The 894,883-nt window shown below is 63.0% G+C and carries 763 protein-coding genes, 7 tRNA genes, 6 rRNA genes and 38 pseudogenes (1 of these 814 running past the window's edge); 325 read left to right on the top strand and 489 right to left on the bottom strand.

What is annotated here, in order from left to right; all coding sequences use genetic code 11:
* Window positions 1-204 precede the first annotated feature (204 nt).
* The 3 genes and pseudogenes from OKW29_RS21520 to OKW29_RS21510 all read left to right on the top strand — a co-directional run bounded on the left by OKW29_RS21520 (window position 205) and on the right by OKW29_RS21510 (window position 2,345).
* Complete coding sequence (locus OKW29_RS21520; protein ID WP_429292462.1) at window positions 205-606, top strand: helix-turn-helix domain-containing protein; 402 nt, start codon at window positions 205-207, stop codon at window positions 604-606.
* Window positions 607-697: 91 nt separating this feature from the next.
* Window positions 698-1,021 (top strand): annotated as a pseudogene (locus OKW29_RS21515) (hypothetical protein); the annotation flags it as partial.
* Between the two features lie 172 nt (window positions 1,022-1,193).
* Window positions 1,194-2,345 carry an IS110 family transposase gene (locus OKW29_RS21510; protein ID WP_429292461.1) on the top strand — a complete coding sequence of 384 codons (1,152 nt, stop codon included), beginning with the start codon at window positions 1,194-1,196 and terminating at the stop codon, window positions 2,343-2,345.
* A gap of 510 nt (window positions 2,346-2,855) precedes the next feature.
* Here OKW29_RS21510 and OKW29_RS21505 read toward each other — a convergent pair.
* The 4 genes from OKW29_RS21505 to OKW29_RS21490 form a co-directional block, all read right to left on the bottom strand.
* The gene (locus OKW29_RS21505; RefSeq protein ID WP_429292460.1) at window positions 2,856-4,172 is read right to left on the bottom strand and encodes an IS701 family transposase; all 1,317 of its coding nucleotides are present in this window, start codon (window positions 4,170-4,172) and stop codon (window positions 2,856-2,858) included.
* A 97-nt stretch (window positions 4,173-4,269) separates the two neighbouring features.
* The gene (locus OKW29_RS21500) at window positions 4,270-4,518 is read right to left on the bottom strand and encodes a hypothetical protein (RefSeq protein WP_429292459.1); all 249 of its coding nucleotides are present in this window, start codon (window positions 4,516-4,518) and stop codon (window positions 4,270-4,272) included.
* A gap of 292 nt (window positions 4,519-4,810) precedes the next feature.
* Window positions 4,811-4,963, bottom strand: a complete 153-nt coding sequence (locus OKW29_RS21495; protein WP_429292458.1) for a hypothetical protein — start codon at window positions 4,961-4,963, stop codon at window positions 4,811-4,813.
* Window positions 4,964-5,013: 50 nt separating this feature from the next.
* Entirely contained in the window at window positions 5,014-5,520 is a 507-nt protein-coding gene (locus OKW29_RS21490) for a hypothetical protein (protein ID WP_429292457.1), read from the bottom strand.
* Between the two features lie 511 nt (window positions 5,521-6,031).
* Here OKW29_RS21490 and OKW29_RS21485 point away from each other — a divergent pair.
* The 3 genes and pseudogenes from OKW29_RS21485 to OKW29_RS21475 all read left to right on the top strand — a co-directional run.
* Window positions 6,032-7,008: pseudogene (locus OKW29_RS21485) on the top strand (IS110 family transposase); the annotation flags it as partial.
* Window positions 6,984-7,496, top strand: a complete 513-nt coding sequence (locus OKW29_RS21480; protein ID WP_429292554.1) for a hypothetical protein — start codon at window positions 6,984-6,986, stop codon at window positions 7,494-7,496. The pseudogene OKW29_RS21485 and the gene OKW29_RS21480, both read left to right, overlap by 25 nt.
* An 11-nt stretch (window positions 7,497-7,507) precedes the next feature.
* Window positions 7,508-7,774, top strand: coding sequence for a hypothetical protein (locus OKW29_RS21475; RefSeq protein ID WP_429292456.1), 267 nt, complete (start codon window positions 7,508-7,510; stop codon window positions 7,772-7,774).
* Window positions 7,775-7,835: 61 nt separating this feature from the next.
* On the opposite strand, the gene OKW29_RS21470 is transcribed toward OKW29_RS21475, so the two are convergent.
* Window positions 7,836-8,528, bottom strand: coding sequence for a GntR family transcriptional regulator (locus tag OKW29_RS21470; protein WP_429292455.1), 693 nt, complete (start codon window positions 8,526-8,528; stop codon window positions 7,836-7,838).
* A gap of 286 nt (window positions 8,529-8,814) precedes the next feature.
* Window positions 8,815-9,873: a porin gene (locus tag OKW29_RS21465; RefSeq protein ID WP_429292454.1), complete on the bottom strand. Its 1,059-nt coding sequence runs from the start codon at window positions 9,871-9,873 to the stop codon at window positions 8,815-8,817.
* 392 nt (window positions 9,874-10,265) lie between these two features.
* Here OKW29_RS21465 and OKW29_RS21460 point away from each other — a divergent pair.
* A pseudogene (locus OKW29_RS21460) lies at window positions 10,266-10,781 on the top strand (ISNCY family transposase); the annotation flags it as partial.
* 58 nt (window positions 10,782-10,839) lie between these two features.
* Here OKW29_RS21460 and OKW29_RS21455 read toward each other — a convergent pair.
* Window positions 10,840-11,007 carry a hypothetical protein gene (locus OKW29_RS21455; protein ID WP_429292553.1) on the bottom strand — a complete coding sequence of 56 codons (168 nt, stop codon included), beginning with the start codon at window positions 11,005-11,007 and terminating at the stop codon, window positions 10,840-10,842.
* Here OKW29_RS21455 and OKW29_RS21450 point away from each other — a divergent pair.
* The 3 pseudogenes from OKW29_RS21450 to OKW29_RS21440 form a co-directional block, all read left to right on the top strand.
* Window positions 10,976-12,068 (top strand): annotated as a pseudogene (locus tag OKW29_RS21450) (tyrosine-type recombinase/integrase); the annotation flags it as partial. The gene OKW29_RS21455 and the pseudogene OKW29_RS21450 overlap by 32 nt on opposite strands.
* Window positions 12,065-12,791 (top strand): annotated as a pseudogene (locus tag OKW29_RS21445) (DUF4158 domain-containing protein); the annotation flags it as partial. The pseudogenes OKW29_RS21450 and OKW29_RS21445, both read left to right, overlap by 4 nt.
* Before the next feature lie 7 nt (window positions 12,792-12,798).
* Window positions 12,799-13,362, top strand: a pseudogene (locus tag OKW29_RS21440) (transposase); the annotation flags it as partial.
* A gap of 86 nt (window positions 13,363-13,448) precedes the next feature.
* On the opposite strand, the gene OKW29_RS21435 reads toward OKW29_RS21440, so the two are convergent.
* The 6 genes from OKW29_RS21435 to OKW29_RS21410 all read right to left on the bottom strand — a co-directional run bounded on the left by OKW29_RS21435 (window position 13,449) and on the right by OKW29_RS21410 (window position 17,779).
* The gene (locus OKW29_RS21435; RefSeq protein ID WP_429292453.1) at window positions 13,449-14,885 is read right to left on the bottom strand and encodes an MFS transporter; all 1,437 of its coding nucleotides are present in this window, start codon (window positions 14,883-14,885) and stop codon (window positions 13,449-13,451) included.
* Window positions 14,886-14,893: 8 nt separating this feature from the next.
* Window positions 14,894-15,874, bottom strand: a complete 981-nt coding sequence (locus OKW29_RS21430) for a DctP family TRAP transporter solute-binding subunit (protein WP_429292452.1) — start codon at window positions 15,872-15,874, stop codon at window positions 14,894-14,896.
* 150 nt (window positions 15,875-16,024) lie between these two features.
* The gene (locus OKW29_RS21425) at window positions 16,025-16,201 is read right to left on the bottom strand and encodes a hypothetical protein (protein ID WP_429292451.1); all 177 of its coding nucleotides are present in this window, start codon (window positions 16,199-16,201) and stop codon (window positions 16,025-16,027) included.
* A complete protein-coding gene (locus tag OKW29_RS21420) occupies window positions 16,198-16,668 on the bottom strand; it encodes a hypothetical protein (RefSeq protein WP_429292450.1) in 471 nt (156 codons plus the stop codon). The genes OKW29_RS21425 and OKW29_RS21420 overlap by 4 nt, the downstream gene beginning before the upstream one ends.
* A gap of 103 nt (window positions 16,669-16,771) precedes the next feature.
* A complete protein-coding gene (locus tag OKW29_RS21415) occupies window positions 16,772-17,260 on the bottom strand; it encodes a DoxX family membrane protein (RefSeq protein WP_429292449.1) in 489 nt (162 codons plus the stop codon).
* Window positions 17,261-17,302: 42 nt separating this feature from the next.
* A complete protein-coding gene (locus tag OKW29_RS21410; protein WP_429292448.1) occupies window positions 17,303-17,779 on the bottom strand; it encodes a hypothetical protein in 477 nt (158 codons plus the stop codon).
* A 475-nt stretch (window positions 17,780-18,254) separates the two neighbouring features.
* On the opposite strand from OKW29_RS21410, the gene OKW29_RS21405 reads away from it, so the two are divergent.
* A complete protein-coding gene (locus OKW29_RS21405; RefSeq protein ID WP_429292447.1) occupies window positions 18,255-19,436 on the top strand; it encodes a porin in 1,182 nt (393 codons plus the stop codon).
* A 76-nt stretch (window positions 19,437-19,512) separates the two neighbouring features.
* Window positions 19,513-19,856 (top strand): annotated as a pseudogene (locus tag OKW29_RS21400) (glutathione S-transferase family protein); the annotation flags it as partial.
* A 181-nt stretch (window positions 19,857-20,037) separates the two neighbouring features.
* On the opposite strand, the pseudogene OKW29_RS21395 reads toward OKW29_RS21400, so the two are convergent.
* From OKW29_RS21395 to OKW29_RS21320, 16 genes and pseudogenes are all read right to left on the bottom strand, one after another.
* Window positions 20,038-21,341, bottom strand: a pseudogene (locus OKW29_RS21395) (IS5 family transposase); the annotation flags it as partial.
* 177 nt (window positions 21,342-21,518) lie between these two features.
* On the bottom strand, window positions 21,519-21,707 hold the full coding sequence (locus OKW29_RS21390) for a hypothetical protein (RefSeq protein WP_429292446.1): 189 nt from the start codon (window positions 21,705-21,707) through the stop codon (window positions 21,519-21,521).
* Window positions 21,708-21,718: 11 nt separating this feature from the next.
* Window positions 21,719-22,237, bottom strand: coding sequence for a hypothetical protein (locus OKW29_RS21385; protein ID WP_429292445.1), 519 nt, complete (start codon window positions 22,235-22,237; stop codon window positions 21,719-21,721).
* A 98-nt stretch (window positions 22,238-22,335) separates the two neighbouring features.
* Window positions 22,336-22,530: a hypothetical protein gene (locus OKW29_RS21380; protein WP_184008160.1), complete on the bottom strand. Its 195-nt coding sequence runs from the start codon at window positions 22,528-22,530 to the stop codon at window positions 22,336-22,338.
* An 11-nt stretch (window positions 22,531-22,541) separates the two neighbouring features.
* Entirely contained in the window at window positions 22,542-23,054 is a 513-nt protein-coding gene (locus tag OKW29_RS21375; RefSeq protein WP_429292444.1) for a hypothetical protein, read from the bottom strand.
* Between the two features lie 71 nt (window positions 23,055-23,125).
* On the bottom strand, window positions 23,126-24,298 hold the full coding sequence (locus OKW29_RS21370) for a mandelate racemase/muconate lactonizing enzyme family protein (RefSeq protein ID WP_429292443.1): 1,173 nt from the start codon (window positions 24,296-24,298) through the stop codon (window positions 23,126-23,128).
* Between the two features lie 69 nt (window positions 24,299-24,367).
* Window positions 24,368-25,705 carry an MFS transporter gene (locus tag OKW29_RS21365; RefSeq protein ID WP_429292442.1) on the bottom strand — a complete coding sequence of 446 codons (1,338 nt, stop codon included), beginning with the start codon at window positions 25,703-25,705 and terminating at the stop codon, window positions 24,368-24,370.
* Between the two features lie 34 nt (window positions 25,706-25,739).
* Entirely contained in the window at window positions 25,740-27,302 is a 1,563-nt protein-coding gene (locus tag OKW29_RS21360; RefSeq protein WP_429292441.1) for an FAD-dependent oxidoreductase, read from the bottom strand.
* A 50-nt stretch (window positions 27,303-27,352) separates the two neighbouring features.
* Complete coding sequence (locus tag OKW29_RS21355) at window positions 27,353-28,390, bottom strand: Rieske 2Fe-2S domain-containing protein (RefSeq protein WP_429292440.1); 1,038 nt, start codon at window positions 28,388-28,390, stop codon at window positions 27,353-27,355.
* Window positions 28,391-28,655: 265 nt separating this feature from the next.
* The gene (locus tag OKW29_RS21350) at window positions 28,656-29,501 is read right to left on the bottom strand and encodes an amidohydrolase family protein (RefSeq protein WP_429292439.1); all 846 of its coding nucleotides are present in this window, start codon (window positions 29,499-29,501) and stop codon (window positions 28,656-28,658) included.
* A 44-nt stretch (window positions 29,502-29,545) separates the two neighbouring features.
* Window positions 29,546-30,649: a zinc-dependent alcohol dehydrogenase gene (locus OKW29_RS21345; protein ID WP_429292438.1), complete on the bottom strand. Its 1,104-nt coding sequence runs from the start codon at window positions 30,647-30,649 to the stop codon at window positions 29,546-29,548.
* 27 nt (window positions 30,650-30,676) lie between these two features.
* Entirely contained in the window at window positions 30,677-31,471 is a 795-nt protein-coding gene (locus OKW29_RS21340) for an amidohydrolase family protein (protein WP_429292437.1), read from the bottom strand.
* A 7-nt stretch (window positions 31,472-31,478) separates the two neighbouring features.
* Window positions 31,479-32,732, bottom strand: coding sequence for a Rieske 2Fe-2S domain-containing protein (locus OKW29_RS21335; RefSeq protein ID WP_429292436.1), 1,254 nt, complete (start codon window positions 32,730-32,732; stop codon window positions 31,479-31,481).
* Window positions 32,733-32,796: 64 nt separating this feature from the next.
* Window positions 32,797-33,102 carry a hypothetical protein gene (locus tag OKW29_RS21330; protein WP_429292435.1) on the bottom strand — a complete coding sequence of 102 codons (306 nt, stop codon included), beginning with the start codon at window positions 33,100-33,102 and terminating at the stop codon, window positions 32,797-32,799.
* Window positions 33,103-33,111: 9 nt separating this feature from the next.
* Window positions 33,112-34,296: an acyl-CoA dehydrogenase family protein gene (locus tag OKW29_RS21325; RefSeq protein WP_429292434.1), complete on the bottom strand. Its 1,185-nt coding sequence runs from the start codon at window positions 34,294-34,296 to the stop codon at window positions 33,112-33,114.
* A gap of 72 nt (window positions 34,297-34,368) precedes the next feature.
* Entirely contained in the window at window positions 34,369-35,511 is a 1,143-nt protein-coding gene (locus OKW29_RS21320) for a glycosyl hydrolase (protein WP_429292433.1), read from the bottom strand.
* A gap of 237 nt (window positions 35,512-35,748) precedes the next feature.
* Between OKW29_RS21320 and OKW29_RS21315 the strand changes: the two genes are divergently transcribed.
* The 9 genes from OKW29_RS21315 to OKW29_RS21275 all read left to right on the top strand — a co-directional run bounded on the left by OKW29_RS21315 (window position 35,749) and on the right by OKW29_RS21275 (window position 43,270).
* A complete protein-coding gene (locus OKW29_RS21315; RefSeq protein ID WP_429292432.1) occupies window positions 35,749-36,705 on the top strand; it encodes a PDR/VanB family oxidoreductase in 957 nt (318 codons plus the stop codon).
* 59 nt (window positions 36,706-36,764) lie between these two features.
* Entirely contained in the window at window positions 36,765-37,778 is a 1,014-nt protein-coding gene (locus OKW29_RS21310) for an amidohydrolase family protein (protein WP_429292431.1), read from the top strand.
* Between the two features lie 26 nt (window positions 37,779-37,804).
* Window positions 37,805-38,797 carry a protocatechuate 3,4-dioxygenase gene (locus OKW29_RS21305; protein WP_429292430.1) on the top strand — a complete coding sequence of 331 codons (993 nt, stop codon included), beginning with the start codon at window positions 37,805-37,807 and terminating at the stop codon, window positions 38,795-38,797.
* 23 nt (window positions 38,798-38,820) lie between these two features.
* The gene (locus OKW29_RS21300) at window positions 38,821-39,483 is read left to right on the top strand and encodes an RraA family protein (protein ID WP_429292429.1); all 663 of its coding nucleotides are present in this window, start codon (window positions 38,821-38,823) and stop codon (window positions 39,481-39,483) included.
* A gap of 2 nt (window positions 39,484-39,485) precedes the next feature.
* Window positions 39,486-40,163, top strand: coding sequence for an RraA family protein (locus OKW29_RS21295; RefSeq protein ID WP_429292428.1), 678 nt, complete (start codon window positions 39,486-39,488; stop codon window positions 40,161-40,163).
* Window positions 40,160-40,831 (top strand): 4-carboxy-4-hydroxy-2-oxoadipate aldolase/oxaloacetate decarboxylase, encoded by a 672-nt coding sequence (locus tag OKW29_RS21290; protein ID WP_429292427.1) that lies wholly within the window; start codon window positions 40,160-40,162, stop codon window positions 40,829-40,831. Before OKW29_RS21295 ends, OKW29_RS21290 begins: the two co-directional genes overlap by 4 nt.
* Before the next feature lie 94 nt (window positions 40,832-40,925).
* Entirely contained in the window at window positions 40,926-41,471 is a 546-nt protein-coding gene (locus OKW29_RS21285) for a flavin reductase family protein (RefSeq protein WP_429292426.1), read from the top strand.
* A gap of 131 nt (window positions 41,472-41,602) precedes the next feature.
* Window positions 41,603-42,136, top strand: a complete 534-nt coding sequence (locus tag OKW29_RS21280; protein WP_429292425.1) for a tripartite tricarboxylate transporter substrate-binding protein — start codon at window positions 41,603-41,605, stop codon at window positions 42,134-42,136.
* Window positions 42,137-42,247: 111 nt separating this feature from the next.
* Window positions 42,248-43,270 (top strand): IS30 family transposase, encoded by a 1,023-nt coding sequence (locus tag OKW29_RS21275; RefSeq protein ID WP_429292424.1) that lies wholly within the window; start codon window positions 42,248-42,250, stop codon window positions 43,268-43,270.
* Here OKW29_RS21275 and OKW29_RS21270 read toward each other — a convergent pair.
* A pseudogene (locus OKW29_RS21270) lies at window positions 43,267-44,010 on the bottom strand (IS6 family transposase). The gene OKW29_RS21275 and the pseudogene OKW29_RS21270 overlap by 4 nt on opposite strands.
* Before the next feature lie 213 nt (window positions 44,011-44,223).
* On the opposite strand from OKW29_RS21270, the gene OKW29_RS21265 reads away from it, so the two are divergent.
* The 4 genes from OKW29_RS21265 to OKW29_RS21250 all read left to right on the top strand — a co-directional run bounded on the left by OKW29_RS21265 (window position 44,224) and on the right by OKW29_RS21250 (window position 50,212).
* Window positions 44,224-44,922 (top strand): GntR family transcriptional regulator, encoded by a 699-nt coding sequence (locus OKW29_RS21265; protein ID WP_429292423.1) that lies wholly within the window; start codon window positions 44,224-44,226, stop codon window positions 44,920-44,922.
* A 1,321-nt stretch (window positions 44,923-46,243) separates the two neighbouring features.
* Window positions 46,244-47,209 (top strand): DNA-binding protein, encoded by a 966-nt coding sequence (locus OKW29_RS21260; protein WP_429292422.1) that lies wholly within the window; start codon window positions 46,244-46,246, stop codon window positions 47,207-47,209.
* Window positions 47,206-48,690, top strand: a complete 1,485-nt coding sequence (locus OKW29_RS21255; RefSeq protein WP_429292421.1) for a tyrosine-type recombinase/integrase — start codon at window positions 47,206-47,208, stop codon at window positions 48,688-48,690. The genes OKW29_RS21260 and OKW29_RS21255 overlap by 4 nt, the downstream gene beginning before the upstream one ends.
* Window positions 48,691-49,081: 391 nt before the next feature.
* Complete coding sequence (locus OKW29_RS21250) at window positions 49,082-50,212, top strand: IS110 family transposase (protein ID WP_429289466.1); 1,131 nt, start codon at window positions 49,082-49,084, stop codon at window positions 50,210-50,212.
* Window positions 50,213-50,846: 634 nt separating this feature from the next.
* On the opposite strand, the gene OKW29_RS21245 is transcribed toward OKW29_RS21250, so the two are convergent.
* Both OKW29_RS21245 and OKW29_RS21240 read right to left on the bottom strand, forming a co-directional pair.
* A complete protein-coding gene (locus OKW29_RS21245) occupies window positions 50,847-52,043 on the bottom strand; it encodes an IS91 family transposase (RefSeq protein ID WP_429292545.1) in 1,197 nt (398 codons plus the stop codon).
* A gap of 2 nt (window positions 52,044-52,045) precedes the next feature.
* Window positions 52,046-52,921, bottom strand: a complete 876-nt coding sequence (locus OKW29_RS21240) for a tyrosine-type recombinase/integrase (protein ID WP_429292420.1) — start codon at window positions 52,919-52,921, stop codon at window positions 52,046-52,048.
* Between the two features lie 328 nt (window positions 52,922-53,249).
* Here OKW29_RS21240 and OKW29_RS21235 point away from each other — a divergent pair, with 328 nt between their 5' ends.
* From OKW29_RS21235 to OKW29_RS21220, 4 genes are all read left to right on the top strand, one after another.
* Window positions 53,250-54,218: a hypothetical protein gene (locus OKW29_RS21235; RefSeq protein ID WP_429292419.1), complete on the top strand. Its 969-nt coding sequence runs from the start codon at window positions 53,250-53,252 to the stop codon at window positions 54,216-54,218.
* Window positions 54,219-55,012: 794 nt separating this feature from the next.
* Entirely contained in the window at window positions 55,013-55,996 is a 984-nt protein-coding gene (locus tag OKW29_RS21230; protein ID WP_429292418.1) for a radical SAM/SPASM domain-containing protein, read from the top strand.
* Between the two features lie 115 nt (window positions 55,997-56,111).
* The gene (locus OKW29_RS21225) at window positions 56,112-59,009 is read left to right on the top strand and encodes a hypothetical protein (protein ID WP_429292417.1); all 2,898 of its coding nucleotides are present in this window, start codon (window positions 56,112-56,114) and stop codon (window positions 59,007-59,009) included.
* 564 nt (window positions 59,010-59,573) lie between these two features.
* On the top strand, window positions 59,574-59,963 hold the full coding sequence (locus OKW29_RS21220; protein WP_429292416.1) for a DUF6232 family protein: 390 nt from the start codon (window positions 59,574-59,576) through the stop codon (window positions 59,961-59,963).
* Between the two features lie 113 nt (window positions 59,964-60,076).
* Here OKW29_RS21220 and OKW29_RS21215 read toward each other — a convergent pair whose 3' ends face one another.
* On the bottom strand, window positions 60,077-62,530 hold the full coding sequence (locus OKW29_RS21215; RefSeq protein WP_187628453.1) for a glycogen/starch/alpha-glucan phosphorylase: 2,454 nt from the start codon (window positions 62,528-62,530) through the stop codon (window positions 60,077-60,079).
* A 777-nt stretch (window positions 62,531-63,307) separates the two neighbouring features.
* Between OKW29_RS21215 and OKW29_RS21210 the strand changes: the two genes are divergently transcribed.
* Window positions 63,308-64,678: an MFS transporter gene (locus OKW29_RS21210; RefSeq protein ID WP_184037324.1), complete on the top strand. Its 1,371-nt coding sequence runs from the start codon at window positions 63,308-63,310 to the stop codon at window positions 64,676-64,678.
* A gap of 141 nt (window positions 64,679-64,819) precedes the next feature.
* On the opposite strand, the gene ltaE is transcribed toward OKW29_RS21210, so the two are convergent.
* The 3 genes from ltaE to OKW29_RS21195 form a co-directional block, all read right to left on the bottom strand.
* A complete protein-coding gene (ltaE, locus tag OKW29_RS21205) occupies window positions 64,820-65,827 on the bottom strand; it encodes a low-specificity L-threonine aldolase (protein ID WP_429292415.1) in 1,008 nt (335 codons plus the stop codon).
* A 185-nt stretch (window positions 65,828-66,012) separates the two neighbouring features.
* Window positions 66,013-66,816, bottom strand: coding sequence for a peptidoglycan DD-metalloendopeptidase family protein (locus OKW29_RS21200; protein WP_184037114.1), 804 nt, complete (start codon window positions 66,814-66,816; stop codon window positions 66,013-66,015).
* 149 nt (window positions 66,817-66,965) lie between these two features.
* Entirely contained in the window at window positions 66,966-67,277 is a 312-nt protein-coding gene (locus tag OKW29_RS21195; protein ID WP_429292414.1) for a cupin domain-containing protein, read from the bottom strand.
* Window positions 67,278-67,507: 230 nt separating this feature from the next.
* Between OKW29_RS21195 and OKW29_RS21190 the strand changes: the two genes are divergently transcribed.
* The gene (locus OKW29_RS21190) at window positions 67,508-67,828 is read left to right on the top strand and encodes a hypothetical protein (protein ID WP_184037119.1); all 321 of its coding nucleotides are present in this window, start codon (window positions 67,508-67,510) and stop codon (window positions 67,826-67,828) included.
* 153 nt (window positions 67,829-67,981) lie between these two features.
* On the opposite strand, the gene OKW29_RS21185 is transcribed toward OKW29_RS21190, so the two are convergent.
* The 6 genes from OKW29_RS21185 to OKW29_RS21160 form a co-directional block, all read right to left on the bottom strand.
* On the bottom strand, window positions 67,982-68,317 hold the full coding sequence (locus OKW29_RS21185) for a DUF4148 domain-containing protein (RefSeq protein ID WP_090809377.1): 336 nt from the start codon (window positions 68,315-68,317) through the stop codon (window positions 67,982-67,984).
* 275 nt (window positions 68,318-68,592) lie between these two features.
* On the bottom strand, window positions 68,593-70,002 hold the full coding sequence (gndA, locus tag OKW29_RS21180; RefSeq protein WP_184037125.1) for an NADP-dependent phosphogluconate dehydrogenase: 1,410 nt from the start codon (window positions 70,000-70,002) through the stop codon (window positions 68,593-68,595).
* 267 nt (window positions 70,003-70,269) lie between these two features.
* Entirely contained in the window at window positions 70,270-70,878 is a 609-nt protein-coding gene (locus OKW29_RS21175) for a DUF938 domain-containing protein (protein WP_184037128.1), read from the bottom strand.
* A 56-nt stretch (window positions 70,879-70,934) separates the two neighbouring features.
* On the bottom strand, window positions 70,935-71,804 hold the full coding sequence (locus tag OKW29_RS21170) for an NAD-dependent protein deacetylase (protein ID WP_429292413.1): 870 nt from the start codon (window positions 71,802-71,804) through the stop codon (window positions 70,935-70,937).
* Between the two features lie 29 nt (window positions 71,805-71,833).
* Complete coding sequence (locus OKW29_RS21165) at window positions 71,834-72,109, bottom strand: oxidoreductase-like domain-containing protein (protein WP_090809369.1); 276 nt, start codon at window positions 72,107-72,109, stop codon at window positions 71,834-71,836.
* Window positions 72,110-72,211: 102 nt separating this feature from the next.
* Window positions 72,212-72,976 (bottom strand): SDR family oxidoreductase, encoded by a 765-nt coding sequence (locus tag OKW29_RS21160; RefSeq protein ID WP_429292412.1) that lies wholly within the window; start codon window positions 72,974-72,976, stop codon window positions 72,212-72,214.
* 272 nt (window positions 72,977-73,248) lie between these two features.
* Between OKW29_RS21160 and OKW29_RS21155 the strand changes: the two genes are divergently transcribed.
* Window positions 73,249-74,082 carry a polysaccharide deacetylase family protein gene (locus tag OKW29_RS21155; protein WP_429292411.1) on the top strand — a complete coding sequence of 278 codons (834 nt, stop codon included), beginning with the start codon at window positions 73,249-73,251 and terminating at the stop codon, window positions 74,080-74,082.
* 35 nt (window positions 74,083-74,117) lie between these two features.
* On the opposite strand, the gene OKW29_RS21150 is transcribed toward OKW29_RS21155, so the two are convergent.
* The gene (locus OKW29_RS21150) at window positions 74,118-75,530 is read right to left on the bottom strand and encodes a DUF2252 domain-containing protein (RefSeq protein WP_429292410.1); all 1,413 of its coding nucleotides are present in this window, start codon (window positions 75,528-75,530) and stop codon (window positions 74,118-74,120) included.
* Between the two features lie 283 nt (window positions 75,531-75,813).
* On the opposite strand from OKW29_RS21150, the gene OKW29_RS21145 reads away from it, so the two are divergent.
* Together OKW29_RS21145 and OKW29_RS21140 are read left to right on the top strand one after the other, a co-directional pair.
* Window positions 75,814-76,497: a Pr6Pr family membrane protein gene (locus tag OKW29_RS21145; RefSeq protein ID WP_429292409.1), complete on the top strand. Its 684-nt coding sequence runs from the start codon at window positions 75,814-75,816 to the stop codon at window positions 76,495-76,497.
* A gap of 181 nt (window positions 76,498-76,678) precedes the next feature.
* Entirely contained in the window at window positions 76,679-76,945 is a 267-nt protein-coding gene (locus OKW29_RS21140; RefSeq protein WP_013091250.1) for a CsbD family protein, read from the top strand.
* Between the two features lie 96 nt (window positions 76,946-77,041).
* Here the strand turns inward: OKW29_RS21140 and xth are convergent, their stop codons facing one another.
* Complete coding sequence (xth, locus tag OKW29_RS21135) at window positions 77,042-77,851, bottom strand: exodeoxyribonuclease III (protein WP_429292408.1); 810 nt, start codon at window positions 77,849-77,851, stop codon at window positions 77,042-77,044.
* Window positions 77,852-78,051: 200 nt separating this feature from the next.
* Here xth and OKW29_RS21130 point away from each other — a divergent pair.
* From OKW29_RS21130 to OKW29_RS21090, 9 genes and pseudogenes are all read left to right on the top strand, one after another.
* Window positions 78,052-78,138 (top strand): annotated as a pseudogene (locus tag OKW29_RS21130) (formate hydrogenlyase); the annotation flags it as partial.
* 269 nt (window positions 78,139-78,407) lie between these two features.
* The gene (locus OKW29_RS21125; protein ID WP_429292407.1) at window positions 78,408-79,130 is read left to right on the top strand and encodes a (2Fe-2S)-binding protein; all 723 of its coding nucleotides are present in this window, start codon (window positions 78,408-78,410) and stop codon (window positions 79,128-79,130) included.
* An 11-nt stretch (window positions 79,131-79,141) separates the two neighbouring features.
* Window positions 79,142-80,143 (top strand): FAD binding domain-containing protein, encoded by a 1,002-nt coding sequence (locus OKW29_RS21120; protein WP_429292406.1) that lies wholly within the window; start codon window positions 79,142-79,144, stop codon window positions 80,141-80,143.
* Window positions 80,140-82,353 (top strand): xanthine dehydrogenase family protein molybdopterin-binding subunit, encoded by a 2,214-nt coding sequence (locus tag OKW29_RS21115; RefSeq protein WP_429292405.1) that lies wholly within the window; start codon window positions 80,140-80,142, stop codon window positions 82,351-82,353. Before OKW29_RS21120 ends, OKW29_RS21115 begins: the two co-directional genes overlap by 4 nt.
* A 131-nt stretch (window positions 82,354-82,484) precedes the next feature.
* A complete protein-coding gene (locus tag OKW29_RS21110) occupies window positions 82,485-83,072 on the top strand; it encodes a nucleotidyltransferase family protein (RefSeq protein ID WP_184037185.1) in 588 nt (195 codons plus the stop codon).
* Between the two features lie 89 nt (window positions 83,073-83,161).
* Window positions 83,162-84,085, top strand: coding sequence for a LysR family transcriptional regulator (locus OKW29_RS21105; protein ID WP_429292404.1), 924 nt, complete (start codon window positions 83,162-83,164; stop codon window positions 84,083-84,085).
* Between the two features lie 143 nt (window positions 84,086-84,228).
* Window positions 84,229-84,954 (top strand): alpha/beta fold hydrolase, encoded by a 726-nt coding sequence (locus OKW29_RS21100; protein WP_429292403.1) that lies wholly within the window; start codon window positions 84,229-84,231, stop codon window positions 84,952-84,954.
* Window positions 84,955-85,242: 288 nt separating this feature from the next.
* Complete coding sequence (locus OKW29_RS21095) at window positions 85,243-85,950, top strand: PIG-L deacetylase family protein (RefSeq protein WP_184072531.1); 708 nt, start codon at window positions 85,243-85,245, stop codon at window positions 85,948-85,950.
* Between the two features lie 129 nt (window positions 85,951-86,079).
* Complete coding sequence (locus tag OKW29_RS21090) at window positions 86,080-86,232, top strand: hypothetical protein (RefSeq protein ID WP_184072533.1); 153 nt, start codon at window positions 86,080-86,082, stop codon at window positions 86,230-86,232.
* Window positions 86,233-86,277: 45 nt separating this feature from the next.
* Here OKW29_RS21090 and OKW29_RS21085 read toward each other — a convergent pair whose 3' ends face one another.
* Genes OKW29_RS21085 through aepX form a run of 3 tightly spaced genes read right to left on the bottom strand, consistent with a single transcriptional unit; the run spans window position 86,278 to window position 90,259 of the window.
* A complete protein-coding gene (locus OKW29_RS21085) occupies window positions 86,278-87,345 on the bottom strand; it encodes a 2-aminoethylphosphonate aminotransferase (RefSeq protein ID WP_429292402.1) in 1,068 nt (355 codons plus the stop codon).
* A 23-nt stretch (window positions 87,346-87,368) separates the two neighbouring features.
* Window positions 87,369-88,532 carry a phosphonopyruvate decarboxylase gene (gene aepY / locus OKW29_RS21080; protein WP_429292401.1) on the bottom strand — a complete coding sequence of 388 codons (1,164 nt, stop codon included), beginning with the start codon at window positions 88,530-88,532 and terminating at the stop codon, window positions 87,369-87,371.
* Window positions 88,529-90,259: a phosphoenolpyruvate mutase gene (gene aepX / locus OKW29_RS21075; RefSeq protein ID WP_429292400.1), complete on the bottom strand. Its 1,731-nt coding sequence runs from the start codon at window positions 90,257-90,259 to the stop codon at window positions 88,529-88,531. Before aepX ends, aepY begins: the two co-directional genes overlap by 4 nt.
* Before the next feature lie 133 nt (window positions 90,260-90,392).
* On the opposite strand from aepX, the gene OKW29_RS21070 reads away from it, so the two are divergent.
* The 3 genes from OKW29_RS21070 to OKW29_RS21060 all read left to right on the top strand — a co-directional run bounded on the left by OKW29_RS21070 (window position 90,393) and on the right by OKW29_RS21060 (window position 94,411).
* Window positions 90,393-90,605 carry a hypothetical protein gene (locus OKW29_RS21070; protein WP_429292399.1) on the top strand — a complete coding sequence of 71 codons (213 nt, stop codon included), beginning with the start codon at window positions 90,393-90,395 and terminating at the stop codon, window positions 90,603-90,605.
* Between the two features lie 203 nt (window positions 90,606-90,808).
* Window positions 90,809-92,350, top strand: coding sequence for a methyl-accepting chemotaxis protein (locus tag OKW29_RS21065; RefSeq protein ID WP_429292398.1), 1,542 nt, complete (start codon window positions 90,809-90,811; stop codon window positions 92,348-92,350).
* Window positions 92,351-92,671: 321 nt separating this feature from the next.
* Window positions 92,672-94,411, top strand: a complete 1,740-nt coding sequence (locus tag OKW29_RS21060; RefSeq protein WP_429292397.1) for a peptidoglycan D,D-transpeptidase FtsI family protein — start codon at window positions 92,672-92,674, stop codon at window positions 94,409-94,411.
* A gap of 27 nt (window positions 94,412-94,438) precedes the next feature.
* On the opposite strand, the gene OKW29_RS21055 is transcribed toward OKW29_RS21060, so the two are convergent.
* Window positions 94,439-95,554: a diguanylate cyclase gene (locus OKW29_RS21055; protein ID WP_429292396.1), complete on the bottom strand. Its 1,116-nt coding sequence runs from the start codon at window positions 95,552-95,554 to the stop codon at window positions 94,439-94,441.
* Window positions 95,555-95,896: 342 nt separating this feature from the next.
* Here OKW29_RS21055 and OKW29_RS21050 point away from each other — a divergent pair, with 342 nt between their 5' ends.
* Complete coding sequence (locus OKW29_RS21050) at window positions 95,897-96,151, top strand: DUF2866 domain-containing protein (protein WP_090809319.1); 255 nt, start codon at window positions 95,897-95,899, stop codon at window positions 96,149-96,151.
* Between the two features lie 16 nt (window positions 96,152-96,167).
* On the opposite strand, the gene OKW29_RS21045 is transcribed toward OKW29_RS21050, so the two are convergent.
* Together OKW29_RS21045 and OKW29_RS21040 are read right to left on the bottom strand one after the other, a co-directional pair.
* The gene (locus OKW29_RS21045; RefSeq protein WP_429292395.1) at window positions 96,168-96,797 is read right to left on the bottom strand and encodes a 2-hydroxychromene-2-carboxylate isomerase; all 630 of its coding nucleotides are present in this window, start codon (window positions 96,795-96,797) and stop codon (window positions 96,168-96,170) included.
* A gap of 111 nt (window positions 96,798-96,908) precedes the next feature.
* Window positions 96,909-97,535 (bottom strand): LysE family translocator, encoded by a 627-nt coding sequence (locus OKW29_RS21040; RefSeq protein ID WP_429292394.1) that lies wholly within the window; start codon window positions 97,533-97,535, stop codon window positions 96,909-96,911.
* Window positions 97,536-97,745: 210 nt separating this feature from the next.
* Here OKW29_RS21040 and OKW29_RS21035 point away from each other — a divergent pair, with 210 nt between their 5' ends.
* Both OKW29_RS21035 and OKW29_RS21030 read left to right on the top strand, forming a co-directional pair.
* The gene (locus OKW29_RS21035) at window positions 97,746-98,108 is read left to right on the top strand and encodes a GtrA family protein (RefSeq protein WP_429292393.1); all 363 of its coding nucleotides are present in this window, start codon (window positions 97,746-97,748) and stop codon (window positions 98,106-98,108) included.
* Between the two features lie 57 nt (window positions 98,109-98,165).
* A pseudogene (locus OKW29_RS21030) lies at window positions 98,166-99,119 on the top strand (glycosyltransferase family 87 protein); the annotation flags it as partial.
* Window positions 99,120-99,273: 154 nt separating this feature from the next.
* On the opposite strand, the gene OKW29_RS21025 reads toward OKW29_RS21030, so the two are convergent.
* The 15 genes from OKW29_RS21025 to OKW29_RS20955 all read right to left on the bottom strand — a co-directional run bounded on the left by OKW29_RS21025 (window position 99,274) and on the right by OKW29_RS20955 (window position 114,006).
* Window positions 99,274-100,461 carry a glycosyltransferase gene (locus OKW29_RS21025; protein WP_429292544.1) on the bottom strand — a complete coding sequence of 396 codons (1,188 nt, stop codon included), beginning with the start codon at window positions 100,459-100,461 and terminating at the stop codon, window positions 99,274-99,276.
* 8 nt (window positions 100,462-100,469) lie between these two features.
* Window positions 100,470-101,750, bottom strand: coding sequence for a glycosyltransferase family 87 protein (locus tag OKW29_RS21020; RefSeq protein WP_429292392.1), 1,281 nt, complete (start codon window positions 101,748-101,750; stop codon window positions 100,470-100,472).
* Window positions 101,747-103,594 (bottom strand): hypothetical protein, encoded by a 1,848-nt coding sequence (locus OKW29_RS21015; protein ID WP_429292391.1) that lies wholly within the window; start codon window positions 103,592-103,594, stop codon window positions 101,747-101,749. The genes OKW29_RS21020 and OKW29_RS21015 overlap by 4 nt, the downstream gene beginning before the upstream one ends.
* Before the next feature lie 52 nt (window positions 103,595-103,646).
* A complete protein-coding gene (locus OKW29_RS21010; protein WP_429292390.1) occupies window positions 103,647-104,375 on the bottom strand; it encodes a TadE/TadG family type IV pilus assembly protein in 729 nt (242 codons plus the stop codon).
* Window positions 104,363-104,884 carry a TadE/TadG family type IV pilus assembly protein gene (locus OKW29_RS21005; protein ID WP_429292389.1) on the bottom strand — a complete coding sequence of 174 codons (522 nt, stop codon included), beginning with the start codon at window positions 104,882-104,884 and terminating at the stop codon, window positions 104,363-104,365. Before OKW29_RS21005 ends, OKW29_RS21010 begins: the two co-directional genes overlap by 13 nt.
* Window positions 104,881-105,759, bottom strand: coding sequence for a tetratricopeptide repeat protein (locus tag OKW29_RS21000; protein ID WP_429292388.1), 879 nt, complete (start codon window positions 105,757-105,759; stop codon window positions 104,881-104,883). Before OKW29_RS21000 ends, OKW29_RS21005 begins: the two co-directional genes overlap by 4 nt.
* Entirely contained in the window at window positions 105,756-106,727 is a 972-nt protein-coding gene (locus OKW29_RS20995; RefSeq protein ID WP_429292387.1) for a type II secretion system F family protein, read from the bottom strand. Before OKW29_RS20995 ends, OKW29_RS21000 begins: the two co-directional genes overlap by 4 nt.
* A complete protein-coding gene (locus OKW29_RS20990; RefSeq protein ID WP_429292386.1) occupies window positions 106,724-107,710 on the bottom strand; it encodes a type II secretion system F family protein in 987 nt (328 codons plus the stop codon). The genes OKW29_RS20995 and OKW29_RS20990 overlap by 4 nt, the downstream gene beginning before the upstream one ends.
* Complete coding sequence (locus OKW29_RS20985; protein WP_429292385.1) at window positions 107,707-109,122, bottom strand: CpaF family protein; 1,416 nt, start codon at window positions 109,120-109,122, stop codon at window positions 107,707-107,709. The genes OKW29_RS20990 and OKW29_RS20985 overlap by 4 nt, the downstream gene beginning before the upstream one ends.
* Complete coding sequence (locus OKW29_RS20980; RefSeq protein ID WP_429292384.1) at window positions 109,122-110,348, bottom strand: AAA family ATPase; 1,227 nt, start codon at window positions 110,346-110,348, stop codon at window positions 109,122-109,124. The genes OKW29_RS20985 and OKW29_RS20980 overlap by 1 nt, the downstream gene beginning before the upstream one ends.
* 36 nt (window positions 110,349-110,384) lie before the next feature.
* Entirely contained in the window at window positions 110,385-110,759 is a 375-nt protein-coding gene (locus OKW29_RS20975; protein ID WP_429292383.1) for a CpaD family pilus assembly lipoprotein, read from the bottom strand.
* Between the two features lie 11 nt (window positions 110,760-110,770).
* On the bottom strand, window positions 110,771-112,132 hold the full coding sequence (locus OKW29_RS20970; protein ID WP_429292382.1) for a type II and III secretion system protein family protein: 1,362 nt from the start codon (window positions 112,130-112,132) through the stop codon (window positions 110,771-110,773).
* Between the two features lie 136 nt (window positions 112,133-112,268).
* Window positions 112,269-113,213: a Flp pilus assembly protein CpaB gene (gene cpaB / locus OKW29_RS20965; protein WP_429292381.1), complete on the bottom strand. Its 945-nt coding sequence runs from the start codon at window positions 113,211-113,213 to the stop codon at window positions 112,269-112,271.
* 24 nt (window positions 113,214-113,237) lie between these two features.
* Window positions 113,238-113,765, bottom strand: coding sequence for an A24 family peptidase (locus tag OKW29_RS20960; protein WP_429292380.1), 528 nt, complete (start codon window positions 113,763-113,765; stop codon window positions 113,238-113,240).
* A gap of 58 nt (window positions 113,766-113,823) precedes the next feature.
* Window positions 113,824-114,006, bottom strand: a complete 183-nt coding sequence (locus OKW29_RS20955) for a Flp family type IVb pilin (RefSeq protein ID WP_425199393.1) — start codon at window positions 114,004-114,006, stop codon at window positions 113,824-113,826.
* 842 nt (window positions 114,007-114,848) lie between these two features.
* Between OKW29_RS20955 and OKW29_RS20950 the strand changes: the two genes are divergently transcribed.
* The 4 genes from OKW29_RS20950 (at window position 114,849) to OKW29_RS20935 (ending at window position 118,131) form a co-directional block, all read left to right on the top strand.
* Window positions 114,849-115,430 carry an IMPACT family protein gene (locus OKW29_RS20950; protein ID WP_429292379.1) on the top strand — a complete coding sequence of 194 codons (582 nt, stop codon included), beginning with the start codon at window positions 114,849-114,851 and terminating at the stop codon, window positions 115,428-115,430.
* A gap of 219 nt (window positions 115,431-115,649) precedes the next feature.
* On the top strand, window positions 115,650-116,231 hold the full coding sequence (locus tag OKW29_RS20945) for a hypothetical protein (RefSeq protein ID WP_429292378.1): 582 nt from the start codon (window positions 115,650-115,652) through the stop codon (window positions 116,229-116,231).
* 108 nt (window positions 116,232-116,339) lie between these two features.
* Window positions 116,340-116,960 carry a LysE family translocator gene (locus tag OKW29_RS20940; RefSeq protein ID WP_429292377.1) on the top strand — a complete coding sequence of 207 codons (621 nt, stop codon included), beginning with the start codon at window positions 116,340-116,342 and terminating at the stop codon, window positions 116,958-116,960.
* A 193-nt stretch (window positions 116,961-117,153) separates the two neighbouring features.
* Entirely contained in the window at window positions 117,154-118,131 is a 978-nt protein-coding gene (locus OKW29_RS20935) for a 2-dehydropantoate 2-reductase (RefSeq protein ID WP_429292376.1), read from the top strand.
* A gap of 97 nt (window positions 118,132-118,228) precedes the next feature.
* On the opposite strand, the gene OKW29_RS20930 is transcribed toward OKW29_RS20935, so the two are convergent.
* From OKW29_RS20930 to oxlT, 3 genes are all read right to left on the bottom strand, one after another.
* A complete protein-coding gene (locus OKW29_RS20930) occupies window positions 118,229-119,680 on the bottom strand; it encodes an aldehyde dehydrogenase family protein (protein ID WP_429292543.1) in 1,452 nt (483 codons plus the stop codon).
* 92 nt (window positions 119,681-119,772) lie between these two features.
* Window positions 119,773-120,756 (bottom strand): LysR family transcriptional regulator, encoded by a 984-nt coding sequence (locus OKW29_RS20925; RefSeq protein WP_187613600.1) that lies wholly within the window; start codon window positions 120,754-120,756, stop codon window positions 119,773-119,775.
* Between the two features lie 30 nt (window positions 120,757-120,786).
* Window positions 120,787-122,139 carry an oxalate/formate MFS antiporter gene (gene oxlT / locus OKW29_RS20920; RefSeq protein ID WP_429292375.1) on the bottom strand — a complete coding sequence of 451 codons (1,353 nt, stop codon included), beginning with the start codon at window positions 122,137-122,139 and terminating at the stop codon, window positions 120,787-120,789.
* 369 nt (window positions 122,140-122,508) lie between these two features.
* Here oxlT and OKW29_RS20915 point away from each other — a divergent pair, with 369 nt between their 5' ends.
* Together OKW29_RS20915 and OKW29_RS20910 are read left to right on the top strand one after the other, a co-directional pair.
* Window positions 122,509-123,456 carry a LysR family transcriptional regulator gene (locus OKW29_RS20915; RefSeq protein ID WP_018424728.1) on the top strand — a complete coding sequence of 316 codons (948 nt, stop codon included), beginning with the start codon at window positions 122,509-122,511 and terminating at the stop codon, window positions 123,454-123,456.
* A 96-nt stretch (window positions 123,457-123,552) separates the two neighbouring features.
* Window positions 123,553-123,873 carry a hypothetical protein gene (locus OKW29_RS20910; protein ID WP_429292374.1) on the top strand — a complete coding sequence of 107 codons (321 nt, stop codon included), beginning with the start codon at window positions 123,553-123,555 and terminating at the stop codon, window positions 123,871-123,873.
* Window positions 123,874-123,963: 90 nt separating this feature from the next.
* Here the strand turns inward: OKW29_RS20910 and OKW29_RS20905 are convergent, their stop codons facing one another.
* The 6 genes and pseudogenes from OKW29_RS20905 to OKW29_RS20880 all read right to left on the bottom strand — a co-directional run bounded on the left by OKW29_RS20905 (window position 123,964) and on the right by OKW29_RS20880 (window position 130,097).
* On the bottom strand, window positions 123,964-124,809 hold the full coding sequence (locus tag OKW29_RS20905; RefSeq protein WP_429292373.1) for an NAD(P)(+) transhydrogenase (Re/Si-specific) subunit beta: 846 nt from the start codon (window positions 124,807-124,809) through the stop codon (window positions 123,964-123,966).
* Between the two features lie 54 nt (window positions 124,810-124,863).
* Window positions 124,864-125,680, bottom strand: a pseudogene (locus tag OKW29_RS20900) (fumarylacetoacetate hydrolase family protein).
* Window positions 125,681-125,689: 9 nt separating this feature from the next.
* Window positions 125,690-126,937, bottom strand: coding sequence for a formyl-CoA transferase (gene frc, locus OKW29_RS20895; protein WP_429292372.1), 1,248 nt, complete (start codon window positions 126,935-126,937; stop codon window positions 125,690-125,692).
* A gap of 24 nt (window positions 126,938-126,961) precedes the next feature.
* Window positions 126,962-128,725 (bottom strand): thiamine pyrophosphate-binding protein, encoded by a 1,764-nt coding sequence (locus OKW29_RS20890; RefSeq protein WP_429292371.1) that lies wholly within the window; start codon window positions 128,723-128,725, stop codon window positions 126,962-126,964.
* Window positions 128,726-129,181: 456 nt separating this feature from the next.
* The gene (locus OKW29_RS20885; RefSeq protein ID WP_013091210.1) at window positions 129,182-129,901 is read right to left on the bottom strand and encodes a GntR family transcriptional regulator; all 720 of its coding nucleotides are present in this window, start codon (window positions 129,899-129,901) and stop codon (window positions 129,182-129,184) included.
* Window positions 129,879-130,097: a hypothetical protein gene (locus OKW29_RS20880; protein WP_184010619.1), complete on the bottom strand. Its 219-nt coding sequence runs from the start codon at window positions 130,095-130,097 to the stop codon at window positions 129,879-129,881. The genes OKW29_RS20885 and OKW29_RS20880 overlap by 23 nt, the downstream gene beginning before the upstream one ends.
* 374 nt (window positions 130,098-130,471) lie before the next feature.
* Here OKW29_RS20880 and shiA point away from each other — a divergent pair, with 374 nt between their 5' ends.
* The 3 genes from shiA (at window position 130,472) to OKW29_RS20865 (ending at window position 133,748) form a co-directional block, all read left to right on the top strand.
* Window positions 130,472-131,791, top strand: coding sequence for a shikimate transporter (shiA, locus tag OKW29_RS20875; protein WP_429292370.1), 1,320 nt, complete (start codon window positions 130,472-130,474; stop codon window positions 131,789-131,791).
* Window positions 131,792-132,205: 414 nt separating this feature from the next.
* Window positions 132,206-133,609 carry an L-lactate MFS transporter gene (locus OKW29_RS20870; protein WP_429292369.1) on the top strand — a complete coding sequence of 468 codons (1,404 nt, stop codon included), beginning with the start codon at window positions 132,206-132,208 and terminating at the stop codon, window positions 133,607-133,609.
* Between the two features lie 10 nt (window positions 133,610-133,619).
* On the top strand, window positions 133,620-133,748 hold the full coding sequence (locus OKW29_RS20865) for an MFS transporter small subunit (protein WP_090809263.1): 129 nt from the start codon (window positions 133,620-133,622) through the stop codon (window positions 133,746-133,748).
* Between the two features lie 75 nt (window positions 133,749-133,823).
* On the opposite strand, the gene OKW29_RS20860 is transcribed toward OKW29_RS20865, so the two are convergent.
* From OKW29_RS20860 to OKW29_RS20850, 3 genes are all read right to left on the bottom strand, one after another.
* Window positions 133,824-134,858, bottom strand: coding sequence for an SGNH/GDSL hydrolase family protein (locus tag OKW29_RS20860; protein WP_429292368.1), 1,035 nt, complete (start codon window positions 134,856-134,858; stop codon window positions 133,824-133,826).
* A 131-nt stretch (window positions 134,859-134,989) separates the two neighbouring features.
* Window positions 134,990-135,415 carry a DUF3830 family protein gene (locus OKW29_RS20855; RefSeq protein WP_429292367.1) on the bottom strand — a complete coding sequence of 142 codons (426 nt, stop codon included), beginning with the start codon at window positions 135,413-135,415 and terminating at the stop codon, window positions 134,990-134,992.
* Window positions 135,416-135,715: 300 nt separating this feature from the next.
* Window positions 135,716-136,627 carry an AraC family transcriptional regulator gene (locus OKW29_RS20850; protein ID WP_184060483.1) on the bottom strand — a complete coding sequence of 304 codons (912 nt, stop codon included), beginning with the start codon at window positions 136,625-136,627 and terminating at the stop codon, window positions 135,716-135,718.
* A 182-nt stretch (window positions 136,628-136,809) separates the two neighbouring features.
* Between OKW29_RS20850 and OKW29_RS20845 the strand changes: the two genes are divergently transcribed.
* Complete coding sequence (locus OKW29_RS20845) at window positions 136,810-137,811, top strand: helix-turn-helix transcriptional regulator (protein WP_184037295.1); 1,002 nt, start codon at window positions 136,810-136,812, stop codon at window positions 137,809-137,811.
* Between the two features lie 82 nt (window positions 137,812-137,893).
* Here the strand turns inward: OKW29_RS20845 and OKW29_RS20840 are convergent, their stop codons facing one another.
* The 4 genes from OKW29_RS20840 to OKW29_RS20825 form a co-directional block, all read right to left on the bottom strand.
* The gene (locus OKW29_RS20840) at window positions 137,894-138,655 is read right to left on the bottom strand and encodes an ABC transporter permease (RefSeq protein ID WP_184072573.1); all 762 of its coding nucleotides are present in this window, start codon (window positions 138,653-138,655) and stop codon (window positions 137,894-137,896) included.
* Window positions 138,652-139,578, bottom strand: coding sequence for an ABC transporter ATP-binding protein (locus OKW29_RS20835; protein ID WP_184037299.1), 927 nt, complete (start codon window positions 139,576-139,578; stop codon window positions 138,652-138,654). The genes OKW29_RS20840 and OKW29_RS20835 overlap by 4 nt, the downstream gene beginning before the upstream one ends.
* A 256-nt stretch (window positions 139,579-139,834) precedes the next feature.
* The gene (locus tag OKW29_RS20830) at window positions 139,835-141,529 is read right to left on the bottom strand and encodes a tannase/feruloyl esterase family alpha/beta hydrolase (RefSeq protein ID WP_429292366.1); all 1,695 of its coding nucleotides are present in this window, start codon (window positions 141,527-141,529) and stop codon (window positions 139,835-139,837) included.
* Entirely contained in the window at window positions 141,526-142,641 is a 1,116-nt protein-coding gene (locus OKW29_RS20825; RefSeq protein WP_429292365.1) for an OpgC domain-containing protein, read from the bottom strand. Before OKW29_RS20825 ends, OKW29_RS20830 begins: the two co-directional genes overlap by 4 nt.
* Window positions 142,642-143,025: 384 nt before the next feature.
* Here OKW29_RS20825 and OKW29_RS20820 point away from each other — a divergent pair, with 384 nt between their 5' ends.
* Window positions 143,026-144,150, top strand: a complete 1,125-nt coding sequence (locus tag OKW29_RS20820) for an acyltransferase family protein (RefSeq protein WP_429292364.1) — start codon at window positions 143,026-143,028, stop codon at window positions 144,148-144,150.
* A 91-nt stretch (window positions 144,151-144,241) separates the two neighbouring features.
* Here OKW29_RS20820 and OKW29_RS20815 read toward each other — a convergent pair whose 3' ends face one another.
* Together OKW29_RS20815 and OKW29_RS20810 are read right to left on the bottom strand one after the other, a co-directional pair.
* Window positions 144,242-146,140 carry an ATP-dependent metallopeptidase FtsH/Yme1/Tma family protein gene (locus OKW29_RS20815; RefSeq protein WP_429292363.1) on the bottom strand — a complete coding sequence of 633 codons (1,899 nt, stop codon included), beginning with the start codon at window positions 146,138-146,140 and terminating at the stop codon, window positions 144,242-144,244.
* A gap of 611 nt (window positions 146,141-146,751) precedes the next feature.
* Window positions 146,752-147,069, bottom strand: a complete 318-nt coding sequence (locus OKW29_RS20810; protein WP_429292362.1) for a hypothetical protein — start codon at window positions 147,067-147,069, stop codon at window positions 146,752-146,754.
* Between the two features lie 423 nt (window positions 147,070-147,492).
* Between OKW29_RS20810 and OKW29_RS20805 the strand changes: the two genes are divergently transcribed.
* Window positions 147,493-148,341, top strand: a complete 849-nt coding sequence (locus tag OKW29_RS20805; RefSeq protein WP_429292361.1) for a shikimate dehydrogenase family protein — start codon at window positions 147,493-147,495, stop codon at window positions 148,339-148,341.
* 128 nt (window positions 148,342-148,469) lie between these two features.
* Entirely contained in the window at window positions 148,470-149,093 is a 624-nt protein-coding gene (locus OKW29_RS20800) for an ABC transporter ATP-binding protein (RefSeq protein ID WP_429292360.1), read from the top strand.
* Window positions 149,094-149,428: 335 nt separating this feature from the next.
* Here OKW29_RS20800 and OKW29_RS20795 read toward each other — a convergent pair whose 3' ends face one another.
* Together OKW29_RS20795 and OKW29_RS20790 are read right to left on the bottom strand one after the other, a co-directional pair.
* Window positions 149,429-150,436, bottom strand: a complete 1,008-nt coding sequence (locus OKW29_RS20795) for a zinc-dependent alcohol dehydrogenase family protein (RefSeq protein WP_429292359.1) — start codon at window positions 150,434-150,436, stop codon at window positions 149,429-149,431.
* A 129-nt stretch (window positions 150,437-150,565) separates the two neighbouring features.
* Window positions 150,566-150,880, bottom strand: a complete 315-nt coding sequence (locus tag OKW29_RS20790; RefSeq protein WP_184040496.1) for an antibiotic biosynthesis monooxygenase family protein — start codon at window positions 150,878-150,880, stop codon at window positions 150,566-150,568.
* Between the two features lie 190 nt (window positions 150,881-151,070).
* Here OKW29_RS20790 and copM point away from each other — a divergent pair, with 190 nt between their 5' ends.
* The gene (gene copM, locus OKW29_RS20785; protein ID WP_429292358.1) at window positions 151,071-151,466 is read left to right on the top strand and encodes a CopM family metallochaperone; all 396 of its coding nucleotides are present in this window, start codon (window positions 151,071-151,073) and stop codon (window positions 151,464-151,466) included.
* Window positions 151,467-151,479: 13 nt separating this feature from the next.
* Here copM and OKW29_RS20780 read toward each other — a convergent pair whose 3' ends face one another.
* From OKW29_RS20780 to prpC (OKW29_RS20760), 5 genes are all read right to left on the bottom strand, one after another.
* The gene (locus tag OKW29_RS20780; RefSeq protein WP_429292357.1) at window positions 151,480-152,721 is read right to left on the bottom strand and encodes an MFS transporter; all 1,242 of its coding nucleotides are present in this window, start codon (window positions 152,719-152,721) and stop codon (window positions 151,480-151,482) included.
* A 134-nt stretch (window positions 152,722-152,855) separates the two neighbouring features.
* Window positions 152,856-153,470, bottom strand: a complete 615-nt coding sequence (locus OKW29_RS20775; RefSeq protein ID WP_429292356.1) for a class I SAM-dependent methyltransferase — start codon at window positions 153,468-153,470, stop codon at window positions 152,856-152,858.
* A 10-nt stretch (window positions 153,471-153,480) separates the two neighbouring features.
* The gene (prpF, locus tag OKW29_RS20770; RefSeq protein ID WP_429292355.1) at window positions 153,481-154,668 is read right to left on the bottom strand and encodes a 2-methylaconitate cis-trans isomerase PrpF; all 1,188 of its coding nucleotides are present in this window, start codon (window positions 154,666-154,668) and stop codon (window positions 153,481-153,483) included.
* Between the two features lie 106 nt (window positions 154,669-154,774).
* The gene (acnD, locus tag OKW29_RS20765) at window positions 154,775-157,372 is read right to left on the bottom strand and encodes a Fe/S-dependent 2-methylisocitrate dehydratase AcnD (protein WP_429292354.1); all 2,598 of its coding nucleotides are present in this window, start codon (window positions 157,370-157,372) and stop codon (window positions 154,775-154,777) included.
* A gap of 112 nt (window positions 157,373-157,484) precedes the next feature.
* The gene (gene prpC, locus OKW29_RS20760) at window positions 157,485-158,654 is read right to left on the bottom strand and encodes a bifunctional 2-methylcitrate synthase/citrate synthase (protein ID WP_429292353.1); all 1,170 of its coding nucleotides are present in this window, start codon (window positions 158,652-158,654) and stop codon (window positions 157,485-157,487) included.
* A gap of 237 nt (window positions 158,655-158,891) precedes the next feature.
* On the opposite strand from prpC (OKW29_RS20760), the gene prpR reads away from it, so the two are divergent.
* Window positions 158,892-160,850, top strand: a complete 1,959-nt coding sequence (gene prpR / locus OKW29_RS20755; RefSeq protein WP_429292352.1) for a propionate catabolism operon regulatory protein PrpR — start codon at window positions 158,892-158,894, stop codon at window positions 160,848-160,850.
* Window positions 160,851-160,949: 99 nt separating this feature from the next.
* Here the strand turns inward: prpR and OKW29_RS20750 are convergent, their stop codons facing one another.
* Window positions 160,950-161,378 (bottom strand): hypothetical protein, encoded by a 429-nt coding sequence (locus tag OKW29_RS20750; RefSeq protein WP_429292351.1) that lies wholly within the window; start codon window positions 161,376-161,378, stop codon window positions 160,950-160,952.
* Window positions 161,375-161,692, bottom strand: a complete 318-nt coding sequence (locus OKW29_RS20745; protein WP_429292542.1) for a glycoside hydrolase family protein — start codon at window positions 161,690-161,692, stop codon at window positions 161,375-161,377. Before OKW29_RS20745 ends, OKW29_RS20750 begins: the two co-directional genes overlap by 4 nt.
* Window positions 161,693-162,213: 521 nt before the next feature.
* On the opposite strand from OKW29_RS20745, the pseudogene OKW29_RS20740 reads away from it, so the two are divergent.
* Window positions 162,214-163,297: pseudogene (locus OKW29_RS20740) on the top strand (tartrate dehydrogenase).
* A gap of 96 nt (window positions 163,298-163,393) precedes the next feature.
* On the opposite strand, the gene OKW29_RS20735 reads toward OKW29_RS20740, so the two are convergent.
* Both OKW29_RS20735 and OKW29_RS20730 read right to left on the bottom strand, forming a co-directional pair.
* Window positions 163,394-164,860, bottom strand: a complete 1,467-nt coding sequence (locus tag OKW29_RS20735) for a glycosyltransferase family 2 protein (RefSeq protein WP_429292350.1) — start codon at window positions 164,858-164,860, stop codon at window positions 163,394-163,396.
* A 73-nt stretch (window positions 164,861-164,933) separates the two neighbouring features.
* Window positions 164,934-165,747 (bottom strand): annotated as a pseudogene (locus tag OKW29_RS20730) (IS5 family transposase).
* 134 nt (window positions 165,748-165,881) lie between these two features.
* Between OKW29_RS20730 and OKW29_RS20725 the strand changes: the two are divergent.
* The 8 genes and pseudogenes from OKW29_RS20725 to OKW29_RS20690 all read left to right on the top strand — a co-directional run bounded on the left by OKW29_RS20725 (window position 165,882) and on the right by OKW29_RS20690 (window position 174,663).
* Entirely contained in the window at window positions 165,882-166,859 is a 978-nt protein-coding gene (locus tag OKW29_RS20725) for an IS5 family transposase (protein WP_429292349.1), read from the top strand.
* 221 nt (window positions 166,860-167,080) lie between these two features.
* On the top strand, window positions 167,081-168,073 hold the full coding sequence (locus tag OKW29_RS20720) for an IS5 family transposase (RefSeq protein WP_429292348.1): 993 nt from the start codon (window positions 167,081-167,083) through the stop codon (window positions 168,071-168,073).
* Window positions 168,048-168,587, top strand: a complete 540-nt coding sequence (locus OKW29_RS20715; protein ID WP_429292347.1) for a lipopolysaccharide biosynthesis protein — start codon at window positions 168,048-168,050, stop codon at window positions 168,585-168,587. Before OKW29_RS20720 ends, OKW29_RS20715 begins: the two co-directional genes overlap by 26 nt.
* Window positions 168,588-168,800: 213 nt before the next feature.
* A pseudogene (locus tag OKW29_RS20710) lies at window positions 168,801-168,965 on the top strand (IS630 family transposase); the annotation flags it as partial.
* 710 nt (window positions 168,966-169,675) lie between these two features.
* A complete protein-coding gene (locus tag OKW29_RS20705; RefSeq protein ID WP_429292346.1) occupies window positions 169,676-171,931 on the top strand; it encodes a GMC oxidoreductase in 2,256 nt (751 codons plus the stop codon).
* On the top strand, window positions 171,924-172,457 hold the full coding sequence (locus OKW29_RS20700; RefSeq protein ID WP_429292345.1) for a hypothetical protein: 534 nt from the start codon (window positions 171,924-171,926) through the stop codon (window positions 172,455-172,457). The genes OKW29_RS20705 and OKW29_RS20700 overlap by 8 nt, the downstream gene beginning before the upstream one ends.
* Before the next feature lie 103 nt (window positions 172,458-172,560).
* Window positions 172,561-173,607 carry a glycosyltransferase family 2 protein gene (locus OKW29_RS20695; protein ID WP_429292344.1) on the top strand — a complete coding sequence of 349 codons (1,047 nt, stop codon included), beginning with the start codon at window positions 172,561-172,563 and terminating at the stop codon, window positions 173,605-173,607.
* Window positions 173,608-173,658: 51 nt separating this feature from the next.
* Window positions 173,659-174,663 (top strand): glycosyltransferase family 2 protein, encoded by a 1,005-nt coding sequence (locus OKW29_RS20690; RefSeq protein ID WP_429292343.1) that lies wholly within the window; start codon window positions 173,659-173,661, stop codon window positions 174,661-174,663.
* Between the two features lie 398 nt (window positions 174,664-175,061).
* Here OKW29_RS20690 and OKW29_RS20685 read toward each other — a convergent pair.
* The 3 genes and pseudogenes from OKW29_RS20685 to OKW29_RS20675 form a co-directional block, all read right to left on the bottom strand.
* A pseudogene (locus OKW29_RS20685) lies at window positions 175,062-176,343 on the bottom strand (hypothetical protein).
* 425 nt (window positions 176,344-176,768) lie between these two features.
* Window positions 176,769-177,722, bottom strand: a complete 954-nt coding sequence (locus tag OKW29_RS20680; protein WP_429292342.1) for a glycosyltransferase family 2 protein — start codon at window positions 177,720-177,722, stop codon at window positions 176,769-176,771.
* Between the two features lie 714 nt (window positions 177,723-178,436).
* Window positions 178,437-179,264, bottom strand: coding sequence for an FkbM family methyltransferase (locus tag OKW29_RS20675; RefSeq protein WP_429292341.1), 828 nt, complete (start codon window positions 179,262-179,264; stop codon window positions 178,437-178,439).
* A 1,147-nt stretch (window positions 179,265-180,411) separates the two neighbouring features.
* On the opposite strand from OKW29_RS20675, the gene OKW29_RS20670 reads away from it, so the two are divergent.
* From OKW29_RS20670 to OKW29_RS20640, 7 genes are all read left to right on the top strand, one after another.
* Window positions 180,412-181,563 carry an IS110 family transposase gene (locus OKW29_RS20670; protein WP_429292340.1) on the top strand — a complete coding sequence of 384 codons (1,152 nt, stop codon included), beginning with the start codon at window positions 180,412-180,414 and terminating at the stop codon, window positions 181,561-181,563.
* A gap of 766 nt (window positions 181,564-182,329) precedes the next feature.
* Entirely contained in the window at window positions 182,330-182,611 is a 282-nt protein-coding gene (locus OKW29_RS20665) for a hypothetical protein (RefSeq protein WP_429292339.1), read from the top strand.
* Window positions 182,526-183,023 (top strand): class I SAM-dependent methyltransferase, encoded by a 498-nt coding sequence (locus OKW29_RS20660; RefSeq protein ID WP_429292338.1) that lies wholly within the window; start codon window positions 182,526-182,528, stop codon window positions 183,021-183,023. Before OKW29_RS20665 ends, OKW29_RS20660 begins: the two co-directional genes overlap by 86 nt.
* 13 nt (window positions 183,024-183,036) lie before the next feature.
* The gene (locus tag OKW29_RS20655) at window positions 183,037-183,444 is read left to right on the top strand and encodes a GtrA family protein (RefSeq protein WP_429292337.1); all 408 of its coding nucleotides are present in this window, start codon (window positions 183,037-183,039) and stop codon (window positions 183,442-183,444) included.
* A 168-nt stretch (window positions 183,445-183,612) separates the two neighbouring features.
* Window positions 183,613-184,599, top strand: coding sequence for a M14 family metallopeptidase (locus OKW29_RS20650; protein WP_429292336.1), 987 nt, complete (start codon window positions 183,613-183,615; stop codon window positions 184,597-184,599).
* A gap of 383 nt (window positions 184,600-184,982) precedes the next feature.
* Window positions 184,983-186,341: an MFS transporter gene (locus OKW29_RS20645; RefSeq protein WP_429292335.1), complete on the top strand. Its 1,359-nt coding sequence runs from the start codon at window positions 184,983-184,985 to the stop codon at window positions 186,339-186,341.
* 385 nt (window positions 186,342-186,726) lie between these two features.
* The gene (locus OKW29_RS20640) at window positions 186,727-187,059 is read left to right on the top strand and encodes a hypothetical protein (protein ID WP_184039654.1); all 333 of its coding nucleotides are present in this window, start codon (window positions 186,727-186,729) and stop codon (window positions 187,057-187,059) included.
* A 24-nt stretch (window positions 187,060-187,083) separates the two neighbouring features.
* Here OKW29_RS20640 and OKW29_RS20635 read toward each other — a convergent pair.
* The 6 genes and pseudogenes from OKW29_RS20635 to OKW29_RS20610 form a co-directional block, all read right to left on the bottom strand.
* A pseudogene (locus OKW29_RS20635) lies at window positions 187,084-187,568 on the bottom strand (glycosyl hydrolase 53 family protein); the annotation flags it as partial.
* On the bottom strand, window positions 187,561-189,525 hold the full coding sequence (locus tag OKW29_RS20630) for a beta-galactosidase (RefSeq protein WP_429292334.1): 1,965 nt from the start codon (window positions 189,523-189,525) through the stop codon (window positions 187,561-187,563). The gene OKW29_RS20630 and the pseudogene OKW29_RS20635, both read right to left, overlap by 8 nt.
* Before the next feature lie 60 nt (window positions 189,526-189,585).
* On the bottom strand, window positions 189,586-190,437 hold the full coding sequence (locus OKW29_RS20625; RefSeq protein ID WP_429292333.1) for a carbohydrate ABC transporter permease: 852 nt from the start codon (window positions 190,435-190,437) through the stop codon (window positions 189,586-189,588).
* A gap of 27 nt (window positions 190,438-190,464) precedes the next feature.
* Window positions 190,465-191,370: a carbohydrate ABC transporter permease gene (locus OKW29_RS20620; protein WP_184039648.1), complete on the bottom strand. Its 906-nt coding sequence runs from the start codon at window positions 191,368-191,370 to the stop codon at window positions 190,465-190,467.
* A 78-nt stretch (window positions 191,371-191,448) separates the two neighbouring features.
* Complete coding sequence (locus OKW29_RS20615; protein ID WP_429292541.1) at window positions 191,449-192,648, bottom strand: ABC transporter substrate-binding protein; 1,200 nt, start codon at window positions 192,646-192,648, stop codon at window positions 191,449-191,451.
* 171 nt (window positions 192,649-192,819) lie between these two features.
* A complete protein-coding gene (locus OKW29_RS20610; RefSeq protein ID WP_429292332.1) occupies window positions 192,820-193,959 on the bottom strand; it encodes an ABC transporter ATP-binding protein in 1,140 nt (379 codons plus the stop codon).
* Between the two features lie 204 nt (window positions 193,960-194,163).
* On the opposite strand from OKW29_RS20610, the gene OKW29_RS20605 reads away from it, so the two are divergent.
* On the top strand, window positions 194,164-195,180 hold the full coding sequence (locus OKW29_RS20605; RefSeq protein ID WP_090809209.1) for a LacI family DNA-binding transcriptional regulator: 1,017 nt from the start codon (window positions 194,164-194,166) through the stop codon (window positions 195,178-195,180).
* A gap of 4 nt (window positions 195,181-195,184) precedes the next feature.
* Here OKW29_RS20605 and OKW29_RS20600 read toward each other — a convergent pair whose 3' ends face one another.
* The 3 genes from OKW29_RS20600 to OKW29_RS20590 are packed head-to-tail and all read right to left on the bottom strand — an operon-like array spanning window position 195,185 to window position 198,757.
* Window positions 195,185-196,186: a 4-hydroxythreonine-4-phosphate dehydrogenase PdxA gene (locus OKW29_RS20600; protein WP_187614187.1), complete on the bottom strand. Its 1,002-nt coding sequence runs from the start codon at window positions 196,184-196,186 to the stop codon at window positions 195,185-195,187.
* 23 nt (window positions 196,187-196,209) lie between these two features.
* Window positions 196,210-197,385, bottom strand: coding sequence for an L-rhamnonate dehydratase (locus OKW29_RS20595; protein ID WP_429292331.1), 1,176 nt, complete (start codon window positions 197,383-197,385; stop codon window positions 196,210-196,212).
* 31 nt (window positions 197,386-197,416) lie between these two features.
* Complete coding sequence (locus OKW29_RS20590; protein WP_429292330.1) at window positions 197,417-198,757, bottom strand: MFS transporter; 1,341 nt, start codon at window positions 198,755-198,757, stop codon at window positions 197,417-197,419.
* Between the two features lie 136 nt (window positions 198,758-198,893).
* On the opposite strand from OKW29_RS20590, the gene OKW29_RS20585 reads away from it, so the two are divergent.
* Window positions 198,894-199,829 carry a LysR family transcriptional regulator gene (locus OKW29_RS20585; RefSeq protein WP_429292329.1) on the top strand — a complete coding sequence of 312 codons (936 nt, stop codon included), beginning with the start codon at window positions 198,894-198,896 and terminating at the stop codon, window positions 199,827-199,829.
* Here the strand turns inward: OKW29_RS20585 and OKW29_RS20580 are convergent.
* Window positions 199,804-201,141: an MFS transporter gene (locus tag OKW29_RS20580; RefSeq protein ID WP_429292328.1), complete on the bottom strand. Its 1,338-nt coding sequence runs from the start codon at window positions 201,139-201,141 to the stop codon at window positions 199,804-199,806. The genes OKW29_RS20585 and OKW29_RS20580 overlap by 26 nt on opposite strands.
* Window positions 201,142-201,395: 254 nt before the next feature.
* On the opposite strand from OKW29_RS20580, the gene OKW29_RS20575 reads away from it, so the two are divergent.
* Together OKW29_RS20575 and OKW29_RS20570 are read left to right on the top strand one after the other, a co-directional pair.
* Window positions 201,396-201,776: a hypothetical protein gene (locus OKW29_RS20575; protein ID WP_429292327.1), complete on the top strand. Its 381-nt coding sequence runs from the start codon at window positions 201,396-201,398 to the stop codon at window positions 201,774-201,776.
* An 80-nt stretch (window positions 201,777-201,856) separates the two neighbouring features.
* A pseudogene (locus tag OKW29_RS20570) lies at window positions 201,857-202,036 on the top strand (LysR family transcriptional regulator); the annotation flags it as partial.
* A gap of 20 nt (window positions 202,037-202,056) precedes the next feature.
* Here the strand turns inward: OKW29_RS20570 and OKW29_RS20565 are convergent.
* Both OKW29_RS20565 and OKW29_RS20560 read right to left on the bottom strand, forming a co-directional pair.
* Complete coding sequence (locus tag OKW29_RS20565; RefSeq protein WP_429292326.1) at window positions 202,057-202,467, bottom strand: hypothetical protein; 411 nt, start codon at window positions 202,465-202,467, stop codon at window positions 202,057-202,059.
* Window positions 202,460-202,864: a M35 family metallo-endopeptidase gene (locus tag OKW29_RS20560; RefSeq protein ID WP_429292325.1), complete on the bottom strand. Its 405-nt coding sequence runs from the start codon at window positions 202,862-202,864 to the stop codon at window positions 202,460-202,462. The genes OKW29_RS20565 and OKW29_RS20560 overlap by 8 nt, the downstream gene beginning before the upstream one ends.
* Between OKW29_RS20560 and OKW29_RS20555 the strand changes: the two genes are divergently transcribed.
* Both OKW29_RS20555 and OKW29_RS20550 read left to right on the top strand, forming a co-directional pair.
* Window positions 202,865-203,104, top strand: coding sequence for a hypothetical protein (locus OKW29_RS20555; protein WP_429292324.1), 240 nt, complete (start codon window positions 202,865-202,867; stop codon window positions 203,102-203,104).
* Entirely contained in the window at window positions 203,089-203,529 is a 441-nt protein-coding gene (locus OKW29_RS20550) for a hypothetical protein (RefSeq protein WP_429292323.1), read from the top strand. Before OKW29_RS20555 ends, OKW29_RS20550 begins: the two co-directional genes overlap by 16 nt.
* Before the next feature lie 7 nt (window positions 203,530-203,536).
* On the opposite strand, the gene OKW29_RS20545 is transcribed toward OKW29_RS20550, so the two are convergent.
* The 4 genes from OKW29_RS20545 to OKW29_RS20530 are packed head-to-tail and all read right to left on the bottom strand — an operon-like array spanning window position 203,537 to window position 207,941.
* Window positions 203,537-203,872: a hypothetical protein gene (locus OKW29_RS20545; RefSeq protein WP_429292322.1), complete on the bottom strand. Its 336-nt coding sequence runs from the start codon at window positions 203,870-203,872 to the stop codon at window positions 203,537-203,539.
* 36 nt (window positions 203,873-203,908) lie between these two features.
* Window positions 203,909-204,994 (bottom strand): sugar-transfer associated ATP-grasp domain-containing protein, encoded by a 1,086-nt coding sequence (locus tag OKW29_RS20540; RefSeq protein WP_429292321.1) that lies wholly within the window; start codon window positions 204,992-204,994, stop codon window positions 203,909-203,911.
* Between the two features lie 2 nt (window positions 204,995-204,996).
* The gene (locus OKW29_RS20535) at window positions 204,997-206,379 is read right to left on the bottom strand and encodes an undecaprenyl-phosphate glucose phosphotransferase (RefSeq protein WP_090809184.1); all 1,383 of its coding nucleotides are present in this window, start codon (window positions 206,377-206,379) and stop codon (window positions 204,997-204,999) included.
* 41 nt (window positions 206,380-206,420) lie between these two features.
* Window positions 206,421-207,941, bottom strand: coding sequence for a mannose-1-phosphate guanylyltransferase/mannose-6-phosphate isomerase (locus OKW29_RS20530; protein ID WP_429292320.1), 1,521 nt, complete (start codon window positions 207,939-207,941; stop codon window positions 206,421-206,423).
* A gap of 635 nt (window positions 207,942-208,576) precedes the next feature.
* Between OKW29_RS20530 and OKW29_RS20525 the strand changes: the two genes are divergently transcribed.
* Window positions 208,577-209,884 (top strand): O-antigen ligase family protein, encoded by a 1,308-nt coding sequence (locus OKW29_RS20525; RefSeq protein WP_429292319.1) that lies wholly within the window; start codon window positions 208,577-208,579, stop codon window positions 209,882-209,884.
* Here OKW29_RS20525 and OKW29_RS20520 read toward each other — a convergent pair.
* The 6 genes and pseudogenes from OKW29_RS20520 to OKW29_RS20495 all read right to left on the bottom strand — a co-directional run bounded on the left by OKW29_RS20520 (window position 209,860) and on the right by OKW29_RS20495 (window position 218,500).
* Window positions 209,860-211,050, bottom strand: a complete 1,191-nt coding sequence (locus tag OKW29_RS20520; protein ID WP_429292318.1) for a glycosyltransferase family 4 protein — start codon at window positions 211,048-211,050, stop codon at window positions 209,860-209,862. The genes OKW29_RS20525 and OKW29_RS20520 overlap by 25 nt on opposite strands.
* A gap of 51 nt (window positions 211,051-211,101) precedes the next feature.
* Complete coding sequence (locus OKW29_RS20515; RefSeq protein ID WP_429292317.1) at window positions 211,102-212,418, bottom strand: lipopolysaccharide biosynthesis protein; 1,317 nt, start codon at window positions 212,416-212,418, stop codon at window positions 211,102-211,104.
* Window positions 212,419-212,434: 16 nt separating this feature from the next.
* Window positions 212,435-213,445, bottom strand: coding sequence for a glycosyltransferase family 2 protein (locus OKW29_RS20510; protein ID WP_429292316.1), 1,011 nt, complete (start codon window positions 213,443-213,445; stop codon window positions 212,435-212,437).
* Between the two features lie 69 nt (window positions 213,446-213,514).
* Window positions 213,515-214,985 (bottom strand): annotated as a pseudogene (locus OKW29_RS20505) (hypothetical protein).
* 18 nt (window positions 214,986-215,003) lie between these two features.
* Window positions 215,004-216,119, bottom strand: a complete 1,116-nt coding sequence (locus OKW29_RS20500) for a glycosyltransferase family 4 protein (protein WP_429292315.1) — start codon at window positions 216,117-216,119, stop codon at window positions 215,004-215,006.
* 59 nt (window positions 216,120-216,178) lie between these two features.
* Window positions 216,179-218,500 (bottom strand): polysaccharide biosynthesis tyrosine autokinase, encoded by a 2,322-nt coding sequence (locus tag OKW29_RS20495; RefSeq protein WP_429292314.1) that lies wholly within the window; start codon window positions 218,498-218,500, stop codon window positions 216,179-216,181.
* 808 nt (window positions 218,501-219,308) lie between these two features.
* Here OKW29_RS20495 and OKW29_RS20490 point away from each other — a divergent pair.
* Both OKW29_RS20490 and OKW29_RS20485 read left to right on the top strand, forming a co-directional pair.
* Entirely contained in the window at window positions 219,309-220,241 is a 933-nt protein-coding gene (locus OKW29_RS20490; protein WP_184064849.1) for a GlxA family transcriptional regulator, read from the top strand.
* A gap of 58 nt (window positions 220,242-220,299) precedes the next feature.
* A complete protein-coding gene (locus OKW29_RS20485) occupies window positions 220,300-221,316 on the top strand; it encodes an ATP-grasp fold amidoligase family protein (RefSeq protein WP_429292313.1) in 1,017 nt (338 codons plus the stop codon).
* Window positions 221,317-221,468: 152 nt separating this feature from the next.
* Here the strand turns inward: OKW29_RS20485 and OKW29_RS20480 are convergent, their stop codons facing one another.
* The 5 genes from OKW29_RS20480 to OKW29_RS20460 all read right to left on the bottom strand — a co-directional run bounded on the left by OKW29_RS20480 (window position 221,469) and on the right by OKW29_RS20460 (window position 225,999).
* Window positions 221,469-222,176, bottom strand: coding sequence for a substrate-binding domain-containing protein (locus OKW29_RS20480; protein WP_429292312.1), 708 nt, complete (start codon window positions 222,174-222,176; stop codon window positions 221,469-221,471).
* 14 nt (window positions 222,177-222,190) lie between these two features.
* Window positions 222,191-222,874 carry a 4-carboxy-4-hydroxy-2-oxoadipate aldolase/oxaloacetate decarboxylase gene (ligK, locus tag OKW29_RS20475; protein WP_184067453.1) on the bottom strand — a complete coding sequence of 228 codons (684 nt, stop codon included), beginning with the start codon at window positions 222,872-222,874 and terminating at the stop codon, window positions 222,191-222,193.
* A gap of 2 nt (window positions 222,875-222,876) precedes the next feature.
* The gene (locus OKW29_RS20470) at window positions 222,877-223,902 is read right to left on the bottom strand and encodes an amidohydrolase family protein (RefSeq protein WP_429292311.1); all 1,026 of its coding nucleotides are present in this window, start codon (window positions 223,900-223,902) and stop codon (window positions 222,877-222,879) included.
* A 71-nt stretch (window positions 223,903-223,973) separates the two neighbouring features.
* Window positions 223,974-225,332, bottom strand: a complete 1,359-nt coding sequence (locus tag OKW29_RS20465; protein ID WP_429292310.1) for an MFS transporter — start codon at window positions 225,330-225,332, stop codon at window positions 223,974-223,976.
* Between the two features lie 517 nt (window positions 225,333-225,849).
* Window positions 225,850-225,999, bottom strand: coding sequence for a hypothetical protein (locus OKW29_RS20460; protein ID WP_429292309.1), 150 nt, complete (start codon window positions 225,997-225,999; stop codon window positions 225,850-225,852).
* 219 nt (window positions 226,000-226,218) lie between these two features.
* On the opposite strand from OKW29_RS20460, the gene OKW29_RS20455 reads away from it, so the two are divergent.
* The 4 genes from OKW29_RS20455 to OKW29_RS20440 all read left to right on the top strand — a co-directional run bounded on the left by OKW29_RS20455 (window position 226,219) and on the right by OKW29_RS20440 (window position 228,881).
* Complete coding sequence (locus OKW29_RS20455; protein ID WP_429292308.1) at window positions 226,219-226,800, top strand: cytochrome b/b6 domain-containing protein; 582 nt, start codon at window positions 226,219-226,221, stop codon at window positions 226,798-226,800.
* 3 nt (window positions 226,801-226,803) lie between these two features.
* A complete protein-coding gene (locus tag OKW29_RS20450) occupies window positions 226,804-227,598 on the top strand; it encodes a molybdopterin-dependent oxidoreductase (RefSeq protein WP_429292307.1) in 795 nt (264 codons plus the stop codon).
* A gap of 48 nt (window positions 227,599-227,646) precedes the next feature.
* Entirely contained in the window at window positions 227,647-228,261 is a 615-nt protein-coding gene (locus OKW29_RS20445; protein ID WP_429292306.1) for a hypothetical protein, read from the top strand.
* A gap of 218 nt (window positions 228,262-228,479) precedes the next feature.
* Window positions 228,480-228,881: a DUF3597 domain-containing protein gene (locus tag OKW29_RS20440; protein WP_090809158.1), complete on the top strand. Its 402-nt coding sequence runs from the start codon at window positions 228,480-228,482 to the stop codon at window positions 228,879-228,881.
* Between the two features lie 250 nt (window positions 228,882-229,131).
* Here the strand turns inward: OKW29_RS20440 and OKW29_RS20435 are convergent, their stop codons facing one another.
* Window positions 229,132-229,320 (bottom strand): hypothetical protein, encoded by a 189-nt coding sequence (locus tag OKW29_RS20435; RefSeq protein ID WP_429292305.1) that lies wholly within the window; start codon window positions 229,318-229,320, stop codon window positions 229,132-229,134.
* 413 nt (window positions 229,321-229,733) lie between these two features.
* Window positions 229,734-231,434, bottom strand: coding sequence for a Na/Pi cotransporter family protein (locus tag OKW29_RS20430; protein ID WP_429292304.1), 1,701 nt, complete (start codon window positions 231,432-231,434; stop codon window positions 229,734-229,736).
* 377 nt (window positions 231,435-231,811) lie between these two features.
* Between OKW29_RS20430 and OKW29_RS20425 the strand changes: the two genes are divergently transcribed.
* Complete coding sequence (locus tag OKW29_RS20425) at window positions 231,812-232,552, top strand: 3-ketoacyl-ACP reductase (protein WP_429292303.1); 741 nt, start codon at window positions 231,812-231,814, stop codon at window positions 232,550-232,552.
* Between the two features lie 173 nt (window positions 232,553-232,725).
* Window positions 232,726-233,130, top strand: a complete 405-nt coding sequence (locus OKW29_RS20420) for a Fis family transcriptional regulator (protein WP_429292302.1) — start codon at window positions 232,726-232,728, stop codon at window positions 233,128-233,130.
* Window positions 233,131-233,146: 16 nt separating this feature from the next.
* Here OKW29_RS20420 and OKW29_RS20415 read toward each other — a convergent pair whose 3' ends face one another.
* From OKW29_RS20415 to coxB, 5 genes are read right to left on the bottom strand one after another with little or no spacing between them, the layout of a single operon-like run.
* Complete coding sequence (locus tag OKW29_RS20415) at window positions 233,147-234,475, bottom strand: c-type cytochrome (RefSeq protein WP_429292301.1); 1,329 nt, start codon at window positions 234,473-234,475, stop codon at window positions 233,147-233,149.
* Complete coding sequence (locus OKW29_RS20410; RefSeq protein ID WP_429292300.1) at window positions 234,475-234,891, bottom strand: hypothetical protein; 417 nt, start codon at window positions 234,889-234,891, stop codon at window positions 234,475-234,477. The genes OKW29_RS20415 and OKW29_RS20410 overlap by 1 nt, the downstream gene beginning before the upstream one ends.
* Complete coding sequence (locus OKW29_RS20405) at window positions 234,888-235,529, bottom strand: cytochrome c oxidase subunit 3 (protein ID WP_090810416.1); 642 nt, start codon at window positions 235,527-235,529, stop codon at window positions 234,888-234,890. The genes OKW29_RS20410 and OKW29_RS20405 overlap by 4 nt, the downstream gene beginning before the upstream one ends.
* Window position 235,530: 1 nt before the next feature.
* A complete protein-coding gene (gene ctaD, locus OKW29_RS20400; RefSeq protein WP_429292299.1) occupies window positions 235,531-237,528 on the bottom strand; it encodes a cytochrome c oxidase subunit I in 1,998 nt (665 codons plus the stop codon).
* Window positions 237,529-237,556: 28 nt separating this feature from the next.
* Window positions 237,557-238,618, bottom strand: a complete 1,062-nt coding sequence (gene coxB, locus OKW29_RS20395; protein ID WP_429292298.1) for a cytochrome c oxidase subunit II — start codon at window positions 238,616-238,618, stop codon at window positions 237,557-237,559.
* Window positions 238,619-238,936: 318 nt separating this feature from the next.
* Here coxB and OKW29_RS20390 point away from each other — a divergent pair, with 318 nt between their 5' ends.
* Both OKW29_RS20390 and OKW29_RS20385 read left to right on the top strand, forming a co-directional pair.
* On the top strand, window positions 238,937-239,410 hold the full coding sequence (locus OKW29_RS20390) for a DUF2778 domain-containing protein (RefSeq protein ID WP_429292297.1): 474 nt from the start codon (window positions 238,937-238,939) through the stop codon (window positions 239,408-239,410).
* A gap of 1,091 nt (window positions 239,411-240,501) precedes the next feature.
* Window positions 240,502-242,958, top strand: a complete 2,457-nt coding sequence (locus OKW29_RS20385; protein ID WP_429292296.1) for a penicillin acylase family protein — start codon at window positions 240,502-240,504, stop codon at window positions 242,956-242,958.
* Between the two features lie 43 nt (window positions 242,959-243,001).
* On the opposite strand, the gene OKW29_RS20380 is transcribed toward OKW29_RS20385, so the two are convergent.
* Together OKW29_RS20380 and OKW29_RS20375 are read right to left on the bottom strand one after the other, a co-directional pair.
* Window positions 243,002-243,967, bottom strand: coding sequence for a PDR/VanB family oxidoreductase (locus OKW29_RS20380; protein ID WP_429292295.1), 966 nt, complete (start codon window positions 243,965-243,967; stop codon window positions 243,002-243,004).
* On the bottom strand, window positions 243,964-245,049 hold the full coding sequence (locus tag OKW29_RS20375; RefSeq protein ID WP_429292294.1) for a Rieske 2Fe-2S domain-containing protein: 1,086 nt from the start codon (window positions 245,047-245,049) through the stop codon (window positions 243,964-243,966). The genes OKW29_RS20380 and OKW29_RS20375 overlap by 4 nt, the downstream gene beginning before the upstream one ends.
* A 185-nt stretch (window positions 245,050-245,234) precedes the next feature.
* Here OKW29_RS20375 and OKW29_RS20370 point away from each other — a divergent pair, with 185 nt between their 5' ends.
* On the top strand, window positions 245,235-245,735 hold the full coding sequence (locus tag OKW29_RS20370) for a MarR family winged helix-turn-helix transcriptional regulator (protein ID WP_090809135.1): 501 nt from the start codon (window positions 245,235-245,237) through the stop codon (window positions 245,733-245,735).
* Window positions 245,736-245,757: 22 nt separating this feature from the next.
* Here OKW29_RS20370 and OKW29_RS20365 read toward each other — a convergent pair whose 3' ends face one another.
* The gene (locus OKW29_RS20365; protein WP_429292293.1) at window positions 245,758-246,696 is read right to left on the bottom strand and encodes an NADP-dependent oxidoreductase; all 939 of its coding nucleotides are present in this window, start codon (window positions 246,694-246,696) and stop codon (window positions 245,758-245,760) included.
* 204 nt (window positions 246,697-246,900) lie between these two features.
* Between OKW29_RS20365 and OKW29_RS20360 the strand changes: the two genes are divergently transcribed.
* Together OKW29_RS20360 and OKW29_RS20355 are read left to right on the top strand one after the other, a co-directional pair.
* Window positions 246,901-247,134: a DUF2795 domain-containing protein gene (locus OKW29_RS20360; protein WP_187629707.1), complete on the top strand. Its 234-nt coding sequence runs from the start codon at window positions 246,901-246,903 to the stop codon at window positions 247,132-247,134.
* Between the two features lie 62 nt (window positions 247,135-247,196).
* Window positions 247,197-248,108, top strand: coding sequence for a DUF72 domain-containing protein (locus OKW29_RS20355; protein ID WP_429292292.1), 912 nt, complete (start codon window positions 247,197-247,199; stop codon window positions 248,106-248,108).
* Here the strand turns inward: OKW29_RS20355 and OKW29_RS20350 are convergent.
* From OKW29_RS20350 to OKW29_RS20325, 6 genes are all read right to left on the bottom strand, one after another.
* Window positions 248,100-248,762 (bottom strand): UdgX family uracil-DNA binding protein, encoded by a 663-nt coding sequence (locus OKW29_RS20350; protein WP_429292291.1) that lies wholly within the window; start codon window positions 248,760-248,762, stop codon window positions 248,100-248,102. The two genes, OKW29_RS20355 and OKW29_RS20350, sit on opposite strands and share 9 nt — an antisense overlap.
* Before the next feature lie 27 nt (window positions 248,763-248,789).
* Window positions 248,790-248,942, bottom strand: coding sequence for a DUF6496 domain-containing protein (locus OKW29_RS20345; protein WP_018437257.1), 153 nt, complete (start codon window positions 248,940-248,942; stop codon window positions 248,790-248,792).
* Window positions 248,943-249,067: 125 nt separating this feature from the next.
* The gene (locus OKW29_RS20340; protein WP_187618270.1) at window positions 249,068-249,751 is read right to left on the bottom strand and encodes a hypothetical protein; all 684 of its coding nucleotides are present in this window, start codon (window positions 249,749-249,751) and stop codon (window positions 249,068-249,070) included.
* Window positions 249,748-251,154 carry a selenium-binding protein SBP56-related protein gene (locus OKW29_RS20335; protein ID WP_429292290.1) on the bottom strand — a complete coding sequence of 469 codons (1,407 nt, stop codon included), beginning with the start codon at window positions 251,152-251,154 and terminating at the stop codon, window positions 249,748-249,750. The genes OKW29_RS20340 and OKW29_RS20335 overlap by 4 nt, the downstream gene beginning before the upstream one ends.
* Window positions 251,155-251,416: 262 nt before the next feature.
* Window positions 251,417-251,857, bottom strand: coding sequence for a zinc-finger-containing protein (locus tag OKW29_RS20330; RefSeq protein ID WP_090809124.1), 441 nt, complete (start codon window positions 251,855-251,857; stop codon window positions 251,417-251,419).
* Window positions 251,858-251,964: 107 nt separating this feature from the next.
* Window positions 251,965-252,642 (bottom strand): DJ-1/PfpI family protein, encoded by a 678-nt coding sequence (locus OKW29_RS20325; protein ID WP_187629703.1) that lies wholly within the window; start codon window positions 252,640-252,642, stop codon window positions 251,965-251,967.
* A 156-nt stretch (window positions 252,643-252,798) separates the two neighbouring features.
* Here OKW29_RS20325 and OKW29_RS20320 point away from each other — a divergent pair, with 156 nt between their 5' ends.
* Window positions 252,799-253,773, top strand: a complete 975-nt coding sequence (locus OKW29_RS20320; RefSeq protein WP_429292289.1) for a GlxA family transcriptional regulator — start codon at window positions 252,799-252,801, stop codon at window positions 253,771-253,773.
* A gap of 36 nt (window positions 253,774-253,809) precedes the next feature.
* Here OKW29_RS20320 and OKW29_RS20315 read toward each other — a convergent pair whose 3' ends face one another.
* From OKW29_RS20315 to OKW29_RS20260, 12 genes are all read right to left on the bottom strand, one after another.
* Window positions 253,810-254,382, bottom strand: coding sequence for a hypothetical protein (locus OKW29_RS20315; RefSeq protein ID WP_429292288.1), 573 nt, complete (start codon window positions 254,380-254,382; stop codon window positions 253,810-253,812).
* Between the two features lie 378 nt (window positions 254,383-254,760).
* Entirely contained in the window at window positions 254,761-255,756 is a 996-nt protein-coding gene (locus OKW29_RS20310) for an MxaL protein (protein WP_429292287.1), read from the bottom strand.
* Window positions 255,753-256,298 carry a tetratricopeptide repeat protein gene (locus tag OKW29_RS20305; protein WP_429292286.1) on the bottom strand — a complete coding sequence of 182 codons (546 nt, stop codon included), beginning with the start codon at window positions 256,296-256,298 and terminating at the stop codon, window positions 255,753-255,755. The genes OKW29_RS20310 and OKW29_RS20305 overlap by 4 nt, the downstream gene beginning before the upstream one ends.
* The gene (locus tag OKW29_RS20300) at window positions 256,295-257,281 is read right to left on the bottom strand and encodes a vWA domain-containing protein (protein ID WP_429292285.1); all 987 of its coding nucleotides are present in this window, start codon (window positions 257,279-257,281) and stop codon (window positions 256,295-256,297) included. The genes OKW29_RS20305 and OKW29_RS20300 overlap by 4 nt, the downstream gene beginning before the upstream one ends.
* The gene (locus OKW29_RS20295; protein ID WP_429292284.1) at window positions 257,278-258,201 is read right to left on the bottom strand and encodes a calcium incorporation protein MxaA; all 924 of its coding nucleotides are present in this window, start codon (window positions 258,199-258,201) and stop codon (window positions 257,278-257,280) included. Before OKW29_RS20295 ends, OKW29_RS20300 begins: the two co-directional genes overlap by 4 nt.
* The gene (locus OKW29_RS20290; RefSeq protein ID WP_429292283.1) at window positions 258,198-259,109 is read right to left on the bottom strand and encodes a DUF58 domain-containing protein; all 912 of its coding nucleotides are present in this window, start codon (window positions 259,107-259,109) and stop codon (window positions 258,198-258,200) included. The genes OKW29_RS20295 and OKW29_RS20290 overlap by 4 nt, the downstream gene beginning before the upstream one ends.
* A 20-nt stretch (window positions 259,110-259,129) precedes the next feature.
* On the bottom strand, window positions 259,130-260,152 hold the full coding sequence (locus OKW29_RS20285; protein ID WP_429292282.1) for an AAA family ATPase: 1,023 nt from the start codon (window positions 260,150-260,152) through the stop codon (window positions 259,130-259,132).
* A gap of 237 nt (window positions 260,153-260,389) precedes the next feature.
* Window positions 260,390-261,394 (bottom strand): LysR family transcriptional regulator, encoded by a 1,005-nt coding sequence (locus OKW29_RS20280; RefSeq protein ID WP_429292281.1) that lies wholly within the window; start codon window positions 261,392-261,394, stop codon window positions 260,390-260,392.
* Window positions 261,395-261,399: 5 nt separating this feature from the next.
* Window positions 261,400-262,170 carry a hypothetical protein gene (locus OKW29_RS20275; RefSeq protein WP_429292280.1) on the bottom strand — a complete coding sequence of 257 codons (771 nt, stop codon included), beginning with the start codon at window positions 262,168-262,170 and terminating at the stop codon, window positions 261,400-261,402.
* On the bottom strand, window positions 262,167-263,078 hold the full coding sequence (locus OKW29_RS20270; RefSeq protein WP_184039159.1) for a substrate-binding domain-containing protein: 912 nt from the start codon (window positions 263,076-263,078) through the stop codon (window positions 262,167-262,169). Before OKW29_RS20270 ends, OKW29_RS20275 begins: the two co-directional genes overlap by 4 nt.
* 31 nt (window positions 263,079-263,109) lie before the next feature.
* The gene (locus OKW29_RS20265; RefSeq protein WP_429292279.1) at window positions 263,110-263,529 is read right to left on the bottom strand and encodes a c-type cytochrome; all 420 of its coding nucleotides are present in this window, start codon (window positions 263,527-263,529) and stop codon (window positions 263,110-263,112) included.
* A 164-nt stretch (window positions 263,530-263,693) separates the two neighbouring features.
* On the bottom strand, window positions 263,694-265,511 hold the full coding sequence (locus OKW29_RS20260; protein ID WP_429292278.1) for a methanol/ethanol family PQQ-dependent dehydrogenase: 1,818 nt from the start codon (window positions 265,509-265,511) through the stop codon (window positions 263,694-263,696).
* A gap of 418 nt (window positions 265,512-265,929) precedes the next feature.
* On the opposite strand from OKW29_RS20260, the gene OKW29_RS20255 reads away from it, so the two are divergent.
* The 9 genes from OKW29_RS20255 to OKW29_RS20215 all read left to right on the top strand — a co-directional run bounded on the left by OKW29_RS20255 (window position 265,930) and on the right by OKW29_RS20215 (window position 274,000).
* Window positions 265,930-266,328 carry a 4a-hydroxytetrahydrobiopterin dehydratase gene (locus OKW29_RS20255; protein ID WP_090809095.1) on the top strand — a complete coding sequence of 133 codons (399 nt, stop codon included), beginning with the start codon at window positions 265,930-265,932 and terminating at the stop codon, window positions 266,326-266,328.
* Window positions 266,329-266,603: 275 nt separating this feature from the next.
* Window positions 266,604-267,629, top strand: a complete 1,026-nt coding sequence (locus tag OKW29_RS20250; RefSeq protein WP_090810411.1) for a beta-ribofuranosylaminobenzene 5'-phosphate synthase family protein — start codon at window positions 266,604-266,606, stop codon at window positions 267,627-267,629.
* Between the two features lie 122 nt (window positions 267,630-267,751).
* Entirely contained in the window at window positions 267,752-268,678 is a 927-nt protein-coding gene (locus OKW29_RS20245; RefSeq protein WP_429292277.1) for an NAD(P)-dependent methylenetetrahydromethanopterin dehydrogenase, read from the top strand.
* An 11-nt stretch (window positions 268,679-268,689) separates the two neighbouring features.
* Window positions 268,690-269,913 carry an ATP-grasp domain-containing protein gene (locus OKW29_RS20240; RefSeq protein WP_429292276.1) on the top strand — a complete coding sequence of 408 codons (1,224 nt, stop codon included), beginning with the start codon at window positions 268,690-268,692 and terminating at the stop codon, window positions 269,911-269,913.
* A complete protein-coding gene (gene mch, locus OKW29_RS20235; protein WP_429292275.1) occupies window positions 269,876-270,916 on the top strand; it encodes a methenyltetrahydromethanopterin cyclohydrolase in 1,041 nt (346 codons plus the stop codon). Before OKW29_RS20240 ends, mch begins: the two co-directional genes overlap by 38 nt.
* On the top strand, window positions 270,913-271,884 hold the full coding sequence (locus tag OKW29_RS20230) for an ATP-grasp domain-containing protein (RefSeq protein WP_429292274.1): 972 nt from the start codon (window positions 270,913-270,915) through the stop codon (window positions 271,882-271,884). Before mch ends, OKW29_RS20230 begins: the two co-directional genes overlap by 4 nt.
* A 5-nt stretch (window positions 271,885-271,889) precedes the next feature.
* Window positions 271,890-272,792, top strand: a complete 903-nt coding sequence (locus OKW29_RS20225; RefSeq protein WP_429292273.1) for a triphosphoribosyl-dephospho-CoA synthase — start codon at window positions 271,890-271,892, stop codon at window positions 272,790-272,792.
* A 183-nt stretch (window positions 272,793-272,975) separates the two neighbouring features.
* Complete coding sequence (gene fae / locus OKW29_RS20220) at window positions 272,976-273,485, top strand: formaldehyde-activating enzyme (RefSeq protein WP_090809086.1); 510 nt, start codon at window positions 272,976-272,978, stop codon at window positions 273,483-273,485.
* Window positions 273,486-273,622: 137 nt separating this feature from the next.
* Window positions 273,623-274,000, top strand: a complete 378-nt coding sequence (locus OKW29_RS20215) for a hypothetical protein (RefSeq protein WP_184064719.1) — start codon at window positions 273,623-273,625, stop codon at window positions 273,998-274,000.
* Window positions 274,001-274,122: 122 nt separating this feature from the next.
* Here OKW29_RS20215 and OKW29_RS20210 read toward each other — a convergent pair whose 3' ends face one another.
* A complete protein-coding gene (locus OKW29_RS20210; RefSeq protein ID WP_184064716.1) occupies window positions 274,123-274,629 on the bottom strand; it encodes a dihydroneopterin aldolase in 507 nt (168 codons plus the stop codon).
* A gap of 388 nt (window positions 274,630-275,017) precedes the next feature.
* Between OKW29_RS20210 and OKW29_RS20205 the strand changes: the two genes are divergently transcribed.
* The 3 genes from OKW29_RS20205 to OKW29_RS20195 are packed head-to-tail and all read left to right on the top strand — an operon-like array spanning window position 275,018 to window position 279,059.
* Window positions 275,018-277,072 carry a sigma-54-dependent Fis family transcriptional regulator gene (locus OKW29_RS20205; protein ID WP_429292272.1) on the top strand — a complete coding sequence of 685 codons (2,055 nt, stop codon included), beginning with the start codon at window positions 275,018-275,020 and terminating at the stop codon, window positions 277,070-277,072.
* A complete protein-coding gene (locus OKW29_RS20200) occupies window positions 277,069-277,698 on the top strand; it encodes a flavoprotein (RefSeq protein ID WP_429292271.1) in 630 nt (209 codons plus the stop codon). The genes OKW29_RS20205 and OKW29_RS20200 overlap by 4 nt, the downstream gene beginning before the upstream one ends.
* A complete protein-coding gene (locus tag OKW29_RS20195) occupies window positions 277,677-279,059 on the top strand; it encodes a DUF6513 domain-containing protein (RefSeq protein ID WP_184064707.1) in 1,383 nt (460 codons plus the stop codon). The genes OKW29_RS20200 and OKW29_RS20195 overlap by 22 nt, the downstream gene beginning before the upstream one ends.
* A 13-nt stretch (window positions 279,060-279,072) precedes the next feature.
* On the opposite strand, the gene rpe is transcribed toward OKW29_RS20195, so the two are convergent.
* From rpe to OKW29_RS20160, 7 genes are all read right to left on the bottom strand, one after another.
* Complete coding sequence (gene rpe / locus OKW29_RS20190) at window positions 279,073-279,780, bottom strand: ribulose-phosphate 3-epimerase (RefSeq protein ID WP_429292270.1); 708 nt, start codon at window positions 279,778-279,780, stop codon at window positions 279,073-279,075.
* Window positions 279,781-279,802: 22 nt separating this feature from the next.
* On the bottom strand, window positions 279,803-280,840 hold the full coding sequence (gene fba / locus OKW29_RS20185) for a class II fructose-bisphosphate aldolase (protein ID WP_429292540.1): 1,038 nt from the start codon (window positions 280,838-280,840) through the stop codon (window positions 279,803-279,805).
* Window positions 280,841-280,991: 151 nt separating this feature from the next.
* A complete protein-coding gene (locus OKW29_RS20180; protein WP_184039110.1) occupies window positions 280,992-281,864 on the bottom strand; it encodes a phosphoribulokinase in 873 nt (290 codons plus the stop codon).
* Window positions 281,865-281,919: 55 nt separating this feature from the next.
* Complete coding sequence (locus OKW29_RS20175) at window positions 281,920-283,023, bottom strand: class 1 fructose-bisphosphatase (protein ID WP_187629683.1); 1,104 nt, start codon at window positions 283,021-283,023, stop codon at window positions 281,920-281,922.
* 27 nt (window positions 283,024-283,050) lie between these two features.
* Entirely contained in the window at window positions 283,051-284,043 is a 993-nt protein-coding gene (gene cbbX, locus OKW29_RS20170) for a CbbX protein (protein WP_429292269.1), read from the bottom strand.
* 51 nt (window positions 284,044-284,094) lie between these two features.
* Window positions 284,095-284,523 (bottom strand): ribulose bisphosphate carboxylase small subunit, encoded by a 429-nt coding sequence (locus OKW29_RS20165; RefSeq protein WP_429292268.1) that lies wholly within the window; start codon window positions 284,521-284,523, stop codon window positions 284,095-284,097.
* 117 nt (window positions 284,524-284,640) lie between these two features.
* Window positions 284,641-286,140, bottom strand: coding sequence for a form I ribulose bisphosphate carboxylase large subunit (locus OKW29_RS20160; RefSeq protein ID WP_184039098.1), 1,500 nt, complete (start codon window positions 286,138-286,140; stop codon window positions 284,641-284,643).
* A 484-nt stretch (window positions 286,141-286,624) separates the two neighbouring features.
* On the opposite strand from OKW29_RS20160, the gene pqqA reads away from it, so the two are divergent.
* From pqqA to OKW29_RS20145, 3 genes are all read left to right on the top strand, one after another.
* Window positions 286,625-286,699, top strand: a complete 75-nt coding sequence (gene pqqA, locus OKW29_RS20155) for a pyrroloquinoline quinone precursor peptide PqqA (protein WP_113062024.1) — start codon at window positions 286,625-286,627, stop codon at window positions 286,697-286,699.
* A 105-nt stretch (window positions 286,700-286,804) separates the two neighbouring features.
* Window positions 286,805-287,404 carry a DUF447 domain-containing protein gene (locus tag OKW29_RS20150; protein WP_429292267.1) on the top strand — a complete coding sequence of 200 codons (600 nt, stop codon included), beginning with the start codon at window positions 286,805-286,807 and terminating at the stop codon, window positions 287,402-287,404.
* Between the two features lie 27 nt (window positions 287,405-287,431).
* Window positions 287,432-288,175 carry a (5-formylfuran-3-yl)methyl phosphate synthase gene (locus OKW29_RS20145; RefSeq protein ID WP_429292266.1) on the top strand — a complete coding sequence of 248 codons (744 nt, stop codon included), beginning with the start codon at window positions 287,432-287,434 and terminating at the stop codon, window positions 288,173-288,175.
* Between the two features lie 7 nt (window positions 288,176-288,182).
* Here OKW29_RS20145 and OKW29_RS20140 read toward each other — a convergent pair whose 3' ends face one another.
* From OKW29_RS20140 to OKW29_RS20130, 3 genes are all read right to left on the bottom strand, one after another.
* Window positions 288,183-288,773: an aspartate kinase gene (locus OKW29_RS20140; RefSeq protein ID WP_184064681.1), complete on the bottom strand. Its 591-nt coding sequence runs from the start codon at window positions 288,771-288,773 to the stop codon at window positions 288,183-288,185.
* 166 nt (window positions 288,774-288,939) lie between these two features.
* Window positions 288,940-290,049 carry a hydantoinase/oxoprolinase family protein gene (locus OKW29_RS20135; protein WP_429292265.1) on the bottom strand — a complete coding sequence of 370 codons (1,110 nt, stop codon included), beginning with the start codon at window positions 290,047-290,049 and terminating at the stop codon, window positions 288,940-288,942.
* Window positions 290,046-291,089: an ATP-grasp domain-containing protein gene (locus OKW29_RS20130; RefSeq protein WP_429292264.1), complete on the bottom strand. Its 1,044-nt coding sequence runs from the start codon at window positions 291,087-291,089 to the stop codon at window positions 290,046-290,048. The genes OKW29_RS20135 and OKW29_RS20130 overlap by 4 nt, the downstream gene beginning before the upstream one ends.
* Before the next feature lie 14 nt (window positions 291,090-291,103).
* On the opposite strand from OKW29_RS20130, the gene OKW29_RS20125 reads away from it, so the two are divergent.
* The 12 genes from OKW29_RS20125 to OKW29_RS20070 all read left to right on the top strand — a co-directional run bounded on the left by OKW29_RS20125 (window position 291,104) and on the right by OKW29_RS20070 (window position 302,685).
* Window positions 291,104-291,853, top strand: coding sequence for a HisA/HisF-related TIM barrel protein (locus OKW29_RS20125; RefSeq protein ID WP_429292263.1), 750 nt, complete (start codon window positions 291,104-291,106; stop codon window positions 291,851-291,853).
* Between the two features lie 306 nt (window positions 291,854-292,159).
* The gene (locus OKW29_RS20120) at window positions 292,160-293,551 is read left to right on the top strand and encodes a formylmethanofuran dehydrogenase (RefSeq protein WP_429292262.1); all 1,392 of its coding nucleotides are present in this window, start codon (window positions 292,160-292,162) and stop codon (window positions 293,549-293,551) included.
* On the top strand, window positions 293,548-295,242 hold the full coding sequence (locus tag OKW29_RS20115; RefSeq protein ID WP_429292261.1) for a formylmethanofuran dehydrogenase subunit A: 1,695 nt from the start codon (window positions 293,548-293,550) through the stop codon (window positions 295,240-295,242). Before OKW29_RS20120 ends, OKW29_RS20115 begins: the two co-directional genes overlap by 4 nt.
* A gap of 10 nt (window positions 295,243-295,252) precedes the next feature.
* Window positions 295,253-296,224 carry a formylmethanofuran--tetrahydromethanopterin N-formyltransferase gene (fhcD, locus tag OKW29_RS20110; protein WP_429292260.1) on the top strand — a complete coding sequence of 324 codons (972 nt, stop codon included), beginning with the start codon at window positions 295,253-295,255 and terminating at the stop codon, window positions 296,222-296,224.
* Window positions 296,221-297,057 carry a formylmethanofuran dehydrogenase subunit C gene (locus tag OKW29_RS20105; RefSeq protein WP_429292259.1) on the top strand — a complete coding sequence of 279 codons (837 nt, stop codon included), beginning with the start codon at window positions 296,221-296,223 and terminating at the stop codon, window positions 297,055-297,057. Before fhcD ends, OKW29_RS20105 begins: the two co-directional genes overlap by 4 nt.
* Window positions 297,058-297,138: 81 nt before the next feature.
* On the top strand, window positions 297,139-297,723 hold the full coding sequence (locus tag OKW29_RS20100) for a cytochrome b (RefSeq protein ID WP_429292258.1): 585 nt from the start codon (window positions 297,139-297,141) through the stop codon (window positions 297,721-297,723).
* On the top strand, window positions 297,720-298,754 hold the full coding sequence (locus tag OKW29_RS20095; protein WP_429292257.1) for an alpha/beta fold hydrolase: 1,035 nt from the start codon (window positions 297,720-297,722) through the stop codon (window positions 298,752-298,754). The genes OKW29_RS20100 and OKW29_RS20095 overlap by 4 nt, the downstream gene beginning before the upstream one ends.
* Window positions 298,751-299,665, top strand: a complete 915-nt coding sequence (pqqB, locus tag OKW29_RS20090; RefSeq protein WP_184039055.1) for a pyrroloquinoline quinone biosynthesis protein PqqB — start codon at window positions 298,751-298,753, stop codon at window positions 299,663-299,665. Before OKW29_RS20095 ends, pqqB begins: the two co-directional genes overlap by 4 nt.
* Before the next feature lie 72 nt (window positions 299,666-299,737).
* Complete coding sequence (gene pqqC / locus OKW29_RS20085) at window positions 299,738-300,496, top strand: pyrroloquinoline-quinone synthase PqqC (protein WP_429292256.1); 759 nt, start codon at window positions 299,738-299,740, stop codon at window positions 300,494-300,496.
* Window positions 300,493-300,771 carry a pyrroloquinoline quinone biosynthesis peptide chaperone PqqD gene (gene pqqD / locus OKW29_RS20080; RefSeq protein ID WP_429292255.1) on the top strand — a complete coding sequence of 93 codons (279 nt, stop codon included), beginning with the start codon at window positions 300,493-300,495 and terminating at the stop codon, window positions 300,769-300,771. Before pqqC ends, pqqD begins: the two co-directional genes overlap by 4 nt.
* A gap of 4 nt (window positions 300,772-300,775) precedes the next feature.
* A complete protein-coding gene (pqqE, locus tag OKW29_RS20075; RefSeq protein ID WP_429292254.1) occupies window positions 300,776-302,026 on the top strand; it encodes a pyrroloquinoline quinone biosynthesis protein PqqE in 1,251 nt (416 codons plus the stop codon).
* Window positions 302,023-302,685, top strand: coding sequence for a response regulator (locus OKW29_RS20070; protein ID WP_184064647.1), 663 nt, complete (start codon window positions 302,023-302,025; stop codon window positions 302,683-302,685). Before pqqE ends, OKW29_RS20070 begins: the two co-directional genes overlap by 4 nt.
* Here the strand turns inward: OKW29_RS20070 and OKW29_RS20065 are convergent.
* Entirely contained in the window at window positions 302,655-303,653 is a 999-nt protein-coding gene (locus OKW29_RS20065; RefSeq protein ID WP_429292253.1) for a histidine kinase, read from the bottom strand. The genes OKW29_RS20070 and OKW29_RS20065 overlap by 31 nt on opposite strands.
* Before the next feature lie 179 nt (window positions 303,654-303,832).
* Between OKW29_RS20065 and OKW29_RS20060 the strand changes: the two genes are divergently transcribed.
* A complete protein-coding gene (locus tag OKW29_RS20060; RefSeq protein WP_429292252.1) occupies window positions 303,833-306,220 on the top strand; it encodes a TonB-dependent receptor in 2,388 nt (795 codons plus the stop codon).
* Window positions 306,221-306,416: 196 nt separating this feature from the next.
* On the opposite strand, the gene OKW29_RS20055 is transcribed toward OKW29_RS20060, so the two are convergent.
* The 4 genes from OKW29_RS20055 to OKW29_RS20040 all read right to left on the bottom strand — a co-directional run bounded on the left by OKW29_RS20055 (window position 306,417) and on the right by OKW29_RS20040 (window position 308,257).
* Complete coding sequence (locus tag OKW29_RS20055; protein ID WP_429292251.1) at window positions 306,417-306,878, bottom strand: hypothetical protein; 462 nt, start codon at window positions 306,876-306,878, stop codon at window positions 306,417-306,419.
* Complete coding sequence (locus tag OKW29_RS20050; protein ID WP_429292250.1) at window positions 306,841-307,428, bottom strand: lysozyme; 588 nt, start codon at window positions 307,426-307,428, stop codon at window positions 306,841-306,843. Before OKW29_RS20050 ends, OKW29_RS20055 begins: the two co-directional genes overlap by 38 nt.
* A complete protein-coding gene (locus OKW29_RS20045) occupies window positions 307,428-307,844 on the bottom strand; it encodes a hypothetical protein (protein ID WP_429292249.1) in 417 nt (138 codons plus the stop codon). Before OKW29_RS20045 ends, OKW29_RS20050 begins: the two co-directional genes overlap by 1 nt.
* Window positions 307,845-308,047: 203 nt before the next feature.
* Window positions 308,048-308,257, bottom strand: coding sequence for a hypothetical protein (locus tag OKW29_RS20040; protein ID WP_429292248.1), 210 nt, complete (start codon window positions 308,255-308,257; stop codon window positions 308,048-308,050).
* A gap of 50 nt (window positions 308,258-308,307) precedes the next feature.
* On the opposite strand from OKW29_RS20040, the gene OKW29_RS20035 reads away from it, so the two are divergent.
* Window positions 308,308-308,493, top strand: a complete 186-nt coding sequence (locus OKW29_RS20035) for a hypothetical protein (protein WP_429292247.1) — start codon at window positions 308,308-308,310, stop codon at window positions 308,491-308,493.
* Between the two features lie 153 nt (window positions 308,494-308,646).
* Here the strand turns inward: OKW29_RS20035 and OKW29_RS20030 are convergent, their stop codons facing one another.
* The 10 genes and pseudogenes from OKW29_RS20030 to OKW29_RS19985 all read right to left on the bottom strand — a co-directional run bounded on the left by OKW29_RS20030 (window position 308,647) and on the right by OKW29_RS19985 (window position 321,266).
* The gene (locus OKW29_RS20030; RefSeq protein ID WP_429292246.1) at window positions 308,647-310,008 is read right to left on the bottom strand and encodes a sigma-54-dependent transcriptional regulator; all 1,362 of its coding nucleotides are present in this window, start codon (window positions 310,006-310,008) and stop codon (window positions 308,647-308,649) included.
* Window positions 309,998-311,863 carry a sensor histidine kinase gene (locus OKW29_RS20025; RefSeq protein ID WP_429292245.1) on the bottom strand — a complete coding sequence of 622 codons (1,866 nt, stop codon included), beginning with the start codon at window positions 311,861-311,863 and terminating at the stop codon, window positions 309,998-310,000. Before OKW29_RS20025 ends, OKW29_RS20030 begins: the two co-directional genes overlap by 11 nt.
* 90 nt (window positions 311,864-311,953) lie before the next feature.
* Entirely contained in the window at window positions 311,954-313,279 is a 1,326-nt protein-coding gene (locus OKW29_RS20020; RefSeq protein ID WP_429292539.1) for a 2-hydroxycarboxylate transporter family protein, read from the bottom strand.
* Between the two features lie 142 nt (window positions 313,280-313,421).
* On the bottom strand, window positions 313,422-316,127 hold the full coding sequence (locus tag OKW29_RS20015) for a CoA-binding protein (RefSeq protein WP_429292244.1): 2,706 nt from the start codon (window positions 316,125-316,127) through the stop codon (window positions 313,422-313,424).
* A gap of 40 nt (window positions 316,128-316,167) precedes the next feature.
* The gene (locus tag OKW29_RS20010; RefSeq protein WP_187631586.1) at window positions 316,168-317,460 is read right to left on the bottom strand and encodes an ATP citrate lyase citrate-binding domain-containing protein; all 1,293 of its coding nucleotides are present in this window, start codon (window positions 317,458-317,460) and stop codon (window positions 316,168-316,170) included.
* 1,025 nt (window positions 317,461-318,485) lie between these two features.
* Window positions 318,486-319,109, bottom strand: a pseudogene (locus tag OKW29_RS20005) (HoxN/HupN/NixA family nickel/cobalt transporter); the annotation flags it as partial.
* Window positions 319,110-319,121: 12 nt separating this feature from the next.
* On the bottom strand, window positions 319,122-319,886 hold the full coding sequence (locus OKW29_RS20000; RefSeq protein ID WP_429292243.1) for an aquaporin: 765 nt from the start codon (window positions 319,884-319,886) through the stop codon (window positions 319,122-319,124).
* Window positions 319,883-320,242: an SH3-like domain-containing protein gene (locus tag OKW29_RS19995; RefSeq protein ID WP_184062677.1), complete on the bottom strand. Its 360-nt coding sequence runs from the start codon at window positions 320,240-320,242 to the stop codon at window positions 319,883-319,885. The genes OKW29_RS20000 and OKW29_RS19995 overlap by 4 nt, the downstream gene beginning before the upstream one ends.
* Entirely contained in the window at window positions 320,239-320,916 is a 678-nt protein-coding gene (locus OKW29_RS19990; RefSeq protein WP_429292242.1) for a nitrile hydratase subunit alpha, read from the bottom strand. The genes OKW29_RS19995 and OKW29_RS19990 overlap by 4 nt, the downstream gene beginning before the upstream one ends.
* Window positions 320,913-321,266 (bottom strand): SH3-like domain-containing protein, encoded by a 354-nt coding sequence (locus OKW29_RS19985; protein WP_429292241.1) that lies wholly within the window; start codon window positions 321,264-321,266, stop codon window positions 320,913-320,915. Before OKW29_RS19985 ends, OKW29_RS19990 begins: the two co-directional genes overlap by 4 nt.
* Window positions 321,267-321,827: 561 nt before the next feature.
* Between OKW29_RS19985 and OKW29_RS19980 the strand changes: the two genes are divergently transcribed.
* On the top strand, window positions 321,828-322,049 hold the full coding sequence (locus OKW29_RS19980; protein WP_429292240.1) for a hypothetical protein: 222 nt from the start codon (window positions 321,828-321,830) through the stop codon (window positions 322,047-322,049).
* 222 nt (window positions 322,050-322,271) lie between these two features.
* Here OKW29_RS19980 and OKW29_RS19975 read toward each other — a convergent pair whose 3' ends face one another.
* Window positions 322,272-322,418: a hypothetical protein gene (locus tag OKW29_RS19975; RefSeq protein ID WP_429292239.1), complete on the bottom strand. Its 147-nt coding sequence runs from the start codon at window positions 322,416-322,418 to the stop codon at window positions 322,272-322,274.
* Between the two features lie 1,084 nt (window positions 322,419-323,502).
* On the opposite strand from OKW29_RS19975, the gene OKW29_RS19970 reads away from it, so the two are divergent.
* Complete coding sequence (locus tag OKW29_RS19970; RefSeq protein ID WP_429292238.1) at window positions 323,503-323,862, top strand: hypothetical protein; 360 nt, start codon at window positions 323,503-323,505, stop codon at window positions 323,860-323,862.
* Here OKW29_RS19970 and OKW29_RS19965 read toward each other — a convergent pair.
* Window positions 323,822-324,937, bottom strand: coding sequence for a beta-propeller fold lactonase family protein (locus tag OKW29_RS19965; RefSeq protein ID WP_429292237.1), 1,116 nt, complete (start codon window positions 324,935-324,937; stop codon window positions 323,822-323,824). The genes OKW29_RS19970 and OKW29_RS19965 overlap by 41 nt on opposite strands.
* Before the next feature lie 179 nt (window positions 324,938-325,116).
* Here OKW29_RS19965 and OKW29_RS19960 point away from each other — a divergent pair, with 179 nt between their 5' ends.
* The 5 genes from OKW29_RS19960 to gph all read left to right on the top strand — a co-directional run bounded on the left by OKW29_RS19960 (window position 325,117) and on the right by gph (window position 328,762).
* Window positions 325,117-325,872 carry a TonB family protein gene (locus tag OKW29_RS19960; RefSeq protein WP_429292236.1) on the top strand — a complete coding sequence of 252 codons (756 nt, stop codon included), beginning with the start codon at window positions 325,117-325,119 and terminating at the stop codon, window positions 325,870-325,872.
* Window positions 325,873-325,930: 58 nt separating this feature from the next.
* Window positions 325,931-326,698, top strand: a complete 768-nt coding sequence (locus tag OKW29_RS19955) for a MotA/TolQ/ExbB proton channel family protein (protein ID WP_429292235.1) — start codon at window positions 325,931-325,933, stop codon at window positions 326,696-326,698.
* Window positions 326,689-327,111, top strand: coding sequence for an ExbD/TolR family protein (locus OKW29_RS19950; RefSeq protein ID WP_018424565.1), 423 nt, complete (start codon window positions 326,689-326,691; stop codon window positions 327,109-327,111). The genes OKW29_RS19955 and OKW29_RS19950 overlap by 10 nt, the downstream gene beginning before the upstream one ends.
* A 146-nt stretch (window positions 327,112-327,257) precedes the next feature.
* Window positions 327,258-328,079 (top strand): HAD family hydrolase, encoded by an 822-nt coding sequence (locus OKW29_RS19945; protein WP_429292234.1) that lies wholly within the window; start codon window positions 327,258-327,260, stop codon window positions 328,077-328,079.
* On the top strand, window positions 328,070-328,762 hold the full coding sequence (gene gph, locus OKW29_RS19940) for a phosphoglycolate phosphatase (protein ID WP_429292233.1): 693 nt from the start codon (window positions 328,070-328,072) through the stop codon (window positions 328,760-328,762). The genes OKW29_RS19945 and gph overlap by 10 nt, the downstream gene beginning before the upstream one ends.
* Before the next feature lie 9 nt (window positions 328,763-328,771).
* On the opposite strand, the gene OKW29_RS19935 is transcribed toward gph, so the two are convergent.
* The 11 genes from OKW29_RS19935 to OKW29_RS19885 all read right to left on the bottom strand — a co-directional run bounded on the left by OKW29_RS19935 (window position 328,772) and on the right by OKW29_RS19885 (window position 342,863).
* A complete protein-coding gene (locus OKW29_RS19935) occupies window positions 328,772-329,434 on the bottom strand; it encodes an ankyrin repeat domain-containing protein (protein WP_429292232.1) in 663 nt (220 codons plus the stop codon).
* Window positions 329,435-329,449: 15 nt separating this feature from the next.
* Window positions 329,450-330,070, bottom strand: a complete 621-nt coding sequence (locus OKW29_RS19930; RefSeq protein WP_429292231.1) for a c-type cytochrome — start codon at window positions 330,068-330,070, stop codon at window positions 329,450-329,452.
* Window positions 330,067-331,800, bottom strand: a complete 1,734-nt coding sequence (locus OKW29_RS19925; RefSeq protein WP_429292230.1) for a pyrroloquinoline quinone-dependent dehydrogenase — start codon at window positions 331,798-331,800, stop codon at window positions 330,067-330,069. Before OKW29_RS19925 ends, OKW29_RS19930 begins: the two co-directional genes overlap by 4 nt.
* 311 nt (window positions 331,801-332,111) lie before the next feature.
* Window positions 332,112-332,984 carry a VOC family protein gene (locus tag OKW29_RS19920; RefSeq protein WP_429292229.1) on the bottom strand — a complete coding sequence of 291 codons (873 nt, stop codon included), beginning with the start codon at window positions 332,982-332,984 and terminating at the stop codon, window positions 332,112-332,114.
* Between the two features lie 122 nt (window positions 332,985-333,106).
* Window positions 333,107-334,486, bottom strand: a complete 1,380-nt coding sequence (locus OKW29_RS19915; protein WP_429292228.1) for a glutamate decarboxylase — start codon at window positions 334,484-334,486, stop codon at window positions 333,107-333,109.
* A gap of 82 nt (window positions 334,487-334,568) precedes the next feature.
* A complete protein-coding gene (locus tag OKW29_RS19910) occupies window positions 334,569-336,221 on the bottom strand; it encodes a bifunctional aspartate transaminase/aspartate 4-decarboxylase (protein ID WP_429292227.1) in 1,653 nt (550 codons plus the stop codon).
* An 81-nt stretch (window positions 336,222-336,302) separates the two neighbouring features.
* Window positions 336,303-338,048, bottom strand: a complete 1,746-nt coding sequence (gene aspT / locus OKW29_RS19905) for an aspartate-alanine antiporter (protein WP_429292226.1) — start codon at window positions 338,046-338,048, stop codon at window positions 336,303-336,305.
* A 202-nt stretch (window positions 338,049-338,250) separates the two neighbouring features.
* Window positions 338,251-338,646: an RT0821/Lpp0805 family surface protein gene (locus tag OKW29_RS19900; protein ID WP_429292225.1), complete on the bottom strand. Its 396-nt coding sequence runs from the start codon at window positions 338,644-338,646 to the stop codon at window positions 338,251-338,253.
* A gap of 16 nt (window positions 338,647-338,662) precedes the next feature.
* The gene (locus OKW29_RS19895; RefSeq protein WP_429292224.1) at window positions 338,663-340,414 is read right to left on the bottom strand and encodes a SulP family inorganic anion transporter; all 1,752 of its coding nucleotides are present in this window, start codon (window positions 340,412-340,414) and stop codon (window positions 338,663-338,665) included.
* An 82-nt stretch (window positions 340,415-340,496) separates the two neighbouring features.
* Window positions 340,497-341,456, bottom strand: a complete 960-nt coding sequence (locus OKW29_RS19890) for a DUF2950 domain-containing protein (RefSeq protein WP_429292223.1) — start codon at window positions 341,454-341,456, stop codon at window positions 340,497-340,499.
* A gap of 9 nt (window positions 341,457-341,465) precedes the next feature.
* Window positions 341,466-342,863, bottom strand: a complete 1,398-nt coding sequence (locus OKW29_RS19885) for a DUF3300 domain-containing protein (RefSeq protein WP_429292222.1) — start codon at window positions 342,861-342,863, stop codon at window positions 341,466-341,468.
* Between the two features lie 399 nt (window positions 342,864-343,262).
* Here OKW29_RS19885 and OKW29_RS19880 point away from each other — a divergent pair, with 399 nt between their 5' ends.
* Both OKW29_RS19880 and OKW29_RS19875 read left to right on the top strand, forming a co-directional pair.
* Window positions 343,263-343,736 (top strand): glycine zipper family protein, encoded by a 474-nt coding sequence (locus OKW29_RS19880; protein WP_018424548.1) that lies wholly within the window; start codon window positions 343,263-343,265, stop codon window positions 343,734-343,736.
* 18 nt (window positions 343,737-343,754) lie between these two features.
* The gene (locus OKW29_RS19875) at window positions 343,755-344,342 is read left to right on the top strand and encodes a hypothetical protein (protein WP_187617280.1); all 588 of its coding nucleotides are present in this window, start codon (window positions 343,755-343,757) and stop codon (window positions 344,340-344,342) included.
* A gap of 15 nt (window positions 344,343-344,357) precedes the next feature.
* Here the strand turns inward: OKW29_RS19875 and OKW29_RS19870 are convergent, their stop codons facing one another.
* From OKW29_RS19870 to OKW29_RS19785, 18 genes are all read right to left on the bottom strand, one after another.
* Window positions 344,358-345,377, bottom strand: coding sequence for a hypothetical protein (locus OKW29_RS19870; RefSeq protein ID WP_429292221.1), 1,020 nt, complete (start codon window positions 345,375-345,377; stop codon window positions 344,358-344,360).
* Window positions 345,378-345,396: 19 nt separating this feature from the next.
* The gene (locus OKW29_RS19865) at window positions 345,397-345,654 is read right to left on the bottom strand and encodes an RNA-binding protein (protein WP_187630498.1); all 258 of its coding nucleotides are present in this window, start codon (window positions 345,652-345,654) and stop codon (window positions 345,397-345,399) included.
* A gap of 65 nt (window positions 345,655-345,719) precedes the next feature.
* Window positions 345,720-346,502: an enoyl-ACP reductase FabI gene (fabI, locus tag OKW29_RS19860; protein ID WP_429292220.1), complete on the bottom strand. Its 783-nt coding sequence runs from the start codon at window positions 346,500-346,502 to the stop codon at window positions 345,720-345,722.
* Window positions 346,503-346,514: 12 nt separating this feature from the next.
* The gene (locus OKW29_RS19855; RefSeq protein ID WP_429292219.1) at window positions 346,515-347,690 is read right to left on the bottom strand and encodes an acetate/propionate family kinase; all 1,176 of its coding nucleotides are present in this window, start codon (window positions 347,688-347,690) and stop codon (window positions 346,515-346,517) included.
* Between the two features lie 4 nt (window positions 347,691-347,694).
* Window positions 347,695-348,684 (bottom strand): phosphate acetyltransferase, encoded by a 990-nt coding sequence (locus OKW29_RS19850; protein ID WP_184064541.1) that lies wholly within the window; start codon window positions 348,682-348,684, stop codon window positions 347,695-347,697.
* Window positions 348,685-348,778: 94 nt separating this feature from the next.
* A complete protein-coding gene (locus OKW29_RS19845) occupies window positions 348,779-351,115 on the bottom strand; it encodes a DUF3141 domain-containing protein (RefSeq protein WP_429292218.1) in 2,337 nt (778 codons plus the stop codon).
* A gap of 178 nt (window positions 351,116-351,293) precedes the next feature.
* On the bottom strand, window positions 351,294-351,905 hold the full coding sequence (locus tag OKW29_RS19840; RefSeq protein ID WP_429292217.1) for a PqiC family protein: 612 nt from the start codon (window positions 351,903-351,905) through the stop codon (window positions 351,294-351,296).
* Window positions 351,902-353,515, bottom strand: a complete 1,614-nt coding sequence (locus OKW29_RS19835; RefSeq protein ID WP_429292216.1) for an intermembrane transport protein PqiB — start codon at window positions 353,513-353,515, stop codon at window positions 351,902-351,904. The genes OKW29_RS19840 and OKW29_RS19835 overlap by 4 nt, the downstream gene beginning before the upstream one ends.
* Window positions 353,499-354,779, bottom strand: coding sequence for a paraquat-inducible protein A (locus OKW29_RS19830; RefSeq protein WP_429292215.1), 1,281 nt, complete (start codon window positions 354,777-354,779; stop codon window positions 353,499-353,501). The genes OKW29_RS19835 and OKW29_RS19830 overlap by 17 nt, the downstream gene beginning before the upstream one ends.
* Entirely contained in the window at window positions 354,776-356,290 is a 1,515-nt protein-coding gene (locus tag OKW29_RS19825) for an efflux transporter outer membrane subunit (RefSeq protein WP_429292214.1), read from the bottom strand. Before OKW29_RS19825 ends, OKW29_RS19830 begins: the two co-directional genes overlap by 4 nt.
* A 1-nt stretch (window position 356,291) precedes the next feature.
* Window positions 356,292-359,525, bottom strand: a complete 3,234-nt coding sequence (locus OKW29_RS19820) for an efflux RND transporter permease subunit (RefSeq protein ID WP_429292213.1) — start codon at window positions 359,523-359,525, stop codon at window positions 356,292-356,294.
* Between the two features lie 13 nt (window positions 359,526-359,538).
* Window positions 359,539-360,786, bottom strand: a complete 1,248-nt coding sequence (locus OKW29_RS19815; RefSeq protein ID WP_429292212.1) for an efflux RND transporter periplasmic adaptor subunit — start codon at window positions 360,784-360,786, stop codon at window positions 359,539-359,541.
* A gap of 16 nt (window positions 360,787-360,802) precedes the next feature.
* Window positions 360,803-361,195, bottom strand: a complete 393-nt coding sequence (locus OKW29_RS19810; RefSeq protein WP_090808966.1) for a hypothetical protein — start codon at window positions 361,193-361,195, stop codon at window positions 360,803-360,805.
* A gap of 216 nt (window positions 361,196-361,411) precedes the next feature.
* Window positions 361,412-361,798, bottom strand: a complete 387-nt coding sequence (locus tag OKW29_RS19805) for a response regulator transcription factor (protein WP_187617270.1) — start codon at window positions 361,796-361,798, stop codon at window positions 361,412-361,414.
* A 162-nt stretch (window positions 361,799-361,960) separates the two neighbouring features.
* Entirely contained in the window at window positions 361,961-362,584 is a 624-nt protein-coding gene (locus OKW29_RS19800) for a response regulator transcription factor (RefSeq protein ID WP_018424532.1), read from the bottom strand.
* Complete coding sequence (locus tag OKW29_RS19795) at window positions 362,581-364,041, bottom strand: sensor histidine kinase (RefSeq protein WP_429292211.1); 1,461 nt, start codon at window positions 364,039-364,041, stop codon at window positions 362,581-362,583. Before OKW29_RS19795 ends, OKW29_RS19800 begins: the two co-directional genes overlap by 4 nt.
* Before the next feature lie 935 nt (window positions 364,042-364,976).
* A complete protein-coding gene (locus OKW29_RS19790; RefSeq protein WP_429292210.1) occupies window positions 364,977-365,564 on the bottom strand; it encodes a BPSL1445 family SYLF domain-containing lipoprotein in 588 nt (195 codons plus the stop codon).
* A gap of 283 nt (window positions 365,565-365,847) precedes the next feature.
* Window positions 365,848-366,528: a hypothetical protein gene (locus OKW29_RS19785; RefSeq protein WP_429292209.1), complete on the bottom strand. Its 681-nt coding sequence runs from the start codon at window positions 366,526-366,528 to the stop codon at window positions 365,848-365,850.
* Between the two features lie 203 nt (window positions 366,529-366,731).
* Between OKW29_RS19785 and ppk2 the strand changes: the two genes are divergently transcribed.
* Window positions 366,732-367,547, top strand: coding sequence for a polyphosphate kinase 2 (gene ppk2, locus OKW29_RS19780; protein WP_429292208.1), 816 nt, complete (start codon window positions 366,732-366,734; stop codon window positions 367,545-367,547).
* 27 nt (window positions 367,548-367,574) lie between these two features.
* Here the strand turns inward: ppk2 and OKW29_RS19775 are convergent, their stop codons facing one another.
* From OKW29_RS19775 to OKW29_RS19760, 4 genes are all read right to left on the bottom strand, one after another.
* On the bottom strand, window positions 367,575-369,359 hold the full coding sequence (locus OKW29_RS19775; RefSeq protein WP_429292207.1) for an acyl-CoA dehydrogenase family protein: 1,785 nt from the start codon (window positions 369,357-369,359) through the stop codon (window positions 367,575-367,577).
* Window positions 369,360-369,376: 17 nt separating this feature from the next.
* Window positions 369,377-371,257: a feruloyl-CoA synthase gene (locus OKW29_RS19770; RefSeq protein WP_429292206.1), complete on the bottom strand. Its 1,881-nt coding sequence runs from the start codon at window positions 371,255-371,257 to the stop codon at window positions 369,377-369,379.
* A gap of 72 nt (window positions 371,258-371,329) precedes the next feature.
* Window positions 371,330-372,781, bottom strand: a complete 1,452-nt coding sequence (locus OKW29_RS19765) for an aldehyde dehydrogenase (RefSeq protein ID WP_187617263.1) — start codon at window positions 372,779-372,781, stop codon at window positions 371,330-371,332.
* Window positions 372,782-372,819: 38 nt separating this feature from the next.
* A complete protein-coding gene (locus OKW29_RS19760; RefSeq protein ID WP_429292205.1) occupies window positions 372,820-373,647 on the bottom strand; it encodes a p-hydroxycinnamoyl CoA hydratase/lyase in 828 nt (275 codons plus the stop codon).
* Window positions 373,648-373,861: 214 nt separating this feature from the next.
* Between OKW29_RS19760 and OKW29_RS19755 the strand changes: the two genes are divergently transcribed.
* Together OKW29_RS19755 and OKW29_RS19750 are read left to right on the top strand one after the other, a co-directional pair.
* Window positions 373,862-374,275, top strand: coding sequence for a MarR family winged helix-turn-helix transcriptional regulator (locus OKW29_RS19755; protein WP_429292204.1), 414 nt, complete (start codon window positions 373,862-373,864; stop codon window positions 374,273-374,275).
* A gap of 32 nt (window positions 374,276-374,307) precedes the next feature.
* Window positions 374,308-375,207: an amidohydrolase family protein gene (locus tag OKW29_RS19750; RefSeq protein ID WP_429292203.1), complete on the top strand. Its 900-nt coding sequence runs from the start codon at window positions 374,308-374,310 to the stop codon at window positions 375,205-375,207.
* A gap of 58 nt (window positions 375,208-375,265) precedes the next feature.
* Here OKW29_RS19750 and mhpT read toward each other — a convergent pair whose 3' ends face one another.
* The gene (mhpT, locus tag OKW29_RS19745) at window positions 375,266-376,495 is read right to left on the bottom strand and encodes a 3-(3-hydroxy-phenyl)propionate transporter MhpT (RefSeq protein ID WP_429292202.1); all 1,230 of its coding nucleotides are present in this window, start codon (window positions 376,493-376,495) and stop codon (window positions 375,266-375,268) included.
* 222 nt (window positions 376,496-376,717) lie between these two features.
* On the opposite strand from mhpT, the gene OKW29_RS19740 reads away from it, so the two are divergent.
* From OKW29_RS19740 to OKW29_RS19725, 4 genes are all read left to right on the top strand, one after another.
* The gene (locus OKW29_RS19740; RefSeq protein ID WP_090808939.1) at window positions 376,718-377,203 is read left to right on the top strand and encodes a MarR family winged helix-turn-helix transcriptional regulator; all 486 of its coding nucleotides are present in this window, start codon (window positions 376,718-376,720) and stop codon (window positions 377,201-377,203) included.
* Window positions 377,204-377,216: 13 nt separating this feature from the next.
* On the top strand, window positions 377,217-377,465 hold the full coding sequence (locus OKW29_RS19735; protein WP_429292201.1) for a hypothetical protein: 249 nt from the start codon (window positions 377,217-377,219) through the stop codon (window positions 377,463-377,465).
* Window positions 377,466-377,623: 158 nt separating this feature from the next.
* Complete coding sequence (locus OKW29_RS19730; protein WP_429292200.1) at window positions 377,624-378,202, top strand: DJ-1/PfpI family protein; 579 nt, start codon at window positions 377,624-377,626, stop codon at window positions 378,200-378,202.
* A gap of 131 nt (window positions 378,203-378,333) precedes the next feature.
* Window positions 378,334-378,672 carry a ribbon-helix-helix domain-containing protein gene (locus OKW29_RS19725; protein WP_429292199.1) on the top strand — a complete coding sequence of 113 codons (339 nt, stop codon included), beginning with the start codon at window positions 378,334-378,336 and terminating at the stop codon, window positions 378,670-378,672.
* Window positions 378,673-378,738: 66 nt separating this feature from the next.
* Here OKW29_RS19725 and OKW29_RS19720 read toward each other — a convergent pair whose 3' ends face one another.
* Complete coding sequence (locus tag OKW29_RS19720; protein WP_184032360.1) at window positions 378,739-379,977, bottom strand: MFS transporter; 1,239 nt, start codon at window positions 379,975-379,977, stop codon at window positions 378,739-378,741.
* 463 nt (window positions 379,978-380,440) lie between these two features.
* Here OKW29_RS19720 and OKW29_RS19715 point away from each other — a divergent pair, with 463 nt between their 5' ends.
* From OKW29_RS19715 to OKW29_RS19685, 7 genes are all read left to right on the top strand, one after another.
* Window positions 380,441-380,809: a hypothetical protein gene (locus OKW29_RS19715; protein WP_184064479.1), complete on the top strand. Its 369-nt coding sequence runs from the start codon at window positions 380,441-380,443 to the stop codon at window positions 380,807-380,809.
* A 526-nt stretch (window positions 380,810-381,335) separates the two neighbouring features.
* Window positions 381,336-383,882 (top strand): phosphoenolpyruvate--protein phosphotransferase, encoded by a 2,547-nt coding sequence (gene ptsP / locus OKW29_RS19710; RefSeq protein WP_429292198.1) that lies wholly within the window; start codon window positions 381,336-381,338, stop codon window positions 383,880-383,882.
* 22 nt (window positions 383,883-383,904) lie between these two features.
* Window positions 383,905-385,686 (top strand): PTS glucose transporter subunit IIBC, encoded by a 1,782-nt coding sequence (ptsG, locus tag OKW29_RS19705; protein ID WP_429292197.1) that lies wholly within the window; start codon window positions 383,905-383,907, stop codon window positions 385,684-385,686.
* 98 nt (window positions 385,687-385,784) lie between these two features.
* Window positions 385,785-387,374, top strand: coding sequence for an aspartate:alanine exchanger family transporter (locus OKW29_RS19700; RefSeq protein ID WP_429292196.1), 1,590 nt, complete (start codon window positions 385,785-385,787; stop codon window positions 387,372-387,374).
* Window positions 387,375-387,559: 185 nt separating this feature from the next.
* Entirely contained in the window at window positions 387,560-388,867 is a 1,308-nt protein-coding gene (locus OKW29_RS19695) for a c-type cytochrome (protein ID WP_429292195.1), read from the top strand.
* Window positions 388,864-389,346, top strand: a complete 483-nt coding sequence (locus tag OKW29_RS19690; protein WP_429292194.1) for a (2Fe-2S)-binding protein — start codon at window positions 388,864-388,866, stop codon at window positions 389,344-389,346. Before OKW29_RS19695 ends, OKW29_RS19690 begins: the two co-directional genes overlap by 4 nt.
* Window positions 389,343-391,643 (top strand): molybdopterin cofactor-binding domain-containing protein, encoded by a 2,301-nt coding sequence (locus OKW29_RS19685; RefSeq protein ID WP_429292193.1) that lies wholly within the window; start codon window positions 389,343-389,345, stop codon window positions 391,641-391,643. The genes OKW29_RS19690 and OKW29_RS19685 overlap by 4 nt, the downstream gene beginning before the upstream one ends.
* Before the next feature lie 124 nt (window positions 391,644-391,767).
* Here OKW29_RS19685 and OKW29_RS19680 read toward each other — a convergent pair whose 3' ends face one another.
* The 5 genes and pseudogenes from OKW29_RS19680 to OKW29_RS19660 all read right to left on the bottom strand — a co-directional run bounded on the left by OKW29_RS19680 (window position 391,768) and on the right by OKW29_RS19660 (window position 394,752).
* Complete coding sequence (locus tag OKW29_RS19680) at window positions 391,768-392,241, bottom strand: carboxypeptidase regulatory-like domain-containing protein (protein WP_429292192.1); 474 nt, start codon at window positions 392,239-392,241, stop codon at window positions 391,768-391,770.
* A 130-nt stretch (window positions 392,242-392,371) separates the two neighbouring features.
* On the bottom strand, window positions 392,372-393,874 hold the full coding sequence (locus OKW29_RS19675; RefSeq protein ID WP_429292191.1) for a Na+/H+ antiporter NhaC family protein: 1,503 nt from the start codon (window positions 393,872-393,874) through the stop codon (window positions 392,372-392,374).
* 174 nt (window positions 393,875-394,048) lie between these two features.
* Entirely contained in the window at window positions 394,049-394,474 is a 426-nt protein-coding gene (locus OKW29_RS19670; RefSeq protein WP_429292552.1) for a hypothetical protein, read from the bottom strand.
* A gap of 24 nt (window positions 394,475-394,498) precedes the next feature.
* Window positions 394,499-394,621: pseudogene (locus OKW29_RS19665) on the bottom strand (hypothetical protein); the annotation flags it as partial.
* Window positions 394,622-394,623: 2 nt separating this feature from the next.
* Window positions 394,624-394,752 (bottom strand): hypothetical protein, encoded by a 129-nt coding sequence (locus OKW29_RS19660; RefSeq protein ID WP_429292538.1) that lies wholly within the window; start codon window positions 394,750-394,752, stop codon window positions 394,624-394,626.
* A 728-nt stretch (window positions 394,753-395,480) separates the two neighbouring features.
* Here OKW29_RS19660 and OKW29_RS19655 point away from each other — a divergent pair.
* Together OKW29_RS19655 and OKW29_RS19650 are read left to right on the top strand one after the other, a co-directional pair.
* Entirely contained in the window at window positions 395,481-395,918 is a 438-nt protein-coding gene (locus OKW29_RS19655) for a response regulator (protein WP_184064449.1), read from the top strand.
* Complete coding sequence (locus OKW29_RS19650) at window positions 395,906-396,562, top strand: hypothetical protein (RefSeq protein ID WP_429292190.1); 657 nt, start codon at window positions 395,906-395,908, stop codon at window positions 396,560-396,562. Before OKW29_RS19655 ends, OKW29_RS19650 begins: the two co-directional genes overlap by 13 nt.
* Window positions 396,563-396,844: 282 nt before the next feature.
* Here OKW29_RS19650 and OKW29_RS19645 read toward each other — a convergent pair whose 3' ends face one another.
* From OKW29_RS19645 to OKW29_RS19630, 4 genes are all read right to left on the bottom strand, one after another.
* Window positions 396,845-397,966, bottom strand: coding sequence for a sensor histidine kinase (locus OKW29_RS19645; RefSeq protein WP_429292189.1), 1,122 nt, complete (start codon window positions 397,964-397,966; stop codon window positions 396,845-396,847).
* 636 nt (window positions 397,967-398,602) lie between these two features.
* Window positions 398,603-398,818, bottom strand: coding sequence for a hypothetical protein (locus OKW29_RS19640; protein ID WP_018424494.1), 216 nt, complete (start codon window positions 398,816-398,818; stop codon window positions 398,603-398,605).
* 62 nt (window positions 398,819-398,880) lie between these two features.
* On the bottom strand, window positions 398,881-399,300 hold the full coding sequence (locus OKW29_RS19635) for a hypothetical protein (RefSeq protein ID WP_429292188.1): 420 nt from the start codon (window positions 399,298-399,300) through the stop codon (window positions 398,881-398,883).
* A gap of 955 nt (window positions 399,301-400,255) precedes the next feature.
* Window positions 400,256-400,543: a hypothetical protein gene (locus OKW29_RS19630; RefSeq protein WP_090810393.1), complete on the bottom strand. Its 288-nt coding sequence runs from the start codon at window positions 400,541-400,543 to the stop codon at window positions 400,256-400,258.
* A 536-nt stretch (window positions 400,544-401,079) separates the two neighbouring features.
* Here OKW29_RS19630 and OKW29_RS19625 point away from each other — a divergent pair.
* Window positions 401,080-401,364 carry a hypothetical protein gene (locus tag OKW29_RS19625; RefSeq protein ID WP_429292187.1) on the top strand — a complete coding sequence of 95 codons (285 nt, stop codon included), beginning with the start codon at window positions 401,080-401,082 and terminating at the stop codon, window positions 401,362-401,364.
* A 445-nt stretch (window positions 401,365-401,809) separates the two neighbouring features.
* Here the strand turns inward: OKW29_RS19625 and OKW29_RS19620 are convergent, their stop codons facing one another.
* From OKW29_RS19620 to OKW29_RS19595, 6 genes are all read right to left on the bottom strand, one after another.
* Window positions 401,810-402,034 (bottom strand): hypothetical protein, encoded by a 225-nt coding sequence (locus tag OKW29_RS19620; RefSeq protein WP_429292186.1) that lies wholly within the window; start codon window positions 402,032-402,034, stop codon window positions 401,810-401,812.
* Between the two features lie 276 nt (window positions 402,035-402,310).
* Window positions 402,311-402,514: a cold-shock protein gene (locus tag OKW29_RS19615; RefSeq protein WP_012428559.1), complete on the bottom strand. Its 204-nt coding sequence runs from the start codon at window positions 402,512-402,514 to the stop codon at window positions 402,311-402,313.
* 512 nt (window positions 402,515-403,026) lie between these two features.
* Window positions 403,027-404,142, bottom strand: a complete 1,116-nt coding sequence (locus OKW29_RS19610) for a dihydrolipoamide acetyltransferase family protein (RefSeq protein ID WP_429292185.1) — start codon at window positions 404,140-404,142, stop codon at window positions 403,027-403,029.
* Between the two features lie 7 nt (window positions 404,143-404,149).
* Window positions 404,150-405,127 carry an alpha-ketoacid dehydrogenase subunit beta gene (locus OKW29_RS19605; RefSeq protein ID WP_187630139.1) on the bottom strand — a complete coding sequence of 326 codons (978 nt, stop codon included), beginning with the start codon at window positions 405,125-405,127 and terminating at the stop codon, window positions 404,150-404,152.
* A complete protein-coding gene (gene pdhA, locus OKW29_RS19600) occupies window positions 405,120-406,208 on the bottom strand; it encodes a pyruvate dehydrogenase (acetyl-transferring) E1 component subunit alpha (protein WP_429292184.1) in 1,089 nt (362 codons plus the stop codon). Before pdhA ends, OKW29_RS19605 begins: the two co-directional genes overlap by 8 nt.
* A gap of 324 nt (window positions 406,209-406,532) precedes the next feature.
* Window positions 406,533-407,192, bottom strand: coding sequence for a TetR/AcrR family transcriptional regulator (locus tag OKW29_RS19595; RefSeq protein WP_429292183.1), 660 nt, complete (start codon window positions 407,190-407,192; stop codon window positions 406,533-406,535).
* Window positions 407,193-407,210: 18 nt separating this feature from the next.
* Between OKW29_RS19595 and OKW29_RS19590 the strand changes: the two genes are divergently transcribed.
* From OKW29_RS19590 to OKW29_RS19575, 4 genes are all read left to right on the top strand, one after another.
* Window positions 407,211-410,429 carry an efflux RND transporter permease subunit gene (locus OKW29_RS19590; RefSeq protein WP_429292182.1) on the top strand — a complete coding sequence of 1,073 codons (3,219 nt, stop codon included), beginning with the start codon at window positions 407,211-407,213 and terminating at the stop codon, window positions 410,427-410,429.
* A gap of 18 nt (window positions 410,430-410,447) precedes the next feature.
* On the top strand, window positions 410,448-411,587 hold the full coding sequence (locus OKW29_RS19585) for an efflux RND transporter periplasmic adaptor subunit (protein ID WP_429292181.1): 1,140 nt from the start codon (window positions 410,448-410,450) through the stop codon (window positions 411,585-411,587).
* Between the two features lie 29 nt (window positions 411,588-411,616).
* Window positions 411,617-413,125, top strand: a complete 1,509-nt coding sequence (locus OKW29_RS19580) for an efflux transporter outer membrane subunit (protein ID WP_429292180.1) — start codon at window positions 411,617-411,619, stop codon at window positions 413,123-413,125.
* Window positions 413,126-413,993: 868 nt separating this feature from the next.
* Window positions 413,994-414,338: a BON domain-containing protein gene (locus tag OKW29_RS19575; protein ID WP_429292179.1), complete on the top strand. Its 345-nt coding sequence runs from the start codon at window positions 413,994-413,996 to the stop codon at window positions 414,336-414,338.
* Between the two features lie 270 nt (window positions 414,339-414,608).
* On the opposite strand, the gene OKW29_RS19570 is transcribed toward OKW29_RS19575, so the two are convergent.
* Both OKW29_RS19570 and OKW29_RS19565 read right to left on the bottom strand, forming a co-directional pair.
* The gene (locus tag OKW29_RS19570) at window positions 414,609-415,562 is read right to left on the bottom strand and encodes an SDR family NAD(P)-dependent oxidoreductase (RefSeq protein ID WP_429292178.1); all 954 of its coding nucleotides are present in this window, start codon (window positions 415,560-415,562) and stop codon (window positions 414,609-414,611) included.
* 22 nt (window positions 415,563-415,584) lie between these two features.
* Complete coding sequence (locus OKW29_RS19565) at window positions 415,585-416,724, bottom strand: phosphotransferase (RefSeq protein WP_429292177.1); 1,140 nt, start codon at window positions 416,722-416,724, stop codon at window positions 415,585-415,587.
* Between the two features lie 112 nt (window positions 416,725-416,836).
* Between OKW29_RS19565 and OKW29_RS19560 the strand changes: the two genes are divergently transcribed.
* The 7 genes from OKW29_RS19560 to OKW29_RS19530 all read left to right on the top strand — a co-directional run bounded on the left by OKW29_RS19560 (window position 416,837) and on the right by OKW29_RS19530 (window position 424,878).
* Window positions 416,837-417,334: a MarR family winged helix-turn-helix transcriptional regulator gene (locus tag OKW29_RS19560; RefSeq protein ID WP_429292176.1), complete on the top strand. Its 498-nt coding sequence runs from the start codon at window positions 416,837-416,839 to the stop codon at window positions 417,332-417,334.
* 293 nt (window positions 417,335-417,627) lie between these two features.
* The gene (locus tag OKW29_RS19555) at window positions 417,628-418,872 is read left to right on the top strand and encodes an acyl-CoA reductase (protein WP_429292175.1); all 1,245 of its coding nucleotides are present in this window, start codon (window positions 417,628-417,630) and stop codon (window positions 418,870-418,872) included.
* Window positions 418,872-420,257, top strand: coding sequence for a hypothetical protein (locus OKW29_RS19550; protein ID WP_429292174.1), 1,386 nt, complete (start codon window positions 418,872-418,874; stop codon window positions 420,255-420,257). The genes OKW29_RS19555 and OKW29_RS19550 overlap by 1 nt, the downstream gene beginning before the upstream one ends.
* Before the next feature lie 36 nt (window positions 420,258-420,293).
* Window positions 420,294-421,145: an oxidoreductase gene (locus OKW29_RS19545; protein WP_429292173.1), complete on the top strand. Its 852-nt coding sequence runs from the start codon at window positions 420,294-420,296 to the stop codon at window positions 421,143-421,145.
* 30 nt (window positions 421,146-421,175) lie between these two features.
* Complete coding sequence (locus OKW29_RS19540) at window positions 421,176-422,540, top strand: hypothetical protein (protein WP_429292172.1); 1,365 nt, start codon at window positions 421,176-421,178, stop codon at window positions 422,538-422,540.
* A 206-nt stretch (window positions 422,541-422,746) separates the two neighbouring features.
* Entirely contained in the window at window positions 422,747-423,352 is a 606-nt protein-coding gene (locus OKW29_RS19535; RefSeq protein ID WP_429292171.1) for a TetR/AcrR family transcriptional regulator, read from the top strand.
* A gap of 374 nt (window positions 423,353-423,726) precedes the next feature.
* Entirely contained in the window at window positions 423,727-424,878 is a 1,152-nt protein-coding gene (locus OKW29_RS19530; RefSeq protein WP_429292170.1) for an NADH:flavin oxidoreductase, read from the top strand.
* 61 nt (window positions 424,879-424,939) lie between these two features.
* Here the strand turns inward: OKW29_RS19530 and OKW29_RS19525 are convergent, their stop codons facing one another.
* The 3 genes from OKW29_RS19525 to OKW29_RS19515 all read right to left on the bottom strand — a co-directional run bounded on the left by OKW29_RS19525 (window position 424,940) and on the right by OKW29_RS19515 (window position 427,765).
* The gene (locus OKW29_RS19525; RefSeq protein WP_429292169.1) at window positions 424,940-425,635 is read right to left on the bottom strand and encodes an SDR family NAD(P)-dependent oxidoreductase; all 696 of its coding nucleotides are present in this window, start codon (window positions 425,633-425,635) and stop codon (window positions 424,940-424,942) included.
* Between the two features lie 63 nt (window positions 425,636-425,698).
* Window positions 425,699-426,493 (bottom strand): enoyl-CoA hydratase/isomerase family protein, encoded by a 795-nt coding sequence (locus OKW29_RS19520; protein WP_429292168.1) that lies wholly within the window; start codon window positions 426,491-426,493, stop codon window positions 425,699-425,701.
* Between the two features lie 75 nt (window positions 426,494-426,568).
* Window positions 426,569-427,765, bottom strand: coding sequence for an amidohydrolase family protein (locus tag OKW29_RS19515; RefSeq protein ID WP_429292167.1), 1,197 nt, complete (start codon window positions 427,763-427,765; stop codon window positions 426,569-426,571).
* Between the two features lie 236 nt (window positions 427,766-428,001).
* Here OKW29_RS19515 and OKW29_RS19510 point away from each other — a divergent pair, with 236 nt between their 5' ends.
* Window positions 428,002-429,423 (top strand): MFS transporter, encoded by a 1,422-nt coding sequence (locus OKW29_RS19510; protein ID WP_262421578.1) that lies wholly within the window; start codon window positions 428,002-428,004, stop codon window positions 429,421-429,423.
* A gap of 109 nt (window positions 429,424-429,532) precedes the next feature.
* Here OKW29_RS19510 and OKW29_RS19505 read toward each other — a convergent pair whose 3' ends face one another.
* Complete coding sequence (locus tag OKW29_RS19505) at window positions 429,533-430,327, bottom strand: IclR family transcriptional regulator (RefSeq protein WP_429292166.1); 795 nt, start codon at window positions 430,325-430,327, stop codon at window positions 429,533-429,535.
* Window positions 430,328-430,575: 248 nt separating this feature from the next.
* Between OKW29_RS19505 and OKW29_RS19500 the strand changes: the two genes are divergently transcribed.
* Entirely contained in the window at window positions 430,576-431,340 is a 765-nt protein-coding gene (locus OKW29_RS19500) for an SDR family NAD(P)-dependent oxidoreductase (protein ID WP_018425469.1), read from the top strand.
* A 463-nt stretch (window positions 431,341-431,803) separates the two neighbouring features.
* Here OKW29_RS19500 and OKW29_RS19495 read toward each other — a convergent pair whose 3' ends face one another.
* Both OKW29_RS19495 and OKW29_RS19490 read right to left on the bottom strand, forming a co-directional pair.
* Entirely contained in the window at window positions 431,804-433,045 is a 1,242-nt protein-coding gene (locus OKW29_RS19495; protein WP_429292165.1) for a CaiB/BaiF CoA transferase family protein, read from the bottom strand.
* Between the two features lie 48 nt (window positions 433,046-433,093).
* Window positions 433,094-433,888 carry a crotonase/enoyl-CoA hydratase family protein gene (locus OKW29_RS19490; protein ID WP_429292537.1) on the bottom strand — a complete coding sequence of 265 codons (795 nt, stop codon included), beginning with the start codon at window positions 433,886-433,888 and terminating at the stop codon, window positions 433,094-433,096.
* 218 nt (window positions 433,889-434,106) lie between these two features.
* Here OKW29_RS19490 and OKW29_RS19485 point away from each other — a divergent pair, with 218 nt between their 5' ends.
* The 5 genes from OKW29_RS19485 (at window position 434,107) to OKW29_RS19465 (ending at window position 439,714) form a co-directional block, all read left to right on the top strand.
* Window positions 434,107-434,883 (top strand): enoyl-CoA hydratase, encoded by a 777-nt coding sequence (locus OKW29_RS19485; RefSeq protein WP_429292164.1) that lies wholly within the window; start codon window positions 434,107-434,109, stop codon window positions 434,881-434,883.
* A 107-nt stretch (window positions 434,884-434,990) separates the two neighbouring features.
* The gene (locus OKW29_RS19480) at window positions 434,991-435,977 is read left to right on the top strand and encodes an NAD(P)H-dependent flavin oxidoreductase (protein ID WP_187630157.1); all 987 of its coding nucleotides are present in this window, start codon (window positions 434,991-434,993) and stop codon (window positions 435,975-435,977) included.
* The gene (locus tag OKW29_RS19475) at window positions 435,974-437,161 is read left to right on the top strand and encodes a CaiB/BaiF CoA transferase family protein (RefSeq protein WP_429292163.1); all 1,188 of its coding nucleotides are present in this window, start codon (window positions 435,974-435,976) and stop codon (window positions 437,159-437,161) included. The genes OKW29_RS19480 and OKW29_RS19475 overlap by 4 nt, the downstream gene beginning before the upstream one ends.
* Window positions 437,162-437,174: 13 nt before the next feature.
* Window positions 437,175-438,467: an acetyl-CoA hydrolase/transferase family protein gene (locus OKW29_RS19470; protein ID WP_429292536.1), complete on the top strand. Its 1,293-nt coding sequence runs from the start codon at window positions 437,175-437,177 to the stop codon at window positions 438,465-438,467.
* A 50-nt stretch (window positions 438,468-438,517) separates the two neighbouring features.
* The gene (locus tag OKW29_RS19465; protein ID WP_429292162.1) at window positions 438,518-439,714 is read left to right on the top strand and encodes an acetyl-CoA C-acetyltransferase; all 1,197 of its coding nucleotides are present in this window, start codon (window positions 438,518-438,520) and stop codon (window positions 439,712-439,714) included.
* 52 nt (window positions 439,715-439,766) lie between these two features.
* On the opposite strand, the gene OKW29_RS19460 is transcribed toward OKW29_RS19465, so the two are convergent.
* Both OKW29_RS19460 and OKW29_RS19455 read right to left on the bottom strand, forming a co-directional pair.
* Entirely contained in the window at window positions 439,767-439,937 is a 171-nt protein-coding gene (locus tag OKW29_RS19460; protein ID WP_090808851.1) for a rubredoxin, read from the bottom strand.
* A 33-nt stretch (window positions 439,938-439,970) separates the two neighbouring features.
* Window positions 439,971-441,173, bottom strand: a complete 1,203-nt coding sequence (locus OKW29_RS19455; RefSeq protein WP_429292161.1) for a cytochrome P450 — start codon at window positions 441,171-441,173, stop codon at window positions 439,971-439,973.
* Window positions 441,174-441,325: 152 nt separating this feature from the next.
* Between OKW29_RS19455 and OKW29_RS19450 the strand changes: the two genes are divergently transcribed.
* Window positions 441,326-442,231, top strand: a complete 906-nt coding sequence (locus OKW29_RS19450) for an SDR family NAD(P)-dependent oxidoreductase (RefSeq protein ID WP_429292160.1) — start codon at window positions 441,326-441,328, stop codon at window positions 442,229-442,231.
* A 74-nt stretch (window positions 442,232-442,305) separates the two neighbouring features.
* On the opposite strand, the gene OKW29_RS19445 is transcribed toward OKW29_RS19450, so the two are convergent.
* From OKW29_RS19445 to OKW29_RS19420, 6 genes are all read right to left on the bottom strand, one after another.
* Window positions 442,306-443,127: an HpcH/HpaI aldolase/citrate lyase family protein gene (locus tag OKW29_RS19445; RefSeq protein ID WP_429292159.1), complete on the bottom strand. Its 822-nt coding sequence runs from the start codon at window positions 443,125-443,127 to the stop codon at window positions 442,306-442,308.
* 67 nt (window positions 443,128-443,194) lie between these two features.
* Window positions 443,195-444,052: an FAS1-like dehydratase domain-containing protein gene (locus OKW29_RS19440; protein ID WP_429292535.1), complete on the bottom strand. Its 858-nt coding sequence runs from the start codon at window positions 444,050-444,052 to the stop codon at window positions 443,195-443,197.
* Between the two features lie 8 nt (window positions 444,053-444,060).
* Complete coding sequence (locus OKW29_RS19435; protein WP_429292158.1) at window positions 444,061-445,227, bottom strand: serine hydrolase domain-containing protein; 1,167 nt, start codon at window positions 445,225-445,227, stop codon at window positions 444,061-444,063.
* A 37-nt stretch (window positions 445,228-445,264) separates the two neighbouring features.
* Entirely contained in the window at window positions 445,265-446,035 is a 771-nt protein-coding gene (locus OKW29_RS19430; protein WP_429292157.1) for an enoyl-CoA hydratase/isomerase family protein, read from the bottom strand.
* Window positions 446,032-447,633, bottom strand: coding sequence for a GMC family oxidoreductase (locus OKW29_RS19425; RefSeq protein WP_429292156.1), 1,602 nt, complete (start codon window positions 447,631-447,633; stop codon window positions 446,032-446,034). Before OKW29_RS19425 ends, OKW29_RS19430 begins: the two co-directional genes overlap by 4 nt.
* Before the next feature lie 72 nt (window positions 447,634-447,705).
* Window positions 447,706-448,950: a cytochrome P450 gene (locus OKW29_RS19420; protein WP_429292534.1), complete on the bottom strand. Its 1,245-nt coding sequence runs from the start codon at window positions 448,948-448,950 to the stop codon at window positions 447,706-447,708.
* Window positions 448,951-449,020: 70 nt separating this feature from the next.
* Between OKW29_RS19420 and OKW29_RS19415 the strand changes: the two genes are divergently transcribed.
* The 3 genes from OKW29_RS19415 to OKW29_RS19405 all read left to right on the top strand — a co-directional run bounded on the left by OKW29_RS19415 (window position 449,021) and on the right by OKW29_RS19405 (window position 451,550).
* Window positions 449,021-449,845, top strand: a complete 825-nt coding sequence (locus OKW29_RS19415; protein WP_429292155.1) for a TetR/AcrR family transcriptional regulator — start codon at window positions 449,021-449,023, stop codon at window positions 449,843-449,845.
* 100 nt (window positions 449,846-449,945) lie between these two features.
* Window positions 449,946-451,199 (top strand): NAD(P)/FAD-dependent oxidoreductase, encoded by a 1,254-nt coding sequence (locus OKW29_RS19410; protein ID WP_429292154.1) that lies wholly within the window; start codon window positions 449,946-449,948, stop codon window positions 451,197-451,199.
* 30 nt (window positions 451,200-451,229) lie between these two features.
* A complete protein-coding gene (locus OKW29_RS19405) occupies window positions 451,230-451,550 on the top strand; it encodes a 2Fe-2S iron-sulfur cluster-binding protein (protein WP_429292153.1) in 321 nt (106 codons plus the stop codon).
* Window positions 451,551-451,772: 222 nt separating this feature from the next.
* On the opposite strand, the gene OKW29_RS19400 is transcribed toward OKW29_RS19405, so the two are convergent.
* From OKW29_RS19400 to OKW29_RS19330, 15 genes are all read right to left on the bottom strand, one after another.
* Window positions 451,773-452,351, bottom strand: coding sequence for a nuclear transport factor 2 family protein (locus OKW29_RS19400; protein WP_187630165.1), 579 nt, complete (start codon window positions 452,349-452,351; stop codon window positions 451,773-451,775).
* The gene (locus OKW29_RS19395; protein ID WP_429292152.1) at window positions 452,348-453,181 is read right to left on the bottom strand and encodes an SDR family oxidoreductase; all 834 of its coding nucleotides are present in this window, start codon (window positions 453,179-453,181) and stop codon (window positions 452,348-452,350) included. Before OKW29_RS19395 ends, OKW29_RS19400 begins: the two co-directional genes overlap by 4 nt.
* Window positions 453,182-453,196: 15 nt before the next feature.
* Window positions 453,197-454,339, bottom strand: coding sequence for an acyl-CoA dehydrogenase family protein (locus OKW29_RS19390; protein WP_429292151.1), 1,143 nt, complete (start codon window positions 454,337-454,339; stop codon window positions 453,197-453,199).
* A gap of 2 nt (window positions 454,340-454,341) precedes the next feature.
* Window positions 454,342-455,544, bottom strand: coding sequence for an acyl-CoA dehydrogenase family protein (locus OKW29_RS19385; protein WP_429292150.1), 1,203 nt, complete (start codon window positions 455,542-455,544; stop codon window positions 454,342-454,344).
* A gap of 77 nt (window positions 455,545-455,621) precedes the next feature.
* Window positions 455,622-456,401, bottom strand: coding sequence for an enoyl-CoA hydratase/isomerase family protein (locus tag OKW29_RS19380; protein ID WP_429292149.1), 780 nt, complete (start codon window positions 456,399-456,401; stop codon window positions 455,622-455,624).
* A 48-nt stretch (window positions 456,402-456,449) separates the two neighbouring features.
* Window positions 456,450-457,343: a crotonase/enoyl-CoA hydratase family protein gene (locus tag OKW29_RS19375; RefSeq protein ID WP_429292148.1), complete on the bottom strand. Its 894-nt coding sequence runs from the start codon at window positions 457,341-457,343 to the stop codon at window positions 456,450-456,452.
* 32 nt (window positions 457,344-457,375) lie between these two features.
* Window positions 457,376-458,908 (bottom strand): class I adenylate-forming enzyme family protein, encoded by a 1,533-nt coding sequence (locus tag OKW29_RS19370; protein WP_429292147.1) that lies wholly within the window; start codon window positions 458,906-458,908, stop codon window positions 457,376-457,378.
* Between the two features lie 33 nt (window positions 458,909-458,941).
* Entirely contained in the window at window positions 458,942-459,757 is an 816-nt protein-coding gene (locus OKW29_RS19365) for a 2-oxo acid dehydrogenase subunit E2 (protein WP_187617213.1), read from the bottom strand.
* A 51-nt stretch (window positions 459,758-459,808) separates the two neighbouring features.
* Window positions 459,809-460,039, bottom strand: a complete 231-nt coding sequence (locus tag OKW29_RS19360; protein ID WP_018425497.1) for a biotin/lipoyl-containing protein — start codon at window positions 460,037-460,039, stop codon at window positions 459,809-459,811.
* A gap of 43 nt (window positions 460,040-460,082) precedes the next feature.
* A complete protein-coding gene (locus OKW29_RS19355; RefSeq protein WP_429292146.1) occupies window positions 460,083-461,075 on the bottom strand; it encodes an alpha-ketoacid dehydrogenase subunit beta in 993 nt (330 codons plus the stop codon).
* A complete protein-coding gene (locus OKW29_RS19350; protein WP_429292145.1) occupies window positions 461,072-462,058 on the bottom strand; it encodes a thiamine pyrophosphate-dependent dehydrogenase E1 component subunit alpha in 987 nt (328 codons plus the stop codon). The genes OKW29_RS19355 and OKW29_RS19350 overlap by 4 nt, the downstream gene beginning before the upstream one ends.
* Window positions 462,059-462,074: 16 nt before the next feature.
* The gene (locus tag OKW29_RS19345) at window positions 462,075-463,784 is read right to left on the bottom strand and encodes an FAD-binding protein (RefSeq protein WP_429292144.1); all 1,710 of its coding nucleotides are present in this window, start codon (window positions 463,782-463,784) and stop codon (window positions 462,075-462,077) included.
* On the bottom strand, window positions 463,784-465,142 hold the full coding sequence (locus OKW29_RS19340; protein ID WP_429292143.1) for an aromatic ring-hydroxylating oxygenase subunit alpha: 1,359 nt from the start codon (window positions 465,140-465,142) through the stop codon (window positions 463,784-463,786). Before OKW29_RS19340 ends, OKW29_RS19345 begins: the two co-directional genes overlap by 1 nt.
* A 140-nt stretch (window positions 465,143-465,282) precedes the next feature.
* Window positions 465,283-466,215, bottom strand: coding sequence for an electron transfer flavoprotein subunit alpha/FixB family protein (locus OKW29_RS19335; RefSeq protein ID WP_429292142.1), 933 nt, complete (start codon window positions 466,213-466,215; stop codon window positions 465,283-465,285).
* A 2-nt stretch (window positions 466,216-466,217) separates the two neighbouring features.
* Window positions 466,218-466,967: an electron transfer flavoprotein subunit beta/FixA family protein gene (locus tag OKW29_RS19330; RefSeq protein WP_429292141.1), complete on the bottom strand. Its 750-nt coding sequence runs from the start codon at window positions 466,965-466,967 to the stop codon at window positions 466,218-466,220.
* Window positions 466,968-467,104: 137 nt separating this feature from the next.
* Between OKW29_RS19330 and OKW29_RS19325 the strand changes: the two genes are divergently transcribed.
* Window positions 467,105-468,115 (top strand): zinc-dependent alcohol dehydrogenase family protein, encoded by a 1,011-nt coding sequence (locus tag OKW29_RS19325; RefSeq protein ID WP_429292140.1) that lies wholly within the window; start codon window positions 467,105-467,107, stop codon window positions 468,113-468,115.
* 31 nt (window positions 468,116-468,146) lie between these two features.
* The gene (locus tag OKW29_RS19320) at window positions 468,147-468,929 is read left to right on the top strand and encodes an SDR family oxidoreductase (RefSeq protein ID WP_184064318.1); all 783 of its coding nucleotides are present in this window, start codon (window positions 468,147-468,149) and stop codon (window positions 468,927-468,929) included.
* Window positions 468,930-469,057: 128 nt separating this feature from the next.
* Here the strand turns inward: OKW29_RS19320 and OKW29_RS19315 are convergent, their stop codons facing one another.
* From OKW29_RS19315 to OKW29_RS19295, 5 genes are read right to left on the bottom strand one after another with little or no spacing between them, the layout of a single operon-like run.
* A complete protein-coding gene (locus OKW29_RS19315; RefSeq protein WP_429292139.1) occupies window positions 469,058-471,541 on the bottom strand; it encodes an efflux RND transporter permease subunit in 2,484 nt (827 codons plus the stop codon).
* Window positions 471,542-471,553: 12 nt separating this feature from the next.
* Entirely contained in the window at window positions 471,554-472,618 is a 1,065-nt protein-coding gene (locus OKW29_RS19310) for a WD40/YVTN/BNR-like repeat-containing protein (RefSeq protein ID WP_429292138.1), read from the bottom strand.
* A gap of 53 nt (window positions 472,619-472,671) precedes the next feature.
* Window positions 472,672-472,890 (bottom strand): DUF1329 domain-containing protein, encoded by a 219-nt coding sequence (locus OKW29_RS19305; protein WP_429292137.1) that lies wholly within the window; start codon window positions 472,888-472,890, stop codon window positions 472,672-472,674.
* 26 nt (window positions 472,891-472,916) lie between these two features.
* Window positions 472,917-474,266, bottom strand: coding sequence for a DUF1329 domain-containing protein (locus OKW29_RS19300; protein ID WP_429292136.1), 1,350 nt, complete (start codon window positions 474,264-474,266; stop codon window positions 472,917-472,919).
* A 14-nt stretch (window positions 474,267-474,280) separates the two neighbouring features.
* The gene (locus OKW29_RS19295; RefSeq protein ID WP_429292135.1) at window positions 474,281-475,978 is read right to left on the bottom strand and encodes a DUF1302 domain-containing protein; all 1,698 of its coding nucleotides are present in this window, start codon (window positions 475,976-475,978) and stop codon (window positions 474,281-474,283) included.
* A gap of 1,361 nt (window positions 475,979-477,339) precedes the next feature.
* Between OKW29_RS19295 and OKW29_RS19290 the strand changes: the two genes are divergently transcribed.
* Window positions 477,340-477,999, top strand: coding sequence for a TetR/AcrR family transcriptional regulator (locus OKW29_RS19290; RefSeq protein WP_184064309.1), 660 nt, complete (start codon window positions 477,340-477,342; stop codon window positions 477,997-477,999).
* 146 nt (window positions 478,000-478,145) lie between these two features.
* On the opposite strand, the gene OKW29_RS19285 is transcribed toward OKW29_RS19290, so the two are convergent.
* The 15 genes from OKW29_RS19285 to OKW29_RS19215 form a co-directional block, all read right to left on the bottom strand.
* Entirely contained in the window at window positions 478,146-479,375 is a 1,230-nt protein-coding gene (locus OKW29_RS19285; RefSeq protein WP_429292533.1) for a cytochrome P450, read from the bottom strand.
* Between the two features lie 71 nt (window positions 479,376-479,446).
* Window positions 479,447-480,580 (bottom strand): acyl-CoA dehydrogenase family protein, encoded by a 1,134-nt coding sequence (locus OKW29_RS19280; protein ID WP_429292134.1) that lies wholly within the window; start codon window positions 480,578-480,580, stop codon window positions 479,447-479,449.
* A gap of 9 nt (window positions 480,581-480,589) precedes the next feature.
* Window positions 480,590-481,798: an acyl-CoA dehydrogenase family protein gene (locus OKW29_RS19275; protein WP_429292133.1), complete on the bottom strand. Its 1,209-nt coding sequence runs from the start codon at window positions 481,796-481,798 to the stop codon at window positions 480,590-480,592.
* A gap of 139 nt (window positions 481,799-481,937) precedes the next feature.
* Window positions 481,938-482,807 (bottom strand): MaoC/PaaZ C-terminal domain-containing protein, encoded by an 870-nt coding sequence (locus tag OKW29_RS19270; protein WP_429292132.1) that lies wholly within the window; start codon window positions 482,805-482,807, stop codon window positions 481,938-481,940.
* Window positions 482,808-482,829: 22 nt separating this feature from the next.
* The gene (locus tag OKW29_RS19265; protein WP_429292131.1) at window positions 482,830-483,636 is read right to left on the bottom strand and encodes an enoyl-CoA hydratase; all 807 of its coding nucleotides are present in this window, start codon (window positions 483,634-483,636) and stop codon (window positions 482,830-482,832) included.
* A 16-nt stretch (window positions 483,637-483,652) separates the two neighbouring features.
* Window positions 483,653-484,819 (bottom strand): acyl-CoA dehydrogenase family protein, encoded by a 1,167-nt coding sequence (locus OKW29_RS19260; protein ID WP_429292130.1) that lies wholly within the window; start codon window positions 484,817-484,819, stop codon window positions 483,653-483,655.
* A gap of 34 nt (window positions 484,820-484,853) precedes the next feature.
* Window positions 484,854-486,008 carry an acyl-CoA dehydrogenase family protein gene (locus OKW29_RS19255; RefSeq protein ID WP_429292129.1) on the bottom strand — a complete coding sequence of 385 codons (1,155 nt, stop codon included), beginning with the start codon at window positions 486,006-486,008 and terminating at the stop codon, window positions 484,854-484,856.
* A 31-nt stretch (window positions 486,009-486,039) separates the two neighbouring features.
* Window positions 486,040-487,239 (bottom strand): acyl-CoA dehydrogenase family protein, encoded by a 1,200-nt coding sequence (locus OKW29_RS19250; RefSeq protein WP_429292128.1) that lies wholly within the window; start codon window positions 487,237-487,239, stop codon window positions 486,040-486,042.
* A gap of 43 nt (window positions 487,240-487,282) precedes the next feature.
* A complete protein-coding gene (locus OKW29_RS19245) occupies window positions 487,283-488,425 on the bottom strand; it encodes a CaiB/BaiF CoA transferase family protein (RefSeq protein ID WP_429292127.1) in 1,143 nt (380 codons plus the stop codon).
* A 3-nt stretch (window positions 488,426-488,428) separates the two neighbouring features.
* The gene (locus tag OKW29_RS19240) at window positions 488,429-489,283 is read right to left on the bottom strand and encodes an SDR family oxidoreductase (RefSeq protein ID WP_429292126.1); all 855 of its coding nucleotides are present in this window, start codon (window positions 489,281-489,283) and stop codon (window positions 488,429-488,431) included.
* A gap of 44 nt (window positions 489,284-489,327) precedes the next feature.
* Window positions 489,328-490,143: an enoyl-CoA hydratase/isomerase family protein gene (locus OKW29_RS19235; protein ID WP_429292125.1), complete on the bottom strand. Its 816-nt coding sequence runs from the start codon at window positions 490,141-490,143 to the stop codon at window positions 489,328-489,330.
* Window positions 490,144-490,160: 17 nt separating this feature from the next.
* Window positions 490,161-490,967: an enoyl-CoA hydratase/isomerase family protein gene (locus OKW29_RS19230; RefSeq protein WP_184061963.1), complete on the bottom strand. Its 807-nt coding sequence runs from the start codon at window positions 490,965-490,967 to the stop codon at window positions 490,161-490,163.
* An 11-nt stretch (window positions 490,968-490,978) separates the two neighbouring features.
* The gene (locus tag OKW29_RS19225) at window positions 490,979-491,779 is read right to left on the bottom strand and encodes an enoyl-CoA hydratase/isomerase family protein (RefSeq protein WP_429292124.1); all 801 of its coding nucleotides are present in this window, start codon (window positions 491,777-491,779) and stop codon (window positions 490,979-490,981) included.
* Between the two features lie 105 nt (window positions 491,780-491,884).
* Window positions 491,885-493,036 carry a thiolase gene (locus OKW29_RS19220; protein WP_429292123.1) on the bottom strand — a complete coding sequence of 384 codons (1,152 nt, stop codon included), beginning with the start codon at window positions 493,034-493,036 and terminating at the stop codon, window positions 491,885-491,887.
* A gap of 59 nt (window positions 493,037-493,095) precedes the next feature.
* Window positions 493,096-493,461 carry a Zn-ribbon domain-containing OB-fold protein gene (locus OKW29_RS19215; RefSeq protein WP_018425526.1) on the bottom strand — a complete coding sequence of 122 codons (366 nt, stop codon included), beginning with the start codon at window positions 493,459-493,461 and terminating at the stop codon, window positions 493,096-493,098.
* Between the two features lie 388 nt (window positions 493,462-493,849).
* Between OKW29_RS19215 and OKW29_RS19210 the strand changes: the two genes are divergently transcribed.
* From OKW29_RS19210 to OKW29_RS19190, 5 genes are read left to right on the top strand one after another with little or no spacing between them, the layout of a single operon-like run.
* On the top strand, window positions 493,850-495,013 hold the full coding sequence (locus OKW29_RS19210; protein ID WP_429292122.1) for an acyl-CoA dehydrogenase family protein: 1,164 nt from the start codon (window positions 493,850-493,852) through the stop codon (window positions 495,011-495,013).
* 49 nt (window positions 495,014-495,062) lie between these two features.
* The gene (locus tag OKW29_RS19205; RefSeq protein ID WP_090870024.1) at window positions 495,063-495,539 is read left to right on the top strand and encodes a MaoC family dehydratase; all 477 of its coding nucleotides are present in this window, start codon (window positions 495,063-495,065) and stop codon (window positions 495,537-495,539) included.
* A 2-nt stretch (window positions 495,540-495,541) separates the two neighbouring features.
* Complete coding sequence (locus OKW29_RS19200) at window positions 495,542-496,795, top strand: CaiB/BaiF CoA transferase family protein (protein ID WP_429292121.1); 1,254 nt, start codon at window positions 495,542-495,544, stop codon at window positions 496,793-496,795.
* Window positions 496,796-496,833: 38 nt separating this feature from the next.
* Window positions 496,834-497,598, top strand: a complete 765-nt coding sequence (locus OKW29_RS19195) for a glucose 1-dehydrogenase (RefSeq protein ID WP_429292120.1) — start codon at window positions 496,834-496,836, stop codon at window positions 497,596-497,598.
* A 43-nt stretch (window positions 497,599-497,641) separates the two neighbouring features.
* Window positions 497,642-498,418: an enoyl-CoA hydratase-related protein gene (locus OKW29_RS19190; RefSeq protein WP_184032198.1), complete on the top strand. Its 777-nt coding sequence runs from the start codon at window positions 497,642-497,644 to the stop codon at window positions 498,416-498,418.
* A gap of 68 nt (window positions 498,419-498,486) precedes the next feature.
* Here OKW29_RS19190 and OKW29_RS19185 read toward each other — a convergent pair whose 3' ends face one another.
* Window positions 498,487-499,551, bottom strand: a complete 1,065-nt coding sequence (locus OKW29_RS19185) for a hypothetical protein (RefSeq protein WP_429292119.1) — start codon at window positions 499,549-499,551, stop codon at window positions 498,487-498,489.
* A 269-nt stretch (window positions 499,552-499,820) separates the two neighbouring features.
* Here OKW29_RS19185 and OKW29_RS19180 point away from each other — a divergent pair, with 269 nt between their 5' ends.
* Entirely contained in the window at window positions 499,821-500,756 is a 936-nt protein-coding gene (locus OKW29_RS19180; protein WP_429292118.1) for a FadR/GntR family transcriptional regulator, read from the top strand.
* A gap of 149 nt (window positions 500,757-500,905) precedes the next feature.
* Here OKW29_RS19180 and OKW29_RS19175 read toward each other — a convergent pair whose 3' ends face one another.
* From OKW29_RS19175 to OKW29_RS19155, 5 genes are all read right to left on the bottom strand, one after another.
* Complete coding sequence (locus OKW29_RS19175) at window positions 500,906-501,685, bottom strand: SDR family NAD(P)-dependent oxidoreductase (RefSeq protein ID WP_429292117.1); 780 nt, start codon at window positions 501,683-501,685, stop codon at window positions 500,906-500,908.
* Window positions 501,686-501,754: 69 nt separating this feature from the next.
* On the bottom strand, window positions 501,755-502,492 hold the full coding sequence (locus OKW29_RS19170) for an enoyl-CoA hydratase (RefSeq protein ID WP_429292116.1): 738 nt from the start codon (window positions 502,490-502,492) through the stop codon (window positions 501,755-501,757).
* A gap of 19 nt (window positions 502,493-502,511) precedes the next feature.
* A complete protein-coding gene (locus OKW29_RS19165) occupies window positions 502,512-503,672 on the bottom strand; it encodes an acyl-CoA dehydrogenase family protein (RefSeq protein WP_429292115.1) in 1,161 nt (386 codons plus the stop codon).
* Window positions 503,673-503,750: 78 nt separating this feature from the next.
* Window positions 503,751-504,962, bottom strand: a complete 1,212-nt coding sequence (locus OKW29_RS19160; protein ID WP_429292114.1) for an acyl-CoA dehydrogenase family protein — start codon at window positions 504,960-504,962, stop codon at window positions 503,751-503,753.
* Between the two features lie 19 nt (window positions 504,963-504,981).
* Window positions 504,982-506,901 carry an AMP-binding protein gene (locus OKW29_RS19155; RefSeq protein WP_429292113.1) on the bottom strand — a complete coding sequence of 640 codons (1,920 nt, stop codon included), beginning with the start codon at window positions 506,899-506,901 and terminating at the stop codon, window positions 504,982-504,984.
* A 366-nt stretch (window positions 506,902-507,267) separates the two neighbouring features.
* Between OKW29_RS19155 and bktB the strand changes: the two genes are divergently transcribed.
* Both bktB and OKW29_RS19145 read left to right on the top strand, forming a co-directional pair.
* On the top strand, window positions 507,268-508,449 hold the full coding sequence (gene bktB, locus OKW29_RS19150) for a beta-ketothiolase BktB (RefSeq protein WP_429292112.1): 1,182 nt from the start codon (window positions 507,268-507,270) through the stop codon (window positions 508,447-508,449).
* Between the two features lie 40 nt (window positions 508,450-508,489).
* On the top strand, window positions 508,490-510,145 hold the full coding sequence (locus OKW29_RS19145; RefSeq protein ID WP_429292111.1) for an MBL fold metallo-hydrolase: 1,656 nt from the start codon (window positions 508,490-508,492) through the stop codon (window positions 510,143-510,145).
* Between the two features lie 87 nt (window positions 510,146-510,232).
* On the opposite strand, the gene OKW29_RS19140 is transcribed toward OKW29_RS19145, so the two are convergent.
* Window positions 510,233-511,210 (bottom strand): NAD(P)H-dependent flavin oxidoreductase, encoded by a 978-nt coding sequence (locus OKW29_RS19140; RefSeq protein ID WP_184050184.1) that lies wholly within the window; start codon window positions 511,208-511,210, stop codon window positions 510,233-510,235.
* A 193-nt stretch (window positions 511,211-511,403) separates the two neighbouring features.
* Between OKW29_RS19140 and folE the strand changes: the two genes are divergently transcribed.
* The gene (gene folE, locus OKW29_RS19135) at window positions 511,404-512,039 is read left to right on the top strand and encodes a GTP cyclohydrolase I FolE (RefSeq protein WP_429292110.1); all 636 of its coding nucleotides are present in this window, start codon (window positions 511,404-511,406) and stop codon (window positions 512,037-512,039) included.
* A 91-nt stretch (window positions 512,040-512,130) separates the two neighbouring features.
* Here folE and OKW29_RS19130 read toward each other — a convergent pair whose 3' ends face one another.
* From OKW29_RS19130 to OKW29_RS19115, 4 genes are all read right to left on the bottom strand, one after another.
* Window positions 512,131-512,673, bottom strand: a complete 543-nt coding sequence (locus tag OKW29_RS19130; RefSeq protein WP_184032187.1) for a nuclear transport factor 2 family protein — start codon at window positions 512,671-512,673, stop codon at window positions 512,131-512,133.
* 11 nt (window positions 512,674-512,684) lie between these two features.
* Entirely contained in the window at window positions 512,685-512,999 is a 315-nt protein-coding gene (locus OKW29_RS19125; RefSeq protein WP_187630651.1) for a hypothetical protein, read from the bottom strand.
* 476 nt (window positions 513,000-513,475) lie between these two features.
* Window positions 513,476-514,261, bottom strand: a complete 786-nt coding sequence (locus OKW29_RS19120) for an SDR family NAD(P)-dependent oxidoreductase (RefSeq protein WP_184032185.1) — start codon at window positions 514,259-514,261, stop codon at window positions 513,476-513,478.
* A gap of 142 nt (window positions 514,262-514,403) precedes the next feature.
* Window positions 514,404-515,303, bottom strand: coding sequence for a LysR family transcriptional regulator (locus OKW29_RS19115; protein ID WP_090808726.1), 900 nt, complete (start codon window positions 515,301-515,303; stop codon window positions 514,404-514,406).
* Between the two features lie 229 nt (window positions 515,304-515,532).
* Here OKW29_RS19115 and OKW29_RS19110 point away from each other — a divergent pair, with 229 nt between their 5' ends.
* From OKW29_RS19110 to OKW29_RS19090, 5 genes are all read left to right on the top strand, one after another.
* Window positions 515,533-515,961, top strand: coding sequence for a carboxymuconolactone decarboxylase family protein (locus OKW29_RS19110; protein WP_008917662.1), 429 nt, complete (start codon window positions 515,533-515,535; stop codon window positions 515,959-515,961).
* Window positions 515,962-516,016: 55 nt separating this feature from the next.
* Window positions 516,017-516,985 (top strand): phytanoyl-CoA dioxygenase family protein, encoded by a 969-nt coding sequence (locus tag OKW29_RS19105; RefSeq protein ID WP_429292109.1) that lies wholly within the window; start codon window positions 516,017-516,019, stop codon window positions 516,983-516,985.
* Window positions 516,986-517,249: 264 nt separating this feature from the next.
* Window positions 517,250-518,167, top strand: a complete 918-nt coding sequence (locus tag OKW29_RS19100; protein WP_429292108.1) for an NmrA family NAD(P)-binding protein — start codon at window positions 517,250-517,252, stop codon at window positions 518,165-518,167.
* An 18-nt stretch (window positions 518,168-518,185) separates the two neighbouring features.
* Window positions 518,186-519,064: an alpha/beta fold hydrolase gene (locus OKW29_RS19095; RefSeq protein ID WP_429292107.1), complete on the top strand. Its 879-nt coding sequence runs from the start codon at window positions 518,186-518,188 to the stop codon at window positions 519,062-519,064.
* Window positions 519,061-520,641 carry an AMP-binding protein gene (locus OKW29_RS19090; RefSeq protein WP_429292106.1) on the top strand — a complete coding sequence of 527 codons (1,581 nt, stop codon included), beginning with the start codon at window positions 519,061-519,063 and terminating at the stop codon, window positions 520,639-520,641. Before OKW29_RS19095 ends, OKW29_RS19090 begins: the two co-directional genes overlap by 4 nt.
* Window positions 520,642-520,659: 18 nt before the next feature.
* Here the strand turns inward: OKW29_RS19090 and OKW29_RS19085 are convergent, their stop codons facing one another.
* The 3 genes from OKW29_RS19085 to OKW29_RS19075 form a co-directional block, all read right to left on the bottom strand.
* On the bottom strand, window positions 520,660-521,535 hold the full coding sequence (locus OKW29_RS19085; RefSeq protein ID WP_429292105.1) for an enoyl-CoA hydratase-related protein: 876 nt from the start codon (window positions 521,533-521,535) through the stop codon (window positions 520,660-520,662).
* A 43-nt stretch (window positions 521,536-521,578) separates the two neighbouring features.
* Window positions 521,579-521,812 (bottom strand): hypothetical protein, encoded by a 234-nt coding sequence (locus OKW29_RS19080; protein ID WP_429292104.1) that lies wholly within the window; start codon window positions 521,810-521,812, stop codon window positions 521,579-521,581.
* 228 nt (window positions 521,813-522,040) lie between these two features.
* On the bottom strand, window positions 522,041-523,288 hold the full coding sequence (locus OKW29_RS19075; RefSeq protein ID WP_429292103.1) for a phosphotransferase: 1,248 nt from the start codon (window positions 523,286-523,288) through the stop codon (window positions 522,041-522,043).
* Between the two features lie 211 nt (window positions 523,289-523,499).
* On the opposite strand from OKW29_RS19075, the gene OKW29_RS19070 reads away from it, so the two are divergent.
* The 4 genes and pseudogenes from OKW29_RS19070 to OKW29_RS19055 form a co-directional block, all read left to right on the top strand.
* Window positions 523,500-524,722, top strand: a protein-coding gene (locus tag OKW29_RS19070; RefSeq protein ID WP_429292102.1) for an IS3 family transposase whose coding sequence is annotated in 2 segments (ribosomal slippage) — window positions 523,500-523,833 and window positions 523,833-524,722 — 1,224 coding nt in all. Because the reading frame shifts where the segments join, the coding sequence is not laid out codon by codon here.
* A gap of 144 nt (window positions 524,723-524,866) precedes the next feature.
* A complete protein-coding gene (locus OKW29_RS19065; protein ID WP_429292101.1) occupies window positions 524,867-525,670 on the top strand; it encodes an SDR family NAD(P)-dependent oxidoreductase in 804 nt (267 codons plus the stop codon).
* 129 nt (window positions 525,671-525,799) lie between these two features.
* Entirely contained in the window at window positions 525,800-526,603 is an 804-nt protein-coding gene (locus OKW29_RS19060) for an SDR family NAD(P)-dependent oxidoreductase (RefSeq protein WP_429292100.1), read from the top strand.
* A 208-nt stretch (window positions 526,604-526,811) separates the two neighbouring features.
* Window positions 526,812-527,988: pseudogene (locus tag OKW29_RS19055) on the top strand (MFS transporter); the annotation flags it as partial.
* A gap of 490 nt (window positions 527,989-528,478) precedes the next feature.
* Here OKW29_RS19055 and OKW29_RS19050 read toward each other — a convergent pair.
* On the bottom strand, window positions 528,479-529,477 hold the full coding sequence (locus OKW29_RS19050; protein WP_429292099.1) for a methyltransferase: 999 nt from the start codon (window positions 529,475-529,477) through the stop codon (window positions 528,479-528,481).
* Between the two features lie 511 nt (window positions 529,478-529,988).
* On the opposite strand from OKW29_RS19050, the gene OKW29_RS19045 reads away from it, so the two are divergent.
* The gene (locus OKW29_RS19045) at window positions 529,989-530,177 is read left to right on the top strand and encodes a hypothetical protein (protein WP_429292098.1); all 189 of its coding nucleotides are present in this window, start codon (window positions 529,989-529,991) and stop codon (window positions 530,175-530,177) included.
* A 7-nt stretch (window positions 530,178-530,184) separates the two neighbouring features.
* Here OKW29_RS19045 and OKW29_RS19040 read toward each other — a convergent pair whose 3' ends face one another.
* Window positions 530,185-530,493, bottom strand: a complete 309-nt coding sequence (locus OKW29_RS19040) for a DUF4148 domain-containing protein (protein WP_429292097.1) — start codon at window positions 530,491-530,493, stop codon at window positions 530,185-530,187.
* Window positions 530,494-530,857: 364 nt separating this feature from the next.
* On the opposite strand from OKW29_RS19040, the gene OKW29_RS19035 reads away from it, so the two are divergent.
* From OKW29_RS19035 to OKW29_RS19025, 3 genes are all read left to right on the top strand, one after another.
* Complete coding sequence (locus OKW29_RS19035; RefSeq protein WP_429292096.1) at window positions 530,858-532,585, top strand: methyl-accepting chemotaxis protein; 1,728 nt, start codon at window positions 530,858-530,860, stop codon at window positions 532,583-532,585.
* A gap of 13 nt (window positions 532,586-532,598) precedes the next feature.
* Window positions 532,599-532,895 (top strand): hypothetical protein, encoded by a 297-nt coding sequence (locus tag OKW29_RS19030; protein ID WP_184064207.1) that lies wholly within the window; start codon window positions 532,599-532,601, stop codon window positions 532,893-532,895.
* A 254-nt stretch (window positions 532,896-533,149) separates the two neighbouring features.
* Window positions 533,150-534,217 (top strand): diguanylate cyclase domain-containing protein, encoded by a 1,068-nt coding sequence (locus OKW29_RS19025; protein ID WP_429292095.1) that lies wholly within the window; start codon window positions 533,150-533,152, stop codon window positions 534,215-534,217.
* Window positions 534,218-534,518: 301 nt separating this feature from the next.
* Here OKW29_RS19025 and OKW29_RS19020 read toward each other — a convergent pair whose 3' ends face one another.
* The 4 genes from OKW29_RS19020 to OKW29_RS19005 all read right to left on the bottom strand — a co-directional run bounded on the left by OKW29_RS19020 (window position 534,519) and on the right by OKW29_RS19005 (window position 537,946).
* Window positions 534,519-534,923 (bottom strand): DUF3331 domain-containing protein, encoded by a 405-nt coding sequence (locus OKW29_RS19020; protein ID WP_429292094.1) that lies wholly within the window; start codon window positions 534,921-534,923, stop codon window positions 534,519-534,521.
* Window positions 534,924-534,954: 31 nt separating this feature from the next.
* Window positions 534,955-536,253 carry an NAD(P)/FAD-dependent oxidoreductase gene (locus OKW29_RS19015; RefSeq protein WP_429292093.1) on the bottom strand — a complete coding sequence of 433 codons (1,299 nt, stop codon included), beginning with the start codon at window positions 536,251-536,253 and terminating at the stop codon, window positions 534,955-534,957.
* A gap of 373 nt (window positions 536,254-536,626) precedes the next feature.
* A complete protein-coding gene (locus OKW29_RS19010; RefSeq protein ID WP_429292092.1) occupies window positions 536,627-536,890 on the bottom strand; it encodes a hypothetical protein in 264 nt (87 codons plus the stop codon).
* A 78-nt stretch (window positions 536,891-536,968) separates the two neighbouring features.
* Complete coding sequence (locus OKW29_RS19005) at window positions 536,969-537,946, bottom strand: LysR family transcriptional regulator (RefSeq protein ID WP_429292091.1); 978 nt, start codon at window positions 537,944-537,946, stop codon at window positions 536,969-536,971.
* Window positions 537,947-538,612: 666 nt separating this feature from the next.
* Between OKW29_RS19005 and OKW29_RS19000 the strand changes: the two genes are divergently transcribed.
* The gene (locus OKW29_RS19000) at window positions 538,613-538,777 is read left to right on the top strand and encodes a hypothetical protein (RefSeq protein ID WP_429292090.1); all 165 of its coding nucleotides are present in this window, start codon (window positions 538,613-538,615) and stop codon (window positions 538,775-538,777) included.
* 831 nt (window positions 538,778-539,608) lie between these two features.
* Here the strand turns inward: OKW29_RS19000 and OKW29_RS18995 are convergent.
* Window positions 539,609-540,754 (bottom strand): glycosyltransferase family 9 protein, encoded by a 1,146-nt coding sequence (locus OKW29_RS18995; protein ID WP_429292532.1) that lies wholly within the window; start codon window positions 540,752-540,754, stop codon window positions 539,609-539,611.
* A 255-nt stretch (window positions 540,755-541,009) separates the two neighbouring features.
* Window positions 541,010-541,810 (bottom strand): annotated as a pseudogene (locus tag OKW29_RS18990) (O-antigen ligase family protein); the annotation flags it as partial.
* Window positions 541,811-542,369: 559 nt separating this feature from the next.
* Here OKW29_RS18990 and OKW29_RS18985 point away from each other — a divergent pair.
* Together OKW29_RS18985 and OKW29_RS18980 are read left to right on the top strand one after the other, a co-directional pair.
* Window positions 542,370-542,543: pseudogene (locus OKW29_RS18985) on the top strand (IS5/IS1182 family transposase); the annotation flags it as partial.
* A gap of 553 nt (window positions 542,544-543,096) precedes the next feature.
* Window positions 543,097-544,641 (top strand): phospholipase C, encoded by a 1,545-nt coding sequence (locus tag OKW29_RS18980; RefSeq protein ID WP_429292089.1) that lies wholly within the window; start codon window positions 543,097-543,099, stop codon window positions 544,639-544,641.
* 421 nt (window positions 544,642-545,062) lie between these two features.
* On the opposite strand, the pseudogene OKW29_RS18975 reads toward OKW29_RS18980, so the two are convergent.
* Window positions 545,063-545,876: pseudogene (locus OKW29_RS18975) on the bottom strand (IS5 family transposase).
* A 109-nt stretch (window positions 545,877-545,985) separates the two neighbouring features.
* Between OKW29_RS18975 and OKW29_RS18970 the strand changes: the two are divergent.
* Window positions 545,986-546,360 carry a BON domain-containing protein gene (locus tag OKW29_RS18970; protein WP_429292088.1) on the top strand — a complete coding sequence of 125 codons (375 nt, stop codon included), beginning with the start codon at window positions 545,986-545,988 and terminating at the stop codon, window positions 546,358-546,360.
* Window positions 546,361-546,670: 310 nt separating this feature from the next.
* On the opposite strand, the gene OKW29_RS18965 is transcribed toward OKW29_RS18970, so the two are convergent.
* Window positions 546,671-548,500, bottom strand: a complete 1,830-nt coding sequence (locus tag OKW29_RS18965; protein WP_429292087.1) for an ABC transporter transmembrane domain-containing protein — start codon at window positions 548,498-548,500, stop codon at window positions 546,671-546,673.
* Window positions 548,501-548,634: 134 nt separating this feature from the next.
* Here OKW29_RS18965 and OKW29_RS18960 point away from each other — a divergent pair, with 134 nt between their 5' ends.
* Complete coding sequence (locus tag OKW29_RS18960; RefSeq protein WP_429292086.1) at window positions 548,635-548,826, top strand: hypothetical protein; 192 nt, start codon at window positions 548,635-548,637, stop codon at window positions 548,824-548,826.
* A gap of 262 nt (window positions 548,827-549,088) precedes the next feature.
* Complete coding sequence (locus OKW29_RS18955; protein WP_429289915.1) at window positions 549,089-550,240, top strand: IS110 family transposase; 1,152 nt, start codon at window positions 549,089-549,091, stop codon at window positions 550,238-550,240.
* A gap of 530 nt (window positions 550,241-550,770) precedes the next feature.
* Here OKW29_RS18955 and OKW29_RS18950 read toward each other — a convergent pair.
* Window positions 550,771-551,910 (bottom strand): annotated as a pseudogene (locus OKW29_RS18950) (IS3 family transposase); the annotation flags it as partial.
* 353 nt (window positions 551,911-552,263) lie between these two features.
* Between OKW29_RS18950 and OKW29_RS18945 the strand changes: the two are divergent.
* The 3 genes and pseudogenes from OKW29_RS18945 to tnpA all read left to right on the top strand — a co-directional run bounded on the left by OKW29_RS18945 (window position 552,264) and on the right by tnpA (window position 554,936).
* Window positions 552,264-552,686, top strand: coding sequence for a DUF4148 domain-containing protein (locus OKW29_RS18945; protein ID WP_429292085.1), 423 nt, complete (start codon window positions 552,264-552,266; stop codon window positions 552,684-552,686).
* A 347-nt stretch (window positions 552,687-553,033) separates the two neighbouring features.
* Window positions 553,034-554,281, top strand: a complete 1,248-nt coding sequence (locus OKW29_RS18940) for a GNAT family N-acetyltransferase (RefSeq protein WP_429292084.1) — start codon at window positions 553,034-553,036, stop codon at window positions 554,279-554,281.
* A gap of 190 nt (window positions 554,282-554,471) precedes the next feature.
* Window positions 554,472-554,936 (top strand): annotated as a pseudogene (gene tnpA, locus OKW29_RS18935) (IS66-like element accessory protein TnpA).
* Window positions 554,937-555,069: 133 nt separating this feature from the next.
* Here the strand turns inward: tnpA and OKW29_RS18930 are convergent.
* The 8 genes from OKW29_RS18930 to fdnG all read right to left on the bottom strand — a co-directional run bounded on the left by OKW29_RS18930 (window position 555,070) and on the right by fdnG (window position 565,264).
* Entirely contained in the window at window positions 555,070-555,804 is a 735-nt protein-coding gene (locus OKW29_RS18930; protein WP_429292083.1) for an IS6 family transposase, read from the bottom strand.
* Window positions 555,805-555,919: 115 nt separating this feature from the next.
* Window positions 555,920-556,012 (bottom strand) — tRNA-Sec (locus tag OKW29_RS18925).
* Window positions 556,013-556,061: 49 nt separating this feature from the next.
* A complete protein-coding gene (gene selB / locus OKW29_RS18920; protein WP_429292082.1) occupies window positions 556,062-557,975 on the bottom strand; it encodes a selenocysteine-specific translation elongation factor in 1,914 nt (637 codons plus the stop codon).
* Between the two features lie 13 nt (window positions 557,976-557,988).
* The gene (gene selA / locus OKW29_RS18915) at window positions 557,989-559,437 is read right to left on the bottom strand and encodes an L-seryl-tRNA(Sec) selenium transferase (protein ID WP_429292081.1); all 1,449 of its coding nucleotides are present in this window, start codon (window positions 559,435-559,437) and stop codon (window positions 557,989-557,991) included.
* Between the two features lie 46 nt (window positions 559,438-559,483).
* A complete protein-coding gene (fdhE, locus tag OKW29_RS18910) occupies window positions 559,484-560,485 on the bottom strand; it encodes a formate dehydrogenase accessory protein FdhE (RefSeq protein WP_429292080.1) in 1,002 nt (333 codons plus the stop codon).
* A gap of 124 nt (window positions 560,486-560,609) precedes the next feature.
* Entirely contained in the window at window positions 560,610-561,266 is a 657-nt protein-coding gene (locus tag OKW29_RS18905) for a formate dehydrogenase subunit gamma (protein WP_184038987.1), read from the bottom strand.
* Complete coding sequence (gene fdxH, locus OKW29_RS18900) at window positions 561,263-562,186, bottom strand: formate dehydrogenase subunit beta (protein WP_429292079.1); 924 nt, start codon at window positions 562,184-562,186, stop codon at window positions 561,263-561,265. The genes OKW29_RS18905 and fdxH overlap by 4 nt, the downstream gene beginning before the upstream one ends.
* A 9-nt stretch (window positions 562,187-562,195) precedes the next feature.
* Window positions 562,196-565,264, bottom strand: a complete 3,069-nt coding sequence (gene fdnG / locus OKW29_RS18895; RefSeq protein WP_429292078.1) for a formate dehydrogenase-N subunit alpha — start codon at window positions 565,262-565,264, stop codon at window positions 562,196-562,198.
* A 454-nt stretch (window positions 565,265-565,718) separates the two neighbouring features.
* Here fdnG and selD point away from each other — a divergent pair, with 454 nt between their 5' ends.
* The 4 genes from selD (at window position 565,719) to OKW29_RS18875 (ending at window position 569,214) form a co-directional block, all read left to right on the top strand.
* Window positions 565,719-566,777, top strand: coding sequence for a selenide, water dikinase SelD (gene selD / locus OKW29_RS18890; RefSeq protein ID WP_429292077.1), 1,059 nt, complete (start codon window positions 565,719-565,721; stop codon window positions 566,775-566,777).
* Between the two features lie 117 nt (window positions 566,778-566,894).
* The gene (gene mnmH, locus OKW29_RS18885; RefSeq protein WP_429292076.1) at window positions 566,895-567,962 is read left to right on the top strand and encodes a tRNA 2-selenouridine(34) synthase MnmH; all 1,068 of its coding nucleotides are present in this window, start codon (window positions 566,895-566,897) and stop codon (window positions 567,960-567,962) included.
* A 25-nt stretch (window positions 567,963-567,987) separates the two neighbouring features.
* Window positions 567,988-569,043 (top strand): permease, encoded by a 1,056-nt coding sequence (locus tag OKW29_RS18880; RefSeq protein WP_429292075.1) that lies wholly within the window; start codon window positions 567,988-567,990, stop codon window positions 569,041-569,043.
* A gap of 36 nt (window positions 569,044-569,079) precedes the next feature.
* Window positions 569,080-569,214, top strand: a complete 135-nt coding sequence (locus OKW29_RS18875) for a hypothetical protein (protein ID WP_143037237.1) — start codon at window positions 569,080-569,082, stop codon at window positions 569,212-569,214.
* Between the two features lie 76 nt (window positions 569,215-569,290).
* On the opposite strand, the gene dhaK is transcribed toward OKW29_RS18875, so the two are convergent.
* The 4 genes from dhaK to OKW29_RS18855 all read right to left on the bottom strand — a co-directional run bounded on the left by dhaK (window position 569,291) and on the right by OKW29_RS18855 (window position 574,249).
* A complete protein-coding gene (gene dhaK / locus OKW29_RS18870) occupies window positions 569,291-570,994 on the bottom strand; it encodes a dihydroxyacetone kinase subunit DhaK (protein WP_429292074.1) in 1,704 nt (567 codons plus the stop codon).
* A gap of 284 nt (window positions 570,995-571,278) precedes the next feature.
* Window positions 571,279-571,355 (bottom strand) — tRNA-Val (locus OKW29_RS18865).
* A gap of 78 nt (window positions 571,356-571,433) precedes the next feature.
* The gene (locus OKW29_RS18860) at window positions 571,434-572,924 is read right to left on the bottom strand and encodes a M81 family metallopeptidase (RefSeq protein ID WP_429292073.1); all 1,491 of its coding nucleotides are present in this window, start codon (window positions 572,922-572,924) and stop codon (window positions 571,434-571,436) included.
* Complete coding sequence (locus OKW29_RS18855; protein ID WP_429292072.1) at window positions 572,921-574,249, bottom strand: Zn-dependent hydrolase; 1,329 nt, start codon at window positions 574,247-574,249, stop codon at window positions 572,921-572,923. The genes OKW29_RS18860 and OKW29_RS18855 overlap by 4 nt, the downstream gene beginning before the upstream one ends.
* Window positions 574,250-574,644: 395 nt before the next feature.
* Here OKW29_RS18855 and OKW29_RS18850 point away from each other — a divergent pair, with 395 nt between their 5' ends.
* Window positions 574,645-575,106 (top strand): hypothetical protein, encoded by a 462-nt coding sequence (locus OKW29_RS18850; RefSeq protein WP_184039035.1) that lies wholly within the window; start codon window positions 574,645-574,647, stop codon window positions 575,104-575,106.
* 334 nt (window positions 575,107-575,440) lie between these two features.
* On the opposite strand, the gene rrf (OKW29_RS18845) is transcribed toward OKW29_RS18850, so the two are convergent.
* The 5 genes from rrf (OKW29_RS18845) to OKW29_RS18825 form a co-directional block, all read right to left on the bottom strand.
* A 5S ribosomal RNA gene (gene rrf / locus OKW29_RS18845) occupies window positions 575,441-575,554 on the bottom strand.
* 226 nt (window positions 575,555-575,780) lie between these two features.
* Window positions 575,781-578,766: ribosomal RNA gene (locus OKW29_RS18840) — 23S ribosomal RNA — on the bottom strand.
* A 344-nt stretch (window positions 578,767-579,110) separates the two neighbouring features.
* Window positions 579,111-579,186 (bottom strand) — tRNA-Ala (locus OKW29_RS18835).
* 53 nt (window positions 579,187-579,239) lie between these two features.
* Window positions 579,240-579,316 (bottom strand) — tRNA-Ile (locus OKW29_RS18830).
* A 76-nt stretch (window positions 579,317-579,392) separates the two neighbouring features.
* A 16S ribosomal RNA gene (locus OKW29_RS18825) occupies window positions 579,393-580,925 on the bottom strand.
* The 16S, 23S and 5S rRNA genes sit together here with 2 tRNA genes alongside, the layout of an rRNA operon.
* Window positions 580,926-581,655: 730 nt before the next feature.
* On the opposite strand from OKW29_RS18825, the gene rpoD (OKW29_RS18820) reads away from it, so the two are divergent.
* Window positions 581,656-583,650, top strand: coding sequence for an RNA polymerase sigma factor RpoD (gene rpoD / locus OKW29_RS18820; protein ID WP_429292071.1), 1,995 nt, complete (start codon window positions 581,656-581,658; stop codon window positions 583,648-583,650).
* Window positions 583,651-583,981: 331 nt separating this feature from the next.
* On the opposite strand, the gene OKW29_RS18815 is transcribed toward rpoD (OKW29_RS18820), so the two are convergent.
* The 15 genes and pseudogenes from OKW29_RS18815 to norR form a co-directional block, all read right to left on the bottom strand.
* Entirely contained in the window at window positions 583,982-585,085 is a 1,104-nt protein-coding gene (locus OKW29_RS18815) for a YjgN family protein (RefSeq protein WP_429292070.1), read from the bottom strand.
* 634 nt (window positions 585,086-585,719) lie between these two features.
* Window positions 585,720-586,928: a PLP-dependent aminotransferase family protein gene (locus OKW29_RS18810; protein WP_429292069.1), complete on the bottom strand. Its 1,209-nt coding sequence runs from the start codon at window positions 586,926-586,928 to the stop codon at window positions 585,720-585,722.
* Window positions 586,929-587,080: 152 nt separating this feature from the next.
* Entirely contained in the window at window positions 587,081-588,253 is a 1,173-nt protein-coding gene (locus OKW29_RS18805) for an NAD(P)/FAD-dependent oxidoreductase (RefSeq protein ID WP_429292068.1), read from the bottom strand.
* A 156-nt stretch (window positions 588,254-588,409) separates the two neighbouring features.
* Window positions 588,410-589,909 carry an L-piperidine-6-carboxylate dehydrogenase gene (gene amaB, locus OKW29_RS18800; protein ID WP_429292067.1) on the bottom strand — a complete coding sequence of 500 codons (1,500 nt, stop codon included), beginning with the start codon at window positions 589,907-589,909 and terminating at the stop codon, window positions 588,410-588,412.
* Window positions 589,910-590,081: 172 nt separating this feature from the next.
* Window positions 590,082-590,993 (bottom strand): LysR family transcriptional regulator, encoded by a 912-nt coding sequence (locus OKW29_RS18795; RefSeq protein WP_429292066.1) that lies wholly within the window; start codon window positions 590,991-590,993, stop codon window positions 590,082-590,084.
* Between the two features lie 114 nt (window positions 590,994-591,107).
* On the bottom strand, window positions 591,108-592,490 hold the full coding sequence (locus tag OKW29_RS18790; protein ID WP_429292065.1) for an MFS transporter: 1,383 nt from the start codon (window positions 592,488-592,490) through the stop codon (window positions 591,108-591,110).
* A gap of 298 nt (window positions 592,491-592,788) precedes the next feature.
* Window positions 592,789-593,219 (bottom strand): annotated as a pseudogene (locus tag OKW29_RS18785) (substrate binding domain-containing protein); the annotation flags it as partial.
* A gap of 43 nt (window positions 593,220-593,262) precedes the next feature.
* A complete protein-coding gene (locus OKW29_RS18780) occupies window positions 593,263-594,597 on the bottom strand; it encodes an MFS transporter (RefSeq protein WP_429292064.1) in 1,335 nt (444 codons plus the stop codon).
* Window positions 594,598-594,609: 12 nt separating this feature from the next.
* On the bottom strand, window positions 594,610-596,229 hold the full coding sequence (locus tag OKW29_RS18775) for a glycoside hydrolase family 43 protein (RefSeq protein ID WP_429292063.1): 1,620 nt from the start codon (window positions 596,227-596,229) through the stop codon (window positions 594,610-594,612).
* A 179-nt stretch (window positions 596,230-596,408) separates the two neighbouring features.
* A complete protein-coding gene (locus tag OKW29_RS18770; protein WP_429292062.1) occupies window positions 596,409-597,227 on the bottom strand; it encodes an HpcH/HpaI aldolase/citrate lyase family protein in 819 nt (272 codons plus the stop codon).
* Window positions 597,224-598,612 carry an MmgE/PrpD family protein gene (locus OKW29_RS18765; RefSeq protein ID WP_429292061.1) on the bottom strand — a complete coding sequence of 463 codons (1,389 nt, stop codon included), beginning with the start codon at window positions 598,610-598,612 and terminating at the stop codon, window positions 597,224-597,226. Before OKW29_RS18765 ends, OKW29_RS18770 begins: the two co-directional genes overlap by 4 nt.
* 15 nt (window positions 598,613-598,627) lie before the next feature.
* Entirely contained in the window at window positions 598,628-599,806 is a 1,179-nt protein-coding gene (locus tag OKW29_RS18760) for a CaiB/BaiF CoA transferase family protein (protein ID WP_429292060.1), read from the bottom strand.
* 16 nt (window positions 599,807-599,822) lie between these two features.
* Entirely contained in the window at window positions 599,823-600,986 is a 1,164-nt protein-coding gene (locus OKW29_RS18755; RefSeq protein WP_429292059.1) for an acyl-CoA dehydrogenase family protein, read from the bottom strand.
* An 18-nt stretch (window positions 600,987-601,004) separates the two neighbouring features.
* Window positions 601,005-601,847, bottom strand: a complete 843-nt coding sequence (locus tag OKW29_RS18750) for an FAS1-like dehydratase domain-containing protein (protein WP_429292058.1) — start codon at window positions 601,845-601,847, stop codon at window positions 601,005-601,007.
* A 218-nt stretch (window positions 601,848-602,065) separates the two neighbouring features.
* The gene (gene norR, locus OKW29_RS18745; RefSeq protein ID WP_429292057.1) at window positions 602,066-603,661 is read right to left on the bottom strand and encodes a nitric oxide reductase transcriptional regulator NorR; all 1,596 of its coding nucleotides are present in this window, start codon (window positions 603,659-603,661) and stop codon (window positions 602,066-602,068) included.
* A gap of 138 nt (window positions 603,662-603,799) precedes the next feature.
* On the opposite strand from norR, the gene hmpA reads away from it, so the two are divergent.
* Window positions 603,800-604,981 (top strand): NO-inducible flavohemoprotein, encoded by a 1,182-nt coding sequence (gene hmpA, locus OKW29_RS18740; RefSeq protein ID WP_429292056.1) that lies wholly within the window; start codon window positions 603,800-603,802, stop codon window positions 604,979-604,981.
* Window positions 604,982-605,113: 132 nt separating this feature from the next.
* On the opposite strand, the gene OKW29_RS18735 is transcribed toward hmpA, so the two are convergent.
* The 8 genes from OKW29_RS18735 to OKW29_RS18700 all read right to left on the bottom strand — a co-directional run bounded on the left by OKW29_RS18735 (window position 605,114) and on the right by OKW29_RS18700 (window position 613,429).
* Window positions 605,114-606,157: a transporter gene (locus OKW29_RS18735; protein ID WP_429292055.1), complete on the bottom strand. Its 1,044-nt coding sequence runs from the start codon at window positions 606,155-606,157 to the stop codon at window positions 605,114-605,116.
* A gap of 201 nt (window positions 606,158-606,358) precedes the next feature.
* Window positions 606,359-606,472 (bottom strand): 5S ribosomal RNA (gene rrf / locus OKW29_RS18730).
* Between the two features lie 228 nt (window positions 606,473-606,700).
* Window positions 606,701-609,686, bottom strand: a 23S ribosomal RNA gene (locus tag OKW29_RS18725).
* Window positions 609,687-610,030: 344 nt separating this feature from the next.
* A tRNA-Ala gene (locus OKW29_RS18720) sits at window positions 610,031-610,106 on the bottom strand.
* Window positions 610,107-610,159: 53 nt separating this feature from the next.
* Window positions 610,160-610,236, bottom strand: a tRNA-Ile gene (locus tag OKW29_RS18715).
* A gap of 76 nt (window positions 610,237-610,312) precedes the next feature.
* Window positions 610,313-611,845, bottom strand: a 16S ribosomal RNA gene (locus OKW29_RS18710).
* Window positions 611,846-612,455: 610 nt separating this feature from the next.
* Window positions 612,456-613,196 carry a CbtA family protein gene (locus OKW29_RS18705; RefSeq protein ID WP_184072143.1) on the bottom strand — a complete coding sequence of 247 codons (741 nt, stop codon included), beginning with the start codon at window positions 613,194-613,196 and terminating at the stop codon, window positions 612,456-612,458.
* An 11-nt stretch (window positions 613,197-613,207) separates the two neighbouring features.
* Complete coding sequence (locus OKW29_RS18700) at window positions 613,208-613,429, bottom strand: CbtB domain-containing protein (protein WP_184011521.1); 222 nt, start codon at window positions 613,427-613,429, stop codon at window positions 613,208-613,210.
* A 266-nt stretch (window positions 613,430-613,695) separates the two neighbouring features.
* Between OKW29_RS18700 and OKW29_RS18695 the strand changes: the two genes are divergently transcribed.
* Window positions 613,696-614,316, top strand: a complete 621-nt coding sequence (locus OKW29_RS18695; protein WP_429292054.1) for a histidine phosphatase family protein — start codon at window positions 613,696-613,698, stop codon at window positions 614,314-614,316.
* 13 nt (window positions 614,317-614,329) lie between these two features.
* On the opposite strand, the gene OKW29_RS18690 is transcribed toward OKW29_RS18695, so the two are convergent.
* Window positions 614,330-614,770 (bottom strand): hypothetical protein, encoded by a 441-nt coding sequence (locus OKW29_RS18690; protein ID WP_429292053.1) that lies wholly within the window; start codon window positions 614,768-614,770, stop codon window positions 614,330-614,332.
* Between the two features lie 197 nt (window positions 614,771-614,967).
* On the opposite strand from OKW29_RS18690, the gene OKW29_RS18685 reads away from it, so the two are divergent.
* The 7 genes from OKW29_RS18685 (at window position 614,968) to OKW29_RS18655 (ending at window position 624,024) form a co-directional block, all read left to right on the top strand.
* Complete coding sequence (locus OKW29_RS18685) at window positions 614,968-616,485, top strand: ATPase domain-containing protein (protein ID WP_187631758.1); 1,518 nt, start codon at window positions 614,968-614,970, stop codon at window positions 616,483-616,485.
* Window positions 616,486-616,488: 3 nt separating this feature from the next.
* The gene (locus tag OKW29_RS18680; RefSeq protein WP_429292052.1) at window positions 616,489-618,147 is read left to right on the top strand and encodes an ATP-binding protein; all 1,659 of its coding nucleotides are present in this window, start codon (window positions 616,489-616,491) and stop codon (window positions 618,145-618,147) included.
* 206 nt (window positions 618,148-618,353) lie between these two features.
* Window positions 618,354-619,058 (top strand): MarR family transcriptional regulator, encoded by a 705-nt coding sequence (locus tag OKW29_RS18675; RefSeq protein WP_429292051.1) that lies wholly within the window; start codon window positions 618,354-618,356, stop codon window positions 619,056-619,058.
* Between the two features lie 6 nt (window positions 619,059-619,064).
* Window positions 619,065-621,167 (top strand): FUSC family protein, encoded by a 2,103-nt coding sequence (locus tag OKW29_RS18670; RefSeq protein WP_429292050.1) that lies wholly within the window; start codon window positions 619,065-619,067, stop codon window positions 621,165-621,167.
* Window positions 621,168-621,236: 69 nt separating this feature from the next.
* A complete protein-coding gene (locus OKW29_RS18665) occupies window positions 621,237-621,446 on the top strand; it encodes a DUF1656 domain-containing protein (RefSeq protein ID WP_090808477.1) in 210 nt (69 codons plus the stop codon).
* Window positions 621,443-622,450, top strand: a complete 1,008-nt coding sequence (locus tag OKW29_RS18660) for an efflux RND transporter periplasmic adaptor subunit (RefSeq protein ID WP_184036329.1) — start codon at window positions 621,443-621,445, stop codon at window positions 622,448-622,450. The genes OKW29_RS18665 and OKW29_RS18660 overlap by 4 nt, the downstream gene beginning before the upstream one ends.
* Complete coding sequence (locus OKW29_RS18655; protein ID WP_429292049.1) at window positions 622,447-624,024, top strand: efflux transporter outer membrane subunit; 1,578 nt, start codon at window positions 622,447-622,449, stop codon at window positions 624,022-624,024. The genes OKW29_RS18660 and OKW29_RS18655 overlap by 4 nt, the downstream gene beginning before the upstream one ends.
* Before the next feature lie 214 nt (window positions 624,025-624,238).
* Here the strand turns inward: OKW29_RS18655 and OKW29_RS18650 are convergent, their stop codons facing one another.
* From OKW29_RS18650 to xylA, 6 genes are all read right to left on the bottom strand, one after another.
* On the bottom strand, window positions 624,239-624,700 hold the full coding sequence (locus OKW29_RS18650) for a (2Fe-2S)-binding protein (RefSeq protein WP_429292048.1): 462 nt from the start codon (window positions 624,698-624,700) through the stop codon (window positions 624,239-624,241).
* Window positions 624,701-624,755: 55 nt separating this feature from the next.
* The gene (locus OKW29_RS18645) at window positions 624,756-627,026 is read right to left on the bottom strand and encodes a molybdopterin cofactor-binding domain-containing protein (RefSeq protein ID WP_429292047.1); all 2,271 of its coding nucleotides are present in this window, start codon (window positions 627,024-627,026) and stop codon (window positions 624,756-624,758) included.
* A gap of 290 nt (window positions 627,027-627,316) precedes the next feature.
* Entirely contained in the window at window positions 627,317-628,516 is a 1,200-nt protein-coding gene (locus OKW29_RS18640; protein ID WP_184072154.1) for a sugar ABC transporter permease, read from the bottom strand.
* Window positions 628,513-630,072 (bottom strand): D-xylose ABC transporter ATP-binding protein, encoded by a 1,560-nt coding sequence (xylG, locus tag OKW29_RS18635; RefSeq protein WP_184057424.1) that lies wholly within the window; start codon window positions 630,070-630,072, stop codon window positions 628,513-628,515. Before xylG ends, OKW29_RS18640 begins: the two co-directional genes overlap by 4 nt.
* 94 nt (window positions 630,073-630,166) lie before the next feature.
* Window positions 630,167-631,195: a D-xylose ABC transporter substrate-binding protein gene (gene xylF / locus OKW29_RS18630; protein WP_184072156.1), complete on the bottom strand. Its 1,029-nt coding sequence runs from the start codon at window positions 631,193-631,195 to the stop codon at window positions 630,167-630,169.
* 130 nt (window positions 631,196-631,325) lie between these two features.
* On the bottom strand, window positions 631,326-632,648 hold the full coding sequence (gene xylA / locus OKW29_RS18625) for a xylose isomerase (RefSeq protein ID WP_429292046.1): 1,323 nt from the start codon (window positions 632,646-632,648) through the stop codon (window positions 631,326-631,328).
* Between the two features lie 270 nt (window positions 632,649-632,918).
* On the opposite strand from xylA, the gene OKW29_RS18620 reads away from it, so the two are divergent.
* The 3 genes from OKW29_RS18620 (at window position 632,919) to OKW29_RS18610 (ending at window position 635,768) form a co-directional block, all read left to right on the top strand.
* Window positions 632,919-634,139 carry a XylR family transcriptional regulator gene (locus OKW29_RS18620; protein ID WP_429292045.1) on the top strand — a complete coding sequence of 407 codons (1,221 nt, stop codon included), beginning with the start codon at window positions 632,919-632,921 and terminating at the stop codon, window positions 634,137-634,139.
* Between the two features lie 33 nt (window positions 634,140-634,172).
* Window positions 634,173-635,267, top strand: a complete 1,095-nt coding sequence (locus OKW29_RS18615; RefSeq protein ID WP_429292044.1) for an aldose epimerase family protein — start codon at window positions 634,173-634,175, stop codon at window positions 635,265-635,267.
* A gap of 192 nt (window positions 635,268-635,459) precedes the next feature.
* A complete protein-coding gene (locus tag OKW29_RS18610; RefSeq protein WP_429292043.1) occupies window positions 635,460-635,768 on the top strand; it encodes a DUF4148 domain-containing protein in 309 nt (102 codons plus the stop codon).
* 188 nt (window positions 635,769-635,956) lie between these two features.
* On the opposite strand, the gene OKW29_RS18605 is transcribed toward OKW29_RS18610, so the two are convergent.
* Window positions 635,957-636,268, bottom strand: coding sequence for a hypothetical protein (locus OKW29_RS18605; RefSeq protein ID WP_429292042.1), 312 nt, complete (start codon window positions 636,266-636,268; stop codon window positions 635,957-635,959).
* A 261-nt stretch (window positions 636,269-636,529) separates the two neighbouring features.
* Here OKW29_RS18605 and OKW29_RS18600 point away from each other — a divergent pair, with 261 nt between their 5' ends.
* The gene (locus OKW29_RS18600) at window positions 636,530-637,351 is read left to right on the top strand and encodes an isocitrate lyase/PEP mutase family protein (RefSeq protein WP_429292041.1); all 822 of its coding nucleotides are present in this window, start codon (window positions 636,530-636,532) and stop codon (window positions 637,349-637,351) included.
* Between the two features lie 197 nt (window positions 637,352-637,548).
* The gene (locus OKW29_RS18595; protein WP_090808454.1) at window positions 637,549-638,184 is read left to right on the top strand and encodes a helix-turn-helix domain-containing protein; all 636 of its coding nucleotides are present in this window, start codon (window positions 637,549-637,551) and stop codon (window positions 638,182-638,184) included.
* Window positions 638,185-638,212: 28 nt separating this feature from the next.
* Here the strand turns inward: OKW29_RS18595 and OKW29_RS18590 are convergent, their stop codons facing one another.
* A complete protein-coding gene (locus OKW29_RS18590) occupies window positions 638,213-641,185 on the bottom strand; it encodes an FAD-binding and (Fe-S)-binding domain-containing protein (protein ID WP_429292531.1) in 2,973 nt (990 codons plus the stop codon).
* 63 nt (window positions 641,186-641,248) lie between these two features.
* Window positions 641,249-642,286, bottom strand: coding sequence for a DUF1338 domain-containing protein (locus OKW29_RS18585; RefSeq protein WP_429292040.1), 1,038 nt, complete (start codon window positions 642,284-642,286; stop codon window positions 641,249-641,251).
* A 124-nt stretch (window positions 642,287-642,410) separates the two neighbouring features.
* Between OKW29_RS18585 and OKW29_RS18580 the strand changes: the two genes are divergently transcribed.
* Window positions 642,411-643,343, top strand: coding sequence for a LysR substrate-binding domain-containing protein (locus OKW29_RS18580; RefSeq protein WP_429292039.1), 933 nt, complete (start codon window positions 642,411-642,413; stop codon window positions 643,341-643,343).
* A 57-nt stretch (window positions 643,344-643,400) separates the two neighbouring features.
* On the opposite strand, the gene OKW29_RS18575 is transcribed toward OKW29_RS18580, so the two are convergent.
* The gene (locus tag OKW29_RS18575) at window positions 643,401-644,528 is read right to left on the bottom strand and encodes a 4-hydroxyphenylpyruvate dioxygenase family protein (RefSeq protein WP_429292038.1); all 1,128 of its coding nucleotides are present in this window, start codon (window positions 644,526-644,528) and stop codon (window positions 643,401-643,403) included.
* Between the two features lie 270 nt (window positions 644,529-644,798).
* The gene (gene pcaQ / locus OKW29_RS18570) at window positions 644,799-645,821 is read right to left on the bottom strand and encodes a pca operon transcription factor PcaQ (RefSeq protein ID WP_187628841.1); all 1,023 of its coding nucleotides are present in this window, start codon (window positions 645,819-645,821) and stop codon (window positions 644,799-644,801) included.
* A gap of 111 nt (window positions 645,822-645,932) precedes the next feature.
* Here pcaQ and pcaH point away from each other — a divergent pair, with 111 nt between their 5' ends.
* Entirely contained in the window at window positions 645,933-646,637 is a 705-nt protein-coding gene (gene pcaH / locus OKW29_RS18565) for a protocatechuate 3,4-dioxygenase subunit beta (RefSeq protein ID WP_429292037.1), read from the top strand.
* A gap of 3 nt (window positions 646,638-646,640) precedes the next feature.
* Window positions 646,641-647,228, top strand: coding sequence for a protocatechuate 3,4-dioxygenase subunit alpha (pcaG, locus tag OKW29_RS18560; protein ID WP_429292036.1), 588 nt, complete (start codon window positions 646,641-646,643; stop codon window positions 647,226-647,228).
* 96 nt (window positions 647,229-647,324) lie between these two features.
* Here pcaG and OKW29_RS18555 read toward each other — a convergent pair whose 3' ends face one another.
* On the bottom strand, window positions 647,325-647,591 hold the full coding sequence (locus OKW29_RS18555; RefSeq protein ID WP_187628844.1) for an H-NS histone family protein: 267 nt from the start codon (window positions 647,589-647,591) through the stop codon (window positions 647,325-647,327).
* Window positions 647,592-648,080: 489 nt separating this feature from the next.
* Here OKW29_RS18555 and OKW29_RS18550 point away from each other — a divergent pair.
* Window positions 648,081-648,717 (top strand): annotated as a pseudogene (locus OKW29_RS18550) (LysE family translocator).
* Window positions 648,718-648,798: 81 nt separating this feature from the next.
* Here the strand turns inward: OKW29_RS18550 and OKW29_RS18545 are convergent.
* Window positions 648,799-650,433 carry an acyl-CoA synthetase gene (locus OKW29_RS18545; RefSeq protein ID WP_429292035.1) on the bottom strand — a complete coding sequence of 545 codons (1,635 nt, stop codon included), beginning with the start codon at window positions 650,431-650,433 and terminating at the stop codon, window positions 648,799-648,801.
* A gap of 183 nt (window positions 650,434-650,616) precedes the next feature.
* Here OKW29_RS18545 and OKW29_RS18540 point away from each other — a divergent pair, with 183 nt between their 5' ends.
* Complete coding sequence (locus tag OKW29_RS18540) at window positions 650,617-651,357, top strand: Crp/Fnr family transcriptional regulator (protein ID WP_429292034.1); 741 nt, start codon at window positions 650,617-650,619, stop codon at window positions 651,355-651,357.
* Between the two features lie 18 nt (window positions 651,358-651,375).
* On the opposite strand, the gene OKW29_RS18535 is transcribed toward OKW29_RS18540, so the two are convergent.
* Window positions 651,376-651,732, bottom strand: coding sequence for a transposase (locus OKW29_RS18535; protein WP_429292033.1), 357 nt, complete (start codon window positions 651,730-651,732; stop codon window positions 651,376-651,378).
* A 257-nt stretch (window positions 651,733-651,989) separates the two neighbouring features.
* Between OKW29_RS18535 and OKW29_RS18530 the strand changes: the two are divergent.
* Window positions 651,990-652,624 (top strand): annotated as a pseudogene (locus OKW29_RS18530) (porin); the annotation flags it as partial.
* Window positions 652,625-652,777: 153 nt separating this feature from the next.
* On the opposite strand, the gene OKW29_RS18525 reads toward OKW29_RS18530, so the two are convergent.
* The 7 genes from OKW29_RS18525 to OKW29_RS18495 form a co-directional block, all read right to left on the bottom strand.
* Complete coding sequence (locus tag OKW29_RS18525; RefSeq protein ID WP_090808426.1) at window positions 652,778-653,920, bottom strand: porin; 1,143 nt, start codon at window positions 653,918-653,920, stop codon at window positions 652,778-652,780.
* A gap of 1,101 nt (window positions 653,921-655,021) precedes the next feature.
* Window positions 655,022-655,109 (bottom strand) — tRNA-Ile (locus tag OKW29_RS18520).
* A gap of 153 nt (window positions 655,110-655,262) precedes the next feature.
* The gene (gene rpoD, locus OKW29_RS18515; protein WP_429292032.1) at window positions 655,263-657,653 is read right to left on the bottom strand and encodes an RNA polymerase sigma factor RpoD; all 2,391 of its coding nucleotides are present in this window, start codon (window positions 657,651-657,653) and stop codon (window positions 655,263-655,265) included.
* Between the two features lie 90 nt (window positions 657,654-657,743).
* The gene (dnaG, locus tag OKW29_RS18510; protein WP_184072171.1) at window positions 657,744-659,624 is read right to left on the bottom strand and encodes a DNA primase; all 1,881 of its coding nucleotides are present in this window, start codon (window positions 659,622-659,624) and stop codon (window positions 657,744-657,746) included.
* Window positions 659,625-659,741: 117 nt separating this feature from the next.
* Window positions 659,742-660,188, bottom strand: coding sequence for a GatB/YqeY domain-containing protein (locus tag OKW29_RS18505; protein ID WP_090808418.1), 447 nt, complete (start codon window positions 660,186-660,188; stop codon window positions 659,742-659,744).
* A 234-nt stretch (window positions 660,189-660,422) separates the two neighbouring features.
* Window positions 660,423-660,635, bottom strand: a complete 213-nt coding sequence (gene rpsU, locus OKW29_RS18500) for a 30S ribosomal protein S21 (RefSeq protein WP_018424196.1) — start codon at window positions 660,633-660,635, stop codon at window positions 660,423-660,425.
* A 49-nt stretch (window positions 660,636-660,684) separates the two neighbouring features.
* Window positions 660,685-661,920, bottom strand: a complete 1,236-nt coding sequence (locus tag OKW29_RS18495) for an NAD(P)/FAD-dependent oxidoreductase (protein WP_429292031.1) — start codon at window positions 661,918-661,920, stop codon at window positions 660,685-660,687.
* A 145-nt stretch (window positions 661,921-662,065) separates the two neighbouring features.
* Between OKW29_RS18495 and tsaD the strand changes: the two genes are divergently transcribed.
* A complete protein-coding gene (tsaD, locus tag OKW29_RS18490) occupies window positions 662,066-663,094 on the top strand; it encodes a tRNA (adenosine(37)-N6)-threonylcarbamoyltransferase complex transferase subunit TsaD (protein ID WP_184054832.1) in 1,029 nt (342 codons plus the stop codon).
* Window positions 663,095-663,188: 94 nt separating this feature from the next.
* Here tsaD and folE2 read toward each other — a convergent pair whose 3' ends face one another.
* From folE2 to OKW29_RS18470, 4 genes are all read right to left on the bottom strand, one after another.
* A complete protein-coding gene (folE2, locus tag OKW29_RS18485) occupies window positions 663,189-663,995 on the bottom strand; it encodes a GTP cyclohydrolase FolE2 (RefSeq protein ID WP_184072174.1) in 807 nt (268 codons plus the stop codon).
* Window positions 663,996-664,247: 252 nt separating this feature from the next.
* Window positions 664,248-666,155 (bottom strand): 1-deoxy-D-xylulose-5-phosphate synthase, encoded by a 1,908-nt coding sequence (gene dxs, locus OKW29_RS18480; RefSeq protein WP_429292030.1) that lies wholly within the window; start codon window positions 666,153-666,155, stop codon window positions 664,248-664,250.
* Window positions 666,156-666,242: 87 nt separating this feature from the next.
* Window positions 666,243-667,124, bottom strand: coding sequence for a polyprenyl synthetase family protein (locus OKW29_RS18475; RefSeq protein ID WP_429292029.1), 882 nt, complete (start codon window positions 667,122-667,124; stop codon window positions 666,243-666,245).
* A complete protein-coding gene (locus tag OKW29_RS18470) occupies window positions 667,121-667,429 on the bottom strand; it encodes an exodeoxyribonuclease VII small subunit (protein ID WP_187628852.1) in 309 nt (102 codons plus the stop codon). Before OKW29_RS18470 ends, OKW29_RS18475 begins: the two co-directional genes overlap by 4 nt.
* 320 nt (window positions 667,430-667,749) lie before the next feature.
* On the opposite strand from OKW29_RS18470, the gene OKW29_RS18465 reads away from it, so the two are divergent.
* Together OKW29_RS18465 and OKW29_RS18460 are read left to right on the top strand one after the other, a co-directional pair.
* Window positions 667,750-668,856 (top strand): aromatic ring-hydroxylating oxygenase subunit alpha, encoded by a 1,107-nt coding sequence (locus OKW29_RS18465; RefSeq protein ID WP_429292028.1) that lies wholly within the window; start codon window positions 667,750-667,752, stop codon window positions 668,854-668,856.
* A gap of 149 nt (window positions 668,857-669,005) precedes the next feature.
* Complete coding sequence (locus tag OKW29_RS18460) at window positions 669,006-669,875, top strand: sulfurtransferase (RefSeq protein WP_429292027.1); 870 nt, start codon at window positions 669,006-669,008, stop codon at window positions 669,873-669,875.
* 50 nt (window positions 669,876-669,925) lie between these two features.
* Here OKW29_RS18460 and OKW29_RS18455 read toward each other — a convergent pair whose 3' ends face one another.
* The 3 genes from OKW29_RS18455 to polA all read right to left on the bottom strand — a co-directional run bounded on the left by OKW29_RS18455 (window position 669,926) and on the right by polA (window position 675,143).
* A complete protein-coding gene (locus OKW29_RS18455; RefSeq protein WP_429292026.1) occupies window positions 669,926-670,798 on the bottom strand; it encodes a dienelactone hydrolase family protein in 873 nt (290 codons plus the stop codon).
* 90 nt (window positions 670,799-670,888) lie between these two features.
* Window positions 670,889-672,244, bottom strand: a complete 1,356-nt coding sequence (locus OKW29_RS18450) for an NAD(P)/FAD-dependent oxidoreductase (RefSeq protein WP_429292025.1) — start codon at window positions 672,242-672,244, stop codon at window positions 670,889-670,891.
* Window positions 672,245-672,401: 157 nt separating this feature from the next.
* Window positions 672,402-675,143, bottom strand: a complete 2,742-nt coding sequence (gene polA, locus OKW29_RS18445) for a DNA polymerase I (protein WP_429292024.1) — start codon at window positions 675,141-675,143, stop codon at window positions 672,402-672,404.
* A gap of 1 nt (window position 675,144) precedes the next feature.
* Here polA and OKW29_RS18440 point away from each other — a divergent pair, with 1 nt between their 5' ends.
* The 3 genes and pseudogenes from OKW29_RS18440 to OKW29_RS18430 all read left to right on the top strand — a co-directional run.
* Complete coding sequence (locus tag OKW29_RS18440; RefSeq protein WP_035471771.1) at window positions 675,145-675,888, top strand: TIGR00730 family Rossman fold protein; 744 nt, start codon at window positions 675,145-675,147, stop codon at window positions 675,886-675,888.
* A gap of 199 nt (window positions 675,889-676,087) precedes the next feature.
* Window positions 676,088-676,249, top strand: a pseudogene (locus tag OKW29_RS18435) (chromate transporter); the annotation flags it as partial.
* Between the two features lie 48 nt (window positions 676,250-676,297).
* A pseudogene (locus tag OKW29_RS18430) lies at window positions 676,298-676,810 on the top strand (chromate transporter); the annotation flags it as partial.
* Window positions 676,811-676,947: 137 nt separating this feature from the next.
* Here OKW29_RS18430 and OKW29_RS18425 read toward each other — a convergent pair.
* Window positions 676,948-678,474 (bottom strand): AMP nucleosidase, encoded by a 1,527-nt coding sequence (locus OKW29_RS18425; RefSeq protein ID WP_409259241.1) that lies wholly within the window; start codon window positions 678,472-678,474, stop codon window positions 676,948-676,950.
* Between the two features lie 191 nt (window positions 678,475-678,665).
* Between OKW29_RS18425 and OKW29_RS18420 the strand changes: the two genes are divergently transcribed.
* The 7 genes from OKW29_RS18420 (at window position 678,666) to OKW29_RS18390 (ending at window position 684,058) form a co-directional block, all read left to right on the top strand.
* Entirely contained in the window at window positions 678,666-679,061 is a 396-nt protein-coding gene (locus OKW29_RS18420; protein WP_184036200.1) for a hypothetical protein, read from the top strand.
* A gap of 214 nt (window positions 679,062-679,275) precedes the next feature.
* A complete protein-coding gene (locus OKW29_RS18415; protein WP_429292023.1) occupies window positions 679,276-680,271 on the top strand; it encodes a homoserine kinase in 996 nt (331 codons plus the stop codon).
* Window positions 680,262-681,068 (top strand): BPSS1780 family membrane protein, encoded by an 807-nt coding sequence (locus OKW29_RS18410; protein ID WP_429292022.1) that lies wholly within the window; start codon window positions 680,262-680,264, stop codon window positions 681,066-681,068. The genes OKW29_RS18415 and OKW29_RS18410 overlap by 10 nt, the downstream gene beginning before the upstream one ends.
* 175 nt (window positions 681,069-681,243) lie before the next feature.
* Window positions 681,244-681,696: a MarR family winged helix-turn-helix transcriptional regulator gene (locus tag OKW29_RS18405; RefSeq protein ID WP_429292021.1), complete on the top strand. Its 453-nt coding sequence runs from the start codon at window positions 681,244-681,246 to the stop codon at window positions 681,694-681,696.
* Window positions 681,697-681,865: 169 nt separating this feature from the next.
* Entirely contained in the window at window positions 681,866-682,285 is a 420-nt protein-coding gene (locus OKW29_RS18400) for an organic hydroperoxide resistance protein (protein ID WP_429292020.1), read from the top strand.
* Between the two features lie 186 nt (window positions 682,286-682,471).
* Window positions 682,472-683,542, top strand: a complete 1,071-nt coding sequence (locus tag OKW29_RS18395; protein WP_429292019.1) for an FAD-binding domain-containing protein — start codon at window positions 682,472-682,474, stop codon at window positions 683,540-683,542.
* A 57-nt stretch (window positions 683,543-683,599) separates the two neighbouring features.
* On the top strand, window positions 683,600-684,058 hold the full coding sequence (locus OKW29_RS18390) for a TspO/MBR family protein (protein ID WP_429292018.1): 459 nt from the start codon (window positions 683,600-683,602) through the stop codon (window positions 684,056-684,058).
* A 156-nt stretch (window positions 684,059-684,214) separates the two neighbouring features.
* Here the strand turns inward: OKW29_RS18390 and OKW29_RS18385 are convergent, their stop codons facing one another.
* Together OKW29_RS18385 and OKW29_RS18380 are read right to left on the bottom strand one after the other, a co-directional pair.
* A complete protein-coding gene (locus OKW29_RS18385; protein ID WP_090808381.1) occupies window positions 684,215-684,394 on the bottom strand; it encodes a DUF3563 family protein in 180 nt (59 codons plus the stop codon).
* Between the two features lie 110 nt (window positions 684,395-684,504).
* Window positions 684,505-685,683, bottom strand: a complete 1,179-nt coding sequence (locus tag OKW29_RS18380) for an extracellular catalytic domain type 1 short-chain-length polyhydroxyalkanoate depolymerase (protein WP_429292017.1) — start codon at window positions 685,681-685,683, stop codon at window positions 684,505-684,507.
* Between the two features lie 358 nt (window positions 685,684-686,041).
* Here OKW29_RS18380 and OKW29_RS18375 point away from each other — a divergent pair, with 358 nt between their 5' ends.
* From OKW29_RS18375 to OKW29_RS18360, 4 genes are all read left to right on the top strand, one after another.
* Complete coding sequence (locus OKW29_RS18375; protein ID WP_429292016.1) at window positions 686,042-686,743, top strand: phosphatase PAP2 family protein; 702 nt, start codon at window positions 686,042-686,044, stop codon at window positions 686,741-686,743.
* Between the two features lie 190 nt (window positions 686,744-686,933).
* On the top strand, window positions 686,934-687,707 hold the full coding sequence (modA, locus tag OKW29_RS18370; RefSeq protein ID WP_429292015.1) for a molybdate ABC transporter substrate-binding protein: 774 nt from the start codon (window positions 686,934-686,936) through the stop codon (window positions 687,705-687,707).
* Between the two features lie 22 nt (window positions 687,708-687,729).
* Window positions 687,730-688,404 carry a molybdate ABC transporter permease subunit gene (gene modB, locus OKW29_RS18365; protein WP_090808372.1) on the top strand — a complete coding sequence of 225 codons (675 nt, stop codon included), beginning with the start codon at window positions 687,730-687,732 and terminating at the stop codon, window positions 688,402-688,404.
* A gap of 1 nt (window position 688,405) precedes the next feature.
* Window positions 688,406-689,116, top strand: coding sequence for a sulfate/molybdate ABC transporter ATP-binding protein (locus OKW29_RS18360; RefSeq protein WP_429292014.1), 711 nt, complete (start codon window positions 688,406-688,408; stop codon window positions 689,114-689,116).
* A 37-nt stretch (window positions 689,117-689,153) separates the two neighbouring features.
* On the opposite strand, the gene OKW29_RS18355 is transcribed toward OKW29_RS18360, so the two are convergent.
* Entirely contained in the window at window positions 689,154-689,999 is an 846-nt protein-coding gene (locus OKW29_RS18355) for a TOBE domain-containing protein (protein ID WP_429292013.1), read from the bottom strand.
* Window positions 690,000-690,084: 85 nt separating this feature from the next.
* Window positions 690,085-690,789: an SDR family NAD(P)-dependent oxidoreductase gene (locus tag OKW29_RS18350; protein WP_429292012.1), complete on the bottom strand. Its 705-nt coding sequence runs from the start codon at window positions 690,787-690,789 to the stop codon at window positions 690,085-690,087.
* A 144-nt stretch (window positions 690,790-690,933) separates the two neighbouring features.
* Here OKW29_RS18350 and OKW29_RS18345 point away from each other — a divergent pair, with 144 nt between their 5' ends.
* Window positions 690,934-691,182: a hypothetical protein gene (locus tag OKW29_RS18345; protein WP_429292011.1), complete on the top strand. Its 249-nt coding sequence runs from the start codon at window positions 690,934-690,936 to the stop codon at window positions 691,180-691,182.
* Between the two features lie 59 nt (window positions 691,183-691,241).
* Here OKW29_RS18345 and arsH read toward each other — a convergent pair whose 3' ends face one another.
* From arsH to OKW29_RS18315, 6 genes are all read right to left on the bottom strand, one after another.
* A complete protein-coding gene (gene arsH / locus OKW29_RS18340; RefSeq protein WP_429292010.1) occupies window positions 691,242-692,003 on the bottom strand; it encodes an arsenical resistance protein ArsH in 762 nt (253 codons plus the stop codon).
* Complete coding sequence (gene arsB, locus OKW29_RS18335) at window positions 692,000-693,097, bottom strand: ACR3 family arsenite efflux transporter (RefSeq protein ID WP_429292009.1); 1,098 nt, start codon at window positions 693,095-693,097, stop codon at window positions 692,000-692,002. The genes arsH and arsB overlap by 4 nt, the downstream gene beginning before the upstream one ends.
* The gene (locus OKW29_RS18330; RefSeq protein WP_429292008.1) at window positions 693,084-693,605 is read right to left on the bottom strand and encodes an arsenate reductase ArsC; all 522 of its coding nucleotides are present in this window, start codon (window positions 693,603-693,605) and stop codon (window positions 693,084-693,086) included. The genes arsB and OKW29_RS18330 overlap by 14 nt, the downstream gene beginning before the upstream one ends.
* Entirely contained in the window at window positions 693,602-694,072 is a 471-nt protein-coding gene (locus OKW29_RS18325) for an ArsI/CadI family heavy metal resistance metalloenzyme (protein ID WP_429292007.1), read from the bottom strand. The genes OKW29_RS18330 and OKW29_RS18325 overlap by 4 nt, the downstream gene beginning before the upstream one ends.
* Window positions 694,069-694,401 (bottom strand): ArsR/SmtB family transcription factor, encoded by a 333-nt coding sequence (locus OKW29_RS18320; protein ID WP_429292006.1) that lies wholly within the window; start codon window positions 694,399-694,401, stop codon window positions 694,069-694,071. Before OKW29_RS18320 ends, OKW29_RS18325 begins: the two co-directional genes overlap by 4 nt.
* A gap of 91 nt (window positions 694,402-694,492) precedes the next feature.
* On the bottom strand, window positions 694,493-694,885 hold the full coding sequence (locus tag OKW29_RS18315; RefSeq protein ID WP_429292005.1) for a tautomerase family protein: 393 nt from the start codon (window positions 694,883-694,885) through the stop codon (window positions 694,493-694,495).
* A 99-nt stretch (window positions 694,886-694,984) separates the two neighbouring features.
* Between OKW29_RS18315 and OKW29_RS18310 the strand changes: the two genes are divergently transcribed.
* The gene (locus OKW29_RS18310; protein ID WP_429292004.1) at window positions 694,985-695,836 is read left to right on the top strand and encodes a LysR family transcriptional regulator; all 852 of its coding nucleotides are present in this window, start codon (window positions 694,985-694,987) and stop codon (window positions 695,834-695,836) included.
* A gap of 44 nt (window positions 695,837-695,880) precedes the next feature.
* On the opposite strand, the gene OKW29_RS18305 is transcribed toward OKW29_RS18310, so the two are convergent.
* Window positions 695,881-696,555, bottom strand: coding sequence for a hypothetical protein (locus OKW29_RS18305; protein ID WP_429292003.1), 675 nt, complete (start codon window positions 696,553-696,555; stop codon window positions 695,881-695,883).
* A 187-nt stretch (window positions 696,556-696,742) separates the two neighbouring features.
* Between OKW29_RS18305 and OKW29_RS18300 the strand changes: the two genes are divergently transcribed.
* Window positions 696,743-697,105, top strand: a complete 363-nt coding sequence (locus tag OKW29_RS18300) for an MbcA/ParS/Xre antitoxin family protein (protein WP_018424156.1) — start codon at window positions 696,743-696,745, stop codon at window positions 697,103-697,105.
* Window positions 697,102-697,803 carry an RES family NAD+ phosphorylase gene (locus tag OKW29_RS18295; protein WP_184036080.1) on the top strand — a complete coding sequence of 234 codons (702 nt, stop codon included), beginning with the start codon at window positions 697,102-697,104 and terminating at the stop codon, window positions 697,801-697,803. Before OKW29_RS18300 ends, OKW29_RS18295 begins: the two co-directional genes overlap by 4 nt.
* Window positions 697,804-697,840: 37 nt before the next feature.
* On the opposite strand, the gene OKW29_RS18290 is transcribed toward OKW29_RS18295, so the two are convergent.
* The 4 genes from OKW29_RS18290 to OKW29_RS18275 form a co-directional block, all read right to left on the bottom strand.
* Window positions 697,841-698,578: a metallophosphoesterase gene (locus OKW29_RS18290; RefSeq protein WP_260336613.1), complete on the bottom strand. Its 738-nt coding sequence runs from the start codon at window positions 698,576-698,578 to the stop codon at window positions 697,841-697,843.
* Between the two features lie 188 nt (window positions 698,579-698,766).
* Window positions 698,767-700,197, bottom strand: a complete 1,431-nt coding sequence (locus OKW29_RS18285) for a cytochrome c (protein ID WP_429292002.1) — start codon at window positions 700,195-700,197, stop codon at window positions 698,767-698,769.
* A 20-nt stretch (window positions 700,198-700,217) separates the two neighbouring features.
* Window positions 700,218-701,819, bottom strand: a complete 1,602-nt coding sequence (locus OKW29_RS18280; RefSeq protein WP_429292001.1) for a GMC family oxidoreductase — start codon at window positions 701,817-701,819, stop codon at window positions 700,218-700,220.
* Window positions 701,820-701,928: 109 nt separating this feature from the next.
* A complete protein-coding gene (locus tag OKW29_RS18275) occupies window positions 701,929-702,555 on the bottom strand; it encodes a sugar dehydrogenase complex small subunit (protein ID WP_187612186.1) in 627 nt (208 codons plus the stop codon).
* A gap of 336 nt (window positions 702,556-702,891) precedes the next feature.
* On the opposite strand from OKW29_RS18275, the gene OKW29_RS18270 reads away from it, so the two are divergent.
* The 8 genes from OKW29_RS18270 to treY all read left to right on the top strand — a co-directional run bounded on the left by OKW29_RS18270 (window position 702,892) and on the right by treY (window position 722,642).
* Entirely contained in the window at window positions 702,892-703,554 is a 663-nt protein-coding gene (locus OKW29_RS18270) for a DUF1345 domain-containing protein (protein ID WP_187617543.1), read from the top strand.
* 530 nt (window positions 703,555-704,084) lie between these two features.
* Complete coding sequence (locus tag OKW29_RS18265) at window positions 704,085-707,537, top strand: maltotransferase domain-containing protein (RefSeq protein ID WP_429292000.1); 3,453 nt, start codon at window positions 704,085-704,087, stop codon at window positions 707,535-707,537.
* Window positions 707,534-711,001 carry a maltose alpha-D-glucosyltransferase gene (gene treS / locus OKW29_RS18260; RefSeq protein WP_184072208.1) on the top strand — a complete coding sequence of 1,156 codons (3,468 nt, stop codon included), beginning with the start codon at window positions 707,534-707,536 and terminating at the stop codon, window positions 710,999-711,001. The genes OKW29_RS18265 and treS overlap by 4 nt, the downstream gene beginning before the upstream one ends.
* Window positions 710,994-713,204 (top strand): 1,4-alpha-glucan branching protein GlgB, encoded by a 2,211-nt coding sequence (glgB, locus tag OKW29_RS18255; RefSeq protein WP_429291999.1) that lies wholly within the window; start codon window positions 710,994-710,996, stop codon window positions 713,202-713,204. Before treS ends, glgB begins: the two co-directional genes overlap by 8 nt.
* A 115-nt stretch (window positions 713,205-713,319) precedes the next feature.
* Window positions 713,320-715,533 carry a glycogen debranching protein GlgX gene (glgX, locus tag OKW29_RS18250; protein ID WP_429291998.1) on the top strand — a complete coding sequence of 738 codons (2,214 nt, stop codon included), beginning with the start codon at window positions 713,320-713,322 and terminating at the stop codon, window positions 715,531-715,533.
* Between the two features lie 139 nt (window positions 715,534-715,672).
* Window positions 715,673-717,577 carry a malto-oligosyltrehalose trehalohydrolase gene (gene treZ, locus OKW29_RS18245; protein ID WP_429291997.1) on the top strand — a complete coding sequence of 635 codons (1,905 nt, stop codon included), beginning with the start codon at window positions 715,673-715,675 and terminating at the stop codon, window positions 717,575-717,577.
* Window positions 717,574-719,778, top strand: a complete 2,205-nt coding sequence (malQ, locus tag OKW29_RS18240) for a 4-alpha-glucanotransferase (RefSeq protein ID WP_429291996.1) — start codon at window positions 717,574-717,576, stop codon at window positions 719,776-719,778. The genes treZ and malQ overlap by 4 nt, the downstream gene beginning before the upstream one ends.
* A complete protein-coding gene (gene treY, locus OKW29_RS18235) occupies window positions 719,775-722,642 on the top strand; it encodes a malto-oligosyltrehalose synthase (RefSeq protein WP_429291995.1) in 2,868 nt (955 codons plus the stop codon). Before malQ ends, treY begins: the two co-directional genes overlap by 4 nt.
* Window positions 722,643-722,682: 40 nt before the next feature.
* Here treY and OKW29_RS18230 read toward each other — a convergent pair whose 3' ends face one another.
* Together OKW29_RS18230 and OKW29_RS18225 are read right to left on the bottom strand one after the other, a co-directional pair.
* On the bottom strand, window positions 722,683-724,026 hold the full coding sequence (locus OKW29_RS18230; RefSeq protein ID WP_184036049.1) for a hemolysin family protein: 1,344 nt from the start codon (window positions 724,024-724,026) through the stop codon (window positions 722,683-722,685).
* 27 nt (window positions 724,027-724,053) lie between these two features.
* Window positions 724,054-724,941 (bottom strand): sensor histidine kinase, encoded by an 888-nt coding sequence (locus tag OKW29_RS18225; protein WP_429291994.1) that lies wholly within the window; start codon window positions 724,939-724,941, stop codon window positions 724,054-724,056.
* A 195-nt stretch (window positions 724,942-725,136) separates the two neighbouring features.
* On the opposite strand from OKW29_RS18225, the gene OKW29_RS18220 reads away from it, so the two are divergent.
* Both OKW29_RS18220 and OKW29_RS18215 read left to right on the top strand, forming a co-directional pair.
* Entirely contained in the window at window positions 725,137-725,478 is a 342-nt protein-coding gene (locus OKW29_RS18220; protein ID WP_090808322.1) for an FKBP-type peptidyl-prolyl cis-trans isomerase, read from the top strand.
* Window positions 725,479-725,497: 19 nt separating this feature from the next.
* A complete protein-coding gene (locus OKW29_RS18215) occupies window positions 725,498-726,286 on the top strand; it encodes an AraC family transcriptional regulator (protein WP_090808320.1) in 789 nt (262 codons plus the stop codon).
* Between the two features lie 84 nt (window positions 726,287-726,370).
* On the opposite strand, the pseudogene OKW29_RS18210 reads toward OKW29_RS18215, so the two are convergent.
* From OKW29_RS18210 to OKW29_RS18090, 25 genes and pseudogenes are all read right to left on the bottom strand, one after another.
* Window positions 726,371-726,897 (bottom strand): annotated as a pseudogene (locus OKW29_RS18210) (PLP-dependent transferase).
* A 289-nt stretch (window positions 726,898-727,186) separates the two neighbouring features.
* The gene (gene purF, locus OKW29_RS18205; protein WP_090810350.1) at window positions 727,187-728,737 is read right to left on the bottom strand and encodes an amidophosphoribosyltransferase; all 1,551 of its coding nucleotides are present in this window, start codon (window positions 728,735-728,737) and stop codon (window positions 727,187-727,189) included.
* Between the two features lie 89 nt (window positions 728,738-728,826).
* Complete coding sequence (locus OKW29_RS18200) at window positions 728,827-729,378, bottom strand: CvpA family protein (RefSeq protein ID WP_090808318.1); 552 nt, start codon at window positions 729,376-729,378, stop codon at window positions 728,827-728,829.
* Window positions 729,379-729,385: 7 nt separating this feature from the next.
* Window positions 729,386-730,330, bottom strand: coding sequence for an SPOR domain-containing protein (locus tag OKW29_RS18195; protein WP_429291993.1), 945 nt, complete (start codon window positions 730,328-730,330; stop codon window positions 729,386-729,388).
* A gap of 29 nt (window positions 730,331-730,359) precedes the next feature.
* Window positions 730,360-731,670 carry a bifunctional tetrahydrofolate synthase/dihydrofolate synthase gene (gene folC / locus OKW29_RS18190; RefSeq protein ID WP_429291992.1) on the bottom strand — a complete coding sequence of 437 codons (1,311 nt, stop codon included), beginning with the start codon at window positions 731,668-731,670 and terminating at the stop codon, window positions 730,360-730,362.
* Between the two features lie 320 nt (window positions 731,671-731,990).
* Entirely contained in the window at window positions 731,991-732,863 is an 873-nt protein-coding gene (gene accD / locus OKW29_RS18185; protein ID WP_090808311.1) for an acetyl-CoA carboxylase, carboxyltransferase subunit beta, read from the bottom strand.
* Window positions 732,864-732,942: 79 nt separating this feature from the next.
* Window positions 732,943-733,755 (bottom strand): tryptophan synthase subunit alpha, encoded by an 813-nt coding sequence (trpA, locus tag OKW29_RS18180; RefSeq protein WP_429291991.1) that lies wholly within the window; start codon window positions 733,753-733,755, stop codon window positions 732,943-732,945.
* An 80-nt stretch (window positions 733,756-733,835) separates the two neighbouring features.
* Window positions 733,836-734,750: a DNA-methyltransferase gene (locus tag OKW29_RS18175; protein ID WP_429291990.1), complete on the bottom strand. Its 915-nt coding sequence runs from the start codon at window positions 734,748-734,750 to the stop codon at window positions 733,836-733,838.
* 9 nt (window positions 734,751-734,759) lie between these two features.
* Complete coding sequence (gene trpB / locus OKW29_RS18170) at window positions 734,760-735,953, bottom strand: tryptophan synthase subunit beta (RefSeq protein ID WP_184036034.1); 1,194 nt, start codon at window positions 735,951-735,953, stop codon at window positions 734,760-734,762.
* A 60-nt stretch (window positions 735,954-736,013) separates the two neighbouring features.
* Window positions 736,014-736,724 carry a phosphoribosylanthranilate isomerase gene (locus OKW29_RS18165; RefSeq protein ID WP_429291989.1) on the bottom strand — a complete coding sequence of 237 codons (711 nt, stop codon included), beginning with the start codon at window positions 736,722-736,724 and terminating at the stop codon, window positions 736,014-736,016.
* A complete protein-coding gene (gene truA / locus OKW29_RS18160; protein WP_429291988.1) occupies window positions 736,721-737,533 on the bottom strand; it encodes a tRNA pseudouridine(38-40) synthase TruA in 813 nt (270 codons plus the stop codon). Before truA ends, OKW29_RS18165 begins: the two co-directional genes overlap by 4 nt.
* Window positions 737,530-740,211 (bottom strand): FimV/HubP family polar landmark protein, encoded by a 2,682-nt coding sequence (locus tag OKW29_RS18155; protein WP_429291987.1) that lies wholly within the window; start codon window positions 740,209-740,211, stop codon window positions 737,530-737,532. Before OKW29_RS18155 ends, truA begins: the two co-directional genes overlap by 4 nt.
* Before the next feature lie 139 nt (window positions 740,212-740,350).
* Window positions 740,351-741,472, bottom strand: coding sequence for an aspartate-semialdehyde dehydrogenase (gene asd, locus OKW29_RS18150; RefSeq protein ID WP_184036025.1), 1,122 nt, complete (start codon window positions 741,470-741,472; stop codon window positions 740,351-740,353).
* Window positions 741,473-741,556: 84 nt separating this feature from the next.
* Window positions 741,557-741,817, bottom strand: coding sequence for a hypothetical protein (locus OKW29_RS18145; protein ID WP_429291986.1), 261 nt, complete (start codon window positions 741,815-741,817; stop codon window positions 741,557-741,559).
* Window positions 741,818-741,831: 14 nt separating this feature from the next.
* Window positions 741,832-742,899: a 3-isopropylmalate dehydrogenase gene (leuB, locus tag OKW29_RS18140; protein ID WP_184036022.1), complete on the bottom strand. Its 1,068-nt coding sequence runs from the start codon at window positions 742,897-742,899 to the stop codon at window positions 741,832-741,834.
* Between the two features lie 90 nt (window positions 742,900-742,989).
* On the bottom strand, window positions 742,990-743,643 hold the full coding sequence (gene leuD / locus OKW29_RS18135; RefSeq protein ID WP_018424120.1) for a 3-isopropylmalate dehydratase small subunit: 654 nt from the start codon (window positions 743,641-743,643) through the stop codon (window positions 742,990-742,992).
* Window positions 743,644-743,727: 84 nt separating this feature from the next.
* Entirely contained in the window at window positions 743,728-743,886 is a 159-nt protein-coding gene (locus OKW29_RS18130) for an entericidin A/B family lipoprotein (RefSeq protein WP_018424119.1), read from the bottom strand.
* A 5-nt stretch (window positions 743,887-743,891) separates the two neighbouring features.
* Window positions 743,892-745,301: a 3-isopropylmalate dehydratase large subunit gene (gene leuC, locus OKW29_RS18125; RefSeq protein ID WP_429291985.1), complete on the bottom strand. Its 1,410-nt coding sequence runs from the start codon at window positions 745,299-745,301 to the stop codon at window positions 743,892-743,894.
* Between the two features lie 321 nt (window positions 745,302-745,622).
* Window positions 745,623-746,924, bottom strand: a complete 1,302-nt coding sequence (gltA, locus tag OKW29_RS18120) for a citrate synthase (protein WP_184057557.1) — start codon at window positions 746,922-746,924, stop codon at window positions 745,623-745,625.
* A gap of 72 nt (window positions 746,925-746,996) precedes the next feature.
* Window positions 746,997-747,269: a succinate dehydrogenase assembly factor 2 gene (locus OKW29_RS18115; RefSeq protein WP_018424116.1), complete on the bottom strand. Its 273-nt coding sequence runs from the start codon at window positions 747,267-747,269 to the stop codon at window positions 746,997-746,999.
* A gap of 84 nt (window positions 747,270-747,353) precedes the next feature.
* Entirely contained in the window at window positions 747,354-748,058 is a 705-nt protein-coding gene (locus tag OKW29_RS18110) for a succinate dehydrogenase iron-sulfur subunit (protein WP_090808286.1), read from the bottom strand.
* A gap of 26 nt (window positions 748,059-748,084) precedes the next feature.
* The gene (gene sdhA / locus OKW29_RS18105; RefSeq protein WP_184073129.1) at window positions 748,085-749,860 is read right to left on the bottom strand and encodes a succinate dehydrogenase flavoprotein subunit; all 1,776 of its coding nucleotides are present in this window, start codon (window positions 749,858-749,860) and stop codon (window positions 748,085-748,087) included.
* Between the two features lie 4 nt (window positions 749,861-749,864).
* A complete protein-coding gene (sdhD, locus tag OKW29_RS18100; RefSeq protein WP_184038008.1) occupies window positions 749,865-750,233 on the bottom strand; it encodes a succinate dehydrogenase, hydrophobic membrane anchor protein in 369 nt (122 codons plus the stop codon).
* A 3-nt stretch (window positions 750,234-750,236) separates the two neighbouring features.
* Complete coding sequence (gene sdhC / locus OKW29_RS18095; RefSeq protein ID WP_090808277.1) at window positions 750,237-750,653, bottom strand: succinate dehydrogenase, cytochrome b556 subunit; 417 nt, start codon at window positions 750,651-750,653, stop codon at window positions 750,237-750,239.
* Between the two features lie 157 nt (window positions 750,654-750,810).
* Window positions 750,811-751,611 (bottom strand): GntR family transcriptional regulator, encoded by an 801-nt coding sequence (locus OKW29_RS18090; protein ID WP_184038002.1) that lies wholly within the window; start codon window positions 751,609-751,611, stop codon window positions 750,811-750,813.
* 539 nt (window positions 751,612-752,150) lie between these two features.
* On the opposite strand from OKW29_RS18090, the gene OKW29_RS18085 reads away from it, so the two are divergent.
* From OKW29_RS18085 to acnA, 6 genes are all read left to right on the top strand, one after another.
* Window positions 752,151-753,134 carry a malate dehydrogenase gene (locus OKW29_RS18085; RefSeq protein WP_090808272.1) on the top strand — a complete coding sequence of 328 codons (984 nt, stop codon included), beginning with the start codon at window positions 752,151-752,153 and terminating at the stop codon, window positions 753,132-753,134.
* Window positions 753,135-753,325: 191 nt separating this feature from the next.
* Window positions 753,326-754,342 (top strand): HpcH/HpaI aldolase/citrate lyase family protein, encoded by a 1,017-nt coding sequence (locus OKW29_RS18080; RefSeq protein ID WP_429291984.1) that lies wholly within the window; start codon window positions 753,326-753,328, stop codon window positions 754,340-754,342.
* Between the two features lie 54 nt (window positions 754,343-754,396).
* Window positions 754,397-755,584 carry a bifunctional 2-methylcitrate synthase/citrate synthase gene (gene prpC, locus OKW29_RS18075; protein ID WP_429291983.1) on the top strand — a complete coding sequence of 396 codons (1,188 nt, stop codon included), beginning with the start codon at window positions 754,397-754,399 and terminating at the stop codon, window positions 755,582-755,584.
* Between the two features lie 101 nt (window positions 755,585-755,685).
* Entirely contained in the window at window positions 755,686-756,198 is a 513-nt protein-coding gene (locus tag OKW29_RS18070) for a hypothetical protein (protein WP_429291982.1), read from the top strand.
* Between the two features lie 24 nt (window positions 756,199-756,222).
* Window positions 756,223-757,674 carry a bifunctional 2-methylcitrate dehydratase/aconitate hydratase gene (locus OKW29_RS18065; protein ID WP_429291981.1) on the top strand — a complete coding sequence of 484 codons (1,452 nt, stop codon included), beginning with the start codon at window positions 756,223-756,225 and terminating at the stop codon, window positions 757,672-757,674.
* 42 nt (window positions 757,675-757,716) lie between these two features.
* Entirely contained in the window at window positions 757,717-760,431 is a 2,715-nt protein-coding gene (acnA, locus tag OKW29_RS18060) for an aconitate hydratase AcnA (RefSeq protein WP_429291980.1), read from the top strand.
* 144 nt (window positions 760,432-760,575) lie between these two features.
* On the opposite strand, the gene OKW29_RS18055 is transcribed toward acnA, so the two are convergent.
* Window positions 760,576-764,346, bottom strand: a complete 3,771-nt coding sequence (locus OKW29_RS18055; protein ID WP_429291979.1) for a DUF748 domain-containing protein — start codon at window positions 764,344-764,346, stop codon at window positions 760,576-760,578.
* Between the two features lie 213 nt (window positions 764,347-764,559).
* Window positions 764,560-765,978 (bottom strand): DUF1254 domain-containing protein, encoded by a 1,419-nt coding sequence (locus tag OKW29_RS18050; RefSeq protein WP_184050576.1) that lies wholly within the window; start codon window positions 765,976-765,978, stop codon window positions 764,560-764,562.
* Window positions 765,979-766,323: 345 nt separating this feature from the next.
* Between OKW29_RS18050 and OKW29_RS18045 the strand changes: the two genes are divergently transcribed.
* The 3 genes from OKW29_RS18045 to OKW29_RS18035 all read left to right on the top strand — a co-directional run bounded on the left by OKW29_RS18045 (window position 766,324) and on the right by OKW29_RS18035 (window position 771,871).
* Complete coding sequence (locus tag OKW29_RS18045; protein ID WP_429291978.1) at window positions 766,324-766,971, top strand: FMN-binding negative transcriptional regulator; 648 nt, start codon at window positions 766,324-766,326, stop codon at window positions 766,969-766,971.
* 95 nt (window positions 766,972-767,066) lie between these two features.
* Window positions 767,067-769,703 carry a heavy metal translocating P-type ATPase gene (locus tag OKW29_RS18040; RefSeq protein ID WP_429291977.1) on the top strand — a complete coding sequence of 879 codons (2,637 nt, stop codon included), beginning with the start codon at window positions 767,067-767,069 and terminating at the stop codon, window positions 769,701-769,703.
* 194 nt (window positions 769,704-769,897) lie between these two features.
* A complete protein-coding gene (locus OKW29_RS18035; protein WP_429291976.1) occupies window positions 769,898-771,871 on the top strand; it encodes a methyl-accepting chemotaxis protein in 1,974 nt (657 codons plus the stop codon).
* A 44-nt stretch (window positions 771,872-771,915) separates the two neighbouring features.
* Here OKW29_RS18035 and OKW29_RS18030 read toward each other — a convergent pair whose 3' ends face one another.
* Window positions 771,916-772,569 carry a glutathione S-transferase family protein gene (locus OKW29_RS18030; protein WP_090810346.1) on the bottom strand — a complete coding sequence of 218 codons (654 nt, stop codon included), beginning with the start codon at window positions 772,567-772,569 and terminating at the stop codon, window positions 771,916-771,918.
* Between the two features lie 228 nt (window positions 772,570-772,797).
* On the opposite strand from OKW29_RS18030, the gene OKW29_RS18025 reads away from it, so the two are divergent.
* Window positions 772,798-774,237: a polyhydroxyalkanoate depolymerase gene (locus tag OKW29_RS18025; RefSeq protein ID WP_429291975.1), complete on the top strand. Its 1,440-nt coding sequence runs from the start codon at window positions 772,798-772,800 to the stop codon at window positions 774,235-774,237.
* A gap of 37 nt (window positions 774,238-774,274) precedes the next feature.
* Here OKW29_RS18025 and OKW29_RS18020 read toward each other — a convergent pair whose 3' ends face one another.
* The 5 genes and pseudogenes from OKW29_RS18020 to OKW29_RS18000 all read right to left on the bottom strand — a co-directional run bounded on the left by OKW29_RS18020 (window position 774,275) and on the right by OKW29_RS18000 (window position 778,581).
* The gene (locus OKW29_RS18020) at window positions 774,275-774,886 is read right to left on the bottom strand and encodes a flavin reductase family protein (RefSeq protein ID WP_090808250.1); all 612 of its coding nucleotides are present in this window, start codon (window positions 774,884-774,886) and stop codon (window positions 774,275-774,277) included.
* 110 nt (window positions 774,887-774,996) lie between these two features.
* Window positions 774,997-775,872 (bottom strand): 3-hydroxyacyl-CoA dehydrogenase family protein, encoded by an 876-nt coding sequence (locus OKW29_RS18015; RefSeq protein ID WP_429292530.1) that lies wholly within the window; start codon window positions 775,870-775,872, stop codon window positions 774,997-774,999.
* Window positions 775,873-776,085: 213 nt separating this feature from the next.
* Window positions 776,086-776,391, bottom strand: coding sequence for a hypothetical protein (locus tag OKW29_RS18010; RefSeq protein ID WP_184037958.1), 306 nt, complete (start codon window positions 776,389-776,391; stop codon window positions 776,086-776,088).
* Between the two features lie 497 nt (window positions 776,392-776,888).
* Window positions 776,889-777,047, bottom strand: coding sequence for a hypothetical protein (locus tag OKW29_RS18005; protein ID WP_429291974.1), 159 nt, complete (start codon window positions 777,045-777,047; stop codon window positions 776,889-776,891).
* A 162-nt stretch (window positions 777,048-777,209) separates the two neighbouring features.
* Window positions 777,210-778,581: pseudogene (locus OKW29_RS18000) on the bottom strand (hypothetical protein).
* A 374-nt stretch (window positions 778,582-778,955) separates the two neighbouring features.
* Between OKW29_RS18000 and OKW29_RS17995 the strand changes: the two are divergent.
* Complete coding sequence (locus tag OKW29_RS17995) at window positions 778,956-780,089, top strand: AGE family epimerase/isomerase (protein WP_429291973.1); 1,134 nt, start codon at window positions 778,956-778,958, stop codon at window positions 780,087-780,089.
* A 302-nt stretch (window positions 780,090-780,391) separates the two neighbouring features.
* Window positions 780,392-780,595, top strand: a complete 204-nt coding sequence (locus OKW29_RS17990) for a cold-shock protein (protein WP_018424088.1) — start codon at window positions 780,392-780,394, stop codon at window positions 780,593-780,595.
* A 133-nt stretch (window positions 780,596-780,728) separates the two neighbouring features.
* Here OKW29_RS17990 and OKW29_RS17985 read toward each other — a convergent pair whose 3' ends face one another.
* Complete coding sequence (locus OKW29_RS17985; RefSeq protein WP_429291972.1) at window positions 780,729-782,351, bottom strand: methyl-accepting chemotaxis protein; 1,623 nt, start codon at window positions 782,349-782,351, stop codon at window positions 780,729-780,731.
* A 282-nt stretch (window positions 782,352-782,633) separates the two neighbouring features.
* Here OKW29_RS17985 and OKW29_RS17980 point away from each other — a divergent pair, with 282 nt between their 5' ends.
* Complete coding sequence (locus OKW29_RS17980) at window positions 782,634-783,068, top strand: PaaI family thioesterase (RefSeq protein WP_184037950.1); 435 nt, start codon at window positions 782,634-782,636, stop codon at window positions 783,066-783,068.
* An 86-nt stretch (window positions 783,069-783,154) separates the two neighbouring features.
* Here OKW29_RS17980 and OKW29_RS17975 read toward each other — a convergent pair whose 3' ends face one another.
* Genes OKW29_RS17975 through OKW29_RS17960 form a run of 4 tightly spaced genes read right to left on the bottom strand, consistent with a single transcriptional unit; the run spans window position 783,155 to window position 786,711 of the window.
* Window positions 783,155-784,003 (bottom strand): ureidoglycolate lyase, encoded by an 849-nt coding sequence (locus tag OKW29_RS17975; protein WP_184073097.1) that lies wholly within the window; start codon window positions 784,001-784,003, stop codon window positions 783,155-783,157.
* 52 nt (window positions 784,004-784,055) lie between these two features.
* Entirely contained in the window at window positions 784,056-784,799 is a 744-nt protein-coding gene (locus tag OKW29_RS17970) for an SDR family oxidoreductase (protein ID WP_429291971.1), read from the bottom strand.
* 33 nt (window positions 784,800-784,832) lie between these two features.
* A complete protein-coding gene (locus tag OKW29_RS17965; protein ID WP_429291970.1) occupies window positions 784,833-785,663 on the bottom strand; it encodes an amidohydrolase family protein in 831 nt (276 codons plus the stop codon).
* Window positions 785,664-785,670: 7 nt separating this feature from the next.
* A complete protein-coding gene (locus tag OKW29_RS17960) occupies window positions 785,671-786,711 on the bottom strand; it encodes an aldo/keto reductase (RefSeq protein WP_429291969.1) in 1,041 nt (346 codons plus the stop codon).
* 260 nt (window positions 786,712-786,971) lie between these two features.
* Between OKW29_RS17960 and OKW29_RS17955 the strand changes: the two genes are divergently transcribed.
* Window positions 786,972-787,757 carry an IclR family transcriptional regulator gene (locus OKW29_RS17955; RefSeq protein WP_429291968.1) on the top strand — a complete coding sequence of 262 codons (786 nt, stop codon included), beginning with the start codon at window positions 786,972-786,974 and terminating at the stop codon, window positions 787,755-787,757.
* A 100-nt stretch (window positions 787,758-787,857) separates the two neighbouring features.
* Window positions 787,858-788,403 carry a hypothetical protein gene (locus OKW29_RS17950; protein WP_184004394.1) on the top strand — a complete coding sequence of 182 codons (546 nt, stop codon included), beginning with the start codon at window positions 787,858-787,860 and terminating at the stop codon, window positions 788,401-788,403.
* Between the two features lie 42 nt (window positions 788,404-788,445).
* Here OKW29_RS17950 and OKW29_RS17945 read toward each other — a convergent pair whose 3' ends face one another.
* The 7 genes from OKW29_RS17945 to OKW29_RS17915 all read right to left on the bottom strand — a co-directional run bounded on the left by OKW29_RS17945 (window position 788,446) and on the right by OKW29_RS17915 (window position 797,746).
* Window positions 788,446-790,881 (bottom strand): GNAT family N-acetyltransferase, encoded by a 2,436-nt coding sequence (locus OKW29_RS17945; protein WP_429291967.1) that lies wholly within the window; start codon window positions 790,879-790,881, stop codon window positions 788,446-788,448.
* Window positions 790,882-791,052: 171 nt separating this feature from the next.
* The gene (locus tag OKW29_RS17940; RefSeq protein WP_429291966.1) at window positions 791,053-792,654 is read right to left on the bottom strand and encodes a peptide chain release factor 3; all 1,602 of its coding nucleotides are present in this window, start codon (window positions 792,652-792,654) and stop codon (window positions 791,053-791,055) included.
* 752 nt (window positions 792,655-793,406) lie between these two features.
* A complete protein-coding gene (locus tag OKW29_RS17935; protein WP_018424077.1) occupies window positions 793,407-793,706 on the bottom strand; it encodes an H-NS family nucleoid-associated regulatory protein in 300 nt (99 codons plus the stop codon).
* A 124-nt stretch (window positions 793,707-793,830) separates the two neighbouring features.
* Complete coding sequence (locus OKW29_RS17930) at window positions 793,831-795,030, bottom strand: serine hydrolase domain-containing protein (RefSeq protein ID WP_429292529.1); 1,200 nt, start codon at window positions 795,028-795,030, stop codon at window positions 793,831-793,833.
* Window positions 795,031-795,174: 144 nt separating this feature from the next.
* Window positions 795,175-795,378: a hypothetical protein gene (locus tag OKW29_RS17925; RefSeq protein WP_090808221.1), complete on the bottom strand. Its 204-nt coding sequence runs from the start codon at window positions 795,376-795,378 to the stop codon at window positions 795,175-795,177.
* A gap of 538 nt (window positions 795,379-795,916) precedes the next feature.
* Entirely contained in the window at window positions 795,917-796,180 is a 264-nt protein-coding gene (locus tag OKW29_RS17920) for a hypothetical protein (protein ID WP_184037925.1), read from the bottom strand.
* A 99-nt stretch (window positions 796,181-796,279) separates the two neighbouring features.
* Window positions 796,280-797,746, bottom strand: a complete 1,467-nt coding sequence (locus OKW29_RS17915) for a sigma-54 interaction domain-containing protein (RefSeq protein ID WP_429291965.1) — start codon at window positions 797,744-797,746, stop codon at window positions 796,280-796,282.
* Between the two features lie 327 nt (window positions 797,747-798,073).
* On the opposite strand from OKW29_RS17915, the gene OKW29_RS17910 reads away from it, so the two are divergent.
* The 4 genes from OKW29_RS17910 (at window position 798,074) to OKW29_RS17895 (ending at window position 803,428) form a co-directional block, all read left to right on the top strand.
* The gene (locus tag OKW29_RS17910; RefSeq protein WP_184073081.1) at window positions 798,074-799,474 is read left to right on the top strand and encodes a GntP family permease; all 1,401 of its coding nucleotides are present in this window, start codon (window positions 798,074-798,076) and stop codon (window positions 799,472-799,474) included.
* 454 nt (window positions 799,475-799,928) lie between these two features.
* Window positions 799,929-800,180, top strand: coding sequence for a hypothetical protein (locus OKW29_RS17905; RefSeq protein ID WP_429291964.1), 252 nt, complete (start codon window positions 799,929-799,931; stop codon window positions 800,178-800,180).
* A 406-nt stretch (window positions 800,181-800,586) separates the two neighbouring features.
* Window positions 800,587-801,579, top strand: coding sequence for a DedA family protein/thiosulfate sulfurtransferase GlpE (locus OKW29_RS17900; protein ID WP_184073079.1), 993 nt, complete (start codon window positions 800,587-800,589; stop codon window positions 801,577-801,579).
* A gap of 118 nt (window positions 801,580-801,697) precedes the next feature.
* Window positions 801,698-803,428 carry an FAD-dependent oxidoreductase gene (locus OKW29_RS17895; protein WP_429291963.1) on the top strand — a complete coding sequence of 577 codons (1,731 nt, stop codon included), beginning with the start codon at window positions 801,698-801,700 and terminating at the stop codon, window positions 803,426-803,428.
* Window positions 803,429-803,535: 107 nt separating this feature from the next.
* On the opposite strand, the gene OKW29_RS17890 is transcribed toward OKW29_RS17895, so the two are convergent.
* The 3 genes from OKW29_RS17890 to OKW29_RS17880 all read right to left on the bottom strand — a co-directional run bounded on the left by OKW29_RS17890 (window position 803,536) and on the right by OKW29_RS17880 (window position 807,236).
* Window positions 803,536-803,793 carry a hypothetical protein gene (locus tag OKW29_RS17890; RefSeq protein WP_184073075.1) on the bottom strand — a complete coding sequence of 86 codons (258 nt, stop codon included), beginning with the start codon at window positions 803,791-803,793 and terminating at the stop codon, window positions 803,536-803,538.
* A gap of 94 nt (window positions 803,794-803,887) precedes the next feature.
* The gene (locus OKW29_RS17885) at window positions 803,888-806,107 is read right to left on the bottom strand and encodes a hypothetical protein (RefSeq protein WP_429291962.1); all 2,220 of its coding nucleotides are present in this window, start codon (window positions 806,105-806,107) and stop codon (window positions 803,888-803,890) included.
* Between the two features lie 226 nt (window positions 806,108-806,333).
* The gene (locus OKW29_RS17880) at window positions 806,334-807,236 is read right to left on the bottom strand and encodes a DMT family transporter (protein ID WP_184037909.1); all 903 of its coding nucleotides are present in this window, start codon (window positions 807,234-807,236) and stop codon (window positions 806,334-806,336) included.
* 235 nt (window positions 807,237-807,471) lie between these two features.
* Here OKW29_RS17880 and OKW29_RS17875 point away from each other — a divergent pair, with 235 nt between their 5' ends.
* Complete coding sequence (locus OKW29_RS17875) at window positions 807,472-808,347, top strand: helix-turn-helix domain-containing protein (RefSeq protein WP_429291961.1); 876 nt, start codon at window positions 807,472-807,474, stop codon at window positions 808,345-808,347.
* 38 nt (window positions 808,348-808,385) lie between these two features.
* Here OKW29_RS17875 and OKW29_RS17870 read toward each other — a convergent pair whose 3' ends face one another.
* From OKW29_RS17870 to OKW29_RS17855, 4 genes are all read right to left on the bottom strand, one after another.
* On the bottom strand, window positions 808,386-811,418 hold the full coding sequence (locus OKW29_RS17870; protein ID WP_429291960.1) for an FAD-binding and (Fe-S)-binding domain-containing protein: 3,033 nt from the start codon (window positions 811,416-811,418) through the stop codon (window positions 808,386-808,388).
* Window positions 811,419-811,465: 47 nt separating this feature from the next.
* Window positions 811,466-812,215, bottom strand: coding sequence for a 2-keto-4-pentenoate hydratase (locus OKW29_RS17865; protein ID WP_429291959.1), 750 nt, complete (start codon window positions 812,213-812,215; stop codon window positions 811,466-811,468).
* Window positions 812,216-812,218: 3 nt separating this feature from the next.
* Window positions 812,219-813,505 carry an MFS transporter gene (locus OKW29_RS17860; RefSeq protein WP_429291958.1) on the bottom strand — a complete coding sequence of 429 codons (1,287 nt, stop codon included), beginning with the start codon at window positions 813,503-813,505 and terminating at the stop codon, window positions 812,219-812,221.
* 154 nt (window positions 813,506-813,659) lie between these two features.
* Complete coding sequence (locus tag OKW29_RS17855; RefSeq protein WP_429291957.1) at window positions 813,660-814,880, bottom strand: pyridoxal-phosphate-dependent aminotransferase family protein; 1,221 nt, start codon at window positions 814,878-814,880, stop codon at window positions 813,660-813,662.
* Between the two features lie 170 nt (window positions 814,881-815,050).
* Between OKW29_RS17855 and OKW29_RS17850 the strand changes: the two genes are divergently transcribed.
* Complete coding sequence (locus tag OKW29_RS17850) at window positions 815,051-815,782, top strand: GntR family transcriptional regulator (RefSeq protein ID WP_184037898.1); 732 nt, start codon at window positions 815,051-815,053, stop codon at window positions 815,780-815,782.
* A gap of 393 nt (window positions 815,783-816,175) precedes the next feature.
* Here OKW29_RS17850 and OKW29_RS17845 read toward each other — a convergent pair.
* Window positions 816,176-816,487 (bottom strand): annotated as a pseudogene (locus OKW29_RS17845) (MFS transporter); the annotation flags it as partial.
* On the opposite strand from OKW29_RS17845, the pseudogene OKW29_RS17840 reads away from it, so the two are divergent.
* Together OKW29_RS17840 and OKW29_RS17835 are read left to right on the top strand one after the other, a co-directional pair.
* A pseudogene (locus OKW29_RS17840) lies at window positions 816,462-816,590 on the top strand (AraC family transcriptional regulator); the annotation flags it as partial. The pseudogenes OKW29_RS17845 and OKW29_RS17840 sit on opposite strands and share 26 nt — an antisense overlap.
* Window positions 816,591-816,643: 53 nt before the next feature.
* On the top strand, window positions 816,644-817,402 hold the full coding sequence (locus OKW29_RS17835; RefSeq protein WP_429291956.1) for an SDR family oxidoreductase: 759 nt from the start codon (window positions 816,644-816,646) through the stop codon (window positions 817,400-817,402).
* 544 nt (window positions 817,403-817,946) lie between these two features.
* Here OKW29_RS17835 and OKW29_RS17830 read toward each other — a convergent pair.
* On the bottom strand, window positions 817,947-818,222 hold the full coding sequence (locus OKW29_RS17830; RefSeq protein ID WP_429291955.1) for a hypothetical protein: 276 nt from the start codon (window positions 818,220-818,222) through the stop codon (window positions 817,947-817,949).
* A 352-nt stretch (window positions 818,223-818,574) separates the two neighbouring features.
* Between OKW29_RS17830 and OKW29_RS17825 the strand changes: the two genes are divergently transcribed.
* The 3 genes from OKW29_RS17825 (at window position 818,575) to OKW29_RS17815 (ending at window position 821,499) form a co-directional block, all read left to right on the top strand.
* Window positions 818,575-818,955: a BON domain-containing protein gene (locus tag OKW29_RS17825; protein WP_090808180.1), complete on the top strand. Its 381-nt coding sequence runs from the start codon at window positions 818,575-818,577 to the stop codon at window positions 818,953-818,955.
* 720 nt (window positions 818,956-819,675) lie between these two features.
* Window positions 819,676-819,810: a hypothetical protein gene (locus OKW29_RS17820; protein ID WP_018424053.1), complete on the top strand. Its 135-nt coding sequence runs from the start codon at window positions 819,676-819,678 to the stop codon at window positions 819,808-819,810.
* Window positions 819,811-819,852: 42 nt separating this feature from the next.
* Entirely contained in the window at window positions 819,853-821,499 is a 1,647-nt protein-coding gene (locus OKW29_RS17815) for an NRAMP family divalent metal transporter (RefSeq protein WP_429291954.1), read from the top strand.
* Window positions 821,500-821,635: 136 nt separating this feature from the next.
* On the opposite strand, the pseudogene OKW29_RS17810 reads toward OKW29_RS17815, so the two are convergent.
* The 9 genes and pseudogenes from OKW29_RS17810 to OKW29_RS17770 form a co-directional block, all read right to left on the bottom strand.
* Window positions 821,636-821,776: pseudogene (locus tag OKW29_RS17810) on the bottom strand (4-hydroxyphenylacetate 3-monooxygenase reductase subunit); the annotation flags it as partial.
* 80 nt (window positions 821,777-821,856) lie between these two features.
* Window positions 821,857-822,600 (bottom strand): SDR family NAD(P)-dependent oxidoreductase, encoded by a 744-nt coding sequence (locus tag OKW29_RS17805; protein ID WP_429291953.1) that lies wholly within the window; start codon window positions 822,598-822,600, stop codon window positions 821,857-821,859.
* Window positions 822,601-822,622: 22 nt separating this feature from the next.
* Window positions 822,623-823,765, bottom strand: coding sequence for an amidase (locus OKW29_RS17800; RefSeq protein ID WP_429291952.1), 1,143 nt, complete (start codon window positions 823,763-823,765; stop codon window positions 822,623-822,625).
* Window positions 823,762-824,292, bottom strand: coding sequence for a nuclear transport factor 2 family protein (locus OKW29_RS17795; RefSeq protein ID WP_429291951.1), 531 nt, complete (start codon window positions 824,290-824,292; stop codon window positions 823,762-823,764). The genes OKW29_RS17800 and OKW29_RS17795 overlap by 4 nt, the downstream gene beginning before the upstream one ends.
* Window positions 824,285-824,662 carry a hypothetical protein gene (locus OKW29_RS17790; RefSeq protein WP_184073051.1) on the bottom strand — a complete coding sequence of 126 codons (378 nt, stop codon included), beginning with the start codon at window positions 824,660-824,662 and terminating at the stop codon, window positions 824,285-824,287. Before OKW29_RS17790 ends, OKW29_RS17795 begins: the two co-directional genes overlap by 8 nt.
* Before the next feature lie 35 nt (window positions 824,663-824,697).
* Window positions 824,698-824,925, bottom strand: a pseudogene (locus OKW29_RS17785) (flavin-dependent monooxygenase); the annotation flags it as partial.
* 55 nt (window positions 824,926-824,980) lie between these two features.
* Entirely contained in the window at window positions 824,981-825,355 is a 375-nt protein-coding gene (locus tag OKW29_RS17780) for a tautomerase family protein (RefSeq protein ID WP_429291950.1), read from the bottom strand.
* Between the two features lie 9 nt (window positions 825,356-825,364).
* Complete coding sequence (locus OKW29_RS17775; protein WP_429291949.1) at window positions 825,365-825,865, bottom strand: aromatic-ring-hydroxylating dioxygenase subunit beta; 501 nt, start codon at window positions 825,863-825,865, stop codon at window positions 825,365-825,367.
* A complete protein-coding gene (locus tag OKW29_RS17770) occupies window positions 825,862-827,145 on the bottom strand; it encodes an aromatic ring-hydroxylating oxygenase subunit alpha (protein ID WP_429291948.1) in 1,284 nt (427 codons plus the stop codon). Before OKW29_RS17770 ends, OKW29_RS17775 begins: the two co-directional genes overlap by 4 nt.
* 175 nt (window positions 827,146-827,320) lie before the next feature.
* Here OKW29_RS17770 and OKW29_RS17765 point away from each other — a divergent pair, with 175 nt between their 5' ends.
* Window positions 827,321-828,241 carry a LysR family transcriptional regulator gene (locus OKW29_RS17765; protein WP_429291947.1) on the top strand — a complete coding sequence of 307 codons (921 nt, stop codon included), beginning with the start codon at window positions 827,321-827,323 and terminating at the stop codon, window positions 828,239-828,241.
* Window positions 828,242-828,256: 15 nt separating this feature from the next.
* Here the strand turns inward: OKW29_RS17765 and OKW29_RS17760 are convergent, their stop codons facing one another.
* The 10 genes from OKW29_RS17760 to OKW29_RS17715 all read right to left on the bottom strand — a co-directional run bounded on the left by OKW29_RS17760 (window position 828,257) and on the right by OKW29_RS17715 (window position 839,077).
* The gene (locus OKW29_RS17760; RefSeq protein ID WP_429291946.1) at window positions 828,257-829,225 is read right to left on the bottom strand and encodes a PDR/VanB family oxidoreductase; all 969 of its coding nucleotides are present in this window, start codon (window positions 829,223-829,225) and stop codon (window positions 828,257-828,259) included.
* A 346-nt stretch (window positions 829,226-829,571) separates the two neighbouring features.
* Window positions 829,572-830,348: an enoyl-CoA hydratase gene (locus tag OKW29_RS17755; protein ID WP_429291945.1), complete on the bottom strand. Its 777-nt coding sequence runs from the start codon at window positions 830,346-830,348 to the stop codon at window positions 829,572-829,574.
* The gene (locus OKW29_RS17750) at window positions 830,345-831,553 is read right to left on the bottom strand and encodes a CaiB/BaiF CoA transferase family protein (RefSeq protein ID WP_429291944.1); all 1,209 of its coding nucleotides are present in this window, start codon (window positions 831,551-831,553) and stop codon (window positions 830,345-830,347) included. The genes OKW29_RS17755 and OKW29_RS17750 overlap by 4 nt, the downstream gene beginning before the upstream one ends.
* A gap of 192 nt (window positions 831,554-831,745) precedes the next feature.
* On the bottom strand, window positions 831,746-832,648 hold the full coding sequence (locus OKW29_RS17745) for a LysR family transcriptional regulator (protein ID WP_429291943.1): 903 nt from the start codon (window positions 832,646-832,648) through the stop codon (window positions 831,746-831,748).
* A 137-nt stretch (window positions 832,649-832,785) separates the two neighbouring features.
* The gene (locus tag OKW29_RS17740) at window positions 832,786-834,093 is read right to left on the bottom strand and encodes an MFS transporter (RefSeq protein ID WP_429291942.1); all 1,308 of its coding nucleotides are present in this window, start codon (window positions 834,091-834,093) and stop codon (window positions 832,786-832,788) included.
* A gap of 171 nt (window positions 834,094-834,264) precedes the next feature.
* Entirely contained in the window at window positions 834,265-835,185 is a 921-nt protein-coding gene (locus tag OKW29_RS17735; RefSeq protein WP_184037845.1) for a LysR family transcriptional regulator, read from the bottom strand.
* A 49-nt stretch (window positions 835,186-835,234) separates the two neighbouring features.
* Window positions 835,235-835,939 carry an EthD family reductase gene (locus OKW29_RS17730; RefSeq protein ID WP_429292528.1) on the bottom strand — a complete coding sequence of 235 codons (705 nt, stop codon included), beginning with the start codon at window positions 835,937-835,939 and terminating at the stop codon, window positions 835,235-835,237.
* Between the two features lie 2 nt (window positions 835,940-835,941).
* Window positions 835,942-836,463, bottom strand: coding sequence for a 4-hydroxyphenylacetate 3-monooxygenase, reductase component (gene hpaC / locus OKW29_RS17725; RefSeq protein ID WP_184073031.1), 522 nt, complete (start codon window positions 836,461-836,463; stop codon window positions 835,942-835,944).
* Between the two features lie 20 nt (window positions 836,464-836,483).
* Window positions 836,484-837,701 (bottom strand): acyl-CoA dehydrogenase family protein, encoded by a 1,218-nt coding sequence (locus OKW29_RS17720; RefSeq protein WP_429291941.1) that lies wholly within the window; start codon window positions 837,699-837,701, stop codon window positions 836,484-836,486.
* Window positions 837,702-837,736: 35 nt separating this feature from the next.
* Window positions 837,737-839,077, bottom strand: a complete 1,341-nt coding sequence (locus tag OKW29_RS17715; protein ID WP_429291940.1) for an MFS transporter — start codon at window positions 839,075-839,077, stop codon at window positions 837,737-837,739.
* Between the two features lie 876 nt (window positions 839,078-839,953).
* On the opposite strand from OKW29_RS17715, the gene OKW29_RS17710 reads away from it, so the two are divergent.
* Both OKW29_RS17710 and OKW29_RS17705 read left to right on the top strand, forming a co-directional pair.
* On the top strand, window positions 839,954-841,267 hold the full coding sequence (locus OKW29_RS17710) for an NAD(P)/FAD-dependent oxidoreductase (RefSeq protein WP_429292527.1): 1,314 nt from the start codon (window positions 839,954-839,956) through the stop codon (window positions 841,265-841,267).
* Between the two features lie 31 nt (window positions 841,268-841,298).
* The gene (locus OKW29_RS17705; protein ID WP_429291939.1) at window positions 841,299-841,703 is read left to right on the top strand and encodes a DUF3331 domain-containing protein; all 405 of its coding nucleotides are present in this window, start codon (window positions 841,299-841,301) and stop codon (window positions 841,701-841,703) included.
* A 561-nt stretch (window positions 841,704-842,264) separates the two neighbouring features.
* Here OKW29_RS17705 and OKW29_RS17700 read toward each other — a convergent pair.
* Window positions 842,265-842,609: a hypothetical protein gene (locus tag OKW29_RS17700; protein ID WP_429291938.1), complete on the bottom strand. Its 345-nt coding sequence runs from the start codon at window positions 842,607-842,609 to the stop codon at window positions 842,265-842,267.
* 236 nt (window positions 842,610-842,845) lie between these two features.
* Here OKW29_RS17700 and OKW29_RS17695 point away from each other — a divergent pair, with 236 nt between their 5' ends.
* Entirely contained in the window at window positions 842,846-843,202 is a 357-nt protein-coding gene (locus OKW29_RS17695) for a hypothetical protein (protein ID WP_184023464.1), read from the top strand.
* Between the two features lie 752 nt (window positions 843,203-843,954).
* On the opposite strand, the gene OKW29_RS17690 is transcribed toward OKW29_RS17695, so the two are convergent.
* A complete protein-coding gene (locus tag OKW29_RS17690) occupies window positions 843,955-844,575 on the bottom strand; it encodes a TetR/AcrR family transcriptional regulator (RefSeq protein ID WP_184074528.1) in 621 nt (206 codons plus the stop codon).
* A 188-nt stretch (window positions 844,576-844,763) separates the two neighbouring features.
* Here OKW29_RS17690 and OKW29_RS17685 point away from each other — a divergent pair, with 188 nt between their 5' ends.
* From OKW29_RS17685 to OKW29_RS17670, 4 genes are all read left to right on the top strand, one after another.
* Window positions 844,764-846,272: an efflux transporter outer membrane subunit gene (locus OKW29_RS17685; RefSeq protein WP_429291937.1), complete on the top strand. Its 1,509-nt coding sequence runs from the start codon at window positions 844,764-844,766 to the stop codon at window positions 846,270-846,272.
* Window positions 846,273-846,289: 17 nt separating this feature from the next.
* A complete protein-coding gene (locus OKW29_RS17680; protein ID WP_429291936.1) occupies window positions 846,290-847,522 on the top strand; it encodes an HlyD family efflux transporter periplasmic adaptor subunit in 1,233 nt (410 codons plus the stop codon).
* 12 nt (window positions 847,523-847,534) lie between these two features.
* Window positions 847,535-849,076, top strand: a complete 1,542-nt coding sequence (locus tag OKW29_RS17675; protein ID WP_429291935.1) for a DHA2 family efflux MFS transporter permease subunit — start codon at window positions 847,535-847,537, stop codon at window positions 849,074-849,076.
* A gap of 125 nt (window positions 849,077-849,201) precedes the next feature.
* Window positions 849,202-850,263: an AI-2E family transporter gene (locus OKW29_RS17670; protein WP_429291934.1), complete on the top strand. Its 1,062-nt coding sequence runs from the start codon at window positions 849,202-849,204 to the stop codon at window positions 850,261-850,263.
* Window positions 850,264-850,327: 64 nt separating this feature from the next.
* On the opposite strand, the gene OKW29_RS17665 is transcribed toward OKW29_RS17670, so the two are convergent.
* Window positions 850,328-850,951 (bottom strand): TetR/AcrR family transcriptional regulator, encoded by a 624-nt coding sequence (locus OKW29_RS17665; RefSeq protein WP_429291933.1) that lies wholly within the window; start codon window positions 850,949-850,951, stop codon window positions 850,328-850,330.
* A 201-nt stretch (window positions 850,952-851,152) separates the two neighbouring features.
* Here OKW29_RS17665 and OKW29_RS17660 point away from each other — a divergent pair, with 201 nt between their 5' ends.
* Window positions 851,153-852,112: a LysR family transcriptional regulator gene (locus OKW29_RS17660; protein ID WP_184074536.1), complete on the top strand. Its 960-nt coding sequence runs from the start codon at window positions 851,153-851,155 to the stop codon at window positions 852,110-852,112.
* 776 nt (window positions 852,113-852,888) lie between these two features.
* On the opposite strand, the gene OKW29_RS17655 is transcribed toward OKW29_RS17660, so the two are convergent.
* From OKW29_RS17655 to OKW29_RS17645, 3 genes are all read right to left on the bottom strand, one after another.
* Window positions 852,889-853,407, bottom strand: a complete 519-nt coding sequence (locus tag OKW29_RS17655; RefSeq protein WP_429291932.1) for a hypothetical protein — start codon at window positions 853,405-853,407, stop codon at window positions 852,889-852,891.
* A gap of 249 nt (window positions 853,408-853,656) precedes the next feature.
* On the bottom strand, window positions 853,657-854,136 hold the full coding sequence (locus tag OKW29_RS17650; RefSeq protein ID WP_187612478.1) for a DUF1348 family protein: 480 nt from the start codon (window positions 854,134-854,136) through the stop codon (window positions 853,657-853,659).
* Window positions 854,137-854,149: 13 nt separating this feature from the next.
* Complete coding sequence (locus OKW29_RS17645) at window positions 854,150-854,815, bottom strand: TetR/AcrR family transcriptional regulator (RefSeq protein WP_429291931.1); 666 nt, start codon at window positions 854,813-854,815, stop codon at window positions 854,150-854,152.
* Window positions 854,816-854,937: 122 nt separating this feature from the next.
* Between OKW29_RS17645 and OKW29_RS17640 the strand changes: the two genes are divergently transcribed.
* Entirely contained in the window at window positions 854,938-855,588 is a 651-nt protein-coding gene (locus OKW29_RS17640) for a YceI family protein (RefSeq protein ID WP_018424028.1), read from the top strand.
* A 41-nt stretch (window positions 855,589-855,629) separates the two neighbouring features.
* On the opposite strand, the gene tdh is transcribed toward OKW29_RS17640, so the two are convergent.
* Together tdh and OKW29_RS17630 are read right to left on the bottom strand one after the other, a co-directional pair.
* Window positions 855,630-856,661 (bottom strand): L-threonine 3-dehydrogenase, encoded by a 1,032-nt coding sequence (tdh, locus tag OKW29_RS17635; protein WP_187630195.1) that lies wholly within the window; start codon window positions 856,659-856,661, stop codon window positions 855,630-855,632.
* A gap of 28 nt (window positions 856,662-856,689) precedes the next feature.
* On the bottom strand, window positions 856,690-857,895 hold the full coding sequence (locus OKW29_RS17630; protein WP_184031083.1) for a glycine C-acetyltransferase: 1,206 nt from the start codon (window positions 857,893-857,895) through the stop codon (window positions 856,690-856,692).
* Between the two features lie 137 nt (window positions 857,896-858,032).
* Here OKW29_RS17630 and OKW29_RS17625 point away from each other — a divergent pair, with 137 nt between their 5' ends.
* The 3 genes from OKW29_RS17625 (at window position 858,033) to OKW29_RS17615 (ending at window position 860,356) form a co-directional block, all read left to right on the top strand.
* Window positions 858,033-858,680, top strand: a complete 648-nt coding sequence (locus tag OKW29_RS17625) for a helix-turn-helix domain-containing protein (RefSeq protein ID WP_429291930.1) — start codon at window positions 858,033-858,035, stop codon at window positions 858,678-858,680.
* Window positions 858,681-858,747: 67 nt separating this feature from the next.
* Window positions 858,748-859,158, top strand: a complete 411-nt coding sequence (locus tag OKW29_RS17620; protein WP_429291929.1) for a DUF2471 family protein — start codon at window positions 858,748-858,750, stop codon at window positions 859,156-859,158.
* A gap of 115 nt (window positions 859,159-859,273) precedes the next feature.
* Window positions 859,274-860,356 (top strand): tyrosine-type recombinase/integrase, encoded by a 1,083-nt coding sequence (locus OKW29_RS17615; RefSeq protein WP_429291928.1) that lies wholly within the window; start codon window positions 859,274-859,276, stop codon window positions 860,354-860,356.
* 69 nt (window positions 860,357-860,425) lie between these two features.
* On the opposite strand, the gene OKW29_RS17610 is transcribed toward OKW29_RS17615, so the two are convergent.
* On the bottom strand, window positions 860,426-861,655 hold the full coding sequence (locus tag OKW29_RS17610) for a DNA-binding protein (protein ID WP_429291927.1): 1,230 nt from the start codon (window positions 861,653-861,655) through the stop codon (window positions 860,426-860,428).
* Window positions 861,656-863,690: 2,035 nt separating this feature from the next.
* On the opposite strand from OKW29_RS17610, the gene OKW29_RS17605 reads away from it, so the two are divergent.
* Window positions 863,691-865,040: a replication initiation protein gene (locus tag OKW29_RS17605; RefSeq protein WP_184057688.1), complete on the top strand. Its 1,350-nt coding sequence runs from the start codon at window positions 863,691-863,693 to the stop codon at window positions 865,038-865,040.
* Window positions 865,041-865,098: 58 nt separating this feature from the next.
* Here the strand turns inward: OKW29_RS17605 and OKW29_RS17600 are convergent, their stop codons facing one another.
* Window positions 865,099-866,154, bottom strand: coding sequence for a ParB/RepB/Spo0J family partition protein (locus OKW29_RS17600; RefSeq protein ID WP_429291926.1), 1,056 nt, complete (start codon window positions 866,152-866,154; stop codon window positions 865,099-865,101).
* A 24-nt stretch (window positions 866,155-866,178) separates the two neighbouring features.
* A complete protein-coding gene (gene parA / locus OKW29_RS17595; protein WP_013092840.1) occupies window positions 866,179-866,841 on the bottom strand; it encodes a ParA family partition ATPase in 663 nt (220 codons plus the stop codon).
* Between the two features lie 724 nt (window positions 866,842-867,565).
* Between parA and arsC the strand changes: the two genes are divergently transcribed.
* Window positions 867,566-867,925, top strand: coding sequence for an arsenate reductase (glutaredoxin) (gene arsC, locus OKW29_RS17590; RefSeq protein ID WP_429291925.1), 360 nt, complete (start codon window positions 867,566-867,568; stop codon window positions 867,923-867,925).
* Window positions 867,926-867,979: 54 nt separating this feature from the next.
* Here arsC and OKW29_RS17585 read toward each other — a convergent pair whose 3' ends face one another.
* Window positions 867,980-868,963: a sulfonate ABC transporter substrate-binding protein gene (locus tag OKW29_RS17585; protein WP_429291924.1), complete on the bottom strand. Its 984-nt coding sequence runs from the start codon at window positions 868,961-868,963 to the stop codon at window positions 867,980-867,982.
* Window positions 868,964-869,210: 247 nt separating this feature from the next.
* Here OKW29_RS17585 and OKW29_RS17580 point away from each other — a divergent pair, with 247 nt between their 5' ends.
* The gene (locus tag OKW29_RS17580; RefSeq protein ID WP_429291923.1) at window positions 869,211-870,587 is read left to right on the top strand and encodes a gluconate:H+ symporter; all 1,377 of its coding nucleotides are present in this window, start codon (window positions 869,211-869,213) and stop codon (window positions 870,585-870,587) included.
* A 133-nt stretch (window positions 870,588-870,720) separates the two neighbouring features.
* Window positions 870,721-871,011, top strand: a complete 291-nt coding sequence (locus OKW29_RS17575) for a DUF1272 domain-containing protein (RefSeq protein WP_429291922.1) — start codon at window positions 870,721-870,723, stop codon at window positions 871,009-871,011.
* A 24-nt stretch (window positions 871,012-871,035) separates the two neighbouring features.
* On the opposite strand, the gene OKW29_RS17570 is transcribed toward OKW29_RS17575, so the two are convergent.
* Together OKW29_RS17570 and OKW29_RS17565 are read right to left on the bottom strand one after the other, a co-directional pair.
* On the bottom strand, window positions 871,036-871,248 hold the full coding sequence (locus OKW29_RS17570) for a zf-HC2 domain-containing protein (protein WP_187617628.1): 213 nt from the start codon (window positions 871,246-871,248) through the stop codon (window positions 871,036-871,038).
* Entirely contained in the window at window positions 871,229-871,837 is a 609-nt protein-coding gene (locus OKW29_RS17565) for an RNA polymerase factor sigma-70 (RefSeq protein ID WP_184073430.1), read from the bottom strand. Before OKW29_RS17565 ends, OKW29_RS17570 begins: the two co-directional genes overlap by 20 nt.
* Before the next feature lie 465 nt (window positions 871,838-872,302).
* Between OKW29_RS17565 and OKW29_RS17560 the strand changes: the two genes are divergently transcribed.
* Window positions 872,303-872,437 (top strand): hypothetical protein, encoded by a 135-nt coding sequence (locus OKW29_RS17560; RefSeq protein WP_018424013.1) that lies wholly within the window; start codon window positions 872,303-872,305, stop codon window positions 872,435-872,437.
* 153 nt (window positions 872,438-872,590) lie between these two features.
* Here the strand turns inward: OKW29_RS17560 and OKW29_RS17555 are convergent, their stop codons facing one another.
* Complete coding sequence (locus OKW29_RS17555; protein WP_026226445.1) at window positions 872,591-872,806, bottom strand: hypothetical protein; 216 nt, start codon at window positions 872,804-872,806, stop codon at window positions 872,591-872,593.
* Between the two features lie 290 nt (window positions 872,807-873,096).
* Here OKW29_RS17555 and OKW29_RS17550 point away from each other — a divergent pair, with 290 nt between their 5' ends.
* Window positions 873,097-873,651, top strand: a complete 555-nt coding sequence (locus tag OKW29_RS17550; protein ID WP_184031046.1) for an NADPH-dependent FMN reductase — start codon at window positions 873,097-873,099, stop codon at window positions 873,649-873,651.
* A gap of 104 nt (window positions 873,652-873,755) precedes the next feature.
* On the opposite strand, the gene OKW29_RS17545 is transcribed toward OKW29_RS17550, so the two are convergent.
* The gene (locus OKW29_RS17545; RefSeq protein ID WP_429291921.1) at window positions 873,756-874,925 is read right to left on the bottom strand and encodes a hypothetical protein; all 1,170 of its coding nucleotides are present in this window, start codon (window positions 874,923-874,925) and stop codon (window positions 873,756-873,758) included.
* 235 nt (window positions 874,926-875,160) lie between these two features.
* On the bottom strand, window positions 875,161-877,455 hold the full coding sequence (locus OKW29_RS17540; protein ID WP_429291920.1) for a response regulator: 2,295 nt from the start codon (window positions 877,453-877,455) through the stop codon (window positions 875,161-875,163).
* Window positions 877,456-878,060: 605 nt separating this feature from the next.
* Between OKW29_RS17540 and OKW29_RS17535 the strand changes: the two genes are divergently transcribed.
* From OKW29_RS17535 to OKW29_RS17505, 7 genes are all read left to right on the top strand, one after another.
* Window positions 878,061-878,426 (top strand): response regulator, encoded by a 366-nt coding sequence (locus OKW29_RS17535; RefSeq protein ID WP_090808122.1) that lies wholly within the window; start codon window positions 878,061-878,063, stop codon window positions 878,424-878,426.
* Window positions 878,419-879,042: a chemotaxis protein CheC gene (locus OKW29_RS17530; protein WP_184031036.1), complete on the top strand. Its 624-nt coding sequence runs from the start codon at window positions 878,419-878,421 to the stop codon at window positions 879,040-879,042. Before OKW29_RS17535 ends, OKW29_RS17530 begins: the two co-directional genes overlap by 8 nt.
* The gene (locus OKW29_RS17525; protein ID WP_184057708.1) at window positions 879,039-879,989 is read left to right on the top strand and encodes a sensor domain-containing diguanylate cyclase; all 951 of its coding nucleotides are present in this window, start codon (window positions 879,039-879,041) and stop codon (window positions 879,987-879,989) included. Before OKW29_RS17530 ends, OKW29_RS17525 begins: the two co-directional genes overlap by 4 nt.
* 238 nt (window positions 879,990-880,227) lie before the next feature.
* On the top strand, window positions 880,228-881,076 hold the full coding sequence (hpnD, locus tag OKW29_RS17520) for a presqualene diphosphate synthase HpnD (protein ID WP_429291919.1): 849 nt from the start codon (window positions 880,228-880,230) through the stop codon (window positions 881,074-881,076).
* 4 nt (window positions 881,077-881,080) lie between these two features.
* Window positions 881,081-882,349: a hydroxysqualene dehydroxylase HpnE gene (gene hpnE, locus OKW29_RS17515; protein WP_429291918.1), complete on the top strand. Its 1,269-nt coding sequence runs from the start codon at window positions 881,081-881,083 to the stop codon at window positions 882,347-882,349.
* On the top strand, window positions 882,346-884,424 hold the full coding sequence (gene shc, locus OKW29_RS17510) for a squalene--hopene cyclase (RefSeq protein WP_429291917.1): 2,079 nt from the start codon (window positions 882,346-882,348) through the stop codon (window positions 884,422-884,424). Before hpnE ends, shc begins: the two co-directional genes overlap by 4 nt.
* 3 nt (window positions 884,425-884,427) lie before the next feature.
* A complete protein-coding gene (locus OKW29_RS17505) occupies window positions 884,428-885,186 on the top strand; it encodes a phosphorylase (RefSeq protein ID WP_184030923.1) in 759 nt (252 codons plus the stop codon).
* A 55-nt stretch (window positions 885,187-885,241) separates the two neighbouring features.
* Here OKW29_RS17505 and OKW29_RS17500 read toward each other — a convergent pair whose 3' ends face one another.
* Window positions 885,242-885,463 (bottom strand): hypothetical protein, encoded by a 222-nt coding sequence (locus OKW29_RS17500; protein WP_429291916.1) that lies wholly within the window; start codon window positions 885,461-885,463, stop codon window positions 885,242-885,244.
* Window positions 885,460-885,918, bottom strand: a complete 459-nt coding sequence (locus OKW29_RS17495; protein ID WP_429291915.1) for a hypothetical protein — start codon at window positions 885,916-885,918, stop codon at window positions 885,460-885,462. The genes OKW29_RS17500 and OKW29_RS17495 overlap by 4 nt, the downstream gene beginning before the upstream one ends.
* A gap of 296 nt (window positions 885,919-886,214) precedes the next feature.
* Here OKW29_RS17495 and OKW29_RS17490 point away from each other — a divergent pair, with 296 nt between their 5' ends.
* Window positions 886,215-886,700, top strand: coding sequence for an acyl-CoA thioesterase (locus OKW29_RS17490; RefSeq protein WP_090808106.1), 486 nt, complete (start codon window positions 886,215-886,217; stop codon window positions 886,698-886,700).
* 126 nt (window positions 886,701-886,826) lie between these two features.
* Here the strand turns inward: OKW29_RS17490 and OKW29_RS17485 are convergent, their stop codons facing one another.
* Window positions 886,827-887,846, bottom strand: coding sequence for an MlaA family lipoprotein (locus OKW29_RS17485; protein WP_429291914.1), 1,020 nt, complete (start codon window positions 887,844-887,846; stop codon window positions 886,827-886,829).
* Window positions 887,847-887,848: 2 nt separating this feature from the next.
* Window positions 887,849-890,464, bottom strand: a complete 2,616-nt coding sequence (locus OKW29_RS17480; protein ID WP_429291913.1) for an MMPL family transporter — start codon at window positions 890,462-890,464, stop codon at window positions 887,849-887,851.
* Window positions 890,465-890,675: 211 nt separating this feature from the next.
* Here OKW29_RS17480 and OKW29_RS17475 point away from each other — a divergent pair, with 211 nt between their 5' ends.
* On the top strand, window positions 890,676-891,278 hold the full coding sequence (locus tag OKW29_RS17475; protein ID WP_184073454.1) for an MlaC/ttg2D family ABC transporter substrate-binding protein: 603 nt from the start codon (window positions 890,676-890,678) through the stop codon (window positions 891,276-891,278).
* 142 nt (window positions 891,279-891,420) lie between these two features.
* On the opposite strand, the gene hpnH is transcribed toward OKW29_RS17475, so the two are convergent.
* Window positions 891,421-892,575: an adenosyl-hopene transferase HpnH gene (hpnH, locus tag OKW29_RS17470; RefSeq protein ID WP_018423996.1), complete on the bottom strand. Its 1,155-nt coding sequence runs from the start codon at window positions 892,573-892,575 to the stop codon at window positions 891,421-891,423.
* A gap of 10 nt (window positions 892,576-892,585) precedes the next feature.
* Window positions 892,586-893,530, bottom strand: a complete 945-nt coding sequence (gene ispH / locus OKW29_RS17465) for a 4-hydroxy-3-methylbut-2-enyl diphosphate reductase (protein WP_090808097.1) — start codon at window positions 893,528-893,530, stop codon at window positions 892,586-892,588.
* 376 nt (window positions 893,531-893,906) lie between these two features.
* On the opposite strand from ispH, the gene hpnC reads away from it, so the two are divergent.
* Complete coding sequence (hpnC, locus tag OKW29_RS17460) at window positions 893,907-894,773, top strand: squalene synthase HpnC (RefSeq protein WP_429291912.1); 867 nt, start codon at window positions 893,907-893,909, stop codon at window positions 894,771-894,773.
* Window positions 894,773-894,883: the beginning of a glycosyltransferase gene (locus OKW29_RS17455; RefSeq protein ID WP_429291911.1), read on the top strand. 1,062 nt of this gene lie beyond the right edge of the window; 111 of the gene's 1,173 nt are visible here — the first part of the coding sequence; its start codon is at window positions 894,773-894,775; its stop codon lies beyond the right edge, outside the window. The genes hpnC and OKW29_RS17455 overlap by 1 nt, the downstream gene beginning before the upstream one ends.

Genomic DNA, 894,883 nt, shown 5'->3' with positions numbered 1-894,883 from the left:
TCGCGATAAATCAACCACCTGATGCCGACGTGCGCTTTCTTCGGGAGCACCATCGCTTCGCGCACGTCCGCCGACATCAAAAAAATCACACATCCTTACTGGATAAGGACTTCGCCCACATACCAACCATCTAATTCCCAGTGTACTGGGAAGACAAATTATAGCGCCGATTGGACAGTGCTCCCATTTCACTGGGAGAGAAATTTGGAGTTGGCCGAAGTCTTTGGCGCCCTTCTGCGCGAGCGCCGTATTCACGCCGAGCTAACGCAGGAACAGCTCGCCTTCGAGGCCAATATACGTCGCAACTACGTCAGCATGCTGGAACTCGGCCAGCACCAGCCAACGCTAACGATGCTGTTCGCACTGGCAACCGCTTTGAAATGCTCGCCCGCCGAGCTACTCGCCGAGGTAGAACGGAAGCTGAAAAAAGCTCGTCGGTCCAAGAAAAAAACACCGACTGCTATCAAGACGCGCGTGAACGTTTCCGCCGCCCAGAAGAACGCACCAAAGGTCGCCAGGAAGCCGACAAAAGCTTCCAGCAAACAGGTGCCTACCGGTTCAAAAACAGTCAGATCAAATCGGCGTGCGCGAGGAGAAATGACCTGAGCTGCTGATGAAATCACGGACGCGTGATGCCATCATTGCCTCGCCTATAATCCGGAAGTCAAACATCAACGACCGCGCGGAGCCCCACTTTATGAGTCAAACCCGCGGACGATATGCGGGAGTTCGGGACAGAGCGCAACGTCAGCCCCGTCACGTGAAAAAATCTCCAGCCAACCGGCAGGGGCAACCGTACGCGAAAGCGCCGCCTCGATACTCCGCACAAACCGCTTCGATTTTCAAAACACGTTCCTTCCAGCTCCTCGTCGATGCTGTGGGTGCTGAGAACATCGCGTTAGGACTTCAATCCAGCATGACGCGAGCGGCTGAGCTGACAAAAGGTGAACGGTTCACGCCCGAGACCGCATTTCACATGGAAACCACGCTTGGGCTACCGCACGGCTTCTTTGACCAGCCTATCCGTCGTTGATGCACTCAGGTGCATTACGACGGATGCTGAGTTCGCACTTCTGAAACGCGGAACACGTTTCCGGGCGTTCGAGGCTGCTAGATACTATGCGGACAGCACGAGTGAAGCCTCAGGTGTAAAACGGGAGCCACAAACCCTGTTTTCCAAGAGGAGTACGCAAATGAATGCGCCTCGCACGGCCCTTCACGGGCAGGATACAACCATCACCGGATCCCTGTATGTCGCCTTCGAACTGGGTGACAGGAGCTGGAAGCTCTCGCTGGGCGATGGGGTGCGCGCGCCGAGCCGCTGCACGGTGGCCGCCGGCGATACGGCCGCAGTTTTCACGGCGATTGCAAAGGCCAAAGCGCGCTGTCATCTGGCGGCCGATGCTCCGGTGCGGAGCTGTTACGAAGCCGGGCGTGACGGCTTCTGGCTGCACCGCTGTCTGGACGAACATCAGATCACAAACCTGGTGGTGGATTCGGCCAGTATTGAAGTGAACCGGCGCAGACGTCGCACCAAGACCGATCGTCTCGACAGCGACAAGCTGCTGTCGATGCTGATGCGTTACTACGCTGGTGAACGCCGGGTGTGGGCGGTCGCGCGCATCCCGACTCCCGAACAGGAAGATGAGCGGCGGGTACACCGTGAACTCGATCGCCTGCGCCAGGAGCGCACTGCCCATAGCAACCGCATCCGCTCGCTGCTGGTACTCCACAACCTGCGGCCCGAGCGAATCGGTGGCCGCGCGTGGGCGCACTGGTGGGCCGAGCACACCACGCAGCTGTTGCCAGCCCTGCGCGCCGAGATCGAGCGCGAGTTCGAGCGGCTGTCGCTCGCTGCCAGGCAGATCAGGACGCTCGAGGTACAGCAGCAGCGCGACGTGCGCAGCGGTGCGCAACCCGCGATTGCGCGGCTCGCGCACCTCGCGGGTATCGGAACGGGCAGTGCCTGGGTCCTGGTCAGGGAACTGTTCGGCTGGCGACAGTTTCACAACCGCCGCGAAGTGGCCGGCTGCCTGGGCCTGGCCCCGACGCCCTATGCCAGCGGTACCAGTGAAGTTGAGCAGGGCATCAGCAAGATCGGCAACAGGCGAGCCCGATGGCTGATGGTGGAACTGGCGTGGAGCTGGCTGCGCTTCCAGCCCACCAGCCAGCTAAGCCACTGGTTCAACGAGCGCTTTGGACCGACCGGCAAGCGCGTGCGACGCATCGGCATTGTGGCACTTGCCAGACGTCTGTCAGTCGCGCTATGGCGCTATCTGGAATTCGGCAAGATTCCCCTCGGGGCAACCCTCAAGGCGCCTGCGAAGAAGGTGACGGCGACCTGAACAGCCAACGTCGAGCGGCAACAGTGTTTGAAGGTTTGGCGCGCCCGGACAGTAAGAGGGTTACCTTGGGAGGTAACCGTAGTTCTAGATGGGGCGCGTCCGTAATGGGGTGGTTCCTGCGCCTTGCGCATGCGGTATGTGGTGACCGGTCTGGTGGCCGGCACGGATAGAAGTTGGTCCGGTCAACTGTCCGGACTTCAGGCACCCCGACCTCACTGCTGTTCTCGCTTGATATGGAGGATTGCAAAACATCTCAGCGGACAGGTTATCCACCGCCGGCCAGCGTCGTGGTCATAACAGGCGACCCGCCGGCCGGCCGTGGATAACCTGTCACGCTCTCGAACGGGAGATAACTGACGGAAAGATGGATCGTGAAAGGGCTTGACTTCCAATGCCCCATAGAAATCTTACTGTGTCACATAATTAGTTGCACAGTCTATTGCCGTACAGGAAGAGTGCCATCGTTGCATGAGCCTTAGTCCAAGCAGGATACGCAAGGTGGTAATGGAATCAGGAACGTGGCGTTGCGCGCGCTGGACTGCCCCGGGGGATGTAATCCGGGGGAAGGGCAGGCAGCGCGCGTTCAACGAAGTTTTTTTTATCGCGTCCATCTGATTGCATTCTGAGTCGCTGAGCCATCAGAAACCCATACGCAGCGATACTCAGTGTGGCGTGGTGGTGAAAGCCGCGCCAGCCTCGCCCTTCATAATGACCGAGCCCGAACTCCTGTTTCAGGTCCTGATAGTCGCGCTCGATACGCCAGCGCATCTTGGTCACGAACACAAGCTGTTCAAGTGTCGCCTCTTGCGGAGCGGTAGAGAGAAAGTATTTGAGCGGCTCCGTATCGCCCTCAGGCCATTCAATGAGCAGCCACTCTTCGTCGCGCACAGTACTTCGCTCATCGTCGCGATGTGCGGGACGAACCCGTACGGCGGCAAAGCGCGAGGACAGTGCTGCGTTGCTACCTTCCCGCCAGGTTACGGCTTGCCTGGCGTTCACGGGTAATTGCATGGCCAGTTCCTTCACCGCGATCGGCTCTTGGCCGGGCGCACGGCGCAACAATGTCGGCGGCTTGCCGCGCCCGCTCCAGGGCCTGGGCGGAAGTGGCGCCGTACCGGGTGCCCACACCGAGGTGCCAGGCCGGATCCCAACCGCGTACAGCAAACCCAGTTCAGTGACGCTTTCCCGGAAAGCGGTTTCGTCGCCATACCCGGCATCGGCCAGCACGATGCCCGGTGCAATGCCGGATGCTATAGCCTCGCGAAGTTGGGCCAGCGCAATCCGGGGTTTGGTCTCGAACGCCAGTTCGTCGGGAATGCCCGCGCGACGGGCACGTTCGCGGTCGTCAATCCATTCCTTGGGGACATACAGCTGATAAGCGATCGGCAGGCTGCCGCGTTGCGTCGCGATCGACAGGCTCACGGCGCCCTGGCAGTTGTCCTGTTTGCCGAGCTGGCCGCAATACTGACGTGCCACCCCGACCGAATGACGCCCCTTCTTTGGAAAACCGGTGTCGTCAATAATCCAGTAGTAGCCGCTTTCTTCAGCAGCGTGCGCGCCTAACGCGGGCATCACCCATTCGCGTACCCGCTGCAGGAGCGCACGATCAGACCATTCTGCCTTGGCCACAAAGTGGTGGAGTGACTGGTGCTTCGCACTCGCGTGAAGTGGGTCAATATGCGCGGCCATCGGCTCGACGCTCTTGCGTGACAGCGGCAATACCAGGCCCGAACAGTAGCCCTTGAGGCCCGCATGGCGATCGGCGTGCCCTAACGCTTGCGCCAGATGATTCAGATACGCGTCAAATTCGTCGACATCTTCTTTCATCGCGATCGCCTGGAGTCTGTATTATTCAATAGTACCAGGTATCGCCTTGCTGTGAGTATTTTATGACACAGTACGATTAGGCATCGCCGGATTTAGGCTACGCAAACAGACGCTCCAAAGCCATCTCTGGCAACGCCGGAGCAGGAGGAAAGACCTTCCAGCATCCGTCGTCGTGCCGAAAGAAGAACAGCGCGAGTCTTTCGCTGCCGTGTACGGTCTCGACGCACACGAAACGCCCTTTGCCCGAGCGCGGACGGCCCAGTGCCGTCACCCTTGCGCTCTCTGAAAGTTGCAACCCGAGCCACTTTTCAACTACGAAACGTAAAGACTGCTCTCCGGTCTTCATCACTTTATCCTCTCTGTCCTGCGAAAAGGCGCCTGTCGATGCACTGTGCCGATGTTGGGTGCCCGTGCGATGCGTATGCCAGTGCTCCAGCGCAAACCATCGACAAGCGTGCTATTTCCACATTCTGTGAACCGCAAGAATTGACGGACGGAAAGGCGGATGATCACCCGTCGAGGTGATCGTGTCGAGCGACCAACCAAAAGACCCGGATCCACGTCGTCGGCAAACCGTATCGTGTCGGTGCCGCATCACCTTGAGCCGCCTGCTCCTGCATCAGCCCCGGGTCATACCTCTATGCGCTTACCGATCGCTGGTCACGGATGAGGTTTGCAACAAAGACCAGCCAAGCCACACCCAACCCGAAGTAGTCGAAATTGCGCAGCGGACGGTAATCGGCATACCCCAAACCCGTCGAGCCAATACACGCCGCCACGGTGATCAACAAACAGATTCCTACTGTTATTCAGGTATCCTTCTTCATATCAGCCTCCAGGGTTATGCGTTGCCTTGATGTGGGGATGACAGCGCATGTTTCGCTGTTGAACTGTTGGTTTCGTTCTGGAAACACCTTTTCCAGCCGTCCCAAAGCCACATCGGTTCGAGTTTGAGTCGAAACACCGCCGCCATGTATCCGCTGTAGGCCAGCAGGAGCACGCCGTTCATAAACAATTCCTGCGGCCCGGTAAAGCGCTGGCGCGGCGTGGCGACAATGAACGTGTTGAGCCAGAAGATCGTTGCGGTGATTGGCATCTCGAGGATTAGCGCGAGCAGTACGCCCCGGTTCGTCAAGAGCATCAGCCCGTAAAAGAACTCCATATACTTGACCGCTGGATACATATGAATCGTTGTGGCCGCCGCAACGTAAGCTCCGCCGATACCGGGGATTTCCGGCACGTAACCGCTCAGGATGTATCGAATCCCCGAGTAGAAAAGATGAGCTCCGAAGTAGAGCCGCAACCACATGACGACGTACTTCCAGGGTGATGCGTTGGCGCAATTCATTCAAGTTTCCTAATCTAAATGCTCGTGATCGATTTGCACGACCATCCAGCCACAGCATTTGCATTTACCTTGACACCCAGCGCTACTCCAGCGCGCGGTGTGACGCAAACTGCGCCATCGGCTGACTGTAAAAACTGCTACATATTATTTAATCCAGTATTCACAATATTATGCGCCATCGCCACGAGACACAAGGGTTGCGATTGGCGGGTATACCCGAGATGGTTCGAGAACGTGCTTCAACTCATACGGCGTCTGAACGACCGGGGGCCGGATGTTCAACGTCACGCTTTGGGTGAGGGTTTCCCGCCCCGCTTTTCACGTCCGAGCGCGCTTAGAGACCGCGCTTCGAGGGAAGCAATCAGATTTGCTTTTCCCGCCACCAGCCGCAGTCATGATCCGGGAGTGTTGTCACCGGGTCTGGTGGGTGGCTGGTGATCGCTAATAGGGGCTCGGTCAGGATATCTTGAGGCCGTCCGTAACGTGGATGCCGAGACCTGCAAAGCCTTCGATGCAAGAAAACCAACAACATGACTCAGTCGACGTATTCATCGGCGTCGATGTCGGCAAAGGCCGCCATCACGCCGTCGCTCTCGATCGGACCGGAAAACACCTGTACAACAAAGCGCTGCCCAACGATGAGGCCAAACTGCGTGCTCTGATCACCGAGTTCATGACGCACGGCCAACTTCTGTTCGTCGTCGACCAGCCCGCCACGATTGGCGCGTTGCCCGTGGCAGTCGCCCGTGATGAAGGCGTCCTGGTCGCCTATCTGCCGGGTCTGGTCATGCGCCGCATCGCCGATCTGCATGCAGGCGAAGCCAAGACCGACGCCCGCGATGCCGCCATCATTGCAGAAGCCGCGCGCTCGATGCCGCATACGCTGCGCTCGCTTCGAGTGGCTGATGAGCAACTTGCCGAACTCACCATGCTATGCGGCGTCGATGACGATCTCGCCGCGCAGATCACACAGACCAGCAACCGCATTCGCGGCCTGCTTACCCAGATCCATCCCGCATTGGAACGGGTTCTGGGCCGCGCCTCGACCATTTGGCCGTGCTCGATCTGCTTGAGCGGTACCCGTCGCCCGCCGAGCTTGCCGCGACCAGCGAGAAAACACTCGCCAACCGCCTCACCAAACTTGCTCCTCGCATGGGCAAAAGCCTTGCTGCCGAAATCGTTCAGGCGCTCAGCGAACAGGCTGTGGTCGTACCTGGTACGCAGGCAGCAACCACCGTCATGCCGCGTCTGGCCCAGCAGCTCGCGTCTTTGCGCAAACAACGCGACGAGGTTGCCAGCGAAGTTGAACGCCTGGTGCACGCACACCCTTTTTGGCCGGTCCTGACCAGCATGCCGGGAGTGGGCGTCAGGACCGCCGCCAGACTCCTCACGGAAGTCGCCCACAAAGCCTTCGCTTCAGCTGCGCATCTCGCCGCCTACGCCGGCCTCGCCCCGGTCACCCGATGCTCAGGCTCGTCTACCATCGGCGGATTCCTGGACGAGAGCATCGCGGGTTATCGGGATGCGAATGGCTCTCGCCTGATCCAGATGCAGGACTCTGCGATCTTTCCGACGAAGTTCTTCTTTCGCGGCACGACGACCTCGACGGTGGGCTCAGCGCCAATTTCAGCCTGGACTCCCTGTTCAGCCTGAGCACCGGCAACCTTGACCCGCAGTCGCGCGGGGCGCTGTTCGAGAACTCCGCTTCGCTCGGGATGCGCCAGACAGGGCTGGGCTTTTTCCGGTTGGGGCGACAGAATGATTTTGCCTTCGACTACTTTCTGATCGGCGGCATTGATCCCGCAATGGGAGCAGCAGGAGGCATGCTGAACTTTCGCACCGGAAGCTTCGGCGCCGACCTGCTCGGTGTCGCGGGTCCCGCGCAGATTGGCGCGGCGGCCGCAGTCGGCCCGTACCCGCCCATCATCAACAACGGCGTGCCCCCGGGCCTGGGGCGATCAACTGGGACCGTGTGAGCGGCAAGCGTATGTCCAATGCGGTCAAGCTGACTTCGCCCCCGCATGGAATCTTGGTGCAGCCCACACCGATTCGGAACGACAATGCCTTTTTGAAGAATGTCGCAATCAACCAAGCGGCGGTCCAGCTCACCCACGCGCTATTCAAAACCACCGCGGTCTACCTGGCCGGTGTGTTTCAGCGTACGAACGGCGCTTACCCTGCCGAAATTGGCACCGCGGCGGCGGCGGGCAAGATCCAGTCGGTCGCCGCTGCCGGGATGCAGTTGAGGTTCTAGAAGCAGCGAAACGGGCGCGCCGCGGACCAGCCTGACCCCGGCGGCCCCTTAATGAACATTCCTAAACGCCGCGCGCAGCCAAAACCGCCATCAAGCCTTCGAGCACGATGGCGCGGCCCTTGTCGTAGGTGCCCAGGAGCAGTTTGCGATCTTTCGCCGACAATGCCTTGAGAAGCTGTTCCTCGATTCGCGCGTCGAGGTGCGTACCTTGGCGCGTGATGTCGGCCGCCAACGAGCGATACCGATCGGTCAGGCGCATCAGCCGCAACGCTTCACGCTTTAGGATCTTGTTTTCTGACAGGTCGAAGATCGCGTCGTGAAACGCCCGGTGGCGCTCAATCCAGGCGTCGCGCGAGCCGCTTGCCAGTAACTGGTTGAGCTCGGCCACCATCGCCTTGAGGCTCTTCAACTGGGGCGGGGTGGGCCAGACAATGGTGGCGAGCAACTCAGATTCAAGCAGATGGCGCATCCGATAGAGTTGACGTGCCTCGTCACTGGACAAGGGCGCCACGAAAAACCCACGATTCGGGTCGTGTTCGATGATGCCCTCAGCTGCCAGAAGCTTGAGCGCTTCGCGCACTGGCACGCGACTGATGCCAAAACGCTCGGCCAGATCGGACTGGCGAAGTTGCAAGCCCGGCGCGAGTGTTCCGCGATTGATCAGTTTGCGCATCTCCGACGCGATCTGGGACGGGAAGTCGACCCCATCAAGTTCTGTAAGTGTCACGATGACCGCCCCAAAAGTTGTATTCAATACGAAATTATATCCTGATTGTCGACGGCGCAAGGCGTCCGAGCCCTTCCTGATTGGGCCGCCCGGGGGCGCTACATTTATTTATTACCGGCCGAGGACCGTGGTGCCACGAGGCGAGGGTACATCAAGCCTCGCTCGTCAACGGAGCTTGATCGCCCACTGCGCATGACCGCAAACGATGCACCAATGGAGTTGCGCATCGCATTGATGTCGAGGTCGCCCGGGCTCTCGAGGGCACGGCTACAGCCGAATGCCCGATGACGATTTCCGCATTTCCCAACAGGGTTCAGAACCGCATCTGCATGCCGATGCCGATAGCGGACACATGTTCATCGTACGTGGCGGGCGCGGGCAAGCCGCCGGGTGGGAAGATGGTCTGCTTCGCGACTCCGCGATTCCAGAGCTTCTTATAGAAGCCATAGAGCGAAGTGGTCTTCGAAAGATAATAGGTATAGCTGACTGCGAATGAGCGCACGCTCCAGTTTTGCGAGCGGACCTGGTTCTCGTCGCTCAGCCCGCCGTACGCAAAGCCGAACATACCCACGGCCCCTGTCGGCACCGTGAAGCCCGCTTGCCATGCCTTGTCGGTAAATCCAGGATTGTTTCGCCGCAACTGATACGTGCCGTAGAGGGAAAGCCAGTCGAACCGGTATTTGACGCCAAACGCATGTTCCAGGGTATTGGCGTCGCCACCGGGCGCCACGGTGAGACTGCGGCCCAGTCCGTAGCTGGCGACCAGGCCGCCATTCGTATACCACAGCGTGCCGATCTGATACTTCGTATTCGTGGCGGCGCCCTGGTTTGAGCCAAACGAGTAGCCCAAGGTCGCGCTGAGGCCATGCCAGGTGGGCGAGCTGTATTGCAGCGCATTGTCCTGGCGGGCGGGATCCTGCAGCGGGTTGAAGATCCACGGTCGCGGTTCCTCGCCGGTCATCGACCCCAGGACCGATCCTGCAGACATCAAGATCGGGTCGAACGTCGTGCCCCATACGTAGCCTGCCGTCTGCAAGCGCCCCCCCACGAGCGTTCCCCACTGGCTGTCGATGCCGACATACGCCTGGCGGCCAAACTCCCGACCGCCCTGCCCGAGCGTTCCATTGTTAATGTTGAAGCCGCTTTCAAGAACTGCAATTGCAGTCACGCCGCCGCCAAGATCCTCCTTGGCGCGAATGCCCCATCGTGATCCGCCCAGTCCGCCCGAATTGAGGCTGCTCACGCTTGTGGCGGAGTTCTTGAAGTAACCGTAAAACACGTCAGCAACGCCGTAAAGCGTGACGCTCGACTGAGCGTGCGCTACGCACGGCAGCAAGACACCCAGCATGCATCCAGCGATTCTCTTGTGCACTACCGTCTCCTGTCTTTTGATCTCTGGGTTGCAGGTGCCTTTCATTCCTTGCGAAATCGTGCAGCCTGCGCCCTTCTGGTGTCATCAAAATTAAATTTTATTTTGAATGTTTAACAGTAGGCATTTCTGGTATCGACGTCAACGCGGGCATTCGCGTCTTGTCGAGAATGGATGCTCGAAATACAAGGCCGGTGGCCGATGTGCAGCATGTCAACCTTTTCCTGCGGCTGGCGACGGCAGCGTCTGGTCAAACCGTAGAATTTGGCTTTGGACTCTTGAGCCCCGGTATTACATTGCGGCTTGACGACTCGTCGCTGGCTGCCTAACCAACCGGAACAGCGACCAGCCAAGACCTCAAAAGTGCGTCACGCCCTCGCCGGGCGTGGCCGTGTGGCCCCGCGATGTACGAACTGAACGTCGACACCTGGTGCGCCAACAGCAGCTCGGCCAAGGGGCGCGTCGAGCGCGCGCATTTGACGCTGCAAGATCGCTTGGTCAAAGAGCTGCAGCTGCGCGGCATCGCCACGGTCGCGGATGCCAATGCGTACGCCCCCTCTTTCATCGCCGCATACAACACGCGTTTTGCCAAGGCGCCCAAGAGCGCGTTCGATGCGCATCGGCCGCTGCGCGCCGACGAGGACCTGGACTTGCTGCTCACCTGGCGTGAGTCGCGCAAGGTGACCAAGGCGCTCACGGTCCAATACGACCGCGTGATTGATCTGCTCGAGGACATAGTGGAGAACCGAAAGCTCGTGCACCGCTACATCGAGGTCTGGGAGTATCTGGACGGGCGCATCGAGCTGCGCGCCGACGGCGTGGCCCTGCCCTATGTGCCCTATGACCGGCTCTGGGAGATCGACCAGCGCCTGGGTGGTTTGCAGCAGGTCTTCGAGGGAACTCATGTCCAAATCGTCGCCCAGTTCGACGCCGAGAACCGCCTCCAGAATGGATTTTAGACCGTCGACTTCAGCAGCGGTTTCGCTGTCGTAGTCGGTCGGGCTGTATTTGTTGTAGATGGCTTTTCAAGCCCTCGTCTTCGTCGATCAGATCGCCCGCCAGATCGACGATCACGGCGGCCATCTTGCGACGTTCTGCCTTGCTCTCGCGCGGCGCCTTCCGCGCGCCCAAGCCCATGTGCGCGCTCGAGGCCGATAATGACTATCAGGCGATCAGCGCCTGGCTCGACCGGCACGAAGCCGCCGAAACGCAGCGCGCCTATCGCCGGGAAGCGGAGCGACTGCTGCTGTGGGCGATTGTTGAGCGCGGCAAGTCGCTGTCTTCGCTCACGAGCGAGGATGCGACCGCTTATCGCGCCTTCCTGCGCCATCCCACACCCCGCGCCCGGTGGGTCGCGCCGGCGCGCCCGCGATCGTCGTCCGAGTGGCGGCCATTCACGGGTGCGCTGTCGCCAGATTCCATCGCCTGTGCGCTGTCGGTTCTGAGCGCAATGTTTCGCTGGCTGATCGAACAGCGCTACGTGCTCGCGAATCCGTTCGCCGGCCTCAGGGTGCGCGGCGCGCAGCGCAATGGCGAACTGGACATCTCGCGCGCCTTTACGGCAGGCGAATGGGAGCTGGCCCGGACGATTGCCGATGGCCTCGAATGGTCGCATGGGTGGACCGTGCCCGCCGCGCAGCGCCTGCGTTTTCCTGCTCGACTTCGGTTACGCGACTGGTCTGCGCGCGGGCGAACTGGTCGGCGTCACGCTCGGCGGTATCGAAACCGGTGCGCGCGGCGAGCGGTGGCTTCACCTTACCGGGAAGGGCGCGAAGGCTGGCAAGGTGGTGCTGCCGCCGCTCGCGCGCTTTGCACTGGACCAGTATCTGGTTCAGCGCGGTCTGTCCGTGAGCCCCGCACGCTGGGCACCGGATACGCCGCTGCTTGGCCATCTCGACGAACCCGGCGGCATTACCACGCCGCGCCTGAGGAAAGTGCTGCGCCGGTTCTTCCGGACCGCCGCCGGCGCCATTCAGGCCGACCACCCGGCACTCGCCGACAAGCTGCAGCGCGCGACGCCACACTGGCTGCGCCATACGCATGCAACACACGCGCTAGCCAACGGTGCGACGCTGACAACCGTGCGCGACAACCTGCGTCACGCGTCGATCACGACCACCTCGGTCTACCTGGACGACGACGAAGTCCAGCGTACCCGGCAGTTCGAGCGGATTTTTACGCGACGGCCGCCGGTATGAGCACCGTCCACGAGACCATCTATCCGGTGCTGCCTGCTGAGCCGGGCGCGCTCGGAGCTGAAAGCCGCATTCACTCCGAGCGCCGCGGAAATCCGCTTCGAACGCCGACAATCCCGGCAGGAAGCCTCCGCCGTACTGATCATGGTGCAGTTGAAGCTGCTGCAGCGTCTCGGTTACTTCCCGATGCTCGTAGATGTGCCGCCCGCCATCATCGATCACATCCGGACGTTGATGCGGGCCCGCACCTTGTCCCGGGCGGCGATCGCGCGGTACGACGTGTCGGGCACCCGCATCCGTCACCAGAAGCTGCTGCGCGGCTGGCTTGACGTCCGGGCTTTCGATGCGAGTGAGGCGGCGTCGCTTGCTGAACTCGCGTCGACGGAAGCCCGGACGAAGATCGAACTGCCCGACATCATCAACGTGCTGATCGAAGAACTGGTCCGGCGCCGGTACGAGTTGCCGCCGCTGGCGACGCTGCAGCACATCGCCACGCAGGCGCGCAACGATCTCAACGAGGTGATCTCTGGGGCCATCACTGGCGCACTCGACGCAGCACTCATCGAACGGATCGACGCGCTTCTCGTCGTCAAGGCCGGCAGGTCTGGTTGGGACGATCTGAAACAGGAGCCGAATCGACCCGCCGCGCGGGCGATCGCCTGCTTTCTGAAGCATATCAACGGGATCAGAGTCCTGCTGCGCGGTTACTATCCTGGCCCCGGCGCGCCTGGCGGCCGGCTGTTTCGAGTGCATGGTGAGTGATCTTCGTTCGATCATCCGTGTCGCGCAGGGGCGGCAGGGGCAGCCCAGCGCGGTGATCCTTGATGGCCGTACGATGCAATCGACATGTGCGAGCGGTCCACGCGCAGGATATGACGGCTACAAGCGCAAGGGTGGCCGCAAGGTGCATATGGCGGTCGACACGCTGGGTCAGTTGCTCGCCGTACACGTGACACCGGCCAACGAGCAGGAGCGGGCACAGGTGGCAGAGCTGGCACGCCAGGTGCAGCAGGCAACGGGAGAAACCGTGAAAGTGGCCTTCGCCGATCAGGGTTACACGGGCGAAGCTCCTGCGCAGGCCGCGCGCGCTCAGGGAATTGATCTCCAGGTGGTCGAGCTCGATGAAGCGAAAAAGGGTTTCGTGCTGTTGCCACGTCGATGGGTAGTCGAGCGCAGCTTCGGACGGCTCAACCGCTTTCGACGCCTCGCACGTGACTACGAACGCTTGCCCGAAACACTCGCAGGTCTGTCAGATGCGGCGGAGTATGAAGCAAGGGAAGCGACTGTAGCGTCGTAGCCACAAAAATGCTCGCCTAAATCCCGTCCGTAATCGCTGCCCACTGACGATGCATTTCCCTTATTCATCGTCTTGTCCCCGATTACTTATCGCAGCTCGGCACCTTCATCAGCAGGGAGACTGATGAACGCAGCCACTGACAGACAACTCAAGGCCCCTACGATAAAGAACGTCATCGGAAAATCGCTCATCGTCAAATGCTCCGCACTATGCCCGTGAGTCTGTGCAGTGATCGTCAAGCAGAAAGCACATAGAGCGACACCAAAACTCATCGACGTCTGCTGCATCATAGTCGAAAGTGCTGTTGCCTTGCTCATAATAGCCTTCGGAACGCCAGAAAATCCGACCGTATTCATCGTGATCATTCCAAGCGAGTTGACGATGCCCGCCATGAAAAGCACAGCAGACATGAAATAAATTGATGTTCCCGGCGAAAACAAACCATAGGCTGCAAATGCAGCAGCCGACAATACGGTCGCTGTAATCATAAGAGGCTTAAACCCGAATTTATTAATAGCCCGTTGCAGGATCGGCCGAATTCCAAAGGCACCAACCGAAAGCCAGGCACTCGTCAATCCGGACTGAATAGGCGTGAATCCCACGCCCACTTGCAAAAGCAGCGGAACGAAAATAGGCGCCGAACCAACCGCTATTCGTAACGGCATACCACCAATATTTGTGATACTGAATGCCTTATATCCGAAAATGCTAAGCGGAATTATCACGTCAGTACGATCTCGGCTATAGGTCCAATAGGCGATCGACGCCACGATACCGATGCTCGTGACGAAAATTGTAGCGCTCAGCGGAACAAAATTGCGCCCGATAGTTTCCACGCCGCAGACCACTCCAGAAAGTCCGATCGCCATCAGAACGAACCCTGTTAGGTCGAATCGCTCCGTTCTTTCGGATCGCGAATCCGGCACGAACTTTAGTGACAACAAGATTCCCAGGACACCGAAAGGGATGTTGAGCAGGAATATCCACCGCCATGACGCCAGCGTGACGATGAAGCCTCCGAGAAGAGGTCCCAGGACACGACCGATGGTCCCCGGCACGGTAAACCACACCATCGCCATTACCAACTGCGCAGGCGGGATGCTGCGCAAGAGGATCAACCGTCCGACCGGCACCATCATCGCGCCGCCGAGGCCTTGCAATATCCGGAACAGAACGATTTGAGTGATAGAGGTTGCGGCTCCGCACAGTGCCGACGCCACAGAGAATATCGCGACTGCCGAACAGAAAACACGGCGGGTACCGAAGCGATCCGTGAGCCAGCCGCTCGCGGGCAGAAACAGCGCCAAACTCAAGAGATACGCGCTGATAGCGAAATTGAGGTAAAGTATCTCAACGTTCAACGACGCAGCAATGGACTGAAGTGCCGTACCCAGTATCGATGTATCGACTGCCTGTAAAAACATCGGCACAGCGACGATCATAGGAATCAGTCGCGTGTGCCGAGAGAAAGACGCCAATTTGGCGTCCTGTTTTGCCCCGACGGTTATATTTTCGTCAATCACCGAATTACCTAGTGCTTTGCTATCTGACGCCGGTAGATATCGAGAATCTCGGGGTCGTAGTTGCGGAAGAATTGCTGCCGGACGGGCTCTGTCATCGCTTCCATCTTTGCAATCTCTCTTGGCGAGAGGCTATAAACAATCATCCCGTGACGTGCAATTGTGGCCCTGTCCGTACTCGCCTGTTCTCGAATCAGACCGCGTTCATAGCGCCCTGCTTCTACCGCCGCGTGTTGTAAAACATTTCGGTCCTGAACCGACAACCTCCCCCATACTGCGGAGTTGGCAACGACGGCAATCGCGCTGTAGGAATGATTCGTGACCGTCACGGCCGATTGAACCTCATACAGGTGGCCGACCAAGATTTGGGAGTAAAAGTTGTCTTGAGCCGCCACTCGCCCTGACTTGAGAGCCTTATATAGCTCGTGATACGGAAGACCGACGACCTTGGCACCCAAGGCCTTAAACGTCTCGACGAATGCCGGTTCCGGAATCACACGAACCGGACGGTCCGTCAGATCATTGGCGTGTTCGAACGACCGCCCCGACGTCGTGATCTGCCGGAATCCATTCTCCCACCATGCGAGACCCATCAGTCCATGGCCCTGGAGACCTGACATCAATTTCTGCCCAAAGGGACCGTCGAGCAATTCATGCGCTTGGCGATCGCTGTGGACCACGAACGGAAGGTCCATGATCTCGAATTCGGGTTCGACATGACGCAGTGCCGGCGTAACCAGCAGCATCATATCGGGGGCACCAGGACCGCCCTCTTGCAACGTCTTGATCTGATCTTCGGGCGATCCCAGAACTGTCGTCCCACTCACTGTCACTGCCAGGCGTCCGTTGGATTCTTCGTTCACGAGTTCCGCGAACTTGATCATGCCGCGCACTGTCGGTTGGTTCGAGTTCAAGTGCGTCCGATATTCCATGATCGTGAGCGTTTGGACCGGTTGAGCATGTACCCATATCGGCTGCGCAAACAAAAGCATTGCGAACAGCGCTCCGGTAACGTCATGGCAACTTTGGTTTGGGGACCATCCCGACTTGAAACGTGCAAATCGCTTTATCATATTTCAAGCATCCTTCAAGACGGTGAAGTGAGGGTGTAGACGGGGCTGTGGACGGCGCATCTATCCGTTTTATCGTTTTGACAACGCGGCCCGGATCATCATTGCCAAAGTAATGATCCCGGCGCCCAAGGGCGGACCATAGTCATAAAGTCGCAGATGACGCGAAAAGAAAATCGTCGAAGTGGAAATTACTATCAGCGTGACCGCTACTACAACCGCAAAAACCACAATGAAATCCTTCTTCATGACTCACTCCTCGACTCAAGGCCTTGGCGTTTCATCCCATCCCAAAACCAAAAAGGCTTCGCTTTGACACGGAAAAAGTTTGCGTAGTATCCGCCGTATGCCAGCAAGAGTGCGCCGTTCAAGAGCAACTCTTGAAGACCGGTGAACAATTCACGCGGATCAGGCGAAACGAAAAGATTCAGAAAGACGATCGTTACACTGATACCGGCCATGACGATCAGCGCCAGCGGCACCGCGATATCGAGTAGCAGCAATGTACCGAGTATGGTCTCAAGATACTTGACCATTTGATAGAAGCCGACATCTGCCATCGCACCGATATATGTACCCACCTTGCCCGCGTGGCTGAAATCCGGCACGTATCGAAAAATTACGTAGTAAAGCCCTGACTCAAGATAGTGGAATGCGAAAAACAACCTGGCCCACATGACCAGGTACTTCCACGGTGATTCATGTGCCATCTTCATGGCGCTTTCCTTTGATGCAGAAAAAAAAGCTACGTCACTTATGCAACGTAGCAACCCTCACTCGCGCACATCAATTGCGCACTCGTATATTCGATTTCCGGACTTACGCGACGTCCTGCTTGAAGATGTTCGGCAACTTCCTCCAGTCGGCGATGCGGCCAAGAGTCGGTTTGAACGTCATCATCGGAAAGTAGTACTTGATGTACCACACCATCAAGATAAGATTTATGTACAGACAGCCGACGCCCATGTAAGGCGTGAACATCTTGTCGAAGCGATGGTTCAACACGATCGCGTTGTACCAGACCACGAATGACACGGGCAGCAGCATCAGCAGGCCCACGGGCACAAAGCAGCCGGTAATCAGGCATACCCCGCCCACAATTTCGCAAATCTTCACAATATGGAAGAAGTGCGTGTGAACCATCGTGACCAGCAGTTCGTTCGATGCGTGCAACGTGCCGAACGGTTGCGGGAAGATCGGTGCGTGGCCCGTGGCCACGAGCCAATAGCTTGTGCCGCTGACGCACATCCAGCCACCGAGATACAGGCGGCAGAACAGGAGAATGACTTTGCCAACGAGTTGCAGCATCGTTTTCTGATCGTTATACATAATCTAATCACTCTTTATTGGTTAGCCCGGAGCCTTGACCGTTGCTTCCGCCGTCGGGGGGGCAGCGACGCTCATCTGTGCAACGCGATCGTGGCGAATGATCCAACCGGACCCGCTGATTTCGTAGACATCGACGACGTCTTGCGCAGGTTGACCGCGCGCGGCTTCGATCTTGTGGAAGACCGCGACGTCGTTACCTTCGACGATCAGTTTCTTCACCGTATGCGGGATCGGTTCGCCGTCTTGGTGATCGATCGTGTTCGGCGCGTTATCCACGGCCTTCTCTGCAAAGTACGTCTTGTATGCATCGACGCCCTTACCCTTTGTGTAAGCCTCGTCCATGAACTCCGTAACGATTTCATGCGGGAGCTTACCGGTGCCGGCGTGCCAGTGCCAACGCGGGTCCGAGTGGAGTTGGTGAGCGATCTGGAGGATGAACAAGACGCCAAGAAGCGCGGTGACCATCCGCCCCTGCAAACTGTCGAGCCACGTGTTCATATACGTGGCAGTGCTATTCGAGGAGAGATCCTCTTGGTTAACCAACATCCTGCCTCCTTCGGAGTATTTATAAAAACGGGAACCGGTAGTGCGCGTTTTGCATTCAATTTAGCCTATTGAATGGTATAGCGTGCAAACGGATCATGTAAACGCCGGGAAAACCCCCACTCGAATTCATGCCGGCTCATCTTATGCGACCGGGGTTCCCCCTCTGGCTCTCGATGCCGAATTCCCCCGAATTTGACGTGAGCCTGAAGCCGACGTTTGGGGGGCGGCGGGGCTGGCCAACTCTGTGGTGGTACTGGCAGTGAACGCGGGTTGCGTTCGCTCCCCACCTTTCTTGCAATTACTTACTTCGTTTTCCTACATGCACTAGATGTAAAAAGCGTCCTGATAGAACATCTAGGGAATACCCTTGAGCACAACGAATTTGAAATTCCTTTGATTTGGTAGGCATAAACGAATATTATTGTGAATGCATAACGTCGTGCGCGGACTGCTCCGCCGTTGCAGCGGAGGCCGCACTTTACAAATCAAATTACAATACGTAGGAGACATTGAATTGCGTAAACTGCTTATCAGCTGCGCTGTTGCCGCAGCTTTCGCGCCTGCGGCTCACGCGCAGAACAGCGTGACCATGTATGGCGTTGCCGACGTGTTTGTCGGCTACTTCGGTAACTCGACCGGCCAACACGCCATCAGCCTGAACAGCGGCGGTGCCGGTGGTTCGCGCTGGGGCTTGCATGGCAATGAAGACCTAGGCGGCGGTCTGTCCGCAATCTTCACCCTCGAAAGCGGCTTCAACATCAACAACGGCACGTCCGGCCAGAGCGGCCGACTATTCGGTCGCCGCGCCTATGTCGGCCTCGACAGCAAGCAATACGGTCAGCTGATCGCTGGCCGCTTGCAAACGATGGGTTACGACTGGGGCGGCACGTTCGATCCGATGCTGCTCGCACCGGGATCGCCGCTGGGGTCGGTCGGCGGTGAAAACCCCCGCCCGTGGCTGTACAACATGCTGCAAGACCCGGCACGCTCTGACAACACGATTCAGTACTCGTCGCCCGCATTCCACGGACTGAGCGGCAGCGCCACCTACTCGTGGGGCGACAACCAAGGCCTGCAAACTGCGCAGCATTTCCAGTTGGTCACCGTCCGTTATCAGAACGGCCCGCTGCTGACGGAATACGGTTTCGGCCACAGCCTGCAACCATCTGCTGCCGTTGCTCGCAACACGTACGAAAACGTGCTCGGCATCCGCTATAACCTGAACTTTATGGAACTGTACGCTACGGGTCAGATCCGTACGAACGATCCGGGCCGGGTGGACAAGGGTTGGCAATTCGGTTTCACGGTGCCGACCGGCCCCGCTGGCACGATCCGCGTCTCGTATGGTGGCCTGAGCGACCAGAATATCGGTCCTGACGGCAAGCAGTTAATCACGAACAACTACTACGGTAACTGGATCATCCGCTCGGCGGCTATCGGCTACACGTATTCGCTCTCGAAATCGACAATGCTCTACGGCTTCTTCAAGAAACTGTGGAACCGCGGCATCGCCAACCAAGCAATCTATCCCCCCGGTGGCCTCGGTGCGCCGGCTGGCCTGAACACCAACGTGACGGCAATCGGCTTGGGCTTGGCGACGCATTTTTAATGGCGTAACTGTCTGAAGTCTCAAAAAACCAATCACGATAGGTGCTTTTTCTTTCTACAATTAAACCGACTAGATCATGTCAAACGCACCTATTCTTGTCTATTCTTCCGCTCTTTCTGGCCACGGTCACCGGGTGCGCCTGTTTTTGTCTGAATTTACGTTATGAAGCTATTAACGTCAACTTACACGCAGGAGAACAACGTACGCCGGAATTCCTGACTCTCAACCCATTTTGGTCAAATTCCTGCCATTGTAGATAACGACGTCGTTCTCGCTGATTCGAACGCGATTCTCGTCTATTTGGCAAAACGGTATGGTGATGCTACGTGGCTACCCGAAGATCCGATCGGGGCGGCCACTGTACAACGTTGGCTTTCCTTGGCTGCCGGGCCTATCGCCAGTGGCCCCGCGCTCGCCCGGCGACACCCTTCTATCCACGGTCGACGATGGCGACTTCCGGCGTGGCGTCGCACAGGATTGCTGCTTGTTCCAGCGCTTCAGCCAGCGTATGACCGCGTCGTACGCCCCCCGCGTCACAATGGTTGTCGCCTGGATAAAATTGGAATCTGGGGGCGATAAAGAGAGAGCAAGTTGGCGCGTTCCTGAGGATCATCCGCAGGTTGTGACCTGCGCCGCACAGCACCGCGTGGATCGCATCGCCCAGCGCGCCTTGGAGCCAGTTCCGATCCAGTCTTCCGTCTGTCTTCATGTGGCCAACGGCTGGTTCGATCGCGCTGCGTCGTCTCGGGTCGATGGTTTTACCTGTATCTGATCCTGGACCTGTACAGCCGCAAGATTGTCGGCTGGGAGGTGCACGACAGCGACGCTGCCGAACACGCAGCGTATCTGGTACGCCGCACGGCACTCGCTGAGGGCATTGCCGCCCTTGAGGCCAAACCGGTGCTGTACGGCGATAACGGTGCGCCAGCCTCTCGCTGCATGAGTGAGGCGACAACTTGCTTGACGCGCGCCGCGGATTGCCCGGCATCGAGCGCATACCAACCACGAGCCCTTCCTTGTGTGTCGTTGTCATCGACACTTTCACGCCGAACTCGTAAGGAATGCGTGCCTTTCCCTCGGCCAGACACTAGACTTCCGGTGCGTGCAACGCATAGAGCTTTTTTTGTCTTTCGGCTTTTGCGACAGGATGCGCTTCGCGCGAGCAACCAACTCCAGCAGCGCCGCATGACCGCTTTCGCCCACCTGGCCGGCCCTTCGTTGCACGTCACGCATGACGCGACCAACCCGGGAGCGCAGCGTGCGCAGGCTTTTCTCATTCGTTTGGACTGCGTTGCGTGGGCGTAGCGGTCAAACTGCAATGCAAGCCGTGGTGCTTCCCGGTTGTAGTTCTGCCGCAGCTTCAGTCCGTGCCGTACTGCGGCCTTCACCAGATGTTCGCGACACCGCTCAAGCAACCGTGAATCGGTTGGATGGGCAATCGCTTTCTCCATGACTGTGGGTGTCGACGATCACGCGCTTCACGCTCGGCGCCTTGATCACGCCGGCACGCTTTGCCGCTTCGATCGTCTCAGCCAGCAACTCTTCAACGCCGACTTCGCTCAGGCGCTTCCTCCAGCGCGTCGGGCTCGACGGGTCGATCGGCGGTTCGGTTTGCAAATGAGTTTCGCCCCGTGAACACCTGCCAATACGGGTTCTCCACCCATTGCCACACCACCTCTTCGTCGGACAGGTCGAACGCGTGCTGCAGATACAGCAGCCCGGCAATCAGGCGCGGCGACGTTGCCGGTCGCCCCTTGTGCGAGACGAAGCTCTCGCTCATCGATGCGTCCAGCCGCTCCCAGTTGATCAGATCAGTCAGGCGCACCAGTGGATGCTTCAGGTTGATCTGTTCTCGCAGCGTTTGCCGGAAGAATCTTGTTCCGTCACAGGCGTCTTCAAACCCATCTGCACCTCGTCATGTTTTGCAGGATTCACGCATCAATATGCCAGGCCTCTGCAATTCCAACAACACCATTTCGGTCCCAGAGTCACGTCATATAAGGCGCACAGTATTGTTCAGGCTCGACGAAATAAAAAAGCCCGGAGAGTTTGTCCCCGGGCTTTTTTTAGTCAGATAGTGGCTTAGGCTTCCCCTCTGATCTTGTCGCGGATGAGCACGAAGATGAAAAGCAGCCAAGAAATGCCGAGACCGAAGTAGTCGAAGTTGCGCAGCGGACGGTAGTCCGCCCAACGCCAACCCGTCGAGCCGTCGATGGCCAGCAGCGTCAGAGCGATACAGATGACAATTGCGATCCAGGTATTCTTTTTCATGCGAATGCTCCTTAAGCTGATTCTTTTTCTTCGACGGACACGCCGACCAGGCTCGGGTTGGTGTTCATCAGACCACCTCTACCCTTCAGGCTGAAACCCTTCCAACCCTCCCACAGCCACATCGGATTCAGGCTCGGACGGAAGCATGCCGCCATGTAGCCGCTATACGCGAGCAGCAGCAAACCGTTCATCAGTAGTTCTTGCGGGCCTGAAAACAATTGACGCGGCGTTGCCGAAATGAACGTGTTCAGCCAAAAAATCGTGACGGTGGTCGGCATCTCAAGAATCAGCGTCAGCAAGACAAAACGGTTCGTCAGAAGCAGGAAACCATAAATCGCTTCCATATATTTGACCCAATGATACATACCGATTGCGTCGGCACCCGCCAGATATTCACCAGCGAGACCCGGAACCATCGGTACATAACCGTCGATCACGAATCGAATGCCGGAGAAGAAAAGGTGTGCGCCAAAATAAAGGCGAAGCCACGTAATGACGTACTTCCAGGGGGAAGAGTTAGCGCTTTGCATAGGGATATTTCCGAGAATTTAATCCGACACTACGACAAAATATGCCTGAGGCAGGCATATCACAAAGGCGGTGGTCTGGACCACCACCTGAGAGCCCGTTAGATGATGCCTTTGCGACGATCGCGAATCAGAACAATAATGACGCAGATCCATGGAATGGCCAAGCCGAACATATCGCGTGCACGCAATGCCCGATATTCGGTATAGCCCAGTCCTGTGGAACCGAAAAATACCCAGCACGTCATGATCACGCAGCAGGCAAGGCCGATATAAAGATTCCGATTGCTTTTCATGTACGCTCTTCTTATGCGACGTCGCCCGATACTTCAACTGTCGACGCCGATTTGGCACCTTTACTCAACCTCAGGTGCTCTTTCCAGACATCGACCTTGAAGCCTTCCCATAGCGCGAGGGGCTTGTTGGGCTTAAACACACTCGCCATGTATCCGCCATACGCCAGCAGAATGAGGCCATTCATCAACAGCTGATTTGGGCCAGAGAACAATTGACGCGGAGTTCCCACGATGAAAGTATTGATCCAGAAGATCGAAATCGATGTCGGGAACTCGAGAATCGCACCGAGCAACACGTATCGGTTCGTCAGCAGCAGGATACCAGCCAGCATTTCCATTGCCTTCACGGCATAGAACATGTGAATGGCATCGAGTGCCTGCACGTATTGACCTGCGAGACCGGGAATAAACGGAACCCAGCCTGTGCAGATATAGCGAAAACCAGACCACAAAAGATCGGCACCGAAATAGACCCGGAGCCAGAGTACCGCGTATTTCCACGGTGGCGAATTAAGCCCCTGCATCGAGTATCTCCTCTATCATTTTATGGTTATGCAACGCGGCGAAATCGAGTCCGCCGCCTTTTGCCCAGCAATTACGCCTCGACAACCCGATGCTGTTGTCCCGGCGTATGAATCCTGGCCAGTAACTCTCGATTCAATACGAATCCGAATCCGGCGCCTTCACTCGGATAGGCAAAGCCGCCACTAAAGCGCTGGCCACCGATCGCCAAGTCTTGATCGACCGGGATATCGTCACTGTTCCATGCCGCGTGAATCGCGAGCGGACCCATACTTTCGCTCATGAACTGGCATGCCCAGTCGTTTGCGACCATGAGATGCGTGCTCGGCCCGGATTCGACGCCCGATCCGATCAGAGTGCTGCAAAACACGGGAATGTCGTACATGCGACATGCGGCCAGGAATCGCTGTGCCTTGACCAGCCCGCCTACCTTCTGAATCTTGAGAACGACACCATCGGCCGAACGACGCTCTGCGATTTCACGCAGATCGCCCAACTCTTGCGCCCCCTCGTCTGCGTATATCGGCGTGTTAATACGCTCACGCAGTTTGGCAAGGCTGTCGCGGTATTGATGCGCCAGTGGCTGTTCCATGAACGAGAGGTTGTATTGATCGAGGCGTTTCATCGTCGTCAACGCCTGCTCGTAGTTCCATGAGCCATTTGCGTCCAAGGTGATCTTGGCATCCGGCCCGAGCGCCGCTCGCACCTCGCGGACCGTAGCCACGTCGTTGTCGAACGTATGACGGCCGACTTTGAGCTTGAACGCCGAGAAGCCCCTATCGCGAACTTGAATTGCCAGCTCTGCGACCTTTTCGGGCTCACCCGCCGACAAGACCCAACCGAGCGGAATCTTCTCGCGAGTGCGGCCACCCAACAGGCTGTAGACTGGCACGTCCAAGGATTTGCCCTTCAGCTCATGCAGCGCACAGTCGACCAACGCCTTCGCCTGATTGTTGTCGCGGGCGAGTTGATCCATCATGCCGACGATCTTCTCGATATTGCTCGGATCTTCGCCAAGCAGGATTCGCGGCGCGAAAACATCGGAAATCATTGCCGTCAGGGATGCCTGACTTTCACCGCGATACCACGATGATGTATCGCCCGATTCCGCATAGCCGACGAGACCGTTGTCAGCTGCAATAGCCAGGAGAAGCGTATTCAGGCAAGTGATTGTGACATTGGGAAGCTTAATCGGCTTCTTCAGCGGCATCGAAATCGGAATACACTCAACGCGGGTAATCTTCACTTGATTTGAGCCTCTTAAGAATTCATGGAAAGGCACGTCAAAAAAATGACGCGCCGCGACAACTACCAGTTATCGCACAACCGGTCGACGCAATGCACTGCAGACGCGGATCAGCAGAATCACTGCCAATGCGACGGAGACCACGTAGCAGATGACGAACGAGGCGCCAAGTGCATTCGGACCGTCGAAGAATTTAGCGACGAGCGCCACTACGGTAGGGCCGAGTGCCAAACCGACGAGATTCGTGATCAAGTAATAGAGGGCGGTGATCTTGCCCATCATGTTACCCGGCGTGAAGTTGGCATTCGTTGCACCGCCTGCCACCGCGAACATCGCAAACATGAACATTTGGATGAAGTAAAGGATCATGCCCGCGCGCATCGTATGGACAAGCGGGAAGCATGCCGTAGCGACTGCCGCGATTGTCGTTGTGACCGCCGCCACCCGAACAGGCGCATCGACCATACCGCGCTTGCGCAGCCAGTCTGCGATACTGCCGCAGATCAACAGACCGAGTGGGGAAGCGAGCAGTGCAACGCCGCCGATCGCCTTACCGATTTCCGGACGCGCAACATGTAGCGTGCGAGCGATGATTTCCGGAAGCCATGCCATCTGCGAACCAATGGCAATACCGTATAGACAAATCGCAGTCCAGAGTTGAAGGTACACGCCACGATTCTTCCATACGAAGCACATGGTCTGCTTGTACGTCACCTCGGAAGTATCGGTCTGGAAGCGACGGACCGGCTCACGCAGCAGCCATAGCAGTATCGCGAACGGAATCCCAATGATGCCCGGAACCAGCAGCACAAAGTGCCACGGCTTCATGCCACCGACGAAGGGCAGGTTATCGAATGCGCCTGCCGATGCTGCCTTCAACAGGACGGCACCGAGAGCCAAGGACAAACCCGTACCCAACATCGGGCCGATATTGTAGATACCGAAAGCAATACTGCGACGATGCGGCGGAAATGCGTCACGAATCATCGACTGCGATCCGGGAGCCAACGCCGATTCACCGACACCTAGACCAACACGCGTCGAGAACAACTGGAGATAGGTCGTGCTCAGACCACACAACATCTGAACGACCGACCATGCCATGATCGCGGCGCCGAGAAGCGTCTTACGCTGGTACTTGTCGACCAGTATGCCCATCGGAATACTGAGCACGCTATACAGCAGCATGAAAGAAAGGCCAAGCAACAAACTGACCTGAAGATCCGAAATTCCGAGGTCTTTTTTAATCGGCCCGACGACGAGAGCCAGCGCGCCGCGATCGATAAACGAGATGACGTACGTGGCCGTCAAAACGAGAAGCATCCACCATGCACCTTTGGACGTTTTTATACTTTCCACGTTGTCGACGGGTGCCGACTTCACCTGCAATTCTGCGGTCTCGCTCACGACGGTGTCTCCTTGAAATTATCCGTATAACTGTTTAGCGACTTTCCCGCACCTCACTGTCGGCGAGCGCGGTCTTTGCCGCAGTCACGCCGGATATAATGAATTCGGCGATGTCACCCATCGAGTTGTAATACGGACCCCATAGCGACCCGCACTCCCCGATTGCATAAAGACCGTCAATCGGCTTGTCCTGGTGATCGAGAACACGCTGACCTGCGTCGTGCTTCGGACCTCCATGCGTGTTCAAATAGGTCGGCAGCATCGGCCCGATCGCGTAGTACGGGCCTTCATCGTTGAGCGGCACGAGGAACGTTTCGCGACCGCAATCTTGATCGAAGTTGTTGCGGCACTGATCGTTGTAACGCTCGACCGTCTCGCGAAGTGCGGACGGATCGAGGTGGCCGGCCTTGCACACGCCCTGGATTTCCGGCCACTGGCACTTCAACGCCAGTTCTTCGAGCGTATCGGCCTTGACGATCAGGCCTTCTTCGAGTTCCTTGAGGTTGTCTTGCGACCACGGCGGCACACGCGAATTCAGCGTCGTCATTGCCGCACCACCGGCACGCACCTTCTCATCGAAGATGTGGAATGCCGGCACGTTCGTGAATTCCGGGGTGCCCGGCGTCGTTGCCAACCATGTATCGCGGTTTGCCAATCCGTGTTGAACAACCGACGTATCCACCGTTTCATTATGGAAGCGCTTCGCCTGTCGGTTCACCCACAACAGACTGCCGCCGTCCTTGAAGGCACCGCTTTTGTAGCCGAAGCCCGCGATCTTGTTCAGATCGTACGTCACGTAGACGTAGCCTTCCTTCGTCTTGATGCCCATGTTTAGCGGGCCCGCTACGGCGTTCATGTGCCAGAGTTGCGCACCAACTTCCTGCGCCATGCCAATGCCGTCGCCGGTCAGATTCGGGCTACCAAGGAAGTAGATCGGGCAAGCAGTCAGGAACTGTTTGCACATGGCATCGTTGGCCTCGAAGCCGCCGCTGGCCAACACTACTGCCTTGCGAGCGCGAACCGCAATCGTCTTGCCATCATGTTCGGCTTCAACACCGAGAATCCGTTTCGTCACCGGCTGCTGAACCAACCTGGTGACGCGTGTATTGCACTGGACGCGCGCACCCGCCTTCTCCGCTTGTGCGGAGATCGCATTCCAGAGGCCCGCACCGCCCGGTGCGGCCACGACGCTCATACCCTTGATGCTTTCCCCGCCCGGAGCGCCCGGGAATTCGGGAAAAAATCCGGGTGCCGAGAACGGCTGCGGGTTGTCCTTGAGCGGCAATTCGAGTTTGTGCTGCCACGCCGGTATGTTCTTGAGACTCGAAACGAAATGGCGAAGAATGCTTTCATCTGTTTGGCCTCCGCACAGCCAATTCAGATATTTGAACGACTCTTGTTCATCCACAGAGGTCATGATCAGACCACCCGCGACACAGACCGAGTTGCCGCCGCCCTGCACACCCTTTTCGAGAATGAGCACGTCGGCGCCTTGTTCAGCGGCTTCGAATGCAAACACCGCGCCTGCGCCGCCGTAGCCGACAACAACCATATCGGCTTGCCCATCCCATTGGGGCTCGGTCCAGTTCAATTCCATTTTCGTCATTCCGTGTGTCTGAGAAAACATACCAGCGCCGTGCGATGTACCTAGGCTGCGGACGCAGCAGCGGCTCGTTCGGCCGCCTCCGCCGAGCGAAGACCGTTGTAGATTTCGTTGTAACGCAGCACCGGCTGATCCATCACCAACATGATCATCCTGCGATCCGGCACTTTCGAGATCGTTGCCTGCTGCGTCTCGATGATTGCCTTGTCTTCAGCAAATGCTGCTTCGGCGATCGCGAAAGCGTGATCCGCCAAATCGGCATGGTCGTGATCCGGACCGAAGTTGTAGAAGAACATCGATTCCGTGTCGTTGATCGGCGTGATCATCTGGCACGTGCAACGGCGGAAGATCGGCTCTTCCGCGGGCTCGCCATCGACGAGACGATCTTGAACGCCCGGTGCGTAGGAATGGATCTTGAGGATGAAGACCCCCGGTACCAGGAACGTGCTGACCACGTTGTCGTCGGAGGGAACATCACCGAAGTAAGGATTCGATTGGCGGCCCAAGTGCCAGCGGTCAGCAACGACGCCACGCTCGATCGTATCGATACCGCGTTTCGCTTCGCCATCCTTCTGAATCTTGAGCGACACCTTGTTGTTGGCGCCGAACGTCGCTTCGTGAACATAAGGTGCGTGCGAAAGGTCGAGCAAGTTATCAGCGACAATTTCCGCATTGCCCTTCCATACCTTCTTCGAGCATTTCATCGCGAAGGTAGCGCTGTCCGGACCTTCGATCGGTGGAATCAGTGCGGGATCGGCCTTTGCAGCGTCACCCATCCACACCCATGCGGCACCATGCTTTTCTTCGATCGGGTAGCTACGAACGCAGACCTTCGACGAGATGCGATCGGTGCCCGGGATTTCCGTGCAGCGTCCATCCGCGGCGAATTTCAGGCCGTGGTACATGCAGCGCAGTTCGTCACCTTCCTTACGGCCGACCGACAGCGGAACCAGGCGGTGCGGGCACAGATCTTCGAGTGCTACCAGCGTGCCATCTTCCTTGCGATAGAGCGCCAGTGCCTCGTTCATCACCGTGAACGGGACAATATCAGTAGCCGAGAACTCGCTCGACCATCCAACCATATACCAGCAATTCCGGAGGAATTTCATTTTCAGTCTCCTGAGAAAGGAATTGAGAACGGATAAATCGAGAACAAGGTGCGGCACAATCGACCACCAGTTTGCGCATCTGACCTACTAGACTTAACCGGATCAGCATCCTTTATAGTATTCAATTGAGTATTCTTTGCATCATATCCCGTTGCTCCCGCGACATGAACCGGGATAACCCTGAAATGCAAAAAAACGGCGTTTAAATGCTAGAACGCCGTGTATGCTTACAACTTCATTAGCTAAAGTAGATGCGTTCAGCCGTCGTATGCAGGACCTTCTGCTGATCTTCAGCCGACAGCGTGGCCACTGAGTCCGTGGCCATCTGAATCATGTCCTTGTACTCGCCCTTCGACTGAGCGATGTCTGAGCCCCACATCACACGATCGGCACCGAACGAACGCACCACCCGCTCAACAACCGGCGCGGACGGCAGGTCGAGCGCCTTCAACTTGCCGAGGTTGATCATGGAGTACAGCAGGAAGACGTTCGGGCTGTCCACGAACTTGAGCAGTGCTTCGTCCACACCGTAGTCGGGCTCCGGCCCTTCGACGACGATATTCGAGAAGTGATCGAGAATGACCGGCGTATTCGGGAACTCCTTCACGACGTCCTGGAGTGCTTCGAGTGCAACCAGACGATTCCAGCGATAAAAGTGCAGGCGCACCGAGCCGCCGAGATCCGTCACTGCAGTCCAGGCACGACGCGCTTCCGTTGACGCGAACCAGCTGCTGTCTGCACCTTTCTTCGGCTCCGTCAGACGAATGCCGACCGACCCGCGCTCGCCGACCCAGTATTTCACCGTTTCCTCGACGTTCGGCGCCAGTGCGTCGAGCATGCACAGCGAACGCAGACGATTCGGGTATTTCTGTGCCGAATCTACGACGTAGTCGTTATGGAAACCGTACAGATGCGCACGTTGCACCGCAAGCGCCTTATCGATACCCAATGCGTCGAGCAGGTCGATCAAGCGCTCGGCGGTCACGGGGTTGTCGAACGCGTTTTCCTCGAGAACACCGCTCAGCGGCGACGGCGGATACTTCTCGCGGTCGGTCGAAATCAGGTGTGCGTGGCTGTCGATCATGAGGTTACCTTTATAAAATTCAGTTTAGCCAGCGATATGCGGCGTTATTTCCAAGGGTCCACGCACACGTGGATCGCACCTTGAATCCCCCGGCCTGCGGTAGCCAAAATCGCGTCGTGGACCTGCGACAGGCCGAATGTGTGCGAGCACACTTCGTCGATCGGATAGCGACCCGAGCCTACATAGCGCAGTGCCAGTTCGACAGCTGCGTAGCTACGGCCCCGCGGTGCACGAACCGTCAGATAGCGCTTCTTGATCTCGCCGATGGGTACGTGCTGCTCCAAGCCGTTCAGGCTCAAATAGGCGCCCTTTGCCGCCAGTGCGATCGACTGCTTGACGATCTCGCCCTTGGGGTCGCCGGTCGTATCAACCACGACGTCCACGCCCCGACCCTTGGTGATACGCATCACTTCGGCTTCGAGGTCTTGCGTTTCGACGTTGATTGCGTAGTCGGCGCCCAGGCGCAGCGACAGATCGAGACGCCTTTGATCCCGTGTCATGCCCGCCGAAATCACCGTATATGAGCCTGCCGCCTTTGCCGCCAGTACGCAGCCCAAGCCCTGCTGGCCCGGTCCCCACACGAGTACGACCTTACCGGGACCTGCGCCGCCGTCGAGACATGCCCACTGCACGCCGTTACCGAACGGCACCGCCAGCGTTGCGTGCGTGGCCGGCATGTCTTGCGGAATCTTGTGCATCACCGTGTTAAGCGGCAGATGCATATACTGCGCGTAGCCACCCCATAGGTGCGGTGCCTTGTTGGCGGTGGACATACCAAAACGATCGGTATTCAGTCGGTCTTTAACGTTGAAGAAATCGACTTCCATACATAGACGGAAATCGCCCTTCATGCACCATTCGCAGTTCCAGCACGGAAGATATTCGTGAAGAGCAACCCGGTCGCCGGACTTGACGCCCCAACGCTTCGCCGCGACCTCACCGACTTCTTCGATGGTTCCGACGTTTTCGTGGCCCATGATGACCGGAACGTGACCAGCCTTACGGTACAACTCGGGATCGCTGCCGCCGACGCCGCTGGCTTCGATGCGCAGAATTCCGGTTTCAGGCTTAACAGTCGGATATTCAAACTCACGGATTTCCGTGGTTTCGACATCCGTCTTGACTGCGGCCAGTACCTTTTTCGTCATGTGTTTGTCTCCTGCTCGTTTTCGATCTCAACGTTTCGAAAATATGCGACGTGCGTTAGCGCCAAAGATTGCGTTGAGATCCTCATCAGGTAATCCGTTGAGTGCAATACGGGTGAGTTTCAATGCATTGCCGTAACCTTCGCGAGAACTCACGACGGGGAAATCGGAACCCCACATCAGGCGATTCGTGCCGAATGCAGTTACCGCCTCGTGGACCAGCGGTGACGTCGCGTCCCCGAAGGGACGGCCCAAATGGCATGTTTTCGGGTCGCGAGGCATCAATTCACCGAGCCCCGGGACCTTCAACATGACATTCGGGTAGGCCGCGAGTTTGAACACCTGGCGACGAATAGCGAACTGCTCATCCGTCGTGACAGGCGTGCTGGTGCCGCCCAAGTGTTCTAGGACGACAGTCGTCCCTGCCAACTTCGCGACCAGCTCGATAAATGCCGGCGCGTTGAATGCTTCCGCTGATCCCACACAACTGACGGGCAGTCCAGTTGCCTGAACTGCACGCCACGCTTCCGGAAGACGACCGCCCGGAAGGCACGATGACGGGCGAAGCCGAATACCGGACACGCCTTCGCGCGCCAGGTTTTCGATTGTCATTGCAACGTCCGGGGCGTCGACATCAACCCAAGCCACGCTCGACAGACGGCCCGGATATCGCTTGACGCAGTCCTGCTGGTATCGGTTATCCGTCTGTCCGATCATCTGAGTGAGAATGGCCATATCAACGCCATACTCAGTCATTTGGTCGATCAACGTCTCGACAGGCTCATACCAATGAGGCGAAACGTGCGCGTGACTATCAACGATCATGTCAACCTCAGGCCTTCAGAGCGACGTCCGGATTGAGGGGCACTTCGTCCTTCCACGTACGGTCGTTCGGGAAGATCACCGTCGAAGCGTGAATCTGATTCCACGGAATTGTGTTTCTCAGCACGCTCGGCAGTTCGCCGCTTTCTGCGTAAGTACGAGCCGAACGGATCATCTGACGGCGCCATGCAACGACCGCGACGTCCGACGTGCCAAGATGTTCCTTCGTGCGATCGAGGATGCGCCCCTGCGTTTCGCTGACTGCATGGTCCTGCGTCAGGATGCCCTTGATGCCCGACATCGACGACGTCTTCATCGCTTCACGGTCCTGCTTGTACCAGTTGTCGATGTTCAGTTCCTTGCGGAAGTTTTCATCGAGCCAGTGACCACCTTCCTGAATACGATATTCGATATCGACCGGTTGCGTTTCGTCGAAGAACCACTGAATGTGCCACGTCGATTGGTCGTCACGCGGAACGAATGCATTCGCCATGCGACGGTTTTTGCGGACGCCGAAGCCATCGGGCGGGATCAGGGTGAAGAACGGCAGGATCACTTCCGTGACACGGGCGTGCAACTTCCCTTCCTCACGGAAGTTGCGGACGCCGGCGTAGCGCAGGCCGTACAGGGTGTATTCGACTTCGATCTTCGGACGCAGATCGCGTTCATGTTCGTACTTGGCCGGTGCTGCCCACGGTTGCTCGCGGTGCAGGACGCCCGCGTGCGCGGAGTCGATGGTGCCTTCGACGGCTTGAGCATAGTTGCAGTCTTCGAGAACCTTGAAGGCGGCAACTTTCTCCGCTGGGTACGACAGAAAGTCGAAGTCCGGGAATTGCGGGACTTTCGCCGGGTCGCCCATGTACGTCCAGATCACGCCAGCGACTTCACGAATCGGATACGCCACTGCCTTGATACGCGAGCACAGCTTCGACTCTTCGGGTTCGGTCGGCGTGTCCATGCACTGGCCATCGACGTCGAACTTCCAGCCGTGGTAGAGGCAACGCAGACCGCCTTCCGAGTTGTCGCCCAGCGCGAGCGACGCACGACGGTGCGGGCACTGTTCTTCGAGCAGGCCGACGTTTCCGTCGCTGTCGCGGAATGCCACGAGGTCTTCGCCCAGCAGACGCAAACGCACGGGCTTACCGCCCGGCTCGCTGATTTCCGACGCCAGCATCGCCGGAATCCAGAATTGACGGATCATGTCGCCGTTCGGCGTGCCTTTACCAACCTGGGTCAGTACGTCGTTATCTTCGCGGGAAAGCATGGGGTTTGCTCCTAAATTTCTTTATCTGTGAATATGCGTGGGATGCCTGCTCTCCCCACTAGCCTTAAACGAGTTCGACGGCCTTCAGCAGTCGATCACGCGCGTCTACGGTGTTGCTGTCGTTGCCAATGAAATCGTGCGCTTCGACAATCAGTTTGCGCAGAGCAACAAGGTTCGCCAGTTCCGGCGCATTCGAGCCCTTCCGTTCAGCGGCCAGGATATCGCTATCGAGCAATCGCCAGACTTCATCGAGTTCGGATTCGCGGTAAATCATGTGTTCGAACGTACTAGACTTCTCCACGCGCCCGATCAGTTCGCGCAGCGTTTGCGGCGAGTAATCTTCGATCGAATGAATGTCATTCACGTTCATAGCTAATCCTTATTTCTTGGTACCAAAACCGAACGGCGAAGGCGGGAGGCCGAGCGCCTGGCGACCAAAGGCAGTCAGCGCCGAATCCCACGTGAAAGCGAAATGCTGCGCTGCCGAATTGACGTCGCGCCAAATACGTTGGAGTTCCGAAGCGTTGTAAATGCTGGTGCCGCCAGCCGCTTCGAACACGCTGTTGGCCGCGCGACGCGCGGTTTGAGCCGAATACGCCCAATTGCGCGGAATACGCGACCATTCGAGTGCCGTCAGCGATTGCGCGCTTTCTGCCGTATCGATGCGGCGCGTGTCTTCGAGAATCAATGCATAGGCCGCGTCGAGGTCCGCCGTCGCATGTGCCAGGCGCTCGATCGTCGCCGACTGTTCTGCCATCTGTTCGGCCGGCATTGCCTGGAGACGCGGCGCCAAACCTTCGCCGAACGACCGGAGTGCTGCGCGCGCGATGCCCAGCGGTGCACCGATGAGCGAGAACGGCGTTACGTTCTGGAACGGCATCCGGTAGATGGGGGCACGCATTGCGTCAGCGCCTTCGACGTTGCCCGTCATCATGTCTTTGACCGACACCGAACGATGCTTCGGAATGAACGCTTCCGCGACCTTGATCGTGCGGCTACCGGTGCCACGCAAACCAGCCGTGTGCCAATCATCGACAATTTCGATATCCGAACGCGGAATCACGAAGAAGCGCGGTTCAGGCGGCCCGTCCGGACGCTGCACGGCGTTTCCGATGATGACCCATTGCACGTGGTCGATACCCGAACAGAAGCGACCGTCGCCGTTCACGAGTTTGTAGCCGCCTTCGACTTCGGTAATCGTGCCGCCCAAGCGGAACACGGTCGCCGTCAGTGCGTGGCCTTCGCCAAGCACGTCTTGCTGTGCTTGCAACGGAAACAGATTCAACATCCAGCTATGACCGGCCAAAACGCCGAACACCCAACCCGTCGAGCCACAGGCCGATGCGATTTCTGCCGTAACTTCGACCAGCGTCGTAAAGCCCAATTCGGAACCGCCAAACGATTTCGGCGTAATGATGTTGAAGAGACCCGAATTGCGGAGTGCATCGATCGTTTCTTTGGGCACTACGCGATCGCTTTCGGTCTGTTTGACGCGCGAACGAATCGCATCATGCAAACCACGGGCGATATCAAGGGCTTCCTCGCGGATGTTAATACGGCTCAAGACATTCTCCTGGTAGGACTTGCTGCCGCGGAACAGAGCCCGGCGCGCAGAATAGTTCTGTTTACAAATCGGTCAGTGTTCGTTGCGACCGTAACGACCTTCGACGTTCATACGCTCCTTGGCGTCGAGGAACCAGCGATAGTGACCGCCCTTCGAGATCGGCGGGACATCGTCGGAAACGAGGTACCAGCTTTCGCCATCGTTTTCCGTCGCATAGATTTCGCCCGTTGCGGTACCGGCGATGAGCATGATCTTGTCATCCCAATGGTGCAGACCCATGCCCTCGATGTTGCCGATCACTTCCTCGGGCAAACCATTGCGCATATGTCCCCATGTAACGCCACCATCGGTGCTCTTGAGAACAGTTGCGTTCGCCGACTTACGGACGCCCCAATCACGCGGTGCGTTGCCCGGCCCACCGAGATACAGAACGTTCTCGTTGCGTGGGTCGATGAACATGGCGTCGGGATAACCGATAAGGTCTTGACGCGTCATCAGATGAACCCAGGTCTCGCCAGCGTCTGCGCTGTAGTGCAGGCCTTCGCCGCCGCACATGAACATCTGCTTCGGATTCGACGGGCGAATTAGCACGCGGTGGTTGTCGTGGTAAAACTTGTCGTTTTCCGACTCGTACGAACGCGGTTCGGTCCACGTATTGCCGTCGTCGGTGGTCTTGAGAAGTGCGCCCTGTTCGATACAGACATAGAGCGTTTCCGGTTCGGCCGGGTGAAACGAAATGTTCTTGACGTGTGCAATATGCGGGGGCGGCGGAAACGTCCACTTGTCCTGGTCCGGCACCGTCATCATTTCGGAGATTTCGACCCACGAAGCACCCAGATCGTCGCTGCGATAGAGCGCCGACGGCTCGGTGCCCAGGAACAGGACGGTCTTCCCGTCGCGCTCCTGCTGCGCCATCGTATAGATATGCGTGCTACGCAGGCCATTGCTGGCCGCTTCCCACGTCACGCCCAGATCCTTCGAGACCACGAGACTGCCTTTGCCGTGTGCGCCCGCGAACAGCAGGCCGGCATTCGGAACATAGAGCAATGCGCTCACGTGGCGATCTTCCAGCGTCTTGCGCGTTAGTTTCCACGGGGCACTCGTGTCTGCACGCTCGAACACGACCATGCCGCGAATCGTAGCAACCAGCAGCGTCGTTGCCGCGCCGTCACCGTGCGTAACGGTCCCACCGTTGGTGGTTAGAACTGCGATCATTTCTCCTCCGTAAGGGAATACCCTGTGTGATGTCGCCTGTTTTGCTCTGAAGAGCCTTTGACTTTTTTCTGTCTAGCCCAAATAATATGCAAAAAAGAATTACACGTCAAACGGGTTGAAAGAAACTTTCGATGATTGGTGATTGCGATGCAACAAGCCGGTACCTGAGGAAGCGTGATGTGTAATTCCTGCGCACCATTTACGGGGTTCCGTGCGTTCTACGATTTTGGAGGTGACATGACTGAAGTTAATGATGTGATGACTCTGCGCCTAACAGCGAGTCAATATTTGGCACGCAACACGCTGGCTCTGACATTTGCAGACCCCGAAGGCGAGCGTCTGCCCGCCGCCGACGCGGGTTCGCACGTCGCACTGATCCTGCCGAACGGATTGACGCGTCAGTACTCCCTCCTTGAGTCCAGCAATAGCCTGACGCAGCGTTCGTACGTCATTGGCGTCAAACTCGACCCGCAGTCGCGTGGTGGCTCCCGCTACATCCACGAAACGATGCGTGTCGGCGACCTCGTGCAGGTCGAAACCCCGCGCAACAACTTCCCCCTCGACGAAGACGCTGAGCACACGGTTCTGGTTGCCGGTGGTATCGGGATCACGCCTATTCTGTGTATGGCGCGTCGCCTGAAGGAAATCGGAAAGTCGCCGCGTATCTATTATTCGTGCCGAGACCGGGTTGACGTCGCCTACGCCGAAGAATTAAAGACGTTCGAAGGTTCGGTCGTTCACGTCGATGCCGAAGTCGGCGCATTCCTCAATATCGCGGACGTCGTGAAGCAGGAGCCGGCGTCGGCCCACTTCTACTGCTGCGGCCCCGGCCCGATGCTGGAAGCATTCGAAAAGGCCTGCAACACGTTGCCCCCGGAACAAGTCCATGTCGAGTACTTCAGTGCCAAACACGAAGCGGCACTCGACGGCAACTTCGTCGTTGAGCTGTGTAAGAGCGGCAAGACGCTGACAGTCCCACAAGGTAAGACGATTCTCAGCGTTGTGCGCGAAGCCGGTGTGCCGATTTCATATTCGTGCGAAGAAGGCGTATGCGGTGCATGCGAAGTCCGCGTGCTGGAAGGACAGCCGGACCACCGCGACGCCATTCTGTCAGAGCCCGAAAAGGCTTCGAACAAGACGATGATTATCTGCTGTTCTGGCTGCAAAGGCGATCGTCTCGTCCTCGATCTATAAGAAACACCTCTGCGCCTATAGCGCGTACCCCATCTCACGTTAATCCAGGAGACATGTAAGTGATTATTGATTGCCACGGCCACGTAAGCGCACCCGCAGAATTGTGGGTCTACAAGGCACACATTCTGTCGCATCGGGGCGAACACGGTCGCAAGATGCCGGAGGTGACCGACGAGGAAATCCTGCACTACGCCAACAAGAAGGAAATGGCGCCGGTTGGCCACCTCGACATGCTCGACCGCGTCGGCACGAACGTCCAGCTGATGTCGCCGCGTCCGTTTCAGATGATGCACAACCAGAAGCCGGGCAAACTCGTGCACTGGTTCACGGAGGAAACGAATAACATCATCTCGCGCACGGTCAAGTTGCTGCCGAAGCGTTTCATTGGCATCGGTGGCCTGCCGCAAGTGTCGGGCGACCCGATCGAAGTCGTCCTGCCAGAACTCGAACGCTGCATCAAGGAACTCGGCTTTAAGGGCGTCCTGCTGAATCCGGACCCGTTCGAAAACAGCGGTACTGAAGCACCGGGCCTGGGTGACCGTTACTGGTACCCGCTGTACGAAAAGCTGTGCGAACTCGAGGTACCGGCGCACATCCACGCTACTGGCTCGCATTCCGCACGTACACCGTACACCGTTCACTTCATTAACGAAGAAACGATCGCGGTGTTTAACCTCGTCAATTCGAACGTCTTCAAGGACTTTCCGAATCTGAAGATCATGGTGTCGCACGGCGGCGGTTCGATCCCCTACCAGATCGGTCGCTTCCAGTCGGGCGCTTCGCGTGCCGGCCGCGATTTCCTCGACGGCATGCGCAACCTGTATTACGACACTGTGCTCTACTCGGAAGAATCGCTACGTCTGCTGATCAAGACGGTTGGCGCTGACCGCTGCATGTTCGGTGCGGAATGCCCGGGCGTGGGTTCTGCCAACAATCCGGACACCGGCCGCACGTTCGACGACATCAAGCCCTACATCGAAGGCTTCGACTGGCTGTCGCAGGCAGAGAAGGACGCGATCTTCTTCGGCAACGCTCGCGACTTCTTCAAGCTCAACCTCGCCGATTACGAATGATCCCGGCGCCCACAGGACCCTAAATCATGGCAAAAATCGTATTGGGAATGGGAACGTCGCATGGCCCCATGCTCATCACGCCACCTGAGACCTGGGGCGCTCGCGTCCCCGATGATCGACTGAGCAAACATGACTTCGAAGGCCGAGAATGGGCCTTCGACGAGCTCGTCGAATATCGGCGTAGCGAAAACCTCGCGGAACAGATCACGCCCAAGAAGTGGAAGGAACGGCATGCTCAGTGCCGATCGGCGATCGAGGAAATGGCGCGGGTGCTGGCAGAAGCGAAGCCTGACTTCGTTGTGATCGTCGGTAACGATCAGATGGAAATCTTCACGACGGATTGCATCCCCGCGTTTGGCGTCATGCACGGCCCGACGATCGTGAACAACATGATCAGCCACGATAAATTGATGCAGATGCCTCCGGGCGTGCGTCATTCGATGCCGGGTTACAAGCCAGAAACTGCCACGCATGAAGGCGTTCCCGAACTCGCAAAGCACATCATCAAGAGCGCGATTGCCGACAACTTTGATGTGGCCGCGCTCAGCCGTCTGTCGGAAACGGAAACGCCGCATGCATACGGTTTCGTCTTTCGCCAATTGATGAAAGATCAGGTCGTTCCGACCGTGCCGGTGTTCGTCAACACGTTCTATCCGCCGAATCAGCCGACCGTGGCACGCTGCCACGCATTCGGTGCTTCGATCGCTCGCGCAATCGAATCGTGGGATTCGGACGCGCGCGTGGCTGTCATCGCTTCCGGGGGGCTGACGCACTTTGTCATCGACGAGCGCGTTGACAATCTGGTACTCGACGCGATGAAGAAGCACGATCTAACCCCGGTATTCGCGTTGGGCGAGGAAATCTTCCAGGCGGGCACCTCGGAAATCAAGAACTGGATTCCCGTCGCCGGCATGATGGATGAACTTGGCTTCGACATGACGATGGTCGATTACGTGCCCTGCTATCGCAGCGAAGCCGGTACTGGCAACGCGATGGGCTTTGTGTACTGGAAGCCCTAGGCCGAATAAGGAAATATCAATATATGGCAACCAAAGACGAATATGTCCACCGCCTTCGTCGGTTGGACTGCTGCGCTGTCTCGGACGCACTCGACAAACTCGGGTTGTCCGGCGTCGTGAGCGGCGTCGCCCAAGCCTCAGGCACAAAGCGCATCGCCGGTCGCGTTATCACGATGAAACTCGGTGTTGGCGATCCGCCTCCGGGCCCACCGCGTCATCTGGGCACCACCGCGATCGAACTCGGCGGCTCCGACGATGTGATCGTTGTCGAGCAACGTACCGGTATTGAAGCCGGTTCGTGGGGCGGCATCCTGTCGTTGGGCGCCAAGGTTCGCGGTATCGCTGGCGTGATCGCCGATGGTCCGGTTCGCGACATCGATGAATCCCGCGAGATGGGACTGCCGGTGTTCACGAATAAGTTCACCGCCCTCACCGCTCGTGGTCGTATCGTCGAAAAAGGTGTGAACGTCCCGGTTGAAGTGTTCGGGGCCGTAGTAGAAGCCGGCGACTATGTGATCGCCGATAGCGGCGCCGTGATCTTCATCAGCCAGGCAAACATCGCCAAGGTGGTCGAGACTGCCGAATCGATCGTGGCACGCGAAGCCTTGATGGCGAAGGCCGTATTGGCGGGCACGCCGATCCATGAAGTCATGGGCGGAAACTACGAACTTATGCTTAAGGATTAATCATGTCGGAAATCGAACAAGACAAGAACGTTGCGCGCGCAGCGAAACTCGAAACGGCCACCCTGAGCGACGCACTGGACCGCCTGGGCCTGAACGGTCAGTGCTACAAGATCAAGCCGCGTGATTCGTCGTTCCGTATGGCCGGTCGGGCATTCACGATTCTCTACGGCCCGGCCGCATTGCCCGCAGGCACCGTGGGTGACTTCATCGACGACGTTTCGCCCGGCTCGGTCATCGTCCTCGACAATGGTGGTCGCGAAGACGCAACAGTTTGGGGCGACATCCTCACGGAAATCGCCCATCGTCGTGGTATCGCCGGTACCGTGATCGACGGCGTCAACCGCGACGTACACCTCTGCCTGTCGCTCGGCTACCCGGTGTTCTCCAAGGACAACTGGATGCGAACGGGCAAGGACCGCGTTCAGGTCGAAGCCACCAACGTTCCGGTGAATATCGGTAACGTGCGTGTTGCTCCGGGCGATCTGCTGCGCGGTGACGCTGACGGCGTGATCTCGATTCCGAAGGAACACGAAGAGCGCGTGCTTGCTGCTGCTGAAGAAATCGATGCCGCCGAGAAGGCAATCCGTGAGGCTGTTGCAACAGGTATGCGCCTGGACGAGGCTCGCAAGCAATTCCAGTACCACCAACTACAAACGCGCCGGATCGGAGAAGAAGCATGACGGGACCGGTTTTCAATCGTCACGAGACCACGCGTCTCGACATCCGGCGACCGGACATCACTCTGCTTAACGCCGCCGCAAAACTGCCGGCAGCAACGCTTCACGAGGCAGCCGGAAAGATCGGAGTCCTGCCTTATGAAATCAAGCCTGTCGCGCCCGGATTCAAGATTTGTGGCCCCGCTGTGACCGTTCATTCGCCCGGTGGCGACAACCTTTGGCTGCACCGTGCGATTTACTCAGCACAAGCAGGTGATGTCCTGGTCGTCTCCGTGAGCGAAGCCTATGAACACGGGTATTGGGGCGAAATCATGTCGACGGCCGCAAAAGTTCGCGGGCTTGCCGGTCTCGTAATTAACGGCTGTGTTCGCGATCAGCGGCTGTTGTCCGAGATCGGGTTTCCTGTTTTCGCTCGTGGACTTTGCATCCGCGGCACAGGAAAAGATTTCGGTGCCAGAGGTTGGATCAACGCCCCAATTCGATTCGATGACGTCACGATAAATGCAGGTGACCTGATCGTTGGTGACGAAGACGGTGTCGTGTGCATCCCGCGCGAGCGAACCGCAGAGGTGATCACTGCATCCGAAGCACGCGAAGCAGCAGAAGCACAGCAGATGAAGCGACTGGAGGCGGGCGAGAGCACGCTCAGTATCTTCGGTTGGGATCAGTAAACCGGCTGAGACTCGCGACTATAGCATGGGGTGGTGTCACAAAAATCGCCACCGCTCGATTTTCTCCGACTGGTTTTATGATTAGGAGGGTGAAGTGAGCATAGAAGAATCTGAATTCAAACGCGCCATGCGCTGCTTGACCGGGCATGTGTGTTTGATCACTACTGGTTCTGATACGGACGGCCCGCTTGCCGGCATGACCGCAACCGCTGTGACGTCTGTTAGTGCGGCGCCCCCTATTCTGCTGGTCTGTATCAATCGTGCGAACTCGTCTCTGGCGCACGTTCAGGCTACTGGCAACTTCGTCGTCAACGTTCTGGCGCGCAGTGAGCAGGAATTGGCGCAGCGTTTCTCACGACCAATTTCGCCGCAAGAAAAGTTTCAGGCAGGAACGTGGAATCGTATTAAGACGGGTGCCCCGGCTTCGGCCAGTGCCATAGTCAATTTCGATTGTAGCGTCGAACGCATCATCGAGATTAGTACGCACGCTGTGATTTTTGGGCATGTCGAAGGCACTGCCTTCAATGGCTACGCCACGACGCCGCTGCTGTATTTCCAAGGCTCCTACGGCGAATTTCAGACGAATAAAGTTGCGGATTTCCACGATTTACTGTGGATCTCCAATTGGGGGTCGGACTAATCTAACAACCTCAGATGGAGGTACAGCCCGTTATACCGCAAGCATTCCGTAACACAGTTTTGCTAATCACAAAATGCGTTATCGTTAGCCGCCTTTCAGGCGTCCTTTAGAATATATGGAGACAATTCATCGTGAAACTGAACCGGAAACTCTTCCTCCCTGCAGTCCTCTCAGCAGGCGCACTGATCTCGGAGGTCGCCCTCGCGGGTTCACTTGCCAAACAGGCACCTGCTCCTGCGGTTAAACCGGCAGCGGTAGCCCCGGTTGCTGCGCCCACGGGCGTAGTCTTGGTCGCAGAAATCGGTAAAGGCGTGTCCGGAACCGACATCAAGGACTACGCGGATCTGATTAGTCGCCTGAAAGACAATCCGGATTGCTACACCTTCGGTACGACGTCTGACGGTGCGCGCGATTTGACCGCAATGACCACATTGCAAAAGCGTAACGGCGTTCGCATGGTTAAGCTAACCTATAAGGATACCGCGGCGGAGATCGAAGGTTTGATGAAAGCGAAGGTACAAGTGATCCCCGTTCCGTACGATATCGCAGCCCCGTACATCAGGAACGGTCAGATGCGTCCCCTGGTGGTCTTCGGTTCGACGCGTATCCCTGACATCAAGGACGTCCCCACCACGAGCGAAGTGATGCCCGGCTTCGTGTACTGATCTGGATCCAAGTAGCAAAAAAGAAAAGCCCCATCGTTGAACTGAACCCAGAGAGTTGGACGGCGGCCTCAATTGTGAAGTGCAACACCTTGGACCTGCTAAGGTGCGCACATGAATTCGCGAAAATATCAGCAGTTGCAGCCTGAAGAACGTTTCACTATTGCCAGCATGAAACAGCAGGGGTTGAGCGTTCGGGCCATGGCCCGAACGCTCCGCCGCTCGGCTTCGAGCGTAAGCCGCGAGCTGGCACGCAATACCTGTGCTGCGCGTGGCTACGCTTCGGTTCACGCGCAGGCCATCAGTTCGAGCCGTCGGGCGGCGGCTCGCCCGTCGCACAAACTGGACCCGCAAGGCGCGCTGTGGCGCATTGTGCTCAGCCTGCTGGACTGGAAGTGGTCGCCACAGCAGATCGCCGGTACCCTGAAACGCATGTGGCCTGATGACCCGAGCATGCATGTCTCGCACGAGACGATCTACAACGCGATCTACGCGCGGCCGCGCGGCGAGCTGCGTCGCCAGCTCATCGCGTGTCTGCGCCAGACCCACAATACGCGTATGCCGCGCAGTCGCGGCAACGACAGGCGCGGCCAGCTGGCCGGCATGCTGAGCATCCATGTGCGTCCTCCTGAAGTCGACGATCGCGTCATGCCCGGACATTGGGAGGGCGACTTCATCAAGGGCGCGGGCAACCGCTCCGCCGTGGGCGTGCTGGTCGAGCGTTCCAGCCGGCTTGTGCTGCTGGCGAAGATGAACGACTCCACTGCCGCCTCCGCGCTGGCTGGCTTCAGCGCCAAACTGAACTCCATCGCCGCTCCGATGCGCCAGAGCCTGACCTACGATCAGGGCAAGGAAATGGCGCGACATACCGAACTCACTGCCGCCACCGGCGTGCGCGTGTACTTCTGCGACCCGCACAGTCCGTGGCAACGCGGCACCTGCGAGAACACCAACGGGTTGCTGCGTCAGTACCTGCCCAAAGGTACGGATCTGTCCGTGTGCAGCCAGGATGAACTTGACGCCATCGCTGACAGCATGAATAGCAGGCCACGTGCTACGCACGCATTTCACTCGCCTCTGGAGGTCTTCGCACGCATGCTCGAAGCCGCTTCACTGCCTCCGCCTGCGTTTCATTAACCCCGTTGCGCTTCACCCTTGAAACCGCCATTCAAAATGACGGCATTCCAGACGGAGGAGGCAGTGATGTTCTCAAGCGCAAGAGCGGACAGGTCGAACTACCGCTTGCGAATGCGATGCATCAACTCGGTGCCTGAAATTGTGGGCTGGGCACTTCTGAACCTCTTGAACCCGAGCATCACATTCGTTCTGGACTTGATGTGGCGATGGTCCGGTTCGATCAGGTTGTTGAGGTACTCGAGGAGCGCACCTTGGAGTCCTTGGGAAGCAGCCCATCAGTCTTCATCTCACGCACGGCCCGGTGCGACGCGGCATACCCATCAAGCGCGACCGTCTCCGGTGGTCTGCCCTGACGCTTGATTGCCTTGCTGAAAAAGGCCTTCGCCGCTGCCACATCGCGCTTTGCCCTGAGCATGAAATCTACCGTCTGGCCGCTCCGGTCCACCGCCCGATACAGATAAACCCATTTGCTCCGGATCTTGAGATACGTCTCGTCAACCCGCCAGGACCGTCCCGCACGCGTGGCGAAGTGGTTCCAGCGCTTGACGAACTCGGGCATATAGCGCTGCACCCAGCGCAGGATCGTCGTGCGGGCGAGCGACAACCCTCGCTCAGCCATCTTCTCGACGAGACCGCGCATGCCGAGTTTGTAGCGCAGATACCAGCGCACACAAAGAACCGATCACGTCGCGGTCAAAGTGACGGCCCGCAAACAGCCTGTCCATCTTCAGTTTGCTCATCGCGGGCCTTAAAATCGGTCAGCCCGCCACTCTAACCGATTCGTTGATCGCTGTTTGCACCACAGCCCGGTGAAGCACCACCCCTCATCCGATACATCCGTTGGGTAGGCTCCGCGTTTTCCGGGGTCGAGAGTTCATAAGACGTTCTAACGGTCGATCACCGAATGCCCCTGACAACGTTGTCGGCCGAAGATTCTCAGATATAATACTAAAATGAATTCGATCCATACACGAAGCCCAACGCCTGCCGCTACCCTTCCGGAAGTGGATGGGATTGACTTTCCAGCTCAGGTTGCGTCTGAGACGCGAAAACTGATCAATAGGGGAACGCTCGCGCCTGGCTTTCAACTACGACAGTCGGACCTCGCGGAACGTTTCGGCATCAGTCGTGTGCCGGTGCGCGAGGCATTGAAACTACTGGCGGCGGAAGGCATCATCGAACACGATCCGAATCGTGGATTTTTTGTCGCTCAGTTGTCGAGCGATGAGGCCCGACAGTTGTATCGGACACGCCAAATCCTCGAAGCAGAGTTGCTCATGACGGTCGAATGGCCCACATCCGCGCAGATTAGGAAATTCAAGGGCTTACTCTCCCGGCTTGAAGAATTGATTCAAGCCGGAAATCGCGAGGGGTGGATTGAATTACACCGCGAACTTCTCGATAATATTTTCAACCTCTCGCCTAATAAAGTATTTAAACGGGAAGTCCTACGATTGATGCGACTCACCGATCGTTATCGGGCGCTGGCTGCTGATATTTCAGCGCATCCGCAAAATCGTAACGCTAATATCGAAGCAGAACTCGTGAAGGCTTTAGAAAGCAAAGACCGGGAATTGCTGCTCGCAACTTATGAGAAAGGGCGAGCGGTGGTTCTTGACGGGTTGATGATAGTGCTTGCGACCCGGGAGTAAACGAAAAAAAGACACCTTGCTGCCGACTCCGAGTCAATGAAATAGACGACTCTCGCTTGCTCGAGATGATCGATGTATCGTACTTTTACAACAGTGACTAGACGAATGTCGACTCCAGCTGAGTTGCTCGTCCCGACGGATGGTCTGAATAGCTCGGCGAAGCGCTTGTTACTGTTATGCCCGCTGAACGTCGCCAGTACGCCCGTGGGTTCCCGCGAAGTCACCTGGACGAAATAGTACCCATTGAGCGGAACATAGACGAACAGCGGCCTGCCGTCCTCTTCAAGCCTGACGCGAACAAATGTGGCCACATTGAACTGAGTGTTGTGCACAGCGCCACCGGAGTTAGCAATCTGCAGCACCTCGTCGTTATAGGTATGCTCTGACGGGTCTAGCTCAAGCCGCGACTTCACGTAGATGTTCGGGGTTAGCGCTGCCTCGGCGACAGTCAGTTGTGCTTCGCTGGTACGCCAAGAGAAAAACGACACGCATAAAGATGCAGGACCGATGCAGACGGCTGATCCGATCTCCAAAAAAGATCTTGTTGTTCTGCAACCAGTCCTTGAGTTTCTCAGTTCCGGTTCGGCTTCCCACGATTTATTCACCCCTTTTCACTTTGCACGTAACACCCGCTCGCGTGACCGCTGCTCGCCCAACCTAGTTGCACCAGTCTTGGCGGCGACGGCGTGACCAGTTCCTGCTTGTTCATTGTTGCAGTGTTGGTGAAGATGTCGCCACGCTACCCGATCCGCATGCGTCCGCGCAATGGGTGCATCAGGACGAAGGCGACATGATTTTCTTCCGCCCGGGCGTGACTGGCGTCTGGACGTAGACCAAGGCTTCCGTAGTCCGGCGCCTTGAACACGTCGATGGTTTGGAGAATTGATCGATCAGTCGACCTCGATCCCGCGAACTGGCTCAAGAGCCGGCGAACCGGCGAAAATGCTCCGCGCGCCGCGCGGGTGCGAGTTCGTGAAGTCCGCACGGGCAGGCTGCCGCTCCTGAAGGTCCGTACGAAGTAGCTTACTCACTAATAAAGTGCCCGGAAGTGGGTCCGATCCCGCAGTGTCTAACCCTGCGCCGATGCCTGTTCCACGCGCCACGGTGACCAATTGCCGGCTGCGGCTTCGGGCGTCGGATGAGGTCACGCGCTGGCCGCGATAAGGGCGTTATCGCGGCAGCGACATTTTTAACCGCGCCAAATCGGGTTGTCTTGCGTTAGACGTGTGCGTAATCCACACTGGAAATCCCGCCCTGCGCCCCGTGCACCGGGTTTTACCGATGCCCCGGCGCGCTGCTGTGCTGCCTGCCGGAGTCCGCCATGGCCCGCCCCGCCGCAGTGACCCCCGATGCGATCCGCACCACTGTCCTCGCGATGCTCGCCGAGGCCGGCGAGACCGCCCCCGCGTCCGACGCCCGCTTCCGCAGGATCGTGTCGGTGCGCAAGCTGCGCGCACGGCTCGGCGCCGGCGACCCCGCCACGCTGTCACGGCATCTCAATGCGATCGAGGCGGAGGTCGTGCAGGCGGGCCTGACCGGTTTCACGGTCCCCGACGTGCCGCCGGCGATCGCCGCGCAGATGCGCGCGTTATGGGAAGCGGCCGTCGCCACCCAGCTCGCCGACGTCGTGCGCCTGCGCCAGGAGGCGACACGCAGTCAGGACGCGGCCGATACCGCACGCCACGAAGCGGAACTGCGCACGGACATGCTCCGCACCGAACTCACCGATCTTCGCACCCAGCTCGCCGCGCGCGACGCGGAGCTGCTGGAACGCCGACTGGAGAGCCGCGCCCTGGAGGAGCGAACGCGCCTGCTGGAATCCGCCAGCACGGCGCTGCAGTCGCAGCTGGCCGCCACCGACGAGACGGCGGCACAGGCGGCGAAAACGCACGCGGGCGAACTGGCCACCGAACGCGCCCGTTATGACGGCCTGTCGAAACAGCTGCTGCGGGAAACCGCGCACCAGCGAGAGACGTTTGTCGTCGAACGGCAGCGTCTGGAGGGCGAGATCGCCCGGGCGGCCGAGCGCCTCGGTGCGCTGGAGGCGCTGCGCGAGCGGCTGCTGACGGAACTGGGCGAACAGCGCCTGGCGCACCAGCAGGCGGCGGCCGACGCAGCGGCCCTCACGAAGGTGATCGAGCAGCAGCGCCAGATGCTCGCGCTGCTGGGCAGATCGGCCACAAAAGGAGCCACCACGGTCGGCCGCCGCCCGGCGCGGCCTCCCGCCAAAGCGGCCCACGCCGCCCAGTCCCGACCCAGGCCTGCCTCGGCGAGAAAAGCGCGATGAACCCGTCCGACTGGCTCGACACCGGCTGCCAGCCCCCGCAGCGTCTGCCTGGCGCCGTCGACGCCGCGCTCGCGTATCTGGGCCACGCGCTCGGGCACCTGCTCTATATCCGCTGGACGCTCACGACGCTCAAGCGCGGCTGCCCGTCTCTCTCTGACGCGAAGCGCGAACACCCCGCAGTGTTCGCGCTGCTGCTCGAGCACGACGCCGCGATCGAGTACTGGGAGCGCGGACGGCTGCGGGTCGTGCCGGAAGCCGCGGCTCCCTCGGCCGCCACCGTGCTCGGGCGCACGCTGCGGCAGCACCGCCGGCGCTTCCGTCCGGCAGTACCGGACGAACCGCCGGAAGGCGGCTGCACTACCCCCGCGGTGCCTCACAGTCGTGACCTCGCGCCGCTGCCCACCGGGGTCGAGCCGGCCTGGCTCGCGCGCGCCGGCCGCTTCGCGAACCCGCTGCCGCTCACCAACACGCTCGGGGTCGCCGATGACGCGCAGGCGGCCAGACTCTTTCTGCGGGAGCGCGCCTCGCACTCCCCACACACCCTGCGCGCGTACCTGTCGGAACTGCGGCGCCTCGTCGCGTGGTGCCGGCGCGAGGGACTCGGTCCCTTCTCGGATCTGACGCGGCAGGACCTGATCGCGTACCGCGACACGCTGCAGGCGCCCCGGCAGGACGCGGCCGGCCACGTCACGCGTCCGGCACCGGCGAGCGTGTCCCGCGCGCTTGCCGCAGTCTCGAGCCTCTTTGCGTGGTGGCACCGCATGGGGTATCTGACGGTCAACCCGGCCGAGGGCCTCGCTGCCGGACGTCGCGCCGGCACGACCTGGACCCCGGTGCGGTTCCTGTCCGCCGCCGCGCTCACCCACTGCGATGCGGTCGCCGCCGGTGAGCCGCTACCCGAGGTACCGGGTGTTCTGTGGATGCGGCGCCGCGCGATCTGGGCACTCTACCGCTACGGCGGCGTGCGGCTCGCGGAACTGGTCTGGAACGAGGAACGGGCGCTGCCGCACGTGGACGTCGACGCGGCCCGGCAGTGGACGCTGCACGTGCTCGGCAAGGGCCAGCGGCTGCGCGCGATCCCGCTGCCGGCTGTCTGCCTGCCGGCGCTGCGTGAATACCGGTGCGCTATGGGACTGCGGGCCGATCCGCCCGCGGAGGAACGCCTGCCGCTGATCCACAGTGAGCGCGGCCGCGCGCTGGGCTCGAGCGGACTCTACGACGAGGTCCGCGCGTTATTTGGGCTGGCCGCGACCCGCGTGCCGGCGGAGGACCGTGCGATGCGCGCGGCCCTGGAGCGGGCCTCCACGCACTGGCTGCGGCATGGCTATGCGCGCACGCTCGTGGTCGACCATGGCGTGCCGTTACCGGTCGCCCAGGTGCTGCTGGGCCACGCCTCGGTGCAGACCACGGCGGCCTATGCGCGCACCGGACAAGCCGAGGCGCGCGCGTTTGTCGAGGGGAGTTTTCCGAACACAGCTTAACCCGTCGCTGAAACGACAGGGCAACGTCTGTCTTGCCACTTGGATGGACGCCCCTCGCTGGGTGGCCGCCCTACTTCCGCCTCCGTCCGTTCCTCGGCCAATGCCGACATTGGGGCGGTCCGGGTTGTGCGTCAGCAATATTGCGGATTCCTGACGGTGGCGGCATCGAGCAACCCGACGGCAGCTTTCAATATCGGCGAACTCACACTATCGACCCGAAGCGGCCCTTCGGGCTCGCAGCATCTCAACGACCGCTCCTGTTTAGACACTATGACTTTCCGTGAGGTAGAGGCTGGCCCGCCGTGAGGAATCAAACGCGGGTTAGCATCGCTGCCAGAGCCGCACGGTGTGGACGGTGCCACACCCGGCGATTTCCCGCACGGAGGCCAGCATGGAACACGATAGCACGCTGTACGTAGGACTCGACGTTCACAAGGATTCGATCACTGTCGCCTATGCGTTCGGCACGGGCGAGGTCGAACTGCTCGGCAAGACCGGTACGACGAAGACGGATATCGATCGCCTGTGCAAGCGTCTTCAATCGAAAGCGCGACACGTACGCGTTGTTTACGAGGCAGGACCATGTGGCTACGGCCTTTACCGGAAACTGGTCCAGAAAGGATTCGACTGCATGGTGTGCGCGCCGTCATTGATTCCCAGAAAGCCCGGCGAGCGCGTCAAGACGGATCGGCGCGATGCGGTCAAGCTTGTGCGGTCCTTACGGGCCGGTGACCTGTCAGCTGTGTACGTGCCGACCGTCGAGGACGAGGCATTTCGCGACCTCGCCCGCGCATGGATGACGGCCAAAGACGATTTGAGGCAGGCGCGGCAGCGGCTCAAGTCGTTCCTGCTCGCGCACGATGTACGCTATGCCGGTCATGCCGACTGGGGACCAGCTCACCGACGCTGGGTGAGCCAGTATGCGTTCGGTAGCGAATGGCAACAGTTCGCGTTCGAGGAACTTCGGCGTACGATCGAAGATCGGCTCGCGCAATGCCAGCGTGTTGAAGCCGCCTTGCGTGAGGCAGTGACAAACTGGCGGTTCTATCCGGCCGTCCTGGGTCTGCAGGCCATGCGCGGTGTGCAGTTCACCACGGCCGTTGGAATGCTTGCCGAACTCGGCGATCTGTCACGCTTTGAGCATCCGCGTCAATTGATGGCATGGCTCGGCGTCGTCCCGTCAGAACACTCATCGGGTGACAAGCGACGGCAGGGAAGCATCACCAAGACCGGCAATAGCTACGCCAGAAAGTTGCTCGTGGAGGCGGCCTGGAGCTATCGGCATCCGGCACGTGTAAGCGCCGACATTCAGTGTCGGCATGAAGGCATTCCCAAGGCCATCATCGATCGCGCCTGGGACGCGCAGGTTCGACTATGTCGCCGATACCGGAGGCTGGCCGCGCGTGGCAAGAATGCCAATACGACGGTCGTGGCCGTCGCCCGTGAACTGTCAGGTTTCATCTGGGACATCGGGCGCCTGGCGATGTCGCTCGCATTACCTTATCGCAGAGAGGCAACCTGATTACGAAGCACCACGTCGCTCACCCCATAGATCCACGAGTTTCCTGAAGGCGGCGTAGCCCGGCTACTCGAGTAACCCGCGGCACAACCCCGCAACGGATATCACCCGACTTGCGGCTTAAGAATGCGGCAGGCTCATGAGACGGTCCATGTAATGCGGTAACCAACCCGCGGATATCAGGATGATCCACCGTCGAGATTTACTGCTACGCCGCCCTCAGGGAATTCATTTGCGCATGAGAAGACTGCAAACCACACAATCCGATTGACACGGAAAGTCATATCAGGTTGTAGGATGCCTGCCCTTGACCGTGCACATGGGCGCGCGCCACAGGAGCATGCGGGCAGGCGTCGTACAAACCCCGATGGAGGAAACCGCGGAGTGTCCCGGTGCGGCCGGAACCTGTATCGCTATGGGGATTGGAGCGGTCGCACGTGACGTCGGAATGACGGTGAGGTCAGGTGAACCGGGTTGATGTCGAGAGGATGCACGTTGGCGAAGGGGGCCGGCTGGTGTTTCTGGCGGTGCGCGGAGCGCGAAACCGCGCGATCCGGGCGAGGGGCGCAACCGTCCGCTATCGGGTCCCGTTGCCGGAGAGCCGACGGTCGGTCTGGACGTCTCGAAACACTCACACTCATGCTGCGGCTCGCTGTGCGGGTGGTGCGCGGATCGGTGCGCTGCGCTGCAGGATGTCGATGATGACCATCGGCGCGCCGCAGTGCCGGCAGATGAAGCGCGGCGGGAGATTGCCAGGTGGTGCATTGGCAGCGGCGGCCTGCGCGCCGGTGGCCGTGGCATGCAGCAGGCCGCGTATCTTCGCGAGATTGTGCCGCCGCACGGGATTGGCGAGCAGGCCATAGTGGCGGATGCGGTGGAAGCCGCTGGGCAGCACATGTAGCAGGAAGCGACGCATGAACTCATCCGCGCCCAGGGTCATGGTCTTGTAGCGGGTGCGCCCCTTCGCGCGATAGTCCTTCCAGCGGAAGGTGACCCCGCGTTCATCGAGCGCAACCAGCCGCTGGTTGGAGATGGCCACGCGATGCGTGTAGCGTGACAGGTAGGCGAGCACCGCCTCGGGTCCCGCGAACGGGCGCTTCGCATAGACCACCCACTCGCACACGCGTAGCGGCGCCAGCCACCGGGCGAAGACCGCGGGATCGGCGAGCGCGGCGTACTCGCCGAAGAAGCGCAACTGGCCGCGGCGATGCAGCGCCGCGAGTTCTTCCAGGAAGCGGCGCCGGAACGGCCGCGAGAGCACACGCACCGGCAGGAAGAAGCCGGGCCGGCAGGCGACCCACCGCTCGCCATCGGATGTCAGGCCGCCGCCGGAAACGATGCCATGTACATGCGGATGATGCGTGAGCGCCGAGCCCCAGGTGTGCAGCACCAGGGTTGCGCCGATCTGGGCGCCGAGATGTCGGGGATCGGCGGCAATGGTGCGCAGCGTGTCGGCGGCGATATCGAACAGCAGCCCGTAGAGCACCGCCTTGTTGTACCAGGCGATCGCACTGATCACGGCGGGCAGCGTGAAGACGACGTGGTAATACTCCCCGGGCAGCAGGTCGGCCTGACGTGCCTCGAGCCACCGGTGTGCGGCGCTCGCCTGGCACTTCGGGCAATGGCGATTCCGGCAGGAGTTATAGGCGATCTCGGTTCGTGAGCAGCCTGAACAGCGCAACACATGTCCACCCAGCGCCGCGCTGCGGCACTGTTCGATGGCCGACATGACCTTCAGCTGTCCCAGGCTTAGCTGTACAGTCTGTCGCCACGCTGGCCCGTGGACGCGGAAGATGTCCGCGACCTCCAGCACGGGGCGCTCCGCGCGGTGCAGGTCTAGTCGGAAGGCAGGCGGTCCAGCGGGCTGATGACCTGGCGTAGCAGGTCGGTGGCCACCTGGGCATAGAGTGCGGTGGTCTCGAGCTGCCGGTGCCCGAGCAGGACCTGGATCAGGCGGATATCGACCTTCTGTTCGAGCAGGTGAGTCGCAAAGCTGTGACGCAGCGTGTGCATGGACACGCGCTTGTCGATGTTCGCGGCCTCGGCGGCGGCATGGATGGCGCGGTTCAGTTGCCTCGGGGTCAGCGGGTCGACGGGATCCATCCCCGGGAACAGCCATCCGCCCTTGAGCATGCGACCCTGCGCGTGGGCCACGCGCCACCAGACACGCAGGCGTTCGAGCAGGACCGGCGAGAGCATCGCGTAGCGGTCGCGGCGGCCCTTGCCCTGCTCGATGCGCAGCGTCATGCGCTGGCTGTCAACGTCGCCGACCTTCAGCGCCACCACTTCACTGGCGCGCAGGCCGGTGCCGTAGGCGACCGACAGCGCGGTCTGGTGCTTCAGGTTGCCGCCGGCGGCGATCAGGCGGCCCACTTCGTCGGGGCTGAGCACGACCGGTAGCGTGCGGGGCACGCGCACCGGCTGCATCCTCGCCATCAGCTCGGGCTGGTGGAGCGTGATCTCGAAGAAGAACTTCAGTCCGGTGATGGCGGCATTCAGCGACACGGGCGAGATGCCGTGGTCGACCAGATGCAGCTGGTAGCGCCGCAGGTCCTCGACGGTGGCGGTGCCGGGCGGGCGCCCGAGGAACGCGGCGAACTGAAGGACCACGCGGACATAACCGGCTTGCGTCTTCGGTGCGAGCTTGCGCATGCGCATGTCGTCGATCATGCGCTGGCGCAGCGGACTGATATCCTGGCTGGTGTGAGTCATGGCTCTGCTCCCGTTGAACGACGAGGCGGATTGCCTCGCCCTTCAACATGAAAACAGAGTCGGTTTCCTCTCCGGGACCACTAACGTTGGCCGGAGCCCCTTACCGCGCGAGCGGTTTCGTCCTCCGAGTTCCAACGGTCATTTGCAAATTCGCAACTGCAACTCAGTTGGGTGTGTGCTTGCTGCGGCAAGCAGGTGAACAATTCAGCTAAAAAATGTCGGGCGGTCGAGACGTAGCTAGTAATGCCGCCCTGTGCAGCCAACGTTACCGATGCGTTTTCACTCTCATTTTTGGTATCGTTCGAGCACGATGATGCGGAGAATTTAAATGACCTATCGCTGGATACCCCTCTTTGGTCCCATAAGTGAAACAAGTCCGACAAGCCTTTCGTTCAACGGAGAGACTGTCCCGTATAAGGATCCCGTGACAGGCGAACAACTAGGCGACGGCGGTGTCGCAGCGCAAGCACTTTGCGACGCCGCGTTCAACGGCGGGAAAATTCGGGGCGTTGTTCGTTTCGCCACGCTGCACCCCAAGATGGGTGCCGGATTCACACTGGCGGCGAACCCTGCCACAGGTGCGCACCTCACGGTCATGTTGGGCATGGGTACATTCTGCTCCGTGCGTGCATGGACCCCCGGTGATCGGCAAAACGTGCAGGGTAGCCAAATTCCTAAATGGGTCGACTATCAATTGGTCGGTACTCAATCCAGCCTTCAGGCCAGACGTGATTACGAACTCGAAGTTAGAATGCGCGGTTCAAAAATTGAAGCCCAAGTTGACGGTGTTTCTTTGATAACTGCCGATATTAGGGAAACACTCACTAAACTCAGACCAGGAGTTTGGTTTCTCGGGCAAGGCGATATAACGATCAGCAATTTCGACGTTGCATCGGAGGTAAGGAGCGCGTTCGTCGTCATGGAGTTTAGCGAGACTTTCAATGACCTCTATACGCATGTGATCAAGCCGATCTGTGAGAACGCAGAGGTGGCGACGGTGCGTGCCGACGAACGGCATGGTCCCGGACAAATTCTGTCGGACATTGAGCAGCAGATCGCTGAATCAAGCATTGTCATCGCTGACGTTACGCCGGTAAATGCGAACGTCTTCTATGAAGTTGGCTATGCGCATGCGCTAAGGAAGCCGACAATCCTGCTAGCGCAGAAGGGCACGCGATTGCCTTTTGATATTTCGGGTTTCAGAACAATCTTTTACGACAACACGATTGAGGGGAAATCTCAAGTGGAAGACAGGTTGAAAAAGCATCTAGCTGAAATACTTGCCCGAACGGCATGAGCTTATCGAGGTGGTGGTAAAGTTTAGTCAAATGCTCGGCAAGTGAGATCGAGTAATAAGCGAGCATATGGCGGTCAACGTACGAACGTAGACATTTTGCCAATCGTGCAACAAAAAAAATCATGGGGCGAGTGTCCCCCAACTGAGCGAAGCGGACCTTCCAACGTTCGCAAAATTTTCGGGCCGAACGGCAGAGACTGGCCGGGCGCCGTCCGATGCGAATCGCATATTCGCGCTTTGCTCATCGAAGGTGATGGTCGGCAGCACGCGACCCGTAGCGGTCTTCAGAGTCCGCGCGGACTACATGGCCGCTAAGAAGGGGTAAGCGGACCTTCAAACAACCTGCCACACGCGTCCTTGAGTGCCAGGAGTGGCCGCACCGACACGTTCGCGCTGTCGCGACGCTACTGAAGGCCGCTCGAAAACGCTTTCACCGGTGTCGCTTTCATTTCGCGTCCAGCCTCACCGGCGGGGCTGACCGGAGCAGCGGATGTGGCTGGTTCAAACGGAGACACTGATTTCGTAACGGAGGCAATCTTATCGCGGACTACGGTTCGTGAAATAACCTGCCAGCCCCGGATCGAAGCGAACCGCCAAAACAGGATCCATTGCGCCCCGGAATCTTTCATTATGGTAATGGAAGATCACATTTTTAAGGACTCGGTAGCGCAGTGCCCACAAACGCCGTGACTCGCACATTGTCTTAGGCATGCAATAAAAACATAGTTTGTCTGTTTAGTCACATTCCGCCAGAGTTGCCGTGCTGGAATTTCGTTGAGTTTGTTACTAAGCTAATGAAGTCGGCAATTTGTACGCATAGGGAGTATTCAATGAACGCAAGGGTCCCCGATCTCCATTCCGATAATAAAAATATGCTATGGCTCGAAATAACTAATTTTTGCAATTTGCATTGCAGCCATTGCTATAACTCGTCTGGATCATCCGAACCCCTAAGTCCGGATGTTAGCGTTCGCCGGTATCATGAAATATTGGATGAAGCGAAAGCTATCGGATTCACGCGGGTTCAGTTCATTGGGGGCGAGCCGCTCTTCTACCCGCATCTCAAAGAGCTTCTGGACCATGCGCTGCATAGCGGCTTCGAGTTTATTGAGATTTTCTCAAATCTCACGACTGTGCCTTTGTGGTTTCTGGAGCCGAGGTATAGGGCCGTACGCGTTGCGACCTCGGTTTACAGTGACGATTCGGACGTTCACGACGTCATTACAGAGTCGAAACATAGTTTTAATAGGACGATCAGATCTATAAAGCACCTAATTTCACTCGGGACGATCCTGCGGGCTGGTTTTATTGAAATGAAACCTAATCGAGGGCATTTTGACCGGACGCGCGACTACCTGAAAAGCCTAGGCGTTTACGACATAGGTCTGGACGGAGTACGGGGGTTCGGTCGCGCTGATCATCAAGGTGAAAGGAACATAGCCGAACTCTGCGGCCAATGCTCGCGAGGCAATCTAAGCGTTGATGCTAAGGGCAATGTTTCAGCATGCATCATGTCGAAGCAGTGGATCTTTGGGAACATCGCCGAGACAGGCTTGCAGGAGCTGTTTTCCTCCCCAACCAGAGAGCAGTTCACCCGAGATTTAGAAGCGGAAATCGAGCGCCGCAAAGCTACTGCGCGAGTTCTCTGCAATCCATATGATCAGGGACAGTGCGCGCCACAGTGTGCTCCCGCTTGCTATCCCAGTCAGAATTGCAATCCCTGTTCTCCGTTGGCGTCTAACCCCTGCAATCCCAACGGACGCTGCGGCCCGTACTAATTCGCACGAGTTTCACCTTTTGTTGTTCACCACCGGCCGGCTCGCTGGTTGACGACGAAGGCGCTTGGCAGGAGAGGGATTTCGCGTTTCTATATGAGCCGTTAGCGAGCAAGCGATGTCGACCTTCGAACTGAGCTCGGACGAGGCGAACTTCTGTCGATCGATTGAAGACGCTGATGTCTTTACTATTGTAGTCGAGTGCGACGGGACCCCGAACAAGATCATTCGTGCAGAGGCTATTAGGCGTATCTTTTTCGGCATTCCGGTATGTTTCCCTGGCAAAGCAACTCCTCGTGTTGTAAAGCTACGAGCTCAGGGCATCCATCTCGCCAGAGCCCGTATAGAGGGAACGTTGTTTTTGGATGATATGGCAGGCCAGAATGGCATCCCGTCTCCCCCATTAGTGCTGCGGGGATGCGTCATTTCGATGCCAATTTATCTACGTCGTGCGCAACTCCAACACCTGTCGTTGTCAGACTGCAAGATTAAACAACTTGTCGCCGATGGCGCTCACATCTATGGGTCAGTGGTCTTGACGGGCCTCGGCTCAGTTGAAACTGCGGGCGAGTATTCTGGGGCGAATGACGAGGGGTGTTGCTGGGTTCTACTGCGCGGCACAACCATTGACGGGAGTGTGGCGGCGGGAGAGGCGCGACTCGTCGCCCCGCGCGCGAGGCGAGATTATCGTCGAGAGATTCAACCTGCTAACTACGCGATTGATTTATCCGAATCCAACATTTCGGGAGCGTTGCTCTTAACGCCTAATTTCACCGGGATTGGGGGCGTGTGTATTTCACGGGCGCGCATCGGTCAGAACTGTGTAGGGCAGGGTTCTGTGATCGCAGTAGAAGAGTCTGCATTCAATGCCCGTCGTGCAATGATTGGCGGAGAGGTAATACTCCGACCCGTAGATACCGTAGAGGGCTTTGTCATTCCCTTTAAGTCGGATGGCGACGTCGATTTTTCTGGCGCTAAGATTGACGGCAGTGTAGCGATGATGGGTGCCGAACTGACGGGTGCCTTCTCCGCGCGGGATTCAAAAATCGGGGCGAACGTCTACCTTTCCGTCTGGCAGGGAAGAAGTTCAACGCAGTCATTTAGCGCTAAGGGCGGTGTTTGGCTTGATAGAGTCGACATAGCCGGCAACCTCGAGTTGTATGGGGCCTCTGTGCATGAGATCGCGGCAACTGATGCTGATATAGGCGGCAGCGCTTCTCTCTGCGACTGGTTTGGCCGCGATGGCCCCCGCCGCTTCAACGCATCTGGTGCGGTCGGACTCTGGGGGGCCAAGATTGCGGGGAACCTCAATATGCATGGCGCATCCGTGAGGGCGTTAGCTGCGACCAATATCGAGGTGCGCGGCAGTGCATTTTTATGCGGATGGTCGTCTGGCAAGGACTCACTTTTCGCGTTCTCCGCGAGAAACGGGGTTGGACTTTGGAATGCAAAAATCGGCATTGATCTTGACATGCGAGGTGCTCTGGTCGACGAGACTACAGAGGCGACGGACCCGCGAGATTTGAGGGATCCCGCGATAGGTGGAATAGTTGCGGCGACGGGCGCCGAAGTCGGCGGTAACGTATTCTTCAGTGTTTTATGGGGCGGCGGGGCCGCGATCCTGTCGAGCGTCGCGGTAAAGAAAGTCTGGCTCGACGGAGCGAAAATCAGAGGCGACTTGGATATGCGCGGTGCAAATGTAGGAGGCGTCGCTGCGGAAAATGCCGAAATCGGTGGCGAAGCATTTTTTGGCGTTTGGCTTAACGAAAGCAGTCCATCTGTACAGTCCGTCGTCAAAGGACGCCTCTCGCTGCGTGGCGCTAGGATTACAAACTCACTTCACGTGTTCGACACACTCTTTGAATCTGAAAGCAAGCAGGCACGTGCAGAGGTCGACTTAAGAAATTTACATACAACGATCCTCGACGACGGGGATGGAATGGCCTGGGAGCAACGAGGAAGACGCCCTGTTTTGCGACTGGAGGGATTTGAATATAGCCGGCTTCAGCATAACCGCGAGGCGGAACCCGTCGAACAGTACGGCTGGCGGCGACACGTTCCGGATTCCTTTCGGATATTTGCTGCCAAGTGGCAACAAACCCTCCGTCGGGTCCCCGTAACCATTTGGGTAAGTATCTTCTATGCCGCTTCACTTCTCGCGATCCTGTCAGCACTCGGATATATACAGCGAATTCAGTCATCTTGGCTTTGCTTGGTGGCATTCCTCAGTCTTGTAGTCTGTCGTTTTGCAGAGGCAGATTTTCTAGGCCAATCTGCTTGGCAACGACGATTGGAGTGGCTTTCGCTTCAATACACTGACCCATCGATATGCCCAGCTTCCGCTGAATACACTCCGGATCCGTACGAAAGATTAACGGCAGTATTCCGTGCCGAAGGTTCTTTTGAAGACGCGCGACGGATAACTCAAAAACGGCTCGCGATCGAGCGTCACCTGAGAGTCTTTGTTCTGTTTCGCTGGATCGGGTGGCTTTATGAGGCTTGCTTTAATTCGGGCCTAGCGCCGGGACGGGCGTTGGCTACATTCACGGGCTGCATTATTTTTGGAACACTTGCCGTTAGCGTGGCTGACCATGGAGTCAACTCTTCCATGGTGCATCGCGTATCTCCAATGGTTGGGCGCTTCGTTGATACTTTATCGATTCCGATACCGTCTATCCGTCCAGTTCTTGTCGTGGAAACTACCACTGTTACGCCATACGCGTTGGTTTCAAATACTGCCGCTGCTAGCAAGCCGGCTTTCGGGCTTGGAACGCCGGAGAATGCATTATCTTCGGATCTACCGTGCGGCGATCAAATCGAACCCAGCCTATACGCCCTGGATATATTCGTGCCGGCTCTTGAAGTCCATCAAGAGAGCAAGTGCGGTATAAGCACCGAACCGGCAGCGATCTGGTGGAGAATTGGGAAGGCTGCCTATGCTGTGCTCGGGTGGATTGTCACGTCACTTACGGTACTTACAGTGTCAGGAGTATTGAGGCGACACCTAGAGGCGTGATTCCTTGCAGAAACCGCCTCTTCTGATGGCGTCGATTTTCGAGTGGGAGCTGCTAGCGGTGCAGCCGACGATCAAATGTCGGTGCGCTGGCGCGAGTGAAAGGCCGTTCGTGGCCGACAGTACGCGTTCACCCACCTCGCCGGAATGCTGCCTTTGAAGACTCCAACTTCAGCTTCGTGGAACGTCCACGGAACTGGTGCTCTCGGGGCAAAGCGGCCGGCTGAATGTCTGCCGGCACACGTTGACGAATGGCGGCAATGGCCGAGGACCCGCCTGATGCTAACGTAGACGTCACACCGACGGGATTGACGGCCATACAATGCAAACCAGCTGCAAACAACGACCTGCTCAGTTGCTTAACGGGTATGCTAGGCAGGCTACCGCAACATGTCTTTGAAGCGCTCCACCATAAATTAGTCAGAAAATCCCGCAACTGATTTTTTTAGTCATCGATGTCGTGCTTCCTTGCTGCACGCGCCCGAGAGAGGATGTAAAAGTCCGTAACTTTAGGAATTTGAAGGAAGTCTGCTACGCTGCGCGCTTCACCACCCTCGCATTGAAACGATGGAAAGCCCTTTCAACGATCGCGGCGTGTCGGTCACGCGCAACGCCCTCTCATCCGCAGGTCAGGTCTTCCCGCTGCGCGATATCGTCGACGTGCAGGTCGTGACCGTGCAGAAGAACAAGGTCGTGCCGCTCGTGATCTCGGTGGCCGGGCTGATCGGCGCAATCGTCGGGTGCGTGCTGCACTCGGCGTCGGGACTCGTATGCGGGGTGATGCTGATCGTGGTCGGTTGGCTTACCTGGGTGACCCAGGACATCACGCATCGGCTGATGGTCAAGACGGCCGACGGCGAGCGCGAAGCGCTGATGAGTACGGATCGCGAGTTCGTCGAACGCGTCGGCGAGGCAGTGCATCGGGCGAAGGCCGCGGCTGCCGCGCCGAAGGCTTGACGCGGGGCGACGATCGAACATGACGAAGCCGTGCGCGACAGATCAGCACCAGCCTCGCACGGCTTTCGATCTGCTTGCCCGCAAGCAACGACTACGTTGCCGTCATCTCGCGCTCAGTCGAGACTGAGCGGACTCACGCGCCAGATATTGCGCGCATACTCGCCGATCGTTCGATCCGACGAGAACTGCCCCATCCCCGCGACGTTCTCGATCGCGCTTTCGGCCCACGCGTGCTTGTCGACGAAACGCGCATCCACTTCGTTCTGCGCCTTCGCGAACGCGTCGAAATCGGCGAGCACCATATAGTGATCGCCCCAGTCGACCAGGGTGTGAAAGATATCCGAGAAGCGCAGCGGGTCGTCCGGCGAAAAGAAGCCCGTGCGAATCTGATCGAGCGCGGTGCGCAGCGCTTCGTTTTCCTCGTAAATCTGCCGCGGCCGATAGCCGCTTGCGCGCAGGTCGTCCACCTCGTCGGCGGAGTGACCGAAGATGAAGATGTTCTCGCGCCCCACCGCGTCGCAGATCTCGATGTTCGCGCCGTCCATCGTGCCGATCGTCAATGCGCCATTGAGCGCGAGCTTCATGTTGCCGGTGCCCGACGCCTCGGTGCCGGCCATCGAGATCTGCTCCGACAGATCGGCCGCCGGAATGATCAGCTCGGCCACGCTGACGCCGTAGTTCGGCACGAACACGACCTTCAGCCTGTCGCCGATCAGCGGATCATGATTGACCTTCTCGCTGACGTCGCCGATCAGCTTGATGATCGTCTTGGCCATCCGGTACGCGGACGCGGCTTTGCCCGCGAACAGCACGACGCGCGGCACCCAGTCGCGCTCCGGATTCGCGCGAATCTCGTTGTAGCGTACGATCACGTGCAGCAAGTTCAGCAACTGGCGCTTATATTCGTGAATGCGCTTGACCTGCAGATCGAACAGCGCGTCCGGATCGAAGTGCAGCTTCGTGTGATGTGCGAGCCGGTGCACGAGCCGCAGCTTGCTCTGTCGTTTGGCCTCGCGGAACGCTTCGACGAACTCGTCGTCCTTGCGCAGATTACGCAGCTGCTCGAGCTCGAACAGATTGCTGCGCCAGTGTGTGCCGATGCGCGCGTCGATCAGCGACGACAGCGACGGACTCGCCTGCGCGAGCCAGCGGCGCGGCGTGATGCCGTTGGTCACGTTGGTGAAGCGGTCCGGATAGATGCGCGCGAAGTCGGCGAAGATGTCGCGCGTCATCAGCTGCGAATGCAGCTTCGACACGCCGTTCACCTTGTGACTCGCGACGATCGCCAGATACGCCATGCGCACGCGCCGCTGCCCATATTCATCGACGAGCGAAATGCGGCGGATCATCTCGGCGTCGTGGCCCGAGTGCTCGCTGACGTGCTTTAGAAACTGCGCGTTGATTTCGAAGATGATCTCGAGATGCCGCGGCAGCAGGCGTGACAACATTTCGACATCCCATGTTTCGAGCGCCTCGGGCATCAGCGTGTGATTCGTGTACGAGAAGATCTGCGTCAAGTGTTTCCACGCCTTGTCCCACGGCACATGATGCTCGTCGACGAGCAGGCGCATCAGCTCGGGAATCGCGAGCACCGGGTGCGTGTCGTTCAGATGCACCGCGACCTTCTCCGAGAAGCGTCCGAACGTGCTGTGCGTGCGCTGATAGCGGCGGATCAGATCCTGCATCGTCGCCGACACGAAGAAGTACTCCTGGCGCAGCCGCAATTCGCGGCCGGCCGGCGTCGAATCGTCCGGATAGAGCAGCCGCGACACGTTCTCCGACATGTTCTTGGTGTCGACCGCGTTGCGGTAGTCGCCGCGGTTGAACGCGCCGAGGTCGAGTTCCTCGGTCGCGCGCGCGGACCATAGGCGCAGCGTGTTGGTCGCGTCGGTCGCGTAGCCGGGGATCACGGTGTCGTACGCGGTCGCGTTCACATGCTCGGTGTCGATCCATTCGGTCTTGTCGCCGCGCTGCACGGTGCGGCCACCGAAGTGCACCATGTACTTGATTTCGGGTCGCGGAAATTCCCATGGGTTGCCGGCGCGCAGCCAATAGTCGGGCGCCTCGACCTGCTCGCCGTTGACGATTTCCTGACGGAACATGCCGTACTGGTAACGGATGCCGTAGCCGAAGCCCGGAATGCCGAGCGTCGCCATCGAGTCGAGAAAGCACGCCGCGAGCCGGCCGAGACCGCCGTTGCCGAGCGCTGCGTCGGGTTCGAGATCGATCAGCGCGTCCATGTCGACGCCGAGGCTCGCGAGCGCCTCCTTCATCTGATCGTGAATGCCGAGCGCGAGTAGCGCGTTGGTAAAGGTCCTGCCGATCAGAAACTCCATCGACAGGTAGTAGACCCGCTTCACGTCCTGCTCGTATTGCAGGCGGGTAGTCTTCATCCAGCGTGCGACAAGCCGGTCGCGCACGGCCAGCGCGGCCGCGTGCAGCCAGTCGTGCGGGTGAGCGGTGACAGCGTCCTTGCCGACGCCGTACATCATGCGATTCGAAATTGAGCGCCGTAGCGCGTCGACGGTACTGTTGAGCTGGTCGAATTCCAGATCGACGGCTGTCATCGAAGCCTCCGGGAAGTTCGACATGGCAGACGCGAACCGCACGGGAGACGGACGGGAGGCGCGTGCCTGTCGGAGCGGTTTAAAAAAACAGAGTAGGACATTTTAGGGATCGCGCATACTGGCGCGCGAGCGGACGGTGGCGCATACGGCGTGCCCGGCGAACTCGCCCGCTGCCACGCGACCGAGCCGCGGCGGGCGCCCCGACGCGGTGCAAACCGCGTGGCAGCGGCACTCGGGGTGGGCGTCGGCGCGCGTGAGTCGGGTCACGAAAGCGGGTTGGGGAAGGCAAACGCCCGAAGCATCTGCGAGCCGCACATCGATTATTTTTCCGATGCGTGACGAGCGGATGAAGCCCCGAATAGCCTGATTTTGTGATCGAATCGGGCGGCCCGTTCTGCCGGGCGGTTCTGTCGTATTCGTGTTGGATTTGACACGGGGCGTGTACCGATTCGGAGATGGTGGGCCGGATTGGCGGTTAGTTGCGTTTCATTGAGATCATAGCGCCTCATCTTCTAGCCGCCTCCCGGTCCCTGCCCGCCTCCCTGCACGATCGTGCCGTCTCTGCAACAATCGCGACGTTGCGCCGCACAAGCCGCCACGCCGATCCCCCGTGGACCGACAGCGCGCGCCTCACCCACGACGAAACCGCCGCCCGAGCGCGTCGCCTCTCCGGAAGCGACCGACACCGGCATGCCCAACCCCGCGAGCCACGCCTTGTCCGATAAGCTCAGCCCCGCCGTCGGCGTCCCCACGCCGACTCTCCCCGCCGACGGCCCGATGTCGGCCGCCAACCGCCGCGCGATGGCCGCGATCATGCTCGCCGTCGCGCTCGCCACGCTCGATACCGCGATCGCCAACACCGCACTGCCCGCGATCGCCGGCGATCTGCACGCGGCGCCGGCCGCCTCGGTCTGGATCATCAACGCATATCAGCTCGCGATGGTCGCGACGCTGCTGCCGCTCGCCGCGCTCGGCGATATCGTCGGGCATCGGCGCATCTATATCGGCGGCATCGCGCTGTTCACGCTGAGCTCGCTCGGCTGCGCGATGGCGCCGACGCTGCCGCTGCTCGCCGCCGCGCGCATCGTGCAGGGCTTGGGCGCCAGCGCGATCATGAGCGTCAACACCGCGCTGATCCGCTATCTGTATCCGCCGCATCGGCTCGGTCGCGGGCTTGGCACCAATGCGCTGATCGTCGGCGTGTCGTTCGCGGTCGGGCCGACGGTGGCGTCGTTGATTCTGTCGGTCGCGACCTGGCCGTGGCTGTTCGCGGTCAACGTGCCGCTCGGTGTACTCGCGCTGAGCTTCGCGATGCCGGCGCTGCCGCATACCGCGCAGAGCCGGCACCCGCTCGATCCGGTGGCGGCGCTGCTCAACGTGGTCACGTTCGCCGCGCTGATCTTCGCACTCGGCGAGGCGGCGCAACGCGCGTCGCTGCAGATCGTGCTCAGCGCCGCGGCGCTCGCCGGCGTGTTCGGGCTGCTGCTGATCCGCCGCGAGGCGGGCCACCCCGCGCCGATGCTGCCTGTCGATCTGTTCAAGCGGCCGGTGTTCGCGCTGTCGGCGGTGACGGCCGTGTGCTCGTTCGCCGCGCAGGGCCTCGCGTTCGTGTCGCTGCCGTTCTATTTCGAGGACGTGCTGCTGCGCAGCCAGGTCGAAACCGGCTTCCTGATGACGCCGTGGCCCGTCGTGGTCGCGCTCGCCGCGCCGCTCGCGGGCGGCCTGTCGGACCGCTACCCGCCGGGGCTGCTCGGCGCGATCGGGCTCGCGGTGCTGTCGGCGGGGATGGCCTCGCTGGCGATGCTGCCCGCCCATCCGCACGTGCTCGACATCGGCATCCGTATGGCGATCTGCGGCGCGGGTTTCGGCTTTTTCCAGTCGCCGAACCTGAAGGCGCTGATGGCGAGCGCGCCGCCGGAGCGCAGCGGCGGCGCGAGCGGCATCGTGGCGACCGCGCGGCTGCTCGGACAGGCGACCGGCGCGGCGCTGGTCGCGCTGTGCTTCGGCATTGCCGGCCGCCAGCATGGGCCGACGCTCGCGCTCGGCCTCGGCGCGTTCTTCGCCGCCGCGGCGAGCCTGGCGAGCGGCTTGCGGCTGCTCGCGCCGTCGCATCGCGCGGGCGTGCAGGCGAAGGCGGCGGTCAAGTGAGATATGCGCCGGACGGCGCGTGAGGCGGGGATGAAGCCTGAATGAAGCGCGCCTCGAACGAGCGCGCACGAGTTGGAGCCAGTGCGGGAAGACGAGGCGGCAACCACGCGAGCCGCCTCGCTTCCGACCCATGCGGCGCGATCAACGTGCCGCGAAATACCCCTTCACCGCGGCAATGAACGTGTCGATATCGTCGCGCGACACGTCCATGTGCGTGACGAAGCGCGACGCATACAGCATCTGCGTGAGGATGCCGCGCTCCTTGAGCCACGCCTCGAGCGGCGCGCAATGCTGCTGCGGAAACTGCGCGAACACCATGTTCGTCGCGACCGACTGCACCTTCACCTGCTCGATCGTCTCCAGCCCCGCCGCCAGATGCGCGGCATTTGCGTGGTCGTCGGCGAGCCGCTCGACGTTGTGATCGAGCGCGTACAGGCACGCCGCCGCGAGCACGCCAGCCTGGCGCATGCCGCCGCCGAGCACCTTGCGCCAGCGATGCGCGACGTCGATCAGCGCGCGGCCGCCGACCAGCACCGAGCCGACCGGCGCGCCCAGTCCCTTCGAAAAACAGATCGACACCGAATCGAACGGCTCGGCCAGCGCCGCGACCGGCTTGCCCGACGCGACCGCGGCGTTGAACACGCGCGCGCCGTCGAGGTGGGTCGCGAGGCCGCGCTCGCGCGCGAGCTGCGTCGCATCGGCGACGTACTGCGCCGGCAGCACCTTGCCGCCGATCGTGTTTTCCAGCGCGAGCAGCCGTGTGCGCGCGAAGTGATCGTCGATCGGCTTGATTGCGGCGGCGATTTTGTCGAGTGGGATCGAGCCGTCGGCGGCGTTTTCGAGCGGTTGGGGCTGGATGCTGCCGAGCACGGCCGCGCCGCCGCCCTCGTATTTGTAGGTGTGCGCGAGCTGGCCGACGATGTATTCGTCGCCGCGCGCGCAGTGCGCCATCAACGCGGCGAGGTTGCTTTGCGTGCCGCTCGGGAAGAACAGCCCCGCTTCCTTGCCGGTGCGCTCGGCCAGCGTTGCCTGCAGACGCAGGACGGTGGGGTCGTCGCCCCAGACGTCGTCGCCGACTTCGGCCGCCGACATCGCCGCGAGCATCGGCGGAGTCGGACGGGTAACGGTATCGCTGCGCAAATCGATCATTGTGTGTCCCTGTGCGTCCATGAATGACAGCCTACGGCAACCGGCCGCCCGTGCATTCCGGAAGGAACGCGCGCGCCGGCAAACGAGCCATACAGTGTATTCAATTCAGACGACGCTGAAAATCGGCGCATCCCCGAGAAGCGCGCCGATCCGGCTGCGATGCGCCAACAGTCGCGACGGGAAGCTCAGCCGCCAGGCTTCGGCAACCACTGGAGCGGATCGACCGGCTGGCCGTTCTCGCGCACTTCGAACTGGATCGACGCGACGCCGCGGCTATCGACACCGACCTCGCCGATCGTCTGCCCTTGCGCCACCGCATCGCCTTCCTTGACGAGTAGCTGGCTGTTCTGGCCGTACGCGGTGATCAGCGAATCGTTGTGCTTGATGATGATGAGCGGGCCGTAGGCTTCGATGCCGGTGCCCGCGTAAACCACGCGGCCGGTCGCCGCGGCCTTGACCGGATCACCGGGTTGGCCGCCGATCACGATGCCGTTGGATTTGCCCGGCGCGAACGCGCGCAGGATCGGTCCGCGCAATGGCCATTGCAGCACGCCCTGCTGTGGCACGGCGGCAGGGGCCGGCGCACCGGGTACGGCGCCCGGCGGCACGTTCGCCGTTGCGCCCGGCGCGGCTGGCGCACCCGGCGCCACCGCGACCGGCGGCGTGACCACGCTGCCCGAGGCCATTGGCGGTGAAACGCGCAGCACCTGGCCGGGCGCGACCGCCGCGTTGACCGGCAAGCCGTTCCAGGCCGCGATTTCCTGCGGCCTTCGTCCATAGGCCGAAGCGATGCCGGACAGCGTATCGCCCGGATTGACGCGATAGTAGCCGGCGGGCACCGGGACGGTCGCGAGGCTGGTCGTGCTCGACGGCGCGTTGCTGTAGAACGGCGTGCTTTCCCACGGCATCGTCGTGCAGCCGGCGATCGCCACGCCGAGCGCCGCCGCCATCAGCAGGCGGATCGCCGTCGGTTGCCATTGTTGTGTCATCTGATTTTCCTCGACGTGTGTCTCAATCCAATTCAATCGACGCCGTAGCAATTGCCGTGCCGTCACGCTTGCACACGGTCGCGGCTGTCCGCTGGCGCCTGGATATCGTGCGCGACCGCCACACGCGCGCCGTCAAACTGCCGTGTTCTTCAGACGCTGCCCTGCTTTTCGACGACGAGCACGCGTGCCGCGCCGAGCGGATGCGCGACATGCTCGATGCCGACCGACGCATGGAACACGTCGCCGGTTTCGAGCACTGTCGTGCGTTCGACGCCGTCTTCGCGATAGCGCATTTCGACGCGGCCGTCGAGCACGGCGAATACCTCCTCGCCGTCGTTCACGTGCCACTTGTACGGCTGGTCGGTCCAATGCAGACGCGTGGTGACGCCGTTCATGTTCGCGATGTCGAGCGCGCCCCAGGCACGCGACGCGGTGAAGCTTCTGCTGCGGATGATCTTCATGGTCGATGAGCAATTGGCAAGCGCGCAAGCCCGGCGGACGGCGCCGTGCGCCTACGGCGTCGGCGCTCGCGCGGCTGGCCCTATTATAGGTCGCGTGGCCCGCGCGTCTGGGCGAGCAAGCCGCCACGGTCGTTCCGTCCGATCATTGCAGGCGATCGACCATCGCCTATACTCAGTCAAGCCGCGCGGAGCAGCTCACGACAATGTTGGGATTCTGGGAGGAATCGAGGATGAACAAAGCCACCTTTCTGGCCGTGCAACTCAACGTCGACGATGTGGCGGCGTCTGCCGGCCTCGTCGAACTGCTGAACACGCATCTGATCTTCGCCGCCGACGTCGCCGAGGCCGCCGATGCACTCGTGCAACTGGCGAGCATCGCGGGACTGTCGAGCGGGGTCGAGGCGAGCGTCGAGCTGCCTGCGGTGGCGCTCGAACGGCTGCGCGAGGCGCTCGACAACCTGAGCGACTACGACGAATCGTGGCTGCTCGCGCTGGAGCCGAGCCGCGCGCTGTTCGATGACATCGGCCGGCGGCAGCGAACGCTGCATTGACGGGAACGTCGCAGCACGGCGCCGTAAACGACAAAACGCCATCCGATCGAACTGGATGGCGTTTTTTCTTGCCCGCCGCGTTCGCGCTATTCCACGAAGCGGCGTCTACAGTGCACTACAACTACCCACTACATCTGCGGACTGCTACTGCGATCAGTTGCCGAAGTACACCGAGTCACGGTTGGCCTTCGCCGGAATGACAGCATGGCCAGCTTGCGACGTGCCGGCGGCCGGAGCGCCGTAGCCGCTGGTGTCTGCGGGGTTGGCCGCGATGGCCGTGCCGCGTTGCGCATCGACGCGTGCTTGCGCTGCCTGGATGTCGGCCGGGTAGTTCACGTCGCTGGCGCTCGGGTTGTAGCCGGCCTTTTCGAGTTGAATCAGTTCAGCGCGAACCTGAGCACGGGTCACCGGCTGACTCGCTTGAGCGAACGACGCGACCGGAACAACGAGGGCGGCGGCGATGGCAACTGCGGAAATCAGGGTCTTCATGATTAACCTCCAAAGGACTTGTTGTGTGGTGCGCCTCGGGTTTCTGCTTATCCCTCAGCGATTGAAAACAAGTTTAGAGGTGTCTCGATCTAGGGCAAACCCTTAAATCACTGAAACTCTATTGCTGCCGTCGCAATAATCATTTGGCATTCTTTAAGTCCGCGTTTAACCCGCGAGACATTTGGTAATAATGCGGCGTTTCCTTGCTGATCCAAACGGAGCAACGGCCCGGCGCGCCCTGTCACCATGGCGCGCCGGGCCGTTTTTTCAACCGCTCAGCTCCACTGCGCGTGGAAGCTGCCCGGCTTGTCGATGCGTTCGAACGTATGCGCGCCGAAGAAGTCGCGCTGCGCTTGCACGAGGTTCGCGGGCAGACGCTCCGAGCGGTAGGCGTCGAAATACGCGATTGCCGACGCGAATGCCGGCACCGGCACACCCGCGTTGACCGCGGCCACCACGACTTCGCGCAGCGCCGCCTGGTAGTTCTTCGCGATGTCGCGGAAGTACGGGTCGAGCAGCAGGTTCGCGAGCGCCTTGTCCTTCGAATAGGCGTCGGTGATCTTCTGCAGGAAGCGCGCGCGGATGATGCAGCCCGCGCGGAAAATCTTCGCGATCGTCCCGTAGTCGAGATCCCAGTTGTACTCTTCCGACGCGGCGCGCAACTGCGCGAAGCCCTGCGCGTACGAGATCACCTTGCTGAAGTACAACGCGCGGCGCACCGATTCGATGAACGCGTCCTTCGCGCCTTCGAGCGGCCTCGCCTGCGGACCTTCCAGCACCTTGCTCGCGGCCACGCGCTGCGTCTTCAGCGACGACAGCACGCGCGCGAACACCGCCTCGGTGATCAGCGGCAACGGCGCGCCGAGGTCGAGCGCGTTCTGGCTGGTCCACTTGCCGGTGCCCTTCTGCGCGGCACGGTCGAGAATCACGTCGACGAGGTCCTTGCCGGTTTCGTCGTCCTTCTTGCCGAAGATCTTCGACGTGATTTCGATCAGATAGCTGTCGAGCTCGCCCTGGTTCCACTCGGTGTAGACCTTGCCGAGTTCCTCGTTCGACAATCCGACGACCTGCTTCAACACCGCGTAGCTTTCGGCGATCAGTTGCATGTCGCCGTACTCGATGCCGTTGTGCACCATCTTCACGAAGTGGCCCGCGCCGTCCGGTCCCATGTACGCGACGCAGGGCTCGCCGTCCGGCGCCTTCGCGGCGATCTCGGTGAGGATCGGCGCGACGAGGTCGTACGCGTCGCGCGGGCCGCCCGGCATGATCGACGGGCCTTTCAGCGCGCCTTCCTCGCCGCCCGAGACGCCGGTGCCGATGAAATGCAGACCGGCCTTCGCGAGTTCCTGGTTGCGGCGGATCGTGTCGGTGAAAGGCGTGTTGCCGCCGTCGATCAGGATGTCGCCTTTTTCGAGCAGCGGCTTGAGCGAGGCAATGGTCGCGTCGGTCGGCTCGCCGGCCTTGACCATCATCAGAATGCGGCGCGGCTTTTCGAGCGAGTCGACGAACTCTTCCAGCGTGAAAGCCGGCACCAGTTTGCGGTCCGGAAATTCGGCGATGAGTTCGTCGGTTTTCGCGCGGCTACGGTTGTAGACCGACACCGCGTGGCCGCGGCTCTCGATGTTGAGCGCCAGATTGCGGCCCATGACCGCCAGCCCCACCACGCCGATTGCCTGTTTGCCCATTTGAATTCTCCAGAGTCCAAAAAAATGTCGTGGCGCCGCGCCATGAGAACGGCGGCGCGGCGTCGAGGGTGAAAGGATAAAAGAAATGCGCGCTTGCCGCTTGGGAGGGGGCAAGCACGCCAGTTGCTCGTGCTCCTGTCGTGCTCATGTTTTCGCGTGACGACAGGTATTGTGCGCGCGTCGGCGTTTGCGCGGCGGGTTCGGTTTGGTATCGGACCGAGGTTTGGCGCAAGGCGTGGACGAATGCGCGGCCCGTCGGTGCACCCGCTACCCTGCTCGTTTCGTGAACACCAGGCTGAAGTTGTTCGCGGGCATCGCGACCACCCGTTCGCAGGTGAGCCCCGCCGTGTCGCCGAGCGCGACGACCGCTTCCATATCGCGCACGCCCCATTCGGGATCGCGGCTCTTCAACCATTGATCGAACGCTGCGTTGCTCGGCGCCGTGTGCGCGCCGCCGCGCCGGTAAGGACCGTATAGATAGAGCACGCCGCCGTCGACGAGGCGCCGCCCCGCGCCGTCGAAAAGTGCCTGCGCCGCGCTCCACGGCGAGATGTGGATCATGTTGATGCAGACGACGGCGTCGAGCGCATCGACGCCCCAGTCCGGCTGATGCACGTCGAGCGCGAGCGGCGCGCGCACGTTCGCGAGCCCCGCGTGCGCGGTCCACGCCGCAATCGACTCGCGCGCCTCCTCATCGGCATCGCTCGGCTGCCAGTCGAGACCGGGCAGCGCGCCGGCGAAGCAGATCGCGTGCTCACCGGTGCCGCTCGCGATTTCGAGCACGCGGCCGCTCGCCGGCAGCGCCTCGCGCAGCACGGCGAGGATCGGTTCGCGATTGCGTTCGGCGGATGGCGAATGTTGCCGGGAGTCGGTCATGGTCGGCTCTGGGTGTTCCTCAGGTTTTGACGGTGATCCACGGGATCTACTCATTCTCAATCGCCAGCCAGCAGACCGGCGAGCGCGCTCAAGGTATCGCCGCACGGCGCGGCCACCTTCAGCAACAGCAGCGGATCGGCGCGCGTGCGGCCGAGGTTGATCGCCGCGATCGGCTTGCCCTGGCGCTGCGCCCACACGCAGAAGCGGTAGCCGGAATACACCATCAGCGACGAGCCGGCCACGAGCACGGCGTCGGCCGCATCGAGCGCATGCGACGCCGCTTCGACGCGCGCCTTCGGCACGTTCTCGCCGAAGAACACCACCGACGGCTTCAGCAACCCGCCGCAGTTCGCGCATGCCGGTACGCGAAAACCGCCGAGATCGTGCCACTCGAGATGCGCGTCGCCATCGGCGGCGGCTTCGGCCGTGACGTCGAGCAGAGCGGGGTTGTCGGCTTCGAGCGTCTGCTGGATCGCCGCGCGCGAGTGCTGCATGCCGCAGTCGAGACAACTGACGCCGTCGATGCCGCCATGCAGTTCGATCACGTCGCGGCTGCCCGCGCGCTGATGCAAGCCGTCGACGTTCTGCGTGACCAGCGTCGGCACGTGACCGGCCGCTTCGAGCCGCGCGAGCGCGACATGCGCGGCATTCGGCTGCGCGCGCGCGACGAGCGGCCAGCCGACCATGCTGCGCGCCCAGTAGCGCTGACGCATCGCCGGCGTGCCAAGGAACTCCTGCAGCGTGATCGGCGGCGAGCGCTTCCATGCGCCGTTGTCGTCCCGGTAGCCGGGGATGCCGGAGTCAGTGCTGATGCCCGCGCCGGTCAGCACGAACAGGCGCGGATGACGCCGCACGAAGCGATGCAGATCGTCGAGCGTGTGCGGATCGGTGAGAGATTCGGTCGGCGTGAGCTGAAGGTCGGTCATAACGGAGACGGTGGACGATCGCGCGCGAATCAGCGGCGAGGGCTCGGTTTGCCGCGCGTGGGTGTCGAGCGACGCGCGTCGGCTTGCGGTTTCGACTTCGCGCCCTGCGTGTCCGGTCGCCGCGCTGGCCGCGCCTTCTGCGCCTGCCGCTTGTGCCACGCAGCCAGCGCGAGCTCGTAGCGCTCCAGCGCTTCATCGTAGAGATCGAACACACACTGCGTGCAACCGCTATGACAGCAGTCGTCGAGATCGGGCCGCACGGGCGGCTGCGGCGGCGGGTCGTCGCTGGGTGTGGCGCGGGGCACGGCGGCTTGCTTTGCGTGGAAAAATGGCGGAGCGCCCAGTATAAGTTGAACGCGCGCGCCCCGCTCCCCGCCCCGGCGTTGTGAGCCGGTGCTGCGCGCCGCTCAGCCGCGCCCGACGAATGGCATCTTGCTCGCCATGATCGTCATGAACTGCACGTTCGCCGACAGCGGCAGGCTCGCCATATGCAGCACCGCGTCGGCGACGTGCTGCACGTCCATCAGCGGCTCGACCGCGATCTCGCCGTTCGCTTGCGGCACGCCGCGCGCCATTCGCGCGGCCATCTCGGTCCCTGCGTTGCCGATGTCGATCTGACCGCACACGATGTCGTATTTGCGGCCGTCGAGCGACACCGCCTTCGTGAGTCCGGTAATCGCGTGCTTGGTCGCCGTGTACGCGGCGCTGTTCGGACGCGGCGCATGCGCGGAGATCGAGCCGTTGTTGATGATGCGGCCACCGCGCGGATTCTGCGTCTTCATCAGGCCGAACGCCGCGCGCGTGCACAGGAACACGCCGTTCAGATTGGTATCGACGATGGAACGCCATTCGTCGATGCTCACTTCGTCGAGATCGACGGGCGAGCCGTTGCGTCCCGCGTTGTTGAACAGCAGGTCGAGCCGGCCGAAGCGCGCGCGGATCGTGTCGAAAAGCGCGGCGACGCTGTCGGCGTCGGTTACGTCGCACGATACCGCGAGCGCGTCGCCGCGCAGCGCCCGCGCTTCCTGCGCGACCGCATCGAGCGCGGCCTGGCGGCGGCCGGCGAGCACCACGCTATAGCCGTGCTGCGCGAGCGTCAGTGCGCACGCGCGGCCGATGCCGCTGCCCGCGCCCGTCACCAGCGCCACTTTTCCGTTTCCTGTTTCCGACATCACGCATCTCCTGTTGGATTGGGTAGCGACGCGAGCTTGTTGCGGCGATCGGTCCGATCGCCATCGACACGCGCGTCTTTTCGCCCCGCACCATACAACAGCGAATCGGCGATCGCAAACCGCGCGACGTCTTTCACGGCGCTTTCACCGGGGTACGTGGGCGCCGAACGCGGCTCGTGGACGAGCGCAACAGTGGTATCGTTCGCGGTTGCGCATCGCGCAAGATTCACGGCCTTCCCGGGACGGAGGAAGGCGTACTGGAAGCACGTTCGATGAATGAATGCCCGAACCCGCCGCGCCGCTGGCCGCGTAGCCGCAACTCCGCACTGCTGAACGGCACGATCGGCTGGCACGTGATCGTGCTGATCGGCGTGGCTGTCGCACCGGCCGCGTGGCCATGGTGGCTCGCCGCGATCGTCGCGAATCACGCGCTGTTCACGATCGCCGGACTATTGCCGCGCACCACCCTGCTCGGGCCCAACTGGACCCGCCTGCCCGCGAACCCGCGCAACGCGGATGCAATCGCGCTGACCATCGACGACGGTCCCGATCCCGTCGTCACGCCGCAAGTGCTCGATCTGCTCGACGCGTTCGACGTGCGCGCGACGTTCTTCTGCATCGGCGCGAAGGTGGAGCGTTATCCGCAACTCGCGCGCGAGATCGTCGCGCGTGGGCATGGGCTCGAAAATCACTCGCAGGTGCACGTGCATACGTTTTCGGTCACGTTTCCGCGCGCGTTGACGCGCGAGATCGCCGCCGCGCAACGCACGCTCGAAACCGTCAGCGGCGCGCGGCCGATGTTTTTCCGCGCGCCCGCCGGCCTGCGCAACCTCTTCCTGGAGCCGGTGCTGCGCAAGCTCGACCTGCGTCTCGCGGCCTGGACACGGCGCGGCTACGATACGCGCGAGCGTGACCCTCACGTGGTTGCGCGGCGGCTGCTCGATGGTCTCGCCGCGCGCGACATCCTGTTGCTGCACGATGGCAACGCCGCGCTGACGATCGAAGGCCAGCCGCTGATTCTCGCGGTGCTGCCGAGCGTGATCGAGGCGGCACGCCAGCGCCATCTGCGTTTCGTCACGCTGCGCGAAGCGCGCGCCGATGCGTGACGGTGCGCGTGAAGTGACACCACGTGCACGCAGCGCTACACACGGAAATCCGCCGCCATGTCCTCGTCGGTGCGCGCTTCGAGCTTGCCGTCGCGGCACGCTTTGATGAACACGTCGTAGTCGCGCTCGACCTGATCCGCGTAGGCGCTCGCGTAGCCGCTCAGCGCTTCGCCGAACTGATCGCCGCGGCCGATGTACGCGCTGATCTCGATCGCCTGGCCGCTCGCCTTCGCATGCGCGCGCGCCATGATCCAGCCGCATAGCCGCGCATAGCCGTCGAGCAGATCGCTGTCGAACAGCTCGATATTCGCGGACAGCTTCATGTCGCGCAGCTGGCGGAAATAGAAATGCCGCCCGAGCGGCCCGGTCCCCCAGCCGAGGAAGACGTCGCTCGCGGCCTGCAGCAGCCGCTGTCCTTGCACGACGCGCTCGCCCTGATGCTTGGCCGCCGGCGACTTGTAGAACTGCGCGATGACCGACGGCCGCGCCTGCTTCAATTGCAGGAACAACGGCTTGCCCATGTGATCGACGAGCAGCACGACCAGACAACGCGTGCCGACGCTGCCGACGCCGACCGCCTTGAATACGACGTCGTGCCTCGTGAACTGATCCAGCAGTTCGCGCCGATCGCGCGACATCGTCTTGCGGTACTCGTCCCACACTTGCTCGACCATCTTGTCGACGTTGCCGGTCCGGTAGGTTTCGGTTTCCTCGGCCGTCAACAACGTGTTCGCACCGTGCACGTGAAACAGCGCGGGCGGCGCATCGTGGATGGTCCAACGATTGCCGTCGAACGAGGCCATTTTTTCGAGCAGGCTCTCATGCGTGCGGCTCGCGGCCTTCTCCATGCCGCGCCGCACCGCGCGCCGGCGCTCGGGCGTCAGTGCGATCTCGGCCATGCGGTCGAACGTGATGCGGTCGTACCACAGGTCGAGCGCGCCGAACTGCGCGTATTGCGCGACACGATCGCGATACGAGCCGACCGCCGTCATCACTAGACTCTCGGCGGTGCCGCGGCTCAGGCGCATCTGGCGCGCGGCCACGACGAGGCTCGCGCACAGGCGTTTCAGGTCCCATTCGAACGGGCCGATCGAGACTTCATCGAAGTCGCTCAGGTCGAAGACCAGTTGCCGCTCGGGCGTTGCGAAGCCGCCGAAATTCATTAGATGGCCGTCGCCGCAGATCGGCATGGTGAGGCCGGTGTCGTGCACCTTGCTCAGATCGTGCGCCTGCAGAATCGCGCTGCCTCGAAAAAACGAGAACGGCGAGGCAGCCATGCGCCCATAGCGCAGCGGCACCAGATTCTCGACGCGCTCCGCGCTGCTCTGTTTCAGCAGCTCGATCGGATCGCGGTGCAACTCGCCGACCGCCCGGTGACTCGAGCGTTTCGAATGCTCGCGCGCGGCGCGGCCGCGCGCTTCCCGTTCGGCAATGGTGCTGGCTTTCATGCTTTCTCTCCGTTTTGCGAGTCTTGAGCCGGCGCTGACAGAGACTGCTTGCCGCGCACGGCGTCCTTAACATCGAGGGCTGCAGCCGCGATCATAACGGGTCGAAACACACGATGAATCGCCGCCAGTGAGCGCGGCGCTTGCAGCCGTGGCGGCGAGCTTGCAACCGGCTTTACAGCCAGCCAGTAGCTCGCGTAGTACGCCGTAGTATTTTTCCAACGCCGGCTCGCGTGGGCGCGAAAGCCCATGCAGCCGCGCGCGCACCGCGCGTAGAATCGAGCGCATGCGCCCTACCCTCGCTCCGCAGCGCGAGCCCGAGCTGCCGCTGCATACGCCCAGTGTGTCGTCGCTGACGTTGGCGGCGGTCATTGCGCTGATCGCGTGGATGGCGATCCTCGCGCAAGCCGACCTCACGATCGATCGCTCGCTCGCGCGCGGGCTCACCGTGTTCGACGCGCTCGCGCGCATGAGCAGCTACCTGACCAATCTGACGGTGCTCGCCAGTGCGCTCTGCTTCACCTGCATCCTGCTGTGGAAGCATCGCTCGCCGCTCGTGCGCTTTTTCCGGCAGCCCACGGTCGTGACCGCGGTGGTCGCGTACATCGTGTTCGTCGGCATGGCGTACAACCTGCTGTTGCGCGGACTGTGGCCGCTGTCGCCGTACCGGCGCCTGCTCAACGAGTCGCTGCACAGCGTGCTGCCGATGCTCGCCGCGCTCTACTGGGTGCTGTTCGTGCCGCGTTTTCATCTGCGGTTGCGCCACGCTCCGCTGTGGCTCGTCTATCCGCTCGCCTATCTCGGCATCACGTTCTGGCGCGGCAGCCTGTCGGATTTTTATCCGTATCCGTTCATCGACGTCGAAACGCTCGGGCTGCGCCAGGTGCTCGTCAATGCCGCGCTGCTGTTCGGCGGTTTTCTGATGCTGCTGGCCGTGTTCGTCGGCATCAATTTCGGGCGTCGACGATGATGTTCGAGCACGTCCCGTTTGGCCGGATGCATGGCGTCCCGTCGCCGGGCGCACTTCTTGCGCGCCTTTCGTCACTGACGCAGGCTCACGCCGCACTGGCACGGCTTGCGCGGCGCCCTTGTGCGAGCGCGTTGCAATTGCAGCGGGCCCGCACGTAAATATGACAACAGGAGCGATGCATATGGATACGAATTCAGCGGCAGGCGCGGTAAAGGAAGTCGCGGGCAAGGTGCAAAGCGCGGTCGGCGATGCCGTCGGCGACACCAGCGCGCAGGTGGCGGGCAAGGCGCGCGAATTGAGCGGCAAGGCGCAGCAGTTATGCGCGAATACGACGAGCCTCGTGCGCGATACGACGGCCGAAAACCCGTTCACGACGCTGGCCGTGGTTGCTCTCGCCGGGTTCGTGATGGGCGCGCTGTGGTCGCGCGGCGGTCGCGACTACGACTGAAGCAGGCACGGCGCCGGATCATAGGCGCCGATCAACAGGGCGCAGCAGTCGCGCCAAAGCGGGCGATCCGCCGCAAGCGGATCGCCCGCCGCTTCACTAGCCGCTCTTCTTCTTGCGGCCGGCGCCCATTTCCAGTTCGATCCACGTCGGCGCGTGGTCGCTGGCATGCGGTTCGCCGCGCACCCAACGGTCGACGCCCGCATCGCGCAGGCGCGGCGCGAGGTCGGCGCTCAGCAGCAGATGATCGATGCGCAGCCCCGAATTCGTATCCCAATGACGGCGGAAATAATCCCAGAACGTGTACACGCGTTCGTCGCCGAAATGCGTGCGCAGCGCATCGGTCCAGCCTTGCGCGAGCAGCCTGCGATAACGCTCGCGGCTCTCCGGCTGCAGCAGCGCGTCCTTTAGCCACGAGCGCGGGTTGTAGATGTCTTCGTCGGTCGGCACGACGTTGAAGTCCCCAGCAATCACGACCGGGTGGCCGCTCTGGTAGAGCTGCGCCGCATGCGCGATCAGATGATCGAACCACGCGAGCTTGTAGTCGAACTTGGGGCCGGGCTGCGGATTGCCGTTCGGCAGGTACAAACACACGATCAGCACGCCGCCGACCGCGGCCTCGATGTAACGGCTATGCGTGTCGTCTTCGAAACCGGGCAGACCGCGCCGACGTTCGAGCGGTGCGTCACCTTTGGCCAGAATCGCCACACCGTTCCATGCGCTCTGGCCTTGCCACACGGCGCCATAACCGGCGTCGCGCAATCCGTCGACTGGAAATGCGCTATCCACCGCCTTCAGTTCCTGCAGGCAGACGACGTCCGGCGCCTCGCGTTCGAGCCATTGCAATAGCGCGGCCTGCCGCGAGCGGATACCGTTGATGTTGAACGTCGCAATGCGCAGCTTCGCCATGATCATCCCTCCCTCGCCTATTGCTCCGCGACGTCGCGATACTCGGTCGCCCTCGAACGCGCGCGGCAATCAGGGTGTTATCCCCGATCGGTTTTGCTCATAGCACCGACTCCATTTTGGCCCGGTTGGCCAGTTCCAAATTTATCACCCGCAAAGCGGACATTCCGTCCAGTTCAAACCTGTCGACATCTGCGGTGAAGCTACCCGTAAGTCTGACGATCCCCGGATGTCCGCCGCCGCCGATCGATTTGCTGCGAGGCATGCTCGCAGCCTGCCGGGCGCGTTGAGCCCGGAGGTCGATTTCGCATTTTCCCCGTTGCAACGTGCAACTTTTGCCCGTGTTTGCGCGGCTCCAGCCGGGCTCCATCGCGGTCATTGCGCATATTGGCCTGCCTTTATTGCGCAGATCGGCTTTGCGCTTGCAGCGAGTTTTTAATACCGTGTTAGCTGCAACGGCATTCAAATTGCTCCGCAATAGTTTTGTTTCAACGCGATGCGTTGGACATCGACGCGTCGTCGGCCTGCATTGACCTTTCAGTGGAGTCAACAGATCGTCATGACCATGCCTACAGAATGTCAGCATTGCGGGGACGCCCCCGCATCAGAGTCCACCGCCGAGCCCACCACCACGCCTTCCCAACCGTCACGACGTCGCTTCCTGCAATCGGCGGCGGCCGCCGCGACGATCGGTGCGGCGCCGCATCTGCGCGCGCAAACGCAAGCGCCGGCGCCCGCCTCACCCGCGCCGCGAAGCAACCCCGTGGTGCCGCCGCGCCCCGTCACGTTGACCGTCAACGGCCGCGCGTACACGCTGCAGCTCGAATCGCGCGTGACGCTGCTCGACGCGTTGCGCGAATACGCGGGTCTGATGGGCACGAAGAAAGGCTGCGACCGCGGTCAATGCGGCGCCTGCACGGTGCTCGTCGACGGCCGCCGCATCAACTCGTGTCTGACGCTCGCGGTCATGCACGAAGGCGAGAACATCACGACCGTCGAAGGACTCGCGAGCAACGGCGCGTTGAGTCCGGTGCAGGCCGCGTTCATCGAACACGATGCGTTCCAGTGCGGCTACTGTACGCCCGGGCAGTTGTGCTCGGCGACCGCCCTGCTCGGCGAATTCCGCAACGGCACAGCGAGCACCGTGACCGCCGACGTGCGCGCGCGTCCCGCCGCGCTCACCGACGACGAAATCCGCGAACGCATGAGCGGCAACATCTGCCGCTGCGGGGCGTACGTGAACATTGTCGCCGCGGTCCGCGCCGCGCACGACAACGCCTGACGGAGACCGACATGGATGCGATCTCCTACGAACGCGCCGGCGACGTCGCCAGCGCGGTGCGCGCCGCGCAACAGCCGGGCGCGGTATTCATCGGCGGCGGCACGAATCTGCTCGATTTGATGAAGGGCGGCGTCGCGCGGCCGGTGCGGCTCATCGATATCACGCACATCGGCGGCCTCGACTCGGTGACGACGCTGGCCGGCGGCGGCATCCGCATCGGCGCGCTGGTGCGCAACAGCGAGGCGGCCAATCACGCGCTGGTGCGCGAGCAGTACCCGCTGCTGTCGCAAGCGCTGCTCGCAGGCGCGTCGGCGCAGTTGCGCAACATGGCGACCGTCGGCGGCAATCTGCTGCAACGCACCCGCTGCGGCTACTTCTACGACACCGCGTTCACGCAGTGCAACAAGCGCCTACCCGGCAGCGGCTGCGCGGCGCTCGACGGCCATAACCGCGCGCATGCGATCCTCGGCGCGAGCCCGCAATGCATTGCGGTCAACCCGTCGGATATGAGCGTCGCGCTGGCCGCGCTCGATGCGCTGGTGCGCGTGAGCGGCCCCAGCGGCGAGCGCACGATCGCGTTCGCCGATTTCCATCGGCTGCCGGGCGACCGGCCCGATGTCGATACCACCTTGCAGCCCGGTGAGCTGATCACCGCGGTCGATCTGCCGCCGCCGCTCTTCAGCGCGCATTCGCACTATCTGAAGGTGCGTGACCGCGCGAGCTACGCGTTCGCGCTCGTATCGGTCGCGGCCGCGTTGCAGATGGACGGCGAGCGTGTTCAGAGCGCGCGCATCGCGCTCGGCGGCGTCGCGCACAAACCATGGCGCGCGAACGTGGCCGAGCAGATGCTGAGCGGCCAGCCGCTCAGCCAGGCCACGCTGAAGAACGCCGCCGCGGCCGCGTTGAGCGGCGCGCAGCCGCGCCACGACAACGCCTTCAAGGTGCAGCTCGCGCAGCGCGCGATCGTGCGTGCGGTCAATCAGGCAGCCGGCAACGCGGGAGGTATCGCATGAATCTGATCGGACAACCGCTCGATCGCGTCGACGGACTGCTGAAGGTGACCGGCGACGCGCGTTATGCAGCCGAATTCCCCGGGGCGCGCCTCGCGCATGCGGTGCTCGTGACGAGCACGATCGCGGGCGGCACGATCGCGTCGATCGATGCGAGCCGCGCCGAGGCCGTGCCCGGCGTGCTGCTCGTGATGACCTACCAGAACGCGCCGCGCCTGCCGAATGGCGGCCGGCCCGCGCTCGCGCCGCCGGCCGGCCGGCATCTGTCGCTTCTGCAGGATAACGAAGTGCACTACAGCAACGAGCCGGTCGCGGTGGTCGTCGCCGATACGCTCGAACATGCGGCCGATGCCGCTCGCCAACTCCGCATCGCCTATCAGCCGGGCGCCGCGGCGCTCGACTTCGAGCAGGCGAAGGCGCACGCGCATGCGCCGGACAAGCCGCAGGGCCGCCAGACCGACACGCAGCGCGGCAGCTTCGAGGACGGCATGCAAAGCGGCGACGTGCATATCGAAGCGACCTATACGACGCCGATCGAGCACCACAACCCGATGGAGCCCCACGCGACGATGGCGCAGTGGGACGGCCCGCAGTTGACGGTCTACGACTCGACGCAGGGCGTGAGCGGCGCTGCGCAGGTGCTCGCGAAGACGTTCGCCATCCCTGTGTCCGACGTGCGCGTGATCTCGCCGCTGATCGGCGGCGGCTTCGGCTGCAAGGGCTCGTCGTGGTCGCACGTGTCGCTGTGCGTGATGGCCGCGCGGCAAACCGGGCGGCCCGTGCGGCTCGCGCTCGAACGCCCGCAGATGTTCGGCCCGGTCGGCGCGCGGCCGCGCACCGAGCAGCACTTCGTGATCGCCGCGCGGCATGACGGCACGCTGAGCGCGATGCGTCACGACAGCATCTCGAACACGTCGATGATCGAAGACTGGACCGAGACCTGCTGCATGGTCACGCGCATGCTGTACGCGGTGCCCAACCAGATAACGACGCACCGGCTCGTGCAACTCAATGTCGGCACGCCGACCTTCATGCGCGCACCCGGAGAAACCACCGGCTCGTTCGCGCTCGAATCGGCGATGGACGAACTCGCCGTCGCGCTGAAGATGGACCCGCTCGCGCTGCGCCTGAAGAACTACGCTGACAGCGATCCGCAGGAGCACAAGCCGTGGTCGGGCAAGTCGCTGCGCGAGTGCTATCAGATCGGCGCCGAGAAGTTCGGCTGGTCGCGCCGCCCGCACGCGCCACGTTCGAGACGCGACGGCAACACGCTGATCGGCATGGGCATGGCGACCGCAACCTATCCGGCCAACCGCAGCGAGGCGTCGGCGCTTGCGCAGATTCTGCCGGACGGCACCGCGGTGGTCGCATCGGGCACGCAGGACATCGGCACCGGCACCTACACGGTGATGACCCAGGTCGCCGCCGATGCGCTCGGCTTCGCGCCCGAGCAGATCCGCTTCGCGCTCGGCGATTCGTCGCTGCCGCGCGCGCCGGGCTCGGGCGGTTCGCAGTCGGCGGCGAGCGTATCGCCTGCGGTGCGCGACGCGGCGAGCCAGGCGCGCAGCCAGCTGATCGCGCTGGCGCTTGCCGATGCGGCGTCGCCCGTGCATGGCCTGCCGCTCGATGACGTCACCGTCGCAAGCGGCTGGGTCGTGAGCCGCTCGCAACCGGGCAAGCGCGATCCGGCCGCGGCGATCATCGCGCGCGCGGGCGGCAAGCCGATCGAGGCGAGCGCGACCGTGAAGCCCGGCGACGAGAAGCAGAAGTACTCGTTCCACTCGTTCGGCGCGGTGTTCGTCGAGGTCCACGTCGATGCCGAGCTCGGCACGATCCGCGTGCCGCGCGTGGTCGCGGTGTACGACGTCGGCCGCGTGCTGAACCAGAAGACCGCGCGCAGCCAGATGATGGGCGGCATCGTATGGGGCATCGGCGCGGCGCTGCAGGAGGAAAGCACGCTCGATGCGCGCTTCGGACGCTTCACGAACGCGAACCTCGCCGAGTATCACGTGCCGGTGAATGCCGATATCGGCACGCTCGACATCACCTTCATCGACCGGCCCGATCCATATATCAACTCGCTCGGCGTGCGCGGTATCGGCGAGATCGGCATCACGGCCGTGGTGGCCGCGATCGCGAACGCGGTGTACAACGCGACCGGCGTGCGGGTGCGCGATCTGCCGATCACGCTGGACAAGGTGGTGCGGACCTGAACCGGCGGCAGTGCCGGAATTGGAGTGAAAGCGAAAGCGGCGGCCGGCTTGCATCGGGCGTGCCTTGTCGCTTGCTTCGCGCCCCGTTGCATCGCACAATCGGGGGCATTCCTGTCTACCGGTATCCGCCGATGGCCTACGCCTCGCTCGCCACTGGTGTGTTGCTCGCCGCCGGTCTCGGCTCGCGCTTCGATCCGCACGGGCTGCACAACAAACTGCTCGCACGTATGCCCGACGGCAAGCCGGTTGCGCATGAAGCCGCGCATCGGCTGCTGCGGGTCGTGACGCGGGTGCTCGCTGTCGTGCGGCCGGGCTCCGACGCGCTCGCCCGCGCGCTGAACGATGCCGGCTGTGATGTCGTGTTTGCGGCGAGCGCCGAGCGCGGCATGGGCGCGAGCCTCGCCGCCGGTATCGAAGCGAGCGACGACGCCGAGGGCTGGATCGTCGCGCTCGCCGATATGCCGCGCATTGCGGTTCCGACGATCGAAGCGGTAGCCCGCGCGCTCGACAACGGCGCGCCGCTCGTCGCGCCGTTCTACGACGGCCAGCGCGGCCATCCGGTCGGCTTCGGCAGCGAGCATCGCGACGCGCTACTCGCGCTGGACGGCGACACCGGCGCGAAAGCACTGCTCAGGTCACACGCGCTGACGCGCATCGACGTCGACGATCCCGGCATTCTGCGCGACGTCGACACGCCGGACGATTTGCGCACGCTCTAGCCGCCAACATCAGCCTCGCCGAGACTGGCTGCCCGCAGCCGGTCGACATCGAGAATCTTGCCGGACAAGGAAAGGAACACTGATACGGCATGAAGCCCCTGGATTTGACGCGTTTCGATCTCAACCTGCTAGTTGTACTTGAGGCACTTTGGACCGAAAGGCACGTCGGCCGCGCCGCCGAACGACTGCATTTGTCCCAGTCCGCCACCAGCCACGCCTTATCGAGGCTGCGTACTGCCTTTGCTGATCAGCTGTTCATTCGTCACCCCCGCGGGATCGAGCCGACGCCGCTGGCCATCGAATTAATGCCGCGAGTGGCGGCGGTGCTCGAGTCGGTCAGGCTCGTCGCCAGTCCACGTGGCCCGTTCGATCCAGCTCGCGTGCAAGCGATGCTCTCGGTGGCGGCCACTGATCACGCCATATTGACCGTCATCGCCCCGGTTCTGGCCAGGGTCCAGGCCGCTGCGCCGGGTGTCGTGCTGAGGCTCAGGCCGGCCGATAGCGAATCCGCGCTGCGCATGTTGGACGCCGGCGATCTCGACATCGTGCTCGGGTCCGGCTCCTTTGCCCAGATCCCGCAGCGTTTCGATTGCCAGCTTGTCCACAAGGAGCGTTTCGTCGGCATTGCGCGCAAGGGGCACCCGGCTCTGGTCAAGCGAGGCAAGAAGCTGCACATGGAACTGGATGACTTCGCTCGGCTGCCGCACATTCTGGTCTCGCCGCGCGGCGATACGCGAGGCGCTGTCGACGATGCGCTGGAGGCCGTCGGTCGTACCCGCAAGGTGAGCGCGACCTGCCCAAGCTTTCTGGCTGCTCCTTTCATGGTCGGCGCTTCGCAATCGATTGCGGTTATCGCCGAGCGGGTCGCACTCCGGATGCAGGATCCCGCGCAACTGAGTCTTTTCGAGCTCCCCCTGGCGTTACCGAGCTGGGAGGTGCTTGTGATTCGAGCCCGAGGGCGCGCCAACGAACCCGCCGTTCAGTGGATTACCAACATGATGATCGCCCACTGAACATCGGCAGGGGCTTGCCGCGGTTGCAGCGACATGGAGGCCATGAATCTCGTGCATCGACATGCTGTGTAAATGCCATTGGATCGAATACCTCGGGCCACATAGAGTTCGGTTGTCGATTATTCAACCGCTCGGAGTACCCCATGAGAACAGACCCCACCCTGGTCATGATCCCTTGCTTCGCAGGAGCTCCGTGGCAGCTCAACCAGTTGACCTGCTTGCAGGGTCGCCCGATGCGTACACTTCGTTTGCCGGACGACGTGTGCGAGCTGGAAACGTTGGCTGACTTCATCGCTGACCAGGTGAAGGACCTCGATAGCTATGTGTTGGTTGGCGATTCGTATGGCGCGGTCTGCTCGATCGCGGTTGCGACGCGGCAGCCGAAGGGCCTGAAAGGCCTCGTGCTCTCTGGTGGTTTTGCCAGGAGCCCGATCGCTTCGCCCTTGCTCAAGACGCTGGCGGCGCTTGCACCGTTCTTCCCCGGGCCCTTTTATCGACAGCTAACTCTTTCATTCCACGCAGCGCAGTTGGCTTCGTCGTTTGACGCGGAGGGAGAGATACCCTGGTCAACCAGAAAGAGCCGCGACTTCTTCATCAGGGAGACGTCGCATAAGGCCTACGTCAATCGCATCCGCTCGATCGAGAAGACGGACTATACGGCCTTGCTGAAGAGGATCGACGTCCCCACGCTGATCCTGACTCCCGAGGAAGACAAGCTGATCGGCAAAGAAGCCGCGGGGGTCCTGCTGAACGGCATCAAGGGTTCGCAGGAAGTCGTCATGCCGCGCACCGGTCACATGTTCAGGTTTTCGCACCCAGGCGCCTACTCTCTCGAGATCAGAAAGTTTCTGGAGCGAGCGTCGCTATAAGGACTCGTGTTCGGAGAATTCGCGAAGTACACAAAAAACGTGCGCTTCAAGGGCCCCTGCCGGCGGCGCGCGACGAGCCGGAAAGCCACGACCGTCACTGGATGGACGGATCGAAAGTTCGATCCGCGGTCTTTCAGGCACGCGCTTTGCGCCCCGCAAGTTTCGCGCGCAAGCCGCGCCGATTGCGCCTAAGCTGAGGTGACGTCACGTTTTTTGCGCACGCGGCGCCTTGACGACCGGCAGCCTCGATGCCTCATCCGTCACGCCTCGAATCCCACACGCAAGCCCATGAGCGAAACCACTCCACGCCTTTTCATCGTCTCGCCCCATTTCGACGACGCCGTCTTCAGTTGCGGCGCCTTGCTCGCCGCCCATCCCGATGCCGCTGTCTGCACCGTGTTCGCCGCGCCGCCCGAACACGACATGCACACGGAGTGGGACGAAAAAGCGGGCTTCGCGAACGCCCATGAAGCGGTCCGCGAACGCACGATCGAAGACAACCGCGCGCTCGAAGTGCTCGACGCGATCCCGCTGCGCATGCCGTTTCGCGACAGCCAGTACGCCGACTCGCCGTCGATCAGCCAGATGGCCGCGGCTTTGGAGGAAACGATTTACCGCACGACCGTGAACACGCTGCTGATGCCGCTTGGCCTGCATCACGACGATCACGCGCGGGTATTCGAAGCGTGCTGCGAGATCCTGCCGCGGCTCACGCATCTGGACTGGTTCGGTTACGAAGAAGCGATTCACCGGCTCACGCCGGGCGCGGTGCAGGCGCGGCTCGCCGATCTCGCGCAGCGCGGCATCGTCGCGACGCCGGCAACGCCGAGCGCGGGCCACACGATCGACGTGCAGCGCCGCGCGCATCTGAAACGCGAAGCGGTCAACGCGTACGCGAGCCAGTTGCGGGCGTTCGGCGCCGGCAACTACGACGACGTGTTCGCGACCGAGCGCTACTGGCAGCTCAGCGTCGGCCGCAAACGCGCGAAGAAATAGCAAAAAGGAGCGAGCAGGAAGCGCGGCGAGCGCCTACGCTTGAAGACAGATAGCCGACGCGGCGGCACACATCGGCGGTATCAAGCCGCTTGCGCCGGACCCGCGCATTTCAACCGCAAGGGTGACGCAATGAGCGACGACATGCACACCAGCCCGATTCCCGACCCGAACGCCGATCCGAACCGCGACCCGGAAGCCGACCCGCTCGTGCCGCCGTCGCCGGGGCATCATGTCGAGGAGCCGCAGCGGCCTGACGGGCCGCCGGACAAGGATCCGGTGTAAGGGAGCCGCGAGCGGCGCGGTCGCGGCGCCCCGCTCGGCGCAGCGTCAGCGCATCAAGTCGCTGAAGCCCTGCAGCAGGCGGTCGATATCGGCCGCGTGAATGTTGCCCATCGTCGAGATGCGGAACAGCTCCGCCGACAGCCCGCCCTGCCCTGCATAGATCACGAAGCCGCGCGCCTTCAGCGCGTCGTGCAGTTGCGGATACGCGATACCGTTGGGCAAGCGGTACGCGCGCAACACCACCGACGACTGCCCGGCCGGCAACACACAGTCGATGCCGCGCGCCGCCAGCCCAGCGCGCACCTGCTCGGCAAGCGCCGCATAGCGCGCGTGACGCGCGCGCCAGCCGCCTTCGTCGGCGAGCTCACGCAGCGCCTCGACCAGCGCGTAATACGCGTGCACCGACGGCGTAAACGGCGTGTTGCGCTGATCCTGCAAACGCGCGAGCCGCGCGAGATCGAGGTAGTACGTGCGGCTCGCCGCGCGCGCGAGCGCCGCGCGCCGCACCAGCACGAACGACGCGCCCGGCACGCCATGCAGGCACTTGTTGGCGGTAGCGGCGAGCGCGTCGAGGCTCGCGTCCGCGAAATAGATCGTTTCGGCGCCGAAGCTGCTGACACCGTCCACCAGCAGACGCAAGCCGCGCGCGCGACACACGGCGCCGAGCGCCGCGATGTCGTTCAGACGGCCGGTGGTCGTTTCATGATGAATCACCGCGACGTGCGTGAACGACTTGTCGGCGTCGAGCCGTTCGGCGATCTTCGCCAGATCGGGCGCGTCCATCCAGTCGTGCTTCAGCGCTTCGTGCGCGATGCCGTATTGCGCGGCGATCTGCGCGATACGCTCGCCGTACACACCGTTTTCGACGACCAGCAGTTTGCCGTTGTGCGGCACCAGCGCGGCCGTCATGCTTTCGACCGCGGCCGTGCCGGAGCCGGTCATCAGTACTGCCTGCCATTCGTTCGGGTCGAGCCCGTACAGGTCGACGAGACGCGTGCGCGCCTCTTCCTGGAGATCGAAAAACTCGCTCTCGCGATGGCACAGATCCGTCTGCAACAGGCTGTTGCGGACACGTTCGGTGAGCGTCACCGGGCCGGGGTTGAGCAGCAGCATGGGCGCTCCTGTTGGCGTTGGGTTCAGATCGCGCCGATGTGGCGCATCAGGCGCGTCTTCACATCGGGCGGCGTAATGGTCGGGCGCGGCAGGCCGTCGGGCGTGCCGCGGCGGATCGTCAGGCGCGCGAAGCGCGGCCCGTCGAGCGGCGGCGCCGCGAACAGCTCCTCGATGATCGCAGGATCGTCGCTCTCGAGCGCCGACGCGTAACCGCACGCGGCCGCCACGCCCGCGAACGACACCTGCGACGATACCGTCGCCTGACCGCCGGTCGAGTCGTGCGCGCCGTTATCGAGCAGCACGTGCGTGAGGTTCGACGGGCCGTACGCGCCGAGCGTCGCGAACACGCCCATGCGCATCAGTGCGGCGCCGTCGCCGTCGAGCGCGACCACGCGCAGATCGGGGCGCGCGAGCGCGAGGCCGAGCGCGAACGGCGTCACGCAGCCCATCGAGCCGACCATGTATAGCTGGTTCGCGCGATCGTCGATCGCATAGAGTTCGCGGCCGCAAAAGCCGGTCGACGCGAGCACCACCGTGGAGTCGAGCGGCGTGTGCGCGATCACCTTTTGCAGCGCGTCGTGGCGCGTCGCGAGTTCGTTCGCGGCGCTGTCGCGGAACCGCGCGCGAGGCTCGACCGGCGTGCGCCGCCTGGGCGCGCCGCCGTCCCTCAGTTCATACGGCGCAACGCTGCCCTTCTGCATCACGAGCGCGTACGGACGGCCGGTTGCGTCCATGTGCGCGATCGCGCGATCGAGCGCCGGACCGATCGCGTCGGCCTCGGTCGGGAACGTCTCCCACGGAATTTCCATCGTGTCGAGCATCGCCGGCGTGATCGGGCCCATCAGCGCGTGCTGCGGCTCGTCGGCGACGCCGGGCTGGCTGCGCCACGTGACGATCAGCAGTTGCGGCAGGCGGAAGGTCCACGTCAGCGACGTCAGCGGACTTACCGCGTTGCCGAGCCCGGAGTTCTGCATCATCGTGATGCCCCGCCGGCCGTTTTTCGCGCCGAGCGTAACGCCGGCGATCAGCGCGACCGCGTCGCCCTCGTTGGCCGCCGACACGTAGTGCAGCGATTCGTCCTGCAGCACGTAGTTGATGAACGGCGTCAGATACGAGCACGGCACGCCCGCGTACCAGTCGAAACCGCGCTCGCGCGCCGCCTCGACGAACTGTGCTGCTTCGATCATTGCGCGCCTCCGTGTGCATCGTTCGTCGTCGCCCCGCCGCCGACGGCCGTCGCGAACGGCGCCTGCGCGTGCGCGAAGTCGCCCGCGAGGCGGAAATCGTCGAGATCGTTGACGCCGCGCCAGTGGCCGTGCACGTATTGCACCTCGATCGACTCGCCCGCTTCGATCAACGCGTTCAGCAGCGCGGGCATGTCGAGCGACGCGAAATCGTCGCGCGTGCGCAACTCGCGCATGACCGCCCGCAGGCGCTCGCGACCCGCGCCGCGCACGTTCAGCAGACCCACCCAGCGGCCATGCGGCACTGGGGCGACGCCCGCCGTCGACGACTGCTCCCGCCCGCTCGCGACATGCCGCAGCACGATCTTGTTGCCGAACAGACCGCGGTCGTCGGCGGCCGAGCACCACGCGAAATCGCGCACGCTCGCGTTCTCCGCATCGGTCAGCGACGAATCGACGACCACGCTGAACGCGGCCTCGCTTTCCACCAGATCGCGCAGGATGTAGCTGCGAAACAGCAGGTCGCCGTACGAAATGACCGTGTCACCGGTCAGGTGGTCGAGTGCGCACGCGAGCGAGGCAAGCTCGCCGGTCTGCGCGTGCTGCTCGTTGACCACGAGGCGGATGCCCGCGGTATCGATCGCGTCGGCGCGATAGCCGCCGACCACGGTGATGTCGTTGACGCCCTGCTTCTTGAACGCGTCGACGAGCCAGCGCAGCAGCGGTTTGCCGGCGATCGGCAGCATCACCTTCGGACGGTCCCCGGTCACCGCTTCAAGGCCTTTGCCGCGGCTCGCGGCGAGCACGACGGCCGAGCCGGCCGCGCGGCCGCTCGACAGATAGCGGTCTTCGGCTTCCGAATATTCGTCGGCGTTCTGCAAACGGAAGATTTCGTTGACGGCCGCGATGCTGTCCTCGACGTTGACGAGCGTCTCGCTCGAATGGATTTCCTTCGCGACGGCCTGCATCGCCGAGGTCGCCGCGCGGATCAGATGGTTCGCCCAGATCACGGTGCTGATGCCCGCTTCGCGGAACACCTCGGTCGGCGTGCTGTAGTACTTGGTCGGCACGATCACGAGCGGCGCACGCCCGGCCCATTCGCGCGCGAATTCGAGAATCTCGTCGGGGCGCGACAGCTTGCTGTGAATCAGGATCGCATCGGCACCAGCTTGGGCGTACGCTTGCGCGCGGCGCAGCGCTTCGTCCATGCCCCAGCCCGCGATCAGCGCCTCGACGCGTGCGACGATCGAGAAATGCTCGTCGTTCTGCGAGTCCTTGCCCGCCTTGATCTTGCCGCAGAATTCGTCGATATCGGCAAGCGGCTGCGCCTCGCCGTTGATGAAGCTGTTGGTCTTCGGAAACTGCTTGTCCTCGATGCACACGCCGGCGATGCCGCGCTGTTCGAGCTTGCGCACGAGGCGGCGCACGTTGTTGAAGTTGCCGTAGCCGGTGTCGCCGTCGAGCAGGATCGGCAGATCGCTCGCGTCGGCCATGAATTCGAGCGTATCGACCACCTGCGTCCAGCTCGCCTCGTTGTTGTCGCGCACGCCGAACTGCGCGGAGATCGCGAGGCCCGAGCCCCAGATCGCCTTGAACCCAGCTTCGCGAACGATGCGCGCGGACAGGCCGTTATGCGCCTCCATCATGAATTCGAGTTCGCTGCTGACGAGCATCTGGCGCAGGCGCGCGCTGCGGGACTGGGAAACGAAAGCGGGATCGCGTGCATTCACTCTTCGGGACTCCTGGTGGCGGGCTTATTGGCGTTCTTCGATGCCAGGCTGGCAATCGGAAAAGGGCGACTATAGCGGAATTTTTTATGACGAGTCTTTGAAGGTCTCAGCCGTCTTTCGTGGTTGCGCTTAAGTGGAAAAATGTGTTGTTTTTTGCATGTGTGATCATTTAACGGGATTTTTGGATTTGATTGGCGTTTTGTGGGATGTTGATGCGAGCCTTCCTGGATTGGGCTCAGCAGGTTTTACGCAGACCAGCGCCGGCATTTTTCATGTCGATTTTCTCGCGCATTTTTCAATCGCTGCGATTTACGATAATCGTCGGTTAATTCAGATTCGCGAATGATGCACAAAAGTCTTTTTCGAATTGCGCGTATGAACGCCGCTTAAAACGATCAATAAATTCGCCTATTAATCGGACGAATAGCGATGTCGAACAGCGGGTTTTCCCTGCCTCCGATCAATGCCATTTCGCGCCGTAAACACAGCGAGCGGCATCCGACCGCAATTCAATGGACCTTACTGGCCAAAACGCCTATTCCCATCGCTATGACTCTGAACCGAAAACTGGCGTCCATGATCGCCGTTCTGTGGGTCGGCCTGATCCTGATCGGCGCGTTCGGCGCGTGGCAGAACCGCGCATCGATGATCTCGGACCGACGCGAGCAATTGCGCTCGTTGATCGAAGAGGCAAACCACGTCGTCGGCCACTACTACTCGCTCTCCCAGCAGCATGCGCTGTCCGAGGACGACGCGAAAAAGCAGGCGCTCGCGACGCTCGGCGCGATGCGCTACGGCAAGGACGGCTATTTGTCGATCAACGACTCGCAGCCGGTCATGCTGATGCATCCGATCAAGCCCGAACTGATCGGCAAGAACCTCGCGCAGTTCACCGATCCGGCCGGCAATCATCTGTTCGTCGATATCGTCAACTCGGGCAATCACGACGGCGGCGGCTTCGTCGATTATTTGTGGGCCAAGCCCGGCAGCGAGCAGCCCGTCGCGAAGACCAGCTACTCGATGCACTTCGCGCCGTGGGACTGGTACCTCGTGACCGGCATGTACATGGACGACGTGCAAAGCGCGTTCTACCGCAGCCTGCTGCGCTGGCTCGCGATCACCGTCACGCTCGGTGCGCTCTCAACGGCCGTGATGCTGGTCGTGCTGCGCAGCATCCGCCGCTCGCTCGGCGGCGAACTCGAAGTGGCCGTCGAGCACGCACGGTTGATGGCGCAAGGCAACCTCGCGACGCCGGTGCCGATCGAGCCGCACGACAGCGGCAGCCTGCTGCATGCGCTGCGCACGATGCAGGCGGGACTTGTCGACACGGTCTCGCGCGTGCGCCAGGGCACCGAGAACATCAACGTCGGCGCGAACGAAATCGCAGCGGGCAACACCGACCTGTCGCAGCGCACCGAGGAGCAGGCGGCGGCGCTCGTGCAAACCGCGTCGAGCATGGATCAGATGACGGTGAACGTGAAGCAGAACGCGGACAGCGCGACCCAGGCCGCGCAACTCGCGAGCGACGCAGCGAACGTCGCGACGCGCGGCAGCCGCGTGGTCGACGACGTGGTGCGCACGATGGGCGAGATCACCGCGAGCTCGCGGCAGATCGGCGACATCATCGGCGTGATCGACGGCATCGCGTTCCAAACCAATATCCTCGCGCTGAATGCCGCCGTCGAGGCGGCTCGCGCCGGCGAACAGGGCCGTGGCTTCGCGGTGGTCGCGGCCGAAGTGCGCAGCCTCGCGCAGCGCTCGGCGACGGCCGCCAAGGAGATCAAGGCGCTGATCGAAACCTCGACCGATACCGTCGAGACCGGCTCGTCACTGGTCGCCAACGCGGGCGCGACGATGGGCGAGATCGTGCAGTCGGTGCGGCGGGTCAACGAGATCCTCGAAGAAATCAGCCACGCGTCGCGCGAGCAGAGCGCGGGCATCGAACAGGTCAATCGCGCGGTCGGCGAGATGGATCAGGTCACGCAGCAGAATGCGGCACTGGTCGAACAGGCCGCGGCCGCCGCGCATTCGCTGAAGGACCAGGTCGGCGTGTTGCGCGACGCGATTGCGAGTTTCGCGTTGCCGGCTTGAGCTTGCCCCGCCGCGCCCGCAACGGGCGCGAAAAAAGAAGGCGCCCCACAGGCAGGGAGCGCCTATTCAACACGCCGCGTCGGAGTCGACGCATCAATCGAACGAATCAGCCGCGCGGATTTTGCAAGTCCGCGCGGCTTTTCGTTATCAAGCTTCGGCTCGGCTCGCCTTTGCTCCAGCTCGAACGCGCCTCCTTTCACATTCCTCGCATTTAAATTACGTTTTATTTACAATCGGCCCGGCGACAGTCCTTGCCGCCAGGCCTCGTGGCTTTGGCGGCCTCGTTCAATCGAAAGTACGTGAGGTCCGCTGCCCGCCGCCATGATCCGCCAGAAAAAACCACCGTCGCCCGATCCCTATGCCTTAGCCGCGAAGAACCCGCTGCTCGATGCGCGACTACCCGCGTGGCGCTCGAAGTTCGTCGTGCTGCTCGTGTCCGGCGCGTTCGCGACGCTCGCGCTCCGCGCGTTCTGGGTGCAGGTCGTGAATCAGGACTTCTACGTCGACCAAGGGCAGAAGCGCTATCAGCGCCTGCTCGAACTCGACGCGACGCGCGGCCGGATCGTCGATCGCAATGGTTCGATGCTCGCGGTCAGTCTCGCGACCTACGAAATCTGGGCCACGCCGAAGCTCGTCGACGAAAGCGCGTTCGCGCCGCTGGCAAAGCTGCTCGATCTGCCGCTCGCGGAACTGCGTCGGCGTCTGAACGGCGAGCGCAGCTTCGTGCTGCTCAAGCGCCAGGTCGATGCCGACACTGCCGGGCATCTGTCGCGCCTCGGGCTCGCCGGGATCACGCAGATCGCCGACACCAAACGCTTTTATCCCGAGGGCGACTCGGCCGCGCACGTGGTCGGCTTCACCGACATCGAGGACAACGGCCAGGAAGGCGTCGAACTCGCCGCCAATGCGCAGTTGCAAGGCGTGCCCGGCCACCGCGAGGTGATCCGCGACCGGCTCGGCCGCGTGATCTCGGAGACGCGGCCGCTCGTGCCCGCGCGCAACGGCGCCACGATCCAGTTGACGATCGACCGGCGCATCCAGCAACTCGCGTACACACAGCTCAAAGCCGCGATCGCGCAGCACCGCGCCGAAGCGGGCAGCGTGGTGGTGCTCGATGCGCGCAACGGCGAGATCCTCGCGCTCGCCAATTACCCGAGCTTCGATCCGAACGACCGCACGCACCTGTCCGGCCGGCAGCTGCGCAACCGCGCGGTGATCGACACGTTCGAACCGGGTTCGACGATCAAGCCGCTGGTCGTCGCACTGTCGATCGACGAAGGCAAGGTGCGGCCGCAGAGCATCATCGATACCGCGCCCGGCTGGTATCGGATCGGCCCGGCCGTGATTCACGACACGTCGAATCATGGCGCGATGACGGTCGCCGAGGCGGTGCAGAAGTCGAGCAATATCGCGCTGGCAAAGCTCGCGCTGAATCTGCCGGCCGAGACGATCTGGACCAAGTATCGGCAATACGGGCTCGGTCTGAAGCCCGAGCTGCCCTTCCCTGGCGTGGCCGCCGGCAAGCTGCGGCCATATAAACGCTGGCGCCCGATCGAACAGGCCACGATGGCGTATGGCTACGGGCTGTCGGTATCGCTGCTGCAAATCGCGCAGGTCTACACCGCCTATGCCGGCGACGGCGCGCTGAGGCGCGTGAGCCTGCTGCGCGAGCCGCTCGACGCGGACGGCCCCGCGTCGTTCGCCGACCGCGGCGAATCGGTCACGACGCCCGGCACCGCGCGCGCGATCCGCAACATGCTCGAAATGGCCACGGGCGACGGCGGCACCGGACGCGCCGCGACCGTGGCGGGTTATCGCATCGGCGGCAAGACCGGCACCGCGCGCAAGCAGATCGGCGCGGGCTACGCGAAGAACCGCTACCGCGCGCTGTTCGTCGGCATGGCGCCGATGAGCGATCCGCGCCTGATCGTCGCCGTGATGATCGACGATCCGGCTGGCAAGGCGTTCTATGGCGGCACGGTCGCTGGACCGGTGTTCAGCGGCGTGATGGGCGGCGCGTTGCAGCTGCTCGGGGTGCCGCCGGATGCGGCAGGAGTGTGACGCGTAGTTAGTGTTAGTTGCGCTCGATCAGCCCTGCTCATCGAGCGCATCGACCTGCGCCTCGATACGATTGCGGCCGTTGCGCTTGGCCTGATACATCGCGCGATCGGCCTCGTCCATCATCGCCTGACCGAGCGACATCGCCTCGGCCGGGCTGCCGGCGACCACGCGCCCGGCCACGCCGATCGACACGGTCAATGCAATGAGCTCGCCGTGCTCGTCGCGCACGTCGAGATTCTCGACCGCACGCCGCACGCGTTCCGCGACGGTCAACGCGTCGCTGCGATCGCCTTGCAGCAGCGCGGCGAACTCCTCGCCGCCATAGCGCGCGACGGTGTCGCCAAGCCGCACCTGCTGTCGCACGCAGGCGGCCACCGCCGCGAGCGCGCGGTCGCCGGTCTGATGGCCGTGGCTATCGTTGATGCGCTTGAAACGGTCGATATCGATGAAAAGACACGCGACCGGCACGCGATAACGGGCCGCGCGCATCAACTCCTCGCGCAGCCGTTCGTCGAAATAGCGGCGATTCGCGAGGCCGGTCAGCGAGTCGGTCATGCCGAGCTGCTTGAGCCGCTCGCGATGCGCGACGTTGTCGAGACTCGCGGTGACGATGCTCGCGAAGCGCTCGAGAATGTCGGTGGCCATGCCCGCGCCGAAGCGCGCGGGGTCGTCGCTGCCGAGGCATAGATAGCCGCTGACGCTCGTGCCCGCGGCGAGCGGCAGCAGGATCGCGCTGGCCGGCACGTGAGCTGGCGCGGCACCGAAGAACGCGCGGCGCGTGTCGTCGTCGAGTTCGCCAGGGCGGCCGAGCCACGGCCGATCGCCTTCGCACAAGGATTGCGCGACGAGACCGCCCTCGCGCGACGTCTTCAGCTGCGCATGATCGAGCGCGCGCAGGTTGCCCGGCTCGAGCAGTTCGAGCAGCATTGGCGCGCGCTCGTCGAGCCACAGCACCACGCTCGCGAGCGAGAACTCCCGCGGCAGATGGCTGAACAACGTATCGAGAAACGATCCGAAATCCTGCGCGCCGATCAACCGCAACTCGACGTTCTGGAAGCGGCGCAACGTGCGCTCGTTGTGCTGCACGGTGTCGACGAGCGAGCGAAGGCGCTCGGCAAGCGGCGTTTGGGCGAGATTCGTCACGGTATCAGTAGGGCGGCCCTGAAGGCGAAGCGGGGTCGACGCCCCAACTCTACTGATAACGGCCGATCCGCCGGCGTCTTGAGGGCAGGCTCGCGACGTGTCGGCCGGCCTGCGGGCGTTCGTGCCCACTGTTGTCAGCTCCCGCTTGCATTCACTTGCACTCGCTTACACGCAGTGAGATCCGTTTGCGTAATGATTGCGGTTCTTAAGTTTCGCTTAATTGTTCCCTGCAAGTATGTGGCACATCCCCTGTTGAGCCGCCAGAACATCGGCGGCGCTTTTTCTTGAGGGGTGCCAGAAGCGCGACCGAAAACGGTTACGCGCACAAGAAGGAGGTAAATCATGGTTGAAGAGATGGTAGTCGAACACCTGCGTGCGATGCCCGGCCATGAATGGACTCGCCAGATTCACTCCTGCAAGGTCTCCGATCCGCTGCAACCGCCCTGGGGCCGTTCATACCGGCTCGTCGAATGGACGATGAAGCACGCGCCCGAACCGAGCCGTCGCGTCGTTCCCGCCGAAAGTACTCCGCTCGAAATCGCCCAGGCCGTGGTCTCTCACGTGCCGGGTCGGCGCTTCTGCCAGCAGGCTGATTAAGCGCTCCCGCTGACGTTCAATGACGCGCCGCGATCGCGTCGCAGTGGTCCAACGCGTCCTCCAGCCTGTCATTGCCCCAGAACATCTCCCCGCCGACAAAAAACGTCGGCGCACCGAAAATCCCCTTGTCGATGGCCCGTTCGGTCTGCTCGCGCAAGCGGAGCTTGTTCGCGTCGCTTTGCGCGGCGTCGATCACGCTCTGCGCCGGTAAGCCAAGCGAGTCGAGCGCGTGACTGACGACATCGATTGAACCGATGTCGCGGTCGTCGACGAAATTCAACTGCATGATCTTGCGGCACCAGGCACCGATCCACGGCTCGTTCGCACCCAGCAGCGCGACACGCATCGCGAGAAGCGCCGCGCGCGGAAAACTGCTGGGGCGCGTGAGCGCAATGCCGTATTTGCGGCATTGACGCTCCATGTCTTTCCACACGTACGCGCCTTTTTCTTTCTGCAATACGAAAGGCGAGTTGTCGAAACCGAGCTGGCGAAATACCGGACCGAGCAGAAACGGCCGCCAGACGATCGTCACGTTGCGCGCGGCCGCCAACGCTTCGATCCGCATCATGCTCAGATAGCTGTAGTTGCTGCCGAAGTCGAACCAGAACTCGATTGCGCGCGCCGTCGAAGTTGCGTCTTCATTCATCGCTGTCTCCTGAATCGCGCGTGCCATGGCATCGTCGCCTTGCAATGCTTAACAGTCGCGTCGTTGGGTCGCTGATCCTGCTGGCGCCGTCCTGAACTCGCGCTTCCGGACTCAGCGTGTTTGCACTGCCACGCGCAGGCCGAGCGAAATGAACAGCACACCGATGAGCTTGTTCTGCCAGCGCGTCAACCACGTCAAACGCTTCACGAGTTTGCCCAGCGGCCGCATCGTCAGGACGATCAGCGTCGTGTAAAGCGCGCTCATGGCAACGAAAATCAGCCCGAGTGTCGCGAACTGCAGAAACGTCGAGCCATGTTCGGGGCGCACGAATTGCGGCAGAAACGCAAGGAAAAACAGCGCGGTCTTCGGGTTCAGCACTTCGGCGGGAATCGCCTGCAAGAACGCCTTCGAACCGGACACCGGCGCGACGACCGGCAGGTGCGCACTCGCCTGCTTTTCGCGCAACGCGCGAATGCCCAGATAGACGAGATACGCGGCACCGACGAATTTCACCGCATTGAAGGCCAGCGCGGACGTCATCAGCAGCGCGGAGAGGCCAACCGCGGCGCCCAGCGTATGCACGAGATCGCCAGCTGCGATACCGAGACCGGTCAGAATGCCGGCTTTAGGTCCGCCGTGCATGGTGCGCGTCAAAACTAGCAGCACGGCCGGGCCTGGAATCAGAAAGAGCCCGAGCACGACGGCAACGAAAGTCCCCAACGTGGATAGGTCAAGCATGTCGTCTCCTTGCGACGCGCGGGATCGAAACAATGGGTGCGTTCAGCGGACCATTGTAGGCGAATGCACGAAGCCTCCCTGCGCACGCCCCGCGCACGGACGCTCCATTACAATGACCGGCACCGCGCCGCGAACCACCACCATGACGCACCGCCTGGGTTCCGCTCTACCTGCGATAATGACGAAACCAAACATTAGCGCGTTCCCCAAATGCCCAGGATCATCCGCTTCGCCATAGCCGGCGTTGTCGCCACCTGCACGCATCTGTGCGTCGCCTGGCTGGTTTTCAATCGGCTCATTGCAGATTCAGCAATTGCCAATCTCGCCGGATTTGTCCTTGCCAATGTCGTCTCGTTCCTGCTACAAACACTCTGGAGTTTTTCGAGCAGGCCAACGTTCTCGAATTTTTCCCGCTTCTGCGTCGTCTCCTCCGCAGGCTTCGGTGTTTCAGCACTCGTGCCGCTGCTAGTAGGTCGACAGCATCTCTGGGCGCCCACGCTGATCGTCGCGTGCTGCATTCCAGTATGCTCATATATTGCCCACGCGCGGTGGACCTATCGGATGGAAGGCTGACGCGGAAGTCATTGCCGGACCGACCTGCGCACAGCACCCGAACGTTGCACAACAACCATGACTACACAAGAGACTCGCAGGAAGATAACCTCCATTTCCCGGTTCCTGCTGGTTTTCGTGCCGAGCTTCGTGCTCATCGTACAATTCATCCCCCTCGCCCTCGGCCTCGCCGCACGCTACGTAATCGGTATCGGCAATGCGCCCGCCATCGGGTACGACTTCGGAATTTTCTGGGCCGCAGCCCGTGTCGAGCTGGCGCACGGCGCGGCAGCGGTATATTCGCCTCGTTGGATGCAACCGCTGGAAGCCGTCGTGCGCTCCTCGTCGCAGTATTATCCGTGCCCTTATCCGCCGACTTTCTTGCTCGCCATTCGGCCACTGGGCTATTTGAGTTACCCGTGCGCCCTCTTCCTGTTCCTGGCACTCGGCACGGGCATTTATTGCACTATCGCATTACGCATCGGCCGCCGCCTGGAACAAACACAGCGCCAGTCAATCTTGATCGCCGCGCTTGCCGGGATGCCGTTGGCAATCTATGCGGGACAGAATACCCTCTTCACCGCCGCCGCCGCTGCCGCGGCGCTTGTGCTGATGGAGCCGGCGCCGATTTACGCGGGTGCTTGCCTCGCCGTGCTCCTGGTCAAGCCGCAACTGGGTGTGCTCTTCCCGATCGCCCTCGTTTGCGGACGCCGCTGGAAGATGTTGCTCGCCACTATTGTCTTTTGCTCGGCATTTATGCTGTCGAGTATCGCGATACTAGGGATTGAGGCATGGTCTTCGTTTTTCTCGTACCTTCCCGTATTCAGACAAGCCGCCCTGCTGGATGGCCGGGATCATTGGTTCGGGATGCCAACATTATTCGCCACCGCCAGACTCGCCGGTGCGCCCGTGGCAGTGGCTTACGCCGTTCAGGCGTTAGCCGCCATTCCCGCCGGGCTTACCGTTGCCTATCTTTGGCTCGCGAACGCACGGTGCGAATTGAGGGCCGCGGCCTTGCTCGTCGCCAGCCTGCTCGTACAACCCTATTTGATGACCTACGATCTCGCCTGGCTCGGCTTTCCGGCGGCGCTTCTAATACGCGACGCGGTAGCGGGCGAGCTAACGCGCTTAGACCGGCTCGCGCTTGCCGCGGTATGGTCAATGCCGGTATATGAACTGATTGGCGCTACATTTCATTTGCCATTTCATCTGGCACCCTTCGCAATGATTCTGATGCTGACGGCGATCGTGCGACGGCATCGGGCCTCGCATCGCCCCAAGCAACGTCTTTCCGGGCTCGCGGATGAGCGCTCCGACCGTCTCGTCGAAACGTGCGGCTGATGCGCTTTTTCCGTTGGAATCCGTGTACGCCCTCGGCGAGGCGCGCATCATGCCCCGTATCGGCAGCGCAATAACGTTGGCGAACGAGGTAAATCGGCCGTTGTTTCGACTCGTCGTAAATCCGGCCGATGTATTCACCAATCACGCCGATACCGACGAGTTGGATGCCACCTATGAAGAGCACTGCCGAAAACAGCGATGCATAACCAGGTACGGGATTGCCGAACAGCAACGTGCGCACGACCATGAACCCGCCGTATAAAAACGCGAGCATGGCAATCAACGCCCCCACGTAAGTCCAGCCACGTAGCGGAATCGTACTGAACCCGGTAATGCCTTCGATCGCGTAGTTCCACAGGCGCCAACCCGAAAAGCTCGAATGGCCCGCACTACGCTGTGCTCTCTCGTAGTGGAGCGTTACGGCGGGAAAGCCTACCCACGCGAAGAGCCCTTTCATAAATCGACGCCGCTCCGGCAGCCGGCTCAGCGCTTCGACTACCTGTCGGTCCATCAACCTGAAGTCGCCGACATTGGGCGGGATCTTCACGCTCGACAGGGCGTTGTGAACGCGATAGAAGAGAGTGGCCGTCAGGCGTTTCGCAAGCGAATCGGTACTGCGGTTGGCGCGGTGCGCCAGTACGACCGGCGCGCCATCCTGCCAGCATTGAATCATCTCGGGAATCAGTTCCGGCGGGTCCTGCAGATCTGCATCGATGACGACAACGGCATCGCCTCGCGCCTCGTCGAGACCGGCAGTGAGTGCAGCTTCCTTGCCGAAATTACGCGTCAGGTCGAGCACGCGGATGCGCGCATCCTGGGCAGCTGCGGCGAGCAACTGGTCGAGCGTGCCGTCCTGGCTGCCGTCGTTGATGCAAACGATCTCGAAACGAAACGCATGAAGAGGGGCGATGACGGTTCGTATTTCCGTGAAGAACAGATTGACCGCATCGCGCTCGTTATGAAACGGCGCGATGATCGAAATCAGCGGGACCGGCGGTCGCTTCGACAGATCTCGGATGTTGATGGGGGACATCATGTTCATCAGGAGATCTCCTTGACGAACGCGACCCTGATGCCTCCTTTCACGCCGCGCCTCTCCCTGCCTACGCGCGTGACGAGCACTGCGAGGGTTACCAGCGTAAGGATGGGCAGGAACTGGAAATGAACGCGGGGTACGACCAGTAGCCCCATTAACGGAGCGAATCCGAGCAGTATCAGTCCCTCCCGCTCGTAACGCCGGAAACCGTGAGCCAACCCGAACCGGCCATACCAGGCAATGACGAGGCCATACCAGGTCAGGTCGTAATCGTAGAGATATGGAGTGAAGGCCAGCGTCGCGCAGACGAGCGTCGCCGCGCGCAATTCGTGGGCGGCCGGCCGGGACCAAACATAGACAACCGAAGCGACGGCCAAGCACGCTGAAGCTGCCTGCAAGGCATAGGCGGCGGCTGCGGGCATGGACAACTGCCTTGCCAGCGCAAAAAACGTGGGAATGCGAGGCAGCAGCTTGCTGTCGGAAATGACGATGCCCTGGATTTCCCCCATGCTGTGCACGAAAGCGGCGAGTGTTTCCACACCGAACAAGCCGACCGATATCGCGCCCAGCACGACCGCGATCGATCCGGTTACCACCAGAGTTCTCCACGAGCGCGAACAGATCAGCGCAAGCGGAATCAGTACGGCGAGATGCGGCTTGATGCACAGCAGTCCTAGCGACACGCCTGCCCAAACCGGACGCCGCGGCAATAGTGCGAGCCCGGATCCCATGAGTGAGGCGGTCAGTAGGCCGTTCTGTCCCGACAGTGCCGAAATGATCACTCCTGGGAAAGCCAGTGCGAGCAGGGTCGAAATCTTGCCCGGCACGATCGAGTTGATGGCTACGACGAACGCTATGAGCGTCAGTCCAAAAAAGAGCCAGGCCGAAGGCTCGTAAGGAAGCAGCGCTGCAGGGTAGAGCAACAACAGGAATGTCGGCGGATACAACCAGGGCAAGGTTCCTTTGAGATCAGGCAGCACAGTTTTTTCCAGCGCACCCATCACCTTCGTGCTGTACGCATGGGCGGCGTGTCCATCCAGTGCCAGATGTGAAGCACTCCAGAAAGCGATGTAGTCTCGTGCATTGTTGCCGAAAGAAAACGGGTGCCCCCAACTGTCGCGAAGTATTTTCACTCCCGGCATAAGGATGTACACGAGCAGCAATGCGCCTGAGTAGAGGTACAGACGTTGCCGTGTCATCCAATGCGGCCGCTGGCTCGCGCCATCACTTGCACTTCCTTTCGGGACTGCAAGATCTTCGATCGATGCATTGTCCGATATCGTCATTGCGTGAGCCTCAGCACGGCGATCTGCGATGCGATCTGCTGGAAGACCGTATTCAGCGACGAGTTGTTGGATGCGACGTAGTAATCGCCTGGCGACGCACACGACTGCAAGCTCGTACCGGCGGCGCCCGCTCCGAAAGCGATCGTATAGATCGTGATGCCCGCGTTCTTGATCGCGGTGCAGACCGCTGCCTGATAGGAGTTGATGTCGTTCAGGTTGATCGAGCCGTTCGCCAGCGTGCCGCCGGGGTCAGTCGCGCTTGTCACGGTTGGCGCATGCAGATTGTTCGTGCCGACGCCGGACAGGCCATTGAAATACGTGACCTCCTGGCCCGGAATACTGCTCGAACTGACATCGTTCTGCCCGTCCGTCATTAGAATCAACACGCGCTGCAGCCCCATCGAGCTCTCCGCTAACGGCAGAGGGGTGGTGATGATCGAACGCTGATTCCATGTGCCGGCCCAGCTCGAAGACAGCATGCGCCATCCCCACAATAAGCCGACCGGAATGATCGTATTGCCCGCTGGCTGCATCGCGCCGATTGCATGGCCCAATTGCGTCTGGTCGTTGGTCAGGAACGTCACTGGCGTACCAATGCACAGATTGTTCTGGTTCAATGTATAGGTGGCGGTCGACGGCTGGTCCAGGTCCCATTGACTGATCGGCAGTGTCGAACTGGTCGTGGTGCACGTGCCATTTTTCCCGGATCCGATGGTCGTGGGAAACTGCGACACCGTGGAAGTCGTGCAGGTCGTCGTTTTCTTTGACGTCGTTTGCGTATAGAGCGTGAGCCCCGCGGGCGGCACGTTGTAGTAGTAAGGCGTGAACTGCAAATAGGGGGAAGTCGATGTTTCCTTCGCCGAGGACGGCGAATAGGCCAGCGCGGCCAGATTACCGCTGCTATCGTGCGGCTCCACCACGCACCCGCCCCACCCGCTGCCAGTCCACGCCCATGACGTACCTGACAGGCTAACCTTCGGCGTGCCGCTCATCGACACGCCGCTCGAGTTGTAGCTGAAGGACTGCTTGAGCCACGTCCCCGTCCCCGCACTCAGCGATGCGGAAACTGTCGCGTTGTTCCCATCCAGCCATGACGGTGTCATGCCGACGTTAACGGTGCTGGCAAAAGGCACGATTCCAATGTAGTACTGCGCCGATCCCGACTGGGCGAACAACTGCGCCAACAGATTATTGGCCGCGTTCTTCAGTCCAACGATCTTGCTCGCGCTACTGCCGCTCAGCGTCTGGGCCATGGATCCCGTGTTGTCCAGCACCAGCGCCAGTTCCAGTTGGGTTTGCGGATTACGCGCCACCTGGTTCGAAGCGGCGACCTGCATGTCGTTGCCACCGGTCGACCCGGTGCTGGTGCTGCTGCCCTTCGATCCGAGGAACGCCGGCATCATCAACGGCAATTCGCCCGTCGCGGAAAGCTGCACGTATTGGCCACCGCCATTCGAGGCGGGGTTATTCGTGCAGGTCGCATTGAAATTGTTGCTCGACAGCAGGATGTCGAGATAGCCGTTCGGCATGTTGGTGTTGTAATACGCGAGCGCATCTTTCTGCCACGCGGTGAGGCTCGTGGGACACGTCGTGCTCGCATAATGGCCCATGTCCATCGATGCCGTAAGATTCGCCACGTCGAGTGCGGACTGCATGCGAGCCTGCGAAATCGCATATCGTCCCAGGTCGATCGTCATCGACAACGCACCGAGCATCACGCTCGCGCTGACGGCGAATATCAGCGAGACCGCTCCGCGATCTCCGCCGGCAAGGTATTCGCGGCATCGCGTGAGCAAGGCGGCATCGCGCAGGCGAGCGGTACGAACAGCGGTAGCTAGATTCATGATTGTCCCCAGTACATCACGCGAGCGCTGCCTTTATAGACCGTGGCACCTGTCAGGAGCCCACGATGATCGTCGAGCCCGGACAGCCTGCCGACAAACCGCTTCCCGCTGCGAGACCCGCGCCGGTCGTGTTGAGCAACGGCATCGAGGTCCAGTTCAGCACGCGCTGCCGCGCATAGATCCGCCGATAGAGCACGGTCGAACCCGGAGCGCCGGGCCAGAACGAGGAGAGCAGAGGAAACGGGGTGTAGCGGTAGAACACCTCGATGACGAGCGCAGCGTCACCTTGATAGAACGGCCAGGTGGACGGCAGAACATTGCTGGTCGTGATCTGGGTCTTCATGCCCGTGGTCGAGTTGGCCGCGGCCTGCCAGCAGATGGTCGCCTTACCGTTGCTCAGCGACGGCGTGCCGACCACGTTCAAGCCGCAATTATTTTCCGAGGACGACTTGTCACAAATGGAAGTGACGATGACATTGCCATTCGCCGTCAGTGAATTGGGACTGGCGAGCAGGTTCGCGTCCGCCCACAACGAGCCGAGGCTGTTCGCACTGGCCGTGCCGGATTGATCTATCACGTTCTGCATCTGCCCGAGCGAATTCGCCAGCGCGAAAGCCGCATGCTCCACCATGCTCACCGCGCGCAGGTACAGATACACCTCGGTGAAACCAAATAGCATGAAGATCATCACCGGCACGATGATGACCACTTCAAGCGCCGCCACCCCGCGTGAGCGGCGCCGTGCCAGCCCGGCTTTCCGGGCACTCGTCAACTTGCGCATTCTTCGTTCTGGACAATGTAGTTGCGCTGGTAATTCAGCGTGGGCCTGCCGAACCACTTGGACAGCCCCGTAAAGGACGGCATGGTGAGCTGAATCGTGTACATCTCCACGTCGCCGCAGTTGCCCGGCCCGCTGCCCGCGTTATAGCCGGACAAGCCGAAGTTGCTGAAGGCCACATAGTCGAGTTGTGTGACCGTCAAGGTTCCGCCAGCATTCACCCAGTTCCCCAGGTACTGCTTCGCGATCTTCTCCGCCTGCGCCGCGCGCGAGCTGCCGTCGGCGGGTGCGGACATCGTCAATCCGGCCCGCGAAGCCGCTTGGGCCGCGATCTGCACGGTCACGTCGACGGTCATATCGAGCGCGAACTCGATCGTAGCGATGAACAGAAAAAATATGGGCAGCGAGGCGAGCGCGAATTCGATCGCGCTTGCACCGCGCTCGTCCCGCGGCAAAGTCCGCAGACGCCGCCAGGCAGAGAGGCAGGGCCAGGAGCGGACAGATCGCTTCATTGCGCCTTTTTCTCCGTCGCGAGGGAGGTTCTGCCCGGGCCCGCCGGATTGCCTTGCACTTCGGCCAGACGCATGCGCTGCATCGCGTAATAGCGGAGATTGTCCTGTGTTGATTTTTTCGGCAGATCGGCGTCCAGAATTTTCTCGGCAGCTTCGTTGTTGCCGAGCATGCCGTAGGCCATCGCGAGATTCTGGCGCGCCTCGGCCGGAGCGGCGGGAAAACGTGTGACGTCGAGCAGCACGTTCGCACCCTCGCGCGGCTTGCCCGCCACCACCAGAGAGAGCCCCAGATCGGTCTCCAGTCGCGGGTCACCTGGATTGTCGAGCAGTGCGTTGCGCAAGACCGCCTGGGCTTCGTCGTGGTGTCCCTGCATGTCGAGCGCGGTTCCGAGCCCCGCTGCCGCCATCGGATCATTCGGCGACTGCGCGAGCACGCGCCGGTAATCTGCGACGGCATCGCCCAGCCGTCGTTGCCGGATGGCCACGCGAGCATTGCCCGTCATGGCCGGCAGCGCGTTCGGATCGAGCGACAACGCCTTGTTGTAGTAGACATTCGCTCGCGTATAGTCGCCCTGCGCATACAGCGTATCGCCCAGGCCCGTCAGGCCCGGCACAGAATCCGGATTGGACTGGACGATCTGCATGTAAATGGTGGTGGCGAGATCGACATTGCCCGACTCCAGCGCGGCCTCTGCCACATGCAGTTCCCCTTTGAGGCTCAGCGTAGCCGGGCTGGAAACGGGCGCAACCGGCCCGAAACTTTGCTTGACCGTGGTCGTGCAGGCCGCCATTGCCAGCAGCGACACGGCGGCACCAAGCCTGCACGCCGCGGCGCCGGAAATCGAAGCGGCTCGAAGTGAGCGAGTGAGTTTCATGTCAGGTGCTTGAGTGAAGTGGCGAGTTGCATGATGGCCGGCCCGGCGGAAATCGCGACGACGGCCGGCAGGATGAACAGCATCATCGGCACGACCATCTTCGGCGCGAGCTTGGCTGCGGTTTCCTCGATACGCACGATATGGGCGGTACGCTCGATTCGCGAGAGCGTGCGCAGTGCCTGCGAAATGGGCGTGCCATAGCGCATCGATTGGGTCAGCGTCGAGATCAGCGCGCGTACCGGCGGCACGTCGACACGGTCGGCCATGGCTTGAAGCGCGCGCGCGCCGTCGCCGGAAAGATGCAGTTCGTCGGCGGTCAGCGCGAGCTCCGATGCCAGCGCCGGGCAGATCAGCGCCATCTCCTGGGCGACGCGACGCAGCGCTACACCGAGGCTATTGCCCGCATTGGTGCAAATGACGAACAGATCGAGCGCGTCAGGAAAATACGCGAGGATCTGCTTTCGCCGCCGGCGCGCGTACATGTCCAGCGCGTATTCCGGCACGATCATCCCGAACACGAATGCGGCCAACATCATCAGCACGCGGATCGCCACGACATGGCCGAGCGCGAACAGATCGGCTACCCACAGCACGACCAACGCGGCCCACAGCACGCCGGAGACGAATTTCAGTGCGATCAGGGTCGGCACGGCACTGGGACCGCGAAAACCCGCCTTGACCAGATCCCGTGCCAGCTTCAGCCGCTGATCGGACGTGAAGAGCGGCATGCGTTCACCGAACCGGATCAATGACGCCATGACACGGCGGACGAACACGAAGCCATTTTTCGACGGGTCGTTGCTCGAGGAAACGGCTCCCGTAGCAGCGCCCACACTCACCTCGCGTACCCGTTCCGCAATCCGGCCTCGATACCCGCCCCGGTTAAACGCCCACCACAGGACGAGCGCACCCAGCAGCAGCAGCAGCATCAACAGATTGGCCAGCAGATCAATACGCATCGTGCTCATCGCGAGGTATCCAGGTTGGCGATCTTGTTGATGACTGCAACGCCCGCGACGATCGCCGTCACGGCGAAGGTCAGAATGGAATGGCCGGTCGGCGTAGTGAACAGCAGCATGATGTAGGCGCGATTCAACATGTACAGCGACACCACGATGAGAACGGGAATGGCTGCGAGGATCTTGACCGTGATCCGCGTCTCCGCCGTCAACGCTTTGGTCTTCTGACGAATTTCGCGGCGGGCACGCACTATCCCAGCCAGGTTCTCGAGCGTTTCGCCCAGTTGTCCGCCCGTTTCGCGCTGCAGCAGCAAGCACACGCAAAAAAAGGAAAAATCGGCCACGTGAACTCGTCGTACCGCCGCGCTCAGCACTTCCCCCAGATCCATCCCGAGCTGGAGCGAATCGCCAATGCGCTTGAACTCGCCGGCCAGTGGCTGTGTGGACTCCTGAGCCACCATGGGCAATACCTTGACCACGGGAATCCCGGCGCGCACCGCACGCACGATCATGTCGATCGCATCCGGCAACGCTGCCAGAAAGCCCTGACGGAAACGGTCGACGAACATCTGGTAGATGCGCTGCGCGGCGAACACAGGCAACGCGAGCGCAAGCAGGATCTGGACAATGGCTGGTGTCGACGTGAACCGCGGGATCGCCAGTGCCACACCCAATGCGACGATGCTGCCGGCTATCACGACTGGCAGCCCGCGCGGTGCGACCGTGCGCAAGCGGTCGCGCCGCGCACGAAGCCACGCGATCACGATATGTGTCTCTTCAGCGTGGCCTAACGCATGCCCTTTGATAATCGCTTGTACGTCGCTCGAAGCCGTCGCGCCAAACGCTGTTTCCGCAGGCATCGCCGCGATGCGTGCGCGGATCAACGCATCGGGGCGCTGATTGCGCAGGTCCTGCCAGACCATATGCATGATGCCGACAATCACCGCACAGAGGAAAGCGGCGATCGTGGCGAGGTTGACGATCGCGCTCACGCAACGGCCTCCAGCAAGGCTTCCTCGAGGCCGTAGTAAGAGGCCCGCTCGGTGAATGCCGGCCGCAGGTGTCCGTTTTCGAAGCCGCCTTTCACCTCTGCTTCGTAGGCCGTGACGTCGTAACGGAAGGCGAACAGATCCTGAGTGATGATCACGTCGCCCTCCATACCCGCCACCTCAGTCACGCGTGTCAGTCGGCGTATACCGTCGCGCATCCGCTCGACCTGAACGATCAGGTGCAGCGCGCTGGCGATCTGCCGCCGGATCGACATCAACGGGAGATTGCCATTGGCCATCGTCACCATGCTTTCGAGCCGGGTCAGGCTATCGCGCGGCGTATTGGCGTGGATCGTGGTCATCGAACCATCGTGGCCCGTGTTCATGGCCTGCAGCACATCGAAAGCTTCCTCGCCGCGCGTTTCGCCGAGGATAATGCGGTCGGGGCGCATCCGCAGCGCGTTCTTCACCAGATCGCGCTGATCGACGCCACCCATCCCCTCGGTGTTTTCGGGGCGCGTCTCGAGGCTGACCACGTGAGGCTGCTGCAATTGAAGTTCCGCCGCGTCCTCGATCGTTACGATGCGCTCGCCGTGATTGATGAAATGCGAGAGCGCATTGAGCAACGTGGTCTTGCCGGAACCCGTGCCGCCCGAGACCAGCACGTTCAGGCGGCAGGTCACCGCGATCTTCAGCACGTGCGCCATGGCGAGGGACATGTTGCCCTGATTGACCATGTGCTGGAGGGTGAGCTTGCGCTTGGAAAATTTACGAATGGAGATCGCGGGCCCGCGCAACGCGAGCGGCGGCAGTACCACGTTGACCCGGCTGCCGTCCGGCAGCCGGGCATCCACCATCGGGCTGCTCTCGTCGACGCGTCGGCCAATCCCCGCCGCGATGCGCTGCGCCACGGTGGTCACGTGCGCATTGTCGCGGAACCTGTACGGTGTGATTTCCAGCTTACCGCGCCGTTCGATGTAGACCTGATCGGGGCCGTTGACGAGGATATCGGTCACCGTCTCATCGGCGAACAGCGGCTCGATTGGCCCTAGCCCGAACATGTCGTTGAGCAGTTCCTCGACGATCTGCCCTTGTTCGGAGAGCGGAATGTTCAGGCGCTCGCGGTCGATGATCGCGGCAACCAACGGCTCGAGTTCGGGCTTGAGTTGCTCGCGGCTGTAGGTGAGCACCAACGAGGCGTTCATGGTCGACAGCACGGCATTGCGCACCGTCCTGTACGTGTCCGAGCGCACGAGCGACGTGTCGGAAGCTGCATTCGTGTCGTTCTGAACCAATGTGGCGAGAGACCGCCGCAACGCGTTCTCGTCGATCTGCGCCTTGGGTTCGAGCGTTTCGGTATCGCCCTCGGTGGGCGCGGGGGCCGGTTCAGCGACGCGTTTTTGACCGAATTGCATCACTTCCTCGACTTGAGTCGTTGCCACAGGCCCGATTGCACAACCGTGTTCTGGTTGTTGCCGGTCAGATCGCCGGACAGGTGCATGATGATCTGCTCGAACGCGTCGGTCCTGCCGGCGGCTACCGGCGCGCCGACATTCTCGGCAATCGCGAGTGCGCGGCGTTCGAACGGCACCTCGGCCAGCACGGGCCGGCCAATGGACGCCTCGAAGTCGCCCGGCTCGACCTTGCCCGCTGTCGCCATGTTCGGATTGTTTAGCAGAACAGACGTAACGGGACTGTCGCTACCGCAGGTTTCGATATACCGGATCAGCCGGCTGGTCTCATGGACTGCATGGACCGACCGGTCCGCCACCACGTAGCTTCGCCCGGCGCGGCGGAACGCCTCGTGGGCCAGCGGATCGGCTCGCTCGCCGATATCAAGGAATACGTAGTGGAAACTCGACACCAATATATCCAGCACTTTCTCTAGCGCGCCCTCCCCGAACGGGCGCTCGTCGTCCCATCCCATTTGCGCGGACAACATCAGTAGCCGCGAACTGTCCACGGACTGCATCGCGCGCTCGAGATAGGCGGGGTCGAGCCGATTGACGTTCTGCAGCACATCGAGCAGACCGTTATTGCTCCTCAAGCCAACCATGCTTGGAGCAGCCCCACCGTGCAGGTTCAGGTCCAGATACACCACGCGACGTCGCGAGCGGGCCAGGTTGCGAGCGAGGTTGACCGCGATCGTGGTCGTGCCTACCCCACCGCGCGCGCCAACGAACGCGAGCACCTTGCCAGCCCGTGCTTGCGACACCGGCATCGCGCGGCCATCGCGCAGGTTCAGCGTGCGCTTGAGCAGTCCGACCGTCAGCGGCTTGACCAGATATTCGCCCACGCCGATGCCGAGCAGGCTACGGTACAGGCCGACATCGTTGCGCTCGCCAAGCGCGATCACCTGCACCGACGGCTCGCAGACGCTGGCAAGCCGAGCCAGATCCGAAAGCGGCATTTCGGAGCTTTGCAGATCGACGAGCAGCAGTTTCGGCGAGTGCTCCATGCCGGACAGGCGAGCGATGGCTTCCTCGATGCCGCCCTCCGCGATGAAGGTATGCGGCAGGGCCTCGTCCAGAACGAAGCTTTTCAGTACCTGCTCGGACTCGCGGTCGGCGACGAAGGCGACGAAGTCGGCGGCAACCCCGTCGGACCTGGCGGGCTTGATGAGGGATCCAATCATGCTCATGTGAAATCCGGGGGCGAAGTGGGTTGGGTCCTGTCGTTACTTCGCGTTGCGCGAAGATTGCTTGTCGAGCGGCGTGACCTTGTCCTGCTCGTAGCGGCGCATCGCATCGGCTGCCACGGCCGCATCGGCCGGCCCCATGGGTCCAGGCTGCTCCAGATCGCGTGGATGCGCGATTTGCGCGGCCAGGTTGGTGTAGGTCGCGCACCCCCATGCCACCGAGGGCTGCCGCAGGCCGCCGTCGGTCAGCCCGGATGGCACGGCAAGCTGCCTGCAATCCGGCGGCACGACCTGGCCATCGTCGTGGCGGATGACCGAGGCATCGGGCATATCGAACGGCGGCTGGAAACACCCGCCAAGCAGCGTGACGAGCAAACCGAGCGGAGCAAACAGCATCCTGAATCGCATTGTCATGGTCGCTCCGATCAATAGATGTATCCGGCCCGGCCCACCAGACGCGGCTGGGTGTCGGCGTCCGCGACGGGCGCCTTGGCGCCCGCCGAACCATAGGTGTGCTGGAAGCTGTACTCGAGGTCACCCACTGGCTGCATAACCGAATCCAGCGGGGTACGCAGTTTGTCCGGACTGACCGGATCGACCAGATACGGCGTCACGATGATGACCAGTTCGGACTTGTTGTTCTGGTAGTTGCTCGACGAAAACAGCTTGCCGAGTACCGGGATCGAGCCGAGGCCGGGGATCTGCGAAATGGTGTTGCTCGTATTGTTCTGCAACAAACCCGCGATGGCGAAGCTCTGACCGCTGCCTAGCTCGACCGTGGTATTCGCGCTGCGCACGCTCAGGCCCGGAATCGTGATGCCGCCAGTGGTAACGCTGACCGACGGGTCGATCTGGCTCACTTCAGGCCGGACCTTGAGGCTGATCCGATTGTCGTTGAGCACGGTCGGCGTGAAGTCCAGCTTCACACCGAACTGCTTGAACTCGACATCGATCGCGCCGTTGGTCTGCGAAACCGGAATCGGAAACTCCCCGCCCGCGAGAAAACTGGCGGTCTGGCCAGACAACGCCACGAGATTCGGCTCGGCCAGCATCGTCAGCAATCCTTCCTGATGGAGCGCGTCCAGCAGCATCTGGATGTTCCAGTGGCTCGTCGCGAAACCGGTCAGCAGCGAAAACGCACCGTTCGCCGCCAGATTGACCGGCGAACCGCCGTTGCTACTCGAGCCAGTCGTATTGAGAATGCCGCGACCGTTAAACAGTCCCGTCTGCCAATTGCCAGGGACGCCGAGCGATTGCCAGTTCACGCCTAGTTGCTGGGTGACGGTACGGTCGACTTCGGAAATGCGCACGCGTAGTTGCACCTGCAACGGATGCGCGATCGTCATGCGATTCACGAGCACCTGCTTTTCCGCCAGGTACGGCGTAATCATCTGCACCACGGCATCCGCGACATCTGATCCCGACACTTCGCCCGAGACCTGCAGCGATCCGGGCCCGGCGTTGAGCCGCAGATTAGCGTCCGGGTAGCGCGCCGCCATCATGCGGCGCAGCGTGTCCAGATCGGCGCCGACCACAACGCTGCGCTTGAGCAACTGCACGCCGTTCGCCGTCAGCGCGAACAGCGTTGTCGTGCCGGCCTTCTTGCCGAGTAGCACCAGTACGCGCGGAGTCGGCATGTGCACGTCGGCCACCTCCGGATCGGCCACGAATACCGAACTGGCATCCTGATTGAGACGCACGAGCACCTCCTGGCCAGCTGTCACGCTGACGCTGCCGCCGGCGTCGGCATGCTCACTCGCGCGGATCGGTACGGGTTTCTGTGCCATATATGTCGGTGGAAGCTTTCTCACCTGCGCTTGCGCTCCTACAGCCATTCCCAGCCCGACGGCGAACAACACCGCGCGTGCGACCATCGGCCATTTCCCTGGCGCTACCCCGGTCAGATAAATTGGTTTCATATTCTTATTGCGGCATGGGCTGGGTCGGAAGCGGAGGTACATGACCACCGCCCGGTAACGGCACGCTCGAATCCTCGGCCAGATTTTTTTGCGAACCGCGATAAACCATCACGCTATGGCCTGGGACGGCACTCTGCGGCTTATTGCTCGCCGGTCGTGGCAGCTCGCGCACAGCACGCGAAATATCGCCGGCCCAGACTGGTCCAGGCGGTGCGGAAGCCGCGTCGGCGGAATCGGCGCCAGGATCGCGGCTAGCCACGGCAAAGCTGCGCAGGGCAAGCGACAAGCTACCGAGCCGCGCCGCCACGGACACCACCTCTGCCCTCTCCGGTGAGACTTCCAGCGTGACGGTGCGCGCCCGGTTACCCGAATCGGACGGATTGCCGTCTGCCTTCGGACGCTGAATGACCGAGCCGACGGCCAGCACCCGCACGTGCTGAACGATGGTTTCGCTCGCCACCGCTAGCACCGGCTCGTCGGTACGGTTGCTCATCTGTTGGGTCAGCAACAGGTCCACGTAGTCGCCCGGCTCAATCAGACCGGCATTGCCCGAGACATCGTCGATCGCAACCGACACCGCCCGCATGCCCGGTTTCAGCGTAGCGGCCAGAAAACCCGGCGCGCCCGGCAGGATGACCTCATCGGACAGGACCGCCTGGCCAGTCGACACGGCTTGACGTAACAGCGCGCCTTTCAGTTCGACTGTATTCGCCGTATCGCCGTCGATCACCGCGCCGGCCGGCACGCTCGCCGCCGGCGTGTCCTTCCAGGCGAGATCGGCCTCTCGCAGCAGCAGGCCGGCGGGAAGATCGGCGGCCGCCACGCGGACCCGTTTCATGGCAGGAGGCTGAACGTGCTGCGCCGTCGCGGTTTGGACAACGAAACGCACGATAAACGCCACAAGCAGTGCGCCCAGCAGAAGAGCTGCCAGCTTTATGATCTTGGACATATAGGCAGAGGCCGAAGTCGTTTTCTAGTGCTTCACAAAGTGCGTTATCGCCCAAGGCAACCAGAGCGGTAACAGAATTGCCGCGCTGCCACCCGCAGCAAGCGCGACCCCGTACGGCACCCCGCGCCGACAGGAAAAGAATGCAAGACCGCGCATTGGTCCGAAGCACGCAGCGGGATCGAGCCGACGTGTCGCGAGGCCAAGCAGTGCAACGAGCAATCCGGTCAAAGCAACCAGCATCAGCGCCGACGTCGCGACCAGCAGGTTGCTACCCACCCATAGGCCGATGGCTGCAACCAGCTTGACGTCTCCGCCGCCCAGCATGTTCATCAGGTAGAGTCCAACGCACAGCACACCTACTACAGCCGCAACCAGCACATGCTCCCCGGTCGCAGACAACGACATTTGCGCGAGCACCGCATCGGCAAAGAACAGAATGGCGACCGCCAGTACGCCCTTGTTGGGCAAACGGCGGTCGCGTACATCCATCACTGCAAGCCACCCCAGCGTTCCCACCGCCGCCAGCCGGACCACGAGTGAAAGCACGGACATCGCCACCTCTCATTGAACTCGCGAAACGCGGGTGAATTCGGGGGGAACCTTAATTTAATTAGGTGGTTGCGCTAACAATCGTGCTGCTCAGATTCTGGAAGCCCGACTGAAGCCCGCTCGAAAGAAAAGCGACGCCGGCGACGACTGCCGCCACGATGATCCCTGCCAGAATTGCGTACTCCAGCGCGGTCACGCCGCGCTCGTCACGCGCGAATTTTTTGACGAATTGACGAATTTTCATATAGCCCCCTCAAAAACACAGTTGGTCGATAGCCAAGATTTTCCGGTCGTTGCGGATCCGACCTGCACTTATCGTAGCCGCGCGAACTGGATACCCCCGGGCGGAAAAGACGGGAAAAACCCACTCAATTCGGCTCATGCGTGCAGCCAGGATTGATAAGAGCCTAACCGTCTCATCTTTTAACGGCAGGCATTTGGGAAACTTTACTGAATAAATGATTAGTGCATTCCCGGATTGCAAGAAGACGGGTAATTGACGCAATTATTACCGATTTTTCCGCAACGATTTCCGGCCAAACGTTTGCGCTAGCCCGCCGCAGAAAAACTGGTAGAAACACGGACATAAGATGAGCAGTCGTGCATTAGCGAATGCCCGAATTGTATGAAGTTATATCTACTCTCGTGAAGCGCGTTTTATCGCCCGATGATCAGCGATCAAACGTTTGCGTCGAAACGTTACCGGATTGATGGGCAGAAAACTGGATAGAAGCGGATTATCAGTGCATCTCTCAATTATGAAGTTAAACTCGATTTCACGAACCGCGTTTTTTTGCGCAATGTTCAGCGATCAAACGTTTGCGCCAACGTGTCATCAGAATAATCGGCGGAAAATTTGATAGAAACAGATCAATGATGCATCAGCGAATTCGCAGGACGGCCACACCCGATTTCGTGAAATGCAGCCCTTGTTTCGTACAATGGTCACCAGCTTGATGTGCACGCATAATTGCCCCATCTGAGCCTGCGGTCCATATCGCACCCGATCCATCCGGGTCCACCCAAGCGGGACGAAGCCACCCCATCAACCGATTGATTTTATTGACATAACGGATCTCGACCAACGTGAGTCACACCGTCTCATCCACAGCGTCTGCAGAACTCGAGATTCGCAAGAGTCGCTTCATCGCGTATGCGATCCCGGTCGCCGATCGCGATGCCGCGATGGCCGAATTGCAGTGTCTGCGCGAACAGCATCCGGCCGCGACGCATGTGTGCTGGGCGCTGCTCGCGGGCGGCCAATCCGGCATGTCCGACGACGGCGAGCCGTCCGGTACCGCGGGCCGGCCGATTCTCGAAGTGCTGCGGCATCACGATCTGGATGGCGTGCTCGCGGCCGTCGTGCGCTATTACGGCGGGGTGAAACTCGGCGCGGGCGGTCTGGTGCGCGCGTACACCGATGCGATCGCATCCGCGCTGCTCGACGCACCGCGCGTCGAGAGGATTGCTCAGGCTTCGCTGGGCGTCGAAGTAAGTTATGCCGACGAAGCCAAAATTCGCCGATGGATGGACGCCGAAGGCTATACGCTCGTGGACAGCGCCTACGGCATGCTGGTGAAGATGACGATGCGCGTGCCCGTCAATGCGCTCGAGGACGCCAAGCGAGCGCTGATCGATATCACGCAGGGAAAGGCAGGCTTTTTCTAACCGCCTCAGGTCCTGGCCTTGCGCGGCGGAATCCCGACAACAGTGCCGACAACAGTGCGAACGCGCGGTGCGCGCAAGCCATTTCACATTGTTCTCATCTACTTCCCGGCCCCGGTCCGAAGGTCGACGGTCCGGTTCGCTGCTACCATGCTGTTCTCCACCGGGATGACTCCACTTAAAAGGGCAATTCCTCTGACTTCGACCGCCGCTTTCTCCCGCATGGCTGCCGCGCGTTCGCCGTTGAGATCCGTCGTGCTCAAAGGCTGCGGCGCGGTACTGCTGCCCATGCTGCTGTCCGCGTGCTCGTGGTCTTGGTTCGGCCTCAACAGCAGCGCCAGCATGACGCACTCGAAAGCCCACGGCACCGGGTCGCTCAGCGTCGCGCCTGCGCGCGACTTCGCGTATCTGCCCGCGCGCGACGGTCATATTTCGCCGAACCGCATCGAAAATACCGCGATGACCGGGCTCGTGCTGAAAGACGATATCAGCCTCGTCGTGCGCGATGACGTCGCGAAAAGCCTGCGAGTGGCCGGTTTCCGAATCGACGACAACAAGCGCGTGCTCAGCGGCCGCATCGAAACATTCACGGTGGACGACACGCGCTCGCCGGCGCTGTGGACGCTGAAGATGCACTACGTGGTCATCGATGCGGCGACCCAGAAAGTGATGTTCACGACCACACGCACCGTGAAGCAAAAGTCGCCGAAATTCACCAGCAATACGATCGCGATCGAAGACACGGTCAAGCTCAGCGTCGATGCATTGATCGACGATCCTGGCTTCATCAAGGCCGTGAACTGAATGCGCGGCCAGCCGGCGCGCGGCGCGGTTTCGCTACAATCCGGGTAACGCGTCGCGCGCAATCCCCGCGCGATGCGTCCTGATCTCCCGTTCGGAATGCGAGCCGTCATGTCCCTTACCGCCTGGCTATTCTTTTTGCCCGCCTGCTTTGCCATCAATCTCGCACCTGGGCCCAATAATCTGCTTTCGATCAACGTGGCCGCGCGCCATGGCTTCATGAAGGCTTTCGTCGGCGGCACCGGCCGGCTGCTCGCCTTCGCGATGATGCTCGCGCTCGCCGCGACCGGTCTCGCCGTCGTGCTGCACGCGTCGGAATGGATCTTTCTCGCGATCAAACTCGCGGGCGCCGCATATCTGATCTGGCTCGCCATCCAGTTGTGGCGCAGCGATGCCCCCGCCATCGATACGTCGCAACCGCAGGACGCGGCACTCACGCGAATTGCACGGCAAGAGTTCTTCGTGGCCGCGGGCAATCCGAAGGCGATTCTGGTTTTCACCGCGTTTCTACCGCAATTCGTCGACGTCGCGCAGCCGATACTGCCGCAATTCGCCGCGCTCGGCGCGAGCTTTCTGGTACTCGAATGGGTGGCGATTGCATTGTATTCGTGGGCCGGCATGTATCTCGGCAAATGGCTGATGCGCGCGCAGATCCGCCGCTGGTTCGATCGCTGCTGCGGCGGATTTCTCGCGGCAATCGGCGTGAGTTTTCTGCTGGTTCGGCGCGGCTGAGGTATCGAGGCTCTCCGACAGTCGAAGCAGCATTCACATCGCGGTCTTTTCATAACGAATAACTAATACATCGACGGAGAAACTTTAACTATCAGCATTCGTCGCGCCACCTTATGCTCGAAACGTGACCGGCCGCGAATGACTGCAATGCGGCATTGGGCGAACGGCTTTTTCATCGTCACGGAGCGACATCATGAAGATCTGCATCTTCGGAGCGGGAGCGATTGGCGGTTTAATGGGCGTGCAATTGGCACGCGCCGGCGCGGACGTCAGCTTCATTGCGCGCGGCCCGCATCTGGCCGCGATGCGTGAACACGGCGCGCGCCTCATCATGGATGGCGAAACGTTCAGCGCGCCGGTGCGCTGCACGTCCGATCCACGCGAACTCGGCGTCCAGGACTTCGTCATCGTGACGCTGAAGGCGCATTCGCTGCCTGGCGTGGTCGATTCCATGCAACCGCTTCTCGGCAAGCACACGGCGATCGTCACCGGCGTCAACGGCATTCCATATTGGTACTTCTATCAGCACGGCGGGCGCTTTGCCGGCACTCGGCTGGCGAGCGTCGACCCCGACGGTTCGCAATGGACCAGGCTCGGACCCGAGCGCGCGATTGGCTGCGTACTCTATCCGGCGGCGGAGATCGTCGAACCGGGGGTGATCAAACACGTGTACGGCAAGAAGTTTCCCATCGGCGAACCCAGTGGCGAGCGCACCCCGCGCATTCAGCAATTGCACGAGATCATGCAGGCGGCCGGATTCGAAGCGCCGATTCGCGACAACATCCGCGACGAAATCTGGCTCAAGCTATGGGGTAATCTGTGCTTCAACCCGATTAGCGCATTGACGCATGCAACGCTCGACGTACTCACGAGCGACCCGGGCACGCGCGCCGTTTCACGCACGATGATGCTCGAAGCGAAGCAAATCGCGGAGAAACTCGGCGTGCACTTTCGTGTCGATGTGGAAAGGCGTATTGATGGCGCGGGTGCGGTCGGTGCGCACAAGACATCGACGCTCGTCGATCTCGAGAACCGTCGGCCGATGGAGATCGATCCTCTGTTGACCGTCGTGCAGGAAATGGGGCGCCTCGTTGCTGAACCGACACCCACCATCGACGTCGTGCTCGCACTGATCAAATTGCGGGAGAAAATGGCTTTGCAGGGCAATTGACCGGGTACTCGCTAACGACTCGCAAGCTCCTGTTTCGTCATGCAACGTCAAAAAAAGGATCGGACGCCATGCATCCGATCCTTTTTCGTATTGGACGTTATTGATCGATCGCCACCCACACCGCTTTCGGTTCCGTGAAGTTCTCGATCGCGACATCGCCATGCTCGCGACCGAAGCCCGAATCGCCAGCACCGCCCCACGGCAAACGCACGTCCGTATAACCGTAGGTGTTGATCCACACCGTGCCCGCCTTCAGGTCGCGCGCCACGCGATGCACGCGGCTCAAGTCAGTGCTCCACACGCCAGCCGCGAGACTGTACGACGTGCCATTGGCGATTCGGATCGCGTCCGCTTCGTCGTTGAAACGGATCACGCTCGCCACGGGCCCGAAGATTTCTTCCTGCGAAATGCGCATTTCGTGCTCGACATTCGCGAACACGGTTGGCTCGACGAAAAAGCCGCGATTGCCGACGCGCGCGCCACCCGTCACGAGCGATGCGCCTTCCGAGCGTCCCGTGTCGACATAGCTCAATACGGTCTTCATCTGCGCGGCCGAAATCAGCGGTCCCATCGACGTTTCGCGCAGCGACGGGTCGCCGACCTTGATCGACTTCGCGCGCGTGGCCAGACGCTCGACTACTTCGTCATACACGTCGCGATGCGCGAGTATCCGCGACCCGGCGGAGCACACTTGCCCCGTATTGAAGAACACGCCCGACGCCGCGGCTCGCACCGCATTGTCGAGATTCGCGTCGGCAAAAATCACGTTGGCCGACTTGCCGCCGAGTTCCAGCGTCACGCGTTTGAAGTTGCCCGCCGCGCCCTGCAGGATGCCTCGTCCGACCGAAGGCGAACCGGTGAACGTGACCTTGTCGATACCGGGATGCGAGACCATCGCGTCGCCCACCACACTGCCTTTGCCGGTGACGATGTTGAGCACACCCGGCGGCACGCCCGCTTCGAGCGCCAGCTCGCCGATGCGCAACGCGGTGAGCGGCGTGATCTCGGCAGGCTTGACGATCAGCGTGCAACCGCATGCAAGCGCGGGCGCGATCTTCCACATGCCGATCATCAGCGGAAAATTCCACGGCACGATTGCGGCGACCACGCCGACAGGTTCGCGCAACGTATAGGTCAATGCATCGGGACGCGTCGGCACCACCTGGCCGTTGATCTTGTCGCACCAGCCTGCGTAGTATTCGACGGTATCGATCGCGGCGGGCACGTCCTGACGCATCACCGCGGCAATCGGCTTGCCGCCGTCGAGGCTTTCGAGCGCGGCGAGTTCTTCCATGTTCTCGCGCATCAGGCCCGCGAGACGTTGCAGGATGCGCCCGCGTTCGGCGGCCCGAATCGAATTCCATACTTTCAATGCGCCGCGCGCGGCGCGCACCGCGGCATCGACGTCGGCGGCGCTGCCTTGCGCCACCCGTGCGATCGGCTCTTCGGTCGCGGGGTTGATGTCGACGGAATATTCCCCGGTGCCTGGCGGCATGCGCTTGCCGTCGATCAGCAGATCATGGTGCCTGAGATCGGTCTGGATTTCCATCATGAAGCTCCTTGAGTAGGACGTTATGTGGTTGACTGACGGCGCATCGATCGAATGCCGCGCGTCGCGCAAGCTTTTTGGTCGGCCCCTGTCTAAGGTTCCGGCAACAGGCTTTGCCGCACGGACCGCCAGTTGAAGCTTTGCGTCGCGGCTGCGGCAGGCGCTTCGTTCGCGATCGGCGAATGATCAGTCGTCGACGCAACGAACTGCGCCCATGCAGCAGCCGCATTGGGACGAAGCGAGCGATTTCTGCGGTGCACGAGTACCGTCGTCAATGCCGTTTCGGGGACCAGCGGACGACTCACCAACGAAGCGCCCGGCGAAGGCCAATGCGCATCGACAGGCAATACGCCGACACCCAGTCCCAATTCGACCATGCGCGCTACTGTCGCAACGTGTCCGAGTTCCTGCAACGGCCGCCGCTTCGATCCGTTCGCGGCGAGTACCGGTGCGAGCGCGGCGCGCACGCCAGTATCGGCATTCAGCGTTATCAGCGGACATTCGCGCAACGCGTGCCATCCGATGCTGTCTTGCCGCGCTAGCGGATGCGCGGATGGAAGCACCGCATGCAGTGGCGTAGTGAAAAGTACCTGCGCGTGCAGTAGAGGACTATCGACAGGTACAGTCACACAGACCGCGCCGAAATCCACCTCGCCCTGCTCGACACTGGCCAGTACGCTGCTTTGAGGCTGATCCTTGACCGATACGACCAGCTCGGGAAAAACCGACGCGCACTGCGCCAAAGCCTGCGGCACCCAGCCCGATGACAACACCGGATTACTCGCGAATAAGACGACGCCCGTGTGTCCGTCATAAGCAGCGCGCTCTTCGAGCAGCGTCAACTCGATTTCGTCGAGCAGACGGCCAATTCTTCTCTCGAGACTCGCACCCGCATTCGTCAGTTCGACCTGGCGTGTCGTGCGATCGAACAGCTTCAATTCGACCGCGTCTTCCAGTTCACGCACGCAACGGCTCACGGCCGACTGCGTCAGATCGAACTCGCGCGCCGCGCGCGTGAAACTGCGCTCGCGCGCGACCGCGACGAATACCTTGAGCTGCTGCAGCGAAACATTCATGGCATCGGTTCCGGGCGCGCGACGCTCACGTTATTCGCCAGACTGTTCGGGCCAGTGACTCATTCGCGACGCATTGCCATTGCCATGACCCGCGACGGCCAGCGCGCCCTGAGGTGGTTCGTTGTGCGATTCGATCCAACGCGCGCGCATCGGCTTGAGGATGAACTTCGCGGAAATGCCGGCTGCGATCGTGATGACGGCGGCAAAGACGAAGACAAGGCTCCAGCCGCCCGTCGCCGCGAGTACGGACGCGATCGGCACCAGCAACGAGGCCGTGCCCTTCGCGGTGTACAACGTGCCGGCATTGGCGGCCGCGTACTTGCTGCCGAACGTATCGGCGCAAGTCGCCGGGAAGATCGAGAAGATCTCGCCCCAGAACAGGAAGATCAGCGCGGCAAAGACCATGAACGCATACGGATTGCTGCCGAACTGCATCATGCCGAGCAACGCGAGCCCCTCGCCGATGAAGATCACGAACATCGTGTTTTCACGGCCGATCTTGTCGGAGATGAAGCCGGACAGCGGACGCGTCAAGCCGTTGAAGATATTGTCGATCGACAGCGTGAGGGTCAGCAGCGGCAACGTCGCGCCGAAGACCGTCATCGGAATGCGCGCTATGCCCCAGTCTTTCGCGATCGGGCCGATCTGCGCGGTCGCCATCAAGCCGCCCGCCGCGACCGCGACGAACGACGCGTAGATCACCCAGAACACTGGCGTTCTGATCATCTGGCGCGAGGTGAAATCGACCTTCGACACCGCGAAGCGGCTCTTGCGTACCCCTGGTTGACGCAAGATCGGCCGCGTCAGGAGCATCGCGAGCAGCAGAATGCTGACGCCTTGCACGATGCCGAAGAACAGGAACGTCTCTTCATAGCCGCGGCGCGTAATCATGTTCGCAATCGGAATCACCGTCAGCGCCGCGCCTGCGCCAAAGCCCGCTGCCGTCAAACCCGCGGCGAGACCGCGCCGGTCGGGAAACCATTTGAGCGCATTGCCGACGCATGTTCCATACACACTGCCCGCGCCTATCCCGCCAATCACCGCCGCGAAATACAACATGCCGAGCGTGGTCGCATGCGAATTGAGAATCCACGACAAACCCGCGCATACCGCGCCGGCTGCCACCACCGGGCGCGGCCCGAATCGATCGACGAGCCAGCCCTCGAACGGCACGAGCCACGTCTCGGTCAGAATGAAGATAGAGAACGCGAGCTGGATCGACGCCTCGCTCCAGTGATGCCGCGCATGCATAGGAGCCACGAATAACGTCCACGCATATTGCAGATTCGCCACCAGCGCCATGCATACCATGCCGATGACGAGTTGCCACCATCGGTTACGCCAGGACATACGGGTCGTCGATTGCTGGGTGATATCGTTCATGAGCCTTGTCTCCACTATTTATTTAGTGCAGCCGGCTTACGCGCCGCGCTGGATGCGTCCCGCCTTATCGTTATGGCCCGAGAACTTCGCTATTCGGGAAAAATCTCAATTGACGCTTCTGTGTTTCCGCAGATCCCCCGAACTGGTCTTCTATAATTCTTGCTTTATTCCGACCAGAACCACGCTTCACCCGGTAAGCATTACAGCTTATTCCCAGCTATTGAGTCCGCCACACCACATATCTATGCGTTAACCCGCGTATTACAGCGGCTATTCGGCTTGTTATAGGTTTCATGCTAGGGTCATTGCTGAATTACTCATAATTAAAGTTTGTTATTATGTTGATTCACGTTTCCTTATACATCGACCATGACGATGCGCAATGCAACTCTGCGGCAACTGAAGGTCTTTGAAACGGTAGCGCGCCACCTGAGTTTTTCCCGCGCCGCGGAGGAATTGCATCTGACTCAGCCGGCCGTTTCCACCCAGGTCCGGCAACTCGAGGAACATGCGGGGCTGCCCCTGTTCGAGCAACTCGGCAAGAAGATCTATCTGACGCCGGCAGGCACGGAAATGCTCCACTACAGCCGCGCGATCATGCAGCAGTTCCATGAAGTCGACGAAGCGATGAGCCAGTTGAAGGGTGTCTCCGGCGGCAAACTGAATGTTGCGGTGATTAGCGCGGGCGACTATTTCTTTCCGCGCCTTCTCGCTGAATTCACGCGTCGCTATTCGGGTGTGGATCTCAATCTCGCGGTACACAACCGCGAAGAACTGCTTCATCAACTGGCGACCAATCAGACCGACCTCGCGGTCATGGTGCGTCCGCCGCACGAAACCGACGCGACCAATGAACCGTTCGCGCCGCACCCGTACGTGATCGTCGCGGCGCCCACTCATCCGCTTGCGCACAAGCGCAATATCCGCTTCAGTCAACTCGCGAACGAAGCGTTCATCGTGCGCGAACGCGGCTCGGACACGTGGAATTCGATGGAAGAAGGTTTTGCCGGCCGGCTGTCCAATCTGAAGATTGCGATGGAGATCAAGAGCACCGAGACGATCAAGCAGGCGGTCATCGCCGGCATGGGCATCGCGTTTCTGTCCGCCCATACGATCAGCCTCGAATTGCAACTGGGTCATCTGGTCGTGCTCGACGTCGAAACCTTTCCGGTCATGCTCAATTGGTATGTCGTGCATCGGAAGAACAAGCGTCTGCCACCGGTTGCCGTCGCCTTCAAACGCTTCCTGATGGAGGAAGGCGCCAATCTGATCGAAAAGATCACCCGCGTGAAGGAACTGAGCGTGCATAAGCCGTAGGCTATGGAAAGCCAATAAAACTTTAACTATTGCAAATCGATCGCGACTTCTATGCTGCAAGCGAGTTCTTTCACTTGCGAGCCGAGGAGGCCGATCATGAACCACGCTCCGGTTGAATCCCGTATCAGTACACGCAACGCTCGCACAGCAGCGGCGGATCACGAAGACCAACCCGACGATGCGCATCTGAGCGCCTACAATGCCGCGTTCAGCGATCTTGGGCTGCGGTTTCGCTGGGACCGTGCGACGCTCGACATGCTGAAAGAGTTCAATGGCGAGTTGGCGCGAATCACCGCTTATATCGAGCGCTATCACAGCCACCTGCATCGGGCGTACGATGCCGACTTTCTCGCGCAACTGATTCTGCATAGGAAGACGCAGTACTACAGCGAATTCGCCGCGGCCGTGGGCGAATAGAAGCATCGAAAAAGACTCGGGCGGCAGGATCATCGTCCCGCCGTCTTCGCTATTGGCAATCAGGTCTTCTGGCGGCGCATGCATCATTGATCACCGACGGGTAGTGAAATGAACCGGCCGCTCGTGCGCGCATTGGCGTGCATAGTCGCGCTGGCGGCCGTTGCCGCGTCTACCATCACGCCCGTCCCGACCATCTGCAGAGGCGCTCACGCGCATCATCGCCGGCGTGACATCGCGAAGCGCCCACGTCAGCTCTTCCCCGCCATGCCACTCGATGTTCGCGAGCAGGCCCGGCTTGCCGATCGCCAGGCCATCGCTACGCGCGGCGAAGGCATACATGCGCGCTGCGCAACTGACGCGATTCGCCGCGTGAGCGGGATCGGCCGAGTACTCGCGGCTCAGCATCAGATGCACGCCCATTGCCAACGCCAGCGCGCCCGTCGCGAGCAATGCCGCGAGTCCGAATGGCTGTGCCTGTTCAGTGACGAAGCCGTAACCGAGCCATCCGCATAAAAACAGCGCAAACAGATTGACGACGTGATGTCCCGGCCGCGCGACCGCCTCGAGTTGCAATGCGCCGCGCAGCTTGCAGAACGCAATCGCCGAGATCGCAAAGAGCAGCGCGCCGATCAACACGGCTGCAAACAGTTCGATGCGTTCGCTGTTCTCGCGCGCCGCTGCCAACAGGTAGCGCGTAAAGCCTGTCGACGCGACCGCCAAACCGATCCCGCTGCCAAGCAATGCAAGCATCCGGGGCCTGCGTGTCAGATCGCGTTCGCGCACGCATGAATGCCGCTGCGCCGAACGTCGGCCGAACGGTCGTCGCGAGAGCGCGGCCAACGCCACCATCAGCACCGCAACCAACGCAGCGATGACAGTCACGGCGAGCAGCAACAACAGGTCCATCCACACGGCACTTCCACAGGCTTGCGGCATGCGTGATCCTCCGTGATGCGATGAAAAGGCAAGAGCCGCGAGGTCCGGCCCTCGTCAACCGACGTTCGCGGTATCGCCCGATCGCCGTGGCTCGTCGCGCTGCGCCGCGCTCAAGGTATTGGTCAGCGTGCCTATCCCATCGATCGTGATCGAGACCGTTGCGCCGTCCTTGATCGACCCCACGCCCACCGAGGTGCCGCACGCAATCACGTCGCCGGGTTCGAGCGTCAGATCCTGCGATATCAGACTCACCTGCTCGGCCGGCGAAAAGACCATATCGGCGAGCGGATAGTTCTGACGCTCGGCGCCGTCGAGCGTGGTCAGGAGGCGCGCCGCCCGCCAGTCGAAACCGGAGACGATGGCCGGACCCAGGCAACAGAAGGTATCGAAGCTCTTCGCGCGACACCACTGCGGAAAATGCGGATTCTCGTTGAGCAGATCGGCGGCGGTGACGTCGTTGACGAGCGTGTAGCCGAAGATCGCCGCCTCCGCCTGCTGCGCATCCACGTCGCGGCAACGCTGGCCGATCACGATGCCGAGTTCGCCTTCGTAGACGATCTTGCCCGCGTAGTGACGCGGCCGGCGGATCGGCTCGCCCGCGCCGATCACCGACGCCGCCGGCTTCAGCAGAAACAGCGGATGCGTGGGCACGGGTTTGTCGAGCTTCGCCGCGAGCGCGTGATAGTTATTCCACAGCGCGACGATCTTGCCGGGCGAGCACGGCGCCAACGGCGTCAATGCGCGCAGCGACAGTACTGCGCCGGTCGGCACCGGCTGCGCGAGACTTTCGTACTCGTGCAGATAGGCGCCTTCGACACGGCCCGAACACGATGCCGCCGTCGCCCGACATGAACCGCATCCACGTCTGCATGCCTCGCTCCTAGATTGCGCCCGCCGTGCGCAGCGCCGTGATCTGCCCGGCCGAATAACCGAGCTCGGCCATCACTTCATCGGTATGTTCGCCAAGCAGCGGCGAGCGTTCGACGTCGGTCGGGCTGTCGGACAGCTTGATGGGATTGCCCACTGTCAGATACTTGCCGCGCTTCGGATGATCGACTTCGACGATCGTGCCGGTTTTGCGCAGCGACGGCTCCTCGGCAATTTCCTTCATCGACAGGATCGGGCCGCACGGAATGTCGTATTCGTTCAGGATCTGCATCGCCTCGAACTTGGTCTTCGTCATCGTCCAGCGTTCGATTTCGGCGAAGATCTCCTTCAAGCGCGGCAGGCGCGCGGGCGCCGTCGCGTAGTCGGGGTCCGTGGCCCACTCCTCCTTGCCGATCACGTTGCAGATCTTCGCCCACACGGGCGCCTGCGTGATGAAGTAGATATAGGCGTTGGGGTCGGTCTCCCACCCTTTGCATTTCAGAATCCAGCCCGGCTGGCCGCCGCCCGACGCATTGCCCGCGCGCGGCACCGCTTCGCCGAACGTGCCGTTCGGATATTGCGGATACTCCTTCATCACGCCGGTACGGTCGAGCCGCTGCTGGTCTCGCAGTTTGACGCGGCACAGATTGAGCACGCCGTCCTGCATGGCCGCGAGCACGCGCTGGCCGCGTCCGGTATGCGTGCGTTGGTAGAGCGCAGTGACGATGCCGAGCGCGAGATGCAGCCCCGTGCCGCTGTCGCCGATCTGCGCGCCGGTCACGACCGGCGGGCCGTCGTCGAAGCCGGTGGTCGACGCCGCGCCGCCCGCGCATTGCGCGACGTTTTCATAGACTTTGCAGTCCTCGTAAGGACCGGGACCGAAGCCCTTCACCGAGGCGACGATCATGCGCGGATTCAATTCCTGAATCCGCTCCCACGTAAAGCCCATCCGGTCGAGCGCGCCCGGTGCGAAGTTTTCGACCAGTACGTCGCATTTCTGGATCAGCGCTTCGAGCACCTGCTTGCCTTCCGGATGCTTGGTGTCGATCGTGACCGAGCGCTTGTTGTGATTGAGCATCGTGAAGTACAGGCTATCCACGTCGGGAATATCGCGCAGCTGCTCGCGCGTGATGTCGCCCGCGCCTGCCCGTTCCACCTTGATCACGTCCGCGCCGAACCATGCGAGCAATTGCGTGCAGGTCGGCCCCGATTGCACATGCGTGAAATCGAGGATGCGCACACCGTCGAGTGCCTTGGCCATGTCGTATCTCCTGAACGATGAGGGTTATTTGTACATGGTCTGGTTCTTCGTGCCCGGTGCGTACTCGCGCGGGTCGACCCAGATGTTGACCACCGCCGAGCGGCCGGTGCGATGAATCGCTTCGCGCGCACGCTGTAGCGCGCTCGCGATCTGCGCGGGATCGCGCACTTCCTCACCATAGCCGCCGAGCATTTCGGCGAATTTGCTGAACGGCACGTCGCCGAGCAGATTGCCGACGTTGCCGCGTTCTTCGCCGTATTTGGCAAGCTGGCCGTAGCGGATCTGGTTCATCGCCGAGTTGTTGCCGATCACCGCGAGATACGGTGCGCCGAAGCGGTTCGCGGTTTCCATGTCGAACGCGGTCATGCCGAACGAGCCGTCGCCGTAATAGCAGAGCACTTCCTTGTGCGGGTGCGCGAGCTTCGCCGCGAGCGCGAAGCCGGTGCCGACGCCGAGCGAGCCGAGCGCGCCGGGGTCCATCCACTGGCCGGGGCGGCGCGGGCGCACCGCTTGCGCGGAGATCGTCACGACGTCGCCGCCGTCGCCGATATAGACGGTGTCGTCGGACAGGAATTCGTTGAGTTCGTACGCGACGCGATACGGATGAATCGGCGTGCTGTTCGAGCGGAACAGCGGCATCAGTTTTTCGGTTGCGCTCGCTTCGGCGTCGCGCAACTGCGCCATCCATTTGCGGCGCGCCTGACGCTTGTCGTCCTTGATACGACCGCTCGCGGCCTGCAGCACCGCGGCGAGGATCGCGCCCGGATCGCCGACCAGGCCCAGATCGATATCGCGATTCTTGCCGACGGTTCGATAGTCCATATCGATCTGCACCAGCGTCAATTCCTTGCTGATGCGTCGGCCGTAACCCATGCGGAAATCGAATGGCGTGCCGACCACGATCAGCACGTCGGCATTCGCAAACGCCTGCGAACGCGTGCGATCGAAATGATGCGGATCGCCCGGCGGCAGCAGCCCTCGGCTCGCGCCATTGAAATAGCCGGGAATCTCGATGCCGCGCAGCAGCGCGATCGCTTCCTCGTGACCGCGCGCGGTCCACACCTGCTGGCCGTACAGGATCGCGGGGCGTTCCGCATCGACGAGAATGTCCGCCAGTTTCTCGATGTCGCGCGGGTCACCGATCGATTTCGTCGACGCGCGATAGCGGCCCGGCCGCGGCACGATCGCGCGCGACACGTCGACTTCGCGGTCGAGCACGTCGCGTGGAATTTCCAGGTAGGCGGGACCGGGCGCGCCGTTGAAGCATTCGCGCGCGGCCATCGAGATCATGTCCGCGACGCGCTCGGTGCTCGACACGCTCGCGGCGAACTTCGTGATCGGCGCCATGATGTCGACGTGCGGCAGGTCCTGCAGCGAGCCCATCTTGTGCTGCGTCAGCGCGCCCTGCCCGCCGATGTGCAGGATCGGGCTTTCCGAGCGGAACGCGGTCGCGATGCCGGTCACCGCGTTCGTGCAGCCGGGGCCGGCGGTCGTCACCACGCAGCCGAGCTTGCCGGTCTGGCGCGCGTAGCCGTCGGCCGCGTGTGCGGCGACCTGCTCGTGGCGCACGTCGATGATGCGGATGCCTTCGTCGACGCAGCCGTCGTAGATATCGATGATGTGGCCGCCGCACAGCGTGAAGATCGTGTCGACCCCCTCGTTTTTCAGCGCCTTTGCGACCAGATGGCCGCCCGACACGACGCCCGCGTCGCGGGTCTTCTGCTTGAGCGTGTCGTCGGCGGTCGTGGTGGCCGTGGCCGGACTCAGGGATGAAACAACTGCAGACATGGTCATCTCCTCATCAATCGGATGTGCAACGGTTATCGACGGACGCGTCCGCTTCGATATACGTCAGGTTGCACCGACGTCTCACGGCTTCGAAGATACCGTATGTGATATATCACATTCCTTCAAGGCCAATTTCGAGACATAGACGGCGCGAAGTTTGTGCTGCTCGAGCTTGCCAGCCACAGCTTTGCGCCGAATCTACAAGGCTCTGCGGCAGTCATTTCAAGGGAAAACACCAGGCCGTGCGTCACACCGGTCATTGTTGATATATCACATACCATATTTTTAAGACCGTCAAGCAAGGTTATCCCGCAGCGCGGCGGCGACCTCGTTTTGTTTGCCGTTCGCCGCCGTGCGACCTGCGCATCGCTCGAAGTGCGCGCACGCAAAAAAGCCCGCGGTGCTTGCACACGCGGGCTTTTCGCAATCAGCAGCCAGGCAGCGTCTAGGCCGCCATCAATCGAGGAAATCGCAATTGGCTTCGACGAACGCCGCGAGATCGAGCGAATGCTGGCGCGTGAGCCGCTCGGCGAGTTCGGTATCGCGCTTTTCGAGCGCCTCGATGATGCGCAGATGATCGACGATGGAGCGCGCGGCCCGGTCGCTCTGCGAGATGGTCATGCGCCGGATCGCGCGCACGTGGATGAAGATGTTCTTGATCGTGTCGAGAATGATCTGCGACTTCGACAGCTCGACGATCGCCTGATGAAACGCGATGTTCGCGTCCGAATACTCGGCGATATGCTCGGCCGGCGTCGTGTCGCGGAAATTGTCGAACATATGGCGCAAGCGGCCGATTTCCTCGTCGGTCGCATGCAGCGTGGCGAGCCGCGCGGCCATGCTTTCGAGCGCGGCCCACATCTGGATCATCTCGACGATTTCGCGTTTGCTCTTGCGCACGATGTAGATGCCACGCCGCGGCACCATGCGCAGGAAGCCTTCCTGCTCGAGCAGCGTCATCGCTTCGCGCACCGGCGTGCGGCTCACGCCGAGCGATTCGCTGAGCACGCGCTCGTCGAGACGGATTTCTTCGCGATTCTGGTAGATATCCGCGTCGGCGATTGCCTGACGCAGCATCGCATAGGCCTGATCGCGCAAGCTCGCACTCGCGCCGATTGGCTGCAACGACAGGGTCAACGGGGTGGCCACTGTTTCAGTTGGAAGTTCTGACGACATTCATCGCCTCTGCTTGAACACGCGCGCGATTCGGCGCCGCCGTTTTGCCGCGCTGCTCGCCCAGACCCACGAAGCGGCCATGTTGCGATGCAGGTGCAGCGACCGATTCGGGAATCCAGTCGGTCAGCAGAACGGTGGCGGCACAGCCCAACCCAACGACGGCCATGGCGAACAGCGCAAGAGGCACGAATTCCACGTGTAACTCCGGATGATTGAGAAGATTGATCCCTCAATCATATGCTGCAACGCCGCATTTTTCAATATTCGGTATGTAGTATATCAATGACTGTTGTTTTTAAGATTACTTTCACGTTAGCACGCCGCGCGCTGCGTGGGTTCGCCCACATCGTTCCCCGCGACGGTTCTCCGTGGCGCTTGGTGTAAACACGCAAAACGCGCGCTATTCGCGCAGCCGCGAGCGATGATCGCGCATTTTCTCCCTCACGCGGATTGTGAATTCCGGGTCGCGTCATTAACCTTCCGGACATTCCCTGCGCGGATCGATCGCGTCGAAAGCCTTGCCCGGGCGGCGCGATCGATTAAAGCACATATCACATTGAAGGAGACTCGATGAGCACCGCCCACCCGCAGGCCACAGTGGCCACTCACCGCAATGCGCGCAGTCAGGCTCGCAAGGCCGCGCTCGGCAGCTTTATCGGCGCCGTGGTCGACTGGTACGACTTCCTGTTGTACGGCATCGTCGCCGCGCTCGTGTTCAACGCTGAGTTCTTCCCGAACGTCGCCCCGGCGATGGGCACGCTTGCCGCGTTCGCGACCTTCGGCGTCGGCTTTCTGTTCCGGCCGCTCGGCGGCTTCGTGTTCGGCCATTACGGCGACCGGCTCGGACGCAAGCGCATGCTCGTGCTCACCGTGATGATGATGGGTCTGTCGACGGCCGCGATCGGTCTGCTGCCGGCGTTCTCGACGATCGGCTGGTTGGCGCCGGTGCTGCTCGTCACGCTGCGCGCAATCCAGGGCTTTGCGGTCGGCGGCGAATGGGGCGGCGCGGCGTTGATGGCCGTCGAAAGCGCGCCCGAGAAAAAGAAGGCCTTCTACAGTAGCGGCGTGCAGGTCGGCTACGGCGTCGGGCTCGTGCTGTCGACGGGACTCGTCGCGCTGATCAGCCGCTCGATGGACAACGCCGCGTTCCTCGGCTGGGGCTGGCGTCTGCCGTTTCTGTTCAGCGTCGTACTGGTGCTGATCGCGCTGTGGATCCGCTCGAGCATGGAGGAATCTCAGGAGTTCGTCGAGAAAGTCGGCCAGCATGGCGAGCGCCGTGTGCGCCTGCCGATCGTCGAAGCGCTGCTGCGCCATCCGAAAGCCTTCCTGCTGATCATCGCGCTGCGGCTCGCCGAGCTGTTCACGATGTACATCGTGACCGCGTTCGCACTGAGCTACTCGACCACGAATCTGCACATGCCGCGCGAGTTTTTCCTGACGATCGGCTTCGTCGTCGGCGCGCTCAGTTGCGTGACGATTCCGTGCTTCGCCTGGCTCGCGGATCGCTTCGGCCGCCGTCGCATCTATATGATCGGCGCGCTGGTCGGCGTGTTCAGCGCGGTGCCGTTCTTCCTCGCGCTCGAAGCGCGTTCGACAGTATGGATCGTCGTGTTCGCGGTGATGCTTGCCAACATCGCGCACGACATGGTCGTCAGCGTCCAGCAGCCGATGTTCACCGAGCTGTTCGGCACCGAGTACCGCTATAGCGGCGCGGGTGTCGGCTATCAGGTGGCGAGCGTGGTCGGCGGCGGATTCACGCCGTTCATCGCGGTCGCGCTGGTCAGCTTCGCGGGCGGCTCGTGGCATCCGGTGGCCGCGTATCTGGCGATCGGCTGTCTGATTTCGGTACTCGTTGCAGCACGCATGAAGACCGGGCGCAAGATCGATTGACACCGGCGGAACTCGCCGTCGATACACGACGGGCCGGCGCGGCGAAGAAGCCGCGCCGGCCCGTTTCTTTTTGTGCCGCGCGTCGTGCGCGGCTCGTTTATTGCTGACTTTGCATAGTGGCTCTAGTCGAAAGTACGGAGCAACCCGCTCGGAGCGTCCCACGATTTGCACGATCGCGTGAAGAATACCCGCGTTTCACCAGGTTCACACCTTATGTCCGCGCGCTTCATATTGCGAAGCCATCGACCACGTCCTATTGTCGAGCCAGGCACGATTTTGGGTACGTGGATCCAGGTCATATGAAATAAAAGTACATATAGCGATGACGCGACGGCGTGCGCAAGTTACACTCCGCCGCCTCAAGGTATATGCACGAAGCGCCGATAAACAGAACAACTGTAAGGAGACCCACTTATGAGTAGCATCAGCGAGCCGGGCGGCCAACGAGGCTCAGCCCCATTTTTTTCCAAACAGGCCACGGTCGCACAGCCCGGCTTTTCGCGCTGGATGGTGCCCCCCGCGGCGCTCGCCGTGCATCTGTGCATCGGTCAGGCCTATGCGTTCTCGGTATTCAACGGACCGCTGACCAAAGTGATCGGCATCATGCAGTCCGCGCCCGATGACTGGTCGCTGACCGCGCTCGGCTGGATCTTTTCGCTCGCGATCGTGTTCCTCGGTTTGTCGGCCGCATTCGCGGGCAAATGGCTCGAACACGTCGGTCCGCGCCGCACCATGTTCACGGCAGCATGCTGTTTCGGCGGCGGGTTCCTGGTGTCCGCGCTCGGCGTCTATCTGCATCAGATCGTGCTGCTATATCTCGGTTACGGCGTGATCGGCGGGATCGGGCTGGGGCTCGGTTATGTGTCGCCGGTGTCGACGCTGATCCGCTGGTTCCCGGACCGCCGCGGCATGGCGACCGGCATGGCGATCATGGGCTTCGGTGGCGGCGCGATGATCGCGGCGCCGTTGTCGGTCGCGCTGATGAACCACTTTCATAGCGCAACGAGCGTGGGCGTCGCGGAGACCTTCGTCGTGCTCGGCATCGTCTACTTCATCTCGATGACGATCGGCGCCCTCGCGATCCGCGTGCCGCCCGCCGACTGGAAGCCGGCCGGCTGGACGCCGTCCGAAGTCACGCAGCACCGGCTGATCTCGCGCAACCACGTGCATATCGATCAGGCGTTGAAAACACCGCAGTTCTATCTGATCTGGTTCGTGCTGTTCCTGAACGTGACGGCCGGGATCGGCGTTCTCGGCCAGGCCTCGGTGATGATCCAGGAGAGCTTCAAGAACACCGTGACGGCGTCCGCTGCGGCCGGCTTCGTCGGATTGCTGTCGCTGTTCAACATGGGTGGACGTTTCGTGTGGTCGTCGGCATCGGACTGGATCGGTCGCAAGAACACCTACGCCATCTTCTTCGTGCTCGGCGCGGTGCTCTACTACTTCGTGCCCAGCTTTGCCGCGAACGGACAGATCGCGCTGTTCGTGCTGACGTACTGCATCATCCTGTCCATGTACGGCGGCGGCTTCGCGACGGTGCCGGCCTATCTCGCCGACATGTTCGGTACGGCATTCGTCGGCGGTATTCATGGACGGCTCCTGACCGCGTGGGCGGCGGCGGGTGTAGCGGGTCCGGTGCTCGTCAATTACATCCGCGCATATGAAGTCGCGAACGGTGTCGCCAAGGCGGACGCGTACACGATGACCGTGCACATCATGGCCGTGCTGCTCGTGATCGGCTTTATCTGCAACCTGCTGGTCAAGCGTGTGGATGAGAAGCACCACATGACCGATGCACAAGTCGCCAAGGGCGCGTGAGGAGATCCGTATGTCGACCGTTCAAACCGTACATCCGACCAACAAGGTGATGCTCGCGGTGTTCTGGGTGTATGTGATGATTCCGCTTGCCTGGGGGGTGATCAATACGCTGACGCAGGCGATGAAGTTGTTCAAGTGATGACCTGATGGGGTGCGCACCCCGGCCTGGTTGAGGGGCGGGGTGCCGATAGCGCGCCCCGCCGCAGTATCCCCCTCACCGCCCCAACCCACTATGCGCGATCTGCTGCTCGACGAACTGCGCAAACAACGCATGCATATGCGTCGTCGGATGCAAATCATCGGCGAACATGTAAGTCTGATCCGCATTGGCGCTCACATAGGTCGCCGGCGAACATAGCAGCGCGGTGTCATCGGGCGTTTTCTTCGGATCGCAGGCCTGCCCCGTATTCGACACGGTAAAACCGTTCGCCTGAAAGCTTCCGATGAGCTGATTCGTCCACGTGTACGAATCGACCTCGATCACCTTCGACTGCAGCCCATCGGTTTGCAACGCGGCGTTCAACGTAGCGTTGAAAAGCTGCGACAACTGCGTGAGGTTCGCGCCACCATCGGCCGAAGCGAGCCCCTTCGGCGACAGCCCGATGTTCGGCAGATTGATCACCACCACATGCGCGCCGCCGTTCTGCACGATCTGCCCGACGAGCTGGGCGAGCGTCGTGGCCGCCGCCTGCACGATCGGCGCCGCGGCGGGCAGGTTGCCGGCGCGGAGCACATCGTTCGCGCCCACCCACACGAGCACGAGCTGATTGGCGTTGAAGCTGCCGTGAGCGCTCAGATAGCTCGACAGTTGCTGATTGACAGGCATTTCGATGTTGCCGATGACGTCGCTCAGATAGTCGTATTGGTTCGCCGGCGTCGCCACCGTCGAGCCGCCTTCCGCATAACCGAGGCCGCTCTGCGCACTCAGCTTATGCGTGAAATCGATCGTGAACGCGGCGCTGAGCGTATCGCCGTAGTATTGCGCGACGTCCTGGGCCCACACCTGGCCGGGATTGGTCGTGAAACGCCCGCCTCCCACCGCGCTCGCGAGCGGCGCATAAGTCCCGACGTCCGACAGGCTGTCGCCGAACGACACGACCTGCAGCTTGACACCACCAGCCGGCTCGGCCGCCGTGCTGCCGCCGCTACTCGACCCACCGCTGCCGTCACCGCCCCCGCCGCAAGCCGAAAGCACCACGATCGACATGGCAAAAACTACAGCGCGGATCTTGTCATTTATGCCTCGCATTTGCTCCTCCTCGCCGGGCGGGCCAGCGGTGTCGAGTGCCTCACGTGCGTGGTCGGTGCCGGATCGGTACCTGACCGCACGCGGCTCTTCAAACAAGCATCGCGTATGCCCAGCGAGGAAATGCGGCCCGCTCAAAGCCTCTCGAACACCACCTCGTGCGCGCCTTCCCACAGCACCTTCGTGCCGAGCTCGCGCAGTTTTTCCTTGCCTTCGACGATCGTCAGAAAATGATTGCCCGCGAGTTGCCCCATCTTGCTCGCGAAGCAGCATGAGCCATATGCGAGGATGATCTCGGTCTCGCTATAGCCGCCCGGATAGAACAGGATGTCGCCGACCGATGGATGGCTCGTGTGATTCTCGAATCCGACCGCGACGCCGTCGTTCTCGAGCTTGAATTCGCCGAGTGGCACCCAGCAGCCCTCACCGCTCCAGCGCACATGGATCAGCTTCTGCCGGTACGGCAGCAGCTTCAGGAACGCGGCCACGGTCTGCGGCGCATCGGGATGGGTTTCGGCGATGAAGGCGTGGCCGCAGGCGGTCATCTTGAGTCGGGTCATGGCACGTTATCCGGTATGTGGGGTTCAAAAGCGGTTCGATTCTGTCGTCCGATGCAAGGTTTCGACAGATACAGTTGTCGGCGCCGCGGTCAGTCCAGTTAGACCACGTCCGATCGCGGGCGGCCGGCCGAACCGCGAAGCCTTGCGCCACGTGCCATGCCAGTTTGCACCGCGCGCCGCCACGAAAGTTCGTAGTTTGCAAGCCGCGCAATGCAAAGCACACTGCGCAAGTGCGTGATTCCTACTGTAGAAAGGCGAGCCGTTACGGCGTGCGCAGGCAAGCATCGGCCGGCGTGCATCTCAAGCGCGCAGCCGGTAGGCGAGCGGCGTCGCACCATAGCCACGCTTGAACTGCACGGAGAAATGACCGGCATTCTCGAAGCCAACTTCGAGCGCGATTTGCAGCACGGTTCGATCCGTGGCGCGCAGCAGCCTCGCCGCTTCCTCGAGCCGCAAGCGCGTCACGAACTGATGCGGCGTCTCCCCGGTCTCGCGGCGAAACACCCGAGCAAAATGAAAACTGCTTAGGCCGGCCTGCTCGGCCAGTTCAGCGATCGCCAGATCTTCGGCGAGATTGGTGCGGATGTACTCGGTCACTCGGCGAATCCGGCGCGGCACCAGCCGTTCGGGCCGCGTCGCGCCGCCGCGTCGCGCGTCGTTGCCGCTCGAATAGTGCTGCAGCAGGTGCGCGGCGAGCGCGTGAGCCAGCGTATCGACATACAGACGCGAATCGGCCGGATCGCGGGCGGCGCGATGCAGCGCGGCAAGCATCGCGGCGATCAGCGGATCGTTGAAGCGCATCGCGTCGCCGAGCGACAGTTCACGCGACGCGTCGAGCCCCATCTGTTGCGCGACGCTGTCGATCAAATCGCGCTCGATGTGCACGTGCAACGTAGACAACGGCTCGTCGCTGATCGAATGCCAGCGCCACGAGATCGGCGTGGGCGGCACGAACCACAGGTCGTTCACGCGCATATCGGCGCTTTCCCAAGCTCCGCCGAGGTTGCGTTCGAGATGCTCGGCGCCGCTCGCGAGCGTCATCAGCGTGAAGTCGCGCAAACCGGGCGCTTCGAGCAGGTCTTGCCGCACCGGCTCGAGATACGAGCGCAGCACCAGATGCCGCCACTCGCGATCCACGCTCGACACGAGTCGCTGGCCGGCCATGTAGCGGTCGTAGGCGAGCGTCGTCGTGAGCTTGGGAATTCGTGCCATCACATCCCCTCGAAGGAGGTGCCGTATGGAAGGAGAAACGCCGCCGTACCCGTATTGCCGGTCCACTGTCAGCGCAAGATCACGAAAATGATAGCAAGGAACCGGCTACCGACATTTCACGAAATCGCTAATCATTGAGGTTGTCGTCTTTCACGCGTTTAGAACGCCGGAGCTACCGTTTCATGGAACATGAATGCGATACGCTGCCGCAATGGCTGACCGGCTCGCCGCAAGGCGAAGCCGGGCACGCGTCGGCAGCACACCCGAGAGCGGCATCCGCCCAACCGGCTTACCCGGCCGGCGCGCGGCACGCCGCGCAATCAGCCCACGCGGCTGAAGCAGTGAAGATGTCTCCCCGCGCCGCGAATGGTGCGGGTCGCAGTGGCTTTCTGACTCTGTTCACCGAGGAAGAAATCGGCACGCCGTCGCCCGCGGCGCGGCGGGCCGCGCCGCTGATCGGTCCGCTTGGACGGTTCGGCAGCGCGCAGGACCGCATGGAGTTCGTGCGTCAGCGCATCAGGCAATTGGGCTTCGACTCGTTCAGCTATACCGCCACGCGCACGTCTTCGCATCACAAGACGATGTTCGTGTTGACGAGCTACGAGTCGCAGGCATGGCTCACGCGCTATTTCCGCGAGCGCTATTTCGAGCTCGATCCGCGCGTCGCGCTCGCGTCGCCGACCGGCATGCCGTTTCTGTGGAATACCGCCGACCTGCGCGCCGATCTGCCGCGCGCGCAGCTGCGCAGCGAGCGGCTCGGCGCGCTGATCGACATGCTGGAGGCGACCGGCCGCAAGAGCGGCATTCTCACGCAGATGCCGCTGCCGGAGCCGGAGCTGAGCGCGAGCCTGTGCTTCAATTCGGAGATCGGCAACCCGCGCTGGATGACCGAATCGATCGTCGCGGAAACGCTGATGTTCGCGCACTCGATTCATGAGTTCATCTGGATGCACGCGAAAAGCGTGATCGGCATCGCGCCCGCGCAGCAGCAGCGCGTCGCGCTCAGCAAGCTGCAGCACGCGGTGCTGAAGGCGGTCGTGCAGGGGCAGCGCGACAAGGAAATCGCGTATTTCCTCGGGCTGTCGCCGCATAACGTCGACTATCATCTGCGGCGCTTGCGACAGCTGTTCAACGTGCGCAACCGCGTACAGTTGATCAATGTCGCGCAGGCGTATCTGTTGTAGTTGTAGTCGGCGTCTGCGCGTATCGATGAAGAGGGCGCGACGGCTTTTCGCTGTCGCGCCCTCTGCTAATCGCGCGGTCTTATCAGCTTTTCAAGCGATAGCCGGTCCTGAAGATCCAGCCGACGATCACGAGGAACACCGCGAGGAACAGCAGTGTCATGCCGAGACTCAGGCCGACGCCGACGTCGCCCAACTCGTAGAAGCTCCAGCGAAATCCGCTGACCAGATAAACGATCGGATTGAACAGCGTGACGGCGCGCCAGAACGGCGGCAGCATGTCCACCGAATAGAAGGCGCCGCCGAGAAACGTGAGCGGCGTGACGATCAGGAGCGGCACCAGTTGCAGCTTCTCGAAGTTGTCCGCCCAGATGCCGATGATGAAGCCGAGCAGACTGAACGTGACGGCCGTCAGCACGAGAAACAGCACCATCCAGAATGGATGCATGATCTGCAACGGCACGAACAGCGCGGCGGTCGCGAGAATGATGAGCCCGAGCAGGATCGACTTGGTGGCCGCCGCGCCCACATAGCTGACGACGATCTCCAGATACGATACGGGCGCCGACAGCAGCTCGTAGATCGTGCCCGTGAAACGCGGGAAGTAAATCCCGAACGACGCGTTCGCGATGCTTTGCGACAGCAGCGACAACATGATCAGACCCGGCACGATGAACGCGCCGTAGCTGATGCCCTCCACTTCCTTGATACGCGAGCCGATCGCCGAGCCGAACACGACGAAGTACAGCGACGTGGAAATCACCGGCGCGATGATACTTTGCATCAGCGTGCGCCACGTGCGCGCCATTTCGAACTTGTAGATCGCGCGCATTGCGTAGATGTTCATGGGTTCCCCCGCAGCAGACTGACGAAAATGTCTTCGAGCGAACTCTGCGTGGTGTGCAGGTCCTTGAAGCGGATACCGGCGTCGTCGAGCGATTTCAGCAGCGCGATGATGTCGGTGCGCCCGCCCTCGCCTTCATAGGTGTAGGTCAGTTCGTTGCCGCCGTTCGCGACCGCGAGCCCGTAGCCGGCGAGCGAAGCCGGCACCGTGTCGAGGGGGCTCTCCAGTTGCAGCGTCAACTGCTTCGTGCCGAGCTTGCGCATCAGCTCGGTCTTCTCTTCGACCAGCATGATTTCGCCCGCGTTGATAACGCCGATGCGGTCGGCCATCTCCTCGGCTTCGTCGATGTAATGCGTGGTCAGGATGATCGTCACGCCGCTCGCCGCGAGCGAGCGCACGAGCTTCCACATGTCGCGCCGCAGCTCGACGTCGACGCCGGCGGTCGGCTCGTCGAGAAACAGCACGCGCGGCTCGTGCGACAGCGCCTTCGCGATCAACACGCGCCGCTTCATGCCACCCGACAGCGTGATGATCTTGTTGTCGCGCTTCTCCCAGAGCGACAGGTCGCGCAGCACTTTCTCGATGTAAGCGGGGTTCTTCGGCTTGCCGAACAGGCCGCGGCTGAACGACACGGTGGCCCAGACGGTTTCGAACGCGTCCGTGGTCAACTCCTGCGGCACGAGGCCGATCAGCGAGCGAGCCGCGCGATAGTTGGAGCCGATGTCGTGGCCGTCCACCGTCACGCCGCCTTCGCTCGCGTTGACGATGCCGCAGACGATGCTGATCAGCGTGGTCTTGCCCGCGCCATTCGGCCCGAGCAGCGCGAAGATTTCTCCACGGTGGATCGCCAGATTGATGTTCTTCAGTGCCTGAAAACCGCTGGCATAGGTTTTCGACAGATTCTTGACCGAAACGATTGGCTGCATGGACTCGATGATGGCCGACACCGCTGTTGAATGACAGGAAACGGCGCGAAGGAACGCGCCGCATCCGCAATGTAATGGAAAGTGCGAAAGCGTGCAGCGCACGCGAGCGGACGAACAGATCGTGCGGTTGCGGCGCTACGTGCGCGAAAAGGCGGTGGCGCTCGGGCTGTCGGCTCGTCGGGCGTGGGCCCCGGGTCGGTCCGCACGCTTTGTTGCGCGGCTCGCCGGTCAAACAGGTGCTGCGACGACTCAGACCTCAGGGCTGCGCACAGACAAAACTACTCGCCAGATTTACATTGCCTCGGCCGAGATAGCGCGGAAACCCGGGATAGCGGCACAGCGGCCGCGAGCGTCCATTCGTCGCCGCGGCGAGATCTGTGGCCATCAGCGTTTCGGGCGCGACGCCGCGCGTGACCCACGCGTCGAGCGCGCCGAGCAGATCGACCGATGGAATGAACACGCCGTTGCCATGCTGAAACCCCGGCACCATGTACAGCCGCATGAAGCGATCGACCTCGTCCTTGCCGAAACGCGCGACTAGCGCGTCGTGATATGCGATCGTCTGGTTCGGGCTGATCACTTCGTCGGCGAGACCCTGCAGCGTGATCAGCTTGCCGCCATGCGCGATGTAACGCGACAGGTCGGGGTTCATCGCGCCGATCGTGGCCGACAGCGCGATCAGTTGCGCGCGATATTTGCCGGGGCGTTGCGGATCGAACGTCAACGAATCGAAGTCCGCATCGCGCGCGACGAAGTAGCGCAGATAGCCGTCGCCTTGCGCGAACAGATAACCGTTCGCATAGAACGTCGGCACCGGTTGACGCCGCGGCTGATGCGCGAGCCCGAGCGCGCCGGTCAGTTGCGTGCCTTGGAACACGTTGTAGCCGCGATAGCCGCTCACGTCCCACGCGAGCCGAAACGGTAGCGACAGCCCGTCGCGCATCGCCAGCAAGGTGGCCAGTTGTGCGTCGGTCAGACACGCATCGTCAGATGAAAGGCGCAGCGCGCAACGCAGCGAATCGACAATTTGCGCTTCGTGCGCGCGACATGCTTCGACGTCGCTGACGATGCCGTCCGCCATGCCGTCGAGCCGGTCGCATACCTCGAGCGTGCGTTGATAGACGCGTTCGAGCAGCGCCGGCGGCACGAAGCCGCCCGGCGTACCGTACTCGGCCTGGCCGAGCTTCACGCCGATCAGCCGCACGCCGGAAAAATTCAGCGCGGGCGCATTGGCGATCACGCCGTCGTAGTCGTCGGGGAAGCGCTGCATCACCGTGTAGCCTTCGCGGCCCCCCGTCGAGCCGCCGGCAAAATACATGCGCTGCGGCGGCCTGCCGTACGCGTGCGCGATCAACGCGAGCGCGACGTCATGGGTTTTCTTCAGATGCGCGTAGCCGAAGTTCGTCACCGCTTCATCGACGAGACCAAACTCCGCGAGCGACGAATCGCCGACATGCCCCGAGTCGTCACCGAACGTCGCGTAACCTTGCGCGAGCGGCGCGCGATCCGGCCAGAACGGCATCACGCCGGTGCCGCTGACAACCACGCCGTTGTACCCGCCGCCGCCGATCTGCAACGCACGGCCATTCCAGCGACTCGGCAGATTCAGATCGAAGCGGATGTCGGGCGTTGTCCGATTCAGCGCCTCGATGCGGCCCGTGATGCGGCAATACTCGCCGCCTTGCTGATTGCCCGGCGCGGTCGCACCGATCATCGCCGCGCTTTCGATCAGCGCGCCGGCCGTCGGCATCTCGATCAATTCGGGCGACAGCACCGCGCCCGCGAACTCCGCGCAGTGCATCGCGAACGGTGTCTCTTTGGCCTGCGCGGCCGTGCGATGCATCGCGAGCCACGCGAGCACGACGACGCTCATCACGGTTGCGAGTCCAACGAGCTTGCGCGTCGTGCGCATCGTGGTCGTGATGCGCCCGCGGCGCTCGCGTCGTGTCATCCGCAACCCGCGCCATTCGCCTGTGCGCCCGACTGCTGCCTTTTCCAGCCGCTCCAGCCGCGCGCGATCATCAGCAGCGCGCCGATCGCCGCGAAGTCGCCGCCGAGCCCGACCAGCACCGCGCGAAAGCCGTGAAACGTGTGCGGTGTCGCCGTGTCGATGATCAACGACACCAGCGTGCCGGTGACGAAGCACACGAGTCCGGTGCGCCCCACCGTCACGACGGCGGGCAGCCGCCTCGCTAGCCACGCGATACTGCCCATCCGCACGAACTGGGCGGCGAGCCACGCGATGACGATGAAATTGATCACACGTTCCACTGAAAGATTCTGCTTGTGCGTGCCGGACAAAGGCTGCGTCAGCACGAAAAGTTTGACCATCGCGAAGCCAAGCACCGCGACCACCGCGACGCGCGTGAGCCACTGCCCGGCATAGCTCGCATGAAAACGTTCGCTGATCGGCTGCATGCGGCACAGCATACCGAGCACGAACATCAGTTGCCACGCAAACGGATTAAAAGCCCAGTCGGCGACAGCGTCAATGCTGAATAACGCGGCGAGAGGCCGCGCGACGGCCCACACCGCGACGCTCACCGCGAGCGCGAGCGATGCAGAGCGGCGCGCGAGCGGCACCATCACGGGCACGCATAGCGCGAACAGCACGTACATCGGCAGCACGCTGGACAGATACGGTTGCCGGCGCAACAGCGCGATATCGAATGCCTGACGCCATGGCTGCAACGCGAACGGCGGCCAGCCGGTCATTTCTACCATCGGCCGATTCAGATCGAGCAGCGCGAGAATCGCGCCGGACACGAGCGTCAGCATCGCCGTCAACAGATACGCGCGATAGATCTCCCCGCAGCGTTTGAGGAAGCGCAGCTGCGCCGCGTGTTCGCCGCGATGCGCAAGCACCGCCGTATACGCCGCCGCCGATGCATAGCCGCCGAGAAACACGAACACCTCGGCCGAATCGCACAACGCGTACGCGTGCAGCATCAGATGCGATAGCGTGCTGCCGGGAATGTGATCGAGCACGATGACGATCAGCACGATACCGCGAAAAAAATCGACTTCGACCGATCGTCCACGGCCACGGCCTGGGGTTTCCATTCGTCTTCTCGAAGAATGCGCGCTGGCGGCACGCAAGAACGTCAATGGCCACGCATCAGCGTGCCAACCTGTGCGAACGACAAAAGACCCGATCGTTCAATGCATCACCTATGACGCAGGCGAAGGCGCTGACGATCCGCCTCTAATGTTCGCTTTCACAACGGCTTTCTGAAATGGAGTCGTTGGCGACTGGTAATACTCGGCGCGTCTTTAGCGAACACGCGGAAAGTTTTGCGGCTTTTCATGCACGAAACAGGGACACCCGTCTTCATGGATGGACGCGAGCCTCGAAAATAAATCATCGAACGCGCGCTGCGATTTTTTTCGCATTTTTTCCCCGTACGATGTTTTCGTGCTTTTCCGCCGCTTTGCGAATAGAGGTTTATGAAAAACAGAATTGCCGGATTCGATGGATTGCGCGCGATCGCTGTGCTGATGGTGTTTCTGCAGCATCGACTCTTCGGCGACATCGGCGAAATCGGGCATCTCGGCGTGTGGATTTTCTTTGCGCTGAGTGGCTTTCTGATCATCGGCATCCTGTCGTCGCGGCGCGCGCGCATCGAAGAGGGCGACAGCTGTTTCCGCACCGAACTCGGGCGCTTTCTGTTTCGTCGCACGGTGCGCATCTTTCCGATCTATTACCTGATGCTCGTCGTGATGTGCGTGCTGATGGCATTCGGCCTCGCGAATCCGGAACTGGCGAGCGGCATGCCGTTTCACTTCGCGTATCTGTCCAACTTCTGGATCGGCTCGGTGCTGCATTACTGGCCGGGCCGCTATTCGCACTTGTGGAGCCTCGCGATCGAGGAGCAGTTCTATCTCGTCGTTGCGCCGTTTTTGCTGCTGCTCGCGACGCGGCGACATCGAGCGGCATGTTGGGGTATCGTGGCGCTCGGCCTTGCCGCACTGTTCGCGATGCGCGCCGCGCATTGGGATGAGATCACGATCTATACGCACCCGTTGAGCAATGTCTGGTTGCTCGCGTTGGGCGGCATCGGTGGTCTGGTGATCGAGGACGATCGCGGCCGCGTGCGTGCCTGGCTCGGTCATGGCCTGACGCTGTTCGCGCTGAGTCTGGTCGTGATCGGCTTATGCGCGGCCGAGCCGAGGTGGAACATGCTCGACGATCCCTTGCTGTTTACCGCGATCAGCGCAACGTACGGGATCGGCATCGCGGCGCTGGTGGCTTCGCTCGCGTGTTGCCGCAATGCTGCCGTGATGGGTCTGCTACAGACGCGTTGGCTCGCCGGTCTTGGGCGTATCAGTTACGGCTTCTATCTGTATCACAACCTGATCCCCGATCTGACGCGTAACCGTCACGCCGAGGCGTTGTTTGGCGGCACCGTGCCGGTGTGGGCACATATGCTTGGCATCCTCGCGTCGTTTGCGATTTCGCTCGGCATTGCGGTGCTGTCGTGGCGGTTGATCGAGGCGCCGATTTTGCGAGTGAAGACGCGCGGCGAATCGGTATTGAAAGCGGCGGAGAACGTCGCTTCCGACGTAGCCTGACAGATCGAACCAGGTCGATGCGCGCGGCGCTTTCCCGCGATGCCGACCGACCCGGGATCGTCGGACTTCGCGTAGCGCATCATCAGGCCCGTCAAGCCGCCGCAGGCTCGTGCACGATCTTCAGCGTGCTCTTGTGCTCGGCGATGAACCGATACACGGTGTCCCCGGGTACGGTCTCGTGCTCGAGCAACTGGTCCGAAATGTCGCGCAGTACCGGCTCGTACGCGTGCAGTAGCCCGTAGCAAAGTTCGTTGAGCTCCTTGAGCAGCACGTTCGCATGCTCGATTGCGCTCTTCATTTGCAGGCCCGCATACTGCGACGGCAGCGCCGCGAGACTGAACAGATCGCCGTCGCTGTTGAAGCCGAACTTCGACACCATGTCGAGGCTGATACGCGAGGCCTCCTGCAAGTCCGACGCGGCGCCGCTCGATGCTTCGGAGAACATCAGAATCTCCGCGTTGCGTCCGCCGAGCAGCACCTGGATCTCGTTGCGGATTTCCGTTTCGCGGTACAGGTGCTTGTCCTGCGCCTTCGTGATCAGCGCGACGCCAAGCGCGCCGCCACGCGGCAGAATCGTCACTTCCTCGAGCACGCCGGTGCCAAGCAGCGCCGCGACCAGACCATGACCCGCCTCATGCACCGCGATGCGCCTGCGCTCGTCCTCGGTGAGCGCGCGCTCGGCGCCGCTCACGTCGCCGATGCGCGCGATCTTGATCGCTTCCATGAAGTGCTTCGCGGCGATTTCGTTATCGCCCGCCTTGCGCGCGATCAGCCCCGCCTGATTCACGACCATCGCGACGGTGGCCGGCGACAGTCCGGTCGTCAAACGCGCGAGCTGGTCGTAGTCGATATCCGCCGCTTTCGACTTCAGCCGCTGCGCGTAGAAACGGAAAATCTTGGCGCGGTCTTCGCGATCCGGCAGACGCACCTGCACCGTGCGATCGAAACGGCCGGGACGGCGCAATGCTTCGTCGAGATTGTCGGGATGGTTGGTCGCGGCCACGACGATCACGCCCTCGTTCGACTCGAAGCCGTCCATCTCCGCGAGCAGCTGGTTGATGATCCGGTTGCTTTCGGCTTCGACCGGACCACCGCCGGTGTCGGTTCGTTTCGCGAGACCGTCCGCTTCGTCGATGAAGATGACCGTCGGCGCGTTCTTGCGCGCGAGTTCGAACAGGTGCCGCACCTTCTGGATACCGACACCGTAGTACTTCGCGCTGAAATAGCTGCCCGTGATCGAAATGAAGTTCGCGCCGCATTCGCCGGCCAGCGCCTGAGCGAGCCGCGTCTTGCCGACGCCAGGCGCGCCGACCATCAGGATGCCGCACGGCGCGCGCACGCCCAGCGACGAGAACTGCTTCGGATCGGACAGGTAACCGCGAATGTCGGCGAGCGCGGCCTTCGCTTCGTTCGCGCCGATCACGTCGTCGAAACGCAGCGTCGGTGTTTCGCTGAGCAGCTTCGCGCCGCCCTTCATCTCGCGTCGCATGAACCACGCCATGCCGCCGATCAGCACGAGCGGCAGCAGCACGCTCAGCGCGTCGCGGAACTGGTCGAACAGTTGGGTCCAGCGTGCGCCGTCGCTGTGGATGTCGACGTCGGGCAGCCACACGAGCTGATACGCGGCGGCGTCGGAGCGCTCGCCCAGCAGCAGCGCGTGCGAGAAGGTTGCGTTGTGATCGGTGACGAAGTACTTCGAGCCGTCACGCAGCGACACCAGAATCGCGTTGGGACTCACGCCGATCGCCGCGACGTTGGTGTCGTGAATGTCGCGTAGCATCGTCGACGCATCCTTCTCCGCATGCGTCCACGCGGATGCATCGTGACGCATCTGGCTCGCGATGCCGCTCAGCGCCGGCGCCTGCGGCTCGGCGCGATGCTGGATATACCAGACGCCCCAACCGACCAACACCGCGATCAGCACCGCCATAGCCGCCACCGCAATTTTGCGTGCGCGCTTTTTCCCAAGCGAATTATTTCCCGGCTTCATGAGTCATTTCCAAAATGCGGACTTGAACAAGCCCTTACTTAACTTGAACAAGCCCTTACTTAATCAAGCTGTCTGTCAAACTTACCTGTCGAAATCGGAAGACGGAGTCTGCGGAAAATCGGCTGGGGCGAAGCGCCACACGGCGAGGCTCAAAGGACAATTCAGAAGGACGACGATCTGTGCGTCCCGGTGAGCCGCGTTAGCCGAAGGCAGTATGCCGGCGGTACGCGTCTGTCAAAGCCGCGGAAAAGGCCTATTTGTACCGTATATCCGGCCATCGACCCGCCGGAATGGGACGCGGCAAGTGCGCGCAGGGCGTCGCCGCCTTGGCTCCGGCGCCCAGTTTATCAGCGTAAAAAGCGGCGCGTGTTTTTAAATGTCTATATCTAACCGCACCCCAATTAAAATCAGTCAGAATTACTGACAAAGGCGCAATTTAGACAGCCCTAAATTATCTGAAAAATAGGCCACGATTAAGTCAGATTTTGGAATCGGCTGGCAATACCGGCGGATGAGCGACGGGTCTCTGTGGACCCGTTCGCGTCATCGCCACTTTTCTCTCAGGTTCTGCTTTTTGGGTGCCGGCGCCGAGCGGCATCGACGGTTCTTTCCTACGCTGCACTTCTTTCGGTCTTCGCGGACGACCCCGACATCTCAGGCCGCCGTGCGCCGCTGGCGCGAGCCTGCAAGCGCAACATGTCGCGCAGCTTCGCGATGCGCGTGCGCTGATTCTGGATCAGATGATGCGTGTCCTCGAGCGCGCGAATACGCCGCTCCCAATAGACGTGGTCGAGTTCACCGGATTGCGCGGCGCCCTTGCGCGTCACGAAGCCAAGCACACTCTCGAGATGCTGCAAGTGGCCATCCGCGAATCTGGCCGGAAGCCGCCCGCCGCGTTGCGCGGCTGCTTGCCCGTTGGTGAGGCTCATCTTCGCTCCCCCGTGTCCTGCCTGTTTGCCTGATGACTTCGCCGCATCGATCGCTAAAGTCGAAAGCGATCTGCAATCTGACCGTTTGACCATAGCGCAGTTTTTGGAGGCGGCTTGACCGTGCGTCTCAAAATAGGGCGCGGGCGTGAGAAATGCCGACTGGTATGGCCCGTCTTTGCGTGCTGAAACGGCTCGTCGCGCGGGATTGCCGCACTCGCATCGCGGCGACCAGGCGTGATGCCGGGCCCAAGGTAGACACCACCCATCACCGATTTTTCGTTCTGCTGCCCGTTCTGACTCAGCGTGATGCCGTCGATCGCGCCGCTTGCATTCGTGCGCAACGCTTCGAGCCGACAACAGGCAACACATGGCGCCCGCCATCGGGCACGATGTATAGGGGCACCCATTTCAGGAGATTCGACCATGCAGCGGGCTGAAACCCCTTCGTTCGCGGCGTCGCTCGACGCGGGTCTGAGCGGCGCGACGCGCGTGTATTTCATCGTCGGCGATCCGATTGCGCAGGTGCGCTCGCCGTCCGGCGTGACCGCCGCGTTGCGTTCGGCCGGCCGCGATGCGCTGGTGGTGCCCGCGCACGTCGCGCCAGCCGATCTGCCGGCTTTTTTCGCGGGCATCGCGCCGATGCGCAAGGTCGACGGCGTGATCATCACGGTGCCGCACAAATTCACCGCGGCGAGCTATTGCGTAACGCTCGCCGAACAAGCCGCGTTCCTTGGCGCGGTCAACACGCTGCGCCGCAACGCCGATGGCGGCTGGCATGGCGGCATGTTCGACGGCACCGGCTTCGTTGCGGCGCTCGTCGCGGCGGGCTGCGAACTACAGGGCAAGCGCGCGCTGCTGGTCGGCGCGGGCGGCGCGGGCTCGGCGATCGGCCATGCGCTGATTCAGCGCGGCGTCGGCTCGCTCGACGTGCGCGACAACGACGTCGAACGCACCGGCTCGCTGACCGCACGGCTCAATGCGCTCGGCCGAGGCAAGGCGCGCGGTGCGGCGGCCGACCTCGACCCGAGTCCGTATGACGTGCTCGTCAACGCGTCGCCGCTCGGCATGCGCGCGGGCGATTCCTTGCCGATCGACGTCGCGCGCTTGCCGGCCACGACTTTTGTCGGCGATGTCGTAACGAAACCGCCACTTACGCCGCTGATCGAAGCGGCACGCGCGCGCGGTTGCCCGACCGTGACGGGCCCGCAGATGTTCGAACGCGTGTGTGATCGGATGGTGGAGTTCTTGCTGGAGACGCCGACGTCTGCGTAATGGCGCGAAGGAACCAGGCGCGCGCTGCTACACTGGCGCGAAATTGCCGTGCCGAAGATCCCGCACGGCATGCACGAGGTGTGGCGCAATCCTGCGCCGCGTTCACATCGCCCTCTGCGCGCCGACCCATGCTTCGATTCGACAACCTCAGCAAGCGCTATAGCGACCGCGTCCTGTTCGAAGGACTGCACTTCGACGCGACGTCCGGCTGCGTCGCGTTGAACGATGAATCCGGCAGCGGCAAATCGACGTTGCTCGCCATCCTCGCCGGCGCGCTCGAACCCGACACCGGCGACGTATGGCTCGGCGGTCATTCGCTGCGCGCCGCGCCGCATGCCGCGCAAGCGCTGCTCACGTATGTGCCGGAAGACAGCATGAGCTGGCCCGATCAGACCGGCCGCGATTATCTGCGGGAGGTTGCGGCGGCGCGGCACACCGCGCTGACCGACGACGTGCTCGCGCTCGCCGAACGCTTCGGCCTCGCGCCGCATCTGGACAAACGTTTCGAGCAGATGTCGTATGGCAGCCGCAAAAAGGTGTTTCTGACGGCGGCCGCGCTCGGCGAAACCCGCGTGCTGATCGCCGACGAACCGGCCGGCGGACTCGACGCGTCAGCGCGCGCGGTGCTCGCCGAGCTGTTCAGAACGCTCGGCACGACGCGCACGGTGTTTTTCACGAGTTACGACGAAGGGTTCACGCAGGCCTGTGAGGCGTCGAGTGTCTGTTTCGCGGACCTCGCGAGGGGCATCTGAGCTAGGGCCTGTTCACGCTAATAACGGGCTTGCGCTGGCCGCCAGAAGGGCCGAGCGCAAGGATTGCGACGCAACGAATACTCGACGTATTCGCAAGGAGCATGACGCGGCGATCGGCCCTTCTGGCGGCCAGCCCCTTGAAGGTTTTTTTAAAACAGGGGAACGCGCCTTTGCGCCCGTATTGCGGCGTCGGTCGTCGCTTGTTTGGCTCGGCCAAACGGCGCTCCTCTCTCCTTGCACTACGCGCGCAAAGGCACGTTCGCAAGCCCGTTATTAGCGTGAACAGGCCCTAGCGATCCCGCGGGTCATGCGGGCCGGGCGCGAGCGTTGAATCCTCAGATCGCCACACAAATCTTGCCGAAGTGCGCACCCGATGCCTCGTGCCGGAACGCGTCGGCGAGCTTGTCCAGCGCGAACGTGCTGTCGATCACCGGCTTGATGCCCGTGGTCTCGAGCGCGCGCACCATGTCGATCTGATCCTGCCGGCTGCCGACGATCAGCCCTTGCAGACGCTGTTGCCGCGCCATCAGATGCGCGGTCGGCACCTGACCCGCGCGGCCGGTCAGCACGCCGATCAGCGCGATGTGCCCGCCGATGCGGCATGCGGTGATCGACTGCGGCAGCGTGCCGGGACCACCCACCTCGATCACGTGATCGACGCCGCGCCCGTTGGTGATGTGACGCACTTCTTTGCCCCACTCGGGATTGTCGCGATAGTTGATCGTATGGTCGGCACCCAGTTCACGCAGCTTCGCGAGCTTCGCATTCGACGACGACGTCGCGATCACCGACGCCCCCATCGCCCTCGCCATCTGCAAGCCGAAGATCGACACGCCGCCGGTGCCGAGCACGAGCACGCTGCTGCCTGCCTTCAACTGACCATCGACGACCAGCGCGCGCCACGCGGTCAGCCCCGCCGTGGTCAGCGTCGCCGCTTCGGCGTGGCTGTAGCCGGCCGGCGCGTGCGTGAAGTAGTGGCTCGGCAGCACGACGACTTCGCGCGCGTAGCCGTCGACGCCGTCGCCGGGGGTGGTCGAAAAATCGCCGATCGCGGGCGAACCGTTTTCCCAGTGTGGGAAGAAGCAGGACACGACGTGATCGCCGGCCTTGAATTCGCGCACGCCTGCGCCGACCGCTTCGACGACGCCCGCGCCATCGGCCATCGGGATGCGGCCCGCTTCGGCTGGCAGATTGCCGCAGACGACGCCGTAGTCGTGGTAGTTCAACGAACTAGCGCGAATGCGCACGCGAATCTGCCCGGCCTCGGGCTGACCGGGATCGGCGAGATCGACGACCTGCAGGCTATCGACTGTGGCGGGCGAACCGATTCTGACTGCTTTCATGTTTTCGATCCTTGGTGAGTGGTGCGCTGCCGTGAGCAGCTCGATGTCCACGCGCGATGCGCGTCGGATGTGCATGCGCCATGCCCGCGCGAATGCGAACCGGCATGCAGGCGCCGCGCGAGCACCGCGCTATTTGACGGTCTGGATGACTTCGAAGCCTTCGAATTCCGGGTGGCCGAGATACAGCACGCGGTTTTCGTTACCGGCACTGCGATGCGCGGCACGAAACGCGTCGGACTTCGTCCATGTCTCGAACGATGCATGGTCGCGCCAGATCGTATGGCTCGAATAGAGGACGTGATCGTCCTTGCGCGGTCCCTTCAGCAAATGAAATTCGACGAAGCCCGGCACCTCTTTCAGATGGGTGTCGCGCGTGGTCCACAGATGTTCGAAGGCGTCCTCGGAGCCGGGCGCCACCTTGAAGCGGTTCATCGCGATGTACATGCTGTCAGCCTCGTTGAGTGAGTGATGCTGCCAATGATGCTGGCTTGGTCATCCAGTCGCGTTTCATTATAGGCGTGCGTTGCTTTGCCTCCGCTTGACCTTACCACGGCAGGAAGCTCCACGATGTCCGACGTGACCGTTAGAATCGCGCGGATCACGTCGCCACTCTCTTCAACAACGGAAAACCAATATGAAAAACCTTCGCGCGTTGCGCGCTCTCTGTGTGTTCGGCGGTTTGGCATTCGCGGCGGCGGCTCTGCCCGCTCACGCGCAACATCAGGGCATGCCCGGCATGGACATGCCGGATTCGGCGCATACCGACGCAGGCGCATCGACGCAAGCCTTCAAGGCCGCCGACGAGCGCATGATGCATGAGATGAGCGCCCCCGAATACACCGGCGACGCCGACCGGGATTTCGTCGCGCACATGATCCCGCATCACCAAGGCGCGATCGAGATGGCGCAGGCGGAGTTGAAATACGGCAAGGATCCGGAGATCAAGCGGCTCGCGCGCAACATCATCAAGGCGCAGCATGACGAGATCGCGTTCATGCAGCGCTGGCAGGAAAAGCACGGCGGCAAGTAACGCAGCGCGAGCATCACCAGCGTGGCTGCTTGCGCAACAGCGGCGACATCGCGATCAGACCGATGATCGGCCCAGGCAGCAGCAGCCATGCGACGCGCACGTCGAGCGCGTGAAAAACGCTGGTCGACCACAGGATCGAGCATGCGGACAGGAAAAAGCCGAAGCTGTTCTGCAGCGTCAGCGCGCCGCCGATCTTGTCGGCGGGACAGGCCTTCACGGACAGCGCCGAAAACTGCGGCGAATCGGCGATCACGCTGATGCCCCACACGAGTAGTAACCCGAGCTGCGCGGCGGTGCCGAGCCCCGTGGTCAGCGGATAAATCGCGCACAGCGTGCCCGATATCGTCAGCGCGAGAGCGGCGGTGCGCGCGCTGCCGACCACCTGGCTGAGTCCGCCGCCGAACAGGCAGCCGAGCGCACCGATCGCGATGATCAGGAACGACCACAACGCGACGGTGCCCGGCGTCGCCGGCGCGCCGCTCGCGAACGCGCGCTGCACGAGCAGCGGCGTCAGCGTCCAGAACGCGTACAACTCCCACATGTGACCGAAATAGCCGAGCGCGGCCGAACGAAACTCGCTGATGCGCACGACCTGCCCGACGCCCGCCGACAAACCGAAGCGTCGGCTGCCCGAGCGCCGCGCGTGCGGCCCTTCGCCGAGCACGAACACCAGCAGCGCGCCGATCACCGCGAGTCCCGACGAAGTGAGCACCACGGTTTGCCACGGCACGCTCGACAGCAACGCACGAATCGCATGCACCGACGCCGTGCCGAGCGTCAGCATCGCAACGAGCAACGCGAGCGTCTGCGCGGCGCGGCGCGGGTCCCACGTAACGAGCAGCTTCATGCCGAGCGGATAGATGCCGGCAAGCGCGACGCCCACGCCGAAGCGAAACACGAGCGCCGACGCGAGCCCGCTGCTGCACAGCGCGAACAGCGCATTCAAGGTCGCGCCGAGCACGCCGCAGACGGCGAACACCTTGCTCGCCGACACGCGATCCGCGAGTCCGGTGGTCGCCGACAGCAAGGTCCCGACGATAAAGCCAGCCTGCACCGCATTCGTCAGCCAGCCGATGCCAGACGCGCTCAGATGCCAGGCGATCTGCAGATCGCGCATCGCGCCGTTCGCGCTGAACCACAACGACGTACCGAGCAATTGCGCAATCGCGATCACGAGCACCGCGCGTCTCGCGCGCGCGATGTCGTGCGCCGCGTCGCCGGACTTCGTTGCGTCGGCGTCCAGCCTGTTCTGCATCGTGGCTCCTCTGCGTCGGAACTGAGTCGGCCGCTGGGGAGTGGTTATGGGAGCGCGGCCGGAGCGGCCATTGTAGACGACGCGAAGGTTTGCATCGGCGAAGGCGGCGGTTGCGGCGCGCCTGGATCGGGGAGTCAACGGAACACGAGTCGCGTCCACGTCACGCCGCTATCGCGGTTGGCCTTCTGAACCGATGGCGTGCGTAACTCGCGCACGAGTCGCAGGCCTTGCTCGCTCGCCAGCCGGATCGTCTCATCGGGGGTAACGTCGAACATGCGGCGGCCGGCGGGAACCGGTCCGTGCCGCAGCGACATGATCAACACGCCGCCGTCGCGCAGCAACGACGCAACGCGCGGCATCGCGCGTTCGCGCTGCCGCGCATCGAGATGCATCCAGACCGCGGTGAGCATGACTACGTCGAAAGTGATGCGCTTGGACTTCGCTAGCACGACAGCGAGATCAGGCAGGCTATCGTCGAGCCACTCGATGCGCGTCGACGCATGCAGCTCGCGCGCCGCGTTGCGCAATGCGTCGACCGGTTCGACCGCGAGCACCGTATGCCCCATCGCCGCGAGCGCGGCCGCATCCGTGCCGACGCCCGCGCCGATATCGACGATGCGCGACGGCGCCTGCGGTATCCAGTCGAGAATCGGCCGATGCCGATCGCCGAACGACAGCGTGCGCCATCGTTCGATCAGCGCGGCGGCCTGCTCTACGTAGCCTTCCGTGCCGCTGACGTTGGCCGACATCGACGCCGCCTCAGCCCTGCTGCGGCACCCTGACCCACCCCTCCATCAACACGCGCGCGCTGCGGCTCATGATCGCCTTCGTGACGACCCACTCGCCGTCCTTCCGACTCGCCTGCGCGCCGACGCGCAACGTGCCCGACGGATGCCCGAAGCGCACCGACTCACGCTCGCCGCCGCCCGCCGCCTGATTGACGAGCGTGCCCGCGATCGCCGCCGCGGTGCCGATCGCGACCGCCGCCGTGCCCATCATCGCGTGATGCAGCTTGCCCATTGACATCGCGCGCACCAACAGGTCGACGTCGCCCGCGCGCACCGGCTTGCCGCTCGACGCCACGTAATCGACCGGCTTCGCGACGAATGCGACCTTCGGCGTGTGCTGCCGCGTCGCGATCTCGTCGAGATGCTTGATCAGCCCCATGCGCAGCGCGCCATGCGCGCGAATCGTCTCGAACATCGCGAGCGCCTTCGCGTCGCTGTTGATCGCGTCCTGCAACTCGGTGCCCTTGTAGCCGATCGCCTCGGCGTCGACGAAGATCGTCGGGATGCCCGCGTTGATCATCGTCGCCTTCAACGTGCCGACGCCCGGCACTTCCAGGTCGTCGACGAGGTTGCCGGTCGGGAACATCGCGCCGCCCGCGCCTTCTTCGTCGGCGGCCGGGTCCATGAATTCGAGCGGCACTTCGGCGGCCGGAAAGGTCACGCCGTCGAGTTCGAAGTCGCCGGTTTCCTGCACCGCGCCATCGCTCATCGGCACGTGCGCGATGATCGTCTTGCCGATATTGGCCTGCCAGATGCGCACGATCGCGACGCCGTCACGCGGCACGCGGCCCGCATCGACGAGGCCCGCGCTGATCGCGAACGGTCCCACCGCGGCCGACAGGTTGCCGCAATTGCCGCTCCAGTCGACGAACGCCTTGTCGATCGACACCTGCCCGAACAGATAGTCGACGTCGTGATCGGGCCGGCTGCTGCGCGAAATGATCACAGTCTTGCTGGTGCTCGACGTCGCGCCGCCCATGCCGTCGATCTGCTTGCTGTACGGATCGGGACTGCCGATCACGCGCATCAGCAGCGCGTCGCGCGCGGCGCCCGGTCGCTGCGCGGCCTCGGGCAGATCCTGCAGACGGAAAAACACGCCCTTGCTGGTGCCGCCGCGCATATAGGTGGCCGGAATCTTGATCTGGGGAAGGTGGGCCATGAAGGTGTCCTGAGGTGACATGTTCTTTGATGAAGGGCGATGCGGCTCGTCAAGCCGCATCGCCCTCGTCTGTTGCGACGTTCACTGCAAAACGCGCATCTACCCGTCAAGCCGCTGCTCTGGTCGACTCGAGAAAGTCCTGCGCGAAACGCTGCAGCACGCCACCGGCTTCGTAGATCGACAGCTCTTCGGCCGTATCGAGCCGGCACGTCACCAGCACTTCGACGCGCTCGCCGTTGCGGCGATGAATCACCAGCGTCAGATCGGCGCGCGGCTTGCGCTCGCCGATCACATCGAACGTCTCCGTGCCGTCGATGCCGAGCGTCAGGCGATTCACGCCGGGCTTGAATTCGAGCGGGAGCACGCCCATGCCGACGAGGTTCGTGCGGTGAATCCGCTCGAAGCCTTCCGCGACGATCGCTTCGGTGCCGGCCAGCCGCACGCCCTTCGCGGCCCAGTCGCGCGACGAACCCTGGCCATAGTCGGCGCCCGCGATCACGATCAGCGGCTGCTTGCGCTCCATATACGTTTCGATCGCTTCCCACATGCGCGTGACCTTGCCCTCGGGCTCGATACGCGCGAGCGAACCGGCCTTCACCTGGCCATTCTCCAGCACCATCTCGTTCTTCAGCGTCGGGTTCGCGAAGGTCGCGCGCTGCGCGGTCAAGTGATCGCCGCGGTGCGTCGCGTACGAATTGAAGTCCTCTTCGGGCAGGCCCATTTTCGTCAGGTATTCGCCGGCCGCGCTGTCCGGCAGAATCGCGTTCGACGGCGACAGGTGGTCCGTCGTGATGTTGTCGCCGAGCACGGCCAACGCGCGCATGCCCTTCAGCGTGCGCTCGCCGGCGAGCGCGCCTTCCCAGTACGGCGGACGGCGAATATAGGTGCTTTCTTCGCGCCAGTCGTACAGCGGGTCGGCCTTCGCGCCGGTGTCGGGGGAAACCGTGAACATCGGTTCATACACTTTGCGGAATTGCTCGGGTTTCACGCTCGCGGCGACGATCGCATCGATCTCCGCATCCGACGGCCACAGATCTTTCAGCGTGACCGCATGACCGTGCGCATCGACGCCGAGCACGTCCTTCTCGATGTCGAAGCGGATCGTGCCCGCGATCGCATAGGCGACGACCAGCGGCGGCGACGCGAGAAAAGCCTGCTTCGCATACGGATGGATGCGGCCGTCGAAGTTGCGGTTGCCCGACAGCACGGCGGTCGCATACAGATCGCGCTCGATCACTTCCTTCTGGATCACCGGGTCCAACGCGCCGGACATGCCGTTGCACGACGTGCACGCATACGCGACCACGCCGAAGCCGAGCTGTTCGAGTTCAGGCAAGAGCCCTGCCTCTTCCAGATACAGCGTGACCGCCTTCGAGCCCGGCGCGAGCGAGCTCTTGACCCACGGCTTGCGCACGAGTCCACGCCGGTTCGCGTTGCGTGCGACCAGGCCCGCCGCGATCATGTTGCGCGGATTGTTCGTGTTGGTGCAGCTCGTGATCGCGGCGATGATCACCGCGCCGTCCGGCATCAGACCGGGCTCGTTCTCGACCTTGCCGCTGACGCCGCGCGCGGCCAGCTCCGACACCGGCAAGCGGCGATGCGGATTCGACGGCCCCGCGAGCGTGCGCACCACGCTCGACAGATCGAACTCGAGCACGCGCTCGTAGTCGGCGTGCTTCAGCGTATCGGCCCACAAGCCGGTTTGCTTCGCATAGGTTTCCACGAGTTCGACGAGTTCGTCGTCGCGGCCCGTCAGCTTCAGATAGCGGATCGTCTGCTCGTCGATGTAGAACATCGCGGCGGTCGCGCCGAACTCGGGCGCCATGTTCGCGATCGTCGCGCGATCACCCAACGTCAAATTCGCCGCGCCCTCGCCGTAAAACTCGAGGTACGCGCCGACCACCTTCTCTTTGCGCAAGAACTCGGTCAACGACAAAACCACGTCGGTCGCGGTAATGCCCTCGCCCGGTTTGCCGCTCAGCTCCACGCCGACGATATCGGGCAGCCGCATGTACGACGCGCGGCCGAGCATCACGCTCTCCGCTTCGAGGCCGCCGACGCCGATCGCGATCACGCCGAGCGCATCGACCATCGGCGTATGCGAGTCGGTGCCGACCAGCGTGTCGGGAAACGCGACACCGTCCTTCACCTGCACGACCGGGCTCATGCGTTCGAGGTTGATCTGATGCAGGATGCCGTTGCCCGGCGGAATCACGTCGACGTTGCGGAACGCGCGCTTGGTCCAGTTGATGAAATCGAAGCGGTCTTCGTTGCGGCGATCTTCGATCGCGCGATTCTTCGCGAACGCATCCGGATCGAAACCGCCGCACTCAACGGCCAGCGAGTGATCGACGACCAGTTGCGTCGGCACCACCGGATTCACGAGCGCCGGATCGCCGCCTTGCGCGGCGATCGCATCGCGCAGACCCGCCAGATCGACGAGCGCGGTCTGGCCGAGAATGTCGTGGCACACGACGCGCGCCGGGAACCACGGAAAATCGAGCTCGCGCTTGCGTTCGATGAGCTGTTTCAGCGAAGCGGTCAGCGTCACCGGGTCGCAGCGGCGCACCAGGTTTTCGGCGAGCACGCGTGACGTGTACGGCAGCTTGTCGTAGGCGCCGGGCTCGATCTTGTCGACCGCGGCACGCGTATCGAAGAAGTCGAGCTCGGTGCCCGGAAGGCGTTTGCGGTTGGCAGTATTCATGACGTAGGGACAGGACGGTTATCGGCCGCCGGACGGTATGCCGGCGGCGTCGGGCGGCGCTTCGCTCGCGCGCCGGCCGGACAGTGCGGGTAGTTTAGCTCGCGGCCTCAGCTCAAACGCGCTTCGCCAGCGGCACGAACGGCAGATCGTCCGGACCGGTGTAATTCGCGCTCGGGCGGATGATCTTGTTGTCGACGCGCTGCTCGATGATGTGCGCGCTCCATCCTGCCGTACGCGAGATCACGAACAGCGGCGTGAACATCGCGGTCGGCACGCCCATCATGTGATACGACACCGCGCTGAACCAGTCGAGGTTCGGGAACATCTTCTTCGCGTCCCACATCGCCGATTCGAGCCGCTCGGCGATCGAGAACAGCTTCGTGTTGCCCGCTTCCTTCGACAGCTTCTTCGCGACTTCCTTGATCACGTTGTTGCGCGGGTCCGAGATCGTGTACACCGGATGACCAAAGCCGATCACGACTTCCTTGTTCTCGACGCGGCGGCGGATGTCGGCTTCGGCTTCGTCGGGCGTCTGGTAGCGCGACTGGATTTCGAACGCGGCTTCATTGGCGCCGCCGTGCTTCGGGCCGCGCAGCGCGCCGATCGCGCCGGTGATCGCCGAGTAGATGTCCGAACCCGTGCCCGCGATCACGCGGCCCGTGAACGTCGACGCGTTGAACTCGTGCTCCGCGTACAGGTTCAGCGACACGTGCATCGCATCGATCCACGCCTTCGACGGCTCGACACCATGCAGCAGATGCAGGAAATGACCGCCGATCGAATCGTCGTCGGTTTCGACCTCGATGCGCTTGCCGTTGTGCGAGTAGTGATACCAGTACAGCAGCATCGAGCCGAGCGAGGCCATCAGTTTGTCGGCGATATCGCGCGCGCCGGGCAGGTTGTGATCGTCTTTCTCGGGCAGCACGGTGCCGAGCACCGACACGCCGGTGCGCATCACGTCCATCGGATGCGCGGCGGCCGGAATCCATTCGAGCGCGGCCTTCACGTTGGCGGGCAGGCCGCGCATCGACTTCAGCTTCGTCTTGTACGCGGTCAGTTCGGCCTGGGTCGGCAGCTTGCCGTGGACCAGCAGATAAGCGATCTCCTCGAATTCGCACGCCTCGGCGATGTCGAGAATGTCATAGCCGCGATAGTGCAAATCGTTGCCGGTCTTGCCGACCGTGCACAGCGCTGTGTTGCCCGCGGTGACGCCCGACAGCGCGACGGATTTTTTCGGTTTGAAAGCGCCTGCGTTCGGCGTGCTGTTGTCTGCTTCGCTCATCGATTGTCTCCAGAAAGGGGTGGAATTTGGCCATTGCTTCGACTGGGCTGCCTTGTACGCAAGGAACGGGCCAGCCCGCTCACCGCCAGCTAAGTGCCTGATTTAGCGGGAGTCCGGCGAAGCAATGACGCGACCCCGTCCGACGCTCGATTTCATTAATGAAACTCCGGATTTCAAATCGGCAATGAATGCTCGCATAATGGAGGTCACGAACCATCCTGTTGCGAGCCGTCCGCCTTGAGCACGCCTCTTTATGAACCGCCGCAGCGTCCGCGCGTCTGGGCGCTCAGCATTAGCCGCCTGCGCGATCTGTTCTTCGACATCGCCGGCGAATACGTGGAACGCGCGGATGTTCGCATCGTGTCGCACGCCTTCGAAGACGCGGTGCGCGAAATCGAGGCCGCGGGCGCCGCGCGGCCCGACGTCGTGCTCGCGGGCGGCTCGAACGGCGCGTATCTGAAGACGCGCGTGTCGGTGCCGGTCGTGCGGATCAGTCCGACCGGCTACGACGTCATGCATGCGCTCGCCCGCGCGCGTCGGGAAGGCGCGCGCGTCGCGCTCGTCACGCACGGCGACACCCCCGACGAAGTGCGGCGGTTCGCCGCCGCGTACGCGCTCGATGTCACGTTCGCGTCGTACCAGTCGGCGCAGGACGCGGAGAGCGTCGTGCTCGATCTCAGCGATCGCGGCATCGACGTCGTGGTCGGCCCAGGCATGGTCACCGACCTCGCCGCGAATGCCGGCATGGGCGCGGTGTTTCTGTACTCGCGCGCGTCGGTGCGGGCCGGTTTCGACACCGCGCTCGAAGTCGCGCAGGCGACGCGCCGCGAAACCGTGCGACGTCAGCGGCTCGACACGCTGCTGCAGCACCTGCGCGACGGCGTGGTCGCGCTCGATGCGCAAGGCCGCGTCGAACTGATGAACCAGCGGCTCGCGGGCGTGCTCGGTATCGATGCGGCAAAGGCCGTCGGCCGCGCGCTGCTCGAACTCGCGCCCGACCTCGCGGGCAGTCTGCCGGACGCGGAGGGCGACAGCTTCTGCACGGTGCGCGGCGCCAGCTATGTCGTGCATCGCGGGCCGCTCGCAAGCAGCGGCGCGGCGCCGGGCACCGTGCTGACGTTTCAGGAATCGCGTGCGGTCGAGCGGCTCGATCGGACGCTGCGCGCGCGTCAACGCGTGCAGCAGTTCACCGCGCGCTACCGGCTCAACGATATCGTCGGCGCGTCGGAATCGATCGAACGGGTGCGCGCGCTCGTCGTGCGTTATGCGAGGTCGGACGCGACCGTGCTGATTCTCGGCGAAAGCGGCACCGGCAAGGAAATGGTCGCGCAGAGCATGCATCAACTGAGCGCGCGACGCGACTTCGCGTTCGTCGCGATCAATTGCGGCGCGTTTCCGGAGGCGCTGCTCGAAAGCGAACTGTTCGGCTACGAGGAAGGCGCGTTCACCGGCGCGCGCAAGGGCGGCAAGGCGGGGCTGATCGAGGTCGCGCATCGCGGCACGCTGTTTCTCGACGAGATCGGCGAGATGCCGTTGCCGTTGCAGAGCCGCCTGTTGCGCGTGTTGCAGGAGCGCGAGGTGGTGCGGCTCGGGTCGACGGAGCCGATGCGCGTCGATATCCGCATCGTCGCGGCGACGCATCGCGCGCTGACCGACGCCGTCGCAGAGGGCAGTTTCCGTGCCGATCTGTACTACCGGCTCAACATCCTCAGCATCGCGCTACCGCCGCTGCGCGAGCGGCCGAACGACCTGCTGCCGCTCGCCGCCGAACTGTTGCGCCAGGCGGCCGCGCGCGAGCCGAGGCTGGCGGCGCGCGTGCCCGACGCGCAGACCGCCGCTCGCATGCTGGAGGGTTTGGGCGCGGCGTTGCGGCGCTATGCGTGGCCGGGCAATGTGCGCGAGTTGCAGAACGTGATCGAGCGGATCGTGGTTGAACTCGCCGATGGCGATGCGGACACGGATGCGAGTGCGGCGCTCGTCACGCGCGACATGCTGCGCGCGATCGCGCCGGAAGTCGTCGAGCCCATCGCGCGCGCGAAGCCGGCGGCGCTGACGCTGCGCGAGCGCAGCCGTCATGTCGAGGCCGATGAAATCCGCGCGGTGCTCGCGGTTCACGACGGTGATCGCGATGCGGCTTGCGCCGCGTTGGGCATCAGCAAGACGACGCTTTGGCGCAAGTTGAATGCGGGGCGGTAGGTGTGGGGCGTGGTTAGGAGCGCTGTGCTGGAATGCTGCGTCGGGAGGCTTCCCGATAGACGATCGAAAGCTTTGCTGGCCCTTTCGTCCGGCAGATGATTACGGTCTCACTGCTCGCACGATCACGCCGTCCCAGCCAAATACGACGCGATGCGCATCCATGCGGAATATGGCCGCGCAATTGTCGCTGTCCAGCAGTAGGGTCTTCGCGGGCAAGCCGGTATCTTGGAGGTTGATGCCGTAATAGTCTTTGAGCTTCGGCGCGGTATCAACGGTGTGAACGCTGAAACCGTCGTGCGGACGACAGCGCTCGCCCGCAAATTCAATCTGACTGGTCGATATGCTCAAGACCTCGCCAAGCAGCTTTTTTGCCTCCGGTATGCCTCCGGAAACATCGCTGTATCCAACCACATCGGTAACGGTCCATTTTCCGTTGAATGATGAGGGGGTGGCCGTCGGCTCGGCTGCGAAGCAGGTGGTCGCAGTCAAGCAGATGATCAGCGCTAGATATATTGGTTTGAGCGTCACGGCCGCTGCATCCTGAAAGGCGCCGATTCACGCACTCGCCGATTCGCGAGTCCCCGGCTCCTGCGCGGCGGCCCAATCGGGCGCCCTCGCCGATCGCGTGGGGTCACCATCACATTGAGTGACATATGCTGCGCGACGCCCTCCATATCGCCCCGATTTGCAGGGTCCAACGTCTCTCGCGTATTCCGATTCGTCGAGTTATATGCAAAAGAGACCGCCGCGTCGAACTGCGCCTGTGTCAGTGGGTGCTCGGTGACCGTTGCCCTAACGAGCCGCTCGGCGTCGTGAACGCGGGCCGTTAAGATAGCGTTCACCTGTTCGGGCAAGACCGCGCGCTGCAACTCCCCCAGGCGTGCAGGGCCCGAGGTGCGCCAGCGTTCCTACGCCCCATGTGCAGTTTCCGTTGACGGGCGCGTCGTTGTAGTAGTGCATGACCACGCCCTCGTTGACCCTCAGTGCGGCGTAACCTCCTGCGCTCATCTTCATTACGTCGTTTGCGCGCGGGGTATCTGCTGCCATCTTATCTCCTCGAAAATAAATGCCCCGGTGAGAGCTATGGACAACTTGCTCGCCGCCCGAAAGGCACGCAAATTTACCACTGCTTGCCTTACTTGAAGCGCGATGCACTTCATTTTGGGCCGTCGCCCATCGTGGCTTCATCGCGCGCCACAACCATTGCGCATGCATCATCCGAGAACGCTCATACCTTTGCCCCAGTGCGACCTTGCCGCGCCGAGTCGAAAGTGCATCGCATCGACCAACCGCACGAACCAATACACCACGAAAAAATAGCCACCACCGCATCCCCAACCCATTCCCCAAGGAGAAGCCCAGCATGTCGAACAAATACCGGATTGCCGTCATCCCCGGCGACGGCATCGGCGTCGAGGTAATGCCCGAAGCGCTGCGCGTACTCGAAGTCGCGACGCAACGCTTCGGCATCGACCTCGAATATCGGCACATCGAATGGGCGAGCTGTGACTACTACGCGAAGCACGGCAAGATGATGCCGGACGACTGGAAAGCGCAACTGCAATCGGCCGATGCGATCCTGTTCGGCGCGGTCGGCTGGCCCGACACCGTGCCCGATCACATCTCGCTGTGGGGGTCGCTGCTGAAGTTTCGCCGCGAGTTCGACCAGTATGTGAATCTGCGGCCCGCACGGCTCTTTGCGGGTGTTCCCTCGCCGCTCGCGGGACGCAAGGCCGGCGACATCGACTTCTGGATCGTGCGCGAGAACACCGAGGGCGAGTATTCGTCGGTGGGCGGCGTGATGTTCGAAGGCACCGAACGCGAGTTCGTGCTGCAGGAGTCGGTGTTTACGCGGCATGGCAGCGAGCGCGTGCTGAAGTTCGCGTTCGATCTCGCGCAGCGCCGCGCGCGCAAGAAAAATCACCGTCGCAACGAAGCGCAATGGCATCGCGATCAGCATGCCGTGGTGGGACAAATGCGCGGCCGGCATCGCCGCGCAGTATCCGGACGTGACGTGGGACAAGCAGCACATCGACATCCTGTGCGCGCGTTTCGTGCTGAACCCGGACAGTTTCGACGTGGTCGTCGCGACCAATCTGTTCGGCGACATCCTGTCCGATCTCGGCCCCGCGTGCACGGGCACGATCGGCCTCGCGCCGTCGGGCAACCTGAATCCGGACTGCAAGTTTCCGTCGCTGTTCGAGCCCGTGCACGGCTCGGCACCCGATATCGCCGGCAAGCACATAGCGAATCCGATCGCGATGACCTGGTCGGCCGCGATGATGCTCGACTTCCTCGGTCATTCGAGCGGCAAGGAGCGCGAAGCGCACGACGCGATCCTGAAGGCGATCGAGGCGACGCTGATCGAAGGTCCGCATACCGGCGACCTCGGTGGTCAAGCGAGCACGAGCGAAGTCGGCAAGGCCGTCGCGGCGAAACTCGCGTGACATGAACGACGCGCCGGGCACATCAACGCGCCCGGCGAATGCCGGGCAGCGATCGTTTCAGCATGAAGTGATGACGGCGTAACGCCGGATGCGCCGTTATCGACAGTTGCACCGCTCGTAGAGCGACCATTCACCCTCGTGCGTCACCAGCGTGACATCGCATTCGTTATTGGCGAAGAAATTATTCGGCAATGGCCCTTCCTTGCGAACGAAGAAATAGCGGTACTGACGGCCATTGTCCTTCGTCCATTCGAAACCTCCCGGATCGTGTTCGAGCGTCAGGGGGGCGATAGGCATCATGCCCGGCCTGAAGCGCGCGATCTGCGGCACGTAAGTCGCGAAGTTCGGATCGACGAAGCCGTGCTTCTCCGTCTGATACCACAGCGACTGGTGCTCGTACGCGGCCGGGCTCCTGTACGCGGGACTCGCGCGATCGAATATCAGACTTAGCGCGCGTTGATCCGGTTCGGTCCGCGACAGCAGCTCGTCCAGCGGCGCATTCTCGACGGCGAAACGATGCAAACGAATCGTCTGGTCGGCGAAAAAGATCCAGCATCCGGCGATGATCAACGCTTGCACGCCGACGCCACGCAGCGCGCCCCCGGCCGAACCGGACGACGCACGGCGAGCGCCGCTCCGCTCAATGATGAAACGAGGACGCTGCTTGGTTTCGGCGTACGTCTTCGAGATGTAGCCGCCGATCACGCCGAGGAAGAGCAACTGGATACCGCCGAGAAAGTACATCGGAATCACCGTCGAAGCCCAGCCGGGCACGGTGAGGTTGGTGAAGATGCGCACATACGCGGCCCGTGCGCCGAAGCCCAGCGAACCGATCGCCAGCAACGCGCCGATGCGCGTACTCCATTGCAGGGGGACGGCGGAGAACGACGTGATGCCGTCGAACGCGAGAACGAGCATTTTGCTGAGCGGGTATTTGCTCTCACCTGCAAAGCGCGGAGCGCGCTCGTATTCGACGATCGCCGTCTTGAACCCAAGCAGCGGAATGATGCCGCGCAGGAAACGATTGACCTCCTGAAACTGCCGCAACGCTTCCACGGTCTTGCGGCTCATCAGCCGAAAATCCGCGTGGCCCGGCAGGTTATCGACGCCGAATGTCCTGAGCAGCTTGTAGTAGTTGCGCGCGGTGACGCGCTTGAAGAATGTGTCCGTCGTCCGCTTGTGACGCACCCCAAAAACAATTTCCGCACCCGATTGATATTCCGCCAGCATGCGCGGAATGGCTTCGATATCGTCCTGAAGATCGGCGTCGAGGCTGACGAGCACATCGCCCTGAGCCGTCATCAGGCCGGCCAGCAGCGCATTCTGATGGCCGCGATTGCGCGAGAGTTTGATGCCGCCGCAGCGGGCATTCTGTGCGTGCAGCGCTTCAATGATTGACCAGGAGTGGTCGCGGGAACCGTCGTCGATGAAAGTGATGCGGCTTTCCTTACTGACGTCGCCGGCTTCGATCAATCGCTCCAGAAGTGCGAGAAGCCGCTTACTGGTCTCGGAAAGTACCTCTTCTTCGTTGTAGCACGGTACGACGAGATTCATCGTCGTCATAGGCAAATCCCCATTCTGTAGCTGGCTCGACCCAGAGTCAGGCGCAGAGTCCGGCGTTTAACCTGTTTCGACATTAGAGGGTGTTAGGAACTTGAATAGTCGGTGCGACATGTACAAGCATGAGCATTGCGAAGACAACGAAGTGCAGGCCTGCCAATGTTTCGGGCAGGCGCTCGTAATCTCGCGCCAGTCGCCGAAATCGGTTGAGCCAACCGAAACTACGCTCGACGACCCATCGTCGCGGCAACAGCACGAAGCCCTTCTTTGCCGCTGGCAGCTTGATGATCTGCAGTTCGATGGCTTCGTCATGCGCAGCCTGTCGAGCCGTGTCACCGGTATAGCCCTGGCAGCGAATGCAAGCTATACCGTCTGGCCGGTTGCTTGCTGAACCTGACGCGCAAGCTCGGCTACCTGTGCGCGCTCCTGCTCGTTGGCCGGCGTGATGTGCACCGCCAGTAGCCGACCAAACGTGCCGACAGCCATATGAACTTTGCTGCCCCGTTTGCGCTTATGACCGTCGTAACCGGCGCGCGGTCCGCTTTCGCAGGTGGACTGCAGCGTGCGCCCATCCAGAATCCCCGCACTGGGCTGGCCTTGATGCTGCTGCGCGACCCGGATTACGGATCGCAGATCGCTGACCATTGCCTCGAAGCAGCCCGCGTTCAACCAGCGTTGCGTTTGCTGGTAGACCATCTCCACGGCGGGAAATTGGTCGGCAACATACGCCACGACGCACCCGCCCGCGCCATCCGGCGCAGCGCGTTGAACATCTCGCGCAGTTCATACCGCCGCTATGGCGCATCTTCATTCATCAACGTCAGATAGGGAACCGCAAAGCTCCACTCTTCATCCGAGACATCTGTCGGGTATGGCTTGCGTTCTGTCATTCCGCCAGGGCACCAGGTCTGGCGAAAAGTTCCTAACACCATCTAGAGAAGTGTTAGGGCAATGCTGATCAAGTTCACCGAGTTGGTACTTCACGCGTTATAGAGATCGTGTTTAAAGAGGCAGGCAGAACAGGATGAAGCAGCAGACGCTGGCGATGGCAGCCGATCAAGGCGCGGGTTTTGAGACCGACCGCAAACGCACGCGGCGCGACGAGTTTCTCGATACGATGAATGCGATCGTGCCATGGGCGCAGTTGTGTGCGGTGATCGAGCCGCATTATCCGAAGCGCGGCAATGGCCGCCCGCCAATTGGTCTGGAGCGCATGCTTCGGATCCACTTCGTGCAACACTGGTTCAATCTGGCCGACTTCGCTTGCGAAGAAGCGCTCTACGACAGTGCCGGCCTGCGTCGCTTTGTGGGCATTGATCTGGGCTGCGAAGCCGTGCCTGAAGCGACGACGCTGCTCAAATTCCGGCGCCGGCTGGAGACGCACAAACTGGGTGAGCAGTTGTTCGCCGAAGTCGGTTGGGTGCTGCAGGCCAGCGGCATGAAGCTCAAGAGCGGCACCATTGTGGACGCCACGATCATCGGCGCGCCGAGCTCGACGAAGAATGAGCAGAAAGCGCGCGACCCCGAGATGCATCAGACCCGCAAAGGCAAGCAATGGTACTTCGGCATGAAGTTGCACATCGGAGTAGATAGCCAAAGCGGCCTGGTCCACAGCGCGGTGCTCACGCCGGCCAACGTGCATGACAAGCACCCGTTGCCGCAACTGTTGCACGGGCGGGAGCGGCGCGTCTACGGCGACAGCGCCTATGCGAGCCAGAAAGCGCTGATCCATAGCAAGGCGCTCAGGGCGCGTGACTTCACCAATCAGCGCACACGCCGTCCGGGCGGCGAAGTCGACGAGGTGCAGCGCGGCAAGAACCGTAAGAAGTCGAAGATTCGCGCCCGGCTGGAACATGTCTTCGCCGTCGTGAAGCGATTGTGGGGATTTAGCAAGGTGCGCTATCGCGGGCTGGCAAAGAACGCCAACCGGGCGTTCGTCGCGCTCGCACTGGCGAGCGTCTACCTGTCGCGCAAGAAACTGATGGCACCGGTACGCCCATAGTGGGCGAAAGGCGGGCAAAGTGCCCGCCCAACAAGCCCGCGAGGGCCGAAAAGCAACGGCTTAAGCCCGGTCTCATGACCTGGCGAAGTTCAAATCGCTGACGCGTCGCCGATTTCGCGGCTTGTTCAGCTTAGGGAAACACTGATTAATGCGGCTTGGCTGTCATCGTTGACGTGGCCGAGGACGTTATAGAAGGCAACTCACGGAACGGACCCCCGACGATGAAGAGGCAGATCGGCTTCGCGGAAGCGGAAATTGCAGGCAAGAAGCGCGTGACGAGGCGCCAACGCTTCCTGGCGGAGATGGAGAAGATTGTGCCTTGGCAGCGCTTGCTGGCGGCAATTGAGCCGCATTACCCGAAGGGCGCGCGAGGCCGTCCGCCGATTGGCCTGGAGCGGATGTTGCGGATCTACTTCCTGCAACAGTGGTACGGGCTGTCGGACGAAGGACTGGAAGACGCACTGTATGACAGCGTCGCACTGCGTGCTTTCGCCGGCATTGATCTGGCAGTCGAGAACGTGCCGGATGCGACCACGCTGTTGAAATTCCGGCGTCTGCTGACCGAGCACGAACTGACACGGAAGCTGTTCGACGAGATTGGTATCTCGCTGTGTGAGCGTGGACTGCTGATGAAGGAAGGCACGCTGGTGGATGCGACGATCATCGAAGCGCCACCGTCGACCAAAAACACTGAGAAGAGCCGTGACCCGGAGATGCATCAAACGAAGAAGGGCAACGAATGGCACTTCGGGATGAAAGCCCACGTTGGCGTGGACGCCGAGTCGGGCCTGATCCACAGTGTGGTCGGCACGGCGGCTAACGTGTCGGATGTGTCGCAAGCCCATCTGCTGCTGCACGGCCATGAGGAGGAAGCGTTCGCCGACGCGGGCTACATTGGCGTAGACAAGCGCGACGAAATGCAGGGCAAGGCAGTGAAGTGGCACGTCGCGGTCAAGCGCGGAAAGATCAAGGCGATGTCGGAAGGCCCGCTGAAGGACCTGGTGATCGCGGTTGAACGAACCAAGGCGCAGATCCGGGCGCGGGTCGAGCATCCGTTCCATATCGTCAAGAACCTGTTTCACCATCACAAGACCCGATACAAGGGCCTGGCGAAGAACACCGCGCAACTGTTCAGCCTGTTCGCTCTGGCGAATCTGGTGATTGCGCGAAATCTGTTGCGATCGGTTCATGGGAGCAATCCGTCTTGCGTGTGAAAAAGGCGAGCAGAGAAGCTCGTTTACGAGCCAGATTCATCGAAATGAGCGCCGATTCGATTCGTTATCCGTAAAATTCGACGCCGCTTCATCTGCAAGCCGCGCGGGCGGCACATTAATCAGCATTTCCCTAGCCTTAATCCTCGGCGCAGCGTTTGCGCACAGCGCTCATATACTTCAAATCTTTGCATGGATGTTTCCGTTCACTGCCTTCAACGAGTTCATCGCTGGTTACGTGCTTTTCCCGCGCAGAAAGGATCGGATGCTTGCTACCGTGGGCATTGGATCGGCGCTCTTGAATATCATCGTCGCCCTTGTTCTAGCTCCCGGCTGCGGCGCCGTCGGACTCGCTCTCGCCCGGGTGATCAGCGAGACGACGCTCTCGGCCATGTCGATGGCAATCGTGATTAGACTTCGATTGATCCGTCTGATTCCCGGTTGTGAACGAGCGGTCAGAACTGTTTGGACCGTGTGCGGTATCCGCGATCCGGCGCCCCTCACCAAGGATGAGTAATTAGTCGCGTCGGCTGACAATCGGCTGTTCCGTGCGGAGCGCTAGCGATCGACGGCGAATGGGTACTGCGTGCGCCGGTCGCCGAAGCGGCGATACACCGGCTGGGAGGCGATCGGCACATTCGCGAATGGCGCCGAGCTAGTGTTCCGTTCCGTTGTTAACTGGACAATGTTCACGTAGCATGCTGATATCAACGGAACGGGAGATGTCAGCATGCCGATGGGACGACCGAGGGCGGAACTGGTGTTGAGCGAAGACGAGCATTCGCAACTGACCTCGATAGCGCGGTCGCGCTCGATTTCGGCGGCGCCGGTGACGCGTGCTCGCATGGTGCTGGCAGCGGCTGCCGGAGAACCCAACAGCGCAATCGCCCAGCGTCCGGCCGGTGGGCAATTGGCGGCAACGTGATCCCGAATGGAGTGCTCGACAAGCGCATCAGAGGCCGTGTGACAACCAGTCTCGCCGGGCGAGGCGATTCAGGCATGCATCGGTGAACACGATGGTCTGCGCACGCGGGTTCGCGGAACACCATCAGAGCACGAATTATTATGCGGAGTTACAGCGCATCCGGCGCCTCTCCTACAAACGTTGGGAGCTCGGAAAAATTCCTAGGATGGCCCACAGATTCTGACGTATAACTAGGATTGTGCATCGCCGCATGATTTGCGGCCATCGACACTTGCGGTGGGTCGAATCACCCGCAGGGAAGAGAACGGAGCCTGAACCCGAATTGCAGGCGTTGCTCACATCGAAGCCATGATAAGTCCGGTCGAAGCACTGAATTCTCCTGATTTTTCCAGACATGGCTGTTTCGTTACTCGCCGGGACAGTGGAACTCCTTGCACGTTTTTCCATGCATTTCCGACAAGCCACTCTGCGCCTTCCGAAGTTCTGACGATGGCTATTTTCGGAGAGAGAGACGTGAGTTTTTATCGTCAAAAGTTGCGACACTTCCCGCTCCGGCTTCTTATTATGGTTTCCAGCGGGCGCGTCTGCCCGCGCAGACAGTCATAGTCATTACGGACATGTGGCGTCCGGCCGCTTGGCCGGCGCCTAGGATCCCGTCAAAAACTGCACAAGGATAGACCATGACTCGTTACATCGATTTTGAGGAGTACAGCGATGCAAAAATAGATGGGACGGCGTTTGATCTATTAATCGTCGGGTCGGGCGTCGCCGGACGGACTATAGATCGCGAATTGTCGGGCCAAGACCTGCGTTTGCTGATCGTCGAAAGCGGCGGTTTGGAAGAAACACCCGGTCATGAAGCACTCAATGCGGTAGCGGTTCAAGATAACATCGGCCGAGAGGAGCTTGACTACAGACCGGATGGGTCGCGCTCTGAACAGATGAACTTTCGCTCGCCTAATAATCATAGGTATGACGTCCGGTGCCATGTCTTTGGCGGCTTCGCAATGGCGCGCGCAGCAGAGATGGCGCAATTCGACGCTGTCGACTTGTCCCACCGCGAATGGGTGCCCCATTCAGGAGGGCCGTTGGGTTGGGACGCCCTGACACATTACACCGCACGTGCAGGGAGGCGCCTTGACGTGGGCCCGCTGCTGACGGATCATCGCTTTTGGATGACCCTCAGGCCGAGGGTGCCGGCGGAGATAGAGGCGTTGCACTCCTTTTCTTCCTGTTTCTGGCAAATAGTGCCATCGACAGATGATATGACGGATGCCCTGCGACTCGACGACGAATCCCGAAGAGAAAGCCACCAGGATGTGACCGTTTTTTTTAATGCAACAACGAGTGCGATAAGACGTGAAGATGGCAACGTCACAGGCGTTGAAGTTGTTTCTTCGTTATCGGGCAAAAAGCATTGCTTCGTCAGTGCCGAATTTGTCGTGCTCGCCGCTGGCACGGTGGAGAACGCACGCTTACTTCTTCTCTCTAAAGATGGCACCGGTGCGGCAGTAGGCAACAAACACGATGTAGTGGGTCGGTACCTGATGGGTCAGCCAAGCATGTCGTTGGGAAGTTTCTCGAGGCCGTCGCAGAGTCGAGCGGCATCGACGTTTGGCTCTTTTCCCCTGTTTGCTCAACATCGTGCCTTCATGTATTCGCACGGGTTGTCAATAAACCCATGCGTCCAGGAGCAGCAACGTCTGACCAATATGGCCGTCTATGCAACCGTGCACCTCTCCCCAGATGATCCAATCCAGGCGCTAAAAAGGCTAGAAAAATGGCAAGGTGAACAACATGCAGCTGACTTGTTAACGGTAAGCACAAGTCTTTTGCTTACGGTAAGTCACATTGGCCGGATGTTGTTGGAGCGTAAGAAGGTGCCAGTGCGACTCCGTCGCTGCCTCATAGACCTGGCAGCGTTGCTAAATGAGAGTTCTGTGGCCCGCGCCTATATCGCCAAGGGGTCCGCGAGAAAGATTGAACAGGTTACCTTAGACATTGTCTGCGAACAGCCGCCACTGCCGCAAAATCGTGTCACCCTTTCCGAGCATTGCGACCGCCTCGGGTTGCCAATAGCAAGAGTTACCTGGGATGCAGGTGAGCAACTGCGGCACGGCATATTGACGCTAGGATCGTTGTTGGCAAGGGAGCTCGACGTCGCCGGAATAGACGGTTTCCAATTGTCGCCGACGGTCGTTGCGGGCAACCCTGCCAAAATCGCCCTCCCCAATGTGGGGCACTCGTCGGGCACCACGCGGATGGGGCTAGATGTTGCATCAAGCGTCGTGGACCCGACTTGCCAGGTTCATGGAGTAAACGGGCTTTGCGTAGCCGGAACCTCCGTTTTCTCAACCAGTGGCCACACCAATCCGACGTTGATGACCATGGCGCTGTCTATACGGCTCACAGATCAACTGCGAGAACGCTTGGCATCGCGCCGGCTTGCGGAACTGAAGAGCGCATTCTGCGCAAGTGACAACGGTCCCCTCGTGCTTGTCACGGGTGCAACTGGCGATCTCGGAACTGCGATCGTTGAACAGCTGCTTGCAAAAGGCTATCGCGTGCGGGACCAGTTCCATCGGAAGCTACCGAACGAGGCCCGCGTCGAGTGGCTACGCGCAGATTTTTCCAAAGCCGATCTAGTTGATGCCCATCTGGACAGCCTGCTCACTGGAGTCAGCGCCGTGATTCACCTGGCGGCAAGTGGTCCAGGCACACCGGCCATGCATGTGACCAACGAAGTCAATCTGGAACGGTTCGTGCAAGCTTGCGTGCGACATGGTATTAAATATTTCGGTCACGCGAGTTCAATGTCGGTCTACGGGTCTCCAACGAAACGGCTAGTGACGGAAAGCGACCCATTGATAAATCTGGATTTGCCGCTCGAAAAGCAATATCTCAAAGCAATATCTCGAAGGCCGCACCATGCGTGAATATGCGCGGAGCAAGCGAAAGGGGGAAAACGTACTCTCAAAGTACGCTCAGCATATGCATGTCGACGTTTACAGGATTGCCCTGGCACAACGCTCGGGCTATCTCGAGCAATCCCTCGCATGGGGGCGCGCCAAACGAATTGTGAGGATGTATCGGAATTGCCATTACATCTCGACACGTAACGTTGCCAGGGCCGTCGGTCATTTATTGCAAATTTCACTAAACGGCGGCACAACGACCGGGATTGATGCGTTCAATATTGCGGACACAGCTTCACCCACATACAAGGAGTTCTATCATCGGGCTGGTCATCGGACGCTGTTTTATGTGCCGCTCGCTTTCGATCTTCTGAAAGGACTCGCAATGGGTAAGTGCATCTCTCGACGTTTCCCAATGGGCTTTTGTCGCCTCGACAACAGCAAGCTCCGCTCGACTGGATTCGGGTTCGAGAGTGATTTGGACAGTTTCCTCAGCGTCACGTCGCCGCCCGACCGCAATGAGGACGCGTCTGGTTGCATGAGGTGAGTGAACATAGCGTTTTGGCCGGTGGCTTATTGTCAGGGCCGAAGGCGTACCATTATTGTTTCGCTGAAAGGTGCGTCAGCACGAACCGGACTAGAGGTGCTCGATGGAAGTTCGAAACAGCGAATGTCTCACAAACCGCGCTGAACTATTTTTCTCAGTCGTCGTTGCCAACTACAATTACGGGCGTTTTGTTCGGCAAGCCATTGAAAGCGCCTTGGCACAGGATTGGCCCAACCGGGAAGTCATCGTCGTCGATGACGGCTCGACCGACAACTCCGCGGAGGTCATTCGTTCGTTTGGCGAACAGATAACGGCCATCTTTCAAGAAAATGGTGGCCAGCGGGAAGCCAACAACGTGGGCTTCGATAGGAGTGCGGGCGACGTCGTCATCTTCCTCGATGCGGACGACGTTCTGGTGCCCGGCGCGTTGCGCTCGATTGCTTCGGTCTGGCGCACCGGCCTCAGCAAGGTGCAGGTGTTGATGGAGCGGGTCGACGCGGAGGGACGCCCCATACGAAACGCGATTCCCAAGATTCGAAACGTAATTCCGAAGGTCCCGCCGGGAGTGTCGTCGGAGGCGATTCGTCACTGGGCGTATGAGACCTCAGAATATCCCACTCCGCCGGGCTCGGGAAACGCTTGGGCACGCAGCTTTCTGGAGAGAATCTTTCCATTGGATGCGAGTTGCGATTCATTCACGGACTCGACGTGCATCGCCATGGCCCCCTACATGGGCGACGTCGAGACAATTGCTGCGCCACTAGTGCTCTACCGTATGCATGGCGAGAACGACAGCGCTATGAGTGCGAACACAGGTAACTTCGGGCGCGAGATCTCACGTGCACTGAAACGTCACAATGCCGCCTGTAAAGCCTGCAGAATGACCGGCCTGCCGCCGCCGCCGCTTAGCACCCTGTTTTCAGCACCTCATTTGCTTCAATTGCGAGTTGCATCGTTGCGACTCACACCGGAGCAGCATCCGCTACCTGGAGACAGCCGAGTCCGCGCCCTGCGCGATGCATTATCCATCCCCTTTCGTGCAAGTTTCGAGCGTCTTGGCTTTCGCTTTCTGATTGCGGGTTGGAGCATCGCCACCTTGCTCGCACCCAAGAACGTTGCGAGTACGCTTATCCGGCGCCGTTTCATTTGAACGGAATCTCCAATCCATTGGATCGCACTCTGGTCTTCCGTGTGAGTCGTCATGAAAGAAATGACCGTGGTGATCTGCAACTACAACTACGAGCAGTTTCTGGGCGAGGCGATCGATTCGGCGCTCTCGCAGGACTACGTGCACACTCGTGTCATGGTCATCGACGACGGATCGACAGATCGGTCTCGCGCAATTATGGAACGCTACGGATCGCGCATCACATCCATTTTCAAGGACAACGGCGGCCAGGTATCCGCCTACAACCTGGGACTTCATCTCGTCGAGACGGACCACGTGCTGTTTCTGGACGCCGACGACGTGCTATATCCTGATGCCGTGACCGAAGTGATGCAGCGCTTCAACAGGGAGAATCTTGCAAAGGTACAGTTCCGCCTAGACATCATTGACCAGACGAGCAGATGTACGGGCGGTTATGTACCTCATTCTGGAATCGACGGTGACTGTCGAAAGCCTTTGCTGGACGGATGGCTCTATCCGTCCCCCCCGGCGTCTGGGAACGCGTATAGCGTCACTGCGCTAAGGAAGATCTTCCCCGTCCCGGAAACGGCCAACAGCCGGTATGGTGCGGATTTTTACGCAATCTATGGGGCGGCTCTCGTCGGGCCAGTCTCGAGCATCCCGATGTCGCTCGGCGGATACCGGGTATCTCATAGCAGAGGGCGAGGCGTGTCATTTGCCAACTCCGATTCGATCACCAAGGCTCCGAGAGCGCTCGCGTCGCGGTGGGCAACCCTGCGGGAAATGGCATCCCGCCGCTTGGGAATGCAATTGCCATCCGACTTTTACGATTTCGCGCATGAAAGGGCCATTTTCTGCTCGTGTGTCTATCAGGCGCCGTTGACGACCAGATGGCGCTGGATGTTCAGCGATTCGCATGCTTATTTTCATACGATCTTGGCAAATCCATTCTGGAGCCTAAAGAAAAAGGTGGGAACGTTGATGCTGTCCAGTCTCTGTCTGGTTCCATACTCGCCTATCGCTGACTACGCGGTCCGTTACCTCTGTAATCCGTTGGCTCGCCGTAACGCCCGTTAGTTGTAGCGTCTGAATTATTAACGCGAAGCAGCCTCCGCGCTACACTACCGTACTGAGAATCGTCCCCAACCAGGTGACCTGGCATACGTCACGTGTGCAGGCCAGATGACCTGCAAGCGACAGGCGGATGATCGGTTGTAGTTCGATCTGGAAGTCGGGGAAGCAGATTCCAGCGGTTGTGGGACGGCATGCGGCAAACTGTCCGATCTCGGTACAGTCAGGATACAGACGGCGCTCAGAAAATCCGCTGGGCGGAGCATCGTGTCCACTTGAAAAAATTAACTGCCTCCAAAAAGTTGAACTTTTTTTGAGAAACAGTGGATGCAAACTAAAAAACCTGGCTCCCCCGCATAAGCAGCGGGTAGCCAGGTCTTTGGCAAACGGGGGAGTCGATTCGATCAGTTGTCCGGGTTACTCGACGTAAAGCTCTGGAATGCGCTGTACGGCGGGTTCAACTGTGCACCGTTAAGCATGATGCCGTACGTGTTGTTGCCGCTATCGAGCACGTAGTACATAACGGTCTGGATGTTGTGGGTCTTTCGTGCCTGATAGAAGCCCCGCAACTGCGACGAAATGTAATTGGCCCGATAAGCCCCGGTCTGTTCCGGACCCGTGTTCCACTCGCTGACGAAGAACGGCACACCGTAACGCGCCTTGCAGTATGTCGGCAGATCGAAGCCGGGACCTGAACCGTCCGTTCCGATGGAGAAGAGGTTCCCGTACACTTCGTAGTTGTGCCACGTCGTGATATCCCAGCGGACCTTCGGATAGCCGCTGCTGCGGTCAGGTTGCGTACCTTCCCACAACGAGTCGGCCGCGGCGATGTCGGTCACGCAGAAGTTAATACCGCACTTCGCCGAAGGCTGAACCGACTTCACGCCGTCGATCATGCCGCGCATCGCGCCGCGCATGACAGGCCAGTTTGCATTGTTGAAATCGCTCACCTTCGTACCTGCGTAGGTGTAATCGATGATGATGGCAGGGTCGCGGGTCAACTCATTGCCGCATTCGTACAGAGTGACGCCATACGGCTTTAGCGCACTGGCTACTGCAGCGGCGGTCGAATAGGCGGCATTGTACGCGGCCGATTCGCCTGCGAAGAGATTGCCGTTGCTGTCGTGCAGACCCTCGTTGATCAATACGAGCAGCGTCATCCCGGCCGATTGAAACGCCTGCGCCAGCTTGACCACGGCATTCAGCTGGCTGGAATCCGCCGTGCAGGCGACGCGATAGCTCGTGCAGCCCAAACCCTTCAGCGTCGAGACGATCTGCGCGGGCGTGTAGGTGTAGTCGTAATGCCCGTTCACACCATAGAAGCTACCTGCGGCAGCTGCGACAGGAGTACGGGGATCGGAACATGGGAGCCATTGAGCGGAACAGTCCGTGTTCACGTACCAATTACCGCTCGTATTGCAGCAATAGATCTTGCCACCGTACCAGAGCACGAGCGTCACGTTGTAGTTGATGCCCACGACAGCGCCGTTCCTGGAGATGACACCATTGGTCACCGTCCAGACCGCGCCCGTCCAGTCAATGATGCTCGATGCCGACGGCATCGTGGTGCCGTCCGGGGACGTCGTGACCACGCGCGGATCCGGGCAAGGCCATCCATGCCGTGCCGGTCCATTGGAACCACTGCGCGCTCGTGTTCTCAACGTAGATGTTGCCGTTGTAGCACATCGCGACTGTGACGTTGTAGTTGTTCCCTGCTATCGCTCCGTTTTTATAAACGGAGCCGCCCGTCATGGTCCAGGTGTTGCCCGAGCCGTCGATCAGAGAACTTGCCGGAGGCATTGCCGTGCCGTTACCAGAAGCGGCCTTTGCCGTCGCGGTTGCATTCCGGGCTGTGGCGCCAGCCGCATTGTCGCTAGTGTCCGACCCGCCACCGCCGCATGCGCTCAAAAGAGCGCTTCCACCCAGTGCCGAGAGGGCACCAATAAATTGACGTATTGAGTTCGACAAACGTGATTCATTTCGTTGACGTCAGGAAACTACCGACGATTATCGAATGATTAATGAGTTCGTGGCGAGTCCCCCTCGCGACGCAAGCGATATCAAGGCCGTCGATAAATTCGGCGGGAATACAATGAGCCACGTCACTCGGATCAAAGCCCTAATGTCTTGGAGCGGCGTTTGTTTCCGAGTACCAGAAGGTAAAGGCGTTTCTTGAGGAATTGCACGGCGCATCTCAGGACCCTGGGATGATTTATTGTGTGATAAACGGCTGCCGCGAAGCGCCTTTCACGAACCGCCTCGGTGACATCGACCCAGCGAAGCGAGGTTTGGAGTGATCGATGCCGATGCGCACACGCGTCGGCTAATCTTCGGGACAGAGCATACGATGCACGGAAACGGGCATTCGCTTCGAGCATGCCTCGAAGCGCCGGTCGATCCGCCGACTTGTCGGTGGAGAGCGAATCACCACGTCGCCGATAGTGATAACCCATGCCCGGATAAACGACCATTCGTGCATCGTGCTTCACCAACACGCGCAACAAGAGATCGAAGTCTTCGCCAGAGCGAAGCCGCTGGTCATACCGAAGCTCGGTTAAAAGCTCAGTCCTGGTCATAGGCTTGAGATAGGCGAGACGCGGCGCCTTGACAAGCGCAACTGCATCGAAGGTCCTGGAGGCCCGCAGTCCAAGCAGCGAGTGCCCCGTGAGCAAGCCGCTCTGGTTCATGATGAGTAAGTCATCAGCTACGATCCCGGCGCCGTCCGACTCCGCCTTTGCAAGCAATGACTCAAGGCGTCGGTCCGCGAACAGGTCATCACTGTCGAGGATTGTGACCCAGCGTCCTCGCGCGCACGCCAGCGCACGATTACGTGCGACCGACGGCCCTGCATTGCACGACGAGGTGAGGAGAACGATACGTTGGTCATTATCGGCAGCGGCGCAGACAATGTCTACGCTCGCGTCGGTTGACGCATCGTCCACAACGATGAGTTCCCAGTCTGCCAGACTCTGTCTCTGGAGTGACTCGATCGCTTGTCCGATCCAGTTCGCTCCATTGAAGTTGGCCATTATGACAGTGACAGAGGGCGCCGACGCAGGATTCACGATGCGGTTCGTTGCGCATTCTTCGCTACGGTCGAACCCACCAGGAGGCCCCCCGGAGGCTTGATTTTCGCCCTTAGAGCTCATGGTCTTTTGGATTGCAAAAATATGACGCGTTGTGCAAAAAGCGCTGCAATTGGTAATGCACAACAGCGCTGCCGACGGGTCTCGCTCCGTTTGTCAAGCCGTGATCCGCGCGGTCGCAATATGGCACTTTCTGGCGATCGTGCCACTGTAATGGCTAGCGAGTGCGGCGATAAAGTGCAACAAAGGGTCAAGATAAGGAACCACAGGGCCAGAAACTACGCGTCGATAGGCATTCCGTCACAGAGCCTTGAAGCCGTCGTGGCGCAACCAGTCGACAGCACGATCCACCCACGCAGGTCGCGGTCCACCAGCCGCATCGACTGGGTTGCAATATAGTCTCTATCGCGAAGCCATTTAACGCGCTGACCGAGATTGTTGAAGATCTGTCACCTTTGTGCGACATGATTCGTCACCTCTTTCCCATGGTAGTGGGGACAGGACAGGCTCTTCTGCTCGTTCGACCCTATTGAAATCGTTTCTTAGAGAAAAGATGCCTCAGATCGGTGCCGACACAATTGCAGCGAAAAGTCGGCTGTGCTCTATCGCTTACATCCGTTCAACAAGCGTGTCAGGGTTCGTCAAACCGCAGTTGCGGTATCGTTGTTGCACTCATCAAACGCACGCCCAGCACTATGGCATTTCGCTTTCTTCGATACGGTCTGTGCCTACAGGATCAGCGACGCCGTTATGGTTACGAATTCCAATTATGTCGAGGTATTGGGACGGATCGTTTTTCCATTCTTCTATTGTGCCGGCAAGCTGTCCTGTGATCTCCTTGATCGATCCGCGTCTTCCAGGCTGGCCTGCCTTCGCATCCGTGTGCTCAATTTCGCCATATTGGAAATGCGTCTCGAGGAAATCCAAGACAACGGTCGGGTCAGCGCCAAGCCGCGCCATATTGTAGGGGTGCCATTCCAGAAGAATTGCATCGGCTTGAGCAAGCGTGTGCCGGCCGCCAGCGACCACAAAAGGTTCTGCGCCCTCTGTGTCGATCTTCACGAAGACGGGATGACGCAATTCGATCGGCAGATCATCCAGTCTCTCGCACGCCACTTCTGTGACTCGCCTGCTGTCCTCAGCCAATTTGGGCGCAAGACCGGTTTCGACGTGAAGGCGGTGCGCGCCCAGATTTGTGTCGGAAATCTCAAAGGGAAGCATGCCTTTCCGTTCATGCAACGCCAATTGGAAAGGCCGAATGTGCGATGAAGGGCAGTTCACCGAGATGTTAAGCAAGAGATTCTGATAGTTGACCGGCTCAGGTTCAAACGCATAGCACTGCACCGCAGGATTTTGCTGGAGGATCGGTATTGACGTCATGCCTATGTTGGCACCTATGTCGAGGTAGGTCCCCCCCGTCTCTGAGAAAAACGCAACCAACCTTTCTGACAGATGAAATGCCCAGCGACCGCTTTCGGCATATGCTCTCAGTATCCAGACGTCCTTAGAACTGCTGGACATCGTCCCGTATTCTCCGGATGCGGAGAGCCGTACGACGTTTAGTTTCCCTGCCAGTCCCGAGAGGTAGCGGTATCCGTATTGCCTTACAAGCGACGGGTCGTTCAGGAGTGACGTAGCCAGAACATGCCTAAGCCTCACAGGAAGCACGGAAGTTGCGAGACTCGCCGCTGAGAAGAGAAGTTTCTTCGGGTCAAAGACTGCGGTGTTTGTAACGCTCACTTTCTTCACAGTAGGCCTCACCGGTCGTATGCAATCGACTAACGGACGGGTATGCTCGCCCGCACTTGATGCGATCCTGATGCGTTGACGCCATGGTCATCGAAACACTGCACCGTATCTGGAGCCGTCAAAAGCTCGCTAAGCTGGTATAGGATACATCGAACGCATCAACAAGTCGCTGTTAAGCAATACGTGGATCCTCGCCGGCCGGCGTATTCGTCCTTTTCGTGCAAAATCTGGCGGTTTCTAACAGAACCCTTATCAGTAGGAGTGTCATCGGCTTTGATACGTCAGGGCGATAACATGCCTGCCCGCGATGGCGGATCGGGGGAGTTTGTCGGAGGCTGGAGATGCGATACGTGGAAGTTCGCAATGTGGGGCGGTATCGCCTGTTCGCCCCGACGAACGCCTTCTCGATGCGTTCCTTCAGCGCGAAAAGACACTGGACGGGCACCGGGTCCGAACCTGCGAATATTTCGGCATGACGTCAATCGGACCAAGACAATGGGCGTAACCTGAAACCGCGGATGCGACGGAATGCCCCGGCCCACTCGCGCTCGAGAAGCTGCTCGGGCACGCGCATTGCTGTCTGCATAAGAGTTGCACTCTAATATCCGCGGAGTGAAAACTGCGGGTCCACGACGCTCACCGAAGTCGTTGAGAACGTTCGATTCCTCAAAGAACTCGGCGCGCATCCGTAGAAATTCGACTCTGCGCCACTCGAACAGCAGCGTGCATACGGGCAGCGCATTCAGGCTCGCTGTCATGGCCATGGCCGCCAGTAGCCGTAGTATGGGTATGGATAACGGCGACCTACCTCCGCCGTTTTAATGTCTGAACCTAGATGCTATGTGGGAGGGCGGCGACAGTAAGCCCGACTGGAGTAAAACGGGATTTGCACACTCGTTTTCTCCGAAGGAGCACGCAAATGGATGCGCCTGACACAGCCCTCCGTGGGCAGAATACGACGGCAGGTGGCCGCCTGTACATGGCTTTTGAACTGGGCGAGAAGAACTGGAAGCTCTCACTGGGTGATGGCCAGCGCGCGCCCAGCCGCTATACGGTCGCCGCCGGTGATACCACGGCGGTTCTCACCGCCATCGCCAACGCCAGGGCGCGTTGCCATCTCGGCGCCGACGCACCCGTCTACAGCTGTTATGAAGCAGGCCGCGACGGCTTCTGGCTGCACCGCTGGCTGACTGAACAGGGCATCGTCAATCTCGTGGTCGATTCGGCCAGCATCGAGGTGAACCGCCGTGCGCGTCGCGCCAGGACAGACCGGCTTGACAGCGACAAGCTGCTGTCGATGCTCATGCGCTATTACGCGGGCGAGCGGCGCGTGTGGGCGGTGGCACGCATTCCCACACCCGAGCAGGAGGACGACCGCCGCCTGCACCGCGAACTCGAACGCCTGCGGAAAGAGCGTACAGCGCACACCAACCGGATCCGTTCCCTGCTGGTTCTGCACAACCTTCGGGTCAGGTCTGTCGGCGGTCGCATCTGGACCCACTCGTGGACCCGTCAGCGCGAGCTGCTGCCGCCCGGTCTGCGCGACGAGATTGAGCGCGAATGTGAGCGGCTCGCGCTGGTGCGCCAGCAAATCCGTCTGCTCGAAGTGCAGCAGGACCGGCAGGTGCGCAGCGGCGCACATCCCGCCATGGCGCTGCTCGCACAGCTTGCTGGCATCGGTTCAGGCAGCGCGTGGACCCTGGTCAGGGAACTGTTCGGCTGGCGGCAGTTTCGCAACCGTCGCGAACTGGCCGGCTGTCTGGGCCTGACGCCCACGCCGTATGCCAGCGGCACCAGCGAGGTTGAACTCGGTATCAGCAAGGCGGGCAACCGGCGATGTCGCTGGCTGATGGTGGAGCTCGCCTGGAGCTGGCTGCGCCTGCAGCCCGGCAGCCAGCTCAGCCACTGGTTCAACGAGCGCTTTGCCGGTACCGGCAAGCGGATGCGGCGCATCGGTATCGTCGCGCTCGCATGCCGTCTGGCGATCGCCCTGTGGCGTTATCTCGAGTACGGCGAGATCCCCGTTGGCGCGATACTCAAGCCGCGCGACGTCAACACTGTGAGGGCCTGAACGATTGAATGACGTCGGATGCAGCAACAGCATGTAAAGGTCAACGCGCCCGAAACACGCTCGGGCTACCCACTGCGGGTGGCCGTTTCCCTAGATGGGGCGCGTCGGTAACAGGGTAGCTCCAGCGCTTCGCGCATGCGGCATAAGGTGACCGGCCTGTCAGATCGGCACGGATAGAAGGTCGACCCGGCACTGACCGGTCAACAGATACCCTGACCTGAATGACATTGACATGCCAGGCTGCGACAAGGCTTACGCGATGAGCGTCGGTACCGTCCTTCACGCATCGGTCTCTACCGCCAGCCTGCGTCTGGTCATGGTAAGTGACCGCGCAGGCGGGCGGTAGAGACCGAACAAGGAGGCTCACTTCGCATAACAGAATGTTTATCGTGAACCGGGCTTAACTTTCAGTTCCCCATAGAAGGGTGTTAGGCACTTTTTGTCGGACCTGGTATCCTGGCAGGATGAAAAAACGCAGGCCATACCCAACGGATGTGTCGGACGAAGAATGGTACTTCGCCGCCCTCTAAGCCATCGGGATAAATGTCGAATTAGAGCCGCAACGGAATTACCAGATCGGAATACGAACAACCACCTTTTACTGATATACCGTCAACATGAGGACGGTCGATATGCAAGGGAATGCGATTGTTCGCGCGGCCCCGTATGATTGGGTCGTGGCGACAATAGACAATAGATGAACCGTCACGTTCGATCGTTTTCCAATGGCCTTTGGAACCGATGTTTTACGGTGAGGATGAATAGCATGGACAAAGCCGAGTTCGACAGCTTTGCTGACGAGTATCTTTCACTGCACGCCCGTAACATTGCGGCGTCCGGAGAAGGGCCGGAGTTTTTCGCCGAGTACAAGATTCGCGACATCGCCGAGGAGATGACGCGACGCGATGCGCTGCCCGCGCATGCCCGATCTCGGATCGGGCATAGGCACGTCGATTCCCTGGGTGAAGCGCTATTTGCCAAACGCACAGCTCACCTGCGCGGATGTATCGGAGCGTTCACTGGAAGTCGCGCAAAGCCGCTTTCCTAATTCTTCGCGGTTTGTACACTTCGACGGCCACACGCTGCCTTTCGAGCAGGGCGAATTCAATCTCGCCTATGCGATGTGCGTGTTCCATCATATCGATCACGCCGAGCATGTTCATTTGCTGGGCGAACTGAAACGCGTCGTGGGTCCGCGGGGCACGGTCGTGATCTTCGAGCACAATCCGCTGAACCCGCTGACCGTCAAGGCAGTCAACACCTGCGAGTTCGACGTGGACGCCAAACTGATCACCGCACGTAAAATGAAGCAGGCGTGCCTCGATGCTGGCATTTCCGATGTAGTCGTACGCTTCCGGATTTTCTTTCCTCACATGCTGGCCAAACTTCGTCCGCTCGAAAAATATCTGACCCACGTTCCGCTCGGCGCGCAATACGCCGTCTACGCGAGTGCCGCATGAAGGCGGTCTTTCAATGAACGATCTGCGCACGGCAGTACCGCGTACCGAACCTCTTCGCCAGTTCATCAAGTATCTGCTGGTCGGCGGCCTCAATACGGCGATCTCGGCCGTTATCATCTTCATCGTGCAAGCGGCGGCCGCCATTCCCGTGGTCGCCAACATAGTCGGCTACGCAATAGGCGTGACATTGAGCTTCGCGCTCAACAGCAAGTACACGTTCAAGACGGCGGCAACGCGGCATACCGCCATCCGCTTTCTGATCGTCGTGCTGATCTCGTATCTGGCCAACCTCGCGACGATGGTTTCGGTGTTGCATCTCACGCACGCGCCCTATCTCGCGCAACTGTGCGGCATTCCCGTCTACGTGATCGTGGGCTTTCTCGGCAACCGGTATTGGGCGATGCGCGGGCGCGCACGCTGAAGATGCGCCTCGTATCCGCACGTCATTGATATCCGTTCACGATTTTGTCGACGTGGCGGGATACGGTAAGCACATATCGGAAGAACATTTACTATCTTTTGCGGAAGGCGCCAGGAATAACAACGTCTTACGAAAAGATTATCAATGCCATTCACCGAGGACGCCGCCATGAGCCGAGAAGCCTATCCGATCGAAGTCGCATTCCCCGATATCGCGCCGCACGAGCAATCGTCGTCGGGCGTTGCATACGTCCATACGTTCGATTCCGGCGTGCCGGGTCCGCACGTGATGATCAACGCGCTCACCCACGGCAACGAAGTGTGCGGCGCGATCGTCGTCGATGAACTGCTGCGCCGCGCGCTGCGGCCGCGGCGCGGGCAGCTCACACTGTCGTTCGCGAACGTCGCCGCGTACCGGCGCTTCGATCCGGCGAATCCGGACGCCGCGCGCTTCGTCGATCAGGACTTCAACCGCGTGTGGACGGCGGCGGTGCTCGACGACACGTCGCGCAGGTCGAGCGAACTGCAGCGCGCGCGTGCGATGCGCCCGGTGATCGATACGGTCGACGCGCTGCTCGACCTGCATTCGATGCACGAGCGGTGCAAGCCGCTGATCGTCGCGGGACCGCTGCAAAAAGGCATCGACCTCGCGGTGCGGCTCGGTACGCCCGCCACGGTGATCTGCGACGAAGGGCATCCCGAAGGCCGCCGCATGCGCGACTACGAAGGGTTCGGCGATGCCGCGAGCCCGAAGAACGCGCTGCTGATCGAATGCGGCCAGCATTGGGAGCGCCGTGCGGTGGCGGTCGCGCGCGATACAACCGCGCGCTTCCTGCTGCTGGCCGGCGTGATCGACGAAGCGGATCTGCCGCCTGGATGGCTCGCGCCATTGCCGCCCGAGCAGAACATCGTGCGCGTGACACAGCCGGTCGTCGCGACCAGCATGGACTTCAGCTTCGCCGCGGCGTACACCGGCCTCGAAGTTTTCGCCGAGGCGGGCGCCGTGATCGGCTGGTCGAACGGCGAAGAGGTGCGCACCCCCTACGACAACTGCATGCTCGTGATGCCGTCGCTGCGGCAGTTACGCCCCGGTGTGACGGTGGTCCGGCTGGGGCGAATCGAGCGGACGGTGGCCAATCCCGGGGTGACGGCCTGACGGGCAGATGTCTCGGCGCCGTTCGCCGGTTGCTTTGGCGCGTTGAGCTTGGCCCGCCTCGTCCTTTCTGCGGCCTATTGCAGCTCGCCGCCTCCCACGCATCGGCGGGCACGTCCGCCACTGTGAAGCTCGGGTATTCCCCCGTTGACCGCATCGATTCCATTCCTTACAGTGGCGCGCGTTCGCATAGAGAATCACAGTTCTATATTCGAACAAATTCCCTCGCCCGGCGCGATTCCGTCAAACCGATCCGTCCGGGATGATTCATTGCCGATGAACGGCCAGTTGGCCCGCCGCAGGCATCGTACGCCGTTGCCAGACGGCGTACAGTCTTAGAGAAGAATAGCTCGTCGTGTCGGGCCTTTCGCTGCCAGGAGACCATCATGAACCGCAGCCCCGCTGTGAACGTTCAAACCTTCATCAACGAGCATCCGTTTTCGCCGTTCCAGTGGCTGATCTTTTTCATGTGCTTCATCATCGTCCTGCTGGACGGTTTTGACACTGCTGCGATCGGCTTCATCGCGCCTTCACTGATCACCGAATGGGGTATCGACAAGCCCGCGCTCGCGCCGGTGCTGAGCGCCGCGCTGTTCGGCCTCGCGTGCGGCGCGCTCGGCTCGGGTCCGTTGTCCGACCGCCTCGGGCGTCGCTCGATGCTGGTCGGCTCGGTGCTGCTGTTCGGCGTCGCCTGCCTCGCGTCGGCGTTTTCGACCGGCATCGACCAACTGACCGTGCTGCGCTTCGTCACCGGCGTCGGCCTCGGCGCCGCGATGCCAAACGCGGTCACGATGATGGGCGAGTACTGCCCGGACAACCGCCGCGCCACCGTGATCAACCTGATGTTCTGTGGCTTCCCGCTCGGCGCCGCGTTCGGCGGTTTCCTCGCCGCGTGGATGATTCCGCATCTGGGCTGGCGCAGCGTGCTGATCCTCGGCGGCGTCACGCCGCTGCTGCTGTTGCTGCTGTTGCTCGCGAAGATGCCGGAGTCGGTCCGCTACATGGTCGCGAATAACAAGCCGGCCGAGCGGATTCGCGCCGCTCTCGCGCGCATTTCCGGCGATGCGGTGCAGGCCGCCGGTTTCACGATGACCGAAACCGCGCCGCAAACCGGCGGCAAGGGTCTCGGCCTCGTGCTGTCACGCTCGTACATCGTCGGTTCGGTGATGCTGTGGGTCGCGTACTTCATGGGCCTCGTGATCTTCTACGCATCGATCAACTGGATGCCGATCCTGCTGAAGGACGCCGGCCTCACGCCGCAACGCGCGACGCTGATCTCCGCGCTGTTCCCGCTCGGCGGCGTCGGCGCGGTACTGGCCGGCGTGCTGATGGACCGCTTCAACGCGAACCGCGTCATTGCGGTGTGCTATGCACTGACCGCCGTCAGCGTGTACTTCATCGGTCAGGCGGCCGGCAACGTCGGCGCGCTCGTGCTGATCGTGTTCATCGCCGGCGTGCTGATGAACACCGCGCAATCGTCGATGCCGGCGCTCGCCGCCGCGTTCTACCCGACCGTGGGCCGCGGCACGGGCGTCGCGTGGATGCTTGGCGTCGGCCGCTTCGGCGGCATTGCGGGATCGTTCCTCGTAGCCGAGTTGGCGCGCCGCCACTTCTCGTTCGGCGGCATCTTCGCGACGATCGCGGTGGCGGGTCTGCTGTCGTGCGTCGCGCTGCTGATCAAGCAGGCGGCACGGCCGCAGGCGGCGGAAGCGGGTGCGTCGAAGACGGAGTCGTTCGGCCATTGAGCCTGCAATGAAATGTGCGCGCCAGCGGACCGGTGACGGTTCGATCGAGTGGTGACCCAGAAGCCGCCCTGCGAATCGCAGGGCGGCTTTTTATTTCGCTGAACGCCTGGAATCTCTCGCTTACCTGAACGCGAGCAGTTGCTCGACACACAGCAGCACGGCAATCAGAACCATCGCCGCGCCTGAAACCTGGCTAAAGGATCGGCCGCTGCCGCTGTGACGCATCGACGTCACGCCCGTTCGCCTGCGGCATTGTGATCCACGGCGGCGAAAAGCGCCCCGGCCTACTTCCCGATACACTACGCAACAATTTTTCCGCGCGCGGCCCGGCGCGGCGATCACCGCCGCTGCCGCGCCGCCGCCGTCTCATGTCAGGACTCCGGTAATGAAACGCGTAGTCGTATCCGCGCTCGTCGCGCTGTGCATCGCGCAGCCGGCCGCTCAGGCCGTCGCGCAGACCGTCAGCGATCAATGTTTCGCGCTCGGCGATATCGCCGGCCAGGTCGCGTCGTGGCGCGCACACAAAAAGACCAAAGCTCAGGCGCTCGAGCAGGCCGCCCACTACTACAAAGACCCGTCCGACCGCGCGGCCGTCGACGCGATCATCGAAAAGATCTACAGCCCCGACGCGCCACACATGACGCCCGATCAGGCGAGCATGGCGATCACGTCGGAGTGCGTGAACCAGCACAAGGGGCAGGCATCGCCGGCACAGTGATGCCGGCGCGTCACCCGCGATGCGCTAGCGCCGCCGGAACGCATCCAGCGACGACAGTGCGTTGCCGTGGAAATCGAACAGCGTGTTGTTGTCCCACTGGTCGCCGGCGCCGACTTTCCACCCGGATACGCGGTCTCGACGACGATCACGTCCTTGTCGTAGCGCGTCGCAAGATCGTTCACATTGCCCTGCAGGTCGCTGAACGAGCCCTGCCATTGCGGGTAATACGACAGGCCGATCACGCCGAACGTGACGCCACGCTGCGTCATGTTGTCGAACCACCAGCGGCTCGTCGCGTTGTTGCCGCCGCTGTCGATATGCAGCATCACCTTGATGCGCCCGTCGACGGATTTGACCGCGTCGTGCCCGGCCTTCAGCAGCGCCGCGAGGTTATCGAGCTGATCGTACTTGCCGAGCGGCCACAGCATGCCACCGGTAATCTCATTGCCGATCTGCACCCACTCGGTTGACTTCCTGCCGTGACGTGACAACCACACCACGTCACGCGTCTTTCCACGCGCAGACGTCGCCGGTATTCAGGCGCGGCTCGCCGAGCACGAACGTCGCATTGCGCGGTGCTGGCGCCTGCACCGGTTGCGCGCCGAAATTGAATGCGAAGGTCAAGCCACCGCGGCGGCGCAGCCTCAGTCCATCGGCGAGTACCTGCGTATCGAGGCCCGCATCGCGCGCCGCCTGCCGCAACAGCGTGCGATGCAGTTCATGCGACAGCCAGCCGGCCACATAGCGCACGTTGCCGTGCGTCAGCAGCGCGGGCCAGGCATCGTCGAAGCGCGCGGCAATGCGTGTCTCGCCATTGGCGCGCACATGCTCGCGCCAGTGCAGCGCGTAACCCTCGGTGCCGTCGATCGACAGCGCGGGCGCGAGCGTCGAGCGCAGCGTTTCGACTTCGAGCACCTGGATCGGCAGCGCGCGCTGCAACGCGCCGGGCGGCAGATTGCCGGGAATCGCGAACGCGTCGGTTTTCGAGCCGCTGCGTGGGCCGAACACCCATTGCGCGTTCGAACGCGCGATCTGCTCGACGAGCGCGGCGTCGATCACCGCGAGACTCGGCACCACGACTAGCTGGTAGCGCGAAAGATCTGCCCGGCTCGACACAATATCGACATCGAGCCCGAGTTCGCGCAGCGACTCGTAGTAGTCGAACGCGAGCGTCTGGTAGTCGAAGCCCTTGCCGTGACGCTGGATTTCGAACATCCACTGCGTCTCGTAGTCGAATACCAGCGCGGTGGCCGCGCGCGCGGGCGCGGCGAGCGTCGACAGCACCGTACTGCCCGCGATCTCACGCGCGGCCCGTTGCACCTCGAGACCGCCCGGCGACAGTTCGTCGTTCGGCAGATTGAGCCCGGAATGCATCTGCTCCTGCGCATACGGGCACTGACGCCAACGGAAATACGACACCAGCTCCGCGCCATGCGCGAACGCCTCGTACGCCCATAGCCGCACCATGCCCGGCGCCGGAATCGGATTGCACGACGCCCAGTTCACCGGACCGGCCTGCTGCTCCATCACCCAGAAGCGCCCGCCGCCAATGCCCCGGTAGCGGTCGTGATCGAACGCGGACACGTCGGGATGTCCGGTACGCGCGAAGCGCGCCTTCTGCTCCTCCGGCAACGCGATCGACTCAGTGCGAGCAATCGGATAGCTGTCCCATGCGGCGACGTCGATCGCGTTGTCGGCGGCGAAGCGATAGTGATCGAAGGTCGTGAAAAAGCCCATGAAGTTGTGCAGCAGATCCGCGTTCGGCGCATGTTCGCGCAACACCTCGATCTGCTCGCGATGGAAGCTCGCCACCTCGTCGGACATGAAGCGGCGGAAGTCGAGCAGATGGATCGGATTGGCGTCGGTGGGTGTCAGCGTCGGCAGCCCGATCGCGTCGAACGACGGGTACTCCATGCTCCAGAACACATTGCCCCACGCGTCGTTCAACGCGCCGATCGTTGCGTAGCGCCGCTGCAGCCACGCGTGAAAGCGCTGCAACGCCGCAGCCGAATAGCTCGGCACCGTGTCGTGGCAGCCGAGTTCGTTATCGGTCTGCCATGCGACGATCGACAGATGCCGGCCATAGCGCTTCGCCATCGCGGTGACGATGCGCACGCATTCGCGCCGGTACGTGTCGCTCGAAATATCGTAGTGACGCCGCGAGCCGAAATTCCAGCGCGTGCCGTCCGCGCGCACCGGCAACACGTCCGGATGCGCGTCGACGAGCCACTTCGGCGGCGACGCGCTCGGCGTGCCGAGCACGAGTTTCAGGCCCGCTTTCGTGAGCGTTTCGACCGCTTCGTCGAGCCATTGCCAGTCGAATTCGCCGGCGCGCGGCTCCATACGGCTCCACGCGAATTCAGCGATCCGCACATGCGTGATGCCGAGTTCGACCATACGTTGCGCGTCGTCGGTCCACATCGCGCGCGGCCATTGTTCCGGGTAGTAGCAGACACCAAGTTGCATGTGAAAGTCTCGTGGTGAGTTGACGTCGAGCCGTCGTTTCAATCGTGTTTCAGGCGCCGTTTATCCCTTGCTCGCCCCGAAGGTCAGTCCGGCGACGAAGTGCCTTTGCATGCCGAAGAACATCAGCACCGAAGGCAACGCGGCCAGCACCGAGCCCGCCGCGACGAGGTTCCACGCGGTCGTCCACTGCCCTTTCAGCGCGGCGACGCCCACCGTGATCGGCGCGGCGTCGTCGCCTTGCGTCAGGCACAGCGCCCAGAAGTAGTCGTTCCACACGAACGTGAACACGAGGATCGCGAGCGCGGCGAGCGCGGGGCGGATCAGCGGCAGCACGATGCGCCGATAGATCGTCCACTCGCCCGCGCCTTCGACGCGCGCGGCCTCGATCATCTCGAACGGCAGTTGCTTGATGAAGTTGCGCAGAAACAAGGTGCAGAAGCCGGTCTGAAACGACACATGAAAGATCACCAGCGCCCACACGGTGTTGAACAGGCCGACCTTCAGCGCCATGTCGCGCACTGGAATCATCAGGATCTGGATCGGCACGAAATTGCCGGCGACGAATGCGAACAGCACGGCCGTGTTGCCCGGAAAGCGATACGTCGCCAACGCGAAGCCCGCCATCGACGCGAGCACGATCGCGCCGATCACCGACGGCACCGTGATCAGCACGCTATTGGCGAAGTAATGCAGCATCGGCGTTTGCGTGAGCGCGGTGCCATAGTTCTCCAGCAACGCGAAGTGTTTCGGCCACGTCCAGTAGTCGCCTTGCGACAACTCATCCGTCGAGCGGATCGAGGTCAGCAGCACGGCGAGCATCGGCAGCAGCCAGATAAACAGCGCCAGCGGCAGCGAGGCCTTGTAAAGCGTGCGATTCAGCGGTTTCCAGCGTTCGACGGGAAGCGGATACATGACCGGGTACTCCTGACGTTCAGAGAATCAGCGTTCCTCGCGCAACATGCGGCGCAGATGGAACACGATATAGACGAGCATGATCGCGAACAGCACGACCGCAATCGCGGCGGAATAGCCTTCGCGGTAGTACTTGATCGCCTGGTCGTACATGAAATAGGCGAGCACGGTGGAACTGTCGAACGGACCGCCGCCACTCATCACCGCGATCAGATCGAAGCTGCGCAGTGCGCCGATCACGGTCAGCACCACCGCCATGAAGGTGGCGGGCCGCAATTGCGGCAGGATCACGTGCCACAGCAGTCGCAGCCCTTGCGCGCCTTCCATGCGCGCGGCCTCGACCACCTCGGGATTGATGCCGGTGAGCCCGGTCAGATACAGGATCATGCAGAACGGCGCCTGCGGCCACAGCGCGGCGAAGATGATGCCGAACGTGACCGTATGCGGATCGCCGAGCACCGGGATGCCACGGCCGACGATCAGCCGCAACAGCCCGAACGTCGGATCGTAGAACCAGCTGAATACGAGGCCGACCACGACGCCCGACAGCACGAACGGCGCGAAAAACAGCGACTTCACGACGCGCATGCCGCGCACCTGCTGGTTCAGATACAGCGCGAACAGCAGACCGAGAGGCGGCGCGAGCAGAAACAGCGCGAGCCAGATCAGGTTGTTCTTCAGCGCCGTATAGAACGTATCGGACTGAAACAGCTCGACGTAATTGGCGAGACCGGCGAAGGTCTTCGGCGTCATGCCGTCCCAGTTGTAGAAGCTCAGCGAAATGCTGCTGATGATCGGATAGATCACGCACAGCGCGAACAACGCGCAGCCCGGCAGCAGAAAGAAAAACGCGGCGCGATGCTGATGACGGCGCGTCGTCGAGACGCGACGGTGCCGCGCCGCGGGCAGGCGGCGCGCTGCGGTATGAGACATGGAACGGCCTCGTCGGAAATCGAAGGCGGAATTGGGACCCGCAAGCCGGCCGCGCTCAGGCGGCCGGCGCGGCGGGACTTACTTCTGGTAGATGCGCTTGCGCGTCGCTTCGAGATGAGCGAGCACGCTGTCGAGTTGCGACGGATCGCTGTAGAACTGCTGCATGGCCTTCATGCCTTCGTCGGCCATTTCCTTCTGCATATCGCGATCGTAGAACTGCGCGATGCCGCCCTTCGTGTTCGCGAGCGTCTGGAAGCCGACCTTCGAGATCGCGTCCTCAGGCGGCGCCGCCTGGCTGTTCGACGGCAACTGTCCCCAGCCCTTCGCGAGTTCGGCGTTGATCTTCGGCGTCTCCATGAACGCGAGCAGCTTGCGCGCGTCGGCCTTGTTCTTCGCCTTCGCCGGAATCAGCAGCACGTTGACGGGGCCGTCCTCGGCCATCGGCACGTTCGCGTCGAGCACCGGAAAGCGGAAGAAGCCGATCTGGTCCCTGATCAACGGCGGGAAGCTCGCCGAGAAGAACGTGCCCATCAGCATCATCGCGGCTTTGCCGTTGTTGAGGATCGGGCCGATCGAATCGACGTCGTACGACAGCGCATTGTCGATAAAGTCGTGATTGTCGAGCAGCGTCTTCCACGTTGTGTAGACCTTCTTCACGCGCGGATCGGTGTACGGAATTTCGCCGGCCATCAGCTTCTGATGGAACTCGTTGCCGTTGATGCGCAGATCGAGATAGTCGAACCAGGCGGCCAGCGTCCAGCTGTCGCGTGCGGCCACCGCGATCGGCGCGACGCCGATCGCCTTCAGCTTCCTGTTGGCTTCGAGCAGTTCGTCCCACGTTTTCGGCTCGCTCCTGATGCCGGCCTTCTCGAACAGATCCTTGCGATAGAAGAAGCCGTACGCGTCATAGCCGAGCGGTGCCGCATACTGCTTGCCCTTGTACGTCGACGCGTCCTTGACCGACGCATACTGCTGCGACCAGCCGTTCTTCGCCCAGTCCGAGCTCAGATCTTCGAGCAGACCACGTTGCGCGTAATAGGCCATCCGCTCGCCGTCGTGCCACGAGACGACGTCGGGTGGATCGGTGGCGAGCCAGCCGCCCATCTGCACCTTGTAGGCTTCCTCGGTCACGTAGGTGATTTTCAGGTCGATGTCGGGATTGGCTTTCTTGAACTGGTCGAACGCATCCTGCCAGGTCGAGCGCTGATTACCGCGCGCCGATACGTTGACGTTCAGCGTGGCCGCGTCGACCGCGGCGCTGCCGAGCGCGCCGGCCATCACGGCGGCGGCGATCGACACCTGTGCGAAACGGCGAAGGCGAAGAGCAATCATCTATGTCTCCTTGTCTACCTTGTTGACCGGCTACGCAGCGTGGCCGGCGATGTAACCCGCTCTATGGCGGAATTCAGTCTGACGAACCGTTGAAGCAGGTCCGCCGTCGACGATCGTTCAGGCGGCCGCGCGTTCCGGCTCGAACGTGCTACGCCGCAGGGCGAGTCCCTGTTCGTCGAACAGATGACAGGCAGCGGGCGGAACATGAACGCGGATGCGCTCGCCCGCGCCGAGCGGCGTATCGCCGGGCGCCTTCGCGATCAGCGTGCCTCCCGCGTGGTCCGCGTGGATATAGCTGTGCTCGCCGAGAAGTTCCGATAGCACGGTCGCGCACTGAATGAACTGTTCGTCGCCATCGAGCCGCAGATGCTCGGGGCGCACGCCGAGCGTGACGCGCTGGCCGCGTTGCAGCCGTTTACCGTCGACGTGCGCGACCAGCTTTTCCGCGCCGGCCACGAGCGCCACTGTCACACGCCCCGGTTCGATCGACTCGACGGTCGCATCGACGAAGTTCCTACGCGGCGAGCCGATAAAGCCCGCGACGAAGCGCGACTTCGGGTGGTGATACAGCTCGAGTGGCGCACCGCTCTGCGCGATGCTGCCGAAGCGCTCGGCATCCGCGCCCGCATGCAGCAGCACGATGCGATCGGCAAGCGTCATCGCTTCGACCTGATCGTGCGTGACGTACACGACGCTCGCATTCGCGAAGCGCTGATGCAGACGCGCGATCTCGACGCGCGTCTGGCCGCGCAGCGCGGCATCGAGATTCGATAGCGGCTCGTCGAACAGAAACACGCCCGGCTCGCGCACGATCGCGCGGCCGATCGCGACGCGCTGCCGCTGGCCGCCCGACAGCGCTTTCGGATGTCGTTCGAGCAAGCTTTCCAGTTGCAGAATCCGCGCGGCTTCGCGCACCTTGCGCTCGATCACGTCCTTCGGCTGCTTCGCGAGCTTCAATCCGAACGCCATGTTGTCGAACACGGTCATGTGCGGAAATAGCGCGTAGCTTTGGAACACCATCGCGACGCCGCGCTCGGCGGCCGGCACGTCGTTGACGAGGCGGCCGCCGATATGCAACTCGCCTTCGCTGAGGTCTTCGAGACCGGCGATCATCCGTAGTAAGGTCGACTTGCCGCAGCCCGAGGGGCCGAGAAACACGCAGAATTCATGCTGCGCGATCTCGAGATTCACGCGCCGGATCACCGGCGGATGGTCGCCGTAGGCCTTTTGCACATCGCTCAAACGAATCGTCGCCATGCTGTCTCCGGCTTGATTTAACCGCTTAAATTTTGGCCGAAATAAAACGCCCTAGCCTTGTGCCGGCGGCATTTAATCGCTTAAATTCGAGTTCGACGGATAAAGTCATGGTGGGTGTCTCCGTTACGTTTTTGAGAAAGTTAGCAATGTCGCAGGCCGTTTGCAACATTTGAATTGACCTCCCTAAATATGGGATAACCCGACATGGTCACGTTGTCCGAAGTCGCGAAACGCGCGCAGGTTACCGCCGCCACGGTCTCCAACGTGCTGCGCAATCGCGAGAAAGTCCGCCCTGAAACGGCTGAGCGCGTGCTGCAGGCGATCGCCGAACTCGGCTACCGGCCGAACCTGAATGCGCGCGCGCTCGCCGAAGGCCGTTCGTCGACGCTCGCGCTCATGCTGTCGAACATCTCGAACCCGTTTTACCCGGAGTTCGTGCTCGCCGCCGAGCGCGCGGCGCGCAAGACCGGCCACTTCCTGATGGTCTGCAATACCGACGACGATGCCGAAATCGGCCGCGCATATCTGAACCAGATCGCCGGCACGCTCGCCGACGGCGTGCTCGTGATGAACACGGACATCACGATCAACGACCTGTGCGCGTCTGCGACGCATAGTGCGCCGATTCTGCTCGCCATGTGGGAGCACCCCGAGTCGCCGCCCGAGCTACCGTGCATCGCAGTCGACTTCGCGCGTGCCGGCGAGCTGGCCGCGGGGCATCTGCTAGGACTCGGCCATCGCGAGATCGGCTTGCTGATCGGCGACGGCTGCGGTGGTTTGCAGGACGCGCGCTCGAACGGCTTTCGCGCCGCGATGCGCATGGCCGGCATCGAAGCCGATGCGGCCGCCGTGCTGCAGATTCGCGACTCGATCGACGCCGGCTTCGCCGCCTGCATGGAACTGATGGCGAACCGCCCGCAACTGAGCGCGATCTTCGCGACCAACGACCTGCTCGCGATCGGCGCGATCCAGGCGTTGATCACGCTCGGCCGCTCGGTGCCCGACGACGTGTCGGTGATCGGCATCACCGACATTCAGCTCGCGCATCAGGTGCATCCCGCGCTGACCACGGTCGCGATTCAAACCGCGGCCGTCGCGGAGCTTTCCATCAAGAGCCTGATCCGTTTGATCCAGACGCCGGAGCGGCAGCCGTCGATGGTGCTCGGGCCACCGCCCGAGCTCGTGGTGCGCGCCTCGACCGGGCCGCGCAGGAAACGCTGACGCGTTAGTTCACGCGCTCGGTCGCCATCCGCGTGACGATGTCGAACGCCTTCTGCGTCGCGCCGACGTCGGCCTTGCCCTGGCCGTGGATGTCGAACGCGGTGCCGTGCGCGGGCGTCGCGATCGGAATCGGCAAGCCGCCGTGCACGGTCACGCCGCGCCAGAAACCCATCAGCTTCATCGCGATCTGGCCTTGATCGTGGTACATCGTGACGACGCCGTCGAAGGCCTTCTGGTCGCGCGCGCGCACGAAGATCGTGTCGGCGGGAAACGGTCCTTGCGCGTCGTAGCCGAGCTTGCGCGCGGCCTCGACGGCCGGCGCGATCACGTCGATCTCCTCGCGGCCGAACGCGCCGTTGTCGCCGTTGTGCGGATTGAAACCGCATACCGCGATACGCGGCTGCGGATGGCCGGCTCGCTTCAGGCCTTCGTGAATCAGCCGCACCGCGCCGACGATGCGCTCCTCCGACAACTTCGCGCTGACGTCCTTCAACGCCATATGCGAGGTCACGCGCGAAGTCCATAGCTCGTCGAGCACGTTGAACTCGCAGAAGCTGCCCGTGTAGCCGAGCTGCTTCGCGAACCACTCCATCTCGTCGCCGGTTTCCATGCCGGCCAGATGCAGCGAGGTCTTGTTGACCGGCGCGAACAGCATGCCTTGGGTGACGTTGCTTTGCGTCAGCGCGAGCGCGTGCCTGAACGCAGCGAGACTATAGCGGCCGCCGTGTTCGGTCGCCACCGCACGCTCGAAAGCTTGATCGCCGGGCAGACGGAAATCGATCAGCGACGGCACGCCCTCGCGTTGAAACGCGGCATGCGCATCTTCGACCACGTCGTAATCGAAGCGCTGCTGCGCGATCTTCATGCCGGTTTCGAGCTCGCGCCGGTCGCCGATGATCAGCAGCTCCGCGCGCGCGCGGTTCGCCCGCTGCGCGAACAGACGCGCGATCAGCTCGGGACCGATACCGGCGGGGTCGCCAAGAAGGACTGCGATGCGTGGCTTCATGTGCTTTCCTCGGATCGGTCCACTCATTCGACGATGTTGAAGTCGGCAAGATACTTGTCGCTCAACTTGATGCCAAGACCCGGCACGTCGTCCGACAGTTGCAGATAGCCATTTTCCGGCTGCGGCTCACCTTCGAAGATGTAGTAGAACAATTCGTTGCCAACTTCGACATCGAACACCGGGAAGAACTCCGACATCGGGCTCGCGGTGCTCGACATCGTCAGATGATAGTTGTGCATCTGTCCCGCATGCGGAATCACCGGCACCGACCACGCTTCGGCCATCGCGTTGATCTTGCGCGCCGCCGTGATCCCGCCCACGCGATTCGTGTCGTACTGGATCACGTCGATCGCGCGGCGTTCGAGCAGATCCTTGAAGCCATAGCTCGTGAACTCATGCTCGCCACCCGACACCGGCATCAGGTTCATCTTCTTCAACTCCTGATAGCCTTCGACGTCGTCGCCGATCACCGGCTCCTCGATCCAGCGTGGATTGAATTCGGCGAGTCGCGGCAGCATTCTGCGCGCGTATTCGAGCGTCCAGCCCATATAGCATTCGAGCATGATGTCGACTTCGTCGCCGACCAGTTCACGCAACAGACGCACCTGTTCGATGTTCTTCGCCATGCCTTTCGGGCCGTCTTTCGGACCGTAGCCGAAGCGCATCTTCATCGCGGTGAAGCCGCTGTCCAGATAGCTTTCCGCTTCGCCGAGGAAAGCGTCGCGATCATCGTTGTTGTAAAGCTTCGATGCATAGCACCAGATCTTTTCTTTCGTGCGTCCGCCGAGCAGCTTGAACACCGGCTTTTTCACGGCCTTGCCCATGATGTCCCACAGCGCGATATCGATCGCGGAGATCGCCGCCATGCCGATGCCTTTGCGGCCCCACGCGAGCGTGCGGCGATACATCTTCTGCCAGATGTATTCGTTGTCGAACGGGTCTTCGCCGATCGCGATCGGCGCGAGGTATTCGTCGATGATCTGCTTCGCGATGCGCGGCGCGAGCGCGCAATTGCCGATGCCCACGGTGCCGTCGTCGCATTCGACTTCGACGACGAGCCAGCCGTGAAAGCGGAACGACCCCATCGCATCGCCACGCTCGTACAGAATATCTACCGCGTTCGTGCAGAAATGCGCTTGCGGCGGCACGACTTTGCCGTTCCACTCGAAAACACGCGTTCGGATATGCTTGATTTTCATGTTCGACGATTTCCTTCAGAGAATCAGAGAGTCAGTGGCCCGGGCGTTCGCCGAGCGGGCCGCTGCGATGAGAGACGGAATGGGAGGCGGCAGGGGCGAAGCGGAACGTCAGCAGCAGCAATGCGCCAATCAGTCCGACCACCGCGAGCGAGAACATACCCGCCTGCGAAGAGCCGATCGCGCGCTCGGCCAGCCCCTTCAGATTCGGCGCGACGAAGCCGCCCAGATTGCCTATCGAATTGATCAACGCGATGCCGCCCGCGGCCGCGGCGCCGCCCAGGTAACCGGTGGGCAGCGTCCAGAACAATGGCTGCACGCAGACAAAACCGATGGCGGCGAAACAGAAGGCGGCAATCGCAAGCGTGACCGACGACGTCATCGCCGACGCGGCAATGCCGACCGCCGCGAGCGCGAGCATCGCCGCGGCCCAGGTACGGTGATGACCGTGGCGGTCGGCGTAGCGCGTCACCCAGAACGTGCCGATGATCGCGGCGATCCACGGAATCGCTGTCAGCATTCCGACCTCGACGCCGACATGGCCGCCGCTCGCGAGCCCGGCGATGCGGGTTGGCAGATAGAACACGACGCCATACACGCTCATCTGCACCGCGAAGTAGATCAGGCCGCAGAACAGTACGCGCGAATCGCGCAGCGCCGCGAGCACCGAAGCCGGACCATGCGCGAGCTTCTGGCGGTCTTCCTGGCGCAACGCGTGATCGAGCGCGTCACGCTCTTCGGCATCGAGCCAGTGCGCCTGCACGGGCCGGTCGGTCAGATAGAAGTAAGCGACGACACCCACCACCGACGCCGCCAGCCCCTCGACGACGAACAGCCATTGCCACGGATGCATGCCGAACGGATTGCCCGCATCGAGCAGCAGACCCGAGATCGGGCTGCCGAGCAGGAGCGCGAGCGGGAAGCCGAAATAGAACATGCCCATCGTCTGCGAGCGCGTCTTCGCGGGAAACCAGTTCGACAGGAACAGGATGATGCCGGGAAAGAAACCGGCTTCGGCGATGCCGAGCAGCGTGCGCAGCACATAGAAGCTCGTGGCGCTGTCGACGAAGGCGGTGCACGCGGACACGATGCCCCACGTGACCATGATGCGGCTCATCCAGATGCGCGCGCCGAAGCGGTACATCAGCAGGTTGCTCGGTACTTCGAACACCGCATAGCCGACGAAGAAAATGCCGGCGCCGAACGCGAACGCCGCGTCGCTCAAGCCCGTGTCTGCCTGCAGCACGTTCTTCGCGAAGCCGACGTTCGCGCGGTCGATGAACGCCAGTACGTACATCAGGATCAGAAAAGGCAGCAGCCTCGTGCGCGCTTTGGTAATCGCGCTGTCGAGCGCGGGGCTCGCGGTCATCGTCATGCGTCGTCTCCGGTTTTGTCTTGTCAACGCGAACGGCGTTGCGATTGCCGTCCTGCGATAACCGCCAGTGTGCGAAACTATCCGATAACTGACCACTGAATAATTCGAATCGGCCGATTCGCTAAAGTTATCGCTCATGATCCCGCCCGCCTCCACCATTCGCAAACGCTTGCGCCTGCGTCATCTGCAACTGATGGTCGCGCTGTCGGAAACGGAATCGCTGCGGCGTGCCGCCGACGATCTCGCGATGACCCAGCCCGCCGCGACCAAGGCCTTGCAGGAACTCGAAGACACGCTCGGCGTATCGCTGTTCGTACGCCATGCGCGCGGCATGGAGCCGACGATCTTCGGCGAGGCCGTGATGCGCTATGCGCGCGTCGTGTTCCAGGATCTCGACGAGCTGCGCGAGGAGTTGGCCGGCATCGAGGCCGGCGACATCGGCAAGGTGCGCATCGGCGCGGTGATGGCGCCGTCGCCCGAATTGCTGACGCACACGATCGTCAAGCTCAAGGAAGCGCACCCGCGCCTGCAGATGGCGGTCACGATCGACACCAGCGACGTGCTCGTGCAGTCGCTGCAACAGGATCAGCTCGATATCGTGATTGGCCGGATTCCCGATGGTTTTCCGGCGCTCGATCTGAGCTTCGAGACGTTGGCGGAAGAGGCGCTGTCGATCGTCGTGCGGCCCGATCATCCGGCCGTGAAAACAGGCAAACAAACGGGCGCGCGGCCGAAGCTCACGGACCTCGCGCGCTATCCGTGGATCATCCAGCCGCATCCGAGCCCGATGCGCCAGGTCATCGATCAAACGTTTCGCGAGTCGCGCGTCGCGCCGCCGGTCAGCACGGTCGAGACGTCGTCGATTCTGACCACGCTGTCGTTGCTGCGCGACTCGGACATGCTCGCCGTGCTGCCGAGTTCGGTCGCGCAGTACTACGTCGCGCTCGATGCGATCGCCGCGATCGCGACGCCGCTACGCGGCCGGCTCGCACCGTATGGGCTGATTCTGCGCAGAAACCGGCGCATCACGCCGGCGATGCAACTGGTCATCGATTCGATTCGCGCGGCGTGAGGTTTTCTGCGAAGCGCAATTCGCCGCCCGCATTGATGTCCGCGAGATCCGGGTGAGCGCGAGCCGCGTCGAGCGGAATATCCGGCCGCATGAAGAAGGTCGCGACGATGCCGAGCGCGAGCAGTCCGAGCGAGCCCGCGAACGGCAGCGTCCAGCTACCCGTGCGGTCCACGATCAGGCCGAACACGATCGGCGTGAAAATCCCCGCAACCGCCGAGCCCGCATTCACGAGCCCGCTCGCGACACCGACGTGCCGCGGGCTGATGTCCATCGGCACGGCCCAGATCGGCCCGATCGTCATTTCGAGGAAGAAGAACGACAGGCTCATGCACGCTGCCATGACCGGCAGCGACTTCACGACCATCACCGGCGCGAGGAACACCAAAGCGCCGAGAAACGCGCAGATGATCACGTTGCGGCGCGCCGCGACGACGTTGCGCGTACGCTTCAACACGCGGTCGCTGAGCACGCCGCCCGCGGTATTGCCGACCACGCCGGACAGAAACACGCCCGCGGAGAACATCGCCGAGCTTTTCAGATCGAGGCCGCGACCGTGCATGAAGAACGTGGGCAGCCAGGTGAAGAACAGCCAGCCAGTCCAGCCGTAGCAGAAGTAGACGAGCATCGTTGGTGCGATGCGTTTGAGCAGACGCCGCCACGGCGTGGGCTCGCGCGTCGCTTCGATCGCGGATTGACGGACCGGTGGCAATTGCGTTTCCTGCTCCGCGGTCATATGGCGATGCTTGCGCGGATCGTCCGTGAAATACCATGCGTAGACCACGACCCACACGAACGTCAGCGCGGCGACCGCGAGAAACGACACCCGCCACGACGAATACCCGACCAGCAGCGCGATCAGCGGCGGCGTAATCGCATTGCCGAGCCGCGAGAACGAATGCGTGAGGCCTTGCACGAAGCCACGCCGGTTCGACGGGAACCAGTTGGTCAGCGCCCGCGCCTGCGCGGGCAGCGCCGCGCCTTCGCCGATGCCGAGCAGCAACCGCGCGCCGAACAGCGACGCGAGCCCGCCCGCGAGACCGGTCGCGACCGTCGCGACGATCCAGATGCTTGCGCAGGTCACGAGCGTGAGCTTCGCGCCGAAGCGGTCGCTGACCCAGCCGCCGATCACCTGGCACAGCGCGTACGTGTACGCGAACGCGGCGAACACGAGGCCGACGTTGGTATTGCTCAGATGCAGATCGTCGCGGATCAGCCCGGCCGCCGCCGACAGGTTGACGCGATCGAGATACAAGATGAACGACATCGCGCACATGAGTGCGAGAACCGCCCGGCTGACCTTGGGTCGCAGCATCGTCTCCTCCGGATTGTCGCGTGAGCCCGCGCCGATGCTCCGACGTTGGCGTCCGCTATGGCTTGTTTTGTGCGCACATTATCAGAAGCCGGGTGATAGTTGACCAATGAATTGTTTGGATACAGCGATCACTGGGGGTTATCGCTTTCATCCTTCGCCCATAGCCGAGCGTTGACTGTCAGGTATAGATTTGGGGCTCCATGCGACCGACCCGCAGTACGGCGCAAAACTGATCAGCATCATTCGCTCACGCCATGTCGATCAATATGACGTCCGGTAGAACAGACAAAACCTTGAAAACACGATTCGTGACCTTCGCTCTGCTTCTCGCCAGCGTGCACGCAATGGCATCGGGGCAGACGACCGCCACAGCGGATCAGGCAGCGGAACGGGCAGCGAAAGTTACCCAGAGCCACCATCTATCCTCTAACCCCACCCAATGCCTGATGTTCGACGTATCCGATGAGAAGCGCTATTTCATCGTCGGGGTTCATGAGAAACACACCCCCGAATGCGGTGGCGATCCGGCTACCGCACCGGTACTGTTCTTCCTGAAGATACGCAAGCGAGATGGCTACGTCGTCACCAATCATCGTGACGGGGATCATTTCGCGCCGCTCCCGCCGAAACAATGATCCCGGACCCGCCACCACCACGGCGGATCCCCCCTCTGTTGCCTCGCACCCCGCACTGGTTGCGCTCGCTCTTACCCGGCATGAACCTCGGGGCTCTTCAGTGCTTCGTCATTCTCGCGGAGGTACTCAACTACAGCCGCGCCGCGAAGCGGCTGCATACCGCGCAGCCCGCGCTGAGCCAGCAGATCCGCTCGCTCGACGAACTGCTCGGCACGCGGCGGCGTCGACCGCACGCGGCGGATCGACTCAACCACAACTTAACGCACATTGGATGTAAGCGCTATTGACCCGTACAACACTTGTTAGGACAATCGGGCTCAAACGATATTTCAACACGCCGGCCGTTTTCGACATCGTTCTTCGAATAGACGCGCGAACTGGTCTTTACCGTTCCACGCAAGAAGCCAAATTGATCCAGCACCGCTTTACCCGCTATCAGGCGAGCTTGGGCCAATTGGGTTGCGTTCTGCTCGCGTTCCTCAGCATGCCCACTTACTAGCGTTGTTTCCTCGGTTTTGTGATTCGCATATGTAATATTTTGATCGACTACCCAGTTAGCAAGCCTCAAAACCTCATCAGCGGGGATAACGGCAATATTTGGTGGAAAGTAGATATCGAAATTCTCGCCAGGCATACATGCAAAAACATGTCCCGATATCAAAGCCGAAATGATGACGTAAAGTTTACGCATTGTAGATAACGTATCCGGCGATGCTGTCAGCGTTATCGATTGCCTGTTCGGGATTCGTTCCTCCCCACGAAAGGCACTCGTTCATGAAGTACTTCCAATCTTTGGTTCCCATAGTGTCTTGAAAGTGACTCGCCTCATGAATGAGCGTAGAAACAATTGAATCCTTGTCCCAAGAGAAGTCACGCATTGAACAAAAATCCAAGTGTATAGCGATCGTGTGTGTTTTGGTGTCTGGCGCGCATACTTCAGCGCTATCCAACGGAAACCATTCGCCGGTTTCGACGTTCAGAGCCATTGCGGACGGCATTGGCGGGAAGTTTGAATATATTGAATATGTCACGCGGCAAAGCTGGCATTCTTCCTTGCCCCCGGCGTATTCCTGTTTCTGTTGCTCCATTTGACCTCTGCTGGTTTTCCAGAACACAGCCGACGAATTAACCATCCAAAACGAATCACAGTCAATGACTTTATCGACGCGGTCATCGAAGGCGCGCGGCGTCAGCGGGTCAAGAAAGCGGCGGTGCTCGCGTCGATTGCCAGTAGCACGTTCGAGCGCGGCTGGGTCAACGTGCAGCGCGACCCGGACGATGAACAGCTTATGAGCGCCTTGCCACCAGCCACATGGCGCACTACCTGAACGCTGCAAGCCTTCCCGATCTCGCGCGCGCGGCAGCGCGCGCGGCGCAGCGGCGCCCGGTGCAACAACGCGCCGCCGCGCCTTGCGAATGCACGGGCACTCCCCTCGACGGCTGGCAATCGCAACCGCTGTCGCTCGACGAAACGCTGTTCGAGAAGACCGGCACACTGGTGCCGGAGGATGATCCCGAGCCGACCTTCAGCGAATATCTGCCAGATAAGACGAGCTACTGGTCGGCCGATGCGCCGGTCGCGCCGCGCTATTTCCCGTACAACCGCTGCGGCGTATGGCAGTGCTCGACCTGCGGGCGACTGTACATGCGCTATGTCGAAGGCGGCGGTTATTTTGTCGATCGCAGGATTCGCGCGGTAAATGCTGATCTGATCGAGGACGTGCCACTGCCCGCATCACGCGGTTTGCCATAGCCGCGCTTCACGCATCGTCCTTCCCCGTGCGCGCGACGCTCAGCAGTTCTCTAACGCGTCGCGCGAGATTCGACAACGCGCCGCCGGACCGCGCGACGGCCTGCTGTCTGTGTGGCATACGTTGCAGATCGTGCCAGTCGTCATCGAGCGCTCTTGCGTGAGCGTCCGCGCCATACGGCCATTCGACGACCACCGCGCGCAAGCGGGCAGCGCGCGAGCTTCTGTCGGCGCGATCGATATACGCATTGATCTGCGACGCCTCGTACCGCGCCGATTCCTCCGAATCCATGGCAATGAAGTCGTTCAGTCCTTCGATATGGACGCACCATAACTGTTCGCTCACGTCGCGTCTCCTACTACGTTTTTTTGGCCTGCCCGATCAGCCCAGTGACAGCCGTGCAAACTCAGGTTCGGCCCTCAGCCGTTCCCAGTTCAGATCCGCGAAGCACGGGCCTTGCGTCGCCTCGCTGAATTTGACGTCGTTGTGCTTGCCGTTCCACTCCATCACCTTGACCTGGCCGTTCGCGTCGACCGTGAGATCCCAGCCGATGCAGCGCGCAAACGGAATCTTCCTGTGCAGGCGTAGCACGGTGGCCATGCATTTCTCGAAACATGGAATCTTCACACCCGCAAAGCGCGCGCCCGAGTCTGGATGCGCGTCCACCGCGGCCCAGTCGCTCATATACCCCTCGTCACACAGTTCGCCCGTTTCGAGTTCGACCGGCACGCATATCTCGCGATCGCTCAGCACATGCGTATCGTCCGCTCTGCCGAGTCGCAAGTAGCAGGCCCGAATGGAAATGCGACCGGCCTCGTCCACCACGGTCGTGAAGCGCAATGTCGCCACCGGCTTCGCAGCAAACGTAGTGAACAGACTGTGCTGCTTGATGAACGTCTGGATCACGCCATTGCCGAGCGACCTGATGACCGCGGGGTCGAAGTTGGCACGGTCGAAGAAGTAGACACCGTTGCCCTGTCCGGAACCGTCGAGCTTGAATACGACGCGTTCGGTGTGCTCGAACACGACGTCTGTCAGATCGCGCTCGGGCACCACGACGCATTTGTGGGTAAAGAACAGCCCATTGGCAAAGTACGCGACGTCCGGCAATTCGTCGCCGTCGCAGATCAGCCGTGAAATCGGCTTGAGGCTCGAAATCTTGCCGTACCAGCCTTGCATATGCGGCACGACGACGATGCCGTAGTAGTTGTCCGGAATCCAGCCTTCCTTGAAGGTGCCGCAAAACGCGGTATAAACGCGCAGCCAGGGTGCGTAGACCGGATCGCCGAACACGTCTCGCGCATAGGTGTCCGCGAGGCGCAGTTTGTTCGGATCGGTCTTGCCATACCTGCTTTCGAGTCGCTCCAATATTTTTCTCGCCTGCAATTCGTGATCGTGGTGAAAGCGGTAAAGCGAGACCCGCTTCGCAGATCGTCTCACTATGTTTTCAACTCCGGATAGCATCATGCTCAGTACGCGTTTGGATGATGAAGCCCCTTGAAAATCGTGGCCAGAATGATCTTCATGTCGAGCCAGAACGACCAGTTGCGCAGGTAGTACAGATCGTGTGCGACGCGGCCCTCCATCTTTTCCAGGCGATCGGTTTCGCCACGATAGCCGTTGATCTGCGCCCAGCCGGTAATGCCGGGTTTGATCCGATAACGGTGGATATAGCCCGATACGATGTTCTGATAGAGATCGTCGTGTTCGAGCGCATGCGGGCGCGGCCCCACCACCGACATATCGCCGCGCAGCACGTTGAAGAACTGCGGTAGTTCGTCGAGACTCGTGCGGCGCAGGAACGCGCCGACGGTCGTGATGCGTGGATCGTCGCGCGTGGCCTGTTCGAGAATGCCCGGCTTCTGCTCGTGCAGGCGCATCGTGCGGAACTTGTAGATCGTAAATACGCGGCCGTCGGCGCCTTTGCGACGCTGCGTGAAGAACACCGGCCCGCGCGAACTCAGTTTGACGGCGATCGCGCAGCCCAGCAGTATCGGCGAGATCGCGATCAACGCGACGAGCGCGAACAGACGATCGAACAGGTCTTTTTGCACCAAGGCCTTCGGCGGCAGCGGCGACGCGGCAAGATTGATCGTCGGCAAGCCGAGCAACTCGGTCATGCTGCCTTCGAACAGCGCAAGCGAGCGCACGTCGGGCATGAAGCGCACATTGATCAGGTCGTTGCGAAACTCCGCCACCAGCTTGAGAATCGCGCGCTCCTCTGTGAGCGGCAACGCCAGCCACACTTCGCCGATCTGCTGTTCGCGCACGTAGCGAGCGAACGCACCCTGTTCTTCGAAGACCTGCACCGACGAGCGCGGCGGAATGCAGCAGCCGGGGTGCAGGTTATACAGCGCATTCGCGCGAAAGCCGGCCGCGGGCGACGTCTCGATCTTATGGATGATCTCGTCGCAATGTTCGCCGCACGCCGCCACCGCGACCTGCTGCAAGTTCATCCCCGCATGACGCATGCGCCCAAGCAACGCATGCGTGACCAGCCGGCCGGCCATCATTGCCGCGCCCGAAATGCCGGTCCAGTACACGAACCAGAGTCGCGACACGAAATCGATCCGGTGCAGCGAGAACATCAGCACCATCGCGCAGGCCTGCACGACGAGCCAGCCGAGCGCCACCTGGCTCGCCAGCACTCTCTTCGAGCGGCCACGCCAGGATTGGTAGACGCCGAGCGCCGGAAAGACCGCCAGAGCGAACGCCGCGGCAAAAGCGACGAAGGCGAAATAAAAGCTCCGTTGCGAGCCGCCGTCGAAGCGGATCTGGGAGGCCGCAAATGCCCCAGCCACGATCATCGCGACGTCGAACGCTCTCGCCAGCAGACCAGTCAGCAATCGCATCACAGCCCCCTCATAGGACGTAGCAGGTCGACTCCGTCGCATCAGCCACAACGCCCGTACTTGTCGTCGAAACGAACGATGTCGTCTTCGCCGAGATAAGTACCCGACTGCACCTCGATGATCTGCAGCGGCACGCGGCCCGGATTTTCGAGCCGATGGCGAACACCCAACGGGATATAGGTCGATTCGTTTTCGCCAAGAAGAAACTGCTCTTCCCCACGCGTGACGTGTGCGGTTCCACACACCACGATCCAATGCTCGGCGCGATGATGATGCATTTGCAACGACAGACGGCCGCCGGGCATCACGACGATGCGCTTCACCTGAAAGCGCTCGCCATGATCGATCGAGTCGTAAAAGCCCCACGGGCGACGCACTTTTCTGTGCGCATCGGCCTCCGGCGACTTCTCGGCCCTGATCCGCGACACGAGTCCCTTGATGTCCTGCACATGCGAGCGATCCGCGACGAGCACGGCGTCGTCGGTTTCGATCACGATCATGTTGTTGGTGCCGACGCAGGCGAGAAGCCTGCCTCCTTGCGAGCGTGCGTAGGTCGCGGTGGCCCCTTCGAACACCACGCGGCCGCTGGCCGCGTTACCGCAGTCGTCCTTCTCCATCGCTTGCCATACGGCATCCCACGAGCCGAGATCGGACCAGCCTGCTTCGAGCGGCACCACCACGCCGGAAAACGCCGACTCCGGTTTGCCAAGCTGTTCCATCACCGCATAGTCGATCGAGTCGGACGGCGAACCCAGGAACCCCTCGGCGTCTGGCATGATGCATTCTTCAGTCTTCTTCGCGTCGCGGTATGCCTGAACGCAGGCCGCGTGCATGGCCGGCTGAAACTGCTCGATGATGGAGAGCCAAACCGACGCTCGCACGACGAAGATGCCGCTATTCCACCAGTAATTGCCCGACGCGACGTACTGGGCCGCGAGTTCCGTCGCGGGCTTCTCGACGAAGCGCTCGATGCGGCGCGCGCCGTCTGGCAACGCGTCGCCGAGCCGGATATAACCGAAGCCCGTGTCGGGCCGTTCGGGCGGTACGCCTAGCGTGACGATCGCGCCGTCGCGCGCATGCCTCGCGGCGATGTCCAGCGCGTGGTGAAGCGCTTCGAGATTCGCGATCGCATGGTCGGCGGGCATGGCGACCAGAATGGCGTCTGCGTCTTCCGCGCATGCCGTCAACGCGGCAAGCGTCAATGCCGGCGCCGTATCGCGACGCGCGGGTTCGACCACGATCCGCGCGTTCACGCCGATCTCGCGCGCCTGTTCGTAAGTGGCGAAATAATGCTCGGTTCCGCAGACGATCACGGGATCGGCCGCGATGTTCCATGCGCCATCAAAACCCGCCATGCGCCCCATGGTTGCTTGCAGCAAAGTCTGATTGCCGATCACGTCGATCAGTTGTTTTGGAAACTGTTCGCGCGACACCGGCCACAACCGGGTGCCGGAACCACCGGCGAGAATCACCTGCACCAGCGTCGGAAACTCCGCCTCGGCAGAATCCTGTCGTATCGTTTCGACATCCGCTGCGGCTGCTGCCGCGGTAACCTTGCCCATCGCTCACTCCTTCGCATTGAAACCGGCTCGGGAACGCGTTTCCCTCGAGGACACCGCATAACGCGGTGTGCCGCGATCCACGCAAATACCGTCTGATGTGATTCATGACAGGGCGTGCGCGTCAAACGGACCAGACCAGTAGTTCAGTTCGCAGTGAAAGATGCATGCGCCTACAGCGAATCCGGCTCGATCGGGAAGTACGGAAACTGACTGGCCGAATCGCAATGGTCTGCTCGACAACGACGAACGGAAAACGATTGAAACGAAAGATCGAATGCGGCAAACGACCTGCATCGGATCTAGTCGACATCGTGCCCCGATGAATTCATCATAGTGAGAGCGCATTGCGACGCAGCCCATCTGGCGCGAAGCGCGGAAGTTTTGGCGGTGCTCGCGGACTTAATTTAACAAGCTTGCGAACGAGCTTGCACTTCTATTGCAGGGCGCGCGATTGGAAATAAGCAGCGACACGTGCTACCGTTTAATGAACGTCCCGTGGCATTCATGTCAAAGATAAACAGCGGTGTGATCCCCGCGCGGGCCACACTGTGAGTTTTCCGCTGTTCCAATCTCGCCATCATCCAGCGCATGGACACAACCCCAACCGGCGCGCCATTCGTTTTTCTGGAGTTGCAATGGCCTATATTTCGCTAGTCGCACTTTTCCTGACGGTCACGAATTTCGTGCCCATCAGTGCGATCGGCTTTGTCCCGTTGCTATTGCTGGCATGGCGCTTTTACGGCCGCAGTTATCCCGCGTTCATCGCGCCGCTTACCGCTTTCACGGTGCTCGCGACCGTCTCGACGCTGCTCTATGATCCGCAGTCGTTCCTCGACTTCGACTTTTATCGGCGCGATGGCAATTTTTTCGTTTCCTATGCGCCCATTTTTGCCGGTTTCGTGTATGCGCACCGCTGGGATCTGCACAAGGTACTGCGTGCGCTGTTCATTTTCGCGGTCATCGTCAATCTGCCGATGTACGTCTACTACATCGCCACGAACGGGCTGTTCAGCATCTTCGTTAATCCGGCCGACAGTTTCGGCAGCTACTTCATTGCGCGCAACGCAGCCGGCGGCTTCCTGGCAATGCTGTTCTGTCTCGGCGTAGCGTGCTACCTGCAAAAACGCAGCAAGCTGCTGATCGCGCTGCTCGCCTGCAATGTGCTGATGCTGTTTTCGACCTACAGCCGTGGCTCGCTGCTTGGCGCGGCGGCCGTTCTGCCCTATCTGTACTTTGGCCGCAAGCGCTGGATTCTCGGCACGCTGATAGCCGTGCTGCTGCTCGCCTCGGTCGCCATCGCGATCTACCATACCCAGCCGCACGTCGACTACATGGGCTATACGTTCGCGATTCACGCCAATGACGCCAAGGTCAATAACCTCAACATTCGCTACGAGTGGTTGTGGCCGCGAGCGCTCGCGTATTTCGTGCAAAGCCCGCTCGTCGGTCTCGGCTTCGGCTCCTTCGACGACCACATCGGCAGCCTCGCCTCGTACTTCCATCTGTTCGCGGTGCCGTCCGACGTGGTGATCGAGCACAGCGACTCGCACGCTCACAACTCGTATCTGAATATCCTCGCCGAGCTCGGCGTAGTGGGCTTGACGCTGATCCTCGCGTTCTTCTGGAGACTGATCGAGTGGAGCAGGCAGGGGGCGGCGTATGCCGCGTTGGCCGAGGGCGGCCGCCAGTTCGCGGCGTTCCGCTTCGTCGAGATTTCGTCGGTTTGCCTGCTGGTGATGTCGGCAACCGAGCATCGGCTGGTCACGCCGTCGAATGTATTGATTCTTTCTCTGGTGATCTCGCTGCTGCTAGCCGCGCGTCCGCTGGCGGCCACCGCATTCAGGCCCGGCCCGCGCGGAGCGCGCAAGGCGGGCAACGTGGGCACGCGAGCTGCACAGCCCGTGCCCCAGCGCCCGACTCAGGGCGTAACGTCGGCAAGATGACGTTCTTCGGCCGGCAGCGACTGACTCGGCGCATAGGGAAGAAACTGTTCGACGCACGCATACGGGAGCCGCGCGTCGACGAAGCCCATCAGGGCCTTCTTGAAGTTCTCCGACGAAAACCGCTCGGCATTCTTGCGGCACACGCGTGCGTCGAATAGGGCTGCGTTGCTCTCGAACCGGGTAACGGCTTCGAGCAACGACGCGGTGCTTTGCTCACCGAAGAAAACCCCGGTGGGTCGCTCGAGCGGCAATCCCACTACCGATTCAAGCGCGCCACCGCGGCCGAAGGCGATCACCGGCGTGCCGCATGCCTGCGCTTCGACCACCGAAATGCCGAAGTCTTCTTCCGCCGCGAACACGAACGCGCGCGCGCGCCGCAAATGATCGACCAGCACATCGGACGGCTGATGCCCGAGAATCTGGACGTTGTCGCCGGCCACCGCTTTGATCTTCTTCATCTCGGGACCGTCGCCGATCACGACCAGCTTGCGTTCAGGCGTTTGCGAAAAGGCCTGAACGATCAGATCGATACGCTTATAAGGCACCATCCGCGACGCCGTCACGTAGAAATCCTCTTTCTCCGTACCAATAGGCATGTTCACCAGATCGACCGGCGGATAGATCACGGTCGCGTCGCGCTGATAGGCCTTTCTGATACGCCGCGCAATGAACTGAGAATTCGCGACGAGATGATCGACGCCGTTCGCGGAGCGCGAATCCCAGCCTCGAATGTAATGAAGCAGCACGCGCGCCAACGCGGAGCGCAGCCCTGTGTCGAGATGGGATTCACGCAGGTACTGATGTTGCAGATCCCACGCATAGCGGATCGGCGAATGAATGTAGCTGATATGCATCTGGTTCGGCCCGGTCAACACGCCTTTCGCGACCGCGTGCGAGCTCGAAATGACGAGATCGTAGCCTGACAGATCCACCTGCTCGATCGCAATCGGCATCAACGGTAGATAGGCGCGGTATCGTCTTCGCGCAAACGGCATCTTCTGGATGAATGACGTGTTGACGGACTTCCCCTTCACGCAATCGCGGTCTTCGAGAAAATCGACAATCGAAAAGACATCCGCGTCCGGGAAGCACTCGATGATGTTCTTCAATACTTTCTCGGCGCCGCCGGACACTACGAGCCAATCGTGAACAATAGCGACTTTCACTTCGACCTCCTGTGACAATGCACCCAAACTCCCACACACCCACGCGCCACTTCAATCGTCCTTTGCGCCGCCCGCCTGCGTACTAAGCCCGCACACCACCCGCACCCGCTCGAGCGCCCGCTCGGCGCCGGGCAACAGCCCGACCAGCTCGAGGCGAATCAATACGCTGAGCAGCGTCACCGACAGCGCCGCTTCGCCGATCACCCGAGCAGAGGCCATGCCAATCGCGCCGAAACGCGGCGCGAGAACGAGCGCCGCTGCCAGATTCACCAGCGCCGAGGCGACGCCGGCCATCGCGAGCACCCGGTCTCTCCTGCGCGGCACGAATACATAGAGCGCGACGAACTCGTTGAAAGCTGCGAACGGGAACATCCATGCAAACACCTGCAACACGTGCACGCTCGGCTCGAACGCGGCGCCGAGAATCAGCGGCAACACGAAAGGCGACAGCGTCAACGCGCCGCACAGCACGAGCACGCCATAGCCGAGCAGCAAGATGGCGCCGCGCCGCGTCGTGACATGCGCGCCCGCCTTGTCGCCCTGCGCGAGTTGCCGGGTTATCGTCGGAATAAAGACTTGCGCCGCGGGGGCCATCAGGCTGAGTCCGATCGTCGCGAAACGCTCGGCCGCGCCGAAATAGCCGACCTCCGCGGGCGTCGAGAACAAGGTCAGCAAATACGTCGACGATGCCGTCAGCACGACGGAGCCGGACGAATAGCAGAACAGCATCGTCGACCTGCGCACGAGCGGCAGGACGCCGGCAAACGCCAGACGCGGCCAGCCGAGTTGCCACGTCGTCAAACCGTAGGCAATGATCGAGGACGCGATACCCGCAATCAGCAGACTCGCCAACACCCATACGGCATCGTTCGGTCCTTTGACGAGAGTCAGCACCAGCACGAGACTCAGCGCGAAGCCGAACACTTCGATCATGATCGGCGTTCGAATGTGTTGCCGCCCCTGAAACAGCCAGCCGAGATTGCATGCCGACACGATACCTAGCAAGGTCGCGAGCAGGCCGATCAGCGGCCGCTCCGACAGTAACGGTGAACAGAACGTCGCAATGATGCCGATGCCCGCGCCGATTACGGCGAGTGTCAGCCGCGCGCTGACATGCAGCGAATAGATCGCATTGCATTCCTGGGTCGACTGCGCTTTCGCCACCTCGCGCATGCCGACGAAGGTAAAGCCGAAGCCGACGAGCATCCATATCACGTTCATCAGCGACATCGACGCGAGTACCCGGCCGTATTCGGCCACGCCGAGCACTCGGCCATAGAACGGCACGACAATCAGGAGGTACACGTACCTCATGAAATAGCCGGCGTAAACAAATACGATCAGGTTGGCGCTCGTTCGTCTATCCATGCCGTCCTCCTTCGCCTCAGCGTCCTGCGACGCGACGGCGCGCGAGCGGGTTCGCGATATAACGCACCGCGAAATCCGACAGCGGCGAGTAAGGCACGAGACACAGGCTCGACAGTACGAGCGTGCCGAGCTTCTTCTTCAGGCTCCAGAACGGATTTGCAATGATCGTGTACAGATAGTTGCGCGAATCGCGGATTATCCAATGCCAACGCCTGAGCAGGGTCGCGCGATAAACGGAAGAGCAGAATGTCGCTTTCTCGTGTGAGAAGTCGAGAAATGCTGCCGGTAGTTCTATGTCGAGCCGATCTTTTGCAATATTGCCCAGAATGGCCCAGCGCATGTTGAACGCGCGCGGCGCTTTCGTCAGTTGTTCCGAGTTCGCGAACGACACCGTTTCACTGCCCACGTTATGCACCCGGTAGCCGCCCAGCGACTTCGACACGGTCGCGATCGGTCCAGCCAGCGCGACGCCATAGATCGCATAAAAGTCCGCGCCATAGCGATTCACGCCCTCTTCGGGAACCGGGAAGATCTGCTTGAGCGCGCTCACCCGGTAAGCATTGCCAGACGCGGGCGGGGACGGATAGAGCCACCCGCCGCGCAGCAGCCTGCCGCAGTCGTGTGGCGGCTCGCTATTCGGCACGTAGGCGCCCGTCAATGCGCCTTCGTTGTCCATCACGTCGAGCCGGAATTGCACCTTGGCCCACTCGCCGCCCTCGAAAAAGCGCATGACTTCGGTAACCGCGGATGGATACAGCACGTCATCGGAATCGAGAAGGATTACATACTCGGTGGTGAGCGACGCGATTGCATAGTTGTAGGCGGATACTTGTCCGCCGTTTTTCTTGCACAACGTCAGTACGCGATCGCCATAGCTTTCGATGATCGCGCGCGAACCGTCGGTCGAGGCATCGTCGACGACCATGACGGTAGTCGCCGGATAATCCTGCGCGAGCGCCGAGTCGATCGCCGCGGCCAGATAGTGCTCGTAGTTGTAATTGCAAATCGCAATGGTGACCTGCTTCATGATGTGTCAACGCTATCCGTCAGGTTCGATCCGCCGGCTCCCGGCGGTCGTCATGCTCGCGAAATATCGCTATGCCACTGCCTGCGTCACACGACGTACCACGAGATAAGCCAGATGTTTGGGCGGATTATTACCAGCGCCGTTCACCTGGTCGGGTACCTTGAATCGCACGTTCATCAAATCGTTGTCCCAACTCGATGCAACCTTGTCCGGTGCGCTCGCCTCGCCGCTCAGCGCATCGATGAAATCGACCTGCACCGCGTGCGAGCGCAGCGGCTGCAGCCCGCCGATGGAAATGTTCTGCCAGCCCGCGCTGCTGCTCACCTGCATCACGAGGTCGTTGCCGGAAAGCAAGGCATTTGCAGCAACACCCGGACCGCATTGCAGCGGCTTCGAAAAACTCGCCAGATGCCCACCCGCTGTTTGATGCAACACGATGATGCAACACGACCAAGCTTCGACCGGAAACGTTGTAGGTTCGTTCAGGCGGACCGGGATGCGTGAGACGAAAAGGTTCATAGCCGTCCCAGTGATAGATCATCGACAGATACTTGTTCGGGTCGTCCCAATTCCTGCCGAGCGCCCACACCGCGAAGTCGAAGAAATAACGCGGCAAATAGTGCGGGTCTTTCATGTACTCGTTGCCGATCTCCGTTTGCCAGATGCCGCGCGCGGGACCGTTCTGCACATATCGCTGGTACAGCGATTCCATATCGGCAACCGGCAAGTAGTGCGTGTCGATGTAGTCGACCCAATCGAGCATGCGCTCTTTCAAGACCGGACTGCGATATTCGAGCCAGCGGTGGAAGTTATCGAGGCCGCCTTGGTCCGGCCAGCCGCCATACACCACATATGCGCGATAACTGCGAATGATGCGGGCCGCCGGAATATGAATCCGCTCCACGTAATCCTGCATCGCGCGCTCATACGGTTTCGAGCGTTTTTCGTCCTTGCTGAACTCCGGGCCGTGCCAGAACACGGACTTAGGCAAGCCGCCGGACAACTTGCCGGCCGCCTCGTTCCAGACCTGGAAATAGCGCAGGTTATAAGGCGGCGCCGAATACTTGCGCACCACGGCGTCGACATACTGCTTCCACGCGTCCACGTCGACGGGTGCCGAATTGCTGTCGCCGGGCACAGTCGCATTCCATCTCGGCGTATAGCCGAGCATCAACAGCGAACCGATTCCATTGCGTTCGTTTCGCAACAGTGCCGGCGGCAGATCGATATCGAACGCCGAGCTCGTTTTGTCGATGCGCATCGCCTCGCCGGGCCGATCAGGTTGACCAGGGCCGACCGTGTCACGGCCCCAGCTAATGCCCATCGCTCGCCACATCTCGATGTCGGCGGCCGATCCGGCCCAGCCGTTCGTGCCGATCAGATCGGTCATCATGCGGGCGCGCGCGTTCGCGGGCGCTGGGTCCGGTACCAATGCGAGAGCGGGCCGGAGAGTCGACAACGGCGCGGCCGCACCCGCCGCCAACGCGGCGAGTGTGCGCAATGCACATCTTCTGCCAGCACGGGTCTTCATGCGATCCATGTTCGTGCCCACCCATCGCTAGCTCGCGGACGCGCGCGGCGTCAGTTCGGGCAGCCGCTCGCCAGTCTTGACATCGAGGATTTCGAGCACCGTTTGCGCCGCGCGCTCCCAGCGAAACTCGCGCGCATGCAGCAGCCCCGCGCTGCGATAACGTTGGCGAAGATCGGCGTCGCTCATCATCTGCGCGATCTTGGCGGCGATGTCGTCCGCGGAGGTCGCGTCGCAGTACATTGCGGCATCGCCGCATGCTTCCGGTATCGACGTGCGCGCCGACGCGATCACCGGACAGCCGCAATACATCGCTTCCAGAGGCGGCAGGCCGAAACCTTCGTACAGCGACGGAAACACGAGGCAGCCAGCGCTCTCGTACAGTGCCTTCAGCTCCGCGTCCGACACGAAACCTGCCCACACGACCTGCCGCGAATGCACAGGATGCTCGACGCCTGCACCGCTGAAGATGCGCGGATACTGTTTTCCCACGATGACGAATTTGACGTCGCGCAGATGCCCGAGCCGCACGATCGCATCGAGCACGCCGCGCAGATTCTTGCGCGGATCGAGACTGCCGACGATCACGCAATAGGTGTCCTTGTTCAATTCGAGCCGTCGCAGCACCGATGGGTCGGCAACGATCCGGTCGAAATGATCCGCGCCGGGCGGCACTACTTTCACACGCGATTCGTCGATTTTCAGGTGATGGCAGATACGCATTTTCGAAAACGTCGAGACCGTCAGAACGATCGGATGGGTGCGCGGCAAGAGCGCGAAACAGATGCGATACCAGAGCCGGAATTTCCTCGAAAAGCCCTGCGGCACGTCAAAGACGGCCATGTCGTGAACCATCACGACCTGACTGTGCTTGAACAGCGGGTTCGTATTGCACAGACTCAGCAGCGTGATGCCGCGTGCGGCGATTGGCAGCGTGATCTGCTCCCACAGCGTGCCGCGCAGCCACGGAAAGCGCCGTTGCGGTTTGAGCAGCGCCCCCGGCTCGACCGCGTTTTGCGGCACGAACACTTCCGGTTCGTCACCGGGCGCGGCGCGCATCTGCATGGCCCGCGTCAGCTCATACGCAACGCGTTGAACCCCCGTGATGGACTGAGAAGTAAACTTTCCGTTGATTGCAAAGGCCATCTGGTTCTCCGTTTTACGCCATCGCGAACGCGCTTTACCGCGTTGGGGTCTCCACACGCTCAGGCGCCTCGCGGCGCTTGCTGTCCAACGTCGTTTTCGCCGAAATCGCTGGCATAGTTCGTTTCGTAGCCATAGTTCTTCGTGCTTCGACGCAGCGGAATGCCGTTGAACACCGCGCCCGCGATGCGCCCTTCCGCGCGTTCCACCTTTCTGATCGTGTCGGCGATCTCCTCCTCGCTTTGCATGCCCGAGCGCAGCACGAGCAGAGATGCGCCCGCCTCGTTCGCGACGATCGAGGCGTCGGTGACCGCGAGGAAAGGCGGCGTATCGATGATCACCAGATCGAACTGGCTCGACAGCCGCTCGAGTACATCCTTCAGGCGCGGCCTCATCAGCAGCGCGGCGGGGTTCTCCGGGCGCACGCCGCATGACAGGAACGCCAATCCGTCGATGCGGGTCGAGCGCAGCGCATTGCGGAGCGGCAGGCGTTCGGACAGTACTTCCGAAAGACCTCCACGATTGCTCTCGTTGAATAGCGAGGCGAGATGACCGCGTCGCATGTCGGCATCGATCAGCACCACCCGTGAGCCGATTTCAGCGTGCAGGATCGCCAGATTCGCGGCGACGAAGCTCTTGCCGGCCGACGGCGTGGGCCCGATGATCATCACGATGTTGTTGCGTGCATGCGCGAGATCGCGCGTGACAGCGGTCCGTACGCTGCGCAGCGCTTCGACCGACGTGTCGTGCGGAAAGCGCGCGGCGAGAATCCTGTTCTGGACGCCGGAATCGAACTGAATCTCGTGCCGACTCTTCTGCATCGGCGGATGGGCGCGCCAGGCCGTTGCCGGCAGCGATTTGCGCCCCGCGGTCGCATCGCGGTCGAGCAGCAGTTGCTGATGGCTGAACAGAATCTCGCCAAACACCGGCACGCTCATCTGGCGCTCGACGTAGCGCGGGTCGGTCACGCCGATCATCACGTGGCGGCGCATGAAGACCAACACGACGCCGGACACGATACCGAGCACCAATCCGCCGCCGAGCACGAGAATCGGCTGTGGCATGACCGGCATATGCGGTCTGATCGCGCGATCGAGAATATGCGCGCCGCCCGTCGTGCTGGCGCGGCGCACCTGCAATTGCTCGGCCTTCTGCACCATGCCGAGATACACCGTTTCCGCGACCTTCTGCGCGCGGATCAGATCGACGCTCGCGCGTTCCGACGCGGGCATGCCGTTGAAATGGTCGGAGAATTTCGCTTTCGCATCTTTCAATTGCGCCAGTTGCTCGTCGACGTTCTGCACCCAGCGGCTCTGTTCCGTATAGCGCTCGAGCATTTGCGTGCGCTGCAATTGCAGCGCCGCGATCTGCTTGTCGAGATCGAGGCCGCCCTGCAAATAGGCTTGCGCCTCGTTGGTCGGCTGCATCGATCGCGAGCTCGAGCGGAAGTTCTTCAGCGCTTCCTCGGCTTTTCGCAGATCGCCGAGTAGACGAGGGAGTTCGCCGTTAATAAACGCGAGCGTCTGCGTGTCGTTCGCTTGCCGGCTCGCCACCGCGGATGCGAGGTATTGCTCTCCCAATGCATTGGCGACGGCCGCGGCTTTGTCCGGACTCTTGTCGCGGTACTGGATTTGCATCAGCCCGGAGTCTTTCACCTTGTCGCCAATCTTGACGAGACTGGTGAAGCGCTTGATGGCATCGAGCTCATTCCAGCGGATCACCTCGAACTTCGTACCCGGCCGCGCAGCGAGTTCCTTCACGAGCATCGACACGCCGTTCTGCTTGAGCGGTATGCCGACCGTGCCTCTCGCCAGCAACTCGCCGGACGGGCCGTGCAATTCGAACGCTCCATTGTCGAGCGCGGTCAAGGTCAGCTTCTCTTCCTCGAGTTCGCGCGGCACGTCGAGCTCGGCGATCTGCACACGCTCGCCGCCCCATGCAAACGATTTCAGCCCGAGCCACGGCGCCGCGGGCTGTCCCGGTGTAGCGAATTTTTCGGCGATGTCGCCGAGAACCGGAAGCTTGTGCGGCTTCACCGAAATGTCGAAACGGAACTGGTCCATCACCGGCTGCAAAACTGCACGGCTTTCCATGACCGCCATTTCGGTTACCGACGACGGCGTCGGCGGCGGCAACAGTTCCTGGTTCTGCAACGCGAGTCCGAGGGCATTTGGCTCGGGTGGGTCCACACGAATGATTACGTCAGCGGAATAGATAGGCGTGGCAATCAGAAGATACGCGACCGCGAGCGTGAGGACGACGACGGTCGTCACCACGATCTCCCAGATGTGGTCGCGCATTAGCGTGAGCATCGCGCGGGCACTGAGTTGTCTACGCTCGGTATCAACAGCGGGATAGAGCGAGTTTTGCGGATAGTAATCCACCGGTCTGATCCTTGCAGGTTGATGAAACAAAACGATCGGCGATCGCTTTGCGTCGCCACGTCGTTATTTATGCCGCCGGCCGGATAGACCCTCGATTGGCTGGCAGCACGGCGAAGCGACGTGCTGTGTCGGGTTAGGTCGGGGAGCCGTGGTCGGGACCTCTCGAACCACGGAAGGCTACACACCTATTGCTTATCCACCGCGGCATTGCCGATTGTTCTTCTCACGAATCAGCGAATGCGAAGCCCGCCATTCACGTAATCCGCGATTGACAATTTCTCTCTCGATGTTGCGCTGAAGCATAGTCCGCAAAGGATCGACGCATTCGCCGGCGGCCCAAAGTAGGGTGCTATTGGCCGATAATGCGGAGCCTTTTACAAATGAAACAGAAGCCGGAAAGGCTTGTTGCGATCTGCAATTGCTGTAACAGAGTAATACGACAGGCATCGTACATCGCGACAGAACGCCAATTGCACGGCTCAAGTGCCAGGAATGCCCTTGTTATCCCGCAAATCGCGCCGAATCCAAGCCACTCGGCGCATTCCGCCGATACCCAGCATTTCCCTTGCAAGAATCGCGCTAATTGATCGGGAAAAAAATTCCGTGCAACGTTAATTAGTAGCACGCATTTCTGCGAATAGCGAGGTAAGAATTTCTTGCATCCTGACGATTACGCCAAAACACCCACGTATGCCGGCCAAGCTCGTCTCGCCCAAATCGATGCGCTAATCTCAATGCGTAGATTTTCCTGACTGGAGAAGCTCGCGTGATGAAGCACATTGGTCTATTCGTCTTTCAGGATTGTTCGATGGCAAGTACCGGCGCGATCGGCGACGCGTTCCGGCTTGCCAATGAGTTCAAGAGAACGGCTGGCGAAGAGGCGCCATACCGGTTTACCGTGGTATCCGACGGCGGCGGTCTGGTGACCAGTTCGTCCGGCATATCGATCTGGACGCAAGGCCTCGAACGCTACTGCCTCGCTGATTTCCACGCGCTCTTCGTGGCCTGCCGCGACGTCACCGAAGTCGCGGAATCCAACGACCGCTTTCTGTCGTGGATCTCGCTGCAAGGATCGATTGCATCTTTCGGCATGCAACAGGGTGCGAATCTCGCGGTCGTCTGCAACGATCCGCTGCAATCGATCGTGCCGATTTTTCTGTTCGACGACAGCGGTGACGCCGCGCGCACGCAAAGCAATGTGACGCCGACCGATCTCGCGCTCGCGCAGATCGAACGCGACATCAATACCGACACTGCCCGCAAGATAGGCCGCATCCTGCAAACCGGCTACGCCGAGAAAAGCCGCTCCGAGTTCGACGACGTCAACATCACGACGACGACGGAGAAGATTCGCGAATCGGCGCGCTGGATCAAGGAAAACTACAGCAAGGCTATTTCGGTTGCGCAGGCGGCCGAATCGGTGGCGATGAGCAAGCGCAATTTCCAGCGCCGCTTCAAATGCGAGTTCGGCATGACGCCGCTCGAATATCTGCTGCGCACACGCTTCGAGATCGTTCGCTCGATGCTGAAGAACACCGATCTGCCGGTCGACAAGATTGCGCGCCGCTGCGGAATGGGCGACGGTAATCGGCTGGGGCGGCTATTCAAGGAGCGCTATGGTATGTCGCCGACGCAATTCCGCGCGCAACAGCATGTGGATGCGGAGGAACGCTGGCTGACGCCGGAGGAAAGCTGGAGTGCCGCGACCGAGATGTTGCGGCAAGCGCCGCTGACACTTTGATTTCAATTCCCGTTACTCCGAGGACGACTCGTCGACTCGACCGCAAAGGGATTAGAACATGACGATCATAAAATCCGCCGAACTGGGCGCGCAGGATGCGGCCGTCGCGCCGAAAAACATGGCCTCCCTACACTCCGGTGACAGTGCTCTGGCCGCGCCCTGCCGGCAGCCGGGCTTGCACACCGGTGCGCATGCGGCGCACGGGCAATCGCCATCTACCGCGAGAAAAATCAAGGAAGCGGCGAAAACGCTATTGCCGGACGCCCTTTTCTTAAGCCTGTTACATCACAAATGCATTGGCCGCTATCCGAACCTGATTCGTCCGGTGACGTTCAATGAGAAGATCCTGCAGCGCAATCTTCATCCTGATCCGCGCTATATCGACCTGACCGACAAGCTTCTGGTGCGGGAATATATTGCCCGGAAAATCGGCGACAAGCATTTGATACCGTTGATCGCAGTGCCCGATGCATTCACGCCCGAAGTGTTCGACGCACTGCCGGATGCTTTCGTAATGAAAGCCAATCACGGCAGCAGCTATGTCGAAGTGGTGAGAAACAAATCAGAGACCTCGTTCGAGAAGCTGAAGAAGCTCGCCGACCAATGGTTGCGCGCGGAATTCTATTACGTTGGGCGCGAGCGGCACTATCGGACGATCGAGCCGCGCGTTTTCTTCGAGCAGTTGCTGCTCGATCGGCGCGGCCAGATTCCGGCGGATTTCAAAATGCACTGCTTTGGCGGCCGTCCTGGCGGGCCGATCATCTATATCCTCGTGATCTCGGATCGATTCGGCGACGCGACGCACGGCGACGTGTACGACGCCGACTGGAATCACCTCGATATCGCAATCGGCGACTACAAGCGCAGCGCGTTGCCCGCTCCGCGCCCGCCGCATCTACAGGCCGTGCTCGATGTCGCGGCCCGTCTGTGCGAGGACTTCGACTATGTGCGCGTCGACCTGTATGCGCCGGACGACCTCGTTTATTTCGGCGAACTTACATTTACGCCCGGCGCGGGCGTGCTGCCCTTCACGCCGGACAGTATCGATTACGAGTGGGGCAAGCTGCTGGCTTGAATCCGCTTTCATTCGTAGCGTTTTGCCTCCTCCATCCGATCGGGCGTGCCGGTCAGCGCTTTCAGCGTTTCGACGCCGAGCATGCGCTCGCGCAAAGAGATGGAGGCGGAAAAGGCAAGGACACAAGCCTGGGCGGCGAGCGCCTCCCGCCATCAAGCCGGCGACATGCCGTTTTGCAGCTTTGCGCCGTCGGCCTCGCGCGAGGCCAGAAACGCCAGCAACGCCTGGGCTGCTTCACGCTGGCGCGCCACCGTGCAGATCGCGGCGGTGAAAGTCGTGGTGGACTGGGTGGCGACCGGAAGCTCGCCGAGCACGTCGATGCCCGCCACGTGAATCAATTCGCTCATCTGCTGAAAGCCGAGCGCGACTTCTCCGCGCGCGACGAGCGTCCCGACCGGCACACCCGGCGGCGCCTTCACGATACGCGAAGCGATCTGCCCGGCAATGCCCCAGCGTTCGAACAGCTTCAGTAGATGCCTGCCGCTCGGCCCCGTCGAGTAACCGATACTGCGCGCACCGAGAATCGCGTCGCGCAGCGCTGCTTCGGACGCGATGTCCGGGTGCGTTTCTCCGGCCGCGACCGCGACCGCGATGCCCGAGCGCGCGAGCCCGACGCGGCTCGCCGCCTCGACACAACCCGTCACCACGAGCCGCTCGATCGCGTCGGCGGCAAGCACGACGATGTCGAAGACTTCGCCATCCTCGACCCGGCGCGCCGCATCGACGCCGCCGACCGATTCGATGGCGACGCCCTGCCCCGTGCGCCGCTCGAAGAACGGGGCGAGTCCGGCCAGCACCTGGCGCGTGGCCATCGACGAAATGCCCGTGATCGGCGCGCGCGTGGCTTGATCGTTGATCATTGCGACCACGCCTGTCAGTCCTTGTAACGGAGTCCGGCCTGCTCGAGCGGCCCGCGCATGTTGTACATGTCGAGACCGAGCACCCCAGAGGCGAGTTTCGCGCGCTTCCCGGCTTCATTGGCCTCGCGCGCCGCAGCCTTGTCGAGCACGGCTTGCGCGGCGGCCGCCGGCACCACGACCACGCCGTCCTCATCGGCAACGACGACGTCGCCCGGTGTGACCAACGCACCCGCGCACACGACCGGAATGTTCACCGAGCCGAGCGTCGCCTTGACCGTGCCTTTCGCGGAGATCGCCTTGCTCCAGACCGGGAAGTTCATTTCGCTCAGCACGCTGACGTCGCGCACGCCGGCGTCGATGATCAATGCATGAGCGCCGCGCGCCTTGAAGCTCGTGGCCAGCAGATCGCCGAAGTAACCGTCGGTGCTCTGTGCGGTGACGCCGGCGACGACGACGTCGCCCGGCCGGATCTGTTCGGCCGCGACGTGCAGCATCCAGTTATCGCCCGGTTGCAGCAGCACCGTGACGGCCGTGCCGCTCGCGCGCGCGCCGGTATAGATCGGGCGCATATACGGTTGGAGCAGGCCCGTGCGGCCCATCGCTTCATGCACGGTGGCCGAACCGAGCGCGCCGAGTTTCGCTGCCACCTCCGCATCCGCGCGCTGGATGTTGCGATAGACGACTCCGATTTCATACATGATCACAGTCCCTTCGTTTTCAGCAAGGCGTCGAGACGCGGATAGACGCGCCGCGCGTTACCTTCGTAGATCTTGTAGCGCTGCTCCGGATTCATATCCGCGGCTTCAACGTAGCGCTTCGTGTCGTCGAAATAGTGACCGGTTTCCGGATCGACGCCGCGCACCGCGCCGATCATTTCGCTCGCGAACAGGATGTTGTCCACGGGAATCACGCGCGTGAGCAGGTCGATACCCGGCTGATGATAGACACAGGTGTCGAAGAACACGTTGTTCAGCAGATGGTCTTTCAGCAAGGGCTTTTTCAGTTCCTGCGCGAGGCCGCGGAAACGACCCCAGTGATACGGCACCGCACCGCCGCCGTGCGGAATCACGAAACGCAGCGTCGGGAAATCGCGAAACAGGTCCGAGGTCAGGCATTGCATGAACGCGGTGGTATCCGCATTCAGGTAGTGCGACCCGGTGGTGTGGAAGCACGCGTTGCAGCTCGTGCTCACGTGAATCATCGCGGGAATGTCGTACTCGACCATCTTCTCGTAGATCGGATACCAGGAACGGTCCGACAACGGCGGGCTGGTCCAGTGGCCGCCCGACGGATCGGGATTCAGGTTGATCGCGACATTGCCGTACTGCTCGACGCATTTGACGAGCTCAGGAATACAGGTGGCCGGATCGACACCCGGACTTTGCGGCAGCATCGCGGCCGGCACGAAGTTCTCGGCAAACAGCCGGCTCACGCGATAGCACAGTTCGTTGCAGATCGCGGCCCACGTGCTCGAGATTTCGAAGTCGCCGATGTGGTGCGCCATGAAGCTCGCGCGCGGACTGAAGATCGTCAGATCGAGGCCGCGCTCGCGCATCAGTTTCAACTGGTTGTTTTCGATTGACTCGCGCAGCTCGTCGTCGCTGATCTGCAATTCCGACCCCTTCGGCATCCCGGAAGGACTGTTGATGCCTGCGATCTGGCGGTTACGCCACGTCTCCAACGCTCTCGGCGCGGTGGTGTAGTGTCCGTGAATGTCGATGATCACCGTGATTCCTCAGTAGATGAATTTGTCCAGCAGCGCCCGCGAAACGCACGCGCGCCGCGTTGCCTCACGCCTCAATGCGCGATATTCGGCTGCGCCACCGTTTCGGCGCCGCCCACACGCTGGCTCACCAGGATGGCGATAGCGGCGAGTGCGGCGGGGATCGCGAGCATCGCCAGGATCGCGCCGAACTGCCAGCCGAAGCCGAGCAGCGCGCCGCCGATCGCCGAGCCGAAGATACTGCCGAAGCGGCCCATGCCGAGCATCCAGCTCACACCAGTCGCACGCGCAACGGTCGGGTAGCGGCCGGGTGCAAATGCGTTCAGACCGGTTTGCGCGCCGCTCATGCAGAAGCCCGCGGCAAACACCAGCAATGCAAGCGACGAAGACAGCGCGCCGATGTAGCCGAGCCCGAGCACGCACAGTGCGCCGCCGATATAGGCGGCGCTGATGACCGGCGCCGGACGCGCCTTGTCCATGAGCCAGCCGACGAGGATCGCGCCGATCGTGCCGCCGATCTGGAACATCGCCGTGACGTTGGCCGCGGTCGTGACCGACAGACCCGCATCCTTCATCAGCGTCGGCAGCCAGCCGGTCAGCAGATAGATGACGAGCAGGCCCATGAAATACGTGACCCACAGCGCGATCGTCATCGAGCCATAGCCTTGCGAGAACAGCACGCCGATCGGCTTGCGCGTGGGCAGCGGCGGTTCGTTCGACACGAACACTTCATTGCCCGCGAAGTGCACGCCGCACACACGACCAAGCACCTTGCCGATACGCTGCGCGGGCGCGCCGCGTACCGCGAGCAGACGGGCCGACTCAGGCAGCAGCCAGATCTGGAACGGGATCAGCACGAGCGGCAGTGCGCCGCCGAAAATCAGCACCGCGCGCCAGCCGTGAACCGGAATCAGCCAGCCGGCCGCGAAGCCGATCAATGCCGAGCCGAGATTGAAGCCCGTGAACATCACGGTGATCAGCAGCGCGCGCTTGCGTTGCGGTGCGTACTCGGACAGCAGCGTCGTCGAGTTCGGCATCGCGGCGCCGAGACCGACACCGCTGAGCAGACGCAATGCTGCCATCGAAAACGGCGATTGCGTGAACGCAGTCGCGATCGTGAACACGCCGAACAGAAACACCGACGTAATCAGCACCCACTTGCGGCCGATGCGGTCCGATGCCGGACCCGCGAACAATGCGCAAATCACGAGACCGAGCGGTGCCGCGCTCATCACGAGTCCGAATTCGGGGCGCGAAATCGCCCAGTCATGAATGATGGAAGGCGCGACGAAACCCATGATCGCGACGTCCATGCCGTCGGCGGTCACGATCAGAAAACACAGCACGACCAATAACCACTGGTAGGGCGAAATCGACCGTTCGTCGATGAACTTCTTGATATCAATCCTGTTACCGCTGGTAGTACTCGTCATCAAAACTCTCCTGTCTCCTTCATTGGTCTCATCGCGCGCTCGAAGCGGGTAGCTTCGCAAAGTACGTCGACTCCGTAACCATCGTGGCGATGGGCTCCTACACGGCTTACTCAAATAACTGGCGTGAAGGTACGTTTCGTCCTTCGCGGGCCAAAGCGCGGGTTAACCATCGGGTCGATGCGAGTATCCGCATTCTCAGCGTTCCGCATAGCATCGGCGAAGCCCGTCCGATTCGCGCAAAACCCCGCTGGACAAGCGTTCAAACCAGAGTCACGGCCCTTCGAAGCGGGCTTTTCGAACGCCTGCCGGTGCACACCCTGATAAACAGAACAGATGAAGCGGGAATGAACTCGCATAGAACGGCAGTGAGACGCCCCGCTTTTCCGATCAACATGGATGCGCCGCGCTGGTAGCGGATTTGCCCCGCGCAAAAAGGGCACAAAAAGAAAAAAGCGGCATGACCGTGCTATGGCCATTCCGCTTCGGGCTGAGCCGGCCTCGCGAGACCGGCTGGTACTCAATTACCGTTGTGCGCTACCCGGCTCAGGGGCTGCGACACCCCTTCCGCGCTGCAACCTTCGAGCCAGCGTCCGTCCGTAGTCAGGAATGTCGTATGCTGCGTTTCCCATGCGGCGGGACGGCCTTCCTGCGCGATGTGCATCGTCATTGAAAGTCGATAGCAAGAACGAAAAGATTTCAGACACGACGGAATAACCGTCGATCGATCGCGTTACCGCTTCGGGCGCAATGCCAGTCTGACGCTCGCAGCGTAACTCGTCGCCCGATCCTGCTTGCGCCCCCATACCGGCGCCGACGGCATCCCGTTGACGGCTCCCGCGGCACCGGAATGATTGTCAACGAGCATGGAGTGGTCTTGAGGCACAACATGGTTCAACCCGGTTGGGTGCGCATTACGCACTGGATCAATGCTGTCGCGGTCGTGCTGATGGTAATGAGCGGCTGGCAGATCTACGACGCGTCGCCGATCTTTCCCGCAATTGAGTTTCCACCTTCGATCACGCTTGGCGGCTGGCTCGCCGGAGCGCTGCAATGGCATTTCGCAGTGATGTGGCTGCTGGTCGCCAATTTCATCGTCTATCTGGCGCTGAGTCTGGCGACCGGACGCTTTCGACGCAAGCTGCTGCCTGTCCGGCCGAAACAGTTGGTCGCCGATCTGCTCGCTGCGCTGAGCGGGCGCCTGAAACACGACGACCTCGCGCACTACAACTCGGTGCAAAAGCTCGCCTATCTCGTCGTGATCGCCGACATCCTGCTGATCGTGTTGTCCGGGCTCGCCATTTGGAAGTCGGTGCAGTTCCCGCTGCTGCGCACGCTGATGGGCGGATATGACAATGCGCGCGTGGTGCACTTCATGTGTATGAGCGTCCTGGTGGCGTTTTTCGTCATTCACGTCGCGATGGTTGCGCTCGTGCCCCGCTCGCTGCTGTTGATGCTACGCGGACGGTAAATCATGACGATCCGAAAACGAACCGCGCAACAAGGCACCTTCCTCGCGACGCATGGCGAATCGATCATTCGCGATGCTCAGCGCGAACTCAAATCGCCTGCGCGCCGGCTGTTCGGCCGGCGGCTGCTGACGTTAGGCGGCATCGCGCTGCTGTCCGGTTGCGATCTGACCGACGACAAGGCGGTGAATACCGCGCTGCGCCGCATCTCGTTCTTCAACGACGACGTGCAGGCACTGCTGTTCGATCCGAACAAGCTGGCGCCCACGTATCCGGCATCGATGATCACACGGCCGTTTCCGTTCAATGCGTTCTATGGCGTCGACGAGGTGCCCGAGATCGATGCCGCGACCTACCGTCTGCAGGTCAGCGGCCTCGCGCACGGCAAGCGTACGTGGGCGCTCGACGAACTGCGCGCGCTGCCGCAGGAAAGCCAGACCACGCGTCTTATCTGTGTCGAAGGATGGAGCGCGATCGGTCGCTGGGGCGGCGTGCGCTTTTCCGAATTCCTGCGCCGCGCGGGCGCGGACACGCGTGCAAAGTACGTGTCGCTTCATTGCGCGGACTACAACTACTGGACGAGCATCGACATGCCGACGGCGCTCCACCCGCAGACGCTGCTCACGCTGACTTACAACGGTGACGTGCTGCCGCCGAAGTATGGTTTCCCGATGAGGCTGCGTGTGCCGACCAAGCTCGGCTTCAAGAATCCCAAGCATGTCGTCGCTATCGAAATCACGAACCAGTATCCGGGCGGCTATTGGGAGAACCAGGGCTACAACTGGTTCAGCGGCTCGTGACGCAATGATGTTTTTCTCCTTCCATCAACCATCCAGTTGGGAGTTCCTATGTCATTCCTCATCAAATCGGGCGCAGCCTTGATGACCGCAGCGCTCGTGAGCGCTGCTTTCGCGCAGGCGCCGGCCACGAACCCCGCGCGTATCCGGGGCGAAATCGTGTCGCACCACGGTGACACGCTCAAGGTCCATCGACGCAGCGGCGATACCGTGTCGATCGATGTGAAGCCGGCAGCGAGCGTTTCGGCTGTCAAGACGATGCAGCTATCAGATATCAAGCCGGGTACATTTATCGGCACGGCTGCAACCACGGGCGCCGACGGCAAGCTGACAGCAACGGAAGTGGTCGTGTTCCCCGAGTCCGCGCGCGGCACGGGTGAAGGACATTACGCGTGGGACCTGGGCCCGAAAAGCTCGATGACGAACGCGAACGTCGACACCGTCGTGCAGAGCACGAGCGGCCGAGATCTGAAGCTGTCGTACAAGGGCGGCAGCAATGTGGTGACGGTGCCGCCCAACGTGCCCATCGTCACGTTCACGCCCGCGGAGCGCAGCGACCTTACGCCGGGCAAGAAGGTGTTCATTGTCGCTACGCCCGCATCGCAGGGGACTTATGTTGCGCAACGCGTCGTGGTCGAAAAGGACGGCGTGGTGCCGCCGATGTGAAGGCTGACCTGGGCCTCGGATAGCGCCACGCACGGCGTCATGTGTTGACGTGACGCGGGCTAAGTCGTGTCAGGATCATTGCGCGCGGAACAATACGAGCAGTCGATGGGTTGACAAAATATTACGTTTTTCACCGTGGTAGATCGCGTAGCATAGTGGGGGTATGTCCTGCGAGCGCCCCCACTCGCATTCGTCATTCAACCGCGGAGATTTCGGAAATGAGTATTTTTGGTGACATCGTGCACAAGCTGTTCGGCAAAGCGAAGCCGGACCAACCTCCCCCCGCGACGGAACCCACCCCCGACCCGGCCGCCGCGCAAGCCGCGACGCCCAGCGCTCCCGCCGCGCCCGCGCCGCTGACCGACGTCGACGTGGCCGCCGTGATGGATCAACTCGTCAGCGAAAGCGGACAGACGTTGAACTGGCGTACGTCGATTGTCGACACGATGAAGGCACTCGGCGTCGACAGCAGTCTCGAACACCGCAAGCAACTTGCCCAGGAATTGAAGTACAGCGGGGACATGAACGACTCCGCGAGCATGAACATCTGGCTGCACAAGCAGGTGATGCAAGCGCTCGCGGCAAACGGCGGCAAGCTGCCGCCCGATCTGGCAAGTTAAGCAGGACGAAGCAGGCGTTTCGCAGTAAGCGAAGCGCAGTGGAAGTCGCGCAGTAAAAATCAAACACTCAGTCCAGGTTGCCCGGTCGAAGCACGAAACCGGGCAACCGGAAACTGCTCCGCTCGGCAATCAATGCTCGCACAATCGACTATCGAGAGCGCGCACTGCACGCGCCCGCGACAGCACGATTGCCATCAGCCCACGTATCGAAACGCAGGTGACGAAACACATTGCGATGGAATAGACGCGGCTATTGCGCCGCGGTGAGCTTGAGTCCCGGCCGCAACGGCTGGGGAGACTCCAGAGGAGCCTTGCGTTCGTCCGATACCTGTTCGATTCCCTTTCTCGTGACTTCTTCGAGGAAGGTCAGGCGAGCCCGATAGTAGTCGGCACGCAGCTGTGCGTCGAGCACGAGCTGTTCGGCCTGAAACAGTTCCATGCGCAAGTTGCTCAGCGCGCGTTCGGCCTGTTTCTCGGGAGTAGGAGCATGTTGTGAAGCCCAGTTAGCAAGCCACCTTATCATGGTGAAGCCCTCCTTGAGTTCAATGCTCTGCTGCGTCAAAGGCTATCAAAATATGGATGCGGCGTGTGTTAAATCGCTTCAGGCGTTGCTTATTGTGCGAGCTACCGTGGGTCGTCGCACGATCGACTTCACCGCCGCGCCTTGACTACTGATACCACAACACGCGCGAGGCGAAAAAAGCCCGCACAGCAAAGGCGGGCAATCCCACTCTCTTTGAAAGCGTGTCACGAGGATGACACGCCACAAGTTTAGAGCTCGTGCAACCCCAACGTCCGTGTGCTGGCGATCACTTTGCGCGAATATATCGATCTCCAATCATGCGTCGCGCGTTATTGCAGCTCTTGAAGCGCTGCCACATTTTTCGCAATGGCCCGCGCGAACTGCGCGATCTGCCGGCCCTGTTCGATCAGATCCATGGCGATCCGGAACGTGACCACGTCCGCCTTGTCCGCCAGCTGAAGCTTCGCGAGCACGACCTGACGCGCGGTCGCGGCGAGCTTGTCGATGCCGGCCTTCGCGTCGACGACCTTCGCGACCTCTTCCGGATCACGCGTCTCGATCGTGCGGATCGCCTGCTCGAGATTGCGGATCACCGCCTCGGAAAACTGCGTGGTCGCCGCATCGCGCAGACGCAGCAGATCGATCTGCTGCGTCATTCGTTGTTGTCCGACCGTCATCAGCGTCATGCCGACAATGCCGCTGATGCTCTCCAGATGACTCGTGACCTGCGTGTAGCCGACCACCTGCTGACCTTCTTCCTCCGAGTGCTGCCGCTGCGACAGGCGGCCGATATATTGAAGAATTTCGAAGGCCAGCCGGTCGCTTTCCTTGTCCTGATCGAGCATCTGACTGATCTCTTCCATCGTGCCGGTCGACACCATTTGCGAGCCGCGTTGCACAACGTCGAGCACCTGCGCGCCGAGCCGGGTCAGCTCGATACGCACGCGTTGCAGTGCAAGCGCCGGCACCGCCAGCGACGTCTCGTCGAGATACTGCGGATCACCCGCGGGTTTGGCGGCCTTCGCGCGCTTCGGCACGACCAGTTGCGCGAGCCGCGCGATCGGACCGGCAAACCAGATCAGCAGCAGCGTGTTCGCCACGCTGAACAGCGTATGCACATTGGCTACCTGACGCGGCGCCTCGGCCGCGAGGCGTGCAAGCCCTTGCAGTTCCGGATGCGACGGAGATATCCAGCGCACGACCTCCGCCATCTGCGGAATCAGGAAGAGCGCAATCACGACGCCGAGCACATTGAAGATCAGATGCACGACGCCGACCTGCAACGCTTCCGGTGGCTTGCCGATCGAGGCGAGCAGTGCCGTGCCGCAGGTGCCGACATTCGCGCCGAGAATCAGCGTGATGGCGGCTTCGAGCGGCATCAAGCCCTGCCCGCTCAACGCAATCACGACCGCGAGCGTCGCCGCCGAGCTTTGCACAACCGCGGTGAAGACCGCCCCCACGATGACGCCGACGAGCGGATTGCGCATGTCCTGCATCGCGTCGATGAACGGCTGATAGGTGCGCAGCGGATGCGTGGACTCGCCCATCAGCTGGATGCCCATGAACAGCAGTCCTAGCCCCATTACGACGCGTCCGATCTGCCGCAGCAGCTCGCGCGGGGCAAACGCGTGCAGCACGAAGCCAATCGACAGCATGTACGGCGTCAGACGCGAAACGTCGAAGGCGATGATCTGCGCGGTGACGGTCGAGCCGATGTTCGCGCCCATGATCATCGGCACCGCCTGGGTCAACGTCATCAGGCCGGCGGACACGAAACCGACCAGCAGCACCGTCGTGATGGTCGACGAATTCAGCAGCGCGGTCACGACGGCGCCCGCCACCACGCCGCGAAACCGGCTTGCGGTCAGCACGCCGATCAGCGACTGCAGTTTCGATCCCGCGATCGCCTTCAGGCCGCCGGTCAAGAACTCCAGACCGAGAAGAAACAGCGCGAGGCCGCCAATCAACAGCCCGAAGATCCCAAGGAAGTTCAACCTGTCGGGATCGATGTCAGCAAGATAATCAGTCATCCTGATGTGCCTCTGATGATCACACGAATAGACGCGGGAGCGAGGGACGGCTTCGCGCCCCGCATCGACGACCGTGCAGGCAGTCTGCCGCACGGTGTCCGGGGCAGGTACTTAAGGCTAACGCTAAGGGTAAGAGGAAGACGGCGCGCAGGCAAGGACGGGAGGGCGGCCGGCGGTCTCGAGCGACCCCGGAGTTCGCAAAGCATGCAACCCGCAATCGACGTAATTCATTGCCCCGTCAAGCAACGATTCCACCCCTGATTTGGCAGTTAACCCGTAGGTGAAAATGCCCATCGTCCCGGGCATTGGCCGCTGCCAATAATAGGTCCATCCTCCAATCAAACTTGCTCAACTCACCCAAACAAGAAGGAGGACTTATGGCAAACCGTGTTGCATACGTAACCGGCGGCATGGGCGGTATCGGAACCGCCATTTGCCAGCGCTTGCACAAAGAGAACTACACCGTCGTCGCGGGCTGCGGCCCGAACTCGGCGCGCAAAGCCCGATGGCTGGAAGATCAGAAAGCGCTCGGCTATAACTTCGTCGCATCGGAAGGCAACGTCGCGGATTGGGAGTCCACCGCGAAAGCGTTCGAGAAGGTCAGGAAAGAAGTTGGTGAAGTCGACGTGCTCGTCAACAACGCGGGCATCACGCGCGACGGCATGTTCCGCAAGATGACGTTCGAAGACTGGGAAGCGGTGATCGACACCAATCTCACGAGCCTGTTCAACGTGACCAAACAGGTCATCGAGGGCATGGTCGGCCGAGGCTTTGGGCGCATCATCAACATCTCGTCGGTCAACGGCCAGAAAGGCCAGTTCGGGCAAACCAACTACTCCACGGCCAAGGCCGGCATTCATGGCTTTACGATGTCACTCGCGCAGGAAGTGGCGACCAAGGGCGTGACGGTCAACACCGTGTCGCCGGGCTACATCGGCACCGACATGGTCAAGGCCATCCGTCCGGAAGTACTGGAAAAAATCGTCGCGACAATTCCGGTACGGCGTCTCGGCACGCCGGAAGAGATTGCGTCGATCGTCGCGTGGATCGCGTCGGATCAAGCGGGCTTTGCGACCGGGGCGGATTTCTCGCTGAACGGCGGTCTGCATATGGGCTAACGGGAACGGCGCCGCGTTGCGCGCGGCGCAGCCGTTTTCCGTTATGGACGTTGTCAGGTTCCGTGATGGTGTAGCGGCCGGCGCGAGCCGGCCGCCTCAGTGAGCTTATGACCAGAAAAGTGAGCCCTACTCGCGCTGCACCCGCGAAGTCGCCGCGCACGCACCCGAAGGCTATGCTGCGCCCGATCGGACCTGCCAAAGCAGGCGAAATTTCGCTCGACTATCACATGACGCTCGAGGCATTACGCAGCGGCGTCGCCAATCAATATCACGTCGGCAGCATGGCGCAGGCCATTTACATGGCGATGCTGCTGAATCAGCGCGGCTATGGTTCGGCCGTACCCGAGCTGTTTCGCGACGCGGAGGGCGCGATTCTGCGCTGCCGGCAGGCGGGACTCGAAACGGGCCTCTGCGTGGTCGATCACGACGCCTACGCGCTACTCGGTCAGGTTCTCACGCTCTTCGATCAGCAACTCGCGGCGGCGCCAGTACGGGAGTTGATCGCGGTCAATGCGAAGCTGAAGACGCTGTTCAGCGCCGCCAATGGCCACTGCGACGGCAACGAGAACACCGCATGACGAGGCGCGTTGGCATTTACTTGCGCAATGCGCCGCGCACGCTCGACACATCGTTTCGCGTGACCGGTCCGGCCGCATTTCCCCATGTGGTCCGAACAAACGTGAGCACGCGCGCCATTTCGGTGTCCGTCAGCTTGCCGGCGAAAGACGGCATCTTGCGCGGTTCCGGTCCCGACTCGGTATGCGGACTGCCCCCGCCTTCGACCAGCAAGCGCACCAATGACGCGCTCGACGCCGACAACACCGCGGGGTTGCCCGCGAGGCGCGGATACTTGTTCGGCACCCCCGCCCCATCCATCTGATGACAGCGCGCGCAATACGATGCGTAAATGCCCGCGCCGGGTCTTTCCACATCCCCGGTTTTCAGCGCCCGTACGGTTTGCTGCGCGGCGGCGGAGCGGGCGTTGAAATAGCCGCTTGGCGCGCGCGGCGGCAGGCTCTTCAAATACGCGGCGATCGCCGCGAGATCGTCGTCGTTCAGGTACTGCGTGCTGTCTTCGACGACCTGAACCATGCTGCCGAACGGGATGAGTCCGCCGCCGTGGCCGTTTCGAAGGAACTCGACGATGTCGGTCGCGGAACTGCGGCCGAGCCCCGAGCCCGGGTCGGCGCTCAGGTTCGGCGCGAACCAGTGATCGTTGGTGCCTCCCGTCAGATAGGTCGATGCCGACTCGTCATAGCCGCGCTCTTCGTACGCCGGTCCGCGCGGCGTGTGGCAGGCGCCGCAATGGCCGAGCGATTGCACCAGATACGCGCCGCGATTCCATTGCGCATCGCGTTTCGCATCGGCTTTGAACTGGCCTTTCGGCGCGAATGCCCAGTCCCAGAACATCAATACCCAGCGCTGATTGAATGGAAACGGCAAGCGCGTTTGCGGGGCAGGCGCCGCGACCGGTTGCACGCCGTGCATGAAGTATGCGTAGAGAGCATGCATGTCGTCATCGGTGATCTTCGCGAACGACGGGTACGGCATCGCCGGATAAAGCCGCTTGCCCCCGGGCGCGATGCCCTCGCGCAACGCGCGTGCGAAGTCGTCATAGCTATAGCGGCCGATGCCGTATTGCGGGTCCGGCGTGATGTTCGACGTATAGATCGTGCCGAACGGCGAACCCATGCCGAGGGCGCCGGCAAACGGCGGCGTTGCTTCAGGCGCCGCCCCCGGATGCGGCACGCGCGGCGCGGCGGTGTGGCAACCGGCGCAATCGGCGGCTTTGGCGAGATATGCGCCGCGCGCGACCTGCGCGGCGTCGGTGGAGGCGCTGGCGGCGTTTGCGGTCGCTGCTATCGTCAGCGGGCATGCGGCCGCGATGGCGAACCTGACCGCGTTGAGAACGTCGCGCTTCATCACCACCACCTGCACGGCGATACGATCGCCACCGCGGCATCCGTTGCGATCAATGCGAACAGAAACAGCGTGCTGCACATCACCGCGACGTGCGTCAGAAACCAGTCGAGTTCGGCACGCGTGCGGCGCTCGCCGTTCAGCGCACCGAACTTCAGTGGCGCGACGCGGCGCACATTGCGCCACGCGACCCACGTGCCGAACGCGCCCGCGATCAGACACACGGTGCCGAGCGCGACGAGCGCCGGACGCATCCACGACACGAGCGGCGCGCCGAGCGGATGGTTGTACGGATAGCAGGCCTGCGCCGCGAGCGCTTCCGCGAGCATCATCTGCAACAGCCACGCGAACGGCGCCGCGAGCAGACCGATCAGCACGTAGGGCATCGAGATGTGCGAGTCTCTGGGCGCTGTCGTCATGACCACTCCCGGAACAGATACGGCGTCAGATACAGCGTGCTGAAAATGAACAGCCAGACGACATCGACGAAGTGCCAATACAGCCCACCGACCGACAGCGCCGCGCAGCGTTTGTCGTCGAAATAGCCGAGCGCGGTCCAGATCGCCAGCAGCGTCAGCACGACGATCCCGACCAGTACGTGCGCCATGTGAAAGCCGGTAATCGTGAAGTACAGCGAACCATAGAGATGCGAGGTCAGCCCATAGGGGTGGTTGTGCCATTCGCGCAACTGAATGCCCAAGAAGATGCAGCCCAGCACGATGCCCACCGCCATCGACGCGACACCGAGCCGCAATCGCCGCCGACGCACGCAGCGCTCGCAGAACCAGACGAACACGCTGCTCGATAGCAGAATGACCGTATTCGCGCTGCCGAGCCCGAGCTTCGGCAATCCTTCCGGCGGCCAATGCTGCTGGCTTTGCGAGGCCAGATACAGATACGAGAAGATCAGATAGCCGAACAGCGCGCCTTCGGTCGTGATCAGCGTGAAGCAGCCCCACCAGCCGCTCGATCGCTCGCCCGCGCTGCCAACCGGCAACGCACGCGCGGTCTCGTCCGGTTCGCTCGACGAGCGATTGAGATCCAGTGCATCGCTCATGTCAGCCTCCCGCATCCTCGAGCGCGACCGGCTCGCGCTGGATCAGCGCGCGCTCGGGCCACAGCCACGTGATGATCGAGACCGCGCAGCCGGCCAGCATCGCCCCCACGAACACCCAGGCGGTCAACGCGAGCCCCGCGAACAATAGCGCGGCAAAGACCGCGAGCCAGAACGGCGCGTACGAATCTTCGGGCATCTTCAGGATCACGTCGGGACTCGCCTCGAGCGCGGTCGTGCCCAACGCTTCGCGACCTTGCGCGAGCAGATAGCCTTCGTCGAGTTGCGAGCGTGTTTGAACCGCGTCGCCCGGCTCTTCGATCCGGCCTTCCCACAACGGATGCCGGCTCGCGAGCGTCGGCACCACCGCGAAGTTGTACGGCGGCGGCGGCGAGCTGATCGACCATTCGAGCGTCGGCGCGTCCCACGGATTGTTGCCGGCGACCTTTCCGCGCCTCAGGCTCACCGCGATATCGATCAGAAACAGCAGCACGCCGGCCGCAATCAGGAACGAACCGAGCGACGTGACGAGATTCACCGTGTTCCAGCCCATGTCGGCGGGATACGTGTACATGCGGCGCGGCATACCGAGCAGTCCCGCGATATGCATCGGAAAGAACGCGACGTTGAAGCCGATGAAGAGCACCCAGAACGCGAGCTTGCCGAGACGCTCGTTCGTCATCCTGCCGGTGAATTTTGGAAACCAGAAGTAGATGCCGCCGATCACCGGAAATACGTTGATGCCAAGCAGCACGTAGTGCAGATGCGCGACGACGAAGTACGTGTCGGTGAGTTGCCAGTCGAACGGCACCGCGGCCGTCATCACGCCGGAGACGCCGCCGATCACGAACAGCAGCACGAAGCCCGCGAAAAACAGGAACGGCACGCGATACACGGGGCGACCGGTCCAGATCGTCGCGACCCAGGCGAACGTCGCGACCGCGCTCGGCACCGCGATGACCATGCTGGCGGAGCCGAAGAACGACAGCGCGAGCGCGGGAATACCGGTCGCGAACATATGGTGAATCCACACGGCAAAGCCGACCACCATCGTCGCGACCGTCGCCAACGCGACCGGCCCATAACCGACCAGCGGCCGGCGGCAAAAGACCGGCAACGCATCCGACACGATGCCCATGGCCGGCAACACGACCACGTAGACCCACGGGTGCGCGAAAATCCAGAACAGGTGCTGCCAGAGCAGCGGCCGCCCGCTATTGAGCACGTCGAAGAAATGCGTGCCGATGCGGCGGTCCATCCACAGCATCAGAAACGCGAGGCTCACCGACGGCACCGCCAACAGATTGCCGGCCGACGCGGTCAGCGTGCCCCACACGAGCACCGGCACGCGATCGAGCGACATGCCCGGCGCGCGCATCCTCAGCAGCGTGACGACGAAGTTCATCGCGCCGACCGTCGTCGAAATGCCGAGCAGCACCATGCCCAGCGCGTACACGTCGATATTCGGGCCGTTGCTGTACTCGAGGCCGGACAGCGGCACGTAGTTGAACCAGCCGGCGTCGGGGGCCTGTCCCGTCGGAAAACTCGCGTACAGGAAGATGCCGGCGAACAGGAACACCCAATACGACAGCGCGTTCAGGCGCGGAAAGGCCATGTCGCGCGCGCCGAGCACGAGCGGCCATAGATAGTTCGAGAAGCCGGACAGAACGGGCAGCGCGTACAGAAAGATCATCGTCAGTCCGTGCATCGTGAACAGCTGGTTGTACTGTTCGGGCGTCAGCACCGTTGCGTTGGGGCGCGCCAGTTGAACGCGCATGATCAGCGCTTCGACGCCGCCCATCAGCAGAAAGATGAACGCGGTCACCAGGTAGCGCAAGCCGATGGTCTTGTGATCGACCGTCGAGAACCAGCCGCGCCAGCCGGGCCGCGACTCCCAGATTTCGCGCAGCCGCTTTTCCTGCTCGCTGCCGGGCTCGACACGGCCGCGCCGCGGCGTGCGGGTCAGCGCGGGTAGCGAAGCGGAAGCGGGATGATCGGACATTGAACGGGCTCCTCGAGTGCGATGCGCTTCAATGCAGCGTCGCGAGATACGCCGACAACGCGGCGGCCTCGCTGGTGGTCAGCGCGATACTGGGCATCAATGCATCGGGTTTGATCCGCTGGGCGTGCTCGATCCAGTCGAGCAGATGGTCGGGCGTGTTGCTGAGCGCGCCTGCCGCGATCGTGCGACGCGAACCGAGATGGGTCAGATCGGGCGCCTGCACGCCAGTCGCCTTGGTGCCGCGAATCGTGTGGCAACCCGCGCAGCGCTCCTCGAACAGATGCTGGCCGGCCGCGACGGCCGCGTCGCCCGTGGGCACGGTGGCCGCGCGTCCCTGCGCGTCGCGCCACGCGTTGAACGCCGCGGCGTCCTGCGCGATCACTTCGAACGCCATATGCGCGTGCTGCGCGCCGCAGAACTGCGAGCACTGCCCACGATAAATACCGGGACGGTCCGCCTGCAGCCACTGCTCGTTGGTTTGGCCTGGAATCGTCTGCGTCTTGCCTGCGAGTTGCGGTACCCAGAAAGCGTGCACGACGTCCGCGCTTTTGAGCTGAATCTTCACCGGCTCACCGACCGGAATATGAATCTCGTTCGCCGTGCTGAAGTTGCGGGCGGGGTTCGGATCGTCGCGGTAATCGGCTTTCCACCACCAGTCGTAAGCGGTCACGGTGATCGTCAATTGCGGATACGACGCGGGCGACGCCACCGATTCGAGCGTGATCAATGCATAGACCAGCATCGCCAACAGCACGACCGACGACACCGCGGTGCCGATGAACACCCAGCGCATGCCGCCGGGCTCGGCGCTCAGCGCATCCGGTTGCGCCGCGGGACGCTTGCGGACCATCGCGCCGATCAACAGGCCAGCGACGATCAGCGTGACCAGCGTCACGATCGCGGTGAAAACCCAGCCGAGGTACAGCGTCGGCCGAGCCGCCGGGCCAGCCGCGTGCAGGAAGTAGTTCAGCGGCGCCACCGTGTTCGCGTGTGCGGAGTTGGCGAAACCGATAGCCAGCGCCGGTAACAACGTGACGCTGCCGCGCCTGACGCGCCGGCCTGACGTTCTGGATGCTTCCGCTGCTGCCACTGAGAACCCCGCTGACAGTGATGACCTTTCGACACGCGCCGTCCCCTGCGAACGAGGCGACGTCCGAGCCCATCAGCAAAAATCAGGCCGCGTCTGCCGAGGGTGCGGGCGTGAGGTTCGCGCTGACTTGAACAGGTCAGCAGAAGGTTGCATTCGCTCGGTTATGCGAACGCGTAGACGAGTTGCTGCGCAGGCAGGAATTGTCGGTGCGGAAATTTTTTAATATTGGCTTTCTCAATATAAATCGCCTTTAAAATGGCCGTTCGGCATAACTGAGCTATTTCCTATTTCACACTTGTCAGCCGATATGGAGGACTGATGCTTCAATGCTCACTCAAACTGAATAATAAACCGATGAGTGAATTTCGAATTGGCGCGCTAGCGTTTCCCGCATACTCTGGGCAGGAAGGTTATATCAATAGGGCGGCTGGAATGTGCACGCCGAAGTATGGCGCCATTCCCGTCGGCAGGTATTATATTTTTGACCGAAGGTCCGGAGGCATTCTTGGGCCATGGAAAGATCAGCTTAACCTGAATGGCAATAACAAGAGCGAATGGTTCGCGCTCCACGCTATCGACGGCGATATTGATGACGACAAACTCTTATGCGACGGAATCATTCGCGGCCGATTCCGATTGCATCCAAAGGGAAGATTGGGGAAAAGCGAGGGCTGCATAACTATCGATCAACTCGCGGACTGGCGTCATATCCGTTCAATACTAACCGATACGCCGAAAGTTTCAGTTCCCGGTTCGGAACTTAAAGCGTACGGTGAAGTGATGGTGAGATGAGAAAGCTCCTAATCTGCCTTGCGGTCGGTTTCGGCTTACTGCTCGCAATCTTTGCCAATGCGCTGTGGTGGATGATGAATCCCGAAGCGCCCTTGAACTTTTCGAACCCGATATGGAAATTGGCGGTTCGTATGTATGGGGTCAAGACGGCATATCAAGAATCCGACTTGGCCTTCCTCATGTCGTCGGCCGCAATCGTGCTAGGGTTCGCCGCAGCTGTGCTGGTTTTCCGGCGGAGCAGGAAGCGTGGTCAGCGAAAGCTTGACGACTAGCCATCTCACGGTGGAAATAATCGCTGTCTCAGCACCAAAAGTTGCGCCTGAAGCGCGCCGCCCAGCGGGTTTCGCGCGGCTAGCTCCGCTCGCACGTCCGGTCACCCAGCCTTGAAAACCGTGTCATGCCGTTGACGGCGCCCAGCGCTTTCGCTTTCGGCAACGCTTCTTGCACTCGTGGACCGAGAACATTCTTCAAGGCAGTTTTGCCTTGGCACGGTCCCATCATGACGGCGGTAGCTCGATTTCTCCGTCGTCGCCTTCCGCCGATGTGTCGTATATCAGAGAGTCCACTGTCCAGAAAAGCCGGATTCGCCCGGGATATCGATATACTCGCTCGGCGAGCAATTCTGTTGTAGTAGCGCGGTAGAGCCTCAAGGCGATCCGGTCGCGAGGCAGATATGCATACCGGGCGATGTATTTCCCGTCATCTGATTTCTGATCGTGAAATGACGCTCCTGTCATTTGCCTGACCGCGGAACGATAGTGGACCGCTCCGAGCGCGATAATTACACTCGTCGTTACGATGAACACCCTGGCGGGAACCGATCGCAAGGCCTTGCTCCTGAAGACATTCATTGATCAAAAATGCACGACGATCGACGACACGCGGTATAGCTTTTCGCTCCAGATTCAACGTTCGTAAACTACTGATGACCGGAATGCGGGAGCACTGCTTTCTAGCCACATGACATTAATAGCTAGCTGACAGTTCGAAAGAAATCAGAGCACGCCTAAACGGGGCGTCCAGTCACAATCTTTCTTGACGCCGAGCGACACGCCCGTCACCGCTCAACGTTCGCCCAACCACAAAAGGCCATGCGTTCGAACGTCTCTCTGCTCCGCCGCCTCGCCGCCCTGCTGATCGCCCTGCCCGTCGCCGCCGCTCTGCCAAGCTGCGCGAGCCCCGATGCGGACAACGTCGCGCACACCGGCCCGTATCGCGCCGACATCCGCCGCACCGCGCTCGGCATTCCGCACATCAACGCAGACAACTGGGGCAGCCTCGGCTACGGATACGGCTACGCGCAGGCGCAAGACAATCTGTGCACGATGGCCGAAAGCTTCGTCACCTATCGCGGCGAACGCTCGCGCTTCTTCGGCGGCGACGCGCGGCCCACGCTCGGCGCGACGTTCGGCCAGCCCAACAATCTCAATTCGGATTTCTTCTTCCGTTTCATCGTCGACGATGCGACCGTCGCGCGTTACCGCAAAAGCCAGACCGACGACATGCGCGCGTTGATCGACGGCTTCGTCGCCGGCTATAACCGCTACCTCGCCGATCTCGCGCACGGGGATTTCCCGGGCGCGCATGCGGCCTGCCGCGCGGCACCGTGGCTCGGCAAGATCAGCAACGCGGACTTGTACCGGCGTCAGATCGCGGCGAATCTGGCCGGCGGCGAGGCGCGCTTCATCAACGCGATCGCGACCGCGCAACCGCCCCAGCCGATGCCGGTGCCGCCGCAAAGCGCGTTGCACGACGACGCCCCCGTCGACCCACCGCTCGCGGAATTCGGCGGCCATGCGGGCATCGGCAGCAACGCTCTCGCGTTCGGCGCGGACGCGACGCACACCGGCAGCGCGCTGCTGCTCGGCAATCCGCACTGGTTCTGGACCGGCCCCGATCGCTTCTACCAGGCTCAACTCACTATTGCTGGCAAGCTGAACGTCAGCGGCGTGTCGTTTCTCGGCGTACCGCTGATCATGATCGGCTTCAACGACAACGTCGCCTGGACCCATACCGTCTCCACCGCGAAGCGCTTCGGCCTCTTCAAGCTGACGCTCGAACCTGGCGCGCCAACCCGGTATCAGGTCGACGGCAACAGCGAAGCGATGACGCCGACGCGCGTGAACGTCGAGGTACGCGCCGCCGACGGTTCGCTGCATACCGTGTCGCGCACGCTGTATCGTTCGCGCTTCGGAGCGCTGGTCAATCTCGGCACGATGTCGCCCGCGCTCGCGTGGAATGCGCAGCAGGCGTTCGCGCTGCGCGATATCAATACCGACAACTTCCGCGTGTTCGAAAACTTCCGCGCATGGAATCAGGCGGCCTCGCTCGACGATTTCATCGCCATCCAGAAGAAGAACGCGGCGGTGCCATGGGTCAACACGCTTGCGATCGGCCGTGACGATCCGCGCGTCTGGTACGCCGATATCGGCGCGACCCCGGACGTGCCCGACGAACTCGCGCAGCGTTGCACGCCGCCGGTCGGCCGGGCACTGGCGCGGATCATGCCCGGCGTGCCGGTCCTCGACGGTTCGCGCAGCGACTGCGACTGGCGCGACGAGGCCGGCGCGGTGCAGCATCATGCGTTGCCGGTCGCGCAGATGCCGTCGCTGCTTCGGCGCGACTATGTCGGCAATTTCAACGACAGTTACTGGCTCAGCAACCCGGCCGAACCGATGACCGGCTATGCGAAGATCATCGGTGCGACCGCGACGCCGCAGACGCTGCGCACGCGACTGGGCCATACGATCGCGGCGCAATTGCAGAGCGATCCGCATGGCGTTTCCGCCGATGCGCTCGGCCACGCTGCGCTCGACAGCCGCTCGATGTCGGCGTTGCTGTTCAAGTCACCCGTGCTCGACCGTCTGTGCGGCGGCGACGCGCTCGCGGCCCTGCCGGCCGGCCCGAACGCCGACCCGCAGCGCGCGGCGTGCAAGGTACTCGCCGCATGGGACGATACGGCCGCGGCCGACGCAGTGGGGGCAACCTTGTGGGACGAACTGTGGCGACGTCTGCTGACGATACCGCCCGCGCAGCTATACGCGGTACCGTTCGATCCCGCGAAGCCGTTGACCACACCCGCGGGCATCGCCGCCGATCCGGCGCAGCTCGCCGCCGCGCTGCATGACGCGCTCGCGGCACTGCAACGCGCCGGCATCGCGATCGATGCACCGCGCAGCGCGGCGCTCTACGTGCAACGCAACGACGAGCGCATTGCGCTATTCGGGGGTTGCGACGCGGGCGGCTATTTCACCTCGGCGTGTGCCGCGCATCCCTTCGATGCGAGCGGCTATTCGATGAACGTCAAGCCAATGGGCGACACCTATCTGCAGATAGTGTCGTTCGCCGGCGCTCAGGTGATCGCGCGCACGCTGCTCGCACCGTCAGAATCGGATGACCCGGCGTCGCCGCACTATGCCGACGGGACGCGCGATTACGCGGCCCAACGCTGGACGATTATTCCGTTCTCCGAAGAAGCGATTGCGCACGATCCGGCGTTGAGTGTGCGCACGGTAAGTTCGTCGGATTCTGAGGGAAAAGCGCAATAAATAAGCGGTACGACGGGCAACAGGCCCGTCGTACCGCAGAAAATCACAGATCGAGCACCAGCAGCGGCGATTTCGCGCGCGAGCAGCACGGCAGGAACTGATCGTTTGCCGCGCGTTCCTCGTCGGTCAGATACGAATCCAGATGATCCGGCTCGCCGGACAGCACCCGCGTCAAACAGGTACCGCACACGCCCTGCTCGCACGACGTGATCACTTCGAAGCCATGCGCGACCAGCGCCTGCACGACCGTGCATTCGGGCGGCACGTCGATCGTCGCGCCGCTGCTCGCGATGCGCACCTGGAAGCTGCCGCCCGTCGCCGCCTGATTCGCGGCCGCGCCGAAGAACTCGTAGTGCAGCCTGTTTTCCGGCCAGCCCTTCGCACGCGCGGTCTCGAGCACGAAGTCCATGAAGCCGCGCGGACCGCAGACATACAGGTGGGTGCCGGCCGGCGCATCGCTGAGCGTCTGCTCGATATCGAACGTCGAGCCGCCCGGATGGTCATCGTGATGAAGCTGGACCGACTTCGCGAAGCCAGCTTGTGCAAGACGCTCGACGAACGCCGTGCGTTCCTTCGAGCGCGTGCAGTAGTGCATGTCGAACGAAGCGCCCGTGGCGGCAAGCCGCTCGGCCATGCAAAGAATCGGCGTGACGCCGATCCCGCCCGCGAGCAGCAGATGATGAGCCGCATCGTCAGCGAGTGCGAAATGATTGCGCGGCGCGCTGATCCGCAGGCGATCGCCTTCGCGGACCAGATCGTGCACCGCTTTCGATCCGCCGCGTCCCCCTTCGTCGCGCAGCACCGCGATCAGATAGCGATGCGTTTCGCGCGGATCGTTGCACAACGAGTACTGACGCACGAGCCCGTTCGGCAAATGCACATCGACGTGCGAGCCGGCGTCGAAGGCCGGCAACGCCTGAGCGTTTTCGCTCGCGAGTTCGAAGCTCGCGATACCGAGCGCTTCGTCGCGCCGGCACGCGACCACCACATTCAGCACGGGATGATTCATGTCGCCGTCCGCACGGGAATGACGCGCGTCACTTCAGCCTGCGGCGCGCCCGTCTCCGCGCGTTCCTGCGCGACGAGCCGATCGATCACGCGGCGGGACATCACGCCGCCCGCATCGATATTGAGCTTCAGCAGATTGCGCTCGGGCCAGCGCAACAGGTTCTGCTGCTGACGTTCGAGCATCTGCAGATCTTCACTGAAGATCTTGCCCTGCCCTTCGCGGATGCTCGCGGTCAGCGCCGCATCGTTGGGACGGAAATTGCGCGCCATGCCCCAGAAATACCAGATCGACGTTTCCGTTTCCGGCGTGATGAAATCCACCACGATCGACGACGCTTTCTGGTCGGCCGGCGCGTGATAGCCGCCATGCCCGGCATGCGCGACGCCCACCTCGATCAGCACGTGACTCGGCGGCGTGAAGTGGCAGATCTGCCAACGGTCGACGGGCACGTCGTCGGCGAGACCATTGCCGCGCAACGCCATCTTCCAGAACGACGGCGCCGCGACGTTTTCCATGAAACGGCTCGTGCGCACGGTATCGCCTTCGGCCACGGTTTTGGGCGCGGCTTCGTCGATTTCCTTTTGCCCGATGCTGTTGGCGTGCACATAGGTCTCGTGCGTCAGATCCATCAGGTTGTCGATCATCAGCCGGTAATCGCAGCGGATGTGATAAAGACCGCCGCCGTACGCCCATTCGGCACTCTCGGCCCATTCCAGATGATGCAGCCTGGCGGCATCGGCCTGCGCCGCATCGCCGGGCCACACCCAGACGAAGCCATAGCGCTCGATCACTGGATAGCTGCGAATCGATGGAAAGCCGTTGACGCGTTGCCCCGGCATGCCGGTCGCCTTGCCCTGACAGCCCATTTCGAGGCCGTGATAGCCGCACACGAGCGTGCCATCGCGCACGAAACCGAGCGACAGCGGCGCGCCGCGATGCGGACAGAAGTCTTCGAGCGCCACCACGGCGCCTTCCGCGTTGCGATAGAAAACCATCGGCTCGCCGCAGATCTGCCGGCCGAGCGGCTTATCCGCGACTTCATCGGGCATACATGCGACGTACCACGCATTCTTGGGAAACATGTCAGTCTCACTCCCTAGATTATTCATGGATTGCATTCAGCCTACTCATTGAGATTCAGTGTACTCAATGCGTCTTTAATGATTAAATGAAGGTTTTCCCCTAGACGAACTTTCAATCAGGTAACACGAACGCCGGTTCGCCATTTCCATTCGCAACGAAAAGGCGCGAGGTCTTCAGAACTAATATGGTCACTTCAACCGATACCAGCACTTCCGCGATCAGCATCGATCTGTACGACCAGCCCGGCCATTTGATCCGACGCGCGCATCAGATTTCGGTGTCCATGTTTCATGATCTGATCGGACGCGAGGTGACGCCCGTTCAGTATGCGGTGCTCAGAATGCTGCAGGAATTGCCCGGACTCGATCAGGTCACGCTCGCGCAGCGAGTCGGCCTCGACACGTCGACCACCGCCGATATCGCGGTACGGCTCGAAGCGAAAGGCTGGATCGTGCGCGAAGTTCTGCCGCGCCGCCAGCGTCGTCTATTGCTGACGCCGGCTGGAGAGCAGTTGCTCGATGAATTGATCCCCGGCGTCAACGCGCTCAATCACGGCCTGCTCGACGGGATGGGAGACGAGGATGCGCGAGAGCTATTGAGACTGTTGAGAAAGTTCGTGCATCTGAATAACGATCAGAGCCGCGCGCCGCTGCGCAGCGCGAGCGACGACGCGAATCCGAACTAGCAGACAGCGCGCTCTCTCCGTACTACGACGCCACCTCCACCACGATCTTGCCGCGCACGTGGCCTTTCGCGAGCCGTTCCAGCGCCTTGGCCGTCGCATCGAACGCAAACCGTTCGGCGACCACGACACGCACGCTGCCCTTGTCGAGCAACGACGCGATCTCCGTCAATTGCCGGCCGTCGGGTCGCGCGGTATAACGCGTGGCCCGTACGCCATGGCTCGACGCCTCGGCCTGCGACGGCTCGTTGAGCGTCGAGATCAGCGCGCCACCGGTCGCGACGACCGACCACGAGCGGCGCTGCGTATCGCCGCCGATCAGATCGAACACGAGGTCGATGTCGCGCGCGACGTCTTCGAAGCGCTGCGCGTGATAGTCGATCACGCGATCCGCACCGAGCGAGCGCACGAACTCGATGCCGTCGCCGGACGCCGTAGCGTACACTTGCGCGCCCTTCTGCCTGGCGAACTGCACGGCGAAATGTCCAACGCCGCCCGCGCCCGCATGAATCAGCACGCGGCCGCCGGCTTCGAGGCAGCCGTGATCGAACAGGCCCTGCCATGCGGTCAACGCGGCGAGCGGCACGGCGCCCGCGGACCCCACATCCAGTTTTTCCGGCGCATGCGCTAGCGCGCTCGCGGGCACGACGACGTATTCCGCGTACGCACCCTGTCCCTGGCCAACGAAGCCATACACCTGCTCGCCCGCGCGCCATTGCCCGACGCCCTCGCCGACCCGTTCGACCACTCCGGAAAAATCGCGCCCCAGCGTATAGGGCAGCTTCTCTTCACGAATCAACGGGTACTGGCCCGAGCGCGTCTTCAGGTCCACCGGATTGGCGCTGGCCGCGCGCACGCGCACCAGCACCTGGCCGGCGCCAGGCTCGGGGATCTCGATCTTCTCGGCCTTGAACACCTCGGGACCGCCGAAGCGGTGAATGCGATATGCGAGCATCGTGCTCATGATGGCCTTCTCCTTGAAAGGTCCTGTGTCAGCGGCGCTATTTTGCCGGCTGCACGCAAGCCGCGTTCCTCATCGCGGGGTTCTTTTTCATTCGCACGACGTGCGCCGCTGGAAAACGCAACCCGAGCCCGCGCGCCGAGGCACGACATATGCGACAGGTACCGGTAGGCGCGCAGTCGTGATGTACTCATTCAAGGAGGAACCATGTCACAGCACCCCGCCCATTCCCAGGATCACCGCCACCCCGGTCAGCCGAATCCCGCTGACGTCGAAAAAGCACTCAGTGGTGTGAATTACCCGACCACACGCGAAAAGCTGGTCGCGCAGGCGCGCAAAAATCACGCGAATACCGACATCGTCGATCTGGTCGACCGTCTGCCCGATCACAATTTCGACAGCCCGGCCGCGGTGGCGAAGCAAATCGCGCGTATTCAATGACGCTGCGATCCGTCGAGTCGGAGCCGGACTCCGAACCCCATTCCGCCGGACCCGCCGCGCGAATGAAGAAGACCGGCGATGTGCGTATCGGCATTTCCGGCTGGCGCTACCAAGGTTGGCGCGGCAGCTTTTACCCAGAGGATCTCAAACATGCAGCGGAATTACAGTACGCGTCGGCGCTGTTCGGCACGATCGAAATCAACGGCACGCATTACAGCCTTCAATCGCTCGGTAGCTGGCAGCGTTGGTACGCGCAAACGCCTGACGGCTTCGTGTTTGGCATCAAAGGCGCGCGCTATCTGACTCATATGCTGCGGTTTCGCGATGCGAGCGCACATGTCGGCATCGCGAACTTCTTCGCGCAGGGGCTACTCGCGTTGAACGAAAAGCTTGGTCCGATCCTATGGCAATTTCCGCCGTCGTTCCGATTTGAGCCCGAGGCAATGGAGCGCTTTCTGAGCGTGTTGCCGTTCGAGATCGCGAGCGCATCGGCGCTGGCGAAGCACCATGATGCGCGTGTCAAGACGCCTTATGTCGAGATCGATCGCAAGCGGAAGTTGCGTCACGCGGTCGAAGTGCGCCACGCGAGCTTTGTCGATCCGGCGTTCGTGACCTTGCTTCGGCAATACGGCGTCGCGCTCGTCGTTTCAGATTCCACCGAACCGTGGCCCGTCGCCGAAGATCTGACGGCGGACTTCGTCTATCTTCGCCTGCACGGCAGCGAAGCCAAATACTCGGGTTCGTATGGGGACGACGCTCTGCAACGATGGGCCGAGCGAATCGATGCATGGCGCGGCGGCTCCCAGCCTGCCGACGCGCGATTGATCGCGCCGCAACTCCGGCCGCCTCGCCGAGCCGCGCGAGACGTCTACTGCTACTTCGACAACGATGTAAAAGCTCGGGCGCCGTTCGACGCACAACGATTGATGAAAGGCCTCGGATTACGAGCGACGCACGCGCCGGCGTCATCCTGAGCGCTTGCCGCCGTGGGCCAGCTTCTGTGCGGTGCGCAATGCCGCGACGATTCGCTCGTACACCTCGCGACGCGTTTCAGGGTCCGGCGCGCGCAGCGCAAACGACGGATGGTACGTCGCGACCACGCGTTGCTCGCCGCGCTCGAGCGTTTTGTCGAACGCGTCCTGCAAGCGCGCGTGCGAGTCGTGAACAACCGCTTTCAACGCGGTCGCGCCCAATGCCACGACCACGCGCACATGCGGCATGTCGAGTTCCTGCTCCAGCCAGTAGCCGCAAGCATCCACTTCACGCTGGGCGGGCGTTTTGTGCAAGCGACGCTTGCCGCGCGCGATCCACTTGAAATGCTTGACGGCGTTCGTCACGTAGACCTCGTTACGCTTGACGCCCGCTTCTTCGAGCGCGCTGTCGAGCAACGCGCCGGCCGGCCCGACGAAGGGCTTGCCCTGCAGATCTTCCATGTCGCCGGGTTGCTCGCCGACCAGCACGATCGACGCATGCCGCTGCCCTTCGCCGGGCACGGCCTGAGTCGCATTGCGCCAGAGCGCGCAACGGCGGCAATCGTCGAGCTTCGCCGGATGCTGATGGGGTTCGACATCCGCTGGCTCCGATTGCGGGTCGCCATGCGCGCGCCTTTTCCGCGGCATGTCGGTCATGGGTACGACCGCGCGTGCTGAAGCAGCTTATTTCTCACTCTTCTTCGGAATCTTCGCGCCCGACTTGCGCGCCTGATTCAACGCGATCGCGACAGCCTGCTTGTGCGGCTTGCCATGCTTCGACTCGGTCTTGATGTTGTGCGACACCGTCTCTTTCGATGTACCTTTCTTCAGCGGCATGATCTTCTCCGGGTGTAGATGACGAGAGGAAAAATCAGGACCCGCACGGAATGGCGTCCCTGCCCGAAACTACGCAGCATATGCTGTGCCCGGGAGCCTCATAGGCCGGATCGGCCGCGTCGAAATCAACCGGAAACGCCCGCTGCCACCGCATTCAACGCCAGCGACACGCCCCCCACCAGAATCAGACTCGACGCCCACACCGCATCGAGATTGAACCAGCTGCGCGACACGAACCTGAGCCCGAGGTAGCGATAAACGAGCCATGCGAGCACGCCGCCGGCCATCGTCATCGCGGCCGCATGCACCGCGGAGACCGACAGCGCCATGCGCAGACTCGTTTCGATCAGCGTTTGGGCGGCTTGGTGCGCGCTGTCCATTGCGTCTGCGCGGCACAGACCGAGGTAGATCGGAACCAGCATCAACCCGGCGCCGTGCGCGATCGCCACTGCGAACGACCAGAGCGCGAGCCGCGACGGCGGAATTCTCGCCAGTACGCGCGGATGGCGCCGGCGCATCAGCAACACCAGACCGAAGCCGATCACCAGCACGCTCGCGCCGATCTGCATCTGACGCTGCCACGCGAGCACGCTGGCCAGCATCGCGAACGGCAGCATCATCAGCAATATGGCGAGCGCGTGCCCCGCCGCGAGATAAAGAAGCGCTACGACCAGCGCTTGCGAGCGCCGCTGCATCAACGCGTTCGACACCGCGAGCGGCCACCCCATCGCCGGATTGAGTCCGTGATACACACCGCTCGCGAGGACGGCCAGCCACAGTGCCGCTTGCGGCGACACCGCGCCGCTCAAACGCCCACCGAGGGATAGCAGAACGAATCGGTCGAGCAGTCGCCGCCTTCGAGGCGAATCTGGTGCGCGCGATAGCCGGCGGGAAACTCGACGAAGTAATCTTCGGCGAGCTCGAGACCGCCCTTGGGCTCGGCATGCGCCATCACCTGCACGCCGGGCACACCATCCGGGTAGAACTGGTCGTCCCACGTCGAATAGAGCGAGTTGGTCCAGTAGATGCGCTTGCCGTCGCGACTGATCTCGACCATCTGCGGACCGCCGGCGAAAGCCTTGCCGTTCGGATGCGGCGCGCAATGTTCGATTCCACCGATGCGCACCGAGCCCGTCAATTTCGGCTTGCGCGGTTCGCTCACGTCGTACTGGCGCATCTCGCCGGTGCCCCAGCAGGAGACGTAGAGGAATTTATCGTCGATCGAAAGATCGATGTCGGTGACGAGCGGCGGCACCGCGCCGAAACCTTGCAGCAGCGGCGGCAATTCGTCGGCATGCGCGGGCTCCGGTGGAATGGTCGCGGTCTTTTCGATGTGGAAGTGGCCGCCTTCGCGCCACCAGGTCCAGATCGACCCTTCCAGATTCGTCGTATCGACCACGACGCCGATAAAGCCGTACTCGCGGCTCGGGTCGTGCGCGGGCCGCACTTCGAGCGCCATCTGATGATTCGCGCCGAGATCGAGCGTCTGCACGTTGCGCCTCGCGCGCAGATCCCAGCAGTGCACGCGGTGGCCGTATTTGTTCGCGAACAGGTCTTCGGGCACGATGCCGTTTTCGAATTGCGGCGGCAGCGCCCATTCGGTCGACACCATGTAATCGCGCGGCAGATTCCACCAGAAGTCGTAATGCTTTTCCTGCGCGCCGCGCTCGATTTCCCAGCGGCCCAGCACCTCGAATGTTTGGCAGTCCATGATGAAGATTCCGGGCGGCCCGTCGGTGCCGTCTTTGCCACCACCGCCGAGCGTGCTCACGTAGATCCCCTCCGGTCCGCAATGCACGGTGTGCGGACGCGAATAGCCGGTCTTGCGGAAAATTTCCTCCGGCTCGATGATCTTGTGAATCTTCGCCTGGGTCGGATGCGGCTTCGTATCGACGATATAGATGCGCGACGAGCGCATGCCCGGAATGACCAGATAGCGACGTTCCAGAAACGCGTGGCCTGTCAACGGCGACAACGCGGACGAACACGCGTTCCAGCCGAAGTGATGGAATTCGTCGCCCTTGTTCGGCACCGGCACCGTGTGGACCACCTGGCTATAAGTCGACGAACCGGGCTTCACGTCGATCACGGCGAGCGCGTCGGGCTGCGAGGAGTCCGGACTTAGCAGCACCGTGTACGCGTATTCTTCCGCCGGCGCATCCATCGCGAGCTTCGGCGATGCATGAAAGGTAGGATCGGGGCGCATTCCCATGACGGCACTCTCCCTGTCGTTCGAACGGTTCTGAACGGAAGCCCGGCCCGCCAAAAATCGAGCCAGCGTAACTTTAGATTTGTAGTTCACGATAGCGGCGGACGCAACCGGAAATATGCACCCGAACGCAGGTGCGATCCGACTGCCGGGCCGCATCGCACGACAACTGCCAATTTGGTGGGGGTGAAGAGGCGCGGGGAAGGCGGTATGGCGGGGTGGTATTGGAGGAATGAAAGGATGCTAGTCGCTTGGGGATATCACGCTATCTCGCACGCCGAGCTTCGATAAAAGCTTCGACATAACGCAGCGCCTGTTCGCACTGCTCGGGCGTGAACGCGTGAATGCTCGCCGGAACCGGATCGAAGCCAAGCTCGGTCGCGACCCACCGGATCGCTTTCGCGCGGGCTTCGAACGCGTTGACACCATCGCGGCGCACCTTCCCGGCAACGAGCGGTTCGAGCGCATCGTGCAGCTTGCTCTTCGACTCGCGCAACGTTGCGTCGGCGAGGCGGCCGAGCGGCAGGTTGTGTTTGCTGCGCGAATAAACGCCGATCCACGCCTGACATGCGGTGCAGATCCACAGCGGCCCTTGATCGCTGCGATAGGGGTAGGACTCGTCGCCGTAACGCGCGAGCAACGCACGGTTGCCGCAGTAGTCGCATGACGGCTGCGGCAGTGCCTTGACGGGCTTGCCTACGCGCATGGGGAGTGCCCCCGGGATAATTCGCCGTACTTCATCGCATCAATCCGACTGGCGGAAACGGGTAGAGCCACACAGTTTAATGGAATGCCCGTACCCGCATGCAAGACTTAGCTTCTCTGCGCGATCTCCATCACCACCCGGCGCCGCGCGGCCAGGCCTTCCGCCGACCGTCGCCGGACCAGCTCCACCACCGCTTGCGGCGCCAACGCCGGATCGCCCGCGTCGAACGGCGGGGCTGGCGCGTATTCGAGTTCGAGCTGGATCGCCTGCGCCTCTTCTACGCCCGCCAGTTCGGCCGCGACGGTCAACCCGAAATCGATGCCCGCCGTCACGCCGCCGCCGGTAATCAGATTGCCATCGCGGACCACACGCGCATGTGTCGGTATCGCGCCGAGCGGTTCAAGCAGCGAGTGAAACGCCCAGTGAGTCGTCGCGCGCCGCCCGCGCAGCAAGCCGGCCGCGCCAAGCAGCAACGCGCCGGTGCAGACCGACGTCACGTAGCGCGCGCTCGCGGCCTGTCGGCAAACGAAGTCGATCGTTTGCTCGTCTTGCAACAGGTCGGTCACGCCGCTTCCGCCTGGCACACAGATCACGTCGAGCGGCGGGCAGCTTTCGTAGGTCGTGCCCGGCGTCAGCACGAGCCCGTTACTCGACACCACGGGCTCCCGTGTCTTCCAGATCAGATGCATCGTGGCGCCCGGCAACGATGCAAGTACGTCGTGTGGGCCAGTCAGATCGAGTTGCTGTACTTTCGGAAATACCAGAAAACCGATTTGCAGGTTCATACGGATACCTTATTCAGGGAGAAATCGAAACGCGTGATCCGCCGCGTCTTCCAGGTGGACGGACTGATTCTATGCGCGTAGGATTTGGCAAGACTGCCATTAACCCCAGTTTTTCTGCCACGCGCGCGCTCTCTTACAGCCCCTGTTACACACGATATGTCCAGCGCTCCCCCCTCCATCGTGCTGCTCGCCTTCCCCAACATGCAACTGCTCGACGTCAGCGGTCCGCTGCAGGTATTTGCGTCCGCCAATGAACTCGTCGCGCAGCGTGGGCTCGACGAACTCTACTCACCCCGCGTCGTGGCAGCCGAAGCCGGGCCCGTCACGTCGTCGTCGGGACTTGCGGTACTCGCCGGTTCGCTGCGCTCGGTGAAAGCGCCGGTCGATACGCTGATCGTTCCGGGCGGCTGGGGGATTCGTCAGGCATCGGCCGATCAGCGTCTGATTCGCTGGACGCAGCGCCATGCGCCGCATTGCAGACGCGTTGCCTCGGTCTGCTCGGGCGCTTTCCTGCTCGCCGAGGCGGGACTGCTCGACGGCCGCCGCGTCGCCACACATTGGGGGCGTTGCGACGAGCTCGCGCAGGCGTATCCGCACCTGCGCGTCGAAGCCGATCCAATCTTTATTCGCGACGGGGCTATCTGGACATCGGCGGGCGTCACCGCCGGCATCGACCTCGCGCTGGCCATGCTCGAAGAAGATCACGGGCGCGCGTTGGCGCTCGATGTCGCGCGCGAGCTCGTCGTGTTTCTGAAGCGGCCGGGGGGTCAGTCGCAGTTCAGCGCGACGCTGTCGCTGCAACATGCCGACGACCGTTTCGGCGAATTGCATACATGGATGACGTCGCATCTCGCATCCGACCTGTCGGTCCCCGCGCTCGCGCGAAGGCTTCATATGAGCGAGCGCAGCTTCATGCGCCACTACAAGGCGCAAACGGGCCGCACGCCGGCCCGCGCGGTCGAGCAGTTGCGCATCGAAGCGGCACAGCGCTTGCTAAGCGAGACATCCTGGTCGATCAAACGAATCGCGGCGCGGTGTGGATTCGGCAGCGAGGAAACGATGCGATGCAGCTTCGTGCGTCAGCTGCGCGTGGCGCCGCAGGTGTATCGCGAGCGCTTTTCGTCGACGTGACTCGTCGACGTGACATGCGCGGCCGTCCGACATCACTCAGTAGCGACGTTTGACGATCAGCGTCGCGCCCGTATCGTGAGAATGCAGAATCGCGACGCGCGCGGTGCCGGAGAACACCCAGTCGTCGATCGTCAAGGACAAGCGTCGCTGCGGTGACGCGCCTATCGACAACACTGAACTGTTCATCTGAACGATGGACAATTGCGGCGCGGTAGATGGACCCAGATGCAGAGGATTCGAAGCATTTTGCGCGGCAGGTTTTGCGCCCGGTTCGGACACCGGTTCGGACACCGGCGCGAACTCCGGTCCGGACGACACCAATGCCTTCGCAGTGCCGGGCTGGACATCGCGCGTCACGTCCACACTATAGTAATTCTCCATTTGCGCGAAGAACGGCTTGCCCTGATCCCCGTGATACTCCATCGCATAGCGCTGCTGCTCGAAGTAGTGCCGAGGCTCGGGAATCGGCGGCACGACTTCGACGGGCGACGCGACGATGTTGGCGACCATCATCGCTTGCGGCACATCGCCGAAGGGGCCGCCCGCAAACGCGTAGCCGCTCACCAAGACGAGTACCGCTCCGACAATCCTCTCGTTTTGGCACGTCATCGCATGCCTCCAGTGAAGGAATTGAAATGTCACATGACACGGCGCTCCCGTCGAACCGAGCGCCTTGCAGCGTCGCTTGCACTCAGACATTGTAGTCAGTCATTGGCGTACTGGTAGGTCAAAGTGTGAGGTACGTCGCGTGTGTGGCGAGCGCATGCGCCTTCGCGACTCAGCGCTGGAGTCGACGTCGAAGTGGACCGATTGAGAATGATTCCTGGCAACGCTCTCCGACCTCGAAGACCGGCAAGACCTTCTGGCGCAAGCCTCGTGAGTCGGTCGAACCCGGCAACTCTTGCGAGGTTTCGCAAGCAACTACGCTGCTCGATTGGATACCTGCACCTTCAACCGTTGCAGCGTCAACGTTCGCGCCTGCGTGAGTCAGTCGACTCGTGTCGGCCGGCCATTGAATGCCGGCGCGATCTGCAAAACGCTCGTTCGAATGCGCTTTCGCCAGGCGCGCGGCCATGCGAGAACGGCATCCGGCATGAAGCGCGCGACGAGCAGCAGCAACGCGAGCAGCGCTGGACACCAGCGCAGATCGGTCGGCACCGGTTCGCGGCGAGCGAAGCGCGCATCGAGCAGCGCATCGCCAAACGACGTCACGTTCAGCAGGCGCCGGTAGTCGAGGCCAGTCTGCCCCGCCACCGACGCAAGGTACTCGCCGCGCAATTCGGACAACTCCTCGTGCGTTTGCGCCTCGACACCGGAGCCTGGCGTCGGCGGCGCCTGGATCACGTCGTCGGCCTGCCAGTAGCCGATCCGGTTACCGTCGGCGTCGGTCTTCGGAATGGCCGCGGGCTGGTCGCCGCCGACGCCGATCAGCCAGCCCCTGATTCGCGCGGCATTGATGCCCTCCATCTGCGGGCGCGCCGCCGATACCGGCGGCGCCTCCTGACCATCGGTGACGAACGCGATGGCCGCGCCGCCGCCGACCTCCTGCGCGACCCGCACGGCCGAATACACACCGCCCTCGGCAATGCGGCTCCAGTTGGTCCAGCGCATGCGCCCGTCGATGCCGTCGAGCGACACCAGCAGCGCGTCGTAGTTGCCACAGACTTCGACCGGCGCCATCAGCAGCAACACCCGTTGCCCCGTGAACACGCTCCAGCCGACCTTCGAGCCGCACGGCAAGCGCCCGAGCGCGTCGCGCATGGCGGCCTGCGCGAATTTGAGCCGGCTGACCGGAGCGCCGTCGAGCACCACGTCCTCGACGTCCATGCTTTGCGTGATATCGAACGTCACGATGTAGTTAAACGTGTTGCGCGGCAAAGTGACGTCCGGCATCGCAACCGCCGCGATCAATGCGACGAGCGCGAGCGGCGTCAATGCGTGACGCCATCTGGCGAAGCCGCGCTCGCGCGAGACGCCGCTCATGGCAAGTCCTGGCTCTGCGGGTCACGCAGCTTGACGTTGTGCTGCTCTTTCACATCGGGCCCGGCGAGCGCGGACGGCGTTTCCGGCGCAAGCCACAGCGCGCGCTCGAGGTTGTAGCGCACGTCCCAATCGTCGGGCGCCGCGCGCAGCGCGAGACGGTAGCGCGCCTTGGCCTCACCGATCATCGCGAGAGACCTGACCGTCTGCGCCGTGTCGCCGCTGCCTTCGCGCAGGTACAGGTTGCCGAGATCGAACAGCGCCACGCGGCCGACATCGTCAGGCGGGCTGCCCTCGGGGATCAGACCGTTATAGAGCCGCGCTGCCGCGTCATACGCGCCCGCTTTCGACAGCGCTATCGCGCGGGCCAGTTGGACCTCGCGCGCGTCGTCGCCGGCGGGCTGGTCGCGCGAAGCGGCGTTCGTCGCGAGAATGGCCTGATCGACGCGCTCCGCGTGCTGCAGACGAACGAAGCCATACGCGGCCCACGCGGCGCAACAGATCGCCACGGTGCCGAACAGCGTATGGATCAGCGTGCGCTTCATGCCCAGCTCCTGACCTGCAACTGGTGCAGCAGCACCAGCATCGCCGAACAGAACAGCGCGAGCGCGAAACAGTACAGACTCAGGTCCTGGCGAGGCAGATGCTCGACGAACGTCGTCGTCGCGTTCTGCTGCCGGTTGATCTCCGCGATCGCCGCCATCATCGCCTTCGGGTCTTCGGCCTGAAACAGCCTATACGGTGTCCTGAGCGTCAGAAAGAAGCGATGTAGCTGCGCTTCGGCCGAGGTTCCGCTGACGGGCTGCGTCGCGTTCAGATCGGGACTGAAGACGCTGCTACGCAAGTAGATGAAGTACAGGGCGATCTGGTTGCGTCGCAGTCCCGCCTCGATGCGCCGTTGCATCGTTTCGTCGAGCAACGCGCCGCCATCGGAGACGAGCACGATCGCGCGGCGGCCCGACGACAGGCGCCCGTCGAACTGCGCGATCGCCGCGAGCATGCCGCGATCGAGCTCGGTGTCCGGCATGCCACGGCCAATCGCCGTCGCCGCGACAGCGGCCTCGATCACGCGATGGTTGTACGTGAACGGCATCGCCAGCACGGGGTTGGTGCCGAACATCATGAACGCGAGCCGGTCGTTGGGCCGCTGCTCGACGAAGCGCGTCAACGCGGCGCGCGCCACGTGGTTCTTGGAGTCGCCGCGCGGCGCCTCGACGCCCTTGCTGCCCATCGGCTCGTCCATGCTCGCGCTGCGGTCCATCAGGATCAGGATCTGCGCGCCGCTGCCGGTGCGCAGCACCTGCAACTGCGAGCGCCCCGGCCCCGCCAGCCCGACGACGATCGCGGCGATCGCCAGTGCCGCGCCGCCGCGTACGAGCCAGCCGGCCGCGCGCCCGAGATCGTCGGCGGGCAGCCACGCGACGCTCGAAAACACCAGCGTGTCGCTGCGTCGCCGCAGCAGCGGCAGCGCGGCGAGCGGCAGCAGCACCAGCATCCACGGCAGGGCGAAATCGAGGCTCATGGTCATCGCTGATGGCGCCTCTCCGCCCGATACAACGCACGGCACAGCGCGTGCAACGAAAGCTCGCCGGGATTCCCGACGGCCTTCGGCGCCGGTGTGAAAAAGCGCTCGGACGACGCCAGATAGAAACGTTCGAGCTGCGCGCGTAGCGGTTGCAGATAGGGCGCGCGCGCAAGCAACGCGGATAGCGAAGTCGCATGCACGACCTGGCCGGCGGTTTCGTTCAGTGCGCGATGCAGGCAGACCCACGCATCGTTCGATGAAGCAGCGGGCGCCTCCGGCAGCCGTTGCATCTGCCGCCATGCACGCGCGAACGGCAGCCGTGCCGCCTCGCGTCGGTTGCGCGCCCACCACCAGCTCGCCCACGCGAGCAGGGTCACGAGCAGCAAGCCGAGCGCCCACGCGATCTGCCGACGCCAGCCGGCTGTGCCCAGCATGGGTGCCTGACGATCGGGCCGCAGCGGCTGCAAATCCCCTGCGGCGAACGCGGTTTGCGGCGTCAACGGTCCGATGCTCGCCGGCCATTCGGCGACCTGCAATTGCGTGCCCGCCGCCGACGTCAACGTCAACGCGGGCAACGTGATCTGCGTGAGCGTCTGCGGCGCGTTGACGACCTGATACGCGATCACCATCCACTTGCGGCCGTTGGCATCGGTTTCGAGCGTCACGGGCCGGCGTTCGAGCCACACGCCCGTGCGTCCGACCGAAGGCGGCGTGACCGCGCCGATGTCCCGATCGTTGGCCTCCAGCAGCACGCGTTGCGTCAGCACATCGCCGAGCACATAGCCGAACGCGCGCGGCTCCTGAACGAGTGCGGTCACCACGGCGGCGCTGGCCGTCGCGCTCGCGGCGCCGCAAAGCGACGCGATCAGCATATGCAGCGCCGCCCGACGAGCGACGCCACCGCGCACACCGCGCGCGCTCATACCGTCATCTCCAGAAAGTAGCGCGACATCGCTTCCGGATCGAACGCGCCTTCGACATAGAACGGCCGGATGCCGCGCGCGCCGAACCCCGCGGCGAGTTCGTCGCGACGGCGCGCGACGCCTTCGCGCCAGCGCTCGCGCACATCGCGCGAAAGCCACACGCGACGCTCCTCGCCGGACTCCGCATCGTTGACGGCCAGCAGCGACGCGTGGTGCGGCGGCGTGATCTCGGCCGCGTCCCACACGACCATCGGCACCACACACGCATGCACCAGCATGTCGAGTACCGTCGACAGTCGCGCGAGCGGCCAGTGGAAATCGGACACGACGAACACGAGCGCCTGGCGTCCAGCGATACGGATCGCGCAACGCCGCAATCCTTCGACGGCCGCGCGTCCGGCCTGACGTTCTGCCTGACGTTCTGCCTGACCATTCGCCTGACGATCAGCCGTTTCACCGGCGCGTTCGCGCAGCATGCTCGCGAGCAGCGAGCCGGTGCCCCGCCCCGTGCGCGCCGGCATGAACAGATCGTCGCGTTCGCCACCATCGAAGGCCAGCATGCCGAGCCGGTCGCCGACCCGGAACGCGCTATGGCCGAGCGCTTCGACGAAATCGGCGGCGACCTCCAGCTTCGTTTTACGGCTGCCGAACCGCATCGACGCCGATACGTCGACGATCACGAACACCGGCACCGCGACGCGCTGCAAATGCACGCGCACGAGCCACTCGTCGCGCGCCGCGCGCAAGCTCGCGCGCAGATCGAGCCGGCGCGGGTCCGGGTAGTCGAACAACCGGCCGTGCATCGCGAACTGCTGACCCGAGCCGAAGCTCGAGCCCGGATGCGAGCCGGGCCGCGCGCCGGCCGCGCGCATCGGCAGACGGTAGTGGAATTCCGCGGTGTCGTTCATCGTGGTGCGCGCGCCGCCGGTCAGCGAGGCACGGCGACGTTCGCGACGATCCGCGCGATCAGCGCCTCGGCCAGCTCCTGGCGGCGTAGCTCATAGATCGGTGTGAAGAACACCCGATGCCCCAGCGCCGGCAGCAGCACTTCGTGAATGTCCTCCGGAAGCAGATGCGTGCGTCCCGCGAGCCACGCGACCACGCGCGCGGCCCGCAGCAGCGCGCTCATGCCGCGCGGACTTGCGCCCGCGAGAATCAGCTGCTCCATGTCGACGCCGTCGAGCGCGATGCCGAAGCGCGCCGGCGTTTCCGTCGCCTGCCAGATGTCGTGCACGTAGCGCTCGATCGTCTCGCTCGCCTGCACGCCCTGCTGGATCGCCGCGCCGATCCGGTTCAACTGTTCCCACGCCACGATCGACGGAGTCAGCTGCGCGAGCAGGCCGTCGACGTCGTGGAACCGCGTGTCGAAGACGAGGCTGCGCCGCGCGTCCTCGTCGGTCGGCGTCGGCATGTTCAGCTCGAACAGGAAGCGGTCGCGCGCCGCCGACGCGAGCTCGAAGGTCTCTTCCTTCTCGACCTTGTTGCGGTCGGCGTATACGGTCATGTGCGGAAAGCGGTGCTCGCGGTCGAACGCCCACACGGAACGTTCGGCCATCGCGCGCAACAGCAGCGATTGCACCTGCGGACGCGCGCGATTGATCTCGTTGAAGAAGAAGGTGGTCAGCTGCTCGCCGTGGCGCAGCAGTGGGCCCGGTTCGATGCGCGGCTTGCCGTCGGCATCGACATAGGTGTGATAGACGAGGTCGCCCGGCATCAGATCGATCGTGCCTTCGACGCGCTCGAAATCGCCGCCGACCACGCGCGCGAACGCCCGCAACACGGTCGTCTTGCCGACCCCGACGCCGCCCTCGAGCAGGACGTGGCCGCGTGCGAACAACGCGACGTTGATAAGCCTCAGCGTTTGCTGCTGACCGACGACGACTCTCGCGACTTCGTTTTCGATCCGCTGGGCGTGGGAACGCCAATCCTGGAGCTGCTCGCCGGAAACCATCGCTGCGATCCCCTTCCCTGGTGGCTGGCGTTTATTTGCACGACGCTCGAACGTCGACGCGCTTCAAGGCTCGCCAGCCTTCCGTTCAAGCATGGTTTATGCCGATCGTGAGCACGGGAGCCAAGAGTTAAATCGAATGCGAAAAGTTGGCAGCCTGTCACGACAGCCGGGTACAGACTGTGCCATCGACGCCGCCTGGGACGCGTCGTTCACCAGCAAGCCGACGCGCGCATGACGCTACCGCTTCGCGCCGACCGGCGGTTTCGCAAACACCCCGGCAAACTGCGCATATTCCTGCTCCAGATGCACCGCCGCATGCTCGAGCAGAAACTGCCGGAACATCATGCTGGTCGGCGAAAGCTGCTTCGTGCGCAGATGCACGACCTGCCACGCGCGTTCGATCGGCGTGCCGTTCACGTCGAGCAGCGCGATCTCGCCGGTGCGCAACTCCAACTGCAACGTATGCAGCGAGATCAGACTCACGCCCATGCCCGCCATCACCGCCTGCTTGATCGTTTCGTTGCTGCCGAGCGTGATGGTTTTCGCGGGTGTGAACAGTTGCTGCCGGAACATCGCCTCGGCGGCCATGCGCGTACCCGAGCCCGGCTCGCGCAGCAGGAAGGTGTCGCGGCGCAACTCCTGCAGATCGAAGCGGCGCGCGCCGCACAGCGGATGATCGAGCGGCGCGATCACCACCTGAGGATGACTCGCGAGCGGCTCGGCCGTCGTATCGAGTTCGGGCGGCGGGCGGCCCATGATCGCGAGATCGATCGCGTTGTCCTGCAACAGACGCAGCAACGCGTCGCGATTGCCGACCGAGAAGTGCACGTCGACCTTCGGGTATAGATGCGAGTACATCGCCAGCAGTTTCGGCGCGAAGTAGGTCGCCGAACTGACGATGCCCACGTTGATCGAGCCGCTGTCGGCCTGCTTCAGCGACATCATCGCGTCTTCGGTGTCCTTGATTTCGCCGAGAATGCGGCTCGCGTGATGGGTCAGCACCTCGCCCGCTTCGGTCAGCGTGAGCTTGCGCGCGATGCGCTCGAACAGCCGCAGGCCGACCGCCTCTTCGAGCTGATGAATCTGCATCGACACCGCCGGCTGCGTCAGATGCAGCTCCTCGGCCGCGCGCGCGAAACTCGTATAGCGGCTCGCGACGACGAAAATCTGCAACTGCCGCAGGGTCAGCGTGCGAACGAAATTCAGCTTGACCCGGTTCGTCGCGAAACTCGCGTTCTGCATTTGATTCAGCGACTCGCTCGCGGCGCATTCGATGACGGTTTCGCCGGCGCCTTGCCCGAAGGCAACTTGTTCAGTGCCGATTGAAAGCTCAACGATTCCGTATGCGCCGGATGCGCAAAGTCGTTGTTGGGACCCGGCACGTCGGTGCGGATCTGCACGACCTGGCCCGGCACGCCGTCTGCGAGCAGGAACGTGTAGCGCTTGCCCGTGTATTGTGCGAAGCGCTCCGCGTTCGGATCGTTCAGATAAGGCCGCACGACGATGCGCCGCGCGCTGATCGGCTTGCCGCCGACCTCACTCGGCACGCTCTCGATCTGCGGCCCCGCGGCGAGCGCGAGACGCAGACGCTGCTGGAAATAGCGGCGCTGCCCGCCGGTGAGACCCTGCATCTCCGCGATGTCGTGTTCGAGAAAATAAATGATTGCCGGATTGCACTGCAGGCCGCCGATCGGCAGGTTCACGCTGCCGCTACGGTCGGACACCTGTGCGTCGCCTTTCGCGTTGTTCTCGCTCAGCACCAGCACCTTGACGACATCGGCGCTGCGAGACGGCTGCCCGGAATCGATCAGCGCGTAGTCGAGTTCGGTCTGCGCGGCGACGCCGTGCAGATGATCGGTCAGAAAAATCAGCCGCTCGGCCGGCGTGATCTCGTCGCCGCCCGGCGCTGACGCCGGACTCGCCGCACGCGCGGCGGCTGGCGCGAGGCACAGCACACACAGCGTCCCCATCAGCGCGGCGCGTGCCGCGCGCAGCCAGGCGCCGCCCGCGCGCGTCATGGCGACGCGTCGCCAGGCTTGCCCGCCGGCGCGTCGACCGGTTTGAGCATCGGCACCTGGTAGGTCGCGAGGATGCTGTCGATCTTGTCGTGATTCGCGCCGATCCATTGATCCACCTTGTCCTTCCAGTCCTTCTCGCCGTAGCGCACGCCCATCGAAATTGTGTAGTCGAAGCGGATGCCCGGCCCCGGCGGGAACGGCACGAGTCTGACCGAATCACCGGCGCGCTTTGCGAAGTAGCCGGCAATCGGCCCCCATAGGAACACCACGTCGACCTTGCCCGCGCGCAGGTCGTGTTCGATCATCTGGCCCGGGTACACGGCCGGATCGCCGCTTTGCACCTGGTACGACACCGCCTGGTCGATCAGGTTGTGGCCGAGCAGCCAGTCCACCGCGGGGGTTTGCGAAAAGATGCCGAAGCGCAGCTTGTGCAGTTGATCGGGCGGCAGCTTCAGCAGGTCGTCGGGCGTCTTGATGCTCGCGAACTCGGGGCGGTTCGGCAGCACCATTGCGTAGGTCGAGCGCAGATACGGCTGCGTCGTCGACGTCATGTCATAGCCCTTCGGCACGCCGATGATGAGGTCGCACCGATAGCGCTCGCTGCCGTCCTCCTTCTCGCGCAGCGTGTGGCGCACGAAGCCCATGCGCTGCGGAAAGTACGTGTATTCGAGCTTGTAGCCGAAGTCGCTCGCCATCTGGGCCGCGATGCGGTTCTCGTAGCCCTCGCCCTTGTCGTTGGACAACGGCATGTTGTTCGGGTCCGCGCACACCCTGAGCACGCCGTCCGCGCCGTCGTTGTTCGGCAGCGCGGGGCCGTCCGCCCGGACCGCGGCGCTCGCGAGCGCCGCGCCACACAACGCGGCCGCGATCACGCTGACATGCACGGACATGCTTCTCTTATCACGCATCGTGAGCCTCCGGAAGAATGACGGCACGGCGTTATTTGGCGTCGATGGCCTTCAGATCGCCCGGCTTGATCTGTCCATCGGAGCGCCCTTTCAGGTACGCGTAGAGGTTTTCCCAGTTCTTCTGCATCATCTGGCTCGTGCTGAAATCGGGCATGCCCTTGTCCACCCGGCCGCCGAACACCGTGCGATGAAACTCGGTCTTGTCCAGCGTCTTGAACGCGTCGATCAGCGACGGCCCGACCATGCCCTGCTGCTGCGCGCCGTGGCAGCGTTCGCAAGCGAGCGCGCGCCACGTCTTCCAGCCCTGCAGCGTATTACTGTCCACCTTGGTGCCGTCGACCACCTTGTACGCGACCTGCGCAATCGAAGGATTGTTCTGCGCGTATCCGACGGGCAGCACGACGAGCGCCGCGGGCAACACCGCGAGCAACAGGATAGATCGGCCTTTCATGCACATGTCTCCATCTGGGAATAAGCCGCGCCCCGATGCGTTTCATCGACGCATCCACCAACGGGCGCGATCTGGGGGTGATTCAATGCTTGCGCGAGGCTGACGGGGCGGCCGTGCCTGTTCAAGCCGCCCCGCTGATTCAGCCTTTCATTTCAGCCGTTCGTTCAGCTCTTTTCGCCAGGAATCGCGAACACGAACAGCGTGCCGCCGAGCGCGGTGTACTTCGCGAGATCTTTGTAGCCGCCGACCGCACCCAGACCTTCGGTCGGCTTCTCCAGACCTGCCGCCATGCCGATGCCGGCCCAGCCGCCGATGCCCGAATACACGCCGACGTACTGCTTGCCCTGATACTCATACGTGAAGACGTTGCCGATGATTCCCGACGGCGTCTTGAAGCGCCACAGTTCCTTGCCGTCCTTGATGCGCACCGCCTTCAGGTAGCCTTCCAGCGTGCCGTAGAACGCGATGCCGCCCGCGGTCGCCAGCACACCCGACCACACCGAGAACCTCTCCGGCTTCGAGTAGACGATCTTGCCCTTGCTCGCATCCCACGCGATGAAGTTGCCCATCGCGTTGCCCTCGTTCGGGCCCGGATACATCGACAGCGTGGCGCCGACATACGGCTGTCCCGACACGTAGTCGACATCGAACGGCTCGTAGTCCATACAGACGTGGTTGGTCGGCACGAGGAACAGGTGCGAGTTCGGATCGTATGCCGCCGGTTGCTGGTCCTTCGAACCGAGTGCCGCCGGGCAGATGCCCTTCACGTTGTGATCGGAGCCGGCCGCCTGCGTCGAGTACGCCGCGTTGCGGATCGGCAGGCCGCTTTGCAGGTCGACACGGTCGGCCCAGTTCACCGCCGGGTCGTACTTCTGCGCGACCAGCAGCTGTCCGGTTACGCGATTGAGCGTATAGCCGAAGCCGTTCCGGTCGAAGTGCACGATCGCGGGCACCTGCTTGCCGTTGATCGTCAGATCGGACAGGATCATTTCGTTGACGCCGTCATAGTCCCATTCGTCGTGCGGCGTCATCTGGTAGACCCATTTGGCCATGCCGGTATTCAGGTCGCGCGCGAAGATCGACATCGACCATTTGTTGTCGCCCGGACGTTGCGTCGGGTTCCATGTGCCCGGATTGCCGGTACCGTAGTACACAAGGTTGAGTTTCGGATCCCACGCATACCAGCCCCACGTGGTGCCGCCGCCGAGCTTCCACTGATCGCCCTTCCATGACTTGATCGACGAATCCGCGCCCACCGGCACCATCTGGCCGTTGGAGTATGTCATCGTCTTTTGCGGGTCGAGCAGCATATCGTTGTCGGGGCCCGTGCTGTACGCGGTCCAGGCCGGTTTGCCGGTCTTGATGTCGTACGCGATCAGACGCCCGCGCACGCCGAACTCGCCGCCCGAGATCCCGGTCAGCACCTTGTCGCCGAATACGTGCGGCGCGTTGGTGTTGGTTTCGCCGGCTTTCGGATTGCCGTTCTGCGCGGTCCACACCACGTCGCCCGTCTTCGCGTTCAGCGCGACGAGCTTGGTGTCGGCCTGCTGCAGGAAGATCTTGCCGTCGCCGTACGCGAGACCGCGATTGACGGTGTCGCAGCACATCACGGAGACGACCTGCTCGTCCTGTTTCGGCTGATACTGCCAGAGGAACGTCTGATCCTTCAGGTTGACCGCAATGACCTTGTTCGGAAACGGGGAGTGGACATACATCGTGTCGCCGATCACGAGCGGCGCGCCTTCATGGCCGCGTAGCACCCCGGTCGACATGGTCCATGCAACCTGCAGCTTGCCGACGTTGTTCTCGTTGATCTGCTTGAGCGGGCTGTAGCGGTGATTCGCATAATCGCCCGCCTGGGCCGCCCAGTTGGCTGGATTTTTCATCAGCCCGTCGAGCTGCGAATCGGCCTGCGCAGCCAGAGAGCCAAAGGCTGCGGATGCGAGGATCGCGAGCCCAAGAACTACAGTGCGTAAGTTCATGTCTCCTCCAGAATTGTCCTGCTGTTCAACTCACGAATGACCCACGCTACCTCATCGCATCGTGCGCGCCTTCTCGAGTGCGGGTAACGATTAACGCGCTATCCCGATTCGATGTCGGGCTTCGCGACGCATGAACGGCCGACGCATATTCCATGCCGGAATAGCGGCAACGTGTGCTGCTATTGGCTGCGCTGGCCCGGCGAATCGGCACGCGCGAGGTGTCGCGGCACTCGGGCGTTGCACGCCGATGCTTGCATGGCGGTAAGCTGAAGGGCCTGCGTCACGCGATGCGGCACATACTGTGTCACTTGCGTGATACGAATCGTGTCCTTTGCGAATCACACGCCGCGGCACGGGCCTGTCACTTGCAACGATGCTTCGTTCGGCGATCGATTCGCGCATTCGAGGAGCAACAGCCATGGCAAACACCGAGCACGTCTATACCGACGAAGAGATCCAGCAGCGCCTCGTCGGTCCGCTGCAGCACTGGTATCTGGAAGATGGCTGGCTGCGGCGCAAATACCGCACCGAGGGCTGGAAGGGAACGCTGATGGTGGTCAACACTGTGGGCCACCTCGCGGAAGCCGCCTGGCACCACCCCGATCTGACGGTCTCGTACGCCTTCGTGACCGTGAAGCTGAAGACGCACAGCGCCAAGGGCATCACCGACAAGGACTTCGCGCTCGCGACGAAGATCGAATCGGTGGTCCACTGGCAGCCCGGCCTCGAGGACGGCCCGCTCGAAGGCACGCCCGCCGACGATCAGCGCTTCCGCTATATCAAGTACGACGCGCCCAAACCCGCGCAAGGCAGTTGACACGCGTTCCTGTCGCCGGATGAAACAGCGCGTGACACAGTGCGCCTTCGGCGTCACACAGCGTCCATGCGGCGGCGAACCGCGTGGGGCGCGCGGCGTGCCCGTTTAGAGGTTCCAGTGGGCCGAACCCGCGGCGGCGGCCGTTGCGCGTGCCTGGTACGGCTTTCGCTTGACGTCGCCGGGTGCACTTATCGCTGGAACCCGCGACGCGTTGCGGACGCCCCGCGGCCGAACCCGGTCTTGCGCACCCGCAAGGACACCTGAGGACACTCGAGATGCCGCTTCAGCTCCGCCGCCTGCCGCCACGCGCCCCCATCACGATCGATGCGCCCGCGCGGCTGCATCTGGGCTTTCTCGATCCGAACGCATCGCTCGGGCGTGCGTTCGGCAGCCTGGGGCTCGTCATCGATACGCACGGCACGCGGATCGAAGCGCGGCTCGCCGAACGCGAGCAGATCGGCGGGGTGGTCAGCGAGGCCGAGCGCGAGCGCATCGCGCTGAGTCTCGCGCGGCTGCAGGCCGCCTATGGACCGGCGACACTCGCGATCGACGTGCTGGAGGCGCCACGCGCACACACCGGCCTCGGCTCCGGCACGCAGCTGGCGCTGGCGGTCGGCACCGCGTTCGCGCGCCTCGTCGGCCAGCCGGCGCGGAGCGCCGAGCTCGCGAGTCTGCTCGGGCGCGGCGCCCGCTCCGGCATCGGCATACTCGGCTTCGAGTGCGGCGGCCTGCTGCTCGATGGCGGCCCGCCCGGCGATCTGCGCCAGAGCATGCCGCCGCTGCTGTCGCGCCAGCCGTTTCCGCAGCCGTGGCGCGTGCTGCTCGTCAGCGACAACAGCCGCGAGGGCTTGCACGGTACCGAGGAACGCAGCGCGCTCGCATCGCTCGCGCCGTTTCCGCAGCGGCTCGCCGCGCATCTGTGCCATCTGGTGCTGATGCAGATCCTGCCCGGCGCCGCCGAACATAACTTCGCGCCGTTCGCGCACGGCCTCACCGAGCTGCAGCAGACCATCGGCGAATATTTCGCGAGCGCACAAGGCGGCGTGTTCGCGAGTCCCGACGTCGAGCACGTACTGCGCGCGGTCGCCGCCGAACGCACCGCCGGCATCGGCCAGACCTCGTGGGGCCCGACTGGCTTCGCGGTGCTCGCGAGCGCGCGCGAGGCCGACCGCGCGCTCGCGACCGCGCGCGCCGTCGCGAGCGCGCTGCCGCATATCGAATGCAGCGTCGTCGCGGGCCGCAACAGCGGCGCGGCGATCAGCGGCGCCGAGGCGCGCGCGCCGCACATCGACGCCGCATGATGCGCTGCACCGCTCAGGCCGCCGCTTACCGCCGCTTACATAAGGCGCTGCCACGCGCGGCGCGGCCTTGCCTTGCCTTGCCTTGCGCCGTCCCCGAGATTGCCACTAAAACGAGCCCCGCCATGTCAGAAACCCTTGAAAGGCCCTACATCCTGCACATGTTCACGGCCACGCCACAGATGAGTCCGTTCGACGTCAACATGGCCGCCGACGCCGGCTATCAGGTCATCGTGCCGTATTGCAACGTCGAAGCGGGCATGGTCGCGAATCTGACGCAGGACGCGATCTTCTCGCGCGGCCCGAAAGGGGTGTCGCGCACCGGCATCTTCATCGGCGGACGGGACGTGATGCAGGCCGCCGACATGCTCGACACCGCGCACCGCGCGATGGTCCCGCCGTTCGAGGTCTCGGTGTTCGCCGATCCGAGCGGTTCGTACACGACCGCGGCCGCGCTCGTCGCGCTGGTCGAGCGGCATCTGGGCAAACAGCACGGCGTGGAGCTGGGCGGCAAGCGCGTGCTGATTCTCGGCGGAACGGGCGCGGTCGGGCGCATCGCGGCGGCGATCGCCGCGTCGCGCGGCGCCGACGTGACGATCGCGAGCCACCACGACCGCAATCGCGCGCTCGGGGCCTCGGCCGAAGTCAACCAGCGCTTCGGCATCTTCACGAACGGCATCAGCGCCACGACGCCCGACGAACTGCGCGGCGCGCTCGCCGACGCGGAAATCGTGCTCGCCACCGCCGTCGCGGGCGCGCAGGTGGTCGGCAGGGACGACCTCGTGCATGCGAAGCGCCTGCTCGTCGCCGCCGACGTCAACGCGGTGCCGCCCGAAGGCATCGCCGGCGTGAATGTGATGAACGACGGCAAGCCGATCGACGGCGTGCCGAACGCGGGCGCGGTCGGCATCGGCGCGCTGGCGATCGGCAACGTCAAATATCAGGTCGAGCATCGCCTCTTCATGCGCATGCGCACGGGTGGTAAGCCGGTCTACCTGGGCTTCCCGGAAGCCTACGACGAGGCCCGCGCGGTCGCGGCCGGTCTCGGCTGAGCGCGATCGTCATGAAGTCGCACCGCCCGCTCATGCATGCGCCGTTGGTCGCGGTCGTCGGGCAGTCCGCGCGCCTGCTCGCGCAGTCCGCGGCGCGCGCCGGCCTGCATGTCGCCGCGCTCGATATCTTCGGCGACCGCGACATGCGCGAGGCCGCCGAGCTATGGTTCGACATCGGCGGTGGTGATGGCGCGCTCGGGATCGACCGGGCGCGGCTCGTCGATGCGCTTGCGCGTGTCGCGCGCTTGCCCGGTTTGCTTGGCTGGATCGGCGGCAGCGGGCTCGAACCTTTGATGCCTCAGTTGTGCCGCGAATCCGGCTTGCCGCGCTTTCTCGGCAACGCTGCCGAGGCGATCGCGGCCGTGCGCGAGCCGCGGCGTTTTTTCGCGCTGCTCGACGCGTTGCGGATTGCGCATCCGGCTGTGTCGTTCGAGCGGCCCGCGACGGCCGAGGGCTGGCTGTTCAAGCAGGCGGATGGTTGTGGCGGTACGCATATCGAGGCGGCCGACTCGTTCAATTTGACGACCGACTCCGCGCACGGCTACTTCCAGCGCATTGGCCAAGGCCGCTCGCTGTCGGCGCTTTTCATCGGCGCGCACGGCAGCGCGCATCTGATCGGTTTCGCCGAGCAATTCACCTGCGCGATCGGCGATCTGCGCTTCGTGCATGCGGGCTCGATCGGGCCGATCGACTTGCCGCCAGCGTTCATCGCGCACGTCCAGCAAGCGCTCGACGCGCTGTGTGCAAACACCGGCCTCGTCGGCATCAACAGCTGCGACTTCCTGTCGGACGGCACCTCGTTCGACGTGCTCGAAATCAACCCGCGCCCTTCGTCGACGATGGCGCTCTACGAAACCGCGTCGCCCGATGCATGGCCGGCCGGCCTGCTCGCCTGCCACCTCGACGCGTGCCGCCACGGCCGCGCGCCGTCGGCCGCGAGCCTCGCGCTCGCCCGCGCGCCGCGCTGGCGTGCCGGCCAGCGCGTGCTGTACGCGCAGCGGCCGTTCAGCGTCTCGGCCGCGTTCTCGGACGCCTGCCTGCGCGATCCGCAATGCCGCGACGTACCGATGCCGGGCACCCACATCGACGCAGGGCAGCCGGTCTGCACGCTGCACGCGCGAGCGGCATCGGTGGACGCGGTGCTCACCGCGCTCGACGCGCAGCACGAACGCGTCGTCCAACGAATCGAAACCTGCGATGAACCCGACCATGCCTGCCTCCACGCCAACAGCTGAGACTTCCGCGCCCGCCGCGTTGCCGAGCGTGAACGCGCTTTCAGAGCGCCTCGTAGCACGGCTCGTCGATCAAGCGGCACAGCTCGGTGTCGCACTGACGCGCACGCGCGATGGCACCGTGATCGCGGACGCCGGCGTCGACGCGCGCGGCAGCCTCGACGCCGGCGTGCTGATCGCGCGCATCTGCATGGGCGGTCTCGGCCGCGTCGCGGTACGCGCGAACTTCGACGCCGCGCCGCTGTGGCCGACGATGCTCGAGGTCAGCACATCGTCGCCGGTGCTCGCCTGTCTGGGCAGCCAGTACGCGGGCTGGAGCCTGTCGGCGACCAGCGAGCAGACCGGCGGCAAGAAATTCTTTTCGCTCGGCTCGGGGCCCGCGCGTGCGCTCGCGGTCAAGGAGCCGCTATTCGACGAACTCGGCTATCGCGACCGCCACGAGCGCGGCGCGCTGGTGCTCGAAGTGGACCGCCTGCCGCCGCAGGTCGTGATCGACAAGGTGCTGCACGATTGCGGCCTCGCGCCCGAACACCTGACGCTGATCGTCACGCCGACACACTCTGTCGCGGGAACGGTGCAGGTCGTCGCCCGCGTCGTCGAAGTTGCGCTGCACAAGGTGCACGTGCTCGGCGTGCCGCTCGATGAGATCGTCGCGGGGACGGGCTCGGCGCCGCTGCCGCCGCCCGCGCCCGACGGCATTCAGGCGATGGGCCGCACCAACGACGCGATCCTGTACGGCGGCCGCGTGCACCTGAGCGTCCAGCACGACGAGATCGCGCAACGTCTCGCCGACACCCTCCCCTCCGCCAATTCGCGCGACTACGGCCGGCCGTTCGCGGACGTCTTCACGGCCGTCAACTTCGACTTCTATCAGATCGATCCTGCGCTGTTCGCGCCCGCCGAGGTGTGGGTCAGCAGCCTCGAAAGCGGCGCGACCTATCATGGCGGCCGGCTCGACGGCGGCCTGCTGCGCAGACAGTGGGGCGGCGAGTCCGTCGCGCGATGATGATCACATCAGGCGTGCGCATCGCGATCATGACCGACGAAACCGGCTGGCACACCGGCCGGCTGAAAAAGGCGTTCCGCGCGCGCGGCGCCGAGGCGCGTTGCGTCGATCTCGCGGATTGCCGCATCGACACCACGTGGCTGCCGCACGGCCTCGCGATCCCGGGCTTCGGCCGCACGCTGCCGGACGCGGTGTTCGTACGAGGCATCGCCGGCGGCAGCTTCGAGCAGGTGACGCTGCGGCTCGGCATCCTGCACGCGCTGCGTGAATCGGGCGTGCCGGTGTACAACGACGCGCGCGCGATCGAGCGCAGCGTCGACAAGTCGATGACGAGCTTCCTGCTGCATCGCGCGGGCGTGCCGACACCGGCCACCTGGGCCGGCGAATCCGCCGCGTTCGCGCAACGCGTACTGATGCGCGAAGCGGCCGCCGGCCGTCAGGTCGTGCTCAAGCCGCTGTTCGGCTCGCAAGGCCACGGGCTCAAACGGCTCGGCGCGCGCGGCGGGCTGCTCGCGCCGTTGCCGTCGCTCGCGCGTTATCGGCAGGTCGCTTATCTGCAGCGCTTCGTCGCAAGCGACCGGCCGGGTTTCGACTGGCGCGTGCTCGTGATTGGCGGCAAGGCGGTTGCGGCGATGCGGCGCAGCGGCGGCAAGGGCTGGATTCACAACGTCGCGCAAGGCGCGCGCTGCGAGCCCGCCGAGCTCACGGTCCCGCTCGCACAGACGGCAGTGCGCGCAACCGCCGCGCTCGGGCTCGACTACGCGGGCGTGGACCTGATCCCGAATGCCGACGACGCCGCGCTGCCCCTCGTGCTCGAAGTCAACGGCGTGGCCGCGTGGCGCGGTTTGCAGTCGGTCGTGCCGCTCGATGTCGCGGCGGCGCTCGTCGACGATCTGCTCGATCGCAGGCTGGCCGGGCAAGCCGCTAGCGCCGGGTTGCCCGAGCAGTCTCCGCAGCGCCGGGCTTGAGCGCGATGCCCGACACTCATGCGATTCCCGTCGAGCACGCGCGCGCGGCCTTCCTCGAAGCCTGCACGCTCGACGTCACCACGCCGAAACCCGGCAACGTCAGCACCCAAAGCCCCGGCCACGGCATGCGCGCGGCCCAGTTCCTCGCCAGCGCGGACGCGTCGCTCGACGCGCTATTCGCGCGCGGCGAGCGCGTCGGACAGCGCATTCTCGACGCGGTCACGCGCACGCGCGCGGCCGTCGGCTGCAATACGAATCTCGGCATCGTGCTGCTGGTCGCGCCGCTCGCCGCGGCCCTCGACGAAACCGGCGAACCGCCGGTGTCGGCGCAAGCGTGGCGCGCGGCCGTCGGCGACGTGCTGAGCCGGCTCGACGTCGAAGACGCTCGACTTGCTTACCGCGCGATCGCGCTCGCCAATCCCGGCGGCCTCGGCGACGCGCCCGAGCAATCGGTCCACGCACCGCCAACGATCGGCCTGCGCGACGCGATGCGGCTTGCCAGCGAGCGCGACAGCATCGCGCGGCAGTACGCGAACGGTTTCGCCGACCTGTTCGACACCGGCCTCGCCGCCTACTTCGAAGCCTCGAGACCACCGCCCGAACCCGCGCCCGCCGATCCAGGCGAAATCGCGATGCTCAACGTGTTTCTCACGTTCCTCGGCGGCTGGCCCGACTCTCACATTGTGCGCAAGCACGGCCGCGCGCTGGCGCAGAGTGTCACGCTCGTGGCACGCGAACAGCACGCGCGCTGGCGCCAGGCGCGACCCGCCGCGCGCCGCCCGGCGGGCGATCCGCAACTCGGTGCCTGGGACGCCGAATTGAAGGCCCGCACGATCAATCCCGGCACCAGCGCTGACCTCGCGGTGGCCACGCTGTTTCTTGCGCGCTGTGTCGAAGGGCGCGGTTAACCCTGAATCGTCTGGACTGAACGCGACCCGGACAGGCGCGTCAGCAGGCCCTTTGCCACAACTGGCACGGAACCTGTTAGTTAGTACCGCCGTGCATTCCCGCACCGCTCTCGCGATGCTGATCTGGACGATCGCGGGCGGCGCCTCGTCGGCAGGTCCATACCTACTCATTGGAGGAACAGAATGGCCAAGATCAACCGCGTCATGATCGGTGAATCGCTCGTCGGCGACGGCAACGAGGTCGCGCACATCGACTTGCTGATCGGACCGCGAGGTTCGGCTGCGGAAACCGCGTTCTGCAACGCGCTCACCAACAACAAGGACGGCTTCACGTCGCTGCTCGCCGTCGTCGCGCCCAATCTCATCACTAAGCCCAATACGATCCTGTTCAACAAGGTGACGATCAAAGGCGCCAAGCAGGCCGTGCAGATGTTCGGCCCGGCGCAGCACGCGGTCGCGCTCGCGGTGGCCGACAGTGTCGAGGACGGCACGATCCCGCAGGAAGAAGCCGACGATCTGTTCCTCTGCGTCGGCGTGTTCATTCACTGGCAGGCCGAGGACGACAAGAAGATCCAGCAGTTCAACTATCAGGCGACGCGCGAGGCCATCAAGCGCGCGGTCAGCGGCGACCCGAGCGCGGCTGAAGTGCTGGCGAAGAAGGGCAGCGTCGCGCATCCGTTCGCGCCGAACTGACGGCGCACGCAAGCGCAGGAGACGCGGCGCCGTTGCCGGCCCCGCCTCCTCGCGCATCCCGTCGCCTCGCGGCCGCAAGGCACGCATCTCGCGCAGCGGTTCGCGAAGCAGGCTCAATGCTCTCGCAGAGGCATTCAATGACCAACAGATGTCGCGCGCTTCTCGCCTTTACCTCGCTCCTGCTCGCCGCGCCGCTCGCGTGGGCGGGCGGCTACAACTATCCGACCGAGGGTCGCGTCGAATACGTGCTCAGCTGCATGGACGATAACGGCCACGATTTCGCGAACGTCTACAAGTGCTCGTGCGTGATCGACAAGATGGCCGCGTCGTTGCCGTACGACGAATTCGTCGACCAGTCGACCTTCTCGAAGTACGCGACGCTTGGCGGCGAAGGCGGCGCGGAATTCCGCGTCGATCATGCGAAGGCGCAAACCAGGCGCTTCCGCGCGCTGCAAACCAGCGCATATCAGGCGTGCGGACTCGGTCCGCAGAAGACGTCGACCGTGGCGAAATGACCACGGCCTGAAACGCGCCGGGCGTTTGGCGCGTTCCGCTCGGCGCGCCCCCGCTCGGCGCGCCCGGCTCGGCGCCCCCGCCTCGGCGCCCCCGGCTAGGCGCCCCCCGCTCGGCGCGCCCCTCAATTCGGCACCAGCCCCTCGCCCAGCGACGCGTACCGCGCGAGACCCACGGCCGCCGCCGAGCCATCGCCGCGACGCCGCTCGATCTGCACGCCGACAGCCGCGAGGTCGGCGAACTTGGCCGGCTTCGCGAGCGACACGCGCACCCAGTGCGCGCCGAAGTCGGCGATCAGCCGTTGCGCGATCGTCTCGGCAAGCGCCTCCAGCAGCCGCACGCGATGCGACGCGAACAGCTCGAGCAGCGCCCCGCGCACGGCCGCGTAGTTGACCGTATCTTCGATCCGGTCCGTCGCGCAGGCGCGGATCGCTGGCACGCCGATAGCCAGGTTCACACGCACCGGTTGCGCAACATGCAACTCGCTGCTATCGATACCGATGACCGTCTGGCCGATGAAATTCTCGATGAATACGATGTCGAGGCGCTCGGGCAACGCGCCGACTTGCGGGCCGGGATTGGCGCCGAGGCTGGAAAATGCGGCAAGGCGAACAGTATCGAAACGATCCATGATTTGATCTCCGCCGCGGCGCGGCCCAGGATTGAACAGCCTGTAATGACGAGCGAAACGATGCAACAGTAGAACAGTAGAACTGAACGACGCGCGGCACACTCTGTGCCGAAGCTGCGACAGGCATGCAACCTGCAGCCCGTTTAACGCGTCGCGCATCGAGAAAAGCAAAATCCGGGCACAGTGAGGTAAACCCAGTGTGACTTTCTGTTGAACCAAGCCTGCATCGGGCGTACAGTTTTAAACACCCGCCTCGTAGTAGGGCCGGTCGCGAGGGCGCAGGCGAACCGAGATTGCGCCGCACCAGGGGCAGGCAGGCTTGATAAAGCGGCATTCGCGGCGTGCGAAGCAGTCACGCTTGCGAAATGACGCAACGGAGACAAATCCCATGTCGTTGCTCGCTGACAGCAGTACGCACGTCCGGGAAGTTCTGAACGTGGTCAACCATCAGTTGACCACGCGCGCGACAAGCGAACCCGTAGCTCAGTCGTGGACGCGCTGCATCAACGAATTCCAGCTGGACCCCGCGCGTTTCGTGCCGCCGCCGGTGCTCACCGAGTACGAACTCAGCGCGCGCCGTGAGGCGCTCGGCGATCTGATCGCGTGTTCGAAGCTCGAGATGACGACGCTCTACCAGCAACTGGCCGATCCCGAGCTCGCGGTCGTGCTCGTCGATTCTGGCGGCGTGATCGTGCATCAGGTGTCGTCCGTGCCGTTCGCCGAGGCGGTCGCCGCCGACGGCTTTCGTGTCGGCGCGCTGTGGAGCGAACGCGAAGCCGGCACCAACGGCATGGGCACCTGCCTCGCGGAGCGCGACTGCATCGCCGTCTGTCAGCACGAGCATTTCTATCCGCGCTATACGTCGCTGACGTGCTCGGCCGCGCCGATCTTCGACGACGGCGGCGAAATCGCCGGCGTGCTCGACGTCACGAGCCGCTCGAAGCTGCTGCAGCAGCACTCGCTGGTGCTGGTCGGCATGTCGCGTCAGATGATCGAAAACCGTCTGCTCGATGCGCGCTACCGGCACGCCAACATGATCCATTTCCACAGCCGCCCGGAATTCGTCGGCACGCTGCACGGCGGCAAGCTCGCGGTCGGCGACGACAGCACCGTGCTCGCCGCGAATCGCAGCGCGCTGTTCCAGCTGGGCTTCCGCTCGCTGAGCGAGCTGCGCGGCCGGCGCATCGAGGAAGCATTCAACGCGTCGCTCGAAGACATGATCGCGCGCAGCATTCGCGGCTCGTTCCATCCGGTCACCGTCTACAGCGCAAACGCGACGAACCGCTTTTTCCTCGTCGCGCAGACGCCGCAAAACGCCACGGGGCGCGTGACGCGCGTGCTCGTCCCCGACTCCGCCATGCGCGCCAACGCCGCCGAAAAACACGAGAAACATCCGCCGGTGCCGAAGCTCGACGAGATCGCGCACCTCGAATTCGGCGACCCGCGCATGGCCTCGCAGATCCAGTTGGCCGCGCGCGTGATCCAGCGCAAGATTCCGATCGTGCTGCGCGGCCAGACCGGCACCGGCAAGGAAGTCTTCGCGCAGGCGTTGCATAGCATCAGCCCGCACGCCGACGGTCTGTTCGTGCCGGTCAACTGCGCGTCGCTGCCGGAGAACCTGATCGAGAGCGAGCTGTTCGGCTACCGCGCGGGCGCGTTTACCGGCGCGCAGCGCGAAGGACGGCGCGGCAAGATCGTGCAGGCCAACGGCGGCACGCTGTTTCTCGACGAGATCGGCGACATGCCGCTCGTGTTGCAGGCTCGCCTGCTGCGCGTGATCGAGGAACACGAGGTCACGCCGCTCGGCGCCGAGACCACCGTCAAGGTCAATTTCCAGCTGATCAGCGCGAGCCACCGCAATCTGCTCGAACTCGTGCAAAGCGGGCAATTCCGCGAGGATCTGTACTACCGGCTCAAGGGCGTCGAGCTGAATCTGCCGGCGCTGCGCGAGCGCGTCGACAAGCTGCCGCTGATCCATCATCTGCTCGCGAACGAAACCGACGATCCGCCCGATCTGACGCCAGAAGCCGAACACGCGCTGCTCACCTACGCGTGGCCCGGCAACATCCGTCAGCTGCGTCACGTGTTGCAGATGGCCATCGCGCTGTCCGACGGCGAGCCGATCCGCTGCGAGCATCTGCCGCCCGAGGTCACGCAACGCACGTCGGCGGTCGACCTGCCAATCGCGCTGCGCCTCGCGAACGCGGACATGGACGGGCATCTCGCCGACGAAGCGGACATTTCTTCGCTGAACGCGATCCAGCTGAACGAGCGCGAAACGGTGCTGTCGCTGCTCGACGAGCACCGCTGGAACGTCAGCAACGTCGCGAAGGCGCTCGGCATCAGCCGCAATACGCTGTATCGCAAGATGCGCCGGCTGCACATCCGGCTGTCGCATGAAGGCTCGCCGGCCGACGGCATGCCGTTCGATCTCGACGCATGACCGGGTCGTCCCTCAGGTCCCCCAGCGAGTCTGCCCGCAAGGGCGCCCGCGATCTCGCCGACTTCAAGCCGGATGCGCACTTCGCGTGGTGCGTGACCGGCTCCGGTCATATGCTGGAAGAATCGATCGCGCTCGCGCGGCGCTTGCCGCGCGTCGATCTGTTTCTGTCCGCGGCGGCCGAGGAAGTGCTGCCGCTCTATGGCTGGTCGCTCGACAAGCTGCGCGAACACTTTCGCGTACTGCGCGACAACAGCGCGAGCGGCGTGCCGGTCGGCATGCTGTATCACGGCGTGTATCACACGGTCGTGATCGCACCCGCCACCAGCAACACGGTCGCCAAATGTGCTTACGGCATCTCGGATACGCTGCCGACCAATATGTACGCGCAGGCCGGCAAGCAATGCATCCCCGGCATCGTCTTTGCGTGCGACACCGAACCGAGCGTGATCACGCATAGCCCGGACGAATGGGTCGAACTGCGGCCACGGGCGATCGAACTCGACAACGTCGAGCGTCTGGCGCGCTTCGAATACACGACGCTCGCGCGCTCGCTCGACGAACTCGAAGCGGCGCTCACCCAACGCCTCGCGACCCTCGACCTCGCATGGACCACCTCCTCTTCCTGACCGGCCGGCTTGCCGAACCGAGCCTGCGGCGCGTGCTCGACGGCATGGCGCCGACGCCGTTCAGTTGGGAGGTGCGCGAAATCGGCCTGCAAGTGGCCGCATTGATGACCGCCGACCTGATCCAGCGCCGCGTGAGCGCGCCGCTCGCCGCGCAGCGCGTGATCGTGCCGGGCCGCTGCCGTGGCGATCTCGACGCGCTGGGCGCGCACTACGGCGTGCCGTTCGAACGCGGTCCCGAGGAGGTCAAGGACTTGCCGCAATTTTTCGGCCGCAAGGCGAAGCCGTTCGATCTGAGCCGCTACGACACGGAGATTTTCGCGGAGATCGTCGATGCGCCGCGCCTCGACCTCGACGGCATCGCGGCAAGGGCGCGCGAGTATGCGGCCCAAGGCGCGGACGTGATCGACATCGGCTGCCTGCCGGACACGGCGTTTGCGCATCTCGAAGATGCGGTGCGGCGGCTGAAGGCCGAAGGCTATCGCGTCAGCGTCGATTCGATGCGCAACGACGAGCTGCTGCGCGGCGGCCGCGCGGGCGCCGACTATCTGATGAGCCTGAACCTCGACACGCTATGGATCGCCGACGAAGTGCCGTCGACGCCGATCCTCGTCGCGCGCGAACCGGCCGACCCCGCTTCGCTCGACGCCGCGATCGACGCGCTGTCCGCGCGCGGCCGCGCGTTTCTCGCCGATCCGATTCTCGATCCGATTCCGTTCGGGCTGGCCGCGTCGATTGCGCGCTATGTGCGTTTGCGCGAGCGCTATCCCGACATCGCGATCATGATGGGCATCGGCAACGTGACCGAACTGACCGAGGCCGACACGAGCGGCATCAACGCGGTGCTGCTCGGCATGGCGGCTGAATTGCGCGTTGGCGCGGTGCTGGCGACGTCGGTGAGCCAGCATGCGCGGCGCGCGTTGCGCGAAGCCGATGTCGCGCGCCGCGTGATGCATGCCGCGCGCGATGCGCAGGTGCTGCCGAAGGGCATCAGCACCGAACTCGCGACGGTCCACGCGAAACGGCCGTTTCCGTACAGCGCCGAAGAAATCGACGAATTCGCGCGCGGCGTGCGTGACCCGAATTTCCGCGTGCAGATCAGCGCCGACGGCATTCACGTGTACAACCGCGACGGCCATCGTCGCGGCGACGATCCGTTCGCGCTGTACCCGCAGTTGAACCTCGAAACAGACGGCGGCCACGCGTTCTATATGGGCGTGCAGCTTGCGCGCGCCGAGATTGCATGGCGGCTCGGCAAGCGCTTCGATCAGGACCAGCCGCTCGACTGGGGCTGCGCGGTCGACCGGCCTGAAGAAGATCTCAGCGCATGGTGCGCGCCGGGCGAGACGATGAAAAAGCGCTGAAACAGCAGCGCCATCACTGCATGGCGGCCACCCCCGCGTGTTCGTCGACAGTAGCCAGTTCGCCGCGCATGCCGCGGATCGCCTGCGCGCGATCGCCCGCACCGAACACGGCCGACCCGGCAACAAACACGTCCGCGCCCGCCGTGGCGACACGCGCGATGTTCGACGCCTTCACGCCGCCGTCCACTTCGATCAGCAAGGGCCGCCCGGTGCGCTGCATCGTCGTGTCGACGCGCTCGCGCAGCAGCCGCAGCTTGTCGAGCGTTTCGGCGATGAATGCCTGGCCGCCGAAGCCCGGATTCACCGACATCACCAGCACGACGTCGAGCATCTCCAGCACGTGATCGAGCGCCGCGAGCGGCGTCGCCGGATTCAGCGCCAGCCCCGCGCGCGCACCGTGCGAGCGGATCAGTTCGATGGTCCGATGCACGTGCAGCGTCGCCTCCGGATGAAAACTGATCAGGTTCGCGCCGGCCTCGGCAAACGTCGACACCAGCGGATCGACGGGCGTGGTCATCAGATGCACGTCGAACGGCAGCGTCGTGTACGGCCGGATCGCCGAGCACACGAGTGGGCCGACCGTCAGGTTCGGCACGTAGTGGTTGTCCATCACGTCCAGATGAATCCAGTCCGCGCCGGCCGCCGTCACGTCGCGAATCTCGTCGGCGAGCCGGGCAAAATCCGCCGACAGCAGCGACGGCGCAATCAGGAATTCGCGCATTGCGTTCTCCGTGGCAGTGGCGTTAGTGGTAGCGGCTCGCCATCGTATCGAGCGGCAGCGGCTTGATGCGCGCCGCCTGCCCCGCGCAACCGAACGCCTCGAATCGCTCGACGCAGATCGCGCTCGCCGCGGCGGTGGCGGCCTTCAATGCCGCGCGCGGATCGAACTCCGCGCGCGCATTGGCGAGCGACCTGCGCATCGCGCCGCTCATCGCGAGACGGATGTCGGTGTCGATGTTGACCTTGCGTACGCCGTTCGCGATACCTCGGCGGATTTCGTCGACGGGCACGCCGTAGGTGGTCGGCATCTCGCCGCCATATTCGCGGATCACCGCGAGCCATTCCTGCGGCACCGACGACGAACCGTGCATCACCAGATGCGTGTTCGGAATGCGCGCATGGATATTGCCGATCCGGTCGATCGCGAGGATGTCGCCGGTCGGCTCGCGGCTGAACTTGTACGCGCCGTGCGACGTGCCGATCGCGATCGCGAGCGCATCGACGCCGGTCGCGTCGACGAAGCGCCGCGCTTCGTCCGGATCGGTCAGCAGGTGCTCGCGTGTGAGCTTGCCTTGTGCGCCGACGCCGTCCTCTTCGCCTGCCGTGCCGGTTTCGAGCGAACCGAGACAGCCGAGTTCGCCTTCCACCGACACGCCGACCGCATGCGCGGCGTCCGCCACGCGCCGGCTCACCTCGACGTTGTAGCCGTACGCGGCGGGGGTTTTCTGATCGGGCAGCAGCGAGCCGTCCATCATCACCGACGTGAAGCCCGAGCGGATCGCCTGCTGACACACCGCGGGGCTCGCGCCGTGATCCTGATGCAGCACGAGCGGAATGTCCGGGTGCGCTTCGAGCGCGGCGAGCACCAGATGGCGCAGATACGGCTCGCCGGCGTACTTACGCGCGCCGGCCGACGCCTGCAGGATCACCGGGCTAGCGGTGGCCTCGGCCGCGCGCATGATCGCGTGAATCTGCTCCATGTTGTTGACGTTGAACGCGGGCACGCCGTAGTCGTGTTCGGCCGCGTGATCCAGCAGTTGCCGCAGGGTGATGAAGGCCATTGCGTGCTCCTCGACATGAAATGAAATCTTGGCGAACGGCGGGCTCAACGCGCGCGGTCCGCGACGCGTGGCGGGTGCGTCAAGCGGTTGCGCGACTGCACTCATCGGATCTCTCCTTGCGAAATGAACCTCGGTATCCGTCTGGTACAGCTCAGGCGCGCGAGCGTCGGTCGATCAGTTGCAGGATCATCGGCGTGAAGATCAGCTGCATCGCAAGTCCCATCTTGCCGCCCGGCACGACGATCACGTTCGGGCGCGACATGAACGAGTCGTGCAGCATTGTCAGCAGATACTGGAAGTCGATACCCTTCGGCCGCGCGAAGCGGATCACGACGAAGCTCTCGTCCGGTTGCGGAATCTCGCGGGCGGTAAACGGATTCGACGTATCCACGGTCGGCACGCGCTGGAAGTTCACATGCGTGCGCGAGAACTGCGGGCAGATGTAGTTCACGTAGTCGGGCATGCGCCGCAGGATCGTGTCGACCACCGCTTCGTGCGTGTAGCCGCGCATCGTCTGATCGCGGTGCAGCTTCTGGATCCATTCGAGGTTGATGATCGGCACGACGCCGATCAGCAGATCCGCATGCCGCGCGATATCGACCCTGTCGGTCACCGCCGCGCCATGCAGCCCTTCGTAGAACATCAGGTCGGTATTGGGCGCGACCCCCTCCCACGGCGTGAAGGTGCCGCCGTCCTGCTTGTACAGTTGCGCTTCGCCCGCGTCGTGCACGTAGTGGCGAAACTGCCCGCTGCCGTTTTCGCCGTAGCGCGTGAACAGCGTTTCGAGTTCTTCGAGCAGATTCGCTTCCGGCCCGAAGTGGCTGAAATTCGGCACACCGTCGCGTTCGCGCTCCTGCATCGCCGCGCGCATGCCGTTGCGGTCGTAGCGATGGAACGCGTCGCCTTCGACGATCTGCGCATTGATGTGCTCGCGTCTGAAGATATGCGTGAAACTCTTCATGACGGTGGTGGTGCCGGCGCCGCTCGAGCCGGTCACCGCGATGATCGGATGTTTGACTGACATGCGTTTGTCTCCGGATGACTGTGTTCTGTGCGCTGAGCGCGCCGTCAGTCGCTGATCACGCCGTGAAATCCGGCAGGAACAACGAGCGCGTGCCGAACAGCGGCGACGTGAACGGCTTGTCCTCGCCGCGGTCGTATTCGCCGTGATAGCGCGCAATGCGCTCGACCTCGTTCTTCGAGCCGAGAATCACCGGCACGCGGCCATGCAGCGCGCGCGGCGCGACGTCGAGAATGCGTTCCCGGCCGGTGATCGCGAGGCCGCCCGCCTGCTCGACCAGGAAGCTCATCGGGTTCGCTTCGTAGAGCAGGCGCAGGCGTCCTTCCATCGCCGGCGTTTTCGAGTCGCGCGGATACATGAACACGCCGCCGCGCATCAGGATGCGATGCACTTCCGCGACCATCGACGCGATCCAGCGCATGTTGAAATCGCGCGCGCGGCAACCGCTGCGGCCGTCCTTGCACTCCTGCACGTAGCGGCGCACGGGCGGCTCCCAGAAGCGCTCGTTCGATGCGTTGATCGCGAACTCGCCGGTTTCCTCCGGAATCCGGATGTTCGAATGCGTGAGCACAAAGTTGCCGATGTCGCGCTCCAGTGTGAAGCCATGTGTGCCATTGCCGACCGACAGCACCAGCATCGTCGACGGTCCATACACGGCATAGCCGGCCGCGACCTGTTCGCAGCCCGGCCGCAGGAACGCGGCTTCGCTGGTTGCATCCTCTGCCGGGTCGCGCGTGCGCAGCACCGAGAAGATCGAGCCGACCACGCCGTTGATGTCGATATTCGACGAGCCGTCGAGTGGATCGAACGCGAGCAGATACTCGCCGCGCGGATAGTCCGGCGGAATCGCGTAGACGTGCTCCATTTCCTCGGACACCATCGCGGCCAGCAAGCCGTCCCACTCGCATTGCTGCACGAAGATCTCGTTGGTCGAGACGTCGAGCTTCTTCTGTTGCTCGCCGTGCGTGTTGAGCGTTTGCGCGGAACCGTAGTTGCCGCCTAGCGCGCCCTTGGTCAGCATCGCCGAGATCGACTTGATGGCCGCCGCTACGTCGATCAGCAGCGCGGAGAGTCCTGCAGTGTCGCGCGTGTCGTCCGTACACGGCGGGCGATCGAGCGTGTCGATCAGGAACTTCGAAAGTGTCGTGCGTCCGTCCTGCATGGCGTTCTCCGTCGAGGGTGTCGTGATTCAGCCCGGCGGCGCCGTGACGGCGCGCGCGGTGGAAGGCGAATGCGAGGACTGCGGCGGCGCGTCGAACACGCGGCTCGCGCGCACGTCGGCGGCATCGATCAGCGTCAGCGTGGCGGCGTCGACCGGCTCGCCGCCGTGCAAGGCGCTCGCGAACAGGCGGTTCGCCTGGCGCAGCCGTGCGCGGTCGAGCGCGTTGCGCACCGAGCGCGCGTTGGCGAAATTCGGCTGGCGGATGCGGCGCGCCAGATAGTCGGCGAACGCGCGGCACGACGCGGCATCGAAGCGGTAATGCATGGCGCGGAGCATCCGCTCGGCGATTTCGAGCAACTCCGTTTCCTCGTAATCGGGAAACGTAATGTGATGCGCGATGCGCGAGCGGAAACCCGGATTGCTCTCGAAGAACACTTCCATTCGCGACGCGTAGCCGGCCAGAATCACGACCAGGTCGCTACGCTGGTTCTCCATCGTCTGCAACAGGATTTCGATCGCTTCCTGCCCGTAGTCGCGCTCGTTCTCCGGGCGATACAGGTAATACGCTTCGTCGATGAACAGCACGCCGCCCATCGCGCGCTTGAGCACATCGCGCGTTTTCGGCGCGGTGTGGCCGATGTACTGGCCGACCAGATCGTCGCGTGTGACCGACACCAGATGATTGCGGCGAATGTAGCCGAGCCGGTGCAACACTTCCGCCATGCGCAGCGCAACCGTCGTCTTGCCGGTGCCGGGATTGCCGGAGAAGCACATATGCAAGGTCGGCGCGCCGCCCGCGAGACCCAGCGAAGCCCGCGCGCGCTCGACCAGCAGATGCGCGGCGACCTCGCGAATGCGCGTTTTCACGGGCGCGAGCCCGACCAGATCGCGATCGAGTTCGCCGAGCACGTCGCCGATGCCGGAGTCGCGGTACAGCGCCGCGAGGTCGATGTGGGGCGCGGCGGCGTCGCTGTGCACGGTGGACGCGGGCAGTGCGTCCACGGTGGCGGCGTCTGTCATGGTTCCTCCTCGCTGCGGGTCGTCGTGTGCGTTGTTGCGCGATCAGCGGCGTCAGCCCGCCGCGCCGTAACGCTCGCCCGCTGGCCGGTCGCCCGCATAGCCCGTCATGCTGTAGCGCTGCGTGCGTCCCTGCACGTCCTGCCGCAACAGCCGGAAGCCCGGCTCCACGTCCGGCCGGTTGACGATGAACGACAGGCGCATCGTCTCGAAGGTGCGCACCGAATCGAACGCGTTGACCTTGATGTAGTGCTGCGGCCGCGCCTCGCGGCAAGCCCTGACCTCCTGCAACACGCCGGCCGCGTCGTGCAGGTCGAACATCGGCAGACCCCACATTTCCCAGTAGGTGTTGCGCGGATGCGGGTCGTCGGTGAATTCGACCGAACAGGCCCAGCCCTGGCGCAGCGCGTAGTCGATCTGCAGGCCGATTTCCTCGTCGGTCAGCTCGGGCAGAAAAGAAAACGTTCCTTGAGTAATACGCATGACGAACCTCGTGGATGGATGCCGCGTTCGGAACGGCGTCAACGGTGCCCCGCGCGGTGCCGTTGCACCGCGTTGCGGATGCGCTCGTGAGGCGCTCGCGGGAAAAGCTCGGCGTTGCTAGGCCGCCGTCGGCGTGGCGGCGAAATCGGGCGTATCGGTCGATGCGTAGTTGAAGCTCACGTCGCGCCACGTATCGAGCGCCTGCTTGAGCGGCGTGCACCAGCGCGCGGCGGCTTCGAGCACGTCGGGCCCTTCGCGCAGAATGTCGCGGCCCTCGTTGCGCGCCTTCACCATCGCTTCGAGTGCGACGCGGTTCGCGGTCGCGCCGGCCTGGATGCCGGCCGGATGGCCGATCGTGCCACCGCCGAACTGCAGGATCGCGTCGTCGCCGAACAGGTCGAGCAGCTGATGCATCTGCCCCGCGTGAATCCCGCCCGAGGCGACCGGCATCACCTTGCGCAAGCCGGCCCACGGCTGGTCGAAGAAAATGCCGCGCGACAGATCGACCGCGTTGTGCGCGTCGCGGCACACGTTGTAGTAGCCCTGCACCGACAGCGGATCGCCTTCGAGCTTGCCGACCGCGGTGCCCGCATGCGCGTGATCGACGCCCGCCATGCGCAGCCATTTGGCGATCACGCGAAACGAGATGCCGTGGTTGCGTTGCCGCGTGTAGGTGCCATGCCCCGCGCGATGCAGATGCAGGATCATGTCGTGCCTGCGGGCCCAGCGCGACATCGACTGGATCGCGGTCCAGCCGATCACGAGGTCGATCATCACGATGCACGAGCCGAGCTCCTTCGCGAATTCGGCGCGCTCGTACATGTCCTCCATCGTGCCGGCCGTCACGTTCAGATAGTGCCCTTTGAGCTCGCCGGTCTCCGCCTGGGCGCGGTTCACCGCCTCCATCGCGAACAGGAAGCGGTCGCGCCAGTGCATGAACGCCTGCGAGTTGATGTTCTCGTCGTCCTTCAGGAAATCGAGGCCGCCGCGCAGGCCTTCGTAGACCACCCGTCCATAGTTCTTGCCCGACAGACCGAGCTTCGGCTTGACCGTGGCGCCGAGCAGCGGCCGACCATACTTGTCGAGCCGTTCGCGCTCGACGACGATACCGGTCGGCGGCCCCTGAAACGTCTTCAGATACGCGACGGGAATGCGCATGTCTTCGAGCCGCAAGGCCTTCAGCGGCTTGAAGCCGAACACGTTGCCGATGATCGACGCGGTCAGGTTCGCGACCGAGCCCTCTTCGAACAGATCGAGTTCGTAAGCGATGTACGCGAAGTACTGCGGCTCGTCGGCGCGAGACACCGGCACCGGCTCGACGCGATACGCCTTCGCGCGATACATGTCGCAGGCGGTGAGCCGGTCGGTCCACACCACCGTCCACGTCGCGGTCGACGATTCGCCGGCCACCGCGGCCGCCGCTTCCTCGGGTTCGACACCGGGTTGCGGCGTGATGCGAAACAGCGCGATCACGTCGGTGTCTTTCGGTTCGTAGTCCGGTTGCCAGTACCCCATCTCGCGGTATTTCATCACGCCCGCCGCGTACCGTTCGCGCGGATTGTGCGGATCGCGCGCTTGAGGTTCGGGCTGGATCGGCGGTTGACTGAAATCGTTCATGACGTGTCCTCGAAGGTGGCAGGCGCACTGCCGGAAGAACGAAGCGCTTGAGTTGCACTGTAGGCACGGACACGCCCAAGGAGAATTCACGATTTTATTTGGCAGACTTAACGGATCGGTTATCGCTATCACATCGTGAGGTTCTTTTTCGAGCCGTGCGACGCGAATGGGAGCAGAATGTGTTGGTGAGCGAGGCGGGCGCAGCGTGACAGCGCAATCGAATTAGCGAATCGCGATGGCACACTTTGCTTCGTTTTCGCCACACCGCGCGGCTCTTTGCGTCAGGCAACCCGCGCGAGCGCCACGGCATGGCGCAATTCGCCGGGTGCTGTATTGGCCGTCGAACGCCCGCCCGCCTGACCGGCCGGTACCCGAACAGGCATAAAGCTTGCGTGATGCCGGCTGCCGTCGACACCGGGCATTACACGGGGCCGGCGGCGCAACGCTGTTCCACCAGCTGTTTCAACCGAAGGAGAAAGCACGTATGCAATGGACGACTCCGAGCTACACCGACGTACGCCTCGGTTTTGAAATCGTGATGTATGTCGCTACGCGTTAAGCCCGCAACCGGGCCGCACGCCGCGGCCCCTTTGCGGTTTCCGTTTGTGTTTGACCTCTGCTGACGGCCGGCCTTCCGGCGCTGTCGGGACACGCGTTCCCAGCCATGATCCACGAAACGATCGTCACCACGGCAGCGTGCGATGGCCGTCCACACATCGCGCCGATGGGTGCGCGCTACGAGGGTGAGCGCATCATCCTCGCGCCTTTCCGCCCGTCGGTCACGCTCGACAACGTGATCGCGACGCGCGCGGCGGTGCTGAATTTCTCCACCGACGTGCGTATCTTCGCGGGCTGCGTCACGCACTGCGCGACCGATTGGCCGACCGTGGCCGCGAGCCGCGTGCCGAGCGTACGTCTGGCCGAGTCGCTGGCCCACGCCGAGCTCGAACTCGACGAGCTGCGCGACGACGCCGAGCGCCCGGTGCTGGTGATGAAATGCGTGCACCGCGAAAACCACGCGCCGTTCGCGGGCTTCAATCGCGCGCAGTCGGCGGTCGTGGAAGGCGCGATTCTGGTGAGCCGGCTCTTCATGCTGCCGGCCGACAAGGTCGATCGAGAAATGGCGTATCTGCAGATCGCGATCGACAAAACCGCCGGCGACAACGAGCGCACCGCATGGAGCTGGCTCGTCGCCGCGATCGCGCGATATCGCGCGAGCCTCGCAGACGCGGCGCATCCGGCCGCCACTTCGGCCCATCACTGAAAACCCTTTCCTCCGCGGAGAACCCCGATGACCGCATTGCTCGCGAGCGTCCGCTCGGCTGACGAAGCATTCGACGCCGCCCGCGCCGGCGCCGAGCTGATCGACCTGAAAGAGCCGGACGACGGCGCGCTCGGCGGCCTGTCGATCGGCGCCATCACGAACATCGCGCAACAACTTCGCGCGCGCTACCCGGTCAAGCCGATCAGCGCGGCGATCGGCGACGTGCCGGCCGATGCGTTCGACGAGATCGCCGCGCGCGTGATCGACGTCAGCGATGCCGGCGTCGACTATGTGAAGGTCGGCGTCGCGCGCGGACCAGCCGCGCGCCGCTGCATCGAGCAGCTCGCGAATCTGCCGGCTAGCGTCGTGCCGGTGCTGCTATGCGACGGCGGCATGGACGACGAACTGGTCAGCCACACCGCGGCGCTCGGCTTCGCCGGCCTGATGTTCGATACCGCGAGCAAGGACGGCGGCACGCTGTTCGATCGCGTCGATGTCGACTCGCTCGCGCGCTGGTTGCGGCTCGCGCGTCAGCGCGGCGCGATGGCGGGCATCGCCGGTGCGCTCGGCTGGGCGCAACTGCCGCAGATCCGCGCGCTGGCGCCCGACGTGGCCGGTTTTCGCACCGCGCTGTGCGCCGACGGGCGCCGCTCGCGGCTCGACCCCGAGCGCGTTGCGCAATGGGCGAGCGCGTTGCATCGGCCGGCTGGAGAGATTCGCGTCGATGGCGGCGCGCCGTTGCCGGGCTCGACGAACGCGACGCGGCTGTAGCAGCCGATCACATCACCGGAATATTCAGCAAACGGTCGCGCATCAGCGCGACGTTGCTCTTGTCGAGCAATTCGACCACATAGTTCGCATCGTTCACGTAGTCGACGAACCTGCGGTCGACCACCCCCGCCGCGGCCAGCGTTTCGAGCGGATCGTCGACGGCGATCGGACAGGATTTGACGACGACCAACCGCTCCGCGTTGAGCATCGTCGATAGCCAGGCGGCGAGGCTGTCCGAGGTCGTGTCCCAGTTGCTCATCGCGTCGGGCGTGTCGCGCATCAGCGCGGTCGGCGCCCACACGGCGACATGACCGTCACGCAGGGTGCGGCGAATCTTCGCCTCGCTCGACGCGATCACCAGTTCGGGCGAAACGCCCTGCATCAGCAGCGCATATTGCGTCATCGCGAGCAGACACATGTTGTGCGCGGCCAGATCGTCGAAGTTCCACTCGCCCTGGTACTGGCGGACCTTGTCCGCGAAATCGCCGCCGCCGGGCACGATCACGACCCGTCCGCCGCCGACTTCGCATAGCTCACTGAGCCAGTGGCGCAGTGCCGGGTCGTGACTCAGGCTGCCTCCGATCTTGACCACCCACATGACTGTTGCCCTCGTGTCCAGTTGAGTGCCCGGCCGGGTCGCGTCGTGTCGCAACCTCGTTCATCACCGAACTTGTCCCGCTCGCCATATCGTGTCCCCTGCCCCTCTTTGCGCTACTCGTGCGCCCGCGCGCCGCGTCCCCGGATTGCGCGCCGCGCCTCTCAACTCATGCCGCGCGCGCCGCGATACCACGCGCGCCGCGCCGTTGCGCGCCCGGCTCGCGCGCCGCGAGCAGCGCGACCGCCACGCTCGGCGCGCAGGTCGCCGCCCATGCCGCGCAAGCATCGGGCACGCCCGCCAGCGCGCCGAAATCGATATAGCCGCGCGCCTCGTCGCGCGCCAATGCGGCGACGAGGAAGCGGCCGCAGCCGGCGCCCACCAGCGGCGCGGCCGCGAGCGCCGGCTGCGCGGCGACCACCCGCATCAGGTTCGCGCCGATTTCGCGCACCTGCAGCGCGCGCCAGCGCCGCGCAAAGTGCAGCCATTCGACGTCCGACGCGTCGTGCGCGTCGTGCCCGACCATGCGCGCGAGCCGCGCGCGGCTCGCCGCCTGCGTCTTCGGCCCCTGGTCGGCGCTCGGCTGCACGTCGTGCAGCGGGTCCAGTTCGCCGGTCAGCCGGTAGACGTCGGCGGTCGTCGCAAACCATTCGTTCATCACGTTCAGCATGGCGCCGCCGAATTCGATCCGCTGCGCGACGCCGCACAACGGCGTGCGCACGACGCCGTGATACACGAGTTCGCCGGTCGCGAGCCGGCCCGCATCGGTCGCGGCACGCGCGACGACGCGGCCGTCGACGATCGGAATGATGTCGGTGGTGGTGCTGCCGATGTCGATCAGCAGCGCGTTCGCCATGCAGGTAGCGACCCAGCTCGCGGTCGCGAGCCAGTTCGCCGACGCGACGTGACGCCAGCCGGCCGCGCAGTCGGCGGCGGCGAGCCAGCCGGCGGCGCCGGCGTAGAAACGCAGTGATGGACCGAGCCGCTGCGCGAGCGCGGCCACGATCGCGCGCACGCCTTCGGCGCGATCCGCGAACAGGTCGACCATCTCGCCGGTCATCGTCACCGCATGCTGCGCGGCGTCCGTGCGGGCCTGCGGCCAGCGCTCGAAGACGAGGTCGATCGTGCGGTGCAGATGGTCGAGCCCCTGCCAAAGCGGACACGGCCATTGCACGACGTCCAGCACGGCGTCGCTGCCGTCGACGAGCGACACCTTCACGTGCGCGCCGCCGACGTCCCAGCCGAACCGCGCCGCCGGGTTCGAACGGACGGGGCTCAAGGGCGCACCTCGTACGTCGGCGAATTGGCGCGCGCCGCGCCGCAGCGCTCGATGCGCACGCCATGCGCGGCCAGCAGCGCGCGCGTCAGGCCGCTGCCGCGCGCCGCCGACAGCCCCGCATAAGCGACCGTCAAACGCGGATTCACTTCGATCACGACCGGCCCGAGTTGCGGATGCCACACGACATCGATGCCGACGAAGCCGCGCAAACCCGGGATGGCCCGCGCGACGCGATGCGCGAGCGTGTCGAGCGCGCGGCCCATGTCGCTGTGCTGGTCGATCTGATCGACCAGCACGCCGTCGAACTCGACGATCCGCGCAACATCACCCGACGCGTCGCCGCCGCTCAGCCCGATCTGCTGACGGTTGATGCTGAGGAGCTTGGTAGCGTCGCCGCGGCAGATCAGCGACAGGCTCAACGGCTCGCCATCGACCCACGCCTGCAGCACCGGATTGCGCGCCGCCGCCGCGCGCGCCTCGTACTCGGCGCAGGCATCGGCGAAGCGCTCGTACACGATCGTGTCGAGGCCGCCCGCGCCGTCGTCCGGTTTGACCACCCAGCGGCCGTCGTGCTGCGCGGCTGAGTCGCCGGGTTCTACCGCCGGCGTCGTCGCAATGCCGTGCGCGGCAAGACACGCCGCCGTCGCGCTCTTGCTCGACGCGACGCGGATCGCTTCCTTCGCGCAGCCGAGCCAGCGCGCAGTGCCGACTGCATCGTGAAAGCGCAGCAGCAGCCCGTCGCATTCCGGCGCGACGACCCACGCGTAATCGTGCTCACGCGCCGCGCGCGCGACGAACGCCGTCATCGATTCGCCGGGCGCGGCCATACAATGGGCCTCGCCCGCCCCTGGCGTTTCGAAGCGCGAGGTCGCGAACGTGACCTGCACGCCGTCGAGTTCACGCAGAGCGGCGACCAGCGCGTCGCGCATCACGCGTCCTTCGACGATCAGCGCGCTCAAATCGGCGAGACTGCCCGCGCCGGCGAGCTGGGGGTCGATGCCGCCGCCGGTGAGATACTCGTAGACAAAGATTCTGGTCAAAGGAAAGCGCCCCTATGCAGGTGATACCTGTTCTCGATCTGCTCGACGGCCAGGTCGTACGCGCGGTGCGCGGCGAGCGGAGCGCCTATCGGCCCATCCAGTCCCGCCTCGTCGCGACGAGCGACCCACTTGCCACCGCCCGCGCGCTGCTCGAAGCCAGCGGCGCGCGCACGCTCTATATCGCCGATCTCGGCGCCATCCTGCAGCGCGGCGCGCATGCTTCGACGCTCGCCGCATTGCGGGCCGCGCTGCCCGGCATCGAACTGTGGCTCGACGCGGGTTTCGCGGACTACGCGTCGATGCGCGCGCTGTTCGAGCGCATCGACGACGCCATCGATCAACACGACAGCCGTGCTGCCGGTTCCCACCTCGCGACTCTCGTGCCTGTGTTCGGCTCGGAGACGCTGCGCGATATCCACGCACTGCACGCGGCTCAGGGCGCCGGCCTTGCGCCGATCCTGTCGCTCGATCAGCGGGCGGGCGAACTGCTCGCCGCGGCCGCGCTCGACCGCTCGTCGGCGTGGTGGCCGCCGCGCGTGATCGCGATGACGCTCGACCAGGTCGGCAGCTACGCCGGCCCCGATCTCGCGACGTTCGAGCGCGTGCGCGCGCAGGCCGCCGCGCACACCACGCTGATCGGCGCGGGCGGCATCCGCAATCGCGACGATCTGGCTGCCGCGGCCGGCACCGGCGCAAGCGCCTGGCTGGTGGCCTCCGCGCTGCACGATCGACAGATCGACTGCGCGCATTCCGATTCCGCGTAGGCCTTCCATACAATTTCCATGCCACGCGTTCTGACAGCGCTGTCGGTAAACGCAACACAAGCCGGACTGTTCGCGTGTGACACTCTGCTTGACACTCTGCTCCAGAACGGCACACATTTTGTATGGCGCAGCGGGCGTTTGACGCGCGCGCCGACGCAGGATCAGGCACGCTTACCGCAAGGACCCCGCGTTTGTTCATCCGCTGAATGCAAAGCAGTACGACCGTAGGCGCGGCCCCGCTTCAACGCGGCGCTCGCCCGCCGATGCGTGTCGAAAGATCGGCATGGAGCTTGCTAAACCTGCCCCATGCATAGCCCCTCCATCGATCCATCGACCCCCAGCCCGAGCGCAACGCGCGCCGCGGCGCTCACACGCGACTGGATCTGTCCGTTCTGCCCTTTGCTGTGCGACGACCTGGCCGCCGCTGCTCACGACGACGGCACGCTCGATGTGCCGGACACCGAATGTTCGCGGCTCGCTCACGCGCTCGCGCAGTACGGCGCGACGGACGCGCAATGCGCTTGCACCGTCGATGGCGACGAGGTGGACAAGGATGCCGCGCTGGCGAGCGCCGCGCAGTTGCTCGCGAACGCGCGCCGCCCGCTATTCGGCGGCCTCGCCACCGACGTCGCCGGCATCCGCGCGCTGTATCCGCTTGCCGCCGCCTGCGGCGCGATCCTCGATCATCTGCACGGCGATGCGCTGACGCCCGCGACGCTCGCTTTGCAAGACCGTGGCTCGTTCTTTACGACGCTCTCCGAAGTGCGCGCGCGCGCCGACCTGCTGGTGTTCTTCGGCTGTCAGCCGTCGCGGCGCTATCCGCGCTTTTTCACGCGCGCGCTGGCGGGCACCGAACTCGCGCGCGAGCTGGTCTTCGTCGGCTGCGAAGCGGACCCGGCCGCGGCCGGCTTCGCGCAAACGCGCATCGACACGCTGCTGCCGGACACCGATCCGTACGACACGCTCGCGCTGTGGTCAGCGCTCGCGGAAGGACGCGACGCCGCGGTGCTGAGCCACGGCGATGGCAGCGCAGCCAACGTGGCAACCGCGCTCGCCTCGTTGCACGCACGCATCGCCGGCGCGCGCTATACGGTGGTCGTCTACGAACCGGCCGCACTGCCCGCGCCGCACGCGGCGCTGCTGATCGAAGCGCTGAACCGGATCGTGAAGGCCGTGAATCGCACGACGCGCTCGGCATGTCTCGCGCTCGGCGGCGACGACGGCGCGTTGACGGTCAATCAGACCATCACGTGGCTGTCCGGCTTGCCGCTGCGCACGCGCGTGTCGATGCCGGCGCACGCCGCGGGCATCGCGCCGCTCGATCACGATCCGTACCGCTATCGGACGGCTCGGCTGCTGGCCGACCGCGAAGTCGATGCGCTGCTGTGGATCGCGGGCTTCGCGCCGCACGCGTGGCCGGCGTCGCTCGATCCCGCGCTTGCCCTGATCGTGCTCGGTCATCCGGCGCTCGCCGATGCCGCCAGGGCACGCGGCGCGAACACCGTGTTCGTGCCGGTCGCGACACCGGGCGTCGATAGCGGCGGGCATCTGTTTCGCATCGACGGCACGGTCGTGATGCCGCTCACCGCCGCGCGTGGTGCCGCGCTGGAGTCGGTGGCGTCGATTGCCGCGAAGTTGAGCGGGCGATTGGGCGGGCAACTGAGCGAACGCTCGAGTACGCGCGAGGATCAGCCATGACTCTCGTCCGGCTCAAGGGCGGCACGTTGTTCGACCCGCTCCACAACGTCAACGGCGAGCGCCGCGACCTGACGTTCCGCGACGGCCGCATCGTCGACGTGCCCGCCACCACGCCCGTCGATCGTGAATACGACGCGACCGGCATGATCGTGATGGCGGGCGGCATCGACCTGCATTCGCATATCGGCGGCGGCAAGACCAATCTGTCGCGCCTGCTGCTGCCCGAGGACCATCGCGCCGATGCTCCGCGCGAGGCCGCCTACGAAGCCGCGCGCGACGACAACGGCCGCTACCTGCGCCTGCCGTCGTGCGGCGTCTGCACGCCGGGCACGCTCGCGACCGGCTACCGCTACGCCGAAATGGGCTACACGGCCGCGTTCGAGCCGGCGATGATGCCGTCCAACGCGCGCCACACGCACCTCGAAATGGGCGACACGCCGATCATCGATCACGGCGCGTACGTGATGCTCGGCAACGACGAGCTGTTCCTGCGGATGCTCGCCGCACGCGACGACTTCGAACGTCTGCGCGATTACGTCGGCTGGACGATCGCCGCGAGCAAGGCGCTCGGCGTCAAGGTGGTCAACCCCGGCGGCATCTCGGCGTTCAAGTTCAACCAGCGCTCGCTAGACGTCGACGAGCCGCACGCGCACTACGGCATCACGCCGCGCGACGTGCTGCGCACGCTGACGCGCGCGCTGACCGAGCTGCGCGTGCCGCATCCGCTGCACGTGCACACGAGCAACCTCGGCGTGCCCGGCAACCTCGCCTCGACCATCGCGACGATGGACGCCGCCGACGGCCTGCCGATCCATCTGACGCATATCCAGTTTCACAGCTACGGCACCGAGGGTTCGCGCAAGTTTTCGTCGGGCGCGCGGCAGATTGCCGGGGCCGTGAACGCGCGGCCGAACGTGTCGATCGACGTCGGCCAGATCATCTTCGGACAGACCGTCACGGCCTCCGGTGACACGATGATGCAGTTCCGCAACGCGCCGCTCGCGCGGCCGCACAAGTGGGTGGTGGGCGATATCGAGTGCGACGCGGGTTGCGGCGTGCTGCCGTTCCGTTATCGCGAACAGAGCTACGTGAACGCGCTGCAATGGATCATCGGCCTCGAAATCTTCCTGCTCGTCGACGACCCGTGGCGTGTCGCGATGACCACCGATCATCCGAACGGCGGACCGTTCACGAGTTATCCGCATCTGATCCGCCTGCTGATGGACAAGCCGTTTCGCGATGAGCAACTGGCGAAGCTGCATCCCGAGGCGCAGGTCGCCAGTGCGCTGCCGGAGCTCAAGCGCGAATTCTCGCTGTACGAGATCGCGATCATCACGCGCGCCGGTCCCGCGCGGCTGCTCGGTCTGCGCGATCGCGGCCATCTCGGCGCGGGCGCGGCGGCGGACATCGCCGTCTATCGCGACGAGCCGGACCGCGAGCGCATGTTCACGTCACCGGCCTATGTGTTCAAGGACGGCGAACTGGTTGCGCGCGACGGCACGCTGGTCGCGACGCCGACGGGCGGTATCCATTTCGTCGCGCCGGAATTCGATCGCGGCATCGAGACAACGCTGCGCGCGTATAGCGACGCGAACCTCGCGAGCAACTTCGCGCACGCCGCGATCAGCGACGACGAAGCCTGCCGCTGCTGCCGCGGCGGACGGCTATTGCCCGTCGAATGTCTAACCTGACGCGTCCACGATGAACACTTCCGCCCCGCTCGACATCAACGGCACCGCGATCGACGCGACCTTCGCCGAAGCCTTTCCGATGAAGGCGACCCGGCTCGTGATCACCGCGCACACGCCGACGTGGGCGATGCACGCGGCGGACTCGCTGGCGGGCTTCGCGACCTCGGTGATCGGTTGCGGCTGCGAGGCGGGCATCGAGCGTGCGCTCGCGCCCGCTGCCACGCCCGACGGCCGGCCCGGCGTCGCGGTGCTGTTGTTCGCGGTGTCGTCGAAGGAGCTCGCGAAGCAGATCGGCCGGCGCGTCGGCCAGTGCGTGCTCACCTGCCCGAGCACGGCCGTCTACGGCGGCATCGATCCGGCCACGAGCCGCGCGCCGCTGTCGGACCCGGCGCCGCTCGGCAGCGGGCTGCGCTTTTTCGGCGACGGCTGGCAGATCGCGAAGATGATCGACGCGGGGAACGGACCCACGCGTTACTGGCGCGTGCCGGTGATGGATGGCGAGTTCGTCTGCGAAGACATGGCGGCGACGGTCAAGGCCGTCGGCGGCGGCAACCTGCTGCTGCTCGCGCGCGACCTCGGCGCCGCGCTCGCGGCGGCCGAAGCCGCGGTCGCCGCGATGCGCCGGCTGCCGAACGTGATCATGCCGTTTCCCGGCGGCATCGTGCGCTCGGGCTCGAAGATCGGCTCGAAGTACGCGGGCGCGACCGCGTCGACCAACGACGCGTTCTGCCCGAGCCTGATCGGCCTTGCGCGGCGCAGCGAGTTGAGCGCGGACGTTGGCTGCGTGCTGGAGATCGTCATCGACGGTCTGACCGACGCCGACGTCGGCGCGGCGATGACGGCCGGGATCGGCGCGGCCGCCGGACTCGGCCGCGCGGCCGGCATGCTGCGCATTTCGGCGGGCAACTACGGCGGCAAGCTCGGGCCGTACCACTTTCATCTGCACGAACTGGCGGCGGGGCTCAACGGGAGTCACGCATGAGCACGACCACGTTGCGCGTGAAAACACCACCCGGCTTTCGCGTCGATGCCGCAGCGCTGTCACCCTCGGCGCTGGCCAGCATGAGCGTGGCCGAGATCGAGCGCATCGTGCTGCCGGCCGGCAACGAGCGCTGCGTGGTCGGCGACGTCTTCGAGGTTTCGCGCGACGACGCGCCTGCGTCCGGCGACGACATGGCCACGCTGCTGATCGACGGCGCCGCGCGGTGGCTCGACCGGCTCGGCGCGCAGATGGACGGCGGACGGCTCGTCGCGCGCGGCTCGGTCGGCGACTACAGCGGCTTCAGAATGAGCGGCGGCTTGCTTGAAATCGACGGCGACGCGGGGCACTTCACCGGCTGCGAAATGCGCGGCGGACGCGTGACGGTGCGCGGCGACAGCGGCGACTTCGTCGCCGGCGCACTGACGGGCGATATGGAAGGCATGAGCGGCGGCACGCTGACGATCCACGGCAACGCGGGCGCGCGGCTCGCCGACCGGATGCGCCGCGGCCTCGTGCTGGTCGGCGGCAACGCGGGCGACTTCGCGGCGTCGCGGCTGGTGGCGGGGACCGTCGGCGTGGCGGGGCAACTGGGCGCGCATTATGCCTATGCAATGAGGCGTGGCACGCTGCTGCTCGCGCAACGGCCAGAGCCACTGCCGCCCCCTACTTTCACCGGCGGCGGACACGGTTTCGACGTATTCTGGTCATTGCTCATACGCAGTCTCGCGGCCGAAATCGCGCCGTTTTCGCAGTGGCGCGCGGACCGTCTGCCGGTCCGCTTCACGGGCGACCTCGCGGTCGACGGCCGCGGTGAAATACTGATCGTCGGCTGACGCGGCGCTATGTCAGCCAGGACTGAAACGGTGTTCGGCAAAAAAGAAACGTCCCGCAACGATGTTGCATGGAGACAGGGCATGACGACAGCGGATTCTGCAAACGCGAAGCCTGATATCGACGTCAACGCAAATGCCAGCGCCGGCGGCCCGCGCTATGCCGGGCTGCTGATCGCGCTGCACTGGCTGATCGCGCTCGGCATCGTCGGGCTGCTCGCACTCGGGCTTTATATGGTCGGCTTGCCGAAGGGCTTGCCTGTCAAGGCGACGCTGATCAATCTGCACAAGTCGCTCGGACTGACGGTTTTCCTGCTGGTGCTTTTGCGCATCGTCGCGCGGCTGGTCCTTCACCGGCCTCCGCTGCCGCCGATGCCACCGTGGCAACGCGCCGCCGCGCGCACTACGCAGGGTCTTTTATATGTCGGCATGGTGGCGATGCCGCTTGCCGGGTATCTCGGCTCGTCGTTCAACACCTACGGCACGCGCTTCTGGGGCATCCTGCTGCCGAAGTGGGGCTGGGACGACGCGCATCTGCGCGCACTGTTCTTCGGCCTTCACCACACCATCGGCTTCGCGCTGATCGTGCTGATCGTGCTGCACGTGGCGGGCGCGTTCAAGCATCAGTGGATCGATCGCGACAACCTGCTCGCGAGGATGCTGCCATGACGATGCGAAGCTTATCGCGCCACACGCAGGCAGCCGCCGCGCTCGAAGTCCATACGCTGCGCACGCGCGACGGCCACCGCGTGTGGTACGCGCTCGCCGGCGCGCGCGACGGCGTGCCGGTCGCAGTGCTGCACGGCGGCCCGGGCAGCGGCAGTCAGCCCGGCGTGCTGCGGCTGTTCGATCTGCAGCGGTTTCGCGTCGTGCTGATCGACCAGCGCGGCACCGGTGCGTCGACGCCGCACGGCAGCGTGCGCCACAACCGCACCGACTATCTGATCGCCGATCTCGAAGCGATTCGCGCGCGGCTCGGCTTCGCGCGCTGGGGCGTGCTCGGCGGATCGTGGGGCGCGGCGCTCGCGCTCGCGTATGCGGGGCGGTGTCCGGGATCGGTGACGGGCGTCGTGCTGCGCGGCCTGTTCCTGACGTCCGCGCGCGAAGTGCGCGGTTTGTTCATCGCGTCACGCAAGCGTGCGCCGCGTGCGTGGTCGAGACTGCGTGCCGCTGCTCGCTGCGAGCACCCCGCGACACTGGCCGCGCGTTGCGGCGACACCTTGCAATACGGCGCGAATGAAGCGCGGCAACGCGCGCTCGCGCTGGCCTGGCGCGGCTATGAAAACGCGGTGCTCGCGAGCGCATCGCCGCGAGGCGCCGCACAACGACGTGCGAACCTGCGAAACCCACGCGACCCCCAACGCCACGCGCGCAAGCTGATCGGCAAATACCGGATTCAGGCGCACTACCTCGCGCATCGCTGCTGGCTCGGCGAGACGCGTTTGCTGTCGCTCGCGCGCCGCGCGGCGGCGGCCGGGGTATCGATTGCGGCCGTGCATGGTGCGCGCGATCCGGTGTGTCCGCGCGGCAATCTGCGACGTCTGTCGCGCGCGGTTCCGTCGGCGCGCGTCGAGTCTGTCAGCGCGGCGGGTCATCTGGCGAGCGACCCCGCGCTGCATGCATGCGTCGCGCAGGCGCTCACCGCGATGTTCACTCCCACCGTCGAAGAGGGGCGCAGCAGCATGCGTCGCGCGGCATGAAGATCAAGGTACTCGGCTCGTCGGCGGGCGGCGGCTTTCCGCAGTGGAACTGCAATTGCCGCAATTGCGACGGAGTGCGTCGCGGCACGGTGAAGGCGACGCGCCGCACGCAGTCGTCGATCGCGGTCAGCGCGAACGGCGAGGACTGGCTGCTCGTCAATGCATCGCCCGATCTGCTCGCGCAGATCGCCGCGCATCCCGAACTTCAACCAGCGCGGCGCGCGCGCGACAGCGGCATCGCCGCGGTGCTCGTGATCGACGCGCAGATCGACCACGTGACCGGCCTCTTGATGCTGCGCGAACGCGACACCCCGCTGCCGCTATACGCAACCGATGCGGTCTGGCAAGACCTCCGCTCCGGCTTTCCGGTCGCGCCGATCCTGTCGCACTACTGCGGAGTCGAGCACCGCCGTATCGCGCTCGACGGCGCGCCGCTCGCCGTCGACGCGCTGCCCGGCATCCGCATCGACGCGCTGCCGCTGTCGAGCAAGGCGCCGCCGTACTCGCCGCATCGCGATGCGCCGGAGCGCGGCGACAACATCGGACTCGTGCTGACGAACCTGCAATCGGGCCGGCGCGTGTTCTACGCGCCGGGGCTCGGCGCGATCGAGCCGCACGTGCTGGCGGCGATGCGCGAGGCCGATCTGCTACTCGTCGACGGCACGCTGTGGACCGGCGACGAAATGATCCGCCTCGGCCTGTCGAAGAAGACCTCGGCGGATATGGGCCATCTGCCGCAGAGCGGCGCGGGCGGCATGATCGAAACGCTCGATTCGCTCGGCGCGAAACGCAAAGTGCTGATCCATATCAACAACACGAATCCGATCCTGATCGAAGACGGCCCCGAGCGGCGCATGCTAGGCGAGCATGGCATCGAGGTCGCATACGACGGAATGAGCTTCGAGCTTTGAGGCGCGCAGTGAAGAGTACGGAGCGATGCAGTAACGAGGCGCGGCTGTGAACGACGATAAAACGGAGACGGCATGAACGCGAAAGACATTCAGGACACGACACCAACACGCGAGGTGAGTACAACGGGAACTCAAGGCATCGACCGACCCGCCTGGAGCCGTGAAGAATTCGAGGCGCAGTTGCGCGCGAAGGGCGCCGCCTATCACATCCACCATCCGTTCAACGTGAAGATGAATAGCGGCGGCTGCTCGCGCGAGCAGATTCGCGGCTGGGTCGCGAACCGCTTCTACTATCAGATCAACATTCCGCTGAAGGATGCGGCCGTGCTGTCGAACTGTCCCGACCGCGAGACGCGCCGCCGCTGGGTGCTGCGCATTCTCGATCACGACGGCTACGATGGCGCGGAAGGCGGCATCGAAACCTGGGCGCGTCTCGCGGATGCGGTCGGCCTCACACGCGACGAACTGTGGTCGCTCGAACACGTGACGCCGGGCGTGCGCTTCGCCGTCGACGCGTATGTGAATTTCGCGCGCCGCGCGCCGTGGCAGGAAGCGGTGTGCTCGTCGCTGACCGAGATGTTCGCGCCGCAGGTGCATCGCGACCGGCTCGCGAGCTGGCCCGAGCACTATCCGTGGATCGAACCCGAGGGCCTCGCGTACTTCCGCTCACGCATTTCGCTCGCGCAGCGCGATGTGCAGCACGGACTCGAGGTCACGCTTGCCCATTTCACGCGACGCGATCAGCAGGAACGGGCGCTCGACATCCTGCAGTTCAAGCTCGACATTCTGTGGACCATGCTCGACGCGATCGAGAAGGCGTTTGCGCAATGAACGACTCGACACGCGCCGCCCCCGCCACGCCGCTCGCGATCGCGAAGCCATTTCGCCTGCAATGGGAGCCCGCGCAGAACGCGCACGTGCTGCTGTACCCCGAGGGCATGGTGAAGCTCAATCAAAGCGCGGGAGAAATCCTCAAGCGCTGCGACGGCACACGCGACATCGATACGCTGATCGCCGACCTCGAACAGGCGTTCAACACGACCGGCATCGGCAGCGAGGTGCGGGCCTTCATCGCCGACGCGCATAGGCGCGGCTGGCTGGAGTAGCGCGATGACCGATCTTTCTCAACCTGGCTCTCAACCCGGCGCGCAAGTGCAAAGCGACGCGGCCGCCGTCGTGCCGCCGCCGCTGTGGCTGCTCGCGGAGCTGACCTATCGCTGTCCGCTGCATTGCGCGTTCTGCTACAACCCGCTCGACTACACCGATCACAACCGCGAACTGACCACCGGGCAATGGCTCGACGTGCTGCGCGAGGCGCGCGCGCTCGGCGCGGTGCAGCTCGGCTTTTCGGGCGGCGAGCCGCTGGTGCGCGACGACGTCGAAGTACTCGTCGAAGAAGCGCATAGGCTCGGCTTCTACACGAACTTGATCACGTCGGGCGTCGGTCTCACCGATCAGCGCCTCGGCGATCTGAAGGCCGCCGGGCTCGATCACATCCAGTTGTCCTTCCAGGATTCGACGCAGCAGTTGAACGACTTCCTGAGCAGCACGCGCACCTTCGAGCTGAAGCAGCGCGTCGCCGCCGCGCTCAAACGGCACGGCTTTCCGATGGTGATGAACTGCGTGCTGCATCGCTACAACCTGCCGCATGTCGACAAGATCATCGAGATGGCATTGGCTCTCGGCGCCGAATATCTGGAGCTGGCGAACACGCAGTTCTACGGCTGGGCGCGCGAGAACCAGGCGCAACTGATGCCGACGCAACAGCAGCTCGAAGAAGCCGAAGCGGTGGTCGCGCGCTATCGCCGCACGCATGGCGAGCGCTGCAAGATCTTCTTCGTCGTGCCCGACTACTTCGAGCGGCGTCCGAAGCGCTGCATGAACGGCTGGGGCGCGGTGTTCCTCGGCGTCGCGCCCGACGGCGCCGCGCTGCCGTGTCACGCGGCGCGCGGCCTGCCCGGCCTGACGCTGCCGAACGTGAAGGAGATGCCGTTGCGCGAGATCTGGTACGACAGCGACGCGTTCAACCGCTTTCGGGGTTTGCAATGGATGAAGGAGCCGTGCCGCAGCTGCGATGAAAAGGACCGCGACCTCGGCGGCTGCCGCTGCCAGGCCTACCTGCTGACCGGCGACGCGGCCAACGCCGACCCGGTATGCGACAAGTCGCCGTTTCACGACACCGTGGTCAAGATCGTGCGGCGTGCAGCATCGGGATCTGCATCCGAAACCGGGGCGACAGCAGCGGCCCGCGAACAGCCGATCCTGTTCCGCAACGACGCCAACTCACGCAAGTTCGCGGCCGCTGCCCGCGAGCCCGACGCCGGCGGCGATAACCGGGCGTCACCCGGAGTCCAATCATGAGTGCCGACACCATCTCCGTTCTGCTCGTCGACGACCATGCGGTCGTGCGCGAAGGCTACCGGCGTCTGCTCGAACTGAATGCCGACGTCGAGGTGTGCGGCGAAGCGGGCGACGCCGCGCAGGCCTACCAGCGTTTTTGCGCGCTGCGGCCCGACGTGGTCGTGATGGATGTGGCGCTGCCGGGCGCAAGCGGCATCGAAGCGATGCGGCGCATGCTCGCGCGCGAACCGGACGCGCGCGTGCTGATCTTTAGCGTGCACGAGGAATCGATCTTCGTGCGGCGCGCGCTCGACGCGGGCGCGCTCGGCTACGTGACCAAGGCGAGCGCGCCCGACGTGCTGGTCGAAGCGGTGCGCTCGATTGCGCGGCGTGCCCGCTACCTGAGCCCGGACATCTCGCAGGCGCTCGCGCTGCGCACCGCGTTCAACGAAGGGCCGCCGGGGCGTCAGTTGTCGGCGCGCGAGTTCGAGGTGCTGCGGCTGCTCGTGCAGGGCTATACGCTGCCGAGCATCGCCGAAAAACTGGGCTTGAGTCAGAAAACGGTGGCCAACCACCAATCGGTAATCCGGCAGAAGTTCGGCGCCGACAACGGCGTACAGCTTGCGCAGATGGCAAGCCGCCTCGGGCTTCAGTTCACGGGCTCGGCCAGCCCCGCCTGAGCGGGCACGCGCGCGCAGAACAGAAAACCGCGCTGCGGCTCGCTCGCGATGTGAAATTCGCCGCCGAGCGCCTCGACGCGTTCGCGCATGCCGATCAGCCCGAGCCCGCTGCGCGGCCTGGACAGATCGGTGCCGGGGCCGTCGTCGGCCATCGTGACGACGATCTCGTCGATCTGCGTGCCGTTGTGTTCGCGCGGCGCGCGCACCATGAACAGTTCGACGCGCGAGCGGCGGGCGAACTTCGACACGTTCGTCAGTCCTTCCTGCACGAGCCGGTACAGCGTGATCGTCAACGCGTCGCTGAGGCCACTGAAATCCCCTTCGATCGTCATCGAGAACGACGCCTCGGGCAAGCGCTCGCGCCAGCCGTCGACGCAATGTTCGAGCGCGGTCGGCAAGCCGAATTCGTCGAGACCGATCGGCCGCAGGCGGCGGATCATGCCGCCGATCTCGCGGTACACATGCGTCGCGCTCTGCATCAGCCCAAGCGCGATGCGATGAATTTCCGGCTCGCGCTCGCCCGATAGATCGCGGATGCGCGCCGCGTCGAGCGAGATCGCGTTCAGGTATTGACCCAGCTCGTCGTGCAGCTCGCGCGCCAGATGGCGGCGCTCCAGTTCCTGCGCCTGCAGCGCCTGACTGGCAAGGCACCGGTTGTCGGCGAGCAGCCGTTCGGCCTGTTCCTCGAGCATGCGGCGATGGCGCAGTTCGCGGCGCGCATCGCGATAGCGGCGCCACGCGAACCACGCGAGCGCGATCGACAGCACGAACAGCGCGCCCGGCAACTCGTCGAGCTGGAAGCGCTCCATGCCACGCGTGAACCGGTAGACCTTCTCGCTGAGATCGAAGGTGGCGCCGAGCACCGCCGCGAGCACGGTCACGGCGACGACCCAGCCGAGGTCGCGCCATATCGGCGACGATGGCGGCGCTCGGTCAGCGGAAGAGGAATGGATCGGTTCGCTTGACATGACGCTTGCATTCTACTCAGCGCCGGCACACGCAGCGGGTTTTGCACGAGTTTGGGAACGCTTCCCCGGCAGATCGGGAAAAGCTCCCGCGCGGCTTACAGACGCGTATGCGAAGCTTTACACCAACGTCAAGCAACGCGCGACACGCGTACCAATCAAGCCGGCAGGAGACAATAACGATGAGCATGCGATCACAAGCACGCCGCAAACGCCGGCTTCAGCGGCGTGCCGGCATCACCCTCTGCGTCGGCGGCGCGCTCGCCGGTCTGTCCACGAGCGTATGGGCGCAGGCGGAGCCGCTGGTCGCGGCGTCGGCGCCGGCCGCGGCGTCTTCCGCTGCGTCTTCCGCTGCCTCGTCCGGCACAGCCGACGGCAACGCCAACAGCAACACCACACCCACCACGACCCTCGCGCCGATCGTCGTCGTAGGCACCACGCCGCTGCTCGGCATCGGCACACCGCTCACGCTGGTGCCGGCCAACGTGCAGACGGTCCACGCGGCCGATATCCAACGGCAGGGCCGCCAGACACTCAGCGACTATCTCGCGGCGAATCTGCCTAGCGTCACGATCTCCGACGCGCAGGGCAACCCGTATCAGATGAACCTGTTCTATCGCGGCTTCACCGCGTCGCCGCTTCTGGGCACGCCGCAAGGTTTGTCGGTATTCGTCGACGGCGTGCGCGTGAACGAACCGTTCGGCGACGTCGTGAACTGGGACCTGCTGCCGCAACAGGCGATCGACACCATGCAGCTGATCCCCGGCTCCAATCCGACTTTCGGCTTCAATACGCTCGGCGGCGCGCTGTCGATCACGACGAAAAACGGTAAGGACAACCCGGTCGGCGAGGCCGAAATTCAGGGCGGCTCGTGGGGACGCAAGGCCGCGCAGATCGAACAGGGCGGCACGATCGGCCAGAACCTCGACTACTACTTCACCGCCAACGCCGCGAACGACAACGGCTGGGCCGAGCAGAACGAGAGCCGCATCCGCCAGGCGTTCGGCAAGCTGCGCTATACCGACGCCGACACGACGCTGTCGTTATCGGCCGGCGGCGCGGACAACGATCTGCACGGCGCGCAAACCATTCCGCGCTCGTTCCTCGGTAACCCCAGGCAACCGTACACGTATCCCGATCAGAATCAGAACAGCGCCGGCTACCTGACGCTGTCGGGCGATCATTACTTCAACGACACCGTCGAGCTGAGCGGCAACGCGTACTACCGGCACTTTCGCAATGCCAACACCAGCAGCAACGTCAACAACGACTACGGCACGATCAATCCGGACGGCACTGTCGACACATTGCAGGCGACCAACGTACAGTCCACCGTGACGACCGACAGCTACGGCGCGAGCCTGCAACTGACGCTGCTCGGCAAGCTCGGCGGCATGCAGAACCAGTTCATCGCGGGTATGGCCGTCGATGCCGCCGACTCGCGCTTCACGCAGTCGTCGCAGGACGCGACGTTTACCGATTCGCGCGCGACGGTCGGCATCGGGAATTTCGCTCAGCAGACCAACGCGAACACGCACAACACGAACTACGGCATCTACCTGACGGACACGCTTTCGCTGACGCCGCAGTGGTCGCTGACGCTGTCGGGCCGCTACAACTGGGCCGATGCGACGATCGGCGACGAATCCGGCACGCAGCCGCAGCTCGACGGCCACCATACGTTCTCGCGCTTCAATCCGGCGGTCGGCATCAACTGGAATCCGACGCCGGCGCTCACCGCCTACGCGACCTACAACGAGGGCATGCGCTCGCCGACCGCGATCGAGCTGGCCTGCGCAGATCCGAACGCGCCGTGTTCGCTGCCGAACGACTTCATCTCCGATCCGTCGTTGCAGCCGGTCATTTCGAAGACCTATGAAGTCGGCGCGCGCGGCAGGATCGGCGGCAACACGACATGGAGCGCGGCTGCCTACAGCACGACGCTCGACAACGACATCGAGTTCATCAGCAGCAACGGCGCGGGCAGTTCGCAGGGGTTTTTCCAGAACGTCGGGCGCACGCGCCGGCAAGGTGTCGAACTGGCTGGGCAGACGAAGTACGGTCCGTTCACGGTGACCGGCAGCTATAGCTACGTCAATGCGACCTACCAGTCGACATGGGTCGAAAGCAGCCCCAGTAACTCGAGCGCCGACGCGAACGGCAACATCACCGTGCATCCCGGCGACCACATCCCGAGCATTCCGGCGACGACCGTCAAGCTGCGGCTCGATTACGCGGCCACCGCGAAATGGCGAATCGGCACGAATCTGACGTGGCGCGGCAGCATCTACGCGCAGGGCGACGAGAACAACCAGGACGTGAACGGCAAGATCTCCGGCTATCAGTTGATCGATATGGACACCAGCTACCAGGTGACGAAACAGTTGCAGGTGTTCGCGTCGGTGTCGAACCTGCTCGACAAGCGCTATGCGAGCTTCGGCGCGCTCGGGGAGAACTTCTTTACCGGACCGGGCAATACGTTCAACGGCACGGCGCCGGTCAACGAGCAGTTCGTCGGGCCCGGTGCGCCGAGGGGGTTCTGGGTGGGGATGAGGTATGCGTGGAAGTAGCGACGCGTCGCGTGGAGGATCGCGTGGCTTCGCTCCTTCCGACCATGCTCCACTTCGGCGGGGCACCGCAAAGCCGGGTCACGAAGCGACCCGCACCACCACGACTGCGCATAGGCCATGTCGCCCATGAACTCGATCCCGCGAGCACGAAGCCATTAGGCATCAAACGCGGTTGGTGTGTGCATAGCTATGACCTTCAACCCGTTTTGATCGAATAGAGGTCGAGCAGGAATTCGTTTTGCTGCTTGCGAATTGAATAATGGCAACGAGCCCCCATGACATCGTACATATCCACATGTGTTTTTGGCGGCTCTTCAATATTCCAATCATAAGCCAGTTTAGGGGCTAGATCGCAAGCCTTTGCCGATTCATCTTGTGCGCGCATGTACCGGTCGAGCTCAGCCTTGCTCGCGCCTTTGATGCCACGTGCGGACTTAATTGAATTTGCCAGTTTCCTGTTGTCGACTTCAAGGGATTTTGCATGATGCTCATAGCAATCAAGATCTCCAAATCCGCCACCGCCCAGGTACTGCATGCAATTTGAATCGTTGATCACCTCATCGGCAAATATCGACCGAAAGTTACAAAGCGCCATGACTAGCACGAAGCACTTCAAAAATTTATTCAATGTCGATACCGCTGCCATGTCGAGCATCATAATTTCCTGTTCCAAAAAGTCGTGCTTCAAGGGCGCGCCGCCACTCAATCCCTCGGGCGCGATACACTCGAATATAGGCAGGCAATGCGGCATAATTCCCGGTGTTAACCTTATCGACCAATTGCGCAATACCCGTTCCCGGGCCCGCGTTGTAAGCCATGCTTACTAGAGCATCATATTCGTATTGGTGTAATGGAACACACACACGGCGATTAATCGCAGACTCGCATTCGGCAAAATTTTTTCTTGTAAGCTCTCGCGCACGCTCTACGGAAATCGTATCACCTACGTGCAAGTGATCCGAAGATATAACTTTATGACCGAACGCAACTGTCGGATACCCCTTGCTATCGACGTAAACCTTTAGAATCATTCCATCGACAACGGGCATACCTCTATAGTTGCCATTCAAAACACCGCTTTCACATACCGCCATAAAGCCAATTCCGTCATTGGAAATCTTCCACGACTTGCCAAGCCTATCCGACTGAAGAATTACAAGTGAATTCGGGTTGGTGTCTGTTAGTGCTGCTCCCAGTGCATCCGACATCACGCCTCCCTGTGACCAATAAAAAGGCGAATGGATCGCGCGCCCTCTGTCTGATAGCGCTTGGTGCGTCCCTGCAAATCGGTAATGCCGTGAACAAGTGCGCCCGATGGAAGTCGGGCGGTGTAATACGTATCAGGGAGTACCTTACCTCCTGTATCCGTTAGCGTGAACCGCTGATCGAAGCGATTCCGTGAGCGTCCGCGACAGTCGCACGCCCATGCGTAACCCAGGGCTTCGGCCATTTCGTAACCGTTTGAATACGACTTCAGCCTATCGAACGGAAACCATTCGCCGGTTTCGACGTTCAGCGCCATTGCGGATGGCATTGGCGGAAAGTTTGAGTAGACTGAATAAGTGATACGGCAAAGCAGGCATTCTTCCTCGCCTCCGGTTTCATCCTGTTTCTGTTGTTCCATTTGACCTCTTCTGATTTTCCAGAAAACACCCGACGAATTAACCATCCGAAGGAGTCACGGTCAACAGTTTTAATTTAAGATAGAGCCGTTTTGACAAGGATTGACGATTGCATCCAGACGTTATCGCTGAACGCATCCAGCCGCATGTATTGATACATCAGTTGCGCCTGCCCCTTGCCTCACGACAACGACCAGGGATCAACCTAGCCACCCTCGATCACGAAATGTTTCGCGTCGGGATTCGAGGGGAATAGGCGCCAGTCCTCATCATCAGGTATCGCATCCGCAAGAATGACTAGTCGCATATCTCTCGCCAGCAAAATGACGGTATCACCGTTCTCGCCCGCCTCGATATCCAAAACGGCCGTTGGGCCATGTGTTACAAGGAGATCGCGGATTCGTTGCGTTTTCACTCTCGACTCGCTTCCGATGCCGCGAAGTCTGAGTAAGACGCAACAATCGCGTGTCCCTGCTCGATGCGCCGACGGAACAAACCGTCACTGTCGGACAGGTCGCGTCGCGTTACGACGAGGTGCCTGGCAGTGTGCCGAAATATCGTTATATCGAATCGTGCGACCGGCTGTGCCGGTTTGTCCATTCGGCTGCGACATCGCCGTTGCCGGGTAGTCAGTTGCTGCGTGGAAAGTAGGACTTGGTCAGACAGACGATCTCAGATCGTCGGTCTCAGTGCGGCCATCAACCGTCATTCGTTCGCGTCGTTACTCGGACATTCACACGTCCGTTCCACCCAGGAAGCAGCCACGATTCGCGAGATTGAGCGCTGCATGATCGGGGCGCTCCCTCAAGCGTCGAGTCCTTCGCTTTGCTCGTCTGCGCCCGGAAACTTCAGTTGACGCACCTTGTGATAGAGCGTCTTTTTCGGCATTCCCAGTTCAGCGCTGGCCTCGGCGATATTCCCGTTGTGCCGCCGCAGCATATCCGCGATCAGCATGTGTTCGAAATGGGCAAGTTGCTCCGCAAGCGTTCCGGTTTTAATCCGCTGCCCGCCGGCCGGCAGCAGGCGGTCGCCATCGAGCCCAAGGACAAAGCGATCCGCGACGTTCTGTAATTCCCGCACATTGCCCGGCCACTGATGCGTCATTAGCTCCGAGACCTGGGATGCAGACACAATCGGAGCCGACAGCCCAAAACGAAGTGCGGCAGCGAGTACGAAATGCTCGAATAGCAGCGGTATGTCTTCTCGACGTTCGCGCAGAGGGGGTAAATCGATCAACGCGACGTTCAACCGATACAGCAGGTCAGCGCGGAAACGTCCGTCTGTCGCAAGTTCGACGAGATCTGCCTTCGATGCCGCCACGATCCGGCAATCGACAGCTATCGCCTCGTTCGAGCCCAGTCGCTCAATCTGGCGTTCCTGCAATACCCGCAGCATCTTGATCTGCAATGCGATCGGCATGGTTTCGATCTCGTCCAGAAAGAGCGTGCCGCCGGTGGCCCATTCGATCTTGCCGATGCGGTTCTTGATTGCACCCGTGAACGCACCGGCCTCATGACCGAATAGCTCACTCTCGAATAGCTGCTCCGGTAAGCCGCCACAGTTGAGCGCAACGAAATGATGATCGCGGCGCCCACTGAAATCGTGCAGTCCACGGGCGATCAGTTCCTTGCCCGTGCCCGTCTCGCCGGTAATCAGCACCGACACTGAGGTATCCGCCAGCCGCAGGATTTTCCGTCGAACCTCGACGATCGCGGGCGACTTGCCGAGCACAAGCGCCTCTATTCCCCGCCAGTTGTGCAGCGCCGCGCGCAAACCCTGCACTTCGAGCGTCAAACGGCGCTTCTCGACAGCGCGTGTTACACGACTCGCGATGTGGTCCGACGAAAAAGGCTTCTCGATGAAATCATAGGCGCCCGTTCGCATCGCCCCCACCGCTGTCGCGATGTCCGCGTGCCCGCTGATCAGTACAACAGGGATCTGTGGATCGATCGCAAGGACACGTTCGAGCAATTTCAGACCGTCGATGCCCGGCATCCGTACATCGGACACGATCACCACCGGTGCACCCGGTGCGACCTCCGCCAGCGCCGCGGCCGCCGACTCATACGCCCGCACTGGAAAGCCAGCCAAAGCAACCGCCTGCTCGACGCCGAGACGCACGTTCTCATCGTCTTCGACCACAACAACGCTAATCTCATCGCCCATTGGCTGCCTCCTGCTCCGTCGCCACGGAGAATTCAATAGTGAATTGTGCGCCGCCGTTGGGTCGGTTTGCGGCGGAGATTCGCGCCCCAAAGCCGTCCACAAGACGCGAGGTAATCGCGAGCCCGAGACCCAGGCCGCGGCCTCGCGGCTTCGTCGTCACGAATGGTTCGAATAGATGCGCCAGAACCTCCGGCGCGATGCCCGCGCCACTGTCGCTGACGGTGAACCGCACACGGCTCGGCCGTTCGGTTCTGGAAGCTTCGATCGCGATCACGCGCTTATCCTGATCCGCGACGGCATCCAGCGCATTGCCGAGCAGGTTGACGATCACCTGCTGCAGCTGGCTCGGCTCTGCGCATATCGTCGTGCCGGCCGGGATCAGGACATCGAGTTGCACCTGCTCATCGCGAATCCGTGCTTCGTAGATCAGCACCGCATGCGCGACCGCTTCATTCAGTGACACCGCGACACGTTCGAATTCAGGCTTGCGGGCGAAGGTCTTGAGTTCGCTTGTGAGTATCGCCATGCTGTCGACGAGCCGCGAAATTCTTTCGAGGTTTCCGATGGCAGGCGCAGGCTGATTGCGTTCGAAAAACGTCCGTGCATTGTCGCAGAGCGTTTTGATGGCAACGAGCGGCTGGTTCAGTTCATGCGTCAGACCGGCCGCCATTTGTCCGAGCACCGCGAGCTTGCCCGCATGCACGACCTCTTGCTGGGAATCCCGCAGTAGCTGCTCGGTGCGTGTGCGCTCGACAATCTCCTCCCGCATCCTTTCATTGGCCTGCGTCAGTGCCGCCGTGCGCTCGCGAACCGTGATCTCCAGCCGATCATTGGCGCGGCGCAGCGCGTCCTGTGCCCTGAGTTTTTCCGCTATGGCGCGGCGGCGCTGGATCGCATAGAGGCAATACAGTCCGATGATGAGGAAGCCCCCCGTGACGAACGCAAGCGCGATTTGTTGCTGGCGCCGCGCGCTGGACACGTCGAGCAGAATCATGATCGAATCGCCGGCCTGGGGCGCGGTTCGCGACATTGCCAGATATCGCCGCTCGTGGCCTGGGCGACCCCAGTCGGGAAAGCGTGCAAACCACGCCGAAGTGTCCCAGTCACCGAGACGCCGGTACGGCAGCGCTTCTACGCTACGGCCGGCATATTGCCGCGATGCCTGGATCTGGCGTTGCTGCTGTGCCGTTATCGGTCTAAGCGACGTGAACTTCCACGCCGGAACCGTGGAAATGACAATCACGCCGTTACTATCGATCACCATCGCCGCGACGCCCGGCACTCTCCACGCGGATTCAAGCGCGTCTACGCTGACCTTGACGGCCGTGGCCCCGATCGGCCCGCCATCCTCTCGCACCGCGCTCGCGAAATAGAGGCCAGGCATGCCGGTGTTCGTGCCGATACCGAAGAACCGGCCCGATCCATGTGCGAGCGCGTCCTGGAAATACGGTCGATAAGACACGTTGGTGCCGACGAAACTTTCTGGCCGATTCCAGTTGCTCGCGGCGATGACCAGGCCGTGCTGGTCGATCACGTCTACGGCAACGCTGCCGGCCTCGCGATTCACGGCGTCAAGATAGGTATTGACCGTCTGTAGAAGTCCGGCCGGTGGGTGGGGCATCGCACTCAACAACGCGCGCACGCTTTCCTGCTTCGCGACGATCGAAGGCATCATCTCGTAGCGTCCGAGCTCGCTCCCGAGGCTGGCAGCATACAGGTCGAGCCGGTGTGCGCCGATCTCCACGAGCGCATCGATCGAACGGTCCCACGCAAACTCGACCGCGGCGGCAGCCACACCGACGTAAAGCGCGGCGGCGGCCATCCATCCCCACAACGGAATACCGCTTATTTTCATGCCCAAGGTCGCCCCGCGGCGCTCGATTGCAGAATGACTGCCGATCCCGACGTGGGGAACGGCGTCCCGACGCTTGCCAATAGCAACTCATCATCCCATGCGCGCTAGAACGACCAACGTGACCGTGACGACAATCGCCCCGCCAATGCGGGTGGCAATCTGCGCAAACGGCATCAGTTGCATGCGGTTGGCCGCCGTGAGGATGGCGACGTCGCCGGTCCCGCCCTGCCCACTGTGACAGGCGTTCACGATAGCTGTGTCGATAGGGTACATCTTCAACATGCGCCCGACCAGGAAGCCGGTCCCCATCAGTGTGGCCACCGTCGCGACGATCGTGACGATGTTCGCCGGCGTGAACGCAGCCATCAGTTTGTCCCACGGCGTCATCGCCACGCCGATCGCGAACAGCAGCGGATAGGTCACGGCCGTCGAGAAAAACTTATATACGACGAACGCGCCTTCCTGCAATGGCGGCGATACCGCCCGGGCGAGCTTGACCAGCACCGCGAGAAACAGCATGGCCACCGGCGCGGGCAGCCCGAACATGTTGCGACACATCAGCCCGAGCAGGTACAGCGTGATGGCAGTGATTCCAGCCGCCGCGATGTGGGAGACGTCGACGTGCCCGCGAATTTCTTCCTCCACCGGGTTCATCTGGTCCACCTCGCCGGCTTGCAAACGCCCCTGCCCCGTGAGATGCGGAAAGCGTTTGCCGACCATATCGAGCGCGCCCGCGAAGATGATCGCGGTGAGACTGCCAAGCATCACGGGCGGCAGCACCAGGGCGAACAATTCGCCCTGCGGCAGATGAAGGATTTCGGAATAGCCGATCGACAAAGGTATCGCGCCTTCGCCGATGCCGCCCGCCATGATGGGTACCACGACATAGAAAAACGTATGGCGCGCGCCGAGCCCGAGTGCCGTGCCGACCAGCGTCCCGACGATGCCCGCCGCGACCGAGCCGAGCCCGAGCGGAATGAAGATTTTGATGAAGCCTTGAATCAGCACACGCCGGTCCATGCTCAGAATGCTGCCTACGATGATCGACGCAATAAACAGGTACAGGAAGTTGGTCGATTTCGTGAAATCCGTGGTAAGCGTGAGGATTGGCTTGGGCAATAGGTGGTAGTAGGTCAGCGCGGAAGGTATAAAGGTCGCAAAGATCGCGGCCGCGCCGATATTGCGCACGATCGGCAGGCGCTTGCCGATCTCCGCGCAGGTGAAACCGAAGAAGGCCAATACGGCGATCGCCATTGATATCTCGCCGGGCAGCTTTCCGGTGATCGCGAAACCCGCGATCAGCGCGAGCAGGATGACGTAGACCGGCAGCGGAATAATGCCGATCCGGTATTCCATCAGTTTCCACCAGCCCTCAGGCCAGAATCGGGGCTTGATTTCGGGTTGCGGCGCCGGCACCGGTACCGGCTGTGATGTGTGTGGAGTGACTGGCACGACGTGTCTCCTCGGCGTTTGAAGCCCGGTGCTGCATTCCGATAAATCAGTCGAATGCGGCCCGGTCTTCGGACTGATCAGTCGATCGTAATACAGCTTTTGGCTCTCACGCGACGAATCGCACGTTTGCCTGAGGTGTGCGAGTGTCCAGGTTGCGACCGCGATTCAAGTGGTCGTCAACCTCCGCGGCGCAGCCGATCATCCGGCCATACAGGAACACGGTAAAGGCCGCGGTCTCCAGCGCCTGACTGGAGAACTCGCCAGCCCGATGGCGCGCCCACAGCATCTTCAGCAACACCGAGGCAATCAATGCATCCACGTTGACCGCGAACACGTTGCGCGTGACGTTTTCGTCGTACAACGCCTGCACCAGCGCACGGTAGTAGTCGTGAAAGACGTTGTACTCGCCCCGAGCCTCGAAGCGTTGACGCACGAACGCCTCACGGGGATCGACGTTGATGGGCTTGCCCTTGAACACCGGATGGTTGATGCAGGGCAGTGCCGTGGCTTGCTGTGCGCCGACCTCCTTGCGTTGTGTCCGCTCCTCGCCATATGCACGTGCGAATCCGGCAGCCATCGCTTTCAGGTCGAGACCGTGCGCCGGATCACCGGGATCGGTCATCGCGACCTCCTTGAAACGCTCAAGCAGGAACGCCACTCCCTCGAAGCCATTGCCGCCATGCGCGTAGCCCGCGTGGGTGAGAAAGCCGACCATCGCTTTGTTGAGTTGGACTCGTTCCGGCGTTTCGGGACCGTCCGCCGATACCGCGCCCTTCGCGCCCTGCGCGGAGATCGCGCCCGGTCCGTTCGTGAGCAGCAGGCCCACGAGTGTCTGAAATCCAAACAGCTCAGCTTCATCCGGCTTACCCCCAATCAACGCGGCGCACGCAACATCGGTCAGCGAGCGCTGTCCTAGCACCTCGTCCATCGCGATACCGCAGAAGCGTCCCGCTTCATGTTGTCCAGCGTCGACCGACGCGCCGATCAGCGTTCCGAACAGGCGCATCCACCATGGCAGGTTTTCGACGGTCATCCGCGATACGCGTTTGCGCATCAACGGCCCCCACGCGAGCGTCGTGGTGATTGCAGCCAGCACGGCATCGGCGTTCGGGTGTCCGTCGAGGCCCTGTAAATAGCGGATGAACACGGACTTCGCTTCTCTATCCGTCAGGCCAGCGAGCATCGCCTGGGCCTTTTCGTCGGGCGCCTCACACGTGAGCAACGCGCGCGTCTCGGCATCGGACTGCAGCAACGACAACTCGAAGTCTTCGTCGAGCGCATCACGCAGGCCGGCCACGGTGCCGAGGTCGACGAACGCTTGCGCAGCCCGTCGCGCGCGGTCCGCGCGACGAGGCCCGACAATGCTCGCCGCCGCCGCGAGGACGCTATTCGGCGCGTTGCCCGCGTCGCGCGCGGCTTGCGCCGCCGCAAGCGTCGCGTCGCCATGCAGGTTGAGTTCGGCGCCGACCGCAACACTGACGAGTTTCGCGTCGTTTGCGCCCCCCGGTTCGTGCAACAGCGCAAGGCAAAGGTTGCCCTCGAGCGAATACTGCGCGGCCTGTAGCACCGGCACGCCGTGCAGACTTGTCACCTGCGTGTCCGGGTCCATCTGCGATGCGCCCGAAGCGTCCTTCATATTCTGGCGGGGCAACACGATGCCGACCTGCTGGTTTAGCGCGGCGATCTGTGCGTCATACGGCGGCAACGCTGTGACAACCGGCAGGTCGAGCTCGGGCGGCAATGCAATTCCTATTGACGAGCGAAACCATGGCTTGAGCGCGAGACTGCCTTCTGGCGCGAAGTCGGGCCGCGCGCCGTTTTCATGCATCACCGCCGTCAGGGCCGCCGGAATGTGGGCGATATTGGTTACGAGCGCGCCTTTTGCGCTGCACACCGGATCGTCCGGTGTGAACGGTCGATCGACGCCAAACTTCTCCATGAACCAGCGCTCTTTTGATGCAGCGTCGTCGTTGCCGCCGGCCAATGCTCCCGCATGGCCGACCGCGCGCGTCAGTTTCTGCTTCCAGCGGCCGACCACGCAGGCGACCACCGGCTTGCTGAAATTCGCTTCGAGTTCGTAGTACCCGCCCGGCTCCGAGTACAGCACGGCCGCCTTGCTGCGCGCGTCGTTGGCGAGCGCGAACGCGAACTCCGGCGCCGCGAAATGGATATAAACGTCCTTACCACTCGACATCAGCGTAGTCGTTCCCCAGCCGGCCATTCGCAGGTACGTCGCGATCGTTGTCGTGAAATTTCCCGAGTTCGAGAAGATCGCGATCGAGCCTTTCCTGAGTGCCTCGTCGGGGCTATCGCCGCCGAGTGCGCCGCCGATGCGCACGCGGTTCCACGCATCGGCAATGCCGAGGCTATTGCCGCCGAAGATGTCAATGCCGTTTTGCTGTCCCATCGCACGTATTTCGCGCGAATCGTGCACGGACAATTTCTCCGTGACGATGAAGATCTTCTTCAGTTCTGGATTAACGCGAATCAGTTCGGCCACACCGTCGCGCGCGGCGGATGGCGGCAAATAGATCACGCCGCAATTGAAACGATGGCCGTCCTGCAGCCCTTCCAGCACGCTGTTGTACACGGGGATATTGCCAAGCGAAGTCTCCAGCACCTGTCCGCGGCGTCCGGGCGACGTGCCGAAAACCACGTTACCTCCCGAATACGCGTGGCCCACCGGCGTGACTTGCCGCGACTCGCCCCCGAGTATGTTCAGCACGCACACGCGGTCCTCGCGGCAGGCAGCCTGCGCGAGCGAACTGATGCCGACGTAGTATTTGAAATCTCCTGCACCTTGCCTGTACATGGTCTTCCTCCAGATTGATTAATGCTCGAGTCATGACGGCTCAGGCCTGGGCGGGCGCGCCTTGCGCACTGCTGAGCGTCGCGGAGACCAGCTCGCGGCCGCCTGCTTTCATCCACGCGTCCGCCGCCTTCGCGTACTGGATGACTTCGCTGATATCCGAATCGAACCCGAAAATGCTGTAGGGCAGGCCGAGCGCATCGCAGGTGTCACGCATTGCACCCATGCCGCGTACAAGATTAGGGCCGCCGCGCCCGATCACCACGTAAAGCGGCGTCGGTCCGTTCTTGCTGAAATGCTCGCGCAACGCATCGGCCATTGCGCGCAGCGTCTCGAAGATATCGGTGTTGTTCGACTTCCCGCCGATGATGAACAGCACGTTGGTCTGTTTCAGCCAGTGCTTGAAACAGATGCGAGCCACTTCCTTCATCTTTTCGTAGGGAGGATTCCCACCGAAGTCCGAGGAAATGATCGCGTCGTCGCCCAGGATCTCCGACACCAGCGAGTTGGCCCCGCCGCCAAAAGTCGGCGCGAGGATCGTGCCGCCTTCGTTGATCACGTAGACGTCGCTTTGACCCTGGTAGGTCCGCAACTGGTTGATCTCTGATTCGAAATCGGAATAGTCGACCGAGAACACGTGCGCGGGTATGTCGAGCCGCTGCCAGCGAACGTCGTCGCGATCAAAGCCGCATTTGAAATCGCACGCGACTGGCGTCAGCCGGCCATCGCGACCGGCCTGCATGCGGATCGGGTTTAGCTCTAGCGTCGTCATACCGAAGTTGTGATAGAGCTCCCACAGTTTCGGCAGGTGTTGCACCAGCGGCGAGATGATTTCCTTAGGCGCGTTCAGGCGCGACAGCGCGTTCGCGACGACGAACGCCTTCAGTCCGGTGAGCGGATCGAACGGCACGTGCACGATCATGCTCGGATCAAGTTCTTCGATGTCGACGCCGCCGTGATGCGTGAGTGTCATCGTGGGCGCCCTGAAGCGCGTCGAATCAGTGATCGAGAAATACACTTCGTGCTGCGCCGGCACGGCGCCTTCGAAGGTCACGCCATTAGCCTTGGCGGTCTGATTTCCATGCCGATGTTCGGTGAAATACAGGCGCTCCTTCTCCTTCAGTGCGGTTTTCAGGTCGCTTGCTCGCCCGATGAGTCCCGCCTTGCCCTTTTTGCCTATCCCACCCTTGAACATCGGCTTCACGAATACCGAGCCATGACGATCGATCAGGGCTTTGATCTGCTCTTCGCTTGCGTCAGGGCCGAGAACTTCGGCAGTGGGAAAACCACCGAATTTCAACAGTCTTGAGCCGTACAACATACCAGTGACTTGCATATCGTCTCCTTGTGGGTTGCTTTCTGAATGGACTGCGGGGTGGCATCGTCGGGCGTGCCGGATACAGTGACGAACAATCGACGGACGCATCTGTCCCGCCGTCCGCGGGAGGCAGTTGGTGACCAGGGCAGAGTGGGAAAAGTCGAGTTGCGGCTTAGTAGCGCCGCGCGCGTGAGCGCGGGGGGATAAATCGAATCATGGATGTCGTCTCCGCAGGTGAGTCCTATGTGGACTGCTTTAATGGCGTTGAATGCTCTATGCGTTAAACAACGCAAGGCCCGTGCCATCGATCGCCTGACGTGGAGGTCGCGTATCTTATTGATTTATATGGATTTCATTGACCTGAAAATGACTGGCAGACGAACCGATTCTCGAAAGTCAGAATCCGCCGGCCGTGCAGGCTGAGACTTCAGCCGCCGTAGAAAGCCGAGCGTGGAAAAATTGACGTCGCATTCGGGCATCGGGGACGCGGTCGCCAGCGCGCATTTCCCAGCTGTCCGCGGTGACCAGTGCTTCTTGCCGAAGATACCGTCAGGCCATTCCCAAATTCAGCAAATAAATCGACTGCGCGACTGACCAGGATGCGAGCGGACTCCAATGCCCGCGAAGGCCGGTTTATTGCCGTCCGATGCGGCAGGACAAGTGGCCGTTGTCGAACTTGAAAGCTGCCGCCGAGTCCCGCCGGTGTTCAGCGGCGGCAGTGGGTCGATCTGGTGCGTTCGCCGTTGGCCGCGTTCGGCCACAAGCGGGCGGTCGACTGCAGTGTCGGTCGGACATTCACGCGTCGGCTCCGCCCCAGTTACCGGCCATTCGACTCTCATGAGCCAAGGCTGCTTCATCGGGCCAGTCTGACGTTCGTGTGCTGGCGCTGATATGCTCATTCATTGCTGGGAGCCGGCCACATGAAGACGCTTAAGCCACAGAGTTGAAGGGCGGCGTTCGCGTGAATAGGCGCCGGAAGTCGTGAGCGCGCATAGCAAGCAGTTCGCAGCGCGGAGATGGACAGCTCCGCTGCGGCGCGACACCTAGCGCCCACCCGTATTCACTTCCAGATCATCGTAACCCTTCATTCGGTAGATGAAGAATGATGCCAGCCACGCAACGATGAATACGCCGATGATGATAAAGCCCAGATTGTTGAAGTTGTCGTTCAGTGCGCCAATCACATCCCAGAAGCCCCCCTTAAAGCTAAGCTGGTCGGCCAGAAGCCCGAGGGCTTCAATACCGCCGATCAAGACGGCCACGACCACGGACACAAGCGTAATCGTAAGGTTGTAGTAGAGCTTGCGAATCGGACGCACGAACGCCCAATCGTAGGCACCGAGCATCAGCAGGCCATCGGTGGTGTCGACGAGGGACATCCCCGCCGCGAACAGCACCGGGAACACCAGTACGACCCAGATCGACACACCTTGCGCCGCCTGGCTCGCCGAGATGCCAAGCAGGCTAATTTCGGTTGTCGTGTCGAAACCGAGGCCGAACAGGAAGCCCAGTGGGAGCATCCATATCGGGTTCGACACGAGGCGGAACATCGGACGGAACAGGCGCGCGAGCAGTCCGCGATTGTTCAGCTGCAGGTCCGGATCTTCATTTTCATATGGCTCGCCGCGACGCACCTTGTTGAAGGTCCGCCACACGCCACACAAGATGCGGCATAACGCTTATGGTTGGAGCGCGCCTCTATCAACTTGCTGATCCACCGCATCAGGCAGGTCCTTGCGCGGATAGCCGATCGCGACAATGAGCAGCGCGAGCAACGCGCCGAACAATTCTGCAGGCGTATAGAGCCAAACCGTCTGAACGCTCAGGTGGATGGGGCCATGGGCAATTAAAGAGGCCACGGTGATCGCGGGGTTTGCGTAAGAACCGGACGGCGTAGCGATGATCGCGGCGAACAGCCACGCGCCGACGGCAATTGGCCCGGTAACGGCCAGCCCGCTTCGCATGCAACCAAAGACGATCGTCATCAACCCTGCGGACGCGATGAATTCACTTGCAACAAGAGCCACTGTTGGCGTAGTTATCGCCTGTCCCATAGACGGCGTTGGAAACAGCGTGTTCGCGATACCTGCGCCTAATGCGGCTCCAATCAACTGGCCCGTCACGTAGGCAGCCGCGCACTTGCCAGTGCGCTCCCGGGTTAACCACTGCAGCAGCGTGATGAGGGGATTGAAATGACCGCCAGAGACCTTCCCAAACGCAAAGATCAGGCCGACCAGTGCGCCGCTCGTTGCTAACGCGCCCAGCAGCAAAGCAAACCCGTGATTACCCGGCTCTGCCTGCGTTACCGCCAGGCCGGCGCCTGCAGCCACTGTGGTTAGAAGCAATGTGCCGATACACTCAACCGTTGCTCGCCGTGCCAGTTGCAGCTGCGAGTCGGCCTCGACAAAGCAGGTCGGCACTGCATTCGCAGGTGTCGAGTTCATGAATCGCGCGGCGCCACTGCGCTGGGATCAGAGTCGTGAAAGCGAGACTCCACCTCATCCATCTTGTCCGCCAGCTCACCAGGCACCAGAATGCCCTTCTGGAAGAGTATGTTGGCGAAAGCCACAATCCAGCGCTGGTAGTAGCTCAGGCTGTTCACCATTTCGGCACCCAGCGCCTCTACACCACGACGCTTCTCTTCCGTATTGATGATCTTGTGATAATCAAGCACATCAGCGAGTGCATGGCACCGCTTCTCCCAAGGTTCAAGCGGGTGCTCTACCTGCTGGATAGGCGCGGCGGGGAGGCCGCCGATGTCGTTGGGAAGGCGTTTTACCTGCTGCTCTGTGGTAGTCATGACGCTTCCTTCTCATTGGGGCCTTTCACCATAACGACACCGATCATGGCATCTCGGGTGACCAACGCAGCGAGCTCCTCCTCTGTCAGCGCTTCCGTGCCCGACGGGCGACGTGGCAAGACGAGGTATCGGACCATGGCCGTTGAGTCGCTCACGCGCACTTCGACGTCCTCTGGTATCACCGTGCCGAACTCGGCAAGCACCGCTCTTGGCTCCAATACGGTGCGGGCGCGATAGGGCTTAAGCTTGTACCAGTCCGGGGGTAGGCCCAGTAACGCACGCGGATAGCATGAGCAGAGTGTGCACACGATTACGTTATGTATTTTCTCGGTGTTCTCCAGCACGATAAGCTGAGTGTCGTCGTAGAAACTGATCCCGAACTCCTCGCAGGATTTGCGGCCACTCTCGAGAAGGCGTGCCTTGAAGGCAGGATCAACCCAGGCTCTCGCGACTACCTTGGCGCCAAGGGCCGGCGTGCGTGAATCGAGCACTTCGATCTGCCGTCTGATCTCACCGGGGCCAAGCAATTTCTTCTCGATCAGCAACTCACGTACTGCGATTTCCATGATTTCGTAGTACGACGGATGCCCTTCTTGCTGGACGGGAGCGTGAGAGTGCGAGTGATCGTCGCCGTGAGGGTGATCATCGCCGTGCGCAGGAGCCTCTGTGTTCATGGTTTCTCCTTCTGGAGCCACGTCTCGAATACTTCGATGTGCAGTGCATCGCTCGGTGAATCTTTGTAGTTATCCCAAATAGAGGTCATCGGAAACGAAACCCGGTAGTAGTGCAGCTTTATTCCGGCGTTCCGGCCAAAGCTTTCGTCTTCGTTATCGATACCAGGCGGCTCGATGACCGCTTCTACGACACCGGTCTTGCCCCGCAGATACGTAGGCACGCGGTAATGTCCAACCGGGCTTCGTTCAGCGACCCGGACGACGTCGCCGGCGCGGAAGATGGGTATCTCTCGTTCTGCGAACACGACGTTCGCACTGCTCGCTGGGTTTTCCGTTGATTCGGGCCTCATTGCACTACTCCCGTCTTTGGAAGACGCAATAATTGGCGGCGCTATCTATCGCCCTGGTGCGGCTGTGAGCGTCGGTGATGAAGCGGGATGCGCACTGCCGGTATTGTCAATTCGTGATTCACAGCACTAACTGCAATCATCTGGTGTGCCGGCAGCGGCCAAGGACCTGCCCCTTAAAACGGGGTCTGCCTTTACACAGGCTAGCAAGCACCCTGGCTCGCGTCAATCTGGTTTTCGCCTCATACCGGAAGCAAATTATTTGTCCGGTTCTGTAACGGCCGCCCGATGCTCGTGGTCGATCTATTGCGCCATGCTTCGCACCTTACGTACTGCTTTCAACAGGATGGGACGCCTTCTCTTGAGGTGCGCATCTTTTGGCAGGAGTATGGGATTGCATTGCATCTGCCAGGCAATCTGTGATGGCCTTGACACCAGCACGGAGGTCGTAAGCGGGGTCGGTGCGGCCCGCTAGATGATTTTCAATCGATCAGCGTGAACACGGACGTCGCTACCGGTCTTGTAAGAATCCCGGACCGCCTTTCCCACACGTCCAGCTTATTCATGGAGATGAAGAATGGTCGAGCGGGAATCGACGGCACCATAGGCGATCTTGGTCTCGTCGGCGTGAACATGTCCCGAGTTCTTGCCGTGCGACGCTTTGACGAAGAGAGGTGTCAGGCCAAGGTCGCGAATAATCCTTTTGACATGAGAGGGCGAATAACTGAAGCCAAACTCGCGCTCGATCAGGATACGAACCTACTCACGGGTCCAGATATCGACTGAGAAACCGGTCGAGCGGTTGCTTGTTTCTACCGCGCTTGGGCGACAACGTCTTGCCTACGATCGTGCGAATCCGCCGAACGGAAGCGACTCCGATAGTCAGCCGGATTGATTTGCAGTCGCCTTTGGAAGGTGCGGCGCAGACCATCCGTACCATCGAATCCGCACCACCGGGCAATATCGCGCAGCGGAAGATCGGTGCTCTCCAGCTAGCGCCTCGCGGCATCAATACGTGCGTTGTTCAGGAACAATGTCGGTCTTATGCCGCATTCCTTCGAGAACAGGCGGGTCATGTTGCGCGCGCTCAGCCAGCGACGCAAGCGTATGCTCGACGGCAAGATTGTCGAGCATGTATTGCTGGATCGCGATCATCTGCGAATCAGGCGCGGTCTGCGATTCGAGCAGTGGACTGAACTGCGATTGTCCACCTGCTCTTCGCAGATAGACGACCTGATACTTAGCGCCTCGATCATCACCAGTGAAAGATCGATCCCTGCCGTTACGCCCGCCGTAGTGTAGACGTCTTTCGCGTAGATCTGATCCGGCTCGATCCGTGCGCGCGGAAACGTCGCGGCCAAACGCGGCACATCCATCCAGTGAGTGGTCACCACGCGGTCGTTGAGCAGTCCCGCAGACCCAAGCGCAAACAGGCCGTTGCAGATGATCGAACGCGCTCAGCGCGGCGGTCCTGACCTAGCCTGCGGGTCAACTCTGAGGCATATAGCGAAACGAGCCATGGCATCCCCGCTAGTCACCACGCTATGACCAGCGAGTTCAAGATCTAAGCGCAGGGTATCGAAATCATGAGAGGCCCTGCCGGACGATCGGTCGACCACTCGCAACCCACGGGGGCATGCCCAGTTGTCGCTAGTTACCATTTGTCGGTTCATTTGTATTGGTCGGAGCGCCACTGATTACAAGTCTTGGGTTGCGTGAACGCTGAACGCGTCGTTTGGCCGTATCCGCAAGCGCCGTCAGAAACCAGTCGACCGTTCTACACTCGGAAGCTGCCACCGAGTCAATGTTGCGTCGTGGTCCGCTCAGGGTCGGCTGCCGCCCCTTGCCTCGAACATGGCCGCTGGCGGCCGGATCGGACTGTGGCTGTCAGGTCGCGTCTGGACTTATACATATAACGCCCATTCCATCCACGTTCCGCCCGAGCACGCCAGTATTGCTCCTGATATGCAAGCTGGGCCGCTCGGATGATCGCGGTCGTTTTCGTGACATCGGCGATGCCACGCAGAGTTGTACGTAGTGGTGCCATATGCATACCCTCAAGCGGGAGGGAGGCAGTATGGTATCGCGAGTGTCGGTTTGTTCGGTCGCGTCCGAGGTAAGGAGAACGTGATGCAATCAGCCATCGACGCCATGCTCAGCGCATGCGGCGGCGGCGCGCTGGGCATCATTCCCGAGGTCATCGACGCCTGGAGGCATCGAAGCGATCGGGCCAACACGCTTGAACCTGGCGAAACCCCTTGCGAACATCGGTCCACCTGGTATCGCGCCGCTCGATGGCGTGAACCTTATGGTGCCCGTGGTGACGCTCTGGTTACTCGCGCTATATTCGCTCGACAAGGCGCTCACGGTCTATATCGCATTCTCGCAGCACGCATCGCTTGCGGATGCGACGAATCTCATCTGGACGTCAAGTGACATGGAAATTTTTAGCGGGACGGTGACCTTCTGGTTCATCGACCGGGCACTCGCGGCGGCGGAGCCGCGCGCGAACGTACTGGTATGGCAGAACCCGATAACAGCTCATTCGCCCGCCTCGCTCAATGCGATTCGATCGAGCCGTCGCTATGCGGATACGTGACGATGCCCCACGCGAGCGGCAGCTCACCGATCTGCTTGAGCGGCTGATAGCTTTTCGCGTCGAGCACATAGACCGCGTCCGAGCGACCACAAGCGACCATCAGCTTCGAGCCGTCCGGCGTGAAGCTGAAATGCCAGCAGCGCTGGCCGACCGGCACATCGGCGACATGTTCGAAGGTGTGACCGTCGAACACCTGCACCACCCTGTCGCGCGCGGCGGCCACGAAGAGCCGCTGACCGTTGGGACCGAACGCGACGCCATAGGGCCCGAGTTTGGTGTCGACGGTCTTGACTACCTCGAACGTGTGCGCGTCGATCACGACGAACTTGCTGAGCGACTCGAGCGTGACAACATAATGCTTGCCGTCAGGCGACAGCCGGATGCCGCGCGGCCGGCCGCCCGCCGCGAGTTTCACGGTTCGGATCGGCGCGCCGGTTCGTGCGTGATAGATCGACACCGTATCGTCGCCTTCGTTGGTGACCAGCATCATCTGGCCGTCGCGCGAGAATTCGATGCCTTCGGTTTCGTGGCCGCTCGTGACCGAACGGATCACGTGCCAGTTTTTCATATCGATGATCGCGATTTCGGCGGGCGGCTTGTTCGCGTCGTCGTCGTCCGCGGCGGGCTTGTTGCCCGCGTTCGCTTCGGGCTGATTGTCCCCCTTCGCGTCGGGTTTGGCTCCCGGCGGCCCGCCGTCCTCGCCGGGCTCGTAGGTCACGTACGCGTAGCCGTTGCGCACCCGCACATATTCAGGGTTTTTGCCGATCTTCACGCGCTGGACGACCTTGCCCGTGGCGGTGTCGATCACCGCGAGATCGTTCGTGTTCTTGTTGGCGACCAGCAGACGCGTGCCGTCGGCGTTCAGGCTCAGACCGCGCGGGCCACCGGCGCCGACCGGAAAGGTCTGCGTGAGCGTCATCTGGTCGAGATCTATCACGCCGACGCCGGCCTTCTCGCTCGTCACGTAGGCGAGCGGCGCGGCCGCGGCATGCGCGGCGCTCGCGGCCAGCACGAGCGCGCAGGCCAGCGCGAGGGAATGGCGTGGTGGTCGGGGGAAAATCCGTGTCTCCAGCATCGTTGTACTCCGGGTTGATATGGCGGCGCCGCGATGGTTCGCGTCATCGTTTCAAGGTAGCCCACCGGGCGATTGTTTGACAACGCGGATCGGCGGGAGATTTTCCCGAATTGCTTCGCGCCGGCCGTCGCGGGTTTGAAAAGCAGGGTCGGCGGGGGACAATGAGCGCGGAGGTGGCGATGATGCTGCAAGTTGCCATGGTGAACCCAGCAAGTCCTACGAATGCCGCGGCCGGTTACCGTCGCGCGGCCATCGTGCTGGGCGCCGTGATCGTCGCGCATCTGGTGCTGCTCGCCATCGCGTTGAGCGCGCGTAACCGGATCGTCGAACGTCCGGTCGAGCCCCGCACGATCACCGCGTCGCTGCTGAGCCCCGAGCCTCCCGCTCCGGTTGTTTCACCTCCCGCGCCGCCCCCACCCGCCGCTGTCGTTCCGACGGCGCCAACGCCGCCGGTCACGCACCCCGCCGTGCGCGTCAAACCGGCGCCGCAGTCTCGCGCGCAGGTGCCGCGCAGTGTGGAAAAGCCTGTGCCGACACCGTCTCCGACACGCGAAAGCACCGCGCAGCCCGTCACGCAAGCCGCCGTGCCAACAGCCGCCGCGCCGTCGGCGGCATCGGCTTCCGCCGTCCGTCCGGCGGTGCCCGCGTCGACCGAGCCGCGCAACGTGTCGCACGTCGACTGCTCGATTCCGAAGCCCGACTATCCCGACATCGCGAAGCGGCGCGGCGAGCATGGCACGGCGATCGTGCGTTTCGTCGTCGGGCTGAGCGGGCATATCGAAACGGCGCAGCTGCAAACCAGCAGCGGCTCCGCGCGGCTCGACGACGCGGCGCTCGCCGCCGTCCATGCGGGCGCGTGCCAGCCGTACACCGAAAACGGCACGCCGGTGCGCGCCGCGTACTCGCAGTCGTTCGTGTTCGGACTGACCGAGTGACGCGACAGGTTGAGCGCCCCGCCAATCAGACCAGGGACACCAAACGAAGGAACTCGCCATGCAACACTACGGACTCGCAAACGTCTGGGATTCAGGTGATATCGTCACGCGCGGCATTCTGAGCGTGCTCGTGATCATGTCGGTGCTGTCGTGGACGGTGATCATCGTGAAGCTGTGGCAACTGATCCGCCTCAGGCGCGCAACCCGGAGCGACGCGCGCTTCTGGAGCGCGGACCGCTTCGACGACGGGCTGCGCAGCCTCGGCCATCCGGAATCGGGCGCGCACGACAACCCGCTGCTCGCGCTCGCGCTGGCGGGCCACGAAGCCGCGACGCACCATCGGCAGACGCAGCAGCATCTGCACGACCGCATCGACGTGTCCGACTGGATCACCCGGCGTCTGCAGGACACGATGGACGAGACGATCGCGCGCCTGCAAAGCGGCCTCGCGATTCTCGCGTCGATCGGCAGCACCGCGCCTTTCGTCGGGCTGTTCGGCACCGTGTGGGGCATCTACCATGCGCTGATCGTGATCGGCGAGACCGGTCAGACCTCGATCGACCATGTCGCCGGCCCGGTCGGCGAGTCGCTGATCATGACGGCGTTCGGGCTCTTCGTCGCGATTCCCGCCGTGCTCGGCTACAACGGTCTGACGCGCGCGAACCGCTCGATCGTCGCGCGCCTGAAGCGCTTCGCGCACGGCTTGCACGCGTACTTCGTGACCGGCTCGCAGTTGCCGTCGAGCGCCGGGCCGCAGATGCGCGTGGTGCCGCGCGGCACCAACGCGACGAACGCAACCCGCGACGGAGACCTCGAATGGCAATGAGCCCTTTCTCCGACGACGACGATCAAGGTTTGATGAACGAGATCAACATGACGCCGCTCGTCGACGTGATGCTGGTGCTGCTGATCATTTTTCTCGTCACCATTCCGGCGCTGCAACACGCGGTCAGGATCGATCTGCCGCACGCGAGCAGTCAGCCGGAAGCGCTCAAGCCCGCGCACGTGGACGTCGCGGTGCAGGCGGACGGTACGGTGCTGTGGGACGGTCAGCCCGTGACCGACGACGCCTTGCGCGCGCGCATCGCGCAAGCCGCCCTCGCGACGCCGCAGCCGGAGCTGCATTTGCGCGCCGATCGCAAGGTGCCGTACGAGCGTGTCGCAATCGTGATGTCGGCGGCGCAGCGCGGCGGGCTGACGAAGCTGGGCTTCGTGACCGATCCGCAGTTGGGCAAATGACGCGGCGCGGCGTGCGTGTTCGGTGCGTGCCGGCACACAAAGTCCCGCTTATCGGCGGCGAAAGAATCTCTGAATTTGAATCGGCGGACGGCTCGGCTATCGTGGTGCGTGTCTGAACGGCACCCCACCCTTGCGAGGACCGCACGATGCAAGCCCTCATCTTCGACGTCGACGGCACGCTCGCCGACACCGAGACTGCTCATCTGCACGCATTCAACGCCGCGTTCGCGGAAGCGGGCCTCGACTGGTTCTGGGACGAAGCGCTCTATTCCAGCTTGCTGAAAGTGGCGGGCGGCAAGGAGCGTCTGCTGCATTACTGGCGCACGCTCGAGTGCGAGGAAGCCGGGGGCCCGCGAGCGCGAGAGGCCGTCGACGCGCTGCACGCGCTGAAGACGCGCCACTACACCGAGCGCATGCGCGAGCGCGGCGTGCCGCTACGACCCGGCATCGCGCGTCTGATCGACGAGGCGAACGAGGCCGGTCTACGCGTGGCGATCGCGACGACCACGACTCCCGCCAACCTTGACGCGCTGCTGCAAGCGCATTTCGGCGCCAGTTGGCGCCATCGCTTCGCGGCAATCGGCGACGCCGGCACCACGCCGGCGAAAAAGCCCGCCCCCGACGTCTATCGCCACGTGCTCGAACAGCTCGGCTTGCAGCCCGCGGCCTGTCTCGCCTTCGAGGACTCGCGCAACGGCATGCTGGCAGCGCGCGCCGCGTGCGTGCCCGTCGTCGTCACGCCGAGCGCTTTTACCGCGCACGAGGACTTCGATGGCGCGCTGGCCGTGCTGCCTCATCTCGGCGATCCGCACGCGCCGATCGTTCCGATGGTGCGCGGCGAATGGCATCGCCGGGTGGATCTGGCGACACTGCGCCGCTGGCATCAAGACGCCACGCGTGGTCCCGATTCGGCCGCGCACGGCGCACTGAACGCGGACCAGGCGAACGCGAGCGCGTCATGGCAATGAACCGCGACTACCACGCTGTCCTGATCGATCTCGACGGTACGATGGTCGATACCGCGCCGGACATCGTCGCGGCCGCCGGCCTGATGCTGACGGATTTCGGCGCCCCGCCGCTGCCTTACGACAGGGTGGCCGGCTTCATCGGCAACGGCCTGCGCAAGCTCGTGCAACGCTCGCTGGATGCGGCGGGCCTCGGCAAGCGCGTCGAACTGGACCACGCGCAGGCCGTGTTCGAGCGGCACTACGCGGTGACCAACGCGGCGCTGGGTCGGATTTTTCCTGGCGTGATGGCCGGGCTGCGCGCGTTGCAGCAGCACGGGTACCGCTGCGCGTGCGTGACCAACAAGCCGCAGGCGCTGGCGGCGGCGCTGCTCGACAAAACGGGGCTTGCCGCTTTTCTGGACGTGCTCGTCGCGGGCGACACCGTGGCGAGCATGAAGCCGTCGCCCGAGCCGCTTCGGCACGCGTGCCGGCTGCTCGACGTCGAGCCCGAACGTTGCGTGCTGGTCGGCGATTCATCGGTCGATGTCGCGGCGGCGCGCGCGGCCGGTCTGCCGGTCTTCATCGTCAGCTACGGCTATGGCAGCGCGAGCGGCGCCGACCTGCCGCGCTGCGACGCGCTGATCGATTCGTTCGAGGCATTGCCGGCGATTCTGGCGCAAGCGCGGCCGGCATTGCGGGCGTGATTCGAGCCGCTAACCCGCCGACAACAACCCCGCGACGCGCTCCGACTTCGTCTGCACCGCGATATCTTTCGCCGTCATCCCGCGATTGTCCTTCAACGACCGGTTCGCGCCGCGCGCGAGCAACAGCTGGGCGGTCTCCGCGCGATCGTATCCCGCCGCCCACATCAGCGCGGTCAGATCGTTCTTGTAGGTCCGGTTCACGTCGACGCCCGCATCGAGCAACTGAGCGACGACCTTCGTTTGCCCCTGGCCCGCTGCGTATTCCATCGCGGTCTTGCCGACGCGATCGGTCGCGAGCGGATCGGCGCCATGCGCGAGCAGCAGCGCGACGATCTCGTCGAAGCCGCCGTAGGCGGCGGCCATCAGCGGTGTATCGCCCGGCGCGTTCGCGTGCTGCACGTTCGCGCCGCGCTCGATCAGCGTGCGCGCCATCGCCGTATCGCCCTTCTTGCACGCGGTGACGAGCGCGGTGTCGCCGATCCGGTTCATCGCATCGACCGACGCGCCGCGCTGCAGCGCAGCGACGACCGACTGCCGATCGTCGTCCTTCGCGGCTACCAGCAATTGGCGGTTGATTTCCCCCTGGTCCTGCGCGAACACCGGCACGCAGGCACCGAATGCGGCAGCGAACAGAACAGCGCTCGCAAGCGGCCGAATGAACATACCTGTCATGGTGTCTTCCCCGTGCTACTGCAGATTGTTGATATAAGCGGCCAGATGATGGATGTCCTCGTCGGTCAGATTGCGCGTCACGCTGGCCATGTTGCCCGCATCGTTGGTGCGCGTGTGCGAGCGAAAGTCCTGCAACTGCTTGACGATGTACTGATACTGCTGACCGGCGACGCGCGGAATCTCGTTCTGCCCGGAGAAGCCGCCCTGATGGCACATCGTGCACAGCACCTCGGCGGCCTTCCTGCTGCCCGCTTCGATGCTCGCGCCATCGGCGTTGAACCGCACTGGCACGAGCTTCTGCGCTGCGAAGTAGTCGGCGATGTCCTGCATGTCCTCGCTCGATAAATCCGACGCCATCGGCGACATGGGCGGATGGCTGCGCCGTCCCTGCTTGAAGTCCTTCAGTTCCAGATACAGATAGCGCGCATTTTGCCCGGCCAGAATCGGAATGTCCGGATTGGTCGAATTGCCCATCGGCCCATGACAGGCCGCGCACACCTGCGCTTTCGCCTTGCCCGCCTCGGCATCGGCGCGCGCGCCCGTCGGCAGCCGTGCGGCCATCAACCCGCCGCACAACAGCGCCACCCATGCAGCGCGCGCCACCGCCGCCGCTCCCCGCAGCGCCGGCCGCCTCATGGCACCGCGAACACGACAACGCTATTGCCGCGCTTGAAGTCGATCTGCGTATTGCCGCCCGCCGCGACCGCGATGTACTGCTTGCCGTTGACCGTGTACGACACGGCCGGCGCGTTGACGCCCGCGCCGCACTGGAACTCCCACAGCTTCTTGCCGCTGGCGGCATCGAACGCGCGGAACAGGCCGTTGCCCTCGCCGTTGAACACGAGACCGCCCGCCGTTGCAAGTACGCCGCCGATCAGCGGCTGGTCGGTCTTGTAGTCCCACGCGATCTTGCCGGTGTCGACGTTGACGGCCGACAGCTTGCCCCATTGCGCCTCGGACGGAATCAGCTTGAAGGCGCCGCCGAGCCACAGCTTGCTGCCGCCCGGATAGGCGGCGTCCTCGACCTGGTACGTCATCGGCTGATTCAGGTTGGCCGCGTAGACGAGGCGCGTTTGCGGATCGAACGCGATCGGCGACCACTCGACGCCGCCGTTCGCGCCCGGCAGCATGCGCGCGCCGGCTGCAGTCGGCAGGGTCCACATGTTTTCCTGCGGAATCATCGCCTGCGAGAAGCGGATCAGACGGCCGGTCGCACGATCATGCACGTACACGTGACCGGTCTTGCCCGCATGCACGATGCCGGGGATCATCTTGCCGTCGTTGTCGCGCACGTCGATCAGGATCGGCGGGCTCACTGCGTCGAGGTCCCAGACGTCGTGCGGCACGTACTGGTAGTGCCATTTGTACTTGCCGGTGTCGAGATCGATCGCGACGAGCGAATCCGTATAGAGGTTGTCTCCCGGCCGGATCGCGCCATACAGGTCCGGCGACGGGTTGCCGACTACGAAATAGACCGTGTGCGTTTTCCGGTCGACCGCCGGCGTCATCCACACACCGCCGCCGAGCGTCTTGTAGAAGTCGCCGCCCTTGTCGGCCAACTGCTTCTTCTCCGCGTCGATGTCGCGCTTCTCGTCGCGGCCGGTCGCGTCTTTGGTAGCCCACACGCCTTCCTGGCCGGTTTCCGGAATCGTGTAGAAGGTCCACAGCAACTGGCCGGAATTCGCGTCGTACGCCTTCACGAAGCCGCGAATGCCGTACTCGCCGCCGTTCGTGCCGATCAGCACCTTGCCGTCGACGACCGTCGGCGCCATCGTTTCCGAGTAGCCCTCGTCGGGATTGGCGATCTGGCTTTGCCACAGCACATTGCCGGTTTTGGCGTCGAGCGCGACGAGCTTGGAGTCGAGCGTGCCCATATAGAGCCGGTCACCCGAAATCGCGACGCCACGATTGTTCGGCCCGCAACAGAACGTCGTGACCGGACCCATCTTGTGCTTGTAATGCCAGAACTCTTTGCCCGTCGTCGCGTCGATCGCGTATACGTGATTGAACGACGTGGTCAGGAACATCACGCCGTCCTGCACGATCGGCGCCGTTTCCATCGACTCGTTGACGGCCGTCTGGAAGATGAACGCCGGCCTGAGCTTCGCGACGTTCGTCCGGTTGATCTGCGAGCCGGGGTAATAGCGCGTCTGCGCGTACGAGCCGTTCGGATGGAGCCAGACCGACGTCATGCTGCCGGCGCGATCGAGCTGATCCTGGGTCACGGGCTGAAGCCTCGATGGCACCGGCGCGGCGGTGGTGGTCGAGCTGTTCTGTACTTCGTCGGCGGCATGAGCCGCGGGCAAGCCGAAGGCAATGGCGAGCAGTGGCAGGCCGACAATTCCCTGAATACGGTTGAATGGCATGAGCGTCTCCTAGCTTTTTATTGTTCCTATGAATTGCAGCGCAGGAGTGCGACATGGATCCACGCGGACGACAGCGTGAAAGAGCACGATGGCGCAACCCTCGCAGACAACAGAAGCGTACGACTTCGAATCGTTGTTAGCTTTGTCAGGATGGGTCGGCTTCGCAGAGAGGGGAGAAGTGATGCACGGGTCCGCGGCAAACCGGCTCGATTAAGGGTAGGCGATGTGTTGTGGATTTTCTAGATTAAATCGATAAGGAGTGGAACGCCCGTAGGCTGGCGCTGCACTCCCCCGGTCGCGCATTTCTCCAATCAGAACCGGCCGCCGCGCGAATCGGCACCCTTCAGATAGCTCCTGTCGGTCTGTTCCGGGTTCCGGTTCACCAGCGCTCGCGCGTACAGCGGATGATGCAGGCTCCGCACTTCGTGCTCGAGCCTGAAGCAACGCGCGCCCGACGACTGATCGACGAAGTCGGCAAACCGGTATTGATGCGGCTCTTCTCCATAGACAAGCCCTTTTTCAGCGAGCCGCCTGAACGGCGCCGAGAAAGCAGCGGTGTAAATCGCAATGTGGTGTCCGTCGTATTCAGGAATGGGCTCGGGTGTTTCCGCGTACAGCAGTTGCTGATGCGTGCCGACGTCGATCACCGCGCGATGCAATCCATGCTGCTCTTCGATGTCGACCGGCGCATCGAAAATATCGCGGTAAAAGCGCGCGATAGGCAACGCGCTGCCGAGCGGCACATCCATCTTCACGAACGCAATGCCCAGATCGATTTCCGACCAGGGGTCCGAAGTGGATCGACCGGTGGGATCGAGACACTCGTAGCGGTTGCCCCATGGACAGGTCACTTCGACACTGCCTGCGCGCTCCGACCAGCCGAACGCGGTGCCGGCGAGCAGCGGCTCGACCGAGCGCAAACGCCTCACGAGCGCTTCACGCTCGCCTACCACGAGACCGACACTGCCCCGCAGTCGCTGTGCTGCTCCGTGCGGCAAGTGAATCTGCGATCGGCCGATGTTGATCCACATGTTCTCGACACCGGTCATCATGAACGGATCGCGTGTGAGCCCGAGTCCCGTGACGTAGAAGGCGGTGGCGAGAATCTGGTTGGGGATTTTCAGGTTGACGTGTTCGAGCAGGACCAGGTTGCCGGTATCTTCGCTAGCGTAAGAGTGTTCCATGTATTTGCCTTGTGCATGAGCCGCGAAACGCTGGGCCAATTATGCATCAACAAGGCAGGCATTCCGCGGACGGAACGCCGCATGAGCCTTCGCAATAGCCCCGCACGTTCCGTCTGTCACGCTCAGCACTTGCTCGGCGTCTCCTGCCCCGCCGCGTGCCTGTGCAACTCGGGCGGCTTCGCGTTGCCGCCATGTTGTTCGAGGTATTTGCACGCGCTGACGATGTCGTTGGCAAGCAGTTCCGCCACGGTCCGGTTGACGTGCGGCCTCACCACGACCCGCAGGCTGTTGACCGATTCCGCGTCGGGCGGCATCGAATAGGCCGAGAGCACCCAGCCTTTTTCGCGCACCTTGTTCGAAACGTCGAACTCGTTGAAATTTTTGATCTTGCTGTCGAGCGTCACGGCCACGACCGGAATCCGCTGCGTTTCGTTCATCATCGTGAAGTATCCGCTTTCGACGAGAACGGCCCGCAACGCGATCGCGTTATCGAGCGTGTGCTGCATGATCCTTCGATAGCCTTCGAAACCGTGCCTGAGGAACATGTAGTACTGCACGGCGACCTGAAACGCGTTACGGCTGAAGTTCAACGTCGCGGTCGGCATTTCGCCGCCCAGATAGTTCACGTAGAAAACCAGCTCTTCATTGAACACTTTGCGTTCGCGAAACACGACCCAGCCGAGGCCTGGCGGCACGAGCCCGTATTTGTGCCCCGATGCGTTGATGGACTGCACGCGCGGCAGCCGGAAATCCCATTTGTAGTCGGGATAAAGGAACGGATTGACGAATCCTCCCGATGCGCCGTCGATATGCATCGGAATCGAAATGCCGGTGCGCTTCTCGTAATCGTCGAGCCAGTCGTGAATGCCCTGGATATCGTCGTCCTCGCCGGTGAAGGTTTGCCCCGCGATTGCCACGACGGCAATCGTGTTTTCATCCACGTACTTGTCGAGATGTTCGGCAGTTAGCCTGTAGTTGCCCGGCGTCAACGGCACGATGCGCGGCTCGACATCGAAATAGCGAAGGAATTTCTTCCATACGATCTGCACGTTGCCGCCTGTCACCATGTTCGGTTTGCTGCCGTCCTTGCCTTGCGCTTCGCGGTTCTTGCGCCAGTTCCATTTGTGCGCGAGACCGGCCAGCATGCAGGCCTCCGAGGAACCCACCGTCGCGGTGCCATACGGCTCGACGCCTTGCGGTCCGTTCCATAGCTGATGCAGCCATTTGACCATGCGCGCTTCCATCGCGAACACCTGCGGGTACATGTCATGGTCGATATAGTTCTTGAAGATGTTGCGCTTCGCGGTCTCCGCCGCTTCGGGTTCGGCCCACGTCGTGACGAACGACGACATGTTCAGCATCGGATTGGCGTCGGTCCATTCCGAGCTGATCGCGATGGCGGCCGCCGCGCGCGCGGACATTCCGTCCTTGGGGAATTCGTTTTCTGCAATTGCGTAGTTGAACTCGTCATACGGCGTAATCTTTTCGATTGACGTGGTCATCTTCTGCTCCTCAGTTCGCAGGCGTTTCATGCGAACGCCGGAGTGGCTCGCGTGGAACGCCCGGCTGGCTCCGGTTCGAGATCTACAGGACCTTGTTCTTGTCGAGGGTGCTGCCGGTCGCCGCGTTGTAGCGTTCGACGTAATCGCCGAGCAGTGCGCGGATCGCCTTGCCGATCGCGCGGTAGTCCGACTCGTTCAGATTCGCGAGCGATACGCGGCCGGACGGATGCTGCGTGCCGAATCCGCGTCCCGGCAGCAAGACCACGCGCGCCTCCCGCGCGAGTCTGAACAGCAGCTCGGACGGCTCCGTATTCTTCAGCAGCCACTCGACGAAATCGCGTCCGTACGCGCGCTCGCCAAGATATTCCATGTCCAGAATCGTGTAGTAGTCGACCTGGTTGATGTCGATGTCGTCGAACGTAACGCCCATCCCGTCGTACAGAGCGCGCTTACGGCTGCGAATCAGACGCTTCAGCGCATTCTTGTACGCGTCCGGCGTATCCATCAGCGAGAACAGCGAGAACAGCACCATCTGCACCTGCTGCGGCGTCGAGAGCCCCGCGGTGTGATTGAGCGCCACGGTGCGGCTATCGGCCACGAGCCGATCGATGAACTTGAGCTTGTCGGGCTCCGTCGTGATCGACTCGTAACGGTGATGCAGTTCCTTCTTCACGTCCTTCGGCAACTCGGCGATCAGCCGATCGAAGATATTGTCGCGGTGCGTGGCGATCGTGCCGAGACGCCAGCCGGTCGCGCCGAAGTACTTCGAATACGAATACACGAGAATCGTGTTCTTCGGCGCCAGCGCGAATAGCGACACGAAACCGTCGGCGAACGTGCCATACACGTCGTCGGTGAGCAGGATCAGATCGGGCCGTTCCTTCACGATTTCGGCGACATACTCAAGGCTCTCGTCGCTGATCCGCACCGAAGGCGGATTGCTCGGATTGACGAGGAAGAACGCCTTCACGGCGGGGTCGCGCAGCTTGTCGAGTTCCTTTTTCGAGTACTGCCAGTTGTTTTCGACATCGGCATTCACGTCGACGACTTTGAGCTGGTAGTCGTTCAGCGCCGGGATCTCGATGTAGGGGGTGAAGATCGGCATGCCGAGCGCGATCGTATCGCCCGCCTTGATCAGGTGGTTCTGGCGCATCGTGTTGAAGATGTAGGTCATCGCGGCGGTGCCGCCTTCGACCGCGAAAATATCGAACTCGCCGATGAACGGATGCTTGCCGACCATCTCCCGGCGCAAATACTGCCCGACGATGATTTCCGACAGCTTCAGCATCCGGTCGGGCACCGGATAGTTCGATGCGAGAATGCCTTCGCACATCTCGTACAGAAAGTCGCTGGCCGACAGCCCGAGCTGATCGCGCACGTACGAGACGGCGCTCGCTAGAAAGGCGATGCCCGGCACGCCCTTGTTCTCGCGCAGGAACAGGTCGAGCCGCTCGACGAGCCCGTCACGCTTCGGAAAGCCACCGACGCCTTCGGGCATATAGGCAAACGAGCGCTCGGATTCACGCATCGCAAAGAGGCCCAGTTGCCAGAACCCGTGGCGTGGGATCGTCGCGACGAAGTTGGGATTGCCGCGTCCGGCGTTGAGCATCGCAAGGTTCGCGGGCCGCTCGACCGCACCGCCGCCCGCCGCCTTGATCAACTCGTCTTTCAGTTCGAACGGACTGAGTGCCGCCAGCTTCGCCTTGTCGGCGTCCTGCTTGTCCCGCTTGCTCATGTCTCCTCCTGAACCATGTCTTGCGCATCGTGTTCCGCGCGCAGTGCGACGATACGGCATCGCCGGCAGCGATGCCCCTGGTCAAGCCAGCATCATTACGACGACCATGCCCCAGATCGTCAGCAGCGTATTGCCCACCGCATAGGTCACGGTGTAGCCGAGCCCCGGGATCTGGCTTTGCGCGGCATCGCAGATCATGCCGAGCGCCGCGGTCGTCGTTCTCGAGCCCGCGCATACGCCGAGCAGGATGGCCGGATGAAAGTGAAAGATGAAGCGTGCGATAAACATGCCGAGTATCAGCGGCAGCGTGGTGGCGAAGATGCCCCACAGAAACAGGCCGACGCCGAGGTTCTGCAAGCCGGAGACGAATCCGGGTCCCGCCGTCAGCCCGATCACGGCAATGAACACGTTCAGGCCCACTGAGTTCATGAACCACACGGTCGGCTCGGGAATCCGGCCGAAAGTCGGATGAATGGCGCGCAGCCAGCCGAACACGAGACCGGCGATCAGTACGCCGCCGGCCGTCGACAGCGTGATCGGAATGCCCGCCGCCTTGATCACGATCGCGCCCACCAGCGCGCCAACGGTAATCGCGAGCGTCACGAACGCGACGTCCGTCACGTTGGTCGCGCGGTCGATCACGCCGAGCACTTTGGCGGCGGCGCTCGTGTCTTGCGTGCGTCCGACGATCGTGATGGTGTCGCCACGATGCAGCTTCGTGCTCGGCAGAATCGGAATCGGCGTTTCGGTGGGCCCGCGCTTGATCCTGCGCAGAAACACGCCGCGCGCGAGCGGCATGCCCGCGAGTTCCTGCAAAGTCTTGCCGTCGACCACCTTGCTCGTCACGTAGACGTCCACGCCTTCGGCGGGTACGGCGAGCAGTTCGGGATCGTCCACTTCGAGCGCGCGCGCGCGGCGCACCGCGACCGTGTGATCGCCGCCGTCAACGCCGGTCCCATTGCCGGCTCCGAGCACCGAGACGAGTTGGTCACGCGGGCCGGCTATCGCAACGACATCGTCGGACTGCAGCACCATGTCGAGCGTCGCGTCTTCGACCTTGCCGCCGCGTCTGATGCGCTCGATAAAGAGGCGCGTGTTTTGCGGTTGCAACGCTTCGACCTGACTCACCGTCTGGCCACAAGCCGGGCTGTCCGCGAGGACCCGATAGGCGCGCAACTCGTAACGGTGCCACGCCTGACCCTCGCCGCCCAATTCCTTCGTTCCGCCCATCGTCGCCTCGTATTCCTTGCAGGCGGCGACGAGGTCGATGCGCAGCAGCCTCGGTCCGAGGGTCGCGAGGATCACCGCGGAGCCGACCGTGCCGAATATGTAGGTGACCGCGTACGCGGTCGGCATCGCATTCAGTAGCGTTTTAGTCTCGTCTGGTGGTAGCGACAGCCGGTTGATCGCGTCCGACGCGAGCCCCATCGATGCCGAGATCGTCTGTGAACCGGCAAAGAGCCCAGCCGCGGAACCGAGGTCGTAGCCCGCAATCTTCGCCGCGATGATCGCCGCGCCCAGGGACAACACGGCCTGCACGACGGCGAACAGCGCCTGCGGCAAGCCGTCTTTCGCGAGGCCGCGCACGAACTGTGGTCCGACGCCATAACCGACCGCGAACAGGAAGATCAGAAAGAACACCGATTTGACGTTCGGCGACACCGTGATGCGCAGCTGTCCGATTGCGATGGCCACTAGCAGCGTCGCCGTGACTGCACCGAGACTGAAACCCTTGTAGCTTTTTCCGCCGATCCAATAACCGATGCCGAGAGACAGGAATATCGCGATCTCGGGATACTGTCGTAACGTAGTAACGAGCCATTCCATCGTCGTCCTCGTCTGCGGTTCGCCCGTTGACACCGACGTGAAAGCGGGTGTGTGGTAAATGGATAGCGGCCGCCCGGTTTTCTCCAGAGGTCAGCCCACCTCCGGAATCGGTCTCTTCCCGTGAATACAATGGTTCTTCCGGCGAGGCAAAACAATACGACCTTGGTCTCACGAAATTTACGCACTGATTACGCGCGAGTCCTTATTTCTTGAGAACTTTCCACACCCCATTGCCGGTTTTGCAGGCGACCGGCGTCCAGCTCTGGGTCTGCCCTTTCGCGACCGCGACGAGCGTCGCGGTCCGGCAGGTTCGATCGCCTTCCTTCGTCGTATCCCGCGGCGTCACCGTGCCCGTGATCGAAACGGGATTGCCGGTCCCCGCATTGCTCCACTCGAGCGATTCGCCATCCTTTTTTGTGTCGAGTGCCTTTTGCGCCGCATTGTTGAGCGCTTTACGGTCAGCGTCGCGCATGTACGTAACGGGCGTGTCCTTCAGAAAGTTCAGGTTCGATGCATGACACAAAACGGGGGCGGCCAGCAGCGCCGCCGCGAGCCACCGCGTGAGCGCGCGCGCGCCAGGACGAAATTGACGTGACATGGGTTTCTCCTCGAGTTCATCCGCGATTCGCGTCGTCCGCGAAATCGCCGTTTTGCTGGAATGCGTCGACGACGTCGGCCACCGAGCCGCGTCGGCCGATGTGGCCGACACGAACTTCGAGCCCCTCGGCGCGCAGCATGTCGCGCACGTCCGCGTGCGCGCCGACGACCTTCATCGCGGCGCCCGCGGCCTCCAGCGCGCCGTGCATCGCTTCGAGCATGCGCGCGCCCGCCAGATCGACGACCGCCGATGCGGACAGATCGCAAATCACGAGCCGGACCGGTTCGGGTGCGGTGTGGATCATGCGCCAGATCGTCTCGCGCACGTGCTCGACGTTGAAGTACAGCAACGACGCCTCGACACGCACCGCCAGCACATGCGCAATCGTCTCGTTCTCGGCATGACGTTCGAGATCCGAGAAATAGCGCGTGCCGGGAATACGCCCGAGCATCGCGACATGCGGATGAGCGGCGCGGTGGATGATCAGCAGCATCGACACGAGCACCGCGACGATGACGCCCTTCAGGATGCCCAACAACAGCACCGCCGCGAACGCCACCATCGAAATCGCGAATTCGAAGCGGCTCACGCGCCACACATGACGCAGTTCGCCGACGTCGACGAGGCCCTTCACGGCCACGAGCACGATCGCCGCCAGCACGACGTTGGGCAGATTCGCGAGCAGTCCGGTGAGGAACATCAGACAGAAGCCGATCGCGAGCGACGCGAATACCAGCGCAAGCGCGCTTTTCGCGCCGGCCTTGTCGTTCACCGACGATTGCGAAAGCCCTCCCGCAACCGGGAAGGCCTGGAACAATCCCGCGGCCAGATTGGCTGCGCCAAGACCCAGCAATTCCTGGCGGGCGTCGATCTCGTAACCATGTGCCTGCGCGAGCGCGCGCGCGGCCGAAACGCTCTCGACGTATGCCAGCAACAGGCACGCGAACGCCAGCGGAACGATGCCGTCGACATCGCGCAGCCGCAGCCCGGGCAGACGGAATTCAGGCAAGCCTTGAGGCAGCGCGCCCACGAGCGTGAAGCCGCGACTGGCCAGCGGCGTGACGGACAACACGACGATCGAGGCAGCGACGACGGCGAGCGCCACCGGACGCCCCGGCAAAAGCTTTTCGCCGAGCAGCAGCAACGCGGTGCAAACGAGGCCGAAACCGAGCACGCCGAGGTTGGTCAGCGGAAGCTGCCCCCACAGCACGGCGATCCGTTCGAAGAAGAATTCGCCGCCGCCTTTCACCCCGAACAGCTTCGGCAGCTGTGTCATCGCGATCGTCAGCGCGGCGCCCGCCTTGAAGCCGAGCAGGATCGTCTCGCTGATGAAGCTGACGAGCGAACTCAGGCGCAGCAGCCAGCCGATCACGCACATGCACGCGATCAGCACGGACGTGAGCGCCGCGATCGAAGCCCAGCGCGACGGGTCGCCCCCGGCCATCGGCACGAGCGTCACGCCGACGAGCATCGAGATCGCCGAGGTCGGGCCGATCGCGAGCTGGCGCGACGAGCCGAACAGCGCATAGCAGAGGCCGCCGACCAGATAGCCGTAGATGCCGTATTGCGGCGGCAAGCCGGCGAGCGACGCATAGGCGAGCGATACCGGAATGCCATAAGCCGCGAGCGTCACGCCGGCGACCGCGTCCTTCGCGAGCCATCGAGCCTGATAGCTTCGCAGCCACTGCGCGGGAGGAAACGCGGAGCGCCACCCGCGCGCGGGTGGCGTGGAAGTCGCGCGGCCGGTGACGCTGGGTGGATGGTTCAACGTAGCGCCTCGAGTACGGAAGCGGACCTGACGGAAGCTCGGGCGCGCTGTACGGCCATCGCCTCAGCCAACCCGGAGCGGCTCAGAGCGAATCCTTGACGCGCTGCCACGTGTGGTCCGGATTGAACTCGGTCACAGGCGGCGCGTGCGCGCCACGGTCCTTCTGGTAGATGACGCCGTTGTTGCTGACCACGAAGGTCATCACGCCGCTCGTGCCGTACTGCGCCGGATAAGCGACCATCGCGAAACCCGCGATCATGTGGCCGTTGATCACGTAGCTGAACGCGCCGCCCGGCGCGTTCTTGCCCTGCCGCGTCAGGATGTGGAAATGGTAGCCCCGGTAAGGATCGCCCGCCGCGTGACCTTTCAGATATTCGGAACTCGCGGCGACGAGCGGGCCGAACGGACTCTCTTCTTCGTCGCTGTTTTCGTCGGAGTGCCAGTAGAGACCGTCCTGCTTGCCGGGTGTGCTGGCCAGCTTCTGCGCGTATTCGAGCAGGCCGTCGTGGTTGCGGTCGCGCGACGCGTATTGACGCTGCGCGTCGAGATAAGCGTGCAGCACCTTGATCGCTTCGAGTTCGTTGGCGCCGATCCGTCGATTGATCAGTTCTTCTTCGCCCTGCTCGGTGGCGAAGCGCCAGGTGCCGTCCTCTTTGACGATCGGTATCGGCATCGGCCACGCCTCGTCGCCGACCAGCAGAATCCGCCGGTTCGGTCCCCTGTCGTCGAGCACGTGATAGGTCTCGAGCTCCTTGCTCGCCTTGGCCCAGTTCGCCTCGTTCTCCGCCTGATCCGGCGATACCACGAGGCTCTTGTGCGCTTCGCCGAAGATCGCGACGAGCGACGCTTCGTCGTCGGTCTTCAGTGCGCTGGACAGCGCGGCGACCGCCTCTTCCGGGGTGGCGAAAGTGCGCTGCCCCGCGGCGAGCGCGGCCAACGGAATCGACAGCGCGAGCACCATCGCGCACAGCCGACGCGATGTGGCCACACGTCGCCGCGAATCGGCGCGTGGGCGCTTTCCGGTGATGCTTTGTCCGCTCATGGCTGCTCCTTATCGCCGTCCGCCGCCGCGGCCACCACCGCCACCGCCACGGCCGCCACCGCCGGAAAATCCGCCACCACCGGAGTATCCGCCGCCACGCGTCGATTGACGGCTCGCCGCGCCGCGCGCGCTGTTGGCTTGCGCGGTGCGCGCCGAGCCGTAGCCGCTGAACGCATCGCCGCCGCCCCCAGGCGACGCGCGCTGACTCACCTCGCGTGTGCCCGCCGACGCCGTCGGACGCTGGGACGGCTGCGGCCGCCCTTGCGCGCCAGCACCGCCGCCCGCGAAGTTTGCGCCGGCGCCGCCACCCGCGCCGCCACCTGCATAGTTTGCGCCGCCGCCCGCGCCGCCCCGGTTGCCGCCCGCCAACCCACCGCCCGCGCCCGCGCCTGCACCCGCGCCGCCGCCGCGCGACGGCGGATCGCCGACCCGTTGCGTGCGCGCCGAGCGATCCGAGATACCGCTGACCTGGCCCGGCTTCTTGTCCGAGGTCCACGCGGAGGTGCCCCCTCCCTGCCCGCGACCACCGCCGCGGTTGATGTCGCCCGTGTTGATATTGCCGCGCTCGACGTTCCTATCGCCGCGCTCGACGTTCCTATCGCCGCGCTCGACGTTTCTTTCGCGGTTGATGTTGATGTTGTTGTTGCCGCCGCCTCCGTAATGCGTTTCATAGTGCCCGCCGTTCCAGGCGGCGGTAATCGCCGCGCCCCAGATCAGCCCCGTCGCGAGCGCGGCGCCGGGCGCGTACGGATAGTAGTAGGCCGGATAGGGCGTGGGCGCGTAGGCGTAGGTCACGGGCGCGCTGGCCACCACGATGGTCTGCGGGTTGTACTGCGGCACGTAAATCACCTGCGGATCGGCCGGCTGGATCTTGATCACTTCCTTCTCGACGACCACGACCTGCTTGTCGTCGGATTTCAGATGCCCCGCCGACTGCGTTTGCCGCCGGAAGCGCTGAATCGCTTCGAGCACCGAGCCCTGATCGGCAACGACGGCCTCGCCGAGATCGATCGTCCAGTCGAGATCGGTGCTCATGTTCTTGACGATGTCGGGGTAATTCAGCAGCGCCTTCACCGGATCGTGCCACGCGTCGTTGAGCTTCAGCGACTTGTTGTTTTTGTACTGGTCGAGAAAGCGATCGGCCTGCACGATTTCGACGGGATAGGTGGAGGCAGGAAGAATGATCGCGATCAGATCGTCCGGATATAGCGCGATCGGTCCGACGAGCTTGTCGAGCGTCGCCGCGGAAACGGGTGCGTTCGGGGCCGCGTTCGCCGGGGCGTTCGCGGCCGGCGCCTGCGCCAGCGACACCGCAGTGGAGAACGCGCCGCAGCACGCCAGAAGCGCGGCGCCCAGTACATGGCTGATGCGTCGCGCGCGCTTCGCCTCGTCGTCGAGTGCCGGCATGCGCCTGCGCCTGTCGAGCGCCGTTGCAAACGGGATGATGCGTGTACGAGCACGCGAATCGCGGTCCATCGATGCTTCCCCTTGCGCTTCGTCAGCGGCCCCGGGCTGCATGGCCATGATCTTTGACAGACAGTTGTCCGAAGCAATGAAAAAGACCTGCACCTGTTGCATGAATACAGTTTGGAAACCATGGACGAAATTGCAAATACGACCTTGGTCCGATTGCGCGCGACAGGCCCGCGACACCATGATGAAAGCGAACCTGCCATTGCTGCGCATCCACCGCGCGGCAACCGGTCCCACCGGAATTCCCATTCACGGGTGCCGGTGGCGCCCTCACGCCTGAGCAAACAGGCAGCCGGCGACTCGCACCCGCGTGTACCCACGCAAGGAGCTGTCGTGAACAAGTCTACGAAATATGCCGTGATCGCCGCGTTGAGCGCGTCGCTATCGCTGGAAGGCCTGGCGCAATCGAGGCCGATTGCCTATCCGGCCAGAGGGCAAAGCCCGCAGCAACAGCAGCAGGACGAAGGCGCCTGCTATTCGTGGGCGAAGAGCAATACCGGCATCGACCCGACCATGGTCGCCAATGCCCCGCCCCCGCCTTCCGGCCCCGCGGTGGGAGGCGGCGAGCGCGTGCAGGGCGCCGCGCGCGGCGCGGCCGGCGGCGCGATCATCGGCGCGATTGCGGGCGACGCCGGCAAGGGCGCGGCGATCGGCGCGGCGACCGGCACGATGGTCGGCGGGTCGCGCGCGCGGCAGAACCGGCGCGCGGCCGCGGCACAATCGCAGTCGCAAACGCAGGGCTCGATGGACACGTTCAATCGCGCTTTCGCCGCCTGCATGTCAGGGCGGGGTTACACGGTCAATTGATCGCGCAAGGAGAGCAGCATGATTAACCGCAAACTGATCATCGCGGCGGCGCTCGTGTGTCTCGCGAATACGGGGTTCGCTCAGACGGAGGCACCCGTCACGGTCAAGAGCGAGCCCGGCAAAGTCACCGTGTCGGGCACGGTCAAAACGACCGCGACGGTCGTCGGCATCGAGCCGGCAACGCGCACCGTCTTGCTCAAGGACCCGAAGGGCAAGGTCGTGCAGGTCGTGGTCGGCGAGGAAGCGCGCAACTTCGATCAGATCAAGGTCGGCGACGTGGTCAAGGCCGAGTATTCGCAGGCTCTGACCATCATGCTGAAAAAAGGCAACGCCCCGCTGACCGCCAACGAAACCCAGACGCTCGCTCGCACACCGGCGGGCGCGAAACCCGGCGGCTCGGCCTCGCGCGAAGTCACGATCATGGCTAACGTCATCGCGGTCAATCACCAGAGCGGCGTGGTCACGCTGAAAGGCCCGCAAGGCAATACGGTGGATCTGGTCGTGCAGGATCCCGAACAGCTCAAGCGGATCAAAAAAGGCGACCAGATGCAAGCGGTCTATACCGAGGCCGTGGCCATCTCCGTGGAGCCAGTCGCCGGCAAATAGCGAGCATGGCTCGCGTCAGATCAGGCGGTGCGCTTGCGCGAGGCCGCTGAGCGGAGGCGTAAAGTCCGCGCGTCGAAAACGCACCGTCGAGAAAACCCGTATCGCATTGGGACTCGCCGGCAGACGCGCAAGGCGAAACTCGATTTCGTGCGCGGGCCGCGTATCTCCCTCTTCCAGGACGACGTTCATCCGGTCGAGCCGGTACATGCTTTTGCGCACGTAGAAATGCGCATCCGGCGCCCCCAGTACACCGCACATCACGTCGAGATGCCGCTCCAGCGCCTCTGTCTTCAGGCCCAACTGCGCCAGAGCCTGATCGTTCTCTTCGATCTGCGCCTGCAGCTTCGCCACTTCCGCGTAATTCGACGTCGCGTCGCTACCAAGCAGCGAGCGCACGCCCGCCCCTTGCCGTTCGAGAATCGTCAGGCGCGTTTTCAGCAGCGCCCTTTCGCGTTGCAATTCGTCCTGCCGCGAGGTGTCGGCCTCGATCTTGCCGAGGGCTTCGAGCACGAGCTGATCGACGATCCGCAACACGATTTGGCGCCGCAACGCGGCTTCGGATTCTTCGCACACGCGCACCTGGTGATCGCTGAAGTTGATGGTCGTCTGCGCGCGATCGGTTTGCGTCGTCTCGCCGTGTTGCCCGACGCCGAAAATACGCCGCTCGTCCATGGCCATGCCGAGCACCGCGAATACCTGATCGGCAGCGGGATGGTCGCTGAAGAACGTGTTCAGCTCGTGTGAGCGGTTGAAGACCGGGCAGACGTCGTCGGGTGTGGCGAAAAAGGCGTGGATATACGGGTCCGTCGCCCACGCCGCCGCGTTCGCTTCGCGCGTCGGCGGCACTTCATCGGCGAGCCGGAGCAGATAGGCGGTCGTGTGTTGCACGGCGGGCCGCAGGCGCGACGCATAATTGCGCGCGAGCCGCAACGACGGACAGAGCCCGACGATCCGCTCGACGATTTCCTTCGTCTGCTGATCGTCGCTCTCTTCGGAAGCGTTGCGCCTGGTCAGCCACCGCGACAGCAGACCCATGCCCGGCTCCCGTCGCCCGTCACGATTCGTCGCGCTCCGGCAGCAGCTGCGCGACGATCGTGTGGTTCTTCCAGAACAGGTTATGGACGCGGTTTTGCAGTATGCGCAGCCCGTCCGTGGGCACGTCGTCGAAGACGACCACCGCGCCTGGCCGCGAGCCCGTGCCGTGCACCCGCTGGATCGAGCTGAAGCGCGGGAACCCGTAGCGAATCAGGAACTCGCCGATCTCTTCGTCGGAGACGCTTTCCTCGACGTTTCCAAGAAACATTTCAGCCATGATGCCTACTCCTCCAGTGTCTGTTTACATATGGAATACACGTGCGTTCCATATGTAAACAGACCCTATGCGACGATGTTCAATCCGCCGTCGATATACAAGGTAGAACCGGACACCCGCCGGGCATACGGCGTGGCCAGAAACGCACAGGTATAGCCGACATCCATGATGTCGACGAGTTCGCCGAGCGGCGCGCGCTGCACCGCTTCGTTGAGCAGCAGCTCGAAATCCTTCAGGCCCGAAGCGGCGCGGGTCTGCAGCGGCCCTGGAGAAATCGCGTGCACGCGGATGCCCCTCGGTCCCAGCTCGAACGCCAGATAGCGCGCGCAGGCTTCGAGCGCCGCCTTGACGGGGCCCATCAGGTTGTAGTTCGGCACGACCTTGTTCGCGCCGTAGTAGCTCATCGTCAGCATGGTGCCGCCGTCTTTCATTAGCGGCGCGGCGAGGCGCGCCATCCGCACGAACGAATGGCAGGAGATGTCCATCGCGCTCAGGAAGCCCTCGCGCGACGATTGCAGCAAGCCGCCCTGCAGATCCGCTTTCGGCGCCCATGCAACGGCGTGAACGAGAATATCGAGGCTTCCCCATGTCTTCTCGATCCGCTCGAACACGGCCTCCATTTCGTCCTCGCCCGTTACGTCGAGCGGCATGAAGATCTCGGCATCGAGTGCTTTGGCGATCGGTTCCACATAAGGAGCCGCCTTGGCGTTCGCATAGGTGAGCGCAACGCTCGCGCCGAGGTCGTGAAACGCCTTCGCGCATCCGTACGCAATCGAATGCTCGTTGGCGACGCCGGTCACGAGGGCCTTCGCTCCTCGCAGAATCAAATTCGGTTGCTCGACAGACATGGTGAAACTCCTCTATGGGGCGACAGCGCGCGTATGGCGGGCGATCATCAGTTCCTCGTTAGTGGGCACGACCCAGACCGGCAGCCTGCTCGAGGCGCGGGTGATCAGCGGGGCGCCCGCCCGATTGGCCGCTTCGTCGAGTTCGGCGCCGAGCCACGCGGCATCGCGCACGATGCGCTCGCGGATCGCGACGGCGTGCTCGCCGATGCCGGCCGTCAGCACCAGTGCGTCGAGACCTTGCATCGCCGCGGCGAGACTGCCGAGTTCGCGCCCGATGCGGTAGGTGTAGACGTCGATCGCAAAGCGGGCACGCGGGTCGTTGCTGTCGAGCAGCACGCGCATGTCGCCCGAGATGCCCGACATGCCGAGCAGCCCCGAGCCCTTGTAAATGAGGTCCGCGATCGACTGCGTATCCATCTTCAGCTCGTCGAGCAGATAGAGCATCACGCCGGGGTCGAGGCTGCCGCAACGCGTGCCCATCGGCAGGCCTTCCACCGCCGTGAAGCCCATCGTGCTCGCCACGCTCTTGCCTGCGACCATCGCGCACATGCTCGCGCCGTTGCCCAGATGCGCGACGACGGTGCGCCCCGCCGCCGCGGCCGGTGCGATCTCCGGCAGCACGCTCGCGATGTATTCGTACGAGAGCCCGTGAAAACCGTAGCGCCGCACGCCGTGGTCGGTAATCGACGGGGGCAGCGCATAGGCCTGCGCGGTCTCGGTCTGCGTGCGATGAAACGTGGTGTCGAAGCACGCGACCTGTGGAAGGTCGGGACGCAGCTGCGCGAGGATGCGGATCGGGGTCAGGTTATGCGGCTGATGCAGCGGCGCGAGCGGGCTCAGGCTGTCCAGCTGGTCGATCACCTCGGAGGTCGCGAGGACGGGGCCGGCAAAGCGCTGCCCGCCGTGCACGACGCGATGCCCGACCGCCTTCAGTTGATTGCCGCCGCCGTGGTCGTGCAAAAAACCGCCCAGATATTCGATCGCGCCCTGATGGCCGAGCCGGTGGCCATCGCCCCATTCGTGCGAGCTGGCATTACCGTCGCGGTCCGTCACGCGAAAACGCGGGCTCGTGTAGAGCGCTTCGATCTGACCGCGCAAAATGAGCTCGAGTTGCGCTTGTTGCGCGTCGAAGGCGCTGAACTTGAGGCTCGACGAACCTGCGTTCAATACGAGGATCACATCCGCCATGACGTCACCCGACCACCTTGGCGGCCTCGCGCCGTGCCTTGGCCACCAACGCGGCGACCGCGCACGACGCGAGACGCGTCGACAGAGAATCCGCGCGGCTCGTCAGAATGATCGGCACGCGCGCGCCGAGCACGATGCCCGCCGCGTCCGCGCCGGCGAGAAACGACAGGCTTTTCGCGAGCATGTTGCCCGCCTCGAGGTCCGGCACCATCAATACATTAGCGCGACCGGCCACCCGCGACTCGATCTGCTTGATGCGCATGGCTTCAATGCTGATCGCGTTGTCGAGTGCGAGCGGACCGTCGACGAGCCCGCCGGTGATCTGCCCGCGGTCCACCATCTTGCACAGCGCCGCCGCTTCCACCGTCGATGGAATTTTCGGATTGACGCTCTCGGTCGCGGACAGGATCGCCACGCGGACTTCGTCAAATTTCAGCGCGTGCCCGAGATCGATCGCGTTCTGCAGGATGTCGACCTTCTCTTCGAGCGTCGGCAAGATGTTGATCGCGGCGTCGGTGATGATCAGCGCGTTCTCGTACCCGGGCACGTCCATCACGAAGCAATGGCTGATGCGCCGCTCGGTGCGCAGGCCGGTGTCACGGCGAATCACCTCGGCCATCAGCTCGTCCGTATGCAGGCTGCCTTTCATCAGGGCCTCCGCCTTGCCTTCGCGCACCAGTTGCACGGCTGCCGCCGCGGCGGCATGGCTATGCGGCGCATCGACGATCGTGAAGTTCGAAATGTCGATGCCGTGTTCGGCGGAAATCGCTTCGATGCGCGCGCGCGGCCCGACCAGCAGCGGCGCGATCAGTCCCATCCCGGCTGCTTCGACCGCGCCATTGAGCGAACTCTGGTCGCACGGATGCGCGACCGCTGTCGGCATCGCCGGCAGCGTCCGGCAGAAATCGATTAGACGCTGATACTTCGCGTGCTTTTCCATCTGCGTATTCCTCGTGTGTACGGTGCGTTGGATTCGTGACGCGTGGCACGCCATGCTGACGGAAGCCGTGCACACGGGCGCCGTGCATACGGGCGCCGTGCACACGGTTCCGTCACGCTTGCGTCCTGCCGCGCATCGCGCCAGTTGCTCACGTGCGAGTAGAGTCAGGCAAACGTGCGTTGCGCTTGCGGCTCACGCCCGAACCCAGCACCGCGCGGATGCGTTCGAACGCCTCCTTTTGCGCGGCGTCGGGCGCGGTGTTCAACACGCGCTCGTCGCTCGCCAGCTTGTCGAGCAGTTGTAGAAAGCGCTCGCGGTCCTCGCTGTGGGAAAGCAGCTTCGGCAGCGTGGCTATCGCCTCGTCCGCTTCGAAGCTGACGATGATTTCCTGCTCGCCCCGGATGCGCCGCCAGTGATCGGGGCTGATGTCGGGCAGGTACTCCGCGTAACTTTCGGCGATCTCCTTGCGCATCTCCAGGCGCGCGAGCGGCAACGACCCGCCCTTGCGCGACAACAGAAAGGCCGCGCGCGCGAGCGCCTCCGTGTAGCCGCCGTCGCCGATCGCCTGCAACGCCGTGCGCACGAACGGCAGCTCGCGCGGATCGATCGCGCCGGCTTGCGCGGCCACGCCATCGGCGGCCGGCTTGCTCAGATACGTCGCATACAGATTCGCGTACACGCTGAAGAAGCTGGCCTCGGTCCCCGCGTCGCGCATCGCGCGGTAATAGTCCAGCGACGCGCTGATCATTTGCGAGCCGTTGTGTTCGAGCTTGCTCCACGGGTTATCGGCGGCGGCCCGCTGGCGATTCTCACGAACCGACTGCGCGGCCGCCGGCAGCCAGCCAAGCCACGGGTTCATCGCGGACACGGCCCAGCGCTGCCAGCGCAGCGGATGAAACTGGCGCAGCAGGCGGGCGCTCGTTTCGTTCGACATCGCCTGCACGAACGGCTGCGCGAGCAGTTCATACATGCGCTGATTCAGATTGGACACCGCGGCGACCGCTTCGAACGGCTTTTCGTCGATGCGGCCGAAGCGGTTGTAACGCGCGGAAATCTCCTCGAGCCGCCGCTCATGAAATTCGACCTCGTATTCGATCTCCCCGGCCGCGTTCCTGGCCTCGTTGATGGTCATGCCGTAGAGTCCCGGCGGAAAGGTTTCGATGGTCTCGAGCACGGACATGATCTGCTTGTGCTCCTTCTTCGCAACTTTCCCGGACACGAAAATGCCCAGATGCCCGATGTTCTGGTGCGTCAGACCGACGATCACCTGGCCGCGCGACTTGATCTCCTCGGTGCTGCCGTACAGGTCCGCCACCCAGTTGAACGCCTGTTGAGGCGGCGTGATGTTGTCGCCCATCGACGCGAACAGGATGATCGGCGAGCGGATTTCACGCAGATCGAAAGCCTGGCCGCTGCTGTTCGTCACTCCGCCCGACCACAGCTTGTTGCCGACGAACAGGTTGCGCGTGATCCATTCGATCTCCTCGCGATTCATCAGGTAGTAGCTGCCCCACCAGCGCTCGAATTCCAGAAAGCGTGGCGGCTCGGTATCGACGTTCGAGAACAGGTGGTAGTACTTGTCCCAGAACGTGTTGGCGGGATTCAGGTTCTCGAAGTTCTCCACCAGATACGCGCCGTCGAACTTGCCGTTGCCGAGATCCGCCGCGTACGACGCGAGCCACGCGCCGCCCAGCATGCCGCCCGCGTAACGCATCGGGTTGTCGCCCTCGCCTTCGCTCCAGGCCGCGCTCCAGTACGACATCGGCGCACCGTTGATGACGATCGGGCCGGTCTCCTCGGGGTCGGAGCTGGCGAGCATCATCGCCGCCCAGCCGCCCTGGCAATTGCCGATGATCGCGGGCTTCGGACTGTCGGGATGCAGCGCGCGCACCTTGCGCACGAATAGCTGCTCGGCGTTGCACACGTCGAGCAGGGTCTGACCGGGCTCGGGGTCGCGAAAGAACACCACGAAGTAGACGGGATAGCCCGCGCGCAGCGCGATGCCCGCCTGCGAATCGTCCTTGAAGCCGCCAATGCCGGGGCCGTGCCCCGCGCGCGGGTCGATGATCAGATACGGGCGTTTGCGCACGTCCACGCCCACGCCTTCGAGCGGACGAAGTTGCAGCAGCGCATAGTTGACCGGCCGCTCGAACGTGCGGCCGTCCAGCACCATGTCGTACTCGAAATGCAGCACCGGCGTGGGACCGCTGACGCTGCGTTCGACGAACTCGTTGCCGCGCCGGTACAGCGTGTCCCAGAACAGCAGCGAGCGCTGCGCGGCATCTACCGTGTATTGCCACGCACTGAGCGGATCGAATGGCGCGGGCATCGCGCTTACGGTCGGGGCGCCATCGTGATCGAGCCCCAGCGTTTCGGTGACCCGTTCACTCAGATGCCGCTGGGCGATTTGCGTGCGCTTCTGCAGCACGTGGGTGATTTTTGAGGCAATGTCCTGGCTTTGTGACAACAGCGTTTCAGCGTCCATCGGAAGACTCCTGAAAGGTGCGCGTCACGATCGGTGCCGAGGCACGCGCCGTGCATCGATTGAATCGTGGAGTTGACCCAGAGCTCTAGCAATCGGACCAAGGTCTTATTATGCGCGCGACCCGGTGCAGCGCACGGGTTCGGGCGCGGCGCGTGTCGACGTGACGCAGCGCGACGTCTCATTGAACGGGGTTCGCCTGCACCGCTGCGGCGATATCGCGGCTCACCGAGGCGAGCGCGCGATCGTAGGCGGCGATGATCGGCTCGAATCCGGGACCGGATACGTTCTCGCGCGCAACCGAGCGGCCAGTGACGGCGCGGACCTTGCCGGGCGGCCGCACGGTCCACAGCACGTCGACGGTGACGTCGCGCCCCGGCACGGACTCGAAGCGCATCACGTCGATCCGCACGCGCCAGACGACGGACGGATCGCGTACTGCATCGAATACCGAAATCTGCTGCGAGTTCAGCAGCGCGCCGAGATCGGCCGCGATCACGCGGCCGATGTCGCCACCGAGCGGCTGCGCCCAGCGGTCGAATTCGTTGACCGCGACCTCGTTGTTAGCGATCCGCGTGACGATCTGCGGCCGGTCTACGATCCCGGGTATCGTGACCGGACCGATCACCGCCACGATCGGCCGGCTCGCGCCGGTGCTGTTCAACGAATCGTCCGGGCTCAGCGTGTAGAAGTTCGTCGCCGGCGACTTGCAGGCGCCGAGCAGAGCGCCGGCGAGCGCGAGCATCAGGCCGGCCGCGAAGCGGCTTATAAAGCGGCCCATCGCATCTGTCATGGCTTCTTGTCCTCGGACTTGCCGCGCACGAGCGATTCCGGATGCTGCGCCAGATAGTCGGCCAGCGTGCGCAACGAGGCAGCGGTGCGAGTCAATTCACGCATTGCGTCCTCCGTCGATTGCTGCAGCGACGAGTCGGGCTGCAGCGCGGCATTCGCGGAATCGAGCGTCGATTGCGCGGACAGCAGCGTGTCGCGCGCTTTCGGCACGACCTGCGTGTTGAGCTGCCCGAGCATCGCGTTGGTGGTGCGCAGCGTCGAGCGCGCGTCTTTGCCGATATCCTCGAACGGTACGTTGTTGATCTTGGCGAGCAGTCGCGTGACCGATTCCTGCAGCGATTGCAGCGTGCGCGGAATCGCGGGCATTTCGGGCGGCGTCTTGCTCCAGTCGATCGACGCCTTCGGCGCGTCGGGGAAATAGTCGAGTGCGAGATACTGCTGGCCGGTCAGCAGATTGCCGGTTCTCAACTGGAAGCGGAAGCCGTGCTCGACCAGATAGTTCGCGAGACCGCGCGGGTCGTTGGTGAGGTGTCCGCCGGCGCCGTCGTTCTGATAGCGTGACGTGAACCGCTCCGGATAGATATTGATCTCGACCGGACTGCTGAAGCGGCGGGTGTCCGGATCGAAGCGCGTGTAGAGCGCCGTCACTTCGCCGATTTCGACGCCGCGGAAATCGACCGGCGCGCCAACCGTCAGACCGCGCACCGAATCCGTAAAGTTCACCACGTATTTGACGACGATGCGATCGTGCATCTTCATCGCGTCGGCGCGCGTGGTGTACAGCTCGAACCGGGTGCTGGTATCGGCGCTCGTCTCTACCTGTGAATCGGGCGGCGATTCGAACGCGATCCCGCCGATGATGATCGACACGATCGACTGCGTTTCGACGCGCAAGCCGCTGCTGTCGAACGCCATATCGACACCGCTGGCGTGCCAGAAGCGCGTGTCGGTTCTGACGAAGCGGTCGTAGGGCGCATTGACGAACACCTTCACCGTGACGCCGCGGCCGTCCGGGTCCAACTGGTATGACGCGACCTGGCCCACCTGAATTCTGCGGAAAAACACGGGCGTACCCACGTCGAGCGAGCCGAGTCCCGTGCCGTGCAACGTGTACTCGTGCCCCGGCACGTCGCTGGCGATCACGGGGGGCTCCTCGAGGCCGACGAAACTGCGGCGCGCTTTTGGCGAATTGCCGACGTCGACGTCGATATACGAGCCCGACAGCAGCGTGCCGAGCCCCGACACCGTACCGCCCGAAATGCGCGGACGCACGACCCAGAAGCGCGTGTTGTCGACGAGCAGGTCCGACACGTCGCGCGTCACCTCGGCCTTGGCCACCACGCGCTTGTGGTCCGGCGTCAGCGAGACCGCTTCGACCACACCGATATCGACGTCCTTGAACTTGAGCTTGGTCTTGCCTGCTTCGAGACCGTCGCCGGTCTTGAAGCTGATGCTGATCTGCTCGCCGCGCTCCAGCACCGCCTTCACCGCCAGCCAACCGCCGATCAGGATCGCCACGATCGGCACGAGCCAGACCAGTTGCATCCGCCAGCGCGAGCGCGGCACCGGCTCCGCGGCGGGCAGCTCGGGCTCTTCAGTCGGAGTGGACACGTTCGGTCTCCAAAGCGTCCCACATCAGGCGTGGATCGAACGCCATCGAGGCGAGCAAGGTCAGCACGACGACCGCGCCGAACGCGATCGCCGCCGGCCCCGCCTTGATCGTCGCCAGCGCCTGGAACTGCACCAGCGCGACCAGCATCGTGATCACGTAGATGTCGAGCATCGACCAGCGACCGATCAGCTCGATCAGGCGATAGATCCGCGTGCGCTGCCCGGGCAGCCATTGCCAACGAAGCTGCGTCGATAACGCGAGATACCCGATGCCGAGAATCTTCAGCATCGGCACGACGATGCTCGCGATGAACACGAGCAGCGCAAGCGGCCAGGAGCCCGATACCCACAGATAGACCACGCCGCTCATGATCGTGTCCTTCTGCGTGCCGAACAGCGAACTCGTGTCCATCACGGGCAGCACGTTGGCCGGAATGTAGAGCACCATCGCGGCCACCAGATACGCCCACGTTCGCGACAGGCTCGCGGGCTTGCGCTGGTGCAACGGCGCCTTGCAGCGCGGACAGACGTGCTTGACCGCGCCGCTGGGCTGCTTGAGCAGCAGCCCGCATTCTTCGCACAGCACGAGCCCGTAGGCAGACGCCGTGATGGCGTTGCGGCGCACGCGGATCGGCGGCAACTGCCACGCCTGCGCGCCACGCGCTGCCGTGATGCGCGCCCACACCTCATGCGGATCGAAGGTCGCCGCCGCGGCCGCGAGCAGCAGCATCAGCGCGATGAACGACCACAGCGCGGTGCCCGGCACCACCTTGGCGATGTGCGCGAGCTTGACCAGCGCGACCAGCAAGCCGAGGATCAGCACCTCGGTCATGCCCCACGGCCGCGCGAGCTGAAACAGACGAAAGCACTCGGCCGGCCGCCACGGCACGCGCCCGAAGCGCAGCGGCAGCAGCAGCCACAGCATCGCCGCGGTTTGCAGCACCGGCGTGACGATCGTCGTAAGGCCGACCAGCAAGGCGAGCGGCCACGAGCCGTGGCTGTACAGCATGCGCACCGAACCCGCGAGCGTCGTCTGCACGACATGGCCGTTCAGCGACAGACCGACGATCGGAAACACGTTCGAGATCACGAGCAGCACCGCGGACGCGCACGAGAATGCGAGCGCATACTCCGGCCCGTTCGAGCGTCCGCGCCTGAGCTCCGCGCGGCAACGCCGGCAGCGCAACGCATTGCCGGCGGCGGGCGGCGCGCCGAGCTGAAGCAGGTCGCACTCTTCGCACGCAATCAGCTCGTTGCCCGTCATCTCGCCTCCACTGCACCCGACGTTCCAGCCGACGCGGGCGCGTTCTGCGAGACCGGCGCCATCGCCGGCGAGTTTTGCGGCGCGGGCGGCGGCGCCGTCAGTTTTTCCGCCTCGGCCACCCAGCCACCGCCCGTCGCCTTGTAGAGCGTGACGTACGAGGCCAGCACCGCGCCTTGAGTTTGCGCATAGTTCAGTTGCGCGTTGAACAGGCTGCGCTCCGCATCGAGCACTTCGATGTAGCTCGTATAGCCGCCTTCGTAGCGCTGCCGCGCGAGGTGCGCATAGGTGTGCAGCGCCTCGACCTGGAGGTTTTGCGCATCGAGTGCCTGATGCGTCTTCTGCACGGAGATGAGCGCGTCCTCGACCTCCTGGAACGCTACCTGGATCGCCTTTTCGTACGAGTACAGCGATTCCTGCTGGCGCGCTTCGGCCTGGTGCACCTGGCCGGTGATGTTGCCCGCCGTGAAGATCGGCTGCGTGACGCTGCCGGCAAACGACCACACGCGCGCCGGGCCGGTGAACAGATTCGAAAACTGCGCGCTGACCGAACCGAACAGCCCGGTCAGCGAAATCGACGGGAAGTACAGCGCGCGCGCCGCCCCGATCAGCGCGTTTTGCGCGACCAGCGTCTGCTCGGCCTCCAGCAGGTCGGGACGGCGTTCGAGCAGATCGGACGGCAGCCCCTCGGGAATCGGCGGCGTGCCCATCTGCGACAGCTCGCGGCCGCGCAGTATCGCGCCGGGATTCCTGCCGATCAACACCGACAACGCGTCTTCCTGCTGGGCGATCTGCGCTTCGAGCTGCGGAATCGTGACTTGCGCGGCTTGATACTCCGACTGGCTTTGCGCGAGTTCCATCTGCGAGACCTCGCCGTAGCGGAAGCGCGCCTCGAACACGCGCACCGATTCCGCGCGGCTTTGCACGGTCTCCTTCGCGATCACTAGCTGCCGGTCCAGACTGCGCAGATTGATGTAGGCCGACGCGACCGAGCTCACCAGCGTCAGAATCGTGGCGCGGCGGCCCTCTTCGCTTGCGAGCAGATTCGCGCGTGCCGCCTCGGTTTCCCGGCGCACCTTGCCGAACAGATCGACTTCCCAGGACACCGCCAGCGTCGCGTCGAACTGGTTGTAGACGGGGCTCACGCCCTTCGGCACCGGCACGCCTTCGTCCTGCGAGACCCGTTGACGCGACGCGTCGGCGCCTGCCGAAAGCTGCGGGAACAGCCCGGAGCGCGTGGTCACGAACTGCCCGCGAAACTCGTCGACGCGCGCGGCCGCGACCTTCACGTCGCGATTGTCCTGCAGCGCGGCGGCGATCAGCTGATCGAGCACCGGGTCCTGAAACTGCTCCCACCACACGGGGTTGGCGATGCCCGCGGCCTCGCCCTGGGCGAAACGATAAGTGGCCGGCACGTCGACCGCCGGGCGCTGGTAGTTGGGGCCTAGCAGGCATCCGCTCAGCGCGAGCAGCATGACGGATGCGAGCAGACGCGCCGGTGCCGTGCCGTGCATGTCATTCACCTGCCTGCGGCGCGGACGGCGCCTCGCTCGACGCACCGGGCCCCGGCACCGCCGAGGGTTCGCGTCCTGCGCCGCCGCTGGGCTCCACGCCCGGCGTCGGCTTTTTGCCTCCCTTCGAGCGCGACGACATGGTTTCGAGCAGGTAATAGAACATCGGGATGAAGAATACGGCGATCGCCGTCGCGCCCAACATGCCGCCGATCACACCGGTGCCGATCGAATGACGGCTGTTGGCCGACGCGCCCGTCGCGATTGCGAGCGGCACGCAGCCGAGAATGAACGCGAGCGAGGTCATCACGATCGGGCGCAGCCGTTCTTCCGCCGCGGTCATCGTCGCGTCGAACACCGAGGCGCCGCTCTCGCGATTGAGCACCGCGAATTCGAAGATCAGGATCGCGTTCTTCGCGGCGAGCGCGACCAGCATCGTCAGCCCGATCTGGAAGTAGACGTCATTGGACAGGCCGCGCAGCATGATCGCGAGCAGCGCGCCGAACAGCGCGAACGGCACCGCCATCAGCACGCCAACCGGCAGCGACCACTTCTCGTACTGCGCGGCGAGGATCAGGAACACCATCACGAGACCGAACACGAACACCAGCCCGGAGGTGCCGCCCGACTGCCGTTCTTCGAATGCCTCGCCGCTCCATGCCACGTCGTAGCCTTCCGGCATCTGCGCGGCGATCTGTTCCAGCGTCGAGATCACCTGTCCGGAGCTGTAGCCCGGCGCGGCATTCGCCGTGACCTTGATGGCCGGGAAATTATTGAATCGCGTGACGAGGTCCGGGCCCGTCGTAAAGCGGTAGCTTGCCACCGACTTGATCGGCACCATCGTGCCGTTCGTGCTGCGCACGAAGATCTGATCGAGATCAGTAGGCTTCAGGCGATACCGCGGGTCCGCCTGCAGGATCACCTGCCACAGCCGGCTCGAGCGGTTGAACTGCGATACGTACAGCGAGCCGAACATCGTCTGCATCGAGCTATAGACGTCTTCGATCGGCACGCCGAGCGTCTCCGACTTGTCGCGATCCACGTCGACCAGCAGTTGCCGCGACGCCGCATTGAAGGTCATCGTGACGCCGGTCAGCTCCTTGCGCGCCCGCGCTTTCTGCACGAACTGGTCGGCCACGCCCGCGAGCTGTGCGATGGAAGCATCCCCCTTGCTCTGAATCCACACCTCTGTGCCGCCTGTCGTGCCGAGCCCCGGAATCGACGGCGGGTTGACCGGCAGAATAATGCCCTCCTGGACGTTCGCGAAGTGGCGATACGCGTCGAGCAGCACCTGGCGCGCGTTCTGCGTCGCGCGGTTGGCGCGCGTATAGCGTTCGTCGAAGCTCTTCAGACCGACGAAGAAGGTGCCGGCATTGTTCTTGTTCTGGCTGTCGAGCAGGCTGAAACCATCGACCGTGGTGATGCTGCCGACCGCCTCCTGTTTCATGAAATAGTCAGTGATGACTTGCGACACCTGGCCGGTGCGGTCGAGGCTAGCCGCGTCCGGCATGATGACCGCGCCGAGCAGATAACCCTGGTCTTCAGGCGGCAGGAACGCCGACGGAATCGAGCGCACCATCAGCACCGCCAGCACGATCATCGCCGCGAAGAACACGAGCCCCATGACAAAGCGCTTGATGATGAGCTTGACCGCGCGTGTATAGCCCGACGTCATGCGGGCGAACTGATTGTCGAACCAGCGGAAAAAGCCCTTCTTCTCGTGGTGCGTGCTTTTCAGCAGCAACGCGGCGAGCGCCGGTGACAAGGTCAGTGCGACGATGCCGGACAGCACCACCGAAATCGCAATCGTGATCGCGAACTGCTTGTACATCTGGCCGGTGATACCGCCGAGAAACGCGACCGGCACGAACACCGCGCACAGCACCAGCACGATCGCCACGACCGGGCCGGCGACTTCGTCCATCGCCTTCTTCGAGGCCTCTTTCGGCGAGAGCTTGTGCACCGTCATGTTGCGCTCGACGTTCTCGATCACGACGATCGCGTCGTCGACGACGATACCGATCGCGAGCACCATGCCGAACAAGGTCAGCATGTTGATCGAAAAGCCCAGCAGCAGCATGAACATGCAGGTGCCGACGATCGACACCGGCACCGCGATGATCGGAATCAGCGTCGCGCGAAGGCTTTGCAGGAATACGAACACGACGATCACGACGAGCACCAGCGCTTCGAAGAACGTATGGATCACGTCCGAGATCGACGCTCGCGTGAACTCGGTCGTGTCCATCGCGATTTCGTAAGTCATGCCTTCCGGAAACGACTTCTTCAGTTCCGCGAGTGTCGTGCGCACCTGCTTCGCCACGTCGAGCGCGTTGGCGCCCGGCTGCTGATATACGGCGAGCACGGTGGCCGGCTTGCCCTGGAAGCGGCTGCGAATCGAGTAGTCTTTCTGGCCGAGCTCGGCGCGGCCGATGTCCTTGAGCCGCACGATCGCCGCGCCGCCGCTCGCGGCGCGCACGATGATGTTGTCGAACTGCGAAGGCTCGGCGAGGCGCCCCGTGGTCGTGACCGCGAACGATTGCTGGACCGCTCCGCTGGTCGGCGACTGTCCGATACTGCCCACCGCGAACTGCTGGTTCTGGTTCGCGACGACCCGTTGCACGTCGGCGGCCGTCACGCCCAGCTGCGCCATCCGGTCGGGCTTCAGCCAGATCCGCATCGCGTAGTCTGGCGTGCCGAAGATACTCGACTGGTTCGCGCCCGGAATCCGCTTGATCGCGTCAAGCACGTAGATGTTCGTAAAGTTGGCGATATACGTCGAATCGTAGCGGTTGGTGGGCGAATAGATCGCGATCACCATCATGAACGCCTGTGACTTTTTCTGTACCTGAATGCCCTGCGCCTGGACCGATTGCGGCAGTTGCGGCAGCGCGAGATTCACGCGGTTCTGCACGTCGACCTGGGCCAGTTCGGGGTTCGTGCCGATCTGGAAGTACACGTTGAGCGTCATACTGCCGGTCGACGAACTCGACGAGTTCATGTAGATCATGTTGTCCGCGCCATTGACCTGCTGCTCGATCGGTGCGGCGACGTTGTTCGCGACGACCTCGGCGCTGGCGCCCGGATAGGTGGCGGACACCGTGATTTGCGGCGGCGTGATGTCGGGGTACTGCGCGACCGGCAGCGAGAACATCGCCAATGCGCCGCCGAGCGTGATGACGATCGAAATGACCGACGCGAAAATCGGCCGATCGATGCAGTAGCGCGAAATGTTCATGGCGACTGCCCCGTCACTCGGCGGCGGGCGCTGCCGCGGCGCCTTGCGATGCGGCCGTCGCCACCGCCGCCTGGCTTTTCCCGCCGGCCGCCAGGGTTTTGATGATCTTCAGCTGCGAATCCGCGGTAACGCGCAGCGCGCCGTCCACGACGATGCGCTCGCCCGCCTTGAGTCCGTCGGAAACAAACCAGTTATCGCCCTGCCAGTCGCCGACTTCGACGACGCGCTGATGCGCCTTCGAGGCGCTATCGACGACCCACACGAAGTGGCTCTTCGCGCCCTGCAACACCGCGCGCTGCGGCACGAGCGTCGCATTGGGCCGGATTGCGCCGGAAACGCGGGCCCGCACGAACTGGCCGGGGCGCAACGTGCCCTCCGGGTTTTTGAAGGTCGCGCGCACGAGGAAGGTTCCCGTTTCGGTATTGAACGCCGGGTTCGCGAAGTCGATCTGACCTTGCTCGGCATAGGGCGAGCCATCGGCGAGAATCAGATGCACGGAGAAATCGTTGTGCGCGGGAAATCGCAGATGTCCTGCCGCGATGTCATCCCGGTACTTCAGCATCTCGTTCTCGGAGATGCTGAAGTTCACCCACATCGGATCGAGCTGGTACACGTAGGTCAGCAAACCGTTCGAGGTCGCCGTCACGTAGCTGCCATCCTGCAGACGCGCGAAGCTCGACAGGCCGTTCAGCGGAGACTTGATCGTCGTGTAGCCGAGGTTCAGCAGTGCGGTGTCGACTTCGCCCTGGGCGGCGATCACGGCGGCGGCGCTCTGCTTCTCGTTGCCGACCGCGTCGTCGAGATCCTTCTTGCTCAACGCGTTCTGCGCCGCCAACGGCACCACGCGCGCGAGATTGGCCTTGGCGACTTCGAGACGCGCCTCCTGCTGGGCCAGTTGCCCTTTCGCGGTCCGCAGCGCGGCCTCGAACGGCTTGCGGTCCATCTGGAACATCGTTTGTCCCGCCTTGACCAACGCGCCTTCGGTGTACATGCGCTTGTCGAGGAAGCCGTCCACCCGCGAGCGGATCTCGACTTCACGCGAACTCTGCGTTTGCGCGGTAAATTCGAAGTCGACCGGCGTGTCCTGCTGCGTCACCGTCATCACGGTCACTTCCGGCGCGGCGGCGACCGGCGGCGGTGGCGCCTTCTTGCACGACGCGAGCAACGTGAGCAGCGTCAGCGCCGCGACGACGGCCAGCAATGGGAGAGCGCCGCGAGAATCCGGCCGCGGCGAGGCCAGGGATACGGGTACGGTTTTCATCGCGCACTCCGCCTGATCACAAAGGCGTGCAGTTGCCGAACAGCACGAAGGCATCGTTTCTGTTGGCGATCGTCAGCGTCATCTCGCCGTCCGTCGAATCGACGACCAGCGTCCAGCCAAAGCCCAACTCATTGCCGAGGATCAGGAGCTGATCCGCCTCCTTGGTGACCGACAGCATCGGCGTCGTGCGCGCGGGACCGACGACCGCGCGTTTGTCGAAATCGAGAGTCAGGAATTTCGGCAGACCGAGATCCGCGGGCAACGCGCGCGTGCAGGCGATGCCGGGATCGCAGGCGTGCGCGTCGATCGTCGCGCAGATCAGCCGTTTGCTGCCGTCGAAGTCCGCCGCGCCCACCTGCATCGCAGCGGTACCGAGAAGAATCGCGAGACAAACCGAAATTGATTTCATCACGTGCGCTCCCGCTTTTATCCTTGAACGCTGCCGCACTCCGCGCGGCGCATCGCACGCGCAAAGGCACGCACGTGCCGCAACCTGTCCGGTTTCGAGTTCGGTGCGGCGCAGCAGGCGTTCGGTTCGACGCGTTGACTGAGTTCAGTTTGGTGGTCCGAAGAAACGGCGACAATCGGACCTTGGTCTCATATCGTCCGGCGCGAAGACGCGCGTTCAGGGTGTCGGCGGACCGCCGATGGCCACCTCGACCGCCTTGAACAGAATCGCGCTGGTGAAAGGCTTGCGCAGATACGCGGCCGCACCGGCCGCGAGCGCGCTCTGGCGGACGGAGAGATCGTCATAGGCGGTAATCACGATGACCGGCACGCCCATTTGCGCGAGCTGACGCTGAACTTCCAGGCCGTTGGTTCCCGGCATCTGGACATCCAGAATCACGCAGGCAGGCCGATACGACGGAATTGCCATAAGCGCATTCAAGAACTCGTCACCGCTGCAAAACGTCTCCGCCCTGATACCTTCGGAATGCAGCAAACGCTTGATGGCTCGGCACACCGACTCGTCATCGTCGACCACCGCAACGAATTGGTTAGGGTTGACCATATGACAGCGCGAACGCGCAGTCGCTCCGGAAAGTGGACCACTGATGCCTTAGCGTACTGGTTGAAACCCCAATGAGATATAAGACTTTGGTCCACTAGCGGTATCGGCCAGCGCCGCTGAAAGTGGCGGCGCAACGCGCGAGTCGGCGCCTGGTTCGGGCGATTATTCTTCGTCGGCCGTACAAACGCCGCCCTTTCGCACCAGATGAACGAGGTCGACGATCGACCGGGCCTTCATCTTCTCCATCACGCGGGCCCGATGAATCTTGATCGTTTTTTCGGCCGCGCCCAGATCGCTCGCAACCTGTTTGTTCAGGCGGCCAGTCACGACGAGTTCCATGACTTCGCGTTCGCGGCGGGTCAGATGCCGCATCCGCTCTTCTATTTCCTCGCGTTCGTGGCGCCGCCTGCTTTCCACACACGCGCGCGCGAGCGCGCGATCCACCGCGGCGAGCAACAGCGAGTCGCGCACCGGCTTGGGCAGAAAGTCGACCGCTCCGCCTTTCATCGCGTCGACGCTCGAGCCGATGTCGCCGTGCCCGGTCAGGAATACGATCGGCAGCAGCTGATCGAGCTTGCGCTGCACTTCGAGTCCCGTCATGCCCGGCATCTGCAGGTCGAGAACGAGGCAGGCTGGCATGCTCGTCAGATCGGCTCGTTCGAGAAAGGCCTCAGGGCTGTCGAAGCATTCGACCTGGTAGCCGGAGGCGCGCAGCAAGCGGGCGAGCGCGCTGCGCACGCTGTCGTCGTCGTCGACGATGAAGACGCGAGTGTTGGTCTGGTTCATGATGATCGGGGCACGAGTCTCTGTCGGATATCGGTCGCGACGGGAAGCGTGACGTGAAACGATGCCCCTTTGCCCTCGTTGTTTTCCGCCCATAGCCGGCCGCGGTGCGCCGTGACGATCGTGCGGCTGATCGAAAGACCCAGTCCGAGCCCCTGCGGTTTGGTGGTGAAAAATGGCCGGAAAATCCTTTCCATGCTGTCGACGTCGAGGCCCTGGCCGCGATCTTTTACCGTTATCCATATCAGTCCGTCCGCTTCCTCACGCGCTGTCGTTTCGACGAGGCGGTCCGCGGCAGGGCAATCCTTGACCGCGTCGAAAGCGTTGAGCAGCAGGTTCAGGATCACCTGCTGAAGCTGAACCTTGTCGCCGCAAATCAGCGCCAGATTCTTCGGAATGTCGAAGCTCGTGCGCACGCCGCGCGTCAACGCATCGCTGTGCACGAGCGTCGCGATGTCGCGCACGACGTTGCCGACGTCCAGCAACTGCAACTCGATATCGCCTTTGCGTACCAGCGCGCGGATCTTCTGCAGCACGTCGTTCGCGCGGCAATTGTCGGCCACGATGTCTTCGAGCGCTTCGCGCAGCTCCACTACGTTGGTCGTCTCCGCATCCATGAATTTGCGTGCGGCTTGCGCGTTGAACAGGATCGCGGTAAGCGGCTGCTTCAACTCGTGCGCCAGCGATCCGGCGAGTTCGCCCAATGAAGAAACGCGCGCGAGATGCGCGAGATCCCTCGTATTTCCATCGAGTTCGCCGCACGCACTGCATTCCGCTATCGCGGTGATCCGCAATTCCTGATCGTGCACGCGGCATCGCGTGGTTTCCGCCTCCGCGTGAAAGCCGCCCCCATCGCGCCGCCGCGCGATCAAAACCTGCGTGGTCGTGACGCCGGGGATTTGTATCTTCGCGCCACGCTTGCCTGAGGCCGACCGATCGGCATTGATGCCATCGATCGGAAACAGCTTGGCGGTCGGCGCGCCGATCAGCTCTTCCCTCGTGTAGCCGAACAGTTGCGCCGCCCGCGCGTTCGCGAAGATGATCTGGTCCCGCTGATCGACCGTGACGATCGGAACCGGCAACATTTCGAGCGTCTCGCACAGCGGCATTCTCGCGTCGAGCATGCGCCGCGTGCTGCTATCGCCTTCACCTCGCAGCCACGACGCGCAAGCGGCGACACAGCGCCGCCATGCCGGCAACGCGTACGGCGGCTCGTGGGTATCGCGGGTACTCTGTCGGCTCGACACGCCGGAGATACTACGAGCGCGCTGAAACTGGTGATGCCTGGGTGAAGACTGTCTGGAAGGGTCGCGCCCGGACAGTGGAGCACCGTCGTTGCGCGTAGCGTCGATCTGTGACGGGCCGCTTTGACCCATGTGGCGCGGTTGCGCGTTCAGCGCCGTGAGAATTCCCGCTACCCCGATCGCCAGGTGTCTGCCACGCACGATCAGATTAATCATTGGCACCTCCGGGTCCAGTGCGAACGGATTCCGTATAACTGCGACGTCTTTATCTTTGGGCTTCGAACCACATAATTGACTTCACAATCGATACTTCGCACGTCTGGTGGCTGGAAGTCAGTATAGGCTATCCAGAATCACTTACCGAAGGGTTACCTTAATTTATGCCGCTTACTCGGGAAACTACTCAATAGTGTTCTGCGTTGTCCGCCATCAATCGGAAAATTGCGACAGAGTTTGTTAGGCAGTTAATTATTGCCGGGCGGGGCAGTGTCCGTGCCGTCCGTTTGCACGCACAGGAAAGTTAGCAAACTCGCAACGTCGCAGTAGGAGCCGCAATGTTCTCCTACCCCGTGGCGGATTTGCGCTAGCCCGTGAAGCCAGGCGAGATAGCGCTTTCAGGTGAAAACTTCAACCGTAAAGCTTTCATGCATCGCGAATCACAGAGTCAGCGGGTATAGCCAACGCTAATTCTCCAATTTAATTAATTTGTCGGCGATAGTTTCTTTTTTGACGCAAGTCCACGCTTTTATCGCCCGCTATTCCAGTGCGAATCATTTGCATTCGCAGACCACAAAAAAATAAATTTATGCCCGGCAGATGATTAAACGCAGCGCCGCGGCGAGAACGCGTGTTTCGGCTTCACTTTTCTACCGGTATTGAATAAACAGGACGGTCAGTGCAGGTCACAGGCAGCGTCGCTGCGAGTCGCGAGCGCATCTGGCTCGCAGCGTTTCGTGGGAACAACGGGAGGGATGATAGGGAGGCTAAGGGGTGAGTCCGCCAAAAACTATCCGCTGCGCGTCGCCGTGCCAAGGCACGCGTAGCGTGTCGCGCGGCCTCGCTGTAACGAAACCGCGCAACACGCGGTAGACGCGCCGCCGTGTGACAGCGCCATGACGATTCGATCGAATGCCGCTGCTTGCCGCGCCCTGTTACAGATTCATGCGCGTAACCTTGGTGCCGGCCAGCGACAGGTCTGCCATTAGGCCCGTATTTGTCAGGACCATCGCGACGACCTCGGCGGTCGCCGACGAGGTATCGACCGCGCCGGTAGCGCCGACCTTCAGCAGTGAAACCGAAGCATCGGCGCCCACCGACCAGCCCTTCGCGTTGCGGAATTTCTCGAGCGAATCTTTCGTCATGAACAGGAAGAACACGGCGGTCGACTGCGCGCCGGCCTGCAATCCGAACGATGCCGCGGCGGTACTGTAATAGCCGACCGTCGCTCCGCCGACGCGCAATGCCCCTTCGCCGTACTCGCCACCGACGATGAACGCCGCCTTCTTCACCGAAGGAAACACCAGCACGCCCTGCGCCTTCGATACCAGTTCGTGCGAGCCTTGCACCGTATCGAACAATTTCGACAGCGCACCGTTCACGGCCGCGTCGATCTCCTGCCGTTTGGCGGCGTCGGTAGTGGCGCTCTCGCCACTGCCTCCGGTCGTCGTGCAACCCGCCAAAGCCAGACTCGCGGCCATGGATGTAAGCGCGAGCGTGTGCACAAAGTTCCGTCTGTTCACTATCGACTCCGTTCTGGTTACGATCCGAGTCGCCAGTCCTGATGGCTGGAAGCCTCGATCTTTTTTCTCCGCCGTGAAGCGGCATAGCCGCCCAAGGAACCATCAATGCCATCGCCGCGCGTCGATTTTCTTCGGTATCCGGATGCGACGACTACAACGCTTGCAGATACATGATGTCACGCTGAAACCGCTGCGGAATCGGACCTTGGTCTTACAGGAAGCGCGGTGTCGATGATGAATGAAACGCGAAGCCAGCGAAGCTGATTGGCGGGGTCGACCTCGATCATCCGCCGAGCGCGATGATCGCCACGGTGAGCAGGACGCCGACCGCCGCCATCGCAAGGCCGGCCTGCCAGCCGCGAAATCCCGCGTAATGCCCCAGCGCGATGCCGCTGCCGAATAACATCGCGATGGTCAAGACTCGGGAGACGATCAGCGCCGTCGGAACGTTCGCGAACAGCACGAAGGGCAACGCGACCGGGAATGTTGCGGCTACTACGAGCACAAAGATAGCCGCGGCGGCGGTGAAATCGTCGCGCACGAATACTGCTCGCTGCGGCAGATCCGGCCGCGCCGCAACACGCCTGCGGATGGACTCGAGCTCCGTATCGCCGATCAACGGTCTGAGCCACGCGGCCATTGCGTCGTGAAGCGTCCGAACGCCCGCGGCCGCATTCGGCTGGCTTCGCACGGAATGCGCAAGCGTCACACGCCTGCCGCGAGCCACCAGCGTACGCACGAGGAACATCACCGCGTCCGCGAGGCCCCATGCGAGATTGCAGCCGAGCGCGGTGTAGAACATCTTGTGCCCCGCGTCGGCACCCGCGCCGACGGCCGAGACGGTGCCGACGAACGTCAGCGCCATGAAGAGGCCGAAACATAACTCGCACACTCGATCGACGACATCGAGAACCGGCTCCCTATCGCCGAAGTTTTCCTGCTCCGTGTGACCCGTGGCATCCATGAGGCCTCCCGTGGCGATGACGTGAACCGAGCCCGCCTTTTGCTGGCATACGGATGAGGCGCGAGCGGACGCCCGCAGCATACAGCGCGCCCTGTACCGGCGATATTGGACCAAGGTCGTATGGCCCTGCTTCGCGTCGCGCTCTACCGTGGGAATGGATCATTGCGTAGTACGCTGGAACAGCCCGCGCTGGGGAGAAGATAATGGCCAAAACGAAGTCGGAAAACGAGCAGCCCGAGCAAGACAGGGCGCTGTCGTACAAGGAATATCGCAAGGCGCTTTTCGATCTGCATGTGGAGCTCGTCAAGCTGCAGGAATGGGTCGTGCAATCGGGAAGCAAGGTCTGCGTCGTCTTCGAGGGACGTGACGGCGCGGGCAAAGGCGGCACGATCAAGGCGATGACCGAGCGCGTCAGTCCGCGCGTCTTCCGCGTCGTTGCATTGCCCGCGCCTAGCGAACGTGAAAAAAGCCAGATGTATGTGCAGCGCTACGTGCCGCACTTGCCGGCCGCGGGCGAGATCGTCATTTTCGACCGCAGCTGGTACAACCGCGCGGGCGTCGAGCGCGTGATGGGTTTCTGCTCCGAGGAGGACGTGCAGACGTTCTTCAAGGCGGTGCCGCTCGTCGAGCGGGCGATCGTCGAATCCGGGATCATCCTGCTCAAGTACTGGCTCGAGGTCAGCCCCGAGGAACAGACCCGACGTCTCGAGGCACGCATCCACGACGGTCGCAAGATCTGGAAACTGACCGAAATGGACCTGAAATCCTATAGCCGATGGTATGACTACTCGCGTGCCCGCGATGAGATGCTCGCGGCTTCGGACACCGACTATGCTTCGTGGTTCATAGCGAATTCAAACGACAAGCGGCGCGCGCGACTGAACATCATCAGCGACATGCTTCAGAGGATTCCGTACAAGCAGCCTTCCCGCAAGAAGGTCTCGCTGCCGAAACGGCAAAAGCCCGACGGATACAAGGAACCAGACTATCCGTTTAAATACGTGGCCGAGCGGTATTGATCAGGCAGGTGTTGCTCAAGCTGACTTTCAAACGTACGGCAGCGTTGCCTCGCACCCGGCTTCAACGAGGCTGCGGCGATAAGCGAAGGCCGCGAGCGGGTAGTCGAAGAAGAAGCGGCCCGTCTCCCGCTTCTCCACATAGAACGTTTCCGCCTCGCATTGCGGCGTAGCAATTCGCAGCGTGCGCGCCCATGCGAACGCCAGCAGCATCCAGCCAAGCATCGCGAGATAGTCGTCCCCGACCCGGTATGCCGTCTCCGGGTCTTGCGCGTGGCGAGTCTTGATCGACCGTGTCGTGCTCTCCACTGTCTGTGCGAGCTCTGCGAGCTTCGCGCCGGCGGCACGAACCGGCGGATCGGACTCCTGGCACAGCCGCGCTTCCGCGCGCACGTGGCGAAGCAGCACATCGAACGCCACCGCCCCATCGGGCAGCACCTTCCGAATCAGCAGATCGATCGCCTGAATTTCGTTGGTGCCTTCGTACAACATCGACACGCGACTATCGCGCAACGTCTGTTCAATGCCGTACTCGTGGATGTAGCCGTAGCCGCCGAACACCTGCAGCGCGTTCGATGCAGCGCCAAAACCGTTGGCCGTAAAAAACGCCTTTGCAATCGGAGTCAACAGCGATGCGAGCTGCGCCGCCTGTTCCCGTTCGGCGGCATCGGCATGACGTGCGGCGATGTCGAGCCAATGCGCGGTCCAGTAACCGATCGCGCGCTCGCCTTCGACGATCGCGCGCAGCTCCATCAGAATCCGCCGCATGGCCGGATGAAACGCAATCGGCGCAGCCTTCCCCGGTGCGACGTTCGCACCGGGCGGCACGCTCACTGCACGCATCTGCGCGCGTTCCTGCGCGTAAGCGTGCGCGCGTTGCCACGCGGTGTGCGCATGCCCGAGGCCCTGCATCGCAACCTGCAGCCGCGCCGCGTTCATCATCACGAACAGGCACGCGAGACCGCGATGCGCTTCACCGACGAGCCAACCGAATGCGCGTTCGAAGCGCATCGTGCAGGTCGGGCTGCCTTTCAGGCCCATTTTCCTTTCGATGCCTTCGCAATAGACACCATTGCACGAGCGCCCACCGTCGCCGTCTTCCAGCCATTCCGGCACGACGAACAGCGACAACCCTTTCGTGCCGGGCGGCGCTTCGGGCACTCGAGCGAGCACCAGATGAACGATGTTCTCCGTCAGATCGTGCGCGCCGCCGCTGATAAAGATCTTGCTGCCGTCGATGAAATACCCGTCGGTGCCCGGTGCTTCAGTCGCGCGCGAACGGATCAGGCCGACATCGCTGCCGGCCTGGGGCTCGGTCAGACACATCGTCGATAGCCACTCACCACTCGCGACTTTCGGCAGCAATGCCTTTTTCACGCGTTCGCTGCCATACGTCTGCAAGCATGCCGTCGCGCCGTGCGTGAGCCCGGGCGACATCAACCATGCATGGTTGGCGCCCGCGAGCATTTCCTGAAGCGCGACGTCGAGAAGCTGCGGCAGGCCCTGTCCGCCGTGCCCAGTGTCGAGCGATAATGTCGGCCAACCCGCTTCGACGAATTCCGCGTAGGACTCGCGAAAGCCCGCGGGCGTCGTCACCTTGCCCGCGTCGAAACGACATCCTTCGAGATCGGCGCTCGCGTTGAGCGGCGCGATGCGCTCCTCGACGAAACGCGCCGCTTCCTCGAGCACCTGCTGCGCGGTCTGCGAGTCGAGGTCTTGCCAGTCGGGCACGTCGCGCCACCACGAAGTGGCGTCAAGCCACTCGTCCATCACGAAGCGCATGTCGCGTAGCGGCGCCTGATAAGTCAACGTCATTTGTTCCTGTCCCTGGACTAGCTGCCTCTGCGCGCATGGATCACGGTCGCGTCGGCGGCGTCGGCTTCGTGCATTGCTTCCACGAGCTCGGCCCGGTGCTGGAGCACGGCGCGCTGATTGATCGAGCCTTTGTCGGTGATCTCGCCGAGGTCGAGCGACGGCGGCACGCTCAGCAGGTGCATGCGGGCAATGAACGAGGCACTGCCCGTCGCACTCCGATTCAGCCGCGCGACGAGTTCGCTGAAGAAAGCGCGCACGGCGGCCGTGCTGAGCACGTCCTCGGCGCTCGCATCGGCGGGCGAACCCGCCAACGAGCGACACGCGTCGAGGCGCGGAAAAATCATCGCGCCCACTTCGTCGCGATTCATCCCCGTAATGACGGCATCCTGAACGTAGGGCGCCCCTTCGCTGATGATGCGCGCGCGCATCGGCCCGACGCTGACGAACGTGCCCGACGCAAGCTTGAAGTCCTCCGCAATGCGGCCATCGAACATCAGGCCCAGTTCGGGACGTTGCGGGTCGACGAAACGCACGGCGTCTCCTGTGCGGTAGTAGCCTTCATCGTCGAACACGCTGCTCTGAAGCGCCGGCGATGCTCGCCAGTAACCGCCCATCACGTGAGGGCCGCGAAAGCGCGCTTCGAATTTGTCATCGACGGGCGCGAGCTTGGCCTGGCACCCGGGCGGCGGCAAGCCGATATAGCCGGCGCACGATACCGGTCCCGTCGTGAACAGACACGACGGCGCGGTCTCGGTCATGCCGAGACCGGCCATGATGCGGATGCGTTCTCCGCAATGTTCGAGCGTTACGCGCTCGAGACGCTCCCACGCCGCCTGCGACAGACCGGCGCCCGCGAAGAAATACATCTTCACGCGCGAGAAAAACCGCTCGCGCAGCGCCGCATCCTTTTCCAGCGCGATGGTCAGTTCTTCCCAACCCTTCGGCACGTTGAAGTAGATGGTCGGCGCGACCTCACGCAGATTGCGCAGCGTCTCGTCGAATTTGCCGACCACGGGTTTGCCGTCGTCGATATAGAGCGTGCCGCCGTTGTACAGCACGATGCCGACGTTGTGGCTGCCGCCGAACGTGTGATTCCACGGCAGCCAGTCGACGAGGACCGGCGGCTCGATGCCGAACTGCGGAAAGGTTTCGAGCAGCATCTGCTGGTTTGCGCCCAGCATGCGATGCGTCGTCGGCACGGCTTTCGGCAGGTTCGTCGAGCCGGACGTGAACAGGAACTTCGCAATCGTGTCGCCGTTCACGCGCGCGTTGGCAGCGTCGACGTCGCGCGGGGCCGTGTCGAGCAATGCGTCGAAGCGCGTCACTCTCGACGCGTTTGGCGCGGGCACCGCGCTGACACGTTCGACGTCGCTTCCCAGCGCGGCATCGAGCGCCGCTGTGTATGCGCCGATATCGTCCGCGTAGACCAGACCCGGTTTGAGCAGTTCGAGGACATGGCGCAGCTTTCCGTAATCGCCCGACATCAACGAATAGGCCGGCGAAACGGGTGCGTAAGCGATACCCGCCCACATCGCGCCGAGCGCGAGTTGCATATGTTCGACGCTGTTGCCCGACAGGATCACCAACGGGCGTTCCGCGCTGAGATCGCGATCGAGCAGCGCCTGCCCGATCGCACGCGCGCGCTCGAGCATCTGCGCATACGTGATGCCCTGCCACGCGCCACCGGCATCGCGTCGTGCGACGAGCAGCCGGTCGGGATGCGCGCGTGCGCCGCTCAGCAGGCGGTCCGTAAAGCGCTCCGGAAACGGACCCAGAGGTTCAGGTGTCTCGAGGTACCAGCAGTCGCCGCGTTTCTCGATCCGCGCTGAAGGCGCTCCGATGGCGACGCTCCGGTATCCGGTCGCCAGAGAGCTTGCGTGGCTGTGCTCCGATTCCAAAACCTGTCTCCTGATTGTGCCATTTCATGCAAGGATGGGGTGGCCGCAATCGTTGCGGCCGGGAGCCGACGCCTAGATCGGATAATGACGCGGACTCGTCTGCACCGTGATCCATCGCAACTCGGTGAACTCGGGAATCGACGCCTTGCTGCCGAAGCGCCCATAACCACTCGCCTTCACGCCGCCGAACGGCATCTGCGCCTCGTCGTGCACGGTCGGGCCGTTGATGTGGCAGATGCCCGACTCGATGCGTTTCGCGACGTTCATCGCGCGCGCGATATCGCGGCTGAACACGGCGGCCGACAAGCCGTACTCGCTATCGTTGGCGACCGTCAGCGCCTCTTCGTCGCCGTCCACGCGCTGCACCGTCACCACGGGGCCGAACGATTCATCGGCATAAAGCTTCATCTCGCGCGTCACGTTCTCCACGATCACCGGCTGCATGATCGCGCCTTTCACCTCGCAACCGAGCGGCAACTTCGCACCCTTTTCGCGGGCGTCTTCGACCAGCGCGCGAATGCGCCGCGCGGCGGCTTCGCTCTCGAGCGTGCCGAGGATCGAGCCCGGCTGTGTCGGATCGCCTGCCTTCAGCGTGCGCGCTTTCGCGACGAGCTTTTCGACGAACGCATCGGCAACCTTGCGATCGACGATCACGCGTTCCGTCGACATGCAGATCTGCCCTTGATTGAAGAACGCGCCGAACGCGATGCCCTCGACGGCAGCGTCGAGGTCCGCGTCGTCGAGCACGAGCACCGGCGCCTTGCCGCCCAGTTCGAGCAACGCGGGCTTCAGATGGCGCGCGGACAGCTCGGCGACGATGCGGCCGACACGCGTCGAACCGGTGAAATTCACACGCTTCACGGCAGGATTCGCGACCAGACGCTCGACGATCGCGGGCGCGTCTTCCGGCGCATGCGTGAGCACGTTGACGACGCCTTCGCCGAGACCCGCGTCGTTCAGCGCTTCGCCGATCAGCGCATGCACGCCGGGACAACCTTCCGATGCCTTCAGCACGACCGTGTTGCCGCACGCGAGCGGCATGGCGAGCGCGCGCGTCGCGAGAATCACGGGCGCGTTCCACGGCGCCATGCCAAGCACGACGCCGCACGGCTGGCGCACGGCCATTGCGAGGCTGCCCGGCACGTCGGACGGAATCACCGCGCCGTCGATCTGCGTCGTCATCGCCGCAGCTTCGCGCAGCATGTTGGCCGCGAGCATGACGTTAAAGCCGTACCAGTTCGCCATCGCACCCGTTTCGGCCGCGCCGATCTCGATGAACTCGGCCGTGCGCGCGTCCATGCGCTCGGCGGCGGCGAGCAGGCGCTTGCGGCGCTCCGTCGGCGTGAGCGCCGCCCATGCCGGGAACGCGCGCGCCGCCGCGGCGACGGCCGCATCGGCATCCTCGACGGTGGCCGCCGCGGCGCGGGTGGCAACCGCCCCCGTCGCGGGATTGATGCGCTCGAAGGTCTTGCCGTTCGACGCGGCACGTTTCGCGCCGCCAATCAAAAGGTTCGTCTGATGCATGTGTTCGTCTCCTCAGTCGTCCTGCTGAAGTGCGCCGCTTAGCGCTTGTAGGTCTGCAAGCCCGGCTTGATGCTCTTGTCGTCGAGGAACTGCTTGAGGCCCTGTTCGCGGCCGCCTTCCGGATCGCGATAGTTCGCCTGGTCGAGCTTCGCGTACAGGTAGTCTTCGTTCTGCTCCCACGTGAGTTCGCGCGAACGCTTGAAGCCATGCTTCGCGTTGCGCAGCACGACCGGGTTCTTGTTCAGCAGCTTCGCCGCGAGAGCGATCGTTTCGTCGCGCAGTTGCGCGAGCGGCACGCTTTTGTTCACCAGACCCATCTTCGCGGCTTGCGGACCCGTGAAGGTGTCGCCCGTCATGATGTAGTACAGCGCTTCACGATGACCGACGGTATCGGCCATCGCCTTGCTCACGAGGTTGCCCGGCGGAATCCCCCAGTTGATTTCGGACAGGCCGAACACGGCTTCGTCCGCGGCGATCGCGAGATCGCAGGCGACGAGCGGAGAGAAGCCACCGCCGAAGCACCAGCCGTTGACCATGGCGATCGTCGGCTTCGAGTACATGCGCAGCAATTGCCATTGCCAGCGGCTCGCGTCGCGGCGAATCCGCTCCTGCAGCACGTCCGGGCCCGCGTCCACTTCGCGGAAATATTCCTTCAGGTCCATGCCGGCCGTCCATGCACTGCCTTCGCCGGTCAACACGAGAACCTGGGCTTTGGCGTCGAGTTCGAGCGTCTCGAGAACGTCGATCATTTCCTTGTTCAGCGTCGGGCTCATCGCGTTGCGCTTATCCGGACGATTGAACGTGACCCAGGCGATTCCGCCTTCCACCGCGACCTTGACCGTTTTCCAGCGCCCTTCGTAACTCATCTGCTTCTCCGTATCAATGCCGCCCTCGCGGCTTGAGCTCAATTTAATATCAGGTGACCTGATAAGTAAAGTACAATATAGAAGTCTTGGTACAAACCCCTAACCGCCTATGCCGACGAGCACGAGAAAGCCGTCAGGGTCTGAATCGACAGCGCGCGCCACGGCGCGGCGCAACCTGCGCAACCTGCGCGATCGAAGGCACGCTGCCGCTCCGGTGCGTCTCAGCTACCTGGCCGGGCAGCTCGACAAGATTCTCACGCGGCAGCTTTCCGAAGCGCTTGCCTCGCATGGTCTGACGTTGCCGCAATACACCGCGCTGTCGGTGCTGCGGGCGCGCGCACGTTCGTCGAACGCGCAGCTCGCGCAGTGCTCGTTGATCACGCCGCAAGCGGCCAGCGCGGTCGTCAAATCGATGGAAGCGAATGGATGGGTGACGCGCGTGGCCGGTCCGCTCAACCGTCGCGTCGGGCTGCTGTCGCTGACGAAGGCCGGCGAAACATTGCTCGCTCAGTGCGACGGTGCCGCTGACAGGGTCGAGCAATCGATGCTCGGCGAAATCGATGAACACGATTCACAGATGCTGAAAAACCTGCTGTTGACGTGCGTGCGCAATCTTCGCGCAGCCTGACGCATCAGCTTTAGTTACACATTGGAGACCCATTGAACATCGATCAACTGAAGGCCATCGACACTCACGTGCATGCCGAGGTGTCGTGCTGCCAACCACCGGACCTGTTTGCAAGTGAATTCGACGAAGCCGCCGACAAATACTTCGGCACCGTGCTCAAGCAAGGGCGCCGCCCGACCATTCCCGAAACCATCGAGCACTATCGGGAGCGCAATATCGGCTTCGTGATGTTTACCGTCGACTGCGAAGCGAACATCGGGCGCCGTCGCATTTCGAACGAAGAGGTCGCGGAGTTCGCGCAGAACAACCGCGACATCATGATCGCGTTCGCCAGCATCGATCCGCACAAAGGCAAGTTCGGCGCGCGCGAAGCGCGGCGGCTCATCGAGGAGCACGGCGTGCGCGGTTTCAAGTTTCACCCCACGATGCAGGGTTTCTTCGCCAACGACCGCATGGCATACCCGCTCTACGAAGTGATTGCCGAGTACCAGCTGCCGGCGGTTTTTCACAGTGGACACTCGGGCATGGGCTCGGGCATGCGCGGCGGCGGCGGTTTGCGCCTCAAGTATTCGGAGCCGATCTACCTCGACGATGTCGCCGCCGACTTCCCCGACATGAAGATCGTGATCGCGCATCCCTCCTGGCCATGGCAGGAGCAGGCGCTGTCGATCGCGCTGCACAAGCCGAACGTGTATATCGATCTGTCGGGCTGGTCGCCGAAGTACTTTTCGCCCGAGCTGGTCAAGTATGCGAACACGCTGTTGCGCAACAAGGTGCTGTTCGCGTCCGACTTCCCACTGATCCGCCCCGACCGCTGGCTCGAAGACTTCGATACGCTCGACATCAAGCCCGAAGTAAAGCCGCTCGTTCTGAAGGAGAACGCCGTCAGGTTGCTTGATCTGCGGGCCCGAGGCACGACGAATCACGAATGACGCATGAAAAATGGCCCGGCGCGAAAACGCCGGGCCAGCTGGGTCCATCAACGAAGAGTTAGCGTTTCGCGGCGTTGGAGCGAATGACGAGCAATGCTGTAATCGCCGCGATGATCGTCACCGGCACGCTCGCGCCGATGACGAGCGCCGAGCTCTTTCCCATCGCAAGCAGTTGCCCGGCGGCTACGGGGCCGACAATCGAGCCGACGCGTCCCACCGCCACCGCGGCGCCGACTCCCGTACCACGCACGCTGGTCGGATAGCTGGCGGCGGACAGCGAATACAGCATCGACTGCGCGCCGACGACGCCCATCCCGGCAAACAGCACGGCAACGGACAGCGTCTCGATGCTGGCGACTTGCGAAAGCGCGACCAATGCACCGACGATGCACGCATAGATTGCCGTGACTGACAGGCCTTGTCTGAAGCGGTCCATCAGCAGACCGATGCCCAGTACGCCGATCACACTGCCGACGTTGAAAAAGATCTGGGCAATCCCCGCCTGCGAGCGGCTCATGCCGCGCCCCACGGTCAACGAAGGCAGCCAGTTCAGCAGGAAGTAAAGAACGATCAGCGTGCAGAAGAAGCTGATCCAGATACCGATCGTCGCGGCGGCGCGCCCCTCGCCGAACAGGACTTCGCGCGTCGAAAGGAGCGGCTTGTCCGCCGTCGTGAATTCCCGCGATTCGGTGGCGAATTCGCGCGACTCAGGCAGCAATGCCATCAGCAGCGGAATGATGATCAGCGGTCCGGCTCCGCCCACGTAGAAGATATGACGCCACGCGGTAGCACCCGCGCTCAGTACGGCGATCAATGCGGCAAGCGCGCCACCAAGCGGCATACCGCAATACATGACGCTAACCGCGGTGTTGCGGTGACGCGGATCGACCGCCTCGGACGACAACGCGATCAGGTTCGGCATCGCGCCGCCGAGCCCGATGCCCGTCAGCACGCGAGCAATCAGCAGACTTTCGAAACTCCAGACTTGCGCGGTCGCAATCGAGAAGATGCCGAAAATCGCCATCGAGATCATCAGAACGCGCTTGCGGCCGATCCGGTCGGCGAGTCTGCCACCGATCATCGCGCCCGGCAAAAGCCCCAACATGCCGGCGCTAAAAGCGAGCCCCAACTGGCTGACCGACAAGCCGAACTCGTGCGCCATTCGAGGCGCCGCAACGCCAGTGGACTGCAGGTCGATACCCTCCAGCACCGCGACGAGAAAGCACAATGCCAACGTTAGTGCAGTACTGGAGCCCACCGCACTCGACCGATTAGCAACACTTGACATGACGTCTCCTTCACCTTTGATTGAATTGCCAGAGGCGAGCCACGCTTCGTTCTTCGACGAAGCGGCCATGGGAAGGAGAAGATTTCTGACAATGATCGTGCGCCACTTATCAGAATCCTTCCCACAGCGCCCCCGGAATTGATGATGAGTCTAGTCTCAGGAGGCCTGATATTGAAAGTAGAATATGATATGCCTGGTAGAAACACCTAAGGCAACCTGATAATGATCAAGACAATGGAGAAGCGGCGAACGCCCCTTGCCAAACAGGCCGGTTCAACGAAAACCGGTGCGCCACCTTCCCGCGTTTCCTATGTGGTCGGCCAACTCGACCGCCTGCTCAAGCGCAGTTTGATCGATGTACTGGGTGAATTCGGGCTGACCTTGCCTCAGTTCACCGCGCTCTCCGTCATCAGCGCCAGCGGCGCGATGACCAATGCGAAACTCGCCGAACGCTCGTTCATCACGCCGCAGTCGGCCAACGAAGTTGTCAAGACGATGGAAGCCAACGGTTGGGTCGGACGCGTGGGGCATCCTACCCACGGTCGACTGATTCATCTGTTTCTGACCGACGAAGGGCGCCGGGTACTGCAGGAATGCGATTCGGCGATCGACGCGCTCGAAGCGTCCATGCTGGACGGAGTAACGGAAATCCCGGTCGATACGCTGCGCAAGGTGCTGCAGCGATGTGTGTCGAATCTGCGCGGTTGAATGGACGTTCCCAATGATAAAAGAGTCGCACTCGAATGGAGCGCGACTCTTTTTCTTTCGCCTGATGGAAGCAGGAAAACCTCAGCGACCGCCCGTCGATCTCGCTGAGACGCAGGCCTTTGGTTTCCCTTACCGAGCGCAGAATCACGATGGCGGCCAGCGCCGCAATCACCGTGAAAACCGCGATGCCGAGGCTGTTCGGCCAGATCATGGCGACACCGATCGCTCCACCTACCGCGATCGTCTGCCGCATTCGGGCTGAATTCCGTTCAGCTCAGTGAAATCCCTGGTCGGCATTTAGCCGCGTATTACCTGGCCCACTGCGTCGATCGCTATATTGCTTATCAACGGCCGCCGCCTTCACACCGCGATAGCGCGTCCGCCTCGCCATTTCCCACCCCATTCGAGAGGAGACGAAGCATGTCAAAGCGAATTCTTATCATCGCCGGCGATTTCGTCGAAGATTATGAGCTGATGGTGCCGTTTCAGGCACTGGCGGCAGTCGGGCATTCGGTGGACGTCGTCGCGCCCGGCAAGCGCGCGGGCGACGCGATTCGCACCGCAATCCACGACTTCGAAGGCGATCAGACCTACACCGAAAAGCGCGGCCATAACTTCACGCTGAACGCCGATTTCGCGTCGGTGAACCCCGCGCAATATGACGCGCTGCTCGTGCCCGGCGGCCGCGCCCCCGAATATCTGCGGCTCAACGACGAGGTGATCGGCTGGGTGCGCCAATTCGCCGAAGCGAAGAAGCCGATTGCCGCGGTCTGCCACGGCGCGCAACTGCTGGCTGCGGCAGGTGTGATCGAAGGCCGGCGCATCTCGGCGTATCCGGCCTGCGCGCCCGAAGTGAAGCTCGCGGGCGCGCAGTACGTGGCGCTCGACTGGCCTGACGCGATCACCGACGAGAACTTCGTCACCGCGCCCGCATGGACCTCGCACGTGAACTGGCTTGCGCAGTTCCTTGCGCTGCTGGGCACGCGCATCACGCATTGAAGGAGCGCGCCTCGACCGAGGCGCGGCATCGCGGGCGACCAACCGTGTTACGCTCGATCACGACGGCATGAGCGCCCGCGCCGCGCGCTTCACGTCCTGCGACGTCATCATTCGCGAGAAAGGCTGAACGTATGTGCAACGTCTATGTCAACGCTGATCCGATCCTCTACGAGTCGCGTACGCGCGCGCTGCGCATTCATGGCGTCGTGACCACGGTGAGGCTCGAAAATCTCTTCTGGGACGTGCTTCGGGAAATCGCCAGCCGCGAGAACGTGACGACGACCCAGTTCGTAGTGAAGCTTCACGACGAACTGGTCGCCTTGCGCGGCGAAGAGCCGTTGAATTTCGCGTCTTTTTTGCGCGTGTGCTGTTTGCGCTATCTATCGACGAGCGCCGCCCGCAACGAGGCCGCCGGCGACGTGTCGCTCAACGCCCCGTTTCAACCCAGAGTCGTGAAGACGGCTGTTTGACGGCTTCCGTCGCAACGGCTGGCTAGCGCGGTGCGCTCCAGTCACGCGACGTACTGTCTCGACGCGTCAGTCAACCGACGCATCGCAGGCGCAATCAAGGGAAGCCGCCGTGGCCGGTCGTTCCAATACAGCAAGCCGTTGCAGTGCCACGAGGCCCAGTAGCGCGAGTCCAAGTCCCAGCGTGAAGTCAGCGTGAACGCCCGCACGGTCGACAATCGTGCCCCCCACTGCCGAGCCCACCGCAATCGCCACCTGGATGATGCTGACGAACATGGCCGACCCCGCTTCGGGCAGGTCTGTCGTGCCGCGCTGAATCCACACGCTGAAGCAAAGCGGAAGCGCTCCGAACGCGATTCCCCACAGCAGCATCCCCGCGGTCTCGCCGATCGGCGAATGTTCCAGCAGCAACATCGACGACATCGCGCCCAATAGCAGCAGAACCATCGCGGCGACGGATTTCTTTAGATGGTCCGAAATCACCATCGACGTCAACGCATTGGAGAAGAAGCCGATCAGACCGAATCCGAACAGCAACAGCGTGATGGCGCTCAACGAGAAGTCGTGTTCGAGCAGCGGCGCAATATACGTGTAGGTCGAGAAATGCGCGCCGAAGACGAGCGCGACCATCACCATGCTCAACCTCGTATGAGGCCGGACAAGCAGGGTTTTGAAATCGGCGATCCGCAACGCCGATGCCGACGGCAACGAAGGCACGAGGAACGCCTGCGCCAGTAAGGCGAGCGACACGAGGCCCGCGGTGGCGGCGAACGCCATGCGCCATGATGCAAACGATGCGATGAACGTCCCGAGCGGCACGCCGATCACGGTTGCGCAGGTCACGCCGGTCAGAATGGTCGCGGTCGCTTTGGCGGCATCCTTTGCTTGCACGAGTCGAGGAGCCGCCGCCGTCGCCAGAGTCCAGAAGCCACCCAGCGCGCCGCCAAGCAGAGCCCGTCCTACGAGCATGATCGCGAGGTTCGGTGCGATGGCACACACGACGTTCGCGATCAACAGTACCGCAGTGAGGAGCAGGAAAACGTACCGGCGGTCCATGCGGCCCGCGCTGACTATCAGCGTCGGCGCCAATATCGCGGCCATCACGCCGGGCGTGGTGACCATGAGGCCAGCGACACCGGTCGACACGCCGAGGTCGTGTGCGATTTGCGGCAACAGCCCGACAGGCAAAAACTCGGCCGTGACGAAGGCGAATGCGCTTACCGCTACCGCTATGACGGAGAGCCATTGACCCGCGGAGGTTGAATGTCCTTCCAACGATGCCGGGATTGCAGGTGTATCGATTTGCATGACGACCTTGATGCCAGATTGAAGTCTCGTACTTTAGGCTGGGTCTCATGTCCGAAAAAGAGTCGTCCGATGAAAAGACTAGAAGGTGTGGCTGAACAATGCCTCTGCGGCGATATCTCGCTATGAGTCAGCTAGTCTCGCGAAACGACCCGTACGGCTCTTCCATATACGTCGGCACGGAAGCGTTCGCCATCAGCAACGTGATGCGCATTGGCCAAACCGTCGACGCTCCTACTGTTTTTTTGACAGTCTTCCACAATGTTACGAGGTCTCGTAAGTCGTGCCGCCGTGCGTTCTCAGGGCCGCGATAGAGGTATTGCAGCGTTCGCGGCGGTTTGAGGGCTTCGTTTTTTGCAGCGTGCAATTGAGCCCCCGTGATAGGTATACCAACTGATCTGATCGCACCAGGGAGGCGGATTATGTTGTTCCATTCAGCCCCGGGAGTCCCTGAAGGAATTACGCGATGGACCTTATCAAGAAATTCAATGCGTTCCATGACTGGTATTTGATGGGCGTATCCGCGGACCGTGAGGCAAGCATCGTTGAGCTTGCCTTGATGTTCGACAACAGGAAAGACCGGGTTCGCGTTCAATTCAAGGGCGCGACGCGCTGTCTTGCGAACGATTTCCTCATCCAGAACGTTATTTATGAAGTAAAGGTACTCACGGATTTCCAGTCCCCTGATTATCAGCGCGCCCTCCATGCGCTAGAAAAATCATATTTCGGGAAAGAGAACCGCCCCAATATGCCGATTGCATCTGTAGGCGCCTCGTTGGGCGCGGAATTGCTCATCGAGTTCGATACGGTGGATGTCGTCACGGATCTACTCTGAACAGGAAGGGTGAGCGCGTTGTCGGGGCGCCGCCTTTCGCTAAGCGAATAAAACACAGATTAATGAACGCGTCGCACGCCAATTAATCAAGACCGCTCCATCTCCCGCCAGGAAATTGCAAATTTCAGGCGTTCCCGTCCGAAATCGTCTTGTCTTGCAATCTGCGCTCAGTAACATATGCTCTTTTTCAGAGCGCTTTCCGGGTCCTTTTTTCCGGGACCAAGGTGCAAAGGGTTGCGCAGGTGCGAGGCGGCCCGGCGAACGCAAACAGCGCCGTCGGAGCGCGCCTGACGTTTCCCCATTCATCCCGGTCGAGGCTGCGCGGGCGCACACGGGCGACGTGCGCGACCTTGTTTGGTTTCCCGAGTTTTTGTCACCGACGCTTTTGTATTTTGTAACGTGCGCCGCTCACAAGTGGGTGAGCGGCGTGAGCGGCAATGGTGCCGACCGCACGCGTGAATGTCGCGCCCATGCGGCTCGAGTCGAGCCACCTGAGGCGAGCGTCAATGTACAAGGAGTCCTGGCGATGAAAGCTCCTCAGCGTCCTCAGCGCATCGGGTTGATGGCACCACTGTCGGGCGTACTGGTTCCTCTCGAGAGCGTGCCCGATCCGGTCTTCGCCCAGAAGATGGTCGGCGATGGCGTGTCGATCGATCCGACCTCGGATGAACTGCTGTCGCCGCTTGCCGGCAAGGTCACGCAACTCCATAGCTCTGCCCACGCCACGACGATCACCGGCGACAACGGTCTGCAAGTGCTGCTGCACATCGGGCTCGACACCGTGTTGCTGCGCGGCGAGGGCTTCATGCCGTTGGTCAAGGAAGGCGACGCCGTCGCGACGGGCACGCCGCTGATCCGCTTCGACCCAATCGCGGTCGGCGCAAAAGCAACCAGCCTGCTCACGCAAATGGTGATCGCCAATGGCGATCTCGTCACGCGCTACGTTCCCGCGAAAGGGCTCGTCGTCGCCGGCACCGACGTCGCGCTGTACGTCGAGCTGGTCGGCAGCATGGAGGACAAGGACACGGCCAGCGCCACCGGCGCGATCTTCTCCGACGAGATCACGCTGCCGAATCCAGCGGGCCTGCATGCACGGCCCGCCGCGGTCGTCGCGGTCGAGGCGAAGAAATTCAAGTCCGAGATCCGGCTGCTGCGCGGCGATGCCAGCGCAAATGCCAAGTCCGTCGTCGCGATCATGGGGCTCGCAACGAAGTTCGGCGACAAACTGCGCGTCGAGGCCCGCGGTCCCGACGCGGCGGAGGCGGCCAGTACCGTCGCGCGTCTGCTTGGCGAGGGATCGGGCGAAAAGCCCGGTGATGCGCCCGCACCCGCGGCGGCTGCGCCAACCGCACCGGCTGCGCCGGTGCCAGCACCGACCGAAGCGGCTCCCGCCGACACCAACGAATTCATCGGCGTATCCGCTTCGCCAGGGCTTTCGGTCGGCAGGATCGTGCAGTTCCGCCAGCAGGTCATCGAGGTGAACGAAGCGGGCGAGTCGCCGCAACGCGAACGGGCGCAACTCGAAGCGGCCCAGCATCAGGCGCGTCAGCAGATCGAGGCGCTCAAGGCGACGCTCACCGATCCGTCGAAAGCGCAGATTCTCGACGCGCATCTCGAACTGCTGGACGATCCTGGCCTCAACGACGCCGCGATCAGCAGCATCAGCGCGGGAAAGGGCGCGGGGTTCGCGTGGCGCGATGCGTTCCAGAACCAGGCAAACACGCTCGAAAAGCTCGACAATCCGCTGCTGCGCGAACGCGCCGGCGATATCCGCGACGTCGGCCGCCGTGTGCTCGCGCTGCTCGCCGGCGTGAAGCAGGCGCAGATCGACGTGCCGGACGAATCGATCCTGATTGCCGAGGAGCTCTCGCCGTCCGACACCACGTCGCTCGATCGCAGCAAGGTGCTCGGCTTTTGCACGACGAGCGGCGGCGCGACGAGCCACGTCGCGATCCTCGCGCGCTCGCTCGGCATTCCGGCGATCTGCGGTATCGACGCGCGCGCGCTGCAACTCGCCGACGGCACGCCCGTCGTGCTCGACGGTTCGCGCGGCAGCTTGCGGCGCAACCCGAGCGCCGAGGAACTCGAGAAGGCGCGCGAACGCATCAGCCGCCAGGCCGCCAAACGCGAAGACGAAAAGCTCGCGGCAACCAAACTCGCAATGACGGCCGACGGCCACCGCGTCGAGGTCGTCGCGAACATCCGCAATGCGCAGGAAGCACGCGACGCGGTCGCGGCCGGCGCTGAAGGCGTGGGCCTGTTGCGCTCCGAGTTCCTGTTCGACGCGCGAGACACCGCGCCCACCGAAGACGAACAGGCCGCCGAATATTGCGCCGTCGCCGAAGCGCTTGGCCGCGAGCGGCCGCTCGTGGTCCGCACGCTCGACGTCGGCGGCGACAAACCGCTGTCGTATCTGCCGCTGCCGAAGGAAGACAACCCGTTTCTCGGCCTGCGCGGTGTGCGCGTGAGCCTCGCGCGTCCCGACATCTTCCGCACGCAACTGCGCGCGATCCTGCGCGCGGCGCCGCTTGGGCATCTGCACGTGATGTTCCCGATGATCGCCGCGATCGAGGAGGTGCGGGCAGCGCGCAAGATCCTGCTCGAAGAAGCCGGCGATCGCGCGGCGAGCGTGAAAGTCGGCGTCATGATCGAAGTCCCCGCGGCCGCGCTGATCGCCGAGCCGCTCGCACGCGAAGTCGACTTCTTCTCGATCGGCACGAACGATCTCACGCAATACACGCTCGCGATGGACCGCGGCCATCCGCAGCTCGCGAAGCAGGCCGATGCGCTGCACCCGGCGGTGTTGCGTCTGATCGGCATGACGGTCGACGGTGCGCACAAGCATGGCAAATGGGTCGGCATTTGCGGCGGCATCGCGTCGGATGCGATGGCGGTGCCGGTGCTCGTCGGCCTTGGCATCGACGAGCTGTCGGTGAGCATTCCGGCGGTCGGTTCGATCAAGGCTCAGCTTGCACGCGTGACGACCGAAGAAGCCAGGAAGCTCGCCGCCGAGGTGCTGTGTCTGGGCACCGCCGCGGAAGTCCGCGCGCATCTGTCGCGCTTTGCCGAGTGAGCGGATCAACAGGAGATCAGCCATGTTCTCGCATGCCTTCGGAGTTTTGCAGAAGATCGGCAAATCGCTGATGCTGCCCGTCGCCGTGCTCCCGGTGGCCGGCCTGCTGCTCGGTCTCGGCGCCACCGACTTTCACGGTTACGTGCCGGTCGTCGTGCTCGCGCTGATGAAGAATGCGGGCGACGTGATCTTCGGCAACCTGCCGCTGATCTTCGCGATCGGCGTCGCGCTCGGCTTCACCGAGAACGATGGCGTCTCGGGCATCGCCGCAACGATCGGATATCTGGTGATGACGGCCACGTTGGGTGTGATCGGCAAGCTCCAGGGCGTCGAAACCGACACGATCATGGGCATACCGTCGATCCAGACCGGCGTGTTCGGCGGCATCCTCGCCGGTGGTCTTGCGGCATGGATGTTCAACCGCTACTACCGGATCACGTTGCCGCCCTATCTCGGCTTCTTCGCCGGCAAGCGCTTCGTGCCGATCGTGACCGCGATCGGCTCGATCGTGCTCGGCGCGATCCTGTCTTTCGTGTGGCCGCCGATCGGCAGCGCAATCAAGGCCTTTTCGCATTGGGCGGCGGTTTCCGACCCGCGCACCGCCGCGACGGTCTACGGTTTCGTCGAACGTCTGCTGATTCCGTTCGGCCTGCATCACATCTGGAACGTGCCGTTCTTCTTCGAAATGGGCAGCTACCTCGACCCGACGACCGGCAAGACGGTTCACGGCGACATCACCCGTTTTTTCGCGGGCGACCGGACCGCGGGCATCCTGGCGGGCGCGTTCCTGTTCAAGATGTTCGGCCTGCCGGCCGCGGCGATAGCGATCTGGCATTGCGCGAAGCCGGAGAAGAAGGTGGCCGTCGGCGGCATGATGGTCTCGGCCGCGCTGACTTCTTTCCTCACCGGCATCACCGAGCCGATCGAATTCGCGTTCCTGTTCGTCGCGCCGGTGCTTTACCTGATTCACGCATGCCTCGCGGCGTCGGCGCAGTTCGTGGCGAACACACTGGGCATGCGCATGGGCTTCACGTTTTCGCAAGGCGGCATCGATTTTCTGATGTTCAACCTGATCGGCGGGAAGGCCACGCACGCGTGGTACGTTTTCATCCTTGGTCCAATTTACGCGGTGATCTATTACGGCGTGTTCCGCTTCGTCATCACGCGCTTCAACCTCAAGACACCCGGTCGCGAGGACGACGCGGCGGAAACAGCGGCGGTTGCCGCGAGCGGCGCGGGAGGACGTTCGCGCGAACTCGTGCTGGCCTTTGGCGGCCGCTCCAATATCACGAGTCTCGACGCTTGCATCACGCGGCTGCGCATCTCCGTGAAGGACCCGGCGGGCGTCGACGAACCCAAGCTCAAGGCGCTCGGTGCCGCGGGTGTGGTGCGCATGGGCAACGGCGTGCAGGCGATCTTCGGGCCGTTGTCGGAGAACATGAAAACCGACATGCAGGACTATCTGAAGACAGCGGGTGCCGAAGCGGATTTGCCGGCGGCCGGGGTGCCTGGTGTGGAAGGTGCAGCGGCGGCTCCAGCGGCTGTGGCCGCCTCGGTGCAAAACTCGCCGCAGGAAACGGAGCGCGCGGAAAAGATTCGTGCGGCGCTGGGCGGCGCGGCCAACATCAGGAAGCTCGACGCGCTGGCTGCCACGCGGTTGCGTGTCGAGCTATCGGACGCGTCGCGCATCGACGCGGCCGCATTGAAAGCAGCGGGCGTGGTCGCGACGCAAGCGTTGAAGAACGGCGCACTCGATCTGATCGTGGGTCTCGGCTCGGGCAACCTCGCAGGCGCAATGCGATAGCAGCAACGAGTATCGTCGGCAACTGCCGTGCGTCGAACGCGAGGCCTGCCCGGTGGAAACGCTCAGTCGCGTTGCTTTGTCCAGCTATAGGGGGCGGCATGGAAGCAGCCAGAACTTTCCTCGAAACTCAGCCGCTGTTCGCGCTTTTTCTGACCATCGCGCTTGGCTACCTGGTCGGCGAAATCACTATCAAGGGCGTGGCTCTAGGCTCGGGGGCCGTGCTGTTCGTTGGACTGGCGCTCGGCGCGTTCGCGCCGAAATCCGCGCCGCCGGCGTTGCTGGGCACGCTCGGTCTGCTGCTGTTTCTGTATGGCATCGGCATTCAGTACGGCGCGCAGTTCTTCCGCGGACTCACGAGCCGGGAAGGCGTGAAGGCCAACGCGGCCGCATGTCTGGGCGTGATCGTTTCGGGTCTGGTGGCGTGCGCCTTCATCCATTTCGGCATCACGCTCGCCGATGCGCTCGGCATGTTCGCCGGCAGCGGCACCAGCACGGCGAGCCTGCAGGTTGCCATCGCATCGATGAAAAGCAGCAATGCCGCCGTGGCTTATAGCGTCACCTATCCGTTCGGCGTGGCCGGGCCGATCCTATTCCTCTATGTGCTTAACTCGGTCCTGAAAGCCAAAATACCGAAACCGCCCGCGAAGGTGCTGGAGACCGCGGAAATCGCGCTGCGCAATGCCAGTCTCTTCGGTCTCAAGCTGTCGGAGCTCTCGACTCGCCTGCCTGCCGGCGTAGTGATCGCGGCCGTGCGGCGCGCGCATCACAATCAGTTGCCCAGCGACGACTTCACACTGCGCGCCGACGACGTCCTCCTTGCCACCGCCACCGAGCGCCGCCCGCTCGACGAAGCAACGGCGCTCTGCGGCGAGCTACAGCCCGGGCGTATCTCGAGTCATCGGGAAGACCTGGACTATATGCGCGTGTTCGCGTCGAGTCCGTCAGTCGTCGGCACGGCGCTCGGCAATCTGCGCTTTCCGGATGGCGTGAACTGCGCGGTCGCGCACGTGCGGCGCGGCGACGCCGATCTACTGTCGACGCCAGAGCTCATTCTCGAAGCTGGCGACCGCGTCGGCCTGCTCGTCAGTAGCGCGCATCGCGCGAGGGTCCGTGCGTTTTTCGGCGATTCGATCAAGGGCACGGCCGACCTCAGTTTCATCTGTCTGGGCATCGGCGCGGCAGCGGGGCTGCTGGTCGGCGCGATCCCGCTGCGCGCGCCCGGTCTCGGCGTGTTCAGCCTGGGTCTCGCGGCGTTGCTACTGGTCGCGCTGTGCCTCGGCAAGGCGCGCCGCAACGGACCGTTCGTGTGGGTGATGCCGCTCTCTGCAAATCTCGTGCTGCGCAATCTCGGGCTGACGATTTTTCTCGCGCAGGTGGGCCTGTCTTGCGGACCGAAGTTCGTCGCGACCGTCGGCAGTGCCGGACCGCTGCTGCTGCTTTATGGCGTGATCACGCTGCTGGTGCTCGTCGGCGTCACGGCTGTGTGCTGCCTGTGGGTCTTCAGACTGTCTTTCGATACATCGGTCGGCGTGATCTGCGGGGCGACCGGCAATCCCGCGATTCTCGCCTTCGCCAACCGCATCGCGCCGACGGATCAGCCCGACATCATGTACGCGATGATTTTTCCGTCGATGACCATCGTCAAGGTGCTTTTCGTGCAGATCGCCATCGCGATCGCAGCCGGCTAGGCGAGACCGTTATCGCGACCTGCCGCTGTTCGACCCTAAAGCTTCCGTCCTCGTAGACAGCGGCGAACCGCGGAGCGGCGGACAGCCGCAGACTTCCGCGAATATCAGGAACGCCGCTTGCGCCACCTGGAGCCGCGCGACGTAGTCTGGAACCATGATGCGGACGGCTCGGCGATGGAGGCTAGATGAAAGGACGGGTGGCGAGTGCAGGCGTGGCCGTTGTTCTGGTTGCCCTCATGGCCGCATACGGCGGACCCACCGCGCATGCACGGGAGCCCGCGTCGAGTCCCGTCACCGCGCCCATCGCGGCCGGCAGCGATACCGCGGCCGCGGCGCGCGGTGCGAAGCTCGCGGCCGTTGGCAATTGCGTCGCGTGCCACACCGCGACGGGCGGCCTTCCGCTCGCGGGCGGACTGCCACTGCATACACCGTTTGGCGTCATTTACTCGACCAACATCACTCCGGACAACGAGACGGGTATCGGGGGCTGGTCACTCGACGCGTTCGCACGCGCAATGCGGCGCGGCGTGTCCAGCGACGGCCATCTGCTCTATCCCGCGTTCCCCTATCCGCACTTCACGCACATCAGCGATGCCGATATGGGCTCGCTGTATGCGTGGCTGATGAGCCGCGCTCCCGTCAAGGCGCCTGCGCCGCACAACGAGCTGATCTTCCCGCTCGGCTTCAGGCCCCTCATCGCCGTGTGGAATCTTTTTTACCTGCATACCGGTACCGAACCAGCGCCGGCCCCGCCCGAAGCGCCGGACGTCGCACGCGGACGATACCTGGTCGAAAGCCTCGGTCATTGCGGTGCGTGCCACACGCCGCTCGACCGCCTCGGTGCCGAGCGCCGCGACCGCGCGCTGCAAGGCGGCACGATCGACGGATGGGACGCGCCCGCGCTGACGGACCTCGCTTCACGCCCCACGCCCTGGACGCAGGCACAGCTCGTCAGCTATCTGCGCACGGGCCTCGCGAGCGCCCATGGGGCGGCGGCGGGTCCGATGCGCCCCGTCACGCGCATGCTCGCCGACGCATCCGCCTCCGACGTAGAGGCAATTGCCGCGTATCTGCTGGCGTTGCCGTCCGGGGGCCCAGGCGTGCCGGAGCATCCGGTCGCCTCGCCCTCCGCTTCCGCCGCGCCCGTGTCCACCGCGCCCGGCGGCGGCGCGAATCTATTCTCCGCGGCCTGTGCATCGTGCCATGCCGAAGGCGCGCCGATGTCGAGCGGGGGCGCTCGACCGTCGCTGTCCCTTTCCACGGCCGTCAACGCCGACAGCCCGCGCAACATGGTCCGCATCATCCTCGATGGAATCGACTGGCACGAAAGCGATAGCGCGCCCTTCATGCCATCATTCGCCAACACATTCACGGATGCGCAGATAGCGGAGCTCGCCAACTACACGCGCGAACGCTTCACCGCGCGCGACGCGTGGCCCTCGCTCGACGCCGGCGCGGTCGCGCATTTTCGCAAGGACGGCCTGCCACGATGATCACGCTCAATGTCAACGGAGTCAGTCATACGGTCGATGTCGACCCGTCAACGCCGCTGCTCTACGTGCTGCGCAACCAGTTGCAGCTCGATGGCGCGAAGTTCGGCTGCGGTCTCGGTCAATGCGGCGCATGCACGGTCAGCGTCGGCGGCGAACCGGTGTTCTCGTGCCTCATGCCGGTCGTGGCCGTTGGCGACCGGCCAGTGCGAACCGTCGAAGGACTTGGCAGCGCGCAACATCCGGGACCACTTCAGCAAGCCTTCATTGACGAGCAAGCCGCGCAATGCGGCTATTGCATCGCCGGTATGATCATGCGCGCGCACACGCTGCTGGAGCGAACCCCGCACCCAGGCGATGAACAGATCCGCCGCTACATGCAGCCGAACCTGTGCCGCTGCGGCACGCACATGCGCATACTCGCGGCGATCCGGCAAGTCGCCACGGGTTCGCCGCGAACGGACGAGGGAGCGCAGTCGTGAGCGACGGCCCCCCGTCCTCGGTCGCTCACGGCAGCGGTCCCGATGACCCCGCGCGGCGCCGCTTCCTCGTTGGCGGCTCGCTGATGGTGAGCTTCGCGATCGTGCCCGGCATGGCCGCGCTTGCGCAAACCACCACCGAAGCGGGCACCTTCAACGCGAGCGCCCCGAAACTGCCGGGCAGTCTCAAGAGCACGCCGTTGCTCGATGCGTGGATCAAGGTCGCCCCTGACGGCCACGTGAGCGTATTCACGGGCAAGGCGGAGCTTGGCACGGGCATTCGCACCGCGCTGCTGCAGGTCGCCGCGGAAGAGCTGGATCTCGCCCCTCATGCGATCGAGCTGATCACCGCCGACACCGCCGCAACGCCGAACGAAGGCTACACCGCAGGCAGTCACACGATGGCGGACAGCGGCACCGCAATCCTCAACGCCGCCGCTCAGGTACGCGCGCTGCTGGTCGCGAGCGCGGCGTCGCAGTTGGGCGTCGACGCAGCGGCCCTGACGACGCGCGACGGCGCCATCATTGCCGCCGACGGAAGACGCGTGAGCTATGGCGAAGCCGTGCGATACGCGGACCTCCATCAGAACGCGCAGCCCGACGCGCCGAAAAAGCCGCCATCGGCCTACGCGCTGATTGGCCATATGCTGCCGCGCGTGGATATACCGGGCAAGGTGACGGGCGGCGCGAGCTACGTCCAGGACCTGCGGCCGCACGGCATGCTGCATGCCCGCGTGGTGCGGCCGCCGTCTTATGGCGCGAGCCTCGTCGCAGTCGATAGCGGGCGCGTCGAAGCACTGCCCGGCGTCATCAAGGTCGTGCGCAACGGCAACTACCTCGCGGTGGTCGCCGACGACGAATGGCGCGCGATCCTCGCGATGCGTGAGCTTGCGCTTGCAGCGCAATGGCAGGGCGGGCCGCCACTGCCCGATCCGGCGAACGTTCACGCCTTGCTGATGAGTCTGCCTTCACAGGAAATCGCGGTGGCCGATCAGGGCGCAGCGACGGGCGCGGCCGCGCCTGTGGCGACGCTGCGGGCGCGCTATTCGAGGCCGTATCTGACGCATGGCTCGATTGGGCCATCGTGCGCTGTCGCGCAGCTCGACAACGATGTGATGACCGTGTGGACGCACACGCAAGGCGTCTATCCGCTGCGTGCGGGAATCGCCGAAATGCTCGCGATGCCACCCGACAAGGTGCGCTGCGTCCATGTGGAAGGTTCGGGCTGCTACGGACACAACGGCGCGGACGATGTCGCGGCCGACGCCGCCCTCGTTGCACGCGAACTGCCTGGCCGCCCGGTGCGCGTGCAATTGATGCGCGAACAGGAACACATGTGGGAGCCGTTCGGCCCGGCCATGACAGTCGAGGCGAATGCAACGCTCGATTCGGCAGGCACGCTTGCCGACTGGCGTTACGAGCTATGGAGCAACACGCATAACAACCGCATCGAGAATGCGGGCCGCCTGTTGCCCGCGCAGCTCCTTGCGCAACCGTTCACCCCCGCGCCGCCGAAGCCGATTCCGATGCCGGAAGGCGGAGGCGACCGCAACAGCATTCCGCTTTACCGCGTGCCCAGCCTGCACGTGCAGCATCATTTCGTGCCGACGATGCCGATACGCGTCTCTGCCATGCGCTCGCTCGGCGCGCACATGAACGTGTTCGCGATCGAGAGCTTCATCGACGAGCTCGCCAGAGCCGCGCACGCCGACCCCGTGGCGTTTCGCCTCAAACATCTCGATGACCCGCGCGCGCATGGCGTCATTAGCGCCGTAGTCGATCAATTCGGCTGGCGAGCCCGCAGCGCGCGAACGGGCGACTCCAGCCCGCGCTCGCACGGTACCGGCTTTGCGTTTGCCCAATACAAGAACCTGATGGCCTACCTTGCCGTCGCGATGGACGTGACGGTCATGCGCGATACCGGCGAGCTCAGCATCGAGCGCGTCGTGGCAGCCGTCGATTGCGGACAGATCGTCAATCCGGACGGCGTGCGCAATCAGATCGAAGGCGGCATTTTGCAAACCACGAGCTGGACGCTCTATGAAGAAACGCATTTCGACCCGCAACGCATCACGAGCTATGACTGGAGCACTTATCCGATCATGCGCTTCTCGTCCGTACCCAAACGCGTGGACGTGCTGTTGATCGACCGGCCGGGCTTGCCATTCCTCGGGGTCGGAGAAGCGGCGCAAGGGCCGGCCGCCGCGGCGCTCGCGAATGCGATCGACGACGCGACCGGTGTGCGGATCCGCGACTTGCCGTTGCTCGGGACGAAGGGGAAGAACGTGCTCAAGGCATGAGGCTTTCGTTCCGCAAAAGTACAGATACTGGCGTGTAAAAGCCAAATAAGCCTATGGCTGGGTCCAGGCCCCTTGTCAAACGAACGCGACGCGCGCGACCTTCGGCGCGGCGTCGGGACCGCGCTCAGTGGGTGGACGGAAACGCGAACGTCGCACGCGCGCTGCCATTGCCGCGGACGTTCACGGTCTCCCTTCTCGTCACGCTGCCGTAAGTGGCGTTGACCGTATAGCGCCCTTGAGGCAGCCGCACGAGCATGTACGGCCCCTTCGACGTGGCCTCGAACACGCTCGCGCCGCCAGCTTTGGCAATCTTCACCTGGACGTCGGCCACATAGCTCGCCCCGGGACCGGTGAACTGCAGAGACAACGGCCACTGCCTTCGTGCCTGCCGCAGCGCAGTCGACTCGTCGCGACCGACTCCGCCGGTCACGAACGATATGTCGCCCTGCTGCTGCGTCTCGGGCATGCCGGTCCTATGGATCTCGCTGGCGCTCTGCGGAGCAGCCGTCTGCGACACTGCGACGCCTGCCTGAGCCAGTGTGAACGCCGCGGCGAGCATCATGGACGCGATCCGGGGAGCGTTTCGTTGCATTTTCATCTTGACTGCTCCTTACAGTATTGCCGACGGTTCGTCGGACGGAAGAACGCTTGCAATAGGTTGGAAACGCATCGCGCGCCGGGTATCGGCCACGAGCGAGGGTGCCTCACGACTCGAGTAAGAATACCCGTCAATTCTGTTTGGCGTCTTCATGGACCGAAGTTGGGGGGCCACCTGCCGTTGAGGTCCCGGCTTGGGCAGGAGGGACGCGTGGCATGCGGATACCCGCGTAGGCGATCGCCACCGTCAGCAGCGGACTTACCACGCAAAATACGGCATAGGGCGCATAACTGAGCGTCGGCACGCCAAGGGTCACCGCCATAAACGCGCCGCAACTGTTCCAAGGGATCAGCGCGCCTGTCGTCGTGGCCGAATCACCAACGGAACGCGATAACACGATGGGCGCGTAGCCGCGTGCCGCGAATGCATTTCTGAACATCCGGGCCGGCAGCACGACTGCGATGAACTGGTCTGCCGTAACGATGTTCGTCGCGATGGTCGCCAGGACCAGGGAGCCGACCAGCGCCCCACCGCTCCTGGCCCAATTGACTACCGGAGCAATGAGGCGTTCTATCGCACCGCACTTCTCGACCACCCCTCCGAATGCCAGTGCCGTGATGATCAGCCAGATAGTATTCAACATGCTGTCCATACCGCCGCGAGTGAGGAGCGTATCAAGCACTGGATTTCCAGTCGTGGACCTGTAGCCGCTCCCAAGCGCAAGCCATACGCCTTTGAGCATCGCAATCGGGATCGGCACGCCCTCTCGCGCGGCGGCAAATGCGAGGACTCGCGCTGGCTCGACGAAAACGGCAACCACGCCCCCCGCCAATGCGCCAAGAAAGATGGTGGTAAATGGCGGAAGCCGGAACAGCGTCAGCACGACGACAAGAATGAGCGGCAGGAACAGCACGGGCGATATGTAGAATGCGCTCTGCATTGCAGCAATCTCCGCGCTCGCATCGAAGGCGCCCGGGCGGCGAAGCAGATAAAACACGGCCAGCGTGATGACAATCGCGACGAGTGATGTCAGCAGCGTCTCTCGCACGTGTTGATACAGGTCGACACCGGCGGCAGCGGCCGCAAGATTCGCGGTGTCCGAGAGCGGCGAAGACTTGTCGCCGAAATAAGCGCCGGAAATCACTGCACCGGCCGTTATGGCGGGGCTCAGGCCCATGCTGTGCGCAATGCCCATCAGGCCGATTCCGATCGTACCCACGACAGTCCACGAGGTCCCAATGGCGAACGAGATCACCGCGCAGATTCCAGCCGCCGTGACGTAAAAGTAGTCCGGGTTCAGCAATTTCAGCCCGTAATAGACCATGGCGACGATCGTGCCGCAGAGCGCCCACGTGCCGATCAGCGCGCCGACTGCGAACAGGATGAGAATCGCGCCAATACCGGAACTGACACTGGCATTCGCGGCCTCCCCCAGCGAAGCGAGCGAATGACCGCGACGCCAACCGACAAATACGGCCAGCATGGTCGCCACGACGAGTGCCACCTGGTTCGGCCCGTTCGCACCACCATCGCCGAACAGGTAGAAGGACAGACTGACGAGAAAGACGAGGCCAGCGATCGGTATCAGTGCTTCGAGCATCGTGACCGGCTGGGGTGACTCGCTCCGCTTCATCGCCACGCTCCGTTCGTTTGCTGGGTAGTCCAAACGTTGCCATCCAGACCGCCGGGTAGCCGGTGAATCATCGAAACATGCGCGAACGGCTGCTTTGATTCGATGTCACGGCGCAGGCGTGCGGCCCTCGGTCCTGCGACTCGGCAATGGCAGCTCCGGCGGGCTCGCCGTTGCTTAAAGCATAGGAAAGAATCGTTGCTGCGTGAAGAATTGCAGGATTCGTGCCGAACATCCCGCCTGCGGTTCCAGGCTGCCGTACCTACTCTCGCTCAGCGCGAGACCTGCAGTCAACGGCAGCTCACGAGGCGTAGCGAAAACCGACGTCGCCCCAGACGCTCCAGGACCGCTGATCTCGAGCGAGCTCGTCCCCGCGATGGCGCCGACAATCGTCTTCCCGCTGATCGTCACAGTGCCGTTGGACTTGATCTGCAAATCCGCAGTGCCGCTCGAACCGATCACGAGGAGCGGTGACGTGAGCAACCCACCGTTCGACACCACGATTGTTCCTGCGGATGGCGGCAGGCCGCCCGAGGCACCATTGAAGGCGAGGTAAGTCCCGCTGCCACTCGTCGCCCTGCCACCGTCACTGATCGTCAGCATGCCTACACTGCCCGGACTGACACCGACACCGAGAAAGGTTCCGGCGGAAAGCGTGCTGCCGGCGCCACTGACGACGGCCGTCGCCGTCGATCCGCCCCCGATCTGCAGAGTCCCGCTCGAACTGGAAACGGCGCCCCCATTTGTCACGCTCAGTTGCGCAGGTCCGCGGTTCCCAACAAAAAAAAGCCCGCGTTCGTATACGTCGAACCTTCACCGGCAACTGTGAGTACACCGCTGCTGCCCGGGTTGTAACCGACGTAGCTCCCTTCCGACTGCAAGTCCAAGGCTTGCCGCCGCTACACAACCCAGCCGAGGTTTCAACTTTTCATAACTGATCGTGGTTATTCATGCCTTGCAAGGATTAGGGTTTTTCGTTAATTAACTGTGCGCTGATTGTGGGGGTCTACCCCGCATAGACGGAACAACGACGGAAGAATCCGACACTAATTCGAGAAAAAACGACCGTTTTTTCCCAGGCAGAAGTGAATATCCATCGGGTAACCCGCAAAATTCCAGGTCAGTGAAATCCCATTTTCAATGATCTGCGGCGGCAGAAAAACTCGAACTGGTCAATCGTTCCGGCCAGTAACAACTCGCCGGTTTCAATGGCGCGATTCATTTGACATAAAGCGGCCGGATTGGGTTAATCGGCCGTCCCGCGAATTGGTCGGCGGCGCATCCGCGTTCGCAGCGAGGAACTCACGTGATCGCTGACATGACCCAAGCCGTCACCAAAACACCAAGTCGATTAACTTCCAGACGGAAGTTTTATGATTATCCGGTTCAAGTCGATGACTCTCACCGGTCGACGTATCCAATATAGTCAACGGGGTGCGGCGGACTTGCGCTGCTGCTTTGGTAAGAGCAATGCGGGCGAGCGCAATGCCGCAACGATGTCGCCCGACCGCCCACGTGTTGGACGCAGACGGTAGTCGAACAGGCAGCGAGCGCTACCTGGGTATGCCGCTTGCGGGACCCAGTAGGATCCTTCCCACCATGTCGTGTCATGTCCACCGTACTGCTCATCGACGATGACCTTGAAAACCGATGCGCGCTGCAACTGGCGTTGGAGAGTCGCGGACACCGTGTTGTGCTCGCGGAGAACGGATGGGACGCACTGCAGAAGGCCCACACGGATTTTCCGGAACTCGTTATCACCGATTTGGAGATGCCGGAAATGGACGGCAAGGAGCTTTGCCGGCGTCTGAAGTGTCAGGCGGTGTTTTCCGGCTTACCGGTGGTGCTGCTGTCGGCTATGCCGGAACCTACGGAAGGGATTCGCTGCTGGACAGCGTTCCTGCGAAAGCCGGCCTCGATAGCGGCGTTGCTTGACGCCGTCGACAGGTACATTGCAGCGCGCCTGACCTATACGCGGGCACCACGCGACTCCGAGTACCCCGCCGCGGCGCGCTGGCGAGCCATCGATTCGCGATGCTGGCCGTAAGCCCAAGCTGTTGGAATGCGAAGCCACGGGTTAATACACGCAGCAAGGCGGTGTTTGCTGTACGGCCGGTCCCGTTCTTAGCGGATGGCATGCAAAGCGGTGAGATTGCTGAAACCCGGGTTGAGCCATCCACCTGGGTTTTCAGATTTGACTGGAATGATGCAACGGTCGTGACCCATCACATCGTCAGCAATGAGCCCGTACAGGAACCGTCGCTACAGAGCAGCGCCTGCGCGCTGACACAAGGTAAAAGATGGCAAGAGATTTCGTCCCCCTTCTCGCGGGCGGCAACAGCGCACGCCTATTGTTTGCCACTTCCTCCGGGCATGCCTCATGCTGCACGCAGGTCAGAGAAAGCAGTTCCCGAACGGGAGACGATCATGAAGTTGATAATGGCAGGAATCAGCGCAATTTCCATCATCGCTAGCGCTTGCGCATTTGCGCAGACCAACACCGGCAACGCTGCGCCAGCACACCGTGATACTCAAAACGCGCAGCCGGGTGCCGCTGGCCAGAGCATGGGCCGTGCTGCGGACGCCGGCAACAGCAAGCCCGCCAGTGGCACATTGATGCAGAAGCGTGAGCACGCGATGTCGCCTCAAGGCGCGTCAAACTCGAACGCAACTGGCGCGATGAAACAATAATGGCGACGCGAGACCCCGATGGCGTGCACGAGCGCGTTTTCTCGATGAGATCTGACCGGGTTCTAATGGTCGAGGTTGATCGCGCGCATGGAGCAGCACGAGCCGAATGGGTAATCGGGACGCGCACCCTTCCTGTTGCGACGATGCCGCGGATTTGCTTCATGCAGTCGTGGTCGGTCTGTGAGGACCGGCGATGGAATAGGCGCGTCTCGGCAGGTGTAAAACCACCAGCAGATCCCCACATAATTCGTGGCATGCCCGTTACCAAGCCGGGCTCCCCTGCTACGCCCGGCGCGGCAGACGTACGGCGAATGCGGTCTCTTCTTTATCCGACCGCGCCTCGATCGCGCCGTGATGCGCCTTGGCGATTTCGCTCGCGATATACAGCCCGAGCCCAAGGCTGCCTTGCGCGTCCTCGTTGATTTTTCGCTCTGGACCTCGCTGAAGAGGATCAAAGATGCGCTCCAGCAACAGTCCCTCGATGGCTGGTCCGCTATTGCAGACTTCGAAGCGCACCTCGGCCTCGTCGCCAGTCACCACGACGCGAACGGGCGCGTCTCGCGCGCCATATCTGAGCGCATTCAGAACGAGATTGCCGAGCAGTTGCTGCAGACGCGGACCGTCCCAGACACCCTGAACGTCACCGTGCACCTCGAGCTCGATCTGCCGGTCTGGATGGACTGCGCGCAACTGGTCCAGCTCATCAGTGAACACGTTCGTCAGATCAACGGGAGCAGGTATGACGTTAATACCTAGCCCGAGCCTTGTTCGGTTGAAATCGCACAGATCATCCAGAAGTGCCTGCATCCGGGCGCCGCTGCGCACCAGACGGGCTGCAGCTTCTGAAACGCGCTGCCCCGCATTGAGCGCGGACAGATATGAAGCTGTCACCTGGATCGTCTGTAGCGGGCTCCGCATGTCGTGTCCGAGCATCCCAAGCAACAGATTGCGAGCCTGATCGACTTGTGTGCTGAAAAAACCGAGTGATTCGGCCAGCGCCTGATCGATGGCCTCATTGAAACGGACGATGTCATCCAGATGAGGCGCATCGGGCTGACACTCATCCATCCACAAACGCAGGACGCTTGCACGCAAAGCGCGGTATTCCGCGGCCAGCTGGTTGATGTTGAAACCGCCTCGAGCGCGCAGGACCGCATGGGATTGCGCAGCTGTCTCCGGCGCATCCGTCAGCCGGGGTGCCCGCCCCAAGGATTTTTCGTGCTGCGCTTCCCTGGTCTGCGAAGTCTGCAAATCTCTGGCTACTGCTTCCAGAATCTGCTGCGCGTGGTCGCGCAACGCGAGGGAGCCCATGTTGCCAGCGGCTGGCAGCAGGGTGGCGGCAAACGCCTCCCACTGCGCCAGAATGGGCTCCATTTCCTGCACGATAAAATCGGACAGTCGCATGCCTACTCCGGCGAAGAAATTGAGGAGATTTTTTGCCGAACCGATATTACGCGCCAGTTCGTCGCGGGATCCATCGGGTTTACACCGTCTTGGACTACCTGGAGGTAGTCCATGTACTCGTAATGAACCGCCTGGATTTTCTCGACAGTGGTGAGCGTTCGTGTCCGGCCTTTCATGAAACGCCACAACGATTCGCCGCACGCCCCTGAGCGGGGAGAACTGGAGCGGCAGGTCGAATCGCTTCGACGCGATATCCGCCAATTGCAGCTTGAACACGACATCCGGGAGAAGACGTCGCTGGCCGGGGTGGCTCTCACGTACGCGCGACGCGAAGCTGATTCGGTCGATATCGCGCAAAGGGTGCTCGCCCGACAATGCGGCCCACGCAGTCTCCGACGGCTCTTTCTCTTTAGACCTGACGCTTAGGTGATCCGATGTCCGTACGGCCCCCTGCTTTTCGAGTTCTACTCTCTCGAGTACTGCGGCCGTCAAGCAGAGGCACCGGTTTACCAGAACCAATGGGCAAGCGATTGGATCGAAACGCGTGACCAACACCCCGCTGCATCTTCCTCTGATGGCGAATGGCCGGCCTGCACGCCAATCCCTCTCCCGTTGCGTCCGTAGGTGAGACGTCTGTCACCCGAAGCGCGCGTGCAGCCAGTCCTGCGCCCAGTTCTTCGCATAGGCTATCGCGTCCTCGCGTGCGTCGAAGCCTGCCAGATCGCCACTCGAATGAATCTCGTACCCGGTGCCGTCGGCACGGCTGCCGCTGATGCGTGCGTGGGCCATGTACTCGCCGTCGGCTCGCCGGGGGGTCGGGTCGATAACGATCAGGGTGGAATTGAAGCGCATGGTATTCCTTTGGGGTTATCGCTCGATTGCGACTGTCGCAGAGGGGCGTCGAAAAGCGCGACCTAAGTGCTCAGCATGGCCATGATTTGTCCGGCCTCGCGATCCGAATCGCAGCTTGCCATGCCGCGTTCGCATAGAAGCGCACGAATCGACATGAACATCAGAAACGCGCCCGCATCGATCTCGTGACGGTGGTCATGGATGAGGCTATCCAGTTCGCCCTGCGCGCCGGGCGGCAGAAACCGATCGACGATGTCAGCACCATTGCACCGAATCCATTTCAGCAGGTCGTTTCTTTCCATACCAGACTCCAATGTTTGCAACGGCTCTGAGTCAACCAGCAGCGGATGAAGTTCGAGCCTGCGGTAGAGACGGGAACCGGTTGTGATCGGTGCCTTTGAGGCCGTCTCATTGTGTAGCGGAAAAGACGGAGCGTAGCGACGTGGGCCACTGCGTTCGCAGCCCTTCAGGAGGTCGGCCACGTCTCGGTTTTGGGTGAAAGCGGATCTCCGGTTCCGTCGGGTAAGCAGCTTAGGGACGCGAGGAACGGTCGCAGGTCGAGTGACGATTTCATGCTACGCCCATTGATGGATTTGTACAGATAAACTCGTGCTCCAGGCGCCGTCAGAGAAGCACAGGGACCATGCAAGTCAACCCGGCACTTACGTACCGCAGCGCCGGTAGGCGGCGGCGATCCGAAGATCCACATCGGACTGCCTCTCTCCTCAGGCTCATCATGTGGCGACGCAGAGTGCGCCTCCGACATGCGCGGCAAGCAGTCTCGACGTCAACAATTCAACGACGACGAAACGAAGCGCGCGAAACTGCAGTGCAGCCCCGTTCGCCCTTTTTGGGGGAAATCGACCCACCCTTTCGTCAGGTCATAAGGAGTTGCGGCGTTACTCGGCCGCCTGCGAGGAGACCGATGCGGTGTTTGCGCCTCTGGCACGACGCGGACGCACCCGCGACCACGCCATTGCCGAGCGTGACACGCAACGGCTATCCGGACCGACTTCATTTCGGGGGTACGTGTTCGTCGCGGAACAGCCGGGAATGCGTGGCCCGATTGGGCGACGAGACGCCGTGAGCCAGCGCCGCCAATTGCTGCTCGACTTGCAGGTCTGCGGTACGTTTTTGCGGCCGGCCACATCGAATCTGCGGGGATGGCCAAATCGCGAATCGTTCGGGAAGATGATCGCCGGCGAGCGTCCCGGGCAGTAGGTCGATCGCAGCCCTGTCCCGCTATTGCGGCAATGAGGTATGCTCACCGCCGGGTAAAGGGTCCGTTGCGCAGCGGAATGCGGCCATACCGGTCGCGAAAAGCTGGAGGTGCTGGCCGCCTTTTATGTGCGAGCGGCGATCAGATCGGCCATCAGGCAGACAGTAATTCGTCGCACGATCGAGCACATCGATGGATGCTGTCCGTCAGCGGCGTTTTCATATGTCGATGACCGAAGCGCCGCTCACCTTTCCGTCGACGATGTCCTTTCCCTGCTGCCGGGCGGCTCGCCTTGCCGTACCGAAGTCAGAGAACGTATGCGTTTGGTTCAGCCTGAAGACCCGGCTTGCGGAGGGAATTGCTGTCGCCGCCGGACGACATATCCGTACTGCAATTTCGTAACCTTCCGCGTAACGGGAATGTCCGTCAAAGCGACTGAATGTGCGGGGAAAGACAAGGGGATGAAGTTCGTACCCCTTGTAGAGAAGAATCGGGTGTGTCGACATGTTGGTCACTCCACAGGGTATGGCTCACTATACGCTGGAACGGGTTACATCGGGCGGCGCAGACGCGGAGACTGTTACCAGAATTGTATTGACCAAAAGTACTGTCGCGCGTACCTTGAAACGTGGGGTCGGCAAAGCGGGGCACTGCCCGGATTGTCATGGCGTTGGCTTAGATGGCCGGCGACGGCTGCCTGCCTGGTTCCACCTCTGCGCTTACGTTGCAAACCCTTCAAGAACACCACGATCAACAGCGTCTGCTTGCCACGCGCGATGAGGCTGGCCAAGGATACGGGAGCGACCCACTTCGTGAGTTCGGGACAGTGTGGTGCCCGATCGGATAAACGTGAGCGGAATGCCGGGTGAGGGAACGCTTGCGGATGTTAAGCACGAAGCTCGGGTATCCGCGTACCGGACAGCTAGCCAGGAAACTTCGTTCCGGTCGCCTCGTCGGTGTGGCTCGGGGGCGTATCTCCTTCGGCCAAACCTGCACAACGATCAAAAACGTGCTGCTTGCTGCGGCCAAAAGGAGTGACCTGATGACAACCATTCGCCATTATCGCGGTCTCGATATCTCCCTACTCGTGTATCCGCATCGCACGACTCAACCGGGACATGGTCACAATTACGAGGAAGGATTCGATGCGTCGATTCGCATCAGCGACCCGGATTCCATGACGGACAACCCGCGAAGTCGCTTATTCCGTGTGCCCGGCAAGAGGCCCTTCTTGAATGCCGGCGACGCAAGGCGCGCGTCGGTGGCCTACGCCGAAATGCTGATTGATACTGACGGCTTTGATCGCACCATCCTGGAATCCCCCTGAGTGCTAAAGCCAGAACCCGAGTCTATGCAGAAGGTACCCGTGTTCGCGCGCGCCAGGGGCACGCCATCAACAATGTGTGTGATAAAGAAGTTGACCTTCTGATCGTCAGTCGCCACATGCTCGGCAGGCTATGCCGGTGCGACCGCATTGCTGCCAGTTCCGGTCATCGCCTCCTCAGGCGTCGACCACGAAGTAGATACCGTCATGCCCGAAGGGAAGCCATGTCCATTCCATCTCGGCCGCATAGTGACCGATGGGTGATTGCCGTCCGCCCGCGCCTGCGTTCACACTTCGACCCATTCCGAAAGCTCAAAGAAGTTCGCATTGAGCGGCCCCGCTCAAATCGGAAAGTAACCGATCGATCGCGCGTGATGTTTGCGCGCGCCTTATTGCACGCGTCCTGACGCCTAAGATGCGTTGAGCGTGCAGAACTGGCGCGTCTCCGTTAACCGCGCGTGTCGACCCAGTTGCATGCCCAGCGTGTCGAGTGCTGCAACGCCTGCTCCTCACTCGTGAAGTAATCGAGCGAATAGAACTGGTAGCGGCCGTCCGCGCGCTCGCTATCGGCGCGTTCTAGCAGCAGGTTGGAGGAAAAACTGCCGTCGGGCAAACGATGCGCCGAGGGCTGGACGGCATAGCCGTTGTATTGTTGAATTTGTTTGTTCTGCATTTTAGTTTTAATAATGTCGAGTGCGCGCGTGCCTTGCGAAATGTGCACAGGTACGCCGATTCAAAGGCATCTCAGGCCGAATCTGAAACAGTCGGAAAGCGAAGACGTGGCGCTAATGCCAGAGGGGAAAATGAGCGCAATGAGACGTATGGCGCTTGGCAAGCTGCCGGCGAAACCGATGCAGCCAGGAGCGAACACGCCACTTCGGGAAACAACGCTCCGTAAGGATGTCCCTGCAACCCGGCGTCCGTCGCGGAACGCCGGGCTCTTCAAACTTTACAGCGGCTTGATGTTAGCTGCCTGCAGACCCTTCGGGCCTTGCTTCGTTTCGAAGCTCACCTTCTGATTTTCAGCCAGCGTCTTGAAGCCGTCGCCGCTGATTTCGGAGAAATGAGCGAAAAGGTCGTCACCGCCCTTGTCCGGGGTGATGAAGCCAAAACCTTTGCTATCGTTGAACCACTTAACGGTACCGGTATCCATGAAGAATCCTTGAGAAAAAACGGGAAAATGTGCTCCGCTGAAGAGCGTATGAAGCGTCAAGGAGGGAGAGGACAACGAATACCGCTGAGGAGCGAGCAATTGATGAACAGCAATCGAACTTCTTGAACTTCATGCGACACACTAACCGCCAAGTGGTATCAGCGTCAATACTTATCTTGTAACTGTTTCACGGGGCGGGGCCGTTTTGCAGACGAAGCGATCCAAAGACCGGGTGCGCTGCACGAAGCTGCGAACCGGCACGCCTCGATCGATTTACGGATTGGCATACGATTTCGCTGTGCCTGTATGGCCGACATGCTCTATATGCAGAACGGACGCCATATTGTCGCAATCGCAGTTAGCACAAGACACGCTCCCGAGCAAATTGAACAGGCGCTATCGTTGAAGGGCTGTCCCCCAACCCGTTACGGCTTGGCAGCAGAAATCTGCGAACGTCCCAAGCTGGACACAACGCATACACCTTCTGAATTTTTGAATTCGCGCAGTCACAGCTACTGCGCCATCTGCAGATCCACGATCGCCGCGGCGAGAAACCGTGCTGCTTCGCCGCCCGTGACGACCCGATGGTCGAACGTCAGACTAAGCGGCAAGATCCGATGCACGGCCGGAACGCCACTTACCGCCACGACCTGCTCGTGAATGCGCCCCGCTCCGAGGATCGCGACAGTGGGCGGCACGACCACGGGAGCTGCGTATTTGCCGGCGATCATGCCGAAGTTCGACAACGTGATCGTATTGCCGCGCAGTTCCTCCGGTGGAATCTTGCGTGCCCGGATGTCGACACGCATCCGGTCGAGGCCGCCGCGCAGATCGGCTGCGTTGCGGTGCGCAACGTCGCGCAATACCGGCACAAAGAGGCCATCCGGTAGATCGACGGCGATGCCGAGGTCGATCTTTTCCAGTACGTGACGCCGTCCCGCATGTCCGTCGAACCATGCGTTGAGCCCGGGTTCGGCGCTGCATCCTGCTACCAGCGCACGGATCAGGCGGATCGTCACATCGGTATGTGGCGGCCACTCATGAATGTCGGCGTCGTCGATGACGGTCGCGGCCGCCACTTCGCTCTGCGCGCGCGCCATGTTCTGCGCCATCGCGCGCCGCACGCCGCGCAGCACTTCGGGCGGACCGAGCTGAGCGAGTATCTTCGCGACGCGCTGCACGTCAGCCGCCGTGATGACACCCTCCGCCCCCGACGGTGTCACCATCGCAAGATCGACATCAAGCTTGCGCGCGAGCGCCCGCACCGCCGGGATCGCCTTGATTGTGCCGACACCCATGCCCGGGCTGCCACCGAGCGCCGCCGGCGCTTCGTGCACCACATGCTGGCCGACCTCCATATGACCGACCACGGTACCGGCATCGGCTTCGTCGGCCGCTCCTTCGAATGCGACGAGCGGCGCCCCCAGATGCACGATATCGCCGGGCTGGCCGAACAGCTTCGCGACTCGGCCGGATTGAGGCGACGGAATATCGACGATCGCCTTCGCCGTTTCGACCGACAACAGCGGTTGATCCGCGCGAATGTCTTCGCCGCTCCTGACGTGCCACTCGACGATCTCCGCTTCCTGCAATCCTTCGCCGAGATCAGGCAGTTTGAAGATTTTCATGGCATCCCTACGCTTGCAGCGCCTGCCTGACCGCGCCAACGATGCGCTCAGTGCCTGGCATGTATTGATTCTCGAGTCTGTACAGCGGCACCACCACGTCGTAACCGGTGACGCGCTGCACCGGTGCGAGCAGCGAGTACAGTCCGCGCTCGGCGATGTTGGCGGCGATCTCCGCGCCGACCCCTCCGGCATGCGAGCCCTCGTGCACGATCACGCAGCGTCCGGTTTTCGCCACCGACGCGAGAATGGTGTTCATGTCGAGCGGCTTGAGCGTCGCCACGTCGATCACCTCGGCCATTACGCCTTCCTGTGCGAGCAGATCGGCCGCGGCCTGCACGTCTTGCAACGCGCCTCCCCAACCCACCAGTGTGACGTCTGCCCCATCGCGCAACGTAAAGCAACTGTCGAGCGGCAGCGCTTCGCCGTCATCCTCCACCGGCTGCCTGAAGAGCCGGTACAGCCGCGTCGGCTCGAAGAAGATCACCGGGTCCGGGTCCCGGATCGCCGCCAGCAGCAAGCCGTACGCGCGTGCTGGCGACGACGGCGTCACGACGCGCAGCCCGGGTATGTGGGTGAACAGCGCTTCAGGGCTTTCGGAATGGTGCTCCGGTGCGTGAATGCCTGCGCCGCATGGCGCACGGATCACAAGCGGACACGTCAGTCGTCCGCGCGTTCGATGCCGCAGACGCGACGCATGATTCAGGATGTGATCGATGGTCGGATAGACAAACCCGGCGAACTGGATCTCCACAACGGGCTTAACGCCCATCGCCGCCATGCCGATCGCGCAGCCGGCGAGGGCGGTTTCGGCCAGCGGCGTGTCGATCACCCGCTGAGCGCCAAATCGCGTCTGCAACCCGACGGTCGCGCGAAATACGCCGCCGTTCACGCCAATGTCCTCTCCGAGCAGCACAACGGCAGGGTCGTGCGCCAGTTCATATGCGAGCGCCTGATTGAGGGCCTCGACCATGTTGAGGTCAGCCATCGCCGTGCCCCTTAGCCGGCGCGAAACGTTGCGCCATCGCCAGTTGCTCACGCATCGCTGCGGGCAACGCCTCATACAGGTGATCGAACATCGCGGACGGGCCCGGAGGCGGTATCGCCAGGTACGCGTCGACGGCCTGCTCGACCTGCGCACGGCACGCCTTACCGAGTTCCTCGTCCTGCGCCTTGGTCCAGACGTTCACGTGCATCAGGTAGGTGCGCAAACGAAGCAGCGGTTCGTATTCCCATTGCTTGCCGATGACCTCGGCGTCGCGATAGCGCGTCGCGTCATCGGCCGTCGTGTGATCACCAAGGCGATAGCTGAGCGCCTCGATCAGCGTCGGGCCATCGCCGCGGCGAGCCTTGGCGAGCGCCGCGTGGACAACCTGATGCACGGCGATCACGTCGTTGCCGTCGACCTGCAGCCCCTCTATTCCTGCAGCGATCGCTTTTTGCGCGAGCGTTTGCGCAGCGCTCTGGTGGCTGCGTGGTACCGAAATCGCCCACTGGTTGTTATTGACGACGAGCACAAGCGGCGCCTGCCAGACGCCGGCCATGTTCATCGCCTCGTAGAAATCGCCCTTGGATGTGCCGCCATCGCCGAAGATCGCCACCGCAACGCGCGGCTCGTGACGCAGCAGGAACGCGTAGGCTGCGCCGGCCGCATGGCACACCTGTGTGCCGATCGGCACACAGTTCGGAAAATCGTTACGGGGCACGCTGAAATCGCTGCCGCGCTCGTCGCCGCCCCAATACAGGAGACTTTCCGTCATCGTGACGCCGCGCAGCAATTGCGCGGCGTGATCGCGGTACGAAGGGAACAGCACGTCGTCGGGCTGCATCGCGCTGGCGACACCGACACCGATCGCCTCCTGGCCAACCGACGACGCAAAGGTGCCGAGCTTGCCGGTACGCTGCAGCGCGACCGCCTTCGTGTCGAACGCCCGTGTCAGCACCATCGCGCGATAGAGCGCAATCAGCGCCGCCGGGTCACGTGCGAAGGCTGGCAATGACTGGACAGGCTCGCCATCGGGGCCAAGGTATTGCGTATAGCCGATATGAAAGCTGACAGCCGTCGTCATGTCCGCCTCCCATGTTCTTTCAGATTTCAAATACGTGCCGGAGTTCGCGCGCGAGCGCTACCGCGTTTGTGCCGTCAGAGTTCGGCGCGTACCAACTTGAGTTTAGGCAAGGGAAGCACGTACAGGGGGCCAATTCCTCGCCGCCTCAACCACACGCGGCACGGCAGCCAGGAATACGAACGCCCGATTGTCGCAATGCAGCAGCGGGTGGCCGGTTGCGCGGCCCCGGAAGCAGACGGGAATTGGGCCGGCATCCCGCCGGCCGCGGCCGCTCCAGGCGAATATCGGCCGGGCAGAATCGGACGAAGACCGGAACGCGCTCGCTCAAACCACCTTGCATCCAGCGAGGAAGATGCGGACCGCCTCACGCGCGATTCTGTTGCGCTCCGATGCGCCGGGGCGCCTCCTGGTGGCGCCAAGCAGCAGCCGAGCGCGGACCCCGCCGAGTACCAGGTGTAGAAACTGCTCGGTAGCCAGCGCAACGTCATCGAGTTGCAATGCGCCATCGGCGACTGCCGAACGAAGATAGTCCGAAAGCGGCTCCATGCCGCGTAGTCCACCCGCCTTGTTGTAATACCCGCTGATGAGTTCGGGAAAACGATAGGCCTCGGTCAGAAGCAGGCGATGCAATGCGATCATGTCAGGCCGCGTGCCCACATCCAGCAGATGGAGCGCGACCTTCTCGAGGACGTGCTCCGGACGGCGCGCATCGAGCACGATATCGCCGAGCTGCGTGATCCATGAACGACGCAGCGTCTCGACGATTGCGCTGAACAGGCCCGCCTTGCTGCCGAATCGATCGTACAGCGTTTTTTTTGCAATACCCGCCTCTCGCGCGATGCCTTCAAGGCTGGTCTCGCGATATCCAGCGGCAAGAAAATGGCGCTGCGCAACATCGAGCAGGCGCTGCAGACGAATTTCGGACTCTCGCAGCGTAGGACGCCCGCCTGATCGGATAGGTTGAGTCTGTGTTTCGCGCGTCACGATCCAGGCCTATTGACAATGTCTACCGACGGCGGAAACTATACCGGCGCGTTTCCGTCAAGCTACCTGGGACTCGGGGCGAGGTCAATGGTCGATTTCTTTATCGAGCGTCCGATCTTCGCATCGTCGATCGCCATCATCATGGTGCTCGCGGGGCTCATTGCCTGGTTCAACCTGCCGGTGGAGCGGTTTCCGCAGATCACGCCGCCACAGGTTCTGGTCAAGTCGACCTATACGGGTGCGAGCGCGCAGGTCGTGGCGGACACCGTCACCGCGCCGCTCGAAGAGCAGATCAACGGCGTGCCGGGTATGAGCTACCTGTCGTCGGTGAGTGCCAACGATGGCACGTCCACGATCACCGTCACGTTCAACGTCGGCTACAACATCGACATCGGCGCGGTCGACGTGCAGAACCGCATCTCGCAGGCGACGGCGCAGCTTCCCAGCATCGTCAATCAGGCCGGCATCACCATCCAGAAGCAGAACCCGAACTTTGTTCTGGCGGTGAATCTCTATTCGCCAGACGGCTCGATCGATCCTGTCACCCTCAGCAACTACGCTTATCTCCAGCTCGTCGACTCGCTCAAGCGCCTGCCCGGCGTGAGCGATGTCACGATCTTCGGCGAACGCCGCTACTCGATGCGCATCTGGCTCGACCCCAACAAGCTCGCCGCGCTCGGCATGACAGCCACCGATGTCCAGCATGCGATCGCCGAGCAGAATGTGCAGGTCGCCGCAGGCAAGTTCGGCGAGGCGCCGGCGCCGGCGGGCACGACGTTTCAATACCAGATCAACACCCACGGCCAGTTGGCGGACGCGCAGCAATTCGGCAATATCGTGCTGCGCGCCGGCACGGCGAGCGACGCAACTGTGTATCTGCGCGACGTGGCGCGCATCGATCTGGGCGCACTTCAGTACACCTCTAGCGCCTCCGTGAACGAACACCCGGCGGCGCTGCTCGCCGTCTTCCAGTTGCCGAGCGCTAATGCGCTCGACCTCGACCAGCGTGTCAAGGCCACGATGCAGACGCTTGCAAAGCGCTTCCCGAAAGGGATGGCGTGGGGCATCACCTACGACACCACCATGTTCGTGTCCGCCTCGATGGTCGAGGTGATGAAGACGCTTAGCTTTGCGCTGCTGCTGGTGCTGGGCGTCGTGTTCCTGTTCCTGCAGAGCTGGCGGACCACGTTGATTCCGATGATCGCCATTCCAGTGGCGCTCATCGGCACCCTCGCGATCATGCTGGTGCTCGACTTTTCGCTGAACACGGTCAGCCTGCTCGGCATGGTCCTCGCTATCGGCCTCGTCGTCGACGATGCGATCGTCGTGGTCGAGAATGTCGAACGCCAACTCGAGAGCGGGCTTACGCCCATGGCTGCGGCCAAGGCGGCGATGCGGGAAGTGACGGGGCCGATCGTTGCCACCTCGGCAGTGCTCGGCGCCGTGTTCGTGCCGATCGCCTTCCTGCCGGGCGTGACGGGCCGTCTCTACAATCAGTTTGCGTTGACCATCGCCATTTCGGTGGCGCTCTCGGCGTTCAATTCCCTGACGCTCAGTCCGGCGCTCTGCGCGTTGCTGTTGCGACGGGACAGGCCGCCACGGTTCATCCTGTTTCGCAAGTTCAATCTAGGCTTTAACTGGGCGCGCAGCCACTACGCGAATTCGCTGCGCGACTTGATCCGGCTGCGCTGGCTCGCGCTGGCGGTCTTCGCGTGCGGCCTGGGTGTGACCTGGCTGCTCCATTCGACGATTCCTTCCGCCTTTTTGCCGGTTGAAGATCCCGGCTATTTCTATGTGATTACGCAACTCCCGTATGGCGCTTCGCTGCAACGCACCGAAGCCGTGGTGGAGAAGACCCGCGCGATCCTGAGGGCGACACCCGGCGTGGCGAACGTGCTGTCCATCAGCGGTCTGAATTTCATCACTCGCAGCACGACGTCGAACAGTGCGGCCCAGTTTGTGATCCTGAAGCCGTGGGACGAGCGAGGTGCGAAGCAGAGCGTCGCCAACCTCATCGCCACGGTACAGCCGAAGCTCAATCAGATTCCGGAGGCGGTGGCGCTTGCACTGATTCCACCGACTATTGCCGGCCTCGGCACCTTCGGCGGCTTCGATTTCGAAATCGAGGACCTGAGCGGCCGGGGCAGTGCCGCACTCGGCGAGGCGACCCAGGCCTTTCTCGCCCAGGCGCGACAACAGCCCGAACTCGAGCGGCGCACCCTGCTCACCAGCTACAACACCTCGACGCCGCAATACGATTTCAATCTCGACCGCATGAAGGCGAAGCTGCTCGGGCTCAACCTGAGCGATGTGTTCAATACGATGCAGATCTATCTCGGCTCGCTGTACGTGAACAATGTGACGCTGTTCGGCCGCACCTTCGAGGTGTTGCTCGAGGCCGACGACAACGCCCGCGGGAACCGCAGCGACCTGTCACGGCTCTACGTGCGCAACGCCGAGGGAAGCATGGTGCCGCTGGGCACGCTCGGCCGGCTCGAACCGACGGTGGGGCCGGACACGGTGCCTCATTACAACCTCTACGGTGCGGCGGAGATCACCGGCAGTGCGGCGCCGGGCTACAGTTCGGGCCAGGCGATCGCGGCGATGGAGCGCGCGGCGCGCGTTTTGCCGGCGGATTTCGGCTATGACTGGACGGGCATTACCTATCAGGAGCTGCAGGCCGGCTCGGTCGCGGGCATGGTCTTCGCGCTCGCGCTGTCCTTCGTGTTCCTGTTCCTCGCCGCGCAATACGAGAGCTGGACGTTGCCGTTCACCATCATCCTCACGGTGCCGCTAGCCCTGTTCGGCGCGCTGGGGCTGCTGTGGCTGCGCCACATGCAGGTCGATATCTATGCGCAGATTGGTTTCGTCCTGCTGATCGGGCTGGCGGCGAAGAACGCGATCCTGATCGTCGAATTTGCCAAGCGGCGCCGCGAAGCCGGCCTCGATATCGTCGCGGCGGTGACCGAGGCGGCCCGCCTGCGTCTGCGCCCGATCCTCATGACCGCGTTCGCGTTCATCTTTGGCGCCGTCCCATTGATGATCGCCTCCGGCGCGGGCGCCGCGAGCCGCCGCTCGATCGGGACGACGGTGGTAGGCGGCATGCTCGCCGCCACCCTGCTCAGCCTGGGATTCGTGCCGATCTTCTACACGGTGATCGAGCACTTGCGTGAGGCCGTGCTCAAACGTATCGGTCGCGCGCCTCGCGATGGCGGCGAGGCGGCGTCCGGGGATTGATCGGGGAGCAACGGCGCAATGAGAGTCGGCAAATTTCGCGTTGTAGCCACAGGCCTGGCGATCGCCGTAGTCGTCTGCGTCCTGTCGTTCACAGGTGGGGGAGCGCGACATGCTACCGGCAGCCCGCCCGCGCCGGACCCAGCCGCCCCCACCGAGGTGCCCGTAACCCAGGTGGTCGAGCATACCGTGCCGGTTTACCTCGAATATGTCGGCACCACGGACGCGATCCGCACCGTCACGCTTCAGGCGCAGGTGACCGGCTACCTGGCGAAGCAGGGGGTGTCCGATGGCTCGGACGTGAGCAAGGGCACACTCCTGTATGAGATCGATCCGCGCAGTTATCAGGCGGCGCTCGATCAGGCGAGGGCGCAGGCGGCAAAGGATGCGGCGGCGCTCGAATATGCCATCGCCAGCCATCGCCGCAATACGCTGATGAGCGAGACGGGCGACGTGTCGATCGATACGCTGCAGCAGTCCGCGAGCACCGAGCATCAAGACCTGGCCGCGCTCGCGGCGGATCATGCGCTCATCGAGACGGCGCTGCTCAATCTCGACTTTACGAAGATCCGCGCGCCGTTCTCCGGGCGTCTCAGCCTGAGTCAGGTGCATGAAGGTGCGCTCATCAGCAGCACGGGGACCCAGCTCAACACCCTCGTGCAGCTCGACCCGATCTATGCCACCTTCAATCCGCCGGACACCGATCTCGCCACTATCCAGCAGGATCAGGCGAAGGGGACCATCGCGGCCGAGGTCATCGTCGGTCAGGGCGCGAGCCCGCAGTACCGTGGCAGGCTCACGTTTCTCGACAACAACGTGGGGCGCAGCAGCGGCACCATCACCGCGCGCGCGACCGTCGAGAACCCGGATCACACGTTGCTGCCGGGGCAATTCATCCGCGTGCGCCTGCACGTCGCGGACGCACCCAACACGCTGCTGGTGCCACAAGTGGCCGTCGGCTCCAACCAGCTTGGCAAATACGTCTACGTCGTCGGCGCAGACAAGCGGGTCGAGCAGCGCTACGTGACCCTCGGCTCGGACTACGGGCCACTTGTCGCGGTCAGGAAGGGCGTCGTTCGGGACGATTCGGTCGTTGTCGGCAATCTCCTCAAGCTCAGCCCCGGCATGGCCGTGAAACCGGTTGCGGCGAAGCCTTCGTAAACGGCCCGTAACATGAGGAGCGCGCAGCAATGACATCGAACCCCGGCTTTGCGCATCACCCCCGGGCAGCATGTTGCCGCAGCGCCGCCTGCGCGGCGCTTTCGGCGGCGACGCTGCTTGGCGGCTGCGAAGTCGGACCTGACTTCGCGCCACCCGGGCCGCCGCAGGTCAGCGGCTATACGCGGGAGCCGCTGCCGGAGCGAACCGTCGCGTCGGACGTCCACGGCGGCGAGGCGCAGCGCTTCGTGCAAGCTCTCGACATTCCGGGGCAATGGTGGACGCTATTCCACTCGGCTGCGCTGAACGCACTCGTAGAACGTGCGCTTGAGGCCAACCCGAGCCTGCAGGCGGCGCAGGCCACCCTTCGCGAGGCCAACGAAGCGCTTTACGCAGCACAAGGGGCGCTGTTCCCGACGGTGAGTGCAGACATCTCGACTGCTCGCGAGAAGATTTCGGGCTCGCCGTTCGGGATCTCGACCGCGGTGCCGGTCTTCAGGCTCAACAACGCCTCGGTGAGCGTCACCTACCTGCTCGACATCTGGGGCGGTACGCGCCGGCAGATCGAATCGCTCGCCGCGCAAGCCGAGTACGAACGCTTCGAACTCGAGGCGAGCTATCTGAGCTTGACGTCGAACGTCGCCACGGCCGCCGTACAGGAGGCTTCGTTGCGGGCGCAGATTGCAGCCACAGAGGAGATCGTCGACATCGAGACGCAGCAACTCGCGGGATTGAAACGGCAATTCGCGATCGGCGCCGTCGCCAATGCGGCGGTACTCGCGCAGGCGGCCACGCTGGCGCAAACACGCGCGCAGTTGCCGCCGCTGCAAAAGCAACTGGCGCTGACCCGCAATCAGCTCACGGCCTATCTTGGCCGCTTCCCGAGTGACGAGCTGGTCGAGACGTTTGATCTCGCGTCGCTGCAGTTGCCCGACACGTTGCCGGTCAGCCTGCCGTCGACACTCGTCGAGCAGCGTCCGGACATTCGCGCGTCGAAAGCGCAACTGCACGCCGCAAGCGCAGAGATCGGCGTCGCGACCGCCAATATGTTGCCGCAACTCACGCTCAGCGCCGCCTATGGCAGCGAGACCAACGATGCGCTGTTTTCGCCGGGAAGCGCGATCTGGAACCTGGGAGCGGGACTCACGCAGCCCCTCTTCGAAGGTGGAACGTTGCTGCACCGGCGCCGCGCCGCAATTGACGCTTTCGATGCAGCAGCGGCGCAGTATCGCAACACCGTCATCTCGGCGTTTCAGAACGTGGCTGATGCGTTGCGAGCGCTGCAATCAGATGCGGACGCAGTGGTGGCCGAGGCAGCAGCCGAGCGGGCGGCGGCGGACAGCCTCGCTGTGTCCCAGCGCGAGTTCCACGTTGGCGCGATCAGCTATCTTGCGCTGCTCGACGCGCAGCGGACGTACCAGCAGGCCCGCATCAGCCTCGTCCAGACTCAGGCCACCCGGTATTCCGATACCGTCGCACTCTTTCAGGCTGTCGGCGGCGGATGGTGGAACCGCAGCGATGTGGTGCGTGACCGCGGCTAATGATCCTCATCGCGAGCATGCCCTCCCGTCGCCCGGAACCATGCGGCACAGTCATGGTCCTGGCAAGCCATTCCGGACCGCTCGGATTGTCATCCTGTCGGCCCGCAAGCAGACCGTGGCAAATCTGGTTCGAGTGGTTCAGAGTGGCCGTAAGTGGAGAGTCGACCTTCTCTATAGCGGCCGTTCGCTGCCACGCAAAATCATGGCTTCTCGAATGGCCGGATTGGCCGATTATGCAAAGCTCGTGATTATGCAAAGTTGCCTGGGAAAGCCGCAAAATCTGCCGAGGCCGTTCGACTAACTGGCCTCGTATGCTTTGCATAATCGCGGTGTCTGTCGTAGCCGGGACCGCGATCGAAGCTGACGTCAGACGGCTAATCAAAGCCCTCGAATTTCGGAGCCATCGAAGTTATGCGTATTTTTGCCGGGCTTTGTGAAATCAGCTGTAGCTCGCAGCTCTTGGAACGTCGCCTTCGTTGAACACTACAAGACCAGAGAACGCGAAAATTATGTCGAGCATGTTTGCGTATCGGGCGTCGCGGAACACACAGAAAGCCTGACCTTCCGCAAGGGGCCCGCTCGCCCGGGTATTAGGAGGATTGACAGGCTCAGACATGGGAAAACTTCTTCAGATACCGTCTTCGGCTAACGTATGCAGTTCATGGGAAACTGCAATGGCGATAGTCAGACACTCGTTCTCTCGTACCTGCGCAATTGCTACGCCTGATTCGCCTCGCCAAATCGACGCGAAGGGTTGCCCTGCCAATACAGGTAGCTTGTAAGCCGAGATACGCCGTATCCCTTCGCCACTCGGCCCGCTTTTCAGCCCACCATTTAGCGCTTATCGATTCAGGATTTCATAGCCGACATGCGAAACGCGCCATACATCAAAAGCCGATTGCTGCTCGTCGCGGCGTTCGCATTGCCAGCGTTCGTGTTCACCAGCGGCTGTAAGTCCACGGTGACGCCGCCCTTGACAGCGCCGGGGAAGATCGCCGCTGACGACGCTGCGCTCGCCGCCCGGGTGAAGCAGGCGCTCGTCGCGAACCCGGAACTGAGACCCTTGCCGATGAGCGTCGCGACGTATCGAGGCGTCGTGCAGTTGTCAGGATACGTGGATTCGGAGGCACAGATTCAGAAAGCGCTTGCCGTGACGCGCGGCGTGCCGGGGGTGCAATCCGTGAGCAACGATCTGCACCTCAGGCCGCAATGACGCGCGTTTGCCGGAAAACAGATGAACCAGGCGCGGACGACCTGGACGAACATCGACAGATCGTTCGGATCGAGCGCGATATTTATCCAGGGCCGAGCAAAGGGGCGATTGGCATGAACCGCAATTCGACGGCCATGCCAGTGCCAGACAGGTGCCGTTTCCTGTAGCGCGGGTCAAATTCGGCCCCGCTAAGTTACCAGAAAATTTGGCCAGGAAAGCACAGCGGAAAGTGACGCTTTGCTGCCCGACGTACCCCGCCCGATACGGTGGCTATTGCTGGACCAGATCGTACGCCGCAAGCGCCGCAATCTGCGTCACGCCACCGTCCACGGGTAAGCACGTGCCAGTAATGAATCGCGATTCGTCGCTGGCGAGAAACAGCGCGGCGGCCGCGACGTCCCATGCATCTCCCTCCAATGGGAGGGGCGCGATCTTGCGGCGACGTTCGCGAGCCTTATCGTCAAGCATGCTTTCCACCATTGGCGTAAAAATATGCCCCGGAGCAATCGCGTTGGCGCGAACCTGATCGCGGCCGTACATCACCGCGAGTTCACGCGTAAAGCCGACCATTCCCGCCTTTGACGAGCCATACGCGGCCGACCCGTGGCTGCGGATGCCTGCGACCGAACCGATGTTGACGATGGCCCCGCCCCCGCGCGCCACGATCTTCGGCACCGCACTTCGGCTCATCAAGAACGCACTTTTCAGATTGACGTCGATCACACGGACCCAGGACGCTTCGTCGACGTCCTGCAATCTCCCCGGCGCGCCTGAGATACCGACGTTGTTGATGAGAATGTCCAGACCTCCATATCGCTGAACGGTCTCTTCGACAATGCGCGCACAGACGGCGCCGTCCGTGATGTCGCCGGTCGATACGAACGCTCTGCCGCCCGCTTCCGTGATCAGCGCGAGCGTTTCCGCCGCCCGCTCGTACTGCTGATCGACGAGACAGACGGACGCGCCCTCCGCCGCAAAAAGACAGGCAATGGCCTTGCCCGTGCCAAAACCCTGACCGAGCGATCCTGCGCCGGTCACGATCGCGATCTTGCCGCTTAAACGTTGATGAAAGATTTTCGGAACAGGCATGCTGTAATCGGTTGATGAAAGTCGACTGTCATCTTGAACGTTCGAGCGAGCACCGGCACGTTCACGTTCAAGCCATAACTCGCCAGGAGGCTGCCGATGGTCGAGCTTAGTCTCGCGAAGCCAATAATGCAACATACGGTTGCATTATTGGCCTGGATCATGTCGATTCGCGCACCGTGCCGTGATCCAACAATGCCGCGCCAAAGCGTGCCGCATACGCGGTGTTCACTGCTTCGGTCTGGAAGCGGGTTTCGTTAATCGCAAAGATGAAGTATCCATACGCGAGATCGCGTCGATAGTCGTTCCACGCTTCGTCGAAATCAGGCGCCTCGACCCCGCCAATCGCCAGCTGCGAAAGATAGTGTTCGAGCAGCGACCGCTCCCATGAGCGACGGTCCTCGATATCGAGTGCGCACCCTATGTGATAGGCAACCTCGAGGCTCCAAGGCGCCCGACTGACCTGGGCATCGAAAAAACCTGGCGTCCCGTCAGCTTCGACGTACAGATTTCCCAGATGCGTATCGCCGTGAATAAGGCATACCGGTTTGCTCTTATGTTCGCGCGCAATGCGCGCGAGAGATGCCATCATCCAGTCCCGATCGTGCAGATACCGGCTTACTGCCGCTCCTCTCGGCAGCGAGATGTAGTGGGCCCAGACGTCCGGTTCGAGGTATCGGTTCTGGTATTCCAACGACCAGTCCGAAAAGCGCTCTCCCACCCATTCGAGCCGACCGCCCTTGTCGAACTCCCGGCTATTCCATGATTGCGCGTGATAGCGCGCCATCGCACTCAACCGTAGCGCGACTTGTTCGTAGCCCTGCGATTGCTGGGCACGGCAAAACTGAACGTTACGCTCGCTCAGGTCTTCCATCACTACGACCGATTGCCAGGCGTCAGGATCCGTGCCTGCAAAGAAGCATCTAGGCGCGTTCATATTGATGAACGGTAGAACGTCGCGATAAAAACGCATTTCATTGCGATACATGTCTCCCATCGAAGGACTGTGATCCTCGAAACCGCCCTTGACGATCATGCGCGCCGGCAGCGCCATTGCCTGTCCCGCGTCGTTGTACTCGACAGCGACACGTACCTTGGTCGACGTACCCGCCAATACCTCCACGTGCCGGCACGAAGTTACTTCGGCGCCGGGAAAGCGGAACGCGATCGCGGAGGTTAGCCACTTTGCGGTCACTTCCTCAACAGCGACAGGCAACGCCATGTCACTTACCACACCAGATTCCGACAAGGTTCCTCCCGAAGATTGCAAACAAAAAGACGCGTGCGCATCGTCGCGCATACCTGCTCCCCGTCGCAACATGGGGAAAACCACACCTCGCCTATCGTTGCATATTTTGAATGCCGTGCATATAGTTGCTTGCAAATGCAGCTACTTTTTTGGCAGGAAATCGATGAATCTATCCGACTCCGTCACGCTCGAGCGAGAACCGGCTGGCGCCGAACTCGCACAGAGAATTGCGCCAGAGGAATACCGTACTGAAGATAGTGTCGCGTTCAAGATGAACCTGGTTCATCTTCTGCTCGGCGCGGAAATCGACGGAAAGCTCGCTGCGAGCGAGCTTTCAGCAATACAGTGGGGAATCCTGAAAGCACTGTCCGACGGACGTGCTCGCACACCTACTGCCTTGTGCCGGGTGCTGCTCGCTGACAGCAGCATCATGACCCGCAAGCTCGATTCGCTTGAAAAAAGAGGCTTGATTAAACGAATTCGCAGCACTTCCGACCGACGCTGTGTCGAGCTCACACTGACTGCGAACGGCCGCCAGTTGTTGCGCGGAACCCTGCCGCACATCGTCGATGCAAGCAATCGGCAGCTTCGCGGCTTCACGGTCGAAGAAGTCCGAACCGTCAAACATTTACTCGATCGGATGATCGTCAATCTGAGCTGACTAGCGATAGCAAGCTCGGAATGGACCAGCGTCTGCGCCCCCAAGTCAACGCGTATCGATATTTGAAAGGAGCTTTTATGGAGCACCCCGAAACAACAGAAAGGCAACGCGGGAACCCGGCGCAGGAGCCCAGCCTCGTGCCGCTGCCGGTTCCTCACGTATACCGCGGTCGCACTGTCACCGGAAGCGCCATCAGACACGTGTCGCGTGATCTTGGCCAAGGTTTCTGCACGCCCAGGATCGACCTTGACGACCTCGTGTGGCCGCGAGCTGAGTCAGGCCCCGCCTTCGATATGCCGATTGCGAAGGTTATCGACTTTCTTGTCGAGCTGGGGCCGCGTTTGCATCTGGACGTCAATCCGCTGATGCAGGCCGCGCTCGAGTCAATGATCAAAGTGAGTCCGCTCGGGCGACGGATTCTCGAAAACTGCTATCGCGACATTCCCAACCTTTTCGCACGCGAGGTGATCGAGGACGAGTTGCGCGTAAGTCTTGGCGACGCGCGCCTCGTCGACGGTTGGGTGGCACGCACGTTGCGCGGGCGCCCGAGTCGTCTGCGCGCGTTTGCACCGCGCCTCGTACATGTGCTCGCAGGCAACTCGCCGATGGTGGCAGCCATGACGGTCATGCGCGCGGCGCTGACGAAAGGCGTCCACCTGCTCAAGCTGCCTTCGAACGATCTTTTCACGGCCACTGCAATTCTGCGCACGATGGCCGACATCGACCCGGATCATCCCGTCACCCAGTCGTTTTCGGCTGCGTATTGGCGCGGTGGAGACGAAAATGTCGAGTCGATTCTTTATCGTCCGCAGTACTTCGACAAGATTGTCGTATGGGGCGGCGACAGCGCGGTTCGGCACGTGATGCGCTACGCTGGCCCCGGGCTCGAGCTGGTCGCGTTCGATCCGAAGGTATCTATCTCGCTGGTCGGCCGTGAAGCCTTTGCATCCGACGAGGTGCTGCGCGACGTCGCGCGTGCCGGCGCAGCCGATGTGCTGTCGTTCAACCAGGACGCGTGCAATGCGAGCCGGTATCAATTCGTCGAAGGCGACGAAGACGACGCCGACCGCTATGCCGAGCAACTGGCGCTGGCACTCGGCCAGGACTTTCGCTATGGCGACGGCCAGGGCCCGCTGGTGCCCAGCGACATTCGCGAAGCGGTTGATGTGCTGCGTGAGATGGAGCCGCTCTACCGGGTGTTCGGTGGATACGACGGCAAGGGGCTCGTCATTCGCTCGGAAGAAATGGTCGATTTTCATCCCATTTGCAAGACCGTCAACGTCGTTCCCGTGGCAAGCCTGCGCGACGGCGCGCGCTATGCGACCGTCGCCACGCAAACGGTCGGCATCTATCCGCCGCACCGGGTCACAGAGGTGCGCGACGCGCTCGCGTGCGCTGGCGTGCAACGCATCGTGGCGCTGGGCGAGTCTATTTCAGATGGGGTTGGCGGCTATCCGCATGACGGCATGTTCCCGATCCATCGATTCATGAAATGGATCTCGGAAGAATCGGGCCCGAATCCGGAGGAGACCCAATAATGCAAGCCCTTTCCACGCTGCTTCAACTCACGGCTCTTCAAGACCCCTTCCGCAACGCGCCGGAAAGCCTCCATGCCGCGCAACTGCAAGCCGTGCGCGAGCGCTTCGCGCAGCGCCGGCAGCAGATTCGCATTCTCGACAAGCGAGCCAGCGAAGCCGGAGTGACGGAAGTGAAGAGCATGAGCGACGCCGTGCCATTGCTTTTTGCCGACTCCGTCTACAAGAGCTATCCCGATTCGTTCATCGAGCAGGGAAAATGGCGCCACCTCACAGCGTGGCTTCAAACGCTCACAACCCGCACGATCGACGGACTCGACTACGGCACGATCGCCGATCTCGACGACTGGATCCATGCGCTGCGTCGAAACGGCCATTATGTGATGAGCTCGAGCGGGACCTCGGGCAAGCAGTCCTTCATTTACCAGAGCGAAGCCGACCGCGAACTCGGCTGGCGCCTCCTCTCCCAAGGCATTCGCTGGGCGGCGAGCGGCATGCGCGATCCGTCGCGTCGCTATCCCGTGTTCCTTCTGACGCCCTCCTCCGGCTCTTACACCGGAACGGAGCGCATGGCGAAATTCGCCGAATCGATTGCGATGCCGGGCGACCTTCATTACATGTCGGATGTGCCGCAAAGCGCCGCGCACACCACGCGCATGGCGCGCATGCGGCGGGCTATCGCGGACGGCACCGCGCTCCCGAGTGAAATCGAAGCCTTCCAGAACGAAAGTCGAGAACGCAGCGAGCGCGTACAAGCCGATTTCCGGCAGTTCATCGACCAACTGCTCGAACGGCGTCACGAGCCCATGTTCATCATGGGCATGATGGGCATGCTTTATCAGATCGTCGCCACGGCGCGCCAGCGTGGCATTCCCGACGCCGACTTTCACCCCGACACGGTCATTAGTATCGGCGGCGGCAAGAAAGGTGCAAACCTGCCAGAAGACTTCCAGCAACAGTGCGAGCGCTTCTTCAACTTCAACGCGACCAACTTCAACGACGGCTACGGCATGGGCGAAGTATCGGGCTTTTGCCCGTGGTTTCACGAAGCGAAGGCGTGGACGGTCCCGCCTTGGCTCGTCCCGCTGGTGCTCGACTCGACCGGCGAACAACTGCTTAATCCTGCGGACGGGAAAGGCATCGTCGAGGGACGGCTCGCCATCATCGACCTGCTCGCGGATGGGCGCTGGGGCGGCGTGATCAGCGGCGACAAGGTCACCGTGGAGTTCGGTCACGGCATCGACGGCGTGCGCACGCCCATCATTCGCGACGTGGTGCGCTACAAGGATTTGCCCGGCGGCGACGACAAGCTGTCATGCGCGGGAACGATCGACGCCTACGTCCGCGGAGAGATCGCCGACATGACCGAGGCCCGGACCGCCAACTAAATCGATGTTTCCTACTCATCTGAAGGCCAATCGACCATGACTGAAACACAGACAAGCCCAGCCGTGTGGTTCATTACCGGCGTTTCGTCCGGCTTCGGCCGTTCGCTTGCGCAGGCGGTCCTCGCCCGTGGCGACAAAGTGGTCGGGACCGTTCGGAATGACGCACAGATCACGCCGTTCGAAAATCTCGCACCCGGACGCGCGCACGGCGTGCTGCTTGACGTGACCGACGCGGCAGCGGTGCGTCGCGGCGTCGAGCAGGCCATCGAGCGCGCGGGACCGATCGACGTACTCGTCAACAATGCGGGCTACGGTCTCTTCGGCGCATTTGAAGAGGTCTCCGACGCGGAAGCACGTCAGCTGTTCGATACCAACGTGTTTGGAACGGTCAACGTGATACGCGCCGTACTGCCTCATTTTCGCGAGCGCAACCGCGGTCATATCGTGAACTTCTCGTCGGTCGCGGGCGTGATCGGCATCGCAGGCTGCAGTTTCTATTGCGCTTCGAAGCATGCGATCGAAGGGCTTTCGGAATCGCTCGCTCGTGAACTGAGCCCGTTCGGGATTCGAGTGACCGTGGTCGAGCCGGGTGGCTTCCGCACCAATTTCGCAGGCGGATCGCTGAAGTGGAGCGAGGTCGAATCACCCGTCTATACGGAGACCGTGGGCAAGATGCGTCGTTACATGAGCAGCTACCACGGCACGCAAACGGGCGATCCGGCAAAGGCTGCCGACGCGATCGTGCGCGCGGTTTCCGCAGACACCCCGCCGCTGCGGCTACCACTAGGTCCGGACGCCGTCGACGTCGTTCGGAAGAAACTTTCGTCCGTGCAACACAACCTCGAAGCCTGGCTCGACGTGTCGAGTTCCACCAACTTCGACCACTGACGCCTGGCAACTCATAGCCCTGGAGACGACATGTCCGCTTTGGACCCGTTCTATGCACTGCTGCGCGGTGAAAGCGACCCGTTTCGCAATCACCCCGAGAACCTTTGCGAGCTTCAGCTCGCTGCCATGAAAGAGCGCTTCGCCGAGCGCCGCGAACAGATCAGGCTACTGCGTCGCAGAGCGGAAGATGTCGGCGTCAACGAGGTGACCCGCCATGAAGATATGGTGCCCCTGCTGTTCGCGCATCAGATCTACAAGAGCTACCCCGAGTCATTCATCGACAACGGCCGCTGGAAGCATCTTTCGGCATGGCTGCAAACGCTATCGAGCAAACGGGTAGCCGAAGTCGATCTGGACGGCGCGGACAACGTCGACGCATGGATGGACCGTCTGCGCACAGCGGGACACCATGTTTTCAGTTCGAGCGGCACATCCGGCAAGTGCAGCTTCATCAGTCAGACGCAAGCCGATCTCGACAATGTCACCGAGTCGTGCGTGAAGCTGGGCGTCTATGGCAACGCAATGATCCGAAGAGATTTCGGCAAGCGCCCGGCTTTCCTCATGATGCCGCCTGCCGGCGCGCATCGGCATATCGAACCGGTACTGAACGCAGCGCGACGGCTCGGCGCGGAAACCACGCTGATGTTCGACGAACCGGTGCTCGCATCCGCAACGATTTCGATGGGCCGCATGCGCCGCGCAATCGCCGACGGCTCCGCGAAACCGAGCGAGGTCGCGGCGTTTCAGGAGCAGGCGGTGGCGCGCCAGCGTCATACCGGCAAGATGATCGACCGGTTTCTCGACAAGCTCACCGCGCAGCGCGAAGTTCCGGTGCTCGTCCAGGGCAACTGGTCGTTGCACTGGACGCTCGTCGAGCGCGCCCGTCAGCGCGGCATCGCCGATGGCATCTGCCATCCGGATACGGTAATCACCACCGGTGGCGGCTTGAAGGGCACCTCGGCCCCCGCCGACTATCGGGAGCAAATCATCCGCTTCTACGGTATTCGTGCCGAGAACGTCCAGAACAGTTATGGCATGTCCGAGATGATCGGAACCGGCCCCTGGTCGGAAGTTGCGCAGGGCTATGCAATCTGCCCGTGGATCGTCCCGTTCGTCCTCGACAAGGCGGGAGAGCAACTGCTGAATCCTGCGGATGGACTGGGCGTCGTTGAGGGGCGCTTCGCGTTTTTCGATCTGCTGGCCGAAGGATACTGGGGTGGTTTCATCACCGGCGACAAGGTCGTGGTCGACTTTTCACCGGCGGGGAACACCGACGGCCTGCAAGGGCCGCTGGTCCGTCAAGTCGGCCGTTACGCCGATCTCGAAGAAGGCGAAGACAAGCTCTCGTGCGCCGGCACGATGGAGTCGTATGTACGTGGCATGATCAACGTTTGAGCCCTGCTGCGCGCGCTCCGAGCCCCAGGGGCGCCATTACTGGCGCCCCCTTGGGCTCATGAGTATACTGATGTCCTGATTCCGACATCAAACACTCCCCGATGTACAAACCTATGTCAGTTCAGGCTCCCAACGGAGCCTCGCGGCTCGCTGCGGCGGACAAACCTCGAACGGCTGGCCGGCCCACCCACGACGATGCAGTTCAGTTGCGCGAGCGGCTGCTCGAAGCCGCCAAATCCGTGTTCATCAGAGAAGGTTTCGGCGCCGCCAGGGTCGAGGAAATCGCATCGCTGGCTGGCGTCAGCAAAACGACCGTGTATCGCCAGTTCGGCACGAAAGAAGAGCTGTTTCGCTCCATCGTCTGGCGCGGGATGGCCGATCTGCGGGGCAAGATCTCGGAACATCTGGAACCGGGCCGCGATTTTTCGACGAACCTGGCATCCCTTATCGATGCGCTCGTCGAACACATGGCAATACCGGACAGCATGCACACTTCACGCATGGTCATTGGCGAGGCGATTCGCTTTCCCGATGTCGCAAAGCAGTTTCTGCAGTTCGTGGTGACGATGCTGGAGCCGCTAACCGGCGTTCTGGAAGCCGCCGCGGTCAGCGGCGTGATCGCCATCGACGATCCCTCGAACGCGGCGCGCGATCTTCTCACACTGGTCACAGGCGCGCCCGAGGTGCACCTCGCGGTTCAGACCACTCGTTCCGAACGGAAACGCCGGGCTGAGCGGATTCATCGGCTTCTGTTGACCGCGTGGAGGTACCGTGCGGCACTGGATAAGGTTCGAGCCCGGTCAATGCCGTAACGTTCGCGCGGCCATCCAGGTCTCGCCGACGCACTAGCTGTCAATTTCTCCCATCACCTGGAATTGCCCCGACGCCTGGGCGATGCATTTCGCATTCGCCCAGATCCGGCAGTCGGAGAAAGTCCGCATTCGCTCTTGCGAAAGTAGGTAGGTCCGAACATCCGATGGAAGGGGCCGAACTCCGGCATCAATGCAAAGCCCTCCGGGATGAGCTTTGCGCCGCTCTCTTCGAGCGCGTCTACCGCCAATGAGTCTGCTTGCTCCAATGCAATCCTCCTGTTCAACGCCGCCTGCGAGACGGCGCCAATATTGCTTTTTCATCGAAAGAACATAGCGTATCATTATCCGCACACAAGTCAAATATGTGAATGCCCATGGATACCGCTTCGCTCTTTTCACCCCTCACCGTGCGCGGGGTCACGCTTGCCAACCGTATCGTCATGTCACCCATGACTCGCGGCTTTTCGCCGAACGGATTGCCCGGTAGTGACGTCGCCGCCTACTACAAGCGGCGTGCGCAGGGCGAGACAGGCCTGATCATCACGGAAGGCGTCGGCGTCGATCACCCCGCGGCGCTCGGCGAAGCCGGACTCGGAGAAAATTCGATTCCAGTGCTCGCCGGAGAGGAATCAGTTGCCGCGTGGCGACGCGTGACGGACGAAGTTCACGCTAGCGGCGGAATCATCTTTCCTCAGTTGTGGCATATGGGACCCATGAAAGAGGCGAATACGGGCCCCTTCCCGGCCGCCTCGCCACTGCGCCCATCGGGACTGTGGGGACCGGCAGGACGAACGACATCGCTCAACGCAGGTTACATGGAGCGCGTCATGCCGCCAACCCGCCCGATGACCGACGCCGAGATCGCGGACGTCATTGCAGCCTATGGTCGAAGCGCGCGCTATGCGACGGCCGCCGGCTTCGATGGCATCGCGATTCACGGAGCTCACGGCTATCTGATCGACGCTTTTCTGTGGGCGGAAACCAATCAACGCACGGATCGATGGGGCAAGGATCTCGCGGCGCGCAGCCGCTTTGCCGCCGAGGTTGTCCGTGCAATCCGCGAAGCGATCGGTGCGACGATGCCGATCACGTTCCGCTTCTCCCAGTGGAAGCAGCAGGATTTCCGCGCGCGTCTCGCCAACGACCCGCACGAACTCGAGCACATTCTCGCGCCGCTCGCGGATGCTGGCGTCGACATCTTCGAGGCGAGCACCCGCTATTTCAACCGGGCGGAATTCGCGGGCTCAGAGATGAATCTCGCCGGTTGGGTGAAGAAGGTAACCGGCAAGCTTTCCATGACTGTTGGTGGGATCGGCATTAACAAGGGCTACTACGATTCAATGGCCGGGGCCGCGACAGCGGCGCAGCCCGACCTCACTGCCCTGCTCGATCGTTTCTCACGCAGCGAGTTCGATCTTGTTGGCGTGGGACGCTCGCTTCTACATGATCCGAACTGGGCGCGGCGCGTACGGCTTGGCGAGCCGTTCCTCGGGTTCAGCAACGACTCGCTCGCACACCTCACCTGAAACGCGATTTGCAGTTGGCGCCTTGACTCGGGCATCAACTGCTATTTCCGGTTCGGGATCTTTACGTACGCCCGGTGACAGGAATCAACGCACCGGTCACCCCCGACGCGGCGCCAGACGCGAGAAAGAGAATCACCTCGGCAATTTCTTCAGGCCGCACCCAGCGGGAAAAGTCAGCGTCGGGCATATCCTTGCGGTTCTGTGGCGTATCGATGATGCCTGGCAAGATAGCGTTGACGGTAATGGAACGGCCTTTGAGTTCTTCGGCCAGCGCCTCAGTCAAACGCATCACCCCTGACTTCGAGGCCGCATACGCTCCCATGCCCGCGCCCGCCTTCAGCGCAGCGCCGGCTCCAATATTGATGATGCGTCCGCCCTCCGCGCTGTCGGCAATATGGTCGAGTGCCGCTTTCGACGCACTCGCCGCCGTGCGCACGTTCGTCCGGTACATCAGATCCCAGGTTTCGAGACTGCCGTCCGCCAGCGTTTCCCAGCGAAAGCCTCCCGCTACATTGACGATCGCATCGAGCTTGCCAAGCTGCTCGACGACCGCGGAAAGCGCCGAGCGCGCCGCATCGAGATCAGTCAGCTCGACGCCTCCTCGCCACCAGGAAGCGTGCAGTTGCTCCGCGCTCGCGTTCTCCGGCTCGAGCGCCTTGTCGATCAGCGCGACCTTCCAGCCGTTCTCGGCAAACACTCGACCAACCGTGCGCCCAAGCGTGCCGAATCCACCCGTTATCGCCACTACCCGTTGCATGTGCATCCCTCCCTCGCCGCGCCCGGCGCCGCGGGTACCGCTAGCGCCGGACACTGTAAAAGCTCAACGTCCCTTGAACACCGGCTCGCGTTTCTCGCGAAACGCGTTGACCGCCTCTTGATGGTCTTCCGTCAGGTTCGACAGCGCCTCGTATGCAATCGACGCGTCGAGAATGGCATGCGCAAGTTGCTTCAGGCCGATGTTGATCGACGCCTTGGTCCACTGGATGGCGCGCGAAGCGCCGTTTGCGAGACGCTTCGCCATCGCGTCGACCACGACATCCAACTGGTCGGCCGGTACGGCATGATTGATGAGCCCCAGTCGTGCCGCCTCTTCCGCCGTGACGAGATCCCCCGTCAACAAATATTCCTTGGCCTTCGCATAGCCCACGAGCTGCGGCCAGATCACCGCGCCGCCATCGCCCGCCACGAAGCCGACTTTCACGTGCGGATCGCCAATCTTTGCGTGATTGGCCGCGTAGCTCAGATCCGAGAACAGCGCGATCGTCGCGCCGAGACCGATTGCATGACCGTTGATCTTGGCGATGACCGGCTTCGGACAATCCAGCATCGAGAAGACAATTTTCTTTGCACGCTGCATGCCTTCGAGGAACAGCGTGGGGTTGTCGATGACCTGCTGCATATGCTCGATATCGCCGCCCGCGCTAAAAGCCCGCCCTGCGCCCGTCAACACCACGACGCGGGTCTCAACGTCCTCGGCGACATCGAGAAAAAGCCGCGACATCTCAATGTCCATTTGCTCATCGAACGCGTTCAACGTTTCCGGGCGGTTGAGCGTAACGGTCAAGACGCCGCCTTCGCGTTCGAGCAATAGCGCCTTATAGTCCGAAATATTCATGGCTAACCTGTTCATAATGAAGAAATCGCGCGGGACGGACAGACCGTCTGCCGCCGCCGACCGGTACAAGACCGATTACACGTGCAGCGGAATGAACCGGCGGCCGTTGTCGTACATGATCTTGCGCGTATCTTCTTCCGAGAGCCCATTGCATGCTTCCGACGCGAAGACCTTCGGTTCGGGCACGCCTTCCGCGTGCGGATAGTCGGAGCCCATCAACAGGAAGTCCGACGATCCCGTTTGAGCGATGATCTGGGCGATGTCGTCCTCCGGATACGCGACCACGAAGACATTTTCCTTGAAGATCTGGCTCGGGCGTTTCTTCAGCTGACCGCACGGCCAGTAGCCATTCTTCGCCATCCCCCGGCACTTGTCCATTTTGACGAGCAGCGAAGGCACCCACTCGGCACCGTTTTCGGCGCTGCACAGCTTGACCCGCGGGAAACGCTCGAAGAAGTTGTAGAAGATGAACGACGACAGCGTTTCCATGACCGGCCGCTCGCCGTAACCGTGCATCCAGACAAAGGCGGTCTGACGCTGGCGCGACTGCTGCACGGGCTCGCCCCACACCGCCATATGATCCTTCATGTAGATCGCTTCCGACACATGGAAGGTGACGCGCACGCCCGCTTCGTTGAGGATCGACCAGAACGGATCGAAGTACGGATCCGCAGGTGCACGGCCATTGAACGGCCCCATCGGCATCAGGATCACCCGCACACCGTTCGCAACCAGCCACCGGGCCTCGGCGACAGCCGCATCGAGATCGTCGAGCGTGACGACCGGCGTCGTGTAGATGCGGTCTTTGTAGTTGAAGCCCCAGTCGTCGAGCATCCACTGGTTATACGCATGCAACACCGCATTTGCCGCAACGGGCTCGTTGAGGTAGGAAATACACGCGACCATTTCGCCGATGTACATCGTGCAGGCTTCAACACCGAAATCGTCCATCTTCTTCAGGCGCGCATCGCGGTTGAACATGTCCGGCGTCGGCGAAACCCGCATATCGACGTTATCCTTGCCATCCTTCATCGCGCGCAGCCATTCATGCAGCTTGCCCGGCGGCGGAACGTGCCCCTCGGCCGATGTGTATCCCTCGCTGATTTCCACCTTCCGGTCGCCCACATACATGCAGCGGTTGCCGTCTGCCGTGACACGGCTGGTAAAAGACCAGTCCTTCCTGAACTTCTCGGGCAAATGACGGTTGAACGCGTCCTCGACTTCGTAGAAGTGCGTGTCGGCGTCGTAGATCTTCCCTTGATACGTTTGCATGGTCTCGCTCCTGATTGTGGGGAGCGCTTCAGAACGTGCGCCCTTGAGAGAAGTATCGGGGCAAGCCATCGACCAAAAAACTCTCATATCGAACTCGAAAACGTCGATATCGATTTGATATCGGGCGGTGGCCTCGCGACCCTTGCGGTCGGTATCGAACTCTCCAAAAAACATAAATACGAACGACGTTCGCATATAAGTATAATCGAAACGAAGACACGCAACCGGAGACGTTTATGCAAGCCGAAGTACTCTCCCAACCGGCACACCGAGCGCAACCGGTAGCGGGTCCACCGCGCGGGTTCACGATGGCGATCCTGCTTGCCGCGGTAGCGGCCTCGTCCGGCATCACCGTCATCTACACCGTGCTGGTCACGCTCTACAAGGCTTTTCCTGCGTCGAACTCCGTGAGTTGGACCGTCACCGCGTACTGGCTCGGCTCGGCCGTCTTTGCCGCCGTGAGCGGGCGACTCGGCGACCTGTTGGGCTACCGCCGCATCCTGCTCGTGGTGATATCGGTCGCTGCGGCGGGCGCAGTCGTGGCTGCATGCGCGACCGATGTCGGCATGCTCGTCGCGGGGTGTGCGATGCAATCGATCGCGGCAGGCATTACGCCACTCTCCATCGGTCTGGTTCGTGAGAATCTGCCACCCGCCAGGCTGCCTGCCGCGGTGGGGTTGATCAGCGCGGCAGGCATGGTGTCGGCGGGGCTGATCTACATCTGCGCGGGCGTTGTCGTGGATCACTATTCGTGGCAAGGCGGCTTCTGGTTCAAAGTCGCGCTTTGCGTCGTGGCCGTCGCGGCTGTACGCGCGTGGGCACCGCCGTCGCCACCGAATCCCGGCGTGCGGATCGACTACATTCGAGGTCTCGCGTTCGCTCCAGCGCTTTGCGCCATCCTCTTCGCCGTGCAGCAAATCCGCACGTGGGGGCTCGGCGATCCGCGGCTGTGGGGCTTGATCGCTGGCGGGATGATCGTGCTCGGACTCTGGGCACGCCATCAACACGGGGCGCGTCATCCGCTCATCAATGTGCGTCTGCTGAAGACGCGCGAGGTCGTGTTGGCCAATGCATGCATGGCATTCCTCGCGGCAGGCGCCATGCAACTAGGACAGGTCTTCTCGCTGCTCGCCCAGCAACCTGCCGGCACGCACGCCGGATTCGGGTTGAGCGCGACGGCAGCCGGATTACTGATGTTCAGCATCAACATCGTCGCGCTGGTCGCGAGCCCATGGAGCGGCCGGGTTGCGGCCCGCTACAAGGCCCGGCCCGCTGCCTTGATTGGCATGCTCATACTGGCCCTGGGCTGGGCCTCGCTGATCGTGCTTCATCGCAGCCTGCTGCTCTTCGTTCCAGGTGCGGTGCTGTGCTCGTTCGGCCTCGCCTTCGCAAGCACGGCGCTGTACAACCAGATCGTGGAAGCGACGCCTGCACATCAGACAGGCGAGGCAACGGGCATGCTCTACGTTTTCTTCTCGTGTTTCTTCGCGGTAGGTGCCCAGGCGGTATTTGCGCTGCTGCGCAGCGCGACGGCGGGGCACGACGGTGCATCGTTTCCGGCCGATAGTGGCTATGTTTCGGTATTCGTCTACATCGCCTGCAGTTCGATCGCCGGACTGCTGGTCGCCTTCATGCTGCCGAAGCGTCGTACACACTGACGGTCGATGCGACCGATCCGTTGCGCGCGGGTACGACGCTTCTTCGACCGCACCGCGACCGCGGCGCATTGAAGCACCCGCTTCACTGCGCCGCCGGCCGACTGGCGAGTCACTCCTCGTCTGCCTGACCCAGCGCAGACGCCCGCTGGGCGACTCTGATCATGTGCTCTTCGAGCCGGTGACGTTCGCGGTCGAAGCGTTCGAGCGGCGCACCAATTGCCATCGCCGCGATGACATTGCCATTCGGTCCGAAGATCGGCGACGACACGCCGGCCGAATCCGGCAGTAGTTCACCGCGACTCACCGACAGGCCGCTTTCGAGGATGTGGTCGAGTTCGTCACGCAACGCCTTCTTCGTTGCGATCGTTTGCGGGGTGCGGCGCTCGAATTTGACCGTCTTCATGTAGTCGGTAACGAAAGCGTCCGGTGCATGGGCGAGCAGCACGCGGCCCGCAGCCGTGCAATAGAGCGGGCGACGCAAACCGATGTGCATTGAATAGCGCACCGATTGCTCGCTCTCGATCACGTCGACATAGGTGATCTCTTTGTGTTCGACGTCAAGGACACCGACATACACGGTTTCATTGGTGCTCTTCGAGAGATCCACCAGGAACGGGCGCAGTATCTTCGAAAAATTCCACGCGGCCATCACGCCTGCCGACAACCGGAAGATCGACGGTCCCAGGCGATAGCGGCCTACGTCGTGCATCAAGTACCCCTCCGCCACCAGAGGTCTCAGCAGATTGAGCAGGCTGCTCTTCGGTGACTCGAGAGCGACATTCAGTTCTGCTAGCGACATCCCGTCCGGAGACTTCGCCAGCACATCGAAAATTCCGAGGAGTCGGGTCAGCGAGCGCGGCCCGCTGACGTCCCGGTCCGCCGGCGCTGAGGTCTCTTTCAACATGATTTTCCCCATGAATTGACTGTATCGATTATACGTGAACTATTCACATAGTTTTACATCGATCAAAATTTGGCACACTTTTGCACCACCCGAATTCGGGAATACGCCAGGGCGCTCCTTCACACAGCTTGAGATATATTTGAACGACGTTCACAAATCTGGAATTCAGAAGCATCATCTTCCAGACCCTTTACGCAATACGCTCGCGCGTCGAACAGCAACATCAACCTTCACTTCTGGATTCACTCATGTACACGAAAAAACTGGCAGAAAAGGTCGCCATCGTGACCGGAGGCGGGCAAGGCGTTGGGCTCGGCATCGCCCTTGCGCTTGCCACCGAGGGGGCGAGTCTGGTCCTCACTGGTCGCACGGAGGCCAAACTCACGCGGGCTGCTGAGGAATTGAGCGCCCTCGGTTCGCAAGTGCTGGTCGTGCCCGGCGATACGCGCAATCGCGCCGACGCCGTGCGGACGGTCGAGCTTGCCGTCGAGCGATTCGGACGTGTGGACGCACTCATCAACAATGCCCAAAGCAGCAGCCCGGGGGTGCCGCTCGAGTCCGTTACCGACGATGACTGGAGCAACACGCTCGAATCGGGCTTGTACGGCACGCTGTATTTCATGCAGGCCGCATTGCCGCGGATGAAGTCGCAGGGCCGCGGCGCCATCATCAACTTCGGCTCGCGCACCGGCATCGAAGGCCTCAAGGGATTCGGCGCGTACGCCGCAACCAAGGAGGGCATTCGAGGGCTCTCGCGTGTTGCCGCGCGCGAATGGGGCGTCTACGGCATTACCGTCAACGTCATTTGCCCGGCAGCGCTCACGCCTGCCGCCGAAGCCTACCTCGAAGCCAATCCTCAGGAACGCACTCGCTATCTCTCTGAAATTGCGCTTGGCCGCTTCGGCGATCCTCAGCGCGATATTGGACGAACAGTTGCATTTCTATGTAGTGACGACGCTAATTTCATCACCGGGCAGACTATCAGCGTGGACGGCGGACAGTCAATGCTTTAGTGCGTCTTTTTGAACAGGGTGCAATATATGAAACGTCCAGTTGCATTATCGCGAGCCTCGATCCGAGGAGTGAGCTTCCCGCCGGGCGCGTACCACGAAGCTTGAAGAGCGATCAGGTGTTTCTCCTCTCACACACTTCGCGAGAGCGTGTGGAGTTTGGCCTTGGCTGCGGGACACCGAGCCAAGGCGTTTTTTCGCCGTTACCTTTGGGACTCGATCGCGTCTGTTGAGAAATTTCTTAAAACCATTCCGACGCGAAGAACGGCAAGTGCACGTCCATCCAGTCGAACTCGCTGCGGCAGTTCGCCCAAGCCCAATGAGGTGACTTTCCGCTGCGCACGGGAGTGTCCGAACGTTGATGCGGACGCGAGATATTCGGGGCGTCCCTACCGGAGTGGATACACCCGACTTCTACGTGGTCTGTACATACGATACGGCTGTTGCGTCGCAGGCTTTGTCCTTTCTATAGAACTTTCTTTTCGCGCAGGATATCGATATCCGACTGCGACATACTCAGCACATCACGCAGCACGTCGTCCGTATGTTGTCCGAGCGTCGGCGGCGCCCCGTACGAATCGATAGGCGTGCCCGACATCTTGACCGGATTGGCGACCATCCGAACCGCCTTATCCGTGAGCGGGTGCGCAACTTCGACGCACATCGCGCGTGCCTGCACATGCGGATCTGCGAACACCTGCTCCAGATTGTTGATCGGTCCGGCCGGCACCCCGGCGACGTCGAGTGCTGCGAGCAGTTCGTCGCTCTGCCATTGAAGGATCAGCGGCTCGAACACTTCGCCCAGCGCGCGACGATTCTTTACGCGCAGCGCAATCTCGCTGAATCGTGGATCGCTAGCGAGCTCGGGGTGCCCCAGAACGTCACACATCCGCGCGTATTGCTCGTTGTTGCCCGCCACGATCATGATGTCGCGATCGGCGCAGCGGAACATGCGGGACGGCATCCCACCGTTGCCCTCGGTACCGCGCCGGATAGGAATCTGGCCTGAAACGAGATACTGGCTTGCATAGTGCGATGTGGCAGCAATCATCGCGTCCAGCAATGCCAGGTCGATGTACTGTCCCTGCCCGGTACCGCCTTGCGCCGCGTCGCGATGATAAAGCGCTGCGATGATCGCCGAAGCGGCGTACTGACCACACAGGATGTCCGCAAGACTGGGCCCGGTTTTCATTGGGCCGCCGCCCGGCACGTCGTCGCCGTTTCCGGTCACGCTCATCAGGCCACCCATCGCCTGGAAAATCGAGTCGTAGCCGGGGCGCGGGCTATACGGTCCGGTCTGACCGAACCCGGTTATCGAACAGTAGATCAGGCGCGGATTGACCACCTTGAGGCTGTCGTAGTCGAGCCCGTAACGCTTGAGGTCGCCAACCTTATAGTTCTCGAGCAACACGTCGCAGTGCGCCGCCAACGAGCGGATCAGCGCCTGGCCTTCGGCCGTGGAGATATCGCACGTGATCGACTTCTTGCCTCGGTTCGCGCTGATAAAAAACGTCGACTCGCCCGTGGCCTTTCCCTCCCGATCCATCAGGAACGGGGGGCCGAATTGCCGCGAATCGTCGCCCTTGCCCGGACGCTCGACCTTGATGACCTCCGCGCCGAGATCCGCCAGCATCTGAGCCCCCCAAGGCCCCGCGAGAATACGGCTCAGATCGAGTACGCGAACACCCGCCAACGCGCCTTTTGTCATAGCAAACGGTCCCCTTGAATTCACACTGGCTGCGCCGGAAGCCTTGCATTAGCGTCCGACGAACCTCGCCGTACGTTTTTCGATGAAGGACTGAACGCCTTCCTTCGCGTCTTCAGTGTTGTAGAGAAACTGCTGGGTCGACTGAATCGTCGCGTAAGCATCCTGCCAGCCTTGTCCCAGCGAAACGCGCGCGTTCTGCATCGTGGCCTGCACGGCTAGCGGTGCCTGCGCCGCGATTCGCTCGGCGATCGCGAGCGCCCGGTCGAACTCCTGCCCCGCAGGCACGACATCCTGCACGAAGTTCATGTGCCGTGCCTCGTCTGCGGTGAATTCGTCGCCGGTAAGCAGTACCTTCATTGCGTTGCCCCAGCCGGCTCGCTGCACCATGCGGAACGTCGCACCACAACCTGCCATGATCCCCCGCTTGACTTCAAGCTGGGAGAAACGGCAGTTGTCGGCCGCAACAGCCACTTCCGATGCAAGCATCAATTCGACCGCGACCGTGAAGCAGATTCCCTTCAGCGCAATGACGACCGGCTTGGTACGCAGCGGCGCGCGCAAGTTGAACGGATCGACCTCGCCTTCAGGAAGCAGCGGTTTCCCTTCGCGGCGCAACGGCGCGACCTTTGGCATGTCGAGCCCTGCCGTAAAGTGATCGCCTTCGGCGTATACCAGCCCGCAAAAAATATCGCCGCTCTTCTCGAGCTGCGTGTAAGCCATGGCAAGCTCTCTGAACATTTTCGGCGTGAAACCATTGCGCTTTTCCGGCCGGTCAATGCCGATCAAGAGCAGGTTCCCACGCTGCTCAACGCGAATCTGTCCGTCCTCGTGACGAGTGGTCATGCAGTGTCTCCTCGCGGTGTTTTCCGTTAGCAATTCTGACCTCGCGCTCAATTGACAAAGCTGGGTCGCACATTCAGAATCATAAACGTCGTTCACAAAATTGGCAACGCACGATACGCTCCGACGCTGCCGAGCGGCGCACCGCAGACACGCAAATCATCGGCGAGCAGGCCCCATCCGGGCCTAGGTGTTCACCCTCATTCGTTCAAGGAAGAACCATGGCCTACGAGACGATCATCGTCGAAACGCACGGGAAAACCGGCTTGATCAGGTTGCACCGTCCGCAAGCCTACAACGCACTGAACAACCAGCTGATGGACGAGCTGACGGCAGCACTCGACGAGCTCGAAACCGACCCCGCCATCGGCGCCATCGTGATGACCGGTAGCGAAAAGGCGTTCGCCGCCGGCGCCGACATCAAGATGATGAACGAATGGACGTACATGGACGTGTACAAGAATCAGTTCATCACGTCGAACTGGGAACGCACGTCGCGTTGCCGCAAGCCGGTCATCGCCGCGGTCGCGGGTCTTGCCTTGGGCGGAGGCTGCGAACTGGCCATGATGTGCGACTTCATTCTCGCCGCCGACAACGCCCGTTTCGCCCTGCCCGAAATCACGCTCGCGACCATTCCCGGCGCTGGCGGCACGCAGCGCCTTACGCGCGCGCTCGGCAAATCGAAGGCGATGGAAATGATCCTCACCGGCCGGCGGATGGACGCCATTGAAGCCGAACGATGCGGCCTCGTGAGCCGCATCGTGCCCGCCGACACGCTCGTCGAGGAAGCGCTGAAAACGGCCGACGAGATCGCGCGATACTCGCAACCCGTCGTAGCGATGGCCAAAGAGTGCGTCAACCGCGCCTACGAATCGAGCCTGGCGGAAGGCATCCTGTTCGAGCGGCGTATGGCGTATTCGACCTTCGCCACAGAAGATCGAAAGGAAGGCATGGCAGCCTTCGCCGAAAAGCGCAAACCCCAGTTTCGCGATTGTTGAATTGCTAAAAAGCGCCACGCTGTCGTGGCGAACAGAGCCCGCCAGGTCACGCGCGTCACGCGCATTTCTCTGGCACCCATACTTCCTATCCAGGCTACAGGCGCGCGATGAAACCGTATGTCAATCGCATTACTGAATTACTCGGCATTCAATATCCCATCATTCAAGGCGGCATGCGCTGGGTGGCGCGAGCCGAACTGGCGGCGGCCGTGGGCAATGCCGGCGGTCTCGGCTTCATCTCCGCGCACACCCATGCAAGCGCCGATGCACTCGCGCGCGAAATCGACAGGGTGCGTTCGCTCACCGACAAGCCCTTTGGCGTCAACCTGACCGTTCTCGGCGCCAATGTCGGTCTCGACTATGACGCGTATGTGCGCACGATCGTGTCTCAAGGCGTCCAGGTCGTCGAGACAGCAGGCAGCAATCCGGCGAAATACATCGCCGAGTTCAAGGCGCAGGGCGTCAAGGTCGTGCACAAGTGCGTGACGGTTCGCCACGCGGTGAAGGCCGAATCGCTCGGCGCGGACGCCGTCAGCATCGACGGGTTCGAATGCGCGGGGCACCCTGGCGAAGACGACATCCCTGGACTGATCCTGATTCCCGCCGCCGCCGACAAGCTGAAGGTGCCGATTCTCGCGTCTGGCGGCTTTGCCGATGGGCGCGGGCTGATGGCGGCTCTCGCGCTCGGCGCGGACGGCATCAACATGGGAACCCGATTCATGCTCACGCAGGAGTCCCCCGTCCACCCTGCGATCAAGCAACGGCTGCTGGAAGCGAGCGAGCGCGATACGGTGCTGGTTGGCCGCTCGATCGGCGATTCAAGCCGGGTGGTCAGGAACAGCGTGAGTCTCGCCGCGCTCGAACTCGAGCGCGCCGGCAACGTGACGCGCTCGGACCTCTACGCGCTGACCGGAGCACAGCGCTGGATGGACGCATTCGTGACAGGAGAAGTGGAAGGCGGCGCCTTCCCCGCCGGTATCGTGACCGGCCTCATTCACGACTTGCCGACCTGTGCGGAATTGATCGGTCGCATCGTGAAGGAAGCCGCCGCGATTGCGCAACGCCAGCTCGGCTTCAGCGCTGCTCTGGCATGAAACTGACCGGCCTTCGCGTCGTGGACCTGTCGCAATTCATGCCGGGTCCGTTCCTCGCCGCCAACCTCGCCGATCACGGCGCGCACGTCGTCAAGATCGAACCGGTCACCGGCGACCCCACCCGCGGCGCACCCGGCACCGACGGCGCGTTCTTCGCCGCGATCAACCGCGGCAAGCGCAGCATCGCGCTCGATCTGAAACATCCGGACGCACGCGAGGTCGCGCTCAAGCTGATGAACGAGGCCGACGTCGTGATCGAATCGTCGAGGCCGGGCGTGGCCGCTCGGCTTGGCATCGACTACGACACGATCAGTCGGACGAACCCGGGAGTCGTTTATTGTGCGATTACCGCATTCGGCCAAACCGGCCCGCTCTCTCAATTGCCCGCACACGATCCGGTAGTTCAATCGCTTGCAGGTACGCTGCCGCGCGATGGCCGGGGAATCCCAATTGCCACGGGGCCGTCGCTCGCCGCGCTGGCCGGTTCATTGACGGCGTTGTCCGCCGTATTGATGGCGCTGCTGCGCGCGCGGGAAACGGGGCGCGGCGACTACATCGACATGGCGCTTTTCGATGCGGCGCTCACATCGCAGCCGTATCTGAGCGGCCACTTGCTCAACGCGCCGGACAGCCAATTGCGAGGGCCGACTGAAGGCGACAGCGGGCTCGCGTTGCTCGACACCTATGAGACCGCCGATTCGAAGTGGCTCTGCCTTGGTGGCCGGGAACACAGCTTCGCAACCAACCTGCTTACACCGCTCGGCCGTCCGGATCTCGTCGCCGACGCGATCGGCCCAGCCGGTGAAGGCCAGATACGCGTCCGGGCGTTCCTGACGCAAATCTTCCTGACTCGCACACTCGATGAATGGCTCTGCTGGTTCGAAGGCCGAAACATCAGTGTGGCGCCGGTGCTCTCGCTCGCCGAAGCGCTCGACCATCCGCATGCGCACGAGCGCGGGATGGTCCAGAGGGATCCGTCCGGAGGCAACCACGTTGCAAGCCCGATTCACTTCCGTTTGGAGCCTGGGTCGCCACCGCTCGCCGTTCCACACCTTGGCGAGCACACAGAACTCGTGCTGCGGAGCATCGGCTACAGCGACGAACGGATTGCGGAACTCGTCGCGACAGGCGCAGTACGTGGGCAGCACGACGAAGCCCAGGCCCTTGCGCAACCCGCCACCTGACGCAAACAACACCATGCCATTACTGCTAGAGGCGGACGCCGTCGATTTCGCGTCCATCATCCGCCCCGGCGATACCGTCGCATGGGGCCAATCCAACGCAGAGCCCCTTGCGCTCACGCGCACTCTACTTCAGCAGCGGCACAGCATCGGCGCGTTCCGGGTCTTTCTCGGCGCCGGCAACTACGACACGTGCCGGCCTGAGCACGCAGACTGCATCGATTTCGTTTCGTACTGCGGGAGCGGCTCCAACCGCGCACTGGCCAAGGCTGGCGCGCTTGATATCCTGCCCTGCCATTATTCGCAGTTGCCAGAGATGATGGAGTCGGGTCAGCTAGCGATCGACGTCCTGCTGCTGCAGTTGGCGCCACCCGATGCGCACGGCCGCTACAGCTTGTCCGTCGCGCATGAGTATCTGATCCCGGCGCTCGAGCGCGCGCGCGTCATCATTGCGGAAGTCAACGAACAGGCACCCTGGACTTACGGCGAGCGATATCTTCGCGACGACGACCTCGACTTCATTGTCCCGACGTCGCGCGCTTTGCCCGAGAGTTCGCCCAGCGCCGTCAGCCCGACGGAGCTGGCGATTGCACAGCACACGGCCGGTTTGATCGAAGACGGCGCCACCATTCAACTCGGCCTCGGCGCGATTCCAGAAGCGATCCTCGCCTGCCTGGGCGATCGGCGAGACCTTGGCATCCATTCCGGCACGATCGGGGACAAAGTCGCCGATCTGATGGAAAGCGGCGTGATCAACAATGTGCGCAAAACCATCGACACGGGCAAGACCATTGCTGGCGTGATGATGGGGGGTCGCCGCATACACGAGTTCGCGCATCGAAACGACGCCGTGCAGTTTCGTTCGACCCGCTACACGCACGATCCGAACGTGCTCGCAAGCATCGACCGCTTCGTCGCCATCAACTCGGCGGTCGAGGTCGATCTGAGTGGCCAGATCAACGCCGAAATTGCCGGTGGCGTGTACGTGGGCGCGGTGGGCGGCGCACTGGATTTCCTGCGCGGCGCGCGGCGCTCGCGTGGCGGCGTTCCTGTCATCGCATTGCCGTCCACAGCGGGCAAGGGCGCGACCCGCATCGTCGCGTCGTTGAACGGACCGGTCAGCACGTCGCGCAGCGACGCCGCCATCGTGGTGACCGAATACGGCGTGGCCGATCTGCGCGGCCTGACGCTGCGCCAAAGGCGCGAACGCATGCTGGCAATCGCCCATCCGGACCATCGCAGCGCTCTCGATCAGATGGCGAGCGTCCCGCCTTCCAATCGCTCAAGAAGCGCGACGCTCGTCGGCTGATTGCAACCCCAGCCGAATCAGAACTTTCAAACTTTGCAAGGAAACGTCCGATGAAACGCGCGGCAATTGTCTCCCCTGTACGAACGCCCGTCGGCACCTTTGGCGGTAGCCTGCGCGGCGTTTGCGTCGAAGATCTCGGCGCGCTCGTTGCGAATGAAACGATCCGGCGCGCAGGACTCGATCCCGCTCGCATCGACGACGTCGTCTTCGCGCAATCGTACGCGAACAGCGAAACACCTTGCGTGGGCCGCTGGATTGCGCTGCAGGCGGGCCTGCCGGTGGAGGTGCCGGGCATGCAGCTTGATCGACGTTGCGGCGGGGGCCTGCAGGCGCTCGTCACCGCCGCGATGATGGTGCAGACCGGCGCCGCCGACGTGGTGTTGGCCGGCGGCGTGGAAAGTATGAGCAATATCGAGTACTACAGCACGGACATGCGCTGGGGCGCCCGGTCGGGCTCCGTCCAGTTTCACGACCGGCTCGCGCGGGGCCGCGAGCGCTCACAGCCGGAATCGCGCTTCGGCTTTATCTCCGGCATGATCGAGACCGCGGAAAATCTGGCCACCGACCATGGCATCAGCCGCGAGGCCGCCGACGAGTTCGCGCTGCGCAGCCATCAGCGCGCGGCCGCCGCATGGGAGTCCGGCCAGATGGCCGAAGAGGTCGTGGCGGTCAGCGTTCCTCAGAAAAAAGGCCAGCCGCTTCTGTTTTCCAAAGATGAAGGATTCCGCGCCGACGCCAGCATGGAAAGCCTCGGCAAGCTTCGCGCGTTGATGCCGGGCGGCACAGTCACCGCAGGCAACTCCAGCCAGCAAAACGATGCCGCTGCCGCTTGCCTCGTCGTCGCGGAAGACCGCCTCGAAGCGCTCGGACTCGAACCCATGGCCTGGCTGACCGGCTGGGCCGCAGCCGGATGCGAGCCATCACGCATGGGCATTGGGCCCGTGCCCGCAGTGCAGAAGCTGATGACGCGCATCGGGCTTACGCTCGAGCAGATGGATCTTGTCGAAGTAAACGAAGCATTCGCGTGTCAGGTGCTGGCAGTCCTCAAAGGCTGGAACTGGCACGATACCGACCGGCTCAACGTGAACGGCTCTGGCATATCGCTGGGCCACCCGATTGGCGCAACGGGCGTGCGCATCATGACAACGCTGTTGCACGAGTTGACGCGCCGGAAAGGACGTTATGCACTCGAGACCATGTGCATCGGCGGTGGCCAGGGTATTGCCGCCGTGTTCGAGCGCGCCTGATCCTGAGCGATGAAGCGCACGGCCTTGCGCCGTGCGCCGTGCGCCCGCCCGCTCAGGCCTCCACTTCGAACATCACGAAGTCGGCCTTGGTCGCGCCGCACTCGGGGCAGGCCCAGTCATCGGGGATGTCTTCCCAGCGAGTGCCAGGCGCGATGCCCTCCGCGGGAAGTCCCGCTGCTTCGTCGTAGTAAAAACCGCAAAAAATGCATTGCCACTTTTTCATGATCGTCGATGAGTCGTTGAGGGTGGGGATACTTCAGGGCGCTACGTCCCAGACGAGCGGCAGATAGAGCATGCCGTTGACGGAGCCCGAGCCGCATCGGGGCTTGTCGCCCTCGCGAATGCGAAAATCGGGAATGCGTTTGAGCCACTCCTGGAGGAAAACCTTGATCTCCGTACGCGCAAGGAACGACCCCGGGCAGCGATGCGGGCCGTTGCCGAACGCGGCGTGCAGCACTGGCTTGCGCGTCAGGTCGACGGCGAGCGGATCGCTGAACTTGCGCTCGTCGAGGCCAAACAGGGAGTTCGGCAATTGAATCTGGTCACCCTTCCTGAACTGGATACCCTTGTATTCCATGTCCTGCGTGATGAGCCGCGCGGTGTTCGCCACGCCAAAGCGACGAATCATCTCATCGACCGACGACACCATCAGATCGGGATTCTCGATCAGCTGCCTGCGGTGCGCCGGATTCTCCGCCAGAAAGCGCGCGATGAAACCCATCATCGACGCGACGGTATCGAGGCCGCCAAACAGCACGACGATAAACATCCCGAACATGCGCTCGGGGCTGATCGGCTTGCCGTCGATCTGCGCGTTGGCGATGAGGCTGACGAGATCGCCGCCCGCCTCTGCCTTGCGCTTGTCCACCCAGGCGGAGATATAGCCAATCAGCCGGTGCTGGGATTCGTTGCGCTGCTCGAAGTTGCCGCGCACGGCCCATTCCGCCCATTCGAGCAATTGTCCTCGGTCGCTCAACGGAAGATCGGCAAGACGCAGGAAAATCACGATCGGCAGGATCTTCGAGAACTCCGAGACGAACTCGCATTCGCCTCGTGGAGCGATTTTTTCGATCAGCTCGATTGCGAGCTTGCGCACGTCGCTTTCCAGCGAGGAGATAGCTTGCGGCAGGAAAGCGGGCGTGATCAGGTTGCGGTACGCGGTATGTTCGGGCGGGTCAAGCTCGAGCGGCACGAGCTGCGTTTCGTTGAGCGGCGGGATGTTGACACTGCGATGCGAAAAATGGGTGTGGTCCTTCTGCATGGCCTCGATGTCTTCGCCGCGCGTGGCGATCCAGTGGCCGCCATGGTACGGGGACCAGACGATATCAGGCCCGGTATGCAGCCTCTTCCACGCCAGATGGACGTCGTCTTGCGCACCGGGCGGATTCATATAGTCGAAATCGACCACGAGTTCTCGCGGAACATGGTCCGGCACGGTCCAGTCTTTCGTAGGGTTCATCTCGCGTCTCCTATCATTTGGTCGTCTTCGAATGGATCAATCGTCACACTTTGCATCAACGTGCCAGCGTTCATATTATGCAACGCCGTTCAGTTTTGATATTATACCGAAGCGAGCTTTTTTACATCAACGCCTCTCGAACGGAGACAAGAGTGAGCGATTTCGTCAAGGACAAGGTGGTAGTGGTAACGGGTGCGGGTGCCGGCATCGGGCGCGATTTTGCGTTGCAATTCGCGGCGAACGGCGCAAAGGTCATCGTCAACGACCTGGGTCGCAACGCCGAATCCGGCCAGTTCGCCGCAGAGCGCGTCGTCGAAGAAATCAAGGAGGCCGGCGGGCAAGCGCTTGCCTCGACGGATAGCGTCGCTGAATGGGATTGCGCGCAGAAGATCGTGCAGGCCGCGCTGGACACGTTCGGCCGCATCGACTGTGTGGTCAACAACGCCGGCATCGTGCGTGACCGTATGTTCTTCAACATGAGCCTCGACGAGTGGAAGGCCGTAGTCGACGTGCATCTGAACGGGTCGTTTTTCGTGGCACGCGCGGCGGCTCCGCATTTCAAGGCACAAAACAGCGGCAGCTTCGTTCACATGACCTCCACCTCGGGTCTGATCGGCAACATCGGACAGGCCAACTACTCCGCCGCCAAAATGGGGGTCGTCGGTCTGTCGAAGTCGATTGCCCTCGACATGGCGAAATTCAACGTGCGCTCGAACTGCATCGCGCCGTGGGCATGGACCGCAATGACGGCCTCGATCCCCTCGGAGACGCCTGAGCAAACAGCACGCGTCGAAATTCTCAAGCGCATGGAATCGCGCAAGATCGCGCCGCTCGCGGTCTACCTTGCGTCCGGCCAGGCCGCAAAGGTTTCGGGTCAGATCTTCGGCGTGCGCGCCAACGAGATCTACTTCTTCAACCAGATCCGCATGATCCGGTCGCTGCATCGCGACGGCGGCTGGACGCCTGAAGCGATTGCCGAGCAGGTCATGCCGGCGTTCGAATCGAGCTTCTTCCCGAACGTGCCGTCCATGGCGCTCACGCCCTGGGATCCGGTGTAAGCGATACCGTGTCACGCCCGCGCCACATGATGCGGTGGTGGCGCGGGCGGTGCGTCGCTCACCCGCCGCACCACTTACCCTTCCTCTGAACCTCGCACGCTTTCAGACAAGCCAACGATGCGTCTTGCCTTGAGCAATACCGGCAAGTCCACCATCCGTCCATCTACGGACACCGCCCCGCCTTCTGCCCGCTCATACGCGTCGACGATTCGCCGCGCCTTGGCAATTTCATCCGCGCTCGGGCTGAACGCCGCATTGACCGCTGCAATCTGGCGCGGATGAATGCACAGCTTCCCGCCAAAGCCCAGCGATCGCGCCTTCGACGAATCGTGCGCGAGTTGCCGTTCGTCATCGATTGCCACGCTAACGCCATCCACGGGAGACTGAATGCCCGCTACGCGGGAGGCCAGCACAATACGCGAACGCGCGAACAACAACGCGTCCCATGAACCGTCACAATCCAGATCGAGTTCGAAGTCAACCGAACCGAATATGAGTCGCTCGACGCCGGGCATGCGCGCCACGTCCAGTGCGTTCCAGACACCCTCGGCAGATTCGATGATCGGCAATATGGGTTTCGCCGTTGCCGCCGCGACAGCGGCCAAAGCAGCCGGATTCTCAGCCTTGGGCAACACCACGCCATCGATACCATCGAACGCTGCGAGCGAGAGGTCCCGCTGGAACCACTGCGTGCCCCCGCCATTGATGCGCAAAAGTACCCGAACCGTCGATGCCAAAAATGTACGTACCGCGTCGGCAACATATGCACGCGCCGACGCTTTGTCCGCGTCTGCAACAGCGTCCTCGAGGTCCACGATCACCGCATCGGCGCCTGCCGCGAGCGCCGTGGCGAATCGTTCAGGCTTGCTGCCCGGCACAAAAAGAAACGAACGCATAAAGTCTCCCATTCAGCGTCCGGTCCGGCTATGGCGACCCCGCCAGCGGACCGGCTCGACGATCAGATCAGATCAGAACAGCCGTGGCTTCCATGTGCAACGATCCGTCGCTGCCGGCGATCCACAAGCTCACCTTGCTTTGGTCCGATTCGTGTTGCTTTCCGCAAACATAGAAAGGCGACGTGTCCACCACCGGTTTGATCGCGCGGAACGAAAACGCTCCGACGCGCGCGCCCGGCAACTCCGCTCCGAGCGAGTCCATCAGTAGCGTGGCGAGCAGCGGGCCATGCACGACGAGTCCCTCGTATCCCTCTGCGCCGATCGCGTAAGGCCGATCGTAGTGAATGCGATGACCATTCAACGTAAGCGCCGAGTAGCGAAACAGCAGCACAGGATCGGGATTGACCTCTCGTGCCCATTGAGCGCCCATGGGCGCGGCCTGTAATGCTGCAGGCTTTTCGCTGGCAGCCGCATGATCGCGATACACGATATCCTGGCGTTCGACGATCGCAAGGCCAGCAGCGTCGCTGACCTCGTGCTTGACCTTCACGAACACGAGATCGCCGGTACGTCCATGCTTGTGCGCAACACTCTCGATGCATGAAAGACGCGTGATCGCGCTACCCGCTTTCAGCGGCCGTAGAAACTCGAGTTGACTGCCCGCCCACATGCGGCGAGGCAAATCGACCGGCGGCAGAAAGCCGCCGCGTTTCGGATGACCGTCCGCCCCCACCATCGACTGGCGATGAACCGGCAGAAAATAAAGCCAATGCCACAACGGCGGCAAGTCATCGCCACGTGCTGAAAGCGCGTCATCGTGGTCAAGCATGGCGCTGAGAGCCGCCATCGGCGTGGAGGTGAGCTGGTCCTGCACTTCCTCGGTGCGCCCAGTCCATTGCTGCAAATACTCGATATCCATGCGCATCGTGCCAATCACTTCAGATCCAGTGCGTCGCGAATCGCCGCAGCGATCGGAAGCAGCGGATCTTCTTCCGGCGTGGCCGGGTTGAACAGCTTGTTATGGCAGATCGCGACGGCGAGCCCGGTATCCGGGTCCGCCCAGCCGATCGAATTGCCCTGCCCCGGATGGCACAAAGCGCGCGGTGAACGTGCCGCCGTCACCGGCGGATGGTTGCCGCCGAACCAGAAGCCACCGATCGTGATTGGAATCGGAAAGCCGAACATCACCGGGTCGGGTTCCTCGCTATTGGCGCGCGGCGTGTTCAGCGTGGCGACGAGCTCCTTCGAGAGTATCCTCACGCCGTCCAACTCGCCGCCGCATGCCAGCATTGCCCAGAAGCGCGCCTCGCTGCGCGCGTTGAAGATCCCGCCAACGCCCGCCACTTCCGCGCGCCGCACGTCCGGACGCTCGAACACTTGCGGCGCCAATGCGACCTGTTGCGGCATCGAGCGCAGGAACAGCGGCGGCAGGTATCCCGCCGGAACCGGCACCATTGCATCGGTGAGACGTGCGATGCGCGGTTCGACTTCGTCGGGAATGCCGATCCATAGATCGTCGATGCCGAGTGGCATTGCAATCTCCTCCCGGACAAAACGGCCCAGCGAGCGCTTCTTCGGATCGGCGCGTCGCACCAACTCGCCAACGATCCAGCCGAACGTCATCGAGAGGTACAGCGTCTTCGTCCCCGGCTCCGCAAGCGGCTCAAGGTTGGCGATGGCGCTGGTCATCCACTGCCAGTCACACATCAGCTCCGGTGTGACGTCTTCGGGCATTTGCGGCACACACGCGCGATGAGTCAGCACATCGCGCACGGTCGTTTTCTGCTTGCCGTGGGCACCGTACTCTGGCCAGTAGCGCGTCACCGGCGCGTCGTATTCGATGAGCCCGCGGTCGGCCAGGATATGCAACGCGGTTGCTGCAACGGCCTTCGTCACCGAATACACATTGAACAGCGTTTCGCCGTCGACCGGACGGCCGGTGGACGGATCGGCCACGCCGCTCCATGCGTCGATCATGAGCTTGCCGTTCAGATAGGCCGCCACCTGCACGCCGATCTCACCGCCTTCCCGTGTGGCGCGGTCGAGCGCCTGCTGAACGATCGCGTTGCGCTCCGTTGATGCTTGCACTACCAAGGTCATATCGTGTCTCCCATTCGTGAACATTCGCGTCGACCGACTACGTCTTGCTGGACTGCGCGGCAATACCGGCGAGCCCTTCGAGCGCGAGCCCGTAGCCCAGTTCGTCGACCATGCGGCGCTTGAACGGCTGCGTGAAGACCGCGCGCGTGTATCGCAGCGTTTCGATCGGCTTCGCCGCGAGTTCGTGCGCCATTTGCCACGCACGTTCGAGCAAGGTGTCGTGCGCGACGACTTCGCCGACGACGCCAAGCTCCCACGCGCGCTGCGCCGTGATGCGCTCGCCGCTGAGAAGAAAATAGCGGGCGCGGTTGTGGCCAATCAGCATCGGCCAGACGACCTGCACGCCGTCCGCCGGCACGACGCCGTGAACGAAGTGCGCCTGGTCCGAGATTTCGGCGCGACTGGAGGCCAGCACGATATCCGACAGCACGAGCAACTCGGCATGAATGAGTGCCGGCCCGTTGATCGCGCCGATAACCGGAACCGGAATTTCCAGCAGTTGCATCAGCAGGTCCTGCCCCTCGCGCTGCAGGCGCGGCCAGACTTGCACAAGCGGCTCCGCCGGCAACTCGGCGTCATTCATCGCGTCGCAGAACGAATCGCCGGTGCCGGTCAGGATGACTACGCGATTATCGAGGTCGCGTGCGATCTGGTAGAACGCCTCGCCTAGCTGGCTGTGAACGCTGCGATCGAGCGCGCCCCACTTGAGTGGGCCGCCATCGGTATGCAGGCGCACTTGCAAAATACCGTCGCGTCGCTCGAAGTCGATGTTCGTAAAACGCCCGCTGTAGTCTTCAAGGCGGCTCATCGCGCGTCCTCCAGGATCAGGCCGGCGGCGCGCCATGCCATCGCCATCATGGGGCCATTCGTGTTGCCGGAGATCATCGTGGGTGTTACGGAGAGATCCATCACGCGCAGGCGTTCGACACCGCGCACGCGCAGCCGCGAATCGAGCACGGCAAGCGTGTCCGATCCCATCTTGCAGGTACCGCAAGCGTGATAGCCGGATTGGCCTTCACGCCGGTAGAGGTCGAGAATCTCGTCATCGGTCTGGACGGCGGGGCCTGGACGTGTCTCCCCTGCCAGCAGGCTGGCAAGCGGCTCGGCGGCCAGCACGCTGCGCATGAACCGGAATGCGTTGACAGCCATCTGCCGGTCGTACGGATCGGCAAGGTAGTTCGCGACGACTTCGGGCGGCACGCGGGGGTCCGCGGACTGGATCCTGACGTGCCCTTCGCTGCGCGGGCGCAGCGGGTAGCTGAAGAGCTGCATGCCTGGGAACGACTCGAACGCGTAACCGGCCGCGCCGAAATCCATCGAGTACGGCGCCATCATCAGTTGAACATCGGGACGCATCGCATCCGCCGCGGTCTTGACGAAGCCGCCCACCTGGTACGAGCCGAGCGACATCACGCCACGGCGGAACAGCAGATACTGCATCGCGTTGCGCCATAAGCGCATGCCGCTGAACTGCCGGTTCTGCGAATCGCGCCAGTGCCGCAGGCGGGCCTGCAGCATATATAGATAGTGCTCGCGCAGGTTCCGTCCGACCCCCGGACTCGCCGCCACGACGGGAATGCCAAGCGACCGCAGATGGCCGGGATCGCCAACGCCCGACAACTGCAAGAGCCGCGGCGACTCGATCGCGCCCGCCGAGAGCACCACCTCGCGACGCGCACGGTAAGCGATCTGCTGCCCCGCGCTTTCGCACTGCACGCCGACGGCGCGCGTGCCGTCAAACACGATTCGCGCGGCTTGCGTGCCGGTAGCGACTGTGAGGTTCTTGCGCGCCCTCGCGGGCTTCAGAAAGGCTTCGGCCGAGCTTTGCCGACGACCGTTGCGTATCGTATAGATCAGATAGGCCACGCCCTCATGATCGAGCCTGTTGATATCTTCCAAGCGCCGCACGCCGAGCGACCGGCACGCTTCGAGTACGGCCTCGCCAATTCGATTGCGCTGCGCGTACGGTGACACTTTCAGCGGGCCGCCCTCTCCACGCAGCTCATCGGCGCCGAGCGCGTGATCTTCGATGCGCCGGAAGCAAGGCGCCAGGTTCTGCCAGCTCCAGCCCTCGACACCCAGTTCGGCCCATCCGTCGTAGTCCTCGGGATGACCTCGCATATACACCATGCCGTTGATGCTGCTGGAACCGCCGAGCATCTTGCCGCGAAGCCAGATTTCGTTGCGATGCCCGTTCCCATGATCGGGCTGCACCGGAATGAACCAGGCATGAGCTGGGTCGCCCAGCAGCTTGCCAAAGCCTTTTGGCATCCGGATCAACGGATTGCGATCTTCCGGACCTGCCTCGATGAGTAGCACAGTATGGTGCCCGCTCTCCGAAAGACGATTGGCTAGCACGCAACCCGCCGCACCCGCGCCAATCACGATAAAGTCAAACTCGCTCATCTATGCGTTCTCCACCGTCCGTGCCTTGTCGGCCAGCCCCATCCATAGCACGCGAGGCCGGCGTTGTTCCTGTTAGCCGAAGATGACGGGAATCGAATGCGGAACCCGCATCATGATCCCGTTGATCGGTGGAGCTGGCGCGGCCGGATCGAGCCGAAGATTGGGCAGGCGATCGAGAATCGCGTTGAGCGCGCGCGTCATTTCCACGCGCGCCAGGTGCTGGCCGATGCACACGTGCGGGCCATAGGCGAATGCAAAGTGCCGGTGACCAGCCTTGCGATAGATATCGAACCTGTCCGGATCGGCGAAACGGCTGGGGTCGCGATTGGCGCTGCCCGCCACCACGTCGAGAAATGCGCCGGCAGGAATCTCGACACCGCCGAGCGTGACATCACGCGTCGCCATACGCGACTGCATCAGCACGGGCCCGTCCCAGCGCAGAGCCTCTTCGATCGCCGCCGCGACCAGCGTGCGATCCTGGCGCACCGCTTGGAGCTGTACCGGATCGCGCAGCAACGCAAGCAACAGTACGCTGGTCGCGCGATAGGTTGTGTCGCCGCCCGCATTCACCAGCTGGCGAAGAAACGAAATGACGACCTCGTCCGGTAGCCGCTCACCGTCCACCTCCGCGATGGCCAGCGAGCTCACCAGATCGTCGCCGGGATGACTGCGGCGCTCGTCGACGAGCCGCGCGAAATAGGTGCCCAGCTTCGTCGATGCCTCCACGCCATGCTCGACATCGATCGAAACCAGCGTCTGTGCGATGGCGAGCTTGTGAAAGATCTTCACATCTTCCGGCGGCAATGCCAGTTGCCGATAGATGATGTTGAACGGGTAGTGAAGCGTGAACTCGCTGACGAGATCCGCATGTCCGCGATCCATGAACTTCGACATCAGCTCGCTCACCACTGGGTCGACCAGCGTATCGCCCCATGCCGCGACGGTGTGCGGCAAAAAGGCCTTCTGGAAGATGCGGCGGTAGCGCGGGTGCTCGGGCGCATCCATCGTCGAGATACTGCGCCCGAAGCTGATGCCGAGATTGCGCTCGTAAGACTTGTTTGAAAACGTTGCCGGGTCGCCAAGCACCTTCGAGACTTCGTCGTATCCGAATACGGAATAGTGCGCGACATCGGACATGGTCAGGTCCGCCGCGCCGCCCATCAGCACACGGTAGTCGCCTTCCTGAACCACGGCCTTTTCCCGCAGTTCGGCAATGCGTGGATAAGGGTCCGCATCGGCACCGTAAGCGAGTGAATCCTCGAAAAAGGGGTTGAACCTAGGATCGTCGAAGTCCTCGAGTCGCAGCGCGCCGGCCATGGTTCCCGTCTCCATTGATCGTTTGTTTGCAGGCACCTCTGCCTTAGCGTGAGGTACCAATAGTTGAACTATGTTCTATTTTGCACAAGTGTGCAAGATCGATTTATCATTCGCGGAAGGGGATGTTGCGCGCTTTCTGGCTCGCGCCCGCCATCAAAGGGAAACCATGCCGTCCAGCACCACGCACGCCGCCAGCAGACGGGCGACTGCCATCAATGAGCCGCGTGCCACGGCGCGCAGCACGACGCCAGAGCGCATTCTCGATACGGCCGAGCGGCTGTTCGCGATGCACGGCTACTTCGGCACGTCGATTCGCGACATCATGCAGAGCTGTGGCATGGAGCTGAGCCTCGCGCGGTACCACTTCGGCAGCAAAGACGCGCTGTTTCAGCAGGCGATCGGCCGCCGCGCCGCGGTGATCAGCCGGCAGGTCATCGACTCGCTCGAGGCCGAACTGGCACCCCTGCAAGGCAAGCGCCCCGACGTGGAAGCAATCGTGACCGCACTTTCCGCACCGGCCTTCGCGCATCTGAAGAGCGGCGATCCGGGGTGGCGAAATTACTTGCGCCTGCTAACCCAGATTGGCTGTCTTCTGGAGCGCCCCGATCTCACGGCGCCGTTTTATGATCAATACGCGCCTGCGGCCGCGCGCTACCGTGACGCCTTCGCCAAGGCACTTCCCCACGTCACGCGGGAGACCGTCGAACTGGTGCAGCATTTCGTCGAGTCCGTGTTTCATCTCGTGCTCAACGAGCTTTACGCGCAGGAAGCGCGCTCCGGAGCCAAGGCACTCGCGACAGCACATATCGAGCGCATGCGCACCTATCTGATTCGTTTCGCGGTTGGCGGCATCGAGGCGATGGTCAGTTCCGCCTCGGCCCAACGGGGTTCATGAGCATTGACAGTCGCAGCGACCGTCGTTCACAATTTAGAACATTATTCAGACTTACTGTGGCCGCAGCGAGCCTGCGGCCGTGCGAGATGGAGTTAGCCTCATGACAGCTGAAGACGCAGAGAACATCGCGTTGATCGTCGGGGCGGGTCATGCAGCAGGAGAATGCGCGACCGCGATCCGAGAACAGGGATGGACGGGACGCATCGTGATGGTGGGAGAAGAACCGCATTTGCCCTACCAACGGCCGCCGCTCTCCAAGGCATTCCTGTCGGGCGAATCGACCGCCGAGCAGCTGTACCTGAAACCGCTGTCGACGTACGACAAAGCGCGTGTCGAGTTCATCCCGAACACGCGCGCGCAGCACATCGACCGTGACGCGAAACGGGTCACGCTGTCCAACGGCAGCGAAATCAGCTATACGAAACTGGTTCTGGCCACCGGCGGCCGCCCGCGGCGCCTCGCGTTGCCGGGTATCGAAGCGACCGAGAAGCTGCAGAATTTTCACTACCTTCGCACGCTCGATCACGTCGCGCGCATCCGAAACCAGTTTCATGCCGGCTCGCGCCTCGTGATCATCGGCGGTGGATATATCGGGCTGGAAGTGGCTGCGGTAGCCGTGAAGCGCGGCTTGCGCGTCACCGTGCTCGAGGCGTTGCCGCGCGTCCTCGCGCGCGTCACGGCTCCCGAGCTTTCCAGGTTCTACGAGGAAGTTCACCGCGAAGCCGGAGTCGACATCCGTACCAACGCGATCGTGAGTGGGTTCGAACTCGACGCATCCGGCGACGCCGTTGCCGCCGTGTGCTGCGCGGACGGCACGCGCGTCGCCGCGGATCTCGTCATCGTCGGCGTGGGACTGGAGCCCGCCACCGAACTCGCGCAAGCGGCCGGCCTTGCTGTCGACAACGGCATCATGGTCGACGAACACACGCGCACGTCCGACCCGGACATTTTTGCTGTCGGGGATTGCACCAACCATCCCAACCCTTCCCTTGGACGCCGCCTGCGTCTCGAATCGGTCCCTAACGCGCTGGAGCAGGCCCGCACCGCCGCTGCGTCGTTGTGCGGCAAGGAGCGTGTCTACAACAGCGTGCCGTGGTTCTGGTCCGACCAATACGATCTGAAGCTCAAGATGGTCGGCTTGTCCCTCGGCTACGACGAGTTCGTCCTGCGCGGCGATCCCAAAGCCCGCTCCTTCTCGGCGTTTTATCTCAAGGACGGCGTCATGCTCGCAGCCGATACGGTCAGCCGTGTACCCGAATTCGTGCTGGCCAAGCGTTTCGTTGCCGAGAAAATTCCGGTCCGCGCCGCCGATCTCGCCAACGAATCGATCCCGTTGAAAAGTCTGCTTCCCTAGTCCAATTCATTTTTCAGAGGTTCACAAGCCATGCCGCTCATTCGATTCATCCAGCCGGACGGTAGCGAGGCCACCGTAAGCGCCAACGTTGGCGACTCAGTCATGCAAACAGCGGTGAACAATCAGATCCCAGGCATTCTCGGCGATTGCGGCGGCAGCTGCAGCTGCGCAACCTGTCACGCGTATGTCGACGACACCTGGAGCAGCCACATGCCAGCGGCGGAATCCTATGAAGTCGACATGCTCACCTGCGCGATGGACGTGCGCGAAAACAGCCGTCTGACATGCCAGATCTTCATGACGCCGGAACTGGACGGGCTGGTGGTGCGTCTGCCCGATCTGACTGCGTAAGCGCAAGGGGCACAGAGGCCTCCCGCACGACGCTGATCACCGGCGCCGGCGCTGCCTCAGGCATCGGCGCGGCGCTGTCGCCGTATCTGACGACGCTCGGCGAACAGGGGATCGGCGTCGATCTCCACGATGCGGAAGTTTGCGCGGACCTCACTCCTTGCATTCCTCGCCAGTCCCACGAATGGCTACGTGGCGGGCCAGGAGCCGAAGACGAGACCGCGCTTACGGCGCTTTCGTCAACGCGTCGATCGCGTGCTGTTCGCTGTTGCTCCAGAACGCCGCCCACGTCGGAAATCCTTGCGGAAGACGCGGCTGATACCGATCGCCTTCATACTTGCCGGGCCAGTTCTGCAAGCGCGGCGCACCGGGCCGAGCGAGCCAGTCCGTCGAATACCAATGCTGTTCGTCGCGACGCTCGAAGCACCACTGCCCGTCGCGCCGCACATAGTGATCGAAGTAGCAGATCGCCATCACCACCCACGCTCCGTTGTCCTCGTGCTCCGCGCGACAATAGACGCTTCCCGTCGCATGGTCGGCATCGACGAAATCGACGACGTGGCCGCAGATCTGGTGAATGCTGCGATAAAAGCCACGCAGAATATGCTCGGACCCGTAGAACGTCTTCAATGCCGCGCGCCCTACGCCCCATCGGCCGCAATCGACGTCTTCGGCGAACAGTTGCACCAGGCTGTCCAGATCGCGCGAATCGACCGCGAGCGCGTATCGGACGGGCAATTGTTGGATGGCGAGCTGCGCCTCGATGCGCTCGATACGCGCGAGCAGCGCTGAATCCGTCGTCATGCCTTCCCCTTCGTAGCGTTGGCCATCGCGGCCGGACGCGCGCGGATTTCGTCGGCATAGTAAGGCTGGTGTGAAAGAAGTCCGCCATCGACGTTGAACACCTGGCCCGTGACGAACGCCGCCTCATCCGAAGCGAGATACACCACCGCGTGTGCAATGTCTTCGGGCTGCCCGAGGCGAGGCGTGAGATGGTGGCTCAGCATCATCTCTCCGGTCTCCCCCGCGTAGTACGCCTGGGTCACCGGCGTGACGATCAGGCCGGGAGCGATCGCGTTGCAGCGTATCCCCTCCTTGCCGTGCTGCGCGGCGACGTAGCGCGTCAGCGCCTCGATACCGGCCTTGCAGACACCGTACGCGCTGTACCCCAGCGCGCCCGCCTGAGCGGCACCGGAAGAGGTATTGATAATCGAACCGCCGCCTCGTGCGCGCATCAGCGGCAGCGCGCACCGCGAGGCCAGCATGGTGCCGCGAAGATTGATGCGCATCGTGTCGTCCCAGACCCCGACGTCGAGTGCCTCGACTGCCGCATCGGCAGTACTGGAAAGCGATGTGGCCGCGGCGTTGTTATGCAGGATATCGAGCCCGCCCCAAGTCTTGAGCGTCAGATCGAACAATGCATCGATCGAACTTTCGTCGCCGATATCGACCTGCGCCGGGACCGCGTGCCCCCCCGCTTCGTTGATACGACGCACCTGTTCCTGCGCGCCTTCGAGATTCAGGTCCGCCACGACGAGCAAGGCGCCCTCCTGCGCGAGCCTGGCGGCACAGGCAGCGCCGATACCGGATGCGGCCCCGGTCACGATGGCAATCTTTTGCTTCACGCGTTGCATGATCTGCTCCCTGTCTCAGGCCGTTATCGGTGTCCGGCCGCCTGCTGCAACGCGGTCGAGATGAAAGTCGATATCGCCGAACATCTTCTCCATCATCGTCATCTTGCGGAAGTAGTGCCCTACCGGATATTCCTCGGTGAGCCCCATGCCACCGTGCAACTGGATGCCCTGCGCGCAAACGAAGCGATTGGCGCGCGCGGCAACGGCTTTGGCCGCCGAGATGACGCGGCTGCGTTCGGCCGCCGGGCCGTTCAGGTGCGCGATCCCGCAGTACAGCATCGAACGCGCCTCCTGCGTGGCGACGAACATCTCAGCCATGCGATGCTGCAACGCCTGGAACTTGCCGATCGGCTGGCCGAACTGCGAGCGTCCCTTGATGTACTCCGAGGTGATCGCCATCACGGCTTCCATCATGCCAAGGCTCTCGGCCACGCTCGCGAGACTGGCGAGTTCCGTTGCCTGCGTGAGCACCTGCAGCGAGCGTTCAGGTCCGACGATCAATGCATCTTCACTGAGCTCGACGTTGTGCAGGTCGATATCCGCGGCACGCGATCCATCGAGCAAACGGTACGACCGGCACGTTACGCCCGCGGCCCGGCGATCGACAAGAAAAACGCCCACGCCTTGCGACGCGCCTTCGACTCGCGCGGTCACGAGCAGCTGGTCCGCCGACGCGCCGGCGATCACCAGCGTCTTGGCGCCGCTGATCAGGTAACCCGAGGCGCTCTTGAGCGCGTGCGTTTGCGCGTGGCATCCCAGCTTGTACCGGCTGCCCGCTTCGCTGTCCGCGAGCGACAGCAGCAGCGTGCCGTCGATGACGGCGGGCAGCAGCGACTCACGCTGGCGCCGCGCATCGCCTCGTTCGATGATCGTGGCGCAAAGCAGCGCCGTCTGCACGACCGGCTCGAGCGCCATAACGCGACCGAGCGCCTCCATCACGATCGCCGTTTCAACGAACGAGCACCCGAGACCGCCGACGTCTTCCGGCATCGTCAGCCCGAGCCAGCCAAGTTCGGCATAGGCGCGCCAATGTTCACGGCTGAAGCCCTCTTGCTCCGCCGCGATGCGCGTGCGCGCCTCGAATCCATACTCCTGCTGAACGTAGCGCTCTGCGCCGTCCTTCAGCATCAATTGTTCTTCGGAGAAGTTGAAGTCCATGGCTACAGTCCAAAGGCCAGCTTGGCAATGATGTTCTTCTGCACTTCGCGCGCGCCGCCATAGATCGTGGAGGCGCGCGCGATCAGATAGCCCGACGTGCGGCCGCCCATGTAATCCGGCCAATTTTCGTCGACCGCCAGATCACCCTGCGGCTCGCCGTGGTCGTCGAAACGCATCGCGCGGGGACCGAGTGCGTCCATTTGCAGCTGCGTCACGCGCTGTTGCATCTCCGACCCGCTGATCTTCAGCGCAGAGACGACCGCATCGAGATTGCGCTCGCTCTTCTCTTGCGCAAGGATGCGGAGCACCGACCATTCGAGCGCCATCAGGTCCGCTTCGACCTGGGCGACCTTGCGCGCGAACCCGGGTGTATCGATGAGCCGCACGCCGTCCTCCCGCTCCTGCCCCGCGATGTCTTTCGCGCGTTGCAGCTCGCGTTTGTTGAAGTACAGGAACGCGCTCGCCGTGCGCTCCTTCTCGAGGAGGTACTTCGCATAGGTCCATCCCATGCCGGCCTCGCCCACGAGATGCGACTTCGGCACACGCACGTTTTCGAGGAACACTTCATTCAGGCCCTTGCCGCCCTCGATCGAAACGATCGGACGCACCGTGATGCCCGGTGTGTCCATTTTGACCAGCAGGAAGGAAATGCCTCGTTGCGGCTTGACGCTCGTATCGGTCTTGACGAGGAAGAAGCCCCAATCGGCAATCGTTGCGTCGCTGGTCCAGATCTTCTGGCCGTTGATCACGTACTCGTCACCGTCGAGCACGGCCGTGGTCTTCAGTCCAGCCAGATCCGAGCCCGCGTTCGGCTCCGAAAAGCCCTGGCACCAGAACTCGTCGCCGCGCAGAATAGGCCCGAGAAAACGCTCCCTCTGCCAGTCCGAACCGAACGCGATGATGACGGGCGCCACCATCTGCGTCGACTGCCACCCATAGTCCATGGCATCGGCGTTGTACAGCTCTTCCATGAAGATATGCTTGCGAAGCGCGCTCCAGCCGGTGCCGCCATGTTCGACGGGCCAATGGGGCGCACCCCAGCCGCGCTCGTACAGAATGCGCTGCCATCTGCGGATGTCATCGCGCGCAGGCGGATGCACGCCGACACGCCAGCGGCGTGAAATGTCGGCCGGCGCATGCTCACTGAAAAACATTCTGACTTCCCGACGAAATGATTCGTCTTCCTCGCTATAGCCCAAATGCATGCCTGACTCCTGAATCTCTTGCGCCCTCGTTGTCTGCTCTGTCGCGCCACTGCGCCGCGCTTGTGCGGGTGCTCCGCCTAGCGGCCTCTGAAAGCCGGGGCGCGTTTTTCTCTCGCGGCGAGCCGGCCCTCCGCGGCGTCCTCGGAGTTCACCGCGAGCGCCACCGCGTTCAGTTCCTGCGCAAGAAACTCTTCCATGCCACCGGGGTTCAACCTGAACAACTGCTTGGTCAGTCCGAGCGAGAAAGTCGGGCCAGCCGCCAGCTCGCCAGCCAGCTTTTCGGCGGCCGCGTCAAGCTCGCCGTCCTCGACGAGATGGCTGGCAAGACCCATATCGAGTGCTTCCTTGCCGCTCAGCCGGCGATTCAGATACATGATTTGCTTGGCGCGAAACTCGCCGCAATGACGCGCAAGCAGATACACCATGCCGCCTTCAGGTAAGGTGGCGCGCATCAGGAAGGCGGGAATGAACTGCGCCGTATCGGAAACGATCAGCTGGTCCGCGCACAGCGCAAAGCTCCAGGCAATTCCCACGGCAACGCCTCGTACCGCCGCGACCACTGGCTTGTTCAGGTTGTACAACCGAAGCGCGATCTTCTGATAGACCGCCATCGATGCGCGCGCGTGCGCCACACTCATCTGCGGTGGCGCGGCGCCGCTGCCCTTGATGTCGGCACCGGCGCAAAATGCGCGGCCTGCGCCAGTGAGAATCACCGCGCGAATCTCCGGATCCTTTTCGATGCGATCGAGGTGGCCGAGAATCAGATCAAGCATTTCCGGCGTCAGCGCGTTGAGCTTCTCGGGGCGGTTCAGACACAGCGTCGCAACCGCGCCGTTCAAAGTGAGTTCAACATCCATGATGTTCGGATCTTCGTTTGAGTTTGGTTCGTCCGTTCGACGGTCTGGTCAACTGCCGCGAGCATGCAGGCGGATCATCCCGTCGCCGAACGGCTCGTCGCGGCGCTTGAGCGCTTCCTTCAGGCCAACCGCTTCCATGTCCGCCTTGAACTGCGCGCGGCGCGGCCCCTGGCTCTGGTGAGCCCGTGAGTCGTTTTCCACCGCGAGCCGCTGAAGCGTGCGCGAACCGGCCAGCTCCAGCCCGATGTTGACAATGCGCTTGTTGGCCGCAAGCAGATCGGCATCGACAAACGACAGACGGCGTGCCAACTCGCCCACCTCCGCTTCGAGCTGCTCTGCCGGCACCGCATCCATCACCAGCCCGATCTTCGCGGCGTCGCGGCCCGTCAGCGAGTCGCCAGACAGCAGCAGACGCTTCGCCCACTGCGGGCCGACGTGATAGAACCACATGTGCGCAGGTGGCGAGCCGTTCGCGCGCGTGGCGGGAAAGCCGATCCTTGCGTTGTCGGCGGCGATCACCATGTCGCACGCCAGCGCGAGATCCGTGCCGCCCGCAAGACAGTTGCCATGCACCTGCGCGATGATCGGCTTGTGGATATCGGCCATCAGATTGACCGTCTCCGACTGCCGCTCCATCGACCAGCAGTCGTCGTCGAAGCTGCGAATCGTTCCACGATAGTCCCCCGGATCGGCGGCGTCCGCGGCCCGATCCGAATACGTCGTCACCAGATCGTAGCCTGCGCAGAAGTCGCGGCCAGCTCCCGACAGTACGATCACGTTCACCGATTTGAGGTCGTCAGCTTCGAGCAACGCCGCCTTGAGTTCCTGCAGAAGCGGATTGTTGATGGCGTTGCGCTTGTCCGGACGACTCAGCGTGATGCGCGCAACGCGTTGCGCCACTTCAAACTTCACGCACTCCGATGTTTTCAGCCATTTGGCCATGGTCGATTCCCTCCAATTGAGGCGATTGCCGTTCACCGGGCAAACTGCGCGCGCAGACTTACCTTGCTGATCTTGCCCGTCGGCAGCCTCGGCAATTCGTCGACGAATGCAATGGCTTTCGGACATTTGTAGCTAGCGATCAAGCCGCGACAGAACTCGATCAATTCGGCTTCGCCCGCTTGCTCGCCACGGCGCAACACGACGATCGCCTTGACGCACTCTCCCCACTTCTCGTGCGGCACGCCGATCACCGCCACGTCGATGACTGCCGGATGCTGGAGCAGCGCATCTTCGACTTCACGGCTGTAGATGTTCTCGCCGCCGGAAATGATCATGTCCTTCTTGCGGTCGACGAGGAAAATGTAGCCGTCCTCGTCCTGGTAGCCCATGTCGCCCGAGCGATACCAGCCATCGCGCAGTGCTTCCACCGTCGCCACGCTGTTGTTCCAGTAGCCACTCAATTGCGTCTGCGAGCGCAGCCACACCTCGCCGGTCTGACCTTGCGGCAGATCGTTGCCGTGATCGTCGACGATGCGCAGGTCGATGCCGGGGCACGGGCGCCCTACCGATGCGAGACGCCGTACCTGTTCCGGAGACCCTTTGGGCTTGACCTCGTGCGCAGGCAACCAGCAGGCGTTGCTCTCGGTCATGCCGTACTGTACCGAAAACACCGGGCCGAGCACCTGAATGCCGCGCGACAGCAGCGGTGCAGGCACCGGGGCTGCCGCCGTGACGATGTTTTCGATGCTGGACACGTCATAGCTCGACAGTTCGGGCACATCGAGGACCGCCTGAAGCATCGCGGCAACCATGAACGTGAAGGTGATGCGTTCTTCGGCGATCGTCTCGAGCATTTGCTTCGGCTCGAAGGCGCGATGCACGACCGTCGTGCCGCCCATCCACGCCACCGAATTAACGAAGCCAATTCCACCGACGTGGAACGCCGGCGTCGTCTGTAGCACGCGGGTATTGCCCGAAAACTCCGTCACCAGCGCGCAGCTTTCGGCGGTGACGCACATGGCATGGTGCGTGCGCACGACGCCCTTGGGACGCCCCGTGGTGCCGCTCGTGTACATCAGGTACGCGTAGTCTTCCGGTTTCGAACGGATCGGCGGCCCTTCCACTGGGCCGGCTTCCATCACCGCCTCGAACGAAACGGCCCAATCCGGTGCGTCGCCAATGCAGATGTACTGCTCGATTTCGGGCAGTTGCGAACGCAGTCCGTTCACGACATCGGCATACTGAGCCTCGAATACGAGCGCCTTGGGGGCCGCGTCCTTAAGAATATAAAGAATCTCCGCGGGGGCCAGCCTGAAATTGACGGTTGCCAGAATGAAGCCGGCCCATTCGCATGCACGGTAGCTCTCGTAGTACTCCGCGCAATTCATCGCGAGGATCGCAACCCGGTCCTGACGCCGCAGGCCGCGCTCATATAGCGCTCCCGAAAAGCGGCGGGCACGCTCCGCCAACTGACTGTGCGTCAGACGCCGGTCGGCGTACACGAGCGCCGTGTGGTCGGCATGCAAGCGCGCGTTTCGCTCGATCATCTCGCCAAGGGTTCTCATCTCAATCCTGTCGTTGTTTTGTCAGATCGACTGTTAGCCAGCGAGCGTCTGCGGATCGGCCAACACGGTTCCAATGAATGCGGCGAACCGCGCCGCGTCGGCTCCGTTGATCACTCGATGGTCGTAGCTGAGCGACAGGGGCAGCATCTTGCGCCAGCTGACGCCGCCGTCGTCCGCCGGCGCGGCTACCAGCCGGGTTTTAGTCACGCCGAGAATCGCCACCTCCGGCGCATTGACGATAGGCGTAAAACCAGTACCGCCAAAGCCGCCGAGCGAACTAATCGAAAAGCAACCGCCCGACATCTCTGCCATCGATAAACCCTTTTCGCGCGCCTTCTGCGAAATTGCTGCAAGTTCCACCGAGAGTTCTTCGACGCTCTTCCGGTCGCAATCGCGCAGCACCGGCACGAGCAATCCGAAGCGCGTGTCCACGGCGACCCCGATGTGGAAGTACTTCTTCAGAACGATGTTTTTGCCGTCACCATCGAGCGACGCGTTGAATTGCGGGAACTCCTGCAAAGCCCGCACCACGGCTTTGATAAGGAAGACGAGCGGCGTCAGCTTAACCGCCGTGCCCGCCTCGTTACGGGCCTTGCGATAACTTTCGAGCGACGTAATATCAGCGTCGTCGTGGTGGGTCACATGTGGGATCGTCAGCCAGTTGCGCGACAGGAAGGCTCCTGTGAGCTTCTGGATGCGCGACACCGGCTTGACTTCCACCTCGCCGAATTCGGCGAAATCGACCTGCGGCCAAGGCGGCAGATTCGCGCCGAAAGCGGGGACTGCAGCCTCGCCGGGGCCGGTATTCACATCGGACTGCGGTCGCGTAGCAACGGATTCGACACTCATCGCGGATGCCTCTTCGAACGACTGTTGGACAGCGTGACGGCCTACGGCCAATCAGACGATTTCCGCCAGCACCGTGCCGACGGGATACACTTCGCCAACCTGGGCAACGATGCGCAGCGTGCCCGACGCGGGCGACTCGACTTCCTGAATCGATTTGTCGCTCTCGAGCGCGTAGAGAATCTGCCCTTCGCTCACGGTTGCGCCGTCGTCCGCCAGCCATTCGGCTAGCGTGCCTTCGTTCATGGAAAAGCCCAGTTTGGGAAGCAGAACTTGTGTGGTCATGACCTTGCTCTATTGATGATGGAATTCCGGGTGTTCGTGCTGGTCATTTCAGCGTCGCGCGAACCGCCGATTCGATTTCGGCCACGCCCGGTACGAACGCGTCTTCGAGCGGCTTGGAGAACGGCACGGGGCAGAATTGCGCGCCTACGCGCTGCACGGGCGCCTTGAGCTCGCGAAAGAGGGCTTCGTAGATACGGGATGCGATTTCCGCACCCACGCCGAACGGTTTGACGGCTTCGTGCACGACAACGGCGCGCCCGGTTTTTGCAACTGAAGTCAGGATAGTTTCGGTATCCAACGGAGAGACGGTGCGCAAATCGATCACTTCGCAGGCGATACCGTCCTTCGCGAGCGCCTCCGCGGCAACCATCACCTCCTGCACGCGGCGGCTGTAACTGATCAACGTGACGTCCGTGCCTGCGCGCACGACGTTGGCCTTTCCAAGTGGGATCGCCACGCCGCGCTCCGGCGCACTGCCCGGATTCCAGTAGGTCGGCATGTTCTCGATGAAAAGGCAAGGGTCGTCATCGCGGATGCAGGACAGCATCAGGCCATACGCATCGGCAGGATTCGACGGTGTGACGACCTTGATGCCGGCAACGTGTGCAAACCAGGCCTCGAGGTAGTCGGCATGCTGGCCACCCGTGCCGAAGCCCGCGCCCGTCATGGTGCGGATGACGATCGGCACATTGGTCTGTCCGCCCGACATGAACCGCAGCTTCGCGGCGTGATTCACGATCATGTCCATCGCGACCGTCGTGAAGTTCATCAGCATGATTTCCGCCACAGGACGCATCCCGACCATCGAAGCGCCGATTGCCGCACCGATGATGGCCTGCTCCGAAATCGGCGTCGAACGCACCCGCGACGTGCCGTATTTCGACGACAGTCCCTTCGTTACGCCGACAATGCCGCCCTCCTGGCCGTCGGCAACGTCTTCACCCAGCACGATTACGTTGGCGTCGGCGGCCATCGCGTCGTCGAGCGCGAAGTTGACCGCCTGGATGGTGTTGATGTTGGTTGGCTGCTGGCTCATGCAAGCACCTCGTCCTTGAAGATGTCGCGCCGAAGCTCCGCGACATCGGGATATTCGCTCGACAGCGTGAATTCGACCGCAGCGTCGATCTGCGCCTCGTGTTCGGCTTCCATCGCAACCAGTTGCTCCTCGGTCGCATGCTTCGCATCGATGAGCCACTGACGGAACAGCGGCACCGGATCCTTCGCGAGCCAGGCGGCCTTTTCGTGCTTGTCCATATAGGCGTCGGGGTCGCCGAACACGTGCCCCTGAAAGCGGAACGTGTTCGCTTCGATCAGCGTCGGGCCGCCGCCGTTGCGCGCGCGTTCGACCGCTTCGTGCGCCGCCTTGTGCATCTGAATCGGATCGTTGCCGTTCACCGTGATGCCCGGCATCTGGTACGCGACGGCACGCTGGGCGATGTTCGGCACGGACGTGCCATACGCGTATTTGGTGTGCTCGGCATAGCCGTTGTTCTGGCAGACGAAAATCACCGGCAACTTCCACACGGACGCCATGTTCAGCGACTCGTGGAAGGCGCCAATGTTTGATGCGCCGTCACCGAAGTAGGCCACGGCCACGCGCGATTCACCACGAATCTGCGCGGCGAGCGCAAGCCCATTTGCGATCGGCATCGAACTGCCGACAATGCCGGTCGTCACCATGACGCCCGACGCGGGATGCGTGACGTGCATCGGGCCGCCCTTGCCTTTGCACGTCCCCGTCACTCGCCCTCCGAGCTCGGCCCAGAGTTCCTTGAGCGGCACACCTTTGGCGATCATGTCGTGGACGCCGCGGTAGATCGTGCAGATGTAGTCGTCGTCGGTGAGACACACCGACATCGCCGACGGAATCACTTCCTGGCCGCGCGGCGAGTAGTACGGCATCACCAGCTTGCCGGCCTTGATAACGGCACGAAAGCGCTCATCGTTCTGCTTGATGAGAGCCATGCGCCTGTAGATGTCGACCAGGACTTCGCTGCTGGGCGGCTGATAGGCATTCATTCGTCACTCTCCTGTGTCACCAGATCTTTTGCGCGCCGCTCGCATGCAGCGCCGCGATGTAACCGAACACGAACGATGCGCCGATGCTGCTGCCGGCGCCCGGATAACACCGGCCAACCACGGATGCCGTGCAGTTGCCGGTGGCGTACAGTCCAGGGATTTGCGAGCCGTCGTCCTTCAGCACACGTCCGAACTCGTCGGTCACGAGACCGCCTGCCGTGCCCACATCCCCTGGATACATGCGCACGGCGTAGAACGGCCCCTCCTCGATCGGCCCGAGATTGGGGTTCGGTTTGATGGTCGGGTCTCCATGACAGCGGTCGAATGCGCGCGAGCCGCGACCGTAATCTTCGTCGACGCCCGTTTCGCAGAAGCCGTTGAAGCGCTTGACGGTCCCGAGCAGCCCAGCACGGTCGATACTGCATTTCGCGGCCAGTTCTTCGAGCGTGTCAGCCTTGATCATGTATCCACTGTCGAGCCACTTCTGCGGAATCTGGCCCGGCATCGCCGTGCCCCACGGGTAGTACTTACGCTGCCGGTTGTCCATGACGACCCATGCGGGAACGGCCTTACCCGTCTGCTTGTGGCGCTGGTACATGCGTTGACCGATTTCCATGTACGCTCCCGCTTCGTCGCAAAAGCGCTCGCCGTCCTGGTCGACCATGATCGAAAACGGCAGCGACAGGTCGAGGTGATGCATGAACGGCAGCGGCGAACCATCCGGCGCGCGTGCACCTTCGGGCAATTCCTCGTTGGGACCGAGCGACGTCACGACCCACCACGCTTCCTCCATGCAGTCCACTGCGCCGCCGAGCGCAATCGCGGCTTGCAGGATTTCACCGGTATCGCCCGGATTCGCATTGGTCCAGTCCGCGGACGACGGCTGCGGCTGGTACCTGCGGCGCATTTCCGCGTTGTGTGAAAAGCCGCCGGTATTCAGCAGGACGCCTTCGCGAGCGCGCACGCGCAACTCGCGGCCGCTGCGTACCGCGACGATGCCGGTCACGCGTCCGTCCTCGACGATGAACTCGCGCACCGGCGTGTCCGTCCAGATCGGCACGTTCGCGCGCAGCGCCATCTGCAGCATGCGCCCTTGAATCGCCGCGCCGTTGGCCACGAGCTCCTTGCCGGTGATCTTCTGATAGAGCATCCGGCCACCCAGTTGCATCGCTTTGCGCTTGCCTCCCCACGTCCGCTTCATCAGAAACAGTTGCGGATACTCGTCCGAGTTGGCCGGCATCGACGGCCCCTTGTAGCGCGACAGACGCGGCGCCCATTCGCCCAGTTCCTTCACGTCGAACAACCTGGCCAGCAGCGACCGGCCACGCGGCTCGCCGCCGGGCAGCGTGTCGTAGTAATCGGACCAGCCGTCCGCGTACACGAACTGCATCCCCTGCTGCTCGAGAAACTCGGCCATCTTCGGGCCGGTGCGCAAGTAAGCCTCGCGTCGCGCGTCAGAAGTCCCCGGGCCTTGATAAGTAACCGCCGCATCGAAGTACTGGCGCGCGCGTTCATAGGAATCGCTGACGCCGTGACGCTTCATCACATGATTGTTCGGAAGCCACCAGACCCCGCCCGAATATCCGGTCGAGCCGCCGACCTTCGCCTGCTTCTCGATGATCAGTGCTTCTTTGCCCACCGACTTGCAGGCAAGCGCCGCACACATCGAACCCCCGCCGCTGCCGACCACCACGAAGTCGTAGGTTGCGTCCCAGTTTGTCGACATCACTCATCCCGCGCGATGAATTCGCGCAGCGCGCGATGGAAGTTCGAAACCGACGATTCCTGCAGCGGATTGGTGCGCAAACCCTTGAAGCCGCGCGACTTCATGCCCTGCTGAACGTTGGTCATGTTCTGAAAGTCTTGCCACAGGATCAGGCCGAAGTTCTCCTGCGCGTTCTCCTTCCAGTCGTCCACGCCGTAATAGAACTCGCGCTTCAACGGCGGCTCCGCCCCAGGCGCGAAGCGCTGCAGCGACCAGATGTCGTAGATGCACGAATCCGGGTTGTCGCCGTCCGGCCGCGCGCGATAGAACAACGCGCCGTCCGGGTACGGCAGGAACACCAGATTCGGAAAGACGTGCCAGTCCGCTCCCGCGCGACCCAGTTGCTCGAAAGAGATCTCGGGCCAGCCCGCACCCTCGGCGATGGCCGCCTCGCGCTGAAATTCCATCGCCTTCCCGAGGACTTCGAACTGGTTACCCGACGGCGACATTTCGGTCATCAGGCGCTTCGCGGCTTCGTAATCGCGCGCGGTATTGATCGCCTTCAGAGTCTCTTCCATTACCCGGAAAAAGTTCACGAGCCCCTGGCGTACGTCTTCCGGCATCGGCTTGCCGGTTCGCGGCGAGGGCGCGCCGATCATCCGCGTCGCCGTCGAATAACCAAACATCCCATGGCAGCCATAGGAGAAACTGCGCGTCACGTCATCGCCGGCGACGTCGAGCAGTTGCGGATGGGTTGCCGATACGTGATAACCCTCGTTGAACGCTTCGAGTGCAACCTTCCAGTTGCACGGCAGACGAATCGACTTGTACCAGCGGTAGCGCATCTTTTCGAACTCGAAGCAGTTGGTGATCTCCGGCACCGGGTCGAGAAATTTCGCGAGCGGCTCTGCATCCGGATCCATATTGATGAACACGAACCCGCCCCACGTATCGACCAGCACGTCCGTGAGACGAAGGTCCCCGTCAGCCATGTCCGGGCAACCTTGCCAATCTTGCCTGTCGAGCACACGCGCAAGACTGCCATCCAGATTCCACTGCCAGCCGTGATAGGCGCAGTGAAATTTCGCGGCCTTGCCACAGCCATTAGTCAGGCGTCGGCCACGGTGCTGGCAGACGTTGAAGAAGGCCTTGATCTGATCTCCCGCGGTTCGCACCACGATGATCGATTCGCCGGCCACGTCGAAGGTCACGAAGTCGCCCACGTTGGGAATCTCTTCCAGACGGCAGGCGACCTGCCAGACTCGCGGCCAGAGGCGCTCGTGCTCGCGCTCGAGAAACTGCTTCGACAGGTAACTGTCCTTCGGGACAAAATCGAGGCGGACAGTGTGCTCACCCGAATCGGGACTGGTGTTACCCATTGTTATCTCCTTCGTCATATGGCCGGCGTAGGCGCCGGTTCCGGCTTTTTATGTGGCGGCCGCGCGGTCGACGGCCATATTGCAACTAGCGGTTCAATTATCTTGAACAGCGTTCTGATCGGTGTCAATCCGGGCGAACGTCAATCGAGCGCCGCGGTCAGTGCCGGCACGGCCTCGAAAAGGTCCGCGCTCAGACCGTAGTCGGCCACCTGAAAGATCGGCGCCTCGCTGTCCTTGTTGATCGCGACGATGACTTTCGAGTCCTTCATACCGGCGAGGTGCTGAATCGCGCCCGAGATACCCACCGCGATATACAACTGAGGCGCGACGATCTTGCCGGTCTGGCCGACCTGATAGTCGTTCGGCACGAAGCCGGCGTCGACCGCGGCGCGCGACGCGCCGACCGCGGCGCCAAGCTTGTCCGCAAGCGCGTCGAGCAGTTTGAAGTTGTCGCCGTTCTGCATGCCTCGGCCGCCCGACACCACGATGTTGGCTGCCGCAAGCTCCGGCCGGCTCGATTTCGTCAGTTCCTGGCCGACGAAACGGGCCTTGTCGAAAACCGCTGCCGATGCGACTGCGCGCGACGGCGCGGCGGCCGAACCGGTAGCGGCCGCATCGAAGGCGGTCGGACGAATCGTGACGACCTTGATTGCGTCGGACGATTGGACCGTGGCGAGGGCATTGCCGGCGTAGATCGGACGCACGAACACATCGGGGGCCTTGAAAGCGATCACGTCGGAAATCTGCGCGCTGTCGAGCAGCGCGGCTACCCGCGGCATGAAGTTCTTGCCCACGGCCGTGGAGGCCGCGATCACGTGCGTATAACCGCTAGCCAGCGAAACGACGAGTGCGGCCAGATTTTCCGGCAGCCCATGCGCGTATTCGGGTGCATCCGCGACGAGCACTTCGGCGACGCCGGCAACGTTCGCGGCCTGCTCTACCACCGCCGACGCGCCGTGGCCTGCGACCAGTACATGAATGTCGCCGCCCGCAGCGCCCGCCGCCGTGATGGCGTTGAGCGTGGCGCGCTTGAGGCTTGCGTTGTCGTGTTCGGCGATAACGAGAATAGTCATGATCAGATCACCTTCGCTTCGTTACGAAGCTTTTCAATCAGCGCTGCAACGTCGGGAACCATCACGCCGCCCTTACGCGCCGGCGGCTCGGTCACTTCGAGAACCTTCAGACGAGGTGCAACGTCGACCCCCAGCGCGTCGGGGCTCAGCGTCTCCAGCGGCTTCTTCTTCGCTTTCATGATGTTGGGCAGCGTCACATAGCGCGGACTGTTCAGACGCAAGTCCGTCGTGACCACCGCCGGCAGATCGAGCGCGACACGTTCGAGTCCGCCATCGATCTCACGCGTGACGAGTAGTTGTTGACCGTCCACTTCCGTCTTGAACGCGAACGTGGCTTGCGGCCAGCCGAGCAACGCGGCGAGCTTCTGGCCGGTTTGTCCCGCGTCGTTGTCGATGGCCTGCTTGCCTAGCAGCACCAGTTGCGGAGTTTCCCGCGCGGCCACGGCGGCCAGCAGCTTGGCGACCGCGAGCGGCTGCAGATCCGCATCGCTTTGCACCAGCACCGCGCGATCAGCCCCCATCGCGAGCGCCGTACGTAGCACCTCCTGCGATTGCGCGGTTCCCGCCGACACCACGACGACTTCACTCGCCACGCCCGCTTCCTTGAGGCGCACCGCCTCCTCCACCGCGATCTCATCGAACGGGTTCATGGCCATTTTCACGTTGGCCAGATCGACGCCCGAACCATCGGACTTCACCCGAGGTTTCACGTTGTAGTCGATCACGCGCTTCACCGCGACCAGTATTTTCAATTTGACGCTCCGAACGCTTTGTTGAACAATGTTCTATATTCTGAACTCATCTTTTTGTAGCTGTCAACGAGAAGAATGAGGAGAACGTCGCTTGTCGCTCAATTCGACGCCCTCGTTCGACACCATGGAGACGACCAATGAAGCTCTATCGATGTGAACGGTTTGAAGGTATTGCGGGTCTGGCACTACGCGAGGAACCCGATCCGGCGCCGCCCGGCGCTCACCAGGTACTGGTGCAGGTCAATGCGAGTTCGTTGAATTTCCGCGAGTTGCTGCTGATCAACGGTGCATATCGCGACTGGATGGCGCCTAACTTCATTCCGGCCTCGGACGGCGCGGGCGTCGTGCTTGCCGTCGGCCCAGGCGTGCGGCGCTTCCGACCCGGCGACCGGGTGATGGCCAATTTCGCGCAGAACTGGCACGGCGGCACCCGCCCGCAACACGCGGATACGCTGGGCCGCGGCGCTATCGTCGAAGGCATGCTGCGCGACAAGGCGGTGCTGAGCGAGGAAGAACTGGTTAGCGTTCCGCATCATCTTTCCGACGAGGAGGCCGCAACGCTGCCTTGCGCCGCGCTCACCGCATGGAACGCGCTGTGCCAGCATGCGCCGCTGCTGCCGGGCCAATCCGTGCTCGTACAGGGCTCTGGCGGGGTATCGCTGTTCGCTCTGCAGCTCGCCCGTCTGTTCGGCGCGCGCGTGATCGCGACTTCGTCGAGCGAAGCGAAGCTCAAACGGCTTGCCGAACTCGGCGCCGACGCCACGATCAACTACCGCGATACGCCGAATTGGGATGACGCCGTGCTGCGCCTGACCGATGGCTTTGGGGTCGATCTGGTCGTCGAGGTGGGCGGCGCCCAAACCTTCGGCAAGTCCATTGCCGCCACTCGCGACAGCGGGCGCATCAGCGTGGTCGGACTGCTGACCGGCGCCCCTTCTCCCGGCGAAGGATTCTTCACGCGCGGACTGTCGATCGCGCCGATCCGCGTCGGCTCCCGTCAGGATTTCGAAGCGATGAACCGCGCGATCGGACTGCACAAGCTCAAGCCCGTCATCGACTCGGTTTATGACTTTGCGCGCGTACCGGATGCGCTGCGGCACCTCGAAAGCCAGCAGCATTTCGGCAAGATCGTCATTCGCCACCGGTAACCAGCCTTCGCATGATCCACGGAGTCAGACTATGAAACTCTTTTCGCTGGAAGGACAGATTGCGCTCGTCACCGGCGCGTCGCGCGGCCTCGGCTTCGCCATGGCTAACGCGCTGGCGGCAGCGGGTGCGACGGTGATACTGTGCGCGCGTTCGCGCGCGAGCCTCGAAACCGCTGCGGAATCGATTCGTCAAGCGGGCGGCGACGTCGATATCGAACCGTTCGACCTCACCGATCAGGGCGCAATCAGAAACGGCGTTCGCAACGTCCTTGCACGCCACGGACGCATCGACGTCCTGCTCAACAATGCCGGCATTTGCGAGTGGAGTGATTTTCTGCAGTCGAACCTCGACATGTGGCAAAGAACGATGGATACCAACGTCACGGCCGCCTACGTGCTCGCGCAGGAAGTTGCGCGCCCGATGATCGAACGCGGACACGGACGCATCATCAACGTCGGGTCTTATGTGTCGGTGCTCGGTCGCGAGAAGCTGCAGGCATACGTGGCCAGCAAGCACGCGATTGCCGGACTGACGAAATCGCTCGGCGCGGAACTGGGCCGACACGGCATTCGTTGCAACGGCATCTGCCCCGGCTACTTTCTCACCGAAATGGCCGAGCCTGTCACGTCCAACCCGCGGATGAAGGAAATCGTGCGCTCGCATATCTCGGTGGGACGCTGGGGGAACCCCGAGGAACTCGGCGGCGTCGCGGTTTTTCTCGCCTCCGAAGCGAGCTCCTACATGAATGGGCAAATGCTGATGGTCGACGGCGGGGTCTCGGAGATCCTGAGCTTCTCGATGTCCGTGGTGTAGCGCAACGAGCGGTTCGCCCCAACGCGCCGCGTGACCTGCAGGCAAACGGGCCCGCTATCTCCACGGATAGCGGGCCAATTCTTTTGTCCTGCCAGGGTGCCGCGCGAAGAGCGGCACCCGTTCCGCGGTCACGACCGCAGCGTTGCCTCACCGCTACAGGCCTCGACCTTCGTGGAACCGGCGGCGCCGCCCTTCGCCACTGCTTTACGCGAAATGCCTTGCAGCAGGAAATGCGACAGCGCCGGAATGAGGATCAGCGCGCCGATCATGTTCCACAGGAACATGAACGTGAGCAGGATGCCCATATCGGCCTGGAACTTGATCGGCGAGAACGCCCACGTGATGACGCCGGCAGCCAACGTCACACCGACCAGCGCCACGACCTTCCCGGTGAACTGCACCGCATGCCGATAGGCTACACGCAGCGGCTGCCCAGCGCGCTGATACGCGAGCTGCACACTCAGCAGATAGAGCGCATAGTCGACGCCGATCCCCACGCCCAGCGCGATCACCGGCAGCGTTGCCACCTTCACGCCGATGCCGAGCTTGACCATCAGCGCCTCGCACAGCACCGACGTGATCCCGAGCGGCACGACCGCCACCACGACCGCGCGCCAGCTGCGGAACGTAATGAAGCACAGCAGGATCACCGCTGCATACACCATCAACAGCATCGTGCGGTTCGCCTTGGCAACAACGACGTTCGTCACCGCGTCGATGCCCGCCGACCCGGCGACCATCAGGAACTGATGATCGGCGTCGCTATGGGTTTTCGCGAATGCCTCTGCAGCCTCCATCACGCGCGACAGCGTCGCCGCTTTGTGATCGGTCAGATAGGCGATGACCGGTGCGGTGCCGCAGGTCTGGCTCAGCAGATCAGGATGATCGAGCAGGATCTGCCACACCGTCTTGTTCACGATCGAAGGCACGCGGTCGATCGTGTACCACTTCGGGTAGCCCTCGTAGAACCCGGACGTCATCCAGCGCGCGAGACCGCCGACCGAGGTGGTGGTCTGCACCCCCGGCACGCCCCGCAGTGCGGTTTCGAGCCGGTCCGCCTCGAGCACCAGCGGGAAGTTGTTGGCGTCGCAGGTGCCGTGCGACGACTTGCCGATCACGACGAACAGGTCGCTCGACAGACCGTAGTGCGCGTTGGTGTACGCGTTGTCGAGGTTATAACGCGACTCCGGCCTGAGTTCCGGCGCGCCCGAATCGAGGTCGCCGATCTGCAGGTGCTGACTGACCGACCAGCCGAACACCGTGAGCGCCGCCGCACAAACGATCGCACCGACAGCCCAGCGGCGCTCGGTGAAGCGATCAAGCAGATTCCACAACGCGCCCGCCGACGAGGTGCCGCGCGCGTCGTTCTGCTCGCCACGCACGCTGCGTCGTGCAGCCGACGGACTCACACCAATGTATGACAGTAGTACCGGCAGCAGCAGCAGGTTGGTGAAGACCAGCACGCCCACGCCAACGCTCGCGGTAAATGCCAGATCCTTGATTACCGGAATGTCGATCACCATCAGCACGGCAAAGCCAACCACGTCCGCGAGCAACGCCGTGAGACCGGCGAGGAAAAGCCGCCGGAACGTGTAGCGCGCCGCCACATAGCGATGCGTGCCACGCCCGATGTCCTGCGTGATCCCGTTCATCTTCTGCGCGCCGTGCGAGACGCCGATCGCGAAAACGAGAAACGGTACGAGCACCGAGTACGGGTCTAGCACATAGCCGAGCGTGCGAATGATGCCGAGCTGCCAGACCACCGCAATCAACGAACACCCCACCACCAGCAGCGTGCTGCGATAGCAGCGCGTATAGAGAAAGATCACGACGAGGGCGATCCCCGCGGCCACGCCGAAGTACATCGCTACCAGCTTGAGTCCGTCGATCAGGTCGCCGATCAGTTTCGCGAAGCCCACCACGTGAACCTGCACCTCGCCGCGGCCCTCCGCTTTGATGACCTCGTCGATCCGGTGCGAGAGCTTCGCGTAGTCGAGCGGCTTGCCGGTATCGGCGTAATGATCGAGCAGCGGCAGCTGGATCATGCTCGAATGCAGATCGTTCGACACGAGGCTGCCCACGATGTTGGCGCGGGCGACGTTGGTGCGCAGCTGTTCGACTGCCTGCGCGGACGCGTCGAAGCCGTCCGGCATCACCGGTCCCCCTGCGAAGCCGCGCTCCGTGACCACGTTCCAGCGCACGATCGGCATCCAGAGCGACTTCACGCCAGGCCGGTCGACGCCCGGAATCAGGAACAACGCGTCGTTGATACGCCGCAGCGCCGCGAGATATTTCGGATCGTAGATGTCACCCGACGGATTCACGACGACGATCCGCAGCGAATTGCCGAGTCCTTTCAGATCCGCCTTGTTGGCGAGGTAGTTTTTGATGTACGGATGCGACAGCGGAATCATCTTCTCGAAGCTCGCATTCACATCGAGCCGCAGCGCCTGAAATCCCAGCACCGCCGTGATGATCGCGCAGATGATGATGAGCCACGGACGCCGGTTGAAGATCAACCGCTCGAGCGCGTTACCCGAGCGCGTATCGAAGCTGGCAAGATCCGCCACCACGGGCATCTTGTCGAATTGGGCATTGTTGCCGCCAGCCATGTCTGCTCCCCCTTAGTGCAACTTCGACAATGCGATCCGCGACAGGCCGGCCGCACCGGCCAGCACCGCGGTGTCGCCGCGCAGCGCCATGGCGAAGATGCCGCCCGGCTGGCTCGCGCCGAGTGTATGAAACGTTGCCCCCTGGTCGACGCTCTCGAGCAGCTCGCCCGCCTGGGTCGCGAGAATAAGGTGACCGTTCGGCAGTTCAGCCGAAGCGAGAATGCTCGCGCCGGTCGGCAGCGTGATCTTGTCCCACGTCGCGCCGCCGTCGGTGGAGCGATACGCGTTGCCGAGCAGACCGTAGACGATCATCGCGTTGTGCGTGGAAGCGAGACCGAAGAAGCTACCCTTCGACGGCGTAGGCACCGCGACGAAACGCTGCTTGTCGGGATCGAGCTTGAGCAGCAGCCCCTGTTCGCCCGCGATATAAAGCGTGCCGTTGATACGGCGCATCGCATGCAGGTTCAACGCGTTGGGATTGTCGACGCGATCGAACCAGGGCACCCAGCTCTTGCCGCCGTCGTCGGTATGAAAAATGATGTTGAACGAACCGATGACCCAGCCGGAACGCTCGTCATCGAACCAGACGTCGAGAAACGGACGGCCTCCCTGGTCTGCTTCAAAGCGCTCGGCCTCTTCGCGCGACGCCTTGAGATCGGGTGAATTGCCCTGTTGCTTCGCGTAGTACTCGCTCATCAGCCTGGCCGCCTGCTGGCCGTCGAGCTGTCGCGTCCAGCTATTGCCACCGTCGGTGGTATGGAGCACCTCGCCGTCGTGTCCGACCGCCCAGCCCAGCGCGGCCGACTTGAACGTAACGGCCACCAGATCGGAACTCACCGGCACCCGTACCTGGCGCCAGTGCACGGCGGCGTCGTCCGATACGAGAATTACTCCGCGCGGACCTACCGCGACCAGGCGCTGTCCGGCCTGCGCCAGCGCCATCAGCGGTTCATGCGCAGCCTGCGGGTTGATGACGGCGGGCGAGCGCATCGGGTCGGCGAATTCGGCGTAGACCGACCCGCTCGCGGCGCATGCCGCGGCGACGATTGCCAGCCAACGAAACAGGGTCTTGCGCATTGTGTCTCCTTCACAGTAACTGGCGATCGATCACGCGAACAGTCCTGAGCTTTTTATGAAAACTTCTTTGTGCGCCACGTCTTCACATTATTGCGCTGCGCCGTACCCACGTAGCGCAGTTCCCAATCCCACGACGCTTCCTGACCGTCCTTCGGCACAGGGAACGGCTTGCCGCCGAATGCGCCGGAAACGAACAGGCCATCCTTTTCGAGCTTCGCGTTCTGCTGGTGATGCGTCCCGCCAGGCAAGCCGGGCAGGGACGCATCACTCAATACCTCATCCTCAACTCGGCGCACAATTAGCGCACACCCGCGGATTGCATACGCTCCGGCGTGAAGTAGTCGTTCGGGAAGCTCACGTTGAAGAAAATCCCGGGCGAGTCCGCCGGATGGCTGCCGAAGATATAAATGCCGCTGTTGAAGTCGTAGAACCAGTTACCGAGCGAATACGGCACCTTGTAGTCGTACGCGGGAACCGTGGTCTCAAAGCCGGCGCGATAGAGCTTGCCGGACTGGTCGTAGGCATCCATCATTCCCCCGCCGCCATCCTCGTCGAAGTACAGCGTCTTCTTGCTGTAGATGTGACGCGCGCCCGGCTTGAGCGTCAGCTCCACGACCCATACGCGGTGCAGCTCCCACCGGACATAATCAGGATTCACGAAATGCGGCGTGGTGATCTTGCTGGCCGGCGTGTCGTACTGCTGCTTGTAGTCGTTGTACGGAATGTACATTTCCTTCTTGCCGACCAGCTTCGCGTTCCAGCGATCGATCTTGCCGTAGAACAACTGGATGTCGTCCATCGTGATCGCGCCGGAATAGCCGGGGTTCGGCGTGTCGTAGGCGAGATCGGGCGCCACGCGCACGCGGCGTTGGCCCGGGTTGTATTCCCACGATTGCTGATCGTGATCGGCCGAATCCGTGAAGTACCAGAAGAGCGACGTGTCGCCAATCAGGCGGGCCGGCGACGCGTAGTCGTTATATACCTGATACCAGATCGCGAGGGGACCCTTCTTGCGAAACTCCGCTTCGTCCTTCGGCTCGAAATACGGATAGAGCAGCGAACTCTTGAACTGCGCAGCAAGAATCGGCGTGCCGCTCGAATCGACGAGCCACGTCTTCACGTTGTTTTTCTGGGCCGTTCCGACGTAGCGCATTTCCCAGTCCCACAGCGCCTCCTGACCGTTTTTCGGCACCGGGAACGGCTTGCCGCCGAACGCCCCTTCGATATAAAGGCCGTTTTTATCGAGCTTGGCACTTTCCGCGTCCTTTTCCGAGTTCTGAAGGTACCAGTCCGGATACGAAACCGAGCGGTGCGTCGGGTAAACGTCCATCCGGTAAGTCGGATAGCGCTTGAACAGCTCGATCGAGGCGGCGCTCAGTTTGTCGGCGTATTGCTGATAGTTCTGAGCCGTGATTTGCAGAACCGGCTTTTCACCAGGAAACGGGTCGGCCCATTTTCCGGAGTCGGCCTTGAACCCGGTCGGAAAGTCCTTGATGCCCCCCGTGTAGGCCGGAATCGTGCCGTCCTTGTTGCCGGCAATTTCCGCTCCGAACGGCGTGATCCCACTCTCGATCGCCAGCGTATACGGTGAGGCCCAAACCGCGGCGAGTATCGCCAGCGCCTTAAGAAGCTTTGGGAATCTTTTCACACGTGCCTCCGTCATCAAAACGTTGTCTGATAGGTGATGCCGATCCACGACTTGTCGCTGTACGGTGCACCGAGCGCCGTCGCGGCTCCCGCCGTTGAGTACCCCTTCTTGTTCATGTAGTAGGTGTAGGTAATGTCCACCTCATGCTTGTTGTAGATCGTGAAATCAAGCCCGACCACGAAGGTGTTCTGCCCCTGTGCTTCGGCCGCTGGCGCGATGACAGATGAGTAGCCCTTCAGATTCAGATTAACGAACAGCGGCATCGTCAAATCAACCCCAGGGAATACCTGATACCACTGCGGGCTCGCACCAATGCCGATCCCGGCCCAGAAGCGCGTCGAGCAGTTGTTAAACGCGGAGTTGCCCGATGCCGAACATTGGCCCGTGGTGTCATAGCTGGAATTGGCAAAGTTCCGCGCATTCGATTGCACGCTTAGCAGCTGGTTGAACGCGAATTCCGCCTGCAGGAACATGTTGTCCCACATGGGCGTCTTGCCGAACGACTGCGTGACGTTCAGCAGACCGTGCAGCGTGCGACCCGTCGGCGCATCGTTGACCGTCGTCGTGTTGACGGCATTGAGTGGCATGTTCCAGCGATACGACAGCTCGCCTGCCACTGCCGCGCTGCCGATCGCACTGTTGAAGCCAGCGCCGATCAGGTTCACGTCGTTGCCGTACTTCGCCGTAACACCGGGAAGGTTGGTGCCCGGGAAGAGTTCGGGTCCGGCACCCGGGAGTAGCACCGCCGCCCACGGCATCTTCATGGCGAAGTGGCGGTACGTAAATTCATAGGTCGTTGCGATCGAATCGACACGCCACTTGCCGTCGATGCCGATATCGCCGATCTGGCCTTTCGTCGGCGCGATGCGCGGAATCGCGAACGTGCCCAGCCCCGGAATGTTTTGGTAGCTGGCGATCGGAGGGCCGTAAAGAATAGGATCGGCACCGCCGAAATATGTGCCGCCTTCAGGCAGCCGATCGTGATTCCATTCGAACGTGTACTGCGCGCCGAGAGAGAACGTGTCGGTAATGTTCGTCGTCACGTCGGCCTGGGCCGTCGGCAACACGATTTCCTTGAGCGAAGCGCTCGGGCTCTGCGTCAGTTTCATCAGGTCGAGCGGCTGCTGACCGATGGCCACCGAGTTCGCGCCACCCAGCGTAGCAAACGCCGACTGCCCCCAGGTGACTGCCGTCCGGCCGAGCTTGACGTTGACAGAGTGACCACCGAGGTCAAAAGTGTGGAACACGAACGCATCACGCAGCTCGGCGCTCGGCCCCTGGTAGTACTTCTTGATGTAGCTGGTGTACTCGTTGTTCGGATAGTTCGGAGGAAATGCAGGATTGCTCGTATTGTGATTCTTGAACGTCGGGTCGTACCACGCGTCCATACTGATGCGGAAGCCGGACGTGTCCTTGTACTTGAAATCGAATTCGCTATAGAGGTTCAGCCTCGACTGGATCGTGCTGAACTTCGGCGTCGATAGATCGCCTTCGTCGTAGGTCGGGCTGTTCGTGTAGAAGTGGCTCGGGTTCTGAAGCCGGATGCCGTAGTCCGCACGCACCGTGTTGTCCCATTCCATGTCGATGTCCGGGTTCGGCACATCGAAGTGGAAGGCGTTGGCGTTCGCGCTCCACAACCCGCACGCTGCAGCGATGCAGGTCGCGTGCACGCCAAGGCTGATCGCACTTGGCTTTAGACTCTTCTGTTTCATGCGTCTCCTCTTGTCTTTGTCGCGCTGCCGCAGAAAAGGCCCAGGCCGTTGGACTGCCGCAGACTTTTGCAATGAAGCGAAACCGGCCTCCCTACCTCGTCAGCATCGCGCCTCGGATACCTCCCACAGCGTCACCAGAATGCGAATGCTGTTCGGAAAGATAAACGCTCGAAACTCGACTGTCAACGCTCGCTCACCCCTAAGTGATGCAATTTTCCGAACACCGTTCAAAACGCGGGGTAAACGTGGATTTGAGTTTGGTGATCAACTCGAAGCGGTCCGCGCATGACCAGGGTCGCAGTGGTGCCCAATGCGTGCAGAGCGCGTGACGCTGACGAGACAGTGGCGACGCTTGCATTTGCGAGGTGTCCGATTCGACTGCGCAGATTGACGATGCAAACCATGGATGGCTTTCGGAAAACCGTCCGAGCCGATGATGAATCGATGGGCAGGCCGGGCGCAGCCCGGATTCTTCGATTCTAGTCCGGTACGCAGTACAGGCCACGATGAGCCGGCCTTCCGTCTTTCCATTCAAGCGCGAAAGTCAGGACGAATCGCAGAAGCAGCCGAAAACGCTTGTGCGATCGGATCAGTTTCCTTTGCAGTCCTTTTATATAGGCTGTTCATGGACCGCGATCAGACGAATCCCTTATCCCGTTCCTGCGTAGAAGTGCCTTTCTGGTTTGCGAGGAGGAGGCGGGAACACGCGCCATGCCCCGTCGTCGTGCCGAAAGAAGAATATCGCGAAGGAGTTCTCCGCGGCGGACGACCGCGCAAGTACACACCTCGTCTGGCCTGAACTTGCGAAAGTACATCGGGTGATGTGCACCGAGGTGGTTGCAGTGGGCGCAATCCACTTGTCGATCAGCGAACGCAAAGAACCTTCCCCAACCTTCATGTCCAGCTCCTTCTACCGCCCTGTGCGCGCTGCTGACATCACAACCACGAACGCAAATTGGCGACTCTAACCGGCCAACCCCAAACCCTGCGGATCTGCTGCTTCGGCTTGCGACACACGGGAATGGTCGGTTTCCGGCGTAATGTGTCGATTGACTAAATAGTAGTAGTCAGCCGACCCATTATCAAGCCCAGATGACACTAGGGGAAATGCTGATATGGACAAATCTACCCTTTATTCGGGTAGGATATGTGATGCCGCGAGTGACTGGATCAGGCTTTATCTAAAAGCTAATTAGTCAGAAGACGCATATTTATTCGTCATCCGACTATCATCAGGTCAATGTCGGCGCTGCGCGATCAGGATCGAACGCCGTTCGTACCAGGCGGGGTATAGCCCGCAGATACACATCCCGGACTGGCAACAAGCGCGAGGACAGCAGACGCCAAGGAGAGCACAACAGATGAAAGACCTGACCATCTCATCGGCAGACCTCGGCAACACGGCAGCAGACGGGCCCAGACGGCGCGGGAACAGAACGACCCGCGTGCCCGCCATCATCGAAGTGGCGATCGAGGTCTTCGCATCCGAAGGTAACGCTGGTTTCACTCAACGCCGAATTGCCAGCGAGGCAGGGATTCGACTGAGGACCTTGCAGCACTACTTCAGCACCCGCGAAGAACTATTGCGGGCCACGATCGAGGCATACACGGATCGCTATTTCGAGCACTATCGGACGATCGCCCAAGACAAATCCCGGTCACCGGAAGCACGACTGGATGTCATCGTCGACGAGGCGTTCTCCGTACTGACGGCGAGCGGCGGAAACCGCGTTAGCGCCTTTGTGCTGGAATGCTGGAGCCTCGCAGAGCATGAGCCCTTTCTGCATGCCCTGATGGCGAAATCTACTGCGGATTTTCAGGGTCTCCTGGCGGAACTGATCGCGCAGATCAACCCAACCTTGCCCTCGGGAGAATGCACGTTGCGCGGCGCCCTACTCCTTTCACATCTGCACGGTCTGGTCGTCTTTCTTCGCCGGTCCGGCGCGGACACATTTAATGCGGACTCGTTCCGTCACGCCATGAAGGTCGTCTGGCGAGCGTTGAGCAAGGCATCTCCATAAAACTGCAAGGCAGCTGCTTGTGCCAGAATCGCGCCCGGCCCGGATGGAGCGGTCGGCGCGCCATGTGACGGGCGCACCGAGCCGCGGATCCCCTTCTACAGACGCACATGGTCACAATGGCCTGCTCAGACCATTGCGACCGATCCTCAGCGGACCACGTCCCAGACAAGAGGCAAGTGGTATAGCGTGCCGTTCACACCTCCGTGGACACCCGCTTTCTCGCCAGGCTTGATCTGGAAATCGGGAATCCGCTTAAGCCATTCCTGAAGGAAAACCTTCAACTCCACGCGCGCAAGGAACGAGCCGGGACAACGATGCGCGCCATTGCCGAACGTCGAATGAATCGGCGTAGGCCGAGCGAAATCGACGCTCAGCGGAGCGTCGAACTTCCTCTCGTCCAGACCGTGCAGTGTGGTCGGCATGATGATCATGTCACCCGCCTTCATCTGCACGCCCTTGTACTCGAAATCGTGTGTGATCCGCCGCCCTTGATTGACCACCGGGAAGCGCCGCAGAAGCTCGTCCACGGCCTTCTGCGTCAGTTCGGGGTTGTCGATGAGCTGCTTGCGGTGGGCCGGGCTGCCGGCGAGGAATCGCGCGATAAAACCCATTGCCGAGGCAACCGTGTCGAGGCCGCCAATCAGCACGAGACCACAGAGCCCCCGCACTTCTTCGTCGGTGAGCGCGCGCCCGTCGATCTTCGAATGGACAATCTTGCTGATGAGATCGTCACCCGGGTTCGCGCGGCGTTCCGCAATCTTCACCCCCAGGTACTGAAAAATCGCACCGAGCGCCTTGAGCTTCTCGTTGGCATCGACCGGGCGGACCATCTTGTCAGCGAGGCCGAGCAAGTACTCGCGATCCTCGGCGGGCAGCGCCACCATGTTCATGAAAATGCCGATCGGAAGATGCTGCGCAAACCCCGATACGAATTCCACCTCGCCCTTGAGATAAAAGCCGTCGATCAATTCGATCGCCATTTCGCGCGCCTTCTCCTCGAGCTTGCCGATTGCCTGCGGCATGAACGCGGGCGCGATCAGCGCGCGATAGGCGGTGTGCTGCGGAGGATCGAAGAAGATCGGCGGCAACGGTTGATGCTCGACGAGCGGCACTGTCAGCTGCTTCGACGAGAAATTCTCATAGTCCTTGAAAATGTGATAGATGTCATCGCCGCGCGTCGCGATCCAGTGTCCGCCGTTGCGGGGTGTCCAGAGAATGTCGGGAATGCCTTCGGCGTGCAACTGCTTGAGCGAGAGATGGTAGTCGTCTTCGGCACCCGGCGGATTGTAGATATCGATGTCGAACACGCGTTCAGGCAATACGTGCGCGGGAATTGGCGCCAGCTCCGGAGTCGCGCCATGAGCAGCTACTGACATCAGTTGTCTCCTTTCTTCAAATCGACCGGCATGTGCGGTCGGGACCATTCTTGTCGTCTGATTAACTGCAATTACAGGAACGCGCCGTACAGCTCGATATGGTGTTCGGTGTTTCCCCAAGTCATGTCGATGCAGGTGAGCCGCTTCACGTACCACCCCACCGCCAGTTCGTCCGTCATGCCCATCCCGCCGTGCAGTTGTACCGCTTGCTGCGCCACGAAGCGTGCACTACGGCCAATCAGCGCCTTTGCGGCAGTCACAGCACGATGGGCTTCCAGCTCGTCGTCATCGCCAAGTTTCGCCGCCGCAAAGTAGACCATCGATTTCGCCTGCTCTACGGCGGTCAAAATATCGGCGGCGCGATGCTGCAGCGCCTGGAATTTGCCGATCGGCGAACCAAACTGCTTTCGCGTGCGCAGGTATTCAAAGGTCAGATCGCTCAGCCGCGACATCGCGCCCACCGCTTCCGCACAGAGCGCGAAAATACCTTGATCGACGGTCCACTCGAGCAACGGATAGCCCTGATCGACGACGCCGATGACAGCACTTGCATCGACGCGCACGTCGTCCACCACCACCTCGGCGACACGCTGCCCGTCGAGTGCCGGAAATCCTTTGACGCTGACGCCTTGCGTTCGCGCATCGACGGCGAACAGCGTGATGCCGTGCTTGTCGATCTGCTCGCCTGCGGTACGCGCCGAAACCAGCAGAATGTCCGCGCTGTCGCCGTGCAGTACAACGCCTTTGCGTCCATTCAGGATGAACCCGTCACGCGTTGGCTCGGCCCTCATCGCAACATCCCACAAATCGAAACGCGCGCCCGGTTCAAGCGTCGCCAGCGCGGTCTTCAGGCTGCCGTCCGCGATACCAGCCAGCCACTCCGCCTTGCGCGCCTCGTGTCCCGCGCGCCCGATCAGCTTCGCGCCGATTACGGCCGTCGAAACAAACGGCTCCAGTACGAGCCCACGGCCGAAGGCCTCCATCACGAGCATGGTCTCGACCGGGCCCGTGCCAAGGCCGCCATGATCCTGCGGCACGTTCAGCGCCAACACGCCCATTTCGGCGAGCGTAGTCCAGTGACCAGCCGACCAGCCCTCGGGAGTAGCGGCGAGACGGCGCCTCGCCTCGAAGTCGTATTCCTTTTCGACGAAACGGCCGACCACGTCGGCCAGCATCTGTTCCTCTTCAACCAGCGTGAAGTCCATGGCGTGTCCTCAGATGCCGAGCGCCTGCCTGGCGATGATGTTTTTCTGCACTTCAGTCGAACCGCCGTAGATCGAAATCTTGCGCCAGTCCAGGTAGTGCGCGGCCAGCGCGTTGAGCAGCTCGCCGTTCGCGGTTTCGCCGCGCCAGTCCGCCTCCAGCGCTTCGCTTACAAAAGGCACCGCATAGGGGCCTGCGCATTCCATGATCAGCTCCGTAAGCTCCTGCTGAATCTCCGAACCGCGGATTTTCAGCACCGAAGCCTCCGGTCCGATGGGACGTCCTGCAGTTTCGGCTGAGACGACGCGCAGCAGCGACCATTCGTGCGCGATCAAATCGATTTCCACCCTGGCGATGCGATCGCGAAAGCGAACGTCCTCGATGAGAGGCTTGCCGTGCTTACGCTCGGTGCTGGCAATCTCCTTCAGACGTCGCATGAAACGCTTGCAGTTGCCGAGGCCGGCGATGTTGGTCCGCTCGTGGCCGAGCAGATACTTGGCGATCGACCAGCCGCGATGCTCCTCACCGACGAGATTGCTCACTGGCACTGCCACATTGTCGAAGAACACTTCGTTGACGTCGTGGCCGCCGTCAAGCGTGCGGATGGGTCTGACCGTCATGCCGGGCGTCGACATATCGATCAGCAGGAACGAGATGCCTTCCTGTGGGCGGCCGCTGCCATCCGTGCGGACCAGGCAGAAAATCCAGTTCGCCCATTGGGCAAACGAGGTCCAGATCTTCTGGCCGTTGACGACGTAGAACAGTTGACCGTCGCGCTCGACGCGGTCCGCACGCGTCTTGAGCGACGCCAGATCGGAACCCGCACCCGGCTCGGAGTAACCCTGACACCACCAGTCCTCCATCGAGATGATGCGCGGCAGGAACCGTTCGCGCTGCGCGTCGGTGCCGAACTTCTGGATTACAGGTCCAACCATCGAAAGGCCAAACGGCATCTGGCGCGGCGCGCCGGCGGTAAAGCATTCCTCGTCGAAAATGTTGCGCTGCGCGGCATTCCAGGCGGCGCCGCCGAATTGCGCGGGCCATGCAGGTGCGCCCCATCCCTTCCCGGCCAGAATGCGTTGCCAGCGCACGTAGTCTTCGCGCGGCACATGGCGGAAGTTCAGCACCCGTTCACGAATGTCGTCGGGCAAATGAGTGGCTACGAATTCGCGCACCGTGGCGCGAAATTCCTTGTCGGCGGGACTCTCTTTCAGGTCCATTTCAGCCTCCCGCCGGGCCGCCCCCAAGGGAGGCTGAAGCCCCCCCGGGGGGCCGCGAACAACAGTGAGCATGGGGGTCGTTTCATTTCAGGCTCCAGTCGCGGCCCGGCAAAGCTCGTTGGCGTCGCCGGGCGCGGTTTCAGGCAATTTCCACGATTCCGTTGTTCAGCACCACCACATCGCGTGCGTCGACGCGCGCCCGCAGATGCAGACGCGTGTCAGTGTCCCGCCAGAACTGGAAGCGCACTTCTTCGCCGGGGTACACCGGCGCGGTCAGGCGCAAGGCGAGTCGCTTCAGACGCTTTGCGTCGTTGCCCGCGAAGGTGCGAATCGCGGCGTAACCCGCCATGCCATAGGTCGCGAGGCCGTGAAGAATGGGCCGGTTGAATCCGGCTTTCGACGCCACCTCCGGGTCCGCGTGCAGGGGGTTGGCGTCGCCCGAAAGGCGGTAGATCAACGCTGCATGCGCGCCGGTCGAAAAGACGTACTCCGCGTCCGGCGCGCGCTCCGGCACAGCCGGAAGCGCTTCGGGCGGCGCGTCGCTCGCGCCCGACTCGGCGCTGAACCCTCCGTCGCCGCGCAGAAAGGACACCTGCCGGACTTCGGCAAGTTGTTCGCCCGTCGAGGCGTCGATGATGTCACGCTTGAGTTCGACGATCGCGCCCTTGCCCGCGCCCTTGTCCGAGATGCGGCTCACCCGTGTCTTGCTGACGATGGTCGCTGCAACCGGCATCGGGCGCATGAAGCGAACGTCCTGCTCACCGTGCACGAGCTTCAAGTAGTCGATGCCCGTGCGCGGATCGCGCATCCACGATTTCGGCCACGCGAACGCGGCCGCGCAAGTCGGCATCGCTTGCAGGTCCTTTTCATAGACGTAGCGCAGCTGTTCTGCGTCCAGCGGGTTTGCGCCCAACCCGAGACCCAGCGAATACAGCATCACGTCGCGCTCGCTATATGTCTGCGTGACATCTTCGATCGGCCAGTTCTTGACGACTTCGTAGTTCAGCATGAGGTGGTAGTCCTATGTGTGCTCAGTAGTCCGTGAAGTTGGGTTTGCGCTTCTCGAGAAAGCTCGCCATGCCTTCCTTGTAGTCATCGCACTGGTTGGCGATCGGCATGTCCAACCCGGCGTGTATCACCGCCTCGTGGGGCGTCTGGAACGGCACCTCCCAGACCTGCTCCTTCATGAGGCGCATCGAGCGCGGCGAGCAGTACTCCGCCATTTCACGCGCGTACGCATAGGTCTCCTCGACCAGCTTGTCCGCCGGAATTGCCCGATTCACGAGTCCCATACGTTCGGCTTCGCGCCCCTTGATCTTGCGCCCCGAAAGCAGCAGGTCGAGCGCGTGTGCCTGGCCGACGTGGCGCGCGAGTATCCAGGCCATGCCGTATTCCGCGCTCAGGCCGCGGCGCGCGAATGCCGTCGTGATGGTCGCGTCTTCGGACGCAAAGCGGATGTCGCAGAAAAGGGCGTGGATCAGGCCAATGCCGACAGTGGCGCCGTTGAGCATCGCGATCACCGGCTTCGGAATGGCCGGGTAGTAAGAGCAGCGCGTCTGCCAGTCGGCGCGCTTGCGCATGTCGAACGGGCGCGGCAATTTCGTCATCAGCGCGGCGGGGTCGCCGCCGAAGCTGTGAATATCGCCGCCCGCGCAAAATGCCTTGCCGGCGCCGGTGAAAACGATCACGCGCACGCCATGGTCCGCGCCCGCCACTTGCATCGCCTCGTACACTTCGGTCGCCAACTGGTCGTTCCAGGTGTTCATGTGTTCCGGACGGTTCAGCGTGATCGTCGCTACCCGGTCCTTGACGTCGTACAGAATGGTCTCGAAGCGCATCAGATCCCTCCAAAGCTCAGAATGAACGCGGCAGGTCGAGCACGTGCTCGGCGACGTAGGACAGAATCAGGTTCGTCGAAATCGGCGCCACCTGATAGAGCCGGGTTTCGCGGAACTTGCGCTCGACATCGTATTCGCAGGCGAAACCGAAGCCGCCATGGGTCTGCAGACAGGCATTCGCGGCTTTCCACGAAGCCGTGGCCGAGAGATGCTTCGCCATGTTCGCTTCCGCGCCGCACGGTTGATGGTTGTCGAACAGTTCGCAGGCCTTGTAGCGCATCAGATCCGCCGCGCGCACGTCGATGTAGGCCTCGGCGATCGGGAACTGGATGCCCTGGTTCATACCGATGGGCCGGTCGAACACGATACGCTCGCTGGCGTACTTCGACGCGCGCTCGACGAACCAGTAGCCGTCGCCGATGCACTCGGCCGCGATCAGTGCGCGCTCGGCGTTGAGTCCGTCGAGGATGTACTTGAAGCCCTTGCCTTCCTCGCCAATCAGGTTCTCTTCAGGAATCTCCAGATTGTCGAAGAACAGCTCGTTCGTCTCGTGATTGACCATGTTCGGAATCGGCCGCACGGTCAGGCCATTGCCGATAGCCTGGTGCAGGTCCACGAGAAAGCACGACAGCCCATCCGACTTCGTCTTCACGTCCGACAACGGCGTGGTGCGTGCGAGCAGGATCATCATGTCCGAATGCTGCACGCGCGAAATCCATACCTTCTGGCCATTGACCACGTAGCGGCCGTCTTTCTTCACGGCGGTGGTCTTCAGCTTCGTGGTGTCCGTTCCCGTGGTCGGCTCGGTCACGCCCATCGACTGCAGGCGCAGTTCGCCGCACGCGATCTTGGGAAGGTACTTGCGCTTTTGTGCTTCCGAGCCGTTACGCAGCAACGTATTCATGTTGTACATCTGGCCGTGGCAGAACCCGGAGTTGCCGCCGTTGCGGTTGATCTCCTCCATGATCACGGACGCCTCGGTCAACCCGAGACCTGAACCGCCATACTCCTGAGGGATCAGCGCGGCCATCCAGCCGGCCTTCGTCAGCGCGTCCACAAACGCCTCGGGATAGACGCGCTCGTGATCGATGCGGCGCCAGTACTCGTCGGGGTACGCCTTCGAGAGGTCGCGCAAGGCGTCGCGCAGTTCCTGATATTGATCGGGTGGGGAAATTCGGCTCATGAATGGTTTCCGTTTGCTTGGCTGGACGCGCGGCTCACGCTGCTGCATCGATCAGTCCGCCGGCATTGGCGAGCTGGGTCAGATGATGTTCGGTCGAACCGAACTGGATATCGATCACGCTCAGGCGTCTCAGGTAGTGACCGATCTTGCACTCCTCGGTCATCCCAATGCCGCCGTGCAATTGCACGCCTTGTTGACCGACGAAGCGGCCCGAGCGCCCGATCTGCACTTTCGCCGCCGACATACTGCGATCGCGTTCCGCCGCGTCCTGCTCCTCGCTCATCATGGTCGCGAAGAGCGCCATGCTGCGCGCCTGCTCCACCATGACGAGCATGTCGACTGCACGATGCTGGAGCGCCTGGAATGATCCGATAGGCACCCCGAACTGCTTGCGGACCTTCAGATACGCCACGGTTTCTTCGTGCGCAGCTGCCATTGCACCTACGGCTTCCGCGCTCACTGCCGCGATCGCGTGCGCAACGACCGTTTCGATGAGCGGCAATGCAGCGCCCGCCACGCCCAGAACGTCGCTATCTGGAACGCGCACCCCCGACAACTCAACGTCGGCCGCACGCAGCCGGTCTTGCGTCGGATACGTGTGGCGCGTCACGCCCTGCGCGTCGGCCCTGACCACGAACAGCCCGATGCCGTCACGCCCGCGCCTACCACCGGACACGCGCGCCGACACCACGAGAACGTCGGCGCTGCCGCCGTGGAGCACAACGCGCTTGGCGCCGTCGAGCACCCAGCCGGCGGCTTCGCGCCGTGCGGTAGTCGCAACGTCCGCGAGGTCGTACCGCGCCTGCGCCTCGCTGTGCGCGAACGCCATCTGCAACTGGCCCTGCGCAATCTGCGGCAGAATCGCCGCGCGTTGCGCCGCGTTGCCGCCAAGCCGCACCAAGCCGCCGCCTAGCACGACCGTCGCGAGATACGGTTCGACCGCGAGAGCGCGGCCCAACGCCTCCATCACGATCATCGTTTCGACAGGGCCGCAGTGGCTGCCGCCGTATTCCTCGTCAAACGAAAGGCCCAGCAGACCCATGTCGGCGTAACGCGCCCAATGCTCGCGGCTGAAACCGTCCGGCTCAGCGAGATACTTCGCGCGCTGCTCGAACCCGTACTCGTCTTTGACGAGCCGGTCGACGCTGTCCTTGAGCATGCGTTGCTCATCGGTGAAATCAAAGTCCATATCTGATGCTTCTCCGCAGTTCGCCCGTCGCTCAAAGTCCGAGTACGGACTTGGCGAGAATGTTCTTCTGAATCTCGTTGGAGCCGCCCACGATCGAGACATGACGCGCGAAGTAGTGATTCGGCGCAACGGTGAGCGCCCATTCGGGTTCGCGAACCGGATCGGCAAGCCCACGCAGGAAGTCGAGGTCGAGCGGTAGAGCATCCGGCCCTGCCACCTCGAGGAGCAATTCAGCTGCAAGTTGCTGCAGCTCCGAACCCTTGATCTTCAGGATTGAAGTCTTCGGGTCGGGCACATGGCTCTCCTGCGAGCTGCTCTCGGCGATCACGCGCATCTGCGTCATCTCCAGGGCCTTCAGTTCCACCTCGACAGCTGCGACACGTTCACGAAAACGCGGGTCGTCCCACAGCACACCGTCGCCGCAGGGCACGCGCTTCGCCAGATCCTTCGCGTGACGCACGCGCATCTTCGAAACGCCCACGCGCGCAATGCCGCTGCGTTCGTTGCCAAGGAGGTACTTCGCGTATTCCCAACCCTTGTTCTCTTCGCCAATTCGGTTCGCAACCGGCACCCGCACGTTGTCGAAGAACACCTCGTTGGTTTCATGGTGGCCGTCGATCGTGATGATCGGGCGCACGGTCAGGCCCGGCGTCTTCATGTCGATCAGCAGGTACGTGATGCCCTGCTGCTTCTTGCCGCTCGAATCCGTGCGTACGAGACAGAACATCCAGTCCGCGTGATGCGCCGTCGAAGTCCAGAGCTTCTGGCCGTTGATCACGTAGTGGTCCCCGTCGCGCACCGCCTGGGTTCGCAGCGCGGCCAGGTCCGAACCGGCTCCGGGCTCGGAGAATCCCTGGCAGAACCAGTATTCGAGGCTCGCGATGCGAGGCAGGAAATGGCGCTTCTGCTCCTCGCTGCCGAACGCGATCAAAACCGGACCGATCATGTTCACGTTGAATGACAGCGTCTCGGGCGCCGGGGCCATGTGCAGCTCTTCCTTGAAGATGTATTGCTGCACCGCGCTCCAGCCCGTCCCGCCCCACGCCTTGTCCCACGCTGGCGTCGCCCAGCCGCGCTCGTAGAGCATGCGTTGCCAGCGGCGCAGGTCGGCCGCCGAATAGCGCTGCCCCGAGGTAGCTTTGCGTCGGATGTCGGCCGGCAGCGCTTCCTTGAAGAAGGCTCTGACCTCATTGCGGAACGCCAGCTCTTCGTCGGTATATCGCAGATCCATGAGTGTCTCGTTTCGTCTTTATGGGTCGCCTGTCGGGCGCGGCTCAGGCCAGCGTTCCCGCTTCTTTCAACTCGCCAATGCGGCCCGGTTCGAGCCATGCCGCCAGCGCGGCGTCGATCGTGGTCGCGTCGGGCGCCTCGGGCGCCGTCGGCTTCGCGGGCACCGTGGCGGAGAAGCGCGGCGCCGGCGCGGGCTGCACGATGCCGTCCACTTCGATGAACGTGCCGCGCGCCTTCAGATGCGCATGCCCGGGTGCCTCGGTCCACGACAGAACCGGTGCGAAGCACGCGTCCGTGTGTTCGAGCAAGGTGGTCCATTGCTCGCGTGTGCGTCGCTTGAATTTCAGCGCGAACAGTGCGCGCGCGGCGGGCCAGTTGCTTGCATCGAGCTGCGTACCCAGCGTTTGCGGATCGATGTCGAGCAGGCGGAGGAGTTCGAGATAGAACTTGTCCTCGATGGGACCGACCGTGATCCACTTGCCGTCCGCGCATTCATAAACGTCGTAGAAGTGCGATCCCGAATCCGTGATATTCGTCCCGCGCCCGTCGCGCCAGATGCCGGCAGCCTGCATGCCGAAGAACGTGGTAGCAAGATTGGCCGTGCCGTCGACGATCGCGGCATCCACGATCTGTCCCGCGCCGCCGTTGCGCGCATGCAGGATCGCCGACAGGAGCCCCATTGCAAGGTACAGCGAACCGCCCGCATAGTCGCCGATCAGATTCAGCGGTATCGACGGTGGCTGATCGCGGCGGCCAATTGCGTTGAGGACGCCGGTGATCGCGATGTAGTTCAGGTCATGCCCGGCGTACTGCGCGAGCGGACCTTCCTGGCCCCATCCCGTGATGCGTCCGTAAGCGAGCTTCGGATTGCGTTCGAGGCAGGCCTGCGGACCCAGCCCGAGTCGCTCGGTTACGCCGGGTCGGAAACCTTCTATCAGGGCATCGGCGCGCTCCACCAGCGTGAGCACGAGTTCGACGGCCTCCGGGTCTTTCAGGTCGAGCGCAATCGTCTTTCGGTTGCGCAGCAACAGGTTGTAGCGCAGCGGACGCTCGATACCGAGCTTGACCGGCTGGCGACGTTCGATGCGCAACACCGTCGCACCCAGATCGGCGAGCAGCATCGCCGCCATGGGCCCCGGGCCGATGCCGGCCAGCTCGATGATTCGAACTCCTGCAAGCGGACCCATGGTTCAACCCTTGCGAGCGTGGGCGCGCATGGCGTCCCATTGCTCGTCGGTCCAGTCCTGCATCGCGCGGAAGGTCGGGCCGCCCACCCCCTGCATCCAGCGGCCGCCGTCGATCACGATCATGTCGCCGGTGATGTAGCCGGAGCCATTGGACGCCAGATACGCATAGAGATTGGCAAGTTCCGCGTGATCGCCGAAGCGCCTCAGCGGCACCGAGCGCTCCTGCGGCTCGACCTGCGAGCCCGGCGGGTACAACTGCTCCCATGCGCCCGGCGTCGGGAACAGTCCGGGCGCCACCGCGTTCAGGCGAATGCCCTTCGGGCCCCACTCGACCGCAAGGCTGCGGGTCATGGCGAGAATACCCGCCTTCGCGGCCGCTGACGGCACGGTAAAGGCCGAGCCGGTCATCGTGGGCGTCGATACGGTACTGATCACGTTGCCCGGCTGACCCGCGTCGATCCAGCGCTTGCCCGCCGCGATCGTGCAATAGAAGCTGCCGTGCAGCACGATGTCGAGCACGGCATCCACCGCGCGCGCCGACAGGCTTTCCGTGCGCGCGATGAAGTTGGCCGCCGCGTTGTTCAGCAATACGTCGAGCGGACCATCGCGCCAGATGGTCTCCATCATCGACTCGACGGACTCGGCGCTGCGCACGTCCGCCTGCACCGTCGTGACACGCGCGCCAGGCACGACGCCGCGAAACTCGTCGGCCGTTGCGTCCAGCACTTCCTTGCGGCGACCGCAGATGACGAGATCGGCGCCCAGTTCGAGGTAGCGCAGGCCGATACTCTTACCAAGGCCGGTGCCTCCCCCGGTGATGAGGATTCTTTTGTTCTTCAGCAGGTCAGGCGTAAACATATGCGTTGAACTTCCAGTAGGGACAGCAACGGAGAATGGCAGCGTCAGGCACCCGTGAAAACCGGCTTGCGTTTTTCCATGAAGGCCGTCACCGCCTCCGCGTGGTCGCTGGTTTGACGGGTCAGCGGATTAAGGTCAGTTTCGAGGCGGCATGCGTCTTCGATCGAATTGCCCGCGTTGACGAGGCTCGCCTTCAGGAGCGCCAGCGTCACTGGCGGATAGTTCGCGAAGCGCGCCGCGGCCTCGATCGCCGCATCGAGCGCGCCGCCGCTCGCGACCACCTCGCTGACCAGGCCGATGCGGCGCGCCGTGGCCGCGTCGATGACATCGCCTTTCAGCATCAACTCACGCGCCTTGCTGCCGCCGACCTTTTGCGGCAGCGTCCATAGAATTCCAGTGTCGGGAAGCAGTCCGACCTTGCCGAACGCACATGAGTACTTCGCGGTATCGGCACCGACCACGACATCGCATGCAGCCGCCAGCGACAGCCCCGCTCCATAGCACGTGCCCTCCACCGCCGCGACGACCGGCTTCGTGCCCGTATAAATCAGCTTGAACAGACGCACGCCCACCGCGATGCGCTCACGAAGCGCCAGCAACTGTAGAGTGGTCGCGTGCATTTCGGACAGGTCGCCGCCCGCGCAAAAATGGCCGCCCGCGCCTGTCAGCACAATGGCGCGCGTTTGCGGATCGTCGTGCATTAGCCGGTGCAAGACCTCGGTCAGCGCAACGCGCATCCTCATGGAGAACGCGTTGCGGCGCTCGGGATAGTTCATCGTGACAATGGTCACGTCGCCTTGACGGCGCACCTGCACGATCTCGTCGGCGCCCGCGGCATTTTCCTTCTGCTCGATACTCATCGCATTGCTCCCCGCGCTCACTCACCCGTGAAGACCGGTTTGGTCTTTTCCATAAACGCCTTACAGGCAGCCTGATGGTCTTTCGACTGACGCAGGATGGGCTGATAGTCGATCTCGGCTCGCAGCGCGCCTTCCATGGTCGTCGCCGCGTTGGTCAGCGCGTCCTTCAGCAGCGCCACGCCGAGCGGCGGCAAGTCGGCAAGACCGCGCGCAACTTCGATTGCCTTTGCGCGCGCAGTACCCGGCCCGACGACTTCGTTGGCAAGGTGAATCGTGCCGGCCTTGTCGCCGTCGATTTCAGTGGCGAGCGAGAGCATCTCCCTCGCGCGAGCCATGCCGATGCGCTTCGGAAGCGTCCACAGAATACCGGTGTCCGGAATCAGGCCGACGCGCAGAAACGCCGCGCAAAAGCGCGCATTCGATGCAGCCACGACATAGTCGGTCGCGACCGCGAGCGACAGTCCGGCGCCGAAGGCTACGCCTTCCACGGCCGCCACGACCGGCTTGGGTCCCGCCTGCATTTCACGCACTACCACGCACGACTCCGCCAGAATCTCGCGGCTTTGCAGGATCGTGCGCTGCGTCATCTCGGAGATGTCGGCGCCGGCGCAAAAGTGCTCGCCCGCGCCCGTCAGGACGATTGCCCGCGAGTCCGGATCGTCGACCATCAGCCGATGCATCGTGTCGCGCAACAACTGACGCATCTGACGTCCCATCGCGTTGCGGCGTCGGGGATTGTTTAGCGTCACGATCGCGACCGGTCCCTCGCGGGTCACCTCGATCAGCGACGTCGTATCGTTTTCTGCCGTTTCTTTTTCGCTCATGTTGGCTTCCTTCAGTCGGCCACGAACACCGGCTTGCGCTTTTGCATGAAGGCGCGCACGGCCTCCTGGTGTTCGCGGCTGCGGCGCAGGATGGGCTGCAGGTTGACTTCCGCTTCGATGGCGTCGTCGAGCGTACGGATGCCCGTCGCGAGCGCGGCCTTCAGGTGCGCGGTGGCCACCGAGGGCAGTTCCGCGTACTGTTGCGCCACCTTCGAGGCCGCGTTCAGCGCCTCGCCAGGCTCGACGACCTGATTGGCAAAACCGGTCTCGCCGGCTTCCACGCCGTTGAACTCCCGGGCACTCAGCATGAGTTCGCGTGCAAGGCCGCCGCCCACGCGCTGCGACAACGACCAATAGAGCCCCGTATCGGGCAGCAGTCCGACCTTGACGAACGCGCTCGCATAGCGCGCGGCCGATGACGTGACGACATAATCGCAAGCAGCGGCGAGCGACAGACCAGCGCCAAACGCAAACCCTTCGACGGCGGCGACGATCGCTTTCGGGCCTTCCACCATCAGTCTGAAAATATCGAGCGGCAGTTCATTGCGCTGTCGATACTCGAGCACCTTGCGCGTCTGCATCTCCGAGATGTCCCCACCCGCGCAAAACGTATTGCCCGCGCCGGTCAGTACGATCGCACGGCAGGCTTCCTCATGATGCATCAGGCGATAAAGCTGCACGTACAACGTCTCGCGCATCTTTAGCGAAAACGCGTTTCGCCGTTGGGGATAGTTCAATGTGACGATCGCGACTGCACCGTCTTGCCGGACCTGTACGATCTCTGCTGCATCGTTGCTGGTCTCTTCGCTCATCTGTCCGTCTCCTGTCGATCGGGGTTGGCGCTTTAGCGCTTACTCCGATCCCATGCAAAGCTGTTGACAGTGACCCTGGCGGGCGGCGTGTCTTACAGCGTGTCTTTACAGGGTTTCCTGCGTCCCGAGAATCACCGTGGCCTGGCTCGAGAGCACACCACCGTTACCGTGCGCGATCGCCAGCTTCGCACCGGGTATCTGGCGCTCACCAGCGCGGCCCGTCAATTGCCGCATCGATTCTTCCATCAGGAACAGCCCATACATGCCGGGGTGAACGCACGACAAACCCCCGCCGTTCGTATTGACCGCGAGCCGGCCGCCCGGCGCGATGCCGCCGTCTGAAACGAAGCGGCCGCCTTCGCCTTTAGGGCAAAAGCCGAGGTCTTCGAGAAACAGAATGGTGTTGATCGTGAAGGCGTCGTACAGCATCGCGACGTCGATATCGTTCGCCTTCACGCCCGCCATTTGATACGCACGCCTGCCCGATTCCGCTGCGGCAGTCACCGTGAGATCCGGCATGCTCGCGATTTCGCGGTGCGAAGTGGCCGAAGCCGCGCCGAGCAGATACACCGGCTTGTCGGTGAGATCACGCGCTCGATCGGCGCGCACCATGACGATCGCTGCCGCGCCATCCGTCACGAGGCAGCAATCGCGCACGGAAAGCGGATCCGACACGAGGCGCGCGCCCATCACGTCGTCGATCGACATGGGCGTGCGCATATATGCATCCGGATTCAGTTGCGCCCACTTGCGCGCGGCGACGGCCACCTCGGCCAGATGCTCACGCTTCGTGCCGTATTGATGCATATGACGCGCCGCCGCAAGCGCATACGACGACACCGGATTCATCGGCTTATACGGGCTCTCCCACGGCGAAGGACGCGACGACTGCACGAGCTTGCCCGCCGCGCTGCGCTGATTGCTCCCATATGCAATCAAGGCAACCTCGATCTGTCCCGTACACAACGCCATGGCCGCCGTGTGCGCGTAGATTTCGAACGCCGATCCGCCGCTTCGGTTGTTGTCGGTGAACTTCGGGTTAATACCGAGGTATTCGGCAAACGTGAGACCCGACAGCATGTCGTCCGGCGTGCACACGAAAAGGCCGTCTACATCGCCAGGCGTAAGTCCCACCTGGGCGAGCGCGTCAACGGACGCACGCGCAGCAAGGTCCAGCGACGACAAGCCAGGTGCTTCCCCCATCCCATAGGTGGCGCCTGCCACCAGGGCGGTACGCCCGCGCAAGTTGAATTCCATTCGATCTACCTTTCATCGGTGTGACCGGCTGATGACGGCCGGCTGCGGGTTAGCGGGCGTCAGGCTGGTTCGAACACAAGCAATGCCGCATCCCCTCGGTACACGATCTTCGCCTGCACCGGCATGCCAATGCGCACGGCCTCCGGCTCGATGCCCTCCACACAACTCAGCATGCGCACACCTTCTTCCAGATCGATCACTGCGACGTTGTAGCTGGGCGTGGGCGATTTCTGGCGCACCACGGTAGTGGAATAAACCGTGCCCTTCCCGCAGGCTTCGACCCACTCCAGATCGCGCATCCCGGTAACCGGCTCAGCCACCCGCGGGTAGAAGACATAGCGGCCGCTGCCGCGGCTGCGCTGGATCATCAAGCGGCCCTCGGCCAGGAATTTCTGATAATCGACTTCAGGACAAAGAGAGTCCATTCCCCGCTCCTCCAAATCGTTTTGCCATGGGCTCGCGCCGGATCGAGCCGCTCTGTCGGGCCAAAATGGAACAAATAACCGAACACTGTTCCAAATCTTAAACGCACTGGGAGCGCGCTGTCAACGGCGGGAAAGCCCTGCCGTGCCCCGCCGCGCAAGGCTGAAACTACATCCCGACCAAATTTCCGACGCACCTCGGACAAACCCGCGGGAGCCGGTTTCAGCGCTTGACGATCACCTGGCCCTTCGTTTAATTTATCGAACATTGTTCATAAACGTGAAGACTTCGAATGTGATCAGGAAAGTGGTCGGCGGGGGCGACGTATCCCCACTCCGGAGACGAATCCGGGGGGCCGGCCCGAAAAAACCGTAAGCAAGAGAGCTCGAAGTGACATACGAACTAACAGACGACCAGCTTCAGATCCGCGACCTCATCCGTCGCGTCGCAAGGGAGCGCGTGGCGCCGCGGGCCGACGAGATCGACCGTACGGCCGGGTATCCGCACGACATGTACGCACTTCTTAAGGAACTGGGCCTCTTCACGTTGCCGTTTCCCGAAGCGTATGGCGGCGCCGGGAGTTTGATGTCGGCCTGCATCGCCGTCGAGGAGTTCGGGCGGGTTTGCTACAACACGGGCTATCTGCTGGTCGTGCAATGGACTCCCTTCGGAGCGATTCTCGAAGGCGGCACCGAAGAGCAGAAGGCTCGCCTGCTGCCGGGGCTCGCCTCCGGTGACTTACGCGGTGCTCTCTCCATTACTGAGGCTCAAAGCGGCTCCGACGTTTCGGGCATTCGCACGACAGCGCGCCGCAAGAACGGCGGCTATGTGCTCAACGGCTCAAAGATCTGGTGCACGAATTCGCATATCGCCGACTTCATTCTCGTCGCCGCCAGGACGCTCGACGAGGAAGGACAGGCGCTGGGGATCAATCTTTTCATCGTCGATCGCAACACGCCGGGCCTGACGATCGGCAACGAAGAAGACAAGATGGGCGCGCGCGGCGTGGCGTCGTGCCCCCTTTATTTCGACGATGCCTTCATCCGCGCGGAAGACCGTCTCGGGCCGGAAGGCGGCCAGGGGTTCAAGGTGGCAATGGAGGCGCTCAACACGAGCCGTCCCATCGTGGCCGCGCGCGCGGTTGGCATCGCGCAGGGCGCGATCGATCACACCGTCAAATTCATTCAGGACCGCGTTGCATTCGGCCAGAGCATCAGCAACTTTCAGGGTGTGCGCTGGATGATCGCTGACATGGTCACCCAGACCGAGGCCGCGCGCCAACTCGTCTATCGCACGGCGTCGCTCGTCGATGCGGGCGTTAGCGGCCGTGAACTCGCCCCAATGGCGGCGATGGCGAAGATGTTCGCGTCGGATGTCGCCATGAAGGTCGCGACCGATGCCGTGCAGCTATTCGGCGCCGCAGGCATCTCCAACGAGTACCCGATCAACCGTTATTTCCGCGACGCGAAGGTGGTGCAGATCATCGAAGGCACCAACCAGATCCAACGCAACATCGTCGCGGACAGCGTGCTGGGCCGCATCAAGAAGAACTGACAACGACAGCTCAGCTAACAGCCGAGCCGACAACGACAGAGGACAGGCAATGGAAGAAATCGAAACGGTTGGTCTGGGAATTCACTGGGAGGACCTGCCCGTTGGACGCAAGTTCAAGACCGTGGGCCGCACGGTGACCGAAACGGACGTCGTGAATTTTGTTTCGGTGACCGGCATGCTGGAAGTTCTGTTCACCAACACCGAGTTTCTTCGCGAGCAGTCGGCCATCAAGGGGCGCGTCGCGCCGGGCGCGCTGGTCTTCACGCTGATGGAAGGGCTGCTCACGCAGGCCACCATGCAGGGCGTCGGCTTCGCGTTCCTCAACATGGAACTCGACATCAAAGGCCCGACCTATGTGGGCGACACGATTCACGTGGAATGCGAGGTGATCGAATGCAGGCCTAGCAAGGGGCGCCCCGGACTTGGGCTGGTGCGCACCCGCAACCGCGTGATCAAGCAGGACGGCACGGAAGTGATGGTGTACACGCCGCTCAGACTCGTTAAAGGCAAGGAATACAAGGCCTGAGCATGGAAAATCCCCAACAACCCCTCGAACCGGCGACCGGCCCGTTAGCCGGTGTCCGCGTGATCGACCTGACCATCAACGTGCTCGGTCCTGTCGCCACGCAGCTACTCGGCGACATGGGCGCGGACGTCATCAAGATCGAACCGCCCGAAGGCGACCAGAACCGCAAGAATGGCCCTGGCCGCAATCCCGACATGGCAGTGTTCTATACGATCATGAACCGCAACAAGCGCAGCGTGATCCTGAACCTGAAGCAGGCCGAATGCCACGAAGCGCTGCTCAAGCTCGTCGAGACCGCCGACGTCATCGTGCACAGCATGCGCCCGAGTGCCGCCGAGCGCCTCGGCATCGACTATGAAACCGTGCGGGCGCGCAACCCACGCATCGTGTACGCGTCGGGTGCCGGCTATCGAATCGACGGACCCTACAAGGACCGCCCCGCTTTCGACGACGTGATTCAGGGCGAAACCGGCATTGCCGCGATGAACCGCGACGCGGACGGCTCGCCGCGGTACTTCCCCACCGTGATCGTCGACAAGTTCTGCGGCTACGTGCTGGCGTCGTCGATCGGCATGGCGCTCTATCACCGCGAGCGGACCGGTGTCGGCCAGCTCGTCCATGTGCCGATGTTCGAAACGATGCTGCAATTCAATCTTTTCGAGCATCTTTGGGAAGGTGCGCTGGGCTCCAATGACGGAACCGGCCTGGGCTATCCGCGCATGTTCTCGCCGCACCGCCGGCCCTACGCGACAAAAGACGGGCATATCTGCCTGCTCGCCGTGAATAACGAGCAATGGCGCCGCGTGCTGTGCGCAATCGATGCAGCGCATCTGCTCGACGACCCGCGCTTCCGCCACATGGCCGAGCGTATGCGCAACATCAGCGAGCTGTATCGCATCGTCGGCGACGCCATCCGCAAGAAGACAACTGCGGAATGGAATGCGATCTTCGCCTCGGCGGACGTGCCGCACGGCCCCGTGCGCGACCTGAAAGACCTGATGCACGACGCGTACATCAAGGAGACCGGGTTCTTCCAGCGCTTCGAGCACCCGACCGAAGGCGACATGGTCATGACCTCGATACCGGTGCACTTCTCCGAGTCGCCCGGCAACGTTCGCTATCTGCCGCCGAATCTCGGCGAGCACAGCATCCAGGTTCTGGTCGAAGCGGGATATAGCGCGGACGAAGCGAGCGCGCTCCTCGCCCGGGCCACAGGAAGGGGCGAAGCCGTATCGGAAGCGCTGAGCAAGGATTAACTGGCGCGACAGCGCCTCGCACATCACGGAGGGAATCAATGAAGGGGCTCAAGGAGAAGGTCGTCGTCGTCACTGGCGCGGCAGGTGGGATCGGAACCGCCATCAGCAGACGATTCGGCGACGAAGGTTCGACCGTCGCGCTGTTCGACCTGAACGAAGAAGGCGCCGTGCGTGTCGCGGCGGAAATCGAGGCGGCGGGCGGCAAGGCGCGAGCCTACCGCGTCGACATCACGGATCACGAAGGTGTGCATGCTGCGGTGGCGAGAGTCGAGGAAGAACTGGGACCGATCGAGGTTCTCGTGAACAACGCCGGCTGGGACATGGGTGCGTTCTTCCTGCAAACCGAGAAACCGTTCTGGGACAAGGTGGTGGCAATCAATCTGTACGGACCGCTGAACATGCACCATGCCGTGCTGCGACGGATGGCCGAACGCGGCCGTGGCCGCGTCGTCAACATCTCGTCGGATGCGGGACGCGTGGGCTCCTCGATGGAAGCGGTGTACTCGTTCTGCAAAGGCGGCCTCATCGCCTTCACGAAGACGATGGCACGCGAAATGGCCCGCCAGATGATTCCCGTCAACGTCGTTTGCCCCGGCCCGACCGCGACCCCGCTTCTCGACAACCTCGCGCAGGGCGAGAGAGGCGAGCGCATGAAGGCCGCCCTCGTGAAGGCCGTGCCGTTCGGCCGCATGGGCGAACCTGGCGACATCCCGGGCGTGGTGGCCTTTCTCGCGAGTGACGACGCCGCGTTCATCAGCGGTCAGGTCATCAGCGTGTCGGGCGGTCTGACGATGGCTGGATAAACGGCAGCGCGAACGCAATCAACCAACAACATTGGAATACGACATGGAATTCAAGGACATCGGCTATCAGGAGGCGGACGGGGTCGCGACGATCACCATCAATCGCCCGAAGGTGTACAACGCATTCAGCGCCAACACCGTTGAGGAGCTTATCAAGGCCTTCGGCCTCGCGGGATGGAACAAGGATATCGGCGTCGTGGTGCTCACGGGCGCCGGCGACAAGGCGTTCTGCACGGGCGGCGACCAGTCCGGCGACGGCTACAACGGGCGCGGCACCGTCGGCCTGCCGATCGAGGAACTGCAAAGCATCATCCGCGACATTCCGAAGCCCGTGATCGCACGCGTGAACGGCTATGCAATCGGCGGCGGCAACGTGCTGGTGACGCTCTGCGATCTCGCCATCGCTGCCGAGACCGCGGTCTTCGGTCAGGTCGGCCCGAAGGTCGGGTCGGTCGATCCGGGCTTCGGCACCGCCTACCTCGCGCGCATCGTCGGCGAGAAGCGCGCGCGGGAAATCTGGTACCTGTGCCGCAAATACAGCGCGAAACAGGCGCTCGACTGGGGTCTCATCAACGCCGTCGTGCCCGCGGAACAACTCGACGCCGAAACGAAGAAGTGGTGCGACGAGATTCTGCAGATGAGCCCCACCGCTATTGCGCTCGCAAAGCGCTCGTTCAATATCGATACCGAGAACATCCGCGGCATCGGCGCGTTCGCGATGCAGGCGCTTGCGATGTACTACGACACCGACGAATCGAAGGAAGGCGGCAATGCGTTCCGCGAAAAGCGCAAGCCTGAGTTTCGCAAGTACGTGAAGTGACCGGCAGAAATGCCGGCGGGGCGACGCTCAGCGTCGGCGTCGCCCTTTGCGCATACGCGCGCCGAAGTTCAGTATTTGCGGAAGTTCACGCCGACACGCGTGCCAAGCCCCGGGAGCCGGTTGATGGGGCGGCTGCCATGCTCCGGGGCGGCTTCGCCCCATGCGAACCACACGTCAGGCTCGCGCGCATCGCCCACGCGCCGCCAGCGGCCGTCCACCTGCGGATTCTTGAGCGTCCCGAGACCGACCAGACGCCCGCGCGGATCGGGCATGAACTCCCACTCTTCGCCGAACGCTGAGTAACGGATGCCTTCCTGCCAATACCCATTCGCGCCGAAATCGATGGTGCCCGTCACGTCATAGGTAAAGCGCACCTCGCCCTTCTCGTTGCCGAGAATCGCGAAGCCGAACATGTCGTTACCTAGCGTGAAGTGCCCGAAGTCGATGCTGCCGTCCTTATAACGCGTCGCCCACGTGTACCAGACGAGTTCCAGCTTCTCCTGCACCAGCGCATCTTTCGTCTTGTAGATCTCGCCGCCCTCGTACATATGGATCGGATCGAAGCCGATCATGCCGCGTACCTTCTTTCCGAGTATCGTCCCTTCCATCTCGAAGATGTTCGCGACGTAGTACATGCCCGCGTCGCGGCCCGGCAGATACCAGTGCATGCCGGGCTTGACGAGCTTGCCCTTGATATCCATGCCGTTCTCTTCGTACCAGCTGCAATCCTCGGGCGTCCAGGTGACGTGAAAGCGATTGCCGGGCGCCTGCGGGTGGCTTCGCCAGTGGATGCGCCCCTCTTCGAGCGTTCTTGCGAATCCATCGTTCGGCACCGATTCCTTGCCTACCGGATGCATATGCATGCCGTCGTCGTGGCCGAGCGTCGTGCACAGGTAGAAACGCCGCCGCGTGTCCTTCGCGTCGGTCCGCAGGCCAGCGGGAATCCGCCGCATCGGGCAATAGATCTCGCCATCCTCGTCGCGCAGCGTTCCCCACAGGTAGAGCGCTTCGGGCGGCATGCCGAAGTAGGCGCGGTTGGACAGCATGTCCTCGATGGTGGGCTCGAAGGCGCTGACAAGAGGCTGCCAGCCAAAGTCGCCGCGGCGCGGCATGGATAGTTTGGTGTCGCTCATGGTCGTTACACCCGTCACGATGGTGAAGTGGTTGGAGCGGCTCACTATAGGTATCCTCGCGCGTGGCTGAAAACCGGTCGATCCGCTCGTCTGGCCACGAGCACGCCCGGCGCGCGATCAGCACAGGGGCACAGGAGCTAACGTATTGATTTACCGGCTTTCTCTGCGGTCCGGAAACGCGCGCTGCCTGCGCGCACGAAAGCTTCGTTACATGTAACGATCATGTGCGATATATTGAACGACGTTCGCATTTAATACTGAACTCGGACATGCCAAAGTCGTCTGCCGAACGCGTCGCCGCTTATCGCACCCGCAAGAAGGCCGAAGGCATGGTGAGCCTGACACTGGTCGTCCCGGCAGCCGACGTCGCCCTCTTCAGCCAGTTCGCCGCGCAACGCCGCGAAAAGCTGCGCGACAACATGCATCCTGGCCAAGCCCCGCGCCAGCAGTGGCTCTCGATGCTGGCCGCGATGACGCCTGCGCTGCCCCAAACTGCCGAGTCGCGTCGCAAGCGCGATGCGATCGGCGCACCGATCACGCGTGCGCAGACGCTCTTCATGGCGCTGCTGAAGCACATCATCGATCTGGGATGGCCGGCAGGACTACCGCTCGGCTCCGAGCAGGAATTGATGAAGGTCCATGGAGTAAGTCGCGCTGCGTTGCGCGGAGCGATCCGCTTGCTCGAGCACCACTGCATCGTGAGAGTGCAGCGCGGCACCGGAGGCGGCGTGATCGTCGCCCAGCCGGACCTGAGCGCGACGATGCAGGCAGTCAGCGTCTATCTGGAGTATGCGGGCATCGCGCCGCGCGATATTCTCGCAACGCGCCGCACGCTCGAACTGGCCGTCCTGGATCTCGTCATCGAACGGCTCGACCATGAAGGTGAGCGACGCGTGCACGACCAGGTTCAGGCCGAGGCGCCACTCGACGGCCGTGCCGGCGCCGATGAGTTGCTGCGATTTCATTTCCTGCTCGCCGAACTTTGCGGCGATCCCGCACTGCGTCTCTTCGACGGCATCGCCCTGCAACTTGCCGATGCGCATTCCACGTTTCATCGGCGCAGCCGAACGGACCGCGACCGCGTCGTGGCGAGGATCAAGGAATACCATCGCGAGATCGCGCGCGCGATCATTGCCCGCGATAAAGAGCAGGCTCGCAGGCAAATGGCCGACTACATATCGGGGATCAGGACGTGGCTGGAGTAGCGGCAGCGCTGCGCTTGCCTGCCCGCCTCAACGGTCACCGGTCTCCACGCAGGCAACGTTCTCTTCGGTATCGGGTGACGAATGCCGAGCAGATCGGTGATTCGCGTTCTGAACATCTGGGGGCGCACGATGTCCTTCCCTCCTGCAGGTCAGCGAAACGAGATCGTGTGGCCGCCATCCACCGCGATCGTCTGGCCGTTGATATAGCCGCCCGAACGCGATGCGAGCATCACGGCTAGCCCAGCGATCTCGTCGACCTCGCCGAAGCGCTGTGATGGATTGCGACCACGGTACCATTCGACCATCGCCTCGTCCTCCCATTGCGATCGCGCCATCTCGGTCTTGAAGGTGCCAGGCGCGATGCAATTGGCGGTGACGCCCTTTGCGGCGAATTCCATCGCGAGGTTTCTCACGAGCTGCATGTCGGCGGCTTTGGTGAGCCCGTAGGTTCCCGTCACGGCATCGCCGAACAGGCCAACCACGGATGCCACCGAAATAAAGCGCCCATAGCCACGCTCGATCATGCCGGGCACAGTCATCTGCGCGAGCCAGATATTGCTCTGGACGTTGACCTGCATGAACTTGTTGAACGTTTCGTCTTGCAGATCGAGTGCCGAGCCTATCCACGGGTGAATCGCGGCATTGGCCATCACGATGTCGACCCTGCCCCACTCGCCGTTCGCCGCAGCCACGAGAGCTTGCAATTCCGCTTTTCGGCCGATGTTGCAGGCGAACGGCAAGGCCACCCGAGTCCCGATCTTTTCGTTGATGGCTTGCGCGGCAGTTTCGCAGGCGTCGGCGTTACGGCCGGAAACGACGACTTTGGCGCCGTGTTCCGCCATGCCGAGCGCACTGGCATAGCCAATGCCGCGACTCGATCCGGTGACGATTGCGACCTTGTCCGTGAGGTCAAAAAGCGATGAGGACATACGTGCTCCACAAAAATGGAGGCTTGTCGATGAAAGCCCTCGCGTCGCGCGCTTCGCTCAGCCAAGCGATTATTTCCCCACCTGCCATGCCATGCCGCCGCTTTGCTTTCTTTGCGCCAATGCCGCCTTCTCGATCCGCAACGCCTCTTCCAGCGAAGCTAGCGCACCCTGATCGATCACGCGCTTGACCGTCGCGACGAGCTCGGGTCGGCGGCTCGCAATCGTCTTCGCTAGTGACGCTGCCCGCTCCATCAGTTGATCGTGGCTGACCACCTCGTTCGCGAGGCCGATGCGCAACGCGGTGGCCGCGTCAATCGGATCGCTCGTCAAGCTGAACTGCTTCGCCCACCGCGGACCCACGATATACGGCAACCTCGCGGTCATGCCGCCCCCCGCGAGCGCGCCGATTTTCGTGTGCGTGTCGGCAAAGCGCGCACGCTCGGACGCGATGATGAAATCGCACCCCATTGCAAGTTCCAGCCCGCCTGTAACGGCAGCGCCGTTGACCGCCGCGATTACCGGCTTGGTGAGGCGCGGCCACATATCGATCATGTCCGCGACCCGCGTGCGCGGCGCATCGGGCGCGGAAAAATCATTCAGGTCGAGCCCAGCACAAAAGGCCGGATCGGCGCCCGTCACGATAAGGACGCGCAGGCTTTGGTCCGCTTCGAAACGATGCAAGGCGTCGACCAGCGCTTCGGTCAATGCGAGGTTCAGTGCGTTGCGGGCCGCGGGCCGGTTCAGTGTCAACGTGAGAACCGTTCCGTCACTCTGCACGCCGAGCAGATCGGTTGCTTTCGCGTTCATGGCAATGCCTCGAAAGGGTTCACGCCGCCGCGACCATTGCCTCGTGCTGAATCTGGCGTGCGTAGCGATTCAGGTGATAGTCCGCGTTGCCGAACAATGCGTCGAGCACCAGATGACGGCGATAGTGATGGCCCACCTTGTATTCATCCGTGATGCCGTAGCCACCGTGCAACTGGATACCCTGTTGCGTGACGAACTTCGCGCTACGAGTGGTCTGTGCCTTGCAGCCCGAGATTTCGACGCTCCGGTTCTCCCTGTCCTCGCTGATAGAGAGCAACGCACGGTGCAGTGTTGCGCGCGCCTGCATCGCTTCGATCGCCATGTCGGCCATCCGGTGTTGCAGCGCCTGGAAGCTGCCAATCGCCACCCCGAACTGCTTGCGCGTTTTCAAGTACTCCGACGCGAGCTCGATAGCGTCTTCCATATCGCCCACCAGTTCGGCACAGATCGCAACGACCGCTTCGTCAACGGCGGCCTGCAGTCCTTCGAACGCTTGCCCAGCCTCACCCAGAACATTCGATTCTGCGACGATCACACCATCGAGCAGCAAGTCGGCAGATGGCGTGCCGTCGAGCAACGCGCAAGTCTTCAGCGTCACGCCTGCCTGCTTCGGATCGACGACGAAAACCCCGATGCCGTCCGTGGCATCGGCTGCACCCGCCGCTCGAGCGACGACGAGCAGACGGTCTGCAACGGGCGCTCCAACCACGAGCGTCTTATAGCCGTCCAGCCGCCACGACCCGTCCTCAGTCTTCTTCGCAGTGGCCGTCACGTAATGCACCTGACCCCGCGCTTCACGTTCACTTTGCGCGACTGCATAGACAGTCTCGCCCGAAACGATCTCGCCAAGTATCGCCTCGCGCTGCCCGTCTCGCCCGCAGCGCGTGACAAGTGATGCAGGAAACACACCACACATCACGTATGGCTCCAGCACCAGCGCGCGCCCGATCTGCTCGGCCACGATGGCGCTTTCGACTGACGAGAAACCGAGCCCGCCCAATTCATCCGGCACCGCGACACCGAGCCAACCCATTTCGCCGAACGTACGCCACGTCTCGCGCGAAAATCCGCCTCCTTGCGAAGCAAGATTGCGACGATGTTCGAACGTATAACTCTTTTGCAAGAAGCGTTGCGCGCTTTCCTGCAACATCCGCTGTTCGTCGCTCAACTCGAAGTCCATGCTGCACCCTCTTTATGCCGGCAATTGATGCGATCCCACGTCTCGGGGATCGAAGACCGTTCGTGACTCGATACGGCGTCAAAGATCGAACAGTGCTTTGGCGATGATGTTTCGCTGAATTTCGGCCGTCCCGCCATAGATCGAGCAAGCCCGCCGATAGAAGACCTCTGCCGCCAGGCCTGGCGCGTATTCAGGTCCGATGAACTGGGCCTCGCGCAGCTCTCGCTCTTCATTCGGATCGGGATAGAACACGGCGCCATAATCGCCGATCACCTCCAGCAGCATCTCCGTGAGCTTCTGATGGAGTTCAGATCCGCGCACTTTGAGCATGGATCCGATCGCCATGCCGCCACTGCGCTCGTCTATCCCTTGATGCAGGATTTTCTGCACCGCCATGTCGATAGCGCGAACCTCCAGTTCGTGCTGCGCCAAACGTGCCGCAAACGTCGGATCCTGGATCAATGGCTTGCCGGCCATCCGTTCGCGCGAGGCGTAGTGCCGGATCTTGCGCAGATAGCGCTTGAGGGCAGGCGCTTCAGCGCCAAGAAACGCCCGCTCGTTAAAGAGCAGAAACTTGGTGTATCCCCACCCCTTGTTGACCTCGCCGATAAGGTTTTCAGCAGGCACACGCACGTTGTCGTAGAAGACTTCCGCCAGGTGATGGCAGCCATCGAGCGACGCGATCGGCCGCACGGTAACGCCCGGCGACGACATGTCGAGCAGCAGGAAGGAAATGCCCTTTTGTGGCTTCGCTTCGCTATCCGTGCGGACCAGCACGAAATTCCATTGACCGTAGGCGCCGAAGCTGGTCCAGATCTTCTGTCCATTGACGATGTAGTGGTCTCCATCGAGAACCGCCGTCGTACGTAGCGATGCAAGATCGGAACCCGAGCCCGGCTCTGAAAAACCCTGTACCCAGAACACTTCACCACGCCGGATAGGAGGAAGAAAGCGCCGATTCTGCTCTTCGTTGCCAAACTCGCAAATCACGGGTCCGACGAGCGACACGCCCGCCTGATTCTGTATCGGTGCGCCTGCCAGATAGCATTCTTCCTCGAAGATGTAACGCTGCATCGCGGTCCACCCCGTGCCGCCGTCACCAGCCGGCCAATGCGGCACTGACCAGCCGTGCGTTTCGTGCAAGATGCGAGTCCAGCGCTGTGAATCGTCGTCACCTGCCAGAAAGCCCTGCTGCCCGCGAAAGGCCAGGTCGGCCGGCAAATGCTCGTTGAGGAACGCACGAACTTCTTTGCGGAACGCGATGTCCGCGGGATCTACGCGAAAATCCATGGTTTAACTTCCGGCGTTTTCAGTACGTTGAACCGCGGCGCGCGCCTCGATCTGCGCCCGCTGCTGCGCCAGCGTTGCCGACCAATGTACGCGGCGTGGGCGGCACGCAATAAAGCTCGTCCACGACAGCGCGCCGTCGCTCGAGCACATTGCGTTGGCTGATTGCGCTCTTTGCACTCAATTCGCCGTTATCGAGCGTCGGCTGCTCGCTTTCGAGCACGATGCGCGCAATGCGCGTAGAGCTGCCGCCAGGACGCGCGGCGAGCTGGTCGAGTCCGGTCTGGAAGAACGCGCGCACGCCGCGGCTGTTGATGATCTGGTCGGCGCCCGGCATCGGATCGTGAAGGTCGTCGCAAAGCGCACGGCACGCTTCGATGTCAGGGAAGACGAGCGCGCTCAGGTAGTCGCGGTCGTGCCCGGCAATCACGATATCCCGCGCATACGGGCCCAACACGTTCAGCGCGTACAGTCGCAACTCGGCGACGTTGACCCAGGTGCCCGAGGACAGCTTGAAATTTTCCGCAATGCGTCCGTCGAAGCGCAGTCCCAGTTCGAGGCGCTGCGGGTCGATGAACGTTGCTGCGTCACCGGAGCGGAAATAGCCTTCCTCGTCGAACGCGGCGGCGGTGCGCTCGGGATCTTTCCAATAGCCGGGCGTCACACAGTCGCCGAGGAAACGGATTTCCAGCTTCGCGCCGACCGGCGCCACCTTCACTTTGACGCCGGGCACGGGCAACCCAGCAATCGCTTCCCGTCGCGGATCCCAGGCCGCCGATAGCGGCGTTGGGCCTGCTTCCGTGCTGCCGATGCCCGACATGATGAGCACACGCTGGCCGATGGTACGCACCGCGAGCTCGTCGAGTTGAGCCCAGATGTATTTCGGCAGACTTGCGCCGCCGTAGTAGATGAGCGCGAGTTTGCTAAAGAATTTCTCGCGCAGTGCCTTGTCCGCCTGCAGATGCGGAATGAGCGAGGCCAACCCTTGCGGCGTATTGAGGTAGACCGCCGGCGCGATTTCACGCAATGCCTGAACCGTCGGGCCAATTTCCTCCGGCGTTGGCTTGCCTGGGTCCAGGTAGTAAGTCCCCCCGCCGTACAGCACCATGCCGAAGTTATGCGTGCCGCCAAAAGTGTGATGCCAAGGCAGCCAGTCGACGAGATCCGATGGTCCGTCCTGAAGAAACGCGAACACCTGGGCGACTTGCTGTCGATTGCTGCACAACATGCGCTGCGAATAGATCACGCCTTTCGGTGCGCCTGTCGTTCCCGAAGTAAACATGATCTTGCCCACCGTATCCGGGCCGACTGCCTTGAACGCCTTGTCGACGTCGGCTGTAACCGGCGTCTTCAGCCACTGCGCGACGCGCGAACCGCCACGACCCTCCGGCAACGGACCGACGACGACACATTCCACGTCGCCGAACACCTCACGCAATGCGCGGCCATACTGCTCGCCGTCCTCCGCGAAGACGAGGCCGGGCGTGCATACGGCCGCGAGTTGCCTGAGCTTCGAAAAGTCCTGCGATAACAGCGAATACGCGGGCGTCACCGGGATATAGGGAATCCCGACGTGCAATGCGGCGAGCGCGAAGAGCGCGTGTTCAAAGCTTCGATCGGAAAGAATCATCAACGGACGAGACGGCGACAATCCTCGATCGAGCAGCGCCTGCCCCAGCGCACGCGCACCGTCGAACGCCTGGCGGTAGGTCAGAGACTCCCATGACTTGCCGTCCGGCGTCCGCCGCGCAAGCAACGCGCGCTCGGGCGTGACGCTCGCCCAGTGTTCGAGCCGCTCCGTCAAGCGGACGGGATACGCCTGGAGCGGTTCCTTCAGTTCATACACCACGCTTCCGTCTGGCCTTCGCTCGACGATGGCATCCATGCTGCCGACGCGAATCGGGCGAAACGGCACATCCATCAGGGCGTCGTGCGAAGCCATACCTGCATCCATCTGAGTCGTCCTGTTGTTATCTGGCAAGTCATGTCCCGCGAGCGCTCGCATCGCCTTCCGATACCTGGAAATGTTGCGGGCCAAGAGCAACCAATAATTGAACGTCGATCATCTTGCTGAACCAGAATAACGCGAAATCCCAGCCACGTCTATCCGTTGTCACCCACGAGGAAAGCCTGATAGCACACACGCAATCTGGCGCGAACGACGTGCGCAATGTTCGGCACGATCGCAGGTTTGCGCATCGCACAACAACGTGGACAGAAAACAAAAATTGCGCTAATTTCTGAACGCCATTCGCATTATTAAACATGACACCGGATCGTAATCGATTGCCGGAACCAAGGAGCCATCATGTCGGAAGAGGTTGTCGTCACCGCTGCCGTTCGCACCGCTATTGGAGACTTCGGTGGCGCGCTATCGAGCATTCCGCCCACGGCGCTAGGCGCAACGGTCGTTCGCGCGCTGCTCGAGCGATCGAATCTGCCGGGTGAAGAGGTGGGTCAAGTGGTGTTCGGCAACGTGATCCATACCGAGCCTCGCGACATGTATCTCGCGCGCGTCGCCGCGATGGAAGGCGGCGTCAGCGCGGACGCACCGGCGCTGACGCTCAACAGGCTATGCGGCTCCGGCCTTCAGGCAATCATCTCCGCTGCGCAAGCCATCGCGCACGGCGACACGGAGATTGCGATCGGCGCTGGTGCAGAAAGCATGTCGCGCGCAGCATACGTTGCGAGCGGCGCGCGTTGGGGTTCGCGCATGGGCGACATCCGCCTGATCGACATGATGGTCGGCGCGTTGACCGATCCGTTCAGCGCATGCCATATGGGCGTAACCGCAGAGAACGTCGCAAAGAAGTACGGCATTTCGCGCGACGACCAGGACCTGCTCGCCGTCGAATCGCACCGGCGCGCAGCGCAAGCTATTCATGACGGCAACTTCCGCGAGCAGATCGTGCCCGTAGCACTGCGCACGAAAAAGGGTGAAACCGTTTTTGACACCGATGAGCATGTGCGGTCGGGCACGACCATCGCCGATCTCGCCAAATTGCGCCCGGCGTTCCAGAAAGACGGTACGGTCACGGCCGGCAATGCGTCGGGCCTCAACGACGGCGCGGCTGCAGTCCTGCTGATGGCCCGTCGCAGCGCCGAACAACGCGGCCTTCGTCCGCTTGCGCGACTCGTTTGCTGGGCTCACGCGGGCGTCGATCCGCAATACATGGGCATCGGCCCGGTCCCTGCGACACGCAAGGCCCTGCAGCGCGCGGGTTTGACCGCCGCAAATCTCGATGTGATCGAAGCGAACGAGGCGTTTGCCGCTCAAGCTTGCGCCGTGGCGAAGGAGCTGGAATTCGACAGCGCAAAGGTCAACCCGAACGGATCGGGCATCGCGCTCGGCCATCCGATCGGCGCAACCGGCGCCGTCATTGCGGTCAAGGCCATTCACGAGTTGCATCGTTGCGGTGGGCGCTATGCGCTCGTGACAATGTGCATCGGTGGAGGTCAAGGCATCGCGGCCATCTTCGAGCGCATTTAGGGCTTCGCACAGCGTTATCCATTCAACCAGAGGGACATACGTGGTACGCCCCGAACAACGACTCCACCCGCAACGGCAGCCGGTGGCACCACGCCCCGCTGCGACGATGCTCTTGCTACGCGACGCGCAATACGAGGGTTCGCGCGCCATTGAAGTGCTGATGACACGACGTTCGGCGCAAGCGAGCTTCGCGCCGGGCGCGTTCGTCTTTCCTGGTGGCGCAATCGACCCGTCCGATGGACGAATCGCCGGCGGCGTACGACGGCGCCCCACGCAAGACGATACGCAAGCGATTCAGGCCGTGGCCGCCATTCGGGAAACATTCGAAGAGCTCGGTGTGCTGCTGGCATGGCGACACGACGGCGGTTTCGTCGACGACCACGATATTGCGAGGCTAGACCGGGCGACAGCGATCGAAGACCATTGTTCGCATCACGGCCTCTCACTCGCCGCGGATCGGGTCTATCCGTTTGCGCATTGGATCACCGATCGTGACCTGCCGCGGCGCTTTGACGTGCAGTTTTTCGTGGCGCGCATGCCCGTCGGTCAAACCGCTGTCGCGGACGGCGCCGAGCAGTTCGAACCGGTGTGGGTCCGTCCCGACGAGGCACTGGCACGCCATGCTTCGGGCGACTTCACGATGATCTTCCCGACCGTGCGAACGCTCGAACGCCTTCGCTCGTTCAACTCGGTTGATGCACTGCTCACGGCGTGCAGGTCTGAAAGGTCGCTGTGGAGCAGTTGTCCGCGCGGTGGGTTGAGCTCAGGCAGCGTCGTGCGCTGCATGGAAGGTGACCCCTCATATGGGGAACTGCGTCTCGTGTGCCCCGACGGTCAGGTGCTCCACTCTCTGGATTGGCGATCGACGCAAACCGCCCCGCTTCTGAGAAACGTGATGCGGTTGACCGCCAGCAACAGCGGCTTGATGACGGGCCCAGGCACGAATAGCTACATCGTCGGCACGATGGCGACCGGCTTCATCGTGATCGATCCGGGGCCGGACGACCAGGCGCATCTTCAACGCATCTTCGCAGCTACGGGCGGCGCTATTCGAATGATCGTCTGCACGCACTCCCACGTGGATCACGCGCCCGGGGCGAGGCCACTGCAGTCCATGTGTCCGCACAAGCCACCAGTCCTCGGTCGGTCGGCCGGGCCTGCCGACAGGGCAAGCCATCACTTCGTTCCGGACCGCGAATTGCTCGATGGCGATGTGCTGACACTTGCGCATGACGGCGAGACGCATCGATTGCTGGTCGTCTCGACACCGGGGCACGCAAGCAACCACGTGTGCCTGGTCCTTCTGGAAGACGGACTGCTATTCAGCGGCGATCACATTCTGAATGGCAGCACGACCATCATCGATCCTCCCGACGGCAACATGACGGCGTACCTCACGTCACTCGACCGGTTGAACGCGATTTGCACCGAACGTGACATCGACTTTATTCTGCCCGCACATGGGTACGTGCTGGACCGCCCGCATGACCAGATCGCCCGCCTCAAGGCACACCGTCTCGCCCGGGAAGCAAAGATCGCCGGCGCGGTAAAGGCACTGCCGACCGGTTCGATCGACGACTGGCTGCGTCTTGCTTATACCGATGTTCCCGAAAGGCTCTGGCCAGCGGCATCCCGGTCGCTGCTGGCGCATCTCGAACGACTCGACGAACAAGGTCATCCGACTTCGCAGGCCTGATTGCGATCGTAATACATGCATCGGCTGCCACGCCCGCTAAAACCGGGGGCGCGGTCAGCCTGGTTCGACGGCCGTCTTGCTGCGGACTCAGCTCTCTTCTACAAGCGCAGCCAGCCGGCCATGAATGAGTGCGCGCGCCTCGGCGACCATCCGACTCACGAGTTCCGCGCAGGTGGGAATGTCCTCGATAAGCCCGATTGCGAGGCCAGCCGGAAACGTTCCGTCTTCGGTGTCACCCGTCTCGTACACTCGCTTACCGCGCTCACCGCTCACCAGCGGCTTGAGATCCGCAAACGTCACACCTTCTTTTTGCTCGAGTTCCAACACCTGCTCCGCTACCGAATTCCTGAAGATACGCGACGTGTTCTTCAGCGTGCGGAAGATCAACGCCGTATTGCGCTCGTCATGCTCTACCAGCCTGCGCTTGACGTTCTCGTGAATCGGCGCCTCGCGCGTTGCCATGAAGCGCGTACCCATATTGATCCCATCCGCGCCGAGCGCGAGCGCGGCGACCATGCCGCGCGCATCGGCAATGCCGCCTGACGCAAGCATAGGAATATGCAGTTTCGCGGCCGCGGCCGGCAACAGGATCAGATTGGGCACGTCGTCCTCGCCCGGATGTCCGGCGCACTCGAATCCGTCCACGCTCACGGCGTCGCAGCCCAACGCCTCCGCTTTCAGCGCGTGACGCACCGACGTGCACTTGTGGATGACCTTGATGCCCGCAGCCTTGAATGCGGGCATATATGGCTCGGGATTGCGTCCCGCCGTCTCGACGATCTTCACACCGTTCTCCACGACCGCTTGCACGTACTCGTCGTACGGCACTGGCTTGATCGTCGGCAGAATGGTCAGGTTGACGGCGAACGGCTGATCCGTCATTGAGCGAACCCGAGCGATCTCGTTGCGCAGCGCCTCGGGCGTGGGCTGCGTCAGAGCGGTGATGGTGCCGAGCGCACCGGCGTTCGAGACGGCGGCGGCAAGTTCAGCGCGACCCACCCACATCATGCCCCCTTGAACAATGGGGTATCGAATCCCAAGCAGCTCTGTAATGCGCGTTTTCATGTGCTGATCCCTGTGTAAGTGCAACCTGATTTTTCGACCCGCAATGGTCGAACGTCGCGTGTAAGATGCGCCGGTCGTTTGTATTTACGAACACCGTGCAATTATATACACTTCCTCCACATCGCCGACACTCGTGTGCCGCACTCGCGGACGCCGATGCGATTGCACGAGGCATGAATGATCAGGAGAGTTGATGAACAAACGAGACAATCAGATTGGCGCTGAGGAAGCGTCGATTCGCCCCACGCAGGACGAGGCGGAACAGGCCGTGCGCACGCTGATCCGATGGGCCGGTGACGATCCCGAAAGGGAAGGTCTCATTCAAACACCCGCACGGGTCGCGCGCGCGTACCGCGAGTTCTTCTCGGGCTATGACTCCGATCCGATGCAGATTCTCGCCACCACGTTTTCCGAAGTGGATGGCTACGACGAGATGGTGGTGCTAAAGGACATCCGTTTCGAGAGCTACTGCGAACACCATATGGTGCCCATCATCGGACGTGCGCACATTGCCTACTTGCCCGAGCATCGCGTGGTCGGCATCTCCAAACTCGCCCGCCTCGTCGATGTCTATGCCAAGCGCCTACAGATTCAGGAGAAGATGACCGTTCAGATCGCCGATGCGCTGAACACCGTGCTGCAGCCGAAGGGAGTCGCTGTCATTCTCGAAGCTGCGCATCAGTGCATGAGTACGCGAGGCGTGCACAAGCCCGGCGCATCGCTGGTGACGAGTCGAATGCTGGGCGCATTCCGTGACGATCCTTCCACCCGCCGCGAGTTTCTGTCGATTGTCGGTCACAGCACGATTGCGCCATTACCCAATAGCTGAAAGCCAACGTCGGCTTGCTGCCGACGTTGGCTTTCATGGCAAATCGATGCTGGGATCCGTGGCAAGCGTCGTTGCCGGCTTGCGTCTGGCCTTAAACCTCGCTGGGTTGGCGAGTCTTTAAAGGCCGTTCGTAAGAGACGTCTTCACGATTTCGTGCACTGACGCCATTGCCCATCAGGATTTCGCGCCACGCAGTGGGCACTTCCGCAGGGGTCAGTTCGTTGATCGCTTCGGAGATGCAGACGCGGGCGGCAATCGCCCACACGCCATCACGCTTTTCGAAGCGGTCGATATAGCGCCCCACCGCTAGCGTGTCAGGCTTGACGCGATTTTCTCCGAAGAAAAGCCAGTACGTCTCCCCGTGCGCCTCGTCGCCCTGCAATTCGACGCTGTGATTGAACACCATATGGTGGTGCGACAACTGATGCTCGGTATGGTACGCAAAGGCCCAGTCGACGAATTCCTCTGCATCTCCGACGAATGCGCCGTGGTCGTCGATCGCGTCCGGATGGTACGCCGACAGCGTCAACTTCCGGTCCATGCGATCGACCCCGCGGCAATAGCGGTGCACGCATTCGAGTATGTCCTGCTTATCCAACAGTGCTTCGACGCGTGCGCTCAGTTCTTCATTCATGGCTTCTACCGTTAGATAGTCATGGCGACAAAAAAGACGACCGCACCGATCACGGCGCCAATGAAGCAACAATCCTCGCCTGTCGACAAATCGGCTTCCTGCGCTCGCGCACGGCTCGCAATCGCACATCCGATGATGCCCGCCAATGCCGTCGCCCCGAGCACGGCAAACATCATCACGACGTCGAAGAGTGCGGACCGGCCTAGCTCTTCCATGCGCACATCGCGTTGCAGGAGCCAGACCGCCGCCGCCGAAATCGACAGGAGAATGAGTGGGAGCCATACTCTACGCGCTTCCCGAGCGCTCTCGCGAGTCAGCGTTTTCATCGCGCCCGGCCCTCCGTCCGCAGCTTGCCCAGAGCACGAGGCGCCACCGCGCCCAACACGCGCGCCGCCCAATTCGATTGTTTTGCGCGAGCCGATTCGTCCGACGACGGAGCGCCCTTTTCAGCGCGCTGGCGACGATAGTCGTACGTATAGTCCGCAAGAGGACCACGTAAATCGCTGTCGAGAAAGTACATCGCATGTCTCCGATCAGGCTTATGCCTCTCGGGCGCTTGCATGGCGCCTCTTGATGGACATCCTAGGCCATGGAATATGGTTATGCAACAAGTCGTTCAATTAATGATGTCGGTGTTTTCACTACCCGACAAGGCACAGACCGACGCGCATGCGCGAGCGCCCGCTGCACACATGGACGTGTGTGCGAACGGGTCGGCAATCAATGGGGGAAAGGGAATTGCAGCGCCAAGCCGCGTTCTCGACGCAGCTTAGCGATTCGAACATGACACGCAGACGAGTAATCAGGAGACCTGGAAGCCGCCGTCGACAGCGAGAAGCTGACCGGTGACATAGTCCGATGCCGGCGACGCGAAAAACAACACTGCCCTGGCGATATCGGAGGCGACGCCGATGCGGCCCAGCGGCATGCGACCAGGTTGGGTGATCGGCCCGTGAGCCTGATGAACCTTCGTCGATGCGGCCGCGCCCTCGGTTGCCACGCCGCCGGGCAGCACTGCGTTCACGCGAATTCCGTCTGCTGCGAATTCGAGCGCTGCCACCTTGGTGAGGTTGTTGACACCCGCCTTCGACGCGCCGTAGTCACCGTTGTCGAAAATCACCGGCTGCAGCGAAGCCACCGACGAAATATTGATAATGGAACCGCCGTTTTTGGCACCTTGCATTCGCTTGATCGCTTCGCGCATGCAGAGGAAGGTGCCGCGCAAGTTGATGCCGAGCACCTTGTCCCACTTTTCTGCCGACGTTTCGACGAATTGCGTCTTCGGATAGATGCCCGCGTTGTTCACGAGAATGTCGAGGCGCCCAAGCTTCGCCTGCACCGTTTCGTACATCGCAAGAATCGACGATTCATCGCCGATGTCCACCTTGATCGCGATAGCCTTGCCAGACGCACTTTCGATTTGCCTGGCCGTCTGCTGCGCCGCTTCCTCATTCAGGTCCGCCGCGACCACCGCCGCGCCGGCCGACGCCAGCAGCAAAGCCGTCTCGCGGCCGATGCCTGAGCCCGCCCCTGTTACCACCGCCACTTTCTGATCGAGATTGAAAAGACTCGCCACATTCGTGCTCATTGCTCCTCCTTTGGCTCGCCGCGCGAGCGGGTTATTTTCTGAACGTCATTCGCAAAGATAAACACACCACTTTGGAGTGTCAAGATGAATGAGAAGCGGATGACGAAAGGAGCAGCATGGACGAAGCTGTCGAGCGCGCGTATCACCCCGCCGCCGGCGACGCGATATCGCGCATGATGTCGAGCATCGAACGGTGGTAGGGCTTGTGAGGTCTATCGGCCCACACCAGCGACACCTCAGTTTCGCCTGAAGCCGGAACATCCTCGATGTCGACGAAGGCGACACCCTCCACGGGCAGGTATCGCGCCGAGTCCAGCATCAGACCGATGCCCAGTTCATGAGACACGAGGTTGAGCATCGTGTATGGATGGCGCGCTTGCTGGGTCACCCGCGGCGACAGCCCCGCCTCGCGGCGCGCTGTCTCGAACGCAGCGAACAGCGGCTGCGACATCTGCTGAGGGAACATGATGAGCGGGTATCGCGCGAGATCCGCGATACGAATTGAAGGCTGCGCCGCCACGGGCCACTTCGCCGGAACCGCGGCCACCACACGCAGACGCTCGATGACCACGCTTTCCAAACCGGAGACGTCCGCCGAGCTGGTGACTACCACGCCCAGGTCGATGCTGCCGTTTTTCACGCTGGCGACGGTCAAAGCACTGCCGCGCTCGATCAACCGGACGTCAACGCCCGGCCATTGCTTGCGAAGCCCCTGAATGGCTAGCGGCATGATTCGCAGCGCACACATCGGCACGAACGCTACGCTCAGGCTCGCCAGTTCGTCGGCGGCTTGCCGCACGCGCCGCTCGGCCAGCTCCGCTTGCGCGATCAGTGGCTTCGCTTCCGCGAGCAACGCGGCTCCGGCGGCTGTGAGCGAAACGCCTCGCGGTGTACGTTCGAGCAGCTTGATACCGAGCTGCTCCTCCAGCCGCATGATCGACTGGCTGAGCGGCGGCTGCGCCATGCCCAGGCGCGCAGCCGCACGGCCAAAGTGCTGGGTCTCCGCAACCGCAACGAAGTGTCTCAGATGCCGCAATTCCATGACGTGATATGGCTTTGATATCGGGTGTCCCCAGCATATCGCCTTTGTCCCGTTGCGGTGCACTACGGACGAACCCTGGTCATATCGGGTGCGCACTATCTTGACGTCCAGCACCGTTCAACATACATTTTAGAATGTCGTTCTACAATACGAACAATGACCAAGGCGACTCGGGTGAGTCGCATCCGCTATCAATAGCCGCGCCGCCGCGGTTAAACAGGAGACACAAGTGAAGAGCCTCGAAGAAAAACTCGCCTATGGCTTAAAGGTATTCGGCGAAATCATGGGTGAAGACAAGGCAGCCGGCTTACGTGCCGCAAGCGAGTCCACCGGCTTCGGATCCGACATTTCACGCCTTGCCATCAACTACGCGTTCGCGGATGTCTGGGGCGACGACAAACTCGAGCGCAAGCAGCGCAGCCTCGTCACGCTGGGCATTCTCATCGCCAGCCGGCAGACGCTCGAACTGAAGAACCACGTCCGCATTGCCGTGCGCAATGGTCTGAGCGCACGCGAACTCGAAGGGGTGCTGATTCAGGCGCTTCCGTACGCCGGGTTCCCCGCCGTCGCCTCCGCTACCACGGCCGTTCTGGAGACACTGCGGGAACTTGGCATCGACACCACGACCCGCACTTCGGAAGAGCGCGGATTGCTGTGAGCCGACATCAGAGCGCCCCCGCGACCAAACGAGACAATTTATGAGCACACCAAGCGTGGATATCGTGCCGACGATGCGGGAATTCAACGTTTCCAATGACCTGCTCGGCAATCACGCCGAGTTGCAAGAACGCTGGAACGAAGACGGCTACCTGTTCTTTCGCGACGTTCTCGACCACGAGCCGCTGGAGCGCATGCGCGGTCTGCTTGTTGATCATCTCGACAGCAACGGCTTCGTGGACCGCAACGACCGAGACGTGCGATGGACTGGCAAAGACCGCGAAAATTTCAGCTTTTTCCCCGTGAAGGCGATGAACGAGCAGGGTGCGGCACGCACCGTGATGGAAGACCCCGCAGTTCGTGCATTCTTTCAGCGGCTGTTCGGCGTACCGCTTTATTGGGTACCTTTCACCGAATACCGCACGTCGCCGCCCGCCATCGACAAAAGCCGCACACGGTTCGACTTCATTCATGAAGATGCTATCTACAGCGACCGCCTCGATTTCATCATTTGCTGGATTCCGCTCAGCGATATCGATGCGCGAGTCGGCGGACTGGCCGTCGCGGAAGGATTGCATAAGCTTCCGTGCCTGCACAGGAAGGACGGCGACAAAATCGTTCCCATCGATCTCGCGAGCGTGCCAGAAGACGCATGGCGTCGCACGAACTACCGCTTGGGCGACGTCCTGTTGATGAGCCGACGCACGCCGCACTCTGGTCTCAGCAATCATTCGGACCGCTTTCGTCTGTCACTCGACACGCGCATCCTGCCGCACGGCGGAAGTTTCCCATTTGAGCCCCGGCTGCCCTATGTGGGCACGCTGACGTCGATCGCATCGGACCAGATCGTTGTGCGCGACGCGCATGGTGAACATGTGTTGCGACTCGACGACACGAGTTATCTGCGCGGCCTCCAGGGCAACCGCCTGCGCGGAGACGAAATTGCCGGGGTTTATCAGCCGGGATCCGAGGTGATCGTTGCACATGAAGGCGGCCTCGTTCAAACGCTGCGCCCGCAGCATTGATCGTCGTGTCAGGCGCAAAGACGAAGCTTCGTCTTTGCGCCTCGCGCCATTCGCCTTGCTCTCTGGCGTGGCAGCTCTGAAGCATCGATCACTGGCATCCTTTGCTCGTTGATTTATGAACATCGTGCTAATATCGGAACGAATGCTTGTGAGCAACCAGGCCGCGAGCCTGCAATGGCTGTCACAGGGTTAGCGGCATCGCGCGCAAGCCGCCCAGGCGTGATACGCCTGGCCAACGTCTAACGTTCCACCTCGGGACAAGTCATGATCGATTCATCCGCCGCGGTACTCGTCATCGGCGCCACTGGCGCACAAGGAGGCGCCGCGGCTCGCCATCTTCTTGCGGCTGGACGCAAGGTACGCTTCCTGACACGCAATCCAGACTCGCCTGCTGCGCGGGCACTCGTCGACATGGATGCGCAGGCGCTACGGGGAGATCTGGACGACCGCGACTTGCTCGCAAAAGCGATGGAGGGCGTCGGTTCCGTCTTCTCCGTTCTCCTGCCTGATTTTGATCGCAGTGACAGGGAACGCCGCCAGGGTTTTGCGCTCGTCAACGCAGCGCGCAACGCGAAGGTCCCGCAGTTCGTTCACACCTCCGTGGCGCAGGCCGGCAATCATGAGACGTTTCCTGGCTGGAGCGAGCAACGTTGGAACCGAAAATACTGGACGGACAAATGGGACGTGGAAGAGGCCGTTCGCGCCGCGGGCTTCGAATCGTGGACGGTCTTGCAACCGGCATTCATGATGGACAACCTCGCTGAGCCGAAAGCGGGCGCGATGTTTCCGCACCTGCGCGAAGGCTTGCTGTTCAGCGCGTTGCTACCCGACGCGCGACTCGACTGGATTGCCGCCGACGACGTGGGCGCGCTCGCGGCCAGCGCGCTAAACGATCCACAACGCTGGCACGGTGAGACCGTGCCGCTGGCGTCGGAAAGACTCACGATGTCTGAAGTTGCGAATCGCCTCGGCAACGTTCTGGGCGCACAGATCAACGTTTCGCACGTGTCACCGGATGAAGCCCGAGCAAAGGGTCTCGCACCCGGATGGGTGAATGCACAGGAATGGATCAACGCGGTCGGGTACCGCGTCGATATCGATTCGCTTTCCAAACGTGGTGTCCAGCTCGCCCCGATGGTGGACTGGATCGATGCGAATCGACAGCACATCGTACTCGCATAGCTGGTCGATGGACCGGGTGTGCAAGCCTCAGGTCATGGAAAATCCGCAATGAATGATCGTGTCCCCTCATGGTTCGACCACGCCATGGCCCAACCGCGTCGATCTCACTTCACCGAAGGCGGCGGGGTGACTGTCCATTATGTCTCGTGGAACGCCGCAGACACCGGTAAGCCGCCACTTGTCTTCGCACACGGTTTTCTCGGGCACACGCACTGGTGGGACTTCATTGCGCCCTTCTTCACCGATCGCTTTCGCGTCTTTGCTCTGGATTTCCGCGGCATGGGCGACAGCGCCTACAGGCAGGAATACAGCGCCGACGTTTTCGTGCGCGACCTCGTCGCTGTCGTGGATGCAATCGGCTCTGGACCGTGCGTCGCGGTGGGCCACAGTTTCGGCGGATCGCGTCTGCTCCAGGCGTGCGCGACCTTTCCCGATCGTCTCTCGCATGCAGTCGTGCTCGATTCGTATTTCATGCTACGCGGCGAAACCTTGCCTGCAGTGGAACGACGCCCGCCGCCCCGTCCCTATCCGGACTGGCATACTGCACTCAGTCGCTTTCGACTCATCCCGGAACAAGATTGCGAGCCGTGGCTGCTCGAGCATCTCGCGCGGACATCACTTCGTCAAACCGCCGACGGCTGGGTATGGCGCTTCGACCCGAAGTTGCGGAATCTCCAGCCGGTCGAAGGCGAAGAAGACCTGCTGACCCGCATCGCGGTTCCCGTCAGCTACGTGCACGCCGAATGCAGCAGCGTGGTCAGCGCCGATCGCGCGCGCCGCATCGTAGCTGCGATTCCCGGCGCGAAGGGTCCCATCACGATGCCACGCGCAGGCCATCACATGATGCTTGACCAGCCACTCGCGCTGGTGAGTCTCTTGCGAGCCTTGCTAGCATGAATTCCAATCTGGGCGAATCGAAAACTGCGCCGTGGTCGAGTGGTTTGCCTCTCGCGGCCCTGATCGCGCGCGCCGTCGAAAAGCACGGCGCGACGCCACTCCATTTTCATACCCAGGGCGGTACCTACACTTGCACCACCGAGTCCCTGCTGCACGACGCGAAAGAGATTGGCAAGGCACTCACAGCCCTCGGTCTGCGTCGAGGCGATGTGATCGCGATACAGCTTCCCACACAGCGCGAGACTGCGCTTCTGTATCTGGCTGCACTGGAGATCGGTGTGGTACTCGTGCCGATCGTACACATCTACGGTCCCGCCGAAGTCGGCTTCATCCTTCGGCAATCCCGCGCCCGCGTTCTGTGCGTGCCCGATTTCTGGTCCCGAACCGACTACCTGGAGCGTGTCGCCGCGCTCGGCGACACGCCCGACCTCGAGCGCGTGATCGTCGTTGGCGATCGGGCGCCCTCGAACGGCATCACGTTTGGCGCGCTGCAACGACTCGCCGCGACAACGTATGAACAACGCCCTGCTGACCCGCCAACGTCGGAAGACATTTGCCTGCTGCTGTACACGTCAGGAACGACAGCTTCTCCCAAAGGCGTGCAGCACTCTCATCGCACAGTAGGCGCAGAGTGGCAGATTCCGTTCATCGACGGGCCTGGGCCGTACCTCACGCCCTTCCCTGCTGGCCATATTGCAGGCTTCAATTTCCTGTTGCGTCCATTCATTACAGGCACCGAGATGGTGTTCATGGACCGATGGGACGCCTCGCTTGCCGCGCGACTGGTCGACGAGTATCGCGTGCGCCTCTCGGGCGGCACACCGTTTCATCTCCACGGGCTCATCGAAGCCGCCCGCCGCGACGGGCGCAGCCTGGCGTCCCTCGCTTCTTACGGTCTGGGCGGCACGGGTGTCACGCCCGAGCACGTCGCCATGGCCGATCGGGCCGGCTTCGCGGGAACCCGCGCGTACGGGCTGACCGAGCATTCGACAGTGAGTGTCGGCTGGGCCGATTCGCCTTTTGATATCCGGGCCTGCACGGACGGTCGCATTCAACCCGGCTCGCAGGTGCGCATTGTCGACGAGTTGGACAGCGACCTGCCTGCCGGACGCGACGGCGAGATTCTGATCAAGGGACCGGAGCTGTTTGTCGGCTACACCGACCCGGCGCTCAATGCGGTCGCGTTCACTCACGACGGATGGTTCCGGACCGGCGATATCGGCCGTCTCGACGCAAACGGCTGCCTGACCATCACGGACCGAAAGAAGGACATCGTCATTCGCGGAGGAGAAAATATATCGTCGCTCGAAGTAGAGCGAGTTCTTGCCACTCACCCGGCCGTGCGCGATGTCGCCGTCGTGGCGCAGCCAGACGCACGATATGGAGAAAGAGTCTGTGCGGTCGTCGTCTTGCACGAACGCACGTCGCTCGACCTGATCGCAGTCCAGACCCACTTTGCCGGCGCGGGCGTGGCGAAGCAAAAGACGCCCGAGCAACTTTGCATCGTTGCAGAGCTGCCGCGCACGCCTTCGGGAAAGGTGCGAAAAGGCGATCTGCGCAAGCAACTTTCCGCGTAGTAGCAAATCCGCCGGTGCTTATCGAGCGGAGCCGTCCCGGCGCGACTTGAAAAACCGATCTCGTTGCATTGACACCTGATCGGACGAAACGAGCCGATCGTAGATCGCACGCGCTGCGGCCATGCCGGCATCGAAATCGGGTGACTCGGCTGCGGCGGCGATGGCATCCAGACACCGGCTTTCTATTGCATCGCTACAGCTCAGGCTTGAGCGCGCTTTAGCGACAATGGAAACCGGATCGCCATCAGGCAATGGCAACCGGCGAATCAATGGCAACGATGTACCGCCTATCTTCTCACGCGCAAGCTCGATCGCAAGGCGCGACATTTCATGCCCATCGCCATCGACGATCCGGTCAAATAACGCGGTGCCCCGGAAGGTTCCCGCGCGCACGATTTGAGCACCAAGAATGAATTCGATCGACTTCGCGAAGCCCAGCACGCGCGGCAAGCGCTGCGTGCCGGACAAAGGGATCACGCCGAGCTTGCATTCAGGCAGACCGATCTGCGCGTTGTCCGCGACCACACGGTAGTGGCACACCAACGCGGTTTCCAGACCACCGCCAATGGCAAACCCGTGGATAGCGGCTACAACCGGCTTGTCGCTCGCCTCGATCACCGGATGAACGTGCAGCGACAATGCTGGCCAAGCTGTGGCAGCGGAAGTGCCGAACTCGCGAATATCACCTCCCGCGGAAAAGCCGCGTCCACTGCCATTGAGTACGATCGCGCGAACCCGCGCATCGCACAGGGCTGCTTCAAACGCAGCAACGAGTCCGCGACGGATTCCCAGACCTAATCCGTTGACTGGCGGATGGCTCATCGTGACGATAGCGATTTCGTCTTCTACACGATACTCGACGTCGGCGAAGCGATGCGGCTTGCAATGCGTCATCGGTTATCCGCTGTGGCGTTTGACGATGGCGGGCACTGTGCGCCTAACGGTTGTTAGCAAGCCAGCTCGGCATATCCGCCGGCCACGGATCGGCATACACGGCATGCACACCCATCGCGCTCGTGTAGGCCAGATTCAATATGTTGCAAAACGCGATGAAAGCCAGCACCCGAAGCGCCGTGCGCACCGCTGGATGGCAACCGACACGATCGACACCTCGCTCGATGGCCGTATATCCGTCTTCGTCGACGTTCAGCAGAAGGAAGGTCGACGCCACGAAAGCAGATGGAAACAGCGTAGGTGCGGATTTGTGCAAAAGCGAAAAGCGCACCGAACCCTGCCGACGCATACACGCTGGGCCAGGTTGTGCTGCGTCGAGCGACCATTTCCGACATGCTTTGCCTCCTACATTATTCCTGACATTCACATTTTTGAATATCGATCGTAAAAATGTACTCCCACGGAAGTGGCGACGTCAAGTGCATGTCGCTCAGCGCCTGGTGGGTTATCCGCCCATGAGGTCATGAATCTCGTGATCGAGTGCCGCCATCGCGAACCGGGGCGCAACTGCACAATTGTTGACTTCGACCTGCCACTCCACCGGATTCACGAGCCAGAAGAACAGCCCATAGACGATGTGGCGCCGGTAGGCATCTAGCGCGCTTTCAAATGACGGCGGGTTGTTGACGCCGTGAAAGGAGAGCCGCTCAAGATAGTATTCGAGCAACGCGCGCTCCCATCTCGGCCGATCCGCGATATCCAGAGCCGATATCAGGAAGTACGTGACGTCATGAGCCCACGGTCCGCGTCGATATGACTGCCAGTCGAGAAAGCCGGGCGTGCCGTCGCGGTCGAAATACAGGTTTCCGAGGTGAACATCGCCATGGAGAAACGTCATCGGCCCGATGCGGTCGAAAGCGCGCAGATCGAGGAGCGCCCGCTCCATCCAGTCACGATCGTGAAACCGCTTAGGCACGGCGGCCCCGCGCGGCAACTGTGTATAGCTGGCGAACACCTCGGGTTTCAACTGGCCCCAGTGATAGGTGCCGGACTCGCCATCGGGCAGCGGGTCTTGCGACGCGAGCCACGCCAGTTCGCCATCGCTTTCGAGCGCAGGCGATTGCCAGAACTGCGCGTGCCACCGCGCTTGCGCGTCCAGGTTTGCCGCCGCCTGCGCAAACGTCAGCGTCCGCTGCACGCGACAGAATTCCACTTCCCGTGAGCGTAGATCCTCGAGGATCACGATCGATTGCCCGCTTCGACTGTCGGTCTCTGCATAGAAGCAGGCAGGCACATTTGCACGCAAGCAGGGATGGACTTCTTTGAAGAACTTCGCCTCGTATTCGTATATGTAGGCGTTCAAGTTCCGGTACTCGGGAACGAAACCGCCCTTGACGATCAGAGACTCCGGCAAGCGAAGCTCGCGCCCTGTTGCGTTGTAAGCAAGACGCACCCTGACTTTGGTAGCCGTGCCGTACATCACCTCGTCGACGGCCAGTGATTCGACGGCTACCCCTTCATGGCTGCGCGCGAGCGCCGACGTCAGCCACGAAGAGGTGATGTCCTCAACCTGCAAAGGAAGCGTGCCGGTACCTGGCTGCGGTCGGTGCGATTCCATCTGGGCGGGGCTTCTTTTCGCAACATTCATCTTGGCGCCTTCCTGTGAGGTTGTATGTGCGTTCGTGCCGACATCATCATTGCCAGACCGACGTTCTCCACGCGCATGTTGTGCGGCACGTCTGAAGACCCGCAACGAGGGAAATCCCGGCTGGTATTATCGTTGCGTTTTTGGAACGATGTGCGTATTTTCGTTCACCGTTTCGACGAGGCCCGCTAGCACCGCGCTGAGTCGCTTCATTCCTGCCGTTCGTTAGAGCGCGGGATTGGTTGGGCCGGCCCCCGCGAAAACCGGACATGTGGCAACGCTTAAATTATGAGGTAGTCTTCCGCCCATGTTTAAGCCTATGTCTAATGTGGAACCCGTCGAGGTTCTGACCCAGCCTGAGCAGCGCCGCCGGCGCTCTGTTGAAGAGAAGCTCGTGATAGTGCGCGAGACCTTCGAGCCCGGAGCAACCGTTTCCGGAGTTGCGCGTCGTCATCAGGTGAATGCAAACCAGGTGTTCGGCTGGCGCAAGCTCTATCAGGACGGAAGCCTGTCAGCAGTCAGTGCCGGCGAGCAGGTGGTGCCGGCATCCGACCTGGCCGAAGCGATGAAGCAGATTCGTGAACTCCAGCGACTGCTGGGCAAGAAGACGATGGAAGTGGAAATCCTCCGCGAAGCAGTGGAGTACGGCCGGGCAAAAAAATTGATTGCGCGCTCACCATTGCTGCCGGGGGACGACCGATGAAGACGGTCTGTGAAGTCCTGGGTGTGTCGCGCTCTAATCTCGCGGTGAAATCAAAGCGCGACGCTGAATGGGTCGACAAGCGCAAGACGCCCGCCCGTGACGACATGCCGCTCGTTGCGGAGCTCCAGGGGCTGATTGCTGATTTGCCCACTTACGGCTACCGGCGCGCCTGGGCCCTCCTACGGCGAAACCGGGACGCACAGGGGCAGCCTCGCGTTAATGCAAAACGGGTTTATCGGGTCATGCATACCCACGGCCTGCTGCTCGAGCGCCGCGCTCGACATCCCGAATCCACGCGCCGGCACGATGGCAGGGTCGCGGTGGACCGGAGCAATGCGCGCTGGTGCTCGGACGGCTTCGAATTCCGTTGTGATGACGGCTCGCCGCTGCGCGTCATCTTTGCGCTGGACTGTTGCGACCGGGAGGCTATGAGCTGGGCTGCGACCACTGGAGGCTATACCGGAGACATGGTGCGTGATGTCATGCTTCAGGCTGTAGAAAGCCGTTTCGATGGTGCGCTGAAAACCGACAGCGAAATCGAGTGGCTCAGCGACAACGGTTCCTGCTACATTGCCGTGGAGACGCTGGCGTTCTCAAAACACGTGGGCCTGAAAGCCATCACGACGCCGGTCAGAAGTCCGCAGAGCAACGGCATGGCCGAAAGCTTCGTCAAAACGATGAAGAGAGACTACGTCTCGTGGATGCCGAAGCCGGACGCGAGAACGGCGTTGCAGAATCTGGCCATCGCGTTTGACCATTACAACGAGTTGCATCCGCACAGCGCCCTGAAATACCGCTCACCACGCGAGTTTCGCCAGCGAGCAAATTCACCAACCTAAGCGTGACCGCATGTCCGGTCATGCAGGGGCAAGTCCATTGGTGAAACCAGCTCACTCTAATTGTTCCCCACGGCAACCATTGCGCGTCGGACGTTGTCGCTAGAATTCGTAAAGAACGACACGCAGCCCCCTGGAGATAACTCGATGACCACATCCTTGCTTGAGCGGCTATTCGGCATCAGCGGAAAAATCGCTGTCGTGACTGACAAGGGATGCAATTCCAGCATCGATGTCGCCCCTGTGCTGGCCGAGGCTGGCGCACGGGTCGTAGTCGCCGATCACAGCGCAGCGCACATGCAATCGGTCGTCGACAAGATCGTTTCGGCGGGCGGCGAAGCAATCGCTATCGAGGCAGACGTGGAACGTGAAGCCTCCGTGATTGCGTTGTTCAATCAGGTCAGCGCAGCCTGGGGTAGCCCGGACATCGTGGTCAATTGCGCGGCCATGACCAATAACGGGCCGCTTACGGAGTTCTCCGAAGCCGCCTGGGACGAAGTGATGGCGATCGACCTGAAGTCTGTGTTCTTTTGCATGCGAGAAGCGATCAGGCACATGCTCGCCGCAGGCCGGGGTGGACGCATCGTGAACGTGACTACCATGGGAGCCACGCATGCCGTACTGAATGGCAATGGCGCCTACGGTGCCGCGCGAGCGGGCGTAGCGGGTTTAGTGCGCTCCGCAGCGCTGGACTATGCCCGCGACCAGATTCTCGTCAACTGCGTGCTTCCCGGTGCAGTGCCCGGCAAGGTTCAGTTTCATCCGGATATGCAGGCTCGCCTGAAAACAGGAAAGCTCACGGGACCCGGTACGGATGTGGAGCGACGTCTGCCGCTTGGATGGGGCGATCCCGCCGATATTGCCGCCGCGGTGCTGTACCTCGCGGGGCCGTCAGGCCGCTACATGACGGGCCAATCGATTACGCTCGACGGCGGATTTCTGATTAGCTGAAGACGTCCGCACCCAATCATCTTCACTGTCTGGTGAATTCCGATGAACTACAAACGATTGGGCCAGAGCGGCAAGACTGAAGCGAACCGAACAGCGCGACCTTCATCGACACTCAAAACGGAGCATTCCATGTTTAGTGAAACCCAGATCGGCGCGCACCTCGCGCAGAGGTTCAATCTCACGGGCAAGACCGCCGTTGTTACCGGCTCTGCGCAAGGTCTCGGTCGCGAGACTGCGCGACTGCTCGCCGAGGCCGGCGCCAAGGTCGTGATTGCCGACTTGAACCCCGATGCGGCGTCTGCAACAGCGTCGGATATCGATGCGGACGGCGGCATTGCGATGCCATGCAAAGTCGACGTGGCCGACGAAGCATCCGTCAAGGCACTATTCGCAGCCGTCGATACGAAGTTTGGCGGTGTCGACATTCTGATCAACAACGCGGCGCACCGTTCGAAGGCCGAATTCTTTGAAATGTCCGTCGAACAATGGGACCAGATGCAAGACGTCACGCTGCGGGGCACGTTCCTGTGTTGCCGAGAGGCTATCACGCGCATGAAGGCGAACGGCGGCGGCTCGATCGTCAACATCTCCTCCGTTGGCGCGCTTCGACCCACGCTGTGGGGCGTCAACGCCCATTACGACGCCGCCAAGGCCGGCGTGGACAGCATCACGCGATCACTGGCCAGCGAGTTCGCGGCCGACGGAATCCGCGTCAATTCAATCCTTCCAGGCGGCATGGCCAGCGAGGGCGGCAAGAACATCAGCGCGACGTTCAAGATTCGAGGGCCGATCGTAGGCGCAGGACGGATTCCGATGGGACGAATGGCCGCCCCGATCGAGGTTGCACAGAGCGTATTCTTTCTCGCAAGCCCTGCCGCAAGCTATGTCACCGGGCAGATCATCGCCGCGGACGGCGGCTTCACGGTCAGCTAGGCGGACTCCACGACCATGTTCGCTCGACCGTAGAACCGTGGGACACTGAAATGCCAGATTCAATTGACCAATGACCTCGAAGGACTAGTCGTCCGGTTACCCGTTTCGCAAATCCGACTGACGCCGACCCGGCTGTCTTTGCCCGGTGGCTTGCGCCGCTGCGTGACTGCAAATGGGTCGTGTATGCCAAGCGTCCCTTTGCGCGACCCGCAGCGGACCGATCGGTACCTGGGCGGGCGTCGGCGCGATCACGTCGGCGGTAGGACCGGTGGCGGGCGGCTCGCTCGACGACGCGCTGTCGTGGCGCGCGATCGTCTTCCTCAACGTCCCGCTTGCAGCGGTGACGATTGCGCTCGCGATTTTGTCGGTGCCGAACAGCCACAAGCTCGATGCGCCTCAACAGTCGGACTGGCCCGGCGCGCTGAGCCCGGCAGCGGGGCTCGCCGCTCTCACCTATGGCCTGACCCAGGCGTTGGCGCATGGCTTCGGGCATCCGCTCGTACTGTGCGCGATCGGCGTCGGCGTGTTTTGTGCTGGCCGCATTCGTGATGATCGAAGCGAACAGCCGTCACCCCATGATGCCGCTCGACGTGTTCCGCTCGCGCGATTTCACCAGCGCCAACCTCGTGACGTTGCTGCTCCACTTCGGTCTGGGCGGAGTACTGTTCTTCCTGCCGTTCACGCTGATCCGCGCACATGGCTACACCGCAACCGAAGCGGGCGCGGCGCTGCTGCCAGTGCCGGTCATCATCGGCTTGTTGTCGCGCTTCACCGGCAACCTGACGAGCCGCTTCGGTTCACGGGCGCTGTTGAGCGCTGCCCCGGGCGTCGCCGGAATCGGGTTCGTGATGCTCGCGCTGCCTCTCGTGCGCGGTAGCTAGTGGGCCGGATTCCCCCCTGCGCTTGCCGTGCCCGGACTCGGCATGACCATCACGGTCGCGCCACTCACGACGACAGTGATGGAGTCGGTGCCGGCCGACCGCGAAGGCGTCGCATCCGGCATCAACAACGCGGTTGCACGCGTAGCCAGCCTGCTGGCGATCGCGGTGCTCGGCATCGTGTTCGTGTGGTCACACCACGCGCAACTGTCGGCGCGGCTCGACGAACTGCACGTTCCTCAGGGCGCACGCCAGACCGGGCGGTTGCTGGAGCCGGAAGCGCAAACCGGGGCGGCAGCCGGCGATGCTCATACGGCGCCGCAGACACCCGTGGCGCAGGCGGAAGCCGACGCCATCACCGACGCGCTGCGCGCCGTCGCGCTGGTGTCCGCCGCGTGCGCATTCGCAGGAGCGGGTCTCGCGGTGGCGACCATCCAGCCCGCAAGTGATGTGCTTGGCGTCGCCGGACGCGCCTGCTTTCGGCATCCATACTTCGATCTCCGCTGAAACGTACCGCCTTCAGGCAGGCAACGATTATGCGCGGCCCGCTGACGGATCGCCGTGTACACGTTTGCTGCCAATCGCGCCGCAACCATGTGCAGGGACCGAGCCGTGGACAAGGTGCGGAACCCTTCCTGAAAATCCCGTGAAGCAATGAGGGGGTGGCCGAGCGTCCTGACGAATGCTCTGCGCATTCTTTCGGTATCGCCAAATCCGGTCTCTCTGGCGATCACTGCAAGTGAGAGTTCTCCGGTATCGACGAGGCTGCGAGTGGCATCGACCCGCAGGATGAGCAAGATCGACCAGGTTTTGTACGCCAGCAAGACGCGTACGTCGTCGGGCGGCCGCGACGGCGAAAGATAGCCGCCCACGCCCGTGCCGAGCTCCAGCTCGGCCTCGACCGTCAGGTCGGCCGGCAGCGCAACCTTCAACATCGACATCGTCTGAACGCCGTCTCCATGACGAAATGCGGTGCCTGGAGCGCGCGGGGTGTGCGCTACTCGAATGCAACGAGGGCTTGCGGCGAAGGTGGCAGCGGCGTCACCGTTACGTTGGAAAAGCCGGCTTCGCGGCCCATTTGCTCGAGTTCGCGCGCGGTGTACGCGTCGCCTTGCGGCGTGGACGCAAGCATCATAAAGGAAAACGCGGCTGCGAACGGCGGCGACACGCGATCCTCGTCGGGAACAAATTCCACCGCGAGCGCTCGCCCTGCGGGACTGAGGCTCCTGCGGACTTTGGAGAGTAATTCCACGCAGGTTGGCGGATCGAAGTGGTGCAGGAAGTTCGTGACCAGCGCCAGATCGAAATTCGTACCCCAATCGACTTCGAACGCACTGCCGGCGACCGTGCGGTAACGCGAACTGACACCGGCCGCTGCGGCGTTCTCCGTCGCGACCTCGAGAACCTGTTGCCAGTCGGTCGCCACGATTTCCGCGCCGGGGATCGCTTCGGCGATCGCGATTCCGAACAGCCCATGCCCGGCTGCAATGTCCAGCACGCGCTTCGGTGCCTGAGGCCGCGCACTCACGTGTTGCGCGATGCTCTGTGCGGTTTGTGTCACGAACGGTGCCATCGCACGCGCGAACTTCACCCAGACGGGATGCTCGGGCGCGATGTTGCCCAGCCCCACGGCTCCTCCGTTGCGAACGAACGCGGCGGGGTCGTCCAGCCACAGTGCTGTCATTTCAGGAGCCGCCAGGAAATCCACGATGCTCCCCATCCAGACCGGCGAGGAAGTCGTCAGGAATGCGGTGGTCGACGGCGTCAATCGGTACTGTCCCGTTTCCTTCTGCAGAAACCCGTGCACGGTCAGAAAGTCGCAGAGTATGCGCACACCGCGCTCGGCGGCCTTTACCCGCTCGGCTATACGCTTAACATCGCCGTGCTCGTCCGCTATCGCGGTGAACAGATCGAGCTCGACGGCGGCTTTCACCGCGGCAGTCTTCTGATAGGCGATCGCGGCATCGACGAAGGCCTGCGGAGAAATGTCGTCCATGGGTCGGTAGCTTATCGTGAGATAGCCTGCAATCAGGTGTTTGAATCGAATCTTTCCTGGCGGGTTTTCAACGCGTTTGTGCAGCATGGGGCTTCTGATAAGCCTAGTCGAATAATGGCTACGTGTCGAACCTCTGGTTGGAGCGGGGGCGAGCGGCCACTCCGCAGGCCTGCTCGCATTCGGCGGAATCCCAACTTCGTGGCGCTGGCGCGCTCCGTTAGTCTCGGCCGGAACCCGAATTTCTGGGTTCGCCGCAAGCGGTCCTCTGCAAACGCATGACGAACGTCTCTTGATGAGACGCGACCCGCCATTCGGCCAAGGGACCTCGAAAAACGATTCCCAAGTCGAGGCAGTTTATTTTTCAAGCGCCGTGTTAGGCGGCTTAGACTTCGATTGCCATGCTGATCTATGACGCCTTCGGGCAATTCGTCCCCTGTGCTGCTCGCCCAATTTCTGGCGCATGCGTTCGATGTAGTCGTTAGCACCGCTGAAACCCTCGGCGTTCAGTGCGTTGGCCGACGCCATCAACGATGAAGCCGCCAGCTTCTACAAAAAGTACGGCTTCGTGCCGCTTACCGATGAACCGCTCGCGCTGTTCCTGCCGGTAACGGGCCGCATCGGCGAACCCGCAAGCCGCGACGATGCCGCTCGCCGTGTGTCACCGGGCCGGGCGGTTGAAAGCGCCCGGCCACCCGGCTGATCGCCAATCAACTTCCTTTGTAGATCGAATGATCGGAGGCCCACTGGGTCGGTCGCCCCGAAGCGGCCGAACCCGATTTCACGCCACCGTAGCCACTGGACGCCTGCTGCTGGGCCGCCACGCTCCCCAGCGCTGCCTGGATGTTTGCCGGGTAGTGCGCGTCACTGTGGTTGCGGTCGTAGCCCGCTTTCTGCAGCTGGACGAGTTCCGCGCGCACCTGCTCGCGCGTCAGGGGACCGTTGTTGTGAGCGGACGCAACCGTGGGCAGAGCGAGGACCGACACGAGCGCGAGAACGGGGATGAGTGCTTTAGCCATGATGAAATCTCCAATTGTGAGCGTCAGAAACAGAAAGAAAAGGCTGGTTAGCGAAACAACGACCGCCGGGGCGGAAGCCTGTGCTAAGTCGTTGAAGCCAGTTTATCTGCTTACTATCTCATTACAATCACCTTTCACCCAACAGAGCGTTTCCGCGTCTGCAACGTCGCTACGCGTCTATCCGCACAAAAACGCTTGAACGGAATGGCGGTTAGCAGTTCGACATCAAGTTTGACGGCTTAATGCCGTATACAAACATCATGTGTGATTTCTTTATCAATCGTGTGTGGGCGCTTGCGCTGCCCGCTTCCTTCTTCTTGCGCCTTGCGCACGCCTCGTCATCGGCTTCCCATTTAATTTATCCATGTTCAAGAATCTAAGTATCCGTGCCCGCCTAGCACTGGTAATGGCTTTTCTCGCCGTGCTGCTGATCCTCGGCGGCGTCATGGGGATCGTCGGCGTGTCGATGGCCAACAACGATGTGCAAGAGCTTTATTCCAACAACCTGGCCTCTTCGGAGGCGCTCGGTCGGGCGAACGTTTCACTAGCGAGAGCGCGCATCTGGACGTTCTGCATCGCACTGGATCCGACCGGTTCCGTCGTACCGCAACAAGCGCAGGCCGCGCGGGATCTGCTCGCCGCGTCGAAGCAGGCGTGGGACGCGTATCGCGCGCTGCCGTTCTCCGGACCCGAGGAGGCGAGCCGCGCGGCTGACGTGAATTCGAAGCTTGAAAAGCTCCTCGCGGATGGCTTCGAGCCGATGTTCAGCGCGATTGCCGCTCACGATGTGGCGAAGCTCTCCGACCTTACCTTGCACCAACCACCATCCCTGTTCACCGATGTGACCAACGGCATGGACGCACTTGGCCAGACCCAGGTCACGGCTGCCCGCGCGACGTTTGAGGCTGCGCGGGCCCGCTTCCACGCGTTCGTCTGGGTAGCCATCGCCGGTTTGCTGATCGCGCTCGGTGCGGCGGCACTGGCCTGGCGGTCGCTGCAGCGGGCAATCGGCACGCCCCTTGCCCAGGCACTGGGCCATTTCAGGGCGATTGCCGACGGCGACCTGACGACGCAGGTCGAGGTCCGCACGCGCGACGAGATGGGGCAGCTGATGAGCGGCCTGCAGGCGATGCAAGGCAAGCTGGTGCAGACCATCAGTGTCGTGCGGGACGGCTCCCGGTCGATCGACACCGCCGCGCAGGAAATCTCGGCCGGCAACCTGGACCTGTCGCAACGGACCGAAGAGCAGGCCGCGTCGCTGGAGGAAACCGCCTCGTCCATGGAGGAACTGACCTCGACTGTGCGCCAGAACGCCGACAACGCGAGGCAGGCGACCACGCTGGCCAGTACGGCTTCGGGCGTCGCGCAACGCGGCGGGGAAGTGATCGGACGCGTGGTCGAGACGATGCACGGAATCTCCGATAGCTCAGCCAGGGTGGCCGAGATCATCAGCGTGATTGAAGGCATCGCGTTCCAGACCAACATCCTCGCGCTCAATGCCGCGGTCGAGGCGGCCCGCGCTGGTGAACAGGGTCGCGGCTTCGCGGTCGTGGCGGGCGAGGTCCGCACGCTCGCCCAGCGCAGCGCCACGGCGGCCAAAGAGATCAAGGACCTGATTGGCGAGTCGGTGACCCGGGTTGACGCCGGCTCGAAGCTGGTCGAGGAAGCCGGCAGCACGATTAACGAAATTGTCCAGTCGGTGAAGCGCGTGACCGACATCATGAGCGAGATCGCTGCAGCATCGCAAGAGCAGAGCATCGGCATCGGACAGGTCAACACGGCCGTCACCCAAATGGACGAGGTGACCCAGCAGAATGCGGCGCTGGTCGAGCAAGCCTCGGCGGCAGCACAGTCGCTGGCCCAGCAGGCCCAGGGATTGCGTGACGCGGTGGCCGTCTTCAAGGTCGACAACCGGGGCACTTCCCCGTCACGGGTGATTGCCCCGGGGAGCGAACCGCAGCGGCCTGCACCGAAAGCCCGCACGTCCCGTCCCGCCACGTTGACAAGGCTAGAGACGGCGCCCCTGGTTACCCCGGACAGGCCTACAGTGGTTGCGGCCGGCACCGGTGCTGCAGACTGGCAGTCATTCTGAGCGGAACTGAAAATTGAACCAAACCAACGACGCACTTGAACAGATGGCCAAGCTCGTGACCGCCAACACGAAGGCAATGAGCGCGCTTGGCGCGCGGGCGATGGTGCTGGGCAAGTTTCGTGATGCCGCCTTGCCCCACCTGACGGCGTTACAGCGCGCCGGGATTGCCAGAGCATTCCGGCAGGGCATTGAAGAAACCATGTCACTGATGGACGATGTGCCCCTGCCCGCGGAATATCATTCGGCGATGCTCGAACTCACCAATGTCATCCTCGCCACACTCGGCCCAAGCCGGGCCTCGCCCCTTTGAGCGAGCCGGAACGGCCGCGTTTGAATGGGATGAAGAGGTTCTCAAAAATTCGCCGAAGGGCTAGAGCGGGTCGCGTGCTGCCGATCGCCGTCAGGCAGTGACCGGCCACTTTCGGACGTTCACCCGTTCGCTCAGACGGACGTTCGAACGGCGGCTTTTACCGGCGGACGGAGAGAGCGGCAAGAAGCATTGGTCGCCGGCAAAAGCGATAGAATGCCCGCTCTGCAAAAGACAATATTGACGGGGTAGACGGCATGGAGCGGCCGGGCGCGCAGCGTTGGCATGAGCAAACGTTTCTAGGTGTCTTTCGCGGACAACCTGAAAAGGAGCAGGCGCTCCTCCGGATATGCTTGGGCATGGTCGTGTTGATCGGCTATATCGCCGTCGCCGCGCTCCAACGCACGGCCGCCGCGTATGACACTCTGGGCGTGGTTTTCGCATACGTTGTATTCGGCGTGGTGACATACATAGCCGCGGCCGCCGCGACGGTTCGGCCGCGCCTTCGATTGACGGTCACCACCATTGCAGACCAGGCGCTTGTCATGACTGCCCTGGCGCTCGGCGGGCGCGTGGCGCTGCCCTTGCTCTGGGTCGTGTTCTGGTTCCTTGTGGGTGCCGGTTGCCGCCACGGCAAGCGGCCGTTGCTACTTTCATGTGCAGTTGCGCTTGCAGGCGTCGTGATTTTGATGCACGTCGAGCCGTGGTGGAGAGAAAACCTCGCGGTGGGATTGGGCATCATGCTCAGCATCGCGGCGACTTCCGTGTACTTGATGGCCCTCGTGCATCGGCTCGAACGGCAGGCTGCGACGGACCCTCTGACAGGACTCAGCAACCGCACTCGCCTCGAGCAGGCGATCGCTAAAGCGACTGCGGCGCGAGACGACGATAAAGGACAGTCTGTCTTGCTGTTCATCGATCTCGACGGCTTCAAGTACGTCAATGACGCTTATGGGCATGCGGTGGGTGATGAACTGTTGCAGTGCTTCGCCAACGGTCTGCAGACACGCATTCGCCGCGGCGATACGGTTGCCCGCCTGGGAGGCGACGAGTTCGCGGTGCTCGCCCGCCACGTGCATGGCGACGCCGGCGCGCGCGCGATTGCCGACGGTATTCACGACATCCTTCAAGGGCTTCGAGAGATCGCCGGTCATCCCGTCGCCGTATCGGCCAGCATTGGCGTGCGCATGCTCGGTGCCAATAGCGCGGACGGACGTCTTGATGTACACGCCCTGATGCGCCAGGCCGATAGCGCGATGTATCGCGCCAAAGCGAACGGGACGGACAAAACCTCATTCTTCGATGAGACGGGTGCCGGCGTGTAAACGGACAGGGTTCCCGGCGGTGCCCTGCTCGTGTTGGCGAGCGCATTTGATGCAGGCGCAGGGCCGCGGACGCTCGTATCTGGGAGCATGTGCGCGTCGTCTCGCTGCGGAAGGTAGTTTCATTTCGCGGCTGGAGTTTGGCCCGGAGTGGGGCGAACTGAGACGGTCGCCATCCGGCCGGGTGCGGCGGCGGATTCAACCTGTCGATGCAATAGTTTGCTGGAATCGGTCGCGGGCAGCAACTGCGCTGTCGCGCAGTGTTGATCCGGGAAGGATCAACAGCGAAACACACCCGCGAAAATCAACAGGATGGATCGCTAAAGGCGAGCTCGACTAATGGTGCGAGCATCATGGCAGCCGCGTTTGCGGGAGGCGGTTCGACCTTTGCGGGGCGGTAGATTACATCGCCTGCGGCGATGCCTTGTCCGCTCAAAGCGCATATACCCGATCGTTTCGCTGTAGCAAGGCGCCAAAGCTGCTCGCCGTACTTGCAACCTCGAGGGTCGCTCCACGATACCGTGGCTGTTCGTGGACTCGGTCGATCGAGCAGCGCGATCGCAACGTCGCCATTCTTGACCGGCAGACTGCTCGATCCACGCGAATCGACTATATGCCTGACCCGAGCCGCCAATTGTTGCGCGCATCCCCAATCGAGTTGGCCCACTGCGCGCTGCCATGCAGTGTCGGCCGTCACGCATTGATCCATGGCAGTACTCCCGTCAAAAGTGAGGTGGCGTTCAGCTCAGCCGTATCTTTGGCTGCACGAAGCCGTTAATCCGCTCGGCAGTCCACAGCATCATGGCCGTGCCGAAACCGTGCAAAGCCTGCTGGTGTTGTCGATAGAGCATGGCGTGACTGAGCTGCGCGAATCGGCCCTTGATAAACCCGCCGCGGAAGAATCCGAACTGCCCGAGCGTCCCAAAAGCGTTGTAGTCGCTCAGCGACACGAGCGCGCCGAAGTCGTGAAATGCAAAGTCGGGCAATGAACCACCGCCGAGCCAGTCCGGCAAGTGCTTTGCGAGGTGTTGTGCCTGTTGCGTGGCGACTTGCGCCGTGGGTGCGAGAGGACGTTCACTGCCGGCGAGCGTCAACGTCGAGCAGTCGCCGAGGGCGAATAGTGCGTCGTCGTCCTGCGCCTGCAGGGTTGGCCTGACGATGATCTGGTTGGAACGATTGCTCTCGATGCCATCCAGTTTGCCTAGAAAATCAGAGGCCTTGACGCCCGCCGCCCATACCATCAAATCCGCCGGTTGCTTGCTGCCGTCGCCTAACCGGAATCCATCGGATTCGGCGGCGGTCACTCGCGTGCCCGTTCGTACCGTGAAACCGATATGCCGTAACTGCGCCTCGCTGGACTCCGACACCGCCGGCGGAAAAGCCGCCAGTACGCGCGGTGCGCTTTCATAAAGGGTGAGCTTCAGACGTGAGCGGATGCCGGGGTCGCCGTAACTCGACGCCACTTCGAGTAAGCGGCTCAACTCCGCTGCCAGTTCGACGCCGGTCGCTCCGGCGCCGACGATAGACACGCGCAACGGGCTATTCGTCACAACGCTCCGGAATATACGGATTCGCAATGCTTCGTTGAAGACCTCAGCCTGTGCCTGGCTGTCAATGAAATGGCAATGATCAAGTACGCCTGGTGTGCCGAAGTCGTTGGCGCGACTGCCTAACGCAAGAATCAGCACATCGTATTCGACCGTGCGCGGCCCGATCACGACCTCCCCCGACGGCGAACGCAGCGCAGCCAGCTTGACGATACGCGCATTGCGGTCCAGGCCTTCCATTTCGCCCGGCTGATAGTTGAAGCCGTGGTCGCGGGCGTGGGCGAGATAGATGACCTGCTGTTGCTGGACATCGCGAGTGCCTGCCGCGATGGTGTGCAGCATGGGCTTCCAGATATGGGTTGCACTTTTGTCGATCAACGTGACCTGACCGCGGCCGCTGCGGCCAAGCGTGTTGCCCAGCCTGGTCGCGAGCAGAAGTCCAGCGATGCCGCCGCCGACGATGACGATCCGGGTGGTCTGGCGCGTTGTCAAATATCTCTCTTGCATGATCTCCTACTCCCTTTCGCGTTTTGCAATACTAGGCAGTATAGTTATCAAGGTCACCGCCCACGTCAACGAAAATAAACTGTACGGTTTAGGTATGGCAAGATCGCAGCATTGAGAGTCGTAGGCCAGCGGCTTGGACGGGATGCTCATCGACATGGCTTGTTCGTGCGTGATCGTCATCGGGGCGAGTCTCCACCTCAGAAATTCAGCCCGATCGCGACCGCTTGTGTATCGATGAGAACGGGTGAATGAAGTGCGCGGTGAGTTTACGTCCAGTACTTGAAACTGGTCACGCTTCGCTCGTAGCCAGTCATGCTACGGCGCTCGCGTCGAATGCGCACGGGAGAGTTGTATTCTTCTAGCATTTGCCTGGCGGGCGGCCTTGCGTCGGGACATGCCCCTTCCATTCGGAACGGTCGGCGACGGGAACAGCAGGCGAGGGCTCGGCGTTCTCTGGACTCTCTGCGGCCAGGCATTCGAGCGGCAATTGCGCATTCGCACCGACGACGAGAATGGCCTGCATCAGACCGGGCGTTTGAGACTCACACATTGCGGCAATTGCCACAATACACGCGGCAACGACATAGCTTGCCCGAATGCGAGGTAGTCTGATCGTGTGCATCTTGCGTTCTCCATCACGCGCGAAAGAAAGTCACACAGCGCGTTTTTAATTGACCAACGACGATAAATGTCTGACGGTTCAGGTTGTATTGCGTACATCAGAAAGGCCCGAAGCCAAACAAATCTGCGCAACGCGATTGAGCGCTTCACTGGCGGGCACGCTCCCGAAACTGCTATCGAGCGTTTCCCTCAGGTGCGACGTCATAAAGTCGACGTAGGTTTTGATCTTCGCGTCGATATGATGTCTACATGAATAGACGACGAACACTCTCGTGCGTTGAAGACGACGCTCAGGGAATAACTGAATGAGCTTTCCATTCCGGATGTCGTCAATCACGCAATGGACCGGCAATGCCGCGATGCCTGCGCCCGCCAGCGTCGCGAGACCGGTCGCCTCGGTGTCGTTGATGACGAACTGGCTGCCCGCTTCAGGTTCCGCGGACCTGACGAGGCTCAACCCGATGGGATGGTCGTCGGGTTTGGCGTTGAAGGGGATCGGCGTCAGCGCATGATCTTCGAGGTCGCTCGCTCTTTCGATCCGATGCGTCTGAAGAAAAGCGGGCGCGGCCACCAGCACACGTTCGCATTGCCAGATCAGCTTGCATACGTTGCGCGAGTCGGGCAGCGTCGGCGCGGACACGATGGAGACGTCCACCTCGTCTGCGATCAGGTTCGCCATACGCGGCAGGAACTTGAGATGCACTGAAACGGCAGGAAAACGCCTGCGATAGTCGATGATCGAGTGCGTCAACTGTCCGAGGCCGAGATCGGTTACGCAGTGAACGCGGAGTTTTCCTCGCGCGCGGGTGTGGGCGTCGCGTGCTTCGGCTTCGGCATCGTCGAGGTCGGCCAGGATCCTCTTGCACTTCTGGTAGTAGCGCTCGCCGGGTTCCGTCAGCGATACCCGACGTGTCGTGCGTTGCAGGAGCCGCGCCTGCAGCTGGTCTTCGAGTGACAGGACGGCACGCGATACGATCCCCTTGCTGCAACTCATATGCTCCGCAACGACGCTGAAGCTTCCCGCCTCGACTACTCCGGAGAAGATGCGCATGCTCATGAACTTGTCCATGGAACCGTTCACCTCGTGCTGTCTGATTCGGGTCGCTCTTCAGCGCAATGAGACTTTCCCGCTTGGAAGAACGATAGACCGAGGCGAACGATTGAACCATCCCTACATTGGGATCGTCGCTTAATCCATGTGGTCAGCCGGCGATACGTTGGTATAGGTGTCGATCTTGCTGCGCAGACTGTCGCCAGCCAGCGGCATTTCGCCGGCTCGGTAGCCTGTCGCGTCGAACAGGTCCAGTCATGGCAGAGAGAGGATATCAATGCCACCGCGCCTTTCCGACCATGCGGCGCGTTTATCAACCGAGGATCAAACATGACTGTCAAACACTACGTCATTGCCTTGCAACAGGCGTTCGTGACTGGAGAAGGGCTCGCAGAAGCCGGCACGGTCATTTCGTCGCATAGCGAGCGTTGCGGAACAGCGGGCTCGCGTCGACGCGGAGCGCAACGACCTCGTCGCTCATGCGACGTTCATTGTGTTGCATCGACCGGTTGAATCCGCCGTTGGAAGCGGCCCTTGAGGTGAAGCCGGGCCGTACGGCGGCAGTGGGTCGCAAGTACTCATTCACTTTCCGCGGGACGAGCCATTCGCGACCACGGACCTGTGAATGACAGGAAAGCGCCCCATACCCGCCTGACCGGCACCGATGCTCGAATGACGGCTCAGGCCGAAGACGAGTCCATAGACGAAGGCGCAGTATGGTCGTTCCACTCCGAAACCTGCCGTTGGAACCGCGACGACCCGACCGTCGGCAATGGATCGGCAAAGAGCATTCGCTTTCCTCAGCGTCAGCGACTCGCGGCCGACGAGTTTGACTGATTTCGAATCACCGCGATGGTCGATGAACCACCTCGTGAAAAGAAGGAACGGTCACAATACTTCGGAGGCCGACGTCCAACTTCCTCCGATCGCGATCGGACCGGTTCGGCCAGGTGCGTTGATAGGCAGACACTTAAATTCTCGACGGTCTGTCCCTTTATGCGGCAAAGCAACGTCAATTCACTACGGCAAGGACTTCGGTGGCAGTTGGCCTAACTCTAACCACCGTCGCGCCAATATCTTCGCTCCGATCGAGCGCACGCAGTCTCAACTGCATCTACCAGAGCGCTCATTCCCTGCTTTCGCTCGCGGACCATTATCGGTCAAAGGTGTTGTGCATCAGGCGTGAACTGAGGGGCAAGTCGTCGGCCAATGCCGACGTTGGGGAGGACGGGGTTCTACGTCGGCAGTGCGACGGATCGCCGACGGTGTCGCCATCGATCAGCCGGGCGGCAGTTCCTGCAGCAGCGAACTCACACTCACGACCCACTTCGGCCCTACAGGTCGGCTCTCCATCAATGGCTGTTCCCCAGGTAACAACGGTCATTCGTACGGTCATGTCGGCCGGCAAGTTCACGGCCTGAGCGAACACTCGCGAATCGTCGCAGAACCGGAGCAGCAACGTCCGTTGTCGCAACTTCCGTTGCTTCTACGAATTACTCAAAGCCCATATTATTAGTACACAGGCGCATAGCGTTGTCGCAAAGCGCGCTGGCTACAATCATGCAGTTGAATAGTCTTCGCTTGAACTGCTATGCCGTCGAAGTGTATTTATCTCATCTGGCATCTCATCGTCAGTCCGGCCGTTCAGCCAACGCCCACAGGGCGCCTCTATCGGCTGATGCCGACGATCTTGGCCTGTGTCGGCGCCTGAATACCAAGCAGTTGCGCAGCGACAGCAATCACGCGGCTTGCCCGCAGGCCGGTCAGACAATCGCTTGTGCTTTCCTTATGCCGGCCGCACCCTTCCTGCCGGCACGGAACGCACTTGTTCTCCCCCTGCAACAGGTACACGTTGCCGCGCCGGCCTGAGCCGCGTCGAGCCCACGGCGCCTCACCCACCGGCCAGTTGCATGGCCACGGCCCCCAGCGAGCCGGGTCGCCTGGGCCGAACAGCGCGATCGTCAACGTGCCGCATGCGGCCGCAACGTGCGTGGTACCCGTATCGGGACCAATGAAGATCTTCGCGCACCGGATCATTTCCGCCGTTTCGCCGAACGTCAGCTCGCCGACAAGATTCAGGACCGGCTCGCCAGCCGCCGCGACCACCTGCGCGGCATACGCGCGCTCGGCCTGTGCTGGTCCTCCGCTCAGCGCGACAGCAAAGCCCTGCGCGCGCAGCCAGCGGATCGTTGCGGCCCAGCCATCGACGGTCCATTGCTTATACCCGTACATGGCGCACAGGTGCAGCACGACCATGGGCTGCCCCGGCATCGCGCCGGGCGGCGCATTGAGCCGCGCCTCGAACCGGGCTCTGCGCTCGGGATCGGGACCGATGCCCGGTGCGACCACCTCCGCACGCGGCGTCACACCCACCAGCCGCGCCAGTTCGAGGGTGTTCGGCACCACGTGTGCCTGCAGTTGCCGGTCGAGCGCGATACGGTGAAGCATGACGCGGGCGAACCACTTCACACGATCGGCATTGACGAGCCCGATCCGCTTGCGGCCGGCAAGCCACGTATAAATCAGTGCGCGATCGGAGTCGGTGGCTGCGCAGGCTAGATCGTAACGCCGCCAGATCCGCGCCGCGTCGACAATTCGCTCAAGGACCGGGACGCGCTGAGCGACAGCAATGACGCGGCGCAGGTCCGGGTTGTGCTCAAGTACCCCCTCTGTACCCCGAAACACGATCATGTCGATCATGGCCTCGGGCCATTGCGTCTTCATCGACCGGACCAGCGGTGTCACCAGCAACACATCGCCTATGCGACGTGGGCAGGCCACGAGAATCGTTCGCGGAGGCCGTTCCAGCTTCAGCGCACGTGAGTTGTCCACTTCGCCGATTTCCCGCTTGCGCGCCTCGATCCACGCAAGCAGTGTTGCTACATTCAGCGCGAAAAAGGCTGCGCTCATCACGAGCGTCAACGCGTCAATCGTCAACCCGAAGATGATCGTACTGCCAACCACGGCGAGTCCCAGATACGATGCGGTAGCGATTTCGCCGTCCGCGCTGAGCCGGTTCCGCCAGAACGGTGTGAAGGTCCCGACGTACAGAAACAGCAGGGCGGCCACGCCCACCGTTCCCATTTGGGAAAGCGTCGAAAAGAACTCGCTATGTGCGCCCGCGTTGACGATCGCCCGCGGCGCCTCGCCGCGTTGGGCAAGCTCGTTCAGCGCCTCATCCAGACGGCCGCGCCCCACGCCAAACGCCGGATGGCGCGAGTACAGAAGCGCGGATGCGCGCCACAATTGAAGGCGCAGGCCAAGCGACGTATCGATGTTGCCTTGCTGCATTTGCTTGATGTCGGACACGGTGGCGTCGACCCGCTGGCGAACAATGCTGGTGGATCCGAGTGCCACGAAAAACGCCACGATCGCACAGCCCAATGTAATGCGTGCCCGCCCGCTGGCTAGCCAGTGCCGGCCGCCGACGGTTGTCCATACGAGCAGCGCCACCGCAATCCAGCCCCCGCGCGAGCCCGACAGATATGACGCATATCCGCCGAGCAGAAACGCCGCAATCTTGATCGCCACCTCAGTGATGCGTGCGCGCCTGCCTCGCGAAATCGACACAATCGACAGGAAACCGAGCAGCAATGCTGTGTCGCCGAAAGGGATCGGGTTGGTAAATGAATTGCCGAGGCGACCGGGGGCGACCCAGACGGCCGGATGAAAGTGCGCGTAGATGGCCCACGTACCGACGCCCAGTGCGCCCGCGACAAATCCCCACTGCACGAGGCGGAGTTGCCGGTACGCCAGCGACCCCAGATAGAAAAAACTCGGGACGACGAGAGCCAGCCGCAGGAGCGGATCCAATGCCGGGAACGTGCTGCTTCGAAAAACCGCTATCTGGAACAGCACGACCGCCGGCATGCCGATCAGACCCAGCACGAAGAGCCGGTGGTCGCGAAACAGCGCCGCCGCACGACGCCGATGCTCGGCTTTGCCAAGATAGGCCAGAGCGAGCGCGAATATAACGAAAAAGCAGTAGCCGGTGCCCCCTCTTATCGACAGCATTACAGCCGGCGACAAGACGACAGCCAAGGTAGCGACACAGCCTGATAGTTGGTTGGTCCGCATCACGTCGGAACCTAAAGTCTAGCGAGGAACGGCAGCCCACGCCGATTGTGCCATACGCACGTGACAACGCCCTACATCCGCCGGCAATCACCGCCGCAACCAATATTGAAACTGTGGGCCGCACACGTTGTGCAGCAGGCGACCTTCAGGAAAGCCTCACCGATGAATGATGGCGGTACGCTCAAGCCGGGCGGGCGTGAAGGTAATGGGGGCAACGGATTTTATCCGGAGGCCGCCGATTCGACTCTGCGCTGTGATCTAACAGGCTGTTGAAATACCTCGTTTCTCCGTCATCCGGGACGAAGGGGTAAACGTTGAAGCCAATATCATGAATGTGAGCGAGATGAAACGGGTGCGCGGGGCCGATGGTTTTACGGAGTCGATGTTCACGGTGTTGAAGCTGGATGATTTTGTGCCGAAAGACCATCCGTTGCATCCTATTCGCACGTGGCTCAACGATGCGCTCAAACGCATGGACGACGTGTTTGCCCGGATGCACGCTCCTTACGGATTCGAATCGCGCCCAGGTTTTCTTTCAGTTGGCTGCGAACTGGATCGCGCCAGACACCCATCTATAAGGACTTGCCCGTTTGGCAAGAGGGTTGAAGGGGCTTGTGTTGGTCCGTGTGCGTCTCCTGAGTCATCGGATCACATGGCAGGACATCGCCTGACCTATCAAGCGCCAGCTTCTGCCTGACCGAAAGTCATAGTGTCTTAAACGACTGCAGCCTCAAACGCCGTCAGATCGCAGTCAACTTCACACCTCGCCGAAGCCGCACCTAGACGCGTGCTCTGCCGTTTGGCTAGCCGCTGAGCATGACGACAGCGGGGCGAGGATGTGTCCCGGCCGTGGCGATTAGATGATTCTGATGAATACCGTCGTACGGCTAACGAACCGATGCTCGCAGACGTGATGGCGGAGATGCACTCAACCCCGGGAGCGACTGTCACCCAAGTGTCATACCCGCTACCTACGCTGAGTCCAGCCCTGATCCGGCCGCCTCATCCCACGGCCTCGACCAGGTGCTTGCGGGAAGCATCCCACTGTGATTGCCAATTGAATCTAAAGGAGTCCGCACATGGAAACGCTGAAGCCTCATTGGTTAACACCGGCCAGAACATTGGCAATCGTCGTGAGCGCGGGAATGATGGTCTCGACACCGGCCCGCTCGGACAGTGAATTTTCCACCAGAACCCCGATCAAGCACATCGTGGTGATCTTTCAGGAAAACGTATCTTTCGATCACTACTTCGGCACCTATCCGCACGCACAATCCAATAAGGACGGCTCGCGCTTCTTCGGTCAGCCGGCGAACGATACTCCGAAGGCGAACACGCTGCTGAGCGCAGGTTTGCTGACCAACAATCCCAACGGCGCGAATCCGTTCCGCATTGATCGCAGCGTGCCCGTGACTTGCGATCAGGATCATGGTTACGGCGACGAACAGTACGCGTTTCACGGCGGGCTCATGGACCGCTTCCTCGCGCACAGTTGCAAGGACGCCATCATCGGATCGAACAGCACGCTCGGCTACTACGACGGCAACACCGTGACCGCGCTGTGGAATTACGCCCAGCACTATGCGATGAGCGACAACTCATTCGGGACGAGCTTTGGCCCGTCGACGCCCGGCCTGCTCAATCTTGTCGCCGGCACGACCTTTGCAGGAACAATCACCAATGGCCGTTCGGCGGCCGGTAACATTGCCAACGGGGCAACCAGTGGTGCCGTTATCGGCGATCCGGACCCGGCGGGCGACATGTGCTCCGATCCGACGCGCACCCAGATCACTATGTCGGGTGAAAACATCGGCGACCATTTGAACAACTTGGGTATCACCTGGGGCGCATTCATGGGCGGCTTCGACAACTGCAAGCTGGCCCATAACAACGTGTCGGGGAGTAGCGCGGGCGCCGACTACATCCCGCACCACGCATTCTTTCAGTACTGGAAGAGCACGCAGAACCCGTTGCATACGCCGCCGGGTTCCGATGCAGCGATTGGCAAGACTGACCAGGCAAACCATCAATACGATTTGGGCCGCTTTCACACCGCGCTCGCGAATCACAATCTCCCAGCGGTGAGTTTCCTGAAAGCGCGAGCGTTCCAGGATGGACACGCCGGATATTCCGATCCGCTGGACGAGCAGACGTTTATCGTAGGCGTGGTCAACGATGTCATGCGTTCACCCGAGTGGCGTGAGACCGCAATCGTGATTGCCTACGACGATTCCGATGGATGGTACGACCATGTGATGGGACCGGTCGTCTACCAGTCCAACGCAGTGGATGATCAACTGCTGGCCCCGGGGAGCTGTGGCCAACCCCGGTCGAACGACCCGGCAGGCGGCGCGCAAAACGGGCGCTGCGGCTACGGCCCTCGACTGCCGCTGCTGGTGATATCGCCCTGGGCGAAGACAAACTACATCGACCACCAGGTGACCGATCAGTCCTCCATTATTCGCTTTATCGAAGACAACTGGGGGGGGCCGCGCGTTGGCAATGGCTCCGCAGATGCGGTCGCGGGGTCGCTGAACGGACTCTTCGATTTTGATGGTGGTCCGCGCGCAGGCCGTCTGCTTCTCGATGAACGTTCGGGCACCATCGCAGCCTTCGATCATTGATCGGGGCCGTGTGCACGGGTCAGGTCCTGGCCTTGGCACACGGCTTTCTCGAGTCGGGCCCTCGAGCGGTCAGTTCGCGAGGCCTCATCTGTTCGACCATCGTGCGAGGCAGCCAGACCGACGACGCCCCGTCCGTCATGGCGCGCTCGAAGCGGGCCTCCGCGCTGATACAGACTGCCAACGAAGAGGCGGTTACCCGAATGCCCGCTTCGGCAGGCCGCGCTCTGGGAATGGTCGGCGCGCGAAGGTCCGCAGCTGTTTAGGTAAAGCCGACGTTTGAACGTCCGCCTGAGCGCGCTGGCGAGCGGCCGGTGATGGCCGTACTGAGTCCCACGGCCTGCGACGTCGGATCGCCTCACGTGCCTCGCTCCATGCAGAAGGCATAGCCGACCCCTTGTGTCATTCACCGATAACGACGAACCTAGACGGAACTTCGAAGTACTGGGATTGCATGGACAAGCATAAGCATGGCGAAGACGACAAAATGCAGACCTGCGAGTGTTTCGGGCAAGCGTTCGTAGTCACGTGCGAGGCGTCGAAAGCGGTTGAGCCATCCGAAGCTGCGCTCGACTACCCATCGACGTGGCAACAGCACGAAACCCTTTTTCGCTTCATCGAGCTCGACCACCTGGAGATCAATTCCCTGAGCGCGCGCGGCCTGCGCAGGAGCTTCGCCCGTGTAACCCTGATCGGCAAAGGCCACTTTCACGGTTTCTCCCGTTGCCTGCTGCACCTGGCGCGCCAGTTCTGCAACCTGTGCCCGTTCCTGCTCGTTGGCCGGTGTCACGTGTACGGCGAGCAACTGACCCAGCGTGTCGACCGCCATATGCACCTTGCTGCCACGCTTGCGCTTGTAGCCGTCATAACCTGCGCGTGGACCGCTCTCACATGTCGATTGCAACGTACGGCCATCAAGGATCACCGCGCTGGGCTGCCCCTGCCGCCCCTGCGCGACACGGATGATCGAACGAAGATCACTCACCATGCACTCATAAACAGCCGGCCGCCAGCCATCGTTGCGTCTGCTGGTACACGAGTTCCCACGGCGGAAAGTTGGTCGGCAGCATTCGCCACGCAGCCCCAGCGCGAGCCATCCAGCGCAACGCATTGAACATCTCGCGCAACTCATATTTACGCTGTGGTGCACTCTCATCCATCAACGTCAGATACGCTGCCACGAAGCTCCATTCTTCGTCTGACACGTCTGTCGGGTAGGCTTTACGTTTCTCTCTCATGCCTCAGGGGTACCAGGTCTGACCGGAAGTTCCTTCTAACACCGTCTAAACGAAGACCGCCCGCAAAGCTGCGGACTTGCGGGTCTACCGTATTTTGCTGCAGGGGAGAATGAATGTGAGTGGTGCAAGCGTCAAAATCTGCGCGATCCTGGTTATGGTCCCCATGAGTTGCGGCTCGATCCAGGCTCGCGCACACACGGGTGAGAACACGGGTGCTGGCGCGACAGCGCATCGGGTGGCGTACTCGACGTCGCGGCTTCAGAACAGGCCGGATAGTGCGGTGAGTCGTGACGTCCGCAGCGCCCTCAGGCGGACACCGAGCCTGGATGCTTCAGGGATTCGGGTCAGGGCGCGCCTCGGCGTCGTGACGCTCACGGGATGGGTGCCTGAGCACAGGCAGATCGCGCTCGCCGGCAACACGGCAGGATCGGTGCGCGGAGTCAGGTCGGTGGCGAATCACTTGACCTTGCGGAACAGCCGGTAGCCAGCGATTCGAAAATGAAGTGAGTACATCACGGGTAGGCCACGCGATGAACGCCGCATAGCGGCGGTGACCGGCGGGCGCTTGGCGTCCGCAAAAGAAAACCTTAGGACGGCGTCGCTAAGCGACATGAGCGTTCCTGCCGTTCGGGCGCACGCAACCGGTACGGCCGCTTGCAAGCGGATCGGTCATTCGGGTGACCCGCAAATGCGCGGGCCGATGACCGCTCCTGGCCGCTTATTGCCTTACGCTACCGCGTCATGTCGATCCGTTGGGAGCCCTGCGGTTGCCCGTGCCGACCTGGATCGTGTCTTCACGCCGAGTCGACGCGATCGCACTCAGTGTCGCTCTGTCCCGTATGCGCAACCTGCTCGCCAAACTGCAGGGCGGCAAGCTGGGCATAGAGCGGCGAGCTCAGAAGCAAGTCGGCGTGACGGCCCTGCGCGACGATGCGGCCTTGCTCCAGCACGACAATGCGGTCCGCTTGCTGTACGGTCGCGAGGCGGTGCGCGATGACCAGCGTGGTGCGGTTCTGCGCGGCATTGTCCAGCGCCTTCTGTACGAGGCGTTCGCTGGCAGCGTCGAGCGCGCTGGTGGCCTCGTCCAGCAGCAGGACGGGCGGATTCTTCAGGATCGCGCGGGCGATCGCAATGCGTTGGCGCTGTCCGCCAGACAGTCGTACTCCGCGCTCGCCTAGAAACGTGTCGTAGCCTTGCGGCAGTTCTTCGATAAAGCCGGCCGCAGCGGCCATTTCGGCAGCCCGCTGCACTTGCGGGAGTGTGGCCTCGTGCGCGCCGTAGCGGATGTTGTCGAGCACGCTGCCCGAAAAGATCACCGATTCCTGCAGCACTGCCCCGATTCCCTTGCGCAACTCGAGGAGCGGCACCTGTCGCGTCGGGACGCCGTTGATCAGAATGTTGCCGGCCTGCGGGTCGTAAAATCGCAGCAGCAGTTGGAACAGCGTGGTCTTGCCGGCGCCGGACGGTCCAACCAGCGCGACATGTTCGCCCGCGCGGACGTCGAGGGAGAGCCCGGCGAGTGCAGCGATGCCGGGGCGGGACGGATACGAAAAGCTAACATTGTCGAAGCGGATGCCGTCCCCGCGCGCCGGCAGCGCGACCGTCGCCTCGGCCTGCACCACCGGCGAGCGTGCCACCAGCAGTTGCAACAAACGTTCGGTGGCGCCGGCAGCCCGCTGCAGATCGCCCCACACTTCGGCGACAGCTCCCACAGCGCCGGCGGTGAACACCGCGTAGAGGATGAACTGGGACAACTGGCCGGCCGTCATCCGCCCGGCTAGCACAGCCTGCGCCCCAAGCCAGAGGACGAACACGACGGCGGCGAATACCAGCACGATAACGACGGCGGTCAACCAGGCACGCGCCCGAATGCGCTTGAGCGCGGTCTCAAAGGCCACCTCCACCGCGCCGGCAAACCGCCGCGCCTCAAAGGACTCCTGCGTGTACGACTGGACGGTCGGCATGGCATTGAGGACCTCGCCCGCCAGCGCGCTCGCGTTCGCTACCTTGTCCTGGCTGGCGCGCGAGAGGCGGCGCACGCGCCGACCGAAGACAACGATGGGAGCGACCACCACCACCAGCGTAGCGATGACGTAGCCTGACAGTACAGGGCTGGTCACTGCCAGCATCGCCACGCCACCGGTAAGCAGAAAGAAGTTGCGTAACCCCAACGACAGGCTGGTGCCCACCACCGTCTGAATCAAGGTGGTGTCGGTGGTGAGCCGCGACAGCACCTCTCCGGTCTGCGTGGTTTCGAAGAACTGCGGGCTCATCTCCAGCACGTGGTCGTAGACCGCACTTCGCAAATCGGCCGTGACCCGCTCGCCCAGCCACGACACGAGGTAGAAGCGCAGTGCCGTGGCGCCGGCCAGTACCAGCGAAACGGCGAATAACGCGAGGAAATAGCGATCGATATGCGTACGGTCACCCGCAGCAAAGCCACGGTCAATCAGGTATTTGAACGCCACCGGCAACGCCAGTGTGGCGCCCGCCGACGTCACCAGCGCCAGGAACGCGAGCGCCCAGCGCCCGGCATACGGGCGCATGAAGGGAAACAGGGCAAACAGGGGGCCTATAGCCCGCGAAGGCGGCGAAGGCGGCGAAGGCGGGACAGCGTCTGGCATGAGGATTCCCGAGCGGGTAGAAGTTCATCTCGATTGTGCCAGTCCTACAGATTCGAAGGCAGCGGTCGCGTGCTTGCCGCGACTCCCCATATGTATCAAGATCAAATCGATCTTCTCAGGAATGAGCCATTGCCATGACAGACAATTCCGATCCGGACGAACTGAAAGGACCCGGTGGCTTGACGTTGCGCCAGATCCACGAACAGGTACAGAAGAGCGTCGAGCGCGACCGCGAAGAGCAGGTAAAGCGTAATACTGCCGCTGCGCAACAGGGTCGATGGCAACGTTGGGTACGCTACGTGTGGGCCCGCAGTGGCCGTCGCTAAGATGGCTTGATACGAAATGCGCCGGTCGCGATTGCCGAGTCGGGAGCAAACGTTAATCGCCGAGCCGGGCCGGTCATAGCGTGTCTGCGAGCGGCACGACCCGACCCATCGGTGCCGTTGAGGTGAGATTGGCCCGGTTCGACGGACGGATTTGCAGCCAGCGATTTGATGTGATCTAGATACTATGGAAGGGCGCCACGGAAGTAAGCCTCCTGGAGTAAAACGAGGATCCCGACACCCGTTTTCCGAGAGGAGTACGCAAATGAATCCGCCTCGCACGGCCCTTCGCGGGCAGGATACAACCATCACCGGATCGCTGTATGTCGCCTTCGAACTGGGTGACAGGAGCTGGAAGCTCTCGCTGGGCGATGGGGTGCGCGCGCCGAGCCGCTGCACCGTGGCCGCCGGCGATACGGCCGCAGTTTTCACGGCGATTGCAAAGGCCAAAGCGCGCTGTCATCTGGCGGCCGATGCTCCGGTGCGGAGCTGTTACGAAGCCGGGCGTGACGGCTTCTGGCTGCACCGCTGTCTGGAAGCACATCAGATCACGAACCTGGTGGTGGATTCAGCCAGTATCGAAGTGAACCGACGCAGACGTCGCGCCAAGACTGACCGGCTTGACAGCGACAAGCTGCTGTCGATGCTGATGCGTTACTACGCTGGTGAACGCCGGGTGTGGGCGGTCGCGCGCATCCCGACTCCCGAACAGGAAGATGAGCGGCGGGTACACCGTGAACTCGATCGCCTGCGCCAGGAGCGCACTGCCCATAGCAACCGCATCCGCTCGCTGCTGGTACTTCACAACCTGCGGCCCGAGCGAATCGGTGGCCGCGCGTGGGCGCACTGGTGGGCCGAGCACACCACTCAGCTGTTGCCAGCCCTGCGCGCCGAGATCGAGCGCGAATGTGAGCGGCTGTCGCTGGCTGCCAGGCAGATCAGGACGCTTGAGGCACAGCAGCAGCGCGAGGTGCGCAGCGGTGTGCAACCCGCGATTGCGCGGCTCGCGCACCTCGCGGGTATCGGAACGGGCAGTGCCTGGGTCCTGGTCAGGGAACTGTTCGGCTGGCGACAGTTTCACAACCGCCGTGAAGTGGCCGGCTGCCTGGGCCTGGCCCCGACGCCCTATGCCAGCGGTACGAGTGAAGTTGAGCAGGGCATCAGCAAGATCGGCAACAAGCGAGTCCGATGGCTGATGGTGGAACTGGCGTGGAGCTGGTTGCGCTTCCAGCGCAGCAGCCAGCTAAGCGACTGGTTCAACGAGCGCTTTGCAGGCGGTGGCAAGCGTATGCGACGCATCGGCATTGTGGCACTTGCCAGACGTCTGGCGGTCGCGCTATGGCGCTATCTGGAATTCGGCGAGATTCCCCTCGGGGCAACCCTCAAGCCGCCTGCGAAGAAGGTGACGGCGACCTGAACAGCCAACGTCGAGCGGCAGCAGCGTTTGAAGGTTTGGCGCGCCCGGAACGGAGGTGGGTTGTCCGGCGGATAACCGTGGTTCTAGATGGGGCGCGTCCGTAATGGGGTGGTTCCAGCGCCTTGCGCATGCGGTATGTGGTGACCGGTCTGGTGGCCGGCACGGATAGAAGTTGGTCCGGTCAACTTGTCCGGACTTCAGACACCCCGACCTCACTGCTGTTCTCGCTTGATATGGAGGATTGCAAATCATCTTATCGAGGAGGTTATCCACCACCGGCCAGCGTCATGGTCGTGACAAGCGACCCGTTGGCCGGTGGTGGATAACCTCTCGCGCTCTCGAATGGGAGATAACTGACGGGAAAATGGATCGCGAAAGGGCTTGACTTCCAATGCCACATAGAAGCCTCCGTTAAGCGTTGAGTCGCGGGTTGTCCACGGGCGGGCGGCGGGTCGCCTCTCACGACCATGACGCTGCCCGCCGGTGGGCAACCCGCAAGGCGACACGGTTTGCCCTTTAACGTTGATGTTCTCGAATTCAAGCGGCGAACGATAGCCAATGCTGCTGTGCAGGCGGCGTACGTTGTACCAGCCCTCCAGGAACCAGAAGATGCGCTGCCGGGCCTGTTCATGGGTAGCAAAGGGTTCGCGCGAAAGCAGTTCCGCTTCGAGCGTGCCGAAGAACGACTCGCACATCGCGTTGTCGTACGCGTCGCCGGCCGTCCCCATCGACGGTTGTACGCCGGCTTCGCGGCAGCGCCGCCCGAATGCAATGGATGTGTATTGACATCCTTGGTCCGAATGTAGAATGACGCCCTCGTGGCGTCGCTGAAGCAACGCCATATCCAGTGCGCGCAGCATCAGTTCGGCATACAGATGAATTGACATCGCCCAGCCCACAATGCGGCGACTGAACACGTCGAGGACAACGGCCAGGTAGAGAAACCCCTCGCCGGTCGGGATGTAGGTGGCGTCCGCCACCCACAGCACGTTCGCCGCCTCGGCACGGAAGTGCCGACGCACCAGATCCGGAGCGCGGCGTGCTCCCACGCGTTGCCGCGTAGTGTGCGGCCAGCGCCGCCGGCTCGCACCACGCAAACCGGCCATGCGCATCAGACGTGCGACCCGCTTGCGTCCGACGTGTACGCCTTCACGCGCGAGCTGCGCATGGATACGTGGTGCCCCATACGTACCGCGCGAACTCGCATGCAGCGTGGCGGATGCGCGCGAGCAGTTGCGCATCGCCACACGAGCGTTTCGATGGCTCACGCACCAGCCATGCGTAGTAGCCGCTCGTGGAGACCCTGAGCAGCCGCGTCATCCTCGCAATGGGCCAGCGGGCCCGGTTCGCTCTCACGAATCCGTACCGCCCTTCGGTGGAACGGCTCCCGTCTCCCTCGCGAACCAGGCCGCCGCCTGCGAGAGAATGTCTCGCTCCATCTTCAGTTGCCGGTTCTCACGACGTAGCCGCGTGAGTTCCTGCCGCTCGGCCGTCGTCAGCCCGTCATGACGCACACCCGCATCACGATCGAACTGCGCGACCCAGTTGTTGATGGTCTGTTCGGTCGGCTCGAACTCGCGCGCCAGCTCCTCAGGCGTTCTTCCGGCCTTCACCAACTCGACCATGTGGGCCCGGAATTCCACAGGGTATGGGGTACGATGCCTGCCCATTTCGACACCTCCTGATCAAAAGGATAGGTGTCCGTTTTTGCGGGTCAATCTCAATTTCCCCGGAAATGGCTCCGCGCCTTGAGGCGTGGCTTGGCGTTGAAAATGGGGGGGCGCGCCGACCTCTGGATCGCAGGGCGGCCCCTGCTCAACCGTGCCTGAATCCGGATTGCCATTCAATGTGTATAGGCAATCAATAATTTTGCGCAGATAAATTCTGATTATTACGTTTTATGAAATAGACAGTTACAAAATAGGTGTTTACCCTTAATTACTATTTCCTTACACTTGCCTTAAGGGTTGAAAACGAGCACAAGCTTGTAGCGCCCAACCGACAAACCAAGGAGGTAGTAATCATGAGACCCATCGTTAGACTCGCCGCCTTTGTGGCTGCCATCGCCTTCGCTGCTCCGATTACGGTTTTTGCCGCAGCAAACGTCGGAGCAAACCATCCACTGACCCGCGCGGAAGTCCGTGAGCAACTGGTCGAGATCGAAGCGGCGGGCTACAACCCGGCCCGTGCGAACCCGCGCGAATATCCGGCGGACATCCAGGCTGCTGAAGCCAGGGTTGCTGCGCAACACGCGGGCACGCCCGGCGTGAGCGGCAGTCACCCGGTGACCGTCGTGGCAGTCAGTGAAGACGTGATTGAGATCGAAAGCGCTGGCGACACGTCCGGCGTGGGTGGCGTCGTAAGCGGCTCGTCCGCAGCGGGCGGCCCTGCCTACACGAGCGAGGCTGCTCGCACCGGTCCGGGCTCGGTCTACTTCGGTCATTAACCGGCTGACAGGCGGTTGACCGACCGTCCGCCTGTCTTGCCATCGACGTGCGCAGAAACACTGCGCGCCCGCATCTACACCAACTGGCTCGCCATCAAGATAACCTCAGGTGGCGGGCCAGTTTCCTATCCGGACCTCTCCCGCCAGACGGTTCAATGTGGCGACGCACCGGCGCAGCCAAGCGCGGTATGGCTGACGACGCAATGGCAATCACTGCGCTCAGCACGCGTCGACGAGACCGCAAAACCTGCACCCGCAGGACCAAAGCGGTCGTAAGATTCTTCGAGTGTCCGATGCGGAGGCTTCGCCTCAGATAACATTGCAGCGAAGCAAGATGTGGCATCCAATTGAGTTTGCCGGTCGTCCTCGGCCCGTTCGCGATGAAACTACTTCCAACGCCACTGAACACCCGCCTGCAACTACGCAAGAAACTGCGTCGCGCCAGTGGCTTTCAAATCGCCATTGCTCATCGTCTGCGACAGCTTAACGTGGAGGATTGGCGCACGGTAACGGCCGGGCAAAGCTTTTATTTTTCGCCTGAATACCTGCAAATGATTGAAGTGGCTGGTCCGGCCAATTTCGAGCCGCGCTACGCCTTGATCTCGGATGACGACGGACCGCGAGCCACAGTCTGCATGCAAATCGTCGAGGTGAGCCTCGAACACTTTGGTGAACAAGGCAAGCGCAAACTCAAAGTGCCGCTCAAAGAGCGTGTTCTTGTCTGCGGCAACCTGCTCAGTTACGGGCAGCACGGCGTTTGTTTCGCGCCCGGCAGCACTCCTGCAGAACTGTGGCCCGCCGTGGCGGAGGCACTCTATCGTACCCGCCGATGCGAAAAGCTGGATGGTCAGACCAACGTAATTTTGGTTAAGGACATTCTGGAGGCCGACAGGGTACCCAGTGCCTGCCTCGGGAAACTCAGTTATTCTGCCGTCGAAACCGAGCCCAACATGGTGCTGACGCTACCCGAAGGCGTCTGTACTCACGATGACTATCTTGCCAGTCTTGCTTCCAAGTACCGCAATGCCGTCAAGTCCCAGATCTACAAACCGTTCGATGCGGCCGGATTCCGGATCGAACGCCTTGAGAAGGTGGCGTCGGTTGCCGGATTTTTGCAAGATCTTTACCTGCAGACCCACACCAATGCCAGCTTGCGCCCGTTTATGCTGGATCAGGAATACTGGCCAGCGTTAGCGCAAGCTGCCGGCGCGCGTATCGCTTTCCACGTCGCAGTTAAGGGTAGCCATATTTATGGCTTCGTTGTCACGCTCAAGGATGCGGAGACGGCGGTCGTCTGGCACATCGGTTTCGATCGCGAAGCAGCCGCCAGTGGTGTGCCGCTTTATCTGCGCCTTCTGCATGCGTCACTGACGCAGGCAATTGATTTCCGTTGCCGACGCGTCTCTTTCGGCAGAACGGCGCTCGCACCCAAAGCGCGCATTGGCTGTCAGCCGGAGCCGATGCGGATTTGGGTGCGTCACCGCCAGCCTCTGCTAAACCAGGCCATTAGCCCTTTGCTGCGACTGATCCAGCACGAAGAGGCGCCGGAATGTTCTCCTTTCAAAAAAACCACGAACCACTCTGAAGAGCTTTGAGATTCATATAGCCGTACATGGACTCTCACCTATGAGCAAGATCGGTGCGCATTTTGAAGGTCTCGAATGCGTTTGTACATTCGGCCTTTGATGTGCCTGCCATCAGTAAGCGCGCGATTTCGCACACCTAGCTTGCGCTGTTGAGAAGGCTCACGATTGCGTCCGCAACCTCACTTTGCGGACGCAATCCATGACAGAAGATGACCTCAGCTTTTTTGCCCCTACGCGTGACGCGTGTTGGTGCCGGCGGCAAGCGAAGCTTCGATCCAACGGACAAACGACGACTCGTCGAAGCCTGTCTGCGGCCAGGCGCTTCGCTATCGGGCCTCGCCCTTAAGGCTGGTGTGAACGCCAACCAGCTGCATAAATGGGTCCAGACGCGTGAACAGTGCCGGCCCCCAGTCAGGCACGACCTGCCGGTCGCATCGTCAGCGTTTGTGCCGGTTGTCGCAATCGACGAGCCAACAGCGCTGCTGGCGCCCGCGCCCGCGTCGCACCGCACCACCGGAGCAGAATCATCCTGCGTTTCGCCACGCTCAACACGAGTGGCACGGCTGTCGGCTCAGCTGCCTAACGGCGTGAAGCTTGAGCTCGATGTTCAGCAGACGACGTGGCAATCGTCAATGCCGTGGTTGCTGCATTGGGAGCGCGTTGATGTTCCGCTTCGACGCGGACCTGACGGTCTTCCTGCATCGCGAACCGATCGACTTCCGCGCCGGCATCAACAGCCTCGTGAGGCATTGTCAACTTGTCGAGGCTGGGTCATAAGAACGGCAGGAAGAGCAATCTCAGAAAGCGTAGGAGGGATTTTGGGCGAGTTCGGCGACTTCACTCCAGGAAACGAACCGGGCAGCAATCTCTTTGCGATAAAGTGAAGCGTGCAGCAGGTGCCGCTTGAGCGCAAAGTGTTGCCGGATCGGCCCGAAGCACGAGAGAAATTTCTGTGTGCGTTTCGGGTGGCGAAAACCGCGCATGCGACGTTCGCGTTCGCGCGTCGGTTGATGGCTGTTCTCGGCCCGGTTGTTCAGCCGGGCTGCAGCTTTGACGAACACATGCTTCACGCTCGCGAGCTCCGGGATCTCGGCTTTGGCCGCCGGGTAGCTGCGCAACTGATCAGTGACGATCTTGCGCGGTACCGTGCTAGAACGCAGCACCCGCTTGAAGAAACGTTTTGCCGCAGCCTTGTCGCGCCGCTTTTGCACCAGGATGTCGAGTTCGGCGCCATGCTCGTCGACTGCACGCCACAACAGGTACTGTTCGCCACGCAGCGTGACAAACATCTCATCGAGGTGCCATGTGCTACCAAGCTTGGGTCGAGCGGCTTTCACGCGGTGCGCAAAGCCCTTGCCGAACTTGTCGCACCAGCAACGGATTGTCTCGTAGCTCACGACCACGCCGCGCTCAAACAGCAACTCTTCGATGTCGCGCAGACTTAACTGAAAGCGGAAATACCAACGCACGGCGCAACTGATAACGCCAGCGGGAAAACGATGACCGTGATAAAGCGATTTTGATTTCTTCATCGCACCATCTTACGCGACGACCTCGCCAACCTGACAATGCCACTCAATTAACTTCCATTCGGAAGGTTTATGAGTTCCTCCACAGATATCGGAATGCCCGGGAAGGCCTATGGGGCGGAAGGCAGCCGGAGTCGAACCGACCCGAGAGCGTCTGACGCCCTCAACTGGGTTTGAAGCCCAGCCGCACCACCGGATACGAATGCCTTCCTACGGTGATTGAATGACGCGTGCCCGATAGAAACAGACCGCCAGCCAGATCAAGGCAGATCGAGCCAGCGGCTATCCGTGCGCACGAGGTGCAGGCCACGGTGGAAGCGAGTATACCCAACCCGGTCGAAGAACTCCAAAAGCTGGATCGCGCGTTTTCGACCGAGCCCGGTCGCGTCGCGAAACGGCGCGGCCGCCACGGTGCCGCCGTTCTTGTGCGCCTCCGCCGCCGCGATCGACGCAAGTTCGCGAATCACCTGCTGGTGATAGAACAGGTCATGCACGACCTGGAACAGCTCGCCCTGACGCGCGAGCTTGCGCAGCAACTGACGCACGCGCTCCTCCGGCACACCGTGCGCGTTCGCGAGCTCGCGCACCCACGGCGGATCGAAACGCCCCGCCTCGATCTCGGGCAGTAGCGTCGCGGCAAGCGTCTGATCGGCGGCGTCGAGCGTCACGGCGTGGCCGGGCAAATGCAGCCACGGTCCGAGTCTGACGAGCTCGCCACGCGCCGCCGCATCGTCGACCAGCGCGCGCCACAGGGCGTCGTCGACCAGTGGCGCCGCGATGCGCCGCAAGCGCGACACGTCCGGGCCGAGTTCGTCGGGCGAGTGCTCGTGATATTGCGCGAGCGCACTCGTCAGGCGCCCCTCGAGCGTGTGCCATGTCGCGTCCGCGACCAGCAGCGCGTCATGGCCCGGCAGTTCGATCGTGCGTGTCGCGGCGGGCAACGCGAGCGCCGCCGCCGGCATCCCCGTGAGGCGCTCCAGCAACGCCCGCGACAAACCGTGCGGCGCGCGCGCGAACAGCGCGTCGAGTGAGCCGGTGTCGAGCAGCGTCTGCATCGCGTCCAGCCAGCCGAAGCGCTCCGGCGAGCGCCGCTTGCGCGCCGGAGCGAACGCATCGAGCACGTGCCCGCCGCCCACCGTGCGATTGGCCTGAGCGTTACGCACGACGAAGCGATCGCCCGGCACCGTGCACAGCGGCAGCTCGAACACGAGTTGCACGCGCGCGCGCTGACCGGGCGCGAGCGTGTCGCCTTCGAGCAGCGCGACATGCGCAACCTGATGCTGCGTGCCGAGATGCACGTGCAGCGGCTCCCAATGTTCAAGCGCGTGCGGTGCGTCGGCGAGCAGCGTCAACGCGACGTCGATGCGCTCGCTCGCTTGCGACAGTCGCGGATCGACGATCCAGTCGCCGCGCTCGATCGCACTCTTCTCGATGCCCGCCAGATTCAGCGCGCAACGCTGGCCGGCGCGACCGGTTTCGGCGGGGCGATTCTGCGCGTGGATGCTGCGCACGCGCACCGATTCGTTTTTCGGCGCGAGCAGCATCGTGTCGCCGACGCTCACGCTGCCCGCCACCACGGTCCCGGTGACGATCGTGCCCTGCCCCGCGAGCGTGAACACGCGATCGACGGCGAGGCGGAACAGGCCGTCGTCGCGCTTCATGCGCCATGCGGCGGCCTGCTCGCGCAGATGCGCGTTCAGCGCGGCGACGCCCGCATCGCCCGCGCGCGTCGCGCAGGTATCGAATACCGGCGCGTCGCGCAGCACGCTGCCAGCGACGAACACACTCACTTCATCGCGCACTTCGCGCAGGCGCTCGTCGTCGACGCGATCCACTTTCGTCAACGCGATTGCGCCGCGCCGGATGCCGAGCAGTTCGACGATCGAAAGATGTTCGCGCGTTTGCGGCATCACGCCGTCATCGGCGGCGATGACGAGCAGCGCGAAGTCGATGCCGCTCGCGCCCGCGGTCATCGTATGCACGAGCTTTTCGTGGCCCGGCACGTCGATCAGACCGAGCACGTCGCCGTTGTCGAGCGGTACGTACGCGTAGCCGAGCTCGATCGAAATGCCGCGCGCTTTTTCTTCCTTGAGCCGGTCCGTGTCGACGCCGGTGAGTGCCTTCACGAGGCTCGTTTTGCCGTGGTCGATATGCCCAGCAGTACCGACGATCATGCGTGCCCGTCCTTCAGCTGCTTTTCGGTTGCGCGATCAGCTGTGCGATCAATTGTGCTTCGTCGGCGGCTTCGAGGCAGCGCAGATCGAGCCGCAACGCGTCGTCCGCGATCCGGCCGAGCACCGGCCGCGCCATCTCGCGCAACTGCTTTTCGAGCGCGAGCAGATGACGGCCGCCGCGCTTGCCGTCGCTCATCCTGATGACGAGGCCATAGCTCGGCAGCACGTCGACGGGCAAGGCGCCGCTGCCGATCTGGCTGAACATCGGCTCCGCGGCCACGCTGTAGCGCGCGTCGATCGCCTGCTGTAACGCCGGTAACACGCGCTGCGCGGCGCCGTGAATATCTTCGGCGGGCCGCGTGAGGAGCCGTAGCGTGGTCAGCCGCTCCGTCAACTTCTCCGGCGCGCGATACAGCTGGAGCACAGGCTCCAATGCCGCGAGTGTCAGCTTGCCGACCCGCAGTGCGCGCTTCAGCGGATGCTTCTTGATCTTCGCGATCAGATCGCGCCGCCCGACGATCAACCCGGCCTGTGGGCCGCCGAGCAGCTTGTCACCGCTGAACGTGACCAGATCGGCGCCGGCCGCGACGGTCTCGCGCACCGTCGGCTCGCGCGGCAAGCCCCATTCGGCGAGATCGACGAGCGTGCCGCTGCCGAGATCGACGGCGACCGCAAGCCCGCGCGCGTGCGCGAGCGGCGCGATCTCTTCGATGCCGACTTCCTTCGTGAAGCCACTGATCGCATAGTTGCTCGCGTGGACTTTCATCAGCAGCGCGGTATGCGCGTTGATCGCCTGTTCATAGTCCTTCAGATGGGTGCGGTTCGTCGTGCCGACTTCGCGCAGCTTCGCGCCCGCGCGGCTCATGATGTCGGGAATGCGAAACGCGCCGCCGATTTCGACGAGTTCGCCGCGCGACACCACCACTTCCTTCTTCGCCGCGAGCGCGGACAGCGTGAGCAGCACCGCGGCGGCGTTGTTGTTGACGATGGTCGCCGCTTCGGCGCCGGTCAGCTCGCAGATCAGATCGTCGATCAGATCGTCGCGGTCGCCGCGCGTGCCGGTGGCGAGATCGAACTCGAGGTTGGCCGGTTGCGTGAGCGCGCTCATCACCGCGCGCACCGACTCATCGGGCAGCAGCGCGCGGCCGAGGTTCGTGTGCAACACGGTGCCGGTCAGATTGAACACGCTGCGCAGCCGCGACGCGTTACGCGCGAGCAGCGCCGCGGCGACCGTCGCATGCAGCTGCGCGGTATCGAGCGCGCTCACCGCCGGGTTGGCCGCCGCATCGCCCGATTGCGCGCTGATGCGCCACGCATCGAGCGCGTCGCGCAGCGCGTTGAGTACCTGGGTGCGGCCGTATGCGCCGATGAGCGGCACGAATTCTTCCGACGCCAACACCTTGTCCACCGACGGCACGCGCGCCATCAGCGCGCGCAATGCCGAGCTGCTCACATCGCTCACGAGCAATCCTTATGTCGTTTTGAACTTGGCTCCGGTCAGGTCGCCGTCAGGCCGACTCGTCGCCCTCCGTTTCGGCCGCGTCGGCCGTCTGCTCCGGCCACAGCCATGGATGCGGCGACGCGCGCCGGTAACCTTCCGCGCCCATCAGCAGATCGAGCGTGAGGCTCGCGAGGTCGTCCGCGAATGGATCGAACTCGTAGTCCTTCGCCTGAATGCCGATCTTGCGGTAAGTATGGCATTCGTCGCACGACTCCGCCTTCAGCGCGGCGTTTTTCGATTCGGCCTCGCGCGCGGCTGCGTCGGCGTCGGGCGAGCCGGCTACCTGGTACGCGATGCCCTTCGTCGAATCGCAGTTCGAGCATTTGCTACGGACCATATGCCATTCGGTCGCGCACAATCCGCATTGCAGATAGCGATAGTTGTCGTACGCGCCGCCGATGCGCAGCGTGCTCGCCACCGGATGCGAGCCGCACACCGGGCACAGGCCCGGTGTGTCGAGGTACGGTACGGCGCGCTTGTCGATGTCGGCGGCGAGGTCGGTCCATACGACCTGCAGCGCGGCCATGATGAACGGCGCGCTCGCCGGATCGACGTCGGCGAAGCGCTGCGCGAAGATCGCGTCGGCCTGCGCTTCGAGCGCGGCGACGTCGAGCGAGCGCAGGCGCGCGAACAACGCCACGAGCGGCGGCGTCAACGGGGGACCCGCCGCTTCGATCCTGTCGAGCAGTTGTAGCAGCACGTCGCGCCACGCCGGATCGCGCGCGCCGGACAGCGCCGGAATCAGCGGCATCGAATACTGCTGCGCGCTCGCGATCAGCTCGGGGCTCGGTGGCTGGGCCTTGAAGTGCGCGAGCACCGCCTGCTGCGCATCGGCAAGCGCCGCCATCAGCCGCAGGTAGCCGGCGATCGGATTGCCGCGCGAGGCGAGCTGACGCAGGCGCGCGGCGCGCGGCGCGAACACCGCGAGCCGCTCGGGCATGCGGATGCGGGGTATTGCCGAGGGATCGAGCGACTCGATGTCGGCGGCTTCGAGAATGCGTTGAGTCAAGATATCGACCTCTGAAAACTGAAGGGCCGCCGCCCGTCATCGACGAGGCGCGGCGGCCCGGTGCGAGGGGCGCTGCGTGCGGCGCATTGAAACATGCGCGGGGGCAGCGCCGATTGAGCATACTTTACTTGCCGATGATTTCCCTGAACCAGTTTGGATGATGCTTGCGCGCCCAGCCATAGGTAACGGTGCCGCGCGTCATCGCACCTATGGAGCCCTTGACCCACAGCGCCGCATAGATATGCACGATGATGCCGACGATCAGCAGGAATGCCGTCACGGCATGCACGAGCGCCGAGAGCCGGATCACACCAATCGGGAAATAGAACGAAAAGTAGCGCCGCCAGATCACGATGCCGCTCAGCAACAGCAGCAGCATACAGATCACCATCACGAAGAACAGCAGCTTCTGCCCGGCGTTGTACCTGCCGATTGCGGGCAGGCGTTCCTCGCGATTGTTCAGCACGTCGCCGATCTGCTTCATCCACTGGATATCCGCCTGGTCCAGATAGTTGTGATGCCAGAAGCGCAACGCAAGAATCAGGAACGAGATGAACATCACGCAGCCGATGAACGGGTGCAGAATCCGCGTCCACTGCCCGCCGCCGAGTACCACGTACAGAAACGCCATCGACGGATGGAACAACGCGAGACCGGACAGCGCAAGCAGGATGAAACAGATCGCGGTGATCCAATGATTCGTGCGCTCGTTCGGCGTATAGCGCACGATCAGTCGGTTGCCCTTCAGGTCCGTGAAATCGGTGTGCTCAGAGTGGTTCATTGCGTACCCTCCCGCGAACGGCGTGCTTCTTCGGCTTCCTTGACGGCTGCGGCTTCGTCGGCCTCGGACACCTCGTTCGGGCCGACGCGCGTGTAGTGGAAGAAGCCCGCGAGCGCGGCGATCCCCATAATGGCGAGCGCGATCGGCTTGGCGATGCCCTTCCACAACGAGACCAGCGGACTGATGCGCGGATCGTCCGGCAGGCCGTGATACAGCGACGGCCGGTCGGCGTGGTGCAACACGTACATCACATGCGTGCCGCCGACCTTGGCCGGGTTATACAGGCCAGCGCTCTGAAAACCGCGCTCCTTCAGATCGACGATGCGGTCCTCGGCCTGCTGCTTCATGTCCTCCTTGGTGCCGAACATGATCGCGCCGGTCGGGCAGGTCTTCACGCAGGCCGGCTCCTGGCCGACCGCCACACGATCCGAACACAGCGTGCACTTGTATACGCGGCGATCCTGCTTCGACATACGCGGTATGTCGAACGGGCAGCCGGCGATGCAGAAGCCGCAGCCGATGCAGTTCTCCTGGTGGAAATCCACGATGCCGTTCGTGTACTGCACGATCGCGCCCGGCGCCGGACAGGCCTTCAGACAGCCCGGGTCCTCGCAGTGCATGCAGCCGTCCTTGCGGATCAGCCATTCGATATCGCCGGCGGAATTCTCGTACTCGGCAAACCGCATGACGGTCCACGAATGCTCGGTGAGATCGGGCGGGTTGTCGTAGACGCCCACGTTCACGCCGATCTCGTCGCGCAGATCGTTCCACTCCATGCAGGCCGTCTGACACGCCTTGCAGCCGATGCACTTCGACACGTCGATGAGCTTCGCGACCGTGCCCGTGGCCGGCTCGCGAATCACCGGCGGCTGCGTGGTGGTGGCCGAAACGCGTCTGATGTCCAGTGATTGCAGTGCCATCTCTTTTCCTTATGCCTTTTCGACCTTGACGAGGAACGACTTGAATTCCGGTGTCTGCGAATTCCCGTCGCCCACCGGGGGCGTCAGCGTATTGATGAGATAGCCCGGCCTCGCGAGCCCTTTGAAGCCCCAATGGAGCGGCAGCCCGACGGTCTGCACCTTCTTGCCTTCGATCATCAGCGGTTTGATCCGCTTCGTCACGACCGCGACGGCAACCAGGTGCCCGCGGTTCGAGCTCACCTTGACCCGGTCGCCGGCTACCACGCCGATCTCCTTCGCGAGGTCTTCGCCAATCTCGACGAACTGCTCGGGCTGGATGATCGCGTTCAGACGCGCGTGTTTGGTCCAGTAGTGGAAATGCTCGGTCAGACGATAGGTGGTCGCCGTATGCGGGAAGTTCTCGTGCGTGCCGAACGTGGCCTTGTCGTCCGGGAACACGCGCGCCGCAGGATTGCTGACGACCAACTTGTTGTCCGGATGCAGCGGGTTGTAGCCGAGCGGCGTTTCGAATGGCTCGTAGTGCTCGGGGAATGGCCCTTCCACCATAGCTTCGCGCGCGAAGAAGCAAGCCACGCCTTCCGGATTCATGATGAACGGATTCATGCCGTTTTCGGGCGGCTCGTCGACCTTGAAGTCCGGAATGTCGGCGCCCGACCACGTGCTGCCGTTCCACGCGATCAGCTTGCGCGTCGGATCGAACGGCTTGCCGCTGAGATCGCACGACGCGCGGTTGTACAGAACCCGCCGGTTCACCGGCCATGCCCAGGCCCAGTTCAGCGTGTTGCCGATGCCGGTCGGATCCGAGTTGTCGCGGCGGCCCATCTGGTTGCCCGCCTGGGTCCACGCGCCGCAGAAGATCCAGCAGCCGCTCGAGGTCGAGCCGTCGTCGCGCAGCAGCGCGAAACTCGCGAGCTGCTCGCCCTTCTTCGCGAGCACCTTGGTCGTGTCCTTCGGATCGGTAACGTCGGCGAGCGCCTTGCCGTTGAACTCCATCGCGAGTTCTTCGGGCGTCGGGCTTTCCGGGTTCGCATACGGCCAGCTCATGTTCAGGATCGGATCGGGATACTTGCCGCCATCCTTGCGATAAGCGTCGCGAATACGCAGCCACAGCCCCGCCATGATATCGAGGTCGCTCTTCGCTTCGCCGGGACCGTCCGCGCCCTGCCAATGCCACTGCAGCACCCGGCTCGAACTAACGAGCGAGCCGCGTTCCTCGGCGAAGCAGGTGGTCGGCAGACGAAACACCTCGGTCTGGATCGAGCCGCTGTCGACGTCGTTGAACGGGCCGTGGTTCTTCCAGAACTCCGACGTTTCGGTCGCGAGCGGATCCATGATCACGAGCCACTTCAGCTTGGCCAGCGCCGCGCCGTTCTTCGCCTTGAACGGCGCGGCGGCAAGCGGATTGAAGCCCTGCGCGATGTAGCCGGTCATTTTGCCCTGATTCATCAGCTCGAAGACCTGCAGCAGGTCGTAGGACTTGTCGAGCTTCGGCAGATAGTCGAAAGCGAAGTTGTTGTCGGCGGTCGCCTTGTCGCCCCACCACGATTTCATGAAGCTCACGTGGAACGCGCGATAGTTTCGCCAGTAGCTCAGCTGGTTCGGCCGCAGCGGCTGTTTGGCGCGCGTCGCGATGTAGGCGTCGAAGTCCTGCTCCGCTTCCATGGGCAGCGTCATGTAGCCCGGCAGCAGGTTCGACATCAGGCCGAGATCCGTCAGGCCCTGGATGTTCGAATGGCCGCGCAGCGCGTTCATGCCGCCGCCCGCGATGCCGATGTTGCCGAGCAGCAGCTGCACCATCGCGCCGGTGCGGATGATCTGCGAGCCGACCGAGTGATGCGTCCAGCCGAGCGCGTACATGATCGTGGCCGCGCGGTTCGGCACCGACGTCGACGCGAGCATCTCACAGACGTGCTGGAACTTCTCCTTCGGCACGCCGCAGATTCTCTCGACCTGCTCGGGCGTGTAGCGCGAGTAGTGCTGCTTCATCAGCTGATAGACGCAGCGCGGGTCCTGCAGCGTCGGATCGACCTTGGCGAAGCCGTCATCGCCGCGCTCGTAGTCCCACGAGGCCTTGTCGTAGCTGCGCGTGTCGGCGTGGTAGCCGGAAAACAGGCCGTCCTTGAACGCGAAATCCTCGCGCACGATGAACGGCACGTCCGTGTAGTTCTTCACGTACTCGTGCTGGATCTTGTCGTTCGTCAGCAGGTAGTTGATCACCCCGCCGAGAAACGCAATGTCCGTACCGGTGCGGATCTGCACGAAGTAGTCCGCGACCGACGCCGTGCGCGTAAAGCGCGGGTCGACCACGATCAGACGCGCCTTGCGGTGCGCCTTGGCTTCGGTGACCCATTTGAAACCGCATGGGTGGGCCTCGGCCGCATTGCCGCCCATCACGAGAATCACGTCCGCGTTTCTGATGTCGACCCAATGGTTCGTCATCGCTCCACGGCCAAACGTCGGGGCAAGACCTGCCACCGTCGGGCCATGTCAGACACGCGCCTGATTGTCGAATCCGAGCATGCCAAGACTGCGAACAGTCTTGTGCGTCAGATAACCCACCTCGTTGCTGCCGGCCGATGCCGCGAGCATGCCGGTAGTCAGCCAGCGGTTGACCTTCTTGCCGTCCGCGTTCGTCTCGACGAAGTTCGCGTCGCGGTCTTCCTTCATCAGCTTCGCGATGCGGTCTAGCGCGTCTTCCCACGAGATGCGCTTCCACTCGCTCGCCCCGGCCGCGCGGTACTCGGGATAGCGCAGACGGCTCGCGCTATGGATGAAGTCGATCAGGCTCGCGCCCTTCGGGCACAGCGTGCCGCGATTGACCGGATGGTCGGGGTCGCCCTCGATGTGGAAGATGCTCGTCTTCACATTCTTGGCCTCGTCGCCAAGACCGTACATCAGGATGCCGCAGCCCACCGAACAGTACGGGCAGGTGTTGCGGGTTTCAGTCGCACGCGACAATTTGTACTGACGGACTTCGGCCAGCGCGGGTGTCGGCGAGAAGCCCATCAGGGCCAGGCTCGATCCGGCAAGTGTCGTGGCAGAGACCTTCAGGAATTGTCGCCGAGTCATTTGCGTCATTGCATGGCCTCGGCTCTTTGGGGACAAAATTGATTATAGATGCCGTTTCGCGACCTGCATCGTAGTGCATTCGCCACCCCGGTAGATGGGACATGCGAAAGTCACTTGAAAGGGCGGCACCCTGCTGGCACGATTTATTCCCGCTGCTGGGCACCGTTCATGCTGCATCCGCGAATAGTGACTCCCACTGACCTCATCGGCGGACTATTGCGCTCCTATTAACTACCCAGGCGCCGCGGAATTGCGTTGTAGCGTAAAGAATTCGTTTCATCGCGCGTACATGCCGCTTGCATTTCCTTCGGCATTAGTATTTTTTACGCAGCCGTTTATCGCTCGGCAAAACGGAGTTCGAAACGGGTTCGGCATAGAGCCGGTTTGCGCCCGTGCCGACGCTGCACAGGGTGAAAACAACCCTCATAATGCGGTCATTCGACGAACCCCAACTCTCGCCCCCATGACCCAAGTCCAAGCAAGCCAGTCGCCCCGCCTGACGAGCCTGTCGCACGGCGGCGGCTGCGGCTGCAAGATCGCGCCCGGCCTGCTCGCCGATCTGCTCAAGCGCAGCGCGCCGCTGCCATTCTTCCCCGACCTGCTGGTCGGCAACGACACCGCCGACGACGCCGCCGTCTACAAGCTCAACGAAGACCAGGCGATCGTCGCGACCACCGATTTCTTCATGCCGATCGTCGACGATCCCTTCGACTTCGGCCGCATCGCCGCGACCAACGCGATCTCCGACGTCTACGCGATGGGCGGCAAGCCGATCATGGCCCTCGCGATCGTCGGCATGCCGATCAACGTGCTGCCGCACGACGTGATCGCGGCCGTGCTGAAAGGCGGCGAATCGGTCTGCGCGGAAGCAGGTATCCCGCTCGCGGGCGGCCATTCGATCGATTCGGTCGAGCCGATTTACGGCCTCGTCGCGCTGGGCATCGTCGATCCGAAGCGCGTCAAGCGCAACGCGGGCGGCCAGGCCGGCGACGTGCTGATCCTCGGCAAGCCGCTCGGCGTCGGGATTCTGTCCGCGGCATTGAAGAAGGACCGGCTCGACGCGGCCGGCTACGCGGCAATGATCGGCGCGACCACCAAGCTGAACCGGCCGGGCGCCGAGCTGGCGCGGCTCGACGGCGTGCATGCGCTGACCGACATCACCGGCTTCGGCCTGCTCGGCCACACGCTGGAACTCGCACGCGGCTCGAAGCTGACCGCGCGCGTGCGCTACGCGGACCTGCCGTGGCTGCCGAACGTCGCGAGCCTCGCGCAAGCAGGCATTTTCACCGGCGCATCGGGCCGCAACTGGGATGCCTACGGCCACGACGTGGTGCTGCCCGCCACCTTGCCGTCCGCCGGCCGCGCGTTGTTGACCGATCCGCAGACGTCGGGCGGGCTGCTGGTGTCGTGCTCGCCCGAAGCGGTAGACGAAGTGCTCGCGCTGTTCCGCGCCGATGGCTTTGCCGACGCACGGGTGATTGGCGAGCTGGTGAGCGGGAAAGCGCGGGTCGAAGTCATCTGAGGTAGGCAGCCGAAGGACGTCACTGGAGAACCCCGGGAAGGACGCATATAACCGGCCCGAACGAGCCGCCCATGCGATAATTTCGCTCTTCCCGCGGTCCGTTTTGTCCCTACTCCCTTGAAAAGTCTTCTAGTCAGCCTCGACAAAGCCGGCGATTTCGATGAAATCGTCGACGTTCGCACTCCGCTCGAGTTCGAGGAAGACCATATTCCGGGCGCGACCAACGCGCCAGTGCTGAGCAACGAGGAACGCGTGCTGGTCGGCACGACCTACACGCAGGTGTCGCCGTTCGAGGGCACGCGGCTCGGCGCGGCGTTGGTCGCGCGCAACATCGCGCATCATCTGGAAACCACGTTCGCCGACCGGCCGCGCAACTGGCGCCCGCTGATCTACTGCTGGCGCGGCGGCAAGCGTTCGGGCTCGGTCACGACGCTGTTCAACATGATCGGCTGGTCGGCGCGGCAACTCGACGGCGGCTACAAGAGCTACCGGCGCGCCACGCTGGAGAGGCTCGAAACCCTGCCGCGCCGTTTCAGCTATATCGCGCTCGTCGGCCCGACCGGCAGTGGCAAGACGCGGCTGCTGTCGGCGCTGCACGAGGCCGGCGCGCAGACGCTCGACCTCGAGGCGCTCGCCTCGCATCGCGGCTCGCTGCTCGGCGCGTATACGGGCGTGGCGCAGCCGTCGCAAAAGCGTTTCGACACGCTGCTCGTCACCGCGCTGCGCGACTTCGACGTGAATCGGCCGGTGTTCGTCGAGGCGGAAAGCCGGCGTATTGGCTCCGTCACGCTGCCGCTCGCGCTGCTCGAAACGTTTCATCGCGGTGCGTGCGTCGAGGTGCGCTCGAGCAGCGAGGACCGCGCGGCGTTTCTGTTGCAGGATTACGCGCATCTGTTCCAGCATCCCGATTACTTCAAGGGACAGCTGGAACGGTTGATCGGTCTGCACAGCCGCGAGCGGGTCACGGGCTGGCTGCGGCTCGTCGACGAGAACCGGCGCGCCGAGCTCGCGCGCGAACTGATCGAACGGCACTACGATCCCGCATACGCGCGCAGCAGCGGCCAGCATTTCGAGCAGTTGCCCAACGCGCTGCAACTCGATTTCCGCCCGAACGACGCCGACATCGTCGAGCAGGCGAAAACGCTGCTCGCGCAGCTCGATACCCGCACGCTAGTCGTCGGTTGATCCACAACGACATTCAACAACCATCATGCAATCAACCCTTCGGCAACCCCGCGTCACGCTTGGCTGGATCGTGTTCCTGCTGATCGCCGTCGTCGGCCTCTTCTATGTGAAGTGGTTTCCGTACTACAACCGCGCGTTCGTCGCCGCGAGCCAGCATTCGATCGGCAAGTCGATCCTGATGGGCACGTCCGCGAGCGCGCCGGCGGCCTCATGGCAGGCCGCGATCGACTTCGCGCTCGCTTACGGCAAGGCAATCTGGCAGGCGATGGTGCTCGGCCTGCTGCTCGGCTCCGCGGTACAGGCGCTGATTCCGCCGCAATGGGTCGCGCGCGCGCTCGGCCGTGCCGACTTCAACAGCGTCGTCAAAGGCGGCCTGATGTCGTTGCCGGGCATGATGTGCACCTGCTGCGCGGCGCCGGTCGTCGCGGGCCTGCGCGCGCGCGAAGCGGCGCCGGGCGCGGCGATTGCTTTTTGGCTCGGTAATACCGCGCTGAATCCCGCTACGCTGATCTTCATGGGCTTCGTGCTCGGCTGGCAGTGGATGGGCCTGCGCCTCGCGCTCGGCATCGTGATGGTGTTCGGCCTTGGCTACGTCGTGAACCGCATGGTCACGCCGCAGGAAGCGCAAGCGTCGCGAGAGGCCGTCGCGCAACTGGTCAGCGCCGACGATCCAGGCACCCCGTTCTCGCGCTGGATCACGATTCTGGGGCGCATGACGCTGCGGCTCGTGCCGGAATACATCGCGCTCGTGCTGATTCTCGGCGCGGCGCGCGCGTGGCTGTTTCCGCACATCGGCCCGGACGTCGACAACAGCCTGCTGTGGATCATCGCGCTGTCGATCGCCGGCACGCTGTTCGTGATTCCGACCGCGGGTGAAGTGCCGATCATTCAGGCGATGCTGTCGTTCGGCATGGCCGCCGGCCCCGCCGGCGCGCTGCTGATGACGCTGCCGCTCGTCAGCGTGCCGTCGCTCGCGATGCTCGCGCGGTCGTTTCCGCGGCGCGTGCTGACGGTGGTGGCCTGTGCAGTGGTGGTGGGCGGTGTCGTCAGTGGATTGCTGGCCGTTACGCTGGGCTTCTGAGTCGGTTTTTGAGTTCGAGTCGTAGAAGAAGGAAGCATGAAACGTATTGCCGCATTCGCTGTCACGTGTTGGTCCGCTGCCGGGCTGCTGTACCTTGGACAGCACTCGGTGGCGCTGATCGCACTGAGCGGCGTCGTGGCGTTCGCGGGGTTCGATCTGCTGCGGCCGTGACGGCGGCGTAGTTTTTCCCTGCTGCGAAAGTGCGCTCGTCCCTTCCGTTCGCCGTATCGTTCGCGTCCGCCTGCGCCTAACCGGGAAGCGCGTCGCGAATCGCCGCGAGCCACAACGCGACCGCATGCGCGCCCGGGTCCATATGACCGAGCGCGCGCTCGCCGACATAGCTCGAACGCCCGCGCCGCGGATGCATCGATGCGGTACGAGACGTGCCGTCGCTTGCCGCAGCGACGGTGGCCTGCAATGCGGCATCCGTCGACGCTCCCTGAGCGAGTGCGTCGTGCAGCGCGTCGGCAGCGGGCCTCAGCGCATCGACCATCGTCCGCTCGCCCGGCCTCGCGCCCCCCAGTTCCATCAACCCATCGACACCGGCGCTGAACGCCGTCGCCCATTGCCGTGCGGTGGTCCCGCCCGACTGTTCGAGCGCGGCCGCCGCGCGCAGCAGCATCACCGCGTACAGCGGACCCGACGTACCGCCCACCACGCGCCGCAGCGTCGCCGACATGCCGCGCAATACCGCGCCCGGGGTGGTTGCGCACGCGTAGGAATCGAGCTCGAGCTGCACCGCGCGTGCGCCGCGCGCGAGGCTGATGCCGAGGTCGCCGTCGCCGACGCGCTGGTCCATTTCGGTCAATGTCGGCTCGGCTGCAAGCAGGCACTCGCAGACCGCTTCGATCGCGCGCCGCAGCGTCGCGTCACGCGCGAGCGTCGCGCCGCTCGCGCTTTGCGGCGCGGGTGGCGCCGCACGCACCGCGACCTGCGCGACGCGGCCGCTCAGCGCAGGCCATGCGCTCGTCTGTGAGGCGGCGTCGAGCAGGCTCAGCCGTTCGTCATCGATACGCAGCAGCGTCAGCGAGACGCCGGCCATTTCGAGCGCGCTCAGGAACGTGCCGGCCCACGCGCGCGCGACTTCGATGCCGCGCCCGGCAAGCTCGCGCAGCGCGGCACCAGCCACCACGTTGAGTTCGCTCGGCGGCGTGCCACCCAGATTGTTGACGAGCAGCGCGACGCGCTCGCCCGCCTGCAACGCGAGATCGTCGACGATCTTTGCAAGCAGCTTGCCGACGATCGCGTCGGCCGGCTCCAGCGCGCCGCGCGCCACGCCGGGTTCGCCATGAATGCCGAGGCCCCATTCGATTTCGCCATCGCCCAGCGCGAAGCCCGGCTTGCCCGCGGCCGGCACCGTGCACGGCGTCAGCGCGACGCCCATCGTGCCGAGCGACGCGGCCGCTTCCCGAGCGAGCCGCGCGACCTCGGCCAACGGCAAACCGCGCGCGGCCGCCGCGCCCGCGATCTTGTGAACCAACACTGTGCCCGCGAGTCCGCGACGGCCCGCGTGATCGCCGCTCGCGCTCAGCGCGACGTCATCGGCGACGATCATCATCTCAACGAGGATGCCCTCGGCGCGCGCGATTTCGGCCGCGAGGCCGAAGTTGAAGCGGTCGCCCGTGTAGTTCTTGACGATCAGCAACGCGCCCGCGGGGCCGGCCACCGCGCGTATCGCGTCGAGCACGGCGTCGGTGGAGGGCGAGGTGAAGACCTCGCCGGCTACCGCCGCGCTCAGCATGCCGTGGCCCACATAGCCGCCGTGCGCGGGCTCGTGGCCCGAGCCGCCGCCCGAGATCAGCGCGACCTCGCCGCGCGCGGCCACGGCCTGGGCATCGGCGCGCAAGACGATCGTGCCGCCTTGCAACAGCGAGAGTTGGGGATTGAGCGCGATGAGCCCGTCGAGCATCTCGGAGACCACGGTGGACACATCGTTGATGAGCTTCTTCATTGCGTCAGCTCCGTTGGATGCTGCCGGCATCGCATGATCGAAGATGCGATGGGAACAGCAGTCGGGTCGGCGGCGAAAGCGGAAGGTCTAACTGTACCGCGCATTGTCGAACGACGACGCAACGGCGAGAGCGCGCGCGTGAACGTGCACGAGCCTCGAGCCACGAGCGGACAACAACAACGAAGGGGACGTGATGCCGAACGGCGAAACTGAGGGAACGACTGGATCGATTTGACAGGACCGTAAACGAAAGCGGACCGCTTTCGTCTACGTCACAGATGCGTTGGTAGGCTCGATTGGATTCGAACCAACGACCCCCACCATGTCAAGGTGGTGCTCTAACCAACTGAGCTACGAGCCTTTAGAGGCGCGAATTATAGAGACTCAATGCGCACTGCACAAGCCCTTGCCGCGACTTATCGAAACGCATGCATGTTGATCAGTTCGTCGCGGTCCATTCGGTGTGAGGGTCCAACGGATAAACCGGCCGCTTCACGTGCTCGAAGCTGAACAGACCATAGTCCGAACTCGTGACGCCGCGGCTATCGCATTCGACGAGTGCCTCCGCGATCGGCACAAAAACCGGCCGGCAATACATGCGTGATTTGAGCAGCAGAAAACGCGCGCGGCGCGGATCGATGCCGACGCTCTCGAACACGCCGAGATCCCACGGCTCATGCGTTCGTTCGGTCACGACGAGTTTCACCGTGCCGGTGTCGAGCACTGCCGCGCGCCCCATGTACGCGCGCTGGCCGGTGTAGGTCGGGCCGCTGATCACGTATTCGCCGTCAGTCAGCGCGCGCACGACGCCGGTCAGGGCAAGCGGCGAACGCGAGGGCAATGCATCGTTTGTGAGCTTGTTGCCGATCGCGAGCGTGACCGTGCTACCGACACCCGAGGCCGCCAGGGCCGCGACCGCCTGCGGATCGCACAACGGCCCGCTGACGATGCCTTCGAGGCCCTGCCTCAACGCTTCCTCGAGCAAATCCATCGTGTCGCACGTGCCGCCCGACATGCAGTTGTCGCCGTGATCGAGCATTAGCACCGGTTTATCGGCGGCGCGTGCCAGCGACGCCGCCCGCGCGACCGATTCGGCAAGCGGCGCGCTGCGATAGACGAAATCGTCGCGCTCGTCCCAGATCTGCCGCGCGATGCGCTCGGCGACCGCCTCCGCATCCGCGCGCTCGCCATTGCCCACGACGACGACGCTAATACATGGCGCTTCGATATCGGCGAGCGAGAAGCCCGCCAGCACCGACACCGCGAGCATGCCGTCGGCCTCGGCGGCGCGCGCGGCATCGAGCGCGCGTTTCATCGCGCCGTCAACGCTCGCGCTGCGCAGCGTGTGCGTGAGCAGCGGCGGCTGACGCCACGCGATCACCGGCTTCGCGCGGCCCTCGATCATGTCGAACAGCAAGCGCGCTGCATGTGCGCCAGTCTCGTACATGTCGACGTGCGGATAGGTCTTGAAGCTGACGATGACGTCGGCGTTGTCGATCATTTTTTGCGTGACGTTGCCATGCAGATCGAGCGCGACCGCGATCGGCGCGTGCGGCAGCGACGCACGCACGCGCCCGAGCAGATCGCCTTCACCGTCGGTCGAGTTCTCGGCGACCATCGCGCCGTGCAGATCGAGCATCACCGCGTCGCAGCCCGTCGCGGCTGCCACGATCGCGTCGCAGATCGTATCGTAGGCGGCGGCGTCGACCGGCCCGCTCGGATTCGCCATGGCGGAGATCGGCGTCACGATTTCGGCATGCACGCGCTCGGCGGCGTCGATGAACGCGGCCATCGCGATTTGCATGCCCTTGTTTTCGTCGAACGCGGCGCGGCCGTAGCTCGGACCGTTGCGGCCGAATGCGGCCAGCGGGGTCTCTACTGGCGAGAACGTGTTGGTCTCGTGGTTCATTCGTGCGATCAGGACCTTCATGCGCGCATGCTCCCCGTTCTCGACGCCGCGCTCGGCATCACCTGCAGCAGCATATTGCAGCCGGCTTCCAGATGATCGGCGCGCGCGTCCTCGATTTCGTTGTGGCTAATGCCGTCCTTGCAGGGAACGAAGTTCATCGCGCTGGGTGCGCCGCGCGCGAGATAGGCGGCGTCGTGGCCCGCGCCGCTGATCACGTCCATCGACGACACACCGAGCCGCTCCGCGCTCTGCCTGACCTCGGCGATCCATTGCGCGGCGAATCGCTGCGGCGGGAAGTAGACGACCTGCTCGATGTTGATAGTGACGGGGGCGTCCAAGCTGCTGCTCGCGCGGGTGGCGGCGGCGTTGGTGGCGGCGTTGCCCCCATTGCTGCCCGCCTGCGCGCACGCTGCACGCCATGCAAGGTCCATCGCAGTGAGCGATGCGTCATCGGCTGCGCGCAGGTCGACGCTGAATTTCACGCGGCCCGAAATGACGTTGCGCGAGTTTGAATGCACGTCGAGCCAGCCGACCGTGCTACGGCCATGCGGCGCGTGATCGAGTGCGATACGGTTCACCGCATGGATCGGATCCGCGGCGACGAGCAGCGCGTCGCGGCGCAGCGCCATCGGCCCCGCGTGCGCTTCCATGCCGTGCACGATCAGGTCGTACCAGCGCTGCCCGAGCGCGCCCTGCACGACGCCGATGACCTTGTCGTGCGCTTCGAGCACGGACCCCTGTTCGATATGCACCTCGAAATATGCGCCGACAGCGTGCGACTTGCGATGCTCGCCGGCATAGCCGATCGCCGCTAGCGCGTGGCGCACCGCTACGCCGTCGCGATCGCGTTGCGCTAGCGCGTGCTCGAGCGCGAATGCGCCGGCGAACACGCCGGAGCCCATCATCACCGGCAAGAGTCGCGAGCCCTCCTCGTTGGTCCACATGGCAACCTCGAGCGGCGCGATGGTCTGCACGTTGGCCTCGGCCAGCGGGCGCAGCACCTCCAGCCCTGCCAGCACACCATAATTGCCGTCGAATTTGCCGCCGGTCGGCTGCGTGTCGAGATGGCTGCCCGTCATTATGGGCGGCAGATCGTCACGCAGCCCCGTCCTCCACGCGAAAATATTGCCGATCGCGTCGACCGGCATCGTGCGGCCGATCTCCTTCGTCCACGCGATGAACTGATCGCGTGCCTCACGGTCGAGTTCGGTCAGTGCTGGACGGCAGACACCGCGTTTGTCGGTCGCGCCGATCCACACGAGCTGCATGAGACAGTCCCACAGCCGCGCGCCGTCGATCCGCAAATCGGCGGGCGTCGAGACAACGTTGGATGAATGAGTCTGCATCGATGCATCCTCGGGTCGAAGACAGCTGATGGCGCTTGCCGGCGGGACTTGCTCCGGTCCGGCTTGCTGGCCGAGGTTGTTCCAATCGTCATGATAGAGAGGTTTCGCCGAGGTAGATGGCCGGACGCGCGCGAGGTGGCAATGCGGCGCGACGCCTTTCCGTGGGCAAGCATAGGAAGCAAAGCCGCTGGATTCGTGGGGAGTGAACGGCGCATCGCGGGCGATGTAGGTGCCAATTCGCTCGACGACGGACGCCGCGACGTGCCGGCAATCTGCGCGCAAGTGGCCGCCAGCAAACGTTTTCGTCGAAGGAAGCGGCTAAAACGCAATGAAGGCTCAACCTTTTGCGAAGCGCGCCGTTATTGCATGTGCTCAGGCAAACCCCTCGGATCTCCATGGCACAACCAATTCCTTTCCGCAACACTGGCGCCGCCCGCGCGCGGCATGCCAAAGCCATGCTGTTGCCCATCGCGCGCCAGATCGCCGACGATCTCGCGTTGCGAGTTCATCTGTCGCTCGACGCACTGCGCCGCGGCCTCGGTACGAAGAGCGATGCGCAGACGGTCACGCAGATCATGCTGTTGACCAGCTACCTCGCTGATGCTGGCTTTGGCTCGATGAGCCACGAAGAGCTCCACGCCGCGGACCGCGCCTCGGCGATGGTGTTCGACGCAGGTCGGGAACGCAACGAATGGAAACTTGACGAAGCGGGATTCGCGCTCTTTGCATCCATCGCAACGAGCTACGATCGGCAGCTGCATCGCGCTCCGCTTTGGGCGATTACGGAGGCCAGCGAAAGACTCGACCGCTTTATCGCAGGGGGATCCGATCGAGCGCCGGCGCGTAAGCGGGCTTAGCGTGTTTGGAGGAGGTGCTGGCCGGCCGAGCCAGAAGGACACGGATTTTGGATGACCGCGTCGGAAGTCGCCGGATTACGCGGATGCGTTGCGGATCGGAAAGTAGTGAAGCGCGCAGTATCCATCAACGTAACCCGTCAGAAGTTGGAATTTAGTACGAGACCAACAACGCTGCGAGAGATCAGGACGAGGTGAGCGAGATCCCGCTGCGGCAGTGCGACGGCTCGCTGGATGTCAGAACGCGTAACCTTGCGCAGACGGAGACAGCGCGCAAAGTCGGCCGCGTAAACGCAAAAACCCCACCGCGGCGGGTGGGGTTGCTGACTGGGGGGGAGCCTGACGATTACCTACTTTCACACGGGCAATCCGCACTATCATCGGCGTGGAGTCGTTTCACGGTCCTGTTCGGGATGGGAAGGGGTGGGACCGACTCGCTATGGTCATCAGGCATGACGGGTTGCTGCGTCGCAGGGCTGGAGTCAACCGCTTGCGCCACAGCCAATCGGGAAGAAGCGTAAAGGATTCGAGTGTGGGGGTTGTGTTGTTTCTGGCACAACACTGAATCCCAACCGTGCGTTTCTGTTGGCTCCCGCGGGAGTTCACACCAATCCCCTTCGGGGATCGGACCGGCGTAAGTGCTCAAGCACTAACGCGGGTCGAGACACACCTGTTATAGGATCAAGCCTTACGGGCAATTAGTATCAGTTAGCTCAGTACATTACTGTACGTGCACACCTGACCTATCAACGTCCTGGTCTTGAACGACCCTTCAAGGGGCTCGAAGCCCCGGGGATATCTCATCTTAAGGCGAGTTTCCCGCTTAGATGCTTTCAGCGGTTATCTCTTCCGAACATAGCTACCCGGCGATGCCACTGGCGTGACAACCGGTACACCAGAGGTTCGTCCACTCCGGTCCTCTCGTACTAGGAGCAGCCCCCTTCAAATATCCAGCGCCCACGGCAGATAGGGACCAAACTGTCTCACGACGTTTTAAACCCAGCTCACGTACCTCTTTAAATGGCGAACAGCCATACCCTTGGGACCGGCTACAGCCCCAGGATGAGATGAGCCGACATCGAGGTGCCAAACACCGCCGTCGATATGAACTCTTGGGCGGTATCAGCCTGTTATCCCCAGAGTACCTTTTATCCGTTGAGCGATGGCCCTTCCATACAGAACCACCGGATCACTATGACCTGCTTTCGCACCTGTTCGACTTGTCAGTCTCACAGTCAAGCACGCTTATGCCATTGCACTATCAGCACGATTTCCGACCGTACCTAGCGTACCTTCGTACTCCTCCGTTACACTTTGGGAGGAGACCGCCCCAGTCAAACTGCCTACCATGCACTGTCCCCGACCCGGATCACGGGCCAAGGTTAGAACCTCAAACAGATCAGGGTGGTATTTCAAGGACGGCTCCATTGAGACTGGCGTCCCAACTTCATAGCCTCCCACCTATCCTACACAGACCGGTTCAAAGTCCAATGCAAAGCTACAGTAAAGGTTCATGGGGTCTTTCCGTCTAGCCGCGGGGAGATTGCATCATCACAAACACTTCAACTTCGCTGAGTCTCGGGAGGAGACAGTGTGGCCATCGTTACGCCATTCGTGCAGGTCGGAACTTACCCGACAAGGAATTTCGCTACCTTAGGACCGTTATAGTTACGGCCGCCGTTTACCGGGACTTCAATCAGGAGCTTGCACCCCATCATTTAATCTTCCGGCACCGGGCAGGCGTCACACCCTATACGTCCACTTTCGTGTTTGCAGAGTGCTGTGTTTTTATTAAACAGTCGCAGCCACCAGTTTATTGCAACCCTTTCACCCTTCTGGCGCAGGCCAGTCAGGCTATGAGGGCGTACCTTATCCCGAAGTTACGGTACCAATTTGCCGAGTTCCTTCTCCCGAGTTCTCTCAAGCGCCTTAGAATACTCATCTCGCCCACCTGTGTCGGTTTGCGGTACGGTCACTGTGAAACTGAAGCTTAGAGGCTTTTCCTGGAACCCCTTCCAGTTGCTTCGTCGCCTAGGCGACTCGCCTCGCACCCTTGAATTGCGCGCCCGGATTTGCCAAAGCGCCTTCTCCAATGCAAGGACCGGGACTTCCAACACCCGGACAACCTTCCGCGATCCGTCCCCCCATCGCATTTCACAATGGTGCAGAAATATTAATCTGCTTCCCATCAGCTACGCATTTCTGCCTCGCCTTAGGGGCCGACTCACCCTACGCCGATGAACGTTGCGTAGGAAACCTTGGGCTTACGGCGAGGGGGCCTTTCACCCCCTTTATCGCTACTCATGTCAGCATTCGCACTTCCGATACCTCCAGCACACTTTCCAGTGCACCTTCGCAGGCTTACGGAACGCTCTCCTACCATGCACATTACTGTGCATCCGCAGCTTCGGTATATGGCTTAGCCCCGTTACATCTTCCGCGCAGGACGACTCGATCAGTGAGCTATTACGCTTTCTTTAAAGGGTGGCTGCTTCTAAGCCAACCTCCTGACTGTTTTAGCCTTCCCACTTCGTTTCCCACTTAGCCATATTTGGGGACCTTAGCTGGCGGTCTGGGTTGTTTCCCTCTTGACACCGGACGTTAGCACCCGATGTCTGTCTCCCGTGATTGCACTCTTCGGTATTCGGAGTTTGCTATGGCGTAGTAATCCGCAATGGACCCCACAACCATGACAGTGCTCTACCCCCGAAGGTGACACACGAGGCACTACCTAAATAGTTTTCGGAGAGAACCAGCTATTTCCAGGTTTGTTTAGCCTTTCACCCCTATCCACAGCTCATCCCCTAACTTTTCAACGTTAGTGGGTTCGGTCCTCCAGCACGTGTTACCGTGCCTTCAACCTGGCCATGGATAGATCACCTGGTTTCGGGTCTACACCCAGCGACTGGACGCCCTGTTCGGACTCGCTTTCGCTACGCCTGCCCTAATCGGTTAAGCTCGCCACTGAATGTAAGTCGCTGACCCATTATACAAAAGGTACGCCGTCACCCCGCTTTAAGCGCTCTCGCGCTTAAATCCACTTCAAGCGCGCAGTGGTCATGTTTCAGACTTGATGTCTTTTGACGCATTCATTTCATGAATGCGCCGAAAGCGCTTAAAGCGGGGCTCCGACTGTTTGTATGCATGCGGTTTCAGGATCTGTTTCACTCCCCTCCCGGGGTTCTTTTCGCCTTTCCCTCACGGTACTGGTTCACTATCGGTCGATCACGAGTATTTAGCCTTGGAGGATGGTCCCCCCATCTTCAGACAGGATTTCACGTGTCCCGCCCTACTTCTCGTACACCCAGTTCTTCCATGCTGTTTTCGTCTACAGGGCTATCACCTGCTATGGCCGCACTTTCCAGAGCGTTCGACTAACAATACGGATAACGTGTACCGGCTGATCCCATTTCGCTCGCCACTACTCTGGGAATCTCGGTTGATTTCTTTTCCTGCGGTTACTTAGATGTTTCAGTTCACCGCGTTCGCTTCACGTAGCCTATGGATTCAGCTACGGATACTCCATTAGGAGTGGGTTTCCCCATTCGGACATCTCCGGATCAATGCTCGTTTGCCAGCTCCCCGGAGCTTTTCGCAGGCTACCGCGTCCTTCATCGCCTGTGATCGCCAAGGCATCCACCACATGCACTTGTTCGCTTGACCCTATAACGGGTGTGTCTCTGTGTCGACCCACGTTAGCGCTTTAGCGCTTACGTGGGTCCCATCCCCGGAGGGGATAGACGCACTCGCTACAGGTTGAGTATTCGTGTTGCGCCGTATTCCAAGGCAATCTTTCGATCACCTTTAAAATACATCGATACAATCACAACCCTGATTCACCTACTCGGCACCCATCTCCAGGCGCCTTTCGTGAATCTCTTTACTACTTCTTCCTGATTGTTAAAGAACGGCAGCCGGTATGAAGCCTGTGCCTCATACCGCTCTGACTGGCTCAATCGCCAATGCGCAACGCTCTGCCTTCATGCAGAACCCTGCGCATTGAGGATTGGTGGAGGATGACGGGATCGAACCGACGACCCCCTGCTTGCAAAGCAGGTGCTCTCCCAGCTGAGCTAATCCCCCAGTCCCACAGATATTCCAGCGGCCCCAGCCCTTCAGCTCACCAGACAAGACCGTGGTGGGTCTGGATGGATTCGAACCATCGACCCCCGCCTTATCAAGACGGTGCTCTAACCGGCTGAGCTACAGACCCCTGAAGTCTGTCTGCGTTGCTTCTAACCACAGCCGATAAGCGTGAGCACTTGAGTGCAATGAATGCACAGCTCTGGAAAGGAGGTGATCCAGCCGCACCTTCCGATACGGCTACCTTGTTACGACTTCACCCCAGTCATGAATCCTACCGTGGTGACCGTCCTCCTTGCGGTTAGACTAGCCACTTCTGGTAAAACCCACTCCCATGGTGTGACGGGCGGTGTGTACAAGACCCGGGAACGTATTCACCGCGGCATGCTGATCCGCGATTACTAGCGATTCCAGCTTCACGCACCCGAGTTGCAGAGTGCGATCCGGACTACGATCGGTTTTCTGGGATTGGCTCCACCTCGCGGCTTGGCAACCCTCTGTTCCGACCATTGTATGACGTGTGAAGCCCTACCCATAAGGGCCATGAGGACTTGACGTCATCCCCACCTTCCTCCGGTTTGTCACCGGCAGTCTCCCTGGAGTGCTCTTGCGTAGCAACTAGGGACAAGGGTTGCGCTCGTTGCGGGACTTAACCCAACATCTCACGACACGAGCTGACGACAGCCATGCAGCACCTGTGTTATGGCTCCCTTTCGGGCACTCCCGCCTCTCGGCAGGATTCCATACATGTCAAGGGTAGGTAAGGTTTTTCGCGTTGCATCGAATTAATCCACATCATCCACCGCTTGTGCGGGTCCCCGTCAATTCCTTTGAGTTTTAATCTTGCGACCGTACTCCCCAGGCGGTCAACTTCACGCGTTAGCTACGTTACCAAGCCAATGAAGGCCCGACAACCAGTTGACATCGTTTAGGGCGTGGACTACCAGGGTATCTAATCCTGTTTGCTCCCCACGCTTTCGTGCATGAGCGTCAGTATTGGCCCAGGGGGCTGCCTTCGCCATCGGTGTTCCTCCACATCTCTACGCATTTCACTGCTACACGTGGAATTCCACCCCCCTCTGCCATACTCCAGCGCTGCAGTCACCAATGCAGTTCCCAGGTTAAGCCCGGGGATTTCACATCGGTCTTACAGCACCGCCTGCGCACGCTTTACGCCCAGTAATTCCGATTAACGCTCGCACCCTACGTATTACCGCGGCTGCTGGCACGTAGTTAGCCGGTGCTTATTCTTCCGGTACCGTCATCCCTCACGGATATTAGCCACGAGGTTTTCTTTCCGGACAAAAGTGCTTTACAACCCGAAGGCCTTCTTCACACACGCGGCATTGCTGGATCAGGCTTGCGCCCATTGTCCAAAATTCCCCACTGCTGCCTCCCGTAGGAGTCTGGGCCGTGTCTCAGTCCCAGTGTGGCTGGTCGTCCTCTCAGACCAGCTACAGATCGTCGGCTTGGTAGGCCTTTACCCCACCAACTACCTAATCTGCCATCGGCCGCCCCTTGAGCGCGAGGTCCCGAAAGATCCCCCGCTTTCCTCTCCCGAGCGTATGCGGTATTAATCCGGCTTTCGCCGGGCTATCCCCCACTCCAGGACACGTTCCGATGTATTACTCACCCGTTCGCCACTCGCCACCAGACCGAAGTCCGTGCTGCCGTTCGACTTGCATGTGTAAGGCATGCCGCCAGCGTTCAATCTGAGCCAGGATCAAACTCTTCAGTTCAAACCTGTTACTGTGTTCGGGCTCTCTCGAACCCGGTCGCTCACTCAACGTACTGACGATGATTGATCCGTCTTTCGACAGACAAACCTTCCTCTAATACTGTGTGAGGCTTCTGATACTTCTGCCTGACAGCAGACTCCGGAGAATCCGCCGCCGCATTCCGCATCAAGCGCCCACACTTATCGACTGTTAGTTTTTAAAGATCGGTCCGCCAAACCCGCCGCGCCTGAACCACCTGAACCACCACTACCCGGCACCGCTTCGTTTGCGTCGCTGCGTCTGCAGCAGAGAAGCGAGATTATGGAGAACGGTCGACAACACGTCAATACCCTTCTGCGAATTTCTTTTGGGGACAGCATGCGAGGATACGACTCCATATACAGGAAAACGACATGGAGCCCCCTTGCGCAAGGAGCAACTCGCCCCTATCTAGGTTAGGTCGCGCGCATGGCCACGGACTATGCACCTGCGTAGCCTCACGCAATGCCTGCGACAACAGCGACGATGATTTGATGTGCACCCACGAGCGCGAACCCCCAAGCTCGTATATAATGCGAGCCGCGCAAAATTTCGCATGTCCATCGGCCCGCTTCGAGCGGGCTCATCTTTTTTGCTCCCCAGAGCACAGCCCAACAACCGCGTTGAGTCACATCAGGTGATGCTGAGCCCTGCTCGAAACGCCTGACGGTAGCGTCTTGCGTCTCATAGCGAAGCCTCTAGAGGAAATTACGTGAACCCTTTTGATCGCGAAGATTCGCAACACGACACCGCCTTCACTGCCAAAGTTCCGTCGGGCCGTTCGGCCAAAGGCAAGGGCGCCGGCAAAGCGATTCCCGTGGCAGCCGAGCTGCTGCCGCAACAAGCCGAAGAACGCCAGCGCCTGATGCGCGCACTGATCCAGCTGGGTAAAGAGCAAGGCTACCTGACCCACGCGCAGATCAACGACCACCTGCCCGACAACTTCACCGCAACCGCCGCGATCGACAGCATCGTCAGCGCGTTCAGCGACATGGGCGTGCAGGTCTACGAGCAGGCCCCGGACGCGGAAACGCTGCTGCTCAACTCGAATTCCCCCGCCGTGGTGTCGGACGACCAGGCGGACGAGGAAACCGAAGTCGCGCTGTCGACCGTCGACTCCGAGTTCGGCCGCACCACCGACCCCGTGCGTATGTACATGCGCGAAATGGGCGCGACCGAGCTGCTCACCCGCGCAGGCGAAATCGCGATTGCGAAGCGCATCGAAGACGGCCTGCACGAAATGGTGCAGGCGATCGCCGCGTGCCCGCTCGCGATCTCCGCGATCCTCGCGAGCGCGCAGCAGGTTGTCGACGGCGAGCTGCGCATCGACGAACTCGTCGACGGCCTGAATGAAGAGACGGCCGCCGCGGAAGAAGTCGCGAGCGCCGACACGGATGCCGATGAAGACAGCGACGCCGACGAAGACAGCGAAGACGAAGAAGACGACGACGTCGGTCCGGAAGATTCGTCGGCGGCGGACGAAGCTCGCCTGAAGCAGCTCACGAGCGACTGCCTCGAAATCTTCGCCCAGGTCGGCATTCTGTACGACCAGATGAACGCGTCGCACGCGCGCGGCGACGTCACGTCAAAGGCCTATCTGCGCGCACGCGAAGACATTCAGCAGCACCTCGCGAAGATCCGCTTCACCGCACGCACGATCGACCGTCTGTGCGGCGACGTGCAGCGCCAGGTCGCGAAAGTGCGCGCGATCGAGCGCAACATTTTGCAGATCGTCGTCTCGAAGGCCGGCATGCCGCGCGAGAAGTTCATCGAAACGTTCGCGGGTAGCGAGGCCGACCTCGGCTGGACCGAGCGTGCCGCGCGCACCGGCGCGTCGACCTATGGTGCGGCGCTCGAGCGTCACCTGCCAGCCATCCAGTCCGAACAGCAGAAGCTGATCGACATCGAAGCGACGGTATCGCTGCCGCTCAAGCATCTGAAAGAAATCAACCGCCAGATGGTCGCGGCCGAATCGAAGATGCGCAAGGCCAAGAGCGAGATGATCGAGGCGAACCTGCGTCTCGTGATCTCGATCGCGAAGAAGTACGTGAACCGCGGCATGCTGTTCCTCGACCTGATCCAGGAAGGCAACATCGGTCTGATGAAGGCCGTGGACAAGTTCGAATACCGTCGTGGCTGGAAGTTTTCGACGTACGCGACGTGGTGGGTCCGTCAGGCCGTCACTCGTTCGCTCGCCGATCAGGCGCGCACGATCCGCGTGCCGGTGCACATGATCGAAACGATCAACAAGCTCAACCGCATTTCGCGCGAGATCCTGCAGCAGACCGGCCAGGAAGCGCATCCTGCGGTGCTCGCGGAACGCATGGAACTGTCGGAAGAGAAGGTACGCGGCATTCTGAAGATCGCGAAGCAACCCGTATCGCTCGAAACGCCGGTCGGCGACGACGGCGATGCGACGCTGGGCGACATGATCGAAGACGCTGGCGTATCGTCGCCGGCGGATGCCGCGATGCAGGCCGACCTGCGTGCCGCGATCGACGACGCGCTCGACTCTCTGTCCCCGCGCGAAGCGAAGGTGCTGCGCATGCGCTACGGCATCAACACGAAGTCGGATCACACGCTCGAAGAAGTGGGCAAGCAGTTCGACGTGACCCGCGAGCGGATCCGCCAGATCGAGAGCAAGGCGATGCGCAAGCTCATGCATCCGAGCCGCGCGGACCGTCTGAAGTCGTTCCTCGACCGATAAGCGTTTGCCACGCTTGCCGTGCGCGCTGCACGGCAAGCCGCCCACATCGTCGTACACAAGCAGCGGGATGAACCGGTCGACGGTGAGTCCCGCTGTTTGTTTTTGTGCTGTACCTTTCCACAATTCTTCAGGCGCGAATTCTCCGCTTCGCTTCCCGCCCTGTTGTCCACAGATTTTGGGAACAAGCTTGTGGACAACCTGCGCATGACTGCGCTAACTCATTGAGCGTACTGCGTTTCGCGCTCGCGCCTGAGATGAGTCGCGTGTCCCATTACTTGCCGCACATCGTGCGCCCCCCGCCCATTGCCGCGCTCTCAACGCGAGTCCAATCTCAGAAGGCGCCACCATGATCGAGCAGATTCAGCATGCCCTCGCCAGTCAGCGGCGCCGCCACGGTGCTTTGCCCCAGCATATGCGGATCGAGGTAGCCGCAAACCTGCAGCGTGTCGACGGCAAAGCGCATCAGCCGATGCAGCACGATTGGCGCCCCAAGGCCGAGCGTGAACACGATGATCGCAAGGTTGCCGCACTGCAAACTGAGCAGACGCGCCACGCTGACGTTACTGCCGAAATGCAATTGCGAGCCGAGCGACGTATTGCCCATCACGTGGCGCGTCAGCGCGGCGACATAGAAGCCGCGGATCAGCATCGTGCCGATGGAGAACAGCGCATAAAACAAAAACAGCGATCCGAGCGCGGCCCGCGACGGCGCCGTACTCGCCCCCGGCACCTGGCCGACATGCATCGATGCGAGAGCGCCCTTCAGAAACACCATGAACAGCACCGCGAACAACACGACCACGCCGACGAACGTAACGAGGAACAGACCGTAGACGACCCACGCGCGCCCCTTGAAGCGAAACGCCAGGCTACCGAAGCTGCTCGCGTTGATGCGGCACTCCATTAGACGCATTGATGTCCACGGCGTCATCTGGCCAAGCGTGACAACGCACAACAGCGCGTACAGCAACGCGCGCACGCCGAAGCCGAGCGCCGAGCCGGTCATGCCGCCGCGAATACCGCACCACTGCGTCCGGCTCAGCCGATAGCGCTGCGCGCCGAAAAACGCACCCGCCGCGAGCACGACGATCAGCAGATACAACGCGATGACAGGCAGCGAACCGAGTGCCGCGCTTTTCGTCAGCATGCGCAAGACCACGCTTAGCGCGCCAGCCGCGAACACCGCGCTGAACACGACCACGATCGCGAACAGAAAGCCCTTGAATAGCTCGCCCCCGGTGCCCGTGTACTCGAAGCGCTCGTCCTGAAACCGCATGCGCGACCAGACATATCGGCGGTTGTTCGTGGTCGCCCAGAAGCGGTAAATACCGAGCGTCACGATTTGCAGCACAAGGTTTCTGAAAAAGATGCCGTAGAGGTCGCCGAGCGTGCCGTCGTAGATCAACAGCGGCCGCTTCTCGTCGAGTGAATTCATTGCATTGCCCCCTTTTTCTCATTTAGCGTTTTTTGTGGCCCACTCACGCATTCTCGTGCGGCACTCATATGCGGCATGCATGGGCGAACGCGACGGGCGACGATGCTGTCCCGTGCGAAAGCCGACTCGTATGGCACGAACCCGTGTAAAACCTGTCTTTCAGACATTCCGGGAATCACGCAAAACGGAAGCCGGCCGGCAAGCACGATAATTACACGGTTTCTTATCTTTATAAATGGCATTTCCGCATATAAATCGACCACTTCCATTACAAGATTTGGCAACGCCCGAATTTATTCGAATTGCATAATCTTGAAATTAAGGCGTGCAATAACGATTTCATTGGGGGCAATCATTTGAGGGGCCGCTCGCGCGTACGCGCCGTTCGACGTGGCAATCCCGGGCGGCCTCATCTGCGGCTTGCCACGGTCGGTCTCATAGAAGGCACACGCGGACGAAAACGATTGCGTATTCGAACTCAACGCGATTCGCGATTCGCGATTAATAAGGAATGCGGTGGATTCTGTTAAAGCGCCACAATTTTTGGCATTTGGATAAAAAAACGCGGCTGCACATTAGATGCTCGCCGGGTAATCTGCCGCACTCCACTGATTGTGTTGATGCAATCAGGATTTTATTGCTCGTCGAAGTACTGCTCGAGCGCGCGGTTCATTCGGTGCACGCCGGTTTCAATCTCCTCCACACCCGGCGCGGCAAACGACAGGCGCAGCGCAGCTCTATCGGCCGCGTCCTTGTAAAACGCGACACCCGGCACGAACATCACGTTCTGTTCGATGCACACACGCAGATAGTCGGACGCATCGCGTGCCGCGTTCAGACGCGCCCACACGAACATGCCGCCGGCCGGACGATGAAATTCGATGTGCCGCGCGAGATGCGTGTCGAGCGCATCGCATAGCGCGCGGCATTTGACGGAATACGCATCGACAATGCGCGGCAGATGCCGCTCCAACCCGCCGCTCGCGAGGTACTCGGCGGCAATCGCCTGGGTCCAGGGCGCGCTGCATAGATCGACGGTCTGCTTGGCGACCACGCATCGCCGCACGATCTCCGCGTGCGCGATCATCCAGCCGACACGCAAACCCGGCGCGACGATCTTCGACAGACTCGATAAATGCACGACCCAGTCGCGTGAACCGGGCACCTGCTCGCTCAATGCGAAAAGCGAAGGCACTGCCGTGCCATTGAAACGCAGATCGCCATACGGATCGTCTTCGACGATCACGAACCGATAACGCGCCGCCAGTTTCAACAATGCGATTCGACGTTCGAGCGATAGCGTCGCGCCGGTCGGATTCGCGAACGTCGGCACCGTGTACAGCAGCTTGGGAGCGCGATGCAGCGTGCCCGTCTCGAGCACCGCGGCGAGCTTTGCCACGTCGAGGCCGTGTTGATCGACGGGCACCGTGACGACGTCGGCCTGTTGCAGCTTCAGCGCCTGCAAAGTGGCCGGATACGCTGGCTGCTCGACGAGCACGACGTCGCCGGGCGCGACCATCACGCGCAGCAACAGATCGAATCCTTGTTGCGAACCGGTCGTCACCAGCAGGTCTGTTGGCGCGCATGGCGTGCCGCGCCGTGCCATCAGCTGCGCGAGCTGTTCCTTGAGGATCGCGATGCCATCAGTCGGGCCATATTGCAGACACAGCGTCGGCTGTTGCGAGGCACGCGCGGCCGCGGCATCGAGTCCTGCACGATCGAACAGGTCGCTCGCCGGATAGCCGCCGGCAAACGAGATCATGCCGGGCCGCGCGAGGTATTTGAACAGCTCGCGGATCGGCGAGCCGCTCGGGGCTTCGAATGCGGAATTGAATGAGAACATGATGATGGCCGCCTGCCTTGCGTGTGATATCGATTGGGATGTCGAAGACAATCGGCGTCGATTGTGGCCATCGGCGGGATCTGCGGCAAACGATATCTACCCACTACTTATTGCGTTTTTCGCATGACCCGCGCGTCGAGCCATATAAGGCGCTACACCACGTTCTTTTCGATGATCGGCCGGTTTTCGAGCACGCGCGTAAAGCTTAGTGAACTGAGATCGAGCGTCGCATAGCGGCCATGCAGAATCAATTCGCTGATGCCGCGTCCGGTTGCCGGCCCTTGCTGCAAACCGTGGCCGCTAAAGCCGTTCGCGAAAATGCAGTTATCGATATCCGGGTGATGGCCAATGATCGCGTTCTGATCGAGCACGTTGTATTCGTAATAGCCGGACCAGCAGTTCTGCACGCGCAGCGCCTCGAATTGCGGCACGCGATTGGCGAGCGTCGGCCAGATCACGTCGTCGAATAGCACGTGATCGACTTCATCGAGCGGTAGATCGTCGGGATCGTTATCGGCCGACGGCGACGTGCCGCAGATATACGAATTGCCTTCAGGCCGGAAGTACACGCCGCTCGGATCGATCAGCAGCGGACAGCGTTCAAGCTTTGCTGGCGACGTGACGTTGAAGATACTGCGCCGCCGCGGATAGACGGGCAGATCGATGCCGACCATCTGTGCGACCTTGCGCGACCATGCGCCGGCCGCGTTGACGACAACGCCGCAAGCATAGGTCTCACCGTCCGCGGTTTGTACCTGCGTGACGCGATTGCCCTCGCGATGCAGCGCGGTGACGTCTGCCGCGACATAGCGCGCGCCGAGCGCCTGCGCTTTCTTGCGCAGCGCCTGTACTAAACCGTAGCCGTCGAACCAGCCCTCGCCGCTTTCGCCATAAGCGCCGGCAACGAGGTCGTCGGTATTGAGCCAAGGAAAGCGCGTTTGCAAGCCATGCTTGTCGAGCAGGCTGATATCTGCGCCGAGGCTTTTTTGCAGCGCGCGATTCTCGCGCAGCGTCGCTTCACCGGCAGGTGTCGCGAGAAACAGGTAGCCGCCTTCGTGCAGATCGATCGAGGGCCGGGTGCCGTCGACTTCGAGCCGCTCGCCGATCGAGCGAAGAAACTCGATGCCGAACAGCGACATCTGAATGGAAAGCGGCGTAGAAAACTGCTGCCGGATCGACGCCGCCGACAAGGCCGACGACGAACGCGCATAGGTCGGATCGCGCTCGATTACCGTGACGCCGACTGTCGGATCGGACAGCCGCAAGAAATACGCAATCGAACTGCCGATCACCCCACCGCCGACGATCACGACTTTCGAACTCACGTCTTACTCCACGAGTAACGTGGCCGCTCCGGAACGCCGGGCGGCGCAAACGGATTGCTATCTGGAACGCGCGGCTGTGGCGCGCCGGACGGCGACGGCGGCGCACCGGCATCAACGCGATGCGCCGCCATCGTTTACGACGTCACACTTGCGCGCTCAGTCGAGATTGAAGTCGATACCCTGCGCAAGCGGCAACGCCGACGAGTAGTTCACGGTATTGGTCGCGCGACGCATATAAGCCTTCCATGCATCCGAACCCGACTCGCGCCCGCCGCCCGTTTCCTTTTCGCCGCCAAACGCACCGCCGATCTCCGCGCCGCTCGGTCCGATGTTGACGTTCGCGATGCCGCAGTCGCTGCCCGACGCGGACAGGAAGCGTTCCGCTTCGCGCAGGTCGCTCGTGAACACGCACGACGACAAGCCGTGATGCGCTGCATTGTTCGCCTTGACCGCATCGGCGAAATCGGCATAGCGCAGCACGTACAGAATTGGCGCGAACGTTTCCTTCAGCACGACCGACGTTTGCGACGGCATCTCGACGATGGCCGGACGCACGTAGTAGCCGCCCTCATAACCCTTCACTTCGACTCGCTCGCCGCCGAACACCTTGCCGCCCTCGGCCTTCGCCTGCTGCAGCGCTTCCTGCATGCGGTCGAACGATTGACGGTCGATCAGCGGCCCCATCAGCGTGCCCTTTTCGAGCGGATTGCCGATCGGCACGCGGCTATACAGCTGCTTCAGACGCTCGACGGTCTTCTCGTACACGCTGTCGTGCACGAACAGACGCCGCAGCGACGTGCAGCGCTGACCGGCCGTGCCGACCGCCGAGAACAGGATGCCGCGCATCGCGAGTTCATGGTCGGCCGTCTGCGTGACGATGCCGGCGTTGTTGCCACCGAGTTCGAGCAGCGAGCGGCCGAAGCGCTTCGCCACTTCGACGCCAACCTTGCGACCCATTTCCGTGCTGCCCGTCGCGCTGACGATCGACGCGCGCGGATCGGCCACGAGCTTTTCGCCCACGTCGCGCCCGCCGTTGATCAATGCGGCCAGGCCGGCTGGCGCGTCGCCGAATTCCTTCAGCGCGTCTTCGAGAATCCTGTTCACGGCCAGCGCCGAGAGCGGCGTCTTTTCCGACGGCTTCCAGATCACCGCGTTGCCGCACACCAGCGCGAGCGCCGCATTCCATGACCAGACCGCCACCGGGAAATTGAACGCCGAGATCACGACGCAGGTGCCGAGCGGATGCCACGACTCCGCCATCCGATGACCCGGGCGCTCGGACGCGATCGTCAAACCGTACAGCTGACGCGATAGACCGACCGCGAAATCGCAGATGTCGATCATTTCCTGCACTTCGCCCATGCCTTCCTGCAGGATCTTGCCCGTCTCCAGCGAGACGAGGCTGCCGAGCGCCTGCTTCTGTTCGCGCAGCCGATTGCCGAGCAGCCGCACCAGCTCGCCGCGGCGCGGCGCCGGCACGTTACGCCACACGGCAAACGCGTCTTTGGCCCGGGCGAGCGCCGCGTCGACCTCGACCGCCGTCTGGCTGGCCACACGGCCGATGAGCTCGCCGGTGATCGGCGAATGAACGGCGATATCGCCGGCTTGCGCGGCTTGGGCAATGCCGAGATCCGCGAGGATAGTGGACGCGTCCATGTGAACCCCTTTAATTTCCGATACGAAACAAGAGTAAGTTCGGAAACTATACACGCGGGTTTTTGTGGCGGCAAGAAGATGCTTGGGGAGTGAAATACCGGTTGACAAAAGGGGGGGCGCTGTTTCCAGAAGGAAACTTCGTCAGACTTCGGGCGGGTGTCACGCCCGCGCGTCAAGCATCTGGCCCGCTATCCTCCTCCCGCACCGCCATCAACCGGTCGACCAGCACACGCGCGAACGGCGGCAAGTCCTTCAGACTGCGCACGCAGATCTTCAGCTTGCGCTCGGCCCACGGATCGTTCAGGCCGACGATCGCGATCTGCATCGTCTTTCTGTGCCGCAGCGCGACCGACTCCGGCACGATGCCGATTCCGACACCCGCCTCGATCATCCGGCACGCGGCCTCGAAGTTGCCGACCTGGATGCGAAGTTTGAGACGCGCGCCGAGCGCATCGGCGGCACTCGTGATGAACGCGTGAATCGCGCTCGACGTCGGCAGGCTCACGAAGTTCGCGTTCAGCACCTGCGAGAAATCGACCGACGCTTGCCTCGCGAACGGATGCTCGCACGACGTAACCAGCACGAGCCGATCGTCGCGATATGGCAGCATCTGCAGATGCTCGGCATGCACATTGCCCGCGACGATGCCGATATCGGTCGCGCTGTCGGCGACGCCCTTGACGATCTCGCCGCTCAGCACTTCGCGCAGATCGATGTTCACGTCCGGGTGATCGCGCAGGAAACGGCTCAGCACGGCCGGCAGAAACTCGCTGATCGCGGTCGTGTTGGCCCAGATGCGCACGTGGCCCTTGATGCCCTCGCCATACTCCTGCATGTCGCCGGCCAGATGCTCGACGCGTTCGAGCACGAGCCGCGCGTGATGCACGAAGGCTTCGCCCGCGGGTGTCGGCGTCACGCCCTGGCTGGTTCGATAGAGCAGCTTGATGCCGAGTTGCTCCTCGAGATTCTTGACCCGGTTGCTGGCGGCCGGCGCCGACAGGTGCGAACGCTCCGCCGCACGCGCGAGGTTGCGCGTGTCGGCGATATGCAGGAGCAGGCGTAAATCGACGAAATCGAAGTGCATGATGAAAGCTGCTAGCGAAGCATGCGCAAAGCAAACTTTCATCTTAACCGGGTGAAGTGAAGATTTAGCCGGGGAAAGATCCGAATCGACAGATCACCTTGATGCGCGCACGGCTTAAGCCGACTCTCGCATCATCTCCGCTTGCGGTATCAGCTCGGCATCGGGCGAAATCTCTTCGAGCGTCTGCTGACTCGTTTCGATGCGCAGCGCGAGAATCGCGATACTCAGCAACAACAGCACGCCACCGACCATCGTCAGCACACCCGTCACGCCGAACTCCGTGTAGAGCAGCAGCGCGACGTACGGTGTCGACATCGACGCCGCGCGGCCGCACGTGCCGGCCACGCCGGTGCCGCGCAAGCGATGCGCGGTCGGAAACAGCTCGGGGATATAGCCGAACAGGCCGAGCGTGCAGACCGTGTAGATCGTCGTGACGAGCGCGAAACCGACGACCGCGATCGGCACTGGCGCGCGCATCTGCACGTAGACGAAGCCGAGCACGATCGTTGCAAGCGAGAACAGCACGATGCCGTTGCGTCGCCCCAGGCGGTCCGTCACGAGATAACCGACGACAGCGCCGGCCGGCGCACCGAACGACATCAGCAGCACGAAGCCGAGCGACTGCACGATGGTCAGGCCTTCCTTGACGAAGAACGTCGGCAGCCACGCGACGAAACCGTACAGCGACATGTTGATCGCCATGCAGGTCAGCGCGGCGACCAGCGTGCGGCCGATCATGCCGCGCGCGAACAGCGCCGAGAACGGCGCGGCCGGCACCTCGTGACTGACCACGCGCGAAACCGGCGGCAGCTTGCCGACACGCGCCTCGACCTGTCGCTCGATTGCCGAGACGGTGGCCTCCGCCTCTTCGAGCCGGCCGACCGTTTCGAGCCAGCGCGGCGACTCCGGCATCCGATGCCGCAGGAACCACACGACCATCGCGCCAACCCCCGCGATCGCGAACATGTAGCGCCAGCCGAGATGTGGAATTACCCAATAGCCGACTGCGGTCGCGCCGAGCAGACCGGAGTTGATGATCAGCGCGAGCAGCGCGGTCCAGCGGCCGCGTGTGGCGGGTGGCACGAACTCACACAGCGTGCCGGCCGCGACCACGAGTTCGGCGCCGAGGCCAATGCCCATGACGAAGCGCAGCAGGATCAGCCAGTAGATGTTCGGCGCGAAGCAGGCGGCGAGCGATGCGATGCCGAAGATCGCGAGATTGGCCTGATACGAATAGCGTCGACCGAAGCGGTCGCCGAGATAGCCTGCCAGCCCCGCGCCGATCATCATGCCCATGAAGGTCGCGGAGATGAAGAACGAGCCGAGGCGGAGATCGGTGAAGCCGGTTTTGACCATCGCCGCGAGCGCGCCGTTGGCGAGATAGATGTCGAAGGCGTCGAGGAAAGCACCCGCGCCGATCAGGCCGAGGATGTTCCAGTGGAAGCGCGTGATCGGCAGGCGGTCGAGGCGTGCGCCGGAGTTGATGGGGGCTGGCAAATCGTGTCTCCTGTCTTTTTAGGCTGCGCGCGGGCGAGAGGCGCGAGCGCGGAATAGTTCTGCGAGGCCGCCTTCGTTCGATGCGGCGGCTCGGGGCAGAGCGCTGAACGGCCGTTGTCGGATCGTGCAGGGCCGTTGGCTTCAAGAGTGCGACAGGTGACGTGGGCTGGGAATTGGGCTTTTTGGAGGTGAGTGTTCCGGTTTGATTAAGGGAATGGTAAAGAAGCGATTTGCATACCCGAAAGGCGGAACCGCGTCGAGGTCGATTAATGCAAGCCGTTTGTGTAACGGCCGCTCGCTAGTGAGCGTTCGCCAACTCGACAACGAAGTCCAGAAAGGCACGCGTCTTCGCCGGCATGTGATGCCGTGACCGATAGCACGCGTAGAGGGGATAGCGCTCGTCAGTCCAGTCGGGAAAGAGATTGATCAACCGCCCCTCTTTCCTGTCTCCGAATTACGGAATTCCAGGCGTCGGTGGCTCGGGCCTTCGAGATCTTCCGGCTTTGCCGGCCGTCCCAGTCGCGCGATGTACGACGGCGCGGCGACCGTCACCACGGCCGGGTCGAGCAGCTTGCGTGCGACGAGAGTCGATGTCCTCGGCTCGCCGAACCGCAGCGCGAGGTCAAAGCCCTCGAGAACGAGATCGTCGAAATGGTCGCGCGCGATGAACTCGATTTCGAGTTCAGGATGCGCATCCATGAACTGATCGAGTCGTTGCCCAAAGCCGGTGACTGAGCCGGAATTATCGCCGGCTCAAGCCCCGTCGCGCCATTTATCCCGCTGTCCGGTTCTGCACGGGCACTTCTGCGCCGGCGCTCCGCGTGACAGAGTCGCTGAGGTCCGTCCTCGTATTGATGAACCAGGCGGAAATCGAAGCCAACAAGAAGCAGCCGACGAAGAGGTGGAATACGACATTGAAGTCGTCATTCGTCCTGGTCAGGATGTAACCGACGATCAGCGGGGAAAGAAATCCTGCCAGCTGACCCGCCGCATTGACAAAGCCGATTGCCGACCCGACGACCTTGTTCGGCAGCGCGACGTTCGGGATGGTGTAAAGCGAACAGCCGGCCATGGTTGAGAAGAAGTAGCCGATCGTCTGAAAGAACACCGCCGTTTCCGCGGTCTCCGCATGGGCCGTCAGATAGGCAAAGATGGCGGCCGCGACGCAGCCGAGGACGACAAGCAATTCGCGACGATTGCGGAAGAACTTGTCGGAAAGAAAGCCCGTGATGCAATAGGCAATCGTGCCGACGAGAAATGGCACCGACGCCATCATGCCCATTCTGGCCGTCGAAAGGCCGCGCGCTTTCAGCAGATACGTCGGGAACCAGCTCATGATGCCCCACGAGGCGATGCTGAAAACGAACAAGGTGACGAAGCACCACCAGACCAGCGGCGTTTTCACCAAACCAGCAAAATCCGCTTTGCCGGCAGAGGCAGACAAAGACTTTTCGCTGGTACCGATTTCCTCCAATTCGATCTTCGAAACGTGCTTGCTGTCTTTCGGGCTGTTTCTGATATAGATCCAGCCGAATACGGCCATCGCGACACCGGGTATGAACAGACTCGTGAAAATCGCGCGCCATCCCCACGCGGCCATCACGGCCGCCACGAACAGCGGCGCCAATGCGGGTCCCAGCGCATTAGTGGTCATCATCAGCCCGGTTGCCCGTCCCACTTCGCGCTTTGGGAACCACGCCGACAGTGCCTTGAACGCGGCGGGAGGAAAGAGCGCTTCGCCGATGCCGAACGCGACCCGCACCACCAGCATCAAGCCGAGCGAATTGCACAGCCCGGTAAGCGCGGTGAAAATCGTCCACCAGGTGATGCCGATCGTCGTCATCAGCCGCGGACCGAATCTGTCTGCAAGCAGGCCAGCCGGGATCTGACATAGCGCGTAGCTAAAGAAGAACGCGCTCAGGATTCCACCCATTTCCATCGCGGACAGATGAAACTCGGACGCAATGAATGGAATAGCCGCTGCCATGATCATTCTGTCCATGTAACAGAGCAGATAGATTGCGAACAAAATAAGCAGCACGAGGTAGCGATGTCTCCAACGAAAGCGCATGAGATCTTCCTTATTATTAAATGACAGCGATGACACGAAATCCGAGCTTTAGCCGATCAATTGGTGGTACGAAAACGACTTGAAATCGGCAGGCTCGCGAAAGCCCAGCATGTCGTTGACGGTGATACCTGCGAATGCCCCCGTGAAGCCGATGGGGGTTGCATATTCATCGCTGAGTTTCGTGAAATCCTTTTCCAGTTCAAGGTCCTTCCAGTCACCGTGCGTCAAGCGAAAGAAAAAGCGCAGTTTCGCGTCCACGACGCGAATCCGCAGGTCGATCCCGGTGGCCTCGGGCAGCGTCGCCAGTCGATTGCTGTAGGCGAAGCTGCCGGCATCCATTTCCATGTAGGACAGGATTTTTGTGCCGTCGTCGTCGCGCGTGACGAACAGATAGTAGAAGGTGTTCTCGTCGTAACGCGCCATGAGCCCAGCCATGTGCAGATATGACTTGGGTGAAAATTCCAGCGCGGTTTCGACTTCGAACTGCCAGTCACGGATGCGACAGGCCAACAAGCTTTGATGGAACCGCGAAGTCGGCGACTCTTGCCCCCTTATCCGCAGATAGCCCGGACGTTCGTGAAGATTGCACCAGTCGTCGCCGATGGGGATACGCAGACTCTGCAGTTCCAGGGGCAGCGCGGCACGTTGTCCGAAATCGATCGTCCAACTGCTGTCGAGCCTTTGCTCGATATCCGAGCCGATCGCAAAAGATTCAGCGGGAACCACTCCGCCACTGGCGAGGCGGGGCCAGTCGGCATGCCATTCGATAGGTGCGACACAGGTTTCACGGCCTAGCGGCGAGCGCTTCGTGTGCGCATCGATTGGTCTCGATCCGAGGTACGTCAGGTACCACTGGCCGTTGGGACCCTCGACCAGATTGCCGTGGCCGGTCCGCTGAATCCGTCCATTCGCGTCGCGCGACGTGAGCATCGGCGTATCAGGATGAAGCTCGTATGGACCGAAAATGTCGCGGGACCTGGATACACACGTTGCATGTGTATAGCCTGTGCCCCCCTCCGCTGTGATCAGGTAGTACCAGTCTCCCTTCTTCAGCAAATGCGGAGCCTCGTAGATCTGACATTTCATGAAGTAATCGGTCTTCAGGTTGGCGCCTTTATAGATGACGTGCTCTTCGCCGATCAGCTTTTCCTCCTGCACCGAGTATTCCCGCAGAACGATTCCGACGAACGGGTCTTCGTAGATACCTCTGAAATCGCGCCGGATATGGGCGAGCCACTTTTTGCCAGATTCGTCGTGGAACAGGGATGGATCGTATCCACCGGACACGAGATGCACGGGCTCCGACCAGGGTCCGGTGATGTCCGGGGCGGTTACGAGGTAGTTGTGCATGTCACGAAGCGGGGAGATCTTCTGCTCGCCTTTCCATGCCTTGGTGTCGGTATAGACGAGCCAATAAAGACCGTCTTGATAGGAGAGGGCTGGCGCCCATATGCCTGCGGACGGCTGCTCTCCGATCAGGTTCAATTGCGATAGCCTGTCGAGAGGCGTGGCCTTGAGTTCCCAGTTGACGAAATCTTTTGATTCGTAAATGAGAACGCCCGGATACCATTCAAACGTTGAAACCGCGATATACCACGCATCCTTGCCACGGCATACGCAAGGATCCGGGTTGAAGCCGCGCAGAACTGGATTCTGAATAGTACTCATCGGGAGGGTATTTTTTGACGTGCTGAGAGGAACAGATCTTCTTTATCGACAACGTTGCGAACGGAAACTTTCCGTCGAAATGTGTTACCGATACCAATTTAATCTAGCATGTGACCTGCTAACTATTCAAGTGCGACGATGGGAATCCTGCTATGAAGGCGCGACGGAAAACCGCATTGTCAGAAGCTTTCGGAATCGCCCACAACCCTCCGCGCCCGCAGAATCACCGGCATATCGACCATCCTCCCCTCCACGGCAACCGCGGCGCCATGGCTCGCCTCGACAGCCGCAAGCACCCGTTGCGCCCACTCCACCTCGGCGTCACTCCATGCATACGCGCGATGCACCGGCTCGATCTGCTTCGGATGAATGCAAAGCTTGCCGCCGAAACCGAACCGCCGGCCGCGCCGCGCATCAGCTTGCACCGCATCAGCATCGGTAATGGTCGTCGACACGCCATCCACCGGCGCACCAATGCCAGCCAGCCTCGACGCAAGCACGATCTGCGAGCGAAACAGATGCAACTCCTCGCCATCCCCATCGATGCCGAGATCGATCTGAAAATCCAGCGTACCGAACACGATACGCAGCACGCGCGGCGCGCTGCATAACTCCGCAAGATTCGCGAACCCGCGCGCAGTCTCGACAATCGGCAGCACGCTCAACGCCGGATGCGCGTTCGCCAGCACCGCGTTGATCTGTTCGCGCGTCTCAGCCTTCGGCAGCACGATTCCGGCGACGCCGGTCTGCCCAACGAGCGCCGCAACGTCATCTGGAAACCATGGCGTATCCGAGCCATTGATGCGCACCCAGGCGGCCCGCGACGCGTTAGCCGACACCGCGGCCACAACCGCCGCACGCGCCGGCACCTTCTGATCCAGCTGCACCGCGTCTTCCAGATCGAGAATCACCGCATCCGCGCCGGCCGCATAGGCCTTGTCAAACCGCTCAGGCCGATTCCCAGGCACGAACAGATACGACCGGGGCAACGCGCTCATGCCGCCACCATCGTGCGCGAAGTTGCATCGAATACCGAGCCAATCTGCTTCTCTTCGGCAATATGCCATGCGCGGCGAAGCAGTTGCGCCGCCTCCTCTTCGCTAGCCGCACCCGAAAACGCCGCCAGCCGATGCAGCTTCGTCGCAATCTCGTCGCGCGACAAGGTATTGCCTGGATCGCCCTTCGGCTCATCGACACGCCCATCGAACACGCGGCCGTCGGTCGTCGTCACCGTGACCTTGCCGATCCAGCGTGCGGGATAGGCGGCGTCGACTTCAGCGTCGAGCGCCATTGTGACCTTGTCGCGAAACGCGGCGATCTCGCTCGCGTCGAAACCCTGCTCGAATTCGGTCACGCCGGCATAGCCGTGATGCGCGACCAGCCCGAGCACTGTGCCCATGTTGAACTTCGCCTGATGTACGGTGCGCGGCGCGACCACGGGACCGAGCACATCGATCGCGCCTTGATGCACGTGCGCGACGACCTTCGCGATGTCGCGCGGCGCGAAACGATGCGTCTGCACGACGGCGAGCAGTGCATCGGCGGCCGGATGCGTATGGCGGCACGCCGCGTGATACTTGAACGATGTCTCCGCGGTCGCCCAGCGGCTGCCAAGCCGATCGACGAGGCGCGCCGGATCGGCGTCGCTCGACATCCCGGCGGCCATGCCCTGGGCGCCTTCGAGAATGTGCGTCGCGCCCTTGAAGCCGTCGGCGGCGAGTTGCGCGGCCATCAGGCCGTTCGCGGCGGCCATCGCGGTGTGCAGTTGCTTCGAGTCGGCGGCGTCGCGCAGAAATTCCCATAGGCCGCTCGCCTGCGTGCCCGCCGAGCCGAACGCATCGAGCATTTGGGACGGCAACAAACCCAGCAAGCGTCCTGCCGTTGCCGCTGCCGCGACCGTGCCGACCGTGCCCGTAGTGTGAAACACCTTGTAGTGCGAGCGCCCGAGAAATTCGCCGATGCGAATGCCGACCTCGTATCCCGCCACCGCCGCCGCGATGAAGTCGCGCCCCGACGCTCGCTTTGCCTGTGCCAACGCGAGCGCAACCGGAAACACCACGGTCGCCGGATGAAACACCGAGCCATTGTGCACATCGTCCTGTTCGGCGAAATGCGATGCCGCGCCGTTGATCATCGCGGCGAAATACGGCGTGGTTCGACCGCGGTCGATCAGCACCTCGCAGAGGCCCTCGTTCGTCGCCCCGGCTGCCGCGCGTGCGAACCGCGCGATCGTCTCGACCGGGCGCGCACCCTTGCCGGCCAGCGCCGAGCCGAGCCAATCGACGTACAGGTTGACGGTACGCTCGACGACCTCGTGCGGGATGCGGTCGAAGTCGAGTTGCGCGGCGAAAGTGGCAAGCGTGAGACTGGGATGGTCGTTCATGGGGTCGTTACCGAATCAGATCGTGCCCGCCGCGCGCAGCGCGTCGATACGCCCATTGTCGTAGCCAAGCTCACGCAGAATTGCTTCCGTATGTTGACCGAGCGTGGGCACAGGGTCCATTCGCGGCTCGAGGTCGGAAGGCAGACCGGGCGGCCGCAATGCGGGTATCGTCCCCGTTGCCGTGCCGACTTCCTGCCAGCGCTCGCGCGCCTTCAGTTGCGGATGCGCCCACACGTCGGCGAGCGTATTCATCTGCGCGTTCGCGATGCCTGCCTCATCGAGTCGATCGATCACGTGCGCCGCGCTCTGCTTCGCGAACGCCGCGACGATCACCTCGCGCAAGGCGTCGCGCGCCGCAGTGCGTTTCGAGTTCGATGCGAAGCGTTCGTCGGTTGCCAGTTCAGGCTGCTCGAGCACGCGCTCGCAGAACAGCTTCCATTCGCGTTCGTTCTGCAGGCCAAGCATGACCGTCTTGCCGTCGCCAGCGGGAAACGGGCCATAAGGATAGATCGTTGCATGCGCGGCGCCCGCAAGCGCGGGCTGCGACTGACCGTCGATCGCGTAGTAGAGCGGATAACCCATCCACTCGACCATGCTCTCGAGCATCGATACATCGATGCGGCAACCGCGCCCTGTGCGTCCACGCTGCAACAGCGCGCTCAGGATGTTCGAATACGCGTACATGCCCGCCGCGATATCGGCGATCGAACAGCCCGCTTTCGCTGGCGCGCCGGGCGAACCGGTGATCGACAGGAAGCCGGACTCGCTTTGAATCAGCAGGTCGTACGCCTTCTTGTCGCGATACGGACCGTCCGCGCCGTAGCCCGAAATATCGCAGACGATCAACTTCGGATACTTGTGGCTCAATGTGTCGTAGCCAAGGCCAAGCCGTTCGGCCGCGCCTGGCGCGAGGTTCTGCACGAGCACGTCGGCATCGGCAACCAATGCATCGAGAATCTCGGCCGCCGCGGGCTGCTTCAGGTCGAGCGAAAGACTCTCCTTCGAGCGATTGGTCCACACGAAGTGCGACGACAGCCCATGCACACGTTCGTCATAGCCGCGCGCGAAATCGCCGACGCCGGGCCGTTCGATCTTGATCACGCGCGCCCCGAGATCGGCCAGTTGACGCGTGCAGAACGGCGCGGCAATCGCGTGTTCGAGCGTGATGACCTTGATACCGTCGAGTGGTCTCATGATGTCCGCCAGCGGGTCAGAACGAACGCGGCAGCCCGAGGATATGCTCGGCCACGTACGAGAGAATCAGATTGGTCGATATCGGCGCGACTTGATACAGACGCGTTTCACGAAACTTGCGCTCGACGTCGTACTCGCACGCGAAGCCGAAGCCGCCGTGAAATTGCAGGCACGCATTGGCCGCTTCCCACGACGCATCCGCCGCGAGCAGCTTCGCCATATTCGCCTGCGCACCGCACGGTTGATGTGCGTCGAAACGACGTGCCGCTTCGAAGCGCATCAGGCTCGCTGCCTCGACGTTGATGAACGAGCGCGCGATCGGAAACTGCACGCCCTGGTTCTGTCCGATCGGCCGGCCGAACACGACGCGCTCCTTCGCGTATTCGGTGACTTTATCGACAAACCAGTAACCGTCGCCGATGCATTCCGCGGCGATCAGCGTGCGCTCCGCGTTCAGGCCATCGAGAATGTATTTGAAGCCTTGCCCTTCCTCGCCGATCAGATTCTCGGCCGGAATTTCGAGGTTGTCGAAAAAGAGCTCGTTGGTCTCGTGATTGACCATGTTCAGAATCGGCTGCACGGTCAGGCCATGACCGATCGCCTCGCGCAGATCGACGATGAAGATCGACATGCCCTCTGATTTCCTCTTTACGTCCGCGAGCGATGTGGTGCGTGCGAGCAGAATCATCAGGTCCGAGTGTTGCACGCGCGAGATCCACACCTTCTGACCGTTGATCACGTAACGGTCACCGCGCCGCTCTGCGGTCGTCTTGATCTTCGTCGTATCGGTGCCGGCGGTCGGTTCGGTCACGCCCATCGATTGCAAACGCAGGTCGCCGTTCGCGATCTTCGGCAGATACCTGCGCTTCTGTTCTTCGGAACCGTGCCGCAGCAGCGTGCCCATGTTGTACATCTGCCCGTGGCACGCGCCCGAGTTGCCGCCCGCGCGATTGATCTCCTCCATGATCACCGACGCTTCCGTGAGCCCGAGCCCCGAGCCGCCGAAGTCCTGCGGAATCAGCGCGGCGAGCCAGCCGGCCTTCGTCAGCGCGTCGACGAACTCTTCCGGATAGCCGCGCGCCTCGTCGATCTTGCGAAAGTACTCGCCGGAAAACTGCTGACACAGATCGCGCACGGCCTCGCGAATGTCCTGGAACGAATCGTGTTGCGTGGTTTGCATAGTCGAGTCTCGCGGAATTCAGGCGAGCGCGGCGGTCGCGCGCATGGTCAGATAACCTTCGTGATCTTTCGCCCACAGGTCGATGGTCTTGCCGTCGGCGGCGGGCTTGCCGCATACCGTGAACGGCTGGTCCGCGAACGTGGGGCGAAGCGCGCGAAACGCGAAGCTTTGCAGTGTCGCTTGCGGCAGTTCTCGGCGCACGAGATCGACCAGCAGCGTCGCGATCAGCGGGCCATGCACGACGAGGCCCGGATAGCCTTCGACCTGCGTGACATAAGGATGGTCGTAGTGAATGCGATGGCCGTTGAAAGTCAGCGCCGAGTAGCGCAACAGCATCACGGCATCGGCGTCGATCGTGCGGCGCCATGTTTCGTCTTCGGGCGCGGGCGCCGCCTGTTGCGGCCGCGTGCCCTCCTGCGGCGCGTCGCGATAGACGATGTCGTGCTCCTCTTCGAGCTTCAACTCGCCATCGACTTCGATCGTATGTTGCACGGTGACGAACACGAGGCGGCCCGAGCGGCCGGTCTTGTCCTCGATATTGGCGATCGTCGACGTGCGCCGCGCATGCTCGCCGATCTTCAGCGGCGCATGAAACGTGAGCCGGCCGCCAGCCCACATGCGGCGCGGCAGTGGCACGGGCGGCAGAAAACCGCCACGCTTCGGATGTCCGTCGGGACCGACTTCGGATAGCGGCGTGACCGGCAGAAAGTACAGCCAGTGCCACAACGGCGGTACGGTGTTACCGCTTTCCTCGCGATCGAGCGTGGCGGCAAGCGCCTTCAATGGAAACGCGGTGATGTCGTCTTCGGCCACCGCCTGCTTGTTGAGCCAATCGTCGAGTTTCTCTGGGGCAGCGGACATGACGGAGTCTCCAGATTCAGTGTGATGGTCCTCGTTAGGGCCCACTATGACCGACGCGCTGCGTTGCGCGAAGTTCGATTTTCCGAAGCGGGCCTTTGTTTTTCGTTAAGACGTTGAGCCCAGCGAGCGGCGCTGACGATCTGTTGTCAGCGCGATCGGCGATTCGATGTGGCTTGACCTTAGTGCCGGGCCGCGACGGCACCCCTGCGCCTGTTCGCTCATTTGAGCCCGAGCCGTTTAGCCAGCCGATTCAGATTCGCCCGGTCCAGCCCAAGCTCGCGCGCGACCGCGGCCCAGTTCTGCCTGTTGCGGATCAGCGCTTCGAGAACGAGATTGCGTTCGAACTCGGTGACCGCGCTGCGAAAGTCTTTCGTCTCGCTTTCCTCGCTCTGCGTGGCGATTTGATTGGCTTCATGATCTTGTGCGTCCGACAACGCGAAGTCCGCGGCCGTCAACGTCAGAATACGGCGGCGCTCACGATTGGCCGCCAACGCCTTCAGCGCACTGCGTCCGATCAGATGCTCCAGTTCGCGCACATTGCCGGGCCATGAGTAGTGCAGCAATGCGGCCTGTGCGTCAACCGCAAGACGCAGGCTCAGCAAACCGAGCCGGGAGCGATTGTCTTCGAGGAAGAAGCCCGCCAGCAGTAGCACGTCGCGGCCACGCTCGCGCAACGGCGGCACGCGCAGCGGATACACGCTGAGGCGATGATAGAGGTCGGCGCGAAAGCGGCCCGCGCGCACTTCTTCTCCGAGGTCGCGATTGGTTGCGGCGATGAGCCGCACGTCGACTCTGTGTTCGTGGTCCGAGCCGACGCGCTGCAACTGGCCGTTCTGCAGCACGCGCAACAGCTTTGCCTGCACCGCGAGGGGCAACTCACCGACTTCGTCGAGGAAAATGGTGCCGCCGTCCGCGAGTTCGAACTTGCCGCGTCGATCCGCCGAGGCTCCCGAAAACGCGCCGCGCACGTGCCCGAACAGTTCGCTCTCGACGAGCGTATCGGGCAACGCCGCGCAGTTCAGGCTGATCAGCGGCTTGTTCGCGCGCGGCGACAGCGCGTGGATCGCATTGGCGACAAGTTCCTTGCCGACGCCGGTCTCGCCGGTGACGAGCACGGTCAGATCGCTGGCGGCCACCACCTCGATCTCCTTGATCATGCGGCGATGCGCGTCGCTGCTGCCGATCAGCTCGCGCCGGCTCTCGCTGCTCGCCAGCCGATACGCTTCCGCGCGGCGCTGCGCCTCCTCGCCATTGCGCGCCAACGCGTCGATGCGTTCGACGACGCTCACGGTCGCGGCCGCGAGGCCGAGAAACGCCTGCAGCGAGGCCATGTCGAGTGTGTCGAAGCGCGCCGGGTCGAGTGCGTCGAGCGTGAGCAAGCCCCAAGGCTCGCCGCGGATGAACAGCGGGCACCCCAGACAGTCGTGCACTTCGAGGTGCCCGGGCGCCATGCCTTGCACGAGGCCATCGTAGGGATCGGGCAAATCGGAGTCGGCGGCGAAGCGCGTCGGCCCTGGCTGGGCCAGCAGCTCCTGAAAGCGCGGATGCTCGGCGACGCGAAAACGCCGCCCGAGCGTATCGCTGCTCAAGCCGTCGATGGCGAGCGGCACCAGCGTATCGCCTTCGAGGCGTAGCAGAGCCGCCGCGTCGCCCGGAAATAGCGAGCGCAGCGCGCTAAGCAGCCGCCGATAACGCTCGCGCTCGGACAGCTCGCGCGACAGGTCGAGAATCAGCGGGGTAAGAACATCGAGGACCGCCCCTGTAGTCAGATCGACTGCGGATTGAGTCTTTTCGACTAGGGTCGAATGAACCATCTTAATTGCCAGATCGTTGATCTAAATGCATTTTATACCTGGCACGAATCGTGGATAGCAGAGGCAGTCTGCCGAAACTGGCTGTGACATTCGCTGATAGGCAGACGCTCACCCAGACTCTCACCAGGACTTAAAAACATGCTATCCGCCGAACACCGCGCCATCATCAAAGCAACCGTGCCGCTCCTGGAAAGCGGCGGCGAGGCGCTCACCACGCACTTCTACAATCTGATGCTCAGCGAGCATCCGGAAGTGCGCCCGATGTTCAATCAAGCCAATCAGGCAAGCGGCGCGCAACCGCGCGCGTTGGCCAACGGCGTGCTGATGTATGCGCGCCATATCGATCAGCTCGAGCAGTTGGGCGGGCTAGTGGCGCAGATCATCAACAAGCACGTGTCGCTGAATGTGCAGCCTGAGCACTATCCGATCGTCGGCAAGTGTCTGCTGCGCGCGATTCGCGAAGTACTCGGCGCGGACGTCGCAACCGACGCCGTGATCGAAGCGTGGGCCGCCGCGTATCAACAACTCGCCGATCTGCTGATCGGCCTCGAAGAGAAGATCTACGCCGAAAGCGCAGCAGCGCCCGGCGGCTGGCGCGGCACGCGGTTGTTCCGCGTCGCGCGCAAAGTGCGTGAAAGCGACGAGATCACGTCGTTCTATCTGCGTCCCGATGACGGCGGCGAATTGCTCGCGTTTCAGCCGGGTCAGTACATTGGCGTGCGTCTGGTGATCGGCGGCGAAGAAGTGCGTCGCAACTATTCGCTGTCCGCAATGAGCGATGGCCGCGAATATCGCATCAGCGTGAAGCGTGAACCGAATGGCACCGTGTCGAAGTATCTGCACGAGCAGATCAAGGAAAACGACTCGCTCGATCTGTTCGCGCCGTCCGGCGAATTTACGCTGCAACCTGGCGGCAAGCCGTTGGTGCTGATCAGCGGCGGTGTTGGCATTACGCCGACGATGGCGATGCTGCAGGCCGCGCTGAAGACCAATCGTACGGTGCATTTCATTCACGCGGCCCGTCATGGTGGCGTGCATGCATTCCGCGGCGCAATCGATGCATTGGCCGCACGCCATCCGCAACTGAAGCGCTTCTATTGCTACGAGGAGCGCCGTGATGGCGATGCCGAAGCGCACGCGGTCGGTTACGTCGACGAAGCGAATCTGAAGAAGTGGTTGCCGGAAACGCGCGATGTCGACGTGTATTTCCTCGGGCCCGTCGCGTTCATGAAGGCGATCAAGAAAGGGCTGAAGGCGATCGGCGTGCCGGAATCGCAGAGCCGTTATGAGTTCTTTGGGCCGGCTGCCGCACTCGAATAACGCACTCGAGTAATCGACGAGTACTTGCCCTCTTTGAATCGTTGCGAAGCGTATTCGAAGACGGGCATGTTCGGGCTTCGATCACGCCGGCGGTTTGGCCTCGTAAAAAGCGGGCCAAATCTGCTGCGCCTTCTAGCGCTCCCTTCTGCGGCGAAACGCCCACCAGCCTGTCAGCCCGGTAAAGCCGGCGACCAGCACCACCATCAGCCAGAAGCCATGCTTGTTCTCGGCGAGCGGAATGCCACCGACGTTCATGCCGAAGAAACCGGCGACGATATTGATCGGCATCACCAGCACCGTGACTAGCGTCAGCGTAAATAGCGTCCGGTTGTTCTGCTCCTCGAGGCGCGAGGTGATTTCTTCCTGCAGCAATCTGACCCGCTCGATCAATCCCGCTACGTCCGAAAGCACGACCGAGAACTCCTCCGTCGATTCACGCAGATCTTGCACGTCTTCCGCATGAAGCCAGCGAGGCGGCCTCGCCAGCAAGCGGAAAATCGCGCCCGGTTCGGGTGCCAGCATGCGTTGCAGGCGTGTCAGCGTGCGACGCATCGCGCCGAGGTCCAGGCGGTTTTGCGTCGGCCGTTGCGACAGAAAGCGATCCTCGATTCGATCGACGTCGGCACTGGTTCGGCGGACAATCTGCACGAGCAGGTCGGCCTGGTCGCGCATCAGATGAACTAGCAGTTCGGCAGGTGACCTGAATATTTCACCTTCGCGCACCGACGCGCGCAAACGGTCGACCGAGCGCAGCGGCTTCAGCCGCGCCGTCACGATGAGCCGCTTATGTGCGTAGATCCACAGCGTCGCGATTTCTGACGGGATGAATTCGAGGTTGAACATGACGTCGTTGACGACCGCGCGCAGTGCGCCGTCCGCATGCTCGATCCGCGTCGAATGCGAGCCTTCGCGCAAGGCGTCGAAAAAGGTTTCGGGCAGATCGAGTTGCGTGCGCATCCAGCGCTCGCTCGCGCTATGCGCGAGATTGAAGTGAAGCCATAGAAACTCGCCAGCGTCCGTCGCGCTAGTGCCGGCATCGTCCTCGCGCTCGCGGAACCAGTCGATGACTTCGTCCGCGTCGATCGGCCGCCCGGCGAGCGTCGGCGAAAACCGGAAACCGCAGACCATACCCGACGAATCCGCGCCGTAAGTTTGCATTGCCAGATCTGATTTCATAGGTCGTTCGATGCCAGCGCTTCCGAAAGGAATACGTGAGCATAGCGCGAACAATTGAAAGAGAGTTGACGCGCGCACTTTCCGGCGTCGTATTGTCGAATTGTGGCGGCTGGATTGTCTCCGAAACGTCATCTCTGCCGATGACGGCCGCGTAAACGCAGAAACCCCACCGCGGCGGGTGGGGTTTCTGACTGGGGAGGAGCCTGACGATTACCTACTTTCACACGGGCAATCCGCACTATCATCGGCGTGGAGTCGTTTCACGGTCCTGTTCGGGATGGGAAGGGGTGGGACCGACTCGCTATGGTCATCAGGCATGACGGGTTGCTGCGTCGCAGGGTTGGAGTCAACCGCTTGCGCCACAGCCAATCGGGAAGAAGCGTAAAGGATTCGAGTGGGGGGGGGTTGTGTTGTTTCTGGCACAACACTGAATCCCAACCGTGCGTTTCTGTTGGCTCCCGCGGGAGTTCACACCAATCCCCTTCGGGGATCGGACCGGCGTAAGTGCTCAAGCACTAACGCGGGTCGAGACACACCTGTTATAGGATCAAGCCTTACGGGCAATTAGTATCAGTTAGCTCAGTACATTACTGTACGTGCACACCTGACCTATCAACGTCCTGGTCTTGAACGACCCTTCAAGGGGCTCGAAGCCCCGGGGATATCTCATCTTAAGGCGAGTTTCCCGCTTAGATGCTTTCAGCGGTTATCTCTTCCGAACATAGCTACCCGGCGATGCCACTGGCGTGACAACCGGTACACCAGAGGTTCGTCCACTCCGGTCCTCTCGTACTAGGAGCAGCCCCCTTCAAATATCCAGCGCCCACGGCAGATAGGGACCAAACTGTCTCACGACGTTTTAAACCCAGCTCACGTACCTCTTTAAATGGCGAACAGCCATACCCTTGGGACCGGCTACAGCCCCAGGATGAGATGAGCCGACATCGAGGTGCCAAACACCGCCGTCGATATGAACTCTTGGGCGGTATCAGCCTGTTATCCCCAGAGTACCTTTTATCCGTTGAGCGATGGCCCTTCCATACAGAACCACCGGATCACTATGACCTGCTTTCGCACCTGTTCGACTTGTCAGTCTCACAGTCAAGCACGCTTATGCCATTGCACTATCAGCACGATTTCCGACCGTACCTAGCGTACCTTCGTACTCCTCCGTTACACTTTGGGAGGAGACCGCCCCAGTCAAACTGCCTACCATGCACTGTCCCCGACCCGGATCACGGGCCAAGGTTAGAACCTCAAACAGATCAGGGTGGTATTTCAAGGACGGCTCCATTGAGACTGGCGTCCCAACTTCATAGCCTCCCACCTATCCTACACAGACCGGTTCAAAGTCCAATGCAAAGCTACAGTAAAGGTTCATGGGGTCTTTCCGTCTAGCCGCGGGGAGATTGCATCATCACAAACACTTCAACTTCGCTGAGTCTCGGGAGGAGACAGTGTGGCCATCGTTACGCCATTCGTGCAGGTCGGAACTTACCCGACAAGGAATTTCGCTACCTTAGGACCGTTATAGTTACGGCCGCCGTTTACCGGGACTTCAATCAGGAGCTTGCACCCCATCATTTAATCTTCCGGCACCGGGCAGGCGTCACACCCTATACGTCCACTTTCGTGTTTGCAGAGTGCTGTGTTTTTATTAAACAGTCGCAGCCACCAGTTTATTGCAACCCTTTCACCCTTCTGGCGCAGGCCAGTCAGGCTATGAGGGCGTACCTTATCCCGAAGTTACGGTACCAATTTGCCGAGTTCCTTCTCCCGAGTTCTCTCAAGCGCCTTAGAATACTCATCTCGCCCACCTGTGTCGGTTTGCGGTACGGTCACTGTGAAACTGAAGCTTAGAGGCTTTTCCTGGAACCCCTTCCAGTTGCTTCGTCGCCTAGGCGACTCGCCTCGCACCCTTGAATTGCGCGCCCGGATTTGCCAAAGCGCCTTCTCCAATGCAAGGACCGGGACTTCCAACACCCGGACAACCTTCCGCGATCCGTCCCCCCATCGCATTTCACAATGGTGCAGAAATATTAATCTGCTTCCCATCAGCTACGCATTTCTGCCTCGCCTTAGGGGCCGACTCACCCTACGCCGATGAACGTTGCGTAGGAAACCTTGGGCTTACGGCGAGGGGGCCTTTCACCCCCTTTATCGCTACTCATGTCAGCATTCGCACTTCCGATACCTCCAGCACACTTTCCAGTGCACCTTCGCAGGCTTACGGAACGCTCTCCTACCATGCACATTACTGTGCATCCGCAGCTTCGGTATATGGCTTAGCCCCGTTACATCTTCCGCGCAGGACGACTCGATCAGTGAGCTATTACGCTTTCTTTAAAGGGTGGCTGCTTCTAAGCCAACCTCCTGACTGTTTTAGCCTTCCCACTTCGTTTCCCACTTAGCCATATTTGGGGACCTTAGCTGGCGGTCTGGGTTGTTTCCCTCTTGACACCGGACGTTAGCACCCGATGTCTGTCTCCCGTGATTGCACTCTTCGGTATTCGGAGTTTGCTATGGCGTAGTAATCCGCAATGGACCCCACAACCATGACAGTGCTCTACCCCCGAAGGTGACACACGAGGCACTACCTAAATAGTTTTCGGAGAGAACCAGCTATTTCCAGGTTTGTTTAGCCTTTCACCCCTATCCACAGCTCATCCCCTAACTTTTCAACGTTAGTGGGTTCGGTCCTCCAGCACGTGTTACCGTGCCTTCAACCTGGCCATGGATAGATCACCTGGTTTCGGGTCTACACCCAGCGACTGGACGCCCTGTTCGGACTCGCTTTCGCTACGCCTGCCCTAATCGGTTAAGCTCGCCACTGAATGTAAGTCGCTGACCCATTATACAAAAGGTACGCCGTCACCCCGCTTTAAGCGCTCTCGCGCTTAAATCCACTTCAAGCGCGCAGTGGTCATGTTTCAGACTTGATGTCTTTTGACGCATTCATTTCATGAATGCGCCGAAAGCGCTTAAAGCGGGGCTCCGACTGTTTGTATGCATGCGGTTTCAGGATCTGTTTCACTCCCCTCCCGGGGTTCTTTTCGCCTTTCCCTCACGGTACTGGTTCACTATCGGTCGATCACGAGTATTTAGCCTTGGAGGATGGTCCCCCCATCTTCAGACAGGATTTCACGTGTCCCGCCCTACTTCTCGTACACCCAGTTCTTCCATGCTGTTTTCGTCTACAGGGCTATCACCTGCTATGGCCGCACTTTCCAGAGCGTTCGACTAACAATACGGATAACGTGTACCGGCTGATCCCATTTCGCTCGCCACTACTCTGGGAATCTCGGTTGATTTCTTTTCCTGCGGTTACTTAGATGTTTCAGTTCACCGCGTTCGCTTCACGTAGCCTATGGATTCAGCTACGGATACTCCATTAGGAGTGGGTTTCCCCATTCGGACATCTCCGGATCAATGCTCGTTTGCCAGCTCCCCGGAGCTTTTCGCAGGCTACCGCGTCCTTCATCGCCTGTGATCGCCAAGGCATCCACCACATGCACTTGTTCGCTTGACCCTATAACGGGTGTGTCTCTGTGTCGACCCACGTTAGCGCTTTAGCGCTTACGTGGGTCCCATCCCCGGAGGGGATAGACGCACTCGCTACAGGTTGAGTATTCGTGTTGCGCCGTATTCCAAGGCAATCTTTCGATCACCTTTAAAATACATCGATACAATCACAACCCTGATTCACCTACTCGGCACCCATCTCCAGGCGCCTTTCGTGAATCTCTTTACTACTTCTTCCTGATTGTTAAAGAACGGCAGCCGGTATGAAGCCTGTGCCTCATACCGCTCTGACTGGCTCAATCGCCAATGCGCAACGCTCTGCCTTCATGCAGAACCCTGCGCATTGAGGATTGGTGGAGGATGACGGGATCGAACCGACGACCCCCTGCTTGCAAAGCAGGTGCTCTCCCAGCTGAGCTAATCCCCCAGTCCCACAGATATTCCAGCGGCCCCAGCCCTTCAGCTCACCAGACAAGACCGTGGTGGGTCTGGATGGATTCGAACCATCGACCCCCGCCTTATCAAGACGGTGCTCTAACCGGCTGAGCTACAGACCCCTGAAGTCTGTCTGCGTTGCTTCTAACCACAGCCGATAAGCGTGAGCACTTGAGTGCAATGAATGCACAGCTCTGGAAAGGAGGTGATCCAGCCGCACCTTCCGATACGGCTACCTTGTTACGACTTCACCCCAGTCATGAATCCTACCGTGGTGACCGTCCTCCTTGCGGTTAGACTAGCCACTTCTGGTAAAACCCACTCCCATGGTGTGACGGGCGGTGTGTACAAGACCCGGGAACGTATTCACCGCGGCATGCTGATCCGCGATTACTAGCGATTCCAGCTTCACGCACCCGAGTTGCAGAGTGCGATCCGGACTACGATCGGTTTTCTGGGATTGGCTCCACCTCGCGGCTTGGCAACCCTCTGTTCCGACCATTGTATGACGTGTGAAGCCCTACCCATAAGGGCCATGAGGACTTGACGTCATCCCCACCTTCCTCCGGTTTGTCACCGGCAGTCTCCCTGGAGTGCTCTTGCGTAGCAACTAGGGACAAGGGTTGCGCTCGTTGCGGGACTTAACCCAACATCTCACGACACGAGCTGACGACAGCCATGCAGCACCTGTGTTATGGCTCCCTTTCGGGCACTCCCGCCTCTCGGCAGGATTCCATACATGTCAAGGGTAGGTAAGGTTTTTCGCGTTGCATCGAATTAATCCACATCATCCACCGCTTGTGCGGGTCCCCGTCAATTCCTTTGAGTTTTAATCTTGCGACCGTACTCCCCAGGCGGTCAACTTCACGCGTTAGCTACGTTACCAAGCCAATGAAGGCCCGACAACCAGTTGACATCGTTTAGGGCGTGGACTACCAGGGTATCTAATCCTGTTTGCTCCCCACGCTTTCGTGCATGAGCGTCAGTATTGGCCCAGGGGGCTGCCTTCGCCATCGGTGTTCCTCCACATCTCTACGCATTTCACTGCTACACGTGGAATTCCACCCCCCTCTGCCATACTCCAGCGCTGCAGTCACCAATGCAGTTCCCAGGTTAAGCCCGGGGATTTCACATCGGTCTTACAGCACCGCCTGCGCACGCTTTACGCCCAGTAATTCCGATTAACGCTCGCACCCTACGTATTACCGCGGCTGCTGGCACGTAGTTAGCCGGTGCTTATTCTTCCGGTACCGTCATCCCTCACGGATATTAGCCACGAGGTTTTCTTTCCGGACAAAAGTGCTTTACAACCCGAAGGCCTTCTTCACACACGCGGCATTGCTGGATCAGGCTTGCGCCCATTGTCCAAAATTCCCCACTGCTGCCTCCCGTAGGAGTCTGGGCCGTGTCTCAGTCCCAGTGTGGCTGGTCGTCCTCTCAGACCAGCTACAGATCGTCGGCTTGGTAGGCCTTTACCCCACCAACTACCTAATCTGCCATCGGCCGCCCCTTGAGCGCGAGGTCCCGAAAGATCCCCCGCTTTCCTCTCCCGAGCGTATGCGGTATTAATCCGGCTTTCGCCGGGCTATCCCCCACTCCAGGACACGTTCCGATGTATTACTCACCCGTTCGCCACTCGCCACCAGACCGAAGTCCGTGCTGCCGTTCGACTTGCATGTGTAAGGCATGCCGCCAGCGTTCAATCTGAGCCAGGATCAAACTCTTCAGTTCAAACCTGTTACTGTGTTCGGGCTCTCTCGAACCCGGTCGCTCACTCAACGTACTGACGATGATTGATCCGTCTTTCGACAGACAAACCTTCCTCTAATACTGTGTGAAGCTTCTGATACTTCTGCCTGACAGCAGACTCCGGAGAATCCGCCGCCGCATTCCGCATCAAGCGCCCACACTTATCGACTGTTAGTTTTTAAAGATCGGTCCGCCAAACCCGCCGCGCCTGAACCACCTGAACCACCACTACCCGGCACTGCTTCGTTTGCGTCGCTGCGTCTGCAGCAGAGAAACGAGATTATGGAGAGCGGTCGACAACACGTCAATACCCTTCTCACAATTTATTTTAAAAAGTTGAAGAGCTTAAAAATTGAGCAACGCCGCGTGCAACCTGAATTAGTTAGGCTTCCAATTGAATTCTCCGGAGCGCCGCGGCGAAAGGGAGAGATGAGTGGAGTTGCGAAAAGCCGTTAAGCAGCTTTTCCACAGAAAATGTTTGCAAGGCTGTGGATAACCGCTCCACAACCGCGGCAAGTGCTTGATCCAAAACCATTCTCGCGCGTTGCGCGCGAAGCATGGCCGCTTGCGCGGCCGCGTGTCACCGTCACAATCAGGCGGACTTCATCGTCACCCGCGCATTCGTACGCATAAAAGCGCTGCGCTCGACCATCGCGCCAAACAGCAGCCCGATCGTCGTCCACATGACCACCTGCATGCCGATCGCCGCGACGCGGAACTTCCACAGCAGCACAGCCGGGAACGCGGCCGGCACTTCATTGATGACCGGCATCGACAGTTGCACGGCCGCGATGATCACGACGAACACGAGCCCCGCGACGATCGAACCGTTCCACGCACCCAGCTTCGCCGCCGCGCGACGCCGCACCTTCAGCGAAAACACCATCGTCGCGAGCGAAATCGCGATCATCAGAAAGAACAGGCCCGTGCGCGTGCCGATCGTCTCCGGATCACCGACCGACGGCGGATTGGCCGGATACTTGATATTCGGCACGATCACGAGCGTGATGAACGCGCCAAGCGCGAGCCACGCGGACAGCGCGCGCACGCTCAACGTACCCGCGCGTCCATACGCATACGCAAACACCAGCGAGAACAGGCCGCCAAATGCCGCGCCATACGTGACCACGCCAGTCAGCAGGCCGAGGCCAGCCTGCGTCTGACGGCTCACGATTTCGGGCTCGGGCGCCTCGCCGCGCGCGGCGGCCGCTTTTTCTTCGAATGAAATGGCCTGATCGACCTGTGGTTCGCCGACGATTCGCGCGAACGCGAACGTGAGCAAGCCCGCGACGATGCCCGCGAGCATCCCGCGCACCAACAATTTACCTACCATGTCGAACTCCGTTAGTGGCAGGGAAAGCCGAGCAGATGACGGCCGTCGTGCACGAACTCATGCACGTACATGCCGGGCACGAGCGACGTCGCGCCCTGTTCCGCACCAACGAAGTAAAGCGCGAGCAACAGCAGCAAGCCGCCGAACACGACCCACGGCAGCAGTTCGCGCAAAGGAATGGGAGTGGGCTGGGCCGCCGGTTGCGCGGCGCGATCAAGAACAGCTTCGGTCATGATGGACATCTCCTGGGGTGACGCGCCCCGAAAGTCGATTGCAGAGGAATGGTGCGAAGCTCAGGTCTGGCTTTCGGCTCTTGTGGATTGCAATGCCGATTACAGTGGCGCGACCGCGCCGGGCTCTCACCGGCTTCCGTGCTTCGCAGTGCCGCTATTCTACGCGCTAAACTGCGGCTTCCGTGACGGCGAGGGCTACCTCGCAACGCTCGCCGCGAACCGATGAAACCTCGCAGGCAAGTGCGAATGGAGCGCCAAGGCAAAGAATGGATACGCGACTATTACTGGTGAGCCACGCGGCAACGGCCGCGCAGCGCGCGGGCCGCTTCCCTGCCGACGATCCGCTCGACGCGCGCGGTCGCGCCGAAGCCGAAGCGGCGCGCGCGCGTCTCTCGCTTCCCGCCGACGCCGCCGTGTTCACCAGCCCCGCCGCCAGCGCGCGCGAAACGGCCGCCGCGCTCGGTCTGAGCGCCACGCCTGCCGACGCATTGGCGGATATCGACTATGGCAAATGGCGCGGCCAGCGCCTCGCGGACATTGCCGACGAAACGCCCCGCGAACTCGCCGCCTGGACACGCGAGCCCGACGCCGCGCCGCCCGGCGGCGAATCGTTCGGTCAACTCGTGCAGCGGGTTGGAGAGTGGCTCGACGCGCAGCAGGCAGACGTGCGTTCATGCAATGCCGTCAACGAAGCAAGCTTCGCGGCCTTTGCGCACAGTCGAACCATCGTCGCCATCACCCACGCGGCTCTGCTGCGAGCGGCAATCGTGCACGCCCTCGGCGCATCGCCAACCGTGTTCTGTCGCATCGAGATCGCGCCGCTGTCGGTCGTCGAATTACGCCACTCGCGATGCGGCTGGTCGTGGTGGCCCGCCGCCACCGCCTGAACGGCACCGCCGCTTACCTGCCCGTCACCACGAGCCGCAACCGGTTGGACCCCTCGGGCGTCAGCGTAATTTCGGTGCGTCGATCCTTCGCGCCGAGATAAAAGTGCTGAAGTCCCGGCGAATTCTGATCGTGCGTTGCATCGGGCAAGCAGGACGCGACGTCTGCCGCGACCGCTTCCAATGCATCCGCGTTCGAGCCCGCCGCCTGATGCGGCGTCCACGTGCACTGGAAACTTCGATGCGCGGCCGAACATTGCGCGTCATCGCCATAAGGTTGCGCAACGCCTTTGCCGTCGTCGGGTGTCAGCGAGGCGAAGCCGTCCGGCGCCGCGGCCACGATCCGTTTGAGCGCACCGCAAGGTCTGGGACTATCGTCGGCGGATGCACTGACCGGCAGCAGCGCAACGAGCGATGCCGCGGTAAGCGCGATAGCGGAAAGTCGACAGGTTTTCATGGTGTGCGTGAAGCTTCCCAAGTGCTGCTGAAGAAAAACTCGCAGCGAGCCACCTTTAACAGCACGCTTCATGCCCGTGCGCGCGAGGCCCGAGCACGCAGGCAATGCACGACGGCACACAAATTGCGTAGCGCCATACCGGCCGCGACATCGCGCCCGTTTCGATCAAAGCCACAGCCGACGTCATTTCAACCATCATGTCGACCACTACCGCCGCCCCTACCCCCGCCCGCATATCGTCGGGCATCGAAGGCATCGACGACATCCTCGGCGGTGGTCTTACGCCGAACCGCATGTACCTCGTGGAGGGTGTGCCAGGCACGGGTAAAACCACCCTCGCGTTGCAATTCTTACTCAAGGGCCTGCACGAAGGGCAGACGGGCCTTTATATCGCGCTGTCCGAAACCCGTGCTGAACTGCTCGCGATCGGCGTGAGCCACGGCTGGGATCTGAGCCGTTTCACGATACTGGAGCAACTGCCCGAAGAAGGGCTCGAACCGCAATACGAACAGACCGTGCTGCACCCGGCCGAAGTCGAACTCGGCGAAAGCGTGCGCAACGTGATCGAGCACGTCGACGAACTGAAGCCGGCGCGCGTCGTCCTGGACAGCCTGTCCGAACTGCGTCTGCTGGCGGAGAACCCATTGCGCTACCGCCGGCAGATTCTCGCGCTCAAGCACCATTTCTCGACGCGCGAATGCACGGTGCTGCTGCTCGACGACACGTCGGCCAGCGCCTCCGGCATTCAGCTTCACAGCATCGTGCACGGCGTGATCAGCCTCGAAAACGTCGCTCATGATTACGGCGGCAATCGCCGCCGTCTGCGCATCGCGAAGATGCGCGGCATCAAGTTCCGCGAGGGCTATCACGACTTCACGCTGAACACCGGCGGTCTGCGCGTCTATCCGCGTCTGGTCGCCGCCGAGCATCACAGCGAATTCGGCACGAGCCCGATGAGCACCGGCACGCCCGGCCTCGACGCGCTGCTCGGCGGTGGCCTCGTCCCCGGCACCAATTCGCTGATCATCGGCCCGTCGGGGGTCGGCAAAACCACCACCGTCGTGTCGTGCCTGCTTGCCGCACTCGAACGCGGCGAGCGTTGCGCGTACTACGTATTCGACGAAACGCTCAGCACGCTGGTCACACGCTGCGCGACGCTCGGCATGGATCTCGCCCCGCACGTCGAAAGCGGTCTGCTGATGCTGCGCCAGATCGATCCCGCGGAAATCTCGCCGGGCGAGCTGTCGAGCGACGTGCGCAACGCGGTCGAAAACGAGCACGTGCGCTATGTCGCGGTCGACAGCCTGAACGCCTATCTGCAGGCGATGCCCGGCGAGCGCTACCTGCTGCTGCACATGCACGAATTGCTCGGCTATCTGAATCAGCAGGGCGTGGTCACGATGCTCGTGCTCGGGCAGCACGGCATCATCGGCGAAGTGCAGACCGAGGTCGACGTCAGTTATCTGAGCGACGTAGTCGTGCTGTTCCGCTATTTCGAGCACCAGGGCGAAGTGCTGACGGCAATAACCGCCGTCAAGAGCCGCGCGAACGATCATGAACGCACGATCCGCCAGTTCCGCCTCGGCACCGAAGGCGTCGAGGTCGGCGAAGCGCTGCGCGACTTCGAGGGCGTGCTGTCGGGCCTGCCCTCGTATCGCGGCAGCACCGTGATGCTCGGCGCGACGAACCATCTGATCGATACGTCAGGACAGTGAGCGATGGAGCAGCGTGTCCTCATCCTCGCACCGTTCGGCCGCGACGCCGAAGTGATCACCGCCGCTCTGCACAACGACGCACGCGCCTGCGTGACCTGCGACGACGCCGACGCGCTCACCACCGAGCTCGACGTCGGCGCGGGCACCGCGCTGCTCACCGAGGAAGCGCTCGCGAACGGCCACGGCTCGAGCCTGTATGCGTGGCTCGAACGGCAGCCCGCATGGTCCGACTTCCCGTTCATCCTGCTCGCCGCCCGCAGCATCGGCCATCGATCCGCGCGCGGGCTCGAAGTGCTCGAACGGCTCGGCAACGTAGTGGTGCTCGAACGTCCGCTCAATTCGGAAACGTTGCGGCGCGCGGTCGCGTCGTCGTTGCGGGCCCGCGGACGGCAGTATGAATCCCGAAGGCTGCTTGCCGAGCGCATCGAGGCACAGGACGCGCTGGAGCAGCTGAACGATTCGCTGGAAAGCCGCATCGCCGCGCGCACGCACGAACTTGCGTCAGCCAACGACCGGCTGATGGCCGAGATCCACGAGCGCGCGAAGGTTCAGGCCGTGCTCGTGCAATCGCAGAAGATGGAGGCGCTCGGTCAGCTGACCGGCGGCATCGCGCACGACTTCAACAATCTGCTGAACGTGATCATGGTCAACGCGGAACTGATCGCGCGCGTGAGCGGCGACGAACGCCTGCGCGGCATGGCGGCCACCGTCAAGCGCGCGACCGAGCGCGGCGCGAAACTGACTGGCCAGTTGCTGACTTTCTCGCGCAACAGCAACCCGAATCTGAAAGCGATCGACGTGGTCGCGCTGCTGCAGGGCATGCGCGACATCATCGCGGTGTCGCTCGGCTCGAGCATCCGCTATGACAACGACTTCGAGCGCACCGAAATGTGGACCCAGGCCGACGCAAATCAGCTCGAGCTCGCGGTGCTCAATCTCGCGATCAACGCGCGCGACGCGATGCCGGCCGGCGGGCGCCTCGACATCCACGTGACCCTGCGCGACGCGCCCGACCAGACGCTGAAGCATGGCCGCTACGTCGTGATCGAAGTCGCCGACACGGGTGAGGGCATTCCGCCAGACGTCGTGTCGCGCGTGTTCGATCCGTTCTTCACGACCAAGCCGATCGGCAAGGGCACGGGGCTAGGCCTGAGCCAGGTGTATGGCATCGCGAGGCAGGCGGGCGGCGCCGCGCGCATCTTCAGCGAAGAAGGTACCGGCACCACGGTGCAGATCTGGCTGCCGATGCGCGAGCGAGTGGCCGCGCACAGCGAAGCGGAGTCCGATGCGGAAGCGAACGCGGTCGGCGACAAGCGCGTGCTCGTGATCGAGGACGACAGCGAAGTGCGCGCGATGCTCGTTGAATCGTTGCGCATGCTCGGCTACACGGTGACGGAGGCCGCCGACGGCCAGGCCGGCCTTGACCGCCTCGTCGACGATCATCCCGATCTGCTGATGGTCGACTTCGCGATGCCGGGCATGAACGGCATCGACGTGATCGCCGCGGCGCGCAAGCTTCGTGCCGATCTACCGGTGGTCCTGGCGACCGGCTATGCGGACGTCGACATTGCCGATCTCGCAGTCAAGCATTGCACGATCCTGCGCAAGCCGTTTCAGCTCGACGATCTGGCGCGCACGGTGCGGATCGGGCTGCTCGCGTGAATCAAGCTCAAGTGAATCAAGTAGACCACTTGCATCAAAATGCCCATTAAAACGCGGCGCACCGCACACCCAACGATTCTGTAAGCCCACCTCCTGGCCACCGATTTAATGCCGCTGTCGCATTCGCGCCGCAGACTCCTCCGGTTCGGCCACGATTTCCAATTCAATAGTTTGCTAACGAATATTTTGGAAATACAATACCGGCCATGTCGAATCTCGATGCCCTGCGCCGCACCGTCAGCAGCACGCTGGTCGTCGCCGCCAGAAAGTGGCGGCGCACGAGTCATGGTGTGCTCGCGGCCTTCAACGTATCCGAAGCGTGCGCGACGCCGCTTCTGACCGCGAGCCGGCTCGGCTCGGCGGTGCGTCAGGTCACGCTCGCTGATCACATCGGCATCGAGGGGCCGTCCCTCGTGCGGCTGCTCGACCAGTTGTGCGCGGCCGGCCTGATGCGCCGCGACGAAGATCCCGAAGACCGGCGCGCGAAGACCGTCGTACTGACCGACGAAGGCCGCGCCGTCACCGCGAAGATGGAAGAGGAACTGGTCACGTTGCGCGCGCAGGCGCTCAAAGGCGTATCGCGCGGCGATCTCGAAGCCGCCCTGCGCGTGCTCGGCGCATTCACGGCCGATGCCGCCGGACGCGCCGAACCGGGAAGCGTCGAGCGCGACACGCGTCACGAACGCGCGCAGCCCGTGCGCCCGGAACCGGTCAGGCACGAGGCGACGAAGCGCACCTCGTCGGCGAAGCGCGAGCCCGCCAAAGGCGAGGCGCTTGCCAGCAAGGTCAAACGGACGAGCGGCAAAAGCGCTGCCAAAACGGCCGGCAAATCACGCAGCACCGCCAAGGCGCGCAAGTCCACCAAGAGCGGCGCGCGAGCCACCGCGCCGCACAACGCCGATTCCGCGTAACGGTTTATGGTCTATCCCACTCTCCGCGACTGGCTGTTTTCCGTCAAAACGTTCGCCGCGGCCATGCTCGCGCTTTACATCGGCCTCGCGTTCCAACTGCCGCGGCCGTACTGGGCGATGGCGACCGTCTACATCGTGTCGAACCCGTTCGTCGGCGCGACCCGCTCGAAGGCGATCTATCGTGCGCTGGGCACTGCGCTCGGCGCGTCGGGCGCGGTGCTGCTGGTGCCGCCGTTCGTCGAATCGCCGTACCTGTTCAGCGTGATCGTCGCGACGTGGACCGGCACGATGCTCTACCTCGCGGTGTCGGACCGCACCGCGCGCAGCTACGTGTTCATGCTGGCCGCCTATACGATGCCGATCATCGCGCTGCCGTCGGTGACGAATCCGACCGGCGTCTTCGATCTCGCCGTGAGCCGGACCGAGGAGATCATTCTCGGCATCGTCTGCGCGAGCATCGTCGGTAGCGCAGTGTTTCCGAGCCGCCTCGCGCCGACCATCATCGAGCGCACCGACGCATGGTTTCGCGACGCCGCGTTCTACGCGACCGAAACGCTGTCGGGCCGCATCGCAAGCTCGGCGATTTCCGGCGCTCGGCAACGACTCGCGAGCACGATCAACGGTCTCGAACTGCTGCTGAGCCAGCTCGCCTACGATCACACGCGGCCCGACGTCCTCGCGCGCGCGCATGAACTACGTGGCCGCATGCAACTGCTGCTGCCGATCATGTCGTCGCTCGCCGATCCGCTGCTCGCGCTCTACAACAACGGCCCGCAACACTGGCCCGAAGGACTTCAGACGCTGATCGACGACGTCATCAAGTGGTTCAACCAACCGCTGCCCGCGCCGAGCGAGGGCCATCACGCGGACGAGACCGCCAACGCGCTGCGCGCGCGCATCGCCGCGATGCACCCGCCCGCCGCCGCGCTCGCGCATTGGGACGCCGCGCTGCTGTCGAATGCACTATGGCGCCTCGCGCAAGTGATCGACGTGTGGCAAGACTGCCGCTCGCTGCGCATCATCATCACGCGCGAGGAAGGTTCGTGGCGGCCGCATTTCCGTCACTGGCGACTCGGCGGCACCGAGCGCTTCTACGATCGCGGCATGATGCTGTTCGCGACCGTGTCGGCGGCCGCGGCTGTGGTGCTCGCGTGCGCGCTGTGGATCGGCTCGGGCTGGAACGACGGCGCGAGCGCGGTCACGCTCGCGGCGGTCGCCTGCTGCTTCTTCGCCGCGCTCGACGAACCCGCGCCGTTCGTGTTCCGCTTCTTCCTCGCGACTGGCGTCGCCGTCGTGGCCGCGGGTCTCTATCTGTTCGTCGTGCTGCCGCAGGTGCACGACTTCGCGATGCTGGTGATCCTGTTCGCCGCGCCGTTCATTCTGGTCGGCACGCTGATTCCTCGCCCGCAGTTCAACATGGTGACGGTGCTGGTCGCGGTGAACACGGCCACCTTCATCAGCATTCAGGACGCGTACGACGCGAACTTCCTGACGTTCCTGAACGCCAACCTCGCGGGCCTCTCCGGCCTGCTCTATGCATACCTGTGGACCCGCGCAACGCGCCCATTCGGCGCCGAGCTGGCCGCGGCGCGCCTGTTGCGCTCCAGCTGGGCCGACGTCGCGCTGAGCGCGTCGACGCGGCCGATCGAAGATCCGCGCAATCTCGCCGCGCGCATGCTCGACCGGCTGATGCAATTGATCCCGCGCCTCGCGGCTACCGACGATTACCGCCATCCGTCGATCGAGAGCTTCCGCGATCTGCGCATCGGGTTCAATGCGCTGGACCTGCGCCGCCTCACCCGCAAGCTCGGCGGCGAAGCGGCCGGCGCGATCGACCATGTTCTCGATGGAGTGCGTACATACTACGAGAGCTGCATCGATCGACGCCACCGCGAGCCGGTGCCGGACAGCCTGATGTCGTTGATCGACGTGGCCGTCGCGCGCGTCACCGCGCAGGGGCTCGCCAATGCCGCGGCGCCGACCGAGACCTCGCAGACCTCGGCGCGTCAGTTGCGCGATGCGCTGCACGCGCTGGTCGGCTTGCGTCTTTCGCTGTTTCCGGCGACCCTCACGAAACCAACGCCGACCGAACCGGAGGCCGCTGCGTGATGCACCCATTCTTGCGCCCCTGCTTGCGCCCGCCTGCCCATCCCGCCCTCCCTTTTCCCAGTTCCCGCGATGATCGGTGAAATCGATATCTTCGGCGTGTTCGTACCGTCCGTGCTGGTGCTGATGTTGATCGCGTATCTGATCAACCTCGGCATTCGCACCGCGCTCGATTACACCGGCTTTTACCGCTTCGTCTGGCATCGCTCCATCTTCGATCTCGGCGTCTATGTGCTGGTGCTGGGCCTTGTCGTCGTCGTTTCGCACAGACTAATAACGTGAAAAAAACCTGGTTCTCCGTCGGTCAGATCCTGCTGACCCTGATCGTCGTAGTGGTCGCAGCATTCGTGCTATGGAAACTCGTCAACTACTACATGTTCGCGCCGTGGACCCGCGACGGGCGCGTACGCGCCGACGTGATCCAGGTCGCGCCCGACGTGTCGGGACTGATTTCGTCGGTCGAGGTCACGGACAACCAGCAGGTCAAGCAAGGCCAGGTGCTGTTCAGGATCGATCAGGCGCGCTACACGCTCGCATTGCGTCAGGCCGAGGCAACGGCGCAGCAGCGCCGCGCGACGCTCGATCAGGCGCGCCGCGAATACGCGCGCAATCGTCAGCTCGGCAACCTCGTCGCCGCCGAAGTACTCGAAGAAAGCCGCTCGCGCGTCGAGGCGGGCGAAGCCGCGCTCGCCGACGCGAACGTCGCGATCGACACCGCGAAGCTGAACCTCGAGCGCTCGACGATCAAAAGCCCGGTAGACGGCTATCTGAACGACCGCGCGCCGCGCGTCGGCGAATTCGTCGCGGCCGGTCGCGCGGTGGTCGCGGTGGTCGACATGCATTCGTTCCGCGTCGACGGCTACTTCGAGGAAACCAAGCTGCGCGGCATCGACATCGGCCAGCCGGTCGACATCATCGTGATGGGCGAGCCGAAGCCGCTGCGCGGGCACGTGCAGAGCATCGTCGCCGGTATCGAAGACCGCGACCGCACGCAAAGCGCCAATCTGCTGCCGAACGTGAACCCGGCGTTCAGCTGGGTGCGGCTCGCGCAGCGCATTCCGGTGCGGGTCGCGCTCGATGAAGTGCCCGCTGATTTCCGCCTGATCGCGGGGCGTACCGCGACGGTGTCGGTGCGTGACCTGTCGCCGCTCAGGAGACGAGCCGTGTCGGGCACGGGTGGCGCATCTGGCACGGTCGCCGCTTCGGCTGCGCCGGTGGCGCCGGGTTCGTCGGTGGCGTCCGGGTCCGCTGGGTCGGGCACCGCACCGTCGGGCGCGTCGCAATGAAGTTCGTGCGTACCTTGTCCTCGCTGGCGCCGCGCTTGCCGCTGCTGCCACTGCTGCCACTGCTGCCGTTATTGCCGCTCACCGTCGCGCTGAACGGCTGCATCAACGTCGGGCCGAACTACACGCTGCCGAAACAGGCGCTCGTCAATGCCCCGCTCGCGAACGGCGCGATCGAGGGCGCCGATCCCAACCTGACGTCAACCCTCAATCTGCCGACCGTCTGGTGGAAGCTGTACGACGATCCGGTGCTGAACGGTCTGGTCGACCAGGCGTTGAAATCGAATACCGACCTGCGCGTCGCGACCGCGAATCTCGCGCGCTCGCGCGAGGCGCTGGGCATAGCGCAAGCGCAGGGCGGTTTTTCGGGCAACGCGTCGGTGGCGATCCAGCGCGCGCAGGAATCGGCCGAGCAATACCTGCTCTTCGAGAAACTGCCGGTCGCCAACCTGGGTGACATGGGCATCAACGTCTCGTACGAAATCGACCTGTTCGGCAAGCTGCGCCGCGGCGTCGAAGCGGCGGCGGCGGACACCGAGGCCGTGGAAGCCGCGGGCGACCTTGCGCGCATCACTGTCGTCGCGGACGTGGTGCGCTCGTACGTCGAACAATGCTCGGCGGCCGAGGAGCTGCGCGTCGCGCAGCAATCGCTCGCGCTACAGAAGGAGCGCGTGGACGTGTCGCGCCGTCTGCGCGACGCGGGACGCGGAAACCAGACCGCCGTCACGAGCGGCCAGACTCAGGTCGAGACTCTGACGGCCGACATTCCGCGCTACACCGCGCGCCGCAAGATCGCACAATACCGGCTCGCGATGCTGCTCGCCGAGGCGCCGTCGCAATTGCCGCCGGCCGTGCTCGCCTGCGACCGGCTGCCGCAAATCCACCAGCCGATTCCGATCGGCGACGGCGCCGGGCTGCTGCGGCGACGCCCGGACGTGCACGAAGCCGAGCGTCAGCTTGCGGCGTCGACGGCGCGCATCGGCGTCGCGACCGGGGCGCTCTATCCGAGCATCAGCATTGGCGCGTCGGCGGGCTTCACCGGCATTCTGGAAGACATTCCCACCTCGCCGACGGCGCGTTGGGCCTTCGGTCCGCTGATCAGCTGGACCTTCCCGGCCAATGGCGCGCGCCAACGGGTCCACGAAGCCGAAGCGTCGAGCCAGGTCGCGCTCGCGAAGTTCGACGGCGTGGTGCTCACCGCGCTGCGCGAAACCGAGACCAACCTCGCGACCTACGCGTCCGATTACGCGCGCGCCGAATCGCTGCGCGCGGCGCTGAAGTCGGCGGCGCAATCGGCGGATGAAACGCATCGGCTATATCGCGCCGGGCGCGAGTCGTACATCTCCGATCTCGACGCGACGCGCACGCTGACGGCCACGAAGTCGCAGCTCGCGGCGGCGGAGGGCCAGGTGGCGATCGATCAGGTCAATCTGTTCCTGTCGCTGGGCGGCGGGTGGGAAGTTGGCGGGCAAAGCACGCCGGGTGAAACGCGGCCGCAACTGAAGGCAACACCTGTCGCGGCCAAGCCGTCCGCGAAGTCGGGAGCGTCGACGGCCGCAACTGCGAAAGCGCCTTGATCGGCCGTCTTACGATTTATTTTTGAAAATCTTTCTTTTTGCTTTCACTTTCGGTTAAATACGTGACACCACTTCACGCTACGGAGTCTCGTATGTCGCCATTCATGCAGGGTGTAGTCACGTTGGGCGGATGCATCGGTATCTTCACCGCGGTGGTTGCGGTGGTCGAAATGTTGGCGAATTGAGTTGGGCGGGCGGCGGACCGAAAGAGCGGCTAGCTGTTCCGCACTTTCGCCGCCGCCTGATGTATCGCCGCCCGTACCCGCGTATACGTGCCGCAACGGCACACCACCGGCGTCATCGCCTCGTCGATGTCGGCATCGGTCGGATCGGGCTTGTGCTTCAGCAACGCGCAAGCCGCCATCAATTGCGCGCTCTGGCAATAGCCGCACTGCACCACGTCGAGTTGGATCCACGCGGCCTTCAGCGCCTGCGCCTCGCGTCCCTGCAAACCCTCGATCGTCGTGATCTTCTGCGTATGCAGGCTCGACATCAACGTCTGGCACGCGAAGCACGCGGCATCGTCGAGATTGATCGTGCACGCGCCGCAGATGCCCACGCCGCAGCCGAACTTGGTGCCGGTCATGCCGAGATCGCAGCGCAGCACCCATAGCAGCGGCATGTCCGGATCGGCATCGACCTTCACCTTGCGTCCGTTGATATTCAGTACCGCCATGCTTGCCTCCTGAGTCGCCGCGCTACACCGCAAGCTTTTGCTCATCCACCGTCCGTCATGCAAGCCGCAACGGCAGCGTCCGCAAACGCTGCCCCGTCAGTGCGAACACCGCATTGCCCACCGCTGGCGCGATCGGCGGCACGCCCGGCTCGCCGACACCTTGCGGGTGCAGCTGGCTCGGCATGATGTCGACTTCGATCGCAGGGCACCCGTTCATCCGCACGACCGGAAAGTCCACGAAGTTCTTCTGCTGCACCTGGCCGTTGACGATCGTGATCTCGTTCTGCAACGCGCTCGACAGCCCGAACACGATGCCGCCTTCCATCTGCTGACGGATCAGATTCGGATTCACCGGCAAGCCGCAATCGATCACGCACACCACCCGATGCACGCGAATCTGCCGGTTCGCGCCGATCGACACCTCCGCGACCTGCGCGACCACGCTGCCGAACGCCTCGTGCAACGCGACGCCATGAGCGCAACGCGCGCCATCGGCGGCGGGTTTTAGCGGACGCCCCCAGTCGGACAACTTCTCGACACGCTTCAGGACCGCCAGATGACGCGGATGCTGCGCGAGCAGCATCGCGCGAAACGCGATCGGGTCCTGACCGGCCGCGGCGGCGGCTTCGTCGGTGAAGCTCTCGGTGAAGAAGGCCTGATGCGAGTGGCCGACCGAGCGCCAGAAGCCGATCGGCACCGGCAATTCGACTATCTTGTGCGACACGCGCGCGGCCGGCCACTCGTACGCCTGATCGAACGCGCCTTCGCAGGTGGTCTTGTCGATCGGGATGTGCGGCACGCCGTAGTAACGCGCGAGCGCATCCGGCACGATCGCCTGACCCGCCGACTTCGCGTGCCAGGCGACCAGCGTGCCGTGCTCGTCGAAGCCGGCCTGAAGCCATGCCGCGCATGCGGGCCGGTAGAAGTCGTGCGTGAAGTCCTGCGCGCGCGACCAGATGGTTTGCACCGGACGGCCATCGGCCTCGCGCGCGATCGCCACGGCCTGCGCGACGAAATCGAGTTCGAGGCGCCGGCCGAACGCGCCGCCCAACAACTGCGTCTGTACATCGACGAGATCGACGTCGAGGCCGAGCACTTTCGCCGCATGATGCCGCGCGAGCCGCGGCATCTGCGTCGACACCCAGACGGTCGCTGCGCCGTCCGCGACCTGCACCGTGCAGTTCAGCGGCTCGACCGCGCCATGCGCGAGATACGGTGCGTGATAGACCGCTTCGATCGTGCGCGCCGCGCGACTCATCGCGTTGTCGACGTTGCCGACGTGGTAATACACGTGGCCGTCCGTATGGTCGAGCGCCTCGACGAGGCGGCAGTCCACCGCCGCGCTCGACACCTTCGCGGCTGCGCCGTCATGCCAGGTCACGTTGATCGCCTCGACCGCGCTCATCGCGCGAAACGCGTTGTCCGCGATCACGGCCACGCCGCCGGTGCCGCCCGCGTACGGCGGCACGGCGAACGCCTTGATGAAGCCCCGTATCTTTTGCGCGGGCGTCGCGTCGAAATGCGCGACCGTGCCGCCGAGCGTCGGACACATCACGACGCTTGCATAGACCAAACCGTCGGGCAACACGTCGATGCCGAAGCGCGCCACACCGTCGATTTTCGACGCGGCTTCGATGCGCCGCACGGGCTGGCCGATCAGCCTGAAGTCGGCCGGCTGCTTCAGGACGACGCTGCGCGGCAGCGGCTGGCGCGCGGCCATCGACGACAACTCACCGAACGTCGCCTTGTGCCCCCGCGGGTGCAGCACGTAGCCCTTTTCCGCGCGGCATTCGCGGACCGGCACGTCCCAGCGCTCGGCCGCCGCCTCGATCAGCATCACACGCGCCGACGCGCCGGCCTCGCGCATCGGCGTCCAGAGATCGTTCATGCTCGAGGAGCCGCCCGTCATCATCGTGCCGATCTCACGCACTGCCTTGCTCGTGATCCACACGGTGCCGCGCCGGATGTAGCTGTCGTCGTCGGGGCGAAACGGCAGATCGTCGACGATGCTCTGCACCGCGTTGTAGATCCGGTCGATCGGCGCCTCTTCGACTTTCACCTGCGGCCAGTCGGCGTCGAGCTCCTCGGCGAGCAGCATCGCAAGCCCCGTATGGATGCCCTGCCCCATTTCGGCCTTCGGCACCATGATCGTCACGCGGTTGTCGGCGTCGATCTTGACCCAGCCGTTTAGCCCAACCTGAGTGCCTTGCGTCGGCAGCGGCGTCGACGTCATCAGGCGCTGGCGCGGCGGCACCACGGCCCAGCCGACCAGCAGCCCGCCCAGCACACTGGCGCCGCCAAGCAGAAAGGTTCTGCGCGTCAACATGGCATGGCTCGCTCGGCTGGCTCGATGGTAGGAAAGCGGCGACAGCGCCGATGCACCCTTCTTTGTCTGCGAATAGTAATAAGACGAATCGGCGAGCGTGAGACTTAAATGCGCGCGTGAACCTCGAGCGGCCGTGCGGCGTGGGAAGGCGGGGACTGAAAGCGGCGGGGGAAAGTCGTGGGGTGTTTCATTAACTGCGACCGCGCAGAGGCGGCGGTGTGCCGGCGTAAGTCACCGCCGGCACACCGCAAACCTTGCGCTTGATTCAATCAGGCGATCATGCGACCGGATCAACGGCGGTTCGAACCCGACACCACGTCGATCCACACGGCCAGCACGAGGATGCCGCCCTTCACGATCATCTGCCAGTACGCGTCGACGTCGAGCATGGACATGCCGTTGTCGAGGCTCGCCATGACGAGCGCGCCGATCAGCGCGCCATACACGGTGCCGGAGCCGCCGCGCATCGAGGTGCCGCCGATAAAGCACGCGGCGATCGCGTCGAGTTCGCCCATCGAGCCCGCCGACGGCGAACCGGCCGCGAGCCGCGCCGTGTTGACGATGCCGGCAAACGCGCACATCAGCCCCATCAGCGCGAAGATCGCGAGCTTCACGCGGTCGGTGTTGACACCCGACAGCCGCGTCGCTTCGAGGTTCGAGCCGACCGCGTAGATGCGGCGTCCGAACACGGTCTGCGTCGCGATCCATGTGAAGACGCCGAGCAGCGCGAGCAGCAGCAACACTGGCACCGGAATGCCGCCGTAACTGTCGAGCATCGCGATGAAGCCGGCGAGAATCGCGCCTGCGCCGATCACCTTCGCGACGTCCTGCCAGAACGGCACGACGCGCAACTGATAACGCTGCCGATTCGCGCGCTGGCGGATCGTCAGGAATGCCAGCAGCAGGAACAGCACGACGGCGAGCGTGTCGCCGGCGAGCCGCGGCAGATAACCCTGGCCGACGAACACGAAGCTGTCCGACACCGGCGCGATCGTCGACCCTCCGGTAATGCCGAGCAGAATGCCGCGATACGCGAGCATGCCGCCGAGCCCGACGATAAACGACGGCACGCGCCGATACGTCGACCACCAGCCGTTGAACACGCCGACCGCGATGCCGAGCAGCAACACGACCGGAATCGTCACGCCGATCGGCCAGTGCCGGTTCACGTCGAGAATCGCCGCAACGCCGCCGAGCAAACCGAGCAGCGAACCGACCGACAGATCGATTTCACCGGCGATGATCACGAACACCATGCCGCACGCGAGCATGCCGGTAATCGACATCTGGCGCAGCAGATTCGACAGATTGCGCGGCGTGACGAACGCGCCGTGCGTGAGCGCCGAAAAGAAAATCCAGATCACGGCGACGGCGATCAGCAGCGCGAGAATCTTGTAGCGCGCGAACAGTTGCTGGATCCGTTGCGTGCCGCCGAATGCGCCTCGCGGCGCGGCGTTGTCGGTGCGTTGGGAAGTTACTTCGGGAGTCATGCGGCACTCGCTGCGGTTGGGTTCGAAGATAGGTGCACGGGGCGGATCGCGGCGCCGAGAATGTCTTCCTGCGTGAGACCGTCGTTGATGAAGTCGCCGCGCAACTCGCCTTCGCCGATCACGAGCACTCGGTCGCTGATGCCGAGCACTTCCGGCAATTCGGACGACACCATCACGATCGACATGCCGCGCTGCGCCAGCTGGAAGATCAGCTTGTAGATCTCGTATTTGGCGCCGACGTCGACGCCGCGTGTCGGTTCGTCGAGAATCAGCACGGTCGGGTTGGTCAGCAGCATGCGCGTGAGCACGGCCTTCTGCTGATTGCCGCCCGACAGACTTGCAATCGATAACATCGGATTCGCGGCGCGCACGGAAAGCCGTTTCATTTCCGTCTGAATCGTGTCGAGTTCGGCCGCGGAATCGATACGTCCGCCCGACGCGAAACGCTGCAACACCGCAAGCGTGATGTTATGGCCGACGCTCATGCCCGGCACGATGCCATGGCGTTTGCGATCCTCGGGCACCATCGCGATGCCGGCGCGAATCGCGTCGATCGGCGCGCGAATTTTCAGCGGCTTGCCGTCGAGCACGACGTGCGCCTCGCTGATGCCTGCATACGCGCCGAAAATCGCCTGCATCAGTTCGGTGCGGCCCGCGCCGACGAGCCCGGCGACACCGAGAATTTCGCCGCGCCGCAGCGAGAACGACACGTCGTCCACGCGCTTGCGGCGCGGATTCGTCACGTCGAAACAGGTCACGTTGCGCGCTTCGAAGATCACGTCGCCGATCGGATGCGGCTCGCGCGGAAACAGGTTCTTGATCTCTCGGCCGACCATCAGCGAGATGATCCGCTCGGTCGTCAGGGCGTGCATCGGCTCGGTCGCGACATGGCGGCCGTCGCGAATCACGCTGATCGTGTCGCAGACGGCCGCGACTTCGTCGAGCTTGTGCGAAATGTACACGCAGGCAATGCCGCGCCGTTTCAGATCGCGCACGATATCGAGCAGAATCGCGATTTCGGAGGCGGTCAGCGACGACGACGGTTCGTCGAGGATCAGCAGCTTCGCGCGCTTGTTCAGCGCCTTCGCGATTTCGATCAGCTGCTGATGGCCGCCCCCGTAGTTCATCACGGGCTGCGCGGCGTTGATGCCGCTGATGCCGAGTTCGCGCAACAGTTCGTCGGCGCGCTGATACATCGCCGCGTAGTTCATGCGGCCGCCGGGCAGCGTGATTTCGTTGCCGAGAAAGATGTTTTCCGCGACCGACAACTCCGGCACGAGCATCAGTTCCTGGTGGATGATGATGATGCCCGCGCGTTCGGTGTCGCGTACGCTCGCGGCCTTCAGCGGCTGGCCTTCCCAGGTTATTTCGCCATCCCACGTACCGTGCGGATAGACACCGGACAGCACCTTCATCAGCGTCGATTTGCCCGCGCCGTTTTCGCCGCACAGGCCCACGCATTCGCCCGGCGATACGGTCAGATCGATGCCGTCGAGCGCCTTCACGCCGGAAAAAGCTTTGACGATGCCGCGCATCGTCAGAACAGGTTGCGTCATTCGCTATTGCCTCGCTGCAAGTTGGGCCGATGTTCGATCACGCTTCCGGGCGCCATGACCCGGGAGCGTGGCGTTCACATAGCCCGTCTCCGTGTTATTTGCTCGCGAGTTGCTCTTGCGTGTAGAAGCCGTCCTTCACGACGGTGTCGAGGTTCGCCTTGGTCAGCTTGGTCGGCTGCAGCAGCACCGTATCGACCTTCTTCTTGCCGTTGTCGTATTGCGCGTTGAACGCCGGCTTGTCACCCTTGGCAAGCGCGACCGACAGCTTCGCCGCTTCGCTCGCGATCAGCTTCAGCGGCTTGTAGACCGTCATCGTCTGCGTGCCGGCCGCCACGCGCTTCACGGCAGCGAGGTCGGCATCCTGACCCGAGATCGGTACCTTGCCGGCGAGGCCTTGCGCGGCGAGCGCCTGGATCGCGCCGCCCGCGGTGCCGTCGTTCGACGCGACGACTGCGTCGATCTTGTTGTTGTTCGCGGTCAGCGCGTCTTCCATGATGCGCAGCGCGGTCGATGCGCTCCACTCCGGCACCCACTGCTGGCCGACCACCTTGATGTCACCCTTGTCGATCGCCGGTTGCAGCACCTTCAGTTGGCCTTGGCGCAGCATCTTCGCGTTGTTGTCGGTCGGCGCGCCGCCGAGCAGGAAGTAGTTGCCCTTCGGCCGCACGTCATAGACGCCCTGCGCCTGCATCTCGCCGACCTTCTCGTTGTCGAACGAGATATAGGCGTCGATATCGGCGTCGAGAATCAGGCGGTCATACGACACGACCTTGATGCCCGCTTTGCGTGCTTCGGCCACGACGTTGCCGAGCGTCTTCGAGTTGAACGGCACGATCACAATCACGTCGACGCCGCGCGAGATCAGGTTTTCGATCTGCGAGATCTGACGCTCTTCGCTCGCATCGGCCGATTGCACCGACACCTTCGCGCCGAGCTTTTCCGCCGCGGCAACGAAATAGTCGCGATCGCGCGACCAGCGCTCGACGCGCAGATCGTCAATACAGAAGCCGATTTCCGGATGAGCCTTGCTGGCGTGCGCGAGCGGCGCGGCGAGCGACAGGCTGGCGAGTACCGCGCCGCACAACAGCGAACTCAGGACGTTACGACGCATTGCGAATTTCATTGATGTCTCCTTTGTGTAGTGATAGCCGGAATACCGGACGTATCGGTCTGCGCTGCGAGCCGCAGACTCGGACAAGCGACAACCCACAGCTTGCTGGTGCGCGCGGTCGACGTGGCCGCGCGATCTTTATTCAACGTCCGCTATAAATCGCCTGATTTACGATGTTTTCCATGTGTTCCTGTTGCCCGCTCACATGCCGCGGATTCAGATCGCGCGCCAGCGTGTCCGCCGCAAGCGTCGACAGCGAGTAGTCGCCGGACAGGATCTTGCGGCCGAACTCGCCATCCCAGCCCGCGTAGCGTTGCCGCTTGAACTGCTCGAGGCGCTCGTTTTCGACCAGCACCGCGGCGCGTTCGAGGCCGAGCGCGAGGTTGTCGATCGCGCCGACGTGGCCATAAAACAGGTCTTCCGCATCGACACTCTGGCGCCGCACCTTCGCATCGAAGTTCATGCCGCCGCTCGTGAAGCCCCCGTGGCGCAGGATTTCGTAGAAGGCCAGCGTGAGTTCCTCGACGCTGTTGGGAAATTGGTCGGTGTCCCAGCCATTTTGCGGATCGCCGCGATTCGCATCGACGCTACCGAAGATGCCGAGCGCAAATGCGGTCGCAATCTCGTGATGGAACGAGTGCCCCGCGAGCGTCGCGTGATTCGCCTCGATGTTGACGCGAATCTCCTTGTCGAGGCCGTGCTGCAGCAGGAAGCCGTGCACGGTCGCGACGTCGTAGTCGTATTGATGCTTGGTCGGCTCCTGCGGCTTCGGCTCGATCAGCAGCGCGCCCTTGAAACCGATCTGGTGCTTGTGTTCGACCACCATTTGCAGGAAGCGCGCGAACTGCTCGCGCTCGCGCACGAGGTCGGTGTTCAGCAGCGTGTCGTAGCCTTCGCGGCCACCCCACAATACGTAGTTTTCACCGCCGAGGCGCAGCGTCGCGTCGAGCGCATGACGCACCTGGGTCGCCGCAAAGGCGAAAACCTCCGGATTCGGATTGGTCGCGGCGCCGGCCGCGTAACGCGGATGCGAAAACAGATTCGCGGTGCCCCACAGCAATTTGACACCGGTATCCTGCTGCTTGCGCGCGAGGTAGTCGGACACGCGCAGGAAGTTCTCGCTGTATTCCTTCACGCTCGCGCCTTCGGGCGCGACGTCGGTATCGTGGAACGTGTAGTACGGCGTGCCGAGCTTCGAGAAGAATTCGAACGCGGCGTCGGCCTTTTGCAGCGCCCGCTCCATTGCGTCGCCGGGTTGCTGCCACGGCCGCCGGAACGCGCCCTGACCGAAGATATCGATGCCGGGCCATACGAAGGTATGCCAGTAGCAGACGGCGATACGCAGATGTTCCTCGAGCGTCTTGCCGAGTACCTTCCTCGTTTTGTCGTAGTGACGGTACGCGAGCGGGTTGTCCGATTGCGGACCTTCGTAACGAATTTCCGGAATGTGTTCGAAGTAGGACATCGGCGTCTCCAATGTATGCTGCGTTGCAACCCACGCGAGAAGCCGCGCAGGCCGACAAAGTGACGCCATGCTGCCGCTTGCACGATGTGCCGGCAATTGCGAAATTGCGCAGCGCGCTTGATGTTTCTTACCGCCCGCGCGTTTGTTTACTGCCGTCGCGCGATTCGGCGCCTAGAATAACCAGACGCTTAAAAACGGGGTTGCTCCCAGGCACCCGACACAATGGAGACAAAGGCGCGTGGTCGATCGATCCACCCGCCGCTCACTGCCATGACCCGTCCACAAGCACCTCAGACAACCCATCGCATCGCGCTGCTGTTCAACGCGAACAAGGTCTACGATCGCGAGATCATCACCGGCATCGGCAACTACCTGCAGTCGACGCGCGTCGCATGGGATCTGTTCCTCGAAGAAGACTTCCGCTGCCGGCTCGCGGGTATCCAGCGCTTCGACGGCGACGGCATCATCGCCGACTTCGACGATCCCGCCGTCGACGAAGCCCTGCGCGACTGTCCACTGCCGGTGGTCGCGGTCGGTTCGTCGTACGAGGATCCGACGCAGTACCCCCCGGATTTACCCTATATCGCGACCGACAACAGCAAGCTCGTGTCGCTCGCGTACACGCACCTGATCGGCGCGGGTCTCGAAAACTTCGCGCTGTACAGCCTGCCGCAGGCGCAGGAAAACCGTTGGGCGCAACAGCGCGAACTCGCCTTCGCGCATCTGCGCAGCGCCAACGGACGCAGCGCGGCGCAGATCGATAGCGAGATCTATCGCGGTCTGTCGACGAGCGCGCCGTCCTGGAACCAGGCCATCGAACAGCTGACCGCGTGGCTGCGGCAACTGCCGAAGCCGGTCGGCATCATCGCGGTGACCGACGCGCGTGCGCGGCATTTGCTGCAGGCATGTCTGATCGCGGGCATTCCGGTGCCCGAGGAAGTCGCGATCATCGGCATCGACAACGATCCGCTCACGCGGACGCTGACGCGCATTCCGCTGTCGTCGGTGATCCAGGGCACCGAGGAAATGGGCCGTACCGCCGCGCACATCCTGCATCAGATGCTGCACGGCGCGCGCTTTCCGGGGCGCCGCATTCTGGTGCCGCCGGTCGGCATCAACGTGCTCGAATCGACGCGGCATCAGCCGCTCGCGAGTCCTTACGTGATGCGCGCCCGCCATTTCATTCGCCAGTACGCGTGCCAGGGCATCCGCACCGAGCAGGTGGCCGACTATGTGGGCGTGTCGCGTTCGTCGCTCGAAGAGTATTTCCGGCGCGAGCGTCAGTGCACCGTGCATCAGGAGATCCTGCGCCACAAGCTCGACGTCGCGAAGTCGCTGCTCGCGAAACGCGATGCGTCGAGCGCGGAAGTCGCGATCCGTTGCGGCTTCACGTCGCTGCAATACATGTACGCGGTATTTCGCCGCGAACTCGGCTGCACGCCGCGCGAATACCAGGAGCGCGTGGGCCCGAAGACCAAAACCGCTGGCTGAGCATGCTTTCTATTTTTTCTTCGCACTGACCACATGATCAGCATCGCACAACTCTCTTCCGAGCCGTGGGGCACGCTGCAGGGCGGCGATCGCGTACGGCTTTACACGTTGCGCAACGCGCACGGCATGAAAGTCGCCATCAGCGACCTCGGCGCGACGCTGGTTTCGTGGCACGCACCGGATCGCGCCGGACGTCTCGGCGATATTCTGCTCGGTCACGACACGCCCGCCGAATACGTGGCGGCCTCGACCTACATGGGCGGACTGATCGGCCGCTGGGCGAATCGCATTGCGGGCGCGCGCTTTTCGCTCGACGGCATCGAGTACACGCTCGATCGCAACGAAGGTCCGAATCTGCTGCACGGCGGCACGGTCGGTTTTCATCGGGCGTTGTGGGAGGTCGCCGAGGACGACGGCGCGTTGCTGATGCGGCTCGAGTCGCCCGAAGGCGATGCCGGTTTTCCGGGCAACGTGACGGTGCAAGTACGCTATTCGCTCGACGACGACGGCACGCTGACGATCGGCTACGAAGCGATCACCGACGCGCCGACGCCGCTCAATCTGACGAGCCATCCGTACTTCAACCTGACCGGGCGCGCGGGCACCGACATTCGCGGCCACGTGCTGTCGATCGACGCCGAGCGCTTTTTCGAAGTCGACGCGACGATGATTCCGTGCAGGCTCGCCGACGTCGCGGGCAACGCATTCGACTTCCGGCAGAGCGCGCCGATCGGCGGCCGGCTCGACTGGCCGCACGCGCAACTCGCGCGCGCCGGCGGCTTCGATCATTGCTATGTGCTGCGCGAGGCGCCGGCAAACGCGATGCAGGGCAACGACGGCCACGCGCCGCCGCTGCGCGAAGTCGCCTGTGCATACGATCCGGGCAGCGGACGCGAACTGACCGTCGCGACCGATCAGCGGGGCTTGCAGTTTTACACGGGCAACGCGTTGAACGGCAACCCGGGACGCGGCGGTGTCCGCTATCAACGGCACGCCGGCTTGTGCCTCGAGGCGGGCGGTTTCCCGAACGAGGTCAATATGACCGGGCAGAACGAAGTGATCGTGCGACCCGGAGATACTTATCGGCAAATCACGAGTTATCGCGTCGATGTGCGCAAAGGTGTGTGACCAGATTGACGGCCGCTTTTGCGCTGTTTTACGAGAACCCGCGACGGCGAGATTACAGCTCGCCGACTACCCGTTCTTTGCAATACTGAATTAGTCGGCTAGTGGTTTTCCCCAAGTTCACCCCCCTCTAGACTGCGGTTATGGCACCGGTATCGCTGCGGTGCCGGATAGCCAACTACGGAGGGAAACATCATGAAATCGCTTATCCAGGCATTTGCGCTTACGGCCATGATCGCTGCGCCGGTCGCGTCGTTCGCGCAATCGGAACAGCCGATCACGCGGGCCGAAGTCAAGGCAGAGGTGCAGCAACTCGAACAGACTGGCTATAACCCGGCCATCGTGCTCGATGCCCAGTATCCCGCGGACATCCAGGCGGCCGAGGCACGCGTCTCCGCGATGAAGGCGAAGGGCCAAGGCGACACGTCCGGCTATGGGTCGTCGATGGGCGGATCATCGCAAGCGGGCCATCATCCGATGTGGATCAATCCGGACGGTCAGTGACGAGTCGCGAACGTATAGCGAATGTCCGTAGCGAGGAAAGATTCTCGAGTTAACGGCCCTTTCCCCTCTTTGCGGTTTTCGCCGTTTCGAACCGATATGAAGCGGGCGCATGTTTTCAAGGCATGCGCCCGCTCTTTACGTTTATGCGGCACTAACAACGTACCGCCAATTCTGACGCGGCGGCAGATTCACCCAGCCCGTGCCTGCGGGCATTCCGCCTGATACCAGGTGTCCACCTGCCTCTGCGCGCGCTCGAGACTCGCCGGATAGTCAGGATCAAAGCGTCGTTCAGGGTGGTAGCCCGCTTGCCGCAGCGCTGTCAGTTCGCTCATGCTCCGCTGGTGCGTGGCCGGTGCCTTGTTCCTGAGGTCGGTCAGATCGCGGCATTGCGTTGCACTCAGATGCGTTTGCGCGCCGCCATTCCCGCCGCCGCCGGCGCAGCCGACGAGCGTGAGCACCAACACGGCAGGGATCGACCGCATCTGGGTCGCGATGTTCATGTTGTGCCTCCTTTGGGGAAATGACCTCGTCGCGAATGCCGTCTTCCCACGCGGCCCTTCGCATCTCTGAACCGGCTTCTTCGCCTGTCGTCATTTTGAATTATTGGAAACGTCTGTGAAAGTCGCCACCCATTTCATCAACCACGGTTTCGATACGGACATAGACTTTCCCCTGGTGAATGCCGATTCGCCTGCGCAACAGTTGGCGCGGCGTTTTCCCCTCAACGAGGGAGCCGCTCCCTCACACCAAGGAGACATGCGATGCCCCGCACCGCCGCTGAAAAACGCGCCGCTTTCCGCGCGCTGCACTCGTCTGGCTGTTTCGTGCTGCCCAATCCGTGGGACGCGGGCAGCGCCCGTTATCTGCATACGCTCGGCTTCAAGGCGCTCGCGACGACGAGTTCCGGTTTTGCGTGGTCGACCGGACATGCGGACAACACATTGCCGCGCGAAACGATCCTCGCGCACCTGCGCGCAATCGTCGACGCGACCGATCTGCCGGTCAACGCCGACTTCGAGAACGGCTTCGGCCGCGACCCGGAAGAAGTCGCCGAGAGCGTGACGCTCGCGGTGGAAACGGGCGTCGCAGGTCTGTCGATCGAAGACTCGACCGGCAACCCCGCCGCGCCGCTGTTTGCGGTCGACGTCGCCGTGCAGCGGCTCAGCGCGGCCCGCCGTGCAATTGATCAGAACGGCGGCGACACGCTGCTCGTCGGCCGCGCGGAGAATTTCTTCGCCGGCAAGCCCGATCTCGACGATGCCATTGCGCGTCTGAAGGCCTATGCGGCGGCGGGCGCCGACTGCCTGTATGCGCCCGGCATCCAGACGCGCGAGCAGATCGAAGCGGTCGTCGCGGCCGTCGCGCCGAAGCCCGTCAATCTGCTGATCGGCTCGACATCGACCCTGACGTTGCAGGACGTGGCCGCGCTCGGCGTGCGGCGGATCAGCGTCGGCGGCGGGCTCGCGCGCGCGGCGTGGGGTGGCTTCATGCACGCCGCTCAGGCGCTGGCCGATGGCCGCTTCGACTTCACCGGCGCGACGGCGGGCACGCAGCTCAATGAGCTTTTCAATCGCAGCGCGTGAAAAACGCCGCGCAAAGGACGCCTCATCAACTTGAGATCGCCACGCTGCGTCGAACTCATCGGAAAAGCCGCGACGTTTCCGATGAGAAAAGCGCACGAACGCCTGAATCGGCGCACAAAGGCCCCGGCCACGCCAAATGTTATGATCGGAAACATTATTCGCCCGATCAAGCGCATACCCGACCAGCAGCAAGCCTCATGGACACCCACCTCACCAAATCCGCCGACACGTCCTCCACCGATCTCGGCCGCCGCGTGCGCGCCGCCCGTCAAGCGCAGGATCTGACGCTCGAAACCGCGAGCCGCCTGTGCGGTGTCTCGCGCTCGACGCTGTCGAAGGTCGAAAACGGCCTGATGTCCCCCACGTTCGACGTGCTGCAAAAAATCGTGCTGGGCCTGAAGATCGAAATTGGCGAACTGTTCGGCTCGACGCCGAAAGTCAGCGCGAGCGGCCGGCGCGCGCTGACGCGCAAGAACGAAGGCCAGCGCCACGCTTATCGCGGCTATCAGATGGAGTTGCTCGCCACCGACCTGGCGCACAAGGCGATGCTGCCGTTTCGCATCCGCATCTCGGCGCACACGCTCGATGCATTCGACGACTGGGGCCGCCACGAAGGCGAGGAGTTTCTCTACGTGATCAGCGGCAGCGTGTGCCTCTATTCGGAGCTGTACGCGCCGACACATCTGAACACGGGCGACAGCCTCTACTTCGACAGCCGCACGGGTCACGCGGCGGTGTCGACCAGCGAGGAAGACGCCGAAGTGTTGTGGATGGCGACCAATGCGGACCTTCCGCATACACCGCCTGCCGCGAACGAGTCAGCGAAGAAATAAAATAGCGCGCCCTGCACTCAGCGCACACTCAGCGCGCCGCCAGCGCCCGTTGCGCGAGTTGCGCGATATGCAGTGCGTGTCGCCCTGTGCCGTGCTCGATCTGCTCGCGACAACTGAAGCCGTTGGTCAGCACGATCGTTTCCGCATTCGCCGCCAAAGCGTCGCGCACGGCCTCAAACATGTCCTCGCCGATCTTTTCCGACAACGCGTGATGCTCGGTGTTGAAGCCGAACGATCCCGCCATCCCGCAGCAGCCGGTATCGAGCAGCCTCCATCTGACGCCGAGCTTGTTCAGCAACGCCGTGTCGCCCTGCATGCCGAATAGCGCCTTCTGATGACAATGGCCATGCACGATCACATCGGCCGCGAGCGTCGGCCACTCGAACGGCTGACGCGCGACGAAATCGGCAAACAGATATGTTTGCGCGGACAGCTTCTTCGCCAACGCATGATGGGGGAGTTGCTTCAGCAACTCGTCCTTGAACACCGATAGACAGCCAGGCTCCAGACCGACCAGCGGCACGCCGGCGGCGATGTCGTCCGCGAGGTCGTCGACGATATGCGTGAGCAGCTCGCGCGCGCGTTCGAGCAGGCCGAAGTCGTACAGCGGACGCCCGCAACACAAACGTTTCTTCGGCAATACGACGTGCCAGCCGAGTTGCGTGAGCACCTCAGCGGCGGCCTGCGCGATCTCGGGCGTGAAGTGGTCGTTGAATGTATCGACCCACAGGATCACCTTCTTTGCGTCGCCGCCGAGCGCATGAATCGCGGATGCTTGCGACGACGCACTCCGTCTATAAGTTGCAGCGGCGAACCGCGGCAACGCACACGTCTGCGCCACACCCGCGATCCATTTGCCGAGCGCGGACAAACCGGGCGCCGTCGTCAGAAAGTTCGTCACGTGCGGAAAACGTGCGGCCCACGGTGCCCATTCGCCGATTCGTCCCATGAACAGCGCCTGACGCGGCCGACGATTGTTCTCATAGTAGTGGGAAAGGAACTCCGCCTTGTACGACGCCATGTCCGTATGCGTCGGGCAATCGGACTTGCAGCCCTTGCATGCGAGGCAGGTATCGAGCGCTTCTTTCACGTCGCGGCTGTTCCAGCCGTCGGCGATCACGTCGCCTTGCAGCATTTCCCAGAACAGATGCGCACGCCCGCGCGTCGAGTACTTTTCCTCGCGCGTGCCGCGATAGCTCGGACACATCGTGCCGCCTTCGAGCGAGCGGCATTTGCCCATGCCGATGCAGTGTTCGATCGCACGCTGAAAGCCGTCGCCTTCCTGGCTCGCGAACGCGAGCTTCGTATGCAGCGTCACCGGCTTGTACGCAGGACCCATGCGCAGGTTTTCGTCGGCGCGGTATGCATGCACGACTTTGCCCGGATTCAGACGATTCGCCGGGTCCCAGATCGCCTTGAACTGCTCCATCGCCTGCATCAGCTCGGGGCCGTACATGATCGGCAGAAACTCGGCCTTCGCCTGGCCATCGCCGTGTTCGCCCGACAGCGAGCCGCCGAATTCGACCACCAGTTCCGCCGCTTCGCGCAAGAACCCGCGCCACGTCGCGATACCTTCCGCGCTGCGCAGATCGAATGTGATGCGCGCGTGCACGCAGCCGTCGCCGAAATGGCCGTACAGGCTCGTCTCGTAGCCATGGCGATCGACGAGCGCCTGAAACGCGCGCAGATAATCGCCGAGCCGCAGCGGATCGACCGCCGCGTCTTCCCAGCCGACGACCGGATCGGGCTTGTCGCGATCCACTGACAACGCGACCGCCGACGCCCCCGTCTCGCGAATCGACCACACTTTCGCCTGCAAGGCGCGATCTTCGACGAGCATCGTCGAGATTTGCGGCCCGGCCGCGCCCGATTGGAAATACGCGGCCGCGTCGCGTGCCTTTTGCAGCACCTCGTCCTGTGTGTCCGCGCCGAATTCGAGCACGACCCACGCATCGCCTTCGGGCAGCAGTGCGATCTCGTCCTTCTTCAGGCCGCGCGCCTGCAAGCCGCGAATGATCGCGCGGTCGAGTCCCTCGACTGCGATCGGCCCGCAGCGCATGAAATGCGGCACCGCGTCCGCCGCCGAATAGATGTCGGTAAAGCCGACCACGACGATCACGCGCCTGGCCGGACTCTTCACGAGCCTCACTTTCGCCTGCAACGTGACCGCGCACGTGCCTTCGCTACCGACGAGCGCACGCGCGACGTTGAAGCCGTTTTCCGGCAGCAGTTGATCGAGATTGAAGCCCGACACGCGCCGCTTGATCTGCGGGAATTTCGCGCGAATCCGTTCGGCGTAGGTGTCGCACAGTTGCTTGAGCGCCGCGTAGATTTCGCCTTGTCGGCCACCCGCCGCGATGATGCGTTCGAGTTCTTCCCCGGAGGTCGGGCCGACCCAGAAACGCGCGCCGTCGAAGGTCGCGATTTCGAGCGCTTCGATGTTCTCGACGGTCTTACCGGCCATCACCGAATGCGCGCCGCACGAGTTGTTCGCGATCATGCCGCCGAGCGTGCAGCGGCTATGCGTGGCGGGATCGGGTGCGAACGTGAGGCCGTGCTGTTCGGCGGCATCGCGCAAGGAGTCGCACACCACGCCCGGCTCGACGACCGCGACGCCCGCGAGCGGATCGATCGAGACGACGCGGTTCAGATACTTGCTCGCGTCGGCCACGACCGCGACGTTCACGCATTGGCCGTTCTGCGACGTGCCGCCACCGCGCGCGAGAAACGGCACGTCGTTGCGACGGCATGCGGCGAGCGTTGCGAGCAGATCGTCGATATCGGCCGGCACCACGACACCGAGCGGGACTTGCCGATAGTTCGACGCGTCCGATGCGTACAATGCTTTGGAACCCTGATCGAATCGCACCTCGCCGCGCACGTGCTGGCGCAGGTCGCTTTCGAGCGCCTGCAATAGCTCCGCGCTGGCCGAGAAAGGCGTGGCGACACGCGGTTCATGCAAAGCGCCCCGCTGCGCGCCAACCCGCCGCTCTTCATCCAATGACAATGACGTCCCCACTGCGCACCTCGTCTGCGATGCCGGCGCTCGCGCCGCCGTAAGCGCTCAGGCCGCCTGGCTCGCGGTCATCCGGAAGATGCCCTGTGCGTTGCCCGCGTCGAAACGCAGGTCCGTTTCCCAGCGGCGCGCGTCCTGATCGAAACTGCGCTTGCGCGTAATGAATTCGTAGAACGAGCCCGGCACGTCGCGCGTGACGACGCTGCCGTCGGCCGCGCGAAATTCACGCTGCACGACATCCGCGCGATACGCGGTCTGGAACACGCGCCCGGAACGCGAATGCTCGACTTCGGGCTTCATCGGCCGACCCTTCGCCTTCTGTTCGTCCGACAGCTTGAAGACGTCCGCGACGCGATCGGTCGCGTGATTGAACGCGTTACCTTCGGTCGCGATCCACGCCATCTCCGCCGATTCCTTCAACAATACTTCGTAATCGGCTTCGCGTGGCATGTCGTGCTGACGCGCGAACGCACCGACGATCACCGGTAGCAACTCCTGCGCCGCATCGAGCGGCAGTACGCCATCGCGTTCGAGTTCCCACAAGAGGCCATGGGCGCGCGGCGTCAACGGATCGCGCGAGGCACCGATCACGTTCGTCACCGCCTGCTGGAACGCCGCGGAAAAACGCTCCGGGTGCAGTTCGCTGACGAAGAACTGCGCGATCTCGTCGGCGGCGTCCTCATGCGCCCACGCGCGGCCGGTCATGCCGAGACGATCGAGCGGGTAACGGCCGTTGATCCGAAAGCCGAGCGGCCGCAGGATGCGCGCGAACGCGGCCTCGCCGGGCGGCAGCGCGCCGCTGTGCGGCCAGCGCACGGTGCGCAGCGCGCCATGATCGAAGTACACGCTGCCGCCGGCGGCGACGGTTTCCTCCGTATAGCGGCGGCCGTTTTCCGAGCGTGCGAGCAGATCGTCGAACAGCGCCATGTTCATCGCCTGTGCGAGTTCGGCGCGCGTGACGCTGCCGCTTTCCCACTCGTTCAACACACGCGGATGATTCAGCGTCGCAAACAGGCGCGCGGCTTTCTCCGCGCCCAGCAGCTTCACCAGTAGTTGTTCGACGTTCGCATTCTTCAGGTTTCGCATCCGGCTTCTCCACGCTATACATTGAGCGCTGCACGAGCGCCTCATAACGGGCGAGATTATTCGAAATGCGCTGCGCCCCGTAAAGCGAGATAAACTCGCCACTTGATGCGTTTTTGGAATTAACATGCGAAAGTTCAAGATTCCCAACATGGGCGCGCTGCTCGCGTTCGAAGCCGCCGCGCGGCACCAGAGCTTCACGCATGCGGCGCGCGAACTGTTCCTCACCGAAAGCGCGGTGTCGCGACAGATCAATACGCTCGAAAGCAATCTCGGCGTGCGGCTGTTCGTGCGCGTCAAGCAACGCGTGGTGCTGACGCGCGCGGGCAAGGTCTACAGCGCGCAGGTGAGACGCTCGCTCGAACACCTCGATCGCGACACGCTGTCGATCATCGCGCACGGCAGCGGCGGCGGCTATCTGGAACTCGCGGTATTGCCGACGTTCGCATCGCAATGGCTGATTCCGCGCATGGCCACATTCAATGAACAATACCCGGACGTGCGCGTGAACATGGGCGTGCGTACCGCGACGTTCCCGTTCGCCGAGACGCATTTCGAAGCGGCAATTCACTACGGCAAGCCGACGTGGCCGGGTACGTCGGCCGATTTTCTGTTCCGCGAGGAAGTGGTGCCGGTCTGCGCAGCGAGTCTGCTGAAGCGGCCGGTCCGCAACGTCGCCGAACTACTCACCTATCCGCTGCTGCATTCGACGACGCGACCCGACGGCTGGGCGAGCTGGTTCTCGAATCTCGGCGTCGACGACAACCGCACGATGCAGGGCGTGCGCTACGAACTGCACACGATGCTGATCAGCGCGGCCGCGGCCGGACTCGGCATCGCGCTGGTGCCGCGCTTTTTCGTCGACACGCAGTTGCAGCAGTTCGGTCTCGTGATTCCGTTCGACACACCCGCGCTCGCCGAGGCCGCGTACTACCTTGTCTATCCGACCGAGTTGAGTCACGGCAAGCCGCTCGCGAGTTTCCGCGAGTGGCTGCTGCGTGAGGCCGCCGCATACGGCGCGATTTATCCGGAGTTGGTGGAGCGGCCCGAGGGGGCGTGAGGTGACGAAAGCCGCATGCGTGAGTGATCCAATCACGCATGCGACTACGCGCAGTGTTCAGCTGCCGGTGCGCGCCTGGGCCAATGCGGCGAGATTGCCTTCGCCGAAGCCATGATGTCCCTGGCGTTGCACGATCTCGAAGAAAATCTCGCCGGCGCGGCGGCGCACGAAGGTCTGGAAAAACAGCAGCGGCACGCCGTCCACGCCGATCTCGCCATCTACGAGCACATGCGTGCGCCGCAGTCGCTCGACATCGAGCCCGTGGCCCGGCAAACGTGCATCGAGCTGATCGTAATAGCGCGGCGGCGGCTCGACGAATTCGACGCCGTTCGCGAGCAGACGCTCGACGCACGCGAAGATGTCGTCGGTGGCGAGCGCGATGTGCTGCACGCCTTCGCCCGGATGATCGGGCAAATACTCGTGCATCAGGTTGGTCCGGCCCGTGCCTTCCTCGTACAGCGGCACGCGGATCGCGCCGCACGGCGACACCATCACGCGCGATTCCGCCGACACATGCCAGTTGGCGTGCAGCTCGTGGATCTCGCGGAAATTCAGCAGGTCGCGATAGAAGTCGATCCACTCCTGCATGCGGCCTTCGCCAACGGTTTGCGTCAGATGGTCGACCGCGATCAGGCCGCTGCCCGCGTGATTCAGATCGGCTGCGGCCGTGTCGATTTCGATGGGCCGGAAGTCGATGTCGAAGATCGAGATATCGCCGAGGCCGCCGCGCTGACCGCCTCGCCCGCGCCAACGATCGACGAAATAGATGTGGGAATCGCCGATGCCTTGAATGGCCGGAATCAGCAGTTCGCCGGCACCGAGGCGTTCGCCTTCGAACGCCCACGCGCCGAGTTCCACCGCGCGTTCGAACGCGCGCTGTGCGTCGGCGACGCGAATCCCGATCGCGCAGATGCCGACCCCGTATTCTTCCGCGTAGCGCGCTGCGAACGAATCGGGCTCCGCGTTGATCAGGAAATTCATCTCGCCCTGGCGATACAGCGTCACATCCTTGCTGATATGACGCGCGATCGCCTTGAAGCCGAGCCGCGTGAAGGTCTCGCCGAGCGCCTGCGGATCGCGCGCGGCGAACTCGACGAACTCGAGGCCGGCCGTGCCGAGCGGATTGTGCTGCGGCGCCAATACGGCGCGCTGCGCGGCCTCTGGAGTGGGCAAGTCGCTGGGCATGGCAATCTCCTTGTACGGTCTTTCGACGCGGGGCCGGTCTTTCCGGGTTCGGCGCGAAGTGTTCCGGTCGTTCGCGAGGGGCTGCGTGGTGCGTGCTCGCTCGTGGCGCGCACGCGGCGTGCCGCAGGAACAACGGGCTGCGGCGGCTTTCGCACCGTGTTTTTACACCGGGTCGCGGGGCGTTCGCAACCTTCCTTTTGTACTGGTTGGTTCATATGTCGAACGGCACGCCACTGGTGCTCGCGGGCATGCGTGCGGCAGGCGGGCGTATCAGTCGAGCGGCGCGTCCTCTGGGCTGCCTTTGCGCGCTGTTTTGCCGACGGTTTTACCGACGCCTTTGCCCGCATCCTTGCCCGGCATCGCCGCCATTCTGCCCCGCGCGACCTCGCGCACCGCCTCGATGAACGCGCGTCCCACCGTCGACGGCTGCGTATCCGAGCGACGAATCAGCCCCACCGGCTCGCCGGTGCCCGCAAACGGCAGCGGCAAGCGCACCAGCATGCCGTGCGCGAGTTCGTATTCGACCGCGCTTTGCGGCACGAACCACACCGCACCGTTTTCGAGCGTCAGCGCGCGCCCCGTGGATACCGACAACACCTCGACGAACGCCGACAACGGCGGCACGCCCCACGCGCCGAGCAGGCTCTCGGCCGATTGGCGGATCAGCGTGCCGAACGGCGGCAGCACGATCGGAAATTCCTCCAGCGACGTGGCGGGCAAGGCCTTCCCTTGCGCCAGCGGATGCCCGGCGCGCACGACCGCGATCAGCGGCTCGGTAAACAGTTGCTCGAAACTCAGGCCGACCATCCGCTCCGGGTCCGCGAGGCGGCCGATCGCGAATTCGATCGACCCCGCTTTCAGGCGTTCGAGCAATTCCGGATTTGCGCCGGTCGCGAGGCGCACGATCACGCGCGGCCACTGCGTCGCGAACTGTCTCAGCACGGGCGGTACCAGCACCGCGGCGACAGTGGGCAGCACACCGACTTCGAGCGTCGCGGCGGCCGCGCCCTCGGCCCGCGCAAGCAGATCGACGCCCTGGCGCAGCGCGCTCACGCAGGCGCTCGCGTGCGGCATGAAAAGCTGCCCCTCGCGCGTCGGCACTGCGCCGTGACGGCCGCGCTCGAACAGCTTCACGCCGAGAATGGTCTCCAGCTCGGCGACCGTCTTCGATACCGCCGGCTGCGTGATGGACAAACTGTCCGCCGCCCGCTGGACGCTGCCGAACTGCGCGACGGCCAGAAAGCACTGGAGATGACGGAATTTGACGCGGCTATCCGCGAGACTGCGTTGCATAACGGAAGGTTATACGAAACGGGCAAAAACGTCATTTTTCATAACCGCACGCTTTGTATAAAGTGCGAGTCATAACGTCGCATCCCCCGATTCCTCCAACGGAGACACCTCATGGAAGATTCAATTCTTTCGCCGCGAGATTTCGCGTCCCATCCCGAGTACATCTATCCGCCGTACGGTTCGTCGGTCAAACGCGGTCCGTCGCGTCCGCTGATTCCGCTGAAGGAGCGGCTGCGCGACCAGCGCGTACCGGTCTACGGCACCGACGACCTCGACCCGCTCGACAGCGACCTGACCCGCAACGCGGTGCGCAATGGCGAACCGCTCGGCGAGCGCATCATCGTGACGGGCCGTGTGCTCGACGAAGGCGGCCGCCCGGTGCGCAACACGCTGGTGGAAGTCTGGCAAGCGAACGCCGCCGGCCGCTATGTGCACAAGGCCGACCAGCACGACGCGCCGCTCGACCCGAACTTCCTCGGCGCGGGCCGCTGCATCACCGACAACGAAGGCCGTTACCGCTTCATGACCATCAAGCCGGGCGCGTATCCGTGGGGCAACCATCCGAACGCCTGGCGTCCGCAGCACATCCATTTCTCGCTGTTCGGCGACCACTTCGGCTCGCGTCTCGTCACGCAGATGTACTTTCCCGGCGATCCGCTGCTCGCATTCGACCCGATCTACCAGGGCACGCCCGAGCACGCCCGCGAGCGCATGATCTCGAAGTTCTCGCTCGACACCACGCAAGAGGCCTACGCGCTCGGCTACGATTTCGACATCGTGCTGCGCGGCCCGAACGAAACCCCGATGGAGCGCTAAGCCATGACGACTCTCAAGCAAACGCCTTCGCAAACCGTTGGTCCGTACTTCGCCTACGGTCTTTGTCCGCAGCAATACGATTTCGACTTCAAGAGCCTGTTCACGAACGTTCTGGCCGACATGGAAGCGGCCGGCAAGCACATCACGATCGTCGGTCAGGTGTTCGACGGCGACGGCAAGGTGATCGGCGACGCGATGATCGAGATGTCGCAAGTCGACTCGAACGGCCACTATCCGGAATCGCGCGAAGAAATTTTGAAGACCGGCTTTCACGGCTTTGCGCGCGTCGGTACGGGCACGGATCCGCACAAGCGTTTCATCGTCGAGACGGTGAAGCCGGGCCGCGCGAATCCCGACGAAGCGCCGCACATCGACGTAATCCTGACGATGCGCGGCATGCTGCTGCACACGTTCACGCGCATCTATTTCGAGGACGAAGCGCAGGCGAACGAGCAGGACACCGTGCTGGCGTCGGTGCCGGCCGAGCGCCGTAATACGCTGATCGCGCGCCGCGTTGCCGGTACGGCCAACGTGTATCGCTTCGACATCCACATGCAGGGCGAGCAGGAAACCGTGTTTTTCGACCTGTGATGCGCGATTCGTCGCGAGACTCCGAGCAGTAAAGATCGAGCCCGCCTTGCGCGGGCTTTTTTTCGCGCGGGCGTTTCGCGGTGCGCCTGCGCGCGCTCAGCAGCGGAAATGATCGATGCTTTGTCCGGCGTGAATCGCGCGCGCGAGCCACGTCGGTTTATCGCCGCGACCGTCCCACGTGTTACCGAATGCGTCGCGATACAGCACCGCGGCCACGGCGTTCGCATCGGCTTCGAGCGATTCGGCCAGCGCTTCGAATGTGATGCCGTGGTCGTCCATGCGTCGGCGGATCCACGCGATCATGCGCTCGCGCAGGTTCTCGTCGCGTTCGAACAGTCGTTGTTGTCCTTCTCGTTGTTTCATAACGTATTGGTGTCGCAGCTCTTGCTGGCATTAGACAAACGGGCAACTCGCATAACAACGCGAGGCTCGTACGTAATTCAATTTGAATGGAAGCAATTCGACGAATTCACGCGATCCATGCAAATGCGTGAAAACCCGCATTTGCAAGTGATGCCTGTCAGATCCTGAATTAAAGCGCCTGAAGTAAAGCGCCTGAGTTGAAGCGCTGGGATCAGGCGAATCGGCTACTCGAAAAATCGGCGTGGCTCGAATTGCGCCCCTATTTCGCGTCGTGCGTTGCCTCGTTGTGACGGGGGAGCTTCCGCGTATGGAAAGTCATTCTAGCATTCGATGTATTTTGGCCGCAGCAAAGAACTTTTTCTAATTTCACTGATTGCGCGACTTCCGAGTTTTCGGTAATCGTGGCTTCCGCCGCGCGATTGGCGGACAATGCGAGACTCTGTATTCGCCAGAACATCTGGCATCGGCCCGACATCAGGAGACACGACCATGCCCGCCTCGACCGCCATCCTCACGATCCTCGCCGCGCTGCTATTGGGCGCGATGAGTCCGGGGCCCAGCTTCGTCATCGTCGCACGCAATGCGATCGGTCTGTCGCGCGGCGACGGTCTCGCGACAGCGCTCGGCATGGGCATCGGCGGTGTGTTTTTTAGCGGCATCGCGCTGTTCGGGCTCTATACGCTGCTCGCGACGGTCGAATGGCTCTACGTCGGGCTGAAAGTGGCCGGCGGCGTCTACCTGGTCTATCTGGCGTCGAAAATCTGGCGCGGCGCCGCGAAGCCGCTCGCGTTCAGCGAAACGCGAACCGGCAGCGGCGGCAATCCGCGCAAGTCGTTCTGGATCGGCTTGAGCACGCAGCTCAGCAATCCGAAAACGGCTGTCTATTACGGCAGTATCTTCGCTGCGCTGCTGCCGCAGCATCCGCCGGTGTGGTGCTATTTCGCGCTGCCGCCGGCGATCTTCGCGATCGAGGCGCTGGTACACGATCGTCGCACTGTGCTTTTCGAGCCAACGGCCGCGCGAAATCTATCTGCGCTGGAAGGCGTGGATCGATCGCATCGCTGCGAGCGCGGTGACCGCGCTGGGCCTGCGGCTGATTTTTAACGCGCACAAGGTGGGAATTTGACGGCAACACGAAGCGGCGCGCACCGTCGCGACTCGATGCGCGCCACTCGCGCCGCCCTGAATCAGCGGTAATCGCGGCGCGTTACCCTTTCCCCTCCGCCTTGATCCGCGCGCGCAACTCGAACTTCTGGATCTTCCCCGTCGACGTCTTGGGCAACTCGCCGAAGCGCACCGCCTTCGGCAACTTGTAGCCGGCCAGAAACAGCCGGCAGTGCGCGATGATTTCCTCCTCGGTCACCTGCGCGCCTTCCTTCAACTCGATGAACGCGCACGGCACCTCGCCCCACTTCGGATCGGCCATCGCGACCACCGCCGCCACCGACACCGCGGGATGCCGGTACAGCGTGTCCTCGACCTCGATGCTCGAAATGTTCTCACCGCCCGAAATGATGATGTCCTTGCTGCGGTCGCGGATGCGGATATAGCCGTCGGCCGTGCGCACGCCGAGATCGCCGGTATGGAACCAGCCGCCTTTGAAAACCGCTTCGGTCGCGCGCTCGTTCTTCAGATAGCCCTTCATGCAGATGTTGCCGCGAAACATGATCTCGCCGATCGTTTCGCCGTCGTCCGGCACCGGCGCGAGCGTGTCCGCATCGAGCACCGCGACCGCCGCCTGCAGGTGATAACGCACGCCCTGGCGCGCGGTCAGGTCGGCGCGGATTTGATCGTCGAGCGCGTCCCATTCGTCCTGCTTTGCGCAGACAGCCGCCGGCCCGTAGGTTTCGGTGAGCCCGTACACGTGCGTCAGATCGAAGCCGATCTGCTTCATCTTCGCGATCACCGCGGGCGGTGGCGCGGCGCCCGCGACCATCGTCGACACGCGATGCGTGATGCCCCCGCGCCATTCGGCCGGCGCATTCACGAGCGAACTCTGTACGATCGGCGCTCCGCAGTAATGCGTGATGTGTTCGCGGCGAATCAACTCGAACACGATCTTCGCGTCGAACTTGCGCAGACAGACGTTGACGCCCGCGCGGGCCGCCACCGTCCACGGAAAGCACCAGCCGTTGCAGTGGAACAGCGGCAGCGTCCACAGATAGACCGCGTGCTTCGGCATGTCCCATTCGAGGATGTTGCTCAGCGCGTTCAGATACGCGCCACGGTGATGGTAGACGACGCCCTTCGGGTCACCGGTCGTGCCCGATGTGTAGTTCAGCGCGATCGCGTCCCATTCGTCGGCGGGCGGAGTCCACTCGAAGGAAGGGTCGCCGGTTTGCAGGAACTGCTCGTAGTCGGTCGCGCGCATGAACTGCGCGGCGTCGGCGGGCTGCGCGTCGGCCACGCTGATCACGCGGAGCTCCGGGAATTCTAGCGCCGCGCGATGCGCGAACTCGCCGTATTCGGTGTCGACGATCAGCGCCTTCGCCTCACCGTGGCGCAGCATGAACAGCAGCGTCGCGACGTCGAGCCGCGTGTTCAGTGTATTCAGCACGGCACCGGCCATCGGCACGCCGAAGTGCGCCTCGACCATCGGCGGGATGTTCGGCAGCAGCGCGGCGACCGTGTCGCCGCGGCCGATGCCGGCCTCGTGCAGCGCGCTCGCGAGCCGCCGCGCACGCTCATAGGTCTCGCGCCAGTTGCGGCGGATCTCCCCATGGACGATCGCGAGCCGCTCGCCATACACTTGCGCTGCGCGCACAAGGAAATCGATCGGCGTCAACGGGACATAATTGGCCTCGCGCCGCCCGAGGCCTTCGTCGAACATGTGCTGTGTCATTGCTTCGTCTCCTGAGGCGCGGGCCGCGCCGCCGATTGTTGTGACCGTGTTCTATGAAAGAACCAGGGCCTAGCCTAGCAATTGTCGTCATGAACTGTCTGTCATTCAAATGACAGAGTGGCGCCACTGACGCCCCGGCTTGACCTGGCTCAGCCGGCACCGCTCCCAAACCGCTTATCGCCGATGACCGACGCTCCGCTGACTGACCGCGCCGACACCCGGCCGCCCCAACGTGTCGCGCCCGCCGACCTCGCGCGACTGTTCGTCGCGTGCGCGTGGTTTCGCGCGCTCGCCGCCGATCATCAGGCGATGGTGCTCGCCAGCGCACACGCCGAGCACTTTGAAGGCGGTGCGTGGATCGCCCGCCGCCAGCAACCGTCCGACTATTGGATCGGCGTGCACTCGGGGCTCGTCAAGCTCGCTATCTACAACGCGTCGGGCCGCAGCTGCACGCTGTCGGGCGTGCCGCCGGGCGGCTGGTTCGGCGTAGGCAGCGTGATCAAGCGCGAATTGCGCAAATACGACGTGGCCGCGATCCAGCCGTCGCTCGTGATGTTCGTGCCGTCCGCGACCTTCCATGCGTTGCTCGAATCGAGTCTGCCGTTCACGGGCTTCGTGATCCGGCAATTGAACAACCGGATGGGGGAATTCATCGCGTCGATCCAGAACACCCGGCTGCTCGACGTGGACGCACGCGTCGCGCAATCGCTCGCGCAGCTGTTCAATCCGGATCTGTATCCGGACACGGGTCGCACACTGGCGATTTCACAGGAAGAAGTCGGTCTGCTCGCGGGAGTGTCGCGGCAGCGCATCAATCAGGCGCTGCAGAACCTCGAGAAGCTGCGGTTTTTGCGACTGTCGTATAACCGGATCGAGGTGCTCGATCTCGAGCGGCTGGCCGCGTACGGGCGGGAACAGATCTAGCGACGCGACTGGCGCTCGCTACCCGGCGCGCACGCCGCCCTTGCGCGTCGCGCGCGTTTCGAGAGCGTCGTCGGTCTTGAACAGCGCGAGCATGATCGCGCTCAACACGCCCGTTTTTTTCCAGCGCAGATAGTAGCGATGCGCGGTCTGGTACGGGACGTAGTGCTCGGGCATTGCGCTCCACGGCGCGCGCGTGTGCAGCACCCACATCACGCTGTTGAGCACGTGGCGAATTTCGATCGGCGGACGACCACGGCGCGGGCCGTCATCATGCAAGGTTTCAGGTAATAGCGGCTCGACCCGCTGCCATTGCTCGTCGGTCAGTTCCTGAACGACTGGCGAGGTCGCGATGGATTCGGAAGATGGACTATTCATGCGTGAAAGCGCACGCGTAAAACGCGTGCTGGCGTCGCTCCGAAAGTCGTGTCGATACGTCAATTCGCTCGAGACTACTCGAAGCTTGCCTGGGAGAAAGTCAACTTTTGTCACCAGGAAGGGCGCAATTGTCAAAAATGGCAATAGGTTATTGCGCGAGAGCGGCGATGGCGGCGATGGCGCGGCGCGGACGGCGATCTATCATCGGCGCGCCCGGCGCCGCCCCACTCGGCGCGCGCCGCGTCCGGCGCATTTTTTTCAAAGGCCTGACGGTGGCCGCGATGTACTCATTCGGCACGAACTCGGAATCGACCGGCGACGGCGGCTTCTCGGGCCAGGTGCCAGGCCATCTCGGCGCGGGCACATGTACGGCTTCACGCTGTCGTACGTGGCGGGTCTGCTATCGGTCGCGGCCGGCGTGCAGCAGAACAGCGACAACAGCAATCACAAGCAGACCATCTTCAACGCGAACGCGGTCTATACGTTCAGCTCGACGAAGCTGTACGTCGGCTATCTGCTTTCGAAGGACGACACCGGCTTCGTCGACAGCGCGCTCGCGCAGCAGACGCTCGTGCCGGGCGTCGATATCGTCAAGGGCTCGGGCCGCATCGACAACGGACCGTTCGCCGGCGTCACGTGGCAGGCCATGCCCGCGCTGACGCTGACGAGCGCCGCGTACTACGACCACATGTCGAACGCGGCGATCGGCGCTGGTCAACTCGGCAGTGGCTATCGCTACACGTTCGTCGCACTGGCCGAGTACGCGCTGTCGAAGCGCACCGAGGTGTACGGCACCGTCGATTTCGACAAGGTGTCGGGCGCGGCGTCGGTCGAACTGCCGGGCCGCGACAACCAGACCGGCGTTGCGCTCGGTTTGCGGACAATTTTCTGAATCGTTTCACGTCGTCATGGCAAAACGGGCGTCCCCAGGGACGGCCGTTTTTTTCGCCTCGCATACGGAAACCGGCTCACCGGTCTGCCGCGCGCATAAAAAAAGGTGCCGCGAACGGCACCTTTCTGTACTACAGGCAGCTTCTGCTGAAGCTTAGAAGCGGTGACGCAGACCGACCGTAGCAGCCGTCTGGTTCTTCGACGACGAAGTCGGAACCGTGTTGTCGCCGCTGTAGATCGAAGCCACGCCGCCGTCACCCATTGCGTGCTGGTACACAGCCTGAGCGTAGACGTCGGTGCGACGCGACAGCGAGTAGTCAGCCTGCAGGCCGATCTGGTGGTAACGGGTCTTCATGTCGTTACCGTCGGCGTTGATGCCGTAGCCGCGCGCGTCGGTGAACGTGTACGCGACGCCGAGAGCCATAGCCGGGGTCACGTTGTACTTGCCGTTGATTTCGTAGTTGTTGGTGTGGCCTTGACGCTGACCAGGAGCTTCACCAACCAGGTTGTCGACGCGCGATTGCGTCCATGCCACGCCAACCAGCGCCGGGCCGAAGCCGTACGAAGCGCCTGCGCCGAACTGACGCTGACGGAAGTCGCCTTGCAGCACGCCCGCGGTGTTCGCCAGAACGCCGTCCGATGCGCCGCTTGCGTTAGCAGCCGGGTTGTTTTGCTGAGCGTAGGCAGCACCGAGGTGCAGGCCTTGCCACTGGTATGCGGCGCCCAAGCTGTACTGACGGTTGTTTGCGAAGCCACCAGCCTGGTTCGAGAAGCCGTACGTGCCGCCGAACGTGAAGCCAGCGTAGTTAGCGCTCGAGTACTTGACCGAGTTGTTGACCGACAGACCACCGTTGGTGTTCAGGTTGTCGTTGTTGAACGGGTGCGCGAAGTACGTGCCGCCCCAGCTGCCCGTTGCGGTCAGCGGTGCGAGGTAGTCCTGCGCTGCGTCGTACTGGCGACCCAGCGTGACCGTACCGAATTGCGAGCTCGACAGACCGACGAAGGCCTGGCGGTTGAACATGCCGTTGTTGTTAGCGTACTTGCCGTTGTTGATGTTGAAGCCGCTTTCCAACGTGAAGATTGCCTTCAGACCGCCGCCCAGATCTTCCGAACCACGCAGGCCGAACATGCTCTGGTTGATGCCGCCACTACCTGCTGCCCACTTGGAGTTGTGGGCAACGTTGCTGGTGTACGTCAGACCTGCGTCGAGCAGACCGTACAGGGTCACGCTGCTTTGTGCGTGAGCGACCGAAGCGAACGATGCGGCAGCCGAAACGACGATGAGACTCTTTTTCATGGGAACTCCAATTCGAAAAATTTATACGGGGAGCAGGACCTGCCTCAGCAGCCGATGCATCGCATTTGCCGCCGCCCGCTTGGCCGAACCGTGGGGATCGACCGGGCACCCTTGAAGCGAAGCGTGAGTGTAGGGGGACACCCTGGTACCGACGCAGGCAATTCACGCAACAGGATCTTTCGAAATTCGCAACAATGTTGGACCCGATGGGGATAACTTCTTGTTTTTCCACCGTTTATTGCAAGATCTAGGTGCCGGATCGCCAGCTCCACCCAAAACGAATTTGCAACGCGTCAATATTCTAAGTTGCGCGTTTGCAACAGTGCTTTAATACGCGTGACGTAATCGGGTCGGAGCAAATTGACGAAAAGACCGGCCGATATTTTTTGTAATCAAATGGTTGAAGTGACGGTTTTCCGGGTCGTGTGAGATTTATTTTTGGACCGTCGGAACTTAATAGAGTTAAATGCAGTCTTGCTCGCGCACCCGCCAATTAATGGTTTCCGGCGGGGCGATTAACTCGTCGAATCACCGAGACGGCTTATTCACCTAATCTTTATTGACCAAGGCAAGCAATCGCTGCCGCCCCCGGGCAGCGCAACGGTGCAAGCCCACCGCGTCGAATCAGCATTCACTATTGAGACACTGCCAGTGCGGCGGTCTTCTGATTTCTCGCTTTAGCGAGCACCCTCTGTCACGTCTCTATAAGATGCGCGTGCGATTCGAAAAAACCTTCAGCACGGGCGTTGCCCGGAGGTGAATTGCGACGCCGGCCGCCGCGTGACAAGACCCGCGCTGAAAGCGGACGGCGTGCATCAACAAGCCTTCCGCATTCAATTAACGGCGGGGTTGCGCCGGTTTTACAGGGAGTTTCCCTGATTACGCGTGATCACCGCTTATGGCTGGCGCGGAGCGCGCTTAAGCGCCTCCTCGTCCGCGGGCGAGGCCCCGGGCGAGCGGGTCGGTGTCGGGCGGTGTGGGGGCAACGGACGCCGCTCACCGGGGTTGAGGCTGGGCACTGGGTCGCCCAGCTGAGGCAGCCGAAGGCCGCCCAAAAACAAAAAAAGGGTTCCGGAATTCGGAACCCTTTTTTCGATACTTTGGTGGGCCGGGTGGGGTTCGAACCCACGATGTCCTTTCGGAGGTGGATTATGAGTCCACTGCCTGCAACCAACACGGCGTCCAGCCCAAGAAAAAAGACCCGGTCGTGAAGGCCGGGCCCGTTTCGTCGATTGGCCGACATACTACACGAAAAAGGAGCCTCCACAACCGCTTCGCTTCGGCGAAACGACCGGGAGGCCCCTTTGATCGCATCATTTGCGGCCAACCGCGGCCGTCGCCGTCAATTCCCTTCGAGGAATGACTTCAGCTTGTCCGAACGGCTCGGATGACGCAGCTTGCGCAGCGCCTTCGCCTCGATCTGACGAATTCGCTCACGCGTCACGTCGAACTGCTTACCGACTTCTTCGAGCGTGTGATCCGTGCTCATCTCGATACCGAAACGCATGCGCAACACCTTCGCTTCGCGCGGCGTCAGCGAATCGAGCACGTCCTTCACGACGTCGCGCATACTCGCGTGCAACGCCGCATCCGCCGGGGCGACCGTGTTCGTATCTTCGATGAAGTCGCCCAGATGAGAATCGTCGTCGTCACCGATCGGCGTTTCCATCGAGATCGGCTCCTTCGCGATCTTCATGATCTTGCGGATCTTGTCTTCCGGCATTTCCATCTTCTCGGCCAGCGTCGCCGGATCCGGCTCCAGACCGGTTTCCTGCAGGATCTGACGCGAGATGCGGTTCATCTTGTTGATCGTTTCGATCATGTGAACCGGAATCCGGATCGTGCGCGCCTGGTCGGCGATCGAACGCGTAATGGCCTGGCGGATCCACCACGTCGCATACGTGGAGAACTTGTAGCCACGACGGTATTCGAACTTGTCCACCGCCTTCATCAGGCCGATGTTGCCTTCCTGAATCAGGTCGAGGAACTGCAGACCGCGGTTCGTGTACTTCTTCGCGATCGAGATCACGAGACGCAGGTTGGCCTCGGTCATCTCGCGCTTCGCCTGGCGCGCCTTAAGCTCGCCGGCCGCCATCTGACGGTTGGTTTCCTTCAGGTCCTTCAGCGGCAGCACCACGCGCGCCTGCAGATCGAGCAGACGTTGCTGCTGTTCGCGGATCGCCGGAATGTTGCGCGTGAGGATCGCGCTATACCCGTGACCTTCGGCGACGATCTTGTCGGCCCATTCGAGGTCCGTCTCGCTGCCCGGGAAACGCGCGATGAATTCCGCACGCGGCATGCCGCACTTGTCGACAACCGTATGCAGGATCTGACGCTCGACCTGACGCACTTCATCCACCTGCGCGCGCAGCGTGTCGCACAGACGCTCGACGGTACGCGCGGTGAAGCGGATCGTCATCAGCTCGTTCTGGATGGTTTCCTGCGCCTTCAGATACGACTTGGACTTGTAGCCTTCCTTCTCGAACGCGCGACGCATCTTGTCGAACCATTCGCTGATCGACGCGAATTTTTCGAGCGACGCGCGCCGCAGCGCTTCGAGCTGCGCGGCGTTGGCGGTGGCTTGCGCCGCGCCATCGTCTTCTTCCTCGTCCTCTTCGTCCTCTTCCTCGGCTTCCTCGTCTTCATTCTCGATCGCTTCCGCCTCCTGCGCGGAGAAGCCGTCGGCGTCTGCCGCGTCGGCGTCGATCAGACCGTCGACGAGTTCGTCGATGCGCGCTTCGTCGTTGGCGACGCGCTCGGCCATCGCGAGAATGTCGGCGATCGTGGTCGGGCACGCGGAGATCGCCATCACCATGTGCTTCAGGCCGTCTTCGATGCGCTTCGCGATTTCGATTTCGCCTTCACGCGTAAGCAGCTCGACCGTGCCCATTTCGCGCATGTACATACGCACGGGATCGGTGGTGCGGCCAAATTCGGAGTCGACGGTGGACAGCGCGACTTCAGCTTCCTCTTCGACTTCGTCGTCCGACGAAGCCGCGGGCGCGTTGTCGTTGAGCAGCAGCGTTTCAGCGTCCGGGGCCTGTTCGTAGACCGCGACGCCCATGTCGTTGAACGTGCTGATGATGCCTTCGATCGCCTCGGTCTCGGTGAAGTTGTCCGGCAGGTGATCGTTGATTTCAGCGTACGTGAGGAAGCCGCGCTCCTTGCCGAGCTTGATCAGGGCGCGCAGCTTGGAGCGACGCTCCTCGAGTTCCTCCACCGTGCCAGGCTGCGACGACGCGAACGCATCCTTCAGCAGCGCTTTTTCCTTTGCACGACGGTCGCGAGCCTTGACCTTCTCCGGCTTGCCCGGTGCGGCGGCAGCGGTTTCTTCGGTCTGGGTTGCATCGTCATCGACGGGTACTTCATTCAGCTTTTTCGTCATGGAGTTCGCCGTACCGGCTGTAGTCTCGACCCCCGGCTGTTGGACAACAGCCGGTTGAACCGTGGATACTGAAGTCACGCGCGCTACCGCATCGTCCTGAACGGCAGCCGCTTCCCTTGCGCTTCTGACACCCGCCCGCTTGGCAGCCGGCGGTGCTACAGCTTTCGCCGCCCGAACCGGTGCGGCCTGCGCGGCCGCAGTGGTCGACGACTTCTTCCCGGCAGCCGGTGCAACGCTGACAGCAGACGTTCTTCTGGCGGATGCAGTCAGCTTGGCTTCGGTAACTTTTCCGGTGCGCTCTTTAGCGCGTGAGCTCGTTGCATGATTTCCGCCTGTCGTCTTTGCCATCGCATCGCCTTTCGCCTTTGCTAGGAAAACCCTTGAAAAACAAACCGCTAGAAACTTTTGATTATACCACCCGAGGTTTCGGCCTCTCCGCTACAGCCCGAGTTGACGCTTCATGTCGGCCCGCTTCCGGTTGAGCTCCGAAAACTCGGCAAACTCTTCCGGCGTATGCCGCGACTGTCGCGAAAGCTGTTCGAGACGATCGCAATAAGCGTCGTATCGCATCTTCAAAATCGCGGCTTTCAGCTCCTCGCCGACAATTCGTTCCTGCTCGCGCCGTTCCTCGATGACGGCCGCGTCCTGCGGGTCTTTCAGCAGCAAATCCCGAACGTTTTCATCATAGTCTAGAATTTTGCGAAAGATTTCCTCGAAAGTTGGGGCGTTCGCGCCATTTCGCAAGAGATCGGACAACAACTGGAACGCTGCCGAATCGCCTAGGGCTCGCGCGTGCGTCGTCACTTCCGCGAACAGTTCGCCGTGCCGGGTCACGGTGAGCAGCGCCTCTTCGGCCGCTTCGTCGAGCATCGCGACCGTGCGCGGATACATCACCAGATTGCGCAGCGTCTTTTCCTCGATGCCGGTCACGCTGCGCCGGTCCTTGCGGGCCGGCGCCTTGCGCGACGCGGCCGCGATCCGCGCGTCGACTTCGCAAAGCGCCGCGACTTCGCTGAATGGCACATCGAGCCGGTCCGCGAACATATGCATGATCTGCGCGCGCAGCGCATTGGCCGGCAACGCCTGCAGCAGCGGTTTCGCGTCGAACAGCGCGCGGGCCTTGCCTTCGGGCTGATCGAGTTCCTTGCCGGTCAACACCTCGTTGAGCATGAACTGCGACAACGGCATCGCCCGTTCGACCTGCTCGGCGAAAGCCTCGGTGCCGAACTCGCGCACGTAGCTGTCGGGATCATGTTCGCTGGGCAGGAACAGGAAACGGATCGTCCGGTTGTCGGCGGCGTGCGGCAGGCACGCATCGAGCGCGCGACGCGCGGCGCGCCGGCCGGCCGCGTCGCCGTCGAAACTGAAGATGACCGTATCGGTCTGGCGCATCAGTTTCTGCACATGAATCGGCGTGCAAGCGGTGCCGAGGGTCGCGACGGCGTTCTGGAAGCCCAATTGGGCTAGCGCGACCACGTCCATATAACCTTCGACGACCAGCACGTAATGTTGCTCTCGAATCGCAAGACGCGCCTCGAACAGCCCGTACAGCTCGCTGCCCTTGTTAAATAGCGGCGTTTCCGGTGAATTCAAATACTTTGGCTCGCCGCCGTCGAGCACGCGGCCGCCGAAGCCGATCACCTGCCCTTTGACATTGCGGATCGGGAACATGATCCGCTCGCGAAAGCGGTCGTAGCGGCGGTTCTGACCCTGCGCGTCCGACTTTTCGCTGACGATCACGAGACCCGCTTCGACCAGGGCGTCGTCGCGATAGTTCGGGAACGCCGCCTCGAGGTTTTGCCACCCGTCCGGCGCATAGCCGAGACCGAAGCGCGCGGCGACTTCGCCGGTCAGGCCGCGCTTCTTCAAATATTGGATCGCGCCCGGCGCACCGCGCAGTTGCTTACGGTAGTAGTCGCAGGCGGTCTGCATGAGATCGGACAGCGCGGTTGTCACGGCCTTCGATGCCGCCGGCGCGTAGCCGCCGCCAGCTCCGCCACCACCGCCGCCGCCATATCCGGGAGAAGGCTCGTGCGGTACGGTGAGACCCACCGATTGCGCGAGCTCGTTGACCGCTTCGGGAAACGACGCGCCCACGTGTTCCATCAGGAAACCGATGGCCGTACCATGCGCACCGCAACCGAAGCAGTGATAAAACTGTTTAGTCGGACTAACCGTAAACGAGGGGCTCTTCTCGTTGTGAAACGGGCACAGCCCCATGAAGTTCGCGCCGCCCTTTTTCAGCTGCACATACCGGCCGACCACGTCGACGATATCGACGCGGTTGAGCAGGTCCTGCAGGAATGACGGTGGGATCACAGTAAATGACGCTGCCTGGAAAGCTTCAAAATCCAAGCCCGGAGCCCGGGCTCGACACCGCGCCCGGGCCCCGCGCCTCGCCTTCAGGAGGCGCGCGACCCGGACAAATCGACAGAGTTACTTAGCGAGCGCGGCCTTGACCTGTGCGGAGACGGCGGTCATGTCGGCGCGGCCGGCCAGCTTCGGCTTCAGCACGCCCATCACCTTGCCCATGTCCTGCGGGCCGGCAGCGCCGGTTTGCGCGACCGCCGCCTGCACCTCGGCAACGATTTCCGCTTCGGACATCTGCTCAGGCATGTACGCGGAAAGAATGGCCAACTCGGCCTTTTCCTTGTCCGCAAGATCCGTACGTCCTGCGGCCTCGAACTGGCTGATCGAATCCTTGCGCTGCTTGATCATCTTGTCGACGACGGAGGTTATGGCGGCATCGTCGAGCGTGACCCGCTCATCGACTTCACGCTGCTTGATCGCGGCGAGCAGCAGGCGGATCGTCCCGAGACGTTCGGTCTCGCGCGCCCGCATGGCAGCTTTCATATCGTCGTTGATCCGGTCCTTGAGACTCATCACTCACCTGAATTGCGTTGAAAAGTTGAAAAACCGGCCGGTCGACGGCGGCGATACCGCCGCATCAGCACAAAAACCCGCTTGGGACTTCTTCCTCAAGCGGGTTGGCGCAATTTTGCGTAGTGGATGCGACCCTGCCGGTTGGCCCGATGGGCCGGGTTTGTCATGATGACACCTGTCGTGCCGCCATCGGCTTGGATGCTGCCGCGCCGTGTACAGCGGGCAACGCCAGAATCAGTAGAGCTTCCTTGGCAGCATCTGGCCACGCAGACGCTTGAAATGACGCTTCACTGCCGCCGCTTTCTTGCGCTTGCGTTCGGCTGTGGGTTTCTCGTAAAACTCGCGAGCGCGAAGTTCCGTCAGTAAGCCGTTTTTCTCCATGGTGCGCTTGAAACGGCGCATGGCGACTTCGAACGGCTCATTGTCTTTTACGCGGATGGTCGTCATTTTTCAATAACGGAACTTTGTAAAGGTTCAGGAGTATAGCAGAGCTTTCTCACAAAGCCATTGCGCCGTCAAGCCCCCGGGCATATTCGGCCGCCGCCTCGCCCGCCGCGACACCCGACGCCCACGCCCACTGGAAGTTGTAGCCGCCGAGCCAACCGGTCACGTCGACCGCCTCGCCGATGAAGTAGAGGCCCGGCACCCGCGCGCTCATCATCGTGGTCGATGACAAACCGCGCGTATCGACCCCGCCGCGCGTCACTTCGGCCTTGCGATAACCCTCGGTGCCGTTCGGCGTGAGGGTCCAGCGCGATAGCGCCTCACCGATGCCGCGCAGCGCCTTGTCCGGCAGATCGGCGACGCGGGCCTCGGCGGCCACCTGGTGAGTGTCGAGCCACACATGCGCGAGCCGCTGCGGCACCCATTCCGATAGCAGATTGGCGATCTGCCGCTTCGTGCCGTTTTTCGCGTCGATGAGCGCAGTCGCGGCGTCGCGCTCCGGCAGCAGATTGATGTGAATCGGCTCGCCGGGCTGCCAGTAGCTCGAGATCTGCAGCACGCCTGGGCCCGACAGGCCGCGGTGCGTGAGCAGCAGATCTTCGGTGAATTCGGCGCCGGTCTTCGTATTGCCAGTCGACAGCTGTACTTCAAGCGACACGCCCGATAGCGCCGCGAACGGCTCCCAGTCGGCCGGAGCGAAGGTCAGCGGAACCAGCGCGGGACGCGTGTCGATCAACTTGTGGCCGAACTGCCTGGCGATCCGGTACGCGAAATCGGTTGCGCCGATCTTCGGGATCGACAGACCGCCCGTCGCGATCACGAGCGCACGGGCGGCGATCGTGCCCGCCGTCGTGCCGAGCAGGAACTGTCCTTCGGCGTCCTGGCGCACCTCTTCGACCGACAGCGGCGTGCGCCATGCAACCCCGCCGGCGTCGCACTCGTTCTTCAGCACGTCGATGACCGCGTCGCTCGACTGATCGCAGAACAGCTGGCCCTTGTGCTTCTCGTGCCATGTCACGCGATGCTGCTTCAGCAGCGCCATGAAATCGCGCGGCGTATAGCGCGCGAGCGCCGAGCGGCAAAAATGCGGATTCGCCGACAGATAATTGGCCGGCTCCGCATACAGATTCGTGAAGTTGCACCGACCACCGCCGGAAATGCGGATTTTTTCCGCGAGACGCTGCGAGTGGTCGATCAGCGCCACACGCCGGCCGAGTTGACCGGCCACGGCCGCGCACATCATGCCGGCCGCGCCCGCGCCGATCACCGCGATATCGAAGGATTCCATGGGGCCGCATTGTACCTGCCGGGCCCTCGCGTCCATGCCCGTGCTCAGCCGGCCGCCTGCGGCCGCCTGTCCGCGCTGGTATACTTTCGGGCTTACCTTTCACTTCCGGACGCGCGTCGCGCGCGCCCGTCTCAAGCGATTCATCATGCTCGTTCTCGGCATCGAAAGCTCCTGCGACGAAACCGGTCTCGCGCTCTACGACACGGAGCGCGGCCTGCTCGCGCACGCGCTGCATTCGCAGATTGCGATGCATCGGGAGTACGGCGGCGTCGTGCCGGAGCTTGCATCGCGCGACCATATCCGCCGCGCGCTGCCGCTGCTCGAAGAGGTGATGGAGCGCGCCGGCGTCGCGCGCGGCGACATCGACGCGATCGCTTACACGCAAGGGCCCGGGCTCGCGGGCGCGCTGCTGGTCGGCGCGAGCGTCGCGAATTCGCTGGCGATGGCGTGGAACAAGCCGACCGTGGGCATTCACCATCTCGAAGGGCATCTGCTGTCGCCGCTGCTCGTCGACGAGCCGCCGCCGTTCCCGTTCGTCGCGCTGCTGGTCTCGGGCGGCCACACGCAGTTGATGCGCGTGACGGACGTCGGCTTCTACGAGACGCTCGGCGAGACGCTCGACGACGCGGCCGGCGAAGCCTTCGACAAAACCGCCAAACTGCTGGGCCTCGGCTATCCGGGCGGCCCCGAAGTCTCGCGCATGGCCGAGTTCGGTACACCCGGCGCAGTCGTGCTGCCGCGCCCGATGCTGCATTCCGGCGACCTCGATTTCAGCTTCAGCGGCCTGAAGACCGCCGTGCTCACGCACGCGAACCGGCTGGGCGGTGCGAACATCTGCGAGCAGGCCAAGGCCGACCTCGCGCGCGGTTTCGTCGATGCCGCCGTCGACGTGCTGGCCGCGAAATCTCTAGCGGCGCTCAAGCGCACGAAGCTGAACCGGCTGGTGGTGGCGGGCGGCGTCGGCGCGAACCGGCAATTGCGCGAAGCGCTGTCGGCCGCCGCGCAGAAGCGCAATTTCTACGTCCACTACCCGGACCTGTCTCTGTGCACGGACAACGGGGCGATGATCGCGCTGGCCGGCGCGCTCCGTTTGCAACGCTGGCCCGAACAGGCCGGCCACGACTACGCGTTCACCGTGAAGCCGCGTTGGGATCTGACGTCGCTCGCGCACTGAACCGCCGCCCCAAAAGGACAAAAAGCCGCTTTAAAAGCGGCTTTTTCGCTTCAATGCTTTCGCAACGAAACGGCGTGGGGCGATCAGGAACGTATCAGGCGAGGCGCTTGTCCCGCTCGATCACCGCATACGCGCTGTGATTGTGAATCGACTCGAAGTTCTCCGCTTCGAGCACATACGCGACGATGCGCTCGTCGGCATTCAGACGCTGGGCAACGTCGCGCACGAGGTCTTCGACGAACTTCGGATTTTCATACGCGCGCTCGGTGACGAACTTCTCGTCCGGGCGCTTGAGCAGGCCCCACAGTTCACACGACGCTTCTTCCTCGGCGATACGGATCAACTCTTCGACAGCGACGTCGCCGCTCAGCTCGGCATCGATCGTCACGTGCGAACGCTGATTGTGCGCGCCGTACTGCGAGATCTTCTTCGAGCACGGGCACAGGCTCGTGACCGGCACCAGCACCTTCAGGAACACCCGCGTCGCGCCATGGCGGGTCTCGCCGGTCAGCGTGACTTCATAATCGAGCAAGCTCTGCACGCCCGACACCGGCGCGGTCTTGTTCACGAAGTACGGGAACGACACTTCGATGCGGCCCGCCTCGGCCTCGAGTTTTTCGAGCATAGCCGCGAGCATCGTGCGGAACGTGGCCGGTTCGAGCGGCGCCTTGTTCTCTTCGAGCAACGCGACGAAGCGCGACATGTGGGTGCCCTTCTGCTCGGCCGGCAGATGCACGTCGAGATTCCACGTGCCGACCGACGGCTGCACTTCGCCACCTTGCGTGCGAATCGTCAACGGATGACGCACGCCCCTCACGCCGACCCGCTGGATCGGAATCTGGCGCGTGTCGGGGGTGCTTTGCACGTCGGGCATCACGAAAGCGGGATTCATCTGATTCATTCTTTTGTCCTTTCTGGAAAGCGCCGGGCTGCGCCAAGGTCTCGCTGCATCGGCGACTATCGCGCAGCGAGTGCGAGGCACCCATCGGCCATGCGGATCAGTGCGCGCAACGGCGAACGCCGGCTCGCGCCGGCGTTGGGTGACGGGCCGCAACACCCGTCGGTTCAAACTGGAGATTGCCGAAGCCGTCGTCGCATGACGGCGGCATGAGTCGCACCTACGACGGCACGACAGCCGACAGCCGACAGCGCTTTACGCGACGCGCTTCACGGACGACTGACCGCCGACCGCGCCGCTCGCAAGGAAGCGTTCGCGGATCGACCGGGTGATACCCGCGGCGTCGAGACCGCACGCGGCGAGCAGCTTGGCCGGGTCCCCGTGATCGATGAACCGATCGGGGAGGCCCAATTGTAGTACGGGACGCATAACCCCACTTGCGAGCAGGGCTTCGACGCACGCCGAACCCGCGCCACCCATGATGCAGCCTTCCTCGACGGTGACGATCGCGTCGTGCGTCTCGGCCAGCTTGCGCACGAGTTCGGTGTCGAGCGGCTTCACGAAGCGCATGTTCGCGACGGTGGCGTCGAGTTGCTCGGCGGCCGCGAGCGACGGCGCGACCATCGTGCCGAACGCGAGAATCGCGATGCGTTTGCCGGCCGGCGCCGACGTCTCGCGACGCACTTCGCCCTTGCCGACCGGCAACGCGGCCATCTGCTTGACCGTTGCGACCCCGGTACCCGCGCCGCGCGGGTAGCGCACAGCGGTCGGATGCGACTGCTGCAACGCGGTGTACAGCATCTGGCGGCACTCGTTTTCGTCAGACGGCGCCATCACGGTCATGTTCGGAATACAACGCATGAACGCGAGGTCATACGCGCCCGCATGCGTCGCGCCGTCCGCACCAACGAGACCCGCACGATCGATTGCGAACACCACCGGCAGGTTTTGCAGCGCGACGTCGTGAATCAGCTGGTCATACGCGCGTTGCAGAAAGGTCGAATAGATCGCGACGACAGGCTTCATGCCGTCCGCGGCAAGGCCGCCCGCGAACGTCACCGCGTGCTGCTCCGCGATGCCGACGTCGAAGTAACGATCCGGGAAGCGCTTTTCGAACTCGACCATGCCCGAGCCTTCACGCATTGCCGGCGTAATGCCGATCACGCGCGAGTCGAGCTCGGCTGCGTCGCACAGCCACTCGCCGAACACCTGCGTGTAGGTCTTTTTCGACGGCGTCGCGGCCGGTTTGACACCCTCGGCCGGATTGAACTTGCCGGGGCCGTGGTACAGCACCGGATCAGCCTCGGCCAGCTTGTAGCCCTGGCCTTTCTTCGTGACCACGTGCAGAAATTGCGGCCCGCGCAGTTCCTTGATGTTTTGCAGCGTCGGAATCAGCGAATCGAGATCGTGACCGTCGATCGGCCCTATGTAGTTGAAGCCGAACTCTTCGAACAGCGTCGCCGGCACGATCATGCCCTTGGCGTGCTCCTCGAGCTTGCGCGCGAGATCGAGCACCGGCGGCGCGACGCGCAGCACGCGCTCGACGCCCGCGCGCGCGGCCGCATAGAAGCGCCCAGACATCAGACGCGCGAGATGGCGATTCAGCGCGCCGACCGGCGGCGAGATCGACATGTCGTTGTCGTTGAGGATCACGAGCAGCGGCACGTCGTCTTCGACGCCCGCGTTGTTCATTGCCTCGAAGGCCATGCCGGCCGTCATCGCGCCGTCGCCGATCACGGCGATGCCCATGCGATTGTCGCCTTGCAGCTTGCTCGCGATCGCCATGCCGAGCGCGGCCGAAATCGACGTGCTCGAGTGCGCGGTGCCGAAGGTGTCGTATTCCGATTCGTCGCGCTTCGGGAAGCCCGAGATGCCGCCCAACTGACGCAGCGTGTGCATCTGGTCGCGACGACCGGTCAGGATTTTGTGCGGATAGGTCTGATGGCCGACGTCCCAGACGATCCGGTCGTGCGGCGTATCGAAGACGTAGTGCAGCGCGATGGTCAACTCGACCGTGCCGAGGTTGGACGAGAGATGGCCGCCCGTCTGCGATACGCTGTCGAGCACGAAGGCACGCAACTCGTCGGCAAGCGGTTGCAATTGGCGGCGATCGAGGCGGCGCAGGGCTGCCGGGTCGTCGATGGTTTTCAGCAAGTCGTACATCGTCGTTCCATTGTAGGAAAACTTACGCGCCCGCACTTCATACATGCACCCCGGGGATGGAGGGTGCGCGGCGGCGGGCTTTCGCGTTCAGCTGACCCGGTTCACCACCAGGTCGGCCAGTTCGGCAAGACGCTGCGCGCGCGCGCCGAACGGCGCGAGCGCGGCGTGCGCGTCGCCGCGCAGTTGCGCCGCGAGCGCGCGCGACGCGTCGAGCCCAATAATCGACACGTAGGTCGGCTTGCCGTCCTTCGCGTCCTTGCCGGCGGTCTTGCCGAGCGTTGCGGAGTCGGTCGTGACGTCGAGAATGTCGTCGACGACCTGAAACGCAAGACCGACCGCGGCGGCGTAGGCGTCGAGCGACGCCAGACCCTGCGCGTCCGGCGTCTCGCCGGCCAATGCGCCCATGCGCACGGCCGCGCGCAGCAGCGCGCCGGTCTTCATGCGATGCATGGTCTCGAGCTGCGGGCGGGTCAGCGTGTGGCCGACACTCGCCAGATCGATGGCCTGGCCGCCGCACATGCCGATCGAGCCGCTTGCGAGCGCGAGTTCGCGTACGAGCGAGGCCTGCTGCGGCCGGTCGAGTACGTCGGACGTGAGCACGATGAATGCTTGCGACTGCAGCGCGTCGCCGACCAGCAGCGCGGTCGCTTCGTCATACTTGACGTGGACCGTCGGCTTGCCGCGGCGCAGTTCGTCGTCGTCCATGCAGGGCATGTCGTCGTGCACGAGCGAGTACACGTGAATCATTTCCAGCGCCGCCGCCGCCGCATCGAGGCATTCGGCACGCGCGCCGGTCAGCTCGCCGGCCGCGTGGCACAGGAGCGGCCGCACCCGCTTGCCGCCGCCGAGCACCGCATAGCGCATCGCCTCGTGCAACCTGGCGGGTTCGGTCGTCTCGGCCGGCAGATAGTGTTCCAGAGCCGTTTCGACGCGTTCGAGCACCGAGCGCGTCCATTGTTCGAATGTCATAGGTCGTCCCCGCTCTCAGTCGCGGCTGTTCCTGCAGTATTCATGGGCAGCGGCTTGAGGGTCTCGCCATCGAGGACCCGCACCTGCTGCTCGACCTTTTCGAGCTGCTGTTGACAGAATGCGACAAGTGTCGCCCCGCGACGGTAAGCGGCCAGCGATTCCTCGAGGCTCAGACTGCCGCCTTCCATGCGCGCGACGAGCTCTTCCAGTTCGGTCTGCGCGGCCTCGTAGTTCTCCGGCAGCGGCGCGCTATCGCCGCTTTCGGCTGGTGCGGCGGCGGAATCGTTCGATGCGGTCTTCGCCATGAATAGTCGCAAAATTAAAACAAGTCGGACATTCTACGGCAAAAGCGACATTTTCGATCCGCTCGGCGGCCTGCGCCCCGCCGTGCTGTCTCGCTTCGAGCCTGTCCGATGCACACCCTTGCCCCGCTTCGACCCTGAAGTCTCGCAGAAAAAAAGGTCGAGGTCTGCGGCGAAAATGCCGAACTTTCTTGACATTTTTAACCCAAATCAGGGACTTAAGTGCCCCTGTCACAGGGAAACGGGTATAATTGCGGGCTCCCTAAATCGAATCTTCGATGGTTGGGTTGTTCACTGCTTTCACGTCTTCATCGGGAGTGGGAATGTCCAATCTGAGCAATGCATTGCAGTTGCGGTCTATTCATAGCCAGCTGCCAGTCACGGCTTACTTTGACGAAGCGCTTCTTACGCGCGAAATCGACACCCTTTTCAAGAAAGGTCCTCGCTACATCGGCCACGATCTCATGGTGCCCGAAGCGGGGGATTATTTTGCCTTGCCCAGCGAACGCGAGGGGCGGGTACTCGTCCGTAACCAGCAGTCGCAAGTCGAGTTGCTGTCGAACGTGTGCCGCCACCGGCAAGCCATCATGCTCAACGGCCGCGGCCAGACGCAGAACATCGTCTGTCCGCTGCATCGCTGGACGTACGACCTGAAGGGCGACCTGCTCGGCGCGCCCCATTTCGCCGACAACCCGTGCCTGAATCTCGGCGCCACGCCACTGCAGAACTGGCAGGGTCTGCTGTTCGAGGCCCAAGGTCGGAACATCGCGAAAGATCTCGCACGCCTCGGCACCAAGCGCCATTTCGATTTCTCGGGCTTCATGTTCGATCACGTCGAAGTCCATGAGTGCAACTACAACTGGAAGACCTTCATCGAGGTCTATCTGGAGGACTATCACGTCGCACCGTTCCATCCGGGCCTCGGCAGCTTCGTCAATTGCGACGATCTGACGTGGGAGTTCGGCGACTGGTACAGCGTGCAGACGGTCGGCGTGCACAAGGCGCTCGAGCAACCGGGCAGCCCGACGTATCGCAAGTGGCACGACGAAGTGCTGCGCTTTCGCGACGGCAATCCGCCCGAGTTCGGCGCGATCTGGATGGTGTACTACCCGGGCATCATGATCGAGTGGTATCCGCACGTGCTGGTCGTGTCGTGGCTGATTCCGCGCGGTCCGCAGAAGACCACCAACGTGGTGGAGTTCTATTACCCCGAGGAAATCGCGCTGTTCGAGCGCGACTTCGTCGAAGCCGAGCGCGCCGCCTATATGGAGACAGCCCGCGAAGACGACGAGATCGCCGAGCGCATGGACGCCGGCCGCCTCGCGTTGATGGAGCGCGGCGAATCACAGGTCGGACCGTATCAGAGCCCGATGGAAGACGGTATGCAGCACTTCCACGAGTTTCTGCGGCGCGAACTCGGCACGATCTGATCCGCGCCGCGTGGCGCATCGATCGACTCAAGGAAAGACGGGCTTCGACCCGTCTTTTTTTGTTTAGACTACCGATATAGACCGGCCATGCGCCAGCCGCGTGAACGACGCGGCCCGCAGCCGCCATCGCCCGTATCGAGGAGACGCTCATGCCCCACACTCATTACACCACCCTGATCTCCGCGACCAATCTTGCCGAGCTGCTCACGGCCGCGCCGGGCAGCGTGTTCGTGATCGACTGCCGGTTCGACCTCGCCGATACCGACGCGGGCGAGAAAGCCTGGCTGGCCGGCCATCTGCCGGGCGCGCACTATCTGCATCTCGATCGCGATCTGTCCGGGCCGAAGAACGGCTCGAACGGCCGGCATCCGCTGCCCGATCGCGCGCGGCTCGTCGAAACGCTGGAGTCGCGGGGACTGAAGCAAGGTCAACAGGTCGTCGCATATGACGCACAAGGCGGCATGTACGCAGCGCGCGTCTGGTGGCTGTTGCGCTGGCTCGGTCACGACGCGGTCGCGCTGCTCGACGGCGGGCTGCAGGCATGGGAAGCGGCCGGCCAACCGCTGACGCAGGACGTGCCCGCGCAGAACACCGGCGACTTCAAGGCGGCCGCACCGCTCGCCGTGACTATCGATACTCAGGCGGTCGAGCGCAACCTCGGTTCGAAGGAGCGAATCGTCGTCGATGCGCGCGCGGCCGATCGCTATCGCGGCGAAAACGAGACGCTCGACCGCGTCGGCGGCCATATCCCGCGCGCGCTGAACCGCTTCTTCAAGGACAACCTGACCCCCGACGGCCGCTTCAAGCCGGCGCACACACTGCGTGAGGAATTCCACGCGCTGCTCGGCGACACGCCGCCCGAACACGTGGTGCTGCAATGCGGCTCGGGCGTGACCGCCTGCATCAATTCGCTTGCGATGGAGGTTGCCGGCCTGCATGGTTCAGCGTTGTACGCGGGCTCCTGGAGCGAATGGAGCTCCGACCCGAAACGGCCGGTGGCGACGGGGGCGAAACCTTGAGCGCGAGCCGCCGCAAGTCGTAACCAGACGCGAGGAATTCGAGCAGCGCTTCAAGCCACACCGTGCTGCTTGAACCACACGAGCGCGCGACGCCAGCCATCCTCGGCATCGGCCTTCCTGTAGCTCGGACGGTAATCGGCGAAAAACGCGTGACCCGCGTCGTCATAAACGACGAACTGCGAGCCGCGTCCTGCTTGCGGCCCTTGCGCGATCGCCTGCTTCATCTGCTCGAGCGTGTCCTGCGGATTGCTTTGATCCTGGCGCCCGTACAGGCCGAGCACCGGCGCATGAAGGTCAGCGACGAGATCGATCGGATTGGCCGGCGTCATCGCATTCTTCGCGCCGGTCACGCGACCGTACCAGGCGACCCCCGCCTTCACGCGCGGATTGTGTTCGGCATAGAGCCACGAGATGCGCCCACCCCAGCAGAAGCCGTTCACGCCGAGCCGGTTCAGGTCGCCGCCGTTTTCGCCGGCCCACGCGACGGCTGCGTCGAGGTCGGCCAGCACCTGCTCGTCGGGTACCTTGCTGAGCAGTTGCTCGCTCAGTTGCTGGATGCTCGTGTAGACGGTCGGATCGCCCTCGCGCTCGAACAGGTTCGGCGCGATTGCCAGATAGCCCAGCTTCGCGAAGCGCCGGCAGACGTCCGCGATATGCTCGTGCACGCCGAAAGCCTCATGCACGACGAGGATCACCGGCAGATGCGTCTTGCCCTTCGGCTGCGCGCGGTAGGCCGGTATCAGCGTACCGAGCGAATGAAACGCCACTTCCCCTACTTCGAGGCCGTCGCTGTCGGTATGAATGGTTTGCGCCGAGACTGGCAGCACCGCCGCCGCGAAACCGGTGCCCAGCGCCGCCTTGATGAAGGTGCGCCGATCGAAAGGAACGTGCGGGATCAGACAGTCGACTTCAGGCTTCAGCACGGGACGCTCCTCGAAGTATTGTTAGAGGCAACAGGATACGCCTTGCGCGCATCCCGTTGCACATTCAACTGAGGAGAATGTCCGCGCCTGTCAGTGCAGCTTGACGCGCGGCAGCGTGGTACGGTGCAACCAGTGCGCAAAGGTGTCGAGCACCATGCGCGGATAGCCGTGCAGCGCCGCGATATGCAGCCGGTACAGCGACATGTACATGAAGCGCGCGAACAGCCCTTCGATCAGCATATTGCCGCCGATCACCCCGCCCATCAGATTGCCGACCGCGCTGAAGTGGCCGAGCGAGACCAGTGAACCAAAGTCGCGATAGGTGAATTCCGGCAGCGGCTTGTTGTCGAGGCGCGCGGCCAGTGCCTTCAGCAGAAAGCTCGCCTGCTGATGCGCGGCCTGCGCGCGCGGCGGCACGTTGCGCTCGTTGCCCGGCCACTCGCAGGCCGCGCAGTCGCCGAGCGCGAAGATGTTGTCGTCGATCCCGGTTTGCAGCGTACGGCGCACGACCAGCTGGCCGAGCCGGTTGACCGGCAAGCCGTCGAGCTGACCGAGCACCGCCGGCGCCTTGATGCCCGCCGCCCACACGGTCAGATCGGCCCGCACGGTGTGACCGCTCGCGGTGCGGATGTAGCCCGGCGCGACCTCGGCCACCGTCTCGCCGATCATCAGCTTCACGCCGAGCTTGGTCAGCAATTCGGCGGTGGCCGTGGAAACGCGCTCCTGCAACGCGGGCAGAATGCGCGGCCCCGCCTCGATCAGCACGATGCCGACGTCATGCCGCGGATCGAGCTTGTGCAAGCCATACGCGGACAACACCTGCGCGGTATTGCGCAACTCCGCCGACAACTCGACCCCCGTCGCGCCGCCGCCGACGATCGCCACCTGAATGCGCGGCTCGCTGGACGACCACGTGCCGGGTCCCGGTCTCGACTCGACGGGCTCGTGTGCCTGATGCTCGGCGCGCATGCACGCCGCGATCAGGCGCTTGCGGAAACGCTCTGCCTCGCTAACCGTATCCAGTGCAATGGAGAATTCGGCCGCTCCCTTGACGCCGAAGAAGGCCGTGGTACTGCCGATCGCGATGATCAGCGTGTCGTACTCGAGCTCGCGTTCGGGCAGCAGTTCAGCGCCGTCGTCGTCCAGCACGGTGCCGAGCGTAATGCGTCGGTTCGTGCGGTCGAGTGCGGTCAGGTCGCCTTGCTGGAATGCGAAGCCATGCCAGCGCGCCTGCGCCGCGTACGGGAGCTCCTGCGTGAACGGGTCCATGCTGCCCGCCGCCACCTCGTGCAGCAGCGGCTTCCAGATATGCGTCGGATAGCGGTCGACCAGCGTCACCTGGGCCTGCGCGCTGCGCCCCTTCTTGTCGGCCCCATAGCGATCGCCAAGACGCGTCGCCAGTTCCAATCCTCCCGCACCTCCGCCAACGACGATAAATCGATGCATTGCACTTCTCCGTATAGCCGATGAATTATCTGTCGCGACGCTGCGCATGAATGCGCCGTCCTGAACCGATTGTCCTCGACCCGCCTAAGAAGTCACAAGTCGCCAAAACCCATGTGTCACATGCGCACGACGTTATCGCGCGCATGTCACGGGCATGTCAATGCGCTTCCTCCCAGTTCAGGCCCGCACCGACCTCGGCGACGAGCGGCACCTTCAGCGCGGCGACGCCGCACATCAGTTCTGGCAGGCGCTTGCGGACTTCGGACAACTCAGCGTCGGGCACTTCGAGAATCAGTTCGTCATGCACCTGCATGATCATCCGCGTGCCGATCTTCGAGTCTTCGATCCAGTTCTGTACGGCGATCATCGAAAGCTTGATCAGGTCAGCCGCGGTGCCCTGCATCGGCGCGTTGATCGCGGCACGCTCGGCGGCCTGGCGGCGCGGACCGTTGCCGCCGTTGATCTCGGGCAGCCACAGACGACGGCCGAACACCGTTTCGACGTAGCCCTTCGCCTTCGCGCTCAAACGTGTCTCGTCCATATAGCGCGCGACGCCGGGATAGCGCGTGAAGTAGCGGTCGATATAAATCTTCGCCGCATCGCGCGTGATGCCGAGGTTCGACGCGAGTCCGAACGCGCTCATGCCGTAGATGAGCCCAAAGTTGATGACCTTCGCGACGCGCCGCTGATCGCTCGACACTTCGAGCGGCGTCACGCTGAAGATTTCCGACGCGGTCGCGCGGTGAATGTCCTCGCCCTGCGAAAACGCGCGCAACAACGATTCGTCGCCCGAGATGTGGGCCATGATGCGCAATTCGATCTGCGAATAATCGGCGGAGACGAGCTTGTGCCCGAGCGGCGCGATGAACGCCTCGCGGATGCGCCGACCTTCGCCGGTACGCACCGGAATGTTCTGCAGGTTCGGATCGTTCGACGCGAGCCGCCCCGTCACCGCGACGGCCTGCGCGTAGTTCGTATGCACGCGGCCGGTGTGCGGATTGACCATGCGCGGCAGCTTGTCGGTATAGGTCGACTTCAGTTTCGACAGGCCGCGATGTTCGAGCAGAATCTTCGGCAGCGGATAGTCTTCGGCGAGCTTCTGCAACACCTCTTCGTCGGTGGAAGGCGCACCGCTCGGCGTCTTCTTGATGACCGGCAGTTCGAGCTTCTCGAAGAAAATCTGACCAATCTGCTTTGGCGAGCCGAGGTTGAATTCGCCGCCGGCCAGTTCGTACGCCTTGCCTTCGAGTTCGATCAGACGCGTGGCGATCTCACTGCTCTGCTGACGCAGCTTCTCCGCGTCGATCAGCACGCCGGTCCGCTCCATCTTGCGCAGTACGCGCGAAGTCGGCACTTCGATCTCGCGATACACGTCGTCGAGCGACTTCTCTGCGGCGATCTGCGGATACAAGGCCTGATGCAAACGCAGCGTGATGTCTGCGTCTTCGGCCGCATATTCGGCGGCTTTGTCGAGCGCGACTTCGTCGAAGCCGATCTGCTGCGCGCCCTTGCCCGCGACCTCTTCGTACTTGATCGTCTTCACGCCGAGATGACGCAGCGCGAGGCTGTCCATGTCGTGCGTGCGATGCGATTCGAGCACGTACGACTCGAGCAGCGTGTCATGCTCGACGCCGCGCATTTCGATGCCGTAATTCGCGAGCACCTGTTCGTCGTACTTCAGATGCTGGCCGACCTTCTTGTGGCCGGCGCTTTCGAGCCACGGCTTGAGCTTCGCGAGCACTTCGTCGCGCGGCAGCTGCACCGGCGCGTCGGGGCCGCGATGCGCGAGCGGCACATACGCGGCGCGGCCCGCTTCGACCGACAGCGACAAGCCGACGATCTGCGCGATCATCGGATCGAGCGACGTGGTCTCGGTATCGAACGAGGTCAGCTCGGCCGCATTGATCCTGTCGAGCCACGCGTCGAGCTGCTCCCATGTTTGCACGGTCTCGTAGTGGCGCTCGTGATCGACTGACAACGCGGGGGGCACGTCGGTTTCCGGACCTTCGACCGCATCGGCGATTTCGACTTCGCGCAGCCACGTCTTGAAGCCGTGGCGCGTGAACACCTCGCGCAACTCTTCGCGCGATTCGGGAAGGCTCGGCAAACTTTCCTCGATCGACACGATGTGCCCGGTCAGATCGCAATGACGCTCGACTGTGACGAGCTTGCGCGCCATCGGCAAAAAGTCCAGCGCGCGGCGCAGATTCTCGCCGACCGCGCCCTTGATCTCGCTCGCATGCCCGACGATGCCATCTAGCGACTCATATTGCGTCAGCCATTTGACCGCGGTTTTCGGACCGCACTTCTCGACGCCCGGCACGTTGTCGACGGTATCGCCGATCAGCGACAGATAATCGATGATGCGCTCCGGCGGCACACCGAACTTCGCGACCACGCCGTCGCGGTCGAGCGTTTCGTTGGTCATCGTATTGACGAGCGTCACGCGGTTCGACACGAGCTGCGCGAGGTCCTTGTCGCCGGTCGACACGACCACGTTCATGCCGAGCTTTTCCGCTTCGGTGCACAGCGTGCCGATCACGTCATCCGCTTCGACGCGATCGATCATCAGCAGCGGCCAGCCGAGCGCACGCACCGCGACGTGAATCGGCTCGATCTGACGGGCAAGATCTTCCGGCATCGACGGACGGTTCGCCTTGTATTCCGGATACCAGTCGTCGCGAAACGTTTTGCCCTTGGCGTCGAACACGCACGCGCTATACTCTGCTGTGACTTCCTTGCGCATGCGCCGCAGCATGTTGATCATCCCGTAGAGCGCACCCGTCGGGCCACCCTCGGGACCGCGCAGATCAGGCATCGCATGGTAGGCCCGGTACAGATAACTCGAACCGTCGACCAACAGCAGGGTCTTACCTTCAAGGCTTCGTTCTTCAGGCATTATGACTAAGAGAAAAGTGATTCCGAGTCTGCGATCGCTCGCAGATCAAGAGCGCGCAACGGCCAAGAAAGCCCGCGCATCGTGGCAGATGTTCACGATTATGGCAGAGTTTATCGAGGCGACCGAGTACCTGTCGGAGATTCGCCCGGCGGTCAGCATCTACGGTTCGGCGCGCCTGAAACCGAACTCGCCGTACTACAAACTCGCCACGCAGATCGCGCGCAAATTGTCGGATGCTGGCTTCGCGGTGATCTCCGGCGGCGGCCCCGGCATCATGGAAGCGGCCAACAAGGGCGCGCATGCGGGCAAGGCGCCCTCGGTCGGTCTGAACATCGAGTTGCCGCACGAGCAGTCGGGCAACCAGTGGCAGGACATCTCGCTGCGCTTCCGCCATTTCTTCACGCGCAAGGTCACGTTCGTAAAGAACTCGGACGCGGTGATCGTGATGCCCGGCGGCTTCGGCACGCTCGACGAACTGGCCGAAGTGCTCACGCTGATCCAGACCAAGAAGTCGCGCCATGTGCCGATCATTCTGGTCGGCGCCGAGTTCTGGGAAGGTCTGCTCGCGTGGTTCAAGAGCGCTCTGATTCCGATGGGTTTGATCAATCCGACCGACATCGATCTGATGCAGGTGATCGACAATCCGGACCAAGTGCTCGAAGCGGTGCTCAAGTTCTACGAAGACCGCGAGGAAGGCGAAGTTCATCCGGTCAAGTCGGAAGAAGACCGGATGTTCTACCTGTGATGGCAAGAGGCTGCGCGCCTCGCATTGCGCGTAGCACGATGCCTATCGTCGCGCACATGGCGGGCAGCCTTCGGGCTGCCCGCTTTCGTTTAGCAGGCCAGTTTGCGGCGCGCTGACTGTCAACCGGATTGGCGAACAAATCGTTTGCACGCTTGCCGTCCGGCGCTAACGTGCTCAGCTGGTACTCGAAGCTCGCAATCTGAACGAACTCACCTCACCCGAAGCCGCGCTCGCACTCGCGCCGACGTTGCGTGAGATCTTCGGCGGCTTTCTCGGCCTCGGTCTCATTTCATTCGGCGGCGCGTTGCCGCTCGCGCGCCGCGCACTCGTCGATGCTGCGACTGCCGCTGCTGCCGACGATGCTCGTGCTCACGCCGCTCAGCATTTATCTTGCTGCAAGGAGCGCGCGATGAACGACATGCTCGATTCCCTTGCGGCGATTTTTAGTCAGCTGTCGCCGCTCGCGTTCGGCGGCGGCAATACGATCCTTCCGGAGATGCAGCGGCAGGTGGTCGACGTGCATCACTGGATGCCGGCCAGCGAGTTCAGCGCGCTGTTCGCGCTCGCTCAAGCCGCGCCCGGCCCGAACCAGATGATCGTCACGCTGATCGGCTGGCATGTGGCCGGCTGGGCCGGCATGCTCGTCACGTCGATTGCGAAGTTCGGGCCGTCGTCGCTCCTGACGATCCTCGCGCTGCATGCGTGGGACCGCTTCAAGGACCGTCCGTGGCGCCGCTTTGCGCAGCTGGGACTCGTGCCGGTGACGACCGGCCTCGTCGCGGCGAGCGCGGCGCTGATCGCACGCGCGTCGAATCCGACCGCGATAGCGTGGGCGATTACTGCGTTCACGGCCGTGATGGCGACGAAGACGCGGATTCATCCGCTGTGGCTGCTGGCGGCGGGGAGCTTGATCGGGTTGACCCGGTTTCGGGCAGGGTTGAGCCGGCGAGCGTCACCTCGACAACCAACGAAGCCGATTGGTTCCGACGTCGCTCGCGAGCCATCTTCAAAGCGGCACATCCAGCGTAAGCGGGCTGTTTATCAGTGCCTCGGCCTGAGTTACTGAAACGCGACTTCCGCGAAACTCCGCAGCTTGCGGCTATGCAATCGATGCAGCCCATTCATCCGCAGCAGTTCCATCGCCTTCACGCCGATCTGCAGATGCTGATCGACCTGCGCGCGATAGAACTGATCGGCCATGCCCGGCAGCTTCAGCTCGCCGTGCAGCGGCTTGTCCGACACGCACAGCAACGTGCCGTAAGGCACGCGGAAGCGGAAGCCGTTCGCGGCGATCGTCGCGCTTTCCATATCGAGCGCGATTGCACGGCTTTGCGACAGCCGCTGCACCGGCTCGCGATGATCGCGCAGCTCCCAGTTGCGATTGTCGACGCTCGCCACCGTGCCCGTGCGCATCACGCGCTTCAGCTCGACGCCGTCGAGCTGCGTGACCTGCGCGACCGCGCGCTCGAGCGCGACCTGCACTTCGGCGAGCGCCGGAATCGGCACCCACAGCGGCAGATCGGCATCGAGCACATGATCTTCGCGCACATAGCCGTGCGCGAGCACGTAGTCGCCGAGACGCTGCGTGTTGCGCAGTCCCGCGCAGTGGCCGAGCATGATCCACGCATGCGGACGCAGCACCGCGATGTGATCGGTGATGGTCTTCGCATTCGACGGCCCGACCCCAATGTTGATCATCGTGATGCCGCTGCCGTCCGCGCGTTTCAGGTGATAGGCCGGCATCTGCGGCAGACGTGGCGGCAGCGTGCCCTCCTGCGCCTGCTCGCCGAGATTCTCGTTGTAGGTGATGACGTCGCCGGGCTCGACGAACGACGTGTATTCGCTGCGATAGGCGCGCAATTCCTCGTCGTCGGTACGGGCCATCATGCCCCGGCCGAGCTTGACGAATTCGTCGATATAGAACTGGTAGTTGGTGTACAGCACGTAGTTCTGCACATGCGTCGGCGAGGTCGCCGTGTAGTGCTTCAGCCGATGCAGTGAAAAATCGACGCGCGCCGCCGTGAACAACGCGAGCGGATGCGGCTCGCCCGGCAGCGGCTCGTACGTGCCGTTGACGATGCGGTCGTCGAGCAGCGCGAGGTCCGGTATATCGAAGATGTCGCGCATCAGGAACAGGCGCTCGCGGTCCAGATCGCCTTCGAGGTGGATGCCCTCGGCGAACGCGAAATGAATCGGAATCGGCTGGTCCGACACGCCGACTTCGATCTGCACGTGATGATTCTTCGCCAGCAGCCGCAGTTGCTCGCGATAGTAGTTGCCGAACAGGTCTGGCCGCGTGACGGTCGTCTCGAACACGCCCGGCCCCGCGACGAAACCGTACGAGCGGCGTGAATCGACGTGCGTGTTGACCTCGGTACGCACGCGCACGAACGGATAACAGGCGCGCACGCGATGGTCGAACTGCTCGTTGCGGCGATAGCGCGCGAACGCATCGCGCAGGAACGACGTGTTCGCCTCGTAGATCGCGGCGAGGCGGGTGACGGCCTCGGCCGCGTCGTCGAAGCCTTCGGTTGGGAAGCTGTTGGCGGGAGTCTGCACCGTGCGCTGATTGATATCGTTGTTGATCATCATCGTTCACCCTTTTTGATGAGACGACATTACCACGGAACCCGCTGTTGCCAAATGTCGGCGGCGACGCTTGCAACAGCGCCCGCGAGAACGCGCGCAGGTTGCGCGAAACCGGCGCAAAATAAGGCTTGGCGCCCGTGCGTCAGGCCGGATTTGCTAGAATCCGGGCACCCAATCGGAGAATCACCATGAAGCTGCTCCTTCCCATCGCTGTTGCGCTGGCTCTGGCCTTCGGCAACGCCGCGATGGCTGCCCAGCCCGTCGACGAACCGCCGGCCGCCGGCGTGCCCCAGTCCGCCAATGAACGGGCCGGTCTGCCGGACCTGGACAAGATCAATCGTCCGGGCGCAGAGGTCAGCTCGAAGGTCGACATCAACGTTCCGCGCACGCCGAGCTTTCACGAAGTCAGCCCGAACGGCACCGAAATCACCGAATTCCGCGACAAGGGCAAGCCGGTCGAAATCGACGTGCATTCGAATTTCGGCACCCGCTACCAGATGAGCGCGTCGCCCGACACGTCGCCCACCGTCCACGACAGCGGCAAGCCCAGTACGCGCTTGCCATCGGTGAATCTCCACTATTGATCGTTACGAAAGCGGCACGCCGGCAACGGCGGCCGCGGCGCGAGCGCGCCCCCGCTTAATCCGATCGCGGCCGCTGCGCGATGAACCCGCGCTGAATGCGGCGACGCTTGCACTTCGCCGTTCCGCATTCGTCGCCCGCTCCGCCACATTCGTTTGTCTCACCTCGCACTGGCCGCACCGCGCCAGCCCGACCAACCTGATCCGACGTTTCCGCATGGCCGTCTTCACCGCTGTCAACGAATCCCAACTCGCAGAATGGATGAGTCACTACGATCTCGGCGATGTCGTCGAGTTTCGCGGCATTTCGTCCGGCATTGAAAACAGCAACTTCTTTCTGACGACGACGCGCGGCGAATACGTGCTGACGATTTTCGAAAAGCTGACAGCTGAACAACTGCCGTTCTATCTGAACCTGATGCGGCATCTTGCCGCGCATCGCGTGCCGGTACCGGATCCGATGCCGCGTCTCGACGGCGCACTGTTCGGCATGCTGCTCGGCAAACCCGCGACCATCGTGACGAAGCTCGAAGGCACACCCGAACTCTCGCCGGGCGTCGAGCATTGCGTCGAGGTCGGCCAGATGCTCGCGCGCCTGCACCTCGCGGGCCGCGACTATCCGCGCTATCAGCCGAACCTGCGCAGCCTGCCGTGGTGGCGCGAATCCGTGCCGACGATCCTGCCGTATCTGGAAGGCGAGCAGCGCGATCTGCTGGCGTCCGAGCTTGCGCATCAGGAAGCGTTCTTCGCCTCCGCCGATTACGCGGCAATGCCCGCGGGCCCGTGCCACGCCGACCTGTTCCGCGACAACGCGATGTTCGCTCACGCGGCGCCCGACACCGGCCACGAAGTGCGGCTCGGTGGTTTCTTCGATTTCTATTTCGCCGGCTGCGACAAGTGGCTGTTCGACGTCGCGGTGACGGTCAACGACTGGTGCGTCGACCTCGCGACCGGCAAGCTCGACGCCGAGCGCACCGAGGCGCTGTTGCGCGCGTATCAGACGGTGCGGCCGTTCACCGTCGAGGAAAACCATCACTGGGGCGACATGCTGCGTGCGGGCGCATACCGTTTCTGGGTCTCGCGCCTGTATGATTTTCATTTGCCGCGCGCGGCCGAACTGCTGAAGCCGCACGACCCCGGTCATTTCGAACGCATTCTGCGCGAGCGCCTGCAGGGCATCGCGAATCCAGGCATCCATACCTCATGCAACTGATCGAAGTCCCCGCGAAAACCGGCTATGTGTGGTTCCGCCAGGGTATCTGGCTGTTCCGCAAGAATCCGCTCGCCTTTCTGACGCTGTTCTTCACCTATTTGCTGGTGATGACGCTCGTGTCACAGATTCCGTTGGTCGGCGGCGTGTTGCCGCTATTGTTCATTCCCGGTGTCGCGGTCGGCTTCATGGCCGCATGCCGCAACACGATCGCGGGCAAACCGGTGTTTCCGACCATCCTTGTCGACGGCTTTCATTCGTATGGCCCGGTGGTCGCGCGGCGGCTGCTCGTGCTCGGCGTGCTGTATGTCATCGCCATGGCGCTCGTGCTGGCCGGCTCGGCGCTCGCCGACGGCGGCATGCTGCTGAAGGTGATGCTCGGCAACGCGTCGATGGACGAGAACACGATCGCCAACAGCAATATCCCGCTCGCGGTGATCACCGCGCTCGCGTTCTACATACCGGTCGCGATGCTGTTCTGGTTCTCGCCCATCCTCGCCGCCTGGCACGACGTGCCGCCCGTCAAGGCGATGTTCTTCAGCGTCGTCAGTTGCTGGCGCAATCGCGGCGCTTTCGTCGTATTCGCGGCGCTGTGGTTCGCAGTCGCAACGGTCGTGTCGATCGGGCTGTCCGCGCTGATGCAGGCGCTCGGCGCGGCCGACTTCGCGTTCGCGATCCTGATGCCCGCGACGATGATCGTCACGACCATGCTGTACTGCTCGTTCTACGCGACCTATCGCGGCTGCTTCGGCGTGCAGACGCCGCAAACGCCGGATCTGCCGACCACGCCGGCGGCCTGATCCGTCGTTCCCGCGCGGGAGCCGTTCTGGCGCCCGCGCGCGCCGCGTGTTCCGCGCGCACCTTCCCGACGTCTCTGTCGACACACCTGTTCCCGACGCCCGGCATCCTGAATCGACTTGCGGCACAATGGTTTGCGTGCAATCCATTTGCACGCTCTTTTTGCCGAGATGAATCATGACCCAGCGCCCCGCTCTCCCCTTCACGCTCGACGAGCAACTGTGCTTCGCGCTCTACTCGACCTCGCTCGCGATGACGAAAGCGTACAAGCCGCTACTCGAAAAGCTCGGACTCACGTATCCACAGTATCTGGCGATGCTCGTGCTGTGGGAAACCGACGACGTCACCGTCAAGGACATGGCCGCGCGCCTGAATCTCGATCCGGCGACGGTCACGCCGCTGCTCAAGCGCCTCGAAGCGCAGGGACTCGTCGAGCGCGCGCGCGGCACCGACGATGAGCGCCTCGTCTACATTCGCCTGACGAGCGCGGGCAAGGCGCTCAAGCGTCAGGCGCGCGACGTGCCCGGCGAAATCTTCTGCGCGACGCAGCAGACGGCGGACTTCCTGCTGCGTCTGCGCGACGACCTCACACGCCTGCGCACGACGCTCAACGACTTCATGGACCAGTAGTGCGATAACTGAAAAGGACTAGTTCCGGTTCCATCGCAAAATTAATTTGCACACAAATGATTTGTGTACTATCTTGGTCACCTGCCGCTTCGCTAGCGCTTCGCCAGACCGGCGAACCGGCAGCCAGCGGCAAACAAGCCAACCCTGACCCCAGACTAGGAACTGCACCATGAACATCCTCTACAAGGCAAGCGCAACGAGCACCGGCGGCCGCGACGGCCGCGCCGTATCGTCGGACGATGCATTGAACGTGAAGCTGGCGGCACCGCGTGAACTCGGCGGAAATGGCGCAGCAGGCACGAATCCCGAACAGCTGTTTGCAGCCGGCTACTCGGCCTGTTTCCTGAGCGCCATGAAGTTTGTCGCCGGCCAGCGCAAACAGGCCCTGCCGGCCGACGCGCAGGTTTCCGCCGACGTCGGCATCGGTCCGAACGACAAGGGCGGCTTCGCGCTCGACATCGACCTGCGTATCACTCTGCCGGGTCTGGCTGCGGACGCTGCCAGGGAACTGGTGGATGCAGCGCACCAGGTCTGCCCGTACTCGAACGCTACGCGTAACAACGTCGCGGTTCGTCTGCACGTCGCTTGAGGTCAGGTCGGCCGTTGCGCCGATCGGCAATGCTCAAGAAGAACCGCTCACGGCGCATTACCCGGTGCCGTCGCGAGCAGCGCCCGCACCCTGCACAATAGGGCCGGGCGCTGATTGTTTTCGCGCGCGCGGCACGCATCCTGCGTAGCCGGTCCTCGACCACCTTCAGCCCGACCGCCTCTCCCGATGACACGCGCCCGCCGCCTGCACGACAGCTTCGACTCCGGCCTCGTCTGGTTCCGCCGCGATCTGTGCAGCACCGATCATGCCGCGCTGTACTACGAGCCCAAGCATTGCGAGCGTATCTGGTGCGTGTTCGTATTCGACACGACGATCCTGCAGCCGATTGTCGATGCCTGGCAGACGCGCCACCCAGGCGAGCCGGTGCAGGATCGCCACACTCGACCAGCTCGGCTTCGCGCCTGGCAACCTGACGGACTTGCAACTGGCCGCCGGCATGAGCGGCGCCCAACAGCTGCTCGACGATTTCCTCACGCGCATCGACAGCTACGCGGAACGGCGCGATTTCCCCGCTGCGAAAAGCCGTGCTATCTGTCGGTGCATCTGCGCTTCGGCACGGTGTCGATCCGCACATTGGCGCGGCTCGCGTACGAGATGTCGCTGCAACCCGACGGCAAAGGCGCCGCGACATGGCTGTCGGGACTGATCTGGTGGGATTTTTACTTCATGGTCCTCGCGCACCACCCGCGCCTCGCGAAAAGCGCGCCGTTCAAGCCGGAATACGAGCAGTTGCACCAGGAAAAAGGCCGCTCGGCCGACGCAGCGTTCGCCGCCTGGTGCGACGGCCGCACCGGCTATCCGCTCGTCGATGCCGCGATGCTGCAGTTGAACCAGACCGGCTATATGCACAACCGTCTGCGGATGGTCACGGCAAGCTTCCTCGCGAAAGATCTCGGCATCGACTGGCGGCTCGGCGAGCGATACTTCGCCGATTTGCTGAACGACTTCGATTGCTCGGCGAACAACGGCGGCTGGCAGTGGGCCGCCTCGACCGGCTATGGCGCGCAACCTTACGCCCGTATTTTCAATCCGGTCGGGCGATCCGAAAAATTCGACCCCGACGGCGCTTTATCAAACGATATCTACCGAAGCTCGGAACTTGCCGGCAAAATGGATTCACGCGCGGTGGCTGGCCGGCGCGGAGCGGCTCGCGGAATTCGGTGCATGGTACTGGGCGGGAATTATCCCGAACGGATCGTCGACCAGGCACAGGCCCGCGAGCGCACACTGGCCTGATACGGAAAGTGAGTGCCTGCTCACATTATTGAATAAGAAGGTCTGAAGGGGGCGAAGATGCGCCGTCTGCCGTCGCTGCTCGTGTTTTTGATCCTGACGCTGGCGGCCGGCTGGGCCGCGAGTCTGTCTCTGCCGGACGCGTGGTACACGGGCCTGCAAAAGCCTGTGTTCAATCCGCCGAACTGGGTTTTCCCACCGGTCTGGACCGTACTTTACGTGCTGATGGCGTTTTCCGCGTGGCGCGTGTGGAAGCGCGACGGCCTGACCGCGGCGGTCGTACTGTGGGTCGTGCAGCTGGTGTTCAACGCCGCGTGGATGTGGCTGTTTTTCGGCCTGCATCGGCCGGAGACGGCGCTGATCGACATCCTGATTCTGCTGCTACTGATCGTGATGCTGACGTATGTGTTCTGGCGGCGCGATCGCCTCGCGGGCATTCTGCTCGTGCCGTATGTCGTGTGGGTCGCGTACGCCGCGCTTTTGAACTACGCGTTGTGGCAGCTGAATCCGGCTGCTTGAGTGGAGTCTGTCAAGCGGGCGCGAAGGCCGCACGATGAGTAAAGGGGAGTGCGCGATACGGGCAATGGCCTTGATGGCGAACCCCAAACACCAGCGCCTCACCACGCGCCGATGTTCCGATTGCTGACGGCCTGATGCCGGTTACAGGCAGTCGGCTTAGCCGTAGTGCTGGCTCATCCACGACGGACGCGCGTTCGTCTCTTGATCGAGCTTGCGCATGCGGAATTCGAGATCGTAGAGATCGGTCGCTTCAGCGAGATAGGCGTCAGCGCGCTCCTTCGCGAGCTGGTCCGGCGACTTGGTCAGAAACAGGAACAGGCGGCTGATCAGATACATGGTTCACCTCGGCAGTGATAGCTAGGCGTTTACGCCTAAGGGATAACCCGCATTATAGGGGAAAACCCTGATTACATGCCACTGCTCATTTTCGAGGTGTTGCTCGGACGTCACCGCCCGACCGACGATGCCGCCAATCCTTCCTCGATGCGGCCCGCGTCCGTACGACGCTGATGCCGGAAAAACTCCCACAGCATGGCGCTCGCGTCCGGGCCCTTGGACGAATGGAAGGGCAGCGCATCGTCGCCGCCGGCCCATGCGTGACCCAGCCCCTGCACACGACAAACCCGCACCACGCGCCGCCCGCCGCGCAGATAATCGCGCATCACGACGCCATTTTTGCGGTCCTCGCGTGTCTCGCCGGCTTTGCGCGCGCCGTTTGCGTCAATGAGGCGGTTCAGACGCAGGAACTGTGTCGCCAACTGGTCCGCGTTGACCGGCGCCACCACATGGTCGGCATCGCCGTGGACGATCAATGCCGGCATGCCCGGGTATTGCGCGACGTTCGTGGTTTCGTCGACGAGTTCCGCCGGCTCGCGACGCGCGCCGCGCCGCATCACGTCCATCGCGGTAATGCCGGAGCGCGCCTCGCCGAAAGCGGGGCCGGAATGCAGCGCGACCGCGGCGAAATGCCCGGGGTACTTGACGGCCAATAGCGCGGTCAGCCCCGCGCCCGCCGAAATCCCCGCCACGTAGACACGCGCGCGGTCAAAGCCGTGGTGCTCGACCAGCGAATCCACCAGCGACACGACCGCGCGCGCTTCCGCGCCGCCCGCGTTGTCGCCGGCATCGTACCAATGCCAGCAGCGGTGCGAGTGCGCGTGCTTCGATTGCTCCGGATACACGACCGCGAAGCCGTAGCGGTCGGCGAGCAGGTTCATGCGCGTACCCTCGGCGAATTCGTCGATCGACTGCGTGCAGCCATGCAGCATCACGACCAGCGGCATCGCCTCATGCGCGTGCCCGGACGGGATATAGAGCCCGTACTGCAGGTGATTGACCAGCCGGCCCGGCGCGGCCGGCGCGGAGTGGAACGAGCGCGTCCACGCGCCGCTCGCCCACGCGGCCGCGCGTGGACGCACGCGCGACTCGCGCGGCGCTTCGCGTTTCATCGGCGTGCGTAGCGCGGCAGCCGGCTTCAGTGGATGAGCCTTGCTCGACGGTTTGGTGGTGGCGGCGCGAACCGGTCGCGCCTGCGCTCGCTTGGCGGTTTTTTGCGCGTGTTCGGTTTGGATCGCGAGCAGGCGCTTGAAACCACGCAGCCAGATTTTCGACAGGCTTTTTGCCATCGGCGATAACCTCGCAAAAGGGACAAAGGCGGACCCCAAAACTGCGGATCAGATGAAGTTGTGCAATGCACAATAACATCATTTTTCCTGCGGTGCTGAACACAGCGCCGCTCTTCGTGCCCCATTTCGATCGTCGCGAACCTTGCCGGAGCCCTGTCGTCAAACCACATCGATAGCCGTTCGGCAGCCCACATTCGGCGTGCAAAAGCGCTGTGCGCCGCAAGACTGTCGCGCGACACCCGACTATACTGGCGGTTGATCTCCCGACGTGTCGATCCGGGCCGCATCGGCGTTTCGTGCCGGCCGCGCGCCGATTTCCACCAACCCGATTTCACGCGACCCGCGTCGCGCTCCCGCCATGCCCGATTTACCGATCCACCTGTGGTATTCGATCACCAGCCTCGGCGGCGCCGGCTTGACGCTGCCGCTCGCGCTCGCCATCGCGCTGTGGTTGGCGGTCGGCTACTCGTGGCGGCTCGCGGCCTGCTGGCTCGCGCTGCTCGGTACGGCGATCGGCGTCGTGACCTTGACCAAGCTCGCCTTCCTCGGCTGGGGCGTCGGCGTGCGCGAGCTCGATTTCACCGGCGTCAGCGGTCACTCCATGCTGTCCACGGCCGTCTATCCGGTCGCGCTGTTTTTGATGCTATTGCCCGCGCGCCGCGCCGTCCGGCTGCTCGGCGTGCTCGGGGGGCTTGCCGCCGGCCTGGCGGTGGGCTTGTCGCGCGTCGCGCTGAGCGCGCATTCGCCGTCCGAAGCCGTGACTGGCTGCCTCGTCGGCGCGCTCACCGCGCTCGTGTTCGTGCGCATCGCGTGGAATGCGGAGCCGGGCCGGCTGTCGGCGCTCCCGGTCACCGTCAGCCTGATGGTGCTGGCAATCCTGATGCACGGCGTGCACGTGCCCACGCAGCGCTGGGTCACGCATATCGCATTGAAGGTGTCCGGCCACGACCGGCCGTTCATTCGCGCGAAATGGCTGTCCCCACGCGACATTCGACCGTCGGCCGCGCCGCTGTCGCAAACACGCAATACGCTCCAGCCGATGCGCGCGTCGGACATCTGAGCACGCTGCGCCGGCCCTTCCGCCGCGTTTTCAAGCTTCCTTTTACAGTTTCGTAGCACTTCCCTCGCTTCACGCCATACGTGAAGCGCTGCGCCGAATCGACCGTTTCGCCCACCGCTATAACCGCGCATATATTACGATAGCGTTTTTAAGCTACTGCTTCCCGTTCACGTCCGACTCCAGGTCCTTCATGACACTCTCTTGCCCTCTGAAGCAGTACGCGTTGTGCGTCGCAGCCGCCGTCGCCGTCGTGGTCAGCGTCAATGCCCACGCCGATGAACTGGTGGTCTCGGCCGCCGCCAGCCTGACCAATGCGTTCAAGGCGGTCGGCGACGCGTTCGAGCAACAGCATCCGGGCACCAAGGTTCTGTTGAACTTCGGCGCGTCCGACGTGCTGATGCAACAAATCGTCAAAGGCGCGCCCGCCGACGTATTCGCGTCCGCGGATCAGAAGGCAATGGACAAGGCCGCCGCCGAAAAGGTGATCGTGCCGTCGACGCGGCGCGACTTCGCCGCCAACTCGCTGGTGCTGATCGTGCCAGCCGACAGTCATTTCGCGCCCGCCAACCTCAATGCGCTGACGACCGCGAACGTCAAGCGAGTCGCGTTCGGCGATCCGGCCTCGGTGCCGGTTGGCCGCTACACGCAGGGCGCGCTTCAGGCCGCCGGCGTGTGGGACGCGGTCAGCGCGAAGGCGGTGCTCGCGTCGAACGTGCGTCAGAGCCTTGATTACGTCGCGCGCGGCGAAGTCGACGCCGGCTTCGTGTTCGGCACCGATGCCGCGATCATGCCCGACAAGGTCAAGGTCGCGCTGAACCTGCCGACGCAAACGCCGATCGGCTATCCAATCGCGCAGGTCGAAGGCAGCCATTACGCGGCCGACGCGCAAGCCTTCATCGACTTCGTGCTGTCGCCGGCCGGCCAGGCGGTGCTCGCGAAGTACGGCTTCAAGCCGGCGCATTGATTCACGGGGAGAGCACACGCTCATGCAACAGGCCTGGGTTCCGCTGCTGCTATCGCTGAAGGTCGCAGGCTGGGCCACCGCGCTCACTCTCGTGCTCGGCGTCGCGGCCGCGCTCGGCCTGTCGCGCTGGCGCTCCGGCGCGCGCGACGTGATCGATTCGCTGCTGATGCTGCCGCTCGTGCTGCCGCCCACCGTGCTCGGCTATTACCTGCTCGTGCTGCTCGGCCGACGCGGCGTGATCGGCGCGTGGCTCGACCGCTTCGACATCCAGCTCGTCTTCACGTGGCAGGGCGCGGTGATCGCGTCGACGGTGGTCGCGTTTCCGCTCGTGCTGAAGTCCGCGCGCGCCGCCTTTGAAGGCGTCGATCCGCAGTTGGAGCGCGCGGCGCGCACGCTCGGCGTCAGCGAAGCCGCGGTGTTTTTCCGCGTGACGCTGCCGCTCGCCGCGCGCGGGATCCTCGCGGGCGGCCTGCTCGCGTTCGCGCGCGCGCTCGGCGAATTCGGCGCGACGCTGATGATCGCGGGCAATCTGCCAGGCCGCACGCAGACACTGTCGGTCGCGGTCTATTCGGCGGTGCAGGCCGGCGACGACAGCACCGCCAACTTCCTCGTGCTCGTGACATCGGTCGCGTGCGTGACGATCCTGCTGCTCGCGGGGCGTCTCGTGCCGCAGCACACGCTTCTGAGAGCCCGCTGACATGCCGCTCAACGTCGCCATCCGCAAGACCTTCGAGACCGCCGAGCGGCGCTTCACGCTCGACGTCGCGTTCAGCGCGAGCTCGCAGCGGCTCGTGCTGTTCGGGCCGTCGGGCGCGGGCAAGAGCCTGACCTTGCAGGCGATCGCCGGCTTGCTGCGTCCCGATGAAGGGACCATCACGCTGCACGGCACCACCTTGTTCGATAGCGCGGTCGGCATCGATCAGAAGCCGCAGGCGCGCAAGATCGCGTATCTGTTTCAGGACTACGCGCTGTTTCCGCATCTGAATGTGCGGCAGAACATCGGCTTCGGGCTGCACCGGGGCTGGCTCAATCCGCGTGCGCGCGGCGCGCATGCGCAGGTCGATTACTGGCTCGATGCGCTCGAATTGAGGGGCTTGGCGGGCAATCACCCGGCGCAGCTGTCCGGCGGGCAGAAGCAGCGTGTGGCGCTCGCGCGCGCGCTGGTTTCGCAGCCGCGCCTGCTGTTGCTCGACGAGCCGTTTTCCGCACTGGATAGTGAGTTGCGCCAGCGCATGCGACGCGAGCTATCGGACCTGCAAACGCGGCTCGATATTCCGATGGTGCTGATCACGCACGATCCGGACGACGTCGCCGCATTCGGCGATCAGGTCGTGCGGGTCAGCGACGGCCGCGTGCGCGAGGATCATCCGTTCGCAGGATATGCGCGCAGCGAGGCGTCACCTCGTTGAGCGGGTGGCATTGCGCCTTGGTTACGCCCCGGCAACCTCAATCCTTCACGCCAAGTATCACGCTCGACGCCTTGAACACCGCGACCGCGCTCGCGCCTTCCTGCAAACCGAGCATGTCGACGCTGCCATTGGTGACGACCGCCGTGACCACCGCGCCGCCTTCGAGCCCGAGCGACACTTCCGTGTTCACCGCGCCGCGCTTCACGCTGTGCACGGTGCCAGACAACTGATTACGCGCCGACAGGTTCAACGGCGCATCGCGATCGCCATCACCCGGTACGAGCAAAACGACCCACGACGCCTTGATCAGCGCAAACGCCGCCACGCCGACCGCGAGCCCGAGGGCTTCGGTGCTCTCGTGCGTGAGCACGGCGACGATCGTGTGGCCGCCGGGCAGCGCGAGCGACACTTCGTCGTTGACGGTGCCGCGTTCGATCGCCGACACCGTGCCGTAGAACTGATTGCGCGCGCTCGTCTTCACGCCGATGCGGCCGATCAGGTCCCAGTCCGTCGCGAAGCCCTCGCCAATCGCCGCGCCCGCGCGTTCGAGAAAGCGTCGATGCTCGCGCTCGACCGCGCGAAACGTCTCGATCAGCTTCACCGCGCGCGGCGTCAGCGTCGTGCCGCCGCCGCCCTTGCCGCCGGTCAGACGCACGACGAGCGGCTCGCCGGCGAGGTTGTTCATCGTGTCGATGGCATCCCACGCGCCTTTGTAGCTGATGCCGACCGCCTTCGCCGCGCTCGTGATCGAGCCGGTCTCGCCAATCGCCGCAAGCAGCGCGATGCGGGCCGCGCCGCCGAGCGTCTGCGTGCCCGCCTGAAACCAGACGGAGCCGCCGACTTCGAGGGCATCGCGGGGAGGATCGGGGCGGTCGATGGTCATGGCAGAGAGTGGTTGAGGGTACGTGGTAGGGCGGCGAATCATTATAGCGACGCGCTCTTCCGCCGCTGGCCCCTACGCTTGCCGCTCACCATGGCACGACTCTGCCGAGGTAGTCGAGGTAATGCAAACCGGCACGGCCCTCGTAAGCGTCGATCGTGCTGACCAGGTTCGGGATGCTTTCGTCGATGCTCAGACGCGCGTCCGGCCCGCCCATATCGGTTCGCACCCAGCCGGGCGCCATCAGCAGCAGGGTTCTGGTATCGCTTCGATGACGCGCGGCAAAGCTTCGCATGAACATGTTGAGCGCGGCCTTGCTGCCGCGATAGACCTCGTAGTTGCCATTCTCGTTGTTGGCGACGCTGCCCTGCCCCGACGACATCACGCCGATCGTGCCAGTCGGCCGAACGAGATCCTGCAAGGCCTCGACGACCCGCATCGGACTCAACGCGTTCGTCACCATCACGCGCACGAATTCGTCGGTCGATACATCCGCGATCGTTTCACTATCGTCGTTCTTGACGCCGGCGTTGACGAACAGCAGGTCGATCGGACGTCCTTCGAGGCGGCCCCGCAACGCGGCGACCTGTTCGGGCATCGTGATGTCGACCGTTTCGACTTCGAGTGCGTTATGTGACGCCGTCGCAAGCTGTAGGAGCCTGGTCGTGGAATTTTGCCTGCCGGTCGCGATGACTCGCCAGCCGCGCTTCAGATACTCCTCGACCATCGCGAAGCCGAGGCCGCGCGAGGCGCCGATCAGAAGCACGGTTTTTTGCTGGTTTGCGGGTTGCATGGAGCGTTTCCTGTCGATGGACTCTGGTTAAAGCCGGTCCAGGAAATATAGTCTCGCGTGATACAGCGCGGAAGATGCAATGCTTGCACTTACCGACCGTGAATCGTCGACAATGAGCAAGCGCCCGAACCAGGAGACCGCGCGATGTCACCCTCTCGTGAATACTGGTTCCCAGCCAAACGCTATGGCTGGGGTTGGGGCCTTCCCCTGCGCTGGCAAGGATGGCTGACGCTGCTCGCGTATTTCGTGTTGCTCGGGGTGGTCGTTTTCCGGTTTCAACCCGCGGGTCATCCGCTCACGTTCGCCTTGCTGGTCGCGCTATTAACCGTGGCTCTCGTGGTCGTGTGCTGGCTGAAGGGCGAGCCGCCGCGCTGGCGGTGGGGTAAGGACTAGCAAGTCCGCTCAGCCACGCCAGCACCCACGTCTCTAGCCGGGTTTGCAGGTGGTCGGGTTCATTCGGTTTCGCTGTCGTCGGTGTCGGCATTGGAGTTGATTTCGTGTCGCATCGCCGAGCCTGCAAGTACGCTTGCTTGCAGGGGCGCGGCCTCCTTGCGCTCGCTGTACCGATCGGTCAGATAGTCCGAACGGTCCCGCACGAGCAGCGTGAACTTGATCAGTTCTTCCATCACGTCGACCACGCGATCATAGTAGGACGAGGACTTCATACGGCCATCGGAATCGAATTCCTGGTATGCCTTCGCGACCGACGACTGATTGGGGATGGTCACCATCCGCATCCAGCGGCCAAGCACGCGCAGCGCGTTTACCGCATTGAACGATTGCGAGCCTCCGCACACCTGCATCACAGCCAGCGTGCGCCCTTGGGTCGGCCGTATTCCCGCGCTTTCGAGCGGCAGCCAGTCGATCTGATTCTTGAATACGGCCGTGAGATTGCCGTGGCGTTCCGGGCTGCACCAAACCTGCCCCTCCGACCACTCGGACAGCTTGCGCAGTTCGACGACCTTCGGATGATCTGCCGGGACGCTATCGGCGAGCGGCAGGCCGTGCGGGTCGAATACCCGCGTTTGCGCTCCGAAATGACGGAGGATGCGCTCGGCTTCGAGCGTCAGCAGCCGGCTATACGACGTTGCTCGCAGCGACCCATAAAGCAGCAGGATGCGTGGCGGATGCGTTGAAGTGGTCACGGGTGCCAGCTTGTCCACGTCCGGTATATCGAGGTGAATAGGGCTGACGTTCGGCAGATCACTCATCACGATCCGTTTCTCCCCAAGTTGGGCGCGGCGTTCCGCTGCCCTGATTCGTACCATGCTTGCGAACGGTTCACGACCCCCACGACGAGCAGCATCACGGGGACCTCGATCAGAACCCCAACCACCGTCGCCAGTGCGGCACCCGAATGAAAACCGAACAGGCTGATGGCCGTGGCCACGGCGAGTTCGAAGAAGTTGCTTGCGCCAATCAGACTCGACGGGCCAGCGACGCAATGTGCGACGCCCAGCTGGCGGTTGAGCAGGTAGGCCAGTCCCGAGTTCAGAAACACCTGAATGAGGATTGGCACCGCGAGCATCGCGATCACCAGCGGCTGCTCAACGATCTGCTGACCCTGAAACGCAAACAGCAGGACCAGCGTCACGAGCAAGGCGCAGATGGACCAGGGACCGAGACGGGCAACGACGCTACGGAAATGCTCTTCGCCCTTTCGAAGAAAGCGTTGGCGCAGCAGTTGCGCGAGGATGACCGGGATCACTATGTAAAGGCCAACCGAAGCGATCAGTGTGTCCCAAGGCACTGTAATCGCGGACAGCCCGAGCAGTAACGCGACGAGTGGCGCGAACGCCACGACCATGATCGAGTCGTTCAGCGCGACCTGCGACAGAGTGAAATACGGGTCGCCCTTGCACAGCTGCGACCACACGAAGACCATTGCCGTGCACGGCGCGGCGGCGAGCAGGATGAGACCTGCGAGGTAGCTGTCGAGTTGCTCGACGGGCAGCCACGGCCTGAACACGTGACGAATGAACACCCAGCCCAACACGGCCATCGAGAACGGTTTGACGAGCCAGTTGACCGCGAGCGTCACGCCGATGCCGCGCCATTGGCTGCCGACCTGCTTCATCGCCGAGAAGTCGATCTTGATGAGCATCGGGATGATCATCACCCAGATCAGCACGCCGACGGGCAGGTTGACGTGCGCGACTTCCATGCGCCCGAGCGCCTGAAATGCGCCCGGCAACAACTGGCCGAGTATCACGCCTGCCACGATGCACAGCGCGACCCACACCGTCAGATAGCGCTCGAAGAAGCCGATAGCCGGGCGCGTTGCTGCACGAGCCTCAGCGCGACTCATTGGTTTCCTCTGCCGGACGCTCGCCAATGGCACGCATTTCGCGCTGGATTGCGTCGTGGTTGAGCGCGTGCAGCGGCAGGTTCACGAACTGGCTCACGCGATTCACGATCTGTCGATAGACCTTGTCGAAAACTTTGCGCTTCTCGTCGTCGGTTCCCTGCCAGGCTGCGGGATCTTCAAAGCCCCAGTGCGCGCTGATCGGCTTGCCGGGCCAGATCGGGCAGACCTCGCCCGCGGCCTGATCGCATACGGTAATGACGAAGTCCATCTGCGGCGCGTCGGGCGTTGCGAACTCGTCCCAGCTCTTACTGCGCATCTTCGCGGTGTCGTAGCCCAGTGCCGCGCATTTCTCGATCGCGAACGGATTGACTGCGCCGGATGGATGGCTGCCCGCGCTGTACGCGCGAAACTGTCCTTTGCCGAGCACGTTGAACAGCGCCTCGGCCATAATGCTGCGTGCGCTGTTGCCGGTGCAGAGAATCAGTACGGAATACGGTTTGCCGCTCACGTGCGGCTCCGAAATGAAATGCTTGCCTGGGACGGAGTGCAGCAGGCTGCCGCGGATTCGTTTGCTGCCAATGCCTCCTGGGTATGAGATTGCCCATAGATGGGAGCCGATTCGAGGGTCAGAAAGGTTTCCCAAGCCACGCCTTGCGGATCGACGGTCCACGCCTTGTCCGACTTCGCGTAACAGCATGTCGTGCCGCTCTGGTGCCGCACGGGAACTTCAGCGGCGGCGAAGCGCGCGTTCATCTCTGCCAGTTCCTCATCGGTTTCGACCTGGATGCCAATGTGATCGACGCCAGGTTTCGCCCCGCGTTGCGAGATCGCGAAGTTCACGACGGGGTCGCTCAACTCCCACTTGCAGTAATCGCTCTTGATGACCGTCGGCTCGACGTTGCCAAACATCGCGCTGTAGAAGCGGATGCTGTCGGCAAGATTGTCCACAGCCACGTGAATGTGCATGCGTTTCATGTTTCGTCTCGGCAGCAGTTGGAAAGGTCGCTCGCAGCGCACGATGCACCGGAGCAGCAGTTCTCTGTGAGGAAGCCGATCAGCGACGTCATCGCGTCGAAGTTTGCGGTGTAGATGACGAAGCGCCCTTCCTGTCGCGGACTCGCCAGTCCGGCGTGTGTCAGGTCTTTCAGGTGGAATGAAAGGCCGGAAGGCGAAATGCCTAACTGCTGCGCTATTTCGCCAGCCGCCATGCCTTCGGGGCCGGCAACGACGAGCTGGCGAAAGATCGCGAGACGGGATTCGTGAGCGAGCGCGCCGAGCGCGCGTACGGCATTGATCGTGTCCATAAAGACACTATATCCACTTCACCGTTATATTTCAATATTTGTTGAAATGTCGCAATTTGGTCGGTGGTTCGCTCTTCGATGACGCATGGCGCTAGTCGGGACGGCTTGCGTACTGCGCAATCCCATTCCCAAACGACCAGTTCTCCTTCTCGACCTCGACGAGATTGATGAACACATCCTCGGGCCGCACGCCCGGCGACTTCCCGAGTTCATTGACGATGCGCCGGTACAGCGCCTTCTTCTGCTCGACCGAGCGCGTGTTGCTGACGGTCAGCTGGATCACGACGAGATCGTCGCCGCGGTCGATATTCTGGTACTGCCGGTCATAGATCATGTTGTCGGCCGTGTGCTCGGTGATCAGCATGAACATGTCGTCCTTCGGCACGTTGAACGTGTCCACCAGCGAGCGCTGGATGCCGGCGCTCAGCGCCTGGCGGTACTCGGCCGGCTTGCCGGCGCGCAGTGAGATCCGGGTGAGCGGCATGATGGGCTCCTTGTTTGCGGTGTTGGGTTGAACACAGCTTAGGCGCGCTCGGTCATAATAAACAGATATCCCTGTCTATTTCATCCATTTCCATCCGAAATGAAAGTCCTCGATCTCGATGCGGTGCGCGCCTTCGTGCTGGTCGCCGATCTGCGCAGCTTCACGCGCGCCGCGGACGCGCTCGACACCACGCAATCGGCCGTCAGCCTGAAGCTGAAGCGACTGGAGGCGCACCTGGGCAAGCAGTTGCTGGAGCGCACGCCGCGCATCGTGCGTCTGTCCGCCGACGGCCACGCGTTTCTCGGCGCCGCGCGCGAGTTGCTGAACGCGCACGAGCGCGCGCTCGGCGCGCTGTCGGTGGAGCGGCGGCGGCTCGTGCTCGGGCTCAGCGAGCACGTTGCGGGCTCCGATCTCCCGCACCTGCTCGGCCGGCTCAACGCACATGATCCGGGCCTCGTGGTCGAGTTGCATATGGGCACATCGGCGGCGTTGCTCCCGCAGTTCGACGAACGCCGGCTCGATGCGGCGATCGTCCGCTACGGCGCCGACGAACCGCCGCGCGATGACGCGCAGACGCTATTCAGTGAACCGCTCGGTTGGCTCGCGACGCCGACATGGCTGCCGCGAGTCGGTGAGCCGCTAGCGCTCGCGCTATTGAGCCCGCCGTGCAACGTGCGTGACGTCGCGTTGCGCACGCTGACGGCGGCGGGGATCGCCTGGCAGGAGGTGTTTGTGGGTGGTGGCGTCGCGGCGGTGGGCGCGGCTGTGGCCGCTGGTCTCGCCGTGTCGCCGCTCGCGCGTCGGGTTGCGCCGCGCGGTCTGATCGACGTCGGCGCGCGGCTCAGCCTGCCGGCGCTGCCGGAATCGCGTGTGACGCTGCATTCGCGCGTGCGCGAGGCCCGCTCGGCGGAAACGCTGCGGCTGCTTGCAAACGGCCTCGCCGCGGCGTGACGCCAAGACCGATGCCACACCGCGCCGCGCCGCTCGAAGCAGCCTTAGTGGATGATCGGCGGCAGCGAACCGCTGCTGGCGGTCGCCGGATTGGGCACGGAGCCCATCGGCGCGATGTCGCTAACGTTTGCGGACGCGTCCGGCGAAGTCCGCACGGGCGGTTTGATCAGATTCGCGCGGGAAATCGCTGGCTTCGCCGCGACCTTGTCCACATGCGGACGCGCGGTGTGAGCCGCCGCGAAATCGGCGTGCACGACCTTGCCCTGAGCCGGCTTCGCGTGCGCCAGTTGCACATGTGGCTGCGCGTGCTTCGCGGTCTGCGCGGTCACGGTGGCGTGCGACCGGTTCGGGCCCGACGCCGCGACTTTCGTACCGCCTTTCACGTTCCCGCCCGCCACGAGATGTTTCTCGCCGTTCCCATACGCCGCGAGTTTGCCGCCGTGGGCCGCGCCGGCCGACGCGACATGGGTTGCCGCGTGCCGGGCGCTCGCCGTCTGCCGCGCATGCGCACCAGCTTTGGTCTTGATTCCGCCCTTGGCGCCCGCCTTCACTTTCACCGCCTCGGGTTTCTTCCGCGCGTGCGCCTGCCGGGTCACGTGTCCGCTCGCGATATGCCCGCTCGCCTCCGGCGGATTCCACACTTCCGCATAACCGGCAGCCAACGCCACCTCCGACACACACCACGCGGCCAGCGCCGCTGCTACTGCTCGAACCCGCATCTGCTGCTTCTCCTGATCGACGACTGCCAAAACGAGTCGGGACCATATTCTCTTGCAAAAATCCACTTTTGGACTAATATTCTTAAAAAGTACACATAGGGACTTACCCGCAATGGCTCACGCTGCCCGAATTTCCTCGCCCGAGGCATCGCCGCGACGATCGCTTTCGGAACCCACGCTGACGCAGATGTCCGCGGCCGGTCTGCGTGCGTTCTTCAACATCGCGCGCGACTGGGACCTGAGCGCCGACGAGCAGATCGTGCTGCTCGGCAAGCCGGGCCGCTCGACGTTCTTCAAGTGGAGGGCGACGCCCGAGACCGCGCGCCTCAGCCACGACACGCTGGAGCGACTGTCGCTGCTGCTCGGCATCTACAAGGCGCTGCAGATTCTGCTGCCGCAGCCGAGCGCCGCCGACACCTGGGTCAAACGTCCCAACAGCGCGCCGCCGTTCGGCGGCAAACGCGCGCTGGACCGCATGCTGGCGGGCAACATCAGCGATCTCGTAGCCGTGCGCCAGTATCTCGACGCAATGCGAGGCGGCTGGGCGTGACACAACCGCAATGGCAGGACCGCTGGACCAGCGCCGCGCTCGACTGGTCGCCCGCGTATCGCGTGATTCCGACGCGCTTTCCGGCCATCAACCTGTTCGATCGGGTCGCATCGCCGGAGGATTTCGACGCGCTGTACGCGCTCGAAGCGATGACCAACGACCGGCTGCGCACCGAAATCGGCGAACTCGATCTGGTGCCGCGCGAGGAGCGCCGTTTCGGGCCCGGCTACGGGCCGATCATGGCCGCGCTCACGCATCTGAATCCGCTCGGCAGCCGCTTTTCCGACGGCACCTACGGCGTGTTCTATTGCGCGCGTTCACGCGCGACGGCGATCGCGGAAACACGCTATCACACGGGTCAGTTTCTCCAGGCGACCGCCGAGCCGCCGATGCGTCAACAGATGCGTCTCTACACGGTAGTCGCACAAGGCAGCGTGGTCGACTTGCGTCGCGACCCCGAGTTCGATCCCGCCGTGCTGTCGCCCGACGACTACCTTCCCGGACAGGCGCTCGGGCGCGCGGTACGCGCGTCGGGCGCGCCGGGCATCGTGTATCCGTCGGTGCGCGACAGCGCTGGCGAATGCCTCGCGGCATTCCGCACGATGCTGCTGCGCGACTGCCATCACGCGGCATACCTCGAATACAACTGGAACGGCAGGAGCGTCGATATGGTGTTCGAGTTGAATCAGGTCGGGTGACAGAAGAGCGGTGAAGCAGCGCGGGGACTTCAGCCGTTCAAGGCAAGGCCAATTCCGCCGCCCCTTCCGCGCGCGCGGCCTCGACCGAGATCGACCAACGACGCAACGCCTGCGGCTGCACGATCGTCAACGTGCCGTCCGGCCCGAACGCGCCCGTATCGATGAACACTTGCGAGCCGATCTGCGTGATGTCGCGCACCGGCGTATGGCCGCAATAAGTCAGCGACAGCCCGCGCTGCCGCAGCGGATCGCCGTTGCCCAGCGCGAGCTCGCGACCCCACAGCAATTGCTGGCGCGTTTCGGCCGAATAATTGCCCGCGTCGAGCTCGGCGTCGGAGCCGAAAAATTCAGCGTGCAGAACGTTGAAGCGCGCCTTGCCGCTGCCGATCACGCGCACGAGCGGCAGCGTGCGCAGATGCTCGGCGTAATAGCGCAGGCGCTCGTCGGGCACGTCGACCGCCCACGCGCCGCCGATGCCGTACCACCACTGCCGCCGCAAGCGGCCGTCGGCGACCGCGCACAGCGCGTCCTCGTGATTGCCGAGCACCGCATGGAACCACGGCTTCGCGAGCAGCGCGAGCGCCTGCTCCGAGTGCTCGCCCCGATCGACCAGATCGCCGACCGAAAACAGCCGGTCGCACGTCGGATCGAACGCGATCTGACGCAGCAGGTAGCGCAAAGCGTCGACGCAGCCGTGCAGATCGCCGACCACGAAATCGCGGCCGGCCTCGTTGGCGTCGTGATGCTGAACGAAGTTGGCGGGGATGGAATTCATCCCACCATGATAATGCGGCCGACGCGCACGCGTATGCGGGGTGCCTATCGTATTCGCACGCTTCATCGATCAAGAAAGACATCGAACGACGCAAAAATGACGCTGAAACGCCACATTTGCGGTATGCGTTACCGGAAATGCACGTTTGCGCGAGTCACTCCTGGCGCGCGCCCGAGTCGTCCCGCGCGCTATTGCAGCGTGCGCAGCTTCGCCACCTGGTCGGCCGCGATCGTCGCCTGCGGATTGCCGAACTGTTTCGTCACGTAGTTGGTGATCGCCGCGATCTGCTCGTCGTCGAGATGGCCGCCGAACCCGGGCATCAGCACGTCCGCGTGCGCGGTCGTGCGATTCACGCCGTGCAGGATGACCAACGCGAGATTGTTCGCGTCGTTCGCGCCGACCGTCGAGTTGTGGATCAGCGACGGATACGCGCCCGGCGCGCTCGCGCCCACGCCCTGCCCGGTCCAGCCATGACAGGTCGCGCAATTGGCGACGAACAGCTGCGCGCCGTTCACGCCGGTGATCGCGGTGCCGCGCATGGCGGTGACGTCGCTGGCCGGCTTGCCCCATTGATGACGGGGACGCGCCTCGCCGCCGCTCACCGCCGGCACCGAGCGCAAGAACACGACGATCGAGCGCAGATCCACCGGCGTCAGGTACTGCGTGCTGTTCGCGACCACTTCGCCCATCGGGCCGGCCGCGTTTGCGCGGCTCGGCGCCGCGCCAGTCGACAGATACGACTTGAGTTCGTCGTCGCGCCAGTCGCCGACGCCGCTCAGCTTGTCCGGCGTGATATTGAACGCATGCCAGCCGGCCTGCACCGCACCGGAGAAACGCGCGCTCGACTTCAGCCCCTGCATGAAATTGCGCGGTGTATGGCATTCCTCGCAATGCGCGAGCCCTTCGACCAGATACGCGCCTCGGTTCCATTCGGGGCTCTGTTTCGGGTCCGGCACGAAGCGCCCCTCGGTGAAGTTGAACAGGTTCCAGAACACCATTAGCCAGCGCTGATTGAACGGGAACTTGAGGCTGTTCGAGGGCGGCGTGTAGTGAATCGGCGCGAGCGTGTTCAGATACGCGCGAATCGCGAGCACGTCCTGTTCGGTCACGCGTGTGTAGGCGGTGTATGGGAACGCCGGATAGAGCCGCTCGCCGCCTTTGCCGATGCCTTCGTGCATCGCGCGCATGAAATCGGCGTCGCTCCATTGGCCGATGCCGGTGTCGGGATCGGGCGTGATGTTCGGCGTCACGATCGTGCCGAACGGTGTGCTGATCGGCAGGCCGCCCGCGAATGGGCGCGACTTGTCCGCCGTATGGCAGGCCGCGCAATCGGCAGCACGGGTCAGGTATTGGCCCCGCTTCACGAGTTCGCCATTCGCGGCCTTGCCGGCGAGCATGGCCAGGCCGCCGACCGAAGCCTGCGCCGCGTCGTCGGCGCGCGCCTGGGTGATCGGCATTTCGTCGGTCGAGTCTGCGTCCGGGCCGTGCGACTCGTGCCACGCCATCGACAGCGCAAACAGCGAAAACGCCGCCGCGAGCGCCGCGCCGCCGAAGCGGCGGCGCTGGTTGACGTGCATCAGCACAGAGTCCGGCTGCGCGCGACAGGTTTTCTTCGTCATTGTGGCTCTCCGGTCGGCGCTCAGATTTCGCGCTTCAGCTTGTCGCCCAGTTTCAGCGACAGTGCAGCGATCGTCAGCGTGCAGTTCACCGACGCGGCGGTGGGCATCACGCCGCTACTCGCGATGAACAGGTTCGAATGATCGTGCGTGCGGCAGTCCGCGTCGACGACCGAACTCGCCGCATCGCTGCCCATGATCGTCGTGCCCATGATGTGATTGTTGGGCGCGAAGCTGTCGTCGAACGAGACCTCGGTGCCGCCGACTAGCGTCGCGATCTGCGCATACAGTTCGTGCGTATTGGCGGCGCTCTTCTTCACGTAGTCGTTGATCGAGTAGTAGATCTCGGGCTGAGGAATCCCGAGCGCGTCCTTGTGATCTGTCGACGGCACGATGCGGTTCTGCGGCTCCGGCAGATGTTCGTGAAAGCTGTTGATGTTCAGCGTGCGCGCCGCGCGGTCGCGAATCTGCCGGTCGAGCTCGGCGCCGGTCAGGCCTTTTTTCAGCAGGTCGGCGGTGACGGCCATCGTCGGCACGCCGTTCGACAAATGCAGCTTCTTCGCCGCGTAATCGGAGCGGAACGCGCCGTCGCGGAAGTTGACGATCGAGGTCATCTCCATCGGGCCACGGCCGGGCCACAGCGGTTCGTTGGCGAGAAACGTGACGCCGGTGCCGGGATGGTCCATCAGGTTGCGGCCCACCTGATCGGAGCTGTTGCCGAGGCCGTGCGGGAATTTGTCGGAGGTCGACATCAACATCAGCTTCGGCGTTTCGATGCCGTTCGCCGCGAGCACGAACAGCTTGCCGGTGACGCGTGTGCTATTGCCGTTCGGGTCCTTGTAGTGGACCGCGGTGATGAGCCCTTTGTCGTCCGCTTCGATGCGATACACGACCGCTTCGGGAATCAGCTTCGCGCCGGCCTGCTCGGCCTTCTCCGCGTGAATCACGCCGTTGTACATCGCGGCGATCGGGCAGATCGGCATGCAGTTGTTGTTGCCGCAGCAGGTGGGCCGCGCATCGTACGGCCGGCTGTTGCGCGCGACCGGTTCGGGCACGACCTTGAAGCCCTGCGCGTTGAGCACGTCGCTGAACCGCTGATCCATGTACGACAGTGGCAGTTGCTGCATCGGATAGGGCTTCGAGCGCGGCGAACCGAGATCGATCGAACTATCGGGACCGGACACGCCGAGCTGCACTTCGGCGGCCAAGTACCACGGCTCGAGCGTTTCGTACGGATACGACCAGTCGCGCCCGACGCCATACAGCTTGCGCAACTGGAAGTCCGACGGCAGCAGCCGCCACGCGGCGGCCGCCCAGTGCCAGGTCGTGCCGCCGACGAGCCGCACGTATTGTGAGTTGTACGGATAATCGCCCTTCTGGATCAGGTAGTTGTTCGCGGGCGCGTACTCGGGATGCGGCGCGTAAGGCGTCGACGGATACGGCGTCGCGAAGTCGGACCTGGCCGGCGAGTTGCGGAAGTTCTCGACGATCTGCCAGCGCGGAATGCGCGGCCCCGCTTCGAGCAGGATCACCGACGCGCCCGCCAGCGCCAGCTGATGCGCAACCAGACTGCCGGCGACGCCGGAGCCGACCACGACGATATCGGCGGATTGTGTGTTTGCCATCGTTTCTCTCTTCGATGCCCTGCCTGTTGCGGGCTTTGTTCGTGCGACGCTTGCGGGTCCGGCGTGCTGGTTGCGCTGCTGGCGTGGCCCGCTCGCGGGCTCGCGCGGCTCACGCGGGCGTCGGCTTCTGCGTCCAGTAGAACGGCACGTCGCGGCAATAGGAGGGAATCGTGAGCACGTCTTGCACGGGCTCGAACATCAGCGCCTTTTCATACGCGATCACCTGGACGTGCGGCATGTCGCCGACGAGGCCCAGGTACCACGCGCGCATGATCGCGCCGACAGTTTTGGCGAGCGCGGGCTGGTCGGTCTGCAGCGCCTGCGTGACCGTATCGGACGGCACGCCGCCGTGGCCTTGCAGCCACGTGTTGAGCGCCGCGACGTTCTGCGCGAACTGGTTATCGGCACGCGACAGCGCATCGTAGACACGTTGGCCAAGCACGGTATCGAAACTGCTACGACCGGTGAGGTGTTGCGAAAGCGCGAGGAAGGCATCGAGTCCGCCCCCGGCTGGCCGCGTATCGGCGAAGGCGGGCGCGATCCACGACAGCGAACGGCTCGCGCCGGCGAACGCGAGCGCCGCGGCCGTCGCGCACGAGCCGAGCACCCAGGCCCTGCGCGAAGCGGAAAACGACGGCGGCAAGCCGGTGAACCGTGTTGCATTGCGATAAGACTTCGCTCCTTGCCGATGCGTCACGTGGGGATGCGCATCGTTATCCTCAGGAACATCTGTCATGGGGGCTCCAGATGATGAGTCGTTCTCGACGAGCAGCGCGGCGAGGGCATGATGCCGTTCGCCTGCCGCTTCGTTTGCTCTTCCCCAAACCTGGTCTTACGCCGCTTCAGCGGTCTCGTATCCGTGCGCGTGATTCACGCGCGCCGCATGTGCGGTGTTGCATGCATGATCGCAACGATTGCTGCCGTTATCTACCAATCGCCTTTCAACTGAAAGCGGCGCGCAAGGCCGCCGCGAAAGACTATAGCCTGTGACCCACCATTCGACAATCGGTCCGCGTTGCACGCGTAGAATCCGCGACACCGACTGCCCTACACTTCGTCGTTCATCGAATCCATGTCCATCAACTACTATCCCCAGCTTCTTCGCAATCGGCCCCGCACGGTGATCGGCCTCGTGATCGGGATCGTCGTCGCGTTCCTCGTGCCCGGTCATACGAGTCCGATCGCCCGCACACTGATCGGCTGGGACGCGGCCATCTGGAGCTACCTGCTGATGATCTGGGTGCATATGGCTCTTGCCGACGAGCACCGCGTGCGCGAATACGCGATGCGCGACGACGAAAACGCGGGCGTCGTACTGGTCGTCATCTGCGTCGCGACGATCGCGAGCATCGCCGCGATCGTGCTCGAACTCGCGTCGGCCAAGGGCGCGGGCGGCGCAACGACCGTCTGGCACTACCTGCTGACCGGTCTGACGCTGATCGGCGCATGGTTTCTGATTCCGACGATCTTCACGCTGCACTACGCGCGCCTCTACTACGACACGGACGCGCAAGAGACCGCGTTGAAGTTTCCCGATCACCATTTGCTGCCGAACTACTGGGACTTCCTGTACTACTCGTTCACGATCGCGGTCGCGTCGCAGACTTCCGATGTCGTGTTGCGCTCACGCGAAATTCGCCGCGCGACGCTCGCCCAATCGGTCCTGTCGTTCTACTTCAACGTCGCGGTGCTCGGCCTGTGCGTGAACATCGCGGCGGGGCTGCTGGGTTCGTGACAAGGCCCCTGCGCGGCGTTCGGATGAATTTCATGCGAGTGCCACGCGCGTGCCACATGGCTGCCACGTGAGCGGCACCCAGGCTTCACGCGTCCGCTTGAACCGCATTCCGTGCAACGCGGGCCGCCCGTGTAAAACCGGCCCCACACCGCCCCGTTTTACATGCCGGCCACCCGCGGCGTGCGTAACAATGCCCGCATTTTTGCGCGCGCTCCGTGCGCGCGCGCACCTTCGGCACCCGCCATCTCACCGTAACCTCCCCGTTTCCGCGCTAGCGCGGTGCCCGGCTGCCCGCGCGTTGGCACACGGTTTGCTCCTTTCCGCGACGAGTGACGACCAGTCCCGCGAGACCGGCGTCTGGCGTCAAAGCACCCGCGACTGGCCAGCGGCGCGACGATCTTTGCACTACATTGACCAGTACGTGCCCCCGCTGACGCATCGCGCGGTAGCCGGCTCGGGAAGCCCAATGAGCGCTGTGATCGCATGCCAAGTGCATCCACACCGCAGCAGGACAACTCTGGAAACGACCGATGGAATCTCCAAACGGGTACGCGCCGCGGATTTACTTTTTTCATTCTCTTCTCGTCGGGCCCCTCGATGCCTGGCCCGCGCAGTTCGCTCATGCGGCCGGGCTCGGCTTCGATCATGCGTTGATCGGCGGGCTGTTCGAGCCCGGCCAGGCCGGCCATGGCCAGGTGGTCGGCAATCACGCTCGGCTGAATCCCGTGTTCGAGGCGCAGGATTCGGTGCACGACGCCGTGCGCATGCTCGCCGATGCCGCGCGCCGCAACAACCTGACGCTGCTGGTCGATCTCGTGATCGACCGCATGGCCGCCGACGGCGTGCTGTACAGCGAGCATTCGGACTGGTTTCACGCGCGTGAGTCCGAGCTCGCACGGCTCGATCCGCGCCACGTGCATTGCGAAGACAACGTTGCCTACGCGAATTTCGACGACCCCGCGACGAGTGCCTCGCTGAGCGTCTGGTGGACCCAGCAACTGCTCGCGCTCGCCGAGGCGGGTGTCGGCGGCTTCCGTTTCGATTCGCCGCATCGCGTGCCGGCTGCCGTATGGCGGCACCTCGGCGATGAAGTGCGCGCGAAGCATCCGCGCGTGCGCTTTCTCGCGGCAACGCCGGGCCTGTCGCGCGGCGATCTGCCCGGTCTCGAAGCAGCCGGCTTCGACAGCGCGTTTTCGTCGGTGCGCTGGTGGGATTTCCGTTCGAGCTGGATGGCCGAGGAGCATGCGGCGCTCGCGCGCGTTGGTGCGCCGATCGCCTTTCCCGAAGCGCCGTACGGTACCCGCCTCGCCGCCGAGCTGAGCGACGTCCATGATGCGGCGATCGTTGAGCGGGCGTATCGACGCGCGTTGTTCACGTCGGTTGCATTGGGCAGCGGCTGGATGATGCCGATGGGCTTCGAATACGGCATCGCCGAACCGATGTCGCAAACGCGCGGCGACGCCGCGCAGTTCGCCCGCGCCGCGCAGTCGCGCCGCTTCGATCTGAGCGCCGCCGTCACCCAGGCCAACGACTTCGCGCGCAACACGCCGACGCTGCACGCGAACGGTGAATTGCGCCCATTGAGCGGCCCCGGCGCATCGGCCGCGGTTCTGCTGCGCGGCGACGCAGCCGATCTGCGCGACGCCAGCGAAGCAGTCCTGATCGTCGTGAATCCCGAACTCGGCGCGCCAGTGCGCGTCGATCCCGCGCGCTTCCTCGCGGGCGTGCCGGGCAGCTTTACGCGCTTCGCGCCGCTCGACGCGCGCGGCCGAACCGAACCCGCGGCACTCGCGCCGTTCGCGCTCGCGCCCGGTGCGGTGCGGCTGCTGCGCGCGTTCGCGGAGCAGCCGATCTGCCTCGCGCCGCCGATCGACAAGGCGAACAGCAAGCGCAGCGGCCGCAAGACAGTGCTCGACGCGATCGAAGCGCCGCGCGTCGCGATCGAGAGCGTGTCGCCGTCCGTGGAAAACGGTCGCTTCGCGGCCAAGCGCAGCGTCGGCGAGCGCGCGGAAATTCGCGCGGCGATCTTCGCCGAAGGTCACGACAAGATTGCGGCTGCCGTGCTGTGGCGCGCGGCCGACGAAACCGCGTGGCACGAAGAACTGATGTCGCCCGCGCCGCCGGCCGGGCTCGACTTGTGGAGCGCGCGCATTCCGCTCGAGCGGATCGGCCGCTACGAGTTCACCGTGATCGCGTGGCGCGACGACTTCGCGTCGCTCGTCGAGCACATCCAGAAGAAGCTGAAGGCGAACCAGACCGTCGAGATAGAACTCGACGAAGCCGCGCATCTGTTCGCGCTCGTGCTCGCCGAAGTCGAGACGACCGAAGGCGCCGACAAGGAGCCGCTCGAACACATCGTGCGCGACTTCCAGAAGGCCGACGCCGAACAGAAGCTCGCAGTGATTCTCGCGCCCGCCACAGCGAAGGCAATGACCGCCGCGCGCCATCGCCCGTTTCTGAGCCGCGACCCCGTGATCTACAAGATCGACGCGGAACGCACGGCCGCCTGTTTCGCGAGCTGGTACGAGATCTTCCCGCGCTCGATGAGCGACGACGAGTCGCGCCACGGCACGTTCGCGGACGTGAGCGCGAAGCTGCCGCGCATCCGCGACATGGGCTTCGACGTGCTGTACTTCCCGCCGATCCACCCGATCGGCCTCGCGAACCGCAAGGGCCGCAACAACACGCTGACCACCCAGCCGGGCGATGTGGGCAGTCCCTATGCGATCGGCGCCGCCGAGGGCGGTCACACCGCCGTGCATCCGCAACTCGGCACGCTCGACGATTTCAAGGCGATGCTCGCCGCCGCGCATGCGCATGGCCTCGAGATCGCGCTCGACTTCGCGATCCAGTGCTCGCCCGATCACCCGTGGCTGAAGGAGCATCCGACGTGGTTCGCGTGGCGCCCCGACGGCACGCTGCGCTACGCCGAAAATCCGCCGAAGAAGTATCAGGACATCGTCAACCCGGACTTCTACGCGCACGACGCCAAGCCCGGCCTGTGGCTCGCATTGCGCGACGTGATCCTGTTCTGGGTCGACGCGGGCGTGCGCATCTTCCGCGTCGACAATCCGCACACCAAGCCGCTGCCGTTCTGGGAATGGATGATCGCCGACGTGCGTGCGCGCCACCCCGACACGATCTTTCTCGCCGAAGCCTTCACGCGGCCGCGCATGATGAACCGACTCGGCAAGATCGGCTTCTCGCAGTCGTACACGTACTTCACGTGGCGCGAGTCGAAGCGCGATTTCACCGAGTACATGGGCGAACTCACGCAGACCGGCGCGCGCGATTTCTATCGGCCGAACTTCTTCGTCAATACGCCGGACATCAACCCGCGCCATCTGCAATCGCAGGGACGCACGGGCTTTCTGATCCGCGCGGCGCTGGCCGCGACACTGGCCGGCCTGTGGGGCGTGTATAGCGGCTTCGAACTGTGCGAGGCCACCGCGCTGCCGAACAGCGAAGAGTATCTGGACTCCGAAAAGTATCAGTTGCGGGCGTGGGACTGGCACCGGCCCGGCAATATCGTCGGCGAGATCACCGCACTGAACCGCATCCGTCGCGCGAATCCGGCGCTGCAAACGCATCTCGGTCTCACGTTCCTCGCCGCGCACAACGACCACATCCTGTGCTTCGAGAAAGCGACCGAATCGCGCGACAACGTGATCGTCGTCGCGATCAATCTCGATCCGTTCAACGAACAGGGCGCGGACATCGAGTTGTCGTGGGACACGTTCCAGCGCTGGCATCTACACGATCACGCCACGCTCGAAGTGATCGACCAGATGACCGGCGCACGCTTCGAATGGCACGGACGCTGGCAACACGTGCGGCTCGGCTCGGGCCAACCGTTCTCGATCTGGCGCATCGCGCCGCTAGGCGGCCTGCCCGCCGATCGCCCCGAGGACAGCGACCACGATCCCGACAGCGCTCCTCACGCAGACGCTGTCAACCCAACCTGGATGGAAGGTGGAACATGAAGCGCGACGATCCAGCCCAAACCGCGCACGAGGCGCAAACGGCCGTGGCCGTAGGCACCGCGGCGAAGGTACGCACGCGCCGCCGCGGCAAACCCGCGGCCCTCAGCGACGATCCGCTGTGGTACAAGGACGCGATCATCTATCAGGTGCACATCAAGTCGTTCTTCGATGGGAACAACGACGGCGTCGGCGATTTCCCCGGTCTGATGGCCAAGCTCGACTACATCGCCGAGCTCGGCGTCAACGCGATCTGGCTGCTGCCGTTCTATCCGTCGCCACGCCGTGACGACGGCTACGACATCGCCGACTACCGCAACGTGCATCCCGACTACGGTCAGCTCGCGGACGTGCGGCGCTTCATCCAGGAAGCGCACGCGCGCGGCATCCGCGTGATCACCGAGCTCGTCATCAACCACACGTCGGATCAGCACCCGTGGTTCCAGCGCGCGCGGCGCGCGAAGCCCGGCTCGAACTATCGCAACTACTACGTGTGGTCCGATACCGACCAGAAGTACCCGGAGACTCGCATCATCTTCATCGACTCGGAGCCGTCGAACTGGACGCACGATCCGGTTGCGGGCGCGTACTACTGGCACCGCTTCTACTCGCACCAGCCCGATCTGAACTTCGACAATCCGGCGGTGTTGAAAGAGGTGCTGCAGGTGATGCGTTTCTGGCTCGACATGGGCATCGACGGGCTGCGGCTCGATGCGGTGCCATACCTCGTCGAACGTGAAGGCACCAACAACGAGAACCTGCCTGAGACGCACGAGATCCTGAAGAGGATTCGCGCGACCATCGACGCCGAGTACCCGAACCGGATGCTGCTCGCCGAGGCGAACCAGTGGCCCGAGGACGTGAAGGAGTATTTCGGCAACGAAGACGAATGCCATATGGCGTTCCACTTCCCGCTGATGCCGCGCATCTACATGTCGATCGCGAGCGAAGACCGCTTCCCGATCACCGACATCATGAAGCAGACACCGGAACTCCCCGAATCGAACCAGTGGGCGATCTTCCTGCGCAATCACGACGAGCTGACGCTCGAAATGGTCACCGATTCCGAGCGTGACTATTTGTGGAACACCTATGCGAGCGATCGCCGCGCACGTTTGAATCTCGGCATTCGCCGCCGTCTCGCGCCGCTGATGGAGCGCGACCGCCGCCGCATCGAGCTTATCAACTCGCTGCTGCTGTCGATGCCCGGCACGCCGGTCATCTATTACGGCGACGAACTCGGCATGGGCGACAACATCCACCTCGGCGACCGCGACGGCGTGCGCACGCCGATGCAGTGGTCGTCGGATCGCAACGGCGGCTTCTCGCGCGCCGACCCTGAGCAACTGGTGCTGCCGCCCGTGATGGGTACGCTGTACGGCTTCGACGCGGTCAACGTCGAAGCGCAGAGCCGCGACCCGCATTCGCTGCTGAACTGGACCCGCCGCATGCTTGCGACGCGGCGCGCGAAGCAGACCTTCGGACGCGGCACGATCCGCTTTTTGAAGCCGGAAAACCGCAAAATTCTCGCGTATCTGCGCGAGATGCCCGGCGAGGCGCCGATCCTGTGCGTCGCGAATCTGTCGCGCGCGCCGCAGGCGGTCGAGCTCGAGCTGTCAGAATTCAACGGCTTCGTGCCGATCGAGATGACCGCCGATTCGGTGTTCCCCGCGATCGGTCAGCTGACCTATCTGCTGACGTTCCCGCCCTACGGCTTTCTGTGGTTCATGCTGTGCGAAGGCGGCGGGCGTCCGACATGGGCGCAGGCGCATTCCGTGCCGCTGCCCGAGTTCGTCACGATCGTGATCCGCGAGGGGCAGACCGGGCCGACTCCCGAAAACGTGCGGCTGCTCGAATCCGAAGTGCTGCCGTCGTGGCTGAGCCGGCGCCGCTGGTTCGCGTCGAAAGATCAGAAGATGCACGCGGTGCGGCTCGCCGCGCTGACCACGATCCCGAACGGCGGCTTCGCGTTCACCGAAATCGAAGTGGACGTCGGCAACCACACCGAACGCTACGTGGTACCGATCGCGCTCACATGGGGCGGCGAAACCACCACGCCGCTGTTCCTGCAATTGGCGCTTGCGCGCGTGCGGCGCGGCCGCACCGTCGGCCATCTGACCGACGCGTTCTCGCTGCCGATCTTCGCGCACAACGTGCTGCGCAAGCTGCGCGAGCGCGCGGTCGTGCCGACCGTGCAAAAGAGCGAGATCAAGTTCCTGCCGACCGAGCGCTTCGCCGAACTCGACGCTCTCGGCGAGCGGCCCGAGATTCGCTGGCTCGCGGCCGAACAGAGCAACAGCTCGCTGATCGTCGCCGATGCCGCGGTGCTGAAGCTGGTGCGGCGACTCGTCAGCGGCATCCATCCGGAAGCGGAAATCAGCCGCTATCTGACGCAGCTCGGCTATGCAAACACCGCGCCGCTGTATGGCGAAGTGGTGCGCGTCGATCCCGAGGGCGTGCCGCATACGCTCGCGATCCTGCAGGGCTTTATCGACAATCAGGGCGATGCGTGGAACTGGTCGCTGGATTATCTGCGCCGCTCGGTCGACGAACTCGCGATCGCGATCGACACCGAAACGCAGAGCGTACCCGATCGCACGAACGAGTCGATTCTGCTGGACGGTTACGGCGAACTCGCGGGCATCATCGGCCGCCGGCTCGGCGAGTTGCACGTCGCGCTCGCCACGCCGAGCGACGACCCCGCGTTCGCGCCGGAACCGGCCAACGCCGACCAGGTGAAGGCGTGGGTCGACGCGACGCAGACGATGCTCGCGGCCGCGCTCGATCTGCTCGCGACGCGCATCGCGGGCATGAGCGACGCGGACACGAAGGGGCTCGCGCAAAGTCTGATCGATCGCCGCGCCGCGCTCGTCGAGGCCGTCGCCAAGCTGGTGCCGGGCGACGCGGGCGCGTTGCGCATCCGCATCCATGGCGACTTCCATCTCGGCCAGGTACTGGTCGCGCACGGCGACGCGTATCTGATCGACTTCGAGGGCGAGCCCGCGCGTTCGCTCGACGAGCGTCGCCAGAAATCGAGCCCGTTGCGTGACGTGGCCGGTCTGATGCGCTCGCTCTCGTATGCGAGCGCGGCCGCGCAATCGACCACCGAAAGCGCGCCGCAACAGACCGCCGATCGCAAGCGCGCGCTGTTCGAGCGCTTCCGCGCGCACGCGACCAGCGCGTTCCTCGCGGAATATCGCGCGGCCGCCGCGCAGTCGCCGACGCCGCTCGTCGCGCCCGAATCCGAAGAGGCGCTGCTCGATCTGTTCCTGATCGAGAAGGCCGCCTACGAAATCCGCTACGAAGCGGCCAATCGGCCGACGTGGCTCGGCTTGCCGGTGCGCGGCCTCGCGGCGCTCGTGAGCCGTCTGCTCGGCGACACCGGTGCGCCGCCGCACAGCGTTCCGTCAACCCAGGCGCCTGGCGCGGCCACGCCACCTAACCCGGCCGAGGGCGACTATGAGTGAGCATGATGCGGCCGCAGGCCTTCAACCCGTCGATATCGACGCGCTCGTCGAAGCGCGTCACCCCGATCCGTTTTCGCAGCTCGGGCTGCATCAGACGGACGCGGGGCCGATCGTGCGCGCGCTGCTGCCGAACGCCGCGCACGTCACCGTAATTTCGCGCGCTGATGGCGCGACGCTCGGCGAACTCGAACAACTGCGCCCTGGCCTGTTCGCGGGACGTATCACGTCGGCGATGCCGTATCGCTTGCGCATCGACTGGCATGGTGTGGTGCAGGAAGTGGAGGATACCTATTCGTTTGCTCCGGTGCTCGGCGACGAACCGCTCGAACGTCTCGCGCGCGGCGATCCGTACGCGGTGCTTGAATGTCTGGGCGCGCGGCCGGTCGACGTCGACGGTGTGCCGGGCGTGCGCTTTGCGGTGTGGGCGCCGAATGCGCGGCGCGTGTCGGTGGTCGGCGACTTCAATGCGTGGGACGGCCGCCGCCATCCGATGCGGCTGCGTCACCAGGCGGGCGTGTGGGAGCTGTTCGTGCCGCGCGTCGGCGCTGGCACGCGCTACAAATACGAGCTGCTGTCGCGCGACGGCCATCCGCTGCCGCTGAAGGCCGACCCGTGCGCGATGCAGACGGAAAAGCCGCCGGGCACCGCATCGATCGTCGCACACGTCGACGAGATCGAGCAGTTTCCGTGGAGCGATCACGAGTGGATCCAGTCGCGCGCCGACAAGCAGACCGCGCGCACGCCGATCACGATCTACGAAGTGCACGCGGAGTCGTGGCTGCGCGTCGCCGAGGAAGGCCAGCGTGGTCTCGTCTGGGAAGAGCTCGCCGAGCGGCTGATTCCCTACGCGAAGAGCATGGGCTTCACGCACATCGAATTTCTGCCGATCGCCGAGCATCCGTTCGGCGGTTCGTGGGGCTATCAGCCGCTCGGGCAGTTCGCGCCGTCCGCGCGCTTCGGCAAGCCCGAGCAGTTCGCGCGTTTCGTCGATCGCGCGCACGAAGCAGGGCTCGGCGTGATTCTCGACTGGGTGCCCGCGCATTTCCCGAACGACGCGCATGGCCTGATCGATTTCGACGGCACGCCGCTCTACGAGCATGCCGATCCGCGCGAAGGCTATCACCAGGACTGGAACACGATGATCTACAACCTCGGCCGCAACGAGGTCAGCGCGTTCCTGATCGCGTCGGGGCTCGCGTGGTTGAAGCGCTATCACGTCGACGGCCTGCGCGTCGATGCGGTCGCGTCGATGCTGTATCGCGACTACTCCCGCGCGGCCGGCGAGTGGGTGCCGAACATCTATGGCGGCCGCGAGAATCTCGAATCGATCGCGTTCCTGAAGCGGTTGAATCACGAGGTCCGCTATGTGCCGGGCGCCCCCGGCGCGATCACGGTCGCCGAGGAATCGACCGCATGGCCGGGCGTGACCGCGCGCCTCGCGGACGGCGGCCTCGGCTTCGACTTCAAATGGAACATGGGCTGGATGCACGACACCCTGCACTACATGCACGAAGACCCGATGTATCGCCAGTATCACCACCACAACATGACGTTCGGCATGGTGTACGCATATTCCGAGCACTTCGTGCTGCCGCTTTCGCACGACGAGGTGGTGCACGGCAAGGGCTCGCTGCTCGGCAAGATGCCCGGCGACCGCTGGCAGCGTTTCGCTAATCTGCGCGCGTACTTCGGTTTCATGTGGACGCACCCAGGCAAGAAGCTGCTGTTCATGGGCGGCGAATTCGGCCAGATGGCGGAGTTCGACCATGACGGCTCGCCGCATTGGCATCTTCTCGACGATTCGAACCACCACGGCGTGCAATTACTGGTGCGCGACCTGAACCATCTGTATCGCAACGAGCCCGCGCTGCATCTGCTCGACAGCGAACCGGGCGGCTTCGAATGGTTGATCGGCGACGACAGCGGCAACAGCGTGTTCGCCTATCGGCGCACCGACGGCGCGGGCCAGGAGTTCGTCGTGGTGTGCAACATGACGCCGGTGCCGCGGCTCGGCTATCGGCTCGGCATGCCGCGCGGCGGACGCTGGGTGGAAGTGCTCAATACCGATGCAGGCGTGTACGGCGGCTCGAACATGGGCAACGACGGGCTGATTCATTCCGACCATGTATCGAGCCACGGCAGGCCACATTCCGCCGCGCTGACCTTGCCCCCGCTCGCGACGATCGTATTGCGCGCGGACTGAGGAAACGTGCCGTAACCCGGGCGCGCGGCGCACAGGCAGCCGCCGCGCGCCCGTTGCATGAAGACCCAGGCAGACCCGAGCTCCAGCTCGACAATCAGAACAGGAAAGGGAAATCATGTCGCATGCGTTGCCCGACCGGTTGCTGCCCGGCTCGCCGTATCCGCTCGGCGCGAACTGGGATGGGCTGGGCGTCAACTTCGCGGTGTTCTCGGCCAATGCGCAGAAAATCGAGCTATGCCTGTTCGACTCAACCGGCCGCAAGGAGATTCGCCGCTTCACCATGCCCGAATGCACCGACGAGATCTGGCACGGCTATCTGCCGAACGCGCATCCGGGCACCGCGTACGGCTTTCGCGCGCATGGGCCGTATCAGCCGCATTTCGGGCATCGTTTCAATCCGCACAAGCTGCTGCTCGACCCGTATGCGCGCAAGCTCGTCGGGCAGTTTCGCTGGTCCGACGCGCTGTTCGGCTATCGCGTGCATTCGAATCGCGCGGACCTTTCGATCGACCGGCGCGATTCCGCGCCCGCGATGCCCAAGTGCGTCGTGATCGACGAGGCGTTCGACTCGTCGCACGACAGGCGGCCCGACGTGCCGTGGGGCGAGACCGTGATCTACGAAACGCACTTGCGCGGCGCGTCGATGCTGCGCTCTGATCTGCGCCAGCATGAACGCGGCACGTTCGCGGCGCTCGCGTCGCCGGAGTTCGTCGAGCATCTGCTGAAGCTCGGCGTGACCGCGGTCGAGCTGCTGCCCGTGCACGCGTTTCTGAACGACCGCTTCCTCGTGGAGCGCGGCCTGCGCAATTACTGGGGCTACAACACGGCAGCGTTCTTCGCGCCGGAGCCGACCTATCTGAGCACGCACCGGCTCGACGAAATGCGCATCGCCGTGCGCCAGCTGCACGCGGCCGGCATCGAGGTGATTCTCGACGTGGTCTACAACCACACTTGCGAAAGCAATGAGATGGGCCCGACCATTTCATGGCGCGGCCTCGACAATGCCAGCTATTACCGGCTGATTCCCGGCGACGAGCGTCACCATATCAACGACACGGGCTGCGGCAACACGGTCAATCTGCCGCATCCGCGCGTGCTGCAGATGGTGATGGATTCACTGCGCTACTGGTCGACCGCGTTCAATATCGACGGCTTCCGTTTCGATCTCGGCGTGACGCTCGGGCGCGAAAGCCACGGCTTCGATCCGGGCTCGGGCCTGTTCGACGCGTTGCGCCAGGACCCGGTGCTATCACAACGCAAGCTGATTTCCGAGCCATGGGATCTCGGCCCTGGCGGCTATCAGCTCGGCAATCATCCGCCGGGATTCAGCGAATGGAACGACCGTTTCCGTGACACGGTGCGACGTTTCTGGCGTGGCGATGCCGGCCTGCGGCCCGACCTCGCCGCGCGCATGACCGGTTCGGCCGATCTGTTCAACCGGCGGCATCGCAAGCCGTGGGCGTCGATCAACTTCGTCACGTCGCATGACGGCTTCACCTTGGCCGATGTCACCGCGTACGAGCAGAAGCACAACGAAGCCAACCTGGAAGACAACAACGACGGCCACAACGAGAATTGCAGCCGCAATTGGGGTCTCGAAGGCGCGACCGACGACCCCGCGATCCTCGCGACCCGCCGTCGGGTGTCGCGCTCGCTGATCGCGACACTGATGCTCGCGCTCGGCACGCCGATGCTGCTCGCCGGCGACGAAGCGCTGCGCACGCAGCGCGGCAACAACAATGCGTACTGTCAGGATAACGACCTATCCTGGATCGACTGGGACCTCGCGGATTCGCCGGAAGGTCAGCGCATGACCGAGTTCGTCGCGCGCGTGATCGGGTTGCGCAAGCGCCATCCGCTGCTGCGTGAAACGCGCTTTCTGTTCGGCGACCGCGAAGTTCTGCCCGGCCTGTTCGACGTCGGCTGGTTCGACGAACACGGCGATCCGCTGACGATCGAAGCGTGGCAGGACCCCGAGGGACGCGCGTTCACGTTGCGTCGCGCGGGTCCGGGCCTGAATGGCGAAACCGAAGTATTGTTACTGATGCTCAACGCTCACGAGGCACCGCTGCAGTTCGCGCCTCCCGCGCCGCACCTGGAATGGCATGTGCTGTTAGACACGGCCGATCCGGAACGCGCGCCGCAGCGGCTCGCGACGGCCGAACTCGAGGTCGCCGCGCACGGCCTCGCGATACTCGCCGCGCAACCGACCGGTGAAGCGGATTGGCAAGCCGGCTGGGTGGCTGGCGCGCAGCACGGGCCGCGGCTGTTGACCGCGCTGCCGCCCGATCCGGGCGCGCAGACCGCAAACGACGATGGTTCGCAATGAACGATGCACTGCGGCGACCTGGTTCGAGCGTGGATAAATCGCGCCGCAGCCGGGGTGGCAAGAATGTTGCAACGCAATGCCTGCTTGCGTTGCGTCGCATTGCCGTCCAGGCTCGTTAGCAGATTCGAATGGTGAAGACATGTCTGAAAGTCCGATTGATCCTCACACGCATCATCACGCGCACTGCCTGCCGTTCAGCGCGCAGTTGATCGGCGCGAGCGGCCCGCGACCGCGCACGCGGTTCCGTTTTTGGGCACCGTCGTGCAGCAGCGTGCAGGTGGTCGTCGAAAACGGCCCCGCGCAAGGCGCGCACGACATGGCTCCGACCGGCAACGGCTGGTTCGAGACCACCGTCGAGAGCGGCGCGGGCACGCTGTATCGGTTCCAGCTCGACGACGGGCAGGCGGTGCCCGATCCGGCCTCGCGGTTCCAGCCGCGGGACGTGCACGGCCCGAGCGAGGTCATCGATCCGCGCGCCTACCATTGGGAACACACCGAATGGCACGGCCGGCCCTGGGAAGAAACGGTGCTGTACGAATTGCACGTCGGTGCGATGGGCGGGTATGCGGGCGTGCAAAAGCGCCTGCCCGAGCTCGCCGCGCTCGGCGTCACCGCCATCGAACTGATGCCGTTGAACGACTTTCCCGGTCGTCGCAACTGGGGTTACGACGGCGTGTTGCCGTACGCGCCCGACTCCGCATACGGCCGCCCCGAAGAACTGAAGGCGCTGATCGACGCCGCGCATGGTGTGGGCCTGATGGTGTTTCTCGACGTCGTCTACAACCACTTCGGACCGGACGGCAACTATCTGCATACGTACGCGGAGCCGTTTTTCCGCGCAGGCGTGAACACGCCGTGGGGCCCGGCGATCGACTTCGAGCGCAGCGAAGTCAGCGACTTCTTCACCGACAACGCCGTCTACTGGATCAACGAGTACCGCTTCGACGGACTGCGCTTCGATGCGGTGCATGCGATCGAGAATCCCGGGTGGCTGCGCGAGCTGTCGGACCATATCCGCGCGCGCGTGCAGCAGGGCCGTCACGTGCATCTGGTGATCGAAAACGAGCACAACAGCGCGAGCCTGCTCGACGCGCATTTCGACGCGCAATGGAACGACGACGCGCACAACACGCTGCACGTGCTGCTGACCGGCGAAACCGAAGGCTATTACCACGCGTATGCCAACGAACCGATTCGCCGGCTCGCGCGAGTGCTGGCCGAAGGCTTCGCGTATCAGGGCGAGCCGTCACCGCTGCACGATGGTGCGCCGCGTGGCGAAGCGAGCGCGCATCTGCCGCCGACGTCGTTCGTGATGTTTTTGCAGAACCACGATCAGATTGGCAACCGTGCGTTCGGCGAACGTCTGCGCAAGCTGACCTCGGATGACGCGCTGCGCGCCGCGACCGCGTTGCTGTTGCTGTCGCCGCAAATTCCGCTGCTGTTCATGGACGAGGAGCATGGTTCGACGCAACCGTTCCTGTTTTTCACCGATTACACCGGCGATCTCGCCGACGCCGTGCGCGAAGGGCGCCGCCGCGAATTCGCCCGCTTTGCCGCGTTCAGCGATGAGAAACGCCGCGCGCAGATTCCCGATCCGAACGACGCCCAGACCTTCGCCGCCTCGTCGCCACCCGCGCCCGATGTACAGCCGACGCCGGATCGGCTCGACTGGATGCATTACTACAAGTCCGCGCTCGCGGTGCGCGCGAAGCTGATCACGCCGCGCCTGAAACATACGAAGGCGTGCGGCGCGACCGTGCTGCGCGATGCCGGTGGCGGCGACGCGAACGCGCTGATCGCGCGCTGGAAACTCGGCGACGGCGAAACGCTGTCGATCGCGCTGAATCTGTCGCAGCAGAACGTCGCGTTCGACGCCATCCCCGACGGCAAAATCATTTTCGAAACACCGCCGCGCGCGCGCGAACAGGCCGACGCGCGGGTGTTGCCCGCGCATGCGTGCATTGCGTGGCTGACCGGCGACATCAACGAATTCGCGAGCCGCCACGATGCGCGCATCGCATCGCACGAGGAGCAGCGCGCGTGACGACCCGACGCCCCAACGACAGGCTCGCCGCGCTCGCCACCCGCGCAGGCTTCGAGGTGGAGTGGCAGGACGCGCACCACAATACGCAACACGTGCCCGAAAAGACACTTGGCACGCTGCTCGCACGCATGGGTCTGCCGTGCGGCAACGCCACGGATATCCGCCACAGCGCCGCTGCTCTGGAGGCCGAACTATCGGGCCGCCGGCTACCGCCGCTGATGACCGCGGTGATCGGGCGTGGCATCGCGCTGCCCGCGGCCGCGGTCAGGTCGGGCAGCCATTACCGGATCGAGCTGGAGAGCGGCTCGATCATCGACGGCCGCTTCACCGCGCCGAAAGGCGAGGAAGCGCTGCTCGCGCCGATCGACGAAACCGGCTATCACACGCTCGTGATCAACGACCAGCGCATGACGCTCGCGGTCGCGCCGCCGCGCTGCTATACCGTCGCCGACGCGTGGTGCACGCTGCACGGCGGCGGCGGAGAAGGCGAACGCGAAGCCGCGCCGCCCGCGCCGCCACTGTGGGGCATCGCCGCGCAACTATATGGCTTGCGCCGCACCGGCGACGGCGGCATCGGCGATTACACGGCGCTCGCGCAGCTTGCGCGGCACGGCGCGCAGCGCGGCGCGCACGCGCTCGCCGTCAGTCCGACCCACGCGATGTTCAGCGCGCAGCCCGAGCGCTTCAGCCCGTACGCGCCGTCGTCGCGTTTATGGCTCAACGTCACGCATATCGATCCGGCCGCGGTGTTCGGCGCCGATGCGTCCGCGTCCGCATCGGCGCAGGCCGGCAACGCGTGGTCCAAATACGAAGACCTGCCGCTGATCGATTGGCCGCACGCGACCCGGCTGAAGCTCACGGTTTTTCGCGCGCTGTACGAGCAGTTCAGCGCCAACGAGCGCCCGCAGCACTCGCCGCGCGCGCTCGAATTTCACGGCTTCTGCGAACGCGCGGGGCGCGCGCTCGAAGATCATGCGCGCTTCGAAGCGCTGCAGGCCGCGCAGCTCGCGCAAGGCGGCGACGGCCATTGGCGCAATTGGCCCGATGCGTTGCGCGACCCACGCAGCCCCGAAGTCGAGGCGTTCGCCGCCGCGCATCGCGACGAGGTCGACTTTCATCTGTTCCTGCAGTGGCTGGCATCGCGCGGGCTGTTGCACGCTCAGCACACCGCGCGCGAAGCCGGCATGGCGGTCGGCCTGATCGCCGATCTCGCGGTTGGTTGCGACAGCGCCGGCAGTCATGCATGGTCCTATCCCGACGACATGCTGCAGGGCGTGTCGGTCGGCGCGCCGCCCGATCTCTTCAACCAGGCCGGCCAGTCGTGGGGACTCACGACCTTTTCGCCGCGCGCGATGCGCACACAAGGCTTCGCCGCGTTCATCGACATGCTGCGCGCGGCGTTCGCGCATGCCGGCGGCATCCGCATCGATCACATCCTCGGCTTGCGGCGTCTGTGGCTCGTGCCCGAAGGCGAAAGCGCGCGCAATGGCGCGTATCTGCGCTATCCGCTCGAAGACCTGCTGCGGCTGATCGCGCTCGAATCGTGGCGGCATCGCGCGATCGTGATCGGCGAGGACCTCGGCACCGTGCCGCCCGGGTTTCGGGAGCGGCTCGACGAGCACGGCATCGAGGGGATTCGCGTGCTGTGGTTCGAAGGCGCCCCCGACGGCAACGGCTTCAAGGCGCCGGCCGATTGGGACCGCTACGCGGTCGGCACGACGACCACGCACGATCTGCCGACCGTCGCCGGCTGGTGGCGCGGCAGCGACATCATGTGGCGCAACCGCATCGGCCAGACGATGGCGCGCGCCGACGGGCGCGATCCCGAGGAAGCGGCGCTCGAAGAGCGCGCGCAGCAGCGCGCCGACTTGTGGCGCGCGTTCCAGCAAGCGGGCGTGGCCGCGCCCGATGTCGCGCCGCCGGACGCCGACAACGCGCCGGTCGACGAAGCGCTCGCATTCGTCGCCGCGACACCCGGGCCGCTCGTCACGTTTCCGCTCGAAGACCTGCTCGCGCTCGACGAGCAGCCGAACCTGCCGGGCTCGATCGACGAACATCCGAACTGGCGCCGCCGCATGACGCTGCCCGTCGACGCGATGTTCGACGACCCCGTGTTCACCGACCGCCTGCTGGCCGTCGACGGCGCGCGCCGCGCCGCCGCGCGTTCCTCCAACACTTCCGCGGAGCCTGACACGCCATGACCGTTCCACGCTCCACACTGCGCCTCCAGTTCCATCGAGGCTTCACGTTCGACGACGCCGCGCGGCACATCGACTACTTCGCCGCGCTCGGCATCAGCCACCTGTACGCGTCGCCGATCACGACGGCCGAGCCCGGCTCGATGCACGGCTACGACACCGTCGACTACACCGAGGTCAGTGCCGAATACGGCGGCGAGTCGGGCCTGAAGCACCTCGTCGACACGCTGCGCGCGCACGACATGGGGCTCATCGTCGACATGGTGCCGAATCATATGGGCGTCGGCGGGTCGAGCAACGCGTGGTGGCTCGACATCCTCGAATGGGGCCGCCACAGCGCGTATGCGCGTCATTTCGACGTCGACTGGCATTCGCCCGATCCCGCGCTGCGCGGCAAGGTGCTGCTGCCGACGCTCGGCGCGTCGTACGGCGAAGAACTGGCGGCGGGCCGCATCGGGCTGCATTTCGCGGCCGACAGCGGACGCTTTCATATCGGCTACGGTCCGCACGTGTTCCCGATCTGCCCGGTCGATTACGCGGCCATCCTGCAAGGCGCCGACCGCGCCGATCTGAGCGCGCTCGCGAATCGCTTTCAGGGGCTCACCACGCAGCCCGCCGATCAGCCGCGCGCCGCTGAGGCGCGTGACGCGCTGCGCGAGTTCGTCGCGCGCGAAGGCGAGTCGGCGATCGAGTTCGTGCTGGAGACTTACGCGCCTGAGGATCCGGTCACGCGCGACCGGCTGCATCGGCTGATCGAGCGGCAGCATTTCCGGCTCGCGTGGTGGCGCACCGCCTCCGACGAAGTGAACTGGCGGCGCTTCTTCGACATCTCGACGCTCGCCGGCGTGCGCGTCGAGCGGCCCGAGGTGTTCGAGGCGGTGCACGCGCTGATCTTTCGCCTCTATCGCGAAGGGCTCGTCGACGGCTTGCGGATCGATCACATCGACGGGCTCGCCGAGCCGCGCGAATACTGCCAGCGTTTGCGCCAACGGCTCAGCGAGTTGCGCGACACTGCGCCGTATGTGGTGGTGGAGAAGATTCTCGGCCGTGGCGAGCCGTTGCGCGACGACTGGCCCGTCGACGGCACGACGGGCTACGACTTCATGAACGACGTCGGCGCGCTGCTGCACGATCCGGCCGGCGCGGACCCGCTCGCCGGTACGTGGGCCGAGCTCACCGGCCGCAGCGCGCGCTTCGCCGATGAAGCGCACGCGGCGCGGCGCAAGATTCTCGCGGAAAACTTCTCCGCGGAACTGGACCGCGCGGCGCGCGCGCTGCATCGGATCGCACGCGATTCGCTGAGCACGCGCGACTTCACGTACCCGGCGCTGCGCCGCGTGCTGACCGAACTGGTCGTGCATTTCCCCGTGTACCGCATGTATCCGCCGGGCGGACTGCGCAGCGCCGCCGACAACGTCTATTTCGAGGAGGCGCTCGCGGGCGCGCGCGCTTCGCTGCCGCGCTCGGACCATGCGGCGCTCGAGCGCGTGAATGCGTGGCTCGGCGGCAGCGCCGAAGAGGCCCCGCCCGCGCGGCCCGGCGCGCAGTCGCAGCAGCAGGCGCAAGGCGGCGGAGCGCCGCCGCATGCGGGCTCGTCCCGGCGCAGCGCGCAAACGCTGTTTTCGCAGCTGACCGCGCCGCTCGCCGCCAAGGCGATCGAGGACACCGCGTGCTATCGCTACGGCCGTCTGCTGTCGCGCAACGAAGTCGGCTCGGACCCGGGCGAGTTCGCGCTGTCGGTGGAGCAGTTTCATGCGGGCAATCTCGAGCGCGCGCAACGTTTTCCTCATGCGATGCTCGCGACCGCCACGCACGATCACAAGCGCGGTGAAGATGTGCGCGCGCGGCTCGCGGTGCTCAGCGAGATCGCCGACGAATGGGGCGCGACGTTGCGTGCATGGTCGACGTTGAACGCGCCGCAGCGTCGAGCGCTCGACGGCACGCCGATCAACAGCGTGAGCCAGGACAAGAGCGACGCATGGGCTCCCGGCCCCGCCGCCGAGGCGATGCTGTATCAAACGCTGGTGGGCTGCTGGCCGCCGCCGCTGCGCGCCGACGACGAAGCCGGCGTCAAGGAGCTGGCCGAGCGCGTCGCGCAATGGCAGTTGAAGGCGCTGCGCGAGGCGAAGCTGCAGACCAGCTGGCTTGCGCCCGACGAAGCCTACGAAGCCGGCTGCCGCGAATTCCTGTTCGGCATCCTTGCGCCGCAGCGGCGCGACGCCTTTCTGAAGGAGCTGTCGGCGTTCGTCGAGCGCATTGGTCGCGCGGGCGCGCTCAACAGCCTGCAGCAGACGGTGCTGCGTGTCGCGTCGCCCGGGATCCCAGATCTTTATCAAGGCACCGAGCTGTGGGACTTCAGCCTCGTCGATCCGGACAATCGGCGGCCCGTCGATTTCGCGAAACGCGAGGCGTGGCTGCCGCAGACGCAAACGCCGCCGTCGGAATTTCTGGCGGACTGGCGCGACGGGCGCGTAAAGCTCGCGGTGATCCAGCGCGTGCTGGCGTTGCGCGCGCATCTGCCGGAGCTACTGAGTCAGGGCGCGTATCTGCCGCTCACGGTGCGCGGCGCGCATGCGTCGAGTGTGATCGCGTTCGCGCGGCGGCATGGCAATGCGTGGGCCGTGGTGATTGCCAGCCGGTTGGCCGCGCGACTGCTTGGCGATGATGCTGGTCTGCCGCTCGTCGAGCCGGCGCAATGGGCGGATACGGCCATCGAAATGCCGCCCGATCTGTCGGCGCGTGCGCTGTTCGATTGGCTGAGCCCCGCCGCGCCGAAAGTCGACGATCACGGGCTGCTGTATCTGCGCGACGCGCTCGCCGCGATGCCGGTCGCGGTGTTGGTGGAAGATGGGGTGCCTCGAAGCTGAGGCGGCTAAAAAGGGTTGAGGCTTCGGGTTGGCTCGGCCCTCAACCGCCCTCGTCGTCGAACAGCTTCGGATACACGCGCACGAGCACGATGCGCGGTCCCTTCATCTTCTTGACCACGACGTCGAAGTCTTCGAACTCGACGCGCTGCCCTTCGCTCGGCAGATCGTTGAGCGCCTGGATCACGAGCCCGCCCACCGATTCGGCCTTGCCTTCCTCGATGTCGATACCCAGAGCACGTTCGAGCGACACCACCGGCAAGCTGCCCTTGCCCATCAGCGTGCCGTCGTCCATGCGGGTCCAGTCGGCGTCTCCCTGGCGGAATTCATCGTGGATCTGCCCGACCAGCGCGCCGAGCAGGTTGTCGAGCGTCAGGAAGCCGATCGGTTTCGCGTTCTTGTGGCCGACCAGCGCGAAGTGCGGCGCGCCCTTGCGAAAGCGCCGGAACAGTTCGAGCGCAGGCATGTCCGGCTTCACGTACTGCACGGGGCGGACGTAGCGCGACAGGTCGTCGAGCGTGCTGCCCGCCTGGCGCGCGAGCAGCAGGTCCTTCAGATGGATCATGCCGGCCACGCGTTCGCCTGATGCATCCTCGAATAGCGGATAGCGGCTGAAGCGGTGCCGCGCGACCACCTGCATGTTGTCGCGCAGCGGCAGATCGCGCCGCAGGCACACCATTTCATGCGACGGCCGCATCAGGTCCGATACGGTCATTCGCGAGAAGTCGAGCGAGTGCGCGATCGTGTTCCATTCGTCCTGGCTGTACGCGCCGGTCGACGCACCGAGTTCGCTCGCGACGTTCGCGCGGCGGCCGCGCAGGATCAGCTTGAGTTCCTCGGTCGAGTAACGCGAGTCGTGACCCTGGTCGGTATCGAGCCCCGCGGCCTTCAGCACCGCGTTCGCGCTCGTGTTGAGCAGCCAGATGGCCGGGTACATGGCCCAGTAGAAACCGTACAGCGGCGTCGCGGTCCACAGCGAAATTTTCTCCGCCTCGCGAATCGCGAGCGACTTCGGCGCGAGTTCGCCGACCACGATATGCAGGAACGAAATACACGAAAACGCGAAGAACAGTGAAATGCCATGCATCAGCTTCTCGGACTCGACGCCGATCACGGTGAAAAGCGGCATCAGCAGTTGCGCGAACGCCGGTTCGCCGATCCAGCCGAGGCCGAGCGACGCGAGCGTGATGCCGAGCTGACACGCCGACAGATACGCGTCGAGCTGTCCGTGCACCTTCGCGAGCAGACGTCCGCGCATGCCATGCTGGGTGGCAAGGCTTTGCACGCGGGTCTGCCGCAGTTTGACCAGACCGAATTCGGCGGCGACGAAAAAGCCGTTGAGTGCAACCAGAAACATTGCACCGATAAGAGCGACAACCTGGATCAAAGCGGCGGGCTCCGGCAACAAAAGTTGTCAGTATAGGGGCTGAAAGATCGATGAAATCTTGATTGTGCGCCAACGCATTCGCGCGCGACGCTCATTTCGGCGCCGCGCCGCGCTGAACGGCACGCGCAGCACGAGCGTGGCGGGGGTCGCGGTGACGCCGTCCGCTTGCGTCGTATCGCTTTGCTCGAAGCTTCCGCCGTGCGCCTCCGCGACGCGTTTGCACAACGCGAACACCCACGCGATGCGCTTCGCCTCGCGCGGTTCGCCCGCCTGCTTGCGCGCGAACGCTTCGAGCACATGCGGAAGCGCGGCGTCGTTCAACGCGGCCTCGTTCGGCCCGTACGTGACGCTCGCATGCCATGTGCCGTTGTCCGCGCGCGCGGCCAGTGCGACCTCGGTGCCCCGCGCGCTCGCTTCGACGGCGAACGTCAGCATCAGCCACACCGCGGCGGCGAGCCGGGCGCGGTCGCCGTTCAGTTGCTCGGTGGCGATCTTCGAGTCGAGCCGCACTTCGACGCCGCGCGCGCGGGCGAGGCCGGCGCGGACTTCCTCGACGGTTTCGTCGAGCAGCGGATGCAGCGGAAAGGGTTCATACGTGAGCGCGAGCGATTTCGTTTCGGCGCGCGTCGCATCGACGATCGTCTCGAGCAGCTTCACCTGCTGATCGACGCCGCTGCGAATGCCGGTGATCGCGCGCTGTGAATTGGGATCGTTCGCGTCGAGCTTGCGCTCGAGCACGTACGCCCAGCTATGAATCGCATTCAACGGACCGCGCAGGTCGTGCGACACCAGCGACAGCACGTGATCGCGCATGAACAACGCGGTTTCCGCGCGCAGCAGCGCGCTGCGTTCGGTGATGACGAAGCCGGCCGACGCCGGCTGGGCGCCAGCAGTCCCGTTGGGTGACGTAGTCACGATCGAGTCCTCTCAGGCAATGCTGGATGATGGGGGGAAGCCCCATTATAGGCATCCCGTTCGGACCGACCAGTCGAGGCCGAATCGCGACGCGGAATGCAATCCGCATGCCATGCGCGGAACCGGACCAGACTCCGCGATCGACGTCAACGCGCCTACAATGTCGGTTTTACGTTTTGATCTGAGGAGCAACGCATGTCGACTGTGACGACCGAATCCGGCCTCAAGTACGAAGATCTCGTGGAAGGCACCGGCGCCGAAGCCGTCGCCGGCAAGACCGTGACCGTGCATTACACGGGCTGGCTGACCGACGGCCAGAAGTTCGATTCGAGCAAGGACCGCAATGACCCGTTCGCGTTCGTGCTGGACGGCGGCATGGTCATCAAGGGCTGGGACGAAGGCGTGCAAGGCATGAAGGTCGGCGGCAAGCGCAAGCTGACCATTCCGCCGCAACTCGGCTACGGCGTGCGCGGCGCGGGCGGGGTGATTCCGCCGAACGCGACGCTAGTGTTCGAAGTCGAGCTGCTCGAAGTCTGAGTCACGCCTGAGTATTGTCATGAGCCACGCCGCCGTCACCGCCCCCAACGTTTCGCTGCGCTGCTATGGCGCGATCGAAGCGTCGGACGTGCACGACTTCCACCAGGTCGTGCTGGGGCTCGACGGCGCAATGGTGATGGCGGTTGACGGCGTCGCCGAGCAGATCGACGCCGGCTCCGCATGGCTGATCCCGGCCGGCGCGCGGCACGATTATGCGGGTGTCGGCACGAACCGGCAGCTCGTGCTCGATTTGCCTGCGGCGTCGCTGGCGGTGCCCGAGCGGTTGTTCGAGCGCGCGCGCGCCGTGGCCGTTGATCCATCGCTCGCACAGCTCGTGCACGCGATTGCCGCGCATGCTGCGGGCGGCGTGGGCGAAGCGCAAGGCAATGCCTTCGGTCACCGTCGCTTTCATTGGGATGCTGCGGCACGCCTGGGCGCCGCGCTTGTCGCCGATTCCGGGGCGCTTGCCGGTGTGCAGAGCGAAGGCGTTCGTCTCGATTTCGCGCGCATCGACCGCTGGCTGCGCGCGCATCTGTCCGAGCCGCTGAAGATCGCGGACCTCGCCGCGCACTGCGGTTTCGGCATGCGGCGTTTTCATCAACTGTTTATCGATGCGTTCGGCGAGACGCCGCATCGCTATTTGCAGCGGCTGCGGCTCGACACGTCGATCACGCTGCTTGCGGACGCGCGTCTTTCGTTGACCGATATCGCGCTCGAGATCGGCTTCGGCGATCAGAGCGCTTACACGCACGCGTTCACGCGGCGTTTCGGGCTGGCGCCCGGGCAGTGGCGCGCGTTGCGGCACTGAGCGCGGCGGAGGTGGCGCGGAGGGCTTTGAGACCCTTGAGGCCATTTGAAGCCTGTATGCCGCGCACAGGTTTTGCCCTGCCTGTCAGCTTTCGAGCCCACATTGCAGATCCGCACGGATATCGCCCGCGTTTTCAAGCCCCACCGCAAATTCGAGCCCCGGATAGAACACGCGATTGACGGCCGGATGCGAGTCGAGCCAGCGCGCGATTTCGAGCGCATTCGCCGACTGCTTCTCGACGCGCAGCGACAACGTTTCCATGCCTTTCAACAGTACCCACGCGTTGAACGCGGACAGCGTCGGCCCGGCGCTGCGTACGAACGGAAACACCTTTTCCATGATGATTTTCTTCGAACCGACCAGCGCGCCGCCGAGCACACGGCCCTGGCCGTCGAGGAACCTGGTCGCCGAATACATGACGACTTCCGCGCCCGGTTTCAGCGGCTGCTGCAACGCCGGGCTGCAGAAGCAGTTATCGACGACGAACATCGCATTCGCGTAATGCCGAACTTGCTGAAGATCTGCGAGAACATGCCGAGCGTCGAGCCGAACAGCGCCCGCGAGCTGACGAGGTGATCGCCCGCCTGCAACGTCGACATCACGACCGACATGATCGCGGCCATGCCTGAAGCCGTCGCGATGCAGGCCTCGCCGCCTTCGAGTTTGGTTCTGGTCTCCAGGTTTCCGTGGCTGCTTCCGTGGCTAAATAAGGCAGCAACAAAAAAGCCCGCTTTTGCGTCGGCATAAGCGGGCTTCATGTACGGGGAGGCTGGAGCCAGGGCGGACGACTGTCGCGTTCCGCCCTTCGCTTTAGCTGTTTCGGGTTGCCCCGCGTCCGCAAGCTGAGATCAAATCGACGCAAGCCAACATGTTGATGCGCTCGGGGCGCGGTATGTACGCTCAACCCACCGACAGTTGCAGATGCAGCTGCGAACGCGCCGGGCCGCCACCGTCGATCGCTTCGCTCGCGGCATCGCGATCCGATTGCGACGACGGCGCGAGACGCGCGCTTTCGATGCGGTCGAGGTATTCGGTCGTGATGTCGCCGGTCACGTAGTTGCCGTCGAAGCACGAAGCCTCGAACTCCTTCAGCGCCGGATTGATATCGCGCACCGCCTGCTTCAGCGCATCGACGTCCTGATACACGAGGTGGTCCGCGCCGATCATGCGCGCAACTTCCTCGTCCGAGCGGCCGTGCGCGACCAGTTCGCCGCGCGTCGGCATATCGATGCCGTAGACGTTCGGGAATTTCACCGGCGGCGCCGCCGACGCGAAAATCACCTTGTTCGCGCCCGCATCGCGCGCCATCTGCACGATTTCATGCGACGTCGTGCCGCGCACGATCGAGTCGTCGACGATCAGCACGTTCTTGCCCTTGAACTCGATGTTCATCGCGTTCAGCTTCTGGCGCACCGACTTCTTGCGCACCGCCTGCCCCGGCATGATGAAGGTACGGCCTACATAGCGGTTCTTGAAGAAGCCCTCGCGATACTCGACGCCGAGCTTCTTCGCGACCTGCATCGCGGCCGGGCGCGACGAATCGGGAATCGGCATCACCACGTCGATTGCGACGTCGGGCAGCTCGCGCCTGATCTTCTCGGCGAGGTAGTCGCCCATGCGCAGACGCACGTTGTAGACCGGCACGCCGTCGAGCACCGAATCCGGACGCGCCAGATACACGAGTTCGAAGATGCAGGGGTTCAGGCTCGTGGTCGTCGCGCATTGCTGCGAATGCAGCTGGCCTTCGGCGTCGATGAAAATCGCCTCGCCCGGCTGCACGTCGCGCACGAATTCGAAACCGACGCCTTCGATTGCCACCGATTCCGACGCCAGCATCCACTCGACGCCGTCAGCCGTTTCCCGTTTGCCGAGGCACAGCGGACGGATGCCGAACGGGTCGCGGAGACCAAGCAGGCCGTAGCCAGCGATCAACGCGACGATCGCATACGAGCCGCGCACCCGCCGATGCACGCCCGACACCGCCTTGAACAGCGCGGCCGGATCGAGCTGCAGACCCGAGCTCGACAGTTGCAGCTCGTGCGCGAGCACGTTGAGCAGCACTTCGGTATCGGAATTGGTGTTCACGTGGCGGCGATCGATGCGGAACATCTCATCTTTCAGCTGCTGCCAGTTGGTGAGGTTGCCGTTATGCGCGAGGATGATGCCGAACGGCGCGTTCACGTAGAACGGCTGCGCTTCTTCTTCGCTCGACGCCGAACCGGCGGTCGGGTAACGGACCTGGCCGATGCCCGTCGTGCCCGGCAGGCTGCGCATGTTGCGCGTGCGGAACACGTCGCGCACCATGCCGTTGGCCTTGTGCATGTGGAAATTGCTGCCGTTCGCCGTCGCGATGCCGGCGGCGTCCTGACCGCGATGCTGCAGAAGCAGCAGGCTGTCATAGATCAGCTGGTTGACCGGGGAATGGGAAACTACGCCTACGATGCCGCACATGGCATGTCCTTCAAAGGTACGAAATTCGTGATGGCGACCGGTGCCTGCGACCGCGCCCGCGCTTTCATGCGATGGCACGCGCTACGACGTCAAGGCAGCCGGTATGCGCCGGAGTCCTGTTGCGCATTGCTCGGGGCGCCCGAATCGTCGACATGGACGTAAGCGGCGAGCGCCTCGGGGAGCAGCGGTTTCATTGCGCGTACGCCCGCAACCGCATACGGACGAAGCAGCGCGTTGCGCCAGAATTCCTCTTTGGGCAGTTCGGTCAAGCCTGCGAGGGCGACCAGAATCAGCACCAGAACGACCCCACGCACGAGGCCGAACATCAAACCGAGCGAGCGATCCGCACCACCCAGTCCCGTGACCTGCACGAGGCGGCTGAGCAGCGCGCTCACCACGCTCGTGACCAGCACTACGCCGATCACCACGAGCGAAAAAGCCAGCAGCCACTGCGTCAACGCGCCGCCCGGCCAGGTAGACGGGATATACGGGACCACGTAGCCCACGAACTCGCAAGCGATGAAAAACGCCGCGACCCAGCCGATCAAACCAAACACTTCCGACAGCAAACCGCGCCAGGCGCCTCGCAGCGCCGACAAACCGATCACCGCCATTACAGCGTAGTCGAAGGCAGTGAACATCGCTCGCTTACTGTGCTCTGCCGCCGTTCGAGCCCGACACGAGGCCCGCCTCGCGGACCTTCGCGACAGCGGCGGTGGCCGCGGCGCGGTCGGCGAACGGGCCTGCACGCAGCAATGTCAGCGTCGAGCCGTCGGCTTGCTTCCTATGTTCCGTATATGTGGGCACGCCTGCCGCTTTCAACTTCGCGGCCCAATTGCGTGCGTTCGTTTCGTTCGAGAAGGCGCCGAGCTGCACCGCGAAACGGTTGCCCGGCGGCGAGGCCGGCGTGCCGGAGTTCGCGTCGGCGCCGGCGGTGGCCGTGTTCGCTTCGTCGTCGGTCGACGCCGACGGTGTGGTGGCGGGTGCCTTCGTCTGTTTGGCGGGGACAGCAGGCGCGGTGTTGGCTGCGAGCGATTGCGTTTGCGGCTTCGCGGCGGGCTTCGGCGTCGCGGCGGTAACAGCGCCAGTTGCGGCGGAGGGGGTCGCGCCTTGTTTCGCTGCGGTCGATTGCGTCGATTTGGCGGCGGAGGCCGAGGCTGCCGCCGTGGTCGCCGCGCTCGTTGCCGGCGCGAGGCCGGACGCAGCCACGCCCGTGTCGGCGGCCGGCGGATTGTCCAGCGCGACGCCGGCCTGCACGTCTTCGTTGGCAGTGGATCTGGAGAGCTTCGGCGCGGGCCGGTTCGGAATGTCGATCGAGATGTCGTCGGTGACGGGCTTGGGGTGCGAGTCCAACACCATCGGCAGGATGATCACCGCCGCGACAACCAGTGCGATTGCGCCGACGAGCCGGCGGCGCGCGCGCTGCTTTTCCGGCAGCGTGGGGTCGAGCAGCATTGCATCTGCATCGACGGTGCGCTCGGTGCGGCGGGTGCGCCGCTCGACGCGTTCACCCCGGGTGGCCCGATTGGAACTAGTGTTTGCGCCGCGCCGGCTGGGCGCGTCGTCTTTCTTGCCGAACGAGAAAATTCCCATGAATCGCTTGGTTCGAGCCTGGTGCCCGCTCAGTGTTGCTGCGATTTCCGGTAGGCCATCACACCCGCTACCGTATAGAAACTGCCGAAAACCACGATTCTATCATTCTCTGACGCACGTTTTAGCGCGTCCTGGAAAGCCTGCGCCGGCGTCGCATAACGCATGACGCTGCTGTCGGCGCCGTCTTCCACGCCCAGCTCGCGCAACACGGTTTCCAGCTCTTGCGCGGACGCGGCGCGCGGGGTCGGCAGATCGGTCACGCACCAGTGATCGATCTCGCCTTTCAGATGACCTAGCACGCCGGCGATGTCCTTGTCGCGCATCGCGCCGAACACCGCGTACGTGTACGGGAAAAAGCCCATGTTGCCGAGGTTTTGCCCGAGCACCGCGGCGGCATGCGGATTGTGGCCGACGTCGAGCACGATGGACGGCTTGCCCGGCAGCACCTGGAAACGGCCCGGAAGATCCACGTTGGCGATGCCGAGCCGGATGTCCTGCGCGGACACCGGCAGACGGTCGCGCAAAGCTTCGAGCCCGGCCAGCGCCGCCGACGTGTTGATCAGCTGATTCGCGCCGCGCAGCGATGGATACGCGAGCGCCGAGCGCCGCAGCGTCGGGCCGACATAGCTCCACTGCTGTCGCTCGCTGCCGGCCTGGCCTTCGTAACGGAAATCGCGGCCGAACAACCACAATTGCGCCCCGATCTTTTCCGCGTGATCGATCAACGATTGCGGCGGCACCGGGTCCGCGCAAATCGCGGGCTTGCCGGGACGGAAGATACCGGCTTTTTCGAACGCGATTTTTTCGCGCGTGTCGCCGAGATAGTCGGTGTGGTCAATATCGATGCTCGTGATGATCGCGCAGTCGGTATCGAGGATATTGACCGCGTCGAGACGGCCACCGAGGCCAACTTCGAAAATCACCGCGTCGAGGCCGCGCGACGCGAACAGGCTCATGATCGCTAGCGTCGTGAATTCGAAGTAGGTCAGCGTGACCGGTTTGGCGAGGCTCTGGCGCGCGGCCTCGACGGCTTCGAAGTGCGGCAGCAGATCTGCGTCGCTTGCCATTGCCCCGTTGATGCGCGCGCGCTCGTTGAACGACAGCAGATGCGGCGACGTGTGGCAGCCGACCGTATAGCCCGCGCGCAGCAGGATCGCTTCGAGAATCGCGCAGGTCGAGCCTTTGCCGTTCGTGCCGCCGACCGTGATGATCGGGCACGCAAACGACAGCTGCATCGCATCACGCACCTGGGAGACTCGGCCCAAACCCATGTCGATGCCGACCGGATGCGCGGATTCAAGGTGCGTGAGCCACGCGTCGAGAGTGGGGAATGTCGTCATCGGGTGAATCTTGAGTGAGTCGCGGTAGTTCGGTTCTGCAGTGCTGCGAAGGGTGCTGGTCAGGCGGTTGCGGTCGAGGGTCGCGGGTCGCCGGTCATGGGCGTAGGCCGTTGCGCGGTTTATGCGCACAAACCCGCGCCTTGAGCCGCGCCAGCTTCGGCTTCGACCGCTGCTGCATCGCAGGCGACGGTAATTATCCTGGAAATGACAGCGCGCCGCTTGATTGCTCACGCGGCGCGCTATTTTTTGATTGCTTCTCTGGCTCCGCCGCGTCTTCGACAGCGCGGCGAAAGAGCGGCAAATGCGGTGCTGCCCGGCTTTTACGCGACCGCGTCCGCCGGCTGATGGCTCAACAGCGCCAGCAATTGCGCGATCTCTTCGCGCAGCTTGCGACGATCGACGATCATGTCGATCGCGCCCTTTTGCAGCAGAAACTCGGCGCGTTGGAAGCCTTCCGGCAGTTTCTCGCGCACGGTCTGTTCGATCACGCGCGGGCCAGCAAAGCCGATCAGCGCCTTCGGTTCGGCGATCACGACGTCGCCGAGGAATGCGAAACTCGCGGACACGCCGCCCATCGTCGGGTCGGTCAGCACCGAGATGAACGGCAGCCTGGCTTCCGCCAGCTTCGTGAGCATCGCGGTGGTCTTTGCCATCTGCATCAACGACAGCAAGCTTTCCTGCATCCGCGCGCCGCCCGAAGCGGTGAAGCAGATGAACGGCACTTTCTGTTCGAGCGCGTTCTGCGCGCCGCGCGCGAAACGCTCGCCGACCACCGAACCCATCGAGCCGCCCATAAACGAGAACTCGAAGTTCGCCACGACGACCGGCAGCGTGTGAATCGCGCCGCCCATCACGACCATTGCGTCGGTCTCGTCGGTTTCGTCCATCGCCTCTTTAATGCGCTCAGGGTACTTGCGGCTATCTTTGAACTTCAGCGCGTCGACCGGAACGATTTCCTGGCCGATTTCGTAGCGGCCTTCCGGATCGAGCAGGCTGTCGAGCCGCTCACGTGCGCCGATGCGCATGTGATGGTCGCACTTGGGGCAAACATGCAGATTGGCCTCGACGTCGTTGCGATACAGCACGGCTTCGCACGACGGGCACTTGATCCACAGGCCCTCCGGAATTCCCTTGCGGTTTTTCGGGTCGGTTTGTTTGATTTTCGGCGGCAGCAGCTTATCGAGCCAGCTCATAGGGAATCCTTCTGGGTCAGCAGTCGCGCGAACGGCGGGACGAGCCCGCCGCTCACGTTACCGCGACAAAAAATAACTGTTATCGGGCAGTCGCGACGCTATCGAGCGCCTCGCGCACCTCGGCAACGAAACGCGTGAGCGTCTCGGTAGCGGCGTCGGGCGCTGCCTGTTCGAGCAATTGAACGATACGGCTGCCGATCACGACGGCATCGGCCACCTCGCCCACCGCACGCGCCGTTTGCGCGTCGCGAATGCCGAAACCGACGCCCACCGGCAGGGGGACGCGCGACTTGATGGCCGGGATTTTACTCGCGATGCTGGAAACGTCCAGATTTGCGGCACCGGTGACCCCTTTCAGCGACACATAGTAGACGTAGCCGCTGGCGATGCGGCCGACTTCGGCAATACGTTCGTCGGTTGAAGTCGGCGCGAGCAAAAAGATCGGATCGATCCCGGCACATTGCATCTGTTCCGCGAAGTTTGCGCACTCTTCAGGCGGATAGTCGACCACCAGCACGCCATCGACACCGGCTTCCTTCGCGGCTTTCGCGAAGGCCTCGGCGCCCATTCGCTCGATCGGATTCGCATAGCCCATCAGCACGACCGGGGTTTTGTCGTCGGCTTCGCGGAAGCGTTTGACGTCGGCCAGCACATGGCGTAGCGACACGCCCTTCGCGAGCGCGCGTTCAGACGACTGCTGAATGACAGGACCGTCTGCCATTGGGTCGGAAAACGGCACGCCTAGTTCGATCACATCGGCGCCGCCGGCGGCGAGGGCGTGCATGAACTCGACCGTGCGAGCCGGGTCCGGGTCGCCAGCGGTCATGAACGGGATCAAGCCTTTCTTACCCTGGGCGGACAGCGCGGCAAACGTGTTCTTGATACGGGACATGGAAGTACTCTCGAATTAGGGCTATTGCGCGCCCATTGCCGCGCGCTTTTCAGCGAACTTAGCGGCGCATCTCGCGCTTTTCACTGCACTTCGGTCGACGGCTGCACTTTTGGCCTGGCTCGGGTCCGACGGGGCGCAGCAGGCGTAGCGGCGGCGCTGACGCGCTCGCGCGCTATCGCACAATAGCTCTCGTTGATCTCATAGCCGACGAATTCGCGCTGATGACGGACGCAAGCAACTGCGGTGGTGCCGCTGCCCATGAATGGGTCGAGCACGCGGCCGCCCTTCGGGCAACTGGACAGTACCATCCGCTCGACGATTTCCAGAGGTTTCTGGGTTGGATGCGCAACGCGCTCGGCATGCTGCCGATGCAGACGCGATACCGACCAGACATCCTTCGGATTATAGCCAAGCTCCAACCACTTGCTTCCTTCGAACAACTTTCGCGAACGCGCCTTCTTCGTGACTGCATCGTACGGGATGCGGACGGGATCGAGATCGAAGAAGTAGTCCTTCGACACCGCGAAAAAACCGATGTTGTCATGCACTGACGTGAAGCGGCGCGTGGTGCCGCCCATACTCGGCACGCGCCGGTCCCAGATGATTTCGTTGACCATCGTGAGTTTCGTCTTCAGGAAACTGAAGATTTCCGGCGCGTATTGCCAGGTGCAGAAAATATAGAGCGACCCTGTTGGCTTGAGCTTCGGTACAGCGAGCTCGAGCCAGCCGCGCGTCCAGACGAGAAATTCCTCGCCCGTGCGCATGTCCGAGTCGTTGCCATAGTCCTTGCCCAACCCATAAGGCGGATCACAGACGATCAGGTCGATCGACTCATCGGGAATGTTCGCTACATCGGTTAGAAAATCGCGGTTCAACAGCTGAATGCCGGCCGGTACCTGCGCCAGCAGCGGTGCGGATGCCGCGGCCGCCGGGACTTCGGCGGCCGGATTCGTGGATTCAATCGCCGGCTGCGGCTCGTCGAACTCGTCGCGCATCGTCGCGGCTCAGAACTGGATACCCGATCGCTCGGCGACCGTGTGCATGTCCTTGTCGCCGCGGCCCGACAGGTTGACCAGCAGAATCTTGTCTTTCGACAAGGTCGGCGCGAGTTTCGTAGCGTAAGCGAGCGCGTGGCTCGACTCCAGCGCAGGAATAATGCCCTCGATGCGGCAGCAATCGTGGAACGCCTTCAGCGCTTCTTCGTCGGTGATGCCTACGTATTGAGCGCGATTACTCTCTTTTAGCCACGCGTGCTCGGGGCCGACGCCCGGGTAGTCGAGGCCTGCCGACACCGAATGCGTCTCGATGATCTGGCCGTCTTCGTCTTGCAGCAGATAGGTGCGGTTACCGTGCAACACGCCGGGACTACCGCCGATCAGCGATGCCGCGTGACGACCCGTTTCGAGGCCGTCGCCGGCAGCTTCGACGCCGATTAACTGCACGGAACTATCGTCGATATACGGGTAAAAGATCCCCATCGCATTGGAACCGCCGCCAACACACGCGATGACGGCGTCCGGCTGACGGCCAGCGAGTTCTGGCATCTGCACGCGGCATTCGTCGCCGATCACACGCTGGAAGTCGCGCACCATCATCGGGTACGGATGCGGACCCGCAACCGTGCCGATGATGTAGAACGTGTTTTCGACGTTGGTGACCCAGTCGCGCATCGCTTCGTTCAGCGCGTCCTTCAGCGTGCGCGACCCCGATTCGACCGGCACGACCGTCGCGCCGAGCAGTTTCATGCGATAAACGTTCGCGGCCTGGCGGCGCACGTCCTCGGCGCCCATGTAGACCACGCACTCCATACCGAAGCGCGCGCAGATTGTCGCCGTGGCCACGCCGTGCTGACCGGCGCCGGTTTCCGCGATCACGCGCGGCTTGCCCATGCGCTTGGCCAGCAGCGCCTGGCCGATCACGTTGTTGATCTTGTGCGCCCCCGTGTGATTCAGGTCTTCACGCTTCAGATAAACCTGCGCGCCGCCGAGCAATTCGCTCCAGCGCTGGGCGTGATAAATCGGGGACGGGCGACCCACGAAATACTTCAATTCGCGCTCGTACTCGGCGACGAACTCCGGGTCTTTCTGATATTTCTCGTACGCTTCACGCAACTCGTTGAGTGCGGAAAACAGCGTTTCGGCGACGAACACACCACCAAATTGGCCGAAGTGGCCTCTTTCGTCAGGCAAGTTGTACATGGTGATCACTCTTCTCAGGATGGCTCGCGGCTTTCATCGGAAAGCGCCCGCGAGCCTGAATCATTCAGCGTCCGCAGCGCGCACCGCGCGTACGAACGCCGCCATCCGGGCGTGATCCTTCACGCCCCGGGCGCCCGCTACTTCGATGCCGCTCGAGACATCGACCGCGTACGGGCGCACGCGATGGATCGCATCACTGACGTTTTGCGCGTTCAACCCACCACTCAAAACGGCCCGATGCGCGAGTTCTGCTGGAATAAGTGACCAATCGAAAACCTTCCCACCGCCGCCGTAGCCTTCGACATGGGTGTCGAACAGAAGACCACTAGCTGCTGAATAGTTGAATGCCGATTTTACCAAATCGGCCGCTCGAGTATCCGCCGCAACACGCAACGCGCGCAACCAAGGCAAACCCGCAACGCCGGCGAGCGCCTCGCACTGCTCAGGCGTCTCGTCGCCGTGGAACTGCAACAGCGTCAGGTTCACGTTGCTCGCGACTTCGTGAACCCATTCCGGCGTAGCGTTGACGAACAGACCGACGACCGACACGAACGGCGGCACCTCGTGCACGAGTTCGACCGCTTGCGTGACGCTCACCGAGCGCGGGCTCGGCGGATAGAACACGAGGCCGATCGCGTCGGCGCCGAGGTCGATCGCGTGTGCAATGTCGACGGGTTTCGACAGTCCGCACAGCTTGATGCGCGTGCGATGTGGCACGCCTTGCAAGGCGGTGGCGTCGGTCTGAATGGCGGGGTTCTCTGCTGCTTTCATGTTTCCGGTTGCTCGGTCCATACGCTGCTCCACGGCACGCTGCCCGTCGCCGGGTCGGGCACGCCGAATTGCTCAGGATAGCCCACTTGCGCGAGGTACAAGCCGTCGGGCATGAAGGTCGGCGCCGCGCAATCGCGGCTACGGCTCGCGAGCACGTCGGCCATCCACGCGGCCGGGCGGCGGCCGCTGCCGATTTCGATCAGACAGCCCATCACGTTGCGCACCATGTGATGCAGGAACGCGTTCGCGCGGAAGCGGAAATGCACGAAGTTACCCTGTCGTTTGACGTCGATCTGGTACAGGTGCTTGAACGGCGTCTTCGACTGGCATTGCGACGAACGAAACGCCGAAAAGTCATGCTCGCCGATCAGGTGCTCGGCGGCCGAGCGCATCGCGTCGACGTCGAGTGGCGTGTGCATCCAGCCGGCGCGCGTCGTGAGCATCGGCGAGCGAACCGGACTTACGTACAGCACGTAGTAATAGGTCCGCTCGAATGCCGAAAACCGCGCGTGAAAATCGTCGGGCATCGGCTTGGCCCATTGCACGCCGATCGTCTTCGGCAGAAACGCGTTCGGGCCGCGCACCCAGGAGATATCGAGGCGATCGAGGTCGGTGTCGAAATGCACGACCTGACCCAAGCCATGCACCCCGCGGTCGGTGCGGCCGGCGACCACCGTCTGCACGGGCGTGCGCATGAATTCGCGCAGCGCCCGTTCGAGCTCGTCCTGTACCGTGTTGCCATGCGGCTGCGACTGCCATCCAGTGAACGCGGCGCCGTCGTATTGCACGCCTAATGCGATGCGCTTCACGACAGCGGTGCGAGAGTCGAAAGCAACGCGCGGGCTTCGGTGCGCGTGGCTGGATCGTTTGCTTCGATCACTTCGTTGATGAGCGCGCGGGCGCCCGCCAGATCGCCGAGCTCGATGTACTCGGAGGCCAACTCCAGCTTGTTGCGCGCGATGCGGCCGAGATCGGCCGGTGTGAAGGCCGGCAATGGCTGAGCCGGGCTCGGCGGCAACTCGAGGTCGAAGTCGAGCTTCAGCGCGCCGAAGCCGGCCGCGCCGAGGCCCGCGACGGCGACGTGGCCGGCTGTGCCGGCGGCGATCTGGTCGGCGATGTGAGGGGCGTCGTCGTCCGCGCCATGGACGCCGAAGGCCTGCTGCGCGGTCGTGTCGGGCGATGCGACCGGTTGCGTCGAAAGCGACGTGGAAGGCTCCGCTTCGCCGACGGTGGGCACTTCGATGCGCGGCGGCAGCGGCATGTTGAGGCTGCCGAACGCGTCGACGGCGTCGCGCGGAAAGTCGGTCGGTGCGGACGGCGCGGGTTCCGTCGGCACGGGGATATCGCTGAACGGCTGACCGAACGACGTAGTGGCGCGCGGTTCGATCTGATGTTGCGTGAAATCGATCACTGGGGGTGGAACGTTCAAGGGGGACTGCGGTTCGGCCGTCGCGGTGTGCGACGCTGTCGAGGGCGGTTCCGCGGCGCTTGGGCTCGGGGTTGTCGTCGTGCCTGTCGTGTTCTCTGCGGTCGGACTTTCTGTGGGTTCCTCGTCCCATTGCAGGCGATGCGCGTTCTCGTCCTGCGCCGCGGCGCCAACCGGTTCGAGCGGTCCCAGCGGCAACGCGTCGGCGCCGAGTTCTGCCGCGGCGGCGAGATTGGCGGCCGTCGCGGCGGAGCGCAGCGTCTCGTCATGGGCGGGTGCGACCGCCGGTGGTTCGCTGGACAGTTCGCTTTGGCTGGGTAGCGGGATGCTGGCGAGTGGCGCCGTTGGTGCAGTAGGTTCGGGCGTGCCTGCTTGCTGTGCCGCCTGTTCTTCTGCGGCGCGCTCGGATGTGCTGCGTTCTGCTGCTATGCGTTCCGCTTCCGCATGTTCGGCGGCGACGCGTGCTGCTGCTTGTTCGGCTGCTGCTTGTTCCGCTGCTGCGCGTTCCGCCGCGGCGTGTTCTCCGGCCGCTGCTCGCTCTGCTGCGGCTCGCTCCGCTGCCGTCTGTTCGGCTGCTGCACTTTCCGCTGCGGCTTGCTCGACTGCTGCACGTTCGGCTGCCGCGCTTTCTGCTGCGGCTTGCTCGGCTGCTGCACGTTCCGCAGCCGCACGTTCCGCTGCGGCGCGCTTGGCCGCCGCCTCCTCGGCCACCGCGCGCTCCGCTGCTACCCGCTCCGCAGCCGCGCTTTCTGCCGCTGCCTGTTCAGCTGCCGCACGTTCCGCAGCCGCATGCTCTGCTGCTGCGGCCTGCCGTGCAACCTCTTGATCTTGCGCGTCCGATCCTTCCGTGACCGCGGCCTGCCCCGCCGCCGCGCTGCCATTGCGCGAATCGGCCTCACGCGCGGATCTCGCCATTTCTGCATCAGTTGCCTGGGCGGCCCACGCCGCGGCCTCTTTATCGCGCTTGCGGCGACCCATGCGCAGAGCAGCGAGCAGAACGATCAGTGCCGCGCCCACGGCCGCCGCAATGCTCAAATCGCGCTGAGAGATGCCGCCCTCATTCGACGGCGACGTCGTCACATTCGCATGCTCCGGCGCCACGGCCACGGTCGCCGCGGAACCTGCCGGTGCCGGCTGCGCAGCGCTCGTCGGCGTTGGGCCTGAAGCGACGGGCGCCCCGCCGATACCGTGCTTCTGCAACTCCATCAGCACGCGGTTTTTCAGCGCCAGCAATTGCTGCAGACTCGACACCTGCGGATGCGGCTGCGAAGCCGCCTGCGCGGCCGACGGCGCTTGTCCGGCGGGCGCGCTCGCCGCCGGTTGAATCGATCCGGCCCATTCCCGCGTGCCACTCGTCGCCACCGGCGCCGAACCGGCCACTGGCGCGGACGAAACCGCACCACCCGCCGCCGCGCCGGTCGATACCGCCGCACTGGCCGCGCCGGAAACCGTGGATGCGGCTGGCGTCGTCGCTTGAGCCGCCGCGCTGGCCGCACTCGCGGCGGCGGCGTTGACCTGCGCGACTGCACTCGCCGTGCTGGCGGCAGCCGCCGCGGCCGGCGCGGCAGTCGGCGCGGAAGCGGGCGCAGCCGCCGTGGACTCCGACGCCCCTGCCGCGGCCCCAGTCGACGAAACCGCCAAGGCCCCCGACGCATCGAGCGCCGGCACGATCAACACCGCTCCTACACGCATCCGGCTCGGATCGTGATTCATGAACGCGGCCGGATTCGTGTCGAACAATGCGTGCGTAGCGCGCGCGAGTACCGCCCGGTCATGCGACTGCGTAATAGCGATCGCGACATCGTTCAGCGACTGCCCTGCGTGTACGGTGTACTGAGAGCCCGCAGCGACAGCAACGACAGCGGTAGTGGAACTGACAGCGGAAGCGGCATCCGGCGCGCTCGTGGCACTAGCCGGCGCGGCAAGCGCATTGCCCGCGCCACCGCCGAGCAGCGCAAGGGCGAAAGTGGCACAAGCGGCCATCGCCGCCGGACGGCTGCTGAATCGCACCTTCTCGTGACGAATGGACATAGCCCGAAGAGCGGAGCGTCGAAAGTTCATCGGGACTCCTGGGCGCGTCAGCGCGCAGCCTTTTTTGCGAGTGGAAAGAGACAAGATGATCGGAGCACACAATGAAAAAAGCGCCGCGCAAGCGCGACGCTTCTTGAGTTGTCTACGCGTCGTGAGCGCGTAGTTTACTTTACTTGTCGAGCACAATGCGAAGCATACGACGCAGCGGTTCAGCCGCGCCCCACAGCAGCTGATCGCCGACCGTGAAGGCCGACAGATACTCGCCGCCCATCGCGAGCTTGCGCACGCGGCCGACCGGCACCGTCAGCGTACCGGTGACAACCGCCGGGGACAGGTCGCGCATCGACGCTTCGCGTTCGTTCGGCACAACCTTGACCCAGTCGTTGCCCGACGCGAGGATGCTGTTCACTTCGTCGAGCGGCACGTCCTTGGTCAGCTTGATCGTGAGCGCTTGCGAATGGCAGCGCATTGCGCCGATCCGCACGCACAGACCATCGACGGGAATCGAACCCGGCGTGCCCATGGCCGGCTTGCCGAGGATCTTGTTGGTTTCCGCGCCGCCCTTCCACTCTTCCTTCGACATGCCGTTGCCGAGATCCTTGTCGATCCACGGAATCAGCGAGCCCGCGAGCGGTACGCCGAAGTGGTCGGTCGGCATGCTGTCGCTGTTCATCGCTTCGAGCACGCGGCGGTCGATGTCGAGAATCGCCGAAGCCGGGTCTGCCAGTTCGTTCTTCACCGCGCCGTGCAGCGTGCCCATTTGCGACAGCAATTCGCGCATGTTCTGCGCGCCCGCGCCGGATGCGGCCTGATAAGTCATGGCCGTCATCCAGTCGACGAGGTTTTCGCGGAACAGGCCGCCCAATGCCATCAGCATCAGGCTGACCGTGCAGTTACCGCCGATGAAATTCTTCTGGCCTTTGACGAGCGCGTTCTTGATCACGTCGAGGTTGACCGGATCGAGAATGATGACCGCGTCGTCCTTCATGCGCAGCGACGATGCCGCGTCGATCCAGTAGCCGTTCCAGCCCGCCGCGCGCAGCTTCGGGAACACTTCGTTCGTGTAGTCACCGCCCTGGCAGGAAATGATCGCGTCGCACTTCTTCAGGTCGTCGATGCTTGTCGCATCTTTGAGCTTGGTCTCGTTTTTGGCGAACGACGGCGCGTTGCCGCCCGCGTTGCTGGTGCTGAAAAACACCGGTTCGATCAAGTCGAAATCGCCTTCCTGCTGCATACGTTGCATCAGGACGCTGCCGACCATGCCGCGCCAACCTACGAGACCTACGTTCATGACTTCATACCCTTCGAATGGAAACTTCCCCGCGTCTTTGCCCGCAGTGACCGCGCGGGGAAGATGGGCGGGCACGACGGACGATCAGCGCTTCGTGATCGTTTTCGGGGTAATGGTTTTGATGGTAATGGCGAGCTCGATCGCACGGGCCGTTGTGCCGTGCATTTTGGAAATCGAGGAGATTTGGGAGATCTGAGCCATCGCAACAATATACACGAAAACGGAAAACTGGCGGCGTTCTTCGCCGTATGACGTGCAAATCGGCCTATTTAAAGGCCCGATTCGCGCTTTTAAAAGGCCAGTATTGTTGACTGACCACCGCATGCCCTCGCTCTGCGAGCGCATGCGGTGCACGCGTTTTACAGCGCGGCCACGACGGCATCGCCCATCGCGGCGGTGCCGACCTGCTTGCAACCCGGCGTGAGAATGTCGCCGGTGCGATAGCCCTGTTCGAGCACCTTCTTCACCGCGGTTTCGATGCGATCGGCCTGCCCCGCCTTGTTCAGCGAATAGCGCAGCATCATCGCGGCCGACAGGATCGTGGCGAGCGGATTGGCAACGCCCTTGCCGGCGATATCCGGCGCGGAGCCATGCGACGGCTCGTACAAGCCCTTGTTGTTCTTGTCGAGCGATGCCGACGGCAGCATGCCGATCGAGCCGGTCAGCATGGCCGCCTCGTCGGACAGGATGTCGCCGAACATGTTGCCGGTCACGATCACGTCGAACGACTTCGGCGCCTTCACAAGTTGCATCGCGGCGTTGTCGACGTACATGTGCGACAGTTCGACGTCCGCGTATTCCTTCGACACGTCGATCATCACGTCCTTCCAGAACTGCGACGTTTCGAGCACGTTGGCTTTATCGACCGAGGTGAGCTTCTTGCCGCGCTTTTGCGCCGCCTGGAATGCGACGTGCGCGATGCGGCGCACTTCGGGTTCCGAATAGCGCATCGTGTCGAAGCCTTCCTTTGCGCCGGCGAACAGGCCGTCCGGCGACGTACGCACGCCGCGCGGCGCGCCGAAGTAGATGTCGCCGTTCAGTTCGCGCACGATCAGGATGTCGAGACCCGAAACGATCTCTTCCTTCAGCGACGACGCGCCCGTCAGTTGCGGGTAGCAGATCGCCGGACGGAAGTTCGCGAAAAGTTCCAGGTGCTTGCGCAGACCGAGAATCGCCTGCTCAGGGCGCAGCGCGCGTTCGAGCTTGTCGTACTTCCAGTCGCCGACCGCGCCGAACAGGATCGCGTCGGCTTCCTTCGCGAGCGCGAGCGTCGAGTCCGGCAGCGGGTGGCCCTTCGCTTCGTAGCCCGCGCCGCCGACCGGCGCTTCTTCGAGTTCGAACTTCTCGCCGAGCACGTTCAGGACCTTGACGGCCTCCTTGACGATTTCGGGACCGATGCCGTCGCCCGGCAACACTGCGATCTTCATGCGAATTCCTTGATGATTTTGTTCGGATCTTCTGGCGCAAACCGACATTGGCGCGCGGACTTCACGCCCCTGACGCCCTCACGGTTTCGCTTAGCGGACGAGGCGATTGTTCAGCCACGGTTGCTTCGCGAGACGCTCCGCTTCGAATTGGCGGATCTTGTCCGCGTGACGCAGCGTGAGGCCGATGTCGTCGAAACCGTTCAGCAGACAATACTTGCGGAACGCGGCGACTTCGAACGGATATTCGGTGCCGCCGTCGGCCGTGCGCACGACTTGCGCTTCGAGGTCGATCGTCAGCTCGAAGCCGTTGAACGCATACGTCTCGTTGAACAGATGATCGACCTGCTGTTCGGTCAGCACGATCGGCAGCACGCCGTTCTTGAAGCAGTTGTTGTAGAAGATGTCCGCGAAGCTCGGCGCGATCAGCGCGCGAAAGCCGTATTGCTGCAACGCCCAGGGCGCGTGTTCGCGCGAGCTGCCGCAGCCAAAATTCTTGCGCGCGAGCAGCACCGAGGCGCCCTGGTAGCGCGGCTGGTTCAGCACGAAATCCGGGTTCAGCGGACGCTTCGAGTTGTCTTGACCCGGTTCGCCGTGGTCGAGGTAGCGCCATTCGTCGAACGCATTCGGACCGAAACCCGTGCGCTTGATCGACTTCAGGAACTGCTTCGGAATGATCGCGTCCGTGTCGACGTTCTCGCGATCGAGCGGCGCCACGACGCCGGTGTGTACGATGAATTTATCCATGACGCTTGCGCCTGTTCAGGACCGGGCGATGCGACTGGCGGCTGGAACCCCCGCGCCGTATCGCCGGCAAAAATCAAAAACCGCTTATTTCTCAGCGTGATTGCTGATCGAATTGCCGAGGTGCGACATGTCCTGGCCGAATCCGTGCACCGTGTTGCAGCCGGCTAGACCGAGCAGGAGCCCGGCGAACGTGCCGAGTGCGAAGCGGCGCAATAGAGTGATGCGATTCATGTTCTTCATCATGCGATTTATCCGAGCTTGCGAATGTCGACGAAATGCCCTTCGATGGCCGCAGCCGCGGCCATTGCGGGGCTCACCAGGTGCGTGCGGCCACCAGCGCCCTGACGACCTTCGAAATTGCGGTTCGACGTGGATGCGCAACGCTCGCCCGGCTCGAGCCGGTCGGCGTTCATTGCCAGACACATCGAGCAGCCCGGCTCGCGCCATTCGAAACCGGCCTCGGTAAAGACCTTGTCGAGGCCTTCACGCTCCGCCTGCGCCTTCACGAGACCCGAACCCGGCACGACCATCGCCAGACGGATGTTCGGCGCGACGCGACGGCCGAGCTTCTTCACGACGTAAGCCGCGGCGCGAATGTCTTCGATGCGCGCGTTGGTGCACGACCCGATGAAGATTTTATCCGGCTTGATCGACTCGATCGGCGCGTTCGGCTCGAGCGCCATGTACTTGAGCGCGCGCTCCATCGCGTCGCGCTTGACCGGGTCCTTTTCGCGCTCCGGATCCGGCACGCGGCCGTCGATCGGCGTGACCATTTCCGGCGACGTGCCCCAGGTGACCTGCGGCACGATTTCGGCGGCGTTCAACTCGACCACGCGATCGAAATGCGCTCCGTCGTCCGACTTGAACTGCTTCCAGGACTCGACCGCGTGATCCCACTCGACGCCCTGCGGCGAGAACGGACGGCCTTTCAGGTATTCGACCGTGGTGTCGTCGACGGCGACCATGCCGGCGCGCGCGCCCGCTTCGATCGCCATGTTGCAGACCGTCATGCGGCCTTCCATTGTCAGCGAACGGATCGTCGAGCCGCCGAATTCGATCGCGTAGCCGGTGCCGCCCGCGGTGCCGATCTTGCCGATGATCGCGAGCACGATGTCCTTCGCGGTACAGCCGCGCGGCAATTGGCCCTCGACCTTCACGAGCATGTTCCTGCTCTTCTTCTGCAGCAGCGTTTGCGTGGCCAGCACGTGCTCGACTTCCGACGTGCCGATGCCGTGCGCGAGCGCGCCGAACGCGCCGTGCGTGGACGTGTGCGAGTCGCCGCAGACGATCGTCATACCCGGCAGCGTGGCGCCCTGTTCAGGCCCGATGATGTGAACGATGCCCTGACGCAGGTCGTTCATCTTGAACTGTGTGATGCCGAAGGCGTCGCAGTTGGCGTCGAGCGTGTCGACCTGCAGCTTCGACACCGGATCGGCGATGCCGTGGCTGCGGTCCGTGGTCGGCACGTTGTGGTCGGACACGGCCAGGTTCGCGCTGATGCGCCACACCGGACGCTCGGCCATCTTCAGGCCTTCGAACGCCTGCGGGCTGGTCACTTCATGCAGCAGGTGACGGTCGATGTAGAGAATCGTGGTGCCGTCGTCTTCCGTGTGGACCACGTGCGTGTTCCACAATTTGTCGTAGAGAGTCTGTGCCATGGTATGCGGGGTAGTAATGACTGCGGGCTGACTGTGTCGATCGATTATGCCACGCTGCGCACCGCGATGGGCTGCATAGACGGCGAAAAAACCGATAAAAAACATGGGGTTGGCTGGTAGTGTCGATACCTGTATCGGTGTTACCCGGCAAGCATCGGCTACCGGCGACGCCAATGCGCCGCATGCCCCGACCCGCGGCGGCCGCAGAAACAGAAACGCCCCAACGGTCAACCCGTCGAGGCGTTTTATTCACTCGGATTTCGCGCTTTTTGCACGGCACGAATGCCGCTGCGAAGCGCGCGTATCGAGGTCGATCAGCGATCAGCGCTGTGCGATCGGCTTCGCTTCACGCAGCGTCTCGCCGATGAACAACTGACGCGGACGGCCAATCTTCTGCTCGGGATCGGCGATCATTTCGTTCCACTGCGCGATCCAGCCGACCGTACGCGCCATCGCGAAGATACACGTGAACATCGACGTCGGAATGCCCAGCGCGCGCTGCACGATACCCGAGTAGAAGTCGACGTTCGGGTACAGCTTGCGCGACACGAAGTATTCGTCTTCGAGCGCGATCTTTTCGAGTTCCATCGCGAGCTTGAACAGCGGATCGTCGTGCAGGCCCAGCTCTTCGAGCACTTCGTAGCAGGTCTCGCGCATCAGCTTCGCGCGCGGATCGTAGTTCTTGTACACGCGGTGGCCGAAGCCCATCAGCTTCACGCCCGAGTTCTTGTCCTTCACCTGCTTGATGAACTCAGGAATGTTGTCGACCGAGCCGATTTCTTCCAGCATGGTCAGCGCGGCTTCGTTCGCACCGCCGTGCGCCGGGCCCCACAGACACGCGATACCCGCCGCGATACACGCGAACGGATTCGCGCCCGACGAACCGGCGAGCCGCACGGTCGACGTCGACGCGTTCTGCTCGTGGTCAGCGTGCAGGATCAGGATACGGTCGAGCGCGCGCACCAGCACGTCGTTGACCTCGTACTCTTCGCACGGGTTCGAGAACATCATGCGCATGAAGTTCGCGCTGTACGACAGGTCGTTCTTCGGATACACGAACGGCTGGCCGATGCTGTACTTGTACGCCATCGCGACCAGCGTGGGCAGCTTCGCGATCATACGGATCGCCGACACTTCGCGGTGACGCGGGTTATTGATGTCGAGCGAGTCGTGATAGAACGCGGACAGCGCGCCGACCGCGGCGACCAGAATTGCCATCGGATGCGCGTCGCGGCGGAAGCCGCGGAAGAAGAACTGCATCTGCTCGTGCACCATCGTGTGCTTCGTGACGGTGCCGACGAATTCGACCTTCTGCTTCTGGTTCGGCAGCTCGCCGTTCAGCAGCAGGTAGCAGGTTTCGAGGAAGTCGGCGTTTTGCGCGAGGTTGTCGATCGGGTAGCCGCGGTAGAGCAGTTCGCCCTTGTCGCCGTCGATGTAGGTAATCGCCGAATTGCACGCCGCCGTCGACATGAAGCCCGGGTCGTACGTGAATTTGCCGGTCTGGCCGTACAGTTTGCGAATGTCGATCACATCCGGGCCAATCGTGCCCTTGTAAATCGGCATTTCGACGCTCGGCGAATTGTCGCTGAACGATAGCGTGGCTTTAACATCTGACGGGGTCATAGCACATCCTCAATCGAAGTATGGATACAGGGTTTCGATAATTGCACGCCTGGAACAACGGACTGGCGGCGCTCAAGCGTTGCGCAGCAACTCCAGAACCCGGACCACGTCCGGGTCGGCCAGATCGCCTTCTGGTTCCTTGCGCGCGAGTAGCAAGTCCATCAGGTCGTTATCGCTCAGCTCGAGCAGGCGCGTGAGTGCGCCCACGTCGGCATCGCTGAGGTCATGCTCATATCGGCTGAAAAAACGCTCGAAAATCAGGTCGTTTTCCAGCAGGCCCCGCCGTGCGCGCCAGCGAAGACGCGCGCGGCGGAGAGGGTCGGACTGATGCGATGTTTCGGTCATGTCGGTACACCCCGCGCCGCGCCCCGGCGCACTGACCGCCCTCTCGGGGGCAGCGCGCGCCAGGGAGCGCGGAGCTCATTGATACTAGACAGCGCGGCGAACCATCAATTCCTTGATCTTGCCGATTGCCTTGGTCGGGTTAAGGCCCTTCGGGCAAACGTCGACACAGTTCATGATCGTGTGGCAACGGAACAGACGGTACGGATCTTCCAGGTTGTCGAGGCGCTCGCCGGTTGCCTCGTCGCGGCTATCCGCGATGAAGCGGTAGGCTTGCAGCAGACCAGCCGGGCCGACGAACTTGTCCGGATTCCACCAGAAGCTCGGGCACGACGTCGAGCAGCTCGCGCACAGAATACATTCGTACAGGCCGTCGAGCTCGTCGCGTTCTTCCGGCGACTGCAGACGTTCCTTCTCCGGCGGCGGCGTATCGTTGATCAGGTACGGCTTGATCGAGTGATACTGGTTGAAGAACTGCGTGAAGTCGCAGATCAGGTCGCGCACGACGGGCAGGCCCGGCAGCGGACGCAGCACGATCTTCTGCGGCAGGTCGTTCAGGTTCGTCAGGCACGCGAGGCCGTTCTTGCCGTTGATGTTCATTGCGTCCGAACCGCACACGCCTTCGCGGCACGAGCGACGGAACGACAGGGTTTCGTCGAGCGCCTTCAGCTTGATGAGCGCGTCGAGCAGCATGCGTTCGTGCGAGTCGATTTCGATCTCGTACGTCTGCATGCGCGGAGCGGCGTCCTTGTCCGGATCGTAGCGGTAAATTTCAAATGTACGCTTGGCCATTTCTCTGAATTCCTTTGACTTGTGCCTTAGAAGGTACGCGCTTTCGGCGGAACCGATTCGACGGTCAGCGGCTTCATGTGAACCGGCTTGTAGTCGAGGCGATCGCCTTCGCTGAACCACAACGTATGGCGCAGCCAGTTTTCGTCGTCGCGATGTTCGAAGTCGTTCTGCGCGTGCGCGCCACGGCTTTCCTTGCGCGCTTCGGCGGAGACCATCGTGGCGCGTGCCACTTCGATCAGGTTCGCCACTTCGAGCGCTTCGATGCGAGCCGTGTTGAACACCTTCGACTTGTCCTTCAGATGGATGTTGTCGACGCGTGCCGCCACTTCACGGATGGCCTCGACGCCTTCAGACAGCAGAGCCGAGGTACGGAACACACCAGCGTGCTTCTGCATCGTGCCGCGGATGTCGTTCGCGACCGACTGTGCGTACTCGCCCGACGACGAGTTGTCCAGCTTCGCCAGACGCGACAGCGCGAAGTCGGCTGCATCGGCCGGCAGCGGCTTGTGTTCCTTCAGTTCCTTCACGTGCTTGACGATGTGGTTGCCGGCAGCGCGGCCGAACACCACGAGGTCGAGCAGCGAGTTCGTGCCGAGGCGGTTTGCGCCATGCACCGACACGCACGAGCATTCGCCCACTGCGTAGAAACCGTTGACGACTTCTTCGGGACCGCGCGGCGTCCCGACGACCTGGCCGTTGATGTTCGTCGGAATACCGCCCATCTGGTAGTGGATGGTCGGCACGACCGGAATCGGCTCCTTGATGCAGTCGACGTTCGCGAACTTCAGCGCGATTTCGCGGATCGACGGCAGACGCTTCATGATCGTCTCGGCGCCGATGTGCGACAGGTCGAGCAGCACGTGATCCTTGTTCGGACCCACGCCGCGGCCTTCCTTGATTTCCTGGTCCATCGAACGCGAAACGAAGTCGCGCGGCGCCAGATCCTTCAGCGTCGGCGCGTAGCGCTCCATGAAGCGTTCGCCGTTCGAGTTACGCAGAATACCGCCTTCGCCGCGCACGCCTTCGGTGATCAGCACGCCCGCGCCGGCCACGCCGGTCGGGTGGAATTGCCAGAATTCCATGTCCTGCAGCGCGATGCCCGAACGGGCCGCCATGCCGAGGCCGTCACCGGTGTTGATGAACGCGTTGGTCGATGCCGCGAAGATCCGGCCTGCGCCGCCCGTGGCGAACAGCGTGGTCTTGCCTTCGAGGATGTAGACGTCGCCGGTTTCCATTTCCAGCGCGCTCACGCCGAGCACGTCGCCGTCGGCGTCGCGGATCAGGTCCAGCGCCATCCATTCGACGAAGAATTGCGTCTTGGCAGCAACGTTCTGCTGGTACAGCGTGTGCAGCAGCGCGTGACCGGTACGGTCAGCCGCCGCGCAGGCGCGTTGCACCGGCTTTTCGCCGTAATTCGCGGTGTGGCCGCCGAACGGGCGCTGATAGATCGTGCCGTCCGCGTTACGGTCGAACGGCATGCCGAAGTGTTCGAGTTCGTAGACGGCGTTCGGTGCTTCACGGCACATGAACTCGATCGCGTCCTGGTCGCCGAGCCAGTCGGAGCCCTTGATCGTGTCGTAGAAGTGGTAGTGCCAGTTGTCTTCGCTCATGTTGCCGAGCGAAGCGCCGATGCCGCCCTGGGCCGCGACCGTGTGCGAACGCGTCGGAAACACCTTTGACAGCACGCAGACCGACAGACCGGCACGCGCGAGTTGCAGCGACGCGCGCATCCCCGAGCCGCCCGCGCCGACGATGACGACGTCGAAGCGGCGACGCGGCAGAGAATTCTTGATTGCAACCATGCTTTTATACTCTCCAGAGAATCTGCGCAGCGTAGCCCGCACATGCGAGCAGCCAGAGGATCGTCAGCACCTGGAGGACGAGACGCGTGCCAACGGGCTTCACGTAATCCATCCAGATGTCACGGATACCAACCCACGCGTGGTAGAACAGCGAGAGAAGCGTGACGAACGTGGCGAGCTTCATCCACTGCGTCGCGAAGATCGACGCCCAGCCGTCGTACGAAAAGTCGCGCGCGAGGAAGAACCACGCGAGCAGAATCACCGTGTACACCGCCATCACGCAGGCGGTGACGCGTTGCGCGAGCCAGTCGCGCAGACCGTAATGCGCGCCGACGACGAGACGCTTCGAACCGATTCGGTTATTGGCTGACATTTTTTAGAATGCTCCGAACAGTTTTGCCGCGAATGCGATGGTAAGCAGCGACGACACGACGATCACCACGATGGAGGTCGATTTGCCCTTCTCTTTCGACACGGCATCATGATTCGTATCCATTACGAGGTGACGGATGCCGGCGCAGAAGTGGAACAGGAAGGCCCACGCGAGAACCAGCGTGATCAGCTTGACGATGATGTTGGAGAGGAAGCCTTTGAATACTTCGAAGCTCAGTTCGGAAGTCAGGCTCTGATCGAAGAGGAACAGCAGGAACGGAAGGAAGAGAAACAACAAGGCACCGCTCACGCGATGCAGAATCGACACGCGCCCCGCCAGCGGGAGACGGTATGCCGTCAGTATTTGCCCAATACCGATGTTCCGGAATTCCGGCCTCGGTTTTTTTACGGCTTCTGCCATGCTAGACCCCTACTATGTAGTCACACTAATCCGCAATCTTAGCGCCTTTTTATATCGCGCTGCAGCGAAAACCACGCTGGGTCCTTTGCGGCGCGCGCATTAAAAGCGCCTTCCGATTGGCGCGCGTGTGGGACGCCGCGCCTCGTTTCAGCCCGATTCAGCTCAGATCGTTCTGATAGTAATACCCGGTTGTGACATACCAACCTCGCCGGACTTCGACCGGCCGGTCCCCATAGGTATAGGACACGCGCTCGACCGACAGCAACGGAAAACCCGCCGGCACATGCAGCAGGTCCGCCACGGAAGGCTCCGCCGCGACCGCGCGGATTTTTTCCGTCGCGCGAATCATGCGGGTACCGAATTCCGTCTCGAACATCGCGTAGAGGGGACCCTTGTACTCCGACAGCCGCTCGAGCGTGAGCCCGCGGAACACGACGCCGGGCAGCCAGATTTCGTCGAGCACGGTGACTTCGCCGTCGAACTGCAGCAAACGCTTGATCAGCACGACCGGATCGGCCGGCTTCAGATCGAGCTGCCGCGCGATTTCCGCCGATGCGCGCAGCCGCCGGCATTCGAGCAGACGGCTCACGTGCGGATGCTCGGCGCCGTCGTCGGCGAGCAATCTCAGAAAACGGAACTGCGCGCGCTCTTCGTTGTGCGTTGCAACGAATGTGCCCTTGCCCTGGCGGCGCACCAGCAGGTTGTCGGCGGCGAGTTCGTCGATCGCCTTGCGCACCGTACCCTGACTCACCTTGAAACGCGCGGCCAGTTCGACTTCACTAGGAATGATCTCGCCCGGCTTCCATTCGCCGCTTTCGAGGCTCTGCGTAATCAAGCCCTTGATCTGCTGATATAAGGGGCTGAAGGTAGGCGACGCGGCAGCGGAAACAGCGGATACGCCTTCGCCGGCGGCCCCTTGGCCATTCGGGTTCACAGGATTCGCCGGGTTCGAATTCATGCGCGCATTTCATCATAAAGGGCTGGGACACGTCTAGGGTTTTCCCCGCGATAGATGTGTCTTATATAAGACATAAGATACTGTTGACTTTGTCTGTTTCGACTCCTACACTCCTTGTCGAGCAAGGGTTTGCGGGATTTTGCGGCGGCTGTTTGATGCAGCGCCGCGACGCTCCGGCAGCCACTCTGCACCATGCCGTCCCCTACGCAGTCCAGGTTTCGATTCGCCGCCATCCGTTGCATTCGCGCGCTGTCTCCGTGTTGCACCCGCTGGCCCGACGCTTGCCGAAACGCGCTGTTTGCAGGAGCCCGCACAGTGCAGTTGCGGCCCCGGCCCGGCGTAAGCCTTGGGCCATCCCGTCCCGCTCCGCAGTACAGCTTTCCGGCACGGCGGTCTTGCCGTAACGCGCCGCCCGGTCTCGCCAATTCCGAGCCCGCACGCGAACAGTGAATTCCGCCGTGTTTCATCACGCTTCGCTGAACGCGCATATAGAATGGCGTTTTCCCTAGCGTCTAACGCATCGTCCTGGAGATTTCTCAATGGCTAAGCCCGCAAAGCGCGTTGCCGTCACCGGCGCCGCAGGTCAAATCGCTTACTCCCTGCTATTCCGCATCGCCAATGGCGACCTGCTCGGCAAGGACCAGCCGGTGATCCTGCAACTGCTCGATCTGCCGCAAGCGCAAGCCGCCGTCAAAGGCGTCGTGATGGAACTGGATGATTGCGCATTCCCCCTGCTGTCGGGCGTCGTGATCACGGACGACCCGAAGGTCGCGTTCAAGGACGCCGACATTGCCCTGCTGGTCGGCGCGCGTCCGCGTTCGAAGGGTATGGAGCGCAAGGATCTGCTGTCGGCCAACGCCGAAATCTTCACGGTTCAGGGCAAGGCGCTGAACGACGTCGCCAGCCGCGACGTGAAGGTTCTGGTGGTCGGCAACCCGGCCAACACGAACGCATACATCGCCATGAAGTCGGCGCCGGATCTGCCGAAGAAGAACTTCACCGCAATGCTCCGTCTGGACCACAACCGCGCGCTGTCGCAACTGGCCGCCAAGTCGGGCAAGCCGGTCGCGTCGATCGAAAAGCTCGCAGTGTGGGGCAACCACTCGCCGACCATGTACCCCGACTTCCGCGTTGCAACGGCTGAAGGTCAGGACCTGACCAAGCTGATCAACGACGAAGAATGGAACCGCAACACGTTCATTCCGACCGTCGGCAAGCGCGGCGCGGCGATCATCGAAGCGCGCGGCCTGTCGTCGGCGGCATCGGCGGCTAACGCTGCGATCGACCACGTGCGTGACTGGGTGCTCGGCACGAACGGCAAGTGGGTCACGATGGGCATCCCGTCGGACGGCTCGTACGGCATCCCTGAAGATATCATCTACGGCGTGCCCGTGACCTGCGAAAACGGCGAGTACAAGCGCGTCGAAGGTCTGGCAATCGACGCGTTCTCGCGCGAAAAGATGGACGGCACGCTGCAGGAACTGCTGGAAGAGCGCGACGGCGTTCAGCACCTGCTCGGCTAAGCACCTGATGCCGATGAACCGGAACTCCGAAGCGTCAGCGCGGCGGGTTCCGGTTTTTTTCGTGTGAATGGCCGTGCGATCATCGCCATTCGCCTCTGATTCGAACGTGCTTTGCCGTTGCCCGACGGCACTCGCGCAGAGCACGCCCGAATCCGACATCCTTAATTTTCACCACGCCCCACACGCCGAAGATGCGCGTTCTCACACCCGCCGAAGTGCTGTTTGAGGGCGAAGCGCCGCCCGCTGTGCTGCCTGCCTGCGATCACTATGCGGGCAGCGAAAAGCTGATGCTGAAGTCGCTCGCGTTACAGCAGCAACTCGGCCCGGTGTTCGATATCACGCTCGATTGCGAAGACGGCGCGCAGGTCGGCCGCGAGGCCGAGCACGCGGAACTGGTCGCGTCGCTACTGGGCACCGAGCATGACCGCTTCGGCCGCGTCGGCGTGCGCATCCACGACTTCGCTCACGCGCACTGGCGCGACGACGTACGCCTCATTCTGCGCGCCGCAAAGCGAGCACCCGCTTACATCACGCTGCCGAAAATCCGCAGTGTTCACGATGCCGCCGAAATGATCGCGTTCATCGAGGCGACGCGGCGCGAGCTCGGCCTCGCGCAGCCGGTGCCGGTGCAGTTGCTGGTCGAAACCCACGGCGCGCTTACGCGTGTGTTCGAACTCGCCGCGCTGCCGGGCGTCGAGGCGCTGAGCTTCGGCCTGATGGACTTCGTCTCCGCGCACGACGGCGCGATCCCCGATACCGCGATGCGCTCGCCGGGCCAATTCGATCATCCGCTCGTGCGGCGCGCGAAGCTCGAGATTTCGGCGGCCTGCCATGCGTTCGGCAAGGTGCCGTCGCACAACGTCAGCACCGAAGTGCGCGACATGAGCGTGGTCGCGAACGACGCACAGCGCGCCCGCAACGAGTTCGGCTACACGCGCATGTGGAGCATCCACCCCGCGCAGATCGAGGCGATCGTCGCCGCGTTCGCGCCGCGCGACGAAGAAATCGCGACGGCCACCGAAATCCTGCTGGCCGCGCAGTCCGCGCATTGGGGCCCGACGCGTCATGGCGATACGCTGCACGACCGCGCGAGCTACCGCTTTTACTGGTCGGTGCTGCGCCGCGCGCAAACCACCGGCCGCGCTGTTCCACAAGAAGCGGCGCCGCTTTTTGCGCAAGTGGGCGCCAACGGACAGTCTGTGGCATAAGCGACGCGTTTTTCAAACGGCAGCGATGAGCCGGCACACAGGAGAAGGCGGAACATGAGCGAGACGACGCAAGCCGCTGGCGCAACAGGCGGCAACGAAACGCAAAGTGGCTTCAAACCGAAAAAATCCGTCGCACTGTCGGGCGTGACCGCGGGTAATACCGCGCTGTGCACGGTCGGCAAGACCGGCAACGATCTGCACTATCGCGGCTATGACATTCTCGACATCGCCGAGGCGTGCGAATTCGAGGAGATCGCTTATCTGCTGGTCCACGGCAAGCTGCCGACCCAGGCCGAACTGACCGCGTACAAGACGAAGCTGAAGTCGATGCGCGGCCTGCCCGCCAACGTGAAGGCCGCGCTCGAATGGATTCCGGCCGCCGCGCATCCGATGGACGTGATGCGCACCGGCGTGTCGGTGCTCGGCACCGTGCTGCCCGAGAAAGACGATCACAACCTGCCCGGCGCGCGCGATATCGCCGACAAACTGATGGCCTCGCTCGGCTCGATGCTGCTGTACTGGTATCACTACTCGCACAACGGCAAGCGCATCGAGGTCGAAACCGACGACGATTCGATCGGCGGGCATTTCCTGCATCTGCTGCATGGCGTCGAGCCGTCGAAGGCGTGGGTCGATGCGATGCACGTGTCGCTGAACCTGTACGCGGAGCACGAGTTCAACGCGTCGACGTTCACCGGCCGCGTGATCGCGGGCACGGGCTCGGACATGTACTCGGCGGTCACCGGCGCGATCGGCGCGCTGCGCGGCCCGAAACACGGCGGCGCCAATGAAGCCGCGTTCGAAATCCAGTCGCGCTACCAGACGCCTGACGAAGCCGAAGCCGACATCCGCCGCCGCGTCGAGAACAAGGAAGTCGTGATCGGCTTTGGCCATCCGGTGTACACGATCTCGGACCCGCGCAGCAAGATCATCAAGGAAGTCGCGAAGAAGCTGTCGAAGGAAGCGGGCAACACGAAACTGTTCTCGATCGCCGAACGGCTCGAATCGGTGATGTGGGACGCGAAGAAGATGTTCCCGAACCTCGACTGGTTCAGCGCGGTGTCGTATCACATGATGGGCGTGCCGACCGCGATGTTCACGCCGCTGTTCGTGATCTCGCGTACGGCAGGATGGAGCGCGCACATCATCGAGCAGCGCGTCGACAACAAGATCATCCGCCCAAGCGCGAATTACACCGGACCCGAGAATTTAAGGTACGTGCCGCTAAATAGGAGAAAATAGCGATCGCTGCGCGCTCCACAGCGCGTGCAGTTCAACCCGCGCGGCCGCCGGACCGGTCGTCCGCGCACTGTTTAACTGATTTTGATAGAAAGGTTTTCTCCATGAAAAAGCTGATGATCGCCGCCATGATTGGCGCCCTGTCCACGACGATGCTGACCGTCGCGACTGACGCCACCGCTGCGGACACGGCCACCACCACGAAGAAGCCGGCCACCAAGGCCGTCGCGAAGCGCCCGGAGCCGCGCCGCCTGATCAAGCGCAAGGCGAATCCGGCGAAGGAAGCGAAGGTCGATCCGATTCCCGACGGCGCGGAAAAGTGGTCGTGCAAGGATGGCCTTGCTTTCGAAATGAAAGGTGACATGAAGCGTGACCAGATCGTCACGGTTCACTGGGCGAACAAGAACTACAACCTGCCGCGCGAAGCGACCACGACGGGCGCTGACCGCTTCCACGACGCAGCATCCGGTATGGACCTCGTCGTGATCCCGACGAAGGCCATGCTGTTCCAGGACAAGGACAGCTCGCGTCTCGCCGACGAGTGCAAGACGGTCGCCATGGAACAGGGCGCGCCGGCTGCAACGCAATCGAACGCGATCAACAAGACCGGCAACTGATTTTCGCCGCCAGGGAAGCCCCCGATGCCCGCCCCGATCTCCAACGTACGACCCGCCCCGGACGCCGTCCTGGTCGATATCGTCGACTACGTGCTGGATTACCGGATCGACAGCGCGCTCGCGCTGGAAACCGCGCGTCATTGCCTGATCGACACGCTCGGTTGCGGACTCGAGGCGCTTACCTACCCAGCCTGCACCAAGCTGATGGGACCGATCGTGGCAGGCACGATCGTCCCCAACGGCGCGAAGGTGCCGGGCACGTCGTTCCAGCTGGACCCGGTTCAGGCCGCCTTCAACATCGGCGCGATGATCCGCTGGCTCGATTTCAACGACACCTGGCTCGCCGCCGAATGGGGCCATCCGTCCGATAACCTCGGTGGCATTCTCGCGACGGCCGACTGGCTCTCGCGCACCGCCATCGCAGCCGGCAAAGCGCCGCTGACGATGAAAGACGTCCTGATCGCCATGATCAAGGCGCACGAAATTCAAGGCTGCATCGCGCTCGAGAACTCGTTCAACAAAGTCGGGCTCGATCATGTGCTGCTCGTCAAGCTTGCGTCGACCGCCGTGGTCGGCCAGCTGATCGGCCTTACGCGCGACGAGCTGATCAACGCGGTATCGCAGGCGCTCGTCGATGGGCAGGCGCTGCGCACCTACCGTCATGCGCCGAACACCGGTTCGCGCAAATCGTGGGCCGCCGGCGACGCGACCTCGCGCGCCGTGCGCCTCGCGCTGATCTCGAAGACCGGCGAGATGGGCTATCCGTCGGTGCTCAGCGCGAAAACGTGGGGCTTCTACGACGTGCTGTTCAACGGCAACGCGTTCCAGTTCCAGCGTCCGTACGGCTCGTACGTGATGGAAAACGTGCTGTTCAAAATCTCATTCCCGGCCGAGTTCCACGCGCAAACCGCCGTGGAAGCCGCGCTCGCGCTGCATGTGCAGCTCGCCGCGCAGGGCCGGCGCGTCGAAGACATTCGCCGCATCACGATCCGCACCCACGAAGCGGCGATTCGCATCATCGATAAAAAGGGTCCGTTGAACAATCCGGCTGACCGTGATCATTGCATCCAGTACATGATCGCGATGCCGCTGATTTTCGGCCGTCTGACGGCTGCCGATTACGAAGATTCAGTCGCGCAGGACTCGCGTATCGATGCATTGCGCGCGAAGATGGAATGCGTCGAAGACCCACAGTTCACGAAGGACTATCACGACCCGGAGAAGCGTTCGATCGCCAACGCACTGACGCTCGAATTCAACGACGGGTCGAAGTTCGGTGAAGTCGTAGTCGAATACCCGATCGGTCATAAGCGCCGTCGTGAAGACGGTATTCCGTTGCTGGTCGAGAAGTTCAAGACCAACCTCGCACGGCGCTTTCCGGTCAAGCAACAACTGGCGATTCTCGACGTATCGCTCGACCAGGCCAAGCTCGAAGCGACGCCGGTCAACGAATACGTCGATCTGTACGTCATCTAGGTTGAGTACTGTAGTTCCGCGATCCAAACCAAGGAAAACACCATGGCCCACAACCTCCACAAAACGCTCAAGGAATTCGACAGCGGTTCCGGCAAAGGCAAGTTCTACTCCCTGCCGCAACTCGGCAAGGCTCTGAACCTCAAGATCGACCGCCTGCCGGTCTCGATCCGTATCGTGCTGGAATCGGTGCTGCGCAACTACGACGGCAAGAAAATCGCCGAAGAACATGTCACGCAACTCGCGAACTGGAAGCCGACCGCGGCGCGCGTCGACGAAATTCCGTTCGTCGTGTCGCGCGTCGTGCTGCAGGACTTCACCGGTGTGCCGCTGCTCGCCGACATCGCCGCGATGCGCGGCGTCGCGAAGGCCGTCGGCAAGAACCCGAAGTCGATCGAGCCGCTGGTGCCGGTCGATCTGGTCGTCGACCACTCGGTGCAGATCGACCACTTCCGCGAGAAGAACGCGCTCGACCTGAACATGAAGCTGGAATTCCAGCGCAACAACGAGCGCTATCAGTTCATGAAGTGGGGCATGCAGGCGTTCGACACGTTCAAGGTCGTGCCGCCGGGCGTCGGCATCGTTCACCAGGTGAACCTCGAGTACCTCGCGCGCGGCGTGCACAAGAAGGCCGACGGCGCGGACACCGTGTACTACCCGGATTCGCTGGTCGGCACGGACAGCCACACGACGATGATCAACGGCATCGGCGTGGTCGGCTGGGGCGTGGGCGGTATCGAAGCCGAAGCAGGCATGCTCGGCCAGCCGGTGTACTTCCTGACGCCGGACGTCGTCGGTGTGCACCTGAAGGGCAAGCTGATCGAAGGCGTGACCGCGACCGACCTAGTACTGACGATCACCGAACTGCTGCGTAAGGAGAAGGTCGTCGGCAAGTTCGTCGAGTTCTTCGGCGAAGGCACGCGCTCGCTGTCGGTGCCGGACCGTGCGACGATCGGCAACATGGCGCCGGAATACGGCGCAACGATGGGCTTCTTCCCGGTCGACGAAAAGACCATCGACTTCTTCCACGGCACGGGCCGCACGGACGCGGAGATCTCCGCGTTCGAAAACTACTTCAAGGCGCAGGAGCTGTTCGGCATTCCGGGTGAAGGCGATATCGATTACACGAAGGTCGTCACGCTGGATCTCGCGACGGTCGCGCCGTCGCTGGCAGGCCCGAAGCGTCCGCAGGACCGCATCGAGATCGGCCACGTGAAGTCGACCTTCACCGACCTGTTCTCGAAGCCGGTCGCCGAAAACGGCTTTGCGAAGAAGGCCGCCGATCTCGACGCGCAATACACGACGAGCAACGGCGTCGACGTGAAGAACGGCGACGTGCTGATCGCCGCGATCACGTCGTGCACGAACACGTCGAACCCGAGCGTGCTGCTGGCCGCCGGTCTGCTTGCGAAGAAGGCTGTCGAAGCTGGCCTGACGGTCGCTCCGCACATCAAGACGTCGCTCGCTCCGGGGTCGCGCATCGTCACCGAGTACCTGACGAAGACCGACCTGCTGAAGTACCTCGACAAGCTCGGCTTCACGCTGGCCGCTTACGGCTGCACGACCTGTATCGGCAACGCGGGCGACCTGACGCCGGAACTGAACGACGCGATCACGAAGAACGACATCGTCGCGGCAGCGGTGCTGTCGGGCAACCGTAACTTCGAAGCGCGTATCCACCCGAACATCCGCGCGAACTTCCTCGCGTCGCCGCCGCTCGTAGTCGCGTACGCGATCGCCGGCAACATCACGCGCGACCTGATGACCGAGCCGGTCGGCAAGGGCAAGGGCGGCAAGGACATCTACCTCGGCGACATCTGGCCGACCAGCGAAGAAGTCAACGCGCTGCTGAAGTACGCGATGGATGCCGACGCGTTCCGCAAGAACTACTCGCAGCTCACGAAGAAGGGCGACCTGTGGAGCAAGATCGAGGGCGAAGAAGGTCAGGTCTACGACTGGCCGAAGTCGACCTACATCGCCGAGCCGCCGTTTTTCGGCAAGGACTTCTCGATGACGCCGGCTTCCAGCATCGCGCCGGTCAAGGGCGCACGCGCGTTGGGCATCTTCGGTGACTCGGTCACGACCGACCACATCAGCCCGGCAGGCTCGATCAAGGAAGACTCGCCGGCAGGCCGCTGGTTGAAGGAAAACGGCGTGCAAAAGGCCGACTTCAACAGCTACGGCTCGCGGCGCGGTAACCACGACGTGATGATGCGCGGCACGTTCGCGAACGTCCGTATCAAGAACCTGATGATCCCGGCGAAGGCGGATGGCTCGCGCGTCGAAGGCGGCCTGACGATTCACCAGCCGAGCGGCGAACTGCTGTCCATCTATGACGCAGCGATGAAGTACATCGGCGCCGATACGCCGACCGTCGTATTCGCGGGCGAAGAGTACGGCACGGGCTCGTCGCGAGACTGGGCGGCCAAGGGCACGCAACTGCTGGGCGTGAAGGCTGTGGTCGCACGCAGCTTCGAGCGGATCCACCGTTCGAACCTGGTCGGCATGGGCGTTCTGCCACTGCAGTTCAAGGGCTCGGATAGCGTGCAGTCGCTCGGCATCACCGGCGAAGAAACGTACGACATCGAAGGCCTCGGCGACGACTTCAAGCCGCAACAGGAAGTCACACTCGTGATCCACGGCAAGGACGGCGACAAGCGCGTTCCGGTGCTGCTGCGTATCGACACGCCGATCGAAGTCGACTACTACAAGCACGGCGGGATTCTGCCGTTCGTGCTGCGCTCGCTGCTGGCTGCTTAAGCCTCGCGGCAACGCATACAGCCTCGCTGTTTTGCAGGGGCTGCGTCCTGTGGAGGGCGCAGCCGACTTTGAAGCCCGACCTCAGGTCGGGCTTTTTTTTATCGGCTCGCCGAACGCCACGGCTCACGCGCCGCGACTCCTACATCACTTCAAGCCGAAATCGACCCGCGTCGTCGCACCCTTGTCCTTGATGTCGTCGGCATTCATCTTCGGCGCGACGATAAACACGCGGCTGCTGTCGATCTTGCCTTGCAGGTACTGCTGCACACTCTGCGCGCGCCGCTGCGCGAGTTGCCGCAAGCTCGCGTCTTCGATCGGCGCGTTGGCCGCGAGCGCGCTCTTCATGTCGTCGTCGGGCAGCGTCTTCGTCATGCCGATGAAGTTGTGCGGCTTCTTGAAGTCGGAGGACTTGTAGGCCTTGGTCAGATATTTGTCGTAGTCTTTCTGATCGACCGTGACCGTCGATGGATCGACGCTCTCACCATTACCCACCGTCTCCTTGATCTTCTGCCGCTTGACCATCTGATCGACATACTGCGTGCGCAGCGCCGGCTCGTCGACCTTCGGATCGACGCGTCCGATCAGGTCCATGCGGATCGACGGCTTGTCGGTGAGTGCCTTCACGATCGTGTCGAGTTTCTGCTTGTCGGCATCGGTGAGCGTCGCCGAGCCGGCCTCGAATTCGACGTAACCGAGGTCCTCACCATTGCCGCCGAACGCGTGCGCGATCAGCGAGAACGGCGCGGTCACCGCCTTTTCGAGCAGATTGAGCACCGCATGCCAGATCAGCCCGCCGATGCTGAACTCGGGGTTCGACAACGAGCCCGACACTGGCAGGTTCACGTCGATCTCGCCGCGCGAGTTCTTCAGCAGCGAGATCGCGAAACGCACCGGCAGTTTGGTCGCGGTGTCGTTGTCGATGTGATCGCCGAATGTCAGTTGATCGATGAACAGGTGGTTGTTCGCGTTCAGCTGGTCGTTCTCGAGCTCGTAATGCAAATCGACGTTGAGCTTGCCCTTCGTGATCGGATAGCCCGCGTATTTCGCCGAATACGGCGTCAGGTTGGTCAGCTCGATGTCGTGCGCGCTCGCGGTCAGATCGAGCGCCGGTTTCGCGATCAGCGGATTGATGGTGCCGCGGATCGTCAGCGGACCGTTGGCCGCGAGCTTCGCGGCCACGTCGACCGGCGCGGGCGTCGTCGATTCCGTACCGAACGCGCCGATCGTGCCCTGAATGGCGACGAGGTTCGCCGTGTAGTTCGGCTTGACGAAGTTGTCGGTATAGGTCACGCGGCCCTGCTGCAACACCAGTTGCCCGAAGTGCATCTTGACCGGGTTTGCTGGCGGCCTCGCGGCCGTGGCGCTGGCGACGGCCGTGGCGGCAGGTTTGCCGGGCGTTGCAGCAGATGCCGCGACCGGCGCCGACGCCGCGACTGCCTCAGACACCGCCTCGGGCGTCAGCGGAATCGGGTGCGAGCCGCTCTTGTCGCGCGTCAGCGACTGCGTCGTACCGCCCTCGTGCGCGACCACATCCTTCAGATTCAGCTTGCCTTGCGCGTCGAGCAGTACACGCCCATAGAACTTCGAGAACGTCACGCGGCCCGCGTCGACGACGGTGCCGTGCTCGTCGTAGTCGGCCTTCAGGTTCGACAGCGCGAGCGAGCCCCAGCCCGCGAACGGGTCCGACGTCACCTTGTCGAGCATGCGCACGGCGACGAGCGCCATGTCGCCGCGAAAGTTCGCTTTCAGCGACTTCGCCTGGGTGACCGCGAGATCGCCGTTCGCGTTCAGCAGCGCGCTTGCGAGCGTCGCGTTCAGGTTGCTGCCGAAGTACGGCTCGAACGCGGCCGCGTCGAGCTGGTTCGCGTTGATCTTGACGGCCAGCTTTAGCGGCGTCGCGGTCACGTCGCCCTTCACAGCGAGCGTGCCCTTCTTGTTCAACGTCGCCTGCAGGTCGACCGGCAGCGGACGGCCCAAGTCGTCGCTGATCTGCCGCACCTTCAGTTGCACTGGCGTAAAGCTCAGCTTGACCGGCTGCGGCGTCGTGTTGTCGGTGAAATCGGCGGTCGCGTCTTTGAGCGTCAATTCGGCGATCTTGTAGCGCCATGCGGGGCCTTCGGCCTGCGCTTGTTTCGCCGCGTGGATCGCCGTGCGCTCCGTCGCCTGTTGATGCGCCCTCGCGAGCGCATTCAGATTGATGGTGCCGTCCTTCAGGCGCTGCGCGTCGACCGCGAGACCGGTTACGTCTACGCTCGTCACGTCGGCCGTGCGCGCCGCGACGTCGACCTGTTTGACTACCACGTTGCCCTGCGCGAGCGAGATCACCGGCGTCTTGCCGCCGCGCGCCGCGAGCTTCACCGCCTGCATGTCCAGCTGCGTGTCCGCGACCGTCAGCGCCATCGGCGACTTCGACCAGTTCGCGTCGATATTCGTCGTCGCGGACAACGCACCGTCCAGCACCTGCGCGGACGTCGCGGTATCCAGATACGGCTGCAACGGCGGCAGCTTCAGCGACTTCAGATCGAGCTTCGCGCTCGCCGTCTTCGCCGCGAGGCCGACCGTGCCATCGGCGGCGAGCGAACCGCCGCTGTTCTTCAGGTTCGTGTTTAGCGTGTAGTGCGCTGGCGCCGACGCGAGCGTCGAGAAATCGGTCAGCGTAACCGCGAGGTTTTGCAGCCCGGTTTCTACCGGATGCGACACGGCTTCGTCGTGTACGTTCACGGTGCCGTCGTTGAGTGTGAAACGTTTGATCGCCACGTCGAACGGCGGGGCCGCCTTTTCCGCGGCGGCGGTTTTGGTGTTGGCATTCGCGTCCGCGGTTTCCTTTAGCGTGGTTTTTTCCGGCGCGGGCGCGAACATATGCTCGACGCTCAATACGCCGTCCTTGTCGCGCGCGAGGCTCGCGCTCGGCGCGTCGATGCGGATATCGTCGAAGTGATAGATGCTCTTCAACGGTTCGAGCGATGCCGCCGCCACATGCACGGCGCGCGCCGCGAAAAACGGCGCCTTGCCCTGATCCTGCACGTTGACGTCGTTCAGATCGACGGTGCCGGCGACGCGCAGCGACGGCGTGTCGTTCGACATCTCGAAGTTCAGCTTCAGGTCGGTGGACAGCTTGCCCGACTGCACGATCACCGGCAGCTTCGACGGCGCGTAAGACACCAGCTTCGGCACGTCGAGCTCGTCGAAGCGCAGCGATACTTCCGACTCGCGCGACGCCGCGAACGGCTTGGTCCTGCCGTCGATCGCGAGCTGGCTGTCGCCGTCGATGCGCGCGCGCAGCAGCGGCTCGACGAAGATATCGGTCTTCGATGGCAGCGTCGCGATGAACGGAATGCCGAGCTTCCATTGATCGATCACGTGGCTCGTACCGAGCAGCCGGTCGTCGAACCTGATCTGGCCGTTTTCGACGCGAATGTTGGAGACGGAGAACTGCGTCGGCTTGCTATTCGGTTTTGCCGGCTGATTCGCGAATTTCTCGATCAGGTCGCTGAAATTGAAGTGCTGCGCATCGAGGCGAACGATATGAAAGCGCGGCGAATCGACCTGCACTTCGTCGACGATGGGCGCGCCGCGAAACAGCGAACTCCACGATGGCTTCACGATGAGCCGCGAAATATCGACGAAGTCGCCCGCGCCGCCGCGCTCGCCGATATGCACGTTGTCGGCCTCGAAACGCAGTGTGTACGGATTGAGCGCGATACGGCCGATCGACGCCGGCCGGTCGAGCTGCTTGCTCAGTTGCTGGCTCGCGATGTGGCGAATCAGCGGCGGCGCCGCGAAAAAGCCGAGCAGGCCGAACAGGACGACGAAGATCAGCAGACCGACGAGAATCCGTCGCGTACGGCGCGACTGCGCGACTGCGCGCACGGTCTGTATGGAGGAGGCTAACGATGCTTTATTGAGGCTTGCCATGCTCGATGTGGAGGAATGCGGCGGCAAGCCCGCCGCGAAAAACAGAGATCCCGCAAGCGGCAGTATAAGGCGTGAATCAATGGTTAGACAGGAATGTCAGGCCCGCCTTGACGATTCGTGCTGCTGACTGACTGGCCTTCCCGCGAACGAGATTTTCGCGAGCGTTAGACAACGAAACCGGACGGCGCGCGGTTTGCCCGCGCGCCGTTCACATCATTGCCGCACGACCGGCGGCGGCTGCCAGCTGCCGTCGGTGGCTTGCGGCTTCGGCGCATACAGGCGTAGCACCAGTTGCATGTCCGCGCGCGGTGCGGGCAGCCAGTTACCGGTCCGGCTGCGCGTCGACGACACGACCACGTCGAGCGAACCATCGCGATTGCGGCGCGCGCCATTGCGATCGCCAACCGCGAGCCGCGCCGGCGCGTTCTCGCTCAGCGCGCCATCCTTCGTATACGCGGTGATCGTCCAGAAACCGCGCACCGGCGGCAGCTGGTTCGCCGCGAAGTGGATCACATAGCGATTCGCGCCGTTCAGCGTGTTGCCGTCGCTGTCCTGCGTGACGAACGCGCGTACTTCGTCGTCCTTCGTACCGAGGCCCAACTGTGTGCTTGCCGCATACGCGCGCAACCCATAGTCGGGACCGTAGTTGCCGACGGCATCGCCGAACCAGCTCCAGCCGTTCGCGCTCAGCAGATTCGACGGCGGCGTCGCGACGCGATCGCGACCGTCGGCGAGACCGGCCGCGAGCGCATCGGATGACTTCGGCAGCTTCACAGGATCGCCCGGCGTCACGCCGAGATCGGCGAGAAATTTGAGCGCGTGCGGATCGGCCGGTGTCGGCGGATTGTCAGGCAACGCGTCGGCGAGACGGCCGAAGAAGCCGCTCGCGTCGAGCGCGGCGACCTGCTGCGCCGGCGTGCCGCTCGGGCCCGCGACGCCGCTTGCGTAACCGCGCGGCGGCACCGCCGGCTCCGCGTCGCCGACGAACACGCTCAGCGGCTCCAGACGGATCGCGTGCTGCAGCTTGCGCACCGCGTTCAGATCGCGCGCGCCGTTCGACTGGATGCGCACGCTGATCCATGCATTGCGCGTCGGCACTTCGACGCGCTTTGCGCCCTTCGGCAGCTCGCCCTTCCAGCCCGGTGCGACGAACGCGATCGTCTGCGCGCGCAAGCCCTTCGCGGTGCCCGTGCCCGCGGCGAACTGTGGCCCGGTCGACCACGCGACGTTGGTCCACATGTCGAGCACGCGCGCATCGACGTAACGGCCATGCGAGTCAGGTAGCGCCAGGATCACCGGCTCGGCGGCAAGGTCGAGCCAGCCGGTCGAGTCGAGCGTGTCGAGGCTCGGCTGCGGCGGATTGGTCGCACCGATCGGCGGCAGCGCCTGCGCGTGACGCAGCGTGTTGAAAGGCGCCTGACCCGGCTCGGTGCCGACCGCCGCATCGCGCGCGGCGCTCATCAGCACGAGCGGATAGCCGAATACGTAGGAGTCGGCGACTTCGTCCTTGATCCAGCCGGTGCGTTGTTGCGTCGCGGTGGGGGTCGACGCACAGCTGGCCAGCAGTGCCAGACCCGCGAGCGACGCGCAGGTTCGTTGAAGCAAAAACAGTTCTCGGAGATTTTTTATCATTCGTTCAGAGTGCGGAACGTGCAGTCCTATGGGGGATGCCGGTGTGCAGCGCCTGGCGCATGCGCGGTTCTCCTGAAACACTGCGCAGCGAGTCCGCGGATTGCGATTCCGACAACATCGCGTTGTATCGTATCCTTGCTAGCCAGGCAAGCACAAAGCAGGGAATTGTGGCTGACAGCGCGCAGGCGCGTCACCGATGTGACAATCGGCGTCGCTGTCACATTATGTTCCCGCGCCAACGGCTCGCGCGAGCGCGCCATGCTTTTTTGGATTCGCGCATTCGTCGATCCCCCAGCTTGGCCGTTCGCCTCCACTCTTTCGTCGTCCTGCATTCGGAACACTTCAATGTACATGCCCGCCCATTTCGAAGAGAACCGTCCAGGGGTTCTTCATCGCCTGATCGTCGAGCACCCGTTCGGCGCGCTGATTACGCACGGCCCCAACGGGCTCGATGCGAATCATCTGCCGTTCGAGGCCCAGGCGGATGCGGCGGATTCGTCACGTCTGGTGCTGCGCGCGCACGTCGCGCGGGCGAACCCCGTCTGGCAGGAAGCCGCGACCCATCCCGAAGCGCTCGTGATCTTCCAGGGGCCGACCGCCTATATTTCCCCGAGTTGGTATCCGAGCAAACACGAAACGCACAAGCAGGTGCCGACCTACAACTATATGGTCGTGCATGCACATGGCAGGATCGTGGTGCATGACGATGAATCGTTCGTGCGCGGTCTCGTCGCGCGACTCACGCGCGAGAATGAAGCCGGCGAGCCGGTGCCATGGAAGATGGGCGACGCGCCCGCCGACTACATCGCGCAGATGCTCGGCGCGATCGTCGGTATCGAGATCGAGGTAACGCGGCTCGTCGGCAAATGGAAGCTCGGGCAGAACAAGGCGGCCGAAGACCGGCGCGGCGCCGCGCAAACGCTGCTCGCGCGCGACGGCGAGCAACAGAAGGCGGTGGGACAGGCGATGCTCGATGCTCCGCCGGCGTTCTGACGGCGGCCGCATAATCCGGCCTTGACCTTCCCGTCATGGGAAGGTCGATACTGGATTGACGATGCGGCCCAATGCCGCCACGAGCCTAGCCTGCCATGATCGCACTTGCCAACCCGCAGCGCCCCGCCGACGCGGCCGCTTCTTCTTCGCCCACGCGCGTCGTCGAACTCGATATCGGCGGGATGACTTGCGCGTCGTGCGCGAGCCGCGTCGAGAAAGCACTGACCAAGCTGCCGGGAGTGGCGCGCGCGTCGGTGAATCTCGCGACCGAGCGCGCCCGCGTGGAAAGCGACGCGACGCTCGGGCCTCAGCAACTGGCCGATGCCGTGCGCAAGGCCGGATACGAAGCGACGCCGGTCGCGAACGCCGAGCTTGCCGCGCCAAGCGCGACGCCAACCGCGACACCCGCCGCGACGCCGGGAACCATTGAACTGGAGATTGGCGGCATGAGCTGCGCAGCCTGCGCGTTGCGCGTCGAAAAAGCGCTCGCGAAGGTGCCTGGGGTCGCGCGCGCGTCGGTCAATCTGGCGACCGAAACCGCCACCGCTCATCCGCAAGGCACCGCATCCGCCGATAGCGGCGCGCTGATCGCCGCCGTCAGGAAAGCTGGCTACGAAGCGACGTTGAGCGCGCCGCCCGCTGCTGCCGCTCCAGCCGAGACAACGGCCGCTATCGCCGCGTCCGGCGACGAAAGCGACATCCTCGACACGACCCACGCCCCCGTCGTCGACCGCAAGCGGATTCAAACCCGCCGCGACCTCGCGAGCGTCGTTGCGTCCGCGCTGCTGACGCTGCCGCTCGTCGCACCGATGTTCGGCGAATGGTTCGGCCTCCACGCGATGCTGCCAGCCTGGCTGCAATTCGCGCTCGCGTCGATCGTGCAGTTCGTATTCGGCGCGCGCTTCTATCGCGCAGCCTGGCGCGCGGTGCGCGCCGGCGCGGGCAACATGGACCTGCTGGTCGCGCTCGGCACATCGGCGGCGTACGGCATCAGCGTCTACGAACTCGCGATGCATCCGGGCGACACGATGCATCTGTACTTCGAGGCATCGGCGGTCGTGATCACGCTGGTGCGCTTCGGCAAGTGGCTCGAGGCGCGCGCCAAGCGCCAGACCACCGACGCGATCCGCGCGCTCAACGCGCTGCGCCCCGAGCGCGCGCGCATCCGCGACGGCGCCGGCGAACGCGTGGTGCCGCTCGCGCAGGTGCGGGTCGGCACCGTCGTGATCGTGCTGCCGGGCGAGCGCGTAGCGGTCGACGGCGCGGTGCTCGAAGGCCGCACGCATATCGACGAAGCGCTGATCACCGGCGAAAGCCTGCCGGTGCCGAAGCAGACCGGCGACGCCGTCACGGCCGGCTCGATCAACGGCGAAGGCGCGCTCGTGGTGACGACCACCGCGATCGGCGCGGAGACGACACTGGCGCGCATCATCCGGCTCGTCGAAAGCGCGCAGGCCGAGAAGGCGCCGATCCAGCGGCTCGTCGACCGCGTCAGCGAAGTCTTCGTGCCGGCGATTCTCGCGCTCGCCGCGCTGACGCTGATCGGCTGGCTGCTCGCCGGCGCGGGCGCGGAAACCGCGATCCTGAACGCGGTCGCGGTGTTGGTGATCGCCTGCCCGTGCGCGCTCGGCCTCGCGACGCCCGCCGCGATCATGGCCGGCACCGGCGTCGCCGCGCGCCACGGCGTGCTGATCAAGGACGCTGAAGCGCTGGAAATCGCGCATCGCGTGTCGATCGTCGCGTTCGACAAAACCGGCACGCTGACGCTCGGCCAACCATCGGTAACGGCGTTCGAGCCGATCGGCGGCTTGAGCCGCGACCAAGCGCTCGCGCTCGCGGCGGCGGTGCAGCGGCATAGCGATCATCCGCTCGCGCGGGCGGTGATGCGCGCGCACGAGGCTCAGCTCGGGCAAATGGCCGGCGAACACGAGGGCGGGCCAGGCGCCACCGCCGCTCGCGCCGTCGCCGGCCGGGGCGTCGAAGCCGACGTCGACGGCCGCACGCTCGCCCTCGGCAGCACGCGCTGGCTGCGCGAGCTCGACATCGCGCTGCCGACCGCGCTTGCCGCGCGCGCGCAGGAACTCGAAGCGGCGGGCAACACGGTGTCGTGGCTGATGACGCGCGCGCCTCACGCCCCCGAAGCGCTCGCGCTGATCGCGTTCGGCGACACGGTGAAGCCGACCGCGCGCGCGGCCGTCGCGCGGCTCGCGCAGATGGGCATCCGCAGCGTGCTCGTGACTGGCGACAATCGCGGCAGTGCGGCGAGCGTCGCGCGGGCGCTCGGCATCGACGAATTCCACGCCGAGGTGCTGCCCGACGACAAGGCCCGCGTGATCCGCGACCTGAAGATGCGCCACGCCGGCATCGTCGCGATGGCGGGCGACGGCATCAACGACGCGCCCGCGCTCGCCGCCGCCGACATCGGCATCGCGATGGCGAGCGGCACCGACGTCGCCATGCACGCCGCCGGCATCACGCTGATGCGCGGCGACCCGGCGCTCGTCGCCGACGCGATCGACATCTCGCGCAGAACGTGGCGCAAGATCCAGCAGAACCTGTTCTGGGCATTCGTCTACAACCTGATCGGCATTCCGCTGGCCGCGTTCGGCTTGCTGAATCCGATGCTCGCGGGCGCGGCGATGGCGTTTTCGAGCGTCAGCGTCGTCACCAATGCGTTGTTGTTGCGGACGTGGCGAAGCGCGCCCGGCCGAACCGTCGATCCGGTGCGCTGAGCAACGCAGCAACACCTTCCGCATTCCGCCTCGTCCCTTTTTCGGGGCCGGATTTTTATGGCCCCTTTCAGCCTATTACGGGCGGCTTTCAGTCGCCCTAAAGCCGGCGTCTCCCGAGCCGTAAACCAGTAAATCGATGCCGTTCGCGGCCATGCCCGACGCGCGCGTCGCCTGTCCCCTTTTCGCGCCTGCCCATGAACTCTCTCTTCTTGCGCCGCGCCAGCGTCGGCGCGCGGCTTGCCGTGCTCTCGTGCGTGCTGGTCGCGTTGATTTTCAGCACCTTCGCGTGGGCGCTCGCACGCGCCGCCGGCGACCAGATGCGCGACCAGGTGCTCGCCCGCATCGCCGAAAAAGACCGCTCGATCGCCGCGATGATCGAGCTGTTCGACAAGGCGCTGTCGGCCGAAGTCGATCGGTCGATGGCGCTGTTCGCGAGCTTCCTGCCCACCGACTTCTCGCTCGACGACACGCAGAAAGTCGACATCGGGAACACCGCGACGCCGACTTTCAAGGCCGGCGACAAGGTGCTGAATCTCGACTTCACGATTCCCGACCAGTTCCTCGAACGCAGCGGCGCGGTCGCGACCGTGTTTGCGCGCAGCGGCGACGACTTCGTGCGCGTGACCACCTCGCTGAAGAAGCAGGACGGCACCCGAGCGGTCGGCACGCTGCTCGACCGCAAGGGGCCGGCGTATGCGCCGCTGCTCGCGAACCGTTCGTACACCGGCCTCGCCGTGCTGTTCGGCAAGCGCATGATCACGCAGTACCGGCCGATCGCCGACGCGAGCGGCCGCGTGATCGGCGCGCTGTTCGTCGGTGTCGACGTGGACAAGGAGATCCAGTCGGTCCAGGACGGCATCCACGCGCTGAAGATCGGCGCGAGCGGCTATTACTTCGTGCTCGACGCGTCGAGCGGCGCGGAGCGCGGCAAGCTGCTCGTGCATCCGGCCGCCGCGGGCCAGAAAGCCGACGACGCCAACGCGCCGTATCAGCGCATGCTCGACATGAAGCAGGGCGAGCTCGACTACCGCTCGGCCGACGCGACGCTCGGCGAGAGCGACGCGCGCGACAAGTTCGTGTCGTTCGTCACGGTGCCGGAGTGGCAGTGGCTCGTCGGCGGCGTCGCGCCGCGCGACGAAGTGATGGCTGAGGTCGTGCGCACCCGCAACGCCTTCCTGCTGCTCGGCCTCGCGCTGGTCGGCCTGTTCGCGATCGTGTTCCTCGTCGCGGTACGGCGGCTCGTCAGCCGTCCGCTCGACGAAGCCGCGCGTGCGTCGGAGCGTCTCGCCGCGGGCGATCTGAGCGTGCGCGTCGCGCAGCACGGCCGCGCGCGCGCCGACGAGATCGGCCGCCTGATGCTGGCGATCGACGGCATCGGCGAAGGCCTCGCGCGCATCGTCGCGCAAGTGCGCAACGCGTCGGCCGACATGTCGGCGGGCACCGAGAAGATCGCCACCGGCAGCGGCAACATCGCGATGCGCATCGCGACCCAGGCGAGCAGCCTCGAAGAGACCGCGGCGAGCATGGAGCAGATCACGTCGACCGTGCAGCAGAATGCCGATCACGCGACCGAAGCGAACACCCTCGTCACCCACGCCGCCGACGCCGCGCTCGAAGGCGGCCGCGCGGTCGAGCGCGTGGTGTCGACGATGGGCGAGATCGGCCGCTCGTCGCAGAAGATCGCCGAGATCACGACGGTGATCGAAGGCATTGCCTTCCAGACCAACATCCTCGCGTTGAATGCGGCCGTCGAAGCGGCGCGCGCGGGCGAGCACGGCAAGGGCTTCGCGGTCGTGGCGTCGGAAGTGCGCGCGCTCGCGCAGCGCAGCGCGGCGGCGGTGAAGGAGATCGAGGGCGTGATCGCGGCGTCGAGCGCGAACGTCGACAGCGGTTTTCGCATCGCCGAAGAAGCGAGCGCGACGATGCAGGGAATCGTCACTCAGGTCGGTCAGGTCCGCGCGATCATGAGCGAAATCAATGTCGCGTCGCGCGAGCAGTCGGGCGGCATCGAGCAGGTCAACCTGGCGGTCACGCAGATCGGCGAGGCGACGCAGCAGAATGCGACGATCGTCGTCGATGCGGAAGCCGCGGCGGCCGAGTTGCGCGAGCAGGCTGCGCGGCTCGCGCAGCTGGTCAGCGTGTTCAAGCTCGAAGGCGAGCGCGGCTGACGGATCTGCTTGATGTGGACGGCCGCGGACGGCGGCCGCCGCGCTCAGAACTCGACGTCCAGTTCATCGATCTCCTCGACCTCCTGACGCGCGAGCGCGATCCACTCGCGCATTTCGGGCAGCGCCATGATGCGCTGCCCGTATTCGACCATATCCGGATCGAGTTGCACGTCATAGGTCACGAAACGCGTAACCACCGGTGCGTACATCGCGTCCGCGGCGGTCCGCTCGCCGAACAGGAACGGGCCGCCGTACTCCTTCAGACATTCACGCCAGATCGTCACGATCCGCTCGATATCCGATTGCGCGCGCGCCCATACCTTGAAGCCCGGGAAATGCGCCTTCAGGTTCATCGGCAGCGCCGAGCGCAACGACGCAAACCCCGAATGCATCTCGCCGCAGATAGAGCGGCAATGCGCGCGGGCGCGGATCTCGTGCGGCAACAGCGCGGCTTGCGGCTTCAGCTCGTGCAGATATTCGGCGATCGACAGCGTGTCCCAGACCTTGACGCCGTCGTGCACGAGGCATGGCACCAGAATCGACGGCGACAGCAGCAGTAGTTCGGCGCGCGTCGCGGGGTCGTCGATCGGCACCACGATTTCTTCGAATGGCAAGCCGCTGAACTTCGTCAGCAGCCAGCCGCGCAGCGACCACGACGAATAATTCCTGCTGCTTATCGTGAGCGTAGTATTTCCCATACGTGTGTCCTCCAGATCGGGCATCGCGCCGCGCGTGCCTGCACCCATGCACGCCGCGGTGCGCGCGCGCACCAAAGCGCGGCAAGGCCGGCCCATTTCGCCTATGCACGCAAGTGATATGCCGACCCACGCAGATATGACGCGACACAGGGGCAACGCGCGCCAGCGCCTGGCGCACCACTTGCTTTTATTCGAGTTCCTGTCTTTCTGGCGCATTCGCGTGAAAGTATGAATCTGTTCGCCTATCCTGCCTATCAGGCCTGCGCCGACCTGCTGCTACCGCTGCGGCACGGCGCGGCGCTGGCGAACCGTTCGCTCGATGCGTGGTCCGCATTCGCGGCTACGCCGCGCGGACGCTCGCTGCGCGCGACGTGCGAACTTCTGGTGCTCGGCGGACTCACGCCAAAGCGGCCGCCGTTCGGCATCGACAGCGTCGTCGCCGAAGGCGAGCCGGTCGCGGTGGTCGAGGAAGTCGTCGCGCGCACGCCGTTCTGCTCGCTGCTGCATTTTCGCAAGGCCGCCGTGCTTTCAACGCCGCAGCCGCGCGTGCTGATGATTGCGCCAATGTCGGGCCACTTCGCGACGCTGCTGCGCGCAACCGTGCGCACGATGCTGACCGAGCACGACGTCTATATCACCGACTGGCACAACCCGCGCGACGTGCCGCTTGGCGAAGGCCGCTTCGGCTTCGACGAATTCGTCCGCCACGTGATCGACTTCACCGCGACGATCGGGTCCGGCACGCATCTGCTCGCGGTCTGTCAACCGACCGTCGCAGCGCTCGCCGCCGTCGCGCTGATGGCCGCCGACGACCATCCCGCGCAGCCGGCCAGCATGACGCTGATGGCCGGCCCGATCGACACGCGCATCAATCCGACGCGCGTCAACGAACTGGCCAGGAGCCGGCCGATCGAGTGGTTCGAGCGCAATCTGATCAGCGCGGTGCCGTTCGGGTTTGCCGGCGCGCAGCGTCGCGTGTATCCGGGTTTCGTGCAGCTGGCCGCGTTCATGGCGATGAATCCGGGCCGCCACGCCGACTCGTTCGAAACGATGTACTACGAGCGCGGCAAGGGCGATCCGCGGAAAGCCGACACGATTCGCACGTTCTACGAAGAGTACTTCGCGACGATGGATCTGACCGCCGACTTCTATCTGGAGACCGTCGACACGGTGTTCCAGCAGCATGCGCTGCCGTTACGCGCGCTCGAAGTCGAGGGGCGGCTGGTGGAGCCGTCGAAGATTCGCCGCACCGCATTGCTGACCGTGGAAGGTGAAAAGGACGATATCTGCGCAGTCGGTCAGACGCTCGCCGCGCAGGACATGTGCGATCGTCTGCGGCCGTATCTGAAGACGCATCACGTGCAAACGGGCGTCGGCCACTACGGCGTGTTCAGCGGACGTCGCTGGGAGCGGGACATTTATCCGCGCGTGCGGGCCGTGATTTACGACAATGAACCGCGCGCGGTGCTCGTCAGCTCGCGTGCGCGCCCGATCCAGCCGGTGCCCGCGGCGATTGCGGCGGAAGTCACGGCGGCCGCGCCGGTCGCGGCTGCGGTCGTCGAGGTCGAAGTGGATGCGCCCGTGGGCGGGCGCGGGAGCGGCAACAGTGACTCCGCGGCAGAAACGTCCGCGCAGTCCCCACGCAAGCCGCCGCCGGTGACACCCTGAGCGATCCGCTAATCAGCGGAAGCTGCTGAGGGCGAGTTCAGGCCGTTGGCCGGATCATCTGGAACATCTCGCCGATCTGCGCATAGTCGGCGCGATAACCCGCGCGCATGATCGGCTGCGCGGCGTGCGTGTCGAACAGGCCGTCCTTCAGATACGCGTCGTCGATATGCACGCCGACCACCTGGCCGAGCGACAGATAGTTGTCCATCGGCTTGCCGTCGACATCATGCAGACGCACGATCTGCAGCAGCTTGCATTCGAGCGCCGCCGGCGATTCGGCCACGTGCGGCACCGCCACGTTGCGGCCCGGCGCCGGCGTGAGCCCGGCCAATGCGAACTCGTCGACATGCGGCGCGACCGGCGCCGACGAGCGGTTCATCTGCTCCGCGAGCGGCCGGGTGGCGAGATTCCAAACGAATTCGCCGGTCGCCTCGATGTTGGCGAGGCTGTCCTTGCGGCCCTCGCTGCTAAAACCGATGATCGGCGGAAAGGTCGCGAACGCGCCGAAAAAGCTGTATGGCGCGAGATTGAGCGTGCCTTCGGCATCGCGCGACGAAATCCAGCCGATCAGCCGCGGCGCGACGATCGCCTTGAAAGGATCGTGCGGGAGGCCGTGACCGGCGGCGGGGTCGTAGAAGTAGTGAGGCATGAAGTGGCTTGGGGTTGGCTTGGAGTTGATTGAGGTTCACTTGCGACGCGTGTGGCAGTTAGCGCGAAAAGCGGCGGAGTACCAGGCACGGAACGGCTATTTATACCGCACTAGCCGCGCCCGATCACGCGCTTGCGCCCTTCCTTTACCCACGCGATGCGCGCTTCATCCCAGTCATGAAACCCCGCGCCGCTGCGCACGCCGACACGCCCCGCGTCGACCTGCGCGCGCAGCAGATCGATCACGTCCTCGTCTTTCGCGAGTTGCGGCATCAGATGCGACGCGATGTCGACGAACGTGTCGAGTCCGCCCATGTCCGCGCCCTCGAATGGTCCGACGATGCCCCAGCGACGTCCCAGCGAAGCTTTCATCACACGATCGACGACCTCGGGCGTCGCGGCCCCCGAACGCACGATGTGCAACGCCTCGCGCAGCACCGCGAACTGCAGCCGATTACCGACGAAGCCCGGAATCGCCTTCGCGAGCACGACCGGCTCCATGCCGATCGCGCTCATCAGTCCGGCGGTTTGCCGCACGACTTCGGGCGCGGTCTCGGTGCCCGGCACGACCTCGACGAGCGGAATCATGTGCGGCGGGTTCCAGAAATGCGCGATCACGAAGCGTTCTTTCGCGCGCAGCGGGGTGGCAAGCTGGTCGGGCGGGAAGCCGCTGGTGTTGCTCGCGAGGATCGCATCATCGGCGAGCAGGCTGGTCAGCGTCGCGTAGAGGCGGTGTTTGAGTTCGAGCACTTCGGGAATCGCCTCGATCACGAAGCGCGCTTGCCCGATCGCATCGAGTTGCGCATTGGTTTCGATGCGCGCGAGCGCCGCCTGTTTGGCAGCATCGTCGATACGGCCCGCGTCGATCAGTTCGTCGAGCACGGCTTGCGCTTTCGGCGCGACGCTCGCGAGTCGCGCCGGATCAACGTCGTGAACGATCGTCCGGTATCCATGCAACGCGGCCTGCGTCGCAATGCCGACGCCCATCAGTCCCGTGCCCACCACCCCTATCGCTACATCCTGTGTCGTCTTGTCCACACGCGCTCCCGCTGCCGTCGATGAAAGCCCCGAAGCATAGCGCAGCACGCGCAATACCACGGTCGGACTCGCACGCCCAAATGCGACGAAGCCGGCCTTCCCCTCGAGGGAAGACCGGCTTCGTGGACTCACGCCGCCTGTTGCGACGCCATCAGGCGCGCTTTAGTAGCGGGGGGGCGGGGTGCGGTGATCGTCGCCGCGGTGGTGCGGATCGTAGTCGCGCGGATGATGGCGCATCCACTCGTCGTGCTCCCAGTAGCGGTGGCCGTCCCAGTAACGATCGCCGTGCCAGCCGATGTTGATCGACACGCCCACCGGCATCATATGCGGTTGGCCGTACACGACTGGTGCCGGACCGTGTTCGACGATCACGCGGTCTTGCGCGAATGCGCTACCAGCCGCGACGAGTGCGCCGCCCGCGAGCAGCGTTGCGATCAGCGAGCGCGATGCCTTGCCAAAGTTTTTCATCATGACCTCCCGTCAAAGTTTTATTCCAGGCCAGCGTCCGTGTTTGCTCGGATCGTGCGATTCGCTTCGTTCGCTTCGCTTGTGAGCCGAACCAGACGCCGTACGCTTGAGACTCACTTTAGTGGCCCGGATCGCGTGAAGACGTTAGCACTTGTAAGCGAGCATTTCATAGATGGGGCCTGTTGATGGAAGCGCGGTGTCGCTTTCGCGCTTCATTCAACAAAGGTTTACGGGCAATGCTTTCATTCGACTCGCTGAATCAGCGTGAAAGCTGGTTACATTCATTTCGGCCCCGAAATAATTCGCAAGGAGTCGGACAGACACTGGAGGCTTGGCGCTGATACGTCTGTCTCGTCGCGCAATGGTGCATCGCGACAAGAGAGCCCCGAAAAACAAAAAGCCACGATCCGCATTTCGCGAATAGTGGCTCAATGAGAAGCGCACTCGAGGTGCGCGCCCCGGCGCGTTGTCGCGCGCTCGGGAGGTGCGGCTGGTTTTTAGTCCCTCAGCTTGATGCCGAACAGCGTGGCCTGCGCGCGGCGCAGACGCTCTGCTTCACGGGCACGCGCTGCGTACGAGTAGTCCGAATCCAGCGGCAGATGGGGCGACGCAAAGAGGTCGCTGACCTTTTGGAACAGTGCAAAGATGTAGCTCATGGCGACTCCCGGTTAGTGACTGCATTGCTAGCGTTTTCCCTTAGTCGTGATTATAGGGGTTTTCCCTAGGGAAAAGCTAGTGCAATGCAGCAAATTTTCGCTGCTGCGGGTGCCGCGATGTCATTGGGCCGGGAGGCGTTGCATCGCGACAACGTCCCCGATTTAGTGACTCGGCGGCCGCCGGTGCGAAGCGCGAGCGTGCCTCGCGCGCGTCGGCGTCGCGCTGGGCTGTAGGGGCGCGGCGGGGGGCGCTGCGGTGGGGGGTCGTGGCGGCGGGCGCCGACGCGGCGTTCGCTGTCGCCGCATGCGCGTCGAGCAGGCTCACCATCGCCGCTTGCTGGTTCTGCATCATCTGTTCGATGCGGTGTTGCTGGGCCGTCGTCTCGCGCGTGAGGCGCATCAGCAGCAGCGTCTGCGCGATGCCGATCGCCACTGTCACCAGCAGCGCACCGACCACGATCGACAGCATCCATTTCACGCGCCGCGAATGATCGGTCGCGGCGCGGCGTTGATCGGCGATCACGCCATAAAGCGCATCGACCGTATCGGCGAACGCGGTGGCACGCGCGCGGTCGAGTTCCGGCTCCGAACGTAGCGCGGCGGCGGCCGCGTCGGTGCGGCGCGCGTCACGCGAGGAAGTGGCGAATCCGGCGTGGTTGTCCGCGGACGAGGACCGGGGTGTCGTCAGCAGCGCGGTGGCGGAGAGCTTGTCGTCCTGTTTCGTGGTCACGGCCTCTGGCGAGGCGGATTGCGTACGCGTCGCGGGCTCGTCGGCGGACTGGCTCATGCTACTGCCGTCGGTCGCAGCGGACGTTGCAAGCGAAGCCGGGGCGGTAGCCGCTGCGGCATCGCGCGATGCCGTCGCGGCTTTCGCGAACGTCGCGGCGAAACGCTGCCGCGGCTTGCCCGCGCCCGCCGTCGCAGCCGACTCCGCTTCGGCCGCCTGGCGCAACGCGGTCACGCTGCGCGCGACGGTCGCGGCGGCCATCGCCGAGCTGAGCGGCGCGGATGGCTCACGCGACGTTGCCGCGGGCTTGTCGTCGGTGTTTGCTGCGGCGTTCGGCGCTGAGCCGTCGGGGGCACCGTTCGCGGGCTCGTTTGCGGGCTTGTTTGCAGACGCATCCGCAACCGCCATCATCGGCTCGGCGTCAAACCCGCTCAACTGCCCGTTCACCGGCATCGGCGCATCCAGCTTCGCCACACGCGGTGCGCGGCGCGCAGTTCTGTCGAGCGACCCGTGTTCATCGAATACGCCGACCGCCTGCAGCACCACGTCCGGCAGTTCGAAGCCGTGCAGCGTGCCTTGGCGGACGTCGATGTTCATCGCCTCGAGCGTCGCGCGGGTCGGATCGTCGGGGAACAGGTCGAGCGTGCTGTCGTCGCGCGCGACGCCGCTCAGTTGCGCGAGGCGTTGCGCCGAGCGCGCCGCGCGCGCCAGCTTGTTTTCGGTTTCGGTGGAGACGGCGCCCTGGCGCTGCTTCTTCGAAGCGACGCGCGGGGGCATGGACTGCGGGGATGCTGCGGAATCTGCCATAGAGGAAAAAGCGGTCGTCGCCAGGAACGGGGCGCCGGATGCCGCTTGTCATTGCCATTGGAATATTTAGAGCCAGCATTGTCGCATGGCGCTCCGCCCGTGCCGAAGCCATTCCCCGTCGATTTGCGCCCTTTCGCGCGCCTCGCGCCTTTCACGACCTCGCGTCGTCGCCCTGGAATTCCCGCACGCCGTGCAATTGCCGAAGGCGAGCGCAGCGTCGAGCATTTCGGATGCTTGACCCAAGCTGTCAGCGCGAGGCGTTTGCTTTATGCTAGGCCGCACACCGCAGCAGTCTCGGCGAGCGGAATCCCGAACCTCCGCCCTGAACACTGCCTCGACACACTGCGCGCGTTGCGCACCCGAACCAACCGACGATGCCAAGCACGCTCCCTCCCCCTGCTTCGACGACCATCGCCGCGACCGCGCTGCGCGAGCACTTCGCGAACGTGGTGCTGCCGATGTGGCGCGGGCCCGGCTTCAATCACCCGTTGCAGCTGCCCTACGAAGCGCTCGACGCCACCGGCGGCGAACCGCTGCCCGCGCAACGCTATCGGGCGATGGCATGCGCGCGGCAGCTGTTCACGTTTGCACAAGCGGGTGACATGGAACACGCGCGCGTGCTGTTCGATTCGCTGACTCGCAGCTTTCGGGACGCCGATCACGGCGGATGGTTCTACAGCGTCGACGCGCTCGGCCTGCCGCTCGACACGACCAAGGACCTCTACACGCACGCGTTCGTCGTGTTCGCGTGCGCGGAATACGCGCGGCGCTCCGACAACCTCGACGCGCTGAAGCTCGTGCACAGCACGACCGCGCTGATCCAGTCGAACTTCGCGGCCGACGGCGATCTGTTCAACGCCGCGCTCAACGTCGACTTTTCGAAGGTCACCGCCACGCCGTTGCAGAATCCGCTGATGCACCTGACCGAAGCGTGGCTCGCCGCCTGCGAGGCGACGCGCGACAACGTCTTCGGCGCCGCGTTGCGCCGCCTCGCTGGCGCGGTCGCGCGACACTTCGTACATGCGCCGAGCGGCTGTATCGCCGAATTGCCGATCGGCGCGAGCGGCAACCGTCTGGAGCCGGGACATCAGTTCGAGTGGTACTGGCTGGTCAGGCAGGCGGGCGCGCTGTTCGACGGCACGGGGCTAACCGACGCGCTGGCGCGCGCCTTCACCTTCGCGCAGCAGCATGGCGTGAACCCGGACAACGGCGGCGTGTGCGCATCGCTCGACGAGGCTGGCAAGGTCAGCGACGCGACCCAGCGGATCTGGGCGCAGACGGAATATCTGCGCGCGCTCGCCAGTCACGACGATCCGGCCGTGCGCGCGGCGCTGCCGCAACAGATCGCACGTTTTCAGCGATGCTTTTTGCATGAACACGGCTGGTTCGAATGCAAGACATCGAGCGGCGAAATTGCACGTACGGACATGCCGTCAACGACGCCTTATCATCTCGCCACCGCCTACGCGGCGCTGCCTGTGGACGCCGAATTTCGAGCGGGAACTTAGCCGAATTTGGCCAGTGATAGATGAAGTTCGATGCCTGATCGTCTCAATAAAGTGCGGCATGCACGGACGAATGTCCGCCGCCGGGTCGCGGGAGAAATTTTATGTCGCTGGTAAACCCTGGCGCAAAAAAGTTCTCCTCAGACGTTCTCAAAGCGCGAAAAAACATCAAAACCGGGGAATACCCGGATGCAGGTTGATTGGCGTCTGTCATAAAGACGTGATACAACTCTTCCCTCGCGCTCGCTCTTGCATTCGAGCAATTGCGGTCGCGATGCAATACACAACATTTATTTGGATCAAAAATGGCAACAGGTACTGTTAAGTGGTTTAACGATGCAAAGGGCTTTGGCTTCATCACCCCGGACGACGGCGGCGAAGACCTGTTTGCACACTTCTCGGAAATCCAGTCTTCGGGCTTCAAGTCCTTGCAGGAAAACCAGAAAGTGTCGTTCGAAGTCAAGCAAGGCCCGAAGGGCAAGCAGGCTGCAAACATCCAGCCGGTCTAAGTTCCTTCGGGTACTTTGAGACAGACTTGGACGTTACGATAGGCGCCTCTACAGGCGCTTGCGTCTAATGCAAAATGGCTCGCTTTACGCGGGCCATTTTCTATTTCTGCGTCGTTTTTAAGCGTTCGCCGCTTTAAAGCGCATGCATTCCGGTTAATGCGAATTCTGCGTTTGCGACAGACATTGCTCCGCGCTGTTGCGTACGCAACACACTTTCAGAAATTTCGAACACGGAAACGGCCTGCTTCAGTTGCTCGGTTTGCTGATGCAGCGAAGCCGCCGCCGCGGCGGCCTGCTCGACGAGCGCCGCGTTCTGCTGCGTCATCTCGTCCATCTGCACGACCGCCTGATTCACCTGCTCGATGCCGGTGCTCTGCTCGAGCGACGACGCGCTGATTTCGGCCATCATCTGCGTGACGCGCGAGATCGACGCCGACACATGACTCATCGCTTCGCCGGCGCGCTCGACGAGCATCGAGCCGCCCTGAATCTCCGCGACCGATTCGCTGATCAGCGTCTTGATTTCCTTCGCCGACTGCGCGCTGCGTTGCGCGAGGCCGCGCACTTCGCCGGCCACGACCGCGAAGCCGCGGCCCTGCTCGCCCGCGCGCGCCGCCTCGACGGCGGCATTCAGCGCAAGGATGTTGGTTTGGAACGCGATGCCGTCGATCACCGAAATGATCTCGGCGATCTTGTCCGAGCTCTGCGCGATGCCGCGCATCTTGTCGACCACCTCATTGACGACTTCGCTGCCGCGCGACGTCGCGTCAAGCGCGGTCTCCGCGAGCGCATTGGCTTCGCGCGCATGATCGGCGTTCTGGCGCACGGTCGCTGTGAGTTCCTCCATGCTCGATGCCGTTTCCTCGAGCGATGCCGCCTGATTTTCGGTGCGCGCCGACAGATCGGCGTTGCCGGTCGCGATCTCGTTGGCGCCAAGATGGATCGAGTCGGCCGATTCGCGCACGCTCTTGACGGTGCGTGCGACGCTTGCCTGCATCGTCGCGAGGCCCGAGAACAGACGGCCGATTTCGTTGCTGCCGCGTGCGGCGATCGGTTGATCGAGACGGCCTTGGGCGATGCGCTCGAAGTGGCGGCCCGCTTCCTCGAGCGGTGCCACGACGCCGCGGCGCAGCGCCGTATAGACGGCGAGCGTGCCGGCGACGAGTACGAGCAAAATCACCACGCTGACGATGCGAAACGCCGCCACGCGCGCATCGATCGAATCGAGCGACGCGCGGCTCGCGGCGTCGCCGAATTGCCCAAAGTTGTGCACTTCCGCCAGATAAGCGTCCTGAAACGACTGCGTCGGCTGATCGAGGAAGGCCTGGATGTTGTTCGAGTCGAGATACTGCGCGAGCTCCGCGAGCGCGCCATGCAGCGTCTTGTAGCGTTCGGCGAGCGCGGCGGCGCGCGCGCTGTTTTCGTCGCTGGTCTTCTGCGCGCTCATGAAGGCCGCGAAAGACTGATCGGCGGCGGCGAGCTGTTCGCGAGCGTGCTGCACGATGTCCGTGGGCTCGGTGCCCCCGCGCACCATGCGCGTGCCGGCACGCGACAGATTGATGCGCGCGTCCATCAGGCGCTGCGTCGTCTGGTTGACCGCGTCGACCTGCTTCAACGCGATGTTCGACAGATCGCCGACGTCGTCGTGCGTGCGCGTCAGTGACCAGAAGCCCAACCCTACCGTGACGAGCTGGAAGACGCAGAACGCGGCCAGAACACATAGCAGGCCGGATGCGACCTTGATCTTGCTGAACATCGTGGACACCTGGGAACAAAGGATAACGGAGATACACCAGGGTTAACGGCAGGCCGATTGGCGGCTTGAGGCCTATTCCCGCAAAAAGGGCTCTACGTGCAGGCTTCATCGTCGATCGTCGAGATTGCGGTTGTTTTGCGCAACAATGCGCCGCTGGTCACGCGGAATCACCTTGCGCAGCGCAGCGGCACTTCCTAGAGTGGGTAGGGACCGCGTGACGCACGCCGCGCGGATGTTTGTTGCACCGATGCACTACCCAGACCCCTGCACGAAGGAACCACGATGACCGACCTACTCGACCGGGCGCGCGGCGCACTGCACGCCCAGCCGTTCAGCATGCTGCTAGGCGCGGAGTTGATGCACGCCGGCAGCGACGAGCTCACCCTATGTCTGCCGATTCGAGATGAACTGCGGCAGCAGCATGGCTTCGTACATGGCGGCGTCATCAGCTATCTCGCCGACAATGCGTTGACGTTCGCTGGCGCGCTGTCGCTGGGTCCGAGAGTCGTGACCGGTGAGTACAAGATCAATTATCTGCGCCCGGCAGTGAAGGGCACGCTGATCGCGCGCGCCAGCGTGGTCTATGCGGGCAGGCATCAAGCGACCTGCCAGTGCAGCGTGTTCGTGATGGAGGGGAATCGCGAGAAGCTGGTGGCGGTTGCGCAGGGGACCGTGAATCGGATTGGAGAGGACGGGGAGCAAGAGGCGGGGGCTTAAAGCCGGGACGCCATGAAAAAAGCCGCTCCTGCGCGAAACAGGAACGGCCTTTCATTCACGGCGATATGACGGAAAGAGAAAGCGCGTTACTCCGCCGCGTAAGTCTTCTGCGTCTGCTCGCCCAGCCCTTCGATACCCAGACGCACGGTCTGCCCCGGCTTCAGAAACACCGGGTTCGGCTTCACACCCATGCCGACGCCCGGCGGCGTGCCGGTCGAGATAACGTCGCCCGGCTGCAGGCTCATGCACTGCGACACATACGACACCAGCTTCGCGACACTGAAGATCATCGTCTTCGTGCTGCCGTTCTGGTAGCGATGGCCGTCCACTTCGAGCCACAAGCCCAGGTTCTGGGGATCGGCGACTTCGTCGCGCGTGACGACCCACGGGCCGATCGGGCCGAACGTGTCGAAGCCCTTGCCCTTGTCCCACGTGCCGCCGCGCTCGATCTGCCATTCGCGCTCCGACACGTCGTTGATGACGCAGTAGCCGGCCACATGCTCGAGCGCGTTTGCTTCGTCGACATACTTCGCCGCCTTGCCGATCACGACGCCGAGTTCCACTTCCCAGTCGGTCTTCTTCGAACCGCGCGGGATTTCGATGTCGTCGTTCGGGCCGCTGATCGCGCTCGTCCACTTGTTGAAGATGACCGGTTCGGCCGGTACCGGCAGATTCGATTCCGCCGCGTGATCCGCATAGTTCAGGCCGATGCAGACGAACTTGCCGATCTTGCCGACGCACGGTCCAACGCGCGGATTACCTTCGACGACCGGGAGCGTTGCCGGATCGAGCGCGCGCAGTTTCGCGAGACTTTCATCGCCGAGCCCAGCGCCGTCGATATCGCCCACCACCTTCGACAAATCGCGAATCTTGCCTTGCGCGTCGAGCAGGCCCGGCTTTTCCTGGCCTTTCGGCCCATAACGAAGCAGTTTCATCGTTGCATTTCCCTTTACGTTCAGTAGTGTCCGGTTCGTCAGTCAATCAGAATCAGTTCGACCATCCGCCGTCGATTACATGGAGTTGGCCCGTCGTGAACGACGACTCGTCGGACGCGAGATACAGCGCGAGCGCGGCGATCTCCTCCGGCTTGCCGATGCGGCCCATCGGCTGACGCGCGACGAAGGCGGCCTGCACCGCATCGAGCGACGCGCCCTGCGCCTGAGCCTGCGCGGCGATTCGCTGTTCGAGCGACGGCGAGGACACCGTGCCCGGGCAAATCGCGTTACAGCGTACACCACGCGTGACGAAATCCGCAGCGACGGACTTCGTCAGCCCGACCACCGCGGCCTTCGACGCGCCGTACGCGAAGCGATTCGGCACGCCCTTCACGCTCGACGCCGCCGACGACATGTTGATGATCGAGCCGCCGCCCTTCTCCAGCATGGCCGGCAAGAACGCGCGAATCATACGGTACATGGCCTTCGCGTTGAGGTCGAACGCGAAATCCCAGTCCTCCTCGCTGCATTCGAGGATATTGCCCGAGTGTACGAAGCCCGCGCAGTTGAACAGCACGTCGATCGTGCCGACTTCCGCGGCGAGCGCCTTGATTGCCGCGCCATCGAGCACGTCGAGCTTGCGCGCCTCGACCGGCTTGCCGGCGAGTCCGTCGATGCGGATATCGGTGGCGATCACGCGCGCGCCTTCGCGCGCGAACAGTTCGGCGGTGGCGAGACCGATACCTTGTCCCGCCGCGGTGATCAGGGCCGATTTGCCGGCCAGTCTTTGTGTCATCTACGACTCCAGTTGAATGGGCTGCTAACGAAATCAAAGCCGATAAAACGCGGCGGCGTTCTCGCCGAACACGGCGTCGCGCTCGGCGTCGCTCAACGACGCGACGAGCGTGGTCGCCACCGAATGCCACAGCAGATAGTCGCCGTTCAGTTCGAGCACCGGCCAGTCGCTGCCCCACATCAGCCGCGCGGGACCGAAGGTGTTCAGCAGATGCTCGACGTAGGGCCGCAGCGTGTCCTCGGTCCAGCCGGGCGAGGCCTCGGTCGCGAGACCCGACAGCTTGCAGTGCACCTGCGGCAGCGCGGCGAGCCGCGTGATCGCGTCGCGCCATACCGGGTAGCCCGCCTGGCCGTAGCGGATCGGCGGCTTCGCGCCATGATCGACCACCATGCGCAGCGCCGGAAAACGCTGCACAAAGACCTCGACGTATTGCATGTGACGCGCGTAGATCAGCGCATCGAACGCGAGATCGTGCGCGATCAGCGCCTCGATCGCCGGCGCAAGATCGGGGTTCGCGATCCAGCCGTCGTCGGGCAGATCCTGAAGCATCGGCCGCACGCCCTTGAACTTCGGCTCGCGCGCGAGCAACTCGATCAGATCAGGCGCGTTCGGCAACAACAGCGGCACCCAGCCGACCACGCCCGCGATCGACGGCTCGTGACGCGCGATGTCGAGCAGGTAGCGGGTTTCGTCGAGCGTCGGCGCGGCCTGCACGACCACGGTCCGCTCGATGCCGGCCTGTTCGCGCAACGGCTTCAGATCATCAGGCCCGAACGGCCGGTAGAGGATTTTCAGCTCCGGCGTCAGCCACTCGTAGTCACCCCGCGCGGGGTCCCAGTAGTGCTGGTGAGCGTCGATCGGCATGGTCGGATCAGTCCTCGGGCGCGGGCGCACGGGGGTCGAGCAGGCCCGCGTCGCGCAATGCGGACCACAAGGCCGCGGGGATCGGCAGCTCGAACGACGCGACGTTCTCGCGCAATTCGTCGACGCTACGCGCGCCGGTCAGCACGGTGGCGACCGCCGGGTGCGCATACGGAAACTGCAACGCGGCGGCGGCGAGCGGCACGTCATGCGCGCGGCATACCGCCTCCAGACGCGCGACGCGCTCGATCACCTCGGGCGGCGCGGCGCCGTAATTGAACTTCAGATCGCCTTCGACGCCCCGCGCCAGAATGCCCGAATTGAACGCGCCGCCGAGCAGGATGCTGACGCCGCGCGCCTCGCAGGCGGGCAGCAGGTCGTCGAGGGTGGTCTGCTCGAGCAGCGTATAGCGGCCCGCGAGCAACGCGCAATCGATATCGCACTCGGCCATCGCGTCGAGGATCACCGCGCCCTCGTTGACGCCGAGGCCGAGCGCCTTGATTGCGCCCGTCGAGCGCAGGCGCTCGAGCGCACGGAAGCCGCCCCCTTCGGTCAGTTGCCGCCAGTAGTGCGGATGCTGGTCGCCGTGCGTGACGCGACCGATGTCATGCACGAGCAAGACGTCGATATCGATGATGCCGAGGCGCTGCTGGCTGTCCTCGAACGAACGCAGAATGCCGTCGTGCGTGTAGTCGTAGATTGCTTCGAACGGCAGCGGATTCTGCCAGCCTTCGCGGTCGTCGAATGGCGACGTGCGCGGCACGAAGCGGCGGCCGACCTTGGTCGACAGCACATACTCGCCGCGCGGATAGTGGCGCAGCGCGGCGCCGAGCCGATGCTCGGCCTTGGTGTTGCCATAGTGCGGCGCGGTGTCGAAGTAGCGCACACCCGCGTCCCAGGCGGCGGCGATCGTCGCTTGGGCCTCCTCGTCGGACAGATCGCGGTACAGGCCGCCGAGCGGCGCCGTGCCGAGCCCCAGTCCGCTCACCTGCAACGAGCCGCGGCCGATACGGCGCCGCTGCCCGATTTTCGATACGATCGATGCCGACATGAGCGTGTCTCCAGATTTGTGGGCTTTTTACCATGCGGCGGCGAGGGTGCGGCGGTCACACTCCGCGCACCGCTTGGGAAGTGCATTCATTCACCAATGAACGTATTATTCATATTCGAATTTTTCCAAGTCAAGAAAACTACGCGGCGCGGATGCCTGGGTTTTCCCTGGACATAGGCCATCCAGTTCGCGAAATGCTACGCACTCGCCCGCGCACACCAGATAATAAAAACTCCACACGGACTTCTCGGACCCTCACGATGGACGCCGAAGACAAGGACGACGACCGCTATCGCGCCCCCGCGCTGGATAAAGGCCTCGACATTCTCGAGCTACTGTCCGAGCAGAAGGAAGGACTCACGCGCGCCGAAATCACGCGGCAGCTGGGCCGCAACGCGAGCGAGATGTACCGGATGCTCGAACGCCTCGTCGCGCGCCAATACGTGGTGCGCTCGGCGGCTGGCGACCGCTACTCGCTGAGCCTGAAGCTGTTCGCGCTCGCGCACCGTCATCCGCCAATGAACCGGCTGATCGCGGAAGCGCTGCCGCTGATGCAGCGTTTCGCCGATGCGGCCGAGCAGTCTTGCCACCTCGTCGTCTACGACCGCGGCAACCTGCTGGTGATCGCGCAAGTCGACGGACCGGGCACATGGGGCATGTCAGTGCGGCTCGGTTCGCGGGTCGGCCTGATCGACACCGGTTCGGGGCGCGTGATGCTCGCGTTCCAGAGCGTCGATCAGCGCCAGCAGATGCTGGCGGAGCACACGAAGGTGAAGGGCGAAGTGACGCTCGATCGCGACGCGCTGGAGGAGGCCTGCGAGCGCATCCGCGCGGCGGGCTTCTGGCAGAAGGACAGCCAGCAGACCTTCGGCGTCACCGACGTGACGTTCCCGATACTCGCGCCGTCGGGACAGGCAATCGCCGTGCTGACCTGCCCGTATCTGCGGCGGATCGACGAATACGTCGCGCCGACGCTCGAAGCGGCCACCACGCTGCTGCGCCACACGGTGCAGGCGCTGTCGATGTTCCGCGAGCAGGCGGCATGATCGGTAAGTTGCGCGGCGGCGCGCACGCGCACATGGTTTAGAATGGCGGCCCTTCCAAAACAACGCCGCATGACGGGCTCATGCGCGCATCGATTGAGCAATGGCCAAACTTCTGACCGATTCCGAATTCCAGCGTTTTTCCGAACTCCAGCAGAAGCAGTCGAGCTTCACGATCACCGCCGAAGAAGCCGACGAACTGCGCGACATCGTCGCCCACGCGCAGAAGCGCCGCGACGACCGCGCCGCCGCGATGCAAAGCATCGAGACCTTCATCCAGCAGTTCCACATCACGCCCGACGAGCTGTTTTCGCCCGAGCAGATCGGCGAAGCGGCGCGCACCTACGGCCTGATTCCGGCCGCGCGCAAGGAGCGCGTGCTGCCGCCGTCGCTGACGTTCAACGGCAAGCCGTACCAATGGACCACCCGTGCGCTGCCCGACGAAATTCGCGTGCCGCTGTTCGACGCGTTCAAGGGCGGTGAGTCGGTGAAAGCGTTCATTTCGACGCTGAAGGACGCGAACCGCTGCGCCGCGACGATCGCGCGGCTCGAACGCGAAACCGGCGCCGTGTATGCGCAGGCATGGCTCGACGAGCTGTCGGTCACGCGCGCGCAGGTCGATGAGGCGGCTCAGAAGCTGGCGGCGTGAGGCGGTGAAGCCATGCGTTGAGCGGCTCGCGACGTCAGCCGCTCAACGCGCCGGCTGGTTCTGCGCGGCGGACTTCGGGTCCGCCCCCGCCGTTTCGTCGAGCGCCATCCGGAAGCCGACCACACCGGGGTCATCGGTCCGCGTGATCGTGAAGCCGCTGGCCTTCGCGAGCGCGATCATCGCGGTGTTCTCGCGCAACGCTTCACCGATCAGCCAGTGCGTGCCGCGCGCCCGCGCGTACGCGATGATCCGCTGCATCAGCAACTGGCCGAGGCGCCGCCCTTTCTGATCCGAGCGCACGGTCACCGCGAATTCGGCCGTCTCGTTGTCGGGATCGGCCACCGCACGCACCACGCCGAGCGTCTGCGCGACGCCGTCTTCGTTGTCGACCGTCGCGATCAGCGCCATTTCCCGGTCATAGTCGATCTGCGTCATGCGCGCGAGTTGAGAGTGGTCGAACGCGCCGACTGAAGCGAAAAAACGCAGCCGCAAATCTTCCGGCGTCATCGCCTGCACGAACTCGCGATGCGCGTTTTCGTCTTCGGGGCGAATCGGCCGCACCGTTACACGCCTCCCCTGCCAGTCGATCGTTTCCTCGAAGCGGCGCGGATACGGCACGATCGCGAGACGGCTGCGCTGCGCGCCGAGCCGCAACACGGGATCGACCACCGTCACGCGGTCCCGGTAGACCCTGAGCTTCAACGACAGGCCGACGATCTCGCGCACGTCGCAAACCGCTTGCGACACCGCCGTCAACGCCGCGAGCGTCGGCTCCGGCGCGACCAGCCTCGCGTAGTGCGAACGCGTGACGATATCGCGCGCGAGCATCGGATTGAGCGGCGGCAGGCCGTACACGTGCAACCCGCTGGAAACGCCGTCGATCGGCGGTGCGGCGAAGCGGAACACGGGGCCGAAGTTGTCGTCGTCGTGCAGTTCGACGGCGACGTCGACGATGGGTTTTGCGGCGCCGTCGGCATCGGCGCCCGACGCGTGGGCGCCCCCTCCTTGCGCACCCTCCACCCGCAACCCGAACCGCGACAGAAACCGCGCCGCCGCCGCCCCGGCAAGCTCGCTCGCGCCCGCCGCCAACGCTTCGCGAGCCTGCGCCTGGGCGGCGTCGATCGACTCGGGAATCTGCGCGGGCAGGCCTTCCGGCGTTTGCATCAGCAGTTCGCGGCCCAGCCGGTAATCGACCAGACGGGCGAAGGCGCGCGCGAGCCGCTGCGGCGTCGTGTGCACCGGGATGCCCTGCGCATGCAGCGCGTCGCGCCTCGTCGCATCGACACCGCCGAAAAAGCACGCGAGCAGCCCGCGATACGCAAAGCGCTGATGCTCGATCAGCGCCTGCGCGACGTCGTCGACGGGCGCGCCATGCGTCGATGCGTGCACCACGACGGCGGTGCCGGTCTCGCGATACTCGCCGAGCAGCTTCAGCGCGGTGCCGAAGTGCTCAGGACGCGCGCCGTCGCCGAGCAGCAGCGGATTGCCGCCGACCGCGAGCGGCAGCGCCTCGCGCAGCGCGTCCGACGCCGCGGCCGGCCACGGCGCCAGCAGGCCGCCGGCGGCGGTGAACGCGTCGCGCGCGAGCGTCGCGAGACCGCGGTCGCTAGTGATCAACGTGGCGGTGGCGCCCGCCGCCACGCGGCCGACGCCGAGCGTTTCGATTTCGTCGAGCAGATCGTCGAGCGCGTCGACGCGCACGAGGCCCGCGCGCCGGAACGCCGCTGTGTAGAGACCGTCGGCGGGATCGTCGCGGCCGGAGCGCAGCGCGAGCACCGGCTTGTTGCGCGCCGCCGCGCGCGCGGCCGACATGAACTTGCGCGCCGCCCGCACGCTGTCGAGTTCGAGCAGGATCGCGCGGGTGCCGGGGTCGCTCGCGAGGTAATCGAGCACGTCGCCGGCATCGACGTCGGCCTCCGCTCCGAGCGCCACCGCGTGCGAAAAACCGAGCCCGCGCGCTCGTGCCCAGCCGAGCACTGCGTTGGTCAGCGCATTCGACTGCGACACCCACGCGACGCCGCCCGCCTTGACCGTGCACGACGGCGCGCCCAGATGCGCGCCGAGCGCCGGCGACACCACGCCGAGACTGCCGGGTCCGACGATGCGCAACAGATGCGGCCGCGCCGCCGACAGCGCGTGCCGCAGCTCGAGCCGGTCTTCATCGCTGCGCACCTCGCCGACGATGATTACGGCGCGCGTGCCCATGCCACCGAGCTTATGGATCAGCGAGGGCCACGTCGCGGGCGGCGTGCAGATCACCGCGACGGTGGGCGCCTGCGGCAGATCGCCGACGTCGGGAATCACCGGGTGGACGCCGAGCGTCGCGTGCTTCGGATTGACCGGCCACAGCGGGCCGTCGAAGCCGCCTTCCAGCACACGCGCCCAGACCATCGCGCCGGTGCTGCCCGGCCGCTCGGACGCGCCGATCACGGCGACGGATTTCGGGCGAAACAAGGCGTCGAGGTTGCGAACGGTCACGGGCGCTCCATGCGGTTGGACAGGAATTGGAGCCGGCTTCGCGGCGAGGCGGGTGGTTCCGTCAGCATAGGCGAAGTCGCGCGCTGGCGCGGGACGTTGTTGCGGCGGAAAAGTAAAAAGCCGCGTCGAACGACGCGGCTTTTTTGCTTCGAAACCAGCGGACTCGCGGTTTTACATCGCCTTTCTGAACGGCGCCCCCGAGTGCTCGCGCAACTCGTTGAACACGATCTTCGGCCACGCCTTCTGCGCGACTTCGATCTCCGATACGTGCGAGGCCAGATAGGTCGGCGCATCGGACGCATCGAGCGCGATGCGCGCCGAGTACGAGTCGGTGAAGCGGCGCAGCTCGGCCGCATCGTCGCAGGTCACCCAGCGCGACAGCCGGTAACGCGCCGGCGCCATGCGCACGTCGACCTTGTATTCCGTCGACAGACGGTGCGACACCACTTCGAACTGCAGCTGCCCGACCGCGCCGAGAATCATCAGACCGCCGGCTTCGGGACGGAACACCTGGATCGCGCCTTCCTCGCCGAGCTGCTTCAGCGCTTCGCCGAGCTGCTTCGCGCGCATCGGATCGACCACTTCGACGGTCTGGAAAATTTCCGGCGCGAAGAACGGCAGGCCGACGAACTGCAGCTGCTCGCCTTCGGTCAGCGTATCGCCGAGACTCAGCGTGCCATGGTTCGGAATACCGATGATGTCGCCCGGATACGCCTCGCTCACCGTCTCGCGACGCTGCGACAGGAACGTGACCACGTTGTTTGCGCGGAACGTCTTGTTCGAGCGCGTGACCTTCACCGCCATGCCGCGCTCGAAACGTCCCGAGCACACGCGGATGAACGCGACGCGGTCGCGGTGCGCGAGGTCCATGTTCGCCTGCACCTTGAACACGACGCCGGTGAACTTCGACTCTTCCGGCTGCACCGGACGCTGCACGGTCATGCGCATCGACGGCGGCGGCGCGAGGTCGACCAGCGCGTCGAGAATCTCCTTCACGCCGAAGTTGTTGATCGCCGAACCGAACAGCACCGGCGACTGCTGGCCGGCGAGGAACTGCTCACGGTCGAACTCGGGCGTCGCGCCGGTGATCAGATCGATTTCTTCCTTCGCACGGACCCACGCGTGGCCGAAACGGCGCTCGCCTTCCTCGTTGCTCAGCGCCTGCAGCCTTTCGACCGCGCCGCCGGCCGTGTCCTGACCGGCGCGGAACACGCGCACCTGATCGCGCTGGACGTCGTAGACGCCCTGGAAATCCTTGCCCATGCCGATCGGCCATGTGAAAGGCACCGCCGCCACGCCGAGGTGCTGCTCGATCTCGTCGAGCAGTTCGAGCGGCTCGCGCACTTCGCGGTCGAGCTTGTTGATGAACGTGACGATCGGCGTCTTGCGGCTGCGGCAGACTTCCAGCAGCTTCAGCGTCTGCGCTTCGACGCCGTTCGCGCCGTCGATCACCATCACGGCGGCGTCGACCGCGGTCAGCACACGATAGGTGTCCTCGGAGAAGTCTTCGTGGCCCGGCGTGTCGAGCAGGTTGATCACGCAATCGCCGTACTCGAACTGCATCACCGAGCTCGCGACCGAAATGCCGCGTTGCTTTTCGATTTCCATCCAGTCGGACGTCGCGAAGCGGTTGCTCTTGCGGCCCTTCACGGTACCGGCGATCTGGATCGCGCCCGAGAACAGCAGCAGTTTTTCGGTGAGCGTGGTTTTACCCGCGTCCGGGTGGGAAATGACCGCGAACGTGCGGCGGCGTTTGAGTTCGGAGACTGACATCGGGTCTGGCGGTCACGGAAAGGGGTTCAGGCGATTCCCGGCGGCCGTGGGCGGCCGGTATGCCGCGCGTGGCGCGGCGGCGTCGAGCTGCGAGAATCGGGCGCGGGCCCGGATCGGCCGGCGCTCGCGCCGCGTCCGAAAACGGGTGGCGAACGGGTTACGACCCAGCGTTCGACAATGCGGGAATCGCTGGCGCAAAACGGCGCAAGGTGCGAATGATACACGTCTGGCGCGACGGCCGGGGGAAAGGGCCCCGGCGCCGGACGGGGCGACGGCGCGAGCGTCGGCGCGCCGCGCATGCTTGTGGCAAAGGTGAGCGTTTTCGGGACTTGCGGCGGCGAATATCGACTTGCGGTCAAAGGTGAGGATCGCGAAACGCATGCACGCACCTGCCAGGTCGCGGGCGCCACCAACCCGATGCGCGGGAAAACGGCGATAAAGCTTCGCACCGCTATGAACAGGTTCCGGCTCGACACCTGGAAACGCCCGCCAGCAAAGGCTGTCGCGGGTTTGCGGCGAGCGGCGCGGGGCGGTGCGGCACGATGGCGATTCGCACCCGCGGAGGTGCGTCGCCCGACAAAGCCTGGCTCACCGAAGCATCCCGCGAGGTTCGAATGCATCGGTAAATATCGCCGTGTACGTTCGGGCGTCACGCAAAGGTGAGCGTTTTCGGGACCTTTGCAACGGTGCGAAACGGATCAGACCACACATCACTTCAGAGAACACGGACGCATCGGCGCGCACGACGAAGCTCAACCTTCGATCAGAAACCGCTCGCGATTTTTGCCGACGAGCCAGGCCGGCGAGCGCCCACGGCCGCTCCAGGTTTCGCCGGTTTTCGGATTGCGGTACTTGGCAACCGACGTCGTCGACGACTTGCGGCGCGGCTTCGGCGAGGCGCTCGTCAAGCCGAGTTCTTCGGCGGTCAGGTCGTATTCGGCAATCTTCTGCTTGATATCGGCGATAGCTTGCGAGACTTCTTTTTCGCGCGCGGCTGCGACTTCCTTGTGGAGTTTTTCGAGTTGCGCAGTCAGCTGTTTGTAAGATGCCATGCCGTTGTTCCCCCTCGGTTGGACGCACTGCGATGAATCGCGATGAATGGTTGGCGGACACTATCAGACGAATAAATCACAGGATAGTGAATCGCGCGGCCGAGCGCATGCGCGGCGGCTGCACTCAATCGTCGATCGCATCGTAGATGCGGCGTTCGAAGTCGATGGCCATCGGGAAGGGGTCGATCGAGCGGCGCTGGATCAGCATCAGGCCGATCATGTTCTCGACCGGATCGGCGAACCAGCTCGTGCCGTACGCGCCGGGCCAACCGAACGAGCCGAGCGAGCGGTAGCCGAGCGGCAATTGCTGCGCCGGATCATCGACGATCGACAGGCCGAGGCCGAAGCCTTGCCCCGCCCAGATCACGTGACCGAAGGCAGGCAGGCGGCGCTGGTCGCGGCTCAGGAAATTGCTGCGCATCAGGTCGACCGAGCGATGCGACAGCAGCCGCCTGTCGCCGACGCGGCCGCGCCCGAGCAGCAGTTGCGCGAATCGCAGATAATCCTCGGCGGTCGAGACCAACCCGCCGCCGCCGCTCTGAAAGCGTCGCGGATTGGCCCAGCGGCTCGCCGCCGCATGATCCTCGACCACACGTCGCCGCGTGCCGGGATCGATGTTGTACGCGGTGGCGAGGCGCGCAAGCTGTGCGTCGGGCACCCAGAACGCGGTGTCGCGCATGCCGAGAGGCGCGAAAATGCGCGTGCGGAAAAACTCCCCAAGAGTCATGCCGCTCACGCGTTCTATCAGCACGCCGAGCACGTCGGTCGCCACGCCGTAGTGCCAGCGCGAGCCGGGCTGGAACATCAGCGGCAACGCGGCGATGCGCGCGAGCCACGCGCTGTTGCCGCCGCTCGCCTCGAAGCCGTTGAACGCGGCTGCGTAGGCTTCGCCAAGCGGACCCGTCGCCGTGAAGTGATACGCGAAACCCGCGCGATGCGTGAGCAGGTCGAGCACTGTAATCGGCGCGCGTAACGGATCGGTCTGGTCGAGCGGGCCGGTCGGGTCACGCAGCACGCGCGGCGCGGCAAGCTCGGGCAGCCACCGCGAGATGGGCGCATCGAGCGCGAGGCGGTCTTCCTCGATCAGCATCATGATCGCGGCGCTCGTCACCGGCTTCGTCATCGACGCGATGCGAAACAGCGTGTCGCGCTCCATCGGCAATTGCGCGGCTTCGTCGCGTAGGCCTGCCGGTTCGAAGTAGCCGATTTCGCCGCGCCGCCATATGAGCGACACCACCCCCGCCACTTCGCCCCGCTCCACGTAGCCCTGCATCGCGTTGGTCAGCGTCGCGAGCCGGGTCGCGGCAAGTCCTGCTATCTGCATGTTCATTCTGTGTCGGTAAAAGAAAACGTGCGCGCGCTCAGGTCGCTTTGGGCGATCAAACCGAAAGATAAACCCTGTCCGGCGAAAGCGCACACGACGGCTTTCCTAATTGCCGATCCCGATTGGCGGACACAATGACGACATTCAGGCTTTCTGCCGCTTTTCCAATGCGCAAAGCGCGGCATCGAGGCGTTTGACGCGGGTTGCCTGCGCCGGCACGAGAACCGCGCCGGAAACATGCTGAAGGCGGTTACGCCAGTAAGACAAAGGAATACGGTCTTCTGCGGAAATATGGGAAATTATCTGCTCGAGATGCTCGATGTCTTTTTCGAGTTGCTGATGATTCATTGCTTTCCCCGGATTCTATTGAATTAGTGTTGAAGCAAAAAAATCGAAAGCATGAAGCCGCGTTGGCCCGCGCGGCCCAAGGTAATGCCCGCCAGCAGCGGAAAAACCTTCCTGAACTTCATCTGCGTCGGAAAAAACCGGCAATTTCTGCTCGCCGGGTTAAATCCCAACGGTTTAAAAAAGAATACTGCCGTCTAATTTCACGTTCCGTTGCCTGCCGCACTGACAGCGTTCGACGTCCCGAGGGTAAAGATAAATCATGGTCCGGGCGCAAAGGATAATCGGTGCGCGGTGACTCAACGTTGTAAAAATGCCGCATGCGGCTTACTTATCCAATTCGCATGCAAACCGCTTATCGGACACACATTAGGCGCATGAATTTATGACGGCCATGTGGTAACCGGAATGACACGAGCGTGGTCAGCGAGCGTATCGGGAATTGGCAGGGAATAACTGCGAACAGGTGAAAAAAACCGAAGGCCGCCAACGGATCGGCCAGCCGCGCGCGCCGGCATTGCACCGGCACGGCGTCAGGAGCTTACTTCGCGGTTGCGCGGCAGGCGTAGATCAGGCTCAACGTACCGCCCTCGCTCGACTGGCGCACGACGTCGAACGCGCCATTGCAACTGGCGGCCGCCTGTTGCGAGCACAAGTCGGAACCGACCGGGCATTGCACCAGCGTGGTCGCACGGCCGTCCGGCAGGAACAGCGGCGCGCTGCTGCTGCAACCGCCAAGCGCGACGATCGCGGCGACGGCCAGTATGCCGCGCGAGCGGCGCGCGAAGAAGGAATGGCATTTCATGGAGACCCCGGTCACGTCTTGTTTTTCGATCTCGCGATTGTGCCACGCTGCTCTCGTGCTGCGTCAGTTGGCGTGGTGCGGCTGGCCGGGCGCGGCGAGTCAAACGTCTATGCCGTGCGCGGCGATCTTCTTGTACAGCGTCGCGCGGCCCATGCCGATCTGTTTCGCAGTGTCAATGACGCGGCCGCCGTTCGCGCGCAACGCGTCGCAGAGAAAGCGCTTTTCGAACCCGGCCATCGCGTCGCTCCACGAGGTGGGTTCGGCGGTGGCGGCCACGTCCACGCTGGCGGCCGCGACAGACGGGGTCCGCGCCGGTGCCACCGCACCGCCCTGCCCCGAGCCGATGAACGGCGCGAGCATACGCGCATCGATGCGCTCGCTGTCGGACAGCATCACGGCGCGCTCCAATGTGTTGCGCAGTTCGCGCACGTTGCCGGGCCAGTCGTACGCGCACAGCAGGCGCAACGCGTCGTCGTGCAATTCGAAGTGGCTGCCGCCGCCTGCCTGCGCGGCCAGCTCCTCGAGCATCGCGTAGGCAAGCGCCTCGATGTCGGACGGACGCTCGCGCAGCGCCGGCGCATGGATCGTCAGCACGTTGAGCCGGTAGAACAGGTCCGCGCGAAAACGCCCGGCAGCGACGAGCGCCGGCAGATCGGCCGATGTCGCCGCGATGATCCGCACATCCGCGCGCACGATCCGATTCGAGCCGAGCGGCTCGAATTCCTTGTCCTGCAGCACGCGCAGCAGCTTGCCCTGCAACGGCAGCGGCATGTCGCCGATCTCGTCGAGAAACAGCGTGCCGCCGTTGGCGAGCTCGAACTTGCCGACCCGCCCCCTGCGATCCGCGCCGGTGTACGCGCCGGGTGCGGCGCCGAAGAACTCGACTTCGAGCAGCGTGTCGGGAATCGCCGCGACGTTGACGCTGACGAGCGGCTTGTGCGCGCGCGCCGAGCCGCCGTGAATCGCATGGGCGAGCAGCTCCTTGCCGGTGCCGGTTTCACCCAGCAGCAGCACCGGCGCTTCGAGTTGCGCCGCGCGCCGCGCCTGGCGCTTCACTTCGAGCGACGCCGCGCTCGTGCCGACGAAGCTGCCGAACGTATAGCGCGCGCGGCGCGCCTGCGCAAGCGACTGACGCGTCGCGATCAGCTCCTGCTGCAACCGCGAGTACTGCGAAAAGAGGGGCGACAGCGCTTTCAGCTCGTCGAACAGCGCGAAGCCGACCGCGCCGATCGTCACGCCGGCATCGTCCTTGAGTGGCAGGCGCGTGACGACGAGCGGCTCGCGATCGGTCTCCATGATGTCGAGCAGGATCGGCTTGCCGGTGTTGACGACCTCGCGCATCAGACTGTTTGGAATCACCGCTTCGCAATCCCGGCCGATCGCCTGCTGCGGGTCAGCAAAGCCGAAGCGCGCCGCATACCGCTTGTTGATCCAGACGACGCGCGCCTGCCCATCGACGATGAAGGTGCCTTCGCTGAAGTTTTCGAACGTGCGAAACAGCGAATCCATCGCCCGACGAAGCACGTCGTCATAGGTGGCGGGCAGGCCCGTCCAGTCGGTCAACATGCTGTCGCTGTCTCCGCTTATCGTTTTGATTGCAGCAATCTCAATCAGTGGACGAATTTATCTCCAAATTGAGACACACGATAGGCCTTATGCATCATGACTTACCCTGGTTTCAGGTGTTCTTCACCCGATGGAAGTCCCGTTTCGGAGACACTTGGGTACAATCCGCCCACGATGCCTCGGCCCGCCGCTGCGCGGCCGCGCCATGCGCCACGGCGGGCCGGCAGCAAAACGGCAGGCATGGCATGGAACCTGCGTTCCGACCGCGCCGCGCCGTCGCTCGATCGGAACGGCAAACATGTAGAACAACCGGGCTATGGAGACTCAATGACCTTTCTCATCGTTATCGCCGCGCTGGCGTTTCTGATGTTCGCTGCGTATCGCGGCTACAGCGTGATCCTGTTCGCGCCGATCGCGGCGCTCGCCGCCGTCCTGCTCACCGAGCCCGCCGCCGTCGCGCCGGTCTTCACGAGCATCTTCATGGACAAGATGGTCGGCTTCGTGAAGCTGTACTTCCCGGTGTTTCTGCTCGGCGCCGTATTCGGCAAGGTGATCGAGCTGTCGGGCTTCTCGGAGTCCATCGTCGCGGCCGCGATCCGCTATATCGGCCGCTCGCGCGCTAACGCGGTGATCGTCACGGTGTGCGCGCTGCTCACCTACGGCGGGGTGTCGCTGTTCGTCGTCGTGTTCGCGGTCTATCCGTTCGCGGCCGAGCTGTATCGCCAGAGCAACATTCCGAAGCGGCTGATGCCCGGCGCGATCGCGCTCGGCGCGTTCTCGTTCACGATGGACTCGCTGCCCGGCACGCCGCAGATCCAGAACATCATCCCGACGACGTTCTTCAAGACCACCTCGTGGGCCGCGCCGACGCTCGGCGTGCTCGGCTCGCTGTTCATCATCGTGGTCGGTCTGTCGTATCTGGAATGGCGCCGCCGCGCCGCGATGGCGACCGGCGAGGGTTACGGCACCGACCTCGTCAACGAGCCGGAGCGCGTCGAGTCGAAGCAGCTGCCGCATCCGCTGCTGGCGCTCGCGCCGCTCGTCATGGTCGGCGTCGCGAACTTCCTGCTGACGCGCTGGATTCCGACCTGGTACGGTCCGTCCTTCACGGTCACCCCGGACATCCTGCCGGGGCTGCATGCGCCGGTCGAAACGAGCGTCAAGGCTCTCGTGGGGATTTGGGCCGTGCTGGGCGCGCTGCTGCTCGGCATCGTGATGGTCGTCGTGACGGCGTTCAGTCGGGTCAGCCAGCGCTTCGCGGTGGGCACCAAGGCGGCAGTGGCGGGCGCGCTGCTGGCGTCGCTCAACACCGCGTCGGAATATGGCTTCGGCGGTGTGATCGCGGCGCTGCCGGGCTTTCTCGTCGTCAGCAACGCGCTGAAAAGCATTCCGAATCCGCTCGTCAACGCCGCGGTGTCGGTCAGCACGCTGGCGGGCATCACGGGTTCGGCATCGGGCGGTATGAGCATTGCGCTCGCCGCGATGTCGGATACGTTCATCAAGGGTGCGGAAGCCGCCCATATTCCGCTCGAAGTACTGCATCGCGTGGTCGCCATGGCGAGCGGCGGCATGGATACGCTACCGCACAACGGCGCGGTGATTACGCTGCTCGCCGTGACGGGTCTCACGCACCGGCAGTCGTATCGCGACATCTTTGCGGTCACCGTGATCAAGACGCTCGCGGTGTTCTTCGTGATCGCGGTGTATTACACGACCGGCCTCGTGTGAACGCCGAACCGGAAAACAGTACTTTGATCTGATAGATCCGCATTACTCCCACCTCGACAGCCGGCCAACGAAGCACGAGGATGGAGTCGTCAGCGCCCAATGTTGCAAGGGCAGGCTGACCCGAGTAACAACGGCGTTTAACGGCCCGTCCCTGTCCGGACGGGCTATTTTTTTGCGCGCGCCCAACGGCCTAGCCCGCCCCCGCGTCACCCGCATGACAAAACCCGAACGCACGACGCGCCACCGCGGGGCATGAAAAATGCGTCCGTCGCGGCGAGGAGTCGCGTTAAACTGGTTGCTCGCTCCGCAACCGCGAATCCGCTAGCGGCAGCGTCACACTCGACTAAAACCCCGGCGAGACGGAGGCAGACGCAGCACGGCACGACGACGCGGCAGACGGCACGCCGTCCGCCCCGTACAATGGTTCCATCACAACGCAACAAGGACAACTTCGATGCGCATCACCGGGTCCTCCGGGTCAATGGCCCTGCTCACCGAATACGACGACGCAACGGCGCGCGAACTTCGCTCGCTGCGCATCGAATCGACCGAAGACGGCAAAGGCATCCTGCTGATCGAGGTCGATGAGCGCAAGCCGGGCATACATCGCGAAGTGCGCTACGAAATCACGCCCGCGGAGCTGATCGCCGCGATCCGCGCGCATGGCGCCGAGTTGCCGGGCGAGCAGCACAATCATCGTCAGTGAAGCAGGCGCGCGGCGGGTGTGACCGTCGCGTGACTCGGCAGCCTCTCGCGCCGGTTGCGTCGCGCTGCGACGCGTCAGCGCGGGATTATCCACATTGGGCGCGCCTGCGCGCGTCGCCGTGTTTCCGTTTGTTCCGTTCACGCCGCCAATCCCCGCTTTCCTACGGGTTTTTGCAAGCGCCTTCGCGTCTCGTCGAGCGCGCTTATCCGGCCTTCAGCAACTTGTCACAAGCGGTTGCCACGCTTGTGTATCGAGGCATGCGGCGACATAGGGCGACCTGATCGCAGCCAGAAGACGGGCCAATTTCCGGGCCGGTTGCACGTCTCGAAAATACGTCCATAATCCTTGCATTCCCCTTTGCATTCCTTACCGCGCTGCGCCCGCAAGGGCCGCGGATGTTAAACCGATGCTACATGACCTCGTCGCGCAATATGGACCGGCGCTCGTCTTCCTCAATGTGCTGGCCGCCGCGCTCGGGCTGCCGGTGCCGGCCATGCCGTCGCTCGTGCTGTTCGGCGCGATGGCCGCGATGCACCCCGGCTCGGTCGGCACGCAACTGCTGCCGGTCCTCGTGCTGTCGATCTTCGCGACGCTGATCGGCGACAGCGCGTGGTACGTCGCGGGCCGCATCTACGGCGGCAATACGCTGAAGACGATCTGCCGGCTGTCGCTGTCGCGTGACACCTGCGTGAAAAAGACCGAGCGCTTCTTCGGCCGCTGGGGCGTGCGGGTGCTCGCGGTCGCGAAGTTCGTGCCGGGGCTGTCGATCGTGTCGATCCCGATGGCCGGCGCGATGGGCACGCGCTACCGCACCTTCCTCAGCTATGACGGCGTTGGTGCCGCGCTGTGGTCCGGCACCGGGCTGATCATCGGCGCGCTGTTCGCGCGGCAGATCGACATGCTGTTCGCGATTGCCGGGCGGCTCGGGCGCACGGCGGCGCTCGTCGTCGTCGCCTTGCTGGTGCTGTACGCGGTGTACCGGTGGATCCGGCGCCGTCAGTTGATCGCGAAGCTCGCGTCCGCGCGCATCGAGGTCGACGAACTCGCGAAGCTGTTCGCGGCTGACCGGGCGCCGGTCGTGTTCGACATCCGTTCGGAGGAGAAGCGCAAGCTCGATCCGTTCGTGATCCCCGGCGCGCAATTCGCCGATGAACGGCAACTCGACGACATCGTCGCCACCTACGCGCACGATCAGAAGCTCGTGATCTACTGCTCCTGCCCGAACGAGATTTCCGCGGCATGGATGGCCAAGCAGCTCAACGAAGCCGGCTTCTCCGACGTGCTGCCGCTGCGCGGCGGCATGGAAGCCTGGCGCGATTCGGGCAAGCCGGTCGACTCGCTGCCCGCGATGCCGCCGCCGGAAGTCGCGGTCGACGACATCGCGCCCAAAGCCGTTTAGCCGTAATCAGCGGCGGCATCGTCCGCCTGACGCGCGCGGCACGGCTCGTCCCGGCGTGCGAGCGCGCATCGCGTTGCCTCGCGTTCAATCGTGCAATGAATATCGAAGGAGCGGTTCAATGCTTTCGACTCAGGACGTTTCGACTCAAGAGGTGGAAGGACAGCAGGGGGTCGTCGCCGACGCGCCGTTTTCGTCGCTATCGACGCGCATGCACCAGATGTTTCCCGCGCTCAGTTGCGCGGAGATCGACCGGCTGCGCCGCTTCGGCGAGATCGGTCACTGGAAGTCCGACGAACTGCTGTTCGAGACCGGGCGCACCGGGCCCGGCATGTTCGTGCTGCTCGAAGGACGCGTGAAGGTCTATCAGCGTGACGGCATCGGCCGCGAAGTCTTGATCGGCGAGCACGGCGCCGGACATTTTCTGGCCGAGGTCGGGCAACTGTCGGGCAAGCCCGCGCTCGTGAACGGCCTCGCGATCGGCCCCGTCGAAGCGCTGCTGATTCCGCCCGAGCGCCTGCGCGCGCTGATCGTCGCCGAAGCGGAACTCGGCGAGCGCATCATGCGCGCGCTGATTCTGCGGCGCGTGTCGCTGATCGAAAAGGGCGCGGGCGGGCCAATCCTGATCGGCAATAGCAGCGACGCACGGCTCGTGACGCTGCAAGGCTTCCTGTCGCGCAACGGCCATCCGCATTCCGTGATCGACGAACGCGACGAAGACGCGTTGCGTCTGATCGAGCAGTTCGCCGCGCAGCGCGAGGACCTGCCGCTCGTGATCTGCCCGGACGGCTCGGTGCTGCGTCATCCGAGCATGCCGGAGCTTGCCACTCGCTTAGGTATGCTGCCCGATCTCGACGACACGTACGTGTACGACGTCGCGATCGTCGGCGCGGGGCCGGCGGGACTTGCCGCCGCGGTGTACGCGGCCTCCGAAGGACTTTCGGTGATCGTGCTCGACAGCCGCGCGCCGGGCGGCCAGGCGGGCGCGAGCTCGCGCATCGAAAACTACCTCGGCTTTCCGACCGGCATCTCGGGCCAGGCGCTCGCCGGCCGCGCGTTCGTGCAGGCGCAGAAGTTCGGCGCGCACGTGGCGATCCCAGTCAACGTGAAAGCGCTGCATTGCGGGCAGTCGCCGTATCGGCTCGAGCTGAAATGCGGCGGCCACATCAGCGCGCAGGCGATCGTGATCGCGAGCGGCGCCGTGTACCGGCGCCCGGCGCTCGACGGGCTCGAGCGCTTCGACGGACGCGGCGTCTACTACTGGGCGTCGCCGGTCGAGGCGAAGCTGTGCAAGCGCCAGGAGGTCGTGCTGGTTGGCGGCGGCAATTCGGCCGGCCAGGCGATCGTCTATCTGGCGACGCACGCGGCCAAGGTTCACGTACTGATCCGCCGCAGCGGTTTCGAGGCGACCATGTCGCGCTATCTGATCGACCGCATCCGCTCGCTGCCGAACGTGTTCGTGCATCCGAATTCGGAAGTCGGCCGGCTCGAAGGCGATGAGGACGGGCTCGTGTCGGTCGCGCTGAAGCGGCCGCTGCCCGGCGGCGTCGATCACTTCGACACCCGGCATCTGTTTCTGTTCACCGGCGCGGACCCGAACACCGAATGGCTGCGTACCTGCGGCGTGCAGCTCGACGCGAAAGGCTTCGTGCTGACCGGCATCAGCGCGGATGGCTCGGCCACCGCGTGCGATCTCGGGACCACGGTCGAAGGCGTCTATGCGATCGGCGATGCGCGTGCCGGCTCGACGAAACGCGTGGCCGCGGCGGTCGGCGAAGGCGCGGCCGTGGTCGCGCAGATTCACCAGTTGCTGGCGCAGACGAGCGGTGAAGAGGTGGCGCTCGGGGCGTGAGCTTCAGAGAGCATGAAAAAAGCGCACGGTGAGTTACACAGTGCGCTTTTGTATAACAGACGGCACGACGGCTGCGCCGGAGCGGACCCGCGTGTTCAGCGGTCCACTCAGCGGTCCAACTTCGCGCGCAATTCGCGCGCGGCCTCCAGCAGTCCTTCGTAACCCGAACGTGCGTGCTCCGGCAGATCGGGATCGCCGACCAGTGCGCCGAGCGTTTCGATCAGGCTGTACACAATGCCTTTCGCGGCGCCCGATGCAATGCCGCCAGACGACACCTGCTGATCGACGTGACTGAGCGCCGCGTCGAGCTGCTCGATCTCGGGACGATCGTCGGGGGGCGGCTTGGGAGAAACGTCTTGCGTCATGATCGAACATCGCTCCATTGAGTGCATCGGTAAAGTTGTTATATACCGATCGTGCGCCGCCGTCTATTCGTGTTCGGCGCGACAGCGATCCACGTCAAGGCGTCCAGCGATACATCAGCAGCTTCGCGCGCGCGTCGTCTTCGACCAGCACCACGTACTCGCCGTTATCGCGCTGCACCGCGCTGATGCCGAGATACACGTCGACCCAGCCGCTCGTGCCCCCGACGCTCGCGCCCGGCGTCATGTAACCGACCGCCGTGCCGTTGCGCGCGTCGTAGACGTCGATGCGATCGGTGTACAGCTCCGCAACGAAGATATAGTTGCCCGCCACCGCGACGCCGACCGTGGTGGTCTGCGGATCGCTTTGCGTGTTCCACGGCAGCGAGACCGTGTATGTCAGCGTCGGGTTGCCGCTGCTCCAGTTGTCGTAGCGGGCCAGCACCGGACCCGCTTCCTTCCAGTGCGTCGGGTCCCACGGAATCGCACTCGTGAAACCGGACAGATACATCGTGTCGGTCGCTGCGACGTAGACGAGTCGCGCGAGCCGCGTGAATGGCGCGGGCATCGCGAACATCTTCGCACTCGCGTACGTGTAGATCGGATTGCCGGCGGAGTCGAGACCTTGCAGCGGCATCTCGCGCACGCCGCTCAATGGCGTGGCAAGCCACACGTTGCCGGGTTCGTCGACCCACCAGAAGCCGTCGCCGACCGTGCTGCCGGTCGACGGATTGCCGCTGATCTCGCTCGCGTCGACGGCGCCATTGCCATTGCTGTCGCGCCACAGCCATTCGCCGTACGTCGGTTGCGCGGCGGGCCATGCGCCGGGCAGCGGATTCTGCGCGAGCATCCCCGACGGTATCGCGATCTCGCCATGCGCGGCATCGAAGCGATAGACGTTCAGATAGTGCGCGCCCGGATCGAGCGTATAGAGAAAGCGCTGGCCATCGAATCTGCGCACCATCGGTTCGCCACGCACGCCGCGCGGCTCGTGAAAGGCGGGATCGTCGGGGTAGTCGAAGCGATCGAGCGTGAACGCCGCATACGACCATTCGTGGCCGACCGGCTGCCTGTAATCGAGCGTGAAGCGCTTCGAGCCCGTGTAGATGGAAGCGGGTGTTGCCGGGTCGAACGCGCCGCTATCGACGAAGCTCAGACCGTAGAGCCGCCAGTTGAGCACGCGCGTGCCGTACACGTAGCTCTCCAGCACTGCGCCCTGCCCTACGGATGCCGAGCCGAGCGCGCGCGGTCCCTCGCCGTTTTGCGCGACGTACAGATTGCCGGCCGCGTCGACGCCGATGCCGGTGATGCCGTTGAAACGCGTATCGCCGGGCACGCCGCGCACCGGGTGGAAAATGCCGTTGCGCGTGCCGATCGACGTGCCCGCCTGCATCTGGCCGCCCGCGCCCTTGTTGAACACGAGGATCTGCTGCGAAACGCCGTTGTCGGCGACCAGCAGTTGGCCGGATGGCGTCACTGTGAGGTCGCTCGGCACGGTGCCGGCGGGCAGCGTCAATGGACCGGCGAGCGCGGTGCCGTCGGCGCGGTAGTGCAGGATGCTCAGATTGGCTGTGCCGAAGCCGCTGATGATCCACAGCGTCGAGTCGGTGTCGATCGCGATGCGGGCCGGCGACGCGACGCTCCACGAACGCAGCGGCTGCATGGACTGCGCGTCGTACACGGCGATCCGGTTGCCGTACGTGTCGGCCACGTAGAGTTCGCTGTCGGTTGCGGCGAGGCCGCGAATGCTCGCGTCGGTGCCAGTCTTCACCGTATCGACCGCGACGAAACTGTTCTTCGTCGCATTCGCGCTATTGCCGATGCCGCCGGAAAACGGTGCGCCGGTCGCGAGATTCGCAAGCGTGCGTCGCGTGATGCCGTACCAGGTCTGATTGGCCGGCGGATAGTCGGCGCCGACCAGCGCATTGTTCTCATTGCCGATCGACATCGCCGCATAGAGGTACGTCTGGTTGACGGCCACCGCGTCGCCGCCGGCCGCGCCCCAGCCATGCGTCGAACCGGCCACCGCGAGCTTGTCGCCCGCGCGATAGGCGGCGATTTCACTGCCGCTTTCGTCCCACGGCGCATTCGTATAAACGGTGCCATTGGCGCCGACGCTAATGGCCTGAATATCCTGCTGCATCCATTTGCCGTCGCCGAATCCGAAACTATTACCGATCCATGAGGTCGTGTAATTCAATTGGGATTGCGAGGAAACATTCGGTGAGATCAGGCTGTGGATTAACACCACGGCCAAGCCAAGGCGGGAGAAAGGCTTCACGGCAGTCGGTCCTTGCGAGGCGCGAGACGCGCACATCGGATTTGGCGTTTTATCCTCTCATATAAAAATAGTAAATTTATTGATGAAAAAATGATTATTGAATGCCGATTCATCCAATTCATTCCATTTGCATCTAATCAGGTTTCCGACACAATCTTTCCTTCACGAAACCGGTAAAAACCGGTTCCCGTAAAGACTCACCGGTCAGAGATTCAGTCGCTTTTTCTGCTCCTGTAAATCCTCACCTTGAGCGAGATGCTCATCATGTCCGCGCCGCCCGGCGACGCTCGAAAATCCGCCGCGTCAGATCGAACGCCACCAGATTGCCGGCCACCACGAGCATTAGACCGACCACCGCGAGCGCTGACCACCGATAGCCCTCGAACAGCGTCGACGCCGCGAGCGCGACGATCGGAAACAGCACCGTGCAATAGGCGGCCCGCTCCGGGCCCATACGGCCGACGAGCATCAGGTACGCCGTAAAGCCGATCACCGAGCCGAACACCACGAGATACGCGAGCGCACCGAGATAGCGCGCCGACGGTTCCACCGCGAACGAATAGCCGGCGAACAGACTACCGAGCGTCAGGACGGCAGCACCGATCAGCATCGCCCAGCTGTTGGTCGCGAACGGATGCAGGCCCATCGACTGCATGCGGCTCGACAGCAGGTTGCCGGCCGAGAAGCACAGCGTGCCGAGAAACGCGACGCCGAGCCCGAGCCATGCGGTGTGATCGCCGAGATGCCCGGCCATCTGCTGCACGAACAGACAGACGATGCCGACGAGCCCGAGCAACGCACCCGCAATCGCGCTCGGCTGCAGAGGCCGGCCCATGAACAGCCGCCCGTTGATCGAGTTCAGCAGCGGCGCGGTCGAGAACACCACCGCGACGAGCCCGCTCGGCACGAGCTGTTCGGCGTAGTAGAAGCACAGGAAATTCAGGCAGAACAGCGCGAGACCCTGCGCGGCGAGGTAGCGCCAGGCGTCGCGCGGCGGCCAGATCGGGCGGCGCATGATGCGCGCCAGTGCGAACATCAGCAGCGCGGCGATCCAGAAACGCCACGCAATCGATACCGGTGGCGGCACCGCGCCGAGTTGCCATTTGATTGCGATCCACGTGGTGCCCCAGATCAGCACGGTGATGGCATAAAGGAGGAGATTCATGGTCGGGCCTCAGACTGCAATGACGGACTGCGATGACGCGCAGCATGGAAGAAAGCCCGACTATGGAACCGCGCCGCCGCCCGCAATTGTCCAAAATTGCGCACTTTTTCGCGCCGATGCGCAGGCTGACGGGACGCGCCGTATACTGGCCGCTCAACCACCACCGTACACCGGAAAACCTCCGCGCGCCGCCGTGAACCCCACCCCGTCCGTCCCCGTGATATCCACCGCCGGCATGCCTTTTGGCCTGCAGTCGGTCTGTCACACGCTCGCCAGTGCGAACGCGCATCTGGACCGCTTCGCGTGGCTCGGCGACGGACTCGCGATCGCGCTATGGACTCGCGACACGAAGGAGGACGAGACCGTCTACGAACGGCCCGGCCATCACACGCTGTCGTGCTATCTGGACGGCGGGTATCGCACCGAGCGCCAGAAAATGCCGGGCCACTACGGCGCGCCGTCGCGGCTGTGCGCACTGCCCGGCGATCACGAATCGCGCTGGTGGGTGCGCGGCCACATGCACTTCATGCATCTGTACTTCCTGCCCGAGCACTTCACGCGACGCGCGGTGCAGGAGCTCGACCGCGAACCGCGCGAACTGACGCTCGCCGATCGCACCTATTTCGAGGACCCGCGCATTGCGAGTCTGTGTCAGTCGCTCGTCAACGAGGAGTGGGAAAGTCCCGACGGTCTGCTGCGCACCAACGAGACCGCGCACGAAGTGTTGAGCCTGCTATTGCGCGGCCAAGGCGTACGGCGCGCGAACGTGGCGCTGAAAGGCGGGCTGTCGGCCGCGACGCGGCGCCGCCTGCGCGACTATATCGACATTCATCTTGCGCAGCCGTTGACGCTCGGGGAGTTGTCGGGTGTCGCGGCGCTGTCGGAGTTTCATCTTGCGCGGATGTTTCGCGAGTCGTTCGGGTTGCCGCCCGCCGCCTGGATCGCGCAGCAGCGGCTCGATCGCGCGCGCACGCTGCTGCGCACGACGACGTTGCCGCTCGCGCAGATCGCCGGGCAGTGTGGCTATGCGAACGCGAGTCACTTTAGTCACCGGTTTCGCGAGGCTGTCGGGGTGACGCCGAGTGGGTTCCGGCAGGCTATCGGTGTTTGAGATTCGCGTTTGAGTTTCGCTTTGCAGTTAGCCCCGCGTCATCGCAGCGCCATCGCCAGCACGCGCGCGACGTGGATCGCGTCGACGCCCGCGCCGTCGTGAATCTGATGCCGGCAGCTAGTGCCGTCGGCGACCATCAGCGTGGCCGCGTCCAGCTTGCGCACCGCGGGTAGCAGCGACAGCTCGGCCATCGCCTGCGAGCTCGCGTAGTGCTCCGCTTCATAGCCGAAGCTGCCGGCCATGCCGCAGCACGACGATTCGATCGTCGATACCTTCAACTCGGGAATCCACTTCAGCACGGTCTGCACCGGCGTGAATGCGTCGAACGCCTTCTGATGGCAGTGGCCGTGCACGAGTGCCTGCTGCATCGGCAGCGACTTCAATTCGAGCTGCAATCGTCCGGCCTTTTCTTCGCGCACGAGGAATTCCTCGAATAGAAACGCGTGCTGCGCGAGGCGCTGCGCCTCTTCGCCGAAACCGTACTGCAGGAATTCATCGCGCAACGACAGCAGACACGATGGCTCCAACCCCACCACCGGCACGCCACGTTCGACGAACGGCCTGAACAGCTCGAGCATGCGCCGCGCTTCCTCTTTCGCTTCGTCGACGAGACCCGCCGCGAGAAACGTGCGGCCGCAACACACGGGACGCTCTCCCGGGCGTGCATTGAAGTGGACCGTGTAGCCCGCCGCTTCGAGCACCTGTTGCGCGGCGCGCGCGTTGTCGGGCTCGAGGTGATTGTTGAAGGTATCGACGAACAGCAGGACTTCTTTCAGCGCGCACGCCTGCGCAGCGTTGCGTGCAGGCTTCGCGGACACCGCATCGGCCAGAAACGCCTTCTTGAACCGCGGCAAACTCCGCTCGGTCGCGAATCCGACCGAGCGCTTGAACCACGCCGACAGCACCGGCACGTTGTCCGCGAGCGCCAGCAGCCTCGGCATGCGGCTCGCCGCGCCCGCATAGCGCGGCATGAACGCGACGAGCCTGTCGCGCAGCCGCACCCCATGCGTCTTGACACGCGCCGCCCGCGCCTCGATCTTGAACTTCGCCATATCGACGCCGGTCGGGCAATCGCGCTTGCAGCCCTTGCACGATACGCACAGGTCGAGTGTTTCCTTCACGTCGTCGCTCGCGAGCCCGCTTTCGCCGAGCTGCCCCGAAATCGCGAGCCGCAACGTGTTGGCCCGCCCGCGCGTCAAATGTTGCTCGTCCTTCGTCACGCGATAGCTGGGGCACATCGTGCTCGCGTCGAACTTGCGACAGTGGCCGTTGTTGTTGCACATCTCGACCGCTTTCGCGAGGCCGCCGCTCAGATCGTCGCCGCTGCCGGGCGCGCTTTCTTCTCCTGTCAGCGGGTCGCGCTTCACGTTCCACGTCGACCAGTCGAGCGCCGTTTCGATGCGCTGTTCGCGATAGCCCGGCGCAAAGCGGAAATTTCGCGCGTCGTCCATCTTCGGCGGACGCACGATCCTGTCGGGATTGAAGCGGTTGTCCGGATCGAACAACGCCTTGATCTCGCTGAACGCCTCGTTGAGCCGCGGCCCGTATTGCCATGCGACCCATTCGCCACGGCATAGCCCATCGCCATGCTCGCCGGAATACGCGCCCTTGTACTCGCGCACGAGCGCGGCCGCTTCCTCGGCGATCGCGCGCATTTTTGTCGCCCCGTCGCGGCGCATGTCGAGAATCGGCCGCACGTGCAGCGTACCGACGCTCGCATGCGCGTACCACGTGCCTTCGGTGCCGTGGCGATGAAACACGTCGGTCAGCCGGCTCGTGTAGTCGGCCAGATGTTCGAGCGGCACCGCGCAATCTTCGATGAAAGACACCGGCTTGCCGTCGCCCTTCATGCTCATCATGATGTTGAGACCAGCCTTGCGCACTTCCCACAGCGCTTTTTGCGCATTTGCGTCCGGCATCTCGACGACCGCATCGGGCAGGCCCAACTCGCCCATCAACTCCGTGAGCTGCTTCAGCGACGCGAGCTGCGCGTCGCGATCCTCGCCCGCGAATTCGACGAGCAGAATCGCCTGCGGCTCGCCGACCAGCGCCTTCCCGATCACCGGACGAAACGCGGGATTGCTCAACGCGAGATCGATCATCGTGCGATCGACGAGTTCGACAGCGACCGGCTTCAGCTTGACGATGTGCTGCGTGAGCGCCATCGACTGCCGGAAGGTCGGAAAGTTGACCACGCCAAGCGCCTTGTGCGCGGGCAGCGGCGCGAGCTTCAACGTGATCTGCCGGCTGAATGCGAGCGTGCCTTCCGAGCCGACCAGCAGATGCGCGAGGTTCGCGCTGCCGTCATCGGTATAGGCGCGCGGATTCTGGCAATCGAACAGATCGATGTTGTAGCCCGCGACGCGGCGCAGCACCTTCGGCACGCGCGCGATGATTTCGTCACGCTCGCGCTGCGCGATCCGCGTGACGCCCGCAACGATCTGCTGCAAGCGCTCGCCTTGCGGCGGCTCGCGCAGCGACGCAAAGCGCGCTTCGCTGCCGTCGGCGAGAATCGCGTCGATCGCGTCGACGTTGTGCACCATGTTGCCGTACTCGATCGAGCGCGAGCCGCACGAGTTGTTGCCGGCCATGCCGCCGATCGTGCACTGGGCAGCCGTCGATACATCGACCGGGAACCACAGTCCATGCGGCTTCAGCCACGCGTTCAGATGATCGAGCACGACGCCGGGCTCGACCGTCACGGTGCGCGCGTCGGCATCGAACGCGACGATGTTGTTGAGCCACTTGCTCGTATCGACCACCAGCGCTTCGCCGACCGTCTGCCCACACTGGCTCGTGCCCGCGCCGCGCGCGAGCAGCGGTACTTTCTCGCTGCGCGCGATTTCGAGCGCAATGCGCAGATCGTCCTGATCGCGCGGCACCACGACGCCGACCGGCGTGATCTGATAGATCGACGCATCGGTCGCGTAGCGGCCGCGGCTGGCGAGATCGAACAGCACGTCGCCGCGCAGCGCTTTGCGCAGATGCTGCGCGAGCGGACTCGTTGCGCGCGCGGCGGACGGGACCAGATGGATCGGCTTGACGAGCAAGCCCGCAGTGGGATTCGTCATTTCGTCGGCCTGTGAGGAGCGCGCCTGAACCGCGCAGCTCGAATTACCTAGTACAGCGTCAGATGCACCGGCGCGAGTCCTTCGATATGCGCGCTCACGTCGCCCGCCTCGCGCGGAAAGAACATGCCGGTGTACGAACCGGCGGTGATCACCATCTCCGGCGTCACCGCAATGCCGCGCGAACTCGCGTGATTGACGAGCCACGTCAACAGCCGCCGCGGATCGCCGGCCGGATTCGCGGGCGTCGTTTCGACGACATTGCCTCCGTTGAACGCGAAACGCAGCGACGGCGCGACGAACGGAAAATCCTCGCGATACCGTGTGAATTCACCGACGATCAGCGCGCCGTGATTTTGCAGGTCCGCAAGCTGCGCGAGTTTGTCGATGGCGGGCCACGCGGCATGGCGGCTTGCGACGATCTCGATGGTCGCGCCGATCGAGCCGATGCCCGCGAGCACTTCGTCCTCGCGGTACGGTTTCGTGGACGACTCGAAACGCCGGCCGAAACGGAACGCGACTTCGAGTTCGAGCCCGAGCGGCGCGAAGCCTTCGCGCGACAGACGCGCGCCGTCGGCGTGCAGATCGGTGTCGGGCAATGGCGCGCCTTGAATCGGTCCGCTCGCCGATTTCGCGCCGATCTTCCAGCCGCCGATTCGCGCGCCGCATGCGCTCAAGATTTCGTGCTGGATTGCGTAGGCCGCGTCGGCATCGGAAGGAAGCAGCTCCGGAGGCAACGTATCGAGCACCGTGCGATTGCGACGCGCATCGGCAAGCAGCTGACTCAATGATGAAGTCATGTTTTACACGCCCATCCGGGTGGAAACGTGCGCCTTCTCCGACGCGCCAACTTCGAAGCGGCTCTCGGGCTGCATGCGGAACGCGAGCACGACGCCGATGCCCATCAGCAACATGCTGCCCACGAACGGCAGATCCCAGTTGCCAAAGCGGTCGATCAGAAAGCCGCCCATCACCGGCGAGATGATCGCGGCGAGCGCCGAACCCGTGTTCATCATGCCGCTCGCGGTGCCGGAGAAGTCCGGCGCGATATCCATCGGGATCGCCCACATCGGGCCGATCGTCATCTCGGCGAAGAAGAAGCCCGACGCGAGACAGGCAATCGACAGCGTCAGGTCATGCGTGAACATCAGAGGAATCAGCGACAGCAGGCAGAACAGCATGCACACCGACACCATCCAGCTGCGCGCGCGTTTGAGGCTGCCGGTGCGCTTGAAGATCGCATCGGTGACGATGCCGCCGAGCGTGTCGCCGATCACGCCGGCGAAGAACACGACCGACGCGAAGATCGCCGACTTCTGCAATTGCAGATGGTGGTTATGCAGGAAGTACAGCGGAATCCAGCTCAGGAACAGCCACAGCGTCCAGCCGTAGCAGAAGTAGACGATCGTGACCGGCGTCATGCGGCGAAACAGCTTGCCCCACGGCAAGCCGGAGACTTTCGGCTTCGGCGTGGGCAGCACCGCGAGTTCCTCGGGCGTGATGCGCGGATGATCTTTCGGATGCTCGGTGAACGTGAGCGCCCACATGACCACCCACACCAGACTCAGCGCGCCGCAGATAAAGAACGATTCGCGCCAGCCCCAGTTGGTCATCACGATCACGATGAGCGCCGGCGCGACCGCGTTGCCGACTCGCGACGCCGCGTGCGTGATGCCCTGCGCGAAGCCGCGCTTTTCTTTCGCGACCCAGCGCGACATCGCCGACGTTGCAGCCGGGAACGTCGCGCCTTCACCGAAACCGAGCACGAGCCGCGCGGCGAGCAACGAAGCGAGCCCGCCCGCGAAGCCCGTGAACACTGTCGCGAGACCCCAGATGGCGCCACAGAACAGCAGCGTGCGTCGCGCGCCGAAGCGATCGCTTACCCAGCCGCCGATCACCTGAAACAGCAGATACGGATACGCGAAGGCCGAGAACACGAGCCCGACCTGCGTATGCGTGAGATTGAATTCCTTGCCGAAACCCGCCGCCGCGGTGCTGACGTTTACGCGATCGAGGTACGTGATGAAGTACATGATGCAGAGCATCACTAGAACGATACTGGTCGCACTGGTCAAACGAAACCGCTTCATCGTCTCTCTCCATGGCATCTGTCGACGGCGCGCCTGAAGTGGCGCGCTGCGTCGTCGCCCGTCGGCCGCGAGAGCCGCTATGGACGCATTGCACGTTGTTCTGGCCGCGTTCTGCGCGCGGCTCGATGAGGGAAGCGCTCCCTGCGCCCGACAATCAGGCCGCGGCCTTCAATCCCGGCGTCTTCGGTGCCTGGCTCAGCGACTCCATCGCGGCCGGCATGCCGCTTTCCTTGAGCGGCACGCCAGCAAGCCGCAGACCCATTTCGCAGCCAGCCAGTGTCGCGAGCAGCATCAGATCGTTGCAATCGCCAAGATGGCCGATGCGGAACATGCGGCCTTTCATTTTGCCGAGGCCCGTGCCGAGCGACATGTCGAAGCGTTCGTAGATCAGCTTGCGCACCGCGTCGGCATCGACACCGTCGGGCATCATCACGCCCGTCAGCACCGGGCTATAGACGGCGGGATCGGCACACTGGATGTCGAGCCCCCACGCGCGCACCGCGCGGCGCGTCGCTTCGGCAAGCCGCTCGTGGCGCGCGAACACGTTGTCGAGCCCTTCGCCGAGAATCATTTCGATCGCTTCATGCAGCCCGTACAGCAGGTTCGTGTTCGGCGTGTACGGCCAGTAGCCGGATTTGTTCATCTCGACGATTTCCGTCCAGTCCCAGAAGCTGCGCGGCAGCTTCGCGTGCTGGCTGGCGGTCATCGCCTTCGGCGAGATCGCGTTGAAGCTGATGCCCGGCGGCAGCATCAAGCCCTTTTGCGAGCCCGACACGGTCACGTCGACACCCCACTCGTCATGACGATAATCAGCGCACGCGAGACCGGAGATCGTGTCGACGAGCAGCAGCGCCGGATGGCCCGCGGCGTCGATCGCGCGACGCACGGCGGCGATGTCGGACGTGACGCCGGTCGAGGTTTCGTTGTGCACGACGCAGACCGCCTTGATCGCATGCTGCGTGTCGGCGCGCAGACGCTCTTCGATCATCTGCGGCTGCACGCCGCGCCGCCAGCCTTCGATGCCTGGCAGCCCCAGGAATTCGGGCCTCAGGCCAAGCTGCACGGCCATTTTTTTCCACAACGTCGCGAAGTGGCCGGTCTCGAACATCAGTACGTGATCGCCGGGGCTCAGCGTATTCGACAATGCGGCTTCCCATGCGCCCGTGCCGGACGCCGGATAGATGACGACCGGCTGCTGCGTCTTGAAAATCTTCTTGATGCCGTCGAGCACCTTGAGACCCAGCTCGCCGAATTCGGGTCCGCGATGGTCGATGGTCGGATAGCTCATCGCGCGAAGGATGCGATCCGGCACCGGACTCGGCCCCGGAATCTGCAGGAAGTGACGGCCAGCGGGATGAAAATCTAGCTTCAGCATCGAACTCCTCCAATTGAATTTTGCATGCAAAAAACTATATCAGAGGAACCGTGATGCTCCCAAGACGAAAATTGGCCTCTAAGGCCAGTGTTTACCCGCGTGTGCGCATGGATTAACTAATCGATATGGTTCCGATAAAATCCAATTAATGTGAAGCTGAGGATTTTTGTATGCAAAATTCGGATCTCGACGCGGGTCTGACCGCTGCCCCGCTGATGCCGAAGGTCGAGCGTCAGCGCCTGCACGACACGGTGGTGGAGCACATCCGCCGCTTTATCGTCGAGGGAGCGCTGGAGCCCGGCAAGAAACTGAACGAGCGGGAGTTGTGCGAAACGCTCGGCATTTCGCGCACGCCGCTGCGCGAGGCGCTGAAGGTGCTGGCTGCCGAAGGTCTGATCGAGATTTCGCCGAACCGGGGCGCGTCGGTATCGAAGATGTCGGAAGCGGAGGTGCGTGAGACCTTCGAGCTAATGAGCGGCCTCGAAGCGTTTTCCGGCGAACTCGCGGCCGAGCGCATAACGGCGGCCGAACTCGCAGAGATCAAGGCGCTGCATTACGCGATGCTGGCGTGCCGCGCGCAGAACGATCTGCCGGGCTACTACAGTCGCAACCAGGCGATCCACGACAAGATCAACGAAGCGGCGAGAAATTCGGCGCTGCGGCAGACGTATGTGTCGGTCAACCGGCGGCTGCAGGCGCTGCGCTTTCGCTCGAACTATCAGACGCCGAAGTGGGACCGCGCGATTCACGATCACGATGAAATGCTGAAGGCGCTCGAAGCTCGCGACGGCAAGAAGCTCAGCGCGATTTTGCGGCAGCATCTGCTCGATAAGCGGGATGCGGTTTTGCAGGTGCAGGTGCAGGAGGAGGTGGTCGCTTCGGCCTCCGGGTTGAAGGCGTGATGCGGACAACTGATGCCGAATCCCGCTCCTCGCCACTCCGTCGGCAACAAAACTTGTCCACCTAAATTGTTGGCAAGCCTGTGGACAACCTTCGCACAGCGAGCTTAAGTGCTTGAAGCATGAGAACTATCTGCGCGCGGTGCACGCGTAGGCAGTGAGCGTCGCTACGGAGTCCGTGATACTGGCGAGTGGGCTTCGCAAGGATGCCGTTTCACTCGCGCCGGCCTCGAAGTCCAGTTGTCCACATAATTTGGGAACAAGCTTGTGGACAACCTGCGCACAGGCCTGCCAAGTGTTTGATACGGCAGGCCTATCGTGCGCGGATGCGGGAGCGGGCAGCGGCGCGGCACCTCACGCGATGCAAGCCAACGGCCGCGCCCTCCACCCTCGATTTCACTGCGTCGTTTCACGACTGCGCAACGACTCCGGCAACCCATACAGCACGATCAGCGCGCACACCACGCTCATCGCGCCGATCACATACAGCGCCGGCGTCGTGCTGCCGGTCAGATCCTTCACACGTCCGACCATCACCGGGCTCACGATCCCGCCGAGTTGCCCGAGCGTGTTGATCAACGCGATACCGCCCGCGGCGCCCGCGCCCGTCAGCAGCTTTGGCGGCAGCGCCCAGAATGCCGGGATCGACGCGACCACCAGCAAGGTGGTCTGCCTGTCGAAGAATCCCGCGGCGCTGAAGACGATCGCCTACGATTGCGGCTTCGGCACCGCCGACCGCATGCGCATCGTGTTTACGAAGCGGCTTGGCGTGACGCCGATGCGGTATCGCGAGCGCTTTCGCCCGGTGTGAATACGGCGTGAGAAAATCGTCGACTCTGCACGTCAACGATCACCAGGAACGACATGACCTCCTCTTCTCCGATTCGCGCGATCGTCACCGGCCATACGCGCGGCCTGGGCGCGGCGCTCGCCGAACAACTGCTCGCGCGCAACGTCACGGTGCTGGGTCTGTCGCGCTCGCGGCATGCCGCGCTGAAGTCGCGCTTTGCCGCGCGGCTCGAAGAGATCGAGCTGCCGCTGGCCGAGCCCGCACGCGTCGCGCAATGGATCGCCACCGACGCACTGAGCAACTTCGTGCGCGGCGCGCAGACGGTGCTGCTGATCAACAACGCGGGCATGATGCAGCCGATCGGGCCCATCGAAGGACAGGACGCCGCGAGCGTCGCGGACGCGGTGAGCCTGAACGTCGCGACGCCGCTGATGCTCGCGAGCGCGCTCGCCGCCACGGCCGTCGACGCAACCGACCGCCGCATCGTGCACATTTCGAGCGGCGCGGCGCGCAACGCGTATCCGGGCTGGAGCATCTACTGCGCGACCAAGGCCGCGCTCGATCATCACGCGCGCGCCGTCGCGCTCGACGCGAATCGCGCGCTGCGCATCTGCAGCCTCGCGCCGGGTGTGATCGATACGGACATGCAGGCGCAAATTCGCGGTAGCGGCGAAGAGCAGTTCCCGATGCGCCAGCGCTTCGACGACCTGAAGCGCAACGGCCAACTGTCGACGCCCGAGCAATGCGCGGCGCAGCTGATCGACTATGCGCTCAGCGATGCGTTCGGGCAGACGCCGGTCGCGGACATTCGCGAGATCGCGAAATCGGCCTGAACGGGCTATTGCTGCAGGGTATTTGCGCTCCCGAAAAGCCTCACCTCAAGCACGGAGCAGTGGCGGATCGGCGCCTGCTACCGTCGTCGTTTCTCCCGAAAAATCTCACCTTTGAGGTGAAAAGAGCACTCGAGGAGGCATTTCAGCGAGCGCATTGCGGCGCTCACACACCGCTCCCGAAATCCCTCACCTTTGATCGAACGCAGCCGGATCGCTTCGCCGATGCCGGCCGCGTACGCGGCAGATCGCCTGGACATTCAACGACTTACGTTACACAACCGGCGCACGGTCACCGCGACGGATGCAATGATTGGCGACTGCATGAAGCGCGTTTTGTACGTCGGCACGATGGGCCGTCGCCCGATACAGCATCGACGGCTCCCGAATATCCTCACCTATGGCTGACCGGCATAAATGCGCGCATTCCCGCGAGCCTCTTGCCGCGCGGTTTGTGCCGTTCCTGGGCCGGCCGGTTAGTTGCAAAAGAACCGCCCGCGCGCGACTCCCGAAAGTCCTCACCTTTGACGCGATGCACGCGCCACGTTCATTCGATCGGCACGTTCTTCAGCCCATGCACCGCGACGACGTTCTTCATCGCGTCGACGAGCGCCGTTCTAAGCTGCGCGGGCAGATGGCCGCAAAATTCGTCGTCGTTCTGATCGTCCAATTGCGCGAGTTCGGGGACGAGCGCCTGTGCGGCATCGCTTAACGCGATCAGATGATTGCGACGGTCTTCGTCGACCGTCTCGGGTTCGAGCAGCGCCTTTGTCTCTTGTGCGCGCCGCCTTCGCCGGCTTCCGGCTAGACGGTCTGACCGCATGACGCCTCTGACGGAAACGTTGCATCGACGTGGGCGAACCTGACGAAAAGGAAGCAAGGTTGGGAATGCGATATTAGTTTCTCAGGAAAGCATTCGCAATTTGTAGCGCCGTCCGGGCGACTCCCGAATTCCCTCACCTTCAATTTTGAAGTGCGCGTACAGGTGCGCATATTCTCACCTCGGCGGCTCCCGAATCTTCTCACCTATCAGTATCGGCGCGTGCGCCGCAGAATATAATCGGAGCCGACGGTCGATGACTCGTCGCGAGGCGGTAGTGCGTTGCGCCGCCTCTTCCCCGCTGGCAGCACGCGGCCCGAACGGCAGTTCCTCACAAACCGGCAAAGGAGGAAGAATGAAAACAAACGGCGCGAGCAGAATCCTCGGTGCACTGTTCGCGGTGGCCATCGCGACTTGCGCGACCTATGCAAACGCACAGACGCGCGAGATGCCGAACGATGCGTCGATGCAAAGCCAGTCGGTCCCAGCGGCTTCGAACCGGAACAACAACCGGTCCGACAGCGCAATCGTCCGCGACGTCCGCCGCGCTTTCACGCGCACCACGAACCTCAATTCGGCGAACATCCGTGTCGAAGCGCGTCACGGCATCGTTACGCTGACCGGCACCGTGCCGCGGCAATCGCAAATCGCGCGAGCCGGCAACGCCGCGCGATCGGTTCGCGGCGTCAGAAGCGTGCATAACCGGCTGACCGAGCGACGGCGCGCCAATCAGTGAGCACGGCGTGGTGGCATCGGCCGGACGGATCGGTGCCGCCTGTTCGACCTCCCCCCTATATCGGCCTCGACCCGCATGTCATTCAAAGTGCCCACCGTCGCGCGCCGCACATTTTTTCTGCTCTGCTTAAGAAACAGGTTGACCTCGGCGGAAGGCGAACCCTAGAATTCAAAAATCATCACCAATGGGGCTCATGCCTTGGACACCTGCAGTAGCCGACTTTCGAACAGATTCGCTGCCTGACCGGCAGGACGTCCGCGCTCTCTTCATCAGCCGCCGTCTTGCCAGTTGGCAGACGGTGCGCGCCGCAGTTTCTTCCCGTGCACCTAAAGTAACGTCGTATCCGCATGACAGGAACGCCGCGATCACGCGCGTTCCCGCGCCGATACGGCGTCCCATCGCGAGCCTTGCGCTTGCGGTCGCGTTTGCGCGCGCGTTGTCAGTCAACGCAAACAGTTCAACGCAATGCGCGCGAACGCGTGGATAAACACGTGCGTAGCGAACGTGCGTAGCGAACGCTTCAGACGCTCGAACGCAGTCCCCGCTACACACCGACAAGGAGCCGCCATGCCCGACAGTGACAGTTATCCCTTATGCCGCTTCCCCGTTCTATCAACCGAGGAAAGCGAGTAGACCTCCACCGCCGCGCCCGGACATACGCGGCCTCCGTGTCTGCTGGCTTTCCACCAGCGCGTCGAAACCGGCGCACGGAGATCCCTCATGCAATTCGGCCTCCTTCTTTCGCAGTTCCCGCGTGTGCAGGAATCGCGCGCCCATTACGACGGCATGCTCGTGCTGCACGCACCGCATCCGTTCATCGCCTTCTGCCGTCGCGTGATGTCGCGCGTGGCATAGCGTTTCGCGATCCTTCGACAAATACAACCAGGAGAGAACGACATGTCTACTCCGACGAACATTTCCTCCGCGCGCAGCGCCGTGCTCGATTCGGCACACGTCGGCGATATCAAGGGCGCGCTCGGCACGATCGCTCACCATGACATCGCGCCACGCACGAGCTGGTGGGCGCGCCTGCGCACGCTGCTCGCGATCCTCGGCCCCGGTCTGATCGTGATGGTCGGCGACAACGACGCGGGCGCATTCGGCATCTACACGCAGGCCGGCCAGAACTACGGCACTACGTTGCTGTGGACCATGCTGTTGCTGGTGCCGGTGCTGTTCGTCAATCAGGAGATGGTGTTGCGGCTCGGTGCGGTCACGGGCGTGGGCCACGCGCGGCTTATTTTCGAGCGCTTCGGCAAGTTCTGGGGCGCGTTCAGCGTCGTCGATCTGTTCCTGCTGAACGCGCTAACCATCGTGACGGAATTCATCGGCATCACGTTCGTGCTCGACTTCTTCGGCGTCTCGAAGATCGCGGGCGTGTGTATCGCCGCGGCGCTGACGATGGCCGCCGTCAGCACCGGCGACTTCCGTCGCTTCGAGCGTTTCGCGGTCGCGCTGTGCGTGTTGAGCCTGCTGCTCGTGCCGGTGCTCGTGTCGATTCATCCGCCGGTCGGCCAGATCGCGCGCGACTTCTTCATTCCGAACTGGCCCGCGCACTCGAAGCTGTCCGACGTGATGCTGCTCGTAATCGGCATCGTCGGCACGACGGTTGCTCCGTGGCAGCTGTTCTTCCAGCAGAGCTATGTGGTCGACAAGCGCATCACGCCGCGCTTCATGAACTACGAAAAAGCCGACCTTTGGATCGGCATCGTGTTCGTACTGATCGGCGCGGTCGCGATGATCTCGTTCAGCGCGGCGCTGTTCGACGGACGGCCCGGGTTCGGCAACTTCACGGACGCGGGCGGTGTGATCGCCGGTCTCGAGAGATACGCGGGACGTACGTCGGCCGTGCTGTTCGCGATCGCACTGTTCGACGCGTGCGTGATCGGCGCGGCGGCTGTGTCGCTATCGACCGCCTATGCGATCGGCGACGTGTTCAAGATCCGCCATTCGCTGCACCGTAGCGTGTCGGATGCGAAGGGCTTCTACGTCGTGTACTTCGCGATCGTCGCGGCCGCCGCGGCATTGGTGCTGATTCCAGGCAGCCCGCTCGGTCTGTTGACAGAAGCGGTGCAGACGCTCGCCGGCGTACTGCTGCCGAGCGCGACCGTGTTCCTGCTGCTGCTGTGCAACGATCGCGCGGTGCTCGGTCCGTGGGCCAATTCGAAGAAGCTCAATCTGTTTACCGGCGCGGTGATCTGGGTGCTCGTGATGCTGTCGATCATCCTGACCGCGTCGGTGATCTATCCGGACTTCGCGGCGGAAACGATCATCGAAGTCCTGGCGGGCGGCACGTTGCTCGCGGTCGTCGGGTATGTGGCGAGCTTCGGGATGCGCAAGCTGCGCGGCGAGTCCGCGGCCGAGCCGGCTCCGGTCTATGCGAAGGACGCGCGCAACACGTGGCGCATGCCGCCGCTCGACGAACTGCCGCCGCCGCGTCTGACGCTCGCCAAACGCGTATGGATGGGCGTGCTGCGCGGCTATCTGCTGCTCGCGATCGCGCTCGTGATCGTCAAGGTCGTGCAGATGGCGTTGCTGAAGTAGTGCGAATGGTGAGGAGTTCCAGGAGGTCCGGGCAATGGTGAGGTTTTACGGGAGCCATGTCGGGAGCGACAACGTAAGCGCTGCCGGAGCCCGAGCTGGCCGGCAGCGCTTCAAATGACTCATTGCCCTTCCACGCGCGCGGCACCCGGTGAAAATTCCGGTCGAAATAAATCAGGCTGTCGCCGTCGGCGCGCACGCGAATCTGCGTGGTCTCCACGAACATGACCGAGTGCGAGCCGACTTCCTTCGCTTCCACGATCTTCCCCTGCAAGCTGGCGTGCACGGCGTGCTCGAAGTATGGAGCCCGCCGGACGAGCGGCCGAAATGACCCGGCCGCCTCGGCCCTTGGCAGACGCATCAGCGCATGTACAGGCCTCCGTTGACGTCCCAGCACGCGCCATTGGCGAAATAAGCGTCACCGGAAGCGAGCATCACCGCGACATCGGCAACATACGACGCGGCTCCGAGCTTGCCGACCGGTATCGCTTCGATCACTTTTGCCAGCTTGTCCGCCGCCACGCTCTCGTGAACGATCGGCAAATCGAGCGGCCCCGGCGAGATCGCGTTGACTGTCACACCGCGCGCGGCGAGATCGCGCGCGAAGACCTTGGTCAGCGTCAGTACGCCGCCCTTCGCGGCTGCATAGTGCGCGCCCGTTGCCGAGCCGCCATTCTGCCCCGCCAGCGACGCGATATTGACGATGCGGCCCACGCCGCGCCGCGCGAAGTACTGCCCGAATACCTGGCAGCCGAACAGCACGCTGCGCAGATTCACGTTGACGACCTGATCGAACTGCTCGGCGGTAATGTCCATCACGGGCACGACCTTCGAGGCGCCCGCATTGTTGACGAGCGCGTCCACGCCGCCCCAACGTTCGAGCAACGCGTCGCGCGCTGCCTCGAAGTCCGCCTTGCGCGTGACGTCGAGCCGGATTGCGCAGGCGCTCGAACCGTCGCTGCTGAGTTCATGCGCGAGCGCTTGCGCGGGTTCGATCGCGATATCGGCCAGCGCGACCCTGTAGCCTGCTTCGTGAAAACGACGCGCGACAACGGCGCCAAGTCCGCGCGCGGCGCCCGTCACGAGCGCGATTCTGTTCGACATGTTGCTGACTCCTTGATTGCGTTCAGGCGGATTGCGCGAGGCGCGCTTCGAGGTGCGCGGCGACCGCGCACACCGTTTCGTCGTCGTTCTTGCGACCGATGATTTGCAGGCCCGCCTTCAGCGTCGAGCGTTCGATCGGAACGGGCAGGCTCAGCGCCGGATGCCCGCTCAGGTTGAACGGCCGGATCAACGACGACATGCCGATCACCGACGTGCCGGCGCGTGCCGCTTCGAGCGTGATCGGCAATGAGGGCAGCGTCGGCAGCACGAGTACGTCGACCCGGTCGAGCGCGCGGTCCACTTCGTCGGTGAAGGTGCGGCGCACGCGTTCCGCCGCGTCGAGATCGGCGGCGCTCGTGGCCGCGGCCGCGCGCAGGCGCGCTTCGATATCGGCGCCGAGCTTGCCGCTTGCCACCAGATGGCCGAAGGCGCGCGATGTCTCCGCGTTGATCACCGCGAGGCCGGCCGTGAATGCGTTCTTCAGCGACGCGAGTTCGATCGCTTGCGTGGCGAGTTCGGTCTTTCCGACCGCGTCGGCGATTGCTTTGGCGATGTCGTCATCCGCGTCGACTGCGACCATGCCAATGCGCAACTGCGAAACGTCTCGACGCGCATCGTCAGCGCGAAACGAAGGATCGATCGCCGTCATCACGCGAATCAGCGTGTCCGTCTCGCGCGTAAACGGTCCAACGCAGTCGAGTGTCGTGACGCGCGGCGCCACGCCGTGCCGCGACACGCGGCCGAACGTCGGCTTCAGGCCGATAACGCCGCAGCATGCGGCCGGGCCGCGGACCGAGCCACCGGTGTCGGTACCGAGCGCGGCGTCCACGAACTTCTGCCCGACCGCCGACGCGGACCCGCTCGACGATCCGCCCGGAATGCGTGCCGCGTCCTGCGGATTGACCGGCGTGCCGGAAAAGTCGTTGATGCCGGTCATGCCGAACGCGAGTTCGTGCATGTTGGTCTTGCCAGTGACGCGCCAGCCGGCGTCGAGCAAACGCCGCACGACTTCGGCGTGCTCCGATGCAAGCGGTGCGTCGGCAAGCGCGCGGCTTGCCGCTGTCGTCGCGTAGCCGGCGACGTCGATGCTGTCCTTGATCGCGATCGTCGGCGCGTCGGCGCTGTCCGTCGCGCTCAGATCGAATGTCTGCAGAAATGCGCTCATGCCGAAACTCCCTGGGCCGGGTTGACTTGCCACGGTGCATCGAAAAGACGCTCGGTACGGAAATGGCGGATCAGCCATGTCGCGCCCGCATCGTGAGTGGCGGGCACGAAGTCGATTTCGAGGCGCGCCGCGATCAGTTCCGCTTTCGCCTCGACATAACCCGAAGCCTGCAACATGATCCAGCGACCCTTCGCCGTGTCGCCGTTCACCTCGATATGCTCCGCAGTCAGAAAGTGCACATTGGTCGCGAAGTGCGGCGTGGGCGGCAGGTAACGCTGCAGCATCGCGACGATCTGCGCCGGCCCTTCGAGACGCCCGAACTTGTTCGCGTACTGCGGGCCGATGCCTTCCCAGATCGCGTCTTCGGCGAACAGCGCGGCGAGCGCCTCGCCTTCGAGCGCGCGCATGGGCACATCGCACAGCGCCATGTAGCGCGCGATCGTCTTACGCACCGCGTTCTGTGCTTCTAGCGCTTTGACGCGCGCGAGCAGCGCGTCGATAGCCGGATCGGTCATCGCGTCACGCATGGTTGGCGACCGCTGGCGGCACCGTCAGCGCACGGCCGACGCGCGCCTCGATCTTGCCGTAGCGCCACAGGTTGTAGTCGCCGACCGGCGTCGTCCGATACAGATTGCACACGGCCACCGCGGTATCGAAGTCGGCGACGTCGGCCATGATGTAGAACGTCCACGGCGCGCCATCGGCGTTGCCGACCACGAGCCGATCGTCGTCCATCACGCCCAGCACGCGCACGTTTTCCATCGCTTCGATCGCGTTCAGCATCTTGCCGTACGCTTGCCACACTTCGCCGATCTGTTCGCGCGGCAAGTCGAAGAAGTTCTGCGAGACGCCGCAGCAGAACAGCACACGCAAAGGCAGGTTTCGGTTGTCGCTCATGGGAACGTTCCTTGGTTCGATTGATTGAAGAGAGCTCACAGGTAGCCGGGAATCGGCTGCACGCCGACGAACACGGCGCCGGCTCCGTCGTAATTGCCTTCGCCGAGGAAGGCGTGTTGCGTGACGACCATCGCATCGCGCGCGAGACGTTGCAGCGGATGGTTGCGATAGATCGCCATCGTGCCGCCCAGCCGATACGCGCGGTTCACGACGTCGGCGCCTTCCCGCGCGATCTGCGTGAGCGCCGCGCGCGCGAGGCCCAGATTGACGACCGCCAGCACTTGCGCCTGCAGTCCCAAGCCTGAGCGCATCGCGAAGCTAGCGGCCCAGCGCCCGCGCGGTCTTGCCGCCGATGCCGAAGTCCGTGTTGGGAATGTCTTTGATCATCACGCGCGTGGAAGGCAGCGGCAGGTCGAGGATCGCGGCGATCGTTTCGGATAGCTGGGCAATCAACGCGACTTTCTGCGCATCGGTGCGACCCGCTATCAGGATTGCGATGATGACCGGCAACGCGGCAGGCGTGAGCTTGCCGGCAAGACCGGCGTTCGTTGCCGCCAGCTCCGATAGCAGAATGCGCACGGACTCCGCGGGCGCGGCGATTGCCTCGACGGTCGCATCGGTCAACCCTTGAATCAGTTTCGCCTTGCGTTCGTCTGGATGGCCTTGCGGCAAATAGACTTCGAGTGTCGGCATGATGACCGGTCAGAGCAGGAAGCCGATCGCGCTCAGCGCATCGGTGGAATCGATCAGGCGGATCACTTTCTCGACGAGACGCGGCTCGCCGCTCGCCATGTTGATCTTGTGCGTCAGATCGGCCGCGAAGATCGTCGACGTGCCGCGCTTGTACGCAATGATGATCTGCGACGACTTCACTTCGACCACGTCCGCGCTATCGCTCGCGAGCGTGAAGCGCGACACCGTGCGCACCGTGCGCGCGGCATCCGACGCGGATGCCGAATAGCCGGACGTCATGCGCTGCACGCGCAGCTCGCGCATGTGCTGATCGTCGTACGCGTAGTTCAGCGTTGCCGCGTAATCGGTCGCGTTCGGATCGATCGGCACCACGTAGTGGCCCGCCGGGTCCCACAACTCGAGCCACTCGCGATAGTCGCGTCGATCGAGCAATTCGGCTTCGCGCCAGATGAACTCGATCGCGCGCGCAAAGGTCTGGTGGGAAAAGAGTGCGTTTCTGTCGTCCATCATGCCTGCTCCATCATTGCGCGCCATTGCTTGTAGGCTTCGCGCATGCCGGTCTCATCGGTTGCGTGGGCGGTTTTCTCGCCGTTCGCGGCGGTCGTTTCGCGATTCAGACCGCGATTGACGAGGATCGGTACGTCCGGTCCCGCATGCGAGCCGCGCTGCACGCGCTCCCACGCTTCGGCGTCGTCGGGACTGCCGAAGCCGAACGGGCCCTGGAAGTGCTCGTGAATGCGCAGGCGCACGCGGTTCGCTTCTTCAGGACCGCCGTCCATCGCGAGCGCGACGTGGCGAATCTCCGTTTCCTCGGCGGAAATCGGCCGCAGCACTCGGAAGAACGCCATCGACAGCGCGAGATTCGGGAACAGGTTCAGGTTGAAGCCGACGCCCATCAGCGAGCGCACGATGCGGCGCACTTCTTCCGGCGGGTGCTTTTGCGCGAGTTGCGCGGCGAGTTCGCTGAAGCGCTCGGGCAGCGGCGCACCATCGTCGCGGTCCAGATCGACGATCTCGGGCATCAGCACCGCGAGGCTGTGACCGTTGCCGAGCGAGCGGCAGAACGCCTGGTCGCTCGTCATGAAGCTGGTGATCGCGGCAGCGGTTTCGTCGTCGATGGACTTCATCCACGACTTGTGCACGACCGGGAAGTGGTACAGATCCGTCGTGTTTTCGAGCTGGATCTTCCAGTTGCCCTTGAACTTGAACTTGTGCTCGCCGTTGGCCTTGATCGGATAGCCCGCGCCCTGCTTCATGAACAGGTCGATCCACGGCTTCGCGCCGCCGAGGAAGTCTTCGAGCGGTTCGATCGTTTCGTTGAAGCTCGCGAAAATGAGGCCCTGATAGACGCCCACGTGCAGCTTCTTGAGCGGCAGATCGCCCTTTTCGCATACGCCTTCGTAAGCGTCGCCGTATGGCAGAGCGCGCAGCGTGCCGTCGAGCGCATAAGACCAGCTGTGATATGGGCACGTGAAGCCCTTCGCATTGCCCTTGTGCTCTTCGCACACGGTCGCGCCGCGATGCCGGCAGCGGTTTTGCAGTACGTTGACCGCGCCGCTCTTGTCGCGCACGACGATCACCGGCTGCCGGCCGATCGTCGTCGTGATGAAATCGCCGGGCTTCGGGAGCTCGCTGTCATGCGCGACCCAGATCCACGTCTTGTAGAAAATGCGCTCGAGTTCGACTTCGAACAGCTCGGGATCGTAGTAGAGGGAAGGCGCGATGCGATCGGCCTCGGCGCGCCGGGCTAAAGCGCTGGTGTCGATGGTTTGATAGGTCGGCGTACTCATCGTATGCGGGGGACAGTTGCGTGGTTGGAATGAAGACGCACATCGACGCGACGAGTCGCGTGCCACACATCAGCGCATCCTCTCGTTGACATCAGTCTCGCTTTGCGACGATCATGCGTCAAATCGATTAAAAACAGGTTGTCGAATAAGTTCGGCTGATATCACAAGAGACCCCATGACCTCCATCGACCACGTCGATCTCAATCTGCTGAGGGTGTTTCAGGCGATCGTCGAGGAGCGCAGCCTGACGAAAGCGGGCGAACGCCTCGCGCTGTCGCAACCCGCGGTCAGCTACTCGCTCGGCCGTCTGCGCACGATGTTCGACGATCCGCTCTTTATCCGCACGCGCGCGGGTATGCAGCCGACCCCCGTCGCGCTCGAGCTCGCGGAAATCGTCGGCCACGCGCTCGACACCGTGCGTCAGGCGCTGCGTTACGCGGAACGTTTCGATCCGGCGACGAGCACGCGCACGTTTCGTCTGTCGCTATCGGATGCGGGCGAAATGGCCTATCTGCCCGCGCTGTGCGCGGCGCTGCAGAAGTCCGCGCCGCGCGCGAAGCTGGTCGTCGAGCCGTTGCCGGTGGAGGAGATCGAGGAGGCGCTGCGCTCGAGCCGGTTGGACTTCGCGATCGGCAATCTGCCGTCGCTGTTGCCGCGCACGCGCCATAGCCTGCTGTTCGAGGAATCGTATGTGTGCATGACGCGCAAGCGCCGCGACCTGCCGAGCGGTGACACGCTGAAGCTCGAACGGTTTGTGGCCGCGTCGCACATCCAGGTGCGCTCGCTCGAACACAGTCACCATGCGCTCGACGACGCGCTGCGCGCGCAAGGCGTCGGCCGCAATATCGCGTTCGCGTTGCCGCACTTCGTCGCGGTGCCTGGCGTGCTGGCCGCGACGGATCTGTTCGCGACGCTGCCCGAACGGCTCGCGCATATCCTCAATCGCGGCGACGCGTTCCGGATCTATGCACTGCCCGTGCCGCTGCCGAAGGCCGCCGTGACGATGCACTGGCACGAGCACTTCCACGAAGACGAAGGCATCGCGTGGATGCGCGGCCTCATCACCGAGATCCTCGCGGGCTTCGAGAAAATGTGACTGCGCGCAGGTGAATCAGAGGTCGAGCACGAGCACGGGGGTTCGCGAGCGCGACACGCAGCAGCAGATCACGCTATTGCTCGCGCGCTCGGCCTTGCTCAGGCAGTGATCGCGATGCTCGGGCTCGCCGCTGACCACATCGACCATGCAGGTGCCGCACACGCCTTCGCCGCATGACGTGTCCACTTCGATACCGATCGACGCGAGCGCGTCGACGATCGACGTGTTCGCATCGACTCGCACCGTCTGACCGCTGCTCGCCAATTGCACGAAGAAGCTGTCGAGCGATGCTTCGGCCACGGGAGCCGGCTCCGCCTTGAAGCGTTCGAGATGAATCGCTTCCGCGGGCAAGCGTTGCTGAGCGCTCGCTACGACAAAATCCATGAACGGCGAGGGACCGCACGTGTAGACATGCGCGTTCGCGCCTGCATCGAGCAGGCACGCATCGAGCGCGGGTTTCAGCTCCTCGGGCTGCACGCCGAAATGCAGCTTCGCGTGCCGCGCGAACGGCTCGCGCGTGAGCAGCGTCATGAAGGCCGCGTGCGCCTCGCTGCGGGCGAAATAGTGCAGCGTGAAGCGCGCGTGCCGCGCGGCGAGCCGATAAGCCATCGACAGCAACGGCGTAATGCCGATGCCCGCGCCGATCAGGATGTGCTCGTCCGCGCTTTCTTCGAGACGAAAAAGGTTGCGCGGCGCGCCGACCGACAGCTCGGTGCCGACGCTCACCTCTTCATGGAGCGAGCGCGAGCCGCCGCGCGATTGCTCCTCCTTCTTCACCGCGAAAATCTGCGACTCGATGCACTCCGGGTCGCCGCACAACGAGTATTGCCGCGTGACGCCCGAAGGACTCGTGACGTCGATATGTGCGCCGGGTTCGTAGCGCTCGAACGGCAGCCCATCGAGCCGCGAAATGCTGAACGAGCGGACCCCGTGCGCTTCTTCGCACAAGGCGTCGACCCGAACCTTCAGGGTTTGCGCTTGCATGATTACCTTCCGATGTATTCCTGGGGGGACGATATGCCAAGATTAGCGCCCCGCATCGAATAAGCAAAATAGATTAAAAACCCGCGCTTGCATCAATGCGATTTATTTTATACTGAAGTGTCAGGCGCCCGACAGCGCGTCCTCCTTGCGTTGCGATTCGCTGCGCGGCTGCGTCGCGTCGTTCGAAAACGGTATGTTCGGCTTCGTGAAGAAGCTCAGCACGATGCCGAAGAGCATCACGCCGATCGACAGTGGCCTTCAGCGACAGGCGTTTCATGTGTCGTCCTCCAGATGCGGTTTATTTTTTGTGGTGAAGCCACGCGATTGCGCGTGCGATCCGGGACGCTCAGCCTTTCAACGTTCCCGAGCCGAAGGCCGCGACGGCGTCGCGGAACCGCTGGCTGCCGTACACCTGCTCGACGAGATCCTCGTCTGCGAGGCTTTGATCGATCACGATGCGCCGCAAGCTCTCCTTGACCGCATGCTGCGTCACGGGCGATAGCGCAACGAGCCGCTCGGCGAGCGCGCACGCCGCGTTGCCGACCTGTTCCTTCGCCGTGACGTCATACACATAGCCGCACGCGTGCGCTTCGGCGGCGCTGAGGAAATCGGAGAGCAGCAGCATCTTCTTCACGCGCGGCACGCCGAATGCCGCCACGAGCCTCGCGAGATTGCGTGACGACAGCGTGTTCGATAACGTCTTTGCGATCGGCGCGCCGAAGCGCGAGCCCTCCGCACAGATGCGGAAGTCACACGCGGTAGCGATGGCGAGTCCGCCACCCACGGCCCAACCGTCGATCGCGGCGACGGTGGGCACCGCAATGCGTTCGACCGCGTCGATCACCAGTTCGACGAGCGCTTCGTATTCGACGCCCTGCGAGCCTGCCGTAAAGTCGCGGAAGTAGTCGATGTCGGTGCCCGAGATAAAGGACTTGCCGCCCGCGCCGCGTAGAACGATGCAACCTACGGTTTCGTCCGCGCGGCATTGGTCGATCAATGCCAGCAAGGTCTCGTACATCGGAATCGACATCGCGTTGTGCCGCTCGGGGCGGTCGATCACGATCTGCGCGACCGACTCCGTCAGACGTTCGAGCCTGACTTTCTCACTCGTCGCTTCGCTCATTTCGCGGCCCCGTTGATCTCTGCGTAAAGCTCGTCGTTGTGCTCGCCCAGCCGCGGCGGATGGCGTCGCACGCGCTGCGGCGTACCGAGCATCTTGACCGGAAAGCCGATGTTCTTGACCTTGCCTTCAACCGGATGGTCGATCTCCATGCACATGCGGCGATACTGCGCATGTTCGCTGCTGAAGGCTTGCGGATACGACAGGATCGGTCCGGCGGGAATGCCCGCGGCCAGCATCGTCTCGATCCATGCCTCGCAGTCGCGCTGGCCGAACGACTCCTCGAGCGATTCGATCAGCGCTTCGCGGTTCTTCAGGCGCAAGGAAACGGTCTCGAACTCGGGATTCGTCAGCAGATCGGTCCGCTCCAGCAGTTCGCAAAGACGCGACCACAGCTTCTGGTTGGTTGCGCCCATCACGAAGTAACCGTCGCGCGCCTTCACGGCCTGATACGGCGCGCTCATCTTGTTGCTTGTGCCAAGCGGCGTCGGCTCGACACCCGTTCCCCAGTAATCCGACATGTCCCAGATCGAGAAGGCCATCGCCGAATCGAACAGAGACGCGTCGATGTGTTGCCCCTGCCCGGTCTTCTGCGCGCCGATATAAGCGGAAAGCACGCCGTACACGGCGAACAGCGCACAGCCGATGTCCGCCACCGGCACGCCGGCCTTCACGGGCTTGCCGCCTTTGTAGCCCGTCACGCTCATGACGCCGGACATGGCCTGCGCCATCAGGTCGAAGCCGGGGCGCTGCGACCACGGGCCACTCTGACCGAAGCCCGAGATGCTCGCGTAGACGATCTTCGGGTTGATTTCACGGATCGTCTCGTAATCGATCCGCAGCCGCTGAACCACGCCGGGTCGATAGTTCTCGACGATCACGTCGGCGGTCCTGGCCAGCTTGTAGAAAAACTCGCGCCCTTCGTCGGTCTTCAGGTCCAGCGCGACCGAGCGCTTGTTGCGGTTCATGTTCAGAAAGCCCATGCTGTCCGGGCCTTTCATCTTGAAGCCCATGGCGCCGCGCGTCTGGTCGCCTTCGAGGGGTTCGACCTTGATGACGTCCGCGCCGAGATCGGCGAGCATCATGCAGGCGAACGGGCCGGCCATCACCTGGCTGACGTCGAGCACACGGATGCCCTGCAGCGGCAACGGCCGGTTGTCCGTATCCGCGTCGTCGCTGGATGGTGTTTGTGCGTGGCTTTGCGTCATGTCGTCTCCTGTTTTTCCTGCCGGGCCGCTGTCGCGCGGCCGGCCGTTGCAGCACCGTGTTGGCGTGCGTCAACTGTCGCGCACGCGAGGGTGCCGCCGCAAGAATGCGACGGTCATACCTGGTTTCGCAAAAGACGAAGGGGGTGCTTTGCAGTCGAGGGTGTCGAGCGCAGGAACTGCTGCGCCCGCGCTTCAGCGGCCGGCCACGCGCCGTCCGGCCGTGAGCGCGGCTTCGACGTTGCGCAGCGTCTGCGCCTGCGCATGTCCTTCCACACAAGACAGTACGTAGCTACGTTGATGCCAGTCACCGGCGAGCTCGACGACGCCGAGGCCGTCCTCGGGATGGAAGCTGCGCAGCACGTCGGGCGGCATCAGACCCATGCCGAGCCCGTGCCGCACGACGGCGAGCATCGTGTCGAAACCATTGACCAGATAGTCGCAATCGAAGCGGCGGCCGCGGCTGTGAAACGCGCGCTGCACGGCGGCAAGGATTGCCGAGCCCTTGCCGAGGCTGACGAGCGGAAGCTCGAGCAAGGCGTCGAGCGTGATCGGCTGCGGATCAAGATGGAAGTGTGCGCGGCTATAAACGAGCACCAGCCGGTCCTCGCGATAGCGCATTTGCGGCAGATCGAGAAAGCCGCTCTTCTTTTCGTAGATGCCGATGTCGATCATCTTGTCGCGCAACATCTGCTGCACGATGCGGCTGTTCTCTTCGACGATCGTCAGCGAGATGCCCGGATAGGCATTCCGGATCGCGGCGATATCCGCGGCGAGAAACTCGATGATCACGGCTTTCGGCGCGCCGATCACGATGCGTCCGTCGAACCCGCTCACGAGTGCCTGCGCCTCGCTCGCGAGCCGGTCCACCAGCGTGTCGACCTGCTGCAGATAGCCGAGCAGCTTGCCACCCGACTCGGTCATTTCTACGCCATGCGGTACGCGCCTGAAGAGCTTCGTGCCGAGTTGCTCCTCGAGATCCGACACGCGCCGCGACGACGCCGCCACCGCGAGCCCCAGCCGGTTGGCCGCCCGCGAGATGCTGCCCTCTTCGACCATCGCGACGACGAGACGAACGGTGGTGGTGTCGACTTTCATGCGCTGACATGAGGACCGGGTCTTTGGGGGAGTGCCATGTTACCGCACTCCTTTACCTCAGACTGCGCGGGCCAAAGCGAAGCCTTCGCGCGATACACGTCACCGCGCGAAGGCTTGCACGCCAGGCAGGCGAAGCATTACGGCTGACGCGTTTCGTGCGTGAACTTCAGCGTGACGACGGTAACGAGACCGAGCAAGATCAGGAACACGGCAACCGGCCAGTAGGCCTGGTAGTGCGCGAGCAGCGCGGTCGCGATCAGCGGCGACAGGCCGCCCGCGAAGATCGACGCGACTTCGTGACCGAGCGCCACGCCGGAATAGCGGACTTCGGTGCTGAACAGTTCGCCGACGAGCGCTGGCAGCGTGCCGATCATCGCGCCGTGGCAGACGGCCGTGCCGAGCAAAAGCGCGAGCCAGATCAGCGGCGTGGACTGCGTGTTGAGCAGCCAGAAGAACGGAAACGCCATCACCACGAGCGACACCGCGCCGATCATATACACCGGCTTGCGCCCGATGCGGTCCGACAGCTTGCCCCACGCGAGCATCGCGCCCATTTCGACCACCATCGCGAGCATCACGCCGGTCAGCATCACCGAATTCGAAATGCCGACGAACTTGCCGTACACGAGCGAGAACGCGAGAAAGATATAGGCGCCGCCGTTTTCCGCGACCCGCAGACCCATCGCCATCAGGATCTCTTTCGGGTGACGCTTGATCGCTTCGAGCACCGGCATATGCGCGGTCTTGCCGGCTTTCTCCGCGTTCTCGAAGTCGCGGCTCTCCGGCAGGTTGTGACGGATGTACACGCCGAGCGCGAAAATCACGATGCTCGCGAGAAACGGCAGACGCCATCCCCATGACATGAACTGATCGTGCGGCAGCGCTTGCGCCGCGAGGAACGCGCCCGCCGACAGCACGAAGCCGCCGCCCACGCCGAGCTGACTCCACGCCGCGAAATAGCCGCGTTTTTCGGGCGGAGCGTTCTCGCTGATCATCAGCACGCCGCCGCCCCATTCGCCACCTGATGCGATGCCTTGCAGCAAGCGCAAGCCCGCGAGCGCCGCGGGGGCGGCCAGACCGACGTGCTCATAGGTCGGCAACAGCCCGATGCCGAAGGTCGCAAAGCCCATGATCAGCAGCGTCCAGACGAGCGACGCGCGGCGTCCATAGCGGTCGCCGATATGCCCGAACACGATGCCGCCCAGCGGACGCGCGACGAAGCCGATCGCAAACGCGGCAAACGCCCCGATGGTGCCGATCAACGGGTCCGTGTGGGCGGGAAAGAACAGTTGCCCGAGCACGAGCGCAGCCGCGGTGCCGTACACGAAAAAGTCGTACCACTCCATCGCGTTGCCGGCCACCGACGCAATGATGATTTTCCTGAGTGCGCGATCCGACTCTGCCGTGGCGCGCCCGGCCGCGATCGGGGATTGAACGGAGGACATGTCTGCTCGCATCTGAAGTGGGGGGATGGCGGCCTTTCAGAAAAGGCTTCGCACGATACGCAGTGTCGAGGCGACAGATAGTGGCGTCAAATTAGCCGAAAAGCAGGGCGGGTATCAGTGCAGCTAATATGCCCGGCGTGCCCGGGCACCCGCCGGCAAGCTCACGGGCGCTCAGCGTGCCGGCTGATGAAACATCGTATGGATGGTCTCGCGCAGCCACGCGATGCCGGGGTCCGCCGCGAACTGCGAGTGGCAGTGCACCTGGATTTCGATCGGCGGCAGCGGAAACGGCAGCGGCAGAATCCGGAACGCCTTGCCGCGGTTGAAGCGCTTCGCGATGCTTTTCGGAAAGATCACGGCAAGATCGGTATTCATCACGATCTCGGGCGCGACGACGAAATGCGGCAGCCGCAGCACGACCTCGCGCTTCAGGTTCAGCTCGTCGAGCCATTGCTCGACCATCCGATGCCCGGTCGCATTGGTGCTCGCGTACACGTAGCGTAGCGCGCTCAGATCTTCGCGGCTCGGCCTCGTCTTGCGCAGCGGATGACCGGCGCGCACCACGCACACGTGCTCGTCGACGAACAGCGTCCGGCTCACGCAGCCCGCGTCGAGACCCGGCACATAGCCGAGCGCGAGATCGACTTCGCCGGCGCGCATCGCCGCGCTGACCGACTCGACCGGCACATTGGCAACCTCGATGCGGATGCCGCGCGCTTCGCGATCGAGCAGCGCGGCGAGCGGGGGCAAGAAGTAGAACTCCGACATGTCCGACATCGACACGCGAAACACCCGTCGCGCGGTCGACGGCTCGAACTTCGCCAGCTGCTGCACGGCTTCGTTGATGATCGCGAACGCTTGCGCGAGCGGCGGATAGAGGCGGTAAGCGGCATCGGTGGGGACCATGCCGTTGGGCGTGCGCGAAAACAGCGGGTCTTCGAACAGAGTGCGCAGACGGCGCAGCGCATGACTGACCGCCGGTTGCGTGAGACCGAGCCGATCGCCGGCCGCCGTCAGACTGCGCAGGTCCCAGATCGCGAGGAACACGCGCAGAAGATTCAGATCGGCGATGCCGGGATTCAGCTTGTTCATGCGCAGCTCTCGCAAACTAAGGCATGTCGCTGGCCGCGCGACGCGCCGGTCAATATGCGGCGAGGTTACCGTAGATGCTGCGCATTGCAAAATGCGGCGTCGCCCCGCTGTACGGCGGCAGCGCGTGGAAATCGCGGCGCATCGCATCGCGCACCGGCGACGCGAGCGCATCGGTGAGCGCGCTCGCATCGTCGAACACGACCTTGTTGCGTTGCATCGCGCTCGCGCGCGCAAACGGCAAACCGCTGCGGCTGTCGATGCGCGTGTAGGTCTCCATTTCGCGCAGCGCCGGCAATTGCAGCATCAACGGCGGATGATGCGCTAGATAGTGCGTAAGCCACGCGTTGAAGTCTTGCGCGACGCCTTCGTATGCGACCAGATAGGTGCAGCGTTGCGCGTTGTCTTCGACCGACGCAGCCTGCGGTGGCGCGAAGATGCGCACGGCCATCACCTGCTGCGAGAAGCTTTGCGGGCTGACTTCGGCGCGCATGGCCGAATGCAACGCGTGCGCGATCGCGCCGTCAGGTTCGAGCGCGGCTTCGAGCGGCTCGAGTTCGTCGAAGTACCACTGCAGCACACACGACGGCGCATCCGCCGCCGGCGCGATACGCGCATCGACCCGTCCCGCGATCGGCTCGTGCACGATCAGCTTGCGCAGCCCCGCGACTTGCGTGGCGGCCCGCAGCAGCGCGAGCGGGTCCGTGAGCGATTGCCGCGCGTCGCTCGTGCCGATCAGAAAGAGACAGACCTGCATCGTCATGCCGCCTCGCAAGCCGCGACACCGGCACGCGCAAGCCGGTGGAACTGCCTGCCGAAGTAGACGAGGCCATCGCCGTCATCGCGCGTGGCGATCCGCTCGATCCGCACGAACATCACCGAGTGCGAGCCCACCGTCTTGCTGTCGACGATCTGTCCTTCGAGGCTCGCGAGCGCCTCGCCAAGCACCGGAGCGCCGAGCGCTCCCGGCTGCCACGCGCATTGATCGAAACGCGCGTCCATCGAGCAACCCGTCATGCCCGCGAACACGCGCGCCAGGTCCTGGCAGTGCGCGCCAAGAATGTTGATGCACAGGTTCGCGTTTTCGTGCATCACGTCATGCACATAGCTCGATTGATTGATGCACACCAGCATGGTCGGTGGCGTATCGGTCACCGAACAGACCGCGCTCGCGGTGATGCCGCAGCGCCCGCGCGGACCATCGGTCGTGATGATGTTGACGGCCGCGCCGAGGCAAGCCATCGCGTTGCGGAAGTGCGTGCGCGTTTCGTCGTGCGTCATGACAGTCGCTCCTACGTCGCTCAGGGATAGGGCGTGACCGGCGGTATGCCGACGAACAGCGCACCCGACGCGTCGTAGGTGCCTTCGCCGAGAAACGCGTGCTGCGTGACGACGATCGAATCGCGCACCATCCGCTGCATGCGGCTCTCGCGATAGATCGCGCCGATGCCAGCCATCTTGTACGCCTGCATGACCACCTCGGCGCACGTATGCGCGGCATGCGTCGCGGAGAGCCGCAGCAGATTGGCCTCGCTGGGCGAGACGGGGTCGCCCGCCATGACCGTGCGCCACGAAGTTTGCGCCGACTCGAAGAAGAACGCGCGCGCGCTGCGCAGATTCGCTTCCGCCTGCGCGAGACCCGAGCGATAGTACGCGCGGTCGGCAAGACGCGGCGCGCCGGTCGTCGTTCTGGTTACGCCGGACATACCGGCCAGCAGGTCGAGCGCCGCGCGCGCGAGCCCGAGGTTCACCGCCGCATGCACCTGTGCCTGATATGCGACGGCGGGGTAGCGGTAGAGCGGCTCGTCGATCAGCGGCGCACCGCCGCGCACGAAGGTCCATTGCTCGTCGACGAACTTGTTTTTCAGGCGCAGATCGTGGCTCCCGGTGCCTTGCATGCCGACCACGTTCCAGTTGTCGACGATCTCGACTTCGCTCGCCGGAAACACGGCCGTGAACGGCTTGCCCGCGTTCGCGTCGCCGAGCTTGCCCGGCGCGCCACCGATGCCGACGCCGATCCAGTCCGCGCCCTTGCAGCCGCTCGCGAAACGCCATTGACCCGACACGACGTAGCCGCCGGGCGCACGCCCGGCCGGTTGCAGGGGATACAGGCCGCCCGCGAAAACCTGGTCCGGACCGGACGCGTAGATGCGGGCCTGAGTCTCGACCGGCAGCGACGCAAGATACGTGTTCGCGGAGCCAAAGGCCGCGACCCATGCGGTCGAACCATCGGCGATCGCGATGCGTTCGAGCATCGCCAGAAACTGTGGCGGCGGCAGCGCGTCGCCGCCGAAGCGTTGCGGCGTGCTCGCGCGGAAGATGCCCGCGCGCTTCATCTTCAGGATCATGTCGCGCGGGACGTGTGAAACCGCATCGAACTCGTCGCGGCGACGCTCGACTTCGGTGATCAGGTCATCGAGCGACAGCGGGCCCGGGTATTCAGGGTAGTCCTCCTGCGTGTCGATGATGGGTGCGTCGGCGGTGCAAGCGCGGGCGCTGGCGGTATGAACGGCGTGCATGCGCGTTACCTCTTGATTCGGTGATTTGAACGATGTCATTCGGTTTCCTGATGCGCTTCGATGCGCATCGCTTTCGGATAGGTCTCCCGGGCGAGCAGCGTCGCGATCACGGTGATCAGGCCGAGCACGCCGAGATACAGAGCGACCGGCGTCGCGCTGCGATAGTGCGCGAGCAGCGCCGTGGCGATCATCGGCGACAGGCCGCCGCCGAGCACCGAGGAGATTTCGCGCCCGATGCCAAGCCCCGAGAAGCGCAGATGTACCGGCAACAGTTCGCTGATGAACGCGGGCTGCGCGCCTTCGAGGATGCCGAGCGTGAGGCTGTTCGCCAGCACGAGGGCCGTGATCACTTTCCAGTATTCTCCGGAGCCGAGCAGCGCAAAGTACGGCCATGCGACGAGCACCATCGCGATCGCGCCGGCGAGATACACGGGCTTGCGTCCGACCTTGTCGGTCAGGTAGCCGAAGAACAGCGAGAACGGAATCATCAGCAGCATCGAAAGAGTCAGGCCGCCGAGCATCCAGCTCGACTTGATGCCGAGGAACTGGCCATACGCGATCGAGAACGCGAAGAAGATGTACGACGCACCGCCTTCGCCGAAGCGCAAACCGAAGATCGTCAGCACTTCGCGAGGACATTGCCGCAACACTTCGATCACCGGCCTGCGGGTGTCGCGACGCGTTGCCTTCGCTCGAGCGAACGCGGCGCTTTCGCCGACCGAACGGCGCATCCACAAGCCCAGTGCGACGAGTGCGGCGCTGCAGAGGAACGGAATGCGCCAGCCCCAGCTCAGGAAATCGGCAGACGACAGGTTCTGCACCAGCAGGAACGCACCGGTCGACAGCACGAAGCCGAGCGCCGCGCCGCACGGACTCCATGCGGCGAGCGCGCCGCGCTTCGATTGCGGCGCGTTCTCATGGATCAGCAGGATGCTGCCGCTCCATTCGCCGCCCGCGGCGAGCCCCTGCACGATGCGCAGACACACGAGCAGCGCCGGCGCGGCGAGGCCGATCTGCTGGTAGGTGGGCAGCACGCCCATCAACATAGTCGCCGTGCCCATCGCGAACAGCGTCAGCATCGTCACGAGCTTGCGCCCGTAGCGGTCACCGAGATGTCCGCACAGCACACCGCCGATCGGCCGCGCGATGAAGCCGACCGTGAAGCCGCCGAACGCGGCGACGGTGCCGGTGAGCGGATCGCTGCCGACGGGGAAGAACAGCTTGCCGAATACCAGCGCCGCGGCCGTTCCATACAGGAAGAAGTCATACCATTCGAGGATTTGACCCAGCACGGCGGTCGTGACCGCACGTCGTACGCCGCTCGTCGCGGCGGCGGATCGGCGTGATGCGAGCGGGGCGCTCAGATCGGAATTCATGGCGTCAGAGTTCATGGCTCAGGGAGAACGAAGATTGAGGTTCCCGCATGACGATGGCTCTACGCAGCGGGGCGAATCACATCCGGACGACATGGCTGCACGATATGAGCGGCGATAAACGCGGTCAAATTCGGGCCAAAAATGATCGATATGAATGGCGTGCATGGGCGACGCCCGGATCGAGCGACGCGCGAATGGTGAGGAGTTCCAGGAGGTGGCGCTACGGTGAGGGTTTACGGGAGCGGTGGTCGCGTCGGAACGGCGATTGGGATGAGGTGCGTCGAAGCGCGCAGCGCGTGCTTCGCTGGCTTCCGCGTTGCGGTGAACGATTGCGTTTCGGACCAGCGAGCGCGGAGCGCGCCGGTGTCCAGTGCGCGAAGAGCACGCTGGAATGCAGGGCTAAAAGTTGAAGCGAGCTGTTGAGGTGAGGTCTTCCAGGATGGTGAGGATTTCCAGGAGTCGAGAGAACGACGCTTTGTGCGCCATGGTGAGGAGTTCCAGGAGGTCGGCCCCGCATTCGAGACCTCGCGCTCGCGGCAATTGCTCAATCCGGGTAGAACGGAAGCCTTTGGCTCCCGAAAAACCTCACCTTGGGGGCGATCGCCCACGTTGCTTACGGCTCCTCTCGCTGGCAGTGTCGATTCCTTCCCCGTCGCCGGGGTGAACCGTCAGCGCAACTCGACTTCCAGGCATCAAAGAAAAACGCCGAGGTTGCGGGCTTTGGGCTATGGCCGGCGGCACGCCCGTGGCCGGCCTTCGACTTTCAACGTTGTGATCTTATGATACCTGAACCATACAGTTTATTTTCGTTGACGCGGACGACTTCTATAACTACACTGTTCAGTATTGAAAAAGCGGGCAAGGGAGCAGGGAATCATGCAAGAGAGATATTTGACAACGCGCCAGACCACCCGGATCGTCATCGTCGGCGGCGGCATCACTGGACTTCTGCTCGCGACCAGGCTGGGCAACACGCTTGGCCGCAGCGGTCGCGGTCAGGTCACGTTGATCGACAAAAGTGCAACCCATATCTGGAAGCCCATGCTGCACACCATCGCAGCAGGCACTCGCGATGTCCAGCAACAGCAGGTCATCTATCTCGCCCACGCCCGCGACCACGGCTTCAACTATCAGCCGGGCGAAATGGAAGGCCTGGACCGCAATGCGCGTATCGTCAAGCTGGCTGCGCTGCGTTCGCCGTCGGGGGAGGTCGTGATCGGGCCGCGCACGGTCGAATACGATGTGCTGATTCTTGCGTTAGGCAGTCGCGCCAACGACTTCGGCACACCAGGCGTACTTGATCATTGCCATTTCATTGACAGCCAGGCACAGGCTGAAGTCTTCAACGAAGCATTGCGAATCCGTATATTCCAGAGCGTTGTGACGAATAGCCCGTTGCGCGTGTCTATCGTCGGCGCTGGAGCGACCGGCGTCGAACTGGCAGCGGAATTGAGCCGCTTACTCGAAGTGGCGTCGAGTTACGGCGACCCCGGCATCCGCTCACGTCTGAAGCTCACCCTTTATGAAAGCGCACCGCGCGTACTGGCGGCATTTCCGCCGGCGGTGTCGGAGTCCAGCGAGGCACAGTTACGGCATATCGGTTTCACGGTACGAACGGGCACGCGAGTGACCGCCGCCGAATCCGATGGATTCCGGTTAGGCGACGGCAGCAAGCAACCGGCGGATCTGATGGTATGGGCGGCGGGCGTCAAGGCCTCTGATTTTCTAGGCAAACTGGATGGCATCGGGAGCAATCGTTCCAACCAGATCATCGTCAGGCCAACCCTGCAGGCGCAGGACGACGACGCACTATTCGCCCTCGGCGACTGCTCGACGTTGACGCTCGCCGGCAGTGAACGTCCTCTCGCACCCACGGCGCAAGTCGCCACGCAACAGGCACAACACCTCGCAAAGCACTTGCCGGACTGGCTCGGCGGTGGTTCATTGCCCGACTTTGCATTTCACGACTTCGGCGCGCTCGTGTCGCTGAGCGACTACAACGCGTTTGGGACGCTCGGGCAGTTCGGATTCTTCCGCGGCGGGTTTATCAAGGGCCGATTCGCGCAGCTCAGTCACGCCATGCTCTATCGACAACATCAGCAGGCTTTGCACGGTTTCGGCAAGGCCATGATGCTGTGGACTGCCGAGCGGATTAACGGCTTCGTGCAGCCGAAGATACGGCTGAGCTGAACGCCACCTCACTTTTGACGGGAGTACTGCCATGGATCAATGCGTGACGGCCGACACTGCATGGCAGCGCGCAGTGGGCCAACTCGATTGGGGATGCGCGCAACAATTGGCGGCTCGGGTCAGGCATATAGTCGATTCGCGTGGATCGAGCCGTCTGCCGATCAAGAATGGCGACGTTGCGATCGCGCTGCTCGATCGACCCAGTCCACGAACAGCCACCGTATCGTGGAGCGACCCTCGAGGTTGCAAGTACGGCGAGCAGCTTTGGCGCCTTGAAACAGCGAAACGATCGGGTATATGCGCTTTGAGCGGACAAGGCATCGCCGCAGGCGATGTAATCTACCGCCCCACAAAGGTTGAGCCGCCTCCCGCAAACGCGGCTGCCATGATGCTCGCACCATTAGTCGAGCTCGCCTTTACCGATCCATCCTGTTGATTTTCGCGGGCGTGTTTCGCTGTTGATCCTTCCCGGATCAACACTGTGCGACAGCGCAGTTGCTGCCCGCGACCGATCAGTCAACTTGTATCCTCGAGCCACATACAGGACGTCGCCGATGCGCGCGAATGTCGCTTAACAGGTGTGCGAGGGACGTTTGCAAATCTTGCGCGACTCGACGTGTTTTGTTTGTAGGTTGAGGGTGTCGAACGGAGCTTGTGCTGGCCGGCGCGCTACGTATCTAGCTAGCCTGTCGAGATCGGCTGGTCAAATCCGCCCCCATGCGAAAGTGATTGTCACGATCTCCGAATCGCGCCGTTATAGACGCGTGGGCAAATGGTCACGAGGGCGAAACCGGCAATGGATCGTGCAAAAAAGTTGCCAATCTGATGTCGGTCAAGGGTCCGGGCACAGCGAAAGTGTTGAACCCCAGCATGGGCCGCGTTCGGCGCTTGATCCGTGTCAAGGGGGAATGGCGGTAACTCTACCAGCCAACAGAACCGTCATAAATGCCCCATTGGGCGAGTGATCGAGTGGCCTTCGTCGTTGCGCGCAGAGGGCTCAGTGCGTCAGGACGGTCGTGTGCGCGGCGAGGCGCTCGACCTCGGGTAGCGCCTGGCCCAGCACATCGATAGCCCCATTCGTGGTGGAGGCCGTAGCAGCGCTGCGCAACGCGTGCTGAACGACCTCATGAATGACTTCCGTGTTCGATGAACCGATCTGGAACGTGAGTTGGGTTTGTGCGAACCGCGAATCGCTGGCATCAGAACAACAAGCGGAAGGTATTCCCATATTCACGTAGCGGTCTTGACAACGAACTTCGATTGAAGCGTGCACGCTCGACGGCTGATCCCGCTTGCGTAACGCCCGGGTGGACAGCGTCAAAGCAAATGTGCTGCGTGTCATTCAGATGGTCCGCACGGCCCCCGCCTCCGGACACACTAAAGAACTGCGCACCGCTCCAGGGCAATCGGCTAAAACCTTGCAGCGACGGCAACTATCCGTTGCCCCGCAGATGCTTGTAAGCCGACGGTAAGTGACTAGACTGGCAACCAACTGGCAAACAGCACTCATGTCTCGCCAGACCGTTGTTCCCCAAACACCGCGTCTCCTGAATCCGACGCTCGATATGGAGTCTGATCATGCCAAAGTCGAAGACCTTCATCCCCGTCCCTGTTGTCGCGTCGATCCTGTCCTTCTCGACCGCCGCATTCGCTAGCAGCAGCGGTCCCCAAACCTATGAGCAAGCGGCTGTGCAACCAGTTCAGCGTCAAACGGTCGGCTACCATGACCACACGGGCGCCAATACACAACACGCAATGGACTTTCAGGCGGTGTTAGCCCGCGTGGAAGCCCAGCGGCAAGCGTTCAACAACTGCGGCGGGGTGACCAGTTCGTCCGCTCCCCTCCCGTCGGACAACGTAGCGTCGGGTAGCCCCGTCGACTTCAGTACCGCAACAGCGTCCTGGCGTTACAAGGCAACCTTGGCCGCGCGTTGATACGGCCCGCGGCTGCTAATCGCATCAAAATCAAGACGACCAACTGTAGAGAATTGAAATAAAAAAAAGCTTCCTTGTACTGTTCGCCTTCCTTACCAGCACATCCGTGCTTGCGCAAAGCAATCTGCCGCAGCAATCGCTGTCGCAGCAGCCAGCGTCCGCCGGGCAACCTTCCACGAAGCAGTTTCACAAGGTGGGCCGCAGCTTCCGCAACCTCCGCAGCTTCCGACACAAGCGTCGGCGCAAGTCCCGACCCACCTTCCGAAATAACCCCATATGACTGCGCACCCCGCGCAGCCATACCCTGGAGACCGGCGAATGTCGCGGCTACTGGGATTCTGTTCATCGCCGTAGGCGCATGCTATGCACGACGGCGTTTGCCGGCGATTCGTTCATGACGTCGGCAAATCGCTGGCCGCGAGACCGTGGTTGGTTCAGCAATGGACTGCTCTCAACCCTTCCTCAGCAATTCCTCAGCAATTCGATAAGGCGCGGCGTCTTCGCCGGCTGCCTGCGGGTTTCGGCGAGAGCATCGACCGCCATCGGCGTGCCCCGCCATCCGGGCATGATCCCGGACTAGCCGTCCACGGCCCATTCATCGTGACGATTGGCTCCGGAACAGGCTGATACCCATGTCAGGCGTTGCAAACGGCGGATTTCGCCGATGCTGTGCAGGGTGAACCGTCCACCTGGCGACACGATGGCGGTTCGCTTGCCGTCTCCCAAGGTTCGCGACCGTCCAGGCACCTGGCCTATGCGGCGTCAGTCCCGTCCGTCGGCCCATATGCGGCCAGAAACACGTCGGCCGCTCTTTGAACGACTTTGGCGATGTTGCGCGCACTGATATCCGCCGGCACGCCCAGCAGGCAGAGTTCCAGCAATTCCGCTTCATACAGCCCACGCAAATGCGCTGTCGCGACGGCTGCGTTACAGCTGCGCAGCTTCCCGGCGTCAATCGATTGCTGCAGGAAGTCAGTCACCACTTGCCACCCGGGCTTCGGCCCGCGCTCATAGAACAGGGCGCCGACGTTCGACCGGCCACCTTCAAAATGCGCGAGACGGCGCACCGCGAGCAGTTGCGGTGTCAGGATCGCAACCAGACAGTGCTTGCCGAAGCTCACCAGTGCGTCGCGAACCGGCACAGTGGTCTTGAGTCGCTCGAGTGCAGCTTCTACTCCCTGTTGCGCGGCGACGCCCATGAACTCGGCGAACATCTCGTCCTTCGACTTGAAGTAGTTGTAGAGCGTGGCCTTCGACACGCCTGCCCGCGCCGCAATCTCGGACATCGACGCAAGCTCGAACCCCAATTCACTGAACACCTCAAACGCGGCGTCAACGATCACCTGCCGCTTTGCTTCTGTTTTCACTCTCATCTTCAATGCTCCTCCGGTCTGCGCGACCGATCGACGACATGGCCGGCGGCGACGCCCGTGACCGGCCTTCGACTTTCAATGTTGTGATCTTACCATACCTGAACCGTACAGTTTATTTCTGTTGACATGGATGATTTCGATAACTAGACTGTGCAGTATTGTAAAACGGAGCGAGGGAGCAGGAGATCATGCAAGAGAGCACGGACATTTTGAGCCAGGTGAAACCGGTGAGACTGGCCGCCGCATTCGCATTCGCCATCGTGGCGAGCGCCTGCGCGCAACTGCCTGATATGCCGCAAAAGCCGGTAACGAAAGACATCAGCAGGTACGAGACGGCAGAAAGTCTCGGTGCGGGCTCCGGCAAGCAGGCCGGCACCGCGTCCGCGTGGCCCACCGATCAGTGGTGGCTCGGCTATCACGATCCGCAATTGAACGCGCTGATCGCGGAAGCGCTCAAGGATGAGCCGACGCTGGCGGCCGCCGAGGCGCAGTTGCATAACGCCGAGGCGTCGGCGCAGGTGGCAGGCGCGGCGCTGTTGCCCGAAGTCAGCGCGCAGGGCTCGGTCGAAAAGAAGAAGCAGAGCTACAACAACGGCACGCCCTCCGCTTTAGTCCCTCACGGATGGCGCCCCTACGGCACCGCCGAGCTCGACTTCAGCTACGAGATCGACTTCTGGGGCAAGAATCGCGCGGCGCTCGCCGCTGCTACGTCGGAGCTCGACGCGGCGCGCGCCGATGCGGCACAGGCCCGCATGGTGCTGTCCGCGTCGATCGCCGCAGCGTATGCCGACCTCGCGCGTCTGTTCGCCGAGCGCGACAGTGCGCAGGCTGCACTGCAGGTGCGCACGCAATCCGCACAGCTGTTCAGGGAGCGTTTCGCAAACGGGCTGGAAACGCAGTCCGGCGTCAAGCAGGCTGAGTCGAAGCAGCAAAGCGCGCAGGCCGACCTGCTCGAGCTGGATGAATCGATTGCACTGGAGCGCAACAAGATCGCCGCGCTGATGGGTGCCGGTCCCGACCGCGGCTTGCGTATCGAGCGTCCGGCCGTCGATCTGACCCAGCCTGCCGGCATGCCCGCCAACCTTGGACTCGGCCTGCTTGGCCGTCGCCCGGACGTGGTCGTTGCACGCCTGCGCGTAGAGGCGGCGGCCAAGCGGATCGACGTCGCGCGCGCCGGGTTCTATCCGGACATCACGCTCGGCGCGTCGATCGGCTACCAATCGCTTGGCCTGAACATGCTGACGAACGCGGCTTCGCTGGCCGGCAACTTCGGGCCGGCGATCACGCTGCCCATCTTCAATGGCGGACGTTTGCGCGGCGAACTGCGCGGCAAGCGGGCGACCTACGACGAGGCGGTCGCGAACTACGACGAAACGCTGACGAAGGCGCTGCACGACGTGGCTGACGTTGCCGCAAGCAAACGCGCGCTGGCGGACCGGCTGCAAGCGACACAGGCCGCCTACGACGCCGCCGCCCAGGCGCACCAGGTCGCGCTCGATCGCTATCGCGCCGGCCTTGCCGGTTACCTCGAAGTGCTGAACGCCGCCGACACGATGACTTCCGCGCAGCGCCAGCTCGCCGATATCCAGTCGCGCACCTTCTCGCTCGATGTCGCGCTCGTGCGCGCGCTCGGCGGCGGCTTTCAGGCCAGCACGCCGGCCGCGACCGACGCAACCCATCCCAACAAGCAAAGCTGATTTCAAGGACTCCGATCATGTCTGAAACCCAATTCGTCAAAACCAGCGAGTCGCTGATGCCGGACTCGCCCGCTTCCGCTGCTTCCGCTGCTTCCGCTGCTCCCGCTGCTCCCGTCGATACCGACGCTGCGGCCGGCGCTCCCCCTTCGAACCGCAAGAAGCTGTTCGCGCTGCTCGGCGGCGCCATTCTCGTCGCCGGTCTCGGGTACGCGAGCTACTGGCACTTCGTCGCGTCGCATTACGTGTCGACCGACAACGCCTACACCGCGGCCGAAGTCGCATCGATCACGCCGGCGGTCAGCGGCATCGTCAAAAGCGTGCCGGTCGTGAATACGGAGCAGGTCCACAAGGGCGACGTACTGGCCGTCGTCGACGACACCGACGCGAAGATTGCGCTGGCGCAGGCCGAAGCCGATCTGGGCCGCGCCGAACGCAAGGTGCGCGGCTATGTCGCCACCGATGCGCAACTGGCCGCGCAGGTCAGTGCGCGCGCAGCGGACGAATCCCGCATGGCCGCGCAAATCGCATCGGCCCAGTCCGACTTTGACCGCGCGGCGATCGACCTGCAGCGTCGGGAAGTGCTCGCCCGCACCGGCAGCGTATCGGGCGAAGAGCTGAGCCACGCGCGCGCGGCGTTTGCCGCCGGCAGGGCGGCGCTCGACGCAGCCCGCGCTGCGGTCTCGCAGGCGAAGGCAAGCCGCGATGCCGCAGTCGGCTCGCTCGAGGCGAACAGGGTGCTGATTGCGGACACGACGGTCGATACCAATCCGGAAGTCCTGCTCGCACGCGCGAAGCGCGATCAGGCCCGCGTCGATCTCGAGCGCACCGTGCTGCGCGCGCCGGTCGACGGTGTCGTCGCGAGCCGCCAGGTTCAGGTGGGTCAGCGCGTTCAGACCGGCACCACCCTGATGAAAGTCGTGCCGATCGAATCCGTCTACGTCGATGCGAATTACAAGGAAACCCAGCTCGGCAAGGTGCGCATCGGTCAGCCGGTGGAACTGAAGTCGGACCTGTACGGCAGCAAGGTCGTCTATCACGGCAAGGTCGAGGGTTTCTCGGGCGGTTCAGGTTCCGCGTTCGCGATGATCCCCGCGCAGAACGCGACCGGCAACTGGATCAAGGTCGTGCAGCGCCTGCCGGTGCGCGTCAGGATCGATCCGGCCGAGCTTCGCGCGCACCCGCTGGGTATCAACCTGTCGATGGAAGCGACGGTCGACACGCGCGGCGGCAACGACGCGCCCGCACACTAAGGATGCGCCATCATGTCTTCCAGTCAGGTCAATGACATCGCATTGCCGCCGCTGTCCGGCCCGATGCTGATTGTCGCGGCGGTGATGATCGCCGCCGCCAACTTCGTCGCGGTGCTGGACAGCACCATCGCGAACGTGTCGCTGTCGACCATTTCCGGTGCACTCGGCTCCTCGACCAGCCAGGGCACGTACGTCATCACGTCCTACGCGGTGGCCGAAGCGATCACCGTGCCGCTGACCGGCTGGCTCGCGAGCCGCTTCGGCACGGTGCGCGTGTTCATCACGGCGCTGGTCATGTTCGGGCTCTTTTCGGCACTGTGCGGGATGGCGACCTCGCTCGGCACGCTGATCCTGTACCGTGTGTTTCAGGGGCTCGCGGGCGGCCCGCTCATGCCGCTCTCGCAAACCCTGCTGCTACGCATCTTTCCGAAGGAGAAGGCCGCCGCGGCGCTTGGCCTGTGGAGCATGACGACACTGATTGCGCCGGTGATGGGTCCTGTGCTGGGCGGTATCATCTGCGACGACTACCACTGGTCCTACATCTTCTTCATCAACGTGCCGGTGTCGCTGATCTGCGGATACGCCGGATGGATGATGCTCAAGCGCTTCGAATCGGAGAAGATCCGGATGCGGATCGACACGGTCGGGCTCGTGCTGCTGATCATCTGGGTCTCGGCGCTGCAGATCATGGTCGATGATGGCAAGGACAAGGACTGGTTCAGCTCGATGGAAATTCGCGTCCTCGCGATCGTTGCGGTGATTGGTTTCCTCGCCTTCCTCATCTGGGAGCTGACCGAGGGTAATCCCATCGTCGATCTGCGGGTGTTCCGTCATCGCGGCTTTGCCGCGAGTGTGGTCACCATGTCACTGGCGTTCGGCGCGTACTTCGGCGCCACCGTGCTCACGCCACTGTGGCTGCAGAACAATATGGGGTACACGGCCACGTGGGCCGGGTATGCCCAGGCGACGACGGGCATCTTCGCGGTGGTCGCCGCGCCGTTTGCAGCCAGGCTGTCGACGAAGTTCGATGGACGCTGGCTGGTGTTTGCCGGCGTGATGTTGCTCGGCTCGGTGACGCTGTTCCGCACCCATGCGAATTCGGACATGGACTTCTGGCAGGTGGCACTGCCGCTGCTGCTGCAAGGCATCGGCCTGCCGTTCTTCTTCGTGCCGACAACGAGCATCGGCCTGAGCAGTGTCGACGAGCCCGAAACGGCGTCGGCGGCGGGACTGATGAGCTTCTGCCGGACCTTCAGCGGGGCGATTGCCACGTCGGTCGTCAATACGTTGTGGGAGAACAAGACCAAGTACAACCGCGCGGAGTTGTCGGGCCTGGTCGATCAGGCCGGCCACTTCATGTCCTCGCTGACCGGTTCCGGCTGGAGTGCGGATCAGGCGCAGGCGCAGATCAGCAACATGGTCGAGTCGCAGGCGGTGATGCTCGCCACCAACCAGCTTTTCTTCAACATCGCATGCTGCTTCATCGCGGGGGCACTGGCGATCTGGCTCGCGCCCAGACCGACCCGTGTCGCCGATACGTCACAGGCACATTGAAGGCCAACGCGGGGCGCGCGCGCCCCGCTTTCGCCGATGCTGAATGACGACGACGGATGCCCTCCTCGATACCCCGCCGCTTTTTTGCCTGTCACGTGCGGGTCACCTGAAAACGACTCCCGACCATGATCCTGACTTCCTATCAGCGCCAGACCCTCGTCTGGAGCGCCATCGCCGCTGGCCTCGGTATCCTTCTATGGATCTTGCGCCCGGTTCTCACGCCATTCCTGCTCGGTGCGCTCATCGCGTACATGTTGCAGCCGGGCGTCGAGTGGCTGGTGCGCCAGCGTGTGCCACGCGCGGTGGCGGTCCTGCTGATGATGCTGCTGTTCGCGCTGCTCCTGACGCTACTGCCGCTACTTGCGTTCGCCGTGATCCACAAGGAAGGGCCCGAACTCGCGAAGAACCTTCCCGTCTTCATCGCCGGCCTGAACGCGTGGCTGCAACCGAAGCTGGCACTGCTGGGTGTCAGCTACTCACTCGACCTGCCCGGAGTGCGCCACCTGCTGACCAGCAACACGATCGGTGACGGCCAGACCGTCATACTCGCCGCCTGGCGGTACGTGCGTACAGGCAGCAACGTCGTGCTTCCTGTTGCAAGCAACGTCATACTGGTGCCGCTTGTTCTTTTCTATCAGCTTTACGACCGGCACCAGATATTCGCGCGGATGGAAAGCTTTGTGCCGCGGCGCTGGGTTGGCAAGGTCCGGACACTCGTGACCGAGATGGACCACATGCTGTCGCAATACTTACGCGGCCAGTTGCTCGTGATGGGCGTGCTCGCCGTGTTCTACCCGATAGCGTTGACGCTGGCCGGCCTCGACGTCGCGCTGCCCATCGGGCTCTTCACCGGCTTCGCGGTGTTCATCCCCTACGTGGGTTTCGCCCTGGGACTCGCCCTTGCGCTTCTTGCCGCGCTTCTGCAGTTTGGCGTCTGGTACGGCATCGGCGTAGTCGCAGCCGTGTACGGAGTTGGACAGGTTCTCGAAAGTTCTTTTCTTGTTCCCAAACTCGTGGGCGACCGCATCGGGCTGCACCCGCTCGCGGTGATCTTCGCTCTGCTTGCGTTTGGCCAGCTTTTCGGCTTTTTTGGCGTGCTGCTCGCGCTGCCGGTGAGTGCGATCCTTGCAGCGGTGCTGGGCGACCTGCGGCGCCGCTATGTGGCCAGCGCGCTGTATAAGGACTGACCGCCGGTTTGCCCTGGATGGATGTCGATCTGCCGCCTGGACAATGCGGGCGGCAGCCGGATAATCAGTGCGTGGTTTGTGCGGCGTCCGTCGGCCCGTATGCGGCCATGAACACGTCGATAGCTCTCTGGACGACCTTCGCGATGTTGCGGGGGCTGGTATCGGCCGGCACGCCAAACAGGCACAGCTCCATCAACTCAGCTTCATACAGGGTGCGCAGATGCGAGGTCGCGATAGCCGCATTACAGCTGCGCAACTGCCCGGCGTCAATCAATTGCTGCAGGAAGACAGCCACCGTTTGCCAGCCGAGCTTCGGGCCGCGCTCATAAAACAGGGCGCCGACATTCGACCGGCCGCCTTCGTGATGCGCGAGACGGCGCACCGCGACCAGTTGCGGTTTCAGCACTGCAACCAGATAGTGCTTGCCGAAGCTCGCCAGTGCGTCGCGAACCGGCACCGAGGTCTGGAGCAGCTCAAACGCCGCCCTGATTTCCTGTCGCGCGGCGACGCTCATGAACTCAGCGAACATCTCTTCCTTCGACTGGAAATAGCTGTACAGCGTGGCTTTTGATCCACCTGCCCGTGCCGCAATCTCGGACATCGACGCCTGCTCGAACCCCACCTCACTGAATACCTCAAACGCGGCGTTAACAATCGCCTGCCGCTTTGCTTCCGTTTTCACCCTCATTTCCGGTTCTCCTTCGGTCTATGAGACCGATCAAACGACACCGCTGGCGGCGGCAACGCACCTGACCGGTGTTTCCGATCAATACTGACAATCTTATCATAACAAAACCGCCTGGTTTATTTACGTTGACGGCAACAGTGTGTTTCACTATACTGAACCGTATGGTTTTGCATTTAGATTCACTTTGGATTGCGAACACTTATGGACCATCTCGAAACGCTGCGAACCTTTTGTACCGTCGTCGAAATGCAAAGCTTCACGCACGCCGCGAATGCGTTGGGCATCTCAAAGGCAGTCGTCTCGCGCGCGATAACGGGGCTCGAAACCAGGCTCGGTGTGCGTCTTTTTCAGCGCACGACCCGACACCTCGCACTCACTGAATCCGGGGAGGAGTTTTACGGCGGCTGCTCGCGCGTGGTGGCTGAACTGGACGTGCTCGAGGCCGGTACCGGGGAGCGCGCACGGGCGCCTGCGGGGGTACTGCGGCTCGTCGCCCACACCACCGCGGCGCTGATAGAGTTGCCACCACTGATCGCCGGGTTCCGTGCCCGCTACCCAGCCGTGCAGCTCGAATTGACGCTGGCGGAACGGCCAGTCGATCTGATCAAGGAAGCCTTTGATCTCGGCATCGTGCTGCCGTTCATGCTCACGAGCGAGCTCACGATCACCCGTGCGTTGTGTCGCCTGCCCCTCGCCGTGGTGGGCTCGCCCAGCTATCTGCAGGGGCGCCAGCTACCGCAACGGCCTATCGACCTCGCCGCATTCCGCTTCGTCACAATACTTGCGTCGATCAGCGAACCACAACTGCGGTTCCGGCGCGGTGGCGAACAGATCGCCGTGCCACTCGAACACGACGTGTCGAGCAACAACGCCGCGTTGAACAAGGAACTGGTGATGAGCGGTGCGGGTCTCGGCGCGTTGCCTCTTACGATGGTCGGCAAGGAGCTGGACGATGGCCGGCTGGTACAGCTGCTGCCCGACTTCGAGCTCATGAGCGGGGACGCCGAACTCAGGCTCGCATATCGCGACAGGGGCCTGATGACGGCGAAGGTCCGGGCGTTCATCGACTATGCGACGTCGTACTTCGACGCGCGCGCGGCTCAGATGGGCCACGTCCAACAGCAGCGGACGGTGGCCGGCGGCAGTGGCAGGCCGTCCTGATTGCCAGATGCTCATGCAAACCTTCCCTACGCTCGTCGTTTGCGAGCATTGTGACAGCGTGCTACGTCCGCAGCCCCAGGATAACGGCCGATACGAAGAGCGACCTGCTGTTCGACATTCTCAAGCGGTTGCGTGCAGCGGCCATTACGTCGGCGACCCCGCAGACTGTAATTATTCGAGACGTGCGGGAAGTCGACACCGGTAGCTCTGTCGTCTCTCGGGAGTGGAAACACGCTGGCAGCATCTGACGCGCATACAGATATATTCAAACCGGTCTCGCTAACGGCAACCCTAACCGGATCTTCCCTCACGTGTGCGGTGAGCAATTCCAGGAGGTCCTCATCAGCTGCAAACGGTGCGCTGAATCTAAACTGGGGCCGCCCATCTCACGGGTACACTGAGCAGTAGTTTTAGGAGGTCACGGTCAGAAAACAACCGCGCTCCTCGTGGAACACATCAAGCGCTTGTTGCAAAGGCTGTCAGTCAAGTCAACGGGCACCCCGCCCTTAAACCCAGGGCGGTTTCAAGGTCGAAGCGCAACGGCGGGTTTAATGTTTAGAGCCTTGAGGTTGAGCTGCTGAAGCAAGTGTTGCGGCAAAGACCTCGAATGGCGAAAGGAAGTCTCAACTGTCATTCGGCGAACGAAGTAATCTGGCACGCGCGAAGCGCTAAAGTTTTATAGCCGCATTCCCGCTCACCAGGGCAAGTCGCGACTGTTTTGCCAAAAATCAGTGTTTTTCTGTAGGTCGCGACTTTTTTGCCAATTGAGAGCTCCGTCAGAACTTTACCTTCAGCTGAAAACCAATCGTAAAGGGCAGATTGTCCGATGGGATCGGCGGAATGACGATGAAGTTCGCGCCGACGCGCTTGTATTCGAGCATCACGATTGGCGCGACCACCGGGCCGATCGTGTGATTGCTGCCAAGCCCCCAGTTGCCATAGTTATAGCCGGAGATGATCCCGCCGATCGCCGCGATCCGCACGATGCCCCAATGCGCGAACTCCGGCGCCCATACGCCGCCGCCGTAGTAGGACGGCCGACGCAGCGAGTTGCGAAAGCCGCCGGCCGTCAGCGCCCACTGGTTGTTCAGCCAGCACTCGACGCCAAGCCCGGGATTGAACTGCTCGAAGTGCGTGTCGGGATCGGGGTTGATGTGATACGAGCCGAGCATCGCGTCGACCCATACACCGCCGTCACACCAGTTGCCCGCGTGCGCCACGGAGACCGCCGCGAAGCTGGCGAAGAGCGCCACCGCGGCGCACCGGATATTCTTGTTCATCTGCCTGAAGTGCATTTCTTCTCCGTCACCGGTCGAGCGCCGGTGTCATGGTGTTCTGGCGATCCGCGTGCCGCCCGTCGCGCACTGTACCTGAAGCCGCGCGGTCGATGTTGAGGACTCGCTCGGCCGGCCGGGCACGCGACGTGCCCCTGCAGCCGGAACCGCCACGATAACGGAGAACCGATGGCGCCGTGATGAACAAGCGGTGAAGAAGTTCGCGGCGAGCATCGGGTGCGCCGCCGGCGATGAATGTGGTGGGAACGTCTACAGACCGAGATCGGACAGGCTGGGGTGATCGTCGGGCCGCCGGCCGAGCGGCCAGCGATACAGGCGGTCGGCTTCGCGGATCGGCAGGTCATTGATGCTTGCGTGACGATGCGCCATCAGACCATGCTCGTTGAACTCCCAGTTCTCGTTGCCATACGAGCGGAACCAGTTGTTCGAATCGTCGTGCCATTCGTACGCGAAGCGCACCGCGATGCGGTTGTCGGTGAACGCCCACAGCTCCTTGATCAGCCGATAGTCGAGCTCCTTCGCCCACTTGCGGCGCAGAAAGCCGACGATCTCCGCGCGGCCATGCACGAATTCGGCGCGGTTGCGCCACACGCTATCCGTCGTGTACGCGAGCGATACGCGCTCGGGTTCGCGCGTGTTCCACGCATCTTCCGCGGCGCGCACTTTCTGGATCGCGGTATCGCGAGTGAATGGCGGCAGCGGCGGGCGGGCTTCGATCGTATCGGCCATGATGGTTCCTCAGTCAGGTTATGGTGCGCCGCGACGGCGGCCGTTTGGTTGCGGCGGGTTTCGCTGCCGCATCGAGCAAGGTCTTGCCAACCGCCTGCGCGTCGAGCGCCGCATCGGCTTCGCCGCTCACGAGCGCCACCGCGATCGCGCCGTCGAGCAGCACGAGCCATTGCCGCGCGAGCGGCGCCGCGCGACGCGCATCGATTTGCGCTTCCGCTACGAACGCGACGCATTCGGCACGCACGAAACCGAGCAGCCGTGTCTTGTGTCTGCGCGCGACGACGCGGATCGGATCGTCGGCGGATTCGATCTCGCCGGCCGCGTTCAGAAACGCGCAGCCGTGAAAATCCGCCGATGCGAACCACTCGCGCAGCACGTCGAACATGCCGAGCAGGCGTCTGCGCGCGCCCTTGCCGCGCCGTTGCGTGCCGGCGATAAACCAGTTCATCCAGCGCTCGTCGCGCCGTTCGAGCGCGGCCGCGATTAACGCATCTTTCGACTCGAAATGCGTGTAAAAGCTTTTGCGCGCGGTGCCGGACTGCCGCACGATCGCATCGACGCCGGTTGCATGGATGCCGCCGGCGTAGATGAGCGCCTCGGCGGCATCGAGCAGCCGCTCGCGCGCCGTGCCGGGCTGGGCCGCGTCGTTTGGATCGGTCGGAATCGTTTCGTGTGTCATGGACGAAAAGGTAGAACGATCATTCTCCCTCGTCAAGTTTTTCTTCGAGCTTCGGCGTTGTGGGTGCGCTTGCTGCTATCGTGATGGAGTCGCTTGATCACCGCTCAACCAGAATCGCTTCGATGAAACCATCCTCCGTTCGCACCGCGTGGGTACGCGCGCTGCTCGGCGCAACGCTGCTGGGCGCGGTGGCCTGCACGCCGATCCAGGTGCTCACGCATTCGGTCAGTCAAAACGAGGCGCGCGTGCCGCCCGGACGCTACGACATCGATCAGGACCATACGAGCATCACGTTCGATATCGATCACTTCAAATACACGCGCTTTACGATGCGTTTCGATCGCAAGCAGGGGGAGCTCGACTGGAACGACGGCGGCCTCGACCGCAGCACGGCGTCGGTCGCGATCGACGCCGCGAGCATCGACACGAACGTGCCGCTGCTCGACAAGATGGTGAAAAGCGACAGCATGCTCGACGTCGCGCGCTATCCGCAGATCCGCTTCGCGAGCACGCGTTTCGAGCGCACCGGCGAAGCGCGCGGCACGCTGAGCGGCGATCTGACGATCCGCGGCGTCACGCAGCCGGTCACGCTCGACGTCACGTTCAACGGCTTCGCGCCCGATCCGCTGACGAAAAAGGACACGCTTGGCTTTTCCGCGGACGGTCATTTCAGCCGCGCGAAGTTCGGTCTATCTACCTGGTATCCGGCCGTCGGCGACGATATTCACGTGCGCATCCAGGCCGAGTTCGTGAAAACACCCGCAGGCGCGTAAGCGCGCTGCGGGCGTTAGCGTTCAGACGGTGAGGTGCCGACTCAGGCAGTCGTCCAGTCGAGAATCACCTTGCCGCTTTCGCCGGAGAGCATCGTCGCGAAGGCTTCCTGATAGTCGTCGACCTTGAAATGGTGGGTGAGGATCGGCGACAGATCGAGGCCGCTTTGCAGCATCGCGACCATCTTGTACCAGGTCTCGAACATCTCGCGCCCATAAATGCCCTTGATTTCAAGGCCTTTGAAGATCACCTGGGTCCAGTCGATCGCGGTTTGCGCGGGTGGAATGCCGAGCAGCGCGATCTTGCCGCCGTGGTTCATCGCTTCGAGCATGCCCGTAAAAGCGCTCGGCACGCCCGACATTTCGAGTCCGACATCGAAGCCCTCGGTCATGTGCAGATCGTGCATCACGTCGCGCAACGATTCGCGCGACACGTTCACCGCGCGCGTCGCGCCCATCTTGCGCGCGAGTTCGAGGCGATAGTCGTTGACGTCGGTGATCACGACGTTGCGCGCGCCGACGTGCCTGGCGATCGCGACCGCCATGATGCCGATCGGCCCAGCGCCGGTAATCAGCACGTCTTCGCCGACGAGGTTGAACGACAGCGCCGTATGCGTCGCGTTGCCGAACGGATCGAAGATCGCGGCGAGATCGTCGGAGATTTCAGGCGGGATCTTGAACGCGTTGAAGGCCGGAATCACCAGGTATTCGGCGAACGCGCCCTCGCGATTCACGCCGACGCCGATCGTGTTGCGGCACAGATGCCGGCGGCCCGCGCGACAGTTGCGGCAGAAGCCGCAGGTGATGTGTCCTTCGCCCGACACCCGATCGCCGATCGCAAAGCCGCGCACTTCCTGCCCCATCTCGACGATTTCGCCGACGTATTCATGGCCGACGTGCATCGGCACCGGAATCGTCTTCTGCGCCCAGTCGTCCCACTTCCAGATATGAATGTCGGTGCCGCAAATCGCGGTGCGCGTGATGCGGATCATCACGTCGTTATGACCGACTTCGGGCTTCTTCACGTCGGTCAGCGTGAGGCCCGGTCCGCGTTCGAGTTTTGCCAATGCTTTCATCTGCTTCTCCATTCGAATCACGCGGCGATCACGTGGTGATGACGCCGAGCTCGCGGCCGACGCGCGCGAACGCCTCGACGGCGCGGTCGATCTGCTCCGGCGTGTGCGCGGCGCTCATCTGCGTGCGGATGCGCGCGCGGCCACGCGGCACCACCGGGAACGAAAAACCGATCACGTAGACGCCTTGCTTCAGCAGCGCATCGGCCATCTTTCCCGCGAGTTGCGCGTCGCCGAGCATCACCGGAATGATCGGATGTTCGCCCGGCACGAGCGTGAAGCCGAGCGCGCTCATCGCGCGGCGGAAATGCGCGCCGTTTTCGCGCACACGTGCGCGCAGCAGCGCCCCTTCATCGCTGGCGAGCAATTCGAGTACCTTCAGCGACGCCGCCGCGATGCTCGGCGTCAGCGTGTTCGAGAACAGATACGGGCGGGAGCGCTGCCGCAACAGCTCGACGACTTCCTTGCGCGCCGCGACGTAGCCGCCCGATGCGCCGCCGAGCGCCTTGCCGAGCGTGCCGGTAATGATGTCGACGCGCGCCATCACTCCGCAATGCTCGGGCGTGCCGCGACCGTGTTCACCGATGAAGCCGACCGCGTGCGAGTCGTCGACCATCACCAATGCGCCGTATCGGTCGGCCAGATCGCAGATGCCGGCCAGGTTCGCGATGATGCCGTCCATCGAGAACACGCCGTCGGTCGCGATCAGTTTGAAGCGCGCGCCCGCCGCATCGGCTTCCTGCAGGCGCGCTTCGAGATCGCCGAGGTCGTTGTTCCTGTAGCGAAAGCGCTTCGCCTTGGACAGCCGCACACCGTCGATGATGCTCGCGTGATTCAGCTCGTCGCTGATGATCGCGTCGTTTTCGTCGAGCAGCGTTTCGAACAGGCCGCCGTTCGCGTCGAAGCAGCTCGAGTAGAGAATGCAGTCGTCGGTTTGCAGGAACGCGGCGAGCGCCGCTTCGAGTTGCTTGTGCACGGTTTGCGTGCCGCAGATGAAGCGCACCGACGCCATCCCGAAGCCGTCGCTGTCGAGGCCTTGCTTGGCGGCTTCGATCAGCCGCGCGTCGTCGGCGAGACCGAGATAGTTGTTTGCGCAGAAGTTCAGCACGTCGCTGCCGTCGGCAAGACGCACGTCGGCCGACTGCGGACTCGCGATCACGCGCTCGCTCTTGTAGAAGCCGTCGGCGCGGATCTGGTCGAGGGTGCCGCGCAGATGGGCAAGGTATTGGTCACGCATGAACGGGACTCCTGAGAGTGATGGCGCCCGCATTCGCATGCGCGCGGGAAGGGCGGCCTGTTATAGTCGGTTGTCAGCTTTATCGGATATTTTCGTTTTTCCGAACTAAAATCCGGTATATCGAACAACTCTAAACGATGGGTCAGGAAATGGCAAGTTCGGGTACACGCCGCACCGCGTCCAATGCGGCGCCCACCTCCGCCAGCGCGGCATTACCGCCGAGTGCGGCGATTGCGGCGCCGCCGCGCGTCGGCGAACAGATTCAACGGCTGCGCGCCGAGCGGCGCATGACGCTCGATGATCTGTCGCGCGCGGCCGGCGTGTCGAAATCGATGCTCTCGGAAATCGAGCGCGACAAGGCCAATCCGACGATCGCGGTTGCATGGCGGCTGACCAATGCACTCGGCGTAAGTCTCGATTCGCTGTTTGCGCCGCCGAAGTCGCCTGAGCCAATCGCCGTTTCCGGACCGCGCGATATTCCTACGCTAAGCGGTCACGAAGCGAAATACCAGTTGCGTGTGTGGGGACCGATCGAGCTGGCCGGCAAGTTCGAGTGGTACGAGTTGACGCTGCAGCCAGGCGGGGCTCTCGTGTCGAACGCGCACGAGCCAGGCACGCGCGAGCATCTGACCGTGCTGCACGGCTCGATCGAAATCGAGGCGGCCGGCGCGACGAAGCGGCTCAAGGTCGCGGACACCGCGCGCTACGTCGCGGATGTTCCGCATGCGATCCGCAACGTCGGCAAGAGCGAGGCGAAAGCGCTGCTCGTCGTAATTCACGGTTAGGCCGTTCGGCCAGGTTGCGCCTGGTACTGTATGTTTGTACAGTATCAGGTGTCGATTGGAGCCGAGAATGAACAACCTGAAAACCGACCCTACCGATCAAACTCTCGCCGCGCTGCGCTTCCAGACCGCCGCGCGCGATCTCGAACATATCGTGCGCAGCATCGCCGCGCGCTACATCGTCAGGCAGGTGCCGCTCACGTGGCGTCTGCTCCATGCCATCGAAGCCGAGGCGCTGGCCGATCTCGGTTTTGCCAGCCGGCACGACGCGCTGATGCTCGGGCTGTTCCAGCGCCCGTCCGATCTGCCTTATCCAGAAACCGATGACGGCGTGGATTTCGGCACCTCCAACGCATTGCCGGCCGTTTTTGCGTTTGCCGTCAATGCGTACGAGGAAGCGGCGCGGCAAGCGGCGCGCCGGGCGGCGCTGCCACGGCCGGCCGATGCGCCCTTAAAGCGCGCCCGGGCGTGGGGCGGCTAATGGCGGCACCACGTCGGGATGGCTCGGATCCTCTTCCATTGCTCGCGGTCGGCCTTGCAGCGGTCAGCGCCTACAATACGCGGACCAAACGGTGCAACTAACGGAAGGATTGCCCATGTCACCTCCTCATCTGTCCGACCCCGTTCCCCGTCCCGCGCCCTCTACCGATCTGTTCGATCAGCAACGCGAAGACTGGCGTCGCGACCCGCAGGTCGCGTTCGATGCCTGGCTCGCGAAGCAGCACTTCCGTCGCTCTTCGGCGTTGGTCTATCAGGCGCAGTGGGGTCAGTTTCTCGATTGGCTCGGCGCGCGGCAACAAAGCCTCGCGACGGTCGACACACCCGCGATCGCCGAATTCGTCGCCAGCCTCGAGATTCGCAGAACGCAGCGGATCCGCTATTTGCGGCTTATCGAGCGCGTGCTCGATCACGTGCGCGAGATCGAATCGGCGTCGACCAACCCGGCTCGTTTCATCGCTCAGGACGGGGAAGCCGCGTGGCGCAATGCGCGCGACAACGAGCCGACCGGGTTTCTCACGCATGCGGAACGCACTGCGTTGATCGCGCGGCTGTTCGCGCCGTTGCCGGCGTTGTCGACCGCGCAGCGCTGGAGAGAGCGACGCGATCGCGCGTTGATCGCGGTGTTTCTGGGCGCAGGACTGAAGACGGGCGAAGCGGGAGTGCTTACGGTTAGTTGCGTGAGAGAGGGCTCGCCGTGGGTCACGATCGAGTCCGCGAATCCAGTGCTGACGCGGCGCACGCGACTCGCGCCATTCGCAACGGCGATTCTCGACGCCTGGCTAGCCGAACGCCGGCTGACGCAGCTGGCCGGCAAGCTTGTGTTTCCCGCATCGCCGTCGGGCAGGCCGATGCATAAGGCCACGATGCTGCGCGCGGTGGATGCGCTCGTCGATGCAGCGGGGATTGCCACGTCGCGCCAATCGCGCGCGAGTCCGCAGACCTTGCGCAACACGTTTGCGGCGGACCTTTTCGAAAGCGGGGTAGAGGCCGAACAGGTCGGTCAATGGCTCGGCTTCGTGCAGGCGGTGTCCGCGAACCGGCTATATCGCGCGTGGCAAACCTGGATTGATCAGCAGGATTCGCCCGCGACAGAGGAGCCGGATCCAGCTGCGGCGCCGTTGGCCGAGCCCCGCCGTGACGGGCGTTTGACGAGGAAAACGGGAGCCGGCGAACCCTGAAGAACCTCACCGTTGCGGTCCCGAATTTCCTCACCTTTGACGTTTTTCCGTTGGATTGGCCGCCTCTGGTTAACGCATCGCGTGGACGGAGCGGGACGACGGCGCGGTGGCGCCATCGTTCGACAGAAACTGGTTCACCGCCGCGAGCCTCGATTCGCCGAGGCCGGAAGAGTGCTCGCATTCCGGGCACAACAGTTCGAAACGGTGATCGACCTGCGACAGCTCCGGCTCACCTTCCTCGCATTTCGGGCATCTCGCGGGCAGCGTCACGTGGCCGTCAGCCGCGGTGCCGATCATGCTCAACTCTTTGCTCGTGAGCCGCCCCTCAGTAACCAGCGAGCACAGCAGTACGGCGATGGCTGGATCGATGCCCTGCTGGCCACGCAGGGTGGCGACTTCTTTCGTCAGCGCGTCGACTTCGTCCGACTGCTCGCGCAGCTGCGCGTCGAGCCGATCGGCGCGCGCCTTGGCGGCGGCAATCTGCTGAATGAACTCGAATTCCTTGCGGCTCGCATCACGCACGCCGGACTGATACGTCGCGGCCATGCTACGCAGCGAGTCGAGTTCGACCAGCATCGGCTTGACGCGCCGCTCGGCTTCGGCCACCGCATCCTTGATCTGCTGTGCATAGTGCTCCGTGCTTTGCCGCAATTCGACGTGCAACGCGTCGATCCGGTCGCGCAACGCAGCATTGGCAGTCTGTTCGTTTTCGAGCCGTTGCCGCAGCGCCTCGTTCTCCTGGTCGAGCCGGCGCGTGGTTGCCTGCATGCCTTCGAGGTGAACGCTGCCGTGCGTAGTCGCGCTCGATAACTGGGTTTCAAGTGCGCGAACCCGCTCCCACGCGGCTTCGGCGCGCGCTTCGCTGCGCCTGATGGAGTCGTCGGCCGCATCCCGACGAATTTCCGCCTCGCGTGCTCGTAGATCGGCGGCGCTGATCTGCGCGCGGATCTCTTCACGTTCGCCATCGAGCGACGCTTTGGCCTGCACGACCGCCTCTTCGAATAGCGCGCCCAGCAGTTCACCGGCGCGATCTTCGAGTGCCTTTGGTATCGCGCCCGCTCCGACCTTGACCCGCGACACACTGCGGATGCGCTCCCAGAAATGATCGATGTCCTTCGGGATGTCGCTCGCGCTGCCGGTTTGCGTGAGATCGCGCACGGCCGCCATCGATGGCCGGATGCCGAGATCGAAAAAGAGCCGTTTGCATGCATGCAGCGACAGATCCTGGCGGCGCACGCCCTGCGCACGCATTGATTCAAGCTCGTCGCGAATGGCTTGCCGCTCCTGATCCAGATTCATGTCTACCTCGATGTGGCTCGAATTGGATGGATCATAACAATTTACGTAGTGTTTGCTACCGATTTATCGATGGCGAACGGATTGGCGTATACCGACGGGCTTTTGCGTGCAAATGGCGATAGTAAACCCGCGCCTACCGTTTTTCTCCGTGAAACAAAACGAAGAATAGCTAATAAGCCATTGTATTAGAAGCATTTTGTTTGATTTTCGCATGATCGCGCACTGTTTCACGATTGATCGGCAATGGTGGCGGGGGGTGGTCGTCTGTTTCACGGGGCTCGCGGGGTGTAAGGCTTGAGAGTAATAAAAATAAACACCTTTGAACCCTTGTTAAAGACGTTAACGACTCGGCAAACCCTTATCTGGCGGGGCTTTCAGGCCAGCAAGGTGAAGCTTTGCGGGAGACTTGGTGAGGGTCTGCGGGAAACTCGAGTGATGGGGTTCGGGAAGCTCGGTGAGCGGCTGCGGGACGGAACGTGAGCGGGTTCAGGAAGCGCCGTATGCGTGGGGTTTGGGCAAAGGTGAGGTTTTGCGGGACTTCGCAGCCGCGAAGCGCCCGACACCCCTCGAAGTGTCTGTTCGGTTTGGTCTGCAGCAAGGTGAGGGCTTTCGGGAGGCTCGCGAGCGTGGTTTTTTGCCGGTTTTTTGGGGTGGTTAACCGCTTTGGTGAGCCGTGGCGGGAGAAAACGGAAAACGAAGGTGAGATTTTTCGGGGCGCGGGGTCCAGTTTTGCTTTCTTTTTGAGCATCCATACTGCTGAGGTGAGGTTTTACGGGAGCCAGGATGGAATTCGACGCATCGATTGCCCGAAAGACTGGTCGGCGGGAACCGCTGGCGATTGGAAAGGTGAGGGGATTCGGGGAACTGGCTGATCAGCTAGTTCCGCGAGCTGATTTGGCCGGCGATTCCGTCAAAGGTGAGGCTTTTCGGGAAGGTCTGGATAGGGTTCTGCGCGTTAAGGTGAGGAGATTCGGGACTGAAACCCGGGCTATCGGCTGGAGATGCCCGGCGGCTGGCAATTTGCGAGCGTAGATATACCTAGTCTCTGATTGCAAAGGTGAGTCTTTTCGGGAGATTCATGGGGACGCAATGAAAAGTGCTGCGGTGCGAAAAACTGGCTTAAGGTGAGATTTTACGGGACCACCGATGGTTCGAGCGCTAGATGGGATTATCGCAAGTCACGGAAATCATTGATTTTTTTCCTGTCCTCCAGCAAAGGTGAGAGTTTTCAGGAGTTCTTTGGAAGGGGGCGCCGGGGCCTCCGTAAACGTCAAAGGTGAGGCTTTTCAGGAGGTTGCATTGGGGAAATGCGGTACCAGCGCGGCATGAGCGCGTATCGTGTTGTGCCGTTCCGCGGTGCTACGGTGAGGTTTTTCGGGAGCATAGGAGCGGTGAGGATTTGCCTGTGCTTGGATCTCCCCTTTTTCGGCAGCTTCGGACAAAGCTCGAAGTCGAAACAGGTGGAAACAGGTGGTTAACGCCGGTAGGTTCTCGGTAGTGAGGGCTGACTCGTCAGCGGAGTCACCAAGCAGGTCGAATGGCGCGTCCGACGATAGGAAGCTTGATGCACCGACAACAGGGCTGACGGGGCGTCCGTCGCTGGCCCGCGCCGCGTTGCGGTCCCAATACCGTGCGGGCATTCCATCTATCGATCCGAAACTGTGCGTCGGCCGGCAGCACGCGACGATCGACGAAACGATCGCGAGGCCGCACGACGAAGTCATCACCCGCCCCGGACACCATCCGTTTACAGGAGGGTCTCGAAAAAATCCGCGAAAATTTTTGAGGTGAGAAGATTCGGGATCAAATGCTCCCCGTTGCCGCACGCGGCGAAACGAGCCCGATTCGCAAACGCCGCGACCGGCAAGGAGAGCCCGATCCTGGCGGCACGCACACGAGGTGAGGGTTTTCGGGAGTTGGTCGAGGTGAGTTGCGCTTCGTAAACTCGCTTCACCGGCAATGGTGAGATGGGCGCTATAGACGCGTATCACCACAGCCGGTATGCTCTCGCGAAATCCCCTCCTCACCTCGACGCATGGCCACGAAGCGCGCGAAAAAGACCGATGTTGTCAGCCCGAGCTCGGCTGAGCTGCGCAAAGCCGTCGAGGCGATCGCGATCCAGCCCAAGAGCGGCAAGATCACGCTGCTCACGCGCAAGCTATTTAACGTGTTACTCGCGGTGGCCCAGCAAGCGGATGAATCGGGCGACACCTATCGGGCGCTGCTGTCCGACATCGTCGCCAATTCCGCGTTCGATTCCAATGACACCGCGCTCGTCAAGGAGCATCTGCGCCGCATGGTGTCGGTGCAGGTCGAGTGGAGCACCGGCACGTCGAGTCAGAAGCCTGGCCGCAAATGGGGTATTTCGACGCTGATCGCGGACGCGGAAATTCTCGAAGATCCGACCACGCGTCGCGTCTGGGTCGAGTTTTCGTTTGCGCCGAAGATCAAGAAGAAACTGCTCGATCCGGTTCAGTATGCGCGGCTGAGTCTGCAGTTCCAGAGCCAGCTGCGCAGCAGCGCGGGCCTCGCACTCTACGAGATCTGCGTGCGCTACCTGACCAACCCCAGCCACCTGACGATGCGCGAGACCTGGGAATGGTGGCGGCCGATTCTGTCGGGCACGCCGGACACTGAAGCCGGCGACGAGGCGAAGCGCGAGTACAAGTATTTCAAGCGCGACTACCTGCGCCCGGCCATCGCGGAGGTCAACGCGGTCACGAACATTTTTGTCGAGCTGATCGAGCATCGCGAGGGTCGGCGCGTCGCTGAAATCCAGTTCCGCGTGACCGAGCGCAAGCAGCCGATGCTCGCGCTCGACGAACATCCGAACGTGTTCGACAGCACGCTGGTCGACCGGATGGTGAAGATCGGCATTCCGCTCAAGGAGGCGCAGACGCTTTATGCGGACAGCGAGGAGAACCGGATCCGCGCGGCGCTGCAGATGACCGAGCAGCGTATGCGCAGCACGTCACTGCCGCCGGTGCGCAGTGCGCCGGCGCTGTTCAAGGATGCGTTGAAGAAAGGCTATGCGCCGCCGGTCGAGGCGCTGCCTGCGGGTGGCGGCACCAGCAAGGCCGCGGCGTCGCCGGCCGACGATCTGAAGGCGCGTCTGCTCGGTGAATACTCGGCTTACCGTCGCAAGCAGGCCTACGAGTTGTACAACGAACAGGGCGAGTCGGAGCGCGATATCGCGCGACAGTCGTTCGAGGAAGATGAATTGCCGGGGCTCGGCACGCACATGCGCGACGACTGGCGGCGTCGCGGGCTCGACTCGAAGATCGTCGAAACGGCGTTCTTCGATTGGCTCGCGCGCAGGACCTGGGGCGAACCGACCGACGGCGACCTGCTCGCCTTTACGCTGAGCCAGTCGCGAGCGGCCTGATGGGTCGATAACTGCCTTTGAAATCCAGGCGGCGGTGCATGCGCACCGCCCTCACGTCTTACTTCAGCATCTTCTCGATCTGCCGCAGGATGTCGTCGCGCTTTTCACGCGTGAGGCCTTTCAGGCGCAACTCGAGCCGGTCGTCCCCATACGACTTCAGATCGCCGACCGACACACCACCAAGCTTGATTTCCAGACGTTGCGCGTAGCGCTGCCGGCCCGCCGGTTTGACGCTTTCCTGCGAGGTCGCTCGGCCTTTGACGATGTCGGCGACCTGGCGTGTGCTCAGATCGTCGGAAAGTATCCGGTTGATCAGTCGCAGTGTCGCCTCCGCGCCGCGAGCCGTGTGGTAGCGGCCCACCTGATACGCCATGTTCGAGCCGAAGCGGTCAGGGCGCGCGACCATCTCCTGCATCACGGTTTCCGGGAGTTTGGCGATGGACAGCGCGACTGCGACCGTCGATTCGTCGAGGCCGAGATGTTCGGCCAGTTCTTTCTGGCTCTGGAAATGCCGCTCGTCGAGAAAGCGTCGCCACACGACCGCGTTGTCGAACACCGTCTGCGAGTCGCGCTGCACGTTGAGGTCGTAACCGAGCTTGTAGCTCTGGATGCCGATCGGCAGATCGATGACGATCGCTTTCACCGACTCCTTGTTCGCTTCTTTCAGCGCACGCACCCGTCTGCCGCCGTCACTGACGAAGTAGGTGCCAGGGTTGTCATAGTCGGGAATGACGTGAATCGCCTGCTGCTGCCCCTGCTTCGCCAGATTGACGGCAAGCTCCGCAATCGACGACTTCACATAGAAGTACCGTGGATTGAACGGGCTCGGCTTGATCGTCTTGAGCGCCAGTTCGATGATCTGGCCGGGACGATAGCCGTGTTCGAGCCTCCAGGCGCGGTAGGCCGCCGATTCGTTGTCCGGATCAGGAATCTCCGCGTCCTGCAGACGCGACGGCAAGACGGCCGGAATCGGACGCCCGGCGATCACGGGAGTTTTCGCCTCGTTTCTGACCAGGCCGTCGATCGCATTCAGACGGTCGAGCGCGGTGCGCTTTTCGCTGCTGGTCGTGTCAGGACGTGCTTGAAAGCCTTTGGCGAACTGGGACGGTTTCATTCAGGGTCCTTTATGCGCATAAATTCACGGGAGCAAGGCGGCGATCTCGTTGGCGCACGCCCGTACTTCGAGCGCGGCGAGCTTCGCGCCGCGGTCGTTCATCTGAAGCACCGTTTGCCCTAACGCCATTGCCTGCTTGTAGGCTTCGCGCGTGGGAATCTGGGTTTTGAGGAGAGGGAAGCCGAGTTCTTCGAGCGCGCGCTTCAGTTCGCGCGTCAGCATCCGTTTCTCTTCAGTCTTGTTGAGCAGGAACACGGCTCGCAGATCTTCGTTCATGACCTGCGCTTGCTGGACCAGCTTGACGAGGCCGATGCTCGACCAGTAATCGGCAGGGGACGAGGAAGTTGGGATTACCGCGACGCTCGCCGCGAGCAGAACGACGCCCGAGACTTTTTCGGTGATGGAGGGCGGGCAGTCGACGACGATGATGTCGTAATCAGCCACGAACTTCTTGATCTCGCGATGGATCTGGCTGCCTGCTTCGGACAGGTTGACGACGGCGAATGGAATACCGATGTCGCCGTCGGAGGCAGCACTGGCCCAGTGAATCAAAGTGTTTTGGCCATCTGCGTCGACGACGAGAACGCGTTTGCCTTTCTCGTGAAATGCAGCGCCGAGATGCATCGCGATGGTGCTCTTCCCGACCCCGCCTTTCTGCTGTGTTACCGCGATGATTTCTGCCGCCAAATTTCACCTCCTCTTTTTAGACGCAAATGGATTTTACCTGGTTGAATTGCGATTTCAAATGATTTGCGTAAGCGCAGTTCGGAAATTGGCCATTCGGCAAAGGGTTTATGCGCATAAAGAGGCATCGGACGCGTGCCCGGGGTCTTGCGGGATATCAGAGCAAGCGTGGACTGGGGCTTTAGCGTTGCTGATCGCTGTCCGGCGGCGGCAAAGGGAAAGTAACGAGTGCTCGCGCACTGCGTGCACAGTCGTTGGTGACTGTTCGCGATTCTCGGGCTGACGTGCAGAGAAAAGGAGCGCACGCATCTGAGCGACCAAAGAGGTGAGAGGTGCCAGACTTTATGCGCATAAAGTTCGCGTGCCAATTGGCCCGGAGGGACCATTCGTCATGAATTCGTCCGACGCCGATTCTCCCCAGACATGGCGGCAAGCGGCAAATGTGCATCCGGCGCCTCATCAGCGGGGGATATAGGTTGTCGTTTGAATCGCGCCCGCGCGAGCAAATCTCAGGTGCGACTAGAACTCAGGGTGCCAGCATTAAACTATTCCCACTCGCCTCGAAGGCAGCGTCGGTTTATGCGCATAAACCGACCCACCTCGCCGATGGTTCAAACAACGCGGATGCCGCGCAGTCGTCCCGCGCCACGTCATCAAGTCACCCGTTAAAATTCCCGAACCCTTCTAACCGTCACAGCCTTCAACGGCGTAAGCCCCGAATCCAGCCATGATCACCATCTACCACAACCCGCGCTGCTCCAAATCTCGCACCACCTGCGAACTCGTCGCGAACACCTACAACTCCGCAAACGAAGCGACGGAAATCGTCGAATATCTGAAGAAGCCACTCACCGTCGCAGAGCTTGAGAAGCTCAATGCTCAACTCGGCTGTCCCGTCCGCGAAATGATCCGCGACACCGAGGCCGAATATAAAGAGCTCAATCTTGCCGACACGTCGCTGACGGACGCCCAGCTCTATGACGCATTGGCGAAGCATCCGATTCTGTTGCAACGACCGATCGTCGTCAGAAACGGACGGGCTGTCATCGGCCGCCCGCCGGAAAATGTCGCCGCGCTGTTCGCCTGATCGCGCGACCGTCGAAGTAAAACGATGTGGGCAATGCGGACTCGAACTGCTGCGCTACGCTTTGCCGGACAGCGCGGCATCCTTGGTCACGATCTTCGTCGGAATCAGATGCAGTTCGGTGAACGTATCCGCGATGCGCTGTTGTTCCGCAAGCACGTTCGCGTCGACGGGCTTGTAGATATGCGCGTAATGCCGCAAGCCTGATTCGATCACGCTCGCGTCGAGCCCTTGAATCGGCGCGAGTTGGGCGGCGGCCTCGCTGTAATGGCCGCGCACCCACTCCCCTTCCTTGCCGACTTCATCGATCACGATCGCAAGGACGTCGCCGTTCTGTTGCGCGAAGGGCCGCGCGCTGAGAAAGAACTGGTGGTGACTCACGATACCCTCGGCATCGGCGAGCAGCCGCGCGTTCGTTTGCCGCCTGGCGGCTTCGAGGAACGGATCCCAGATCGCCCACGCATCGACCGCACCGCGCTCGAAGGCCGCACGTGCATCGGCGGGCGGCAGATACACGGGTTGGATCTCGCTGAACTTCACGCCGTTCTTCTGCAACGCGGCGACGAGAAACCAGTGCACATCCGAGCCCTTGTTCAGCGCAATCTTCTTTCCCTTCAAATCGGCCAAGGTTTTGATTGGCGCGTCCGGATGCACGAGGATGCCTTCGGCGTGCGGCGTTGGAATTTCATACGCCGTGTAGACGAAATTGGCACCCGCGGCCTGCGCGAACACGGGCGGCGCTTCGCCCACATAGCCGAAATCGATCGCGCCGACGTTCAGCCCTTCCAGCAATTGCGGCCCGGCCGGAAACTCGGTCCATTTGACGGTGATGCCAAGTGGCGCAAGCCGCTTTTCGAGCGTGCCGTGCGCCTTCAGCAATACCAGGGTGCTTGCGGCTTTCTGATATCCGATGCGAAGTTCTTTTGCATGTTCATCGGCGGCAAATGCGGCGGCGGAGAAGACCGGCAACGCGGCGGCGGCCAGCGTTGCGCCTACGCCGGCCAGTAACGTACGGCGCGTCAGCAGCGGATCACGGGACATGAGAATACTCGTCGAAAAAGAATTTAACGGACGCCAAAAGATGGTCCGATTGGCTCCGACGATAATTCGTCTGCGGGCCTGGACGAACCGATAAATTCGCATAAGCAAATCATGCGGCAGTAGCGAAGCATTGCCCAAAGCCCAACCTACCCCCTCCCGCTACAATCGACCGGCAAAACAAGCGCCCGCGACCACCAGCTCGCGGCTGCATCGATCGACTGCAAACGAACAGAGGAAAAAAGCCGCCGTGCCTGTAACGACAACACTGACACCGTGGGCCGCCCACGACACCCAACTGATCCTGTCGTGCGCGCTTGGACTAGCACTGATCATCATCTTCATCAGCGTGCTGAAGCTCGCGCCGTTCCTGTCGATCCTGGTCGGCACCTTCGCGGCGGGCTTCACGGCCGGCCTGCCGCTCGAAGCAGTCGCGAGCGCGTTCAGCAAAGGCGCCGGCGCGTTGCTCGGCGACGTCGGCATCATCATTGCGCTGGGCGCGATGCTCGGTGCGTTGATGGCCGAATCGGGCGCCGCCGACCGGCTCGTGTCGACGATCCTCGCGCACTCGACCCCGCGCACGCTGCCGTGGATGATGGCCGTCGTCGCGCTGCTCATCGGCCTGCCGCTGTTCTTCGAAGTCGGCCTCGTGATGATGGTGCCGATCATCTTCGTCATGGCGCGTCGCGCGCAGCAGCCGATTCTGCGCATCGCGATTCCCGCGCTCGCCGGTATGACGACGCTGCATGCGCTGCTGCCGCCGCATCCGGGTCCGCTGATCGCGGTGAGCGCGTTGCACGCCGATCTCGGTTTGACGTTGGGCCTCGGCCTGATCGTGGCGCTTCCCGCGGTGGTCCTCGCCGGTCCGCTGTATGGCATCTGGCTGTCGAAACGCATGCACGTCGTCGAGCCTGAAGAAATGGGCAAGCTGTTCACCGCCGAGCAGAACGGCTTCGAGCCGCCGGGCTTCGCGATCTCTCTGATCACGATCCTGCTGCCCGTCATTCTGATGCTCGGCCGCACGGTCGCGAAGCTGCTGCTCGAGCCCGAAACGTTGCTCTTCGATACGCTGAATTTTCTTGGCGAGCCGCTGATCGCGCTGGGCCTCACCGTGCTGTTCGCGGTGGTCGCGCTCGGCTGGTCGCGCGGCATGGCGCGCGAGCGCGTCGGGGGCATTCTGCGCAAAAGCCTGCCGCCGATCGCCGCGCTGTTGCTGACGATCGGCGCGGGCGGCGGCCTGAAACAGGCGCTCGTCGTCGCTGGCATCAGCACGACGATCGGCAAGATCGCGGTCGGGGCGCATATGCCGCTGATCTTGCTCGCCTGGTTGATCGCCGTCGCGCTGCGTCAGGCCACCGGCTCGGCGACGGTCGCCACGACGACGACGGCCGGCATCGTCGCGCCGGTCGTCGCGGGCCTCAGCGCGACGCACAATTCGCTGATGGCGCTCGCGATCGGCGCCGGCTCGGTGTTCTTCTGCCATGTGAACGACGCCGGCTTCTGGATGGTCCGCGAATATTTCGGACTCCAGCTTAAGCAGACTGTGCTGGTGTGGTCGGTCTTGCAGACGATCGTATCGGTCGTCGGTCTCGCGTTGACGCTCGTGCTGTGGAGCGCGTTGACGTGAGCACGGCGCGCGCGACAGCCTCACCCATTTGGGCAGCGTATTGACGCGCGCACAGCGGAACACGCGCGCAGAACCTCACGCGACGCCAGGCAGCAAGCCGCGCCTCGCGTCATCAACAACAGGAGCCACCGTCATGCTCGAATTGCGACCAACCTGCGAAGGCTGCGGCAAGTCACTTCCGCCGGACGCGCCCGACGCAATGATCTGCACCTACGAATGCACGTTCTGCGAGGTCTGCACGCTGACGAGGCTGCGCAACGTGTGTCCGAATTGCGGCGGCAATTTCGCGCATCGGCCGATTCGCACCCGCGCGCAACTCGCCAAACATCCGGCGCGTGCCGATACGCATCCTGTCGGCATCGATGAAGCATCGCATGCTCGCTTTTTCGAACGCTATCGCGACGTGCCGATCGGCGAGCGCTGAACTGCGGTGTGGCAAAGCGGCAAATCACTCGTCGCCGCTCACCTCTCCATCCACGTTCGCCACTCCGCTCGCCACATGCGCGGCGACCCGCAGCAGGCGGATCTGTTTGCGATAGTTCCGGCACCCGCTGCAGGTCGGCAGATGCAGGCGGATCGCGAGCCATTCGCCAGTCGACAGGGAGCGGTCGAGCGCATCGGATAGCAGCCGCGTGATGTCCTTACATTTCCCCATTCGCATCCTCGCTGGATAGGCCTTTTTCGCTCAGGCACGTGCGCAGCCGCAGCCGCGCGCGATAGATCAGCACGCTGCAATGATTCGCGTTGATCTGCAGTTCCGCGCAGATCGCCGCGATGTCGAGGTCGAGAAACTCCCGCATCATGAACACGCGTCCAATGTGCTCCGGCAAATGCTCGAGGCACATCTCGAACAGCGTCCAGAATTGCTGCCGGCGCAATGCAGTTTCGGGTGTCGGCCACGGACGCGGTTTGGTCTCGCGCGACCAGTGGCCGTTGTCCTTGAAGAGCTCGCGATCAAGCAGCGCCTCGCCGTCGAGTTCGGCTTCGAGCGCCGACAGATTGACCGTGCGCTGGCGCGCGCGCAGCGTGTCGACGAGCTTATGGCGCAGGATGCCGAACACCCAGGTCTTGTGCTCCGACTGCGCGGCGAAACGCGTGGCCTGAGTCCACGCGGCGGTCAGTGCTTCCTGCACGGCGTCCTCGGCGGCCGCGGCGTCGCGCAATTGCAGACGGGCGAAGCGAACGAGGTCACGCCGCAATTGCGCGAGATAAATGGGATCGTCCAGCGAGGGAGCGCCTGGCTGCGTCACGGCTTGCTCCGTCGCTGCGCTGTCGGCCGCGCGCTGCGCTGCGCGTGTCGTCCTGAAACGTCGTGATTCATGAGCAGATGGTCGTCCTCGCACGGTTTGCGGATGCGTGCGCCATTCTCCCTCACGTTCCTGCCCTAGCGAATCGGTATTGAACATATGCCCCTTGGCAATCGATGCCCGAGGAGCTTCGTCGCGCGGCGCGGCCGCTTATGACACCGGAAATTAATTGTTGCAAGAAATGATATTTCGAGTCTGCGCGCAACAGGGTTGTTGGATCGCCACACTGGCCGATCAACGCGTCGCGGTCGACCGCCAATTCAACGCAATCGCACAATAGCGATTATTTCAATTTATAAAATAATCTCTTCTCATCTTCGCTGTTTGTGGATGCGGGCCCGCTCGCTATTCTTCACGCCATCGATCGCATCAGATCGCGCAACCCACACACAAACGAGGACGCACACCATGAAACGCATTTTCTCCGCCCTGATCGCTTCGGCCGCGCTGTTCGCAGCGGCTTCGGGTGTCGCTCACGCCGACGCTCCGGCTTCGACCTGCAACGGCCCGGCGTCGTACTGCAACGTATTTTTTGGCAACTGATCGGCACGTCGAAATACGCAGCAAGGAAGCATGAGAAAAGGGCGCCGGCAACGGCGCCCTTTCGTATTCCAGTATTCAGCATTCGGCCTGCATGGGGATACGGCGGCGTCAAGCGGCCCCTTCTAGCCACGGCCGACGGACAACCCGCGAGTCCTAGCGGCTCGGCGCCTTCCCTCCGCCATCGAGTCCGGCGCCCGTGCGCCACACCTGTTTGCCTCGTTCCGACAACTCGCCGCAGCTATGCGTGGCATCGGCTTCGACGCCGTCGACGGCCATCTCGCCGCCCGCCGGCTCCTGCGCGCGCTGCCGCGCTTTCTTGCGCGCGGCGACCGCTTCGTCGTGGGATTTTCCTGCGTAGTCGAGACTCATGATCCAGTCCTCCAGAATGTCGATGGTGTCCATTTGCCTCAGATCGCCCTGGCCCGAAGGCATGCTTGATTGGCAAGGCAAAAGTTCCACTTATCCACAAGGTTATTCAGCGAATCTGTGGATAACTTTTCGAGCCGCGAGGTTATCCACCGACAGGTGCCGCAAGAATCCTTCCCGATCCGCTATGACCTGGCCAAATCCGCCAGGGCCCGGGCGTTTCGCGCGGCTTTTGCCTATGATGGACAGTTCGTACTCTCTGCGCGTCGAGCGCCTTACCTGAGGAAGCGAACATGGCCTATCACATTGCAGTGGTCGTCGGCAGCCTGCGGCGAGATTCGTTCAATCGTCAGCTGGCTCAGGCGGTGATTTCCCTCGCTCCAGCCGATTTCACCTTCGAATACATCGATATCGGCTCCTTGCCGCTGTACTCCCAGGACTACGACGCCGACTATCCCGAAGCCGGCAAGAAACTCAAGGAGCGCGTGCAAGCCGCGGACGGTCTGCTGTTCGTGACGCCCGAATACAACCGCTCGATACCGGGCGTGCTGAAAAACGCGCTCGACTGGGGCTCGCGGCCGTGGGGCACCAACTCGTGGGCCAACAAGCCCGGCGCGGTGATCGGCACCTCGGTCGGTGCGACCGGTAGCGCGCTCGCTCAGCAGCATCTGCGCAACGTGCTCGCCTATCTCGACGTCGCGGCGATGGGGCAGCCCGAGGTGTTCATCAAGCACGATCCAGCGGTGATCAACGAAAAAGGCGAGATCGTCAACGACGGCACGCGCAAGTTCCTGCAGACGTTCATGGACCGCTACGTCACGTGGATCAAGCGGCACGGGGCGGTGTAGCCGAGCCTCAGCGCCGCTGACCGCGTCCTGACCATCCGCCGAAGCAACGCGAACACAGCGCGCGCCGCGTAAGGCGGCCGCGCTCGTGTCGCTCGGCGCATCGCCTACACGTGGTGATGGCCGGTCACCCGCTCCCAGCCGTGCCGCACCGCGAGCTTGAAGCGCTCCCACGTGCTGTCCGGCGACGTGGTTTCCCAATGGCGGCGTGCTTCGGGCTCGATCTCATCCCACGGACGATTGCGGAATCGCGCGTCGCGAGCGATCTCCGCGCCGTAGCGATAGGCCGGCACATAGTCTTCATAGCGCGCGTTCGCGGCGGCGTACTGCTCGTCGTAGTGCGCGCGGAAATCTTCTTCGTACTCCAGATACTCGTTCGGCATCTGCGCGCCGGGACCGGTGCCCGGCTGCCCGCCTTCGGGGACGATGTCGGACGGCTGCATCACCGCGCCCGAACCTGGTACCGAGCCGGCGGCGATCGCGCTGCGTCCCGCATCGCCGGCGAGCGGATCGACGACGGGTTCGTTGACCGGATCGCTCATCGGCCGTTCGCTGATCGGCGGCGGCGCGAACGGCTTGGCGGCGGCGCCGATGTCCGCCGGCGGCATGGCGGTCAGCGGATCAGGGCGCGGGGTGGCGGGAGGGGGCATGGTGTCGGGTGCGGTCGTACCGGTCGCCGAAGTGGCGCCCGTCGCGCCGGCGATTCCGGTCGATTCGGTCATGGCCGCCGCACCCGCTGCGCCGCTGCTCGAATTTACGCCCGCCGCCCCCGGTGTCGCAGTGGTGTCGCGCATCCCGGGCGTCGCACCCGCCTCGGTCGTTACGCTCGACGTGCGCGGCGTTCCCGGCATCACCGCGCCGATGCCCAGCTCATCGAGTATCGAGTGATCGCGGTCGGTGGCGGCCGGCGTGTCCGCCTCGGGCGGGCGGTCGCCGATATCCGTCGCGCCGAGCCGCACGAGCGTATTGCGCGCCAGCTCCGCATGCGACTCGCTTGCCGCGTGGACGCACACGAGCACCGCGCCGCGCCGCATCGCCTCGGCATAACGCGCGGTGTCCGATGAGCGCGGCCCGGTCGAGAACAGGCTGGCGAGAAAGCGCTCGATATTCGCGAGCACGCCCGCGTTGGCGACTTCGCTGGTGGCCGAGCCAACCGAAGGTTCGGCGTTCGCCTGCAACTCGATCTTCTCGCGCGCAAAGCCGGTTTGCACGAGCGTATCGCGGGCGGTTTCGGCCTGCATGTAAGTGTCGAATAAACCAATCACGGTATGTTGCATGGTTGTCTCCCGACATGTTCTGCTGGAACGGGCGACGCTCGCGGCGTCGTCCCCTTGCCGTCTGAAGGCAAGCAACCTTCATGCCCCGCACCGCCGCGCGGCGCCGCCGCGTCCCATGCCCAGCCGCGCTGCCCGGCGTGCTACGCATGACGCGGGCTCACGATGAAAAAAGCGCGGCGTGTAAGCGCCGCGCTTTTTACAAGGCCCGGTAAATGACGCCGGCACGGCGCGGACATCAGGTATCGGCCGGATGCGTGGCGGCATCGTTGCTCGTTTGCACGGCGTCGTGCTGGATCGTTTCGAGCAGTTGCTCCAGCAGTCCGATATCGAACGGCTTGGACAGCACGCGCACGTTCGCGTGCCGCGCGCGGTCGAGCTCTTCCGCGTAGCCGGTGACGAGGATGACCGGCAGCTGGGGGTCGAACCTGAGCACCGCTTCGGCCAGATCGATGCCGTTCATCTTGCCGGGCATGTGGATGTCCGACAGCACCAGATCGAACGGCAGCGGCTCGCCGGTGCTCGCGCGCTTCACGCGGGCGTCGTCGAGTACACGCAGCCCCGTGTCGGCGTTGAACACGCAGGTGACCTGATGACCCATCATCTGCAGCAACGCCTCGGTGCCGGCGGCGACTTCTTCGTTGTCCTCGACGAGCAGCACACGCAGACCCTGCGGCACGCCGCTTTCGGTCGCTAGCGCTTCTGCAGGTCCGGCCGTGTGCGGCTCGGTCGACGCGCGCGGCAGATAGAGCCGCACCGAGGTGCCCGCGCCGATCGCGCTGTCGATTGCCGCGAGCCCGCCCGAGCCCCCGCAGAACGCGAAGACCTGCGGCAACCCGAGTCCGGTGCCCATGCCTTTGGGCTTGGTCGTGAAAAGCGGCTCGAACGCGCGCGCGAGCACGTCGGGCGCCATACCGGCGCCGGTGTCCTCGAGCGACAGCTGCACGAACTCGCCGGTCAGCGGAAAGCCGTCCTCGTGACGGAACACGACATTGCTCGCGCGCACCGTGAAGCGCCCGCCGTTGGCCATCGCATCGCGCGCATTGACGGCGATGTTGATCAGCGCGAGCTCGAGCTCGGCGACGTCGACGCGCACCGGCCAGGTATCAACGCCGCTATTGATCACGAGCGACACCTTCGCGCCGAGCGACGCGCGCAGCAGTTCGCGGCACGACGGCAGCCAGCGTTCGAGCGACAGCGTCTCGGTGCGCAGCGGCTGCTTGCGCGCGACGCCGAGCAGTTGCCGCGTCAGCGACTGGCCGCTCTTCAGCGCGCGCTCCATCGCCGACAGTTCGCGCTCCAGTCCGCCGACGCCGCGCCGTCGCACGATCTGCACGTTGGCCGACAGGATCATCAGCAGGTTGTTGAAGTCGTGCGCGACGCTGCCGACCAGCGTGCCGAGCGCTTCCATCTTGCGCGACTGGCGGTACGCGGATTCGATCGAGCGGCGCATCGATGCCTCGGCCTGCCAACGCTGCCACGCTTCCTCTTCGGCGCCGAGGCGGCGCAGCGACAGCCAGATCACGCACCACAGCGCGATCGACGGCGTGAACATCGACAGGACCAGCACGCTCAGGTGCTTGTACCAGGCGGCCCAGATCGCCGACGTGCGATAGCCGCACAGCACGTAGACCGGATACGAGCCGACGTGCCGGAAGGCGACGATCAGGTTGCCGCCGGCGAAGCTCGAGCGCATCCGCACGACGCCGGAGCGCTGCCCCTGCCTGACCGCTTCGGCGAACGGCGAATCGGACGCGAGGGCGGTCGGCTCGCGTGGGCCGCGCGGGTAATGCGCGAGCACCGCGCCGTCGGTGCGCACGAGGCTCATGATGATCGGCGTAGCGTCGCTGCTGCCGAGCAACTCGCGATAGAACGCGTCGAAATAGCTGGGCCGCAGCGCGATCGACACGACGCCCGCGAACGAGCCATTGGGCGCCTGGCGCTCGACGCCCATGTTGAACACCTGCTCGCCGCTCACATGCCCCGGCATCACTTTCGACACGCGTTCCAGCGCGTTGCCGTCGCGGATGCCGACGAAATCGTCGCGCTGGCCGATCGAATTTTCCGGCGACGGATACAGGCGGCTGCTCACGAGCAGCGTGCCATGCTGGCCGAAGATCGACACCGAGGCTACCTGCGGATAGCCGCCGCCCATCGTGCGCAACTTGTCGTGAATCGTGTGTTCGCGCGCGCGAATGCCGTCGTCGTCGAGGCCGTCGGTCAGATCGACGATGCGCGCGTTCAGCGTCTCGTTCATGTCGAACACCTTCAACGCGTGTTCTTCGGCGACCCGCACCGTGCGCAGCGCCAGATCGGTGGCGTCGGCCTCGCGCGAGCGCAGATCGGCGAATGCCATCGCCGCGACGTAGACGAACGGCAGCACGATCGCCGCGACCAGCAGCGCGATCAGCGTGATGCGACGCACCTGGAAATTCTGTTCCGGCACGGCCGGAAACGACGCGTCGTCCTGCTCGCGGGCAGGACGACGCGAAAGACGGCCCGCGCGCGCGGAGTCGACCCGGTCTGATGTCATTGTCGTTGACGCGAAAAGTCGTTCGGATGTGGCAGCCCCGTATCGGGCCGTTGCCGGCACCATGCCGCCTTCAGAACAAGCATAGACGCAGCACGGAAAAATTTGCCGCAAAGCGTGGGGGATGGGCGTCCGCCGTGCCGGCCGTTCTTTAAGAGCGGCTTTAAAACAGCGACGAATCGGGAAGCGCAAACGTACACAAAAGGATAAAGATAAAAAAATGTCCGCCTCGACGATAGATCCATTTCTGAAATTCGCCTAGCAGAGAAACAGATCGTTACCGTCAGCGATTCTGGCGAGTTGCTTTTGCGCGACTTTACTTCGACAATCCTCGCCACGATAAAAGGGCCGTTGCCCCCTCTGTGCGCCGGATCGTCAAGGTTCGCCAAACGCGTCCTGCTGCATTCGCACCCCCTCTCGCCAAAGGCAATTGCAATTCGACAGGCGCCACTGTACCTGGTCGCGCATCGGTCGGCATCACGCGAAGGTGTGCCACCCTCCGCTGTCGTGACGAACGAAATACGCACACAACCAGGCGCGGAAAGCGCGCAGATGAACCAGCCGATTCCTTTATCCGACCCGCCCAAACCGCCCGACCCGCCGTTGCCATGCTCCCCATTGTGATCGCCGACGATTCGCTGCTCGCCCGCAAGTTGCTCACGAAGGCACTGCCGCCCGACTGGGCAGTCGACGTGTCCTACGCGACGAACGGGCACGAGGCGCTCACGCTGTATCGCGAGGGCAAGGCATCGGTGATGTTCCTCGACCTGACGATGCCGGACATGACCGGCTACCAGGTTCTCGAAGCGTTACAGCACGAGGACCTCAACACCTTCGTGATCGTCGTTTCCGCCGACGTGCAGCCACTCGCCCAGCAGCGCGTGCGCGAGCTCGGCGCGATCGCGTTCATCGCCAAGCCGGTGACGCCGGAGGCGGTCCTGCCCATCCTCAAGGAGTACGGCTTGTATGTCTGAGCCCGCCTTCACCGAAGACCAGCGCGACGCGCTACAGGAAATCGCCAATCTCGCGATGGGCCGGGCCGCGACGCGGCTCGCGGGCCTGCTCGATTCGTTCATCGAACTGTCGGTGCCGCGCGTGCGGATGGTCGCGGTGAGCGACGCGGCGCGCACGCTGCGCGAGATGACCCATATCGACGACACGGTCAGCGCGGTGCGTCAGGGCTTTCGCTCGGACATCAAGGGCGAGGTGCTGGTGATCTGTCGCAGCGACAGCATCGCGCAGCTGTGTTCGCTCGTCCGCGACCCGTACGCGCGTTCGAGCTACGAGGAGGTCGGCGAGCGCGAACTGATGCTCGACGTCGCGAACCTGCTGTCCGGCGCGTGCGTGTCGTCGATACTCGACCAGCTCGGCCGCACGCCGGTGTTTTCCGCGCCGGGCATGCTCGGCGACACGCTGACGCTCGACGAAGTGTTCCAGCCCGGCGTGCTGCAATGGCAGGTGGCGCTGCTCGTCGAAGTGAATTTCGCGCTCGAACATCAGAGTTTTCGCGCGCATCTGGTGATGCTGATGGCCGAAGAATCAATCCGTCACATGAATGAAGCGCTCGATGCGCTGCTGTCCAGTATATGAACGTCTCCGTGGAATCGTTGAGCGACCTCGTGGTCGAGCGGGTCGGTTTTGGCATCTTCGTGCTCGACCGTGAACTGAAGGTGCTGATGTGGAATCGCTTCATGCAGGACCATAGCGGCCTGTCGGCGGAGCAGGTGGTCGGCCACTCGATCTACCAGAACTTTCCGGAGCTGCCGCGCGTGTGGCTGTCGCGCAAGATCGAGAGCGTGTTTCAGCTCGGCAGCTTTGCGTTCAGCTCGTGGGAGCAGCGCCCGTATCTGTTCAAGTTCGATCACGACCGGCCGATCACCGGTGGGGTCGACTTCATGCAGCAGGACTGCACGTTCATGCCGCTGATGCGCGGTCGTGAAGTGGTGGCCGTGTGCGTGACGATCTCCGACGTGACGCATGTGAGCATCGTGCAGCGCGAACGCGAGGAGGCGGTTGCGAAGCTGCAGGAGTACGCGAATCGCGACGGACTGACCGGCATCGCGAACCGGCGCTTTTTCGAAACGCGGCTGCGCGACGAGTTCACGCGCTGGCAGCGCTACGGCGGCGAGATGTCGATGTTGCTGTTCGACCTCGATCACTTCAAGAAGATCAACGACCAGTTCGGCCATGGCGTCGGCGATACGGTGCTGCGTGTGATGGCGCAGCGCGTCGCCGGCGTGGTGCGCGCACAGGACACCTTCGGGCGCTTCGGCGGCGAAGAGTTCGCGCTGCTGCTGCCGTGCACGCCGCTCGACGACGCGATGCTGGTGGCGGAGAAGATCCGTCGCGTGATCGAGGAAACGCCGGTGGAGCTGATCGGCACCAGCGTGCCGGTCACGGCGAGCCTCGGCGGCGCGACGGCGCGCGCCGGGGTGCCCGCCTACGACGTCCTGATCAACGAGGCCGACGCGGCGCTCTATAGCGCAAAGCGTCAGGGCCGCAACTGCGCGGTCGCGTTCCGGCTCGCGGGAGCCTGATTCGCTAGCGAGGGCGGCGCGGTCGAGGCCGCCGCGCCGCGCCCGGCGCCCTTCCTTCCCGTCCCCCTATTGACCGGCGAAACTGCGGTCACCGGCAAAGATTGCTATACTTTTCGCCGTTTCCGGCCGCCCAGCCGGATGTTTCGCGCGTGTCCGCGCGCGCGGGCCCACTGCCCTGCGGGTCGGCATAAAAACCTCTTTGAACGCCTTTCAGCGGGCGCCTCCAGCGGAGATCGTCTTGGCTGTTTCCAATCTTGTCGTGGACGATACTGAAATCGACGCCGCTGCCGCCACGTCCGGCAGCTCGTTTTATCTTGCGATGCGCATCTTGCCGGCGGCGCAGCGCGATGCGATGTACCAGGTCTACGCCTTCTGCCGCGCCGTCGACGACATCGCCGACAGCGACCTGCCGCGCGCCGAGCGCGCGGCCGGGCTCGAGCAATGGCGCGCCGACATCGACGCTTGCTACGCCGGCCAGCCACGCGCGTCGCTGCGCGCGCTGACGCGGCACATTCACACGTTTCATCTGCAACGCGAGGATTTTCACGCAATGATCGACGGCATGGCGATGGATGCCGCCGCCGACATCTGCGCGCCCGACGACGCCACGCTCGACCTCTATTGCGACCGCGTCGCGAGCGCGGCCGGCCGTCTGTCGGTGAGGATATTCGGGATGCGTGACGAGCCGGGCCGGCTGCTCGCGCACCATCTCGGCCGCGCGCTGCAGCTCACCAACATCCTGCGCGATATCGACGAAGACGCCGTCATCAACCGCTGCTATCTACCGCGCGAGCTGCTCGCGCGCGAAGGCATCGCGGCCACGGACCCGCGGCAGATCGCTGACGATCCGACGCTGCCGCGCGTCTGCGCGACGCTCGCCGAGCGCGCGAAGCAGCACTTCGCCGAGTCCGACGCGATCATGGATCGCGAGCCGCGCGCTCAGGTGCGCGCGCCGCGCATCATGTCGGGCGTCTATCGCGTGCTGCTCGAGCGCGCGCTGGAGCGCGGCTTCGACGTTCCGCGCACGAAGGTCCGCAAGCCGAAGCTGCGCCTGCTGTGGATCGTCGCGCGTTACGCGCTTTTCTGAGCTGATGCCGAAGCTCGTCCACGTGGTCGGCGCGGGCGTGGCCGGGCTCGCCGCCGCCGTGCAACTGCAGCGGCGCGGCGCGCGGGTCGTGCTGCACGAAGCGCAGGATCACGCGGGCGGCCGCTGCCGTTCGTACTACGACGCGAAGCTTGGTGCGACGCTCGACAGCGGCAATCACATCGTGCTGTCGGCCAATGCCGCGACGCTCAACTACGTGCGCGCGATCGGCGCCGCCGACGAACTGGTCGGTCCCGCGCAGCCCGAGTATCCGTTCGTCGATCTGGCCACGCGTTCGCGCTGGAGCGTGCGTCTGTCGCCGGGGAGTTTGCCGTGGTGGATTTTCGATGTGCACGCGCGCGTGCCGAACACGGGCCCGACCGATTACCTGTCGCTCGTGCCGCTGCTGTTTGCGAAACCGGGCCGCAGCGTCGCGCAGACGATGCGCTGTCACGGTCCGCTGTGGGAACGGCTGCTGCGGCCGCTGCTGCATGTGCTGCTGAATCTGGAGCCGCGCGACGCCTCGGCCGAACTGACCGGCGAGCTCGTGCGCGAAACGCTGCTCGCGGGCGGGCTCGCGTGCCGGCCGCTGGTCGCGCGTAATGGTCTTGGCAGCGCGTTCGTCGATCCGGCGCTGCGTCTGCTGCAACATGGCGGCGCGACGATCCGGCTCGGTTCGCGTCTGCGCGACATCACGTTCGCGGCCGACCCGGCCCGTGTGCAGGCGCTGCATTTCGACGATGAGAGCATCGCGCTCGGCGCGAACGAGGCGGTGATTCTCGCGCTGCCGCCCGAAGCCGCGGTGGCTCTCGTGCCGGGCCTGCGCGCGCCGACGCGTTTCGCGGCCGTGCTCAACGTGCATTTCGCGGTCGAGCCGCCGTTCGGCCTGCCGCAGATCACCGCGCTGCTGAACGGAACGGCCGAATGGTTGTTTGCGTTCGACGACCGCCTGTCGGTGACGCTCAACGGCGCCGAGCGGCTCGTCGACACGCCGCATGACGTGCTGGCGGCGACCGTCTGGGCCGAGGTCGCGCAGGCGGTCAATCTGCCGGCCGCGCCGCTGCCGCGCTGGCAGGTGGTGATGGAATCGCGCGCGACGTTTGCCGCGCTGCCCGCGCAGGAGACATTGCGGGCGGGCACGCGCACTCGCTGGAACAATTTGCTGCTCGCGGGCGACTGGACGGCCACCGGCCTGCCCGCGATGCTCGAAGGCGCGATCCGCTCCGGCCAGAAGGCCGCGGATACGCTGCTGAATCAACCGATGGAACGCAGATGAACGACTTATCTCACACCCAGCCGCTCGACGCGGCGCTGCCCGAAGCCGCCGATGCGGCGCCGGACCTGGCCGAAGCTGCCGTGGTTGCCAACGCGCCCGCCGTGGCGGACGCATTGGCAACCGCAACGCCGGCGCCCGTGCAGGGCGCGAGCCCGCTCGACGCATCGATCACGCGCGCGACCGATGCGATCCTGGCCGCGCAGCAGCCGGACGGCCATTGGGTCTACGAACTCGAAGCCGACGCGACGATTCCGGCCGAATACGTGTTGCTGGTCCACTATCTCGGCGAAACGCCGAACCTCGAACTCGAACAGAAGATCGCCCGTTATCTGCGCCGCATCCAGTTGCCGAACGGCGGCTGGCCGCTCTTCACCGACGGCGCGCTCGACATCAGCGCGAGCGTGAAGGCGTACTTCGCGCTGAAGATGATCGGCGACCCGGTCGATGCCGAGCACATGGTGCGCGCGCGCGACGCGATCCTCGCGCACGGCGGCGCGGAACACGTGAACGTGTTCACGCGAATCTTGCTCGCCCTCTTTGGCGTGGTGTCGTGGCGCGCGGTGCCGATGATGCCGGTCGAGATCATGCTGCTGCCGGTGTGGTTCCCGTTCCATCTGTCGAAGGTGTCGTACTGGGCGCGCACGGTGATCGTGCCGCTGCTGGTGCTCAACGCGAAGCGGCCGCTCGCGCGTAATCCGCGCAAGGTGCGCATCGACGAGCTGTTCCGCGGCGCGCCGGTGAACACCGGCATGAACGAGCGCGCACCGCATCAGCACGCGGGCTGGTTCGGCCTGTTCCGTTGTGTCGATTCGGTGCTGCGCGCGGTCGATGGCCTGTTGCCGAAGGCGACCCGCGAGCGCGCGATCCGTGCGGCGGTCGCGTTCGTCGACGAACGGCTGAACGGCGAGGACGGCCTCGGCGCGATTTTCCCGGCGATGGCCAACTCGGTGATGATGTACGACGGTCTCGGCTATGCGGCCGATCATCCGCATCGCGCGATCGCTCGCAAGTCTCTCGACAAGCTGCTCGTCATCAAGGACGACGAAGCCTATTGCCAGCCGTGTCTGTCGCCGGTGTGGGATACGTCGCTCGCCGCGCACGCATTGCTCGAAACCGGCGAAGCGCGCGCCGAACAGGCGGCCGAACGCGGGCTCGCGTGGCTGCGTCCGCTGCAGATTCTCGACGTGCGCGGCGACTGGATTTCGCGCCGCCCCAAGGTGCGGCCGGGCGGCTGGGCGTTCCAGTACAACAACGCGCATTTCCCGGATGTCGACGATACCGCGGTGGTCGCAATGGCGATGCACCGCTCGGCGGCGCTCACGCAATCCGATGTCGATCGCGAAGCAATTGCCCGCGCGCGCGAATGGGTGGTCGGCATGCAAAGCAGCGACGGCGGCTGGGGCGCGTTCGAACCGGAAAACACGCAGTACTACCTGAACAACATTCCGTTCTCGGACCACGGCGCGCTGCTCGATCCGCCGACCGCGGACGTGTCGGGCCGCTGTCTGTCGATGTTCGCGCAGATCGGCGAGCTGCCGCAAAGCAGCGAGCCGGCGCGGCGCGCGTTCGACTACATGCTGCAGGAGCAGGAGTCGGACGGCAGCTGGTACGGCCGCTGGGGCCTGAACTACATCTACGGCACATGGACCGCGCTGTGCTCGCTGAACGCGGCCGGCATGCCACACGACGACCCGCGCATGCGGCGCGCGGTGCAATGGCTCGTGTCGATCCAGAACGACGACGGCGGTTGGGGCGAGGGCGGCGAGAGCTACAAGCTCGACTATCGCGGCTACGAGCGTGCGCCGAGCACCGCGTCGCAGACAGCTTGGGCGCTGCTCGGACTGATGGCGGCGGGGGAGGTCGATCACGAGGCGGTGGCGCGCGGTATCGCCTATCTGCAGCGTGAGCAGCGCGAGCATGGGCTGTGGGACGAAACCCGGTTTACCGCGACCGGCTTTCCGCGCGTGTTTTATCTGCGCTACCACGGCTATCGCAAGTTCTTCCCGCTGTGGGCGCTCGCGCGCTTCCGTCATCTGAAGCGCAATGGGCTCACGCGCGTCACGGTCGGGATGTGACGGATGTCCGTGTCGATGACGCCGTCCGTGGGGACGGGCGATAGCAGCTTGCCGGTGATCGTCGTGACGGGCATGGCGTTCGAGGCGCGCATCGCACGCGGCGACGGCAGCGTGCGCGTCGAAGTCGTGTACGCGGCGCGAGCCGATCTGCTCGAGCGCGCGCTGAACGCGGCGGTCGCTCGCGGCGCGGCGGGGATCGTCAGTTTCGGCACGGCGGGTGGGCTCGCGCCGGATCTGCAGCCGGGGGCGCTGATCGTCGCGGATGCCGTGCATGGGCCGTTCGGGCGTATCGACACGGATCGGCAATGGGCGGAGCGGATTGCCGCCGCCGTGACCAACGTCAGGACGGCCGAAGGGCTCGCGGGACGTCTGCGCCGTGGCGCGATGGCGGCAGTCGCCGCGCCGCTGATCACCGCCGAAGACAAACGCGCGCTGCACGAATCGACCGGCGCGCTCGCAGTGGATATGGAATCGCACATCGCTGGCGCGACCGCTGCCGCTCACGGTCTGCCGTTCGCCGTGTGTCGCGCGATCGTCGATCCGGCCTGGCGCACGCTGCCGCCGGCCGCGACCGCTGGTTTGCGCGACGACGGCAGCACCGCCCTCGGGCCAATTCTGCGCGAATTGCTGCGGCAGCCGTCGCAACTCGGCGCGCTGCTGCGACTCGCCGGTGATGCGCGCGCCGCGCGGACTACGCTGGTCGAGGCGCGGGAGGCCTTGGGAAAGGGCGGCGCGCTACGGATCGCGGGCGTCAGCAGTTGAGCGACGGGGATGGCGGTTAGCCATCCCGACTGCGTCTGGGGCCGGCAGCAAGTCGCTAGCGCGGGCGTGACCTACCCCTGGAGCGGCGACTCGAGTCTTCGCCCAGGTCCCTTAGGCGGTTGCGCAGCCGCTGGTTATCTGCGTAAAGCCCCGCAAATGCCAGTATGAACAGTAGCAGCGGAAACCACTGGCCGCTGTAGCGAATCAGCGCCCATGCGATCGCCGCACAGGCGATAGCGGCGAGCAGAAGCGCCACTTTATCGACGATCCAATTCATACCAATTCAGCTCGATGTAGCGCCAGACAGGCGTAGTGCCGGCGCGCTGGCCTGTTTGTCAGCACTTCCGGATGGCGATGGATGAATGCCAGCATCGACTCTGGAACGACCAATCCGAGGCGGGCCGTTGCAATTCGCGCAGTGACCGCCGCGCTGCTGGTGCCGCACATTATCGCTGCCTTGGTCGCGACGATCAGCGAACCGATGCATGCACCGACGTAGAACGCCGCACTTAGCGCGCCAGCGACGGATAGCGCCTCCAGTGTCGTTGTTGCGCCGATCAACTCGGCAACCGTTGCGCTAGGTCCAAGTGTCTTCAGCGCGTTGAGCATGGCCGTGATATTGGACGTCGCCGTCTCGAGAGTGCCGAACAGGCTGCTCGGCGAAGGAAGGCCCAACGCGTTCGTATTTGCTGCAAATGCACTCCTGAAGTTGCCACAAGTGACCGAATTCATAGATTGTCTGCCTCCGTCGTAGTTGGGGATGCCAACGTTAGATACCGACCGAGCCCGAACCAATCAGCGACTTCTTAAAAACTGCCGGGACAATGATGGACGTGCCTCCTAGCCATCGCCCGAAGCGGTTGACCACTAGCGGTGGTCCATCGTGAGCCCCCAAGACTATCAGCACGATTAATTATGCAATTTTGAAATACTAGGGAAAACCCCTACTTTTGGTACAATGCTAGTGTTAACCCTTAGGTTCCGGCGCATGACGCGCCCTCCCGGGAGCCTCAGACACGGAGTACCAAATGAATTTCCACACGAGAAAATGGGTCAAGCCCGAAGACCTGAATCCCAACGGGACATTGTTCGGCGGCAGCCTGCTACGCTGGATCGACGAAGAAGCCGCGATCTACGCGATCTCTCAGCTGGACAATCAGCGCGTCGTGACCAAGTTCATGTCAGAGATTAACTTCGTCAGTTCGGCACGCCAGGGCGACATCATCGAACTGGGCATGACCGCCACGCATTTCGGCCGCACGTCGATCACGCTGCGCTGCGAAGTGCGCAACAAGATCACACGCAAGAGCATTCTGACGGTCGAGAAAATGGTATTCGTCAATCTCGACGAAAACGGCGATCCGGTGCCACATGGCCGCACGCGTATCCGTTATGCGGACGAGCAGTTCGCTCACTATCGCGCGAACTCCAAGCCAGTGCCGCAAACGGCACCAGTCGCGGCGGTCGAGGAAGATCGGGGCGCGGCGCGCAGCGAGGTCGAGAGCCTGCACTGAGCGGGTTGCAGCGCTGCCCGCGGGCTTGGTCGGGCGACGTTTGGCTGTACTTCCCGCGGGGCACCCATCGAGGGCGCCCGCTGTGCCTTGGAGCGCTGGATCGACGTGCCCAGATCCCCTGGAGCGCTATTGCGGGGCCGACGCCGGCTCAGCAGGCACGGCTGGCGTAGCGCCCGCGCCACTGTCACCCGGATCGGTGTAGTTCGGCAGATCCCCGCTGGGCGCGTTGGTCGCTCCACCGGAAGCCCCATTGGGCGCCGGCGAGGACTCACCCGGATCGTTGTAATTCGGCAGCGCACCGGGCGCGCCCTTGGCCGCGCCGCCCGCTCCCGAAGCGCCATTGGGCGTCTCGCGCACATCGCCCGGATCGGAGTAATTCGGCAGGCCGCCCGCCGGCGCGCCTGCCGCTGGGGCGGCAGCCGGGCCCGTATCGCCGTGATCGTCGTAGTTCGGCAGCGGCGGAGGGTTATTGCTCGTGCCGCGCAGCCGCGCGAGGCGCTGCTGCAAAAAGGCATCACGAACGAACGAGTACTTGTCGAGCGCAGCCTGCTCCAGAAGGGTGGTCGCGCCGAGCAGATCCGAACGTGTGCTCACGAACTGCAGCACGTACAGCGGATTGCGGGTCGCGGGTTCGATATAGTTCAGCGGATTGAACTTCACATCGACGACGAGCCCCATGCTGTCGCGCACCGTGCTCGGCCCGAACAGCGGCAGCACCAGATACGGACCCGACGGAATGCCCCAATGCCCGAGCGTCAGACCGAAGTCCTGATGATGCTTGGGCAGGCCGGCCGGCGTCGCCCAGTCGAGCAGGCCGCCAATACCAAACACCGAGTTGAACGCGAAGCGCATGATGTCTTCGGTCGCATCGGTGATCTTCAGTTGCAGCAGCGCGTTTGCGGCGTTGGTGAGGTCGCCGAGGTTCGAGAAGAAATTGCTGACGGCGGTGCGCAGCGGCTGCGGCGTCACTTTCTGGTAGCCCTTCGCGACCGGCACCGCGATATAGCGATCGACTCCGTCATTGAAATTGAAGATCACCCGGTTCACCGGCTCGAACGGATCGCCCGGCTTGCGATCCGGAGCGGTCGCGCAGCCGGAAATGAGACCCGCGGCGGTGAGCGCCAGCGCGGTGTTACGCAGCTTCATGCTTATATTCCTTTTTGCTTCCCGCGACGTTGACGCGGCTTGCCCATCAGCACCGGCTGGAAAACCACTGCGCCGATCAGCGTGCAGAACAGCGAAAGCACGAGCAGCCTCCCCATGCTGGACGTGCCCGGATGGTGCGACAGCCACAGGCTACCAAACGCGGTGGCCGTTGTGGCGGCGCTGAACAGCACCGCATGCGTGAGGCTCGACTGCAACAGGCCGGTCTGGCCGTGGCGCCACGCCATCACGAAGTAGATCTTGAACGCGACGCCGACGCCGAGCATCAGCGGCAGCGCGATGATGTTCGCGAAGTTCAGCGGCATGCCGAATACCACGCACAGTTCGAGCGTGACGATCGCGGACACCAGCAGCGGCACCAGCGTGCGCAGCACGTCGCCGACACGGCGCAGCGCGACCCACAGCAGCACGGCGATCGACAGCAGCGCATAGACGGCCGCCTGCAGGAACGCCTTGATGATCGTGTTGGCCGAATGCAGGATCGAGATCGGTCCGCCGATCGCGCCCGGCTCCGCCCTCTTCACCGCGTGCGCGAAGCGCGCGAGCATCTGGTCGTCGTTTGGATCGACGCCGGGCGGCACCTTCGGCGCGATATCGACGAGCGCATGACCGCCCTTGCCGATCCACATCGCGGTGATGCCCGGCGGCAGGGTCTGCTGGGTTATTTCGGTCGGCTGCAGAAGGTTCTCAAGCTGCTTCAACGCGATGCGCAGCGTGTCGGACATCGCGACTTCGGCGCGGTCGCGCGTGGCGGCGTCGGCGGCGGCGAGCTTTTGCAAGGTCGCGGACAGGTGCTGCGCGTCCGCCGCGCCCGGGCCCGGATGGTCCTCGGCCGCGAGCGACAACTGATTCGCCGCGCGCTTCAATGCGGCGACGCGCAACTCGTCGGTGGCTTGCGGCGCGGGCTGCTGTTGCAGCGCCGGCAGCAGCTGTTGCGCGGCGCTCGCGATCAGCATCATCTTCTGCTGCTGGTCGGCCGGCACGAAGGTGCTCAACGTGTTGACGCGGCCCACTTCCGGCAGCTTGCGCAGTCGCTCGGCCATCGCGTTGGCGTCGGCAAGCGACGGCGCCAGCGCCTGCACGTTGTTCACCGCGGCTTCGGGCGAATCCTTCAGCGACAGCAACGTTGCCATCGACTCGGTGTGCGGGTCCTTCAGATGCAGCGGATTGAAGTCGAAACGCAGGTGCGTGAGCAGCGGTGTCGCGCCGATCACGACGAGCAGCGTGCCGATCAACACCGGCTTGCGATGGTGGTCGAGGAAGTCGTCGACGGGCTCGAGCTGCTTGAAACCGGGCGAGGCGACTTCGCCCGGCGGATTGAAGAGCTTCAGCAGCGCTGGCAGCAAGGTCATGTTGGTGAAGTACGCGACGAACATGCCGACGCCCGCGATCTGGCCAAGCTCCGACACGCCGCGATAAGCGGTCGGCAGGAACGAGAAGAAGCTCAGCGCGACTGCCACGGCCGCGAGCGTGAGCGGCACGCCGATGCTGTGCGCAGTGTGCATCAGCGCGGCCGACAGCCGGTCGTCGCGGTTGCGCTCCTCGCGATACTTGACGCCGAACTGCACGCCGAAATCGACGCCGAGCCCGACGAACAGCACCATGAACGCGACCGAAATCATGTTGAGCGCGCCGACCATCAACAGGCCGAGCGCGGCCGTAATCGCGAGGCCGACGAACAGCGTGATGAACACGGCCGCGATCATGCGGCCCGAGCGCAGCGCGAGCCACAGAATGATCAGGACGACGATGAAAGTGCCGATGCCGTTCAGCACCGCACCGTCCTGCACTGACGCGAACTCCTCGTCGGCGAGTGGCTGCTCGCCGGTCAGGCGGATCGTCGCACCGTAGCGCTCCTGGAGATGCAGCGAGACCGCGGTTGCGCGAATCGCCCTCGACGCGCTCGCGCCCGGCTCCAGCGCGTCGTAGTTGACGACCGGATGCACGACGACAAACGAACGCGCCGGATCGGTGGCGGCGCTTTTATCGACGAGAGCGCGCCACGAGAACGCGGCGGGCTGGCCGGCCAGCACGCGATCGAGCGTGTTCGCGCTTTGCGCAAGCAGCCGGCTCATGTCAGGGAGTTTGACCTGGCCGAGTTGCAGCGGCAGCAGCAGGGTCGTAGTCAGCGTGCCGGCGAGACCGGTCAGGCTCGGATCATGCGCAAGTTGATTGACGAGCGGGCGCGACTGCACGAGTTGCGAGGTGGTGGACATCACCTCGTCGGTGGACAGAAACAGCAGGCCGTTGTGTTCGAAGAAGGGGCCGCCGGCGGGCTGCGAGACCGACGTGAACTCCTTCGGATCGGCTCTGAGCGCGGCGGTCAGCGCGTTGGCGGCGGCGTCGGCGAATTCGGGCGCGCGCGCCTCAACCACCACCAGCACGGTGTCGCCACGGTCGGGGAAGGCGGCGTCGAGCGCGTTCTGGACTGCCGCCCATTGCTTGTCGGTCTCGATGAGACGGCTGATGTCCGTGTTGATCTTGAAGTTATGCGCGACGTATATGCCGCTCAGGACAGCGAGCACGATCGACAGCGCGATGATCCTGAGCGGATGACGCACCGAATACGCGACGAGACGGACGATAGATGACTTCAGCATGTAGGCGGACGTGGCCTTATCACGGGTGTTGTTTTTGACGAAGGTGCATAAGTATACAGAGCCCGGGCAAGCAAGCCCGACTTCGGTAGCAAGTACGGCTCCTGACGGCTTCGTCCGGATGGGAACGTAATCCCCGCTATACTGGTGTACCTCTCTTTAGCCGCGGGGCTGCGGCCCGTCGGCGCTACTTCTTTCGAGTCATGACAAGCGTATGAAACGATATCTGACTGCTTTTGTGGCTGCGGCCGTGGTATCCACGGCGGCGTTTGCGCAGAGCGCACCCGACGCGGTGGTAAAAAGTGCAGTCCAGGGCACGGTGACTGCAATGAAGGCTGACCCGCAGGCGCGCGGCGGCGACATGGCGAAGATCACCGAGGTCGTCCAGACGCACTTCCTGCCCGCCACCGACTTTCAGCGCACCACACGTATCGCGGTAGGCAAGCCGTGGGCGACCGCGACGCCGGAGCAGCAGAAGCAACTGTACGAGCAGTTTACGCTGCTGCTCACGCGTACCTATGCCGCATCGCTGTCGCAACTGCGCGACCAGGACGTGAAGTTCCAGTTTGCGCCGGTCAGCGTGCAAGGCGGCGCGACCGACATCGTCGTGCAATCGCACGTGATCAGCAACGGCGGCGATGACTCGATCGACTACCGGCTCACCAAGGGGCCGTCGGGCTGGAAGATCTACGACATCAACATGATGGGCGCGTGGCTGATCCAGGTGTATCAGACGCAGTTCGCCGACCAGATCGCCAAAGGCGGCATCGACGGGCTGATCAAATTCCTGACCGCGCATAATGCGCGCGGCGCGTAAGCGGGTCGGTCGACAGAAGTTTCAATCGGTAAAAGAAAAGCGCGGTGGCCTTGATTGGCCACCGCGCTTTTTTTCGAGCTGCTTGCGCTAACGATCAGGCGCAATAGAGGGGCGGCGCGCGGCCGCTCTCCTGTCGAACGCCTCAGTGCGCGGCCGTCGCGGTCTCCACCTTCTTGCCCTTGCCGGCGCGCGTGATTTCTTCGAGCTTGATCTCGACGTGACGCGAGAACACGTACTCGGCGGGACGCTGCTTGTCGAGCGGAATGTCCTGCGCGAACGCGCCCGTGGTTTTCGGGCCGCGCATGCTGACCTTCAGCGCCTTCAGCGGATGCGCAACCGTGTCCATCACGGCCGTCGCTTCGAAACCGCAGTGGACCATGCAGTCCGCGCACTTCTCGTAGTTGCCGGTGCCGTACTTGTCCCAGTCCGTGGTTTCCATCAGTTCCTTGAAGGTCTTCACGTAGCCTTCGCCGACCAGATAGCACGGTTTTTGCCAGCCGAACACGGTACGCGCCGGGTTGCCCCACGGCGTGCATTCGTAGGTCTGGTTGCCCGCGAGGAAGTCGAGGAACATCGCCGACTGGCTGAACGACCAGTTCTTGCCGTTGTTGCCGCGCTTGAAGATTTCGCGGAACAGCTGCTTGGTCTTGTCGCGGTTCAGGAAGTGCTGCTGATCCGGCGCGCGCTCATACGCATAACCCGGCGATACCGTGATGCCGTCGACGCCCATCGGGCCCAACGTGTCGAAGAACTTCGCCACGCGTTCCGGCTGCGCGTCGTTGAACAGCGTGCAGTTGATGTTGACGCGGAAGCCGCGGCGCTTCGCTTCGCGGATCGCGGCCACGGCCTTCTCGTACACGCCTTCCTGCGACACCGAGTGATCGTGCGCTTCCTTGTCGCCGTCAAGGTGAACCGACCACACGAAGTACGGATTCGGCTCGTAGTCGTCCATCTTCTTTTCCATCAGCAGCGCGTTCGTGCACAGGTACACGAACTTCTTGCGCGCCATGATGCCCTTGACGATCTGCGGCATTTCCTTGTGCAGCAACGGCTCGCCACCCGCGATCGACACGACCGGCGCACCGCATTCGTCGACGGCCTGCAGGCATTCTTCCAGCGACAGACGCTGGTTCAGAATCGGATCCGGATAGTCGATCTTGCCGCAGCCATTGCAGGCGAGATTGCAGCGAAACAGCGGCTCCAGCATCAGGGCGAGCGGATAGCGTTTGTTGCCGGAGAGATGCTGGCGCATGATGTATGCGCCGACGCGGACTTTCTGTAGCAGCGGAATAGACAAGGCGTCCTCCTTAAACTTCGCGTGCAGCGAGTGGTTGCATCAGTTTCGATGGCAACTTGAATTCGACTTTTTCTTCACGGCCCGCCATCGTCGTGACATCGACGGGCCCCAATGCGCGTAGCGCATCGATTACGTTTTCGACCATTTCTTCGGGCGCCGACGCGCCGGCCGTGATGCCGACCGTGTGCACGTTGGCGAACCATTCCGGCTTCACTTCGGAGCCGTCGGCGACGAGGTAGCTCGCCACGCCGCTCTCGCTGCCGATTTCGCGCAGCCGGTTCGAGTTCGAGCTGTTGGTCGCGCCGACCACCAGCAGTACATCGACCTCTTTGCTCAATTCGCGCACCGCCGCCTGGCGGTTCTGCGTTGCATAGCAGATGTCGCGCGTGTCGGGACCGACCATGTCGGTAAAGCGGCGCAGCAGCGCATCGATGATGCCGCGCGTGTCGTCGACCGACAACGTGGTTTGCGTCACGTAGGCGAGCGGCGCATCGACCGGCAACTCGAGTTTCGCGACTTCTGCCTCGCTCTGCACGAGCAGCACCGTGCCGGGGATCTGGCCGATCGTGCCTTCCACTTCGGGATGGCCGGCGTGGCCGATCAGGATCAGCGTGCGGCCGGCGGCCACGTACTGACGACCCTGTACGTGCACCTTGGTCACGAGCGGGCAGGTTGCGTCGAGCACGTCGAGGCCGCGCGCTTCGGCATCACGTTCGACGGTCTGCGCAACACCATGCGCGCTGAATATCGCGACGGCACCTTGCGGCACTTCATCGAGTTCCTCGACGAAACGCGCGCCCTTCTGGCGCAGATTGTCGACCACGTGACGATTATGGACAATCTCGTGGCGGACATACACGGGCGCGCCGTGTTGCTGTAACGCACGATCGACGATTTCGATTGCGCGGACAACGCCCGCACAAAAGCCGCGGGGCTGAGCAAGGATGACTCGCATAAGTTGGCGAACTCCGACTAACGCGGGTTTCGAAGAAGTCGTGAAACTGACTTTATCGCCGCGCTCATCTTGATTAGTTGACGTCTTGAGCCCCGGCGACCGGCCGGTACAGCAAAACCAAACGCGCATTCTAACGCTATCGGGGCCACTTTGCTTTTTGCTGCGGCCCGTGTGTTGGCCGCTTGCCGCAGCCGCCGGGCCGTGCGGAGGACCGGGGCGGCGAGCGTTACAACGATGTAAGGAGTCAGCGCGGGATTGCCTCGTAACGCGCCCGACCATGACCGCACACTGCACCGTCACGGCGGAACCCTTAAACTACCGATCCTTGCCGCGCGGACATCGCGCTGTATTACAGAATGGTTTCGAGGCTCGCTGGATGGACGTCGATCAGCACGAAAACTTTCCGATCGCGAGCGTGTTGCTGCCTAAGGCCCTACGCGCGCCTGTCGGTATTATCTATCAGGTCGTGCGCACTGCGGCCGATATCTCCGCCGAAGGCCAGTGGAGCGCCGCCGAGCGGCATGCCCGGCTGGCCGATTTCCGCGCCGGCCTCGACGCGATCGCGCAACGGCGCGCCGCGCCCGTGCATGCGCTGTTGTTCGGCAAGCTCGCTGGCGTGATCGCGCAATACGAGCTGCCGCTCGAACCGTTCTACGATCTGCTCGACGGGTGCGCGCAGGACATCGATACGAATCGCTATGCGGATCGCGCCGCGCTCGTCGACTATTGCCGCCGCTCGGCGCATCCGGTCGGGCATCTGCTGCTGCATCTGGTTGGGGCGGCGACGCCGCACAATCTTGCCGACGCCGACGCGATCTGCACGGCGTCGCAGCTGATCAGCTTCTGGCTCGACGTCACCGCCGACTGGCAACGACAGCACGTGTACCTGCCGCAAGCCGATTTGCGCCGCTTCGGCGTGACCGAGGCGCAGATTGCCGATGGTGTCGTCGACGATGCGTGGCGCGCGCTGATGGCGTATGAAATCGCGTTCGTGCGCGCCACGCTGGTCCGCGGCGCACCGCTCGCGCTGCGCATGCCGGGGCGGCTCGGCATCGAGCTGTGCGGCGCGGTGCATGCAGGCTTTCGGTTTCTCGAGCGCATCGAGCGCGCGGATTACGATGTGTTCCGCGCGCGCCCGGTCCTCAATCTGTTCGACTGGTGCGTGGTGGCGGGGCGCACCCTGAAAATGCGACTATCCAGACGCGTCGGCATGGCGGCGCGCTCAATCGAGGGTAATGCTTAATGGCGGCGGTCCTGTTCGTTCTTTCGTGTGTTTCCCTGCTGATCTGGTGCGTGCTGCTGTTCGCGCGTGGCGGCTTCTGGCGCGCGCGCCCCGCCGCGCCGCTGGCCATC

The sequence above is a fragment of the Paraburkholderia sp. CI3 genome, assembly GCF_050436505.1.
GTDB classification, from domain to species: Bacteria; Pseudomonadota; Gammaproteobacteria; order Burkholderiales; family Burkholderiaceae; genus Paraburkholderia; species Paraburkholderia tuberum.
The sequence above is the reverse complement of the archived record's forward strand: the minus strand, read 5'-3'. Positions and strand labels throughout refer to the sequence as shown.

What these genes read in the sequence shown, in the direction of transcription:
- OKW29_RS21510 (WP_429292461.1), top strand. Translation starts at nt 1,194, where the DNA reads ATGAATGCGCCTCGCACGGCCCTTCACGGGCAGGATACAACCATCACC.
- OKW29_RS21505 (WP_429292460.1), bottom strand. Translation starts at nt 4,172, where the DNA reads ATGAAAGAAGATGTCGACGAATTTGACGCGTATCTGAATCATCTGGCG.
- OKW29_RS21500 (WP_429292459.1), bottom strand. Translation starts at nt 4,518, where the DNA reads ATGAAGACCGGAGAGCAGTCTTTACGTTTCGTAGTTGAAAAGTGGCTC.
- OKW29_RS21490 (WP_429292457.1), bottom strand. Translation starts at nt 5,520, where the DNA reads ATGAATTGCGCCAACGCATCACCCTGGAAGTACGTCGTCATGTGGTTG.
- OKW29_RS21480 (WP_429292554.1), top strand. Translation starts at nt 6,984, where the DNA reads ATGCTCAGGCTCGTCTACCATCGGCGGATTCCTGGACGAGAGCATCGC.
- OKW29_RS21475 (WP_429292456.1), top strand. Translation starts at nt 7,508, where the DNA reads ATGTCCAATGCGGTCAAGCTGACTTCGCCCCCGCATGGAATCTTGGTG.
- OKW29_RS21455 (WP_429292553.1), bottom strand. Translation starts at nt 11,007, where the DNA reads ATGGGCTTGGGCGCGCGGAAGGCGCCGCGCGAGAGCAAGGCAGAACGT.
- OKW29_RS21430 (WP_429292452.1), bottom strand. Translation starts at nt 15,874, where the DNA reads ATGCTTTTGTTTGCGCAGCCGATATGGGTACATGCTCAACCGGTCCAA.
- OKW29_RS21425 (WP_429292451.1), bottom strand. Translation starts at nt 16,201, where the DNA reads ATGAAGAAGGATTTCATTGTGGTTTTTGCGGTTGTAGTAGCGGTCACG.
- OKW29_RS21420 (WP_429292450.1), bottom strand. Translation starts at nt 16,668, where the DNA reads ATGAAGATGGCACATGAATCACCGTGGAAGTACCTGGTCATGTGGGCC.
- OKW29_RS21415 (WP_429292449.1), bottom strand. Translation starts at nt 17,260, where the DNA reads ATGCTGCAACTCGTTGGCAAAGTCATTCTCCTGTTCTGCCGCCTGTAT.
- OKW29_RS21410 (WP_429292448.1), bottom strand. Translation starts at nt 17,779, where the DNA reads ATGAACACGTGGCTCGACAGTTTGCAGGGGCGGATGGTCACCGCGCTT.
- OKW29_RS21405 (WP_429292447.1), top strand. Translation starts at nt 18,255, where the DNA reads ATGCATAACGTCGTGCGCGGACTGCTCCGCCGTTGCAGCGGAGGCCGC.
- OKW29_RS21390 (WP_429292446.1), bottom strand. Translation starts at nt 21,707, where the DNA reads ATGAAAAAGAATACCTGGATCGCAATTGTCATCTGTATCGCTCTGACG.
- OKW29_RS21385 (WP_429292445.1), bottom strand. Translation starts at nt 22,237, where the DNA reads ATGCAAAGCGCTAACTCTTCCCCCTGGAAGTACGTCATTACGTGGCTT.
- OKW29_RS21380 (WP_184008160.1), bottom strand. Translation starts at nt 22,530, where the DNA reads ATGAAAAGCAATCGGAATCTTTATATCGGCCTTGCCTGCTGCGTGATC.
- OKW29_RS21375 (WP_429292444.1), bottom strand. Translation starts at nt 23,054, where the DNA reads ATGCAGGGGCTTAATTCGCCACCGTGGAAATACGCGGTACTCTGGCTC.
- OKW29_RS21360 (WP_429292441.1), bottom strand. Translation starts at nt 27,302, where the DNA reads ATGGAATTGAACTGGACCGAGCCCCAATGGGATGGGCAAGCCGATATG.
- OKW29_RS21355 (WP_429292440.1), bottom strand. Translation starts at nt 28,390, where the DNA reads ATGGTTGGATGGTCGAGCGAGTTCTCGGCTACTGATATTGTCCCGTTC.
- OKW29_RS21350 (WP_429292439.1), bottom strand. Translation starts at nt 29,501, where the DNA reads ATGATCGACAGCCACGCACACCTGATTTCGACCGACCGCGAGAAGTAT.
- OKW29_RS21345 (WP_429292438.1), bottom strand. Translation starts at nt 30,649, where the DNA reads ATGACGAAAAAGGTACTGGCCGCAGTCAAGACGGATGTCGAAACCACG.
- OKW29_RS21340 (WP_429292437.1), bottom strand. Translation starts at nt 31,471, where the DNA reads ATGATCGTTGATAGTCACGCGCACGTTTCGCCTCATTGGTATGAGCCT.
- OKW29_RS21335 (WP_429292436.1), bottom strand. Translation starts at nt 32,732, where the DNA reads ATGCTTTCCCGCGAAGATAACGACGTACTGACCCAGGTTGGTAAAGGC.
- OKW29_RS21330 (WP_429292435.1), bottom strand. Translation starts at nt 33,102, where the DNA reads ATGAACGTGAATGACATTCATTCGATCGAAGATTACTCGCCGCAAACG.
- OKW29_RS21320 (WP_429292433.1), bottom strand. Translation starts at nt 35,511, where the DNA reads ATGATCGCAGTTCTAACCACCAACGGTGGGACCGTTACGCACGGTGAC.
- OKW29_RS21315 (WP_429292432.1), top strand. Translation starts at nt 35,749, where the DNA reads ATGACTGAAGTTAATGATGTGATGACTCTGCGCCTAACAGCGAGTCAA.
- OKW29_RS21305 (WP_429292430.1), top strand. Translation starts at nt 37,805, where the DNA reads ATGGCAAAAATCGTATTGGGAATGGGAACGTCGCATGGCCCCATGCTC.
- OKW29_RS21300 (WP_429292429.1), top strand. Translation starts at nt 38,821, where the DNA reads ATGGCAACCAAAGACGAATATGTCCACCGCCTTCGTCGGTTGGACTGC.
- OKW29_RS21295 (WP_429292428.1), top strand. Translation starts at nt 39,486, where the DNA reads ATGTCGGAAATCGAACAAGACAAGAACGTTGCGCGCGCAGCGAAACTC.
- OKW29_RS21290 (WP_429292427.1), top strand. Translation starts at nt 40,160, where the DNA reads ATGACGGGACCGGTTTTCAATCGTCACGAGACCACGCGTCTCGACATC.
- OKW29_RS21275 (WP_429292424.1), top strand. Translation starts at nt 42,248, where the DNA reads ATGAATTCGCGAAAATATCAGCAGTTGCAGCCTGAAGAACGTTTCACT.
- OKW29_RS21265 (WP_429292423.1), top strand. Translation starts at nt 44,224, where the DNA reads ATGAATTCGATCCATACACGAAGCCCAACGCCTGCCGCTACCCTTCCG.
- OKW29_RS21260 (WP_429292422.1), top strand. Translation starts at nt 46,244, where the DNA reads ATGGCCCGCCCCGCCGCAGTGACCCCCGATGCGATCCGCACCACTGTC.
- OKW29_RS21255 (WP_429292421.1), top strand. Translation starts at nt 47,206, where the DNA reads ATGAACCCGTCCGACTGGCTCGACACCGGCTGCCAGCCCCCGCAGCGT.
- OKW29_RS21250 (WP_429289466.1), top strand. Translation starts at nt 49,082, where the DNA reads ATGGAACACGATAGCACGCTGTACGTAGGACTCGACGTTCACAAGGAT.
- OKW29_RS21240 (WP_429292420.1), bottom strand. Translation starts at nt 52,921, where the DNA reads ATGACTCACACCAGCCAGGATATCAGTCCGCTGCGCCAGCGCATGATC.
- OKW29_RS21235 (WP_429292419.1), top strand. Translation starts at nt 53,250, where the DNA reads ATGACCTATCGCTGGATACCCCTCTTTGGTCCCATAAGTGAAACAAGT.
- OKW29_RS21230 (WP_429292418.1), top strand. Translation starts at nt 55,013, where the DNA reads ATGAAGTCGGCAATTTGTACGCATAGGGAGTATTCAATGAACGCAAGG.
- OKW29_RS21225 (WP_429292417.1), top strand. Translation starts at nt 56,112, where the DNA reads ATGTCGACCTTCGAACTGAGCTCGGACGAGGCGAACTTCTGTCGATCG.
- OKW29_RS21220 (WP_429292416.1), top strand. Translation starts at nt 59,574, where the DNA reads ATGGAAAGCCCTTTCAACGATCGCGGCGTGTCGGTCACGCGCAACGCC.
- OKW29_RS21215 (WP_187628453.1), bottom strand. Translation starts at nt 62,530, where the DNA reads ATGACAGCCGTCGATCTGGAATTCGACCAGCTCAACAGTACCGTCGAC.
- OKW29_RS21210 (WP_184037324.1), top strand. Translation starts at nt 63,308, where the DNA reads ATGTCGGCCGCCAACCGCCGCGCGATGGCCGCGATCATGCTCGCCGTC.
- ltaE (WP_429292415.1), bottom strand. Translation starts at nt 65,827, where the DNA reads ATGATCGATTTGCGCAGCGATACCGTTACCCGTCCGACTCCGCCGATG.
- OKW29_RS21200 (WP_184037114.1), bottom strand. Translation starts at nt 66,816, where the DNA reads ATGACACAACAATGGCAACCGACGGCGATCCGCCTGCTGATGGCGGCG.
- OKW29_RS21195 (WP_429292414.1), bottom strand. Translation starts at nt 67,277, where the DNA reads ATGAAGATCATCCGCAGCAGAAGCTTCACCGCGTCGCGTGCCTGGGGC.
- OKW29_RS21190 (WP_184037119.1), top strand. Translation starts at nt 67,508, where the DNA reads ATGAACAAAGCCACCTTTCTGGCCGTGCAACTCAACGTCGACGATGTG.
- OKW29_RS21185 (WP_090809377.1), bottom strand. Translation starts at nt 68,317, where the DNA reads ATGAAGACCCTGATTTCCGCAGTTGCCATCGCCGCCGCCCTCGTTGTT.
- gndA (WP_184037125.1), bottom strand. Translation starts at nt 70,002, where the DNA reads ATGGGCAAACAGGCAATCGGCGTGGTGGGGCTGGCGGTCATGGGCCGC.
- OKW29_RS21175 (WP_184037128.1), bottom strand. Translation starts at nt 70,878, where the DNA reads ATGACCGACTCCCGGCAACATTCGCCATCCGCCGAACGCAATCGCGAA.
- OKW29_RS21170 (WP_429292413.1), bottom strand. Translation starts at nt 71,804, where the DNA reads ATGACCGACCTTCAGCTCACGCCGACCGAATCTCTCACCGATCCGCAC.
- OKW29_RS21160 (WP_429292412.1), bottom strand. Translation starts at nt 72,976, where the DNA reads ATGTCGGAAACAGGAAACGGAAAAGTGGCGCTGGTGACGGGCGCGGGC.
- OKW29_RS21155 (WP_429292411.1), top strand. Translation starts at nt 73,249, where the DNA reads ATGAATGAATGCCCGAACCCGCCGCGCCGCTGGCCGCGTAGCCGCAAC.
- OKW29_RS21150 (WP_429292410.1), bottom strand. Translation starts at nt 75,530, where the DNA reads ATGAAAGCCAGCACCATTGCCGAACGGGAAGCGCGCGGCCGCGCCGCG.
- OKW29_RS21145 (WP_429292409.1), top strand. Translation starts at nt 75,814, where the DNA reads ATGCGCCCTACCCTCGCTCCGCAGCGCGAGCCCGAGCTGCCGCTGCAT.
- OKW29_RS21140 (WP_013091250.1), top strand. Translation starts at nt 76,679, where the DNA reads ATGGATACGAATTCAGCGGCAGGCGCGGTAAAGGAAGTCGCGGGCAAG.
- xth (WP_429292408.1), bottom strand. Translation starts at nt 77,851, where the DNA reads ATGGCGAAGCTGCGCATTGCGACGTTCAACATCAACGGTATCCGCTCG.
- OKW29_RS21125 (WP_429292407.1), top strand. Translation starts at nt 78,408, where the DNA reads ATGACCATGCCTACAGAATGTCAGCATTGCGGGGACGCCCCCGCATCA.
- OKW29_RS21120 (WP_429292406.1), top strand. Translation starts at nt 79,142, where the DNA reads ATGGATGCGATCTCCTACGAACGCGCCGGCGACGTCGCCAGCGCGGTG.
- OKW29_RS21115 (WP_429292405.1), top strand. Translation starts at nt 80,140, where the DNA reads ATGAATCTGATCGGACAACCGCTCGATCGCGTCGACGGACTGCTGAAG.
- OKW29_RS21110 (WP_184037185.1), top strand. Translation starts at nt 82,485, where the DNA reads ATGGCCTACGCCTCGCTCGCCACTGGTGTGTTGCTCGCCGCCGGTCTC.
- OKW29_RS21105 (WP_429292404.1), top strand. Translation starts at nt 83,162, where the DNA reads ATGAAGCCCCTGGATTTGACGCGTTTCGATCTCAACCTGCTAGTTGTA.
- OKW29_RS21100 (WP_429292403.1), top strand. Translation starts at nt 84,229, where the DNA reads ATGAGAACAGACCCCACCCTGGTCATGATCCCTTGCTTCGCAGGAGCT.
- OKW29_RS21095 (WP_184072531.1), top strand. Translation starts at nt 85,243, where the DNA reads ATGAGCGAAACCACTCCACGCCTTTTCATCGTCTCGCCCCATTTCGAC.
- OKW29_RS21090 (WP_184072533.1), top strand. Translation starts at nt 86,080, where the DNA reads ATGAGCGACGACATGCACACCAGCCCGATTCCCGACCCGAACGCCGAT.
- OKW29_RS21085 (WP_429292402.1), bottom strand. Translation starts at nt 87,345, where the DNA reads ATGCTGCTGCTCAACCCCGGCCCGGTGACGCTCACCGAACGTGTCCGC.
- aepY (WP_429292401.1), bottom strand. Translation starts at nt 88,532, where the DNA reads ATGATCGAAGCAGCACAGTTCGTCGAGGCGGCGCGCGAGCGCGGTTTC.
- OKW29_RS21065 (WP_429292398.1), top strand. Translation starts at nt 90,809, where the DNA reads ATGACTCTGAACCGAAAACTGGCGTCCATGATCGCCGTTCTGTGGGTC.
- OKW29_RS21060 (WP_429292397.1), top strand. Translation starts at nt 92,672, where the DNA reads ATGATCCGCCAGAAAAAACCACCGTCGCCCGATCCCTATGCCTTAGCC.
- OKW29_RS21050 (WP_090809319.1), top strand. Translation starts at nt 95,897, where the DNA reads ATGGTTGAAGAGATGGTAGTCGAACACCTGCGTGCGATGCCCGGCCAT.
- OKW29_RS21045 (WP_429292395.1), bottom strand. Translation starts at nt 96,797, where the DNA reads ATGAATGAAGACGCAACTTCGACGGCGCGCGCAATCGAGTTCTGGTTC.
- OKW29_RS21040 (WP_429292394.1), bottom strand. Translation starts at nt 97,535, where the DNA reads ATGCTTGACCTATCCACGTTGGGGACTTTCGTTGCCGTCGTGCTCGGG.
- OKW29_RS21035 (WP_429292393.1), top strand. Translation starts at nt 97,746, where the DNA reads ATGCCCAGGATCATCCGCTTCGCCATAGCCGGCGTTGTCGCCACCTGC.
- OKW29_RS21025 (WP_429292544.1), bottom strand. Translation starts at nt 100,461, where the DNA reads ATGTCCCCCATCAACATCCGAGATCTGTCGAAGCGACCGCCGGTCCCG.
- OKW29_RS21020 (WP_429292392.1), bottom strand. Translation starts at nt 101,750, where the DNA reads ATGACGATATCGGACAATGCATCGATCGAAGATCTTGCAGTCCCGAAA.
- OKW29_RS21015 (WP_429292391.1), bottom strand. Translation starts at nt 103,594, where the DNA reads ATGAATCTAGCTACCGCTGTTCGTACCGCTCGCCTGCGCGATGCCGCC.
- OKW29_RS21010 (WP_429292390.1), bottom strand. Translation starts at nt 104,375, where the DNA reads ATGCGCAAGTTGACGAGTGCCCGGAAAGCCGGGCTGGCACGGCGCCGC.
- OKW29_RS21005 (WP_429292389.1), bottom strand. Translation starts at nt 104,884, where the DNA reads ATGAAGCGATCTGTCCGCTCCTGGCCCTGCCTCTCTGCCTGGCGGCGT.
- OKW29_RS21000 (WP_429292388.1), bottom strand. Translation starts at nt 105,759, where the DNA reads ATGAAACTCACTCGCTCACTTCGAGCCGCTTCGATTTCCGGCGCCGCG.
- OKW29_RS20995 (WP_429292387.1), bottom strand. Translation starts at nt 106,727, where the DNA reads ATGAGCACGATGCGTATTGATCTGCTGGCCAATCTGTTGATGCTGCTG.
- OKW29_RS20985 (WP_429292385.1), bottom strand. Translation starts at nt 109,122, where the DNA reads ATGCAATTCGGTCAAAAACGCGTCGCTGAACCGGCCCCCGCGCCCACC.
- OKW29_RS20980 (WP_429292384.1), bottom strand. Translation starts at nt 110,348, where the DNA reads ATGAGCATGATTGGATCCCTCATCAAGCCCGCCAGGTCCGACGGGGTT.
- OKW29_RS20975 (WP_429292383.1), bottom strand. Translation starts at nt 110,759, where the DNA reads ATGACAATGCGATTCAGGATGCTGTTTGCTCCGCTCGGTTTGCTCGTC.
- OKW29_RS20970 (WP_429292382.1), bottom strand. Translation starts at nt 112,132, where the DNA reads ATGGCACAGAAACCCGTACCGATCCGCGCGAGTGAGCATGCCGACGCC.
- cpaB (WP_429292381.1), bottom strand. Translation starts at nt 113,213, where the DNA reads ATGTCCAAGATCATAAAGCTGGCAGCTCTTCTGCTGGGCGCACTGCTT.
- OKW29_RS20960 (WP_429292380.1), bottom strand. Translation starts at nt 113,765, where the DNA reads ATGTCCGTGCTTTCACTCGTGGTCCGGCTGGCGGCGGTGGGAACGCTG.
- OKW29_RS20955 (WP_425199393.1), bottom strand. Translation starts at nt 114,006, where the DNA reads ATGAAAATTCGTCAATTCGTCAAAAAATTCGCGCGTGACGAGCGCGGC.
- OKW29_RS20945 (WP_429292378.1), top strand. Translation starts at nt 115,650, where the DNA reads ATGGCTGCCGCGCGTTCGCCGTTGAGATCCGTCGTGCTCAAAGGCTGC.
- OKW29_RS20940 (WP_429292377.1), top strand. Translation starts at nt 116,340, where the DNA reads ATGTCCCTTACCGCCTGGCTATTCTTTTTGCCCGCCTGCTTTGCCATC.
- OKW29_RS20935 (WP_429292376.1), top strand. Translation starts at nt 117,154, where the DNA reads ATGAAGATCTGCATCTTCGGAGCGGGAGCGATTGGCGGTTTAATGGGC.
- OKW29_RS20930 (WP_429292543.1), bottom strand. Translation starts at nt 119,680, where the DNA reads ATGGAAATCCAGACCGATCTCAGGCACCATGATCTGCTGATCGACGGC.
- OKW29_RS20925 (WP_187613600.1), bottom strand. Translation starts at nt 120,756, where the DNA reads ATGAATGTTTCGCTGCAGCAGCTCAAGGTATTCGTCGCGGTCGCGCGC.
- oxlT (WP_429292375.1), bottom strand. Translation starts at nt 122,139, where the DNA reads ATGAACGATATCACCCAGCAATCGACGACCCGTATGTCCTGGCGTAAC.
- OKW29_RS20915 (WP_018424728.1), top strand. Translation starts at nt 122,509, where the DNA reads ATGACGATGCGCAATGCAACTCTGCGGCAACTGAAGGTCTTTGAAACG.
- OKW29_RS20910 (WP_429292374.1), top strand. Translation starts at nt 123,553, where the DNA reads ATGAACCACGCTCCGGTTGAATCCCGTATCAGTACACGCAACGCTCGC.
- OKW29_RS20905 (WP_429292373.1), bottom strand. Translation starts at nt 124,809, where the DNA reads ATGCCGCAAGCCTGTGGAAGTGCCGTGTGGATGGACCTGTTGTTGCTG.
- frc (WP_429292372.1), bottom strand. Translation starts at nt 126,937, where the DNA reads ATGGCCAAGGCACTCGACGGTGTGCGCATCCTCGATTTCACGCATGTG.
- OKW29_RS20890 (WP_429292371.1), bottom strand. Translation starts at nt 128,725, where the DNA reads ATGTCTGCAGTTGTTTCATCCCTGAGTCCGGCCACGGCCACCACGACC.
- OKW29_RS20885 (WP_013091210.1), bottom strand. Translation starts at nt 129,901, where the DNA reads ATGTCGTCAGAACTTCCAACTGAAACAGTGGCCACCCCGTTGACCCTG.
- shiA (WP_429292370.1), top strand. Translation starts at nt 130,472, where the DNA reads ATGAGCACCGCCCACCCGCAGGCCACAGTGGCCACTCACCGCAATGCG.
- OKW29_RS20870 (WP_429292369.1), top strand. Translation starts at nt 132,206, where the DNA reads ATGAGTAGCATCAGCGAGCCGGGCGGCCAACGAGGCTCAGCCCCATTT.
- OKW29_RS20865 (WP_090809263.1), top strand. Translation starts at nt 133,620, where the DNA reads ATGTCGACCGTTCAAACCGTACATCCGACCAACAAGGTGATGCTCGCG.
- OKW29_RS20860 (WP_429292368.1), bottom strand. Translation starts at nt 134,858, where the DNA reads ATGCGAGGCATAAATGACAAGATCCGCGCTGTAGTTTTTGCCATGTCG.
- OKW29_RS20855 (WP_429292367.1), bottom strand. Translation starts at nt 135,415, where the DNA reads ATGACCCGACTCAAGATGACCGCCTGCGGCCACGCCTTCATCGCCGAA.
- OKW29_RS20850 (WP_184060483.1), bottom strand. Translation starts at nt 136,627, where the DNA reads ATGGCACGAATTCCCAAGCTCACGACGACGCTCGCCTACGACCGCTAC.
- OKW29_RS20845 (WP_184037295.1), top strand. Translation starts at nt 136,810, where the DNA reads ATGGAACATGAATGCGATACGCTGCCGCAATGGCTGACCGGCTCGCCG.
- OKW29_RS20840 (WP_184072573.1), bottom strand. Translation starts at nt 138,655, where the DNA reads ATGAACATCTACGCAATGCGCGCGATCTACAAGTTCGAAATGGCGCGC.
- OKW29_RS20835 (WP_184037299.1), bottom strand. Translation starts at nt 139,578, where the DNA reads ATGCAGCCAATCGTTTCGGTCAAGAATCTGTCGAAAACCTATGCCAGC.
- OKW29_RS20830 (WP_429292366.1), bottom strand. Translation starts at nt 141,529, where the DNA reads ATGACACGACGCGAGCGCCGCGGGCGCATCACGACCACGATGCGCACG.
- OKW29_RS20825 (WP_429292365.1), bottom strand. Translation starts at nt 142,641, where the DNA reads ATGGAAACCCCAGGCCGTGGCCGTGGACGATCGGTCGAAGTCGATTTT.
- OKW29_RS20820 (WP_429292364.1), top strand. Translation starts at nt 143,026, where the DNA reads ATGAAAAACAGAATTGCCGGATTCGATGGATTGCGCGCGATCGCTGTG.
- OKW29_RS20815 (WP_429292363.1), bottom strand. Translation starts at nt 146,140, where the DNA reads ATGAAGCCGGGAAATAATTCGCTTGGGAAAAAGCGCGCACGCAAAATT.
- OKW29_RS20810 (WP_429292362.1), bottom strand. Translation starts at nt 147,069, where the DNA reads ATGAGCCTCACCAACGGGCAAGCAGCCGCGCAACGCGGCGGGCGGCTT.
- OKW29_RS20805 (WP_429292361.1), top strand. Translation starts at nt 147,493, where the DNA reads ATGCAGCGGGCTGAAACCCCTTCGTTCGCGGCGTCGCTCGACGCGGGT.
- OKW29_RS20800 (WP_429292360.1), top strand. Translation starts at nt 148,470, where the DNA reads ATGCTTCGATTCGACAACCTCAGCAAGCGCTATAGCGACCGCGTCCTG.
- OKW29_RS20795 (WP_429292359.1), bottom strand. Translation starts at nt 150,436, where the DNA reads ATGAAAGCAGTCAGAATCGGTTCGCCCGCCACAGTCGATAGCCTGCAG.
- OKW29_RS20790 (WP_184040496.1), bottom strand. Translation starts at nt 150,880, where the DNA reads ATGTACATCGCGATGAACCGCTTCAAGGTGGCGCCCGGCTCCGAGGAC.
- copM (WP_429292358.1), top strand. Translation starts at nt 151,071, where the DNA reads ATGAAAAACCTTCGCGCGTTGCGCGCTCTCTGTGTGTTCGGCGGTTTG.
- OKW29_RS20780 (WP_429292357.1), bottom strand. Translation starts at nt 152,721, where the DNA reads ATGCAGAACAGGCTGGACGCCGACGCAACGAAGTCCGGCGACGCGGCG.
- OKW29_RS20775 (WP_429292356.1), bottom strand. Translation starts at nt 153,470, where the DNA reads ATGTCGGCCAACGTCAGCGGCACGGAAGGCTACGTAGAGCAGGCCGCC.
- prpF (WP_429292355.1), bottom strand. Translation starts at nt 154,668, where the DNA reads ATGGCCCACCTTCCCCAGATCAAGATTCCGGCCACCTATATGCGCGGC.
- acnD (WP_429292354.1), bottom strand. Translation starts at nt 157,372, where the DNA reads ATGAATACTGCCAACCGCAAACGCCTTCCGGGCACCGAGCTCGACTTC.
- prpC (WP_429292353.1), bottom strand. Translation starts at nt 158,654, where the DNA reads ATGAGCGAAGCAGACAACAGCACGCCGAACGCAGGCGCTTTCAAACCG.
- OKW29_RS20735 (WP_429292350.1), bottom strand. Translation starts at nt 164,860, where the DNA reads ATGACGACGATGAATCTCGTCGTACCGTGCTACAACGAAGAAGAGGTA.
- OKW29_RS20725 (WP_429292349.1), top strand. Translation starts at nt 165,882, where the DNA reads ATGAAGCAGCAGACGCTGGCGATGGCAGCCGATCAAGGCGCGGGTTTT.
- OKW29_RS20720 (WP_429292348.1), top strand. Translation starts at nt 167,081, where the DNA reads ATGAAGAGGCAGATCGGCTTCGCGGAAGCGGAAATTGCAGGCAAGAAG.
- OKW29_RS20715 (WP_429292347.1), top strand. Translation starts at nt 168,048, where the DNA reads ATGGGAGCAATCCGTCTTGCGTGTGAAAAAGGCGAGCAGAGAAGCTCG.
- OKW29_RS20705 (WP_429292346.1), top strand. Translation starts at nt 169,676, where the DNA reads ATGACTCGTTACATCGATTTTGAGGAGTACAGCGATGCAAAAATAGAT.
- OKW29_RS20700 (WP_429292345.1), top strand. Translation starts at nt 171,924, where the DNA reads ATGCGTGAATATGCGCGGAGCAAGCGAAAGGGGGAAAACGTACTCTCA.
- OKW29_RS20695 (WP_429292344.1), top strand. Translation starts at nt 172,561, where the DNA reads ATGGAAGTTCGAAACAGCGAATGTCTCACAAACCGCGCTGAACTATTT.
- OKW29_RS20690 (WP_429292343.1), top strand. Translation starts at nt 173,659, where the DNA reads ATGAAAGAAATGACCGTGGTGATCTGCAACTACAACTACGAGCAGTTT.
- OKW29_RS20675 (WP_429292341.1), bottom strand. Translation starts at nt 179,264, where the DNA reads ATGTCCAGCAGTTCTAAGGACGTCTGGATACTGAGAGCATATGCCGAA.
- OKW29_RS20670 (WP_429292340.1), top strand. Translation starts at nt 180,412, where the DNA reads ATGGATGCGCCTGACACAGCCCTCCGTGGGCAGAATACGACGGCAGGT.
- OKW29_RS20665 (WP_429292339.1), top strand. Translation starts at nt 182,330, where the DNA reads ATGGACAAAGCCGAGTTCGACAGCTTTGCTGACGAGTATCTTTCACTG.
- OKW29_RS20655 (WP_429292337.1), top strand. Translation starts at nt 183,037, where the DNA reads ATGAACGATCTGCGCACGGCAGTACCGCGTACCGAACCTCTTCGCCAG.
- OKW29_RS20650 (WP_429292336.1), top strand. Translation starts at nt 183,613, where the DNA reads ATGAGCCGAGAAGCCTATCCGATCGAAGTCGCATTCCCCGATATCGCG.
- OKW29_RS20645 (WP_429292335.1), top strand. Translation starts at nt 184,983, where the DNA reads ATGAACCGCAGCCCCGCTGTGAACGTTCAAACCTTCATCAACGAGCAT.
- OKW29_RS20640 (WP_184039654.1), top strand. Translation starts at nt 186,727, where the DNA reads ATGAAACGCGTAGTCGTATCCGCGCTCGTCGCGCTGTGCATCGCGCAG.
- OKW29_RS20630 (WP_429292334.1), bottom strand. Translation starts at nt 189,525, where the DNA reads ATGCAACTTGGTGTCTGCTACTACCCGGAACAATGGCCGCGCGCGATG.
- OKW29_RS20625 (WP_429292333.1), bottom strand. Translation starts at nt 190,437, where the DNA reads ATGTATCCGCTTCCCGTCGAACGCTGGAAACCGCTGAATCGCACGCTT.
- OKW29_RS20620 (WP_184039648.1), bottom strand. Translation starts at nt 191,370, where the DNA reads ATGTCTCATACCGCAGCGCGCCGCCTGCCCGCGGCGCGGCACCGTCGC.
- OKW29_RS20615 (WP_429292541.1), bottom strand. Translation starts at nt 192,648, where the DNA reads ATGGCCGGCGCGCTCGGCAGCGCCGCGGTCGACGCGGCCACGCTGAAC.
- OKW29_RS20610 (WP_429292332.1), bottom strand. Translation starts at nt 193,959, where the DNA reads ATGGCGACGATTCGTTTGAGCGATGTGCAAAAGGCCTACGGCGACCAT.
- OKW29_RS20605 (WP_090809209.1), top strand. Translation starts at nt 194,164, where the DNA reads ATGGTCACGTTGTCCGAAGTCGCGAAACGCGCGCAGGTTACCGCCGCC.
- OKW29_RS20600 (WP_187614187.1), bottom strand. Translation starts at nt 196,186, where the DNA reads ATGAAGCCACGCATCGCAGTCCTTCTTGGCGACCCCGCCGGTATCGGT.
- OKW29_RS20595 (WP_429292331.1), bottom strand. Translation starts at nt 197,385, where the DNA reads ATGAAAATCAAGCATATCCGAACGCGTGTTTTCGAGTGGAACGGCAAA.
- OKW29_RS20590 (WP_429292330.1), bottom strand. Translation starts at nt 198,757, where the DNA reads ATGACGATGACCGCGAGCCCCGCGCTCGACAGCGCGATTACCAAAGCG.
- OKW29_RS20585 (WP_429292329.1), top strand. Translation starts at nt 198,894, where the DNA reads ATGATCCCGCCCGCCTCCACCATTCGCAAACGCTTGCGCCTGCGTCAT.
- OKW29_RS20580 (WP_429292328.1), bottom strand. Translation starts at nt 201,141, where the DNA reads ATGCTGCGACCCAAGGTCAGCCGGGCGGTTCTCGCACTCATGTGCGCG.
- OKW29_RS20575 (WP_429292327.1), top strand. Translation starts at nt 201,396, where the DNA reads ATGTCGATCAATATGACGTCCGGTAGAACAGACAAAACCTTGAAAACA.
- OKW29_RS20565 (WP_429292326.1), bottom strand. Translation starts at nt 202,467, where the DNA reads ATGCGTAAACTTTACGTCATCATTTCGGCTTTGATATCGGGACATGTT.
- OKW29_RS20560 (WP_429292325.1), bottom strand. Translation starts at nt 202,864, where the DNA reads ATGGAGCAACAGAAACAGGAATACGCCGGGGGCAAGGAAGAATGCCAG.
- OKW29_RS20550 (WP_429292323.1), top strand. Translation starts at nt 203,089, where the DNA reads ATGGCGCACTACCTGAACGCTGCAAGCCTTCCCGATCTCGCGCGCGCG.
- OKW29_RS20540 (WP_429292321.1), bottom strand. Translation starts at nt 204,994, where the DNA reads ATGATGCTATCCGGAGTTGAAAACATAGTGAGACGATCTGCGAAGCGG.
- OKW29_RS20535 (WP_090809184.1), bottom strand. Translation starts at nt 206,379, where the DNA reads ATGCGATTGCTGACTGGTCTGCTGGCGAGAGCGTTCGACGTCGCGATG.
- OKW29_RS20530 (WP_429292320.1), bottom strand. Translation starts at nt 207,941, where the DNA reads ATGGGCAAGGTTACCGCGGCAGCAGCCGCAGCGGATGTCGAAACGATA.
- OKW29_RS20525 (WP_429292319.1), top strand. Translation starts at nt 208,577, where the DNA reads ATGGCCTATATTTCGCTAGTCGCACTTTTCCTGACGGTCACGAATTTC.
- OKW29_RS20515 (WP_429292317.1), bottom strand. Translation starts at nt 212,418, where the DNA reads ATGGATAGACGAACGAGCGCCAACCTGATCGTATTTGTTTACGCCGGC.
- OKW29_RS20510 (WP_429292316.1), bottom strand. Translation starts at nt 213,445, where the DNA reads ATGAAGCAGGTCACCATTGCGATTTGCAATTACAACTACGAGCACTAT.
- OKW29_RS20500 (WP_429292315.1), bottom strand. Translation starts at nt 216,119, where the DNA reads ATGGCCTTTGCAATCAACGGAAAGTTTACTTCTCAGTCCATCACGGGG.
- OKW29_RS20490 (WP_184064849.1), top strand. Translation starts at nt 219,309, where the DNA reads ATGGCAAGTACCGGCGCGATCGGCGACGCGTTCCGGCTTGCCAATGAG.
- OKW29_RS20485 (WP_429292313.1), top strand. Translation starts at nt 220,300, where the DNA reads ATGACGATCATAAAATCCGCCGAACTGGGCGCGCAGGATGCGGCCGTC.
- OKW29_RS20480 (WP_429292312.1), bottom strand. Translation starts at nt 222,176, where the DNA reads ATGATCAACGATCAAGCCACGCGCGCGCCGATCACGGGCATTTCGTCG.
- ligK (WP_184067453.1), bottom strand. Translation starts at nt 222,874, where the DNA reads ATGTATGAAATCGGAGTCGTCTATCGCAACATCCAGCGCGCGGATGCG.
- OKW29_RS20465 (WP_429292310.1), bottom strand. Translation starts at nt 225,332, where the DNA reads ATGACGAGTACTACCAGCGGTAACAGGATTGATATCAAGAAGTTCATC.
- OKW29_RS20460 (WP_429292309.1), bottom strand. Translation starts at nt 225,999, where the DNA reads ATGACGATGCACATCGCGCAGGAAGGCCGTCCCGCCGCATGGGAAACG.
- OKW29_RS20455 (WP_429292308.1), top strand. Translation starts at nt 226,219, where the DNA reads ATGGTTCAACCCGGTTGGGTGCGCATTACGCACTGGATCAATGCTGTC.
- OKW29_RS20450 (WP_429292307.1), top strand. Translation starts at nt 226,804, where the DNA reads ATGACGATCCGAAAACGAACCGCGCAACAAGGCACCTTCCTCGCGACG.
- OKW29_RS20445 (WP_429292306.1), top strand. Translation starts at nt 227,647, where the DNA reads ATGTCATTCCTCATCAAATCGGGCGCAGCCTTGATGACCGCAGCGCTC.
- OKW29_RS20440 (WP_090809158.1), top strand. Translation starts at nt 228,480, where the DNA reads ATGAGTATTTTTGGTGACATCGTGCACAAGCTGTTCGGCAAAGCGAAG.
- OKW29_RS20435 (WP_429292305.1), bottom strand. Translation starts at nt 229,320, where the DNA reads ATGGAACTGTTTCAGGCCGAACAGCTCGTGCTCGACGCACAGCTGCGT.
- OKW29_RS20430 (WP_429292304.1), bottom strand. Translation starts at nt 231,434, where the DNA reads ATGACTGATTATCTTGCTGACATCGATCCCGACAGGTTGAACTTCCTT.
- OKW29_RS20425 (WP_429292303.1), top strand. Translation starts at nt 231,812, where the DNA reads ATGGCAAACCGTGTTGCATACGTAACCGGCGGCATGGGCGGTATCGGA.
- OKW29_RS20420 (WP_429292302.1), top strand. Translation starts at nt 232,726, where the DNA reads ATGCTGCGCCCGATCGGACCTGCCAAAGCAGGCGAAATTTCGCTCGAC.
- OKW29_RS20415 (WP_429292301.1), bottom strand. Translation starts at nt 234,475, where the DNA reads ATGAAGCGCGACGTTCTCAACGCGGTCAGGTTCGCCATCGCGGCCGCA.
- OKW29_RS20410 (WP_429292300.1), bottom strand. Translation starts at nt 234,891, where the DNA reads ATGACGACAGCGCCCAGAGACTCGCACATCTCGATGCCCTACGTGCTG.
- OKW29_RS20405 (WP_090810416.1), bottom strand. Translation starts at nt 235,529, where the DNA reads ATGAGCGATGCACTGGATCTCAATCGCTCGTCGAGCGAACCGGACGAG.
- ctaD (WP_429292299.1), bottom strand. Translation starts at nt 237,528, where the DNA reads ATGTCCGATCATCCCGCTTCCGCTTCGCTACCCGCGCTGACCCGCACG.
- OKW29_RS20390 (WP_429292297.1), top strand. Translation starts at nt 238,937, where the DNA reads ATGCTTCAATGCTCACTCAAACTGAATAATAAACCGATGAGTGAATTT.
- OKW29_RS20385 (WP_429292296.1), top strand. Translation starts at nt 240,502, where the DNA reads ATGCGTTCGAACGTCTCTCTGCTCCGCCGCCTCGCCGCCCTGCTGATC.
- OKW29_RS20380 (WP_429292295.1), bottom strand. Translation starts at nt 243,967, where the DNA reads ATGAATCATCCCGTGCTGAATGTGGTGGTCGCGTGCCGGCGCGACGAA.
- OKW29_RS20375 (WP_429292294.1), bottom strand. Translation starts at nt 245,049, where the DNA reads ATGTTTCCCAAGAATGCGTGGTACGTCGCATGTATGCCCGATGAAGTC.
- OKW29_RS20370 (WP_090809135.1), top strand. Translation starts at nt 245,235, where the DNA reads ATGGTCACTTCAACCGATACCAGCACTTCCGCGATCAGCATCGATCTG.
- OKW29_RS20365 (WP_429292293.1), bottom strand. Translation starts at nt 246,696, where the DNA reads ATGAGCACGATGCTCGCATATCGCATTCACCGCTTCGGCGGTCCCGAG.
- OKW29_RS20360 (WP_187629707.1), top strand. Translation starts at nt 246,901, where the DNA reads ATGTCACAGCACCCCGCCCATTCCCAGGATCACCGCCACCCCGGTCAG.
- OKW29_RS20355 (WP_429292292.1), top strand. Translation starts at nt 247,197, where the DNA reads ATGAAGAAGACCGGCGATGTGCGTATCGGCATTTCCGGCTGGCGCTAC.
- OKW29_RS20350 (WP_429292291.1), bottom strand. Translation starts at nt 248,762, where the DNA reads ATGACCGACATGCCGCGGAAAAGGCGCGCGCATGGCGACCCGCAATCG.
- OKW29_RS20345 (WP_018437257.1), bottom strand. Translation starts at nt 248,942, where the DNA reads ATGCCGCTGAAGAAAGGTACATCGAAAGAGACGGTGTCGCACAACATC.
- OKW29_RS20335 (WP_429292290.1), bottom strand. Translation starts at nt 251,154, where the DNA reads ATGGGAATGCGCCCCGATCCTACCTTTCATGCATCGCCGAAGCTCGCG.
- OKW29_RS20330 (WP_090809124.1), bottom strand. Translation starts at nt 251,857, where the DNA reads ATGCGCGTAGGCAAGCCCGTCAAGGCACTGCCGCAGCCGTCATGCGAC.
- OKW29_RS20325 (WP_187629703.1), bottom strand. Translation starts at nt 252,642, where the DNA reads ATGAACCTGCAAATCGGTTTTCTGGTATTTCCGAAAGTACAGCAACTC.
- OKW29_RS20320 (WP_429292289.1), top strand. Translation starts at nt 252,799, where the DNA reads ATGTCCAGCGCTCCCCCCTCCATCGTGCTGCTCGCCTTCCCCAACATG.
- OKW29_RS20315 (WP_429292288.1), bottom strand. Translation starts at nt 254,382, where the DNA reads ATGACGTGCCAAAACGAGAGGATTGTCGGAGCGGTACTCGTCTTGGTG.
- OKW29_RS20310 (WP_429292287.1), bottom strand. Translation starts at nt 255,756, where the DNA reads ATGAGCGGCGTCTCGCGCGAGCGCGGCTTCGCCAGATGGCGTCACGCA.
- OKW29_RS20305 (WP_429292286.1), bottom strand. Translation starts at nt 256,298, where the DNA reads ATGAAGCGCACGCTGATCCATACGCTGTTCGGCACCGTGGCGATCTGT.
- OKW29_RS20300 (WP_429292285.1), bottom strand. Translation starts at nt 257,281, where the DNA reads ATGACCATGAGCCTCGATTTCGCCCTGCCGTGGATGCTGGTGCTGCTG.
- OKW29_RS20295 (WP_429292284.1), bottom strand. Translation starts at nt 258,201, where the DNA reads ATGAGCGCGCGCGGTGTGCGCGGTGGCGTCGCTCGTCGGGCGGCGCTG.
- OKW29_RS20290 (WP_429292283.1), bottom strand. Translation starts at nt 259,109, where the DNA reads ATGAACGACACCGCGGAATTCCACTACCGTCTGCCGATGCGCGCGGCC.
- OKW29_RS20285 (WP_429292282.1), bottom strand. Translation starts at nt 260,152, where the DNA reads ATGGTTTCCGGCGAGCAGCTCCAGGATTGGCGTTCCCACGCCCAGCGG.
- OKW29_RS20280 (WP_429292281.1), bottom strand. Translation starts at nt 261,394, where the DNA reads ATGCAGAACGCGAGTTTCGCGACGAACCGGGTCAAGCTGAATTTCGTT.
- OKW29_RS20275 (WP_429292280.1), bottom strand. Translation starts at nt 262,170, where the DNA reads ATGACGCGCGCGGGCGGCGCCTGGCTGCGCGCGGCACGCGCCGCGCTG.
- OKW29_RS20270 (WP_184039159.1), bottom strand. Translation starts at nt 263,078, where the DNA reads ATGCGTGATAAGAGAAGCATGTCCGTGCATGTCAGCGTGATCGCGGCC.
- OKW29_RS20265 (WP_429292279.1), bottom strand. Translation starts at nt 263,529, where the DNA reads ATGAAAGGCCGATCTATCCTGTTGCTCGCGGTGTTGCCCGCGGCGCTC.
- OKW29_RS20260 (WP_429292278.1), bottom strand. Translation starts at nt 265,511, where the DNA reads ATGAACTTACGCACTGTAGTTCTTGGGCTCGCGATCCTCGCATCCGCA.
- OKW29_RS20255 (WP_090809095.1), top strand. Translation starts at nt 265,930, where the DNA reads ATGGCAAACACCGAGCACGTCTATACCGACGAAGAGATCCAGCAGCGC.
- OKW29_RS20250 (WP_090810411.1), top strand. Translation starts at nt 266,604, where the DNA reads ATGCCGCTTCAGCTCCGCCGCCTGCCGCCACGCGCCCCCATCACGATC.
- OKW29_RS20245 (WP_429292277.1), top strand. Translation starts at nt 267,752, where the DNA reads ATGTCAGAAACCCTTGAAAGGCCCTACATCCTGCACATGTTCACGGCC.
- OKW29_RS20240 (WP_429292276.1), top strand. Translation starts at nt 268,690, where the DNA reads ATGAAGTCGCACCGCCCGCTCATGCATGCGCCGTTGGTCGCGGTCGTC.
- mch (WP_429292275.1), top strand. Translation starts at nt 269,876, where the DNA reads ATGAACCCGACCATGCCTGCCTCCACGCCAACAGCTGAGACTTCCGCG.
- OKW29_RS20230 (WP_429292274.1), top strand. Translation starts at nt 270,913, where the DNA reads ATGATGATCACATCAGGCGTGCGCATCGCGATCATGACCGACGAAACC.
- OKW29_RS20225 (WP_429292273.1), top strand. Translation starts at nt 271,890, where the DNA reads ATGCCCGACACTCATGCGATTCCCGTCGAGCACGCGCGCGCGGCCTTC.
- fae (WP_090809086.1), top strand. Translation starts at nt 272,976, where the DNA reads ATGGCCAAGATCAACCGCGTCATGATCGGTGAATCGCTCGTCGGCGAC.
- OKW29_RS20215 (WP_184064719.1), top strand. Translation starts at nt 273,623, where the DNA reads ATGACCAACAGATGTCGCGCGCTTCTCGCCTTTACCTCGCTCCTGCTC.
- OKW29_RS20210 (WP_184064716.1), bottom strand. Translation starts at nt 274,629, where the DNA reads ATGGATCGTTTCGATACTGTTCGCCTTGCCGCATTTTCCAGCCTCGGC.
- OKW29_RS20205 (WP_429292272.1), top strand. Translation starts at nt 275,018, where the DNA reads ATGTCGTTGCTCGCTGACAGCAGTACGCACGTCCGGGAAGTTCTGAAC.
- OKW29_RS20200 (WP_429292271.1), top strand. Translation starts at nt 277,069, where the DNA reads ATGACCGGGTCGTCCCTCAGGTCCCCCAGCGAGTCTGCCCGCAAGGGC.
- OKW29_RS20195 (WP_184064707.1), top strand. Translation starts at nt 277,677, where the DNA reads ATGGACCACCTCCTCTTCCTGACCGGCCGGCTTGCCGAACCGAGCCTG.
- rpe (WP_429292270.1), bottom strand. Translation starts at nt 279,780, where the DNA reads ATGCGCGAATTCCTGATTGCGCCGTCGCTGCTGTCGGCGGATTTTGCC.
- fba (WP_429292540.1), bottom strand. Translation starts at nt 280,840, where the DNA reads ATGGCCTTCATCACCCTGCGGCAACTGCTGGATCACGCGGCCGAACAC.
- OKW29_RS20180 (WP_184039110.1), bottom strand. Translation starts at nt 281,864, where the DNA reads ATGTCAGTCAAACATCCGATCATCGCGGTGACCGGCTCGAGCGGCGCC.
- OKW29_RS20175 (WP_187629683.1), bottom strand. Translation starts at nt 283,023, where the DNA reads ATGCAGGACGGACGCACGACACTTTCGAAGTTCCTGATCGACACGCTC.
- cbbX (WP_429292269.1), bottom strand. Translation starts at nt 284,043, where the DNA reads ATGACAGACGCCGCCACCGTGGACGCACTGCCCGCGTCCACCGTGCAC.
- OKW29_RS20165 (WP_429292268.1), bottom strand. Translation starts at nt 284,523, where the DNA reads ATGCGTATTACTCAAGGAACGTTTTCTTTTCTGCCCGAGCTGACCGAC.
- OKW29_RS20160 (WP_184039098.1), bottom strand. Translation starts at nt 286,140, where the DNA reads ATGAACGATTTCAGTCAACCGCCGATCCAGCCCGAACCTCAAGCGCGC.
- OKW29_RS20150 (WP_429292267.1), top strand. Translation starts at nt 286,805, where the DNA reads ATGATCCACGAAACGATCGTCACCACGGCAGCGTGCGATGGCCGTCCA.
- OKW29_RS20145 (WP_429292266.1), top strand. Translation starts at nt 287,432, where the DNA reads ATGACCGCATTGCTCGCGAGCGTCCGCTCGGCTGACGAAGCATTCGAC.
- OKW29_RS20140 (WP_184064681.1), bottom strand. Translation starts at nt 288,773, where the DNA reads ATGTGGGTGGTCAAGATCGGAGGCAGCCTGAGTCACGACCCGGCACTG.
- OKW29_RS20125 (WP_429292263.1), top strand. Translation starts at nt 291,104, where the DNA reads ATGCAGGTGATACCTGTTCTCGATCTGCTCGACGGCCAGGTCGTACGC.
- OKW29_RS20120 (WP_429292262.1), top strand. Translation starts at nt 292,160, where the DNA reads ATGCATAGCCCCTCCATCGATCCATCGACCCCCAGCCCGAGCGCAACG.
- OKW29_RS20115 (WP_429292261.1), top strand. Translation starts at nt 293,548, where the DNA reads ATGACTCTCGTCCGGCTCAAGGGCGGCACGTTGTTCGACCCGCTCCAC.
- fhcD (WP_429292260.1), top strand. Translation starts at nt 295,253, where the DNA reads ATGAACACTTCCGCCCCGCTCGACATCAACGGCACCGCGATCGACGCG.
- OKW29_RS20105 (WP_429292259.1), top strand. Translation starts at nt 296,221, where the DNA reads ATGAGCACGACCACGTTGCGCGTGAAAACACCACCCGGCTTTCGCGTC.
- OKW29_RS20100 (WP_429292258.1), top strand. Translation starts at nt 297,139, where the DNA reads ATGACGACAGCGGATTCTGCAAACGCGAAGCCTGATATCGACGTCAAC.
- OKW29_RS20095 (WP_429292257.1), top strand. Translation starts at nt 297,720, where the DNA reads ATGACGATGCGAAGCTTATCGCGCCACACGCAGGCAGCCGCCGCGCTC.
- pqqB (WP_184039055.1), top strand. Translation starts at nt 298,751, where the DNA reads ATGAAGATCAAGGTACTCGGCTCGTCGGCGGGCGGCGGCTTTCCGCAG.
- pqqC (WP_429292256.1), top strand. Translation starts at nt 299,738, where the DNA reads ATGAACGCGAAAGACATTCAGGACACGACACCAACACGCGAGGTGAGT.
- pqqD (WP_429292255.1), top strand. Translation starts at nt 300,493, where the DNA reads ATGAACGACTCGACACGCGCCGCCCCCGCCACGCCGCTCGCGATCGCG.
- pqqE (WP_429292254.1), top strand. Translation starts at nt 300,776, where the DNA reads ATGACCGATCTTTCTCAACCTGGCTCTCAACCCGGCGCGCAAGTGCAA.
- OKW29_RS20070 (WP_184064647.1), top strand. Translation starts at nt 302,023, where the DNA reads ATGAGTGCCGACACCATCTCCGTTCTGCTCGTCGACGACCATGCGGTC.
- OKW29_RS20065 (WP_429292253.1), bottom strand. Translation starts at nt 303,653, where the DNA reads ATGTCAAGCGAACCGATCCATTCCTCTTCCGCTGACCGAGCGCCGCCA.
- OKW29_RS20060 (WP_429292252.1), top strand. Translation starts at nt 303,833, where the DNA reads ATGAGCATGCGATCACAAGCACGCCGCAAACGCCGGCTTCAGCGGCGT.
- OKW29_RS20055 (WP_429292251.1), bottom strand. Translation starts at nt 306,878, where the DNA reads ATGATGCTCGACATGGCAGCGGTATCGACATTGAATAAATTTTTGAAG.
- OKW29_RS20050 (WP_429292250.1), bottom strand. Translation starts at nt 307,428, where the DNA reads ATGTCGGATGCACTGGGAGCAGCACTAACAGACACCAACCCGAATTCA.
- OKW29_RS20045 (WP_429292249.1), bottom strand. Translation starts at nt 307,844, where the DNA reads ATGGAACAACAGAAACAGGATGAAACCGGAGGCGAGGAAGAATGCCTG.
- OKW29_RS20030 (WP_429292246.1), bottom strand. Translation starts at nt 310,008, where the DNA reads ATGGGCGATGAGATTAGCGTTGTTGTGGTCGAAGACGATGAGAACGTG.
- OKW29_RS20025 (WP_429292245.1), bottom strand. Translation starts at nt 311,863, where the DNA reads ATGAAAATAAGCGGTATTCCGTTGTGGGGATGGATGGCCGCCGCCGCG.
- OKW29_RS20015 (WP_429292244.1), bottom strand. Translation starts at nt 316,127, where the DNA reads ATGTACAGGCAAGGTGCAGGAGATTTCAAATACTACGTCGGCATCAGT.
- OKW29_RS20010 (WP_187631586.1), bottom strand. Translation starts at nt 317,460, where the DNA reads ATGCAAGTCACTGGTATGTTGTACGGCTCAAGACTGTTGAAATTCGGT.
- OKW29_RS20000 (WP_429292243.1), bottom strand. Translation starts at nt 319,886, where the DNA reads ATGAACTCGACACCTGCGAATGCAGTGCCGACCTGCTTTGTCGAGGCC.
- OKW29_RS19995 (WP_184062677.1), bottom strand. Translation starts at nt 320,242, where the DNA reads ATGACTACCACAGAGCAGCAGGTAAAACGCCTTCCCAACGACATCGGC.
- OKW29_RS19990 (WP_429292242.1), bottom strand. Translation starts at nt 320,916, where the DNA reads ATGAACACAGAGGCTCCTGCGCACGGCGATGATCACCCTCACGGCGAC.
- OKW29_RS19985 (WP_429292241.1), bottom strand. Translation starts at nt 321,266, where the DNA reads ATGAGGCCCGAATCAACGGAAAACCCAGCGAGCAGTGCGAACGTCGTG.
- OKW29_RS19980 (WP_429292240.1), top strand. Translation starts at nt 321,828, where the DNA reads ATGGAGATGAAGAATGGTCGAGCGGGAATCGACGGCACCATAGGCGAT.
- OKW29_RS19975 (WP_429292239.1), bottom strand. Translation starts at nt 322,418, where the DNA reads ATGATCGCGATCCAGCAATACATGCTCGACAATCTTGCCGTCGAGCAT.
- OKW29_RS19965 (WP_429292237.1), bottom strand. Translation starts at nt 324,937, where the DNA reads ATGCTGGAGACACGGATTTTCCCCCGACCACCACGCCATTCCCTCGCG.
- OKW29_RS19960 (WP_429292236.1), top strand. Translation starts at nt 325,117, where the DNA reads ATGATGCTGCAAGTTGCCATGGTGAACCCAGCAAGTCCTACGAATGCC.
- OKW29_RS19955 (WP_429292235.1), top strand. Translation starts at nt 325,931, where the DNA reads ATGCAACACTACGGACTCGCAAACGTCTGGGATTCAGGTGATATCGTC.
- OKW29_RS19950 (WP_018424565.1), top strand. Translation starts at nt 326,689, where the DNA reads ATGGCAATGAGCCCTTTCTCCGACGACGACGATCAAGGTTTGATGAAC.
- OKW29_RS19945 (WP_429292234.1), top strand. Translation starts at nt 327,258, where the DNA reads ATGCAAGCCCTCATCTTCGACGTCGACGGCACGCTCGCCGACACCGAG.
- gph (WP_429292233.1), top strand. Translation starts at nt 328,070, where the DNA reads ATGGCAATGAACCGCGACTACCACGCTGTCCTGATCGATCTCGACGGT.
- OKW29_RS19935 (WP_429292232.1), bottom strand. Translation starts at nt 329,434, where the DNA reads ATGACAGGTATGTTCATTCGGCCGCTTGCGAGCGCTGTTCTGTTCGCT.
- OKW29_RS19930 (WP_429292231.1), bottom strand. Translation starts at nt 330,070, where the DNA reads ATGAGGCGGCCGGCGCTGCGGGGAGCGGCGGCGGTGGCGCGCGCTGCA.
- OKW29_RS19925 (WP_429292230.1), bottom strand. Translation starts at nt 331,800, where the DNA reads ATGCCATTCAACCGTATTCAGGGAATTGTCGGCCTGCCACTGCTCGCC.
- OKW29_RS19920 (WP_429292229.1), bottom strand. Translation starts at nt 332,984, where the DNA reads ATGGAACACTCTTACGCTAGCGAAGATACCGGCAACCTGGTCCTGCTC.
- OKW29_RS19915 (WP_429292228.1), bottom strand. Translation starts at nt 334,486, where the DNA reads ATGACCACGTCAATCGAAAAGATTACGCCGTATGACGAGTTCAACTAC.
- OKW29_RS19910 (WP_429292227.1), bottom strand. Translation starts at nt 336,221, where the DNA reads ATGAGCAAGCGGGACAAGCAGGACGCCGACAAGGCGAAGCTGGCGGCA.
- aspT (WP_429292226.1), bottom strand. Translation starts at nt 338,048, where the DNA reads ATGGAATGGCTCGTTACTACGTTACGACAGTATCCCGAGATCGCGATA.
- OKW29_RS19900 (WP_429292225.1), bottom strand. Translation starts at nt 338,646, where the DNA reads ATGTCACGTCAATTTCGTCCTGGCGCGCGCGCGCTCACGCGGTGGCTC.
- OKW29_RS19890 (WP_429292223.1), bottom strand. Translation starts at nt 341,456, where the DNA reads ATGAGCGGACAAAGCATCACCGGAAAGCGCCCACGCGCCGATTCGCGG.
- OKW29_RS19885 (WP_429292222.1), bottom strand. Translation starts at nt 342,863, where the DNA reads ATGCCGGCACTCGACGACGAGGCGAAGCGCGCGCGACGCATCAGCCAT.
- OKW29_RS19875 (WP_187617280.1), top strand. Translation starts at nt 343,755, where the DNA reads ATGATTAACCGCAAACTGATCATCGCGGCGGCGCTCGTGTGTCTCGCG.
- OKW29_RS19870 (WP_429292221.1), bottom strand. Translation starts at nt 345,377, where the DNA reads ATGGGTCTGCTGTCGCGGTGGCTGACCAGGCGCAACGCTTCCGAAGAG.
- OKW29_RS19865 (WP_187630498.1), bottom strand. Translation starts at nt 345,654, where the DNA reads ATGGCTGAAATGTTTCTTGGAAACGTCGAGGAAAGCGTCTCCGACGAA.
- fabI (WP_429292220.1), bottom strand. Translation starts at nt 346,502, where the DNA reads ATGTCTGTCGAGCAACCGAATTTGATTCTGCGAGGAGCGAAGGCCCTC.
- OKW29_RS19855 (WP_429292219.1), bottom strand. Translation starts at nt 347,690, where the DNA reads ATGGCGGATGTGATCCTCGTATTGAACGCAGGTTCGTCGAGCCTCAAG.
- OKW29_RS19850 (WP_184064541.1), bottom strand. Translation starts at nt 348,684, where the DNA reads ATGGCGTGCCACGCGTCACGAATCCAACGCACCGTACACACGAGGAAT.
- OKW29_RS19845 (WP_429292218.1), bottom strand. Translation starts at nt 351,115, where the DNA reads ATGGACGCTGAAACGCTGTTGTCACAAAGCCAGGACATTGCCTCAAAA.
- OKW29_RS19840 (WP_429292217.1), bottom strand. Translation starts at nt 351,905, where the DNA reads ATGACAGATGCGATGGGCCGCTTTATAAGCCGCTTCGCGGCCGGCCTG.
- OKW29_RS19830 (WP_429292215.1), bottom strand. Translation starts at nt 354,779, where the DNA reads ATGACGGGCAACGAGCTGATTGCGTGCGAAGAGTGCGACCTGCTTCAG.
- OKW29_RS19825 (WP_429292214.1), bottom strand. Translation starts at nt 356,290, where the DNA reads ATGCACGGCACGGCACCGGCGCGTCTGCTCGCATCCGTCATGCTGCTC.
- OKW29_RS19820 (WP_429292213.1), bottom strand. Translation starts at nt 359,525, where the DNA reads ATGAACATTTCGCGCTACTGCATCGATCGGCCGATTTTCGCGTCGGTC.
- OKW29_RS19815 (WP_429292212.1), bottom strand. Translation starts at nt 360,786, where the DNA reads ATGAAAACCGTACCCGTATCCCTGGCCTCGCCGCGGCCGGATTCTCGC.
- OKW29_RS19810 (WP_090808966.1), bottom strand. Translation starts at nt 361,195, where the DNA reads ATGAAATCAATTTCGGTTTGTCTCGCGATTCTTCTCGGTACCGCTGCG.
- OKW29_RS19805 (WP_187617270.1), bottom strand. Translation starts at nt 361,798, where the DNA reads ATGGTCAACCCTAACCAATTCGTTGCGGTGGTCGACGATGACGAGTCG.
- OKW29_RS19800 (WP_018424532.1), bottom strand. Translation starts at nt 362,584, where the DNA reads ATGAACCAGACCAACACTCGCGTCTTCATCGTCGACGACGACGACAGC.
- OKW29_RS19795 (WP_429292211.1), bottom strand. Translation starts at nt 364,041, where the DNA reads ATGATTAATCTGATCGTGCGTGGCAGACACCTGGCGATCGGGGTAGCG.
- OKW29_RS19785 (WP_429292209.1), bottom strand. Translation starts at nt 366,528, where the DNA reads ATGGATGCCACGGGTCACACGGAGCAGGAAAACTTCGGCGATAGGGAG.
- ppk2 (WP_429292208.1), top strand. Translation starts at nt 366,732, where the DNA reads ATGGCCAAAACGAAGTCGGAAAACGAGCAGCCCGAGCAAGACAGGGCG.
- OKW29_RS19775 (WP_429292207.1), bottom strand. Translation starts at nt 369,359, where the DNA reads ATGACGTTGACTTATCAGGCGCCGCTACGCGACATGCGCTTCGTGATG.
- OKW29_RS19765 (WP_187617263.1), bottom strand. Translation starts at nt 372,781, where the DNA reads ATGCATCAGACGAACCTTTTGATTGGCGGCGCGAAACGTGCCGCGTCG.
- OKW29_RS19760 (WP_429292205.1), bottom strand. Translation starts at nt 373,647, where the DNA reads ATGAGTTACGAAGGGCGCTGGAAAACGGTCAAGGTCGCGGTGGAAGGC.
- mhpT (WP_429292202.1), bottom strand. Translation starts at nt 376,495, where the DNA reads ATGTCAAGTGTTGCTAATCGGTCGAGTGCGGTGGGCTCCAGTACTGCA.
- OKW29_RS19740 (WP_090808939.1), top strand. Translation starts at nt 376,718, where the DNA reads ATGATCAAGACAATGGAGAAGCGGCGAACGCCCCTTGCCAAACAGGCC.
- OKW29_RS19735 (WP_429292201.1), top strand. Translation starts at nt 377,217, where the DNA reads ATGATAAAAGAGTCGCACTCGAATGGAGCGCGACTCTTTTTCTTTCGC.
- OKW29_RS19730 (WP_429292200.1), top strand. Translation starts at nt 377,624, where the DNA reads ATGTCAAAGCGAATTCTTATCATCGCCGGCGATTTCGTCGAAGATTAT.
- OKW29_RS19725 (WP_429292199.1), top strand. Translation starts at nt 378,334, where the DNA reads ATGTGCAACGTCTATGTCAACGCTGATCCGATCCTCTACGAGTCGCGT.
- OKW29_RS19720 (WP_184032360.1), bottom strand. Translation starts at nt 379,977, where the DNA reads ATGCAAATCGATACACCTGCAATCCCGGCATCGTTGGAAGGACATTCA.
- OKW29_RS19715 (WP_184064479.1), top strand. Translation starts at nt 380,441, where the DNA reads ATGGACCTTATCAAGAAATTCAATGCGTTCCATGACTGGTATTTGATG.
- ptsP (WP_429292198.1), top strand. Translation starts at nt 381,336, where the DNA reads ATGAAAGCTCCTCAGCGTCCTCAGCGCATCGGGTTGATGGCACCACTG.
- ptsG (WP_429292197.1), top strand. Translation starts at nt 383,905, where the DNA reads ATGTTCTCGCATGCCTTCGGAGTTTTGCAGAAGATCGGCAAATCGCTG.
- OKW29_RS19700 (WP_429292196.1), top strand. Translation starts at nt 385,785, where the DNA reads ATGGAAGCAGCCAGAACTTTCCTCGAAACTCAGCCGCTGTTCGCGCTT.
- OKW29_RS19695 (WP_429292195.1), top strand. Translation starts at nt 387,560, where the DNA reads ATGAAAGGACGGGTGGCGAGTGCAGGCGTGGCCGTTGTTCTGGTTGCC.
- OKW29_RS19690 (WP_429292194.1), top strand. Translation starts at nt 388,864, where the DNA reads ATGATCACGCTCAATGTCAACGGAGTCAGTCATACGGTCGATGTCGAC.
- OKW29_RS19680 (WP_429292192.1), bottom strand. Translation starts at nt 392,241, where the DNA reads ATGAAAATGCAACGAAACGCTCCCCGGATCGCGTCCATGATGCTCGCC.
- OKW29_RS19675 (WP_429292191.1), bottom strand. Translation starts at nt 393,874, where the DNA reads ATGAAGCGGAGCGAGTCACCCCAGCCGGTCACGATGCTCGAAGCACTG.
- OKW29_RS19670 (WP_429292552.1), bottom strand. Translation starts at nt 394,474, where the DNA reads ATGCTGACGATCAGTGACGGTGGCAGGGCGACGAGTGGCAGCGGGACT.
- OKW29_RS19655 (WP_184064449.1), top strand. Translation starts at nt 395,481, where the DNA reads ATGTCCACCGTACTGCTCATCGACGATGACCTTGAAAACCGATGCGCG.
- OKW29_RS19650 (WP_429292190.1), top strand. Translation starts at nt 395,906, where the DNA reads ATGCTGGCCGTAAGCCCAAGCTGTTGGAATGCGAAGCCACGGGTTAAT.
- OKW29_RS19645 (WP_429292189.1), bottom strand. Translation starts at nt 397,966, where the DNA reads ATGCGACTGTCCGATTTTATCGTGCAGGAAATGGAGCCCATTCTGGCG.
- OKW29_RS19640 (WP_018424494.1), bottom strand. Translation starts at nt 398,818, where the DNA reads ATGCGCTTCAATTCCACCCTGATCGTTATCGACCCGACCCCCCGGCGA.
- OKW29_RS19630 (WP_090810393.1), bottom strand. Translation starts at nt 400,543, where the DNA reads ATGTCGACACACCCGATTCTTCTCTACAAGGGGTACGAACTTCATCCC.
- OKW29_RS19625 (WP_429292187.1), top strand. Translation starts at nt 401,080, where the DNA reads ATGACAACCATTCGCCATTATCGCGGTCTCGATATCTCCCTACTCGTG.
- OKW29_RS19620 (WP_429292186.1), bottom strand. Translation starts at nt 402,034, where the DNA reads ATGCAGAACAAACAAATTCAACAATACAACGGCTATGCCGTCCAGCCC.
- OKW29_RS19615 (WP_012428559.1), bottom strand. Translation starts at nt 402,514, where the DNA reads ATGGATACCGGTACCGTTAAGTGGTTCAACGATAGCAAAGGTTTTGGC.
- OKW29_RS19610 (WP_429292185.1), bottom strand. Translation starts at nt 404,142, where the DNA reads ATGAAAATCTTCAAACTGCCTGATCTCGGCGAAGGATTGCAGGAAGCG.
- OKW29_RS19605 (WP_187630139.1), bottom strand. Translation starts at nt 405,127, where the DNA reads ATGGCTGACCTCAACATGGTCGAGGCCCTCAATCAGGCGCTCGCATAT.
- pdhA (WP_429292184.1), bottom strand. Translation starts at nt 406,208, where the DNA reads ATGACGACGGCTGTCAGCTTTCATATCGGCTATACGCAATACCTTGGC.
- OKW29_RS19590 (WP_429292182.1), top strand. Translation starts at nt 407,211, where the DNA reads ATGTCTACCGACGGCGGAAACTATACCGGCGCGTTTCCGTCAAGCTAC.
- OKW29_RS19585 (WP_429292181.1), top strand. Translation starts at nt 410,448, where the DNA reads ATGAGAGTCGGCAAATTTCGCGTTGTAGCCACAGGCCTGGCGATCGCC.
- OKW29_RS19580 (WP_429292180.1), top strand. Translation starts at nt 411,617, where the DNA reads ATGACATCGAACCCCGGCTTTGCGCATCACCCCCGGGCAGCATGTTGC.
- OKW29_RS19575 (WP_429292179.1), top strand. Translation starts at nt 413,994, where the DNA reads ATGCGAAACGCGCCATACATCAAAAGCCGATTGCTGCTCGTCGCGGCG.
- OKW29_RS19570 (WP_429292178.1), bottom strand. Translation starts at nt 415,562, where the DNA reads ATGTTGCATTATTGGCTTCGCGAGACTAAGCTCGACCATCGGCAGCCT.
- OKW29_RS19565 (WP_429292177.1), bottom strand. Translation starts at nt 416,724, where the DNA reads ATGCGCGACGATGCGCACGCGTCTTTTTGTTTGCAATCTTCGGGAGGA.
- OKW29_RS19560 (WP_429292176.1), top strand. Translation starts at nt 416,837, where the DNA reads ATGAATCTATCCGACTCCGTCACGCTCGAGCGAGAACCGGCTGGCGCC.
- OKW29_RS19555 (WP_429292175.1), top strand. Translation starts at nt 417,628, where the DNA reads ATGCCGATTGCGAAGGTTATCGACTTTCTTGTCGAGCTGGGGCCGCGT.
- OKW29_RS19550 (WP_429292174.1), top strand. Translation starts at nt 418,872, where the DNA reads ATGCAAGCCCTTTCCACGCTGCTTCAACTCACGGCTCTTCAAGACCCC.
- OKW29_RS19545 (WP_429292173.1), top strand. Translation starts at nt 420,294, where the DNA reads ATGACTGAAACACAGACAAGCCCAGCCGTGTGGTTCATTACCGGCGTT.
- OKW29_RS19540 (WP_429292172.1), top strand. Translation starts at nt 421,176, where the DNA reads ATGTCCGCTTTGGACCCGTTCTATGCACTGCTGCGCGGTGAAAGCGAC.
- OKW29_RS19530 (WP_429292170.1), top strand. Translation starts at nt 423,727, where the DNA reads ATGGATACCGCTTCGCTCTTTTCACCCCTCACCGTGCGCGGGGTCACG.
- OKW29_RS19525 (WP_429292169.1), bottom strand. Translation starts at nt 425,635, where the DNA reads ATGCAACGGGTAGTGGCGATAACGGGTGGATTCGGCACGCTTGGGCGC.
- OKW29_RS19520 (WP_429292168.1), bottom strand. Translation starts at nt 426,493, where the DNA reads ATGAATATTTCGGACTATAAGGCGCTATTGCTCGAACGCGAAGGCGGC.
- OKW29_RS19515 (WP_429292167.1), bottom strand. Translation starts at nt 427,765, where the DNA reads ATGCAAACGTATCAAGGGAAGATCTACGACGCCGACACGCACTTCTAC.
- OKW29_RS19510 (WP_262421578.1), top strand. Translation starts at nt 428,002, where the DNA reads ATGCAAGCCGAAGTACTCTCCCAACCGGCACACCGAGCGCAACCGGTA.
- OKW29_RS19505 (WP_429292166.1), bottom strand. Translation starts at nt 430,327, where the DNA reads ATGTTGAAAGAGACCTCAGCGCCGGCGGACCGGGACGTCAGCGGGCCG.
- OKW29_RS19500 (WP_018425469.1), top strand. Translation starts at nt 430,576, where the DNA reads ATGTACACGAAAAAACTGGCAGAAAAGGTCGCCATCGTGACCGGAGGC.
- OKW29_RS19495 (WP_429292165.1), bottom strand. Translation starts at nt 433,045, where the DNA reads ATGACAAAAGGCGCGTTGGCGGGTGTTCGCGTACTCGATCTGAGCCGT.
- OKW29_RS19490 (WP_429292537.1), bottom strand. Translation starts at nt 433,888, where the DNA reads ATGACCACTCGTCACGAGGACGGACAGATTCGCGTTGAGCAGCGTGGG.
- OKW29_RS19485 (WP_429292164.1), top strand. Translation starts at nt 434,107, where the DNA reads ATGGCCTACGAGACGATCATCGTCGAAACGCACGGGAAAACCGGCTTG.
- OKW29_RS19480 (WP_187630157.1), top strand. Translation starts at nt 434,991, where the DNA reads ATGAAACCGTATGTCAATCGCATTACTGAATTACTCGGCATTCAATAT.
- OKW29_RS19475 (WP_429292163.1), top strand. Translation starts at nt 435,974, where the DNA reads ATGAAACTGACCGGCCTTCGCGTCGTGGACCTGTCGCAATTCATGCCG.
- OKW29_RS19470 (WP_429292536.1), top strand. Translation starts at nt 437,175, where the DNA reads ATGCCATTACTGCTAGAGGCGGACGCCGTCGATTTCGCGTCCATCATC.
- OKW29_RS19465 (WP_429292162.1), top strand. Translation starts at nt 438,518, where the DNA reads ATGAAACGCGCGGCAATTGTCTCCCCTGTACGAACGCCCGTCGGCACC.
- OKW29_RS19460 (WP_090808851.1), bottom strand. Translation starts at nt 439,937, where the DNA reads ATGAAAAAGTGGCAATGCATTTTTTGCGGTTTTTACTACGACGAAGCA.
- OKW29_RS19455 (WP_429292161.1), bottom strand. Translation starts at nt 441,173, where the DNA reads ATGAACCCTACGAAAGACTGGACCGTGCCGGACCATGTTCCGCGAGAA.
- OKW29_RS19445 (WP_429292159.1), bottom strand. Translation starts at nt 443,127, where the DNA reads ATGCGTTCGTTTCTTTTTGTGCCGGGCAGCAAGCCTGAACGATTCGCC.
- OKW29_RS19440 (WP_429292535.1), bottom strand. Translation starts at nt 444,052, where the DNA reads ATGCGCATGGATATCGAGTATTTGCAGCAATGGACTGGGCGCACCGAG.
- OKW29_RS19435 (WP_429292158.1), bottom strand. Translation starts at nt 445,227, where the DNA reads ATGACCTTGGTAGTGCAAGCATCAACGGAGCGCAACGCGATCGTTCAG.
- OKW29_RS19430 (WP_429292157.1), bottom strand. Translation starts at nt 446,035, where the DNA reads ATGAGCCGCCTTGAAGACTACAGCGGGCGTTTTACGAACATCGACTTC.
- OKW29_RS19425 (WP_429292156.1), bottom strand. Translation starts at nt 447,633, where the DNA reads ATGAGCGAGTTTGACTTTATCGTGATTGGCGCGGGTGCGGCGGGTTGC.
- OKW29_RS19420 (WP_429292534.1), bottom strand. Translation starts at nt 448,950, where the DNA reads ATGGCCGGCGCGCTGCGACTCGAGGACTTCGACGATCCTAGGTTCAAC.
- OKW29_RS19415 (WP_429292155.1), top strand. Translation starts at nt 449,021, where the DNA reads ATGTTCTATTTTGCACAAGTGTGCAAGATCGATTTATCATTCGCGGAA.
- OKW29_RS19410 (WP_429292154.1), top strand. Translation starts at nt 449,946, where the DNA reads ATGACAGCTGAAGACGCAGAGAACATCGCGTTGATCGTCGGGGCGGGT.
- OKW29_RS19405 (WP_429292153.1), top strand. Translation starts at nt 451,230, where the DNA reads ATGCCGCTCATTCGATTCATCCAGCCGGACGGTAGCGAGGCCACCGTA.
- OKW29_RS19400 (WP_187630165.1), bottom strand. Translation starts at nt 452,351, where the DNA reads ATGACGACGGATTCAGCGCTGCTCGCGCGTATCGAGCGCATCGAGGCG.
- OKW29_RS19395 (WP_429292152.1), bottom strand. Translation starts at nt 453,181, where the DNA reads ATGCAACGCGTGAAGCAAAAGATTGCCATCGTGACCGGGGCCGCATCC.
- OKW29_RS19390 (WP_429292151.1), bottom strand. Translation starts at nt 454,339, where the DNA reads ATGGACTTCAACTTCTCCGAAGAACAATTGATGCTGAAGGACGGCGCA.
- OKW29_RS19385 (WP_429292150.1), bottom strand. Translation starts at nt 455,544, where the DNA reads ATGCATTTGGGCTATAGCGAGGAAGACGAATCATTTCGTCGGGAAGTC.
- OKW29_RS19380 (WP_429292149.1), bottom strand. Translation starts at nt 456,401, where the DNA reads ATGGATGTTGAACTCACTTTGAACGGCGCGGTTGCGACGCTGTGTCTG.
- OKW29_RS19375 (WP_429292148.1), bottom strand. Translation starts at nt 457,343, where the DNA reads ATGGCCAAATGGCTGAAAACATCGGAGTGCGTGAAGTTTGAAGTGGCG.
- OKW29_RS19370 (WP_429292147.1), bottom strand. Translation starts at nt 458,908, where the DNA reads ATGAGAACCCTTGGCGAGATGATCGAGCGAAACGCGCGCTTGCATGCC.
- OKW29_RS19365 (WP_187617213.1), bottom strand. Translation starts at nt 459,757, where the DNA reads ATGAGTGTCGAATCCGTTGCTACGCGACCGCAGTCCGATGTGAATACC.
- OKW29_RS19360 (WP_018425497.1), bottom strand. Translation starts at nt 460,039, where the DNA reads ATGACCACACAAGTTCTGCTTCCCAAACTGGGCTTTTCCATGAACGAA.
- OKW29_RS19355 (WP_429292146.1), bottom strand. Translation starts at nt 461,075, where the DNA reads ATGAGCCAGCAGCCAACCAACATCAACACCATCCAGGCGGTCAACTTC.
- OKW29_RS19350 (WP_429292145.1), bottom strand. Translation starts at nt 462,058, where the DNA reads ATGAATGCCTATCAGCCGCCCAGCAGCGAAGTCCTGGTCGACATCTAC.
- OKW29_RS19345 (WP_429292144.1), bottom strand. Translation starts at nt 463,784, where the DNA reads ATGTCGACAAACTGGGACGCAACCTACGACTTCGTGGTGGTCGGCAGC.
- OKW29_RS19340 (WP_429292143.1), bottom strand. Translation starts at nt 465,142, where the DNA reads ATGGGTAACACCAGTCCCGATTCGGGTGAGCACACTGTCCGCCTCGAT.
- OKW29_RS19335 (WP_429292142.1), bottom strand. Translation starts at nt 466,215, where the DNA reads ATGACTATTCTCGTTATCGCCGAACACGACAACGCAAGCCTCAAGCGC.
- OKW29_RS19325 (WP_429292140.1), top strand. Translation starts at nt 467,105, where the DNA reads ATGAAGCTCTATCGATGTGAACGGTTTGAAGGTATTGCGGGTCTGGCA.
- OKW29_RS19320 (WP_184064318.1), top strand. Translation starts at nt 468,147, where the DNA reads ATGAAACTCTTTTCGCTGGAAGGACAGATTGCGCTCGTCACCGGCGCG.
- OKW29_RS19315 (WP_429292139.1), bottom strand. Translation starts at nt 471,541, where the DNA reads ATGGCTGGCGGCAACAATGCCCAATTCGACAAGATGCCCGTGGTGGCG.
- OKW29_RS19310 (WP_429292138.1), bottom strand. Translation starts at nt 472,618, where the DNA reads ATGCGCAAGACCCTGTTTCGTTGGCTGGCAATCGTCGCCGCGGCATGC.
- OKW29_RS19295 (WP_429292135.1), bottom strand. Translation starts at nt 475,978, where the DNA reads ATGAAACAGAAGAGTCTAAAGCCAAGTGCGATCAGCCTTGGCGTGCAC.
- OKW29_RS19290 (WP_184064309.1), top strand. Translation starts at nt 477,340, where the DNA reads ATGAAAGACCTGACCATCTCATCGGCAGACCTCGGCAACACGGCAGCA.
- OKW29_RS19285 (WP_429292533.1), bottom strand. Translation starts at nt 479,375, where the DNA reads ATGTCAGTAGCTGCTCATGGCGCGACTCCGGAGCTGGCGCCAATTCCC.
- OKW29_RS19280 (WP_429292134.1), bottom strand. Translation starts at nt 480,580, where the DNA reads ATGGACTTCACGCTGGTTGAAGAGGAACAGATGCTGGCCGACGTGGTC.
- OKW29_RS19275 (WP_429292133.1), bottom strand. Translation starts at nt 481,798, where the DNA reads ATGGACCTGAAAGAGAGTCCCGCCGACAAGGAATTTCGCGCCACGGTG.
- OKW29_RS19270 (WP_429292132.1), bottom strand. Translation starts at nt 482,807, where the DNA reads ATGCTGAACTACGAAGTCGTCAAGAACTGGCCGATCGAAGATGTCACG.
- OKW29_RS19265 (WP_429292131.1), bottom strand. Translation starts at nt 483,636, where the DNA reads ATGCGCTTCGAGACCATTCTGTACGACGTCAAGGACCGGGTAGCGACG.
- OKW29_RS19260 (WP_429292130.1), bottom strand. Translation starts at nt 484,819, where the DNA reads ATGAGCCGAATTTCCCCACCCGATCAATATCAGGAACTGCGCGACGCC.
- OKW29_RS19255 (WP_429292129.1), bottom strand. Translation starts at nt 486,008, where the DNA reads ATGGACTTTGATTTCACCGATGAGCAACGCATGCTCAAGGACAGCGTC.
- OKW29_RS19250 (WP_429292128.1), bottom strand. Translation starts at nt 487,239, where the DNA reads ATGGATCTGCGATATACCGACGAAGAGCTGGCGTTCCGCAATGAGGTC.
- OKW29_RS19245 (WP_429292127.1), bottom strand. Translation starts at nt 488,425, where the DNA reads ATGGGTCCGCTTGCAGGAGTTCGAATCATCGAGCTGGCCGGCATCGGC.
- OKW29_RS19240 (WP_429292126.1), bottom strand. Translation starts at nt 489,283, where the DNA reads ATGTTTACGCCTGACCTGCTGAAGAACAAAAGAATCCTCATCACCGGG.
- OKW29_RS19235 (WP_429292125.1), bottom strand. Translation starts at nt 490,143, where the DNA reads ATGAGTATCGAGCAGAAGGAAAATGCCGCGGGCGCCGACGAGATCGTG.
- OKW29_RS19230 (WP_184061963.1), bottom strand. Translation starts at nt 490,967, where the DNA reads ATGAGCGAAAAAGAAACGGCAGAAAACGATACGACGTCGCTGATCGAG.
- OKW29_RS19225 (WP_429292124.1), bottom strand. Translation starts at nt 491,779, where the DNA reads ATGAGCGAAGAGACCAGCAACGATGCAGCAGAGATCGTACAGGTCCGG.
- OKW29_RS19220 (WP_429292123.1), bottom strand. Translation starts at nt 493,036, where the DNA reads ATGGAATTCAACTTGCGCGGGCGTACCGCCCTGGTGGCAGGCGCCACC.
- OKW29_RS19215 (WP_018425526.1), bottom strand. Translation starts at nt 493,461, where the DNA reads ATGGACTCTCTTTGTCCTGAAGTCGATTATCAGAAATTCCTGGCCGAG.
- OKW29_RS19205 (WP_090870024.1), top strand. Translation starts at nt 495,063, where the DNA reads ATGGAAGAAATCGAAACGGTTGGTCTGGGAATTCACTGGGAGGACCTG.
- OKW29_RS19200 (WP_429292121.1), top strand. Translation starts at nt 495,542, where the DNA reads ATGGAAAATCCCCAACAACCCCTCGAACCGGCGACCGGCCCGTTAGCC.
- OKW29_RS19195 (WP_429292120.1), top strand. Translation starts at nt 496,834, where the DNA reads ATGAAGGGGCTCAAGGAGAAGGTCGTCGTCGTCACTGGCGCGGCAGGT.
- OKW29_RS19190 (WP_184032198.1), top strand. Translation starts at nt 497,642, where the DNA reads ATGGAATTCAAGGACATCGGCTATCAGGAGGCGGACGGGGTCGCGACG.
- OKW29_RS19185 (WP_429292119.1), bottom strand. Translation starts at nt 499,551, where the DNA reads ATGAGCGACACCAAACTATCCATGCCGCGCCGCGGCGACTTTGGCTGG.
- OKW29_RS19180 (WP_429292118.1), top strand. Translation starts at nt 499,821, where the DNA reads ATGCCAAAGTCGTCTGCCGAACGCGTCGCCGCTTATCGCACCCGCAAG.
- OKW29_RS19175 (WP_429292117.1), bottom strand. Translation starts at nt 501,685, where the DNA reads ATGTCCTCATCGCTTTTTGACCTCACGGACAAGGTCGCAATCGTCACC.
- OKW29_RS19170 (WP_429292116.1), bottom strand. Translation starts at nt 502,492, where the DNA reads ATGAACGCGAAAGCAACCGATCTGCTCGGCGTGCAGAGTGACGGAACG.
- OKW29_RS19165 (WP_429292115.1), bottom strand. Translation starts at nt 503,672, where the DNA reads ATGGACTTCGAGTTGAGCGACGAACAGCGGATGTTGCAGGAAAGCGCG.
- OKW29_RS19160 (WP_429292114.1), bottom strand. Translation starts at nt 504,962, where the DNA reads ATGGATTTTCGCGTAGATCCCGCGGACATCGCGTTCCGCAAAGAAGTT.
- OKW29_RS19155 (WP_429292113.1), bottom strand. Translation starts at nt 506,901, where the DNA reads ATGGCTTCGCACGACGCCCTGATGGATGTGCCGTTTCGCCCGATTCGC.
- bktB (WP_429292112.1), top strand. Translation starts at nt 507,268, where the DNA reads ATGTCGGAAGAGGTTGTCGTCACCGCTGCCGTTCGCACCGCTATTGGA.
- OKW29_RS19140 (WP_184050184.1), bottom strand. Translation starts at nt 511,210, where the DNA reads ATGAAAACGCGCATTACAGAGCTGCTTGGGATTCGATACCCCATTGTT.
- folE (WP_429292110.1), top strand. Translation starts at nt 511,404, where the DNA reads ATGAACAAACGAGACAATCAGATTGGCGCTGAGGAAGCGTCGATTCGC.
- OKW29_RS19130 (WP_184032187.1), bottom strand. Translation starts at nt 512,673, where the DNA reads ATGAATGAAGAACTGAGCGCACGCGTCGAAGCACTGTTGGATAAGCAG.
- OKW29_RS19125 (WP_187630651.1), bottom strand. Translation starts at nt 512,999, where the DNA reads ATGAAAACGCTGACTCGCGAGAGCGCTCGGGAAGCGCGTAGAGTATGG.
- OKW29_RS19120 (WP_184032185.1), bottom strand. Translation starts at nt 514,261, where the DNA reads ATGAGCACGAATGTGGCGAGTCTTTTCAATCTCGATCAGAAAGTGGCG.
- OKW29_RS19115 (WP_090808726.1), bottom strand. Translation starts at nt 515,303, where the DNA reads ATGGAATTGCGGCATCTGAGACACTTCGTTGCGGTTGCGGAGACCCAG.
- OKW29_RS19100 (WP_429292108.1), top strand. Translation starts at nt 517,250, where the DNA reads ATGATCGATTCATCCGCCGCGGTACTCGTCATCGGCGCCACTGGCGCA.
- OKW29_RS19090 (WP_429292106.1), top strand. Translation starts at nt 519,061, where the DNA reads ATGAATTCCAATCTGGGCGAATCGAAAACTGCGCCGTGGTCGAGTGGT.
- OKW29_RS19085 (WP_429292105.1), bottom strand. Translation starts at nt 521,535, where the DNA reads ATGACGCATTGCAAGCCGCATCGCTTCGCCGACGTCGAGTATCGTGTA.
- OKW29_RS19065 (WP_429292101.1), top strand. Translation starts at nt 524,867, where the DNA reads ATGACCACATCCTTGCTTGAGCGGCTATTCGGCATCAGCGGAAAAATC.
- OKW29_RS19060 (WP_429292100.1), top strand. Translation starts at nt 525,800, where the DNA reads ATGTTTAGTGAAACCCAGATCGGCGCGCACCTCGCGCAGAGGTTCAAT.
- OKW29_RS19050 (WP_429292099.1), bottom strand. Translation starts at nt 529,477, where the DNA reads ATGGACGACATTTCTCCGCAGGCCTTCGTCGATGCCGCGATCGCCTAT.
- OKW29_RS19040 (WP_429292097.1), bottom strand. Translation starts at nt 530,493, where the DNA reads ATGGCTAAAGCACTCATCCCCGTTCTCGCGCTCGTGTCGGTCCTCGCT.
- OKW29_RS19035 (WP_429292096.1), top strand. Translation starts at nt 530,858, where the DNA reads ATGTTCAAGAATCTAAGTATCCGTGCCCGCCTAGCACTGGTAATGGCT.
- OKW29_RS19025 (WP_429292095.1), top strand. Translation starts at nt 533,150, where the DNA reads ATGGAGCGGCCGGGCGCGCAGCGTTGGCATGAGCAAACGTTTCTAGGT.
- OKW29_RS19020 (WP_429292094.1), bottom strand. Translation starts at nt 534,923, where the DNA reads ATGGATCAATGCGTGACGGCCGACACTGCATGGCAGCGCGCAGTGGGC.
- OKW29_RS19010 (WP_429292092.1), bottom strand. Translation starts at nt 536,890, where the DNA reads ATGCACACGATCAGACTACCTCGCATTCGGGCAAGCTATGTCGTTGCC.
- OKW29_RS19005 (WP_429292091.1), bottom strand. Translation starts at nt 537,946, where the DNA reads ATGAGCATGCGCATCTTCTCCGGAGTAGTCGAGGCGGGAAGCTTCAGC.
- OKW29_RS19000 (WP_429292090.1), top strand. Translation starts at nt 538,613, where the DNA reads ATGACGGCTCAGGCCGAAGACGAGTCCATAGACGAAGGCGCAGTATGG.
- OKW29_RS18980 (WP_429292089.1), top strand. Translation starts at nt 543,097, where the DNA reads ATGGAAACGCTGAAGCCTCATTGGTTAACACCGGCCAGAACATTGGCA.
- OKW29_RS18970 (WP_429292088.1), top strand. Translation starts at nt 545,986, where the DNA reads ATGAATGTGAGTGGTGCAAGCGTCAAAATCTGCGCGATCCTGGTTATG.
- OKW29_RS18965 (WP_429292087.1), bottom strand. Translation starts at nt 548,500, where the DNA reads ATGCCAGACGCTGTCCCGCCTTCGCCGCCTTCGCCGCCTTCGCGGGCT.
- OKW29_RS18960 (WP_429292086.1), top strand. Translation starts at nt 548,635, where the DNA reads ATGACAGACAATTCCGATCCGGACGAACTGAAAGGACCCGGTGGCTTG.
- OKW29_RS18955 (WP_429289915.1), top strand. Translation starts at nt 549,089, where the DNA reads ATGAATCCGCCTCGCACGGCCCTTCGCGGGCAGGATACAACCATCACC.
- OKW29_RS18945 (WP_429292085.1), top strand. Translation starts at nt 552,264, where the DNA reads ATGAGACCCATCGTTAGACTCGCCGCCTTTGTGGCTGCCATCGCCTTC.
- OKW29_RS18930 (WP_429292083.1), bottom strand. Translation starts at nt 555,804, where the DNA reads ATGAAGAAATCAAAATCGCTTTATCACGGTCATCGTTTTCCCGCTGGC.
- selB (WP_429292082.1), bottom strand. Translation starts at nt 557,975, where the DNA reads ATGATCGTCGGTACTGCTGGGCATATCGACCACGGCAAAACGAGCCTC.
- OKW29_RS18905 (WP_184038987.1), bottom strand. Translation starts at nt 561,266, where the DNA reads ATGAACCACTCTGAGCACACCGATTTCACGGACCTGAAGGGCAACCGA.
- fdxH (WP_429292079.1), bottom strand. Translation starts at nt 562,186, where the DNA reads ATGGCACTGCAATCACTGGACATCAGACGCGTTTCGGCCACCACCACG.
- selD (WP_429292077.1), top strand. Translation starts at nt 565,719, where the DNA reads ATGACCCAAGTCCAAGCAAGCCAGTCGCCCCGCCTGACGAGCCTGTCG.
- OKW29_RS18880 (WP_429292075.1), top strand. Translation starts at nt 567,988, where the DNA reads ATGCAATCAACCCTTCGGCAACCCCGCGTCACGCTTGGCTGGATCGTG.
- OKW29_RS18875 (WP_143037237.1), top strand. Translation starts at nt 569,080, where the DNA reads ATGAAACGTATTGCCGCATTCGCTGTCACGTGTTGGTCCGCTGCCGGG.
- dhaK (WP_429292074.1), bottom strand. Translation starts at nt 570,994, where the DNA reads ATGAAGAAGCTCATCAACGATGTGTCCACCGTGGTCTCCGAGATGCTC.
- OKW29_RS18860 (WP_429292073.1), bottom strand. Translation starts at nt 572,924, where the DNA reads ATGAAGGTCCTGATCGCACGAATGAACCACGAGACCAACACGTTCTCG.
- OKW29_RS18855 (WP_429292072.1), bottom strand. Translation starts at nt 574,249, where the DNA reads ATGCAGACTCATTCATCCAACGTTGTCTCGACGCCCGCCGATTTGCGG.
- OKW29_RS18850 (WP_184039035.1), top strand. Translation starts at nt 574,645, where the DNA reads ATGGCACAACCAATTCCTTTCCGCAACACTGGCGCCGCCCGCGCGCGG.
- OKW29_RS18815 (WP_429292070.1), bottom strand. Translation starts at nt 585,085, where the DNA reads ATGAATTCACTCGACGAGAAGCGGCCGCTGTTGATCTACGACGGCACG.
- OKW29_RS18810 (WP_429292069.1), bottom strand. Translation starts at nt 586,928, where the DNA reads ATGTTCTCATTCAATTCCGCATTCGAAGCCCCGAGCGGCTCGCCGATC.
- amaB (WP_429292067.1), bottom strand. Translation starts at nt 589,909, where the DNA reads ATGGACGCGTCCACTATCCTCGCGGATCTCGGCATTGCCCAAGCCGCG.
- OKW29_RS18795 (WP_429292066.1), bottom strand. Translation starts at nt 590,993, where the DNA reads ATGCACTTCGATTTCGTCGATTTACGCCTGCTCCTGCATATCGCCGAC.
- OKW29_RS18775 (WP_429292063.1), bottom strand. Translation starts at nt 596,229, where the DNA reads ATGAGTACTATTCAGAATCCAGTTCTGCGCGGCTTCAACCCGGATCCT.
- OKW29_RS18770 (WP_429292062.1), bottom strand. Translation starts at nt 597,227, where the DNA reads ATGAGCGCGTTGCCCCGGTCGTATCTGTTCGTGCCTGGGAATCGGCCT.
- OKW29_RS18765 (WP_429292061.1), bottom strand. Translation starts at nt 598,612, where the DNA reads ATGAACGACCATCCCAGTCTCACGCTTGCCACTTTCGCCGCGCAACTC.
- OKW29_RS18760 (WP_429292060.1), bottom strand. Translation starts at nt 599,806, where the DNA reads ATGAGACCACTCGACGGTATCAAGGTCATCACGCTCGAACACGCGATT.
- OKW29_RS18755 (WP_429292059.1), bottom strand. Translation starts at nt 600,986, where the DNA reads ATGCAAACCACGCAACACGATTCGTTCCAGGACATTCGCGAGGCCGTG.
- OKW29_RS18750 (WP_429292058.1), bottom strand. Translation starts at nt 601,847, where the DNA reads ATGTCCGCTGCCCCAGAGAAACTCGACGATTGGCTCAACAAGCAGGCG.
- norR (WP_429292057.1), bottom strand. Translation starts at nt 603,661, where the DNA reads ATGGTTCATTCGACCCTAGTCGAAAAGACTCAATCCGCAGTCGATCTG.
- hmpA (WP_429292056.1), top strand. Translation starts at nt 603,800, where the DNA reads ATGCTATCCGCCGAACACCGCGCCATCATCAAAGCAACCGTGCCGCTC.
- OKW29_RS18735 (WP_429292055.1), bottom strand. Translation starts at nt 606,157, where the DNA reads ATGAAATCAGATCTGGCAATGCAAACTTACGGCGCGGATTCGTCGGGT.
- OKW29_RS18705 (WP_184072143.1), bottom strand. Translation starts at nt 613,196, where the DNA reads ATGGTAGGTAAATTGTTGGTGCGCGGGATGCTCGCGGGCATCGTCGCG.
- OKW29_RS18700 (WP_184011521.1), bottom strand. Translation starts at nt 613,429, where the DNA reads ATGACCGAAGCTGTTCTTGATCGCGCCGCGCAACCGGCGGCCCAGCCC.
- OKW29_RS18695 (WP_429292054.1), top strand. Translation starts at nt 613,696, where the DNA reads ATGGATACGCGACTATTACTGGTGAGCCACGCGGCAACGGCCGCGCAG.
- OKW29_RS18690 (WP_429292053.1), bottom strand. Translation starts at nt 614,770, where the DNA reads ATGAAAACCTGTCGACTTTCCGCTATCGCGCTTACCGCGGCATCGCTC.
- OKW29_RS18685 (WP_187631758.1), top strand. Translation starts at nt 614,968, where the DNA reads ATGTCGACCACTACCGCCGCCCCTACCCCCGCCCGCATATCGTCGGGC.
- OKW29_RS18680 (WP_429292052.1), top strand. Translation starts at nt 616,489, where the DNA reads ATGGAGCAGCGTGTCCTCATCCTCGCACCGTTCGGCCGCGACGCCGAA.
- OKW29_RS18675 (WP_429292051.1), top strand. Translation starts at nt 618,354, where the DNA reads ATGTCGAATCTCGATGCCCTGCGCCGCACCGTCAGCAGCACGCTGGTC.
- OKW29_RS18670 (WP_429292050.1), top strand. Translation starts at nt 619,065, where the DNA reads ATGGTCTATCCCACTCTCCGCGACTGGCTGTTTTCCGTCAAAACGTTC.
- OKW29_RS18665 (WP_090808477.1), top strand. Translation starts at nt 621,237, where the DNA reads ATGATCGGTGAAATCGATATCTTCGGCGTGTTCGTACCGTCCGTGCTG.
- OKW29_RS18655 (WP_429292049.1), top strand. Translation starts at nt 622,447, where the DNA reads ATGAAGTTCGTGCGTACCTTGTCCTCGCTGGCGCCGCGCTTGCCGCTG.
- OKW29_RS18650 (WP_429292048.1), bottom strand. Translation starts at nt 624,700, where the DNA reads ATGGCGGTACTGAATATCAACGGACGCAAGGTGAAGGTCGATGCCGAT.
- OKW29_RS18645 (WP_429292047.1), bottom strand. Translation starts at nt 627,026, where the DNA reads ATGTTGACGCGCAGAACCTTTCTGCTTGGCGGCGCCAGTGTGCTGGGC.
- OKW29_RS18640 (WP_184072154.1), bottom strand. Translation starts at nt 628,516, where the DNA reads ATGACTCCCGAAGTAACTTCCCAACGCACCGACAACGCCGCGCCGCGA.
- xylG (WP_184057424.1), bottom strand. Translation starts at nt 630,072, where the DNA reads ATGACGCAACCTGTTCTGACGATGCGCGGCATCGTCAAAGCTTTTTCC.
- xylF (WP_184072156.1), bottom strand. Translation starts at nt 631,195, where the DNA reads ATGAAATTCGCAATGCGTCGTAACGTCCTGAGTTCGCTGTTGTGCGGC.
- xylA (WP_429292046.1), bottom strand. Translation starts at nt 632,648, where the DNA reads ATGTCCTACTTCGAACACATTCCGGAAATTCGTTACGAAGGTCCGCAA.
- OKW29_RS18620 (WP_429292045.1), top strand. Translation starts at nt 632,919, where the DNA reads ATGACCCGTCCACAAGCACCTCAGACAACCCATCGCATCGCGCTGCTG.
- OKW29_RS18615 (WP_429292044.1), top strand. Translation starts at nt 634,173, where the DNA reads ATGATCAGCATCGCACAACTCTCTTCCGAGCCGTGGGGCACGCTGCAG.
- OKW29_RS18610 (WP_429292043.1), top strand. Translation starts at nt 635,460, where the DNA reads ATGAAATCGCTTATCCAGGCATTTGCGCTTACGGCCATGATCGCTGCG.
- OKW29_RS18605 (WP_429292042.1), bottom strand. Translation starts at nt 636,268, where the DNA reads ATGAACATCGCGACCCAGATGCGGTCGATCCCTGCCGTGTTGGTGCTC.
- OKW29_RS18600 (WP_429292041.1), top strand. Translation starts at nt 636,530, where the DNA reads ATGCCCCGCACCGCCGCTGAAAAACGCGCCGCTTTCCGCGCGCTGCAC.
- OKW29_RS18595 (WP_090808454.1), top strand. Translation starts at nt 637,549, where the DNA reads ATGGACACCCACCTCACCAAATCCGCCGACACGTCCTCCACCGATCTC.
- OKW29_RS18585 (WP_429292040.1), bottom strand. Translation starts at nt 642,286, where the DNA reads ATGCGAAACCTGAAGAATGCGAACGTCGAACAACTACTGGTGAAGCTG.
- OKW29_RS18580 (WP_429292039.1), top strand. Translation starts at nt 642,411, where the DNA reads ATGCGAAAGTTCAAGATTCCCAACATGGGCGCGCTGCTCGCGTTCGAA.
- OKW29_RS18575 (WP_429292038.1), bottom strand. Translation starts at nt 644,528, where the DNA reads ATGCCCAGCGACTTGCCCACTCCAGAGGCCGCGCAGCGCGCCGTATTG.
- pcaQ (WP_187628841.1), bottom strand. Translation starts at nt 645,821, where the DNA reads ATGCAACGCAGTCTCGCGGATAGCCGCGTCAAATTCCGTCATCTCCAG.
- pcaH (WP_429292037.1), top strand. Translation starts at nt 645,933, where the DNA reads ATGGAAGATTCAATTCTTTCGCCGCGAGATTTCGCGTCCCATCCCGAG.
- pcaG (WP_429292036.1), top strand. Translation starts at nt 646,641, where the DNA reads ATGACGACTCTCAAGCAAACGCCTTCGCAAACCGTTGGTCCGTACTTC.
- OKW29_RS18555 (WP_187628844.1), bottom strand. Translation starts at nt 647,591, where the DNA reads ATGAAACAACGAGAAGGACAACAACGACTGTTCGAACGCGACGAGAAC.
- OKW29_RS18545 (WP_429292035.1), bottom strand. Translation starts at nt 650,433, where the DNA reads ATGACACAGCACATGTTCGACGAAGGCCTCGGGCGGCGCGAGGCCAAT.
- OKW29_RS18540 (WP_429292034.1), top strand. Translation starts at nt 650,617, where the DNA reads ATGACCGACGCTCCGCTGACTGACCGCGCCGACACCCGGCCGCCCCAA.
- OKW29_RS18535 (WP_429292033.1), bottom strand. Translation starts at nt 651,732, where the DNA reads ATGAATAGTCCATCTTCCGAATCCATCGCGACCTCGCCAGTCGTTCAG.
- OKW29_RS18525 (WP_090808426.1), bottom strand. Translation starts at nt 653,920, where the DNA reads ATGAAAAAGAGTCTCATCGTCGTTTCGGCTGCCGCATCGTTCGCTTCG.
- rpoD (WP_429292032.1), bottom strand. Translation starts at nt 657,653, where the DNA reads ATGGCAAAGACGACAGGCGGAAATCATGCAACGAGCTCACGCGCTAAA.
- OKW29_RS18505 (WP_090808418.1), bottom strand. Translation starts at nt 660,188, where the DNA reads ATGAGTCTCAAGGACCGGATCAACGACGATATGAAAGCTGCCATGCGG.
- rpsU (WP_018424196.1), bottom strand. Translation starts at nt 660,635, where the DNA reads ATGACGACCATCCGCGTAAAAGACAATGAGCCGTTCGAAGTCGCCATG.
- OKW29_RS18495 (WP_429292031.1), bottom strand. Translation starts at nt 661,920, where the DNA reads ATGGAATCCTTCGATATCGCGGTGATCGGCGCGGGCGCGGCCGGCATG.
- tsaD (WP_184054832.1), top strand. Translation starts at nt 662,066, where the DNA reads ATGCTCGTTCTCGGCATCGAAAGCTCCTGCGACGAAACCGGTCTCGCG.
- folE2 (WP_184072174.1), bottom strand. Translation starts at nt 663,995, where the DNA reads ATGAATCAGATGAATCCCGCTTTCGTGATGCCCGACGTGCAAAGCACC.
- dxs (WP_429292030.1), bottom strand. Translation starts at nt 666,155, where the DNA reads ATGTACGACTTGCTGAAAACCATCGACGACCCGGCAGCCCTGCGCCGC.
- OKW29_RS18475 (WP_429292029.1), bottom strand. Translation starts at nt 667,124, where the DNA reads ATGACATTCGAACAATGGACGCGCTCGGTGCTCGAACGCGTCGAAACG.
- OKW29_RS18470 (WP_187628852.1), bottom strand. Translation starts at nt 667,429, where the DNA reads ATGGCGAAGACCGCATCGAACGATTCCGCCGCCGCACCAGCCGAAAGC.
- OKW29_RS18465 (WP_429292028.1), top strand. Translation starts at nt 667,750, where the DNA reads ATGTCCAATCTGAGCAATGCATTGCAGTTGCGGTCTATTCATAGCCAG.
- OKW29_RS18460 (WP_429292027.1), top strand. Translation starts at nt 669,006, where the DNA reads ATGCCCCACACTCATTACACCACCCTGATCTCCGCGACCAATCTTGCC.
- OKW29_RS18450 (WP_429292025.1), bottom strand. Translation starts at nt 672,244, where the DNA reads ATGCATCGATTTATCGTCGTTGGCGGAGGTGCGGGAGGATTGGAACTG.
- polA (WP_429292024.1), bottom strand. Translation starts at nt 675,143, where the DNA reads ATGCCTGAAGAACGAAGCCTTGAAGGTAAGACCCTGCTGTTGGTCGAC.
- OKW29_RS18440 (WP_035471771.1), top strand. Translation starts at nt 675,145, where the DNA reads ATGACTAAGAGAAAAGTGATTCCGAGTCTGCGATCGCTCGCAGATCAA.
- OKW29_RS18420 (WP_184036200.1), top strand. Translation starts at nt 678,666, where the DNA reads ATGAAGCTGCTCCTTCCCATCGCTGTTGCGCTGGCTCTGGCCTTCGGC.
- OKW29_RS18415 (WP_429292023.1), top strand. Translation starts at nt 679,276, where the DNA reads ATGGCCGTCTTCACCGCTGTCAACGAATCCCAACTCGCAGAATGGATG.
- OKW29_RS18410 (WP_429292022.1), top strand. Translation starts at nt 680,262, where the DNA reads ATGCAACTGATCGAAGTCCCCGCGAAAACCGGCTATGTGTGGTTCCGC.
- OKW29_RS18405 (WP_429292021.1), top strand. Translation starts at nt 681,244, where the DNA reads ATGACCCAGCGCCCCGCTCTCCCCTTCACGCTCGACGAGCAACTGTGC.
- OKW29_RS18400 (WP_429292020.1), top strand. Translation starts at nt 681,866, where the DNA reads ATGAACATCCTCTACAAGGCAAGCGCAACGAGCACCGGCGGCCGCGAC.
- OKW29_RS18395 (WP_429292019.1), top strand. Translation starts at nt 682,472, where the DNA reads ATGACACGCGCCCGCCGCCTGCACGACAGCTTCGACTCCGGCCTCGTC.
- OKW29_RS18390 (WP_429292018.1), top strand. Translation starts at nt 683,600, where the DNA reads ATGCGCCGTCTGCCGTCGCTGCTCGTGTTTTTGATCCTGACGCTGGCG.
- OKW29_RS18385 (WP_090808381.1), bottom strand. Translation starts at nt 684,394, where the DNA reads ATGTATCTGATCAGCCGCCTGTTCCTGTTTCTGACCAAGTCGCCGGAC.
- OKW29_RS18380 (WP_429292017.1), bottom strand. Translation starts at nt 685,683, where the DNA reads ATGGCAAAAAGCCTGTCGAAAATCTGGCTGCGTGGTTTCAAGCGCCTG.
- OKW29_RS18375 (WP_429292016.1), top strand. Translation starts at nt 686,042, where the DNA reads ATGCCCGATTTACCGATCCACCTGTGGTATTCGATCACCAGCCTCGGC.
- modA (WP_429292015.1), top strand. Translation starts at nt 686,934, where the DNA reads ATGACACTCTCTTGCCCTCTGAAGCAGTACGCGTTGTGCGTCGCAGCC.
- modB (WP_090808372.1), top strand. Translation starts at nt 687,730, where the DNA reads ATGCAACAGGCCTGGGTTCCGCTGCTGCTATCGCTGAAGGTCGCAGGC.
- OKW29_RS18360 (WP_429292014.1), top strand. Translation starts at nt 688,406, where the DNA reads ATGCCGCTCAACGTCGCCATCCGCAAGACCTTCGAGACCGCCGAGCGG.
- OKW29_RS18355 (WP_429292013.1), bottom strand. Translation starts at nt 689,999, where the DNA reads ATGACCATCGACCGCCCCGATCCTCCCCGCGATGCCCTCGAAGTCGGC.
- OKW29_RS18350 (WP_429292012.1), bottom strand. Translation starts at nt 690,789, where the DNA reads ATGCAACCCGCAAACCAGCAAAAAACCGTGCTTCTGATCGGCGCCTCG.
- OKW29_RS18345 (WP_429292011.1), top strand. Translation starts at nt 690,934, where the DNA reads ATGTCACCCTCTCGTGAATACTGGTTCCCAGCCAAACGCTATGGCTGG.
- arsB (WP_429292009.1), bottom strand. Translation starts at nt 693,097, where the DNA reads ATGAGTCGCGCTGAGGCTCGTGCAGCAACGCGCCCGGCTATCGGCTTC.
- OKW29_RS18325 (WP_429292007.1), bottom strand. Translation starts at nt 694,072, where the DNA reads ATGAAACGCATGCACATTCACGTGGCTGTGGACAATCTTGCCGACAGC.
- OKW29_RS18320 (WP_429292006.1), bottom strand. Translation starts at nt 694,401, where the DNA reads ATGGACACGATCAATGCCGTACGCGCGCTCGGCGCGCTCGCTCACGAA.
- OKW29_RS18315 (WP_429292005.1), bottom strand. Translation starts at nt 694,885, where the DNA reads ATGCCGCTCACCCGGATCTCACTGCGCGCCGGCAAGCCGGCCGAGTAC.
- OKW29_RS18310 (WP_429292004.1), top strand. Translation starts at nt 694,985, where the DNA reads ATGAAAGTCCTCGATCTCGATGCGGTGCGCGCCTTCGTGCTGGTCGCC.
- OKW29_RS18305 (WP_429292003.1), bottom strand. Translation starts at nt 696,555, where the DNA reads ATGCGGGTTCGAGCAGTAGCAGCGGCGCTGGCCGCGTGGTGTGTGTCG.
- OKW29_RS18300 (WP_018424156.1), top strand. Translation starts at nt 696,743, where the DNA reads ATGTCCGCGGCCGGTCTGCGTGCGTTCTTCAACATCGCGCGCGACTGG.
- OKW29_RS18290 (WP_260336613.1), bottom strand. Translation starts at nt 698,578, where the DNA reads ATGAATTCCATCCCCGCCAACTTCGTTCAGCATCACGACGCCAACGAG.
- OKW29_RS18285 (WP_429292002.1), bottom strand. Translation starts at nt 700,197, where the DNA reads ATGACGAAGAAAACCTGTCGCGCGCAGCCGGACTCTGTGCTGATGCAC.
- OKW29_RS18280 (WP_429292001.1), bottom strand. Translation starts at nt 701,819, where the DNA reads ATGGCAAACACACAATCCGCCGATATCGTCGTGGTCGGCTCCGGCGTC.
- OKW29_RS18275 (WP_187612186.1), bottom strand. Translation starts at nt 702,555, where the DNA reads ATGACAGATGTTCCTGAGGATAACGATGCGCATCCCCACGTGACGCAT.
- OKW29_RS18270 (WP_187617543.1), top strand. Translation starts at nt 702,892, where the DNA reads ATGTCCATCAACTACTATCCCCAGCTTCTTCGCAATCGGCCCCGCACG.
- OKW29_RS18265 (WP_429292000.1), top strand. Translation starts at nt 704,085, where the DNA reads ATGGAATCTCCAAACGGGTACGCGCCGCGGATTTACTTTTTTCATTCT.
- treS (WP_184072208.1), top strand. Translation starts at nt 707,534, where the DNA reads ATGAAGCGCGACGATCCAGCCCAAACCGCGCACGAGGCGCAAACGGCC.
- glgB (WP_429291999.1), top strand. Translation starts at nt 710,994, where the DNA reads ATGAGTGAGCATGATGCGGCCGCAGGCCTTCAACCCGTCGATATCGAC.
- glgX (WP_429291998.1), top strand. Translation starts at nt 713,320, where the DNA reads ATGTCGCATGCGTTGCCCGACCGGTTGCTGCCCGGCTCGCCGTATCCG.
- treZ (WP_429291997.1), top strand. Translation starts at nt 715,673, where the DNA reads ATGTCTGAAAGTCCGATTGATCCTCACACGCATCATCACGCGCACTGC.
- treY (WP_429291995.1), top strand. Translation starts at nt 719,775, where the DNA reads ATGACCGTTCCACGCTCCACACTGCGCCTCCAGTTCCATCGAGGCTTC.
- OKW29_RS18220 (WP_090808322.1), top strand. Translation starts at nt 725,137, where the DNA reads ATGTCGACTGTGACGACCGAATCCGGCCTCAAGTACGAAGATCTCGTG.
- OKW29_RS18215 (WP_090808320.1), top strand. Translation starts at nt 725,498, where the DNA reads ATGAGCCACGCCGCCGTCACCGCCCCCAACGTTTCGCTGCGCTGCTAT.
- purF (WP_090810350.1), bottom strand. Translation starts at nt 728,737, where the DNA reads ATGTGCGGCATCGTAGGCGTAGTTTCCCATTCCCCGGTCAACCAGCTG.
- OKW29_RS18200 (WP_090808318.1), bottom strand. Translation starts at nt 729,378, where the DNA reads ATGTTCACTGCCTTCGACTACGCTGTAATGGCGGTGATCGGTTTGTCG.
- OKW29_RS18195 (WP_429291993.1), bottom strand. Translation starts at nt 730,330, where the DNA reads ATGGGAATTTTCTCGTTCGGCAAGAAAGACGACGCGCCCAGCCGGCGC.
- folC (WP_429291992.1), bottom strand. Translation starts at nt 731,670, where the DNA reads ATGACGACATTCCCCACTCTCGACGCGTGGCTCACGCACCTTGAATCC.
- accD (WP_090808311.1), bottom strand. Translation starts at nt 732,863, where the DNA reads ATGAGCTGGCTCGATAAGCTGCTGCCGCCGAAAATCAAACAAACCGAC.
- trpA (WP_429291991.1), bottom strand. Translation starts at nt 733,755, where the DNA reads ATGTCCCGTATCAAGAACACGTTTGCCGCGCTGTCCGCCCAGGGTAAG.
- OKW29_RS18175 (WP_429291990.1), bottom strand. Translation starts at nt 734,750, where the DNA reads ATGCGCGACGAGTTCGACGAGCCGCAGCCGGCGATTGAATCCACGAAT.
- trpB (WP_184036034.1), bottom strand. Translation starts at nt 735,953, where the DNA reads ATGTACAACTTGCCTGACGAAAGAGGCCACTTCGGCCAATTTGGTGGT.
- OKW29_RS18165 (WP_429291989.1), bottom strand. Translation starts at nt 736,724, where the DNA reads ATGAAAGCAGCAGAGAACCCCGCCATTCAGACCGACGCCACCGCCTTG.
- OKW29_RS18155 (WP_429291987.1), bottom strand. Translation starts at nt 740,211, where the DNA reads ATGAACTTTCGACGCTCCGCTCTTCGGGCTATGTCCATTCGTCACGAG.
- asd (WP_184036025.1), bottom strand. Translation starts at nt 741,472, where the DNA reads ATGAACGTAGGTCTCGTAGGTTGGCGCGGCATGGTCGGCAGCGTCCTG.
- OKW29_RS18145 (WP_429291986.1), bottom strand. Translation starts at nt 741,817, where the DNA reads ATGCGCTCGCAGAGCGAGGGCATGCGGTGGTCAGTCAACAATACTGGC.
- leuB (WP_184036022.1), bottom strand. Translation starts at nt 742,899, where the DNA reads ATGAAGATCGCAGTGTTGCCGGGCGACGGCATCGGTCCCGAAATCGTC.
- leuD (WP_018424120.1), bottom strand. Translation starts at nt 743,643, where the DNA reads ATGGATAAATTCATCGTACACACCGGCGTCGTGGCGCCGCTCGATCGC.
- OKW29_RS18130 (WP_018424119.1), bottom strand. Translation starts at nt 743,886, where the DNA reads ATGATGAAGAACATGAATCGCATCACTCTATTGCGCCGCTTCGCACTC.
- leuC (WP_429291985.1), bottom strand. Translation starts at nt 745,301, where the DNA reads ATGGCACAGACTCTCTACGACAAATTGTGGAACACGCACGTGGTCCAC.
- gltA (WP_184057557.1), bottom strand. Translation starts at nt 746,924, where the DNA reads ATGACCCCGTCAGATGTTAAAGCCACGCTATCGTTCAGCGACAATTCG.
- OKW29_RS18115 (WP_018424116.1), bottom strand. Translation starts at nt 747,269, where the DNA reads ATGACCGAAACATCGCATCAGTCCGACCCTCTCCGCCGCGCGCGTCTT.
- OKW29_RS18110 (WP_090808286.1), bottom strand. Translation starts at nt 748,058, where the DNA reads ATGGCCAAGCGTACATTTGAAATTTACCGCTACGATCCGGACAAGGAC.
- sdhA (WP_184073129.1), bottom strand. Translation starts at nt 749,860, where the DNA reads ATGGTTGCAATCAAGAATTCTCTGCCGCGTCGCCGCTTCGACGTCGTC.
- sdhD (WP_184038008.1), bottom strand. Translation starts at nt 750,233, where the DNA reads ATGTCAGCCAATAACCGAATCGGTTCGAAGCGTCTCGTCGTCGGCGCG.
- sdhC (WP_090808277.1), bottom strand. Translation starts at nt 750,653, where the DNA reads ATGGCAGAAGCCGTAAAAAAACCGAGGCCGGAATTCCGGAACATCGGT.
- OKW29_RS18090 (WP_184038002.1), bottom strand. Translation starts at nt 751,611, where the DNA reads ATGAATTCGAACCCGGCGAATCCTGTGAACCCGAATGGCCAAGGGGCC.
- OKW29_RS18085 (WP_090808272.1), top strand. Translation starts at nt 752,151, where the DNA reads ATGGCTAAGCCCGCAAAGCGCGTTGCCGTCACCGGCGCCGCAGGTCAA.
- OKW29_RS18080 (WP_429291984.1), top strand. Translation starts at nt 753,326, where the DNA reads ATGCGCGTTCTCACACCCGCCGAAGTGCTGTTTGAGGGCGAAGCGCCG.
- prpC (WP_429291983.1), top strand. Translation starts at nt 754,397, where the DNA reads ATGAGCGAGACGACGCAAGCCGCTGGCGCAACAGGCGGCAACGAAACG.
- OKW29_RS18070 (WP_429291982.1), top strand. Translation starts at nt 755,686, where the DNA reads ATGAAAAAGCTGATGATCGCCGCCATGATTGGCGCCCTGTCCACGACG.
- OKW29_RS18065 (WP_429291981.1), top strand. Translation starts at nt 756,223, where the DNA reads ATGCCCGCCCCGATCTCCAACGTACGACCCGCCCCGGACGCCGTCCTG.
- acnA (WP_429291980.1), top strand. Translation starts at nt 757,717, where the DNA reads ATGGCCCACAACCTCCACAAAACGCTCAAGGAATTCGACAGCGGTTCC.
- OKW29_RS18055 (WP_429291979.1), bottom strand. Translation starts at nt 764,346, where the DNA reads ATGGCAAGCCTCAATAAAGCATCGTTAGCCTCCTCCATACAGACCGTG.
- OKW29_RS18050 (WP_184050576.1), bottom strand. Translation starts at nt 765,978, where the DNA reads ATGATAAAAAATCTCCGAGAACTGTTTTTGCTTCAACGAACCTGCGCG.
- OKW29_RS18045 (WP_429291978.1), top strand. Translation starts at nt 766,324, where the DNA reads ATGTACATGCCCGCCCATTTCGAAGAGAACCGTCCAGGGGTTCTTCAT.
- OKW29_RS18040 (WP_429291977.1), top strand. Translation starts at nt 767,067, where the DNA reads ATGATCGCACTTGCCAACCCGCAGCGCCCCGCCGACGCGGCCGCTTCT.
- OKW29_RS18035 (WP_429291976.1), top strand. Translation starts at nt 769,898, where the DNA reads ATGAACTCTCTCTTCTTGCGCCGCGCCAGCGTCGGCGCGCGGCTTGCC.
- OKW29_RS18030 (WP_090810346.1), bottom strand. Translation starts at nt 772,569, where the DNA reads ATGGGAAATACTACGCTCACGATAAGCAGCAGGAATTATTCGTCGTGG.
- OKW29_RS18025 (WP_429291975.1), top strand. Translation starts at nt 772,798, where the DNA reads ATGAATCTGTTCGCCTATCCTGCCTATCAGGCCTGCGCCGACCTGCTG.
- OKW29_RS18020 (WP_090808250.1), bottom strand. Translation starts at nt 774,886, where the DNA reads ATGCCTCACTACTTCTACGACCCCGCCGCCGGTCACGGCCTCCCGCAC.
- OKW29_RS18015 (WP_429292530.1), bottom strand. Translation starts at nt 775,872, where the DNA reads ATGGGCGTCGGCATTGCGACGCAGGCCGCGTTGCATGGATACCGGACG.
- OKW29_RS18010 (WP_184037958.1), bottom strand. Translation starts at nt 776,391, where the DNA reads ATGAAAAACTTTGGCAAGGCATCGCGCTCGCTGATCGCAACGCTGCTC.
- OKW29_RS18005 (WP_429291974.1), bottom strand. Translation starts at nt 777,047, where the DNA reads ATGAGCTACATCTTTGCACTGTTCCAAAAGGTCAGCGACCTCTTTGCG.
- OKW29_RS17995 (WP_429291973.1), top strand. Translation starts at nt 778,956, where the DNA reads ATGCCAAGCACGCTCCCTCCCCCTGCTTCGACGACCATCGCCGCGACC.
- OKW29_RS17990 (WP_018424088.1), top strand. Translation starts at nt 780,392, where the DNA reads ATGGCAACAGGTACTGTTAAGTGGTTTAACGATGCAAAGGGCTTTGGC.
- OKW29_RS17985 (WP_429291972.1), bottom strand. Translation starts at nt 782,351, where the DNA reads ATGTTCAGCAAGATCAAGGTCGCATCCGGCCTGCTATGTGTTCTGGCC.
- OKW29_RS17980 (WP_184037950.1), top strand. Translation starts at nt 782,634, where the DNA reads ATGACCGACCTACTCGACCGGGCGCGCGGCGCACTGCACGCCCAGCCG.
- OKW29_RS17975 (WP_184073097.1), bottom strand. Translation starts at nt 784,003, where the DNA reads ATGAAACTGCTTCGTTATGGGCCGAAAGGCCAGGAAAAGCCGGGCCTG.
- OKW29_RS17970 (WP_429291971.1), bottom strand. Translation starts at nt 784,799, where the DNA reads ATGACACAAAGACTGGCCGGCAAATCGGCCCTGATCACCGCGGCGGGA.
- OKW29_RS17965 (WP_429291970.1), bottom strand. Translation starts at nt 785,663, where the DNA reads ATGCCGATCGACGCTCACCAGCACTACTGGGACCCCGCGCGGGGTGAC.
- OKW29_RS17960 (WP_429291969.1), bottom strand. Translation starts at nt 786,711, where the DNA reads ATGTCGGCATCGATCGTATCGAAAATCGGGCAGCGGCGCCGTATCGGC.
- OKW29_RS17955 (WP_429291968.1), top strand. Translation starts at nt 786,972, where the DNA reads ATGGACGCCGAAGACAAGGACGACGACCGCTATCGCGCCCCCGCGCTG.
- OKW29_RS17950 (WP_184004394.1), top strand. Translation starts at nt 787,858, where the DNA reads ATGGCCAAACTTCTGACCGATTCCGAATTCCAGCGTTTTTCCGAACTC.
- OKW29_RS17940 (WP_429291966.1), bottom strand. Translation starts at nt 792,654, where the DNA reads ATGTCAGTCTCCGAACTCAAACGCCGCCGCACGTTCGCGGTCATTTCC.
- OKW29_RS17935 (WP_018424077.1), bottom strand. Translation starts at nt 793,706, where the DNA reads ATGGCATCTTACAAACAGCTGACTGCGCAACTCGAAAAACTCCACAAG.
- OKW29_RS17930 (WP_429292529.1), bottom strand. Translation starts at nt 795,030, where the DNA reads ATGCAGATAGCAGGACTTGCCGCGACCCGGCTCGCGACGCTGACCAAC.
- OKW29_RS17925 (WP_090808221.1), bottom strand. Translation starts at nt 795,378, where the DNA reads ATGAATCATCAGCAACTCGAAAAAGACATCGAGCATCTCGAGCAGATA.
- OKW29_RS17920 (WP_184037925.1), bottom strand. Translation starts at nt 796,180, where the DNA reads ATGAAATGCCATTCCTTCTTCGCGCGCCGCTCGCGCGGCATACTGGCC.
- OKW29_RS17915 (WP_429291965.1), bottom strand. Translation starts at nt 797,746, where the DNA reads ATGTTGACCGACTGGACGGGCCTGCCCGCCACCTATGACGACGTGCTT.
- OKW29_RS17910 (WP_184073081.1), top strand. Translation starts at nt 798,074, where the DNA reads ATGACCTTTCTCATCGTTATCGCCGCGCTGGCGTTTCTGATGTTCGCT.
- OKW29_RS17905 (WP_429291964.1), top strand. Translation starts at nt 799,929, where the DNA reads ATGCGCATCACCGGGTCCTCCGGGTCAATGGCCCTGCTCACCGAATAC.
- OKW29_RS17900 (WP_184073079.1), top strand. Translation starts at nt 800,587, where the DNA reads ATGCTACATGACCTCGTCGCGCAATATGGACCGGCGCTCGTCTTCCTC.
- OKW29_RS17895 (WP_429291963.1), top strand. Translation starts at nt 801,698, where the DNA reads ATGCTTTCGACTCAGGACGTTTCGACTCAAGAGGTGGAAGGACAGCAG.
- OKW29_RS17890 (WP_184073075.1), bottom strand. Translation starts at nt 803,793, where the DNA reads ATGACGCAAGACGTTTCTCCCAAGCCGCCCCCCGACGATCGTCCCGAG.
- OKW29_RS17885 (WP_429291962.1), bottom strand. Translation starts at nt 806,107, where the DNA reads ATGTGCGCGTCTCGCGCCTCGCAAGGACCGACTGCCGTGAAGCCTTTC.
- OKW29_RS17880 (WP_184037909.1), bottom strand. Translation starts at nt 807,236, where the DNA reads ATGAATCTCCTCCTTTATGCCATCACCGTGCTGATCTGGGGCACCACG.
- OKW29_RS17875 (WP_429291961.1), top strand. Translation starts at nt 807,472, where the DNA reads ATGCCTTTTGGCCTGCAGTCGGTCTGTCACACGCTCGCCAGTGCGAAC.
- OKW29_RS17870 (WP_429291960.1), bottom strand. Translation starts at nt 811,418, where the DNA reads ATGACGAATCCCACTGCGGGCTTGCTCGTCAAGCCGATCCATCTGGTC.
- OKW29_RS17865 (WP_429291959.1), bottom strand. Translation starts at nt 812,215, where the DNA reads ATGACTTCATCATTGAGTCAGCTGCTTGCCGATGCGCGTCGCAATCGC.
- OKW29_RS17860 (WP_429291958.1), bottom strand. Translation starts at nt 813,505, where the DNA reads ATGAAGCGGTTTCGTTTGACCAGTGCGACCAGTATCGTTCTAGTGATG.
- OKW29_RS17855 (WP_429291957.1), bottom strand. Translation starts at nt 814,880, where the DNA reads ATGCTGAAGCTAGATTTTCATCCCGCTGGCCGTCACTTCCTGCAGATT.
- OKW29_RS17850 (WP_184037898.1), top strand. Translation starts at nt 815,051, where the DNA reads ATGCAAAATTCGGATCTCGACGCGGGTCTGACCGCTGCCCCGCTGATG.
- OKW29_RS17835 (WP_429291956.1), top strand. Translation starts at nt 816,644, where the DNA reads ATGACCTCCTCTTCTCCGATTCGCGCGATCGTCACCGGCCATACGCGC.
- OKW29_RS17830 (WP_429291955.1), bottom strand. Translation starts at nt 818,222, where the DNA reads ATGCGGTCAGACCGTCTAGCCGGAAGCCGGCGAAGGCGGCGCGCACAA.
- OKW29_RS17825 (WP_090808180.1), top strand. Translation starts at nt 818,575, where the DNA reads ATGAAAACAAACGGCGCGAGCAGAATCCTCGGTGCACTGTTCGCGGTG.
- OKW29_RS17820 (WP_018424053.1), top strand. Translation starts at nt 819,676, where the DNA reads ATGCAATTCGGCCTCCTTCTTTCGCAGTTCCCGCGTGTGCAGGAATCG.
- OKW29_RS17815 (WP_429291954.1), top strand. Translation starts at nt 819,853, where the DNA reads ATGTCTACTCCGACGAACATTTCCTCCGCGCGCAGCGCCGTGCTCGAT.
- OKW29_RS17805 (WP_429291953.1), bottom strand. Translation starts at nt 822,600, where the DNA reads ATGTCGAACAGAATCGCGCTCGTGACGGGCGCCGCGCGCGGACTTGGC.
- OKW29_RS17800 (WP_429291952.1), bottom strand. Translation starts at nt 823,765, where the DNA reads ATGAGCGCATTTCTGCAGACATTCGATCTGAGCGCGACGGACAGCGCC.
- OKW29_RS17795 (WP_429291951.1), bottom strand. Translation starts at nt 824,292, where the DNA reads ATGCGTGACGCGATGACCGATCCGGCTATCGACGCGCTGCTCGCGCGC.
- OKW29_RS17790 (WP_184073051.1), bottom strand. Translation starts at nt 824,662, where the DNA reads ATGAGCGACAACCGAAACCTGCCTTTGCGTGTGCTGTTCTGCTGCGGC.
- OKW29_RS17780 (WP_429291950.1), bottom strand. Translation starts at nt 825,355, where the DNA reads ATGCCGACACTCGAAGTCTATTTGCCGCAAGGCCATCCAGACGAACGC.
- OKW29_RS17775 (WP_429291949.1), bottom strand. Translation starts at nt 825,865, where the DNA reads ATGATGGACGACAGAAACGCACTCTTTTCCCACCAGACCTTTGCGCGC.
- OKW29_RS17770 (WP_429291948.1), bottom strand. Translation starts at nt 827,145, where the DNA reads ATGAGTACGCCGACCTATCAAACCATCGACACCAGCGCTTTAGCCCGG.
- OKW29_RS17765 (WP_429291947.1), top strand. Translation starts at nt 827,321, where the DNA reads ATGACCTCCATCGACCACGTCGATCTCAATCTGCTGAGGGTGTTTCAG.
- OKW29_RS17760 (WP_429291946.1), bottom strand. Translation starts at nt 829,225, where the DNA reads ATGCAAGCGCAAACCCTGAAGGTTCGGGTCGACGCCTTGTGCGAAGAA.
- OKW29_RS17755 (WP_429291945.1), bottom strand. Translation starts at nt 830,348, where the DNA reads ATGAGCGAAGCGACGAGTGAGAAAGTCAGGCTCGAACGTCTGACGGAG.
- OKW29_RS17750 (WP_429291944.1), bottom strand. Translation starts at nt 831,553, where the DNA reads ATGACGCAAAGCCACGCACAAACACCATCCAGCGACGACGCGGATACG.
- OKW29_RS17745 (WP_429291943.1), bottom strand. Translation starts at nt 832,648, where the DNA reads ATGAAAGTCGACACCACCACCGTTCGTCTCGTCGTCGCGATGGTCGAA.
- OKW29_RS17740 (WP_429291942.1), bottom strand. Translation starts at nt 834,093, where the DNA reads ATGTCCTCCGTTCAATCCCCGATCGCGGCCGGGCGCGCCACGGCAGAG.
- OKW29_RS17735 (WP_184037845.1), bottom strand. Translation starts at nt 835,185, where the DNA reads ATGAACAAGCTGAATCCCGGCATCGCCGATCTGAATCTTCTGCGCGTG.
- OKW29_RS17730 (WP_429292528.1), bottom strand. Translation starts at nt 835,939, where the DNA reads ATGCAGGTCTGTCTCTTTCTGATCGGCACGAGCGACGCGCGGCAATCG.
- hpaC (WP_184073031.1), bottom strand. Translation starts at nt 836,463, where the DNA reads ATGACGCACGACGAAACGCGCACGCACTTCCGCAACGCGATGGCTTGC.
- OKW29_RS17720 (WP_429291941.1), bottom strand. Translation starts at nt 837,701, where the DNA reads ATGCACGCCGTTCATACCGCCAGCGCCCGCGCTTGCACCGCCGACGCA.
- OKW29_RS17715 (WP_429291940.1), bottom strand. Translation starts at nt 839,077, where the DNA reads ATGAATTCCGATCTGAGCGCCCCGCTCGCATCACGCCGATCCGCCGCC.
- OKW29_RS17710 (WP_429292527.1), top strand. Translation starts at nt 839,954, where the DNA reads ATGCAAGAGAGATATTTGACAACGCGCCAGACCACCCGGATCGTCATC.
- OKW29_RS17705 (WP_429291939.1), top strand. Translation starts at nt 841,299, where the DNA reads ATGGATCAATGCGTGACGGCCGACACTGCATGGCAGCGCGCAGTGGGC.
- OKW29_RS17700 (WP_429291938.1), bottom strand. Translation starts at nt 842,609, where the DNA reads ATGACACGCAGCACATTTGCTTTGACGCTGTCCACCCGGGCGTTACGC.
- OKW29_RS17695 (WP_184023464.1), top strand. Translation starts at nt 842,846, where the DNA reads ATGCCAAAGTCGAAGACCTTCATCCCCGTCCCTGTTGTCGCGTCGATC.
- OKW29_RS17690 (WP_184074528.1), bottom strand. Translation starts at nt 844,575, where the DNA reads ATGAGAGTGAAAACAGAAGCAAAGCGGCAGGTGATCGTTGACGCCGCG.
- OKW29_RS17685 (WP_429291937.1), top strand. Translation starts at nt 844,764, where the DNA reads ATGCAAGAGAGCACGGACATTTTGAGCCAGGTGAAACCGGTGAGACTG.
- OKW29_RS17680 (WP_429291936.1), top strand. Translation starts at nt 846,290, where the DNA reads ATGTCTGAAACCCAATTCGTCAAAACCAGCGAGTCGCTGATGCCGGAC.
- OKW29_RS17675 (WP_429291935.1), top strand. Translation starts at nt 847,535, where the DNA reads ATGTCTTCCAGTCAGGTCAATGACATCGCATTGCCGCCGCTGTCCGGC.
- OKW29_RS17670 (WP_429291934.1), top strand. Translation starts at nt 849,202, where the DNA reads ATGATCCTGACTTCCTATCAGCGCCAGACCCTCGTCTGGAGCGCCATC.
- OKW29_RS17665 (WP_429291933.1), bottom strand. Translation starts at nt 850,951, where the DNA reads ATGAGGGTGAAAACGGAAGCAAAGCGGCAGGCGATTGTTAACGCCGCG.
- OKW29_RS17660 (WP_184074536.1), top strand. Translation starts at nt 851,153, where the DNA reads ATGGACCATCTCGAAACGCTGCGAACCTTTTGTACCGTCGTCGAAATG.
- OKW29_RS17655 (WP_429291932.1), bottom strand. Translation starts at nt 853,407, where the DNA reads ATGCACTTCAGGCAGATGAACAAGAATATCCGGTGCGCCGCGGTGGCG.
- OKW29_RS17650 (WP_187612478.1), bottom strand. Translation starts at nt 854,136, where the DNA reads ATGGCCGATACGATCGAAGCCCGCCCGCCGCTGCCGCCATTCACTCGC.
- OKW29_RS17645 (WP_429291931.1), bottom strand. Translation starts at nt 854,815, where the DNA reads ATGACACACGAAACGATTCCGACCGATCCAAACGACGCGGCCCAGCCC.
- OKW29_RS17640 (WP_018424028.1), top strand. Translation starts at nt 854,938, where the DNA reads ATGAAACCATCCTCCGTTCGCACCGCGTGGGTACGCGCGCTGCTCGGC.
- tdh (WP_187630195.1), bottom strand. Translation starts at nt 856,661, where the DNA reads ATGAAAGCATTGGCAAAACTCGAACGCGGACCGGGCCTCACGCTGACC.
- OKW29_RS17630 (WP_184031083.1), bottom strand. Translation starts at nt 857,895, where the DNA reads ATGCGTGACCAATACCTTGCCCATCTGCGCGGCACCCTCGACCAGATC.
- OKW29_RS17625 (WP_429291930.1), top strand. Translation starts at nt 858,033, where the DNA reads ATGGGTCAGGAAATGGCAAGTTCGGGTACACGCCGCACCGCGTCCAAT.
- OKW29_RS17620 (WP_429291929.1), top strand. Translation starts at nt 858,748, where the DNA reads ATGAACAACCTGAAAACCGACCCTACCGATCAAACTCTCGCCGCGCTG.
- OKW29_RS17615 (WP_429291928.1), top strand. Translation starts at nt 859,274, where the DNA reads ATGTCACCTCCTCATCTGTCCGACCCCGTTCCCCGTCCCGCGCCCTCT.
- OKW29_RS17610 (WP_429291927.1), bottom strand. Translation starts at nt 861,655, where the DNA reads ATGAATCTGGATCAGGAGCGGCAAGCCATTCGCGACGAGCTTGAATCA.
- OKW29_RS17605 (WP_184057688.1), top strand. Translation starts at nt 863,691, where the DNA reads ATGGCCACGAAGCGCGCGAAAAAGACCGATGTTGTCAGCCCGAGCTCG.
- OKW29_RS17600 (WP_429291926.1), bottom strand. Translation starts at nt 866,154, where the DNA reads ATGAAACCGTCCCAGTTCGCCAAAGGCTTTCAAGCACGTCCTGACACG.
- arsC (WP_429291925.1), top strand. Translation starts at nt 867,566, where the DNA reads ATGATCACCATCTACCACAACCCGCGCTGCTCCAAATCTCGCACCACC.
- OKW29_RS17585 (WP_429291924.1), bottom strand. Translation starts at nt 868,963, where the DNA reads ATGTCCCGTGATCCGCTGCTGACGCGCCGTACGTTACTGGCCGGCGTA.
- OKW29_RS17575 (WP_429291922.1), top strand. Translation starts at nt 870,721, where the DNA reads ATGCTCGAATTGCGACCAACCTGCGAAGGCTGCGGCAAGTCACTTCCG.
- OKW29_RS17570 (WP_187617628.1), bottom strand. Translation starts at nt 871,248, where the DNA reads ATGCGAATGGGGAAATGTAAGGACATCACGCGGCTGCTATCCGATGCG.
- OKW29_RS17560 (WP_018424013.1), top strand. Translation starts at nt 872,303, where the DNA reads ATGAAACGCATTTTCTCCGCCCTGATCGCTTCGGCCGCGCTGTTCGCA.
- OKW29_RS17555 (WP_026226445.1), bottom strand. Translation starts at nt 872,806, where the DNA reads ATGAGTCTCGACTACGCAGGAAAATCCCACGACGAAGCGGTCGCCGCG.
- OKW29_RS17550 (WP_184031046.1), top strand. Translation starts at nt 873,097, where the DNA reads ATGGCCTATCACATTGCAGTGGTCGTCGGCAGCCTGCGGCGAGATTCG.
- OKW29_RS17545 (WP_429291921.1), bottom strand. Translation starts at nt 874,925, where the DNA reads ATGCAACATACCGTGATTGGTTTATTCGACACTTACATGCAGGCCGAA.
- OKW29_RS17540 (WP_429291920.1), bottom strand. Translation starts at nt 877,455, where the DNA reads ATGACATCAGACCGGGTCGACTCCGCGCGCGCGGGCCGTCTTTCGCGT.
- OKW29_RS17535 (WP_090808122.1), top strand. Translation starts at nt 878,061, where the DNA reads ATGCTCCCCATTGTGATCGCCGACGATTCGCTGCTCGCCCGCAAGTTG.
- OKW29_RS17530 (WP_184031036.1), top strand. Translation starts at nt 878,419, where the DNA reads ATGTCTGAGCCCGCCTTCACCGAAGACCAGCGCGACGCGCTACAGGAA.
- OKW29_RS17525 (WP_184057708.1), top strand. Translation starts at nt 879,039, where the DNA reads ATGAACGTCTCCGTGGAATCGTTGAGCGACCTCGTGGTCGAGCGGGTC.
- hpnE (WP_429291918.1), top strand. Translation starts at nt 881,081, where the DNA reads ATGCCGAAGCTCGTCCACGTGGTCGGCGCGGGCGTGGCCGGGCTCGCC.
- shc (WP_429291917.1), top strand. Translation starts at nt 882,346, where the DNA reads ATGAACGACTTATCTCACACCCAGCCGCTCGACGCGGCGCTGCCCGAA.
- OKW29_RS17505 (WP_184030923.1), top strand. Translation starts at nt 884,428, where the DNA reads ATGTCCGTGTCGATGACGCCGTCCGTGGGGACGGGCGATAGCAGCTTG.
- OKW29_RS17500 (WP_429291916.1), bottom strand. Translation starts at nt 885,463, where the DNA reads ATGAATTGGATCGTCGATAAAGTGGCGCTTCTGCTCGCCGCTATCGCC.
- OKW29_RS17495 (WP_429291915.1), bottom strand. Translation starts at nt 885,918, where the DNA reads ATGAATTCGGTCACTTGTGGCAACTTCAGGAGTGCATTTGCAGCAAAT.
- OKW29_RS17490 (WP_090808106.1), top strand. Translation starts at nt 886,215, where the DNA reads ATGAATTTCCACACGAGAAAATGGGTCAAGCCCGAAGACCTGAATCCC.
- OKW29_RS17485 (WP_429291914.1), bottom strand. Translation starts at nt 887,846, where the DNA reads ATGAAGCTGCGTAACACCGCGCTGGCGCTCACCGCCGCGGGTCTCATT.
- OKW29_RS17480 (WP_429291913.1), bottom strand. Translation starts at nt 890,464, where the DNA reads ATGCTGAAGTCATCTATCGTCCGTCTCGTCGCGTATTCGGTGCGTCAT.
- OKW29_RS17475 (WP_184073454.1), top strand. Translation starts at nt 890,676, where the DNA reads ATGAAACGATATCTGACTGCTTTTGTGGCTGCGGCCGTGGTATCCACG.
- ispH (WP_090808097.1), bottom strand. Translation starts at nt 893,530, where the DNA reads ATGCGAGTCATCCTTGCTCAGCCCCGCGGCTTTTGTGCGGGCGTTGTC.
- hpnC (WP_429291912.1), top strand. Translation starts at nt 893,907, where the DNA reads ATGGACGTCGATCAGCACGAAAACTTTCCGATCGCGAGCGTGTTGCTG.